The following is a 922746-nucleotide window of genomic DNA, read 5'->3' as shown; positions in this document are numbered from 1 at the left end:
CGCTCAGTCCCTGCGTCAGGAAGGCATGATCGTCAAGGTCTCCGAAGTTGACCCAATCTGCGCCATGCAAGCCTGCATGGACGGCTACGAGCTGGTTTCGCCGTTCATCGACGGCATCAACGACGGCACCGAAGCCAGCATCGACAAAGCCTTGCTGGGCAAGATCGACCTGATCGTGACCACCACCGGCAACGTCAATGTTTGCGACGCGAACATGCTCAAAGCCCTGAAGAAGCGCGCTGTTGTCTGCAACATCGGCCACTTCGACAACGAAATCGACACCGCTTTCATGCGCAAGAACTGGGCATGGGAAGAAGTGAAGCCACAGGTTCACAAGATCCACCGTACCGGCCCTGGCGCGTTCGACGCCCAGAACGACGACTACCTGATCCTGCTGGCCGAAGGCCGTCTGGTTAACCTGGGTAACGCCACCGGTCACCCAAGCCGCATCATGGACGGCTCGTTCGCCAACCAGGTACTGGCTCAGATCTTCCTGTTCGGTCAAAAGTACGCCGACCTGTCGCCAGCCCAGAAAGCCGAGCGCCTGACCGTTGAAGTACTGCCGAAGAAACTCGACGAAGAAGTGGCCCTGGAAATGGTCCGCGGTTTCGGCGGCGTAGTGACTCGACTGACCAAGACCCAGGCCGACTACATCGGCGTGACCGTCGAAGGCCCGTTCAAGCCGCACGCTTACCGGTACTGACAGCAGCTGCAAGTGGCAAGCTTCAAGCGGCAAGTAAAAGCGGTTCGTTTACTTGTGGCTTGAGGCAGGCGCTTGCTTCTTCATCGCTTTTTTGCAGCCGTGAGTTGCGGGCTTCAACAACAAGAGTCGGTGCGCCGTTCTCTTGCAGTTTGAAGCTTGCAACTCGTAGCTGGAGGCCCCCTCCATGTCCCAAGACCGTCGCTACAGCTTCGAGTTCTTCCCTACGAAGACCGACGCTGGGCATGAAAAGCTGCTCGCCACTGCTCGTCAGCTGGCTACGTACACCCCCGATTTCTTCTCCTGCACCTATGGCGCTGGCGGTTCGACCCGTGATCGAACCCTCAATACCGTGTTGCAACTCGAAAGCGAAGTCAAAGTCCCTGCCGCACCGCACCTGTCCTGCGTTGGCGACAGCAAGGCCGACCTGCGCGGCCTGCTGGCTCAATACAAGACCGCCGGCATCAAGCGTATCGTCGCCCTGCGCGGTGACCTGCCGTCGGGCATGGGCATGGCCAGCGGCGAATTGCGCCACGCCAACGACCTGGTTGAATTCATTCGTGAAGAGACCGGCGATCATTTCCATATCGAAGTCGCCGCTTACCCGGAAATGCATCCGCAAGCGCGCAATTTCGAAGACGATCTGAACAACTTCGTGCGCAAGGCCAACGCTGGCGCCAACAGCGCCATCACCCAGTACTTCTTCAACGCCGACAGCTACTTCTACTTCGTCGAGCGTGTACGGGCGAAGGGCGTGAACATCCCGATCGTGCCAGGCATCATGCCGATCACCAACTACAGCAAGCTCGCGCGCTTCTCCGACGCCTGCGGTGCGGAAATCCCGCGCTGGATCCGCAAGCAACTGGAAGCCTACGGCGACGACACCCAAAGCATTCAAGCCTTTGGCGAACAAGTCATCACCGAAATGTGCGAACGCCTGTTGCAAGGTGGCGCACCGGGGCTGCATTTCTACACACTGAATCAGGCTGAAGCGAGCCTGGCGGTGTGGAACAACCTGAAGTTGCCGCGCTAAAAGCAGGATCAAGAGATCGCAGCCTCGTTTCACTCGACAGCTCCTGCACAAATCCCTGTAGGAGCTGTCGAGTGAAACGAGGCTGCGATCTTTTGCGTTTAACGCCCGAACCAGAGCTTCTGGATCCAGTTTCTGGCTCTTTATGATTTCTCGTCGTAATCTCAAGCCATGCCTCTGATCGCGCAGTTACTCACCGTGTTTCTTTTTACTTGCCTGAGCTTCGCCGCCCGGGGCGAGAAGCTGCGCATTGTCACGGAACCGTGGGCGCCGTACGTGTACGAGGAAAACGGTAAATCCCTGGGCCTGGATTACGAAACCACGGCCATCGTCTTCAAACGCCTGGGGATCGAGGTGGACTGGCAGTTCCTGCCATGGAAACGCTGCCTTTCGATGCTTGAAACGGGTCAGGCGGACGGTGCGCTGGATATTTTCCACAGCGACGAACGCGACGCGACGCTGCTCTACCCCAGCGAACCGCTGTCGGAAGTCGAATTCGTGATGTTCTACGCCAACGAGCGCCCTCACCCCTTCCGCACCCTGGACGACCTCAAAGGCCTGACCATCGGCACCTCGCCCGGTTATCTGTACAGCCAGGACTTCAGGGAATCGACCTTGTTCACACGGGAACCGGCGCCGACTCATGAGGCCAATTTCGGCAAACTGGTTCGGGGGCGCATCGACTTGCTGATCACCGATCGCCGGGTCGGTCAGCATTTGCTCGATGAGCTGGGCATCCGCGACAAGATCACTGAAAACCCCACTGTCATCAGCCACCAGAGCCAGTTTTTGGCGGTACGACGCAATGCCGGCATGGATTTGCTGGTGCAGCGCTTCGGTGCCGAACTCAAGCGCTTCAAGCGCGAGCCCGCCTACGCCGAGCTGAGCGCCCGTTACGGCGCCGATCCGGTCAACAATGTGAAAGCGGCCAGCGCCTCCTCGACCATCGTAAAAACCGTTGAGCAGCAGGAAAGCGGCGCGCAGTGATTGCTCTGTTATACTCCGGCCTTCCCGCCAGGCTCACGCCCGGACGCTCGGAATCGTTCAAGGCATCTCGACCCCGCTACAGCGCAGCTTTTCAGCCCGCGCGAGCGCTCCAGACGAGCCTTCGAAACCCAGCAGGACCGGACGGGATTGCGTTCCTCTTAAACGCCATTCGCGCCAGGCAAGACTCCCATTGGGCCAAGCCCTAACTAAAACAGGATTACTCATGTCCTTTGCTTCCCTCGGTCTCTCCGAGGCTTTAGTCCGCGCCATCGAGGCAGCGGGCTATACCGAGCCTACTCCGGTGCAACAGCGGGCCATTCCCGCCGTGTTGCAAGGTCGCGACCTGATGGTCGCGGCACAGACAGGTACTGGTAAAACCGGCGGCTTCGCCCTTCCGATTCTGGAGCGGTTGTTCCCTAATGGTCACCCGGACAAATCCCAGCGTCACGGCCCGCGCCAACCACGCGTACTGGTCCTGACCCCTACCCGCGAACTCGCGGCTCAAGTGCACGAGAGCTTCAAGGTCTATGCCCGTGACCTGAAGTTCGTCAGCGCCTGCATCTTCGGCGGCGTCGGCATGAACCCACAGGTTCAGGCCATGTCCCGCGGTGTCGACGTGCTGGTGGCCTGCCCTGGCCGCCTGCTCGACCTCGCCGGCCAAGGCAGCGTCGATTTGTCCCACGTGGAAATCCTCGTGCTGGACGAAGCCGACCGCATGCTCGACATGGGCTTTGTCCATGACGTGAAGAAGGTCCTGGCCCGTCTGCCAAGCAAACGTCAGAACCTGCTGTTCTCGGCGACGTTCTCCAAAGACATCACCGACCTTGCCGGCAAGCTGCTGCACAACCCGGAACGCATCGAAGTCACGCCGCCGAACACCACGGTCGAGCGCATCGAACAGCGCGTATTCCGTCTGCCGGCCAACCACAAGCGTTCGCTGCTGGCGCATTTGATCACCGCAGGCGCCTGGGAACAGGTTCTGGTGTTCACCCGCACCAAGCACGGCGCCAACCGCCTGGCCGAGTACCTGGACAAACACGGCCTTTCCGCCGTCGCGATCCACGGCAACAAGAGCCAGAACGCGCGCACCAAAGCCCTGGCCGACTTCAAGGCTGGCGAAGTGCGCATCCTGGTCGCCACCGACATCGCCGCTCGCGGTCTGGACATCGACCAGTTGCCGCACGTGGTCAACTTCGAACTGCCGAACGTCGATGAAGATTACGTCCACCGTATCGGCCGTACTGGCCGCGCCGGTCGTTCGGGCGAGGCGATCTCGCTGGTTGCTCCCGACGAAGAAAAGCTGCTCAAAAGCATCGAGCGCATGACCAAGCAGAAGATTGCCGACGGCAATCTGATGGGCTTTGACTCCAGCGCTGTAGAAGCCGAGAAACCTGAAGTTCGCGAGCGTCCGGATGTGCGTAACCCGCGCAACCCACGTGGCCCGCGCGGCGACGGTCCGACCGGCACTGGCGGTGGCGGCGGTCGTAAAGACAAGGGCAAGGACAAGGGCGGCAAGGAAAAACCGGCGGCCACCGGTCGCGGCGATCGCCCGGCCCGTGAACACAAGCCACGCGAAGGCACTCCGGCTCGCGAGCAACAGCGTCCAGCGCCTCGCGCTGCCGCTGATCGTGCCCCGGACGAGTTCCTGGACGACGACGTGGATAACTTCGGTAACCGCGTTGATTACGTGCCTCAGGCCAAGCCTGCCCAAGGCCGTGGCCGCCGTCCGGGTGCTCCGGCACAGGGCGCGGCAGCCGGCGCAGGTGCTCCACGCACCGGCGGCAAGCCTCAGGGTCGCCAAAGCGGTCCACGCAGCAGCGACGGCGCAACCACCGGCACACCGCCGGCCAAGCGCAGCGGCCCACGCAACGGCGCTCCACGTGACGGTCAGGCCCGTCGCGAAGAATCGCGCACTCGTCGTCCTGCCCGTGACGATCAGCCGCGTTCGGAACCGGCCGTGCAAAACCCGCGCGGCCCGGCACCGAAGATCATTCACAAGGAGTCGAAAACCGACCGTTTCCCGACTCCTGAGCAACTTGATCAACTGCCAGGCCGTCCTCGCGGTGAAAAACCAGCATTGCTGACCCGCAATCGCTAAGTTATCGCCGCAATGAAAAATGCCCCTGATCGCAAGATCCGGGGCATTTTTTTAGCCTGATGAAAAACCCTGTGGGAGCGGGCTTGCCCGCGATGGCGTCAGTCCAGCCAACACCTATGTTGTCTGATCCACCGTAATCGCGGGCAAGCCCGCTCCCACATTGTTTCGCATTGTCTGAACAGGTTTTGGCAGGCAATAAAAAACGCCCCCGACCGTAAGGCCGGGGGCGTTTTTGTGTCAGGCGAGAAAGTTACTTCGCTTTGACACCTTCAAAGGTGACGTACAGATCAACAGCATCGGACTGTGGACCCAGGTCCATCATCTTGCCGAAATCAGAACGCTTGATGCTGGTAGTGCCTTCAAAACCTGCACGGTAGCCGCCCCATGGATCCTTGCCTTCACCCAGGAAAGTGGCCTTGACCACGACTGGCTTGGTGACACCTGCAATGGTCAGGTCGCCGGCCACGTCGGCAGTGACTTTACCGTCGGCGTTTTTGCCGGTGGTTTTAACACTGGTGGATACGAACGTGGCTTTAGGGAAATCAGCCACTTTCAGGAAGTCTTTGCTGGAGATGTGCTTGTCGCGCTCAGCGTTGTTGGTAAACACGCTGGCGGTGTTCACGTTGAACTCGATCTTGCTGTCTTCAGGTTTGGCAGCGTCGAAGCTGAACTTGCCGTCGATGTCCTTGAAGGTACCGGTGATGTAGCTGTAGCCCAGGTGGCTGATTTTGAAGTCGACGAAGGCGTGCTGCCCGGTTTTGTCGACAACATAGTCAGCCGCCATCACGTTGGCGGACAACAGTGCAGAACCGATTGCCAGAGCGGCGAGAGTCTTTTTCAACATGTCTTGTATTCCTTGAGGGGCTAAGTTGAACGTCAGGCTTTGCGACCCAGCATTCGTTTCAGGGTCACATCACGATCGATAAAGTGGTGCTTCAAAGCTGCCAACGCATGGAGACCGGAAAAAATCACCAGTAACCAGGCCAGGTAGAGATGAATCGCACCTGCGTTATCTGCCTGGTCCGGTAGCCCGGAAACCAGTGCAGGCACTTCAAACCAGTCAAACACCGGAATCCCGACACCTTCGGCGGTGGAAATCAGGTAACCGGCAATCATCACAGCGAACAAACAGAGATACAGAAAGGCATGCCCGAACTTGGCGCCAAGGCGCGTCATGCGGCTGTAACTGCTCAGCGTAGGCGGCGGTGGGCTGATGAAACGCCACAACACGCGCAACACCATGACACCCAGCAGGATCAAACCGATGCTCTTGTGCAGATCAGGTCCTGCCTTGCGCCAAGGATCGTAGTAGCCGAGACCGACCATCCACAAACCCAGGCCGAACAAACCGAACACTGCCAGCGCTACACCCCAGTGCATGAAGATGCTGACCCAGCCGTAGCGAGAAGTAGAGTTTCGTAGTTGCATTGCCAAGTCCCTGTAAGTGCTGGCCCAAGACTATCGATTTACTTATCGAATTAAAGCGGAAAATTTCGCTTTGAAATATCGAGAAATACGATCAAGAGTCTGTAAGGCAACCGTTAAGGAAAGATTAAAGACTGAATGTGTGGGAAAAATTGAAGTCCACCAGTCCACCTAAAGAACACCTGCGCCACCCGGTTTATTCGATTCTTGATCCTGGCTTTCTTCGGGCATAAAAAAAGCGCGGCATCTGTGCCGCGCTTTTCTTCACCCCAAAGCCTTACTGCGCTTTGGTTTCAGTCGCTGCCGGGGCAGTCTCAGCAGGTTTGGCCGCGGGCTTCTTGGCCGCTGGTTTGGCCGCTGCCTTTTTAGCCTCGGTTTTGGCCGCAGGTTTCTTCGTAACATGTTTGGTTGCGGCTTTTTTAGCGGGTTCGGCTTTCACCGGTGCCGCTGGTTTTGGCGCTTCCACCGGAGCTGGCGCAGGGGCCGGGGTTGGCACTGGAGCAGGCGTCGGTGCTGGCGGGGTTACAGGCTCTGGTGCCTTGACCGGTTCCGGTTTCTTGTCGTCACTCGACGAACCACTGAACAGGTTGGTGAAGAAGTTGCCTTTCTTCGCCGCCACCGCGCCGGCTGCTACAGCCGTCGCTGCCGGAACTACCTTCGCTGGCTCAAACGACTTGCCGGCGGCCAGGTCTTCAACCTGACTGGCTGCACGCTGACCGGTGCGCAATGCGCCTTCCAGTGTGCCTGGGTACAAGGTGTCGGTGTGCTCACCGGCGAACGCTACGCGTTGCAGCGGACGTTCCCACAAGCGCCAGTATTTGCTGATCTGGCCAGGACCGAAGGCCAGGTAAGCGCCGCCCATCGACGGGTCGGTGCTGTAGCGGCGGATTTCATAGCCGGTAAACGAACCGCGCGCCTGTGGATAAAACGCGTGCAGACGAATCAGCACCTGATCGGCCATCTGCTTGTCGCCGAAGGCCTGCATCACCCGCGCGTTGTCGCCAGAAATGTTGATCACCACGTTGGCGCCGCCCTTCAGCGCCGGCTCGACCCACAACATGCCCAGGCCGGTGTTGCTGTAGATCTCGCCGGACATGCGCGCTTTGCTTTCCCACACTGGCGTCTTGAACTTCAGCATGATCTGGTCGCGCCAGCCGTAGTTGGTGCCACTGATAGCACCCATGTGTTGAGCATCCAGAGACGGGGTCATCTGGATCTTGCTCAGGGCACGCAATGGCACTGCAACCACAACGTAATCCGCCTGATAGCCAACGCTGCCGACTTTGACGGTCACGCCGTCCTTGTCCTGCGTGATGCTCGACACCGGGGAACTGGTCTTGATGGTTTTCAGCTGTTTGACGAAGGCCTGGGCCAACACCGGGCTACCACCGAGCAGGCGTGAAGCGCGCAGGTCACGGTCGGAGACGCCAAGGTAAACACGGCTTTGCTGTGCGAAGTACAGCAGCGACAGGCGCGAAGGCTCGTCATAACGGGAACGGATCTGCTGATTCACCAGCTGACGTGCCGTGGCGGGCAGGTTCAGACGGTCGAGCCAATTGGACACGTTGATCTGGTCCAGAGCGAACAACGTGCTGTTGGCGGCCGGATTCTGTGGATCTTCAATCGAGCGTGCCAGGTCATCCAGGGTTTTTTCGTAGCGCTTGAGCGCATCGCTGGTGGCCGGTTCCTTGGTAGCCAGGTCGGCAGCGGTGTAGTACACGCCGTCGATCAGGTAGCTTGGGGTCCGTACGAATTCAGGGGCTGGCGTGGTGCTCAGCTTGAAGGTCGATATGTATTTGTTCAGGACTGGCTGGGCCTTGTCGTTGCCGATCCACTCACTGGTAGCCATGCCGGAGCGACCGCCCGGGCTCGCCTTGGCTTCCAGCAGGGTCACCTGCCAGCCTTTGTTCTGCAGTTCGTAAGCCGCGGTGAGGCCCGAGAGCCCGCCGCCGATCACGATCGCGGTTTTATCCTTGGCCAGCGCAGACACGCTGAACAGCCCCAACATCACCAGCGCACAGGCGCGCAGCCAACCAGCAGACATTCAGCGAACTCCGGAAATACACGAGGAAATAGCGGTTTTACGAGCCAGACGACTCACAGAACCGCGAAGAATACGTTAGCCATCAAAAGGCCGCCAGCGACGTCTATCGCCCTATACAAAGTAGTTCAAACCACACAATAGGTTGTCCCCAGGCGACGCATTGCATAGGCTTGCGCGATTGTTTGCCCGCGCATGTCGCGAGCCGCCTCGAGGAGACTGAAAATGGGCCTGAATAATCAGTGGATGCAACGCGATCTCGCCGTGTTGTGGCATCCCTGCACCCAGATGAAAGACCACGAACAGCTGCCGCTGATCCCGATCAAGCGCGGTGAAGGCGTTTGGCTGGAAGACTTCGAAGGCAAACGCTACCTCGACGCCGTCAGCTCCTGGTGGGTCAACGTGTTTGGCCACGCCAACCCGCGCATCAACCAGCGCATCAAGGATCAGGTTGACCAACTGGAACACGTGATTCTGGCCGGTTTCAGCCATCAGCCAGTGATCGAGCTGTCCGAGCGCCTGGTGAAGATGACCCCGGAAGGCCTGACCCGATGCTTCTACGCCGATAACGGTTCGTCCTGCATCGAAGTCGCGCTGAAGATGAGCTTTCACTACTGGCTCAACCGCGGCCAGCCGAACAAGAAGCGCTTCGTCACCCTGACCAACAGCTACCACGGCGAAACCATGGCCGCGATGTCGGTGGGCGACGTGCCGCTGTTCACCGAGACCTACAAGGCGCTGCTGCTCGATACCATCAAGGTGCCGAGCCCCGATTGCTACCTGCGCCCCGAAGGCATGAGCTGGGAAGAACACTCGCGCAACATGTTCGTCGCCATGGAACAGACCCTGGCCGAGCATCACGACACCGTCGCCGCGGTGATCGTCGAGCCGCTGATCCAGGGCGCCGGCGGCATGCGCATGTATCACCCGGTGTACCTGAAACTGCTGCGCGAAGCCTGTGACCGCTACGGCGTGCACCTGATCCACGATGAAATCGCCGTCGGCTTCGGCCGCACCGGGACGATGTTCGCCTGTGAGCAGGCGGGCATCCGTCCCGATTTCCTCTGCCTGTCCAAAGCCCTGACCGGCGGTTATCTGCCGCTGGCGGCGTGCGTGACGACCGACGATGTCTACAGCGCGTTCTACGACGACTACCCGACCCTGCGCGCCTTCCTGCATTCGCACAGCTACACCGGCAATCCGCTGGCGTGCGCGGCCGCCCTGGCGACACTGGATATCTTCGAAGAAGACAACGTCATCGAAAACAACAAAGCCCTGGCGCAGCGCATGGCCTCCTCCACCGCGCACCTGGTCGATCACCCGAACGTGTCGGAAGTGCGCCAGACCGGCATGGTGCTGGCCATCGAGATGGTCAAGGACAAAGCAACGAAAGAAGCTTATCCGTGGCAGGAACGTCGCGGTTTGAAGGTGTTCCAGCATGCGCTGGAGCGCGGTGCTTTACTTCGTCCATTGGGCAGCGTGGTGTATTTCCTGCCGCCGTACGTGATTACACCTGAGCAGATCGACTTTCTGGCCGAAGTGGCCAGCGAAGGCATCGACATCGCAACCCGTAACAGCGTAAGCGTTTCGGTGCCGAAAGACTTTCACCCCGGCTTTCGCGATCCGGGCTGATTTCACCCAAGCTACTGCGGTGACTGCACTACCGTCATCGCGGGCAAGCCCGCTCCCACAGGGTTATGCGGTCAACTGTGGGAGCGGGCTTGCCCGCAAGATTTCAACACTTTTCAGAGACTCCCGATGAGACTGTCCCGCTTCTTTATCGACGCCCCCTTGAGCACAGGCGAACACGAGCTGCCCGAGGCCCAGGCCCATTACATCAGCCGCGTGCTGCGCATGGCCGAGGGTGATGCGCTGCAGCTGTTCGACGGCTCGGGCCACGAGTTTCGCGCCACACTGGTGGAGGTCGGCAAGAAGCGCGTCGTGGTGCAGATCGATGAAAGCTTTGCCGGACAGGTCGAGTCGCCCTTGCAGATCCATCTTGGCCAGGGCTTGTCCCGTGGCGAACGCATGGACTGGGCGATTCAGAAGGCGACCGAACTGGGCGTCACTGAAATCACCCCGATCTTCAGCGACCGTTGCGAAGTCCGGCTCAAGGACGAACGCGCCGACAAACGCCTGATGCATTGGCGCCAGGTGGCAATCAGCGCCTGCGAACAGTGCGGGCGTTCACGAGTGCCGGTGATTCATCCACCGCTACTGCTGGCGGACTGGTTGAAGCAGACCGAGGCAGAATTGAAATTGGTGCTGCATCCAGTGGCTGAGCCGTTGGTGAGTCATGCCAAACCCGCGACATTGGCGTTTCTGATTGGCCCGGAAGGTGGGTTGTCGGATGCTGAAGTGGAGCAGGCTCAGTCTGCCGGTTTTCATGCAGCCCGACTCGGCCCTCGTGTGTTGCGCACGGAGACTGCGCCGGTTGTTGCGCTTGCTGTGGCCCAGCAGCTTTGGGGTGACTTCTAAATATTGAAAGATCGCAGCCTCGTTTTACTCGACAGCTCCTACATTGGAATGCGTGCACCTGTAGGAGCTGTCGAGTAAACGAGGCTGCGATCTCTTGATCTTGCTTCACAGGACGTAAAACAGAATCGCCACAAAGTGCAGCAAGCTCCCGGCAATCACGAACAAATGCCAGATCCCGTGCGCATGCCGCAGGCGATGATCCAGGGCAAAAAAGATAATCCCCACGGTGTACAAGATTCCGCCCGACGCCAGCCAGGCGAACCCGGCAGTGCCCAGCGCGGCCATGAGCGGCTTGACCGCCACCAGCACGATCCATCCCATCACTGCGTAAATCACGATCGATAGAATCCGTGCTTCCGAGCGCGGTTTGATCTCTTGCAGGATGCCAATCAACGCCAGCCCCCAGACAATCCCGAACAACGTCCAGCCCCACGGCCCGCGCAGGGTGACCAGGCAGAAGGGTGTGTAGCTGCCGGCAATCAGCAGGTAGATCGAAAAGTGATCGACCTTCTGCATGATCGCTTTCTTGCGTCCGCGCACGCTGTGATACACGGTCGAGGCGCTGTAGAGCACCATCAAGGTAAACCCGTAAATCGCCACGCTGACGATCTTCCACGGGCTGCCGTCCATGCTGGCAATCACCAGCATCCACACCACCCCGATCGTCGCCGCCACCGCCCCGACCAGATGCGTCCAGGCATTCAATCTTTCCCCGTGATACATGTGTTGCTCACCTCTTAATTCGCTACAACATTGCGCAAGGCTCAAGCCTTGAGCGTAAAAGCGCAATGTTTCAAACACAAATCCCTGTAGGAGCTGTCGAGTGAAACGAGGCTGCGATCTTTTAATCTTGTGTCTAAAAAATCAAAGTCAAAAGATCGCAGCCTCGTTTCACTCGACAGCTCCTACAAGAAGCCGCATGCGTGCACAATCGAGCTATTCGAATAAGAGCGATGCCCATGCTGATTGACGAAGAGTTGACCCTGAAAAAACTCGAGGTGTTCCTGGCCTTCATGCGCACCGGCAACCTGGCCCGGGCCGCCGCCGAGTTGCAGACCAGCAACGTCAGCGTGCACCGTGCCATCCATTCCCTGGAAAGCGCCCTGCGCTGCCCCCTGTTCAAACACGAAGGGCGCAACCTCACACCGCTGGAAAGCGCTTATGTCCTGGAAGAACGGGCGCAAAAGCTGATTCAGGACGTGGTCGAAACCGTGCGCCTGACCCGCGAAGCCGCCGGATTCTCCGCAGAACGCTTCAAGCTTGGCTCGCTGTATTCGCTGACCGTGAAAACCGTGCCGCAACTGATCATGGGCCTGAAGATCCGTCGCAGCGAGCTCAACATCGACCTGATCCTCGGCTCGAATTTCGACCTGTTGTACAAGCTCAAGAACATGGAAGTCGATGCGATTCTGGTGTCCCTGGACGACAGCGTCAACGACCCGGACTGCGAGCAGATCCAGCTGTTTTCCGATGACATTTTCCTCGCCACGCCGGCGGATTCGAAATTTGCCCAACGGACGGAAGTCGACCTGGCCGAGGTACGCGACGAGACTTTCATTACCCTGACCCAGGGTTTTGCCACGCATCAGGACGGCAATCGGGTGTTCAAGCAGGCGGGGGTCGAGCCGAAGGTGGCGATGCAGGTCAACGACATCTTCACCCTGCTGAGCATGGTCAGCTCCGGGGTCGGTTATGCGTTGCTGCCAGGCAGGATCGCGGCGGTGTATGAGAATCGGGTGAAGCTGATTCCGTTGCAGGAAAAGTATCGGTTGCAGCAGCACATCGGCGTGGTGTTCTTGAAGGCCAAGGAGCGCGATCCGAATTTGCTGGCGCTGTTGGCGGAGTGTCGGATGTATGCCAATCGGCAAGCCTGACAAACCGAGTCGCCTGCATGATCGTTCCCACGCTCTGCGTGGGAATGAATCAATGGACGCTCTGCGTCCGCTTTGGGACGCAGAGCGTCCCGGGCTGCATTCCCACGCAGAGCGTGGGAACGATCAGTCATCAGCGATCAGTCAGCCGACAATCCCGCGAACAATGAAGTACAACAACGAAGGCCCAAGCAGGCACCCAAGCCCGGTGTGGAACGTCGCCGTCAACGCGCCATAAGGCACCAGCCGACGATCCGTTGCCGCCAACCCGGCCGTCACGCCACTTACCGTCCCGGCCAGGCCGCCAAAGACCATCGCCGAGCGCGGGTTATCCAGGCCCATCCATTTCGCCGCCATCGGCGTGCCGACCATCACGAAAATCGCCTTGATCAACCCGGTGGCAATCGACAACGCCACCACATCCGAACTCGCGCCAATCGCCGCACCGGTCACTGGCCCGACGATGTAAGTCACTGCGCCCGCGCCAATGGTGGTCATGCTGATCGCATCGCGGTAACCGAACGCCCAGGCAATGCTCGCCCCGACAATGAACGGCAGGACCGTGCCCAGCAACAGCGCAATCGCACCGATCAACCCGGCCTTTTTCGCTTCGGTGGCTTGCACTTCGAACGCCGTCGCAACGATGGCAAAGTCTCGCAGCATGGCGCCGCCCATCAGACCGATGCCGGAAAACAGCGACAGGTCCGCCAAGCCTTTTTGCCCGCCGGTCATGGTGCCGCCGACCCAGGCCAATATCAGTCCAATCACGATGGCAATCGCCGAACCGTGAATCCGCCCGAACGTCAGGCGCTTGGACAGCACCACCGACACCCACATGATCACGCCGATAAAGGCAAACGCAGTGATCAGGCTGTTATTTACCAGGCCCTTCTGAATGAGTTCCCACATATCAGCGGCCTCCTACTGGGGTGCCGACCGGCGTGATGTCCACCGGCTCATCGGGCACAGGTTCACCTTTGTGAGTCCGGCTGATCAAGGCAATGGTGCAGCCGCAAATCACTACCGAGCCGATTGCCGCCAGCACCGCCACCGGGCCACCGTGCAGGGCAGCGACGACGTTCTGTTGCGCTGCCATCGCGACCACCACTGGAATGTACATCGCGCCCCAGAAACCGACGCCCATCTCGCAATCCTTGGTCATGCCGCCGCGCTTTTGCATCCACAACCGCGCGCAGATCAGCAGGATCATCGCGATCCCGACGCCACCGACGTTTGATTTCACGCCCAGCAACACACCCAGCAGGTCGCCCAATATCACCCCTGCCAGCGTACAGATCGCCAACAGCGCCACACCGTAAATAATCATTGTTGTAGTCCTCAAAGTGCATCGTCGAATGTTGTTTTTGTTGTTCGAAGGCCTGAGTCGGTGTTTAAGGTTGGCGGCTTCCCTCCTCACGCAACAGCGCTTGCAAGGTATCCAGGCGAGCACCATCGAAGGCAATTACGGTGCCCTGCTCGAACACCCGGCGCGCCAGCCCGGTCAACACCGCACCGGGCGGCAGTTCGATCTGTAGACGTACGCCGCGCTCGTAGGCGCTTTGCACCGTGCCGCGCCAATCCACTACGCGGCACATGTTGAACGCCAGGTCGTCGCGCAAGGCGTCGATGTTGATGACGGGCCGGGCGCGACTGCCGCTCAGGTAACCCAATGTCGGTGTTTTCAACTGCACGTTGGCAAAGGCTTCGGCCAGGGTTTTGGCCGGGGCATCCAACAAAGGGCAGTGCGACGGCACACTCACGGCAAGGCGCTTAGCCAGGCCTGCACCGTGACTTTTCGCCAACTGCGCGACGGCTGCCATCGCCCCATCGCTGCCGGCAATGACCACTTGGTTATCGGCGTTGATATTGGCCAGATACACCGGCCTGTCGACACTGTGAACCTGCGCCAGTAAACCTTCCACAGTCGCCAGATCCAGGCCGATGATCGCGGTCATGCCGTAACCCTGTGGATAAGCTTGCTGCATCAATTCGCCGCGCAGACGGACCAGCAGTAGCGCATCGCTGAAGCTCAAGGCCCCCGCCACCACCGCCGCCGGATAGGCGCCGATGGACAATCCCGCGACGTAGTCCGGCGCCATCGATAGCTGACGTGAAGCCGCGACACCGGCAATCAACAGGCAAAGCTGAACCGCCCGTGTCGACTTCAACGCTTCGGCAGAATCCAGCAGCAACGCATCCTCGCCCAGCACCTCGCTCGCCTCGATCAGCGTTTCGCGAGGCAAACCGTGGAGCATGCCCGGCTGCTGTGCGCCTTGGCCCGGGAACACCAGCAAACTGCTCACGCTGCTTGCTCCTGCGGGATCCACGGGTCAATTACCAGACAGGCTTCGCTGGCATTTTTAAGCAATACACGGAGGGCAGAACCGGCCCATTCACGCAGCGCGACGGCACCGAAAGGCGTCTGCAACTGCATGTCCACCGGGCACACAGCTGCCTCGAGCAGCTTCAGCAATTCCTGCGCGTGAGAACGCTCCAGGGGTTGCGGCGTGCGCAGGATCAAGTCCAGATCACTGCCCTCGTGCAAGGCCTGAACACCACTGGCCAACTCAAACCCGGCGCTGCCACTGACGCCCCACACCAAACCACAGCCATCGAGCAGCGGCCGCAGTTGATGGAGGGCGCGTACGGCTGGCAAATCCCGATCAATCGAGACGTGACAAAGCTGTTCCGGTTTCACGCAGCGGGAAATCACATCGACCGACATCACCGTTGCATGGCGCTGTTCACGCAACCGCCCACGCACCCCGACCGCGACGTGGCCCTGCGCGCTCAACGCACGCCGAACCACCACCGGCTGACCCGCACCGAGCGATTCGATTACCCATGAAGGCGCGTGCGCAGGCAGCTGCTCCGGGGTCATGCCCCAGAGCAGGTCGTGGGCCAGAAGCGTGTTCACCACTGCGCTCTCAGCAATTGGCGAACCGTGCTCGACGCCGCGCGATTGGTGGCGCCCAAGCGGCTGCTCAAGTCGCGACCGTTGGCGGCGACATCGTCAATCGCCAGGCTCAGGCATTCAGAAACCCGCGCCAGATCTGCCGATGTCGGTTGTTCGATCTGCTCCACCGACAAGGTTTCCCACAGCAGTCCGAGGGTGGCGTAGCTGTCGATGTCATAGGCCATCGGCGGCACGCTGGCGGCCAACACCTCAAGCTCCTCGACGCTGCGCAACGTCACCCGCGCCGCCGATGCCTTGCCCATTGCATGCACCATCACGCCCGGATCACGCAGGGCGATCAGCCGATTAGCCTGATACCCGTGCGCCAGAAACGCGCCGGACATCGCTTTGCCCACCAGCAAACCGATCACCGCATGGCCGGCCAGTCGGGCGCGGGCATAACTGTCCGCCGCACCGGCCAATGCCTGATGAATGCCGAGTGCTTCTTCGCGCCGACCGTAGGCCTGACTCGGCACATCGACGATGGCGATCAACGCGCGTTTGTGCGCTTTGTCAGCATCAGCAGTGATGACGTCATCCACCGCCTTGGCCAACCCCCAGCCTTCCAGCAGCCCGACCTCGCCATTGCGCGCACGGACGAACCGGTTGTCAGGATCAGCCACCACGGCGATGAAGCGAACAGGCTGGTCACCCAAAACACCGTCAGCCACCTTCAATGAAGCCGGTAAACCCTCCACTGGTTTCGCACCCGCACTCAAGGCGTTAAACCAGTTCAGGCCTCTCAGGGAATACGTGCTCATGAGCGCTCTCCTTGATACAGATCGCGAACCACTGACGGCTCGATTTGCGGTGCGGCGTCCAGACGGGCCAGCCGTTGCAGGTACAACTCGGCCTGGCGACTGCGCTGCTGCACTGGCAAACCGCGCTTGAGCAATTGGCTGACCTGTTGCTGAACCTGCGCCACATCGTCGGCGACAAAACCATCCACCAAACCGCTGGCGAAACGTTGCTCGCCACCGGTCAGGCTCCAGATGAAAGGCCGATCCCGGGAGTCGTATTCCTCAAGCCCTGCTTCCTGTTCGATCACTTGCGGACCGTTCAGGCCCAGCCGCGCTTCCTGGGTCACCAGCAAATAGCTGCACAGCCCGGCAGCAATCGACATCCCGCCAAAGCAGCCGACGCTGCCGGCCACCACGCCAACCACCGGTTGGTACTGGCGCAGATCGACAATCGCCGCATGAATATCGGCAATCGCTGCCAGCCCGAGATTGGCTTCCTGCAAGCGCACACCACCGGTTTCCAGCAGCAACACGGCGCGGGTCGGGATGCCGTTGCGGTTGTCTTCGGCGGCCAGTTCCAAGGCGCCGGCCATCTTCGCCCCGCCGACTTCGCCGAGGCTGCCGCCCTGGAACGCGCCTTCAATGGCGGCGATGACCACTGGCAAACCATCGATGCTGCCCTTGGCGATCACCACGCCGTCATCGGCCTGCGGCACCACGCCCTGACGCGACAGCCACGGCGACATGACCCGTTGAAACGGGTCGAGCAACTCGCGGTAGGTGCCGGCGTCGAGCAAGGCCCTGGCCCGTTGTCGGGCACCGAGTTCGACGAAGCTGTGTTTGTGGAGGAGTTCGGCATTGTCAGTCATGGCTGATCTCCTCGAAGCCTTGCTCCAGACGCAAACGCACCACGCCCGGGGTCGCGCCGAAATCGTGGATATCGATGGCCATCGCCGGCGGTGTCTGGCCTTCGAACATCCGCGTAAACAAATGCTGCCAGCGTTGTTCGGCGCCATTGACCGAGGTCTGCACCTTGATCGTCAGTGTGCCGGCCTGACCCGGTTCGATCATCACTTCCAGATCGCCCGAGCCGACACAGCCCACCAGCGTGCGGCCCCGTGATGGCTGACCGGCAGGAAATTCAAAGGATAAGGTTTCCATCAAAAAGCTCCCTGGATGACGCCGTCGCAGGACTCGATACGGTCGACGAACAGGCAGGCTGCGAGCAAGTCGGCAGCGCCGCCGGGCGAGGCATTCAATGCGATTAATTGTTGGTCCAGCTCATGCAAACGGCGGCGACCGGCGAGGCTGGCACTGCCGCCTGCGTCGAGCACGGCTTGAGCTCCGAGCTGCATGGTGTGCAGGCCTTGTTCGCCAGCGCGGTAGAGCACGCAGGTGTCGGCCAGTTGGGTCATGATCGCCAGCAAGGCATCGAGCCGGGCGTTCTGTTCGCCGTGGCCGGCCGCGCGGCTGCGTTTGAGTTGGGGCAGTGCGCGTTGAATCACGGCGGGGAAACCCAGCTGTGCTTCTTCACGGGCACCGCGTGCACCGTAACGTTGGGCGACTTGGGCACCGTGGCTCAAAGGACGTGGCGCGTAACGGTCGTCGAGCAAGGCCAGGCGTGCGGCGCGCAAAGCGACCGCACTCGCGCCACTGGATTGAGGTTCCAGCGCGGCGCCAGTGACCAAAAGACCCAACGCCCAGATTGCTCCGCGATGAGTGTTCACATCATGGGTGGTGGCGAGCATCTCTTGCTCCCCTTCACGACCGATCTGCCCAATCGCTTCGCGCAGTGGCAGACCGACTTCGCCAAACGCGATGGCCGCTTCGGCCATTTCCTTGAACGCCGGCCACAAGGACAGCGCCGAGGCGTGCATCAGCCCCAGGTGCAAATCGGTATGCGCGCCATTGCCGCGACGGTCGACCAGCGCCGGTTTCGGCGACAGGTCCGCTTCGTCAATCAGCGCATCCACGGCCATGTCCGCCAGCCGTTCAGCCAGGGTGAGGGTTTTCGGTTGCAGGTTGAATGCGTGCATTACCAGCTCCTGAACTTGGCGGGCGGGTTGTAGAGGCCACCGGACCACTCGACCAGATCGGCCACACTCTTGGCCGCGAGCAGTTCGCGGGTGGCGTCAGTGCGGCGGATGCCGAGGTCTTCGGGCAAGGCGATCAGGCCTTCGCGGCGCATGCGGGCGGTGTCTTTGGGGTTATGGCGCAGACCGATGACCGTCACACCGGCGACCGCAGCGATCATCGCTTGGCGCTCTTCCAGCGAACGCGCCTTGTACAGGTAGGCGATGCCTTCTTCGGTCAGCAGGTGAGTGACGTCATCGCCGTAGACCATGATCGGCGCCAGCGGCATACCGCTTTTTTTCGCCACGTCGATGGCATCGAGGGTTTCGACGAAGGTCGGTTTGCCGCCCTCCTGGAAGGTCTCGACCATTTGCACCACGAGTTTTTTACCGCGTTCGAGCATCGGCTCGGCCACGTCGGTGTGGCGCATGTCGAGCCAGGCCGGCGTGCCGTGACGGCGACCGCGCGGGTCGTGGCCCATGTTCGGCGCACCGCCGAAACCGGCCAGGCGCCCGCGTGTCACGGTGGAGGAATGGCCATCGCCATCGACTTGCAGGGTCGCACCGATGAACAGGTCCACCGCGTATTGCCCCGCGAGCTGGCTGAACATCCGGTTGGACCGCAGCGAGCCGTCGCGCCCGGTGAAGAACACATCCGGCCGCGCCGCGATGTAGTTTTCCATCCCCAGTTCGGTACCGAAGCAATGCACGCTTTCGACCCAGCCGCTTTCGATGGCCGGGATCAGGGTCGGGTGCGGATTGAGGGTCCAGTTGCGGCAGATCTTGCCTTTGAGGCCCAGGGATTCACCGTAGGTCGGCAGGATCAGTTCGATGGCGGCGGTGTTGAAGCCGATGCCATGGTTCAGCGACTGGACGTTGTGTTTTTCGTAGATCCCACGGATCGCCATCATCGCCATCAACACGTGCACAGGCTTGATGTGACGCGGGTCGCGGGTGAACAGCGGCTCGATGTAGAACGGCTTGTCGGCCACCACCACGAAATCGACCCAGGACGCGGGGATGTCGACGCGAGGCAGGTCGCTGACATCGTCCACCAATTGGTTGACCTGAACGATGACGATGCCGTCGCTGAAGGCCGCCGGTTCAATCAATGCGGGGGTGTCTTCGGTGCTGGGGCCGGTGTAGATGTTGCCGGCGCGGTCGGCCATGAAACCGGCCGAAAGCACGACGTTGGGGATCAGGTCCACCACCAGTCGCGCATAGAGTTCGATGTACGTGTGGATCGCGCCGATTTCCAGCAGGCCGTCTTCCAGCAGCTGACTGATGCGCAGGCTCTGGGTGCCGGCAAAGGAGAAGTCGAGCTTGCGGGCAATGCCGCGTTCGAACAGGTCCAGGTGCTCGGAGCGACCGACGCTGGGCATGATCATGTGCAGGTCATGCAGCTTGGCCGGATCGGCCTTGACCAGGGAGCGGGACAGGAAATCCGCCTGCTTCTGGTTATTGCCCTCCAGCACCACACGGTCGCCGGGCAGAATCAAAGCCTCCAGCGCGGCGACGATTTTGTCGGTGGGCAGCACCACACCGTCGGCCAGATCTCGCACGAGCGCCAGACGCCGCTGCTTTTCGCTGCGCCGCCGCGTCCATCGCGAGTCGGGGGATATTGTTGTTGTCATGACCACTCCACGGGTTCGCTGTCGTGGGTGTCACCTTAGGAGCGTTGGGTCGGCGGCATCAATCAAGCACAGAGACGGATCGTTACGCTTGGAGTAATGGTTGTTCGGACGAAGGCCATCGCGAGCAGGCTCGCTCCCACACTGTCCGTGCTGAGCCCACTATCTGAGGCATCCACAATACCTGTGGGAGCGGGCTTGCCCGCGATGAGGCCCTAACAATCACCGCAGTTTTCAAGGAGGAATAATTACATCCGAGACATCTGCATTTGCACACGACTTAGCAACTGTTCAGCACTTTCCAACAATTGCGCCAACAACGCCGGATCTTCATCCATATAACCTTCGTATTCCGCCAGGTTCCGTCGCTCATGGCACAGGGCGAACAACCGAACCTCTACTTTGCCGATATCAGCGGTATGAACCAGGCACTGGAACACCAGATATCGCTTGTCCGAACGGTAGCCACACAAGCGAAGAGCCGTCAGTGCAAGGGCGTGGGCAGCGTTGTAAGCCAGGTCGAAGCGACTCGCGAAGGACAGTGAAGACGTTTGCGCATCTTTCAATCGATCCACAGCCGAACGCATCAGCCCTTCACATTCCTTTCGATCCGGCGGCTCGGCTTTCAGTCCACCGCTACGTAACAGGTTCTCCAGATTCTCGTTGCTGCCCATCCTTGGACTCCAAAGGGTTTTCCCCCATCAGGTTGATCTTGTCCTGCTGCGCTACCCGCACGACGAAACTGTTTTCAGCCGCCAGTTTTGCGGCCCAGTCGTCGGGGGTGTAGAGCGTCGGATTGAGGACGCGGCCTAGTTGCTCCTCCAGAGGCATAAGCCGCTCCATCACTTCACTGTAGTGCAGGCCTTCGCCGATCAGCATGAGATCAATGTCACTGGATGCGTTTGCCGAATCCTTGGCGATTGAACCGTACACAAATGCCCAGGTGATCTGTTCTGCAAAGGGTTGAAGCGCCTGGCGCAGAGGCTCGGCGATGCCAAAAGTTTTGCGGGCGATGCCCAACAGCTCGGCATAGATCGGGCATTGCGGATTGGCCTGATAGTGGGTCTGGTTGCCCTGTCGGCTCAGGGTCAACACACCTGCCTGTTGCAACCGATCCAGCTCGCGCATGAGGCTGCCTTTACCCACTTGAGCCCAGCGGGCGATTTCATTGGCGTAAAAACTTCGATCGGGTTTGCCGAACAACAAGCCCAGCACTTTTTGCTGAGTTGTGGTGAACAAAGCATCGCTGAGGGAAATAGTTTTCACAGTGGCAACCGATGAGTCCCAAAAAGGGAACGATAGGTCCCTTTTTGGGAATCTTCAACCTTTGCCGGCCGATTGGGTTTTTTGTCATGATCGTTCCCACGCTCTGCGTGGGAATGCAGCCCGGGACGCTCTGCGTCCCATCCAGAGCCGAACGCAGAGCGTCCGTTGAGGCATTCCCACGCAGAGCGTGGGAACGATCAGTAATCCAGGATCAATTGATCAACCCTGCACTCACAAGCAACTCCTCCAGCGCCAGTAAATCCGGCACCTTGGCCACTTGCTCCCCCACCTGCACCGCCGCCTGTTCCAGCGGACACAACGGCACATCCACGTAACTCAACTGGCTGTCGAGCTTGTAGGAGCGCGGAATCCCCTGCACCAGCAGCGCGATGAATTTCAGCTCCGGTCGTCCACCGAGGGCATTGAGAATGACGATCCGCGCCCGTTCGCCGATGACGATTTTCTGGCCGCACGCCGACTCGAAACTGAGCAACGGAATCTGCCGGTCCCGCCACTTCACCAGCCCCAAGTACCACGGCGGTGTATCCAGATCGAACGCCCCCGGCTGATAGTCGATCAACTCCGCCACCGCGACGTTGGGCAGGATCAGGTTGCGGTCGGCCAAGGGCAGCAGCAGGCCGGTGAGGTTGCTGGTGCGGCGCTCAAGCATGGGTTTTGCTCCACAAGGCGATGCTGTCGAGCAGCACCGATTCCTGGTACGGCTTGCCGAGGTAGTCGTTGACGCCGATGGCCATGGCGCGGTCGCGGTGTTTCTGCCCGGTGCGCGAGGTGATCATGATGATCGGCAGGTGTTGCAATCGTTCATCTGCGCGCACCTGAGCCGCCACTTCGAAGCCGTCCATGCGTGGCATTTCGATGTCCAGCAGCATCACGTCGGGCATGTGGTCCTGGAGCAGCAGCATGGCGTCGACGCCGTCCTTGGCGGTCAGTACGTTCATGCCGTGACGTTCGAGCAGACGGCTGGTGACCTTGCGCACAGTGACCGAATCGTCGACCACCAGCACCAGCAGTGGTTTATGCGGTTCAACCTCGACATCCTCCGGCACCGGCCGTCGCGGCATGCGCGCCTGCATGGCGCGGATCGGCGCCAGCAAGTCGAGAATCAGCACCACCCGCCCGTCCCCCAGAATCGTTGCCCCAGACAAACCCTGCACCGCGGCAAACTGCGGACCGAGACTTTTCACCACGATCTCGCGGGTTCCGGCCATGGCGTCGACATGCACGGCGATGTGCCGTTCGTTGCATTGCACCAGCAATACCGGCAGCGGCAGGCTCTGGCCCAGCAATTTGGGGCGCGTACTGGTTTTCAGCAGTTCACCCAGGTAGCACAGCTCATACGTTTGCCCGGCGTATTGGTAGGTCGGCGGATCGAGGCGGTAATGGCCTTCGAGTTCGTTGGGCAGCACGCGAACAATGCCGTCGATGGTGTTGAGTGGAATCGCGTACAGGTCATCCAGGCACTGCACCATCAGGGCCCGGTTGACCGAGACGGTGAACGGCAGACGGATGCGAAAGTGCACGCCCTGGCCAGGCACCGAATCGATGCTCATGGCGCCGCCGAGCTGCCGGACTTCTTCGTGGACCACGTCCATGCCCACGCCACGCCCGGAAATCTGGGTGATTTTCTCGGCGGTGGAGAACCCCGGTTGCAGGATGAATTGCAGCACGTCGTGGTCGCTGAGATCGGCGTCCGGGGCCAGTAACCCGCGCTTGATCGCCTTGCGCCTGACCGCTTCCAGCGGCACACCGGCGCCGTCGTCGCGGATGTCGAAAATGATGTCGCCGCCTTCTCGGGACAGGTCGAGAGTGATTCGGCCCTGAGCCGGCTTCCCGGCTGCGATCCGCACCTCGGTCGATTCCAGGCCGTGGTCCACCGCGTTACGCAGCATGTGTTCCAGGGGCGCCGCCATGCGCTCAAGCACATTGCGGTCCATCTCGCCTTCGGCGTTGCCGACCACAAACTCGACGTCTTTGCCCAGTTCACTGGAGACCTGACGGACGATGCGTTTCAGGCGCGGCAGCATGCGTTCGAACGGCACCATGCGCGTGCGCATCAGGCCTTCCTGCAATTCGGTGTTGATGCGGCCCTGCTGTTGCAGCAGGTTTTCCGCGTCCTGATTGCGTCGGTCGAGGGTTTCCTTGAGGTCGAGCAAGTCGGAAGCGGACTCGAACAGCGCCCGCGACAGTTGCTGCAACTGCGAGTGACGGTCCATTTCCAGCGGGTCGAATTCTTCGTAGCCCAGGCGTTCGGCGTCGACTTGCTGACGGCTGAGTATCCGTCCCTGGGTTTCGGTATCGAGCCGGCGCAATTGATCGCGCATGCGCTCGATGGTGGTTTCCATCTCGTTCAGGGCCACCCGCGCATCGTTGACCTGCTGTTCGATACGGCCACGGAAGATCGATGTTTCACCGGCCAGGTTGACCAAATCGTCGAGCAGTTCTGCCGAGACCTTGACCATGTCCGCACCGGCCTCGCTCAGGGGCGCGGATATCTCGGCCTTGGGCATGGCGGGCGCCGCCACCGGCGTTTCGAGAACCGAGGGATGACTGAAGTTCTTGATCGCAACAATCAACTGATCGGCCGGTGGCAGGGGTTGCCCGGCGCGCGTGGCATCGAGCATTTGCGCCAGTCGGTCGTGACTGCTTTGTAAAAGTGCGAACAGCGCCGGGGTCGGTTGCAGCACGCCGGCGGACAGGCCTTCGTAAAGAAACTCGAGCTCATGGGCCAGGTCGCCGATGGGGGCGATTTCCACCATCCGCGCGCCACCCTTGAGCGTGTGCAGGTCACGCAGCAGGGTTTCCACTTCCTGACGGTTGCTCGGTTCGGCTTGCCAGCGCACGAGTGCCGCGCCGGAGTTTTCAATGATGTCGAAACCTTCCTCGAGGAAGATCTCCAGCAGCTCGGGGTCATGGCCAGGCGAGTCGTTGGCGGGCGCGGGATGCGCCGCGTCGGCGCCGATGACGTTGCCTTGCCGGAACTTGCGAATCGCCTCGATCAGATCGTCGGGGGCACCCAGCGTTTGCTGGTTCTGCAGTTGATCAAGCAGCACCGCGAGCCGGTCATGGCTCTGTTGCAGCAACTGCGCGAGGGGTTCGCTGTAGCTGTAACGGCGGTCCACCAAGCCTTCGTAGAGGCTTTCCAGTTCATGGGCCAGATCGCCGACCGGTTCGACCTCGGCCATCCGCGCGCCGCCCTTGAGGGTGTGCAAATCACGCTGCAAGGATGACAACGGCGCGGCGTTATCCGGATCACTCAGCCAGCGGTGCAAGGCCTGGCCGGCACTCTCGAGGATATCCACCGCTTCTTCGAGGAAGATCGAAACTATCTCATCGTCCAGCTCGACCTGAGTCGCCGTCTGTTGCAGTTCGGCGGTAGCGCTGCCGAGTTCGCGAATGCTCAGGCTGCGGCTGCCGTCACTGCGTATCAGACCCATGGACGAAGGATCAAGGCTTTCATCGAGCAAGCCGCGCAAGGCCCGGATGCGTTCAGGTTGCGGGCTGACTTCCTGGCCGGCTGCCAGTTCGTCGAGCATGTTGATCAGCGCTTCATGGGCACTTTGCGCCTCGTGGAAAAACCGCTCACTGACTGCCAGGCTGCTCTCTTCCACCGCGCCGTAGAGGTCGAGCAAGGCTTCGCAGAGTTCATCCACCGGATGCAGATCGGCCAGGTGCGCGCCTTCGCCCAAGGTGGTCAATTCGTCGAGCAATGCGCTGAGTTCCTGACGCTCGCCAGGGTGCTGTTGCCAGCGCTGCAACAGGCTCTCGGCGTCCAGCAGGATGTCCATGCCCTGGGCCAGGAAGTTATTGATCAACTGCGGATCACGTTTGGTGCGCAGTGCCGTGCTCGGCGCTTTCTGGAGCGCGTCCAGGCGCTCGGCGAGCAGCGACTTGGTGCGCTCGATCAACGAAGGAGCACCCGCAATCTCCGCCAGTGGATCATCCTTGAGTTGCCGCAGCCCGATGCGAAACAAACCCTCGGCTTCCAACAGCAATTCGACTTCATCCAGATCGAGGGCGATCAGGTGGGCTTTGTATTCACGGGCCAGTTGATCCAAGGGGGTCGCCAGTTCGGCGATCGGCAACACGCCGGCCATCGAGGCACTGCCCTTCAAAGTGTGCAACGCCCGCTGCAACTCGTCGCTGGCCTGCAGCGGGACATGCTCGGCAGCCTGGTCGAGGAAGCGGTTGAGGCTGGCGAGATGGGTTTCGGCTTCCTTGCGAAAGATCTCCAGCAACAGTGGATCGAGGGCCGCGACGTCTTGGGTATCTTCATCGCTGGCAGGCGCTTCGCCCTTGGCGAGGGCGTGGGCGCGAGCAGCCAGATGGTCGACTTCGTTGCATTGGCGCTGGGCGTTGGCGGCGAATTCGGCCACCAGTTGCGGCAGCAGTTTCAATGCATCGCCGAGCAATTGCTGGACAGCAGGCCCAGGCGCAACGCTGTGCTCCAGCACGCGGTTGAGCAGGTTTTCCATCGCCCAGGCCAACTCGCCCAGCACCAGCGCACGAACCATCCGGCCACTGCCTTTCAAGGTGTGGAACGCCCGGCGCAATTCACTCAAGGCGGCTTTATCGTCGGGATTAGCCACCCACCGCGGCAAGTATTCCCGGAGGACTTGCAGGACCTCGTCGGTTTCTTCGAGGAACACTTCCCGCAGCTCATCGTCCACCGGCTCTTCACCGGCGGGCGGCGGCAACAGACTGCCGGGAGTGTTCAGGGCGGGCGGATTGACCGACGACACCGGGCTGGCCAGGACATCGGCGAGCGACTTGACGGTGTCGGGATCATCCAGCGCCTGCAGGTCTTGCATGACCTGGGCTTCAGTCGGGCTGAGCACGTCTTCGAGCATCGGCACGTGCTGTTCGCTGGGGAAAAACCCGAGTGAAGCCAGGCTTTTTTCCGCCACGTCGAGCAGTTGTTCGCCCGGCGCTTCGGGGTCGTCACTCAGACGTTCAAGGTAATACTCGATGCTGGTGATGACGTCAGCAAGGTTGTCCAGTTCCTGCCAACCGGGCTGGCCCGGCTCCAGCAACAGATGCTCGCGGATGAAGTGATTGCAGGTTTCGATCAGGCTCGCCGCACGGCTCAGCGGAATCATCGACAGCGCGCCGCGCACTTGGGTCAGCAAAGCAGGCAATGCCTGCAACTGCTGGCGGTCCCAGTCGGCGTCGATGTAGTCGACGATCATGTCCTTGGCCTGTTGCAGGCAGATGCGGGCTTCCTTGATCACGATCTGATGGATCTGCGTCAGGTCGATGGTCGGCAGGTGACTGTCTTCCTGGCTTTCCGGTTCGACGGTGCCGACCATGCCAGCCAGCGTTGCTTCGACATAGAGCAAGGCGCCGGCAACGTCCATGAGGATGGCGTCGTTGGGTTCGCGCTGGCCCTGTGCGAGGCTCAGCACCACCGCCAGTTGATCGATGATGACTTTGCGCGGCTGGCCGAAACCCAGCACCGCCAGGGTGTCGGCGATTTGCCGCAGAGGCGCCAGCAGGTTGCCAAGGTCCGAGGTGTGCTGGCGGTCGCTGCGCACGAACAGGTCCAGGCGCTCCTTGACCCGCACCAGCTCTTCACAGAGCGCGGCCAGGACCGAGCGCATCGCGTCGCGGTCAGGCCCAGCCAGGCGTGCGCGTTCTTCGTCGACCATTGCACTGTCAGGTAGCGCGTCGTCCAGTCCGTAGCGATCTTTCATGGTCAGCATCTGCCCGGTGGGGTGTTCGGCTTTGGCAATGTAGAACAGCAAACTTTTAAGCAGCTCCGGCGGTGCCGGCTGATTGATTGCGCTCATGCCTTGTTCAAGCAGGCGCTTGAGTTCTTTGTCGGTGTCCTTGAACAGGCTGCGCAAGGCCGGACTGTTGGCGATCACGCCGGCGCGCATGCCTTCGACCAGCGCCGAGGCAACGTGCCACAACGGGCTCAGCGGCGCATCGGCGCACAGCCCTTCCAGGCGTGAAAAAACCTTGGCCAGGTAATCGAGGTTGGTCTCGCCATCCTGCTCACGCAGCAATCCAACCAGGGCCATCTGCAACATCTGCCGCAACTTGCGCAGCACATTCGGCAAATCCGCCGGTTCCAGCAGTGCCAGGGACTCTTCGTCGAGTGGCGGCAGGTCCGGCAGTTGCGGGCTGAAAAGACTGGTTTCAGATAACAGGCTTTCGCCCCGGGCGCTGCGCAGGTCATTGATCAACGGCAGCACGACCAAGGGCAAATCGCGGCGCGCGCCTTGTACCCGGTCGAGGTAGATCGGCAGTTGCCCGAGTGCTTGCATCAGCAGATGGATCGCCTCGTCGCGATGGCTGACGCGGTTGTTCAGCAAGGCGCTCGTCAGTTGCTCCATCTCTTCGGCGAGCAAGGCCGCGCCGTAGAACTCGACCATCTGCAAACTGCCGTGAACCTGGTGGATGCACGCCAGGCAATCGCTCAGCGCGTGCGAAGCCTGTGGGTCATCCAGCAGGGTTTCGATAGCCTGATGAGCCACTTTCAGCGTTTCGGCAATCTCGCCTTTGACCCATTCAAGGGCCACATAGTCGTGCCGATCACCCATAACCACTCCAAATCACTGCTCTACTCAATAAAAAGCATTCGCCCAGCGGCGCTTCACACTTTGTCCGCAGTCTGCACCTTGGCGGCCGGCAAGGTGAAGCCGGACACCGAACGTCGCAGCTGGCTGGCCATTTTCGCCAGATTACCGATGCTTTCGGCGGTGGCGGTAGAACCCGACGAGGTCTGCGTGGTGATCTGCTGGATGACATTCATCGTCAGGGAAATCTGCCCCGCCGAAGACGTCTGCTGCTGCGCGGCGTTGGAAATACTCTGGATCAACGCTGCCAGGGTCTTGGAGACGCCTTCGATTTCTTCCAACGCCACTCCGGCATCGTGCGCCAGACGCGCGCCACGCACCACTTCGGTGGTGGTTTGCTCCATGGAAATCACAGCTTCGTTGGTGTCAGTCTGAATCGCCCGCACCAGGGTTTCGATCTGCCGGGTCGCAGCGGATGAACGCTCGGCCAGGCGCTGCACTTCGTCGGCCACCACCGCAAAACCACGCCCGGCATCACCGGCCATGGAAGCCTGAATGGCCGCATTGAGCGCGAGGATGTTGGTCTGGTCGGCAATATCGTCAATCAAGCTGACAATATCGCCAATTTCCTGAGAAGACTCACCAAGACGCTTGATGCGTTTGGCGGTGTCCTGGATCTGCTCGCGAATGTTGTCCATGCCGTGGATGGTGTTGTGCACCACCTCGTTGCCCTTGTTGGCGATTTCCACCGAGCGCTCGGCCACCGCCGATGATTCGGCGGCATTGGCTGACACCTGATCGATGGATTGGGCCATGTCGTTGATCGCGGTGGACGCTTCGCTGATCTGTTGCGCCTGATGCTCCGAGGCCTGGGCCAGGTGCATGGCGGTGGCCTGGGTTTCCTGCACGGCGGCGGCCACCTGGCCGGCGGTGAGGTTGATGGTCGCGACCAGATCGCGCAGTTGATCGACGGAATAGTTGATCGAGTCGGCGATGGTCCCGGTGAAGTCTTCGGTCACCGAGGCGGTGACGGTCAGGTCGCCGTCGGCCAGATCCTCGATCTCGTCGAGCAGCCGCATGATCGCGGTCTGGTTGCGCTCGTTCTTTTCGGCAGTTTCACGCAGCTGGCGATTGGTTTCGCGCACCATCACCAGGCCGATGAGGATGATCGACATCAGCGCCAGCAGGCCCAGCACGTAGCCGCCGAGGGTGTCGGTGTCACGCCCGCCGGCCAGGTTTTCGAACCCGGTCGCCAGGTGCGAGGCTTCGTCGAGCAGGGTTTGCGACAGGGTGAAGATATTGGTCGCCGATTCACGAACCTTGAACAGCTCCGGCGAGGTTTCGAGGATTTCATCCACAGAGCCGGAAACAAACTCGAATAGCTCGGAAATCTCGGTCAAGCGAGCGCGCGCATCGCGGTCTTCGACCTGGCTGACCCGCAACGCCGCATTGCCCTGGAGCATGCCATTGAGCACCTGGCCGAATCGCGCAGCGTCACGACCGAACGCGTCAGCAGCCTGCTGCGAGTTTTCATCGCCGGACAGCACGGTGTTAACCGCGCCCAGAATACGTTCGGCCAGCAACGACTGGCGCTGGGCCATGGCCACCTGAGCGGCCGGAGCGCCCCGTTGCAGGAGGATTTCGACGACTTTTTCGTACTCGACCTGCAACTGCGGCACGGTTTCGGCCAGCGTCGCGGCGACCTGATGCAGCGACAGCACGGTCTGCTCACTGGAGAGGATCGCATCGGTGTTTTTCAGCAGGCGTTCCCAGTCAAGCTGCACGGCGCGCATTTCCGGGCGCACGGTGGACGGTGCTGGCGGCAGGCCGGTGGCCGGGTCGCCCTTCTTCAGGTAACCCCAGCGCTGGGCAAAATCGTTGCGCGCATCGCTCAGCAACTTGAACGCCGCGGCCTTGCCGGCGGCGGCTTCGGTGGCGTTCTTGGCAATGCGCTGGGACAGCACGCGCAGCTCGCCGGCGTGGCCGATGTACTGTTTGTCGTACGAGGCTTGCGTATTGAGGTAAGCGAAATTGGCGAACAGCAGCATGATGAAAATGATCAGCGCGATGAATAGCACGATGATCTGCGAGCGGCTGCGCGATGCTTCCGGCTTGCCTGTTGTTGTTTTGATCATCGGTCCTCGCCTGTTAAACCACACCCTTTAAAGCTTGCCGAGAACCCTGTGGGAGCTGGCTTGCCTGCGATAGCATCAACTCGATTCAAAGTGAGACCGTGTCGCCTGCATCGCGGGCAAGCCCGGCTCCCACAGGGTCCGCGTTTTACACCGCCACATGCATAAAGCTCTGCGATTGCGCCAATGCAAACGGGCTGAACACCTGCCAATCCTGTTCGCGCTGAAACCGGCCTTTGATGAACGGTGCAATCGGGCCGCTCAAGGTCGCTGCCGGCTCCAGGCTGTCCTGGTCAAAGTGTTGCAAGCCGAAGACTTCATCCACCAGCAACCCGGCAAATACGTCGTTATGCTCCACCACCAATACCCGACGCTGTTTGCGCACCGCTGACAGTTCATGGCTGGTTTCATTACCCGCAAAGAAACCACACAAGTCCATGATCGGCAGCAATCGCCCGCGCAAGTTGGCCACGCCCCTGACCCAGGGCTTCACCCCTGGAAGCTGAGTGAAGCGCGGTTCATGCAAGATCTCGCTGACTTCGCCCATCGGCGCGACATACCAGGCCTCACCCAGGCGAAACCCGATACCGCTCCAGCGGTCCTGTCGGGTCGGTTGCGACGGCAAATCCGCCGCCAGCAGGCGACAGCGCTGATCAATCTGCAGCAGCCGTTCGAACGCCGTCAGCGACTCGGTCATGACGGGGCAATCAATCGGGCAGCACGGCGTTCAGGGTTTTGATCAGGGTGTCTTCGTCGACCGGTTTGGTCAGGTAGTCCCTGGCGCCCTGGCGCGTGCCCCAGACCTTGTCGGTTTCCTGATCCTTGGTGGTGATGATGATCACCGGAATGTGCCCGGTTTCCGGGTCTTTGGTCAGCTGGCGGGTCGCCTGGAAGCCATTGAGGCCAGGCATGACGATGTCCATCAGGACCGCGTCCGGTTTTTCCTGACGCGCCAGGGCCACGCCGTCGGCGCCGTTTTCGGCTTTCAACACTTCATGACCGTGCTTTTCCAGCATGCCGGTCAGTTTGTACATTTCGGTCGGCGAGTCATCGACGATCAGAATACGTGCCATGGTCTTCCCCATTCTTGTCGACGCCGGACCCACTGGCCGAGCGTCACTGTGAGTGTCCTACTGCGGCAAAACGGCGGCAAAGCCCGGTACATGGGCCTGGATCGCGTTCAGCAGTTCTTCCTTGCTGAAAGGCTTGGTCAAAAACTGGTCGGAGCCGACAATGCGCCCCTTGGCCTTGTCGAACAGCCCGTCCTTGGACGACAGCATAATCACTGGCGTGGACTTGAACGCACTGTTGTTCTTGATTAAAGCGCAGGTCTGATAGCCATCCAGGCGCGGCATCATGATGTCGACAAAGATAATGCCGGGGTGATTGTCGGCAATCTTGGCCAGGGCATCGAAACCGTCGATGGCCGTGATGACTTCACAACCCACATTCTTCAACAGCGTTTCGGCGGTGCGGCGAATCGTTTTCGAATCGTCGATCACCATGACCTTCAAGGCGCTGGAATGCTGTTCCATAAATGCTCTACCGTCGCCTTTGCGAATCAATTTGTCCGTTTACGGATCTTCGGTGGCTCGAAACCCTTGATACTCAAGGGCCAGCATGACATGGCAGCCTTTTTAGCACAGTCTCCCACTCCAATCTATCGGGGGACCGGCACCGTGGTTTTTCCTTGACCGGGAACACGGTGGGCGCCAATCTGACGCCACTTTTTCGTGTCCATTCGGACCACCCTATTTCGAGGAAAAACCCATGAGCGTTCGCGTCGGGATTGTCATGGACCCTATCGCCAGCATTTCCTATAAAAAGGATAGCTCGCTGGCCATGCTGCTGGCCGCGCAGAAGCGCGGTTGGGAACTGTTCTATATGGAACAGGCCGATTTGTACCAGGCCGAGGGCGAAGCCCGGGCGCGGATGCGTCCGCTGAAAGTATTCGCCGATCCGCAAAAATGGTTCGAACTGGAAGCCGAGACCGACGCCCTGCTGAGCGACCTGGACGTGATCCTGATGCGCAAGGATCCGCCGTTCGACATGGAGTTCGTCTACTCCACTTACCTGCTCGAGCAAGCGGAGCGCGCAGGCGTGCTGGTGGTCAACAAGCCGCAGAGCCTGCGCGACTGCAACGAAAAGCTGTTTGCCACGTTGTTCCCGCAGTGCACGCCGCCGACCATCGTCAGCCGTCGCCCTGACGTTCTGCGCGAGTTCGCCGATCACCACGGCGACGTCATCCTCAAACCGCTGGACGGCATGGGCGGTTCGTCGATCTTCCGTCACACCGCCGGTCACCCGAACCTGTCGGTGATCCTCGAAACCCTGACCTTGCATGGCAAGCAGCAGATCATGATCCAGGGTTACCTGCCGGAAATCGTCAATGGCGACAAACGCATCCTGATGATCGACGGCGAGCCGGTGGATTACTGCCTGGCGCGGATTCCCGCAGCGGGTGAAACCCGTGGCAACCTCGCGGCCGGCGGCCGTGGCGAAGCGCGTCCACTGACCGACAAGGATCGCTGGATCGCCGCACAAGTCGGCCCGACCCTGCGTGAGAAGGGCCTGCTATTTGTGGGCCTGGACGTGATCGGCGAGCACCTGACGGAGATCAACGTCACCAGCCCGACCTGCATTCGCGAGATTGATAATGCCTTCGGCACCGACATCGGCGGCCTGCTGATGGATGCCATCGAGAAGAAGCTGCAAGCTGCAAGCCTCAAGCCGCAAACTTGAAATACGCGACATACAGCTTGTCGCTTCAAACTTGTAGCTTGAAGCTAAAAACCAACATTGCGTTATCATGCCGGGCTTGTAAAAACGCGATGTTGGTTTTTTTCTGATGACACTCCCGTCCGATCTACCCGCTGAACTCGCCCATCGTGGCGTGCGCCCGGCCGATCGCCTCGGATTTACCCTGTTTCTCGCGGCGCTGATTCACTTGGCCTTGCTGTTGGGCGTCGGCTTTACGATGGTCGAACCCAAGCAGATCAGCAAAACCCTGGAAATCACCCTCGCCACCTTCAAAAGCGAAAAGAAGCCTGCGAAAGCCGATTTCCTTGCCCAGGAAAATCAGGAAGGCAGCGGCACCCTGGATAAAAAGGCCATTCCCAAGACCACCGAGGTCGCGCCTTTCCAGGACAACAAGGTGCAGAAAGTCACCCCACCGCCAGCCGCCAAGCCCGAAGTGCAGGAAGCGCCGCCCAAGGCAGCCGTGACGACCGTCGCGCCGAAGCCGAAAAAAGCCGCCGCCAAGACCGAAGAGGTCAAACCCCAGACCAAACCCGCCGTGGCCGCGCCGACGTTCGACAGTGAACAGCTGTCCAGCGACATCGCCAGCCTGGAAGCGGAACTGGCCAACGAACAACAGCTGTACGCCAAACGCCCGCGCATTCACCGCCTGAGCGCGGCGTCGACGATGCGTGACAAGGGTGCCTGGTATAAAGACGAATGGCGCAAGAAGGTCGAGCGCATCGGCAACCTGAACTACCCCGAAGAAGCGCGACGCAAGCAGATCTATGGCAATTTGCGACTGATGGTCTCGATCAACCGCGACGGCTCGCTGTATGAAGTGTTGGTGCTCGAATCCTCCGGGCAACCGCTGCTGGATCAGGCGGCCCAGCGTATTGTGCGATTGGCGGCCCCGTTTTCACCGTTTACCGGGGATTTGTCGGATATCGACCGCCTGGAAATCATCCGCACATGGAAATTTGCCCGCGGGGACAAGCTTTCCAGTAACTGACACTCCACATTTGGTCTGTACCAAGTGCCAATTTTGGGCATTTCCTGTGCATCCCCAGCTTGTCAGTTTGCCCCTCCAACGCCACACTAGCGCACATGAAGAACGTCAGCCCCAGCTACCTCAAGCATCACTTCCTGATCGCCATGCCTCACATGGCCGACCCGAACTTTGCGCACACCTTGACCTACATCGTCGAGCACACGGCCAATGGCGCCATGGGGCTGGTGGTCAACCGTCCGCAAGACTTGAACCTGGCCGATATCCTCGAGCAACTGCGCCCCGATATCGAGCCGCCGACGCTCTGCCAGCATGTGCCGATCTTCATCGGCGGCCCGGTGCAGACCGATCGCGGTTTTGTCCTGCACCCCTCGGGCAAGACGTTTCAGGCGACCGTTGATCTGGAGGGCGATCTTTCCTTGTCGACCTCCCAGGATGTGCTGTTCGCCATTGCCGATGGCGTGGGTCCACCGAAAAGCCTGATTGCCCTCGGTTATGCCGGCTGGGAAGCCGGGCAGCTGGAGGCCGAGCTGGCACAGAACGCCTGGCTGACCTGCCCGTTCGATGCCGCCATCCTGTTCAACACCAGCAGCGAACTCCGCCTGGAAGCAGCGGCCAAGCGCCTCGGCGTCAACCTCAGCCTGCTCACCAGCCAGGCGGGGCACGCCTGATGGCCCTGCGCCTGATTCTGGGTTTCGACTACGGCACCAAACAGATCGGCGTGGCGGTCGGCCAAGTGATTACCGGCCAGGCCCGCGAACTGTGCACGTTGAAGGCACAAAACGGTATTCCCGACTGGAATCAGGTCGAAGCGCTGATCAAGGAATGGAAACCCGATGCCGTGGTGGTGGGCCTGCCGCTGAACATGGACGGCACACCCAGCGACATGTGCCTGCGCGCCGAGAAATTCGCCCGCCGCCTGAACGGCCGCTACAACCTGCCCTTCTATACCCACGATGAGCGCCTGACCACATTCGAAGCAAAAGGCGAGCGCCGTGATCGCGGCGGACAAAAGGGCAGTTACCGCGACAACCCGGTCGATGCCATCGCCGCGGCCCTGCTGCTGCAAGGCTGGCTCGACGAAAACAGCGCGTTGTTCGAGTCCTGACCGCATCTAATTCTGAAGAGCCGCTGCAAGCGACTCTCTATAGCGACAACCCGAGCCATCACTCAAGCAACATCCGGCTCGGGCCCAAGAAGGAGCAACCATGAGCCTGCCCAATCCCGCCGAACTGATCAGCCAGATGGCGATCCGTCTCAAGGCACACCTGGAACACCGTGGCATCAGCGCACCGCGCTACATCGGTATTCGCACCGGTGGCGTCTGGGTCGCCCAGGCCTTGCTCGATGAACTGGGCAGCGATGCGCCGCTCGGCACCCTGGACGTGTCCTTCTATCGTGATGACTTCAGCCAGAACGGCCTGCACCCGCAAGTGCGCCCCTCGGCGTTGCCTTTCGAGATCGAAGGCCAGCACCTGGTGCTGATTGACGACGTGCTGATGAGCGGTCGCACGATCCGCGCCGCAATGAATGAACTGTTCGACTACGGCCGCCCGGCCAGCGTGACGCTGGTGTGCCTGCTGGACCTGGACGCCGGCGAACTGCCGATCCGTCCCAACGTGGTCGGGGCGACCTTATCGCTGGCGGCACACGAACGCGTGAAGCTGTCCGGCCCCGAACTCAAGCTCGAACTGCAAGACCTCGCCCTTTAATTCGCCCTATTGAGAGTCCCCCTCGCGATGACGCCTCTAGATACCAAGCGCCCGCTGCAGCTCAATGATCAGGGCCAGCTGCGCCACTTCCTCTCGCTCGACGGTTTGCGCCGCGAGTTGCTGACGGAAATCCTCGACACTGCCGACTCGTTCCTCGAAGTCGGCGCCCGGGCGGTGAAGAAGGTCCCGTTGCTGCGCGGCAAGACCGTGTGCAACGTGTTCTTCGAAAACTCCACCCGCACCCGCACTACTTTTGAACTGGCGGCCCAGCGCCTGTCGGCGGACGTGATCACCCTGAACGTGTCGACATCGTCTGCGAGCAAGGGCGAAACCCTGCTCGACACCTTGCGCAACCTCGAAGCGATGGCCGCCGACATGTTCGTCGTGCGTCACGGTGACTCCGGCGCGGCGCACTTCATTGCCGAGCATGTCTGCCCGCAAGTGGCGATCATCAACGGCGGCGATGGCCGTCACGCGCACCCGACCCAGGGCATGCTCGACATGCTGACCATCCGTCGGCACAAGGGTGGCTTCGAAAACCTCTCGGTAGCCATCGTCGGCGACATCCTGCACTCACGCGTTGCACGCTCGAACATGCTCGCGCTGAAAACCCTCGGTTGCCCGGACATCCGCGTGATCGCACCGAAAACCCTGCTGCCGATCGGCATCGAGCAATACGGCGTGAAGGTTTACACCGACATGACCGAAGGCCTGAAAGATGTCGACGTGGTGATCATGTTGCGCCTGCAACGTGAGCGCATGGCCGGCGGCCTGCTGCCGAGCGAAGGTGAGTTCTACCGCTTGTTCGGCCTCACCACTGCACGCCTGGCCGGGGCCAAGCCGGATTGCATCGTCATGCACCCGGGTCCGATCAACCGTGGAGTGGAGATTGAGTCGGCGGTGGCCGACGGTCCGCACTCGGTAATCCTCAACCAGGTGACCTACGGCATCGCCATTCGTATGGCCGTGCTGTCGATGGCCATGAGCGGGCAGACTGCGCAACGTCAATTCGAGCAGGAGAACGCCCAGTGAAGCTCAGCATTCTCGGCGCCCGTGTTATCGATCCGGCCAGCGGCCTGGATCAAGTGACTGATATCCATGTTGAAGCCTGCAAGATCGTCGCCATGGGCGCCGCTCCGGCCGGTTTCGTCCCTGTCGACACCATTGATGCCAAAGGCCTGGTGGCCGCCCCGGGCCTGGTTGACCTGAACGTCGCCCTGCGTGAGCCGGGCTACAGCCGCAAAGGCTCGATTGTCAGCGAAACCCGCGCCGCCGCTGCCGGTGGCGTGACCAGCCTGTGCTGCCCGCCGAAAACCAAGCCAGTGCTCGACACCTCGGCGGTGGCCGAGTTGATCCTCGACCGCGCTCGCGAGGCCGGCAACACCAAAGTCTTCCCGATTGGCGCACTGAGCAAAGGCCTGGACGGCGAACAGCTGGCCGAACTGGTCGCCTTGCGCGATGCCGGTTGCGTGGCTTTCGGCAACGGTCTGGAGAGCTTCCGCAATACCCGCACGCTGTGCCGGGCGCTGGAATACGCAGCGACGTTCGACCTCACGGTGATTTTCAATTCGCAGGACCATGATCTGGCCGAAGGCGGTTTGGCCCACGAAGGCCCGACCGCCAGCTTCCTCGGTTTGCCGGGAATTCCAGAAACGGCGGAAACCGTGGCCCTGGCCCGGGACCTGCTGCTGGTCGAGCAAAGCGGCGTGCGCGCGCACTTCAGCCAGCTCACCAGTGCGCGTGGCGTGGCTCTGATTGCTCAGGCTCAGGCACGCGGCCTGCCGGTAACCGCCGATGTGGCGCTTTATCAGTTGATTCTGACCGACGAAGCGCTGATCGACTTCAGCAGCCTCTATCACGTCCAGCCGCCGCTGCGCACCCGCGCCGACCGTGATGGTCTGCGTGCGGCCGTGAAGTCCGGGGTTGTGTCCGCGATCTCCAGCCATCACCAGCCGCACGAGCGAGACGCCAAACTGGCACCGTTCGGCGCGACCGAGCCAGGCATCAGCAGTGTTGAACTGTTGCTGCCGCTAGCGATGACGTTGGTGGAGGATGGTTTGCTGGACTTGCCGACGTTGCTCGCACGCTTGAGCACCGGGCCTGCCGAGGCGTTGCGCCTGCCTGCGGGCAAGTTGGCGGTAGGTGGGCCGGCGGACATCGTGCTGTTCGACCCTGCGGCGTCGACCATTGCCGGTGAAACCTGGCTGTCCAAGGGCGAGAACTGCCCGTTCATTGGCCATACCCTGCCGGGCGTGGTGCGTTACACCCTGGTGGATGGGCGGATTAGCCACCAGGCGTAAGCGCAATCTGATCGTTCCCACGCTCTGCGTGGGAATGCAGCCCGGGACGCTCTGCGTCCCTTCCGAGGCGGACGCGGAGCGTCCATTGAGGCATTCCCACGCAGAGCGTGGGAACGATCCTCACTGAAAGGTGCCTCTGTTCTGCGCGTTGCGCACAGATACCTGGTCATTCAAGGTCCAGAAGTCATACAGCACCCCGACAAAGAACAACCCACCCGTCACCAGGTACAGCAGACCGCTGATCCATTTCCCCTGATACATCCGATGTACGCCGAACACCCCCAGAAACGTCAGCAGAATCCACGCCACGTTGTATTCGATGGGTCCGGCAGTGAACCGCAGGTCCGCTTCGCGGTCCATGGCAGGGATCAGAAATACGTCAATCAGCCAGCCGATACCCAACAAACCGAACGTGAAGAACCAGATTGTCCCTGTGACCGGCTTGCCGTAGTAGAACCGATGAGCCCCGGTGAAACCGAAAATCCACAGCAGGTAACCGATCACCTTGCTGTGCGTATCTTGATGCGGGCCAGCCTGTTGATAGGTGTTCATGAAGGACCTCGAATCACGCGATAGATAAATATTCTTGAATTCTTTGTGACTTTTTTACAGGTTGCCGACGTATGGCAAATGCTACTGTGTCTCCCGTCAAAGCCTTGTAGCACCTGACTCCTGTCAGACAATTGCGTCCATTTACCGCTTATTTGGTTCCGTTCCCCCCTAGGTTGAATCGACCAACGGCCTCGGAAGGGACAAAAAAGCTGTTATAAAGTTGCGCGCTTCCCTATATGAGCCCTGCCTAATGCGTCCATTTTTCAAGACATGGCTAACCATTTGCCTTTTGATGCCACTGGCCGCCCACGCCACCAATCGTGAGCAACGTCTTCCAAACGTTAATGGTTACACCCAAAAATCCCACGTTTCTGCTCCTTCGAGCAAAAACAAACACAATGCAAAATTCTCCACGCAGTTGAGCAAAGCCAACAGCAAACTTGTTCCGCCGATGGCGACCAAGACAAGCAGCAATGTGTTGAGCCGCGCCGTGAATGTCCTCGGTACACCTTATCGTTGGGGCGGCAGCACCCCAAGTAAAGGGTTCGATTGCAGTGGCCTGGTGAAATACGCGTTTAACGACGCCACGTTTGACCTGCCACGCACATCCAATGCAATGGCCAGTGGTCATGGCGAGAAAGTCAATCGTAACGATTTGAAGCCAGGCGACCTGATCTTCTTCAACATCAAGAGCCGTCGGGTCAATCACGTCGCCATTTACCTGGGCAACGACCGCTTCATCCACGCGCCGCGTCGTGGCAAGTCGGTCACTATCGACACCCTGAAGAAGCCGTACTGGGAAAGCCACTACGTGGTTGCCAAGCGGGTTCTGCCTAAAGAACCGAATCAGATGCGCGTCGTTCAGCGCTGAATTGAAATCCCGGGCCTGACCCGGGATTTTTTTTGATCAGAAGTTATCCGGCGAGCGCGCCTTCTCCCGCGCATGCTCGCGGCTGATCACGCCCTTGGTCACCAGATCCTTCAGGCACATATCCAGCGTCTGCATGCCTAGCGACCCTCCGGTCTGAATCGACGAGTACATCTGCGCCACCTTGTCTTCGCGGATCAGGTTACGGATCGCCGACGTTCCGAGCATAATTTCGTGCGCCGCAATCCGCCCGCCGCCGATTTTCTTGATCAGTGTCTGCGACACCACCGCCAACAACGACTCGGACAGCATCGAACGCACCATCGACTTCTCATCGCCCGGAAATACATCCACGACCCGGTCGATGGTTTTCGCCGCTGATGTGGTGTGCAGCGTGCCGAACACCAAGTGGCCGGTCTCGGCAGCCGTCAGCGCCAGGCGAATGGTTTCCAGGTCACGCATTTCCCCCACCAGAATCACGTCCGGGTCCTCACGCAATGCCGAGCGCAGGGCCGTGGCGAAGCTGCGGGTGTCGCGATGAACTTCGCGCTGGTTGATCAGGCATTTGCGTGATTCATGGACGAACTCGATCGGGTCCTCGATGGTCAGGATATGGTGATGCCGATGGTTGTTCAGGTAATCGATCATCGCCGCCAGGGTGGTGGATTTGCCGGAGCCGGTCGGGCCGGTGACCAGCACCAGCCCACGAGGCGCCTCGGTAATCTTGCGAAACACTTCGCCCATGCCCAGCTCGTCCATGCTCAGGACCTTCGACGGAATGGTCCGGAACACTGCGCCAGCACCGCGATTCTGGTTGAAGGCGTTAACCCGAAAGCGCGCGACGCCGGGCACTTCAAAGGAAAAGTCGGTTTCCAGGTGTTTCTCGAAGTCCACCCGCTGGGTGTCGTTCATGATGTCGTAGATCAGCTCGTGCACCTGCTTGTGGTCCAGGGCCGGCAGGTTGATGCGCCGCACATCGCCGTCGACGCGAATCATCGGTGGCAGGCCGGCAGACAGGTGCAAGTCGGACGCGCCCTGTTTAGCGCTGAAGGCCAGCAGCTCAGTGATATCCATAGCGCTCCTCAATTCCAGTAGAATGCCGCCAACCTCAGACCCGCTGGCGCCTCTTGAATGTCCACGATAGCAGACAACATAGCCCTGGTTAGTTCACGCATCCGTGCCGCCGCCCTCGCCGCCCACCGCGACGAGCACAGCGTCCAGTTGCTGGCCGTAAGCAAGACCAAGCCCGCCGAGGCCCTGCGCGAGGCGTATGCCGCCGGCCTGCGCGACTTTGGCGAGAACTACCTGCAGGAAGCCTTGGGCAAACAGCTCGAACTGGCCGACCTGCCCTTGATCTGGCACTTCATCGGCCCCATTCAATCGAACAAGACTCGTGCTATCGCCGAGCACTTCGCCTGGGTGCATTCCGTGGATCGTTTGAAAATCGCACAACGCCTGTCCGAACAACGTCCTGCCGATTTGCCACCACTGAACATCTGCATCCAGGTCAACGTCAGCGGTGAAGCCAGCAAGTCCGGCTGCACGCCGGCCGATCTGCCCGCTCTCGCCAAGGCCATCAGCGAACTGCCGCGCATCACGTTGCGCGGATTGATGGCGATCCCCGAGCCGACCGAAGATCGCGCCGCCCAGGATGCCGCGTTTGCTGCCGTGCGCGACTTGATCAAAAGCACGCAAGCCAGCCTGAACCTGCCGCTCGACACACTTTCCATGGGCATGAGCCACGACCTTGAGTCGGCCATCGCCATGGGCGCCACCTGGGTCCGCATCGGTACGGCCTTGTTTGGCGCCCGCGACTACAGTCAGCCTTGAACCATGGCCGACACACCTCTCTATAAGGACCTGACATGAGCAAGACACGTATTGCCTTTATCGGTGCCGGCAACATGGCCGCCAGCCTGATCGGCGGCCTGCGCGCCAAGGGTCTGGACGCCGCGCAGATTCGCGCCAGCGATCCGGGTGCCGAAACCCGCGCCAAAGTCAGCGCCGAACACGGTATCGAAGTATTTGCCGACAACGCCGATGCCATCCAGGGCGCAGACGTGGTCGTGCTGGCGGTCAAACCCCAGGCAATGAAGGCAGTGTGCGAAGCGATTCGTCCAAACCTCAAGCCGAATCAAATGGTGGTCTCTATTGCCGCGGGCATCACCTGCGCCAGCATGAACACCTGGCTCGGCGCCCAGCCGATCGTGCGTTGCATGCCCAATACTCCGGCGCTGCTGCGCCAAGGCGTGAGCGGATTGTTTGCCACCGCCGAAGTTAATGCTGAACAACGCCAGCAGGCTCAAGAGTTGCTGTCGGCCGTGGGCGTTGCCCTGTGGCTGGACGAAGAGCAGCAACTGGACGCAGTCACCGCCGTTTCCGGCTCGGGCCCTGCGTACTTCTTCCTGCTGATCGAAGCCATGACCGCTGCCGGCGTGAAACTCGGCCTGCCAGCGGACATCGCCGCCCAACTGACCCTGCAAACCGCGCTGGGCGCCGCTCAAATGGCTGTCGCCAGCGATGTCGATGCTGCCGAACTGCGCCGTCGCGTAACTTCGCCAGCGGGCACCACGGAAGCTGCAATCAAGTCATTCCAGGCCGACGGCTTCGAAGCGCTGGTTGAAAAAGCACTCGGCGCCGCCGCACATCGCTCGGCCGAGATGGCTGAGCAACTCGGTCGCTAATCAGCTCTTATAAAGGAATCAAAGATGCTCGGACTCAATGACGCTGCCGTTTTCATCATTAAAACCTTAGGCAGCCTGTACCTGCTGATCGTGCTGATGCGCTTCATCCTGCAACTGGTTCGGGCGAACTTCTACAACCCGCTCTGCCAGTTCATCGTCAAAGCCACTCAACCGCTGCTCAAGCCTCTGCGCCGGGTCATCCCGAGCATGTTCGGGCTGGACATGTCGTCGCTGGTGCTGGCGTTGATCATTCAAATGCTGTTGATCGCGGTCATCCTGTTCCTTAAAGGTTTCATGGTCGATTGGGTGCTGCTGATACCTTGGGCACTGATCGCGCTGTTCTCGCTGTTCCTGAACATTATTTTCTACGCCATGATCATCAGCGTGATTCTGTCCTGGGTCGCTCCGGGCAGCCACAATCCCGGTGCTGAGCTGGTCGCGCAGATTACTGAACCGGTACTTGCCCCGTTCCGTCGGATCATTCCAAACCTGGGCGGCCTCGATATTTCGCCGATCTTTGCGTTTATCGCGATCCAGTTGCTGCAAAGCTGGCTGATCCCACGCCTGGCGTACTTTGCCTTCATGCCACAGGGGCTGCTCGGCCTGATCTGATGAGCTACTTCCGTTGGGACGGTGATGATCTGATTCTGGAATGTCACCTGCAACCGGCGGCCCGCAGCGATGAATTCTGCGGGCTGCACGGCGATCGCCTGAAAATCCGCCTGACCGCGCCGCCCGTTGAAGGCAAGGCCAATGCGTATTTGATGGCGTTTCTGGCCAAGGCGTTTGGGGTCTCCAAGAGCCAGGTCAGCTTGATCAGCGGCGAGTTGAACCGGCAGAAGCGGGTGCGGATCTGTTCGCCGAAGAATCTGCCGGATTTGCCTGACTTGACCCGACCCTGACAGATCCAACGCTCCGCGTGGGAACGATCAAAAAACGATCATGGGTAGTCGCTTGCTGCTCGGGGCAGCGGTCTTTAGACTTACGCCTCATTTCAACGAGAGCAGGGTCGATGCCAACTGCCTTTCCCGCCGATTCTGTTGGTCTGGTGACGCCGCAAGTGGCGCACTTCAGCGAGCCCCTGGCCTTGGCCTGTGGCCGTTCGCTTCCAGCCTACGACCTGATTTACGAGACCTACGGCACGCTGAACGCCTCGGCGAGCAACGCCGTGCTGATTTGCCACGCCTTGTCGGGCCACCATCACGCGGCAGGCTTCCACAGCCCCGACGACCGCAAACCCGGTTGGTGGGACAGCTGCATCGGTCCCGGCAAGCCGATCGACACCAACAAATTCTTCGTGGTCAGCCTGAACAACCTCGGCGGTTGCAACGGTTCCACCGGCCCGAGCAGCATCAATCCAGAAACCGGCAAGCCCTTCGGCGCCGACTTCCCGGTGCTGACCGTGGAAGACTGGGTGCACAGTCAGGCGCGTCTGGCCGATCGCATCGGCATCAGCCAGTGGGCTGCCGTGATTGGCGGCAGTCTCGGCGGCATGCAGGCGATGCAATGGAGCATCACTTACCCCGATCGCATTCGCCATTGCCTGGCCATTGCCTCGGCGCCCAAGTTGTCGGCGCAGAACATCGCCTTCAACGAAGTCGCACGCCAGGCGATCCTCACCGACCCCGACTTTCACGGCGGTTCGTTCCAGGAAGCGGGCGTGATCCCCAAGCGAGGCTTGATGCTTGCGCGGATGGTCGGCCACATCACGTACCTGTCGGATGACTCGATGGGCGAGAAATTCGGCCGCGGGCTCAAAAGCGAGAAGCTCAACTACGACTTCCACAGCGTCGAGTTCCAGGTCGAAAGCTACCTGCGCTATCAGGGCGAAGAGTTTTCCGGGCGTTTCGATGCCAACACGTACTTGTTGATGACCAAGGCGCTGGACTATTTCGACCCGGCGGCCAATTTCGACGATGACCTGGCGAAAACCTTCGCCAACGCCCAGGCCAAGTTCTGCGTGATGTCCTTCACCACCGACTGGCGCTTCTCCCCTGCCCGCTCGCGGGAACTGGTGGACGCGCTGATGGCGGCCAAGAAAGACGTCTGCTACCTCGAGATCGACGCTCCGCAAGGCCACGACGCCTTCCTGATTCCGATCCCGCGTTACTTGCAGGCCTTCCGCAATTACATGAACCGTATTTCGCTTTGAGGAAGACATGAGAGCCGATCTGGAAATCATCCAGGAATGGATCCCCGCCGGCAGCCGCGTGCTCGACCTCGGTTGCGGTGACGGCGAGTTGCTGACCTGGTTGCGCGACCACAAGCAAGTCACCGGCTATGGCCTGGAAAACGACCCGGACAACATTGCCGAGTGCGTGGCCAAGGGCATCAACGTGATCGAGCAGGACCTGGACAAGGGCCTGGGCAACTTCGCCAGCAACAGCTTTGACATCGTGGTCATGACCCAGGCGCTGCAAGCCGTGCATTACCCGGACAAGATCCTCGACGAAATGCTGCGCGTCGGGCGCCAGTGCATCATCACCTTCCCCAACTTCGGTCACTGGCGCTGCCGCTGGTACCTGGCGAGCAAGGGCCGGATGCCGGTGTCCGAGTTCCTGCCGTACACCTGGTACAACACGCCGAACATCCACTTTTGCACCTTCGAAGACTTTGAAGCGTTATGCCGCGAACGTGAAGCCAAGGTCATTGATCGGCTTGCCGTGGATCAACAGCACCGTCACGGGTGGGCCAGTAAGCTATGGCCTAATCTATTAGGTGAAATCGGTATTTACCGCGTCAGCAGCCCCGGGCTGCAAGACCACAAGGTCGCGGTCTGAGTCACGACACTTCGAGGAGAACGATCATGGGTCGTCTAGCGCTGTTTGTACTTACTGCCTGCCTGAGCGTCACCGCCATGGCCGCTGACGTCATCAAGGGCGAACGCCAGGAAACCTTCGGCGACACGACGGTGCACTACAACACCTTCAACTCCACGTACCTGACCCCGGACATCGCCAAAGCGGCGCAGCTGATCCGCAGCAAGAATCAGGGCGTGATCAATGTCTCCGTGATCAAGGACGGCAAGCCATTGGTGGCTTCGGTGACCGGCACGGTCAAAGACCTGACCAGCCAGACCGTACCGTTGAACTTCAAACAGATCACCGAACAGGGCGCGATTTACTACATCGCTCAATACCCGGTGGACCAGCAGGAAATCCGCACCTTCGAAATCAAGGTGCAGAACGGTGACAAAATCAACACCATCAATTTCAACCAAGAGCTCTTCCCCGGCGAATGATCAACTTCACGCAACTCGTACTGGCCAGCCACAACGCCGGCAAACTCAAGGAACTCCAGGCCATGCTCGGCGAATCGGTGCAACTGCGCTCGATCGGCGAGTTCAGCAGCGTCGAGCCTGAAGAAACCGGCTTGTCGTTTGTCGAGAACGCCATCCTCAAGGCCCGCAACGCCGCGCGCATTTCCGGATTACCGGCATTGGCCGACGATTCAGGGCTGGCGGTGGATTTCCTTGGCGGTGCGCCGGGCATCTATTCCGCTCGTTATGCCGATGGCAAAGGCGATGCAGCGAACAACGCCAAATTGCTCGACGCGTTGAAAGACGTCCCGCAAGCCGAGCGCGGCGCGCAGTTCGTCTGTGTGCTGGCGCTGGTGCGTCACGCCGATGACCCGTTGCCGATCCTCTGCGAAGGCTTGTGGCACGGGCGCATCCTGACCCAGGCCAGTGGCGAACATGGTTTTGGTTACGATCCGCTGTTCTGGGTGCCGGAGCGCGATTGCTCGAGCGCCGAGTTGAGCCCGAGCGACAAGAACCTCATCAGCCACCGCGCCCGTGCAATGGATCTGCTGCGCCAGCGTCTGGGCTTGAAATGACCCACGATTCCTCCGCGTCGCCGCTGATCTTCGGCGGTGCCGCCCAATCGCCTCGGGCCGCGCTCCCCGTGCTGCCGCCCCTGGCGTTGTACATCCACATCCCGTGGTGTGTGCGCAAATGCCCTTATTGCGACTTCAACTCTCACACCGCGAGCCCAGTGCTGCCGGAAGAAGAGTATGTCGACGCGCTGCTGGCCGACCTCGATCAAGACCTTCACGCCGTTTACGGCCGCGAACTGAGCTCGATCTTCTTCGGTGGCGGCACGCCAAGCCTGTTTAGCGCCGATGCCTTGGGGCGTTTGCTCAGGGGCGTGGAGCAGCGCATTCCATTTGCCAGCAACATCGAAATCACTCTGGAAGCGAATCCGGGAACGTTTGAGCAAGAGAAGTTCGTCGCCTACCGCGCGCTGGGCATCAATCGCCTGTCGATCGGCATCCAGAGCTTCCAGGAAGAGAAACTCAAAGCTCTGGGCCGTATTCATAATGGCGACGAAGCAGTGCGTGCCGCCGGCATGGCGCGTCAGGCCGGGTTCGACAACTTCAACCTGGACCTGATGCACGGCTTGCCCGATCAATCGCTGGAGGACGCCCTGAGTGACCTGCGCCAGGCCATCGCCCTGAAGCCGACGCACCTATCCTGGTATCAGCTGACGCTGGAGCCGAACACGGTGTTCTGGAACCAGCCGCCAACGCTGCCGGAAGACGACACGCTGTGGGACATTCAGGAAGCCGGCCAAGCCCTGCTCGCTGAACACGGTTACGCGCAATACGAAGTATCGGCCTATGCCCAGCCCGGTCGTGCGGCACGACACAACCTCAATTACTGGAGCTTCGGCGACTTCATCGGCATCGGCGCTGGCGCCCACGGCAAACTCAGCCATCCGGACGGGCGCATTGTGCGCACCTGGAAGACGCGCTTGCCGAAGGATTACCTCAATCCTGCCAAAAGCTTCAAGGCTGGCGAGAAAGCGTTGGCCAATGACGAGCTGCCGTTTGAGTTCCTGATGAACGCCTTACGCCTCACCGAGGGCGTCGAGTCGCAGTTGTATCCGCAGCGCACCGGGCTGAGCCTGGAGAGCCTCGCCGAAGGCCGCCGCGAAGCCGAACAAAGTGGCCTGTTGCAGGTCGAACCGTCACGTCTGGCGGCGACAGATCGCGGACAGCTGTTTCTCAATGACTTGCTGCAGACATTTCTGAGCTGATTTCAGCCTTAAGGGAAAACCAATGGATTTGATCCTCGACCTGCTCGCCACCGCGTCCCGCTGGAGCCGTAGCAACCTGTCGGAAATCGCCCTGGCGCTGGTGGGCTGCCTGCTGGTGCTGTTCGGCGCCGACATCAAAGGCTGGGTCGACCAACGCCTGGGCAGCATCGCCGGCGCCTTGCGCGTCCCGCTAATGGCCCTGCTGTGCATGGTCGGCAGCGGCGTCGCACTGATCTACGCCACGCCGTGGATCATCAAAGGCCTGAGCCAGTTCAACAACTACAGCCTGGCGCCAGTGTTGTTGGTGGTGCTGGTGCTGATCGGCGTGGTCGCTGACCGCCGCTAAGCCGGCACTTCTATTTGGAAGCTTGAGGGCCGAATTCCTTTTCGTAGTAGCCCTTGAGTGTCAGAGGGTCTTTGCAACCTAACGCCAGTGCCTGATTCAGATAGGCCAGGTTCTGACTATCAGGTTGATTTTTTTCATTCAGACGTGTGGCCGCCAGTATGTAATAAGCCTCTGCCCGGTACTGATCATAGGTCAGCAACATTGCGTCATTGCGTGCCTGTATCGCGGCAAGCGTTCTTTCAGCCGTCAACTCTGCGCGTAAATCCTGGAAACAGAACGACCGCTTCGCTGGCAGTGGGTAGTAGTCACGATTACCGTCCACTCGCTGAACCATCTGTTGCAGGTCATCCAGATACTTCAAGTGACCAGGGTTCCTGAAATCAAACCGCATGTAGGCCTGATCACATTGATGGTGATATGCCACGGCCGCCGCCAGCAAGCCTTGATCCATCGCCTTTTGCAATGGCTCGCAGAATTGCTTTCGTTCTTCATCAGATGGACCAAACTTGCTGTCGATATTGGCCAGCAAGTACGTCGCAACGGTGTGACCGCCTTCGGACGCCATCTTCAGGTCATGTTTGAATGCCAAAATCGCGGCTTGCGTGTCTTTCATCGCCTCGGGCAGGTTCTTGGGATCAAGCTTTCCGCTGGCCTCCAGCTTCACTAACTCAACCGATATCTGCTTGAGCTGTTCCGACTTCTGCCGGGCCAGCTCAAAATAGTCGTCTGGGGATATGGCGGGGAGACTGGTAGTAGTCGCCGCGAAGACTGTCGAGGACAGAAAACTTAACAACAATGTGCAGGTGAGGACGAATCTCAAACTTTGTCTTCCTTTACGAGTGGCGAAGTACAGATGTCGGCGGATAGACACCGATCTTGAACGCCACACAAAACAAATGTGGGAGCGAGCTTGCCCGCGATGAGGCCATAACATTCAACATCGATGTTGAGTGTTAGAGCGCTATCGCGGGCAAGCCCGCTCCCACATTGAGTATTGCGTTGTACTTAGGACTGCTTTTCGAACTTCAAATCCCACACGCCATGCCCAAGACGTTCGCCGCGGCGTTCGAACTTGGTGATCGGGCGTTCGGTCGGGCGCGGGACGCACTTGCCGTCTTCGGCCAGGTTACGATAACCCGGCGCAACGCTCATCACTTCCAGCATGTACTCGGCGTACGGTTCCCAGTCAGTGGCCATGTGCAGAATGCCGCCCACTTTCAACTTGCTGCGTACCAGTTCAGCGAACGACGCCTGAACGATACGACGCTTGTGGTGACGGCTCTTGTGCCACGGGTCCGGGAAAAACAGCATCAGGCGATCGAGGCTGTTGTCGGCGATACAACGGTTGAGCACTTCGATCGCGTCGCAATCGTAGACTCGCAGGTTGGTCAGGCCCTGGGTCAGCACGCCGTTGAGCAGCGCGCCAACACCCGGACGGTGAACTTCCACACCAATGAAATCCTGTTCCGGCGAGGCTGCGGCCATTTCAAGCAGCGAATGGCCCATGCCGAAACCGATTTCCAGGGAGCGTGGCGCCGAACGGCCGAACACCTGGTCGAAGTCCACCGGCGCATCGGCCAATGGCAGGACAAACAGCGGCGTGCCCTGCTCCAGGCCTTTTTGCTGGCCTTCGGTCATGCGCCCGGCGCGCATCACGAAACTCTTGATACGGCGGTGTTGGCGCTCGTCGCCTTCTTCCGTCTGGATTGGCGTGTCGTTTGATTCAGTCATCAATGGCTCTTACTTGATCAGACCATCCAGCGGCGAAGAGGCGCTGGCATAGAGTTTTTTCGGCATGCGGCCGGCGAGGTAGGCCAGGCGGCCCGCGACGATGGCGTGTTTCATTGCTTCGGCCATCATGATCGGCTGCTGGGCATGGGCGATGGCCGAGTTCATCAGCACCGCTTCGCAACCCAGTTCCATGGCGATGGTCGCGTCGGAAGCCGTACCGACACCGGCGTCGACCAGCACGGGAATCTTGGCTTCTTCGAGGATGATCTGCAGGTTGTACGGGTTGCAGATCCCCAGGCCCGTACCAATCAGACCGGCCAGCGGCATCACCGCGATAACACCGATTTCCGCCAGTTGACGGGCAATGATCGGGTCATCGCTGGTGTAAACCATCACGTCGAAGCCTTCCTTGACCAGCACTTCGGCGGCCTTGAGGGTTTCGATCACGTTGGGGAACAGGGTTTTCTGGTCCGCCAGCACTTCCAGCTTCACCAGGTTGTGGCCACCGAGCAGTTCGCGGGCCAGGCGGCAGGTGCGCACGGCCTCGGTAGCGTCGAAGCAGCCGGCGGTGTTCGGCAGGAAGGTGTAGCGATCCGGCGACAGGACTTCAAGCAGGTTCGGTTCGCCCGGGTTCTGGCCGAGGTTGGTGCGGCGCACGGCGAATGTGACGATCTCGGCGCCCGAGGCCTCGATGGCCAGGCGGGTCTCTTCCATGTCGCGGTACTTGCCGGTACCAACCAGCAAACGCGACTGGTAAGTACGACCGGCCAGGACGAAAGGCTTGTCGCTACGAACGATGCTCATGGGAAATCCTCTGTAGGGGTGAGGTTCTTGCAGAATTCTGTGCCCTCGCGGGCCAGGCGACTAGCCGCCGCCGATGGCGTGCACGACTTCGACACTGTCGCCGTCGTTCAGAGTGGTGTCGGCATGCTGGCTGCGCGGGACGATATCCAGATTGAGTTCGACAGCCACCCGGCGTCCGGTCAGTTCCAGACGGGTCAGCAGGGCCGCAACGGTTTCACCGTCGGGCAGTTCAAGGGATTCGCCGTTCAACTGAATGCGCATACCGAATGCCGCCATCATTTTTAGGGGCTGGCATTCTAGCCCGATCAGTCTTGGCGACCCAAGCCCTTAAGTCAGCCCAAGCGCCAAGCGGCAAGCCCCAAGCAAATCCAGCCCGCGAGAAACGCGAGACCACCGAAAGGCGTGACGATGCCAAGCTTGCTCACGCCCGTGATCGTCAGCAGATACAAGCTGCCGGAAAACAGCAGGATGCCGATGGCAAAGGATGCGCCGGCCCAAGTGATCAGGCGCCCCGGTATCTGCGTGGCCAGGAGCGCAACGCCCAGCAATGCCAGGGTGTGCACCAGTTGGTAGGTGACGCCTGTATGGAAAATCGCCAGGTATTCAGGGGTCAGACGGTTTTTCAGGCCATGGGCAGCGAACGCGCCAAGGGCAACGCCGGTGAAGCCGAAGAAAGCGGCCAGCATCAAAAAGCCACGCAGCATGAAGAACTCCAGTCAGACTCGATCAACAGGGTCTGTATAATGGCCCGCTCAACGGGTTCGGCCAAGCCATCTCTATGCTGCGTTTATTTTTGCGACGATTCACCAAAGCCCTGCTGTGGTTCGCGGGCGGCAGCATATTGCTGGTCCTGATTTTTCGTGTTGTGCCACCGCCGGGAACGGCGCTGATGGTCGAACGCAAGGTCGAATCCTGGTTCGACGGCGAACCCATCGATCTGCAACGCACCTGGAAGCCTTGGGATGAGATCTCCGATGACCTGAAAGTCGCGGTGATTGCCGGCGAGGATCAGAAATTCCCGGAGCATTGGGGTTTTGATTTGGGCGCGATCCAGGCTGCACTGGCCCACAACGAACTCGGCGGATCGATTCGTGGCGCCAGTACCTTAAGCCAGCAAGTATCGAAGAACCTGTTTCTGTGGTCCGGCCGCAGCTGGCTGCGTAAAGGCCTGGAAGCTTGGTTTACCGGGCTGATCGAAGTGTTCTGGCCCAAGCAGCGAATTCTTGAGGTGTATCTGAACAGCGTCGAGTGGGACGACGGGGTATTTGGCGCCGAAGCAGCGGCCCGGCATCACTTTGGTGTAAGCGCTAAAGGTCTCAGCCGCCAACAGTCAAGCTTGCTGGCCGCCGTACTGCCAAACCCGCGAGTGTGGAGCGCAAGCCATCCGACCAGCTATGTTGCACGCCGGGCTGGGTGGATTCGGCAGCAGATGAGTCAGTTGGGTGGCGAAAGCTATCTGCTGGAGCTCAACAATTCGCGGCGGGCGCCCTGGGATCAATAACACCGCAAATCCCCTGTGGGCCAGGGCGAGGCTTAAATCCGTGCACAAACAAAAACGCCCCGATCAATGATCGGGGCGTTTTTTATTGCCGGTTCGCAGGTCAGGCCGCGATCGACAACTTGAGCTTGTTCATCGCGCTCTTCTCAAGCTGACGAATACGCTCGGCCGACACGTTGTACTTCTGCGCCAGGTCGTGCAGCGTGGCTTTCTCTTCAGCCAACCAGCGCTGGTAGAGAATGTCACGGCTGCGGTCGTCCAGCACTTCGAGCGCTTCGTGCAGGTTGTGATTGGAGTTGTCGCTCCAGTCGGCATCTTCCAGTTGACGGGCCGGGTCGTACCGGTGGTCTTCCAGATAGTTGGCCGGCGACTGGAAAGCGCTGTCGTCGTCTGCTTCCGCAGCCGGGTCGAAGGCCATGTCATGGCCGGTCAGGCGACTTTCCATCTCGCGCACTTCCCGAGGCTCTACACCGAGGCTTTCCGCCACACGGTGGACTTCCTCGTTGTTCAGCCACGCCAGACGTTTCTTCTGGCTGCGCAGGTTGAAGAACAGCTTGCGCTGGGCCTTGGTGGTCGCGACTTTCACAATGCGCCAGTTGCGCAGGATGAACTCGTGAATTTCCGCCTTGATCCAGTGCACAGCGAACGACACCAGGCGCACACCCATTTCCGGGTTGAAGCGCTTCACGGCCTTCATCAGGCCGACGTTGCCTTCCTGGATCAGGTCAGCCTGAGCCAGGCCGTAACCGGAATAGCTACGGGCGATATGTACAACAAAACGCAGGTGGGCGAGCACCATCTGCCGAGCCGCCCCCAAATCCTGCTCATAATAGAGACTCTCGGCCAGTTCACGCTCCTGCTCCGGCGTCAGCAATGGAATGCTGTTGACGGTGTGCACGTAGGCCTCCAGGTTCGCACCCGGGACCAGAGCATATGCAGGTTGCAAAGAATTGGTCATACGAAAAAACCTCCGACTTACAAACTCGTGCAGTTCAGCACTGCGAAAATTGACCGGAAACCGAAAGACAAGTTCCCATAAACGCTGAAAGGTCAATACGAGCAAAATGATACTACTTAGGCGCAAGCTCCCTCAGGTGGCGTGCGACTGCAATCCATGCACCGATATACCCCAACAGCACCGCGCCAAGCAAGAGAGACAGACCGTCGGCAACCGGCACGCCGGCCAGCGCAAAATTGCTGCCATACAAACCGGCCAGTCCGACCACCGCTTCGTTGAGCCAGTTCAGCCCAAACGCCAATACGCCCCAGGAAAGTATCCCCGCACCGAAGCCATACAACGCACCCATATACAGAAAGGGCCTGCGCACATAGCTGTCAGTGCCACCGACGAGTTTAATCACTTCTATCTCTGTGCGGCGGTTTTCAATATGAAGACGAATGGTATTGCCTATCACCAAAAGTAATGCAGAAACCAGAAGCACGGTCAGACCGAAGACAAAACGGTCACCCAGCTTCAGGATAGCTGCCAGACGCTCGACCCAGACTAGATCAAGTTGCGCCTGTTGTACCTTCGGCAGCTCGGAAAGTTTTTGTCGTAATGCTTCAAGGGTCGGCTTGTCGACCTCTTTAGGGGTCACCAGCACCACGCCGGGCAGCGGGTTTTCCGGCAGTTCCTTGAGCGCTTCGCCCAGACCGGACTGTTGCTGGAACTCTTCCAGGGCCTGATCGCGACCGACATATTCAGCATCCGCGACACCGGGCATGCCTTTGATCTGCTCTCGCAACGACTCGCCCTCGGCAGGGCTGGCCTCGATTTTCAGGTACAACGAAATCTGCGCCGCACGCTGCCAGGATCCGCCCAAGCGCTCGACGTTACTCAGCAAAAGTGACAGGCCCATTGGCAAGCTCAGGGCAACCGCCATCACCATGCAGGTGAAAAAGCTGCCAATCGGCTGTTTGCCCAGACGGCGCAAGCTGTCCAGCAGACTGGCGCGATGGCTTTCGACCCAGGCACGAAACAGCGTAGCGAAGTCCGGGCCGTCGTCATCGTCGCGCTTTTTCTTCTGCGGTTGCGGATCGGCGGCCTTCGGGGCAACGCGTTCGGAAACCTTGGGGCTGCGTGTCGCACTCATACGCCAGCCTCCCCGTCGCCGATCAATCGGCCGCGCTGCAGGGTCAGCATGCGATGACGCATACGGGCGATCAGTGCCAGGTCGTGACTGGCGATCAACACGCTGGTGCCCAAGCGGTTGATGTCTTCGAACACGCCCATGATCTCGGCCGCCAAACGCGGGTCGAGGTTACCGGTCGGCTCATCCGCCAGCAGCAAGGCCGGGCGGTGAACGATGGCGCGGGCAATGCCGACGCGCTGCTGCTGGCCAGTCGACAGGTCGCCGGGGTACAGATCGGTTTTGTCCGACAGCGCCACGCGCTCAAGCGCCGAATCCACGCGCTTGACGATTTCGGCCTTCGACAAGCCAAGGATCTGCAATGGCAACGCGACGTTATTGAACACCGTGCGATCGAACAGCAATTGGTGGTTCTGGAACACCACGCCGATCTGCCGGCGCAGGTAGGGAATCTGCGCATTGCTGATGGTGGCGAGGTCCTGGCCGGCCAGCAGCAATTTGCCAGTGGTCGGACGCTCCATCGCCAGCAGCAGGCGCAACAACGTGCTTTTACCGGCGCCGGAATGGCCGGTCACAAACAAGAATTCGCCCCGACGGACTCGAAAGCTCAGCTCATGCAAGCCGACGTGACCGTTCGGGTAGCGTTTACCGACCTGTTCGAAACGAATCATGAACGCTCCCGCTCGGCAAACAGTGCCTGGACAAAGGGTTCTGCTTCAAAAGTTCGCAAATCATCGATGCCTTCACCGACGCCGATATAGCGAATCGGCAGGCCAAACTGCTTGGCCAGGGCGAAAATCACCCCACCCTTGGCCGTGCCATCGAGCTTGGTCAACGCCAGGCCGGTCAGTTCGACGGTCTGGTTGAATTGCTTGGCCTGGCTGATAGCGTTCTGCCCGGTCCCGGCGTCAAGCACCAGCAGCACTTCGTGCGGCGCATCGGCGTCTAGCTTGCTGATGACCCGGCGAACCTTCTTCAACTCTTCCATCAAATTGTCTTTGGTGTGCAGGCGACCGGCGGTGTCGGCGATCAGCACATCAATGCCTCGGGCCTTGGCGGCTTGCACGGCGTCGAAGATAACCGAAGCGGAGTCGGCGCCGGTGTGCTGGGCGATGACCGGGATCTTGTTGCGCTCACCCCAGACCTGCAATTGCTCGACCGCTGCGGCGCGGAAGGTATCGCCGGCCGCCAGCATGACTTTCTTGCCTTCGAGCTGCAGCTTCTTCGCCAGCTTGCCGATGGTGGTGGTCTTGCCGGCGCCGTTGACGCCAACCACCAGAATCACGAACGGTTTGTTTTGCGAGGTGATTTTCAGCGGCTGCTCGACAGGCTTGAGCATCGCCGCGAGTTCAGCTTGCAGGGATTTGTAGAGTGCGTCGGCATCGGCCAACTCTTTGCGCGCGACTTTCTGGGTCAGGCGCTGAATGATCACCGAGGTGGCTTCGACGCCAACGTCGGCGGTCAGCAAGCGGGTTTCGATGTCTTCGAGCAGCTCGTCATCGATGATCTTCTTGCCCAGGAACAGGGCGGCCATGCCTTCGCCAATGGTGGCGCTGGTCTTGGACAGACCTTGCTTGAGGCGGGCGAAGAAGCCGGCTTTGGTTTCGGCCGGCGTTTCAACCGGAGCGACAGGCGCGGCAACTGCTGGAACGACCACAGGTGCAGGCGTCGGCGCAGGAGCCGGAGCAACAAATACAGGCGCAACAGGCTGCGGAGCAGGCGGCACAACCGGCGCAGGCTCAGCCACCACGACCGGCGTTACAACTGGCTCAACCACCGGAACCTGAACAGGCTCGGGCGCAAAAGCAGTCGGTGCTGGAATCGGCGGGGTAACGTGCGGAGCCAACTCGTCTGCAACCAACGCCACCGGCTCTTCGGCCACGGGCAATGTCAGCCAAGGCTCGGCGATGGGCGCCAGCGGCACCTGGGTCACGGCTTCGGCGACCAGATCGGGCTCGGCCTCGGCCACCGGCTGCAACACTGGCTCGGCGATCGGCAGGACTATCGGTGCGAGCTCTTCTTCTATAACCGGAACCGGCGCGGGAGTTGGCTCAGGAAGTGGTTGTGGCTGTTCGACGACGGGTTCCTGCGGCTTTTTGCGCAGCCATCCGAACAGGCTTTTCTTCTCGCCAGCCGCAGCTGGGGTCTTCTTGTCGTCGTTGGAACCAAACATGGAGGACGGCTATCTCACGGTAGCGACGCGCCAAAGGGCGCCCCGGCAAATAAATATTCGATGCAGAACAGACTGCGATTGACCCAGCTTGTTCACGCGCAACATTTTGTCGAAGTGCCCACGGCACTTCAAAGGTCGACTAATACGAAGGACTGGAACGGCATCGTCGGCGAAAACGCTGAGTTTAGCTGACAAATTCAAAGCTTCCGCAGGTAACCCATGCAACCTTCCGGCCGATCAAAGGCCTGATAGGCGTGGCCGCCAGTAAAACGGACCAGTATCCTAGCACCCTCTCGCCCGCCGACGCTAAGACCAAGCGGGCAGCCCAACAGGTTTAAAAACGAATGAATGCTCTAGCCCGCCGCGCTGCAGGCCTGCTGCTCAGCACAGTTTGTCTGCCCCTCTCGGCCCTGGCCGCCGACCCACAACCCACCCACGAATTCACCCTCGACAACGGTTTGAAGGTGGTTGTGCGCGAAGACCATCGTGCGCCCGTGGTGGTTTCCCAAGTCTGGTACAAGGTCGGTTCAAGCTACGAAACGCCAGGCCAGACCGGTTTGTCCCACGCCCTGGAACACATGATGTTCAAGGGCAGTGAGAAAGTCGGTCCCGGCGAAGCGTCGCTGATCCTGCGCGACCTCGGTGCCGAAGAGAACGCGTTCACCAGTGACGACTTCACTGCGTACTATCAAGTACTGGCCCGTGACCGTCTGGGCGTGGCCTTTGAACTGGAAGCCGACCGCATGGCCAATTTGCGCCTGCCGGCCGATGAGTTCTCCCGCGAAATCGAAGTCATTAAAGAAGAACGTCGTCTGCGCACTGACGACAAGCCAATGTCAAAGGCCTACGAACGCTTCAAGGCCATGGCCTACCCGGCCAGCGGTTACCACACGCCGACCATCGGCTGGATGGCTGATCTGGACCGCATGAAGGTCGAGGAGCTGCGCCACTGGTATCAATCCTGGTATGTGCCCAACAACGCCACGCTGGTGGTGGTAGGTGACGTGACCCCGGACGAAGTCAAAGCCCTGGCCCAGCGCTATTTCGGCCCGATCGCCAAACGCGACGTGCCACCCGCGAAAATCCCGGTGGAACTGGCCGAGCCGGGTGAGCGCCAGATCACCCTGCACGTGCAGACCCAACTGCCGAGCCTGATGCTGGGCTTCAACGTGCCAAGCATCGCCACCGCCCAGGACAAACGCCTGGTGAACGCCTTGCGCCTGATCTCGGCCCTGCTCGACGGCGGTTACAGCGGACGCATCCCGACGCAACTGGAGCGCGGCGAAGAGCTGGTGTCCGGCGGCTCGTCGAGTTACGACGCCTACACCCGTGGCGACAGCCTGTTCACGTTGTCGGCGACGCCCAACACCCAGAAAAAGAAAACCATGGCTCAGGCCGAAGCAGGCCTGTGGAAACTGCTCGAACAGCTGAAAACCACCGCGCCGTCCGCTGCAGAACTGGAGCGCGTAAGGGCTCAAGTCATAGCGGGCCTGGTTTACGAGCGTGATTCGATCACCAGTCAGGCCACTTCCATTGGCCAACTGGAAACCGTCGGCCTGTCCTGGAAACTGATGGACACCGAACTCGCCGACCTCGAAGGCGTGACCCCGGAAGATATTCAGAAAGCCGCCAAGCTGTATTTCACCCGCGAACGTCTCAGCGTCGCCCACGTCCTGCCACCGGAGACGACTCATGAGTGAGCGTAAAAAACCACGTTTGGCCCTGATCGGCCTGATCGCTGTCGCCCTGATCGGGTCCGCGGCGTTTTATTTTTCGAAAAGCCAGGACCCCAAGGCCAGCGAAGTCCTCGACAAGGCCAAGTCCAGCCAGAAGCTGCAATCGCTGACTGAACTGGACGGCAAGGCCCCAAGCCACCGCTCCCTCGATGTACAAACCTGGAACACCGCCGAAGGCGCCAAGGTGCTGTTCGTCGAAGCCCGCGAATTGCCAATGTTCGACATGCGCCTGATCTTTGCCGCCGGCAGTAGCCAGGACGGCGACGCCCCAGGCCTGGCCGTGCTGACTAACGCCATGCTCAACGAAGGCGTGGCCGGCAAGGATGTCGGCGCGATTGCTCAGGGCTTCGAAAGCCTGGGTGCCGACTTCGGCAACGGCGCATTCAAAGACATGGCGCTGGCTTCGTTGCGCAGCCTCAGCGCCGCAGACAAACGCGAGCCTGCGCTGAAGCTGTTCTCCGAAGTCATCGGCAAACCAACCTTCCCGGCCGATTCCTTTGCGCGCATCAAGAACCAGATGCTGGCGGGCTTCGAGTATCAAAAGCAGAACCCGGGCAAACTGGCGAGCATGGAACTGATGAATCGCTTGTACGGCGACCATCCGTACGCGCATTCCAGTGACGGCACGGCGAAATCCATTCCCGCGATTACCCTGGCGCAACTCAAGGCGTTCCACCAAAAAGCCTACGCCTCTGGCAACGTGGTGATTGCGTTGGTGGGCGATCTGTCCCGCGCCGAAGCCGAAGCCATTGCCGCCCAGGTCTCCAGTGCGCTGCCGAAAGGTCCGGCGCTGGCGAGAATCGCGCAACCGCAAGAACCCAAAGCCAGCATCGGTCACATCGAGTTTCCGTCCAAGCAAACCAACCTGTTGCTGGCGCAACTGGGCATCGATCGTGACGACCCGGACTACGCGGCGCTGTCCATGGGCAACCAGATCCTCGGCGGCGGTGGTTTCGGCACGCGATTGATGAGTGAAGTGCGCGAGAAGCGCGGCTTGTCGTACGGCGTGTATTCGGGTTTCACCCCGATGCAGGCTCGCGGCCCGTTCATGATCAACCTGCAAACCCGCGCCGAGATGAGCGAAGGTACGCTCAAGCTGGTGCAGGACGTACTCGCCGACTACCTTAAAACCGGACCGACCGAGAAAGAACTCGACGACGCCAAGCGTGAACTGGCCGGCAGCTTCCCGCTGTCCACCGCCAGCAATGCCGATATTGTCGGCCAACTCGGCGCCATGGGTTTCTACAACCTGCCGCTGAGTTATCTGGATGACTTTATGCGTGAGTCCCAGAGCCTGACTGTCGAGCAGGTCAACGCCGCACTGAACAAACACCTGAGCACGGACAAAATGGTCGTCGTCAGCGCTGGCCCGACCGTGCCGCAAAAGCCGTTACCGGCCCCATCTGATAAACCTGCCGAGCAGCCGCTCGGGGTTCCGGAGCATTAATGGCCACTCGTCCAAAAAAACCTGTCCACAACGTACACAACGGCGTGAACCAACTGCGCATCATCGGCGGAGAATGGGGCAGCCGGAAACTGAGCTTCCCTGATGCACCGGGCCTGCGCCCTACCCCGGACCGGGTGCGTGAAACCCTGTTCAACTGGCTCGCGCCATACGTGCCCGGGGCCAAAGTGTTCGACCCGTTCGCCGGCAGCGGTGCGCTGTTCCTCGAAGCCCTGTCCCGTGGCGCAGCCATGGGCCAGGCGCTGGACGCCAGCAACATTGCGGTCGCCAGCATCAAGGAGCATCTGGGCACGCTGCGTTGCACCACCGGCCAGATCCAGACCGCCGATGCCTTGCGCTACCTGGAAACCCAGGCAGCAACGGCTTACGACCTGGTGTTCCTCGACCCGCCGTTCAACCAGAACCTGCTGCCCGGCGTCTGCGCATTGTTGGAGGAACGTCAGTGGTTGGCCAACGAGGCCTGGATCTACACTGAAAGCGAGAATGCGCCATCGAGCCTTGGCTTGCCAGGCAACTGGCGCCTGCACCGGGAGCAGAAATCCGGGCGGGTGTATTACGCGTTGTGGCAACGTATGGCAGAGATCGCCGGTTAACCGATCGGCCTGAAAAAGGTGCGCACCGGTTGCGCACCGCTGCATCGAGAACAATCGTGCCCCATCCGCCTGAACGTTTCACCCCCGCCTTCGGCCTCGGCAATCCGCACTTGCAAACCTTGTGGGGACCGCTGTGGCGCAAAACCACGCATATCGAACGCGAGCGCGAACGCTTGTGGCTTGAGGATGGCGACTTTCTCGATATGGACTGGCACGGCCCGCACACCGCCAATGCGCCGCTGGTGCTGGTGTTGCACGGCCTGACCGGCTCTTCTAATTCGCCTTATGTGGCCGGGGTGCAGAAAGCACTCGGTGCCCAGGGCTGGGCCAGCGTTGCACTGAACTGGCGTGGCTGCTCCGGTGAACCCAATCTATTGCCTCGCAGCTACCATTCCGGCGCCAGCGAAGACTTGGCCGAAGCCATCAAACACCTGCGGGCCAAGCGCCCACTCGCACCGTTGTATGCGGTCGGCTATTCCCTGGGCGGTAACGTCTTGCTCAAGCACCTGGGCGAAACCGGCAGTGAAAGCGGCGTGCTCGGAGCGGTGGCGGTGTCGGTGCCGTTTCGCCTCGATCAATGCGCGGATCGGATCGGCCAGGGTTTTTCTAAGGTCTATCAGGCGCATTTCATGCGCGAGATGGTGGCTTACATCAAGAACAAGCAGCGCCAGTTCCAGCATGACGGGCACGAAGAGGGACTGGCGGCTTTGGCGGCGCTGGGTTCGCTGGAAAACATGCGCACCTTCTGGGATTTCGATGGCAGGGTCACGGCACCGCTGAATGGTTTCGTCGATGCCGAGGATTACTATCGCCGCGCTTCGAGCCGCTATTTCCTTGGCGAAATTCGCACGCCGACCTTGATCATCCACGCGGCTGACGATCCCTTTGTCTTTCCTCATAGCCTGCCGCAACCGCAAGAACTGTCCGCTTGCACGCAGTTCGAACTGCAGGCCAAGGGTGGGCATGTCGGCTTTGTCGATGGCTCGTTCCGGCATCCAGGTTATTACCTCGAACGGCGCATCCCGCAGTGGCTGAGTGCCGTGGGCCGCGAGTAGGAAATGGAAACCGATCAGGGCGAGTCGATCGGCTTCTGGCAAACCGCGCCATTGGCCGGGGTCGAGCTGTTGTTGCAAGCGCAATTGGCGGCACCACCTTCGCTGGAAGAACTGGCGGCCGACCAGAGTCACTTGAGTCGACAGTTCAAGCAGGTCTACGGGGTTGGGCCCGGGGCGTATCGCAGTGCCCGGTTGCGGTGAAATCTCAAAACAACTATGACCCTGTGGGAGCCCGCTCCCACAGGTGATGTGCGCTTATTCGCCTATTGCAATGCCGTGCGCGGGATCGTTGATCCATTCGCTCCACGATCCGGCATACAACGAGGCCAGCGGATAACCCGCCAAGCACAGCGCAAACAGGTTGTGGCAAGCCGTCACACCCGAACCGCAATACGCCACCAGATCGCTGGGTGAGCGACTGCCCAGTTTCGCGGCAAAGCGCAGCTTGAGTTGATCGACCGGCAGGAAGCGCCCGTCACTGCCCAGGTTGTCGGTAAACGCCGCACATTGTGCGCCGGGGATGTGCCCGGCAATCGGGTCGATCGGTTCGACTTCGCCTTTGAAGCGCGGCAAGGCGCGGGCATCGAGCAAGGTCAGCGCCGGTTGGCCGAGACGCTGTTGAAGCTGCTCGGCGCCCAAGACCAGCGCACTGTCCGGCGCCCCGGTGAAAGTGCCGCGCAGGGTATCGCACGCATCCAGACTCAGCGGCAAACCCGCTGCATGCCAGGCCTTGAGCCCGCCATCGAGGATAAATACGCCCTCACGCTTGCCCAACCAGGCCAGCAACCACCAGGCCCGCGCCGCAAAGGCACCGGGGCCGTCGTCGTACAAAACCACTTCGCTGTCGGCGTTGATGCCCCAGGCTTGCAGGCGCTCGATCAACTCTTCAGGCTTGGGCAACGGATGGCGTCCGGTCACACCCTTGACCACCGGCCCGCTCAAGTCTCGCTCAAGATCGGCGAACCTGGCCCCGGCGATATGCCCTTCGGCATAGCTGCGCTGACCGTAGTCCGGGTCTTCGAGGGCAAAACGACAATCCAGAATCACCAGCCCTGGCTGGTCCTTTTTCAGGTCCAGTGCTTGCGGGCTGATCAGTTGCGCAATGGGCATAGCGGGCTCCTGTGACTAAGACGGTTTCAAATCCTACTGCACTTCTTCAAGGGCCTGGGCCAACGGCACGTAAAACTCTTCGTACAGCGCATTCACGGCATCGCGAGCCTGGTCCGTGACGAACCCGGCCTCAAGCACCAGCACCTGATACACGCCACGCTTGATCGCCTGCTCGCTCAGGTGATTGGAATTTTCCCGAGTGGTGCACAGGAAACGCACCCAGGACGTCAGGATGATCCAGGCATTGAGCGTCAGGGATTCGATCTGAACCTTGTCCATTTGCAGGATGCCAGCCTCGACGAAGCCCGCGTAGATGTGCGTGCCATGGATCAGGCAGCGCTGGGAAAAACGCCGATAACGGGCAGCCAGTTCCGAATCGCTATCAAGCAGGTGCTCAAGGTCTCGGTGCAGGAAGCGGTAGCGCCACATCGCGGCCAGCAGTTCCTGAAGGTAGAAGCGCTTGTCCTCGACCGTGGCGGCACGGCCCTGGGGCGGGCGCAGGAAGCTGTCCACAAGGCTTTCGTACTCACTGAACAACACGGCGATGATCGCCTGCTTGTTAGGGAAGTGGTAGTACAGGTTGCCCGGGGAAATTTCCATGTGGGCAGCAATGTGGTTGGTGCTGATACTGCGCTCACCCTGCTGATTGAACAGCTCCAGGCTGTTCTGCACGATGCGCTCGCTGGTTTTGATCCGAGGGGCCATGGCTTGAGCTTTAATTCAGAGTGCGTTGACGGGCATCTTACGACCTATCCGCGGGTGGATAAACAAAGCTGCACCAGGATGTCATTTGACTTTATAGAGCATAGACTCTAGAAAGTGCTGATTACAATAAATCCGGAGCCGATCATGACTGCTGACATTGCCTACCTGCAGAATCCGCAGCAGCCCCTGGAGGCTCTCCAAACCCTGTTCGACGCGCAACGCGCAGCCTACGCCGCCAACCCGATGCCGCCGGCTGCCCAGCGCCAGCAATGGCTCAAAGCCCTGCGGGATATGTTGAGCAATGAGCGCGAGGTGCTGATCGATGCCATCAGCCAGGACTTCAGCCACCGCAGTGCCGATGAAACCCTGCTCGCCGAACTGATGCCCAGCCTGCACGGCATTCACTACGCCAGTCAGCACCTCAAGGGCTGGATGAAACCTTCGCGGCGCAAGGTCGGCATCGCTTTTCAACCGGCGTCGGCCAAAGTTGTCTACCAGCCGCTGGGCGTGGTCGGCGTGATTGTGCCGTGGAACTACCCGCTGTATCTGGCCATCGGCCCGTTGGTGGGTGCGCTGTCGGCAGGCAATCGGGTGATGCTCAAACTCAGCGAGTCGACACCTGCGACCGGTTTGCTGCTCAAGGATTTATTCGCCCGGATCTTTCCCGAAGACCTGGTTTGCGTGGTGCTGGGCGAAGCCGATGTCGGCGTGGCCTTCTCCAGATTGCGTTTCGATCACCTGCTGTTCACCGGTGCCACCAGCGTCGGTAAACACGTGATGCGCGCGGCGGCCGAGAACCTGACCCCGGTGACCCTCGAACTCGGCGGCAAATCCCCGGCCATTGTTTCGCGCGATGTACCGCTCAAGGACGCTGCCGAGCGCATCGCTTTCGGCAAAACCCTGAACGCCGGGCAAACCTGTGTGGCCCCGGATTATGTGTTGGTGCCGGAAGATCGCGTAGGCGGGTTCGTCGAAGCCTATCGTCAGGCGGTGCGCGGGTTTTATCCGACACTGGCCGACAACCCGGACTACACCGCCATCATCAACGACCGGCAACTGGCGCGGCTCAACGGCTACATCAGCGATGCCACCAGCAAGGGCGCGTTGCTGATTCCGCTGTTCGATCAAGGCCAGGGTCGACGCATGAGCCATAGTCTGTTGCTCAACGTCAGTGACGACATGACCGTGATGCAGGACGAAATCTTCGGCCCAGTGCTGCCCATCGTGCCGTACGCGGATCTGGATCAGGCATTTGCCTACATCAACCAGCGCCCTCGCCCGCTGGCGTTGTATTACTTCGGCTACGACAAACGCGAACAACAGCGCGTGCTCCACGAGACCCATTCCGGGGGTGTTTGCCTCAACGACACGCTGCTGCATGTCGCGCAAGACGATATGCCGTTCGGTGGCATCGGCGCCTCGGGCATGGGCCATTACCACGGTCACGAAGGTTTCCTGACCTTCAGCAAGGCCAAGGGTGTGCTGATCAAACAGCGCTTCAACGCGGCGAAACTGATTTATCCGCCGTACGGCAAAGCTATTCAGAAATTGATCCAGAAGCTGTTTATCCGCTAACGCTCACCTCTGCCGGGTAATAACAATAATGAGCCCAAGCCTGCCTGCAACACCCGCGCTGTCCCGGCGCGGCCTGCTTAAATTCAGCCTCGGTGCGAGCGCTTTTCTGGCCACGGCCGGATTGGGCGCAAGCCTCAGCGGCTGCTCGTCCAGTATTCCTGCCGACGGTTTTGCGATCCTGCGCCGCGCCGACCTGCTGTTTCTTCGGGCGCTGGTGCCGGTGATGCTCAACGGCGCGGTGGCCGTCGAGAAAATGCCGAATGCCGTCGCTGACACCCTGCACAGCCTGGATAACTCCCTAAATCACTTGTCGCCGGAAATGCTCAAGCTGACCCAACAGTTGTTCGATGTGCTGGGGATGGCCGTGACGCGCGGGCCGCTGACCGGGATCTGGGGCAGCTGGGAAAACGCCAGTGCCGATGAGATCCGGCACTTCCTCGATCGCTGGGAAAACAGTTCGTTGAGCCTGTTGCGCATGGGACATAGCTCCTTGCTGCAACTGGTGATGATGGCGTGGTACAGCCGCGCGCAATCGTGGGTGCACTGCGGGTATCCGGGGCCGCCTACGGTCTGAAACCGAGTCGACTCCATCGCGGGCAAGCCCGCTCCCACATTGACCGTGTTCATCCAAAAAATAACAAGAGAACCTGATAATGCCCGTACCCGATCCGTTCCGCGAAGGCATGGCCCGTGGCTGGAAAACCCACAACGGCTCGCAATTGACCCAGGACCTGACCCTGGAAGCGGACGTGGCGATTATCGGCAGCGGCGCCGGTGGCGGGACCACCGCCGAAATCCTCAGCGCCGCCGGCTACAAGGTGCTGCTGATCGAAGAAGGCCCGCTCAAGACCAGCAGCGACTTCAAGATGCTTGAAGACCAGGCCTACACCAGCCTCTATCAGGAAGGCATCGGGCGCATGAGCAAGGACGGCGCGATCACCATCCTTCAGGGCCGTGCAGTGGGCGGAACCACGCTGATCAATTGGACATCGAGCTTTCGCACCCCGGACCCGACCCTCGAACACTGGGCCAGGGAACATGACGTCAAAGGCCACAGTTCCGCCGAGATGGCGCCCTGGTTCGAAAAAATGGAACAACGCCTGGGCGTCGCGCCGTGGAGGGTGCCGCCCAATGCCAACAATGACGTGATCCGCAAAGGCTGCGAAAAGCTCGGATACAGCTGGCATGTGATCCCGCGCAACGTCCGCGGCTGCTGGAACCTTGGCTATTGCGGCATGGGCTGCCCGACCAACGCCAAGCAATCCATGATGGTGACGACCATTCCGGCGACCCTGGAAAACGGCGGCGAGCTGCTTTATCTGGCCCGCGCTGAAACGCTCTCGATCAAGGATGGCAAGGTCTCGGGGCTCAAATGTGTCGCGATGGATGAGCGCTGCGTTGCGCCCACCGGCAAGACGATCATGGTCAAGGCGCGGCATTACGTACTGGCCGGCGGCGGAATCAACAGCCCGGCGCTGCTTCTGCGTTCAGACGCACCCGATCCGCACAAACGCTTGGGCAAGCGCACGTTCCTGCACCTGGTGAACATGTCCGCCGGGCTGTTCGACGACGTCATCAACCCGTTCTACGGCGCGCCGCAGTCGATCTATTCCGACCATTTCCAATGGCAGGACGGCACCATCGGCAAGATGTCCTACAAACTTGAAGTGCCGCCGCTGCACCCGGCGCTGGCGACCACTTTGCTCGGCGGTTTCGGCGAGGAAAACGCCCGGCACATGGAAAACCTGCCCCATACCCACGCCATGCTGGCGTTGCTGCGCGACGGTTTCCATCCTGACAGCCCCGGCGGCAGCGTCGAGTTGCGTGGTGACAACACGCCGGTGCTCGATTATCAGGTTTCAGCGTATGCCTGGGACGGTTTGCGCCGGGCCTTCCACAGCATGGCCGAGATCCAGTTCGCCGGCGGCGCCAGCGCCGTCATGCCGATGCACGCCGACGCTCGCTACGTGAAAACTCTGGCCGAAGCGCGCACGCTGATCGACGGTTTGAGCCTGGAGTTGTATCGCACGCGCTTGGGCAGCGCTCATGTGATGGGCGGTTGCGCCATGGGCGAAGACCCGAAAAACGCGGTGACCGACAGCCTCGGTCGTCACCATCAACTGAGCAATCTGTCGATCCACGATGGCTCGCTATTCCCCACCAGCATTGGCGCAAACCCGCAATTGTCGGTCTACGGGCTGACGGCGCAACTGGCGACTTCGCTCGCCGAACGTTTGAAAAATCCTTGAAAAGGGCGAATATTCCCATCGTCTATAGTGCTTTGTTACCCAACAGGCGACTTGGCCGACCGGGAAGGCTGCGATACCATCCGACTCCCCAACGGACTCCCGCCAGGACGACGCGATGAACCGAGTGTTGTACCCAGGTACCTTCGACCCTATTACCAAGGGCCATGGCGACTTGGTCGAACGCGCCGCGCGCCTGTTCGATCATGTGATCATCGCCGTCGCTGCCAGCCCGAAGAAAAACCCGTTGTTTCCCCTGGAACAGCGTGTGGAGCTGGCCCGCGAGGTCACTAAACATTTGCCGAACGTTGAAGTCGTCGGTTTCTCGACGCTGCTCGCGCACTTCGCCAAAGAGAAGAACGCCAACGTGTTCCTGCGTGGTTTGCGCGCGGTGTCGGACTTCGAGTACGAATTCCAGCTGGCCAACATGAACCGTCAACTGGCGCCAGATGTGGAAAGTCTGTTTCTTACTCCGTCCGAGCGTTATTCGTTCATATCCTCGACGCTGGTCCGTGAAATTGCGGCGTTGGGTGGTGATATCACCAAGTTCGTCCACCCTGCGGTGGCGGATGCTCTCACCGAACGCTTCAAGAAGTAACGACCGCTGAAGCGGCGCCCGCGTGCACTGCGGGCGCCAATGCGGCACAATTGCGCGCATTGGTTTATTGCGCCAGGGCTCTGCGCCCCGGCTGGAGTTAGCATGTCCCTGATCATCACCGACGATTGCATCAACTGCGACGTCTGCGAACCCGAGTGCCCAAACGCCGCCATTTCCCAAGGCGAAGAGATCTACGTGATCGACCCGAACCTGTGCACGCAGTGCGTTGGTCACTACGACGAACCTCAGTGCCAGCAGGTCTGCCCGGTGGATTGCATTCCGCTGGACGAGGCGCATCCGGAGACTGAAGAGCAGTTGATGGAGAAGTACCGCAAGCTTACCGGCAAGGCTTGAATTTTGTGGTGTCTGGCCTGACGCCATCGCGGGCAAGCCCGCTCCCACAGGATTTACACGATCCTTGTGGGAGCGGGCTTGCCCGCGATGAGGTCTTCAACAACACCGAAGATTCAACTGGATTCACTCCCGCTGCTCAAACCCTTCCCCGATACACCCCAGGCACCGCACGAACGCCGCTTTGGCCGGATCTACCACCAACGCCTGCCCCGCATCGCCCACACCGCCACCCAGCGCAGTGAACGGCAACGACACGACAAACACCCCGGCACCGATCACCGTCGCCACGACCAGCAAAGGTCGGGCGATCAGCAAGTCACCGATCATGGCGTACGCTGGGGGATTCTGGATGGTGTACCGAGGGTCTCCGCTGCCGTTGCTGGCCGCCAGCGCGGGTGCACCGATGCTCAGCAGCAGCGCAACGACAAGGGTTCGAAACGAATTCATGGCACGGTCCTTCGGCTAGGCAGTGAGAACACTGACTATAGACCCTGAGACGTATCAGCTCTGGCAACGCGGGCAAAAGACGCTGGCGCGCTGCCCCAGTTTCACTTCCCGAAGTTCTGTGCCACAGACTTTGCACTGTGCGCCGCCACGGCCGTACACAAACAGTTCCTGCTGGAAATAACCCGGCTGACCGTCGCCGCCAATGAAGTCGCGCAGCGTGGTGCCACCGCGCTCGATAGCGGCGGCCAGAATGCGCTTGATCTCGATCGCCAGCTTCAAATAGCGCGCCCGGGAAATGCTCTTGGCCTCGCGGCGCGGATCGATGCCGGCGGCGAACAACGCTTCGGTCGCATAGATATTGCCGACACCCACTACCACAGCGTTGTCCATGATGAACGGCTTGACCGCCATGGAGCGTCCGCGCGATTGCTGGAACAAGCGCTCGCCATCAAACAGGTCGGTCAACGGCTCCGGCCCCAGGCGAATCAGCAGTTCGTGATTGAGCGGATCAAGGCTCCAGAGCATCGCGCCAAACCGTCTCGGGTCGGTGTAACGCAGGGCCAGGCCCGACTCCAGCTCAATGTCCACATGTTCATGCTTGGCCGCCGGCATGCCGACTTCCACCAGCCGCAAATTCCCCGACATGCCCAAATGGCTGATCAGCGTACCGACCTCGGCATTGATCAACAGGTACTTGGCGCGTCGTTCTACCAGCACAATGCGCTGGCCGGACAGCCGCACATCAAGATCCTCCGGAATCGGCCAGCGCAAGCGACGGTCACGCACGATCACCCGGCTGACGCGTTGGCCCTCCAGGTGTGGCGCAATCCCGCGGCGAGTGGTTTCGACTTCTGGCAGTTCAGGCATGCTGTTCTCGAATCAGGCTGTCCAACGCTCAGCGGTGAGTGCTGAGGTCGCGGATCGTTTGTTTGAGGGTGTCGAAGTCGTAGTCCGAGAGGCCGACATAATCGAGCACCAGAGGTGCGATGCTATTCCATTCATGGTCTTCGGTCTGATTACCCAGCACCCGGTACGACGCACAAATGTGCTCGGCCATTTTCAGGATCGCCAACAGGTTCTTGAGCTGGGCGTTACGCGAAGACTCGTCGCTGAAAATCGCCAACGCATTGTGGTGATTGGCGATGGCCGCACTCACATGCTCCGGCAGGCGCCAGGATTTGGCGGTGTAGTACCCGACCACGGCATGGTTGGTATTGAATGCCCGATTCTCGGTATCCACTACCCGGCACTCGGCACTGGCGTTGGCGTAAGCCTCCGCCACCACAGTCATGTAATTGGGGAAGCGCTGCAGCATCAGGGGCACGCCGCAGTCGTGGAACAGACCCAACGCATACGCCTCGTCACCTGCCTGGGCGCCGATACGCTTGGCCAGGGTCAGGCACGTCATTGCCACGTCCTGGGACGTATCCCAGAACCGGTTCAAGGCAACGATGGTGTCGTCGTTCATCTCGCCCTTGATCGACTGCGCGTTGATCAGGTTGATGACCGAACGGCTGCCCAGCAGATTCACCGCACGCTGGATCGAGGCAATCTTGTTGCTCAAGCCGTAATACGGCGAGTTGATGATCTTCAGCAGAGCGCCAGAGAGCCCCGGGTCCTGGGAGATCAGCTTGGCGATCACCTCCAGGTCAGGATCGGGCATGTACTGCTCCATCTGCAAATCCACCATGATCTGCGGCTGAGCCGGCACGCTGATGCCTTGCAGGGACTGTTGAATCTGTTCGGTCGTCAGCTCTTGGGACATAAGTACACACTCTGGGTCAGGCGGCGATTCTAACCCTTATAAAGTTTGATCCGACACCTTGGCGGCGACATCGCCCGAAGTTTAATCAAATGCCCGGCGGCCTCACCGCATGTCCATCCGCCAAACCGTGGCCTTGCGCAACACGCTATACTCCCGCTCTTTTTTCCGGAGCGACGTCATGTCCCTGCCTAGCCTGCGCCTCAAAGCCAACGCCGACCGTCGCCTGCGAAACGGCCACCTGTGGGTCTACAGCAATGAAATCGATGTAGCCGCCACCCCGTTACACGCCTTCAAGGCCGGTGACCAGGCGATCCTCGAAGCGGCCGGCGGCAAGACGCTGGGCATCGTTGCCATGAGCCCGAACAACCTGATCTGCGCCCGCCTGCTGTCGCGCGACATCAAGCTGCCACTGGACAAGTCGCTGCTGGTGCATCGCCTGAACGTCGCCCTGTCCCTGCGCGACCGCCTGTTCAACAAGCCGTTCTACCGCCTGGTCTACGGTGACTCCGACCTGCTGCCGGGCCTGGTGGTCGACCGTTTCGGCGACATCCTGGTGGTGCAGATCGCTTCGGCGACCATGGAAGCCCATAAAGAAGACGTGATCGCGGCGCTGACCCAAGTGCTCAAGCCAAGCGGCATTCTGTTCAAGAATGACTCCGCGGCCCGTGACGCCGAAGGCCTCAACCGTTACGTCGAAACCGTGTTCGGCCTGGTGCCGGAGTGGGTGGCGCTGGAAGAGAACGGCGTGAAATTCGAAGCACCGGTCATCCAGGGCCAGAAAACCGGCTGGTTCTACGATCACCGCATGAACCGCGCGCGCCTGGCGCCTTACGCCAAAGGCAAACGCGTACTGGACCTGTATAGCTACATCGGCGGCTGGGGCGTGCAAGCGGCAGCTTTCGGTGCCAGTGAAGTGTTCTGTGTCGACGCCTCCGCCTTCGCCCTCGACGGCGTGGAGCGCAACGCCGCGCTGAACGGTTTCGCCGAGAAAATGACCTGCATCGAAGGCGACGTGTTCGAAGCCCTGAAAGAGCTGAAAGCCAGCGAAGAACGTTTCGACGTGATCGTGGCCGATCCTCCGGCGTTCATCAAACGCAAGAAAGACATGAAGAACGGTGAAGGCGCTTATCGTCGCCTGAACGAGCAAGCCATGCGCCTGCTCAGCAAGGACGGCATCCTGGTCAGCGCATCGTGCTCGATGCACCTGCCGGAAGATGACTTGCAGAACATCCTGCTGACCAGTGCCCGTCACCTGGATCGCAACATCCAGATTCTGGAGCGTGGCGGTCAGGGCCCGGATCATCCGGTTCACCCGGCCATCGCCGAAACCCGCTACATCAAAAGCATTACCTGCCGCCTGCTGCCAAACAGCTGATCGAGCCGGTTTTGAAGAGGGGAGCCAATCGGCTCCCCTTCTGTTATCTGCGATTAAATCCTCAAGCGTCCTACCCTGGCAGTCTTACTGGGTTGCAGGAAGTTTCCCTGTGTTTCTTGTTTTACCGGATAGAACTTACAAAATTCATTGTTTTGTAGGATGCATCCGACACAATTACTAGAAGCCTCTTACCTAATATCTCCTTGATAAGCCTCCATTACTATCTATGATTGAGTTGTCACCACGAGGTGGCGCTCACTTTCAATTACAAGGAGTTCCAACATGAAAGCAATTACTCTGGAAGCTAACAAAATCGCCAACCTGGCTTTTCTGGTTGCTCCAAAAGCCCGCTAAGTAGATAGAACGCTGGGGAGTGCCGGCTACCCAGCGTTTCCGACGCAGTGTCCAGAGAAAGAGCACGAGCCTCATGCATATAAACCCTCATTTATTCATACTTCCGCGCACGCCCGGACAAATTGTCTGGGATTACAAGAACCACAAACAATTTGAACTCGACCTCAAGTATTCAACCCGACTCGCGGAACTTATCGACAACCCGAGCAACTTCAACAACCAGCATACAATTGATGCACACTTTCTAAGTGCAGGCATCATGACAACTACAGCACCCATCACTATTGAATGGGGCTGGGATGAACTGTCGAAGATATTTCATATCGGCACCAAGAACATCCCTTGCGATCATGTTCCACGCGATATTCATGAATGGTCGAAACAGTATCTCGACCATTGCACCGAGGTGTTGACCACACCTGCACCGCCAGCCCGGGCCTGCGAACGTTCGGCAGACGCGCTGACGGTCCTGCCAAAACCTTGCAGCCTGCCGCAAAGCTCGCTGGCAGAGGCTCTACTCGATCGAAAAACCTGTCGAGCCTTCACCGGTGAAGCCGTTTCCCTGGAGGCGGTCAGCACGCTTTTATACCTGTCTCTTGGCTACCTGCATGAACGTGAAAACGACATCGACGACAGCGTTATCGAAGGCCTCGGCGCACGGCGAAGCAGCCCCTCCGGCGGCGGACTGAATGCCTGTGAAGGTTTCCTTCTGGTACAAAACGTCATTGGCCTCGAACCCGGCCTCTACGCCTATCAGCCCGCCGAACACGCGCTGAGTTTCCTCAGACCGTTGTCTGTTCAGACTTTGGGGCAGCTGCTTTGCGGGCAGCATTTCGTCAACAACTTGCCCGTCGGGCTGTTCATCACCAGCCGCTTCGACAAGCTGTGGTGGAAATACGAACACTCGCGCGCTTACCGAATGGCCTACGTGGAGGCCGGTCATATCTCCCAGACGTTTCAATTGGTGGCCACTGCGCTGGGTTTACACACCTGGTTAACGGGCGCATTGACGGACAATCAGGTCGAAGCACTGCTGGGGCTTGAAGACAGCGCAGAGCAGCCGCTGTTTTTTGTCGGCTGCGGCCAGAGCAACGGGCAGGTGATGTGCACGGAGTTGAAAGCACTGTTAGGTGTTCAGGGGCAGGAACAATGAGCGGCTCGCATAGCGCGCCCGCCTACGCCCCCGCCTCGTGGGCCCAGCGCTTCACCCTCGGCGACTGGAATACCCGAGCCTCGGTAAGAACCAGCGAACACTGCTACCGATTACCTCTGGATCTGGCGCAACAACTGGAAACCCGCCACTGGTTTCCACCGGCCTTTCTGCCTTACCTGAACCACCCGGCGGTCAAGGCAGCCGGTAAAACGCTGGCTCATCGCTTGTCCGCCAACCATTTGGTGTATTTCCTCGACTACACCACCCTGCTCGAGCACCGGATCGTCAACCGATCCGTTGAAACCATCATTCACAATGAGCTCGGCGTCTGCATTCCTTCAAAAATGAAAACGGCCGCGCTTCAGCTCTACACGGATGAGGGTTACCACGCACTGTTCTCCCATCAACTCGCCGAACAGATTGCCGACTGCTATGGCATCACCGATCGACCGGTCATGCCTAAACGGATAGTCCGGTTGAACACCCTGCTCGATGGCGCGCCGGACAAACACAAAGCGCTGGCCTGGTTTCTTGTCGGGTTCGTCTCGGAGACGATCATTGCCAGGGAATTGCTCGACGTTTGTCGCGACGAACTGGTGTGCAGCGTTCAGGCGATGCTCAGGGACCATCTCACCGATGAGGCGCGACACAGCCGTTATTTTTGTGAGGTGTTCCACTTCCTGTGGTTGCAGCTCAGCAGCGGCCAACGCACGTTCACCGCCAGGTTGCTCCTGGAAATCCTGCTGGTTTTCTTTGAAGCGGATGAACGCTGGCTTGGCGAAAGCCTGCGCAGCGCCGGCCTCGGTGAGGCGTTTGTCGTAGAGATACTGTGCGAGCTGACATCCCCGTCCGCCTGCCGGCGCCGTGCTCGATCAGGTGCTGGCGCCACGTTGAGCGCATTGAACAAAGCGGGATTCTTCGACCTGCCCGCCAACCGCCAGCTGTTCTCCAGGGCAGGGCTTTTCGATGAGTGAAGGGGAAGAGACCGCTGGTGTAAAAAAACGTCGAGCGGCGGTCATTCTGTTGCTGACGATGGTGTTGCTTGGTGTATTTCCCCTCGATGTATTGCTGCCTTCCTTCCCGGCGCTGGCTGACCACTTCCGGACCACGCCAGCCGACATTGCCCTTTCCATCAGCCTGTTCGCGATCGGCATGTCGCTGTCTCAACTGCTGATCGGACCGCTCTCGGATGTCATCGGGCGCAAGGTTTTGCTGCTGACGGGTATGGTGGTTTCGATCATTGGCGCGCTCGGTTGCGTGATGTCGAACGAGTACACCTGGTTCCTGATGTTCCGGTTAGTCCAGGCCATCGGCTGCGGTTGTTTCGTTCTCGCGCAGGCGCTGGTTCAGGACCTGTTCGACGGCAAGGAGCGCGACCAACTGCGGATGCTCATGGTCACCGCCAGCGGCATCTTCATTTCAGTTTCGCCACTGGCGGGCACGGTGCTGCACCACGCCATGGACTGGCCGGGGAGCTTTATAGCCTTTATCGCGCTGGCCGCGGCGGTGTTCCTCAAGGCCTGTTTCTTTCTAGAAAACCAGCGTCCTGCAGCAGCTCCCAGCAAAGGCATGCTCCAGTCGTACCGAATGATCTGTCGCGACGCAGGTTTCCTCGGCTATTGGCTGATCGCTGCCATCGCCTTCACCTGCCACTTTTCCTTCATTGTCATCTCGCCGCTGATCTTCATGGAGCAGTTGCAACTTTCGCCATACGAATTCTCCCTGACCCTGCTGTTCTACGGCGTGGCCTACCTGTTCGGCGGAGTTGTCGCTCGAGTGCTTGCCAACCGGATCGCACCCAACACCCAAATCATTGTGGGTCTTGGCCTGATCTTCCTCTCGGGGATATCGATGCTCTGGCTGTCGGCAATGCTGGGGCTTTCGACTCAGACAATTCTCATCCCGATGGTTGTCTGCACCGCCGGCACAACCATCGCCCGTCCGGTCGCGACATCCAAAGCCATGGACATATTCCCGGACAACGCCGGCACATCGGCCTCGGCCGGCAACACCCTGGTATTTGTCTTCGGTGGGCTGGTCAGTGCGCTGATCAACTTGAGCGCAAGTCATCTGCAGGTGACGCTTGCCATCAGTTTCCTGGCATTGAGCACCGTGGGAATAGGCGTCAATGCACTGATCAGCCAACGGCATCAGGCAATGAATACTGGCTGAAACCTGCCAGTCGTCATCCCACACGTGGTGTCAGCGCTGGATCAACGCTTCCCGGCATTCCCTCCTGACGCCAGCCGTGTAGAATCGCGACATTCATCGCCAGTCATCCCCCGGCGGGTTTATGAGCTCAAGCTGAAGCGCGCGGCGATCCCGCAAAGTTATCGGCAACTTCCGGACACACGGCCATTTCTGGGTGTTCCAGACGTCAATAGAAGCTCACTTCCCTTTTGATACCTGATTAGCCGCCCGGAGTGCTTCATGCCTGATTACCGCTCGAAAACATCCACCCACGGCCGCAACATGGCCGGTGCCCGCGCACTGTGGCGCGCCACGGGGATGAAAGATGACGACTTCAAAAAGCCGATCATCGCCATTGCCAACTCCTTCACCCAGTTCGTACCGGGCCATGTCCACCTCAAGGACCTCGGTCAACTGGTCGCCCGCGAGATCGAACGCGCGGGCGGTGTCGCCAAAGAATTCAACACCATCGCCGTGGACGACGGCATCGCCATGGGCCACGACGGCATGCTGTATTCGCTGCCGAGCCGCGAGATCATCGCCGACTCCGTCGAGTACATGGTCAACGCCCACTGCGCCGACGCCATCGTCTGCATCTCCAACTGCGACAAGATCACCCCCGGCATGCTGATGGCCGCCCTGCGCCTGAACATCCCGGTGATCTTCGTTTCCGGCGGCCCGATGGAAGCCGGCAAGACCAAACTCGCCTCCCACGGTCTCGACCTGGTCGACGCCATGGTGATCGCCGCCGACTCCAGCGCTTCTGACGAGAAAGTCGCCGAATACGAGCGCAGTGCTTGCCCGACGTGCGGTTCGTGCTCCGGCATGTTCACCGCCAACTCGATGAACTGCCTGGTTGAAGCCCTGGGCCTGGCATTGCCGGGCAACGGTTCGACCCTCGCCACCCACAGTGACCGCGAACAGCTGTTCCTGCAGGCCGGCCGCACCATCGTCGAGCTGTGCAAGCGTTACTACGGCGAGAACGACGAGTCGGTCTTGCCGCGCAACATCGCTAACTTCAAGGCGTTCGAAAACGCCATGACCCTGGACATCGCCATGGGCGGTTCCACCAACACCATCCTGCACTTGCTGGCCGCGGCCCAGGAAGCCGAGATCGATTTCGACCTGCGCGACATCGACCGTCTCTCCCGTCACGTGCCCCAACTGTGCAAAGTCGCGCCGAACATCCAGAAGTACCACATGGAAGACGTGCACCGTGCCGGCGGGATCTTCAGCATCCTCGGCTCGCTGGCCCGTGGCGGCCTGCTGCACACCGAACTGCCGACCGTGCACAGCAAGACTCTGGCTGAAGGCATCGCCAAGTGGGACATCACCCAGACAGACGACGAAGCCGTGCATCACTTCTTCAAAGCCGGTCCTGCGGGCATTCCGACGCAGACCGCGTTCAGCCAGTCGACCCGTTGGGAAACCCTGGATGACGACCGTGAAAACGGCTGCATCCGCAGTGTCGAACACGCTTACTCGAAAGAAGGCGGCCTGGCCGTTCTCTACGGCAACATCGCGCTGGACGGCTGCGTGGTGAAAACCGCCGGCGTCGACGAGTCGATCCACGTCTTCGAAGGTAACGCGAAGATCTTCGAAAGCCAGGACAGCGCCGTACGCGGCATCCTCGCTGACGAAGTGAAGGCCGGCGACATCGTGATCATTCGTTACGAAGGCCCGAAAGGCGGCCCGGGGATGCAGGAAATGCTGTACCCGACGTCTTACCTGAAATCCAAAGGCCTGGGCAAAGCCTGCGCCCTGCTCACCGATGGCCGTTTCTCCGGCGGCACCTCGGGCCTGTCCATCGGCCACGCTTCGCCAGAAGCAGCTGCCGGCGGTGCAATTGGTCTGGTGCAGGACGGCGACAAAGTGCTGATCGACATTCCGAACCGCTCGATCAACCTGTTGATCAGCGACGAAGAAATGGCTGGCCGTCGTGCCGAGCAGGATCAGAAAGGCTGGAAGCCTGTGGAAAAACGTCCGCGTAAAGTGACCACGGCACTGAAAGCCTACGCCCTGCTGGCGACCAGCGCAGACAAAGGTGCTGTGCGTAACAAGGCGATGCTCGACGGGCTGTAAGCGTCGATCACTGCTATAAAAATGCCCCGCCAAGTGCGGGGCTTTTTTATGATGACGAGAACTCGCTTTACGGCCCCGCCAGCTGTGATTGCAGATATTCGTAAAGTTCGCCGGCGCTTTTTTTATAACCTTCACCATTCAGGTGAATCAGATCATTTTGAGCCAAATGCGCTGCCTGCCAGTGCTCAATTGAGCAGGCGCCACCCATGTAACCTTGCCAGTCCCAGAACAAGGCCGCGGCCTTCAGTGCTGCTTGTCTTTGAATTTGAATGATCTGAGCCAGTTTTGCCGGTTGGCGCCCTGCGCATGAGTCAGCGGACCGTTGTTTTATCGAGTCTGCTGGCCCGACCAGCAAGATCACGGTATCAGGCAAGGCGCGTCGCAACAGGGCAAGCTTTTCGCTCAGGTCAGCCTCATAAAATGTCAGGTCCAGATCGTCATCAAATGCCTCATTACCCCCGTACGCGAGTACCAGCAAGTCCGGGCGCAAGGCTTGCAGCGTGCTTAGCCAGCCGTCTTGCCACTTGTCGAGGATCTTCAACATCGCACCATTAACACCTAGTGCAGAGTACGTGACGCCATTCTCCGTCAAAGACTCGATGTTCCAGCCTCCCAGTTCTACGTCCTGATTCGAGGCTATCACCAGGTCCATCGGCAGGTTTACGGGTTGGATAACCGGGCTGAAACGCCACTGTCCGGATGTCGGCAACAACTCGACACTGGTCGAGCTCCCTCCAGCGCTGGCGATCAGTTGGCTATTGGAGAGCGCACGATACAGCGCCGAAATTCGATATACGCCTTCATTCGACGCTCGTGATTCGATATGTACCCCTGCTTTCGGGCCCATGGGTAGCGACAGATAACCCCCCAATGGAAACTCGCCGCTGTACTGATTGCGACTGGAAACCAGACGCCATTGCCCATCTACAGTCGACAGAACAATTTGATCGTAACGAGTGCCTGGTACAGGCATCGCCGCGATAAAGCCTATGCCGCCGGCGCCGTATTGTTGCTGGAACAGGCGGCGCATTTCGCCGGTGAACAAATCGGCAGCCGTGTGAGAGTCGCCCAGTTGCACAATACTGATCGACGTATTGCGCGAGGCCTTTAGTTTGCCCACCAGGTTACTCAAGTTCAGGGGCGCGGCCCCTTGAGGCACGCCTGGTGAAATGACGTGATTATTTCCCGGCATCAACTCAGCCGCCGCACTAGTGCACAGCCAGCCATATCCGCTCAACGTGGCGATAACCCACGCGATAAAGACCCGATGTAATCGTCGCATGCCCCCGTTCCTTCGGTCGTCGCCCGAGCGAACTGCCCAGCGCCATATCACCCAGTGATTAACCAATGAATATAGGCAGCAGACCGCCACTGCGCGTCGTTATTGCGAACAATAAAAAGCCCCGCATTGGCGGGGCTTGTCGCGTCCACACACTGTGCGGGTGCAATTATCGTGGCCGTTACTGAATCTCTTCCGGCTTGACGATCACCCAGTTCTTGTCCGCCGTCACCGGCAACCCTTCCTTGGCCTGGGCTGCCGCGTTTTTGGCCATCATGCCGTTCATCTGGGTCATGTATTTGTCTTTGCGGTTGACCCACAAATGGATGCCGCCCTTGGCCACGTCAACACTGTGGAACAGCATGTAACCGTCGCTGCTTGGGGTGTCGCCGCCGACCAATACCGGTTTTTTCCACTCGTCGATGTAAGTCAGGATTGCGGCCTGCTTGCCCGCCATCCAAGTGGCGGGCGTCCACAGGTACGGCGTCAGTTCCAGGCCCAGGTTGGCCTTCTCGTCATACTTGCCCGCGGTGATTTGCTTGCGTGCGGTGGTCAGCTCGCCGGTCTTGCGGTCCTTGAGCATCGTGGTCACGCCGATGACGTTTTGAGGTTTGACGTTGTAGCCGTACTTCGGATCGGCAGCGACCATGCGCACCAGCTCTTCGGAAGCGGCGGTCATCACGTAGACCTCGATGCCGTTCTCCATCAACTTGTTATACAGCTCAGCCTGGCCGGTAAATACTTTCGGCGGGTTGACGTCGAGGGTCTTGACCACGTCGCCGTCGTAATACGTGGTAGGAACGGGTTTGCCGGAGGCCATCAACTCATCGACATACCCTTTGAGCTCGGTGAGGGTGAAGCCGGAGAACACCTGGGCGACCCATGGGTAGCAGACCATGTCGTCGATTTCGCAGAGGCGATAGTAGTAGCTGAACAGGCTTTCCTTGTGGTCGGCGGTGTCTTTGAACGGAATCAGTTTCAGGGAGGGATCGAGTGTCTCGCGGGTGATCAGGCCCTTGTTTTCCATGAACGGCAACAACGATTCTTCGAGGTCGTAGCGGTAACTGGTGTTGTCCATGTCGAACACCGCGAAGTTACCTTTGTTGGCGTTGGCCGCAATCATCGCGTCCAGTGCCTTGGCCTGATCGGCAGGCCAATGCTTCAAATCCGTGGCGAAAGCCTGACCGGCGAGGCCAAGGCCAAAACTCAATCCCAACGCAGCAGCCAGAAATTTCGGTGCGAACTTCATCGGCATGATTCCCTTATTAAAAGTCCTGATGTAGAGGCATCGACGCTAACAAATAAGTGTGACAGTCCTCGTCTGCCAGCGACCGCTTACGTCCCTATTGCGCCAGTTGCATCCCCGAGAGCGACGCGTGCTTATTCCAAAAACGACGGATTCCATACGTTTTTGATATTAATTCATTGGAAATCAAGCTGTTAGGCTTGCCGGTCGCAGTCATCCCGGAAGGTGACTGGCACACGTCTTATCGGAGCTTTTCCATGAATCTGCCGCTGATCCTCAATCTGCTGGTGTTCCTCGCCCTGCTCTTTGGCCTGGCGCAAACCCGTCACACGAACTGGAGCCTGGCGAAGAAAGTCCTGCTCGCACTGGCATTGGGCGTGGTGTTCGGTGTTGCCCTGCACGGCGTTTACGGCGCTGGCAACCCGGTGCTGAAAGCCTCGATCGGCTGGTTCGATCTGGTGGGCAACGGTTACGTGCAGTTGCTGCAAATGATCGTGATCCCGCTGGTGTTCGCCTCGATCCTCAGCGCTGTGGCGCGGCTGCACAACGCTTCGTCGTTGGGCAAGATCAGTTTCCTGACCATTGGCACGCTGCTGTTCACCACTGCCATCGCGGCGCTGATCGGCATCGGCTTGACCAACGTGTTCGGCCTGACCGCTGAAGGCCTGGTGGCCGGCACTCAGGAAATGGCCCGCCTGCAAACCATTCAGACTGACTACGCCGGCAAGGTGGCCGACCTGAATGTACCGCAGCTGCTGTTGTCGTTCATTCCGCAAAACCCGTTTGCCGATCTGGCTCGCGCCAAGCCGACTTCGATCATCAGCGTGGTGATCTTCGCGGCGTTCCTTGGTGTGGCCGCCTTGCAACTGCTGAAAGATGACGTGGAAAAAGGTCAGAAAGTGATCAACGCCATCGACACCCTGCAAGCCTGGGTGATGCGCCTGGTGCGTCTGGTGATGAAGCTGACGCCATACGGCGTATTGGCGCTGATGACCAAAGTGGTCGCTGGCTCCAACCTGCAAGACATCATCAAGCTCGGCAGTTTCGTGGTGGTTTCTTACATCGGCCTGGGCCTGATGTTTGTGGTCCATGGCCTGTTGGTGTCGGCGGCAGGGATCAATCCGCTGCGCTTCTTCCGCAAGATCTGGCCGGTACTGACCTTTGCCTTCACTAGCCGCTCAAGCGCGGCGACGATCCCGCTGAGCATCGAAGCGCAGACCAGTCGCTTGGGCATCCCGCAGTCCATCGCCAGTTTCGCCGCTTCGTTTGGTGCAACCATTGGCCAGAACGGCTGCGCCGGCTTGTACCCGGCCATGTTGGCGGTGATGGTGGCGCCGACCGTGGGCATCAATCCGCTGGACCCATTGTGGATCGCGACGCTGGTGGCGATTGTGACGCTGAGTTCGGCGGGCGTGGCGGGCGTGGGCGGTGGCGCGACCTTTGCGGCGCTGATCGTACTGCCGGCAATGGGCCTGCCGGTGTCATTGGTGGCGTTGCTGATTTCGGTAGAGCCGCTGATTGATATGGGTCGTACGGCGTTGAACGTGAGCGGTTCGATCACGGCCGGGGCGATTACCAGTCAGATGATGCAGCAGACCGATAAAAACTTGCTGGATGCGGATGAGCATGCGGAGTTGGCTCACGCTTAAGTCTTTCAGCGGCTGAGCGGGCCTCTTCGCGGGCAAGCCCGCTCCCACAGGGTTCGGCGGTGTTCACACAATGTGAGCCTCACCACAAAACCACTGTGGGAGTGGGCTTGCCCGCGATGCTTTTAAGCTTTTTCCCACACCTCGAAGTTGTATGCCGGCTTGTCATCTACAGCTGGATTCGGAGTGTTGGACACCAGCTTCCACGCCTTCAAATCAAACTCCGGAAACCACGCATCCCCTTCCGGGCTGAGCGCGACGCGCGTCAAATACAACCGATCCGCCTGAGCCAACCCCTGCGCATACAACTGCGCCCCGCCAATGAGCATCAACTCATCGACGCCCTGCTCCTTCGCCCAGGCTTCGGCGCGAACTACCGCGGCCTCCAGCGATGGATAAATCTCCGCGCCTTCCAGCACCAGATCCGCCTGACGGCTGACCACGATGTTCAAGCGGCCCGGCAGCGGACGACCGAGGGAATCCCAGGTCTTGCGACCCATGATGATCGGCTTGCCCAGGGTGGTGGCCTTGAAGTATTTGAAGTCCCCCGGCAAGTGCCAGGGCATGCTGTTGTCGACGCCGATCACACGGTTTTCACCGAGGGCTGCGATCAGGCTGAGGGGGAGTGATTTAGTCATGTCGGCGAGGATACCAGAGCCTCCCGTACCCCGATAAGCGCCACAGCGGTTATGCTCACACCTCAAATGAGCAACGGAATGTCGCGTGACTGAACTGACGCCACTGCAAAACCTCTGGTTGACCGAAACCGTGCGCCTGCGTGAAGAACACGCCGGGCCCCTGGAGGATCTGGAAGCCAACCGACTGGCCCGCAGCGCCGGTGGCGATCTGCCGACGCGGATTCAGCATCGGGCCCTGTGGCTGGCTGAACGCGACGGCCTGGCCACAGCCCTCAAACATTGGCTGCAAGGTGCGCGACTGGCGCTGATCGTCCTGGCTGTGCTCGCCGTGGTCAGCGGCGCCGGCCTGGCGTTTGCCGCTCTGGGCGACGGGCAAACGCCGGTCAATGTGTTCTGGGCCTTGGGCAGTCTGCTCGGGCTGAACCTGATTCTTTTGCTGAGCTGGGCGCTGGGCCTGATGTTCGCTGGCGAACACGGCGACACCCTTGGGCGCTTGTGGTTATGGCTCAGCGAGAAACTCGCCCGCGACGCCAAAGCAGCGCAACTGGCGCCGGCCCTGCTCTTGTTATTGCAACGCCAGAAACTCAATCGCTGGGCCATCGGCGTGCTGGTGAACAGCCTGTGGTTGCTGGCAATGCTCAGTGCCCTGGCGATTCTGCTGACGTTGATGGCGACCCGGCGTTACGGGTTCGTTTGGGAAACCACGATCCTCAGCGCCGACACTTTCGTCGCCATGACCCAGGCCCTCGGCACCCTGCCGGCACTGCTCGGTTTCAGCGTGCCCACCGTGGAGATGATCCGCGCCAGTGGCGAGGCCGCGTTGAACATCGAAATCGCCCGTCAGGCGTGGGCCGCCTGGCTGGTCGGTGTGTTGCTGGTCTATGGCGTGTTACCGCGCCTGTTGCTGGCGCTGTTTTGTGGGTGGCGCTGGAAATCCGGGCAAGCCGCCTTGAGTCTGGATTTGAACCTGCCCGGCTACGCCCAATTGCGTGAACGCCTGATGCCCACCAGCGAACGCCTGGGCATCAGCGATGCCGCGCCGGACAACCTTCATCAGATCGAAAGCAGCGCCAGCGAATTGCAAAGCGATGGCGCGCTATTGGTGGCCATCGAGCTGGACGATCAACGCCCGTGGCCGCCGCAACTGCCCAAGAACGTGAACAACGCCGGCATTCTCGACAGTCGTGAATCTCGCCACAAACTCCTCGAACAGCTGAGTCGCTTCCCTCCCGAGCGATTGGCCATCGCCTGCGATCCACGGCGTTCGCCGGACCGTGGCAGCCTGGCACTGATTGCCGAACTGGCGCGCAACGCCACCGCGACGCGGGTCTGGTTGCTGCAAGCGCCCAACGGTGAAGCGCTGGATTCCGAACGCTTGGGCGACTGGCATGTGGCATTGCAACAACTGAACCTGCCTTTCGCCGACTGCGCGCCGATGAACTGGCTGGAGAGCGGCCATGACTAATCCGTGGAAAGCGCCGTTGAAGCTCGCCGTGGTCGGCCACACCAATGTCGGCAAAACCTCATTGCTGCGCACGTTGACCCGGGATGTCGGGTTCGGCGAAGTGTCCCATCGCCCCAGCACCACGCGCCACGTCGAAGGCGCACGGTTGTCGGTGGATGGCGAGCCCTTGCTCGACCTCTTCGACACGCCGGGCCTGGAAGACGCCATCGCCCTGCTCGACTACCTCGAACGCCTGGAACGTCCCGGCGAACGCCTCGACGGCCCGGCACGCTTGGCGCGTTTTCTTGACGGCAGCGAAGCGCGGCAACGGTTCGAACAGGAAGCGAAGGTGCTGCGACAACTGCTCACCTGCGACGCCGGTCTCTACGTGATCGATGCCCGGGAGCCGGTGCTGGCCAAGTACCGCGACGAATTGGAAGTGTTGGCCAGTTGCGGCAAACCGTTGCTGCCTGTGTTGAATTTCGTCAGCAGCGCCAATCATCGCGAACCGGACTGGCGTGAAGCGCTGGCGCGTCTGGGGCTGCACGCCTTGGTGCGTTTCGACAGCGTGGCACCGCCGGAAGATGGCGAACGTCGCCTCTATGAAAGCCTCGCCCTGCTGCTGGAAGGCTCACGGGAACAACTGGAACGCTTGATTGCCGATCAACAGGCACAGCGCCTGGCCCGGCAGCAAAGTGCGGCGCGGCTGATTGCCGAATTATTGATCGATTGCGCGGCGTGCCGGCGTAGTGTGGTCAGCGATGCCGAGCAAGAACAACACGCCATCAGCGAATTGCGCAAAGCGGTTCGACAACGGGAACAACGCTGCGTCGAAGCGCTGCTCAAGCTGTACGCCTTTCGTCCACAGGACGCCGCAGCCAGTGACCTGCCATTGCTCGATGGCCGTTGGGGCGATGATTTGTTCAACCCCGAAACCCTCAAGCAACTGGGCGTTCGGGTCGGCGGAGGTATTGCGGCGGGCGCGGCAGCCGGCGCTGGCGTCGATTTGCTGGTGGGTGGTCTGACTCTGGGGGCGGCAGCCTTGGCCGGCGCAATTGCCGGCGGCGCCCTGCAAACCGCGCGCAGTTATGGCAGTCGGTTGATGGGCAAGATCAAGGGCCAGCGAGAGCTGACCGTTGACGACAGCGTGTTGCGCCTGTTGGCGTTGCGCCAGCGACAGCTTTTGCAGGCACTGAACGCGCGAGGCCATGCCGCGATGGACAGCATCAAGCTCGCCACGCCCCAGGACAAGACCTGGCGCGAAGGCAAACTGCCCGAAGCGCTGAACAAGGCTCGGGCGCATCCTCAGTGGTCGTCGCTGAATAAGCAGTCCAGGTTGAGCCAGGCTGAACGGCAGGAGCAAATCGAGGTGTTGGCGCAGCAGCTTTAAAGGCCTGAAATGTGTGGTGTCAGCTCTGGCCTCATCGCGGGCAAGCCCGCTCCCACAGGGATCGTTGTTGTTCATACATTTGCTGCATCACCCAAGACCTTGTGGGAGCGGGCTTGCCCGCGATGGCCGCGACTCGGTATCGCGAGGAACGTTACCAGTCGAGCTTCAGATACTCCCGCGCCAACGACCTGACCCGATTGCGATCGGTGCGATCCGCACGCCCGTCATTGTCGACATCCGAGCTCAACATCAGCTCAAACTCCCCATCGTTATCAAGATCGCGAGCCGCTGCCTTGTAGGCAATCGTCGGTCCTTCATGAAAATGCAGTCGTACAGCTTCCGGCGTACCGTCGCCGGTCGGGTTTTCAGCAAAGATCCGCAAATGCCGCTCTTCACTCCCCCCGGCGTTGAACCAGGCACATTTCAAATACGTTTTACCGAGAGCCTTGAGCCGATGACGATCAGTCTCGATTGCCTCGCGCAGCACGTATTCATCTTCATGAAACCGAAAATGAAGCGTGTCTACCTGACCCTTCCCGCTCACATCCTGTGCAATCACTTTCAAATAACGCATCCATGCGCTCCTGTTCGAAACGTTCAGACTGAGCCTTTGTTGCAGGCGGCTCCATCAACCGTTTCCCTGTCCTGTGTGAGACAACTCAGCGCGCCTCGCCAGACAACAGCGTGACGGCCTTGCGCTTCAAGATCTCAAGATCAATCACCGGCACCCACATCTCCTTGGCCCGTTCATCCCACTGACGCATCCGCAGACTGACCTCGCACAACGGATCCTGCTCGAACGCCTCGGCCTCGGACTCGCTCATCACTCCACCCTGATATGCCAGCGTGCGGCGACTGGCTTCACTCAAGCGCTCGTAGTATCCAGGCTCCTTGAGTGTCAGATAACGCTTGGCCTGCACGTGATATTCCACCAGCCGCGCCAGGCGTTCACTGAATCCTGCGCGCCGCAGGTAATCGGCGCCCAGACGCTCGTGACTGACCACGCCGAAGCCTTCCATGTTCTCGGCGTTCTTGGCGCAGATATGCCCGATGTCGTGGAAAAATGCGGCCAGCACCACTTCATCATCGAAACCTTCGGCCATCGCCAGTTCGGCGGCCTGGGACATGTGCTCGATCTGCGACACCGGTTCACCGATGTAATCACTGTCGCCAAAGCGCTCGTACAGTCCGAAGACTTCGGCGATCACTTGCTCATGACGCTCCATCAACCTTCCCCCAACAACTGTGCAATGTTGCGATCAGCCATTGCCGGCCCGACGCTCATGCCGACACCGGTGTGCATCAGCGCCACACTCACACCTGGCAGCGGACGCAGGAACGAGAACGGCCCCGGCCCCCGTGAACCATAGACGCCCTGCCAGCGCTCGACCACTTGCACCTTGCAGCCCAATGTCTGCTCGGCCAGTTCAAGCATCCAGTTGTCCACTTGCTCGGCGTTGAACGGTGACGGGTCGCTGCCGTAATGGTGGGAATCGCCGATGATCAGTTCACCGTACGGCGTCGGGCTGATCAGCAGGTGGATGCCGTTTTCATGCAGGTGTGGTTCGTCTCGCAAGATATGCGCCTGCACGGCCGCCGCTTCCGGCAGATCGGCGAAGGCGCCGTAGTGCACGCAACTCAAACCGGTGAGCAACGCGTGTTGCAGATTGAGGTTGATTTGCGGGCGGGCCCGGAGCATTTGCAGGCGGCAGATTTGCGGATTGAGCTCGGCGATCGGTTCGGCCAGCAAGGTCTGATAATCGTGGCCGGAGCAGACAATGATCTGCTCGGCGCTGAAGCTGCCGGCGGTGCTGTGCAGGCGGCCCGGCTCGATGTCGCGCACCAGTGTGGAAAAGTGAAACTCGACGCCGAGTTCGCGGCGCAGGAAGTCGATCAGTGCCGGAATCGCTTCGCGCGAATACAGCTGCTGATCGTCCATGCCGTGCAACGCGGCGCGGTGATGGCTGAACTGGCCGCCGTAGAGATCCCGCAACGCCGCGCCGCGCAGAAGCTCGACGTTGTAGTTGTGCTCCACGGCGCGACCGTTGCAAAAGGCTTGCAGCAGATGTTCTTCAGCTTCGGTGCGGGCGAACAGGTATGAGCCGTTGCGCTTGAGTTGCAGGCCCGCGAGTTGTGCCCACTGGCCCCAGATCTCACGGCTGGCCTTGGCCAGTTCGAGCATGACGCCTGGGGGTTGGCCGGTGACGAGTGCCTGGCCGAAGTTGCGCACCGAGGCGCCCAAAGGCGTTTCGCTGCGTTCGAAGACGGTGACTTTCAGACCGCGTCTGGCGGCGGCATAGGCGTGGGACAGGCCGAGAATGCCGGCACCTACGATCAGCATGTCGTTGTGTTGTGTCATGGGATTTTCCCTGGACTCGAGACCGCTATCGCGGGCAAGCCCGCTCCCACAGGGGTTGCGTGGTGGACACAGGTTTGGTGAACACCACGGACACTGTGGGAGCGGGCTTGCCCGCGATGGGGCCCTGTCAGCCAATAAAGAGCTTACTTGGCAACCACTTTCTCGGACTTGCCGTCATAGCGCTTGCGCCACTCGGTCAGGATTTCGTCGCGGTTTTTCGAGGCCCAGGCAAAGTCGTTCTTGATCAGGCGCTGCTCATAATCCGCTGGCAATTCGGTCTGCGGCTTGGCAATGCCCGGCTGCGCAAGGACGGCGAAGTTCTCTTTGTAAAGCTCCATCGCCGCTGGGCTGGCAGAGAAGTCAGCCAGTTTTTTCGCTGCGTCTTCGTGGGGCGTGCCCTTGATCACAGCCGTCGCTTCAATCTCCCAACCCAGGCCTTCTTTCGGCAGGATGATGTCCAGCGGCGCACCTTGGCGCTTCAGCTGAACAGCCGGGTATTCGAAGGAAATACCAATCGGGAATTCACCCGCCGCTGCCAGCTTGCAGGGCTTGGAACCGGAGTGAACATACTGGCCGATGTTCTGGTGCAGACCGTCCATGTACGCCCAGCCCTGCTTCTCGCCGAAGGTTTGCAGCCAGGCGCTGACGTCGAGGAAACCGGTGCCGGACGAGGCCGGGTTGGGCATGACGATCTTGCCTTTGTACTCAGGCTTGGTCAGGTCCTGCCAACTGACCGGTTTGCTCAGGCCCTGCTTCTCGGCTTCGACAGTGTTGAAGCAGATGGTGGCGGCCCAGACGTCCATCCCGACCCAGGCTGGCGGATTGGCGGCATCGCGGTAGTTGCCGCCGATCTTGCCGAGGTCCTTCGGCGCGTAGCTTTGCAGCATGCCTTGCTGGTCGAGGATCGCCAGGCTGGAGGCGGCCAAACCCCACACGGCGTCAGCCTGCGGGCGGGCTTTTTCGGCCAGTAGCTTGGCGGTGATGATGCCCGTGGAATCGCGTACCCACTTGATCTCGACGTCCGGGTTGGCCTTTTCGAAGGCCTCCTTGTAGGTCTTCAGTTGCTCGGCTTCGAGGGCGGTGTACACCGTCAACTCGGTTTTCGCCGCGAAGGCGTTCAGGCTGAAAGCGGTGAGGACAGCAGCGGCCAGGGCCAGGGGCTTGAACATGATCTTTTCCTGTTTTTGAGTTGAGGGGTTGTACGGAATCAATGACCGGGCGCGGTCTGCCGCCAGGCCTGGGAGCGGCGCAGCAAACCGCGCGAAGCCCAGGCCAGCAGCAGGGACACGCCCGCCGAGGTGAACAGAATCAGGGTCGACATCGCCGCCGCGCCGCCGACGTTGCCGGCGTCGTCCATGTTCAGCACCGCCACCGCCGCGAGGATGGTGTCGGGGCTGTAGAGGAAGATCGCCGCCGAGACAGTGGTCATGGCCGAGACGAACAGGTAGCGCACGATGTCCAGCAGCGCCGGCAGGCAGATCGGCACCGTGACGCGCAGGTAATGCCGATACAGCGGCGCCTTGAGCGACAGCGCGGCAGCTTCGAACTCGGCATCGAGTTGGCGCAGCGCGGTGGTGGCCGTCATTTGCGCGGTGGTCAAATAATGCGCAATGGTGCAGACCACCAGCAGGGTCATGGTCCCGTAGAGCACATGCAGCGGGTTGCCGTTGAGGTTGAAGAAGAAGACGTAACCCAGGCCCAGCACCAGACCCGGCACCGCCATCGGTACGAAACTGAGCATGCGCAGCGTCAGATTCAGCCCGCGCTGGCTCCTGGTTTTTTCCATCAGGTAGGCGCCGGTGAAGATCAGCACGCTGCCGATCAACGCCGTGCAAACGGCCATCTTCACGCTGTTGCCGTAGGCCAGCCAACCGCCGCCCGCCGTGTCGTTGAACTGGTAATGGTTGAGCGACAGCGACAGGTTGTACGGCCAGAATTTCACCAGCGATGAAAACACCGCCATGCCGAACACCAGCAGCAACACCGCGCAGATCAGCAGCACGATGGCCAGGTAGCAACCGTCGCGCAGCTTCGACGGTGCCGGTTGGAAGACTTGCGCGCGGCCGCTCATGGAGTCGCCGTGACGCCGACGCAGCCACGCATCGACTCCGAAACTGAACAATGCCGGCAGCAACAAGACCATGCCGATCAACGCGCCCCGTCCAAACTGTTGCTGGCCGACCACGGCTTTGTAGGCTTCCAGCGCCAGGACTTGATAGTCACCACCAACCACCACGGGCACGCCGAAGTCGGTGATGGTCAGGGTGAACACCAGACAAAACGCCGCGAACACTGCCTGACGGGTGGCCGGCCAAGTGATGCTGCGAAAGGCTTTCGCAGGGCTGGCGCCCATGCTTGAGGCGGCATCGAACAGTCGCGCATCCGCCAAGGACAACGCCGACAGCAAAATCATCAAGGCGTGTGGGAAGGTGTAGATCACTTCACCGAGCACAATGCCCCAGAACCCGTAGATGTTGTCCGAGAGCAAACCGCGCAGCATGCCTTGATTGCCGAACAGATAAACCAGCGCAATGCCCGGCAGCATCGACGGCGCCATCAACGGCAATAGCGACATGCCGCGCCAGATGCCTTTGCCGGGGATCAATGTGCGTTGCAGCGCGTAGGCAAACAGATAAGCCAGCGGTACGACGATGGCCGCGACACTGAGGGAAACTTTCAGGCTGTTGCCGAGCAACCAGTGGAAGTTCGCACTGGTCACCAACTCACGGGCGGCGACCAGGCCACCGCCCTGCCCGGCTTCGGAACTGAAGCCGCGCCAGAAGATCGCCAGCAACGGCATCAACACCGCGACGCCCAACAACACCAGCAACAGAACCTTGCCGCCGACCACGAACACCCGGTCACCAATCTCGGCACGGGAGGTCTGCCGAACCTGCTTGTGCGGTATCGGCAGCGCGATGTTCGCGCTCATCAGGCAAACACCTGCAGGCTGCGTGGCGGCAAGGCGACCATGATCTGCTGCGCGCCCAGACGCGGCATGTCTTGCGGTGCCAATTCCGCCAGCAGTGCATGACCTGGCAATTGATCGAGCTCGAAGCTCATGCGGCAGCGGTTGCCGAGGAACGTGATTTCGCGAACCTTGGCCGGGAACAGGTTTTCTTCATGCACCGGCGGGTTGACGTTGATGGCTTCCGGACGGCAGAACAAACGGCCCGACGCGGTTTTGGCGCTGCCTTCGGCCAGGCGCATGTTCATCCCGCCGACCTGGGCATGGCTGTCGCTGCTGCGCTGGAATGGCAGCCAGTTGCCCTGACCGACGAACTCAGCCACAAACGGTGTGGCCGGGCGATCATAGATTTCCTGTGGCGTGGCGTATTGCTCGACCTTGCCGTTGTTCATCACGGCGATGCGGTCGGCCATCAGCATGGCCTCGTCCTGATTGTGAGTGACCATCAGGGTGGTGACGCCGAGGTTGCGTTGCAGTTGGCGCAGTTCGGTGCACAGGTGCTCGCGGACCCGGGCGTCGAGGGCGGACATCGGCTCGTCCAGCAGCAACAAGGACGGTGCTGGCGCCAAGGCGCGGGCCAGTGCAACTCGCTGCTGTTGGCCGCCGGACAATTGGCCGGGATATTTTTTCTCACTGCCGATCAGGCCGACCAGTTCCAGCATCTGACCGACACGCTGACGCACTTCATCGCGACCACTGCCGGCAAGGCCGTAGGCAATGTTCGCTTCGACGGTGAGATTGGGGAACAACGCGTAGGACTGGAACAGAATGCCGTAGTCCCGGGCTTGCGGCGCCAGGTGGGAAACGTCGCGATCACCGAGGTACAACTCGCCGCTGTCCTGCTTTTCCAGACCGGCGATGCACCGCAGCAACGTGGTTTTGCCGCAGCCCGACGGGCCGAGCAGGCACACCAGTTCACCGGCTGCCACGTCGAGGGAAACGTTATCCAGCGCGGTGAACGCGCCAAAGCGTTTCTGCACGCCACGCACCTTCATCGGGGCACCGGGGTTGGTCAGGGCAGTTGCGATCGAGTGGTTCATGGACAGGCCTCATCAAGCAGATGAAGGCCATCCTAGGGATGTAATGCGTCCGTCATGTGGCAGTGAGGCAAAAACGGCTGATAGTGGTATTCAAGGATTTGGGTTCAAGACTTGCGCAGCCTGACCTGACGCCATCGCGGGCAAGCCCGCTCCCACAGGGGTCGGTGGCGAGCAGCAGATTTTTGAACACCATTGCCCATTGTGGGAGCGGGCTTGCCCGCGATGAGGCCGGTACTAGCACTGAAGATTTTCAGGCCGGCGCCATTTCCTGCGCCACCCCGAGAAACGCCGCCGGCAGCCGCGCGCCCTTCCTTTCCTTGAGGCAATACAAATACTCGGGAATCTGCGGTGCATTCTCGAGGGTCAGCACGCGCAATTGCGGGTCGTGCGGCACTTCCTGCCGGGCAATGATGCTGATGCCGATGTTGCGCAGCACCGCTTCACGAATCGATTCACGGCTGCCGATTTCCAGCAGCGGCCCGAAACTCACGCCTGCATTGGCCAGTAATTCCTCAGTCAGGCGCCGGGTGGTGGAGCCCGGCTCCCTCATCAACAACGTATGCCCGGCCAGTGCACTGAGCGGCACATGGTCATGCACCGCCAGCGGATGATTGCGATGCACCGCGAGTACCAACGGATCACTGCCGAGCACCCGGCGAATCAAGCGCGCATCGTCGAGCAACTGTGACGATGCGGCGACATCCACCCGGTATTCCTCCAGCGCTTCGAGTACCTGCTGGGAGTTGCCGATTTCTACCGACACTTCCACGTGCGGCAAACGCTCGCGGAAGGTCTTGACCAGATCAAGGATGTAATACGGCGCAGTGGCGGCGATGCGCAAGGTGCCCTGGACCTGGCCGCTGTTGCGCAGGAAAAACTCGATGTCGGCTTCCTGTTGCAACAGCGCCTTGACCATCGGCAGCAGGCGCGCGCCTTCATCGCTGACGCTGAGGCGACGACCGCCCCGGTAGAACAGCTCAACCGAGTACTGGCTTTCCAGGTTGCGGATCTGCGTTGTCACGGTGGGTTGGCTCAGACCAAGCTTTTTCGCCGCCAAAGTGATGCTGCCCAGACGGGCCACCATGTAAAACGCCTTCAGCTCGGCACTCAGCACACCCTTCCCCCATCGATTATTTGCGCAACAGGCGCAAACCGTTGAACACCACCAACAAGCTCACGCCCATGTCGGCGAAAACCGCCATCCACATGGTGGCGATCCCGGCGAAGGTTACCCCAAGAAAGATCACCTTGATGATCAACGCGAGGGCAATGTTCTGTTTGAGGATGCTCGATGTTTGCCGCGACAGTCGGATAAACGTTGGAATCTTGCGCAGATCATCGTCCATCAGGGCGACATCAGCGGTCTCGATGGCGGTATCGGTGCCCGCAGCAGCCATGGCGAAACCGATCTCGGCACGGGCCAGCGCCGGCGCATCGTTGATGCCATCACCGACCATACCGACGTGGTGACCTTGTGCATAAAGCGCTTCGATGGCTTGCAGTTTTTCAGCCGGCAGCAGATCGCCTCTGGCTACATCGATGCCTACTTGCTCGGCAATCGCCTGCGCGGTGTGGACGTTGTCGCCGGTCAGCATCATGGTTTTGATGCCCAGTTCGTGCAGCTGCCGAATCGCCTCGCGGCTGGACTCCTTCACGGTGTCGGCCACGGCGAACAGCGCCAACGGGCCAGACTTGTCGAGCAGCAACACCACGGACTTGCCCTGTTTCTCCAGCGCAAACAGCTTTTCTTCCAGCGCGGGTGAGCACAGGTTCAGTTCTTCCACCAAGCGGTGATTACCAAGATGGTAGACCTGACCGTTGATTTCGCCCCGTACACCACGTCCAGCCAGCGCCTCGAAGTTATCCACAACGAGCGGCAAAGGGTATTTATCCACGGCCGCGTTGGCGATGGCCAACGACACCGGGTGATCCGAGCGACCGGCCAACGCAGCGGCAATCGCCGGGGCTGTTTCCTCGGCGGTCGGATCAAGTGACAGGTAGTCGGTCTGCACCGGTTTGCCGTGGGTGATCGTGCCGGTCTTGTCCAAGGCCAGATAATCGAGCTTGTAACCGCCCTCCAGATAGACGCCGCCCTTGACCAGAATGCCTTTACGCGCCGCCGCGGCGAGACCGCTGACAATGGTTACCGGCGTGGAAATCACCAGTGCACAAGGGCAGGCGACCACCAGCAACACCAGCGCCCGGTAGATCCAGTCGAACCAGACGGCGCCCATGAACAACGGCGGGATGACCGCGACAGCCAAGGCAAGGATGAACACTGCCGGCGTGTAGATTTTCGAGAACTGATCGACGAAGCGCTGGGTCGGCGCACGCGCGCCCTGGGCCTGTTCGACGGCGTGGATGATCCGCGCCAGGGTCGAGTTATTGGCCGCAGCGGTCACGGTGTATTCCAACGAGCCCGACTGGTTGATGGTGCCGGCGAAGACTTTGTCACCGACGGTTTTCTCCACCGGCAGGCTTTCGCCGGTGATCGGCGCCTGATCGACGGTCGAACTGCCCGACACCACTTCGCCGTCCAGGCCAACCCGCTCGCCGGGACGCACTCGCACTCGCGCGCCCAGTTCGATGGTTTTGACGTCTTGCTCGACCCAGTTCCCGTCGGCCTGGAGCACCGTGGCCTGTTCCGGCGCCATTTGCATCAGGCCGCCAATGGCATTACGGGCCCGGTCCAGCGACTTGGCTTCGATCAACTCGGCCACGGTGAACAGGAACATCACCATCGCCGCTTCCGGCCATTGGCCGATCAGGATCGCGCCGGTCACCGCGATGCTCATCAGTGCGTTGATGTTCAGGTTGAGGTTCTTGAGCGCGATCCAGCCCTTTTTGTAAGTGGTCAGGCCGCCGCTGAGGATCGAGACCAGCGCGATGATTGCCACGACCCAGGTCGGCGCAGCGTTGGTGAAGTGGATAACTTCGGCGGCGAGCGCAGCGACACCGGACAGCGCCAGGGGCCACCAGTGTTTTTTCTCAGGAACCGGTGCCGGCGTTTCGGTGCCCTGATCCATCGGCTCGGCGACCATGCCCAGCGACTTGATCGCCTCGATAATCGGCGCCGTGCTCGGCAGGTCGTGGGTGACGCCCAATACGCGGTTGATCAGGTTGAATTCCAGCTGCTGCACACCCGAAAGCTTGCCCAGTTTGTTCTGGATCAGCGTCTGCTCGGTCGGACAGTCCATCGCGTCGATGCGAAAACTGCTCAGCCGCGCGCCGGCGGTCGGGGTTTCGCTCAGCAAGACCCGCGACGGTGCTGCCACTTTGGCCGAACAGCAGGAGTCCCCGTGGCCGCCATGCTCATGCTTCTGCACAGGCTGCAGCTTGTGGCTGTGATCGTGATCGTGATCGTGATCGTGATCGTGATCAGCCTCGGGTTTGTGGGTGTGAAGGGAATCGCTCATTGGTCGCGTCCATAAAGGTGCCTGTTGCCAAGTAAAGACCCTGTAGCCACTATAGGGTCAAGCAACCTTTTGGAGATTGTCGCAATGAAGATCGGAGAACTGGCCAAACTGACCGACTGCGCTGTCGAAACCATCCGCTATTACGAGCGGGAAAACCTGCTGCCGGAGCCGGCCCGCAGCGATGGCAACTACCGCGTCTACACCCAGGCCCACGCCGAGCGCCTGACCTTTATCCGCAATTGCCGCACCCTCGACATGACCCTCGAAGAAATCCGCAGCCTGCTGGCCCTGCGCGACAGCCCGCAGGATCAGTGCGAAAACGTCAACGCACTGATCGATGAACACATTCATCACGTCAAGTTGCGGATCGATGGGTTGTTGGCATTGCAGACGCAATTGCTCGACCTGCGCCAACGCTGTAGCGAAGGGCCGGACATCGATCAGTGCGGGATTTTGCAGCGGCTGGAGGTGAGTGGCGGGGTTGTGTCGACGGACGTAGAGCATTCCCATGTGGGCCGCAGCCACGGCCACTAAGAACACCACACACCCTGTAGGAGCTGCCGAAGGCTGCTCCTACAGGGGATCGGGACGAGGCTTCAGACCGCCATCGGCGCGGTCATTGGGGCGTGGTGCTGATAACCCTCAAGCGAGAAATCGCTCGGTTCGATCAACTCCAGCCACTCCGGCTGATAAACACCGGTCTCGGCAAATTCCGGCACACGATCGCTGATCACCAGTTTCGGCATCGGGAACGGCTCGCGCTTGATCTGTTCGTTGAGCATGTCCAGGTGGTTTTCGTAGACGTGGGCATCACCGATGAAATAGGTGAACCAGCGCGGCGTGTAACCGGTCAGGCGACCGATCAGGCTCAACAGCGCAGCGCCTTCGGTGAGGTTGAACGGCGTGCCAAGGCCCAGGTCGTTGGAGCGGATGTAGAGCGTCAAAGAGATCTCTTTGGTCTCCACATTCGGGTGGAACTGGTAGAGCAAGTGGCACGGCGGCAGGGCCATTTCGTCGAGCTGCGCAACGTTCCAGCCGTGGAACAGGATGCGCCGGCTGCCCGGGTCCTTGATGATGGTGTCGACGCACTGGCGGATCTGGTCGATGGCCTTGTACAGCACCACATAGGCTTGACCGTTTTCTTCGCCTTCAGCGATCTGACGATAACCCTGGCTCAGGGTCTGCTCGATGGCGGCTTTATTGCTGACCGGAATCTGTTTGTACGCCGGCCATTTACGCCATTGCACGCCGTAGATCTCGCCGAGGTCATCCTCGCCCTGACGGAACGGGTTGGCCAGCCACTGGGCGTTTTCGTTGGCGTTCTGATCCCAGACCTTGCAGCCCAGTGCACGGAATTCGGCGGCGTTGTTCACCCCACGCAGGAAACCACACATCTCGCCGATGGCCGACTTGAAGGCCATCTTGCGGGTGGTGATCGCCGGGAAACCTTCCTTCAGGTCATAGCGCAACATCGCGCCGGGGAAGCTGATGGTGTTTACGCCAGTGCGGTTGGCCTGCTTGGTGCCGTTCTTGATGACGTGGGCGACCAGTTCGAGATATTGCTTCATGAGTTACCTGTGTCCTTGAACCCGGGGCCAAAGCCCCGGGATCGAATTTATACTGCCGCCGCTGGGGCCGCCGGGGCGCGATGATAGGCCAGCCAGATCAGGAACAGCCCGGCGACGATCATCGGAACGCAGAGCACCTGGCCCATGGTCAGCCAGTTCCAGGCCAGATAGCCCAGTTGCGCATCCGGCACGCGGACGAATTCGACGATGAAACGGAAGATGCCGTAAAACAGCGCGAACATCCCAGACACGGCCATGGTCGGCCGCGGCTTGCGCGAGAACAGCCAGAGAATCAGGAACAGCGCCACACCCTCCAGTGCGAATTGATACAGCTGCGACGGGTGACGCGGCAACTGCGCCGGATCGCTGAACGGCGGGAAGATCATCGCCCACGGCACGTCGGTCGGCTTGCCCCACAACTCGGCATTGATGAAGTTGCCGATACGCCCGGCACCCAAGCCAATCGGCACCATCGGCGCCACAAAGTCCATCAGCTGGAAGAACGACTTGCCGTTCTTTCTCCCGAACCACAACGCCGCCAGCATCACGCCGATAAACCCGCCGTGGAACGACATGCCGCCCTTCCACACTTCAAAAATCAGTGTCGGGTTGGCGAGATAAGCGTGCAGATCGTAGAACAGCACATAACCGAGGCGGCCGCCGACAATGACGCCCATCGACATCCAGAAGACCATGTCGGAAAGCTTTTCCTTGGTCCAGGTCGGGTCGAAGCGGTTGAGCCGGCGTGACGCCAGCAGCCACGCACCGCCAATGCCGATCAGGTACATCAAACCGTACCAGTGGATTTTCAGCGGACCGATGGCCAGGGCCACCGGGTCGATCTGCGGGTAAGGCAGCATTGCGACTCCTTGTTAGAGTTGAAACCTTCAAAATTCCCGGGCAACGCTGTCACGCCAGGATTAAGCCAGGATTGCGGTAAGGCTCAGAGCAGAAAATTCAGGCCCACGCAGAACAGCAAAGCGGCGAACAGTCTTTTCAGCAACTTCGGCGACAGCCTGTGGGCCAGTCGCGCGCCAATGCGGGCGAAGAACATGCTGGTCAGGGCAATCCCCAACAACGCCGGCAAATAAATGAAACCGAGACTATGGGCCGGCAGCAACGGATCGTGCCACCCCAGAATCATGAAACTTAAAGCACTGGCCAGGGCAATCGGCAGCCCGCAGGCTGATGACGTCGCCACGGCTTGCTGCATCGGCACACTGCGCCAGGTCAGGAACGGCACGGTCAGCGAGCCGCCGCCAATGCCGAAAATCGCCGAAGCCCAGCCAATCACACTGCCGGCCACGGTCAGACCAACTTTACCCGGCACCGTTCGGCTGGCCTTGGGTTTGACATCCAGCGCCAGTTGCGCGGCGATGACCAGGGCGAACACGCCGATGATCTTTTGCAGGTTCGGGCCGGAAATAGCTTCCGCCGTCAGCGCGCCGAAACCGGCCCCCATCAGAATACCAACGGTCAGCCAGACAAATATCGGCCAGCGCACAGCCCCGCGACGATGGTGTTCGCGTACCGCGTTGACCGACGTAAAGATAATCGTGGCCAGGGACGTACCGACCGCCAGGTGGGTCAAGATCGATGGATCGAAGCCTTGCAGGGTAAAACTGAACACCAGCACCGGGACAATAATGATCCCGCCACCAACCCCGAACAGCCCGGCCAGCACGCCTGCGCAGGCGCCCAGCGCCAGATAGAGCAGAAATTCCATGACCTTCCCTATGTGCTTCTCAAAAAAAGCTGCGGCATGGTAACGGATGCAGGGGCCAAGGCTCCACTGGATGGCGATGGATAGAAGCAAGATGTCTGCGTAAAGTGAGCAAAAAACACACAAGGACCACCTTATGTGCCTGATTGTTTTCGCCTGGCGGCCGGGTCACGCCCAGCCGCTGATCGTCGCGGCCAACCGCGACGAATTCTATGCCCGGCCCAGTCAGCCGCTGGCGCAATGGCCGCATGCGCCCCATGTCTATGCAGGTCGCGACCTGGAGGCTGGCGGTACCTGGCTCGGCATCGGCGCCAATGGACGGTTCGCGGCGCTGACCAATATTCGCGATCCGCATCAACCGCCCTCGCGCAAATCCCGGGGTGAGCTGGTGGCGGGTTTTCTGTTGGGCGAACTGTCGATTGACGACTACTTAGACGACGTTGTCAGACGTTCGCTGGAATACGCCGGTTTTAACCTGCTGATCGGCAACGCCAATGAGTTGTGGCACTTCAATGCCCGGGAGACTGAAGCGGTGATGCTGCCACCGGGTGTCTATGGGTTGTCGAACGCCGGGCTGGATACGCCGTGGCCAAAATTGCTCAAGGCGCGAGCGGCACTGGAGACAGTGCTGGATGATCCGCAGCCCCAGGCTTTGTTGGCCTTGCTGAATGACCCGCAGACAGCGCCCTTTGCCGATTTGCCGGATACCGGGGTGGGTTTGGCGACTGAGACGTTGTTGTCGAGTGTGTTTATTGCCAGCCCGACTTATGGGACGCGGGCGAGTACAGCGTTGATAGTCCAGGCGGACGGGACGCGACATATGGTCGAAAGGAGTTTCGGGCCGTATGGCGGACACTTGGGGGAAGTGGAGATCAGGATTTAGATCGTTGTTGTCTGGACTGGCCCCATCGCGAGCAGGCTCGCTCCCACACTGGAATGCATTTCAATTGTGGGAGCGAGCCTGCTCGCGATGGGGCTATCAGCCTTCTAAAGGGTTTTGACCGAAGCCGGATTGATCATCCGCGCCAACCCGAGGTTCTTCAGCGCCAGTTGCAGCGAGCTGTGGATAACTTGCGGGTTGTCGATGGTCATCAGCTCGGCCAGCAATTCCTTGGCCTTGCTCAGGTTGATCTGACGCAGCATCCACTTCACTTTCGGCAAGTTGGTGGCGTTCATCGACAGGCTGTCGAAACCCATCGCCATCAACAACACGGCAGCCGCCGGATCACCGGCCATCTCACCGCAGATACTCACCGGCTTGCCTTCGGCGTGGGCATCGCGCACCACGTTCTGCAACGCCTGAAGCACTGCCGGGTGCAAGTAATCGTAGAGGTCGGCCACTCGCGGGTTGTTACGGTCCACCGCCAGCAAGTACTGGGTGAGGTCGTTGGAGCCCACGGAAAGGAAGTCCACTTGCCGCGCCAGTTCCTTGGTCTGGTACACCGCCGCCGGAATCTCGATCATCACGCCAATCGGCGGCATCGGCACGTCGGTGCCTTCGTCACGGACTTCGCCCCAGGCCCGGTGAATCAGGTGCAGGGCTTCTTCGAGTTCGTGGGTGCCGGAGATCATCGGCAGCAGAATCCGCAGGTTGTTCAGGCCTTCGCTGGCCTTGAGCATCGCGCGGGTCTGGACCAGGAAGATTTCCGGGTGGTCGAGGGTGACGCGAATGCCGCGCCAGCCGAGGAACGGGTTGTCTTCCTTGATCGGGAAGTACGACAGCGACTTGTCACCGCCGATGTCCAGGCTGCGCATGGTCACCGGTTGCGGGTGGAAAGCGGCGAGTTGCTCGCGGTAGATCGCCAACTGCTCCTTTTCGCTGGGGAACCTCTGGTTGATCATGAACGGCACTTCGGTGCGGTACAGACCGACGCCTTCAGCGCCGCGCTTCTGTGCCCGTGCCACGTCCGCCAGCAGGCCGGTGTTGACCCACAGCGGCATGCGGTGACCATCGAGGGTCACGCACGGCAGGTCGCGCAGGGTGTCGAGACCGAGCGCCAGTTGTTTCTCTTCTTCCACCACCTCGGCGAATTGCTTGCGCAACACTTCGCTTGGGTTGGTATAGACCTCACCGCGGGTGCCATCGACAATCAATTCGATGCCGTCGACCTTGGCGTACGGCAGGTCGACCAGACCCATCACCGTCGGGATGCCCATCGCCCGGGCGAGTATCGCGACGTGGGAGTTACCCGAGCCGAGGACCGAGACCAGACCGACCAGCGTGCCTTCCGGCACCTCGCCGAGCATTGCCGGCGTCAGCTCTTCGCTGACCAGAATGGTTTTTTCCGGGTAAACCAGATTCTGCTGACGCTCTTCCTGCAGATACGCCAGCAAACGCCGGCCAAGGTCCTTGACGTCCGAGGCGCGCTCACGCAGGTAGGCGTCGTCCATCAATTCGAAACGGTTGACGTGCTCAGTGACGACTTGGCGCAACGCACCCTGGGCCCACTGGCCAGTCTTGATCACGGTCGTGACTTCGTTGCCCAACGCGGCATCGTCGAGCATCATCAAATATACGTCGAACAAGGCCCGCTCTTCGGGACGCAGCTGCGAGGCCAATTTGGCCGACAACGCTCGCATGTCGGCGCGCACGCCTTCGATGGCGGTCTTGAACAACGCCAGTTCGGCGGCGATGTCGGTAATGGTCTTGTCCGGCACCACATCCAGATCAGCTGGCGGCAGCATGACCACCGCGGTACCGACCGCCGCACCCGGCGAACCCGGCACGCCGATGAACTTGGCTTCCTGTATGCCTTTGCCCTGACGGCCCAGGCCACGGATCGAACCGGTGGCCTCGGCATGGGCGATTACACCAGCGAGCTGCGCGCTCATGGTCACGAGGAAGGCTTCTTCACCCTCATCGAACTGGCGGCGTTCCTTTTGCTGAATGACCAACACGCCGACGACGCGGCGGTGGTGGATAATCGGCGCCCCGAGGAATGAGGCGTAGCGCTCTTCACCGGTCTCGGCGAAGTAACGGTAGCGCGGGTGATCCGCGGCGTTTTCGAGGTTCAGGGGTTCTTCACGCGTGCCGACCAGGCCGACCAGACCTTCGTTGGGTGCCATGCTGACTTTGCCGATCGAGCGCTTGTTCAAGCCCTCGGTGGCCATCAGCACGAAGCGGTTGGTCTCAGGGTCAAGCAGGTAGACCGAGCAGACCTGGCTGCCCATGGCCTCTTTGACGCGCAATACAATAATGCCCAACGCCGCCTTGAGATCCTTGGCGGAGTTAACTTCCTGGACGATCTTGCGCAGCGTATTGAGCATGGCTCGGGGTCGAACTCCGTCGTCAGTCGCGCGTTAAAAGGCGCGGGGCAAGCTCTTTGAGAGCGCGTCGATACACCTCGCGCTTGAATGTCACCACCTGGCCCAACGGATACCAATAGCTGACCCAGCGCCAGCCATCGAATTCCGGTTTACCGGTCAAATCCATCCGCACCCGCTGCTCGTTGGAGATCAGGCGCAGGAGAAACCATTTCTGTTTCTGGCCGATGCACAGCGGTTGGCTGTGCGTCCTGACCAGACGTTGCGGCAAACGATAGCGCAACCAGCCCCGGGTGCAGGCGAGAATTTCAACATCTTCGCGCTCAAGCCCCACTTCTTCGTTCAACTCGCGGTACAAGGCGTCTTCCGGCGTCTCCTGAGGGTTGATCCCACCCTGTGGAAACTGCCAGGCATCTTGATTGATACGGCGAGCCCATAGCACCTGTCCGGCATCATTCGTGAGAATGATCCCGACATTGGGGCGGAAACCATCGGGGTCGATCACGGCAACAACCTCGCAAACGCATGTCGCCGCATTGTTCCACAAAGGTTGTGAAGGCAGCAACGAGCCGACCGAGCTTATGTGCACTCTTGTGAAAAGTCCGTATTCTGGGCACCTTTCTACAGACTTTTCAGCGAGTAACTGCAATGCGCCTGGCTTTATTCGACTTGGACAACACCCTTCTGGGCGGCGACAGCGACCACGCCTGGGGCGATTACCTGTGCGAGCGCGGCTTTCTCGACGCCGTGGCCTACAAGGCTCGCAATGACGAGTTCTACCAGGATTACCTGGCCGGCAAGCTGGACAACGACGCTTACCTGAACTTCTGCCTGGAGGTCCTCGGCCGCACCGAGATGACCACGCTGGACCAATGGCACCTGGATTACATGCGCGATTGCATCGAACCGATCGTGCTGCCCAAGGCCATCGAGCTGCTGGATAAACACCGTGAGGCCGGCGACAAACTGGTGATCATCACGGCCACCAACCGTTTTGTGACCGGGCCGATTGCCCAACGACTGGGCGTCGAAACCTTGATCGCAACGGAATGCGAAATGGTCGACGGACGGTATACCGGGCGCAGCACCGATGTTCCGTGCTTTCGCGAAGGCAAGGTGACGCGGCTCAATCGCTGGCTGGAAGAGACTGGGCATTCGCTGGAAGACAGCTACTTCTACAGCGACTCGATGAATGATTTGTCACTTCTGGAGGAGGTGGCGAATCCGGTGGCAGTCGATCCTGATCCTAATCTGCGCGCTGAAGCCCAGAAGCGTGGCTGGCCGGTGATTACTCTGCGCGACTGATATCGCCATCGCGGGCAAGCCCGCTCCCACACGAAATCTGTGAACTCCACAAATCCCCCGTGGGAGCGAGCCTGCTCGCGATTGGGTCGATGCGGTCCCAAGCCTTAAACCGGCTTGGCGCCCATCAATCCGGCAATAGCGATCAAACAGACAAAGCTGAACAGCGCGAGGGCGAAAGTGAACTTGCCATTACCGCCCGGCGCCTTGCGCAGCTTGTTAAGCCGCACCAGCAGCCAGAACCAGCCCAAGGCCGCCACGGTGTAGAGCACGCTGGACGCCAGCAACCAGGTCTGCCCCAACGGCCAGCCCACCAGATGCACCATCCACCATCCCGTGACCGGCATGCTCAGCAATGCCAGCCCCATCAGCAGCCAGATAAGCACTCGCGGCCGCTGCAATGTGCGCGCGGGAGCCGTCGGATCGCCATTACGCCGCGTGCGCCAGACCCAGATCCCCATGCCCAATGCACACAGCAGCAAAACGACTGTTGCCACGATGTGAGCCACTTTCAGGGCGGTTAACGTTTCCATTGTTCGATTTCCTTATGGGCTGCCCATCAGCGTAGCCGCTCAGCCGAGAAACAGCTGATAGGCCGGGTTGTCGCTTTCGTCCCAGTACGGGTAGCCGATTTCCTCAAGCGCTGCCGGCACCAAGTGACGCTCATCGTGCGGCACTTGCAGACCCGCGACCACACGGCCATCCGCCGCGCCGTGGTTGCGGTAGTGGAACATCGAGATGTTCCAGCGCCCGCCCAGCTTGTTGAGGAAGTTGAACAGCGCACCCGGACGCTCCGGGAATTCGAAACGCAGAATCACTTCATCGACCACGTGGGCCGCACGACCGCCGACCATGTGGCGAATGTGCAGTTTGGCCAGTTCGTTGTCGGTCAGGTCCAGTACCGGGAAACCCTGCTCGCCGAGGCTGGCGATCAGCGCGCTGCGCGGGTCGGTTTCCGGATGCGTCTGCACGCCAACAAAGATGTGCGCTTCGCTGCCGGTGTTGTAGCGGTAGTTGAATTCGGTGATCTGGCGCTTGCCGATCGCTTCGCAGAACGCCTTGAAGCTGCCCGGCTTCTCGGGGATGGTCACGGCGATGATGGCTTCACGCCCCTCGCCCAGTTCGGCGCGCTCGGCGACATGGCGCAAGCGGTCGAAGTTGACGTTGGCGCCCGAGTCGATAGCCACGAAAGTCTGCCCGGTGACACCATTGAGCTCGACGTACTTCTTGATCCCCGCCACGCCCAACGCGCCGGCAGGTTCAGTGATCGAGCGAGTATCGTCGTAGATATCCTTGATTGCCGCGCAGATCTCGTCGGTACTGACGGTGATGACATCATCGACATAATCTTTGCAGATATCGAAGGTGTGCTGACCGATCTGGGCCACTGCAACGCCATCGGCAAAGATACCCACGGTCGGCAGAATCACGCGCTCGCCGGCCGCCATGGCGGCTTGCAGGCAGTTGGAGTCGTCCGGCTCGACACCGATGATCTTGATCTCCGGGCGCAGGTATTTCACATACGCCGCGATGCCGGCGATCAGGCCGCCGCCGCCGACCGGAACGAAAATCGCGTCCAGACGCCCCGGGTGCTGACGAAGAATCTCCATTGCCACCGTGCCTTGCCCGGCGATGGTGTGGGGATCGTCATACGGGTGGATGTAGACGTAGCCTTTTTCGTCGACCAGTTTCAGCGAGTAGGCCAGGGCTTCGGGGAACGAATCCCCGTGCAGCACCACTTTGCCGCCACGGGAGCGCACACCTTCGACTTTGATTTCCGGGGTGGTCTTGGGCATCACGATGGTGGCTTTCACGCCCAACACTTTCGCCGCCAGGGCCAGGCCTTGCGCGTGATTGCCCGCCGAGGCGGTGACCACGCCGCGTGCGCGTTCTTCATCGGTCAGTTGCGTGAGCTTGTTGTAAGCGCCGCGAATCTTGAACGAGAACACCGGCTGCAAGTCTTCGCGCTTGAGCCAGACACTGTTGCCCAGCCGCTCGGAGAGCTGACGGGCAGTCTGCAATGGGGTTTCTACGGCAACGTCATAAACGCGCGAGGTGAGGATCTTTTTGACGTACTGTTCGAGCATCGGAAAGCATCACTGAGCGGTTGGGCAAGGCCAAGGAGTCTAACCCGCCTTTCGGCCGGGCGACCATACGAATCAAGAGGTTTTAGCCGGGTAAGGGGCTATAATGCTGGCCTTTCCGTTCCCCCTTGCCCGCTTCGGAGCCCGCATGACCCAGGATCAACTCAAACAGGCAGTGGCTCAGGCCGCCGTCGACTTCATCCTCCCGAAACTCGACGACAAGAGCATCGTCGGGGTCGGCACCGGCTCCACCGCCAACTGCTTCATCGATGCCCTGGCCCAGCACAAGGGCGCGTTCGATGGCGCCGTTGCCAGTTCCGAAGCCACCGCTGCCCGCCTCAAGGGCCACGGGATTCCGGTGTATGAGCTGAACACTGTCAGCGACCTGGAGTTCTACGTCGACGGCGCCGATGAAAGCGACGAGCACTTGCACCTGATCAAGGGTGGCGGCGCCGCCCTGACCCGCGAGAAGATTGTGGCCGCCGTGGCCAAGACCTTTATCTGCATCGCCGACGCCAGCAAACTGGTGCCGGTACTCGGCGCGTTCCCGCTGCCGGTCGAAGTGATCCCGATGGCCCGCAGCCACGTGGCCCGCGAACTGGTGAAACTGGGCGGCGACCCGGTTTACCGTGAAGGCGTCCTGACGGACAACGGCAACATCATCCTCGACGTCTTCAACATGCAGATCACCAACCCGGTAGAGCTGGAGAAGCAGATCAACGCCATTGTTGGCGTGGTCACCAACGGCTTGTTCGCGGCACGTCCGGCGGATCTGCTGCTGCTGGGCACCAGCGAAGGCGTTAAAACCCTGCGCGCCAAGTAAGTGAAATCGCCTGGACTTATGGGCGAATGAATTACCTGTGGGAGCGGGCTTGCCCGCGATGGCGGTCTATCAGTCACTATCTTTATCGACTGACACGGCCTTATCGCGGGCAAGCCCGCTCCCACAGTTGTTTTGGGGTGTTGGTTAGTTCTGCGGTGGTTTCTTGAAGACGTAGAACAGGTTTGGCTCGCTCACCAGGTACAGGTTGCCGTCGTCGTCCATGGCGATGCCCTCCGCTTGCGGCACTGACTTTTGCAGCCCCTGACGCCCCCTGCTCAGGGACAGGGTGCTGAGCGGTCGCCCATCGACATCCAGCTCCAGAATCAATCGCGACTCGTCGGACAGCGCCAGCAAATGGCCGCTGCGCTCGTCGTATTGCAGGCTCGACAGGTCTCGCACGAACATTCCGGCATCACGCTTGGGGTTGTTGACCACGTGCACCGCGTAGGATTTCTCCGGGTTGTAATGGGGGAAGCCCTGCACCTCATAGATCAGCATCGGATCGCGCTCCTTGGCCACAAACAGGCGCTTGCCCACCGAGTCGTAGGCCAGGCCTTCGAAGCCCTTGTTGCTGCCCATGTGCACGCCGAGGGTCATCTGCTCGGCATCCGCCGCATCGAGGAACGCCGTGTCCTGCTCAAGGTGAACCTTGATCAGCCGTTGCTGGCTCTCGTCGGTGATCACGTAGGTGTCGGCGCTGATGAACTCCACCGCCTCCGGATCGCCGAAGCCGATCAGCGCAATGCGCCGGATGATCCGCCCATCCAGCGACAGCTCGATCATTTCGGAGTTTTTATTGGTGACCGTGAACAGGCTTTTGCGCACCGGATCGTAGGTCAGCGCCGACACATCGTCGTCCAGCCCTTCGATCACCCGGGCCTCGACCTCTACCCGGTATTGAGCCAGGCCGATGGACTCGCTGCTCAGCGGCTGCCATAGCGTGCTCACGTTGAACCAGGCCCGCTCGAACAGGCGCATGTATTGGCCGACCGCTACCAGAACGATCAGTGCAATGCCTGTGAGAATCAGAATGAGGGGTTTGGGACGGACAAATCGGCGCATTCAGGGGAAGCTCGAAAACAAACAGGCGGATGAAATATCACGCCTGTATGAACTCAAGCTTAATGGCCAGTAGCTTGCGACCACAACAGCGGGTTTGCGGCGATTATTTCTTCTTTTCGAAGCGGTAGAACAGGTTCGGCTCACTCACCATGTACAAGTTGCCCGCCTCGTCCATGGTCACGCCTTCGGCACGCGGAATGGTGTTCTTCAGGCCGTTGAAGCCGCCCAACAGGGCAATGAAACTGACTTGCTCGCCCTTTTTGTCCAGTTCCATCAGCAAGTGAGAGTCCGCGGACAGCACCAACATGTGGCCGGTGCGCGGGTCGATGGCCAAGGCCGACAGGTTGCGCATGTCCAGCGCATGGCTGGCCAGCTTCAGCTTGTCACCGGTAAGGACTCGGCCGTCACCTTTCCAGGCAAACAATGCCGGCGGACGCTCTTCGCCCAGCAGCAGCTGCTGGTTTTGCGAATCCCAGGTGACACCTTCAAAAGCCTTGTTCTGGTCTTTCGAAGGCCCAAGATCGTACTTCGCAAAATTGGCGATGTTCAATTCACGGGTGTCGGCATCGACCTTGACGATGGTGACCAAATGCGAGCGCTCATCGACAATCGCCAGCAGGCCATTGCCCAGCACGGTGACGCCTTCCGGGTTGCTCCAGCCCACCAAGGGCATTTTGCGCAGCACGTCGCCTTGCAAGGTCAGCTCGACGAGGAACGGATTTTTGCCCATGACCGAAAACAGAGTCTTGGTCTGTGGGTCGTAGGCCAGGTCCGAGGCTTCGTCCTTTTCCATACCCGGCAGCAATTTGCCGTCGATCACCGCCCGGTAATCCGGGAGCCAGACACTGGCCTGACGCTCGGCCGGGCTCTTGAATTGCTCTTTCACCCAGAGCACGCCGCGATCATCCCAATGCATCGCAAAGGCGACGCCGTATGCGATGGCCGCCACCAGGAGCAGCCAGGTATACCAACGCAAGGCGAACCGTGAGCGACGGGCAGTTTTGAACGTGGGCAGCGGTTGGGTGGCCATTCGGGGTGCGTTCCAGAAATTCAGGCTAAAGGTAATAGCACAAGTGGGGCTGGCTGGTAGGCCAGGACCCGCGGAATTATCCAGAGACGATGTGAAAAAAACGGTAAATAGCGGGATGACCCAACGGGGGTCGCCTACAAAAACAAATGTGGGAGCGGGCTCGCTCCCACAAGGGTTTTGCGGTGTTTCAGTTAGCGCACGCTGCTGGTGAAGCGGCTGGCGCCTGGCAATTCCAGCACGATGTCATCACCGACATTCAGCGGACCCACGCCCACCGGCGTGCCGGTCAGGATCACATCACCGGCCTGCAGCGAGAAGCAGCCGGCCATGTACTGGATCATCGGCACGATCGGGTTGAGCATGTCTTTGCTGTTGCCATCCTGGCGCACTTCGCCATTGATGGTCAGGCGGATGCCGATGTCGGTCAGGTCGGCAAAAGTGCTGCCGGCCACGAACGGCGCAATCACTGCCGCACCGTCGAAGGACTTGGCGATTTCCCATGGCAAGCCTTTGGATTTCAGCTCGGCCTGCTTGTCGCGCAGGGTCAGGTCCAGGGCCGGGGCAAAACCGGAAATCGCATCCAGCACTTCTTCACGGCTTGGCTTGGTCGACAAAGGCTTGCCGATCAACACGGCAATTTCCGCTTCGTAATGCACCGAACCGCGCTCGGTCGGAATGCTGAAACTGCCTTCCAGCGGCACCACGCAACTGCCCGGCTTGATGAACAGCAGCGGCTCGGTAGGCACCGGGTTATCCAGTTCCTTGGCGTGTTCGGCGTAGTTGCGGCCGATGCACACCACTTTCCCCACAGGGAAATGAATTCGCGTGCCGTCGACATACTGGTGCTGATAGCTCATTGACCGACTCCTGGTTCGTGGCTCTTAAGTTCGAAAGTCAAACAGCGAAAATTTTGCCCGGGTTCATGATTCCGTTCGGGTCGAACACCGCTTTGACCGCTTTCATGTACTCGATCTCGACCGGCGAGCGGCTGTAGGTCAGGTAATCACGCTTGGTCATGCCCACGCCGTGTTCGGCGGAGATCGAACCGTTGTACTTCTCGACGGTTTCGAACACCCACTTGTTCACGGTCGCGCACTTGGCAAAGAACTCGTCTTTGCTCAGGTTATCCGGCTTGAGGATGTTCAAGTGCAGGTTGCCGTCGCCGATGTGGCCGAACCAGACGATTTCGAAATCCGGGTAGTGTTCACCGACGATCGCGTCGATTTCCTTCAGGAACGCCGGGACTTTCGACACGGTGACCGAAATGTCGTTCTTGTACGGCGTCCAGTGCGAAATGGTTTCGGAGATGTATTCGCGCAGCTTCCACAGGTTCTGCAGTTGGGTTTCGCTCTGGCTCATCACGCCGTCCAGCACCCAGCCCTGCTCGACGCAGTGTTCGAAGGTTTCCAGGGCGTGGTTGGCCACTTCTTCGGTGGTCGCTTCGAATTCCAGCAGCGCGTAGAACGGGCAATCAGTTTCGAATGGCGCCGGCACGTCACCGCGCGCCATGACCTTGGCCAAGGCTTTATCGGAGAAGAATTCGAAGGCGGTCAGGTCGAGCTTGCTCTGGAAGGCGTGCAGGACCGGCATGATCGAGTCGAAATCGGTGGTGCCGAGGACCATCGCAGTGAGGTTTTTCGGGGCGCGGTCCAGGCGCATGGTGGCTTCGACCACAAAACCAAGGGTGCCTTCAGCGCCGATGAACAGCTGACGCATGTCGTAGCCAGTGGCGTTCTTGATCAGGTCTCGGTTTAGTTCGAGCAGGTCGCCCTTGCCGGTAACGACCTTCATGCCAGCCACCCAGTTGCGGGTCATGCCGTAGCGAATCACCTTGATCCCACCGGCATTGGTGCCGATATTGCCGCCAATCTGGCTGGAACCTGCCGAAGCGAAGTCCACCGGGTAATACAGGCCTTTCTCTTCGGCGACGTTCTGCAAGTGTTCGGTGACCACGCCAGGCTGGCAGACCGCGGTGCGGTCGGTCATGTTCACTTCGAGAATCTGGTTCATGTAGTCGAAGGACACAACAACTTCGCCGTTGGCGGCAACCGCCGCGGCGGAAAGCCCGGTGCGACCACCGGATGGCACCAGCGCCACCTTGTGTTCATTGGCCCAGCGCACAATGGCCTGGACCTGCTCGGTGGTCTTGGGGAACACAATGGCAGTCGGGGCCGGGGCGAAATGCTTGGTCCAATCCTTACCGTAAGCATTCAGGGAGTCGGCATCGGTCAGCACCTTGCCAGGCTCAACCAGGGTCTTCAGCTCTTCAATCAAGGCAGGATTGGTCATCGACAGAACTCTCGAACAATTCATGGTCATCCTGAGAACGCTTCACGTCGCAGGAATGAGTGTTTAGCGGGGTGCATATGCTAGCATACCGACCCCGCAGCATAGTGCCCAACGGCCTTCTGCGGCGACGGCATTCTTGCCGTCCGGGTCAGCGTCTGCTGGCTTCCTGCCATTTTTCTCCGGGATACAGGTTTACGCAGATGAGCAAGACTTCTCTCGATAAGAGCAAGATCAAGTTCCTTCTTCTCGAAGGCGTCCACCAATCGGCTGTCGACGTCCTCAAGGCGGCGGGCTACACCAGCATCGAGTACCTTACAGGTTCTCTGCCGGAAGCCCAGCTCAAGGAAAAGATCGCTGATGCGCACTTCATCGGCATTCGCTCCCGCACTCAACTGACCGAAGAAATCTTCGATCACGCGAAGAAACTGGTCGCTGTCGGCTGTTTCTGCATCGGCACCAACCAGGTCGATCTGAACGCTGCTCGCGAACGCGGTATCGCGGTGTTCAACGCGCCATACTCCAACACTCGCTCCGTTGCCGAGCTGGTGCTGGCCGAAGCGATCCTGTTGCTGCGCGGCATCCCTGAGAAGAACGCTTCCTGCCACCGTGGCGGCTGGATCAAGAGCGCTGCCAACTCCTTCGAAATCCGCGGCAAGAAGCTGGGCATCGTCGGTTACGGTTCGATCGGTACTCAATTGTCGGTCCTGGCTGAAGGCCTGGGCATGCAGGTGTACTTCTACGACACCGTGACCAAGCTGCCACTGGGTAACGCCACCCAGGTCGGCAACCTGCACGAACTGCTGGGCATGTCCGACATCGTCACCCTGCACGTTCCGGAAACCGCTGCGACCCAGTGGATGATCGGCGAGAAGGAAATCCGCGCCATCAAGAAGGGCGGCATCCTGATCAACGCCGCGCGCGGCACCGTGGTCGAACTGGACGCCCTGGCGGACGCGATCAAGGACAAGCACCTGATCGGCGCGGCCATCGACGTATTCCCGGTGGAGCCTCGCTCCAACGACGAAGAGTTCGAAAGCCCGCTGCGTGGCCTGGACAACGTGATCCTGACCCCGCACATCGGCGGCTCCACCGCAGAGGCGCAAGCCAACATCGGTCTGGAAGTGGCGGAAAAACTGGTCAAGTACAGCGACAACGGTACGTCGGTATCGTCGGTAAACTTCCCGGAAGTGGCCCTGCCGGCTCACCCTGGCAAGCACCGTCTGCTGCACATCCACGAGAACATCCCGGGTGTGATGAGCGAGATCAACAAGGTCTTCGCCGAAAACGGCATCAACATCTCCGGTCAGTTCCTGCAGACCAACGAGAAAGTCGGCTACGTGGTAATCGACGTCGACGCCGAGTACTCGGACCTGGCGCAAGAGAAGCTGCAGCACATCAACGGCACCATCCGTTGCCGCGTTCTGTTCTGACAGTAACTTGAGCGACAAAAAAAGGAGCCCCTCGGGGCTCCTTTTTCATGGGCGCTACACTGTCATTTAACGTTGACGGTGATTTTCTTCGACACGATTGGTGGATCGAACGGCATGTGGCCGCTGTCACCGAGTTCCAGTTGCAAGGTGTGCTTGCCCGGGGCCAGTTTAACCTCGGCTTGGGTCTGAGCCTTGCCGAAGTGCATGTGGTTGGCATCATTCGGAATCGGCGCGCCAGCGGCAGGCATGTTGTCGACATCGATCAGCAGATGGTGGTGACCGGTATTCTTGGTCACGTCACCGGCCGGAGCCAGCGAGACATCCTTGACGCCGAATTTGACGGTGAAGGTTTGCGAGACGGTGGCGCCGTCTTCGGGAGATACGATGAACACTTCTGCACCCTTGGGGGCCGGCGTAGACGCCGTCGCCAGCATCGATGCACTCAGCAATAGCCCGGCGAATGCTGCTCGTGACATAAACGTTTTCATTCTCTTCTCCAGTTTTTCCGTAAAATCGGCGTGGCCATGACAACTTCACGGCCATTTGTTGTCGAAGGCACTCGACAACCATAGCAAAGCGAGCCTGAATCAGAGCATCGCAATAAATGTATTCAAAGGAGTAACCATGCGCTTTTTGCCTGGCCTGATCTGCCTGCTACCCCTCTTGAGCCCTTTGGCTCATGCCGAACTGATTGACGATGTAAACGACCGTGGCGAGTTGCGCATTGCCCTTGAGGCTAATACACCGCCGTTCAATTTCAAGGACGATGGCAAACTCACAGGCTTCGAGGTCGAACTGGGGCAACTGTTGGCCAGCGAACTGGATGTGCGGCCCGACTTCGTCGTGACTGACTCCAGCGATCTGTTGTCCGGCGTGGAAACCGGCAAGTACGACATCGCCATCAACCACATAGCAATGACCCCGGATTTGAAGGATCGTTTCGACTTCACCGAACCTTACATCCGCACTCATGCGCAATTGATCGCGCAGAAAGACGAGACACCGCGCTCAATCCTGCTGGTGCAGTCGCTGACGGAAGAAAAGCCCAAAGTGGCCCCGGCCGTGAGCCTGGCGATTCCGTTTCAGAAGGGTAACCCGGCGTTTCACGCCAGCCTGGAAAACGCCTTGCAGCGGATCAAGACGGATGGGCGACTGCAGACGCTGGAGCAGAAATGGTTTGGGGCTGAGGCGAGTGTGGCGCCCAAACCCTGACCTCAGGGCTGATGAGTAACCTTGTAGAAGCTGTCGAGTGAAACGAGGCTGCGATCTTTTGATTTTGCCTTTTAAAAACAAGATCAGAAGATCGCAGCCTCGTTTCACTCGACAGCTCCTACAGGGGTTTTGTGTGGGTCCGTTAGTCTTGTGTGGCTAACGCTGCCGCCGCTTCGGGCAGCTCCAACTCACTGAAGACTTGAACGCCATTGCGCTTGAGCAACGCCGCCGTCACCCCCTCGCCACTGACTTTCACGCCGCTGAAGCTACCGTCATACGTCAACAGATTCCCGCACGAAGGGCTGTTGGCCTTGAGCACCGCAATCCGGATACCGTGCTTTTGCACCAGTTCCAATGCCTGATAAGCCCCCGAAAGAAACTCGGCGCTGACGTCCTCACCCTCGGTGGTGATGACAGAGGCGTGACCATCGAGCACTTCAGCGCCCTGCCCGCCCGGGATTTCCGCCGCCGCTCTGGGCGTCGGCAAGCCTCCAGCGACTTCCGGGCACAACGGCACGACCCGACCTTCGTCGAGCCACTGTTGAAGCTGATCAAACGGCCCGCTTGCCCCGCCGTCGTAACGTACGCGGTGGCCCAACAGGCAGCGGCTTACCAGAATTTTCTGCATGCTCAGAACGGCTCGTTACCACGACGCCGGAACCAACCCGTCAACGACAGGCGATCCCGGGTCGCGGGCAGGACTTCATGGGGCACCTCGCCCGACAGAAACACCACCAGGCATCCGCCGGTGGGTACCACATCGTGTTCGACGCCGCCCTCCAGGTACATGCGTAACTGACCACCGTGCTGGGGCAACCAGGCGTCATTGAGGTAGATCACCGCCGACACCATGCGCCGATCGTCATCGCGAAAACGGTCGACATGCTTGAGGTAGAAAGCGCCGGGCGGGTACAGCGCGAAATGGCTTTCGAAGTCTTCCAGGCCCAGAAACAACCCGCGATTCATCGCCTCGCGCAGGCTGTCCATCAAGCTCAGATAACGGTCGCAGGCCTCATTCTCACCGGGTTCAAGCCACTGAATATGGTCGCCACGAATCCCCTCGCGAATCTCCGACGTCGGCCCGCGCCCGACGGCCGCCGGAGCCAATTCGCCTTCGGCAGCACGTTTACGGCACTCAGCCGCCAGTGCTCGGGTCAGATCCAGAGGCAGGAAGATATTCTGCTGCGACCAGCCATGTTCGGCCAGGTCGTCGACGATACGTAACAGCAGCGGGTGATCAGAGGATATTTGCATGGCGCGCATAGTATTCCTGTGCCTGCAAATCCGACAGAGCCGCGCAGCGGAGGATTTGTCGGATTACTGATACGAATTCTCGACAAGTACGAAAGCCGCACGGAGAATAGTCGCCTGCTGACAGGAGTCCCTATGCGCCGTTTGCTTTTTTCACTGCTGATACTCTGTGTTTTGCCCGCATGGGCAGACGGCCACGACCAGTTGTACAAGGTCGCCGGTTGGCCAGATCAGCGCGCGCATTTCAACGACGCGCTCTCGGCGGCGCAGCAGCGCTACCAGAACAGCCTGCCGCCGGCGGTGTTTCAGGCCCTGGTCAACAATAGCAATCAGCGTTTCGCTCCTCAGGCAGTGGATCAGCGCGCCGAAGCACAATTGCGCAAAAGCCTCAGCGATCCGAAACCCGCACTGACCTTCTTTCAATCCCCCTTGGGCAAAAAAATCGTCGCCGCCGAACTGCTGGCGACCCGTCGCGATCAGCTGGCGAAAAATGCCAAGGGGTTACCCAAGATTCAAGCCAGTGACAGCCGCACACTGATCATCGGCCATCTGGCCCAGGCCCTGCCCGCCCGCGAGGCCGGTGCCGAGGTCAGTCTGGCGATTGCCGGCGTCGCGGCGGACAGCCTCAGTTCGATGATTCCCGGATTGCTTGGCAATGGTCAGGCGCAAGGGATGCTCAATGGTCAGCGCCAGCGCTTGATGGACCAGATCGGCGCTGACCTGAACAATACGCTGCTGTATGTCTATCGCGATCTGTCGGATGAAGAGCTGGAAGAATTCGCCACGTTTGCCGAGTCTACCGAGGGCAAGGCTTATTATCAGGCAGCGTTGGCGGCGATTCGGGCAGGGCTGGCGGTGGGACAGGAGACGTCGAGTCTTTCCCAGTAGTCTTCGGCGCCTGATAGATCGCTAAAGATTCCGCCCTTTGATCCGCTTGCTCAAGAACCCGAAATACTCCTCCCGCAACGCCAGCGTCTCATTCGCCAGATGATGCCGCGCCTCAGGCAGCATCAGCACCTGCGGCCGATCGAACTTGGCCTTCAACACCTCAAGGTTATGCTCCCAGTCCACCGTCATGTCCGATTGTCCCTGCACGATCAATGGCCGTCGCGGACTATTGGGTGCGGCCTCGATGCGTTTGATCCACCGCGCCAGTGCACCGACCCAGGCAGTAGGCAGTCGTAACGGCTGCAACGGATCGGCTTGCAGGAACGGCAAGAAGTCAGGGTCGTTGGAGTTCTCGCTGAAGCGTCGGGCGATCGCTTTGACGAAGGGTTTGAGCAGGTAATAGCTGAGCTGCGACCAGCCCCAGGCACGCGGCCGAACCAGTGGCGAGAGCAAAATCACTTGCCCCTGGGCCGGGCTGCTCGCCCCCTGATTCAGTACATGATCGATCACGATCGCCCCGCCGGTACTTTGCCCGCACAAGTGCCACGGCTGCGGCAAATCGAGGGCCACGGCGTCGGCAAACAACCCTTGCAGGGTGTGCTGATACTCGGCGAAATCCTTGATGCTCGCCCGCTCGCCACTGGACAGGCCATGGCCTGGCAAGTCGCAGGCAATCACCGCAAAGCCCTGATCCAGGGCCCACTCGATCACATGCCGATAGAGCCCGGTGTGATCGTAGAAGCCGTGGAACAGAAACAGCGTCGCCTTCGCTTGCTCGGGCCACCACACCTGGCTGACCACTTGATAGCCATCGACCTCAAAACGCCCAAGACCACGGCGCAGCGTTCGTCCGGAAAATTCCAGCCCGTAAAACCGCTGGTACGCCAGGGCTTCTGCCGAAAGCGGCTGCCACTCGGCCAATGGCCGCAAGCTGGCGCGCAGATGATCGGGGTCGAAAGTGGCAGGCATGTACTATTCCAGACGCTAAACAGACTTTATGGGCCTGCGATATTCATCTGTCGCGGCAAGCATGGCAAGCATGGCAAGCTAGCCGACCTTCGAGGATTGAAACCCATGCGTCCGGCCTATCGCACCACACTGCTTGCCAGCCTGCTCGCCCTCGTGTGTGCCGGCGTATTGTGGGCTGCGTATGACTGGTTTCAAGGTCGCTACCTGCGCGCGTTCAGCTCGCACACCGCTGTATTCTCCGGCGATCCGCTGCGCCTGCCCGACGAACTCGCCGGCCCGGGCGCCATTCGCGTGGTGCATTTCTGGGACCCAGCCTGCCCGTGTAATGTCGGCAACCAACAACACCTGACCGAACTGGTTGAGCAGTACGCGCCACACGGCGTCGAGTTTTATTCGGTACAAAAGCCCAGCAGTCATGGTCAGTTGCCCAGCACCCTGAGCCACCTGAAAACCATCACCGTACTCCCGGGTTCCGAACAGATCCCCGCAAGCCCTGCGGTGGCGATCTGGGACCGCAGCGGCAAACTGGCCTATTTCGGCCCGTACAGCGAAGGCCTGACCTGCAATTCGAACAACAGCTTCATCGAACCCATTCTGCAAGCACTGAGCGAAGGTCGCACAGTAGGCGCGACCCATACGCTGGCGGTCGGCTGCTACTGCCCTTGGCAAGCGGATGTGAAGTAAGGCATTCCTGACTTTTCCAGGACCGCGATGCCCGGCACAGGAGGTCTGTGCTACATGTTGCTGCCCGCGAGGGCGGCAATCCCGAAGAACAAGGAGTCTCCATGAAACGCGTCCTGACCGTACTTGTATTGCTGATCGTCACACTCGCCATCGGGGTTGGCGGGTACGTGTACATCAAGCAGCCGACGCGCCAGGGCCAAGTGGAACTTCAGCGCCTGCAAGGATCGGTAACGGTGCGCTACGACGAGCGCGGCGTGCCGCACATCCGCGCCGAAAACGAAACCGATCTTTACCGCACCCTCGGCTACGTGCAGGCCCAGGACCGGCTGTTCCAGATGGAAGCCATGCGCCGCCTCGCCCGGGGCGAACTGGCCGAGGTACTCGGCCCGAAACTGCTGGACACCGACAAACTGTTCCGCAGCCTGCGCATTCGTGAACGCGCCGAAAGCTATGTGGCCGGCCTGGATCGTCAGTCACCGGCGTGGAAGGCGCTGGAAGCCTATCTGGATGGCATCAATCAATATCAGGACACTCACGCGGCGCCCATCGAGTTCGACGTGCTGGGCATCCACAAGCGTCCTTTCACGGCGCAGGACACCATCAGTGTTGCCGGCTACATGGCTTACAGCTTTGCCGCAGCGTTTCGCACCGAACCGTTGCTGACCTACGTGCGCGATCAACTGGGCGCCGAGTACCTGAACATTTTTGACCTCGACTGGCAGCCCAAAGGCGTGCTGGCCAAGACCCGCTCAGCGGCCGCCCCCGCGCTTGCCGCCACTGACTGGAAAGACCTGAACGCCCTCGCCCGCCTGAGTGAACAGGCATTGGCCGAGAACGGCTTGCCGCAATTTGAAGGCAGTAACGCCTGGGTGATTTCCGGCAACCGCAGCAAAAGCGGCAAACCGCTGCTGGCCGGTGATCCGCACATTCGCTTCTCGGTGCCGTCGGTGTGGTACGAAGCGCAATTGTCGGCACCGGGCTTTGAGCTATACGGTCATCATCAGGCGCTGGTGCCGTTCGCCTTTCTCGGCCACAACCTGGATTTCGGCTGGAGCCTGACCATGTTCCAGAACGATGACCTCGACCTGATCGCCGAGAAGATCAACCCGGACAACCCGAACCAGGTCTGGTATCGCGGCAATTGGGTGGACATGGTCAACACCGAGCAACAGATCGCGGTGAAAGGTCAGGCGCCCGTCACGCTGACGCTGCGCCAGTCACCCCACGGCCCGATCATCAATGACGTGCTCGGCACAGCCGCCGGCAAGACACCGATCGCCATGTGGTGGGCGTTCCTTGAAACGCCCAATCCGATCCTCGATGGCTTCTACCAGCTCAACCGCGCCGACACCCTGGCCAAGGCGCGCGCCGCAGCGGCCAAGGTTCAGGCGCCGGGATTGAACATCGTCTATGCCAACGCCAAGGGCGATATTGGCTGGTGGGCCTCGGCGCTGCTGCCCAAGCGTGCAGCCGGAGCGAAGCCCGGGTTCATCCTCGACGGCAGCACCAGTCAGGCGGACAAGGAAGGTTTCTACCCGTTCAGTGCCAACCCCCAGGAAGAGAACCCGGCGCGTGGCTATATCGTTTCGGCCAACTTCCAGCCTGTGTCGCCAACCGGCATGGAGATTCCCGGTTACTACAACCTCGCCGATCGCGGCCAGCAACTCAATCGCCAGCTCGGCGACAAGAACGTGAAGTGGGACAACGACGCCAACCAGAAACTACAACTGGGCACGACCACCGCCTATGGCCCTCGCTTGTTGGCGCCGTTGTTGCCGGTACTGCGTGAAGTGGTGAGCGATCCGGCCGAGCTCAAACTGGTCGAGCAACTGGCCCGGTGGCAAGGCGATTACCCACTGGAGTCCACCAGCGCCACGCTGTTCAACCAGTTCCTGTTCAATCTGGCCGACGCGACGATGCACGATGAACTGGGCAACGATTTTTTTGAAACCCTGCTCTCGACCCGAGTGATTGATGCGGCGTTGCCGCGGCTGGCGGCCAACCCCGATTCGCCGTGGTGGGACAACCGCAACACCCTCGGCAAGGAAACCCGTGCCGATACGGTCAAGGTCGCGTGGCAGGCGAGCATCGCCCACCTCAAGACTGTCCTGGGACCTGACTTCACGCAATGGCAGTGGGGCAAGGCGCACACCCTGACCCATGGCCATCCGCTGGGGACGCAAAAGCCGCTGGACCGGATTTTCAATGTCGGCCCGTTCGCGGCGCCCGGCACCCACGAAGTCCCGAACAACCTCTCCGCCAAGATCGGACCGGCGCCATGGCCGGTGACTTACGGACCGTCAACGCGGCGACTGGTCGACTTCGCCGACCCGGCCCACAGCCTGACCATCAACCCGGTTGGCCAGAGCGGCGTGCCGTTCGACAGCCACTATGAGGATCAGGCCGAGGCGTATGTCGAAGGGATTTACTACCAGGCGCATTTCAATGAAGAAGAAGTCATGGCCAATATGCGCAGCACGTTGAAGTTTTTGCCGGCGCGGGCAGCGCCTTAGATTTTGTTGGCTGGGCTGACGCCTTCGCGGGCTTGCCCGCGATGATGCCCTCAAGAACAATGCAAATACCTGCTCAAACCATCGCCGAAAAATTCTGCCTGAATTGCTGCGGCGTCACTCCCAGCCTGCGATTGAACACGCTGCGCATGTGCTGGGCGTCGCGAAATCCGCACTGGTACGCCACGGTTTTCAGGGGTGAGCGGGTGCTCTCAAGCAGCACCCGCGCCGCATCCACCCTCGCCCGCTCGACGAACTCCGCCGGGGTGACTTTCGCTTCCTTGGCGAACACCCTGGAAAAGTTGCGGGCGCTCATGTTGGCCGCGTTCGCCAGATCGGCGATGGTCAGGTCGCCAGTGAGGTTGGCCAGCACGTAAAGCTGAACCAGCGCCACCGCCGAGGTCGGTTCGGCGTGCGGCGTGAGAAACGGGCTGAATTGCGATTGCCCGCCCGAACGCTGGGTAAACACCACCAGGCGCTTGGCCACGCTCAAGGCCACTTCCGGTCCGTAGTCTTGAGCCAGCAGATACAACGACAAATCGATCCCGGCCGTGACACCGGCCGAGGTGTAGAGCTCACCGTCCTGCACGTACAGACGATCGGCTTCCACCTGCGTCGACGGGCATAACGCAGCCAACGCTGGCGCATCGTTCCAATGCGTGGTGACGGTTCGTCCCTCAAGCAATCCGGCGCGAGCGAGCATGAACGCGCCATTGCAGATCGAACCAAAGCGCTGCGCCGCCCCGCACGCATCGCGTAACCAGGCATCGAACGCCACGCCGAAATTCATGAAGGGCAACTGCGGGCCGCCGGCCACCAGCAGCAAGTCATAGGCCTGCAGCGCTTCGCTGAAATGCCGATGGGCATTGAGCGACAAACCGTTCGAACACGACATCACCCCGCGCTCGACACCAATCACCTCCAACCGGTAATGGTCTTGCGGCTCAAGGAAGCGATTGGCCTCGCTAAACACATCCATGGGACCGGTGACGTCCAGCGACTGGACGCCTGCGAACACCACGATGGCAACGGTTTTACTCATGGCAAGAAACGCCCTCAAGGGGTGGACGCCGCAGTCATGGCAAACACAAAACCTGTGGGAGTGAGCCTGCTCGCGATGAGGTCTGATCAGTCGACAGCTATGTTGAATGATGGACCGAAATCGCGAGCAGGGTCGCTCCCACAGGGACCGCAATTACCCTGCAACCCTAGCCAATCCGCGCGCAACAAGCGAGGTTGGCGCGATATGCATGCTCATTGGCCGGGATCGCAGCCATGGATCGATTGTCCGGCCCGGGGGCCGGGAACAGACTTGTTCCATCAGCGCCGCCAAGGCGTTCCCCACGAGGAAAGCACCTATGAGCAGCACCATCGCCGGTATCAAAATCCCCGACAGCGCATTAGCCAAGGCCACCACTGAATACATTCGCGACGCAGAGCCTGACCTGCTTTACCACCACTCACGCCGGGTGTTTCTGTTCGGCGCCTTGAGCGGTGAGCGCAAGCAGCTGGCCTACGATCCAGAGTTGTTGTACGTCGGCGCCATGTTCCATGACCTGGGCCTGGTGGAAGGCCATCGCACTGACGACGAGCGCTTCGAAGTCGACAGTGCCAACGCCGCCAAGGCATTTCTCAAGCCGTATGGTTTGTCCGACGACGATATCGAGCAGGTGTGGCTATCGATCGCTCTGCACACGACACCGGGCGTGCCGCAACACTTGCGGCCTAACGTTGCGTTGGTGACTGCCGGCGTCGAGATGGACGTGCTGGGTATCGATTACGCGGCGTTTCCGACTGCACAGCGTGAGGCGGTGGTCCATGCGCATCCACGGGGAGAGGGTTTCAAGGAATGCATCCTGTGTGCCTTCGCCACCGGCTTCAAGCACAAACCGGACACCACGTTCGGCACTGTGAATGCGGACGTGCTGGTGGACAGCGAGCCGGGGTTCAAGCCAATGAACTTCGTCGAGATCATCCGCAAATCCCCTTGGGTTTCCTGACCACCCAAAAAACCTGTGGGAGCGGGCTTGCCCGCGATGGCGTCATCACAGTCAACATCTATGTTGAATGTGACATCGCAATCGCGGGCAAGCCCGCTCCCACATGGGATTTGGGTTGGCCACGTAATTGTGGCCAGCCTTTATGCCGCTTCCGGCGCCGGGGCGCGACGTACGTCCGGTTGTTTCCAGGAGTCGGCAGCGCCTTCTTCGATCGCTTGCTGAATCGCACGCTTGCGGCTTTCTTCGGCACGGCGGCTGAAGAACCAGACCAGGAACGTCATCAGCGAAACCGCCAACAGAATCAGGCTGGCCACGGCGTTGATCTCGGGTTTCACGCCCAGGCGCACCGCCGAGAACACTTCCATCGGCAAGGTCGTCGAGCCCGGGCCCGATACGAAGCTGGCCAACACCAGGTCATCCAGCGACAGGGCGAACGACATCATGCCGCCCGCGCCCAGGGATGGCGCGATCATCGGGATGGTGATCAGGAAGAACACCTTCCACGGCCGCGCACCGAGGTCCATGGCCGCTTCTTCGATGGACAGGTCCAGCTCACGCAAGCGCGCCGACACCACCACCGCCACATACGCCGCACAGAATGTAGTGTGGGCGATCCAGATGGTGACGATGCCGCGTTCCTGCGGCCAACCGATCATCTGCGCCATGGCCACAAACAACAGCAACAGCGACAGACCGGTGATCACTTCGGGCATCACCAATGGAGCTGTCACCAGTCCACCGAACAGCGTGCGACCCTTGAAGCGAGTGATTCGCGTCAGGACAAACGCCGCCAAGGTACCCAGCACCACCGCTGCTACCGCCGTGTAGCAGGCGATTTCCAGCGAGCGCACCACCGAGCCCATCAGTTGGGTGTTGTCCATCAAGCCGACATACCACTTGATCGACCAGCCGCCCCACACCGTCACCAGTTTGGAAGCGTTGAACGAGTAGATCACCAGGATCAGCATCGGCGCGTAGATGAACAGCAGACCCAACACCAGCATCAAGCTTGAGAAACGAAAGCGCTTCATTCTTTGCCCTCCATTTCTTTGGCCTGACTACGGTTGAACAGGATGATCGGCACAATCAGGATCGCCAGCATCACCACCGCCAAGGCAGACGCCACCGGCCAGTCACGGTTGTTGAAGAACTCTTGCCAGAGCACTTTACCGATCATCAGGGTCTCCGGACCGCCCAGCAGTTCCGGGATCACGAACTCGCCCACTACTGGAATGAACACCAGCATGCAACCGGCGACGATGCCGTTCTTGGACAGCGGAATGGTGATTTTCCAGAAGCTGTTGAACGTGCTCGAACCCAGGTCCGACGCGGCTTCCAGCAAGCTGGCATCGTGCTTCACCAGGTTGGCGTAGAGCGGCAGGATCATGAACGGCAGGTAGGAGTAGACGACGCCGATGTACACCGCAAGGTTGGTGTTGAGGATCTGCAGCGGTTCGTTGATCCAGCCCATGCTCATCAAGAAACCATTGAGCAGACCGTTGTTGCTGAGGATGCCCATCCACGCGTAAACGCGGATCAGGATCGCGGTCCAGGTCGGCATCATGATCAGCAGCACCAGCACCGTTTGCAGCTCTTTACGGGCGCTGGCGATGGCGTAGGCCATCGGATAGCCGATCACCAGGCAGAGGATGGTGCTGATCAGCGCCATCTTCAACGAGCCGAGGTAAGCGGCGATGTACAACTCGTCATCGCCAAGCATCGCGTAGTTGCCCAGATTCAACAGCACCTGGAGCTTCTGGTCGATGAAGCTGTAGATTTCGGTGTACGGCGGGATGGCCACGTCGGCTTCGGCAAAGCTGATCTTCAAGACGATGAAGAACGGCAGCATGAAGAACATAAACAGCCAGATGAACGGAACCCCGATGACCAGCTGACGGCCACCGGGAATTATTCGATTGAGACGGCGTTTCAATTTGCGCATGTTCATGAGCGAAGTACCACGCCGCTATCGTCTTCCCAATACACGTACACCTGGTCACCCCAGGTTGGGCGCTGGCCGCGGCGCTCGGCGTTGGCGACGAAAGACTGGACGATCTTGCCGCTCGGCAGTTCGACGTAGAACACCGAGTGGCCACCCAGGTAGGCGATGTCGTGCACCTTGCCGCTGGACCAGTTGTATTCGCAAGTCGGCATGGTCGGCGTCACCAGCAGTTTTTCCGGACGGATCGCGTAGGTCACGGATTTGTCCTGCACCGAGGTGCTGATGCCGTGGCCCACGTAGATCTGGCGATCCAGGTCCTTGCAGGTGATGGTCGCGTGGCCTTCGGCGTCGTCGATCACCTCACCGTCGAAGATGTTGACGTTGCCGATGAATTCGCAGACCAGGCGACTGGTCGGGGTTTCGTAGATGTCGATCGGGCTGCCGATCTGCGCGATCCAGCCCAGGTGCATGATCGCGATGCGCTCGGCCATGGTCATGGCCTCTTCCTGGTCGTGGGTCACCATGACGCAGGTTACGCCGACGCGCTCGATGATCTCGACCAGCTCGAGCTGCATTTGCGAACGCAGCTTCTTGTCCAGTGCGCCCATCGGTTCGTCGAGCAGCAACAGCTTCGGACGCTTGGCCAGGGAACGCGCCAGGGCGACACGCTGACGCTGGCCGCCGGACAGCTGGTGCGGTTTGCGTTTGGCGTATTGCGTCATCTGAACCAGCTTGAGCATGTCCGCGACACGGGCGTCGACTTCAGCGGAAGGGATTTTGTCCTGCTTGAGGCCGAAGGCGATGTTCTGCGCCACGGTCATGTGCGGGAACAAAGCGTACGACTGGAACATCATGTTGATCGGCCGCTCGTAGGGCGGCATGTCGGTGATGTCTACGCCATCGAGGAAAATGCGCCCCTCCGTGGGCCGTTCGAAGCCTGCGAGCATGCGCAGCAACGTGGATTTGCCCGATCCCGAACCGCCGAGCAGGGCGAAAATCTCGCCTTTCTTGATTTCCAGGGACACATCGTCCACGGCAATCGTCTCGTCGAACTTCTTCGTGACCCGGTCGATTTTGACCAACACCTGTTTAGGTGACTGGTCGCCCTCGAGGGCTTTCTTATAGGCGCCGGAGGCAACTGCCATTTACGAAACTCCCAGAAAAAAAGAGTGCAGTTCGCTCAAGGTGAGCCAACCTTGGATAGTTTGAGCCTTGCAGCTATTTACCCGTCTTGACCTTGGTCCAGCTGCGGGTCATCAAACGTTGAATGTTTGGTGGTAACTCGACCGACACGTAGGTCTTGTCGAGGATTGCTTGCGGTGGATAAACCGACTCGTCAGTGCGGATGGACTGTTCCATCAATTTGTCCGAGCCAGGGTTGGGGTTCGCATAGCCAACAGAATCACTGACCTGTGCGATCACCTCGGGTTTCAACAAGTAGTTGATGAAGGCGTGGGCTTCCTTGACGTTGGCCGCATCCTTGGGGATCGCCAGCATGTCGAACCAGAGCGCGCCGCCCTCTTTGGGAATGGTGTAGGCGATGTTCATGCCTTTGCCGGCCTCAGTTGCCCGGGCCTTCGCCTGAAACATGTCACCGGAGAAGCCGATCGCGATGCAGATATCGCCGTTGGCCAGGTCTGCGATGTACTTGGACGAGTGGAAGTAGGTCACGTAAGGCCGCACGGCCAGCAACTTGGCTTCGGCCTTTTTGTAATCTTCAGGGTTGGTGCTGTTGGCGTTGAGGCCCATGTAGTTGAGGACCGTGGGCATCATTTCATCGGCGGAGTCGAGGAACGCCACGCCACAGCTTTGCAGCTTCTTGATATTTTCCGGTTCGAACACGGCGCTCCAGGAATCGATCTTGTCGACGCCCAATACTGCCTTGATCTTGTCGACGTTGTAACCGATGCCGTTAGTGCCCCAGAGGTACGGTACGGCGTATTGGTTACCCGGATCGTTTTGCTCCAGGCGCTTGAGCAGCACCGGGTCGAGATTGGCATAGTTGGTCAGCTTCGACTTGTCGAGCTTCTGGAAAGCGCCGGCCTTGATCTGCTTGCCAAGGAAGTGATTGGACGGCACGACCACGTCGTAGCCGGTGTGCCCGGCCAGCAACTTGCCTTCCAGGGTTTCGTTAGAGTCGAAAACGTCATAAACCGGTTTGATGCCGGATTCTTTCTGGAAGTCGGCCAGGGTGGTCGAGCCGATGTAGTCGGACCAGTTATAAATATGCACGGTACCCGCGGCCTGGACGCTGACAGCCAGTGTCAGTCCGGCGCCGGCCAGTACGGCATTGCGCAACAAAGAAAAAATAGGCAAGTGGAGGTCCTCTAAAATTAGTTGGGCCCAAGTTGCCCCGCGTTACATGACAGCCATGGCTGCCCAGCAACAAACCGGCGCGCAACTTACCCTCGAAAAACCGTTCCAGCAAACTTTATGAAGATCTGTAGCAGCTGCCGCAGTCTGCGTTCAACTGCGAAGCCGTTGTGCTGTCGTAAAGCGCAGGTCCCTGGGACCTCAACGCAGCCTTCGGCAACTGCTACAGATTGACTACTTATTTACCCGATTTGATCTTGGTCCAGCTGCGCGTCAGGATCCGCTGGGTCGCGGCCGGCAAGTCGGCAATCGCGTACAGCTTGGCCTGCACTTCCGCCGACGGGTAGATGCCCGGGTCGCTGGTGATGTCTTTATCAACCAGTGGGGTGGCGGCCGCGTTACCGTTCGGGAAGCGCACGGCGTTGGTGATAGCAGCCATGACTTCCGGCTTCTGCAGGTAGGTCATGAACTTGTAGGCGCCTTCGACGTTTTCGGCATCTTTAGGGATGGCGACCATGTCGTAGAAGCTGCCTGCACCTTCTTTCGGAATGTTGTAGCTGACTTTCACCTTGTCACCAGCTTCAGCGGCACGGGACTTGGCCTGATAGACGTCACCCGAATAACCGACTGCAACGCAGATGTTGCCGTTGGCCAGGTCGGAGATGTACTTGGACGAGTGGAAGTAAGCGATCGAAGGACGGACTTTCAGCAGCAGCGCTTCAGCCTTGTCGATGTCTTCTTTCTTCTGGCTGTCGGTTGGCAGGCCCAGGTAGTGCAGCGCAGCCGGAATCATCTCGGTTGGCGAATCCAGCAGGCTGATACCGCAAGACTTCAGCTTGGCGGCGTTTTCAGGCTTGAAGATCAGGTCCCAGGAGTTGGTTGGAGCGTCGGCACCCAATGCAGCCTTGACCTTCTCGGCGTTGAAGCCGATACCGATCGAACCCCACATGTAAGGGAAGGCGTGTTCGTTGCCCGGGTCGCTCACCGATACCGCTTTGAGCAGGTCAGGGTTCAGGTTCTTCCAGTTAGGCAGTTTGGACTTGTCCAGCTTCTGGTAAACGCCGGCCTTGATCTGCTTGGCCAGGAAGTTGTTCGACGGTACGACGATGTCGTAACCGGACTTGCCTGCCAGCAACTTGGCTTCCAGAGTTTCGTTGCTGTCAAAAACGTCGTACACCACCTTGATCCCGGACTCTTTTTCAAAGTTCGCGATGGTGTCCGGTGCAATATAGTCGGACCAGTTATAGACGTGCAGGACCTTGTCGTCCGCCTGCACCGCGCCCGCCATCATGCCCATCAGGGACATGGCGAGGAGAGTCTTGCCAGCAAACTTTTTTCCTAATGCCTTCATTCGTAATGCTCCAAATTTTTCTTTTTTGAACCACTTTGTTCAGCGGCCGAACCCGGACAACTGGAACCGCGACTAGTCTGGCAAGATCCGAGGCGGTCTTTCAAGGAAAGCCCGCCCTTCTAGACTGCTCTGAGCGAAAGTTTCATGAGCTCCGCCCAGAGCCTAGCACTTAGCCCTGCAACGCACTCAGGGTCAGGTCCAGACACTTGCGTGCCTTGGTCACCAACTCATCGATTTCTGCCGGTGTAATCACCAGCGGCGGAGCAATGATCATGGTGTCGCCCACGGCGCGCATGATCAGGCCGTTGTCGAAGCAGAACTGGCGGCAAATCATGCCGACGCCCCGGCCTTCGTAACGCTTGCGTGTGGCTTTGTCCTGAACCAGTTCGATGGCCCCCAACAGGCCCACCCCACGCACTTCCCCCACCAACGGGTGATCGTTCAGTTCCCGTAGACGCTTTTGCAAATAGGGTGCCGTTTCAGCATGAACGCGCTCGATAATTTTTTCTTCGCGCAGAATGCGGATGTTTTCCAGCGCCACTGCAGCGGCCACCGGGTGTCCCGAATAGGTGAAACCGTGGTTGAAATCGCCGCCTTCATTGAGCACCGCGACCACTTCGTCACGCACGATCAGGCCACCCATCGGGATGTAGCCGGAAGTCAGGCCCTTGGCGATGGTCATCATGTCGGGCTTGAGGTCGTAGAAATCGGTACCGAACCACTCACCGGTGCGGCCGAAACCACAGATCACTTCGTCAGCCACGAACAGAATGTCGTACTTGGCGAGGATTTCCTTGATGCGCGGCCAGTAGGTTTCTGGCGGAATGATCACGCCACCGGCGCCCTGGATCGGCTCGGCAATAAAGGCACCGACGTTGTCGACGCCGATCTCGAGAATTTTCTTTTCCAGCTGATTGGCCGCCCACACACCGAACTCTTCCGGTGTCATGTCGCCGCCTTCAGCGAACCAGTAAGGCTGGGCGATGTGGACGATGCCCGGGATCGGCAAGTCGCCTTGTTCGTGCATGTAGGTCATGCCACCCAGGCTCGCGCCGGCCACGGTGGAACCGTGATAACCGTTCTTGCGGCTGATGATGACTTTCTTCTTCGGCTGGCCCTTGATCGCCCAGTAGTGACGAACCATACGCAGCATGGTGTCGTTGCCTTCGGAGCCGGAACCGGTGAAGAACACGTGGTTCATGCCTTCCGGCGCGATGTCGGCGATGGCCTTGGCCAGTTCCAGCACAGGCGGGTGAGCGGTCTGGAAGAACAGGTTGTAGTAAGGCAGCTCGCGCATCTGTTTGCTGGCAGCATCAGCCAGTTCATCGCGACCGTAGCCGATAGCGACACACCACAGGCCAGCCATGCCGTCGAGGATCTTGTTGCCTTCGCTGTCCCAGAGGTAAACCCCCTTGGCATTGGTGATGATGCGCGGGCCTTTCTCTTTCAACTGTTTAAAGTCGCTGAACGGGGCCAGGTGGTGATCGTTGCTCAGGGCCTGCCATTCACGGGTTTGCGGATTGTTGCTAGTCATACAAATCTCCTAAAAAAAATCAGGTGAAAGCGCCGTCGACAGCACGGCGCCCGGCGCATCAGACGGCGAAGAGCAGGAATTCCCGCTCCCAGGAGCTGATCACGCGCTTGAAGTTTTCATGCTCGGCCCGCTTGACCGCGACGTAGCCAGTGATGAATTTCTTGCCCAGGTATTTCTCGACGGTCGCGCTGCTTTCCATGCGTTCCAGCGCGTCTTCGATGGTCAGTGGCAGGCGCAGGTTGCGGCGTTCATAGCCACGACCCACCACCGGCGCACTCGGGTTCAGGCCTTCGACCATGCCGATGTAACCGCAGAGCAGGCTCGCGGCAATCGCCAGGTACGGGTTGGCATCGGCGCCCGGCAGGCGGTTTTCCACCCGACGGTTCTGCGGCCCGGCATCCGGAACCCGCAGGCCCACGGTACGGTTCTCTTCGCCCCACTCCACGTTCACCGGCGCCGAAGTGTCCGGCAGGAAGCGGCGGAACGAGTTGACGTTCGGTGCGAACAGCGGCAACAGCTCGGGGATGAGTTTCTGCAGGCCACCGATGTGGTGCAGGAACAGTTGGCTCATGGTCCCGTCTTCATTGGAGAAGACGTTCTTGCCGGTCTCGATGTCGATGATGCTCTGGTGCAAGTGCATCGCGCTGCCTGGTTCGCCGGTCATGGGCTTGGCCATGAAGGTAGCGGCCACATCGTGCTTGAGCGCGGCTTCACGCATCGTGCGCTTGAACACCAGGATCTGGTCGGCCAGGGACAGGGCGTCGCCGTGACGGAAGTTGATTTCCATCTGCGCCGTGCCGTCCTCGTGGATCAGCGTATCGAGGTCCAGCTCCTGCAATTCGCACCAGTCGTAGACGTCTTCGAACAGCGGATCAAATTCATTCGCCGCTTCAATGGAGAACGATTGACGACCGGTTTCCGGACGACCTGAACGGCCAATCGGCGGTTGCAGCGGATAGTCCGGGTCGTCGCTGCGCTTGGTCAGGTAAAACTCCATTTCCGGCGCCACGATCGGCTGCCAGCCCTTGTCGGCATAGAGCTTGAGCACCTTTTTTAGCACGTTGCGCGGCGACAGCTCGATCGGGTTGCCTTGCTTGTCATAGGTGTCGTGGATCACCTGGGCGGTCGGCTCGATGGCCCACGGCACCAGGAACACGGCGTTCGCATCCGGGCGACAGATCATGTCGATGTCGGCCGGGTCGAGCAGTTCGTAATAGATGTCGTCTTCGACGTAGTCGCCAGTCACGGTCTGCAACAGAACGCTCTCGGGCAGACGCATGCCTTTTTCGGCAATGAACTTGTTGGTCGGCGAAATCTTGCCCCGGGTGATCCCGGTCAAATCGGCGATCATGCATTCGACTTCTGTGATCTTGTGGTCTTTCAACCAATCGGTGAGCTGGTCGAGGTTGTGACTCATAAATGCCTCTAGGCTTTGAGTTTCCTGACTCTTGCAAGTCAGGCGATGTTTGACGCATCGGCGTCGCGTTGAAATGGGTGTCTACGACAAGCTATCGTGTTTTTCGAACCGCGCGGCAAATGCCAGGCGTGCAGAATCACGAGCGGTGCCCTGCGCCATCGCCGAGCCGCTATTGTGAATTGGTTCTATATTGAATGAAGTAACCGTAATGGGGGTGTCATCGCGCCTGTCCAGAATATCGGACGGGGACACGTCATCCATCAGCATCGGGAGGATTGCCGGGAAGCCCGGGACCGCCGAGGCCACGGCATGGGCGCCAGTGTCGCCACTGATGTGATAAGCATGCAGACCGATCTGCCTAGAGCAGATGGCGACGCCGATTAACGGCAGGCGAGACATGAAACACCCCGGTATTATTGCTGTTATGGGTTTGATTCGAGCTTAGCCTTGTTCATTTTTTTACACAACACCCCCGTAAAAAATACAACACGGCCCGCTCAAGCCTGCGGTCGCCAAAGCGTTGAACAGCATAAAAACGCCCCAAATTGCCTCAAAAAAGCTCTACGGGCGCTTTTTTAGGGCAAAAAAGGCCTCGCTTGACTTCGGCATGCCGTTCGGGTTGACTGGAATCCGAAGAGATCAATGATTGATATTTTTAACAACAAAGGTGTTGCATCATGTCGGTACCCCCGCGTGCCGTTCAGCTTAACGAAGCGAACGCGTTCCTTAAGGAACATCCTGAGGTTCTGTACGTTGACCTTCTGATTGCGGATATGAATGGTGTGGTGCGCGGCAAGCGCATCGAACGCACCAGCCTCCACAAGGTTTACGAGAAAGGCATCAACCTGCCGGCCTCTCTATTTGCTCTGGATATCAATGGCTCGACGGTGGAAAGCACCGGCCTGGGCCTGGACATCGGTGATGCTGACCGAATCTGCTATCCAATCCCTGACACCCTGTGCAACGAGCCTTGGCAGAAGCGCCCTACCGCGCAACTGTTGATGACCATGCACGAACTCGAAGGCCAGCCGTTCTTCGCCGATCCTCGGGAAGTGCTGGCCAATGTGGTTCGCAAGTTCGACGAAATGGGCCTGACCATCTGTGCCGCGTTCGAACTGGAGTTCTACCTGATCGACCAGGAGAACGTGAACGGTCGTCCGCAACCGCCACGCTCTCCAGTGTCCGGCAAACGCCCGCATTCGACACAGGTTTACCTGATCGACGACCTCGACGAATACGTCGATTGCCTCCAGGACATTCTGGAAGGTGCGAAAGAGCAAGGCATCCCTGCCGACGCGATCGTCAAGGAAAGTGCCCCGGCGCAGTTCGAAGTGAACCTGCACCACGTGGCCGACCCGATCAAGGCCTGCGACTACGCGGTCCTGCTCAAACGCCTGATCAAGAACATCGCCTACGACCATGAAATGGACACCACCTTCATGGCCAAGCCTTACCCGGGCCAGGCGGGCAACGGTCTGCACGTCCACATCTCGATTCTTGATAAAGACGGCAAAAACATTTTTGCCAGCGAGGATCCCGAGCAGAACGCCGCACTGCGTCACGCGATCGGCGGTGTGCTCGAGACCCTGCCGGCGCAGATGGCTTTCCTCTGCCCGAACGTCAACTCATACCGCCGTTTCGGTGCACAGTTTTACGTGCCGAACTCGCCGTGCTGGGGCCTGGACAACCGTACCGTAGCGATCCGCGTTCCAACCGGCGCCGCCGATGCCGTGCGCATCGAACACCGTGTGGCCGGCGCCGACGCGAACCCGTACCTGCTGATGGCTTCGGTCCTGGCAGGCGTGCACCACGGTCTGACCAACAAGATCGAACCCGGTGCACCCGTAGAAGGCAACTCCTACGAGCAGAACGAGCAAAGCCTGCCGAACAACCTGCGCGACGCATTGCGCGAGCTGGACGACAGCGAAGTCATGGCCAAGTACATCGATCCTAAATACATCGATATCTTCGTGGCCTGTAAGGAAAGCGAGCTGGAAGAGTTTGAACACTCCATCTCCGACCTTGAGTACAACTGGTACCTGCATACCGTGTAAGCGGTTGCAGTAAAAAAAACGCCGCAAACCTTACAGCTTGCGGCGTTTTTTTATGGCCGCCTGCGGCGGATCGCTAGCAGGCTAGCTCCCACAGTTGATCTCCAGTGAACATAAATTCTGTATACACCGCAAATCCCTGTGGGAGCTAGCCTGCTAGCGATGGCGTCCTGGCAGACAACATGGATGCCTGCTCGTACAATGCCCGCTGCCCCGCAGGAGGACTTCAATGACGCGCCCCGCCACCATCCGCAAACCCCGCGCACGCAGTCAGGCCCGGATCGACTCGATACTCGATGCCGCCCGCACGCTGCTGGCAGCCGAAGGCGTGGCGAGTCTGTCGATCTACAGCGTCGCCGAACGCGCGCAGATACCGCCCTCCTCCGTCTACCATTTCTTCGCCAGCGTCCCGGCGCTGCTTGAAGCGCTGACCGCCGACGTTCACGCCGCGTTTCGCGCCTGCCTGCAAGCGCCCATCGATCACAGCGCGCTCAAAGACTGGCGCGACCTGTCGCGACTCGTCGAACAACGCATGCTCGACATCTACGATCACGACGCGGCCGCTCGCCAACTCATTCTCGCCCAGCACGGGCTGACCGAAGTCACCCAGGCCGACCGTCAGCACGACATCGAGTTGGGCGACCTGATGCACAAACTGTTCGACCACCACTTCGAATTGCCAAAGCTGCCGAGGGACGTTGACGTGTTTGCGCTGGCAATGGAGTTGGGTGATCGGGTCTATGCACGCTCGGTGCAGCAGCACGGGCAGATCACGCCGCGCATGGCTGAAGAAGGGATGCGGGTGTTTGATGCGTATCTGGGGTTGTACTTGCCACCCTACTTACACAAGCGCGTCATGCCTGCCTGATGATCGTTCCCACGCTCTGCGTGGGAATGTCTCTACGGACGCTCCGCGTTCGGCCTTTGGGACGCAGAGCGTCCCGGGCTGCATTCCCACGCAGAGCGTGGGAATGATCTGACTGCCGACCTCACTGACTGACTTACAACTTGGCGATCGACACCTCGGTGGATTTCACGAAGGCGATCACTTCGCTGCCAACCACAAGTTCCAGCTCTTTGACCGAGCGCGTGGTAATCACCGAAGTGACGATGCCGGAAGCGGTCTGCACGTCGATTTCCGACAGTACGTCCCCCAGCACGATTTCCTTGATCGAGCCTTTGAACTGGTTACGAACGTTGATGGCTTTGATAGTCATGCGATTTCTCCTCGAGTCGAAATGAGCTGCAGGCTCCAAGCGACAAGCTGCAAGTAAAAGCGCATTGCTTCCGCTTGCCGCTTGAAGCTTGCAACTTGCCGCTGCTTCTATTGCGCCCAGCGCAGTTGCGTAGGCAAGGGTGAAACAGGTTCCGGTTCCGGCGGCTGGCCGGGCAGCGACAGCACGCGATTAAGGACTTCGGTTTCCAGCGCCGCCAGCCGATGAGAGCCGCGCACGCGAGGGCGCGGGAGCTCAACGTGCAGGTCGAGGCCGACTTCGCCCTCTTCGATCAGGATCACCCGATCGGCAATCGCCACCGCTTCACTGACGTCGTGGGTTACCAGCAACACGGTGAAGCCGTGCTTCTGCCAGAGCCGTTCGATCAGTTGCTGCATTTCAATACGGGTCAGGGCATCCAGTGCACCCAGTGGCTCGTCGAGCAACAACAAGCGCGGTTGATGGATCAGCGCGCGGGCCAGGGCCACTCGTTGCTTCTGGCCACCGGACAGGGCCGCCGGCCATTCGTTGGCACGATCCGCCAGGCCGACCGACTCCAACGCTTCCAGCGCTTGCGGCCGCCAGTTGCCCTTGAGACCGAGACCGACGTTGTCGATGACCTTTTTCCATGGCAGCAGACGTGCTTCCTGGAACATCAATCGAGTGTCTTCCCGCGCATCGCTCAGCGGCGCGGAACCGGCCAGCAGTTCGCCGCCGGTGGGTTTGTCCAGACCGGCGAGCAAGCGCAGCAAGGTGCTTTTGCCGCAACCGCTGCGACCGACCACGGCGACAAACTGACCCGCCGGGATGTGCAGATCGATCTCGCGCAAGACCTGCCGCGAACCAAACGTCTTCTGCAGTTTGCGCACCACCAGCGGAATACCGCGCAGCAGGCGTGGAGGTTGTTGAGCCGTCATGCCGCACCTCCCTTGGCAACCTGATAAGCCGGATGCCAGCGCAGCCAGACGCGCTCAAGACCACGGGCTGCGAGGTCGGCGAGTTTGCCGAGCACCGCATACAAAAGAATCGCCAGCACCACCACGTCAGTCTGCAAGAACTCCCGCGCATTCATCGCCAGGTAGCCGATGCCGGAACTGGCGGAGATGGTCTCTGCCACGATCAGCGTCAGCCACATGAAGCCAAGGGCGAAACGCACACCGACCAGAATCGACGGCAGCGCACCCGGCAGGATCACCTGACGGAACAGGCTGAAACCGGACAAGCCATAACTGCGCGACATTTCCACCAACGCCGGATCAACGTTGCGGATGCCGTGATAGGTGTTCAGGTAGATCGGGAACAACGTGCCCAGCGCCACCAGAAAAATCTTCGCCGACTCGTCGATGCCGAACCACAGGATCACCAGTGGTATCAACGCCAGGTGCGGCACGTTGCGGATCATCTGTACCGAACTGTCGAGCAGGCGCTCGCCCCATTTCGACAGGCCGGTGATGAAGCCCAGCACCAGACCGATGCTGCCACCGATGGTGAAACCCAGCGCCGCGCGCCAGCCGCTGATTGCCAAGTGCGTCCAGATTTCGCCGCTGCGCACCAGGCTCACACCGGCTTCAATGACCGCGATGGGTGCCGGCAGAATCCGTGTCGACAACCAGCCCGCCGACACTGACAACTGCCACACCGCCAGCAGCAACACCGGCAACGCCCAAGGTGCGAGGTTGTGGATAATTTTCTTCATGGCGCGCCTCAGCTCTGGGACGCGGCTTTGGGAAGAATGTCGTTGGCGACCATCTCGCCGAACGGGCTGACGTAACCGGCACTTTTCGGCAGCTCTGGACGTTCGATGTCCAAATGCGGGAACAGCAATTCGGCGACGCGATAGGATTCTTCCAGGTGTGGATAACCGGAGAAGATGAAGGTGTCGATGCCCAGGTCGGCGTATTCCTTCACGCGAGCGGCCACGGTCGGACCATCGCCCACCAGCGCCGTACCCGCCCCGCCTCGTACCAGGCCGACCCCGGCCCACAGGTTGGGGCTGACTTCCAGGTTGTCACGGCTGCCGCCATGCAACGCGGCCATGCGTTGCTGGCCGACCGAGTCGAAGCGCGCCAGAGAAGCCTGGGCGCGAGCGATGGTGTCGTCGTCCAGGTGCGAGATCAACCGATCCGCCGCTTGCCACGCTTCGGCATTGGTTTCGCGCACGATCACATGCAGACGAATGCCGAAGCGCACGGTGCGTCCGAGCTTCGCGGCTTTGGCACGCACTTGTTCGATCTTCTCGGCAACGGCGGCCGGCGGTTCGCCCCAAGTGAGGACCATTTCCACCTGCTCTGCCGCCAGGTCTTGCGCCGCTTCCGACGAGCCGCCGAAATACAGTGGCGGACGTGGTTGCTGAATCGGCGGATAGAGCAACTTGGCGCCCTTCACGCTGATGTGCTGACCGTCGTAATCGACGGTTTCGCCTTCCAGCACCCGGCGCCAGATGCGGGTGAATTCCACCGAGGCTTGATAGCGTTCTTCGTGAGTCAGAAACAAACCGTCGCCGGCCAATTCTTCCGGATCACCGCCGGTGACCAGGTTGAATAGCGCACGACCTCCCGACAAACGATCCAAGGTCGCGGCCTGACGTGCGGCCACCGTCGGGGAAATGATCCCGGGGCGCAGTGCGACTAGAAACTTCAAACGCTGGGTCACCGGGATCAGCGACGCGGCCACCAGCCACGAGTCTTCGCACGAGCGGCCGGTGGGAATCAGTACCCCGCCGAAGCCCAGTCGATCCGCCGCTTGCGCGACCTGTTGCAGATAACCGTGGTCGACGGCGCGAGCACCTTCGGCGGTGCCAAGGTAATGGCCGTCACCGTGGGTAGGCAGGAACCAGAAGATATTGAGGCTCATGGAGTGGTCTCCTTGGGGAATCGAGTGACTGGGCTTTTGGTTGCTGGGCTTTTGGTTACGGAGCTTTGGCAACGGCTGCCGAGGGCGTCCAGATCACGTCTTTGATGCTCAGCGGCTTCGGAATCAGCTTGAGCTGGTAGAAGCTGTCGGCGATTTTCTGTTGGGCGGCGACCACTTCAGGCGTGAGGAACACCGCGCCGTAGCCCTGGCGTTTCACCGAGGTCAGGGTGATGTCCGCAGGCAGGCCGAGCAGTGGCGATACCTGTTTGGTCACGTCTTCAGGATTGGCCTTGGACCATTCGCCGACCGCGCGCACTTCTTCCACGAGGGTCTTGATCACCTCAGGGTTTTTCTGTGCGTAAGGCTTGGTTGCCAGGTAGAACTGATGGTTGTCGACGATGCCCTGACCATCGCGCAGGGTGCGAGCTTGCAGTTGTTGTTCGGCAGCGGCCTGGTACGGGTCCCAGATCACCCAGGCGTCGACGCTGCCACGTTCGAACGCGGCGCGGGCATCGGCCGGCGGCAGGAAAACGGTCTGGATGTCGGTGTATTTGAGGCCGGCGTCTTCAAGCGCGCGGACCAACAGGTAGTGAACGTTGGAGCCTTTGTTCAGGACGACTTTCTTGCCCTTGAGGTCCTGCACCGATTTGATCGGCGAGTCCTTTGGCACCAGGATCGCTTCGCTGTGGGGTGCTGGTGGTTCGTAGGCGACGTAGAGCAGATCGGCACCCGCCGCTTGAGCGAATACCGGCGGAGTTTCGCCGGTGACACCGAAGTCGATGGAGCCGACGTTCAGGCCTTCGAGCAATTGCGGGCCTCCGGGGAATTCAGTCCATTGCACGTCAACGCCTTGGGCGGCGAGGCGCTTTTCGAGGGTGCCTTTGGCTTTGAGCAGCACCAGGGTGCCGTATTTCTGATAACCGATCCGCAGCGTCTCGGCTTGAGCTTGAGTGATGGCGCCGAAGGACACAGCCGCAATAAACAGAGCGACCAGACCACGACGCAAAATGACAGTGCGCATAGCGCTCTCCTTTTTGCAGTAGGGTTTTGGCTGCACCTGCTTGGCCGTTGGCGGCTGAGTAAGGTGGAGTGAAGCAAATTCAGGGGTGGCTTGAGTGCTGGCTCAAATGCTCCAGCGAGCACTCAACAAACGCTCATTCAACAGGTTCGGATCAAGCGGCTTGGGCCGTCGGGCCATGGCGCTGAAAAACAATTCCAGCGATTCATTCAGTCGTTGTTCCAGCTCTGGCGCCAACTGCGCCTGGGCGCTGCCTTCGCCATACGCGATCTGGCTGTCTACGGCGAAAATCCCGTGCAGCATCTCTTGGGCTTTCAACGCCGACAGCACCGGTTTGAGCGCGTAATCCACCGCCAGCATGTGGGCGATGCTGCCGCCGGTAGCCATTGGCAAAACCACCTTGTGGGCCAAGGCGCGTTCGGGCAGCAGGTCCAGCACGGTTTTCAGAGCGCCGGAGAACGATGCCTTGTAAACCGGCGTGGCAATCAGCAGGCCATCCGCGTTTTCGATCTGTTGCAGCAAGTCGATCACCTTTGGGCTGTCGAAGCGTGCGTGCAGCAAGTCTTCGGCCGGGAAGTCCCGTACCTGATAACTCACCACTTCCACACCTTGCTCCTGCAACCAGCGTTGGGAGCGCTCCAGCAGCACCCCGGAACGGGAGCGTTGGCTCGGACTGCCACCGAGTGAGACGACCAGCATTCAGACGATTCCTTGAAGGGTGGTGGCGATTCGCGGTTTGCGATCTCGCTTGGATGGAAGTGACCTTAACAGGTGATTGTTATATCCATAAATCATATTTATTCATTTGGTTATGCACTTTGGCGATATATGAATTCACTTCTTCCGGGCAAAAAAACAGGCCGTCGAAACGGCCTGAAATCCCCTGCTGATCGTTCCCACGCTCTGCGTGGGAATGCATCCATGGACGCTCCGCGTCCAAAGTGACGCAGAGCGTCACGGGCGGCGTTCCCATGCAGAGCGTGGGAACGATCTAGTGTTGATGGCTTACCGGTTTGGTTGTGGCGTCAGGCGCAGGTACGGCTTCACCGCGCGATACCCCTTGGGAAAGCGTTTGTTGATTTCGTCTTCGTCCTTGAGCGACGGCACGATCACCACCTCATCACCGTCCTGCCAGTTGGCCGGTGTGGCCACCTTGTAGTTGTCGGTGAGTTGCAGCGAGTCAATCACCCGCAGGATCTCGTGAAAGTTGCGCCCGGTGCTTGCCGGATAGGTAATCGTCAGCCGAACCTTTTTGCTCGGGTCGATCACAAACAGCGAGCGCACGGTCAGGGTGTCGTTGGCATTCGGATGAATCAGGTCGTAGAGGTCCGAGACCTTGCGATCAGCGTCGGCAAGGATCGGGAAATTGACCAGCGTGTTCTGGGTTTCGTTGATGTCCTCGATCCACTTGTGGTGCGAGTCCACTGGGTCCACGGACAGGGCAATGGCTTTGACGCCGCGATTGGCAAACTCATCCTTGAGCTTTGCAGTGAAGCCCAGTTCGGTGGTGCACACCGGAGTGAAGTCCGCCGGATGGGAAAACAGCACGCCCCAGCTATCGCCCAGCCATTCGTGAAAACGGATAGTGCCGGCGCTGGAATCCTGTTCGAAGTCGGGGGCAATGTCGCCCAGTCTGAGACTCATGGTGCTGCTCCTGGTGAGTGCTTGTTGAGCTCAACTGTGCCTAAGTTTCTTATGGATTAAAAAGAATAAATATCAATTTGTTTAGATCGTAAATGAATATTAAAGATCTGTTCACTGGACCTTGGTGAACATCGAGACGACTATCGCTCACAAGGTTCGAGAAGGCCTTGAGTTGCTGCAAAGAGGGAAAAATCAAGGCGGGATTACGGGGGTGAGCTCGCCTTGAAACGTAAAAGCCCCGCCCGGCGAGATGCCGGGCGGGGCTTTTTTTGCAGCCGTTACGCGGGCGCTGTTACATCAGCGGGATCGAGTAGCTGACGATCAGACGGTTTTCGTCCTGGTCGCGCTGGCCTGGGACATCGTTGCGCCACATGGCGTTTTTCCACATCAAGCCCAGGTTCTTCAGCGGGCCTTGTTGCACGACGTAGGCCAGGGTCAGGTCGCGTTCCCACTCGGAACGGCCGGAGCCGGCCACAGCGGTGCTGGTGCTGCTGATGGTGTCGATATTGTCACCACGCAGGTAGACGATGCCGGCAGTCGCGCCTGGCAGGCCAACCTTGGCGAAGTCATACGAGTAGCGAGCTTGCCAGGTACGTTCACCGGCGCGGGCGAACTTGGCGATCTGCGAGTCGGTAATGATGTAAGCCGACGAGCCGTCACCCTGGTTCAGCCAAGGAAAGTCGCTGCTACCGTTACTGACCTGGTAACCGCCACCGAAGGTGTGACCGGCAACGGAGTACAGGAACAGGCCGCTGTACAGGTTGTTGTCGACCTTGCCTTTACCGGCACGGAAGCTTTGATAGTTACCGCTGCTGAAGTAAGCCGAGTCGTGACCGTTGGCGCCGTCATCGGAGCTGTTGAAGTAACGCAAGTCAGACTTCAACACGCCCGGGCCGATAGCCCAGTTGTGAACCAGACCCAGGAAGTGCTGCTTGTAGAAATCTTCCAACTTGCCGTAGTAGTACTGAGCAGTCAGGTCTTTGGTGATTTTGTAGTCACCGCCGCCATAGATGAACTTGTTGCTGTCACGGCCAGTAGCAGTAGGAGAGTTCGCACCGGCAATAGACAACTCTTCGTTGTTGCTGGAGTTACGACCCTTGGCGTGCTCGATCTGACCACCGACCAGTGTCAGGTCCTTGATCTCGTTCGAGGTGATCTGGCCACCCTGAAAGGTTTGCGGCAGCAGACGACCATCGTTGGTCACGATCACCGGCAGTTTTGGCTGCAAGGTGCCCAGCTTCAGTTCGGTCTGGGAGATCTTGGCTTTGGCGGTCAGGCCCAGGCTGGAGAAGTTATCAACCGCTTCGCCGTTGGACTTGCTTGGAAACACCGTGCCGCCGTAAGAAGTGGCAGTGGCGCCGTTGGTGCCGCCGCCCGAATCCAGACGTACGCCCAGCAGGCCGATGGCATCGATACCGAAGCCGACGGTGCCCTGGGTGTAGCCGGAGATGAAGCGCAGGTCGAAGCCCTGGCCCCATTCTTCGTTCTTGCTCTGGACACCGGCAGCCTTGTTGGCCGCAGTGCCGGCAGCGCTGTCACGGTTATCGTTGTTGATGTAGAAGTTGCGCAGCCCCAAAGTAGCCTTGCTGTCTTCGATGAAACCGGCGGCGCCTGCCTGCTGCGCCAAAACCCCTACGGCCACAGCCAGGGCCAAGGTGGACTTGTTCATTGTTTCGCTCCTATCGTTTCTAATTTTTTGGTCCTGGGTCGAATGCCCTGGATCCTGAAATGCGCGTTTAGCGCCAGACCGCACGTCAACTGGACCGTGCGCGTCTAGGGTCGTGGTCCGACCACATGGTTTCGGGCCGGCATGTTAAACCTAAAAATATCTATTTAATTTATTTTTCATGCCATTCAGGAATATAGATAGGCGCCGTGACACAGGCTATCGGCGCAACTGCCGCCCACTTTAGGCGCTTACGCTAAAAGCCAAAAAGAATATAAAATTACTAACTGATATCTATTTGGAATATACCAGGACAAAAAAAAGCCTCGCCCGAAGGCGAGGCTTTTTTTGATGGCAATTACAGGAAGCTGTAGGTGTAGTTGAAGATCAAACGGGTCTGGTCTTGATCAAGGGTGCTGGTGTTGCCACGGTAAGTACCGTGACGCAGCGTTGTACCAAACCCTTTAAGTGCACCAGTTTGAATCACGTAGTCGATACGCGCGTCGGTCTCGTGCTCACTCAGGTCTTTACCAGTACCGTTGGTAGCCTTGATGTCCTGGCCATTCAAGTAAGCAATGGATGCTTTCAGACCTGGCACGCCCAGAGAGGCGAAGTCATAGGAGTACTGACCGAACGTGGTGTTTTCACCGGCACGGATAAAGCTGCCAACCGTGGCGTCGGTAAACGAGTAGAAGCTCGCGCCGCCAGCACCTTCTTGACGACCTTTGTCATCAACAAGACTGCCCTGGTTCAGGAAAACGAAGCCGCCGTCATCGTTGACACGTTGATGCCCGAGCAGGAACGCGTTACCGCCCAGGGTGTACGTGAACATGGCGCTCCAGGTCTTGTTATCAACTTCGCCCGGGGTCTTGGCATAACCGTTGTTGTTGTTGAAGCGGTAGCCCGCATCGCCGTTCTTACCGTCAGAGCTGCTATCGAAATAGCGAATGTCGGTCTTGAAGGATTGGTTAGGCGCGATCGGGTAAACGTGCACCAGGCCGAGGAAGTTCTGCTTGTAGTAGTCTTCCAGGTTCGCATAGTAGTACTGCAACAGAAGGTCTTTGGTAACTTTCCAGTCAGCACCTGCGTAACGGAACTGGTTGCTGTCCTGAGTACCGCCAGCCACCGCCATACCGGTGTCGTTGGAAGAGGCGCGACCCGACGCGTGCTCCAGTTGACCCAGGTTGAAGGTCACGTTGTCGATTTCCTTCGAGGTGATGGTGCCACCTTCAAAGGTCTGCGGCAGCAAACGGCTGTCGTTCGATAGCAGGATCGGCAACTGAGGTGCCAGTCCCCCACCCAGGTGGGCTTCGGTCTTCGAGAAGCGCGCCTTGACGTTGCCATCCAAACGGCTCCACTCATCCGCCGAAGCATTGCCATCGCTAGGGAAGAAGGAGTTGGCGTTACCAATCGGGTGATGACCCTTGCCACCATCCAGATGGATACCCACGAGCGCCTGGGCGTCGATACCAAAACCAACGGTACCTTGGGTGAAACCAGACAGGTAATCGAACTTGAGCCCCTCAGCGGTTTCTCGCTGTCTGTTAGCAGCTGTGCTCGCACCTTCACGCACATCTGCGTCGTAATACATGGTGCGGGAGCTAACGGAAGCCTTGCTGTCTTCCAGGAAACCCGCGGCGCCTGCCTGCTGCGCCATAACCCCTACTGCCACGGCCAGGGCCAAGGTGGACTTGTTCATTGTTCAGCTCCTCTCGTTTCTAATTCTTGTGTTCCTGGCCCTGAGTCGAATGCCCGGGATCCTAAGATGCGCGATTAGCGCCAGACCGTGACCCACAAGTCAATCGTAACTATGTGTGTCTACGACCATCGTCTAACCCCCATTAAATTTGCTCCTGCCGGGACGTCCGCCCAAAAAGAAATCACCCAATTCTTTTTAATACCCTTTAGGAATTTAGCTCCGCGCTTTCCCCTTGAACCGAGGCGCAGCACCGGCTCATAAGCTAATTCCTAAATGGTATTTGTTAGCCGTTTTTTAGATCGATTAGCTTTGACGCATCCGCAATCAAACCCTATCGAAAGGCAGCGCCATGACGACCAAACGCGCACTATCCAGCTTAATTGTTACAGTTTATGTATTGCTAGTAGTTTCTTCGAACGCTCACGCGCAGAACCTCACCGTCGGCTATCAAACCGGCATCGACCCCAGCAAAGTCGCCCAGGCTGACGGCACTTACGAGCAAACCATAGGCCAGAAAATCGACTGGCGCCGGTTTAATAGCGGTCCTGAAGTGGTCACGGCGATTGCTTCGGGTGACGTCCAGATCGGCAACCTCGGTTCTAGCCCTCTGGCAGCAGCCGCTTCGCGCAATCTGCCGATCGTGGCGTTTATCGTTTCCGCCCAGATCAACGCGGCGGAAGCACTGGTGGTGCGCAACGGCAGCGGCATCGAGAAACCGCAAGATCTGATCGGCAAAACCATCGCCACGCCATTCGTTTCAACCTCCCACTACAGCTTGCTCGGCGCGCTGAAGCATTGGGGCCTGGATGCCTCGAAAGTTAAAGTGGTGAACCTGCAACCGGCGGAAATCGCGGCGGCGTGGAAGCGTGGCGACATTGATGGCGCGTTTGTCTGGTCGCCGGCATTGGGGGAAATCCGCAAGACAGGCAAGACTTTGACCGACGCAGCACAGGTCGGCCAGTGGGGTGCGCCGACGTTCGAGGTGTGGGTGGCGCGCAAGGATTACGCAGAGAAGCATCCAGACGTTGTGGCCAAGTTCGCCAAGGTCACCCTGGACTCATTCGCCGACTATGCCGCGCATAAAGACAGCTGGACGGCGGACTCGGTACCCGTGCAGAAAATCGCCAAACTGACCGGTGCCAATGCCGCTGATGTGCCGGAGCTGCTGGCCGGCTCCGCGTTCCCGGATGCCAAGGCGCAACAGACCAGCGCGCTACTGGACGGCGGCACGGCCAAGGCCATTGGCGAGACGGCGAAGTTCTTGAAGGAGCAAGGGAAGGTCGAGACGGTGCTGCCGGATTATTCGGCGTATGTCAGCGCGAAGTTCGTCACTGAATAACACACGTAAAGATCGTTCCCACGTCGAGGCGTCGACGTGGGAACGATCAGGTTACAAAGCCTTTTCGAAGATCTTCGAATTACGCTGATAGTTGTACAGCGAGGCCCGCGCCGACGGCAGGCGCTCGACGCTGCTTGGCTCGAAACCACGCTCGCGGAACCAGTGAGCGGTGCGGGTCGTCAACACGAACAAGGTTTTCAACCCCTGGGCCCGGGCACGGGTTTCTATGCGTTCCAGTAGCTCGTCACCGCGACCGCCATGGCGATACTCCGGGTTCACCGCCAGGCAGGCCAACTCCCCGGCATCCGAATCGGCAATCTGATACAGCGCCGCACACGCGATGATCATGCCTTCGCGCTCAACCACGCTGAACTGTTCGATCTCACGCTCAAGGACCTCGCGAGAACGACGCACCAGAATGCCCTGCTCCTCAAGCGGACTGATCAAGTCCAGCAAACCGCCGACGTCTTCGATCGCCGCTTCGCGAACAACCTCGAATTGCTCCTGGGCGACCAGCGTACCGCCACCGTCGCGGGTGAACAGTTCGGTCAGCAGCGCGCCGTCTTCGGCGTAGCTGACGATATGGCTGCGCGCCACGCCGCCCCGGCAAGCCTCTGCCGCGGCATCCAGCAGTTCAGCCTGATAGTTGCTGCCCAAGCGCTGCAAATGCGCTGGCACCTGTTGTGGGCGCAGTTCGCGAACCAGACGACCGTTTTCATCGATCAGCCCCAAGTCAGCGCCGAACAGCAGCAATTTATCGGCCCCCAGATCGATAGCCGCGCGGGTGGCGACGTCTTCACACGCCAGATTGAAGATCTCACCGGTCGGCGAGTAGCCCAACGGCGACAGCAGCACGATGGAGCGCTCGTCCAGCAGACGATTGATACCCTTGCGGTCGACCCGACGCACTTCGCCGGTGTGATGATAATCGACGCCTTCAAGCACACCGATCGGCCGTGCGGTCACTAGGTTGCCGCTGGCCACCCGCAGACGCGAGCCCTGCATTGGGGACGAGGCCATGTCCATCGACAGTCGCGCTTCGATGGCGATGCGCAGTTGGCCCACCGCATCGATCACGCACTCAAGCGTTGCGGCATCGGTGATGCGCATGCCGTGGTGGTAATGCGGGATCAGGCCGCGTGCGGCAAGACGAGTTTCGATTTGCGGGCGGGAACCGTGAACCAGCACCAGTCGCACACCCAGGCTGTGCAGCAACACCAGGTCGTGGACGATGTTGCCGAAGTTGGGGTGCTCGACGCCGTCGCCGGGCAGCATGACGACGAAGGTGCAATCCCGGTGGGCATTGATGTAAGGCGAAGCGTGGCGAAGCCAATTAACGTATTCGGGCATGAACCTGGGCCTGTAATAAATAGCAGCCAAAAAATGGGCGAAACTGAAATGCACAGCGGGCTGATGGTTATCGTCGGAACAGGCTTGGCGACACGCGCGCTCTCCTCATGAATACGGGTTGGACAAGGGCAATCTATACCGTTTAACCAGTTGAAACACGCAACCCTGTGGGAGCGGGCCTAACTCACAGGCGTTTTGGCCGGTGTCAGACAGTAATGTTCAATCAATGAACGTAATAGATGCACGGTAGGCTGCAAACGTGACATTTCGAGGTATTCCCCCGGTTGGTGCGCACAAGCGATATCACCCGGGCCCAGCACCAGCGTTTCACAGCCAAGGCGCTGAAGATAAGGCGCTTCGGTGCCGAACGCTACTGCTTCGGCTCGATGGCCGGTGAGCTTTTCCGCGACCCGGACCAATTCGGCGTCCTCGGCCTGCTCGAACGGCGGCACTTCGGGGAACAGCGGCGCGTAGTCGATCTTCACCTGATGGCGCTCGGCAACCGGCTTGAGCCGCTGCAGAATCTCCGCCCGTAACGCTTTGGGGTCCATGCCCGGCAACGGCCGCAGGTCGAACTCCAGCGAGCACTGGCCGCAGATCCGGTTGGGATTGTCGCCGCCATGGACGCAGCCAAGATTCAGGGTCGGCGTTGGCACCCCGAACTGTGGATTGCGGAATTCGCGCTGCCACAACAGGCGCAGGCCACGCAGTTCGCCGATGGCATCGTGCATGGCTTCGAGGGCGCTGTGACCCAGTCGCGGGTCCGAGGAATGGCCGCTCTGCCCGAGGATGTCGATGCGCTCCATCATGATGCCTTTGTGCATGCGGATCGGCTTGAGCCCGGTCGGCTCGCCAATCACCGCTGCGCGCCCCAACGGACGCCCGGCTTCGGCCAACGCGCGGGCACCGGACATTGAGCTTTCCTCATCGCAAGTGGCGAGGATCAGCAGTGGCTGCTTGAACGGCTGGTCGAGCAGCGGAATGACGGCTTCAATGGCCAGGGCAAAAAAGCCCTTCATGTCGCAACTGCCCAATCCGACCCATCGGCCATCGACTTCGGTCAACTTCAGCGGATCGGTCTGCCACAGGGCGCCATCAAAAGGCACGGTGTCACTGTGGCCCGCCAGCACCAGGCCGCCGGGGCCGGAACCGAAACTGGCCAGCAAGTTGAATTTGCCGGGGCTGACCTGCTGGATGTCGCAGGCAAAACCCAGGTCGCCAAGCCACATCGCCAGCAAATCGATCACAGGACGGTTGGTCTGATCGAGGCTGGGCTGTGTACAGCTGACGGACGGTGCGGCGATCAGCGCAGCGAACTGATCTTTCATGGACGGCAAAGGCATCGCTGACTCCCACTCCCGAATTGAAGTCCATCATAGAACCATCTGGCGACAGGAATAAACCGCCGCGGCGCGGAGGATGATCGAGTCCTGTACACTGCACGGCCTTGGCAGCCACACATTCCCCCCGGCTGCGCTCCCGATCCTGGATTTTCCGGCCATGCAGAAAGAAACCGAAATCAAACTCCGCGTCAGCCGCGAAACCCTCGCCGCCCTGCGCGAGCACCCGCTCCTGAAAAAACGCAACAAAAGTGGCTGGGAACGCCGTGAGTTGATGAACCAATACTTCGACACGCCTGAGCGCGACCTGGCCCGCGCCAAGGTTGCCCTGCGCCTGCGCAAGGATGGCGAAGAAGTGATTCAAACGCTCAAGACCCGCGGCCAGAGCGTCGCCGGTCTGTCCGAGCGTAACGAATACGACTGGAACCTGCCCAAAGCCAAGCTCGACGTGAAAAAACTCGACGGCGAATGCTGGCCCGAAGAATTGGCCGAGCTGGACAAGAAAACCCTGAAGCCGATTTTCACCACCGACTTCGTGCGCGAACGCGCCGAAATCGCCTGGGGCCGCGGCAAGACCAAAGTGGTTATCGAAGCCGCGCTGGACCTCGGCCACGTGGTGGTGGGCAAGCAGAAAGAAGAAATCTGCGAGCTGGAACTGGAACTGCGTGAAGGCGAACCGGCCGCGTTGCTGGAACTGGCCGCCGAACTGGCTGCGACCCTGGCCCTGATGCCGTGTGACATCAGCAAGGCCGAGCGTGGTTACCGCTTGTACGACGCCAACAGCTACTCGCTGAGCCTGCCCGCGCCGCAGATTGCTGCCGAAACCCCGCTGGACGATGCCTTCGCTGCGCTGGCCTGGCACTTGCTGAGCAGCAGCCAGCGTCTGGCCGAACAGTATCGTTTCAATGGCCATTGGCGCCTGTTGCTGGACTGGGTCGAAAACCTGGCTGAGTTGCGCGCACTGTTGAGCAGCCTGGGCCAGGCCGCACCACGTCAGTCGACTCACGATCTGCGCGTCGCGCTGGATGCCTTGCTCGAAGACTGGCGTCCATTGGTGCAAGCCGGTATCGACGACGAAGACGTGCGCAAAGCCGCGCCGGAGCAGTTTCTTGAGGAACTCGAAGACCCGCGCTGGGGCTTGTTCTCGCTGAACACCTCGCGCTGGTTGCTGGCCCGCACCTGGGCAGCCGACCGTAACGTGCGTGGCAATCGCCAGGGCGCTGCGCAACTGGGCAGCTGGCTGCCGCGCCTGCTGGGTGAAGAAGCCACATCCCTGCAGTTGCAGCGTTATCAGCAGCAGCCGGAAGACCTGGCTGAGCAATTGCCGCGCATCGAGCGCATCCAGGCCTGGCTGCATCACGCCCGTAACGTGCTGGACATCCCGGAAATGGATCGCCTGTACGGTGAGCTGAAGCTGTTGGCGCAACTGGCCAACGAGCCGATCACCGATGAATCGCTGGATGCGCGCAAGCAGCAGGCGATTGCGGTGTATCAGAATCGCGCATGGAAGATGCTGCTGCGCATGTAATAACGCCATCGCGGGCAAGCCCGCTCCCACACTGGACCGCGTTCGTTCAGACAACTCGGTCTACTGTGGGAGCAGGCTTGCCTGCGATGAGGCCCGCTCATTCAGCGCATATCCTCAGACCGGCAAACTCGTCGTCGACTTGATCTCCGACAACGCCACAATCGAGTTCACCTCCTGTATCCCCGGCACCATCGACAGCTTCTCGAAGAAGAAGCGCTCATACGCCTCGATGTCCGCCGTCACGATCCGCAGCAAGAAATCCACCGACCCCATCAGCACGTAACACTCCAGCACTTCGGGAAAACCGCGAATCGCTTCGGTGAACTCAGTGAAGTTCGAACGCCCGTGCGCGTTGAGTTTGATCTCGGCAAAAATCTGCGTGTTAAGCCCGATCTTCTTGCGATCAAGCAGCGTCACCTGACCGCGAATGATGCCCTCCTCTTTCATGCGCTGAATCCGCCGCCAGCACGGCGACTGCGAGAGCCCCACCTGTTCGGCGATCTGTGCACTGGAGAGCGAGGCGTCCTCCTGCAGCAACGCCAGAATCTTGCGGTCGTAGCCATCCAGCTCACTGTGCATAACAAAACCTTTAATTGATGCAGTATTGAATTAAACGATTCGATAAATCGCCAATACGGCCAATCATAGATAAGAAATGCCCGGCAACGAATGTAAAAATTCCTCCAGAGAATTTGGAGATCGACCATGCCCCCTTTGGAAGCCGTCAACACCCTGCCCACCCGCGCCGATGTCTGGAACGTCAGCGACGCTCACTGCCGCGTCCACTATCAATTGCTGGCAGAGGCCGAGCCGGACCTGCTGTGCAGAGCCCTCAACTTTTTTGCGTTGCAGTGCCTGACGCCGCAACAGGTCAATGTGCAGCGCACGGACGATCGGCTGGCGATCGATATCGTCATGGACGGCCTGAGCTGGCATCGGGCCGAAGTGATCGCGGAAAAACTACGTAACTTGATCAGTGTGTTTTCGGTAGACCTGCAAACCGCTGATGCGGCCTGGAATGAACCGGTTCAAGCGGCTGGCTGACAAACCTCGACACGGCTTCGTCGAGTAGTGGCCCAACGGTCGGTGGCTGCGCGACTATCCTTTGCGCACCGTTGTTCATGAGGAGCCCGCATGTCCGTTCAACTCGCCATTCAGGACCGCTGGCTGGATCTCAATGATTTGCTGCGCGAGCTGGTCGCCCAAGGCTTTATCAGCCAGGACTCGGCCGAGCACGCGCTCAATGCCCGCCGCCGCCACGCCACCAGTGGCCAGATGCACCCACTGGAATTCATCGCCAGCCAGCACCTGGACGACCTCAGCCGCCCCGGTAAACACCTGGACCTGGAAAGCCTGACCCTGTGGCTGTCACAACAGGCCGGTCAGCCTTATCTGCGCATCGACCCGTTGAAGATCAACGTCGCGGCCATCACACCGCTGATGTCCTATGCCTTTGCCCAGCGTCACAAGATTCTGGCGGTGTCCGTCGACCGCGACGCGGTGACCGTGGCCAGCGCCCAACCGTACGTCAACGGCTGGGAAGCCGACCTGACCCACGTGTTGAAGCTGCCGATCAAACGCGTAGTGGCCAACCCGGTGGACATCCAGCGCTTCAGCGTCGAGTTTTTCCGTCTGGCCAAATCGGTCAGCGGCGCGACCAGCACCGATCAAAAAACCAGCAACCTGGGCAACTTCGAACAACTGCTCAACCTCGGTGCCAGCGACCAGGAACCGGACGCCAACGACGCGCACATCGTCAATATCGTCGACTGGTTGTTCCAGTACGCGTTCCAGCAACGCGCCAGCGATATCCATATCGAGCCCCGGCGCGAGCAAGGCACCGTGCGGTTTCGCATCGACGGCGTGCTGCACAACGTCTACCAATTCCCCCCGCAGGTGACGATGGCGATCGTCAGTCGCCTGAAAAGCCTCGGCCGGATGAACGTCGCGGAAAAGCGCAAACCCCAGGACGGACGGGTGAAAACCAAGACGCCGGACGGCGGCGAAGTCGAGTTGCGGCTGTCAACATTGCCGACCGCATTCGGCGAAAAAATGGTCATGCGGATCTTCGACCCTGAAGTGCTGCTCAAGGATTTCGATCAACTGGGGTTTTCCGCCGAAGACCTGCGCCGCTGGCAAGACATGACCCGCCAGCCCAACGGCATCATTCTGGTCACCGGGCCGACCGGTTCAGGCAAGACCACCACGCTGTACACCACGCTCAAGAAACTGGCGACACCGGAGGTCAACCTCTGCACCATCGAAGACCCGATCGAGATGGTCGAGCCCGCCTTCAATCAGATGCAGGTCCAGCACAACATCGACCTGACCTTCGCCGCCGGTGTGCGCGCGCTGATGCGACAGGACCCGGACATCATCATGATCGGCGAGATCCGCGACCTCGAAACCGCTGAAATGGCGATCCAGGCCGCGCTCACCGGTCACTTGGTGCTCTCGACGCTGCACACCAACGATGCGCCGAGCGCCATCAGCCGCCTGCTCGAACTCGGCGTGCCGCATTACCTGATCAAGGCCACGGTGCTCGGCGTCATGGCCCAGCGACTGGTGCGAACCTTGTGCCCCGATTGCAAGGCCCCGCTAACGTTGGGCGAAGAAGACTGGCAAACCCTGACCAAACCCTGGCAAGCGCCACTGCCCACCAACGCCCAGCGCGCCATCGGCTGCCTGGAGTGCCGCGACACCGGCTATCGCGGTCGCGCCGGGGTCTACGAAATCATGCAACTGACTGACGGCGTCAAGGCGCTGATCAATCCCGATACCGATTTGCTGGCGGTGCGGCGTCAGGCGTTCAAGGAAGGCATGCGCAGTCTGCGATTGTCGGGGGCACAGAAAGTGGCGGCGGGACTGACCACTGTTGAGGAGGTGCTACGGGTGACGCCACAGAGTGAGCAGAAGTAGGCATGGCGTCACGGAACTCGATTGAGGAAATGGCAATCAAATCCCGTAGTTAACCCAGTGGAGTCACCCTATGCGTCTCAAACTTGCTGTCGCTACCCTCGCCTTGTTGTCCCTTCCAGTCGGTTCGGCGATGGCCGATAGCTTTTGGCGTAACGTCATTTCGTCCGGTGCAACCACCGGTTCGACCTACCTGACTTTCAAGGATCACAAGCTGATCGTCGCAGCCCAGGACGATGCCGGCAGCTTTGTTGCCAGTGATGGTGGTATTCGCGGTCCTTATCTGGAAGCCGCGATGCAGAAAGTCCGCGCCGACAACCCAGGCCTGCAGGCCACGGACATGGAACTGGCGAACGCGATCCTGGCGAAGAATGCCGTTGCTTCCGAGTAAGCGTTCCAGCTGAACAAAAATGCCGCTCATATGAGCGGCATTTTTTTGCCCAACATAAGGCCCTGTGGGAGCGGGCTTGCCCGCGATGAGGCCATTGGCTTCAATTGATGTTGCCTGACAGTACGCCATCGCGGGCAAGCCCGCTCCCACAGGGTTTGCATGTGCTTCGCGGTTTTTTAGCGGTAATCGTCCACGGGAACACACGCGCAAAACAAATTGCGATCGCCATAAACGTTATCCACCCGATTCACCGCCGGCCAATATTTGTGCGCCTTGGTGTGTGCATCCGGCGTCACCGCCTGCTCAATGCTGTAAGGCCGCTCCCACACTCCAGTGATATCGGCCAAGGTATGCGGCGCACGTTTGAGCGGGTTGTCTTCGGCTGACCAGTTACCGTTCTGCACTTCGGTGATTTCGGCGCGAATACTCAGCATCGCGCCAATAAACCGGTCGAGTTCGGCCTTCGATTCACTCTCGGTCGGCTCGACCATCAACGTTCCCGGTACCGGGAAAGACATGGTCGGCGCATGGAAGCCGTAATCCATCAAACGCTTGGCGACGTCCTCTTCGCTGATACCGGTCAGCGCCTTCAGCGGCCGCAAATCCAGGATGCATTCGTGAGCCACACGTTCGTTGCGCCCGGAGTAGAGCACTGGAAACGCGCCGGACAAATGCTGCGCCAGATAATTTGCGGCAAGGATCGCCACCTCGCTCGCATCCGCCAGTTGCGGCCCCATCATCGCGATGTACATCCAGCTGATCGGCAAAATGCTCGCACTGCCCCAAGGCGCCGCACTGACCGCGCCGTTCTGCGCCAGCGGTCCATCGATGGGCACCACCGGGTGATTGGCGACAAAGGGCGCCAAGTGCGCGCGCACCCCAATCGGCCCCATCCCTGGCCCTCCGCCTCCGTGGGGAATGCAGAAAGTTTTGTGCAGGTTCATGTGCGACACGTCGGCGCCAATGTCCGCCGGCCGCGCCAATCCGACCTGGGCATTGAGGTTGGCGCCATCCATGTACACCTGGCCGCCGTGACTGTGGATAACTTCACATATCTCGCTGATGCCTTCCTCGTACACGCCATGGGTCGAAGGATAAGTGGCCATCAGGCAGGCAAGTTTGTCACCCGCCTCCGCGGCTTTGCCTTTGAGGTCATCCAGATCGACGTTGCCCGCCTCATCGCACTCGACGATCACCACGCGCATCCCGGCCATCTGCGCCGAAGCAGGGTTGGTGCCGTGAGCCGAGGACGGAATCAGGCAGATATCCCGCGCCCCCTGCTGACGACTCTCGTGGTATTTGCGAATTGCCAGCAACCCGGCGTACTCGCCTTGAGCGCCGGAGTTGGGCTGCATGCAGATCGCATCGAAACCGGTAATCGCGCACAGCCAACGTTCCAGTTCTTCGATCATCAGCGCATAACCCACCGCTTGCTCCCTCGGCGCAAACGGGTGCAGGTTGGCAAATTTCGGCCAGGTGATGGGAATCATCTCGCTGGTGGCATTGAGTTTCATAGTGCAAGAACCCAGAGGAATCATCGACTGGTTCAACGCCAGGTCTTTGTTCTCCAGTTGCTTGAGATAGCGCAGCATCTCGGTTTCGCTGTGATGGGTGCTGAACACCGGATGGCGCAGATAAGTCGAGGTGCGCAGCAGTTCGCCGGGAATGCCGCAGACCAGGGTTTCAGCGTCCAGTTCGTCGACGTTAAGTCCATGATCGGCACCGAGGAACACATCGAACAGCTTGGCTACCGTGGTTTCGTCGCAGGTTTCGTCGAGGCTGAGCCCCAATCGCCCGCGCCCCAGAATCCGCAGGTTGATCTGCGCGGCCTGAGCGCTTTCGATGATAGCGGTCTGCGTGCCTCCGACCTCCAGAGTCAAGGTGTCGAAGAAGTGTTTGTTGAGCCGGGTGACGCCGTGGCGTTCAAGACCGGTCGCGAGGATGCAGGTCAGCCGGTGCACCCGCTGGGCGATCCGCTTCAAGCCTTCGGGGCCGTGATAAACCGCGTAGAAACTGGCGATATTGGCCAGCAGTACTTGCGCGGTACAGATGTTCGAATTGGCCTTCTCCCGGCGAATATGCTGCTCGCGGGTTTGCAGGGCCATACGCAACGCAGTGTTGCCCCGAGCGTCCTTCGAGACGCCGATGATGCGCCCGGGAATGGCTCGTTTGTATTCATCGCGACTGGCAAAAAAGGCCGCGTGAGGACCGCCGTAACCCATGGGCACGCCGAAACGCTGAGATGAACCGAACACCACATCGGCCCCCAGTTCTCCCGGAGGCGTCAGCAACAGCAGGCTCAGCAAGTCTGTGGCGACGCACGCCAGGGCTTGCTGGGCATGCAGGTGATCGATCAATGGACGCAGATCGCGAATGTCGCCGTGGGTGTCGGGATATTGCAGCAACGCACCGAATACCTGGTGTGCTTTCAGGTTATCCAGCGCATCGATGATCAACTCGAAACCGAAGCCTTCGGCGCGGGTCTGCACCACGGAAATAGTCTGCGGGTGGCAATTCTCGTCGACGAAGAACACATTGCTTTTGGACTTGGCGACACGTTTGGCCAGGGCCATGGCTTCAGCGGCGGCCGTGGCCTCATCGAGCAACGAAGCATTGGCCAGTTCGAGGCCCGTGAGGTCGATGGTCAATTGTTGGAAATTGAGCAGCGCCTCGAGCCGGCCTTGAGCGATTTCCGGTTGGTAAGGCGTATAGGCGGTGTACCAACCGGGATTTTCCAGCACGTTGCGCGCAATGACGTTCGGCGTGAGCGTGCCGTGGTAGCCCATGCCGATCAGGCTGGTCCAGACCTGGTTCTGTTCGGCGTAGCCGCGCAGCTTGGCCAGCGCGGCTTCTTCGTCGAGAGCGGGCGGCAAGTCGAGCATCCGGTTCAGGCGAATTCCCGGCGGAACCGTTTGCTCGATCAGCTCCACTCGACTGCCCAGGCCGAGACTATCGAGCATCGCCTGCTGTTCGGCGGCATCGGGCCCCAGATGGCGGCGAAGAAAGGCATTGGGATCGCGTAACTGGCTCAAGGACGGCAACTGGGACATGACGGGCTCTCTCTTGACTGGCGCTCAACGTCGATGCAACACGGTCAAAGCAGCATAGCAGTCGATAATCATGCGGAGGGCGTAGCGCGGTTGGCCAATTCGCATCATCATGTTCGGCGTATGCCTTACGTCCGCTGATCGGTGTCCATACTTATGAGCCAACTGCCTTTTCTGCCCTTCTCCAAACCCACCATTGATGAGGCCACAATCGCCGCTGTCGGCGATGTCTTGCGTTCAGGCTGGATTACCAGCGGCCCCAAGGTTCAGGCCTTTGAAGCGCAACTCTCGGAATATTTCGGTGGGCGCACAGTGCGCACCTTCAACTCCGGCACCTGCACCATGGAAATCGCCTTGCGCATCGCCGGGATCGGACCGGGCGATGAAGTCATCACCACGCCGATCTCCTGGGTAGCCACCGCCAACGTGATTCTGGAGGTCGGTGCCACGCCAGTGTTTGCCGACATCGACCCGATCACTCGCAACATCGACCTGGATCAGCTTGAAGCCGCCATTACCCCGCGCACCAAAGCCATTATCCCGGTGTACCTCGCCGGGCTGCCGGTGGACATGACGCGCCTTTACGCTCTGGCTAAAAAACACGGTTTACGGGTAGTTGAAGACGCGGCCCAGGCGCTGGGCTCGAGCTGGAATGGACAGCGCATCGGCGCAACTGGCGACTTCGTGTCCTTCAGTTTCCAGGCAAACAAAAACGTCACCTCTTCGGAGGGCGGTTGCCTGGTGCTGAACACGGCCGAAGAAGTCCGACTGGCGGAAAAGTACCGATTACAGGGTGTTACCCGCACTGGTTTCGATGGGCTGGACGTGGATGTGTTGGGCGGCAAATTCAACATGACCGATGTCGCAGCGGCTATTGGCCTGGGTCAGTTTGCTCACATCGAGGCGATTACGGCTCATCGCCGTGAGCTGGCCAAGCACTATTTCGCCTGCTTTGGCGAGGACTTCGAAGCCCAATACGGCGCTCAACTGCCCCCGGCAGATTTCGAGAACAGCAATTGGCATTTATTCCAGCTGGTGCTGCCGGAGCGTAAGGATGGCCTCGCGGCACGGGCCACGTTCATGGAGCAGATGCAGGCATTGGGTGTCGGTATTGGCTATCACTACCCGCCGATTCATCTGCTGAGCCTTTACCGCGAGCGCGGATTCAAGGAAGGCATGTTTCCGGTAGCAGAACGGGTTGGGCGCCTGATTGTTTCCCTGCCGATGTTTACGGCCATGAGCAAAGCGGATGTCGAGCGATCGGTGGCAGCGGTGAAGACGGTTTTGCGAGCCGCCTGAAAAAAATCCAAAAAAAAGCCTCGAGTGATCGAGGCTTTTGTTTGTCTGGAGGTTACTCGCCGATGGCGGCTTTGTAGCCTGCAGCATCGAGCAGCTTGTCCAGATCGGCGGCGTTGTTTGGCTTCAGCTTGAAGATCCAGGCGCCGTACGGGTCGGAGTTGAGCAATTCAGGCGACCCGCTCAGTTCTTCGTTGACCGCGATCACTTCACCGGCAATCGGTGAGTAGATGTCAGAGGCGGCTTTAACCGACTCCACCACGCCGGCTTGATCTTCGGCAGCAAACACTTTGCCGACTTCGGTCAGTTCAACGAATACCACGTCGCCCAAGGCTTCCTGAGCGTGATCGCTGATGCCCACGGTAACGGTGCCATCGGCTTCCAGACGGGCCCATTCGTGACTTTCGGCAAAACGCAGGTCGGCAGGAATATCGCTCATGTTCTGTGTCCTCAAGAAAATTGTCAGCGGTCGTTGCCCGCCAAAAAAGGTTAGATCAAGGTTTTGCCATGGCGTACGAAGGTCGGTTTGACCACTCGGACCGGGTACCACTTGCCACGGATTTCCACTTCTGCGCGGTCGGCAGTTGCCATCGGCACGCGCGCCAGTGCTATCGACTTGCTAAGCGTAGGAGAGAAACTACCACTGGTGATCTCTCCTTCGCCAACATTGGCGATGCGGACCACTTGATGAGCGCGCAAAACACCACGCTCCTCAAGGACCAGACCGACCAGTTTGTGCTGAACGCCACCCGCCCGCTCGGCTTCCAGGGCAGTGCGACCGATGAACTGGCGCGTGGCCGGTTCCCAGGCAATGCTCCACGCCATGTTCGAGGCCAGTGGTGAAACGTCTTGATGAATGTCCTGGCCGTACAGGTTCATGCCGGCTTCCACGCGCAAGGTGTCGCGCGCGCCCAAGCCGATTGGTGAGATCCCGGCGCCCACCAGATCGTTGAAGAAACCCGGTGCCTGATTGGCCGGCAGGACGATTTCCAGCCCGTCTTCGCCGGTGTAACCGGTGCGCGCGATGAACCAGTCACCGTCGGCCAGCCCTTCGAAGGGCTTGAGCATCTGGATCAGGTTGCTGCGGGACTGGGTCACCAGTTCGGAGATTTTATGCCGGGCATGGGGGCCCTGAATGGCCAGCATTGCCAATTCGGAGCGCTCGTTGAGCTGCACATCGAAACCGTCGAGATGAGCCTGCATCCAGGCGAGGTCCTGATTGCGGGTGGAGGCGTTGACCACCAGCCGATAACCGTCCTCGAGACGGTAGACGATCATGTCGTCGACGATACCGCCACGCTCATTGAGCATGGTGCTGTACAAGGCACGGCCGGGGCTGTGCAGGCGCGCGACATCATTGGCCAGCAAATGCTGGAGCCAGGCTTTGGCCTGGGCGCCGCTGACATCGATCACGGTCATGTGGGATACGTCGAATACCCCGCAATCGCGGCGCACCTGATGGTGTTCCTCGACCTGCGAGCCGTAATGCAAAGGCATATCCCAACCGCCAAAATCGACCATCTTCGCGCCGAGGGCGAGATGAAGGTCATACAGAGGCGTACGCTGTCCCATGGGTTTCTCCTTCCGGGCGTGGCGAAGGTGCGGGAAGGTGCTTGACCACTGAAAGCCTTGAAATACAAGGCTTGCAGCCGATCTCAGCTACCGGGTCCGAAGGACGGACCGCACCGAATGCCGCGCATTGTAGCCTCAAGGTGTAGGACTGGCACCTAGGCGTTTCGATGCGCCGAACGTCGAATCAATCCGATGACCGGTAGAAGCCCGACCAAAACCAGGGTCAAGGCCGGCAGCGAAGCCCTCGCCCACTCCCCTTCGCTGGTCATTTCAAATATCCGTACGGCCAGCGTGTCCCAGCCAAACGGGCGCATCAGCAGGGTCGCGGGCATTTCCTTGAGCACGTCGACGAACACCAGAAGCGCTGCACTCAAGGTGCCGGGCAGCAATAACGGCAGATACACTTTGAAAAACAGTCGTGGCCCACTGACCCCAAGACTACGTGCTGCTTCGGGCAAAGATGGCCGTATTCGCGCCAGGCTGCTTTCCAGCGGCCCATAAGCCACGGCAATGAAACGCACCAGATAGGCCAGCAATAAGGCCGACAGACTGCCCAGCAGCAGCGGCTTGCCTGCTCCGCCGAGCCAGCCTGATAGCGGAATCACCAGTTCCCGGTCCAGATAACTGAACGCCAGCATGATCGACACCGCCAGCACAGAACCCGGCAGCGCATAGCCGAGATTGGCCAGGCTGACCCCGATACGGATCGCCCGGGTCGGCGCCAGGCGTCGGGCAAACGCCAGCACCAGGGCAACGCTGACGGTGATCAACGCCGCCATGCCACCCAGGTACAAAGTGTGAACGATCAGTGCGGCGTAGCGCTCATCCAGATCGAAGCGTCCGCGCTGCCAGAACCACACCATCAGTTGCAGCATCGGAATGACGAAGGCACAGGCGAACACCAAACCGCACCAGCTCATGGCAGCCACGGCTTTAAAACCGCGCAGGTGATACAGCGCCTTGACCCGTGGCCGTTCGTTACTCGCCCGATTGGCCCCGCGTGCCCTGCGTTCGCCATACAGCACCAGCATCACTACTAACAGCAACAGGCTGGCCAGTTGTGTGGCGCTGGAGAGGCTGAAGAACCCGTACCAGGTTTTGTAGATCGCGGTCGTAAACGTATCGAAGTTGAACACCGACACCGCACCGAAATCCGCCAGGGTTTCCATCAACGCCAGCGCCACACCGGCGCCGATGGCTGGGCGCGCCATCGGCAAGGCGACGCGCCAGAAGGCCTGCCACGGGGATTGTCCCAAGACCCGCGCCGCTTCCATCAAGCCTTTGCCCTGGGCCAGGAACGCGCTGCGCGCCAGCAGGTAAACATAGGGATAGAACACCAGCACCAAAACGATGATTACGCCGCCGGTGGAGCGCACTCGCGGCAGCCGCAGGCCGCTGCCGAACCATTCGCGCATCAGGGTTTGCACGGGGCCGGCGAAATCCAGCAGGCCGACAAAGACAAACGCCAGTACGTAGGCAGGAATGGCGAAGGGCAGCATCAATGCCCAATCCAGCCAGCGCCGGCCGGGGAATTCGCAGAGGCTGGTGAGCCAGGCGAGGCTGACGCCCAGCAGCGTTACGCCGACACCGACGCCAAGTACCAGGGTCAGCGTGTTGCCCAGCAAGCGCGGCATCTGGGTATCCCAGAGGTGGGACCAGATTTGATGATCGATGGTCTGCCAGGAAAGAAACAGAACACTCAGTGGCAGCAGGACCAGCGCGGCGATGGCGAAGACCAGGGGATACCAGCGGCGTTGGGCGGGGTGGGCCAAGAAAGGTCTCTCGCGGAAAATCGTGGAGTGTAGGGGTGACGCAAAAGATCGCAGCCTCGTTTCACTCGACAGCTCCTACATCGGGATGGTGTACCCCTGTAGGAGCTGTCGAGTAAAACGAGGCTGCGATCTCTTGATCTTCAGTTCCAGCCAGCCCGATCCATCATGCGAATCGCTTCGGCCTGGCGCTTGCCGGCAATTTCCACTGGCAAGGTATCCGCCACAAACTTGCCCCAGCTCGCGACTTCCGTGGAGGGCTGAACCTCAGGGTTGGCCGGGAATTCCTGGTTCACGTCAGCGAAGATCCGCTGCGCTTCAGGTGTGGTCATCCACTCGACCAAGGCTTTGGCGGCTGCTGGATGCGGTGCATGCTTGGTCAGGCCGATGCCCGACAGGTTGACGTGCACGCCACGATCACCCTGGTTCGGCCAGAACAGCTTTACCGCCAAGTCAGGTTTCTGCTTGTGCAGACGGCCGTAGTAGTACGTGTTGACGATGCCGACGTCGCACTGGCCCGCATTGATGGCTTCCAGTACCGCGATGTCGTCGGAGAAGACGTCGGTGGACAGGTTGTTAACCCAGCCCTTGAGGATCTTCTCGGTTTTGTCGGCGCCATGCACTTCGATCATGGTGGCGGTCAGGGACTGGTTGTAGACCTTCTTCGCCGTGCGCAGGCATAGGCGTCCTTCCCAGTTCTTGTCGGCCAGACCTTCGTAGGTCGTGAGCTCGCCCGGCTTCACCCGATCAGTGGAATAAGCGATGGTCCGCGCGCGCAGGCTCAAGCCGGTCCAGGCATGGGCGGAAGATCGGTATTGCAGCGGGATGTTGGCGTCGATCACCTTGGAGGTGAACGGTTGCAGGATACCCATCTGCTCGGCCTGCCAGAGGTTGCCGGCATCAACGGTGAGCAACAAGTCGGCGGTGGCGTTCTCGCCCTCGGCCTTGATGCGCTGCATCAGCGGCGCTTCCTTGTCAGTGATGAACTTCACCTGCACACCGGTTTTCGCGGTGTAGGCATCGAAGACCGGTTTGATCAGCTCGTCGATACGCGAGGAGTAAACCACCACCTCGTCAGCGGCCTGGGCAGCGGTGCTGCCAATCAGGGTCAGGGCGAGTGCGGTCAGTAGACGCTTCGGTGCCAACATGGGAGCGATCTCACGATTGAAATAATGAAGCCAAATGATAAGGACTCACATTTAGCTTCTCAATCGAACAGTTCGCGGAGGAGTTACCAGATGTTGCACGGCCAGGACAAGGAGGCACCTTCAGCCACGCAAAAATGTCAGGCCTTGGCCAGCGCCGGCAAGTCCCCGATCAACCCCAACGCCTCGCGCACAAACAGTGCCTTTGCCTCGGGCATTTGATCGACCATCTTCAAGCCAGCGTTACGCAACCAGCGAACCGGCAACGGATCGGCCTGGAACAAGCGCTCGAAGCCTTCCATCGCCGCCATCAACGCCAGGTTGTGGGGCATGCGCCGACGCTCATAGCGACTGAGCACTTTCACATCCGCCAACCGCTCGCCACGTTCTGCCGCCTGCAACAGCACTTCGGCGAGGACGGCGGCATCGAGGAAGCCCAGGTTGACGCCCTGCCCGGCCAGCGGGTGGATGGTGTGGGCGGCGTCGCCGATCAATGCCAGGCCCTCGGCCACGTACCGCTTGGCATGACGCTGGCGCAGCGGCACGCACAGACGCGGATCGGCGCTTTGGACCGTGCCGAGCCGGCCTTCAAAGGCTCGCTCAAGCTCAAGGCAGAACGCATCATCGTCCAGCTTCATCAAGCGCTCCGCTTCGCTTGGCGTGGTCGACCAGACGATCGAGCACCAATCCTGTTGACCGTCGCGGTCCAACGGTAGAAACGCCAGCGGGCCGTTGTCCGTGAAGCGCTGCCACGCAGTCATTTGATGCGGTCTGGAGCTGCGCACGCTGGTGACGATCGCGTGATGCAGATAATCCCACTCCCGCGTTGCCACGCCCGTCAGGCGCCGCACGGCTGAGTTGGCGCCATCGGCCGCAATGACCAGTGGCGCACGCAACGTACGGCCATCGGCAAGGGTCAGCAGCCAGTCATCGCCGGAACGACGCATCTGCTCAAGTCGCGCATTGGCCAGCATCCCCAGGTCGCAGTCGTGCAAACGATCGAGCAAGGCGTCCTGAACCACGCGGTTCTCGACGATATGCCCGAGCACATCGGCATGCACGCTGGCAGCCGAGAAATGGATTTGTCCGGTGCCGCTGCCGTCCCAGACATGCATGTCGGTGTACGGGCTGCTGCGCCGGTTGGCGATGCCGTCCCACACGCCGAGGCGCTCGAGAATCCGTTGGCTGGCAGCCGACAAGGCGCTCACCCGCGGCTCGAACGGCGCTTGCCCGTCGAAGGGTTTGACGCTCATCGGGCTGCCATCGAGCAGCAACACTTCCAGCCCGCTGTCCTGCAACGCCAGCGCCAAGGCGCTGCCGACCATTCCGGCCCCGACAATCAGCAGATCTGCGCGCATTTCCATGCTTTAAGCCTGTCTCGCTTGCGGCTTGCGCCGCACGTAAAGGGTTTTTCCGACACGCGCCACCAGTTGACCGGCGCCGTCATGAATATCGACCTGCAATTGCGGCAGGTATTTTTCGCCATTGGCCGTCTGCCGGCGGATCTCGTCGAGCAAGGTGTCGTCGATCGTGAAACGGGCGAATACCGGGCCTTTGCCCGGCGTGATGAAATCGATGTCGGCGGCCTTGTCCCAGACGATGTAACGGTGCCCGAGGTTTTCCATCAGCATCAGCATGAAAAACGGGTCGACCATCGAATACAGGCTGCCGCCAAACTGGGTGCCGACGTAATTGCGGTTGTACCAGCTCAAGCCCATGGACACTTTGATGTCCCGAAAATCATCACTGATGTGCTGAACCCGAACCCCGGCCCCCAGATACGGCGGGTAGAAGGTCATGAACCAGCGCATCAACCGCGCTTTGCCGAACGTGTCGGTCAGCCACTTAAGCATCGGGACGCGTACCCAGCCCCATGGCTTGTCGAGCGAACCAGCGCTTGGCCGGAGGCAGCAGATCGAGGCCGAGCAAGCCGATGTTGCGGCCCAGCGAAACCAGCGGCTGGGTGCTGCCAAACAATCGGGTGACCTGATCGGAGAAACCCACCGTGAGGTTCTGATCCAGACGCTGGCGCTCGCGGTAAGCCTGCAAGGTCGCAAAGTCGCCGGGGGCTGTCTCGCTGGCCAACAAGGCATCGGCCAATGCCTGGGCATCGCGCAGGGACAGGTTGAAACCCTGGCCGGCAATCGGGTGCAGGCTGTGGGCGGCGTTGCCAAGAATTGCCAGGTGCGGGCGCACCTGCTCTTCGGCCTCGATCAGCGTCAGCGGGTACAGATGCCGCGCGCCCACCTGTTTCAAGGTGCCCAGGCGATAACCGAACACGCCCTGCAACTCACTGAGAAAGCTGCGCTCATCGAGCGCCGCCAACCGTTGCGCGTCCATCCCCTGGCGGGTCCAGACCAGGGCGCAGCGGTTTTCCGGCAGCGGCAGCAATGCCATCGGACCGTCGTCGGTAAAACGCTCGAACGCCATGCCGTTGTGGGCTTCACTCGGGGTGATATTGGCGATCAGGGCGCTCTGGTTGTACGGGCGCTTCCTGATGCCGATCCCCAACTGCTCGCGCAGGCCGGAACGGCCGCCATCGGCCAACACCGCAAGGTCGCATTCCAGGGTGGTTTCGTCGTTGAGGGTCAGGCGATAGCCGTCGGTCAACGGCTCCATGCGTGTCACTTCTGCCGGGCAACGCCAAGTGACCACGTCCTTGTCCAGGCCTTGCCAGAGGCATTGGCCTAGCCAGGCGTTTTCCACCACATAACCTAGCGCCGGAACGCCTTCTTCCATCGCGGACAAGCGCGCGGTGGAAAAACGTCCACGGTCGGAGACATGAATCTGCTTGATCGGCTCGGCGCGACGGGAGATTTCCTGCCACACGCCCAACCGTTGATAAATCTGCTTGGCACCGTAGGACAACGCCGAAGAACGGGCGTCATAGCTCGGCTGATAAGTGTGGCCGGGAGCAAACGGTTCGATCAGTACGATCTTCCAGCCGCGTGCCTTGGCTCCGGCCTGCAGGGCCAACGCCAGACTGGCGCCCACCAGGCCGCCACCGATAATCGCCAGATTGACTCGACTCATGCCGCGTGTGCCCGTGCAGCGGCCATCAAGGCCTCGATCTCGGCGACGGTTTTCGGCACGCCGTTGGTCAGGATTTCACAACCGGTTTTGGTCACTACCACGTCGTCCTCGATGCGCACGCCAATGCCGCGCCATTTCTTCGCTACGTTCTGGTTGTCCGGAGAGATGTAGATCCCCGGTTCAACGGTCAGCGCCATGCCGACTTCCAGCACGCGCCATTCGCCGCCGACCTTGTAATCGCCGACGTCATGCACATCCATGCCCAGCCAGTGGCCGGCGCGGTGCATATAAAATGCTTTATAGGCTTCGCTGGCGATCAGCTCGTCGACGTCGCCTTGCAACAGGCCCAAGTTCACCAGACCGGCGGTAATCACCCGGACCGTGGCTTCGTGCGCCTGATTCCAGTGTTTGTTCGGGGCGATCTCGGCGAATGCGGCTTCCTGGGACGCCAGCACCAACTCGTAGATCGCCTTCTGCTCAGGTGAATACTTGCCGTTGACCGGCCAGGTGCGGGTGATGTCGCTGGCATAGCAGTCGATCTCGCAACCGGCATCGATCAGCACCAGATCGCCATCCTTGAGCACCGCGTCATTCTCCTGGTAATGCAGGATGCAGCTGTTGCGCCCCGACGCAACGATCGAACCGTACGCCGGCATCTTCGCCCCGCCCTTGCGGAACTCGTAATCGAGTTCGGCTTCGAGGCTGAACTCGTGCAGCCCGGCCCGGCTGGCCTGCATGGCGCGGATGTGCGCCTGGGCGGATATCCGCGCGGCTTCGCGCATCACCTTCACTTCTGCCGCCGATTTATACAGGCGCATGTCGTGAAGCAGATGATCCAGGGCAACGAATTCGTTCGGTGGCTGCGCGCCGAGGTGCGCTTTAGAGCGGATCACGTTGATCCAGTCCATCAGGTGACGGTCGAATTCCGGGTTGCTGCCCATGGCCGAATACACCCGGTCGCGCCCTTCGATCAGGCCCGGCAGGATGTCGTCGATGTCGGTGATCGGGAACGCGTCGTCAGCGCCGAAGTCGCGGATCGCGCCTTCCTGACCGGCACGCAGACCGTCCCACAACTCGCGCTCGGCGTTGCGTTCACGGCAGAACAGCACGTATTCGCCGTGCTCTCGGCCAGGCATCAGGACGATGACGGCTTGAGGCTCGGGGAAACCGCTGAGGTACTGGAAGTCGCTGTCCTGGCGGTAGACATGCTCGACGTCGCGGTTGCGGATGGCCACCGCGGCGGCGGGCAGGATGGCAATGCTGTTGGGTTCCATCTGCGCCATCAAGGCCTTGCGGCGACGGCTGTATTCCGATTTCGGGATATGAATCATGGGCAGATGGCTTTCCCTGGCAAACGATTAATGCAGCGACGGTTTGGCCGCGGCCGGCGCATCTGCTTTTTTGGTCTCGGAGAACAGCAGCAACGGTGCAACCCGCAGGTATTCCATCACTTCCATGTAGTCGCTTTCACCGTCCTCGGACTCTTCCAGGGCATCTTGCACCTGGGAAATCGCTGCCAGGTCCTGCAACACTTCGGTGGCCTCGGTGCTCAGCATGCTGCTGTCACGGCAGTTAAGGCCGAAACCGCTGAGGAAACCCTGGCACCATTGGCCCAGTGCAACGGCACGGTCAGCCAGCGGTTCGTCATCGGTCGGCAGCAGCAGAACAACGGTCACGTCGTCGCCTGTGAGCTCACCCTTGACCATCTCCTGCAAGCCGATCAGGGCGTTGCGGACATTGTCCTGTGGCTCGTTTTCGAGCAGTTCGGCAGCATCAACCAGCCATCCTTCGGCGTCGAAGCCTGCACCGGCGCAACTGCGACCGAGCAACAGGCCGTGCAGTTCGGCAGGCGAGACGTTATGACCGCTGGAAGTCAGCAGGGTGGCGAAGGCTTGATACGGAGAATTCTGAATGGGCATGGGCAGCTAGGCGCCAGACGGCGCTATGTCTAGAATGAAGGCCTTGTATCCTACATCGACAGACTCGCCAAGACTATTAAAGGCTGTCCGCCCGTTACCACCCATCAGACTATTCAGTGGACACAATGGAAGACACCGACCTGCAAGCGCTGATGGCAAGACTCGAACTGCTAATTAATCGGGTCGAGCAACTAAAGAGTCAAAACGGACTCCTATTAGCTCAGGAAAAAACCTGGCGCGAGGAACGCGCTCACCTCATTGAAAAGAACGAAATCGCCCGGCGTAAGGTCGAATCAATGATTTCGCGCCTCAAGGCCCTGGAGCAAGACTCATGAGTTCAAGCAATAGCGTTACCGTGCAGATCCTCGATAAAGAATATTCGATCATCTGCCCGCAAGAGGAGCGCAGCAATCTGGTGAGCGCCGCCCGTTATCTGGACGGCAAGATGCGCGAAATCCGCAGCAGCGGCAAAGTCATCGGCGCCGACCGTATTGCCGTGATGGCCGCACTGAACATCACCCACGATCTTCTGCACAACAAAGAAGAACGCCCGGATGTGCAGGCCAGCGGCTCGACCCGCGAGCAGGTTCGCGACCTGCTCGATCGCGTCGATCTGGTGCTCGCCACTGATCCGGATGTCACCAAGGGCTGATTCGGCGGACGGCTTGGGTTATACTCGCATCACTCCCTGGGGTGCTTGCCAGTTGACCACGTCCCTGAGCCGATTCGCACTACCCTGGAAGTTGCACGTTGGGCTGGTGTGCATGTCCGCTAGACGGAAAGCCTTAAAGCCTACTGCTTCTTCCACCTTGAACTTTCGGGTTCAAGGGCTAAGTCAGCAGCGGTTCATCCGGGGAGCCTGATTTGTGTCCGATGCCGGTTTAATTACCGGCATCGGCTTTTTTACGGGTACGCTTTATGTACTCGTCCTGCCGAAGCCTGAATCCATGAACGAACCTGCGCTGCTACCCCGCCCGCAACTTCGACGCATGCTGCGCAAGGCCCGCCGCGCACTGACGCCCAGTCAGCAACGCCAGGCAGCTCGCGGGTTGTACAAGCAACTGGCCCAGCAGCCATTGTTTCGCCGCGCAAAACACATCTCCCTGTATCTGCCCACCGACGGTGAAATCGATCCGCGCCTGTTGCTGCGCGCCGCGCAACGCCGGGGCAAGGCGACGTATCTGCCGGTGCTCAGTGCCTGGCCGCGGACCAAAATGGTGTTCCAGCGAATCCGTCCCGGCGAGACACTCAAACCCAACCGTTTCCGCATTCTTGAACCCCGGGCCAATATCGCCCGGCAACGCAAGGTATGGGCGCTGGACCTGGTACTGCTGCCATTGGTAGGGTTTGACGACGTCGGCGGACGTCTCGGCATGGGCGGTGGCTTCTACGATCGAAGCCTGGCCTATATGGCGCGCCGCCAAACCTGGCGCAAGCCAACGCTGCTGGGACTGGCCCATGAATGTCAGAAAGTCGAACGATTGGCTCAAGCGAGCTGGGATGTGCCGTTGCAAGGAACGGTGACAGACAGGTCGTGGTATTTCGCAGGCTAGACGCCACTGGTATCAGCGGCGTCCAAAGACGGGTTCAGCGCTTGAATGCCGAGGGTGTTTTTTGCTGGGCGATTTCGATTGGCGCGTCAGTCTTGTTGCTCCACAAGCTTTGGGCATAGCCAGTGGTCACGACGCCGAGGCCGAACAAAATAACCAAAATCCATAGTAAATCCGGTTTGCGTTTCATCGATAGCCCCCCAAAGGCACATCAACACGATGACAGCAGCGGTTTCCGTTGTAGGCCGTGCAGCAGCGTCAAGCTTAGAAGGCCGGCATTTTGCGACAACGTGAACTGACACGCAAACGCTGGCGTCAACCGACCGTCGGTTTGTCATAAAATTGCCGGACAACTTGCCCACCGACCTCGCAAGGAGCAAAAACGATGGCCTACTGGCTGATGAAATCCGAACCCGACGAGCTCTCGATCAAAGACCTCGAGAAGCTGGGTCGAGCGCGCTGGGACGGGGTTCGCAACTATCAGGCGCGCAACTTTTTGCGTGCAATGGCGGTGGGCGACGAGTTTTTCTTCTATCACTCCAGCTGCCCCGAGCCCGGGATTGCCGGAATCGGCAAGATTGTCGAAGCCGCGTATCCGGACCCGACGGCACTGGAGCCCGAAAGTCATTACTACGACCCGAAGGCCAGCGCAGAAAAAAACGCCTGGAGCGCCATTGATGTCGCGCATGTCGAGACGTTCGCCAAGGTGTTGAAGCTCGATTATCTGAAGCAGCAGACGGCGTTGGAGCAGATGCCGCTGGTGCAGAAAGGCTCTAGATTGTCGGTCATGCCGGTGACCGCCGAGCAGTGGGCGGCCGTTCTCGATCTACGCTAAAAAATCTAAACTACTTCGCCATCACTTTTGCGCGCGGAACCGGGTTAGCCTGTGTCCCAGTTGACTGGCATCAACTCGCCCCGGCGTTTGCTCTGCCAGACTAGGACGCTATAGCCGCAGGATGCCAGCATGTCGACACACAGCCGCTCTTCGATTCTTTTCGCCAGTTCTTTGCTGGTTTTACTGCTGGCCGCCGGGGGCTTCGGTTACTGGAAGTCGATGCATGACCGGTTGCCCGAAGGTTTGTATGTCGGCAACGGCCGGCTCGAGGCCACGGAAGTGCAGATCGCCAGCAAAACACCTGGCCGACTGGCCGAAGTGCTGGTCAATGAAGGCGATAAGGTCAGCAAAGGCCAACTGCTGGCCCGGATGGACACCCGCACACTAGAAGCCCAGCGTGATCAGGCGCAAGCCGAGGTGTTGCGCGCCCGGGAAAACCTCTCCGCCGCCCAGGCCAACGTGCAACTGCGCCAGAGTGAGCAACTGCTCGCTCAACAGGAACTCAAACGGTCTCAGGAACTGTTCAAACACGGTTTCGTAAGCGGCCAGATCATTGATCAGCAACAAGCCCGCCTGGACACCGGCGGTGCAGCCGTCGCAGCGGCCCGAGCGCAAGTCTCGGCGGTCGGCGCAGCGATCGGAGCGGCGCAGGCCCAAGTTGCCATGTTGACCAGCGAAATCGATGACAGCAGCCTGCGCGCGCCCATCGACGGGGTGATCCAGTTGCGCATGGCCGAACCCGGCGAAGTGCTGGGCGCCGGCGGACGGGTGCTGTTGCTGATCGACCCCAGCGACCAATACATGAACCTTTACCTCTCGGCCTCCATCACCGGACGCCTGGCGGTCGGCGAAGAAGCGCGGATCCTCCTCGACGCCCTGCCCGACCATCCACTGCCGGCAAAAATCAGCTTCGTCGCGGCCAAGTCGCAATTCACCCCCAAGGAAGTCGAGACGCGCGACGAGCGGCAAAAACTGGTGTTTCGCGTCAAGTTGCGCCTGACCGATCCGAGCGCCCTGCCCCAGGCTAAACCGGGCATGCCGGGCGCCGGTTACGTGCGCACTGCGCCGATCAACTGGCCGGCCAACCTGCAATGACCGTCCTGGCGCTGCAAGCGACCGGCATCAACCACCGTTACGGCAAGCAGCACGCGCTCAGTGACATCCAGTTCAGCCTGCCGGCGGGCACCCGCTGCGGGTTGATCGGGCCCGATGGGGCCGGCAAGTCGAGCTTGCTGGGACTGATCGCAGGCGTAAAAACCCTGCAGGACGGTCAACTGGAAGTGTTGGGTGGCTCGATCCAGGATCGCCGTCACCGCACAAGTCTCTATGCCCGAATCGCCTTCATGCCCCAAGGCTTGGGCGGCAACCTTTACCCTGATTTGTCGATCAGCGAAAACATCCACTTTTTCGCCACCCTGTTCGGCCTGTCGAAAGCCGAATTCGATGAGCGCATGCACAGCCTGTTGCTGGCCACCGATTTGCTGCGGTTCGCCGATCGCCCGGCGGGCAAGCTGTCAGGCGGCATGAAACAGAAACTCGGGCTGTGTTGCGCGTTGATCCATGAGCCGGACCTGCTGATTCTCGACGAACCGACGACCGGCGTAGACCCCTTGTCCCGCCGACGCTTCTGGGAGTTGGTCGACGACGTTCGCCGCCAACGCCCGCAACTGACGTTGCTGGTCGCCACCGCGTATATGGAAGAAGCCGAGCAATTTGAACATTGCCTGATGCTCGACGGCGGCAAACTGATTGCCACGGGACTGAGCAGCGAATTGGCCGCCGCGACGCCCAGCGGCAAACTCGACGAAGCGTTCACTCACTTTCAAGGCGCCAGCGGCCACGACAATCTGCCGCTGGTGATACCACCCAGGACCGGCGCCAGCACGGACATCGCCATCGAGGCCCACGGCCTGACCTTGCGTTTCGGCGATTTCACCGCAGTGGATAACGTCAGCTTCGCCATCGGGCGCGGTGAGATTTTCGGATTTCTCGGCTCCAACGGCTGCGGCAAGACCACTACCATGAAAGTCCTCACCGGGTTGATGCCCGCCACTGAAGGCAGCGCCACCCTGCTGGGCAATCCGGTAAACGCCAAGGACCTGGCCACCCGCAAACGGGTCGGTTTCATGTCCCAGAGTTTCTCGCTGTATGGCGAACTCAGCGTGCGACAGAACCTGGACTTGCATGCGCGACTGTTCGATTTGCCCAAGACCGACAGCGCCCGACGCATTGATGAACTCATCCAACGCTTCAACCTGGACAGCGTCGCCGATCAGCCGTCCGGCGCGCTGCCCCTGGGTTTGCGTCAGCGACTGTCGCTGGCCGTGGCGGTATTGCATCGCCCGGAAGTGCTGATCCTCGACGAACCAACTTCCGGCGTGGATCCGGCCGCGCGAGACGACTTTTGGCGGTTGCTGATCGAACTGTCTCGCGAGCAAGGCGTGACCATTTTCCTCTCCACGCATTTCATGAATGAAGCCCAACGCTGCGACCGTATCTCGTTCATGCACGCTGGCAAGGTGCTGGCCTGTGACACCCCGGCGGCTTTGCAACAACAGTTCAAGGGTGAAACGCTGGAAGCCGCGTTTGTCACTTGCCTGGAACAGGCCCAAGGTTCAAGCGAAACACCGACGCCTGCGGCGCCCGCCGAAGCCACCGTCGCACCACCCCCGCCGATGAAGGAGCGTGGTTTCAGTTTCGCACGCCTGGTGGCAGTGGCCAGCCGTGAAGCCAAGGAGTTGCTGCGCGATAAAGTGCGGATGGCGTTCGCCTTGCTCGGGGCGATCTTCATGATGGTGATCTTCGGCTACGGGATTTCCCTGGACGTGGAGAAACTCGCTTTCGCCGTGTTCGATCAGGACCAGACGCCGCAAAGCCGCACCTATCTGGAAGCGTTCCGCAGCTCGCGATACTTCGCCGAACAAGCGCCGATTCGCGACACGAAGGAGCTGCATCGACGCCTTCAACGCTCGGAAATCAAATTGGCGCTGGAAGTACCGCCAGGTTTTGGCCGGGACTTGTACGCCGGACGTCAACCGGCCGTGGCAGCCTGGCTCGATGGCGGCATGCCGTTTCGGGCGGAGACCAGCCGCAATTACGTGGAGGCGGTGCATCAGGCCAACATTGAACAGCTGGCCGAACAGAGCAGCCCTGCGCTGAATCGACAAGCCGCGGCCTCACTGCAAACCCGATTCCGCTACAACCAGGATGTCGTCAGCGTTAACGCCATCGGTCCCGGGGTGATGGCGCTGATTCTCGCCTTCATTCCGGCCATGCTCACTGCACTGGGAATCGTGCGGGAAAAAGAGCTGGGGTCGATCACCAACTTCTACGCCACGCCGCTGACACGCCTGGAGTTCCTGCTCGGTAAACAAGCGCCCTACCTGGCGGTCAGCCTGATCAACCTGGCCGTGCTGACGGCCATGAACCGCTGGTTGTTCGGCGTACCGTTCAAGGGCAGCGGCCTGACCCTGGCCTTCGGTGGGCTGCTGTATGTGCTGGCAACCACTAGCATGGGCCTGCTGATCTCGGCATTCACCCGCACCCAGATCGCCGCCATCCTCGGCACGATGATCATCACCAGCCTGCCGACTATCCAGTTTTCCGGGCTGATCGTGCCACGCTCCTCCCTGGAAGGCGCCGCCGCAGTGATGGGGATGTTGTTTCCGGCCGGCTATTTTCTCGATATCGCCGTCGGCACCTTCACCAAAGCGCTCGACCTGCGACAGTTATGGCCTCAGTGCCTGGCGCTGTTCGGGTTCTTTCTCGCCTTCACCGGGCTGAGCCTGGTGATGCTGAAAAAGCAGGAGGCCTGATGCACAAGCTTGCGCATATTTTTCGGCTCGGCCTCAAGGAGCTGACCAGCCTGCGGCATGACAGCGTGTTGCTGGTGTTCCTGTTCTATGCCTTTACCGTGGCGATCTACATGCCGGCCGCCGGTTCGGTGATTGGCGTGCACAACGCCAGCGTCGCGATGGTGGACGAAGATCACAGCCACCTGTCACGCCAACTGGCGCAAGCCCTGCAACCGCCGGAGTTCCAACGACCGGTGCTGCTGCCTTACGGGCAACTCGATCAGGTCATGGACAGCGGGAAATACACCTTCGTGATCAATGTGCCGGTGAATTTCCAGGCGGATCTGTTGGCCGGTCGCCAACCGGCGGTACAAGTGAACGTAGATGCCACGGCCATGAGCCAGGCGTTCATGGGCGCGGGTTACATCGGGCGGATCTTCCAGCGCGAGCTGCTCAATTACGGTGGGCAAAACGATCCCGCCAGCCAGGCACCGGTCCTGCTGACTACTCGCTCGCTGTTCAATACCAATCTGGAGGGTGGCTGGTTCCTGGCGGTGATTCAGATCGTCAACAACATCACCATCCTGGCCATCATCCTGACCGGCACGGCACTGCTGCGCGAGCGTGAACATGGCACCCTCGATCACTTGCTGGTGCTGCCGTTGACCGCGTTGGAAATCATGCTGGCGAAAATCTGGAGCAACATGCTGGTGGTCGTGGTATGCACCTGGATTTCGCTGGAAGTGATCGTCAAGGGCGCATTGGGCGTGCCATTGGCGGGCTCGATGAGCCTGTTTTTGATGGTCACCGCGGTTTATCTGTTCGCCAGTACGGCGCTGGGAATTTTCCTCGCGACCCTGGCCCGCTCGACGCCGCAATTCGGCCTGCTGGCCATTCCGGTAATCATTCCGATGCTGTTGCTGTCCGGTGGCAGCACGCCGCTCGACAGCATGCCGCAATGGCTGCAATGGGTGATGCAGGGTTCGCCATCAACGCATTTCGTCAGCCTTGGCGCCGCCATTCTGTTTCGCGACGCCGGGCTGAGTGTGGTCTGGCCGGACCTGTTGGCATTGACTGCTATTGGGCTGCTGTTCTTTGCGATTGCGTTGATGCGGTTTCGCAAGAGCCTGGCGTCTTGAATGGTGGCGGTTTTGGGGTTGGGGTTGGGGTTGGGTACATATCCGTTTCTGCGGTCACGGCGGCTATTGGTTCCGCCTTTACGGCGGGTCACTTGGAAGAGCGCCAAGTAACCAAGCGCCAGCGCCCCTGACGTACGGTGCCTCGCTGTGGCTCGGCATTCCCGCACTCCGGTCCTGCTCCGTGGGCCCGCCGCCATCGGCCATCCATGGCCGGGGGCGGCTAACCCGGCATCCATGCCGGGTTGCCCACTGCGCAGAACCTGCGTTCGGCCTTCCGATGGGGCAGATCAAGATCAAGATCAAAAGCGGAAGGCGAGCTAACGCTCGGCCTGATGAGTGGTGAGGAGCAAAAGCCGTGCGCCGGTCCGCTTTATGTGGGAGTGAGCCTGCTCGCGATGCTGTTGATCTTGTCGTTGATCGTTCCCATGCTTCGCGTGGGAATGCCGCCGGGGACGCTCTGCGTTCCGCTGTCGACACCAGACTTGAGTCTTGCGCAAGGGTGACGCGGAGCGTCACGGGATGCATTCCCACGCAGAGCATGGGAACGATCAGGACGCGCAAGCGTTGAAGAACCAGGCCGGCCGGTAGGCCGCCTCGCTTTGCTTTGGCGGTACACGCCCCCTCGTGAGGCCGAGTGGAGGTTCTGCGCAGTGGGCACCGCGGCAAGGATGCCGCGGTAGCCGCCCCCGGCCATGGATGGCCGATGGCGGCGGGCCCACGGAGCAGGACCGGAGCGAGGGCATGCCGAGCCTAGGCGAGGCACCGAACGTCAGGGGCAAAAGCGCTTGGTTACTTGGCGCTTCTCCAAGTGACCCGCCGTCAGGGCGGAACCCTAAGCCGCCGTTACCGCAGAAACGGATATGTACCCAACCCCAACCCCAACCCCAACCCCAACCCCAAAACCATCTTAAGTGAACAGCACTACTCGCAAACCGGAGGGCTTACTGAATGATCAGGTTGTTGAACAACAAATCCTCAACCACCGGCTTGCCGGTTTCATCGTTCATCACTTGCTGAGTCTGCTTCAGCGCTTCCTGGCGCAGCTTCTCCTTGGCTTCGACATTGTTCATCGCCTCGGTAGTCTGCTGTGCGAACAACGCGACCAACTGATTGCGGATCAACGGCTCGTTGGCCTTCACCGCTTTGGTGGCCTCCTCACCGGTCACGCGCAACGCCACGTCGGCCTTGTAGACCTTAAGCTTCGGCGTACCGTCCAACCCGTAATTGCCCACGAACGGCGGGCTCAGGGTGATGTAATTGACCTTCGGAGCTTCACCTTCTTTGGCTTCTTCGGCCATCGCTGCCACAGGCAGAGACAGGGCCAGCAACAACATGATCCACGCTTTCACAATTCGCTCCTTATCCGGTTTGCGGCCTAGCATAACGACCCGCCGCTCAAGCACAAGCTTATGGCTGACTATCAGGGTCGGGCATGCTCGTTGACCCATCGACTCACACACCTACACTTATCGGCCATCACTCCCAAAGGAATAGCCCTGATGAAAGCCGTGCTGTGCAAAGCCTTCGGCCCTGCCGAATCGCTGGTGCTGGAAGACGTCGCCAGTCCTGTCGCGAAGAAGAATGAAATCCTGCTGGACGTGCACGCCGCCGGGGTGAATTTCCCGGACACGCTGATCATCGAGGGCAAATACCAGTTCAAGCCGCCCTTCCCGTTCTCGCCGGGCGGCGAGGCAGCCGGGGTGGTCAGTGCGGTGGGTGAGAAGGTCAGCCATCTCAAGGTCGGTGATCGGGTCATGGCCCTGACCGGTTGGGGCAGCTTCGCTGAACAGGTCGCGGTGCCGGGCTACAACGTGCTGCCGATTCCGCCGTCGATGGACTTCAACACCGCCGCCGCGTTCAGCATGACCTACGGCACTTCGATGCACGCGCTCAAGCAACGCGCCAACCTGCAACCGGGCGAAACCCTGCTGGTGCTCGGTGCTTCCGGCGGTGTCGGCCTGGCTGCGGTGGAAATCGGCAAGGCCATGGGCGCCCGCGTGATCGCCGCCGCCAGCAGCGCCGAGAAACTGGCCGTGGCCAAGGCTGCCGGCGCCGATGAGCTGATCAACTACAGCGAAACCAGCCTCAAGGACGAAATCAAGCGCCTGACCGACGGCCAGGGCGCCGATGTTATTTATGATCCGGTCGGCGGCGATCTGTTTGACCAGGCCGTGCGCGCCATCGCCTGGAACGGCCGCCTGCTGGTGGTCGGCTTCGCCAGCGGACGGATCCCGGAATTCCCGGTGAACCTGGCGCTGCTCAAGGGTGCCGCCATAGTCGGAGTTTTCTGGGGCTCCTTTGCCCAACGCCAGCCGCAGGACAACGCGGCGAACTTCCAGCAACTGTTTGGCTGGTTTGCCGAAGGCAAGTTGAAGCCGTTGGTGTCTCAGGTGTATCCGCTGAACAATGCGGCGCAGGCGATCAATGATCTTGGCCAGCGCAAAGCGGTCGGCAAAGTGGTGGTTCAGGTTCGCTGAGCCAAAAAAAAGCGGCCTGGTTTAGCCAGGCCGCTTTTTTATTGTCCGGGGTCAGAGCAACCCGCGAATTTCCAACGGTAGCAGAACGTCGCCAGTCAGAGCCGTGAAGCGATTGCCTGATCAGCTTTTGACTTGCAGCGCTTGAGCCGCGCCTCCAGATTTCGGTCTGGCATGGCGTGGCTACGCAGGGCGTTGGCGGTCTGCTCGACATAATCGCGAGTGGTGCCGTAACGCCCGCAAGCGTTTTCGAACACATGACTCAGCACGTGATCCGGCAAGTTGCCGGCATAGCTGGGCAGGTGTCGCTCCAATACAAACCCCAACGCCTGAACCTGGCTTCCATCTTCGAGACGGCAGTTGAGCCAGTGTGGGCGATAGGACGGGAATGGCATTTCGCGTTGCCACAAGGCATAAAGCGACGCTTCAAGTTGTTCTTCAGGCAAGCGATAAGCGAAGCCGCTGCAAGAACCACCCCGATCCAGACCAAAGACCAGCCCTGGCACTTCGGGGGTGCCGCGATGTTCGTGGGACCACAGGTACAAACCGCGATGGTAGCCATGCACTCGGCCGCGAACACGCTCGACCGCCGGACATTCGGGGCGCCAGATCAGCGAACCATAAGCAAACAGCCAGACCGGCCCGCCCTTGTGGCGCGCCATGGTCGATTGCATCGAGCTGAGCAATTGTTCGTGCGTAAGCTGCGGCCCCAGATCGAGCCGCGGAGGGTAAGCCAGATTCAAAAATCCAGATTCGATGGCACTCATGGCGAATAGCGTTCAGCTCCCCGCGAATAAAGAATTACTTAATAGAACGCACCGCTGTAACAATAAGGCACATATGTTTTAAGGCAATTTAAGTGCCATGCACTGTTTTTAAGTAATTGCCTGAACGAGTTATAACCTACCGGCATTTATATAAATTTATAAATACCGATCGGCTATATGGGGAGTTATAACGATTTAAAATCGCGGATCAGACCGCAAATCAAAATCGCAAATCAAAATCGCGGATCAAGATCGCGGCGCATACGCAAAAACGTCTGCGCGCATCTGGTGAGCATCCATCCCGGCTTCGACCAACGCATCCAGCGTGCCGTAGACCATGGCCGGTGAGCCACTGGCGTAGACATGCAAGGCTTTGAGGTCCGGAAAGTCTTCACACACCGCCTCATGCAGCATCCCGCAGCGCCCCTGCCAGCCACATTGATCGCTGACGACTTTATGCAGGAACAGGTTGGGCAGCTTCAGCCACTCATCCCAATGTTCGATGGCATAAAAGTCTTCAGGTCGACGCACGCCCCAATACAGATGCACAGGGTGCTTGAAGCCGGCGGCGCGGCAATGTTCGATCAGGCTGTGGATTTGCCCCATGCCGGTGCCCGCGGCAATCAGCACCAGCGGACCGTCAGGCAATTCAGCCAGATGGGTATCGCCGAACGGCATCTCGATTCGCACCATCGGATTGCGCCGAAGTTGTTCGATCAGATTCAGCGCACTGCTTTCGCGCGCCAGCACATGGATTTCCAGGTCGCGCCCCGAGTGCGGTGCCGAAGCCAGGGAGAAGGCGGATTTCTCGCCGTTCTCGCGCTCGATCATCAAATACTGACCGGCGTGATAACGCGGCGGCTTGCCGGCCGGCGCTCGCAGATGCACGCGAAAGGTATCCCCGCCGACGTCCCTGCATTCAATGACCTGACACGACAAGCTGCGCACCGGCAATTCTCCCAGCGCAAGCACGCCATCCCACAGCACGATGCAGTCTTCCAGCGGCTCTGCTATGCAAGTGTAGAACTCGCCATGATCGCGCACACCGCCGGCCTGTTCGACCCGCCCTTCCACCAGCAAGGCCGCGCACACATGGCAATTGCCGTTGCGGCAGCTTTGCGGGCATTCATAGCCCAGGCGCCGCGCGCCATCGAGAATCCGCTCGCCGGGCAATATCTCAAGCACTGCTCCGGAGGGCTGCAAGGTTACACGCATCAATCTATTCCTAACTGATTCCAGATGGCATCGATCCGTTGGGTCACGGCTTCGTCCTTGACGATGACCCGGCCCCACTCGCGAGTGGTTTCGCCCGGCCATTTATGCGTGGCATCGAGCCCCATCTTCGACCCCAGGCCGGAGACCGGCGAGGCGAAGTCGAGGTAGTCGATCGGCGTGTTGTCGATCATCACCGTGTCGCGCTTGGGGTCCATGCGCGTAGTGATAGCCCAGACCACGTCGTTCCAGTCTCGCGCGTTAATGTCGTCGTCCGTGACGATAACGAACTTGGTGTACATGAACTGTCGCAAAAACGACCAGACACCGAGCATTACCCGCTTGGCATGGCCCGGATACGACTTCTTCATGGTCACGATGGCCATGCGGTAGGAGCAGCCTTCGGGCGGCAGGTAGAAGTCGGTGATTTCGGGGAATTGCTTCTGCAGGATCGGCACGAACACTTCGTTCAACGCCACGCCCAGAATCGCCGGCTCATCCGGCGGACGGCCGGTGTAGGTGCTGTGATAAATCGGTTTGATCCGGTGGGTGATGCGCTCGACGGTGAACACCGGGAAGCTGTCGACTTCATTGTAATAACCGGTGTGATCGCCATACGGACCTTCATCGGCCATCTCGCCCGGATGGATTACGCCTTCCAGGATGATCTCGGCGGTGGCCGGCACTTGCAGGTCGTTGCCACGGCACTTCACCAGTTCGGTGCGGTTGCCGCGCAGCAGACCGGCGAACGCATATTCGGAGAGGCTGTCCGGCACCGGCGTCACGGCGCCGAGAATGGTCGCCGGGTCAGCGCCCAGTGCCACGGACACCGGAAACGGCTGGCCGGGATGCTTTTCACACCACTCGCGGTAATCCAGCGCGCCGCCACGGTGGCTCAGCCAGCGCATGATCACTTTATTGCGACCAATCACTTGCTGGCGGTAGATGCCGAGGTTCTGGCGATCCTTGTTCGGGCCTTTGGTGACGGTCAGGCCCCAGGTGATCAGCGGGCCGACGTCGCCGGGCCAGCAGGTCTGCACCGGCAGCATCGCGAGGTCGACGTCGTCGCCTTCGATCACCACTTCCTGGCACACCGCGTCTTTGACGACTTTCGGCGCCATGGCGATGATCTTGCGGAAGATCGGCAATTTGGACCAGGCATCCTTCAAGCCCTTCGGCGGTTCGGGTTCTTTGAGGAACGCCAGCAACTTGCCGATTTCGCGCAGTTCGCTGACCGCCTCGGCCCCCATGCCCATGGCCACCCGCTCGGGGGTGCCGAACAGGTTGCCCAGGACCGGGATGTCGTACCCGGTCGGGTTTTCGAACAGCAGCGCCGGGCCTTTTGCCCGTAACGTGCGATCACAGACTTCGGTCATCTCCAGCACTGGAGAGACGGGGATCTGGATGCGTTTCAACTCTCCGCGCTGCTCGAGCTGCTGCACGAAATCCCGAAGGTCCTTGAATTTCATTGACGATGGCACCCCTAAAATAGGCGTACATCCTACCTGCTCTGCCGCCCGCTGGCAGCTTATCGCTGCTTACTTGGCCGCATTCACATTGCCGTTGCGCAGCGATGCCAGGGTTTGCAAGCGCTTGAAGAATGGCTCAAGCACCGGCGCGATGAAGCGCGCACCGACCTCGGACAGGTGATTGTCATCGGTATAAAGCGAATGACCATCGAGCTCGACGCGGCAAAGTCCTGCGTCATCACACAGCGCCGGCGCAGGGTCCACTACGGCCACGCCCGGATGATCAGCTGCGATTTTCGCGAATAGCTGGCTGATGAATGCTTGACGCTTGAAGTGCTCGGCCACCGCCAACCCCACATCATCGGTCGGGCGATGCAAGATGGCGAGCCGGGTAAGACGGTAAGGCGGGCTGAACGTTTGCAGCGGCACTTCCTTGACCAGCCAGACGCGATGGCCGCGACTGCGCAGCTGCCGGACCGTCGCCTGTAAACCTTCGGCCAGTCGTTGCTCAGCGATGGCTCGGTCATAATGACCATGGGGATCCCTCAAGGCGTACCCGAGATCCCCTTTCACATCGCCATACAAATACAGACTCCAGCGCGCCACCAGCACCACATCACCCACCGATTGCGCGTTCATGGCCTGCTCGATCCGGCGATTGAACCGGGCACATCGCGCATCGTGTTCCAGACCTTCAACCGGAATGCAGCCGGGAGAACTGGCGAGAATCACGCTGACACCATGCTCTTGCGCGCCATCGTCGAACACAGGAATCAGCGCTGTGGCATGACTGTCACCCCAAACCAGTGCCTTTGTAGCCGTCGACGCTGGCGCCCCGTAATGACAGAAAAGCTTGTCGTCAGGCGTTTTGTCGTCGGCCAGGCAGCGCATCAACTCCGGCCGCCACTCCTTGCCTTTGGCGTATTGCAACGCCTGATCAGACAGGCGCGAAGGCAAGCCGTCGGTCCAGCGCAACGCTTGACCGGCCAGCCCCAGCACCAGCACGCCGCAACCTGCCGCCAGCAAAATCTGCCGACGCCCGGCCAACAGCCGCCGTTCACGGAACGGTGTCTCGACGAAACGCCACGATAAATAACCCAGCGCGAGGCTGAGCAGGATCAAGCCAGCGATATCGAACGCGCCCGGTTCGTCGACGCTGGCATAACTGGAAAACACAAACACCGGCCAGTGCCACAGGTACCAGGAATAGGAAATCAGCCCAAGGCCGACCAACACACGACTGGCCAGCAGCCCGCCGATCAGGGTCTGGCGATGGCCGTTGGACCAGATCAGCACGACCACGCCCAAGGTTGGCAATAACGCCGCCGCACCGGGGAATGGCGTGCTTTTGTCGTAGCAGAACACCGCCAGCAGAATCAGTCCGAACCCGGCCAGGCTGATCAGTTGAGCGCCAGTGGTTGTCAGGCGCCACTTGCTTCTGGGTGCCACGGCCAGCATGGCGCCGGCCAACAACTCCCAAGCGCGCATCGGCAACAGGAAAAAGGCTTTTTCGGGGTGATGCTCAACCGCCCAGACACTCAACCCGAACGACACCAGCAACACTGCGAACAGCGCGAGACGCCAATGTTTGAGGCGACTCGACAGCAGTGTCAGCAGCAGTGGGAAGACGATATAAAACTGTTCCTCAACCGCCAGCGACCAAGTGTGCAGCAACGGTTTCAGATCGGACGCAACGTCGAAATAGCCGTCCTGGCGCATGAACAGGATGTTGGAAACGAACATCACCTGGTAACGCACAGAGCGTCCCAGCTCTTCGTAATCCTTAGGCGCCAGCAGAAACCAGCCCACCACCAGCACAGCAAGGATCATCACGAACAGCGCAGGCAAGATGCGTCGAGCCCGACGAGCCCAGAAATCGACAAAGCTGAAGCGCGCGGCTTGGCGCTGGTTCCAGATGATCGACGTGATCAGGTAACCGGAAATAACGAAGAAGATATCCACACCGACGAAACCGCCGGTAAACCCGGGAACACCGAAATGGAACAACACCACCGCAATGACGGCGATTGCCCGCAAGCCGTCGATATCTCTTCGATAAGCAAGAGTGCTCATAAACAGTAAGGCCAGTCAGATGATTTGGAGAATTGATTTTTCACTCCGTTAACTGACCGAAACCAATCGCAAACCTCCCATTTTTTTCAGGCAAAAAAAATGGCGCCCCGAAGGGCGCCATTTTTGGCGGCTGAAAAACAGCCTTACTTGCGCTTCATCGACAAGAAGAACTCGTCGTTGGTCTTGGTCGTTTTCAGCTTGTCGACCAGGAACTCGATGGCAGCGATTTCGTCCATCGGGTGCAGCAGCTTGCGCAGGATCCACATACGCTGCAACTCGTCGTCGGCGGTCAGCAACTCTTCGCGGCGGGTGCCGGAACGGTTGATGTTGATGGCCGGGAAGACGCGCTTCTCAGCGATACGACGATCCAGAGGCAGTTCCATGTTGCCGGTGCCTTTGAATTCTTCGTAGATCACTTCATCCATCTTCGAGCCGGTTTCAACCAGCGCGGTAGCGATGATGGTCAGCGAGCCGCCTTCTTCGATGTTGCGCGCAGCGCCGAAGAAACGTTTCGGTTTCTCCAGGGCGTGAGCATCGACACCACCGGTGAGCACTTTGCCGGAGCTCGGGATCACGGTGTTGTAGGCGCGGGCCAGACGGGTGATGGAGTCGAGCAGGATCACCACGTCTTTCTTGTGTTCGACCAGGCGCTTGGCCTTCTCGATCACCATTTCGGCAACCTGCACGTGGCGGGTTGGCGGTTCGTCGAACGTCGAGGCAACCACTTCGCCGCGCACGGTGCGCTGCATTTCGGTTACTTCTTCCGGACGCTCATCGATCAGCAATACGATCAGATGAACTTCAGGGTTGTTACGTGCGATGTTCGCCGCGATGTTCTGCAGCATGATCGTCTTGCCCGCTTTTGGCGGTGCAACGATCAGACCGCGCTGGCCTTTGCCGATCGGGGCGCACAGGTCGATGACACGACCGGTCAAGTCTTCGGTGGAACCGTTGCCGGCTTCCATCTTCATGCGCACGGTCGGGAACAGCGGGGTCAGGTTCTCGAAGAGAATCTTGTTTTTCGCGTTCTCGGGACGATCGTAGTTGATCGTGTCGACCTTGAGCAGTGCGAAATAACGCTCGCCTTCCTTTGGAGGGCGGATCTTGCCAACGATGGTGTCACCGGTGCGCAAGTTGAAACGGCGGATCTGGCTCGGCGAGACGTAAATATCGTCTGGGCCGGCGAGATAGGAAGCGTCAGCGGAGCGCAGGAAGCCGAAGCCGTCCTGGAGAATCTCCAGCACGCCATCACCGGAGATTTCCTCGCCGCTTTTCGCGTGCTTTTTGAGCAGGGAGAAAATCACGTCCTGCTTGCGCGAACGGGCCATATTTTCTATGCCCATCTGTTCGGCCAATTCGAGCAGTTCGGTAATCGGCTTTTGCTTGAGTTCAGTCAGATTCATATAGGAATGACGTAATCATTTATGGAGGGGGGGAAATTAAGCTTTTGGCTTAATGAGGCCGCGCCGCAGAGAAGGCGACAGGATCGCGTACTTATTCGAAAAGGAGTGCGTCGGCGACGGCTAGCAGGGGGCAATGGAGAAACCAGTGCGGGGCCGAATGTACCACCTGAGTTTCGGAGCGTCTAGCCCTGAATAACGAAAAGGCCCCGCAATGTGCGGGGCCTTTTTTTCGGACACTTTACAACGACGCTTAGATGTTGGCGTCGAGGAAAGCAGCCAGTTGCGACTTCGACAGTGCGCCGACCTTGGTCGCTTCAACGTTGCCGTTCTTGAACAGCATCAGGGTCGGGATGCCACGCACGCCATGCTTGGCCGGGGTTTCCTGGTTTTCGTCGATGTTCAGCTTGGCAACGGTCAGCTTGCCTTTGTAGGTTTCAGCAATTTCGTCCAGAACAGGAGCGATCATTTTGCAAGGGCCGCACCATTCAGCCCAGTAGTCGACCAGTACAGCGCCTTCGGCCTTGAGTACGTCGGCCTCGAAGCTAGCGTCGCTAACGTGTTTGATAAGATCGCTGCTCATGGAAGTCTCCAGGTTGTAAGCAAAAAAACGTGGCCCATCATAGCCGCCCTTCCCTCGTTCAGGAAGGTGCAGATGATTGAGTCTCGCTATGGTGGCGCATGAGTTTGGGTATAGCTCAAGTCAGGAGGTGGCGGGAGCGACGAAGGCAATTCCTGTGCGAAGTGCCGCGTTGCGCACATGCTCATGCATGGCCTTCTGTGCCGCCGAGGACGAGCGCCGAGCCAGCGCACGAAGGATTTTGCGGTGTTCCTGCCAGGTTTCCAGGGCCCTTTCGGCCCGGATGAACGGTAGCTTCTGGCTCTCCAGAAAGATCTCGGCGCTGGCCGTCAGGATGCTCAGCATCGCCTGATTGCCGCTGGCGAGCAGGATTCGCCGGTGGAATTCGAAGTCCAGTCGAGCTGCCGCCTCGAAATCGCCGGCCTTTAGTTCGTTGCGCATGGCTGCGACGTTGTCTTCCAGCGCATCAAGCTCATGGGTACTCAACGTCCCAGCAGCCAAACCGGCGGCGAAACCCTCCAGGGCATAGCGCAACTGGAAGATATCCAGTGGCGAGGCCTGGGCCGCGAACGGCCAGCTCAAAGCGGCCTCTGACCGCGACAGGTCCACCGGCGACTGCACGAACACGCCTTTACCGGGCTGGATGCTGATCACCCCCAGTGCACTCAACGACGACAGTGCCTCTCGCAATGACGCCCGGCTGACCCCCAATTGCACCGCCAGGTCCCGTTGCGAGGGCAAGGCATCGCCCGGCGCGAAACCTTGTTCGGTGATGAGTTTGCGGATGGCTTGCAGCGCCACTTCGGGTACGGCTCGGGAGATCGAGTTCATGGTTTTTCAAACGAACCAGGCGAATGTGCCGCTAGTTTTAAAGCTATTCGCGGCGCCCGGCAAGTCGTGCCCCATGGGGGTTCGAAGGTTTAGGCCGATGCGCCATAGGGGTGCGAATCCGGGCGCAACTGTTCAGACCAGTAAGACCGAAGCAGTCCAGCAAAACCGTGGCCTGCAGCCCTCAAAACCGATTCTTGGCATGGCCCGTGCTCTGTCGATCCGCAGAAATTACTTCTCGCCGATCCGGAGATTTGCCATGACCCTGCGTTACAGCGCCCTCCTCGCTTCCCTGTTTGCCAGCCTGATGCTGAGCCAGGTGCCCGCCCATGCCGACGGATTGGAGGACGTAGTCAAACGCGGCGTCCTCAAAGTGGCCGTGCCTCAGGACTTCCCGCCGTTCGGCTCGGTCGGTCCCGACATGAAACCGCGCGGCCTCGATATCGACACCGCCAAGCTGCTGGCTGACCAACTCAAGGTCAAACTCGAACTGACCCCGGTCAACAGCACCAACCGCATCCCGTTCCTGACCACTGGCAAGGTCGACCTGGTGATTTCGAGCCTCGGCAAAAACCCCGAGCGCGAGAAAGTCATCGACTTCTCCAGTGCCTACGCACCGTTCTACCTCGCCGTATTCGGCCCGCCAGACGCCGACATCAAAAGCCTCGACGACCTCAAGGGCAAGACCATCAGCGTCACCCGTGGCGCCATCGAAGACATCGAGCTGACCAAAGTCGCCCCCGAAGGCGTGACCATCAAGCGCTTTGAAGACAACAACTCGACCATCGCCGCCTACCTCGCAGGGCAAGTCAACCTGATCGCCAGCGGCAACGTGGTGATGGTCGCGATCAGCGAAAAAAGTCCAAAGCGCGTACCCGCATTGAAAGTGAAGCTCAAGGATTCGCCAGTCTATGTCGGCGTGAACAAGAACGAGCCGGCGCTGCTGGGTAAGGTCAACCAGATCCTAGCGACCGCCAAGTCCGATGGCGCACTGGAGAAAAACTCTCAGGCCTGGCTCAAAGAGCCGCTGCCGGCCGATCTCTGATCATCGCTCGGGAGATTTGATATGGCCTATCAGTTCGACTTCATACCGGTGGTGCAAAACACCGACCTGCTGCTGCGCGGTGCGCTGTTCACCCTTGAGTTGACGGCCATCGGCGCGGTGCTGGGCGTAGGGCTGGGCATAGTCGGAGCGCTGGTGCGGGCGTGGAACATTCGCCCGTTCTCGGTGATTTTCGGGGTTTACGTCGAGTTGATCCGCAACACGCCGTTTCTGGTGCAGTTGTTTTTCATCTTCTTCGGCTTGCCATCGCTGGGCCTGCAGATTTCAGAGTGGCAGGCGGCAGTGCTGGCGATGGTGATCAACCTGGGGGCTTACTCGACCGAGATCATTCGCGCCGGCATTCAGGCGATTCCCCGTGGACAGCTCGAAGCCGCTGCCGCGCTGGCCATGACCCGCTTCGAAGCCTTTCGCCACGTGATCTTGCTGCCAGCGTTGGGCAAGGTCTGGCCGGCGCTGAGCAGCCAGATCATCATCGTCATGCTCGGCTCGGCCGTCTGTTCGCAGATCGCCACCGAAGAGCTGAGCTTTGCCGCCAACTTTATTCAATCGCGCAACTTCCGCGCCTTTGAAACCTATGCCCTGACCACGCTGCTTTATCTGTGCATGGCATTGCTGATCCGCCAACTGCTGAACTGGATCGGCCGGCGCTACATCGCAAGGAGCAGCCAATGAGCGATTTCACCTTCTGGGACGTCGTGCGCAACCTGCTCACCGGCCTGCAATGGACGCTGGCGCTGTCGCTGGTGGCGTTTATTGGCGGCGGCTTGATCGGTTTGCTGATCATGGTCATGCGCATTTCGAAAAAGTCCCTGCCACGCAACGTCGCACGTAGCTACATCGAACTGTTCCAGGGCACGCCGCTGTTGATGCAGCTGTTTCTGGTGTTTTTCGGTGTGGCCCTGGCCGGCGTGGAGATTTCGCCGTGGATGGCGGCGGCGCTGGCCCTGACGCTGTTCACCAGCGCTTACCTGGCGGAGATCTGGCGCGGCTGCGTCGAGTCGATTCCCAACGGCCAGTGGGAAGCCTCGTCGAGCCTGGCGCTCAACCCGCTGGAGCAATTGCGCTACGTGATCCTGCCGCAAGCCCTGCGCATCGCCGTGGCGCCGACAGTGGGCTTCTCGGTGCAAGTGGTCAAAGGCACCGCCGTGACCTCGATCATCGGCTTCACCGAACTGACCAAGACCGGCGGCATGCTCGCCAACGCGACCTTCGAACCGTTCATGGTCTACGGCCTCGTGGCCCTCGGTTACTTCCTGCTCTGTTTTCCCTTGTCCCTCAGTGCGCGCTACCTGGAAAGGAGACTGCATGCCTCTGCTTAGAATTTCCGCCCTGCATAAATATTACGGCGACCACCATGTGCTCAAAGGCATCGACCTGAGTGTCGAGGAAGGCCAGGTCGTGGCGATCATCGGCCGCAGCGGCTCGGGCAAATCGACGTTGCTGCGCACGCTCAATGGCCTGGAATCGATCAACGATGGCGTGATTGAAGTCGACGGCGAATACCTGGATGCGGCTCGTGCCGACCTGCGCAGCTTGCGGCAGAAAGTCGGGATGGTGTTTCAGCAGTTCAACCTGTTCCCGCACCTGACCGTGGGCGAGAACGTCATGCTCGCGCCGCAAGTGGTGCAGAAAGTGCCTAAAGCCAAAGCGGCCGTGTTGGCGCGGGAGATGCTTGAGCGAGTCGGGCTGGGGGAGAAATTTGACGCTTTCCCGGATCGGCTGTCAGGTGGACAGCAGCAGCGGGTGGCGATTGCCCGGGCCCTGGCGATGTCACCAAAAGTGTTGCTGTGCGACGAGATCACCTCGGCGCTGGACCCGGAACTGGTCAACGAGGTGCTCAGCGTGGTTCGCCAACTGGCCAGGGAGGGGATGACTTTGATTATGGTCACCCATGAGATGCGGTTTGCCCGGGAGGTTGGGGATAAGTTGGTGTTCATGCATCAGGGCAAGGTGCATGAGGTGGGGGATCCGAAGGTGTTGTTCGCCAATCCGCAGACGGCGGAGCTGGCGAATTTCATTGGCACCGTGGAAGCGGCGGTCTGAAGGGCGCCATCGCGGGCAAGCCCGCTCCCACACGGATGTTCGTCGTTCTCCACATCGAGGCGCACATTGAACCCTGTGGGAGCGGGCTTGCCCGCGATTGACCACGCCGCGGTCACCGGTATGACTGCGCTGGATCAAGGCATTGAACGCTACGCGTTGGCGCCAGCGTTTGATCGTGGCACGATGTCGAGGTAATCGACCGAGACCCCCTGATCATGCCGCAATCCCAAGCCAAGAATCTGTCCCTGATCGCCGCGATCGACCTGGGCTCCAACAGCTTTCACATGGTCGTGGCCAAGGCCCAGAACGGCGAAATCCGTATTCTCGAACGTCTCGGGGAGAAGGTTCAGCTGGCCGCCGGCATCGACGAAGAGCGTCAGCTCAGCGAAGAATCCATGCAACGCGGGCTCGATTGCCTCAAGCGTTTTGCCCAACTGATCAACGGTATGCCTCCTGGCGCCGTGCGGATCGTCGGCACCAACGCCCTGCGTGAAGCCCGTAACCGTAACGAATTCATCCGCCGCGCCGAAGAAATCCTCGGCCACCCGGTGGAAGTCATCTCCGGCCGTGAAGAAGCGCGCCTGATCTACCTCGGCGTGTCCCACACCCTTGCCGACACCCCGGGCAAACGCCTGGTCGCCGACATCGGCGGTGGCAGTACCGAGTTCATCATCGGCCAGCGCTTCGAACCGCTGCTGCGCGAAAGCCTGCAAATGGGCTGCGTCAGTTATACCCAGCGTTATTTCAAGGACGGCAAGATCACCCCGGCCCGTTACGCCCAGGCGTACACCGCGGCGCGGCTGGAGATCATGAGCATCGAACACGCCCTGCACCGCCTGACCTGGGATGAAGCCATCGGCTCCTCGGGCACCATTCGCGCCATTGGCCTGGCGCTGAAGGCCGGCGGCCACGGTGCCGGCGAGGTCAATGCCGAAGGCCTGGCCTGGCTCAAGCGCAAACTGTTCAAACTCGGCGACGTCGAGAAGATCGACTTTGAAGGCATCAAGCCCGACCGTCGGGCGATCTTCCCCGCCGGCCTGGCGATTCTCGAAGCGATCTTCGACGCCCTAGAGCTGCAACGCATGGACCACTGTGAAGGCGCCCTGCGCGAAGGCGTGCTCTACGACCTGTTGGGACGTCATCATCACGAAGACGTCCGTGAGCGCACGCTCAGCTCCTTGATGGAGCGTTATCACGTCGATCTGGAACAAGCGGCACGGGTCGAGCGCAAAGCGCTGCATGCCTTTGATCAGGTCGCCGAAGACTGGGAGCTGGACGACGGCGTCTGGCGTGAATTGCTGGGCTGGGCGGCCAAGGTGCATGAAGTGGGCCTGGACATCGCCCACTATCAGTACCACAAGCATGGCGCCTACTTGATCGAGCACTCGGACCTGGCCGGGTTCTCCCGCGAAGACCAGTTGATGCTCGCGCTTCTGGTACGGGGCCACCGTCGCAATATTCCCAAGGACAAATTTGCCGAGTTCGGCGATGACGGCATCAAGCTGATTCGCCTGTGCGTGCTGCTGCGCTTTGCGATCCTGTTCCACCACATCCGCGGCACCCAGGAAATGCCTCAGGTGATGCTGCAAGCCAACGGCGAGAACCTCGATGTGCTGTTCCCGGAAAACTGGCTGGACGAAAACCAACTGACCCAGGCCGACTTCGCCCTGGAAGCGGAATGGCTGACCCGCGTGGGCTTTGTACTCAACGTCCGCTAAAGATTCTGCTCTCCACGGTTCGGCATGATTACTCAGTGAAAAACAAAAAGGGCGATCCACATGGATCGCCCTTTTTTGCATGCTACGCCAGCGTTAACGCACAGCCAGGATCGGGCTGCCCAGACGTTCCAGCAATGTCGCCTGCGCACTGCGCGGGTTCTGGTTGCCGGTCGGTGTGTTGCGGATGTAACGACCGTCCGCCTGCAAGCTCCAGCTGTGGGTGTTGTCGGTCAGGTAAAGTTCCAGCTCCTTCTTGACCCGCATGATCAGTTTCTTGCCTTCAACCGGGAAGCAAGTCTCGACGCGCTTGTCGAGGTTGCGCTCCATCCAGTCGGCGCTGGAGAGGAACATCTGTTCTTCACCGCCATTGAGGAAGTAGAAGACCCGGGTGTGTTCCAGGAAACGACCGATGATCGAGCGCACGTGGATGTTGTGCGAGACCCCGGCGATGCCCGGACGCAGGCAGCACATGCCGCGCACCACCAGATCGATACGCACCCCGGACTGACTGGCCTTGTACAGCGCGCGGATGATCTTCGGATCGGTCAGCGAGTTGAACTTGGCGATGATGTGCGCCGGCTTGCCATCGAGGGCGAACTGGGTTTCCCGGGCAATCATGTCGAGCATGCCCTTCTTCAGCGTGAACGGCGCGTGCAACAGCTTCTTCATGCGCAGGGTTTTGCCCATGCCGATCAGCTGGCTGAACAGTTTGCCGACGTCTTCGCACAAGGCATCATCCGACGTCAGCAGGCTGTAGTCGGTGTACAGGCGGGCGTTGGCCGCGTGGTAGTTGCCGGTCCCCAAGTGAGCGTAGCGCACGATTTCGCCGGCCTCGCGACGCAGGATCAGCATCATCTTGGCGTGAGTCTTGAAGCCGACCACGCCATAAATCACCACCGCACCGGCCGCTTGCAGACGGCTGGCCAGTTGCAGGTTGGATTCTTCGTCGAACCGCGCGCGCAACTCGATCACCGCGGTGACTTCCTTGCCGTTACGCGCCGCATCCACCAGCGCATCAACGATTTCCGAGTTGGCACCGGAACGGTAAAGGGTCTGACGGACCGCCAACACATGCGGGTCCTTGGCAGCCTGACGCAGCAGGTCGACCACCGGGGTAAACGACTCGAACGGATGCAGCAGCAGAATGTCCTGCTTGCTGATCACGCTGAAAATGTTCTCGCTGTTTTGCAGCAGTTTCGGGATCTGCGGCGTGAACGGCATGTATTGCAGGGCGCGCTGACTGTCCAGGCCGGTAATGCTGAACAGCCGGGTCAGGTTGACCGGACCGTTGACCTGATACAGCTCGGTTTCGTGCAGGTTGAACTGCTTGAGCAAGTAGTCGGACAGGTGTTTCGGGCACGTGTCGGCCACTTCCAGGCGCACCGCGTCACCGTAGCGACGGGAGAACAACTCACCGCGCAGCGCGCGGGCCAGGTCTTCGACATCTTCGGTGTCGACCGCGAGGTCGGCGTTTCGGGTCAGGCGGAACTGGTAGCAGCCCTTGACCTTCATGCCCTGGAACAGGTCATCGGCGTGCGCGTGGATCATTGACGACAGGAACACATAGTTGTCGCCAGCCCCGCCCACTTCTTCCGGCAGCTTGATGATACGCGGCAACAGGCGCGGAGCCGGGATGATCGCCAACCCGGAATCGCGACCGAAGGCGTCGATACCTTCGAGCTCGACGATGAAGTTCAGGCTCTTGTTCACCAGCAACGGGAACGGGTGCGTCGGGTCGAGGCCGATCGGGGTGATGATTGGAGCGATCTCGTCGCGGAAATAGCGGCGCACCCAAGTTTTGATCTTAGTGTTCCAGTGACGACGACGGATGAAGCGGACCTGGTGTTTTTCCAGCTCCGGCAACAGGATGTCGTTGAGGATCGCGTACTGGCGGTCGACGTGACCGTGCACCAGCTCGCTGATGCGGGCCAGCGCCTGATGCGGTTGCAGGCCATCGGCGCCCGCCTGTTCACGGGCGAAAGTGATCTGCTTCTTCAGGCCGGCCACGCGAATTTCGAAGAACTCGTCCAGGTTGCTGGAGAAGATCAGCAAGAACTTCAGCCGCTCCAGCAAGGGGTAGGACTCGTCCAGCGCCTGCTCCAGCACGCGGATATTGAACTGCAGTTGCGACAGCTCGCGGTGGATATACAGGCTGCTGTCATCCAGACCGGGAATGGCAATCGCCGGCGCCGCGGCCGCGGCTGCGGCATCGGCCACCACCGCGACGGGAGCTGGCTCCAGCTCAGGCGGGGTCTCGGTGATTTGCTCCACCAGGGGTTGAGCGTCTTTTACGGCAACTTCAGTGAGTCCTTCGGTATTCATGGAATGTTCCTGTGAGGGCTATTTTTGCTCTCGTAACAATTGAGCGGCACGCACGGCAAAGTAAGTCAGGATGCCATCGGCCCCTGCTCGTTTAAAAGCGGTCAGGGATTCAAGGATAACCCCTTCACTCAACCAGCCATTCTGTATCGCCGCCATGTGCATGGCGTATTCACCGCTGACCTGATAAACAAAGGTCGGCACTTTAAATTCTTCTTTGACCCGGTAAAGGATGTCCAGGTACGGCATGCCAGGCTTGACCATGACCATGTCCGCGCCTTCTGACAAGTCCGCTGCCACTTCATGCAGGGCTTCATTGCTGTTGGCCGGGTCCATCTGATAAGACGCCTTGTTGGCCTTGCCCAGGTTCAGCGCCGAACCCACCGCATCGCGGAACGGGCCGTAATAGGCGCTGGCGTACTTGGCCGAGTAGGCCATGATCCGCACGTTGACGTGATCGGCCAGCTCCAGCGCTTCGCGAATCGCCTGGATGCGACCGTCCATCATGTCCGACGGGGCCACCACCTGAGCACCGGCTTCGGCGTGGGACAGGGCCTGCTTGACCAGTGCGTCGACAGTGATGTCGTTCTGCACGTAGCCTTCTTCATCGAGGATGCCGTCCTGGCCGTGAGTGGTGAACGGATCCAGAGCGACGTCAGTAATCACACCCAGCTCAGGGAACTGCGCACGCAAGGCGCGAGTGGCGCGCTGGGCGATACCGTTGGGGTTCCAGGCTTCAGCGGCGTCCAGGGACTTGAGTTCCGGCGGCGTCACCGGGAACAGGGCTAGCGCGGGAATCCCCAGTTCGACCCACTTGGCCGCTTCTTCGAGCAACAGATCAATGGTCAGGCGTTCGACGCCCGGCATCGACGCCACCGCTTCGCGACGGTTTTCACCGTCCAGCACAAATACCGGCAGGATCAGGTCATCGACGGTCAGCACGTTTTCACGAACCAATCGACGCGAAAAATCATCACGACGGTTGCGACGCAGGCGGGTTGCAGGAAACAAACGGTTGGCGGGGGTAAAGCTCACGGCAGACTCCTGAGCCCGCTGGGGGCGAGCGTGACAGTTATAAGCGGCCATTATGACCGTCGTATTACAGTTATGTGCACCCCTGTGACAGGTAGTCGCATTCCATTGTCCTTGTAGGAAATGTTCACGTCGAGACACATTTGGACACTTTCATGAATGTGCACGAAGGGTTAGGCTGCGCGTTCATTTCGCCAGCATCCAGACAATGCTCCAACAATTTCTTCAGGAATTCGGCTACTTCGCCCTTTTTCTCGGTACGTTCTTCGAAGGCGAAACCATTCTGGTTCTCGCAGGCTTCCTCGCGTTCCGTGGATACATGGACATCCAGATCGTAACGATCGTGGCTTTCTGTGGCAGTTATGCCGGCGACCAGCTGTGGTATTTCCTCGGGCGTAAACACGGCCGCAAATTACTGGCGCGCAAACCACGCTGGCAATTGATGGGTGACCGGGCGCTGGAACACATTCGCAAACACCCGGACATCTGGGTGCTGAGCTTCCGCTTCGTCTATGGCCTGCGCACGGTGATGCCGGTGGCAATCGGCCTGTCGGGTTATCCGCCAGGACGTTATTTGCTGCTCAACGGGATTGGCGCTGCGGTCTGGGCCGCCGCGCTGGCTGCTGCGGCCTATCACTTCGGTGCCGTGCTTGAGGGCATGCTGGGCAGCGTCAAGAAGTACGAGCTGTGGGTGCTCGGCGCCCTGCTCCTGCTGGGTCTGTGCCTGTGGCTGCGCCGACGCTTCAAGAATGCCCGTCTGGCGAAGAAGATCTACGCCGACGAGCAGGCTGAACTGGCCAAGGCTGCCGAGACTAAGACGCCAGTCGAGTGAAGCGGTTTCTGCAACAGTAGAGACCGATCCCGCTGAGGAGGCTGTAACTGAGCAAGCCGACCCAGCCCACCGCACTGGCCGGCCACAGCCCGACCAGCGGCGCCAGCCACACAAACGGCACGTTCGACGCCAACCTCAGCAGTTCCAGCTTCAGCGCCTGCGGGCGATTCTCCAGGGCCATGCCCAACGTAAACAGACCCAGCGCCACGGCACTCCAGCCGAGCACCAGCGCTGCGGTCGGCAAACGCGACTCCAAATTCATCAAGTAGCTGCCGAGCGCGATGTAGACACAGAACTGCACCGCCACGTACAGCTGCTGGCGCCCGTCCAGTGGCACCTCGAATTTACGGAACTGGCTCAAGTCCGGCTTGCTCATCGGGTACCTGGCCGCCACATCCGCCGGCCGCCAACCGGTGCGCATGAACCAGATCCGCACCTTGTCCCATTTGCTTTCAGCCCGCCGCGCATCGTCCCAAAGCTGCGCGTAGAACTGCACGTTGGCCCACAACGGATTCCAGCTCGCCAAGGGCGTGGTCACGCCGAAAATCACCGGCTCGTTGTCGTCTTCTTCCTGGAACGAGCCAAATAGACGGTCCCAAATAATGAACACCCCGCCGTAGTTGCGATCCATGTAGAGAGCGTTCTGTGCGTGGTGGGCCCGATGATTGGACGGCGTCACGAAGAACCACTCGAACCAGCCAAGCTTGGGAATATGCCGCGTATGCACCCAGAACTGATACAGCAGGTTCAACGCCGCAACGCTGATAAACACCAGCAGCGGCACCCCGACCACCGCCATCGGCAAGTAGAAAATCCAGCTCAACAGGAAACCGGTACTGGTCTGGCGCAAGGCTGTGGAGAGGTTGTAGTCCTCGCTCTGGTGATGCACCGAATGCGCGGCCCACAGGATGTTGCGCTCATGGCCCATGCGATGCAGCCAGTAGTAACAGAAGTCATAGAGGACAAAGGCAAACACCCAGACCCAGACGCTGTCGGCCGAGAGTTCGAACAGCGCCAGATGCTTAAGGGCGAAGGCGTAGGTGACCAGACCGACACCCTTGGTCAGTAGCCCGGTAGTGGTCGACAACACGCCGGTGCTGATGCTGTTGATCGCATCCGCGACTCGATAATTGCTGACCCCGCGCCAACGATCGGCCAACAGCTCGACGGCAATCAACACAAAGAAGAACGGCACCGCATACAGAATGAAGTCCATGACGCGCCCTGATCGGAATCTTGAGGACAGATGCTAGGTGTAGCCGTGAATTAACCCTATGGCAACGAGTGACAAATTAGTGGACATTTAACGCCATGAATCTGGAGAAAAACCCATGAGCAAAAAAATCGCAGTGATCCTTTCCGGTTGTGGCGTGTATGACGGCGCCGAGATCCACGAAAGCGTGATCACCTTGCTGCGACTGGACCAGCGTGGCGCCCAGGTGCAGTGCTTTGCACCCAATATTGCGCAGTTGCATGTGATCAATCACCTGACCGGCGACGAAATGCCCGAGTCGCGTAACGTGTTGGTCGAATCGGCGCGGATTGCCCGGGGCAACATCAAGGACATTCGTGAGGCCAACGTCGAAGACTTCGACGCATTGATCGTGCCCGGCGGTTTCGGCGCGGCCAAGAACCTGTCGAACTTCGCCATCGAAGGCGCTGGCTGCACGGTTCAACCAGATGTGCTGGCCTTGACCGAAGCGTTCGCCGAAGCGGGGAAACCGGTCGGCCTGATCTGCATCTCGCCAGCGCTGGCGGCGAAGATTTATGGGCCTGGCGTGACCTGCACCATCGGCAATGACGCCGATACGGCCGCCGCCATGAACAAGATGGGCGCGACCCACGCTGACTGCGCGGTGACCGACATTGTTGAAGACAAGGCACGCAAACTGGTCAGCACCCCGGCCTATATGCTGGCTCAATCGATCAGCGAAGCGGCGTCGGGCATCAACAAACTGGTCGACCGCGTCCTCGAACTGACCCACGAAGACGACGACTGATCGCTGATCATTCCCACGCAGAGCGTGGGAATGATCAGGCTCAGGCTTTGCGTGTGAGCCGTGTCAGGATCCGGTCCAGTGCATTGGCGAACGCTTGCTTCTCCCGTTCGCCAAACGGCGCTGGCCCGCCACTCATCTGACCTTGTTCACGCAAATCGGTGAACAGGTTGCGCACCGCCAGGCGGTCGCCCATGTTTTGCGCATCGAACTCCTTGCCTCGCGGGTCCAGCGCTGCGACACCCTTCTTCACCAGTCGATCCGCCAGCGGTACGTCGCTGCAAATCACCAGTTCACCCGGCACCGCATACTCCACCAGATAATCGTCCGCTGCATCCGGGCCGCTCGGCACCACGATCAGCTTGACCAGGGCCAGGCCCGGCTTGATCTGCGGCTGCCCCGCCACCAGCACCACCTCGAACTGGCGCTTGAGCGCAAACTTCACCACCAGGTCCTTGGCCGCCCGTGGGCAGGCGTCGGCATCGATCCAGACACGCATTGTGTTTTCCTCTTTTGAAAAGCATCGCGGGCAAGCCCGCTCCCACAAGGTTAACGCTAAACCTGTGGGAGCGGGCTTGCCCGCGAATATGAGCGTAGCGAATGCTCTTAAGAAGCCGGCACCCGCCGCTTCTCCGCCATCCAGCTACGCCCATACAACACGATGATCGCAATGATCGCCACCGCCTGAGCACTCAGCGAATACGCATCCGCGTGGATCCCCAGCCAATCGAAGTCGAAGAACGCCACCGGCCGAGTGCCAAAGATGCCGGCTTCCTGCAATGCCTTCACGCCGTGTCCGGCAAACACCACCGACAATGCGCAGAGCAAACCGGCGTTGATGCTGAAGAACAACGCCAGCGGCAACTTCGCCGAACCCCGCAGGATCACCCAAGCCAGGCCGACCAGCAGCACCAGCGCCGTCGCACCACCGGCCAGCACCGCGTTATGCCCCGCAGGCCCTGCCTGCAACCACAAGGTCTCGTAGAACAAAATCACTTCGAACAACTCGCGATACACCGAGAAGAACGCCAGCGTCGCAAACCCGAAGCGTCCGCCACCGCCCACCAGGCTGCTCTTGATGTAATCCTGCCAGGCCGCGGCGTGGCGACGGTCGTGCATCCAGACGCCGAGCCAGAGCACCATGACGGCGGCAAACAACGCTGTCGCACCTTCCAGCAATTCCCGCTGCGATCCGCTGACATCGATCGCATAGGCCGCCACCGCCCAGGTCCCCAGGCCTGCGAACAGCGCCAGGCCCCAACCGACGTTGACACTGCGCACCGCCGATTGCTGGCCGGTATTGCGCAGGAACGCGAGGATCGCCGCCAGCACCAGAATCGCTTCCAGACCTTCACGCAACAGAATCAGCAGGCCGGAGATGTAGCTCAGGGACCAGCTCAAGCCATCACTGCCCAACAAACCCGCCGACTGCTTCAACTTGGCCTTGGCCGCGTCCAGACGCAGCTGCGCCTCGGCCGCCGGCAAACCGTCCTGCAACGACTGACGGTAAGCCATCAGCGATTTTTCGGTGTCCTTGCGCACATTGGCGTCGACGTTGTCCAACGAGCTTTCAACCAGCTCGAAGCCCTCCAGATACGCCGCTACTGACAGGTCATAGGCCTGATCGTGATCGCCTGCACGGTAGGCGGCGATGCTCTTGTCCAACGTGGCGGCCGTGTAATCGAGCAACTGCGCCGGGCCGCGCTTGACCTGCGCCGGTTGTGCGCGTTGTGCACGGAAGGTCGCCGCAGCTTGTGGGCCGTCAGCGGCCAGCACTTCGGCCGGGGTCTGACGGGCCAGGTCGGCGATGTTGTAGGTTTTTTCGGCTTTGGTTGCGACCGGGTCGGCACTGAAGCTGGCGATGTAGGTCGCCAGGTCCCAGCGTTGACGATCGTCCAACTGGTCGGCGAAGGCCGGCATGTCGGTGCCTTCGACGCCCATCCCCAAGGTGTTGTAGATCGCATACAAGCTCAGGCGATCCAGTCGCGCGGCATCACGCAGATTGGCCGGTGGCGGCGTCAGACCAACACCGGCCGGGCCATCACCAGCCCCCGCATCGCCATGACAAACCGAACAATGCTGGGCGTACAGTGGCGCACCCCGTGTCGGATCCGGGGTAATGATCGGTGCCTGACTGACTTCATAAGCCACGGCCAGTTTCGCACCGAGCTGGCGGGCCTGGCGGGCGACATCCGCACCATCCTGACGCGCAGCAATGGCATTGCGCAGCGTGCTGATGCCCTGCTCCAGCCCGGCTTTTTCCGGCTTGACCGGCATCGCGGCGATCAAGCCCTCTAACACCTTGATGAACTCCAGCTGCTCGCGGTATTCACCCTCATCAATGACCTTGCCCGCTTGCACCGTGTTCGGGTAATCCGCGCCGATGTAGTCGAGCAAATGCAGCGCTTGCGGCGCGCCTTCTACGGTGTCGGCCAACAGATTGAAGCTGCACAAGGCAAACAACGGAAACACCAGCCAGGCCAGAAATCGGGACGGGGCAGTCATGAATGAATCTCAATTGGAAATACGAAGTAATACATTGTTCACTCCCAATGCCATTCACTCAAGCTTTGTCTGCGGCGGCCGCTGAAGTGCAGGAACAAAGTGCCATCATCCAAGTCTATAATTTGCCGCCTCATGGCGGCTTATTTTCAAGGAAGACACACAGCAAATGGCCACCCGCCTGCGCTTCATGTTTGTACTCAGTGCGTGCCTGCTACTGAGTGGCTGTCCAACCATGCGTGACTACAACGCCGAACTGAACGAGACCCTCGATTATTTCAAGGCCGGTCAGCTCGATGGAGCCGTGGCCGTTCTCGATCGAAACAATCCTTTTCCTCCGGGAGACCTGCTCTATAACTTGGAAAAAGGCGAATTACTGCGGCTCAGCGGCAATTCAACCGGCAGTTACGCAAACTGGGACTACGCCGACCGATTGATTGAAGGATGGGAAAATTCTCCAAGATTCGAACCCTTCAAAAAATTCACCGAATTCAACAGCTACAGCGCCAACGACAAAGTGCGCTTGTACGATGGCTACGACTTCGAAAAAGTTGCCCTGACCACGCAAATGGCCTTGATGCTCCTCTCCTGCTCCGAAACGGAGCTGGCTCGCGTCATGATCAAGAAAACCCACGAGCGTGAAGCCTCCATCGCCGGCAAACGTGACAAGCAATACCTGGCCCTGGAAAACCAGGCGAAGGATCAAGGGAGCGCGTTGAAATACCAGGACCTTCAGGGCTACCCGGTAGCGACCCTCGACGCCTCCGAAGTGATCGCGCTGAAGAACAGCTACCAGAGTGCGTTCAGCCATTACCTCGCCGGTTTCGTCTATGAAACGCTGGACGAGAAAGACCTCGCAGCCCCGGGCTATCGACAGGCCATCGAACTGCGCCCCAGCACGCCGCTGCTCGAACAATCATTGCGCAACCTGGCCAAATCCCCGCTCAAGGCGGGCGAAAGTGATGTTTTGTTGATCGTGCAAACCGGCTTGGCGCCGGCTCGCAGCTCGGTGCGCGTGCCGATTTCGGTGGATGTCGAGGGTGAAACCTACATCACCAATATGTCGTTCCCGATCATCGTCCCCGACACCTCCACGCCCCCCGTGGACTTCGTTATGGTGGACGGCAAAAAACACAAGCTGACGCTGCTCAACAGCTTCGGCGACATGTCGCGACGTACCTTGCGTGACGACATGCCGGGCATTATTCAGCGCACGCTCCATCGCGCCCGGTCCAATGTCGAATACCTGGCCTATCTGAAAAAACACAGGCCCGAGAAGCTTGAGGAAACCATCCTGCAGCAAACGCAACGCGAGGATGCCGACACTCGCGTCTGGCGCACGCTGCCGGACAAGACGCTGGTCGCCCGCCTGCGCCTCAAAAAAGGCGTGCATCAACTGACCCTGCCCAATGCGCCGGACGCAAAACCGGTCAGCTTCAAGGTGGAACAGACACATCAAGCCTTCAGCTTGCGCGCTGTGGGTCAGCGCAGATTCGCCGCTGATGTTGCCTTGCAACTCGCCCCCCTTCCCGCACCGCAGGCTGCAGCCAGCCCTGCCCACCCCTGAACGGAGAATTTCATGGGATTGAAACGCTTCGCCGTTGTCGCGCTGGCCCTGTTGGCTGGTTGCGCCACCCCACCGCCGCCGGAGCCGGGCAGTGCCGCCAGCAAAGTGCTGGCCACTGGACCGATTAAGGACGTGGCAATCGGTCCCATGCGCATGGCCAGGGAGAACGGTTTCCTGACAGTCAGCGCGCAGCTGAGCAACACCGACACCCACAATCGAACGCTCTATAACCGCTATTTGTGGATGGGACCAGAAGGTTTTCCCGTGGCCGAAGCCGACACATGGAAAAGCTTGACCCTATACGCCGGACAAACCAGTTTTGTGCCGGCCATTGCGCCCGTGCCCCAAGCCGTGGATTTCCGCCTGGAGATCAATACGCCGTGAACCGCCCACTTGAGACCTTGCCCATGTTTTTACGCGTTTCGTCCCTGACCCTGGCCGCGCTGCTGATCGGTGGCTGCGCTGAGAATCGCTCGCCTGTGCTGGGCAGTGGCAACATCAGCTACGGCGACCCGAAAGCTGTGGAACTGGTGACCAACGAATTCGGCTCGACCGACCTGCAGATGATCGCTGAAAGCATGACCCGCTCGCTCGCGCAGTCGGGCGTTCTGAAAGGTCGGCCTGTGGTTCAGGTATACGACGTGATGAACAAGACCAGCGAGTACATCGATACCCGCGAAATCACCACGTCGATCAAGACCCAACTGATGCGTTCCGGCACCGCGCGCTTTGCCAGCGACAACACGGACATGCAGAGCCAGGTCGACCACCTCAAATTGCAGAACCAGAGCGGTCTGTACAAAAAAAGCACGGTGGCCAAAACCGGCAACATGATCGCCGCCCGTTACCGCCTGGAAGGCTCGATCAGTTCGATCATCAAGCGCAGCAACGACTACAAGGACGTCTTCTACAAATTCAGCCTGCAATTGGTCGACGTCGAAAGCGGGCTGGCCGAGTGGATGGACGAGAAAGAAATCCGCAAAACCACGGAGCGCTAAGCAATGCGTGCATGGATTGGCATCATGGCCCTGGCCTGCGCCGTTAGCGCCCAGGCGGCCCCGAAAATCGCCGTCACCGACCTTGCCTATGAGGCCAGCGTGGATCAATACGTCCACGTGATCTCGGCCCGGGACAACCATCAGCAGGATTATTACGGGGCCAGCGGCTCGTCCAGCTATGACGAGTACACGACGCAGAATAGCTATCTGGAACAGACCGAAATCCGTCGTTTCAGTGGCGACATCAAAGGCCAGATGCTCAAGACCGGGATGTTCCAGTTGATTCAGGGCACGCCCTACACCGCCAGTGCCAAAAGGGATGTGTACGACGTGATCAAACGCATCAAGGCTGGCCAATTCGAAGGGGCCGACTACGTGTTGTTCGGCACACTGTCGGACATCGATTTCACCCAGGACATGAATGAACTGGCCAATACCGACAGCTATTCAGCGGTGCTGGCACTCACTCTGGTCGCGGATTTCAGCCTGATCAACACCAGGACGTACGAGATCACCTCGGCGTTCACCGCCATGGGTGAAGCCCAGGACACTAAACTGGTGAATGACCGTGATATTCACGTTTCGCTGAACCGCCCGCGAGTGGTGCGGGACGTGTCCAGGTCCTTGGGCGAGGACGTGGCTCGCCAATTGAGCGAACAGCTCGGGGATGGCAGTTATGTGCCATCGGGGCAACCAGAGCCGCGCACTGACCTGCCACCGGATACCGCGCCGGTCATTCTGCGCTGAACCCTGAAACGAAAAAGGCGACCTCTGGAGGTCGCCTTTTTTGTGCCTGAGCGCTTTTACACGGCGGCTTTACGCAGAGTCGCCATAAACGCCGCCGCGCCAATGAACAGCCCGGCAAACGTACGGTTCATGCGTTTTTGTTGTTGGGGCGTGCGCAACAGGCGCAGCACCTTCGACGCCAATCCGGTGTAACCAGCCATGACGATCAGGTCAACGCAGACCATGGTCACGCCGATGATCAGGTACTGAGCGAGCAGCGGCGCATGCGGATCAATGAACTGCGGCAGCACCGCCAGCATGAAGACCAGCGCCTTGGGGTTGCTGATGTTCACCAGGAATCCCCGGAACACTAACGCCATCGGCTTGCCAATCTGTCGCACCGCCGCGTCGTCACTCATGTCGCTGGGCAGCGCGCGCCATTGCTTGACTGCGAGGTACACCAGGTACGCGACGCCGAACCATTTGATCGCGTAAAAAGCTGAAGCAGACGCCGTGAGAATCGCGCCAACACCGGCGCCAACAATCGCGATCTGCACCGCCAGACCTATTTGCAGGCCCAAGGCATTCCAGTAACCACGCCAGAAACCGTATTGCAGACCGCTGGACATCGACGCAATGGCGCCGGCACCGGGAGACAAACTGATCACCCAACAGGCGGCAAAAAACGCCAGCCATGTTTGAAGCTCCATCGCACACCTCGACTCAGACTCGTATCAGACGTCTAAGCTAATGCGGCTTTGGGCCGATGACCACCGATTTTTTGCAGGATGTTGCGGCTGCCGACCAGCGTTTACGGCTTCAGGCTCGCAAATGCGGTCTATCAGAAGACCTACTTCTCAAACCCGCTCGAAGGAATCACATCACTGCCGCGCCAGCGTCGAACCGAACGCTGGAAGAACAGGCTGTTGGGCACTTGCACCATGGCGCTGCCGGTGCCGAGCTCTTGCGCTTCGATCAGCGTGGTGTAAAGCAGATTGATCGCCACCACCCGACCTTTGACGCCAGGCTTGTCGGTGGTGTCCACCAGTTCAACCACATCGCCTAGGCGGAACGGGCCGACGGTGAAAATCAAAATGGCGCACAGCAGATTGGAGAGCACGCTCCACATGGCGAAGAACGCCACTGCCGCGACCGCGACAAACCCGGACAACGCCGTCCAGAGCACCGTCGCCGACACGCCAAGGCGCTCCAGCACGAAAATCAGCGCGCTGCCCATGATCAGCCAGCGCAACCCACCGCGCAGCGGCATGAGCAACTGCGGCGGAAACGGGTAGCGATCGCCCAGGCGGGTCAGGCATTTAGCAACAAAGCGCTGGGCGAAGTAGCCGGCCAGCAGGATCAACAGGATTTGCGCGACGAGCCAGATCGGTTCGACCCACACCGCTGGCAGCGGCAGCCTGAAGGCTTCCATCAGGACAACGCCTCCAGCTCCGCCTGCATGCTTTCCAGCACTTCCAGGGCTTCCATCCAGGCTTCTTCCAGCTCGGCTTCACGCACCTTCAGCTTGGCCTGTTCCGCCAGCAGGTCACGCAAATCGTTCTTGCGCGCCGGTTCGTAAATGTCGCTGTCGCCAAGACTTGTGTCGATCTTCGCCAGCTTCTCGTGCAGCTTGCCCAGCTCGACTTCAAGCTTGTCGGCTTCGCGCTTGTGCGGTGCCAGTTGCTGACGCAACGCAGCAGCGGCCTGGCGCTGGGCTTTCTTGTCAGTCTTGTCCGGATTGACCAGGGTGTTGCTGACCGGGGCATTGCGCTGACGATAGTCGACCAGCCAACGGGCGTAGTCTTCCAGGTCACCGTCGAACTCCTCGACCTTGCCGTCGGCCACCAGGTAGAAATTGTCGGTGGTGCTTTTGAGCAGATGACGATCGTGGGAGACCACCAATACCGCGCCACTGAATTCCTGCAGGGCCATGGTCAGCGCCAGGCGCATTTCCAGGTCCAGGTGGTTGGTCGGTTCGTCGAGCAGCAACAGGTTCGGCCGATCCCAGGCAATCAAGGCCAGGGCCAGACGGGCCTTTTCACCACCGGAGAAATTCAGCACCGGTTCATCGATACGCGCGCCACGGAAGTCGAAACCGCCGAGGAAGTCGCGCAAGGTCTGCTCGCGTTCGGTCGGCGCCAGGCGCTGCAAGTGCAGCAACGGGCTGGCCTTGGAATCCAGAGAGTCCAGCTGATGCTGGGCAAAGTAGCCCACGACGGTGTTCTCGCCGCGCGTCAAGCGACCGGACAGCGGTTCGAGTTCACCGGCGAGGTTTTTGATCAGGGTCGACTTACCGGCGCCGTTTGGCCCGAGCAAGCCGATCCGTGCGCCGGGAGTCAGTTGCAGCTTGACCTTCTCCAGCACCGCTTTGTCACCGTAACCCAGACGAGCGTCCGACAGATCAATCAATGGGCTGGAGATTTTCTGCGATTCGCGGAAGACGAAGTCGAACGGCGAATCGACGTGGGCGGCAGACAGTTCTTCCATCCGCTCCAGCGCCTTGATCCGGCTCTGTGCCTGACGGGCCTTGGTAGCCTGAGCCTTGAAGCGGGCGATGTAGCTTTCCATGTGCGCACGTTGTGCCTGTTGCTTCTCGTAGGCCTGCTGTTGCTGGGCCAGACGTTCGGCACGCGCACGTTCGAAGGCGCTGTAACCACCGCGGTACAGGGTGATCTTGCGCTGATCGACATGGGCGACATGATCGACCACGGCATCGAGGAAATCCCGGTCGTGGGAAATCAGCAGCAAGGTGCCGGGGTAGCTCTTGAGCCATTCTTCGAGCCAGATGATGGCGTCGAGGTCCAAGTGGTTGGTCGGTTCGTCGAGCAGCAACAAGTCCGATGGGCACATCAAAGCCTGCGCCAGGTTCAGACGCATCCTCCAACCACCAGAGAAATCTCCTACCGGGCGATCCATCTGCTCGTTGGTGAACCCGAGGCCGGCCAGCAGCTTGCGGGCACGGGCATCGGCGGTGTAACCGTCGGCGCTGTCGAGTTCCGAGTGCAGGCGGGCCTGAGCCGCGCCGTCATGCGCAGCTTCGGCCGCAGCGAGGTCACGTTGCACCTCACGCAGGCGCAGGTCGCCATCGAGCACGTAGTCGACCGCCAAGCGTTCGAGCGTCTCGATTTCCTGGCGCATGTGGGCGATGCGCCAGTCGGCCGGCAAGAAGCAGTCACCCGAGTCCGGGTGCAGTTCGCCCCGGATCAAGGCGAACAGGCTCGATTTGCCGGCGCCGTTGGCACCGATGAGGCCGGCTTTGTGGCCGGCGTGCAGGGTCAGCTCAGCGTCTTCTAGCAGACGTTGAGGGCCACGCTGTAAAGTCAGGTTCTGAAGTCGAATCATAATGGCGGCGGAGTCTACCAGCTTCGCTCGCAACTGGCGCGAGTAGCACTATGTCCTCTGACCTGTGGAGCTTTTCCCTGACCACCTACGCCCGTCCCGGCGTTGAACGTTCGTGCCTGCACTTGCAGTCGGCGGGGGTGAACGTGTGCCTGCTGCTGTGCGGGTTGTGGCTGGAAGAACGTGGCGTGGCCTGTAACGAACAACGCTTGCAGCAGCTTCGCGATATAGCCGGGCCTTGGGACGCGGACGTCGTGCAACCGTTGCGCGCTTTGCGCCAGCAATGGAAAGCCGCCGCGAGCGAGGACGCCGGGCTGGATGGTTTGCGCGATAAAGTGAAGTCACTGGAGATCGAAGCCGAACGGCTTTTGTTGTCGCGGCTGGAGCTTTTGGCGCAGCGTTGGCCGCAGTGTGAGGCGACCGATCCAACGGCCTGGCTGGAAGGTGTGGCGGCAGGCGCCGCACACCTGGACCGCGACGCGCTGCATCAGCTGCGCGTCGCGGCAACCGGCACTTAGGAAGCGCTGGTTGGGGTGGTGCTGGTGCTCGACGGGGCGGCTGGCGTTGGCGCAGTCGTAGTTGTCGAGGTTGCTGCTGGCGCTGGAGCAGCCGATGCAGCAGGTGCCGGAGCCGACGTCGCTGGCTTTGCAACTGGCGCAGTGGCGGGCTTGGCAGTAGCGACCGGCTTTTTCACGGCAGGTTTTGCAACTGCAGTTTTAGCAGCTGGCTTCGCAGCGGCGGGTTTAGCTGCAGCAGGTTTTGCGGCGGCTGGTTTTACCGCAGCTTTTACAGCCGGTTTGGCTGCAGCGGTTTTTGCCGCGGCTGGCTTGGCAGCAGGTTTTGCAGCGGCAGTTTTGGCAGCCGGTTTTGCAGCGGCTGTTTTAGCAGCTGGTTTTGCAGCGGCAGCTTTGGCGGCTGGTTTTGCAGCAACTGGCTTGGCGGCTGGCTTGGCAGCAGCAGTTTTAGCGGCTGGCTTTGCGGCCGATTTAGCAGCCGGTTTTGCCGCTGCGGTTTTCGCCACAGCCGGTTTGGCAGCAGCGGTTTTTGCAGCAGGTTTAGCGGCAGCTGTTTTTGCAGCAACTGGCTTGGCGGCAGGTTTGGCAGCCGATGTTTTAGCAGCTGGTTTGGCAGCGCTGGCAGCGACTGGTTTTCTCGCCGCCGGTTTTGCAGCAAGCTTGGCTGCAGCTTTCACCGGTGCCTTGGCAGCAGGCTTGGCCGGCGCTTTCACAGCGGCAGGTTTGGCAGCAGCTTTCTTGGCAGGTGCCGCAGCAGGCTTCGCCGAACGCAGGGACAACGCCTTGCTGACAGCCTCTTGTACACGACCGACGCCCTGGGCCAGTTTCAGGCTTTCTTGAGCATCACGCTTGAGTTGCAGAATGTAGCTGCGCGTTTCAGATTGACGATCTTTGAGGGCATCGAGCAAGTCCTCAAGTTCTTTCACCGCACCTTTGGCTTTGGTTTGCGCCTTGGCTTTTCCAGCTGCCGCGGCGTCCTGCAATTTGGTACGGGACTTGTGCAATTTCTCCTGCGCTTTTCCGCGCTGTTTTTCCAATTTGGCGAGCAGTTTTTCAGCATCAGCCAAGGCTTGCGAACAAGCGGTTTCCAAATGCTCGAGCAGACTGCCCGAGAGTTGTTGGAGTAAGTGCAACGGGGTATTTACTGGCTTCTTGGTGGCCGACATGGTTTACCTCCTGGCTGACGTGGGTGCGGCTCATACTAGACCTCTGCAGACACCGCCGCTAGGGCATGTTGACAGTATCGAAAGCGCTGCGTTGCAACGAATCGAAAATCTTCTGCACTTGCGCAAAACCAGTTCACCTTCGAGCGCTTTCACACTGGCATAATCCACCGCATCTCAGGTCGGAGAGTGCCCATGTCGCGCTACCTTTTTTTATCGCTGTGCGTGTTTTTTTCCGTTGCCCAGGCCGCTGAAAAAACCACTGCAAATGACGCTCACGATCTCGCTTACAGCCTGGGTGCGAGCCTGGGCGAACGCTTGCGCCAAGAGGTGCCGGATCTGCAGATCCAGGCACTGCTCGACGGCTTGCAGCAAGCTTACCAAGGCAAGCCGCTGGCGTTGAAAGACGAGCAGATCGAACAGATTCTTGCCGAGCATGAAGCGCAAGTCGCCGAGCAGTCCTCTGTTCCGCAAAGTGAAGCTGCACTTGAAAAGGAGCAGCATTTTCTCGCCGAGGAAAAAGCCAGGCCGGGTGTTCGCGAACTGGCGGATGGAATTCTACTGACGGAGTTGGCGCCGGGCACTGGCGCCAAGGCGGGTCCTAACGGCAAGGTCGAAGTGGTGTATATCGGACGCCTTCCGGACGGCACCGTGTTCGACCAGAACAGCAAGCCGCAATGGTTCAGTCTCGACAGCGTAATCAGTGGCTGGCGCAGCGCCTTGCAAAACATGCCGGTCGGCGCGAAATGGCGCTTGGTGATTCCATCGTCTCAAGCCTACGGCGCAGACGGTGCCGGCGACCTGATCGCGCCGTTCACACCGCTGGTGTTTGAAGTCGAATTGCGCGGCGTTACGAGCTGATAGCCAGAAACGAAAAACGGCGCGCATAGCGCACCGTTTCAGCTTCCCTTTGGGAGGGGATGGTCTTGCAGGGAAAACCTCAGGCCTGGACCGAGTCCTCTTCCTTGTGAGCGGTGTGCAGCACTTCGATCAGACAATCTTCCAGCTCGAAGCGCTCGTGCAACAGCCCGCCCAGCTCCTTGAATTTCTCCGCGACGCATTTGCCTGCATCACACAGGTCGTTGAACGCGAGCAGCTTCTCGGTGATCACGTCGATGCGCGGGTAGATGGTCTCGGCGAGTTCCAGACCACGCTTGTCGTTGAAGGCTTTGGCCTCCCCGGTCAGCTGTTCGTAGATCTCGAAGTGCCCCGCAGACACGTAGTCAACCAGCACTCCGCAGAACTCCTGCAAAGGCTTTCGATTTTCGCCCAAAGCCTCTGGCTTGGCACCGAGAGCATCGTAGGCTCGAACCAGTTCGTGACGCTCCTGCAACCAGCGATCGATCAGCAGATGCACTCCACCCCAGCGTTCCTGAGCATTCTGACAACTTTCGAGCATGGTGATCTCTCTTCCCTTGTGGGTCATGCTGCCCTACACCTGTCGCAGACTTGAAATCAAGAAACGGCCAGGCAGAGCGTCATCGAGCAACATAATTCCAATGACACGTGCGGGCCAGATTATGCCCGCGCGACAATGGCTTCAAGGTACGCAGGAGATAAAGTTCATACAAGTGTTTAATCTCCCGCCGGCGGCCGGTGCGACGACGTGCCGCTGAGCGGTCGTTTGCAGGCAAGCCAGACAATGCGCAGCAACTGATAGACCCCCAGGATCGTCATCGCCATGAACAGCAGCAGACTCCACTCCGGGAGGCTCAAATCGAATAGCGTCCAGGAGATTTCTGCGCAATCCGCGTCTCCGTTGAACATCTTCGTCATTTGGCACAACCACGGTAAGTCCTCGTACAGCCCCTCAGAACGGACCGAACAGGCCGAAGGCTGATGCGACGGATCGCTCTGCAATAGAACCTGCCGCCACGCTGTGACCGTGCCCGCAAGACTGCAGAACAGACCAAGCAGCCAATAGAGGAAATTCCCGAAGCGACCAGGACCATGCACTGAAGCCACCAGGCAGACACCGGCGAACAATGCCAGGCAAAGCCGCTGCAAAAGGCACAATCCGCAAGGCTTGAGACCGACCGCATATTCCAGGTAATAGGAAACACCCAAGGCCAGGGCACCTGCAATGAAAGCCATGAAAAACAATGAGCGTGAGCAGGCCAAAAACATGGCTTATCCGTAACAGTAGAGACAGGCGGTTACGGTAGAGGAAAGCGCGCCAGCCTTTCAAGGCAGGCCAGCACGGACACTTCACCAAAAGTGTAGGGAATTCCCGACAGGAACTAGAGGACTTGGTGTAGTCCTCTGTAGGACGATGCCTTTCAGGGACTACAGCGCCAAACATTCAACCTGTTTTGGGTCGCAGAACAGGCTCAAAAATCAGCTCCCGACCCGGTAGCAGCTGCGCACGGCGGCAGCTACAGAGGACCGGATTCAGGCGTAAACGGGAGCTGGCAGCGGTGCCGCCAACAAACGCTCATCCAGCAGCCCCAGACCTTCCTGAAACAACTGGTTGCTGCGTTCCGTGTCGCCCAGTTGCGCGAGCAACCGTGCCAGTTCGGCACACGCCTCGGGATTGCGCTGCACCCGCAAACTGCTTTCCAGATAGTCACGCGCCTTGCCCCACAGACTGCTTTGCAGACACAAGCGACCCAAGGTCAGTAACAGGCTCGCGTCTGCGGGGTGATCCTTGAGCCAACCTTCGGCGGTGTGCAACTGACGAGCCGGATCGCTACCGCGAACCAGGCCGTAGAGACGCGCCAGGTGACTGTTGTAATCACGCTTGAGGGCCGTGCGCAGAACCTCTTCAGCTTCGACTTGTGCGCCCAACTGCCGCAACTGTTCGGCGTAGGCCAGCACCAGTTGTGGCTCCTGGCGCTGAGCTGAAGTGAGCTGCTGCCAGGCGCGATTAAGCGATTGCAGACCGACCGTGCCGTCCTCTTCCTGACGCGCCGCCAGAGAAAGGTTTTCACCCCAGGCCCGGCGCTCCAGCTCAGTCAGTTCGGCAGGTGGCAATACTTTATCCTTGCGCAGTTCTGGCAGCAGACGAATCACTGCCGACCAATCGCCGCGCTGCTGGTGCAGGCGCTGCAACTGGCGCAGGGTCTGAGCGTTATGAGGATGACGCTCGTGCATCGCTTGCAGCGTCGCCAGGGCGCCTTCAGTGTCGCCCCGATCGGTCTGCAACTGGGCATGGCTCAACGCAATGGCCAGCTCGGCCTGGGGCTGACGCTCGAGGGCGCGCTCCAGCAAGCTGTCGCTTTCCTCGTAAAGACCTTGTTCATTGGCAGCACGCGCCGCGCCGAGGTAGTAGAGCAGCGGTTGGCGCTCGGCTTCGGCGGCGCGATGCAGATGACGCTGCGCACTGGCCCAGCGCCCCTCGGCCAAGTCCAACTGGCCGTGCTCAATCGCCACTTGCACACGACGGCTGCGATTACGCCGCGACCAGGGATTGACCACGCCGCTGGAGGTCGTCACCAGGCCGATCAACGCCTTGACGCCCCAGAACACCAGCCAGAGCACCGCGACCAGAGCCAGGGTCGCCCACAGGCTCGATTCATAGCGAAAGGTTTTGTAGGCGATCAACACGTAACCGGAATGCTCGGCGATCGCCAGGCCCAGCGCAGCGGCCGCCGCGATGACCAGAAACACGATCACATAGAGACGTTTCATGGCGTGGCCTCCTGCACAGTGTTCGCAGCAGGTTTGGCCATTGGCTTGATCGAATCTTCGGCGTTCACATTACGGCGCTCCAGATAACCCTGAACCGCGCTCAGCGTTGCGGTCAGGTCCGGCGTGATGACGGTGACCGGTTGCTTGCTCAACTCGCCCACCTGCTCAAGCATGACTTTGCTTTGCGGGTTGTCCGGGTTGAAATTGCCTTTCAATACGTCACGCGCCTCGGTCAGCGCCTGGGTATAAACCGCTGCCTGGCCGTTGAGAGCGGCCCATTGCGCTTGTTCCAGCGCCAGGCTCAGGGCCAGACGCACCTGACTCAGACTCTGCCCAGCCAGCAACGGACGAACATTCTTGTCGGCATTGAAGTCGATACGGATGTAGCGCGAAATCTGGTCCCACCACTGCGCCCAACGACTGGCGCCATCGCCATCGGCGGTCAGGCCCAACAGCGACTCACCGCGATCCTTGTACTCGGGCGCCAGCTCAGTGAGGCTAATGACCTGATCACGCAAAGCGCCCAGTCGCAGGAACAGTCCGGTGCGATCCGGTTGTTCGGTGCTGCGCAGAGCCACCAGGGTTTTGGCCACTTGCTCACGAGCGGCAAAGGAACCCGGGTCGTTCTGTTCGCGAAGAATTTCATCGGCACCCTGCACCAGGGCCTGAGCGCTGCTGATGTCCTGCAGCGCAGAAAGGCGCAGGCTGGCCAGACGCAACAAGTGTTCTGCTTCAGCCAGACGCCAATCCTTGCGACTGGCACCGAGGACGGTTTCCAGCCGCTGGTTCAGGCGTTGCTGATCAGCTTGAAGCTGAATCACCAGACGGCTGCGAGCGTCCAGTTCCTCGGCTGCGGGCAGTTGTTCCAGGCGCGCACTCAGTCGCTGCTCGTTAAGTTTCAGACTTTGCGCCTGATCGCTCAACGCCTGGACCTGGCTCAATTGCTGTTGAGTATTGGCTTGCAGGTGACGCACTTGCCAGACTCCCCAGCCGCCGACGGCAACACCGGCAGCTCCGAGCAGCAGCGCGACAATTGCCAGCCCATTGCCCCGGCGCTGCACAGCAGCAGGGGGTGGTGTTTGAACCGGTGCATCAACCGGTGCATCAAGTACCGGCTGGACGTCATCTTTAGGCAAGGCTGTTTCGCTCACGTATCCATCCTTTGCATTAAAAAACGGGTTCGGGATGCTCCCGTAACGCCGTCAGCAAAGCCGCGGCACTGGCGCCACGACAATCCACAACTGTCAGGGCCCCGGCGGCATGTGCCAGCTCGGCGACCCTGGGGCTTGGAACAAACAACGGCAACCGCGCCAGCGCAGGCCAGGCATCACCCGCCAATTGGCGCAGGTGCTCAAAACCCTGTCCACTGCTGACCACCAGCCCGTTCAAGCGTTCCGCTTCAATCCGGTCAGGCAATGCCGCCGGCGGGTAATGAGGCAGACCCCGACGGTACAACTCCAGATACTCGACACTAGCACCAAGCTCGCGCAAACGCTCAGCCAGCAACTCACGACCGCCCTCCCCGCGCATGATCAACACGCGTGAAAAGGGTCGAGCGATAGCCTTGCGCAACGAGGGAAGTTCAAGCAAGGCTTCACTGTCATCGCCCTCGGCAGGAAAATTCACATTCAACCCGTTATCCGCGAGGACCTGCGCGGTCGCCGCGCCCACGCTGAACCAACTTGGGCTCGGTGGCTGCGGCCCATATCGATTGAGCAGGTCAACGCCGATTCGGGCGGCTGGCTTGCTGACCACGATCACCGCGTCAAACCGGTTCAGCCCCTGAATGACGTCGCGCATTGTGTCAGAGACCGGGATCGGGGCTATTTCCAAAAGCGGCAAGCTGCTGCTGAAAATCCCCATTTGCGCCAACGCGCCACTCAACGCCGCTGACTCATCCACAGGGCGTGTCAGCAGCAGGCGCCACCCCGTCACTCGTGACCTGCCTCGCCATAGACCGCTTTGAGGATGTCGTTGGCACCCTGGCTCAGCAAGTCTTCGGCGACTTGCACGCCCAAGGCTTCTGCGTCACTGCGTGGCGCACGGGCCTCGGCGCTGAGCAGCAGGCCGCCGCTCGGATCGCCCACCAGACCACGCAACCAGAGCTGCTCGCCTTCAAGCACGGCGTAGCAGGCGATTGGTACTTGGCAGCCGCCATTCAGATGTTTGTTGAGAGCTCGTTCAGCGATCACCCGAGTGGCGGTGTCCTGGTGATGCAGCGGCGCCAGCAGGGAGTGGATTTCGCTGTCGGCGCTGCGGCATTCAATACCGACTGCGCCCTGGCCACCGGCCGGCAGGCTATCGTCGACGCTGATCGCCGAGGTGATGCGATCTTCAAAGCCGAGGCGAATCAGGCCGGCGGCCGCCAAGATGATGGCGTCATATTCGCCAGCATCGAGCTTGGCCAGGCGCGTGTTGACGTTGCCGCGCAGGAAACGGATTTCCAGGTCCGGGCGACGAGTCAACAATTGGGCTTGGCGACGCAGGCTCGACGTACCGACGATGCTGCCCGGCGGCAACGCATCCAGACTGGCATAAGTGTTGGAGACGAAGGCATCACGCGGGTCTTCGCGCTCGCAGATGCAAAACAGACCGAGGCCTTCAGGGAAGTCCATCGGCACGTCTTTCATGGAGTGCACCGCAATGTCCGCTTCGTTTTCCAGCAGCGCGGTTTCCAGTTCCTTGACGAACAGGCCCTTGCCACCGATTTTCGACAGCGGCGAGTCGAGCAGCTTGTCGCCGCGACTGACCATGGGCACCAGCGTCACGAGCAGACCTGGATGGGCCTCGATCAGACGGGCTTTGACGTATTCGGCCTGCCACAGGGCGAGAGCACTTTTGCGGGTGGCGATGCGGATTTCGCGAGAGGACATGGATCAATCCGTACTGAATAGATACGGCGGATAATAACAGCTCAGCCAAATCCACTTTGACTTGTATCAGACACTGCATGGCCTCCCTGGCCTCGAATGTCCAGCAATCGGGTATGAAATCCGCCTGCAAACAGCCGATTAAAGCTGTTGCATCATTTTTCGCACGCCAGCCACATGACGGCGACTGACGATCAGGGCGTCACCGTTCAGGCCTTTGAGGAACAGCTGAAAATGCCCCAGAGGCGTGCGTTGCAGGCGCTCGATACGCTCGCGAGCGACCAGTGCATTACGGTGGATTCGCACGAATCGATCGCCGAACTCATCTTCAAGGGCCTTGAGCGGTTCATCCAGCAGCACTTCGCCGCCTTCGTGGCGCAAGGTCACGTACTTATGATCGGCAATGAAGTACACCACCTGACCCAAGGGGATCAGTTCAATGCCTTTACGGGTACGGGCACTGATATGGCTTCGCGGACCGCTGCCGGTTTCGGCGGCGGGACGGGTCAGGGCTGCGAGCTGGACGCGATTGGGCCGCTCGGCTTTTTTCAATGCTTCTTGTAAATGTTCAGTTCGCACAGGCTTCACCAGATAGCCCACGGCGCTGGCCTGCAGGGCTTCCACGGCAAATTCATCGGGCCCGGTGCAAAACACCACGGCGGGCGGGGTTTCGCGTTCGCACAACCGGGCAGCCACTTGCAGGCCATCAAGGCCTGGCATACGGATATCGAGCAGCACGATATCCGGCTTGTGGCTGTCGATCAGTGCCAACGCCTCTTCGCCGTTCGTGGCGCTGGGCTCCAGGACACTGTATCCCTCAAGTTCGCCAACCATTCGGCTCAGGCGCTCGCGGGCTAAGGGTTCGTCATCAACGATCAGGACATTCATATTGCGCTGGATTCCTGCGTGAGTCTCGCACAAGGATAGCGTAGACAGGGGAAGTGACGTCCGTCACCGCGATCCACGCTAAGACTGGCGCGAGGGCCAAAAAGTGCCGCGAGACCGGCGGCTAAATTTTCAACTGCCGAGTATTTGGAGGCTCTGGCCCGCGTTAGCGAGGTATCGCCGTAGGGTTTGCCGATACACAATATGAACACCCCCTCTTCTTATAGTCAGCGGCAGCGCCCAGAAGTGCGCTGATCCTACTGTCCAACTGTAGACGGTTGCCGAGACGATATTGCTCAATTGAAAAATATCGTTGCGCAATTTCCCACAAGGCCTGTCCTGAGTATGGACCGCAGGATGAGAAAAAAACGTGTCGACCAGTGTCAGCGACAGGATTGGCAACCCTGTTATTATCCGCGACAGCTTCCAACGACATTTTTCTCCAGCCGATACGAGCGAATTCATGAGCACTGACAAGACCAATCAGTCCTGGGGCGGCCGCTTCAGTGAACCCGTCGACGCCTTCGTCGCCCGCTTCACCGCCTCCGTCACTTTCGACCAGCGCCTGTATCGCCACGACATCATGGGCTCGATCGCCCACGCCACCATGCTGGCCAAGGTCGGCGTGCTGACCGATGCCGAGCGCGACAGCATCACCGATGGCCTGAAGACCATCCAGGGTGAAATCGAGGCCGGCCAGTTCGACTGGCGCATCGACCTCGAAGACGTGCACATGAACATCGAGGCGCGCCTGACCGACCGCATCGGCGTCACCGGTAAAAAGCTGCACACCGGCCGCAGCCGTAACGACCAGGTGGCCACCGACATCCGCCTGTGGCTGCGTGACGAGATCGACCTGATCCTGAGCGAAATCACCCGTCTGCAAAAAGGCTTGCTGGAGCAGGCCGAGCGTGAAGCAGGCAGCATCATGCCGGGCTTCACTCACCTGCAAACCGCACAGCCGGTGACCTTCGGGCACCACATGCTGGCGTGGTTCGAAATGCTCAGCCGCGACTATGAACGCCTGGTCGACTGCCGCAAGCGCACCAACCGCATGCCACTGGGCAGTGCTGCATTGGCCGGCACCACCTACCCGATCGACCGTGAATATACCGCTCAGCTTTTAGGCTTCGACGCGGTCGGCGGCAACTCGCTGGACAACGTGTCCGATCGCGACTTCGCCATCGAGTTCTGCTCGGCTGCGAGCATCGCGATGATGCACCTGTCGCGCTTCTCCGAAGAGCTGGTGCTGTGGACCAGCGCGCAATTCCAGTTCATCGATCTGCCGGACCGTTTCTGCACCGGTAGCTCGATCATGCCGCAAAAGAAAAACCCGGACGTGCCAGAACTGGTTCGCGGCAAGACCGGCCGTGTGTTCGGTGCCTTGATGGGCCTGCTGACCTTGATGAAAGGCCAGCCACTGGCCTACAACAAGGACAACCAGGAAGACAAGGAACCACTGTTCGACGCCGCCGACACCTTGCGCGACTCGCTGCGCGCCTTTGCCGACATGATCCCGGCGATCAAGCCCAAGCACGCGATGATGCGCGAAGCGGCGTTGCGCGGTTTCTCCACCGCCACCGACCTGGCCGATTATCTGGTGCGTCGTGGCCTGCCGTTCCGTGACTGCCACGAAATCGTTGGCCATGCCGTGAAGTACGGCGTGGAAAGCGGTAAAGACCTGGCGGAAATGAGCCTGGAAGAGCTGCGCAAGTTCAGCGACCAGATCGATCAGGACGTGTTTGCCGTGCTGACACTGGAAGGCTCGGTCAATGCCCGTGACCATATCGGCGGCACTGCGCCGGCGCAGGTCAAGAAGGCAGTGGCACGCGGTCAGGCGCTGCTCGCCAGCCGTTAAAGGCAAAAGCATCGCGAGCAGGCTCGCTCCCACAAGGATCACACTGAACCTGTGGGAGCGAGCCTGCTCGCGATGACTGACTTCAGAAACTTACAAAACTCACTTCTTGGACGAGACCATCGCCATAAACGCTGGCATCGCCGCTTCCTTGTCCGCTGCAATTCTCTTCACATTCGGATTCTGCTCCAGACGCTCCAGCAGCGCCTTGGCCCCTGGCATATCGGCCAGCAGATCGATATCGAACAGTTTCTGCGCCACAGCACAGGCCAACGGCACGCTGTACAGGAAATACAAATCGGCAAGGCTCAGATGCTCACCCGCCACATAAGGGGCGAATTTGCCGTGCCTGCCCAAGGACGCAAACCCCAGCAACAGCTCAGCCTTGGTCTTGTCCTTGATCGCGTCCGGCACCTGCATGCCGAAAAATGCCTGGGGATAACAAGCGCGAGCAGGCAACTCGATGTACAGCTCGATTTCCTTGGCCATTGCCAACACTTGCGCACGCTCGAACGGATCGCTCGGTAATAGTGGCGTGCCGGCCTGGCTTTGCTCGATGTACTCAAGAATCACGGCTGTTTCGTTGATAAAACCTTGTTCGACGCCCAGCACCGGCACTTTGCCGCGCGGGCTGATGGCCAGTGCCTCGGGGCTGTTGCCCGCATAAAAAGGCACCTCTTCAAACGGCAGTCCCTTCTCCAGCAGCGCCAGTTTCACCATGTTGTAGTAGTTACTGACGGAAAAACCATAAAGCTTGAGCATCACATAGCCTCCAGGCCGTGCGGGGTTGGCAGTCCTGTTTTATAGAACGCCAAGGCGATTCTTGCCAGCAGCATCACAGCGCTGAATGCAGGTAAACTGGCCGCCTTAACTTGAGGAGCCTGCCATGAGCGAGCCAACTGATATCGAGATCGACGAAGAAGAGTTCGCCGAAAACACCCTGATCGAAGCCATCGAAAACCAGATTGAAAGCGACAACCCGCCAGCGGCCAAGGCCACCTTCAACAAGCTGACCCTGGTGGGCTACGAGCGCGAAGAAATCCTCAACCTGATGGCTCACGTGTTGGCGGTAGAAATCGACGCGATCCTGGAAGAAGACCGCGCGTTCAACACCGAATGGTACGAAACGGCTCTGCGTGCGCTGCCGGAATTGCCGCCGGAAAAGAAGTAAATCGGACACCGTTGGGAGCGTGCAACGCGCTCCCAACACAGATTGTCACGAAACATTCCTGCCTTCCCCCAGCCCCTGACTACACTGGTACGCACCCCGCTGCCGCACCACCCGCCGGGGAATGCTTCCCGAGGCGAAAAAACCCTGATGCAGGCACTGGACATGCCGCACGAGTGGGCTCACCTTAGGGGCGCTGTCGTCCAATTCCTAGAAAGTCTGGAGTCCTTATGTCGCTTACCCCTGAGTTGGTTGCCGAACTGGAAGTCCTCGCACTCTTCAACCTGGACAGTTCCCAGGAAGGTTTGAAAATTCATCAGACCGCTGCCCCGAAACACATCGCCGCCGCCAAACGCCTTTTCGAAAAAGACCTGATCGACCAGCCTGATGGCGGTTATCTGACCAGTCTGGGTCGTGACGCCGCGCAAAATGTACAAACCGTTCTGACGATTCTGAGCGTCCAGGAAACAGCCTGAGTATCAGTGCATCGCCCACGGAAACCCCTGTCACGGGATTTCCGCGGGCCACTTTGCTTGCTGCCGTCGCCACACGATAAAAATCTGACGTCAAAGACACAAATCAGCTTAAAAGTCCCGGGCACGAGGCGCTAAACTGCCCCTCATCCGCAGACCCTACGTCCGAGCCAATCGCGCCGGTTTGAGCTGACATGACCCGCACCCATGAAATCCGACCCGATCTGGACGAGGGAATCGACCGCAAGGTTCTCAGTCAACTGCGCGCGCGATTTCTGAAACTCAACGAAGGCCGCATGGCCCGCGCCATGGAAGGGCTGTCGACGCGCCAACAAACCGTGCTGACGCTGCTGCCACTGTTTTTCCACGTCAATCATCCGCTGTTGCCAGGTTACGTGTCGGGCAGCACGCCGGCGGGGCTGGCGAATTTCGAACCTGACGCCAACGCCCTCGCTGAAGCCCAACGCCTGACCCGATCGTTTTCCTATAAGCCGCGCCACGGCAGCAATCCGCCGCGACCGATTCACGGCCTGTTCCTGATGGGCAGCCTGGGCACCCTGGCCCAGGCCGATCAGAGCGACATGGATGTGTGGGTCTGTCACGCGCCGGACCTGAGCGAAAATGAACTCGGTGAGCTGCGTAAAAAATGTCAGTTGCTTGAAGTCTGGGCCGCCAGCCAAGGCGCCGAGGCGCATTTCTTTCTGATCGACCCGACGCGCTTCGTGCTCGGCGAGCGCGACACGCAGCTGAGTTCGGAAGATTGCGGCACCACTCAGCACTACCTGTTGCTGGACGAGTTCTACCGCACCGCCATCTGGCTGGCTGGACGCACGCCCATCTGGTGGCTGGTGCCGGTCTACGAAGAAGCGGCCTACGACCGTTACACTCATACGCTGCTGTCCAAGCGTTTCATCCGGGCTGATGAGTCACTGGATCTGGGCCATCTAGCCTACATCCCGCCTGGCGAGTTCATTGGCGCCGGGCTCTGGCAGTTGTTCAAGGGCATCGAGTCGCCGTACAAGTCGGTGCTCAAGCTGTTACTGACCGAGGTCTACGCCAGCGAACATCCGAAAGTGCATTGCCTGAGCCTGCGCTTCAAGCAAGCGGTGTTCGCCAACCAGCTGGACCTCGATGAGCTCGATCCCTACATCGTGGTTTATCGGCGCATCGAGGAATACCTCACGGCCCGTGGCGAGCCTGAACGGCTTGAACTGGTGCGCCGCGCGCTGTACCTGAAGGTCAACCGCAAGCTCACCGGCAGCAGTCGCACCCAGAGTTGGCAGCGTTCACTGCTTGAGCGCCTGGCTCATGAATGGAATTGGGATCAGCGGCAACTGGCGCTGCTCGACAGCCGCAGCCAATGGAAGGTCCGCCAGGTCAGCGCAGAGCGCCGGGCCCTGGTCAACGAGCTGAACTACAGCTACCGCTTCCTGACCCAGTTCGCCCGCAACGAACAAACCGTCAGCCTGATCAACAAACGCGACCTCAATGTGCTGGGGCGGCGGCTGTACGCGGCTTTTGAGCGCAAAGCGGACAAAGTGGAGTTCATTAACCCTGGCATCGCCCCGGATCTGGCCGAAGACACCCTGACGCTGGTTCAGGCACCCAACAAGAAAGAGCCGGGGAATGTTCAGTGGGGTTTGTACAACGGCAGCCTGGCCGCCCACGAGTGGGAACATTTCGCGCCGATCAAGCGCAGCCGCCAATTGCTGGAGTTGCTGACCTGGTGCCATCGTAACGGTGTGATCGACAGCAGCACCCGTCTCGCCTTGCACCCCGGCACCAGCGACTTGAGCGAATTTGAACTGTTCAACCTGCTCGGCAGCCTGCAACAGACCATCGCCCTGCCCTTGGTAACGGTTGCCGAAGAGCCGTTGCTGCGCGCCAGCGTGCCGAGCGAAGTGCTGATTCTGGTGAACGTCGGCGTCGATCCGCTCAAGCATCACCGCGACCTGAACATCCTGATGACCACCGAGCGCACCGACTCCTTGAGTTACGCCGGGGTCCGCGAGAATCTGGTGCTGACCCTGGACCAGGTCACGCTTAATAGCTGGAACGAAGTGCTGGTCAGCCGCTATGACGGGCCTCATGCGCTGCTCGACTGCCTGCGCGACTACCTCAACAACCTCCCTGGCGGAGCACAACAACCCAAGTTGCGGGTTCGCTGCTTTTGCCACAACCGCGCGCAATTCATCGCACGCCGGGTCGAAGAGGTCCTCGACACCGCGCAGAACCTGCTGTTGAGCAACCTCAATCATCGCTACCTGATTCAGGTCCAGCAGCATTACCACGTGCTGGAACTGGTGCCCGGCCAGGTCAATCACGTCGCCCTCGCCACGCTGCCAGCGCTGCTGGATTACCTCGGCGAAGAACTGGCGAGCTACAGCCCGCTGCAACTGGACCCGAAGGCGCTGGAGGATCACGACCTGGCGTTGCTTCTGCCCATGGGCCAGCCCGAGTGCATTCAGGTGTTCTACCGCGTCTATGAACAGCAGGCCGATGTCTATGTTCTGGACGAGTTCAATGCCTTGTGGCAACAGCGTTTGCCCTATCACGACGAACAAAGCCTGCTGGTGCCGCTGCAACGGTTCCTGCAATCGATTCAGTACCGACGCGACGCGCTGCTACCCATGAACAGCACCCAGCCCCTGAGCCTGGACACGCTGTACTACCAGCTATTGCCGTCAGGGCCAGGACGGGCGCGCCGGGTCGAGGCCCGGCCCGCGCCGCAAACCCCGGTCGACAAACCGTTCTACGACGTACAGGCAATCGTCGGCAAAGCTGCACCGGGGCAGGTGCAGGTCACGTTGTATTGCAATCAGCGGGAGTTTTCGGAGCTTGAATATGGCGACCAACTGTTCAGCGTGGTCGCCCAGGAAATCGTTGAGCAGCGCCGTGAAATCGAGCGCTATCGCTGCTACATCACCGACTTGGACCTGTCGGGCCTGATCGGTGATGGACATGGCTCAAGCAATTTGTATCTGCGCTACAAAGCTGACCTGGAGCGCGCACTGAACGAGGCGCTCGAGCAGGTCTGAGGCAGGGTCATTCCGGGAAGTGGCCGCCATTGGCAGGCTGTGATTCGACTTCCAGCAGGGTCAGTTTCAGGGTTTTTCCCCCCGGTGCCGGCCAGTCGATGTGTTGCCCGACCTTGAGACCCAGCAGCGCGCTGCCCACCGGCGCCAGAATGGAAATCTTGCCTTCATCGGCGTTGGCATCCTTGGGATAAACCAGCGTCAGGTGATAGTCCTTGCCGCTGATTTCTTCACGGCAATGCACACGTGAATTCATGGTCACGACATCGGCGGGCACTTCATCGTGACCGACCAGCGTATCGGCGCGATCCAGTTCGGTTTGCAGCGCGATAACGCCCGGCAGCGTGTCATCCAGGCTGTCGATCAGGCGCTCCAGACGTTGTACGTCCAGACGAGTAAGGGTGATGGAAGGTACGGTCATGATAAAGGCAGACTCCTTTCTTCTGCGCAGAAAAAGCAAAACCCCGCCAGAAAAAGGCGGGGTTTTCACGAGCCTCGATGGGTTGAGGCGTTTCTGGACACTATCACAGCTCAATAAATATACAAGTCAGGCCGACCAAGCCCCGATTTGCCCTTTGCAAGCTGAGTCAGAGGAGACTCTGTGGAAGCGTCAGGCGCAGGATTTGCGCTGGACCGCCTGAGCGCAGATCACTCTCCGGCGATCGTCATCCGCCGAGCGCCATTCGCGGATGTCTTCGACATGGCGAAAACATCCGAGGCAGACCTTTTGCTCGTCCAGCCGACAGACGCCGCTGCACGGCGAAGGCACTGCCGGGCTGACATTGCTGTAAAGCGGCTTGGGTGGACGAACGGGCTGGGTCACGACCTCACAGACCTTCGAAATCGAGTTCGACATCAGCCTGCTGCTTGACGATGCGCTCGAGCATCTCGCCCAGTTGCTCTTCGCTCTTGTCGCACATCCAGCGCTCGCTCTCTTCGTCATAGTCGAAGTGGAAGCCACCGGATACCGCCGCAAGCCACAGCTGGCGCAACGGCTCCTGGCGGCTGAAGATCAACTGACTGCCATTTTCGAACTTGACGGTGAGCACACCGGCCGAGCTCTCCAGATCGATATCCAGATCACTCTCGTCGAAAATATCTTCCAGCATTTGCTGGGTGGTATCGACCAGATCGTGGAAACGGGCTTCGGTCAAACTCATTGCGGCAACCTCAAAAAATGTCTGTTCACGCTCAAGCGCCGCAAGATACGGGCGAGCCCCGACGATTGCAAAGGATAACGATCAAGCGTCGATATAGGTATATCAAACGCAGTGCATGTGGGAGCGGGCTTGCCCGCGAAGGGGTCAGCAGATTCACCATCTTTGCTGACCGACCCACCGCTTTCGCGGGCAAGCCCGCTCCCACAAGGATTGCGTCTGGCCCGAATGCATCCGGAGAAGCCCCGCCGGACGGGAGCTCCGTTACATAGGCAAGCTGACGGGTGGCCGGTATACTCCGGCGCAATTAACGCATTTTCAAGGATTTCGCCATGAAGCGCCTGATCTCTTCCCTTGCTGCGCTCGTCGCGGTTGCTTGCCTTGTGTCGGCCTGCGGTCAAAAAGGCCCGCTGTACCTGCCTGACGATTCCCAGGATCCAGCCGAGCAAGCCCAATCCTCGCAAAAGAGCCCGTCGAAAGCACACAAGCACGACGTCTACCAATAAGGGAACGCCATGGACGCTTTTAACTACCGTGACGGTGAGCTGTTCGCGGAAGGTGTTGCCCTGTCGGCCATCGCCGAGCGCTTTGGTACACCGACTTATGTCTACTCCCGTGCCCACATCGAAGCCCAGTACCTGGCGTTCGCCGATGCGCTGGTCGGCATGCCGCACCTCGTCTGCTTCGCGGTCAAGGCCAACTCCAACCTGGGTGTACTGAATGTCCTGGCGCGATTGGGCGCCGGTTTCGACATCGTCTCCCGTGGTGAGCTGGAACGCGTCCTGGCCGCTGGTGGCAGCCCCGACAAGATCGTGTTCTCCGGCGTCGGCAAGACCCGCGACGACATGCGTCGCGCCCTGGAAGTCGGCGTGCATTGCTTCAACGTCGAATCCACCGACGAGCTGGAACGCCTGCAAGTTGTCGCCGCCGAGCTGGGTGTTCGCGCGCCGATCTCGCTGCGTGTAAACCCGGACGTCGATGCCGGCACCCACCCGTACATTTCCACCGGTCTCAAAGAGAACAAGTTCGGCATCGCCATCGCCGACGCCGAAGACGTGTACATCCGCGCCGCGCAGCTGCCGAACCTGGAAGTAGTCGGTGTCGATTGCCACATCGGCTCGCAACTGACCACCCTGCCTCCGTTCATCGATGCCCTCGACCGCCTGCTGGGCCTGGTCGATCGCCTCGGCGATTGCGGCATTTACCTGCGCCACATCGATCTCGGTGGCGGCTTGGGCGTGCGCTATCGCGATGAAGAGCCGCCGCTGGCTGCCGACTACATCAAAGCCGTGCGCGAGCGTCTCGACGGTCGTGACCTGGCACTGGTGTTCGAGCCGGGCCGCTTTATCGTCGCCAACGCCGGCGTGCTGCTGACTCAGGTCGAGTACCTCAAGCACACCGAACACAAAGACTTCGCCATCGTCGATGCGGCCATGAACGACCTGATCCGCCCGGCGCTGTACCAGGCCTGGATGGACGTCACCGCCGTGCGCCCGCGCACTACTGCCGCGCGCGCCTATGACATCGTCGGCCCGATCTGCGAGACCGGCGACTTCCTGGCCAAGGACCGTGAACTGGCCCTGGAAGAAGGCGACCTGCTGGCCGTGCATTCGGCCGGCGCCTATGGGTTTGTCATGAGTTCCAACTACAACACCCGTGGCCGCGCCGCTGAAGTGTTGGTGGACGGTGATCAGGCAATCGAAGTGCGTCGCCGTGAGACGGTAGCCGAGTTGTTTGCTGGCGAAAGCCTGCTGCCGGAGTAACCCCATGCTGCTGCGTTTTACCAAGATGCACGGCCTGGGCAACGACTTCATGGTCCTCGACCTGGTCAGCCAGCACGCGCACATCCTGCCCAAACACGCCAAGCAATGGGGCGATCGGCATACCGGTATCGGTTTTGACCAGTTGCTGATCGTCGAAGCGCCGAGCAACCCGGACGTTGATTTCCGTTACCGGATCTTCAACTCCGACGGCTCCGAAGTGGAACAGTGCGGCAACGGTGCGCGCTGTTTTGCCCGCTTTGTGCTCGACAAGCGCCTGACCGCCAAGCGGCAGATTCGCGTCGAGACCAAAAGCGGCATCATCGAGCTGGATATCCGCAGCGACGGCCAGATCGGTGTCAACATGGGGGCGCCACGCCTGGTGCCGGCCGAGATTCCATTCGACGCGCCAGAACAGGCGCTGAGCTATAAACTCGACGTCGATGGCACCGCGGTTGAACTGGCCGCCGTGTCCATGGGCAACCCCCATGCCGTGCTACGGGTCAGCGACATCAACAACGCACCGGTGCATGAACTGGGGCCGAAAATCGAACACCACCCGCGCTTCCCGGCGCGGGTCAATGTCGGTTTTCTCCAGGTCATCGACCGGAACCGCGCGCAGTTGCGCGTCTGGGAACGTGGCGCCGGGGAAACCCAGGCCTGCGGCACCGGCGCCTGCGCAGCTGCAGTGGCTGCGATCAGCCAGGGGTGGATGGATTCGCCGCTATTGATCGACCTGCCCGGCGGGCGCCTGTCCATTGAATGGGCAGGCCCAGGCCAACCGGTCATGATGACCGGCCCGGCAGTGCGCGTTTATGAAGGACAAGTGCGTCTTTGAGAGAGTCGAATCCATGAAAGATAAGCCCCAGGTTCCCGCCCTACAGCCCGACGAATCCCCTTCCGAAAGCCTTGAGGCGGCGGCAATTGCCGCGTACCTGGAGGCTCATCCGGATTTTTTCGTCGAGCACGAAGAACTGCTCCCGGCCTTGCGCATTCCGCACCAGCGTGGCGATACCGTCTCGCTGGTCGAGCGACAGATGAAGATCCTGCGCGATCGCAACATCGAGTTGCGTCATCGCCTCTCGCACTTGATGGACGTGGCTCGCGACAACGACCGCCTGTTCGACAAGACCCGCCGCTTGATTCTCGCACTGATGGACGCCAACAGCCTGGAAGACGTGGTGATCAGCGTCGAAGACAGCCTGCGCCAGGACTTCCAGGTGCCCTTCGTCAGCCTGATCCTGCTGGGTGACAATCCGATGCCGGTCGGTCGTTGGGTTACTCATGCCGAAGCACAAACGGCCATCGGCGGTCTGCTCTCGGAAGACAAAAGCGTCAGCGGCAGCCTGCGCGATCACGAACTGGACTTCCTGTTCGGCGAAGAACAGCGCAAGCAGATCGGCTCGACCGCCGTCGTCGCTATCAGCTATCAAGGCATCCACGGCGTCCTGGCCATCGCCAGTCGCGATCCGCAACACTATAAAAGCTCGGTCGGCACGCTGTTCCTGAGCTACATCGCCGAAGTCATGGGCCGGGTGCTGCCACGGGTCAACAGCTCCCTGCGCTCGGTACGCTGATCGTGGAACGGCAACTGGACGCTTACTGCGAACACCTGCGCAGTGAGCGCCAGGTGTCGCCCCACACGCTGTACGCCTACCGCCGCGATCTCGACAAAGTGCTCGGCTGGTGCGTCAAACAGAACATCAGCAGTTGGGCCGCCCTGGACATTCAACGCTTGCGCAGCCTGATCGCGCGCCTGCATTCACAGGGTCAATCGTCCCGCAGCCTGGCGCGCCTGCTCTCGGCAGTGCGCGGGCTCTATCACTATCTGAACCGCGAAGGCCTGTGCGATCACGACCCGGCCAACGGCCTGGCACCGCCCAAGGGCGAACGCCGGCTGCCGAAAACCCTCGATACCGACCGCGCGCTGCAACTGCTCGAAGGCGCGGTGGAAGATGACTTCCTCGCGCGTCGGGATCAGGCCATTCTGGAGCTGTTCTATTCTTCGGGTTTGCGGCTTTCGGAACTGACCGGACTCAATCTGGATCAGCTGGATCTGGCCGACGGCATGGTTCAAGTGCTCGGCAAGGGCAGCAAGACCCGACTGCTTCCGGTGGGCAAAAAGGCTCGCGAAGCGCTGGAACTGTGGCTGCCATTGCGGGCCATGACCAACCCGGCGGACGACGCGGTGTTTGTCAGCCAGCAAGGCCGGCGCCTCGGGCCACGGGCCATTCAGGTAAGGGTCAAGGCAGCCGGCGAACGCGAACTGGGACAGAACCTGCACCCGCACATGCTGCGCCACTCCTTCGCCAGCCACTTGCTGGAGTCCTCCCAGGACCTGCGAGCCGTGCAGGAACTGCTTGGCCACTCGGACATCAAGACCACCCAGATCTATACCCACCTGGACTTCCAGCACCTGGCAACGGTCTACGACAGCGCCCATCCACGGGCCAAACGCATTAAGGGCGATGATTCATGACCATCCAATTGATCACCTTCGACCTCGACGACACCTTGTGGGACACCGCCCCGGTGATCGTCAGCGCCGAAGCCGTACTGCGTGAATGGCTGACCGAGCACGCACCCAATCTGGGCGCGGTGCCGGTGGAACATTTGTGGACGATTCGCGAGCGCATCCTGGGGAGCGAACCGGGCCTCAAACACCGCATCAGCGCGCTACGCCGCCGGGTGCTGTTCCATGCGCTGGAAGAAGCCGGCTACGACCATGATCAGGCTTCTGATCTGGCCGACAAAAGTTTTGAAGTGTTTCTGCACGCACGGCATCAGATCGATGTGTTCCCTGACGTCGAGCCGACGCTGGGCATGCTGGCCAAGCACTACGCCCTCGGCGTGGTCACCAACGGCAACGCCGATGTGCGCCGGCTGGGGCTGGCGGATTACTTCAAGTTTGCGTTGTGTGCCGAAGACATCGGCATCGCCAAACCCGATGCGCGATTGTTTCACGAGGCGTTGCAGCGTGGTGGGGCGACGCCGGAGACGGCGGTGCATATCGGTGATCATCCTGGAGATGACATCGCCGGAGCACAGCAGGCGGGATTGCGGGCGATATGGTTCAACCCGGCGGGCAAGGCTTGGGAAGCCGAGAAGGCACCGGATGCCGAGATTCGCAGCTTGACCGAGTTGCCGGCGTTGTTGGCCCTCTGGAACTCCGCCTCGGCCTGATAAAGAGCCTGTGGAAGCGGGCTTGCTCGCGATAGCTGACGATCAGCCAACATTACTGTTGGATCTGATGGCCTCATCGCGGGCAAGCCCACTCCCACAGTGGCCTCGTCAACTTCGACTTTTTTTCCCGCCCATGAAAAAGCCCGCAGCGACGGCGGGCTTTTTCAGCAAGCAGGTAGCAGGCGCTTAGATAGGCCGGCTGCCGTACTTGTTGTCAGGCTTCTTGGGAGGATCGGCGACCACATTGGCCTCCACTTCCTGCACCTTGCCGCCCCGCGCCAGAAACTCTTCCATGGCCTTGGCCAGGGCGTCGCGTTCCTTGTTCTTGGCTTCAACACTCGGCAGCTCATCAACCGATACCGCAGCCTTGGCTTTGCCTTTGGCGGTCGGAACGGGCGTATCACCGCCGTCGTCTTCAGCGACGTCTTCGGCCGCTGCTTCCAGACCTTCTTCGGTTTCGTCGTCGTCGCCTACTTCGAGGTCGTCGTTTTCCAGATCATCGTCGCTCATGTTCTACCTCATGACTCTTGCGAAAAGCAGATTAGTTATAGCCCAGCTTTACCGTCTGTCGACAGCTGCCGGAAAAATTCAATAACCGTTGGTGACCAGCGGTTCATGCCTCTTCACCGTGCACGGTGGCGAGGACTTTACGGGCACCGCCAAAATCACGGTGCTCGCCCAGATAAACGCCCTGCCAGGTTCCCAGCGCCAGTCGGCCCGCCGAAATCGGCAAACTGAGCTGACAGCCAAGCACACTGGCCTTGAAGTGCGCCGGGAGGTCGTCCAGGCCTTCGTCGTTATGCTCATAGCCGTCTGTTCCTTGTGGGATCAGACGATTGAAAAATCGTTCGAAGTCGCGACGTACCGCCGGATCGGCGTTCTCGTTGATGGTCAACGACGCCGAGGTATGCTGTAGCAACAAATGCAACAGACCGACCCGGCACGCCTTGATTTCAGGCAAACCGGCGAGTAACTCGTCCGTTACCAGATGAAAGCCCCGGGGCCTTGCCCGCAGGGTTATCAGAGTCTGTTGCCACATACAGTTCTCCGCACGTTCGGGGCGCATTCTAGCGCGCTCTGGGAAAAAACAAAGGCCCTAATATTCCTTCAATCATGTAAGCCATTGGCCGCAGAAAATCGCCCGCCGTAAACACTGCCAAACATGTAGGAAAAAACCTTTCAGCAGTTCCTTCATGGACAAATCCCGGACAAAAAAATGCCCGGCAAGCCGGGCAAGTTTTTTATGCGCGTGCTTACAAGTTGTAGCCGCGTTCGTTGTGCAGTGCCAGGTCGATACCGACAGCCTCTTCTTCTTCCGTGATTCGCAGGCCCATGACAGCGTCCAGGACCTTGAGAATGATGAAGGTGACGATCGCGGTGTAGATCACCGTGAAGCCTACGCCTTTGCACTGAATCCAGACTTGTGCGGCGATGTCGGTCACGGTGCCGAAGCCACCCAGGGACGGTGCAGCGAACACACCGGTCAGGATCGCGCCGAGGATGCCGCCGATACCGTGCACACCGAAGGCGTCCAGGGAATCGTCATAACCGAGTTTGCGTTTCAGGGTGGTGGCGCAGAAGAAGCACACCACGCCCGCCGCCAGGCCGATGATCATCGAGCCCATCGGGCCAACCGTACCCGCCGCCGGGGTGATCGCAACCAGACCGGCAACCACGCCCGAAGCGATACCCAGAGCACTTGGTTTGCCGTGAGTGATCCACTCGGCGAACATCCAGCCCAGCGCAGCGGCGGCGGTGGCGATCTGGGTCACAAGCATTGCCATGCCGGCCGTGCCGTTGGCAGCAGCAGCGGAACCTGCGTTGAAACCGAACCAGCCGACCCACAACATCGCAGCGCCCATCAGGGTATAGCCGAGGTTGTGCGGAGCCATCGGGGTGGTCGGGAAACCTTTACGCTTGCCCAATACCAGGCAGGCAATCAGGCCGGCCACACCGGCATTGATATGCACCACGGTGCCGCCGGCGAAGTCGAGCACGCCCCAGTCGCCCAACAGCGAACCCGGACCGCTCCAGACCATGTGCGCAATCGGCGCGTAAACCAGAGTGAACCAGATCCCCATGAACACCAGCATCGCGGAGAACTTCATCCGTTCTGCAAACGCACCGACGATCAGCGCCGGAGTGATGATGGCAAACGTCATCTGGTAGGTGACAAACACCGCCTCAGGGAACAGCGCCGTCGGGCCAGTAATGCTGGCAGGCGTGATGCCCGCGAGGAAGGCCTTGGCAAAGCTGCCGACAAAGGAGTTGAGGTTGACGACGTTGGCTTCCATCCCCGTGGTATCGAACGCCATGCTGTAGCCATAAATGAACCACAGGATGGTGACCAGGCCGGTAATGGCGAAGCATTGCATCATCAACGAAAGAACGTTTTTGGAACGAACCATGCCGCCGTAGAACAGCGCGAGGCCGGGGATGGTCATGAACAGCACAAGGGCTGTCGAGGTCATCATCCAGGCGGTATCGCCGGAATTGAGGACTGGAGGCGCCGCCGGATCTGCCGCCATGGCCAGGCCGGGCATTACGAGGGACAACAGGGCTCCTAGCCCTGCGAATTTACGCAGAGTCATATTGTTTTCTCCTGGGGCGTTGGGTTTGTGGCGGCTTTTAAATCGCGTCGGTATCGGTTTCGCCGGTACGGATGCGAATCGCCTGTTCCAGATTGACCACGAAGATCTTGCCGTCACCGATCTTGCCGGTGTTGGCAGCCTTGGTTATCGCCTCGATAACCCGGTCCAGATCCTTGTCGTCAATGGCGACATCGATCTTCACCTTGGGCAGAAAATCGACCACGTACTCCGCGCCGCGGTACAGCTCGGTGTGACCCTTCTGCCGACCGAAGCCTTTGACTTCAGTAACGGTAATGCCCTGCACGCCGATCTCGGACAGCGACTCGCGCACGTCGTCCAGTTTGAACGGCTTGATGATGGCAGTGACTAGCTTCATGAAAACTCTCTCCCGAATTGGTGGACTTGCCCCAGGAAAACAAACCCGACTCAAGTCTAAGCGCAGTGCCTGGCTTTGTAACGCATCGTCGACCTTACCTGCCCGTCCGACGCCAGCTAACCGCTCCTCACGAAACAACTCCCCGTTCCGCTTGGCGCACTGCATTCGTCACAGCGACTGCATCAGTGCATGGGTTACTACTGACTAAGCAGAAAGCTTGCCATCTCCACAAAACCTACTGAATTCAAGCCTTTGGCCGCAGATACCCACCACATCGCCACAACACCTGACGCGTTACGCACAACAACGGTGCGATGCCGTCCATCTGCATGCGCGAAAAGCGTGCATCCCTGCCGCCGGAATTGACTATAGACACTGCGTGATACACTGCCCGCCATTGTTGACAGGACATTTGCCATGCTCGCACCCAAAGACTTCCTCGACGCCCTGACCGGCACCGCCTCACGCCTCTTCAGCGGCGAAACCCCATTGCCGAAAAGCGAAATCGAAAGCCAATTTAAGGCTTTGTTGCAGAGTGGCTTCAGCAAGCTGGATCTGGTGAGTCGTGAAGAGTTTGATAGCCAGATGGTTGTGCTGGCGCGGACCCGGGCACGGCTGGAAAGCCTCGAAGTAAAGGTCGCCGAGCTGGAAGCGAAGCTGAATCCGCCTGCCGAGTAACACTGCAAATCCCTGTGGGAGCGGGCTCGCCCGCGAATAGCGTCACCTCGGTCTACCAGCCCTCCCACACTGGATAGACCAACCCCTGTAGGAGCTGCCGCAGGCTGCGATCTTTTGATCTTCCGCCCCGCCACAATCTCGGCAACGCCCTACAAAGATCACCACCGCCGTCCGATAGCGCCGCGAAGCCCAGGTTCCTAAGCTCATCCCAGCTGAATAGTCAGCACTGGGTTTGGCGACTTGGAAGCTTAAGGTGCACGACGACCATCTCTCGAGTCATGGCGGCTGTGCGTGGGAGACCTTCGGGTCTGCCGGGTTCCTTTTGCTCCGGTTCGCCAACCCGCGTACAGCTGCCACCCCAATCGTTTGGCGACGATTGCCGGCAGCCCCATTAGCAAAAGGAGCTGTATCAATGAATAGCGATGACGCTTATTTGTCCCCCCACGTCTTCACCCGCCACAAACTCCATCTTCACGCGCTTTTGATTGAAAACCAGCCTTGGTTCAGCGCCCGAGACCTGGGTCGTCTGCTTCGCCTTTTCCTCGACGAACGCGCCGTCCGAAAACTCGATCCCGATCAACATCAAACCGCGCAAGTCGTCATCCACGGCACCCTCGAAAACACCCTGCTGATCAGCGAATCCGGCGTCTACGCCCTGCTCGTCTACCACTACTGCCCAGAATACCGAGGCCTGCGCGAATGGCTGACCCACGACGTAGTGCCAGCACTGAGAGACGCGCAACACCCCACCGCAACCGAACGCCCGATCCTGAGCCTGCTGAACTGGCCCGAGATGTCGTTGAGTTTGCTGCACTGGAATAACCAGCCGTGGATTCGGTTGCAGGATGTTCCGCAGATGCTGGCGGATAGTGAACGGCCGCAGACTGTGGTCAATGCATCGTGGTGGAAGCGTGCTTCGCGGATGTTGCAATCGCTTTAACAACCAATAGCACCACACAAACTGCATATGTATGACTTCTGGCAGCACTGGCCCACGGCTAACGCTGCCATTTCCTACATCTGAAAGCTTTTGATCTAACGCCCTTCAATAATCCCGGTTCGGTCCTACAGAACGCGGCTCCCGCGCCTGATTACGGAGCACTCTCCAGCCCTTTATCTTTCATCGCCTTGATCCCAACAGAACACGAGCGATGAGAAGAAAAGGAAAAGGTACGGAACTGCGCGACCAGACTCTCAAATCGAACGCAAGGAAGCTGGCGCACAAAACCTTCGCCAAAGACTGTGCAGCTCAAGGTCTAGAGATAGATATGTCGGTCATCAGTTTTGATCCTATTACCTCTGCTGCGATAGATGCTTCTCATCTGTGGACAGAAGCAGTCCTGTATCCATGGGATAGCATCCCGGACTGGAAGTGTAAGGACGCCAAGGGTTTCGATTTGGCGATCTGGTATGCACAAATGCTATGTGGCCTGTGCTATGCGACCCCAAGAAGAAGCACTGTTTGCATAAAGATCATCCTTTTGCAGGGGCACCCGGACAAAACCCATCCACTTCGCGGATCGATCGCTCAAATGGCGCTATTGGCGGCAGAATTTTATGCGCGGATGCTGGGGTGCAAAGAGATCGAGATACAAGATCCTGACCCTAACGTTGTCTCCTACTATCAGGAGCTCGGATTCAATTTTGACGAGACCAACCGCCTTGTCATTTACGTGGATGGCCAATAACATCAACTCATGATCCAGACACACGAGGTGTCTATGAACCAAAAAAAACGAAAGGCCAAGCTGCTATTAATTTATGAGTTTCATGTCGAGGCGCTCCGTTTAGCCGGAAACGTGTCTGTGAATCAACGACGTTTTCTTGAAGTCGGTGCAGCTCGAGGCAAAGAGCTTGAGCCTGCCGGCCTGCTAGCCGGAGTAAGAATCTAAACCCGGCTGTGCCCAACAGAGTCACCCGCTTGGTTCGGTAAAGTGAGTGTGTCTGTTGAGGATTTGCAGGTCTTAGCCTCACCGAAGCCCGCACATAAAAAACCGCTTCTTTTAGGCGGTTTTTTTTCGCCTTCGATTCAGATTTCGCCACCGTCCTTCATAGATCCAGGCAACGTCCTACAACAACCTCATCCCGCGACTGATTACGTCGCAAATCCCCACTCCCTTACGCTTCCCCCATCAGAAAGACACTCGCAACATCCTGCGAAAATTTGGCGCCTGCGCCATCACACGCTCCCGACTACCCTTCAAAAAACCGCAGGAAGCGGTTCCCGTAAAGCTCAAGGAACGACCATGTCCCTCTCCATCGTTCACAGCCGCGCCCAGATTGGCGTGGATGCGCCCGCCGTTACCGTAGAAGTCCATCTGGCCAACGGTCTGCCGTCATTGACGATGGTTGGTTTACCCGAAGCGGCAGTAAAGGAAAGCAAGGATCGGGTGCGCAGCGCGATCATCAACTCGGGTCTGCAATTCCCGGCGCGGCGCATCACGCTGAATCTCGCGCCTGCGGACTTACCGAAGGATGGCGGACGGTTTGATCTGGCAATTGCCTTGGGAATTCTGTCCGCCAGCGTGCAGGTGCCGACCTTGACGCTGGATGACATTGAATGCCTGGGAGAGCTGGCGTTGTCCGGCGCGGTACGTGCCGTGAGAGGCGTGTTGCCGGCTGCACTGGCTGCACGCAAGGCCGGGCGCTCGTTGATGGTGCCGCGGGCGAACGCCGAGGAAGCGTGCCTGGCGTCCGGCTTGAAGGTGTTTGCCGTGGACCACCTGCTGGAAGCCGTTGCGCACTTCAATGGACATACGCCGGTCGAGCCCTACGTTTCCAATGGCTTGCTCTACGCCAGCAAACCCTATCCGGACCTGAATGAGGTGCAGGGGCAAATCGCGGCCAAGCGCGCATTGCTGATTGCGGCGGCCGGGGCTCATAACCTGCTGTTTAGCGGACCGCCGGGGACCGGGAAAACGCTGTTGGCGAGTCGTTTGCCAGGTTTGCTACCTCCATTGGCCGAAAACGAGGCGCTGGAAGTCGCAGCCATTCAATCCGTCACCAGTTGCGTGCCCTTAAGCCACTGGCCGCAAAGACCCTTCCGCCAGCCCCATCACTCGGCTTCCGGCCCGGCATTGGTGGGTGGCGGATCGAAGCCGCAACCCGGCGAAATCACCCTCGCCCATCATGGCGTGCTGTTCCTCGACGACCTTCCGGAATTCGATCGCAAGGTGTTGGAGGTTTTAAGGGAGCCGCTGGAGTCCGGGCACATCGTGATTTCCCGCGCCAAGGATCGCGTGAGGTTTCCGGCGCGCTTTCAACTGGTGGCCGCGATGAACCCGTGTCCCTGTGGATATCTTGGCGAACCCAGCGGCAAATGCAGTTGCACACCGGACATGGTCCAGCGTTATCGCAACAAATTGTCGGGGCCTCTGCTGGATCGGATCGACCTGCACCTGACTGTCGCCCGAGAAGCCACGGCTCTGAATCCTGCGCTCAAACCCGGTGATGACACCGCCACTGCTGCGGTACTGGTCGCCGACGCCCGGGAGCTTCAAAACAAACGCCAAGGCTGTGCCAACGCATTCCTTGATTTGCCCGGGCTGCGTCGACACTGCAAGTTATCCACAACCGACGAGGCGTGGCTGGAAACTGCTTGCGAGCGTTTGACCTTGTCACTCAGGTCAGCCCATCGACTGCTCAAAGTCGCACGCACGCTGGCAGACCTTGAACAAGTAAATGCAATCACACGCGAGCATTTGGCGGAAGCGCTGCAATATCGGCCGGCCTCAGCGTAACTGATGACCATCACAGCAAATCATTCAGATCACTATTAAGAGGCCAGAGGGCGTCAATATGCTACCGCCTAGATTTCTCGATTTTATCAAAGCACTCACCGCGAGAACGGAGAGAGGCGAATTCTCCTGGAGTTATGACGACAACAACTCGTTTGTGAAACTCAAGGAAAATGACTTTTCTCTTTCATTGCGTTACAGCTTCAACGCCGACGAGAAATATGCGGAGTACGTTATCTATTACATCGATGAGATCGGAAATAAGGAGCATCGATTTTATACCAACCAAACCTGGAACGACTTCGATTTCATCCGGCGTCTGTTTGATGCGGCACAAGCCTCAGAAATGAGACTTCCTTTTTAACCTTTTGATGAGCGGTGAACACAGAATTCCACCGCTCATCTCGCAAGGCCGCTTACTCTTTGGTCAAATCCACCAACGGCGCCTGCCTTACCTCAGTCTCCCGCCCACCCTGAATCTCGCTCACTCGCTTCAGCGCCTTATCCACAGCCCCTTTATCTGCCAACAGGCTGTAATGAATCTGAAATTGCTTCTGCTCTTTAACCCCAATCATCGGCACCAGACCCAGCGGCCGCTGATACCGGCGGTTGTAGGAAAAGCTCGTCCCAGGCTCCAATCCGGTGACATACCCCTGCCCTTGCGTATCGGTGTTCTTCCACAACGAAAACACTGGCAACTGCTGAGTATTAAACCCAACCGACACCCCAAGGCTCCCGGCCTTGTTATGCAGCACGGTCAGCGTTTCGCCCTTGGCGTCGCCGTAAGGCACGACGTTGTAAACCGTCTCGTCGTAGTCCTTGGTCGGCGCACGGTAAGTCTGCCAATCCGGCAAATCCCCTTTGGCCTTGTCGTTGAATGGCGACACCTGTTTCACCGGCGCCACAAACCTTGCGCCCTGTTCCAGGAACGGCGTGCTGAAGTTGCTGTGGTACAGCGCCTGGTATTCCTTCGGATAGTCGCCGTTGTTGGTCAGCGTGTCGTTGAGGGCGAACGCGACGCTGCCGGGTTCAGTGACCAGCTCGGTGGCGACGGAGAAGTCGACTTTCTTGAACGCCTGCTCTTTCAGCTCGCCGCGCAGGCTGATGGCATAAGGTGGTTTTTCGTCGATGTGCAGGGTGACTTTGCTGGCGGGAATGTTAGCGGCGCGGCCATGCAGGGTCAGGAGTTCGCCGTTGTCGATGCCGGGGTGGCCGACCCATTCGTAACCACAGCGGGCGACCAGTTCGTTGAAGCCTTCGAGCCAGCCCAGTCCGCCTCGGCCGTTGAGTTCGATGAAGGACGGATTGACCACGTCCTTGACCGGCGAATCCCAGCCCATGCGCACATCGCCGACAGATGCTTGCAACACGTTCATCCCGCGAGTTGGCACCACCGAAAGTTTCAGCGCGCCGTTATCGATGTCGACGATGCTGACGCCTTCTTGCCGACCGCCGTGCAAGGTGCGAAGGGTCACGGAAAAAGGTCGGTCGGTCTTCACCCCGAGTTGTTGGCTGGTGATCTGCCAATTCTGGGGAGCCTTGTCGCTGTCGAGCAGCACGTAATCCCAGGCCAGGGCGTGAGAGGCAGCGGTGAGCGCCCCGAAGGCGATAGCGAGTTTAAGCGGGTTCATGGGGAAAGCCTTTCTTGGAGTTGTGCGTTTTTTATAACGCTGATGAAACGTTTCAGCAAGCTTAAAAAAGCCCCCCTCCGAGCCTTCCCAAGTCAAATCAAATTGACCTCATGCAACCTCCGCACACTTACGCTAGTCTCATACGGTTTTGGACCTCCGCTAATTGACGGCGACATCATTATGACATTAAGGTCGCCAGCTAATTGCAGGAGCAAGCGCAGACACCTTTGTCTGTCAATTTTGCGCAACGGAACATATGGAGTTTGAATGCGCGGGGCACTATTACGCAGCGGTAAGAGCGGGTCATTTATTGCCCTGGGCGAAACAGGTCAACCGGTCTACCGGGCTGCCTTGCAATTGCGCGAAGCCATTCGCCGCAAAAATCCCGAGTTGGTCGATCATCTGGCCATCCCTCAAAGCGATGAGCTCGGTAACCAGATCGACTGGTACAGCGGCCTCGACGGCGATGTAATTCCGTGGAGCAGTGCGACCGAAGAAGAACGCGCCCCTGCCCGCCGCCAACTTGAAGCGCTGAAAACCGCGCTCGAAGAGTTGAGCCAGCGTTTCCTGGTGACTGATTCCGGCGAACCGCAGCAAGGCGACAAAGCCGTGTTCGGCAAGCTACTCAAGCGCGTCATTCATTTCCCCGACGAGAATTTCGTCTACCTGGTGCAGGGCAAACCGGTGCTGACCTTTTGGGGTTTCGAGCATGCCGGTAACGGTACTCGCGATCCCCTGCACTGCCTCTATCAGGTTCCGCCCGCGTTCACGCTTCCACCTGAGGTCGAGCCCGCGCCTGTTGTTGCGCCCGTCGTGCCGGTGGTCGCCCGTCCATGGTGGCGTCGCTGGTGGTGGCTGTTACTGCTGCCACTCCTGCTGCTGCTTTTGTGGCTGTTGCTCGGTTTGCGCGGTTGCGTGCCGATTCCGTTGGTCGCGGTAAACCTGCTGCCTGAGGGCATTGTGCCGGCGGAAAAACAACTGGAAGAGCCGCAACTGCCTGGCAAGGTCACGACGTTGAATGGCATTCCAGTGAATGGCACGGTTGTGGGCTCCACTACAGGAACCGGCACCGCCGTGACCGGAACTCATGGCGTGGAAGCGCCGGCGGTCGAAGGTAACGAGGCTGACACAGCGCCCGCCGGCGTGACCCAAGACCCGGCCAAAGACCCTGCGAAAGATCCGGCAGCAGACCCGGCCGCCGAATCGCCAACCGCGCCACCCGAAAACAAAACCGCACCGCCGGATATCACATCGCCCGAGGGCGAAAAACCCGCCGCTGCCACAAAACCCGGCCCTCCCCTGAGCATTCCGCCAGACGCTGCCGACGGTGCCGCCAAGTTCCTCGACGGTCAGTTCCGCGCCGGTGCCGGTATTCAGGATCGCCGAACCGGCAAACCCCTGCGTCTGGAATACCAGCTCAAGGACGGTAAGGGCGAAGTCACCGTACACCAGGCCGACGGCACGAAATGCACCGGGCCGGTGAGCGCTACTATGAAGGGTGGCAGCCTGGCCATCGACAGTCAGGGCCAGGCCGTGTGTGGCGATGGCAGCACTTACGACATGCCCAAGGTCAACTGCCGCAAAGGGGCGACCACAGTCGCAGACTGCACCGGCGGTTATGGCAAAGAACAATTCCCCATGTCCATGCGGCACGTGGCCGAATAAAAACGGAATAACCCGACATGTTGCCTGAAGTCACCCAATTCGAAGACACCGTCACGCTGGTCAGCGACACCGGCATCCAGTTCATGGATTTCGCCCTGCGCCTGGATCCTCGCAAAGAACCGGCGGGCGAGTTCGCGCCGATGATCAGCGGGTTGATCTGCCGCCTGTCGTACAACGAAGAGAAAGACTTCTTTTTCTACGAGCCGGAGCCGGAAAAGGTCGAGAAGGCCAAACCTGCGTTCAGCGTCGACATGAAAAGCAGCCTCGAGCTACTCGATGGTGTCTGGCTGCCGACCCCGTTTTTCCGTTTCATGCCACCGCACCGCTTCGACGAAGGCCCGACCAACTGGTCGCGCATGCGCCTGGTCAAACTGGCGACACCCGACATTGACGGCAACACCCACCGCCTGACGATGGCCTTCGACAGCCGCGTGATGCCCAAGCGTGACGGCACTGCTTACCTGGCGCCAAACGAAGAAGACATCAGCTCCGGCGTGTCCTTCAAATTGGCGACGAAGGCCAGCGAAACCCGTTGGTTCCTGGCCCAGCCGTGGGTCAACGAGTGGCTGTTGGAAGTGTTCAACGAGGGCAATGCCCACCGCTCGCGCGCAGAGCTGGACACCGATATCCGCGCCAATTATCACTTGGCGCACTACCTCAACTTGCTCAGCCTGTTGAGCACGCCGTCAGCTGCCCAGCAATCAACGGTTCGTGCAAAAGTTGAAATCCCCGAACTGAAAGTAGTCGCCAACGACAGCAATGGCCTGGTCAAACCGATTCCGGTGGACCTGGTGCTGGACGTCGGCAACTCGCGCACCTGCGGCATCCTGATCGAAAACCACGGTCAGGCCGGCTCCGGGCTGAAGCAGAACTACGTGCTGGAACTGCGCGATCTGATCACCCCTGAGCACACCTATAACCTGCCGTTCGAAAGCCGCGTCGAATTCGCCCAAGCGTATTTCGGCAAGGACCATTGCTCGGTCAAGAGCGGCCGGCACGATGCCTTCCAGTGGGCGACGATCGCCCGGGTCGGCAACGAGGCCAGCCGTCTGGCCAGCCGTCGTCGCGGCACCGAAGGCTCCACCGGCCTGTCCAGTCCGAAACGTTACTTGTGGGATGAAAACGCCTACGGCCACGGCTGGCGCTTCAACTGCTCGTACATCAAGACCGACAGCGAGCCGTACGCCACTGCCGCGCCCTTCTCGCACCTGATCAACGAAACCGGCGAGGCGCTTTACAGCCTCGAAGAAGACGATCGTCTGCCGGTGTTCATGCCGCGTTATTCGCGCAGCTCGCTGATGACCTTCATGCTCGCCGAAGTGCTGGCCCAGGCGCTGTCGCAAATCAACAGCCCGGCCCAACGCTCGCGCCAGGGTCACACCCGCGTGCCACGCCAGCTCAACAGCATCACCCTGACCGTGCCGCCGGGCATGCCCCAGGCCGAGCGCAGCATCCTCAACGAACGCATGCTGCAAGCCATCGGCCTGGTGTGGAAAAGCCTCGGCTGGCATACCGGCGAGGAAGACCCTCATTTGGATCAGGCCGTCAGCCCGCGTACGCCGATCCCGAGTATTCGCGTGGAATGGGACGAAGCCTCCTGCGGCCAGTTGGTGTACCTGTACACCGAGGTTAACGAGAATTTCGCCGGTCACCCGGAGGAGTTTTTCGACACCATCGCCCGGCCGGACAAGACCGACCGCGAACGCATCACCCTGGCGACCATCGACATCGGCGGCGGCACCACCGACCTAGTGATCACCGACTACCGCCTCGACCGCGCCGGCAACACCGGCAGCGGAAGCAACGTGCACATCGTGCCCGAGCAGCGTTTTCGCGATGGCTTCAAAGTGGCCGGTGACGACATCCTGCTGGACGTGATTCAGGACTTCATCCTGCCAAGCTTCGAAAAAGCCTTGCAGAACGCCGGAGTGAAAGCCCCGGATTCGCTGATGTCGCGGCTGTGCGGCGACGAATCGGTCAGCGCTCAGGATATGATCCTGCGCCAGCAATTGAACCTGCAGGTGTTCGTTCCGCTGGGCCTGGCGCTGCTCAAGGCGTACGAGCACTACGATCCGCAGGTCCCGCAAGAAGTCACCCCGCAAAGCTATCGCCAGTTGCTCGGTGACAACGCGATCAGCCAGACCGTGCTCGACTACGTCAACGCCGCCGTGCGCCGTGATGTCGGTGGTCAGAGCGGTTTCGACCTGTATGCCGCGCCGATCAGCTTCGACCTGCAAAAGCTCCACGCCGCGTTCCTCAACGACCAGATCAACATCACCAAGATTCTCGGTGCGCTGTGCGAAGTGGTCGCGCATTACCCGTGCGACGTCCTGCTGCTGACTGGCCGCCCTTCGCGCCTGCCCGGCATCCAGGCGTTCATTCGCAAGGTGCTGCCGCTGCCACCGGGCCGCATTCTGGCGCTGCAAAACTACCGCACCGGCGGCTGGTATCCGTTCCACAAGAACGGCCGGATCGACGATCCGAAAAGCACTGCCTCGGTTGGTGCGATGCTCTGCCTGTTGTGCGCCAACCACAGCGTGCCGAACTTCTACTTCCGTGCGTCGGCGCTCAAGCCGTATTCGACGGTCAAGCACATCGGCGTGATCGACCTGAACAACGTGATCAAGGATGCCGACGTGCTGTACCGCGACATCCAGTCCGAAGACTACAAAATCAAGCTGCCGGAAATCGGCGTGGGTGAAGCCGCCGACACGCCACAACTGGAAATGCGCGGCGATCTGCGCCTCGGTTTCCGCCAACTGGCCGCTGACCGCTGGGCCGCCTCGCCGCTGTACACCTTGCGGTTCACCAAGGCCGGTCGGGAGAAGTTCTCCCGCGCGGTGGGTGAAAACGGCAGTGCGCCGTTGCTCAAGGTACGGTTCGAGGTCAAGCCGGCGGACAAGTACACCCGCAAGCAGGATCTGGTCAGCGACCGCCTCTCGGTTCGCAACATCGAATCCAACTGTAACAACGTCAACTTCAACCCGCGCAGCGACCTCGAGCTGGAACTCAACACCATGCTCGACGCCGGCCTGAGCGAGACCAAGTACTGGCTCGACAGTGGAAGTGTGAAACGCAAATGAATGACCTGACCCCCGATCAAACTCAGCTCTCTGCCAGTTGGGCCGCTGTTTATGAAGGCGCCGGTCAGGCGCTGGACTGGATTGCCCAGACGCGCGGCAATGCGCCGCGCCTGGACAGCGAAGCCGACAACCTGAACATCCGCCTGCACCGTGCCCGCAACCTGGCTCACAGCCTGGGTCGTGTGGCCTGCACGCCGATGACCATCGGCTTTTTCGGCTTGTCCCAGGCCGGCAAGTCCTACCTGATCTCGGCGCTGGCGGCCGGTCAGAACGGCAAACTGGAAACCGATTTCGGTGGCCAACGCCTGGACTTCATCAAGCACATCAACCCGGTGGGTGGCGGCAAGGAAGCCACCGGCCTGGTGACGCGCTTCAGTCGTCGCGCCACGCCTAGCCAGGATCCGCAGTTCCCGGTCGAGCTGACGCTGTTCAAGGAAATCGAGCTGGCGAAGATTCTCGCCAACTCCTGGTTCAAGGATTTCGACCTTGAACGGATTTCCTACGAGATCGACGAAGAGCGCATCCAGCGTGTGCTGAAACCGTTCGAAGGACGCGAGACCGGGCCGCTGCAACCGGGCGTCAGTGCCGACGACCTGGTTTCACTGTGGGATTACCTGCGGGACAACTTCCGTAACTCGGTGAAAAAGCTTGAGCACCTGTATTGGCCGACGGCTTTGCAACTGGCGCCGCGCCTGAACTTCCAGGAACGCGCCGAGCTGTTTTCGATCCTTTGGGGTGAGCAAAGCGAGCTGACGCGTGTGTACCAGCAATTGGCTGGCGCGCTGCACAAACTGGGCCTGCCCGAAACCGTGTTCGCCCCGCTGCACGCCTTGGTGAGTTTCGAAAACGACACCTACAGCCAGCGCGATAGCATCATGAACGTCGACATCCTTGAGCGCTTCGGCAGCCCGCAGGACTTGCCGATTGACGTGCGTCCCCAGGTCGACGGCCGCCTGCAAAACAGTCAGGGCATCCCGGTCGCGCAACTGGCAGCACTGACCGCCGAGATGACCTTCGGCCTGATCGAGGCTCCGGCGGACGACATCGTCAACCAGGTCGACTTGCTGGACTTCCCCGGTTATCGCGGACGCAAGAAGCTGCACGAGATCGCCGACTCCCGCGACCCGGAATCCAGCACCAAGGACAACTCCGTCTCGCAGTTGATCCTGCGTGGCAAGGTCGCTTACCTGTTCGAACGCTACACCGATAATCAGGAAATGAACGCGCTGGTGGTCTGCACCGGCTCGACCAAGCAGAGCGACGTCAATGACGTCGGTCCGGTGCTGACGCGCTGGATCGAGAAGACTCAAGGCGCCGATGCAGCCGCTCGCAGCAAACGCGACACCGGCCTGATCTGGGCGCTGACCATGCTCGACCTGCGCATCACCAACTCCCTGAGCCTGACCCCTGATCAGTATGACGAGAGCTGGAACGGCATGGTCAAGCTGACCATGCTCGAGCGTTTCGGCAGCTTGAGCTGGATGAACGATTGGGCCGGCACGCCGTTCCAGAACACCTTCCTGGTGCGCAAACCGCGGATGGACGCGGCGTTCATCGTGCAAGACGAAAGCGGCGCCGAGACCGGCCTCAATGCCAGCTACCAGGATCGTGTCGACGCCCTGGGCGTGAGCTTTGCCGACAACGAACTGGTGTGCAAACACATCAACAATCCGGCCAATGCCTGGAAAGAAATGCTGCGCAACGATGACGGTGGCATCAGCCACTTCAGCAGCAGTTTCAAGGGCGTGGCCAACATCGAATTCAAGTTGCAACGCATCCGCGAGCAATTGAGCGAATGCCTCGAAGGCCTGACCACTCACGGCCTGAGCACCTGGTACCACGCCGACGCCGATGGTGCCGCCGCCGCGAAGAAAGCCCAGGCACAAATGATTCTGACCGGCCTCGGCCGTCGCCCGGCAGTGCTCGGCGAGCTGATCGATCAACTCGACATGCCCAGCGAGGAGGTGCGCGACCTGTACCTCAGCGGCGTGTACGAAACCGATGACGAGCCGGCCGCTGACAATGAACCTGTCGCCCCGACACCGAGCCAGAGCCTGTACGGCAACGACGCCGGGTTCGATTTCGATTTCGGTGACGACACAAGTCCTGAAGCGCCGGTCAGCAACAACGCCGGCGCCCCGGCGCCCGAGTTGCAAAGCAACGAGCACCGGTTCGCCAAAGCCGCCTTCAAGGCCTGGATCGCGCATTTGCGTGAACTGACCACCCGCCAAAGCCTGCTCAACCTGCTCGGTCTGGAAAAGGCCTTGCTCGAAGCGGTGGTCGACGAACTGATCACCGCCGGCTATCGCCAGGACTTGCCGGGGCAACTGAGCCGCGCCGTCCTCAAGCGTGCACAAAGTGGCGCGCGCCGCGATCAACTGGTCGAGCGTCAGGTATTCGAAGTGCAACGTGTGCTGCGTGATTTCGTGTCCTGGTTCGGCTACCTGCAGAAGCCGGTGAGCGAGCGTCCGAACAGCCGCGCCGGTGCCAAGGCGCCGCTGTTCTCGTTCTACACCGACGTTGGTCCGGGACAAGTGCCCGTGCTGCCAGCACAACCGGCGAACCAGGCGCAACGCTACCTCGGCGACTGGCTCTCGGGCCTGGCCTATATCACGCAGGACAATGCCGGCCATGGTGCCGGACGTGAAATCACCCCTGAACAGAACGAACGGCTGGGCAAAGTGCTCACAGCCTTCGTAGCGAGATAAGTAATGCCAATTCGTGTCGACCTGCTCGCCTTAGAACCCAATGTGCCTGGCAAGGCCCGCCTTACTGTGAAGAAGTGGCAGGGTGGCGAGGAACAGCTGGAGTTTTCCATTCAGCGTAACCAAGACGGTTTTTACCTCCAGGACCACAAGGCCTGGAGCAACAATCCATTCTGGTTCAAGGTCTCGCGTTTCAACGTCACGGCCAGCGGCGATGGCTTGGAAGCGCAGGTCGGCCCGGACGTGGTCGACCCGCTGCTCGAAGGAGGCGCCAACTCGCAATTCCAGATCGAACTACGCGAACAGAGCCAAGGGCATGCAGACAAAGGCGTGGTTCGGCCCGGCGTTGGTGTGCTGCCGTCCACGGCCGGAGGCCAGACGCGCTCGACGTATGGCGGCGCCGAACTGACCGCGCCGAGTGCACCGGCACCGGAAATCCTGGAAATCCCGGAGCTGCCTGAGCTGGTCCTGTCCACCGCCGAGCCCGAAGTGGAGCTGGAGTCAGTGCCCCACGAGCCCGACTACGCACCACCTCCTCCTCCGGTGAAGAAAAGCAACAAAGGCCTGATCGGCCTGCTGATTGTCGTGCTGTTGCTGCTGGCCGCGGGTGGCGGATTCTGGTTCTACAAACGAACCCCGGCGCCTGCCCCGGTGGCCGCCAACCCTGCCGCCGCACCGGCCGGCGCTGATGCTCAAGCCTGTACCGTGGAGAGCATGAACAGCCTGCCTGAATTGACCTTCGTCCAGACCTGCATCAAGGCGGCACCCGACAGTGCCAAGTTGCTGGAGATCATCAACCAGGCCAAGGCCGGCAAACACTGCGGCGTCGCCCAACGGCTGTACGCCAACCGTGCCCAGGCCGGTGACGCGCTGATCGCCAACGCTTACGCCCGCGAATACGACCCGAAATACCTGAAGGCCAGCGAGTGTTTCCCGACCGCCGACAACGCCACCGCCGCCTATTGGTACGAAACCATCCTCACCCAGGACCCGAACAACGCCGAAGCCAAGCAGCGTTTTGAGGAGTTGCAGAAGTGATGCGCTCTCGAGTAAGTCGATTCCTGCTGAGCGGCGCCGCCCTCTTGGCGTTGTGCATCAGCCCGCTGTCCCAGGCCGATGACAAGCCGCTGATCCAGGCCGGCAAGAAGACCCTGTTCCAGCGCGTTCTGACCACGCCGGGCTGCAAAATCAGCCCGACCGCAGGTGGCGCGGCAGGTGATGAGCAACCGGTCTTCAGCCGTTTTTATGTGTACGAACGCGCGCAAGCCGCCAACGCCGAGTGGCTGAAAGTCGGCCCGGACAGCTATGGCAAAACCATTGGCTGGTTGCCCGCCGGCTGCACCACCGACTGGAAGATGCAGCTGACGCTGGCCTTCACCAACCCGGCCAACCGCGACCGCCTGCTGTTCTTCAAGGAACGCGCCACGGTCGAAGGCATCCTTGACGCGCCGGACCCGGTCAGCAAGGTCGCTCCGCTGCGGGCCGCCCTGAAAAAAGGCCAGCAAGCCCCCGGCGTGCTGGCCCAGGAACCTGAATACTTCGTCGACCTGCAAAAGCAGTTCTACCTGCTGCCCGTATTGAGCGGCGAAGAAGTCATGACCGAAGGCGGTTTCCGCACGCGCCTGCTGAACGTCGCGTCGGTCAGCAAACCGGATGACAAGAACGCCAAGGGCGGTGCAGCCAACAACGCGGCCGGCGGCAAGGACCCCGAGGACAAAACGTCCAGTCAGTTGAAGGAATTCAGCGCGGCGGTGGTGTTTGTCATTGACTCGACCATCTCCATGGACCCGTACATCGACCGCACCCGCGAGGCGATCCGCAAGGTCTATCAACAGATCGAATCGCAGAACCTCGGCAAGCAAGTCAAGTTCGGCATGGTTGCGTTCCGTTCCAACACCCAAGCGGTTCCGGGGCTCGAATACACCACCAAAATGTATGCCGACCCTACCAAGGTGAAAGACAGCGCCGACTTCCTCGCCAAGGTCGCCGACCTCAAGCAGGCCAAAGTCTCCAGCAGCAGCTTCGATGAAGACGCCTTTGCCGGCGTCATGGAGAGCATCGACAAGGTCGACTGGAGCCAGTTCGGCGCACGTTACGTGGTGCTGATCACCGACGCCGGCGCCATTGAAGGCGACGACAAATTGTCGAAGACCGGTTTGAGCGCCTCGCAGGTTCGCCTCGAAGCGGCCAATCCGGGCGTGGCGATTTACACGCTGCACCTGAAAACCCCGGCCGGGGTTAAAGACCACGCCAAGGCCGAGGCGCAGTACCGGAACCTGTCGACCTACCCAGGCACCAACACCTCCCTGTATTACCCGGTGAACGCCGGTGACATTCAGGAGTTCGGGCGCAAGGTCGACGCTTTGGCCACCGCGATCACCTCACAGGTGAAAGCCGCCTACATGGGTGAAGACGCCATCGGCAGCGCCGCGAACGCCAAGCAGGACCCGGCCGAGAAGAAAATGCTCGAAGACGCGGCGCTGATCGGCCACGCCATGCAACTCGCCTATCTCGGCGAGAAGACCAACAGCAAGGCCCCGCCGGTGTTCAAGGCGTGGATCAGCGACCGTGACCTGATCAAGCAGAACATCCCGACCACCGACGTGCGGGTGCTGCTGACCAAGTCACAGCTCAGCGACTTGAGCGACGTGATGAAGAAGATCCTCGACGCCGCCAACGAAGGCCTGATTTCGCCAACGGAAATGTTCGATCGCCTGCGTTCGGTAGCCGCGACCATGGGCGCCGATCCGAATCAGCTCAAGCAGAACAGCAACGCCAAACTGGCGGAGATGGGCGTCCTTGGTGAATACCTCGAAGACCTGCCCTATCAGAGTGAAGTGCTGAACCTGGATGAAGAGACCTGGAAGAGCTGGGACGGTCTGGCGCAAGAGAAATTCATCCGAACGCTGAACACCAAACTTCGGCATTACCAGCGTTACAACGCTGACGTCGACCGTTGGGTGGCTTTAGCCAAGGACAGCGATGCGCGGGACAACGTGTATCCCGTGCCACTGGAAATGATGCCTTAACGAGACGCTGATGCTCGATATCAAGAACCTGCTGGTGCGCCGTGGTAAAGGCGCGCTGGCCCATCACGTGCGCCTGCCGCACTTGCAGGTCGGGGCCGGGGAAATCCTCGCCATCACCGGCGAAAGCGGCAGCGGCAAAAGCACACTGCTCGAAGCCATCGGCCTGTTGCTGGCGCCGATGGAGCTCGAGCGGTTTCGGCTAGGCGCGGCGCAGGGTCAGGATATCGCCCAACTGCTTGCCAACGACGACCAGCCAGCCTTGGCGACCGTGCGCTCGCGACACTTGGGGTTCATTTTGCAGAGTGGCGGCTTGCTGCCGTTCCTGAGCGTGCGGGACAACATCAGCCTGCCGCGCCGGTTGCTCGGGATGCCGGCAAAGAGCGAGCACATCGACCATGCGGTTGACGTGTTGCGCCTGCAAGGGCTGCTGGACAAACACCCTCAGGCGTTGTCCATCGGCGAGCGTCAGCGCGTTGCCTGCGTGCGAGCAATTGCCCATGAACCGCTGTTGCTGTTGGCCGACGAACCCACCGCCGCGCTCGACCCCCACAGTGCCCGGCGCTTGTTCGAGTTGCTACTGAGCCTGGTGTCGAGCATGGGTTTGAGCGCGCTCGTTGTGTCCCATGACTGGGCCTTGCTGAAGGATTTCGGCTTGCCGCGACTCGGTGCGATCAGCCGTGAGGGAGAGACATCGTTTGAACCGATGGACTGAACGACTGCGCTTGCTGGTCTCACTGGCCCTGCAAGACCTCTGGCACGACCGCAAGGTTTCGCTGTGCATCGCCGCGTCGCTGGTGGCGGTGATTGCGCCGTTGTTGCTGCTGTTCGGGCTCAAGCACGGGGTGGTCAGCCAGTTGCAGGACGAACTGCTGCGCGACCCGCGCAACCTTGAAGTGAAGATGCTCAGCAACGGCAACTACGACACGGCCTGGATCGAGCGTTTGCGCCTGCGCCCCGAAACCGGTTTTGCCCTCGGCCAGACGCGCTCGCTCAATACCCAGGCTGACCTGCTGATCGGCATGCAACGGTTTGTCGAAGGCGCCGAGATCATTGCCACCGAACCGGGCGATCCACAGCTGAACCTGTCGTCTCTCACCCCTGTCGGCAATCAAGTGATCCTCAGCGCCAGCGCCGCGCAACGTTTACAGGCCAAGGCCGGCGACAGCGTGCAACTGCGTGCATTGCGTCGTCTGGAAGGTGTCAATGAACGAGGAGAGATGACCCTGACGGTGCTGGCGGTGCTCGACGGCGCTCGCTTCGGCCGCGCAGCCGGGTTTGTCGCCCCGCCGCTGCTGCTGGATCTGGAGCACTTTCGCGACGGTTATCAGGTCAGCGCATTCGGCATCGAAACCGGCAAGCCTCTGGGCGATCTGCAACCGCTGTATGCCCGCGCTCGCGTCTATGCCCGTGACATCGATCAAGTCGCACCGCTGGAGCATTGGCTCAACGAACAACACATCGAAACGTCGAGCCGGTTGGCCGACATCGACAACGTCAAAGCCATCAACCATGTGCTGGGGCTGATCTTCGGCGTGATCGCCATGGCGGCGCTGATTGGCTGCGTGGCGTCGATGGTCGGCGCGTTCCTGGCCAACATCGACCGCAAACGCAAAAGTCTCGCGGTCCTGCGTCTGTTAGGTTTCAAGCGTCGTGCTGTTGGCGGTTTCGTGGTCCTGCAAGCGCTGGCACTGAGCTTGGCCGGCTACGTTGGCGGGTTGGGGTTTTATGCCGTCGGCAGTCATTTGTTCGACTACCTGCTCGGCAGCAGCCAGGCCACCGGCAGTTTCGTTTGCCACATCACAATCTGGCATGGCCTTGCCGCCCTGCTCCTGACCTTTGTGGTCGCTGCAATGGTGGCCGTGATCGGCGCCGTGCGAGCGATCAACATCCAACCTGCGGAGAGTCTGCGTGAGCTATAAACGTTTTGGCTTGCTGTTGCCCCTGAGCCTCGGCTATGTGCTCGACGCCTCGGCGGCGGGCTGGGAAGAGAAGTTCTACAACCCGATGCCTGATGCTGCCGACGTGGTGCTACCGATGCCCTGCGAAGGCTCGATGGTGTTTCGCAAGGTGTTCATCCCGGTGGCCGGGCCGCTCGACGACTACCCGATCAACATCGGTCAGGACGGCGCGGAATACGGCTACGTCGAACAGACTCGACCGACGTTCATCGCCGGTAGTTTTACGGGCGGCAAGAACGACAAATCCCGCTATTACCTGATGGCCAAGTACGAGATGAGTCAGCTGCAATACGCCGCGCTGACCGAAGCCACCTGCCCCACCGCCGCCACCAAACTGCGTGTGCCGCAGACGGCCGTGAGCTGGGTGCAAGCCATCGAAGCCGCCGACAAGTACAACCTGTGGCTGCGCAAAAACGCGGCCGACAAGTTGCCCAAGGAAGACGGCGCGCAGGGCTTCTTGCGCTTGCCGACTGAAGTCGAGTGGGAGTTCGCCGCACGTGGTGGGCTGGAAGTCAGCGCCGCTGAATTCCGCGATACGAACTACCCTATGCCGGAAGGTATCAATGCTTACGAGTGGTTCGCCGGGGCGCAATCGTCCAACGGCAAAGTGCAGTTGTCCGGCCTGCAAAAACCCAATCCGCTGGGCCTGCATGACATGCTCGGCAACGTTGACGAAATGATGTTCGAGCCCTTTCGCCTGAACAAACTCGACCGTCAGCACGGTCAGGCCGGCGGCTACGTGGTGCGTGGCGGCAATTACCTGACTGCTCAGGCCGACCTGCGCACGGCATTGCGCAAGGAAGAGCCGTATTACAACGCAGACGGCCAGGTGAAGAACAAAACCACGGGCCTACGCCTGGTCATGGTCTCACCGACCCTGACGTCTCGCGAACGGGTCGCCAGCATTGAATCCAGTTGGAAGAAACTCGGCACCGGCAGCAAGGAAACCGAATCCGCCGACAAAGGCACGGTGCAATCCCTGAACAGCCTCGCTTCGGGCGTCGAAGACAAAGCGCTCAAGGAAAAACTCCAGGCCCTGGAGAACCAGTTGCGCGCCAGCAACCAGCAGCAGGAAGAAACCCGCGACCAGGCGATTCGCGCCAGCCTCAATCTGGGCGCATTCTTGTGCACCAAGATGCTCGACGACGGCCAGTACGTGGACTTCCTGCAAAAGAACTACAAGCTCAATTGCGAAAGCGCGGACAAAGACGCGAGCTGCGACATGCGCAAAACCAAGCTCGACGAGCAGAAGGATCGCCTGCACAAACTCAGCCGTTACTACGCCAGCAGCCTGGTGGAATCGGCGACCTTATACGGCCAGCCATTGCTTGAAACGCAGGTCCCGGTGATGGAAGAAATCATTACCCGCAACAAACAGCTACAAGACCTGAAACCTTACTTGCGCACCCACTGGGCCAATCAGAAAGCGTTCCTGCAAAAACAGAAGATCGACACTGAAGCCTGGCTGAGCAGCTGCAAAGCCGTTTCTCAATAGCTCACTTCCATAAAAAAACGTCAGCACCGTCATCAGGAGTTTCACCATGTCGCGCAGCCTTTGGACTCGCTTCAAGCTACAGATCGCTTTCGTTGTTGCCGGCAGCCTGCTGCTGACCGGTTGCGCCAACACCGGTAGCTCCATGCTCGGCGAAAGCGGCGGGGCCGATCCGCGCCTGACCCAGGGCCAGGATGCAGAGTTCTTCAGCAAATCCGGCTACCAGGCCTGCGCCATGGGCGCGGGTGTCGGCATCCTCGCTTGCGCGCTGTCCAACAGCAACAACAAAGCCGTGTGCGCCGTCGCCGCCGGTATTACCGCGTGTGGCGTGGCCATGGGCGCGAACTACTATCTGGATCAGCGTCGCAGCGAATACGCCGACACCTCAACCCGCCTGGCTAAAATGAACAGCGACGTCGAACAAGACACGCAGAACGTGATCGCCCGTACCGCGACCGCTCAGCAAGTGATCAATGACGACCAGGCGCAGATCGCCCAGATCAAAAAGGACATCGCCAACAAGAAAGTCGACAAAGCCAAGGCCCAGGTGCAAATCGCCGAGATTGATTCGAACATCGCGCGCCTGCGCAAAGACCTCGGCAACATGCGCACCAAAGTCACCGAGTACACCAAAGTGGCAGACGCCGAGCGTGCACAAGGTGCCAGCGGTGCCGAGATCAAGCAGGTGGACATGAACATTAAGAAAATGAACCAGAAAGTCGCCGCCCTGCAGAAGGAAGTCGACGGTCTGTACAGCCAACGCTCCGCTATCACCCTGGGCTAAGCACATGACGCTACGACCACTGGCGCTCCTCACCGCCGTCCTGGCTTTGAGCGGTTGCGCGACCAAGCCCGGCGAATGCGATGCGACCAATCGCGACAGCAGCATGCTGACCAAAATGAACTGCGACTACTCCGGTGGCTACAGCGATCAGGTCAAGCAGAAAGAACAGGCCCTGTCTGCCTCTCGCCAGGAAAACGCCATGTTCCGCCAGGTCTACGAGAACATTCAGGCCCAGCAACTAAGCACCAAGACCGACCTGGCCAGCCAGCAGAAATCCCAGGCGGCGCTGAACCAGTCCCTGAGTCAGTTGCTGTCCTCCTTGAAAGCCCGGCATGCCAATGAAAGCCAGGTCCAGAAGCAGATCGCCGGGCTTGAGCAGCAGCTCAAGGCATCGCAGGCGGCGCCCGCGACCAAGGCGTCACCGGCGACGCTGGCCGCCAAGCAGGAGCAACTGAAGGCCTTGCAGAAGAAGGTTAACCAACTGCAATTCAGCCTCGGTTACGAAGAGTAACTTTTCACCCCGCAGGCCTCCCGATGGAGGCCAGCACCTTTTTCAGGAATCGTCGTCATGCAGCGGGTCATCAGGGATGCGCAAGCCACACCGGAGGGGATGAGTGCGCTGCAAGCCAAAGTCGCCCTCATCCAGAAACACTTTCCGCCGACCGTCGCCAGTCTCTTCGCCATTCCGCGAATGGGCAGCGGTGACGTGCTGGAATGGTGGACCGAACTGGGTGGCCAACCCACGCCCTACGCCGACCTCAACGAGGACGCGCAACGACGCTTGCTGGAAACCTATGAAGTGCGTCAGACGTCCCTCGGACAGCTGGCGGACGAACTGCAAAAACGCGGTCAACCGACGGAAGCGCAAGACCTGCGCAGCCTGCTCGGCACGCCCGAACTGGACAAGCTTTACAGCCTCAATGGTGAGCCGCTGGTGGTGCGCTGGAACCAGCGTCCGCCCAAACCAGTCGTGCCGCCGGTGGTTCCGGTCGTGCCGGTCGTACCGCCTTCGCGCCGTGGCTGGTGGATCGCGGCGGCCCTGCTGGCGCTGCTGTTGTTGCTTCTGGCGCTGTGGCTCTGGTGGTTCCTGCACCGTGAGCCGGTGGTCGTGGTTCCACCGGTAGCGCCGGTGGTGACGCCTGTGGAGAAACCGGTGGAGAAACCGGTTGAACCGGCTCCCGAGCCTGTCGTGGAACCGGAGCCTGCCCCGGAACCAGAACCGGTGCCCGAACCAAAACCAGTGCCGCCGCCCAAGCCGGTCCCACCACCAAAACCGGTCGCGCCGCCACCTCCGCCACCTCCAGCCCCGACGCTGGACAACTACGCGTGCCGTAAAAAAGCGCCGGATGCCGTGCCCCCGCAATTTGTGGTGGTACTCGACACTTCGGGCTCGATGGATTTGAACATCAAGTCGGTGAAAGCCGACGAGGACTGGTTCTTCGGCAATGAGATGAACAAGTACCTGGACCCGAACCGCACCATGCAGATCTTCGCCAAGCCCAGCCGCATGGACGTCGCCAAGGAATCGCTGGCCGGCATGATCAATGGGCTGGACCCGAAAATCGACACGCGCCTGATCACCTTCGCCGGTTGCGAAAGAACACCGGACCAGGGCGTGTTCAAGCTTGGCGACCGCCCGCGGTTGATCAACGGGATTCGCGGCCTGGTTCCCAACGATGGCACACCACTGGCCGACAGCCTGGCCTACGCCGCCAGCAAGGTCGACGGGCGCAATAACGATGCAGTGATCGTGATGTTCGTCGACGGCGAGGACGGTTGCAATAAAGACGCCTGCGCGGTATCCCGTCGCATCGCCAGGGAACAACCACGCCTGCGGGTCAACGTAGTGAAAATCGGCACCGGTGGCCCGTCACGTTGCATCGCTGAAAATACCGGTGGCCGAGTTTACAGCAGCACCAATGCGGCTGAGCTGGGTAGCCAGTTGAAACAGGCGACGAAGGAAGTGTCGAGTAATGCCAAGTGTGATTGATCGCTCGACTTGAGGATTGAGGTGAGGCCAATCGCGAGCAGGCTCGCTCCCACAGGATATGTGTTGTTCACAAATCCAGTGTGGAGCCTGCTCGCGATAGCTGCTTCGGCCGCCTCAACGAAACCGGTCAACCTCTTGCCGCAAGTCAGCCGCCAGCTTCTCCAGCTCTTTGGCGGTAACGGCCAGGTTCGACACCACTTCACGCTGCTCGCTGTTGGCCAGCGCAATGCTTTGCAGGTTGCTGCTGAGCAAGGTCGCGGTGCTGCTCTGTTCCTGAGTCGCCGTGGTGATCGCCGCGAATTGCTCGCCGGCCGAGCGGCTCTGCTCGTCGATGCGCGCCAGGGCCGAGGCCACGTTGGCGTTACGCGACAGGCCTTCCTGCATTAACAGGTTGCCTTGCTCCATGGTGCTGATCGCGTTGCCGGTTTCCTGCTGGATGCTTTGAATCATCCCGGAAATTTCATCGGTGGCCTGGCGAGTGCGTGAAGCCAGGTTGCGCACCTCATCGGCCACCACCGCAAAGCCGCGACCCTGCTCGCCGGCACGGGCCGCTTCGATGGCCGCGTTCAACGCCAGCAGGTTGGTTTGTTCGGCGATCGAGGTAATCACGCCAACGATGCCGCCGATTTCCTGGGAGCGCTGACCGAGGGTGTTGATCACGGTGGCGGTGCTGTTCAAGGCGCCAGCGATTTGCTCCAGAGACGAGGACGCTTCGTCCATCGACGTGCGACCAATCTGGGTTTGCTGTGCGTTTTCCTGCGCTAGGCGCTGGGTGCTGCCCATGTTGTCGGCAATGTTCAGGGACGTGGCGCTGAATTCTTCCACGGCACCGGCCATGCTGGTGATTTCGCCGGACTGCTGCTCCATCCCTTCATACGCACCGCCGGACAGGCCGGACAAGGCCTGGGCACGACTGTTGACCTCGCCCGAGGCCTTGCGGATGTGCTCGACCATCGTCGACAACGCCTGGCTCATCTGGTTGAAGGCGCGAGCCAGTTGACCGATCTCGTCATTGCTCGACACGTTCAGGCGCACGCTCAGATCACCGGCGCCCAGCGCTTCAGCCTGGCGCACCAGATCGCCCAGCGGCGCGAGTTTGCTGCGCAGCAACCAGACCGCCGAACCCACGGCAATCAGCGTCGCCAGCAGACTGCCGATCGCCAGTTGAATGCCAACGCTCCAGGTCACGGCGCTGATTTCGGTTTTTGGCATGCTCGCCACCACCGACCATGGGCCGCCGTCGAACGGCACGGCCACACTGTAGAAGTCTTCAGACTTGTCGCTCCAGAAATCGCCCTTGCCCTGAGTTTTCGCCAGGCCGGTGATGGCCGGGACTGCTTTATCAAGCGCCTGCACGCCCGCAATCGGAACCAGCCACTTGTTCTGCTCATCCAGCAGCGCCAGGGAACCGGTCTGGCCGATGCGGAAGCGTTTGAGGTTCTCAAACTGCGCATTCTGCGCATCGGTGTAATCGAACCCCACGAATAACACGGCAATCACCTTGCCGCTGCTGTCGCGTACAGGGGTGTACTGAGTCATGTAGGAGCGATCAAAGAGCAAGGCGCGGCCGACGTAGCTCTGCCCCGCCATCAACCGCGCATAGGCCGGGTTGGCATGATCCAGCAAGGTGCCGATGGCCCGGTTGCCATCCTGCTTGGTCAGGGAGGTACTGACCCGTACAAAGTCTTCGCCACTGCGCACGAACACCGTCGCGACGCCCGCCGTCATTTGCTTGAACTCGTCAACTTCCTTGAAGTTGTTGTTCAACACTTCGCTGCCCAGGTGCAAGCCCGGTGTCTGCGTGCCCGCCACGGTCACCGGCTCATCCGGGTGTAAGTTCAGACCCGCACTGAAGCGTTTCTCGAACAGGCCGGCCAGACGCTGGGTGCTTTCACGCAACGTGCCGTGAAAGGTGCTCAATTGGTCAGCCAGCAACCGGGCTTCGCTGGCCAGGTGCTCCTCGCGGGTGGCGAGGTTGGCACTGTCCAGCGAACGCAGGGCGAATACGGTACTGCCAGTGATGACAATCGCCAGAATCACGGCGAGCGCAAGACCTAGCTGTGAGGCGATCCGGGCACGGGGTTGAGACATGACAGCTCCTGGCTGAGCGACCGGATCATCCTGATCACGATGCACACTCGGCAATATTCAAAGGGAATTGCAACGAACCTGCACGAAGGTTCCATCTGCAGATATTCGGCGGCAAACCTGAATACTTGAGTAAAAAACGAGGATATGGCTCAAGGCCTCTAACACTGGGGCTCTATCGATTCAGCTCAGGCGCTCGACATCCGGTAAATCCATGGCCCGGACCTCCCCGAGCAGGAAATCGCTGAGGCGGCGCAAACGTTCACCTCCCGGACGGGTTTTCGGCCAGACCAGGTAATAATTCTCACCGCTGGCCACTGCGGTCGGCCACGGCAGACTCAGACGACCCTGCGCGACATCCTCCGCCACCATCAACAAATCGCCCATGGACACACCGTAACCTCGGGCTGCCGCGATCATGCCCAGCTCCAGTGTGTCGAATACCTGCCCGCCCTTGAGCGACACCTGATCATCCAGGCCCATGCGCACAAGCCACGTGCGCCAGTCTCGGCGGTCCGGCGTCGGGTGCAGCAGTTCGGTGCTGGCCAGACGCGCAACGTCCCACGGCTGATCCTTCAGCAGATTCGGCGCCCCCACGGGAATCAACTCTTCTGGAAACAACCGCGTCGCCTCCCAGTCCGGCGGGAAATGTCCGTTGCTGAGGATCACGGCGCAGTCGAACGGTTCGTGATTGAAGTCCACCGAGTCGATGTCCATCCAGGCGCTGGTCAGTTGCACCTCGTTGCCCGGTTGCAGATGCCGAAAACGGCTGAGCCGGGCCAGCAGCCAGCGCATGGTCAGCGTCGACGGAGCTTTCATACGCAGGATGTCGTCTTCGGCGCGCAAGGTATTGCAGGCACGTTCCAGCGCGGTAAAGCCTTCGCGAATGCCAGGAAGGATCAGCCGCGCCGACTCGGTCAATTGCAGGTTGCGTCCGCTGCGGTGAAACAGACGACAGGCGAAATGCTCTTCGAGTGTACGAATATGCCGACTGACCGCACTTTGGGTGATCGACAGCTCTTCCGCCGCACGGGTAAACGAGCTGTGCCGCGCCGCCGCTTCAAATGCGCGCAGGGCATACAAGGGTGGAAGACGACGGGACATCGGAAAAGCTCCTGAAGCGCGGTTAGGCAACGTTAGCAGAAATCTGCCAGCATGAGTTTGACTCATGCCACCCATCCTTTTTATCCCTTTGTGCAATTCCCGTGAAGCGCCGAGAATCGGCGTTCTCCTGATTTCCCTGGGGTTTCCTTTTTCTCTTCGATAGACGAGCGTGATGATCATGCAGCATCCAGCACGTACCGAACTCTGGGCCATCCTGCGGCTGGCGGGGCCGTTGATTGCCTCGCAGTTGGCGCACATGCTGATGGTCCTCACCGATACCTTGATGATGGCGCGCCTGAGTCCTGAAGCGCTGGCCGGTGGCGGCCTGGGCGCGGCGACGTATTCGTTTGTGTCGATCTTCTGCATCGGCGTGATCGCCGCCGTCGGCACCCTGGTGGCGATCCGTCAGGGCGCCGGCGATATCGTCGGTGCTGCGCGACTGACACAGGCCGGGTTGTGGCTGGCCTGGCTGATGGCGCTGGTGGCCGGGTTGCTGCTGTGGAACCTCAAACCGGTGTTGCTGCTGTTTGGCCAGACCGAAACCAACGTCCACGCCGCCGGCCAGTTCTTGCTGATCCTGCCTTTTGCCCTACCCGGCTACCTGAGCTTCATGGCCTTGCGCGGATTCACCAGCGCCATCGGCAGGGCGACGCCGGTGATGGTCATCAGCCTGGGCGGTACCGTGGCCAACTTCCTGCTCAACTATGCGTTGATCACCGGCATGTTCGGCCTGCCAAAACTGGGCCTGATGGGCATCGGCCTGGTCACGGCCATTGTCGCCAACCTGATGGCCGTGGCGCTGGCGCTGCACATCCGTCGGCATCCAGCCTACGACGCTTATCCGCTGCGCCAGGGCCTGTCGCGGCCCAACCGTCAGTACTTGAAAGAGCTGTGGCGCCTCGGCCTGCCCATCGGCGGCACTTACGCGGTGGAAGTCGGGTTGTTTGCATTCGCGGCGCTGTGCATGGGCACCATGGGCAGCACGCAGCTGGCCGCACACCAGATCGCCCTGCAAATCGTCTCGGTCGCGTTCATGATTCCGGCGGGGCTTTCTTATGCGATCACCATGCGCATCGGCCAGCATTACGGTGCCGGACAGTTGCTGGATGCGCGGCTGGCCGGCCGGGTCGGGATTGCCTTTGGCGCAGCAGCGATGCTGGGGTTTGCGATGGTCTTCTGGTTCCTGCCGAATCAGTTGATCGGCCTGTTCCTGGACCACAACGACCCGGCGTTCCGTCCCGTGATTGAACTGGCTGTGAGCCTGCTGGCGGTCGCCGCATGGTTCGAACTGTTCGACGGTACGCAAACCATCGCCATGGGCTGCATTCGCGGGCTCAAGGACGCCAAGACCACCTTTCTGGTCGGGCTCGGTTGCTATTGGCTGATCGGGGCACCGGCCGCATGGTGGATGGCGTTCAACTTGAACTGGGGGCCAACGGGCGTCTGGTGGGGGTTGGCGTTGGGCCTGGCGTGTGCGGCGGTGAGTCTGACGCTGGCGTTCGAGTGGAAGATGAAAGGGATGATTCGGCGCGAGCCTGCGTCGCAGCGTTTCGAGGCCATTCAGACCGAATGACGTCCTTGTGGGAGCGAGCCCGCTTGCTCCCACCGTTGTTCGCGTTTAGCTCACGACACCCAGCGCCGGCTGCTGGTCGCAGTCAAACGTCAAATACTCAACCAGTTCCGTCAGTGGCAGCGGCTTGCTGATCAGGTAACCCTGCACCTGATCGCAACCAAACCCACGCAACAAATCCAGTTGTTCTGGCGTTTCCACGCCTTCAGCCACCACTTCAAGATTGAGGTTGTGCGCCAGGTTGATCATCGCGTGGACCAGTTTGCGATTCTCTTCACGTTCTTCCATGCCGCCGACAAAGCTTTTGTCGACCTTGAGCAAGGCAATCGGCAGGCTGTTGAGGTGCACGAAGGACGAGAACCCGGTGCCGAAGTCATCCAGAGAGAAGCGCACGCCCAGTCGCCCGAGGGCATCCATGGTCTGCTTCACCAGATCGCTGCGGCGCATCACCGCGGTTTCGGTCAGCTCAAACTCCAGCCATTGCGCCTCGACGCCGCGCTCGGCAATCAGCCGGCTCAGGGTCGACAACAATTGGCTGTCCTGGAACTGACGGAACGACAGGTTGATCGCCATGTGCAACGCCGGCAAACCGAGCTCGCGCAGGGCTTGCATGTCGCGCAGGGCGCGGGAGATCACCCAGTAACCAAGCGGCACGATCAAACCGCTTTGCTCGGCCAGCGGCACGAATTCGCTGGGCGCCAGCAAACCACGCTCGGCATGGCGCCAGCGCACCAGGGCTTCGAGGCCGACGATTTTGCCGTCCTCAAGGTTCAGGCGTGGCTGGTAATGCAGCTCCAGTTCGTCACGACGCAAGGCCCGGCGCAGCTCGCTTTCGAGATCGGCCATGCTGCGGGCGTTGCGGTTGATGCGTTCGTTAAAGATATGAAAGGTGCAGCCCTGAGTGCTTTTGGCTTGCTGCATGGCGATGTGCGCGTGCCACATCAGAGGGTCGGCGCCTGCCTGAGCCCGCGCATGGGCGATGCCCAGGCTGGAACCGATCAACAGGCTTTCGCCATCGACCCAGTAAGGCTCGGCCAGGGCTTCGGTGATGCGTTCGGCCATCCATTCGGCGCGTTGCGGCGCACGACGGGTGTCGATCAATAGGGCGAATTCGTCGCTGCCCAGTCGCGCCAGTTGATCGCCGGCCTCAAGCTGACTTTTCAGGCGCGCGACCACTTGCAGGATCAACCGGTCGCCGGCCTGATGACCGAGGGCATCGTTGGCGTGACGGAAATTGTCGAGATCCAGGTGACCGAGGGCCACGCCGCGGCCGTCGTTTTCCGCCAGACGCGCTGCCAGCAAGGTCTGGAAACCCTGACGGTTGGCGATGCCGGTGAGCGGGTCTTGCTCGGCCAGACGCTGCAACGTGTTTTCCAGCACACCGCGCTCACGCACGTGGCGCAAGCAACGGCGCAGCATGCCGGGATCGAGATGATCGCGCACCAGCCAGTCGCTCACGCCATCGGGCGGCGACGTCGGCTCGTGCTCGAGCAGCAACACCGTCGGCAGGTTACAACGGCCGGGCGCAGGCTGAAGGGCAGGAATCGTCAACAACACCGCACCGCGGTTGTCATCGAACAGACTGCTGACCGAGTCCCAACTCGGAGCGCTGATGAGCACGGCCGAGCTCCCCATCGGAGCCAGACACTCGCGCAACAACGCTGCCCACGCTGGCTCTTCGGCCAGTAGCAGCAAACGCAAGGGTTCGACAGGCGTAGACAAGCTAGCTCCCTAGACTCTGCAAAGATGTAGGCGGCAGGCATTATGCCGCGCTGCTAACCAATGACCAATGACCAAATGACATCAGTTATCAAGCGAGGCTTTGTGTCTGGAATACGAACATTAGCCGCAAATTCACCGCGCATCCTGCTTGAAAGTATCAAAACCGGCAAATAGAGATAGCGCAGTACGTCACAAGTCGGAGAGAGCAGCACAATTCGCTGAGCCTGTTAAAATGCCGGCCCATTTCATAAATGACTCCCTGACTACGCATGTCCCGACTCAATCCCCGGCAGCAAGAAGCCGTGAGCTACGTCGGCGGCCCTCTTTTGGTGCTCGCCGGTGCAGGCTCCGGCAAGACCAGCGTGATCACTCGCAAAATTGCGCACTTGGTCCAGAACTGCGGCATCCGCGCCCAGTACATCGTCGCCATGACCTTCACCAACAAGGCCGCGCGCGAGATGAAGGAACGGGTCGGCACCCTGCTCAAGGGCGGCGAAGGCCGTGGCCTGACCGTGTGCACCTTCCACAACCTGGGCCTGAACATCATCCGCAAGGAACACGTGCGGCTGGGCTACAAACCGGGCTTCTCGATTTTCGACGAGACCGACGTCAAAGCCCTGATGACCGACATCATGCAGAAGGAATACGCCGGCGACGATGGCGTCGACGAGATCAAGAACATGATCGGCTCGTGGAAAAACGACCTGATCCTGCCGGCCGAAGCCCTGGAAAACGCACGCAACCCCAAAGAACAGACCGCCGCCATCGTCTACACCCACTATCAGCGCACGCTCAAGGCGTTCAACGCGGTGGACTTCGACGACTTGATCCTGTTGCCGGTGAAGCTGTTCCAGGAACACGCCGACATTCTCGAAAAGTGGCAGAACAAAGTCCGCTACCTGCTGGTGGACGAATACCAGGACACCAACGCCAGCCAGTATCTTCTGGTGAAGTTGCTGATCGGCACGCGCAACCAGTTCACCGTGGTGGGCGACGATGACCAGTCGATCTACGCCTGGCGCGGGGCGCGGCCGGAAAACCTGATGCTGCTCAAGGACGACTACCCGTCCCTGAAAGTGGTCATGCTGGAGCAGAACTATCGCTCCACCAGCCGCATCCTGCGGTGCGCCAACGTGCTGATCTCGAACAACCCGCACGAATTCGAAAAGCAACTGTGGAGCGAAATGGGCCACGGCGACGAGATCCGCGTAATCCGCTGCCGCAACGAAGACGCCGAAGCCGAGCGCGTGGCCGTGGAACTGCTGACCCTGCACTTGCGCACGGACAGGCCATACAGCGATTTCGCGATCCTGTATCGCGGTAACTACCAGGCCAAGCTGATCGAGCTGAAGCTGCAACACCACCAGATTCCGTATCGACTGTCGGGCGGCAACAGCTTTTTCGGCCGCCAGGAAGTGAAAGACCTGATGGCCTACTTCCGCCTGATCGTGAACCCGGATGACGACAACGCCTTCCTGCGGGTGATCAACGTTCCGCGCCGGGAGATCGGTTCGACCACGCTGGAAAAACTGGGCAACTACGCCACCGAACGCAAGATCTCGATGTACGCCGCCACCGATGAAATCGGCCTGGGCGAACACCTGGATGCGCGCTTCACCGATCGCCTGTCGCGCTTTAAGCGCTTCATGGACAAGGTGCGCGAACAGTGCGCCGGGGAAGACCCGATCTCGGCGCTGCGCAGCATGGTCATGGACATCGACTACGAGAACTGGCTGCGCACCAACAGCTCCAGCGACAAGGCCGCCGATTACCGCATGGGCAACGTCTGGTTCCTGATCGAAGCGTTGAAGAACACGCTGGAGAAGGACGAAGAAGGCGAGATGACCGTCGAAGACGCCATCGGCAAACTGGTACTGCGCGACATGCTGGAACGTCAGCAGGAAGAGGAAGACGGCGCCGAAGGTGTGCAGATGATGACCTTGCACGCCTCCAAAGGCCTGGAATTCCCTTACGTGTTCATCATGGGCATGGAAGAGGAAATCCTCCCGCACCGCTCCAGCATCGAAGCCGACACCATCGAAGAAGAACGCCGACTGGCCTACGTCGGGATTACCCGGGCGCGTCAGACCCTGGCCTTCACCTTCGCCGCCAAGCGCAAGCAATACGGCGAGATTATCGATTGCGCGCCGAGCCGCTTCCTCGATGAGTTGCCGCCGGACGATCTGGCCTGGGAAGGCACCGACGACACGCCCGTCGAGGTCAAAGCCGTTCGCGGCAATACCGCATTGGCGGATATACGCGCGATGTTAAAGCGCTAGAATCGACTACTTTTTAACCAGCCTTGGACGCACAGCCGTCCTTAGAGGAAAGCTTCATGGAAGCACTGCACAAGAAAATTCGCGAAGAAGGCATCGTGCTTTCCGACCAGGTCCTGAAAGTCGACGCCTTTCTGAACCACCAGATCGACCCGGCCCTGATGAAGCTGATCGGCGACGAATTCGCCACGCTGTTCAAGGACTCGGGCATCACCAAGATCGTCACCATCGAAGCCTCGGGCATCGCTCCGGCGATCATGACCGGTCTGAACCTCGGCGTGCCGGTGATCTTCGCCCGCAAGCAGCAGTCCCTGACCCTGACTGAAAACCTGCTGTCGGCGACCGTCTACTCGTTCACCAAGAAGACCGAAAGCACCGTGGCGATCTCCCCGCGCCACCTGACCAGCAGCGACCGCGTGCTGATCATCGATGACTTCCTGGCCAACGGTAAGGCATCGCAAGCGCTGATCTCGATCATCAAACAGGCTGGCGCTACGGTTGCCGGTTTGGGGATCGTGATCGAGAAGTCGTTCCAGGGCGGCCGTGCGGAACTGGATGCGCAGGGTTATCGGGTTGAATCCCTGGCGCGCGTTCAGTCGCTGGCCGGCGGTGTCGTCACTTTCATCGAATAACCCCGCTGAAGATCGTTCCCACGCTCTGCGTGGGAATGCAGCCCGGGACGCTCTGCGTCCCATCCAGAGCCGAACGCGGAGCGTCCGAAGAGGCATTCCCACGCAGAGCGTGGGAACGATCAGGTTTGCGTGGTGGCTTTCAGGCCGGTGAGCAGCAGTCGCTGAAACAGGTCCTCTTTCAGCCCTTCAGGATTGGTCAGCTGCATCCGCTCCAGATGCTCGGGGAACGCCGCAGGCTCCGGCGCATCCAGCGCGGCCTTGCCCAGTTCGAGAATCTCCGTCAGCTTGAATTTGCTCTTCAGCCAGTTCAGCGCCCGCAACAGATCCCGCTCCACTTCAGTGAAATCACACCCCAGCGGATATTCCGGAAACAGGTTCGGGTGCTGTGCCCGGATCTCCTGCAAACGCTGCGGACTGTTGTCGGCAAAACGCGGATCGATACGGAAATTCTTCGGCAACTTGCCAACGCTTTGCGCCTGCTCGATCAACCCCGGCTGGAAGCGAGAGTCGCTGATGTTGAGCAACGCCTCGATCACCGCCGCGTCGGTCTTGCCACGTAAATCGGCGATGCCGTACTCGGTCACCACGATGTCGCGCAAATGCCGCGGGATCGTGCAGTGGCCGTATTCCCAGACGATGTTCGAACTGACTTCACCCCCTGCCTCGCGCCAGCTGCGCAGGATCAACACCGAACGCGCGCCTTCCAGCGCATGGCCCTGGGCGACGAAGTTGTATTGCCCGCCAACGCCGCTGAGCACCCGACCGTCTTCCAGTTGATCGGCCACGCCTGCGCCGAGCAGGGTCATGGTGAACACGGTGTTGATGAAGCGCGCATCGAGGCGCTGCAAGCGTTTGAGTTCTTCCTGACCGTAGAGCTCGTTGATGTAGCTGATGCGGGTCATGTTGAATTCGAGCCGCTTGTTTTGCGGCAGTTCGCGCAAGCGCTCGTAGTAACTGCGCGGCCCGAGGAAGAACCCGCCGTGCACCGAAATGCCGTCGTTTTGCGCGGCCTCGTCCAGGGTGCCGGCATTCGCCTGTTGCTGGGTGGGCACATCCGGGTAGACCTTGCGCCGCACGATCCCGGCGTCGGCCAGCACCAGCAAACCGTTGACGAACATTTCACTGCAACCGTAGAGGCCTTTGGCGAAGGGCTCGACACCGCCTTCGCGGTCAATCAATTGCGCCCACTGGCTCAGATTGATATCTGCCAGCAAGGCCTTGTAGCCGTCATTGTCAGCCTGCCGCGCCAATAAGGCGGCGGTCAGGGCATCGCCCATGGAGCCAATGCCGATCTGCAACGTGCCGCCATCGCGCACCAGTGTGCTGGCGTGCAGGCCGATGAAGTGATCCTGGAACCCGACCGGCATGTTCGGCGTCGAGAACAACGTGCTGTTGTCCTTCTCGTCGATCAGCAGGTCGAACGCGTCGATGCCGACTTCCGCATCCCCCGGCATGTAGGGCAGGTCGTTGTGCACCTGGCCGACCAGCAGAATCGTCTCCCCCGCCGCCCGCCGTTTGGCGATCATCGGAAACAGGTCGAGGGTGATGTCCGGGTTGCAGCTCAGACTCAGGCGATCGGGATGCTCGCCATGGCTGGCCACCAATTGCGCCACCAGATTCAAACCGGCGGCATTGATGTCCCGCGCGGCATGGCTGTAGTTGCTGCTGACGTAATCCTGCTGGGCCGACGCGCTATGGAGAAGACTGCCCGGTTGCATGAAGAATTGATGCACATGAATGTTGCTCGGCAGGCTGTCGTGTTGCAGTCCCGCGAGGAAATCCAGTTCCGGATAGTCGCCAAACACCCGCTCGATGAACGGTTCGAGAAAGCGCTTTTGCAAACCGTCGCCCAAGGCAGGACGACCCAGGCACAGGGCGGTGTAGATCGTCAGCTGCCGCTCGGGCAATTGCGCGACGCGCTGGAACAGCGCATTGACGAAATGGTTGGGTTTACCCAGACCGAGTGGCAGACCCATGTGGATATGCGCTGGCAACCGCGCCAACACATCATCGACCGCTTGCTCGATAGAACACAGCTGCACCATCTGATCTTCCCTACATTCCGTGAATTGGGGTTGGACCGAGCTTGCCGTGTCTTTGCTGCAATGAATAGCCTGTGAGGCTCAATTGCGGGCACAAAAAAGCCGCTCGCAAGCGGCTTTTTGTTGAGGAGGCAGGCTTATTTCAGGCCGGACATCTTCTCGATCGCGCCTTTCAGCTCGGGATCGGAGCAATCGGCACAGGTGCCTTTTGGCGGCATGGAATTGATACCGGTGATGGCTTTGGCCAACAGACCGTCAAGGCCGCCTTGCTCTTTGGCACGTTTGCCCCAGTCCGCCGCGTCGCCGATTTTCGGCGAGCCCAACAGGCCGGTGCCGTGGCAAGCGTTGCAATGTTTTGCAATCACTTCGTCAGGGGTTTTGGCACCGCCGCCGCCAGCAGAGGCAGCCACTTCCATCCCCTTGCACTCTTGACCTGTCACACAGACCTGGCCGACGGGCTCAAGGCGCTTGGCAATATCGTCGGTCGTCGCAGCTTGAGCGCTGACAGCCCATAGGGCCAATACGGTTGCTGGTGCAGCCAGCATTTTCATAATTAGGTTCACGCGTTCACCCTCAATGGTGGCTAGTCACGCCCACGGCCACGGTTCGCAGGCGGGCGCAAGTATAACGGTAAGCCCGCCGCACTGAAACAACCCCAAAGTCGAAGGGGTCTTGTGACGCGGCGGAAAAACGCTTCGGGTGCCGCCGCCATACTGGCAGGACGCCTCTTCTCTTAGAAATTGGCTGGCGTGGCTGCGCTGATTAGTCGCGCCGGCGCATCGAACGGATTACGGAAACGGTGTGGCTTGGTACTTTCAAAGTAGTAGCTGTCGCCGGCTTCGAGCACAAAAGTTTCGAGTCCGACCACCAATTCCAGTCGCCCTTCGAGCAAAATCCCGGTTTCCTCGCCCTCATGGGTGAGCATCTCGTCACCGGTGTCGGCGCCAGGCGGGTAGATTTCATTGAGGAATGCAATAGCCCGGCTCGGATGAGCCCGGCCGACCAGTTTCATGGTCACTGCGCCATCGGAAATATCGATCAGCTCGTTGGCTTTGTAGACGATCTGCGTCGGTTTTTCCTGCAGGATTTCTTCGGAAAAGAACTCGACCATGGACATGGGAATCCCGCCCAGGACTTTCCTCAGCGAACTGATCGAGGGACTGACGCTGTTCTTCTCGATCATCGAAATCGTGCTGTTGGTCACACCCGCGCGCTTGGCGAGCTCACGCTGGGAAAGTCCTTTGAGCTTACGGATGGATTGCAGTCGTTCACCGACGTCCAATGCTAGCGCCTCCAGGGATTCAGGTTGTTTGAATATTGAGCGTTATCATGGCGAGAGCGTTCAGTATTTACAACACTTGGACCTGAATCCTGTTTAGCAAGGCGACTTCCGGTTCGCAGCGTTTGGCCTTAACCCTCGGAATAGAGCATTGGCACCCGGCGCAGGTTGCAGAAGATCTGGTAAGGAATCGTCCCGGCAGCTGCCGCGACATCACTGGCGAGGATGTTTTTGCCCCACAACTCGACAGTCGAGCCCAGACCGGCCTGCGGCACATCGGTCAGGTCGATACAGAGCATGTCCATCGACACCCGGCCGATCAACTGACTGCGTTGCCCGGCAACCAACACCGGCGTGCCGGTCGGCACCTGGCGCGGATAACCATCGGCATAACCCATGGCCACCACGCCGACACGCATCGGCTTTGGCGTAATGAATTTGGCACCGTAACCAATCGGTTCACCGGCCGGCAGTTCGCGCACGCAGATCACCTTCGATTCCAGCGTCATCACCGGTTGCAGGCGCGATGCCACGGCGTTGGCTTCCTCGAACGGCGTCGCGCCGTAGAGCATGATGCCGGGACGAACCCAATCGCTCGGAATCTGTGGCCAACCCAGCACCGCTGGCGAGTTGCGCAGACTGATCTCGGCCGACAAGCCTTTACGCGCTGCTTCAAACACCGCGACTTGCTCGGCACTGGCCTGATCGTGCAGCTCGTCGGCCCGGGCGAAGTGGCTCATCAGCACAATCTTCGCCACCTTGCCGCTGGCCAGCAGCCGTTGATAGGCCGCCTGATAATCCTTTGGGTGCAGCCCCACGCGGTGCATGCCCGAATCGAGCTTGAGCCAGACCGTGATCGGCTGGCTCAGCGTGGCTTTCTCGATGGCTTCGAGCTGCCACAACGAATGCACCACGCACCAGAAATCATGCTCGACGATCAGCGACAGTTCATCGGCTTCGAAAAAACCTTCGAGCAACAGTACCGGCGCACGAATACCGGCGGCACGCAGCTCTAACGCCTCTTCGATACACGCCACGGCGAATCCGTCCGCCTCGGCTTCCAGCGCCTGGGCACAACGCACCGCGCCATGGCCGTAGGCATCGGCCTTGATCACCGCGAGGGCTTTGGCCCCGGTGATTTCACGGGCGATCTGGTAGTTGTGACGCAGGGCTTGAAGGTCGATCAGGGCACGGGCTGGACGCATGGCGGCAGACTTCTAGGCGGTCATGGGAATAAAAAACCGGCGCTGGCTGGCGGCGTGAACCGCCACCAGCACCGGAAGAGGGATCTTTCTTGCAGGCTTATGGCAGAGCGGCGACAACCGACAGCTCAACCAGGATCTCGGGTTCACACAGCTTCGACTCGACAGTCGCGCGGGCCGGGGCGACGCCTTTTGGCAGCCACTTGTCCCACACCGCATTCATGCCTTCGAAGTGCGCATCAATGTCTTTCAGGTAAATCGTCACCGACAGCAAGTGGTTCTTGTCGGTCCCGGCCAGATCCAGCAAGCGCTCGATGTTGGCGAGGGTTTCACGGGTCTGCTGTTCAATCCCGGCGCTCATATCGTCGCCGACTTGCCCTGCCAGATACACCGTACCGTTATGGTTGACGATCTGGCTCATGCGCTCATTGGTGAGCTGGCGCTGGATTGACATGTTTTGCGGACTCCTGGGTTTTTTTACCGTAACGGGAAATATCGAGGCCTTCGGCGCTGATCTGCGGCGTTTTCTTCGCCATCAGGTCAGCCAGCAAGCGGCCGGAGCCACAAGCCATGGTCCAGCCGAGTGTGCCGTGACCGGTGTTCAGGAACAGATTCTTGAACGGTGTGGCGCCAACAATTGGGGTGCCGTCCGGAGTAGTCGGGCGCAGACCGGTCCAGAAACTGGCCTGGGCCAGATCGCCGCCCTGAGGATAGAGGTCGTTGACGATCATCTCCAGGGTTTCGCGCCGACGCGGGTTCAGCGACAGGTCAAAACCGGCGATTTCAGCCATGCCGCCAACGCGGATGCGGTTGTCGAAACGGGTAATCGCGACCTTGTAGGTCTCGTCGAGAATGGTCGACGTAGGGGCCATCGCCGGGTTGGTGATCGGCACGGTCAGCGAGTAACCCTTGAGCGGGTACACCGGCGCCTTGATCCCCAGTGGCTTGAGCAATTGCGGCGAGTAGCTGCCGAGGGCCAGCACGTAGCGGTCTGCGGTTTCGAGCTTGCCGTCGATCCACACGCCGTTGATGCGGTCACCGGCGAAATCGAGCTTCTGGATATCCTGGCCGAAACGGAATTCCACGCCCATTTTGACGGCCATTTCGGCCAGGCGAGTGGTGAACATCTGACAGTCGCCCGTCTGATCGTTCGGCAGACGCAGGGCACCGGCGAGGATGTCGGTGACGTTGGCCAGTGCCGGCTCAACGCGGGCAATGCCGGCGCGGTCGAGCAGTTCGAACGGTACGCCTGACTCTTTCAGCACGGAGATATCTTTCGCCGCGCCATCAAGCTGGGCCTGAGTGCGGAACAGCTGGGTCGTGCCCAGGCTGCGGCCTTCGTAGGCAATGCCGGTTTCAGCGCGCAATTCGTCGAGGCAGTCACGGCTGTACTCGGACAGACGGACCATGCGCTCCTTGTTCACCGCATAACGGTTGGCCGTGCAGTTGCGCAGCATCTGCGCCATCCACAGGTATTGATCGATGTCGGCAGTTGCCTTGATCGCCAGTGGTGCGTGGCGCTGCAGCAGCCACTTGATGGCCTTGAGCGGCACGCCCGGCGCGGCCCACGGCGAGGCATAACCCGGCGAGACCTGCCCGGCGTTGGCGAAACTGGTCTCCATGGCAGCGGCCGGCTGACGGTCCACCACCACGACTTCGAACCCGGCACGCGCCAGATAATAAGCACTGGTGGTACCGATGACGCCGCTACCCAAGACCATAACGCGCATTTTCATATCCCTCATCGCGGCTTGCCGCTGACGTTCGTAGTTGTAGAGCATTGATGTGCGCAGTGTAAAAAAGATTAGGCAGTGCATTTCACTATATAACTGCCTATATTTGGCGAGAATTCTCGGCAAAAACCCTTTTCACGGAGGCGCATCCCCTATGCGTACCAACACTCAAACCAAACGTGAGCTGGACAAGATCGACCGCAACATCCTGCGGATCCTGCAAGCGGACGGACGCATCTCCTTCACCGAGCTTGGGGAAAAGGTCGGGCTCTCGACCACGCCGTGTACCGAACGGGTGCGGCGCCTGGAGCGTGAAGGGATCATCATGGGCTACAACGCCCGGCTCAATCCGCAGCACCTCAAGGGTAGTCTCCTGGTGTTCGTCGAGATCAGTCTGGATTACAAGTCGGGCGATACTTTCGAGGAGTTCCGACGCGCGGTGCTCAAACTGCCCCATGTGCTGGAATGCCACCTGGTATCAGGGGATTTCGACTACCTGGTGAAGGCGCGGATTTCCGAGATGGCCTCGTACCGCAAGCTGCTGGGCGACATTCTGCTCAAGCTGCCGCATGTGCGCGAATCCAAGAGCTATATCGTGATGGAAGAGGTGAAAGAGAGCCTTAGCCTGCCGATTCCGGATTGAGCCCACAAAGATCGTTCCCACGCTCTGCGTGGGAATGCAGCCCGGGACGCTCTGCGTCCCATCCAGAGCCGAACGTAGAGCGTCCGGAGAGGCATTCCCACGCGGAGCGTGGGAACGATCAAACCTCGGTCTTCCCTCAGACGAGGACCTGCCGGGTAGACGCCATGTACTCATGAATCTGCTTCTCCACCCGTGGATGAATCAACTCCACCGGTCCCCGCCCATTGGGGCAAGGCAACGTCTTGGTCGTACCGAACAGCCGGCAAATCAGCGGCCGTTCGTCATACACCGTGCAGCCGTTGGGCCCCAGATGCACACAATTGAGTTCGTCCATCGCCGCATCCTGCTCGGCCCGGGTCTTGCGCGGCAGGCGCGACATTTCTTCCGGTGAAGTGGTGACCGGGCCACAGCAGTCATGACAGCCGGGTACGCACTCGAACGAGGGAATCTGTTGGCGCAGCGTGCGAATTTTCTGACTGTTGCAACTCATCGAAGCGCTAACCAATGGCGGGATAGACCGGGATTCTGACGCAAAAGCCCCGATCCAGACAGCAGCAACCGACCAATGTTGCCCGTGCCGGAAGGTCCGGCTTATGCTCCGTCAAATTTTCTAGACACAAGAATCAGGACGACGCACATGAATGCCCGTGCCCAGCAACCTGCCCCAAGCCACCGGCACGCCGCCTCTTATTACGCGGCCAGCAGCCTGCCGCAACCCGATCATCCGGTGTTGCAAGGTGAGCAGGTGGCCGATGTGTGCGTGGTCGGCGGCGGTTTTTCGGGGCTCAATACGGCGCTGGAGCTGGCCGAACGCGGCTTCAGCGTGGTGCTACTGGAAGCGCACAAGATCGGCTGGGGCGCCAGCGGACGCAATGGCGGGCAGTTGATTCGCGGCGTCGGTCACGGCCTCGATCAGTTCGCCAATTTCATCGGTGTGGACGGTGTGCGTCAGATGAAACTCATGGGCCTGGAAGCGGTAGAAATAGTCCGACAACGGATCGGGCGTTTTCAGATCCCCTGCGACCTGACCTGGGGCTATTGCGATCTGGCGAACAAGCCTCGCGATCTCGAAGGTTTTGCCGAGGACGCCGAAGAACTGCGCAGCCTCGGTTACCGCTACGAGACCCGTCTGCTGCAAGCCAATGAAATACACTCGGTGGTGGGTTCCGACCGCTACGTCGGCGGCTTGATCGACATGGGCTCCGGCCATCTGCACCCGCTGAACCTGGCTCTGGGCGAAGCGGCGGCTGCGCAGCAGCTGGGGGTGAAACTGTTCGAACAATCGGCCGTGACCCGCATCGAGTACGGCCCCGAGGTCAAGGTCCATACCGCCCAAGGCTCGGTGCGTGCGAAGACACTGGTGCTGGGCTGCAACGCCTACCTCAACGAACTCAATCCCGAACTCAGCGGCAAGGTGCTGCCCGCCGGCAGCTACATCATCGCCACCGAGCCGTTGAGTGAAGCGCTGGCCCACTCGTTGCTGCCGCAGAACATGGCTGTCTGCGATCAGCGGGTGGCGCTGGATTACTATCGGCTTTCGGCGGATCGGCGTTTGTTATTCGGTGGCGCTTGCCACTATTCGGGCCGCGACCCGAAGAACATCGGTGCCTACATGCGCCCGAAGATGCTGGAAGTTTTCCCGCAACTGGCCGAGGTGAAGATCGACTATCAATGGGGCGGGATGATCGGCATTGGTGCGAATCGATTGCCGCAGATCGGTCGACTCAAGGATCAGCCGAATGTGTATTACGCCCAGGCGTATTCGGGCCATGGGGTAAATGCCACGCACTTGGCGGGCAAGTTGTTGGCTGAAGCTATCAGTGGTCAGCAGAGTGGAGGGTTTGATCTGTTCGCCCGGGTTCCCCATGTCACCTTCCCCGGGGGCAAGCATTTGCGTTCGCCATTGTTGGCGTTGGGGATGTTGTGGCATCGGCTTAAAGAGTTGGTCTGAAAGACTTGCTGCGCTCATGCGGACGCCATCGCGGGCAAGCCCGCTCCCACAGGGTTGGGTGGTGAACACAAAAGTTGTGGACACCAAAAACCACTGTGGGAGCGGGCTTGCCCGCGAAGAGGCTCGCAAGAACACCGCAAAACTCAGATCCGCCAGAAGGGTTTCAGCCCCTCCTCCCGCGCCTGCTCGCGACTCAACCCGACATCCCTGAGTTGCTCCGGCGTCAGCTCAAGCAACATCTTGCGCGTGTGCAGGCGATGCCAGAACAGACCCCAGCGACTCAGGCCGCACGGTGCGTTGCGCATGACCGCAGCGCGCGCACCGTTGTATTGCCCTGCCGCCAGTTCCTGACTGTGTAACGTCAGCCGCACATCGCTCAAGCCGTTCATTTTGATTGCTCCTGTTTACTTGGGTAGCGAGAGCTTTCATGATGCGCGGACGGCGAAAAGCATTACAGATTCAACACAACTGTATTAACTCCATACAGATAAGGTGCTTCCACCACTGAATCCTGTATTTTTGCCCCATCTGTACTGGTTAACCGAATCATCCAAACCGAGACTGCGCCATGACCCTTTACGTAAACCTCGCCGAATTGCTCGGCACGCGTATCGAACAGGGCTTCTATCGCCCCGGTGACCGGCTGCCCTCGGTGCGGGCATTGAGTGTTGAACATGGCGTCAGCCTGAGCACGGTCCAGCAGGCGTATCGCATGCTGGAAGACAGCGGGCTGGCGACGCCCAAACCCAAGTCCGGCTATTTCGTACCGGCGGGTCGCGAGCTGCCCGAGTTGCCGGCGATTGGCCGCCCGGCCCAGCGCCCAGTGGATATTTCGCAATGGGATCAGGTGCTGGAGCTGATCCGCGCCGTGCCGCGCAAGGATGTTGTGCAATTGGGGCGCGGCATGCCGGACATCACCACGCCGACCATGAAACCACTGCTGCGCAACCTTGCGCGAATCAGTCGCCGCCAGGACATGCCAGGCCTGTATTACGACAACATCTACGGCACCCTCGAACTGCGCGAGCAGATCGCCCGCCTGATGCTCGATTCCGGCTGCCAATTGACTGCCAGCGACCTGGTGATTACCACGGGTTGCCACGAAGCGCTGTCCACCAGCATTCGCTCCATTTGTGAGCCCGGCGACATCGTGGCCGTGGACTCGCCGAGCTTTCACGGCGCCATGCAGACCCTCAAGGGCCTGGGCATGAAGGCCCTGGAAATCCCGACCGACCCGATCACCGGGATCAGCCTCGATGCACTCGAACTGGCCCTGGAACAATGGCCGATCAAGGCCATACAGTTGACCCCAAACTGCAACAACCCGCTGGGCTACATCATGCCGGAGTCGCGAAAACGTGCGTTGTTGACGCTTGCACAGCGTTTCGACGTGGCGATCATCGAAGACGATGTGTATGGCGAACTTTCCTACAGCTATCCACGCCCGCGCACGATCAAATCTTTCGACGAGGACGGCCGCGTCCTGCTTTGCAGCTCTTTTTCCAAGACGCTGGCGCCGGGCTTGCGTATTGGCTGGGTTGCTCCCGGGCGGTATCTGGAACGGGTGCTGCACATGAAATACATCAGCACCGGCTCTACCGCGCCGCAGCCGCAGATTGCCATTGCCGAATTTCTCAAGGCTGGGCATTTCGAACCGCATTTGCGGCGGATGCGCACGCAATACCAGCGCAATCGCGACCTGATGATTGACTGGGTCACCCGCTACTTCCCCGCTGGCACCCGCGCCAGCCGTCCGCAAGGCAGCTTCATGCTGTGGGTTGAACTGCCGGAAGGCTTCGATACCCTGAAACTGAATCGTGACCTGCACGATCAAGGCGTACAGATTGCAGTCGGCAGTATCTTTTCCGCCTCGGGTAAATACCGCAATTGCCTGCGCATGAACTACGCTGCCAAGCCAACGCCGCAGATCGAAGACGCGGTGCGCAAGGTCGGCGCGGCCGCCATCAAACTACTGGCGCAAAACGACTGAACGCCAGACTGACCTTTCTCGCAAAACCAGCGTCCATATGCCGACAACTGCCGCCACTCGGAACGATCTCACGTGAGATTCAGACAGCCACTGCCCGCTCTTCTGTTACTCGCCTCGTTTCTTGGTGGCTGCGCAACTCTCGACGTTCCTCGCGAACCGAGCCAGGCGTTGCCCGCCAGCGACTCGGCATTCGGCCGCTCGATCCAGGCCCAGGCCGCGCCCCACCAAGGGCAGTCAGGCTTTCGCCTGTTGTCCAACAGCACCGAAGCTTTCACCGCCCGCGCCGAGTTGATCCGCAACGCTCAAAGCAGCCTCGATTTGCAGTACTACATCGTTCATGACGGCATCAGCACGCGGATGCTGGTTGAGGAGCTGCTGAAAGCTGCCGACCGTGGCGTACGCGTACGGATCCTGCTCGATGACACCACCAGCGATGGCCTCGACCAGATCATCGCGACACTGGCGGCGCATCCGCACATCCAGATTCGTCTGTTCAACCCGCTGAACCTTGGCCGCAGCACGGGCGTGACACGCACCGCCGGACGGGTGCTCAACCTCTCGCAGCAGCACCGACGCATGCACAACAAGCTGTGGCTGGCGGACAACAGCGTGGCCATTGTGGGCGGACGCAATCTGGGGGATGAGTATTTCGATGCCGAACCCAATCTGAATTTCACCGACATCGACATGCTCAGCGTAGGGCCGGTCGCTGAACAGCTCGGGCACAGTTTCGACCAATACTGGAACAGTGCGCTGAGCAAGCCGATCGACGAGTTTCTCTCAAGCAGGCCCACCGCAAAGGACCTGGAAAACACACGCACGCAGCTGGAAGAGTCACTGCGAGAAACCCGCAAACAGAATCACGCGCTCTATCAGCAACTCATGAGGTTCACCACCCATCCGCGTCTGGACATTTGGCGCCGGGAGCTGATCTGGGCCTGGAACCAGGCGCTATGGGACGCGCCGAGCAAGGTATTGGCCAAGGGCGAACCTGATCCGCATTTGCTGCTGACCACGCAGTTGGCGCCCGAGCTCAAAGGTGTCAGCAAAGAGCTGATCATGATCTCGGCGTACTTCGTCCCCGGACAGCCGGGGCTGGTGTACCTGACTGGCCGCGCCGACGCCGGGGTGTCGGTGAAGCTGCTGACCAACTCGTTGGAAGCCACTGACGTGCCGGCCGTGCACGGCGGTTATGCGCCGTATCGCAAGGCGTTGCTGGAACACGGCGTGCAGTTGTTCGAACTGCGGCGCCAGCCTGGTGCGGGTGGCGGCAGCGGTCCGCATGTGTTTCACAGCAAGGCCTACCGAGGCTCCGATTCCAGCCTGCACAGCAAGGCGATGATCTTCGACCAACAGAAGTCCTTTGTCGGTTCGTTCAATTTCGACCCGCGCTCGGTGCTGTGGAACACCGAAGTCGGCGTGCTGGTGGACAGCCCCGAGCTGGCAGCCCGTGTTCGCGAACTGGCGATGCAGGGCATGGCGCCGGCCCTGAGTTATCAGGCGAAGCTGGAAAACGGCAATGTTGTCTGGGTCACCGAAGACAACGGCAAGCTGCACACCCTGACCAAGGAGCCGGGAAGTTTGTGGCGGCGGTTCGAGGCTTGGATGAGCACGACAGTAGGTTTGGAGCGGATGCTCTGACAGGGCGATTAGCTGACTGGAAGTTCAGCGTCAAGCAGGCTCAGTCACCGCGCCAAACGCGCCTTGTCGCGACAACAGAATCACCAGACCCAATGCACCCGCCGCCATCAGCAACGGCAACGCATGTCCGCTGATCCATTGGCTGCCGGCGCCAGCCGCCAGCGGTCCGACCAGGCAACCAATTCCCCACAACTGCGCGATATGCGCATTGGCCCGCACCAGCGCATCGTCACGATAGCGCTCGCCGATCAGGATCAGTGACAAGGTGAACAGCCCGCCGGCACTGGCACCGAACAACACCCAAAGCGGCCAGATCAGCAACGTATCGATGAGCAACGGAATCGCCAGGCTCGACACCAGCAACACCACAGCGCACCCGGTGAACAGCGTGCGACGGGACAAGCGATCCGCCAGCGCGCCAATCGGCAATTGCAGCAAGGCATCACCGACCACCACGGTGCTGACCATCGCCAGTGCGATGTCCGTGCTGAAGCCCTGACGCAGGCAATAGACCGGCAACAAAGTCAGGATCATCGCTTCAAACGCCGCGAACAACGACACCGCCCAGGCAATCGCCGGCAAGCCACGGCAGAAGCCCAGCAAGTCGCTGAAGGTCACGCTGCAGGCTTCGCTGGTGGGCGCGCCGCTGCGACCCAGCAACAGGAGCGGAGCCGCCATGAGCAAGCCGACGCCGACCCAGAATCCGTAATCGTGATCCGTGCCCAACACGCCAAGCAGCAGTGGTCCGGCCAGCTGGCTCAACGCATAACTGCTGCCGTACAACGCCACCAGCCGCCCGCGCCATTGCTCGACCACCAGTTGATTGATCCAGCTTTCACCGAGGATAAAGACCAGTGTCAGGATCACCCCGATCATCAACCGCAACAGCAACCAGATCGGATAGCTTGGCAACAGCGCCAGCAAACCGATGGACAAAGCCCCGCCCCACAGGCACATACGCATCAGATTGGCCGTGCCCAGACGCGCCGCCAGATGGCTGGAGATCTTCGCGCCCAGCAGCACGCCAATGGCCGGCATGGCTGCCATCACACCAATGGCAAATGAACCGTAGCCCCAGCTTTCCAGGCGAAAGGACACCAGCGGCATGCTGACGCCCAAGGCCAGGCCGACACTCAAGACAGACGCCAACACGGCGAAATAAGTCGCCCAACGCATGTTCCACGCTCCTGTGGATTATTTTTTGGCACCACACAAAACAATGTGGGAGCGAGCCTGCTCGCGATGACGGAACAACATTCAACATTGATGTCGACTGTCACACCGCTATCGCGAGCAGGCTCGCTCCCACAAGGGATCTACGTCGTTAAGAAAACCGACTTACAACTTGATCCAGGTCGCCTTCAGCTCGGTGTACTTGTCGAACGCGTGCAGCGACTTGTCGCGGCCGTTACCCGACTGCTTGAAGCCACCGAACGGCGCGGTCATGTCGCCGCCATCGTATTGGTTGACCCAGACGCTACCGGCACGCAGCGCACGGGCGGTCAGGTGAGCCTTGGAGATGTCCTTGGTCCACACCGCTGCGGCCAGGCCGTATGGCGTGTCGTTAGCGATCGCAACGGCTTCTTCGGCGGTATCGAAAGTGATCACCGACAGCACTGGGCCGAAGATTTCTTCCTGAGCGATTTTCATCGCATTGCTGACGCCGTCGAAAATCGTCGGCTCAACATAGGTGCCACCGGTTTCCTGAAGAATGCGCTTGCCGCCCGCCACCAGTTTGGCGCCGTCGGTGTGGCCAGACTCGATGTAGGACAGCACGGTGTTCATCTGCTGGGTATCGACCAGAGCGCCGACGTTGGTCGCCGGGTCCAGTGGGTTGCCCGGCTTCCAGGTTTTCAGCGCTTCGATTACCAGCGGCAAGAAAGTGTCCTTGATTGAACGCTCGACCAGCAGACGCGAACCGGCGGTGCAGACTTCGCCCTGGTTGAAGGCAATGGCGCCGGCGGCGGCTTCGGCTGCGGCTTGCAGGTCCGGGGCATCGGCGAACACGATGTTCGGGCTCTTGCCGCCGGCTTCAAGCCAGACGCGCTTCATGTTCGATTCGCCGGAGTAGATCAGCAGTTGCTTGGCGATCTTGGTCGAACCGGTGAACACCAAGGTGTCGACATCGTTGTGCAGGGCCAGGGCCTTGCCGACCGTGTGACCGTAACCCGGCAGCACGTTCAGCACGCCTTTCGGGATGCCGGCTTCAACGGCCAGGGCCGCGATGCGAATAGCCGTCAGCGGCGATTTTTCGGATGGCTTGAGGATTACCGAGTTGCCGGTGGACAGCGCCGGGCCGAGTTTCCAGCAGGCCATCATCAGCGGGAAGTTCCACGGCACGATGGCGCCAACCACGCCGACCGGTTCGCGAGTTACCAGACCCAACTGATCGTGCGGGGTGGCGGCGACTTCGTCGTAGATCTTGTCGATGGCTTCACCGCTCCAGCTCAGGGCTTGCGCCGCGCCGGGAACGTCGATGTACAGGGAGTCGCTGATCGGCTTGCCCATGTCCAGGGTTTCAAGCAGGGCCAACTCTTCGGCGTGCTGTTTGAGCAGGCCGGCGAAACGGATCATGGTGGCTTTGCGTTTGGTCGGCGCCAGGCGCGACCAGACGCCGGAATTGAAAGTGGCGCGGGCGTTTTCAACAGCGCGCTGGGCGTCGGCGGCGTCACAGCTGGCAATCTTACCCAGCAGACGGCCATCGACCGGGCTGATGCACTCGAAGGTCTCGCCGGAGACGGCATCGGTGTATTCGCCATTGATGTAGGCACGGCCTTCGATCTTCAGATCGCGAGCCCGTTGTTCCCAATCGGCACGAGTCAGGGTGGTCATTCGAGTATCCTCCTCTTGTTGAATACGAGCGCCCCGCGTTCTTCGCGGGCGTCCTCAGGAATTCTGCCCGGCCAGCCTGCATTTTCGGCCCAAGGCAACCGCCACCCTAAACCAGCCACCCCTCATGTTTCAATATATTTGACATAAGGCCGTCAAACGGCCTTGCGATGTTCATTTTAATAAACATAGACTTTGGGCTTTCCAGCCATAGCGCCGCAATCACGGGGGATTAGAACAATGAATATCCAGGATGTCGTCGACTTCAGCCAAGCCAAAACCGAGCCCGAACGCTATAAACCGGACCAGGCGAAAATCCTCAAAGGCGACCCGGAGCAAGTGGTTTACAACCACTACAACAGCCCTTGCGGCCAGTTGAACGCGGGAGTTTGGGAAGGTGCGGTTGGCCAGTGGCTGGTGAATTTCACCGAGCACGAATACTGCGAGATCGTTCAGGGCGTCTCAGTGCTGCGCGACAGTGACGGCAACAGCAAAACCGTGCGCGCGGGTGATCGCTTCGTAATTCCGGCCGGGTTCCGGGGCACCTGGGAAGTGCTGGAAACGTGCCGCAAGATCTATGTGGCGTTTGAACAGAAGGCCTGAGGACTAGCGCTGTTCGGGCCCGCGATGAGGCCCTGACAGGGACCACGAAAACCAGGCAACAAAAAAGGCCCGTATCTCGCGATACGGGCCTTTTTCGTAAGAGGGAAAAATCAATTACTTGATTTTGCCTTCTTTGTAGATCACGTGCTTACGAACAACCGGATCAAATTTCTTGATCTCGATTTTGTCCGGAGTAGTGCGCTTGTTCTTGTCGGTAGTGTAGAAGTGACCAGTACCGGCGCTCGAAATCAAACGAATCAATTCACGCATGATTAGCTCCCTTAGATCTTGCCAGCGGCGCGGATTTCGGCCAGCACGACAGTGATGCCACGCTTGTCGATGATACGCATGCCTTTGGCAGATACGCGCAGACGCACGAAACGTTTCTCTTCTTCAACCCAGAAGCGGTGATGCTGCAGGTTCGGCAGGAAACGACGACGGGTTTTGTTGTTTGCGTGGGAAATGTTATTCCCAGTCACCGGACCCTTACCGGTAACTTGACATACTCTCGACATGCCTCAGCCCTCTAAAACCACATGCCCAACCCGGCATGGGTTGGCCGCTTAATCTCTCAGTCATTTGGCGCCAGGCGCCGCGTTTCTTTAGAGGTCTTACCGGCTACACCTACAAGTGAAGGAACCGGGCCCCTAGAAAAGAGCGCTGCTTTATACCAGAAAGACTAGAGAGCAACAACTTTCCGTGTGCACAGACTTTATAAAAACCCGATTTTTCTGGCTCCAAGCGCCTTGAATAAAGGCTATCGTCGATAAAGACCGCTCGTCGCAGAAATCGGCCAACAGGCCAATCCAGGGATTTCCTCGGTCCGCGCGCACCGAAAACAATCGCACATACTCCCCTTAAAATGAAAAAGGGGATAGTCATTTGCAAAAGAGCCCTCTAGGGTAAGCCTTTTCCAGACTGCACTTGCAGATGGGCCTTCGATCTGTAAAGGAATCCGACCATGCGCCTCGCTGCCCTACCGCTGCTGCTTGCCCCGCTTCTATTGAGCCCGCTGGCCCATGCCGCCGCACTGACCGTCTGCACCGAGGCCAGCCCTGAAGGGTTTGACGTGGTGCAATACAACTCGCTGACCACCACCAATGCCTCGGCCGATGTGCTGATGGATCGCCTGGTGGACTTCGATACCGCCAGCGGCAAAGTGGTCGCCAGCCTCGCAGACAGCTGGGAAGTCTCGCCCGATGGCCTGACCTACGTATTCAAACTGCACCCGCAGGTGAAATTTCACCGCACTGAATATTTCAGCCCGACGCGTGAGCTGACCGCCGAAGACGTGAAGTTCAGTTTCGACCGCATGCTCGACCCGGCGCATCCTTGGCACAAAGTGGCTCAAAGCGGGTACCCGCACGCCCAGTCGATGCAGTTGCCGGCGTTGATCAAGAAGATCGATGCACTGGACCCGCTGACCATACGCTTCACCCTAGACCACCCCGACTCGACCTTCCTCGCAACTTTGAGCATGGGCTTCGCTTCGATCTATTCAGCTGAATACGCTGACAAGCTGCTCAAGGCCGGCACCCCGGAGAAATTTAACAGCCAGCCGATCGGCAGTGGTCCGTTCGTGTTCACACGGTTCCAGAAAGACGCTTCGATTCGCTACAAGGCCAACCCGGACTACTTCCGCGGCAAGCCTTCGGTGGACCCGCTGATCTTCGCCATTACACCGGATGCCAACGTGCGGCTGCAGAAACTGCGCCGCAATGAATGCCAGATCGCCTTGTCACCCAAGCCTCTGGACGTACAGGCCGCGCTGAAAGAGCCGACGTTGAAAGTGGAAAAGACTGATGCCTTCATGACCGCGTTCGTCGGCATCAACAGCCAACATCCGCCGCTGGATAAACCTGAAGTGCGCCAGGCCATCAACCTCGCCTTCGACAAGGCCAATTACGTCAAAGCCGTTTTCGAAGACACCGCCGAGCCCGCCAATGGCCCGTACCCGCCCAACACCTGGAGCTACGCCAAAGGCTTGCCGGGCTACCCCCATGACGTCGAGAAAGCCAAGGCATTGATGGCCAAGGCCGGACTCAAGGACGGCTTCCAGACCACCATCTGGACCCGCCCGTCGGGCAGCTTGCTGAATCCGAACCCGAGCCTGGGCGCCCAATTGCTGCAGTCCGACCTTGCGGAAATCGGCATCCAGGCTGAGATTCGCGTGATCGAGTGGGGCGAGCTGATTCGCCGCGCCAAGGCTGGGGAGCATGACCTGTTGTTCATGGGCTGGGCCGGCGACAACGGTGACCCTGACAACTTCCTCACGCCGCAGTTTTCCTGCGCCGCGGTCAAGTCCGGCACCAACTTCGCGCGCTACTGCAGCCAGGACCTGGACAAGCTGATCAGCGCTGGCAAGACCACCGGCGAGCAAGGTGTGCGCACCAAGCTCTACGAACAGGCCCAGGCGCAGATCCAGCAGCAGGCGCTGTGGCTGCCGTTGGCTCACCCGACGGCCTTCGCGCTGACGCGCAAGGATGTCGAGGGTTATTCGGTGAGCCCGTTTGGTCGCCAGGATTATTCCAAGGTCAACCTCAAGTAATCCGACACAACACAAATCCCTGTGGGAGCGAGCCTGCTCGCGATAGCGTCAGCACAGTCAGCATCTTTGTTGAATGTGCTGACCTCATCGCGGGCAAGCCCGCTCCCACAGGTCCATCGCCTCGCTTTACCTCTCTCACATCCACCCGTACTCAGCCATCGACAGCGGCTCCCCGTCCCCGATGATGAAATGGTCAAGCACCCGCACATCAATCAGCTCCAATGCCTCTTGCAGGCGCTTGGTCAGCGTTCGGTCGGCTTGACTGGGGTTGGTATTGCCTGACGGATGGTTGTGACAAAGGATCAACGCGGCAGCGTTGTGGGCCAGCGTGCGTTTGACCACTTGCCTCGGATAGACACTGGTGTTGTCGATGGAGCCGCGAAACAGCACCTCAAAGGCCAGGACTTGATGTCTGGAATCCAGAAACAGGCAGCCAAACACCTCGTGGGGCTCGTGGCGCAGCATTGATTTCAGGTAATCGCGAACGGCCTGTGGATTTTCCAGCGCCGACTTTTGCCGTGCGCGCTCGGCCAAATGCCGCCGGCCCATTTCCTGGGCGGCTTGCAACTGCGCAAATTTCGCGGGCCCGAGCCCCAACTGACTGCTGAACGCTGCTTGATCAGCCTCAAGTAATGAACGCAGGCTGCCAAACTGATTCAACAGGTGTCGCGCCAGATCCACCGCACTTTTACCCGATACACCGGTTCGTAAAAAAATCGCCAACAGCTCGGCGTCCGAAAGGCTCCCCGAGCCCAACTCGAGCAACCTCTCCCGCGGCCGCTCGGCCGCCGGCCAATCACGAATACTCATAGCACCTCCCTGGAATGTGGGCGCCGCTGTTCCATAGCGGTCGCTGTGATATCGTAGCCCATCTTTTTTGCGGGCGATTTCATCCCTGGGGAGGGGGTATCGCCATGCAGCCACCATCGAAATGAAAGGCAGACCTATGCAGCGGCTGTATCGGAAACGCATCGTTCTGGGCGTCGGCGGCGGCATTGCTGCCTACAAAAGCGCCGACCTGGTTCGCCGCCTGATCGACCAGGGCGCTGAAGTGCGCGTGGTCATGACCCGTGGCGGCAGCGAGTTCATCACGCCGTTGACCATGCAGGCGCTGTCCGGCCACCCGGTCCACCTCGACCTGCTGGACCCGGCAGCTGAAGCCGCGATGGGCCATATCGAGCTGGCCAAATGGGCCGACATGGTGCTGATCGCCCCTGCCACCGCGGACCTGATCGCCCGCCTTGCCCAAGGCATCGCCGACGACTTGCTGACCACGCTGGTGCTGGCCACCGACGCTGTGGTCGCCATTGCCCCGGCGATGAACCAGGCCATGTGGCGCGACCCGGCGACCCAGGCCAACCTGAAAACCCTCGAGAGCCGCGACATCAAAGCCTTCGGCCCAGCCTCCGGCAGCCAGGCCTGTGGCGACGTCGGCCTGGGTCGCATGCTCGAAGCCGTCGAACTTGCCCAATGCGCGGCGGACTGCTTCAAGCGTCAGGCATTGACCGGCAAACACGTACTGATCACCGCCGGCCCGACCCAGGAAAACATTGACCCGGTGCGCTACATCACCAACCACAGCTCCGGAAAAATGGGCTTTGCCCTGGCCGAAGCCGCGGTGGAAGCTGGCGCCCGTGTGACGTTGATCACCGGCCCTGTGCACTTGCCGACCCCGGACCGCGTCACCCGCATCGACGTGGTCAGCGCTCGCGACATGCTCGCTGCCTGTGAAGCTGCGATCCCTTGCGACCTGTTCATCGCCTCGGCAGCGGTCGCGGACTACCGCCCGGAAGTCGTCGCCCCACAAAAACTCAAGAAAGACCCTACGAACGGCGACGGCTTGTTGCTACAGATGGTGCGTAACCCGGACATCCTGGCCACCATCGCCACGCGTCCCGACCGTCCGTTCAGTGTCGGTTTCGCCGCCGAAACCGAACACCTGCTCGATTACGCTGCCCGTAAGTTGAAAGACAAGAACCTCGATTTGATCGTCGCCAACGACGTCGCCAACCCGAGCATTGGCTTCAACAGCGAAGAAAACGCCTGCAGCGTGATCGACCGTGAGCTTCACGCCACACTCTTCGCCCAGACCAGCAAGAGCAAGATTGCTCGCCAGCTGATCACCTTTATCGCCGAACGTCTGAACCAGGTTTAACTTACATGCACGCTTTGCAAGCCAAGATCCTCGACCCTCGCATCGGTACCGAATTCCCGTTGCCGCAGTACGCCACTCCAGGCTCCGCCGGCCTGGACCTGCGCGCCATGCTGGAAAAAGACACCGTGATCAAGCCGGGCGAAACCGTGCTGATCCCGACAGGCCTGTCCGTCTACATTGGCGATCCCGGTTTGGCGGCGCTGATCCTGCCGCGCTCCGGCCTGGGCCATAAGCACGGCATCGTGCTGGGCAACCTGGTCGGCTTGATCGACTCCGACTACCAGGGCCCGCTGATGGTGTCGTGCTGGAACCGTGGCCAGACCGATTTCAACATGGTGGTGGGCGAGCGCCTGGCCCAACTGGTGCTGGTGCCGGTGGTTCAAGCGCACTTCGAGATGGTCGAAGAGTTTGTCGAAACCGAACGTGGTGCGGGCGGTTTCGGGCATTCCGGCAGCCACTGATTACAGGTGTTCAGGCTGGGCGCCCTGCCCGGCCTCAACCTTGTCTTCGGTCTGCCAAGGCAAAATTCGCACAAAGTTCATCTGGAAGGTTTAGTGCCCAAAATCAAGGCATTGACCGGTCATTACCTCGTAAACGCAGGTGGCATGGCCTTTACACACCACGAACTCTCAGTGGAAAACGCCGTCATACCCTTCAGTTTGAGCCGGCCGACGCATTTTTCGCAGGCCTGTCCAGTCACTTTCGAGATGGAGCATTCCTACAGATGAGCAACCCAGCCCAAGTCCCACCCAAGTTTCCGGACAGCATCTTCCGCGCCTACGACATTCGCGGCACCGTCCCGGAATTCTTGAACGCTGAAACCGCTTATTGGCTCGGTCGTGCAATCGGTGCCCAGAGTCTGGCCCAGGACGAACCGAACGTTTCAGTCGGTCGCGACGGTCGCCTGTCCGGCCCGGAGCTGGTCGAGCAACTGATCAAAGGCCTGGCCGACAGTGGTTGTCACGTCAGCGACGTTGGCCTGGTGCCAACGCCTGCGCTGTATTACGCCGCCAACGTGCTGGCCGGCAAATCGGGCGTGATGCTCACCGGCAGCCATAACCCGTCGAACTACAACGGCTTCAAGATCGTGATCGCTGGCGACACCCTGGCCAACGAACAGATCCAGGCCCTGCATGACCGCCTCAAGACGAACAACCTGAGCAGCGGCAAGGGCAGCGTCACCCAGGTCGAGATTCTCGATCGCTACAACACCGAAATCGTCCAGGACATCAAACTGGCTCGCCGCCTCAAAGTGGTGGTCGACTGTGGCAACGGCGCGGCCGGCGTGATCGCCCCGCAACTGATCGAAGCGCTGAACTGCGAAGTCATCCCGCTGTTCTGCGACGTCGACGGCAACTTCCCCAACCATCACCCGGACCCGGGCAAGCCTGAAAACCTCGTCGACCTGATTGCCAAGGTCAAGGAAACCAACGCTGACCTGGGCCTGGCTTTCGATGGCGACGGCGACCGCGTGGGTGTTGTGACCAACACTGGCAGCATCGTCTACCCTGACCGCTTGCTGATGCTGTTTGCCCGCGACGTACTGGCGCGCAACGCCAACGCGGAAATCATCTTCGACGTCAAATGCACCCGCCGCCTGACACCGCTGATCAAGGAATACGGCGGTCGTCCGCTGATGTGGAAGACCGGTCACTCGTTGATCAAAAAGAAAATGAAGCAAACCGGCGCCCTGTTGGCCGGCGAAATGAGCGGGCACATCTTCTTCAAGGAGCGCTGGTTCGGTTTTGACGACGGCATTTACAGCGCTGCGCGTCTGCTGGAGATCCTCAGCAAGGAAAAATCCACCGCGGAAGAGCTGTTTGCGACCTTCCCGAACGATATTTCTACGCCGGAAATCAATATCCATGTGACCGAAGAGAGCAAATTCAGCATCATTGATGCATTGCACGATGCGAAGTGGGGCGAAGGCGCCGACCTGACCACCATTGACGGCGTGCGAGTCGACTACGCCAAAGGCTGGGGCCTGGTGCGCGCGTCCAACACCACACCGGTGCTGGTGCTGCGTTTCGAGGCCGATGACGAGGCTGAACTGCAGCGCATCAAGGACGTATTCAAAGTCCAGTTGAAGCGTGTTGCACCTGATCTCCAATTACCGTTCTGATTTGACGAAGCACCCGGAGCCCTGAATGACCCTCGAACGCGAAGCCGCCGCCCACACCGCCCAGGTTCTGTCCGAAGCGTTGCCTTACATCCGACGCTATGTCGGCAAGACTCTGGTGATCAAATACGGCGGCAACGCGATGGAAAGCGAGGAGCTGAAAACCGGCTTCGCCCGTGACATCGTGCTGATGAAAGCCGTGGGCATCAACCCGGTGGTGGTTCATGGCGGCGGCCCGCAAATCGGCGACCTGCTCAAGCGTCTGTCGATCGAAAGCCACTTCGTCGACGGCATGCGCGTCACCGACGCCGCAACCATGGATGTGGTGGAAATGGTCCTCGGCGGCCAGGTCAACAAGAGCATCGTCAATCTGATCAACCGTCACGGCGGCAGCGCCATCGGCCTGACCGGTAAAGACGCCGGCCTGATTCGTGCGAAGAAACTGACCGTCACCCGCCAGACCCCGGAGATGACTCAGCCGGAAATCATCGACATCGGTCAGGTGGGCGAAGTGGTCGGGATCAACACCGAGCTGCTGAACCTGCTGGTCAAAGGCAACTTCATCCCGGTGATCGCGCCAATCGGCGTCGGCGAGAACGGCGAGTCGTACAACATCAATGCTGACCTGGTGGCCGGCAAGGTCGCCGAAGCGCTGAAAGCCGAGAAGCTGATGCTGCTGACCAACATCGCCGGCCTGATGGACAAGTCGGGCACGGTCCTGACCGGCCTGAGCACCCAGCAAGTCGACGACCTGATTGCCGACGGTACGATCTACGGCGGCATGCTGCCGAAGATCCGTTGCGCACTGGAAGCGGTACAGGGCGGCGTGGGCAGCTCGCTGATCATCGATGGCCGGGTGCCGAATGCGATTCTGCTGGAGATTTTCACCGATACCGGTGTGGGTACTTTGATCAGCAATCGCAAGCGTCCCTGATTCAAGAACGACAAAAGACCGCAGCCTTCGCCGGCACCTACGGAAGTACGAATATTCTGTAGGCGCTGGTGAAGACTGCGGTCTTTTTTATGCGCGCCGGAAGCGTCCTACCTGACTCAGCGAAACATCCGACATCGTGCCAGCATCAATCTGCATAGGATCTTCCCTGTATCCACAGGAGAGTTACCCATGCAAAAAGATTACGTTCCTTACGGCAGTGATGTTTCAGCAGGCACCTTTGAATGTGTGGACTGCGGGCATCGGTATTCGAATCAGGCAAAGACCTCGATTCCACCGTGCCCTCAGTACCAGAAATCGACACACACGCGTAATGGCTGGAAGGTTCTGACCGGCCAAGGTGACGCGGTGAAAGATCCGTATCCAAACAGGTAAAACAAAGTTTGGTTTTCCAATGAAAAAAGGCCCTGTTCTCACAGGGCCTTTTCTTTAGACGCCGAACTGTGCCCGGTAGGCTTCTACAGCAGGCAGGTGCTGCTTGAGCTGTGGATCGTCCGCCAAGAACTCAAGCACCTGGTTCAACGAAACAATGCTGATCACCGGAATGCCGAAGTCGCGCTCCACTTCCTGGATCGCGGACAGCTCGCCATTGCCACGCTCCTGACGGTTCAGGGCGATCAGCACGCCCGCCGCCTTGGCGCCGTCCTGGGAAGCGATGATCTGCATCACTTCACGGATCGCGGTGCCGGCAGTAATCACGTCGTCGATGATCAGCACATCGCCGGTCAATGGCGCGCCAACCAGACTGCCGCCTTCGCCGTGGGCCTTGGCTTCTTTGCGGTTGAAGCACCAAGGCAAATCACGGTCATGATGCTCGGCCAACGCCACCGCGGTGGTCGCCGCCAACGGGATGCCTTTGTACGCCGGGCCAAACAGTACGTCGAACGGGATTCCGCTCTCGACGATGGCAGCCGCGTAGAAACGACCCAGCTGTGCAAGGGCCTTCCCTGTGTTGAACAGGCCGGCATTGAAGAAGTAAGGACTGGTGCGTCCGGACTTCAGGGTGAACTCACCGAAGCGCAAAACGCCGCGATCGATGGCAAAACGAATGAAATCGCGCTGATACGCTTGCATGAAAAAAACCCCAAATACCACGGATTTAGCTAATTAGGTTGACGCCGTGTATCATACACGCACGCGATTTTTGGGGCCATTTATGCGGATCATCAGTGTGAACGTCAATGGTATTCAGGCTGCAGTGGAGCGAGGGTTGCTCAGTTGGCTGCAAGCACAGAATGCCGACGTCATCTGCCTGCAGGACACCCGCGCCTCCGCCTTTGAACTGGACGATCCAGCCTTCCAACTGGATGGCTACTTCCTTTATGCCTGCGAAGCCGAAGTTCCCGCCCAGGGTGGCGTGGCTTTGTATTCGCGGTTGCAACCGAAGGCAGTCATCAGCGGTCTCGGGTTCGAGACGGCCGACCGCTACGGGCGCTACCTGCAAGCCGATTTCGATAAGGTCAGCATCGCGACCTTGCTGCTCCCTTCGGGGCAGAATGGCGATGAAGATTTGAACCAGAAGTTCAAGCTAATGGACGACTTCGCCCGTTATCTGGATAAACAGCGGCGCAAACGTCGCGAGTACATTTACTGTGGCTCGCTGTACGTCGCGCAACAGAAGCTGGATATCAAGAACTGGCGCGACAGCCAGCAATCGCCGGGCTTCCTGGCGCCTGAACGTGCCTGGATGGACGAGATTGTCGGCAACATGGGTTATGTCGATGCCCTGCGCGAAGTCAGCCGTGAAGGCGACCAGTACAGCTGGTGGCCAGACAACGAACAGGCTGAGATGCTCAACCTGGGCTGGCGTTTCGACTATCAGCTGCTGACCCCAGGCCTGCGCCGTTTTGTTCGCAGCGCACGCCTGCCACGTCAGCCGCGGTTCTCGCAGCACGCGCCACTGATCGTGGACTACGACTGGACGCTGACGATCTAAGCGTCGTTTCGCAGATAAAAAAATGCCCGTATCGAAAGATACGGGCATTTTTTATGCGCCAGCGAACATGACCCAAACCTCAGGCAACGGCAAAAAACGGCAGCGCCAGATACAGCTTGATCACGATGACATTAACGACGTCGATGAAGAACGCCCCCACCATGGGCACCACCAGAAACGCTATCTGCGAAGGCCCGTAGCGCTGCGTCACCGCCTGCATGTTAGCGATGGCCGTGGGTGTGGCACCCAACCCAAAACCGCAGTGCCCTGCCGCCAACACCGCCGCATCGTAGTTGCTGCCCATGATTCTGAACGTCACGAAAATCGCAAACAGCGCCATGACCAACGCTTGCGCAGCCAGAATGATGAAGATCGGCAAGGCCAGTGCCGCCAGATCCCAGAGCTTGAGCGACATCAAGGCAATCGCCAGAAACAGCGACAGGCTGACATTCCCCAGCACGGAAACTTCACGCTCGAATACCTGATACAAACCCAACGCTGAAAGCCCATTGCGCAATACCACACCCACAAACAAGACGCACACGAACGTCGGCAACTCAAGTGCAGTTCCTTGCAGCCAGCCATTCAGAAGATTGCCGGCCAATAAGCTGACCGCAATCAAAGCAAGTGTCTCGATAAACGTAAATGGCGTAATAGAGCGCTCTTTGTTCGGCTGCTCAAAGCCCTTTGGCAACCGTGGCGTTTCCTGAGGGTGGCAGCCGGGTACTTGAACACGCTTGATCAGCAGGCGAGCGACCGGCCCCCCAATCAAGCCACCCAACACCAGGCCAAATGTCGCAGAGGCAATCGCAAGCTCGGAGGCAGAAGCCAGACCGTACTTCTCACTGAAAACCGTCCCCCACGCGGCGCCTGTACCGTGACCGCCCGACAACGTAATCGAGCCTGTCAGCAGGCCCATCAAAGGATCGAGCCCCAGCATTTTTGCGAGGCCGATGCCCATGGCATTCTGGACGATCAGGAGTCCGACCACTGCCAGTAGAAAAACGCCCACTACGCGACCGCCCTTCTTCAGGCTGGCGAAATCCGCACTCAAGCCGATAGTGGCAAAAAAAGCCAACATCAACGGCGTCTGTAATGAAGTATCGAAGCGGACTTCAATATCAAAAGTTCGCAATGCCAACAGAGCCAGAGCAACCAACAGACCGCCGGCGACGGGCTCAGGAATATTGTAATTACGTAAAAAACCAACACGAGCAACAAGTCCGCGCCCCAGCAAAAGCACTAAGGAGGCGGCCACAAGCGTTCCATAAAAATCGAGCTGAATCATTGGGATTATTCTTGGCTATATATTCAGAGGCGGACTTTTTACCTGCGCACGCCTCTTGAACCGGCTGAGTGTCTCAACACTGATTGCTTGAAATTCAAGGACCTTCGATGGCTTGAATATGTCGAAATATTTCTGAATGAATATAACGTGGGGCAACTCTATCAACCGCAAAGTCTCATTGCCAAGGACGCAGCCGATGCTGAGCCATTGCAGTTGTGACTAAAGATGTAAGAGTGATGTTTAATAAAGAGATTTGGCACGGATATCACCGATATCACACGCCTTATACGCAGATACTTAATTGAACCGCAAAAATACAAATGCCCTGACAAGTCAGGGCATTTGTTTTAAAGCATCCAATGTGAGAGCAAGCACTCTCACAAGAGGGTTTACGGTGTTTATTTGATCAACCGCCAAGTGAACGGATACCGATACGGCACCCCTTCATTGGCTTTCACGCCAGCGATGATCGTCAGCACCAACGCGCCAATCGCCACCAGCCCAAACAGGAAGAACCCGATGATCACCACCATCAGCAGGAAGCAGATGGCCGACGCAATGGCGACGGTGATCTGAAAGTTCAGCGCCTCCTTGCCCTGTGCATCGACAAACGGGTCCATCTCGCGCTTCATCTGCCAGAGAATCAGCGGGCCGATCAGCGTGCCAAATGGAATCCAGATCCCCAGCAAGGCGGACAGGTGACAAAACATCGCCCACTGCCGAACGTCTTTGCTCGGGATGGGAAGTAGCTGCTGCTCGTCACTCATGGTGTCCTCCTTGCGTGGAACATCCGATCAGTCGGCCAGTGCGGCCTTTTGCAGTTCGAAGATCTCGGTCATGCCTTTCTTCGCCAGCTCAAGCATAGCGTTCAGCTCTTCCGGCTGGAACGGTGCGCCTTCGGCAGTGCCCTGGACTTCGATGAAGCCGCCGGTGCTTGTCATCACCACGTTCAGGTCGGTCTCGGCAGCCGAGTCTTCCAGATAGTCGAGGTCGAGGACCGGCTCGCCCTGGTACATGCCAACCGAAACGGCAGCGATCATTTGCTTGAGCGGGTCGCCGCCTTTCAGGCCGCCACGTTTCTTGATCACTTTCAAGGCATCGACCAGCGCAACCATGGCGCCGGTGATGGACGCGGTGCGGGTGCCGCCGTCTGCCTGAATCACGTCGCAATCGACGTACAGGGTGACGTCGCCCAGCTTGGACATGTCCAGGGAAGCGCGCAGCGAACGGCCGATCAGACGCTGGATTTCCAGGGTGCGGCCGCCTTGCTTGCCGCGGCTCGCTTCACGCTGGTTACGCTCGCCGGTGGCGCGCGGCAGCATGCCGTATTCGGCGGTCAACCAGCCCTGGCCCTGACCTTTGAGGAAACGCGGCACGCCATTTTCAACGCTGACGGTGCAGATGACTTTGGTATCACCGAACTCGACCAGCACAGAACCCTCGGCGTGTTTGGTGTAGTTGCGGGTAATGCGGATCGAGCGGAGCTGATCGGCAGCGCGACCACTTGGACGTTTCATAGGGAATACCTGTACTGGGGACGGAAAACTGCCGAGCATTATAGAGCCGCCGGCCGAGACTGGGCACGTCTAAAAAATCTGCCCGACGATTGAAGGCCCTGACCAGAGCTTGGGACACCGCTTTACCGACGGCCTGCAGCCCTTTGTCACGCCGTGTGTTTGGGCGCATCCGCCCCACTGCGCTACAATCCTGCGCCTTTGCTGCCTCTGGGCTTAAATTCATTTAGATCGGGTCTGCGAAACCTTTGGTAACGCATGAACCTGCATTGCGAGGTACCTCCATGGTGCACAGCATGACCGCCTTCGCCCGTGTCGAAAAAGCCGGCGCCCAAGGCACGCTGAGCTGGGAACTGCGCTCGGTCAACAGTCGCTACCTGGAGCCGCACTTGCGTCTGCCGGAGTCTTTCCGCGACCTCGAGGGCGCCGTACGCGAAGCGCTGCGCCAGGGCATATCCCGAGGCAAACTCGAATGCACCCTGCGCTTCACCGAAGAAAACACTGACAAGCCTCTGCAAGTTGACCGCGAGCGTGCCGCCCAATTGGTCGCCGCCGCCGAGACGATCGCCAGCCTGATCAAGAACCCGGCCGCGCTCAATCCTCTGGAAGTCCTGGCCTGGCCGGGCGTGTTGGTCGGCGATGCGACAGACCCGCAAGCCTTGAATGCCGAGGCACTGGCACTGTTCAACGAAGGCTTGAAAGAACTCAAGGCCGGCCGCGAGCGCGAAGGCGCGGAGCTGGCGCGACTGATCAGCGATCGGCTGACCGCCATAGAAGCAGACGTTGTCACCCTGCGTGAATTGGTGCCGCAAATGCTCGCGACCCAACGCCAGAAAGTCCTCGACCGCTTTGCCGACATGAAGGCCGAGATGGACCCGCAGCGGCTCGAACAGGAAATGGTCATGCTCGCGCAAAAGAGCGACGTCGCCGAAGAACTGGATCGCCTGAGCACTCACATCATCGAAGTTCGCCGGGTGCTCAAGTCCGGCGGCGCTGCCGGTCGGCGCCTGGACTTCCTGATGCAGGAACTCAACCGCGAAGCCAACACACTGGGCTCCAAAGCCTTCGACCCGCGCAGCACGCAAGCGGCGGTCAACCTCAAAGTGTTGATCGAGCAGATGCGCGAACAAGTGCAGAATATTGAGTAAGGCAAACAGACATGACCCACAGCACCGGCACCCTGTACATCATTTCCGCCCCTTCGGGCGCGGGCAAAAGCAGCCTGGTCAAGGCCCTGACCGACACCAACCCGGAGATTCGCGTATCGATTTCCCACACCACCCGCGCCATGCGTCCGGGTGAAGTGGACGGCGTGAACTACCACTTCGTGACCCGCGAAGCCTTTGTGAAGATGGGCGAGCACGGTGATTTCCTGGAGCGCGCCGAAGTATTCGGCAACTTCTACGGCACCTCGCAAAGCCACCTGCAGCAGACGCTGGACGAAGGCCACGACCTGATTCTGGAAATCGACTGGCAGGGCGCCGAGCAAGTGCGCAAGCTGATGCCCCAGGCGCGTTCGATCTTCATTCTGCCGCCATCGCTGCAAGCCTTGCACCAGCGCCTGACCAACCGTGGCCAGGACAGCGACGAGATCATTGCCGGCCGGATGCGTGAAGCCGTCAACGAAATGAGCCACTATGTCGAGTACGACTACCTGATCATCAATGACGATTTCTCCCACGCGCTGGATGACCTGAAAGCGATTTTCCGTGCCAATCAATTGCAACAGAAGCGCCAACAGGTGCGTTTCGGCATGTTGCTGGCTGAATTGCTGGGCTGAAACAGCGCTTCCCAAAACCGCTGCAAGGGCTTTACATTGGCACTTGCAGCGCGTTGAAGGGCTTGGTCAAAAAATCAGCGCTTCCCTAAACGCTGGTGATTTTTTAAACTGTTGAGTCCGCTCGCCCAACCGGGCAGCGCGCATATTGCATTCGCTCCGAGGAATACCATGGCCCGCGTAACCGTTGAAGATTGCCTAAACCACGTGGAAAACCGCTTTGAGCTGGTCATGCTGTCTACCAAGCGTGCCCGTCAACTGGCCACCGGCGGCAAAGAGCCACTGGTTCAGTGGGAAAACGACAAGCCTACCGTCGTAGCGCTGCGTGAAATCGCTGAAGGCCTGATGAGCTACGAGTTCATCGCCAATGCTGAAATCGTCGAAGACGAACCGCTGTTCGCAGCGTTCGAGGACGAGTCCAACGAGGCCGTCTAAGCCATGCCTGGTCGACGTAGCACGGCGCGGGGTCACAGCGAACGGCAGGATTCATCATGCCGAGCATAGACGCCCTCGCCGATCGCTTATCGACCTACCTCGGCAAGGACCAGGTCAATCTGGTCCGCCGAGCGTACTTCTACGCCGAACAAGCCCACGACGGCCAACGCCGCCGTAGCGGCGAGGCGTACGTCACGCATCCTCTTGCGGTGGCGAACATTCTTGCCGACATGCACATGGACCATCAGAGTTTGATGGCTGCGATGCTGCATGACGTGATCGAAGACACCGGTATTGCCAAAGAAGCGCTGCAAGCGCAGTTCGGTGAAACCGTGGCCGAACTGGTCGATGGGGTCAGCAAACTGACCCAGATGAACTTCGAGACCAAAGCCGAAGCCCAGGCCGAAAACTTCCAGAAAATGGCCATGGCCATGGCGCGCGACATTCGCGTGATCCTGGTCAAGCTCGCCGACCGCCTGCACAACATGCGCACGCTGGAAGTCCTGTCTGGCGAAAAACGCCGACGGATCGCCAAGGAAACCCTGGAAATCTATGCGCCCATCGCCAACCGGCTGGGCATGCACGCCATCCGCATAGAATTCGAAGACCTGGGCTTCAAGGCCATGCACCCGATGCGTTCCGCGCGGATCAACCAGGCCGTCAAACGCGCCCGGGGCAACCGCAAGGAAATCGTCAACAAGATCGAGGAATCCCTCAGCCACTGCCTGGCCATCGATGGCATTCAGGGCGAGGTCAGCGGTCGTCAGAAACACCTCTACGGCATCTACAAGAAAATGCGCGGCAAGCGTCGGGCCTTCAACGAGATCATGGACGTGTATGCGTTCCGGATCATCGTCGACAAGGTCGATACCTGCTATCGCGTGCTGGGTGCTGTGCATAATTTGTACAAACCGTTGCCGGGGCGCTTCAAGGATTACATCGCGATCCCCAAGGCCAACGGCTACCAGTCGCTGCACACCACGCTGTTCGGCATGCACGGTGTTCCGATCGAGATCCAGATCCGCACCCGTGAAATGGAAGAGATGGCCAACAACGGCATCGCTGCCCATTGGCTGTATAAATCCAGCGGCGACGAGCAGCCCAAAGGCACTCACGCTCGCGCCCGGCAGTGGGTCAAGGGCGTGCTGGAAATGCAGCAACGCGCCGGCAACTCGCTGGAATTCATCGAGAGTGTGAAGATCGACCTGTTCCCGGACGAGGTCTATGTGTTCACGCCCAAAGGCCGGATCATGGAGCTGCCAAAAGGCTCCACGGCGGTCGACTTCGCTTACGCGGTACACACCGACGTGGGCAACAGCTGCATCGCCTGTCGGATCAACCGCCGTCTCGCACCGCTGTCCGAACCGCTGCAAAGCGGCTCCACGGTCGAGATTGTCAGCGCACCTGGCGCACGGCCGAACCCGGCGTGGCTCAACTTTGTGGTCACCGGCAAGGCGCGAACCCACATCCGCCATGCGCTGAAACTGCAACGCCGCTCCGAATCCATCAGCCTGGGCGAACGCCTGTTGAACAAAGTGCTGAATGGCTTCGATAGCTCGCTGGAAAAAGTCCCGGCAGAGCGCGTCAAGGCGATGCTCACCGAATACCGCCTGGAACTGATCGAAGACCTGCTCGAAGACATCGGCCTGGGCAATCGCATGGCTTATGTGGTCGCCCGCCGCCTGCTCGGCGAAGGCGAACAGTTGCCAAGCCCGGAAGGCCCGCTGGCGATTCGCGGCACCGAAGGCCTGGTCCTCAGCTACGCCAAGTGCTGCACACCAATCCCGGGCGACCCGATTGTCGGTCACCTGTCAGCAGGCAAAGGCATGGTTGTGCACCTCGACAACTGCCGCAACATCAGCGAAATCCGCCACAACCCGGAAAAATGCATCCAGCTCTCGTGGGCCAAGGATGTCACCGGCGAATTCAACGTCGAGCTGCGCGTCGAGCTGGAACACCAGCGTGGCCTGATCGCCCTGTTGGCCAGCAGCGTCAACGCGGCCGACGGCAATATCGAAAAAATCAGCATGGACGAACGCGATGGTCGTATCAGCGTGGTCCAACTGGTGGTCAGCGTGCACGACCGCGTGCACCTGGCCCGCGTGATCAAGAAACTGCGCGCACTGACCGGGGTGATTCGCATCACCCGCATGCGCGCGTAAGCCAACCTATTACAAGGAGTCATTCATGACCAAGACTGTTATCACCAGCGACAAGGCCCCGGCCGCTATCGGTACTTACTCCCAGGCGATCAAGGCTGGCAACACCGTTTACATGTCGGGGCAGATTCCTCTGGACCCAAAAACCATGGAACTGGTTGAAGGCTTCGAAGCCCAGACCGTCCAGGTGTTCGAGAACCTCAAAGCCGTCGCCGAAGCGGCTGGCGGTTCGTTCAAGGACATCGTCAAACTGAACATCTTCCTCACCGACCTGAGCCACTTCGCCAAGGTCAACGAGATCATGGGCAAATACTTCGACCAACCTTACCCTGCCCGCGCCGCCATCGGCGTTGCAGCCCTGCCAAAGGGTTCGCAGGTCGAGATGGATGCCATTCTGGTCATCGAGTAAATGCGTACGGCGCAGCCTTTTGAGGTTGCGCCTACCGATCTTGTAAAAAAGGGTTCTGAAAGGATTCCAAAATGCGCAAAGCGCTAGCTCTCTCGCTGGTCGCCCTGTTCTTGGGCGGTTGTGCCAGCAATCCGGCCGATCGTGATATCAGCGGCACCTGGATCAATCAGGCGGCAATCGACGCTGCGGCCAAAGGCGGCCCCCTGCGTGAAGCGCTCCAGGCCTATGGTCCGAACCTTGAGTGGAACGTCAACACCAAGGCCGCTCAGGCTCGCTACACCAACGGTTTTGAAAATGTCGAAGGCAAGCTGCTGGGCGAAGAGTCCGGCGGATGGAAAGTCGACTTTTATGGCAGCTCCGCGAGTGAACTCAAGCGAGACGGCAAGCGACTGAACCAGGCCGCCAACGACAACGAACCGGAGCAGGTCTTTGACCGTGCGCTGATTCAGGTGCCGGACGGCGCACCGATTGGCGCGAGCTTCGAACGTGCGCTGTACACCGCCTACATGGGCGGCAGCTGGAAAATCGTCAGCGGTCCGGGCGAAGGCAGTGCCGTGCAGTTCCAGGCCGATGGCCAGGTTGCCGGTCTTCCGGGTGCCGATCGATATGCCTTGTGCCTGGCGGGCGATTGCGCCTCGATGAGCGGCGGCAATGACAACATGTGGCTGCAACTCAGTGGCCAGGGCAACACCTGGATCTTTGCGCGCAAGGGCAAGGAGATGGAAATTCTGCAGGCGGTGAACACCGCACAGGCAGACGAAATGCCTCAGTTCACACCAGGCGAGCGCAAGTGGTTGCTGGAAAAGCAGTAACCCGGCCCTAAAGGTCAACGCAAACCCAATGTGGGAGCGAGCCTGCTCGCGATGAGGCCGTAACATTCAACATCATCGTTGACTGTTATGCCGCCATCGCGAGCAGGCTCGCTCCCACAGTTGTTTGGGGTAGCTGGAAGTCAGCAGCGCCCTTCGATAATCGCAGCGTAGCCTTCACGATAACTCGGATATTTCGGAGCCCAGCCCAAGGCCTTCGCCCGGGCATTACTGCACTGCTTGCTGCCAGTGCGGCGCACGCTCGCATCTTCAGACCATTCGGTGACACCCAGATACTCGCGCAACCAGCCCACCACTTCCGCCAGTGGCGCAGGCGCATCGTCGACACCGATATAGACGTCATCCAGCGCCACGCCGCGTCGATCCGCTTCGAGCAGAAACGCCATCAGTCCCGCCGCGTCATCGGCGTGAATGCGATTGCCGTACAGCGGCGGATCAACAGCCACGCGATAACCGCGCCGAACCTGGGTCAGCAGCCATTCGCGGCCCGGGCCGTAAATGCCGGTCAAGCGCACGATGCTGGCCGGGATGCCGCTGTTGAGCGCAATTTGCTCGGCCTCCAGCATCAAGCGACCGGAATAACCTGTCCCCGCCTCGGCCGGCGAAGTCTCGTCGACCCATTCGCCATCCTGCTGGCCATACACACTGCTGCTGGAAACAAACAGCAGACGATTAGGCACCTGACCGTAATCGTCCAGCCACTCCAGCACATGTTGCAAACCCTCGACATAAGCGGCGCGGTAACCGGCCTCGTCGTGATCGGTAGCGGCCGCGCAATACACGAGGTAATCCACCGCACCAATGGGCCAAGTCTCGGGACAGTCCTTATTGAACAAGTCGCCGGCAACGCCAATGACCCCCTTGGGCAGACGTGAGATGTCACGCCTCAGGCCATGAACCTCCCACCCGGAGGCCAGCAATTGCGTGGCCAGACGACTGCCGACATCACCACAGCCGGCAATCAAAACAGAAGGCGCGGACATCAAAAAACTCCTCTTGGAAAGCCACAGACTAGCGCCAGCAATGGACGAGCGGCTAGCGATGAAGGAAAAAAGAGACTCTTTCACTTTTGTTAACAAGAATTAATTGCAATAATACCCGCCACTTTTGTTCTCGGCCTCTCGAGGCCTGGAAGAACATTTACCCTATTTTCTCTCTCAGGTCCGGCCAGCATGACATGCAATCAATTCTCCGCTTCGCCAACCAAACGACCTCGCGCCTGGAGCGTTGCGGCCGCCCTGCTGCTCAGCCTGATGCTGGCGCCCATCGCCGCTTTCGCTGATGCACAAGCGCCTGGGACTCCGGCCACCAGCGCTGCTGCTCCAGCGCCCGCCGATCACGCCGCACCAACCGTAGCGCCAGCCGCGACCGACCCGGCACAGGCAGTAGACGCCGAGGATGCTCCCGAAGCCCTTGAAGCCGACAACAGCCTGGGCATGGCGCACGACCTGTCGCCGTGGGGGATGTATCAGAACGCCGACATCATCGTGAAAATCGTGATGATCGGCCTGGCCATCGCTTCGATCATTACCTGGACCATCTGGATCGCCAAGGGTTTCGAGTTGATAGGCGCCAAGCGTCGTCTGCGCAGCGAAATCGTCCACCTGAAAAAAGCCACCACCCTTAGAGAAGCCAGTGCGACCGCCACCCAGCCAGGCACCCTCGCCAACCTGCTGGTCCATGACGCCCTCGAAGAGATGCGCCTGTCGGTCAACAGCCGTGAGAAAGAGGGTATCAAGGAACGTGTTGCCTTCCGTCTCGAGCGTCTGGTTGCAGCCTGCGGTCGCAACATGAGCAGCGGCACCGGCGTCCTCGCCACCATTGGTTCCACCGCGCCATTCGTGGGTCTGTTCGGTACGGTGTGGGGCATCATGAACAGCTTCATCGGCATCGCCAAAACCCAAACCACCAACCTCGCCGTCGTCGCCCCCGGCATCGCCGAAGCCCTACTGGCCACTGCGTTGGGCCTGGTCGCGGCGATTCCTGCGGTAGTGATCTACAACGTCTTTGCCCGCTCGATCGCCGGTTACAAGGCGCAAGTGTCCGATGCCTCGGCTGAAGTCCTGCTGCTGGTCAGCCGTGACCTCGATCATCTGCCGACCGCCGAGCGCTCTTCGCACCCCCATGTGGCCAAAGTAGGGTAATCAACCATGGGCTTGCATTTGAAAGAAGGCGCAGACGACGATCTGGCCGAGAATCACGAAATCAACGTCACGCCATTTATCGACGTGATGCTGGTGCTGCTGATCATCTTCATGGTGGCGGCGCCATTGGCCACCGTGGACATCAAGGTCGACCTGCCGGCTTCCAGCGCCAAACCGGCGCCGCGGCCAGAGAAACCGGTGTTCCTCAGCGTCAAGGCTGACCAGCGTCTGTACCTCGGCGAAGAGGAAGTGAAGGCCGAAGCACTCGGCGCCACCCTCGACGCCAGGACCAAAGGCAAGAAAGACACGACGATCTTCTTCCAGGCCGATAAGGGCGTGGATTATGGCGACCTCATGAGCGTGATGGACAACCTGCGCTCCGCCGGTTACCTGAAGGTGGGCTTGGTCGGACTCGAGACGGCAGTCAAGAAATGATCACGACGCGCCATAAGCTGACGCGTTATAGCGCGAGCCTGGCCGTGGTGCTGGGCGTTCATGCGCTGGCCATTGCGCTGGCGATGAACTGGACTGCGCGCCCACCCGTCGAGCTGCCTCCGCAGGCAATGATGGTCGAGCTGGCACCGGTGCCCGCCCCGCCACCGCCGGCACCACCGAAGGTCATAACGCCGCCACAGCCACCGGCCCCGGTGGAAGAACTGCCGATCCCGAAACTGGCTGAAGTGCCGAAGGCCGAGATCGCCGTGCCGAAACCGGTCAAACCAAAGCCCAAGCCGCAACCGCCCAAGCCTGTGGAGAAAAATCCGGAGCCGCCGAAGGAGAAACCGTCCGAGGAGAAGCCTAGCGACGCGCAACCGACTCAAGCACCAGCGGAGAAATCCGCCCAACCGGCACCGGGACCATCGCCAGCGCAACAGGCCGCCAAAGCCAGCTGGGAAGGTACTTTGCTTGCGCATTTGGGCAAGTACAAAAAGTATCCATCCAGCGCACAGTCGCGGGGCAAGGAAGGTGTGAACCGTCTGCGCTTCGTGGTGGATGGTGAAGGTAATGTGTTGTCATTCGAACTGGTGGGCCTTTCGGGCAATGCCGATCTGGACCGGGCCACCCTGGAAATGATCAGACGCGCCCAGCCGCTGCCCAAGCCCCCGGCCGACATGCTGAAAAACGGCCCCATCGAAATCGTTGCGCCGTTTGTTTATTCGCTGGAAAAACGTCGACGTTAAAGCGAACGCCAATAAAGGCACCGAAAGGTGCCTTTTTCGTACCTGCCAGCGGCAAACCGACATTACCCAGTGTCACTCACCACACCCAGTCTGATAACGTGCGTCTATCGATTGCAGCCGGTATGCTTGGCCCGCAACTTCATGGACGCTTGCTATGACCCTCACAGAATTACGCTACATCGTTACCCTCGCCCAAGAGCAGCACTTTGGCCATGCGGCCGAGCGTTGCCACGTCAGTCAACCGACCCTGTCGGTGGGCGTGAAAAAGCTTGAAGACGAACTCGGTGTGCTGATTTTCGAGCGCAGCAAGAGTGCCGTGCGCCTGACCCCGGTCGGCGAAGGCATCGTGGCCCAGGCGCAGAAAGTCCTGGAACAAGCCCAAGGCATCCGCGAACTGGCCCAGGCCGGCAAGAACCAGCTGACCGCCCCGCTGAAAGTCGGCGCGATCTACACCGTCGGCCCGTACCTGTTCCCGCACCTGATTCCGCAACTGCACCGGGTCGCCCCGCAGATGCCGTTGTACATCGAAGAAAACTTCACCCACGTGCTGCGCGACAAACTGCGCAACGGCGAGCTGGACGCGATCATCATCGCCCTGCCGTTCAACGAAGCCGACGTCCTGACCCTGCAGCTCTACGACGAGCCGTTCTACGTCCTGATGCCGGCCCAGCACCCGTGGACGCAAAAAGAGTCCATCGACGCTGCCCTGCTCAACGACAAGAGCCTGCTGCTGCTCGGCGAAGGCCACTGCTTCCGCGATCAAGTGCTCGAAGCCTGCCCGACCCTGGCCAAAGGCAACGACGGCGCCAAGCACACCACGGTGGAATCCAGCTCCCTGGAAACCATCCGCCACATGGTTGCGTCCGGCCTCGGCATTTCGATCCTGCCGCTGTCGGCAGTGGACAGCCATCACTACGCCCCCGGCGTGATTGAAGTGCGCCCACTGTCGCCGCCAGTGCCGTTCCGCACCGTGGCCATCGCCTGGCGCGCGAGCTTCCCGCGGCCGAAGGCGATTGAAATCCTCGCTGACTCCATTCGCCTGTGCTCGGTGGCCAAGCCGTCCGCGCCGGTGGTTGCGGCGTAAGTCGCGATGACTGAGTTGTCGCAAGTGTCGGTAACGGCACTCAAGGGCGTCGGCGAGGCCATGGCCGAGAAACTGGCCAAGGTCGGCCTGGAGAATCTCCAGGATGTGCTGTTCCACCTGCCCCTGCGCTATCAGGACCGCACGCGTGTCGTCCCGATCGGCCATTTGCGACCGGGGCAAGACGCCGTGATCGAAGGCACCGTCAGCGGCGCCGACGTGGTCATGGGCCGACGCCGCAGCCTGGTTGTTCGGCTGCAGGACGGCACCGGCGGGCTCAGCCTGCGCTTCTACCATTTCAGCAACGCCCAGAAAGAAGGCCTCAAGCGCGGCACGCGGATTCGCTGCTACGGCGAAGCACGGCCCGGCGCGTCAGGGCTGGAAATCTACCACCCGGAATACCGCGCCATCACCGGCGACGAGCCGCCGCCGGTGGATGAAACCCTGACCCCGGTCTACCCGCTCACCGAAGGCCTGACCCAACAACGCTTGCGCCAGTTGTGCATGCAAACCCTGACGCTGCTCGGCCCCACCAGCCTGCCCGACTGGTTACCGACAGAACTGGCCCGCGACTATCAACTCGCGCCGCTGGCCGATGCGATCCGCTACCTGCATCACCCGCCCGCCGATGCCGACGTCGATGAACTTGCCCTCGGTCATCACTGGGCGCAGCACCGTTTGGCCTTCGAAGAACTGCTGACCCATCAATTGTCCCAGCAACGCCTGCGCGAAAGCATGCGCTCCCTGCGCGCGCCAGCGATGCCGAAAGCCACCAGGCTGCCGGCGCAATACCTCGCCAACTTGGGCTTTACGCCAACCGGCGCTCAACAACGAGTCGGCAACGAAATCGCCTACGACCTGAGCCAGCACGAACCGATGCTGCGCCTGATTCAGGGCGACGTTGGCGCGGGCAAAACCGTGGTCGCCGCCCTCGCCGCGCTTCAGGCGCTCGAGGCGGGCTACCAAGTGGCGCTGATGGCGCCCACCGAAATCCTCGCCGAACAGCACTTCATCACCTTCAAGCGCTGGCTCGAACCGCTGGGCATCGAAGTCGCGTGGCTGGCCGGCAAGCTCAAAGGCAAGAATCGCGTGGCCGCGCTGGAACAGATCGCCAACGGCGCACCGATGGTGGTCGGCACGCACGCGCTGTTCCAGGAAGAAGTGCAGTTCAAAAACCTCGCGCTGGCGATCATCGACGAACAACACCGCTTCGGCGTGCAGCAGCGTCTGGCGTTACGGCAGAAAGGCGTCGGCGGGCGGATGTGTCCGCATCAATTGATCATGACCGCCACGCCGATCCCACGGACGCTGGCCATGAGCGCCTACGCCGACCTCGACACATCCATCCTCGACGAACTGCCACCCGGCCGAACCCCGGTCAACACCGTGCTGGTCACAGACACGCGGCGCGTGGAAGTCATCGAACGCGTGCGCGGTGCCTGTGCCGAAGGGCGCCAGGCCTATTGGGTGTGCACGCTGATCGAAGAGTCGGAAGAGCTGACCTGCCAGGCGGCAGAAACCACTTACGAAGACCTCACCGCCGCCCTCGGCGAGTTGAAGGTCGGCCTGATCCACGGCCGCATGAAGCCCGCCGAAAAAGCCGCCGTCATGGCTGAATTCAAGGCCGGCAACCTGCAACTGCTGGTCGCCACCACGGTGATCGAAGTCGGCGTCGACGTACCGAACGCCAGCCTGATGATCATTGAAAACCCCGAGCGTCTGGGTCTTGCGCAATTGCACCAGTTGCGCGGCCGTGTCGGTCGAGGCAGCGCCGCTAGCCATTGCGTGCTGCTCTACCATCCGCCGCTGTCGCAGATCGGTCGTCAACGCCTGGGTATCATGCGCGAAACAAACGACGGTTTTGTCATCGCCGAAAAAGACCTCGAACTGCGCGGCCCCGGCGAAATGCTCGGCACGCGCCAGACCGGCCTGCTGCAATTCAAGGTCGCCGACCTGATGCGCGATGCTGATTTACTGCCCGCCGTGCGCGACGCCGCCCAGGCGTTGCTGGAGCGCTGGCCGGATCACGTCAGCCCGTTGCTCGACCGCTGGCTGCGTCATGGGCAGCAATACGGCCAAGTGTGAGCACCGTCGCAGTTTGTAGACGATGCTTTTAAACAAGCTGGTTATACTCCTGCAATTGTTTGAATACGGATACAGACTATGACTGAAGCTGCCCTCGCCCCGGAACCCCTGCACGCTCCGTCTGTTATTCGGTTGCTGCTGGGCAAGATGGGCATTGCCTACGAAGAAGTCCTCGATCACCACGGCCTCAACGCCTCGCGCAAAGTGCAGGCGGTGCTGGTGGACGATGCGGTCGGCGCCTTGATGGTGCTGTTCCCACAAAGCCAATTGCTGGACCTCAATCGCCTCGCCGAACTGACGGGCCGACGCCTCACTGCCGTGCCCACCGAACGCCTGGTCAAAATGCTCGGCAAACATAACCTGAGCATGCTGCCCGGCCTGCCGGCGCTGACCAGCTCGCCATGCCTGTACGAAGAATGCCTGCTGCGCGAACCGAAGTTGCTGATCAACTCGGGCGAGCCAGGCGTGCTGCTGGAAATCACCAGCGAAGATTTCAAGAGCATGCTGACCAAGGCCAGCGCCGCCAACTTCGGCGAGAACCTGACCAGCATCCGCCCGAACCTCGACCGCCCCGACGATGACCGCGAGGAAATCACCCAGGCCGTCCAAGCGTTCACCGCGCGACGCATCCAGCAACGCCTGGAAGCCACTATCGAAATTCCGCCGCTGGCCGAGACCGCGCAGAAAATCATCAAACTGCGCGTCGACCCCAACGCCACCATCGACGACATCACCGGCGTCGTCGAAACCGACCCGGCGCTGGCCGCTCAGGTCGTCAGCTGGGCCGCGTCGCCGTACTACGCCTCGCCGGGCAAGATTCGTTCAGTAGAAGACGCCATCGTGCGCGTGCTGGGTTTCGACCTGGTGATCAACCTCGCGCTGGGCCTGGCCCTGGGTAAAACCCTGAGCCTGCCCAAAGACCACCCGCAACAAACCACGCCGTACTGGCAGCAATCGATCTACACCGCCGCCGTCATCGAAGGCCTGACCCGCGCCATGCCCCGCGCCCAGCGCCCGGAAGCAGGCCTGACCTACCTCGCCGGCCTGCTGCACAACTTCGGCTACTTGCTGCTGGCCCACGTCTTCCCGCCGCACTTCTCGCTGATCTGCCGTCACCTGGAAGTCAACCCGCACCTGTGCCACAGCTACGTCGAGCAACACCTGCTCGGCATCAGCCGCGAACAGATCGGCTCCTGGCTGATGCGCTATTGGGACATGCCAGAAGAACTGGCCACCGCGCTGCGCTTCCAGCACGACCCGGGCTACGACGGCGACTACGCCGAGTACCCGAACCTCGTGTGCCTGGCGGTGCGTTTGTTGCGTAGCCGCGGGATTGGCTCCGGTCCGGATGAAGACATCCCCGACGCATTGCTGGAACGCGTCGGCCTGAGCCGCGACAAAGCCAACGATGTCGTCAGCAAAGTGCTTGAGGCTGAAGTGCTGCTGCGCGAACTCGCTTCGCAATTCACGCAGCCCTAAACGCATCGCGAGCAAGCTCACTCCCACAAGGATCACCTAAATCCCTGTGGGAGCGGGCTTGCCCGCGATGAATCCAACTCGGTCTTTCAGCTTTAGATCGTTCCCACGCTCTGCGTGGGAATGCATCCCTTGACGCTCCGCGTCACCCCATCACACGAAACTCAAGCCTTAGCCTTAGCCTTCCTCGGCTTCAAATACTTGGTCAATCCCTGAAACCAGATCACCAGCGCCGGATTCCCCTTGATCTGAATCGACTTGTCCTGAATCCCCGTCATAAACGCCAGCTGCTTGTTCTTCGCCTGCATCGTGGCAAAGCCATACGACGCATCCTTGAACGCAATCGCAAACGCCGGCTCGGCATACACGCCCGACTTGCTGGTAATACGCCGATCCTTCACAAAGAAATGCCGCGCCACTTTCCCGTCCAGGGTCTGTAGCTGGAACACCAATTCCTTGTCACCCAACTGCTGCTGAAACGCAGGATTAGTCCGACTGGCCTTACCCATCAACAAACCCAGCATCCACAGAAGAAAACGAAATTTCATGCGCACAGCCTCAAGAGAAAAGTGAACGGCCGGCGCAGTGTAGCGGCTTCAAGCGAGAACGCCACTGTTGTGCAGTGATAGCGGAAGATGCCATAGTTTTTGACGCTGATGACTACCAAGTCATTGACGAAACGCCTGTGTTTAAAAGCGAAGATCTTTTGAAGTTTCTACGTTCGACGCTATCGGAAGTTTCCTGCAACACGCGGCGCTGTTCGTGAACTAGGCAGCCCTGGGCTTCGCCGATAGTCTTTGTTCGTTACCGCAAAATCGGTGACACGGACGTGCAAGTCCGGTACATATCGCCGCACGGTCGCCAAACCGAACATCGAGCGTCTTTCTGCTCGTTGTAAATGCTTTATGGCGGCTGTGCGTGGGAGGTCCCTTTGGGGTCTGCCGGGGTCCGATATGCCCGGTCTTGCACACCTGCGCACGGCTGCCACCCTTATTCGAATGCAAGCGAAGAGGAGGCAGCTACATCCCAAACACATATCGGATATACCAATGATCAAGCCAACGCCCAATCCACCAGAACACGAAGACACATCCCCATACGAATCCAGCGATTCGAAGAAATTCCACGAAGCAGCCGAACGCGCCCTCGACCACCATTTCGCCCCCTCCAGCGATAAACCCAAGCCTCGCAAAGGCAACCTCTTCGCAGTCTCCCCCAACATAGACACCGAAGCCCTCCTGGCCAACGCCTCGGAAGAGCTGCTGTCCATCAGCGCCATCGCCGTTAACCTGGCGGATGATGTTGACGGCGCACGACGCTCCTTAGCCTTGGCGCTAAGCCGATTGGCGGATGGGGTTCGGTTGTTGGTGGAGCGAGCGCTGGACCACATTGATTCGCCGAATCCGGCGGAGCATCGGGCTAAGGTGTAGCGGGAGCCGCGAATAGAAAAAGGGGACGCTGAGTCCCCCTTTCTGCAACTATTTTTACAAGCCATCTAAACTAGCGAAAATCTTCCGCACTTTTAGGACGCGACTCCATCCCCTGCATCGCAGCCCGACTAATAAAGGCATGTCTACCCGCGCCACAGGACTGCCGGAATATAACCTTGTCGCCCTTGAGCACCGTCAAAAAACTCACAAAGGCCTGGTTAACGAGGTAGGTATAAGGCCCCTTTTTGAACTTGATAATATTCAGGTTAACACTGCCTTCCGATGCATTGACCACGAAGAATTTATCCTTGGGAGCTGCTCTGTTCTGCGGGTAGAGCATTTCTATTTTTCCCGGCATACCGTAACGGTATTGAACAGAGCCGGCAGTGGGTTTGTTATTTCCCCACGCACAAACGGAAACCGTCTTTCCTCCCGTCAACGGGCAGCTGAAATAAATGTCTTCGTCTGCAGAACATAACGTTTCATTCTGCTCGTCAGTCAATAGTGCAGGCTGTACTGCAACGCGCTCTTGCCATTGTGTGCCGGAGACACAATTCGATAGACAAGCCAACGTCGCGATCTCCGGTTCCTCGCTTCCAGCAAACAGATAAGTCGCGGAACCAGCGCGGATGCGAGCTTTGTAAACGGGGACACTGACGGTCAGTCCTTTGGCGGGCGCAGTCACGCTGGAGCTCTGCCCCGAGACAACCATACCTTCCGCATCACCGCATAATGCACGCAAAGCGGCATCACTGAACGAATCATCTGAAGGGCGGGCGAACAGCTTGGTATCGGCACGGCAGTCGTAACCGTGCCAGTACGGCCCCATACCCGGGTTGATATCCATCGAGAAAACATAGGCTCCCTCGAGCGCCACTCTTCCATTGTCATAGTCAAAAATCAGCCATCGACGAGACTTCGCTTGGGAGAAATTTTCGTTCTCCAAAATGTACCGATCACCATCGCGATACAGTTCGAAGGAATTCATGGCCCCGACCGACTCTGCTGTGTCTGATAGCTTGTCACCGGAATTGGCATCCACCAGATAGTTGTTAGCGTCTAACACCAATGCGCAATCGCTACCGGCCTGCCCACAGGACTTGAGTGACGGGAACACCGGTTCTGCGGCCGCAGGCAAAGAAACCAGCAACAAGGCCGCCAACAAACGTCTTTTCAACATACCTCCCTATTTATGAATACGGCCCTGACGGCACAAAAAAAGGACCGCAAAAAAGTGGCAGCTGTATTTACCGACAGCTAACCTACCTTAAATAAATCCGTCCCCTTTTTTCTTACTTTTTGTCGGTCTCGCTGTCGCAAATGTCCGCGGCTATGACCGTCAGCGGAAGCCATCCCATCCATAACAGCAACAGCCTTATCATTTCATACCCATTGAATTAGCCCACCCACAAACACCCCTTATCGCCTACTTAGAAACTACCACTTGCAGCCTTCCTCCAAAGAAGACTCAACATTTACATTGTTCTCAAATGTAAATTTTTTACTATTTGTATTTTTTGTATACGTCATTGATAACACATTCCCACCTTGGCTCATCATTTCATATTCCCCAGTAATCTTCCCTTCAGACACCTCAAGCCAAGTAGTAGTTGTTTGTTCTGGGGTTTGTGAATCTATTTCTTCAGACTGACGGTCTTTCAGAACCAAAGAAATAGGTGTTTTGGATTTTGCATATTTAACGAATGCTCCAGCCCACTTGGTCAAAGGATCAAAATACGTACGAAGCTCAAAATTAATAGATTTTTTATCAGGCAGACTGAAGCACAATGACTCCGCCACCACTTCACAGCGTGCAGACATTGGGAGTAAGAATACAAATGCGAGCAATATTTTTTTCATTTCGAACTCCGCCTTATGGCTTTTGGTGCTCAAGAGAAGCGTCTATAGTGTGTGTAGTACGGTAAAATTTCTTTTTAACTTTCGGCGGAGTACCCACCATGACAACGTTTCCATTATTATCAAGAACAGGCTCCTGCGCGCTATTTCTGCGCCAATCAAACGTGAGACTCAGGCTATCAGATGTTTTAACGAAGTCTGTCAGTATAGTTTTTAGATAAAGGACTGATTGAAGTCGAGCGTCAAGGCCGTTCAATTTTTCAATATCTACATACCCATTAACGTCCTTACTAGCCGTAATAGCGTTACTCTGCTCAGCCCCTGCATCCAAATGGCTCAGCATTTTGTTTCTTTTAGCGACATAAAAACAAGCACTGTCTGCACAGTTCTGATAATTATGATGCCCATTATTATCAAGAGCAATTAACACGTCAGGATCCCATCCTAGCCCTGAATATTTTTGTGGCACGCCAGTTCCTGAGAAGCGTCTAAATTTACCGTACAATTTATAATTATCTAAGTGCGTAAGCTGAATAAGTCCCCGCCCGTAATATGGGCTGTAGTTTTTTTCCTCACCATTAATTTCCTTTACAAATTTCAAATTCCCCGTTTCTGGCACAACGTGTGCCAGGAAATGCAGTATCCTCAGTTTATTTGCAGAGATACCATATCTTCTTGTAGCGATATTAAACGACAGAGCCCAATTTTTTACTTTATCGAAGGCAGACGCCCACGTGGTAGTAGTCGCGTGGAACTGAGTTGCACGCAGATGCAGCAAGCTTCTTGGGAAACACTGTGTCATTTCTTCAGCTTTGAGCCAACCACACTTCCTAAAAATTGCAATAAATTCTTTAGGCGAAAAATGCCAATGTTTACTTTCTATCCCCTCAAGAGCAGCTTCCTCCCAAAAGCCTAATGCTTGCTGATGACTTTTTAATTTATTATAAACATCTTGAGGCATAGGCCCATTCTCAGCTACTTTTAGCAGCCAGCCATATCGCGTATCGAAATCACTTTTACACCATTCGCTCGGGAATTTACAAATCAGACGCTTTATACGACTTTGGACTTCCAGGGATTCTAGTTTCGCCTTACTCACAGTACGTTCTGAGACATATCGCTCTGACAACTGCATTCGTTGTTCTTGTGTTAGACCAGAGTAAGCCGGCGAGGTTGCTATACCAACAGCATCGGTATTATCAGAAACTACCTTACTGGCATCTAAACTCAAAAACTCTCTGATGAATGGAGACTGACAATGACTATCCATATCTTTGTCATCATCAATCAGCTGCCATCCTTGCCAATGGGGAAAATCCGCATCACTGAATTTAGTAATTGTGGGGGCATTCAAGTTAACCCAACCGGCCTTACTATCTTCGCCTACCTTCCCAGGAAACTTTATTTGGCGCCAGTGTGCGGCGTCAGCTGGTTGAAGACGATCTGTCCCTAGCACACGTCCAAACCTCAACAGTTCAAGACCTGCGCTAGGAGACTGTGGAAAGGTTTCTTCTGCTATCTTGCAAAGCTTGTATTCGTATTCCGGTTTCTCGTTAATTGCTCCCAGTTCGAAACCTGAAAGCGTAAAGGAGGTGAGCTTACACTCCCCGTTAGCATAGCTCATACGTACAAAGATACCGTTCTGCAATTCTGACGCTAGAGCCCACTCATAACCTTGAACTAAATTCGAATCAGTTGTAGGTGAAGCCTGCGATCCAGCCTCTTCAATTGGAGCGGGCCCCGCAGGCATGGCAGGACAGCGGTATACAATTGGAAAGTTGTTCTGGGGCGATACTATGTTTTGTGGTGGCTTTTCGTATATATGAACTTCAGATGGAACAAAAAAATATGTATCGCCCCAAAAACTATCCTTTCGCCCTTCACTCGCTTGGAATTTTAGATCCCGCTCCTTCCTTCCCACAAGATTTTCTATTTGGCTATCATCTGTAACTATTTCAAAGTGAATTTTACCTTTTTCACCATAGATGCTTCCTGCATCGCCAATAGAATCTTTTCGATAAACGGCCTTATCCTTTTGTGGATCTACCAAATTAATTTTCGAGAGATGCATATAAATAGAATAGAAAACGACTTTAGCTTTCGCACCTTCACCTATCTCCGTCTCATGTCTAATAACAACGCACCCATCATCAGTCCATTTATCACGGTAGCGTAACGGGTGATTCGGGTCTGTACTCTCAGGAGTCGGTTTACGGAAGTATGCCAATATTCCGTCAGAAATCGCTCGCACAGGCAATGCGCTCTGACCTTCTTTTGGAGCAGTCAGATGCATACCACCGTGCCAGTTGAGGTCGAAACTCAGTGGATAACCGCCATCACCAGGAACGCCGCCAACCATGGCTCGCGCCAAAAATGCCTCGTCGGTTTCTCCCGCAACTGGAGCAGGAATAAAGGGAGGGCTAATGATCATTTTGAAAATTCCTTGTCCATGTTGGCGCTTGTTATTCCGTTCATAGCGAGAAAGGGTAATCGACTGTAGGTTTGAGTGTTTCCTGCGGCGCATTCCCCAACGCCTGATCCATCAAACTCCCCGCCTTATCCTTATCCGCAGCCCCCGGCAGCACCGGCGGTTTGATCCCGATCCCCGTCCCATTCCCCGCCGATCCACCCGCATTGATCTTCACCACCGGCCCAACAACCGTCACCCCACCGGCATCCAGCTTGATAAAGCTCCCGCCCCCCAAAATGGTGAGTTCGCTGCCAGCCTCAATAACAATCTTCGCCCCAGCCTTCAGATGAATCTCTTTCCCAACGCTGGTCAGCTGCGCAGTCCCCAGCTTCACATGCTGGTTCTGCCCAATCGTCAGGTGATCATCCGACCGCGTTTCAGTCTTGCGGTCGGCGATGGTGGTGCGGTGTTCTTCGGCTTTCAGTTCGGTGTAGGTGTTCTTGACCACTGTGTCGTGGCGTTCGTTACCTACTCGAATCTTCTGATCATGCTCGATGTTTTCATCCCAATCCCGCTGGGCATAAATGAAGATCTGCTCCGCGCCTTTCTTGTCTTCAATGCGCAGTTCGTTGAACCCGCCGCCCCCCGGTGAGCTGAGGGTTTTGAAGACGGTGCGGGTTTTATTGGCCGGCAGTTCGTAGGGAACCTGGTTTTCCTTGTGGTACAGGCAACCGGTCACCAGTGGCTGATCGGGGTCGCCTTCGAGGAAGGTGACGAGCACTTCCATCCCAATGCGCGGAATGACAATGGCGCCATAGCGATCCCCGGCCCAACTCGAAGAGACGCGCATCCAGCAGCTGGTTTTGTCATCCGCCAGCCCTTCGCGGTCCCAGTGGAATTGCACTTTGATGCGGCCGTACTGGTCGCAGTGGATTTCTTCGCCCTTGGGGCCGGTGACCATGGCGGTCTGGCTGCCGAGGACACGGGGTTTGGGGTGTTGCAGCGCCGGGCGGTAGAACACGTTCCACGGGGTGGCGAGGAAGCGGTTGCGGTAGCCCTGGTGGAAGTCGTCTTTGTTGTCGGTGGTGTCGCTGGTCACGGACTCTTCGAGGACTTGCGGTTGTTTGCCTTCGTGGACGATTTCGGTGAGCAGCCAGAGGTCGTTCCACTCGGTGCGCGGGTGGTCGGACATTTCCAGGAAGTGGCCGCTGACGAGGGTGGTCTGGTCGCCACGGCCTTCGGCTTGCTGGTAGTCGGCGCGGTGGCGTTCGAGGGCACGTTGGCTGAGGAATTTGCCGCGCGCGCGGTCGAGGAAGCGGCCGGGGTAATCGTAATCTTCCAGATCCGGTTCGGTGCTTTCGCCGTCGGGCTTGTAGGCGGCTTCAAGTTGCAGGCGTGGTTTTTCGAAGTCGTAGTCGCGGCGGGTGACGCGGCCGGTGCGGGTTTCCAGGCGCAGTTTGAAGCCTTTGATCACTGGCTCGTCGGCGACCATCCCGCTGCCTTGCACATAAGCCGTTGGCTGGCCGAGTTTCGGGAACACGGTCTGGTCGTCGCCGAATACCAAAAGATGACCTTGGGAACTGTGCTGGAAGTGGTAGTGAATGCCTTCCTCTTCGCACAGGCGCTGGACGAAGTGCAGGTCGGTTTCGTCGTATTGCACGCAGTAGTCGCGGTCCGGGCAGGGCTGACTCAACTGGAATTTGTAGGCGTTGCCCTTGATCCCGTGCTCATCGAGGATCAGTGCGATGATTTTCGGCGCGGACATCTGCTGATAGATGCGCTGGTTAGTGCGGTGATGCAGGTATTGCAGCCGCGGCACCAGGGAGATTTTGTAGCGGGTCAGGCGCTTGCCAGCATCGCCTTGGGCGACGCGGTAGATCTGGCCGTGGATGCCGGAACCTTTCGGGTCGAATGCGAGGAACGCTTGCTTGTGCAGGAGCTTTTCCAGGTCCAGGTCGGGGTTTTCGCTGACCAGTTCCAGGTCGAAGCGATACGGCTGGCTGATGCCTTCGGTGCCGGTGAACGACAGCACTTGCAGGTCGCCAGCATAGTCTTCGACTGTGAGGCTGAAATGCGTTTCGTTAGCTGAGTTGAACATTGCTTGCTCCCTGTTCGGTAGTCATCCGTTACGCCCGCAGTCGAAGGCGTTGCAGCAAAGACGAAGTGGCGCCCATGGCGTCACGCAATTGAGCGGCGGTGATGGTGCGCTTGGCCGCATCGAAAGCCAGCGCCGTTCGCAGGGCTGGCCAGCAGTGTTTCGGAAGATTGCGCGGTGCGTGCAGCTCGCGGTCGAGTTGACCGTCGCGGGCCTCGACCGACGACATGCGGCGGAAGGGGTGTTTGCCGCCCGCCAGTTCGTAGAGCACGCAGGCCACGCCATACACATCAGCACTGGCCGACAGCGGTTGGCCTTCAAGCAGTTCCGGGGCGGCGTAGCCCGGGGTCCAGGCGTTGAAGCGGTCGCGACTCAGGTGTGGCAGGCCGGGCAGGATGCCCTCTTCGGCCTGGCCCAGGCCAAAGTCGAACAGGCGCACGCCTTCTTCGCTGAGCATCACGTTGCTCGGTTTCATGTCACCGTGCAGCACACCGCGAGCGTGGGCGTAGGCCAGCGCGTCGAGCAGCGGCAGCGCGATGTCGCGCAGTTCTTTCCACGGCAGGCCCAAGGGCCGCTCGCAGAGCAGTTTGTCCAGGGTCAGCCCACGCATGAGTTCCATGGTGATGAAGGCGCGCTGGCAATCGGTGTCCACTTCAAAGCTGTGCAAGCGCAGCACGTTGTCGTGGCGCAGGCGCCGGATCAGGGCGAACTCGCTGTAGAGCAAGGCGCTGGCATCCGGCGATTCGGCAAATTCTTCGCTGAGGATTTTCAGCGCGATGTAAGGGTCGGGATCGCCGAACTGTTCGCTCAGCAAGTCCCGTGCGCGGTAAACCGCACCCATGCCACCAGCACCGAGCAGGCGCTCGATGCGGTAACGGCCTGCAAGCACGTCGGGCATTTCACCGATGCTGGCCTTGGTTGGCGCCAGCGCGGGTTCTGCCTTGTGCGGCTTTCCGTTCAGAGGCTTGGCGAACGCAAAGTAAGTCAGGTTACTGTCCTGCTCTTCGCTCACCAGCAGGTCGTCGAGCGGTGGCATGAGTTCAGTCATTGGCGGATCACCACGGCAGTCAGGTTGTCCCGTGCCGAGCCACGCAAAGCGCCGTCGAACAGACGCTCCAGCGCAACATGCGGCGCGGTCAGGCTCAGGGCGTTGCCCAGGGCATCGCTGCTGAGCCCTTGGTACAAACCGTCGCTGCACAACAGGAACGTATCGCCGGGATAAACCTGGAGTTCAAGCACGTCCAGCGTCAACACATCAGCCGCGCCGACCGCACGGGTCAGTGCATGGGCGGAAGGATGCGCACGGGCGTCTTCGAGGCTCATCTGTTGCTCGTCCATGAGTTGCTGTTGCAGCGAATGGTCCTTGGACAGCTGATACAAACGCTGGCCGCGCCACAGGTAGCAACGGCTGTCGCCGGCCCAGATACAGGCCGCGCGACTGCCTTCCACCAGCAGCGCCACCACGGTGCTGCCCATGATGCTGTCGTTGCGCCCGGCAGTGACGGTCAACTCCTGGCCCAAGCGGCGGTTGAGCCAGTGCAGGCACTGGCGAATGCCTTTGAGTCGTTCGTCGAAGCCGTCCTGCGCTGGCAATTCCGCCAGGCTGGCGACGATCAACTGGCTGGCGATATCGCCCCCCTGATGACCGCCCATGCCGTCCGCGACCACCCACAGCCCCTGCTGTGGACAGTCGAGAAAAGCATCTTCGTTGCGCGCCCGAACCTTGCCGGCATCGGTACGCGCAGCGCTGCGCCAGGGACTGGCAACCAGCATCAGAGCTGCACCGGCATACGGAAGGTACGCAGCACGCCCATGTCGAACGGGTTCGGCGTGCGTTGGCTCGACAGCAAGTAGTTGGCGCGCAGGCCGCCCACGTCGGCCTTGAGCACCATCACGTCGCGACCGTTCAGGTACTCGGTCTGCATCAGGTCGAACAAGCGGAACAGCGACCAAGGGCCGGTGTTCTTCTCGATGCCGATCGGGCGGCCGGCCATTTTGTCGAGGACCAGGCTGGTGCGACCGTCTTCAGCGTCGGTCGGCCATTTGAACGAGACCGGCACGATCGGGCCGTGGCGGTATTCGATGGTCTTGTCGCCAAACTTGAACTCGGAGCGGCTGACAGCAGGGTCGAGGGTGTACGGCTCCAGTTTGAACTGCACTTGCGGCTCGGCCGGGTTGGCCGAGAAGAAGCTCTGGCGAATCACTTGGGCCGCGGCCATCTGGTCGAGGTAGACCTTGGAGATCGGCATGCTGTGACCGTCAATGCTACGCAGGCGGTAGTTGCCTGGATCGCCACTGACGAACGGACGCATGTAGGTCTCGAAGAAGCGATCGTTGATGCCCTGCGCCTTGAAGAACTCGCGGAAGTCGCTGATCGCAACGTCGCTGGTGCTGTGGGCGCTGAACGGATAACGCTTGTTGATCGCCTTGCCGTAGAAGCTGTACAGCTCGCTCTGATAGCGCTGGTTCAGGTACTGGTAGGAATCGTTGAGCACCAGACGCCAGGTGTCTTCGGCCAACACGTTGAACCAGACGCTGACCGGACGCGGCAGACGATTGGAGGCATTGCGCAAGTTGCTCAGCGCATCGCGCTGGCCGCTCATGCGGGTCTTGGCCATTTCGAACGCGGCCTGATCCGGCGAACTGGCACGCGCCAGGCTCGCCAGTTGCAGTTGCAGTTCGTTGAGCGCCGTGAGTGCCGGGGTCAAATCAGCGGCCGGGCCGTTATTGTCGTCCAGCAGACGGTGCAGCGGTTCGAAGCGACGTTGCAGGGATTTCTTCGCGGTGTCCGGCAGGTTTTTGATCGCCGCCATTTCCGAGGCTTGGCCCGCGGCGGCAGACGCCAGTTTGCCCAGCTTGCCCAACTTGCCTTTCTGACCTGCCAGCGCTTCAGCGGCATCAGCCGCTTGATCAGCCGGTTCGGCCTCTGCCGGGAAACGGGTGTTCTCGCGCACTTCCACCAGCAGTTGCAGCACTGGAGAATTGGCCGAGGTCAGGCCCGCCAGTTGCTCGGCGCCCTCGCCCGCGTCGTTGATCGGTGGCAAGGCCACCTGGCCGACCGCTTCACTCCAGAAGTTGGCGTAGTCGCGGAAGTACAGTTGCTCGAGTTCAACCATCAAGCGACGCAAGTCCATGCCGCTGATGCCCGAGCCTTCGCCCAGCACCCAGTTGTCGCGCAGGATATCGCTGACCAGCGCACTGCCCTGGACCGAGAAATACTGCTGGTAACCCTGTTGGGTGTAGAAGCCCGGAATCGCGTAATCGGTACCGACAAACAGCGAGGCCTGTGGACCGATGTGTTGGCTCAAACGGTATTCCGGCAGGTTACGGGCCTGCTCGCGCAGCATCCGGTAAACCACGTTGGCCAGCGACTCGCTGCGCAGCACCTGGCGCGCTTGGGCCACCAGTTGATCGTTCAGCGGGTAGATAAACGGCTGCTTCAACAAGCGTTCGAAGTGCGTGTTCAAACCGTTCTGCACCGCGGTGTTGCCGGCGTAACGCTGGGACCACTCGGTGGCAACCCAATCCTTGAGCCACGGACCGTCGCGGCGATCCTTCATGTTCAGCATCAGGTACGCACGCAGGCTGTTGAGCAGGCGTTCGCGGTCATTCATGTTGGCGCGGATCTGCCCTTCCAGCAGCGTTGCGACCTTCGGCAGCAGTTGCGCTTCAAGCTCTCGCTCGTAGGCGTCCTTGACCACCGGATTGACCTCTTCGCCCTGATACAAACCACCGCGCTCGTGATACGACACGTCACCCTTGTTCGGGAAAACCTGAGTCGCCGCGTAGCTGCTGTCGAGGGGTTTGAGCACCGCCATGGAGTCATCACGCGCGGTCAGGGCCGAACGTTGTTGAGTCCAGTTGGTCGCCAGGTTGCGCAGGTTTTCCAGACGCTCGTAGTTGGCGGAGAAACCGCCCGCCCACAACATGCCGAACAGCGCCAGTGCCGCCAGCGCACCCACGTACAGGGCACGTTGGCCCCAATGGATGCGGCTGCGTTCGCGCTTGTCCAGACCGGCCAGATCGGCCTCGGGGAAAATCACGCGGCTGAGCAAATGGTGAATGAATCGCGAGCGGCCGCTGCGCAGGGTCGGCAGCACGCCGGCGCTCATGCCCAGGCTGGCGCCGATGCCGGCGGTGGTCTGGTCCATTTCCTGGGTCAGGTGCGGTGCGCTGGTCAGGTAGAAACCGCGCAACTGGCTGACACGCTGGTAGCGGTTGCCGGTGAATGCCATGTCGACGAACAGGCACAGGCGCTCGCCGATCTGCCCCAGTTGATGCGGGAAGTCGAGGATGCGGCCACGGCGCTGTGTGTCGCGCTCCTGGTGCATGCGCATGATCACCTGGCTGTTCAGGCGACGCAGCAGCTCTTCGAACTCGGCGCGCAGGACGGCGACGTCGGTGCCGCTCTGCTCTTTGCGGAAACTGGTGCCGAGCACCTGATCGCTTTCTTCGCGGGTCAGCTGATCGAAGAACTCGTCGAAACCGAGCAGCTTGTCAGCCTTGCTCAACACCAGGTAAACCGGCACATCGACGTGCAGTTTCTGATGCACGTCCTGCAAACGGGCACGCACCTGGCGCGCCAACGTGTCCAGATCCTGTTCGGTGTTGCCCAGCAGCATTTCCACCGGGATGGTCACCAGCACGCCGTTCAACGGACGGTTGCGGCGACGCTTGCGCAGCAGGTCGAGCAACGTGCTCCAGGCACTGCCATCGACTTCGGAGTCCGGCTGGGTCAGGTAGCGCCCGGCGGTGTCGATCAGCACCCCGTGATCGGCGAAATACCAGTCGCAATGCCGGGTGCCGAGGGTGTCGCGGGTCAGTTTGCGGTCGATCTTGTTGATCGGAAACTCAAGGCCCGAGAAGTCCAGCAAACTGGTCTTGCCGCTGCCCTGTGGGCCGATCAGCAAGTACCACGGCAGGTCACTGCGCCAGCGCTCACTGCGACCGCGATAGAGGCTCGAAGTCTTCAGGGTTTTCAACGCATCCTTGAAGCGCACGCGAAGCTCTTTCTGCTCCTCGTCGATCAGCTCTTCACGGCGGATACGGTCCTGGCCGTCTTCGGTGTCTTCGATAGCTTTCTTGCGCACGCCAGCGCGCCAGCTGACGAAGACCATGGTCAGGCCCCAGATCAGAAACAGCACACTGATGGTCAGCAGGCGGGAGGTCGAACCTTCCCAGAACTTGTAGTCATCGACGGCCAGCAGCGGCCCGACGAACCACACCAGCAGTGCCAGAAACAGCACCACCAGCAAGGTCCAGACCCAGGTCTTGCGCAGGAATGCGCCGACTTTCTTGAAAAACTTTTTCATCACACGTCCCTGTTTACGGCTGCGACTGCGGCTGGACCGCGGCCGGATCTAGCTGCTGAAAAGGTTGCAGAACGGTTTCGCGTTGTTCGCCCAACACCCAGGCGAAACCCGAATACATCACCACCAGGCAGACCACGGTGAACAGCACCACCATCCACGCCGGCACGATGCGCACCAGGCTGCGGCGCTGATCGTTCAAGCCTTCCCAATGCGGCGAAAGCTCGCGCGGCACGTCACCACGCAGTTGACGAATCTGGCGATACAAGGCGTCGCGGATGCCTTCGAGTTCGAGCATGCCGCGCGCTTGCACGCGGTACTTGCCTTCGAAACCGAGGGACAGGCACAGGTACATCAGCTCCAGCATAGGCAGGTGCTTGACCGGGTTTTTCGACAGACGATCCAGCAGCTGGAAAAACTTCTCGCCGCCGAAGGTTTCGTTGTGGAAGCTGCTGAGCAGGCTCATCTGCGACCACTCGCTTTCGTTGCCCCACGGCGTGGTCACGACAGCTTCGTCGACCACGGTGCAGAGCACGTAACGCGCGGCCATCACCTGGCTGCTTTCGGCGCCGTTGTGCAGGGCGCGTACTTCAAACAGTTTCAGCCCGGAAGTCAGTCGCTCGTTGAGCGCGTACATGTCTTCGCGGGTATCGCTGTGCTTGAGCCGTACCACTTCCGACAACAGGTCGGAGGCCGCAGCCACCAGCGAATTGAGGCTGATGTTGAACGCTTCGGCCGGGCGCAGGCGCGCGGCGTAGATCATCCGTTCTTCGAGCTGTTCGAAACGCGGCGGTGCGGCGAAATCTGTCAGCGGACCCTGCGCCGGGCCGTGGCCCTGGCGGTCGAGCAGGACGGTTTTGTCGTCCTGGTTATGTTCCATGTCCTTGATCATGTCGGTCAGTTCCTGATGGCCCAGAATTTCAGTTCAAGCTCGGCAAATTCGCCCGACACATGGAACGCGAAGCCGCCGGAGCGCTCCAGTTGTGCCAGGTCTTCGGAACTGAGTTCGAGAATGAAATAGGTTTTGTTGGAGTGGAACGCGATCTGCCGCGGGGCCACCGGCAACGGTTTGACCTTGATGCCCGGCAGGTGCAGGTTGACCAGTTGGCGGATGCGTTCCACCGGGCCGACCTTGAGGTGCGCCGGCAAGCGGTGGCGCAGTTCTTCGGAGTCGCAGTTGGCACTGGCGGCGAGCACGAACGAGGCCGAACCCAGCAGTTTGTGGTCGTGCAACGGCGAAACGATGATCCCGTACTGGCGCGCTTGCAGGACCAGTTCGATGGCGTGCTGTTCGAGCACCATCGACAGCACCTGACGAATCGCTTCCATCAGTTTGCGAAAGCTCGCGCCCTGGTCGCTGTGCTGGTAACGGCTGTCCAGGCGCGGGCGTTTGGTGTCGCTGGAGAACGTCGCCAGATCACCCAGCATGGTCAACAGCGTGCGGTACAACTCTTCCGGGTGAACCTGTTCCAGACCGAGGTAGTGACGCAGCAGCAGTTCGGTGCGGTTGATCAGTTGCAGCATCATGAAGTCGCCGACTTCGGCGCCACCGACCTTGCCGTTGGAACGAATCCGTTCGGCAATGGTGTCGCCCCGGTGACCGAGCATGCTGATCACTTCTTTCAGGCACGACAGCAGGTAGCTGGAGGCATGCGCCTGAATGTAGGTCGGCACAAAGTCCGGGTCGAGGCTGATCACGCCGTCGGGCGTGGTGTCGAGCACTTCGCAGACCTTGAGCTTCACGTAAGCCTGATCGCTTTGCTGTTCGCCGAGCAACAGTTTGAAGTCCGGGCGACCGCAGCTGACCTGGCTGGCGGAATCGTCGCCGGCATTGGAGTCGGCGACTTCGGTTTCATACGCGGTGTAGCGCGCCAGCACATCGGATTGCTCCGGGCGACGGGCTTCGATGTGGTTGCCGGTGACCAGTGGCAGCGCCAGGTAAATCGGCGTGTTACCGGTGTTCGGCGGCACGTCCAGCGCCAGCGGCTCGGTGTTGCCGCCGAGTTCGAACAGGCTGCCGTCCGGCAGAATCCCCGAGGCCTGGCTGATCACCAGTTTGCCCATGTTGAGGAACTGCAAATCGATTTCCAGATTGAGGAAGCCCCAGGTGTAGCTGCCCAGCAACTGGGTACGGGTCTTCATCTGGTGTTCGTAATAGCGGTCGTTATGCTGGAAGTGCTGCGGACGCAGCAGCATGCCTTCCTGCCAAATGACTTTATGGGAATTCATGATCAGTCATCCGCCTTGGCGAGCTTTTCGTTGCTGTTGCGGATGCCGGCCTGGTCGAGGGTCAAATCAGCGTCAGTGACTTCCACCGGGGTGACTTGAACCGTGTAGCGCCATTTGGTTTCCGGCAGGTCACGGTAGGCGGCGAGGATGCCGACGTAGCGACTGCCCTCCTCCACGCTGAGTTTCATTTCCACGGTTTCACCCGGGCGCAGTTCGATTTCTTCGCTGGCCACCAGGTCCGGGGCCAGGGATTCCTTGGCGCGCTCGTACAGGCTGAAGAAGTCGGCGTTCTCGAAGGTCACCGGGTGCTTGAGTTCGAACAGACGCACGACGATCGGCGACGGACGCCCGTTGAGGTCCGGGTTCAACTGATCGCTGGCGGTGAGCTTGAGGTTGAGCTTGGTGACGTGGGAGTACGGCGACAGCGACGAACAGCCGGCCAGCAGCACCAGGGCCGCGAACGCCGTCAGCGTCTTGAAAAAAGCGGTCGAGCAGCGAGACATGCGCATCATCCTTGGTGGTCGGTATGAAGGGTGGAAATCAGGCGGATCTGTTCTTCGTAGGCCTGGGCGAAATCGCGGGCCAGCAGGCGTTCGCTCCAGTCATCGTCCTGACGCAGGGCCTGGTGATAACGGCCGTAGGCTCTCCAGCGGCTGCCGGAGGTGGCCAGCAACGGCTTGTTGTCGCGCTCGAAACGCAAGGTCAATTGCTGCGGCGAGAAGTGTTCCAGCGTGCCGCGAACGGCGGCGCGGCTGGCGGTCAGCAAAGCCACCTGATGCGCCTGCAAATCGCGGAACGCCCGGGAGATCGCTTGCTCGGCCGGCAACTGCCCCGGCTTGTTCGGCTGCAACAAGATGCCCAGCGCTTCACCGGCATCGACGGCGAATTTCAACGGGTTCTTTTGCGTGCCTTGCACGGTGGTCTGGGCCAGGCGCAGTTCGTTTTTCAGTTCGCTGCGGGTGCGCAGGCTCTGCTGCAAACCACCGACGCTTTGCTTGAGCAAACGGGCAGCGTTCAGCGCCAGGGCTTCGCGAGCATCGTGGTCGAGGCCTTTGAGGTCCACGCCCAGCGCCGCGCCGAAGTGCTCCCAGAAACCTTCGCTCTGACGCTCAACCGGTTTCGGCGGCGGCGCGGGGGCTGGCTCAGCCGGGGCGTTGATCAGCTCCGGGACCAGCAGGCTTTCCATGTCGATGCGCGCATAGTCGGCGCGCTGACGGGTGTCCTGTGGAGCGTTGTTTGGCGAGATCAGTTCGTCGATTTCCGAATACACGCGCTCTTGCTGATCGAGGGCGTTCAGCGGGTCGAGATCGAGGAACGCGTCGTCTGGAATGATGCTGCCCGCCGCTTGCGGACGGCCGACTTCCACGTCGAAGGTCGCCGGGTCGCGCACCAGCCGTGCACGGATCTCGAAATCACCCAGCACGTAGACGCTGCCGTGTTCGATGCGCATCGCTTCGCCCTTGCGCAGGCGTGCGCCGCTTTCGCTGTCCGAAATACCGTTGCTGCTGGTATCGGTCAGGAAAAACGTGCCTTCGCGGTAGCTGATCAACGCGTGGTGGTTGGACAGGTGACGCTTGCGGTCGGGAATGATCCAGTCGCAATCCTCGCCCCGGCCGATCACGCCACCGGCCTGCTTGAAGGTCTTCTGGCACAAATCCGTGGGCACGAACTGCTTGGTGTTGAGCATTTCGAAAACCAGTTCCATGGTGATACTCCTTGCGGTCACTTGCCGCGATTGACCGCCTGCGGATCACCCAATGGGCGATAGGTGTTGTCGTTGTATTTGTAATTGCCGCTACAGCCGCCGAGGCCGCATAGAACGACGAGGGTCAGCAGGACGGCTTGCCAGTGACGAACAGGCATCAGAGGGTCTCCAGGGATAGACAAAGCACAAAGCGCCGACCCGTTTGGGCGGCGCTGTTAAAAGCGGTTGAGGTGAAATCGACGGTCATTTGCCTACCCATCGAAGTCGCCCAGGTTGATATTCAAGCGGCCGAGGCGGTACAGCAGCGTGCGGCGCGGCAGCCCGAGTTCGCGGGCGGCGAGGGTCTGGTTGCCGTCGTTTTTGCGCAGGCAATCGAGCAGCAGACTGCGCTCGACCTGCTCCAGGCGTTCGCGCAAGTTGAGGCTGTTGTCTTCCGGCATGGCTTCCATGCGCAGGGAGAAATGCTCGGCCAGCAACTCGCCGCCCTCGCACAGCAGAACCGCACGCTCGACCAGGCCTTTGAGTTCGCGCACGTTGCCGGGAAAGGCGTAACCGGACAGGTGATCCAGCGCCGCATCGGACCAACGCACTGCATCGCGCTGCAAAAACGAGCACGCCTTGTCGGCGAAATGCCGGGCCAGATCGAGGATGTCGCCTTCGCGCTGACGCAAGGCCGGCAACTCGATCGGGAATTGCGCGAGGCGGTAGTACAAGTCCTCGCGGAACTTGCCTTCGCTGACCAGCACCGACAAATCCCGGTGCGTCGCGGCGATGATGCGCACGTCGATCTTGTGGGTGTCGTTGGAACCCAGCGGGCGGATCTCGCCTTCCTGCAACACGCGCAACAATTTTGCTTGCAGCGACAACGGCATATCGCCGATTTCATCGAGCAACAAAGTGCCGCCGTTGGCCGCATCGAACAGGCCGGCACGGTCGCGGTCAGCGCCGGTGAAGGCGCCTTTGCGGTAGCCGAACAGCTCGCTTTCCAGCAGGTTCTCCGGGAATGCCGCGCAGTTCTGCACGATAAACGCCTGGGAACGGCGCGGGCCGCAGTCGTGAATCGCCCGTGCGACCACTTCCTTGCCGGTGCCGGTCTCGCCGCGCAGCAGCACGGTATACGGGCTGTGCAGGACTTTGCTGATCAGCGAGTAGGTCTCGCGCATGGCCTTGCTCTTGCCGATCAGGCCGTAACCACTGGCGCTCGGAACACTGGCCTTCACCGGTCGAGACTCCCCGGTCGGCTGGCGTAAACGCTGCAGCAAATGCAGTTGACCGAGCACGAACGAACCCAGCTGTGCGAGGGAGTCGGCGAAGCCTTGCAGGTCGATGTGCCGGCGACTGGCGCACAGCAGCAAGCCTTCGACGGCCTTCTGCTGATTGACCATTGGCACGCACAGCAGCGACTGCCAAGGCGTGGCCTGGGGCGGCAGAAAACTGGTTTCGTGCAGGCTGCCGCTCAGTTCGCTGAGGCTCACCACGCGGTTCTGGCACAGGGCGAACTGCAGCAGTTGTTCACCGTTGTAATCCGCCGGCAGACTCGCCGCTTCCCGGGGTTGCAGGATGCCGTTGAGGCACTCGGCGTTCATCCCCAGGCACGTGTGGGTCGCGTCCAGCAGGTACAACTGCGTCAACTCGCAGCCGCTGAGCTCGGCCAACCCGCGCACGAAGTCACCCAGCAGCGCAGCGCCGTCCGCCGCCCGCGACAGGCTGGCGAATTGCGCCAGCAAGGCTTCGGCATAAACCAGCGGCTGTGGCACTTGAGTGAACATCACACCCACCTCAGGCGAACTCGCAATTCACGCTGGCGTTACCGTCGAGCGTCGCGTGGACACGCTTGAGGCTTTCACCGGTGGCCATCGCATCGAGCAAGCGGTCAGCCACCAGCGGCAGGACGTGCAGGTCGAGCAAATGGTCGATCAGGCGCGCGCCGCTGTCGCTTTGGGTGCAGCGTTCGGCCAGGTGATCGACGAGGTCTTGCGAGTAGGTGAAGTCCAACTGACGACGGTTCAGGCGTTCGCCCAGACGACCGAGTTTGATTTCGATCAGCTCGCGCAGCACTGGGCCGCCGACCGGGTAGTAAGGCACCACGCGCATCCGCGCCAGCAATGCTGGTTTGAAGTGCTTGCTCAGCACCGGGCGAATGGTTTCTTCAAGCACTTCGGCGCTCGGACGTGCGCCGTTTTCACAGAGTTCGCTGATGCGGTCGCTGCCCAGGTTCGAGGTCATCAGGATCAACGTGTTGCGGAAATCGATCTCGCGCCCTTCGCCGTCGTTGGCCACGCCTTTGTCGAAGATTTGGTAGAACAGGTTGAGCACGTCCGGGTCAGCCTTTTCGACTTCATCGAGCAGCACGACGGAGTACGGCTTCTGGCGCACGGCCTCGGTGAGCATGCCGCCCTCGCCGTAACCGACGTAGCCCGGCGGCGCACCGATCAGGCGCGAGACGGTGTGCTTCTCCTGGAACTCGGACATGTTGATGGTGGTGATGAAACGATCACCGCCGTACAGCAAATCGGCCAGGGCCAGTGCGGTTTCGGTCTTGCCGACGCCGCTCGGGCCGACCAGCAGGAACACGCCGACCGGTGCATCCGGTTTGTTCAGGCCGGCAGCGGTGGCGCGCATCGAGCGGTCCAAGGCGTGAACGGCTTGTTCCTGACCACGGATGCGGGTGCGCAGGTCGGTGGCAAAACTGGCGACCTTGGCGTTGTGTTCCCGGGCCAGCTGCGCCAACGGCACGCCGGTCCAGGCGCTGATCACCTCGGCGACCAGACGCGGGCAGACTTCAAAGCTCACCAGACGCTCTTTGACTTGCAGCTCGGTCAGGGCTTTGTGGGTTTCGTTGAGCGCCGCTTCAAGGGTTTCGACGCTATGCGCTTCGTCTACGGGCAGCGATTCGATCACGGTGCCTTCGGCGTCTTCCTCAACCGTGATGGTTGCCGGGGCGGCGGCCACTTCGCGAGCCTTGGCCAGTTGCTGACGCAGGTCCAGCAGGCGCTCGGCCAATTCTTTCTGTTCGATCCACAGTGTTTCCAGTGCGACCCTTTCGTCTTCGGCGGCGGCCAGGCGATCTTCCAAGGCGTCGAGCGCTTCGTGATCGATCAGCAAGCCAGCTTCGGCATCCCGGCGCAGAGCCTGGCGCTGACGACCACCTTCGGCCAGTTCGCCACGCAGGCGCTCAAGGCTTTCCGGGGCGGCGGCGAGGCTGATACGAACGCGGGCGCAGGCGGTGTCGAGCACGTCGACGGCCTTGTCCGGCAGCTGACGGCCAGCAAGGTAACGCGCGGACAATTCTGCTGCCGCCACCACGGCGTCATCGCGCAGGTAGATGTCGTGGCTCTTCTCATAAACCTGAGCCAGGCCACGCAGGATGGTCACCGCTTCGCTGACAGTCGGTTCGTGCAGTTGCACCGGTTGGAAACGACGGGCCAGGGCCGGGTCTTTTTCGAAGTATTTTTTGTACTCAGCCCAGGTGGTGGCGGCGATGGTGCGCAACTCGCCACGGGCCAGGGCGGGTTTGAGCAGGTTGGCCGCGTCGGAACCACCGGCATTGCCGCCCGCACCGATCAGGGTGTGAGCTTCGTCGATGAACAGAATGATCGGCTTCGGCGAGGCTTTGACCTCATCGATCACGCCTTTGAGTCGGCGTTCGAATTCACCTTTGACGCTGGCCCCGGCCTGCAACAGGCCCATGTCCAGGGACAACAACTCGACGCCTTTCAACACTTGCGGCACTTCACCCGCGGCAATGCGCGAGGCCAGGCCTTCGACGATGGCGGTTTTGCCGACACCGGCTTCACCGACCACGATCGGGTTGTTCTTGCGGCGACGGGCAAGGATGTCGACCATCTGCCGGATCGCGCCATCGCGGCACAGCACCGGGTCGAGTTTGCCGTCACGGGCCTGTTGGGTCAGGTTGTGGGTGAAGCGCTCCAGCAGCGACTCGCCCGGCACGGCCGGTTTGCCGGTGGCCGGTTGCTCTTTCTGCGACAGGGCAAATTCTTTCAGGCGCTCGATGTTCAGCTTGGCCAGCAACGACTGGTAGCGGCTGCCGGCGTAACGCATCGGGTTGCGCAGCAGCGCGAGAATCAACGCAGCTTGCTCGACCTGGCTCTGACCCAGTTCAAGATTGGCCACCAGCAACGCATCTTGCAGCCACTGCACCAGCTCCGGGGCGAACACCGGGTTGCGCGAAGCGCTGTGCTCGACCCGCGATTGCAATGCGGCGCTCAGTTCACCGGCATCCACTTCGGCGTCTTGCAGCGCGCGTGCGAGCAAGCCTTGCGGGCGCTCCAGCAGGCCGAGCAGCAAGTCTTCGACGAGGATCTTGCTGCCGCCACGGGCGACGCAGCGCTCGGCAGAACTTTCCAGATCACGACGGGTTTCGGCGTCCAGCGCCTGGATAAGTTGTTGCAGGTCTACGTTGATCATTGGTCATCTGTCCTTAATGAATTTTGCTGCCCAGGGTCACCACGCCGTCCGCTTTTTCGCGGCCCAGCCAACTGGTCCATCCCAGGCGACAGGCGTTCTGCTCACCGATGCGCAGTTCGCGGATTTCTTCCTGGCGCAACACCAGGCGAATGTCGTAATCGAGCGGGTCACGCAGGGTGAAGCGCACCAGCGCGCACAACGGCTGGTAGCCGAAACCGATCGGCAGGAATTCGTGGAAGCGTTGCCAGTCGAGCTCGCGGATGTGGATGCGGAACTTGCCGCTGCGATCGCGCACGTGTTCGCCCAGCACCAGGTCTTCACCGAGCAGGCTGTTGGCGCGGCCCAAACGATTGCGCTGCTCGTCGAGAATCTCCACGCGGCGCTCGATGCACTGCTCGATGGTCAGTTCGGCGTGTTTGAAGTAGTAACGCAGCACCGCTTCGATCAGCGCCGCCGAGTGCGCGCGCAAGCTGAGCAGACCGAGATACGGCAGCAGGCGTTTCCAGTTCAGTTCCTGAGCCTTGCGGATCTCTTCGCCGCCCAGACCGATCAACGCAAAAAGCTGCGACGAGAATGGGTCGAGGGCGCCACTTTCGAAACTGGCGCGGTAGCGGTACTTACGCCAGATCGGCAGCATCAGCCGTTGCAGGCGATGGTGAAACAGATCGAGGAAATTGCGGGTCGGGTTACCGTCTTCGCTGTCGCCCAGGGCCTGCTCACCATAGAACGCCGGCAGCGGCGAGCCGGAGCCAACCAGGCCGATCAGGTTGAATCGCAGGCGCGCACGCATCTGCCCGTGCTCGTGGAAAAACTCCACGCGATCGACGTCGCTGCCCGGAAAACCCAGGCTCGGGTTGGCCTGGAATTCCAGCTGGTCGTACAAATCGTCCTGGCTCAGGTGCGGGTGGGCCTCGCGCAGCCGGTCAACCACCAGCAGCACGGCCTGAAACAGCGAGTACTCGCGTATTCCTCGGGTCAGTCCGCTTAAAGAAGCGGCTGAAGGCCCATACGTGGTGTCCATTGGTACACCTCTCCCTGTGTGCTTTTTACCCGCAGCTCGTGGTACGAATTGAGACTGGCGTAAAGCGCGAAAAACTCGTTAAGAACCGAGGCGAAAACGAACAGGTCGCCCTCGCCGATATACCCTTCCGGGTCGATGGTCAGCTCGGTACGCAACCCGCGAACCGGCAACCCTCGGTGCAACCGATCAACGTGCTGGTGCTTGATTGACTTGAGCCCGCCCAGCAAACGCTTACTGACTTTTTCTGCGTGTTGGTCGTAGTAGCGCGGCAGGTCGTAGGTTTCGAGAATCACCTTCAACGCATTGACGTCGGCCAGGGACAGGTAGTTGAGCGACATGTTGCTGATCAGCTTCCAGAGGAAGTCGCGGTTCAGCGGTGGCGCATAACTTGGGGTGGCCGGGGTGATGTTGCGGAAACTCAGGAACTCCGGCGTGTCTTCGCACGCTTGGCTGATGTCGCCGAGCTTGAGTTTTTTGGGCAGGTTCTGGTTGGTGCACATCAGCTCGATCGACAGGGTTTCGTGGGCTTCGGTATGGCGGATGCCGAAGCTCAGGTAGGTGTCGAGGCCGTTGTGCAACGAAGACGAACGCTGGCGGATGCTGTAATGCGGACGGCTGTTGGGCACGTCGAAACTCGGATCGTGCTCGAAGGATTCGAACGGCACGTATTCCTGGTAACCGAGGCCGCCGGGCTTCCAGCCGGTGACGGTTTCCACCGAGAACACGCCGCAGTTTTGCAGATCGAATTCGGCGGGCAGCAGCAGGTATTCGTCTTGCTTGCCGTCGAGGCGGATCGGCAGTGCGTCGTGCTTGAACAAGTTGACGACGGGTGTGCAGTAGAGCTTCACGTTGTCCAGCGTCGGGCGCATGCGCATGATGCCGCTCTTGCGAATATCAAAACGCAATTCGAGGCCACGCACCTGCTTGAGCGTGTCCTCCGGCAGCGCCTTGAGCAAGTCCAGGCCGTTGATATCGACAAAGAGGAACTTGTCCTGGAAGGCGAAGTATTCCTGCAGGTAGCGATAGCCACGGAAGGTGTTCAGCGGATAGGGGATCAACGCTTCTTCTTCGGCAAAACCTACCGGCTGCACACGGTCGCCGGGCATCTTGAACGCCATCGGCGTGCCGTTGACGCCGTTGATGGGTTTACCGGCGCCATCCAGCGGGATCAGTTCGATGCCTTCCAGATTGCGCAGCAGGCTCAGGTAGAGCATTTGACTGATGTAGCGCTCACCGGCGAAGTGCAGACGCAAACGGCTCAGTTCCAGTTCGCCGAGGTGACCGTCAGCGCTCATCTCCAGACGCAGGCTCAACAACGAACCGTCGCCCTTCACCGAGTAATTCAGCGCGGCAAGATCCAGCGGCAACACTTCGGTCGGGTAGCAGGTGCGAAAGCGGCAACGCACGTCATCGATCGGCACGCTCTCAACTGGAGTGTCGCGCTCGACCATCAACGCAGGACCCGAACGCTTCAGCGGGTCGAACTGCAAAATGCTGAACGCCGGCAGCGGCCGCATGTAGTTGGGCCACAGCAGATGCATCAACGAATGGCTCAGCTCCGGCAACTCGTCGTCGAGCTTCTGGCGCAGGCGCCCGGTCAGGAATGCAAAACCTTCCAGCAACCGCTCCACGTCCGGATCCCGCCCGGCCTGACCCAGGAAAGGCGCCAACGCCGGGCTACGCTCGGCGAAACGACGACCTAACTGGCGCAGTGCGGTGAGTTCGCTTTGGTAGTAGTGGTTAAAGGACATCGTGTGGTTGCCTGATCATAATTTAGAGTAAATTCCCGCGCTGACATAAGCCGTCGTTCACTTAGTGAGCTTAATTCGCGCCAAAGTAGTCATCGAGAGGGATTCATCCGCCTCAATTAGGAATAACCTCATACGGTGTATTACTGATAAAGACATTCAGCCAACTTTCTTCCCATTGCGGCATGGAAACCGTGAACACTTTGTTTTTCTTGTTGAAGTCGATCCAAGTAATACCGACCTCGTTATCATCCTCGTACGCACGCATATCTAGCGATTGAGTATCGTACAACGGGCTTCGATATACTTTGGCTGAATCCTTCGAATCAATAATTCTTAAGTACGCCATACCGCCAAGCATGAAAATTCTGCCGACACGCACATTCTCAATTACGTAATCTCCTGAAGGGCTGGCCTTAGTTGTACTTGCAGGAAATCCAAGCATTGCGTTTACGCAATAAACAAGCAATGCAAACAACAGCACCAACGAGAGACTGATAGACCATAACCACTTTCTGCTAAACGTGATCATTTTTTAACACCCACATTTTCCGCAACCACACCAACGCTAAATGTGCGCATTATTTATTCCAAACGTTAATAACTGTTAATGGAATACTCTGATAGTGCACATCAGATAAAACCTGAAAGTCGCCACCCTTACCGAACTCAGCCCGATACTTCACAAAGTGGGAGTTCGTAATATAAAAATAGCGCGCACTGTCTATTTCGTTAAACATAGCTTGAGAGTCTTCGGCACTGAGATACGGATTCGACGCGATGTCTGACCTCATCTGCGCCGCGCCGGCATTTGCAGTGGCTGCATAGGCAGGGTTGGCTACCCCATCAAAATTCCAAAAACCCAGTGGTTGACTGAAATTATCTTCCGGTGCGTCATTGAAGTCGTAGGCATCCTCAGCATAAAAGCCGATACGCTCAACAAATAGTTGAATGCTATCTACAGAGACGACTAACTTCCCTTCTGGAAATACGCGAACGTTAAAATTTGCCAGCGCAGCCCGGAGCTCATCGGTTTTCTCTATCAAGCCGAATTTGACCGCTCGATTATTACTGTATCCGAACTCTTCAACCTTTCTTGCACTTTCAAACTTGAAAGGGTAAACGCCTGGAGTCGAGCCAAGATACTTATCTTTGACTTTCTTGCTTATATTTTTTCGTCCAGCAGGATTATCCCAAACAGACTTCAACTCTTCAATTACAGCCTTGGCAGGTTCAAACCGCATCAGCCAAGCCATTTTCACGATGGTATCTTCTACATAATTGACGTCTGCAAGAGCGTCGTGGTCTTTGACCTCTTTGCTCATAGCGCCGTCTGTGGTTGGCCATGGCTTGCCATTGAACCAATGGCGCATGAGCTTCGCAGCAACTGGCCATTTCATCTTATCCATCGCGCCAGGTATATCTGTGATTTTGAATTGACGAACAACTGCAGACTTACCAGCCTGATTACTCGCTGGTGTCAGACTTGAAGCTATTGTTGTATCCGCCATATCAAAAACCCTCACTCGTCTTATCCAATTACAACTTCGGATTGCTGCTCAATAATCAACTCATACGTCTCAGCTTCCGATGACGAAATTTTCTGCGTCTTGCCGTCGGCGCCTGTGACACCACTGATTATTTTTCCCGAGGCTGTTTTGAAACTGTATGCAACTCCAGCCAACGGCTTCCCGGTGTCCTGGTAATTGATCACGTAGTGCTCGTTAAACGGCCACTGAATCTCCACCGGCAACGGCGCCACAAACGGCACCGGCGAATGCGAATTCCCGATAATCACCGTCCCGGAACCCGCCGTAACCTTGTTGCCATGAGTCCCGACGGAATCCACCGTTGCCGCCGGTTTGCCATTAATCAAAACCGTCGTCGCCAACCCGCCCGACATCGCACCACCACACGCCGAGGCATCGCCTTGGCGGGCGGCCGCGAGGCCGTCGAAGAAGACGTCGCCGGAACCAGCGGCGATCGGGTTGGTGCCGTGGCCGGGGAGCGGGCAAGCGGTGGGGTCGGATACGCGGGCTGCGGGTTTACCGGACATACGAATCTCCTTAGTTGACCTTCACTTGACCGCTGCCATCCAGGCGCGCGGCGAAACTGACCTGACGTTTGAAACCATCAACTTCCAGCAGGCCTTCGATGCTGAAGGACAGACGAAGCTGATCGTGATCACGCGGCAGGGAGATGACATGCACATTGCTCAAGCGTGGCTCGTAGGCTTCGATGAAATTTTCGATTGCCAGACGGGCCTGACTCAAAGAGTCGTGCAGGCTCAGACGCATGTCATTGAGATCGGGTAGCCCGTAGTCGGACAGCGTTTGCACGCTGCCCGCACGGGTGCTGAGCATCTTAGCCAGATGGGCAGCCACGGACGCCATGGCGGAGACCTCACGGCTCCAGCCGACGCGTTTTTCCGCGTCGCCACCCAGGCGTTCGAAAAGGCTGCCGTATCCAGTCATGACTCAGGCTCCTCTTACTCTTTGTCCAGCTTGCCAACCAGCGACAGGGTGAAATCGGCACCCATGTACTTGAAGTGCGGGCGCACGTTCAGGCTGACGCGGTACCAGCCAGGCTCGCCTTCGACATCGCTGACGATGATCTGGGCAGCGCGCAGTGGGCGACGGCCACGGACTTCGGCGCTTGGGTTTTCCTGGTCGGCCACGTATTGGCGGATCCACTTGTTCAGTTCCAGCTCGAGGTCGGTACGTTCTTTCCACGAACCGAGTTGCTCGCGCTGCAGCACTTTCAAGTAGTGAGCCAGGCGGTTGACGATCATCATGTACGGCAGTTGGGTGCCGAGCTTGTAGTTCAGCTCTGCAGCCTTGCCTTCTGCGCTGATGCCGAAGAATTTCGGCTTCTGCACCGAGCTGGCGGAGAAGAACGCCGCGTTGTCGGAGCCTTTGCGCATGGTCAGGGAGATGAAGCCTTCCTCGGCCAGTTCGTATTCACGACGGTCGCTGACCAGAACCTCGGTAGGGATCTTGGTTTCGATTTCGCCCATGCTTTCGAAGTGGTGCAACGGCAGGTCTTCAACCGCGCCACCGCTCTGCGGGCCGATGATGTTCGGGCACCAGCGGAATTTGGCGAAGCTGTCGGTCAGCTTGGTGCCGAATGCGTAGGCCGTGTTGCCCCACAGGTAGTGCTCGTGGCTGTTGGCGACGGTTTCTTTGTACACGAACGATTTGACCGGGTTTTCTTCCGGGTCGTACGGGTTACGCAGCAGGAAACGCGGCACGGTCAGGCCGACGTAACGGGAGTCTTCCGACTCGCGGAAGCTCTGCCATTTGGCGAACTGCGGGCCTTCGAAGTGATCTTTCAGATCCTTCAGGTCTGGCAGGCCGGTGAAGCTTTCCAGGCCGAAGAATTTCGGACCGGCAGCCGCGATGAACGGCGCGTGAGACATGCAGGCAACGCTGGACACGTACTGCATCAGTTTCACGTCCGGCGAGCTTGGGGACATGAAGTAGTTGGCGATGATCGCGCCCACAGGCTGACCACCGAACTGACCGTATTCAGCGGTGTAGATGTGCTTGTACAGGCCCGATTGCATCACTTCCGGCGAATCTTCGAAGTCGTCCAGCAGATCGTCCTTGGAGACGTTGAGGATTTCGATCTTGATGTTTTCGCGGAAGTTGGTGCGGTCGACCAGCAACTGCAGACCACGCCACGACGATTCCAGGGACTGGAAGTCCGGGTGGTGAAGGATTTCGTCCATCTGGCGGCTGAGCTTGGCGTCGATCTCGGCGATCATGCGATCAACCATTGCCTTCTTGACCGGCTCACCGTTGTTCTGCGGCTTGAGCAGCTCTTCGATGAAGGCCGACACACCGCGCTTGGCGATGTCGTAGGCTTCGTCGTCCGGCGTCAGGCGGGTTTCGGCGATGATGCTGTCGAGAATGCTGTATTCGCCATTCTCTTTACTTTTTTGCTGCGCTGCACTCGTGCTCATTGTTGGCTTCCTTGACTGATGGTGGCTCAGACGTTCTGGGGGGCGTCCTGGGCTGCGGCGTTCAGGCCCAGCTCACCCAGTACGCGACCGCGGGATTCGTCGTCGGCGAGAACGCCTTCGATGGCTTTGCGGAACGCAGGCGCGTTACCCAACGGGCCTTTGAGGGCCACCAGCGCGTCGCGCAGTTCCATCAGTTTTTTCAGCTCAGGCACTTGCTCGACCAGGCTGGCCGGGTTGAAGTCCTTCATCGAGTTGACGCGCAGTTGCACGCCCAACTCTTCAGTGCTGCCCTCTTCCTGAAGACGGTTCGGCACGTTCAACGTCAGGCTCAGCTCTTGCTTGGCCAGCACTTCGTCGAAGGTTGTCTTGTCGATGCTGATCGGCTTGCGATCTTCGACTTTGCGTTCGTCCTTGCGGTGGGTGTAGTCACCGATTGCCAGTAGTTTCAACGGCAGTTCGATCTCTTCCTGTGCACCACCGGTGGCAGGTTTGAACGTGACGTTGATGCGTTCCTTGGGGGCTACCGAGCCTTCTTTGGCCATGGCTTTTCTCCTTGCGGTTGTGGCCCGGGGGCCTATTCGAGTACCACTTCGAGATCGAGGTGGCACAGCCTGCGATAAATCTCTTCCTTGCGTTCACGTACGGCATGGTTCTGCGGCAACAACTCGCAGCAGCTATGCAGTAAATGCAGCACTTCCAGCGCAAGATCGGGCTCCCAGGCGTTCAGGCCTGAGTCCTGTAATGTTTGGTCGAGGGTTTCGAGTTGGGTCCTGGCCAATTCGTATTTCTTGGCCATGAAGCACAGCCGCGCGAGGGCGAACTGCCAGAAAAACCGTACGCGCCCGCCTTGAGCACTTTGCAGGCCCTGCTTGAGGATTTGCACGGCGGCCTTGAGGCCGTCCTTGCGCAAAATCGGCAGGACTTCTTCCAGGGCCACTTCCCAGGCTGGCTGGGTGTCGGCGACTTCAACCTTGCGCGGCGCACTGGCGCTTTGCAGGTGCGGCATGACATGGGCGCTGATCCAGGCGCGGGTCGCCGGATCGGCAAACGGTGCGCCGTCATGGAAACGCAATTCGATGATGCCAGGCAGACGCTGAATCAACAGCGCGAAGTGGATTTCCACTTCGCGCATGGCCATTTCGGCGTTCAGGCCCTGCAGGCACTCCCAGACCATGCGCTGGCCGTCAAACCAGAACGGCGCCTTCGCCAGGCTCGCCTCCAGTTCCACCAACAGGTCGGCGTACTTGGCCTGGTCGTAACGATCCTGATAGGACTTGAGCTTGTCCGCGGGCAAACCGCGCAGAACGGTGATTTGTTCGGCGTTGCGCTCGGGAACAGCGTCGATAGGCAGCCACAGGAGCGTGCGATTGAGGCGCAGGGCGCGCAGGTCAGTGGCTTTCTGCTTGAGCCACCAGGCACACAACGGCCGCGCGCTTTCCTGTTGGGCGCGCAGGGCTTTGTGGGCTTCTTTTTCGTTATCGATCGGTGCGCCAGGGGTGAACAACTGCGTGGCGGCTTGCTTGACCTGGGCGACTGCGGCGCCGACCACACCGGGTTCCGGCTGGTTGTCAGCGGCGCGTTGCACCATGTTTTTCAGGCGGCGAGAGATCGGCAGCAGCAGTGGCGCGTCGTCACCCAAGTGCTCGGTGCAGGCAGCGTCGAGTCCTTCAAGGTGTTCGACCAGGCGCCGGAACATCGGCAACTGCTCTTTGATCGCGATGTTTTCGGTCAACACCTGCTCAAGACGCGGCACCAGCCAACTGATCGCAGCAGCGCGGGTACGGGCCTTGTTCGGGTGGACTTCGGCCCAGTGGCTTTCGCACAGATAGTGCAACAAACCAAGGCCCGCCAGTAGTCCTTGAAAGGATTCGCGCTGGTACAACGCCCAGGTCAGCCAGGCACCGACCCGCAAGTCCTTGGACTGGGTACGCAGCAGGCTTTCGCTGTTTTCACGGATTTTAAGCCAGTCGATCTGACCGCTTTCGTGCATTGAGGAGGCTTTGCCCAGCTCGCTTTCCAATGCCTCATATTCGCTCGAAAAACGAACGTCCTCGCCCGCGAAATTCTCTTTGGAAACAGAGGCTTTTGCGAGATCAAGGTAATGAGCAGAAAGTTTGCTTGAGTAGGACATCCATGGCCTTTATTTAGGATTACGGTCATACGCCCAATGAAGATTCCAAGGGGCCAGGACAGTATCAAAGAGCTGCGATGAGTCTCATCCAATTGAGTTCGTGCTCTTTCAAGTGCGCGCATCGTAATCACTATGATGGCCACTAGCAAGCATCTGATTAAACAACAAGACGAAGTGATCTTTATTGCACGTAGGAGATCTCCCTATATGTGTAAGGGGATTCCCTGATGTCGATTTAATATTGAAGCCTCGCGAACACACGCCCAAAACCATTGAGCCAGAGCCTCCCGTCAAACTTTCAAAAAATCTTGGGCGAGACCTTTCGATGCAGGCGCGCAGCATGCCAATAATCAGAGGGAATAAATGTAGGAATCGTCCGAAAGGTCATGGTCACTTTGGAACAGCGCGGTGCGCGACAACAAAGAACCAAAAAAGTGCCATTACAGTGATGGCACTTAATATATGAAGGTAATCTCGGAAACGCTTGCGAACAAATGAGCTAAATGAACAATCAATTTCCAGAGTGTATTAATCAGTCCAATCCAGACTTAATACAGAACCACATTACGCGCATAAAAAATGGGCACCCGATTTAATCGGCATGCCCATTTTTCAATACGGTTCTCCCCTTTATTCAGGGAGTTCGCCGCAATTATGGATTAACGCTATCTTTCAACGATTTGCCTGGCTTGAACGCAACTGTGTTGCTGGCCTTGATTTTGACGGGCTCACCGGTTTGCGGGTTTTTGCCGGTACGGGCACCGCGGTGGCGTTGCAGGAAGGTACCGAAGCCCACCAGCGTGACGCTGTCTTTGCGGTGAAGTGCGCCGGTGATTTCTTCGAGAACGGCGTTGAGAACGCGGTTTGCCTGCTCTTTGGTGAGATCTGCTTTTTCAGCGATTGCAGCGGCGAGTTCTGGTTTACGCATTAGTGAAGCCCCTTTGACGGTTTTTTGTTGTTATGTCCGTGCTGTTCTCGTTGGAACAGCGCCCAAAGCGCCGCAGGTGCTCTACTCTGCGGCAGACGGGAGTGAGAATGGCACGCACGGAAGAGCCGCGCCAGTCTCGGCGCGACCTTTGTAGGGGCAAAAGAGGGGTGATTCCGACAGAACGACCGGTATTTACGCCAGCAGTGCCGGAAGCTCTTTGTTGAGAGCCAGTTTTTCCATCACCGCCGCGCCTGTCAGGGCATAACCGAGCAGTTTTCCGCTGGAATCGCGGCACAAAACCTTGACGTCGGCGCCCTGCCCTTCGACCGTCCAGACGCCCTCCACACCCCGTGGCGGCGGCGAAACCACCAACGGGCAGACGGGGGTTTTCACCGTGATCGGCATCGGGCCGTAGTTCACAGCGGTAGGGTTTCCGGCGAGGGTTTGCGCCAGCGCTCTCGCACAGCTCATCAGGGGCATGACGTACAGCAGATTCAGCCCATCGACCTCGGCACAATCGCCCAGGGCGTAGATATTGGCGTGAGACGTTTTCAGGTGACGGTCGACCACCACGCCACGGTTGACCTGCACGCCGGCTGCTGCCGCCAGGTCGATACGCGGACGCAGGCCAATGGCCGACACCACCACATCGCAAGGAATCACCTGACCATCGGACAAATGCGCCTCCAGGCCATCATCCACACGCTGCAAGCGATTGAGCACCGGCCCCAGGTGGAAGCGTGCGCCCAGGCTTTCCAGCCCAGCCTGAACCGCTGCGGCCGCCGCCGGGTGCAGCAAGGTCGGCATGACTTGTTCGCACGGTGCAACCAGTTGCACCTCGTAACCGCCCAGGATCAAGTCATTGGCGAATTCACAACCAATCAACCCGGCACCCAGCAACAGCACCCGACGTTTACCGGCCGCGGCTGCACGAAAGCGCGCGTAATCTTCCAGATCGTTGATCGGGAAAACGGCGTCGGCGGCGTCCCCTTCGATCGGCACTCGCACGGTTTCCGCGCCCCAGGCCAGGATCAAGTCGCGGTAAATCACCGACTCTTCGCCGATCCACAAGCGTTTGTGGCCAGGATCGATACCGCTGATGCGCGTGTGAGTACGCACTTCGGCCTTCAGTTGCTCGGCCATCGCGCCAGGTTCGGCCATGCTCAGGCCATCGGCGTCTTTGTTCTTGCCGAAACCGGTGGAGAGCATCGGTTTGGAGTAGGAGCGCCCGTCATCGGCGGTAATCAGCAGCAGCGGGGTTTCGCCATCGAGTTTGCGAAACTCCCGGGCCAGGTTGTAGCCGGCCAGCCCGGTGCCGACGATCACGACAGGTGCGTTCATTCCTTACTCCTTTAAATGTCTTAGTTGATTTCGATCATTTCAAAATCCATCTTGCCTACGCCGCAGTCCGGGCACAGCCAGTCTTCCGGCACGTCTTGCCACAGGGTGCCCGGCGCAATGCCGTCGTCCGGCCAGCCGTCGGCTTCGTTATAAATCAGGCCGCAGACCACACATTGCCACTTTTTCATTCAGGTACTTCCTCAGGATTCAGGCTTGATGCCGGCGCGAACGGCCGATAGATAGAGCGCTGCCGTTCGGCTCAGGGGCGTTTTGTACTGATCGGGCACGGCAGATGCAAGCGTGTTCGGCGCAACGGCGGCCCGGATCAATCAAAATCGCTGGCCGACATGTTAAGCTCGCCGCCTCATTTGCTGCCAATAATGACTCACTGTGCCGCACTCAAAATTCCCCTCCACGACCCCGTTATGGCTCCCTCACAGCCAACTGACGCCCCTCCCCGACACGTCTACCCTCGACTGGTTGTTTGACGAAGGCTCGCTGACCCGACGGCTGATCCGTTTGTCGAATGATGCTTTCAGTGTCACGCCGCTGTTTGAAGGCTGGCAACCACTGCGCGCCGACGAATGTGCCGCGCTGGAACTGGACGAAGGCAGTGAAGGCTGGGTGCGCGAGGTGTATTTGCGTGGCCACGGCGAAGCGTGGGTGTTTGCCCGCAGCGTGGCGGCGCGCAGTGCGCTGCAGGGCGATGGCTTGCACATGGACGAATTGGGCAGTCGCTCGTTGGGTGAGTTGCTGTTTTGCGATCAAGCGTTCCAGCGTCGGGCTATCGAGGTTTGCCACTATCCTCAGGAATGGCTGCCGATGGAGGCTCGCGCTCCTGAGCTGTGGGGCCGCCGCTCGCGGTTCGACCGCGGTGCCTTGAGCGTGCTGGTAGCCGAGATTTTCTTGCCGACCTTGTGGCTCGCCACCCGCGCCCATCCGGAGAATTGCTGATGTATCAGAGCCTGCTCAAGTCCCTGAATCGCTTGAATCCACGGGCCTGGGATTTCATTCAACTGACCCGCATGGACAAGCCGATCGGCATCTACCTGCTGCTGTGGCCAACGTTGTGGGCGCTGTGGATTGCCGGCAAAGGTTCGCCATCCTTGGCCAACATCGTGATTTTCGTGCTGGGCGTGGTGCTGACCCGGGCCGGCGGTTGCGTGATCAACGACTGGGCGGACCGCAAGGTCGATGGCCACGTGAAACGCACCGAACAGCGGCCACTGGTGAGTGGCAAGATCAGCTCCAAAGAAGCCTTGGTGTTCTTCGCGCTGCTGATGGGCGCCGCCTTCCTGCTGGTGCTGTGCACCAATGCGACAACGGTCTGGCTGTCGTTCGGTGGCCTGGCGCTGGCCCTCACTTACCCGTTCATGAAGCGCTACACCTATTATCCGCAAGTGGTGTTGGGCGCGGCGTTCTCCTGGGGCATGCCGATGGCGTTCACCGCCGAAACCGGTGAGCTGCCTGCTGCGGCATGGTTACTGTGGATCGCCAACCTGTTGTGGACGGTCGGCTATGACACTTATTACGCCATGACCGACCGCGACGATGATTTGAAGATCGGGGTGAAATCCACCGCGATTCTGTTTGGCGATGCGGACCGGGCGATCATCCTGACGTTGCAAGGGTTGGCGCTGGGTTGCCTGTTGCTGGCCGGGTCGAAATTCCAGCTCGGTGGCTGGTTCCACCTTGGGTTGCTGGCGGCGGCGGGCTGTTTTGCCTGGGAGTTCTGGTACACCCGAGGCAAGGACCGGATGCGTTGCTTCAAGGCGTTTCTGCACAACCACTGGGCCGGGTTGGCGATTTTTGTCGGGATTGTGCTGGATTACGGGTTGCGTTGACGTTTGCAAAAGATCGCAGTCTTTGGCGGCTCCTACGCTTTTGTGGGCGCTGCCGAAGCCTGCGATCTTTTCACAGCATCAGCGAATCACTTACTTATGCTCGTGAACCACGTGCCAGACATCTTTCATGCCGTCACCTTTCATTTCTCCAGGCTTTTCGTCCTTCATAAAGGTGTATAGCGGCTTGCCGTCGTAAGCGTATTGCATCGTGCCGTCATCACGCTTAATGACGGTCCATTTGCCCTCGGCCTTGGCACCCGCCGGAGCCATCATCGGCGGCCAGTTTTTAGCACAATCACCGTTACACATTGACTTGCCGCCAGCGTCCTTGTCGAACGTATAAACGGTCATGCCTTTGTGATCCACCATCATCCCGTCTTTCATCATGGCGGGTTCGGCAGCGAAGGCCATTGTTGGCAAAGCAAGGGCAGCGGCCAACATCAGAGCCTTAAGTGAGAACGTGTATTGAGTCATGGAAACCTTCTTTTGTGGTTGTCAGGATTCGGACTTAGAGCTTAGTTCAGGATCATGACAATCGCCGAGCTGCTAAATTGTTGTCACACGACTGCAATAATTCCGTTATCTAATGCGGCGCAAGACAGTTAAATGACAAGAGGATTAATGGCATGGTTGGCAGGAGCATTCTGATCGTCGACGACGAAGCGCCCATTCGCGAAATGATCGCCGTTGCGTTGGAAATGGCCGGCTATGACTGCCTGGAAGCGGAAAACTCGCAGCAGGCGCATGCCATCATCGTCGACCGCAAGCCGGACCTGATCCTGCTCGACTGGATGCTGCCGGGCACGTCCGGTATCGAACTGGCCCGCCGCCTCAAGCGCGACGAGCTGACCGGGGACATCCCGATCATCATGCTCACGGCCAAGGGCGAAGAGGACAACAAGATTCAGGGCCTGGAAGTCGGCGCCGACGACTACATCACCAAACCGTTTTCACCGCGTGAACTGGTAGCGCGCCTCAAAGCCGTGCTGCGCCGTGCCGGCCCGACTGATGGCGAAGCACCGATCGAAGTCGGCGGCCTGCTGCTGGACCCGATCAGCCACCGCGTGACCATCGACGGCAAACCCGCCGAGATGGGCCCGACCGAATACCGTTTACTGCAGTTTTTCATGACTCACCAGGAACGTGCCTACACCCGTGGCCAGTTGCTGGATCAGGTCTGGGGCGGCAACGTCTACGTCGAAGAACGCACCGTCGACGTGCACATCCGTCGCCTGCGCAAAGCCCTCGGCGATGCCTACGAAAATCTGGTACAAACCGTGCGCGGCACCGGTTATCGCTTTTCAACCAAAGCATAGAAGCAGCGGCAAGCTTTAAGCTATAAGCGGCAAGCAAAAGCACAGCCGCTCTAACTTGCGGCTTGCAACTTGATACTGGAAGCTGCGTTAAGGACGCCCCGTGAACCAAAACTGGCATGGCACCCTGATCCGTCACATGCTGTTGCTGGTCACCGGCTGCCTGGTCATCGGCTTGATGACCGGCTACTACGGCTGGAGCCTGGCAGCAGGATTGGGCATTTACCTGGGCTGGACCCTCAAGCAACTGCTGCGGTTGCACGAATGGCTGCGCCTGCACAAACCCGATGAGGCACCGCCGGACGGCTATGGCTTGTGGGGCGAAGTGTTCGACAGCATCTACCACCTGCAACGACGTGACCAACGGGTACGCGGGCGCCTGCAAGCGGTGATCGACCGCGTCCAGGAATCCACGGCCGCGCTGAAAGACGCGGTGATCATGCTGGACAGCGACGGCAACCTGGAATGGTGGAACCGCGCCGCTGAAACCCTGCTCGGTCTCAAGACCCCGCAAGACAGTGGCCAGCCGGTCACCAACCTGGTGCGCCATCCGCGCTTCAAGGAGTATTTCGAGCAGGACACCTACGCCGAGCCGCTGGAAATCCCTTCACCGATCAACGATCGCCTGCGCATTCAGTTGTACATCACCCGCTACGGCAACAACGAACACCTGATGTTGGTGCGCGACGTCACGCGCATCCATCAACTGGAGCAGATGCGCAAAGACTTTATCGCCAACGTTTCCCACGAGTTGCGCACGCCGTTGACGGTCATCTGCGGTTACCTGGAAACCTTGCTCGACAACGTCGAGGAGGTGAACCCGCGCTGGACCCGTGCCCTGCAGCAAATGCAGCAGCAAGGGGGGCGCATGCAAACCTTGCTCAACGACTTGCTGCTATTGGCCAAACTGGAAGCCACCGACTACCCCTCGGACAATCAGCCCGTGGCCATCGAAGGCTTGCTGCAATCGATCAAGGGAGATGCCCAGCAGTTGTCCGGCCAGAAAAACCAGCGCATCACCCTGGAAGCCGATCCGACGATACTGCTCAAGGGCAGCGAGGCTGAGTTGCGCAGCGCGTTTTCCAATCTGGTGTTCAACGCGGTGAAATACACGCCGGCCGAAGGCAACATCCGCATTCGCTGGTGGGGCGACGAGCAAGGTGCGCACCTGAGCGTCCAGGATTCAGGGATCGGGATCGACAGCAAACACCTGCCGCGCCTGACCGAACGCTTCTACCGCGTCGATTCCAGCCGCAATTCCAACACGGGCGGCACCGGCCTCGGCCTGGCGATCGTCAAACACGTATTGCTAAGGCATCGCGCACGGATGGAAATCAGTAGCGTGCCGGGGCATGGCAGCACGTTTACCTGCCATTTCGCGCCGGCTCAGGTCACCAAATCCCGGGTCATCAGCGCCGCCGACTGATACCGGCCAGCACTCCCCTCTAGGCAATCGCCCGGTCAGCCGCTACATTGGCTGACTTGTGCCTGCCTTTCAGGTGCACTTTTTTCTTTCCTTTCGAATACACGGAAACCGCAAAACTCCATCATGGACCCTTCCCCTGGCTTGACCCTCGCGACACTCTTTGCCGACTTCGGCATGATTCTTTTTGCTCTGATCCTGGTTTTGCTCAACGGATTTTTCGTTGCGGCGGAATTTGCCATGGTCAAATTGCGCTCGACCCGGGTCGAAGCCATCGCTGAGAAAAACGGCTGGCGCGGACACATCCTGCGCACCGTTCACAGTCAGCTCGATGCCTACCTGTCGGCGTGCCAGCTGGGTATTACCCTGGCCTCGCTGGGTCTTGGCTGGGTCGGTGAACCCGCGTTCGCACATATTCTGGAGCCGATGCTTGAAGCTGTCGGCGTGCAGTCGGTCGAAGTGGTCAAAGGCGTGTCGTTCTTTGCGGCGTTCTTTGTCATCTCGTACCTGCACATCGTGGTCGGCGAACTGGCGCCGAAATCCTGGGCCATCCGCAAACCCGAGTTGCTGTCGCTGTGGACCGCCGTGCCGCTGTACCTGTTCTACTGGGCCATGTACCCGGCGATTTACCTGCTCAACGCCAGCGCCAACACAATCCTGCGGATCGCTGGCCAGGGTGAACCCGGCCCCCATCACGAACACCACTACAGCCGTGAAGAACTGAAACTGATCCTGCACTCCAGCCGTGGCCAGGACCCGAGCGACCAAGGCATGCGTGTGCTGGCGTCCGCCGTGGAAATGGGCGAGCTGGAAGTGGTCGACTGGGCCAACTCCCGGGAAGACCTGGTGACGCTGGAATTCAACGCACCGCTCAAGGAAATCCTGGCGATGTTCCGTCGCCACAAATTCAGCCGTTATCCGGTGTACGACAGCGACCGTCAGGAGTTCGTCGGCCTGCTGCACATCAAGGATCTGCTGCTGGAACTGGCGGCCCTGGACCATATTCCCGAATCGTTCAACCTCGCCGAGCTGACCCGCCCGCTGGAGCGCGTGTCGCGGCACATGCCGCTGTCGCAGCTGCTGGAGCAGTTCCGCAAGGGCGGCTCGCACTTCGCGCTGGTTGAAGAGGCCGATGGCAACATCATTGGCTACCTGACCATGGAAGACGTGCTGGAAGTGCTGGTCGGCGATATTCAGGACGAACATCGCAAGGCGGAACGCGGGATCCTCGCCTATCAACCGGGCAAACTGCTGGTACGCGGCGACACGCCGTTGTTCAAGGTTGAACGCCTGCTGGGCATCGACCTGGACCACGTCGAAGCCGAAACCCTCGCCGGGCTGGTCTACGAAACACTGAAGCGGGTGCCGGAAGAGGAAGAAGTGCTGGAAGTCGAAGGTTTGCGGATCATCATCAAGAAGATGAAAGGGCCGAAGATCATTCTGGCCAAGGTGTTGATGCTCGATTGATGCGCTGATTCGCAACCGGGTCGAACCCATCGCGGACTTGCCCGCGATGGCATCAGAACAGGCAACCCATCATTGCTTGCCCAACGCAAAGTTGGGCAATGACCCGACCGGTTGATTGAACTGGTACGGAATCGATACCAACCCCAGTCCCGTATTGCGCTGTACCACAAAATGCAGGTGCGGCCCGCTGCTGTTGCCGGTATTGCCCGACAGCGCCAGCGCACTGCCCACCGACACTCGCTGTCCTTCGCGAACGCTGACCGAACCTTGCTTGAGGTGCAGGTACACGCCCATGGTTCCATCATCGTGCAGCACTCGCACGAAGTTGCCCGATGGATCGGTGCCACGCCCGGTCTGGGCATTCTCGGTTTTCACCACCACTCCGCCCCGCGCCGCAATGATCGGCGTGCCTTCGGGCATGGCGATGTCCATGGCGTAACGATTCTTGGCGCCGAAATGGCTGTATTGGCCGTTCGCTCCCTGGCTCAGGCGAAACGGTCCGCCGCGCCAGGGCAAAGGGTATCGATAGGCCATGGCCGCGCCTGAGGGGTCGCCCAGGGAATATTCGAACCTTGGGGTATACGCCAGCGGCCTTCCAGACTGCGTCGCCGTGAGCAACGCCAGACGAAGGTTGCTGCGGGCCGGCATCACCCGACGGATCGGCCGGCTCGGTGCGCCACTGACATTACTCAGCCCGGCGAAACTCAACTCGATCTCGACGGGCGCATACAGATCGTTGCGCACGAACACGCTGTCTGCGCCCTTCTGCTTTTTGATGTCCAGATAAACCTGACGCTCGAGGTGCTCGTCCATGCGATCCCGAAAAACGAACACCTGGGAGCCCTTGCTGGGGCGGTCGCTGTAGGAGACCACGCCATTGGCATCTTTGGACTTGTAGATCGTCATGGCCACAGCCGAGGTGGAGGCCATGAAAAGACCACAGAAAAACAGCAGGCGCGCGAGCATGGGCAAAGAGTCTGTCGAGTAAGGCCTGGGAAGGAGCCTAGCAGCTGCAATGGACCCGGGTAGTCGGCAGATGTTTCAAATGATCGTTCCCATGCTCTGCGTGGGAATGCAGCAAGGGACGCTCCGCGTCCCACCGAAGCGGACGCGGAGCGTCCCGGGAGGCATTCCCACGCAGAGCGTGGGAACGATCAGCGGTACGGATTACGCACCGGGTACGAAATGCTTCTGTGCCGTACCACGTGCTATCAAGCGGGAAATGTAATCGAGCTTCTGCGCGTCCTTATCGACGAAGCGGAAGGTCAATTGCAGCCATTCGCTATCGGGTTTCTGCTCGTGGGCGACGATGGCGTGCAGGTAGCCGTTCAGGCGGGCGGTTTCAGCGTTATCGCCCTGCTCGAGGTCGAGCACGGCGCTGTCGAGCACTTGCGGCAGGTTATCGGTGCGCTTAACCACCAGCAGTGCTTCCTTGAGACTCAAGGCCTTGATCACACACGGTTGAATGCCGTTCGGCAGGCGCAACTGACCCTGGCCACGACCGCCAGCTGGCGCTGCGGAGGACGCTACCGGCTTGATCGGCGGGCTATTGAGCAGGCCACGGGACACCGCAGCTGCAGGAGCCGGGGCTGGCGCGGCGGCGGCCGCAGGTTTGGCGAACGGGTTGACCGGTGCCGCTGCAGGCGCGACTACGGCAGCCTTGCCGCCAGTCAATGCGCTCAGGGAATCGTTGCCGAACGCCGAGTTCATTTTGGTCGGCGCGCCGCTCATCAAGGCGTCCAGCTTGCCAACCTTGTTCAGCGCCTGCTTGACCTTGGTCAGCAGTTGCTCGTTGGTGAACGGCTTGCTGACGTAGCCGGAAACGCCGGCCTGAATCGCCTGGACCACGTTCTCTTTGTCGCCACGGCTGGTCACCATCACGAAAGGCATGGTCTTGAGGTTGTCCTGCTCGCGGCACCAGGTCAGCAGTTCCAGGCCAGACATTTCCGGCATTTCCCAGTCGCACAGGACCAGGTCGAAAGCTTCCTTGGCCAACAGGGCCTGAGCCTTTTTGCCGTTGATAGCATCTTCGGTCCGGATGCCGGGGAAGTAGTTACGCAGGCACTTCTTTACCAGGTCACGAATGAATGCCGCATCGTCCACCACCAACACACTGATCTTGCTCATCCACCACCCCTCGAAAAAATCCCGGCAAGCATACCGTCTTACTGATGGCACATTGCCAAAAACCTTCAGTCACGCCGGGACTTTTCGTTCGCGGGTGCTGCGTTTAAAGTCGTCAACCCCACACAAAAACGCCCGGCCAAAGGACCGGGCGTTTTTCTTGGGCAGTCTTACTTATCGTCAGCTTTGCCCGGAACATTAGCGGTTTCGCCACTTGTACCTTCAACTTCTTCTTTCATGCGCTTGAGGCCCAGGTGACGCACATCGGTGCCGCGCACCAGATAAATCACCAATTCCGAGATGTTGCGCGCGTGGTCGCCGATGCGCTCCAGCGAACGCAGCACCCAGATAATGCTCAAGACCCGCGAGATAGAGCGTGGGTCTTCCATCATGTAAGTGGCGAGCTCGCGCAGCGCGGTCTTGTATTCGCGGTCGATGATTTTGTCGTACTGCGCCACCGACAACGCCAGGTCAGCGTCGAAGCGGGCAAAGGCGTCCAGCGCGTCGCGCACCATGTTGCGCACCTGGTCGCCGATGTGGCGAACCTCGACGTAACCGCGCGGCGCTTCGCCTTCTTCGCACAACTGGATGGCGCGGCGGGCGATCTTGGTCGCTTCGTCACCGATACGCTCCAGGTCGATCACTGATTTGGAGATGCTGATGATCAGGCGCAAGTCAGACGCCGCAGGCTGACGACGGGCCAGAATGCGCAGGCATTCTTCGTCGATATTGCGTTCCATCTGATTGATCTGGTCATCGATATCACGCACTTGCTGCGCCAGGCCGGAGTCGGCCTCGATCAGCGCGGTCACCGCGTCGTTGACTTGCTTTTCCACCAGCCCGCCCATGGCCAGGAGGTGGCTGCGCACTTCCTCAAGCTCGGCGTTGAACTGCGCAGAAATGTGATGGGTAAGGCCTTCTTTACTAATCATCTGTTTCGCTCCGCGAAAGTTGCAAGCTTCAAGCTGCAAGCTTCAAGCAGTTATGTACAAGTCCTGATATCGCACCGCTTCTCTCTTGCCGCTTGAAACTTGCGGCTTGCAGCTGTACGGCTAGCCGTACCGCCCCGTGATGTAGTCTTCGGTCTGCTTCTTCGCCGGATTGGTGAACAGGGTGTCGGTGTCGCCGAATTCCACCAGCTTGCCCATGTACATGAACGCCGTGTAGTCAGACACCCGCGCGGCCTGTTGCATGTTGTGGGTCACGATGACGATGGTGAACTTCGATTTCAATTCGTAGATCAGCTCTTCGACTTTCAGCGTGGAGATCGGGTCGAGTGCCGAGCAGGGTTCGTCGAGCAGCAAGACTTCCGGCTCCACGGCGATGGTGCGGGCGATCACCAGACGTTGCTGCTGACCACCGGACAGGCCCAGCGCCGACTCGTGCAGACGGTCTTTGACTTCGTCCCACAGCGCCGCGCCTTTCAATGCCCACTCGACGGCTTCATCGAGGATGCGCTTCTTGTTGATGCCCTGGATGCGCAGGCCATACACCACGTTTTCGTAGATGGTCTTTGGAAACGGGTTCGGCTTCTGGAACACCATGCCGACGCGACGACGCAGTTCAGCCACGTCCTCGCCTTTACGGTAGATGTTGTTGCCGTAGAGGTTGATCGCGCCTTCGACGCGGCAGCCGTCGACCAGGTCGTTCATCCGGTTGAAGGTGCGCAGCAGCGTGGACTTGCCGCAGCCGGACGGGCCGATGAAGGCGGTCACGCGCTGCTTCGGGATGTTCATGCTGACGTCGTACAGCGCTTGCTTGTCGCCATAGAACAGGCTCAGGCCCGGCACTTCGATGGCCACGGTTTCCTGCTCAAGGCTCAGGCTCTGTTTGTCGCGGCCCAGGGCAGACATGTTGATGCCGTGGGTATGTGTTTCGTGCTGCATGGGAGGCTCCCTGTGCTAACAAATTCGGTTTTTTGAACCACTGGCATGGTGTTCAGGCCAGGGGCTTACTCAAAATCTTTGTCTGGCGCCGGTCCCTGTGGGAGCTGGCTTGCCTGCGATGGCATCACCACGGTGTCTCTGATACACCGCGTCGTTCGCATCGCAGGCAAGCCAGCTCCCACAGGGGACAGCGGCGCCCATGAATTTAACTATCCAGCGCTTTGTACTTCTCGCGCAGGTGGTTACGGATGTAGACGGCCGACAAGTTAAGCGTGGCGATCACCAGGACCAGCAGCAACGCCGTGGCGTACACCAGCGGTCGTGCGGCTTCGACGTTCGGGCTCTGGAAGCCGACGTCATAAATATGGAAGCCCAAGTGCATGATCTTCTGGTCCAGGTGCAGGTACGGGTAGTTGCCGTCCAACGGCAGCGACGGCGCCAGCTTCACCACACCCACCAGCATCAGCGGCGCCACTTCACCTGCGGCACGCGCCACGGCGAGGATCATGCCGGTCATCATCGCCGGGCTGGCCATTGGCAGCACGATCTTCCACAAGGTTTCAGCCTTGGTCGCGCCGAGGGCCAACGAGCCTTCGCGCACGGTGCGAGGAATTCGCGCCAGGCCTTCTTCAGTGGCGACGATCACCACCGGCACCGCCAGCAACGCCAGGGTCAAGGACGCCCAGAGCAGACCCGGCGTACCAAAGGTCGGCGCCGGCAATGCTTCAGGGAAGAACATCCGGTCAACCGAACCACCCAGCACATAGACGAAGAAGCCCAGGCCGAACACGCCGTAAACAATTGCCGGGACGCCCGCCAGGTTGTTCACCGCGATGCGGATCAAGCGCGTCATGGTGTTCTGTTTCGCATACTCACGCAGGTAAACCGCCGCCAGCACGCCGAACGGGGTCACGATCATCGCCATGATCAGGGTCATCATCACGGTGCCGAAAATCGCCGGGAAGATCCCGCCTTCGGTGTTCGCTTCACGCGGATCGTCGCTGAGGAATTCCCAGACCTTGCTGAAGTAGAAGCCGACCTTGGTGAAGGTGCTCATGGCGTTCGGCTGATAGGCGTGAACCACTTTGCCGATGCCGATCTCAATCTCTTTGCCGTTTGCATCGCGGGCCGTGAGGCTGTCGCGGTTGAACTGGGCATGCAGGTCGTTCAGGCGTGCTTCGATATCTTGATAGCGAGCATTCAGCTCGGCGCGCTCGGACTCCATGTCTGCTTGCGCCGTGGCGTCGAGCTTGCCGGCCAGTTCCAGTTTGCGACCGTGCAGGCGGACCCGCTCCAGACCGGCGTTGATCGCGCCGATGTCAGTTTTTTCCAGGCTCTTGAGCTGAGCGGCCAGCTTGTTCACGCGATCGACACGGGCCTGCAACTCAGGCCATGCGGCTTCACCTTCAGCGATGACCTTGCCGTCCTGTTTGACGTTGACCAGGTAGCCGTAGAAGTTGCCCCACTCGCGACGCTCGATGGTCATCAGCTCGGGTGGCGTCTTCTGGTTGGTCAGCCACTCGCCGACGATCCAGGTGAAGTCGTTGCCGTTCAGGTCACGGTTGCCGACCTTGATCAGCTCGCGAGTCATGAACTCGGGGCCCTGATCGGGCACCGGCAGGCCCGCGGTTTTCAGGCGCTCGCGTGGCACTTCTTCCTTCTGCACGACTTCGCCGATCACCAGGTGATTGGCCTGGCCTGGCACGTCGTAATTGGCGTGTACCAGGTCTGCCGGCCAGAAGTGGCCCAGACCGCGCACGGCAATCACCGCCAGCAAGCCAATGGTCATGATGACCGCGATGGACACCGCGCCACCGCTGATCCAGACGCCTGGGGCGCCGCTCTTGAACCATCCTTTCAGGGAGTTCTGTTTCACAGACTTCTACCTTTCTTAAAGCGACGAGTATTTCTTGCGCAGACGCTGACGAATCAGTTCCGCGAGGGTGTTCATGACGAAGGTGAACAACAGCAGCACCAACGCCGAGAGGAACAGCACGCGGTAGTGGCTGCCGCCCACTTCCGATTCGGGCATTTCCACCGCAACGTTAGCCGCCAAAGTCCGCAGGCCTTCGAACAGGTTCATTTCCATGACCGGGGTGTTGCCGGTGGCCATCAGCACGATCATGGTTTCCCCGACCGCACGGCCCATGCCGATCATCAGTGCCGAGAAGATCCCCGGGCTGGCGGTGAGGATCACCACACGAGTCATGGTTTGCCATGGCGTGGCACCGAGTGCCAGGGAGCCCAGCGTCAGGCCACGAGGCACGCTGAACACGGCGTCTTCGGCGATGGAGTAGATGTTCGGGATCACCGCGAAGCCCATGGCCAGGCCGACCACCAGAGCGTTGCGCTGGTCGTAGGTGATGCCCAGGTCGTGGGAGATCCACATGCGCATGTCGCCGCCGAAGAACCAGGTTTCCATGTACGGGCTCATGTACAGCGAGAGCCAGCCCACGAAGAGAATCACCGGGATCAGGATCGCGCTTTCCCAGCCATCCGGCACCTTCAGGCGGATGGATTCAGGCAAGCGGCTGAAGATGAAACCGGCCACCAGGATGCCGATCGGCACGAGCATCAGCAGGCTGAAGATGCCCGGCAAATGCCCTTCTACATACGGTGCGAGGAACAGGCCGGCGAAGAAACCGAGGATCACCGTCGGCATGGCTTCCATCAGTTCGATCACCGGTTTGACCTTGCGGCGCATGCCCGGAGCCATGAAGTAAGCGGTGTAGATCGCCGCGGCAACAGCAAGAGGCGCGGCCAGCAGCATCGCGTAGAACGCGGCTTTCAGCGTACCGAAGGTCAGCGGCGACAGGCTCAGCTTGGGTTCGAAGTCGGTGTTGGCGGCGGTCGATTGCCAGACGTATTTAGGCTCGTCGTAGTTTTCGTACCAGACCTTGCTCCACAACGCGCTCCAGGACACTTCCGGGTGCGGGTTGTCGAGCAACAGCGGTTGAATCTTGCCGCCCGCCTCCACGATCACGCGGTTGGCCCGTGGCGACAGACCGAAGATACCTTGGCCGTCGACCACCTGATCCACCAACAGGGTGCGGTGAGCGGTGCTGTGGAATACGCCAAGCTTGCCAGACGCATCGAGGGCGATGAAGCCTTTGCGGCGCTCTTCGGCGGTGATTTCAACGATTGGCGTGGTGCCCATCTGGAAGGTGCGGATCTGCTTCAGTCGCAGTTCGCCGTCGGGGTCGCGGGCCATGAACCACTGGGCCAGGCCACCCTTGGAGTCGCCAAGGATCAACGAGATACCGCCCACCAGTTGAGTACTGGCAGTGATTTGCGCTTCACCATCTTCGAGCAGCTTGTAGCGACCATTGAGGCTCTTGTCGCGCAGGCTGAATACGTCGGCTTGAGCGCGACCGTTGATCACGTAGAGCCACTGCTGGCGCGGGTCGACGAAGATGTTCTTCACCGCCTCAGTCATCTGCGGCAGATCGATACGCTTCTGCTCGTTGGTGACTTCGCCGGTCATCATGTTTTCTTCGCTGGTCAGCGACAGCACATTAAGTTGCGCACCGGTGGAACCGACCAGCATCAGCGTCGTATCCGTGGCGTTGAGGCTGACGTGCTCCAGGGCACCGCCCGCCTCGCTCAACGCAATCGGAGTTTCGCCGTACGGATATTCAATAGCCGGCGAGATGGTCTTCTTGCCGTCCGGATAGCTGACTTTATAAGTGTGACGGAACACCAGTGCCTGACCGTTGGACAAGCCGACCGCCACCAATGGATGACCTGGCTGGTCTTCGGCGATGGAGGTCACCGTGGTGCCGGCCGGGATCGGCAGATCGACGCGCTTGAGTTCGGCGCCACTGTCGATGTCGAAGAATAAGGCCTGGCCCTTGTCGGAAACCCGCATGGCGACCTGGTTTTGCTCTTCCAGAGAGATCATCAACGGCTTGCCGGCGTCTTGCATCCAGGCGGGCGTGATGGCGTCTTTGGCGGTCAGGTCGGCACCCTGGAACAGCGGCGCGACAACGTAAGCGAGGAAAAAGAAGATCAGCGTGATCGCGCCGAGAACGGCGAGGCCGCCCACGAGGACGTACCAGCGGGTCAGGCGATCCTTGAGCGCGCGGATGCGGCGCTTGCGTTGCAACTCAGGCGTATTGAAGTCAATTCGCTTGGGGGGATTCGTAGTCATGGTGGAATTGGCCAGATCATTCATGCGCACACCCTAGCGATCCTGTATGACAGAAAGATGACAATGCAGTGACGCAACAAATCCGCCGCCAGCGGGGACTGGCAGTGGACCGGAAATTTGGGGGTTGCAGGAGCTGTCGAGGGAACCAAGGCTGCGATCTTTTGATCTTGCCGTTAGAAGCCAGATCAAAAGATCGCAGCCTCGTTTCACTCGCCAGCTCCTACAAGGCCGGGGCGAACCCCGGACCTACGGTGTTACTTTTTTGCGACTTCAGCGCCGCCTTCCGCCAGACCCAGGTCAGCCAGTGCTTTTGCAGCAACCTTGGCTGGCAGCGGGATGTAGCCGTCTTTCACTACAACTTCCTGGCCCTGTTTGGACAGAACCAGTTTCACGAACTCGGCTTCCAGCGGGGCCAGAGGCTTGTTCGGGGCTTTGTTGACGTAAACGTAGAGGAAGCGCGACAGCGGGTATTTGCCGTTCAGGGCGTTTTCTTCGCTGTCTTCGATGAACTCGGTGCTGCCTTTCTTCGACAGAGCAACGGTTTTCACGCTAGCGGTTTTGTAGCCGATGCCCGAGTAACCGATGCCGTTCAGCGAGGAGCTGATCGACTGCACGACCGAAGCCGAACCTGGTTGTTCGTTGACGTTTGGCTTGTAGTCGCCTTTGCACAGGGCTTCTTCTTTGAAGTAGCCGTAAGTGCCGGATACCGAGTTACGACCGAACAGCTGAACCGGCTTGTTGGCCAGGTCGCCGGTCACACCCAGGTCGCCCCAGGTTTTGACTTCGGTTTTAGCGCCGCACAGACGAGTGGACGAGAAGATCGCGTCGACTTGTTCCATGGTCAGGTGCTGGATCGGGTTGTCCTTGTGTACGAAGACAGCCAGGGCGTCCACGGCAACCGGGATAGCGGTTGGCTTGTAGCCGTACTTCTGCTCGAAGGCAGCCAGTTCGGTGTCCTTCATCTTGCGGCTCATCGGGCCCAGGTTAGAGGTGCCTTCAGTCAGCGCAGGTGGCGCAGTGGCGGAGCCAGCGGCCTGAATCTGGATGTTGACGTTCGGGTATTCTTTTTTGTAGTTCTCAGCCCACAGGGTCATGAGGTTGGCCAGGGTATCGGAGCCGACGCTGGACAGGTTGCCCGACACACCAGTGGTCTTGGTGTAGCTCGGGATAGCAGGGTCAACAGCGGCGAACGCGTTGGCAGTCGCAACGCCAGCAGCGACAAAAGTCATTGCCGCCATCAAACGCTTCAGTTTCATGCCTTACTCCTAGCAGATAGGGTGTGTTAAGTCGGGGCCAAGTATCAGCAGGCCGTGTGAACACTCTATGGCTGAAATATGACAATTGGATGAAAGGCCAGCATTCGGTTTTTTACAGGATGATTCGCAGCGCCTTCATCGCGGGCAAGCCCGCTCCCACAGGGGGTCTGCGGAAAACACAGAACCACTGTGGGAGCGGGCTTGCCCGCGATGAGGCCAGCTCAGTCGATGAAAGAAGTCGGTTTAACGACCCTTCTTCCAGAGGTACGCACCGACCAGAACCCCGACCCCGCAAATGATCGCCACGTAATACGCCGGCCCCATCGGGCTTTCCTTGAGCAGCAATGTCACCACCATCGGCGTCAAACCACCGAAAATCGCGTAGGCCAGGTTGTAGGAGAACGACAACCCGCTGAAGCGCACCACCGCCGGGAAGGCTTTGACCATCACGTATGGCACCGCACCAATGGTGCCGACCAGCAAACCGGTCAGGGCGTACATCGGGAACAGCCAGTCCGGGTGGTTGAACAGGCTGTGATAGAACGTCCACGAACTGAGTAACAGCGCCGCACTGCCAAACACGAACACACGGCCAGCACCAAAGCGGTCAGCCAAGGCTCCGGACGCCACGCAGCCCAGGCTCAGGAATACGATCGCCAGGCTGTTGGCCTGCAACGCCGTGGTCGGCGAGAAGTGGTAGACGGTTTGCAGCACGGTCGGTGTCATCAGAATGACCACGATGATGCCGGCGGACAGCAGCCAGGTCAGCAGCATGGAAATCAGGATCGCCCCACGATGGTCGCGCAACACAGCGCGCAGCGGCACTTCTTCGGCCAGCGCTTTGCGCAGTTGCAGTTCGGCGAACACTGGCGTTTCGTGGAGCCAGCGGCGCAGGTAAACCGAGAACAGACCGAATACGCCGCCCAGCAGGAACGGGATCCGCCAGGCGTAATCCGACACTTCCACCGGGGTATAAATGCTGTTGATCGCGGTGGCGACCAGCGAGCCCAGCAGGATGCCCGCCGTCAGACCGCTCGTCAGCGTGCCGCAGGCATAGCCGATGTGCCGCTGCGGCACGTGTTCGGAAACGAATACCCATGCACCCGGCACTTCACCGCCAATCGCCGCGCCCTGAATTACCCGCATCAGCAACAACAGGATCGGAGCCCACATGCCGATTTGTGCATACGTCGGCAACAAACCCATGATCAGGGTCGGCACCGCCATCATGAAGATACTCAACGTGAACATCTTCTTGCGACCCAGCAAGTCACCGAAGTGTGCCATCACGATGCCGCCCAGCGGGCGTGCGAGGTAGCCGGCGGCGAAGATGCCGAAGGTCTGCATCAGGCGCAGCCACTCGGGCATGTCGGCAGGGAAGAACAGCTTGCCCACCACCGTGGCGAAGAACACGAAGATAATGAAGTCGTAAAACTCCAGCGCGCCGCCAAGGGCAGACAGGGACAAAGTCTTGTAGTCGTTGCGGGTCAAAGGACGTGCGGGTTGAGCTGGCTGCGCGATGCTCGAGGGCGCTGTGGTCATGGCAAGGGCTTCTCTTATAGTCGGATCTGCAACCCCAACAACGCTGGCGGAGGCTTGGGCAGGTCCGGCACGATAGCAAATTGTTCGAAAAAGCACATAGATGAGCGTATTTGACGGTCAAAATGAGAACCGGACGGTCGTCTCGGAGTCTACCGACCGATATACTCGCAATCCTGGACCTGTTTGTAAGGGGTTGCTGTGCGAAAACGTCGTTGGCACTTGTCAGCCGATTTCGCAGAGTTTCCCTTTAGGCGCCTTACGAAAAACGTGACGAACAGAGTATGTTCGGGGTTGAATCGTTTTTCCTGGAGACGGCTATTCACCTGAAGTACTTATGAAGAGTCACGGGTCAGAGGCACCCCCGGCATGATAGAGCTCGAACAAGAAGATCCAATTCCGCAAGGCGACCTCGCCCTGCAAATCACCGCGCTCCCTCGCGAAACCAACGGCTTTGGCGATATTTTCGGCGGCTGGCTGGTAGCGCAGATGGATTTGGCCGGCACCGCAATGGCGAGCAAAGTCGCTGGCGGACGCGTCGCGACCGTTGCGATCGATCGCATGGCGTTCCTGGTCCCTGTCGCAGTGGGCGCACAGCTTTCCTTCTACACCCAGGCCCTGGAAATCGGCCGCAGCTCGATTCAGATGATGGTCGAAGTGTGGAGCGACGATCCGCTGTCCAGCGAGTGGCGCAAAGTGACTGAAGCCGTATTCGTGTTCGTCGCCATCGACGGCAGCGGCCGCACTCGCTCGGTTCCACCACGAGCGCGTTAAACGCTGCGACTGTTTTGCGGTCCATTGCAGTCCTGTTAAAGATTGAGAGTTGCCCATGAGCACGCCCAACGTTGAAGCCGTGAAACTGGATGAACTGAACTGCTGGCGCATCCGCCACGGGCAGGCCGAATTGCTGGTCGCCCAGCAAGGCGCGCACATCCTCAGTTATCAGTTGGCCGGCCAGCCGCCGCTGATCTGGCTCAATGACGAGGCGGTGTTCAAGACCGGCAAGAGCATCCGCGCCGGCGTGCCGGTGTGCTGGCCGTGGTTCGGTAATTTTTCGCGCAACCCGCCAAGCGTCCAGGCGATGCGCGTCAGTCAAGAACCACCGACGGCCCACGGTTTTGTGCGGGCGATGGATTGGGAGCTCGGTGGCATCGAAGCCGAGGGCGAGAGCCTGAAAGTGGAATTCATCCTGCCCTACCCCGAAGGCGGCTTCCCGGGCTGGCCACATCAAGTGGATTTGAAGCTGAGCATCCGCCTGGATGAACAGTTGCACATCAACCTGACCAGCCATAATCAGGGCACCGAAAGCGTCACCCTCAGCCAGGCGCTGCACAGCTATTTCGCCGTCAGCGATGTGCGCAACGTGCACGTTGAAGGGCTGGATGGCTTGAGCTACATCGAGACGCTGGACGACTGGAAAACCGTTACTCAGCGCGGCGATCTGCGGTTTAGCGGCGAGACGGATCGCATCTATCAGAAGGTCCCGGCGACACTGAGCATCGTTGATCCGGCCTGGGAGCGGCGCATCGAGCTGACCAGCAGCGGATCGCGCTCGGCGGTGATCTGGAACCCGTGGATTGATCGCGCCGCGGCGTTCAGCGACATGGCCGACGATGGTTGGCAGCGCATGCTGTGCATCGAGACGGCAAACGTGATGGATGACGTGGTGACATTGGCGCCAGGTGCCAGCCACACCCTCGGCGTCAGCATCGCCAGCAAATCGCTCTAACACCGTAAAACCAATGTGGGAGCGAGCTTGCTCGCGATGGCGGTATAACAGTCAACATAGATGCTGAATGTTATGACCTCATCGCGAGCAAGCTCGCTCCCACAGTTGTTATGCCAGGCCCATTGGCGTTGTTACAGATCAGACTCTTTGACTACCCGTACATTCGCCGCATCCAGCGCATACGCCGCATCAGCCAGATCATTGTTGACCTTCTCGATCTTCAACGTGCCGGTGACCCACAGCGGGGTGTAGATATCGTTCAGCTTCAACCCTTTCGGATACCGCACCAGCACCAACTGGTTAGGCGGCGGAGGCGGCACGTGGATGCAAGCGCCCGGATAAGGCACGAGGAAGAACAGCGTGCTGCGGCCCTTGGCATCGGACTCCAGCGGCACCGGATACCCGCCGATGCGGATGTTCTTGTCGTTCATCGACGGCACGGTCTTGGTCGAATACATCACTGCCGGCAGGCCTTTGCTCTGCTTCATGCCACCCTTTTGGGTAAAGGTGCCATCGCTTTCGGGTGAGTTGTGGTCGATTTCAGGCATGGCCTCGAGGGCTTTCTGATCCGACTTGGGCATCAGTTCGAGCCAGTCGGTTTCCGGCAGTTCGCCAGCGTGGGCCAAACCACTGCCCAGTAAGAGGAGAGTCAACAAAAGACGGCGCATGGAGGAGCTCGGTAAAGGAAAGGACTGTGTAACGCCAAGCATTCTAGCCCTCCCCGCGCGCCGCGCAGAGAGGGCTTTGTCGCTTAAATCAGTTCTTTCTGATCAAGCCGTAGATCACCAGCAATACCACCGCACCGACCAGCGCACCGATGAAGCCCGCGCCTTGACCGGCCTGGTAGATGCCCAGAGCCTGACCGCCATAAGTGGCCGCCAGCGAACCGCCGATACCGAGCAGGATGGTCATGATCCAACCCATGCTGTCATCGCCCGGTTTCAGGAACCGGGCCAGCAGGCCGACGATCAAGCCGATAAAGATGGTTCCGATAATTCCCATGGCATTTCCCTCTGATTTGGACACCTAGCGAAAGCCTAGTCAGACTTTCGCATCCTGCCATGAGAGAACGGCAGCCCCTGAATGGTTCCGCCGCTGCTACATGAAACTATTTATTCGGCGATCAGTGCTTCGACCTTGAGGATCTGTGTAGCCAGCGTCTCGCGGTTTGCACAACGCAGGTTGGCGTGACCAACTTTGCGGCCGACCTTGAACGCCTTGCCGTAGTGATGCAGATGGCAATCGGCGATGGCCAGGACTTTTTCCGTCTCAGGCACTTTGCCGATGAAGTTGAGCATCGCGCTCTCGCCGACCTTGGCCGTCGAACCCAGCGGCAGACCGGCAATGGCCCGCAGGTGGTTTTCGAACTGGCTGCATTCAGCACCTTCGGTAGTCCAGTGCCCGGAGTTGTGCACACGCGGGGCGATTTCATTGGCCTTGAGGCCACCGTCGACTTCAAAGAACTCGAACGCCATCACGCCGACGTAATTCAACTGCTTGAGCACGCGACTGGAATAATCCTCGGCCAGCGCTTGCAGCGGGTGGTCGGTGCTGGCCACGGACAGCTTGAGGATGCCATTTTCGTGAGTGTTGTGAACCAGCGGGTAAAACTTCGTTTCGCCATCGCGAGCACGCACGGCGATCAGCGAAACTTCGCCGGTGAATGGCACGAAACCTTCCAGCAGGCAAGCAACACTGCCCAGCTCGGCGAAGGTGCCAACGACATCTTCAGGCTTGCGCAGGACTTTCTGGCCCTTGCCGTCGTAACCGAGCGTCCGGGTTTTCAGTACCGCCGGCAGACCGATGGATGCCACGGCGGCATCAAGGTCGGCTTGCGACTGAATATCGGCGAACGCCGGGGTGGGAATCCCCAGGTCCTTGAACATGCTTTTCTCGAACCAGCGATCACGAGCGATGCGCAGGGCTTCGGCACTCGGGTAAACCGGGACGAATTGCGACAGGAACGCCACGGTTTCGGCCGGGACGCTTTCGAATTCAAAGGTCACCAGATCGACTTCATCAGCCAGCTGACGCAGGTGATCCTGATCACCGTAATCGGCCCGCAGGTGTTCGCCCAATGCGGCTGCGCAAGCATCCGGCGCCGGATCCAGGAAAGCGAAGTTCATGCCCAGCGGAGTGCCCGCCAGTGCCAACATGCGACCCAACTGGCCGCCACCGATTACACCGATCTTCATCGTCAAAAACCTCAGGCGATGCGTGGGTCTGGATTGTCCAGGACGCTGTCTGTCTGCTCAGCACGGAAAGTTTTCAGCACCGCATGGAACTGCGGGTGCTTGGCGCCCAGGATGCTCGCCGACAGCAGGGCGGCGTTGATCGCGCCAGCCTTGCCAATGGCCAGGGTAGCAACCGGAATGCCAGCGGGCATCTGCACGATAGAGAGCAGTGAATCGACGCCCGAAAGCATCGACGACTGCACCGGGACGCCCAGCACTGGCAGGTGGGTCTTGGCCGCACACATGCCAGGCAAGTGGGCCGCGCCACCGGCACCGGCGATGATCACCTCGATGCCCCGCGCCTCGGCCTCTTCGGCGTACTGGAACAGCAGGTCCGGGGTGCGGTGGGCAGAGACCACTTTCACCTCGTAAGGAATGCCGAGCTTTTCCAGCATATCGGCGGTGTGGCTAAGGGTGGACCAATCGGACTTGGAGCCCATGATCACGCCAACCAGTGCACTCATCGTCGTGCCTCTTCTCTCTGGGCGCCCGCAGGCGCGTCAAAAACAACAAGCCACGCAGAAATGCGTGGCTTGATTGTACGAAAAATGGCCGGACGAACCGGCCGAAGGCCGCGCAGTATACCTCAATGAGGCAGATAAACAGCCCCTTGGCCGACCATCTGTCATAGATCACTAAAAGCCCGGGTTACTGACTCGAAAGTCAACCAAAGAACCTCTTGGCCGTGACAGGCAAACTGGCCTCTATAGTGTAAAAGCCCATAACTATTTTGGGCTCCGAGTTCTTACGGAATTAACACCCAAGACACATTACAGAACAACTTGAAACTTGCCACGCCAAGCGACCAAACTTAACTTACAACTTCAAATAGAAACACCGCACAAACTATACGCCCGCATCAGCACAACAATAAACATCGCCAACAGACAAACAACACCAACCCCTCTCCAGCGGGAAGTACATAAAGGACTATGACGTGAACAAAGGCAAAGCAAGTCAGATTATCGACAATCTGAAAGATGGCACAATTGAAAACAATCACAGCGTGCAACACAGACGCTCGCTGATAAATGATGGGCAACCTGAGCGCCTCAAAAAGCCCATTCTTTTACTCGTCTTTATCCACGACGATCTTGATGAACACGATAAAGGCAAGCTCTACGACAACTACTTTTCTTGGCTGGAGACCGAGCTTGAAGACATCTCCGGCCGCGCGGTTACGGTTATTTTCAACTCTCAATCCACAGCTCCGAAAATGACCAATTACAACTACAGAAATGAAAACGCTGCAGAGGCCCTTCGGGGCTGGGAAAACAAGGTTAAAGACTTGCAAGCGAAAGCGGATACAACATTCCCTTTCAATCCTAACCTGGACAAATTTCTGTTACTCACTCGTCACGGGATGAACAGCCGCGTCGCGGGAATCGCTTCCAACAGAGGTCAGAGCGCAATGGCTACGATCGATTCCTACCTGACGCCTGCTCACGAAATAGGTCATATGTTCGGTGCCACCCATGAAGATTCGGATATCGTCTACAACGGCTGGTGGCATGACACGATTATGAAATATGACGTCAACTCTCCGGTCCGAGGTAATTATTACCATTTCAGCGAAAAGAACCGCGACAATATTCGAAACTATCTCAGTCAATTCGACTGACATCCGCAAAATCATTTCCCTGGGCGAGAGGCATTGACTTGCCCTTCACCCATCTCAGCAGCAAGGCCAGCAGCGCCGCCCTCAAGTTTGCGACGGGATGAGCGATGGCCGCCAGGATCTAGCCCTCTTCTACGGCAGAAACGACAGTCGCCCACTGTTATAAATCAAGAAGCGTTGGTTATCTACACGAAGGTCAAGCACGTACCGCCTTCGCAAAAAACACCAAGTAATGCCAAGCCTGTTTCAGCATCACTAACAATAAACTGTCATTGCCCTCTTAAATTTACCGAGAGCGATACCATCACGAGACAAATCCATGTACGCATTATTAAAACCAATCATTACTTTCATCCTTACACTCATGATTAGCTTGAGTGCACACGCTATCGATCCTCCAGACAAACTTAAAGATGACCCAGCTAATCCCATCCGGCTTTTTGCAATTTTCCACGATGATGTGCCAGCGGCGAAGCGAAGCACAACCTACGCAGATCATATTCGCCCGTTCACCGCCGAATTCGAGAACATCACCGGTCGAAAAATTCACGTTATTTTTGATCGAAGCAGACCGCCCTACACCAACTTCAACTATAAATCCAAAGACCAAAACAACATGTTTGAAGATTGGAAAAAGTTAGCGTGGGAATATAAAAGAGAACGGTATGAGCGTAATGAATTTCCCCTGTCAAGCAATGACCGAATACTGTTGATCACCAACGACTTCATTAACGGTGGCCCGGTATTTGGCGGCGTGGGTGGTATCGCAAATGGACCCGGATTGACGGCTATCGCTTCGCTCGACTTTAAGCAGGTGATCGGGCATGAGCTGGGACATTCTTTCAATGCCATTCATGAAGAAGGCGAAGTGCTTTATAACGGCTGGTGGTGCGAAACGTTCATGTTCGAACCCTTGCCCCTTCGATCGAACTGTTTCGTCTTTAGCGAAGGCAACAGGAAACGCATAAAGGACTATGTCGACAGCCGGTACTGAAACTTGCCGTAGGGCGCGAGATAACGCTCGCGCTCTTCGGGACCTCATGCGCTCGCTGCGGCGCCACCTTCAAGTTTGCGCCACAACAACCGCACATTCGCCTTGCGCACCAATGCGCAGCGATACAGGCGAATCTCCAGGGGCACATGCCATTGCGGGCCGCCGCAGACGACCAGCTCACCGCGAGCCAGTTCGGCGCGTACGCTGAGTTGCGGCACCCAGGCGATACCCAGCCCTTCCAGCGCCATGCTTTTCAGGCTGTCCGCCATGGCGGTCTCGTAAATGGTGGTGAAGCGCAGCGCCCGTTGGCGCAGCAACATGTTCACCGATCGTCCCAGAAACGCGCCGGCACTGTAGGCGAGCAACGGCACACTGCCTTCCCCCTCCAGATCGAACAGCGGTTTACCGTCGGCATCGGCGGCGCAAACCGGCAGCATCTCGGTATCGCCCAAGTGCAGCGACGGGAAAATCTCAGAGTCCATCTGCAACGCCGCGTCCGGGTCATAGAACGCCAGCATCAAATCGCAACCGCCTTCGCGCAAGGCATGCACCGCATCGCCGACGTTGGTCGCCACAAGGCGCGTCGCAATGTTCAGCCCCTCGTTGCGTAACTGGGCGATCCAGCGCGGAAAGAATCCCAACGCCAGCGAGTGAGCGGCGGCCACCTGCATCACCTCGCCCTGCCCGCCTTCCAGGTGATGGAGATGGCGCAGCACTTCACCGAGCTGCTCGACCACGGTGCGCGCCGTGACCAGAAAGAGCTGTCCCGCCGCCGTCAGTTCGATGGGCGTGCGCGAACGGTTGACCAGTTGCAGCCCGAGCGCCGCTTCAAGGCTGCGGATTCGCCGACTGAATGCGGGCTGGGTCACGAAACGTCGTTCGGCAGCCTGGGAGAAGCTGCGGGTGGCGGCCAAGGCACTGAAGTCCTCAAGCCATTTACTTTCCAGATTCATCACGCCCTCCCGGACACGCACCAATTTAGGTCACACGTTCGCCACAGACGTGGCGTCACATGGGCATTATGCCGAATGTGCATAGGCCAGTGTTTAACAGCATTGGCCGAAAATTATCCACAAGCCTAGCATTTGCAGTGTTCCGGCACAGACCGGGTCCATATCGAGATGATTTCTATCATGTCCTCCGCTGCATCTTTCCGCACAGAAAAAGACCTGCTTGGCGTACTCGAAGTACCGGCTCAAGCGTATTACGGCATCCAGACCCTGCGAGCGGTGAACAACTTCCGTCTCTCCGGCGTTCCGATTTCGCATTACCCGAAACTGGTTGTCGGCCTGGCGATGGTCAAACAGGCCGCCGCTGACGCCAACCGCGAGTTGGGTCACCTGAGCGAAGCCAAGCACGCTGCCATCAGCGAAGCCTGTGCACGATTGATCCGCGGTGATTTCCACGAAGAGTTCGTGGTCGACATGATTCAAGGCGGCGCCGGCACTTCGACCAACATGAATGCCAACGAAGTGATCGCCAACATCGCCCTGGAGGCCATGGGTCACCAGAAAGGCGAGTACCAATACCTGCACCCGAACAACGACGTGAACATGGCGCAGTCGACCAACGACGCCTATCCGACAGCGATCCGTCTGGGTCTGCTGCTGGGTCACGACGCACTGCTGGCCAGCCTCGACAGCCTGATCCAGGCGTTCGCTGCCAAAGGTCAGGAATTCGCTCACGTCCTGAAAATGGGCCGTACCCAACTGCAAGACGCCGTGCCGATGACCCTCGGCCAGGAGTTCCGCGCCTTCGCCACCACGCTGGGCGAAGACTTGGCCCGTCTGAAGACGTTGGCCCCTGAGCTGCTGACCGAAGTGAACCTGGGCGGCACCGCGATCGGCACCGGCATCAACGCCGACCCGCGTTACCAGCACCTGGCCGTTCAGCGCTTGGCCTTGATCAGTGGTCAACCGCTGGTTCCAGCCGCCGACCTGATCGAAGCCACCTCCGACATGGGCGCCTTCGTGCTGTTCTCCGGCATGCTCAAGCGCACCGCGGTCAAGCTGTCGAAGATCTGCAACGACCTGCGCCTGCTGTCCAGCGGACCACGCACCGGCATCAATGAAATCAACCTGCCGGCACGTCAGCCTGGCAGCTCGATCATGCCCGGCAAGGTCAACCCGGTCATCCCGGAAGCTGTGAACCAAGTGGCGTTCCAGATCATCGGCAACGACTTGGCTCTGACCATCGCGGCCGAAGGCGGTCAGCTGCAACTGAACGTGATGGAGCCGCTGATCGCGTTCAAGATCTTCGACTCGATCCGCCTGCTGCAACGCGCCATGGACATGCTGCGCGAACACTGCATCGTCGGCATCACCGCCAACGAAGAACGCTGCCGCGAATTGGTCGAGCACTCGATCGGCCTGGTCACCGCGCTGAACCCGTACATCGGCTATGAAAACGCCACCCGCATCGCCCGTATCGCTCTGGAAAGCGGCCGCGGCGTGCTGGAACTGGTGCGCGAAGAAGGTTTGCTCGACGAAGACATGCTCGCCGACATCCTGCGCCCGGAAAACATGATTGCTCCGCGTCTGGTGCCTTTGAAGGCTTAACCGAACGCAACACCGGCTCTTGCTCTTTTAACGAAGAGCACCGGGAGACACGCTCACCAGGTCGAGGGACTAGACACCTCTCACCTTTTGAGGGCTTGGGGATTTAACTCCCCGAGCCCTTTTTTTTAACTCTTTGGCAGTAAGACAGAATGTCTGGAAGCTGAAAACGTAAGAGCAGCTTCTGCATAAGCCTGGCGCCGGTAACGTCAGGTGCTTCAAAGGCTTCGTTTCATCGCTTGCACCACAATCGTGCAGACGGACGTCACTCTGGTAGGTATAGTGCCGCCCCTCTTCGCGTGAGCGGTCGTCGGTAACGAGGCTCAAACCCATGCGAAACCCGAACTAATAACAAACCCGCAATATGAAACCGGGACGAATGTTCGCCTCACCTGTCTTGCCAAGTGCAAACCGGTGTAACGCGATGTTTCGACTCGTCCAGCATTTGCCTAAACAAAAAACAGCGAGGAATAATCCATGCTCGAAGTCATCAACGACTTCCTCTCAGGGAAAGTACTGATCGTGCTCATTGTCGGGCTCGGTAGCTACTTCACGATCCGCTCGCGTTTCGTTCAACTGCGTCACTTCTTCCACATGTTCTCGGTGTTCCGCGACAGCCTCAAAAGCAGCGCCGGGCAACTCAGTTCATTCCAGGCCCTGATGCTCAGCCTCGCTGGCCGCGTTGGTGCGGGCAACATCGCCGGTGTCGGCATCGCCGTGACCCTGGGTGGTCCGGGTGCAGTCTTCTGGATGTGGGTGACCGCGCTGGTCGGCATGTCCAGCAGCTTCTTCGAATGCTCCCTTGGTCAGCTGTATAAACGCGCCGATGCCGATGGCACCTACCGTGGCGGTCCGTCCTATTACATCCAGCACGGTCTGCAGAAACGCTGGTTGGGCATGATCATGGCCTTCCTGTTGCTGGTGACCTTCGGCTTTGCCTTCAACGGCCTGCAATCCCACGCCGTGACTCACTCGCTGAACAACGCGTTTGGCCTCGACACCACCTGGACCGGCCTGGCCCTGGCGGTATTGCTGGGCATGGTATTCATTGGCGGCATCAAGCGTATCGCCAAGGTCGCTGACCTGCTGGTACCGGTGAAAACCCTGGTGTACATCGGCGTGACCCTCTACGTGATCGTGCTGCAATTCGACCATGTTCCGGGCATGTTGATGACCATCGTCAAAAGCGCCTTCGGCCTGGATCAAGCCTTCGGCGGCCTGATCGGCAGCGCCATCGTCATGGGCGTGAAGCGTGGCGTGTTTGCCAACGAAGCCGGTTTAGGCAGTGCGCCGAACGTGGCCGCCGTAGCCTCGGTAGAACACCCGGTGGCACAAGGTGTGGTTCAGGCTTTCAGCGTGTTCCTCGACACCTTCGTGATCTGCACCTGCACCGCGTTACTGATTCTTTTGTCGGGTTTCTATACCCCAGGCTTTGAAGGCGATGGCATTGCCCTGACCCAGAACTCGCTGGCCGCCGTGGTCGGTGACTGGGGCCGTAGTTTCATCTCCGTGGCCTTGTCGTTGTTCGTGTTCACTTCGATCCTCTACAACTACTACCTGGGCGAGAGCAACCTGCGCTTCCTGATCGGTGAAAACCGCAAGGCGCTGATCGGCTATCGCGCACTGGTGCTGGTGTTGATCTTCTGGGGTGCGATCGAAAACCTCGGCACGGTGTTCGCCTTCGCCGACATCACCATGACTCTGCTGGCGTTTGTGAACCTGATTGCGCTGTTCCTGCTGTTCAAGGTCGGCATGCGCATCCTGCGCGACTACGATGACCAGCGCGCGGCCGGCATCAAGACACCTGTGTTCGATTCCAGCAAGTTCCCGGATCTGGACCTGGACTTGAAAGCCTGGCCTGCCAATCCGCCCGCTGCCACTCCCAAGGCCGCAGCAGAGCCGCAAGGCGTACCCGCAGCGCAACGCTGATCGGTAAAAACCCGGGCGCCCCTCTGCGCCCGGCGTGACACAGCGTGCGGCCGGCGTCATGCTCGGCCGCATGCTGTCATCGTTCTCGGAGAACCCCCATGAATTCCTCGACCTATCCTGCCGCCCAGCACGTCATGGTGCTCTACACCGGTGGCACCATCGGCATGCAGGCCAGCGCCAACGGCCTGGCCCCGGCTTCCGGTTTTGAAGCGCGGATGCGTGACTACCTGCACAGCCAGCCTGACCTGGTGGTGCCGCAGTGGCGCTTTCGTGAAATGTCGCCGCTGATCGACAGCGCCAACATGTCTCCAGCCTATTGGCAGCAGCTGCGTGAAGCGGTGGTCGACGCCGTTGATGTTCAAGGCTGCGACAGCGTGCTGATTTTGCATGGCACCGACACCTTGGCTTACAGCGCAGCGGCCATGAGCTTTCAGTTGCTCGGCCTGCATGCCCGCGTGGTGTTTACCGGCTCGATGCTGCCTGCCGGCGTGACCGACAGCGATGCCTGGGAAAACCTCAGCGGCGCGCTGGTTGCGCTGGGCCAAGGCCTGCCACCGGGCGTTCATCTGTATTTCCATGGTGAATTGCTGGACCCGACCCGCTGCGCGAAAGTGCGCAGTTTCGGGCGTCATCCATTCAAGCGGCTTGAGCGTCAAGGCGGCGGTGTGAAGGCCACTTCGCTGCCGACGCAATTGACCTACAACCAACCGAAGCAACTGGCCAAGGTCGCCGTGCTGCCGCTGTTTCCCGGCATCGGCGCCGAACAGCTGGACGGTGTGTTGAACAGTGGCATTCAAGGCCTGGTGCTGGAGTGTTACGGCAGTGGCACGGGGCCGAGCGACAACCCCGAGTTTCTCGCCAGCCTTGAGCGGGCGCGGAACAAAGGCGTTGTGGTGGTGGCGGTGACGCAGTGCCACGAAGGTGGCGTTGAGCTGGACGTGTATGAGGCCGGCAGCCGCTTGCGTGGTGCTGGCGTACTGTCGGGTGGCGGCATGACCCGCGAGGCAGCGTTCGGCAAGTTGCATGGGTTGCTGGGCACCGGACTGGATACCGCTGAAGTACGCCGACTCATAGAGCTCGACCTCTGCGGCGAACTGAGCTGACACACCACGCCCCTGTAGGAGCTGTCGAGTGAAACGAGGCTGCGATCTTTTGATCTTGTTTTTTCAAGGGCAAAAGATCGCAGCCTCGTTTCACTCGACAGCTCCTACAGGTTTTGCGCTCGGCATATAACTTGCTGCGTTCCAGTCATTCCACGGCTGGAACCACCCATGCTCCACTCCCACCTCACCACACTCAACGCTGTCTCACTGGTGCTCAACACCTTCAAGGCCGAAGGCCTGTCCAGCGAAGCGCTGCTCGCCGGTAGCGGCATCAGCGCGGCGGATCTGAGCCGGGCGGACACGCGCATCACCACCAACCAGGAGATGCAGGTCTGCGCCAACGCGGTCGCGCTCAAGCGAGACATTGGCCTGGAACTGGGGCGGCGGATGCATGTTTCCTCCTACGGCATCCTCGGTTATGCGCTGCTCACCAGTGCCACCTTCGGTGACGCATTACGGCTGGCGATGCGTTATCCGGCGCTGTTGGGAACACTTTTCGAGTTGAGCCTGGAAAGCGACGGCGAGCGCGTCTGGTTCGTGGCCGCCGACTACCGGGAGAATCCGGCGCTTGCCGTCTTCAATGCCGAATTTTGCCTGGTGTCCTTGAAAGTCATCTGCGACGACTTGATCGGGCATCCGCTGCCGTTGCTGGCGGCACGCTTCGAACATGCCGCCCCTGACTATGAGGCGACCTACGCGGAGCACTTCGACTGCCCGCTGCACTTTGAGGCGCAGGACAACGCCTTTGCCTTCGACAAACGCTGGCTCGACCTTCCCTTGCCGCTCGCCGACGTCATCACCCACCAGGCCATGGCCGATCGCTGTCGCAAACAAAACACTGAGTTCACCGGGCGTCAGGCGTGGCTGGGGCGAATTCGCCAACTCCTCAGCACCCAACTCAATGCAGCGCCCGGACTTGAAGGATTGGCCGAGCAGATGAATTGTTCAGCGCGAACCTTGCGTCGGCATCTCAAGGACCTGGGGTGCAGTTACCAGGAATTGCTCGACGAACTCAGGTTTGAACAAGCCAAACATATGCTGTGTGAAGACCGGATGCCGATCTACCGGATCGCCGAGGCGCTGGGCTTCAGCGAGACCGCCAGTTTCCGCCATGCCTTTGTGCGCTGGAGCGGTGTCGCGCCGAGTCAGTTCAGGCCACACGGATAACCCGCCCCCACAGGCTCAACAGTCAATGCGCTGATCCGGGGCACCATCGCGCCAATAAGGGGCGAATTTCGGTCATGTATTTTGGCCATATTTATCCCCTTTTGGCCTTTCCTGCCGTTCTCCGAATCGCGCCGCGCCGCAAGACTGTGTTCAACCGAATCAGCCTGCGGAGAACAAGAAATGCTGACGATCTACTCGGACGATCACCACCTGCACCACGGCCGTTGTGAATTGATGGACGGGCAATTGATGCCCTGCTTCGAGATGCCCTCGCGTGCCGACCATGTGTTGCAACGTGTGCAAAACCAGAACCTGGGCCCGGTCCAGGCGCCACAGGATTTCGGCCTCGATCCAATTGCGCGCATCCACAGCCGCGACTACCTCGACTTCTTCAAAGGTGCCTGGGCACGCTGGACCGAATTCAACACCGACGGCGACTTGCTGCCCTACACCTGGCCAGCTCGCACCTTGCGCCGGATTCTGCCGACCAGCCTGCACGGCCAGCTCGGTTATTACAGCTTCGACGGCGGCGCCCCGATCACCGCCGGCACCTGGCAAGCGGCGTACAGCGCAGCGCAAGTTGCCCTCACCGCACAAGCCGCCATTCAGAACGGCGCCCGCAGTGCCTTCGCCCTGTGCCGTCCGCCGGGACACCATGCCGCCAGCGATTTGATGGGCGGTTATTGCTACCTCAACAACGCCGCCATCGCCGCTCAGGCCTTCCTCGATCAAGGCCATAAAAAGATCGCGATTCTCGACGTCGATTATCACCACGGCAACGGCACGCAATCGATTTTCTATGAGCGCAGCGATGTGCTCTTCACCTCGATCCACGGCCATCCTGAAGCCGAATTCCCGTTCTTCCTCGGCTATGAAGACGAGCTGGGTGAAGGCGCCGGTGAAGGCTTCAACTTCAACTACCCTTTGCCCGCCGGCAGCGGGTGGGACAGCTGGAGCGCAGCGCTGGAACAAGCCTGCAAGGAAATCGAGAAATACGGCGCCGACATCGTCGTCGTGTCCCTGGGCGTCGACACGTTCAAGGACGACCCCATCTCCCAATTCAAGCTCGACAGCCCGGATTACCTGGCGATGGGCGAGCGCATCGCGGGCCTCGGCAAGCCGACGTTGTTCGTGATGGAAGGCGGCTACGCCGTGGAAGAAATCGGCATCAATGCCGTGAATGTTCTCGAAGGTTTTGAAAGCGCCCAATGAGGAATTAGAACAATGAACAGACTCAAGCGTTTTATCGCCCCGGCACTGTGCGCCACAGTGCTTAGTGGCGCCGTCCATGCTGAAGAGCGAACGTTGCGCGTCTACAACTGGTTCGACTACATCACGCCCAAGGCCCTGGAGGATTTCAAGGCACAGAACACCCAGACCAAACTGGTCTATGACATCTTCGACACCAACGAAGCACTGGAAGCCAAGCTGCTGACCGGCAACTCGGGCTATGACGTGGTGGTGCCGTCCAACGTGTTCCTCGCCAAGCAGATCGAGGCCGGGGTGTTCCAGCCACTGGATCGCAGCAAACTGCCGAACTGGAACCACCTCGATCCCAAGCTGATGAAGCTGCTGGAAGGCAACGACCCGGGCAACAAATTCGCCGTACCCTACATGTACGGCACCATCCTGATCGGCTTCAACCCGGACAAGGTCAAAGCCGCCCTGGGTGACAACGCGCCAGTGGACAGCTGGGACCTGATCTTCAAGGAAGAGAACATCAGCAAACTCAAGCAGTGCGGCGTCGCCCTGCTCGATTCACCATCGGAGATCCTGCCGCTGGCCCTGCAACACCTTGGCCTTGACCCCAACAGCAAGAAGCCGGCGGACTACGACAAGGCTGAAGCGCTGTTGATGAAGATTCGTCCGTACATCACCTACTTCCATTCCTCCAAGTACATGGCCGACATCGCCAACGGAGACATCTGCGTCGCGGTCGGCTATTCCGGCAGCTTCTCCCAGGCCGCCAACCGCGCCAAGGAAGCCAAGAACGGCGTAGTCGTCGACATGCGTCTGCCAAAAGAGGGTGCGCCGATCTGGTTCGACATGCTCGCTATCCCTAAAGGCGCGAAGAATCCGGACGATGCCTACACCTTCATCAACTACCTGCTGCAACCGCAGGTGATCGCACCGGTTAGCGATTTCGTCGGCTACCCGAACCCGAACAAGGACGCCACGGAAATGGTCGACCCGGCCATTCGCAACAACCCGAACCTGTACCCGACCGCAACGGCGATGGGCACGCTCTACACCCTGCAACCGCTGCCGCGCGATGCCGAACGTGCGCGGACCCGGGCCTGGACCAAAATCAAGTCCGGGACCTGATTTGCCCTATCAAGATCAAAGACCCGCGCGATTGCGGGTCTTTTTTTGAAGGCATAAATAGTTACCACCCCCGGCTCCTGGCGCTCCATTACCGTTGGTGCAATCAAGAGGTTCTTCTTGTCCTCTTCCCTGCTCCAAGGTAGCCGTCATGAGCCATATCATTCCATCCGAGTCCCTGGATGACGCCACGCTTTTAGTAGAAAAAAGCGAGCTGATCGGGCAGACCAGTCACGGTCCTTTGCCGGATGAGGTCGCCTCACAGCTGTTGCGCCAGGCATTGGGAACGCTCTATCCGCAACTGAACATCGACCCGGACCAAACCACCATCGCTACACCGCAATGGAACGTCGTGAACGACCAGGTGGAAGCAGGCCCGATCGAATTCGAGTCACTGACCTTCACACTCTTGCAACACAGCCTGTTCGGGACAACAGCCAACTACCTTGAAGGGCAGCATTTCCTGACACTGGAACCCGACGTCAAGAACCCGGTTCACCTCGCGGTCAGCATCGAGGAAATTGCCAAGGTGCTGAACGACACAGCACCGCAGCTGTTCATCGAGCTGCAACGCCAGCAACTGGAATTCTGGAACCAGAAAGGCAGGAAAATGGCTCGCTGGCTGGAGCTCTCCGATTCGTTGCGCAAGGCACTGAACGTGCAGACGGTCAATGGCTGGGACGGCGATGAATGCGCCATGGCGCGTGAAGTATTCAACGAGCCCGATAGAGCCAGCCGTAAACATTCAATCAGCGATCTGTCGGCCATCCAGGCATGCCTGATCGATATTGATACCGTCGAAAACGAGGTCGCCAGCCATCTGTTGATCGGAGGCGCCCTGGTGCTCAGGGCCACCAGCGGTAAACGCGAATTGCTGGTGATGTACACGATCGAGCGCGGTTACGAGTCTTTCACTTCAATGGAACAATTGGGCGACTCGCTCCCCGCTCGCCTGGAAGAACAGCTGGCAGGACGCGCCCTCAGATGGCAGGTGTTCGAGCCTGACGGCAACGTCTTTGACCACATGGCCTGGGCGTTAGTGACGTCACAACTCGATGCCATAGACTCGATGAGATCCCTTGATGCGCCTGCCGGTGACGCCGTTTTGCCAGAGACCGGGCTGGATACCCTCGAATACGCTCGCTTCCAACAACTGAATTCGGCCATTCCCGACTGGTTACGCGAAGCATCGACAACCGACATTCAAGACTATGGTCGTTACATCAGCGCGCTGGGCATGCTCTACCGTGAACCGCACAGCAAGGCCGCCAGAGCCGAGATACCTTCCATTACCGACTACGCGCAACGCCTGATGCGTGAAGCGATCATCGCGGATACACGCGCCATAGGGGCCGCGAGCCTGCCGCTGGATGATTTGCGGATCCGCGTCACCAGCAGCTTCACCACTGATAACCTGACGCTGCCCAATCCCCTCGACCAGCGCATCGAAACCCTGGCCGACTTCGCGCTGGAAAACGAGGCGCCTTACATGGCGACGGCTTTTTTCATCCGCGACCATCCGCTGCCGCAATGGCTGACGCCTGCGTTTCTCTCCAGCCTGGCGGCGCAGGTCAACATCGGCCAAGCGTACCCCGCACTGATCAAACGCAAACTGATCGATGACCCCATCGAATCCCGTCGCCAGGAAACCTTCTACTGCGATCAATTGCGCTTGCTGTTGCCGCTTTTGGCGCTTGAGGGCAAGGTCAAACAAGAGGCGGGGATCGATGAACACGGCTATCGATACGTCAGGGAACTGCTTGACCCCGACAGCGAAAAAACCAGGTCCATTGCCATCTACCCACTCACGATGACACCGCAACATCGCTTGATCAGCGCCAGCGACACGGTCGCAAACATGTTCATCATCAGCCCTCGAAATGCCCACAGCGGCCCTTGTCTGCTTTATCGCCCAATGCTGGACCAGCCCTTGTTGCAGTTTCCCTCCAGGCAAAACCTGCTGTACGCGCTGCACCAACCCGGCGAACTCAGGGACTCGTTACTGGCATGGCTGCCCGACAAAACCCTGAGCTTTGAATACGCTCAGTCTGTTTTCCCGGTGGGCCTGCCTTCCCCCTGGCTGGTGGCCGAACAGTTGGTCAATCCATTGCAGCGCGCGAACCGGTTCGGGCGCGTGGTGTTCGAGAGTGAAGAGATCACCGGCAACGTCCTTTCGATGCTGTTCAAGAGCAATGCGCAGGCATTGGTTGATCTGGCTGACCGCCAGTCACAATCGAATGCCGAACGACGCTGGAGCCTGCTCAAAGACAGCAGTTGGGCTTTGTTCAACGCAGCATCGAATGTTCTCAGCGGAGCCGTCGGAACGGCGGTCTGGGTATGGCAGAGCATCAATGAGATCCAGCAGGCGCTCGACGCCAGCGACAAGGGCGACAGCTTTATCGTATGGACTTCCGTCTCGGACATTCTCCTGACCCGGGGCATTATCCTCAGCCATCACGCCGTGCTGCGGCGCAAGACGTTATCAGGCAAAACACGGCGTTCGACGGAGAAAGAAATCACGCCGAAAATCGAGCCTGGCGCCATTACCTTCAACCCCGTCCCGCTGTCCTCGGAACTAGCTCCGGAGCACTACTCCTCACTTGAAGTCGCGGGTGCAGTGCCACGTCGCACACCTGCGGCGCTGGGCGCCTGGCTGGATACATTCAAAGTCCCGGCAATCGATATCGCTGACGAGAACGTGACGCAGGTAAACGAAGCGCCTCCCCATCTCTACCAGCTCGACGATAAACAGTTTGCCCAGGTCGGCGACCGTTGGTTCCAGGTCCTGGTCAACGGCGACGAACAGGCTTACATCGTCGACCCCAGTCGCCTCAGCCGAACCGGCCCGCCGCTGGTTCATAACAGCAAAGGGCAATGGTTTATCGATCTGCGGTTACGCCTGCGAGGGGGGGCCGGGAATGTGTTCAGCAAACCCCAGGTCGCCGCTGGCGAGGTGCGTAAACATGAATTGGACAAGGTTCTGGAAACCTTCAAAAACCAGGAAACGCTGAGCGAAACCGAGCTGACAGCGATGCAAACCGACATTCAGAAAGCCGATAGCAAAGACTACGATCGCTTGTGCGAGGCTTACACGCAAAAACTGGATACAACCATCGCCGGGTATCAGAAGGTGTTGGAGCAGTTGCAGGAATGGCGCACGTTGGGTGGAACGAAGAACTATGTCTACGACCTGCTGCGCATGAGCACCCTGCTGCAAAAGAATCTCGCGCTGTGGTTTGTCATCAAGAAAAGCCAGTATGCCCAAGCCACCCACATGCTGAGCAACTCAAGTCAGTCAGATCCAATGCCGCTAGGGACCTACATCAGCAGGATCGAGCAGGCGATCGACTTGAGCCACGAAATGGTCGAAAAACTGGCACTGTCGGGCTCGACGCTTGAGGGTATGCGCGCAGCAGGACGAGCCGGTATTGAGCAATCACTAAAAATAAGGAAACTCACGCCCTCCTTCACTGCCCTGGATCTCAAAGCCAATGAAATCGGCATGGCGCAGGAGTTGTGCATTCAAGAGCAAGCCAGCCCGATGATGTCCCAGGCTCGAGACGCCGTCGGCAAGATTGTCGTGAGTGCCGCCCACGCCGCGAATCAAGTGCTGGACCTCATAAAAGCGGCTGATACCCCTCACCCTTTGCAGGTGCCTGTGGAAGTGATGAGCCGTTTGGTCGAAGCGTTCGCCGATGCCGATCAGCGTATTCAGGAACTGCCTGTCACCTACCCAGGCTTGGTCAAGCAACCCCGGCTTAATGATCTGCGAGCGCTTATTGCCGAGTTCGAACAACTGGCACAGGACCGACTCCAGGCGTTGTTGCCAGAGCCGCAGGTGGTGCGAAAACCGGCAGAGCGAGGACAGCAGGGGCCTTCAAGGCAAACGGTCAAAGTGCACAAGACCCGGCCGCGCGCGCCCACCCGGACTGAAGTGGAAACTACTACGGACGAGCCCATCAAGCCCATCGCGTTGACCCGCCAATTGCCACCCTCGGCCCTGGATGACAACCAGATTATCGAGGCCGCCATTGAACTGAACCTCAATACTCGTGAGTTCATCACCCAAACGCGCAAGGATGCCCTGCGTCCAAGGCGCATACCCGCCGACATGCAGGATGTATTTGACCAACAGGCACTCAAGCTGGAACAGGGTGCCAGCCAGGTGGATCGGGCCATCATCCGGATCAACAAAGCAGGTGGCCCCCCTGCTCCAATCGCCACGCTCAGCTTGGAACTGCGGGAGGCGGCACGCCAGATACGTCAAGAAGGTGTCGAGGTGCGAGCGCGCCTGTACCAAAAGCGCAAGCCGACACAAAGCGCCTTCAAATGGCTGCATGAGAACCGACAGGTTGAGATCCGTCGCGACGAACGAGGACGCATCCAGACCAAAGGCTTAGGCGACGTGTTTCAGGAATACCGGATTCTCGACAAGGCAAACAACCTGGTGTTTTGGGTGGCGCATTTTCACTATGACGCCCTCGATAGCCCTGCGGATAACCCCACCGCGGCACACTTGAAAGTCGCGGATGATTTTCTCAAGACCCTCGCCCCGGAACAGCAGCACATCTTGAGCAGCGTAGAGCCGATTGATGGCGTGCTGCGCAAACTACTCGACCCGGACCTGCGCCAACTGTTTCTGGGTCTGGAACCAAAGACCGAGACATGAGGTACCGCGTGATTAACGCCAGACCTTTTCCAGGCGTGCGAGCGCTGCGTTGATCGCCGCTTCGGGCACAGCGGCGAAGCCCAGGACAAGGCCAGCGCGCTGGTCCACCGGTGTTTGTGTATCGGGCAGCCAGTAGCTGCTCAGTGCATTGATCTCGACATCGACACTGGCGGCTTGCTCGATCAGTTCGCGTTCGCGAGCTTGCGAGTTGACCGCCACCGTCAGGTGCAAGCCTGCGGCAACACTCGGCAGGCTGCCAATGCCGGGGATGTTTTGGGGCCAACCGGCCAGCAAGGTGTTGCGCCGGCCAAGGGCCGCACGGCGCATGCGACGGATGTGTCGCTGAAAGTGCCCTGCCCCCATGAACTCGGCCATCACCGCCTGGGTGCTCACTTCAGAATGTCGAACATCCACTGCCCGACGTTGTGAGAAAGCCTGAACCAGGCCGGGTGGCAGCACCAGATAACCCAGTCTCAATGCCGGGAATGCAACCTTGCCAAAGGTCCCGACATACAGCACCCGCCCCTGCCGATCGAGGGCCGCCAACGGTGCCAACGGCGCGCCGCTGTAACGGTATTCACCGTCGTAGTCGTCCTCGACGATCCAGCCTTGGGTACGTTCGGCCCAGGCCAGCAATTCAAGGCGTCGCGCCAGGCTCATCACCACGCCGGTCGGGTATTGATGCGACGGCGTCACATAAGCCAGACGACAATCACTAAGCGCGTTCAATTCGGTGCAATCGATGCCCTCGGCGTCCACCGCCACACCATGCAAACGCGCCCCGGCCACCGCGAACGCATGCCCCGCCGCCCGATACCCCGGATTTTCAATCGCGACGCCATCGCCAGGCTCTACCAGCAGCTGTGCACAAAGGCTAATCCCCTGTTGCGCGCCACTGGTGATCACTATTTGCTCAGCCGAGCATTGCATGCCCCGGGAGCTGCGCAAGTACGCGGCGATCATGCCGCGCAAACGCGCATCCCCTGCCGGATCGCCGTAACACAGTTGCTGCAGATCCGGTTTTCGCCAGAAAGCCGCATTCAGCTTGGCCCAGACCTCGAAAGGAAACAGATCGAACGCCGGAACGCCGACCCGAAATGCCCGGGGAGGACCACTCGGCGGCAGCGCCAAATGATTCTTTTCAACGCGCCCTAAAGGCCCGCTGTGGATAACTTTACTGGATGAAACCACAGGCAAATCCAGCCAATTTGTGGATAAGGTTGTGGGTAACCCTGTTGACAACCCTGTGGATACTTTTGTGGATAGTTTTTTCGTCGGGAGTGCGGCTTGCGGCAATTGCGCCACGTAAGTTCCGTCGCCGACACGCCCTTCGATAAACCCTTCTGCGTACAGCTGATCGTAGGCACGGACCACGCTGTTGCGGGAAATCGCCAGCGCAGTCGCCAGATCCCGACTGGCCGGCAATCGTGTGCCGCTGGCCAGTCGTCCGTCCAGCACCCGCAGGCGCAACGCCTGATAAAGCTGGCGGCTCAAGCCCTGGCGACGATCGAGTTCGATACCGGCGGGGTTGAATGAAAGAGAAAGCGGCGCCTGGCTCATGACAATGGACCCACGAAATTGGTCATTAATGGCTCTTACAACAGACCAATAGCCTGCCTAGGATGCAGACATTCGCCAAGGAATTTTTTCTATGTACAACCCAAACGGCTTTGCCATCAAAGATGTGGATGAACTGCACCAGCAGATACTCGGCACCCGCCTCGCCATGGTAATTACCCACGGTGAGCAAGGCCTGCAGGCCAGTCATCTGCCGTTGCTCTTTCGCCCTGACGAAGGCCCCAATGGCACCCTCTACGGCCACTTCGCCCGGGCCAATCCGCAGTGGAAAGAATTGCAGGACGGGGCCGAGGCGCTGGTGATTTTTGCCGGTGCCGATGCCTACGTCAGTCCGGGATTTTACCCGAGCAAAGCCGAACACGGCAAAGTCGTGCCCACCTGGAACTACGTTGCCGTCCACGCTTACGGCACGGCCGAAGTGTTCAGCGATGCCGATCGTCTGCTTGGCCTGGTCAGCTCGCTGACCGATCGCCACGAGGCCGGCCGCGCACAGCCGTGGAAAGTGGCGGATGCGCCCGCCGACTACATCGACGGCATGCTCAAAGCCATCGTCGGGTTTGCCCTGCCGATCCAGCGCCTGGAAGGCAAACGCAAGCTCAGCCAGAACCGCAGCACCGCAGACATCGCTGGCGTGCGCGAAGGCCTCGCCGCCAGCCCTGACGTCCACGACCAAGCCCTCGCCCACTTGATGCGTTAAGGAAATGAACATGAGTCAGATTGAAATTCGCCAGGTGACCGCCGACGAACACGCTGCCTGGTTGCCGCTGTGGCAAGCCTACCTGCGCTTCTACAACACCGAGTTGCCGGAGGCGGTTACGCACAGCACCTGGCAGCGCATGCTCGACCGCAACGAACCGACTCATTCGGCCTTGGCGTGGCTCGATGGCAAGGCGGTCGGCATGGTGAACTTCATCTACCATCGCTCGAACTGGAGCATTGAAAACTCCTGCTACCTTCAAGACTTGTTGGTAGTGCCGGAAACCCGCGGCACCGGCGTCGGGCGAAAGTTGATCGAATTCGTTTACGCCACCGCCAAAGAGGATGGCTGCTGCAAAGTCCATTGGCTGACCCACGAGACCAACGCGACCGCGATCCAGCTCTACGAGCGCATCGCCGAACGCCCCGGTTTCATCCAGTTTCGCAAAGCCCTTTAACGTTCAAGGAGAACAACATGTCGACTTCACTCGCTAACTGGACAGGCGTCCCGGCGCCATCGGTTCAAACCCTCGAAGGGCGTTTCATCCGCCTGGAGAAACTCGACCCGGCGCGTCACGCCGATGGTTTGTGGAAAGCCCTGCAAGGCCCGGGCTCAGACCCGAAACTCTGGGACTATTTGCCGTACGGGCCTTTTCCTGAGCGCAGCGCGTTCAACGACTGGCTGAACAATCATGCGGCCAACAGCGACCCGTATTTCTTCAGCGTGATTGATCGGGCAAGCGGTGAGGTGCAGGGCATCCTCAGTCTGATGTCGATTGTTCCTGCTCAGGGTCGCATTGAAATCGGCCATGTAACCTTCGGCGCGCCGATGCAGCGCTCGCCAAAAAGTACCGAGGCGATTTACCTGCTGGCCAAGGAGTCGTTCGCACTGGGTTACCGACGCCTGGAATGGAAGTGCAACAACGGCAACGCCCGCTCCAAGTACGCAGCGGAGCGCTTGGGGTTCAGTTTTGAAGGTGTGTTCCGCCAGCACATGGTGGTCAAGGGACAGAACCGGGACACGGCGTGGTACTCGATTCTGGACTCGGAATGGCCGGCGATTGGCGCGGGGTTCGAGCGCTGGTTGAGCGATGAGAATCAGACGGAGTCGGGGCAGGTGAAAACCCTTGCCGAGTGCCGCACCTGACGATCATTCCCACGCTCTGCGTGGGAAAGCATCCCGGGGCGGACTCGGGGGCGATCTTAGGCGAGTTTCTGGGCCAACACTGCGATGTGCTCCGGCCCGATCCCGCAGCAACCTCCCAAATGGCTGGCGCCGCGTTCTTGCCAGTCCGCCGCCCACTGCAGATAACCTGGCGGATCAAGGTCTTCGCGCAGCGGATCAAGACCGTCGTTGGCAGTGGCCTCCTTCGGTTGCGGCGGGAAGGCATTGGCGTACGCGCCAATGTGAATCTTCACCCCCAAACGCTCGAAGGTTTCCCTCGCCGCATCAATTGCAGCGCCGATGACTTCTGGCTGGCTGCAGTTGAACAACAATGTCTCGACACCCAGCTCGGCAGCCGCCTCAGCCGCTTCAGCAACCGGTTCCCCGGAACGTAAACGCGGCACTTCGTCCGTGTCTTCATCCTTCAAGGTAAACGACAGCCAAAACGGTTTGCCGTCCTTCGGCAGACCCGCGTGAATCGCCCGCGCCTCGATAATCGAGCTTTGGGTTTCAGCCAGCCACAGGTCGACATGCGGTGCCAGCCCCTTAACCAGTGGGTCCAGCAATTCAGTCACCCGGGCAGCGTTGAACAGATCCGGACGGTAAGAGCCGAACAGTGGCGGTAATGAACCCGCGACCCGCACAGGCTTGCCCGCGGCATCGACGGCACGTCGGGCCAACTCACCGGCGAGCGCTGCCAGGGCCTGACCTTCAGCGGCAAAACGCTCTTCGCCGATGTGAAACGGCACCACCGCATAGCTGTTGCTGGTGATGACGTCCGCGCCAGATTCGATATAAGCCGCATGCACCGCTTCCACTGCTTGCGGCGCTTCGCTCAAGGCCAGTGCCGACCATTCCGGCTGTCTGAACGGCGCCCCTCGGCGTTGCAACTCACGACCCATGCCGCCATCCAGAATTACTGTGTTCGCTGCGCCCATATGCTTTTTACTCATATGCTTATGAAAATAACTCACTACCAGAGTCGCCCTTATAACTATTTAATACGCACCATCCGGTTAATAACAACCATTTTTTTAGCAGGGATCGATTGTGAAAATTCAACCACTACTGGCCCTGGGCCTGACGATTCTGGCTGCCTCTACCCAAGCCTTTGCCGGCGACACGCTGGATCGCATCGAGCAAAAGAAAGAACTAGTGGGCGTGTTGATGGAAAGCTATCCACCCTTCTCGTTTCTGAATGAGCAGAACCAGCTCGCCGGTTTCGACGTTGATGTCGCCAAAGCCGTGGCGGATAAACTGGGCGTCAAACTGCGCCTCGAAACCCCGTCGTGGGATGTCATCGCCGCCGGCCGCTGGAGCGGGCGCTACGACATTTGCGTCTGCTCGATGACCCCGAGCAAGGCCCGCGCCGAGGTCTTCGATTTCCCGGTCGAGTACTACGCTTCGCCAGCGGTGATCGTGGTCAACGCCAAGGACGACAGCATCCACAGCGCCAAAGACCTGAGTGGCAAGAAAGTCGGCCTTACCAGCGCCTCCAGCTATGAAAGTTATCTGAATAAAAACCTGGTGATTGAAGGCGCCGAAGACACCCAATTGCAGTATCCGTTTGAAGATGTGCAGATCGCGCCGTATGACACCGATAACGTAGCGTTCCAGGACTTGGCGCTGGGCGCAGGCGTGCGGCTCGATGCGATCCTCACCAATCTCGTCACCGCGCAACCACGTCTGACCGAAGACAAACGCTTCAAACTGGCCGGCGAGCCGCTGTATTCGGAACCCAACTCGGTCGCCATCGAAAAGGGCGATGCACAGTGGGACGCCAAGGTGCGTGAAGTCTTTGCGCAACTGAAACAGGACGGCACCCTGAGCAAGCTCTCGCAAAAATGGATCGGCGCCGACATCAGCAAATGACTTCTTTCCCGACACCACCTCAGCCACCACAACCGGTGGCTGAATCCCGGCTGCGGCGAATCTTCGGCTTTCGCACGCGGCTATACCTGACGTGGGCGGCGATGTTGGGTTTGTTCGCCAGTTTCTTCCTGAGCTTCGACCTGAAGTTCTCGATCATCCTCGACAAACTGCCCAACCTGATCGGCCTGCACCTGGCGCCAAACGGCTTTCTGCAAGGCGCGGCGCTGACACTGTTTTTGTGCCTGTGCTCAATCGTGACGTCGTCGCTGCTGGGTTTCATTACCGCTCTGGCGCGACTGTCGAAAAGCGCCGTGGCCTTCGGGATTGCAAGTTTCTACGCCTCGTTCTTTCGCGGCACGCCGCTGCTGATCCAGATCCTGCTGATCTACCTGGGCCTGCCGCAACTCGGCATCGTCCCGGGCGCCATCGCCGCCGGCATCATCGCGCTGTCGTTGAACTACGGCGCCTACCTCAGCGAAATCTTCCGCGCCGGCATCCTCGGCGTTCCCCACGGCCAACGCGAGGCCTCCCTGGCGCTGGGCATGCGTGAAACCGTAATTTTCTGGCGCGTCACCCTGCCCCAGGCCATGCGCACCATCATTCCGCCCACCACCAATCAATTCATCTCCATGCTCAAGGACTCGTCACTGATCTCGGTGATGGGCGTTTGGGAAGTGATGTTTTTGGCGCAGTCGTATGGACGGTCGAGCTATCGGTACATCGAAATGCTGACGACCGCGGCGGTGATTTATTGGGTGATGTCGATTGGGCTGGAGCTGTTACAGGCGAGGATGGAGCGGCATTACGGGAAGGCGTATTTACAGCGCAGCTAGGGGTATCGCCAGGTGATTGGACGGTGGGAAATCAGTTTCTGATTTTGTGATAGCCGGTAATGTCTCGGTGAGTTGTAAGAAACGTCGTCGATTCCACTGGCTAAAAACCGCTGTTACTCGGCGACTCGTCATTTTCGACACCACGATTTGACAACACCTGCACACCCGCCAGAACCGCCTGACATCGGCAATCAAGCGCTCTCTTTAGAGTTTTGCCTCTTATCAATAGAGGCAAAACTCAATGTTCACTCAACACAGATTCCGTCCACACCACTTGGCGCTGGCCATTGCGCTGGCAGTGGGTTGCGTTGATTTTTCTTTCGCCGAGCAGACGTCCGTCGATGCCGGCACTCCTTCTTCTGAAACACCGGAGCAGCTCATCGGACAGCTCGAGGCTTTTATCAGCCACGCCGACACCATCAAGACCTCCATCACCAGAGCAGTCGATGGAAATAATCGGGCTTTCAGCGAAGGAAATGACCTTGTCATAGTCACTGGCCGGGGAGCCCTCACCGGCACGGTAGACGGTCGTGGCGGGACCAATTTCCTGCAACTTGATACGGCAAGTGGCGGCACGTTGGGCGAGAGTCGCAACTTCGAAGGCCTGGAACTCAAACGAAGCACGTGGACCGTGAACAGCCTAAATGACTTCAAAACGGGGGTATGGGTGCGCCCCAAAGCGACCCTCATAAATGATGGGGGTGTCGAAGGAGGAGCGTTGATCCAGGGTTCTCTTGTCAACACAGGCGAGATCGGAGGCGGCGTAACGGTGCAGTCAGGAGGCACCCTGACCAACTCGGGGACTGTCATGGGCGAGGTTCTTGTTGATGAAAAAGGGGCTTTCGCCGGCAATGGTCGAGTCGGGGGCTTGCAGGTCAACGGCAGGTTCTCCGTCGACAAGATTCACGGTGCACCGACAGTGTCGGGCGACCTGAGGCTTTCCAAAACGGCCGAACTGACCTACGAGGTCGACGCCGACCGCAACAGTGCAACGGTTATAGTCGACGGCACCGCCAGTCTGGGGGGCGCCACGCTGAACATCGTTGCGTCACCGGGCGACTATCCATACGTCAGCGCAAACACCATTCTTTTAGCCAATAGAGTCGAAGGGGAATTTGGAAAGGTCCTCAATAACCTTGCGTTTTTAACGCCCAAGGTTGAATACGAAGAGCAGAAAGTCGATCTGATCTTGACCCGTAACGACGTGCCTATCGAGGCTTTCGCAATCACCGAGAACGGGGAGGAATTCGCCCAAAGCGTTGAAGAGCCGATCGACATACCGCAAGCAGAGACTTCATCTGACGTCGCCCCCCTCTTCGCTGAAACCCCGACGCCACCCATAGCCGCTGATACGCCGGTCACCGCTTCAGCACCTGCGACAGCAGCACATCCCGCCCCTTCGCCAGCAAAACCCTCCACGCCCACAAACGTCGCTGTCGCCGCACTTCTCGGCACCGATATTCAAACCGCCTCTCATGCCATCGAACAACTGGCCGGCAGCAACAATGCCAACCTCGCGAAGGCGACACTCAACAGCGACAGCCCAATCAGCACAACCCTGCTCTCAGCCATGCGCCAAATGGACAGCGCAGCAGGCTTCGGCAATCAGAAGAACTCGCCGCGCACAGCCGCAGGCAATGAACAAAGCAGCAGAATCTGGTTGCAGGCACTAGGTCACGGCGGAACGCTGGATCGCGATTACGACCCTCTGAAACATTCCACCCATGGCTTGGTGCTGGGCGCCGATTGGCACATCGATGGGCAATGGCGCATCGGCGTGATGGCCGGCAAATCCGACACTCGCCTGGACAGCCGCGACCTCGACGGCGATCTCGACAGCTGGCATCTGGGCGCCTACGCCCAGCGCCAGAACGGTCCTGTGGCGCTGCGCCTGGGCGCGACCTACAGCAATCACGATGGCAGCACCAAACGCCGTGTTGCCTTCAACGGTTTCAGCGACCGCCCGCAAGGTCGTTACGATGCCAGCACCCAACAGGCCTTCGCTGAAGTGGCTTACAACCTGGGCCGTGCCAACGTCAGCATCGAACCGTTCGCCAGCCTGGGTTACCAGCGCTATCAGCGTGACGGCTACACCGAAAAAGGTGGCGCCGCAGCATTGAAGGTTGAGGGCCAGACTCAAAACAACCTGAACAGCACATTCGGCTTGCGGCTGGCGAAGCTCAACACCCTGGATAACGGCATGCAACTGACCCCACGATTCAGTGCCGGCTGGAAGCACACCTATGGGGATGTCTATATCGATACCCGTCAGCGATTGGTAACAGGCGGGAAAAACTACCGCGTTTACGGTGCACCGCTGGATCGGGACAGTTTGCTGGTCGATGCAGGTCTGGACCTTGGGCTGTCGGCGAACCATACGCTTGGTGTCGGCCTTAATGGTGAGTTCGGCACCGACAGCCGAAACCATGGCGTAACGGGTCAATGGCGGATGAATTTCTAAGCCACAAATCCCGGGCGAAAAAAAAGGGGAGCACATGCCCCCCCGAGGTTAAAGCGGTCAATCGAGGCTGTTAACTCAGCCTTCGATCTCGATCAGGATTTCGCCCGGATTCACCCGGTCGCCCTTGGCCACGTGGATGGCGGTGACTTTGCCGGCGATGGCCGATTGGACTTCGGTTTCCATCTTCATCGCTTCGGTGATCAGCACGGCTTGCCCGGCTTTCACGGTGTCGCCTTCCTTGACCAGCACGTCGACGATGTTGCCCGGCATGGTGGTGCTGACGTGGCCCGGTGCAGTGGCTTGCTTGCGCTTGCTGCTGCCGCCGCTGACGAATTCGTTGAGCGGTTCAAACACCACTTCTTCCGGCATGCCGTCGATGGACAGGTAGAAGTGACGCTTGCCTTCGGCCTTCACGCCAACACCGGTGATGTCGACGCGGTAGGTTTCGCCATGGACGTCGATGACGAACTCGGTCGGCACGCCTTCGCCACCGGCCGAGGCCACACCGCCCGCTTCGGGAATCGGCAACAGCACTTCCGGAGTCAGGGTGCCGGCAGCGCGCTCTTCGAGGAACTTGCGGCCGATGTCCGGGAACATGGCGTAGGTCAGCACGTCTTCTTCAGACTTGGCCACGGCACCGATTTCAGCGCGCAACTTGGCCATTTCAGGCTTCAGCAGGTCAGCTGGACGGACGTCGATCACCTCTTCGCTGCCGATCGCCTGGCGACGCAGTTTTTCGTTCACGGTGCCCGGCGCTTTACCGTAGCCGCCTTGCAGGTAGAGCTTCACTTCGTTGGTGATGGTCTTGTAGCGCTCGCCGGCCAGCACGTTGAAGAACGCCTGGGTGCCGACGATTTGCGAAGTCGGGGTCACCAGTGGCGGGAAGCCAAGGTCTTCACGAACGCGCGGGATTTCAGCCAGCACTTCGCCCATACGGTTCAGGGCGCCCTGCTCTTTCAACTGGTTGGCCAGGTTGGAAATCATCCCGCCCGGCACCTGGTTGACTTGAACGCGGGTGTCGACGGCGGTGAACTCGCTTTCGAACTGGTGGTATTTCTTGCGCACGGCGTAGAAGTACAGGCCGATCTCTTGCAGCAGTTCCAGATTCAGCCCGGTGTCGAACTCGGTGCCTTTCAGGGCGGCAACCATCGACTCGGTGCCGGGGTGGCTGGTGCCCGAGGCCATGCTGGAGATAGCGGTGTCGATATGATCAGCACCGTTCTCGATGGCCTTGAGTTGGCACATTGTGGCCAGGCCAGCAGTGTCGTGGGAGTGGATGAAGACCGGCAGCGACTGCTCGGACTTCAATGCCTTGACCAGTTCGCCGGTGGCGTAAGGCGTCAGCAAGCCAGCCATGTCCTTGATCGCGACCGAGTCGCAACCCATGGCTTCCATTTGCTTGGCTTGGGCCACAAAGGCCTCGATGGTGTGCACCGGGCTGGTGGTGTAAGCGATGGTGCCCTGGGCGTGTTTGCCAGCGGCTTTCACGGCTTCGATGGCCACGCGCAGGTTACGCACGTCGTTCATCGCGTCGAAGATGCGGAACACGTCGATGCCGTTGACCGCCGCTTTGGCAACGAAGGCTCTGACCACATCATCGCTGTAGTGGCGGTAGCCCAGCAGGTTCTGGCCACGCAGGAGCATTTGCAGGCGCGTGTTAGGCAACGCAGCGCGCAGCTGACGCAGGCGCTCCCACGGATCTTCTTTCAGGAAGCGTACGCAGGCGTCGAAGGTCGCGCCGCCCCAGCATTCCAGCGACCAGTAGCCGACTTTATCGAGCTTGTCGCAGATCGGCAGCATGTCTTCGGTGCGCATGCGGGTAGCGAGCAGCGATTGATGGGCGTCGCGCAGGACCGTGTCGGTTACGTGGATACGCTTTGTAGGTTGAGAGTTGCTCATTGTTCTTTTCCTCACAGGCCTGCGTGGGCGGCGATGGCGGCGGCGATGGCCAGGGCCAGCTCTTCGGGTTTGCGCTTGATCGAGTAGTTGGTCAGTTCAGGGTGGCTTTCAACGAAGCTGGTATTGAACTGGCCGCTACGGAATTCCGGGTTACGCAGGATTTCCTGGTAGTACGCGGCGGTGGTCTTGACCCCTTGCAGACGCATGTCGTCGAGGGCGCGCAAGCCACGGTCCATCGCTTCTTCCCAGGTCAACGCCCACACCACCAGTTTCAGGCACATCGAATCGTAGAACGGTGGAATGGTGTAGCCGGTGTAGATCGCCGTGTCGGTACGTACGCCAGGGCCGCCGGGGGCGTAGTAACGGGTGATCTTGCCGAAGCTCGGCAGGAAGTTGTTTTTTGGGTCTTCGGCGTTGATCCGGAATTGCAGCGCGAAACCGCGGTGCTGAATATCTTCCTGTTTCACCGAAAGCGGCAGGCCGGACGCAATGCGGATCTGCTCACGCACAATGTCGATGCCGGTGATTTCTTCGGTGATGGTGTGTTCCACCTGCACCCGGGTATTCATCTCCATGAAGTACACCTCGCCCTCGGCGAGCAGGAACTCCACGGTGCCGGCGTTCTCGTAACCCACGGCCTTGGCTGCACGCACCGACAGGTCACCGATATAGGCGCGCTGTTCCGGGGTCAGTTGCGGGCTCGGGGCGATTTCGATGAGCTTCTGGTTGCGGCGCTGGATCGAGCAATCACGCTCGAACAGATGCACCACGTTGCCAAAGCTGTCGCCGAGGATCTGCGCTTCAATGTGTTTCGGATTGACGATGCATTTTTCCAGGAACACTTCCGCAGAGCCGAAGGCCTTGGTGGCTTCGGAAATGACACGCGGGAAGGCTTGTTCGAGTTCTTCACGGCTGTCGCAGCGACGGATACCACGCCCACCACCACCGGAAGTCGCCTTGAGCATCACCGGATAACCGATACGGTCACCTTCGACCAAGGCTTCGGCGATGTCCGCAACGTTGCCTTCAGTGCCTGGAGTGACCGGTACGCCCGCCTTGATCATGCTGCGGCGCGCTTCGGTCTTGTCGCCCATGCGGCGAATCACTTCAGCCGATGGACCAATGAATTTGATGCCGCGCTCGGCGCAGATGTCTGCCAGCTCGGCGTTTTCCGAAAGGAATCCGTAACCAGGGTGCAGCGCATCGCAACCGGTTTCTACCGCCAGATTTACCAGCTTGCGCGCATTCAGGTAACCGGCCAATGGCTCGGCACCAATGCTGTGGGCCTCATCCGCGCGCTTCACATGCAAGGCATGGCGGTCGGCGTCGGAATAGATCGCGACCGAGCGAATGCCCATCTCGGCGCAGGCACGCACGATTCGTACGGCAATCTCACCACGGTTGGCGATCAGGATCTTTTTTATCACTTGGAGGTTCCCTTGAGCCGGTGGTACCCACGACCTGCTAGACCAGGTCGACGCGTGACTAAATGTTTCAATTTAGTCGCAGCCCCACACTAGCCCCCACAAGGGATTAACAAAAATGATTAATAATTGGGTTAGGCATAAGTAAAGACTTATAGTTGAGTCATCAGCCTGCGAGCAGAGACTACAAAAAATGCGTAAGTCCTTGATGCGTATGACATTGCGTCAATTGCAGATTTTCAATGAAGTCTGTGATTTGAGGTCCTACAGCCGTGCGGCCGACGAAATGTCGCTCACGCAACCGGCCGTCAGCCTACAGATTCGTCAACTCGAAGAGCTGATTGGCCAGCCTCTGTTCGACTATGTTGGCAAAAAACTCTACATGACAGAGGCGGCAGAAGCACTACAGCGAGCCAGTCGGGACATTTTCGGACGCCTGGAAAACCTCGATATGCAGCTTTCGGATATGCAAGGTTCGCTGCAGGGCCAGCTGAAACTGGCAATCGAATCCAGCGCCAAGTATTTCGTGCCGCACCTGTTCGCCGCGTTCAAGCGCCAGCATCCAGAAGTGAATCTGCAACTGACGGTGGTCAACCGAGGACAGGTGATCCGTCGACTGTCGGATAACCGCGACGACCTGGTGATCATGTCCATGGTGCCGCAAGACATGGGGCTGGAGTTTCTGCCGTTCCTCAACAACCCGATCGTGGCCGTGGCACCACCGGATCATCCGCTGTGCCACATGGGGCCTCTGCGCTTGCAGGACCTTGAGCCTTACACATTGCTGCTGCGCGAACCCGGCTCGGGAACGCGATTGGCGTGCGAAGAGTATTTCAAGGAAAAACGTGTGCACTTCAACCAGACGCAGGAGGTTTCCTCGGCTGAAGCCCAGCGTGAATGTGTGCTGGCGGGTCTGGGCGTCGCGCTGTTGACGCGCCACGCCCTGAACCTTGAGTTGGCGACCGGTGGATTGATCGAGCTGCCGGTCGAAGAACTGCCGCTGTATCGCAGCTGGTGCCTGGTGCAGGCCAAGGCCAAACGGCTGTCGCCGGTGGCCCACGCATTCCTTGCGTTTATCCGCAGCGAACGGGTGCAGATCAGCGCGTTGGTTGAGCGCTTCGACGGGAAATTGCGGGAGCTGCCTGCCAGTAGTTGAGTTCCAGATCGGCAGGAAGATCGCCGATCTCGGCCAGCAGCTGGCGGCGTTCGCAGCGGTCTTCGATGGCGCGGCGGAATTCCATGCGGCGCTGATCTTCCTGCTGACGACGGGTTTTGACGGCGCTGTTGCGTTCTTCGTAGGGCTGGGCCATTTCGAGTCTCCCAAGGCGATTACGGGAGTTTCAAGATAGGCGCGGGGGATGACGGTTTGGCGGCGGATGGATTACAGGGATGTGAATCTTCAGCGCTCTAGAGAACGCCATCGCGAGCAGGCTCGCTCCCACAGTTGACCGAGTTGTCCTGACGGACGCGGTCCACCTGTGGGAGCGAGCCCGCTCGCGATTAAGGTCGGAACGACCTTACGACGACGTCAGTCGTCAGTCATCCAGCGCTTTCACCGACTTGGGCGACAGCCGCAAGCTGCGAAGGCTGCGCTTGACGCTCTTGAGGTGATTGACCAGGCTCGGCCCGCGCGCCATGGCCACGCCCATCGCCAACACGTCGATCACCACCAGGTGGGCGATGCGCGACGTCAGCGGGGTGTAGATTTCAGTGTCTTCGTGCACATCGATCGCCAGGTTGACGGTCGACAGTTCGGCCAACGGTGTCTGGCTCGGGCATAAAGTGATCAGCGAGGCGCCGCTTTCGCGTACCAGGTTGGCGGTGATCAACAGATCCTTGGAGCGACCGGACTGAGAAATGCAGATCGCCACGTCGGTCGGTTTCAACGTCACCGCCGACATCGCCTGCATATGCGGATCGGAGTACGCCGCCGCCGTCAGCAGCAAGCGGAAGAATTTGTGCTGGGCATCCGCCGCCACCGCACCCGAAGCGCCAAAACCATAGAATTCGACGCGCTGGGCCTGGGACATCAGCGACACGGCCCGTTGCAATTCCACCGGGTCGAGCTTCTCGCGAACCTCCATCAGGGTGTGCAGGGTGGTGTCGAAGATTTTCAGGCTGTAGTCGGCGACCGAATCGTCTTCATGGATGGCGAACTGACCGAAGCTCGCGCCCGCCGCAAGGCTTTGCGCCAGTTTCAATTTCAAGTCCTGGAAACCCGAGCAACCGATGGCACGGCAGAAGCGCACGATGGTCGGCTCGCTGATGCCCACGCTATGGGCCAGGTCGGCCATCGAGCTGTGCATCACCGCCGCCGGATCAAGCAGCACGTGGTCGGCGACCTTGAGCTCCGACTTGCGTAAGAGGTGGCGTGACTGGGCGATGTGTTGCAGCAGATTCAAAGGGCTGGACTCTTTGTTATTGGCAGGTGCCGGGGATGTAGCAAGCTTGTAGTTATACTACATGAATCGGCTTTTTGCCTGCCCAATGCGTAACTCGATATCCCCATTCCACGCCACATACGCTTCATGTAGCCCTTCGGGACCCTTTAGCAGTTGCCGCAAGCTCTTACAGTGCCGTGTCGTGGCGCAACAGTGCGGCCAAGTCATCAGCCTCCACCGGGCGGCTGATCAAATAGCCCTGCACTTCATCACAGCGCTCGGCTTTTAAAAATTCCAGCTGCTCTGCCCGCTCCACGCCCTCAGCCACGACCTTCAGTGACAAGCCATGCGCCATGGCGATGATTGCCCGAGTGATCGCAGCATCTTCGCTGCCCTGCCCCAGACCGCGAATAAACGCCTGATCGATCTTCACGTAATCCACCGGAATGCGTTTGAGGTAACTCAGGGATGAATACCCGGTGCCGAAATCGTCGATCGCCAGTTTCACGCCCAGGTCACGCAACTGCTGGAACGTCGCAATGATGTGTTCGACGCTGTCGAGCAACTGGCTTTCGGTCAGTTCGAGCTCCAGGCAGTGCGGCGCCAGACCGGTTTCTTCCAGTACCTGCCGCACCAGGCTGACCAACTTGCCTTGGCGCAATTGATGCACCGACAAATTGACCGACACGCGAATCGGCTCAAGCCCCTGGCGCTGCCATTCGCAGGCCTGCCAACAGGCTTGGCGCAAGACGAACTCGCCAATCGAACCGATCAACCCGGTTTCCTCGGCCAGACCGATGAACTCCCCCGGCGGTATGCGGCCCATGGTCGGGTGATCCCAACGCACCAGCGCTTCCGCGGCATTCAGCCGGCCCGTGGCGAGGCAGAGCTTTGGCTGGTAATAGACTTGCAGCTGCTTTTCTTCGATGGCTTTGCGCAGCTGGTTTTCCAGCTGCAGGCGTTCGAGCGTACTGGCCTGCAGGCTTTCGGTATAGAACTGGAAGTTGTTGCCGCCCAAGTGCTTGGCATGTTGCATGGCTATGTTGGATTGGCTGACCAGCGCAGAAATTTCCCGGGCGTTGTCCGGCAACATGCTGATGCCCATGGACGCGCTAACCACCAATTCATGCCCGTCGACGGTGATCGGCAAACGCAATTTGGCGGACAAGCGGGTCGCCACTCGCGCCAGGCTCGACAGGTTGCCGTAGGCATCAAATAGCACCGCAAACTCGTCGCCGGACAGCCGGGCGATGGTGTCCGCTTCTGGTAGTGCATTGATCAGTCGACGGGCCATTTTTTGCAGGAGCTGGTCGGCGACTTCATGGCCCAGACTGGCGTTGAGCAGCTTGAAACGATCCAGATTGATGTGCAGCAGTGCCAGACTTCGACGTCCGCCCTGTCGCACCCGCTGATGAGCGTCTCGCAGCCGTTCACGGAACAACGAACGGTTGGCCAGGCCGGTCAGTTCGTCGTAGTGAGTCAGGTAGCGCATGCGCTCTTCGGATTCGCGCCGGGCAGACAGATCAGCGAAGAAGCCTACAATATGACTTACATTTCCCCGAGCATCTCGCACAGCGTTCAGTTGTAGCCACTGCGGGTAAAGCTCGCCGTTTTTGCGCGTCTCCACCAACTCACCCTGCCAGGTGCCGTGCTGCTCCAGTGCCTGACGGATTGCGCCATAGTGCCGGCGGGCATCCCGACTGCACGGTAACTCGACAACATTACGTCCGAGCATGTCTTCGATGTCATAACCGGTGACACGGCTGAAGGCCTGGTTAATCGCGATCAACGCGTAATTGGGGTCGAAAATCACGATGCCTTCGCTGGCCGCCTCGAACACTGTCGCCGCCAATTGACGCTGTTCTTCCTGCCCCTTGCTCGCGCTGATGTCGCGGCGGGTACCGACCATGCGGATCACCCGACCGTTTTCGCTGCGCTCAACCGCACGACCCCGGTCTTCGATCCAGACCCAGTGGCCGTCGCCATGCCGAACGCGGTATTCGATCTGGTAATCCTCGCTGCGACCCTTCAAATGCTCGACCAGCGCACGTCGAAGCGACGGCAAGTCTTCAGGATGAAGGCGCGGCTTGAGGTGACTGAGCATCGCAGTCACAAACTCCGGTGCCAGGCCAAACAACTCCTGAAGCTGGGTGTGATGGACTTCATCGGTTTGCAGGTTCCAGTCCCACAACCCCAGTTCACTGGCCTTCAGCGCCAGGGCCAGCCGTGCTTCGCTCTTGCTCAAGGCCTGGTTGGCAGCGTCCAGTTCAAGGCTGCGCTGGGCAACGCGGTTTTCCAGGTCGACCTGGGCTTCGCGCAATTTGTCCTCGGCACACCGACGCTGATCAATTTCTTTGGCCAATTCATGATTGAGCTGGTCTCCGCAGCTCTGGGCATGCTGCAAGTGTTCGATCAAGGCTTGATTCTGGAAGCGTCGCAGCAAACCGTTGTCGATCAGTCGATTGACCTGCCAGGCAACCACGCTCAGCGCCCCCAACAATATCAACCCGAACCAGCCCCATCCGTACGCCTGCTCATCGCCGCCCCAGAACAGGTAGGCGATGGCCGGCAATAGACAAGGCAAGGTAAAGGACAGGAACGCCGGAAGGCTGACCGCATAGGCAACGCTGGCCGACAGCGCGGCAGCGCCGATCAGGCCGAACACCCAGGCTTGCTGGATAAAATTGTCAGCGGGCACCAAGGCGATACCGGCGCCGGCCAGGGTCAGGCCCGTCATGGCGGACCCCAGCAGGAACATGCGCCCCCAGACGGGATGCGCCTGACGGTTGGGAATGGCCGAATCAAAGGCGGCGACTTGAATCACGCGCAAGGCCACCAGCGATAACAGCCAGACCAACCAGACACTGACCAGGAAGTAACGCTGCGGACTCCAGAGCAAGCCAGCGCAAACCAGACCATTGATCAGCATGAACAGCGTAGGCAGCAGGGAGCCTTGGTAGAGCAGACGTGTGCGCTCGACCGCCATCTCCATGGCGTACTGTTTACGGATAACCCGGGGCTCCACAGAAGGGCCCGACAGGTCAGAGCTGAGGGTCATAGGCAATGTTCTTGTTCTTATAATGATGAGCATGAGCCCGAAACGTGCACGGAGCATACACAAGCCAATGCCCTTACCAAACAGCTCCGGATCATAAATTCGACAAAATTTCAGCCCCCCGTCGCCCTCTGAAAACCCTTGAAGCGAGCCCCGCCAACGCTTGCAGCGAGTGACCGACCGGTCGTCATCCATGCTTCTTTCATCGGCTAATGCAAAGCTCGGTTTGCCCGGTGTGACGTCGCACCCTAGAATGCCCCGATGCGCGATGATCTCTCCCTTCTGCTGAACTCCCTCAACGATGCCCAACGCCAGGCTGTAGCTGCCTCCGTGGGTCGTCAGTTGGTCCTGGCCGGTGCTGGTTCCGGTAAAACCCGAGTGCTGGTGCACCGTATCGCCTGGTTGATCCAGGTCGAGAACGCTTCGCCCCACTCGATCCTGTCGGTGACCTTCACCAATAAGGCCGCTGCCGAGATGCGTCATCGCATCGAGCAGTTGATGGGTATCAACCCGGCCGGCATGTGGGTCGGCACCTTCCACGGCTTGGCGCACCGCCTGTTGCGGGCGCATTGGCAGGAAGCCGGCCTGAGCCAGACGTTCCAGATTCTGGACAGTGATGACCAGCAACGGCTGGTCAAGCGGGTGATCCGCGAACTGGGCCTGGACGAACAACGCTGGCCGGCCCGTCAGGCCCAGTGGTTCATCAACGGACAGAAAGACGAAGGTCTGCGTCCGCAACACATTCAAGCCAGCGGCGACTTGTTCCTGGCGACCATGCGCAGCATCTATGAGGCCTATGAGGCCGCGTGCCTGCGTGCGGGCGTGATCGATTTCTCCGAACTGCTGCTGCGCGCCCTCGACTTGTGGCGCGATCACCCAGGGTTGCTGGCCCATTACCAGAAGCGCTTCCGGCACATTCTGGTGGATGAGTTCCAGGACACCAACGCCGTGCAGTACGCCTGGTTGCGCCTGCTGGCCAAGGGCGGCGACAGCCTGATGGTCGTGGGCGACGACGATCAGTCGATCTACGGCTGGCGTGGCGCGAAGATCGAGAACATCTATCAGTATTCCGACGATTTCCCGGATGCCGAGACCATTCGTCTGGAGCAGAACTACCGCTCCACCGCCGGCATCCTCAAGGCTGCCAACGCCCTGATCGCCAATAACACCGGGCGCATGGGCAAAGAGCTGTGGACCGATGGCGGCGAAGGCGAAGCGATCAATTTGTACGCCGCATTCAACGAACATGACGAAGCACGCTATGTGGTGGAAACCATTGAAAGCGCGCTGAAAACCGGCTTGGCTCGCAGCGATATCGCGATTTTGTACCGCTCCAACGCCCAATCGCGCGTTTTGGAAGAAGCCTTGCTGCGCGAGCGCATTCCGTACCGCATCTATGGCGGTCAGCGCTTCTTCGAACGCGCGGAAATCAAGAACGCCATGGCTTACCTGCGTTTGCTCGAAGGCCGTGGCAACGATGCGGCGCTGGAGCGGGTGATTAACGTTCCGGCTCGCGGCATCGGTGAAAAAACCGTTGAAGCGATTCGCGATCATGCGCGCCACAGCGATGTGTCGATGTGGGAAGCCATGCGCTTGCTGGTCGCCAATAAAGGCCTGACCGGGCGAGCAGCTGGCGCGCTTGGGGCTTTTATCGAGCTGATCGAGAACCTCGCCGCCAAATGCATGGACATGCCGCTGCACTTGATGACCCAGACGGTCATCGAACAGTCCGGGTTGATTGCCTACCACGAAGCGGAAAAAGGCGAGAAAGGCCAGGCCCGGGTAGAAAACCTTGAGGAGCTGGTCAGCGCCGCTCGTAACTTCGAAAATGCTGAAGAAGACGAAGACTTGTCGCCATTGGCGGCGTTCCTCGGTCACGCGTCGCTGGAGGCCGGAGACACTCAGGCCGATGAGCATGAAGACAGCATTCAGCTGATGACCTTGCACAGTGCCAAAGGGCTGGAATTCCCTTACGTATTCCTGGTGGGCATGGAAGAAGGCCTGTTCCCGCACAAGATGAGCCTGGAAGAGCCCGGCCGTCTTGAGGAAGAACGTCGCTTGGCCTACGTCGGCATCACCCGGGCAATGCAGAACCTGGTGATGACCTATGCTGAAACCCGACGCCTGTACGGCAGCGAGACCTACAACAAAGTCTCGCGTTTCGTCCGTGAAGTGCCCAAGGGCCTGATTCAGGAAGTGCGGCTGTCCAACAGCGTCAGCCGTCCGTTCGGTGGCGGTCAGCAACAGAGTTCCAGCAGCCTGTTTGGCGGTAGCGAAATTCCGGACACCGGGTTCAGCCTCGGTCAGGCCGTACGGCATTCGGTGTTTGGCGACGGCGTGATCCTGAACTTCGAAGGCGCAGGGGCTCAGGCCCGGGTGCAGGTGAACTTCAGTGAGGGCAGCAAGTGGCTGATGCTGGGTTACGCGAAGCTGGAAGCTATTTAAGGCTATCTAATAGCTGATCGTTCCCACGCTCTGCGTGGGAATGCATCCCGTGACGCTCCGCGTCACAGTGGGACGCAGAGCGTCCATGGCGGCGTTACCACGCAGAGCGTGGGAACGATCTATCTACAAAGGCGCGACAACATGGGCTCCGGCTTCTTTTCTTCCTGGACATTCTGGGCCCTGATGTCGGCGGCGTTCGCCGCAATGACCGCCCTTTTCGCCAAGATCGGCATCGAAAACGTCAATTCCGACTTCGCCACCCTGCTGCGTACCATAGTGGTACTCGTCAGCCTGGCCTTGATTTTGTACGCCACGGGCCAATATCAATCATTAGGATCGATCTCGGCCAGGAGCTACCTGTTTCTGCTGCTTTCGGGATTGGCCACCGGCGCCTCGTGGATCTGCTATTTCCGCGCGCTGAAAGTCGGACCGGCCTCTTTGGTCGCGCCGGTGGACAAGCTCAGCGTGGTGCTGGTGGCGGTGCTTAGCGTGGTCCTGCTGGGCGAAAAACTCGACCTGCGCCAATGGGGTGGTATCGGCTTGATTACAGCCGGTGTGGTCATGCTGGCGCTGCGACGCTAGGCATTCGTCCTACAGAAACTATCCACTCATCCTACGAACTAAAGTTAACAGGCCTTATTGCGCTGACCAAAGCTGAACCCAAGCTGTCAGGCAAAAGCCCGAAACACTCTGCCGCTAGCCAGTTACACATTCGCTGTGCAACATGGCGCGCGTGCCATCCACAAATGGGAATTCCCTTTATGAAACGTTTTCTTAGCATCGCCATGGCGTTGTGCATCGGCCTGACGATGAGCCTCGACGCCAACGCCAAGCGCTTTGGTGGCGGCAAAAGCGTCGGCGCCGCGCCGACCCACCAAACCAGCCAAATGGCGCCTTCTTCTGCTGCCGGTGGCGCTGCGGCGACCGCGGGTGCTGCCGGTGCCGCTGGCGCTGCAGCCAAGGCCGGCGGTGCTTCGCGCTGGCTCGGCCCTCTGGCCGGTATCGCAGCCGGCGGCCTGCTGGCCTCCATGTTCATGGGCGGCGGCTTCCAGGGCATGCAGATCTTCGACATCCTGATCATGGCGGTCATCGCCTTCCTGATCTTCCGCTTCATCGCCGCCCGTCGTCGCAAGCAACAGGAGCACATGGCTCCGGCTGGCCACGCACCGATGCAGCGTGAAGTGTTCGAGAACAAGCCTGCTGGCGGTTCGATCTTCGGTGGCTCGCCAGCACCCGCCGCCGCTCGTCCGGTAATCAACGCTCCAGCCTGGTTCAATGAACAGAACTTCATTGAAGCGGCCCGCAACCACTTCCAGTCCCTGCAACAGCACTGGGACGCCAACGAAATGGACAAGATCGCCGAGTTCGTGACCCCGCAAATGCTGGAGTTCCTCAAACGCGAACGTGCGGACCTGGGCGACGGCTTCCAGTCGACCTACATCGATAACCTCCATGTACAACTGGATGGTGTGGATGACCGTGCGGACAAGACCATCGCCACCCTGACCTTCAGCGGTGTGTCGAAAACTTCGCGCTTCGACCAGGGCGAAGTGTTCAGCGAAAGCTGGAACATGGAACGTCCGCAAGGCGAGAACCAGCCTTGGCTGGTGGCTGGTATCCGCCAGAACGGCTGATAACCTCCGCGTTAAACAAGCAGTAAAAAAAACCCCGGACTTGTCCGGGGTTTTCTATTTCGCGGTTGCATCTATAGCGAGCTACTGTATAAACCGCCCCATATAAACACCGCGCCATCAAGCAAGAGGATCCCGGACGTGGAAGAAATTATCGAACAACTGCGTGAAGCCAACGAACCGGTACCGGTCCCCTTGGAATTGCCAGACGAAGACCAGATCGTGGAAATCGAGGAACAACTGTTCATCGACATCCCGTTTGTCTTCAGAGAATTCTTGCTGACCGTCAGCGACGTGGTCTACGGCAGCCTGGAGCCGGTGACTGTCACCGACCCGCAATCCCACACCTACCTGCCGGACGTTGCCGCCAACGCTTGGGATGCAGGTGTAGACCGCAGCATGATCCCGATCTGCCAGGACGGTGACGATTATTACCTCGTCGAAGAAGACGGCACCGTGGTGCTGTGGCAGGCCGAAGAAGAGCTGATCGCTGAAGAAACCTGGGAGTCGGTGTGGCACTGGGCGCGGGACGTCTGGCTGGAAAGCTGAGTAACAAGCGGCGCAGGGTCAATGCCCGGATGAATCCTTGTGGTTGTCCAGGGTTTCGAGCAAGGCCACCTGCATGCGCGTGTGCACGCGAATGAACCAGCGCCAGAGCAAGGCCGCCACGGCGGCCGCGACCACGGCGATCAATACCAGCAACTTGTTGGTCGGCAAAATACTGGCCGACAAGGCTGCCAGCAGCAGGAAGATCACCAGCAGCGAGAGGATCGGGATCACTTCCGCGATCACCCGCCGCACTCGCTGCGTATGGCGGCCGGCCATGTCCGGCTTCACGCCCATCTCCGCCAACAACATCGACAGCGCCTTGAGCTTGCGATAGGCGGCGATCAGGAACGGCAGCGACACCAGCAACGCCCCACCCCAGATCAACGCCTTCTGCCAGCTCGAATCGCTGATCCAGTCTTGCAGGTAAGTGGACATGCGTTCGGCGAAGAACGCGCCCGAAAAGAAGATCGCAATCACCAGCGCCAGATTGACCCCCACCTGCAACAGAATCCGCCGAATCATCGACGCCAGCAGCGCGCCCTCGCCCTGAGGCTGGATGCTGCGCAACCACTCGCCATACATTCCCAACACTCGGCCCAGTCGCTGCGGCATTACTGCGGCAAGCCTGATCGACAGCGGATCAGCCGCGCGGATCAGATACGGCGTCAGCAACGTGGTAATCACCGACACCGCCACGGCAACCGGGTAAAGGAAGTTGCTGGTGACCTGCAGGGTCATGCCCAGCGCAGCGATGATGAAGGAGAATTCGCCAATCTGTGAAAGCCCCATCCCGACCCGTAGAGAGGTGCGTCCGTCATTGCCGGCGATAAAGGCGCCAAGACCGCAGGACAGCATCTTGCCCAATACCACCGCCACGGTGATCACGGCGATTGGCCAGGCGTATTGCAGCAGGATCATCGGATCAAGCATCAGTCCGATGGCGACAAAGAAAATCGCACTGAACAAGTCGCGAACCGGCTCGATCAATCGCTCAATTTTCAGCAATTGGCGGGACTCGGCCATGATCGCACCAATGAGAAACGCCCCCAGGACCATGCTGTATTCGAGCTTCACCACCAGCAGGCAGAAGCCGAAACACAGCCCAAGGACCGTGATCAGCAGCATTTCGTTACTGTCGAACTTCGCCACGTAAGCCAGCAGACGAGGCACCAGCAGGATGCCGATCACCAGTGCAACGATCATGAACAGCGAGAGCTTGCCCACCGTGGAAAACACTTCGCCGGAGCTGACCGTGCCGCTGACGGCGATGCTCGACAGCAAGGCTATGATGCCGATGCCGAGGATGTCCTCGACGATCAGCACGCCGAAGATCAACTGCGCAAAACGCTCGTTTTTCATCTTCAGGTCGTTGAGCGCCTTGACGATGATGGTGGTCGAGGAAATTGCCAGGATCGCGCCCAGGAACAATGAATCCATGGTGTTCCAGTCGAACCAACGGCCGATTTCGTAACCGATCCAGATCATCAGCACGATTTCGAGGAACGCCGCGATAAACGCCGTGGCGCCGACCTTGAACAGCTTTCGCAGACTGAACTCCAGGCCCAGGCAGAACATCAGGAAAATCACCCCGAGTTCGGCGAGGGTCTTGATGGTTTCTTCGTCGTGAATCAGGCCGAACGGCGGTGTGTGCGGACCTATGATGAAGCCGGCAACGATGTAGCCCAACACCACCGGCTGCTTGAACCGATGGAACAGTACGGTCACCACCCCCGCGACCAACATGATCACTGCCAGATCCTGAATAAAACTGATGGCATGCATGGTGTGGGCTCCTTGAGGTGGACTTTTGGAGGGTAACACCGCGACTTCCGCCAGAAAGGCGGTGCAATATATGGAAACAGATCGATCCGGCGTGACGGCAATCACCCGCCCGGCGTCCCGATAACTGTGGTTTGAAAAAACCTACCAGGCCCCCATAGAGGCGCCGCCCTTCCGAAATTCTGCCTTGAACCGTGAGAACGCTATGGAACCCGGAAACGCCCAGCTGTCGATGACGGTATTGATGACCCCTGACATGGCCAACTTCTCTGGCAATGTCCACGGCGGCACCCTGCTCAAATACCTCGACGAAGTGGCCTACGCCTGCGCCAGCCGTTATGCCGGCCGCTACGTGGTGACCTTGTCGGTGGACCAGGTGATTTTCCGCGAGCCGATTCATGTCGGCGAATTGGTGACCTTTCTGGCATCGGTCAACTACACCGGCAACACGTCCATGGAAGTGGGCATCAAGGTGGTGACGGAGAACATTCGCGAGCGCTCGGTGCGCCACACCAACAGCTGTTTCTTCACCATGGTGGCGGTGGATGACGACCGTAAACCGGCTTCAGTGCCGCCGCTGCAGCCACAGAACAGCGAAGACAAGCGACGCTTCATCCAGGCCCAGCAGCGCCGCCAGATTCGTCAGGAACTGGAAAAGCGCTATCAGGAAATCAAGGGCGACATCTGAGCCGTTCAGGCAGTTTGATTGTGTTATTTAGATAGTCATTCGCGAGCAATTCGGATCGGCGCCCCGATCCGGCTTGCTCGTGGATGGCTTGACGCGAATCAGAGGCTGATCGCGGTCGCTTCGAACTTGACCCGTGGATGCGCAATCCGGTCCTGCGCGCGCACCAGCTCCAGCTCATAGCTGGAACACGCCTGGGTTTCCAGCAGCACTTCATGCACCGCAGCCGCAGTGAACTCGAAGGCCGCCAACAGACTGTCGCCTAACAGCACGCGGGCCAGAAACAGACCGGACGTCAGATCGCCAACGCCCACCGGTTGTCGCGGAAACGCCAACAGCGGGCGGCGAAGGTGCCAGCTGCCTTCTGCCGTCACCAGCAACATCTCAAAGCCATCCGCCGGTTTACCGGGATAGTCCAGATGCTTGACCAAGATAGCCTTCGGTCCGCGTGCCAGGAGCGCTCGCGCCATCGCCAGACAATCGAACAGTGACTGCGGCTTGCGCCCCGAGAAGCTATCCAGCTCCAGCTGATTCGGGCACATGAAGTCCGCCACCGACGCCGCTTCCTCCAGCAGGAAATCACTGACCTCGGCCGGCACACTGCAACCCTTCTCCGGATGGCCCATGACCGGGTCGCACATATACAGCGCCTTGGGGTTCACTGACTTGATCCGCGCTACGCCGGTCAGGATCGCCCGGCCCTGGGCGGCACTGCCGAGGTAACCGGACAGCACTGCATCGCAATTGCCCAGCTCGCCAATCGCTGCGATGCCTTCGATCAAATCGGGAATCTGGTGCGGTGCCAGCACTTCGCCGGTCCATTGCCCATACTGGGTGTGGTTGGAGAACTGCACCGTGTTGAGCGGCCAGACGTTTACCCCGACCCGCTGCATCGGGAAGACCGCAGCGCTGTTGCCAGCGTGACCAAACACCACGTGGGACTGAATGGCGAGCAGATGGGGCGTACGTTTCATGCGGTGATTTTTCCGTCAAACGATTGAAATTCGAGCTGCGCAGTATGCGACTAAACGCAGCCTGTACGACAGACCGGCGACACAGTTAAGCTGGCACTACCTTGTTGGAGCAACCCGTTGATGCTGACCCTCGGAAATATCTTCGTGCTGATGCTGCTCGCCACCGGTGGCGCTTGGCTGTGGCACAACCACGGCCTGCGCGAGCGCGCGTTGGAGCGGGTCAAGCAGCATTGCGCCAAGCTCGGTATCGAGCTGCTGGACGGCAACGTCGCCTTGAAAAAAATCGCGTTCATCAAAGACGCCAACGGCCGTCGACGTCTGGCTCGCGTGTATAACTTTGAGTTCACCGTGACCGGCGAAACCCGTCACAACGGCACCATCACCCAATTCGGCGCCCACAGCGCACAGATCGAACTGGCGCCCTACCCGATGCCCTTTGATGACACGCCAGCGGTGGTCGATGTGGTGAAGCCGCGCGCTGAAGTGATCGAGATGAGCCAGTGGCGCCAGGAACACACCAAATGGCGTCCTTAAACCGACCGACAGTCGGCCAGGGCGTTTTGCAGTGAATCAATGTCCTGCGGCTCACTGAAAATCAATTCGATGCGCGAATCCTGACGCCATTCGCTGGGTTGCCATTGCAATGGCGAGTTATCCAACGCATTGGCCGACACCCAGCCATCGACGCGGTGGATTATCAGCTTGGCCCGCCGCCAGGCAAGACTGTTAAGCCATTTCACAACGAGCCCGGCATCGAACGTCTGGCTCGGATGCCAGCGCCAACCAATGCTCCAGATGCCTTCCTGTTGCTGGCTCAAGCATATCGGCAGCGCTGGATCGGTCCAGATCGCCGGCATCTGCGCCAATCCTTTGGGCACGATGAAGTTATCCACACCCGCCACCGCCTGAACCCTGTAACCCGGCAATTTGTTCAACGGCAATTGAGCCAGCTGCGTCCAATACACGTTGCGATCAGGCAACTGCTCGGCGATTCGCTGACGATCATTGCCGTCCAGGCCTTCAGCCTTGTTCAGCAACAACAAACCAGCGCTACTCAGCGCGGCCTGTTGCGATTCCGGCAGCGGTTTGCCAACGGCAAGGGCTTGGGCATCCAGCACCAGAACACTGGGCTGAACCGCCAACACGCCCGCCCATGGAGCTTCACTCAACTGGCGAAGCAACTGCGCCGGATGGCCCAGGCCTGAAGGTTCGATGAACAGCCGATCCGGCCGCGCCTTGCGCAACAACCGCCCGAGTCCGATCTGAAACGGCGCACCGTTCACGCAACACAAACAGCCGCCGGCCACTTCGCCCAGTGCGATACCATCGGCATCCTGGGTCAGCAGCGCAGCGTCGAGGCCGATCTGGCCGAACTCATTGATCAACACCGCCCAGCGTTCACCGATCGGCCGCTGTAGCATCAGGTGCTTGATCAGGCTGGTCTTGCCGGCACCCAAAGGGCCAGCAATGACGTGAGTGGGAATGTTCTGCAACATGGTCGACATTTTCTTGGGAGGTAATGGATGCGGTTGACGGGATTATCGTTGCTCTTGGCTCTCTGTTCCGGCGAGGCACTGGCGCAGGCTTGCGTAGTACATAGCACAGCCGAACGACTCGACGTGAAAGTCTGCCAGCAGAACCGCAACATCCCGGAAAAGCTCTTCGCGGACGGTTTCTGCCAGCCAAACCTCCCAGGTCAGAAAGTCGAGGTGCAGTACGTTGACCAATGCCCCACCGGCGCTTTTGGCGTGTGCAGCAACGCTCAAGTCGCCAATATGCCTTACCGGCAGGATATTCACTATTACGGCGTGGCCACCGACACAGCGTATTTGAAGCCGTTTTGCGAAGCCCAGAGCCAGGGCACTTGGCTCAAGCCCTGAGGCGTTAGGCCAACCAGTCCAGGGTCAGCATCAACCGCCGTGCTCCTGGTGGCAGTTGCGGCGAGCGGTGGATCAAACCAAACCCTTCGTTGCCATGCCACTTCTCCCCTTTGAGCAGCGCGACTTCACCGCTGCCGATGTGTTCGATCAGCGAATCTTGAAGGGGCTCAGCGTCTGGCGTGCCTAAAAATCGTCGATCCATCACCCCTTCTTTCAGCCACTGACTGCCAACGCCAGCGTAGGTGCTGATCAACCGCACCGGCACATGATCGACGTGGAAACGCGGGCACATGGCCTTATCCAGAACCCGCACACGCAAGCCAATGCGCTTGGCGCCCAACAGGCAAGAGAACGCGCTGACCAGCCAGGACACGTCGGCGACGAAACCCTCATACCCCTCCAGGTCGCTGAAACCTGAGGCCAGGCCATGCAGATTGGGCTCGGTGTCATCGTCGGGCATGTCCAGCACCAGCGACTCGGCCAGCGGCTCGTTCAAGGACAGCAGCAAGCGCACAAAATCGCCAATGTGCACGGGGAGCTGGCGTTTCCAGACGGCGAGATTGACGCCGTCCTCAAGAATTCGGGTCAGTGTTTGCGGCGTCTCACCCTGAACCTGTTGAACGATCGTTTGCCGCTTCGGACTGGGCGCCAACATCAGGCCGCCGCCTCTTCGTGCCACGGGCCGAACGGATCGGCCAGTAAACGCCAGCCTTCGACGCCCAAGGCCATTTCATCGTCAGTCAGCAGGCAGTTATCGAGCTCGACGGTCAGTTGCGCGAAGTCGATGTTCTGGCCGATGAAAACCAATTCCTGACGGCAGTCGCCGGTGGCGGCGGTCCAGTTTTGCATGATCGCGGCGGTGCTTTCTTCGTCCTGCGGCCACTGGTTTTTCGGCACGAAACGCCACCAGCGCCCGGCGAAACCATGGCGCATCAAACCGCCGGCCTGGGACCAACTACCAGCGTCCATGTGCTTGCTGGCCAGCCAGAAGAAACCTTTGGAACGCAGCAATTTGCCATTCACCCACGGACGGTCGATGAAGCTGAAAAAACGCTGCGGATGAAACGGTCGACGCGCGCGATAGGCCGTCGAGGCGATACCATATTCCTCGGTTTCCGGCACATGTTCGCCCCGCAACTCTTGCAACCAGCCGGGTGCGAGAGCGGCCTTGTCAAAATCGAAGCGGCCGGTGTTGAGGATTTTTTCGAGAGGAATCTCGCCCATGACCATCGGAATGATTTCGGCCTGGGCATTGAGACGCTCAAGGATTGCGATCAACTCCAGACGCTCGCTGCTGCTGATCAAATCGATCTTGCTGATGAGGATCACATCGGCGAATTCAATCTGCTCGATCAGCAAGTCTGTGATCGACCGGTCATCTTCTTCGCCCAACGTTTCACCACGGGAAGCGAGGCTTTCAGCGGCCTGATAGTCGAGTAGGAAGTTCATGCCGTCTACCACGGTGACCATAGTGTCCAGGCGCGCGATGTCAGCGAGGCTTTGCCCCTCCTCGTCCCGAAATGTGAAGGTTTCCGCCACGGGCAGCGGTTCGGAAATGCCGGTAGATTCGATCAACAGGTAATCAAAGCGGCCGTCCCGGGCGAGTTTGCTGACTTCTTCGAGCAAGTCCTCGCGCAAGGTGCAGCAAATACAGCCGTTGCTCATCTCGACGAGTTTTTCCTCGGCGCGGTTCAGGCTGACATCGCGCTGGACTTCGCTGCCATCGATATTGATCTCGCTCATATCGTTGACGATCACGGCAACGCGCAAGTGTTCGCGGTTACGCAGTACGTAATTGAGCAGCGTGCTTTTACCAGCACCGAGAAAGCCCGACAGGACGGTGACGGGGAGACGATTGGGCATCAGGGATTCCTCACGAGGGATGCCCGGTCGCGGTGGCGGGCTTAATTTGATGTTATAGTATAACAACACAATTTAGCCACTCCCCTCTTGCTCATGACGATAAAGGGACCGATGCTGAAGCCCGTTTGGCCCGAGGGAAATCCTATGCGTATCGCCCTGAAACTGGCGCTGCTGAGCGCTGCGTCGCTGCTGACTATGAATGCCTGGGCGCAAATCCCGAGCCTGGCCAAATGCACCCGAAGCGCCAACTTGCTCGTCTGTGCAGATGCCGATGGCAACGCCTATAGCGTCAACACGGTTGGCAGCACGATCTACCTGCGAGGCTTCGAAAAAACCGGTAAACGTTATTGGGCGCAGACCAACAGCCGCTACGGGCAACTGACATTTTTCACCGGTATCGCTTCCGACGGCGAAGCCTGGGTCGGCTACAACCGCCGGGTTGGCTGGACCACGATCAATCGCTTCTCCAGTTCCGGCGGCAGCAGCGCCAAATTCACCTGTAGCCGGATTGCCGGTTGTTAGGCCTGTAGTTTTTTCTGCGATTGTTGCCAGGCGATATAGCTGTCGGTCGGTGGATTCTTCTGGAAGTAGCGCTGCAAGCCTTCGAACAGGCCGTCCGCTACCGCCTGCTGATGACGCGCGGTAACCAGTCGCTGGCTGTCGCGAGCGTTTGAAATGAAGCCGGTTTCCACCAGGATCGACGGCACATCCGGCGACTTCAATACGGCGAATCCCGCCTGTTCCACGCGTTTCTGATGCAGCGTGGTGATGCCCGCCAAACTGCCAAGGACGGTGCTGCCCAGTTGCAAACTCGCAGCGATGGTGGCGTTCATCGACATGTCGAGAATCACCCCGGCAAGCATCGGGTCCTTGTCCTTGAGATTGAGCAAACGGGTGGCGCCCAGCAGGTCTGCGCCGTTCTCTCGCTGCGCCATGAAACGTGCAGTGGCCGAGGTGGCACCGCCTTCAGACAAGCAATACACCGAAGCGCCTGAAGCAGTTAGACGCGGCGCCGCGTCCGCGTGTACCGAGATAAACATATCGGCGTTGTGCCGACGGGCAATCTCTACACGTTTGCGCAACGGAACGAAGAAGTCGTCGTTGCGCACCAACTTCACGTCGAAACCCTTCTCGCGCTTAAGCCTTTTGGCCAAGAGCTGTGCGATGGACAGCACCACGTCTTTCTCGCGCTCGCCTTTTGCGCCGACCGCGCCAGGGTCTTTGCCACCGTGGCCAGGATCGACCACCACGATGATGTCGCGTTTTGGGTGAGCCTTGTCGAGGCTCTGCCGTGGCGCCGAGGCGATTTGTAATGGCGCAACCGTCTTCAGATCGAGCACCAACCGGTGACCCTGCCCATCCTGTGGCGGCAGAAGAAAACTGTCGAGCTGCACCGGACCGCCAAGGTCGAGCACGATCCGCGTATCTCCTTGGCCAAAATGCCCGGAGCGGATCGAGCGAATCACCGTGTTGTCGACTGCCAACTGACTGAAGTCGCCGCTGAGACTGGCCCCGCTCAAGTCGATGATCAGCCGCTCAGGCGCACTCAGGGAAAACGTTTTGTAGTGCACCGGCCCACTCAGATCAAACACCAATCGCAGCTTGTCATCCGAGCGCCAGAGTCGCGCATTGCGAATCTGCGTGGCCGAAACGCCAAACGGTAAGGCGAAGGCCGCACTGGCCAGAATCCAGTTGAGCAAGTGACGTCTGTGCATGCTGAAGACTCGTTCATGAAAAAGGCGTAGTCGAATTTAATGTAATAACATAACATGCAAATTCAACTTCCACGATGGACCTGCTCATGAACGCGCTGACTCTGCCGGATATCGCCACGCAGGCCTCACGCCAAGCCCTGCCGCTCGATTGGGTGGGTATGTGCGGCATTGCTCTTCCTGTTTTGTTCGATAGCCAAAGGCTGAGTGCAAAGGCTGACGCTGGCGTGAGTCTTGACGATGGCGAGGCGCGTGGCATTCATATGTCGCGGCTATATTTGGCGCTGGAAATGCTCGAGCACGAAACCATGACTCCCGCTCTATTACGGCGAGTCTTGCAACGTTTTCTCGACAGCCATGAAGGACTGTCGCGCAGCGCGTACCTAAAAATTCACACCGACTTGCTGCTCAAAAGACCGGCGCTGATCAGCCCATTGGCTGGCTGGAAAACCTATCCCGTGAGCATTGAAGCGCGTTTGAAAAACGCGATGTTCCACGTGGAACTAAAAATCGATGTTCCATATTCCTCGACTTGCCCGTGCTCCGCAGCCCTTTCGCGGCAGTTGATTCAGCAGCAATTCGTCGATGACTTTGCCAATAGATCCCTGCAGCACGCTGAGGTGTTGGCTTGGCTTGGTTCCACAAAGGGCATCGTTGCAACGCCTCATAGCCAGCGGAGCACCGCTCATTTGTGCTTGCGTCTGGATGATTATCTGGATGACTTTCCACTAATCGCGTTCATCAACGACGCAGAGGCAGCGCTCGGGACCGCCGTGCAAACCGCAGTTAAACGCGCCGATGAGCAGGCCTTTGCTTTGGCGAATGGGCAGAATCTGATGTTCTGCGAAGACGCCGTTCGGCGTTTGAATTTGGCCATGAAACGCTCTCCAGGCCTCAATGCTTTCCACCTGCGCGTCGTTCACGCCGAAAGCCTGCATGCTCACGATGCCGTCGCCGAAAGCCGATGGAACTGGGAGGCAGCATGATCCATTGCCAAGCGCTGCGTTGGGGCGCACCTGGTCAGCCACTGACGCCCGCCGTGGATTTTGAATTGCCGAAGGGCAGCCTGACCGCCGTGATCGGCGCCAACGGTTCGGGTAAAAGCAGTTTGTTGAAAGTCATCGCGGGGCTGCAAAAACCGCTGACCGGAAAGGTCATCCTTGATTTTCCACGCAAGGGTTCGCTCTCCTTCCTGCCTCAGCAACAACATCTGGACCGGCAATTTCCGATCAGCCTCCAAGCGTTGGTTGCCGCCGGTTTTTGGGGCAGCAAGCAATCGCCAGAGATACGCCGCGATCGCCTTAAAGCCGTACTGGAGGATTGGTGCCTCACAGGATTGGAGCAACGCCCGCTGATGGCACTCTCCGGCGGCGAATTGCAGCGCGCCCTGCTCGCCCGTCTGAGCCTCGCCGAAGCGCCAGTTCTATTACTCGATGAGCCCCATGCCGCGCTTGATGAACTGGGTCAGTCGCTGCTCTGGAAACACCTTCACGCCTGGCACGCCGAAGGCCGAACCTTGGTGGTTGTGTGTCATGACCTGGCCGCCGTTCGCCAGCACATGCCCCAAACGTTATTGATCAAAAGCAGCGGCTGCGTCCTTGGCCCGAGCACTGAGCTGATTCGCCAGCAACCGCACACGCAGGTGGCCTGATGCTCGCTGTCGCTCAACTCTGGCAACCGTTCCACGAATTCGTGTTCATGCGCCGGGCGCTGCTCGGCGGATTGGTTTTAGCCTGCAGCACGGCACCGCTGGGGGTATTCCTGATCCTGCGCCGCATGAGCCTGATCGGCGATGCTGTCGCTCACGGCATCCTGCCTGGCGCAGCACTCGGCTTCTGGTTCGCCGGATTGAGTCTGCCGGCACTGACCCTCGGCGGTCTTGGGGCAGGTCTGAGCATGGCCGGCATCGCAGCCTGGATTACCCGCCGGACCGGTTTGCGCGAAGACGCAAGCCTCGCCGCCATCTACCCGATATCCCTCGCGGGCGGCGTGTTGATCCTCGGTATCGCTGGCAAGCGCCTGGACCTTCTCCACCTGCTATTTGGCTCGGCACTGGCAGTCGACGGACCGACATTGACAGGAATGCTATGGGTCTCGGGCTTCAGCCTGATCGCCATGGCCTGCATCTACAAACCCCTGTTACTGGACACCCTCGACCCACTCTTCCTACAAACCGTCAGCCGCCTCGGCCCATTGGCACACGGCGTATTTCTGACCTTGGTGGTGCTTAACCTGGTGATCGGATTCCAGGCCATCGGCGCACTGATGGTCGTCGGTTTGATGATGTTGCCCGCCGCCGCATCGCGTTTCTGCAGCCGCCGATTGCCGGTGTTGATGGGGATTTCTGCCCTGCTCGGCTGCCTCTCGGTGTGGCTCGGATTACTGCTGTCGTTCTACTACTCACTGCCCAGCGGTCCGGCCATTGTCTTGGTGGCGGGCAGTTTGTATGTGCTCTGCGTGGTGTTCGGACCGGTACACGGTTTGCTGCGCCGCCCACCTTTGTTCACATCCCAATGAGGTGTTTCCCGATGCGCGCTCTACTCGTGCTGTTCAGTCTGATGCTGTCGATGTCATTGTCGGCGGCGGAAAAACTACAGGTGGTTACTAGCTTCAGCATCCTCGCCGACATGACGCATCAGGTCGGCGGCGACCATATTCAGATCACCAATATGGTCGGTCCCGACGCCGATGCCCACACGTACGAACCGACTCCGGACGACGCCAAGGCATTGCTCAACGCCAAGCTGATCATCAAGAACGGTTTGGGTTTCGAGCCCTGGTTGGACCGACTGGTGACCAGCACCGAGACCAAGGCGCCCGTGATCAGCGCCAGCCACGGCGTCATCCCGCGTTCCCTGGACGAGGACGGAGAGACAGTGCCGGACCCTCATGCCTGGCACAACCTGGCCAATACCGAGCTGTACATCAGCAACATTTCCAAAGCGCTGATCGCGGCTGACCCGGCGAACAAAGCTGACTACGAGCGCAACAGCCAGGCTTACTTGAAACAGATCTACGCGCTGCTTGCCCAAGCCAAGGCCAAGCTCGGTTCACTGCCACCGGGCAACCGCAAGATCGTCACCTCCCATGACGCCTTCGGCTACCTCGGTCAGGCTTACGGCATCGACTTCATGGCGCCGCAAGGTCTGTCCACCGAACGTGAACCTTCGGCCACCGAAGTCGCTGCGCTGATCACTCAAATTCGCCAGGCCAAGGTCAAAGCCGTGTTCATGGAGAACATCAAGGACGCGCGCCTGCTCAAACAAATAGCCGACGAAAGCGGTGCGCACATCGGTGGCACGTTGTACTCCGATGCCTTGGCGGCGACCGGTCCGGCCAGCACCTTCGCCGGCCTGTTCCAATACAACCTCAATACCCTGTACGACGCGTTGAGCAAGCCATGATTCGCAAGAATCCATCGGGTGATTTACCGCTGATCGCCGAGTCGGCGTACGTGGATAAAACCGCAATTATTTGCACCTGTCGCAGCTCCCCCGGTGAGCGTCAGCGCCTCGGAGTTTTCCGAGGACGTGGCCCGCACCAACGTCGACCTGGTGCGCGGCTACAAAGCCCTGCAGAACGAGTTCTGATCATGAGCAGCGTGTTGATTCGAAATGCCAGACTGGTGAATGAAGGTCGTGAATCTGAAGGGGATTTGCCTTGCCCGCGCTCTTGGAACTGGTGGAAGATGAAATCCGATAACCACCCTCGTGGCCAAGACCAGTCACCGCGTGGCAGATCTGTTCGCCATTTGCGACCGGGGTTATCTTCGAGAAAGCTACCGGGCCGACCTTGTCCTGATCAAACCCGAGCCGCGCAGCTTTTTCCGTTTGCAGACAACCGGTCATGTCTCAATGCAACTGGACACCCTTCGCCGGACAGTTTTTCCGTAACAGCGTCAGCACCACGATCGTATCGGGGCGAATTGCCTGGCACGACAAACGTCTAAATGACAGCTGTCAGGGTTTACCCCCTACGGTTCATGCGCTAACACACGTTTCTTTTGTCCTCGAGTGCACCGACATGATCCACATCACCCTGAGCGACGGTTCATTGCGTGAATACGACCAACCCTTGTCGGTGTATGAATTCGCCGCGAGCATCGGTGCGGGCTTGGCTAAAGCAGCTGTGGCCGGTCGGGTCGACGGGGTGTTGGTGGACTGCAGGTTCATGATCGAGGCTGACGCCCGCGTGAGCATTGTCACGCCTCAAGAGCCTGATGGGCTGGAGATATTGAGGCGCTCCTGCGCGCTGATGCTGGCGATGTCCATCAGACAACTCTATCCAAAGGCGCAATTGCAGACCGGAGCGGCACTGGGTGACGGTTTTTTTTATGAGTTTACGTTTAAGCGTCCCTTAGACCTGTTCGACCTGGCGTGTATCGAAGCGCGCATGAAGATCCTGGCAGCAACCAATCATTCAATCCGGTGCCGCAATCCATCATCCCGGTCCATGCTCACTGAGACCTCCGCGTACCTTATTGGGGACTTCGAGTGCGTGTCAGTGGGCCCGCATGTGCCAGCAACCCGAGTGTTGCAGGCATTCGCCCTCGACCACATCAGCGGAACTGCACCGCAGCGGATCTATGGCACTTGCTGGTCCTGCCAACAAGAACTCGAAGACTGGTTGGCGCCGCCACACGTCATTATCGTCAACATGGATGATCGTCAGGCCGATTATGCGCAATCGGTGACCGAGACCTTGCGTCGAAGCGGTGTGCGCGCTCGTGCGGACTTACGCAACGAAAAGGTTCGCCACAAGATACGCGAGCACAGTCAGCAGGTGCCGTATCTGGTGGTGATCGGGGAAAAAGAAAAAACAGGCGGGTTTGTCAGTGTGCGCAGCCGAACGGGGGAGGATTTCGGCAGGATGGCCGTTGAGGTGGTGTGTGACTGGCTGAGGTCGACAGGCATTGCGGGCACTTGAACCAGCTCGCCCCCTTCAGATACATACCATCTCTGTGGGAGCGAGCCTGCTCGCGATGCTCTTTTAAGCTCTAGGCTTAACGGTCCCGCAATCCTGCCCCAACCAGACAGCACGGGTATCGAGACTGCCCTTCTGCTGTATGCCGGTAGCGTTGAATGTGCCGTTGACCTTGGTGGTGAACTCACGGTCACTGAGGAAAGTCGCTACACCGGCACCCTGCGCTTTCGGACAACTGAAACGGAATTTCCACTGATTGCCGGTACGGTCAGTTATTTCCTGCTTGCAACCCGATTGCGGATCAGTCAACGGAATATTGTCTGACTTCACCTGCTCTGGCGTCAGGCAAGCCCGAATCCCCTTGCCGCCCATGGTGATGCCCTGCTTCTCCAGCTGCGCGCGCTGTTGCGGGGTCATCTGGCCCTGCAATTGGCCGAGGATCAGCTGCAAGTCAGGCAGGTTCTGGTCATCGACCTTCATGTTGCTCGTGGTCAGCTCCCACAAACCTGGCTGCAGCATCTGTGCCTGAGCGGCCACGGGGAGTGCTAAACCAAAAGCCAAGGCCAAACCCAGCAGACGAACGTTCATCGAGTAACTCCTGATCAGTAGTGGCCGTTAGACGTCAGCCATTGGCTTCGGTTCATGCGCCAATTAAATAGCGACATTCTGCACGGAACATGGTCTGTTAAGCATTGAATATTCAGGAGCAAGGCTGCCCCATGGATTACTTTGGACCGCACATTTTCGGCTACATGATTGCACTGCTTCACACGCTGGGCCTGATCGCTGCCATTCACGCCGTGCTCACCGTCCGGACCGCCCAGGGATCTATCGCCTGGGCCCTGTCGTTGATATTCATTCCTTACCTGACGCTGGTTCCGTATCTGGTCTTCGGCCGCAGCACCTTCGATGGTTACATCAAGGCCCGGCGGCAGGCCAACGAGGAAATGCGCAAAGCCATCTCCGAACTCAACTGGCGTCCGTGGGTGGAAGAAGCGCTGACCGCCCGTGCCTCAAGTGCTTACGCATCCTTGAGAGCGATGCCGAAATTAGGGCGCATGCCGTGCCTGGCAAACAACGAAGTGCAATTGCTGATCAATGGCCAAGCCACTTTTGACGGGATTTTCGCAGCCATCGACAACGCAAAGGAAGCGGTGCTGATTCAGTTTTTCATCATTCACGACGACCGCCTCGGCCAACGCCTGCAAAATCTGCTGATCAAGAAAGCGGCTGAAGGCGTGGCGGTTTATCTGTTGTACGACCGCATTGGCAGCCATTCCTTGCCCCACAGTTACGTGCAACCGTTGCGCGATGCAGGCGTCGAGGTCAAAGCCTTTGCCACCCGCAGTGGCTGGCTCAACCGCTTTCAGGTCAACTTCCGCAACCACCGCAAGATCGTCGTGGTGGACGGTGTACTGGGGTTCGTTGGCGGGCATAACGTCGGCGACGAATACATGGGCGAGAAACCACCGCTGGCGCCCTGGCGCGATACCCACGTGCGCGTGCGCGGGCCGGTGGTAGCTTGTATGCAGGAGTCGTTCGCTGAAGACTGGTTCTGGGCGGCGCGTTCATTGCCACCGCTGATCCTGCCGGACGCCTACCCGGACGACGGCGTGCTCTGCCAATTACTGGCAAGTGGCCCGGCCGATTCCTACGAAACCTGTTCGTTGTTCTTCGTCGAAGCCATCCATGCGGCGACAGAGCGGATATGGATCACCAGCCCGTATTTCATCCCCGACGAAGCCGTGTTTGCCGCTTTGAGACTGGCAGTTTTGCGAGGTGTGGATGTGCGGCTGTTACTGCCGTCACGGCCGGATCATCGCATCGTCTATGCGGCCTCTAGCCTGTATGCCTTCGAAGCCGTGCGTGCAGGGGTACGGGTTTTTCGCTATCAGCCGGGATTTTTGCATCAGAAGGTGGTGTTGATCGACAGCGAAATCAGCGCCATTGGCAGTGCCAATCTGGACAACCGATCGTTCCGCCTGAATTTCGAAGTGATGCTGCTGACCGTCGACAGCGTGTTTGCCGCCGAGGTGGAACAGATGCTTAACGACGACTTTGCCCAGGCTCATGAAATCGCCAAAGAAGAAAGCCGGGAGACCCATCGCCTGCAACACGTTGGCATGCGGGTCGCCCGGCTTATTTCGCCGATTCTCTAAAGGTAGATGTCGTCGCGAGTCCACGGCAGTTCATGACTGCCATCTGGATGAGCTTTCACCGCGAGAATCTGGTGCAGATTGATCCAACCCCTGGCGAACGCATAGGCGCATCCCGCCAGGTACAAGCGCCAGATCCGCAATGCCTGTTCAGGGACCAGTTTGGAAGCTGCTTCCAGGTTGTCTTCCAGGCGTTCGCTCCAGTGGTCCAGAGTGCGCGCGTAATGCAGACGCAGACTCTCGACGTCGACGATTTCCAGCCCCGCTTCGCTGATCTCTGCGGAGATCATCGACAGGTGCGGCAGCTCGCCGTTGGGGAACACGTACTTCTCGATGAAATCTCCGGCACCGCGTCCTACCGGGCGCCCATCAGTGTGCTTGGCGGTGATCCCGTGGTTCATCACCAGCCCGCCTTCTTTCACCGCACCGAACAACGTTTTGCAATACTCAGCCAGGTTCGCGTGACCGACGTGTTCGAACATGCCGACGCTGACCACCTTGTCGAAGCGACCATCCTGAGGCAGATCACGGTAATCGAGCAGCTGCAGTTCCACCAGATCGTCCAGGCCTTCAGCGGTCACCCTTTCACGGGCGAGAGCCAGTTGCTCTTTACTGAGGGTTATCCCAAACACTTTCGCGCCGAACTCACGGGCCGCATAGCGTGCCAGGCCACCCCAACCGCAACCGACATCCAGCAGGTAGTCGCCTGGCTGCAGCCGTAGCTTGCGGCACAGATGACGGAATTTCGCTTGCTGGGCTTGCTCCAGGTTTTCACTGCCAGTCTCGAAGTACGCGCAGGAATACGCCATGTCGCTGTCGAGCCACAACTGATAAAACGCATTGGAGAGGTCGTAGTGGTAGGAAATGGCCTTGGCGTCAGTTTCCTTGTCGTGAACAGTGCGCACAGGCTGGCTGTCCCCGTCCTCGCTGAGTAACGCTTGGCTCCATTCATCACAGACGCGAATCACGTCGCTGATTGAGCCTTCGAGCTCGAGTTTGCCTTCGACAAACGCCGCTCCGAGCGCGTCCAGGCTTGGATGAGTGAACTGGGTAACCATTTGTGGGTCCTTGACCACAATTGTGACGCTGGGCGTCGGCCCCAGATTGAATTCATGGCCGTCCCAGAGTCGCAGGCGTAACGGTAGCTGCAGATTCTGTAAGGCCGGTGGAAGTTGCGCGAGCATGGATAATCCCCCTTGTTTCAGACGTCTGATGTGAGGGTAGACCATCTTAGAAAAATAGCTGCCTATCGAATAAATAGCCATTTTCTATGATTCGCGGCGCTTCAACCAACCGTCATGAATCCACTGTTTCAGCCATGTAACAGCTTGAAGTGGCGCGCCCTCACCATAGCTGACTGCTAAATCGGAACACAGTTCAGCAAAATTCCAGCAGTCCTGAAACATACCTTTTAGAGCTCTCGCCTCATCAAATTCGAGGCTTCGGTAATGACAAACCAGCTCGTTGCGCCAGATCACCACTACATTAGGGGTTTTCAACGCTGCGCTGCCGGGAAAACCGGTTTCGTCTTTTACCGAACGCCATAACGCGACACTGTTGTAAGCACATTCACGCCATTGCACGGTAGTGCTCAGACTAACCTGCAGCGTCGGCCAATCCTGCGGCGGCAAAAGGGCCATGTCTTGCAGCGTCAACGGTTTGCATTCAGGTGCATCGAACGCCAGGGTGAATGCCCATTCAAGCGCTGCCAACTCGGCGAGTGCCGCGCTTTGCTCTGGCATCAGATGCTGGCGAATGAAATGCTCAAAACCTTCGCCTAGCCATCTCAAACTGAAATGCACTGAGGGTGATTGGCGAATGTACGTAGCAGCGAGCTGTTCGAATTCAACGTCCCCCAACCAATGCCAGATCACCGGAAAGTCTCCACGCAACACTTCCAAAAGCCGAGCCTGATAGGCGTTGTGATAAATCGCCAGGCCAGTGTTCACGTCCAGTGTCGGACCGCCAATCAGGCGGGAACTCAATGCCGAACAGGCTGCGGACTGCTGCTCTCCCAACAGATAGCTTTCAAAGGCCAGTTGCCAATCGATCAGGCGCATTTCAGTCTCCGGGCCAGCGCGCTATCACCCAGCTCTCGAGCCTTTTGCAATTCGCAGAGCAGGTCTTCAAAGGGCGGTAGATGGTCATCGCGTTCCAACAATGTGGCCACCGGGCCGAGGTGCTCAAGCGTACGCTCATAAAGCGCCCAGACCGGATCGCTCACCGGATGATCATGGGTGTCGATCACGTAATCGCCGTAATCGCTGTGGCCCGCCAGGTGCAGTTGCCGAACCTTGTTTGCCGGCAGCCCTTGAATGAAAGTCCACGGATCGAAGCCGTGATTTCGCGAGCTCACGTACACATTGTTCACGTCCAGCAGAAGCTCGCAGTCGCTCAGATGGCTGAGGGCTTCAAGGAATTGCCATTCGCTGAAGTCATCGTCGGCGCTGCGCACATAGCTGGAAACGTTCTCCAGCACCAACGGCCGTTGCAAAACATCCTGAACCTGCCGCACCCGCTCAGCCACGTAGTAAAGGCTTTCCTCGGTGTAGGGCAGCGGCAGCAGGTCATGCAACTGATGAGCGTTGCCGCGACTCCAGCACAGGTGATCGGAAATCCACGCAGGCTTTACCCGTTTAGCCAGAAGCTTGAGTTGATTCAAATACGCGGGATCAAGGGCATGGGGCCCGCCAATGGACAACGACACCCCATGCATCACTACCGGATAACGCTCGGCAATTGCATCGAGGTAGTACAAGGCTTTTCCGCCCTGAACCATGAAGTTTTCGGAGACGACCTCGAACCAGTCCACGGAGGGTGACTGCTCGAGAATCTGTTGATAGTAGGCACTGCGTAAACCCAGGCCGTAGCCCAGGCAAGGAAGGGATGCAGACATTTTGCGGGCTCCTCGCAAAGTGGCCGCAGCGGCGAAGCCACTGCGGCGGCACGCGGTGGTCGGTTATTCGCCGACCTTGCCACCTGCTTTCATGCATTCGGTCTGAGTCATTGCCTTGAAGCCGTGACCTTTGCAAACGCCCTGACCTTTACAGGCATTCTCCGCAGTCTTGCAATCGTTCATGCCTGCACACGACGTCACGCCGTAGCAGTGCACCTGAACAGCGTCAGCTGCCTGGGCCTGCGTGGCAACACCGGCGAACAAAGTCGCGGCGGCGAAAGCGAGAGCGGCACCGGCAGTGGCGTTTTTGAAGTTCATATTTATATCCTCGGTAATCGTCAGGGTGGTCGGCTGGACGGTTTGTTCAGTCCCGACACAGCTCTAGAGCGCCCTGCCCCCAACGGCGTTACAGAGGAACGAAAAAAGTTTTCGGGGCGCCTAAGGCGCCTCCTCCAACTTCAGCAGTGGCTCTTGAAAACGCAGCAATCGTCCGGCATTACCGAGCACCAGCAACGTGCTGAGGTTATGCAGCAATGCCGCGATCATGGCTCCGGCGGCACCGAGCCAGCCGAACGCCGCGAAGGCAACAATCGCCAGGGTCCAGCCCAGACCGATGATCACGTTGACCTGCAACGTCTGCCGACACTGGCGACTCAACCGCACACAGGTGCCGAGCCGACGCAAGTCGCTGCCGATCAGCACGATATCGGCAGAGGCCAGCGCGATGTCCGCACCACCAGCGCCCATGGCCACACCCACGACACCGGCCTTGAGTGCCAGCGAGTCGTTGATGCCATCCCCCACCACCATTGGCCGGAAACCATTTTCGATTTCCGTCAGCACTCGATTGAGTTTGTCCTCAGGCAAGGCCTGCGCCTCGACATCGCTGATGCCGACATCGCGAGCCAGCGTGTGCGCGACACTTTGCCGATCACCGGTAAGCAGCAACTGACGACCCAAGCCCAACTCTCGCAACTCGCTCAAGGCGAATCGCGCCTCAGGCTTGACGCTGTCGGCGAGCAACAACCAGGCAAGGAATTCACCGTCGAGCGCCAAGCCGGCAATCGGGCCATCGTGTTCGGGAACCGCCGACGTGACGATGCCCAATTGTGCAAACAACTCCGGGCGACCGAGTGCCGCTTCGCCCTGCTCGGTCATCGCCACTACGCCCAGACCCTGGCGTTCGTGAATGTCCGACAGCAGCAGGAAATGTTCCTGCGTGACCAACCCGGCAAGCGCACGACTGACTGGGTGACTGCTGGCCGAACCAAGGCTAGCGGCGAGCTTCATGATATGGCTGCGGTCCTCCAGCGGGCTGTCGATGGACTGCAACCGCAACGTGCCAAACGTCAGCGTGCCGGTCTTGTCGACCACCAGCGACGTCAGGTCCGCCAACTCCTCAAGAAACGCCGAACTGCGGATCAGTATCCCGTGGCGTGCCGCGACCGCGACACCAGCAATCGCCGTCGCCGGTGCCGACAACACCAATGCACAAGGACACGCCGCCACCAACACCGCGAGCATCGCTTGGGCATCGTTGGTGACAAACCAGGTCACTGCCGCCAACAACAACACCAACACCATGTAGCTGCCGGCATAGCGTTCGAGCAGGCGCGTGATCGGCGGCTTGGACCGCTCGGCGCTTTGCATCAGCGCGATCACTTTGCCCAAGGTCGATTCGTTGCCGGTGCGCGTCACTTCGATCCGCAACAGACCGTCGAGATTGATCGCTCCGCCGAAGACCTGCATCCCGACACCCGCCTCTATCGGTACGGACTCACCGGTAATCGATGCCGTGTCGAGGCTCGCCTGCCCCGACAACACTCGACCGTCGGCCGGCACTCGATCACCCGCACGCACCTCCACGATGTCGCCAGCCTTGAGTGTGCCGTTGTCGACTTCGAGGATCGCACCGTCCGCCTGAATCTTGCGGGCATGGCTGCGGGTCAGTTTGCCGAGGGCGCGAATCGCTTCCTGTGAACCGATGACGCTGCGTTCCTCCAACACGTGGCCAAAGATCATGATGATTGGCAGTAAGGCCGCGGTCAGCAGATCTCCCGTGGCCCAGGCACCCAACATGGCCAGGGCAATCAATTGATCGGTGATTCCATGCAAGCTTGGATAACGCAAGCTGTACCAAGCCGAGCGCATGACCGGCACGGCCACCAGTAGCGAAGCGAAGCCCAACAACAACTGGCTGACACCGGTCTGCTGCGGCGACAACCAACGCCAGATCAGCCCGAGACTGAGCAAGCCCAAGGCAAGCATGGCCAGGGTCAATTGACGTGCAGCGCTGCGTTGTTCAGCCGAGGACAACAGGCTCGGCGCCGTGGTTTGGGCAGTCATTGTGCGGCTCCCTGAATGATCAGGCGCGAATCGTCTTTCGGATTGACCGTTGTCACCGAGCCGGCCTGGCCGAGAATTTTCGGCATGCGCTCACGGTAAATGCGCAGCAACATTTGCGGGTCGGTGCCCTGTTGTTGCGCCTTGGCCAGGCTCAACACAGTGGCGGTATCGGCAGAGGCTTTTGCCAGTCGTTCGCTCGCTTGGGCATGGGCGACTTGCAGCGTTCGATCACCTTGCTCATTGGCGGTCTGAGTCAACTTCTCGGCTTCGGTACGCGCATTGGCAACGGCTTTGTCGGCCTGTTGGCTGGCGGTCAGCACGGCGTTGAAGGCGTTTACCGCAGGGCCTGGCAGGCTCGACTGCACGTCGACGCGCACAACTTCGACGCCGATGCCCTGCCCTGTCGCTTTCAGCTCGGCCAGGCGTTGATTGATACCCTGCACCAAATCACCCCGCAGACGTTCGCGGCGTTCGGCCGATTGAGTATCCGTGCCGATCAGCTCCGGACGAGCCACCAGGATCGTGTCCAGGTCCCGGGCAGCCGTCAGTGCAACAGCGCTGCGAGTGACCAGTCGATCGAGTGCCGGCAGCACATGCTCACCTTGAAGCACAAAGGCGTAAGGTTCAGTGACCTTGTAGAAAACCCGTACATCGAGTTGCACCACGCCGGCGTCTCCAGTCAGCAAATAACCAGAGCCTGCGAGCGCATCGCTCAAGGGGGTCGCGAACGACGCCACTCGATCTCCCTGCAACGCTGCATCGCTGCGAAGCAGATTTTCCACCCGCCGTTCGATCACCCGATCTGCTGCCGGCAACAGAATCACTTGCTCAAAAGGTCGCGGCCAAGCCAACAGAAGGCCGGCGTTCTGGATGCGATCCAGCGCGCCGAAATGCAGAACCACTGCACGATTTTGCGGATCGATTTGCCGTACATTGGAAAACGCCCACGCCAACGCAGCCAGAACAGTCACCGCATAAAGCGCGAGAAAAGCCAATCGTCCAGCCTGAATCCATGGGCTACTTAACTCATGTGTTCCACGTGGAACTAATTTCATGGCTGCGACCCGGGTTTGCTATCGAGGGTCGGCGGCCCATCAACCAACACCCGAAAAGGCGCGGCATCGGTGCGCAAAATCAGTTTGGTCCCCGGCGTAACAATCGTGCCCAACGTGTCGAGCGAGCGCAGCAAGTTGTAAAGCTGAGGTGAGCCGGCGTAGGCGCGCCCGTAAATCTGCGCCGCTTCGACGCGGGATTGGGCTTCGATGTCAGCCGCTTTCACCGTTGCATCCGCTTGTACGATTCGTGCGTCACGCTCAGCGGCGGAGCGGATTTGCGCAGCTTCACGTTTACCGATGGCGGTGCGTTCGGTGGCAATTGTTTCACGCTCGGCGCGCATACGGTCAACGGTGGCGGTGAGCGTCACCGACGGCAAGGTCAAGCGTTCGATACCCACTTGCAGCACCCGCACGCCATAAGTGGTGAGCAATTGTTGATCGATCTGCTGACGCAGCTGCGCCTCGAAATCAGCGATGTGAACCTGGTCGGCATCGGTGTTCACCAGGTTCGCCAGATCGAAACTGCTCGCGGTGGTTTCCAGGGCGGAACCCACAAAGGTACGAATCTGCCGCGCCGCTTCGTCCGGCTGATTTTGCACGGCGCGCATAAAACGCTGCACGTTATCGGGATCGCCCTGTACCTGCCACGCCACATACGCCTGAACAATGATGCGCAAGCCGTCGCGCGTGCCGACATCCTGCAAACCGCTGGACGTCGTGCGCAGCCGCAAATCGACAGGAATGGCGGCTTCAAAAGGTGCAGGCCAGCGCCAGCCAAGTCCTGGCTCCAGCAACACCCGCGAAGGATTGCCGAAGCGTGTGATCACCGTCGCCTCACCTGACCGAACTTGGACGAGGCTCGCGGCGGCGATGGCGAACGCCACCAGCAACGCCGCCCAGCCCATGCGCCGCCATGGGAACGGCCCCGCTTCCTCGGGATCACCGTGATGGTGATGATGGTGGCCGTGGTGATGCCCGCCATGGCCGTGATCGTGGCCGGCGTGGTCATCGTGATCGTGAGTGTGCGACGGGCTCAATGGGTAGCTCCTGGTTGAGCGCTGGAACGCGGCGACGCAGGATCAGCCGGCAGCGTGAAAGTACGTAGGTCGATGGTCGGCGCATTGCCGCTGCCGCCCAGACGATGATCGAGCACCAGCAACCTGGCATTGGCCAGGCCCTGAGTCAGCTGGCTGAAATACTGTTCCAGCACGAAAGCCTGGCCCGCACTGGCATACGCCTTCTGCTCGGCAGTGAATTTCAAATCCGCCGCCTGAGCGGTGGCATTGATTTCATGCGCACTCGCGGTCGCTTGATCGCGCGCGATACTGGCTTGCAGTTGCGCCTGATTGGTCGCCTCTGCTGCCGCACCGCGCTCGCGGGAGATCAATGCCTGGGCGCCAATCTGCGCCGCCTGAACACCGTGATAAGCGTTGGCGGCGCCGGCTGGCGGATGAATCGCCTCGACCACGGTGGCCAGAATTTCCACACCGCTGTCGAGTTTTTGCAGGTCCGCCTGTACCGCCCGGCCAATCTCCTCGGCCAGCCCTACCCGGTCTTCGCCGAGTAGACCGTCGAGGGTGCGCGAGGCGAAGTCATGAACCAGAATGCGGCTGGCGGTGCTGCGAATCAGTGTCGGCACATCGGTGCTGTTGTAGGTCGCGGCCAACGCGGCTTGATCGGTCAGGCCGATGCGATAAACGAAGCGCACGTCCATATTGACGATCTGGAAGTTCTGTTTGTCGCCACGGCTGCTGGCAATGACTTGGGATTTATCGTTCACGTGGCTGGCGTCCCACAAGCGATTGGCTGTTGATGGCGCCGGACCTTCCGCAGGATCAGCCATCACCGGTCCCGAGACATCGCCAACGCTGGTCGCCAGTTCATGAACCACACCATTTTCAACGCTCAGCACTCGGCCCAACGGCCACGGCAAACCGGCGTGCAAACCGGGGCCGAACACGTCTACCGGTTTGCCGAAGCGCTCGTAGATGCCTCGTCCTTGCAGGGGAATTTCGCGAATACCGGTCAGCGACCAGCCCACCATTGCCACCACTGCCAATACCGGAAGAAACGCCCGACGCATGTAGGTGAAGGCCCAAATCTGCCGCAGGTCGATGCCAAAACGGTTGTGCAGTTCGTGTTGCAACGCCAGCAAGGGTTGCGGCGGCCAACGCAACAGGTCGGCGACAAAACTGCGCGCCAGCAATCCCGGCTCAAGTGATTCACGGCGAGGACTGAACAACGACAACACTGCGCGCAGCAGCAACTCGACCGCGACCAGTCCCGGCAGCAAGCCGATCAAAACGGCCAGACGTACCGGCCATACCGATGCCTCGCTGGCGAACAACAGACACAAAGCGCTAAGCACCAGGCAAATGATCGCGACCCGGCTTAGCTGCGCCAAGGGCGCTGCTTCCGGCCACTCAGTAACGTTTTCCTGAGCCAGTTGGCGCTCCAACACCAGCAAACCGAACGCCAGCAACAAAGACAGCGCGGCGCCAATGCTCGCCGATACACCCAGCGGACCGGGAGGCAATGTGAGGTTCCAGAATTGACTGAGGCTGTACAACGTCAACAAGGCCCAGCCGCCGAGCCAGAGTGTCGGCGCGCCGACCTGTCCCAGCAGGTGCACTGAACGCTGACCGAGCCGGTCCAGCATCCGCTCATACCAGCCTACAGGAGCAACAGTATCGTCAACCGCCACCACGACCGGCAGTGGTGGGTTTATGGCCCGCGCCCGCCACTGCGTCACCCACCAGGCCGATTGCAGGCCGGCGACCAGCACCAGCAAGCCAGCGCTCTGACTGACCAGCAATGCGGCCCACAGCGACAACGGTGCAAACAGCCCGACGAAAAACGCCAACACCAATCCGACCGCCGCCAAAGCGCTCAGGCCGATGGCGAACTGGCGCAATCGCCGCCCTTGAAAGACCGCCTGCTGAAAGCGCGGCAGCCCTGCTACCGGTGTTCCATCGACTTCGAGATCGACTTGCATACCACCCCATTGCTTATCATTGATCACATCGCAATTCGTTACGATATAACGAAAGTGGTGAAATTTATGTGCTGAAACGCTTTATCTAAAGACGCCCAACCTGTCGCTTGTCTGAAGCCTTGACCGAAATAGGCAGAAACGCACATATTACGCTCGTAATTTTATTTAAAGACTATTTGGACCCTGCCCGATCCCTTTCCAGGAGTGCATCCATGAACACCTACGACGTCGTGATTCTGGGCGGTGGCCCCGGTGGTTATAACGCGGCGATTCGCGCCGGTCAGCTAGGGTTGAAAGCAGCGTGCGTCGAAGGCCGCGCGACTCTCGGCGGCACCTGCCTGAACGTCGGCTGCATGCCATCCAAGGCGCTCTTGCATGCCTCGGAGCTCTATGATGCGGCCATGGGCAGCGAATTCGCCAACCTGGGGATCGAGGTCAAACCGACCCTAAACCTCGCCCAGATGATGAAGCAGAAGGATGAAAGCGTTGCCGGGCTGACCAAGGGTATCGAATTTCTGTTTCGCAAAAATAAAGTCGACTGGATAAAAGGCTGGGGCCATATCGACGGGCCGGGCAAAGTGACCGTGACTGACAACCAGGGCGGCAAGACCGAGCTGAGCGCCAAGGACATCATCATCGCCACCGGTTCCGAGCCCACTCCCCTGCCCGGCGTGGAGATCGATAACAAGCGCGTCCTCGATTCCACTGGTGCGCTGTCATTGGCTGAAGTGCCGAAGCACCTGGTGGTGATCGGTGCCGGCGTCATCGGCCTGGAACTGGGTTCGGTGTGGCGGCGCCTGGGTGCCCAAGTCACAGTAGTCGAATTTCTCGATCGCATCTGCCCTGGCGTGGATGCAGAAGCGGGCAAAACCCTGCAGCGTTCGCTGAGCAAACAAGGCATCAGTTTCAAGCTGAGCTCGAAAGTCACCCGCGCCACTCCATCGGCAAGCGGCGTTCAACTCAGTGTCGAACCCGCTGCCGGCGGTGCCGCCGAAACGATTGAAGCCGATTACGTGCTGGTCGCCATCGGTCGGCGGCCTTACACCGAAGGCCTCGGGCTGGAAAACGTCGGTCTCACCACTGACAAACGCGGCATGTTGACTAACAAGGGCCATCGCACCGAAGCGGCGGGCGTGTGGGTGATTGGCGACGTCACTTCCGGGCCGATGCTCGCCCACAAGGCCGAGGATGAAGCCATGGCCTGCGTCGAGCAGATCGTTGGAAAGGCTGGCGAGGTCAACTACGACCTGATTCCTAACGTCATTTACACCAAGCCTGAGCTGGCCAGCGTTGGCAAGACCGAGGAGCAGCTCAAGGCTGAAGGCCGCGCGTACAAAGTCGGCAAGTTCCCCTTTACCGCCAACAGCCGGGCGAAGATCAACCACGAGACCGAAGGCTTCGCCAAAGTGCTGGCCGATGAGCGCACTGATGAAATTCTCGGCGTGCATCTGGTGGGACCGAGTGTCAGTGAAATGATCGGCGAGTATTGCGTGGCGATGGAGTTCAGCGCGTCAGCTGAAGACATTGCGCTGACCTGCCATCCGCATCCGACACGTTCCGAGGCGTTGCGTCAGGCGGCGATGAATGTGGAGGGGATGGCGACGCAGATGTAAGAAGCCTGCGGATGATCGTTCCCACGCTCTGCGTGGGAATGCCTCCACGGACGCTCTGCGTTCGGCTCTTGATGTGACGCGGAGCGTCACGGGCTGCATTCCCACGCAGAGCGTGGGAACGATCGGATACGACTGAGTTTCAAGTTGGTAAGTGCCCCAACGGCAACGCCCCTGGCGTCTTCACCGTGTGAATCGCGAAGTTGCTGCGGATGTCACTCACTCCCGGCAACTTCAGCAGTCGCTCGGTGAGAAAACGGTCGTACCCGCGCAAATCCGGCACCACCACTTGCAGCAGGAAATCCGACTCCCCGGACACCAGAAACGCCGAAATCACCTCAGACAGCGCCGTCACCGCCAGGCGAAAGGCTTCGGCCTGCTCATCGTTATGGCGTTCAACCTTGACCCCGACAAACACCGTCAGCCCAAGCCCCACCTCGTCACGATCCAGATTGGCCTGATAGCCGCGAATCACCCCGGCCTCTTCCAGCATCCGCACCCGACGCAAACACGGCGAGGCTGACAAGCCGATCTCCTCGGCCAGTTGCACGTTGCTCAGGCGGCCGTCCCGTTGCAGGGCGGCGAGAATCTTGCGGTCGTAGGCGTCGAGTTTCATTGTTTGGCAGATCCTGATGGCTTGCACACCTGTAAGTGGCAGGTTATGCCAAATATCGAGGCTTTAGAAGCGGACAACGCAAGCACCTGCCCCACCCTTGAGCCCTAGACTGGCGCTACCAAATCGACAACGAATGGGGTGCAACAACATGGCGGGACTCTGGCTGTTTTTCATGGCGCTGGCAGTAGTGTATTTGTTGCCGGGGCCCGACATGATTCTGCTGCTACAGACCGGTGCCCGACAGGGCAAAGGCGCGGCGTTGGCGACAGCGGTGGGCCTGGGCATTGCCCGTGGTTGTCATGTGGCGTTGGCCGCCTTGGGATTGGCGGCGTTGTTCAAAGCCGCTCCGTGGACCTTCGATGTGGTGCGTCTGGCGGGGGCCGCGTATTTGCTGTGGATCGGCATTCAATGTCTGCGAACCACGATGCTGCCGAGCCTGAACAGTGCAGACACAACCACCGAGAAACCACGTTGGCGGGACGCGATCCAAAGAGGTTTGCTGACCAACCTGCTCAACCCTAAAGCGCTCTTGTTCTGCTCGGTATTGCTGCCGCAGTTCATTAATCCCCAAGCCGGGCCGGTACTGGCGCAATTTGCGGTGTTAGGCGTAATACTGGTCAGCGTCGGTTTGTTGTTCGACAGCGCCTACGCGCTTGTCGGCGCCGCGCTGGGCCGCTGGCTGCAACGCAGTCCCTCGGCCCAACGCCTGCAACAGTGGTTGTTCGGCAGCCTGCTGATTGGTTTCGCCGTGCGGCTGACCTTTGTGCAACAGGCTTGAGCCTTACTGCGCTTTACGACGGCGGCGCCGATTGATCATTACCAGCGCCGCTGCCGTCACCGCAATAATCCCGCCGATCTGCAACGGCCGCTTATAGGGTCGCAGAGCCGAACGGGTGGAGTCTGTCACCTGGGTCACATAACGTTTGCTGGCATTCTCGAAGTCCGGATATGGACATTGGTGGCCGAAATCCACCGCCCAATCCACGTACGGTCCTTCTTTGATGTAGCGCTGGTAAAGCGCACTTTGGTCTTCAAGGCTGCTGTTCCACCCCGCCGCCGAACATAACACCGCCGCGAAAGCCTGGCTGGTGTGAGGCAAGTTATCGGCGGCGCGATTGGCCAACGCCGTTGCGACGAAACGATAGTGATAGCGCTCGTCCGGCTTGGCGGCACTGGCTTGTTGACGCTGGACTTCACCTTCCGCCACCAACGGCCCGACCTTGAGCTCAGTCGTCTCCAGGCTGTAGTTGCCGCCGAACGTGGCGTAGTCCGGGGCCATTTCATAACCCAGAATGTCCATGCCCCACTCGCGCGCCGTCCAGGCCGCATTGAACAGTGCGGCGGCGCGCTTTGTCGGCCACCATGCGGCATCGGCCAACTGACGTTGTTGCGCATACAGCCGGGCTTTTTTCTGTAGATCGGGATTATCGAAGTACACCAGCGCTTCGTCATACCGCTCTTCGCGCAGCAACCGCCGCCCAAGCAAATTGCGCAGTTGCGCGGCTACCGGCAACGGCACGTAGTTGTCACGGTTCTGCTGGCTCAGCGCTGGCGGTGCCGGCACCTGGGTGTCGACGTAGTGCTTGAGTTCATCGACGGTCAACACGCGTTCGGCAACGGTCGCGGCATCAAACCAGTAGATGCTTTGGCTGCGATAGAGCTGGTCGAACGCTTGCAGGTAGTCGCCGCGTTGCAGCGCCAGAATTGCGCTTTCACCCTCGACCCGGCATTTGGGCTGCAGGCTTTCAAAATCGTAGTCCGGTGTGCGTCGTTCACCCCAGGATTCATTCTGCGGGAAGGCTTGGGCCGCCTTGGCATACGCCGCAGCCGCCGCGTTTTTGTCGCCCTCGCGCAGCGCCAGTTTCGCCCGCAGCCACCACGCCAGACCACCGTCCCCGGCATGCTCAAGGAACGCTTTGGCGCTGGCGTAATCGCCCTGTTGATAATTCATTGCCGCCAGTCGGTCCGCGTTGTCCAGGCTGCCGCGCGTACTGCTTTGCAGAAGTTTGATCAGTTTTTGTTCGTTTGGCGGTTGATCACCAAACGACCAGCCCAAGCGGCTGATCAGCGATGCCGTGACCAGTTGCTGCACCGGTTTGCCTTTGATCAGCTCGGTCAGTTGATCGTCCGGCATTGCCAGCAGATCAGCCATCAACAATTTGAGCGAGGTGTAACCCACCGCCGAACCGTGGAGGTTTTGTGTGGCGTAGAGTTCGACGGCGCTGTTCCAGTCGCCCGCCGTCCGGGCCACGCGAGCCTCTTCGCCGAGGCTGGCGACACCCAGTTCCAACGGGTCGCTGAAGCCGTCAATGCTCAACTGACGGGTCTGCTCGAAGGCCTTTCGTGACTGCGCCAGCAGGTCAGGCGTTGCGTCCGTTTCGGCGCTCATGGCAAACAGTGCACGACCCAACGAGTAGGCCGCCCAGGTGCTGCGCAACGGGCGTTGATCCGCCGGCAATGCCAGCACCTTCTGAAAGTACTCGGCAGCCAACCCATGATCACCCGCGCCGAACGCCACAGCGCCAGCCAGGTAGAGCATGTGCTCGGCCGGCAGGCTCGCGCCTTGAGCCTCGACTTGATGCGCATTGGTCAGCGTGCGCAACTGTTTGACCAGCGCTTGCTGCTCAACCGTCAAACCGGCTTGCTCGGCCTGGTCCCGTTGATCGGCGTAGTTGGGCTCATCGCCGTAGCCGGAGGACGGATTGTTGGTGGCGGCCGTGACATTTTTCAGCCCCGCGATCGCATGTCCGAGGCGATTGATCTCGAACTGGAAGTTGCCTTCCGGCAGCTCCGCCAGCGATTGGGCGCGGTTGTCCAGCAAACGCATCGGGAAGTCCGGCCCACAGGCCAGCGCCGAACCCAGCGGCAGACTGAGGCTCAGGCAGAGCAGATGGCGGGGCCAGTTACGGGTGAACATTCGAACCTCCTTGATCAATGTGTGCGCAGCGTGCCCAACCGATGCCGCGTTGCCCGCCGGCCGGTAACCGGCCCTCGCGCTGGCGGGTGAAGGTAAGCAGATCCGGGCTTTGTTGCAATGCATAACCGGCCAGCGCATCAGCGCCATCACAGCCCTGGACCGCCAAAGTCACGCGTTCGGGCCAGGCACTGTCGAGGTTGCCTGGATTGCTGACGCTGATGTCATAGAGGCCATCCTGTGCGCCGAGTTTCAAACTCAAGCGACTGTCGAGCACATCGCCGCGCGCCACAGCGCCCAGCGTGTTCAGGCTCCAGGCCCGGCGATCCCCCGCCAGCGGCAGGCGAAACCAGATCAAACCAGCCAGATGCGCGGGTGGATCGGCGCGCAACTCGGCGGCGAGCTTGCTCAGCTGCACGGGGTCTGCGAGCAATTCCCGGCGTTTACCGACCCGTTCGACCGGCACTTCACTTTCCACCACCGGTGCACCGCTGGCCCCGGGCAACAGCGCCACGCCATAAGCCGGTAGCGCCAGATAGAAGGGTTTCGTCGTGTTGCCGCTCCAGGTCTTCGCCCATTTCCCGGCCTGAACCGCGTCAAACAAGCCACGACGCGGATCGCTGACCGCATGCACCTGCAACACGCTGCTGTCGACGGTCGCCAGGAGAGTCGGCAACTCAGGGCTGTCGATCCATGCTGGCAGCGCGGTAATACTCAACGGTAAAGAGGCGGGCAAAACCGCGCGTAAATGCGTCAGAAATGCCCGATAAGCCGGTAGCCGAGCGCTACCCGCGTCGTGGTCGATTTCCACGCCTGAGAGGATCAGCCCCTGCCCTTGCCAATCGCTGAGTACTTGCTGAATTTGCGCCGTGACCTCGTCCTGATCCAGCGCCTTGAGCTGGCCATCGAGGCGAATCACCGCAATCAGCGGTCGGCCATCGCGCTTGAGCAGCGCCGGATTGATCCGCGCCCTGCTCCAACCGGCCTGAGGAAACGCCTGCAAAGCCAGCACCCGCAACGTCGAAAAATCCGCGCGGCTGTCCTTCAGTGCGGCTTCATGGGCCGGCGTCCATTGCCGTTGCCAAACGTAGAGTTGCTGATCGAGCGGCGGTGCGGTTTTTTGCTCGCAACCGTTGAGCAGCATCAACGCGGCAAACAACACCGCCAATCGAATTAAAAACATGAAATGCCTAAGCCCTGACAACGCAAAGTGGCAGGGTACACAAAACCCGTGGGTGCTAGGGCTTGCGGGCGATGATCACCTGACTTTTCGCCACGACCGCGTCCAGCGCCTGCTTGATCTGCGCGCCACGAGGCGACGCCAAAACGGCCTGCCAGGTGTCGGCCCAGTGGTTGAGCAACGGGTGATCGGCATTGCTGAAATCGACCTTGGCTTCCCAGAACAACAGCATCCACATCGACCAGTAAAAACCGTACTGGCTATGGCTGAGCACTTCCAGGCCGGCGTCGCTGACCATCGCCTTGAACTGCTCTTCGCTGATGATGCGAATGTGGTTGGGCTTCTGGAAATACTCCGGGGCGGCGATGTCTTTTTGCAGGTCTTCGGAGCTTGGGTGCGGGACGCTGAGCAAGTACAAAGCACCCGGTTTGCCAACGCGGACCAGTTCGGCGAGGAACTGCGCCGGATCGTCGACATGCTCGATGACTTCGGTGGACACCACTCGAGTGGCCGTCGCATCGGCAATCGGCAGCGGGTTGCAGTCGGTGACATGGCATTCGACGTCACGCGCCGGCGTGTCGCTCAAACGCTGACGGGTGGCTTCAACCTTGGCTGCGTCAATGTCGGCGATGATGATTTTGGCCCCGCGCATGCCACAGAAATGCACGTTGCCGCCATCACCACAACCGACGTCCAGCAGCGTGTCCTCAGCGGTCACCGGGAACCCGGTGAACAGCTCGCCGGTTTGCTGATTGAACCAGCCGCTGAGCATCGCATCGTGCAGGCCGAGCATGTACGGATCGACCTTCTCGACCTTGTCCGCCACAGGCGCTGCGGGAGCGGGCGTACCCGCCGTGAGTTTCTTCAAAAGGCTCAGCATGAGGTAGCTCCAGAGGTTTGGGCGGCTGTTCGGGACGTGCCCAGGCGTTTGACCAGCGACGCGCCGCGGTTGCGCATGGGCATTTCGATAAAGCGGTAGTTGAGTTCACTGAGCAAGGCAATCAGCCCGCCAGCCACCAGCAACGTCAGGATCGGATGACCGCCCGGGCTTGGCAGACCGGCAGACTGCAGGCGAAAAGTGAATTCTCGCACCAGCAAATACGCAGGAATGTGGATCAGGTAAATCCCGTACGAACGGCTGCCCACCCACGTCATCACGCTCTTGAACACACCGCGCGGCATCAAATAATCGCGGTTGTAGGAAGCGATCCAGACCAGCGCCGCGCACAGCACGGCAATCGCGCCGATGCGGTAATTAGTGAAGGTGAAGCGGTCCGTCGCCATGAAACTGAGCGCCAGCGACAACGTGATCAACGCCAAAAGACCGGCCCATGGACGGCGTAAGAATGTGGGCTCCCAGCGCAGATATGAAGGTTGTGCACTCCACATCGCCAACAGGATGCCGAGTGCCAGCGCATCGGTGCGAACCACCATCAGGATCGGCGTACGCAGCGTGAACAACTGCACCGCGACCAGCGCTAGCAAGGCCCAGACCAAATGCTTGCGGCACAGCAGAATCAGCAGCGGAAACAGCAGGTAGAACTGCTCTTCCAGCGCCAGGCTCCAGTAGACGAAACTGGTGCCGTACTCATAGTGAAAGAAACTGTCGGCGAAACGGAAGTTCGCGTACTGCGCGACCCCGGCCAGGGTTGCTTGCAGGTTGGCGTGCAACGTACCAAACGCCCCGGAGCGATTGAGGAACAGACAAGCCAGCAACATCAGCGCCAGCCACAACCAGGCCGACGGCAGCAATCGAAACGCTCGGCGCAGCCAGAAATTACGTGTTTGCTGCCAGTATTCCTGACGCGTGCTGCACCCTTGCAACGCCGGGATCAGGCTGCGTGCGATGACGAACCCGGAGATGGCAAAAAACAGATCGACGCCCCACCACGGCTGACCCAGCGCGATGATCGCTTGCAACAGAGGCACCGGAGCGGCAAACAGGCTGTCTTGCAAGTGATGGAACAGCACGCCGAGCACCGCAATGCCGCGCAACAACTCGATGTCCATGATCCGTCTGTCGTTGCTCATGACGCCCTCCCGGCATCCAAAGGCTTGCGCGCAATGATCACTTGGCTCTTGGGCATGAACTGATCGAGCATCTGCTTGATGGCCAAACCGTTCGGTTGCGCCAGCAGGTCTTGCCAGGTTTTCGCCCAGCTCTCCATCAGCGGCGGATACGGTGCCTGGATCCGGTCACGCACCGCGCCACCCAGATCCCTTCCGGCGGCCCGTTCACTGGCCCAGAAGAAAATCATGCCCATCACCCAGAAAAACCCGGTGGCCTGGCGATGCTCAATCACCAGACCGGCGTCCTCGACCAGTGCGGCAAAGCGTTCCGGGGTAAAGATCTGTACGTGATTGGGCGATTGAAAGTAGCTCGCGGGGGCGATGCCCTTCTGCAGATGCTCACCCACCGGCGCTGGAACGCTGAGCAGATACAACGCCCCCGGCCGGCCCATGCGCACCAGTTCGGCCATGAACGGCTCGGGTTGATCGATGTGCTCCAGCACTTCCATGCACACCACTTTGCTCGCGCAACCGTCGGCCAATGGCAGCGGCAAACTGTTGCTGACCAGACCAAGATTGGCCTTGTCCGACTGCGCATCCACTTGCCGGGCCAGGTCGCGGACCTTGTCATGCTCGCTGTCGGTGAAAATCACCGACGCGCCCTGACGCACCGCAAACAAGGTCGCAACCCCTTCGCCGCAACCGACATCCAGCAAGGTGTCGTCGGCGGTGATGGCAAAACCCTTGAGCAATTCACCGCTGTCGCCCGAGAACCAACCGTCGTGCATCGCATCGTGCAAACCCACGTCCCGTGGCGATACGCGGCCCTGCTCCACCGGCACCGACTCCGGCTCGGGTTTCGCCGCTGGAAACAGACGTCTCACCAGGGCGCGGATCATACTTCGGGGGTTTCCACGGCGCGGGTTTCGAACAGTCGGGCAAAAAAACCTTTCAGGCGTTGCTCGGCAGTCGCCTGGCTGCAGAATTTTTCGAGGCTGGCCACCGCATGCCCGGACATCTGCGCGTAGCGCCCGGCATCGTTTCTGGCGACGTCATAGCTTGCCCGATAAGCGCGGCACAACGATGCCCAGTCGGTGACGTAGCGCAGGGTACGGAACGCCCGGCGCGGGTCATGAGGCCAGGCCGTCAACTCGTCGGTCGAGTCGATCAGGAATGCATTATCGGCATCCAGGTAGTCGATCATCGCCGTGGTGCGGGGCGCCACTGCCGGTTTGCCACACGACATGAATTCCATCAGCGGCAGGCATTGGCCTTCGCCGTAGGACGTGTTGACCACGTAGCTCGTCGCCTGCACCAGTTGCTCGTAGTCCGCATCCGCGAGGTAGCCGTAAATCAGCACGATGCGGCAGCGATAAGACTGGTTTTTGTACAAGTGGTGAAGAATGTCGGTCAGCGCTGCTTCGGCATCATGGTGGGTCAGTTTGAGCACCAGCGTTGCATCGTCGACCTCACGGAAGGTCACGCAGAACGCACTGAGCATGTCTTCCCAATTCTTGCGTCCGTCGCCCGGGTTGAACACCGAGGTGTAGATCACACCGTCGAGCAGCAACTCGTGTTCGCTTGGTGGCGCAGCAAAATCGATACCTTCGCCCTCGCGCAGCTGCGCCGGCCCAAAGGCGCGCAAATCGAGGGTGCGGCTGTCCGCCACCAGGCCTTTGATCTTCAGATGCACCTGACTGGCCAGTGGCTGACGTTGCAACTGGGCGCCACGCGCCGAGAATCGGTCCCATACCGGCGCCGGCACCGCGACGATCGGATACTCGGCGCCCATCGCTTCGTGCACGGCATTCACCGTGTAGCTGGAATGAGTAATTGCCGCGCCGCATGCGCGCAACACGGTGCGCCAGTCATTGCGAGGCTCACCGGCGAAAGGTTCGTTGGGAATGGTGCTGAACTCCCACGCGAACACCGGCAAGGTCGGACAGGCCAAGTGCACCGGAGTGCAATGCGGTGGCGAGAACGACAGGAACACACAGTCTTCACCACGGGACAGCGCGTCGAGGTACAAGGCATCGACTTCGGTTTGCGGGTCACTGACTTCCACGACTCGCCCCAGACGTTCCAGCACAGGCCGATATTCCTTGAGCACGAAGTAATAGCTGTACTCCGAACGGCCAAGGTTCTGGGCGATGGTGTGCTGGTTGGTTTCCGAATGAATGATGATCAGCATGAGGCGTTATCCGTCACGGTCGCTGCCGGCAGAACCTGCGGCGTCAGGCCGAAAAAATCCGCCAGGCGTTTCTGCACCGGGGCGAAGGCGCAGTAATCGCGCATGCGCTCGACCGCATCGCGAGACATCCGCTGGTATTCAAGCGGTTGCTCCTTGGCGATTCGGTAGCTGGTTTCATAAGCCGTTTTCAACGAGCCCCAGTCCGGTCGATAACGCAGGGTGCGATAAATGATCCGGGTGTCCTGCGGCCAGATAGTCAGCTCCTCGCTGGACTTGACCACAAACGCCACGCGCTCATCGATGTAATCCTCCATGGCGGTGTGGTCCGGGGCGATTACCGGTTTGCCACTGGCCATGAATTCCATCAGCGGCAGGCACAGGCCCTCGCAGCGCGACGCGTTGACGTAATAACTGGCGGCTTCATAGAGTCGGGCGTATTGCGGATCGTCCAGGTAACCATGCATCACCACCACACGGCAGGCGAACGGCGAGAGTTGTGCGAGCAAGGTCATCAGCTCGTCGTAGTAGGACGAAAGATCGCTTTGGGTAATTTTCAGCACCAGCGTGGCGTCCTCCGTTTCGCGGAAGGCCCAGCAGAAAGCGGTGATCAATTGATGCCAGTTTTTGCGACCGTCACGGGGGTTGAACACAGTGGCATAAACCACTCCGTCAACCTGGGTTTCGACCTGGCCCGTGGTGTCCGGCCAATCGCGCGGTTCAGGCTCGGGCACTGCCATGGTGTTCGGGCCAGCGATGGCCGGCAGGTATTCGGCAAGCCGCGCATGGGCGGCGTCCGACAGCAAGTCGCGAATGCCTTCCCAATACCACTGGCTCAGAAAGTGCGTGCGATGCACCGGAACCGGCAGCGTTTTGCCCATGTTCCGGCGCCACATGTGCAGGTAATGCCGGGCAATGACAAAACGGCGTTTAAGCGTCAGCGGCGGCGGCTTCAATGCTTCCAGCGCTGCCAGTTCCTCGGCGGTCGGCGGTACGGGAATCAGCGCATCGGCAGACAGCCCGAGCGTGCGTGTGTCGAAGATGCAGCCCTTGATGTCCAGGGTCGAGCCGGCATTCACCGGATTACTGGTGTGGCGGCTACGAATGCCCGCGAAGTTTTCCCACAACGGGGTCGGCAAAACCAGCACGGGGAAATCTTCGCCCATGGCCCGACGAATCGCCCGGGCGGTATGGCTGGAGAGCGTGATGACCCGGCCCTGGCGCGCAAGCATCTGCGTCCAGTCCTGGCGCGGGTCGTTGTCCCATTGCTCATCGGGAATCGAGTCAAACTCCCAGGCCACCACGCAGATCGTCGGGCACTCAAGGTCGTCCGGGGTTTTCTGCGGCGGGGTGAAAGACAGGAACAGGCTGTCTTCGCCAGCGGCCAGTAATTGTCGATAGAGGGGATCGACCTCGGCGGTGGAGGACACGACATGCACTCGCCCAAGGCTTTCGAGCACAGGGCGGTAGGCCTTGAGCACGAAGTAGTAACTGTATTCGGGACGCCCCAGGCTCTGACTGATGGAGCTGTCGTTGACGTCCGAGTAAAGAATGAAATTCATGGCATCCCACGATGAGACCGCCATCCCGGCAGCCCCACTCTATGACGGCAAAGCCACGGATCGACCCGGCATTTACCGGTCGTCGTCCATCGTCTTCTTGCCCGTCTACGTTCTTGTTTTAATGGCCAGTTTCGCGGGGTTTGAAAACAACCCGATCGAACCCTGGCTAATCGTGACGAGGGGCATTCTAAACACATCCGTCGAGGATTCGTGAACCGCCCGGCGAGAATAAATAGGGCTACGCTAACGAGAACTGACCGGTCACGGTGGGACCTGTTGAAATTGCCGACTAATTGGCACAGATTGGATACCAAACAACTACAACAACATATTTCGCCTGTCTATCGACCAAGCAATTCACCCGGTCTGTCAGACATCTCCATATAGCCAGTGGGGAATGGGCGAAGTTTTATGACCAAGGGGCGACTGTTTGAAAAAGCGTCTGTTCGTTACGGGTCTGAGTGGATTCGTAGGACAACACCTCCAATCTCGCCTGAAGGCTGATGCCTCGGAATGGGAGCTTCTGCCTCCCGCCTCCCGGTACGACCTGAGCCAGCCACACAGCCTCGAAGGCCTGTGGCCCGAGATGCCCGACGCCGTCATTCACCTGGCCGGCCAGACCTTTGTCCCCGAAGCCTTTCGTGATCCGGCACGCACGCTGAACATCAACCTGCTCGGCACCTTGAATCTGCTTCAAGCGCTCAAGGCGCGCGGCTTCAATGGCACCTTCCTCTATGTCAGCTCCGGCGACGTCTACGGTCAGGTTGCCGAATCAGAACTGCCGATCACCGAGCGCCAACCACCCTACCCGCGCAATCCGTATGCCGTGAGTAAACTTTCGGCCGAATTCCTGAGCCTGCAATGGGGCTTGAGCGAAGGCTGGCCGGTAATGGTCGCGCGCCCGTTCAATCACATCGGCACGGGCCAGAAAGACAGCTTCGTCATCGCCAGCGCCGCGCGGCAGATCAGCCGCATCAAGCAAGGCCTGCAAGCGCCACAACTGGAAGTCGGTGACATCGATGTCACCCGCGATTTCCTGGACGTGGGCGACGTCATTTCGGCTTACCTGGCGCTGCTGGAAAAGGGCGTGGCGGGGCAGGTCTACAACATTTGCTCAGGACGCGAGCAGAGCATTCGCAGTTTGATCGAACAATTAGGCGACCTCGCCCAGGTCGACATGCAACTGATTCAGGATCCTGCGCGTCTTCGCCGCGCGGATCAGCGTCGCGTTTGTGGCAGCTCTGCCAAGCTTGCCCAGACCACAGGATGGACGCCTGAAATCACAACACAACAATCCCTGCGGGCGATCCTGTCCGACTGGGAGAAGCGAGTACGACAAGAATGACTAAAAGTGCACTGATCACAGGGATCACCGGCCAAGACGGCGCCTATCTGGCCAAACTGCTGCTCGACAAGGGCTACAAAGTCCACGGTCTTGTCGCTCGTCGCAGCAGCGACGCGCGCTGGCGCCTGCGTGAAATGGGCGTCGAGGGCGACATCATTTATCTGGACGGTGACATGGCCGACGCCTGCTCCGTGCAGCGCGCGGTGATCAAGTCCGCCCCGGACGAGATCTACAACCTGGCAGCACAAAGCTTTGTCGCCGCCTCCTGGGATCAACCGGTCACCACCGGCATCGTCGACGGGCTGGGCGTGACCCACTTGCTCGAAGCCATCCGCCAGTTCAGCCCGCACACTCGTTTTTACCAAGCCTCGACCAGCGAAATGTTTGGCCTGATCCAGGCCGAACAACAGGACGAAAACACCCCGTTCTACCCGCGCAGTCCTTACGGCGTGGCCAAGTTGTACGGCCACTGGATCACCGTGAACTACCGCGAAAGTTTCAATCTCCACGCCAGCAGCGGGATCTTGTTCAACCATGAATCACCGCTGCGCGGCATCGAGTTCGTCACCCGCAAAGTGACCGACGCCGCTGCCCGCATCAAGCAGGGCAAACAGCAGGAACTGAGCCTGGGCAACATCGACGCCAAACGTGACTGGGGTTTTGCCGGTGACTACGTCGAAGCCATGTGGCTGATGCTGCAACAGGACAAGCCTGACGACTTCGTGGTCGCCACCGGCGTGACCACCACCGTGCGCGAAATGTGCCGTATTGCCTTCGACCACGTTGGCCTCAACTACCGCGACTTCGTAAAGATCGACCCGGCGTTCTTCCGCCCGGCCGAGGTCGAAGTGCTGCTCGGCAACCCGGCCAAAGCCCAGCGTGTACTGGGCTGGAAGCCAAAAACCGATCTGGATACCTTGATCCGCATGATGATGGACGCGGACATGAAACGCGTCGCCAAGGAGTAGGCCATGCTGATTCCAGTGATCCTTTCCGGCGGCGCCGGGACTCGTTTGTGGCCGGTGTCCCGCGAAGGGCACCCCAAGCCGTTCATGACGTTGCCCGACGGCCAGTCGCTGCTGGGCAAGACGTATCGGCGTGCGGCCGGGCTGCTTGATGGCTGGGGCGATATCGTCACAGTGACGAATCGTGAGTACTACTTCCAGAGCAAGGATCACTATCAGGAGGCGCAACTCAATCGTCATCGCGCACACTTCCTGCTTGAGCCGACTGGCCGCAACACGGCCCCGGCCATCGCGGCCGCCGCCCTGTCGCTGCAAGCCTTGCACGGCGACGAAGCGATCATGGTGGTAATGCCCGCCGACCATTTGATCCGCAATGAAGATGCATTGAAATCAGCGGTCGAACACGCCGTGGCGCTGGCCAAGGACGGGTTCCTGGTGACGTTTGGCGTGGTGCCGACTGCCCCGGAGACCGGTTTCGGCTACATCGAAACCGGTGCAGCACTGGACGAAAAAGGCGCGGCCAAGGTGCAGCGCTTCGTCGAAAAACCTGACCTGCAAACCGCCACGCATTACCTGGAAAGCGGCAACTTCCTGTGGAACTCGGGCATGTTCTGCTTCTCGGTCGCCACCGTGCTGGCCGAGTTGCAACTTCACGCCCCCGAACTGCTTGAGCAGACGCAAACCTGCATGGCAGCCAGTGCCCCGGTGGAAACGGCCGGGTGTCTGCAGCAGGAGTTATCCCCTGCGCTGTTCGCCGAGATCACCGACATTTCCATCGACTACGCCTTGATGGAACGCTCCGACAAGGTGGTCGTGGTGCCCGCCGGTTTCGACTGGAGCGACATAGGCTCCTGGGGTGCCGTGGCCGCGCTGGTGCCGGCGGATGCGCAAAACAACCGGGCCAGCGGCGATGCGGTGTTCATCGACAGCCACAACAACTTTGTCCAGAGCGAAGACCGGCTGGTGGCAGCAGTGGGTGTGGATAACTTGATCATCATCGACACCGCCGACGCGGTGCTGGTCGCCCACGCCGATCGCGCGCAGGATGTGCGCCGGGTGGCCAAGCAGCTCAAGGACAAAAAACACGAGGCCTATCGCCTGCACCGCACGGTCAGCCGGCCCTGGGGCACCTACACCGTGCTCGAGGAAGGCCCGCGCTTCAAGATCAAGCGCATCGTGGTCAAGCCCGGCGCCAAGCTGTCGCTGCAAATGCATCACCACCGCAATGAACACTGGGTGGTCGTCGAAGGCATGGCCAAGGTCACCAACAACGGCACCGGCACCCATCTGGTGGCCAAGAACGAATCAACTTTCATTGCCGCCGGTCACAAGCATCGCCTGGAAAACCCGGGCGTGATCGATCTGGTGATCATTGAAGTGCAAAGCGGCGAATACCTGGGAGAGGACGATATCGTTCGCTTCGAAGACCAATATGGCAGGACGGTTTGAATGCTGCTTTCCCTTTACCGCTCGCTGTGGGGCTATCGGGGTTTCATCCTCGGTAGCGTCAAGCGAGAGTTTCAGGCGCGTTATCGCAATTCGTTGTTCGGTGCCCTGTGGACCGTGCTCAACCCGCTGTCGATGATCGTCGTGTACACCGTGATTTTTTCCCACATCATGCGCGCCCGTTTGCCGGGCGTGGATGACGGTATGGCCTACAGCGTCTACCTGTGCGCCGGGCTGCTGACCTGGGGCCTGTTCGCTGAAATCACCCTGCGCAGCCAGAACATGTTTCTGGAAAACGCCAATCTGCTGAAAAAAATCAGCTTCCCGCGGATCTGCTTGCCGGTGATCGTGCTGTTCAATGCCGGCATCAACTTCGCGATCATCATCGGGCTGTTTCTTGGTTTTCTGCTGATAACTGGACGATTGCCGGGCATGGCGCTGTTGGCGCTCATTCCGCTACTGGCCTTGCAAGTGATGTTTTGTGCCGGGCTGGGGATGATTCTTGGCGTATTGAATGTGTTCTTTCGTGATGTCGGGCAATTTTTCGCCATCTGTCTGCAATTCTGGTTCTGGCTGACGCCGATCGTGTACCCGATGAGCATCCTGCCGGATTGGGTTCAGCGCCTGCTGCAACTCAACCCTTTGACCAATCTCATCACCAGCTATCAGAACGTGTTTCTCTACGGCCAGTGGCCGGTCTGGGATTCGTTACTGCCGATCTTCGTCAGCGGCGTGGTGTTCTGTGTGATCGGGCTGCGGTTGTTCCGTCAGCGGGTCGGCGAAATGGTGGATGAACTCTGATGGGGCACATACGCGTCACGGGCCTGGGCAAAGCCTACAAGCAATACCCCACACGCTGGAGTCGCCTGGCCGAATGGCTGATCCCGTTTTCGCCGATCCGCCATCGCCAACACTGGGTGCTGCAAGACGTTGACTTCGAGATCGCCCCTGGCGAATCGGTGGGCATTGTCGGGGTCAACGGTGCCGGCAAAAGCACCTTGCTGAAGATGATCACCGGCACCACGCAACCCACTTGCGGCAACATCCAACTTGAAGGCCGCGTCGCCGCCCTGCTGGAACTGGGCATGGGCTTTCATGCGGACTTCACCGGCCGACAGAACGCTGTCATGGCCGGGCAACTGCTGGGCATGCACGTCGAAGAAATTGAAGCCCTGATGCCAGAGATCGAGCGTTTCGCTGAAATTGGCGAGGCCATCGACCACCCGGTGCGCACCTATTCCAGCGGCATGCAGATGCGCCTGGCGTTCAGCGTGGCCACGGCCCGGCGCCCGGATATCCTGATCGTCGACGAAGCGCTGTCGGTGGGCGACGCTTACTTCCAGCACAAGAGCTTCGATCGCATCCGCAGCTTCCGCAAAGCCGGGACCACGCTGCTGATCGTGTCCCACGACCGGGGGGCGATCCAGTCGATTTGCGACTCGGCGATCCTTCTGGAAAAGGGCCGCGTTGCCATGCACGACAAACCCGAAGCGGTCATGGATTACTACAACGCCCTGCTCGCTGAACGTGAAGGCCAGACCGTGCGCCAGGAGATGCTCGCGGGCGGGCAGGTGCAAACCGTTTCTGGCACCGGTGAAGCCGCAATCCTCAGCGTGCGCCTGCTGGACGAACACGAGCGTTCCATCGATGCCGCCGAAGTCGGTCAACCGGTGGTGCTGGAGGTTCAGGTCGAAGTCCGTCAGGACATCGAAAGGCTGGTGCTGGGTTTCATGATCAAGGATCGCCTGGGCCAGGCCATGTACGGCATCAACACCCATCGCCAGGATCAGGCGCTGACCGACCTGCAGGCCGGCGAACGCGTGACCTACCGCTTTGCGTTCGTCATGGGGCTGGGCAAGGGCAACTATTCCGTGGCGCTGAGCCTGTCACGGCTGGACTCGCACCTGGACCGCAATTTCGAGTGGCGCGATTACGGGTTGGTGTTCCACGTGATCAATAACCGCCATGAAGACTTCGTCGGTTGCTCGTGGCTGGGGGCGAAAACCACCATCACCCGCTCTGCCGAATCGATTGTTTCGGAGGGCACGCCATGACGCGTCTTCTGGTGGAATGCACCCACGTGTTCCAGCACCCCAAAGTCAATTCGGGCATTCAGCGGGTGGTGCGCAACGTCATCAATCAGCTGCCGGAGAGTGTCGACGGTGTGGAGTGCATCCCAGTGGTGATGCTCAAGGGCAAACTCTATCGAGTGCTGAAACTGGGGGCTTTGAACATCCCGTTTTTCGATGGACTGATGACCTTTGGCGGGCGACTGGAACGGCTCGCTCATCGCTTTTGGCAACTGCACCAGCGGCTGGAAACGCGTTGTACAACGCGATTCGCACGGCGGGTGTTGTATGTCGCTTATCGATTGACGGCGCTGGCCTGTTTCAGTGTGCCGCTGCGTCTGATCGATCAGGTCAACCAGTATCAACTGCCCAAACGTTGCTCGCCGTTGCAGCAACAAGCGGGCGATCAACTGGTGTTGCTCGACTCCTCCTGGCACAGCGACTTCTTCCCGTTTGCCGAACAGCTCAAACGCGAAGGCGTGGGCATCGTTTCGGTGATCTACGACCTCATTCCACTGACACATCCGCAGTTCTACGACACGCGATTGGTGCAGGTTTTCACCGAGTGGTTCAACTGGATCACCCAAACTGCCGATGGCTATGTGGCGATCTCCGCCACGGTGCGCGATCAGGTGCATGAGGAAGTGCAGCGACGACTGGGCCCTGCCAAAACCGACAGACTGTGGTTCGACTATTTTCACCTCGGCTCCGAACTAGACCTGAGGGAAGCCACCGCCGAGGTCGAGCCACGCCTGGCGCGGTTGTTCAAAACGCAAGAACCGGTGTTTCTGATGGTCAGCACCATCGAACCGCGCAAAAACCACGATTACCTGCTCGACGCTTTTGAACGCGCCTGGGCATCAGGTTCCAGCGCACGGTTGTGCATCGCCGGGCGTATTGGCTGGAAATGCGACGCCCTGCTCGCCCGCGTGCGCAATCACGCAGAGCTGAACAAACGCCTGTTCATGTTCAATGACCTGAGCGACACCAGTCTCGAACACGCCTATTCCCACGCCAGCGCGCTGGTGTTTCCGTCCTGGGTCGAAGGCTTCGGCCTGCCCCTGGTCGAAGCGATGCAACGCGGTTTGCCGGCCATGGGCAGTGACATTCCGATCTTCCGTGAAATCGGTGGCGAGTTCATGGCGTACTTTGATCTGGCCGAGCCGCAAAGCCTGGCGGACCTGGTTACGGGTTTCGAACGCACCGGACAATTCCCGGCCACACGCAACGTCGCGGATTGGCAGTGGATAGGTTGGCGTGAAGCCAGCGCGCAACTGGCCGAACGCACCCTGCGCAATCTGCAAGAGCCGGTCGTGCCAGAGAGGCAACATGCGAATTGCCCTTAACGCCCGGATCCTCCAGGGCCCGCGCACCGGCATTGGCCATTACGTCGCTGAACTGGCGAACGCCCTCGCCGCTGAGCCCGATGTCGAGCTGGCACTGTTCCATGGCTGGGGCTGGAGTTCCGTTCTCCCTAAGGCGGCCATGCCCGGTTATTCACGACTGACGCCCTTGCTGCGAAAGATTCCTGGGGCCTATCAAGCCCGCCGCTGGCTGGAACAGAAACGCTTCGATCAGGGGCGCACGCAAACCATCGACCTTTACCACGAACCGAGTTTGTGGCCACTGTCGTTCGACGGCCCGACGGTCATCACCCTGCATGACCTGACCCACCTGCACTACCCCGAGACGCAACCGCCCGCACGCTTGCGAGAGATCGAACGGCGGCTGGCCGACGGTGTGCAGCGGGCGAGTCTGATTCTCACCGATTCGCAATACATCGCTGACGAAGCTCAACAACATTTCAACTTACCAGCAGAACGGTTTGTTGTTGCGCCATTGGGCGTGGCATCGCGCTTTCACCCCCGCGAGCCGGCGACCATCGACGCGGTGCTCAAAGCTCATGGCGTCGAGGCGCGGGAGTATTTCCTCTGCGTCGGCACCCTGGAGCCGCGCAAGAACCTGACACTGGCACTGCGCGCCCATGCAAGGTTGCCTGAAGCAATCCGCCAGCGCTTTCCGCTGCTGATTGTTGGCATGGCCGGTTGGCAGCACGACCAGTTCAGTGAAGAACTGCAGCGGGCGCTCGCTACTGGCCATGTCTGCTTGTTGGGTTACCTGCCCGACGAGCAGGTCGCGCAGCTGTTGGCCGGTGCCAGGGCACTGATTTTTCCGTCACTTTACGAAGGCTTTGGCTTACCGGTTCTGGAAGCGATGGCCAGCGGCACGCCGGTAATCCTCACCCGACGTTCAGCCATGCCGGAAGTGGCAAGGGCTGCGGGCAACTATATTGAAGCTGACGATCCCGACGGCTTGCGCGAGGCAATGATCCGTCTGATCGACGATCACGCGCATTGGCAGGCATGCCGGGAAGCCGGATTGCAACAGGCAAGGTTTTTTACCTGGGAGCGCTGCGCCAGTATCACGGCCAGCGCCTACCGCCAGGCACTAGGAGGTTGAATGCGAGTACTCCATTTTTTCAAGACGTACCTGCCTGACTCCGTTGGCGGCATCGAGCAAGTCATCTTCCAGCTCTGCGAAAGCGGTGCCCAGCATGGCGTTGAAAGCCAGGTACTGACACTCAGTGCCGATCCCACACCGCCAGTGGTGCGACTCGGGCAACACGAGGTTCACCGGGCCAAACTCGATATCCAGTTTGCTTCCACGGGGTTTTCCTGGAGCGTCTTCAAGCAGTTTCGCGAAATGGCTGCTGAAGCCGATGTGGTCAATTACCACTTCCCTTGGCCGTTCATGGACCTGGTGCACTTCGCCAGCAGCATCAAAAAACCGAGCGTGGTGACGTACCACTCGGACATCATCCGCCAGAAGCACTTGCTCAAGCTTTATCGGCCCCTGATGAACCGCTTCCTGGCAAGCGCCGACCGGATCGTCGCCGCCTCGCCCAACTATTTGCACACCAGCGATGTGTTGCAACAGTTCCAGGCCAAGACCCGGGTTATCCCGTATGGCCTGAACAAGGCAGGTTATCCACAGCCCGACAGCGAGCGCACGGCTCATTGGCGGCAACAGGTTGGGGATAAGTTTTTTCTGTTCGTGGGCGTGATGCGCTACTACAAGGGTTTGCACATCCTGCTCGACGCGCTCAAAGACCTGGATTATCCAGTGGTCATTGTGGGAGCCGGCCCATTGGAATTGGAACTGCATGCGCAGGCAGCGGCTTTGGGTTTGCGCAATATTCACTTCCTCGGGCGTCTGGGTGATGAAGACAAAGTGGCGTTGCTGCAACTGAGCTACGCCATCGTGTTTCCCTCGCATCTACGCTCCGAAGCGTTCGGGATCTCGCTGCTCGAAGGCGCGATGTACGGCAAACCGATGATCTCCAGCGAAATCGGCACCGGCACCAGCTACATCAATATCCACAACGAAACCGGGTTGGTGGTGCCACCAAGTAATCCACAGGCATTTCGCGAAGCAATGCGCACGCTGTGGGAAAACCCGGTGCGCGCGGCAGGAATGGGCGTGAAGGCTGAGGCGCGTTATCGGCAGTTATTCACAGCCGACGAAATGGGCCGCAAGTGGACCGAGTTGTATGAGGAACTGCTGGAAGAAAAATCCCTGTCCTACGCGTAACTGATGTGGGAGCGAGCAACCCCGCTCCCACAGTGGATCAGCGTTGTGGCGCGGATTTTGGTACGGCAACGTTATCCAGCATCCGGTTCACCGCCAGTTCCGCCAGCATCACAATCTGCTGAATCGCCATAGCCGTGTGCCGATGCGGACCTTCCAGAAACCCCGCAAAATCACTCGCCATGACACTGGCCTGAGCCAACGACTCACAGGTGTGGGCCAGCAGGTCTTCGTCTTTGATATCCGGCGCAACCAGGAACATGGTGCTTGGTTTGCGGTTCGCCGGTGACTTGAGGGCGGTGGGGTTGAGGTAGTGATCCAGCGCGCGTTCGGCGGCGTCGTTGAATTTTTTGGAGTCGGCGGATTCGTAGGGGGAAACGTCGTCGGATTCGGGGGGATTGGGTGTTTCTTTAATCATGGTGAAGCTCCATTCGAGGACTGGAGTTCGCCAACACTGCGACCAAGCAGAAGGGAGGCGAACCGTACGCGGGTTGGTCGACCAGGGAATGGAACCCGGCAGAGCCTAAGCCCTCCCACGCACAGCTCGCCATGAAGCAAGCACAAACGTGCGCCATTCTAAACCTGGGCGACCAAACCCGATCACTGAATTTGCAGTGACCCGCAAAGCCTATCCTCCCGACTTCCGACACGACAACCGCTAGAACATGTCGGAATTCTCCGCCAGAACATCCAATTTTGTAGGATGCACGCAATTGTTTTCAGACCATCCGAGATCAAATGTGGGAGCGAGCCTGCTCGAGATGGCTGTTTAACGTTCAACATTGATGTCGACTGATATGCCGCTATCGTCGGAACGCCGCCCGGAGCAATCCCGCTCCGACAGAGGATCTTCCGTGCTTTGCGGATCGGTCACAAATCCAACACCAACGGCTGCGACCCCTGTGCCGGCACCGCGCAACAAATCAGCACCTCTCCAGCTTCAGGCACCTCCGCCGGGGGCTGTGGATAATTCACTGCGCCGCTGATCAGGCGCGTTTTGCAGGTGCCGCAAGAACCGCCGCGGCAGCTGAATTCCGGGCGCAATCCGCGGCTTTCCGCCAGTTCCAGCAAACTGCCGCCCTCGGGCTGCCAGCGGGCCTCTTTGGCCGAGCGCTGGAAAACGACAGGCACCGAAACAGTGGCGGCCGGTGGTTGCTCGATAACGATGGCATCCGGGTCCGGCGTACGACGCAATGTCGAGGGGCCAAAGGTTTCGGCATGAATCCTCGCGTCGCGGATGTCCAGACTGCGCAGGCTGTCGTACATCCCTTGGGTAAAACTGCCCGGACCACACAGGACAAAATCCACCTGATCGTAGTCGTCCACTTCGAGAACGGTCTTCACCAGGTCGGCGTCGATCCGCCCGGTCAGATCGAAATCTTCACCCTCGTGAGCCTCCGATTCCGGCTGACTGAGCAATCGCATCACGTGTACCGAGTCGCCGAGGCCGTCCAGCAAGCGATCCAGCTCCGGACGAAACGGTTGATCGGCCAAGGTTCGCGAACTCTGGAAAAACCACGTTGGCCGAATGCGCCGGGTGCGCAAACCTTGATAAACCACCTCACGCACCATCGACAGCAACGGCGTGATGCCAACACCGGCAGCCAGCAGCACCAGTGGCCGACGCTCATGCGGTGCTACGGTGAAATGCCCTTGAGGCGCGCGAGCTTCCAGCACATCGCCGACGCGAATGTGTTCATGCAGGTGCGAAGACACCAACCCGTCACGTTTCACACTGATGCGGAAAAAGTCATCGGAGGGGGCGCTCGACAGGCTGTACGTGCGGATATGCACATCGCCCGCGATGTTGAATCGCAACGGCAAATGCTGACCGGCCTGAAACAGCGGCAACCCCGCGCCGTCGCTGGGCTCCAGATAAATAGAACGGATGGCGTGGCTTTCCTGCTCGATGCGCACCACTCGCAACGGCCGCCAGCTGTCGCCCAGAGCCTTGGCTTGCAGCCGCGCGTTCGCCTGCGCCCAGGTGCCGGTCAGCAAACTGGTGGGCGACACCCCATCAAAGCGCCAGCGCAAAGCCAATGCGGCGGGCCGGCGCACCACGCGCTCCACCTCGAACGTCCACAACCGCTCGGCCCCTTGAAAGGCTTCGACCTGCGGGCCTTCGAGAATGACCTGCGCGCGTCCACTGAGATGCAGCAAGTCGCCCGAATTGAAATCGATAAACAGCAAACCCGCACGAGGGTTGATCAGCAGGTTGCCCAAGGTATTGAAGAAAAGGTTGCCGGCAAAATCCGGAATGGTCAGACGATTGCCCTCAACCTGGACGAAACCGGCTTGGCCACCCCGGTGAGAAACGTCCACCGAGCGCTGGCCATCGACGTCCACGTAGCTGGCGACAAAGAAGGTATCGGCGCCGGCGATCATCGCGGTGGCCGCGTCATCCAGCTCATTGAGGTGCTGCGCGGCACGGGTCGACGGGTCCGCCAAGGGCACCGAGCGGAACTGGCGCAGCTGAATGTACTGCGGGCAATTGCCGTACGATTGCTCGACCGTCACCCCGAAGCCACTCGCCGTCACGGAGCCAACCCGGCCATTGATACGGTTGCGACGCCGAGTGTGCAATTCGATCCCCAGCAGGCCAATCGCCGCACCGTCTTGCAACTGCGCAGGGTCGTCGCTGCCGGGCAGGCTATCGAACTGCAACAACGCAGGCTGCGGGGAATGAGCAAAACCTGGCGGCCCTTCCAGAATACTGGCCCAAGGATTGCCATCGGCATCGACCGCGCCGTACAGCATGAACGGCAGTTGCTGATAGAACGTGCGGTGTTGATCCGGCATCTCGCTGCGAATCACCTTACGACCTACGACGTCCATTCGCTCAGCAACACCCACGTGAGCCTGCAACTGTTTCTCGCCAGCGTGCCAAGGTGAACGTTCCATAACGGTTTCTCCCCTGCGCTGATCGCGCAATGTGAGCAGCCCGACTGAGTCGGGCCGTGAGCATCAGGCAGTTTTTTGCAGGCCGGCGATGGTGCGCGGCATGCCGACAAACCCTGGCAACGCTTCAATCCGTGCCAGCCAGGCGCGGATATTGGCGTAGTCGTCCAGCGACACGTTGCCTTCCGGCGCATGGGCGATATAGCTGTAGGCCGAGACATCAGCGATGGTCGGCTCGTTGCCGACGAGGTATTGCGTAGCGGCCAGTTCCTGATCGATCACTTTGAGCACGGCGTGTGCGTTGGCGATGACTTCTTCAGCATTGTAGGACGCGCCGAATACTGTGATCAGTCGTGCTCGGGCAACGCTGTAGGCAATCGGCCCAGCGGCGACCGACAACCAGCGCTGCACCTTGGCTGCACCGACCGGATCGGTCGGCAGCCAGCGCCCGTTACCGTATTTAAGTGCCAGATAGACAAGGATTGCGTTGGAATCGGCCAGCACCACGCCTTGATCATCAATCGCCGGCACTTGACCGAACGGATTGATCGCCAGGTAATCCGGCTGCTTGTGCGCGCCTTTGGCCAGATCGACGAAGATCAGCTCGGTCGGCAGTTGCAGTAGGGACAACATCAACTGCACACGGTGAGCATGGCCGGAACGTGGGAAGTTGTAGAGTTTGATGGCTTGCATGGTCGACTCCGCTGGTGGGTGGCGCCGTTCAGGTCAGCGCCAATTGGAGCTATCTTCCACCCACAACCAAAACAACAGAATAACCAGCAAACGCAATCAATTATTTCATCCAGCGCAATAACCCTTTAGCCCTGCAGTGCCGGGTGATCGCGCAGCGCCTTCACCACGAAGTCGACAAAACTACGGACCCGCACCGGAGCCTTGCGCCCGCCCTGATAGACCACATGAATGGGCAACGGCGGCAGTTCGAAGTCAGCCAATACGATTTCTAGCTCACCAGCGGCAACCTTGCTCGCCACTTGATACGACAGCACTCGGGTAAGACCCAGGCCCATGGCGGCGGCTGTGATAGCGGCCTGATTGGCGGTGACCACAAGACGCGGTTCTGGACGAACGCTGATCGGCTCTCCCGCCTCAAGGAACGGCCAGCTCCTGAGCTGCCCAATGGCCGAGGTAGCAATGATCGGTGCTGCGCTCAATTCGGCAGGATGCCGAGGCCGACCATGGGCTTTCAAGAATTGCGGAGAAGCGCAAATCACCCGCCGCACTTCACCGACCCGGATTGCATGTTGATTGCTGTCCGGCAGCTCGCCGATGCGCACCGCCACATCGACGCCCTCCTCGACCATGCTCACCACACGGTCGACGAGCAGAGCGTTGATGCTGACGTCAGGAAATTGAGTGAGGTAACCGACCATGATCGGCGTGACGAACAAATCACCGAACAACACAGGCGCCGTAATGGTCAGTTGCCCACGAGGCTGGGCATGACTTCCGGCTGCCGAATCTTCAGCTTCCTGCACCTCGGCAAGAATTCTCCGACAATCCTCCAGAAAACGCTGGCCCGCTTCGCTCAAATACACGCTGCGGGTGGTGCGCGTCAGTAACTGAGTGCCAATGCGCTTCTCCAGCGCCGCCACGGCCCGAGTGACACTGGCCGCAGACATCCCCAAAAGCCGCGCCGCCGCCGAGAAACCTTGCTCCTTGGCGACGGCGGCGAAGACTTGCATTTCCTGGAATCGGTCCATGGCGCTTGTCCTTTATTCAGATAAAAAAAATCGCAACCAGAGGCTGCGATTTTTTAAGCTTCGATCACCTGTGGATAACTTATTCCACAGTCACCGATTTCGCCAGGTTACGTGGCTGGTCAACGTCTGTGCCTTTCAACACGGCGACGTAATACGACAGCAACTGCAGCGGGATGGTGTAGAGGATCGGTGACAGGATGTCGTGGATGTGCGGCATGTGCACAACGTGGGTGCCTTCGCCGTTGGTCATGCCTGCCTGCTCGTCTGCGAAGACGATCAGTTGGCCGCCACGGGCGCGGACTTCCTGGAGGTTGGATTTGAGCTTCTCCAGCAGTTCGTTGTTCGGCGCCACGGTGACCACTGGCATGTCGTTATCCACAAGCGCCAACGGGCCGTGCTTGAGTTCGCCCGCCGGGTAGGCTTCGGCGTGGATGTAGGAGATTTCTTTGAGTTTCAGGGCCCCTTCCATTGCCACCGGGAATTGCGCGCCACGGCCCAGGAACAGGGTGTGGTTCTTCTCGGCGAACAGCTCGGCGATTTTCTCCACGGTGCTGTCCATGGCCAGGGCTTCGCCCAAGCGGGCTGGCAGGCGACGCAGTTCTTCGACCAGGGTCGCTTCGACGCCCTTGGCCAATGTGCCGCGAACCTGACCCAGGGACAGGGTCAGCAACAACAGGCCGACCAGTTGGGTGGTGAAAGCTTTGGTCGAGGCCACGCCGATTTCGCGACCGGCCTGGGTCAGCAGGGTCAGGTCGGATTCACGCACCAGCGAGCTGATGCCCACGTTGCAGATCGCAAGGCTGGCGAGGAAGCCCAATTCCTTGGCGTTGCGCAAGGCGGCCAAGGTGTCGGCAGTTTCGCCGGACTGGGAGATGGTGACGAACAGCGTGTCTGGCTGCACAACGACTTTGCGGTAGCGGAACTCACTGGCGACTTCGACCTGGCACGGGATACCGGCCAGTTCTTCGAGCCAGTAACGGGCAACCATGCCGGCGTGGTAGCTGGTACCACAGGCGACGATCTGCACGTTGCGCACTTTGGCGAACAGCTCGGCCGCCTGCGGGCCGAAAGCCTGTACCAGCACGCCGTTAGTGCTCAAGCGACCTTCCAGGGTGCGCTGAACTACGGTCGGTTGCTCGTGGATTTCCTTGAGCATGAAGTGGCGGAACTCGCCCTTGTCGGCAGCTTCGGCGCCATCGCGATACTGGACGGTTTCACGCTCGACGGCTTGGCCGCTAACGTCCCAGATATGCACGCTGTCGCGGCGAATTTCGGCGATATCGCCTTCTTCCAGGTACATGAAACGGTCAGTGACCTGACGCAGGGCCAATTGGTCGGACGCCAGGAAGTTTTCACCTAGGCCCAGACCAATCACCAGCGGGCTACCGCTGCGGGCTGCGACCAGACGATCCGGTTGATGAGCACTGATCACGGCCAGACCGTAAGCACCGTGCAATTCCTTGACGGTGGCTTTGAGGGCCACGGTCAGGTCATGCAGGTCCTTGAGTTTGTGGTTCAGCAGGTGAGCGATGACTTCGGTGTCAGTGTCCGATGTGAACACGTAGCCCAAGGCTTTCAGCTGTTCACGCAAGGCTTCGTGGTTTTCAATGATGCCGTTGTGCACCACGGCCAGGTCGCCGGAGAAATGCGGGTGCGCATTACGCTCGCACGGTGCACCGTGAGTGGCCCAGCGGGTATGGGCGATGCCGAGACGACCGACCAGAGGTTCGGCTTCGAGGGCGTATTCCAGTTCGCTGACTTTGCCCGGACGACGCATGCGTTCGAGCTTTTCGTCGTTGGTGAAAACCGCCACACCGGCGCTGTCATAGCCACGGTATTCCAGGCGCTTGAGGCCTTCGAGCAGGATGGCGGTGATGTTACGTTCTGCGACTGCGCCGACAATTCCACACATGCTATTTCTCCTGACTGACAGCCGCGCATATCAAATTGATGCCGCGGGCCTGAATCTGATCCCTTGCTTCTTGCGGCAAGCGATCATCGGTAATGAGGGTATGGACACTGCTCCAGGGCAGTTCCAGGTTGGGAATCTTGCGGCCGATCTTGTCGGCCTCCACCATCACGATCACTTCACGGGCCACATCAGCCATGACACGGCTCAGGCCCAGCAATTCGTTGAAGGTGGTGGTACCGCGGACCAGATCGATGCCATCGGCACCGATGAACAGCTGGTCGAAATCGTAAGAGCGTAGTACTTGCTCGGCCACCTGGCCCTGAAAGGACTCGGAATGCGGGTCCCAAGTGCCGCCGGTCATCAACAACACCGGTTCGTGTTCGAGTTCGCTCAACGCGTTGGCAACATGCAGGGAGTTGGTCATCACCACCAGGCCCGGTTGCTGGCCAAGTTCAGGGATCATGGCGGCGGTGGTGCTGCCGCTGTCGATGATGATTCGCGCATGTTCGCGAATTCGTTTAACGGCCGCGCGGGCAATGGCCTGTTTGTATTTGGAAACAGGCTGGCCGATGTCGGCGACCAATTCCTGAGGCATGGTAATCGCACCGCCATAGCGGCGAAGCAACAGGCCATTACTCTCCAGCGCAGCCAGGTCCTTGCGAACCGTAACCTCCGAAGTTTCGAAGCGCTTGGCCAGCTCATCCACACTGACTTCGCCCTGCTCAGAGAGCAAGGCGAGAATGTTGTGGCGACGTTGTGGTGTATTGCGCTTCGACATAAGCAAGTAAGTTTCGATTCGAAAGATAACGGAAGCAATCAAAACCTATTACTGAAACTTCGTCAAGCTTGTGTAAGAAAAAATGTCTTTGGATAAATGCATTGCGGGCAAGGTTGCTCCTACAAGATCCAGTGACCTTATAAGAGCAACCTTGCCCGCGATGACGATCAATCAGCCTGTGAATAACTCAAACCGAAAAAAGTTTGTGGATAACTCAGCTTTTCTTGATCTTCTCCGGCCGCTTCCAGCCATCGATGTTCTTCTGACGCGCCCGACCTACCGCCAACTGCGCGTTATCCACATTCTGGGTGATCGTCGAACCGGCCGCCGTCGTCGCACCGGAAGAGATATCCACAGGCGCCACCAGCGAGTTGTTGGAGCCGATGAACACATCTTCACCCAGCACGGTTTTCCATTTGTTGGCGCCGTCGTAATTGCAGGTGATGGTGCCTGCGCCAATGTTGGTGCGCGCGCCAACTTCGGCATCGCCAAGGTACGTCAGGTGACCGGCTTTTGCGCCTTCGCCCAGATGCGCGTTTTTCAGTTCGACAAAGTTACCCACATGCGCACGGGCTTCAAGCACCGTACCTGGACGCAAGCGTGCGAACGGACCGGCATCGCTGCCCTCGCCCAGGATCGCGCCTTCGATATGACTGTTTGCCTTGATCACCACGCCTTTGCGCAGGGTGCTGTCCTTGATCACGCAGTTCGGACCGATCACCACGTCGTCTTCAATGACGACTTTGCCTTCGAGGATCACATTGATGTCGATCAGCACATCGCGGCCCACGGTGATTTCACCGCGCACGTCGAAACGTGCCGGATCTCGCAGGGTCACGCCTTGCGCCATCAATCGGCGACCAGCACGCAGTTGGTAGTGGCGCTCGAGTTCAGAGAGCTGCTTGCGATCGTTGGCGCCCTGCACTTCCATGGCGTCGTGTGGTTGCTCGGTGGCCACCACCAGACCATCGCTGACCGCCATCGCAATCACGTCAGTCAGGTAATACTCGCCTTGGGCGTTGTTATTGGAGAGACGGCTCATCCAGCCACCCAATTGCGCGAAAGGCAGGGCCAGAATCCCGGTGTTGCCTTCAGTGATCGCGCGCTCGACTTCGTTGGCGTCTTTCTGCTCGACGATCGCGGTGACCTTGCCGTCAGCATCTCGGACGATGCGGCCGTAACCCGTCGGGTCATCCAGTTCAACGGTGAGCAAACCCAGTTGCTGTGGCGCGACTTTCTTGAGCAAACGCTGCAGGGTTTCGACTTCAATCAAAGGCACGTCGCCGTACAGAATCAGTACGGTGTCCGACTCGATGAATGGCACGGCTTGAGCCACCGCATGACCGGTGCCCAACTGCTTGTCTTGCAGGACGAAATTCAGATCGTCCGCCGCCAGGCGCTCACGTACGGCTTCGGCGCCATGGCCGATCACCACGTGGATGCGCTGTGGATCAAGTTGCCGTGCGCTGTGGATAACATGGCCGAGCATCGAATTGCCGGCAATCGGGTGCAGAACTTTCGGCAACGCCGAACGCATGCGAGTGCCTTGGCCGGCAGCGAGAATAACGATTTCTAAAGACATGACTGGCTACCAATCCTGGGTGGTCAGCGGCTGCGACCAGGTTATGAAAGTCGAAAAAGAAAAAAGGGTAGCCGAGGCTACCCTTTTTAATCAATCGCGCAACAAGCGATGGCCTATTAGTGGCCAAACTTCTTGCGGATCTGCTGGACGGTGCGCAGCTGAGCTGCAGCCTCGGCCAGACGTGCGGAAGCAGAACCGTAATCGAATTCCGCGCCCCGCTCATGCAAGGCCTTCTCGGCAGCCTTAACGGCTTCCTGAGCGGAGGCTTCGTCCAGGTCGGCAGCACGTTGCACGGTGTCGGCAAGAACCTTGACCATGTTCGGCTGAACCTCGAGGAAACCGCCGGAGATGTAATACACCTCCTCTTCCCCGCCCTGCTTGACCAGGCGGATCGGGCCCGGCTTGAGATTAGTGATCAACGGCGCGTGACCCAGGGCGATACCAAGATCACCCAGTGCACCGTGCGCAATCACCATCTCGACCAGACCGGAAAAGATTTCCCCTTCCGCGCTGACGATATCGCAATGGACTGTCATAGCCATCTGATTGCCTCAACCTAAATTAGCGCCCGTTGCCGGGCGCCGGGATTACAGTTTCTTGGCTTTCTCGATCGCTTCTTCGATGCCGCCGACCATGTAGAACGCTTGTTCTGGCAGGTGGTCGTAGTCACCGTTGAGGATGCCTTTGAAGCCAGCAATGGTGTCTTTCAGGGAAACGTATTTACCCGAAGCACCGGTGAAGACTTCAGCCACGAAGAACGGCTGCGACAAGAAACGCTGGATCTTACGAGCACGGTTTACCAACTGCTTGTCGGCTTCCGACAGCTCGTCCATACCCAGGATCGCAATGATGTCCTTCAGTTCTTTGTAACGTTGCAGAACATACTGTACACCGCGAGCGGTGTCGTAGTGGTCCTGGCCGATTACGTTCGGGTCCAGCTGGCGCGAAGTCGAGTCGAGTGGATCGACCGCTGGGTAGATACCCAGGGAAGCGATGTCACGGGACAGAACGACGGTGGCGTCCAAGTGGGCGAAGGTGGTCGCTGGCGACGGGTCAGTCAAGTCATCCGCAGGTACGTATACCGCTTGGATCGAGGTGATCGAACCGTTTTTGGTCGAAGTGATACGCTCTTGCAGAGTACCCATCTCTTCGGCCAGGGTCGGCTGGTAACCTACTGCGGAAGGCATACGGCCCAGCAGTGCGGATACTTCAGTACCGGCCAGGGTGTAACGATAGATGTTGTCGACGAACAGCAGAACGTCGTTACCTTCGTCACGGAACTTCTCGGCCATGGTCAGGCCGGTCAGTGCTACGCGCAGACGGTTACCCGGCGGCTCGTTCATCTGACCGTAAACCAGTGCCACTTTGTCCAGAACGTTGGAATCCTTCATCTCGTGGTAGAAGTCGTTACCCTCACGAGTACGCTCACCCACACCGGCGAACACGGAATAACCGCTGTGCTCGATGGCGATGTTACGGATCAGTTCCATCATGTTTACGGTTTTGCCTACACCGGCACCACCGAACAGACCTACTTTACCGCCCTTGGCGAACGGGCAAACCAGGTCGATAACCTTAATGCCGGTTTCCAGCAGGTCGTTGCCGCCCGCTTGCTCAGCGAAGGTTGGCGCAGGACGGTGAATGCCCCAGCGCTCTTCGGTGTCGATCGGGCCAGCTTCGTCGATCGGGTTACCCAGAACGTCCATGATCCGGCCCAGAGTCGCTTTACCGACCGGTACGGAGATGGCTGCGCCAGAGTCAGTGACTTCCAGACCGCGCTTCAAGCCCTCGGTGGAACCCATCGCAATGGTACGAACCACGCCGTCGCCCAGCTGCTGCTGAACTTCCAGGGTGGTTTCAGCCGCGCTCACTACTTTCAGCGCGTTGTAGATGCTCGGTACGCTGTCGCGTGGAAATTCCACGTCGATAACGGCGCCGATGATTTGAACGATACGTCCGCTACTCATAGCTGGATCCTCTGAATATTTGAACCGTTAAACCGCGGCAGCGCCGCCGACGATTTCCGAGATCTCTTGGGTGATCGCAGCCTGACGCGCCTTGTTGTAGACCAGCTGCAAATCGCTGATCAAATCACCGGCGTTGTCGGTAGCGTTTTTCATCGCGATCATCCGCGCAGCTTGTTCAGCCGCGTTGTTCTCGACCACCGCCTGGTAGACCTGCGACTCCACGTAACGGACCATCAAGCCGTCAAGCAGCTCTTTGGCGTCCGGTTCGTACAGATAATCCCAGTGGTGCTTGAGTTCCTGATCCGGGGTTGCCACCAGTGGAATCAACTGCTCCACGGTAGGCTGTTGCGTCATGGTGTTGATGAACTTGTTGGACACCACGGACAGGCGATCAATACGGCCGTCCAGGTAGGCATCCAGCATCACCTTGACGCTGCCGATCAGGTCATTGATCGACGGCTCTTCACCCAGGTGGCTGATAGCTGCAACGACGTTACCGCCGAAGTTACGGAAGAAAGCCGCACCCTTGCTACCAACAACACACAGATCGATCTCGACGCCGTTTTCGCGGTTTACCGCCATGTCCTTGACCAGGGCCTTGAACAGGTTGGTGTTCAAGCCACCACACAGACCACGGTCACTGCTCACCACGACATAACCGACGCGCTTTACTTCACGGTCGATCATGAACGGGTGGCGATATTCCGGGTTGGCGTTGGCCAGATGGCCAATAACCTGGCGGATGCGCTCCGCATAAGGACGGCTAGCCGACATGCGCATTTGTGCCTTGCGCATTTTGCTGACCGCCACTTTTTCCATGGCGCTGGTAATCTTTTGCGTGCTTTTGATGCTCGCAATCTTACTGCGAATCTCTTTTGCGCCTGCCATGTAACACCTATCAGGTTAGCAAGCGGGAGCCTTGCGGCTCCCGCTGCGGCTTACCAGGTTTGGGTGGCCTTGAACTTCTCGATACCGGCTTTCATGCCTGCATCGATTTCGTCATTGAAGTCACCCTTCACGTTGATCTTCGCCATCAAATCGGCGTGATCGCGGTTGAAGTAAGAAATCAGCGCTTGTTCAAAGCTGCCGATCTTGGCGATTTCGACGTCAGTCAGGAACCCACGCTCAGCGGCATACAGCGACAGCGCCATGTCAGCGATCGACATTGGTGCGTATTGCTTCTGCTTCATCAGCTCGGTAACGCGCTGACCATGCTCAAGTTGCTTACGGGTCGCTTCGTCCAGGTCAGAAGCGAACTGGGCGAATGCCGCCAGTTCACGGTACTGAGCCAGAGCGGTACGGATACCACCGGAGAGCTTCTTGATGATCTTGGTCTGAGCGGCACCACCCACACGGGATACCGAAACACCGGCGTTCACAGCAGGACGGATCCCGGAGTTGAACATGGCCGATTCCAGGAAGATCTGACCGTCAGTGATGGAAATCACGTTGGTCGGAACGAACGCGGAAACGTCGCCAGCCTGGGTTTCGATGATCGGCAGTGCGGTCAGGGAACCGGTTTTGCCGGTCACTGCGCCGTTGGTGAACTTCTCTACGTATTCTTCCGAAACGCGCGATGCGCGCTCCAGCAGACGGGAGTGGAGATAGAACACGTCGCCTGGGTAAGCTTCACGGCCTGGTGGACGGCGCAGCAGCAGGGAAATCTGGCGGTAAGCCACTGCTTGCTTCGACAGATCGTCATAAACGATCAGCGCGTCTTCACCGCGGTCGCGGAAGAATTCACCCATGGTGCAACCGGAGTACGGTGCCAGGAATTGCAGTGCTGCAGATTCCGAAGCGCTCGCGGCCACGACGATGGTGTTAGCCAGTGCGCCGTTTTCTTCCAGCTTGCGAACCACGTTGGCGATGGTCGATTGTTTCTGACCAATTGCTACGTAGACGCAGAAAATGCCGCTGTTTTTCTGGTTGATGATCGCGTCGATCGCCAGAGCGGTTTTACCGATCTGACGGTCACCGATGATCAGCTCACGCTGGCCACGGCCGACAGGGATCATGGCATCGACAGCCTTGTAGCCAGTCTGTACAGGCTGGTCTACCGACTTACGCCAGATCACGCCTGGAGCAACTTTCTCGACCGCATCGGTCTCGGTGTTGTTCAGCGGACCTTTGCCGTCAACTGGGTTACCCAGTGCGTCGACTACGCGACCCAGCAGTTCCTTACCAACCGGAACTTCGAGGATGCGGCCGGTGCACTTGGCGCTCATGCCTTCAGCCAGAGACTGGTAGGAGCCCAATACAACGGCACCTACGGAGTCTTGCTCCAGGTTGAGAGCCATACCGAAGACGCCGCCCGGAAACTCGATCATCTCGCCGTACATTACGTCGGCCAGACCGTGAATCCGCACGATACCGTCAGATACGCTGACGACTGTGCCTTCGTTACGGGCTTGGGAGGTCACATCGAGCTTGTCGATGCGGCCCTTGATAATTTCACTTATTTCGGAAGGATTGAGTTGCTGCATTGCTCTGCTGCCCCTTCAAACTCAAGATTTCAATGCTTCGGCAAGGTTCGCGAGTTTGCCGCGAACCGAGCCATCGATAACCAGGTCGCCGGCGCGGATGACAATGCCCCCAATAAGGGATTTGTCTTCCTCGACTTGCAGGCGCACTTCCCGGTTGAGTCGTGCACTGAGAACCTTGGCGAGTTTGTCTTGCTGTTCTTGGTTCAATGCAAAAGCACTGGTCACTTCAACGTCTACCGACTTCTCTTGTTCGGCCTTGTACAGGTCGAACAGAGCGGATATCTCCGGCAAAAGCGGGAGACGGTCGTTTTCGGCAACGACGTTGATGAAGTTCTGTGCCTTTTCATCAAACTTGTCGCCGCACACGTCAATGAACGTGGCGGCCTTGTTTGCGCTCGTCAGTCGCGGGGCCTTGAGCACGCGCTGCATGGTGTCGTCTTGCGACACTGCTGCAGCCAGGCCGAGCATGGCTGACCAAGAGGCCAGTTGCTGGTGGGCCTGGGCGTGCTCGAAGGCTGCCTTAGCGTAAGGTCGGGCCAACGTGGTCAATTCTGCCATGATCGCCCTCGCTTAAATTTCAGCAGCCAGTTTGTTTACCAGCTCCGCGTGCGCGTTTTGATCGATTGTGGAACCCAGGATCTTCTCGGCGCCGGAGACTGCCAGGCTACCCAATTGGGCACGCAGCGCGTCTTTGACACTGTTCAGTTCCTGCTCGATCTCGGCCTGAGCCTGAACCTTCACACGGTCAGCGTCGATACGGGCTTTTTCAACAGCCTCTTCAACAATCTGGTTACCGCGTTTCTTGGCTTGCTCAATGATTTCGGCTGCCTGAGCTTTTGCTTCGCGCAGTTGTTGACCCGCTTTATCTTGGGCCAATTCCAGGTCGCGAGCTGCTCGGGCGGCAGCGTCCAGTCCATCCGCGATCTTCTTCTGACGTTCGTGCAAAGCCGCGATGACCGGAGGCCACACGAACTTCATGCAAAACAGTACAAAAATGAAGAACGCAACGGACTGGCCAATCAGGGTTGCATTAATGTTCACGCCAACACCTCGCTCGTTCGTTGCACATCACACCAATTACTCGAAGGTTCGAGTAATTAGCCAGCGAGTTGACCAACGAATGGGTTCGCGAAAGTGAAGAACAGAGCGATACCAACACCGATCATGGTTACGGCGTCGAGCAGACCGGCAACGATGAACATTTTAACTTGCAGCATTGGAACCATCTCTGGCTGACGCGCTGCGCCTTCCAGGAACTTGCCACCCAACAGGCCGAAACCAATTGCGGTGCCCAGTGCGCCCAGGCCGATCAACAGTGCAACAGCGATAGCGGTTAGACCAACTACAGTTTCCATCTTTCCTCCCGACTTTTACGTCGTATGGTTTAGGTTTTTTAGATTTTAAAGCGGTAAAACAAATCGTTTCATAGCCCTGTTCGGGCCCCCACTCGTTTGACCGAGTGGGACATCAGACCAGTCGAGACTGGTCTTAATGGTTCTCTTCGTGTGCCATCGACAAGTAAACGATGGTCAGCATCATGAAGATAAACGCCTGCAGGGTAATGATCAGGATGTGGAACACAGCCCACGCCCACTGCAGAACTATGCCCAGGCCGCTAAGCCAGAGCAGACCGCTGCCGAACATCACAGCAATCAGAATGAAGACCAGCTCGCCGGCGTACATGTTGCCGAACAGACGCAGTGCCAGGGAGATTGGCTTGGCCACCAGCGTCACGAACTCCAGCAGGAAGTTCACCGGAATCAGCAGGGCTTGAACGAAGATGTTCTTGCTGCCGAAAGGGTGCAGGGTCAGTTCGCCGATGAAGCCGCCGATGCCCTTGACCTTGATGCTGTAGAAAATGATCAGCGCGAACACCGACAGAGCCATGCCCAGGGTCGCGTTCGGGTCAGTGGTCGACACTGCACGGAACGGAATGTGATGGTCGCCTGTGATCAGGATGGCCAGCTGAGGAATCCAGTCGACCGGGATCAGGTCGACGGCGTTCATCAGGAACACCCAGACGAAGATGGTCAGTGCCAGCGGTGCAATCACCGGGCTACGGCCATGGAAGCTGTCTTTCACGCTGCCATCGACGAATTCGACCAATACTTCAACGAAGTTCTGCAAAGCACCAGGCTGACCGGAAGTCGCTTTCTTTGCCGCCATGCGGAAAAGAAGAACGAAAATCAGACCCAACGCGACCGACCAGCCGAGTGTATCGACGTGGAAAGCCCAGAAGCCCATTTCTTTGGCTTCTGCTGCGGTGTGGGCAAAACCCCACCCGCCAGTTGGGTGCTGCCCGAAGGTCAGGTTCTGCAAGTGGTGCTGGATATAGCCCGAAGCGGTTGTTTCTGCCATGGTTGCCTCAAACGCCCTAAGGTCTCGAAAGTCTTGTTCTCATCAGCAGGGGCGCGAACCAGCTGACCAGTTGGGTCAACACGAAGACGCCGAATACAGCTAGCGGCGCCAATGGCTTCACACCTGCGAACGTCAATGCAAAGAGCACTGCCGTCAAAATCAGTTTGCCCGCCTCACCGGCATAAAAAGACCGGACGATGGCTTGAGCTGCTCGGGCGCCGGAAAACCGAAATGCCCTGTGAGCGAAATAAACATTGGGCAGCAAGGCTATCAGGCCTCCGCAGAGTCCTGAGTACCCGGCAACGACTCCGTGCCATTGCCAGAGCGCCAAAGCGGCGATCAGCAAAACGACAAATTGAGCCGCTAACACCGGAAAAACTGCCAGGCGATGGAACGGCAAGCGGTTTGGCGTGCGTGTTTCCATCACTATTGCTCTCCAATGGTCGGCTGCCAGAATTCAATAACTTGGCATAATTTGTGCCGACAAAATGCGCGCAGAGTATAGGGGCGGTTCAGCCCCTATTCAACTGTCAGGTAGTGATTTCCGCCTGCACGCTACATGAGGAAATGTTTCAGCGAATATGTGCAAGCACACCTTGTAGCTCATCGAGGGAGTTATAACCAATCACCAACTGCCCTTTCCCCTTCTTACCGTGGCGGATCTGCACCGCAGAGCCTAGGCGCTCAGCCAGGCGCTGCTCAAGTCGTGCGATATCCGGGTCCGGTTTTACCGGTTCAGCAGGCTCCTGTTTGCCACTCAACCACTGGCGAACCAGTGCCTCAGTTTGGCGCACAGTCAGCCCCCGTGCGACAACATGTCGCGCCCCTTCAACCTGTTGATTCTCCGGTAACCCGAGCAAAGCACGGGCATGACCCATTTCCAGGTCACCGTGCGACAGCATGGTCTTGATAACTTCCGGCAACGCGATCAAGCGTAGCAGGTTGGCCACGGTCACGCGGGATTTGCCCACCGCTTCGGCCACTTGTTGCTGCGTCAGCTGGAATTCCTGCTGCAGACGCTGCAAGGCCACGGCTTCTTCAATCGGATTGAGGTCTTCACGCTGGATGTTCTCGATCAGCGCCATGGCGATCGCCGTTTCATCCGGCACATCGCGGACCATCGCAGGGATGGTTTCCTTGCCAGCCTGCTGGCTGGCGCGCCAGCGGCGTTCACCGGCGATAATTTCGAATCGACCGCTACCGATTGGTCGAACAACGATCGGCTGCATCACGCCCTGGGCCTTGATCGACTGCGCCAGCTCTTCCAGCGCCTGAGGATCCATGTCCCGACGCGGCTGGTACTTGCCGCGCTGGATCAGGTCCAGGGGCAGGTGCTGCAGCTCACGCTGGTCGGCTTGCACCGCTTGTTCTTCCAGCGAGCTGACAGTCGGACCACTCAGCAGTGCATCCAGTCCACGTCCGAGACCTCGTTTCTTGACGGCCATGGGGATTCCTTAAGTTGCCTGAGCGGCGGCAGTGCGTGAGTTTTTGCGTTGACGACGAACCAGCTCGCCGGCCAGTGCCAGATAGGCGATAGCGCCACGCGATGCTTTGTCATAAGCCAGCGCCGGCATGCCATAGCTGGGAGCTTCGGCCAGACGGATGTTTCGGGGGATGACGGTGTCGTACAACTGCTCGCCGAAGTGTTCCTTCAGCTGCGCCGAAACGTCGTTCATCAGGCTCAGGCGCGGGTCATACATGGTCCGCAGCAGGCCTTCGACTTTCAGGTTCGGGTTAAGCAATTCAGCGATTCGCTTGATGTTATCCACAAGGTCGCTCAAGCCTTCGAGCGCAAAATACTCGCACTGCATGGGGATAATTACCCCGTCAGCGGCGACCAGTGCGTTAAGCGTAAGCATCGACAGCGACGGCGGGCAGTCGATCAAAATGTAATCGTAGTTTTCGCGGATCGGTGCCAGCGCGCTGCGCAGGCGACTTTCCTTCATCTGCATTTCCAGCAGAACCACTTCAGCCGCGGTCAGGTCACGGTTGGCCGGCAACAGTTGGTAACCACCGTGCTCGGAATAGTGCATGGCCTGAGCCAGGTCGCATTCGCCGATCAACAGGTCGTAGACCGAGTTTTCCAGGCCGTGTTTATCCACACCGCTACCCATGGTGGCGTTGCCTTGTGGATCGAGATCGATCAACAGCACCCGGCGCTTGGTAGCGACCAGGGAAGCTGCGAGGTTGATGCAGGTGGTGGTTTTGCCCACACCACCCTTTTGGTTCGCAATCGCGAATACCTTAGCCATTCTTGCTTGTGTTCCCAATCATGCCGTGCGGCGCAGTATCAGCAGATGGCGTTGGCCTTGGCAACCAGGTACGGCCAGGGCGTGTTCGCTATCGAGGTGGAAGTCTGCCGGCAATGCTACCAGCTCATCGGCCGGATGAACGCCCTTCATTGCCAGCCAGCGTGTATCGGCATCGCCGAGGTGGCGAGTCCAGTTGCTGAAGTTCTCCATGCTGCTGAAAGCCCGGGAAATAATCCCGTTGAAGGGCTGTGCAGGCTGGAAGGCTTCGACGCGACTGTGGATAACTTGCAGGTTATCCAGTTTGAGTTCGAGTTTGACCTGGGTCAGGAAGCGGGTTTTCTTGCCGTTGCTGTCCAGACAAGTCACTTGTGACTCTGGAAACAGGATGGCCAGCGGAATTCCCGGCATACCACCGCCGCTGCCAACGTCCAGCCAGCGGCCGTCTTCGACAAACGACATCACGCTCAGACTGTCGAGCAGGTGACGGGAAACCATTTCGTCCGGATCACGCACGGCGGTCAGGTTGTAAGCCTTGTTCCATTTGATCAACAGGGCCAGATAACCCAGCAGCTGCGCGTGCTGGGTTTCTGTCAGTGTGACACCGAGTTGGCGAGCACCTGTGGATAACTCTTCGGCGTGTTGCGAGGTGACCAACGAACTCAAGCGCTTTGCTCCAACTGACGGCCCGCGCCGCGTTTTTTCAAATGAATCATCAACAGCGAAATCGCTGCCGGGGTAACGCCCGGGATGCGTGACGCCTGGCCCAATGTCTCTGGACGGGTCGCACCGAGCTTGCTCTGGATCTCTTTGGAGAGACCGGAAATGTTCGTGTAATCGATATCCACAGGCAGTTTTGTGTCTTCGCTGGCTCGTAAGCGAGCGATTTCATCCTGTTGACGATCGATGTAACCGGCGTACTTGGTCTTGATTTCGACCTGTTCGGCGACCTGTGGATCTTCTGCACCCCCACCGGTGACGGCGATCAGACCAGCGTAGTCGATTTCCGGACGGCTCAGCAGGTTGAGCAAATTGTATTCGTGGGTCAGCGGCGTACCGAACTTCTCGGAAATCGCATCGCCCTGCTCGGTCCCGGGACGGACCCAGGTACTTTTCAGGCGTTGCTCTTCCAGATCGATACTTTCGCGTTTCTTGCAGAACGCCGCCCAGCGCGCGTCATCGACCAGACCCAACTCGCGACCTTTTTCGGTCAAGCGCAGATCGGCGTTGTCTTCGCGCAGGATCAGGCGGTACTCGGCACGGGAAGTGAACATCCGGTACGGCTCTTGAGTACCCAGGGTAATCAGGTCGTCGACCAATACACCGATGTACGCCTCGTCGCGGCGCGGACACCAGGCGTCTTTGCCCTGTGCACGCAATGCGGCGTTGGCACCTGCCAACAAACCCTGGGCGCCGGCTTCTTCGTAACCGGTGGTGCCGTTGATTTGCCCGGCGAAAAACAGACCGCCAATGACTTTGGTTTCGAGGCTGTACTTCAAGTCTCGCGGGTCGAAGTAGTCGTATTCGATGGCATAGCCCGGACGCACGATGTGCGCGTTTTCCATGCCACGAATCGATTGCACGATCTGCAATTGCACGTCGAACGGCAAGGATGTGGATATCCCGTTCGGGTACAGCTCGTGGGTGGTCAAGCCTTCCGGTTCGATGAAGACCTGATGGCTTTCCTTGTCGGCAAAGCGATGGATCTTGTCTTCAATCGACGGGCAGTACCGTGGGCCGATGCCTTCGATCTGCCCTGCGTCGGAATACATCGGCGAACGGTCAAGGTTAGCGGCAATGATTTCGTGTGTACGGGCGTTTGTGTGGGTAATCCAGCAGCTGACCTGCTTCGGATGCTGCTCTTTGGAGCCCATGAACGACATCACCGGGATCGGCGTATCGCCTGCTTGCTCGGTCATAACCGAGAAATCCACAGAACGGCCATCGATACGTGGCGGTGTACCGGTTTTCAGGCGACCGACACGCAGTGGCAATTCACGCAGGCGGCGAGCCAAGGCAATCGATGGCGGATCGCCAGCGCGACCACCGGAATAATTCTGCATTCCGATGTGGATAAGTCCACCGAGGAAGGTGCCAGTCGTCAATACCACGGAATCAGCCAGGAAACGCAGGCCCATTTGGGTAACCACACCGCGCACTTGTTCCTGTTCGACGATCAGGTCATCAGCGGCTTGTTGAAATATCCACAGGTTGGGCTGGTTTTCCAATGTTTCGCGGACAGCGGCTTTGTACAGAATCCGGTCTGCCTGGGCGCGAGTGGCTCGCACGGCCGGGCCTTTGCGGCTGTTCAACACGCGAAATTGAATACCGCCCTTATCAGTCGCCATGGCCATCGCGCCGCCGAGGGCATCGATTTCCTTGACCAGGTGGCTTTTACCGATCCCACCAATGGCGGGGTTGCAACTCATTGCACCGAGGGTTTCCACGTTATGCGTCAGCAACAGGGTTTTTGCCCCCATGCGTGCTGACGCCAGTGCAGCCTCGGTACCGGCATGACCGCCGCCGATGACGATCACTTCAAAACGGGAAGGGAAATCCACCACGCACCTCGTGCCTGCTTCAGTCAGGTAATCAGGAATAGTTTGAGCTCAGGTTTCTATACCTGGTCGGCAAGTATAGGGACTTCGCCCTTCCTAAAGAACCCTTTGCACAAAATTTAACCAGCTGTGGAGAAGTCGGGGTTATAGAAATTAAAAAGAAAGAAATTTATTAAATCTTTGTTTTTATGTTTATTTCTATTGAGGCACCTTTCTGTGGATAGATCTTTACAGGCCTTTATATTCAATATGTACAGAGATTCAAAACCCTGTGGTCATGTGCCAATGAGGCCCTTGGATAACCGGTTTAAGCCTGTGGATTAAAGGGGTGGTTATCCACAGGGGCGGTTATCTTCAGTTTTGAGGCCCTGTTATCAACTGCCCTTAGTGGCAGTTACTCACAGGGCTTAATCCACAGAAAAGCGCTGATTGAGCGAATTGCGGGCACAGAAAATCCGCTCAAGCAGAAGGAATATGCTCGGCACTGGAGAAAAATTCAGGACAAGGGAGGGAACAGACAGGCTCGAATGGCCTGTCTGTGAATAACGACGGGACTATTTACCGATGCAGAAGCTGGAGAAAATGCGTCCCAGCAGGTCATCGGAGCTGAATGCACCGGTGATTTCACCAAGTGAGTGCTGAGCCTGACGTAAATCTTCGGCCAGCAGTTCACCGGCCCCCGCCAGGGTCAACTGTGCACGGCCATGCTCAAGGGACGCGCTGGCATGTCGCAACGCTTCAAGGTGACGTCTGCGTGCGCTGAAGCTGCTTTCCGAGGTCTGCTCGTAGCCCATGCACGCCTTGAGATGCTCGCGTAGCAGTTCCAGACCCATGCCGGCGGATTTTGCACTGAGGCTGATCGTGACATGGCCATCGTCACTGACTTCCAGGGCAATCGCTTCCCCGGTCAGGTCCGCCTTATTGCGAATCAGCGTCACTTTGGACGGATCCGGGCGAATTTCGAGAAATTCCGGCCATAAAGCGAATGGATCAAGTGCTTCTGGAGCGGTCGCATCAACCACCAACAGCACGCGATCGGCCTCGCCGATGGCTTTCAACGCCCGTTCAACCCCGATCTTTTCCACCTGGTCATCGGTATCGCGCAAGCCTGCAGTGTCGACCACGTGCAACGGCATGCCATCGATGTGGATATGTTCGCGAAGAATGTCCCGGGTGGTGCCGGCAATCTCGGTGACGATCGCGGCTTCTCTACCAGCCAATGCATTCAACAGGCTGGATTTACCGGCATTCGGACGGCCGGCAATGACCACCGTCATCCCGTCACGCAGCAAGGCACCTTGCCCGGCTTCACGAAGCACTGTGGATAATTCGTCGCGCACTTTGTCGAGCATGGCCAGTACGTGACCATCCGCTAGAAAATCGATTTCTTCTTCCGGAAAATCAATAGCCGCCTCGACATAGATGCGCAGGCCAATCAGTTGTTCGGTGAGGTTATGCACACGTTGGGAAAATGCACCCTGCAACGAACGCAGCGCGTTGCGTGCGGCCTGTGCAGAACTTGCCTCGATCAAGTCGGCGATAGCTTCCGCTTGGGCCAGATCGAGTTTGTCATTGAGGAACGCTCGCTCACTGAATTCACCCGGACGGGCGAGACGACAGCCCAGTTCCAGGCAACGCTTGAGCAACATGTCCAGCACGATCGGCCCGCCGTGCCCCTGCAGTTCAAGCACATCTTCGCCGGTGAATGAGTTCGGTCCGGGGAAATACAACGCGATGCCTTCGTCGAGCACCTCTTCGTTTTCACTGAGAAACGGGCCGTAATGGGCAAATCGGGGTTTCAGTTCGCGACCGCTGATGGCTTTGGCTGCAAGGCTCGCCAACGGCCCGGAAATACGGACGATGCCCACACCACCGCGACCTTGAGCGGTGGCGACGGCTGCAATGGTTTCACGAGGAACGCTCATAAACCGGTATCCAGACAAAAGTGACAGATAGCAAAACGCCCCACTAGGGGGCGTTTTGAGTGGTTATCCACAGTGTAAATCAGGCAGCTGCTTTGGTAGCCGCTTCGATTTTACGAGTGATGTACCACTGTTGGGTGATGGACAGGCAGTTGTTCACTACCCAGTACAGCACCAGACCCGCCGGGAACCACAGGAAGAAGAAGGTGAAGATGATTGGCATCAGCTTCATCACCTTGGCCTGCATCGGATCCGGAGGTGTAGGGTTCAACTGCTGCTGGATGAACATGGTTGCGCCCATGATGATCGGCAGAATGAAGAACGGATCCTTGATCGACAGGTCAGTAATCCACAGCATGAACGGCGCTTGGCGCATTTCAACGCTTTCCAGCAGAACCCAGTACAACGAAAGGAAAACTGGCATCTGCACGAGGATTGGCAAGCAACCACCCAGCGGATTGATCTTCTCTTTCTTGTACAGCTCCATCATGGATTGCGACATTTTCTGCCGGTCGTCGCCATGCTGCTCTTTCAGTGCAGCCAGTTTCGGTGCCACCGCGCGCATGCGGGCCATCGATTTGTAGCTGGCAGCCGACAGCGGGAAGAAAAGCCCTTTGATCAGCATGGTCAGGAAGATGATCGACCAGCCCCAGTTACCGACCAGCGCGTGGATATGTTGCAGCAGCCAGAAAATTGGCTGGGCAATGAACCACAGAATGCCGTAGTCGACGGTCAGTTCCAGACCCGGGGACAACTGTTTCAGCACAGCCTGGCTTTTCGGACCTGCGTACAGAACTGCGCTGGTCTCGGCTTTAGCACCTGGCGCAACAGTCAATGCTGGCGCGGTGTAGCCGATGATGTAGTTGCCTTTGCCATCTTTACGAGCAACTACCGCATTGTTCTGGCCTGACTGAGGAATCCATGCGGTTACAAAATAGTGCTGCAACCATGCAACCCAGCCGCCATTCACGTTATAGGTGATGGGTGGCTTGGTTTTGTCTTCGGTCACCTTGTCCATGTCCTTCATGGACACTTTCTTGTACGGCTCGTTACTTGTCCACAGGGCAGCGCCCAGGTAAGTCGCGGTACCGGTGGCAGTGCTGGACGATGGATCGGCGCTGGCGTCACGCTTCAATTGAGCGAACATCGCACCGGACCAAGGCTTGGCGCTTTCGTTGTCGATCAAGTAGGTAACGGTTACGTCATACAGGCCACGTTTCACGGTGAAACGCTTGATGTAGTTGACGCCGTCCTTGCTGAACTTCAGGTCCACGACCAATTGGTCCTGACCGTCAGCCAGTTGGTAGATCTTCTTCTCCGAGGAGTAAACCGGACGACCGGCAGGACTTGCGTCCGGACCATCGGTACCGATCAAACCGCTCTGGGCCAGATAAGTCCGCTCGTTGCCGTTATCGAACAACTGGAATGGAATTTCCGGATGGTCCTGGCGACGTGGATACAGCGGCAGCGTCAGCTGGGCAACATCACCACCTTGTGGATCGATAGCCAGGTTGAGCACATCCGTTTTGATCTGGATGAGGTCTTTGCTTGCAGCTACCGGTGTTTCAGCAGGTGCAGTCGCACTGGTATCGCTTGCGGCGCGTGGAATGTCGTCACTGACAGAAGCATTATTGCCAGTCGCCGTGTCCGGTAGGCCCGGTGCGGAAGTACTGGAAGCAACATTCTGAGTCGGCAGGGCAGCCTGGCCATAGTCCTGGTTCCATTTAAGAACCATAACGTAGGACACGATTGCCAGGGCGACGATCAGGATCGTGCGTTTGATATCCATGATTACTCGGCCATCGAAGAAGAACGGGAGGTAGGGATAGATGGAACCGGGTCATAACCACCGGGATTCCACGGATGACAGCGACCTAAACGACGAAAGGCCAGCCAGCCACCGCGCAGAAGGCCATGATTTTCTATGGCTTCATACGCGTAGCAGGAACAACTGGGGTAGAAACGACAGTGACTGGCCATCAGAGGACTAATGGCATAGCGATAAAACTGGATCGGAACGAGGGCCAGTTTACGCATCGGGACTGTCTACCCCTACAGTTTCGGTGTTGACTGCTGGTACCGGCTTGCTACGTGCCAGACGCTTCCAGAGCTTGCCGAAATGCTGAATCAATTCGGGGTTTTCTACGTCACCCAAACCTTTGCGCGCGACGATTACGATGTCCCAACCGACCAGCGAATCCTGGTTCAGGCGAAACGATTCGCGCATCAGACGTTTGAGGCGATTGCGCTCGACGGAGAGCTTTACGCTCTTCTTCCCGATAACCAGCCCGAGACGGGGGTGATCGAGATCGTTGTTGCGCGCAAGGAGCAGGAGATTTTTCCCCGGAACCTTGCCGGTAGGGGAGTCAAAGACTGCCTTGAAATGCCGGGGAGTAAGCAGACGCTTTTCCCGACTGAAGTCCTGACTCACCTCCAGTGCCGGATTATCAAACTGCCAGACGCGCACGACCTTTGGCGCGACGACGCGACAGGACGGCACGACCGTTCTTGGTTGCCATGCGAGCACGGAAACCGTGGGTACGAGCGCGTTTGATAGTGCTTGGTTGGAAAGTACGTTTCATTGTCGTGTTACCTGGTTCGTCCACAACGGGCCGGAATGGCCCCCGTTTTAAGAGACCGGGGATTCTAGAGAAAGCAAGCCTCTAGGTCAATTTCCAACCAACGTTTCCTTATAAATAGATCTCCAGGCGTTTTTTCGCTCGCGCAGCCTTCGCTAGATATAGAAATAAAGAAGGAAGTTATTTAAAGCTTTTTTGTAAAGCTTATAAAAGCTAGGGACGCCTTCCTCTGTGGATAAGTGGCTTTAGACCTTCTACTCCGTGCTGTACAGAGAATGACAACTACAGTGGAAAACGGTGGTCAGCCTGTGCTGCGCTATCGGATAAGCTGTGTGTGGAACGGCTAGTTATCCACAGGCAGGTTATCCACCGAGTTTAGCCCCCACTTGTCCAGTGTCCTCATGGTCGGTTATCCACAGAGCTTATGCACATACCGTTGGTCGTCTTTATGAGGGGTAACGCGTTGATAATTCATGGCCTGTGCGCAACCTGCATGTGGATAAGTGGACGTCTGGTCGCTACAATGGCCGCTTGTTTTTGCCTCACCGGCTTTCAACTTAGGGGATATCCGTGTCAGTGGAACTTTGGCAGCAGTGCGTGGAGCTTTTGCGCGATGAGCTGCCTGCCCAACAATTCAACACTTGGATCCGTCCACTACAGGTCGAAGCCGAAGGCGACGAGTTGCGTGTCTACGCACCGAATCGTTTTGTTCTCGACTGGGTCAATGAAAAATACCTGGGCCGTGTCCTCGAACTGCTGGATGAGCATGGCAATGGCATGGCGCCTGCGCTTTCCTTATTAATAGGCAGCAAACGCAGTTCAGCACCGCGTGCGGCTCCAAATGCGCCGTTGGCCGCTGCTGCGTCCCAAGCTCAGGCGACCCAAGCGCCAGTGAACGCTCCGGCACCCGCCCCGGCGACCACACCGACCAAGCGTGCGACGCAAAAAGTTGCTGAAGTCAGTGAAGAGCCGTCGCGTGACAGCTTCGACCCGATGGCCGGCGCCAGTTCGCAACAGGCCCCGGTTCGCTCAGAGCAGCGCACCGTGCAGGTTGAAGGCGCGCTCAAGCACACCAGCTACTTGAACCGCACCTTCACCTTCGAAAACTTCGTCGAGGGTAAGTCCAACCAGTTGGCCCGGGCCGCGGCCTGGCAAGTGGCGGATAACCCGAAGCACGGTTACAACCCGCTCTTCCTTTATGGCGGCGTCGGCTTGGGTAAAACCCACTTGATGCACGCTGTGGGTAACCACCTATTAAAGAAGAACCCGAATGCCAAGGTGGTTTACTTGCATTCGGAGCGGTTCGTGGCCGACATGGTCAAGGCTCTGCAACTGAACGCAATCAACGAGTTCAAGCGCTTCTACCGCTCGGTGGATGCGTTGCTGATCGATGACATTCAGTTCTTTGCCCGTAAAGAGCGTTCCCAGGAAGAGTTTTTCCACACCTTCAACGCCCTGCTTGAAGGTGGTCAGCAGGTCATTCTCACCAGTGACCGCTATCCTAAAGAAATCGAAGGCCTTGAAGAGCGCCTGAAATCCCGCTTCGGCTGGGGCCTGACCGTAGCGGTCGAGCCGCCAGAGCTGGAAACCCGCGTAGCGATCCTGATGAAAAAGGCCGATCAGGCCAAAGTCGATCTGCCACACGATGCGGCGTTCTTTATCGCGCAACGTATTCGCTCCAACGTCCGTGAGCTGGAAGGCGCGCTGAAACGCGTGATCGCCCACTCGCACTTCATGGGCCGCGACATCACCATCGAGTTGATTCGCGAATCCCTGAAGGACTTGTTGGCGCTGCAAGACAAACTGGTCTCTGTGGATAACATTCAGCGCACGGTCGCTGAGTACTACAAGATCAAGATCTCCGACCTGCTGTCCAAGCGTCGTTCACGCTCGGTCGCACGTCCGCGTCAGGTTGCAATGGCGTTGTCCAAGGAGTTGACTAACCACAGCCTGCCGGAAATCGGCGATGTGTTTGGCGGCCGGGACCACACCACCGTTTTGCACGCTTGCCGCAAGATCAACGAACTTAAGGAATCCGACGCGGACATCCGCGAGGACTACAAGAACCTGCTGCGTACACTGACCACTTGATGAACACCAGCGCAGCTTATTAAGGCAAGGGACTAGACCATGCATTTCACCATTCAACGCGAAGCCCTGTTGAAACCCCTGCAACTGGTCGCAGGCGTCGTCGAGCGCCGCCAGACCTTGCCGGTGCTCTCCAACGTGCTGTTGGTTGTCGAAGGCCAGCAATTGTCGCTGACCGGTACCGACCTGGAAGTCGAGCTGGTCGGTCGCGTGCAACTCGAAGAGCCTGCCGATCCGGGTTCCATTACTGTGCCTGCGCGCAAGTTGATGGACATCTGCAAAAGCCTGCCGAACGACGCGCTGATCGACATCAAGGTCGACGAGCAGAAGCTGGTGGTGAAAGCCGGCCGTAGCCGCTTCACCCTGTCGACCCTGCCCGCCAACGATTTCCCGACTGTCGAAGAAGGTCCTGGCTCGCTGACCTGCAGCCTGGAGCAAAGCAAACTGCGTCGTCTGATCGAACGCACCAGCTTCGCCATGGCCCAGCAGGACGTGCGTTATTACCTGAACGGCATGCTGTTGGAGGTTTCTGAAGGCATCATCCGCGCCGTGGCCACTGACGGTCACCGTCTGGCCATGTGCTCGATGAAGGCTGATATCGGTCAGCCGGATCGCCACCAGGTCATCGTTCCGCGCAAGGGTATCCTTGAACTCGCACGCCTGCTGACTGAGCCGGACGGCATCGTCAGCATCGTGCTGGGTCAGCACCACATCCGCGCGACCACCGGCGAATTCACCTTCACCTCGAAGCTGGTCGACGGCAAGTTCCCTGACTACGAGCGCGTTCTGCCTAAAGGTGGCGACAAGCTGGTACTGGGGGATCGTCAGGCATTGCGTGAAGCGTTCAGCCGTACCGCGATTCTCTCCAACGAGAAATACCGTGGTATTCGTCTGCAATTGGCCAACGGTCAGTTGAAGATCCAGGCAAACAACCCGGAGCAGGAAGAAGCTGAAGAAGAAGTTGGCGTTGAATACAACGGCGGCAATCTGGAAATCGGTTTCAACGTCAGCTACCTGCTCGACGTGCTGGGTGTGATGACCACAGAGCAGGTTCGTTTGATCCTGTCCGACTCCAACAGCAGTGCGCTGGTGCAAGAGTCCGACAACGATGATTCGGCCTACGTCGTCATGCCGATGCGTCTGTAATCATGCTCAGCAGAAGCTAGATGTCCTTAAGTCGCGTCTCGGTCACCGCGGTGCGCAATCTGCACCCGGTGACCTTCTCCCCCTCCCCCCGAATCAACATTCTTTACGGCGCCAACGGCAGCGGCAAAACCAGTGTTCTGGAAGCCATTCATCTGCTGGGGCTTGCCCGTTCGTTTCGTAGCACCCGCCTGTTACCAGTGATTCAGTACGAGCAATTGGCATGCACGGTTTTTGGCCAGGTGGAGTTGGCGGAAGGTGGGCACAGCGCCTTGGGAATCTCCCGCGACCGTCAGGGCGAGTTTCAAATCCGTATCGATGGACAGAATGCTCGCAGTGCGGCGCAACTGGCAGAGATCCTGCCGCTTCAGCTGATTAACCCGGACAGCTTTCGCTTGCTGGAAGGTGCACCCAAGATTCGCCGGCAGTTTCTCGACTGGGGCGTGTTCCACGTGGAACCGCGATTCATGTCCACTTGGCAGCGCTTGCAGAAGGCCTTGCGCCAGAGAAACTCTTGGCTGCGACATGGTACACTTGACGCCGTTTCGCAAGCGGTTTGGGACAGAGAGTTGTGCCAAGCCAGCGCAGAAATAGATGAATACCGCCGCGCTTACATCAAAGCCTTGAAACCAGTCTTTGAACAGACCTTGAGCGAACTGGTTGAGCTTGAAGGTTTGACGCTCAGCTATTACCGAGGTTGGGACAAGGACCGCGAATTGAGCGCAGTGCTCGCCGGTTCCCTTCAGCGGGATCAGCAAATGGGTCACACCCAGGCCGGACCACAACGTGCTGATTTGCGTCTCAGATTGGGCGCACATAATGCCGCAGACATCTTGTCCCGCGGTCAGCAGAAGTTAGTGGTCTGTGCATTGCGGATCGCCCAGGGGCACCTTGTGAGCCAAGCCCGGCGCGGACAGTGTATTTATCTAGTGGATGACTTGCCGTCCGAACTGGACGAGCACCACCGTCGCGCGCTCTGCCGCTTGCTGGAAGACTTACGCTGCCAGGTGTTTATCACCTGTGTAGATCACGAATTATTGAGGGAAGGCTGGCAGACGGAAACGCCAGTCGCTCTGTTCCACGTGGAACAGGGCCGTATCACCCAGACCCACGACCATCGGGAGTGAAGGCATTGAGCGAAGAAAATACGAATACCTACGACTCAACGAGCATTAAAGTGCTGAAAGGCCTGGATGCCGTACGCAAACGTCCCGGTATGTACATTGGTGACACCGACGATGGTAGCGGTCTGCACCACATGGTCTTCGAGGTAGTCGACAACTCCATCGATGAAGCGCTCGCTGGCCACTGCGATGACATCAGCATCATTATCCACCCGGACGAATCCATCACCGTTCGCGATAACGGTCGTGGCATCCCGGTAGACGTGCACAAAGAAGAAGGCGTCTCGGCAGCTGAGGTCATCATGACCGTACTGCACGCCGGCGGTAAGTTCGACGATAACTCGTACAAGGTTTCCGGCGGTCTGCACGGTGTAGGTGTTTCGGTTGTTAACGCCCTGTCCGAAGAGTTGGTCCTGACCGTTCGCCGCAGTGGCAAGATCTGGGAACAGACCTACATCCACGGTGTTCCGAAAGAGCCGATGAAAATCGTCGGCGAGAGCGAAACCACCGGTACCCAGATTCACTTCAAGCCTTCCGACCTGACCTTCAAGAATATCCACTTTAGCTGGGACATCCTGGCCAAGCGGATCCGTGAACTGTCCTTCCTCAACTCCGGTGTCGGCATCGTCCTCAAGGACGAGCGCAGCGGCAAGGAAGAGCTGTTCAAATACGAAGGCGGCCTGCGTGCGTTCGTTGAATACCTGAACACCAACAAGACTCCGGTCAACCAGGTGTTCCACTTCAACATCCAGCGTGAAGACGGCATCGGCGTGGAAATCGCCCTGCAGTGGAACGACAGCTTCAACGAGAACCTGTTGTGCTTCACCAACAACATTCCACAGCGCGATGGCGGCACTCACTTGGTGGGTTTCCGTTCCGCACTGACGCGTAACCTGAACACCTACATCGAAGCTGAAGGCCTGGCCAAGAAGCACAAGGTCGCCACCACCGGTGACGATGCCCGCGAAGGCCTGACCGCGATCATTTCGGTGAAAGTACCGGATCCTAAGTTCAGCTCCCAGACCAAAGACAAGCTGGTCTCTTCCGAAGTGAAGACCGCGGTCGAACAGGAAATGGGTAAGTACTTCTCCGACTTCCTGCTGGAAAACCCGAACGAAGCCAAGCTGGTCGTCGGCAAGATGATCGATGCTGCTCGTGCGCGGGAAGCGGCGCGTAAAGCCCGTGAGATGACCCGTCGTAAAGGCGCGCTGGATATTGCCGGCCTGCCGGGCAAACTGGCTGACTGCCAGGAAAAGGACCCTGCCCTCTCCGAACTGTATCTCGTGGAAGGTGACTCTGCTGGCGGTTCCGCCAAGCAGGGACGTAACCGCAAAACCCAGGCCATCCTGCCGCTCAAAGGCAAGATCCTGAACGTTGAAAAGGCGCGATTCGACAAGATGATCTCTTCGCAAGAAGTGGGCACCTTGATCACCGCACTCGGCTGCGGCATTGGCCGCGACGAGTACAACATTGCGAAACTGCGTTACCACAACATCATCATCATGACCGATGCTGACGTCGACGGTTCGCACATCCGTACCCTGCTACTGACTTTCTTCTTCCGTCAGTTGCCTGAGCTGATCGAGCGTGGCTACATCTACATCGCCCAGCCACCGCTGTACAAGGTCAAGAAGGGCAAGCAAGAGCAATACATCAAAGACGACGACGCCATGGAAGAGTACATGACGCAGTCGGCCCTGGAAGACGCGAGCCTGCACCTGAACGAGGAAGCACCGGGTATTTCCGGTCCTGCCCTCGAGCGTCTGGTGAATGACTTCCGTCTGGTGATGAAGACCCTCAAGCGTCTGTCGCGCCTGTATCCACAGGAACTGACCGAACACTTCATCTACCTGCCTGCGGTGAGCATGGAGCAACTGTCCGATCACGCAGCGATGCAGGATTGGCTGGCTCAGTACGAAGTTCGTCTGCGCACTGTTGAGAAGTCCGGCCTGGTGTATAAAGCCAGTCTGCGTGAAGACCGTGAACGTAACGTCTGGCTGCCAGAGGTCGAGTTGATCTCTCATGGCCTGTCGAACTACGTCACCTTCAACCGCGACTTCTTCGGCAGCAATGACTACAAAACCGTGGTATCCCTCGGCGCTCAATTGAGCACCTTGCTGGACGACGGCGCGTACATCCAGCGTGGCGAGCGCAAGAAGCCGGTCACCGAGTTCAAGGAAGCCCTTGAATGGTTGATGGCTGAAAGCACCAAGCGTCACACCATCCAGCGATACAAAGGTCTGGGCGAAATGAACCCGGATCAGCTGTGGGAAACCACGATGGACCCTAGCCAGCGCCGGATGCTCAAAGTGACCATCGAAGACGCCATTGGCGCAGACCAGATCTTCAACACCCTGATGGGTGACGCGGTCGAACCTCGTCGTGACTTCATCGAAAGCAACGCCTTGGCGGTTTCCAACCTGGACTTCTGATTCAGCGAAATCCTGCCAAACCCAAAAGGCCAACGCTCAGCGTTGGCCTTTTTTATTGGGTGTTAGCTACCCCGTTAACAACCTGGTACAGCCATTGTTCAGTCACTGAAACACAGAAATTCCAGGCATAAAAAAACCGGCTATATCAGCCGGTTTTTTTGCGCCCGAAAAAAACTTATGCACCTTTTTCGGAATTTTATGAGATTAGGAAATATACATATAAATCATATGCTTACGAACGAAACGAGCCGCTTTCCGGAGAAACGGTACACAGGTTATCCACAGAATCTCAGACAGCCACCTGGTCGTTCGCTGAGGGTGCTTCAGGAGCTGCTGGCAGCGAACCCATCTCACGTTGCATCTGTTCGTTCCAGTGCTGCACACGGTCGTTCAGATCGGCAATGGCGCGCGGCCCGCTACCCTCGGCGTACATAGGTGCGCCAATGATCACGGTGATCACGCCCTGCTTCTTTGCCCAACCGGTTTTCGGCCAGAATTTGCCGGCATTGTGTGCAATCGGCAGCACTGGAAGTGCCGCGTTGACCGCCAACGCGGTGCCTCCGCGGGAGAACTTGCCGATGGTGCCAAAGGGAACCCGCGTCCCTTCCGGGAAAATCAGTACCCAAACGCCATCCTTGAGCAATTCGTCGCCCTTCTTCGCCACATGCTTGAGCGCAGCTTTCGGATTGTCGCGATCGATGGCGATCGGACGCAGCATGGCCATGGCCCAACCGAAGAACGGGACGTAAAGCAGTTCACGCTTCAACACCTGGCTCAAAGGCTCGAAGTAAGCCGAGAGAAAGAACGTCTCCCAGGTGCTCTGGTGGTTCGACTGAATCACGCAGGGTTGGTCTGGTACGTTCTCGGCGCCCTTCACTTCGTAGCTGATGCCCAGAAATACTTTGCTCAGCCACAAGGCGCAACGGCACCAATAGACATTGATAAAGCGATAGCGCGCCTTGAACGGCAGAAAAGGCGCGATAAAAAAGCTCAGGCTGCACCAAAGCAAGGAGCTGGTGCCCAGCAGCAGGTAAAAGAGGAAGGTTCTGATGGCCTGCAGTATCGACATGGCGACATTTACCGTGCGGGCTCTGCCCGTCTATATAAAGTGCACTCCCGATCAATCCTTGGTCAGGAAATTCGAAAGCACTCTAATTGTGGATAAGTTCTGCGGCAATCGCCGCAAGATCGTCAAAAATCAAGGTGCCCACCGGTAGGGTCTTGCCCGCAGTCTTTTCGCCTTTCCCGGTCTTTACCAAAACTGGCTGAGAATCGACGGCTTTGGCGGCTTCCAGGTCACCGAGCGTGTCGCCAACGAACCATAGATTAGTCAGCGAAACGTTGTAATGCGCGGCGATGGTTTTCAACATCCCCGGTTTTGGCTTGCGGCAATCGCAGCCGTCGTCCGGCCCGTGCGGGCAATAGACGATCAGCCCGACTTTACCGCCCTGCTCCGCCACCAGCGCGCGCAGGCGCTCATGCATGGCGTCCAGGGTGGCGATGTCGTAATAACCGCGAGCAATGCCCGACTGGTTGGTAGCCACCGCCACCGTCCAGCCGGCCTTGCTCAACTGCGCAATCGCCTCGATCGAACCCGGGAGCGGAATCCACTCCTCCACCGACTTGATGTAAGCGTCGGAGTCGTAATTGATCACCCCGTCCCGATCGAGAATCAGCAGTTTCAACAGCAGCTCCTCAGCCCAGCATCGAAATGTCGGCGACGCCGAGGAACAGCCCACGCAGACGCGCCAGCAATGCATAGCGGTTGGCGCGGACCTTGGGATCTTCAGCGTTGACCATCACGGCCTCGAAGAATGCATCCACCGGCTCGCGCAAGGCAGCCAGACGTGCCAGCGATTCACGGTACTGACGCGCAGCGGCCATTGGCTGTACAGCCTGGTCAGCCTGCTGGATCGCCGAGTACAGGGAGAATTCGTTGGCGTTGTCGAAGTACTTGGCTTCCACGACCGACGGAACAGAGCCTTCGACCTTGCTCAGCAAGTTCGACACGCGCTTGTTCACTGCAGCGAGGGCAGCGGCTTCCGGCAACTTGCGGAACGCTTCCACCGCTTGTACGCGTTGGTCGAAGTCCAGCGCCGAACCCGGCTTCAGGGCACGTACCGACAGGTAAGTGCCGACATCCACGCCTTCGTCTTCATAACGAGCACGCAGACGGTCGAAGATGAATTCCAGCACCGAGTCATTCAGACCGGCAGCCTTCACCTTGGTACCGAACGCATTCACGGCAAACGCCACGGCATCGTTGAGGTCGAGGTCGAGCTTCTTGTCGATCAGGATGCGCAACACGCCGAGCGCGGCACGGCGCAAGGCATACGGGTCTTTGCTGCCGGTTGGCAACATGCCGATGCCGAAAATACCGACCAGGGTGTCGAGCTTGTCGGCGATGGCCACGGCCGCACCGGTCAGGGTGGTCGGCAGTTCAGCGCCGGCACCGCGCGGCATGTATTGCTCGTTCAGTGCCAGGGCAACATCTTCCGGCTCGCCGTCGTTGAGGGCGTAGTAGTAACCGGCGACGCCTTGCATCTCCGGGAACTCACCGACCATCTCGGTCGCCAGGTCGCACTTGGACAGCAGGCCGGCACGGGAAGCCCAGGCTGCGTTGCCGCCAATGCGTTGCGCGATGAACGCGGCCAACTTGGAAACGCGCTCGGCCTTGTCGTAGACGCTGCCGAGTTTTTCCTGGAACACCACGTTCTGCAGACGCAGATTGAAGTCTTCGAGTTTCTGCTTCTTGTCTTGCTTGAAGAAGAACTCGGCGTCGGTCAGGCGTGGGCGAACCACTTTCTCGTTACCAGCGATGATCTGCTGCGGGTCTTTGCTTTCGATGTTGGCCACGGTAATGAAACGTGGCAGCAACTTGCCGTCGGCATCCAGCAGGCAGAAATACTTCTGGTTGTCCTGCATGGTGGTGATCAGGGCTTCTTGCGGCACGTCGAGGAAACGTTCCTCGAACGAGCACACCAGCGGCACCGGCCATTCAACCAGCGCAGTCACTTCGTCGAGCAAGGCAGGCGGAACGATTGCAGTACCTTCCTGCATCGTCGCCAGCTCTTCGGTGCGCTTGCTGATCAGCGCACGACGCTCGTTGGCATCGGCCAGCACGTAAGCGCCACGCAGGTCGGCCAGATAATTGGCCGGCGAAGTGATGCGCACACTTTCCGGGTGATGGAAGCGGTGACCACGGGAATCACGGCCAGCCTTCTGGGCGAGGATGGTGCAGTCGATAACCTGGTCACCAAGCAACATCACCAGCCATTGGGTCGGGCGAACGAATTCTTCCTTGCGAGCACCCCAGCGCATGCGCTTGGGAATCGGCAGGTCGTTCAGGGAATCTTCGACGATGGTCGGCAGCAGGCTAGCGGTCGGTTTACCGGCGATGCTTTGGCTGTAGCGCAGTTTCGGGCCGCTCTGATCGATTTCGCTCAGGTCGACGCCGCACTTCTTGGCAAAACCCAGTGCCGCTTGAGTCGGGTTGCCTTCGGCATCAAACGCGGCCTGACGTGGCGGGCCGTCGAGGTTGATGCTGCGATCAGGCTGGTGGGTGGCCAGCGAAGTGATCAGCACAGCCAGGCGACGGGGCGCGGCGTAGACGGTTTTGGTCTCGTAGTTCAGGCCGGCGGCCTGCAAGCCCTTGTCGATACCGGCCAGGAACGCATCGGCCAGGGTGTTCAGGGCTTTAGGTGGCAGTTCTTCGGTGCCCAGTTCAACCAGAAAATCTTGAGCACTCATTGTGCAGCCTCCAGCTTGGCCAGTACTTCATCACGCAGGTCCGGGGTCGCCATCGGGAAGCCCAGCTTGGCGCGAGCCAGCAGGTAGGCTTGCGCAACGGAACGCGCCAGGGTGCGTACACGCAGGATGTATTGCTGACGCGCGGTTACCGAGATCGCCCGGCGCGCATCCAGCAGGTTGAAGGTATGGGACGCCTTCAACACCATTTCGTAGCTTGGCAACGGCAGCGGCTGGTCGAGTTCGATCAGGCGCTTGGCTTCGCTTTCGTAGAAATCGAACAGTTCGAACAGCTTCTCGACGTTGGCGTGTTCGAAGTTGTAGGTCGACTGCTCCACTTCGTTCTGGTGGAACACGTCGCCGTAGGTCACTTTACCGAACGGACCGTCTGCCCAGACCAGGTCGTAGACCGAGTCCACGCCTTGCAGGTACATGGCCAGACGTTCGAGGCCGTAAGTGATCTCGCCGGTCACCGGGTAGCACTCGATGCCGCCCGCTTGCTGGAAGTAAGTGAACTGCGTCACTTCCATGCCGTTGAGCCAGACTTCCCAGCCCAGACCCCAGGCGCCCAGTGTCGGCGATTCCCAGTTGTCTTCGACGAAGCGAATGTCGTGGACCAACGGGTCCAGGCCAACGTGTTTGAGGGAGCCCAGGTACAGTTCCTGGAAATTGTCCGGGTTCGGCTTCAGGACAACCTGGAACTGGTAGTAGTGCTGCAGACGGTTCGGGTTTTCGCCGTAGCGGCCGTCAGTCGGGCGACGACTGGGCTGCACATAAGCGGCGTTCCAGGTTTCCGGGCCGATGGCGCGCAGAAACGTGGCAGTGTGGAAAGTACCGGCGCCTACTTCCATATCGTAGGGCTGAAGTACCACGCAACCTTGCTCGGCCCAGTATTGCTGGAGGGCGAGGATCAAGTCTTGGAAGGTACGCACGGCTGGCGTAGGCTGGCTCACGAAATTCACCTGTTTCTTGGGCTGCGATTTAAAGAGCGGGAGTATACCCGATTCATTGCTGCGCACGCCCCCTGGAGCCTTATGCCACGCTGCTTTTGGTGTTCCGAAGATCCGCTGTACATGGCTTATCACGACCAGGAGTGGGGCGCGCCGCTACGCGATGCGCAGGGATTGTTCGAGTTGCTTTTGCTCGAAGGGTTCCAGGCCGGCCTCTCATGGATCACCGTGCTGCGCAAACGTGAGCGTTATCGCGAGGTGTTGTTCGGCTTCGACGTCCAGCGTGTGGCGCAAATGAGCGATGCGGAAATCGATGAGTTGATGCTCGATCCAGGCATCATCCGCAATCGCCTGAAACTCAACGCAGCCCGGCGCAACGCCCAGGCCTGGCTGACGCTGGAAGACCCGGTGGAGTTTCTCTGGTCTTTCGTTGGCGGCACGCCGGTGATCAATCATTTCAAGGATCGCACCGAGGTGCCGGCGGTCACGCCAGTCGCCGTGGAGATGAGCAAAGGCTTGAAAAAGGCCGGGTTCACCTTCGTTGGCCCGACCATTTGCTACGCGCTGATGCAGGCGTCGGGCATGGTCATGGACCACACGCAAGACTGCGACCGCTACGCTCAGCTCGCCAACGGCGGTTAGAATGGCCGCCTCGCGCACAGCACAAGATCAGGAGTGACCTGTGGATAAGTTTAAAGGCGCCTTGCTGGTAGGCGCTCTGCGGCTGTTTGCCTTGCTTCCCTGGCGGGCAGTGCAAGCCGTCGGCTCGGCCATTGGCTGGGTCATGTGGAAAACCCCTAACCGTTCCCGCGACGTGGTGCGGATCAACCTTTCCAAGTGCTTTCCCGAGATGGACCCGGCTGAGCGTGAGCGTCTGGTGGGCCAGAGCCTGAAAGACATTGGCAAGTCGTTGACGGAAAGCGCGTGTGCGTGGATCTGGCCGGCCCAGCGCTCGATTGATCTGGTGCGCGAAGTCGAAGGCCTCGACGTATTGAAAGACGCGCTTGCCTCCGGCAAAGGTGTCGTCGGCATCACCAGCCACCTGGGCAATTGGGAAGTGTTGAACCACTTCTATTGCAGCCAGTGCAAACCGATCATCTTCTATCGTCCGCCCAAGCTTAAGGCGGTGGATGATTTGCTGCGCAAGCAACGTGTCCAGTTGGGCAACCGGGTGGCCGCCTCGACCAAGGAAGGCATCCTCAGCGTTATCAAGGAAGTGCGCAAAGGTGGTGCGGTCGGCATTCCGGCTGACCCTGAACCGGCTGAATCCGCCGGGATCTTTGTACCGTTCTTCGCCACTCAGGCGCTGACCAGTAAATTTGTGCCGAACATGCTCGCTGGCGGTAAAGCCGTCGGTGTGTTCCTGCATGCGCTGCGGTTGCCGGACGGTTCCGGCTACAAAGTGATCCTTGAAGCCGCGCCAGAGGCCATGTACAGCACGGATACCGAGACCTCCTGCGCCGCCATGAGCCAGGTCGTGGAGCGTTATGTGCGGGCGTATCCGAGCCAATACATGTGGAGCATGAAACGCTTCAAGAAACGTCCGCCAGGCGAAGAGCGCTGGTATTGACTCGATTGGCATGATCTGTGGATAACCTTGGGGCCAAGGTTATCCACAACCGTTCATTCAAGGGCGCAAAAGATGTCCGAACTTCGCAAATCGTTTCGCATCAAGATCACTCACGAAAGCTTTGGCGAATGCCTCGGCCAGACCCGCAATCTTTCGGATACAGGCGTCTACGTCAAGCATCCGCGCTTGTCGTCGTTGTCCAGAGGCGCGGTGGTTTACGGTCAAGTGCAGGACTTACCCACAGGTGCTCCGCGGGTGCGTATGGAAGTGGTGTTGGTCGATGCCGATGGCATAGGCTTGCGCTATCTCTGATCAGTGCGACTGGCGTTCAAGCTTTTTCAGAAATACCGTCATCTCTTTCTCTGCTTGCTTGTCGCCATGGGCGCGGGCAGCTTCCAGACCTTGTTCCGATGCCTGACGCGCGGCCGCGAAGTCTGCGAGTGCCAGATGAGCCTTGCCCAATAGTTTCCAGGCCGCCGAATACTTCGGATCGAATTCGACGCAACGCTGGAAATGCTCGGCGGCCTTGGCGTTTTCCCCAAGATCCAGGTAACCCTTGCCCAGCCCAAAGCGCAGCAATGAGTTATCCACACCCTTGGCGAGCATTTTTTCCAGGGATTCGAGCATGGGAGGACTCCTTGTTGAGGTTTTTCAGGGATGGCCGTGTGTTCTTGAGATCGCTATCGCGGGCAAGCCCGCTCCCACAGGGTTTTGCAGTGAACACCTTTCTTGCGTAAGGCCGAGACTCCTGTGGGAGCGGGCTTGCCCGCGAAGAGGCCAGTCCAGTCTCCGCAAAATACGGATCAGAAAAAGCTCAACCCCACATGAAACAGCTTTTCCACATCCCGAATATGCTTCTTATCCACAAGGAATAGAATCACATGGTCGCCCGTTTCGATCACTGTATCGTCGTGGGCAATGATCACTTCTTCATCACGAATGATCGCGCCAATCGTTGTGCCTGGCGGCAAGCCGATGTTCTCGATGGCCTTGCCGATTACCTTGCTCGACTTCGCGTCACCATGAGCAATCGCCTCAATGGCCTCCGCCGCGCCGCGGCGCAGTGAGTGCACGCTGACGATATCGCCACGGCGCACGTGGGCCAGCAAGGTACCGATCGTCGCCAGTTGCGGACTGATGGCAATGTCGATGTCGCCGCCCTGAATCAAATCAACGTACGCCGGGTTGTTGATGATCGTCATCACCTTCTTCGCCCCCAGGCGCTTGGCCAGCAGCGAAGACATGATGTTGGCTTCGTCATCGTTGGTCAGGGCCAGGAAGATATCCGCGTCGGCAATGTTCTCTTCCAACAGCAAGTCGCGGTCGGAGGCACTGCCCTGCAACACCACGGTGCTGTCGAGGGTGTCCGACAGATGGCGGCAGCGTGCCGGGTTCATCTCGATGATCTTGACCTGGTAGCGACTTTCGATCGCCTCGGCCAGACGCTCACCGATCTGCCCGCCGCCGGCAATGACGATACGCTTGTACGTTTCATCCAGACGGCGCATTTCACTCATCACCGCACGAATATTCGCTTTGGCGGCGATGAAAAACACTTCGTCGTCGGCCTCGATGACGGTATCGCCCTGAGGCAAAATCGGCCGATCACGACGAAAAATCGCCGCTACACGGGTTTCAACGTTTGGCATGTGTTCGCGCAACTGACGCAATTGCTGACCCACCAGCGGTCCGCCGTAGTACGCCTTCACGGCCACCAATTGCGCTTTGCCTTCGGCGAAGTCGATCACCTGCAAGGCGCCCGGATGCTGGATCAGGCGCTTGATGTAGTTGGTGACCACTTGTTCCGGGCTGATCAGCACGTCCACCGGAATCGCGTCGTTATCGAACAACTCGGAGCGGGTGAGGTACGCCGCTTCGCGGACCCGGGCAATTTTGGTCGGGGTGTGGAACAGGGTGTGGGCGACCTGGCAGGCGACCATGTTGGTTTCGTCGCTGTTGGTCACCGCCACCAGCATGTCGGCATCATCCGCGCCGGCCTGGCGCAGCACCGTCGGCAACGAGCCGCGGCCTTGCACGGTGCGGATGTCCAGTCGATCACCAAGGTCACGCAGGCGATCGCCATCGGTGTCCACCACGGTGATGTCGTTGGCCTCGCTGGCCAAGTGTTCCGCCAGCGAACCGCCGACCTGCCCTGCGCCGAGGATGATGATTTTCATCCAGTCACTCCCTTGATATCCCGTTAACCGCGCGCGGCGGCGATCTTGATCAGCTTGGCGTAGTAGAAACCGTCGTGGCCACCTTCCTGAGCCAGCAACTGGCGACCGTGCGGCTGCTTGATGCCGGCCGTCGTGGCGAGATCCAGCTCACGGGCACCCGGCGTGCGAGCGAGGAACGCTTCGATGACCTCGGTGTTCTCGGTCGGCAGCGTGGAGCAGGTGGCGTAAAGCAGAATCCCGCCGACTTCCAGAGTTATCCACAGGGCGTCGAGCAGCTCACCTTGCAGCACCGCCAATGCGGCGATGTCGTCGGGTTGGCGTGTCAGTTTGATGTCCGGGTGACGACGGATTACGCCGGTGGCCGAACACGGCGCGTCGAGCAAGATGCGTTGAAACGGTTTGCCGTCCCACCAGGTAGCGGTGTCGCGGCCATCGGCAGCGATCAGCTCGGCGCTCAGGCCAAGGCGTGCAAGGTTTTCGCGCACCCGCACCAGACGCTTGGCCTCCAGGTCCACCGCCACGACGCCCGCCAGTTTTGGCTCGGCCTCAAGAATGTGGCAGGTTTTGCCGCCCGGCGCGCAGCAGGCGTCCAGCACCCGTTGGCCTGGCGCCAGGTCGAGCAGGTCGGCGGCCAGTTGCGCTGCTTCGTCCTGCACGCTGATCCAGCCTTCGGCGAAGCCGGGCAGGCTGCGCACGTCGGTTGCTGCTTCGAGGATGATGCCGTCCTGGCTGTAAATGCACGGCGTGGCGGCGATGCCGGCTTGCGTCAGCAGCCCGAGATACGCATCGCGAGAATGATGGCGACGGTTGACCCGCAGAATCATCGGCGGATGCGCATTGTTCGCGGCGCAAATGGCTTCCCACTGCTCAGGCCAGAAGGCCTTCAGGGATTTCTGCAGCCAGCGTGGATGGGCAGTGCGCACCACCGGGTCATGTTCCAGTTCGGCCAGCAGCGCTTCGCTTTCACGCTGGGCGCGGCGCAGCACGGCATTGAGCAAGGCCTTGGCCCAGGGTTTTTTCAGCTTGTCGGCGCAGCCCACGGTTTCGCCGATGGCGGCGTGGGCCGGAACGCGGGTGTAGAGCAATTGGTAGAGACCGACCAGCAACAACGCCTCGACATCAGCGTCCGCCGCCTTGAACGGCTTCTGCAGCAACTTGGCCGCCAGCGCCGACAAACGCGGTTGCCAGCGCGCAGTGCCGAACGCCAGGTCCTGGGTAAAGCCGCGATCGCGGTCCTCAACCTTGTCCATTTGTGTGGGCAACGAACTGTTGAGGGATGCTTTACCGTTGAGAACAGCAGCCAGTGCCTTGGCGGCGGCCAGACGCGGATTCATTGAGCGTCCGCCACTTGGCCGAGCACGGTGCCGACGGCGAATTTCTCACGACGGCTGTTGAACAGGTCACTGAAATTCAGCGCCTTGCCGCCAGGCAATTGCAAACGGGTCAGGCACAAGGCCTGCTCGCCGCAGGCGACGATCAAGCCGTCCTTGCTGGCGCTGAGGATTTCCCCCGGTGCGCCCTGCCCTTCGGCGACTGTAGCGGCCAGCACTTTCAAGGCTTCGCCATTCAGCGTGCTGTGGGTGATCGGCCACGGGTTGAAGGCACGGACCAGACGTTCCAGCTCAACCGCCGGGCGGCTCCAGTCGATGCGTGCTTCGTCCTTGTTCAATTTGTGCGCGTAGGTGGCGAGGCTGTCGTCCTGCACTTCGCCCTTCAGCGTGCCGGCGGCGAGCCCGGCAATCGCCTGAATCACAGCCGGTGGGCCCATTTCGGCCAAACGGTCGTGGAGGCTGCCGCCGGTGTCTTCAGCGGTGATCGGCGTGGTGACTTTGAGCAGCATCGGCCCGGTGTCCAGGCCCAGCTCCATGCGCATCACGGTCACGCCGCTTTCGCTATCGCCCGCCTCGACGGCGCGCTGGATGGGCGCCGCACCGCGCCAGCGCGGTAGCAAGGAGGCATGGCTGTTGATGCAACCCAGGCGCGGAATATCCAGCACCGCTTGCGGCAGGATCAGGCCGTAGGCGACCACCACCAGCAAGTCCGGCTTGAGCGCAGCCAGTTCGGCCTGAGCGTCTTCGTTGCGCAGGGTGGGCGGTTGCAGCACCGGGATGTTGTTTTCCAGCGCGAGTTGCTTGACCGGGCTCGGCATCAGTTTTTGCCCGCGACCCGCCGGACGGTCCGGCTGGGTGTAGACCGCGACGATCTCGTAAGGGCTGTCGAGCAGGGCCTTGAGGTGTTCGGCGGCGAATTCCGGGGTGCCGGCAAAGACGATGCGCAGTGGCTCAGTCATGGGAGCAATCTCTGAAAAGAAAAAGGCTTGCCGCAGCAAGCCTTTGAAAGGAGGGCATCAAGCGTTCTGGCGATGGAGCTTTTCCAGTTTCTTCTTGATTCGGTCGCGTTTGAGGTTGGACAGGTAGTCGACGAACAATTTGCCATTCAGGTGGTCGCATTCGTGCTGGATGCACACTGCGAGCAGGCCTTCGGCGATCAGTTCGTAAGGCTGGCCGTCGCGATCCAGGGCCTTGACCTTGACCTTCTGCGGACGGTCGACGTTTTCGTAGAAACCCGGCACCGAGAGGCAGCCTTCCTGGTATTGCTCCATCTCGTCGGTCAGCGCTTCGAACTCGGGGTTGATGAACACCCGCGGTTCGCTGCGGTCTTCGGAGAGGTCCATCACGACGATACGTTTGTGCACGTTGACCTGGGTCGCGGCGAGGCCGATGCCTGGCGCTTCATACATTGTTTCAAACATATCATCGACCAACTGACGCACTTCGTCGTCCACTACGGTCACCGGTTTGGCGATCGTGCGCAGGCGCGAGTCGGGGAATTCGAGGATGTCTAAAATGGCCATAAGCTCAATTGCTGCACGTGTGAGGTAAAGTCGGGCGATGGCCTGGCGGGTCCGAAGATGCCGGCTACCGTTGTGAAGCGTAGCTCCCTGTTCTTTTCAGAATAGATGAGCGAGCCACGAGGGCTCTGGCGTTTCACGCGAACGCACATAATAAAGGGATTCACCGCATGAGGAAATCACTACTCGCCTTGCTCCTTCTGGCCTCGGCCGGTTTGGCGCACGGGCAGGTGCAACTCAAGGAAGGTTTTCCAGCGCAATATACGGTGGTCGCGGGGGACACACTCTGGGACATTTCAGGCAAATTTCTGCGTGAGCCATGGAAATGGCCGGAGCTGTGGCAAGCCAATCCACAGATCGAAAACCCCAATCTCATTTATCCCGGCGATTCGTTGTCGCTGGTTTACGTCGATGGTCAGCCGCGCCTGACCCTCAATCGCGGCGCTTCCCGGGGCACCATCAAGCTCTCGCCTCGGGTACGCAGCGCGCCGGTGGCGGACGCGATCCCGAGCATTCCGCTGAAATCGATCAACAGCTTCTTGTTGAGCAACCGCATCGTCGACAAGGTCGAGGACTTCGACAAGGCGCCCTACATCGTCGCCGGAGATGCCGAACGCGTGCTCAGCGGCACCGGTGATCGTATCTTCGCCCGTGGCCATTTCGATCCGAACCAGCCGGTCTACGGCATCTTCCGTCAGGGCAAGGTCTATACCGATCCCGACAGCAAAGAGTTTCTGGGGATCAACGCCGACGACATCGGCGGCGGCGAGATTGTCGCCACCGAAGGTGACGTCGCCACCCTGGCGCTGCAACGCACGACTCAGGAAGTTCGACTCGGTGACCGTTTGTTCAGCGGTGAAGAGCGATCCATCAACTCGACCTTCATGCCCAGCGCGCCCAAGACGCCGGTCAACGGCTTGATTATCGATGTGCCGCGCGGGGTTACCCAGATTGGTGCGCTGGATGTTGTCACCTTGAACAAAGGCCAGCGCGATGGTCTGGTCGAAGGCAACGTGCTGGTGGTGATGAAAACCGGCGAAACCGTGCGTGACCGGATCACCGGTCAACCGTTGAAAATTCCCGACGAGCGCGCGGGTTTGCTGATGGTTTTCCGCACCTACGACAAGCTTAGTTACGGTTTGGTACTCACCGCGTCGCGCTCCTTGGCCGTCATGGACAAGGTGCGAAATCCGTAAGCCTGCTCCACAAGTTACCAACAGAGTTATCCACAGCTTATTCCCGTTTGAACGGGGCTCATAACGATCAAGGATGATCCATGTCGCTGTCTGCCGTCACACCGGTTTCCCCTGCGGAACTGGAAGCTCGTTTACGCCTGCACCGATTGCCGGAAATCGGTCCTGCACGATTTCGAAAATTGCTCGAAGCGTTTGGTTCGGCCTCCAAAGCCATCAGCGCACCGGCCAGCGCCTGGCGCTCGTTGGGCTTGCCGCTGGCGTGTGCCGAAGCGCGACGGGCCCAGGAAGTGCGCGATGGCGCGAGCCATGCATTGGCTTGGCTAGAGCGTTCGGGCCAGCATTTACTGATGTGGGACCAACCTGACTACCCGGCGCTGCTGGCACAGATCAGCGATGCGCCGCCGCTGTTATTTGTAGCGGGCGATCCGGGAATCCTGGAAATCCCACAGCTGGCGATGGTCGGCAGTCGTCGCGCATCGCGACCGGGCATGGACACTGCCGCGGCGTTTTCGCGCAGTCTGGCCGGTGCCGGTTTCGTCATTACCAGCGGTCTGGCGCTGGGCATCGATGCCGCCGCGCATCAGGCCGCTTTGGACGTGGGCGGGCGAACGGTCGGTGTACTTGGCACGGGACTTGAAAAGTTTTATCCACAGCGTAATCGGCGGCTGGCGGACGCCATGATCGCATCGGGTAGCGCGGTGCTTTCCGAGTTCCCGCTGGACGCCGGTCCTAGCGCCAGCAACTTCCCTCGGCGCAACCGGATCATCAGCGGTTTGTCCCTGGGTGTGCTGGTGGTCGAGGCCAGTATTGCGAGCGGTTCGTTGATCACCGCGAGGCTGGCGGCGGAACAGGGTCGCGAGGTCTACGCGATTCCGGGATCAATCCATCATCCTGGCGCCAAGGGCTGTCATCAATTGATCCGCGACGGCGCAGTGTTGGTGGAAACCATTGAACATATCCTTGAAGCGCTACGCGGCTGGCAACGGTTGCCGTTATCCACAGACACTCCAGCGGTGACGCACCCGTTGCTCAAGTTGCTCCACGCCGCGCCCCACACCAGTGAAGCGTTGTCCGTCAGCAGCGGCTGGGCCTTGTCCAAAGTGCTGGCGGCGTTGACGGAGCTGGAAATGGACGGCCGGGCAGTCTGTGAAAGCGGACGTTGGTTTGCACGGGTGAGCTAGGTTTTATAAGGAAGATCGGTAAACTGCGCAGAGCCTTATTCCGGAGAGTTTTTCATGGTCAACAGTTGGCGTGTGCAACAAGCCGCACAAGCCGTTCGCGCAGGGGCGGTGATCGCCTATCCAACCGAAGCCGTGTGGGGCCTGGGTTGCGACCCGTGGGACGAAGAGGCGGTCTATCGTCTGCTGGCGATCAAGGGGCGGTCGGTGGAAAAAGGGTTGATTCTGGTGGCCGACAACATTCGCCAGTTCGACTTCCTCTTCGACGACTTTCCTGAATTGTGGATGGATCGCATGGCCAGCACCTGGCCGGGGCCGAACACCTGGCTGGTACCGCATCAGAATATGTTGCCGCAATGGATTACCGGCGTGCATGAAACGGTGGCGCTGCGTGTCAGCGATCACCCGCTGGTGAGGGATTTGTGCGCGGTGGTCGGGCCGTTGGTTTCAACGTCGGCCAACCCGCAGGGCCGGCCGGCGGCGCGTACGCGAATTCGCGTCGAGCAGTATTTTCGTGGGCAGGTGGATTACGTGTTGGGCGGGAATCTGGGCGGACGCAAGAATCCGAGCGTGATTCGAGATCTGGCGACGGGCAATGTGATTCGCCCGGATTGAGACCGCGGCGCTGCCAATCGCGGGCAAGCCCGCTCCCACACTTAACCGCATTCCTCTGAGGAAACTCGGTCAACTGTGGGAGCGGGCTTGCCCGCGATGGCGTTCTTAAGGCAGCAGAACTGTCGAGCCTGTCGTACGTCGCGCCGACAACTCAGCCTGCGCTTTCGCCGCTTCAGCCAGCGGATACTTCTGGCTGATGTCCACCTTCAACTTCCCGCTGATGATCATCTCAAACAGCTCATCCGCCATGCGCTGCAGGTTCTCGGCGTTGTTGGCGTAAGTCGCCAGCGTCGGCCGGGTGACGTACAACGAACCCTTCGCCGCCAAAATCCCCAGGTTCACCCCGTCGACCGCTCCGGACGCATTACCGAAACTCACCACAAGACCGCGCGGAGCAACGCTGTCGAGCGACGTCAGCCACGTGTCCTTGCCGACGCCGTCGTACACCACGGGGACTTTTTTCCCGTCAGTCAATTCCAGTACGCGTTGTGCGACGTTTTCATGGCTGTAATCGATGGTTGCCCAGGCACCGTTGGCTTTTGCCAGCGCCGCTTTCTGCGGCGAGCTGACCGTTCCGATCAGCTTCACGCCTAACGCCTTGGCCCATTGGCAAGCCAGTGAACCGACACCGCCGGCTGCCGCGTGAAACAGGATGGTTTCCCCGCCCTTGAGTTCATAGGTCTGGCGCAACAGGTACTGCACGGTCAGGCCTTTAAGCATCACCCCGGCAGCCTGTTCGAAACTGATGGCATCCGGCAGGTGCACCAGATTGGGTTCCGGCAACACATGAATATCGCTATAAGCGCCCAATGGGCCGCTGCCGTACGCCACACGATCCCCGATCTTGAAGCGTGTGACTTCGCTGCCCACTGCCTCGACCACGCCCGCGCCTTCCGCACCCAGGCCCGATGGCAGCGCGGGTGGCGCATAGAGACCACTGCGGTAGTAGGTATCGATGAAGTTCAGGCCGATGGCCTTGTTGACCACGCGAACCTGCTGCGGGCCGGGCTCGGCGGGTTGATAGTCGACATACTCGAGCACTTCGGGGCCGCCATGGGCGCGAAACTGAATGCGCTTTGCCATCAGAACTCTCCTTAGGTCATTTGCGAAGCTCCCTATCGGACTCCTAAGCTTGACCTTCGTCAACTGCGGCAGGCCCATCTGCGATGTTATGCTACGCGCCCATTTGCGCCGGCCCCCGCTCCGATGGAGCGCCGCGTAGCTTTGCCCGATTCAAGGTGATGACATGACGACCCGCACCGAGGCCGTAAAAGCCTACCTGCTCGACCTGCAAGACCGCATTTGCGCTGCCCTGGAAGCCGAAGACGGTGGCACGCACTTCGTCGAAGACGCCTGGACCCGGCCCGCCGGTGGCGGTGGTCGCACGCGAGTGATCGAAAACGGCGCGGTGATCGAAAAGGGCGGCGTCAACTTTTCCCACGTCTTTGGCAGCGGCCTCCCACCGTCCGCCAGCGCTCATCGACCAGAACTGGCCGGGCGTGGCTTCGAAGCCCTGGGCGTGTCGCTGGTGATTCACCCACACAACCCGCACGTGCCGACTTCCCACGCCAACGTGCGCTTTTTCATCGCGGAAAAAGAAGGTGAAGAACCAGTCTGGTGGTTCGGCGGTGGCTTCGACCTGACCCCTTATTACGGCAACATCGATGACTGCGTGCACTGGCACCGTGTCGCCGAGCAGGCATGTGCGCCGTTCGGTCCGGACGTCTATTCACGCTACAAAGCTTGGTGTGACAGCTACTTCCACATCAAGCACCGTCACGAGCCGCGCGGCATCGGCGGTCTGTTCTTCGATGACTTGAACGAGTGGGACTTCGACACCAGCTTCGCCTTCATGCGCGCCATCGGTGACGCCTACATCGACGCCTACCTGCCGATCATGCAACGCCGCAAGCAGGATCCATTCACTGCCCAGCAGCGTGAATTCCAGGAGTTCCGTCGCGGGCGCTACGTTGAGTTCAACCTGGTCTACGACCGCGGCACGCTGTTCGGCCTGCAATCGGGCGGGCGTACCGAGTCGATCCTCATGTCGCTGCCGCCGCAAGTGCGCTGGAGCTACGACTGGAAAGCCGAGCCCGGTAGCGAAGAAGCACGCCTGACCGAATACTTCCTGCAAGATCGCGATTGGTTGGCCGAAGCCTGAACGAGGAGTTCTGATGGACCGTTACGTCGTATTCGGTAACCCGATTGGCCACAGCAAGTCGCCGCTGATTCACCGTTTGTTTGCCGAGCAAACCGCTCAGGAACTGGACTACAGCACTTCGCTGGCGCCGCTCGACGATTTTTCCGGCTTCGCCCGGGCATTTTTCCTCGAAGGTCGTGGGGCGAATGTAACGGTGCCATTCAAGGAAGAGGCCTTTCGCCTGGCCGACAGCCTGACGCAACGGGCACAACGGGCTGGCGCGGTAAACACCTTGAGCAAACTCGACGACGGCACGCTGCTCGGTGACAACACCGACGGCGCCGGGCTGGTACGTGACTTGACCGTCAACGCCGGTTTCAGCCTCAAGGGTAAACGCGTCCTGTTGCTCGGTGCTGGCGGCGCGGTGCGTGGCGCGCTGGAACCGTTGCTGGCTGAGCAGCCGGCGTCGGTAATCATCGCCAACCGCACGGTGGAGAAAGCCGAGCTCCTGGCGGAGCTGTTCCGCGACTTGGGGCCAGTATCGGCCAGTGGCTTCGACTGGTTGTGCGAGCCGGTGGACCTGATCATCAATGCGACATCGGCGAGCTTGTCGGGCGATGTGCCGCCGATTGCCAGCAGCCTGATCGAACCGGGCAAGACGGTGTGCTACGACATGATGTACGGCAAAGAGCCGACTTCCTTCTGCCGTTGGGCCAGTGAACACGGCGCAGCGGTATCCATGGACGGCTTGGGCATGCTGGCTGAACAAGCGGCGGAAGCGTTCTTCCTGTGGCGCGGCGTGCGCCCGGACACGGCGCCGGTGCTGGCCGAACTTCGTCGGCAGCTGGCGCTGTAGTCAAGGGCGGGAGCGTCGTAGATCAGTCCTCAAACCGGATCGGGCATTTCTCCGCGCCTTCGAGCTTTCTCAGTTCTTCTATCACTGGCGGCCGAGCACCACGCAGGGTCAGGCTGCGATCCTGGCGCAGAAGCCGTCGTGCTTCCTGGTGAAGCATTTCCACCCCCGAATAGTCGATAAAGTTGATCTGCTGCGCCTCGATCACGACTCGCGCGCCGTGCATGCGTTGCAGACGTACTTGCAGGTAATGGCTGGCGCCGAAAAAGATCGACCCGCCGACCCGCAGAATATCTTCATCGCCTTCACGCCAATGTTGCACGCGCGGTTGCGAAGTGCGTTTGAGATAGAAGAACAAGGACGCCAGCACCCCGGCGTAAATTGCCGTCTGCAACTCCAGCAGCAGCGTGGCGACACAGGTCAGTGCCATCACCACGAACTCGGCGCGACTGACCCGCAACAACGCGCGAATGCCGCGATGATCCACCAGGCCCCAAGCGATCAGCAAAATACTGCCCGCCATCGCCGGTATCGGAATGTGCGCGATCAGCACCGCGCCAAAGATCGCGAACAGTGCCACCCAAATGGCCGAAAAGACGCCAGCCAGCGGTGAGCAGGCGCCCGCCTCGTAGCTCAGGCCCGAACGGGTGAAGGAGCCGGCCGACAGCGATCCGGAAAAGAACGCCCCGACAATGTTCGATAATCCCTGTGCGCGGACTTCCTGATTGGCATCCAGCAGTTGCTGTGAGCGCGTCGACAAGGAACGTGCAATCGACAGGCTCGTCACCAGCCCGAGCATTCCAACGGCCACGGCGCTGGGCAGCAGGCGCAGGATCAGATCCAGGTCCAGCGGCAGCGGGCTGAACGGCGGCAACCGCCCGACAAACGCGCTGACCAACTTCACATGACCGAACATCGATGGCCAAACCCATACCAGCAGTCCGCTCAACACCAAGGTGATCAACAGCGTCGGCCAGCGTGGCAGGAGCATTTTCAGGATCACGCCCACCACGACCGTCGCCACGCCCAGTACCAGCGACGGCTTGTCCATCGCGCCGAGATGACTCAACAGCATCATCAGGCTGTTCAACGCCGTGGCTTGATTGGGCAGGTCCAGCCCCAGCAGGTTCGGCAGTTGGCCGATGGCAATCACCACCGCCGCGCCGAGGGTGAAACCCAGCACCACCGAGTGCGAGACGAAATTCACCAGCGCGCCAAACCGCAGCAACCCCAGCAGCCATTGGAAAATGCCGGCCAGAAAGGTCAGCAACAGGATCAACGTCACGTAGTCCTGTGTCGCTGGAACCGCCAGTGGACTGACGCTCGCGTACAGGACAATGGAAATGGCCGCCGTCGGACCGCAGATCAAATGCCACGACGAACCCCACAGGCAGGCGATCAACACCGGGATGATCGCAGCATAGAGGCCATATTCGGGCGGGAGACCGGCAATCAGTGCGTAGGCAATGGATTGCGGCAACGCGAGAATGGCGCCACTGAGGCCGACGATCAGGTCACGGCCGACGCTGGCGCGGGTTTGCCGGGGCAACCAGGAAAGGAAGGGGAAGAGTGAATGGCGGCTGGGGAAGGCCATGGATCCTCTCGGATGGAATTTTGCGTAAGGGTATCAGCACCAGACAATGATCGTTCTGCGACTGATCGTTCCTACGCTCTGCGTGGGAATGCATCCCGTGACGCTCTGCGTCACATCCCGAAGCAGACGCAGAGCGTCCGTGGCGGCATTCCCACGCCGACGGATCGACGCCTCGACGTGGGAACGATCGGCGAGGGGGTCAGAGCTTGGCTTTTACTGCCGTCAACGCATCCTTCCCGTCCACGGTCTTCACACCGTCAAGCCACTTGTCCAATACCGCCGGGTTCGCCTTGATCCACGCTTTGGCCGCGTCGGCATTGCTGACTTTCTTGTTCACCACTTCGGCCATGATGCTGTTCTCCATCTCCTGGGTGAAACTCAGGTTGGTCAGCAACTTGCCAACGTTCGGACAGGCCTGTGCATAACCTTTGCGCGTCAGCGTGTGGACGCTGCCCGTGTCGCCGAAATACTTCTCGCCGCCCTTCAGGTAATGCATTTTCAGCTGCACGTTCATCGGGTGCGGGGTCCAGCCGAGGAAGGTGACGAATTTCTGTTTCTTCACCGCGCGAGACACTTCGGCCAGCATCGCCTGCTCGCTGGACTCGATCAGTTTCCACTGACCCATGTCGAAGTCATTCTTCTTGATGATCTCTTGCAGCGAAATGTTCGCCGGGGCGCCGGAGCCGATGCCGTAGATCTTCTTGTCGAACTTGTCGGCGAACTTGTTCAGGTCGTTAAAGTTATGCACACCCGCGTCCCAGACATAGTCCGGAACCGCGAGAGTAAACTCGGTGCCGTCGAGGTTCTTGGCGAGTTGCGTGACATCGCCGGTGGCCACGAACTTGTCGTAGAACCCCTGCTGCGCCGGCATCCAGTTACCCAGGAACACATCCACCTGGCCATCCTTCAATCCGCCAAAGGTGATCGGCACCGCGAGAGTGTCGACCTTGGCTTTGTAGCCCATGCCGTCCAGCAGAAACCCGGTGATGGCGTTAGTCGCGGCGATGTCGCTCCAGCCAGGGTCGGCCATTTTCACCGTGTCGCAGCTTTGGTCGGCGTAAACCGATGCGCTGCCCAGAGCCAGAAGCCCGACCGTCAGTACTGTGGATAACTTTTGCATGGACTTCCCCTTAACATTATTGGTTTTGGCAGGGTTGTGGATAACGTGCTTTGCGCTCCAGATCGTCGAGATCGATGTGGTTGCGCATGTATTGCTGACTGGCGTCCACCAGCGGCTGGTGATCCCAGCTCTTCAGCTTGCCGATGGTCAACGCATCGGCGACGAAACGCCGGCGTCGCTGGCTGGCGAGCACCTGTTGGTGAATGGCCGGAATGTCCCATTTGGCCCGCGCTTCGGCGAGAAAATCCTCGAACAGGTGCCAATACTGCGGCGATTGGCTGAGTTCTTCTTGCTCGCGCGGGTCATTGTGTACATCGAAGAGTAGGCAAGGGTCGTCTTCGCTGTAGATGAATTTGTAGGCTCCGCGACGGATCATCATCAAAGGACTGATGGTGCCCTCGGCCATGTATTCGCCAAACACTTCGTCGTGTCCACCCTGCCCTTGCAGATGCGGGACCAGCGAGCGACCGTCCAGCGGCAGGCCTGGCTCCAGCGAACCGCCGGCAAGTTCCACGAAGGTGGGCAGCAGGTCGGCGGTGGAAACGGATGCGCTGACCCGGCCAGCCCCGAATTGTCCGGGCGCACTGATCAGCAAAGGCACTCGCGCGGCCATTTCGAACCAATGCATTTTGTACCAGAGGCCGCGCTCGCCGAGCATGTCGCCGTGATCGCCAGAGAAGACAATGATGGTGTCATCGATCAACCCGGTTTCTTCGAGCGTTTGCAGGAGTTTGCCGACGTTGCTGTCGATATAGCTGCAAGCCCCGAAGTAAGCACGGCGCGCATCGCGAATCTTATCCACAGGCAGCGGCTTATCCCACAGGTCGTAGACCTTGAGCAAACGCTGAGAGTGCGGGTCGAGTTCGGTCTGCGCGGGGGTATCAGGCAGCGGGATGTCGGCATCGTCGTACAGGTCCCAGAAAGCCTTGGGAATGGTGTACGGGTCGTGTGGGTGTGTCATCGACACGGTCAGGCAGAACGGCTGATCGCCATCCTCACGGATGTGATCGAACAGGTATTGCTGGGCCTTGAACACCACCTCTTCATCGAAATCCAGCTGATTGGTGCGCACGCACGGCCCGGCTTGCAGCACCGACGACATGTTGTGATACCAGGTCGGACGGACGTCCGGTTCATCCCAATTCACGGCCCAACCGTAGTCGGCCGGGTAAATGTCGCTGGTCAGGCGTTCTTCGTAGCCGTGGAGTTGATCCGGGCCGCAAAAGTGCATCTTGCCCGAGAGCGCGGTGCGGTAGCCGAGTCGACGCAGGTAGTGGGCGTACGTCGGTACATCGGCAGGGAAATCGGCCGCGTTGTCGTAGGCGCCGATCTTGCTCGGCAGCTGACCGCTGACCAGGGTGAAACGCGACGGTGCGCACAGTGGGCTGTTGCAATAGGCGGCATCGAACACCACGCCTTCGGCGGCGAGGCGGCTCAGATTAGGCAGTTTTATAGGCGAAGGGCCATAGAACGGCAACATTGGCGCGGCCATCTGATCGGCCATGATGAAAAGAATATTCTTGCGCTTCATGTGATCGCGGCATTCCATAGTGAATATTTATGCGAGAGTGCTGCAACCGAGCATGGAGTCCATGCTTGTTGTGGTAAAGCCCATGCACGGCAATGACTAGGATAAGCACAGCTTATGTATGAATCCCTCGGTGATTTGTCTTTGGATCTACTTCGCGCTTTTGAATCTGCCGCCCGTCAGCGCAGTTTCACCGCCGCCGCAGTGGAGCTTGGCACCACGCAACCGGCCATCAGCCAGCAGATCAAGCGGTTGGAAGAACAGCTGGGCACACGGCTGTTCGACCGCATCTATCGCGGTATTGAACTGACGGAAGCCGGGACCATTCTTTTCGAGCAGGTTCAGCTCGGTTTGCAGAATATCGACGCAGGATTGAGCGCGATAACCGCACAAAAGCAACACGAGGTCTTGCAGGTCGCCACCGATTTCGCCTTTGCCGCCTATTGGCTGATGCCGCGACTGCACCGTTTTCATGCCGCCAATCCTCAAGTGGATGTGAGCCTGGTCACCAGCGAGCGCAACCACAACATGCTGCGCACCGATATCGACGTGGCGGTGCTGTTCGGCGACGGGCGCTTCAAACAGGGCGAAAGCCATTGGTTGTTTAGCGAAGAAGTGTTTCCGGTATGCAGCCCGCTGTTGTTGAAGGACCGCCCCCTGCCCTTGCCCGCTCAATCATTGCTGGAATTCCCGCTGCTGCATTTACGCGGAGAAAACAGCAGTAACTGGTTCGATTGGAGCGGCGTGTTTCGCGAGCTGGGCATTACGTCAGCGCCGGCGCCGGGGCAATTGCGTTTCGATAATTACACGCTGTTGATTCAAGCCGCGATTGGCGGCCAAGGCGTGGCGATCGGCTGGCGTCACCTTGTGGATAACTTGCTGACACAAGGTTTGTTGTGCCGGCCGATTGCAGACACGGTGATTTCCAGGCTCGGCTATTACGTGGTGTTGCCTCAACGCAAACGGCGGGGGGCGTTGATCCAACTATTTGTCGATTGGTTGATGGCGGAGCAAGCCAGCAGTGCGCAATCGCTTACCGGTCTTGCGTTGCCGTCTATCGCTGTTTAGCGTCCACCGCGACAAAATTGACGTGCTCGCGAACGTGCAGGTTCAGCTGAAGCTCATCGGCAATGCCGACGGCGACGCGGTTTAACCGCTCAAGCGGTTCGGCCAGCCCCGGTTCCAGGCTGCTGCTGACGTGGCTGAAATGTTCGATGGTCAGTCCGGGCACGCCACGTGGCGCGTTCACCAGCGTCCAGTGCAACGCACTGCTTTGCAGCGCTTCGCGGATTTCCTCGGCGGCATGGCGCTGCAGGCTATCGTCGGTCTCCGGATCGTCCAGTACCTCGAAATCTCCTACAAGAAACAGCCGGGAAATGCCCGCGGCCTGCATGCCGTCAATCAGTGCATCCACGGCCAGCACTTGCTCGACCGGGCCCGGAACGATGGTCTTTTCCACACTGTCGCTGTTGAACGGCAACCCTGGCGCATCGAGTAAACAGATAACCGCTGAACTGCCTGCAACACTTTGCTTTACGCGTTCAGCCTCAAACAGGTCACCGGTCTTGGTGCGTAAACCCGGACGCGGCGCGAGCGCCGTCAGATCGTCCAGAATCGCGATGACTTCATGCTGACGTCGCAGCATTTCAGCCATCAGCGCACTGCCCAGGCTACTCATGGCACCATAAAGCACCACTTTCACAACGGGGGTTTCGGCATTTTTCATGGCTGAGTCCTTGTTTTCTACGTATATGACGTGTGACCTGTGGGAAACGGTGAGGGTTCGACCGGGTTTTAGAGGGATTGAGATGCAGCAGATCAAGGGTTATCACGCCCATGTCTATTTTGACGCCGACAGCATCGAACGGGCACGGGATGTCTGTGAGCGGGCGGCGCAACTATTCCCGCTGAAGATGGGACGCGTGCATGAGCGCCCTGTCGGCCCGCATCCGGACTGGAGCTGCCAACTGGCGTTTGGCCCGGAATTGCTTGGCGAAGTCCTGCCCTGGCTGGCGCTCAATCGCCAGGGATTGGTGGTGTTCCTGCACCCTGATACGGGTAACGACTTGCTCGACCACACTGAGCACGCGATCTGGATGGGCGCAATCCGTCCGCTGGACCTGTCTGTTTTTTGATCAGAGGCTTTCTTGTGCTTCGCCGGGCAGATGTTCGTCCAGGTGCAGCCAGGGCAATTGGTTGTCCGTCCAGATGTGCCGCTCGGCCGGTGCTTGTTCCGGGTGGTCGAAGGTGGCGATGGTCACGTCGATAGTCTCCGGGCTGAGGCGTGACACCAGCGCCAGTTGTGCCCCACATGTCGAGCAGAAATAGCGCACGCAGCTGGTCGAGGACGTGTACTGCGCCGGTGTCCCTTTCATCCATTGGAACGCCGATGCGGGCACAGTGATCCAGGTGGTCACGATCCCGCCGCTAACCCGCCGGCAAATTGAACAATGGCAGTGGGCGATGTCGTGTAGCGGCCCGTTGAATTGATAGCGCAAATGTCCGCAGTGACAGCCGCCCGAATGAATGTCATGCATTTATCTCCTCCTGCCCCATATTCCGGGACATTAGCCCTGTCCGACGACCGGTTGCACATCCGGTCAATGCTTTCGTCGGCGAAAGCTGGCTGAAAGCTTCCCCGATTAGGATCGCCCCACTGCCGGCAACAGACCGGTTGGCCAAAGCGCGTGTTTGATTGCTCGCACGGTCCATTTAACAACAACAATGGTGATCCTGATGTCTTCTGCTACCCGCCGCTTCGCTGTTACTCCGTCCATACGCCTCGCGCTTCCCGTTCTGCGCTGACCCCACCCGGTTCGCCCATTCCCTAGCCGCGCTATGCCTGGAGTACTCCCATGCTGACTTTCCTTGGCTTTGCCATGGTCATCACGTTCATGTTCCTGATCATGACCAAGCGCCTGTCCGCGCTGATCGCCCTGATCATTATCCCGATCGTTTTCGCCCTGTTCGGTGGGTTTGCGCCGAAGATCGGCCCGATGATGCTCGAAGGCATCACCAAGCTCGCGCCGACCGGCGTGATGCTGATGTTCGCCATACTGTATTTCGCCCTGATGATCGACTCCGGCCTGTTCGACCCGGCCGTGCGCAAGATCCTCAAACTGGTCAAGGGCGACCCGTTGAAAGTTTCGGTCGGCACCGCCGTACTGGCGCTCGTCGTCTCCCTCGATGGTGATGGCGCGACCACTTACATGATCTGCGTGGCGGCGATGTTGCCGCTCTACAGCCGCATTGGCATGAGCCCGCGAATCATGGCCGGTCTGATCATCCTCGCCGGTGGCGTGATGAACATGACCCCATGGGGTGGTCCGACCGCCCGTGCGGCCAGTGCGCTGCATGTGGACCCTTCCGACATCTTCGTGCCGATGATTCCGGCAATGGCCGCCGGCGTGGTGGCCATCCTCCTGATCGCCTACTTCTACGGCAAACGTGAACGTGCGCGTCTGGGTGAATTGCACCTGGTGGGCGAAGAAGTCGACCACAGTGAAATCAGCGTTTCGCAGTTCCCGGATGCCCGTCGTCCGAAGTTGATCTGGTTCAACGGTGCCCTGACGTTCGCGTTGATGTGCACCCTGATTGCCGGCCTGTTGCCGCTGCCAGTGCTGTTCATGGTGGCGTTCAGTATCGCGATGATCGTCAACTATCCATGCCTGCAACAGCAGAAAGACCGCGTCGCGGCCCATGCCGGTAGCGTGCTGGCGGTAGTCGGTTTGATCTTCGCTGCCGGTATCTTCACCGGTATCCTGTCGGGTACTGGCATGGTCGACGCCATGTCGAAAAGCCTGCTGGCGGTTATCCCGGATTTCCTCGGCCCGTACCTGGCCGTGATCACCGCGTTGGTAAGCATGCCGTTCACGTTTTTCATGTCGAACGACGCATTTTATTACGGCGTGTTACCAGTACTTGCCGAAGCAGCCAGTCACTACGGTATAACCGCGGTTGAAATGGCACGTGCCTCGATTGTTGGTCAGCCCGTCCACTTGTTGAGCCCGCTGGTGCCGTCGACCTACCTGTTGGTGGCCCTGGCCGGTATCGATTTCGGTGACCATCAGCGCTTCACCCTGAAATGGGCGGTGCTGGTCTGCATGTGCATACTGGTTGCAGCATTGCTGATGGGGATCTTTCCGCTGTTCAGCACTCTATAAGCCCAAGACTCACCGTAACGGGTCCAGGCTTCGCGGTTTGAAGTCCGGGCCCTTTATGGTTTAACACTCGCTCAAAGGAATACACATGGAATGGCTGACCAACCCTGAAATCTGGGTTGCCTTCTTTACCCTGACCGCCCTGGAAATCGTCCTGGGTATCGATAACATCATCATGATTTCGATCCTGGTCAGCCGCATGCCCAAGCACATGCAACAGCGCACGCGGATTTTCGGCCTGGCGCTGGCCATGGTCACGCGGATCCTGTTGCTGCTGTCGATCACCTGGGTCATGCGCCTGACCGCCGACCTGTTCGAAGTGTTCGGCCAAGGCATTTCCGGGCGTGACCTGATCCTGTTCTTCGGTGGCCTGTTCCTGTTGTGGAAGAGCTCGCAAGAGATGTACCACGCGCTCGAAGGCGAAGACGAAAGCAATGAAGAGCCGGGCGGCAAGGGCGGCAACTTCCTTTACACCATCATTCAGATCGCGATCATCGACATCGTGTTCTCGCTGGACTCGGTGATCACCGCTGTCGGCATGGTCTCCTACGTTCCGGTCATGGTCGCGGCGATCATCGTTGCCGTGCTGGTGATGATGTGGGCGTCCGGCACGATCAGCGAATTCATCGACAAGCACCCGTCGCTGAAAATGCTGGCGCTGTCGTTCCTGTTGATCGTCGGTACGGTGCTGATTGCCGAGTCGTTCGATGTGCACGTGCCAAAAGGCTACGTCTACTTCGCCATGGCGTTCTCGCTGGCGGTTGAAGCGATCAACATCAAGATGCGCACCGCGATTGCGAGAAAGAAAACGCAGCAAGATCCGGTGAAACTGCGCAAGGACATTCCGGGGCAATAACCCGAGTCAGTGCACAAAAACTGTGGGAGCGAGTTTGCTCCCACATGAATTGCAGGGGCCTTCGGCCCCTTTTTCACATCTGCATCAACCTGTTTTCATGACAGTTTTGTTTCAATCGCTTCTTTAGCTGTGCGATGCTGGCGCGCAGACCGTTAGCCAACTACAGCTAAAGTACACAAACGTAGAAAGTCGCGCGGCACCGTCAACTTGCCCCTCTGGGGCGCTACCACCACAGGGGGCCCTTATGCTCACCCTGCTCAATTTGTTATCCGCCGTGGCCTTGCTGATCTGGGGCACGCACATCGTCCGAACCGGCATCTTGCGGGTCTACGGTTCCAATCTGCGCCATGTTATCGGCCAGAACATGTCCAAGCGCTGGCTGGCTTTCATCTCCGGAATCGTCGTGACCGCGATGGTCCAGAGCAGTAACGCCACCGCCATGCTCGTCACTTCCTTTGTCGGCCAAGGCCTGATGGCGTTGACGCCGGCCCTGGCGACCATGCTCGGCGCCGACGTCGGTACGGCGCTGATGGCGCGGGTGCTGACGTTCGATTTGTCGTGGCTGTCGCCGCTGCTGATCTTCCTCGGGGTGATTTTCTTTCTGTCTCGCAAACAGACGCGGCTTGGGCAGATGGGCCGCGTCAGTATTGGCTTGGGCCTGATCATTCTGGCGCTGCAACTGATTGTCGAATCTGCCGCGCCCATCACTCATGCGCAGGGCGTGAAGGTGATTTTCGCCTCACTGACCGGCGACATTCTGCTCGATGCCTTGGTCGGCGCGATGTTCGCGATGATTTCCTATTCCAGCCTGGCCGCCGTCCTGCTGACGGCAACCCTGGCCGGCGCTGGAGTGATCAGTCTGCCAGTGGCCATTGGTCTGGTGATTGGCGCCAATATCGGCAGCGGCATCCTTGCGTTCCTCAGCACCAGCATGCAAAACGCCGCCGGCCGTCAGGTGGCGCTGGGCAGCCTGTTGTACAAGCTGATCGGCCTGCTGCTGATCATTCCGGTACTCGATCCGCTGGTGCACTGGATCGACAGCCTGGATTTCAGCCCTCAGGAAATGGTCATCGGCTTCCACCTGCTCTACAACACCGCGCGATGCCTGATCCTGTTACCCAGCGTCGGCCCGATGGCCAGGCTTTGCGCGTGGCTGCTGCCGGAGCGCCCGGAACTCAACGGCACGGCCAAACCCCGGCACCTTGATCCCACGGCCCTGCTCACGCCAAGCCTGGCGCTGGCCAACGCCGCCCGGGAAACCCTGCGCATTGGCGATTTGATCGACAACATGCTTGAAGCCATGCTCGACGTGCTGCGCGGTAAACAGAGTGCTATCACCCAGGAAATGCGCCGGCTGACCGATGATGTCGAAGCGCTCTACAGCGCGATCAAGCTCTATCTGGCGCAAATGCCTCGTGAGGACCTCAGTGATCAAGACAGTCGGCGCTGGGCAGAAATCATCGAACTGGCGATCAACCTCAAACTCGCCAGCGATCTGATCGAGCGCATGTTGCGCAAGGTCCAGCAGCAGAAAACCTCGCAACGCCGGTCGTTTTCCGAGGTCGGCCTGGAAGAGCTTGCAGGGCTGCACACGCAGCTCATCTCTAACCTGCGCCTGGGGTTGTCGGTGTTCCTCAGTGCCGACAAGGAAAGTGCCCGCCAGTTATTGCGTGAGAAACGTCGCTTTCGCGCACAGGAACGCCGCCTGGCCCATGCGCATGTCAGCCGGTTGCAACGTAAAATTGTGCAAAGTATCGAGACCAGTTCGTTACACCTGGAACTGATCGCCGACATGAAGCGCTTGAATTCGTTGTTCTGCAGCAGCGCTTATGTGGTGCTGGAAACGTCTGACACTGGCGCACTCGCCGTCGACGATTTGGCTGACATTACGCATTCGCCTTGAACGTCTGGCAGCGTGGTCAGTCAGTTACAGTGGTTCAGCCTCAAGGCCGTCTTCGTGAGCAGCCCGCGATAGCGGCCTGAAGGACGACACGGATCTCCGATTGGTTGCCTGGAAGCTTTCTATGCGTTGTCTGTTGTTCGCCTTTCTTTTGCTGGGTTCATTGCCTTCGTTTGCCCTGGATCGTTTCCAGGTCGAAGGCTATACGCTGCCCAACGGTCTGCAATTGCTGCTCAAACCCGGCACCGAGCGCGGGCATGTGGCGATTCGTTTGGTGGTCGGCGTTGGCCTGGATGATTTCAGCTGCGCCGACAAGGAGCTGCCGCATTTGCTCGAGCATTTGCTGTTCAGCGGCATCGATGCCACCGGCGAAGGCGGTCTGGAAGAGCGCATGCAGGCACTGGGTGGTGAGTGGAACGCGTTCACCAGCAACGCCGACACCACATTCACCATCGAGGCCCCGGCGCAAAACCAGCGCAAGGTCCTCGACCTGCTGCTGGCGCTCCTGACTCAGACCCGAATCGATGACAACGCCATCAACGCGGCCAAACTAGTGGTCGAGCGCGAAGACGGCGGTCATTACTCGCACTTGCAACGTTGGCTGGATCGTCAGGACCTGGGCCACACGGCGAGTAATCAACTGGCGGTGGAGCTGGGCCTCAAATGCCCGGAGCGGGCTCAAGTCGATCACCTCACCCGTGAACAGTTGGAGAAAGTGCGCAAGGCCTGGTATGCGCCCAACAACATGACGCTGATCGTCGTCGGCGAACTCGATCGCCTACTGCCAGCCTATCTGGAGCGCACGTATGGCGGACTTACGGCTGTCGACCCGACCGATCACTTGGCCCTGCCGCAAATCCAGGCCAGCGCTGCCCACGAGCGAACGTTGAACAATGGATTCGTCGGGGGTGGCGCCAAACTGCACTGGCTCGTTCCGGAGCCGGTGCTGGAGGACCTGCATGACGAAACCTTCGATTTGCTCAAGGAGTATCTGGACTGGGCGCTCTATCGCAAATTGCGCCTGGCCCACAGTTTGTCCTATGGCCCTTCCGCTGAGCGCGAACTGTTTGGCGGTGTGGGCTTCATGAGTCTGAACGCGGACCTGGAACGCGACGACGTGCCTGAAGCCGAAAAAGTGCTGGAGGATTTGAAGGCCGGAATGCTCAGGGATGGCCTCAACGCTAACACGTTCAACCGACTCAAACAGGCCGCGATCGCCCGTCAGGCCTGGGCCGTTCAAGGAAACAGCGCATTGGCCGATTACTATTGGAGTGCGCTTGGAGACTACGAGGACGGACGTTTCGCTGATCCGGCCAAGGAGCTGCAAGGCGTCACGCTGGAAGAAGCGAACAAGGCGATGCGTGAGTTGCTGATGCAGCCGGGCTACTTGCGGATCGAGAAGCCACTGATGAGCTATGACCAGTTGATGTGGGCGATTGCCGGCGTGTTCGGCCTTATCGTGTTGATGGGGCTGGGCTGGCGCATGCACCGAAGGGGTCCGCCAACCAAATAACCGCTGCCTTTGGCGGTGGCTGCAAGGGTTTCGGGTCTGGATTGCGAACCTCGCCACACCGCCCCACGGGCGGTACTCTGTCGAGGATTTTTCCCACGACTATTGTGAATCGCCGAATGCCTACTCTGACCCTATACGTACAGCGCATCCTGGAATTGATGAAGCGGTATCCAGGGGTCATTGCGCTCGGCGGTTTTATCTCCGGGGTCGGCAGTTTCATCCTGGTGGATCGCCAGCAGAGCCTGGCGACGTGGATCACCATCATCATGGTGCTCAGCTGGATCTGGCTGATGCTGGAAAACAGCCTGACCAAGCTCTTCACCAGAATCTTCAAGCGCGAAATTCCCCAGCCTTTGTTGCGTTACGCGACGCAGATGATTCACCAGGAAAGTCTGTTCTTCGTCCTGCCATTCTTTTTCATCACCACCACCTGGAACAGCGGTCAGCTGTTTTTTACCGGGATGCTGGGGATTGCGGCGCTGATTTCCATCATCGACCCGCTCTACTACAAATGGCTGGCGCCCCGGCGCTGGGCGTTCCTGGCGCTGCATACCCTGACGCTGTTTGCTGCGCTGCTCACCGCCCTGCCCGTCATCATGCACCTGACCACTTCCCAGAGTTTCAAACTGGCGCTGGGTATCTCCGTCGTGCTGTCGTTCCCGAGCCTGGCGTCGATTTTCCCGATACGGACCGTGCGCAACGCGTTGGCGATTCTGAGCATTACCGTGGGCATCGGTGGCGTAGGCTGGGTGCTGCGTTCGTGGGTGCCGCCGGCGACGCTGTGGATGACCGACGTGGCGATTAGCACGCAGATGCAGGACCGCACGCCAGGCAAGAGCCTTGATGAGGTCAGCGCCGAGCAGATCCGGGGAGATGGCCTGTACGCCTACACCGCGATCAACGCTCCACGCGGTCTGGATGAACGGATTTATCACGTGTGGATGTTCAACGGCAAAGAGGTTGATCGCATCGCGCTGGACATCCACGGCGGGCGCAAGGAAGGCTATCGGGCCTGGACCCACAAGCAAAACTTCCCCGGCAACCCGGCGGGTAAATGGCAGGTTCGGGTGCTGACCGAAGACGGCCAGTTGATCGGGGTGCTGCGCTTCAAGATCGCGGACAGCACACCGATCAAAGAAAACTGATCCGGTTCGTGCTATTACGTAGACCTGCGTATCAGCCGAACAAGCACGGAGCTTATGACCAGTAGCACAATGGCCGGCAATGCCCGACTAGACGCCTCTCACTCCCCTGCTCAACTGCGGGTTACGGGTGACTGGACGCTCGCCCATTACGCCGATCTCAAGCAACTGAGCGAAAAGCTCCGTGGCCAGTACGACGACAGCACGCACATCGACCTCAACGGCCTCGGCGCCCTCGACACTGCCGGGGCATCGCTGCTGGTGGAATTACTCGGCGCCGAGCGTCTGGGCCGGTCCGCCGAGCATCCCGATTGCACGCTTTCCTCTGCCGACCGTGCCTTGTTGCAGACGATTTATTGCTCGCTCACCGATTTCTGCGTGCCGCTCAAGGAACCGGAAATCAGCGTCGGCATTCAACTGCTGACGCGCATTGGGCGCGCCGTCGATGCAGTCTGGCAGGACACCCTGCAACTGCTGGGGTTTGTCGGCCTGATTCTCGAAACCATTGCGCGCAATCTGTTTCGCCCCGCGCGCTGGCGCATCACGCCGATGGTCGCGCACATCGAGCAGACCGGCCTCGACGCCGCGCCCATCGTTGCCCTGCTGACCTTTCTGGTGGGCGCCGTGGTGGCGTTTCTCGGGGCGACGGTGTTGGCCCGTTTCGGCGCGAGTATTTTCACCGTGGACCTCGTTGCCTTCTCCTTCCTGCGCGAATTCGGTGTGTTGCTGACCGCAATCCTGATGGCCGGGCGCACCGCCAGTGCGTTTACTGCGCAGATCGGTTCGATGAAAGCCAATGAAGAAATCGACGCCATCCGCACACTGGGTCTCGACCCGGTGGAATTGTTGGTGGTGCCGCGTGTATTGGCCTTGCTGTTTGCGTTACCGATGCTGACATTTCTGGCGATGCTCTCGGGCATTGTCGGCGGTGGTGTGGTGTGCGCCTTGTCGCTTGATATCTCGCCGGCGATGTTCCTTTCATTGCTGCAATCGGACATTGGCGTTCAGCACTTTCTGGTGGGGATCGTCAAAGCGCCGATCTTCGCCTTCCTGATCGCAGCGATTGGCTGTCTTGAAGGCTTCAAAGTCAGTGGCAGTGCCGAGTCTGTCGGTGCGCACACCACGTCGAGCGTGGTGCAGTCGATTTTCGTGGTGATCGTGCTCGACGCCGTGGCCGCATTGTTTTTCATGGAGATGGGCTGGTGAGTCGACAACCGCGCGCGCCTTCCGAGGTGGTGATCGAAGTCCGTGGCCTGTGCAATCGCTTTGGCAGCCAGAGCGTGCACGAGAATCTCGACCTCGATTTGTACAAGGGCGAAATCCTCGCCGTGGTCGGCGGTTCCGGCAGCGGCAAATCGGTGTTGCTGCGCAGCATCGTTGGCTTGCGCCAGCCCAGTGAGGGGGTGGTGAAAGTCTTCGGCAAGAACCTGCCAACCCTGTCCGAACACGAGCGCTCACTGGTCGAACGGCGTTTCGGCGTATTGTTCCAGAAAGGCGCCTTGTTCTCTTCGCTGACCGTGACCGAGAACGTCGCCCTGCCGTTGATCGAGCACGCCGGTCTGAGCCGTGAAGACGCCGAGCACCTGGCGGCGGTCAAGCTCGCGTTGGCCGGTCTGCCGCTGTCGGCGGCCGACAAGTACCCTGCTTCGCTGTCCGGCGGCATGATCAAGCGCGCGGCGCTGGCCCGGGCGCTGGCGCTGGACCCGGACATCCTGTTTCTCGACGAACCTACCGCCGGCCTCGACCCGATCGGCGCTGCGGCGTTCGATCAATTGATCCTGACCCTGCGTGATGCCTTGGGGTTGAGTGTGTTTCTGGTCACCCACGACCTCGACACGCTCTACACCATCACCGACCGGGTGGCGGTGCTGGCGCAGAAGAAAGTGCTGGTGGCGGACGCCATCGACAAGGTGTCGGAAACCGACGACGCGTGGATTCACGAATACTTCCATGGCCCTCGCGGCCGCGCGGCGTTGACGGCCGCTAAACAGTTGAAAGAGGTCTGACATGGAAACCCGAGCCCATCATGTATTGATCGGCCTGTTCACCGTGCTGGTGGTGGCAGGCGGCCTGCTCTTCGGTCTGTGGCTGGCCAAGTCCAGCGTCGACACCGAGTTCAAGGATTACGAGATCGTCTTCAACGAGGCGGTCAGCGGCCTGTCCAAGGGCAGTGCGGTGCAGTACAGCGGGATCAAGGTGGGCGACGTGGTGACGTTGCGCCTGGACCCGAAAGACCCGCGTCGGGTGCTGGCGCGGATTCGCCTGGGGGGCGATACGCCGATCAAGGAAGACACTCAGGCCAAGTTGGCGCTGACCGGGATCACGGGGACGTCGATCATCCAGCTCAGCGGCGGCACGCCGCAAAGCCCGACGCTGAGGGGCAAGGACGGTCATTTGCCAACGATTGTGGCGTCGCCCTCGCCCATCGCGCGCTTGATGAACGACAGCAATGACTTGATGGCCGGCGTGAGCGCGTTGATGCATAACGCCAATCAGATGTTTTCTGCGGAAAACGTCGAGCGCGTCAGCAAGACGCTTGAACATCTGGAGCAAACCACCGGCACCATCGCCGATCAACGCGGTGATATTCGTCAGGCGATGCAGCAGTTGGCGTCGGTCGGCAAGCAAGCCGGGGCCATGCTCGAACAGACGTCAGCGCTGATGCGCAACGCCAATGGCCTGCTCAATGATCAGGGCAAACAGGTGTTCGGCAGCGCCGAGCAGGCGATGAAATCGCTGGAGCAAAGCAGCGCGACCATCAACACCCTCCTCACCACCAATCAGGATTCGCTCAACAGCGGGATGCAGGGCCTCAATGGCCTGGCGCCAGCGGTGCGTGAACTGCGCGACACCCTGACAGCGTTGCGGGCCATCTCCCAACGCCTGCAAGCCAACCCCAGCGGTTATCTGCTGGGTGATGACAAGAACAAGGAGTTCACACCATGAAGCTTGCGCACCTCGCCCTCCTCGTCAGCTTCACATGGCTCAGTTCCTGTTCGATCCTGCCCAAGTCCGAACCGTTCGATGTCTATCGCTTGCCCTCATCCCAAGGCAGCGCGGCGGTCAGCCACGGCGCCCCGCTACGCTGGTCGCTACGCCTGACCAAGCCCCAGGCCAGCCAGGCCTTGAACAGCCCGAACATTGCGGTCATCCCTCAGGGTGACCTGCTCAGCAGCTACAAGGCGTCACGCTGGAGCGATCCGGCGCCGGTGTTGCTGCGCAATCGCCTGCTCGATGGTTTCCAGCGTGATGGCCGGGTGCCGTTGTTGAGCACCGATGACAGCAATTTCCAGGCTGATCTGGAATTGGGCGGCAATCTGCAAGCCTTCCAGACGGAGTATCAAGGCACGGCGGCCAGTGTGGTCGTGCGTCTGGATGCGTTGTTGGTACGCGGGTATGACCAACGCATCCTCGCCAGCCGTCGCTTCGAAGTGCGCCAGCCGTTGAGCGATGTGCAGGTGCCGGCGGTGGTGGCCGGGTTTGGCCAGGCCAGTGATCAGTTGACGGCACAGGTGGTGAGTTGGGCGGTTGAGCAAGGCCAGAAAGTCGCGCCGCCGCCAAAGCCTTAAATCCGCCACACAACCCCTGTGGGAGCGGGCTTGCCCGCGATAGCGGTCTGTCAGTCAACATCTTCGTCGCCTGATACGACGCCATCGCGGGCAAGCCCGCTCCCACAGGGAATCTCGGTTAACCGAAGAACCAGTAGCAAACGCCGATTGCACCGAGCACACCGGCAAGCTCCGCCAGCAATGCGCACCCGACCGCATGCCGCGCCCGCTGAATCCCCACCGCGCCAAAGTACACCGCCAGTACATAGAACGTCGTTTCCGTACTGCCCTGCACCGTCGCCGCGACCAGTGCAGGGAAGCTGTCTACACCCGATGTCTTCATGGTTTCGATCAGCATCGCCCTTGCGGCGCTGCCGGAGAACGGTTTGACCATCGCCGTTGGCAGCGCGTCAACGAAGCGCGTGTCCCATCCGGCCCATGCCACCAGATGACGAATACCGTCCAGACCAAAGTCCAGTGCGCCGGAGGCTCGCAGCACGCCGACCGCGCACAGCATCGCCACCAGGTACGGCAATAGATTCTTGGCCACGTCGAAGCCTTCTTTGGCCCCTTCGACGAACGCTTCGTACACCTTCACCTTGCGCAGCGCGCCGATCACCAGGAACAGCATGATCAAGCCAAACAGCGTCAGGTTGCCGAGGATGGATGACAAACCCGCCAGAGCGCTCGCCGAGAGGGTCGCCAGCAGCGCCATAAAGGCACCGAGGGCCAAGGCACCGGGAATCAGATAGGCGAGCACCACCGGGTCCCAGATGCGCAGGCGTTGCATGAACGCCACCGACAAAAAGCCCACGATGGTCGAGCAACTGGTGGCCAACAGGATGGGCAGAAACACTAGTGTCGGATCGGGCGCGCCTTGCTGGGCGCGGTACATGAAGATCGTCACTGGCAGCAGGGTCAGCGAAGAGGCATTGAGCACCAAAAAGAGGATCTGAGCGTTGCTGGCAATCGTGTCGCTGGGATTGAGCTCTTGCAGCGCTTTCATAGCTTTAAGGCCAATCGGCGTGGCGGCGTTGTCCAGGCCCAGTCCGTTGGCGGCAAAGTTCAGCGTGATCAGGCCGATGGCCGGATGACCGGGCGGGACTTCCGGCATCAGACGCAGGAACAACGGGCCAAGCGCTTTGGCCAGCCATTCGACGATTCCGGCCTTTTCGGCAATTCGCAGAAAGCCCAGCCAGAGAGTCAGTGTGCCGAACAGCAGGACCATGACTTCGACAGACAACTTGGCCATGGCGAAGATGCTTTCCACCATCGCCGCGAAGATGCCGGCGTTTCCGCCAATCAGCCATTGCGCCAGCGCCGAAATGGCAGCCACGATGAAGAAGCCAAGCCACAGGCCATTAAGCATCAGTCAAATCCCCCGGAAGATGCGGCGAATGATAGCGGGGTGTGCAGAAACGACAAACCCCGGATTTCTCCGGGGTTTGTTTGTCACGGCTTGCGCCGCTACCACATGCGGCAATCCTGCACGCTTGTGATCAGTTGCTGGACACTTCGCCTACCGGCAGCTTTTCCTTGCTGCGCCAGTGCGGCAGGGAGTTCCAGTAGCGCTGGCCCTTGGCATCGTCGTACATGCCTTCCCAGCGGGAGATGACCAGTACGGCAAGGGCGTTGCCGATTACGTTCAGTGCGGTACGGGCCATGTCCATGATGCGGTCGACACCGGCGATGAACGCCAGGCCTTCGAGCGGAATGCCGACGCTGCCCAAGGTGGCCAGCAACACCACGAAGGAAACGCCCGGTACACCGGCGATGCCTTTGGAGGTGACCATCAGGGTCAGCACCAGCAGCAGTTGCTGGCTGATCGACAGATCGATGCCGTAGAGCTGAGCAATGAAGATGGCCGCGATGCTCTGGTACAGGGTCGAACCGTCGAGGTTGAACGAGTAGCCGGTTGGCACCACGAAGCTGCAAATGGCTTTCGGTGCGCCGTAGGCTTCCATTTTCTCGATCACGCGTGGCAGCACGGTTTCGGAACTGGCGGTGGAGTAAGCCAGCACCAGCTCATCCTTGAAGATGCGCATCAGCTTGAGCACCGAGAAGCCGAATACCTTGGCGATCAAGCCCAGCACCACAAAGGCGAAGAAGGCGATGGCGAAGTAAACCAGGATCACCAGTTTGGCCAGCGGCAGCAAGGAGGCAAAACCGAAGTTGGCGACGGTCACCGCGATCAGTGCGAAAACGCCGATCGGGGCGTAGTTCATGATCATGTGGGTGACTTTGAACATGCTTTCCGAGACGCCCTGGAACATCTTCACCAGCGGTTCACGCAGGTCCGATTGCAGGCTCGACAAGCCGAGACCGAACAACACGGAGAAGAAGATGATCGGCAGCATCTCGCCGCGGGACATGGCCGCGAAGATGTTCGACGGGATCAGATTGAGGATGGTTTCGACGAACGCGTGTTCGTGCTGAACCTCGGCAGCGGTCGCCTGGTACTTGGAAATATCCACCGTACCCAGGGTGCTCATGTCGATGCCGGTGCCCGGATGGAACACGTTGGCCAGAACCAGACCGACCACGATGGCGATGGTGGTGACGATTTCGAAGTAAACGATGGTCTTCAGACCGATACGTCCAAGCTTCTTCGCGTCACCAACGCCTGCGATGCCGACGATCAGCGAGGAAATGACGATTGGGATCACGATCATCTTGATCAGACGGATAAAGATATCGCCTGCTGGTTGCAGGACGTTGCTGATCCACCAGGCCTTTTCGGCACTGAAATGGTTGAGCAGCGCACCGATTGCAATCCCCAATACCAGACCGATGAGGATCTGCCAGGCGAGGCTAAGCTTTGCCTTCTTCATATCTTTACCCTTACTTGCGTTTGACTCAGGCAGATGCAGGAACTGGAACGCTTGTGGCGAAAAAGTCGTATGCCTCTGCCCCCGTATAAGGTGCCCCGGAGCGAGTTGTATGGCTCTCTGGCAGGCGAAAAAAGGCGCAACTATTCCGATGCAAGGCTGCGACGTCTAATGCCGTAAACGCCTACCCTATGCCGAATCGGCATGAGCTTTTTCAATTGAAACTTGCGTCCCAACCGGTTCGAATACGACATTTCGGCAGGCATAAGTGCCGTGAACCGGCCATTACAGGGGAGGTTGGTCATTTTTCGAGCGGGGAGGTGTAGGGCAAAACTTAGGAAGAAGCCTACGTTTCAAAGCGAAAACGCTTCGTCGGCAAGGCAGCTCTTTCTCGATATACGGTCACGAAAGAAACACCGCGCGCCGGTTTTGCGAAGAGTCGCCGTATCTTAAGGGCAGGGGAGCAGCAGAACGCTCTAGGACGATGCTTTTCATGCAGAAAGCTCTACGCAAGCTCGTCAAATCACACTGGATCGGCGAACTTGCGTCGCAGCTATTCCTGACCCGGCCCTTGCGCAGACACTCCATGTGCCCGTAGGTCACTCCGACCCTGTAACAGTCAGAACGTCCCGACCCCTTGGTCATGCGACTACCTTCCTCGGGTAGCGCATAGGGAAGAAGCGGTGTGGCCTCTTCCGTGTTTCGAACTCAATACCAGTTTGGATCTTTCTTGAGCTGTTCCATCAACAAATCCTGCATACCTTGATCTGGTTTGCCGAGGAAGCGGTAATCGGCATGTCGCGTTGGCGACTTGTCGGCCGGCAGTCCCGCGGGTACTTCGATCAGCATGGCGTAGGCGTCCTTCTTGTCGAAACTGAATGCCACGATCAAGCGTTTGGTCAGGCACGTCGGCTTTGTTTCGCACAGTGGGCCGACCAGATACTTGTCGCCATCTTCTTCAACAGCATTCATTTGCTCGGCATCGCCAGACAGGTTCATCACCCATTCCGGCAGTCGTTCTTCCTTTTTAACAACTTTTGTCCAGGTTTCACGGTACTGCGGGTCTGCGCTCAGCAACTCGTTGACCCGCGCCTGCCCATCATTGGCAGCTATCGCCATGGCACTACCGCCCAGAAGCAGGGCGGCTGCCAGTGTCTTAAACGTGACGCTCATCTTCAGCCTCGACCGCGACGGCCAAAGAAGAACGAAGCAATAAACATCACCAGGAACACGACAAAGAGAATCTTGGCGATACCCGTGGCGGTGCCCGCGATACCACCGAAGCCCAGTACCGCAGCAATGATGGCAATGATCAAGAATGTGATTGCCCAGCTCAACATGGTGATTCTCCTTACGCTTCTATATTAGAGGTAGTGCGTGTGGTGCTTTTCCCGGCGCATCGATCACGCCAAGTTGGTTTGCCTAGAACACCCAATGTTCCTGACGTGGCATCTGATCCACAGGCTGAGCCTGGTCGACGTCCATCATTCGCATTGGGGCGAGGTCAGCCTGGTTGCTGCTGACGGCTCTGAAATGAGTCTGGGTTGCAGGTTGAATCGATACGTGCGGCGCCTCTGGTTGCTGGCTCTGTTCCCAAAGAAGGAACTGTTGGCCCGCGATCAGCGTGATCAACAGGGCCAGAAGGGCAAACAGGCCTTGCTGGATATGCAATGGCGAGATACGCATTTGGGCGGCACGTTGGCGATTCATCCTGAAGCTCCTCCCACTCTGGTGGTGATCTGCTAGTGGGCGTCGATAATTTATGCCCTGCTTACCCTGTCTATTGCAGTCTGCATGCCAGCTTTTTATTAGAATTAAAGTGTTTAAAATCAATGAGTTAGATTGATTGTTAAAAGTACGCAGGACGCATCCTGCACGATGGCCTGCGCAAGGTCGGGCGTATTGCACGATCGCATCAAGGGAACTTTGATAATTTTTGAATTGCGGGGAGGGCGCAGATGTCAGAAAGGGACGTGGGTAATCGCCTTAAAAGCGATATTTAAGTAAAAAACCAGATAAATCAGACCATTAGCTAACAGATCGGTAGAGAGCTACCCTGCCAGGGCTGGAATGGATCAGAATAAACCATGCAACTTGCCCGATTTTTCCGGGACTAACCAAGATCATTCATTAAATGGAGCGCAGGAACATGGAATCAGCCACTGAGCATCAAGGCCGCATTCTGCTGGTGGATGATGAATCCGCCATTCTGCGAACCTTCCGTTATTGCCTCGAAGACGAAGGCTATAGCGTCGCTACCGCGAACAGCGCAGCGCAGGCCGACGCCTTGTTACAGCGCCAGGTGTTCGATCTATGCTTTCTCGATCTGCGCCTGGGCGAAGACAACGGCCTGGATGTTTTGGCCCAGATGCGCATCCAGGCACCCTGGATGCGCGTAGTGATCGTCACCGCTCACTCCGCCGTAGACACCGCAGTCGATGCCATTCAGGCAGGCGCCGCCGACTATCTCGTCAAACCCTGCAGCCCCGACCAATTGCGCCTGGCCACCGCCAAGCAGTTGGAAGTGCGCCAACTCTCCGCACGCCTTGAAGCCCTTGAAGGCGAAGTACGTAAGTCCAAGGACGGCCTGGACTCGCATAGCCCGGCCATGAAAGTCGTACTCGAGACCGCACGCCAAGTGGCCGGCACCGATGCCAACATTTTGATCCTTGGTGAGTCGGGGACCGGTAAAGGCGAGCTGTCGCAAGCCATTCACGGTTGGAGCAAGCGCCAGAAGAAGTCGTGCGTTACGATCAACTGCCCGTCGCTGACGGCGGAATTGATGGAAAGCGAACTCTTCGGCCACAGTCGTGGTGCGTTCACGGGCGCGAGCGAAAGCACCTTGGGACGAGTCAATCAAGCGGATGGTGGCACGCTGTTTCTCGACGAAATCGGCGATTTTCCTTTGACGTTGCAACCAAAGTTGCTCCGTTTCATCCAGGACAAGGAATACGAGCGTGTGGGCGACCCAGTGACGCGCCGCGCTGATGTGCGAATTCTTGCGGCGACCAACCTGAACCTCGAAGACATGGTGCGCGACGGTCGCTTCCGTGAAGACCTGCTCTATCGCCTGAACGTCATTACCCTGCACTTGCCGCCACTGCGCGAGCGCAGAGAAGACATTCTGAACCTGGCTGACCGTTTTCTTGCGCGCTTCGTCAAGGAGTACGCCCGCCCGGCGAGAGGGTTCAGCGATGAAGCCCGTGAAGCGTTGCTGTGTTACCGCTGGCCCGGCAACATTCGCGAGCTACGTAACGTGGTGGAGCGGGCGAGCATCATTTGTCCACAGGAGCGGGTCGAGATCAGTCATTTGGGCATGGCCGAGACCCCGGTCAACAATGCGCCGCGCATCGGTGCTGCGTTGAGTCTGGATGAGCTGGAGAAAGCCCACATCGGTGCCGTGCTGGCCACGGCCGACACGCTGGATCAGGCGGCCAAAACCCTTGGCATCGACGCTTCGACCCTGTATCGCAAGCGCAAGCAGTACAACCTGTGAGCGTTATCCGATGAAACTGGCGATGAAGCTGCGTACTCGGCTGTTCCTGAGTATTTCGGCGCTGATCACGGTGGCGTTGCTCGGGCTCTTGCTCGGTCTGGTAAGCGTGATGCAGATGGCCGCGACTCAGGAAGCACTGGTTCGCGAAAACTTTGTCACGCTGGATCTGGGGCTGAAATTGCGTCAGACCCTGGGCGATCAGCTCATGGTCATGGTCAATGAAACGCCCAATCCTGCAGCCTTTGAGTCGAGCCGCCAGCGTTACCTCCAGTTGTTGGACGAAGGCATCGCCCATGAGCAAGCAGGAAACGGCGACTTGTACGGATTCAAGCAGGCCAAGGCTGACTACCTCGACTTTCTTGAGGCCTACAGCCAGGCACGTGAACCGACACAGGTATTAAGTGGCAAAGAAGCGCTCACGGAAAAATTCAACGCGCTGCGCAACGGCCTGATCACCGAGCACAAGCGCGCTCTGGATAGCATCAATGACACCGAACGCCGGGCCCGTGAGCGGGCGCTGCTGATCGCCGGTTTGCTGGGATTGGTGGGATTGGCGGTCCTGATCATCGGGTTCGTTACCGCCCATGCGATCGCCAGGCGCTTTGGCGCTCCGATAGAAGCCTTGGTGCAGGCTGCCGACAATATTGGCCAAGGCAATTTCGAAGTGACCCTGCCGGTGTCCTCCGCCGTGGAAATGAACCAGCTGACCAAGCGTTTCGGCATCATGGCCGAGGCATTGCGCGAGCACCAGGCGATGAATATCGACGAGCTGCTTGCCGGTCAGCAACGATTGCAGGCCGTACTCGACAGCATTGACGACGGGTTGCTGATGATCGATCGCGATGGTCATCTCGAGCACCTCAACCCGGTGGCCCAGCGCCAGTTGGGTTGGGACACCGATCGCCTTGGCCAAGGGCTGGGGACGGCACTTGAACGTCCCGAACTGGATGAACAACTGCAACTGGTGCTGCGCGGCGGGACGCTCGAGCGGGCACCGGAAGATCTGAGCGTCGAAGTGGATGGCGAGTCGAGATTGCTGACCTATAGCCTGACGCCGGTCAGTCATACACAGGGCCATATTCTTGGCGCTGTGATGGTGTTGCATGACGTCACCGAGCAGCGCGCATTCGAACGGGTGCGCAGTGAGTTTGTCCTGCGGGCCTCCCATGAGCTGCGTACCCCGGTGACCGGCATGCATATGGCGTTCGGCCTGTTCCGCGAACGGGCGAAGTTTCCTGCGGATTCGCGCGAAGCTGATTTGCTGGACACCGTGAACGAAGAAATGCAGCGCTTGATGCAGCTGATCAACGACCTGTTGAATTTCTCACGTTACCAGAACGGATTGCAGAAGCTTACGCTTGCACCTTGTGTCATCGAAGATCTGCTTGAGCAGGCCCGGGCACGCTTTGCCGGGGCTTCGGCGCTCAAAGGCATTGAATTGCTGGTGGAAGTGCAAGGGCCGTTGCCGAGGTTACAGGTCGATCAAGGGCAACTGGATCGGGTACTCGATAACCTCATCGATAACGCTTTGCGCCACACCGCTGAGGGCGGGTTGATACGGTTGCAGGCCCGACGTCATGGAGAACGGGTGATTATCAGCGTAGAAGACAACGGCGAAGGCATTGCGTACGGCCAGCAGGGACGGATCTTCGAGCCCTTTGTTCAGGTCGGCCGCAAGAAGGGTGGCGCGGGGCTTGGCTTGGCACTATGCAAGGAAATTGTGCAGTTGCATGGCGGGCGGATGGGTGTCTATTCGCGGCCAGGGCAGGGGACTCAGTTCTACATGGCTCTGGCGGTATAAGCCGTAGCCATCCGATCAGGCTTCATCATCCAGGCGCCGGGCGTTCAGCCGGCGACCGCGGGTAATCAGTTCAATGAACTGTACGGCGCTCAGTGCATGGGCGAACAGCCAACCCTGACCATACCTCACACCTTCACTGCTCAAAAACTTCGCCTGGGCTTCATGCTCGATACCCTCGGCGATCACCTTGAGTTGCAGGGCCTGCGCCATATGGATGATGTGCGGTGCTACACCGCTGCTGGCGGCGTCATGACCCAATGCATCGATAAACGCCTTGTCGATTTTCAGGCAGTCCACCGGCAGGGTTTGCAGGTAGGCGAGGCTGCAATAACCGGTGCCAAAGTCATCGATCAACACCTGATGCCCGACATCGCGCAGCGCTTGCAGGTTTTCCCTGGCCACCACCACGTCGATCAAGCCGCGCTCTGTCACCTCGAAAGCGATCTGCTTTGCCGCGACCCGGTGCAAGGTCAACAGACGGGCCATCACCTGACCGATACGTGGGACCATGACGTCGCAAGCTGCCAGGTTGACTGAGATGTACAGCTGCGGGTTGGCGCGTAGCAACTGCCCCAGTTGTTCAAGCAACCGCTGCAATACGAAGTCGGTCATCTGACGGATCTGGCCGGTGTTTTCGGCCATCGGGATGAACAGGTCGGGACTGGTCAGGGTGCCGTCCGGCCTTCGCCAGCGCAGCAAGGCTTCGGCACCGACACAGTTGCGACTGTCGAGATCAAAGATCGGTTGATACAGCACCTGCAACTCGCCTCGGCGAATGGCGCCGTTCAATTCGGCATCCAGCGACTGTCGCTGTCGGACCAGCAAAAACACCATGAAACCAACGAAAACCCCCAAGGCCAGGCTGGCCGGCAGTAGCCACCACCACACGGCAGGCACATGCATGCCGGTGCGCGGTGTGATCAGCACTAGTTGGTATTCGGGGTTGTTGGTGGGCATGCGGTAGATCAAGCGGGTTTGTGTCACTTGCAATGCATCCTGGCTTTTTGGGGGCCAGGGTTCCGTGGGCGGCCAGACTTGCTCGACACCCAGAACCGGAATCGCGCGGTTGCCGTGATCGAGCACGACCAGCAGGCTGCTACCGGGGGACAGATCGACCATGTCGGTCAAATGTCCGCGAGACGTCGCGACACGAAAGTTGCCACGTCCGAGCATCAGCGCAGCACGGTTTTCATCGGGTTCGGTCGTGGTATTCAACCAGAAGCTGTAGGTGGGGCCCCTTATATCCGGTGGTCGTGTCAGCGACAACACTTCCTGGCGGGGGCGGTTTGAGCAGATTCGCGGGCCATCCATGTAAGCAGCTTCGTAAACGAATCGGTAATTGAAACTCACCTGTTGCAAGGTCGCGACCATCGCCGTATCACAGGTCCGCAACGGTTGGGCTTCGAGATCGTCGAGGCTTTCGCGAAGTTGTCCGAACAACTGCTCCAGGCGGACCAGGAAGCGCTCGCCCTGAGCATTCATTTCCTCGCTTTCGCTTTGTTCGACCTGATGCATTGCCACGAACAGGCTACCGGCCATCAATAGCGTTGCGCTCAAGGCAGCAGCCAGTATCGCCAGGAACCAAGGGCGATAGAACCAACTACGAAGCGTCTCTCGAGCTACAGCCATCATGGATATCCGAAGAATTACCAATGAGTTATAGCTGCTGATTTGGAAATAGCCCTGACCGTCGGGCGGGCGTCATTATTTTGTCTGATTCAAAACCTGTAGCAATGCTGCGGTTTGAGCGTCCGGGGTGCCATCGAAGCGGGTGGGGCGGAAATGCATCTGGAAAGCGGCCAGGACATGGCGTGTTGCAACATCCAGCTCACCCGTTTGCGGCGTGGCATAACCGAGGTGAGCCAACTGTGACTGGAACCAGCCGATGCTTGGCAGCTCGACTGCATACTGGGCTTGCTGGCGTGCAACCGCCTGCTCGTTGGGCCAGATACCCAGGCCTTCGGCGGCCAGGCGTTTCCAGGGGAACAGCGGGCCAGGATCGAGCTTGCGCAGCGGCGCAATGTCGCTATGACCGATGATGGCGCCAGGGTCGATGTTGTAACGCTTGCTGATGTCCTTGAGCAGGAAGATCAACGACTGAATCTGATCTTCGCTGTAGGGATACCACAGGCGACCGGTCGGGGTGTCTTTGAAGCCCGGATTGACGATCTCGATGCCGATGGAGCTGGAGTTCAGCCAGGTCCGGCCTTGCCATTCGCTTTCACCGGCGTGCCAGGCGCGCAAGTTTTCATCCATCAGCTTATAGATGGTGGCGCCTTTATCGTCGCCGATCAGATAGTGGCTGCTGACCTCGCCGTGGGTCAGCAGTTGCAGCGAGCGCTCAAGTGAGGCGTTGGTGTAATGCACCACCACGAACTGAATGCGACTGTCGTAATTGGCTGAAGGGTGACTGGTGTCGATCCGCGGACCACTGGCACAACCGGCCAACAGGAGCAGCGACACAATGAGAGCAAGACATTTCATGGCTGGAGGCAATACACGCAAGACAGTAATGCAACAGTGTAACGTACTGACTCGCGCGCAGAAGGCAAAAGCGCAGTTTTAAATAAAATGGCACAATTGCCTGTCAGCCTGGTTCAACCCGGTTGCGGCCGGCATTTTTTGCGCGATACAACGCCTGATCGGCTCTTTTCAGCGCTTGATCACTGTGTTCCGCGGTTTTCAATGCGGTAAAACCTACGGACAGCGTGATGGTCACCCGTTCGCCCTTGAAGTGAAAAGGGCAGGCCTCAATGGAGGCGCGCATGGTTTCCAGCAGCTTTGCGCCGGTTACCAGGGAAGTGTCAGGCATCAACATGACAAACTCCTCACCTCCGAATCGTGCAATGAAATCCGTTCCCCGCAGGCGCTTGCGCAATACGCCGGCGATGATTTTCAGTACTTTGTCACCCGCAAGGTGCCCGTAGTTATCGTTGATGCGTTTGAAGTGGTCGAGGTCCAGCATCACCAGCAATAGGGTGTTGCCGTGTTGCTGCCAGTCGCGAACTTCGTGCTCCAGCCGCTCACTCCAGGCGGCTCGATTGGGCAGGTTGGTGAGCGGGTCGATCAGGGCCTTCTGGCGCTGTTCCTCGAGGTGCTCGCGATAGCCCAGCGCTTCCTGTTCCATGTGTGCCACCCGTTCCGCCAGGCCTTGCAGGCGTGCGGCGATTTCGTGCTCACGCTCGTCGCGCTGCTTTTGGTGTTGGTCCATCGTGCCCAGCAGGCCTTCGAGATGGTTCTCCAGAACGTGCTTGAGGTCCTCCAGATCTGCCGCTTCCTGCATGCTGCTTTGCAAGCCGTCGACCTGCTCGCGGATCTGCGTGTCCATTTCACGCGCAGCAGAGCGATTGTCGGCATGGCCGTCACTGGCCGCCTGCAAGTTGCTCTGGAAGGACTCCAGGCGTTCGTTGAGATGCTGCAAGTAAGCTTCGAATTCGTGCTGACCGCTGTCGGTGATTGCCAGCATCAATGTCGCCAGATCGTCGAGGATCGGGATCAACTCGTACCAGTTCAAGCCGTTTTGCAGACGGTCGCGCATCGCTTCGGCTTGCGGCCGGTGACGTTCGGGCAGCGTCAGGTCGTCAAGAAGGCCCAACAGCGTGTCTTCAATGTGCTTGGCCACAGAACTGTAGGAAGGCTCTGGTGAGTCCGGTAAGGCATAAACAATGTCCCCTGGCTCAGGTTGCTGCGCATCGCCGGTGGTCGCCGCTGCCGGTTTCAATTCGTCAGGATTGATTAACTCTTGAACCTGCGCGGCAGGTGCGATGACTGGCAGCGCTGGCTCTTCCAGTTGTTCAAAATCGCTCGGCTCTTGTGGCTCTGCCGGCTGCGCACATTCAGGCGCTGGGGCAAGGACAGGCGGGACAAACGCCACGACGTCGGGAGCTGTAACCTCTTTGGGAACGGCCTGTATAACCAGGGACTCAGGGATTGCAACGACAGGTGGGGCGTCGTGGGCCGGTGATGGCGCGACTGGCGGCTGCTCTATCGTGGGCGCGGTATCGACTGTTTCCGGTCGAGTCTCAGCAGCTGGTGCGTTAGTCGGTTCAGCCGTCTGCGGGGCAGGCGCTTGCACGGAAACGACGGCAACCTGCGCCGTGGCCTCATCCGCTTCCCGGTTACCGAACAACCGCTGCAAAAAACCAGGACGATCAGGCTCTGTCGGGTTGTCCAGTTGGCGCAAGGCGTTGCCTTGAAGGCCACTCAGCTCGCTGAGCAGCAACGGAATTTCCCTTGCCTGACTGACCCGGCCATCCAGTTGCTTGGCAAAATTCTTGAGCGGTCGGCTGACTTCGCGTGGCAGCGGTAGCGTTTGCAGCTGTGTCACCAGTGCATTCAGTGCGGCGCTGGTCTGGTTGACCCGGGTTTCCCGGCGCTGTTCGGAGTCGAGCACCGCTTTTTCGAGCCGTGGCAGCAGGGCGGCGAGGCCGGCGTCCATATCATCGGTGCGCACGACTTCGCGCATTTCCTTCATGCATAGATCAACGGCGCGATCGGTGCCTTCCGCAGCAAGCGTACTACGCACCAGGCCACGGCGCAGCAGGTCGAGCCTGGCGTTCCACCGACGTTCGAGCTTTTCCTGTTGTTCGATGCTTTTGAGGTATTTCTCTTTCCAACGCTCTGTTTCGTCGCTCATTCAAGGGATCCGCGAGGGGCAGGACTCAACGCGGGCAATGCATCGGCCGTGAGCGAACCCGGCAGACGAATCTCTACCGCGACGGGCAGGTGATCTGAAATCGGTTGTGCCAGCACCTCGACCTTTTCAAGGGTCAGGGTAGGGCTGAGCAGTATATGGTCCAGGCAGCGCTGCGGACGCCAACTTGGGAAGGTCGCTTCCAGTTGTGGCGCGAGCAGGCCGAGGTCACGCAACGGGGAGTTCTGCAGCAAGTCACTGGCGTGGGTGTTCATGTCGCCCATCAACACCTGGTGTTTGTAGCCGCCGATCAACTCGCGAATGTAAGCCAGCTGCATCGTGCGCACCCGAGCGCCGAGCGCAAGGTGCATCATCACCACCACCAACGCCTCTGGACCCTCGCCGAAGCGCACCAGGATGGCTCCGCGCCCTTTGGGGCCCGGTAGTGGATGGTCTTCAATCGCCCAGGGGCGCAAGCGGCTCAGCACGCCATTGCTATGCTGGCCGAGGCGCCCGAGATTGCGGTTGAGTTGCTGATACCAGTAGGGGAAAGCGCCGAGTTGCGCCAGGTGTTCAACCTGGTTGACGTAGCCTGATCGCAGGCTGCCGCCATCGGCTTCCTGCAGGGCGACCAGATCGAAGTCGCCCAACAGAGTGCCGATCTTTTGCAGATTGTCGGCACGGCCGGTGTGCGGCAACAGATGTTGCCAGCCCCTGGTCAGGTAGTGCCGATAACGCTCGGTACTGATGCCGACCTGGATATTGAAGCTGAGCAGGCGCAGACGGCTGTCTGCGGGCAGGCCCGTCGATTCCAGATGATGTTCGTTGACCCGCGGATCATGCAGGCCAACGACGCGTTCAGTACCCCAGCGGCGCATGGCAGGCCCCGCGCTTAGTTGGCGGCAGCCTTGTTAGCCGCTCGCTCTTTGTCGACCAGTTTGTCGGCCAGTTGCAGGGCTTGCTCGGCGCCGCCGGCAGACCCTATGTCAAAGCGATACTTGCCGTTGACGATCATGGTTGGAACCCCGGAGATTTCATATTTCTTGGCCAGTTCACGCGCCTGGACGATCTTGCCCTTGATGGCAAAGGAGTCGAAAGTCGACAGGAACTTGTCCTTGTCTACGCCTTGAGTGGCGAGGAAGTCGGCCATGTCGGCTTTATCGATCAGCTTCTTGTGTTCTTTCTGAATCGCGTTGAACACCGCGGCGTGAACCTTGCTCTCGACGCCCATGGCTTCAAGGGTCAGGAACATCTGGCCGTGTGCATCCCAAGGGCCGCCGAACATCGCCGGAATGCGGACAAAGTTGACATCCGAAGGCAGCTTCTCGACCCAAGGATTGATCACCGGTTCAAAAGCGTAGCAGTGCGGGCAGCCGTACCAGAACAGCTCCACGACTTCGATTTTGCCAGGCACAGCGACCGGAACCGGATTGCTCAGTTCGACATAAGGGGCGGCGGGTGCTTCGGCGGCTTGGGCAGTCACGCCGAACAGGCTGGCAGCGACGAGTGCGGCGCTGATGATCAGATTACGCATGCTTTACTCCTGGACAATTTTGGTCGCCTCGCGCGACCTGTTTTCAGACAGGTCATGGCGGGCGTGAGTTCTGTAGTGTAACGGCAGCAGCCACAAAAAAGGGCGGCCTAAGCCACCCTTTTTATACTTGCTGCGACGGATTAATAGAGCGTTAACGTTGCAGGAGATGTACATCCTGCGCGCCGCCCTGTTCGCCGGTCTTAGTGCAGGCCCTGAATGTAGCTGGACACTGCCGCGATGTCTTCGTCGCTCAGCCGCTTGGCAATGGTCTGCATGGTTTTGGTGTCGCCATCGTTGGTGCGGCCGCCTTCTTCCTTGCGGAATTCGGTCAGTTGCTTGGCAACGTATTGAGCGTGCTGACCGCCCAGGTGTGGGAAACCAGCTGCCGGGTTGCCTGCGCCATTGGGCGAGTGGCAACCGGTGCAGGCGGGCAGGCCCTTGGCCAGGTCGCCACCGCGGAACAGTGCTTCACCGCGAGCCACGACTTTAGGGTCGGCGGCGCCAACGCTGCCTTTCTGGCTAGCGAAGTAGGCGGCGATATCGGCCAGGTCCTGATCGCTCAGGTTGGTCAGCAGGCCGGTCATTTCCAGTACCGTACGTTTGCCGGACTTGATGTCGTGCAGCTGCTTGTTCAGATAACGCTCGCCCTGGCCTGCCAGTTTCGGAAAGTTAGGCGCCATGCTATTGCCATCCGGGCCATGACAGGCGCCACATACTGCGGCTTTCGCCTGACCAGCAGTTGCATCACCTGCAGCATGGGCAATGCCGGAGATCCCCACGGTCAACAGCAGACTCACGATCAATTTGTTCATCAGCTAATCCAACTACGGCTAAGGGTTAAAGAGTTATGGACCGGGATCACTCGCTCATCCAGTGGATGATGGCCTGGTAATCCTCGGCACTGCAGTCCATGCACAAACCACGCGGCGGCATCGCCTTGAAACCCTGGGTCACGTGTTGCACCAGCGTCTCCATACCTTTCGCCAACCTCGGCGTCCAAGCTTCCTGATCGCCCTTTTGGGGGGCCATGGGTAGTTGGCCGGAATGACAGGCACCACAAACACGGTTGTACACAGCTTCCGGATCCTGTGTAGCCTGAGCGCTGTAAAGCGGCATCAAGACACCGGCAACTAGCAGCCATTTCGTCATAAAACGACCTTTTCAGGGTTGAGAGCGTTTTGCGTTCTAATGCGCAATCAAGGTCATTCGCTCTCGTGAACTTCATCCTACGCTGGGACAAAGCGCACACAAAATCTGCGGCATTATATACTGGCGTCACTGAAACGGAAACGACACTGCTCGCCGCGTCCATTCCCGGCGCCGCCCACATCGGAAATCCCATGCAACTCAAGAACCCCATCCTCGGCCTGTGCCAACAGTCCACCTTCATGCTCAGCGCTGCCAAAGTCGATCAATGTCCTGACGACGAAGGCTTTGAAGTGGCATTCGCCGGGCGTTCCAATGCCGGTAAATCCAGCGCGTTGAACACCCTGACTCATGCCAGCCTGGCGCGAACCTCGAAAACTCCGGGTCGCACGCAACTCTTGAACTTCTTCAAGCTAGACGATGATCGTCGTCTGGTCGACCTGCCGGGCTACGGTTATGCAAAAGTACCTATCCCGCTGAAGCTGCACTGGCAGCGTCACCTGGAAGCTTATCTGGGTGGCCGCGAGAGTTTGAAAGGTCTGATCTTGATGATGGACATCCGCCACCCAATGACTGACTTCGACCTGTTGATGCTCGACTGGGCAGTCGCCAGTGGCATGCCGATGCACATTTTGCTGACCAAGGCCGACAAGTTGACGTACGGCGCAGCGAAGAACGTCCTGCTCAAGGTTCAGGCAGATATCCGCAAAGGCTGGGGTGATGCGATCAGCATCCAGTTGTTTTCGGCGCCGAAACGCATGGGCCTGGAAGACGCCTACACTGTACTGGCAGGCTGGATGGAACTCGCGGACAAGGGCTCGGAGATTGCCGAGCAATAAATCGCGGGCAAAAAAAACCCCGGACTTCTTATGGGGAGGGGGAAGTTCCGGGGTTCAAGTTCCGGACCGCTAGGGCGGGGTCCAGATATCTGCCAACACTTAACACAACATAGGAGCATCGAAGGGCTTCACCAGCCATTCAGTAACTCTGAGTGGCAGTTCACATGTTTAGTTCCGGCGCTTCAGAAACCATTTGAAATAAGTCCCCTCGTTTTCCGAAATAAGCCCCCTGCGCTGTTCTGCCGCGGCACTGTGCCGCAGCAGAAAACCCCGGTTCAGACGGCTCAGTGAGCCTCGTCCCAGTTGTTGCCAACGCCGACTTCAACCAGAAGCGGTACATCGAGTTTCGCGGCGTCGCTCATGTGCACGCGAATTTCATCGCGAACCTGGTCGATCAAATCCTCACGCACCTCAAGCACCAATTCGTCGTGTACTTGCAGGATGACTTTGGCGTCCAGGCCTGAGGTCGTCAGCCAGTTATCCACAGCCACCATGGCTTTCTTGATGATGTCCGCCGCGGTGCCTTGCATCGGGGCGTTGATTGCCGTGCGCTCGGCGCCTTTGCGCAGGGCCGGGTTTTTCGCGTTGATTTCCGGCAAGTACAAGCGACGTCCGAAAATGGTTTCAACAAAACCTTGCTCGGCCGCCTGTGCGCGGGTGCGCTCCATGTACTCCAGAACACCCGGGTAGCGGGCGAAATAACGGTCGATGTACGCCTGTGACTGTTTGCGATCAACGCCAATCTGTTTGGCCAGGCCAAACGCACTCATGCCGTAGATCAAACCGAAGTTGATCGCCTTGGCGCTGCGGCGCTGATCGGTTGTGACATCGGCCAGTTCGACACCGAAGACTTCGGCCGCCGTGGCTTTGTGCACGTCCAGGTCATTGCGGAACGCATGCAGCAACCCTTCATCCTTGGCCAGGTGAGCCATGATCCGCAGTTCGATTTGCGAGTAGTCCGCTGCCAGCAGCTTGTAGCCTTTAGGGGCAATGAACGCCTGACGGATGCGACGGCCTTCGGCGGTGCGGATCGGGATGTTCTGCAGGTTCGGATCGCTGGACGACAGTCGACCGGTCGCTGCGACAGCCTGATGGTACGAGGTGTGAATCCGTCCGGTTCGCGGGTTGATCTGCTCCGGCAGGCGATCGGTGTAAGTGCTTTTCAGCTTGCTCATCGAGCGGTACTGCATCAGCACTTTGGGCAGCGGGTAATCCTGCTCGGCCAGTTCAGCCAGCACTGCTTCGGCGGTGGATGCCTGGCCCTTGGCGGTTTTGCTGAGGATCGGCAGACCGAGTTTTTCGTACAGGATCACGCCCAGTTGCTTGGGCGAGCCAAGGTTGAACTCCTCGCCGGCGATGGCAAACGCCTCACGTTCGAGCGCGACCATTTTGTCGCCCAGCTCAACACTCTGAATGCCCAGCAGGTTGGCATCGACCAGCGCGCCCTGGCGTTCGATCCGTGCCAGCACCGGCACCAGCGGCATTTCGATTTCGCTCAGGACTTTGCTCAGGCTCGGAATGGCGTTGAGCTTTTCCTGCAGGGTTTGATGCAGGCGCAGTGTCACGTCGGCGTCTTCTGCGGCGTAAGGTCCGGCCAGTTCCAGGGAAATCTGGTCGAAGGTCAGCTGCTTGGCACCTTTGCCGGCGATGTCCTGGAAGCTGGTGGTGGTGTGATTCAGGTACTTGAGCGCCAGGCTGTCCATGTCGTGGCGGGTGGCCGTGGAGTCCAGCACGTAGGATTCGAGCATGGTGTCGAATGCGATGCCTTGCACGGTGATGCCGCAGCTTTGATCGCCGCCGATGGCGCAGTTGGCCAGGATGTTCATGTCGAACTTGGCGTGCTGGCCAACCTTGAGTTTGCTCGGATCTTCCAGAATCGGTTTCAGTGCGCGCAGCACGGTGTCGCGATCCAGCTGGTCCGGCACGCCCATATAGGAATGGGTCAACGGGATGTAGGCTGCTTCGTTGGCTTGTACAGCGAAAGACAGGCCCACCAGTTGCGCTTGCTGCGCATCGATGCCGGTGGTTTCGGTATCGAAGGCGATCAGCTTGGCGTCGTTGAGCTTCTTCAGCCACAGATCGAAATCGGCTTGGGTGAGGATCGTTGTGTACTTGAGCTCGGTGTCGACAGCGGCTTCTTCGGCCACCGGAACAGAGACTTCTTGACCGGAACGCTTGGCATCGCGCTGGTTTTCTTCAAACCAGCTTCTGAATTCCAGCAGGGTGTAGAGCTCGGCGAGTTTGTCGTGATCCGGCTGGCCCATGTGGAGATCGTCGAGACTGATGTCCAGCGGTACGTCGATCTTGATGGTCGCCAGTTTATAGGAGAGGAATGCCATCTCCTTGTGCTCTTCCAGCTTGGCCGGCAGGGTCTTGGCGCCGCGAATCGGCAGCGTCGGGACGATGTCGAGCTGCGCATAGAGCTCGGTCAGGCCGCCATTTACGCCGACCAACAAGCCAGAAGCCGTCTTCGGACCGATGCCCGGAACGCCGGGGATGTTGTCGGAAGAATCGCCCATCAATGCCAGATAATCGATGATCTGCTCGGGAGCGACGCCGAATTTCTCCTTCACGCCGTCCACGTCCAGCGCGCTACCGGTCATGGTATTGACCAAGGTAATGTGGCCGTCGACCAGTTGGGCCATGTCTTTGTCGCCGGTGGAGATGAGCACTGGACGGTCGGCGGCCGCGCTGCTGCGGGCCAAGGTGCCGATCACGTCATCGGCTTCGACGCCCTTGACGCACAGCAGCGGAAAGCCCAGTGCGATCACGCTCTGGTGCAATGGCTCGATTTGTACGCGCATGTCGTCGGGCATGCTCGGGCGATTGGCCTTGTACTCGGCGAACATCTCGTCGCGGAAGGTCCCGCCCTTGGCGTCGAAGACCACGGCGAACGGACTGTCCGGGTACTGCTTGCGCAGACTCTTGAGCATGTTCAGCACGCCTTTGACTGCACCGGTCGGCAAACCTTTGGAGGTGGTCAGTGGCGGCAGGGCGTGAAAGGCGCGGTACAGGTAAGAAGAACCGTCCACCAGGACGAGGGGGGCTTGGCTCATGAGCAGGATCAACCTTTTCGGCGGGTCCGGCGCTAGAATAGCGGGACCGTTGACGACAAAGGGACAAGGTTATCATGCGCACACTAAATCGCCTGTTGCTGGCTGGCTTGTTTGCAACCGTTCCGTTGGCCGTCATGGCGGCGGACACTGCGCCGGGTTCGGAGCCAGAAGTTACCATCAAGACGCACACGGAAGGTGACAAGGTCATCCAGGAGTACAGCCGGAGCGGATTCGTTTATGCGATCAAGGTCACACCGAAGGGTGGCAAACCCTATTTCCTGGTGCGTGCCGATGGTACAGACGCGAACTACATACGTTCCGACCAGCCGGATATGTTGATTCCATCGTGGGAAATTTTTACCTGGAAGTAGTTTCTTAACTTTAATCGGCGCCGGCTCGATCGCGGCGCCCGAACTTGAGCAGTTTTTAACCATGTCTGTGTTCACCCCCCTGGCTCGGCCCGAGCTGGAAACCTTTCTCGCCCCATACGGGCTCGGCCGCCTGCTTGATTTCCAGGGGATTGCCGCCGGAAGCGAAAACACCAATTTCTTTATCAGCCTGGAGCAGGGCGAATTTGTCCTGACCCTGGTTGAGCGTGGTCCGGTTCAGGAGATGCCATTCTTCATCGAACTGCTCGACGTGCTGCACGAAGCCGATCTGCCGGTGCCGTACGCGCTACGAACGACCGACGGTGTTGCCCTGCGCGAACTGGCCGGTAAACCCGCGTTGTTGCAGCCTCGCCTGGCCGGCAAACACATCAAGGAAGCCAATGCGCAGCATTGTGCTCAAGTCGGTGAGTTGCTCGGCCACCTGCACTTGGCGACCCAAGCCAACATGATCAAGCGCAAGACCGATCGTGGCCTGGACTGGATGCTGGAGGAGGGCACGCAGTTTCTCTCGCACCTGAATGCCGAGCAGAGCGATCTGCTGCAACGGGCACTGGATGAAATCACCCAGCAGAAAACGAAAATTCTTGCCTTGCCCCGGGCAAACATCCATGCGGACCTGTTTCGCGACAACGCGATGTTCGAAGGCACGCATCTGACCGGCCTGATCGACTTCTATAACGCCTGTTCGGGCCCGATGCTCTATGACGTTGCGATTGCATTGAATGACTGGTGTTCCGATGAAGACGGTCTGATCGACGGACCGCGAGCGCGGGCGTTGCTCGGTGCCTACGCCGCGTTGCGACCGTTCACGGCAGCCGAGGCTGAGCTGTGGCCGACCATGTTGCGCGTGGCGTGTGTGCGGTTCTGGTTGTCACGGTTGATCGCCGCGGAATCTTTCGCCGGGCAGGACGTGTTGATTCACGATCCGATGGAGTTTCAGCAGCGCTTGGCGCAGCGGCAGAAGGTTAATACTTCATTGCCCTTCGCCCTCTAAAAAGCATCGCGGGCAAGCCCGCTCCCACAAGGATCACCGCGAACCTGTGGGAGCGGGCTTGCCCGCGATTGAGGCGAAGCCGAATAAGGCTTAAAGCGACTCCAGACACCCCGCCAAATCATTCCCCAACTTCTCCAACACCTGCTCATACCCCTGAGCGGTCGCTGGCGTATACCCGCCCAGCGCGTCCAGCTCAGCCAATTTCACCGGCAGGCCTGCTACCAGGGTTTCCGCCAGGCGCGGGCGCAATGGCGGCTCGCTGAACACACAGGTCTTACCGACTTCCTGTAACCGCGCGCGCATCGCCGCGACGTGCTGGGCTCCAGGCTGCACTTCGGCAGCAACGCTGAACACGCCCGTGTGCTTGAGGCCGTAGGCGTCTTCGAAGTAGTCGAACGCTTCGTGGAACACGAAGTAGGGTTTGCCTTCGACAGCGGCCAGGCGTTTTTTCAGGCGTATATCCAGCGCATCGAGACGCTCATCGAATGCCTTGAGGTTGCTTTGATAGCGGGCGGCGTTGGTCGGGTCGGCCGCGCTCAGGTCAGCCGCCATTTTCGCGGCGATGACACGGGCGTTGACCGGCGACAGCCACAAATGCGCGTCCAGGCTGCCTGGGCGGTGATCGTGGTCATGCTCGTCGGCTTCTTCGGCATGTGAGTGGCTATCTTCGGCGAAGCGACGCAATTTCAGCCCCGGCAAATCCTGTATCGCGACGCTTGGCAGCGAGCGGCCATTGAGCACCCGAGGCAGGAAGCCTTCCATGTCCGGACCGATCCAGTAGAGCAGATCCACCGACTGCACCTTCCGTACGTCGGAAGGGCGCAGTGCGTAGTTATGCGGCGAAGCGCCCGGTGGCAGCAGCACTTCCGGAATCGCCACGCCGTCCTGCACCGCAGCGGCAATCAACTGTAGCGGCTTGATGCTGGTCAGGACCTTGACGTCAGCATGAGCCGAACCGATCAACAGGAAACTGGCGGAAAAGGCGACAAAGAAGGAAAAAATTCGGGACACGATGACCACTCGAAGAGGCGAGAACGGGTAACATAATAACGTCTCTCACAAAACTCGTCGCCGCTCATGCCTAAAACACCGATTGCCAGCCGTCCCCACGACCACTCTCATTGCGTGCATAGCGCTCTGTCAGAGGCCGACGCTTTGTGCGCACGTCAAGGCCTGCGCCTGACCGCCTTGCGTCGGCGGGTGCTGGAACTGGTGTGGCAAAGCCACAAACCGCTGGGCGCCTACGACATCCTGGCAGTGCTCAGCGAGCAGGACGGTCGCCGCGCCGCGCCTCCCACCGTGTACCGCGCGCTGGATTTCCTGCTGGAAAACGGCCTCGTGCACCGTATCTCCTCACTTAACGCCTTCGTCGGCTGCAATCATCCGGAGCATGCCCACCAAGGGCAGTTTCTGATCTGCCGCGAATGCCACGCCGCCATCGAGCTGGAACAGAAGTCCATCAGCGACGCCATCGTTGGTAGCGCGAAGGATGTTGGTTTCATCGTCGAAGGCCAGACCGTTGAAGTGGTCGGGCTCTGCTCGGGTTGCCAGGGGGCTTGATGAGCAACGCGCTGATACGCCTCGAGAAGGTTGCCGTCACTTTTGCCGGGCAAAACGTGCTCGACAACATCGATCTGAGCGTCGAGCCAGGGCAGATCGTGACGCTGATCGGCCCTAACGGCGCGGGCAAGACCACGTTGGTTCGGGCGGTGCTCGGCCTGTTGAAGCCTGACAGCGGCAGCGTCTGGCGCAAGCCGAAGCTGCGCGTCGGTTACATGCCGCAAAAACTTCACGTCGACCCGACTTTGCCGCTTTCGGTGCTGCGCTTCTTGCGCCTGGTGCCGGGCGTGGATCGCGCCATGGCCCTGTCGGCCCTCAAGGAAGTCGGCGCCGAGCAGGTGATCGACAGTCCGGTGCAAAGTGTTTCCGGCGGTGAAATGCAGCGCGTGTTGCTGGCTCGGGCATTGTTGCGCGAACCGCAGTTGCTGGTGCTAGACGAGCCTGTGCAAGGTGTCGATGTAGCCGGTCAGGCCGAGCTCTACAGTTTGATCACACGTCTGCGCGACCGTCACGGTTGTGGCGTGTTGATGGTTTCCCACGATTTGCACCTGGTGATGAGCACCACCGACCAGGTGGTTTGCCTCAATCGCCATGTCTGTTGCTCCGGGCACCCGGAACAGGTCAGCGGCGATCCGGCTTTCGTCGAGTTGTTCGGGAAGAACGCACAAAGCCTCGCGATTTATCATCACCATCACGACCATGCCCATGACCTGCATGGCTCGGTGGTCACCGCGACCCCGGCGGTCCATACCCACGTCCATGGAGATAGCTGCAAGCATGGCTGATTTTCTGCTTTACGCCCTGCTTGCAGGTCTGGCTTTGGCGCTGGTCGCGGGACCTCTGGGTTCGTTTGTGGTCTGGCGGCGCATGGCCTATTTCGGCGATACCTTGTCCCACGCGGCCCTGCTGGGTGTGGCGTTGGGCTTTCTGCTGGATGTCAGCCCGGCCGTGGCGGTCACCGTTGGCTGCCTGCTGCTGGCGGTGTTGCTGGTGACTTTGCAACAGCGTCAGCCACTGGCTTCCGACACGCTTTTGGGCATTCTCGCGCCAAGCACGCTCTCTTTGGGCCTGGTAGTACTAAGCTTCATGCACGAAGTGCGGATCGACCTGATGGCCTATCTGTTCGGCGACTTGCTGGCGATCAGTCCGACTGACTTGTCCTGGATACTTGGCGGCAGCGCGGCCGTTCTGGCCTTGCTGGTGACATTGTGGAGGCCCTTGCTGGCTATCACGGTGCATGAAGAACTGGCCACGGTCGAAGGCTTGCCGGTCGCGGCGTTGCGTCTGACCCTGATGTTGCTGATCGCCGTGGTGATCGCGGTGGCGATGAAGATCGTCGGTGTGTTGCTGATCACTTCGTTGCTGATCATTCCGGCGGCTGCGGCACAACGTCACGCCAGGTCACCGGAGCAGATGGCACTGGGCGCGAGCCTGCTGGGCATGCTCGCGGTCTGTGGCGGGTTGGCGTTGTCATGGTTCAAGGACACCCCGGCGGGCCCGTCAATTGTTGTGACGGCCGCCGCACTGTTTTTGCTGAGTTTTGTCCTGCCCCGTCGAGGGGTGTAGACTTGCTCGTTTTTTGCGCAAATAGAGAGTCGCAGGAATGAAGCTGTTAGCCTCCCGTTATCTGCTCCTTGTCGCATTTTCGCTGCTACTGGGCGCTTGCCAAAGCACGCCGCCGGCCGCCACTGAGGCGACCGATGCACGGGCTGCGGCCATCGCGCAGCTGGAACAAAACCTGGCCAGCAGCGAGCTGGCCACTGCCGAAGATCAATTGGCTGCCTTACAGGCGCAGTCGCCGAACGACCCATCCCTTGTGCCGTATCAGCGGCAATTGGCTGAAGCGTACCTGCGTCGCAGCCAGATCGTGCTGCAAAAAGGCGATGTCAATGCTGCCGCTACAGCGCTGGCCCGGGCTCGAGCACTGATGCCCAAGGCTCCGGCGCTGACAGGTGGGGTCAACAACGCCATCGTCAATGCTCGCAAGGCCGAGCTGGACAGAGCCGAAGCTGCGCTCATGGCTGCAGAAGCCAAGCCCCAGGCGAAAGTGATCGATCCGACGGCAGAAAGCACAACGATTGCGCTGAACCTCACCGATATGACGAAGCTTCGTCGGCAACTGGATGCGATCGCCGCTGATGTGGTTAATTACCAGTGCGACGTGAGCATTCAAGCGCCGCGCACTGAGGATTTCCCTTGGTTGGCGACGTTGCTCACCAAGAGGGTGAAGAAGCTGGATTCGGAGTTTGATCTGAAGCTTGAGAAGCAGACCCTGCGCAACGTTCCCGCGCAGATGGTCTTGAGTCCGCGTAAGCCTTAAAAGCTTCGCGGGCAAGCCCGCTCCCACAGGATTTAAATCGTTCACGAAATAGCGAACGACACTAAATCCTTGTGGGAGCGGGCTTGCCCGCGATGGCTTCCTTCCTGTGTCAGGGCTTCAGGCTGGAATCGCCTTGGCCTTCGGCTCCCGATCCCAAACCCGATGCTGCCCGATGGCGGCAAAGAACGGTTTGATCAACTTGGCATCCGCGCCCACGATCAGCCCCGCATCGACCTCAAGCTTGAGCACATCCAGCAACTGTTTCGCCTCGCCATGCAGCGCAATGGCCTTCAGGTGCTTGTACGCCTCGAGCAGGTAATGCAGCGCCACGCCGTCGCCGCTCAACGCTTTGATCGACGCTGCGCCACCCGGTACGAATACGGCATCGAACGCTACCGAAGGCAACCCTTCCATCGATGCATCCACCGGCAGTGATTTGCTGTCGGCGGTGGTCACGGGGGCTGAAGTCGGGCCGAGCAATTTGGCATGCGCGCCTTCTGCTTTAAGCGCCTTCTTCATGGCATCAATCGCTGCACCATCGACACCGTTGGCTGCAAGAATCGCCACTTTTCGGGTTTTGATATCTGCCGGCAGCAGGTTCGCTTGGCTCAGGGCTGGTGAGCGATCCAGCGACGTCTTGCGCACTTCGACGGTGCCGGCTTTTGGTGCTGGCAAACCGAGGTTTGTCGCAACGCGCTTGGCCAGTTCCAGGTCGATGTTGGCGAGGATCTCATTCACTTGGCGCGCACGAATAAACTCACGCTCAACCTTGCCCAGCTCAAAGCTGTAGGCCGCGATGATGTGTTCCTGCTCGTGCTTGCTCATGCTGTGGAAAAACAGCCGCGCCTGGGAGAAGTGGTCGCTGAAGGATTCGCTGCGCTGGCGGATCTTGTTGGCGTCGATGCGCTCCGGATAAGTCTCGAAGCCGCCGTCCTGTGCCGCCGGTGGCGTTTCTTTCGGCCATCCACCATCAATCGAGTTCGGCTCATAGGACGCGCGGCCCTTGTCGATGGTGGTCCGATGCATGGCATCGCGCTGACCGTTGTGAAACGGCGCTACCGGGCGGTTGATTGGAATCTCGTGAAAGTTCGGCCCACCAAGTCGGCTGATTTGCGTATCGGTGTAAGAAAACAGCCGACCTTGCAGCAAAGGATCGTTGGAGAAGTCGATGCCCGGCACGATATGCCCTGGGCAAAACGCGACTTGCTCGGTTTCAGCGAAGAAGTTGTCCGGGTTGCGGTTGAGCACCATTTTGCCCAGCGGTGTGATCGGCACCAGTTCTTCCGGAATCAATTTGGTCGGGTCGAGGATATCGAAGTCGAACGAGTGCTCGTTTTCCTCTTCGATGACCTGTACGCCCAGTTCCCATTCCGGGTAGTCGCCCATCTCGATCGACTCCCAGAGATCGCGACGGTGGAAGTCGGTGTCTTTACCGGCGAGCTTCTGCGCTTCATCCCACACCAGCGAGCACGTGCCGGCAGTAGGGCGCCAATGGAATTTGACGAAGCGTGATTTACCTTCGGCGTTGATCAGCCGGAAGGTGTGCACACCGAAACCTTGCATGCTGCGCAGGCTTTTCGGGATGGCCCGGTCGGACATGGCCCAGATCACCATGTGCGCGGATTCCGGCACCAGCGAAACAAAATCCCAGAAGGTGTCGTGAGCCGAACCACCGGTAGGAATCTCGTTGTGCGGCTCCGGTTTTACCGCGTGCACGAAGTCAGGAAACTTGATGGCGTCCTGAATGAAAAACACCGGCATGTTGTTGCCCACGAGGTCGAAGTTGCCTTCCTCGGTGAAAAACTTCACAGCGAAACCACGCACATCGCGCACAGTGTCGCCCGACCCACGCGGGCCTTGCACCGTGGAGAAGCGCACAAAGACCGGGGTTTTATGACCGGGGTCTTGCAGGAAACCGGCCTTGGTCAGGACTGAATGGTTTTCGTACGTCTGGAAATAACCATGAGCACCGGTGCCGCGAGCATGGACGATGCGCTCGGGAATGCGTTCATGGTCAAAATGCGTGATTTTTTCACGCATGATGAAGTCTTCCAGCAACGACGGCCCGCGGGCGCCGACCTTCAAGGTGTTCTGGTTGTCCGAGACTTTCACGCCCTGATTGGTGCGCAGGGCCTGATCAGTGGCATCGGAGCGAAATTTTTCCAGGCTGTCGAGCTTGGTATTGGTGTTGCCTCGGTCCAGGGTATCGGTCCCGGCCAGTGCGCTTTTTGGAGCGGCAGGCTTCTTGGTACTCATCGGTTTTAAACTCCTCGTTGCGATTCCCGCCGTAGCCAGGACTCTTGAGCAATTCCCCCAGGCACGGCACCGGGGGCGTTTTCGAGTTGCCTAATTAGTGACTGATGACGTTTTGCGCCGTTCCTTTTTTCTAACCTTTGATCGCGTTATTGCCAAATGGAAGGTTGAATGCGGAATAAATGCTAATAACCTCTATACGGACAGGCTAAAATGCGCGCCCGGCTAACCGCTGATCCTTTTCCAACGCGCCCCACAAGGTTCGCTACGTGATCGAGTTTCAAAACGTCCACAAAACCTACCGCGTCGCCGGTAAGGATATTCCCGCCCTGCACCCGACCAGTCTGACGATTGAGAATGGTCAGGTCTTTGGCCTGATCGGCCATTCCGGTGCGGGAAAAAGTACCCTGCTGCGCCTGATCAATCGCCTCGAAGAATCCAGTGGCGGCAAGATCATTGTTGACGGCGAAGAAGTCACGGCGCTCGACGCCAACAGCTTGCGGCGTTTCCGTCAGCAGGTCGGGATGATTTTCCAGCACTTCAACCTGCTGGCATCCAAGACCGTGGCCGACAACGTGGCGCTGCCGCTGACCCTCGCCGGCGAACTGTCGCGCAGTGAAATCGACTTGCGGGTGGCAGAATTGCTGGCGCGGGTCGGCCTGTCCGACCACGCCAAAAAGTACCCGGCGCAGTTGTCCGGTGGCCAGAAGCAGCGCGTCGGCATTGCCCGCGCCTTGGCGACCAAGCCGAAAATCCTGTTGTGCGACGAAGCCACCAGCGCCCTGGACCCGCAGACCACGGCGTCGGTCCTGCAATTGCTGGCCGAGATTAATCGCGAGTTGAAGCTGACCATCGTCCTGATTACCCACGAGATGGACGTGATCCGTCGGGTCTGCGATCAAGTGGCGGTCATGGACGCGGGCGTGATCGTCGAGCAAGGCTCGGTGGCCGAGGTGTTTCTGCATCCGAAGCACCCGACCACCAAGCGCTTCGTACAAGAAGACGAGCAGGTCGACGAAAGCGAACAGCGCGATGACTTCGCCCACGTGCCGGGCCGCATCGTACGCCTGACCTTTCAGGGCGAAGCGACCTACGCGCCATTGCTGGGAACCGTTGCCCGGGAAACGGGTGTGGACTACAGCATCCTCGCCGGTCGTATCGACCGCATCAAAGACATCCCCTATGGGCAATTGACCCTGGCCGTCACCGGTGGCGACATGGAAGCGGCGTTCGCCCACTTCACCGCTGCTGACGTCCACATGGAGGTGCTGCGCTGATGGAAGTCCTGACAAGTTTCTTCGTCAATATCGACTGGTTCGAAATCTGGCTGGCCACCGGCGATACGTTGCTGATGCTCTTCGGTTCGCTGTTGTTTACCGTTTTACTCGGCCTGCCGCTGGGCGTGCTGTTGTTCCTCTGCAGCCCGCGTCAGTTGCTGGAAGCCAAAGGCGTCTACGCGATGCTGTCGCTGATGGTGAACATCCTGCGGTCGCTGCCGTTCATCATTCTGCTGATCGTGATGATTCCGTTCACTGTGTTGATCACCGGTACGTCCCTGGGTGTGGCCGGTGCGATTCCGCCGCTGGTGATAGGCGCTACGCCATTCTTTGCCCGACTGGTGGAAACCGCCCTGCGTGAAGTCGATCGCGGCATCATCGAGGCGACCCAGGCGATGGGCGCCACGACGCGGCAGATCATCACCAATGCCTTGCTGCCGGAAGCCCGCCCAGGCATCTTTGCGGCGATTACGGTGACAGCCATTACACTGGTGTCCTACACGGCGATGGCAGGTGTGGTGGGCGCGGGTGGTCTGGGTGACCTGGCGATCCGTTTCGGTTACCAGCGTTTCCAGCCTGATGTGATGGTCGTGACGGTGATGTTGCTGCTGGTACTGGTTCAAGTGCTGCAAACCGTCGGCGATAAGATGGTCGTACACTTTTCACGTAAATGACAAATGAGCCGGCCATTCGCTGGCAGGCGCCAAATGCAGGCGCCTCACATGGAGTTAGCTGAATGAAAAAACTACTTGTCGCGTTCGCCGCTGTTGCAGCGTTCGCTGCTCACGCCGATGAACTGACCGTCGCGGCCACCCCGGTTCCGCACGCAGAAATCCTCGAATTCGTGAAGCCGGCCCTGGCCAAGGAAGGCGTGGACTTGAAGGTCAAAGTCTTCACCGATTACATCCAGCCGAACGTGCAGGTCGCCGAAAAACGTCTGGACGCCAACTTCTTCCAGCACCAGCCGTACCTAAATGAGTTCAACAAGGCCAAAGGCACTAATCTGGTGGCCGTTGCCGGCGTGCACCTGGAACCGCTGGGCGCTTACTCCAGCAAGTACAAGGCGCTGACCGAACTGCCAGGCGGCGCCAACGTGGTGATTCCGAACGACGCCACCAACGGCGGCCGTGCGCTGTTGCTGCTGGCCAAGGCTGGCCTGATCAAGTTGAAGGATTCCAACAACATCCTGTCGACCGTCAAGGACATCACCGAGAACACCAAGGACCTGAAATTCCGCGAACTGGAAGCCGCGACCATCCCGCGCGTGCTGACCCAGGTCGATCTGGCGCTGATCAACACCAACTACGCGCTGGAAGCCAAGCTTGATCCGTCCAAGGATGCGCTGGTTATCGAAGGCAACGATTCGCCGTACGTGAACATCCTCGTAGCCCGTGAGGACAACAAGGACAGCGACGCGATGAAGAAACTGGTTGCTGCCCTGCACAGCCCGGAAGTGAAAGCCTTCATCCTCGAGAAGTACAAAGGCGCGGTATTGCCAGCGTTCTGATTGGCTGACGGCAACTAAAAAGGGCGCATTTGAATGCGCCCTTTTTTGTGCCTGTGTAATACGACCCTGTGGGAGCGGGCTTGCCCGCGATGAGGCCTTATCATTCAACATCAATGTTGGCTGATGCACCGCCATCGCGGGCAAGCCCGCTCCCACAGGTTTTTCAGTGTTACTTGCGTTTGAGCATCACCGGCAATTGCGCCACCAGTTTCTGGTTATTCAACGGTGCTCGGATAAACCCACGCTGTGTCCCGTCCGGCCCGATCACCGCAAGGTTGCCGCTGTGGTCGACGGTGTAGTTCGGCTTGCTGGTGTCCGCCGGAATAAACGGAATGCTCACCGCGTTGGCCAGTTTTTGAATGTCGTCTACCGAAGAGGCCGTCAGGCCTTTGAACTGCGGATCGAAGTAACCCAGGTACTGCTTTAGTTGCTTGGGCGTGTCGCGGTTCGGGTCGACACTGACCAGAATGATCTGCAACTTGGCCACCGCTTCTGGCGGCAACTCACTCTTGATCTGACGCAACTGGGCGAGGGTGGTCGGGCAGATATCCGGGCAGAAGGTGTAACCGAAGAACAGCAGCGACCATTTGTCTTTCAGCTCGTTGACCGTGACAGGCTTGCCGTTTTCGTCCGTCATCGTCACGTTCGGCAGGTTGCGGCTTTGCGGCAGCAAAATGATCCCTGCGTCGATCAGCGCCGTCGGGTCGCCCTGGCCTTTGCCGGAAAGCACTTTGTTGATGGTCAGGCCCAGAACCAGTGCGATCAGGGCGACAAGGATGAATACGGTTTTCTGAGTTCGAGTCATAGGTTCAACAGTAAGTAGTGGTCTACGAGCAGCGCGATAAACAGCAGGAACAAGTAGTAAATAGAGTACTTGAAGGTGTTGATCGCCGCGTGCGGTCTAGTGCCACGGTACAGCACGATGGCCCATTGCAGGAACCTGGCGCCGAGTCCCAGCGCGCAAATCAGGTAGAGCATGCCGCTCATGTGAATCACATATGGCATCAGACTGACGGCCAGCAGCGCGAAGGTGTAAAGCAGGATGTGGATTTTGGTGTAGTGCTCGCCATGGGTGACCGGCAGCATCGGAATGTCGGCCTTGGCGTATTCCTCTTTGCGGTGAATGGCCAGGGCCCAGAAGTGTGGCGGGGTCCAGGCGAAGATGATCAACACGAGCAGCAACGGTTCGGCGCTGACATGTCCCGTTGCAGCGGTCCAGCCGAGCAGCGGCGGCGCGGCACCGGCCAGGCCGCCGATGACGATATTCTGCGGCGTCGCGCGCTTCAGGAAACCGGTGTAGACCACCGCGTAGCCGAGCAAGGAGGCGAGGGTCAGCCAGGCCGTCAGCGCATTGGTGAAGGCCAGCAGCACGGCTTGCCCAAGCACCGCCAACACCAAGGCAAAAATCAGCGCGGCCGCCGGGGACACCCGACCTTCGGCCAAGGGGCGTTTGTGCGTGCGAGCCATGACCGCATCGATACGCCGGTCGACCACATGGTTAACCGCTGCTGCGCCACCCGCACACAGCGCGATCCCCAGATTGCCAAACACCAGCACGGTCCACGGCACCCCGGCGCGGGTCGCGAGAAACATGCCGACCAGCGAGGTGATGAGCATCAGCACCACCACTTTGGGCTTGGTCAGCTCCAGGTAATCACGCCAGATCGCCTGACTGTGACGCGCGCCGATCAGAGTCGCCATGGCGTCTCTCCTTTTATTGTTATGGGGCCGGCTGAATGTTTGCGCGGGCTAAAGCGCCAGCGCGGAGTTTGCTGCTTCACCCGAACCAGGCTGGTTCGCGCGTGATAATTGACCAGCACCATCGTCAGTAGCAGTGTCGCGCCACCGGCGTTATGGGCGACGGCCACCGGCAGCGGCAGGTGGAACAGCACGTTGCTGATGCCGAGGGTGATTTGTGCGCCGAGTGCAATCAGTACCAGTCCTGCCAGGCGAGTCATGCCGACCACTTTCAGTTGCCAGGCCAGGCCGAGCAGCACGAGTGTCACCAGCAAAGCGCCGATCCGGTGAGTCAGGTGAATCGCCGTGCGGGCATCGCTGTCCAGTTGCCCGCCGAGGTAATTGGGGCCGATGTGCTGGGTCAGGTGAAAGCCGTTGGCGAAGTCAGCCGGCGGTAGCCATTGGCCGTGGCAGGTAGGGAAGTCGATACACGCTACTGCCGCGTAGTTGGAACTGACCCAACCGCCGAGGGCTATTTGCAGGATCACCAGCAGCAACCCCGCCGTCGCCCAGTGTTGCAGACGCCGTGGCACCGTCAGCGCAGGTACTACGCCGGACAGGCGCAAGGTCAGCAAAAACAACAGGCTCAACGTCGCAAATCCGCCGAGCAAATGCCCGGTGACGACCTGCGGCCAAAGCTTGAGCGTTACCGTCCACATGCCGAACGCCGCTTGGGCAAATACCACGCCCAACAGGAACAATGGCAACTTCACCGGTTGCCCCGGATGACGGCGATGCACCCAGGCGCGACCGGCCAGCACCGAAATCAACAGCCCCAGCGTGCCGGCGAAATAGCGGTGGATCATCTCGTTCCAGCCTTTGTGGGCTTCGACAGGCGCCTCGGGAAAATGCAATTCGGCATGGGCCAGTTGAGCTTCGCCTTTGGGCACGCTGATGAAACCGTAGCAGCCCGGCCAGTCCGGGCAGCCGAGGCCGGCGTGGGTCAGGCGGGTGTAGGCGCCGAGCAGCACCACAATCAGTGCCAGCAAGGTGGCAAACAGCGCGAGGCGAAATCCAGGTTTGGCCATGACGATGCCCTTATCCGATGTTCGACAGTTTCAACAGATGACGCAGGTCGTTGAGCAGGTCCTTGCCCTTGACCGTCGGGTCGTAGCGCAGCACCAGATTGCCGTGAGGGTCGATGATCCACAGCTGCGGCACTGACTGCTCGCCGGCGGTTTTATGGAAGTCGGTCAAATTCAGTGGATAACGCTGTAATTGCGGATATTCACGGGTGAGTTTGGCGTCGTAATCGCTGCTCAGCGGTTGCGCTGCGGCGAGGGCGTGACTGGCGCGCCCGGCATCGCGGCCCAGGCCGATCTGAACTTGTCGCGCCAGGTACACCAGTTGTTGGCAGTCGACCGAACACTCCTTGGGCGCCGTGACCAGCAATTGCCAACGGTCTTCTTGCGCCTGCACGCCAAGGTCGGCGCGGGACTGGCCATTGCCGATCAGCTCGCCGTGATAGCTGCGGCCCTCCGGCACCCAGAACTGCAATTTGTACATGCCGGTGGCGAGGATCATCGGACCGATCACCCCCAGCAGGATCAGCAGCAACTGCAAGCGACCCTTGCGCCGGCTCACCGGTGTTTTCGCCTCAGACATGCTGGGTGGATTCATGGCCGCTCCCATGGTGTTTCTCCTTTGCGTTGTGCCAGCCGAGGTAGATGAAAAGGCCGAGCAGGGCGATCGACATGGCGAACCACTGCACGGCATAAGCGATGTGTTTTTCCGGCCCCATGGCCACCACGGGCCAATCGGCCTGGTAGGACGCGGGGCCGGTTTCTTCACGTAATTCGTAGGCAAAGCCTTCACGATCGAGCGTTGTCCACAGCTTCGCCGGGTCAACGGCCGTCACCAGCTGCGGCCAGGTTGTGGTGCTTGGGTCGGCGTGCAGCTGAAAAGTCGCCCCGGGGGACACGTAAACCCAGGCAGTCAGGTTCAATGCCTCGGTCGGCGTGGTGAATTGCGGCGGTGTGCGCCGGTCCGGCCACGGCAGCCAGCCGCGATTGACCAACAGCCAGAGCCCGGTGGCCTGGTCCTGAAACGGTTGCAGCAACTCGACACCGACCTTGCCGTCGCGTTGGCGGTTGTCCAGCAGCAGGCTGTGGGCGGGATCGAACTGGCCGTGCAGGTGAACGCGGCGGAACGCCGGATCTTCGGTGTGTTGCAGTGCGGTGCTGGCCATCGGTTCAGCGGCACGGCGTTCGGTGTAGGTATTCAGCAGCGCGCTTTTTTCAGCGCCCCGGCTCAACTGCCAGAACCCGAGTGACACCAGCAGCGGCAGCAGGATTGCGACCACCAGTGTCGGCACGACACCCGGCCGGAAGCGCTTCATGGCATCGCCAGAAAGTCGGTCATCGCGATAGCTATACTCAAGTGCATCGCCTTTCCCCCGGAGTTTCACCATGCTCAAAGCAGCCATCGTCCTGATGCTGATTGCCACGGTTGTCAGCCTGTTCAGCGGCCTGTTTTTTCTGGTCAAGGACGACAGCAGCTCGAACCGCCTCGTCATTGCCTTGAGTGTCCGTGTTGCCCTGGCCGCCGTAACCGTCGGCTTGATCGCCTGGGGTTTCTACAGCGGCCAGTTGGTCTCTACAGCACCCTGGTAAAGCCTCAGAGTACGTAGACGAAAACAAACAGCCCGATCCACACCACGTCCACGAAGTGCCAATACCAACTCGCGGCCTCGAATCCGAACTGGTGATCGGCGTCGAAGTGTCCACGCATGATCCGCATCAGCATCACGAACAGAATGATGGTGCCGATGGTCACGTGGGCGCCGTGGAAACCGGTGAGCATGAAGAACGTTGCGCCATAGATGCCCGAGCCGAGTGTCAGGCCCAGCTCGTGGTAGGCGTGCATGTACTCTTCGGCCTGGAAGGTAAGGAACGCGCAACCCAGCAACACGGTGATCGCCAGCCAGATTTTCAGAGCGCCGCGATGACCCTTTTTCAAGGCGTGGTGGGCGATGGTGATGGTGACGCTGGAACTCACCAGCAACACAGTATTGAGTAACGGCAGACCCCAGGGGCTGATGACTTCCTTGGGCGGCGGAAAGAGTTTCGGGTCCGGGGTGTGCAGCAGCGGCCAGGCGAACTGGAAGTTCGGCCACAGCATGTGGGCGATACCTTTCGGGCCTTCGCCGCCGAGTGCAGGACCCGAAATGTGCCGTACATAGAACAGCGCGCCGAAGAAAGCGATGAAGAACATCACCTCGGAGAAGATGAACCAACTCATGCCCCAGCGGAACGATCGGTCCATCTGTGCGCTGTACAACCCTGCGCGACCTTCCTTGATCACTGTGCCGAACCAGCCGAACAGCATGTAAGCCAGCAGCAGGCCGCCGACGAAAAAGATCAGCGGGCCGTGGGAATCGGGCCGCGCCGCTTTCAGGTCATTGAACCAGGTCGCCAGGCCGAAAACCGTCGTGAGCATGCCGGCCGTGGCGATGATTGGCCATTTGCTCTGGGCCGGAACGTAATAATGTTCATGAGTTGCCATTTATTGTTCTCCTTATCGGGCACGCTCAACCGCCAGTGTTTACGGCTACCGGTGGATGTCGGGCGGTGATATCGAACAGCGTGTAGGACAGCGTCAGGTGCTTCACATCCTTGGGCATGTCACGGTCAACGATGAAACGTACCGGCATCTCGATCCGTTGACCGGGCTGCAGCACTTGCTGGGTAAAGCAGAAACATTCGGTTTTGTGGAAGTACGCCGCCGCTTCACTGGGCGCGATGCTTGGCACTGCCTGGGCGCTCATGGGGTGATCGGTCGGGTTGTAGGCGACGAAAATCATCTCGTTCACTGCTCCCGGATGCGCCGTCAACTCATTGCCCTTGGGATAGAACTCCCAGACCATGTCGGCGTTATTCATCGACAGAAACTGCACGCGTACTTGCCGCGACAAATCCACCACTTGCTCGCCTTCGTACTGCCCGGCAGTTTTGCCGTTGATGCCGAAGGCCTTGCACATCACGTCGTAGATCGGCACCAGGGCAAAGCCGAAGACAAACATCGCCACCACCACCAGTAACAGGCGGGTGACGAGTTTCTTCAGCGAAATCGAATCAGCCATGATTCATGCCCTCAACACCAAACCCTGTGGGAGCTGGCTTGCCTGCGATGGACGAGACGCGGTGCGTCAGGCAAACCTCGAGCAAGCCGGCTCCCACCAGAGTCAGTGCGTTCATTTCACTTCCGGTGGCGTAGTGAACGTGTGATACGGCGCCGGCGACGGCACGCTCCATTCCAGGCCTTCGGCGCCATCCCACGGCTTGGCCGGTGCTGGCGGGCCGCCGCGAATGGTCTTGATCACGATGAACAGGAAGAACAGTTGCGTAGTGCCGAACATGAACGCGCCAATCGACGACACCATGTTGAAGTCGGCGAATTGCAGGTTGTAGTCCGGTATCCGCCGCGGCATGCCGGCCAGGCCCACGAAGTGCATCGGGAAGAACGTCAGGTTCATCCCCACGAACGACAGCCAAAAATGCAGCTTGCCGAGGGTTTCGTCGTACATGTGGCCGGTCCATTTCGGCAGCCAGTAGTAGGTGGAGGCGAAGATCCCGAAGATCGCCCCTGGCACCAGCACATAGTGGAAGTGGGCGACCACGAAGTACGTGTCTTGATACTGGAAGTCCGCCGGGGCGATGGCCAGCATCAACCCGGAGAAACCGCCGATGGAGAACAGGATCACGAACGCCACCGCAAACAGCATCGGCGTCTCGAAGGTCAGCGAGCCTTGCCACATGGTGCTGGCCCAGTTGAACACCTTCACCCCGGTCGGCACCGCGATCAACAGCGTGGCGTACATGAAGAACAGCTCGCCCACCAGCGGAATGCCAACCACGAACATGTGGTGCGCCCAGACGATGAACGACAGGAACGCGATGCTCGCCGTCGCATAAACCATCGAGGTGTAGCCGAACAGCGGCTTGCGCGAGAATGTCGGGATGATCGAGCTGACGGCACCGAAGGCCGGCAGGATCATGATGTACACCTCGGGGTGGCCGAAGAACCAGAACACATGCTGGAACAACACCGGGTCACCACCACCGGCGGCACTGAAGAAACTGGTGCCGAAGTGGATGTCCATCAGCATCATCGTCACGCAGCCGGCCAATACCGGCATCACCGCGATCAGCAGGAACGCAGTGATCAGCCAGGTCCAGACGAACAGCGGCATTTTCATCAACGTCATGCCGGGGGCGCGCAGGTTGAGGATGGTCGCGATCACGTTGATCGCGCCCATGATCGAACTGATCCCCATCAAGTGGATGGCGAAGATGAAGAACGTCACGCTTTCCGGCGCGTAGGTCGTGGACAGCGGGGCGTAGAACGTCCAGCCGAAGTTCGGGCCGCCGCCGGCGGTGAAGAGGGTCGACACCAACAGGATGAACGCCGCCGGCAGCAGCCAGAAGCTGAAGTTGTTCATCCGTGGCAAGGCCATGTCCGGCGCGCCGATCATCAACGGGATCATCCAGTTGGCGAGGCCGACGAAGGCCGGCATCACCGCACCGAAGACCATCACCAAGCCATGCATGGTGGTCATCTGGTTGAAGAACGCCGGCTCGACGATTTGCAGCCCCGGCTGGAACAGTTCCGCGCGAATCACCATCGCGAAGGTGCCGCCGAGCAGGAACATGGAGAACGCAAACCACAGGTACAGCGTGCCGATGTCTTTGTGGTTGGTGGTCAGTACCCAGCGCATCAGGCCTTTGGCGGGGCCGTGGGCGTGGTCGGCGTGACCATGATCATCGATAACAGCGCTCATGGCCTGTCTCCTGCAAACAGATGGGCTGGGCAGGCCGGGGCGCGCTGCCCCGACCGGTTCCTTACACGCGCAATAGACCGGGTCATTTGCTTTCCGCCTGTTTCAGCTCCAACACTTCTTTAGGAGTGACCATGTCGCCTTTGTTGTTGCCCCAGGCATTACGTTCGTAGGTCACGACCGCCGCGATATCGACTTCCGAGAGCTGCTTGCCGAACGCCGCCATGGCGGTGCCGGGTTTGCCGAAGTAAACGCGGTGCAGGTGGTCGGCTTTGGGGCCGGTAGCAATCGGCGAGCCTTTGAGCGCCGGGAACATTGGCGGCAGGCCCTGGCCTTCGGCCTGGTGACAGGCCACGCAGGTAGTGTGATAGATCTTGTCGCCGCGCTCTTTGAGCTCGTCGAGCGTCCATTCCTTGCTGGTCAGCTCTTTAAGCTGCATGGCCTCGGCTTTTCGCTCAGCCAGCCATTTGTCGTAGTCGGCCTTTTCCTTGACCTCAACCACGATCGGCATGAAGCCGTGGTCCTTGCCGCATAATTCGGCGCACTGGCCACGGTAGATGCCCGGTTTGTCGATGCGGGTCCAGGCTTCGTTGACGAACCCCGGGATCGCGTCGCGCTTGACCGCGAAGGCCGGCACCCACCAGGAGTGGATGACGTCGGCGGAAGTCACCAGGAAGCGAACTTTGGCGCCGATCGGCAGCACCAGCGGCTTGTCGACCTCGAGCAAGTAGTGCTCGCCCTTGGCTTCCTTGTTGTGGATCTGATCGGCAGGAGTGTTCAGGTTGCTGAAGAACTCAACGTCCTGGCCCAGGTATTTGTAGTGCCACTTCCACTGATAGCCGGTGATCTGGATATCGATATCCGGTTCACTGGCGTCGTACATCTTGATCAGGGTTGCGGTCGCAGGAACCGCCATGGCCACCAGGATCAGGAAGGGCACGATGGTCCAGAGGATTTCGACGGTGGTGCTTTCATGAAATTTTGCAGCCACCTGCCCGGTCGAGCGTCGGTGGAGGATCATCGACCAGAACATGGCGCCGAAGACGATGATGCCGATCACCACACAGATCCAGAAGATGGTCATGTGCAGGTCAAATACTGCGTGACTGATTTCAGTCGCTCCCGGCGCCATATTCACAGTCCAGGCGGCGTGCGCAGGACTGAAAATCGACCACAACAGGAGGCCCATCCAGACGTGTGGATGTCGCATCATTGCGGGTTCCCCTTATCGTTCTTGTTATCCCGCCGGCAAACACCAGCGGCAAGGGAGCGGCATTTTCAGACTACGAACTTGAATCGCCGTGCCTTGCTGCATGTGCAGTCGGGCGTCATCAGCTAACTCCATTCCAACCCGAGTATAGACAGCGACCGCGACCTCGCAATGTGATGGCGTAAATGATCTGAAACAGCTGGGACTTGCGTTCAAGGTCACGAATGGAGAAGGATGCAGACGAGTGGTGGCAAACCGATATAACGGAGGCTTCTCAAGGATGAAATAATTATGACAAATACGTCTTAGCGTACGTCATAGGCCAGCTAAGTTATGTCTTCCCTATTTCATTGCCTTGTTTCCTGGAGTTTTCATGAACACCGCCGCATTGCGCGAGCAGATCCAAAAAGCCCAACAACATGAAGCCGAAACCGGCCTGCTGACTCGTCAGCTGGAAAGCAAACTGCCTCATCTACATCCATCGATTCAATTGCCGGAAACGGACGCCAACGGTGTACTGGCGCGTTTCGTAGCCGCTTACATTAATGAAGTGCCTGATCTGCTGGATGCAGCCAATGAAGTCGCCAGGGAAGCGGGAATCGAGTCGCAGATCAAACCGGTGCTGACAATTGCCGAACAGTATTTCCTTCAGCCACCGGCGATCATGGCCGGTCATGTCGGTCTGGACGGCCTGCTGGACGAGGCGTATCTGGCACATCGGTTGGTTGAAGAGGTCAACGACCTGTACATCAAGCATCTGGGCCAGCCATTGATCCCTTTGGACATGACTGTCGCCAACCTGATTGCCCACCAATTGATCGGTGAGGTGTTTGCTAACCAACTGGATGAGGTGGTGCATCACGCTTTGGACGAGATGCTCGACGACCAGAGCTTTGCATTGGAGTCGGTAGAAGCCTACCGGGAGAAACTCAGCAGCCCGGACACCGGCGCCGCGTGGAAGCGCTGGCCGTGCATGTCGCGCCGTTTAGGCGTGAGTCTGGAACTGGATCAGCCAGCGGCTTGATCCAACTGAGTGAACCGAACATCTGCGGGAGCGAGCGTGCTCGCTCCCACATTGTTTATCTCTATGCCGTAGAACCCACGCCGGACGTTGTCCGCAAACGCCCTTCCAACCTGCGCTTCAGCCCCCGCGCTTCAATGATCAACTTCGATCCCTTGGCCGCATTGGCCCGTCCCCATTCCTCCAGTAATTCCAGGCACGAGTGATCGATGTAGCTCAGGTTATTGAGCGGCACATGCACCGTCGTACCTGCGGGGATGGTCCCCAGGACTTGAGTCAATGCCGGCACTTTGAGAAAGGTCGCGGCGCCCATCAGGCGCAACTCCATTTCACCGTCCGCGGGCAGGTCGATCAGGCTGACTTTCAGTCGCGAAGCTTTCCACGCCAGTTTCGCCAACGTCAGGCCAAAGCCGATCAACACGCCCGTCAGCAGGTCGGTGAAGATGATGGCCAGCGCTGTCGCCGCGTAAGTGAACATCGGCATCCGGCCATAGCGGCCCAGGCCTCGAAAGGCTTTCAGGTCGACCAGTTTGAAACCGGTGTACACCAGCACACCCGCCAGGCTCGCTACCGGAATACTTTGCAGCACGCTGGACAACAGCAACACAAAGGCCAGCAGCCACAAACCATGGAACACCGCCGACAGGCGCGTGGTGGCACCGGCCTGAACATTGGCCGAGCTGCGCACGATCACACCGGTCATCGGCAGCGCGCCCATCAGGCCGCAAAGCATATTGCCCACCCCTTGCGCCGATAGTTCCCGGTCAAAGTCTGAACGCTGGCCGCTGTGCATACGGTCCACCGCTGCTGCCGAGAGCAAGGTTTCGGCACTGGCGATGAAGGCCACGGCAAAAGCGGCGATCAGCAAGGTCGGGTCCGCGAGGTTGAGCAAGTCGGCGGGTTTCAACCAGTCGATGGCCTCGGCCAGGTTGGCCGGAACTTCCACCCGTTTGACCTGCAACGCGAGGATCAGGCTTGCAACAGTCGCCAGCCCGACTCCGAGCAGTGCACCAGGAATGAAGCGCAATGAGTGAGGGCGAAATTTTTCCCACAGCCACATCACGGCAATCGTCGACAACCCGAGCAAACCTGCCTGCCAGCCAAAGGACGGCAATGCCTGCATGACGGCAGCCGGGAAGGCCGCGAGGTTGTCCAGTCCAGAAGGCTTGGGCACGGCATCGAGCATCACGTGCACCTGTGAGAGCACGATCAGCACGCCGATCCCGGCAAGCATGCCGTACACCACCGCTGGCGCCGTGACCCGGAACCAGCAACCCAGCTTCAAGCGCCCGGCCACCAGTTGCAGAAAACCCGCCAGCAGCAGAATCGGCCCGAGCATGGCAATACCGTGCTGGCGCACCAATTCGAAGACGAGCACCGCCAAACCTGCCGCCGGGCCACTGACTTGCAGAGGTGAGCCGGCAAGCCAGCCGACGACCAGTCCACCAATGATCCCGGTGATCAAACCTTTGGCGGGCGGCAAACCCGAAGCGATTGCGATGCCCATGCACAAGGGCAGGGCGACGAGAAACACAACCACGGATGCCAGCAGCTCCCGCGGCAGAACAGCTTTCAATTGCGCAGCACGCATGGTGATTCTCCCGAAGTTTTCTTCAGGCATGGCAAAGCCAGGCTGCTCAATCAGCAGCCTCGGCTAAACCACACATAGATTTAGGAGGATTTAGAAGCGCGCTTTTGGCGTCGCCACCGGAATCGGATGAGTGCCATCGAGCGGCAGGAAGCAACCCTGATCAGCGTCGTAAGCTCTGATTTCGCTGGTTTCGATGTTGTAGATCCAGCCATGGATAAACAGATGACCGTTGGCCATGCGCGATGCGACAGAGGGGTGCGTACGCAAATGCTGCAACTGAGCGATCACATTCTCCTCGGTGAGGACATGCATGCTTTCGTTTTCGTTGGTGCAATGGCAGTTTTCCTGGACCATGGTTTTCGCCACTTCGGCATGCCGCAGCCAGGCTTTGACCGTAGGCATTTTTTCCAGGCTTTGCGGGTTGAGCACGGCACGCATGGCGCCACAATCGGAGTGCCCGCAAATGATGATGTGTTGCACCCCGAGGGCCAGCACGGCGTATTCGATGGCCGTGGAAACACCGCCGTTCATCTGACCATAAGGCGGAACGACGTTGCCGACGTTACGGGTTACGAACAAGTCGCCGGGGGAGCTTTGGGTAATAAGCTCTGGAACGATGCGCGAGTCCGCGCAGGCGATGAACATCGCTCGCGGGCTTTGGGCCGTGGCGAGTTTTTTGAAGAGTTCTTCCTGCTGTGGAAAAACCTCGTGATGAAAGTGCAAAAAGCCGTCAACAATATGTTTCAGCGCTGCATCGGCGGTTTCCGCCTCGTTTTGGGCTGAAGCCGACGCAGCCAACGGCTGTTTATCCTTGTCACTCATGATTCATCCTCTTTGGCGGAGTCAGGGAATTTCCCGTTTTGTCCGGTATGAAGCCAGTGGCTGTTTAAAAAACATCCAGGCCGAGATGCTCGACCCGTCAGTCACTCAATGAACAAGGTAGCCGTCGAAACTTAACTCAAACTGAATCGAACGCTCTAGAACATGTGTTCCAGGTCACAAAAAACGTGACCGGCGTAATGGCCAAGTGTATTTCCCACTTCTCAACCATACGCCCATTGTCCTCAAATCAATGACATCTGGCGACCCGGCGGGCAGAAGGAATCGCAGTCCAGATTAAAGCCCTCGCGATGATTGAGGCCCAGGCGTTTGATGGCTTTGGCAAAGCGTTGTGCCAATAGATCGGCAAACGGCCCCTCACCGCGCATCCGGGCACCGAACCGACTGTCATAGAGCTCGCCGCCGCGGCTTTGCCGAATCAGGCTCAGCACATGCGCGGCTCGCTGAGGATAGTGAGCCGCCAGCCATTCCTCGAACAGCGGCGCCACCTCCAGCGGCAAGCGCAACATCATATAGGCCGCACTTTGCGCACCCGCCGCGTGAGCCTCGGCGAGCAGGCTTTCGAGTTCGCTGTCGTTGATCATCGGAATCATCGGCGAACACAGCACGCCCACCGGGATACCCGCTTCACGCATCACCCTGATCGCGCGCAACCGGGCCTTGGGCGCAGCTGCACGGGGTTCGAGGATACGTTTGAGCTCATCGTCCAGGGTTGTAAGGCTGATCATCACCGCCACCAGCCTTTGCTCAGCGAGCTCGGCCAACAGGTCCAGATCGCGAAGAATCAGCGAGCCCTTGGTAATGATAGTCACCGGATGGCGGTAACGCAGTAGCACTTCCAGGGTTTTGCGAGTGATCTTGTGTTCACGCTCGATCGGTTGATAAGGATCGGTGTTGGAGCCCAGATTGATCGGTGCGCACTGATAGCCGCGTTTGGAGAGTTGTTCCTCCAGGACGTCGGCGGCGTTGGTCTTGGCGATCAGTTTGGTTTCGAAATCCAGCCCCGGCGACATGTCCCAATAGGCATGACTAGGGCGCGCGTAGCAATAGATGCAGCCGTGCTCGCAGCCGCGATAGGGGTTGATCGAACGGTCGAAGGGCAAGTCCGGCGAATTGTTGCGGGTGATGATGGTTTTCGCCGTCTCGATGCGCACCTCAGTCCCCTGGGTCATGGGCGCTTCCTGATACCAGCCGTCGTCCTCGGCCACCGAACGGTTCGGCGCGAAGCGGTTATGCGGGTTGGTGGCGGTGCCGCGGCCGCGTGGTGGCAGAGGAGTGTCCATCGATTCAATCCTTTTGCTGTATGTTCATACAGTATATGGGTGTGCCGAAATCGACCAGTACCGTTCGGCGAGCTGTCGCATCAAAACAGTCTTTTGTATTGGGAGTAATAACGAGATATGTCGTCATTATGGGAAACATATAAATAGTAGGTAGTTGAGTAGTGAGGTAAGTACTATCTCCTGCACACGAATCCTTCGTGAATTACTTATTAAAAGGAATTAATAAATGTCAATGTTCAATCAGCGCGGCATCTTTTTACAGTTGTTGGTCCCGACTATTGTCAATCCAAAGGAAGCGCAAGTATCGATGTAACTTGCCCGCAAGGAGTTGGGTTGGGATGCCGTTAATGGCGTACAGACCGAAGCACTGGTGGATTCCGTCTACATCACGGCAGTCTCGGCGGATGGCGGCCGATCCTTTAATATCCGGACGGTCAGCAGTGATGTGGATGGTGACGGTGCCATCGATAGTGATGACAAGGAAAAACTGCTGGCTCTGGCCAAGGCTTATTCCGTTATCGTCAATCCTTGATAGTCGGTTAACTAATTAAACCTGCATGATCGCTCATGCAGGTTCAGTTCATTACGACACCTTAGTTATGCTGAGTGAGTTGGCCAAGATCGTCGCCGGAAGTTGTTTTCATATCATCCTTGCGCAGTTTGGCTACATCGCCGGACTTTACGGTCGCGCCTTTATTTCCCCAACTTGTTCGGATGAAGGTAACGACATCCGCCACTTCCTGATCCGACAGCCGCCAGGCAAACCCGGGCATGGTGAAAGTGGACGGTGCCGTATGCGTGGCCGGCAAGGTACCGCCCTTGAGCACGATGTGGATCAACGACGTCGGATCGTCCGACTGCAACACCGGGTTGCCCGCCAACGCCGGGAACACCCTCGTATAACCGTGACCGTCGGTACGGTGGCAAGCCGCGCAGTTATCGATGTACACCGAGGCACCGGGCTTGCTGTCGTCACCTTTCCATAGCGCCTGGGCGACTTGTTTGTCGTACTGGTGCGGCTGGTCGTTGGGGTCATTGGCCGGCAGGGACTTGAGGTAACGGGCAATCGCGGTCAGGTCGGCGTCGGTCATGTACTGCATGCTGTGGGTGACCACATCGCTCATGCCACCGAACACCGCACTTCGATCACTGCGCCCGGTCTTGAGGAATTGCACCAGTTGCTCTTCGCTCCAACTGCCAAGGCCATCCTTGTGATCACCGCGAAGACTTTTCGCGATCCAGCCTTCCAGTGGCGCACTGCCTGACAGAAACGTACTGCCTTCCCTGGCATTCAAGGATTTTTCCTGCATGGTCAGGGCGCGTGGCGTATGGCAGGCGCCGCAATGTCCCAGGCCTTCTACCAGATAAGCCCCACGACTGACCACGGTATCCGCGCCAGGCGCCGCTTTGTAGTCAGCCACGGCCGGGGCAAACATCCAGCGCCAACCCATCAGCGGCCAACGCATGCTCAAAGGCCAGGGAATGTCGCTGGCCTTGTTCTCCTGGGCCACCGGCGCCACGCCATGCATGAAGTAGGTGTACAAGGCTTGCATGTCGGTTTCGTTGACGCTGGCGTAGGACGGATAAGGCATCGCCGGGTACAAAGTACTACCGTTTTTGGCGACGCCATGGCGCACGGCTTTGTCGAAGTCTTCGAAGCTGTAGTCGCCCAGGCCGGTTTTGTCCGGCGTGATGTTGGTGGAATAGATCGTCCCGATCGGCGTTTCCATTGGCAAGCCACCGGCGAATGGCTTGCCGTTCTTGGCGGTGTGACAGGCCACGCAGTCGCCGGCACGGGCGAGGTATTCGCCTTGTTTGATCAGATTTTGATCAACTTCAGCGGCGCTGATCGAGCCGCTGCCAAGCAGGGCGAAGGTCGCGATAACGAATGCTTTCATGGTCATCGCTCCTTAAGCCTGAACCAGCGGGCCGGGGTTTTTCAGGTACTGCTCGCGGATCGCCCGGGCCGACCAGTAGGTCAATGCGGCGACCAGGCCTGTAGGGTTGTAGCCCAGGCCTTGTGGGAATGCCGACGCGCCAGGGACGAACACGTTGTGCACGTCCCAGCTTTGCAGGTAACGGTTCAAGGCACTGGTTTTCGGGTTGGTGCCCATGATCGCGCCACCGTTGAGGTGGGTGGTCTGGTAGGACGCGGTGTTGAAGTGATCACCGACCTGCTTGCCGATCACGGCGATGGCTTTGGGGCTCATTGCTTCGGCGACCTTGCCCATTTTCTCGACCATGAAGCGGTTCATCTTGATGTCGTTTTCTTGCCAGTCGAAGGTCATCCGCAGCAGTGGCAAGCCGTAGGAATCGCGGTAAACGGGGTCGAGATCCAGGTAGTTGCCACGGTAGGACTGATGCGCGCCGTGGGCGTCCATCGACACTTGGTGGGTGTAGTAATCGGCGGTGGCACGTTTCCAGGCACTGCCCCAGGCCGGCGTGCCTGGTGGGTTGGACGTCCCCGCAATCGGCCGGCTGCCGGCCTGGTTGACCCACATCGGCGAGCCGCCGACGAAGCCGTGGGGGCCGTGGTCGAAGTTGTCGGCGTTGAAGTCATCAATCGCCACACCGTTGCCGCCGGCACCGATGAAGTTATTGGTGTGGGTGTCCTTGTCGAAGAACGCCTTGATGGTGGCCATGTTCTGGTAGGCGAAGTTCTTGCCGACCACGCCTTCACCGCTGATCGGGTCGTAAGGCTTGCCGATGCCGGAGAGCAGCATCAATCGCACGTTGTGGAACTGGAACGCGCCGAGGATCACCAGGTCAGCGGGTTGCTCAATCTCCCGGCCCTGGCTATCGATATAGGTCACGCCGGTGGCTTTGCTCTTGGTGCTGTCGAGGTTGACCCGCAGCACGTGGGAATTGGCCCGCAACTCGAAATTCGGCAGCGGCTTGAGGGCCGGCAGAATGTTCACGTTCGGCGAAGCCTTGGAGTACATGTAGCAAACGTAACCACTGCAAAAACCGCAGAAGTTGCACGGGCCCATCTGGGCGCCGTAGGGGTTGGTATACGGGCCGGACGTATTGGCCGACGGCAGGTTGTAGGGTTTGTAACCTACAGCTGTGGCGGCTTTCTGGAACAGCTGTGCGGAAACCGTGTTCTTCTGGGATTCCAGCGGGAAGGGATTCGAGCGATCCGGTGCATAAGGGTTGCCGCCCTTGCCTTCACCGACCAGTTGGCCTTTCACCGTCCAAGCCTGACCCGAGGTGCCGAAGACCTTCTCGGCGTAATCGAAAAACGGCTCCAGCTCTTCATAACTGACGCCGAAGTCCTGGATGGTCATGTCCTTGGGGATGAAGCTTTTGCCGTAGCGTTCTTCGTAGTGGCTGCGCATCCGCAACTCGATCGGATCGACCCGAAAGTGCACGCCGGACCAGTGCAGACCGGCACCGCCCACGCCATTGCCGGGCAGAAACGCACCGAGTTGGCGGTTCGGCAGTGCAATGTCATTCACGCTATGGCGGATGGTAACGGTCTCTTTGGAGATGTCCTGAAAGAGTTTTTTCCGCACGCTGTAGGTGAGTTCGTCGATCACCTGGGGATAGTTGCCATCAGGGTAGGTGTCCTGCATCGGTCCGCGCTCCAGCGCCAACACGTTCAGGCCTGCTTCTGTCAGCTCTTTGGCCATGATCGCGCCAGTCCAGCCAAAACCGACGATGACTGCATCGACCTTCTTCATTACCGTTGCCATGCTTATGCCCTCTCGCCGCGAATCGAAACTGCCGGGAAGGGGTATTGCTCGTTGCGTTCCACCCAATCCATAAAATCGGCGCGGGCGCCGGGGAAGCCGATCATGGTCCAGCCGACCATGCCTTTGTTGCCACCGTGGATCGGGTCGCAGAAGAACCCTTCCTTGGTGTTTTGCAGCAGCAGGTTGAAGAAAATCTTCGACGGCACGCTATCGAACTCAGGCTTCCCGGCCTCGAGTTGTTTCAGCAAATCGTCCCGGGTAGCGCTGTCTTGTTCGGCAAATTTTTTCCCGTTGAACGCCTTCGACCAAGCATCCGTGGCGGCAATACCCAAGCGATAGATCTCTTTTGGCACCAGTTTGCTCTGCCAGCCCATTTCTGGCGCGGCATCGGCGTTGAATGGCCCTTGCATAAACCACAGGGCACCGGCGGCGTAAGGGGTGTTCATTTGGCGGTCGATGTATTCCGGCACGCCGGCTTCCAGCGCGCCAGGCCCTTGGGCATCACTCGGGATCAATTGAGCAACGGCGGCCTTGATGAATGTCCATTCTTCGGTGGTGAAGTAAGTGGGCTCATAGGTGCTGGTGCTGACGGGAGTTTTGCCCGGGGTGGCCGGCGCCGAGTCTGGTGCGGCGAGCAGGACGGAGCTGCCCAGCGCGGTGCTGGCGACGGTGACCACCGGGATCAAGGTCAGGGATTTGCGCAAAAACTCACGCCGCGGGTTGTCTTGATCTTGATCAGACATGGGGGCACCTCATCAGGCATTGATAGATTTTTCAGCCGTTTCATCGAACGGCTTTTCGTTTTGGCGGGGCTGCGGATCTTTGGCGGTCGTAAGAGCGCTGAGCATCTGCAAACTTTGGTAACAAATGGTAGCAGCCTAAGTATCACGATGAACCGATTCAGCTGAAATAAACCGGATTATTGCGACGAAAGTTGCCGTATTCACGATTCTTTGACAGTTGGCTCACAGCGCTTTGACCGCTCAAGGCTGAAGCTTAACGTCATTAATCCGCATCTTCCGGACGGCCGCCGAGCATGCCCATTACTCGTTTTATCCCAGCGATGTGTCTGTCGCTTGTTGCCTTGTTCAATCTGTCGCTGGCTTTGGCCGACGACAATACATCGTCGCGACCTGCGGAATGGGCGCAGCCAGTGGGGGCGAAGTACAACCTCTTCCAAATGTCCCCGACCCTCTACCGCAGCGCATTGCCGGACAGTGGAGTGGTGCCGCTGCTGGAAAAGCTCAAGGTTGGAACAGTCATCAACTTCCTGCCTGAGTCGGACTCCCGCTGGTTGTCTGCACCAGGCATCAACCAGGTCCAACTGCCCTATCGCACCAATCATGTGGATGACGCGCAGGTCATTGCTGCCCTTCGCGCGATTCAGGCTGCCGAGGCCAAAGGCCCGGTGTTGATGCATTGCAAACACGGTTCCGACCGCACGGGCCTGATGGCCGCCATGTATCGGGTGGTTGTGCAGGGTTGGAGCAAGGAAGACGCTCTGAACGAAATGACCGAGGGCGGTTTTGGTGACAGCACCCACTTCAAAGACGGTGTTCGCTACATGATGCAGGCGGATACCGACAAATTGCGTACTGCGTTGGCCAATGGCGATTGCAGTACCAGCCCTTTCGCCATGTGCTCGATGAAGAACTGGTTCAAATCGGCGAACGTCGAGAGTAAATAGCAAGAAGGGATCATGAGGCTACCGTCCACACCCTGGAGGTGTGGACGGTGGTGACTCAGTGTTGCTCGTCAGGCTTTTTCTTCAGCTTCGGGTTCGGGAAAAACTGCACCGCCTGAACCTTGGCGTCCGGTGCCTTCAACGCCGACGTATTGACCCGCGTGCCCAATTCCTTGGGCACGGACAGACCTTGTTCATTCAGCGTGTCGGAATAACCGCAGCCCACGCACTCGCGGTGCGGGACCTCGTCTTCATTCCACATCATCAATTTGTCGGGCTCGCTGCAGGCCGGGCAGACCGCCCCGGCGATAAAGCGCTTCTTCGTGATCACAGGACCCTCGCTCATGCTGCCGCGACCTCAATCAGGCCGCTGTGGCGCAAGAGTGCGTCAATCGACGGCGGACGTCCGCGGAAGTCGACGAACAGCACCATTGGTTCCTGAGAACCGCCACGCGCGAGGATCGCTTCGCGAAAGGCGCGACCGGTCTCGGCATTCAGCACGCCTTCTTCTTCGAATTTCGAGAAGGCATCCGCCGACAACACTTCTGCCCATTTGTAGCTGTAGTAACCCGCCGCGTAACCGCCGGCGAAGATGTGCGCAAAGCTGTTGGGGAAACGGTTGTAGGCCGGTGGACGCATGACCGACACCTCGTCGCGCACACCTTCGAGCACTTGCGCCACGCTGCGGCCATCGCCGTGGGTAGCGTGCAGGTCAAAGTCGAACAGCGAAAACTCCAGCTGTCGAACCATCATCAGGCCGGACTGGAAGTTTTTCGCCGCGAGCATTTTTTCCAGCAGGTCCTGCGGCAGCGGCTCGCCGGTTTCGTAGTGACCGGAAATCAGCGCCAGGCCTTCCGGTTCCCAGCACCAGTTTTCCATGAACTGGCTTGGCAACTCGACCGCATCCCACGCTACGCCGTTGATGCCGGACACGCCAGCGTGTTCAACGCGGGTCAGCAGGTGATGCAGGCCGTGACCGAATTCGTGGAACAGGGTGGTGACTTCGTCGTGGGTCAGCAGCGCAGGTTTGCCGCTGTCGGCCGGTGTGAAGTTACACACAAGGTTAGCCACCGGGCTTTGCAATACGCCGCTAATGGTGCGGCGACGGTCGCGCGCGCCGTCCATCCATGCACCGCCACGCTTGTTGGCGCGAGTATAGAGGTCGAAGAAGAAGCGGCCGACGTGCTGGCCGTTTTCCTTGATTTCGAACAGACGAACATCCGGATGCCAGGTGTCGAAGCCTTTGAGCTCGGCAATCTCGATGCCGTACAGGCGTTGGACGATAGCAAACAGGCCGCCCAGTACCTTGTCGATCGGGAAGTAGGCGCGCAGTGCTTCCTGGGCAACGCTGTAGCGTTGCTCGCGCAGTTTTTCACCGTAGAAACCGCTGTCCCAGCTTTGCAGGTCCGGGCAGCCTTGTTCGGCGGCGTAAGCCTTGAGTTGTTCCAGGTCGCGGGCGGCAAACGGTTTGCTGCGCTTGGCCAGGTCACGCAGGAAGCTCAGCACCTGATCGCTGGATTCGGCCATTTTGGTCGCCAGGCTCAGCTCCGAGAAGCTGGCGAAACCCAGCAGCTTGGCCAGTTCTTGACGCAGGTCGAGGATTTCTTCCATGACCGGGCCGTTGTCGTTCTGGCCGGCATTCGGGCCCTGGTCCGACGCACGGGTGCAGTAGGCGGCGTAGACTTCTTCGCGCAAGGCGCGGTCGTGGGCGTAGGTCATCACCGCGTAATAGCTCGGGAATTCCAAGGTGATCAGGAAGCCGTCCAGGCCTTTGGCTTGGGCCGCAGCGGCCATTTGCGCCTTGGCCGAATCGGTCAGGCCGGCGAGGGCGGCTTCGTCGGTAACGTGTTTGGTCCAGGCTTGAGTGGCGTCGAGCAACTGGTTGGAGAAGCGGCTGCCGAGCTCCGACAGTTTGCTCTGCACTTCGGCGTAGCGTTTTTGCTCGGCTTGCGGGAGGTCGATACCCGACAAACGGAAGTCACGCAGGGAGTGTTCCAGGATAGTTTTCTGCGCCACGTCGAAACTGGCAGCCTCAGGGCTGTTGGCCAAGGCTTCGAAAGCCTCGAACAGCTCGCGGTTCTGGCCCAGTTCGGTGGAGTAGGCGCTCAATGCCGGCAGGCAGGACTCGTAGGCTTCGCGCAGTTCAGCGCTGTTGCACACGGCGTTGAGGTGGCTGACCGGGCTCCAGGCGGCGCCCAGGCGATCATTGAGTTCGTCCATCGCCAGCACCAGACCGGCCCAGGTAGGCTGTTTGCGCTGGGTTTTGAGGATCTCGATAATGGCGGCGCGGTTGTCAGCCAGGATCTGGTCAATGGCCGGTTGCACGTGTTCGGCACGGATCGCCGAGAACGGCGGCAGGTCGTAGGACTGCAAAAGAGGATTGTTCACGCTCACGGTTGGCACCTTGGCTGGAAGAAACATGCGGCCATCTTAATTACAATCGACGCTCACCGCAGCTATCGGCAACAGAGAGAAACCCTATCGTGACCCTTCGCAAGTATCAGAACCATACGCCGCTACTGGGCAAAGGCGCTTTTGTCGACGGTTCGGCAGTGGTAATCGGCGACGTCGAAATCGGCGAAGACAGCTCGGTATGGCCGCTGACAGTCATCCGTGGCGACATGCACCGCATCCGTATCGGCGCGCGCACCAGCGTTCAGGATGGCTGCGTGTTGCACATCACTCACGCCGGGCCGTTCAACCCCGATGGCTTTGCCTGTCTGATCGGAGACGACGTGACCATTGCCCACAAGGTCATGCTGCATGGCTGCAGTGTCGGCAACCGGATTCTGATCGGCATGGGCAGCATCGTCATGGACGGCGCCGTGATCGAGGACGATGTGATAGTCGGCGCCGGTAGCCTGGTGCCGCCGGGCAAACGCCTGGAAAGCGGCTTCCTTTATGTGGGGAGCCCGGTGAAACAGATCCGCGCGTTGACCGACAAGGAAAAAGCCTTCTTTACCTACAGTGCGGCGAATTACGTGAAGCTCAAAGACTTGCACATGGCCGAAGGCTACGACCTGCTCTGAGCCTCGACTAACGGAAAGCGCCACGCACTTGCCCAGGAATTTTCATGCATTACCAAACCGTACTGTTCGACCTCGATGGCACCCTGACCGACCCGCGTGAGGGCATTACGCGCTCGATCCAGTTCGCCCTGAGCAAACTGGGCATCGATGAGCCTGACTTGACCAAGCTCGAACATTTCATCGGCCCGCCGCTGTTGCAGGCGTTCATGCAGTTTTACGCGTTCGATGAGGCCAAAGCCTGGGAAGCCGTGAACTTCTATCGCGAACGCTTCAAGGTGACGGGTTTGTATGAGAACCGCGTATTCGACGGCGTGACGCCTTTGTTGGAAACCTTGAGCGGGCAGGGGCGCCAGCTGTACATCGCGACATCCAAACCGTGGGTGTTCGCCCGGGAGATCGCCCGGCACTTCGATTTCGCCAAGCACTTCAAAGTTATTTACGGCAGCGAACTGGATGGCACCCGGACCAACAAGGTCGAGTTGATAGCCCACCTGATGGCCGAAGAAGGTCTGGACCCGGCCAGCACGCTGATGATTGGCGATCGCAAACACGACCTGATCGGTGCTCGCAGTAATGGATTGGATGCGGCCGCGGTGGGTTATGGCTTTGGCAGCCGGGAAGAGTTGAGCGCTGAAGCGCCCGCGTATCACTTCGAAACGCTGGAAGAGATGCATCAGGCGTTTTTGCAGCGCTGATCAGTACGCCTTCGCGGGCAAGCCCGCTCCCACTGGATCTGGGTCGTACGCATTTTTCGTACACGACTCGGACCTGTGGGAGCGGGCTTGCCCGCGATGAGGCCCTGTAAGTCGCCGAAATTTTATGAACCTGCCAACTCCTTCAGCGCCACCTTGCGTTCGCCCACCGGCAATGCACCCAGTTTTTCCACCTGTGCATAAAACCTCACCCAATCCCCACCCGTTTGTCTGAACAAAGCCGAAAACGCCGGCACCCATTGGTCATACAACCCGAACGGCAACAACCGCGCGTTGTTCATCGGCGCATTGATCCATGCGTCGTAGCGTTTGTCCCCGTCCCACCGGCTGTCTCGCAGCTGTCGATACTCACTGCGCAGTCGTTCGAACTCCGCCGCCTTGCGTTGGCGCATCTGGTCTGCGGGCAACGGCAGGGCGTACAGCTGTTCAAGTCGTGTGCGAGTGTCCAAAACCAACTGGATAAACTGATCCCGGTGCTGTGATTGCGCTCCATCGTCTGGGGGCAGGCCGCGCAATGCACGCCATTGGCGAGTGCCTTCCTGCTCGACGAAGGTGGCAAAAGACTCGTTGAATTCAGTGTCGTTCTTCACATAAAAGCGTTGATGGGCGAGCTCGTGAAAGATCAACGTCGCCAACCGCTCGTCACCCCAACCCATCATCGAACTGATAATCGGATCATTGAACCAGCCAAGCGTCGAATAGGCCTCGACGCCGCCAATCGACACATCCATACCTTTCAGGCGTTGCAACGCTGCCTCGCCACGGGCGCCACTCTGACTGTAATAACCGCGGTAGGCGACGCAGCCGGCGATGGGGAAGCAATGGTTCTGTGGGGTGAGGGAAAATTCCGGCGTGGTGAAGACGTTCCAGACCACAAACGGCCGGCCGATGTCGGCATACAGGCGGTAGCTCTGGTTGTCCGGAAGGTGCAGCTGTTGGCTGGCAAACGTGCGGGCCTTTTGTGATTGCACCAGATGCGCACGTAATTGCTCGCTGCGCTGCGGATCGGCGATGACGCTGGAAACCGGCTCCCTGGCCCGCAGCAATTGCAGCTGACCACTGGCCAGTTGGCTGTAATAGCTGACGCTGGCGCAGCCGCTGAGCAGTAAAAGCAATACACCCGGAAACAAAATCCGAAAAACGCGATCAAGTAACCCAAGGCTTGGAAGCGGCCTGATCAAAATAAAAATCATCCATGGAGAGTCTGCCCGCAAGACTATCCCGCCTGACTGGAGCTCCGCTATGCGCAAATTGATGCTGACGGGAGGCTTATTGATGCTGACCGGCTGTGCCGGATTCGGATTCCCTCACCATGATCCGTCTCAAGCGTGGATCGACCTGGATTCGCGGCAGGAAGACACCACACTGCAAGCGCTGGAAGTCGATAAAAAGGCTTCACCCGACAAACGCTACTTCGAGGTTCAGCCGGGAAGCCATGAGTTGAAGGTGCGTTACCAGTTTGCGGTTCAACCCTCAAACATCGGTCCTGACGCAAAGCCGCTATGGCGCGACTGTCAGTTGAATGTGAAATTCAACGACTTCAACGCCGGCGAGCGGTATCAGCTACAAGCGGGAAATATCGGTTTTCGGCCGTGGGCGAAACTTTATGATCAGCAGCGAAAAGTGATTGGTCAGGGCACACCGGCAGGCTGTCAACGCAGCTGATCGGCGGTATGCTGAATCACCAATCAGTGAGACATTCATCATGCGCAGGTTGATGTTATTGCTCGCTGCCAGCGTCGTTGCCGGCTGCCAGAGCCCGTTGCCGGCGGTGAACCCGCAAATGGCCTGGGTGGATTTTTCTACACCGTTCCCCAACGACAAATTGCTCATGGCCGAACGACTGGATAAGCAGCGAATGCCTGACGGGCGTTTTTTTCAAGTGACGCCCGGCAGCCATGAGCTGATTGTTCGATTCGACTTCGAAGTGCCCGGAGGGGGCGGCCCGAGTTTGATGGATGGTCCTTCGGAGCGGCTGTGCTACCTGACCATCCAATACGATCATTTCGAAGCCGGCCAGCGTTACGTGCTGGTAGGTCAGTCGATGGCGTTTACCCCCGGTGCCAGGTTGTATAACGCCAAGCGGGAAATCGTCGCCGAAGATCGAGAATCCTATTGCCTCATGTGAGGCGGATCAGCGGTCGTTCTTCTGGTAGATGATTTTCTTGGAACCGCCGTCGCACGAACCGACAACCATGTTCTGATCGTGCACTTCATCGTTGGTGACGATTTCCAGGGTATAGGACGACACGTTATTGGCCTGGATCTTGGCTTCGATCTCGGCCTTGAGTTCTTCACAGGATTTCGTTGCCGCCAGAGCCGATGTGGCCAGTGCACAACACATAATCGCCAAGGCAAAACGTTTCATGGTGAGGCTCCATTGAGGCAGCGCGCAAGGACCTGCGTTTCAGCTGCTGTCATTTATTCGACCACAGTTTTGCAAAGCGAGTTCTGACATCGCTCACATGTTGAGCCGTTGGGAGGGTGTCGTTTATAAGTTCGCCATCGCGAGCAGGCTCGCTCCCCACACCTTGAATGCATTCCAGATGTGGGGAGCGAGCCTGCTCGTGAAGACGTCAGTACCTGGGTTATCAGCTAACCAGCGTTGCATCCAGGCTGATTTTCGCATTCAGCACTTTGGACACCGGGCAGCCTTCTTTGGCTTTATTGCTCAACTCCTCGAACTGCGCTTGGGTGGCCCCAGGAATTTTCGCCTTGAGGATCAACTTCACAGCGGTGATCGCAAACCCCCCCTCGACCTGATACAGGGTAACTTCGGCGTTGGTGTCGATGCTGTCAGCCTTGAGGCCGGCATCGCCGAGGATCATCGAAAACGCCATGGAGAAACAGCCTGCGTGGGCTGCGCCGATAAGCTCTTCAGGATTGGTGCCTTTGCCGCCTTCGAAACGAGCCTTGAAACCATAAGGCGCTTCTCTGAGTACGCCGGTTTCAGTGGAGATCGAGCCGATGCCGGTTTTCAGGTCACCTTCCCAATGAGCCGATGCTTTCTTCGTGATAGCCATGTCTGCCTCCTCAAGATCCGGTGCGGAATGTCGCACCTTCGTGGTTTTCGGTTGCTAGGGTTCTGAGGATAGACGGAGGCGCAAAGTTCACCTGATCTCATTATTCCTACTATTTCCGTAGGTTTTTTTGGCGCGGCTATTGAAACTCGGGTATATGCCCTCATTGCATGGAACACGCTTATGGATTTGGCAGGTTTTCGTTCGCGAGAAAAAACCTGCGACCTCAATTGGAGAAGCAGGTTTATGAAACGATTGTCCGATATCAAGTTTTCGACCCTCGATCTGGTGCCCGTGCGCGAGAATGGCAGTGCGGCCCAGTCGCTGCGTAATTCGCTGGACCTTGCGCAACATGTCGAGAAATTCGGTTACAACCGCTTCTGGGTCGCCGAACACCACAACATGGACGGCATCGCCAGTTCGGCCACCTCGGTATTGCTGGGTTATCTGGCCGGCGGCACGTCGACCATTCGGGTCGGTTCCGGCGGTGTGATGCTGCCCAACCACGCGCCGTTGGTGATTGCCGAGCAATTCGGCACCCTCGAGAGCCTCTACCCGGGACGGATCGATCTGGGCCTGGGCCGTGCGCCCGGTTCCGATCAAATGACCGCGCGGGCGCTGCGTCGTGAACGCTCTGGCAGTGCTGACGATTTCCCCGAGGACGTCGCCGAACTGATGCGATACCTCGGGCCACGGACGCCGGACCAGCGAATCATCGCTATGCCGGGCACCGGGACCAATGTCCCGGTCTGGCTGCTGGGCTCCAGCCTGTTCAGCGCACAACTGGCCGGTGAACGCGGTTTGCCCTACGCGTTCGCCTCGCATTTCGCACCGCGCTTCATGCATGAAGCGATTCGCGTCTACCGCAATCACTTCAAGCCTTCAGCGGTGCTGGATAAACCCTACGTGATGCTCGGTGTGCCGCTGGTGGCAGCTGACACCGATGAGCAAGCGGATTACCTGGCGACATCGGTCTACCAACGTATTCTTGCCTTGATGCGCGGCCAGAGCCTGGTGCAACGTCCGCCGGTGAAGACCATGGATGGCCTGTGGCTGCCCCATGAAAAAGAAGCCGTTGGCGATTTCCTCGGCCTTGCGATGGTGGGCGGCCCACAGAAAATCCGCGCCAAACTGGAAGTGCTGGTCGAGCAGACCCAGGCTGACGAGCTGATCTTCACCTGTGATCTGTACGAACACGCCGATCGCGTGCATTCCTATGAGTTGCTGGCGCAGGTCATGAAGGGCTGAGGCTCCGACGCCGCTACACAAAAAGCCGACGCATTGCGTCGGCTTTTCGATTTGTAAGGGACATCAGCCTTTCTTGTAGACGATTTCCTTGGCGCCTTTTTCGCATTTTCCGACGACTTTACCGCCGGCCGCCGCGCCTTTATCGACGATTTCCAGTGAGTAACCGGAAACGCCCTTGGCATCAAGTTTCGCCGCGATTTCGGCTTTCAGTTCTTCACACGATTTGCCATCAGCAAAGGCTGTCCCCGCAAGGCTCAATAAACCTACCGCCAAAATAAGATTCTTCATTGGTCGCATTTCCGGTCGGATCAAAGGGAGCATCCAGCCATGGGCCAGAGGCACTCATGTAGCGCTTTGCCATTTCCCTATGGCACTCGGCCAGCGCGCAAGTGCAGAAGACTAGCTCAAAGTCAGCTGCTGGCAATCCGGAAGCCGACTTTGAGAGTTACCTGGAAATGTGCCGCTTTGCCGTCTTTGATGTGGCCACGGGTTTCGGTGACTTCGAACCATTCCAGATGCTTGATGCTCTTATTGGCTTCGGCCAGTGCATTGTTGATCGCGTCTTCGATACTGGACGTGGACGAGCCAACCAGTTCGACTTTTTTGTAGGTGTGGTGATCAGTCATGGGGCGTTCTCCTCAGGGTGTGAAATACAGCCTAGCAGTGATTTTTCGTCTTACTTCTGTCGGCTGATGCCACCCATAAGTTCAGATTTACTGCACTTTCTCGAACCGTTGAAGTCCCAACCAACACACGCAACTCATATCAATGAAGGAGAGCCACCATGGCCAACACCTCTTTACGTAAAGCCTCATTGCAAAGCATGGAAGCCGAGATCGAGAGTCTGCTCAAATCGTTGGAAAGCTTGAAAGACGATGCCTCGGACGAGTCGCGTAAAACCCTTAAGGCGCTTAAAAGCAACGCCGAGAACGCGCTGAAACACTCGCGCCATCTGCTTAGTGATGCGTATGAGGAAGTTAAAGTCAAAACCCGCGAAACCGGGATTGCCACTCGGGACTACGCCCAGGAACATCCTTGGACTACCGCTGGTGTCGCTGTCGGTGCCCTCGGTCTGCTCGCGGCGTACCTGTTGTGCAAGCGCGGTGACTAATCTGGTTGGCGCAGCTCATTCTTGAGCCATTGCGCCAATTGCCGAGCGCGCCCGTCCGCGGCGCGCTTGGGTAGCCACAACGCCAGTTGCGCCGGGGTTTCACTGAAGCCCCATGGCGCAACCAGGCGACCGGCCTTCAAATCCTCGGCCACCAGCGGCTCAGGCGCAATCGCCACGCCCAGTCCTGCGACCGCAGCTTCCAGCAAATAATATAAATGCTCAAAACCCTGACCGTACTTCAACGCCTTGGCGTCGAGGCCGTTTTGCTGTGCCCAGCTCGGCCAAGCCTGCGGGCGCGATGTGGTGTGCAGCAACGGCTCGGTCAGCAGCGCGCTGGCCGGTGCACCTTGCAGCCTTTCGTAACCCGCGAAGCGCGGGCTCATCACAGGGCCGATCCGTTCGCTGACCAGCTCGTAGACTTGCATGTCTGCCGGCCATGGCGGCTCGGCAAACACCAATAAGGCATCGAGCCCCGGCCGACGCGGATCCAGATCGCCTTCCCCCGCCGACAGGTGCAGGCGCAGGTCCGGCAAGTCAGTATTCAGTCGACCCAAGCGCGGAATAAACCAGCGCGCCAGCAAGCTGCCCGAGCAACCCAGGACGAATGGCGCATCGGCGGTGCTTTGGGTCAGCTCGGCGCATACCGTGCGTAAACGCTCGAAGGCTTCGCTGCTGGCATCACGCAAACGCACGCCGGCATCTGTGAGTTTCAGGCCGCGGCCATCCTTGATGAACAGGCTGACGCCCAAGTGTTCTTCAAGCACTTTGAGTTGCCGGCTGACGGCACCATGAGTGACGTGCAGCTGTTCGGCGGCCTGACTGACGCTATTCAAGCGGGCAGTGGCCTCGAAAGCGCGAAGGGCGTTCAGCGGGGGGAGGTCGTGGCTCATGTGATCTGTGAGTTTTCCTGACAGGTTGCTGCGATCTTATCGGTTTTCAGGCCTGGGCGTCAGGGGTAGAGTGATCGTCATTGTCATCTAACGAATCCAACCGGAGCGACCCATGACCCAGACTAATTTGCGTACCGGCCCCGATGCCAACGGCCTGTTTGGCTCGTTCGGCGGCCGCTACGTTGCCGAAACCCTGATGCCGTTGGTCCTGGACCTGGCCCGTGAATACGAGTTGGCCAAGGAAGATCCGGCATTCAAAGAAGAATTGGCCTACTTCCAGCGCGATTACGTCGGACGTCCAAGCCCACTGTATTTCGCTGAGCGCCTGACCGAGTTCTGCGGCGGTGCGAAGATTTATCTAAAGCGTGAAGAGCTCAACCACACCGGCGCGCACAAGATCAATAACTGCATCGGCCAGATCCTGCTGGCGCGGCGCATGGGCAAGAAACGCATCATTGCCGAGACCGGCGCCGGCATGCATGGCGTGGCGACTGCCACCGTTGCCGCACGCTTCGGCCTGGATTGCGTGATCTACATGGGCACCACGGACATCGAACGTCAGCAGGCCAACGTGTTCCGCATGAAGCTGCTGGGCGCTGAAGTGATTCCGGTCGTGGCCGGCACCGGTACGCTCAAAGACGCGATGAACGAAGCCCTGCGTGACTGGGTAACCAACGTCGACAACACGTTCTACCTGATCGGTACCGTCGCCGGTCCGCACCCTTATCCCGCCATGGTCCGTGATTTCCAGGCCGTGATCGGTAAAGAAACCCGTGATCAACTGCAGGCTCAGGAAGGCCGCCTGCCGGACAGTTTGGTGGCGTGCATCGGTGGCGGTTCCAACGCCATGGGCCTGTTTCACCCGTTCCTGGACGACAAAAGCGTCGAGATCATTGGTGTCGAAGCCGCCGGATACGGTATCGAAACCGGCAAGCATGCCGCCAGCCTGAACGGCGGCGTACCGGGTGTGCTGCACGGCAACCGTACTTTCCTGCTGCAGGACGACGATGGCCAGATCATCGACGCCCACTCGATTTCTGCCGGCCTCGACTATCCAGGCATCGGCCCTGAACACGCCTGGTTGCATGACATCGGTCGCGTCCAGTACACCTCGGTCACCGATCACGAAGCCCTCGACGCGTTCCATAAATGCTGCCGCCTGGAAGGGATCATTCCTGCACTGGAAAGCGCCCACGCCTTGGCCGAAGTGTTCAAGCGCGCGCCGACCCTGCCTAAAGATCACCTGATGGTGGTCAACCTGTCCGGTCGTGGCGATAAAGACATGCAAACCGTGATGCACCATATGGAAAACTCTCAACAAGAGCACTCCCAGCAGGAGAAACACTGATGAGCCGCCTGCAAACGCGTTTTGCCGAACTCAAGGAACAAAATCGTGCCGCTCTGGTGACCTTCGTCACCGCCGGCGACCCGAGCTATGACACGTCCCTGGCGATCCTCAAAGGCTTGCCCGGTGCGGGTGCCGACGTGATTGAGCTGGGTATGCCCTTCACCGATCCGATGGCCGATGGCCCGGCGATCCAGTTGGCGAACATTCGTGCGCTGGGCGCCAAGCAGAACCTGGCGAAAACCCTGCAAATGGTTCGCGAGTTCCGTGAAGGCAACAGCGATACGCCGCTGGTGCTGATGGGTTACTTCAACCCGATTCACATGTATGGCGTGCCACGTTTCATTGCCGACGCCAAGGCAGCCGGCGTTGATGGCCTGATCGTGGTCGACTTGCCGCCAGAGCATAACGCTGAGCTGTGCGATCCGGCTCAGGCAGCGGGCCTGGACTTCATCCGTCTGACGACACCGACGACCGATGATGTGCGACTGCCGACCGTTCTCAATGGCAGCTCGGGCTTTGTCTACTACGTGTCCGTCGCCGGCGTGACCGGTGCGGGCGCGGCGACACTGGAACACGTGGAAGAAGCGGTGGCGCGTCTGCGTCGTCACACCGATCTGCCGATCAGCATCGGTTTCGGCATTCGGACACCGGAACAAGCGGCGGCCATCGCACGCCTGGCGGATGGTGTTGTGGTGGGTTCGGCACTGATCGATCACATCGCCAATGCCTCGACGCCGGAACAGGCAGTGGATGGGGTGTTGAGTCTTTGCGCGGCATTGGCCGATGGCGTGCGTAAGGCCCGCGTCAGCTGAAGGTAAAGTTCCTGATACAGAGGAATTAGCGCCTCGCCGCACACACTAAATAGCAAGACCGAGGGCTTCAGGACACCGTTCTGAAGCCCTTTTTGCTGTATGTGCAGTGAGGAAAGACCTGATGAAAATGCCGAAACGTCTGATTGCCAGTCTGGGTGTGCTGATGCTCAGTGCCACCCCGCTGCTGCATGCGAGCGCCGATCAGCGTGACGATTATGACCACGGCGGCCAGCAGCAGGGCCATTACGATAACCGTGGAGATAATCGTGGTGATGATCACCGTGGTCCGCAGGACAACCGTCGCGGCGGCCCTCCTCCGCGAGACTTCGGGCCGGTGCGCCAGACCATTCACGACAATCATGGCTATTTCGTAAGAGGGGCGCCGCCACCTCCAGGTATTCGCCTGGTTCGTGGCCGGCCTTTGCCTCATGGCTATTACGGCGAACGCCTGGATAACCGCGCCTTGGGCCGTCTGCCGTATTACCCTGGTTACGAATGGCGCCGTGCGGGCGGCGACATTGTATTGATCGCCGTGGGCACCGGGATTGTCTATGAGATTCTGGAAGGCGTGCTTTGATTTAACCAGCAGGCAACATAAAGGCTTCGTGGATCATCCACGAAGCCTTTTTTTTATGGCAATTCCAATCCGCCCGCCGCCTTGTGCAGCTTGCGCAAATGTTCGCCAATCTGTTTCAGGTTGGCTTCATTGGCGGCCATCTCTGCCGCACGATCCGGATCGAGCAGCGCCCGGACTTCCTTGTCCAGATCACCCGTTAGCAACTGAAGCTGCTTCTGGCGCAGACTGCTTTCCGACTCCAGGCGCTGCCATTCACTCGGCTGAGGCAAACCATATCCGCCGGTACCCAGTAGCTCTGCCGGACGGCTGAGGAAGCCGCTATTGGCGAGAATCTGTTGCAAGGTTGCATTGGCCTTGTCCATCCCGCCGTTCTTCAACTCTCTGGCACCCAGATAGCGCTGTTTCACTTCATCCTGGGCCAACACCAACTGCTGACGGAAGCTCGCCTGCTCCAGCAACAGCAATGCCGCACTGGTGCGCAAATCAGCCTGTTCGAACCATTGACGGCGATCGACGGCTTTTAAAGCCAGCCAGTCCTCGACCTTCTCCTGCTTGATCGGCAAATGCTTTTTCAGCACGTCGAACATCGCCTGATAGCGATCGCGGAAGGAGTCGAAGCGATAACCCAGGCGAAGGGCTTCTCGCGGATCATCCAGCACGCTGGTATCTGCCAGCCCCCGGCCCTTGAGCACTTCCAGCAAGCCGTTAGGCATGATGCTGTCGAGCCCGACCAGTTGCGCATTGTTGGTGCCGCTGCGCAGTAACTTCAGACCCTCCACTGCGCAGTTGTTGGACAGGAAAAAATAGTTGCCGTCGTAACTCCAGTGCATCTCGGCGGCGTGTTCTACCACGTCTTCGATCTCGCGGCGGGACAGATTCAGAGGCACCGACGCCAGACTGCGCAACTCGGTCTTGGTGTACTCATCGATCACTTGGGACAGCGGCAGGACGAACAGACGCGACGGGTATTTGCCGACTAAGCCATCCCAGCTCGAGAGCTGCACGTCACCGACAAAGGCGCGGTAGGACAAGACCAGATGCTGGTCCAGATCCAGACGACAGTCCGGTCCCCGCGGCCGCCCTGGCGCGCAGATCACCAGGCGCAACATGCTGTGACCCCAGCGGCTGACCCAGTTCTGGTTGGCTTCGGCCAACAGATAGTCGACGGCATACACCCGTTCCGGATCGACCTGTCCCAGCGGTTGTTTGGCGAAGTCGTTGCCGGCGTTCAGGAAGGCGAAGGATTTGGCGCAAGTGTCTTTGGCGGCGGGCGCCCAACCGAAGTGTTCTTTGTAATAGCGATACAGCGCAGGACGCCGGCAGGCATAGCTCGGGTCGAGGAGGAAATACTCCATGTTGACCGCGACGAACTCCTTGGGGCTGCTCGTCTCGTAGATGTCCGGGCTGCGGGCAATTTGTCGGTTGTGTTGTTCACGCTCGCCACGGCGACCGACGTATTGCTGCCATCCGGCCAGATCCAGCAGACGAGGGTCATCGCTCAAGGTAAAACGCCGTGCGGACTGGCCTCGGCATTCATCGGGCAAGCCAATCAGGCCTGAACTGTCATTACGTCGGGTGCAACGCTGGATCAGCTTGCGCTCCGCTTCGGGCCATAGGCGTGAGCGATCATAAATATGGGTGAGTTCATGCAGCACCGTGGCGAGCATTTCGCGGCGGACGGTGCCATGGGGGCGATAGGTCTTCTTTGTCGCGGCACTGCCATCGGTGAGGCTGGCGAGCAAGTTGCGGTTCAGGTCGAGTTCAGAGACCAGCGACGCCTGACCGAAAGCATTGCTTGGCATGTCATCGGTCCAGCCGACATCAATGCGCCGGTCCAGTTGCTCAATGAAGCGTGGCGGCAAGGCCTGCATGGCTTCATCAAGCAACGTTTGGCTGGCCTGCTGTTGTTCAGGGCTCAGGCCTTCAGTCTTGAGCCGTAATTGCAGGCTCGCCTGAGCCGTGTTGCAAAGCAGCAACATTACCCCGGCTAGCAGCCAGGCGCCGGGCAACTTCACAGTGCGAGGATGGCTTCGGCGAGTACCTGATCACTGGCGTCGCGGGCTTCCGGTACGCGGATGCGCAAGGTGTTGAAGGCCGCTTCCAGGTGAGCGCCGCGTATGTCGCCGTCGCTGGCAACGAAACTGGCTGCATCGTCGTGGGCTTCGCGGATGATCTTGGAGTCGCGGATGGACGTCGTGGTATCAGACGTGAAATCGAGCGTGCGCCGGGTGGCATTGATGAGGATGTTACTGGTGGCAACCAGGGTTTGCGCGTGGGCTGCGTCGGCCAACAGCAGCAGGCCAAGAGTGGCGGCGATCAGGGGGTTACGCATGGAGCAGCTCCGCAAGAACAAGGATAACTATTGGACGAGAATTGCCTGCGCCAGTTCAAGGTCGCTCGCATGAAGTTTTGGTTGGGTTTGGCGCAGGTAAATCAGCGCCGACTCCAGCCGCGCTCCGCGTAGCTGGCCGTCACTGGCAACGAACGCCGCAGCGTCATCGTGCGCAGCCAGGAGCAGCTTACGGTCGAAGGGGGCAGCGGTCACCATGCTGGTGGCGTAACCCGTGGCGACAATGCCTTGCGTGGACAGGTTGAAGGCGTCGTAGGCAAGCGTTGAGCCCGACCAAAAGGCCGGGAGAATGAGCGAAATAAAAACAAGCTTTGAAATAAATCGCATGGGACTCGATTGCCAAAAGCGAGTCCCAAGGCTAGCTCAACGCCCGGTTTAGAGCCAGCGTCGAAACATTGGGACACGACCAGCGTATCCCATGAACGGGGCGCTTAGATTGTCAGAATAGCCTGGGCCAGTTGTGCATCGGTTGCGTTCAGCTGAGGGGCCTGGCGACGAATGAAGTCGAATGCGCTTTCCAGTTTCACACCACGAATGGCGCCTTCGCTGGCCACGTAGCTAGCGGCGTCGTCACGGGCGGCGCGAACAATCTTGTTATCGCGAAAGGAAGAGGTGACATCCGAGGTTGCATCGGAGCTGGACTTCAGCGCGCCAACCACTGCATCTGTGGTCACGATAAAGCTGGATGCGTGAGAATTTGCAGCCACGGCAAGCAGGGCTGCGGCGCTGAGCAGACGAAGACGGGACATGGTGTAACTCCTTTGGATAACCGAATGTGAGGTGATGAAGCAGCTGTTGGATCAGACGCTTGTCATGCAGCGCTCGCCACGTTCTGGTTGGGATATTAGGCCTGCTTTTATCGCTTCGAATAGTCCTGTCTTTCAGCGAAGAACGTCAACGCCAGAACGGTTTGTCCAATTCATTCAGGCGATCGGCGTGGCTAATGCCCAGGTCCGAGAGTTGATGTTCATTCATTTGGCCCAGCAAACGCCGGGTTCGAGCGCGCTCAAGGCTGCCAGCGAACGCCGTCAGCAATCCTTTTAGTCTGCGTAATTGCAGTTTGGATTGAAGGGCAGGGGCACAATCACTTTGAAAGTCTTCCATGACGCAGTCCTTTTGCCGTTGAGTCAGGACGCTCATGTTGATGCCGCTGGTGATGCAGCAACAGATACACTGTCGTAAAATTGTACCGGCTCAAAACACAGTTTATCTAAACTGTACCTGTTCTCTGCTATCCCTTCTGTATAGCTGCATTCCGATGCCGAAAACGACAAAGCCCGTCGTGGTTTCCCACGACGGGCTCTGTTTTTTCAATTTGGATGCTGGCGGTGGACCCGGTGGGTCAGGGCCAGCGACGCTAAGTTAGCGCCAGAACGGCTTGCTCAGCTCTTCGTAGCGTTGTGCTTCGCTAATCCCGGCATCAGCCAGCAGACGCGAATCCAGGCGAGCCAGTTGATGGCGGCTGGAGATGCGGCGCTGCCACAGCATCAGGTTGGCAATAACGCGCAGAGGCATGGAAGCCTGGGATTTTGCAGCAGTGTCTTCGAAGAACAGTTCGGAACTGAGTGTACGTTCCATGATTGACATCCTTCCGCTTATGGCGGGATTAGGTAGTGGTTTAACTGATGCCAATGATCCTCTCGTTTGGCCAGTCCCTGTAGATACAGTTCACTTGTATTGTGAGGGACCAGTTAACTGTTAATAGGCGGTGTACTGGTCGAAATTGAGGCAACTGTACTTGTCCGCACCAATAAAGGGCAAAAATGCTTGTCTTACACGATTTGGTAGGCCGATACGGTAGGAAATGACCGGTACAGAAGTACAGTTTTAAACAGAATGGAAGGAGGCGAGGGCAGCTGACACAACTGTGTTTGTGTCAGCTGTATTTTCCTGGATCAGACCGCCAGCATTCGCCCGGTTTCTTCCAGGTTCATGTGCCAGCTCAGGGCGTCGCGCAGGATGTGCGGTGTATGCCCACCCAATGCGCAAGCAGCCGTAAAGTAGTCATCCAGTGCCTGGCGATAATCCGGGTGCACACAGTTATCGATGATGACCCGGGCGCGCTCACGTGGCGCCAGGCCCCGCAAGTCCGCCAGGCCAATTTCGGTAACGAGGATGTCGACGTCATGCTCCGTGTGATCGACGTGGCTGACCATAGGCACCACGCTGGAGATCGCGCCGCCCTTGGCGATGGACTTAGTGACGAAGATCGCCAGGTGCGCGTTGCGCGCGAAGTCCCCGGAGCCACCGATACCGTTCATCATCCGCGTGCCGCAGACGTGAGTGGAGTTGACGTTGCCGTACAGGTCGAACTCCAGCGCCGTATTGATGCCGATGATGCCTAGCCGGCGTACCACTTCCGGGTGGTTTGAGATTTCCTGAGGCCGCAGAACCAGTTTGTCCTTATAGCGTTCGAGGTTGCCGAACACATCGGCGTTACGCCGGCTCGACAAGGTAATCGAACTGCCGGAAGCAAAACTCAGTTTGCCGGCATCGATCAGGTCAAAGGTCGAATCCTGCAGCACTTCGGAGTACATGGTCAGGTCTTCGAACGGCGAGTCGATCAGGCCGCACATTACCGAGTTAGCGATGGTACCGATGCCGGCCTGCAATGGGCCGAGCTTGTTGGTCATTCGCCCTGCGGCAACCTCCTGCTTGAAGAAGCCGATCAAATGGTCGGCAATGGCTTGGGTGTCGACGTCCGGCGGCAGGACAGTGGATGGGGAGTCGGACTGATTGGTGATCACAATCGCGACGATCTTTTCCGGCGGGATCGGTATTGCGGTGCTGCCAATACGATCGTCGACCTTCACCAGCGGAATCGGCGTACGCGTCGGGCGATAGGTAGGGATATAGATGTCGTGCAGACCTTCCAGATTCGGGTTGTGCGCCAGGTTGATCTCAACGATCACGTGTTTGGCGAAAATCGCGAAGCTGGCTGAGTTGCCCACGGACGTGGTCGGGACGATGTGGCCTTGCTCGGTGATCGCCACGGCTTCAATCACCGCGATGTCCGGCAGTTTGAGCTGCTGGTTACGTAGCGACTCCACGGTTTCCGAGAGATGCTGGTCAATGAACATCACTTCGCCGGCATTAATAGCCTTGCGTAGTGTGCTGTCGACCTGGAACGGCATGCGTCGCGACAGTACACCCGCTTCGGTGAGCTGTTTATCGAGGTCGTTGCCCAGGCTGGCGCCGGTCATCAACGTGATTTTCAGTGGAGTGATTTTGGCGCGTTCGGCCAATGCGTGAGGTACGGCCTTGGCTTCGCCGGCACGTGTGAAACCACTCATGCCGACGGTCATGCCGTCCTCAATCAGAGCGGCAGCGTCAGCGGCGCTCATCACCTTATCCAACAACGAAGGCAAGCGAATACGATCACGGTACATGGATTGTTATCTCGGGTAACGGAAGCAAGGTCTGCAGTCTAGTGATTTCAGAAAAATTCCTCCCGCTACCATGGTCGAATGCAGAGCGCTGATTTAGAGCCTTTGGTCGGGTTTCATGAGGAATAAAAAAACCCCAGCCTACTAAAGGCCGGGGTTTTGGGTATTGCGTTGGAGCAGTTTTTACTCGACTGCTTTAACCATGTCTTCAATGACTTTCTTGGCGTCGCCGAACACCATCATGGTTTTGTCGAGGTAGAACAGTTCGTTGTCCAGGCCGGCATAGCCGCTGGCCATCGAGCGTTTGTTGACGATGATGGTCTTGGCCTTGAATGCCTCGAGAATCGGCATGCCGGCAATCGGCGATTTCGGGTCATTCTTCGCGGCCGGGTTGACCACATCGTTGGCGCCGAGCACCAGCACCACGTCGGCCTGACCGAACTCGGAGTTGATGTCTTCCATCTCGAACACCTGGTCGTAAGGCACTTCTGCCTCCGCCAGCAACACGTTCATGTGGCCAGGCATCCGACCGGCAACCGGGTGGATCGCATACTTCACGGTCACGCCGCGATGGGTCAGCTTCTCGGTCAGTTCTTTCAGCGCGTGTTGCGCCCGTGCCACCGCCAGGCCGTAGCCCGGAACGATGATCACGGTGTCGGCGTTGGTCAGCAGGAAGGTCGCGTCGTCAGCCGAGCCAGACTTCACCGGACGAGCTTCTTTCGAACCAGCAGGGCCGGCCGCGTCCGCCGTGTTGCCGAAACCGCCGAGCAGTACATTAAAGAACGAACGGTTCATCGCCTTGCACATGATGTACGAGAGGATTGCACCGGACGAACCCACCAGCGAGCCTGCGATGATCAGCATCGAGTTGTTCAGCGAGAAGCCGATACCTGCCGCCGCCCAGCCGGAGTAACTGTTGAGCATCGACACCACGACCGGCATGTCTGCGCCGCCGATCGGGATGATGATCAGTACGCCCAGTACGAACGCCAGGGCCAGCATCAGGGCGAAAGCGCTGAGGTTGCCGGTCAGCATGAAGGTCACGCCGAGAGCCAGTGTTGCCAGGCCCAGCAGCAGGTTCAGCTTGTGTTGACCGCCAAACTGTACCGGTGCGCCTTGGAACAGACGGAACTTGTACTTGCCGGACAACTTGCCGAACGCGATGACCGAACCGGAGAAGGTGATTGCACCGATGGCCGCGCCGAGGAACAGCTCCAGACGGTTACCCGCCGGAATCGAATCGCCCAGTTGTTTCACGATGCCCAAGGATTGCGGCTCGACCACAGCGGCAATGGCAATGAACACCGCAGCCATACCAATCATGCTGTGCATGAAGGCGACCAGTTCCGGCATCTTGGTCATTTCAACGCGTTTGGCCATGATCGAACCGGCGGTGCCGCCGACCAACAGACCAACGATGACGTAGCCAATGCCAGCCGTGGCCAACTCAGCGCCCAGCTTATAGATGAGGCCGACGGTGGTGAGGATCGCCAGCGCCATGCCGAGCATGCCGTACACATTGCCGCGCCGCGACGTGGTCGGGTGCGACAGGCCTTTGAGGGCCTGGATGAAGCAGATCGACGCGATCAAGTAGAGCGTCGTGACAAGGTTCATGCTCATTACTTGGGCGCCTCTTCTTTTACGGCTTTCGGGGCTTTTTTCTTGAACATCTCAAGCATCCTGCGGGTGACCAGGAAGCCACCAAACACGTTCACTGCAGCCAGAGCGACCGCCAGGGTGCCCATGGTTTTGCCCAGCGGCGTCACGGTCAGTGCGGCGGCCAGCATGGCACCGACAATGACAATCGCCGAGATGGCGTTGGTCACGGCCATCAGGGGGGTGTGCAGCGCAGGCGTTACGTTCCAGACCACGTGATAACCGACATAAATCGCCAGCACGAAGATGATCAGGTTGTAGATACCGGGGGAGATAAGCTCTTCCATCGTCTGAATCCCTGCTTAGGCGTTTTTGCGGATGACTTGGCCGTCGCGGCACATCAGGCACGCGGCGACGATGTCGTCTTCTAGGTTCACTTCAAACTGACCTTCCTTGTTGAAGACCAGCTTCAGGAAGTCCAGCAAGTTGCGGGCGTACAGGGCCGATGCATCTGCCGCGACTTCACCGGCGAGGTTGGTCGGGCCGCAAATGGTCACGCCATTTTCGACGACGACCTGGTCGGCCACGGTCAGCGGGCAGTTGCCGCCCTGGGCTGCTGCGAGGTCAATGACCACCGACCCAGGCTTCATCTGCGCCACGGTCTCGGCGCTCAACAGCGTCGGAGCCTTGCGACCCGGGATCAGTGCGGTGGTGATGACGATGTCGGCCTGCTTGGCGCGTTCGTGCACAGCCAGGGCCTGACGTTGCATCCAGCTGGCAGGCATTGGTCGCGCATAACCGCCGACACCGACGGCACATTCGCGCTCTTCATCGGTTTCGTAAGGGACGTCGACGAACTTGGCGCCCAGAGATTCGATCTGCTCTTTAACCGCCGGACGCACGTCGGACGCTTCGATCACCGCACCCAGACGTTTCGCCGTGGCGATCGCCTGCAAACCGGCTACACCAGCACCGAGAATCAGCACGCGCGCCGCTTTCACGGTGCCCGCAGCAGTCATCAGCATCGGCATAAAGCGAGGGTAGTAGTGAGCGGCCAGCAGTACGGCTTTATAACCGGCGATGTTCGCTTGGGAGGACAGCACATCCAGGCTTTGGGCGCGGGAGGTGCGTGGCGCAGCTTCCAGCGCGAACGCGGTAATGCCGCACTCGGCCAGTTTGGCAATGGTTTCATTGCTGAACGGGTTGAGCATGCCCACCACAACGGTGCCGCTTTTAATCAGCGTCAGCTCGCTGTCGCTGGGAGCGACTACCTTTAGAATCAGCTCGGCACCAAACGCGTCGTTGGCGCTGCCGATGGTTGCGCCTGCCGCTTCATAGGCACTGTCGACAACACTGGCTTTAATGCCGGCGCCGCTTTGTACAGTGACCTTATGACCCTGGCCGATCAGCTTCTTGATGGTTTCCGGGGTTGCAGCAACCCGTGTTTCACCCGTCTGGGTTTCGAGAGGAACACCAATGTGCACGTCAAATCTCCTGCGTGATCTTATTGAGTAAACCCAGGCACTACGGATGGTGCGGCTGGGGCGGCCGATCAGCACGATCCCGCTAAATCAGGGCGGGGCGCGGCATTTTGCAGGCGAACTTTGCACCCTTCAAGGGATTATGACGGGTGACGGAAAATTAACTACAAGTCACCCCGTGACCGAATGTCGCAACCGACTGCCTCAATCCCTTACAGGCCGTGCCTTACAAGGATTTTGGCGAAAATTAAAGAATTTACGCATCCGCACCGTGAATGAGGTGTTATTGCCCACCAATAGAGGCTCAAAGCCACGTCGATAGGCGCTTGTGGGACGTTTGTACTGCTTTTCGGTACAGTCTGCGAATATGCGACAAATACTTATATCTGTAGGGCTTTGGTTTTGCTGACTACGAGGTCAACAAAAAGCGCTCACCCTTTATCCTTCTAGGCTGTAGCTCTGCGCCTGGTTAACCAGCCAATCACGAAAAGCGCGAAGAGACGCCGATTCGACCTTTCGCTCCGGAATCATCAGGTAATAGGCCTTGATGCTCGACAGTGCCTGGGGGTTGGCAATCACCAAGTGCTTCTCGGCCAATTCGCGTTGAATCAGAAACGGTGGAATCAAGGCGATCCCCATATCGTGCATCGCCGCCTGGGCAAGCATGGAGAATAGCTCGTAGCGTGGCCCTGTCATGTCTCGCGGCACATTAAGGTTTTGTGAGTTGAACCACTGGCGCCAGGCATAGGGCCGAGTGGTTTGCTGCAGCAGGGGCATGTCGGCAATTTCATCGGCTGACAGGGAGGCCTTATTACCCAGTAACGTGGGACTGCACACTGGCATCGGATTTTCACCCATCAACCTGTGGGATTCGGTACCCGACCAGTCCGCATCACCGAAGTAAATAGCGGCATCGAAGTCAGTGTCGGCAAACAGGAAGGGGCGTGTGCGGTTGGTAAGGTTGACGGTCACTTCCGGGTGTTTGTGCTGGAAGTCCTTCAGCCGTGGTAGTAGCCATTGAGTGCCAAAGGTCGGCACTACGGCCAACTCGATCACATTGGCGCCTTGTTGCCCCATCACTGAGAGCGTGTCGCGTTCGACAGCATCGAGCTGGGTAGCGACCCGGCGGCTGTAGGAAAGTCCGGCCTCGGTCAGCTTGACTCCGCGCCGCGAGCGTCGGAAGAGTTCGACGCTGAGGAACTCCTCCAGGCTGGCAATCTGTCGGCAAATTGCCCCCTGGGTGAGGGAAAGCTCCTGCGCTGCCTTGGTAAAGCTCTCGTGGCGCGCGGCCGCTTCAAAGCTGATCAGCGCAGTTGTGCTAGGGATTTTCCGGCGCATGTACTTCTACCTCACTAATGCATCGTATAAAAGCTGATTTGCGATGCTACGGAGTGAGAAATTAGCACAACAGTATGCAAAATCCTCGTTTGCTGTCACGCCGAACCCGGCCTAGGATCAGTCCCACGCAATTTGACCCGATTCGAGAGGACTCACTCATGGGCGGTAAAGCTAGCTTCAACTGGATCGATCCCCTGCTGCTGGATCAACAGCTCACCGAAGAAGAACGCATGATTCGCGACACCGCCGAGCAATTCGCTCAGCAGAAGCTGGCGCCGCGCGTTCTTGAAGCTTTCCGTCATGAGAAGACCGATCCTGCGATCTTCCGGGAGATGGGCGAAGTGGGTCTGTTGGGTGCGACCATTCCTGAGCAATATGGCGGCAGCGGTCTGAACTATGTCAGCTACGGCCTGATTGCCCGTGAAGTTGAGCGTGTCGACTCCGGCTATCGCTCGATGATGAGTGTGCAGTCCTCGCTGGTCATGGTGCCGATCAACGAATTCGGTACTGAAGCCCAGAAGCAAAAATACCTGCCGAAACTGGCTACCGGTGAATGGATTGGCTGCTTTGGTCTTACAGAGCCGAACCACGGTTCCGACCCGGGCGCGATGATTACGCGTGCACGCAAAGTGGAAGGCGGCTACAGCCTGACGGGCAGCAAGATGTGGATTACCAACAGCCCGATTGCTGATGTGTTCGTGGTCTGGGGCAAGGACGATGCCGGCGACATCCGTGGTTTCGTTCTGGAGAAGGGCTGGAAAGGCCTGAGCGCGCCAGCCATCCACGGCAAAGTGGGTTTGCGTGCGTCGATCACCGGCGAGATTGTGATGGACAACGTGTTTGTCCCTGAAGAGAACATTTTCCCGGACGTGCGTGGACTGAAGGGCCCGTTCACCTGCCTCAACTCGGCACGCTACGGCATTTCCTGGGGCGCGCTGGGCGCTGCCGAGTTCTGCTGGCACACCGCTCGCCAATACACCCTGGATCGTCAACAGTTCGGTCGCCCGTTGGCTGCCACGCAGTTGATCCAGAAAAAACTGGCCGACATGCAGACCGAAATCACCCTCGCGCTGCAAGGTTGCCTGCGTCTGGGTCGTATGAAAGATGAAGGCACTGCGGCAGTCGAGATCACCTCGATGATGAAGCGCAACTCCTGCGGCAAGTCGCTGGACATCGCGCGCATGGCGCGTGACATGCTGGGTGGCAACGGTATCTCCGATGAGTTCGGAGTCGCTCGCCATCTGGTGAACCTGGAAGTGGTGAATACCTATGAAGGTACGCACGACGTCCATGCGCTGATCCTCGGTCGCGCGCAGACCGGCATCCAGGCGTTCTATTAATAGGAGAACGGCCATGGGCGCGCTTTCGCATCTACGGGTACTGGATTTATCGCGGGTGCTGGCTGGGCCTTGGGCCGGGCAGATCCTTGCAGACCTTGGCGCCGAAGTGATCAAGGTCGAGCGTCCGGGCAATGGCGACGACACGCGCGCCTGGGGGCCTCCCTTCCTGAAAGACGCCTATGGCGAGAACACCAGCGAGGCAGCCTACTACTTGTCGGCCAATCGCAACAAGCAATCGGTGACTATCGACTTCACGCGGCCAGAGGGTCAAAAGCTGGTGCGTGAGTTGGCGTCCAAGTCCGACATCCTGATCGAGAACTTCAAGGTCGGTGGTCTGGCGGCTTATGGGTTGGACTATGAGACGCTCAAGTCCATCAATCCGAACCTGATCTATTGCTCGATCACCGGGTTTGGACAGACCGGGCCATATGCCAAGCGTGCGGGTTATGACTTCATGATCCAGGGCTTGGGCGGGCTGATGAGCTTGACGGGTCGACCGGAGGGTGACGAGGGCGCAGGGCCGGTGAAAGTCGGTGTGGCGCTGACAGACATACTGACCGGGCTCTATTCCACTGTGGCGATCCTTGCGGCGCTGGCTCATCGAGAGCACGTCGGTGGCGGACAGCATATTGATATGGCGTTGCTGGATGTCCAGGTGGCTTGTCTGGCTAACCAGGCGATGAACTACCTGACGACAGGCAATGCTCCCAAGCGCCTGGGTAATGCGCATCCGAACATCGTGCCTTATCAGGACTTTCCTACAGCGGATGGCGACTTCATCCTTACTGTGGGTAATGACGGGCAGTTCCGCAAGTTTGCCGAGGTGGCGGGTCAGCCGCAGTGGGCGGATGATCCGCGCTTTGCGACTAACAAACTGCGGGTGGCGAATCGTGCGGTGTTGATCCCGCTTATCCGCCAGGCGACGGTCTTCAAGACCACGGCTGAATGGGTGCTGCAATTGGAGCAGGCAGGTGTGCCGTGCGGCCCTATCAATGACCTGGCTCAGATGTTTGCCGATCCTCAGGTCAAGGCGCGCGGGCTGGCAATTGAATTGCCGCATGTGCTGGCGGGGATGGTGCCGCAGGTCGCGAGTCCGATTCGATTGTCGGAGACGCCAGTCGAGTATCGTAATGCGCCTCCTTTGTTGGGCGAACATACGCTGGAGGTTTTACAGCGGGTGTTGGGTCTGGATGCTGATGCGGTCGCGGCTTTCAAGGCGGCGGGAGTGCTCTAAAGCCGCCTTCTATATAGAAGGCGTGGTTTTGCTCTTCTATATAGAGGGGAATCGGTCTGTTTTTAGGCTTTCTACAAGTTATTGATAGAAAAGCATAAATAGGTGTTGACGGCAGATTCTGGAAGTCTATAATTCGCCCCACTTCCGGCGCAGTCGAAACGGAAAACTCCTTGGTAAACAAAGAGTTACGCAGTTTTCGACAGCGAATTGCTTCAGGTCATCGAAGCCCAGAAGGAGTCGGTAAGGCAGGTTAGTTTGGCCTTATGGACGTTTCGATCTTCTCGGTCGAAAGCGGAGAAAAAGAGGTGTTGACAGCAGCGAGTAACGCTGTAGAATTCGCCTCCCGCTAACGAGAGATCGGAAGCGCAAGTGGTTGAAGTTGCAAAGGAAACTTTGAAAACTTCTGAAAATAACCGCTTGACAGCAACAGAGGCTGCTGTAGAATGCGCGCCTCGGTTGAGACGAAAGATCTTAACCAACCGCTCTTTAACAACTGAATCAAGCAATTCGTGTGGGTGCTTGTGGAGTCAGACTGATAGTCAACAAGATTATCAGCATCACAAGTTACTCCGCGAGAAATCAAAGATGTAACCAACGATTGCTGAGCCAAGTTTAGGGTTTCTTAAAAACCCAAAGATGTTTGAACTGAAGAGTTTGATCATGGCTCAGATTGAACGCTGGCGGCAGGCCTAACACATGCAAGTCGAGCGGTAGAGAGAAGCTTGCTTCTCTTGAGAGCGGCGGACGGGTGAGTAATGCCTAGGAATCTGCCTGGTAGTGGGGGATAACGCTCGGAAACGGACGCTAATACCGCATACGTCCTACGGGAGAAAGCAGGGGACCTTCGGGCCTTGCGCTATCAGATGAGCCTAGGTCGGATTAGCTAGTTGGTGAGGTAATGGCTCACCAAGGCGACGATCCGTAACTGGTCTGAGAGGATGATCAGTCACACTGGAACTGAGACACGGTCCAGACTCCTACGGGAGGCAGCAGTGGGGAATATTGGACAATGGGCGAAAGCCTGATCCAGCCATGCCGCGTGTGTGAAGAAGGTCTTCGGATTGTAAAGCACTTTAAGTTGGGAGGAAGGGCAGTTACCTAATACGTATCTGTTTTGACGTTACCGACAGAATAAGCACCGGCTAACTCTGTGCCAGCAGCCGCGGTAATACAGAGGGTGCAAGCGTTAATCGGAATTACTGGGCGTAAAGCGCGCGTAGGTGGTTTGTTAAGTTGGATGTGAAATCCCCGGGCTCAACCTGGGAACTGCATTCAAAACTGACAAGCTAGAGTATGGTAGAGGGTGGTGGAATTTCCTGTGTAGCGGTGAAATGCGTAGATATAGGAAGGAACACCAGTGGCGAAGGCGACCACCTGGACTGATACTGACACTGAGGTGCGAAAGCGTGGGGAGCAAACAGGATTAGATACCCTGGTAGTCCACGCCGTAAACGATGTCAACTAGCCGTTGGGAGCCTTGAGCTCTTAGTGGCGCAGCTAACGCATTAAGTTGACCGCCTGGGGAGTACGGCCGCAAGGTTAAAACTCAAATGAATTGACGGGGGCCCGCACAAGCGGTGGAGCATGTGGTTTAATTCGAAGCAACGCGAAGAACCTTACCAGGCCTTGACATCCAATGAACTTTCCAGAGATGGATTGGTGCCTTCGGGAACATTGAGACAGGTGCTGCATGGCTGTCGTCAGCTCGTGTCGTGAGATGTTGGGTTAAGTCCCGTAACGAGCGCAACCCTTGTCCTTAGTTACCAGCACGTAATGGTGGGCACTCTAAGGAGACTGCCGGTGACAAACCGGAGGAAGGTGGGGATGACGTCAAGTCATCATGGCCCTTACGGCCTGGGCTACACACGTGCTACAATGGTCGGTACAGAGGGTTGCCAAGCCGCGAGGTGGAGCTAATCCCAGAAAACCGATCGTAGTCCGGATCGCAGTCTGCAACTCGACTGCGTGAAGTCGGAATCGCTAGTAATCGCGAATCAGAATGTCGCGGTGAATACGTTCCCGGGCCTTGTACACACCGCCCGTCACACCATGGGAGTGGGTTGCACCAGAAGTAGCTAGTCTAACCCTCGGGAGGACGGTTACCACGGTGTGATTCATGACTGGGGTGAAGTCGTAACAAGGTAGCCGTAGGGGAACCTGCGGCTGGATCACCTCCTTAATCGACGACATCAGCTGCTCCATAAGTTCCCACACGAATTGCTTGATTCATTGAAGAAGACGATAAGAAGCAGCCCGAAATTGGGTCTGTAGCTCAGTTGGTTAGAGCGCACCCCTGATAAGGGTGAGGTCGGCAGTTCGAATCTGCCCAGACCCACCAATTTTGTGTGGGAAACGCCTGTAGAAATACGGGGCCATAGCTCAGCTGGGAGAGCGCCTGCCTTGCACGCAGGAGGTCAACGGTTCGATCCCGTTTGGCTCCACCACTAACTGCTTCTGATTGTGTAAAGCTTAGAAATGAGCATTCCATCGTGATGATGGTGAATGTTGATTTCTAGTCTTTGACTAGTTCGTTCTTTAAAAATTTGGGTATGTGATAGAAAGATAGACTGGACGTTACTTTCACTGGTAACGGATCAGGCTAAGGTAAAATTTGTGAGTTGCTCTTAATTGAGTATTATCGAATTTTCGGCGAATGTCGTCTTCACAGTATAACCAGATTGCTTGGGGTTATATGGTCAAGTGAAGAAGCGCATACGGTGGATGCCTTGGCAGTCAGAGGCGATGAAAGACGTGGTAGCCTGCGAAAAGCTTCGGGGAGTCGGCAAACAGACTTTGATCCGGAGATGTCTGAATGGGGGAACCCACCTAACATAAGTTAGGTATCTTAAGCTGAATACATAGGCTTAAGAAGCGAACCAGGGGAACTGAAACATCTAAGTACCCTGAGGAAAAGAAATCAACCGAGATTCCCTTAGTAGTGGCGAGCGAACGGGGACTAGCCCTTAAGTGGCTTTGAGATTAGCGGAACGCTCTGGAAAGTGCGGCCATAGTGGGTGATAGCCCTGTACGCGAAAATCTCTTAGTCATGAAATCGAGTAGGACGGAGCACGAGAAACTTTGTCTGAATATGGGGGGACCATCCTCCAAGGCTAAATACTACTGACTGACCGATAGTGAACTAGTACCGTGAGGGAAAGGCGAAAAGAACCCCGGAGAGGGGAGTGAAATAGATCCTGAAACCGTATGCGTACAAGCAGTGGGAGCCCACTTTGTTGGGTGACTGCGTACCTTTTGTATAATGGGTCAGCGACTTATTTTCAGTGGCGAGCTTAACCGAATAGGGGAGGCGTAGCGAAAGCGAGTCTTAATAGGGCGTCTAGTCGCTGGGAATAGACCCGAAACCGGGCGATCTATCCATGGGCAGGTTGAAGGTTGGGTAACACTAACTGGAGGACCGAACCGACTACCGTTGAAAAGTTAGCGGATGACCTGTGGATCGGAGTGAAAGGCTAATCAAGCTCGGAGATAGCTGGTTCTCCTCGAAAGCTATTTAGGTAGCGCCTCATGTATCACTGTAGGGGGTAGAGCACTGTTTCGGCTAGGGGGTCATCCCGACTTACCAAACCGATGCAAACTCCGAATACCTACAAGTGCCGAGCATGGGAGACACACGGCGGGTGCTAACGTCCGTCGTGAAAAGGGAAACAACCCAGACCGTCAGCTAAGGTCCCAAAGTTATGGTTAAGTGGGAAACGATGTGGGAAGGCTTAGACAGCTAGGAGGTTGGCTTAGAAGCAGCCACCCTTTAAAGAAAGCGTAATAGCTCACTAGTCGAGTCGGCCTGCGCGGAAGATGTAACGGGGCTCAAACCATACACCGAAGCTACGGGTATCACTTAGGTGATGCGGTAGAGGAGCGTTCTGTAAGCCTGTGAAGGTGAGTTGAGAAGCTTGCTGGAGGTATCAGAAGTGCGAATGCTGACATGAGTAACGACAATGGGTGTGAAAAACACCCACGCCGAAAGACCAAGGTTTCCTGCGCAACGTTAATCGACGCAGGGTTAGTCGGTCCCTAAGGCGAGGCTGAAAAGCGTAGTCGATGGAAAACAGGTTAATATTCCTGTACTTCTGGTTATTGCGATGGAGGGACGGAGAAGGCTAGGCCAGCTTGGCGTTGGTTGTCCAAGTTTAAGGTGGTAGGCTGGAATCTTAGGTAAATCCGGGATTCTAAGGCCGAGAGCTGATGACGAGTGTTCTTTTAGAACACGAAGTGGTTGATGCCATGCTTCCAAGAAAAGCTTCTAAGCTTCAGGTAACCAGGAACCGTACCCCAAACCGACACAGGTGGTTGGGTAGAGAATACCAAGGCGCTTGAGAGAACTCGGGTGAAGGAACTAGGCAAAATGGCACCGTAACTTCGGGAGAAGGTGCGCCGGTGAGGGTGAAGCATTTACTGCGTAAGCCCATGCCGGTCGAAGATACCAGGCCGCTGCGACTGTTTATTAAAAACACAGCACTCTGCAAACACGAAAGTGGACGTATAGGGTGTGACGCCTGCCCGGTGCCGGAAGGTTAATTGATGGGGTTAGCTAACGCGAAGCTCTTGATCGAAGCCCCGGTAAACGGCGGCCGTAACTATAACGGTCCTAAGGTAGCGAAATTCCTTGTCGGGTAAGTTCCGACCTGCACGAATGGCGTAACGATGGCGGCGCTGTCTCCACCCGAGACTCAGTGAAATTGAAATCGCTGTGAAGATGCAGTGTATCCGCGGCTAGACGGAAAGACCCCGTGAACCTTTACTATAGCTTTGCACTGGACTTTGAATTTGCTTGTGTAGGATAGGTGGGAGGCTTTGAAGCGTGGACGCCAGTTCGCGTGGAGCCAACCTTGAAATACCACCCTGGCAACTTTGAGGTTCTAACTCAGGTCCGTTATCCGGATCGAGGACAGTGTATGGTGGGTAGTTTGACTGGGGCGGTCTCCTCCTAAAGAGTAACGGAGGAGTACGAAGGTGCGCTCAGACCGGTCGGAAATCGGTCGTAGAGTATAAAGGCAAAAGCGCGCTTGACTGCGAGACAGACACGTCGAGCAGGTACGAAAGTAGGTCTTAGTGATCCGGTGGTTCTGTATGGAAGGGCCATCGCTCAACGGATAAAAGGTACTCCGGGGATAACAGGCTGATACCGCCCAAGAGTTCATATCGACGGCGGTGTTTGGCACCTCGATGTCGGCTCATCACATCCTGGGGCTGAAGCCGGTCCCAAGGGTATGGCTGTTCGCCATTTAAAGTGGTACGCGAGCTGGGTTTAGAACGTCGTGAGACAGTTCGGTCCCTATCTGCCGTGGACGTTTGAGATTTGAGAGGGGCTGCTCCTAGTACGAGAGGACCGGAGTGGACGAACCTCTGGTGTTCCGGTTGTCACGCCAGTGGCATTGCCGGGTAGCTATGTTCGGAATAGATAACCGCTGAAAGCATCTAAGCGGGAAACTAGCCTCAAGATGAGATCTCACTGGGACCTTGAGTCCCCTGAAGGGCCGTCGAAGACTACGACGTTGATAGGTTGGGTGTGTAAGCGCTGTGAGGCGTTGAGCTAACCAATACTAATTGCCCGTGAGGCTTGACCATATAACACCCAAGCAATTTGCTTGCTTCGAGCTGAAAAGCGAAAGAGCACCAGATTGCGGTGTGTGAAGACGAAACGAACCGAAAGTTCGAGAAGACTCGCAAAACACCGAAAACTATCACATACCCATTCGCTGGAGCGTGACCTCGCAAGAGAGCACGACCTGGCTACCGAATTTCTTGACGACCATAGAGCATTGGAACCACCTGATCCCATCCCGAACTCAGCAGTGAAACGATGCATCGCCGATGGTAGTGTGGGGTTTCCCCATGTGAGAGTAGGTCATCGTCAAGATTAAATTCCGAAACCCCTATCTGCGTATGCAGGTAGGGGTTTTGTTTTAGTAGAAGTCACTGATTTTGCCGGCACGTTACGACTGTAACGCGCTAGCTACCGAATTTCTTGACGACCATAGAGCATTGGAACCACCTGATCCCATCCCGAACTCAGCAGTGAAACGATGCATCGCCGATGGTAGTGTGGGGTTTCCCCATGTGAGAGTAGGTCATCGTCAAGATCAATTCCAAAACCCCTGTTTGCTAACGCAGACAGGGGTTTTGTCTTTCTGGCGTCCGTAAAAAACGCCTACCCCGCCTACCCTCCCCCCCTCAGGAACTCTGCGAGCCGACACCTCGTGGCACCAGAACTGTCCTCGCCCCTTTCAAGTGCCAGCGGTTACGCCTGCGCCGCTCTAGCACGCCGTTCAGCGGGAATACCGAGCATTTCATTTAAACCGCTAAGTATTCCCGGGGTTGTGCCGAAAGACTGATGAGACATGCGTGCACCAAAGTAGAGCGGTCGAAGAGCGCCGTCTGCGCTGTTACATGGAATGTTGCACCTGGAACGCGTCCCCACTTTTTGCATAAGAAGTCCCATGAAATGAATCTCAAATTCAGCCATAAAATCCTTCTGGCCGCTTCTGGCGTCGTGGTGCTGGCGTTTGCGTTGTTCACTTTGTACAACGACTATCTGCAGCGAAACACCATCCGGCAAAACCTCGAGTCCTCTGTCCAGCAAGCCGGCGACCTGACTGCCAGCAGTGTGCAGAACTGGATGAGTGGGCGTGTGTTGGTCCTGGAAAACCTCGCGCAAAACGTCGCTCATCAAGGCGCCAACGCCGACCTTCCGGGTCTGGTCGACCAACCAGCTTTCACTTCCAACTTCCAGTTCACCTACGTTGGCCAGGCCAATGGTGTATTCACTCAACGCCCCGATGCGAAGATGCCGGACGGCTACGATCCGCGTCAGCGTCCCTGGTACAAACAAGCTGTAGCTGCCGACAAGACCATGCTGACTCCGCCCTATATGGCAGCTGTTGGTGGCTTGGTGGTCACCATCGCCATGCCGGTGAAGAAGAATGGCGAATTGCTCGGGGTAGTCGGTGGTGACCTGAGCCTGGAAACCCTGGTGAAGATCATAAATTCGGTGGACTTCGGTGGCATCGGCCACGCGTTTCTGGTCAGCGCCGACGGACAGGTAATCGTCAGCCCGGACAAAGACCAGGTGATGAAAAACCTCAAGGACATCTATCCGAACGCCAGTGTGCGCATCGAGAAGGGCAACCAGGATGTCACCCTGAACAAGCAGGACCGCATCCTTTCGTTCACCCCGGTCAGCGGTTTGCCGAATGCCGAGTGGTACATCGGTCTGTCGATCGATAAGGACAAGGCCTACGCACCGCTGAGTCAATTCCGCACCTCGGCGTTGATCGCGATGTTTATCGCCGTCAGCGTTATTGCAGTGCTCCTGAGCCTGCTGATCAACGTGCTGATGCGCCCACTGACTACCATGGGTCGCGCGATGCAGGACATCGCCCAGGGCGAAGGTGACTTGACCCGTCGTCTGTCCGTGGAAAGCAAAGACGAGTTTGGCGAGCTGGGCAGTTCTTTCAATCAGTTCGTAGAAAGGATTCACGCCTCGATTTCCGAAGTGTCCTCGGCGACTCGGCAGGTTCATGACCTGTCCCAGCGTGTAATGGCATCGTCCAACGCCTCAATCGTCGGCTCCGACGAACAAAGCGCACGCACCAACAGCGTGGCCGCCGCAATTAATCAGTTAGGTGCAGCTACTCAGGAAATCGCCCGTAACGCCGCAGATGCTTCGCAGCACGCGAGCGGGGCGAGCGAGCAGGCAGATGACGGTCGTCAGGTGGTGGAAAAAACCATTCTGGCCATGACCGAGCTGTCGCAGAAAATCAGCCTGTCCTGCACCCAGATCGAAACCCTGAATGCCAGCACCGATAACATCGGGCACATTCTGGATGTGATCAAAGGCATCTCCCAGCAGACCAATTTGCTGGCGCTCAACGCAGCCATCGAAGCGGCCCGAGCCGGTGAAGCCGGTCGCGGTTTTGCGGTTGTGGCGGACGAAGTGCGCAACCTGGCGCATCGTACGCAGGAATCGGCGGAAGAGATCCACAAGATGATCACCTCGCTGCAGGTCGGTTCCCGCGAAGCGGTGACGACCATGAATGCGAGCCAGGTCTCCAGCGAAGAGACTGTCGAAGTGGCGAATCAGGCCGGCCTGCGACTGGTGAGCGTGACTCAGCGCATTGGCGAAATCGACGGGATGAACCAGTCGGTAGCTGCCGCGACCGAAGAACAGACGGCAGTGGTGGAAACCCTCAACGTCGACGTTAACCAGATCAACCTGCTGAACCAGCAGAGCGTGGCCAACCTCAATGAAACATTGAAGGACTGCGATGCATTGTCGTTGCAGGCAAATCGGTTGAAGCAGTTGGTGGATAGCTTCAAGATCTGATTCAGGTCAGACCGCGTTATCGTTCATCGCGAGCAGGCTCGCTCCCACACTTGACCGCACTCCTTCAGAAGGAACCCGGTCAACCTGTGGGAGCGGGCTTGTCCGCGAAAGCGGTGGATCATCCACCGCCAAACTCAAGACTCACGCAAACAACTTCAACACATTATTCATCGCATCATCGGCAAACCCCTGCACAAAATCCTTGAATCCCGGCAAGGCCTCGGCGCCGCCCTGCGCCGGTTCGGCAATGATGGTCCAGGTCGCCCGCGACTTGCCCGCACCCAGCGGTTCTACACTCATCGCCGCCCACAAATTGGCCACGCCCAACGTGTTGTAGATCGTGGTCCACGTCATGCTCAGCGCCTGGTCATCGCGCGAATTAAGCTGCTCGACCACCAGGTTGCCGTCCTTGAAGAATTTCTTGCGCAGCGACGACACGCCTTCTCCCGTCATCTCGATATGCGACAGCGCAGGAATGAATTTGTCGAAGCCGGCAAAGTTACCGACCACTGCCCAGACTTGTGCGGCATCCGTCGGCACCTCCACAGAAGATACAACGTGGCAGCCGTGAGGGTTTTTGATCAGGGTATCGGGTTGCAAAGTGCTCATGGTCTTGCTCCATTGGGTTTGAATGAATCAGATGAAGTTGATTTCTTTGAGGTAGTCGCAGCCACGGCGCAGCAACGCCGGGGATTTTTCCGGGTAATGCGCGCCCATCTGCCGCACGCCGGCCTGGGCGTTGTCGTGGCCGATCATCGAGATGTCGCCGATGTCTTCCTCGAAGCCATTGAGGTAGAACCCGAGCACGCCGAACAGCGCGTTGTCGCTGTCGACCCGACCCAGTTGCTGCTGCCAGTCAGCGACGCTGACCATGGCGAATTCCCGGCCGGCGTCACGGAATGACGCAACATAGTCGTCCCAACTCAGAGGCTCGGGGTTATGCAGGTTGAACACGGCTTTTTCAGGCTGATAGCGGCTGGCATGGAAGGCGATGAACCGGGCCAGAAAATCCACCGGCATCAGGTCGAAATTCAGCGTGAATTCAGGCACCTGACCGAGTTGAATCGATCCTTTGAGCATCAGCATCAAGCGGTTTTTGTGCGGCTGGCAGACACCGGTGAGGCTGTTGAAGCTGATGTTTCCCGGTCGGTAAAGATTGACCCGCACCCCGCGCTCGCGAGCTCGTTCGAGGATCCGTTCACCGACCCATTTCGACAGGTTGTAGCCGTTCTTGATGTAGATCGGCGGGGTCTGTGCGGCAGGCAGTTCCAGCACCCGGCCATCGTCGGCAATCGTGCTGGAGGCCGACAGCGTGGAGACGAAGTTGAAAATCTTCTTGCTGCGTCCTTCGCACAGGCGCAAGCACTCGAAAATTGGCTCGACGTTGTCTCGCGCCAGCGACTCGTAATCGAGTACGTGATTGACGTTGGCAGCGTTGTGCACCAACGCGCCGAACTCTCGATCCAAACGCTCGTAAATGGCCGGTTCGAGCCCCAGTGACGGACGCGTTATATCCGCCGCGTAAACCTGCACCCGACTCAGGTCCAGATGTTCCAGACGGTTTTCGCGCAACGCATGAGCGAAACGCTCGAACGCCGATTGCCCGCCGCCATCACGCACCAGACACGCGACCTCACTGGCACCCCACGCCAACAACGCCTCGACGATATGCACGCCGACAAAGCTGTTGGCACCTGTGACGATGACCTTGTGCACGTCGCCCATCCGGCTGATTGGCAGCGGCTGAATATCCAGCTCCCGGAACGCATCTGCCAGCGCCTGCGCACTCAGCACTTCCTCGGTGCCCGAGCCACGGACCAAGGTTGCCAATTTCGTAATGGTCGGCAATTCGATAAAGCGGTTGATCGAGATACTGCGGCCGAATTCCTCACGTAATCGCAGCAGCATCCGCGACAACAGAATCGAGTGGCCGCCCAGATTGAAGAAGCTTTCGTCGGTCGAAATATCGCTGGGTGGCAGCTCCAGCAACTCGGCCCAGATCTCAAGCAACAGTGCTTCATCGGCGCTTGCCGGAAGGCGTCGCACGGTGTTTTCGCAGACATTCACCGGCAGGGTCAGCAGCGCTTTGCGATCAACCTTGCCGTTGCTGGCGAACGGCATGCTGGTCAGTTCGGTCCAGGCCCCGGGCTGCATGTAGTCCGGCAAAAACTGCATTGCGTGAGCCTTCAACGCTTCGCGAGCAGCGCCCGGTTGCTCCTCCTGTGGCTGCGCCAGGAAAGCCAGAATGCGCCGCTGACTGTCGATCACCACCGCCACTTGACGGTACAACTGACTGTCGCGCAGACAGCGTTCGATCTCCTCCGGCTCGACCCGAAAGCCGCGAATTTTTACCTGGTTGTCCCGACGTCCACACAGCTCGATGCCGTCGGTGGTCCACTTCGCCATGTCGCCGGTGCGGTAGGCGCGCAGGGTCTGGCCGTCAGGCAGGCTCAGGTTCAGATAGCGCTCGGCGGTCTGCTGTGGGTTGTTCAGATAACCCAGGCACACCCCTGGCCCGACGATGTACAACTCGCCGACGGTCTGCTCGGCCACGGGCTGAAAGGCCTCATCCAGAATCAGCACCTGACTGTTGGCAATCGGTGCGCCAAGGGTGCGGTTGCTGTCGCCATTGCGCAGCTGTCGCGCCGTGATCAGCACTGTCGCTTCGGTCGGACCATAGAGATTGTAGAGGTTGCCCTGGCGGGTGAGTTGCTCGATGACATACGGTTCGCAGACATCGCCACCGGTCATTACATGATCCAGGACCTGCAGCTGCTCCAGCGGCAGAATGCTCAGCAGCGCCGGCGGCAGGAACGCATGGCTCAGCCGCTGATGCCGGATCAGTTCAACCAGTTGCAAGGGATCGCGGCGCTGATCATCGCTGGGCACGATCAGCTCGGCGCCCTGAAGCAAGGTCGGGAAAATATCGATCAGCGACGAGTCGAAACTCAGCGATGAAAACTGCAGTGCCCGGCTTCGTTCAGTCAGTTGCACATAGTCGGCATACCACGCGGTGAAGTGCGCGAGATTGGCCTGGCTGAGCAACACGCCTTTGGGATGCCCAGTGGTGCCCGATGTATACAGCGCCATGCACGGTGCATCGAGATCGGGTCGCCGGCGCATCAAGGGTTGGTCGAGGTCGACGTCATCAGCGTCGATTTGGCTGATGTCCAGCCCCGGCATTTCATCGGCCAGCGGATGTTGGCCGTCATGCAGCAACAACACGGCCCCGGCGTTCGAAAGAATGTATTGCTGACGTTGCAACGGATGGCTTGGCTCCAACGGCAAATACACCGCACCGCTGCCCAGAATCGCCAGAATCCCCGCATACAATGCCGTGCATTTAGGCAGGCAGATCCCGATGACCAACGGCCCTTGATGTTGAGTGAGCAACGGCAGCAATCGCTGCTGAATCGCGCGGCTATGGGCGTGCAATTGCCGATAGCTCAAGGACGCGCCGGCGATGTTCAGCGCAGGTCGTTCGGGCGACTCGATGAAGCGTTGTTCGAGACGCTCGATCATCGGGATCCCGGCGAGTTGCAGCAGCGCGGGTTGAGCGGTGTTGTTGAATTGATGAACGAAGGCCAGGTGCTCTAGAAACAACAGGTTTTCCACACGCTCGTAGTGAGCGGATGCGGCCGGTTCGGCCTGCAGAAAATACTCGGCGTCCCTGGAAAACCGACTGACCAGCAGCGCGACATAATCCACCAGTTCCGCCGCCGCTCTGAGGCGCAATGCCTGGCCGTTACCCGACGGCTCATCGGCAATCGGCACACGAGTGAACAGCCTGCCTCCGTGCGTGCATAGCAAGTCCATCGGCGCCAGCCCGGTGATGCCTGGCTTGCCGACGCCCAGTTGCAGGGTGAGACGTGGCGCATCGCCCAAGACTGTAAACGCCTGGCTGGCATCGTCGATCAGCAAATCAAACGACGGCGGCCCTTCGAACGCCTCAAGCCGCACCAGCAAATGACCCTGTTGTTCAAGTTCCCGCGCCAGGTCGGTCAAGGCCTGGCTTTGCCCAATGAGCAGAATGTCGAGACGTCTCATGATGTTCTCCTCGTTAAACCAGGTAGTCGCTGAGGGCGTCTTGCACGCACGGCGAATCGAGCAGCGAACTGCTGCGGAAAAACCGCACAATGTTGGCGACCAGCGGGTGATGGCGATTGATCGGGAAGGCCAATCCCGAGACTTCGCTCTTGAGTGCACGACGCGCGGCATCGCTGATCTGCAATGAGTCGATCAGACGAAAATCGAAGGACTTCTGGATGTCGTTGGTCAGGTAATGCGCGATGAACACCGGCAGGATCTGTGCGATACGGTAGCGGTCGTCTTCGCTTGCGGTGTGCCAGTAGATGCGCACCATCCGCGACCAGAATCCGGAGTGGCGACCTTCGTCGAGCAAGTGGTCGGCCATCAGGCCTTTGATCGATTGCTTGACCGTATCGTCCTTGGCGAACGCCGCGACATCGCCGGTCACGGTGTTCTCGGCGATGGCCACGCAGATCAGTTCCACGGCACTGCGCAGGTGCTCCGGTGCGAGGGCCACGGCCGCCGGTATCGCTCGGCTCAATTCGATTTCATCCGGCAGCTCGATCGGCGTGATACCGGTCATGGCGACGGTCTGTTGCATGAAATCCATGGCCACGAGTGCGTGGTAATCCTCGTCCACCACCACGGTCATGGCGTCATAGCGACAGGCGAACGGGAACGTTACGGCGAAGCGGTTCTTGGCGATGCTGCGCGCAGTCTTGTCGACGATTTCGGTCTCGAAAATCACCACGTCGTTGATGAACTTGTAGAGCGTCTGCACCAGTGCGAAGTCCCGTTGCTCCGGGCATTCACGCAGGAAGGTTTCGCTCAGCACCAGCGGTTGGCGACTCAAGGGATAGATCAGCTTGTCATCGTTCTCCAGCACGCGCCGGGGACGAGTGCGGATGGTCGCGCGGCTCTCCCAGGCATCGGCGAATGATTGGTAGTCGGCGGCGTTCATGCGTTCACCTCGGCAACCGGTTCGCTCATGCTCTGGCGCAAGCCGTCCCACAGGGCGATGCGGCTCTCTACGGCGGCAATCGCGCTGGCGTAGACATCGGCTTCGCGTTGCGGATCACCATCGACCAGTCGTGCCAGCAGCTTTTCCGCGGCCGGGCCGTGGTCTTCGGAATCGACCTCGATGTGCCGTTCCAGGTAATAACGGAAGGTCGGTGCTTGCTCGATGCCGATGCCCCAGTCATCGAGGATCCGCTGGAACATGTGCGGAATGACACTCTCACGACCGTGCAGAAACGCCGCCGCCACGCTGTGCCCCGGTGCATGCAGCGCGGTGTGCAAGGTGTGGCGCACGAACTGCGCCGCCGCCGGATCAACGTCAACGCTTTGCAACGCCACGTCGTAACTCACACCTTCTTGTTGCAACGCCACAAACCGTTCTACCGCGACCGTGCTGGCACCAACTTCGCGCATTGCATCCAGGTACAACTCGAAATGGCTGTAGTGACCGTGGGCCAGACGATCATCGGACTCCTCACCGAGCACAATCTCGTTGATCAGGCGCGCCGCCTGCGGGTCTCGCGGCGGCAACCAGGGCAGTTGAACGCAGGTCAATTCCTGTTGCAGACGTTTGGTCAACGACATGAAATCCCACACCGCAAAGACATGGGTTTCCATGAAACGTTGAAGTACCGACAGTGAATGTATTTCAGCGAAAATCGGATGCGCACTAAGTTCTGCTTTCTTTTGGTTGAGACGGTCTTTATGCGTTTTCATGAGCGAGCCTATGAGTGATCTGAAATGTCGATTTGGGTGCGTTGATCAATAAGTGACGGTGATTAAATGTTTTCTGTTGGCGAGCGAATGCCTCAATTTAATTGATAATTCTGCGAGAAATTAAACCGCCAGGTTGCGGTGTTTCGCCCAGTGTTTAGGGGCGGCGGAGAAAAACTAATACATCAATAAAGTTCCCGGCAAGTTATTTTTATATTATTTGAAAGTTGTACTTTCTTATGCGCGACAAGTTCCGATAAAACATTCGTTAGTTGTTTTATTTAGGCGTAGTTGCTCCTTTCGACTAATAAAAGTCAAAATTCAGGTAAAGAGTGAATGCCTCACTCGAAGCAACTTTCTAAAGGTGTCGTTTAGATGATTTAGGGGGGTGGAAGTTGGCTGGGATCGACGCCGGTTCTTCCTTTCCCGTGACAAGACTCCTTCCGTAGGTTCTTGGTGCGGGGACTGCTTCGCAGGATGCGCAGCGTCGCCCGTTCTTTATTTGTTGGCAGCCCAAGAGTGAGCGTAAATCAAGGCAGCCGCTATCACCGGGTTGTCATTAACCGGTGCGATGAATGTGTTGGAGGGAAGTCGTACGGCGAAAGGGCGTTGGCCACAGGAAGTGCGGTCGTTACAGCGGTTCGGCAGGACGCCGGAGGATGTGTAAGAGGATTTGTCGAGGCTTCATCAGGTTGAATGGCAGTCAATGAGACCCGCGCAGGGATGCGCTGCGCCTCATTGACCGCTGAGATTAGCGGTTGGTTTTCCTGCTCTGTGCCTCGGGGCTGTTGAGGTAACGCGTAATGACCTCCACACCGCGATTGAGGTGATGTTCGAGCAGCTTCACCGCGCGTTCGATGTCACGGTTTTCGACGGCCAATAACAGCGCTCGGTGATCTTCCTGGGACAGTTTGCCCAGGCCCATGGCTTCCAGGTTAAAGCGCAGGAAGCGCTCTTCCTCGTTCAACCCGTCTTCGACCAGTCTCAACAGACGGCGGTTAGGCGCCTTGCTGTAAAGCGCCATGTGGAAGAGGCGATTGAGCCGACCGATTTCGGTGTAGTCGTTTTCTGTCTCGAGGCTATCGATATAGCGCGCAGCCTCTTCGAGATCCTTGGCGTCGAGTAAGGGAATCGATAACCGCAGGGCTTCGGACTCCAACAAAATCCGCAACGAATAAGTTTCGACGGCATCACCCTGAACCAGAGGCGCGACGACGGCGCCTTTGTGCGCGATGACGTTGAGCAGCGACTGGGCTTCGAGTTGGCGCAAGGCTTCGCGCACCGGCATGCGGCTGACGCCGAACAGGTCGGCCAGATCCTGCTGGCGCAACGCAGTACCGCACGGAATTCGACCGTCGAGAATGGCTGAACGCAGGGTTTCTTCGATCACCGAGCGTGCCAGGTGAGCGGGAATCGGCCCGTTGACCTTGATACTACTGAGCGGGTTGGGCTTCTGTGTCACTACTACGCACCCTGTTTGACTGAAATATTTGGATCCAAATGGACACTAGTGACTGCTTGTCAGGTTGTCAAACGATCCGGGGATCGTAGCCTGCCAGTTATTATGTCATTCACCATTCAAAGTTTAGCGCGTCACCAGTGATTGCACGGTGCCATTGTCTTTTACCGGGCTAACCTTCACCATCAAACGAATTCCACCTGCCTGATCTGGATGCCTCGCATTGGCGGCACGTTTCGCGATCCCTCGGACCTTACGCTGGCTGTGCTGCGCCTTGTTGCTGGCCGGCGTCATGCTGGGCGGTCTGCATGCCGATTGGGATTTTTCGCTGATCAGCCGTCGCGCGCAGGCATTGTACGGGCCCTTGGGCGAAGGGCAGCAGCGTATCGATGCCTGGCAGCATTTACTGGCGACCCAAAAGCAGGTCAATGAGCTGGAGCAGCTCAACGTGGTCAACCAGTTCTTCAACAAACAGGTGCGTTACGTTGAGGACATTGATCTGTGGCACCAGGTTGATTACTGGGAAACTCCGATCGAAGCCTTGTGGAAAGGCGCCGGCGATTGCGAAGACTATGCCGTTGCCAAGTATTTCAGCCTGCGCCATCTCGGCGTGTCCAGTGACAAGCTGCGCATCACCTACGTCAAGGCGTTGCGCTTGAACCGGGCGCACATGGTATTGACCTATTACTCGAGCCCCGAAGCCATGCCGCTGGTACTCGACAGTTTGATTGACGCGATCAAGCCGGCCAACCAGCGAACCGATTTGCTGCCGGTCTACTCTTTCAATGCCGAAGGGCTGTGGTTGCCGGGCGCCAAGGGCAACAAAAAGGTCGGAGATACCAAACGCCTGTCTCGTTGGCAGGATGTACTGAAGAAAATGCAGGCCGAAGGTTTCCCGGTCGAGACGACTAACTAGGAGCACGCGCTCAGATGTCTTTGTTCAAACAGCTGTTGATCGCTATCTGTCTGTTCCTGGTGGTCGCCTTCACCGGCAGCTTCGTGGTCAGCCTGGAAAGCTCCCGTACCCAGTACGTCAACCAGTTGCGCTCTCACGCCCAGGACGCCGCAACGGCGTTGGCGCTGTCCCTCACGCCGAATATCGATGACCCGGCGATGGTCGAGTTGTTGGTCAGTTCGATCTTCGACAGCGGCTATTACGCAAGCATCCGTGTGGTCGATTTGTCCAACGACAAAACCATCGTCGAGCGCAGCGGCATTCCGGCGGTCAACAATGTGCCGGACTGGTTCGTCAAAATGATCGGCCTGGAACCGGCCGGTGGCGATGCGATTGTCAGCCGTGGCTGGGAACAGGCGGCGCGGGTCGAGGTGGTGAGCCACCCGATGTTCGCGTTGGCCAAGCTGTGGCAGAGCGCGTTGGGCAGCCTCGGCTGGTTGCTGATTTGTGGTGCTGTGAGCGCGGTATTGGGCGCGTTGTTGCTGCGTCGACAACTCAAGCCTCTGGACTACATGGTCAAGCAATCCCACGCCATCGCTCGCCGCGAATTCCTCAGTCTGCCGGAGTTGCCACGCACACCTGAGTTGCGACGTGTGGTGCAAGCCATGAATCAGATGGTCGAGAAGCTCAAGGCGCTGTTCCAGGAACAGGCCGAACGCAGTGAAAAATTGCGTGTCGAGTCCTATCAGGACAACCTCACGGGCTTGGCCAACCGGCGTTATTTCGAGATGCAGCTGAATGCCCGGGTCAGTAACCCGGAGCAGGCAAGCTCCGGTTATCTGCTGCTGTTGCGGGTCAAGGACCTGGCTGGTTTGAACCAGCGGATGGGTGGTCAGCGCACAGATCAATTGTTGCAAGCGGTGGGCGAGCAATTGTCCCGTGAGTGCGCCAAGTACCCTGAAACGCAGAACCTCGTCACGCGGATTCGTGGTGGCGAATTTGCCGTGTTGGCGCCGGGACTGGTGCGAGAAGAAGCGCTGCAGCTGGCGCAGAACCTCGATAGCGCCTTGGCGAGCCTGCATGCGACGGGCGCCACTGACGTGGCTTCAGTGGCCTCGATCGGGCTCGCACCGTTTGTTCATGGCGACTCGCCGCAAGCCGTGTTGAGCCTGGGCGATCAGGCGTTGGCCCAGGCCGAAGGGCAAGGTGAGCAGAGCTGGGCGTGCCTTGATCACAGTGCTTCGGCCAGTGTCGGTGATGACCATCACGCTTGGCACTCCTTGCTGGATCAGGCGTTGAATCACCACCGTTTCCAATTGTATTTCCAGCCAGTGGTGGCCAGTCAGGACACGCAACTGGTACTGCATTACAAGGTGTTGTCGCGGTTGATCGACGCCGAGGGCCAGACCATTCCCGCCGGGCGCTTCCTGCCGTGGCTGGAGCGTTTTGGCTGGACCGCGCGGCTGGATCGGCTGATGTTGGAGCTGGTGCTTGAGCAAATGGCCGAGCATGAACAGTCACTGGCGCTGAACCTGTCGTCGGCGACGTTGGCCGACCCGCAGGCGTTGAGCAAAATCTTCGAGATTTTGCGTATTCACTCCGATCTTGGTCCGCGACTAACCCTGGAAATCGGCGAGGAACAACTGCCGGAGCAAGCGATGCTGGAAGATCTGACGCGGCGTCTGCGTGAGCTTGGGTTCTCATTGAGCCTGCAACGTTTTGGCGGGCGCTTCAGCATGATTGGCAACCTGGCGCGGTTGGGCCTGGCGTATTTGAAGATCGATGGCAGTTACATCCGCGCGATTGATCAGGAGAGTGACAAGCGCTTGTTCATCGAGGCGATTCAGCGGGCGGCGCACAGCATTGATCTGCCGTTGATTGCCGAGCGGGTCGAGACCGAAGGGGAGTTGTTGGTGATTCGGGAAATGGGACTGTATGGGGTTCAGGGGCAGTTGTTCGGTGAGCCGAAGCCTTGGCGTTAACCCACTGATCGTTCCCAGGCGCAATGCCGGCGGCGAGGCCGGAACGCGGAGCGTCCCTGGAGGCGTTCCCACGCAGAGCGTGGGAACGATCGGCGTCAATGACAGGACCTTAGATAAGCCCCGTCTCTTCATCATCAATCAAATGACTTAAGCCACCCAACGCCTCACGGGCCTGGGTCCGGTCCATCAGCTTGGCCTGGGCGGCAGCCGGCAGGTCGGTGACGCGGATCACGCCTTTACTGGTCAGCACCTGGATCAAGTCGTCGAGTACCCGGATCATCTCCAGGTCGCTCTGCTTGAGCTGCTTGAGGCTGGTTTCCATCACCTCGTTGGCGTACCAGGCCTGAATCTCGTGATTATCAGCCGGCAGCGTTTCCGTGGCCTCGGCGTAGGCCGCGGCTTCCACGCGCACTAACTGACCTTGCGCATCGCGTTGCACGTAGAACATTGAGCATCCCTCAGAAATGGACCAGCGTCATGCTGTCAGCAGCATAGGCCAACTGGAACGCGAGTATGCGGTGCGGCGACGAAATCGTCACCGGGGGGATAGGCGCAAACGTGACGGCCGCCCCAAAAGGGCGGCCGTTTTTCGTTGGATCAGCTGTTGTTGTGATCGACTTTGATGGTCGGGTCACTGCCGGCAATCAGCGAGTGAATATTCGCACTGGACCAGTTGTTGCCTTCCAGTTTGATCGTCACATCCGGCGTTGCGGCTGCCGCATCGCCTGAGTTGAACTTGCCGCCGGAACTGACTTGCAACGACGAAACGCCATCCACCGTGGTGATCTTCAAGAAGTTGTCGATGGTGCTGCCGCTTTCGCCTTGCAGCAAATCGCGCAGGTCGATACGGTCACCTTCGCTGGCCTTGAAGTCCTTGATCACGTCGTTCCCGGTGTCGCCAGCCTTCCAGATGAAGGTGTCGGCACCCGAACCGCCAATCAGGATGTCGTTGCCCTGACCACCCATCAACGAATCGTTGCCCGAGCCACCGAGCAGGATGTCATTGCCCTTGCCGCCGTCGAGCACGTCGTTACCACCCGAGCCGAAGAGAATGTCATTGCCCGCACCGCCCAACAGCGTGTCGCTGCCGTCATGGGCACCGGACACATCGAACGCGGTGTAATGCTCGGTGATGAACTGGTGCACGTTGCTGGTGGTGACTTTGCTGACGTCGACGCCGGTCTGCTGCGCGACGAATGCCTGCATCGCCTGGTAACCCTCGCCGGCAATGCCGTTGAAGCTCACCAGGTCGCCGAACAGGATGTCGTTGCCGTCGCCACCGCTGACGGTGTCGTTGCCCGGCATCGTCGCTTCGGTGTGGCCGATGATCGAGTTGGCCAAGTCCTTCGGATCGATGTTGGTTTGCGGCGTTTTGTCGGTGTCGTACGGTTTCAGGTCGGAGAGGGTGACGTCCTTGTTCAGGCCGATGGCTTCGACATTCGACAGGTTGCCCAGCAGTGCAAAGCTGCTGTTGGCATTGTCGGTGGTGTTCGAGCTGGAGCTGTTGCCGCTGCCCGCCAGGGTGGACAGCTCGTAGGTGCCGTCGCCTTGAGCGTGAACGGTGCCCAGGTTGCTGGAGCTCCAGCCCCACCACGAATTGTAGGTTTGCAGCGTCACGGTGCCCGAACTGTTGATGTTCAGAATGTGCGTGCTGTCGATGGTCGTGGAGAACGTATCGCCCGGCTTGTAGTTGCTGGTTTTCACCACGTCATCGAGCTTCACGTTGCCGTACAGCGTCGGGTTGGTCTGCTCGCCGCTCTGGTAATAGGTCGGCTGGCCGTCGGTGATGAAGTAGGTCAGGTTCTTCGCCCCGGTGTTGGCCACCGCGTCGGCACTCTGGAACCAGTTGGCCGTGGTCTTGAACACGTCCTCGTAGTTGGTACCGCCGCCGGACGACATCGAGTCCAGCACCGACTTGAGCAGGGTCAGTGCATTCGGATCGTTCAGGTTGACGGCTACCGATTTGTTGACCTGGGTATCGAAGTCCACCAGGAAAATATTCACCGTGCCCGAGTTGCCGCCCATGCTTTGCTTGAGCGTGTTGAACACCGAGGTCAGCGAATCCTTGGCGGCGCTGATCGACGACGAACTCATGCTGCCCGAACTGTCGACCATGAACGCGATGTTGTAATTGGTGCCAGGCACCACGGTCAGGCCGCCGATGTCGGCGACGATGATGTCGTTGCCGTCAGTGCCGGTGACAGTGTCATTGGCGGCTGTGGCGGTAATCGCGTTGTAAACCGCCGGGTAGACGGTGACCGGGATCGTCGCCGTGCTCAGCGCCGAACCGCCCAGGGCCTCGGTGGAGGTCGAGGTCACCGTCAGGTTGAACTGGCCGTTGTAGTACGACGGCGGGGTCACGGTCAGGGTGCCCAGGTTCCAGCCGGTGACGTTGGCTTCGCCTGAGGTCGCAGTCGCGGTGAACGTGTGGCCCGCGCCATCGGTGAGAACCGAGCCCGCCGGGATGCCGCTGATCTTCACGCTCAGGCTTTCGGATCCGTCAGTGTCAGTCAGGGCCGTATTGATCGCGGTCAGGTGAACGCTGGTGCCTTCGGCGCCGGTGTTGAGTTTGTAGCCGTCGTAGTAACCCTCACCGTTGGTGCCGTGGAGGTCGGATACAGTCACGCCGGAAGCAGCCAGATCCGCCACGCCGGTGTATAGCGGCACGCCGGCACTGCTCAGGTCGACCGCCGCACCACCGTTGACCGACAGGTTGACGTCATAGCTGCCCGGGCCGCTCTGGTTGTGGTGGTAGATGTCCAGCGTGTAGTAACCGCTGGTGGTCGGGGTGAACGAGCCGTTCAGGTTGCCGCCCGCGCCCCACGTGATGGCCGCGACGTTCTTGCCGCCGATGGTCACCAGCAGGCTGTCATCACCGGTGCCGGTAAAGGTGTAAGTCTTGCCGGCTTCGAGGTAGATCAGGCCGGAGGTTTTCGACGCCGTGCCCGCCGCGACGCTGCCGTCGGACTGCACGTTGGTCACCGTGCCACTGGAGTTCGGTGTGCCCGCGCCATCAATGACACTTTTCAGCGTTCCCGAAGACGCGCCGCTGCCATCCGTGCCGAGACCCGACAGGCCAGTCCAGACTTCTTTGATCAACCCGGTAGATTTGACGCTGTTGTCCGCAACGCTCAGCGATGGCGCGTCGGCCACTGGGGTGATGTCGATTTTGATCGTGCCGGTGTTGCCCAGTGTCGTACCGTCGGTTGGCTGGAACTTGATCTGCGCGTAGTCCGCCAGATTGTTGCCCATGCCTGTGCCGCCGTAACCATTTGCACCGGATTCGTTGGCATCCGGCAGGAAGCGCACTTTACCCGCGTCGATGTCCGCCTTGGTCAAGGTCTGGTTGTTCGTGACATCGGTCCAGGTGGAACCGTTCAGGTACTGCAACTTGCCTTCGCCCGGCAGTCCGGTGATTTTCACGCCGAGGCTGGCAGCAGGACTGTCGACATCGCTGACACCAAAGGTCGACCAGTTGAGGATCAGCGGGGTGTCTTCGGTCCCGGTGACGTTAACCGGTGCGGCGGTCGGCGCATCGTTCACTGCCACCACGTTGACGGTGGTGGTCGCAGTGTTGGAGTAGTTACTGCCATCAGTCACCGTCACGGTGATGATCCGCGGCACGGTGCTCGGGTCTTCACTGCTGTTGGTGAAGCTGATGTTTTTGATTTGTTGCATGTAGTCGGCCAGCGTCGCGTTGCCGGACAACGTCAGCGTGACGGTGCCGTCTTTGCTGTTGGCATTGATGGTGATGCCGTTGACGCTGTTGCCCAGGTTCAGCGCATCGCCCGGCTGACGGTTGGTCAGCACGATGGTCGCGCCGGTCAGCATGGTGCTGTCCGGGTCGGTGATTTTCAGATCGGTGTCGCCAATCGACACACCCTGGCCCGTGGTGCCTTCGGTGAAGGTCACGTTGTAATTGGCACCGGTGGCACCGCTGGAGTTGTTGGCGTCCAGGTCGAGCACCGGCGGCGCATCGTTGTCGACGATTGCAGTGCTGATGCTGCCGTTGGTAGCGCTGATCACCAGGTTCTCGAAATTGCCTCCGGTCGCCGAGTCGATCTTGACCACGAAGTTTTCGGTGCTTTCAGTGATCCTGTCGTCCAGCGTCGCGACGTTGAAATTCGCCGTGCTGGCGCCGGCCGGAATTTTCACGGTGTACACACCGGTGAAGTCCGAACCGTCGGCGGCGGTGCCGCTGTAGGTAATCTTCAAGGTGACTTCGGTCTGCGCCGGGTTTGTCAGGCTGACGGTGTAGCTGGCGGTCTGGCCTTCAGTCACCGAGGTGCTGCCGGTGATGCTGACTTCAGTCTTGTCGAGCGTGTCGGTGACGTTGGTCACTGCCGCAGCCGGGTCTTTCACCAGGTTCTCGAAGTTGCCGCCAGTGGCCGTGGCGATTGTGACGCTGACCTTGCCAGCGTCGATATAGGCATCGTCTTTCGGTGCATCAACGATCACGGTGCCGGTGGTTTTGCCCGCCTCAATGTTGATCACGGCGCCGTTGCTCAACGTCACGGTCACCGGTGTGCCGGCCGCGTTGGTCAGGGTCGCGGTGTAGACGATGGAGCCGCCTTCGGCCACTGAGTTGCTGGCGCTCAGCGACAGGTTGGTGGTGTCGGTGGTATCGGTCACGGTGGTGCTGACCGGAGATTTGTCGGCGACCAGATTTTCGTAGTTACCGCCACTGACGTTGGTGATCGAGTTGGTCAGCGGTGCATGACCGATCAGCGCATCGTTCGGTGCCAGCGTGGTGACGAAGCCCGTGGTTTTGCCGACGTCGATGGTGATGGTCTGGCCGTTGGCCAAGGACACGGTCACAGGCGAACCGGTGACAGGTGCACCGACGGTGGCGGTGTAAGTGACGACGCCGCCTTCGGCCGCACTGCCGGTGGCAGTGAGTTTGACGGTCGAGGTGTCGAGGGTGTCGGTGACGTTGGTCACTGCTGCGGCCGGGTCTTTGACCAGGTTTTCGAAATTGCCGCCGCTCGCTTCCTTGATGGTCGTTTCGACTTTACCGGCGTCTTTGTAGACGTCATCGGCTGGGGCTTTGACGGTCACGGAGCCCGTCGTCGCGCCGGCGGCGATGTTGATTACTGCGCCATTGCTCAGGGTGACGGTGACCGGTGTGCCGGCCGCATTGGTCAGGTTCGCGGTGTAGACGATTGAACCGCCTTCGGCCACGGAATCGGTCGCGCTCAGGCTGACGGTGGTGGTGTCGGTCGTGTCGGTCACGGTGGTGCTGACCGGGGTTTTGTCGGCGACCAGGTTTTCGTAGTTGCCGCCGCTGACGTTGGTGATCGAGTTGGTCAGTGGTGCGTGCCCGGTCAACGCATCGTTCGGCGCCAGGGTGGTGGTGAAGCCTGTGGTTTTGCCGATGTCGATGGTGATGGTCTGGCCGTTGGCCAAGGAAACGGTCACAGGCGAACCGGTGACAGGTGCACCGACGGTGGCGGTGTAAGTGACGACGCCGCCTTCGGCCGCACTGCCGGTGGCGGTGAGTTTGACGGTCGAGGTGTCGAGGGTGTCGGTGACGTTGGTCACGGCAGCAGCCGGGTCTTTCACCAGGTTTTCGAAATTGCCGCCGCTCGCTTCCTTGATGGTCGTTTCGACCTTGCCGGCGTCTTTATAGACATCATCGGCTGGAGCCTTGACGGTCACGGAGCCCGTCGTGGCGCCAGCGGCGATGTTGATCACCGCGCCGTTGCTCAACGTCACGGTCACCGGTGTGCCGGCCGCGTTGGTCAGGGTCGCGGTGTAGACGATGGAGCCGCCTTCGGCCACTGAGTTGCTGGCGCTCAGCGACAGGTTGGTGGTGTCGGTGGTATCGGTCACGGTGGTGCTGACCGGAGATTTGTCGGCGACCAGATTTTCGTAGTTACCGCCACTGACGTTGGTGATCGAGTTGGTCAGCGGTGCATGACCGATCAGCGCATCGTTCGGTGCCAGCGTGGTGACGAAGCCCGTGGTTTTGCCGACGTCGATGGTGATGGTCTGGCCGTTGGCCAAGGACACGGTCACAGGCGAACCGGTGACAGGTGCACCGACGGTGGCGGTGTAAGTGACGACGCCGCCTTCGGCCGCACTGCCGGTGGCAGTGAGTTTGACGGTCGAGGTGTCGAGGGTGTCGGTGACGTTGGTCACTGCTGCGGCCGGGTCTTTGACCAGGTTTTCGAAATTGCCGCCGCTCGCTTCCTTGATGGTCGTTTCGACTTTACCGGCGTCTTTGTAGACGTCATCGGCTGGGGCTTTGACGGTCACGGAGCCCGTCGTCGCGCCGGCGGCGATGTTGATTACTGCGCCATTGCTCAGGGTGACGGTGACCGGTGTGCCGGCCGCATTGGTCAGGTTCGCGGTGTAGACGATTGAACCGCCTTCGGCCACGGAATCGGTCGCGCTCAGGCTGACGGTGGTGGTGTCGGTCGTGTCGGTCACGGTGGTGCTGACCGGGGTTTTGTCGGCGACCAGGTTTTCGTAGTTGCCGCCGCTGACGTTGGTGATCGAGTTGGTCAGTGGTGCGTGCCCGGTCAACGCATCGTTCGGCGCCAGGGTGGTGGTGAAGCCTGTGGTTTTGCCGATGTCGATGGTGATGGTCTGGCCGTTGGCCAAGGAAACGGTCACAGGCGAACCGGTGACAGGTGCACCGACGGTGGCGGTGTAAGTGACGACGCCGCCTTCGGCCGCACTGCCGGTGGCGGTGAGTTTGACGGTCGAGGTGTCGAGGGTGTCGGTGACGTTGGTCACGGCAGCAGCCGGGTCTTTCACCAGGTTTTCGAAATTGCCGCCGCTCGCTTCCTTGATGGTCGTTTCGACCTTGCCGGCGTCTTTATAGACATCATCGGCTGGAGCCTTGACGGTCACGGAGCCCGTCGTGGCGCCAGCGGCGATGTTGATCACCGCGCCGTTGCTCAACGTCACGGTCACCGGTGTGCCGGCCGCGTTGGTCAGGGTCGCGGTGTAGACGATGGAGCCGCCTTCGGCCACTGAGTTGCTGGCGCTCAGCGACAGGTTGGTGGTGTCGGTGGTATCGGTCACGGTGGTGCTGACCGGAGATTTGTCGGCGACCAGATTTTCGTAGTTACCGCCACTGACGTTGGTGATCGAGTTGGTCAGCGGTGCATGACCGATCAGCGCATCGTTCGGTGCCAGCGTGGTGACGAAGCCCGTGGTTTTGCCGACGTCGATGGTGATGGTCTGGCCGTTGGCCAAGGACACGGTCACAGGCGAACCGGTGACAGGTGCACCGACGGTGGCGGTGTAAGTGACGACGCCGCCTTCGGCCGCACTGCCGGTGGCAGTGAGTTTGACGGTCGAGGTGTCGAGGGTGTCGGTGACGTTGGTCACTGCTGCGGCCGGGTCTTTGACCAGGTTTTCGAAATTGCCGCCGCTCGCTTCCTTGATGGTCGTTTCGACTTTACCGGCGTCTTTGTAGACGTCATCGGCTGGGGCTTTGACGGTCACGGAGCCCGTCGTCGCGCCGGCGGCGATGTTGATTACTGCGCCATTGCTCAGGGTGACGGTGACCGGTGTGCCGGCCGCATTGGTCAGGTTCGCGGTGTAGACGATTGAACCGCCTTCGGCCACGGAATCGGTCGCGCTCAGGCTGACGGTGGTGGTGTCGGTCGTGTCGGTCACGGTGGTGCTGACCGGGGTTTTGTCGGCGACCAGGTTTTCGTAGTTGCCGCCGCTGACGTTGGTGATCGAGTTGGTCAGTGGTGCGTGCCCGGTCAACGCATCGTTCGGCGCCAGGGTGGTGGTGAAGCCTGTGGTTTTGCCGATGTCGATGGTGATGGTCTGGCCGTTGGCCAAGGAAACGGTCACAGGCGAACCGGTGACAGGTGCACCGACGGTGGCGGTGTAAGTGACGACGCCGCCTTCGGCCGCACTGCCGGTGGCGGTGAGTTTGACGGTCGAGGTGTCGAGGGTGTCGGTGACGTTGGTCACGGCAGCAGCCGGGTCTTTCACCAGGTTTTCGAAATTGCCGCCGCTCGCTTCCTTGATGGTCGTTTCGACCTTGCCGGCGTCTTTATAGACATCATCGGCTGGAGCCTTGACGGTCACGGAGCCCGTCGTGGCGCCAGCGGCGATGTTGATCACCGCGCCGTTGCTCAGCGTCACGGTCACTGGCGTGCCGGCCGCATTGGTCAAGTTCGCGGTGTAGACGATTGAACCGCCTTCAGCCACGGAATCGGTCGCGCTCAGGCTGACGGTGGTGGTGTCGGTCGTGTCGGTCACGGTGGTGCTGACCGGGGTTTTGTCGGCGACCAGGTTCTCGTAGTTGCCGCCGCTGACGTTGGTGATCGAGTTGGTCAGTGGTGCATGACCGATCAGCGCATCGTTCGGTGCCAGGGTGGTGACGAAGCCCGTGGTTTTGCCGATGTCGATGGTGATGGTCTGGCCGTTGGCCAAGGACACGGTCACAGGCGAACCGGTGACAGGTGCACCGACGGTGGCGGTGTAAGTGACGACGCCGCCTTCGGCCGCACTGCCGGTGGCAGTGAGTTTGACGGTCGAGGTGTCGAGGGTGTCGGTGACGTTGGTCACTGCGGCAGCCGGGTCTTTCACCAGGTTTTCAAAGTTGCCGCCAGAGGCATCCTTGATGGTCGTTTCGACTTTACCAGCGTCTTTGTAGACGTCATCGACTGGGGCTTTGACGGTCACGGAGCCCGTCGTTGCGCCGGCGGCGATGTTGATCACCGCGCCGTTGCTCAGCGTCACGGTCACTGGCGTGCCGGCTGCATTGGTCAGGTTCGCGGTGTAGACAATTGAACCGCCTTCAGCCACGGAATCGGTCGCGCTCAGGCTGACGGTCGTGGTGTCGGTAGTGTCAGTCACGGTGGTGCTGACCGGGGTTTTGTCGGCGACCAGGTTTTCGTAGTTGCCGCCGGTTACTTCCTTGATGGCGTTGGTCAACGGCTCGTGGCCGACCAAGACATCGTTCGGTGCTTTGACGGTGATCGACGCAGCGCTTTCACCGACCGCAATAGTGATTTTTTCGCCATTGGCCAACGTGACGATTACGTCTTTGCCAGTCACCGGCGCGGTGACGGAGGCGGTGTACAGCACGTTGCCGCCTTCGGCGGTCGCAGGGGTTGCCGTCAGGCTGACGGTCGAGGTGTTGATGGTGTCGGTGACGTCGGTTACAGCTGGAACCGTGCTCGGCACCAGGTTTTCAAAGTTGCCGCCGGTGGCGTCTTTGATGGTCGCTTCGACCTTGCCGGCGTCTTTGTAGACGTCATCGGCTGACGCTTTGACGGTGACGGAGCCCGTCGTTGCGCCGGCGGCGATATTGATCACCGCACCGTTGCTCAGGGTCACGGTCACTGGCGTGCCGGCCGCGTTGGTCAGGTTCGCTGTGTAAACAATCGAACCGCCTTCTGCGACGGAATCGGTCGCGCTCAGGCTGACCGTGGTGGTGTCTTGGGTGTCGGTGACGGATGTATTGGCCGACTTGCCGTCGACATCCAGCTTCTCGTAATTACCGCCCTTGGCGTCGTCGATTTTGACGCTCAGCGAGCCGCCACCGGCCAAAGCATCGTTTGGTGCAACGAAGTTCACGCTGCCACTGCTGGCGCCGACCGGAATGGTGATGGTCTGTCCGTTGGACAGGGTCACAACGACTGGCGAACCGGTGACCGGTGCGGTGACGGAGGCGGTGTACACCACGGTGCCGCCTTCAGCCACAGTACCGTTGGCGGTCAGACTAACGGTCGAGGTATTGATCGTATCGGTGACGTCAGTGACTGCCGCCGCCGTGCTGGTCACCAGGTTTTCAAAGTTGCCGCCCGTGGCATCCTTGATGGTCGCTTCGACCTTGCCGGCGTCTTTGTAGACGTCATCGGCCGGAGCCTTGACGGTCACGGAGCCTGTCGTGGCGCCAGCGGCGATGTTGATTACCGCGCCGTTGCTCAGCGTCACGGTCACTGGTGTGCCGGCCGCATTGGTCAGGTTCGCGGTGTAGACGATGGAACCGCCTTCGGCCACGGAATCGGTCGCGCTCAGACTGACCGTGGTGGTGTCTTTCACATCGGCCACGGAAGTGACCGCCGGGGTTTGATTCGCCACCAGGTTTTCGTAGTTGCCGCCAGTGGTGCCGTCGATCTTCACGCTCAAGGAGCCGCCGCCAGCCAGGGCGTCATTTGGTGCGGTGAAGTTCACATGGCCGCTGCTGGCACCGACCGGGATGGTGATGGTTTGGCCGTTGGACAAGGTCACGACCACCGGCGAGCCGGTGACGGGCGCGTTGACCGATGCGGTGTAAACCACCACGCCGCCTTCGACGGTGCTGGCCGTGGCGGTCAGGGATACGGTGCTGTTGTTGATCGTATCGGTTACTTCGGTGACGGCTGGCGTCTTGTCGGCCACCAGGTTCTCGAAGTTGCCACCGGTGGTTTTGGTGATGCTGGCTTCGACTTTACCGGCATCTTTGTAGACGTCATCGGCTGGCGCTGCGTAGTTCACTGAACCGCTGGTGGCGCCTTTGGCAATATTGATCACCGCGCCGTTGTTCAACGTCACGGTCATGGCGCTGCCGGCGGCGTTGGTCAGGGTCGCGGTATAGACGATCGAACCGCCCTCGGCGACCGAACCGGTTGCGCTCAGGCTCAGGCCGGTGGTGTCGGCAGAATCGGTGACGGTGGTGACCGCCGGCGAATGGTCGGTGACGACTTTCTCGAAGTTGCCGCCGCTCTGGCTGGTAATCGTTGCCTGGACTTTGCCGCCATCCACGTATGGAGTATTCGCCGGGGCGGCGAAGTTGACCGAACCGCTGGAGGCGCCGGCGGCGATGTTGATTACCGCGCCGTTGCTAAGCTTCACGGTCATGGCCGTGTCCGTCGGGTTGCTCAGTGTCGCGGTGTAGGTGATCTGGCCACCTTCGCTGACGGTGTTGCTGGCCGACAGGGACAGGGACGTGGTGTCGATGGTGTCCTTGACGGTAGTGGTCACTGACGTCTTGCTGACGTCGAGATTTTCGAAGTTGCCACCGCTGGCGTCGGCGATCTTCACGGTGAGCTTGCCGGCGTCCTTGTAAACATCGTCGCCCGGTGCCGCGATGGTCACTGAACCACTGGTCTGGCCGGCGGCAATGGTAATGGTCTCGCCATTGCTCAGCTTCACGGTTACCGGTGTCTGCGCAGCGTTGGTCAGGGTCGCGATGTAGGTGATGTGCGAGCCTTCGAGTACCGATTTATCGGCGCTGAGGGTCAGGTGTGTGGTGTCCTTGGTGTCGGCCACATCGGTCACGGCCGGCGCCGGATTCTTCACCAGGTTTTCGAAGTTGCCGCCGGACGTGTCTTTGATGGTTACTTCGACTTTGCCAGCGTCCTTGTAGACGTCGTCCTTCGGCGCATCGACTTTGACCGTGCCGGTGGTTTTACCAGCGTCGATGGTGATGGTTGCGCCGTTGCTCAAGGTGACGGTGACAGGTGTGCCGGCCGGGTTGCTGAGGGTTGCGGTGTAGACGATCGAGCCGCCCTCGTTGACGTTGCCGGTGGCGGTCAGCGATACGGTAGTGGTGTCGACGGTGTCGGTCACGCTGGTGCTGACGGGTGTTTTGTCGGCGACCAGATTTTCGTAGTTGCCGCCGCTGACGTTGGTGATCGAGTTCGTCAGTGGTGCATGTCCGCTGAGCACGTCGTTGGAGACAACGGCATTGACCGTGCCGCTGCTTTTACCAATGTCGATGGTGATGGTCTGACCGTTGGCCAGGGTCACGATGACCGGCGAACCTGTAACGGGAGCGCCCACCGAGGCGGTATAAACCACCGTGCCGCCCTCGGCCACGCTGCTGGTGGCGGTCAGGGTGACAGTCGAGGTGTCGAGGGTGTCGGTGACGCTAGTTACAGCGGCAGCCGGGTCTTTTACCAGGTTTTCAAAGTTGCCGCCGGTGGCGTCCTTGATGGTCGCTTCGACTTTGCCGGCGTCTTTGTAAACGTCATCGGCTGGCGCTTTGACGGTCACGGAGCCCGTCGTTGCGCCGGCGGCGATGTTGATCACCGCGCCGTTGCTCAGCGTCACGGTCACTGGCGTGCCGGCGGCGTTGGTCAGGCTCGCGGTGTAAACAATCGAACCACCTTCGGCGACGGAATCGGTCGCGCTCAGGCTGACGGTGGTGGTGTCTTGGGTGTCGGTGACGGAGGTATTGGCCGACTTGCCGTCGACGTCCAGCTTCTCGTAATTACCGCCCTTCGCATCATCAATCTTGACGCTCAGCGAGCCGCCACCAGCGAGGGCATCGTTTGGTGCAACGAAGTTCACGCTGCCACTGCTGGCGCCGACCGGAATGGTGATGGTCTGGCCGTTGGACAAGGTCACGACGACTGGCGAATCGGTCACTGGCGCGGTGACGGACGCGGTGTACACCACGGTGCCGCCTTCGGCGACCGAGGATGTCGCGGTCAGGCTGACCGTTGAGGTGTTGATCGTGTCGGTGACATCGGTCACGGCCGCTGTCGGGCTGGTGACCAGGTTTTCAAAGTTGCCACCCGTGGCATCTTTGATGGTTGCTTCGACCTTGCCGGCGTCTTTATAGACGTCATCGGCTGGCGCTTTGACGGTCACGGAGCCCGTCGTCTCGCCAGCGGCGATGTTGATCACCGCGCCGTTGCTCAGCGTCACGGTCACTGGTGTGCCGGCGGCGTTGGTCAGGCTCGCGGTGTAAACAATCGAACCACCTTCGGCCACGGAATCGGTCGCGCTCAGGCTGACGGTGGTCGTGTCTTGGGTGTCGGTGACGGAGGTATTGGCAGCCTTGCCGTCGACATCCAGCTTCTCGTAATTGCCGCCCTTGGCGTCGTCGATTTTGACGCTCAGCGAGCCGCCACCGGCCAAAGCATCGTTCGGCGCGGTGAAGTTCACGCTGGCGCTGCTGGCGCCGACCGGGATGGTGATGGTCTGGCCGTTGGACAGGGTCACCACCACCGGCGAATCGGTGACCGGCGCAGTAACGGACGCGGTGTACACCACGGTTCCGCCTTCGGCGACCGAGGATGTTGCCGTCAGGCTGACCGTTGAAGTGTTGATGGTGTCGGTGACGTCGGTTACAGCTGGAACCGTGCTCGGCACCAGGTTTTCGAAATTGCCGCCGCTGGCGTCTTTGATGGTCGCTTCGACTTTACCGGCGTCTTTGTAAACGTCATCGGCCGGAGCCTTGACGGTCACGGAGCCCGTCGTCTCGCCAGCGGCGATATTGATCACCGCACCGTTGCTCAGCGTTACGGTCACCGGTGTGCCGGCGGCGTTGGTCAGGCTCGCGGTGTAAACAATCGAACCACCTTCGGCCACGGAATCGGTCGCGCTCAGGCTGACGGTGGTCGTGTCTTGGGTGTCGGTGACGGAGGTATTGGCCGACTTGCCGTCAACATCAAGCTTCTCGTAATTGCCGCCCTTGGCATCATCAATCTTGACGCTCAGCGAGCCGCCACCAGCGAGGGCATCGTTTGGTGCAACGAAGTTCACGCTGCCACTGCTGGCGCCGACCGGGATGGTGATGGTTTGGCCGTTGGACAAGGTCACGACGACTGGCGAATCGGTGACTGGCGCGGTGACGGACGCGGTGTACACCACGGTGCCGCCTTCGGCGACCAAGGATGTCGCGGTCAGGCTGACCGTTGAAGTGTTGATGGTGTCGGTGACGTCGGTTACAGCTGGAACAGTGCTCGGCACCAGGTTCTCGAAGTTGCCGCCGGTGGCATCCTTGATGGTCGCTTCAACCTTACCGGCGTCTTTGTAGACGTCATCGGCCGGGGCTTTGACAGTCACGGAGCCCGTCGTCTCGCCAGCGGCGATATTGATCACCGCGCCGTTGCTCAGCGTCACGGTCACTGGCGTGCCGGCGGCGTTGGTCAGGCTCGCGGTGTAAACAATCGAACCACCTTCGGCGACGGAATCGGTCGCGCTCAGGCTGACGGTGGTGGTGTCTTGGGTGTCGGTGACGGAGGTATTGGCCGACTTGCCGTCAACATCCAGCTTCTCGTAATTGCCGCCCTTGGCGTCGTCGATTTTGACGCTCAGCGAGCCGCCACCGGCCAAAGCATCGTTAGGCGCGGTGAAGTTGACGCTGCCACTGCTCGATCCAACCGGAATGGTGATGGTCTGTCCGTTGGACAGGGTCACAACCACCGGCGAACCAGTCACCGGCGCAGTGACGGAGGCGGTGTACACCACGGTGCCGCCTTCAACCACAGTGCCATTGGCCGTCAGGCTGACGGTCGAGGTATTGATGGTGTCGGTGACGTCGGTCACAGCTGGAACCGTACTCGGCACCAGGTTTTCAAAGTTACCGCCGCTGGCATCCTTGATGCTGACTTCAACCTTGCCGGCATCTTTATAGACGTCATCAGCCGGTGCCGGGACGCTCACGGAACCGCTGGTGGCGCCGGCCGCGATGGTGATCACCGCGCCGTTGCTCAACGTCACGGTGACTGGCGTGCCAGCCGGGTTGGTCAGTGTCGCGGTGTACAGAATTTGACCACCTTCGGCCACTTCGGTGGACGCCGACAGGCTCAGGCCCGTGTCATCCCGTGAGTCGGTGATGGTGGTGACCGCCGGCGTAGTGCTCGGCACCAGGTTCTCGAAGTTGCCACCGGTAGCGCCCGTGATCGTGGTGCTGACCGTGCTGCCGTTTTGATAAACGTCATTGGCCGGGGTGTCGACGTTCACAGAACCGGTGGTTTTGCCGGCTTCGATGGTAATGGTCGAACCGTTGGAGAGGGTGACCGTTACCGGCGTCTGCGCCGGGTTGGTCAACGTCGCGGTGTAAGTGATCTGGCCGCCTTCGGTGACGCTGGCGCCTGCGCTCAAGGTGACCGTGGTGGTATCGACGGTGTCGGTAACCTGAGTTACGGCCGGAGTCGTCGGTGGAGTCACAACGATGCCATTACCGCCCGTGGTGCCGGTGACAGTCACGTCGATTTGGGTGGCGTCGTTATAAACAGTGTCGTTCGGAGCGAGCGGGACGTTGACGGTGCCGGTCAACTGGCCGGCTTGGATCACGATCACCGAGCCATTGGACAGGGTGACGGTCAGGTCAGTCAGCGGCGCTTGGCTCAGGGTCGCGGTGTAGACAAGTACGCCGCCGGCCTCGGTGATGGTCGGCGTGGCGCTTAGACTCAGGGTCGACTCGCGCGGCGCGTTGGCGTTGGCCGTTTGCCCGCCAATGGTGTTCTGTGCCACTTGTGCCGCAGCGTTGAGGCCCGCGGTCGGGAAACCAATGGTCGGGTCCACCCGGCCAGCGGTTGCATCCAGCATCACAAAGCTGTGGCCGCCACCGGCTGCACCACCCGTGCCGGCAGCCGCTGGGCCCGCTGCTGTGGCTTCGAGGTCTGTGGTCGGGTCGGCGCCTGCCGCGATGGCTTGCTGCAATTCTTCAACGGAGGGTGCGGCTTGCGCTGTGGCTTGTGCCAGGTCAGTGCTGGAATCAGGGCTGCTGGCGCTCCACTGAGTGTCGCGTCCCAGGTCCAGGGTCCGGCCGTCAGCCAGCTCGAGCGTCACGGCGCCAGCCGCGCCAGTGTCTACCTGATCGCCGACAAACAACCGGTCGCCTTCAACGAGTACGCGACGAACGCCTTCTGGGGACACCGCGAAAACCTGACCGACAATGCTTTTGACGATGGCAACAACACTGCTCATTGAAGACTCTCCGGGTGTCACGTTCAGTTGACTTCCATGGACCTGATGGCGCGCTCGCCAAAACAGTCTGGACGTACTTTCAAAATATTCGAGGCATAACTTTGACGCGATTGCTCGTCAAACATTTGGCTATGCTTTTTCGCTATTAACTATATGCCAAAGTATTGACCTTGCACTTGTCATCCTAAACACTCGCCTCCGTAATGTCACATTGATATTGAGATGGCTATCTGCTCTGCAGAAGGCAGTTCAGTTCCAAGTTCAACATTTCCGACATACGGTCATTACAATGATCATCATCCGATGCAGCGGCACGCTCTGCAGTGATTCAAGACAAGTAAATCCGGGAAATTCCAACCATGCGTTTGCAGCTGCTCAAGGCTTTACCTTTCGCCATAACCGCCGGTTTTGTTCAGGCGCAGTCACTTCCGGAGGCCATGCAACAGGCGTTGGACGTCCATCCCGAAATTCAGGCAGGTGTTAACAGTCGATTGGCGGCGGATTATCAATTAAAGGCAGCAAAAGGTGGATACCTGCCACGGGTCGATCTGCTGGGCGGTTATGGTCGCGAGGGCGCGGACAACCTCAATACACGTGCTGCCGGCAATAATAATCACTGGGAAACTCTGAACCGAGGCGAGTCAAGTTTGCGTTTGACGCAAATGGTTTTTGACGGTTTTGCGACGTCCAGCGAAGTCGGGCGTCAACAAGCCACCGTTAACTCCCGGGCTTACTCTTTATTGGGCACGTCGGAGCGCACTGCTCTGACCGTTGCTCAGGTCTATCTCGATGTCCTGACCCGCCGCGAGTTCGTTCGTCTGGCCACCGACAACTTGAAGAGTCACGAACGGATTTTTGACCAGATCAAGTTACGCACCCAGCGTGGCGTGGGCAGCGGTGCCGACCTCGATCAGGCCGAAGCGCGCATGGCCCAGGCCCGCAACAACTTGATCACCGAGCAGACCAACCTGGCTGACGCCGAGACCAACTTTCTCAGCGCTGTGGGCCAGATGCCCGATCAACTGGAGCGTCCTGCCGATTTCCTCGCACTGTTGCCGGCCAACTTGAATGAAGCCCGCGCGCAGATGCTGGAAAACAGCCCGATCCTGCGTTCCGCCGAGTCCGATATCGCCGCTGCCGAGAAGCAATACGACACCGCCAAATCATCCTTCTATCCGCGCTTCGATGCCGAACTGGGTCGCACCGCCGACAACGATCTCGACGGTCAGAACGGTCACACCAACGAATGGCAAGCCATGCTGCGCATGCGCTTCAACCTGTATGCAGGTGGCAGCAACAAGGCTGATCTGGAGTCGAAGTCCTACCTGTCGAACCAGGCCCTGGATATCCGCAATAATGCCCTGCGCGTATTGAATGAAGAGTTGGGCCTGGCCTGGAATGCGTTGAACAATGCCAACGCCCAGGTGCCGATCGCCCAGCAATACGTCGATCACAGCACCAGTGTGCGCACGGCGTATCAGAAGCAGTTCAGCCTGGGCGAACGCACTTTGCTCGACTTGCTCGACAGTGAAAACGAACTGTTCACCGCTTCCCGTCGCCTGGCGGAGATCAAGAACATTCAGTTATTTACTCAATATCGAATCAAGGCGACCATGGGCGAGTTGCTCAAGAGTCAGGGGGTGGTCGCGCCGTTGGCATCCGTTGTGCAGAACGACGTGAAGCCCCAGGTCCAGCTACCCGGGATGAATTGAGTCTTCCTTATTCAACAGTTTGCCAAGAGTGCCGAGCGTGGAATCAGAAGTCAGTCGAGTTCAACTCATTCATGATCCACGCGCGCTGCATGACGATCCGTTACTGGATGGTCTGCTGGCTTTGTGCACGCTGCATCAGAAGCCGGCCAGCGCCGCGATGTTGACCACCGGGTTGCCGTTACCCAAGCAGCGTCTGAGTGTGGAACTGCTGCCCCGCGCGGCAGCCCGCGCCGGCCTGCAAGGGCGGGTGCTGCAACGCAAACTTGAGCAGATTCCAACGATTGCCATGCCGGCGCTGCTGCTGCTCAAGGACGGTCGAAGTGCCGTCCTGCTCGGTTGGCAAGGTGAGGATCAGGCCCGCGTATTGCTCAGCGAAAGCGACGGCGGTGAAAGCGTGGTCAGTCGCGAACTTTTGGCCGACGACTACATCGGCAAAGTGTTCTTCGCCCAACCCCAACACAAATTCGACGTCAATCACGGCACGCTGATCCCGCGTGCGCGCTCGTGGTTCCGCGACACCCTCAAGCGTTCGCGCTGGCTGTACGCCGACGCCATTGCCGCCAGTTTCCTGATCAACATCATCGCCATGGCCGCGCCGCTGTTCGTGATGAACGTCTATGACCGAGTCGTGCCGAACCAGGCCGAATCAACGCTTTGGGTGTTGGCCATCGGCATCACGGGCGCCTACCTGTTCGACCTGATTCTCAAAAGCCTGCGCAGTTTGTGCCTGGACCTGGCCGGCAAGAAGACCGACCTGATCATCTCAGCCACATTGTTCGAGCGCATTGTCGGCATGGCCATGAAGTACCGCCCGGCGCGGGTCGGCAGCTTTGCCCAGAACATCCATGAGTTTCAGAGCCTGCGTGACTTCCTCGCCTCGCTGACCCTGACCAGCCTGATCGACCTGCCGTTTACGCTGCTGATCTTTATGGTCATCGCGATCCTCGGCGGTCACCTTGTGTGGATTCCGGTGCTGGCGTTCCCGATTGCGCTGCTGATCGGTTATGCCTTGCAGAAACCGTTGGTGGCGACCATGGAACGAACCATGGCCCTGGGCGCGGAGCGTCAGTCGAGCCTGATCGAAACCCTCGCCGGCCTCGATGCGGTGAAGGTCAACAACGCTGAAAGCGAACGCCAATACCAGTGGGAGCAGACCATCGGCACCCTCAGCCGCCTTGAATTGCGGGTGAAAATGCTCTCCGGTCTGGCGATGAACATCACCTTGCTGATCCAGCAATTGGCCGGGGTGATCATGATCGTTTTCGGCGTGTACCAGATCATCGACGGGCACCTGAGCATGGGCGGTTTGATCGCCTGCTACATGCTCAGTGGCCGCGCGCTCAGCCCGCTGGCTTCGTTGTCCGGCCTGCTGACCCGCTACCAGCAAGCGCGGGTAACCATGACCTCGGTCGACCAAATGATGGAGTTGCCGCAAGAGCGCAATTTCGATGAGCGTCCGTTGAGTCGAAAGGTGCTGCAAGGCGCCATCGAATGTCGGCAGATGAACTTCACCTACCCGAATCAACAGAACGCGGCGCTGAAGAACATCAACCTGATCATCAAGCCTGGCGAGAAGATTGGCATCATCGGTCGTAGCGGCTCGGGCAAAAGCTCGCTGGCCAAACTGCTGGTGGGCCTCTATCAGCCGGACGACGGCGCACTGTTGGTCGATGGCGTCGATATTCGTCAGATCGACGTCAGTGAATTGCGCTACAACATCGGCTACGTGGCGCAGGATATCCAGTTGCTGGCCGGCACGCTGCGCGACAACCTGGTGTCAGGTGCGCGTTACGTCGAAGACGAAATGGTCCTGCAAGCGGCCGAGCTGGCCGGTGTGCACGAGTTCGCCCGTCTGCACCCGCAAGGCTATGAGCTGCAAGTAGGTGAGCGCGGGCAGAACCTGTCCGGCGGTCAGCGCCAGAACGTCGCCCTGGCCCGGGCGTTGCTGCTCAACCCGCCGATCCTGCTGCTCGATGAACCGACCAGCGCCATGGATAACACCGGTGAAGAGCGTCTCAAACAACGCCTCGCCGCCGTCGTCGAAAGCAAAACTGTGGTGCTGGTCACGCACCGGGCGTCGCTGTTGTCGCTGGTAGATCGCTTGATCGTTATCGACCGTGGACAGATTCTCGCCGATGGCCCGAAAGCCGCCGTAATGGAAGCGTTGAAAAAGGGGCAGATCAGTGTTGCTTAAGTCCGGGGTCAAGAGTTCTATTCGCCGTTATTTCAAAGGCTCCGAGTCGCTGCATGGCCAGCCACTGCCCGAGGTCAATAAAGCGCTGATCGAAGACGCCCCGCGCGTGGTGCGTCTGACGATCTGGGCAATCATCGGTTTCTTCGTGTTCCTGATGCTCTGGGCCAACTACGCGGTCATCGACGAAGTCACCAAGGGCGACGGCAAGGCGATTCCGTCGTCGAAGATCCAGAAAATCCAAAACCTTGAGGGCGGGATCGTCTCCGAATTGTTCGTTACCGAAGGGCAGATCGTCGAAGCTGGCGCACCGTTGATTCGACTGGACGACACTCGTTTCGCCTCCAACGTTGGCGAAACCGAAGCTGATCGACTGTCGATGCTGCTGCGCGTGGAGCGACTGAGCGCCGAAGTTGATGATCGTCCGCTGAATTTCCCCGCCGATGTGCTCAAGGCTGTTCCTGGCCAGGCTGCCAGCGAGGAGTCGCTGTACATCAGCCGCCGCCAGCAACTGCACGATGAAATCGGTGGGTTGCAGGAGCAGTTGATCCAGCGTCAGCAAGAGCTGCGTGAATTTACTTCCAAACAGTCCCAGTACCGCAACGGACTGTCGTTGCAGCATCAGGAAATCGCCATGTCCGAGCCGCTGGTGGCCCAGGGCGCGGTGTCGCCGGTTGAAGTGCTGCGGCTCAAGCGCGCCGAGGTCGAAACCCGTGGCCAGCTGGACGCCACGACGCTGGCGATTCCTCGCGCCGAATCGGCGATCAAGGAAGTGCAGCGCAAGATCGACGAGACGCGCGGCAAGTTCCGCAGCGAGGCGCTGACGCAACTCAACGAAGCGCGCACGGACCTGAACAAAGCCAAAGCCACCGGCAAAGCGCTGGAAGATCGGGTCAGCCGGACGCTGGTCACCTCGCCGGTACGCGGCATCGTCAACAAGTTGCTGGTGAACACCATCGGTGGCGTGATCCAGCCGGGCAGTGACCTGGTGGAAATCGTGCCGCTGGACGACACCTTGCTGGTGGAGGCGAAGATTCGCCCGCAGGACATTGCATTCCTGCATCCGGGGCAAGAAGCGACGGTGAAATTCACGGCGTACGACTACACCATTTATGGTGGGCTCAAGGCCAAGCTGGAGCAGATTGGTGCCGACACCATCACCGATGAAGACAAGAAGACCACGTACTACATCATCAAACTGCGCACGGAGCGCAGCCACCTGGGGACGGATGAGAAACCGTTGCTGATCATTCCGGGGATGGTGGCTTCGGTGGATATCATCACGGGTAAGAAAACTATTCTCAGCTACCTGCTCAAACCGATTATCCGCGCGCGGGCAGAGGCGTTGCACGAGCGGTAATTTTCGGCCGGGGCTGACGGCTTCATCGCGAGCAAGTCGAATCGTTGCACCATTGCTCCCACATTGGATTTGTGTCGATCACATAACCCCTGGGAGCGAGCTTCCTCGCGATTGCGGCCTCACCGTTTTGCAACTTTCATTTCCTCATTCAGGTTGTTCATTGACTTGAATCAACCCCTGCAGAGGCGCAGTAGCGGCATAGTGATATCGGCGTAAGACCGATACTTCTACTAATAAAGAGACATGCCCGCTTGCTGACCCTCCAAGTCTTTACGCAGAGCCCTTCTGCGCGCGTCATCCCCTTCTTCGTCCCGTTGCGACTTCACCTTCCAGCCCGTCGCTAAGTTTTCACTTCGATTCACTCTATCGATTGCGAAGTCAGTCGGTCGATCTCGCCGAGCGTTTGATTTTTTGGGATGGAACCCAGCCCCTCATCTCCACCCCATCAGTAGATCGCCGCCATGCCGAACTGTACGGATCTTTCCCAAGTCTTTATCCAGACCCTGGAGCAAAGCGTAGATAGTGTCGTCGTCATCGACAGTCAAAACCGGATCATTCTGTTTAATGAAGCCTCGGAAAAGCTCTGGGGGTATGGCAGTGATGAGGTCCTGGGCCGAAATGTCGAATGTTTGGTCCCCAAGCCGATTCGCGCTCAGCACGATGGTTACATCGAAGCCAACCGCCGTACCGGCATCAACAAAATCGTCGGCACTAGTCGTGATGTGTTGATTGAATGCAAGGGCGGCGCTCGTCGATGGGGGTCAATGTCGATTTCCAAAATCGATGCTCAGGGGCAGATGCTCTACGCGGCGTTTATAAAAGACATCACTCGGCAGCATGAAGAGCAACACCGCTTGTATTTGTTGTCTCTCGTGGTTGATACCACCGAAAACGCGATCTTCATTACCGACGCGTCATGGGCGATCATCTACGTCAACGACGGCTTCACGCAAATGTTCGGCTACAGCGCACAAGACGTCGTCAACAGAACGCCAATCGAAGTATTGGCGCCTTACTTCAAACACTCGCGCATTGCCGCGATCCGACGCCAGCTCGCCAGGAACGATGCCTATCACGGCCAGGAATTTGGCTATGACCGGGGTGGCCAGCGTGTGTGGTGTAACGTCACCACCTACCCGGTGCACGACATTCATGGGCACCTGACCAATACGGTAAGCGTCTTGATCGATGTGACCCACACCCGTATGCATGAGGTGCTGCGTCACAAAATGCTGGAGGCGATGGTTCGCGAAGAGTCCCTTGAAACCTTGATGAATCTGGCGTGCCTGGAAGTGCAGCGAATCGCCCCGGAAGTGATTGCTACGGTCTTAAGGGTCGATGAAAAGGGACTGTTGCACACGTTGGCGGCGCCAGGTCTTCCGGTCGCTTATTCCAAGGCGCTGGATGGAACCGCCGTGCATCCTGAATCCGGATCTTGCGGGGCGGCGGCGTTTAGCGGCGAATCGGTCATGGTCAGTGACATTACCTCTCACCCGTTCTGGGAAGGATTCCGGGATCTGGTCATTGAACTCGGGCTGAAGGCATGTTGGTCCACGCCGATAAAATCCAGCGATGGACGTGTATTGGGGACATTCGCGTTCTATTACCGCGAATCGCGCGAGCCGAGTCCGCTTCACTCTCTGCTGGTCAATGCATGCATTCATTTGTGCGCCCTGGCGCTGGAGCGGGAAGAGTCGCGCGTACACATCCGCCAACTGGCGTTTTATGACGACCTGACAGGGCTGGCCAATCGCAATTTGCTCCATGCCCGCGCGGAGCAGGCCATTGCCCAGGCTTCCCGGCATCAGTCGAGCGTTGCAGTGGTGTTTATTGATCTGGACCGATTCAAGCAAGTCAACGACTCCCTCGGACACCCCGCCGGGGATGAATTCCTGCGCGTCATTGCTCATCGCTTGTCCGACCGCCGCCGTGAAAGCGATATCGTCAGTCGGCTATCGGGTGATGAATTTGTCCTGGTTCTGCCGCAGTGCACATCCGTGCAGGCGACTGATTTGATCGAACAGCTGAGAGCACGGCTGAGCGCTCCTTGCCAGATTTCGGGAGTGACGCTCAAGCCGTCGATGAGTTTCGGCGTCAGTATGTTTCCAGAGGACGGTCGCACCATGGAGCTGCTGTTACATCGTGCCGATATGGCCATGTATCAAGCCAAGACCAGTGTCCGCGGAAGCGTCTGTTTTTTCAGTGACGGGTTGGATCAGCTCGCGCAGGGGCGTTTGCGCCTGGAAGCGGCTTTACGCGAAGCCATTGATGATGAGGCCCTGCATTTGGTTTATCAGCCGCAGATTGTCCTTGGCGAATTTGAATTGTATGGAATAGAAGCGCTCGCGCGATGGACTCATCCTCAATTGGGCGAAGTCTCGCCCACTTGTTTCATTCCGTTGGCAGAAGAGTGCGGCTTGATCGGTGAGTTCGGCTTATGGGCGTTGCGTGAGGCCTGTCGCCAATTGGCTGCCTGGCGAAAGCAAGGGCTACGGGTTCCGACCGTGTCGGTAAACATGTCGCCGACCAATTTCCATAATCGCAATTTGTCGAAAGTCATCATCAGAACGCTTGAAGAGTATGGTTTGCAGGCATCAGACCTGACGCTGGAGATTACCGAAAGTGTGCTGATGGACACTAACCCCGACACATTGACGACGATCGAAGAAGTGCATGCGCTGGGAATAAGCCTGGCGATGGATGATTTCGGCACGGGATACTCGAGCCTTGGTTACTTGCGGCGTATGCCGATCCAGGAGCTCAAGCTTGATCGTAGCTTTGTGCATGACCTGGAGAGCGATGCAACCAGTCAGGCGTTGAGCGAAGCGGTCATTCGTATTGGCGAAAGCCTGCACTTAAGGGTGGTGGCCGAGGGTATCGAAACATTGGCGCAACAACGCATTCTGCAAAATCAAGGGTATCGGATCGCTCAAGGATTTCTGATCTCCAAGCCATTGGCCCCGGATGATTTGAGCCATTGGCTGGAAAAGCACTGCGCATTTGGCTGAGCCTGCGAAAAGCCATATCGTTATTCGCTAACGGTATTTAAATTTAAGTTCTTATATCTATAAAGTCACTTTCCTGCGTACCTGCCGACCAATCGGCGCGCCGCACGACACGAACCAACACGGGACCTCCGTTAGTTTCTTGATCGACGTGCGCGCCCATGAGCGTGCCGTGCGTGGGAGTGATTTTTATGTCAGCCGTCTCTGCGTCACCCGCAATCGCATCACAAACCTTCGACATCCGCCCATTTAGCGGCGCCGTCGGTGCCGAGATCATTGGCCTCGATCTGTCCCGACCGATCAACGATCAGGACTTCGCCCGAATCCATCGCGCGCACCTTGACCATCACGTCGTGGTGTTCCGCGACCAGCGCATTACTCCCGAGCAGCAGATCGCCTTCAGTCGCCGATTCGGCGTGTTGCAGATCCACGTGCTCAAGCAATTCCTGTTGGCCGGGCATCCGGAAATCCTCATCGTTTCCAACATCATCGAAAACGGCCAATCCATCGGCCTCGGTGACGCCGGCAAGTTCTGGCACTCCGACCTTTCCTATAAAGAACTGCCCAGCCTGGGCTCGATGCTGCACGCCCAGGAGCTGCCATCCGAAGGTGGCGACACGCTGTTTGCCGACATGCACAAAGCCTGGGACAACCTGCCCGAAGCGCTGAGCAAGGCTGTCGAAGGCCGCTCGGCCGCGCACTCGTACACGGCGCGCTACAGCGAGACCAAATTCGAAGGCAACTGGCGTCCGACACTGACGCCGGAGCAGCTGGCTCAGGTCGCCGAAGTCATCCATCCGATCGTCCGTACGCACCCGGAAAACAGTCGCAAGGCGTTGTTCGTCAGCGAGGGTTTCACCACCCGCATCGTCGGTTTGCCGGAAGACGAGAGCAAGCAACTGCTCGACGAGCTCTATGCCCACAGCGTGCTGCCGCAAAACATCTACCGCCACCAATGGCAGGCCCACGACCTGGTGTTCTGGGACAACCGCTCGCTGATCCACCTCGCCGCCGGATGCCCAAGCTACCTGCGTCGCAAGCTGTATCGCACCACCATCCAGGGCGACGCGCCTTACTGATTCTGTCGGAGATCAATCATGTCCAAACGTCTTCCATTCGCACCGCTGACAGCTGCCATCGGTTTGGGTTTCAGCCTGATCGCCGGCAGCCTGGTGGCGCCGACCGTGGCCCATGCTGAAGGTGAAATCCGCATTGCCGAGCAGTTCGGTATTGTCTATTTATTGCTCAACGTGGTGCGCGATCAGAACCTGATCGAGAAGTACGGCAAGCAGGAAGGCATCGACATCAAAGTCGACTGGACTCAGTTGTCCGGTGGCGCAGCGGTCAACGATGCGTTGCTCTCCGGTTCGATTGATATCGCCGGTGCCGGCGTCGGTCCGCTGCTGACGATCTGGGACCGCACCCACGGCAAGCAGAACGTCAAGGCCGTGGCTTCCCTGGGCAACTTCCCGTACTACTTGGTGAGCAACAACCCCAAAGTCAAAACCATCGCTGACTTTACCGAAAAGGACCGCATCGCGGTGCCTGCGGTGGGCGTTTCTGTGCAGTCGCGCTTCTTGCAATACGCGGCGGCCAAGCAGTGGGGCGACAAGGAATTCAATCGCCTCGACAAGTACACCATCGCGGTTCCGCACCCGGATGCCACCGCGGCACTGGTTGCCGGAGGCACCGAATTGTCCGGGCACTTTTCCAATCCGCCGTTCCAGGACCAGGAACTGGCCAATCCTAATGTGCACGTAGTCTTGAATTCCTATGACGTGCTTGGGCCGAACTCGCCAACCGTGTTGTTCGCCACCGAAAAATTCCGCGATGAGAACCCGAAAACGTATAAAGCCTTCGTCGAGGCGCTGACGGAAGCGGCCGAGTTCGCTCAGAACGACAAAGGCGCCGCAGCCGACACTTACATCCGTGTCACCAAGGCGAAAATCGACCGCGCCGACTTGTTGAAAATCATCGACAACCCGCAATTCGAATTCAGCGTTACGCCGAAAAATACTTACCCGTTGGCTGAATTCCTCTACCGCGTCGGCGCGATCAAAAACAAACCGGATTCGTGGAAGGATTACTTCTTCCAGGACGCCAAACCGCTGCAAGGGAGCTGATTGCCATGAACGCCCCTTTGCAAGGCCACACGGTCAGCAAACCGAACGACACCGCCCAGGCGCTGCTGTCGGTCGACAATGTCAGCCTCGAATATCGCACGCCACAACGAGTAGTTCGGGCGACGCATCAAGTCAGTTTTGAAATCGATCCGGCGGACCGTTTTGTGCTCCTGGGGCCGTCAGGTTGCGGCAAGTCGACGTTGCTCAAGGCGGTTGCCGGGTTCATCCGGCCCTGCGAAGGCGAAATCCGCCTTCAAGGGCAAAACGTCGATGCACCGGGGCCGGACCGGATCGTGGTATTCCAGGAGTTCGACCAACTGCCGCCATGGAAAACCGTCAAACAGAACGTGATGTTTCCGCTGCTCGCCTCGAAAACCCTCAAACGCAAAGAGGCCGAGGAGCGGGCGCTGCACTACCTGGACAAAGTCGGTCTGGCGCCGTTTGCCGATGTCTATCCGCACACCTTGTCCGGTGGCATGAAGGCGCGTGTGGCGATCGCCCGGGCGTTGGCAATGCAACCGAAGATCCTCTTGATGGACGAACCCTTCGCCGCCCTTGATGCACTCACTCGTCGCAAGATGCAGGAGGAGTTGCTGCTGCTTTGGGACGAAGTGCGCTTTACGCTGCTGTTCGTCACTCACTCCATCGAAGAAGCGCTGGTGGTGGGCAATCGCATCCTGTTGCTGTCGCCACATCCGGGGCGAGTAAGGGCAGAAGTCCACAGCCATCAATACGATCTGCACAGCCTTGGCGGCGTGGCGTTTCAGGAATCTGCGCGACGCATTCACCGGTTGTTGTTCGATGAAGGCCAGTCACCGGAAACCGCGCGTGAGCTGGATTTCGCCGACATCCGCATCGCTTATTGAGCCATTGAGAGGAGTGCCCGATGAGCCATTTATCATCCCCGCGTGAAGAATTCGAAACCGTTCTGCAGCCGCTCACGAGCGTGCCGCTGGAGCGTGAACTACCGCTCGGTCAGCGCCTGTGGCAGCAAGGCTGGATTCGGAAAGGCCTGATCCTGATTCTGCTCGCAGTGCTGTGGGAAGTGGTTGCCCGCGTGCAGAACAACGACCTGCTGCTGCCCAGTTTTTTGCAAACCGCCAGTGCACTGTATGACGGTTTACTCAGCGGTGAGTTGCTGGGCAAGGTCTGGATTTCCCTGGTGGTGCTGCTCAAGGGTTATCTGATCGGCATCGTGCTGGCATTTGCCCTGACCACTTTGGCGGTGTCGACGCAGTTTGGGCGCGACCTGCTGAGCACCTTGACCTCAATGTTCAATCCGCTGCCGGCCATCGCACTGTTGCCGTTGGCACTGCTGTGGTTCGGTCTGGGGCAGAACAGCCTGATTTTCGTACTGGTGCATTCGGTGCTTTGGGCGCTGGCGTTGAATACCTATGCCGGATTTCTCGGCGTCTCGGAAACCTTGCGCATGGCCGGGCGCAATTACGGTCTCAAGGGCATGCGTTTTGTGTTGTTCATTCTGATCCCGGCGGCACTGCCATCGATCCTCGCCGGGTTGAAAATCGGCTGGGCCTTCGCCTGGCGCACGCTGATCGCCGCCGAACTGGTGTTCGGCGCTACCAGCGGCAAGGGCGGTTTGGGCTGGTACATCTTCCAGAATCGCAATGAGCTGTACACCGACAAAGTTTTTGCCGGGTTGGCGGTGGTGATCTTGATCGGGTTGCTGGTGGAGAACCTGGTGTTTGATTCGCTGGAGCGGGTGACCGTCAAGCGCTGGGGGATGCAGCGCTGAGTTTTGCGTCATCTGAGCTGACCGCTTCGCGGGCAAGCCCGCTCCCACAGGTTTATGTGTTGAATACGAAGTCTGCATCCACTGGAGATCCCGGTGGGAGCGGGATTGCCCGCGAAGGGGCCAGACCTGCCACCACATAAGTCAGGAGAATGTTTGCTAGCATTGCGCCTGAATCAATCCCGATCAGGCACGAGTGCTTACGATGCAACTCCCGGACATGAATCTTCTGGTCGCCCTCGACGCTCTGCTCGACGAGGGCAGCGTGGTCGGTGCGGCGCGGCGAATGAACCTTAGTCCAGCAGCGATGAGCCGCACCCTGACGCGGATCCGTGAGGCCATTGGCGATCCGATTCTGGTGCGCGCCGGCCGTGGCCTGGTGCCGACGCCCAAGGCGTTGGCGTTGCGCGAGCAGGTGCGCGACGTCGTGGAACAGGCCGCGCTGCTGTTTCGTTCGGCCGATGCGGTGGACCTCGGCTCGCTGCGTCGGCGTTTCAGCATTCGGGCCAATGATTTTTTCGTCGGCGTCTACGGCGGCAAGCTGTTCGATACCCTCGACCGTCAGGCGCCGCACTGTGAGTTGCGCTTCGTCCCCGAGGGCGATGGCGACGATGAAGCGCTGCGCGAAGGCCGGATCGACTTGAACGTCAGCAATACCCGGCCGCTGACCCCGGAAGTGAAGGTACAAAACCTGTTCTCGACTCATTTCGTCGGCCTGGTTCGCGAGGACCATCCGCTGTTCGACGAAGAGATCACAGCCGAGCGTTTCGCCGGTTTTTCCCATATCAGCATGTCTCGTCGCGGGATTGCTCGCGGGCCGATCGATACGGCACTCAACGCGTTGGGGCTGAAGCGGCGGGTGGCGGTGATTGCGCCGAGTTTCCATGCGGCAATGTTTGCATTGCCGGATTCCGATTTGATCCTGCCGGTTCCACAGGAAGCCATATTGAGTGTGCGACGCCTGGGCTTGAAACTGCGCTCCTTCACCCTGCCTGTCCCTTTGCCAACCCTGATGCTGACCCAGGCCTGGCACCCACGCTACGACAATGATCCGGCCCATCGCTGGCTGCGTGAAACACTCAAGGCCTGTTGCGACGAGACGTGGCTGGCCGCACAGCCCATCTCAAGTTGATCTCCCTGAGGTAGGTATTGTTGCGTCTAGCGCATCTATAACCTGCCAATAAGTCAATTTTCGTCAGGTCTCACACTTCTTAAAATGCCCCGGTGTTCAAACCCCGGAGCTTGCAGCAATGACTTCCCTTACGGTCACGGCACCGCTCGCCGTGGCCAGTCCGGCTGCCGCCGCGCCGCCGGCCTTCGGCCCGCGAATCATCATCGGCCTGGTGGGCGTGTTGCTGGCGGTGCTGGTGTCGGGCCTCAACGAGATGGTGACCAAAGTCGCGCTGGCCGACATTCGTGGCGCGTTGGCCATCGGCTATGACGAAGGCACCTGGCTGGTCGCCAGCTACACAGCGACTTCGGTGGCTGCGATGGCCTTCGCGCCGTGGTGCGCGGTGACGTTCTCGTTGCGGCGCTTCACCCTCTGCGCCATCAGCGCCTTCACCCTGTTGGGCGTGTTGTGCCCGTTCGCGCCGAACTACGAAAGCCTGCTGCTCATGCGGACGTTGCAAGGCCTGGCCGGCGGCGCGCTACCGCCGATGCTGATGACCGTCGCGCTGCGATTCTTACCGGCCAACGTGAAGCTTTACGGTCTGGCGGGTTACGCACTGACGGCCACTTTCGGCCCAGGCCTCGGCACGCCGTTGGCGGGTTTGTGGACCGAGTATGTCGGCTGGCAATGGACCTTCTGGCAAGTCATCGCGCCGTGTCTGATTGCCATGGCGGCGGTTGCCTACGGCTTGCCGCAGGATCCGCTGCGTCTGGAGCGCTTCAAACAATTTAACTGGCGCGGATTGATGCTGGGTTTTCCGGCGATTTGCATGCTGGTGATCGGCATCCTGCAGGGCAATCGGCTGGACTGGTTCGAGTCGAACCTGATCTGCGCATTGCTCGGCGGTGGTCTGTTGCTGCTGGTGCTGTTCCTGATCAATGAATGGTCGCAGCCGATCCCGTTTTTCAAAATGCAAATGCTCGGCATCCGCAACCTGTCGTTCGCCTTGCTGACCCTGGCGGGCGTGCTGGTGGTGCTGTTGGCGGTGATCATCATTCCGTCCAGCTACCTGGCGCAGGTGCAGGGTTATCGCCCGGTTCAGACCGCGCCGATCATGCTGCTGGCGGCGTTGCCGCAGTTGATCGCGCTGCCGTTGGTGGCGGCGCTGTGCAACTTGCGCTGGGTCGATTGCCGCTGGGTACTGGGGATCGGTCTGAGCCTGTTGGCGCTGTCTTGCATCGGTGGTTCGCACCTGACGTCGGTGTGGATTCGCGACGATTTCTACGTGCTGCAATGGATGCAAATCTTCGGTCAGCCAATGGCGGTGTTGCCGCTGCTGATGCTTGCCACCGGCAGCATCACGCCAATGGAAGGCCCATACGCCTCGGCCTGGTTCAACACCGTGAAAGGCCTTTCGGCGGTGGTCGCCACCGGGGTGATCGAGGTGTTGACCACCACGCGCCTGCATTTCCATTCGACGATGCTGGTGGACAACCTCGGTAACTCGCCGTTGGCCGACGACAGTGCAGGCCTTGCCCATCGCCTGCGTGAGCAGGCCGTCGTGCTGACGGCATCCGATCTTTATCTGTGCATGGCGGGCATCGCCGCGACGCTGATCCTGCTGATTTTCTGGTTGCCGACGCGGATGTATCCACCGCGCGCACCGACATGATCGTTTCACTGAGACAGAAGGTTTTTATGACGACTCAAACAAAGCAAAAAATGGCGGTCGGCGTTGCCGCGGTGGTGGCGGTCGGCGTGCTGGTTTACCTGCTGGCGCCAGGCTTTTTTGGCAAACGCACACAACAGAGCACCAACGATGCCTTCGTCTCTGCGGACTTCACTCTTGTGGTGCCTCGCGTGGCGGGATTCATCAAGGAGGTGCTGGTGGAAGACAACCAGCAGGTCAAGGCTGGTCAGTTGCTGGCGCTGATCGATGATCGGGATCTGCGCGCCGCCGCCCAAGCTGCCGACGCCGAAACGCTGGTGGCCAAGGCGCAACTGCAAAACGCACGGGCCACCCTTGAGCGTCAGACGTCGGTGATTGCCCAGGCCCAGGCTTCGGTGGTGTCGGCCAAGGCTGAAATGGACTTTGCCGAGCATGAGTTGAATCGCTACAACCACCTGGCCGGCGTGGGTGCAGGCACGGTGCAGAACGCTCAACAAGCGCGCACGCGCATCGATCAGGCCACTGCGCGGCTGGCTAACGTGACAGCGGTGCTGGCGGCGGAGCGCAAGCAAGTAGAGATCCTCACCGCTCAACGCGACGCGGCCGAAGGTGGACTGAAGCGGGCGCAAGCGGCGCTGGAAATCGCCAGCTACGAGCTGTCTTACACGCGCATCGTTGCACCGCAAGACGGCATGGTCGGCGAGCGCGCAGTGCGGGTCGGCGCTTACGTGACGCCGGGCAGCAAAATTCTGGCGGTGGTGCCGCTGGCCCAGGCTTACGTGGTGGCCAATTTTCAGGAAACCCAACTGACTGACGTGAAGCCGGGTCAGGACGTGCAAGTGCGTGTCGACAGCCTCGGCAGCGAAGTCCTGAACGGTCACGTCGAGAGCATCGCCCCGGCCACCGGCGTGACGTTCGCTTCGGTGAAGCCGGACAACGCCACCGGCAACTTTACCAAGGTGGTTCAGCGGATTCCGGTGAAGATTTTGCTGGAGCCGGGCCAGGCATTGGCCAATCGATTGAGGGTGGGGATGTCGGTGGAGGCGAGGATTGATACGGCGAGCAATGCCTTGGGTGAGGTAGCTCAGCAATGAAGACCTTTGTTGAATGGACTGACGCCTTCGCGGGCAAGCCCGCTCCCACAGTTGACCGAATTTCAATGTGGGAGCGGGCTTGCCCGCGAAGAGGCCGGTGGCCTCAACTCACCTTTGGCGCCCTGTTGGTCATGAGCCTTTGCGCTTGCACGGTCGGCCCGGACTTCCACAAACCTCAAGCGCAACAAATCACCGAATGGTCGAAACCAGTAAAAGCCGCTGCCAGCCAAGCCGTCACCGAAACCATGGATGAGCGCTGGTGGGACGTCTTCAACGACCCGAAACTCTCCGCCCTGAGCCAACGAGCCCTGACCGACAACCTCGACCTGAAACTCGCCAGCAGCCGCCTGCAACAAAGCCGTGCCGTGCGCCAGGTGGTTACCGCCGAGCGTTACCCCAACAGCGCCGCCACGGGCAGTTACGGACGTAAACGCAACAGCGGCGAAGGCTTGATGGACCCGTCCGGTCACAACGGCGACTCGGCGTTCAATCTTTGGGACGCAGGTTTCTCCGCATCTTGGGAGCTGGATTTCTGGGGCCGTGTACGTCGCGAAACCGAAGCCGCCGATGCGACCCTCGAAGTCGCGGAAAATGATCGTCGCGGCGTGCTGCTGTCAGTGCTCGCCGAAACGGCTCAGGACTACATTCAATTGCGCGGCGTACAAAGCACTCGCGCCGTCACGGAGCAGAACCTCGACGTTGCCCGCCACAGCTTGAAACTGTCGCAACTGCGTCTGGCCGACGGCGTTGCCACCGACCTGGACGTCGCCGAAGCGGCGGCTCAAGTCGCCGCCATCGAATCGCGCTTGCCCGCACTTGAACAGCGTCAGTCACAACTGATCAACGCACTCAGCCTGTTGATGGGTGAACCACCGCAAGCGCTGCTCGCCGAGTTATCCACAGACGCCCCCGTGCCGCAAACCCCGCGTCAGGTCGCCATCGGCCTGCCGTCGCAATTGGCCGAACGCCGCCCGGACATCCGCCAGGCCGAAGCTCGCCTGCATGCCGCAACCGCGAGCATCGGTGTGGCCAAGGGCGATTTCTATCCACGGATCACTCTGTCCGGCAACCTCGGTTCGCAAGCCATGCAGCTCAGTGATTTCGGCTCCTGGGGCTCGCGCTCGTTCGGCATCGGTCCGCAATTGAGCCTGCCGTTGTTCGATGGCGGACGGTTGCGCGGCGTTCTGAACTTGCGCGAGGCACAGCAACAGGAGGCCGCTATCGCCTACCAGCAAACCGTACTACGCGCGTGGCATGAAATAGATGATCAACTGACGGCCTACAACGCCAGCCAATTGCGCCGCGACAGCCTCGCCGAAGCCGTGCGCCAAAACCAGATCGCCCTGCGCACCGCGCAACAGCAATATGTGGAAGGGGTGGTGGATTTCGTTAACGTGCTGACTGTTCAAGGCGCGTTGCTGGCGACTCAGGAACAGTTAGTGGAGAGCTCGACCGGGGTCTCACTGGCGATGGTGGGTTTGTATAAAGCGTTGGGTGGGGGATGGGAGTCGGTGTATCCGTTGGCCAGTGCCGTTACCAATAATCCGGTTTGATGGCCGGCGTTTTACGGGTAGGCACGCGATCCGGGAACTGGTGTGACTGCAGCTCTTCTGTGGAGATGGCCTTTCGCATCCAGTGCGAGTGTTCTTTCAAAGAGCCGGGCGGGGTTCGTTTGAAACCACTCCTGTATGGAAGAACGATACCTACGGTTATTTGGGGAAAATCTTCTCGGATAGCTTTCAGTGCGGGAGCCATGTCTGTATCCCCGGACACCAGCACAAGTTGCTGGATGCTTTCAGCAGCGGGAACCTTGTTTTGTCTAGCTGCTGTGCGGTACATGCTTATCGCGATATGGACGTCGGTTTCCTTTTCTTCGAGTTTCCAGATTGGGGTTGTGTCTTGACGCGAGGCTCTGATTTTCTTGCTGATGAAACGGGGGGCGCGTGCAGGTTCGAGTTGATGGCGACCATAGTGAACTGCAACGTTGTGAGCCTTTAGGGCGCGGACGTAACTATCTTGAGCCTCCTTGGAAACAATGCCGCGAGTAGCCAGGTCTGGTTTGACCGAGGACGTGAAATAGTCAATTGAGGCCGTAGAGCTTTGAGGATTTTCAATGTGAGCGATATAAGCCAACAACTGCGGCAGGTTTAGCCATTTATAAGGTGTGTCAGTCAGTAACCCGTAGAACACGTTATAGCCATCAACGAAGAATGCAGTGCGCACAAACCCAACCCTCAGATACGAAAAAACCGGCCGAAGCCGGTTTCTTCACCCCAACTGCCAGAGAACCTAATCTCTGCGTACGGGGTTGAGTAGTGGGCTGATCCTAAATTGAGTGCGTCACGCACGTCAACCTCGTTTGACCAAGACCCCTTCGACTGGATGATTTCCAGCGCCGGCAGGTTCTAGTTTTGTGCACTTTCATGGTCGATGGTCAAGGTGTTCCCAGGCTCAATTGTTAACAATCACTGCTTAAGAGACCTGACGGTCGCTGTCTTTCGTTAGACCTGAAAATTGTCCATAGCCGGCATCAGTTTATATTGAACGTAGGTTCCCGATTCCATGTGGGATTTAATACCGATCATCCTTTCGGGTGGCGATCAATTACCCGCTCTAGAAAGTTTGTCTTTTTGAAACATCACATTTCCATCCAATAACATCTATCCACTTGACGCCCACCCACCCTGTCATAGACTCCGCTCATCCGTCAGGGAGATACGGTTATGCAGCGTGTTCGTGGTTGGGTTATAGGATTGACCTTGGTGACATGCGCAGTTCAGGCGCAAACGCCCGCGCCAGACGATCCGTTGTTGGAAAACAGTGCCACTGGCAGCAGCGCGACGGCCAGCAGTGAGGCTCGCGGCGTGTTGCGAGCCAGGGATCAGGCGGTGCTTGCCAGTGAGTTGTCCGGGCGCATTGTCGAGTTGCCGTTCAGTGAGGGCGAGTCGTTCAAGAAGGGCGATACGCTGGCGCGTTTTGATTGTTCGGCGTATCAGGCCCAACTCAATGCTGCTCAAGCAGCCAACCGTGGTGCGGGTGAAGAGCTGGCGCACAACAAACAGCTTGCGGCGCTGAATTCGGTCGGGCGTTTTGAAGTGGCGCGGGCCGAGGCCAAGGTCAGCGAAACACAGGCGCAATCCCAGGTTTATCAGGTTCAGGTCAAACGCTGCAGCGTGTTGGCGCCGTTCGATGGGCAAGTGGTCGAGCGTAAGGTCAAGCGTTATGAAAGTGTTGCCGCTGGCGCCCCTTTGTTGGACGTAGTCGACAACCGCACCCTGGAAATCCATCTGCTGGTGCCGTCGCGCTGGATGGCCCGGCTCAAACCCGGCCAGACCTTCAGCTTTGTTCCCGATGAGACCGGCCAGCCGCTGGATGCCACGGTCAAGCGCCTCGGTGCGCGGATCGATGAAGGCAGCCAGACTTTGCTGCTGGTCGCGACGCTTCCCAATGCCAACGGTTTGCTGGCGGGCATGAGCGGCACGGCGCGATTCGCGGAGCTTAAATGAACGCGCCGGTTGCCAGCGGCGCCGAACAGGTCTTCGCCAGGTTTCTTGATCTCGAGCGTCTGACCCGCGCGGCGCGCACGCCTTCGCAGCTGGCCTACAGCCTGGTCAATGACGGGCAGGCGTTGTTCGGTTTTCGCCACGCTGCGTTGTTGATTGCCGGCAAGGTGCAAGCGGTGACGGGCGTCAGCACGGTGGAGCCGAATGCGCCGTTCGTGGCGTTCGTCGAACAGGCCGTGGCTCAGTTGTTCAAGGCCGGTGTGTTGAAACAGGCACGGGTGATCCCGGCGAATGTGCTCAGTGAGTCGATCCAGGCCGATTGGCAAAGTCTTTCAGCAGCCCAAGTGTTCTGGCTGCCGATGATTGATCACGAGGGTGAGGTGTTCGGTGGTCTGTGGCTGGCGCGGGATCTGCCATGGAATCCTTCCGAGCAGGTGTTGCTGTCGCAACTGGGCGACACCTACAGCCATGCCTGGCTGGCGCTGCAACCGCGCAAGCCGTGGCGACTGCGTTGGACCCGGAAACGCCAGGTGGCGTTGCTTGTTGTGTTGTTGCTCGCGTTGCTGATCCCGGTGCGCCAATCGGTGCTGGCACCCGCCGAAGTGGTTCCGTTGGGCGGGCGCGTGGTGGCTGCGCCGCTGGACGGGGTGATCACCGAGTTCCTGGTCAAGCCCAATCAGACGGTGAAAACCGGCGAGCTATTGCTACGTTTCGAAAGCACCACGCTCAAGGCTCAGGCCGATGTGGCTGAACGAGCGCTGGGCGTTGCCGAAGCGGAACTCAAGGCCAATTCCCAACGCTCGTTCGCCGATGCTGAATCGAGTTCGAAGATCGATCTGCTGGCCGCGCGAGTCGAGCAAAAACGCGCCGAACGGGACTACGCCCGCGAACTGCTCAAACGCAGTGAAGTGCGCGCCGAGCGCGACGGTATCGCGGTGTTTGCCGATGCGGAGCGCTGGACTGGCAAACCGGTGCAGACCGGCGAGCGATTGATGGAAATTGCCGATCCGAACCAGGCCGAGTTGCGCATCGAACTGGCGGTGGGCGATGCAATTGCCTTGGCGCCCGGCGCGCAAGTCGCACTGTTTCTCGACAGCGATCCGTTGCACCGGCACCTGGCCACACTTGAGCGGTCGGCGTATGAGGCGCAACCCACGGCAGCCGGGCAACTCGCTTATCGTCTGGATGCGAACTTTGCGCAGGCGCCGCCGCGTATCGGCCTGCGTGGCACCGCCAAAATCTTCGGCGACCGTGCACCGTTGGCGTTGTACCTGTTGCGTCGACCGCTGGCCGGGTTGCGCCAGAGTGTGGGTCTTTAGATGAGCCTGCCGAACCTGCGCGCCGACTTGCAGCTCACGCCCGCGGCCCCGGCCCTTGATGGCTCGCCGCGTTGGACCTTGGCCGACCCGGTGCGCGGCCGCTATTTCAAACTCGGCGCGGCGGCGATGCGTCTGCTGCGTCATTGGTCACTGGGCGATCCAGAGCAAGTGTTGCGTGCCGCTAACCGCGAACCCGGGTTGCCACTCGATGGCGCGGAGCTTGAGCAGTTGCTGGGCTTTTTACGCAGCCACGATCTGATCAGCGCGCTTGATCCGCAACAGCGCGCCAGTTACAGCCTCAAAGCCGCCGCCCAGCGCCAGACGTTGTGGCAGGTGCTGCTGCACCAATACCTGTTTTTTCGCATTCCGCTGTGGCGCCCGGACGCTTTTCTCAACCGTGCCTGGCCGTGGCTTGAACGCTTCGGCCCGCGAGCGCTGCGCTACGGATTTCCGGTCACCTTGGGGCTCGGGGTATTTCTGGTGTCCCGGGACTGGCAACGCTTCATCGCGACCTTCCCGCATTTGTTCAGCCTCGGCGGTGCGCTGGCGTTCGGCGTTGCGCTGTTCTTCGCCAAGCTCTGTCATGAGTTTGGTCACGCCTTTATGGCCAAGCGCGCGGGCTGTCGGGTGCAGAGCATGGGCGTGGCGTTCATGGTCTTGCTGCCGATGTTTTATACCGACGTCAGCGATGCCTGGCGGGTCAATGATCGCCGCGCGCGGCTGCTGATCGGCGCTGGCGGTGTGCTGGCAGAACTGCTGCTGGCCTGCATCGCGTTGCTGGCCTGGTCGCTGCTGCCTGAGGGGCCCGGACGCACGGCGGCGTTCATGCTCGCCAGTGCCACATGGATCACCACGCTGGTGATCAATCTCAATCCGTTCATGCGCTTTGATGGCTACTTTTTGCTCAGCGACTTCTGGGAGGTGGACAACCTGCAAGGGCGAGCGTTCGCCTTGTGCCGATGGCGGTTGCGTGAGTTTTTGTTTGGTTATGGCGCGGCGGCGCCGGAGCCTTGGTCGCCAAAGATGCAGCGCCGGTTGCTGATTTGGGGCTACGGCTCGTGGCTGTGGCGCGCGGCGTTGTTTTTCGGGATCGCCCTGGCGGTTTATCACCTGTTCTTCAAGGTGTTGGGGATATTCCTGATGCTGGTGGAACTGGTGTGGTTCATCTTCTTGCCCATTTTGAGCGAGTGGCGGCAATGGTGGAGCCGAAGGGAACAAGCGTATGCGCCACGAGTTTTGCTCAGCGGCCTGGTGTTGCTTGGGCTGGTCCTGGGGCTGGGATTGCCATGGCGTAGCGCGGTGGAGTTGCCGACAATGCTTGAGGCTGGACGCGCCAGTGCACTGCATGCGCCGGTCGCGTCACAGGTCAAAACGGTGAATGTGCACGACGGCCAGGTGGTTGCACAGGACGAGGTGTTGATCGAACTGGAATCGCCGGACCTGGATTCGCGCCAGGCCATCGTCCGTCGCGAAATCCAGATCCAGCAATTGCAGATGCGCCGTCAGGCCAGTCGCAGCGAAACCGCTGCCGATGCCGGTATTGTCGAGCAACGTCTGGCAGAGGCCGTGGCTGAATATCGTGGATTGGCTGCCCAACGTGAACGTCTGCTGCTGCGCGCGCCTCACGCCGGCACCGTGCGCGATCTGCTGCCGCAACTCACGGTCGGTCGCTGGCTGTCGACCAAGGACCCCTTGGCGCGTGTCGTCGAAGACGGTGCGCGGTTGCGTGGCTATCTGGCCGAAGCCGAACTGTGGCGGGTTGCCCCCGGCGCCACCGGGCGGTTCATTGCCGATGACCCGATGCACCCGGCGATCGCCGTCAAACTGACCGAAATCGACACCAATGGCGCGGCTTATGTCGATCAGGAGGCGCTGACCTCCGATCATCACGGACCGATTGCGGTGCGCCGCGATCCGCATCAACGGGCCGAACCGGTGCAGGGACAATACGGAGCCAGGTTGAGCACCCTCGAAGAGGTGCCGACGCCGATGCAACCCTTGCGCGGCGTGGTGGTGTTGCAGGGACGCGGCGAGTCATTGCTGGGCGTTGCCTGGCGACGCATGGCGGCACTGGGTGTCAGGGAAAGCGGTTTCTAAGGGGAGCAAACGATGGCCAATACCAATTCAGTGGCGGCGGACGACTTGGTGGTGCGGCCTTCTCGGGCCAGCGACGAGCCCTTTCTGCAGCGTCTGTACCAGGCGGCGCGGCCGGATTTGCAATGGATCGACGGTGAGCGCGAAGTGGTTGAGCAGGTGGTTGCCCAGCAATTTCAGGTACAGGAACAAGGTGTGGGGGAGCGGTTCCCCAACGCCATGCATTACGTCGTGGAAAAGCTCGACACGGCCATCGGTGCGTTGACTACTGATTTTGGTCCCAATGAAATTCGTGTGCTGTATCTGGCGTTCATTCCTCAGGCTCGCGGCCAGGGTTACGGCCGCAAGGTGCTGCAAGGCGTACAAAAGGCCGCGCAACAGGTTCGCTGTCCGGTGGCCACGGTGGTCTGGGCCAACAATCCCCATGCGCGCCAGCATTATCTGGCGCTGGGGTTTCAGGTCGAGGAGCAAAACCCGGCGGCGGAGCGATTGGTTTGGTATCCGCAGGTTTGAAACAACACGGGCCTAGTGGGACTTGGTGTGCTCAGTTGAAGGCGATGTAGAAATATCCCACGCCCGGGTCACGCCCCATCGCTGGCACCCGGGAAACGAAGATGTCCTGGACCTGACCTAGCTCCGGCAACTCCAGCGAGCACAGTCCGTCGACAAACGTAGTGGGGCCAAGGCTGTTTAACTCGACACTGAACGGCATGCGTTCGCTGTTAGGCAACTGCGAACGAGGTGTTTCTACAAGGTTGTCGAGATGGATCGGCAACTCACTGCCGTCGGGCAGATGCAGTGTCCCGGTCTTGCCCAGCAACGCCTGAAAGTGTTGGCTTTGAACCTGTTTCAGCATGGCGTGACTCCAAAAAATCGAATGTGGCCGGGGGGATTTGAACCCCCCGGCCGGACCTCAGTTGCGCGACGGGAATAATCCGTTCAAGGCGATGCTGAAGTTGAGCACCAGGAACGGGTTCATCGTTTCCATGGGCAGGCCGTTACCGGCGGACGAGATTTCCCCCGTGACCGAGGTCGCTACGCCTTTGAGTGGCACGGCCGCAGAGCCTTGCGCGTCGGAGTAGATGCTCGCCGAGCCGGGGCCGCCACCAGAAGCACCGATGTACGAGTTGGTCGCGGTCGGATTGGTGACCGGGTTGCTTGCCGGGCTGGCCAGTTGCAGCGTGGTGGTGGCCGTGAGCCCGGACAAGGCGTGGGTGTGATTGGGCAGGTTGGTGAGCGTTGCGGTGACATTCTCGGTCCCGGAGAATTCGCCGATGACGCGTGGAGTCAGGTTCAGGCCGTTGCCCATGCAGACCGGCATGCGACCCTGGAGGTTGGGCAGCATGAAGTTGGTGCTGCCATTGCCTCCAAAGTTGACGCCCAACAGTGCGAAAAGCGCGTTGTATTGCTGGACCGCCAACGTCTGGCCATTGCACAGGGCCCAGCCATTGGGGGCAAAGTTAAAGGCGAAAGGCTGAATAGTGCCCATAAATACTTCCATAGTTCCTCATCCTTCAGGTTAGTGTCTGATGCGTCACGTTATGGGCCCGGTTATCCGGGCAGATCGCGGTGATCAGCCGACTCCATTCATCTCCGTGGCTGGGTCACGCCACGCCACAGCGTAGTTGATGCGCCTGATTGCCGAATGTCGTTGGTCGTAAAGCCAGCATCGACGACGGTACTGTCGCTGCCCTAAAGTGAGCGCACGATCCAGTTTTTGTCATTGGCAGTATTGAGGGGAGGCAATGGAAGTACGCAGAGAAACGCCGGTTGATGGCGCCCAGGGCCCACATGCTGCACCTCGCCCCTGGGCGAGTGTTCAGCGCTTGCTGCGGTGGGTGCGCGAGCATTGGCTGTTACCGATCCTGGTTTTGGCCACTGCGGTGCGTTTCTACGACCTGACGGCGGCGGCAATTTGGGGCGACGAAGGTTCCAGTCTGCTGCTGAGCCAATATTCGTTGAGCGAGATCTGGTCGCACGCTGCTCATGATGTGCATCCACCGCTGTATTTCATGCTCCTGCATGGCTGGATCGAGCTGTTCGGCGACGGTATTTTCTCGATCCGATGTCTTAGCGCATTGCCCGGGATCGCCACGGTATGGCTTGGCGTATGGTTGATGGACTTGATCGCCACTCGGCGTGCCGCGCTGCTGACCGGTGTTCTGCTGGCGCTGCTGCCCACGGCGGTGCGTTACAGCCAGGAAGTGCGGATGTACTCGCTGCTGGGCCTGTGGCTAATCGGCGCGACGATTGCCTTGGTCTACTGGATCAGATACCCCCGGCGCACGCGTTATCTGGTTGCCTACGCCCTGCTGATGACGGCAGCGTTCTACACCCATTATTTCACGGCCCTCTGCGTAGTTTGCCACTGGCTGTACCTGGGGGTGATTCGTTTACAGCCAGGCTATCGATTGCGGCACATTCAACGCCCTGGCTGGTGGCTGGCGAACGGGGCCATCGTGCTGTTATACCTGCCGTGGGTGCCGAGCCTGATCGATTTGATCCAGCACATGGATCTGCTCAAAGCCAATGGCGATGTCGGGTGGGAAGATCCCGTCACGATCAGCTCCTTGCCTTCGATGATCTGGTCGTTCCTGATCCAGGACGATGGCGAAAAGCTTCCGACGCCGCTATTTATTGCCATGCCTCTGGCGTTGCTGGCCTTGATGTGGGTGGCACTGGCACGCGACCGCAGTGTTTTTCGTGGCAGTGCTTTAGTGGCGATCTATAGCGTTGTACCGCTGCTACTGGTGTTTGGGGTGTCGTTTATTTCGCCGGTGTTCATCGAGCGTTACGTCACTGCGTACGCCCTCGGCCTGCCGATGATCGCTGCGCTGGCCATTGATCGCCTGTATTCGGGTTTTCGGGTGATTGCTCTGATGGCGCTGATGCTGTTTGTCGGTGTCGAACTGGTGGGACTGAAAAACAACGCCACGGTGGATACCAATGACCAGATCAGTGTCATGGTCGAGTACGTCAACCAGCACTTCGTTGCCGGGGACCGGATCGTCACCAGCGATATGCTTTGGTACCTCAGCTATGTTTATTACAACCGTACCGACACCAAACCGTTGCTGTACACGCCACCGTTGCCCAATGGCACGTCGGGGCGGCCGAATGCCTATGGTTTCGGCACGCTGGTCACCCAGGACGTTTACATCGACAGCCTCGGCAGCCTGCCCAAAGGCACCGGTCGCGTATGGTTGATCGGAACCGCCGAGGGGCCGGACGAATTTGCGCCATTGCCAGCAGGGTGGCAGGGCGTTAACAAAACCCAGGCGGGAGGCGCCAATGCGCGCTTGTTCGTGATGCATTGAGTCAGAAACAAACATCACGGCTTTTCGATGATTTAGCTTCTATTTGATATCAAAACACCACTACTCGTAAGGCCATTCTTGGTCTACGCTGCCTCATACGTAAAGGACTTATGTGTAGGTGAACGGATGCAACAGTTCCATTTCATTTCCGGCTTGCCACGGTCGGGTTCGACCCTACTGTCGGCAATCCTGTTGCAGAACCCGCGTTTTCACGCCGGCATGACCAGCCCCGTTGGTTCACTGTTTTCCGGGGTCCTGGAACAGTGCAGTGCCGGCAGCGAGTTCGGTTCGGTGATCGATACCGATCTGCGCCGCCGTTTGCTTCGTGGGCTGTTCGATTCTTTCTACGCCGACAAGGCTGACAAACCGGTGGTGTTCGACACCAACCGCTTGTGGAGCTCGCGCCTGCCCGCCATCAGCGATCTGTTCCCGCAAGCCAAGGTGATTGCTTGCGTGCGCAATGTCGCCTGGGTCATGGACAGCATCGAGCGCTTGTATCGTGCCAACCCCTTTGAAAACACCAAATTGTTTGGCGACGCCATTGAGCGCAACACTGTTTACAGCCGCTGTGAAACCCTGGCCCAGCGCAATCGCCTGGTGGGTTTCGCCTGGGCTGCACTCAAGGAAGCCTATTACGGCGAACACGCCGACTCGTTGCTGATTGTCGATTACGACCTGCTGACACAGGCGCCGGATCGGGTAATGCGGCTGGTCTACGATTTTATTGGCGAACCCTGGTTCGAGCATGACTTCGACCACCTCGCCTACGATGCGCCGGAGTTCGATCAGGCCCTCGGCGTCTCAGGCCTGCACAAGGTCAAACCCAAGGTCCAACTGCAATCGCGGCGCACGATCCTGCCACCAGACTTGTTCAAGCAATACGCAGAATTGTCCTTTTGGCTCGATGGCTCAGCCAGCGCTGCCAATGTCATTCGTATGAAAGCCGATGCCGCGATCAGTTGATCGCGGCATTTTCATTGATGCCTCAAGAAAGTTCGAGTTCGGGTGAGCAGCATGTGGTGGAGCAAAGGCAAGTCGCGGGTTACTGAAGGCGCACGGGCGCTGGCCTCGCCAATGATCATCTCCCTTGAACCGCGAATGCTGTTCGACGGCGCGGTTGCGGCCACGGTGGCGGATGCGGCTCAGCCAGACAGCCACCCCACGGCCGACGCGGCCAAGGCTCCTGCTGCCGATCACCCCGTCGCCAGCAAGGACACGCACGGCCAGGCCGATGCCGCGGCAGCGACGGCGCCCGTTGCGGTGCCGGGCCAGAGCGTGGTGTTCGTCGATTCCCGGGTCAAGGACGCCGACAGCCTGCTCAAAGGCGTGGCGCCAGGTACTCAAGTGGTCCAGCTGGATGCGAGCAAGGATGGCTTGCAGCAGATCGCTGATTACCTCGATCACCATCAGGGCGTCAGTTCGGTGCAGATCATTGCCCATGGCAACGCGGGCGATCTGTGGTTGGGCGACAGTTACCTTTCAGCCGATAACGTCGCCGCCCGCAGTGCGGTGCTGGCGGAAATCGGCAAGGACATGAATGTCGGCGGCGACATCATGATCTACGGCTGCTACACCGCCGAAGGTGAGCGGGGCTTGAGTTTCGTCGATTCCCTGGCGCAATTGACCGGCCGTGACGTGGCCGCGTCCAGCAACCGCACCGGCGTCGGTGGCGACTGGAATCTGGAGATCGCCACCGGCAACATCGAAAGTGCCAACGTGCTGTCGACCCAGTCCATGAGCGAATACCAATGGGGGCTGGCGACCTGGACCGCCACCAACAATGCCAACACCGGGGTTGGGTCCCTGCGTGCGGCCATCGCCTCGGCACAGAACGGCGATATCGTCACATTCAGCACCGGCATGACGGTGCAATTGACGTCCGAGCTGCTGATCAACAAGAACGTCACAGTCGATGGCGACCTGAACAACGACGGTGTGGCTGACGTGACTCTCGACGGTCAATACAAGACCCGAGTGGTTGAAGTCGCGTCTGGCAGCACTGTGAAACTTGATGGCCTGGTGATCACCCGAGGCCTGGTGTCGGGCACTGGCGGTAATGGTGGTTACGGTGCCACGGGGTCGATGGCCGGGGGGATTTTCAACTCAGGCAACCTGACCCTGAACAACGTGACCGTGACCTCCAACGCCGCTTCCGGTGGCGGTGGCGGCGGCGGTGTCACGGGCGCTTTTTACGGCGGCGCCGGTGGTGGCGGCGGCGGCTTGGGCGGCCAGGGCGGGGGGCATGGCGGTTCGGCCGGGCCGGGCACCGGCACGTTGGGCGGCCAGGCGGGCGGCGGCGGTATCGGTGGTTACGGTGGTGGTTACGACGCTACCCACATGGGCGGTCGCGGCGGCACCAGCACTGGCGGCGCGGGCGGGGTAGGCGTTGCTTATTACAGCAACGGCGGCAACGGTGCGACTGCCACCAATGGCACGATTTCCATTGGTGGCGGTGGCGGCGGGGCTGGTTGGGACAAAGTCGGTGGCGCCGGCGGCAACGCAGTGGGCGGGATCTACAACGCCTCTACCGGTACCTTGACCATCGTCGGCACCTCCAGCATTACCAACAATATTGGCGCGGGTGGGGGCGGTGGCGGCGGCGGTGGTTATGGCAGCAATCCTTCCAATGGCGGTGTGGGCGGCCGGGGCGTCGGCGCAATCTGGAACAAAGGCACGGTGCTGATCACTGCAGCCAACTTTGCGAAGATAACCGGCAACGCGGCGGGCAGTGGCGCCGGTGGTGCGGCCCTGGGCGGAGGGACGACCGGCACCTCGCCAACCTCCGTCGCGACCATCTACAACGACGGCGGTGTACTCAATACCGCGTATTCGCCACCGCCGACCGCGACCATTGTGGTCTCTGATACGACCTTGAGCATCGGCGAAACCTCGCTCGTGACGATTACCTTTTCCGAAGCCGTGACGGGTTTTACCAACGCCGACCTGACGATTGCCAACGGCACCTTGAGCGCCGTGGGCAGCGGCGATGGAGGCATCACCTGGACGGCGACGTTCACGCCGACCGCCAGTATCTCCGATACGACCAACGTCATCACCCTGGACAACACCGGGGTGATCAATGGCCTGGGTACGGCCGGCGTCGGCACGACCAACTCCAATAACTACATCGTCGATACCGCACGCCCAACCGTCGGTATCGTGTTCACCGACACGGCGCTCAAAGTCGGCGAAACCTCCCTTGTCACGTTCACTTTCAACGAGGCCGTGACCGGTTTTACCAATGCTGACCTGACCATCGCCAACGGTACATTGACCGCCGTGAGCAGCGGCGACGGTGGGATTACCTGGACGGCAACATTTACGCCCACAGCCAGCATCACTGACGCGACCAACCTGATCACCCTGGACAACACCGGCATCGCCGACCTGGCCGGCAATGCCGGCAGCGGAACCACCGATTCCAGCAACTATGCGATTGATACCGTACGTCCGACCGCAACCATTGTGGTTGCCGACAATGCGCTGAACATCGGTGAAACGTCCCTCGTCACCTTTACATTCTCTGAAGCGGTGACTGGCTTCACCAACGCCGACCTGGCCATCGCCAATGGCACGTTGACTGGGGTCAGCAGCAGTGATGGCGGTATCACCTGGACGGCAACGTTTACTCCGACCACCAGCGTCAACGATACGACCAACCTGATTACCCTCAACAACACCGGGATCAGTGATCTGGCCGGCAACGCCGGCGCAGGCACCACCGATTCGAACAACTATGCGATCGACACCTTGCGGCCAACCGCAACCATCGTCGTGGCGGACAATGCACTGAAAATTGGCGAAACCTCACTGGTGACCATTACCTTCTCCGAGGCAGTGACCGGTTTCACCAACGCGGACCTGACCCTCGCCAACGGCACATTGACCGCTGTGAGCAGCAGCGACGGCGGCATCACCTGGACGGCAACGTTCACGCCGACCACCAGCATCTCTGACACGACCAACCTGATCACCCTGGACAATACCGGCGTCACCGATCTTGTGGGCAATGCTGGCAGCGGCACCACCAATTCGAACAACTACGCCATCGACACTGTGCGCCCGACCGCCACGGTGGTTATGGCGGACACTGCGCTGAAAATCGGCGAAACCTCGCTGGTGACCATCACATTCAGTGAAGCAGTGAGCGGTTTCACCAATGCCGACTTGACCATCACCAACGGTACCTTGACGGCCGTGAGCAGCAGCGACGGCGGGATTACCTGGACGGCGACTTTTACTCCGAGCGCCAGTATCAACGACGCGACCAACCTGATCACCCTGGACAACACCGGCGTTGCCGACCTGGCCGGCAACGCCGGCAGTGGCACCACCGATTCCAACAATTACGCCATCGATACCGTCCGGCCTACCGCCACGATTGTATTGGCCGATAGCACCCTGATCGCGGGCGAAACCTCGCTGGTGACCATCACGTTCTCCGAAGCGGTGACCGGGTTCACAAACGCCGACTTGACCATCGCCAACGGCACGTTGACGGCGGTGAGCAGCGGCGATGGCGGCATTACCTGGACCGCGACTTTCACGCCGACGGTTGGCGTGAAGGATTCGACCAACCTCATCACCCTGGCCAATACCGGCGTCGCCGATCTGTCCGGCAACGCGGGCAGCGGCACTACTAACTCCGGCAACTACACGATCGACACCGTGCTGCCGACAGCCACCATCGTCGTGGCGGACAACGCGCTGAAAATCGGTGAATCCTCCTTGGTGACCATCACGTTCAGTGAGGCAGTGACCGGTTTCACCAACGCGGACCTGACCCTCGCCAACGGCACGTTGACCGCTGTGAGCAGCAGCGACGGCGGCATTACCTGGACCGCAACTTTCACGCCGACCGCCAGCATCACCGACGCCACCAACCTGATCACGCTGGACAATAGCGGCGTGCAGGCCGCCGGCTCTGGCAACGTAGGAAGTGGCACCTCCAATTCCAACAACTACGCCATCGACACTGTGCGCCCGACCGCCACGGTGGTTATGGCGGACACTGCGCTGAAAATCGGCGAAACCTCGCTGGTGACCATCACATTCAGTGAAGCAGTGAGCGGTTTCACCAATGCGGATTTGACCATCACCAACGGCACCTTGACGGCCGTGAGCAGCAGCGACGGCGGGATTACCTGGACGGCGACTTTTACCCCGAGCGCCAGTATCAACGACGCGACCAATCTGATCACCCTGGACAACACCGGCGTCGCCGATCTGGCCGGCAACGCCGGCAGCGGCACCACCGATTCCAACAATTACGCCATCGATACAGTCCGGCCGACCGCCACGATTGTGTTGGCCGATAGCACCCTGGCCGCGGGCGAAACTTCGCTGGTGACCATCACGTTCTCCGAAGCGGTGACCGGGTTCACCAACGCCGACTTGACCATCGCCAACGGCACGTTGACGGCGGTGAGTAGCAGCGATGGTGGCATCACCTGGACCGCGACTTTCACGCCGACGGTTGGCGTGAAGGATTCGACCAACCTCATCACCCTGGCCAATACCGGCGTCGCCGATCTGTCCGGCAACGCGGGCAGCGGCACTACTAACTCCGGCAACTACACGATCGATACCGTGCTTCCGACGGCGACCATTGTGGTGGCTGACAACGCGCTGAAAATCGGTGAATCCTCGCTGGTGACGATCACCTTCAGCGAGGCCGTGACAGGTTTCACCAACGCCGACCTGACCATCGCCAACGGCACACTGACAGCGGTGAGCAGCAGCGACGGCGGCATCACCTGGACGGCGACCTTCACACCGACCACCAGCATCACCGACGCGACTAACCTAATCACGCTGGACAATAGCGGTGTGCAAAACGGCTCGGGCAACGCTGGCAGCGGCACCACCGATTCCAACAACTACGCCATCGACACCCAGCGACCCACCGCGACTATCGTAGTGGCTGACGCAGCACTGGGCGTGGGTCAAACCAGCCTGGTGACCATCACCTTCAGCGAGGCAGTGAGCGGTTTCACCAACGCGGATTTGACTATCGCCAACGGCACCTTGTCCGCCGTGAGCAGCAGCGATGGCGGTATTACCTGGACGGCAACGTTTACGCCCACTGCCAGCATCACTGACGCGACCAACCTGATCACGCTCGATAACACCGGCGTCGCGGATCTGGCGGGCAACACGGGCAGTGGCACCACCGATTCCAACAACTACGTCATCGACAGCCAGCGCCCGACCGCGACCATCGTGTTGAGCGATGCGACCCTGAAACCGGGCGAAACCGCGCTGGTGACCATCACTTTCAGCGAGGCCGTCAGCGGTTTCGACAACAGCGACCTGAGCGTTGCCAATGGCACGTTGAGCAACGTCACCAGCAGCGATGGCGGCATCACCTGGACTGCAACCTTCACCCCGACTGCCGGCATTACCGATGCCAGTAACCTCATCACCCTGAATAATTCCGGCGTCAGCGATCTGGCTGGCAACGCCGGGACAGGCGTTATCAATTCGGCCAATTACGTCGTTGAAACCCAGGTGCCGACCGCGACCATCGTGATCGCCGACAACGCCCTCAAGGTGGGTGAAACGTCTGGGGTAACCATCACCTTCAGTGAAGCCGTCAGCGGTTTCAGCAACGCTGACCTGACCATCGCCAACGGCACGTTGAGCAACGTCAGCAGCAGCGATGGCGGCATCACCTGGACCGCGACCTTCACGCCTTCTGCCAATGTGACGGACACCACTAACCTGATCAGCCTGGACAACAGCGGCGTGACCAACGCTTCTGGCAACGCCGGCGTGGGCGTGACCGATTCCAACAACTACGCGGTCGACACGGCGCGTCCGACCGCGACCATTGTGGTGGCAGACAACCGCCTGGGCATCGGCGAGACCACCACGGTGACCATCACCTTCAGCGAAGCGGTGTCCGGTTTCGACTTGTCGGACCTCAGCGTGGCCAATGGCGTGCTGTCCAACCTGGCCAGCAGTGACGGCGGCGTGAACTGGACCGCGACCCTGACGCCGACGGCAAACATCAACGACGCCACCAACCTGATCCTGCTCGACACCGGCAACGTGGCCGACGCCGCCGGCAATGCCGGTGCCTCGATTGCCATCTCCAACAACTACGCCCTCGACGCCACCCGCCCGACCGCCACCATCGTGGTCGCCAACCCGCATTTGGGCATTGGCCAGACGACACTCGTGACATTCACCTTCAGCGAGGTGGTGAGCGATTTCGATCTGTCGGATTTGAGCGTGACCAACGGCGAATTGAGCAACCTCACCAGCAGCGACGGCGGCAAAACCTGGACCGCGACCTTCACGCCGACCGCGAACATGTCCGATCCGAGCAACTTCATCGCCCTCGATACCAGCAACGTCTCCGACCAGGCAGGCAACACGGGCAGCGGCGTCGCGGTGTCGAACAATTACGCCATCGACGGCGAGCGGCCGACCGCCACCGTTGTCATCGCCAACCCGAACCTGAGCGCCGGCCAGACGTCGCTGGTGACGTTCACCTTCAATGAGGCCGTTAGCGGGTTCGACCTGTCTGACATCAGTGTGGCCAACGGCACGTTGTCCAACCTGTCGAGCAACGACGGCGGCATCACCTGGACGGCGGTGCTGACACCAAGCGCCAACGTCAACACGACCAATAACGCCATCAGCGTGAACACCTCGGGTGTCAGCGATGCATCCGGCAATACCGGCATTGGCCTCAGCAGCTCTAACAGCTACGCCGTCAACACGGTAGCGACGACCTCGCCGCTGGTGATTGTGTCGCCGGATCCAGAATTCCGGGTCACGCAACCAGTCAGCGTCCCTGATCAGCCCAACGTGCCACTGCAGCCGATTATCTTCGCCCCACCGAGCGGCACTCTCGGTTCGCCGCTGACATTTGCACCGTTGTTCGAAGACCGGGTGATCGGCAACGGGATCCGACCGCTGGGCGACATTTTCATGAATCGCGGCGCGCTGTCGCCAAGCTTCATTGCACAGGTCTTCAGCAGCAGCGAGAGCGGTGGCGATGGCACGGGTCACGGTTTCCTCGGCTTTGGCGGTGGCGATGGCGGAGTGTTCAGCACCAGCACCTTGTCGAGCCTGTTCAATCAGGACACCGCCAGCGAACGGGATTCGCTGAACACCTTTGGCAGTCATTCGATAAAGGGCGGGGATGCGTCCCAAGGACTGCGCGGCGTGTTTGGCGCATTGACCCTGAACCAGCAATTGCAACAGCTCACAGACACCGAGCAACGGCAGGTCGACCGCTTGGCGGCGGCGTTGAAACAGGTCGGCATCAGCGAAATGCAGGCCTGAACAATTTAAGAACAATGCGCAACCCAGGGGCAGTCAAGGATGAATAGAAGTCAGAAGTTGTTCGGCGCCAGTCTGCTGGCGCTGGCGATCAGCGGATGTGCGGTCAAAAGTGAACCGATTGAACGTAGCGTCAGCGAACAGCGCGCCAAGAGTGATCTACAAACGATGTACACCGGTCAGGAGCCCCTCAATGGTCCTTTGACCTTGCACCAGGCGATGGCCCGCGCGGTGAAATACAACCTCGAAGGCCGGCTCAAGATCATGGAAGAGGCGTTGGCCAAGCGCCAACTCGACCTCGCCAGCTTCGACATGCTGCCGCGCATGGCGCTCGACGCAGGTTATGTCGGGCGCAACAACCAGGGTGCCTCCAGCAGCCAGAGCGTGCTCACCGGTACCCAGTCTCTGGAGCCTTCGACCTCCCAGGACCGTGACCGCCGTGTGGCCGACCTGACCATGGTCTGGAACGTCCTCGATTTCGGCGTCAGTTACATCAGCGCCAAGCAGCAGGGCGACCAGCGACTGATCGTGCAGGAACGTCGGCGCAAGGTGATCAACACCATCGTCCAGGATGTGCGCTCGGCCTATTGGCGAGCGGTGGCCGCCGAGCGTCTGCTCACGCAGATCGACAGCCTGATGGCCCGGGTCGATACCGCGCGCAGCAACAGTCAAAGCATGAGCACACAACGCATCGGCGATCCTGTCCAGGCGTTGGGTTATCAGCGTTCGCTGATCGAAGCGACCCGCCAGTTGCAAGAGCAGCGCCGGGCCTTGTCGTTGGCCAAAACCGAACTGGCGACCCTGATCAACCTGCCAATGGGCACCGATGTGAAACTGGCGACCCCGGATGATTACTCGATCCCGCAATTGAAGGTCGGCATGGCCAGCCTGGAACATGAAGCCCTGGCCAGCCGTCCGGAACTGCGCGAGCAGGATTACCAAACTCGCATCAGCACCGCCGAAACCCGTAAAGCCATGCTGCGATTGTTGCCGGGGCTGGAGTTTTCGGCGGGCGGGCATTACGACAGCAACTCGTTTCTGGTTAATGACAAGTGGGCCGACTACGGGGTCAAGCTGACCTGGAACCTGTTCAACGTGATTTCCGCACCGGCCGCGATCAACGTGGCCAAGGCCGGCGAAGAAGTCGCCAAGGCGCGCCGTCAGGCCATGTCCATCGCCGTGCTGGCCCAGCTCTACGTGGCCAACGCCAACTATCAGGAGGCGCTGCACCAGTTCCAGACCAACCAGGAATTGTCGAGCATCGACGGGCAGATTCTCGGGCAGTTGCGTAACCGTCATCAGGCGGCGGGCCTCGGTGAACTGGACCTGATCCAGGGCGAACTGAATACGTTGCAGGCAGATTTGCGCCGTGACCTGTCCTATGCTGATCTGCGTAACGCTTATGGTCAGATTTTCGCCAGTGCCGGCCTCGATCCGATGCCGGACGAGGTCCAATCCACCGAAGTCCAGTCCATTGCCACCGCGTTGGCCAACCGCGAGGCGGCATGGGCGTCGGGCAACATAACCGTGCCGGTGACCCATGCCCCAGAACAATAATCTACGCGCGCCGACGGCGAGCATCAGCCGCGAACAGCGTGAGGTGCGTAATGGTCATCACGGCACGGCGATTCTGCTGACCGGTTTGCCGGCGGCGGGCAAGTCGACGCTGGCGCAGGCGTTGCACGCCAAACTGTTCGAGCGCGGCGTGCAGAGCCTGGTGCTCGATGGCGACGGACTGCGGGTCGGGCTCAATCGCGACCTGGGTTTTACCGACCATGATCGTCTGGAGAACATTCGCCGGGCCAGTGAAGTGGCGGCGTTGTTGGTGGAGAACGGGCAGATCGTCATCCTCGCCATGATCGCGCCGCTGGTTGAGCTGCGAGATGTGTTCGCCAAGCGTCTGGGTGAGGACTACCGCGAAGTCTGGTGCAGCGCTTCGTTGGCGGTGTGCGAACAGCGTGACCCCAAAGGTCATTATGCCCGGGCACGTCGCGGTGACCTGGCGGGATTTACCGGCGTTTCCGCGCCCTATGAAACACCGCCGTCGGCTGCCTTGGTACTCGACACCGGAGTGCTATCGGTTGAGGCGTGCCTCGACCGCTTGCTGACCTGGCTCGGCGAATGCGCGGTGCTGCCGAAACGATGAGTCGAGCGGCTTTCTCCCGCTTGCCGGTGGCGGTGGATTTGCCGCTGTTGTTGCAGGCGCTGGCGGCAATTGACGAGGATACGTGGCACGCTCATTTCAACAGTGATTATTACGCCGGGGACTGGAGCGGTGTCGCGCTGATTTCGGCACAGGATGCGTTGACGGAGTTGTCGCCCGGTCGCGGTGAGCCGCTGTTGCGCGAGCCGTGGTTGCGGGATGTTCGATGGCGGCAAGGATTGCGTGATCTGCCGCTGGAAATCGTCAGCGCACGCCTGCTGCGGCTCGGGCCGGGCGGGCAGATTCACGAGCATCGCGACTACGACCTCGGCGGGCCAGACGCTGATCTGCGTCTACACATCCCGCTGCTCAGCCCGCCTCATGTGGACTTTATGCTGGACGGTCAGCGCATGCCGATGGCGGCGGGCGAGTGCTGGTTTCTCGACCTGTCGCGGCCGCATCGGGTGGACAATCGGGATACTCGGGCGCGGGTTCATCTGGTGCTCGATTGCCGTCCGGGTGCCTGGCTGGAACAGGCGATTCTTGATGGGCTGGCGGCGACGCCACGTCCCGATGTCGGTCATGCGTTCTTTGCGCAGTTCAAAGCGCTGGTGGAAAGCGATCCGCAGCTCTGCCAGACCTTGCAGGGCTTGCATGACACGGAAGCGTTTGTTGCCCGTGTGGTGGAGCTGGGCGTCGAGCGCGGGTTGCCGTTTACCACCGAGGAACTGCGTGCAGCGATGCGCGACGGTCGGCGTCAATGGAACGAACAATGGCGCGCCTGAATCTTGAGGGGTGGTTGCCGATCCGCGTCTGGCAGGTCGCTGGGCAGTGGCGGGTGGACTGGTGCTAGTTCGGCTACACGCGGCTGCATCAGCCGTTTTTCCGTGATGCCGTGGAAGAGGCGTTGCGACTGCCGTTCAATCAGGCGTTTCGCCGCGAAACGCCGCTGACGACGCTCATTGATTGGCAGGAACGCAGCCCCGGTCTGGCGCCGAGCGCGTTTATCTTTCATGCATCCCGCTGCGGTTCGACCCTCATCAGCCAGATGCTCGCGCAACTTGAGAACCACTGTGTGATCAGCGAGCCGCCGCCGCTGGATGCCTTGCTCCGCAGTGATTTACCGGCAGCCGAACGGCATGCTGCCATTCAAGGATTACTGTCTGCCTACGGCCAGCGTCGGCTCGGTGTCGAGCAGCGCCTGGTGATCAAACTCGATGCCTGGAACATCGCTGAATTGCCGCTGTTGCGCGAATCTTTTCCCGAGACGCCGTGGTTGTTTCTGTACCGCGATCCGCTGGAAATCGCTGTTTCACATCTGCGCCGACCCGGCATGCACATGGTGCCGGGGATGATCGGGGCAAGTGGGCTGGATGACGGATTGCCCTTTGACGGCACAGAGGATTACATCGCACGGTGGCTGGGGCGATTGTTGGAATCAGGCTTGGCGCAATGCCGGGCGTTCGGTGGGGCGGCGGTGAACTACAGCGAATTACCGGGGACGATGGCTGGGCGTTTGGCTGAGTTTTTTGGCTTGGATGATTTGCAGCGTGAGCAAGTGTTTGCGGCGGTGGGGCGGCATGCCAAGCAGCCTTCAGAGGTGTTTGTCGGGGACAGCGAGGACAAGCATCGTGAAGCGTCGACGCTGTTGCGCGAGCGGATTGATCGCTGGGCGCGAGCGCCGTATGAGGCGCTTGAACGAGAGCGCGGCAGTTGCCAAGCCATGTATCGACTTTACTGACGCCATCGCGAGCAGGCTCGCTCCCACAGTTGATCTTCGTTGAACACAAGATTTGTGTACGACTGCGATCCTGTGGGAGCGGGCTTGCCCGCGATGGCGATCTTCAACTCACCACCAATCTACCCGGCTAAACCTTGGCCTGAGCCTGCGCCATCTTCAATTCCTCCCAATGATCCAGCGCTCGTTCTACAAGCAACTGCACACCATCAGCCATGCGGCTAAGGGCCAGGGCTACCGAGCGCCGTGTGCCGTCGACATCGTCCGCCAGATCGGCCGCAATGGCGCTGATCGACAGCAGGTCTTCGGAGGCGTTGGCCAGTAGGGCTTCAGTGTCGATATCAGGGGAAACGGTGAAGAGATGGCCTTTGCGGCGTTTGGCTGGTTTTTCGCTAACCGGGGGAAAGTAGTGGGCGAAGGCGCGGTCAGCGGCTTCTTTGAGCTTTTCAGCTTCGATGGATTCTTCGGATGGGGTACCAGAGTTTTCTGGTGGATTCGGACTTACTTTGAACATGGTGACCTCTCTTTTATTTAAAAGAGCTGACCCTGTTCGCTTGCACGCGAAAGGTAGGGTGGCAGCTATGTGCGGGGTGCAAGACCGAGTAAAAGACCCACCACCTAAACCTCGGCAGACCCGAAGGTCTCCCGCACACAGCCGCCATAAAGCAATTTCAGCAAGCATGGAATGCCTGATGAATGGCCTGAGGCAGCGTTTCGGTGTGGGTTTTACCCGGACTTGCACGTCCGTGTCACCGATTATTCAGTGACAAGTCCAGACTAGACCTGGGTTTGGGCGGTAACAACTTCACCAACACCACTACAACTTGAAGGAAATCTCCGACGCAGCTACCGGACGGTAGTGTTATGTGGGGAAGGTCAAAAGATCGCAGCCTCGTTTCACTCGACAGCTCCTACAGGGTTCGCATTTCAACTGTAGGAGCTGTCGAGTGAAACGAGGCTGCGATCTTTTGGGGCCATCACGATTTCCCCGACAAATCCGCCATCCCCTTGAGCAACTCGATCGGCAGTGGAAAGACAATGGTCGAACTCTTGTCGCCGGCAATCGAGCTCAGCGTCTGCATGTAACGCAACTGCATCGCCCCCGGTTGGCGGCCGAGCATTTCTGCCGCCTGCATGAGTTTTTCCGAGGCCTGCAATTCGCCTTCGGCGTGAATCACCTTAGCCCGCCGTTCCCGTTCGGCTTCGGCCTGTTTGGCGATGGCGCGGATCATCGATTCGTTGAGGTCCACGTGCTTGATCTCGACGTTCGCGACCTTGATGCCCCAAGCATCAGTCTGGGCGTCGAGCACTTGCTGGATGTCGATGTTCAGGCGTTCGCGCTCGGCCAGCAGTTCATCGAGTTCATGTTTACCGAGCACGGCCCGCAACGTGGTCTGCGCCAGTTGGCTGGTGGCCATGAGGAAGTCTTCGACCTGGATGATGGCTTTCTGTGGGTCAAGCACGCGGAAATACAGCACAGCGTTGACCTTGACCGAGACGTTGTCGCGGGTGATGACGTCTTGTGGCGGCACGTCGAGCACGATCGTGCGCAGGTCGACCCGGACCATTTGCTGGACCACCGGAATCAACAGAATGAGACCAGGGCCTTTGACCTGCCAGAAGCGCCCAAGCTGGAACACCACCCCGCGCTCGTATTCGCGCAGGATGCGAAAGGTCGATCCCGCCAGCGCGATCACCAGTAATAGCAGCGCGGCAAAACCCAATTGCAGGCCCATGTTTATTCTCCACCCGGCGCCGCGTCAGCCGCGGCCACTTGCAGCAGTAATCCCTTGCGGCCCACCACCCGGACCTTTTGCCCGGGTTGCAGCGGGGTGGCGCTGAATACTTGCCACTGTTCTCCCTGCAGGTGCACCCAGCCGTTACAGGCGCTGTCGGCCTGCAGCGATGTCACTGCCGTCACGCTGCCCAGCAGTTCGGCATCGCCAGTGACGGCTCGGCGCGGCCGGGTTTTCAGGGCGCGGATCAGCAGGTAAATCAACAGCAGCGCACTGATCAATCCCAGGCCGATCATCAATGGCACAGGCACTTCGGTGTTGGTCAGAATGATTGCGCCAATCACGAACATCGCGATGCCGCCCAGACCGATCACACCATAATTGGGCAAGGCTGCCTCGGCGATCAGAAACGCAATGCCGAACGTGATCAGCCAGATCCCGATGGGGTTGGGAACCAGCAGCACGACGGTGTCCGCAGCGAAAACCGATCCGCTCAAGGCCAGCAGCAGTGCAACTAAACAGCAACGAGTGTTCACGTGACCCTCCGGGAGAGTCAGGGTGTTCTGTATACAGTCTAGCTGAGCTGTTGGCTGTACGATTTTTGATCAGATGTCGACGTCAGCCGATGAGCAGATTTCCCACCGGATAGCCCTGGCAGGCCTAAACTTTTAAGGGTGTAAAAGGGTTAACCATTGTCCGCCAATCGTTGTTGCGGACACCGAGGTGCATCATGCGTATGGCAAGAACCGTACAAAACAGCCTGGACAAGGCGCACTGCGAATATGACGTCGTTGCCCACCCTCACTCGGCCAGCAGCCTTGAAACCGCACGGCTGGCGGGCATTCCTGCCGAACGGGTGGCCAAGTCGGTGATCCTCGACGACAAACACGGGCATTACTTGATGGCCGTGCTGCCGGCGAGTCGTCATCTGGACTTGAGCAAAGTGCGCAGCAGTGGCGAATGGCAGGTCTCCCGGGAAAGCAATCTGCCGCACCTGTTTGAGGATTGTGAACGCGGCGCCGTGCCAGCCCTGGGCGAAGCCTATGGACTGGATGTGGTCATCGACCCGTTGCTGACCCGCCAGAAAGACATTTACCTGGAAGCTGGCAACCACACCAATCTGCTGCACATGGACATGCCGCAGTTTCTGAAAATGGTGCCGCATGCCGAGGTGCGTGAGTTGAGCCAATGAGTTTTGCGGCATCGGTGATACCGTCATCGCGGGCAAGCCACGCTCCCACAGGGTTTCGCAATCCTGTGGGAGCGTGGCTTGCCCGCGATTGACTGCAAAGCAGTCACCCCATCATTTGCCATAAAAAGGAGCCAACCATGGAATCCCCAACCCACAGCCTTCCCTCGCTGTTCAAACAACTCGGCCTGGACAACGACCCGATCAGCATCGACCAATTCATCGCCACCCATTCACCGCTCAAACCGGAGCTGCATCTGGCGGACGCGTTTTTCTGGACCCAGAGTCAGGCGGACTTTTTGCGGGGCGAAATTCTCGATGACGCGGATTGGGCGGAGGTGGTGGATCAGTTGGATGTGATGTTGAGGAAGGGGCGAGGGGTGTAAAAATCTTAACGAAACGACCGAAATGTGCAAAAAACTTACAGGCGTTGCAGAAATCTGGGCTTTAATCGCGTTTGTGAACTTTTTCTGTGGACGCCCACAATGCCCTTGGTTGGATACGCACACCTCCATGATGCTTTAAAACTCAAGGTTATCGCGCCGACGCGTGTGGCTATGATCAAACCAGTCACGCGCATCTCGATGATTGGAGATTGCCTGGCTGTTCCTCAATCTGTAGCGCCGGCAACCGACTCGACCCTTGAACACATTTTTTTTGCGCTTAAACACGAAGGCATCAATCTCGCAATTCTGGCCGCCGCGCTTGAGGCAGTCGTTGCCGAGCAATTACTTCAAGAATTGGCAAAAGCACCAAATGGCGTCTTTGTACGAAAGGCTTGTTTTCTCTGGGAAGAGTTAACGAATCGTCGACTCGATTATGCAATCCCCATAAACAGCAGGTTTGCACCGCTTTTCGACCCCGCACGTTATGTAACTGGCCCAATTGTTAGAAACACGCGTTGGCGTATTGAGTTCAATGGGCTTGGCTCTCTGCGCTACTGCGCCACCGTAGAACGAACGCCTGAACTCGAAACCCTGCTCAGTCTCGACATTCTCGGCCGAGCCAAAGCCTTTATGGCGACATTACCGCCGGAAATGATGGACCGCGCCATCAACTGGGCTTACCTGCACGAAACCCGCGATTCCTTCGCCATCGAGAAAGAAGAACCCAGCGAAGAAAAATCACGTCGCTTTGTTCAACTGCTGCGTCAGGCACATGAAGGCCGGGCGTTGAGTGAAGACTATCTGGTCGAATTGCAGAACAGCACCGTTTCCAATCCTTTTGACAAAGCTGTCCTGTTTCGCCATGAACAGAATCACTTGCATAACGGTTTGCGGGGCGCTGCTGGCGTCAGCTACGTACCACCCGCACCGGATCTGTGCCGTGAACTGATGGAGGAGTTGATGACCTTCGCCAATCAGTCTTCGAGGCATGTCGACCCACTGGTAGCGGCTGCCGTGACCGCGTTCGGATTCGTCTTCCTTCATCCGTTCATGGATGGTAATGGTCGACTTTCACGTTTCCTGATTCATCAGACCCTTTGCCATTCCGGTGCCTTGGAAAATGGGCTGTTGCTACCGGTTTCCGTGGCGATGAAGCACGAAGAAGCGAACTACCTTGAGGCGCTGAAAGACTTCTCCAAACCGGCTCGCGATTTTTGGAACGTCACCTGGCTGGATGCTGATCAAATGGCCTTCAAATTCATTGGGCTCCCGTCCGTTTATCGCTTCTGGGACGCCACTCGCTGCGTTGAATTCACATTGCAAATGGCACGCCGCGCGCTGGAAATCGAACTTCGGGAGGAGACCGAGTTTCTGGACCGTTACGACCGTGTGGTCAAAGCGGTCAATCAGCGTTTCGATGTACGGGGGAGCGATCTGTCGAAGCTGGTGATGATGTGTTTGGACAACGATGGCAAGGTTTCAAAACACCGTCGTAAGCAGTTTCAATACAGCGTGTCGGAGGAGGTTTTGGATTTTATCGAGAGCGAGGCGCAAAAATTGTTGGGCAATATCTAAGGGGGAAGCATCCTCTGGTCACAGAGTTGTTTCAAAACTTGACCAACTTTCCCTCCAAATGTCATATTGATAGTTAGCAAACTAACAGTGTGTATTTCCCCTCGTGCCGAAAACCCTCGACGCTCTCCAGATGAACATCAGCAGCTCCATGGTGGTGGCCGCCAGGCATTGGCGGAAGATCTGCCAGACCACGCTGGTCAACTATGGAATTTCCGAAGCCTGCGCCGTCCCGTTGTTGATGATCGGGCGTTTGGGCGAGGGCGTTCGGCAGGTGACGGTGGCGCAAGCGGCGGGGATGGAGAGTCCGTCGCTGGTGCGTCTGCTCGATCAGTTGTGTCACGCCGGCTATGTCTGTCGCACCGAAGACGTCCATGACCGGCGCGCCAAGTGCCTGAGCCTGACGCAAACCGGCCGGGAGTTGGTGCAGGCGGTTGAGGTGGAGCTGGTACGCCTGCGTCATGAAGTGCTTGAAGGGATCGACCAGAGTGATCTGGAAGCGACGCTGCGAGTATTGAAAGCGTTTGAAGCGGCCAACGCGCCGTCGGTGGTCAACCCTTGAGCGGATTTTTCACTGGCGTTCCTCCGGCGCGGGACTGGTTCTACGGGATACGCACGTTCGCGGCGTCGATGATCGCGCTGTACATCGCCATGCTCATGCAAATGCCGCGTCCATATTGGGCGATGGCGACCGTGTACATCGTCTCCAGCCCGTTTGTCGGTCCTACCAGTTCCAAGGCGCTATACCGTGCCGTCGGTACTTTTCTCGGTGCGGCGGCAGCGGTTTTTTTCGTGCCGATGTTCGTCCAGAGCCCGTATGTGCTGGTGGTGGTGATCGCGCTGTGGACCGGGACGTTGTTGTTCCTGTCCCTGCATCTGCGCACGGCCAACAGTTACGCACTGATGCTCGCCGGCTACACCTTGCCGCTGATCGCCTTGCCGGTGGTGGATAACCCGTTGGCGGTGTGGGACGTGGCCGAAGCACGAACCGAAGAAATCTTCCTCGGCATCGCGGTAGCAGCGGTGGTCGGCGCGATGTTCTGGCCTCGACGGCTGGCGCCGGTGTTCAACGATTCAGTGAGCAAGTGGTTCGCCGACGCCTCGACTTACAGCCAGCGTTTCCTCAGCCGCAACGTACAGCCGGACGAAGTCAGTGCCTTGCGCTCGGCGATGGTCGCGACCTTCAACAGCCTGGAATTGATGATCGGTCAGTTGCCCCACGAGGGCGCGCGGCCGCAGACGGTGCGCAATACCAAGGAACTGCGCGGGCGAATGATTCACTTGCTGCCCGTGATCGATGCCCTTGATGACGCGTTGTATGCCCTTGAACGACGCACTCCCGAGCTTGTGGATAAGTTCGCGCCGGTGCTGACCGCGACCACCGAATGGCTCGACCACAAAGATGCGGACATCGGCCGTTGGCAGGCGCTGAAAGAGCGACTCGAGGCGCTGCAACCGCCCGCCGAAGCGCTGGATGACCGCAAACAGCTGCTGTTTTCCAACGCGCTGTATCGCCTCGGCGAGTGGATCGATGTGTGGCAAGACTGCCGCAGCCTGCAATATGCGATTCAGTGCGAAAGTCAGGACAGCTGGCGCGCGGTGTATCGGCATTGGCGCCTGGGTCGCCTGTCGCCGTTTCTCGACCGAGGGCTGATGCTCTATTCGGCGGCGTCCACGGTGACTGCGATCATCGTTGCCTCGGTGCTGTGGATTCTGCTCGGCTGGACCGACGGTGGGGCAGCGGTGATTCTGGCGGCGGTGGCGTGCAGTTTCTTCGCGTCGATGGACGACCCGGCGCCGCAGATCTTCCGGTTCTTTTTCTGGACCGCGATGTCGGTGCTGTTCGCCAGTCTCTATCTGTTTCTGGTACTGCCCAACCTGCATGACTTCCCGATGCTGGTGCTGGCATTTTCGGTGCCGTTCATTTGCATCGGCACGCTGACGGTCAAGCCGCAGTTCTATCTGGGCATGCTGCTGACCCTCGTCAACACCTCGTCCTTCATCAGTATTCAGGGCGCCTACGACGCGGACTTCCTCAGCTTCGTCAACTCCAACCTGGCCGGCCCGGTCGGCTTGCTGTTCGCGTTCGTCTGGACCCTGATCGCCCGGCCGTTCGGGGCGGAGCTGGCGGCCAAGCGCCTGACGCGTTTCAGCTGGCGCGACATCGTCAGCCTCAGCGAACCGGCGTCACTGGCTGAACACCGCCACCTTGGCGTGCAGATGCTCGATCGGCTGATGCAGCATCTGCCGCGCCTGGCGATGACCGGACAAGACACGGGTATTGCGCTGCGCGAAGTGCGCGTGGCCCTGAACGTGCTCGACTTGCTCGCTTACACGCCGCGAGTGGTCGGCACGCCGCAAGCGTTGCTACATCAAGTGGTGGCCGAGGTCGGCGAGTACTTCAAGGCGTGTTTGAAGGCGGGCGAGCGATTGCCGGCCCCGAGTCCGCTGCTGATGACCCTCGACCGCGCCCGCCGCGCGCTCAATATCGAATGTGATGACGGCGCGCGTCTGCACTTGCTGCACGCATTGAGCGGTTTGCGTCTGGCCTTGCTGCCCGGTGTTGAATTCGTCAGCGCCGGTGAACTCGAAGAACCGCTTCCCCATGGCATTGATGGAGCGCCTTTATGATCGGTGACCTGGATATCAGCGGGGTCTTTCTGCCCACGCTGCTGGTGCTGATGGGCATTACGTATTTGTTGTTCCTGTTGGTGCACGGGTTGCTGACGCGCCTGCACTTTTACCGTCTGGTCTGGCACCGGGCATTGTTCAACGTGGCTCTCTACGCCTTGCTGCTCGGCGCCGTGGACTCACTCAGTCGATACCTGATGACATGAGAAAACCTTTTTTGACCCTGGGTCGCGTAGTCCTGACCCTGCTGATCGTGAGTTTCGCCGTCGTCGTGGTCTGGCGCATGGTGATGTATTACATGTTCGCCCCGTGGACGCGGGACGGGCACATCCGTGCCGATATCGTGCAGATCGCCCCGGACGTATCCGGGCTGATCCAGCAAGTGGAGGTGCGCGACAACCAACTGGTGAAGCGCGGCCAGGTGCTGTTCAGCATCGACCAGGACCGTTTCAAACTGGCTCTGCGCCAAGCCAAGGCCGCCGTGGCCGACCGTCAGGAAACCCTGGCCCAGGCGCAACGTGAAGCCAAACGTAACCGTGGTCTGGGCAACTTGGTGCCGGGTGAGCAACTGGAAGAGAGTCAGTCGCGGGTGGCCCGCGCCGAAGTGGCGTTGATGGAAGCCCAGGTGGCGGTGGACAGCGCCCAGCTCAACCTCGATCGCTCGACCATCCGCAGCCCGGTGGACGGTTACGTCAACGACCGTGCGCCGCGCGCGCAGGAATTCGTCACGGCCGGGCGTCCGGTGTTGTCGGTGGTGGACAGCAATTCGTTCCACATCGACGGCTATTTCGAAGAAACCAAACTGGACGGCATTCATGTCGGCCAGAGCGTCGACATCCGAGTGATCGGCGACCGCGCACGCCTGCGCGGTCATGTGGAAAGCATCGTCGCCGGCATTGAGGACCGTGACCGCAGCAGCGGCAGCAACCTGCTGCCCAACGTCAATCCGGCCTTCAGTTGGGTGCGACTGGCCCAGCGGATTCCGGTGCGGATCGCCTTCGACGACGTGCCGGCGGATTTCCGCATGATCGCCGGCCGGACCGCCACCGTATCGATCATGGATGACCAGCCGCAGGAGCCCGCGAAATGAGCAGGGCCTCAGGTTTGGCGGTCGCCGGATTAGGTTTGTTGCTGTCGGCCTGTCAGGTGGTCGGGCCGGATTATCATTTGCCGGACGAGGCCGCCATCCACCGCGAAGATCTGCAGGGCAACCTGGCGGTGGACGGCAAAAATGTCGTTTCCGCCCCGGTACCCGCCGATTGGTGGCGCTTGTATCAGGATCCGCGCCTGGACCAATTGGTCCAGCAGGCGATGGCCACCAACACCGATTTGCGCGTGGCGGCGGCGAGCCTTTCCCGGGCTCGTGCTCAGGTCGACGAAGCGCAGGCGGCCGGTGGTTGGAGCGGCGGCGTGAAGATGGGCGCGCAACGTTTGCAGGAATCCGGCGAAGCGTTCTTGCTACCGGAGAAAGTGCCGGTGGCCAACGTCGGTGACATCGGCATCACCACCTCGTATCAATTCGACCTGTTTGGCACGCTGCAACGCGGTATCGAAGCCGCCAAGGCAAATGCCGATGCGACACAAGCGGCCGCCGATACGGCACGCATTACCTTGGTCGCTGATGTGGTCCGGGCCTACACCCAGGTGTGCGCGGCCAACGAAGAGCGGGAAATTGCCCAGCATTCCCTCGACCTGCAAGCTCAGGGCACCACGCTGATCCAGCGTCTGCGTGATGCCGGGCGGGGCGATGAAACCCAGGTCACTCGTTCGCAAACCCAATTCAAATCCTTGCGCGCCGACATGCCGCGTTATGAGGCCGCGCGTCAGGCCGGGCTGTTCCGCTTGTCGATGCTGTTGGCCAAACCGGTCGACCAATTGCCTGCCGGCACCGCTACCTGCGCCGAATTGCCGAAAATTACCCAATTGTTGCCGGTCGGTGACGGCGCGACCTTGCTCAAACGCCGCCCTGACGTACGTCAGGCCGAACGTCGACTGGCCGCCGCGACCGCCGGCATCGGTATCGCCACGGGCGAGTTGTACCCCGACATCAGCATTGGCGCGACGGTTGGAACCGTCGGCATTCTGGAGAACCTCGGCAAACCGTCGACCAATCGCTGGGGCTTCGGGCCGTTGCTGAGCTGGACCGTGCCGTCCAACGGCTCCCGGGCGCGAATCCGTGAGGCGGAAGCGACGACCCAAGGCACACTGGCGCATTTCGACGGCGTGGTGCTCAACGCCATCCGCGAGACCCAGACCAGCCTGGCGCAGTATTCCGCGCTGTTGCAACGTCGCGATGCGTTGGCCGACGCCGAACAGTCGGCGCAACTGGCCGCCGACCAGACCCACCGCTTCTTCCAGGCCGGCCGTGAGTCGTTTCTGGCCGACCTGCAAGCGACCCGCACCTACACCGATGTGCGGGCGCAACTGGCTTCCGCCAACACGCAAGTTGCGATGAGCCAGATCGATTTGTTCCTCGCCCTGGGCGGCGGCTGGGAAAGCGGACGAACGCAAGGCTCGAACGCCAGCAAACCCTGAGGCCGTTGCTATGCTTTGACATGATGAAGTCGCGCGTCGACTTCATCGATCAAGGCTCGCGTTGGTCATGGGGATCTAATAATGAAAAACCCTTATGCTCCCGGCTTCTGGTGCGCTATCACGGCATTGGTTTTGCTGTCGGCCACCTATTTCTACGGCGTCATGCTGTCCCACCAGATCGACAAGGCTCTGGTGTTTCTCGATAGCGCATCGGCGCTGATTGCCGTGATGGCTATTGCAGTAGTGGCCTGGGCTTCGGTCCAGGGTCAGCGCGTCAAAAAAAGACAGTGCGAACGAGGCAAAACGCTGGTGCTCATCTGGGACACCAAGGTGGCCTTGCGTCGGGTGGAAACGGTGTTTGACCGCTATTTCTGGGGCAGCTACTGGCAACCGGGGCGCACGTTCCAGGAAGTCATGGGTGAACTCACTGGTACACCCCTGGAAAAAAGCCTCGAATCGCTGAAGAAACAATGCCTGGAGCTGGACAAGCAAATCGCCGAAGACGGCCCGCACTGGCTCAATAACGCCCGCGAGCTCTCGGATGTTGCCACCGCCATGGCCCGCGAACGCTATCAGCTGGATTTCTGCGACCCGCGCGCTGAGGTCACGGGCGGGGCGGTGATCAATCGGGATTTTGAAGTGCTTGTGTATACGTGGACGGCGCGGCTGAAAAGTTTTGATCATCAGCTGGATGAGATTGAGGTCCAATATTCCTGAATTGAATTCGCCTGAACCGACGCTATCGCGGGCAAGCCCGCTCCCACAATGATTTCACCGAACCTGTGGGAGCGGGCTTGCCCGCGATAGCGATTTCCTGTGCGCTGAAACTCTCAACCCTTGCGAACGGTCCATAGACACTCTTTAACCTTTAATCATTGGGTCGCCCAACGCGCCTGATGCTAATCTGCTTCGCACTTTCCGCGCAGTCGTGACCGCAACCCGACATGGGTTCAGGGAAGACGACACACTTTCAACAACGGACATTGACTGGGTCATACATGAATAAATCAGCAGGCGTGCTTCTTGGAATCGTCGTTGCCATCGGTGCAATCAGCGCCGGTGGTGCCTGGTACACCGGCACCAAAATCGAAGGCGTGCTCAACTCCTCGATCGCCGACGCCAACAAAGAGCTGAACGCCGCGCTGGTGGGGTCCAATGGCACGGCGTCGCTGGAGCTGGTTTCGCTGGAGCGTCATGTGTTCAGCAGCACCGCGCACTATCGCCTCAAAGGTGAGGGTGAAATGTTCGGTGAGACCCCGGTCGAATTGCTCTTCGTCGATCACATCGAACACGGCCCGCTGCCGTTTTCGCGCCTGGTGTCGCTGAAGTGGCTGCCGGTCATGGCCACCAGTCACTACGAACTTGAAAAAACCGCTGCCACGGAAAAATGGTTTGCCGCGGCCAAGAACCAGTCGCCGCTCAAAGGCCTGGTCAATATCGGCTACGACAACTCCACCAACGGCACCCTTGAATTGCTGCCGCTGGACGTAGCGCTGGATGCCAAGTCCAATCTGAAGTTTTCTGGTCTGAACCTCGACGTCGCTGCCAGCGCCCAGGCTCAAAAGATCAAGGCCAACGGTTACATGGACAGCATGACGCTGACCACCGTGGCTGAAGACCAGACCCCGGTGAAGGTTGAACTGAGCGGTCTGACCGTGGCCAGCAACCTGATAAAAAGCACCTACGGTTACTACACCGGCGAGAACACCCTGGAGCTGACCGACAGCAAAACGACCTTCGGCGCCAAGCAATCCGTATTGGGCTTGAAGAAGTTCGAGATGAAAAACCAGACGGAAGAGTCGGGCACCAGCGCTTCTGGGCGTGCTGACTACAAGGTTGACGAAGTGTCCCTGAACGGCAAGGCGTTCGGTTCTGCGCAATTGGCCATGAGCCTGAAGAACCTCGACATTCCGGCGACCATGTCGCTGATGCAGATCTACCAGACCAAACTGCAGCCGTACGAGAAAGCCGCCGCCGAAGCCGCTGCCGCTGGCGAGCCGGCTCCGGAACTGGTCTTGACTCCGGAAGAAAACGCACAGGTCAAAACCGGCCTGGAAAAACTGCTCGCCGCTGGCCCGCAGGTTGCTTTGGAGAATCTGTCGTTCAAATCCCCCAATGGTGAAAGCCGCGCCAATCTGGTGCTCGACTTGACCAAGCCACAGTCCATGGACCTGCCGTCGGAGCAACTGATCCAACAGTTGATCGCGTTGCTGGATGTCAATGTGCAAGTGTCCAAGCCCATGCTCGTTGACCTGCTCACCGTGCAATCGCAAATCGACGGTCAGACCGACGCCAAGCTGATTGCCGACCAGGCAACAGCGACCTCGGACATGTTCGGCAGCATGGCGGTCGGCACGCAATTGGCCAAACTGGATGGCAACAACATCGTCAGCAAATTGCACTACGCCAACAGTAAGGTGGAATTCAATGGCCAGAAAATGACCTTTGAAGAGTTTGTCAGTTTCGTGATGAGCAAATTCGCCGGCGAGCCACAGGTTCAATAAACCGCTGGCTTCAACAAAACGCCCGGCCTCTGCACAATGCAGACGCCGGGCGTTTTGCTGTCGGGTGTTTGAAGACTAATCCTCGTCCCGAATCAGCAGCCAGGCCTCATCCACCGGCAATGGTTGTTTCATGCGTTCAGCCAGCATCGCCATCGCCCGCTCTTGATCGCAGGCCACTGCGGCGGCCACCACGCCGTTCTTGCTGAACAGGCCGATAAAGGGCGGATGGTTGGGATCGCCCTTGAACTCGACCTCGTCCCAGGATTCGGCGTGGCCGAGGTAGTCGTAGTTTTTCCCGAAGTGCCAGGTCCAGAAATACGGCACATCCAGATAATGCTCGTCGCCGCCCAGCATGTTGGACGCGGCGATGCGTGCCTGTTGCTGGGCCAGGCGCCAGTGTTCGATCCGCTGCGGCTGACCGTTGAGCGGGAAGGTCGCGATATCCCCGACGGCCCAGAGCCCATCAGTGATGCGCATGCCGCCATCGACCTGCAGCGACTGATCCTTTGCCTTGGGCAGATCGGCAAACGCCTCGGTCGCGGGTGTCACGCCAATGCCGACCAGCACCAGATCGGCGGGCAATCGTTGACCGTTGTCCAGGTGCACCGCTTCGACCTTGTCTGTTCCTTCGATGCGCACGACCTCGCCATCGGTGTGAAACACCACGCCGTGAGCCTGATGCCGGGCGCGAATCGCCTTGCCCACGGTTTCGCCGAACTGCTTGGCGAACGGTATTGCATGGCGAGCCAGGACCGTGACGTCCAGCCCGTATTCACGTAGGGCTGACGCGGATTCCATGGCAATAAAGCTGTCGCCGATGATGAGCGCTTTCTGACCGGGTTTTGCCGCGTCCAGAATCCGCCGGGCCTGATCCCTGGAGCGCAGCAGGAAGACTTGCGGAAGGCCGGCACCCGGCACTGCCAGCGGTTTTGGCGTGCCGCCCGTTGCCAGCAACGCAGCGTCATAGCTCAGCGATTGACCGTCAACAAAGTGCAAGGTCTTGTTGGCGCAATCCAGACGTGCCACTTCACCGTGCAGCTGCTCAATGCGCTGCGTTTGGTAATAGCTCGTATCACGTAGCGGCGGGACTTCTTGCGGCGGCATCTCACCGGCAATCACGAATTTGCTCAACACCGTGCGGTCGTAGCCGGCGTCGGTTTCCCGATCGATCAGGACGATGCGACCGCCGAAGCCCTTTTCACGCAAGGCCGCCGCACAGGCGGTACCTGCCGCGCCGGCACCGACGATGGCGAACGTTCGCTCATCATCCGCGGGCGGTGTGTGAGCGTCACTCATCGGCTGATCATCGACCCAGACTTCGCCTTCGCGCACTTCCAGCGGATAACGCTTGAGACTGTCCAGTGACGGCGGTTCACATAACGCGCCGTCTTCGATCCGATACGCTGCCTTGTGCCACGGACAGATCAGGCGCCCATGGCACAGTGCCCCTTCCGCCAGCGGCGCCCCGGCGTGTGGGCATTCGCCCTGAAATGCACGTAATTGATCGCCAACCCGCAGCAATACAATTTTGGTTTGCCCGATCTGAACTTCAAGGCCACGATTTTCGGGCACATCGGTGAAACGGGCGACGCGTTGCAGTGCCATGATCGGTCTCCAGACAGGCGTTTCACCTATTGAGTTTGGCGCTTGTTTAGAGGTTCAGCCAATTCCTGCTGCCACCGCACGAACGGTACAGCTATAGTTCGCAAGCCGACGACGGCCCCATCCGCACAAGGTGCTCCGGAATGACCCGATTGACCTCTTTGAACCCTTGGCTGGCGGCCGTTGCTGTCGCCCTATGCGTGCAACTGCCAGTGCAGGCCCAGGAACGTTTCACCCTGAACATCCCTGGCGTCACCGATGACCGCCTGTTTACTTCGGCCGCCGCCAGCGACGCGCCCAATTGTGGTGGGCACAACCAGTCACCGGCCTTGAACTGGAACGCCGGCCCGGCGGGCACCCTAAGTTATGCCATCGTCATGCATGACCCCGATGGTGCGAAAGGCCAGGGTGTCGATCACTGGGTGCATTACGGCATCAAATCGACCACCCACCAGATCCCGGCCGGTGTCGGCGCCAAATCCGCCCTGGAAGGCGTCGGCGGCTTGAACGTCAAAGGCACCACGGGTTATATCGGTCCTTGTCCGCCGGTCGGCGATAGCGCGCACCACTACATCATCCAGATTTATGCCCTGGACCTGGCACCGGACGCCTTGCCTGCTGGCCTGACCCGTGCACAGCTAATGGAAAAGATTAAAGACCACGTGCTGAGAAACAGCAGCGTAGTGCGGCGTTATCACCGCTGAAGATTCTTTTCACTGCGGTTTAACCCGAACCTGCCGGGCTGTCCGTCTCAGAGGATGAATGGATCAATCCTCCTGAGGTCAGCCCCCATGTCCCTCCCTCTGCATTTCCTCCGCCCGGCCGCCCAGGGTTTCGCCATCGGGTTGTTGCTGTCCGTTGGCGGTTGCGGCGTTTCCTCCAAGCCTGAATCCGCTGCCGTGTCACTGCCAGCTCAAGGTGCAATGACGACTGAAGCGTTGGTGCGCAGCGAGCCCGTTGCGGCGGATGCGTCCATGGCTAAACGCAGCGTGCGTCCGGCACCGATGGCGAGCTTTGCGCCTGAGGTGGCTGCGCCCGGTTATCGCGATGAGTCGCGCGAGCAGTATCAAGCGCTGGCGGACAACCCGATTCACAGCGTCGCAGAAGCGCCGGTCTCGACTTTCAGCGCCGATGTCGATACCGGCGCTTACGCCAATGTCCGCCGCTTGCTGAATCAGGGGCGCCTGCCACCGGAAGGCGCGGTGCGACTCGAGGAAATGGTCAATTACTTTCCCTACGATTACGCGCTGCCCACCGATGGCTCGCCCTTCGGCGTGACCACTGAGCTGGCGCCATCGCCGTGGAACCCGCATACCCGATTGTTGCGCATAGGCATCAAGGCGTCTGATCGCGCGGTGGCGGAACTGGCCCCGGCCAACCTGGTGTTTCTGGTGGATGTGTCCGGTTCGATGGACCGCCGCGAGGGTTTGCCGCTGGTCAAAAGCACGCTGAAGTTGCTGGTCGATCAACTGCGCGAGCAGGACCGCGTTTCGCTGGTGGTTTATGCCGGAGATTCACGGGTGGTGCTGGAGCCAACGTCCGGTCGCGAGAAAGCGAAAATTCGTACCGCGATCGATCAATTGACCGCTGGCGGCTCCACCGCTGGCGCCTCAGGCATCGAGCTGGCCTATCAAATGGCGCAGCAGGCCTTCATTCCCAAGGGCATCAACCGCATCCTGCTGGCCACCGACGGTGACTTCAACGTCGGCGTCAGCGACTTCGACAGCCTCAAGCAAATGGCTGTGGATAAACGCAAGACCGGCGTTTCCCTGACCACGCTGGGTTTTGGTGTGGATAACTACAATGAACACCTGATGGAGCAATTGGCCGACGCCGGCGACGGTAATTACGCCTACATCGACAACCTGCGCGAGGCGCGCAAAGTGCTGGTGGATCAACTCAGCTCGACCCTCGCAGTGGTGGCGAAGAACGTGAAGTTGCAAGTGGAATTCAACCCGGCTCAGGTCAGTGAGTATCGGCTGTTGGGGTATGAGAATCGGGCGCTCAAGCGTGAGGATTTCAGCAACGACAAGGTTGATGCCGGTGAAATTGGTGCAGGGCATACAGTCACGGCGTTGTATGAAATTGTGCCCAAGGGCGAGAAAGGCTGGCTGGAGCCGTTGCGCTATGGCCAGCCGGAATCGGTCGTTTCCGGAAATACCGGAGAACTGGCGATGTTGCGCGTGCGTTATCAGTTGCCGGAAGGTGGGAAGAGTCGCTTGATCGAACGGCCGATTGCGGGTGATTCGGTTGGAAAAGCCAGTGATGACCTGCGATTTGCGGCGGCAGTGGCAGCGTTTTCCCAGCAACTGAAGGATGGGCGGTATACCGGTGATTTCAGCCTGAAGGACACCGAGGCCCTGGCACGCGGTGCGCGGGGCGATGACCGTTTCGGTCTGCGGGCAGAGTTCGTGCAACTGGTGGAGTTGGCGCAAAGCCTGCGCACCACAACGGCTTCCAACAATGAGCCGCAGAAGGGAGGCTACAACTGACATGTCAGCGTTTGAACCGAGCGACGAATCACTGCTGGCCCGTTATCGTTCGGGCGACGGGCCGGCGTTTGAGATTTTGTACGCCCGTCACCGCCAGGGGCTTTATCGATTCCTGCTTGGTCTGAGTGGCAAGCCCGAACTGGCCGAAGAGGTTTACCAGGAAACTTGGCTGAGCCTGGTCCGCAGCACCAGTCAGCCACAGGGCCGGGCGAATTTTCGTACGTGGCTCTACCAGATTGCCCGTAACCGATTGATCGACCACTGGCGCAAACATGGCATCCACAACCCTTTGCACGACAGCTATGACGAACAAACCCACGCCGTGATTGATGAGGCGACCGATCCGGAGCAACTGCTGAGCCTGAGCCGCGACACTCAGCGCCTTGAAGCTGCCCTGCAAAACCTGCCCGCCGACCAGCGCGAAGTGTTCCTGCTACGCGCCCACAGCGATCTCGATTTCCCCCAGATCGCCACCCTCACCGAAACACCGCTGGAAACGGTGAAAAGCCGCTTGCGCTACGCCCAGCAAAAACTGCGTCGGCTGCTGGCCGAGGAGGTACTGACATGACTGACGCCCGCAAAACTCCGGAAGACCAAGTGCTGCAGCATTATCGTGAACACAGCCGCGATGAGCCACCGGCGCACCTTGATGCGTTCATTCTGGCCGCCGCACACCGAGAAACGCCTGCGCCGAAACCGAATCTCTGGCATCGCTGGGTCAAGGCTTGCCAGAAACCTCGTTGGCAAGTCGCATTCGCCAGCCTGGTGGGTGTCGCGCTGATGTTGGCGCTGGTGCAACGTACGCCAGAGCAAGTGCCTAGCTACGACTTCGTACCCGCACCCGCACCAACAGCATCGGCCCCGGTTGCCAAGAAGGAATCTGCGCAGGTGGCGCGTTCGCTCGCGGCTCCCGCTGGTGCGATGTCTGCGCCAGAACCTGCCGCGCCAATGGCCGATTTTGCCGCCCCCGCGCAGACCGAATCGATCAGTGCTGAAATGGCTGACGAAGCGAAGGTCAGCAAACCCCCGGTGATGGCGCCGGCAAAGTTTATCGACGATCAATTAAGGGAAGTGATCCGCCTGCAAAAAGCAGGTCAGCCTCAAGCGGCCGCTGACCTGATGGCGACATTGCACAAACGCTTTCCCAAGGAAAACCTCACGGCCAGACTCAAGCAATTGCAGAAAAATTGAGACGCAAAGCGGTCGGCCATTTGGCAACAAGGCCTGAAAGCGCGCACTATCGGGCCATAGCCGATGCGTTGGAGGAAGCCGTGGCGAAAAAAATCGATCGCATCGCCCAAATGCTCAACTGCCCTGTGAAAGGGGAGGACATGAGGCGGGCAATTACCGAGAGTCGTAAGGAGTTTCTTCTTGCTCAGCAGGAAGCGGAGGCTCTTGAGGAAGACGTCCTTGATGAGGAAGAGGTTGGGGACGAAGAGGATGATGAGTACGACGAGTTTGATTGGACGACGGAGTGAAAAAAAGCCGCTTGGGCGGTTTTTTCTCTCCGGTGCCGTAAACCAGACACCTGGACCCAATTCAGGTTGCCCTGTTCAGACACACACACCCACAAAAAAGCCCCAGACCCTAAGATCTGAGGCTTTTTCATTTACGACGTATGGTGCACCAGGCGGGATTCGAACCCACGACCCCTGCCTTCGGAGGGCAGTACTCTATCCAGCTGAGCTACTGGTGCAAGCGGGCGCCATGATACTCATATGCACTGCGGGCGTCCATGCTGCTGAATCGACGATGGTTTTCGCAACCGTAACAACCGTTTGCTACGTTGATCAGAAAAATTGGGCAAATGCGGCGTTTTCGTTCTTTTTTTCGAACAGGCTATTGTCCTTTACCCCCTTTGATCCTAGGATTCGTTTGAGATTTCAAACGCTCTTGTCTGGGTGCTGAACCGCACGAGTTTCAATCAGTGCGCTATTTATGTGCTTCAGCCCGGTGAATGATTTCCCTGACGGCAGCCTTTGAGGCGCCTTTCTACAATCATAATTTGCTCCGCGCTGGCCGCGGTGCTGTTAAGGAAAGCCGACATGCAGCTTAAAGACACCCAGTTGTTCCGCCAGCAAGCCTTTATCGATGGCGCTTGGGTCGATGCGGACAATGGTCAGACGATCAAGGTCAACAACCCGGCAACGGGCGAAATTCTGGGCACTGTGCCAAAAATGGGCGCTGCCGAAACCCGCCGTGCAATCGAAGCCGCTGACAAAGCGCTGCCGGCCTGGCGTGCACTGACCGCCAAGGACCGTGCGAACAAGCTGCGTCGCTGGTTCGAACTGATCATCGAAAACCAGGACGACCTCGCTCGCCTGATGACCCTGGAACAGGGCAAGCCATTGGCCGAAGCCAAGGGCGAAATCGTTTACGCCGCTTCCTTTATCGAGTGGTTCGCCGAAGAAGCCAAGCGCGTCTACGGTGACGTGATTCCGGGCCACCAGCCAGACAAGCGCTTGATCGTGATCAAGCAGCCAATCGGCGTGACCGCTGCAATCACTCCGTGGAACTTCCCGGCTGCAATGATCACCCGTAAAGCCGGTCCGGCCCTGGCCGCTGGTTGCACCATGGTGCTCAAGCCTGCTTCGCAAACCCCGTTCTCGGCGTTCGCTTTGGCTGAACTGGCCCAGCGTGCCGGCATCCCGAATGGTGTGTTCAGCGTTGTTTCCGGCAGCGCCGGCGACATCGGCAGCGAGCTGACCAGCAACCCGATCGTGCGTAAATTGTCCTTCACTGGCTCGACTGAGATCGGTCGCCAACTGATGGCTGAATGCGCCAAGGACATCAAGAAGGTTTCCCTGGAATTGGGCGGCAACGCTCCGTTCATCGTGTTCGACGACGCGGACCTGGATAAGGCCGTCGAAGGCGCGATCATTTCCAAGTATCGCAACAACGGCCAGACCTGCGTCTGCGCCAACCGTCTGTACATTCAGGATTCGGTCTACGACGCGTTCGCCGAGAAGCTGAAAGTGGCCGTGGCCAAACTCAAGATCGGTAACGGTCTGGAAGAAGGCACCACCACTGGTCCGCTGATCGACGAAAAAGCCGTGGCCAAGGTTCAAGAGCACATTGCTGACGCGATCAGCAAAGGCGCAACCGTGCTGGCGGGTGGCAAGGTCATGGAAGGCAACTTCTTCGAGCCGACCATCCTGACCAACGTGCCGAAGAACGCAGCCGTGGCCAAGGAAGAAACCTTCGGTCCATTGGCGCCGTTGTTCCGCTTCAAAGACGAAGCCGAAGTAATCGCGATGTCCAACGACACCGAGTTCGGTCTGGCGTCGTACTTCTATGCTCGCGACCTGGGCCGTGTGTTCCGTGTGGCTGAAGCCCTGGAATACGGCATGGTCGGCGTCAACACCGGGTTGATCTCCAACGAAGTCGCCCCGTTCGGCGGCATCAAGGCGTCGGGCCTGGGCCGTGAAGGCTCCAAGTACGGCATCGAAGATTACCTGGAAATCAAATACCTCTGCTTGGGCATCTAAGCTCGCAAGACAAGAGCCCGGCAAGGCATTGCTTCAAACGCAAAGGGCACGAGAGCGCTGTCCCTTTGCGTGCTTCAAACGGAATTTTCTCTGTGGCCGGGAACGCTATGGCAGTCGATCATCGCATGCTGCCGTAGTTGCCTCCCCGCCGCATTTTCCTTGAACCACGCCGCCCGATGAGCGGTGAATGAGGACTTTATGAGCAAGACTAACGCATCCCTGATGAAACGCCGCGAAGCCGCTGTACCACGCGGTGTTGGCCAGATTCACCCGATCTTCGCCGAGTCCGCGAAGAACGCCACCGTGACCGACGTTGAAGGTCGTGAGTTCATCGACTTCGCCGGCGGTATCGCTGTGCTGAACACCGGCCACGTGCACCCGAAAATCATCGCCGCCGTGACCGAACAGCTGAACAAGCTGACCCACACTTGCTTCCAGGTACTGGCTTACGAACCGTACGTAGAAGTGTGCGAAAAAATCAACGCCAAGGTGCCAGGTGATTTCGCCAAGAAAACCCTGCTGGTGACCACCGGTTCCGAAGCCGTTGAAAACGCCGTGAAGATTGCCCGTGCTGCCACTGGCCGTGCCGGCGTGATCGCGTTCACTGGCGCCTACCACGGTCGAACCATGATGACCCTGGGCCTGACCGGTAAAGTCGTGCCTTACTCGGCCGGCATGGGCCTGATGCCAGGCGGCATCTTCCGCGCGCTGTACCCGAACGAGCTGCACGGTGTGAGCATCGACGATTCGATCGCCAGCATCGAACGCATCTTCAAGAACGACGCCGAGCCGCGTGACATCGCTGCCATCATCATCGAGCCGGTTCAGGGTGAAGGCGGTTTCTACGTCGCACCTAAAGAGTTCATGAAGCGTCTGCGCGCCCTGTGCGACCAGCACGGCATCCTGTTGATCGCTGACGAAGTTCAGACTGGCGCTGGCCGTACCGGCACTTTCTTCGCCATGGAACAGATGGGCGTTGCTGCCGACCTGACCACCTTCGCCAAATCCATCGCTGGCGGCTTCCCGCTGGCCGGTGTGTGCGGCAAGGCCGAGTACATGGACGCCATTGCTCCAGGCGGCCTGGGCGGCACCTACGCCGGTAGCCCGATTGCTTGCGCCGCGGCCCTGGCCGTGATGGAAGTGTTCGAAGAAGAGCACCTGCTGGACCGCTGCAAGGCTGTCGGCGAGCGTCTGGTGACTGGCCTGAAGGCCATTCAGGCCAAGTACCCGGTGATCGGTGAAGTCCGTGCCCTTGGCGCGATGATCGCGGTCGAGCTGTTCGTTGATGGCGACAGCCACAAGCCGAACGCTCCAGCGGTAGCCGCCGTTGTCGCCAAGGCGCGTGACAAGGGTCTGATCCTGCTGTCCTGCGGCACCTACGGCAACGTTCTGCGCGTCCTGGTACCGCTGACTTCGCCGGACGAGCAATTGGACAAAGGTCTGGCCATCATCGAAGAGTGCTTCTCCGAGCTTTGATCTAAAGTGCTTGGATGAAAGTGTGAGCTGATCCACAAAAAACCCGCTTCGGCGGGTTTTTTTGTCCCTCAAAATAGACGCCCCGTTTCAAATGACCCGCATTGACTAAGGTACAAGCATCGCAAGGGAGCGTGCAGATGACCGCTGTGGTATTACCGGCTGTACCGCGTGTGCTGATTGCCGAGGCCGATCCCTGGTCTCGCGACCTGCTCAAGCATGTGTTGTTGAATGTGCGTTGCGACGCACGGCTGGACCTGTGCGCCGATGGCCAGGAAGCGTTGCGCCTGCTGGCGGACAATCCTTACGACCTGGTGATCGTCGATTGGGAGTTGCCGGGCATCGATGGCCTGAATGTCTTGCGCAATGTGCGCCAACGCAAACGCAATCCGCCGTTGCCCTTCATTCTGATGAGCAGTCGCAACGACAGCGCCAGCGTGCGTGAAGCACTGCCCCTGGCGCCCGCGGCGTACCTGACCAAACCCCTGAACATGGAAAGCCTGACCCATCGCCTGCAGGATTTGCTGGTGAATGCTGGGGAGGAGGTGGCCTGTGAAGTGCCGACGCTGGCGCCAGGCATGACCTTGTCGGCGTATCTGGAGCGTCGTCGTGAACTGGCGGAAGGCGCGGCGCTGATGACCGACGTGCAGGTGGCGATCAATCGCAGCCTCAATCCCGGCGGCCTGGACCTCGTGCGTCTGGAAGGCGAAATCCGTACCGACCCACAGATCACCGCCGTGCTGATCGCCGCAGCCAACAGCGCGGCGCAGCACCTTGGCGATCCGGTCCAGACCTTGGGCCAGGCGTTGCACCGCTTGGGCACCGCGCAAAGCATGAACCTGATTCTGGGGCTGGCGCTCAAACGCAGCGCCCGGCTCAGTGATCCGTTGCTGGCCGACTATGCCGAGCGTTATTGGGAGCTGTCGCTGCACACCGCTGAATACGCCCGCACGCTGGCGCGCTTGCTGGATCTGGATCAGGAGCGCTGTTACTGCGCGGGCATATTGCACTGCCTCGGCGATCTCGCGCTGTTGATGTGTTTGCAGGAGTGGAAGCAGGCCGGCGGTGAGTTGGATGAGTGGGAGGAGATCGGAGATGCTCTGGCCGAGTTCGGCGCAGCGTACGGTTCGGCCTTGCGCACGCGCTGGCGTCTGCCGCTGGAGTTGCGAGAGCTGATTGCAGCGGTCTACCAGCTCGGTGGCGGGGTTTACTCCCGCGAAGCCTTGGTGATGAACATGGCGGCGCAATTGGCGCGTCTGACTGAGCATGAGGGCATCGAGGCGTTGGCCAAGAGCCGGACGGCGCGGTTGCTCAAGATCGGGCTGCCGGAGCTGATGCGCTTGCGCAAAAAATAAGCACTGCACATAACCCTGTGGGAGCGAGCTTGTTCGCGATGAGGGCGTCACATCCAACATTGGTGTTGGCTGATAGTCCGCTATCGCGAGCAAGCTCGCTCCCACATTGGTTTTGTGTTTCGCCTGAGGTTGGAATCAGCCGGAGATGATGCGGTTCTTGCCCTGGCGCTTGGCTTCATACATCGCGGCGTCCGCGCGGGCGTAAAGAGCGTCGAGGCTTTGGTCTTCTGCGGTCAGGCTGGTCAGGCCCTGGCTGACAGTGATGCCGAACGTCTGGTCGTCCTGACTGAAGCTCAACTGCTGAATCATCCGTTGCAAGCGTTCGGCCACTTGCATGGCCATGTCGGGTGCGCAGCCTGGGAAGACAGCGGCGAACTCTTCGCCACCGATCCGCCCGAACAGATCGCCCCGGCGCAATGCGGCGCGGCCACTCTCGGCGATGCGTTGCAGCACGTTGTCGCCGGTTTGATGGCCGTAGGTGTCGTTCACTGCTTTGAAATCATCGATGTCGAGCAGCAGGAACGCCATCGGCGCGCCTTGCTTGCACGCTTGCGCAAACTCGCGCTGAGCGCATTCGAAGAAGTGGCGTCGGTTGCTGCTTTGAGTCAGTACATCGGTGGTGGCCAGTCGCTGCAATTCCGCCTCCATGCGTTTCTTTTCGGTGATGTCCTCGGCGATGCCGACGATGATCACCGGTTGGCCCGGTTCGGCCTGGCGATTGATGAAGCACTTGTCGCTGATCCAGCGCACCTGGCCGTCGGCGGCGATGATGCGGTACTCGCGGTCTTCAACGGCCCCTTTCTCCAGTACTTCGGCCAGGCTGCGCTCGGCGTACTCCAGATCATCGGGGTAAATACTGTCGCGCCATTGGTTGTAATCGGACAGCAACAGTCCGGCTGAACGGCCGAAAAGGCGCTCATAGGCCGGGCTGACATAGAGCACCTGGCGGGTTTCCCAATTGAAGGCCCAAAGCACCGCGTTGACGCTCACCAGCAATGAGCTGAACAGCTGTTCGCGCTCGCTCAGACGGGCGACTTCGCCCTGGGCATGCATCAGCGCCATCAAGGTTTGAGCGGTGTCGGGCGATTGTGTGAGCGATGAGTCGTGCAGGTTTTTAGGGACCATTGGGACAAATCTCAAAGGGCATGGGCCGCTCGAGGTTCGAACGCGGCGACAACGAAGCCCGCCGGGGGTGGCGAAGTGTCTTTGAGATAGGAGATTTGGAACGAAGTTCCTGAGGGTGCGCCCGCGAACGGGGCGCACCGATCAACGGCGTCAGGCAGCGGCTGGGCGCAGGGAGTAGGTTTTCAACTGGTCGGCGAAGTCGCGCAGGGACTGAATCCCGCTGGCTTCAGCTTCGTGTACCCAGTCCTTTATGGCGGCCAGCATGTCGTGACCATTTGAGCTGGTCTTGACCCAGATCTGCTGCAAGGCCAGGCGTTTCTCGTAAATTACCTTCAGCGCCTGACTGTGCTCGAGCATGGTCTGGATGCGCACGTGGTGTTTTTCATCCAGCAGGCTGGTTTCCCGCGAAAGCAGGCGCTTGGCGCGGTGGAACTGGTGACGGACCGAGTGATCGACCTTCTCCAGTTCTTGCTTGACCAGCGGCGCGATAACCAGTTTGCGGTACTGGGCCATGATCTGGAAACGGTTGTTGAGGATGGCCATGGCGGTGTCCATGTCCAGGCTGCCTTTACCTTCCACGCGGTGGGCAATCGGCGCAACCCTCTGGACCTTGGCCAGACGGAAGAAGCTGAAGACCTGGATCCAGGCCCAGCCGAGGTCGAATTCCCACTTCTTCACCGACAGTTTTGCCGAATTAGGATAGGTGTGATGATTGTTATGCAGTTCTTCGCCGCCGATCAGGATGCCCCATGGCACCAGATTGGTCGCCGCGTCGCGGCATTCGAAGTTGCGGTAGCCGATGGCATGACCCAGACCGTTGACCACACCGGCGGCCCACACCGGGATCCACATCATCTGGATCGCCCAGATGGTGATGCCGATGGTGCCGAACAGCATGAGGTCGATGACCGCCATGATCCCCACGCCCAGCAGCGGGTAGCGGCTGTAAAGGTTGCGTTCGATCCAGTCTTCGGGGCAGTTCTTGCCGTAGATGCGCAGGGTCTCCGGGTTTTCCGCTTCGGCGCGGTACAGCTCGGCACCTTTGCGCAGAACGGTGGACAGGCCCTTGATGACCGGGCTGTGCGGGTCATCGACAGTTTCGCATTTGGCGTGATGCTTGCGGTGGATAGCCGTCCACTCGCGGGTATTCTGCGCCGTGGTCAACCACAGCCAGAAGCGGAAGAAATGTTTCAGGCCAGCATTGAGCTCGAGCGAGCGATGGGCTGAATAACGATGCAGATAGACCGTGACGCCGACAATCGTGACATGGGTCATCAGCAGGGTGACTGCCACCAGTGACCAGGGCGACAAGCCGAGAAAACCTTCGTACCACATAGGCTATAGGGCCCTCGATAAAGAAAAAAACAGCCGTTGCATTATCACTAAGCCCACAGATAAAACCAGTCGCCCTTTCAGATAAGAGTGGCTGGATGTTTCTTTGACCTATAATTCCAACCATTTGGTAGGGACATGGACAGTCGAATGTCTGCCACATATCGCGATGCCTTGCGTGCAGCGCTGCTTTACCTGGTGCTTTCCGTCGTCTGGCTCCAGTTTAGCGGCCATCTATTGAACAGTTTCTTCGATAACTCCACCGAGTTACTACGATGGCAACTGATCAACGGTTACCTCTGGGTGGCGTTCAGTGCCGGCCTGATCTTCATTGCCCGAGCGCGTTTGTTCCGGTGCCTGGGGATCGGCGCCAAATTGCGCGAGCGCTTGCGTCAGGCGGCCGCGGTGTTCGATTGCACCCGCGAAGGCGTACTCGTCACTGACAGCAAAGGCCTGATCGTCCACGTGAACCGGGCGTTCATGGAAATTACCGGTTATCAGCGCGAAGAAGTGCTGGGCCAGCGCCCGAACATGTTCAAGTCCGGTCATCATCCGCCAGCGTTCTACCAAGAGATGTTTGCCACCCTGGACTGCACCGGTGAGTGGAGCGGGGAAATCTGGAACCGTCGCAAAAGCGGCGAGATCTACCCGCAATGGCAGACCATCCGCATCGTTCGCGACGAGCAGCGCCAGCTCAGCCAATACGTTGCGGTGTTTTCAGACATCAGTGCGATCAAGAATTCCGAGCATGAACTCAAGCACCTGGCTCACCACGATCCGCTGACCACGCTGCCGAACCGTCTGCTTTTCACTGACCGTGTCGAGCAGGCGCTGGCGTCGGCGCAACTGCACAAACGCGGCTGCGCGTTGCTCCTGATCGATCTGGATCACTTCAAGATGATCAACGATGGCCTTGGGCACACGATCGGTGACCAATTGCTCAAGGCTGTGGCCGAGCGCTTGAAAGCCCTGCTCGACCCGGGCATTACCCTGGCACGCCTGGGCGGGGACGAGTTCGCCGTGCTCGCCGAGAGTTGTCCGCAACTGGTGCACGCCGGTTCGCTGGCCCAACGAATCATCGATGACCTGCGTGAACCGCTTCATATCGAGGGTCATCGGCTCTTTATCAACGCCAGTATTGGCATCAGCCTGTTTCCCAGTGATGCCTTGAGCGCCGAGCAGCTATTGCGCAACGCCGATTCGGCTCTGTTCAAGGCCAAGAGCGCGGGCCGCGATGGCTATGCGCTGTACACCGAAGAATTGACCGCGCATGCCCAGCAGCGAGTGGAAATCGGTTTCGAGCTGCGCCGCGCCCTGGAGCAGCAAGAGCTGCGGGTTTACTACCAGCCCGTGCACGACCTCAAGTCCAGTCGCCTGATCGGCGTCGAGGCACTGGTTCGCTGGCAACATCCGCAGCGCGGGCTGGTGTCGCCGGCAGAGTTCATCCCCATTGCCGAGCGCACCGGACTGATTGCCGCGATCAATGCCTGGGTCATGCGTCAGGCCTGTGAGCAGATGTGCCGCTGGCAAGCCGCGGGAGTGGCGTTGTCATTCGTCGCGGTGAATGTCTCGTCCCGTTTGTTTGCCCGTCGTGAGTTGTATCAACAGGTGGCCCAGGTGTTGCGCGAGACCGGGCTGGATCCCGCGTATCTGGAGCTGGAAGTCACCGAAAGTGCGGTGATGGATGATCCTGAAGTGGCCTTGGAGCAGATGCATCGCTTGCGCGAGTTGGGGGTGCGGTTAGCCATCGATGACTTCGGTACGGGCTATTCGTCATTGCTGCGACTCAAACGTTTGCCGGTGCAGAAGCTAAAGATCGATCAGGGTTTTGTCGCCGGGTTGCCGGGGGATGAGGATGACGCGGCAATCGTGCAGGTGATTATCGCACTGGCGCGAAGCATGGGGATGCAAGTGCATGCCGAGGGGATCGAGCAGGTCGAGCAGGCGCGCTTCCTGCTCGAACAGGATTGCAATCTGGGGCAGGGCTACTGGTTCGGGCGTCCGGTGCCGGACGAACAACTGAATTGGGCTCACGCGCCAGAAATTCGCTGAGCCGGAAAAAGATCGCAGCCTCGTTTCACTCGACAGCTCCTACATGGGATACGCATCTCTATGTAGGAGCTGTCGAGTGAAACGAGGCTGCGATCTTTTGCTTCTCAAGCCGCCAATCGTTCCCAAGCCCTTGTCCTGTCAGATAATCGTTTTTGGTTATATAAACATTCTTAAATAGTCTTTTTAAGAATATCAGCGCATCTCTACTATTGCTCTCACGCCGCAAGCAGTGGCCTCACTGCCAGGCAATCTCTCAGTTGAAGGAGCAGCACCATGAGCGCATCCCTACGTAGCGTTGACGGTCAAGACGAAGCCACCATCTTGCGTGAGATCCAGAGTGCACTGCGCGATCTGCGCTTTGGCGCCGTGGAAATTACCGTGCACAACGCACAGGTAGTGCAGATCGAACGCAAAGAGAAATTCCGGTTGCAGAACCCGAGCAACAAGCCGAGCTAAACCCGCCGGCAACCCGATTCCAGCACTCCATAAAAAAAGCCAACACAATCAGAATTCCCAGGAGCTTTCACCATGTCGTCGATTCGTCAATTCGCTTTGGCCGCCTTGGCCAGTGCCCTTTTTGCTGGTTCCGCGGTTGCCAAGGATTACGAATTGCTCAACGTGTCGTATGACCCGACTCGTGAGCTGTATCAGGATTACAACGCCGAATTCGTCAAGTTCTGGCAGAAAGATCACGCTGGCGACACGGTGAAAATCCAGCAATCCCACGGTGGCTCGGGCAAGCAAGGCCGGGCTGTGATCGACGGTCTGCGCGCCGACGTAGTGACGCTGGCCCTGGCCGGTGACATCGACGAAATCGCCAAGCTCGGCAAGACCCTGCCGGTCGACTGGCAGAAGCGTCTTCCCGAGGCGAGCACGCCTTACACCTCCACCATCGTGTTCCTGGTGCGCAAGGGCAACCCTAAAGGCATCAAGGACTGGGGCGATCTGGTCAAGAACGACGTGTCGGTCATCACCCCGAATCCGAAAACCTCGGGCGGTGCGCGCTGGAACTTCCTCGCAGCCTGGGCCTATGGCCTGAAAGCCAACGGCGGTAACGAAGCCAAAGCCAAGGAATACGTACAAACCCTGTTCAAGCACGTGCCTGTGCTGGACACCGGTGCTCGCGGTTCGACCATCACCTTCGTCAACAACGGCCAGGGCGACGTGTTGCTGGCCTGGGAAAACGAAGCGTTTCTGGCGTTGAAAGAAGACGGTGGCGCCGACAAATTCGAAATCGTTGTGCCTTCGCTGTCGATCCTGGCCGAGCCGCCGGTCGCCTTGGTCGATAAAAACGCCGAGAAAAAAGGCAACACCGAAATCGCCGAAGCGTACCTCAAGCACCTGTACAGCCCGGCAGGTCAGGAAATTGCGGCGAAAAACTTCTATCGTCCACGTGACAAAGAAGTGGCCGCCAAGTACAGCAAGCAGTTCCCGACACTCGACCTGGTGACCATCGACAAGGACTTTGGCGGGTGGAAAACCGCGCAGCCGAAATTCTTCAATGACGGTGGCGTTTTCGACCAGATTTATCAGGCGCAGTAACCTGAAATAAGCCATCAACGAGCCCCGATTCAAGCGTCGGGGCTTTGCGCGTTCTCAACCAAGGACTTTTATGTCGCGTCGTATCTCCCCCGTCATACCCGGCTTCGGGCTGACGCTGGGCTACACCTTGGTGTACCTCAGCCTGATTGTGCTCATTCCACTGGCGGCGATGTTCGTGCATGCCGCTCAACTCACCTGGGAACAGTTCTGGGCGATTATCTCGGCGCCACGGGTGCTGGCGGCGTTGAAGCTGAGCTTCGGTACCGCGCTCTATGCCGCGATCATCAACGGCATCATCGGCACGCTGCTGGCGTGGGTGCTGGTGCGCTATACCTTCCCCGGTCGTAAAGTCATCGACGCAATGATCGACTTGCCCTTCGCATTGCCCACTGCCGTGGCTGGTATCGCGCTGACCGCGCTGTACACCCCTACCGGTTTGGTGGGTCAGTTTGCAGCGGACTTGGGTTTCAAGATTGCGTATACCCCCCTCGGCATCACCCTTGCCCTCACTTTTGTGACGCTTCCATTCGTAGTACGTACCGTACAGCCGGTATTGGCCGATATCCCCCGGGAAGTGGAAGAAGCGGCCGCCTGCCTGGGTGCAAAACCGTTGCAGGTGTTCCGCCATATCCTGGTGCCGGCACTGCTTCCGGCCTGGCTCACCGGTTTCGCGTTGGCCTTTGCCCGAGGGGTCGGCGAGTACGGTTCGGTGATTTTCATCGCCGGCAACATGCCGATGAAAACCGAGATCCTGCCGCTGCTGATCATGGTCAAGCTCGACCAGTACGATTACACCGGCGCCACCTCCATTGGTGTACTGATGCTGGTGGTTTCCTTCGTCCTGTTGCTGCTGATCAACTTGCTGCAACGCCGTATCGAAACCCCATAAGGAGGCGCGAAAAATGTCCCAATCGTCTATTGCGGCTGCTTCCTCGGCCAATGCAGCCCGCCGCGGCAGTGCCACTTCGCGGCGAATCCTGATCGGCCTTGGCTGGCTGATTTTTGCGCTGTTTCTGCTGTTGCCGCTGTTCATCGTGGTGTCCCAGGGCCTGAAGCTTGGCCTGGGCGCGTTTTTCACCGCGATCTTTGAGCCGGATGCTTTGTCGGCCCTGAAACTCACGGTGATCGCCGTGCTGATTTCGGTGCCGCTGAACCTGGTGTTCGGCGTCAGCGCGGCATGGTGCGTGAGCAAATACTCGTTCCGTGGCAAAAGCATGCTGGTAACGCTGATCGACCTGCCGTTCTCGGTCTCGCCGGTCATTGCCGGTCTGGTCTACGTGCTGATGTTCGGCGCCCAGGGCCTGTTCGGTCCGTGGTTGCAGGATCACGACATCCAGATCGTCTTCGCCTTGCCGGGCATCGTGCTGGCGACGATTTTTGTCACCGTGCCATTCGTGGCCCGCGAGCTGATCCCGTTGATGCAGGAACAAGGCACGCAGGAAGAAGAGGCCGCGCGCCTGCTGGGTGCCAATGGCTGGCAGATGTTCTGGCACGTCACCGTTCCCAATATCAAATGGGGCCTGATCTACGGCGTGGTGCTGTGTACTGCGCGGGCGATGGGTGAGTTCGGTGCGGTGTCGGTGGTTTCCGGGCACATTCGCGGGGTGACCAACACCCTGCCGCTGCACGTCGAGATCCTCTACAACGAATACAACCACGTGGCCGCGTTCGCTGTGGCGAGCCTGTTGCTGATCCTGGCGCTCTTCATCCTGCTGCTCAAGCAGTGGAGCGAAAACCGTATTAACCGCCTGCGCGCCAGCGCCGCGGAGGAATAATTCATGTCGATCGAAGTGCGTAACGTCAGCAAGAATTTCAACGCGTTCAAGGCGCTGGACAACATCAGCCTGGACATTCAAAGCGGCGAGCTCGTGGCGCTGCTCGGCCCGTCCGGTTGCGGCAAGACCACCCTGCTGCGGATCATCGCCGGCCTGGAAACGCCGGATCAGGGCAGCATCGTGTTCCATGGCGAAGACGTTTCCGGCCATGACGTGCGTGATCGCAACGTCGGCTTCGTGTTCCAGCACTACGCGTTGTTCCGCCACATGACGGTGTTCGACAACGTCGCATTCGGCCTGCGCATGAAACCGAAAAACCAGCGCCCGAGCGAAAGCCAGATTGCGGTGAAGGTTCATGAACTGCTCAACATGGTGCAGCTCGATTGGCTGTCGGATCGTTACCCGGAACAACTCTCCGGCGGTCAGCGCCAGCGTATTGCCTTGGCGCGTGCCTTGGCGGTGGAACCGAAAGTCCTGCTGCTCGACGAGCCCTTTGGTGCGCTCGATGCCAAGGTTCGCAAGGAGCTGCGTCGCTGGCTGGCGCGGTTGCACGAAGACATCAACCTGACGTCGGTATTCGTGACCCATGACCAGGAAGAAGCCATGGAAGTGGCCGACCGGATCGTGGTGATGAACAAAGGCGTGATCGAACAGATTGGCTCACCGGGCGACGTCTACGAAAACCCGGCCAGCGATTTCGTTTATCACTTCCTGGGTGACTCGAACCGGCTGCATCTGGGTGAAGACAACCACGTACTGTTCCGCCCGCACGAAGTGTCGCTGTCGCGTCATGAGCTGGAGGATCACCATGCGGCCGAAGTGCGTGATATCCGTCCGTTGGGCGCGACGACGCGGGTGACGTTGAAAGTCGAAGGCCAGAGCGAACTGATCGAAGCTGAAGTGGTGAAGGACCACGACAGCCTGATCGGTCTGGCGAAGGGCGAGACGCTGTTCTTCAAGCCCAAGGTCTGGCAAAAACTCGCCAATATTTAACTCAGCCCCAGCCCAGCTGATCGTTCCCACGCTCTGCGTGGGAATGCCTCAAGGGACGCTCTGCGTCCAGTGACGCAGAGCGTCACGGTATGCATTCCCACGCAGAGCGTGGGAACGATCAAGCATTGCGATCTACGCCGCTGCGTTTTTCTGACGCAAACGCACCCCACCCACTCGCGCCTCGATCTGCTCTTTCAGATCCCGACGCAATCCCAGCAAAAACGCCAACTCGACCACCACGAACAACGGCCCGACGATCAACCCCGTCACGTCATCGACGAACGCCGGTTTGCGCCCTTCATAGTGGTGACCGACAAACTGGATCGCCCAGCCCACCACAAACATCCCGATGCCGCTCGCCAGCCACACCAGCGTGCTTTGCTGCGCAAGAACCTGTCCCGCCCAAACGCACAGGCCGAGCAATACGGTCATCAACACCCCGAGTCGCACCTCCAGGCGCAGGTAAAACCAGGCTGACGCCAACGTCACCAGCACCGCTGGCGAAAGCCAGCCCCCGGCCCATTGCGGACGGGACAGCAACACCGCCACCGCCACCACGATCAGCGGGATGCCGATAAAGTGGCTGGCGATATTGCGCGGGTCGCGATGGTACGCGGCGTATTGACTGAGATGGTCAACGAGGCTTTTCATTGTTATTCCTCCTGTAGGGTGATTGATCATGCCCCGTGTTCTGTTCTCGCTCTGTCAGGCAGGCGACAATCTTTAGGAGATTCCATGGATATGCAGGCTTGGCGTTCGCGCCTGATGACGGGGCAGTGGTTCAGTCATCTACCTGTTCCCTTACAGGATAGTTTGCTGGCAGCGGCCAGGGTTCGGCGCCTGGCGACGGGGCAACTGCTGTTCAAACGCGGCGATCCGCCCTGCGGGTTGTATGCGGTGCTCGAAGGTGCCGTGCGCATCGGTGCCGTCAGCGAGCAGGGCAAGGAAGCGCTGCTGAGCCTGGTGGAGCCGCCGCACTGGTTTGGCGAAATCTGTCTGTTCGACAACCAGCCACGCACCCACGATGCCTTCGCCGTTGGCCAATGCACCCTGTTGCACATCCCGCAGGCGGTCTTGCTCAAGTTGCTCGACGAACAACCGGTGTACTGGCGGCAATTGGCCTTGCTGATGAGCCACAAACTGCGCCTGACCTTCATCAACCTCGAACAGCTGAGCCTGATGCCTGCCCCGACCCGGCTGGCGCATCGTTTGCTGATGATCGCTGGAGGGTACGGCGAAATCGATCCGCCACGCCGCGTGCTGCAATTGCCGCAGGAGCAGTTGGCGTCGATGTTGTCTCTGTCGCGCCAGACCACCAACCAGATCCTCAAGGACTTGCAGGGGCAGGGGATTATCGGTTTGGGCTATGGCGAAATCGAGATTCTGGACCCTGAGCGTTTGCGGGCCTTGGTCACAATCTAGCGGCAACACATGATCCCTGTGGGATGATTGAAGTTTGTAATGGGCAATCGGCCAGAACGCGCCTAGCCTGTGCTCCTGAATAATCGAGGTGTGCCATGCGTGTCCTGTTAGTGGAAGACAAACCCGAAATGGCCAAACGCCTGGCCGACGGCCTGAGCGAGGCGAGTTATACGGTCGACGTCGCGCTTAACGGCATGGACGGCCGGCGTTTGATCGAGACCGGCAAATACGAACTGATCATCCTCGATGTGATGCTGCCGGGGCTTAATGGCTGGCAGCTGCAGCAACAGATCCGCAAGCTCGGCGAAACGCCGGTGCTGTTCCTGACCACCAAGGACGGCATCGAGGATCGCCTGCGCGGGTTGGAATTGCATGAGGATGATTACCTGCTTAAGCCGTTTGCCGTGAGTGAGCTGGTGGCGCGGGTGCGCAAGTTGTTGCGGCGGGATCGGGGCCGGTAGGTTCTTGGCTCTGGTTAAAAAATGAGCTGGACATACCCGTTGATCTGCACTAAATACAATGCATATTCACATTCCGTGAAAAATTGCACGGCATACAATGCAGGTTGAGCGATGGAAAACCTTGGCATACTCATTCGGTCTTTACGCAAAGAGCGAAAGCTTTCGCAACAGGAATTGGCGAAACAGTACGGTATGAGCCGTTCCACGATTTCAGGCATCGAGAACAACACCATTTCCGAAATCGGTTTGCGCAAGGTTGAGGCGATCCTCAGTGGTTTCGGGTATGAGCTCACCGCCGTGCCCCGTCAGTCGAAGCGTCCAACGCTGGACTCTCTGAAGAAGGCCAACTTCCATGGCTGAACCGCAGGAAAGGGAAAGGCTGCACATCAGTGTTTCCGGAATGGCAGTCGGCACCCTCGGTCGTGGTCAGCCTCGCGGCGATTCGGTTTTTACCTACGCCGAAAACGCGCAGGAGGAAAACGCGGTCTCGTTGACCATGCCGGTGCGACTTGAGAGTTATACGTGGGACCAAGGCATACACCCGATTTTTGAAATGAACCTGCCGGAAGGCGCTCTGCGCGATGAGTTGGTTCGTCGTTTCAGTAAAGCAGTCAGGGGCTTCGATGATTTCGCGATGCTGGCGATTGTCGGCCCATATCAGCTTGGTCGAGTAGGCATTGCGAACGCGCAAGATTCGAATGACCGCCCCCCGGAAACCAGTCTTGCGGATCTTCTGGTGCATGACGGTGCACAGGGTTTGTTCGATGATCTGCTACACACCTATGGCCAGTATTCGGGTGTGTCAGGTGTACAGCCGAAAGTACTTGTCCGGGACAATGCGACAACTGTCGACCGGTTGACCCATCGAGGCGCGACGCACCTGGTCAAATCGTTTCGTCCGGAGGAATACCCCGAACTCGCGGCCAACGAATATTTCTGCATGCGGGCCGCGCTGCATTGCGGACTTGAAGTGCCGAAATTTGAGCTCAGCGAGCACGGCAAATTTCTGGTCGTCGAACGTTTCGATCTGAATGACAAAGGTTATCTGGGCTTCGAGGATTTCTGTGTCCTCAATGCCTGGCCGTCGAAGGCCAAGTACGATGGGTCGTACGAAGGTGCTGCGAAGCAAATCAAGGAATTCGTGTCCCCGCCGTTGCTTAACCAGGCGCTTGAATCTTTTTTCAAGATCGTCGCACTCTCGTCCGGTTTGAAGAATGGCGACGCGCACCTCAAGAACTTCGGCGTGCTGTACGAGCATTGCGCTCTTGATGCGCAGATCAGCCTCGCTCCGGCCTACGACATCGTCACGACGTCGGTTTACATCAAGTCCGACAGCATGGCATTGCTGTTAGGTGGGTCTAAGGCATGGCCCAAGTACAAAATGCTGATGCGATTTGGTCGTTCGGCCTGCAACCTGACGGAAGGGCGGTGCAATGAACTGTTGCAACAGGTTGCTCATGGGATGGATGTGGCGATGGGCGAAATGACTGATTACATCAAGGCACATCGTGCCTTTGCCGAGGTTGGTGAAGCGATGCTGGAACAGTGGACATCAGGTATTGAGCGTAGCCTCGTCAAAACCTGATCACCGCAACCCATCCCGAAACTGCCCCGGCGTCATCCCGGTCCAGCGCTTGAATGCGCGATTGAAGCTGCTGGTATCGGCGAATCCCAGTAAATAACTGATCTCACTCAACGAGCATTGCGGGTCGCGCAGGTGCAGCAGCGCCAGGTTTTCGCGACTCTCGTTGAGCAGCGTGTCGAAGCGACAACCTTCATCGGCCAGGTGCCGTTGCAGGCTGCGCAAACTCAGGTGCAAGGCCTGGGCGATGCGTTCGGCCGAGGGTTCGCCTTCGGGCAATTGCTCTTCTATGGCGTCGCGGACTTTGCGTTCCCATGTCAGTGGTTTGAGTTGCGCCAGGGTGCGCTTGAGCACCGCTTCATTGTGTTCGGCCAGTTCAGGGTTGGCGTCATCCAGGTGACTCTCGAAGTCCACGAGGGAGAACTCCAGTCGGTCCTCATCAGCGGCGAAATACACCGGTGAGCGGAACACTTTGTGCCATTGATGCGGATCGGCAGGTTCGGGGCGGCGCAGGTAAACCGCCAGTGGTGCGTATTCGCGACCCAGGCGATTGCGGCAGGTACGCACGTAGATGGCCGTGAAGGCGTCGATGGCTTCGAACGCGGGGGCCGGGTTGCCGACCGGGATTTTCAGGCGGAAGCGGTAGCGATCCTCGGCGCGGGTCAGCTCGAGCTCCAATGCATCGCTGACCACTTGGTGATAACGCACGATGCGTTCGAACACTTCCCGCAGACTGCCGCTGGCCACCAGCGCATAGCCGAGTGCGTGAAACGTCGTCGGGCTGACGAAGCGCGACACCCGCAGACCAATCGCCGGGTCGCCGCTAACCTGCACGGCGATTTCCCACAGGCGCGTGGTGCCGGACAACGGGTAACGGGCGTTCGGGTCGTCCATCAATTGCGGGTCGAGCCCCGCCTGGTGGCACAGGGCAGTGCTGTCGAGGCCCAGCGCATCGAGTTGCTTGCGCAGGGCGCGGGTCCAGCTGGCGAGGGAGGTCGGTTCAGTCATGCTGATTGGCGCTTCCGGTCAACAGGTTGGCGTTCACGGCTACCACCTTGCGAGGGTTCACAAGGCAGGATGCGAACATCAATAACCAGAGGATGGAAGCATGGACCGTACTTCTGCAAGTCCCCAACGACTGAATGCAGCCCAACGATCAGCGCATATTCGCGAAGTGGTGCTGGCCAGAGGGGTCGAACTGCGCAAGCGCTACCCGATTCTCAACCATCAGGACGCCTTGGGCGCCGGCATTCTGGCCTTCGCGCTGGTCGCAATGATTGGCTCGGCGGCGCTCTACATCACCGGGCATATGGCTTGGTGGGCGTGCCTGTTGCTCAACGCGTTTTTCGCCTCGCTTACCCACGAGCTGGAACACGACCTGATTCATAGCATGTACTTTCGCAAGCAACGCGTGCCGCACAACCTGATGATGGGCCTGGTGTGGCTGGCACGGCCGAGCACGATCAATCCGTGGATTCGCCGCCATCTTCACCTCAATCATCACAAGGTTTCCGGCACCGAAACCGACATGGAAGAACGCGCGATCACCAACGGCGAGCCGTGGGGGTTTGCGCGACTGCTGATGGTGGGCGACAACGTGATGTCTGCGTTTATTCGCATGCTTCGGGCCAAAACCTGGGCGCATAAATTCAGCATCATCAAGCGCACGTTGAAGGTCTATGCGCCGCTGGCGCTGGTGCATTGGGGGGCGTGGTATCTGTTTCTCGGTTTCCATGCGGCCAATGGCATCGCCCATTTGTTGGGCGCACCGATTGACTGGTCGGCGACCACGCTGTCAGTGATGCAGGTGATCGATATCGCGGCGGTGGTGATCATCGGACCGAACGTATTGCGCACGTTCTGCCTGCATTTCGTCAGCTCGAACATGCATTACTACGGTGATGTTGAGCCAGGCAATGTGATCCAGCAAACCCAGGTGTTGAACCCCTGGTGGATGTGGCCATTGCAGGCATTTTGCTTCAACTTCGGCAGCAGCCACGGGATTCATCATTTTGTGGTGAAGGAGCCGTTTTACATCCGCCAGATGACCGTGCCGGTGGCCCATAAGGTGATGCGCGAGATGGGGGTGCGGTTCAATGATTTCGGGACGTTTGCGCGGGCGAACCGATTTGTGCACAAGGATGCAACAGAACCCCGGCAGGTGCGTGCTGCTCAGGTCTGAGCAATATCTGCGGAAACTCAAAGGCGACGGCGTCCGTCATCAAATTGACCCAAAGCGCCGCTAAGTTGTGACGCAAGCAGCGATGGTTCGGCGCCTGTTGAGGGTGATTGGTATATGCGATTAAGGCCTAATAAAGTAATTAAATATTCCTTTATTGGATAACTGATTTCGCCAATCATGGACCTCAGGGCTGTTGAACAGCGCTCACACATTTTGAGTTTCCGGGGCCGTCTCCTTGGCAGGGTGCGGCCCCTTTTTTTATTCCAGGAAAACACCAACCCTTACGGGAGTGCTCCTGTTATTCGATATAGGTCTTAATAAATAGCTTCTTATTCCTTAACGAATATAACTCTCCTCCCTATACTCGACCAGGAACAGACACGCAGCAGGAGAGTTCCCCCATGCGCAACGAATCAATTCGCTACCTGATTGTGCCGGGCTGGCAAGGATCGCCGGAAGATCATTGGCAAAGCCATTGGCAGAACAGCCTGCCGAACAGCGCGCGAGTGGAGCAAGCCGATTGGCTGACGCCTCGACGCGAAGACTGGGTCGCCGCGCTGGCCGAGGCGATTGCGGCTGACAGCACGCCAGTGATCTTGATCGCTCATAGTCTGGGTTGCATTACGGTCGCCCATTGGGCCGCCACTGCGCCGCTGCACTCTTTGCGTCAGGTGCGCGGAGCCCTGCTGGTTGCGCCAGCGGATGTCGAGCGTCCGGCCTGCTCACCGGCTCTGCGTAACTTTGCGCCGATTCCGAACCACCTGCTGCCCTTCCCGAGCCAGGTCGTCAGCTCCGATAACGACAGCGCCGTGAGCGCGGCCCGAGCCCTTGAGCTTGCCCGCAACTGGGGCGCCGAGGCGGGGATTTTGTCCGGTGCCGGTCACATCAATGTGAAGTCCGGCCACCAGCGTTGGGAGCAGGGGTTTGCTTATCTCTATCGCCTGCAAAACCGAATGGAACACCACGCCCTGCGACGTGCTTAAACTTTTTTATTGTTAAACGCCCCCCCGTCTCCCGGCGGTTTCGGGCGGGAGTCTGCCATGAGTTTTGAAACCTTCGGCCAGCCATTGCTGACCTTTCCCGACGCCGAAAAAAGCCCGCTGAGCATCCGCGCCAAGGCACTGGTTTTTGTCGACCCACGCTCCCGTCAGTTGCGCCAGGAACTGGAACAGCTGGCACCGCGCTCGATCTCGGTATTGATCCGTGGCGAAACCGGCAGTGGTAAAGAATTGCTCGCGCGGCACATCCATCGCGCCAGTGATCGTGGCGGTCTATTTGTCTCGGTGAATTGCGGCGCGATCAGCCCGACCTATGCCGATGCTGAACTGTTTGGTTACGCCGCCGGCAGTTACACCGGTTCGGCCAGCAGTCGCGCAGGCTGGTTCGGCTCGGCCAATGGTGGAACCTTGTACCTGGATGAGATCGGCGACCTGCCGTTGCCGATCCAGATCAAGTTGCTTGCGGCGCTGGAAAACCACGAGGTGACGCGCGTTGGCGCTCATCAGCCGAGCCCGGTCGACGTGCGTCTTGTGGCCGCCACCAGCATTGACCTGGCGCAAGCAGTGGCCGCCGGAAAATTTCATGAGCGGCTTTATCACTACCTCAGCGAAGGACAGCTCGAACTACCGGCGCTGCGTGATCGGGTCGGCGATATTCTTTCGTTGTCGGAATATTTCCTCGGCATCTACAGCCAGCGCCTTGACCTGCCGGTGCCGCTGATCAGCGAAGCGGCGCAGCTTGTGCTGGAGCGACACAGTTGGCCGGGCAACACCCGGGAGCTGGAAAACGTCATTCACTTTGCGCTGCTGGTCAGCACCGGCGACGAGATTTTGCCGGAGCATTTGAATCTGCCAGAGGCGCCTGTCTCGTTGCTGCAGATCGAGCAGCAAGTGGCTCATACCGTTAAAAACGGCACGGCTACCGAGCGTTCGGCATTGAAGAGTTTGCTGAATAGCCTGGCGCAAACGCTGTAACGGCCTGTGTGAACAAAATGGAATATGAAAGTGAATAAAAGATATTGTTCGGGAATAAAAAATCCCGGTATTGTCCGCTTCACGCCAGCGATAGCACTTCACTGGCACTCGTACTAAACAAGCCGTCGTCGATGACGACCGTGATTTTCGATAAGGACACTGCATGAAAAAGGTTCTGTTGTTCACCGCACTGGCGGCTGCCCTGACCGCGGGCCTGGCCCAGGCTGGCGAGAAACTGGTGGTTGCGGCGACCCCCGTTCCACACGCCGAAATTCTGGAACTGATCAAGCCAACCCTCGCCAAAGAAGGCGTAGACCTGGAAATCAAAGTGTTCACCGACTACGTTCAACCGAACGTACAGGTCGATCAGAAGCGTCTGGACGCCAACTACTTCCAGACCCTGCCGTACCTGAAAAGCTTCAACGAAGGCAAAGGCACTAACCTGGTAACCGTGATCGGCGTCCACGTCGAACCGTTCGGTGGCTACTCGAAGAAAGTCAAAACCCTGGCTGAGCTGAAGGACGGCGCGACCATTGCCATCCCGAACGAAGGCAGCAACAGCGGCCGTGCCCTGATTCTGCTGCAGAAGGCTGGCCTGATCGAGTTGAAAGACCCGAAAAACGCCTTGGCTACCCCGAAAGACATCGCCAAGAACCCGCACAACTTCAAGTTCAAGGAACTGGAATCGGCCATGCTGCCGCGCGTTCTGGACCAGGTTGACCTGGACATGATCAACACCAACTACGCGCTGGAAGCAGGTCTGAACCCGGCTAAAGATGCGCTGGTGATCGAAGGTGCCGATTCGCCTTACGTGAACTTCCTGGTGGCTCGTCCGGACAACAAGGACAGCGTTGCCATCCAGAAACTGGCCAAAGCCTTGACCAGCCCGGAAGTGAAAGCCTTCATCGAGAAGAAGTACAGCGGCGCGGTACTGCCGGCGTTCTGATTCGACGCAGCATCAAACCCCTTCAAGGTTTCGAACGCCGGCGGCTGGTAAAGCGTCGGCGTTTTTTATTGCGCCAGAAGAGCAAAAGATCGCAGCCTCGTTTCACTCGACAGCTCCTACATTGGAATGCGTATCCGTTTTAGGAGCTGTCGAGTGAAACGAGGCTGCGATCTTTTGTTTTGAGGTTTCTTCAGGCCACCCTGGCCTTCAACGCCCTGCGCAACGCCACCAATAACTTCACGATTTCCTGCGGATCCAGCCGCTGCGGCACTTTTACGTCTGCCATTTTCTCTTCCTTGTGATAGTTCGGCCGGGGGAGTCTGGCCAAAAGCTGTGCGTCCTTGGAGAGGCTTTTTTAAAAAAAGATCCTTCCTACAGCGCAAAGGAAAATAGTCGTCTTCCCCAACCTCGGCAAATCCGCAGGATAGTTTTTTGCGTGATATCAATATGCTTTAACGGTATTTAAATTCTTATTTTTATACCTTTAAAGTCGGTGCCTGCCGGGGCGTTATCCACGCCCCATGGACTGCACCACCGTCGCTTACCCCGCGACGTCCAGGATGTTCAATGAACTTCGATTACGCTTTTATCCTCAGCACCCTGCCGGCGTTTCTCAGCGCCGTGGGCGTGACGCTGCAGGTCGGCTTTATCGCCATCGGCACTTCGCTGCTGGTGGCCCTGATCAATGCAACAATTCTGGTGTTCCGCACGCCCTACTTGCAGCGGCTGGTTGGGCTCCATGTAGAGCTGGCGCGCAACACACCGCTGCTCATTCAACTTTTCTTCGTCTACTTCGCTTTGCCTACGCTGGGTATCAAGGTCTCGGGCTTTGCGGCGGCGATCATCACCATGACTTTCCTCGGTGGCGCTTACCTCACCGAGGTGCTGCGTGCTGGCGTGGACGCCGTGCCTCAGGCACAGCTCGAATCCGGTCGCTCTATCGGCCTCTCACACGGACAATTGCTGCGCTACGTGATCCTGCCGCAAGCCGGAATACTTAGCTTGCCGTCGCTGTTTGCCAATTTCATTTTCCTGCTCAAGGAGACCACCGTGGTCTCGGCCGTGGCGGTGCCAGAGATTCTCTACACCACCAAAAGCTACATCGCGCTTTATTACAAAACCTACGAAATGCTTGCTGTGTTGACACTGATTTGCGTGCTGCTGTTTTTGCCGCTGTCGCTGCTGCTCAGCCGCCTGGAAAGGAGGCTCCAGCATGGCCAGTTCGGGTCTTGAGTTGCTCTGGGTGTCGTTGCCGCAACTGGGCAAGGGCGCGGCGCAAACCCTGTCGATCTCGTTCCTGAGCATCGCCATCAGCACCGTCGGCGGTGTGCTCTACGGCGTGTTGCGCACGCTGAATTCGAAATCGCTGAACGCGATCCTGCGGGTCTACCTGGAATTGTTCCGGGCGATTCCGGTGCTGGTGTGGTTGTACCTGCTGTTTTTTGGCCTGCCGATTTTTTTCGGCCTGAGCATTCCTGGCTTTTGGTGCGCGGTGTTGGTGTTGTCGTTGTGGGGCGCCAGCGAGGTGGGCGAAGTGGTGCGCGGCGCATTGCATTCGTTGCCACGCGGGCAGCGTGAGGCAGGGTTGTCGATTGGCCTCAACGGCCCGCAACTCTACGGCTACGTGCTGCTGCCCCAGGCGCTGAAGCGCATGACGCCGCCAACCATCAACGTCTACACGCGGATCATCAAGACCAGTTCCCTGGCCGTGCTGATCGGTGTGGTGGACGTGATCAAGGTCGGCCAGCAAATCATCGAACGCACCTACGAATCAGTGCTGATCTACGGCGCACTGTTCCTGTTTTTCTTTTTCATCTGCTACCCGCTGTCAGCCGCCTCGCGCGTGTTGGAGCGGCGCTGGACGCAAGCATGAGCGCACTGATCGAGTTCAAGGGTTTCAACAAGTTTTTCGGCGAGCAGCAGGTGCTCGATGGCATCGACCTGAAAGTGAATCCGGGCGAAGTCATCGTTATTCTCGGCCCCAGCGGCTGCGGAAAAAGCACCTTGTTGCGTTGCCTTAACGGTCTTGAAGTCGCCCACAGCGGCAGCTTGAATTTTGCCGGCCGCGAGTTGCTGGACAAGGGCACCGACTGGCGTGAAGTGCGACAACAGATCGGCATGGTGTTCCAGAGTTATCACTTGTTCCCGCACATGAGCGTGCTCGATAACTTGCTGCTAGGTCCGGTCAAAGTGCAGAAGCGCGACCGCCGTGAAGCGCGCGACCAGGCTGAAGCCCTGCTGGCGCGTGTGGGCCTGCTGGATAAGCGCGACGCCTTCCCGCGTCAGCTCTCCGGTGGACAGCAGCAACGCATCGCCATCGTCCGTTCGCTGTGCATGAACCCCAAAGTCATGCTCTTCGACGAAGTCACCGCCGCCCTCGACCCGGAAATGGTCAAGGAAGTGCTGGAAGTCATTCAAGGTCTGGCCCGCGAGGGCATGACCCTGCTGATCGTCACCCACGAAATGGCGTTTGCACGCGCCGTGGCTGACCGGATTGTGTTCATGGATGCCGGGCGAATCCTCGAACAAAACCCTCCCGAGATTTTCTTTACGAACCCGCAAACCGCACGAGCGCAGCAGTTCCTGGAGAAGTTCTCCTACGTCGCCGCACTACCCAAAACGACTCAAACAAAGGAACTGGAACTGCTATGAAAACTGCCAAGACTTCACTGCTGCTACTCCCGCTGCTCGGCCTCGCGTTGCTGGCCGGTTGCAACAAAACCGAAGCGCCTGCCAAACCTGCGACCACCAGCGCCAGCTATCTGGAAAAAATCAAGGCGCGGGACAAGCTGATCGTCGGGGTCTTCACTGACAAGCCGCCGTTCGGGTTCGTCAATGAGGCCGGGCGTTATGTGGGGTTCGATACCGACATCGGCCGTCAATTCGCCAAGGACCTGCTGGGCGATGAGAACAAAGTCGAGTTCGTCGCGGTGGAACCTGCCAGCCGGATTCCATTCCTGCAAAGCGACAAGGTCGATCTGATCCTGGCCAACATGACGGTCACCCCGGAGCGCAAGGAAGCCGTGGAGTTCACCAACCCGAACCTCAAGGTGGCGGTGCAGGCGTTGGTGCCTGAGTCGAGTTCGGTGAAAAACCTCGACGACCTGGCGACTCGCACCACCATCGTGACCACAGGCACCACGGCGGATATCTGGCTGACCAAGAACCACCCGGACTGGAAGCTGCTGAAGTTCGAAAAGAACTCTGAGTCGCTGCAAGCTTTGGCCAATGGTCGTGGTGATGCCTATGCGCAGGACAATCTGGTGCTGTTCAGCTGGGCCAAGCAGAACCCGGGCTACCGCGTTCTGAGCCAGACGCTGGGGGCTGAAGCACCGATTGCGCCAGCGGTGAAGAAGGGCAATATCGAACTGCGTGACTGGGTGAATACCGAGTTGGCGAAGCTGGGCGAAGAGAAGTATCTGCTCAAGCTGTATGACCAATACGTGCGCAAAGAGCTGAGCGATGACACCAAGCCTGAAAGCGTGATTGTCGAGGGTGGGAAGTGGCAGGGGTGATGCATTGACCTTTGCGGCGCTCTCTCGGTCGTCATCGCGGGCAAGCCCGCTCCCACAGTAGACCGAGTTGTTTCGGCGGATGCGGTCTGAATGTGGGAGCGGGCTTGCCCGCGAAGGCGGTATTTCAGGCGATGATCAATCCGGCCAATACCAAGCCGGCTCATCCAGCATTCGCTGCCCGACAATCCCGGTCTGGCCCAAGGTTTTCTCCAGCACAATGCAATTGCATTCTGGATCTTCCTGCAACGCCGAAATTAACCGTCGGGCATGCGACACGACCCACACCTGGCATTGCTCAGAAACGCGGATAATCAATCGCGCCAACGCCGGCAACAGGTCCGGGTGCAGGCTGGTTTCCGGCTCGTTCAGCACCATCAGCGTCGGTGGCCGAGGCGTCAGCAGTGCCGCCACCAGCAGCAAATACCGCAGCGTTCCGTCTGACAACTCGGCCGCGGACAATGGCCGCAGCAACCCTTCCTGATAAAACTCAATCGCAAACCGCCCGCCCGGCAACGGCGCGATGTTCAATCGTGCACCGGGAAAGGCGTCGCTGATTGCGTTCCACAGTGCTTCGGGGTCGCCAATTTCAATAATGGTCTGTAGCGCTGCCGCCAGATCTCTGCCGTCGTGATGCAGAACCGGCGTTCGGGTGCCCAGTTGCGGTTGACGCACCGGCGCGTCGGCGTCGCTGCGAAAGTGATCGTAGAAGCGCCAGCGGCGGATGAACTCGCGCATCTCCAGAACCTCCGGCGAGGTGCGCAGACTGCCGACCTGATCGAACAGACTGTCGAAAATCGGCGTGTGTTGTGCCTGCACTTCCCAGGTGCGGCTCGCTCGGGTGCGGATCATCGGGCCGTCGCGATCCACCAACAGGCTCGCTGGACGATAGAATGCCCCGGCCCAAAGACATTCACGCTTGATTTGCGGGTCGAGGCTGAAACGTGACGCAATGGGTGAACTGTGTCCGGGTAACATGAAATGGCCATTGGATTCGGGTAAACCCAGGCTGATCGAGTAGCCGAAGTCTTCACCGGCAAACCCCAGTCGCAGGCGTTTGGCACCGTGGCGCACGGTCGCTTCGATCGGCACCTCGCCGTTTCGCATGCGCCGGGTGATGTTTTCCGGCCCGGCCCAGAACGTCGAGTCCAGCCCACCCTCGCGGGCCAAGGCATTGACCACTCCACCCTGGGCGGTTTCCGCCAGCAGGCGCAAGGCGCGATAGAGGTTGGATTTGCCGCTGCCGTTGGGGCCTGTGATCAGGTTCAACCGGCCCAGCGGAATCACCAATTTATTGATCGAGCGGTAATTGGCCACCGCGAGGGTCTTAAGCATGGGAAGCTTCCTGCTGTGTAGTCGGCCAGTTTGCCCTATTGCCAGGAACACCGTGATCCCACAGGGCTTCGCCAACAGTTACAAAGTTTGTGGCGGGATCGCTTTATTTGAAGCCGTCAGATGCGCCCGTGGAACCCTGTTCTAAGCTCACAGTCGTATCGCCATTGGCACGTTCGTACTACGCAAAGGAGTCTGCATGGCTGGTCCCGGATTGAAAACAGTGGTTGGCCTGAGCCTTCTTGTCCTGCTGACCGCGTGCGGCGATAAAAAGCCCGTTGAGAAGGACCGTCCACGGGTCTTCGTCCAAGAGGTAAAACCCGCGGATTACGCCGCGTCAGTGATACTCACCGGTGATGTTCAGGCCAGGGTCCAGACCGAACTGTCGTTCCGCGTGGGCGGCAAGATCGTGCAGCGCATGGTCGATGTCGGTGACCGGGTTTCGGCCAAGCAAGTGTTGGCCAAACTCGATCCCAAGGATCTGCAGACCAACGTCAACTCAGCCCAGGCTCAGGTGGTCGCCGAGCAAGCGCGGGTCACACAGACCTCCGCGGCCTTCGTTCGCCAGCAAAAGCTCCTGCCCAAGGGTTACACCAGCCAAAGCGAATACGACTCCGCGCAAGCGGCATTGCGCAGCAGTCAAAGCGCGCTGACGGCCGCGCAGGCGCAACTGGCCAACGCGCGCGAACAACTCAGCTATACCGCGCTGATTGCCGAAGCGCCGGGCGTGATTACAGCGCGTCAGGCCGAGGTCGGCCAGGTGGTGCAGGCGACGGTGCCGATTTTCAGTCTGGCGCGCGATGGCGAGCGTGACGCGGTGTTCAACGTCTACGAATCACTGCTGACGGAACGACCAGAAGGCGAAACCCTGGCGGTCAGTCTGCTCGACAACCCGGCGATCAAAACCACCGGCACCGTGCGCGAAGTCACCCCGGCCGTCTCGGCGCAGACCGGCACGGTGCAGGTCAAAGTCAGCCTGAGCAGCCTGCCCGAAGGCATGCAACTGGGCTCAGTAGTCAGCGCCACGGCCAAGTTGCCGGGCACGGCGGCGGTTGAACTGCCCTGGTCCGCGCTGACCAAAAATATCAACGAACCGGCCGTCTGGCTGATCGACGGTGAGGGCAAGGCGCAATTGCACACCGTCACGGTCGGACGCTACCTGACCGGTAAAGTGATCATCAGCGCCGGCCTGGACGGTGGCGAGAAAGTCATTATCGCGGGCGGCCAGTTGCTGCACCCCGGCGTGAAAGTTGAGATCGCCGAAAATACTTATAAGGATTTAGCCGTGGAACCCCAGCCATGAAGCGCCTGTTATTGGTCTGCACCGCGGTGCTGCTGGTCGCCTGCTCGAAAAAAGAACCACCGCCGGAGCCCGTGCGTCCGGTGCTGTCGATCAAGGTCGAGGCGCTGGATGAAGAAAATCTTGGCCGCTTCGCCGGCAGCATCCAGGCACGCTATGAAAGCAACGTCGGCTTCCGCGTGCCGGGACGCATCGCCAGCCGTCAGGTCGATGTCGGTACCGAAGTCGACAAGGACGCATTGCTCGCCACGCTGGACCCCACCGATCAGCAGAACCAGCTGCGTTCCGCGCAAGGCAATCTGGCCAGTGTCCAGGCCCAATTCATCAACGCCCAGGCCAATGCCCGCCGGCAGCAAGAGTTGTTTGATCGCGGTGTGGGCGCCCAAGCGCAACTCGACGTCGCACAGACTGACTTGAAGACCACCCAGGCTTCTCTCGATCAGGCGAAGGCTGCGGTCGACCAAGCCAAGGATCAGCTCAACTACGTCGAACTGCACGCCGACCACAAAGCCATCGTCACCGCGTGGAATGCCGAAGCCGGGCAAGTTGTCAGCGCAGGCCAGCAAGTGGTGACCCTGGCGCAACCGGACATCAAGGAAGCCGTGATCGACCTGCCCGATATTCTGGTCGATCAGTTGCCGACGGACGTGGTTTTCCAGGTCGCGGGACAACTGGACCCGAGCATCACCACGACGGCGACCATTCGCGAGATCGAACCCCAGGCCCAAAGCGCGACCCGTACCCGTCGCGCCCGCCTGACCCTGACTGAAACACCACCCGGTTTTCGTCTGGGCACCGCGATCAGCGTGACCCTCAGCTCGGCGATCAAACCGCGAATCGAGCTGCCCTTGAGCGCGCTGCAGGAGGTGGATGGCAAAACCCGCATCTGGATCATCGATGCGCAGGCTCAGACCGTGGCCCCACGTGATGTCAGCCTGATCAGCCGTACTGATTCGACGATGATCCTGGCCGATGGTGTGAAGTCCGGCGAGCGGGTAGTCAGTGCCGGTGTGAACAGCCTGAAGTCCGGGCAAAAAGTCAAAATCGACGAGGTCAGCCCGTAATGAAAGGGAGTTTCAACTTATCCGAATGGGCTCTCAAGCATCAGTCGTTTGTCTGGTATTTGATGTTCGTCGCGCTGTTGATGGGCGTGTTCTCGTACATGAACCTGGGCCGCGAGGAAGACCCGTCCTTCACCATCAAAACCATGGTGATCCAGACCCGTTGGCCTGGCGCGACCCAGGAAGAGACCCTCAAGCAGGTCACTGACCGCATCGAGAAAAAACTCGAGGAGCTCGACTCCCTCGACTACGTGAAAAGCTACACCCGTCCCGGCGAGTCCACAGTGTTCGTCAACCTGCGCGATACCACCAGTGCCAAGGACATCCCGGAGATCTGGTATCAGGTGCGCAAGAAGATCAACGACATTCGCGGCGATTTCCCCAAGGGCCTGCAAGGACCGGGGTTTAACGACGAATTCGGTGATGTATTCGGTTCGGTGTACGCCTTTACCGCAGATGGCTTGTCGATGCGCCAGCTGCGCGATTATGTGGAGCAAGTGCGCGGCGAAATTCGTGAAGTGCCGGGGTTGGGCAAGGTCGAGATGATCGGTGAGCAGGACGAAGTCCTCTACCTGAATTTCTCCACCCGCAAACTGGCGGCGCTAGGCATTGATCAGCGCCAAGTGGTGCAGAGCCTGCAAGCGCAGAACGCGGTGACCCCGGCCGGGGTGATCGAAGCGGGGCCGGAGCGCATTTCGGTGCGCACCTCTGGGCAGTTCGATTCCGAGAAGGACCTGGCCAACGTCAACTTGCGACTCAATGATCGCTTCTACCGTTTGGCCGACATCGCTGACATCAGCCGTGGTTACGTTGACCCGGCGACACCGGAGTTTCGCTTCAACGGCCACCCGGCCATCGGCCTCGCCATTGCGATGAAGAAGGGCGGCAACATCCAGGTGTTCGGCAAGGCATTGCACCAGCGCATGACCGACCTGACCGCGGACTTGCCGGTGGGCGTCGGTGTACACACCGTGTCCGACCAGGCCGAAGTGGTGGAAAAAGCCGTCGGCGGTTTCACCAGTGCGTTGTTCGAAGCGGTAGTGATCGTGCTGATCGTCAGTTTCGTCAGCCTCGGCGTGCGCGCCGGGCTGGTGGTGGCGTGCTCGATCCCGCTGGTGCTGGCGATGGTCTTCGTCTTCATGGAATACAGCGGCATCACCATGCAACGGATTTCCCTCGGTGCGCTGATCATCGCCCTCGGCTTGCTGGTGGACGATGCGATGATCACGGTGGAGATGATGGTCACGCGCCTGGAAATGGGCGAGACCAAGGAGCAGGCGGCGACGTTCGCCTACACCTCGACCGCGTTCCCGATGCTCACCGGCACCCTGGTGACCGTCGCCGGTTTTGTGCCGATTGGCCTCAACGCCAGTTCGGCCGGCGAGTACACCTTCACCTTGTTCGCAGTAATTGCCGTGGCGATGCTGGTGTCGTGGATCGTCGCGGTGCTGTTCGCCCCGGTGATTGGCGTACACATCCTCAGCGCCAATGTGAAACCCCATGACGCCGAGCCCGGACGCATCGGCCGTGCGTTCAATTACGGCATGCTGTGGTCGATGCGCAATCGCTGGTGGGCCATCGGCATCACCGTTGCGCTGTTCCTGGCATCGGTATTTTGCATGCAGTTCGTGCAAAACCAGTTCTTCCCGTCCTCGGACCGCCCGGAAATCCTGGTCGACTTGAACCTGCCGCAAAACGCCTCCATCGGCGAAACCCGCAAGGCTGTGGATAAACTTGAAGCAACGCTCAAGGACGATCCGGATATCGTGCGCTGGAGCACGTACATCGGCGAGGGTGCGATTCGTTTCTACCTGCCGCTCGACCAGCAACTGCAGAACCCGTACTACGCGCAACTGGTCATCGTCAGCAAAGACCTGGAGTCGCGCATCGCCCTCAGCCAGCGCCTGCGTGAACGGTTGCGCAAAGATTTCGTCGGCATCGGCAGCTACGTCCAGGCGCTGGAAATGGGCCCGCCGGTCGGCCGTCCGATCCAATACCGGGTCAGCGGCAAGGACATCGATCAGGTGCGCAAACAGGCGATCGCCCTGGCCACCGTACTGGACAAAAACTCGCACATCGGCGAGATCATTTACGACTGGAACGAGCCGGGCAAAGTCCTGCGTATCGACATCGCCCAAGACAAGGCGCGGCAGTTGGGGCTGTCGTCGGAAGACGTGGCCAACCTGATGAACAGCATCGTCGTGGGGGCGCCGATCACCCAGGTCGATGACGATATCTACCTGATCAACGTCGTGGGCCGAGCTGAAGACGCGGAACGCGGCACGCCGGAAACCCTGCAGAACTTACAGATCGTGACGCCGGGCGGCACTTCCATACCGCTGCTGGCGTTCGCCACCGTGCGCTATGACCTGGAACAGCCGCTGGTCTGGCGCCGCGACCGCAAGCCGACCATCACCGTCAAGGCCGCGATGCGCGACGAGATACAACCGACCGACCTGGTGAAACAGCTCAAGCCGGACATCGACAAATTCGCCGCCAGTTTGCCAGTGGGTTACTCGGTTGCCACCGGCGGTACGGTAGAGGAAAGCGGCAAGGCCCAAGGGCCGATTGCCAAGGTGGTGCCGTTGATGTTGTTCCTGATGGCAACCTTCCTGATGATCCAGTTGCACAGTGTGCAGAAGCTGTTCCTGGTGGCGAGTGTCGCACCGCTCGGGTTGATCGGCGTAGTGCTGGCGCTGATTCCGACGGGCACGCCGATGGGCTTCGTGGCGATCCTGGGGATTCTGGCGCTGATCGGCATCATCATCCGCAACTCGGTGATTCTGGTGACTCAGATCAATGCGTTGGAGAAGGAAGGCCATTTACCGTGGGATGCCGTAGCGAAGGCCACGGAGCATCGTCGTCGACCGATTCTGTTGACCGCGGCGGCGGCGAGCCTGGGGATGATCCCGATTGCCCGGGAAGTGTTCTGGGGACCGATGGCGTACGCGATGATTGGCGGGATCATCATCGCCACCTTGCTGACGTTGCTGTTTTTGCCGGCGCTTTATGTGGCCTGGTACAAAATCCGCGAGCCGAAGAAAGACGCAGCGTCATAAGGGAGAGCGCTTCGCACTCTATCGCGGGCAAGCCCGCTCCCACAGGAGACTGGGTCCGTCTGGACAACTCGGTCAAATGTGGGAGCGGGCTTGCCCGCGATGGCGTCAGACCTGTCTACGCGGGATTACGCCAGACACTAGCCAGCCAAGGCTGTTGCTCTCGCGGCAGCCCCGCCGGCCGGTAGTAATGCTCCAGCTCGACAAATCCGGCTTCGGTCAGCAAATCCTGCCACGCCGCCAGGTCGTGGTACGCCCCGTACCGCGGCCCATTCCAGCCTTCCTGATTTTCCCCGCGTGGATTGGAACTGAACAACACGCCACCGGGTTTCAGCGCCCCGCGTAGCTCCTTCAACACCCGAGGCAATTCCTGGCGCGGGATATGAAACAGCACCGCATTGGCAAAAATCCCGTCGAAGCGCTCAGCCGGCAGATCCAGCTTCAGAAAGTCCTGCTGCCACACCTCGCAACCACTGTCTTCACGCGCCATTTGCGCAAACTTCTCTGAACCATCCAGCCCGACAGCCGTGTGGCCCATGCGCGTGAAGGTTTTCAGATCTCGCCCCGGACCGCAGCCAAAGTCGAGAATGTCGAACGGCGCTTCAGTCTGAATATGCCGCAGCAGGGCATCGATGTTCTGGCTGACATCATGATCGCGAGTCCCTTCGCGAAAACCTTCGGCCACCGAGTTGTAATGGCCCAGAGTGGTGGAGGTGATCTGCTCGAGGTCGGCGGGGGTCTGTTTCATGGTCGGCTGCGCAGGCAATGGGGATTTGCCGAATATACGCCATGAGGCCGGTGGCTGCTGCGCAGCCAATCGTCGGATCGCCACCCGGAGCCGGCTCACTCCCACAGGAGAACGCGTAGACCTGTGGGAGCGAGCCTGCTCGCGATGGCGGTATCACTGGAGACCGATAACTCAGCCCTGCTTCATACCCAGACAATCAATTGAGCGATCAACCATGGCTTTGGCAATCTCCAGCAGATGCCAGACAGAGAACACCATGGCCCGGTCCGCCCCTTTGAGGTGATCGCCACACTGATATGCCGTGACCGAAGCGCAGCGCAGCAGGTCCGCGACGTAGAGTTGGGTGTCTTCAAAGCTCACGTCTTCGCTGACGTTGTAGAACCGCAGCTCATCGGGTGCTGAGGGCTGTTCTCCGGTGAGGTAGAAGTCGATCGCACGATAAAGGGCGGAACGGTCTCTTTGAGGATCGTCGGTGGGATTGCCTTGGGTGGATGTTTCGGGAGGTGGATCGGGGACGGATCTTTTCATCGGTGTTGCTCCTATTGCTGCAGGGGAGCTGGCACCTTCGCCTACTAAGCGGTGGGTGGCAGCTGTGCGCAGGTAGTAGGCCGGTCAATAGGAAAACCGGTGCACCCGAGGGTGCCCCACGCACAGCCACCATTTTCTGCACGCGGCAAGAAACACCGGGCATGAGCATGGAACCGCCATACGCCTATTGTTCCGGGCTACTAGACCCGATCACTGATGAGCAGTGACGGACCGAGACTAGCCACCGAAATTGGCAGGCGCAAGCGAGCGGAATGATCTAGGAAATGTCCTGCAAAGGAAAGGGATCAGGCCTGTAGGCGTACTGATTTTCCTGTGGGAATTGTTCCCCGCTCCTGAAGGCAGACACCCCACTTAGCGCTTGTTCAAACCCCGCGCCAAACGATCCCCGCCCAACTGAATCACCGCCACCAACACCACCAGCAGCACAATTACCGTCAGCATAATCTGGCTATCAAATCGCTGATAACCATACCGGTACGCAATGTCCCCAAGCCCTCCGGCACCAATCGCTCCGGCCATGGCCGACGAGTTGATCATCGTCACCAGGGTTATGGTGAAACCACCGACAATCCCTGGCAGCGCCTCTGGCAACAACACATGCCAGACGATGTGCCAGCGCCGGCAACCCATCGCTTGCGCCGCTTCGATCAAGCCGTGATCGACCTCGCGCAGACTGACTTCGGCAATGCGCGCAAAGAACGGTGTGGCGGCAATGGTCAGTGGCACCACGGCGGCCCAGATGCCATACGTGGTGCCGACGATCAGCCGGGTAAACGGGATCAGCGCCACCATCAAAATCAAAAACGGAATCGAGCGAAACAGGTTCACGAACGCGCCCAACGCACGGTTCAGCCCGGGTGCTTCATAGATCCCGCCCTTGGAACTGGTGACGAGGATCACCGCCAACGGTATGCCCGCCAGCAGCGCAATCAGCGACGACACACCGACCATCAAAAACGTGTCGATGAAGCCTTGCAGCAAGCGATCAAACCACATAACCCAGCACCTCCACTTGTTGCGCCCAATCGCTGGCGCGCTGGCGCAATTGCTCTGCGCCGAGAGGCGACCCGGTCACCGCCAGAAGCAGTTGTCCCAGTGCATGGCCTTGAATACGTTCCACGCCACCTTGCAGCAAGCGCACACGACCGCCGAGCGCGGCAAACAGCGCGGCCAGATCCGGTTCATCGCTCGCGCTTCCGGTGAACTGCAAGCGCAGCACCACGGCAGCGTCCGAGGACTGTGGCTGAGGACGCAAGCGGCTTTGCAGTTCTTCCGGCAAGCCATGTTGCAACGGTGCGAGCAAGGTCTTGCTGACCTCATGTTGCGGGTTGCCGAAGACTTCCCAGACCGGTCCTTGCTCGACGATTCGACCGTGTTCCAGCACCACAACGCGGTCGCAGATATCGCGAATCACGGCCATCTCGTGAGTGATCAACACGATGGTCAAACCCAGGCGCTGATTGATCTCGCGCAGCAGGCCGAGGATCGATTGCGTGGTCTCCGGGTCCAGCGCGGAAGTGGCTTCGTCGCACAACAGAATCGCCGGGTCGTGCACCAACGCGCGGGCGATGCCGACGCGTTGTTTCTGCCCGCCCGACAACTGCGCCGGATAGGCCTTGTGCTTGCCTTGCAGGCCGACCAGTTCCAGCAATTCACGGACCTTTTGCTCGCGTTTTTCCTTGGGCACGCCGGCGACTTTCAGCGGCAACTCGACGTTCTGCCAAACCGTCTTGGCCGACATCAAATTGAAGTGCTGGAAGATCATGCCGATCCGTCGGCGCAGCGCCACCAGACGATCCTCATCGAACTCACTGATGTCTACTTGATCGACCAGCACCCGACCGGTGCTCGGCTGTTCGAGGCGGTTGATGGTGCGGATCAGCGACGACTTGCCGGCACCGCTGCGACCGATAATGCCGAACACTTCACCGCGCTGGATCGCCAGGTCGATGCCGTGCAGCGCGGCCACCGGGCCTTGCTGGCCGTTGTAGGTTTTACCCAGGCCGATAAAGCGCACATGGGCGCGATTGAGGTCCGGGTGCAGTTCGGTCTGTGCAGCTTTATGAGGCTCTGGAATTTCCAGTCGCCGTTGGGTGGCCGCCGTCATCCTCAGCTTTCCCAGCCGGCTTGGTAGAGCTTGCCGTGGGCCTTGTCCAGAGCTGCGCGAACGGCCGGCGAGTGCTGGTAAATATCAACGAACTTGATCAGGCGCGGGTCGTTTTTGCTCTTTGGCTGGATCACGAACTGGATGACGTATTCCTTGTGATCGAGGCCGTCGAACAGCAGGGCAGAGCTGGCATCGAAGGTCTTCGACAGACGAATGTAGGCCGGGTAGCCCTGGACCAGGTCGGCGTCGTCATAGGCGCGCACCAGTTGCACGGCCTCGACTTGAAGGATTTTGATTTTCTTCGGGTTGGCGATGATGTCTTCTTCGGTGGCTTTGTAGCCGACCCCCGGTTTGAGGGTGATCAAGCCAGCCTTGGCCAACAGTTGCAGGCCGCGCCCGCTGTTGATCGGGTCGTTGGCGATGGCGACGCTGGCGCCTTCTGGCAGTTCGTCGAAGCTTTTGTATTTCTTCGAGTAGAGGCCGACGTTGTTGATGATCCCGGGTGCGAACGGCACCAGGTCAAAACCGGCGGCGGCTTTGGCGTTTTCCAGGAACGGGACGTGCTGGAAGTAGTTCACGTCGATGTCGCCGGCCGCGAGGCTGACGTTGGGGGCGATCCAGTCGCTGAATTCCACCAGGTCAACTTGCAGGCCTTGTTTCTTGGCTTCTTCGACGGCGGCTTCCAGCGGGATGGCGAAAGCGGCGGTGGTGCCGACTTTCAGCGCCGCGTCGGCGGCGAAGGTGACGGAACTGAAGAGGCCGAGGGCCAGGGCCAGTGCTTTGACTGGGTGAGAGAGGCAGGTCTTTTTCATGATGGATTTTCCAGTCAGTGCATTAAATGTGTGGTGATTGGCCGGGCCTCATCGCGGGCAAGCCCGCTCCCACAGTGGGTTTTTGGTGTTCACACAATCCCTGTGGGAGCGGGCTTGCCCGCGATGCTTTTAGCGGCGGTAAGCCGCGCCTGTGTGTTGCTCAGGCAAATGCGCTTCCCCGTGAAACAGTTTTTCCCGCAGGCTGCCCGCGTCATAAGCCGTCTTGTACGACCCACGACGCTGCAACTCCGGAATGACCAGTTCAATGAAATCCACATAGCTTTCCGGCGTGACAATCCGTGTCAGGTTGAAGCCATCGAGCCCGGTTTCAGCGATCCACGATTCCAGTTCGTCAGCCACTTGCTCAGGCGAACCGACCACCGTGATGTAGCGGCCACCGAGGGCGTGTTGCTCGAGCAATTTGCGGCGGGTCCAGTCGTTGTTTTGCAGGTTCTTGGTGGCTGACTGGATCGCGTTGCTCTTCACGTACTGGATCGGTTCGTCGATCTCGTACTCGGAAAAATCGATGCCGGTCGACGCCGAGAAATGCGCGACGCCGGCCTCGGCACTGGCGTAGCTCAGGTACTCGGCGTGCTTGGCCCAGGCCTGTTCTTCGGTAGCGCCGACAATCACGTTCAGACCCATGAACACCTTGATGTCCTCGGGATTGCGCCCGGCCTCGACGGCGCTGGCGCGAACCTTGTCCACCTGAACCTTGGTCGATGGTTTGTTCTGGCCGCTGATAAACACGCATTCGGCATGACGCCCGGCGAACAACAAACCGCGATCCGAACTGCCGGCCTGGAACAGCACCGGCGTGCGTTGCGGCGATGGTTCGCAGAGGTGATATCCCTCGACCTGATAGAACTCGCCCTTGTGCTCGACCTTGTGCACTTTCTCGGGTTGGGCGTAGATCCGTTGCTGCGGGTCATTGAGCACCGCGCCGTTTTCCCAGCTGCCTTCCCAGAGTTTGTAGAGCACCTCCAGGTATTCATCGGCCTGGTCGTAACGTCGGTCGTGCTCGACTTGTTCACTCAGGCCCATGGCCTTGGCGGCGCTGTCGAGGTAGCCGGTGACGATGTTCCAGCCGACCCGACCACGGCTCAAATGATCGAGCGTCGACATGCGCCGGGCGAACAGATACGGCGGCTCGTAAGTCAGGTTGGCAGTGAGGCCGAAACCAAGGTTTCTGGTGACCGCAGCCATCGCGGAAACCAGCAGCAGTGGATCGTTGACTGGCAACTGGATTGACTCTTTGAGCGGCACATCCACCGAGTTCTGGTAGACGTCGTACACGCCGACGATGTCGGCGATAAACAAACCGTCGAACAGCCCGCGCTCCAGCAGCTGTGCCAGTTCGGTCCAGTATTCAATCGTCTTGTAGTGAGTGGAGGTGTCCCGTGGATGCGTCCACAGGCCATGGTTGATGTGCCCGATGCAGTTCATGTTGAACGCGTTGAGCAGGATCTTCTTTTTCGCGGCGGCCATCAGATGGTCCCTCGCAACGGAGGGTTTTCATCGTTGAGGTAGTAATTGCCGACGGCGTGATACTTCCAGCGCACCGGATCGTGCAGCGTGTGCACCCGTGCGTTGCGCCAGTGGCGATCCAGGCCGTGTTCGACCAGCGTCGCCTGGCTGCCGGCCAGTTCAAACAGTGTGCTGCCGGCGGCGAGGGAGATTTCGGTGCTCAGGGCACGGGCTTCGGCGACAGCAATCGAGGCGGCGGCGACAGTCTCGGCGTTGGTCTCGGCCTGGGCCTTGTCGAGGAATTCGCCGGAGCGTTCAAGCAAGGCTTCAGCGGCGTGCAGGCGAATGCTCAAGTGGCCGAAGCTCTTGAGGGTCAGCGGATCGTCGGTGGCTTTTTCGTGTGTGGCGTCGATCCAGGGCCGGGTTTTGGTGCGTACAAAATGCAGCGCATCTTCGTAAGCGGCACGAGCGATGCCGGTGTCGATGGCGGCGTGAAGAATTTGCGCCAACGGGCCGACCGGGGTCGGGCGCTCGAAGGCGGTTTGAAAAGGGATCACGTCTTCGGCGGCGACGTAGACGTCTTCGAACACCACCGAACCACTGCCGGTGGTGCGCTGGCCAAAGCCGCTCCAATCGTCGATGACCGTCAGGCCTTTGCTGTTATGGGGGACGAACGCCAGTTGCTGCACGCCGTTTTCATCCACCACCGAGGTCGGAATGCGTTGCGCGTAAATCGCGCCTGTGGCGTAGAACTTGCGGCCGTTGATGCGATAACCGTCGCCGTCGCGCGTCAGGCTAGTGACGCGGTCATGGGCGGTTTTGGTGCCTAGTTCCGCCAAGGCATTGCCGAAGCGTTGCCCGGCGAGCACTTCAGCGTACAAACGTTTTTTCTGCTCTTCGCTGCCGTTCACTCGCAGTACTTCGAGGGCGTAGAAATGGTTCTGCGGGATTTGTCCAAGCGAGCCGTCTGCCTGGGCGATCAGCGCAATCACCTTGGCCAGGGTGACGTTGGAAACGCCAGCGCCGCCGTATTCTTTTGGCACGCTGATGCCCCAGAGACCCGAACGGGAAAACACCTCCAGTTCCGGGTGCGGCAACCGGCGTTCGCGGTCGCGCAGGGCGCTGTCGCGTTTGAAATCGTCTGCCAGGTCACTGGCGACGATCAGGGCTTGCTCATCGCTGGTTACGACCGCGACGTGGTGAGAAAGAGTCATGTGTTTCTCCAGAGATCTGGTCAAAAGTGTTCTGGTCGTTAAATCCAGGAATGGCGAGCAGGCAAAGTGCCGTTCAAGTGATAGGTGCCGATCGCGTGATACTTCCAGCGCACCGGGTCGTGCAGGGTGTGCACGCGGGCATTGCGCCAGTGGCGATCGAGGTTGAATTCGGCGAGGGTCGCGCGGCTGCCGGCCAGTTCGAAGAGCTTTTCGCTGGCCAGCAGCGAGATCTCGGTAGTCAGCACTTTGGCTTCGGCCACTGCGATCGAGGCACGGGCGGCGGACTCGGCAGTGAGTGGCGCGGCGTTGACCTGATCGAGCACTTGCCCGGCCTTGCGCAGCAGCGCTTCGGCGGCGTGCAGTTCGATTTTCAGTTTGCCGATATCAGCGATCACATACAGATCGTCGCTGGCCCGTTCGACATTGGCGTCGATCCAGGGCCGGGCGCGGGTTTTTACGAATTCGATGGCGTCGTCGATGGCGCCACGAGCGATGCCGGCGTCGATGGCGGCTTGAATCAGTTGTGACACGGCGCCTTGGATGTTTGGCTGATCATTGATCTTCCAGTTATCCACCACCAGCTCGGCATCGACGCGCACGTTGTTGAGCAGAATCGTGCCGCTGGCGGTGGTGCGCTGACCGAAGCCCGACCAATCATCCACGATGCGCAATCCCGGCGTGCCGCGACGGACGAAGGCCAGCACTTGCTTGCCGTCGTCGTTCAGCGCCTTGACCGCCACCCAGTGGGCGAACAGGGCTCCAGTGGAGTAAAACTTCTGGCCGTTGATGACGAAGCCGTCACCATCGGCGGTGATACGTGCCTTGAGTTCCAGGGTGTTTTTGGTGCCCCGTTCCGGCCCGGCATTGCCGATGCGCCAGCCTTCGAGCACGCTTTTGAACAGCTGTTTTTTCTGCGCCTCGGTGGCGCTGCCGAGCACCAGGTTGAGAATGCCGAACTGGTTCTGCGGGATCTGTCCCAGCGCCGGGTCGGCCGCGGAAATGATCGCGAAGACTTCCGCCAGGGTGACGAATGAAACCTGCGGGCCGCCGTATTCGCGCGGGATGGAAATGCTGCCTAATCCGCTGCGGGTGAACTGTTCGATTTCCGACCACGGCAACTTGCGCTGGCGGTCACGTTTGGCGGCTTGCAGGCGGGCGATTTGCGCCAGCTCATGGGCGGCCTTGATGGCTTGTGCGTCGTTGCGCAAAACCTGCGCTGGCAACAACAACGGGGCGATGTCCAGATCACTCTGAACGATTGCATCTGCCAGACTGGACATCAGTGCCGCTCCTTGGCTGCACGCAATGCCCTGGCGATCTGCACTGGGGTGATTGTGTTCCGGACCATACCTACCTCACATCTCATGGGGTCGCCGCTCTCTGTGCGGCGAACGAAAAACAAGAATGTCCGGTGGTCCGGTGCATATACCCTAAGCGTGTATAAAAATTAAATAAACTAACTTTTAGGAATATGCATAGAAGGGTGTTTGCGCCCACTGTTGGTGGAGCAACACTTGCTCTCGTAGCAGCAGGCGAGGCCAGCTGCTACAAGGGATTTCAGCGTTTTCGGGGCTCTGCGGCCATGAGCATTTCTTTCGGCCGAACCTTCAAATACGGATTGGCGCAGCCGATCCTCAGCCTGCGCGGCGGCGCCCAACCGGAGTTGTTGCCGACTCGATCGAGGATGCAGTACGTCACTTCCAGCCGAAGGTCTTCGCCGGCTTCGAGAATAATTGCCGGCGGCACCCAGACCTGAATGGGCTGGCCCACCTCGCCAGCCTTGATCCGTGGCAAATCCATTCGCGCATCGCCCCAGCGCAAGGTGATTTCGTCGTCGGTGGCCATGTTCAGGTAAGGCTCGATGGTCAGTGGAACGCCGCGCTTGATCTGGTTCGGGTTGACCCCCTGGCGGCGAATGGTTTCGGGTATGCCCACTGGCGCCAGGTGCTCGTTTTCATGACCACACAGGGTGAGCGACTGACCGCCCGGGCAATCGAGCTTGATCTCTACCCAAGCGGCGAGCGACACCGCCGGCCCCTGGCCGACCTGCATGACGCGGTAGTGGATGCGCGAAGCGCCGTTGGCAATGAAGCTCTGCGGTACACGCAGACTGATGGCTTTGCCGACATCCTCGGCAGTCAGCACACGGGATGCCACGTAGCAGTGGTCCCAGAACAGTTCGATCAGGTCGCCGTCGTCCATGCCGGGGTAGGGCGCCACGTCGACCAGCAGATAGGCGGCCGAGGTGACATTGATGCCGGCCTTGTGTGATTGCGCCAGGGTAGGGGCCGCAAGTCCGGATGTATTCGAGGTGCTTGTCATGGGTTTCTCCTTGAAGCCTTGCAGCGAAGTTCCGTTTCTGAAAGATCAAAAGGCGAGCATTACCCAGCAACAAAACAGCTCATTATTTTCAAGTTAAATAATGATTGAGTGCAAAGGTTGGCGCCTGCTGGCAACTAGATAAGAGTGCGCTTGAAGAGGTGTCAATAGAGCTGGCTAGTTAAGTTGTTGATTAACTGTTATTCAGAAGTTTCCTACGTGTTGAAGTTAATAAGCTGCACTGTCCTGTCGAACATGCCCTTAATTTATGGAGGGTATAGCGTGTGTTGTCACCAACGGTCGTTCGCTGAGTGGCGTTGGTTTTGGCGGATTTTAGGCGAAATGATTTTGTTGCAGGACATATATATGTACCGCACAGCGAATCGAATAATTATCTAAAGTACCAGCGGAGTAGTAAGAAAGAGGGGGGTTGTTGGTAGATAGTTGTCACTTCCATCCATGGAAGTTAACAAGTAGTGAGGCGATGATTCAAGAGTGCGCGTTATTCAGGAACTTGCTGAGGAACTGCTTCGTGCGCTCTTCTTTCGGATTGGCAAACAGCGCCTTGGCTTCGCCTTGCTCGACGATCACACCTTTGTCGAAAAACACCACACGGTTCGCCACGTCCCGGGCAAAGCCCATTTCGTGGGTGACAATGACCATGGTGCGTTTTTCTTCCGCCAGACTGCGAATGGTCGACAGTACTTCCCCTACCAGCTCGGGATCGAGCGCAGAAGTGGGCTCGTCGAACAGAATCACTTCCGGTTCCATCGCCAGTGCGCGGGCAATCGCCACACGCTGTTGCTGGCCACCGGAAAGGCGTCGCGGGTAAGCGTCTTCCTTGCCTGCCAGACCCACCCGGGCCAAGAGCTTTCTACCCAGGGCAACGGCTTCGGCGTGCGGGATCTTCTTCACGATGATCGGGCCTTCGATGACGTTTTCCAGGGCGGTGCGATGCGGAAACAAGTTGAAGTTCTGAAACACGAAGCCCACATGCTGACGCAAGCGTCGCACCAGGCTCTGCTGCTGGTTCAGTGGACGGCTGCCATCGATCTCGATGTCACCGACCTTGATCCGGCCGCTCGTGGGTTCTTCCAGAAAATTCAGGCAGCGCAGGAAAGTGGTTTTGCCCGAGCCGCTAGGGCCGATGATTGCCACCACCTCGCCTTCCTTCACCTGCAAATCGATGCCGTTAAGCACGACTTGACCCTTGAACTGCTTTGTCAGTTTTTCCACGACAATCATGGGGTCAGGACTCCTGGTCGTGCCGATTGACCCGCGCTTCCAGCGTGTTCTGCAGGTGCGAGAGCACCGTGGCCAGAACCCAGTAGATCAGCGCGGCGGCAAGATACATGGTGAAAATTTCAAAGGTGCGCGCGGTAATCAGCTGCGCCTGACGGAACAGTTCCGGCACCTGGATCGTGGCGGCCAGCGCGGTGTCCTTGACCAGCGAAATAAAGCTGTTGCCCAACGGCGGCAAGGCAGTGCGCATCGCTTGCGGCAGGATAGCCCGACGCAGGGTCTGCGCACGGGTCATGCCGATACTCGCGGCAGCTTCCCACTGGCCACGTTCGATGGAGCTGATCGCGGCACGCAGGATTTCACAGGCATAGGCGGCCATGTTCAGCGAGAAGCCGATCAGGGCCGCTGGCAGCGGATCAAGTTCGATGCCCAATTGCGGCAAGCCGTAATAGATCACGAACAGCTGCACCAGCAACGGCGTGCCGCGAAAGAACGACACGTAGATGCGGGCGATCCAGCTCACCAGTTTGAAGCGCGACAGGCGCATCAATGCCAGGCCAAACCCCATCAGCAGGCCGAAAAACATGCCGCCAAGGCTCAAGATGACCGTGTAGTACGCGCCCTTCAGCAAGAAGGGCGCGGAGTCCAGAGCAAGTTGGAAAGCTTCTTCCATTATTTGGTGACGTCAGCGCTGAAGTATTTTTCCGAAAGCTTTTTCAGCGTGCCATCGGCGCGCAGCTTGTCGATGGCTTTGTTCACCGCAGCCAGCAGCTCAGGCTCGCCTTTGCGCAGGGCAACGCCGGCTTCCTGGCGGGAGAACGCTTCGCCTGCGGCGGTAGTGTCCTTGGCCTTCTTGGCGTATTCCAGCGCGGCGAGACGGTCGATCAGAATGGCGTCGGTGCGACCGTTACGCAGGTCTGCGAACTTGCTCGGATCATCTTCGTAGGTGCGCACGTCAGCGGTCGGCACGTTGGCTTTCACCCACTGTTCGTAGTTGGTGCCCAGGCCCACGCCGACTTTCTTGCCACCCAAGTCGGCGGCAGTCTTGATGTTCAGCTCCGCAGCCTTCTTGGTCAGCACCAGCGCCTGAATACCGGAAACGGTGTAGGGCTCGGAGAAGTCATACTTCTTCTTGCGCTCTTCGGTGATGGTCACCTGGTTGATCACTGCGTCCAGACGCTTGGATTCCAGCGCCGCGAGGATGCCGTCCCATTTGGTCGGTTGCAGTTTGACCTTCACGCCCAACTCTTTGGCCAGGGCTTCGGAGAACTCGACTTCGAAACCGGTCAGTTTGCCGTCGGCGTCAACGAAGCTGAAGGGTGGGTAAGTGCCTTCCAGACCGACGTTGATCACGCCTGCGTCCTTGATTTTTTGCAGCTGCTCACCGGCAACCGCTTGACCCAGCAGGCCTGCGCTCAGCGCCAAGCCCAGCGAACCGACCAGCAGATTTCGACGTAGTGCGGAAAAATTCATGACAAGCCCCTGTGTTTTCTTATGAAGACGCTTTTAGGAATGTTGGCAAAATCGGGATTTGGACGACTGCAATATCCTGCCCTAAAGCAGCGTATGCGTCTCGCTGCAAATTCGCCTGCGGCGTGACTATATGATGGCGCTTTTAGATAGGAAAATAATAAATATAATCTTTGTTATTCTTTTTAGAACTAAGCGATCATTCTCACGCAGAGCGTGGGAACGATCACTACAGAAAATCCTTATAGGCAAACAACGCCGGCGCCCCACCGGTGTGCAAGAAGATGATCGGGCCTTCGTTGAAGCGTTGACGACCGATACCGTCAAGCAACCCGGCCATGGCCTTGCCGGTATACACCGGGTCCAGCAACAGACCTTCCTGACTTGCCAACAGTTTCAACGCTGACAACGTCCCGGCATTCGGTTCGCCGTAACGCGGGCCGAAATACTCGTCCCACAATTCGATTTTGAAACTGGCCGGCAAGCTCACACCCAAAAGCTCAGCCGTGCGTTCGGCCAGACCTTGGACTTTCGGCCGCTGATCTTCATCGCTACGGGAAACCGTGACGCCAATCACTGGCAAATCCGGCAGTGCTTCACTCAACGCCAGCGCCAGGCCACTGTGTGTGCCGGCGCTGCCGGAAGCCAGCACCACGGCAGCGAATGACAGGCCGGTGTCCTTGATCTGTTCGGCCAGTTCCAGCCCGGCGCGCACATAACCCAAAGCGCCCAATGCATTGGAGCCACCAATCGGCACCAGGTACGGCTTCTTGCCGTTGTTGCGCAGACGGTCGGCCAGGGCCTGCAATTGCTCGTCGGCGTTGTCGAGGTTTTCAACCAGTTCGACCTTGGTATCGAACAGGTCCAGCAACAGCCGATTGCCGTTGCCGACATAGTTGGCGTCGTCGGTGCCCAACGGGTTTTCCAGCAGCGCTACACAACTCAGGCCGAGCTTGGCGGCAATGGCGGCGGTCTGGCGTACGTGGTTGGACTGCAGCGCGCCGGCGGTGATCAAGGTGTCGGCGCCCTGGGCCAGGGCATCGGCTGCCAGGTATTCGAGTTTGCGCAGCTTGTTGCCGCCCATTGCCAGGGGCGTCAGATCGTCGCGTTTGACGTACACGTCGCGGCCCAGCCAGGTCGAGAGGCGTTCGAGTTTTTCCAGAGGGGTCGGGTGGCCGAGCAAGTCGAGGCGGTCAAAACGGTCGAGCTGTTGTTTGATCATGGTTCCATACTGGCGGAGAAAGGTCTCAGGACTATAGGCACGCCCCCAAGCGTGGGCAACTGCCAATCACTTATATCCAAAAGTGCTGACCACAGCATAATCGGTTCTTAATTCGGCTTCCGGACCTTGCCGTAAAGTAATCGCCGTCAGCGCGGCCAGACAGTCCGGCCGCCCATGAGGAGTTTCAACCGTGAGCGAGCGTTCCAGCCATTGGCAATTGCAGACCATCGTCAGCCAACTGCGCACAGCGCGCGACCAGTGGCGCGCACAAAACGGCCGTGCCAGCGGCGAGCAGGGCGGTCGCGAATTGCCTTCCCGAGCGGCCATGGCGGAAATTCTCGAAGCATTGTGCGGCGCGCTATTCCCGATGCGCCTTGGCCCGGTGGACTTGCGTGAGGAAAGTGAAGACTTCTACGTCGGTCATACGCTGGACGTCGCATTGAATGCGTTGCTGGCCCAAGCCCGGCTCGAACTGCGTTACGCCGCGCGCCACAGTGCCCAGGCCGACACTGAGGTCGAGGCCAAGACCATTCAGATCATTCAGGACTTCGCCCTCGCGCTTCCAGGCCTGCGCAGTTTGTTGGACACCGACGTGCTGGCGGCCTATCACGGCGACCCCGCGGCTCGCAGCGTCGATGAAGTATTGCTGTGCTATCCCGGAATTCTGGCGGTTATTCACCATCGCCTGGCCCACCATTTGTACCGCGCGGGGCTGCCGTTGCTGGCGCGTATCAGTGCGGAAATCGCGCACTCGGCCACCGGTATCGACATCCACCCGGGCGCGCAGATCGGTCGCAGCTTCTTCATCGATCACGGGACGGGCGTGGTGATCGGCGAGACCGCGATCATTGGTGAGCGGGTGCGGATTTATCAGGCCGTGACGCTGGGTGCCAAGCGATTCCCATCGGATGAAGACGGGCAGTTGCAGAAGGGGCACCCGCGGCATCCGATTGTCGAGGATGACGTGGTGATCTATGCCGGCGCGACGATTCTTGGGCGCATCACCATCGGCAAGGGCTCGACCATTGGCGGCAACGTCTGGCTGACCCGTAGCGTGCCGCCGGGGTGCAACCTGACGCAGGCGAATCTGCAGCATGATGACGGGACGCAGAAGTAAGGCCCCGGCTTTTTGGTGACAGATAAACAATCTTCGCTGGTTGTAGGAGCTGTCGAGTGAAACGAGGCTGCGATCTTTTGACTTTAGGTTTTGTGGGATTTTTGAAAAGATCGCAGCCTCGTTTCACTCGACAGCTCCTACAAAATCCCCCAAACCCCGCGTCATACCCATCCTTGAGCTAGCGTACAGAACGTACCGCCGAGCCTTGCGATTAGTCCTTAGCACCCTATTTATGTTTAACTTGAACGCTCATTCAAGTTAAACCGCCGGTTTGCTGCCCGCTCACAACAGGAGGCTTGCCTTTGCCGAGTCCGTTATTGATTGCCCTGATTCACCCCCTTGAGGTGCACCTTTCATGAGTGCATCGCCCACCCCCGCCAGCGGTCAGGTCCGCATGAATCCGCCGGTATTTTACTTCGCGGCAACGTTCATCCTGCTATTTGGCATCGTTGTTATCGCCATGCCTGAACAGGCCGGCGCCTGGCTTCTGCAAGCGCAAAACTGGGCGGCCAATACGGTCGGCTGGTATTACATGCTCGCGATGACGCTGTATCTGGTCTTCGTGGTGGTCACCGCCTTGTCCGGCTACGGCAAGATCAAGCTCGGTGCCGACCACGACGAGCCCGAGTTCAGCTACCTGTCCTGGGCCGGCATGCTGTTTGCCGCCGGGATCAGCATCACGCTGTTCTTCTTTTGTGTGTCCGAACCGCTGACGCACCTGGCGCAACCGCCGCAAGGCGAGGCTGGTACGGCGGATGCGGCGCGTCAGGCGATGCAGATTCTGTTTCTGCACTGGGGTCTGCATGGCTGGGGCGTGTTCGCCTTCGTCGGCATGGCGCTGGCCTACTTCGCCTACCGTCACAACTTGCCGCTGGCCCTGCGTTCCGCGCTCTATCCCCTGATCGGCAAACGTATCAACGGCCCCATCGGTTATGCGGTGGATGGCTTCGGCATCATCGCCACGGTGTTCGGCCTCGGCGCCGACATGGGCTTTGGCGTGTTGCACCTCAACTCAGGGCTCGACTACCTGTTCGGCATCGCTCACACCCAGTGGATTCAGGTTGGCTTGATCACGCTGATGATGGGCGCGGCGATCATCGTCGCGGTCTCCGGCGTCGACAAAGGCGTGCGGGTGATGTCCGACATCAACATGCTGCTGGCCTGTGCGCTGCTGCTGTTCGTGTTGTTTGCCGGCCCGACTCAGCACCTGCTCAACACGTTGATCCAGAACATCGGTGACTACCTCGGCGCTTTGCCGATGAAGAGTTTCGATCTTTACGCCTACGACAAACCGAGTGACTGGCTGGGCGGCTGGACGGTGTTTTATTGGGCCTGGTGGATTGCATGGTCGCCGTTCGTGGGCCTGTTCATCGCACGGATTTCCCGTGGCCGGACCATCCGCGAATTCGTCTTTGGCGTGCTGTTGATTCCGCTCGGTTTCACCCTGGCGTGGATGTCGATCTTCGGCAACAGCGCCATCGACCAGGTCCTTAACCACGGCATGAGCGCGCTCGGTATGTCGGCCATCGACAACCCGTCGATGACGCTTTACCTGCTGCTGGAAACCTACCCGTGGAGTAAAACCGTCATCGCGGTCACGGTGTTCATCAGCTTCGTGTTCTTCGTCACCTCAGCCGACTCCGGCACCGTGGTGCTGTCGACGCTGTCCGCCAAAGGCGGAAGTCCTGACGAAGACGGGCCGAAATGGCTGCGAGTTTTCTGGGGCGCAATGACCGCGCTGGTGACCAGTGCGCTGCTGTTTTCCGGCAGCATCGATGCGCTGAAGTCAGCGGTGGTGCTGACGTCGTTGCCGTTCTCGTTGATTTTGCTGCTGATGATGTGGGGGCTGCACAAGGCGTTTTACCTGGAATCGCAGAAGCAGATCGCGCAACTGCATTCCCTGGCGCCGGTGTCCGGCTCGCGACGTGGCGGCTGGCGTCAGCGCTTGACTCAGGCTGTGCATTTCCCGTCTCGCGATGAGGTCTATCGCTTCCTCGATTCGACGGTGCGCCCGGCCATTGAAGAAGTCTCGGCGGTGTTCGTCGAGAAGGGTTTGAACGTGGTCACTCAACCGGACGCGGCCAACGACAATGTCAGCCTGGAAATCGGTCACGGCGAGGAACATCCGTTTATCTATCAGGCGCAGATGCGCGGGTATTTCACGCCGTCGTTTGCCCGTGCGGGCATGGGCTCCAAGGAGCTCAACAACCGCCGTTATTACCGGGCTGAAGTGCATTTGAGCGAGGGCAGTCAGGATTACGATCTGGTGGGCTACACCAAGGAGCAGATCATCAACGACATCCTTGACCAGTACGAACGGCATTTGCAGTTCTTGCATCTGGTGCGCTGATCGAGTGCCGGTGGCACTCACGCTTCAGTGCTGAGCACCATGAACAGCACCAGCGCCGCCACCGGTACACCGAACACGGCGCTGCCGACCACCAGTTCCGTGCTCAACGGTTGGCCGGTATGGACCATGCCGACCGCGCCGTTGATCAGCGTCAGCGCCAGCCACAGCGCCACAAAGCTGTAGGCCAGGGTCTGGCGGCTGAAGCCGATTTTCTCGCCGATGAACAGCATCAGCGTCAGGAGAATCAGGCCGAAGGTGATGATGATCGTGGTGTGCATGGTGCGTGTTCTCCCTTCAGATGTGTGCTGCCCTCTAGATCGCCTTCGCGGGCAAGCCCGCTCCCACAGGGCTCTCGGTGATGCTCGCGATTGGGGTCACTGCGGTATCAGTTTGAGCATAGTTAAACCAACCCGCCATTCACCCGCAGAATCTGTCCATTGACCCAAGCCGAATCAGGGCCGACCAGGAAGGACACAACCCGAGCGATATCTTCCGGCTGACCCAGACGCTCCAGCGGCGGCATCTTGGCGAAGGTCTGAATCTGTTCTTCACTCTTGCCGTGCAAAAACAACTCGGTAGCAACCGGCCCCGGCGCCACGGCGTTGACCGTTATGTTGCGTCCGCGCATTTCCTTGGCGAAGACCTGGGTCAGCGATTCCACCGCCGCTTTGCTGGCGATGTACACCGCGTAACCTGGCAGGTTCATGCCGACCGTGCTGCTGGAAAAGTTGACGATCCGCCCGCCGCTGTTCAACCGCGTCGCCGCTTCACGCAAGGTATTGAAAGTGCCCCGAGCGTGGATGTTGAAGGTCTGGTCGAACAGCTCATCGGTGTGCTGCGCCAACGGCATCACTTTGAGAATGCCGGCGTTGTTGATCAGCACATCGACCTTGCCCAGTTGTGCTTCGGTCTCGTCGAACATCCGGCGCACGTCATCGGCATTGGCCACGTCAGCCTTGATCGCTATGGCTTGATGCCCGGCCTGTCGCAACTCCACCACCAGCTTGGAGGCTTCTGTGGCGCTGTTTGCATAGTTGATGGCAACGGCGAAGCCTTCGCTGGCCAGTTGTCTGGCGATCACAGCGCCGATGCCGCGGGAGGCGCCGGTCACGATGGCAACTTTCTGAGTAGTCATGGCGTTGATTCCTGATGGGGAGGGTTGGTGTGAAGCCAGATTCACATGTTTACTCAAGCCGATAAATGCCCGAGAGTTGCCTTGACTGTTCAATAATTGCCAACAATCGCGCGTCAGGAGCCAAACATGGATCAAGTCAAAGCGATGAAGGTTTTTGTGCGGATCTATGAGCGCAGCAGCTTCACCCTGGCGGCCGATGACCTGAACCTGCCACGGGCGACCCTGACCCACACGCTGAATCAATTCGAGGCCTGGCTCGGCACGCGGTTGCTGGAGCGTAGTACGCGCAAGGTGCGCCCGACGCTGGATGGCGAGGCGTACTACCTGCGTTGCGTGCAGTTGCTGGCGGAGCTGGAAGAAGCCGAGTTGGCGTTTCGTGGCTGCGCCCCCAAAGGCCGGTTGCGTGTCGACCTGCACGGCACGCTGGCCAGGCATTTCGTGATTCCCGCATTACCGCAGTTCATGGCGCGTTACCCGGACATCGAACTGTCCATCAGTGAGAGCGACCGTTTCGTCGACCTGATCGCTGAAGGCGTGGACTGTGTGTTGCGCGCCGGCACGCTGAGTGATTCGGCGCTGATCGGAAAACGCATCGCCAACCTGCGCCAAATCACCTGCGCCAGCCCCGCTTACCTGCGCAAATACGGCGAACCCAAACACCTCGACGACCTGAAGCATCACCGCGCCGTGAACTACGTCTCGCGCACCACCGCCAAGCAGTTTCCGTTTGAATTCATGGTCGACGGCCAGCTGAAAGAAGTCGGCATCGACGGTGCGCTTTCAGTGTTCGGCGCAGAAATTTACGCCGCATCGGCGATCGCCGGGCTCGGCTTGATCCAGTGCCCGCATTACCGAATGGAGGCGCAGATTGCCCAAGGGCTGGTGCAGGAAATCCTCACCGATACACCACCCCCGACGATGCCGGTTTCAGTGCTGTACCCCCACAACCGACACATGTCGCCACGGGTTCGGGTGTTTGTGGATTGGTTGGGGGAGGTGTTTGCGGGGGCCAGCTAGCCGCCTGTCTGGGGGCGGCATAGCTCTGGGTCGGAACGGTTAATATTTATCAGGGTGTGTATGGTGTGTATAAAAAATATTTTCGTCGCGTAGTGTGCGCAGCTGATGCTGCCCACAAGGACGAAGGTGATGCGAAGTCGGGAAATGATCAGGATGATCGAGGAGGATGGTTGGTATCTGGTGGCGGTGAAAGGTAGCCACCACCAGTACAAGCATCCGACTAAAACTGGGAGGGTGACGGTAAAGCACCCTGACTCGGATCTTCCAAAAGGGACGATCAACAGCATATTGAAACAGGCGGGTCTGAAATGAGGCCCGACATCGGAAACGAGAGCCTCGAAGAGGCCATATCACAGGAAGGGCTCACCGAAATGAAATTCCCGGTCGTTCTGCACAAGGATGCCGACTCAGAATATGGAGTGATTATCCCGGACGTGCCGGGATGCTTCTCTGCGGGCGTTACTGTGGCTCAGGCATTTGAAAACGTAAAAGAAGCGTTGGCTTTGCATTACGAAGGCCTGGTCGCCGATGGTGATCCACTGCCCCAAGTGCGAGAGATAGATGCTCATCTAGACAATCCTGATTACGCCGGAGGTGTATGGGGTGTGGTCGAGTTTGATATCACGCCTTATTTCGGCAAGTCAGTGCGCTTCAATGCCACGCTTCCTGAGCAGTTGCTCGAGCGTATAGACCAGACGGTCAGACGAGATCAGCGATACAGTTCAAGGTCCGGCTTTTTAGCGGCTGCCGCGTTGCGTGAGTTGTCAGCGTAAGCGCGTAATGGATGGCGGTGTTATCAACGGGCCAGATTTAAAATCTGTGAAACGTTTCAGCATTTTCTCGAGTCCGAGGTTTATCGGCGTTTGTCTGGGCGTATGCTGGGCAACTTGCGAAGCAGTCGATACCAATTTCAAGACGGACAAGAGAGGATTCGATGACTTATACCGCTGCCGAAAACCGCTATGACTCCATCCCATACCGCCGCGTAGGCCGCAGCGGTCTGGTGCTGCCGGCGCTGTCGCTGGGCTTGTGGCACAACTTCGGCGACAGCACGCCGATCGACACTCAGCGCTCGCTGTTGCGCACAGCGTTCGATCTGGGCATCAACCATTTCGACCTGGCCAACAACTACGGTCCTCCGTACGGCAGCGCCGAGATCAATTTTGGTCGTTTGCTGCGTGAGGATTTCAAGCAGTACCGCGATGAGTTGATCATCTCCAGCAAGGCTGGTTGGGACATGTGGCCCGGTCCTTACGGGCAGGGCGGTGGTTCCCGCAAATACGTACTGGCCAGCCTCGATCAGAGCCTGCAACGCCTGGGCCTGGACTACGTGGATATTTTCTATTCGCACCGTTTCGACCCGGACACCCCGCTGGAAGAAACCGCCAGCGCACTGGCAACTGCGGTGCAGCAGGGCAAAGCGCTGTACATCGGTATCTCGTCGTATTCCGGGGTGAAAACCCGTGAGATGGCCGCGTTGTTGAAAGAGTGGAAAGTGCCGTTGCTGATTCACCAACCGGCGTACAACCTGCTCAATCGCTGGGTTGAAAAGGATCTGCTGGAGGTCACCGACGAACTGGGCGCTGGTGTGATTGCTTTCACGCCATTGGCGCAGGGGCTGTTGACCGACAAATACCTCAACGGCATTCCGAAGGATGCACGGGTCAATCGTCCGGGCGGTGGTTCGTTGCAGGAATCTCATCTGTCCGAAGCCAACATCGCTCATGTGCGCGGGCTCAATGAAATCGCCAAGCGTCGCGGCCAGAGCCTGGCGCAACTGGCGTTGGCGTGGACCCTGCGCGATCCGCGCGTGACCTCGGCGCTGATCGGCGCAAGCCGGCCGGAGCAGATTATCGAGAACGTCGGGGCGTTGAAGAATTTGAGCTTCAGCGCAGAGGAACTGGCGGAGATTGACCGGTATGCCCAAGAGGGCGGGATCAACCTTTGGGAGAAGCCTTCGACGGCAGAGTAAGTGTTCGGCGCTGGATTTTCCGGCGCCTGCAACATCGCTTCGCGGGCAAGCCCGCTCCCACAAGGTTCTGGGTTGGATGCAAAAAACTGCGTCCACTGAAGATTCCTGTGGGAGCGGGCTTGCCCGCGAAGGGGCCATCAAAGTCAGTACAAGTATTAGCGGATCACCGGAAAAACGGTGCATCCCCCAACACCGTTGCCCGCTGCATCACCCGCCGTGCCGGTCGGTAATCATCCACGGCGTAATGCTGTGTCACGCGGTTATCCCAGAACGCGATGTCGTCTTTCTGCCAGCGCCAGCGAACGGTGAATTCTGGCCGTGTGGTGTGGGCAAACAAAAACTTCAGAATCGCCTCGCTTTCGGTCTCAGACAGCTCGTTGATCTTCGATGTGAAGCCTTCGTTGACGAACAACGACCGGCGTCCGCTCACCGGATGCGTACGAATCACCGGATGCGACAGCGGCGGATTCTTGCGGCGTGCTTCTTCCCATTGGGCCAAGGCCTCAGGTGTATTGCCATAACGCTCCAGCGGGAACGAGCGGGTGAAATCGTGTGTCGCGGTCAGTCCTTCGAGCAAGCGCTTCATTGGCGCAGACAAGGCTTCATACGCGGCAATCCCGCTGGCCCACAACGTGTCGCCGCCAAACTCCGGCAGCAGCTTGGCGCTGAGCACTGCACCCATGGCCGGGGTGGGCAGGAAGGTCACGTCGGTGTGCCAGATCGCGTTGTCGCGCACATCGGTGACGGCGGTGTCGAGGATCAGCACTTCAGGCTGTTCCGGCACGTTGGGATAGATCGGGTGAATGTGCAGGTCGCCGAAATAGGCTGCGAATCGCGCCTGTTGCTGTGGCGTGATCGGCTGGTCACGGAAGAACAGCACTTGATGCTTGAGCAGCGCCTGCTCGATGGCGTCGCGCTGCTCCAGGTTCAGTGGCTGGCTGACGTCGACGCCACTGATTTGCGCGCCGAGAGCCGTGCTGAGGGGGACGATGGTCAGGTTGCTCATGGTCTTTCTCTTCGAATTCGGAGGGTCGAGCTTTTGCGGGACCGAGCCTGCTCACTCCCACAGGGTTTTCCACATGATGATTTTTCAGTGAGCCTGGCCGTGCCACGGCACCAGTTTGCGTTGCAGCGCGCGCAGGCCCATTTCCATGGCGAAGGCGATCAGTGCGATGACCAGAATCCCCAGCACCACTACGTCGGTGACCAGGAACTGCGCGGCCGACTGCACCATGAAGCCCAAACCGCTGGTGGCTGCGATCAGCTCGGCGGCGACCAAGGTCGACCAACCCACACCCAAGCCAATCCGCACGCCGGTCAAAATGTCCGGCAAGGCGCTCGGCAAGATCACATGACGAATCAGCTGCGCTCGAGTCGCGCCCAGCGACTGCGCCGCACGCAATTTCGCCGGGTCGACCGTGCGTACGCCAGTCGCGGTCGCGATGGCAATCGGCGCGAAGATCGCCAGGTAGATCAGCAAGACTTTTGACAGCTCACCAATGCCGCACCAAATCACGATCAGCGGCAGATAAGCCAATGGCGGAATCGGGCGATAGAACTCGATCAGCGGATCGAGAATGCCGCGAGCGACTCGGTTGTGGCCGATGGCGATGCCGACCGGAACGGCGGTCAGCACGGCAAAGCCCAGGCCCAGGCCGATGCGGCTGAGGCTCGCGCCCAAGTGCTGCCACAAGGTCGAATCCATGTAGCCGGTGGTCACCAGCAGCCAGCCTTTTTGCAGCACGGCGGACGGTGGCGGCAGAAACAGCGGTTCGATCAAGCCGGTAGCGGTCACCGCCCACCACAGGGTTACAAGCGCGACCAGCGTCAATACGCTGATCCAGCGCGTGCTCAAACTACGACGAACCGGAGTCGCCGTCGAGCCCGGTTTCACCGTCACGGCCGGAATTTCATAGCTGCTCATGCGCGCTCCTGCCGCTGGGCGGCGCTGCGTTGGGAGAACACTTTGGCGAGCACGTGTTCGCGGGTTTCGATAAAGCGCGGGTCGGATTTGATCGCCCGTGCCGACTCGCCCGCCGCGTAACGCTGACCGAAATCCAGGCTCAGGCGTTCGACGATTTGCCCAGGGTTCGGTGCCAGCAGAATCAGGTCCGTGGCGAGGAACACCGCTTCTTCAATATCGTGAGTAATCAGGAACACCGGTTTGGCGGTGCGCTGCCAGACTTGCAGCAGCAGCTCTTGCATTTGTTCGCGGGTGAAGGCGTCGAGGGCGCCGAAGGGCTCGTCCATGAGCAAGACCCGAGGGTCGGCGGCGAGCGCGCGAGCGAGGCCGACACGTTGCTTCTGGCCGCCCGAGAGCTGCCAGATGCGGCGATTTTCGAAACCGGAAAGGTCCACCAGCGCGAGCATTTCCCGAGCACGGGTTTCGCGTTTGTCCCTGGACACTCCGGCCAGTTCCAGGCCGAAGCCCACATTGGCCAACACGTCCTGCCACGGCAGCAGGGCGTCGTCCTGAAACACCACGCCGCGCTCGGCGCTCGGGCCTTTGACCGGCACCCCGTCAAGGGTGATGCGCCCGGCACTGGGCTCGACGAAACCGGCGATCAGGTTCAACAGCGAAGTCTTGCCACTGCCGGACGGGCCGAGAGCTACCAGCAATTGCTGGGGCCCAAGGCTCAGGGAAATATCCGCCAGTACCGGTTCCGGACTGCCGGGGTACTGTGCGCTGATGCGCTCCAGCTGTAGCAAAGCCATCGCGGTTAACTCCCGATCAGTTGGTGATGTACTTGGCGCTGACGTACGGGGCGTAGTCCGGCAGCACGGCCTCGACTTTGCCTTGTTCTTTCAGGAACGCAGCGGTGTCGGTGATGGCCTTGGTGGTCGGTGCGCCGAGGGTAATGACCTGGTCAGCCGCCAATGGATAGACGTTGCCTTGCAGCAGCAACGGAATGTCGCTGGCCTTGGCGCCGGAGAGTTTCACCAGTTTGTCGACGTTGGATTGATTGGCGAGCCAGGCTTTTGGGTCTTTGCGGTAATCGGCGTAGGCATCCAAAGTCACTTTTGCGAAGGCGGTGACGATTTCCGGGTGCTTCTCGGCGAAATCCTTACGCACGATCCAGGCATCGAAGGTCGGAGCACCAAACTTGGCCAGTTCGCCGGAGGTGATCAGCACTTTGCCGTTTTCCTTGGCCACGCCGAGCGCCGGGTCCCAGACGTAAGTGGCGTCGATGTCACCGCGTTTCCACGCGGCAATGATGGCGGGCGGGGCAAGGTTGAGTACGGTGACTTTCGACGGGTCGATGTTCCAGTGCTTCAGCGCAGCCAGCAGGCTGTAGTGACCGGTGGACACGAATGGCACGGCGATTTTCTTGCCGATCAGGTCTTGGGGCGTTTTGATCCCGGATCCGTCGCGGGCGACCAGGGCTTCAGCGGCGCCGATCTGCGTGGCGATGAGGAACGTTTCTACCGGGACTTTGCGCGTGATCGCAGCCGTCAGCGGGCTGGAACCGAGGTAACCGATCTGCACGTCACCGGAGGCAACGGCCGCGATGATGTCGGCACCGTTATCGAATTTGCGCCAGTCGATCTTGGCGTTGGTGGCTTTCTCGTACGCGCCGTCGGCCTGGGCAACTTTTGCCGGGTCAACGGTAGTCTGGTAGGCGACGGTGACGTCAGCCGCCTGGGCAAAGAAACTCGCCGCAGCCAGCGATGCGGCCGCCAGGAGGCGAAGAGGGGAAGTCAGTTTCATGGAATAGCTCCTTGTCAGGCGACCGAGAGTCGGCGTGAAAAGGAGACTAAATGATCTAAGAATCAGAAAATAAATAACTTTTTCGAATGAGCTTATGAGCGGAAAATTCTAAGACGGTACTCTGATCGTTCCCCTGCTCCGGCGTGGGAATGCAGACCGTGACGCTCCGCGTCACTGGACGCGGAGCGTCCCTTGAGGCATTCCCACGCAGAGCGTGGGAACGATCAGTGCCAGGGAGATTAGTTGCTGATCGACAGAATGCTCGCCTGATACGACCCGACAAACACATCGAAATCGCCGACTTCGTTCTGCTCCAGCTCCGCTTGCTCAGCCAGCGAGGAACGCGCCCGCTCTTCGAATTTTGCCTGGTCTTCGCTTGAAAGCGGCTCACTGCGGAAGTACTCCGCATGCACCCGGCTCTGACGCAGGGAGAACTGAGCAAAGCTTTCCTTATGCTCGGCCATTGCCGCCAGCACCTGAGCGGAAGGTGTGCGGGACGAATCCTTGACCTTCTCCATCTGCACGTCCAGCGCGTTGCTGTGCGCATCGCCGCCATGGCTCTGATCGAGCAGCGCGGCGAGCGGAGCAATCTTCTCCAGCAGTTCGGTGGCCCATTCCTTCATGTCCACCGGTTGACCGTCGCGCTGCAGTTGCAGACCCGGACGACGACCTTCCTTGACCACGCTGAGGAAGTTCGACGTGGCGTTACTGCATGAGGTGTTGGTCAGCAGCGGGCTGTCGTTCAGCGCGCAATACAGCAGGAACGCGTCGAGGAAACGCGACTCCGGCAGGTCGATGCCCATCGGCAGGAACGGGTTGATGTCCAGGCAGCGTACTTCAACGTACTGAATGCCCCGGGCCACCAACGCCTGAATCGGCCGTTCGCCGGTGTAGGTCACACGTTTTGGGCGGATGTTGGAGTAGTACTCGTTTTCGATCTGCAGGATGTTGGTGTTGAGCTGAACCCACTCACCGTCCTTGTGCGTGCCGACTTCAACGTACGGCGCATACGGCGTGGCCACCGCTTTGCGCAGGCTGTCGGTGTAGCTGGCCAGATCGTTGTAGCACGGCGTCAGACCGGCTTGGGCGTTGCTCTGGTAACCCAGGTCGCTCATGCGCAGGCTGGTGGCGTATGGCAGGTACAAGGTGTCCGGGTCCAGTTGTTCCAACTGGTGCGAGCGACCGCGCAGGAAACCGGCGTCCAGGGCAGGTGAGGCACCGAACAGGTACATCAGCAGCCAGCTGTAGCGTCGGAAATTGCGGATCAGCGCGATATAGGCCGAGGACTGATAGTCACGGTCGGTGCCGACAAAGCCTTCGGCTTCCTTGAGCAACGGCCAGAGCTTTTCCGGCAGGGAAAAGTTGTAGTGGATCCCGGCGATGCACTGCATGGTCTTGCCGTAGCGCAGGGCCAGGCCCTTGCGGTAGACGTACTTGAGTTGACCGATGTTGGACGTGCCGTAATAGGCGATCGGGATGTCTTCCTCGGCCGGCAGCGGGCACGGCATCGATGGACTCCACAGAAACTCGTTGCCAAGCTTGCTGTAGGCGAAGCGGTGAATCTTGTCCAGGCTCGCCAGCGTATCCGCCGGGTCGGGCAGGGCGGGCGTGATGAACTCCAGCAGCGACTCGGAATAGTCGGTGGTGATTTGTTCGTTGGTCAGCGCGGAACCCAATTCTTCCGGGTGCGGCGTTTGCGCCAGGCGACCTTCGTCGGTCACGCGCAGGCATTCACGTTCGATGCCGTGAAGACACTGTTCGAGCAGAGAGAGGTTAGCGCGCTCGCCGAGCAGAGCCAGGCGGCGGTTGAGAAGTTCGCTCAAGTTGGATTCCTTCACGCGTCAGTCGCCCCAATATGGGGGTGGGCAAGACGGTCTACAAGGGTGAAGTTGAAACTGGCGTTTTCGCCTGGTTTTTGAGCAGCACGGACTTCATGCCAGTCGGTCAAGGTTCAGTCGCCGCAAACCCTGTGGGAGCGGGCTTGCCCGCGAAGAGGGTGTGTCAGTCAACATTTAAGTCGCCTGACACACCCTCTTCGCGAGCAAGCCCGCCTCCATAGAAAATTCCGGCGCTGCTTTCGTAGCGCCGAAATTAACTCAAAATGATGGTGTTCATCTACAGGACAGCGAACGTGCCTTGTGCTTTTGCGACGAGTTTGTCGCCCTGCATCACGTCGGCTTCGACCACCAGCGTGCGCCGGCCCGGGTGAATCACCCGCGCCGTGCACATCACTTCACCGTCTGAAACGGCGCGAATGTAGTTGATCTTGCACTCGATGGTCGCGCTCTGCTGGTCAAAGCCGTGGGTGCTGGAACAGGCCAGCCCCATGGCAATGTCCACCAGACTGAACAGCGCCCCGCCATGCAGCTTGCCGCCGCGATTGCGCAGTTGCGGTTCCAGCCCCAGGGCGACTTGCGCCACCCCGGTTTCCAGGCTGTGCAGACGACACCCAAGCAATTTGAAAAACGCGCTTTCGGTCAGCCCGGCAGGAATGTCCATCAACGTTTCTTCAATTGCTTGGCGTTGGCGAACAGCGAAGCCATGGCGTTGTTGGCCGGAGCCGCTGCCGTGGTTTCTTTGCGTGGCGCGTTGTTCTGGGATTGGCGTGGCGCCGAACCCGGACGTGCGCCGCGGGCACCGTCGATTTTCTCGCCCGGCGTGTCGCTCATGCGCATCGACAGGCCCACGCGTTTGCGCGGGATATCGACTTCCATGACTTTCACTTTCACCACGTCACCAGCCTTCACCGCTTCACGCGGATCCTTGATGAACTTCTCCGAAAGCGCAGAGATGTGCACCAAACCGTCCTGATGCACGCCGATATCGACGAACGCACCGAAGTTGGTCACGTTGGTCACGACACCTTCGAGGATCATCCCCAGTTCCAAGTCCTTGAGGTCTTCGACGCCTTCCTGGAACTCGGCGGTCTTGAACTCGGGACGTGGGTCGCGGCCCGGTTTTTCCAGTTCTTGCAGAATGTCGGTGACCGTTGGCAGGCCGAACGTCTCGTCGGTGTACTTCTTCGGATCAAGGCGCTTGAGGAACGCGGCATCGCCGATCAGCGAGCGAATGTCGCGGTCGGTTTCAGCGGCGATGCGTTGCACCAGCGGATAGGCTTCCGGGTGAACCGCGGACGAGTCGAGCGGGTTGTCGCCGTTCATCACGCGCAGGAAACCGGCAGCCTGTTCGAAGGTTTTCTCGCCCAGACGCGCAACTTTCTTCAGCGCTGCACGGGTTTTGAACGCGCCGTGCTCGTCGCGATGGCTAACGATGTTCTGCGCCAGGGTCGCGTTGAGGCCGGAGATGCGGGCCAGCAGCGCGACCGAAGCGGTGTTCACGTCGACGCCCACGGCGTTTACGCAGTCCTCGACCACAGCGTCCAGGCCACGTGCCAGTTTCAGCTGCGACACGTCGTGCTGATACTGGCCGACGCCGATGGATTTCGGATCGATCTTCACCAGTTCCGCCAGAGGATCCTGCAGGCGACGGGCAATCGACACCGCGCCACGGATCGACACGTCGAGGTCCGGGAATTCCTTGGAGGCCAGTTCCGACGCCGAGTAAACCGATGCGCCGGCCTCGGAGACCATGACCTTGGTCATTTTCATCGCTGGGTATTTTTTGATCAGCTCTGCGGCCAGCTTGTCAGTTTCGCGGCTGGCGGTGCCGTTGCCGATGGCGATCAGGTCGACCGAGTGCTTGGCGCACAGGGCAGCCAGAATCGCGATGGTCTGGTCCCACTTATTGTGCGGCACGTGCGGGTAAACCGTGGCGTGATCCAGCAGCTTGCCGGTGGCATCGACCACGGCGACTTTGCAACCGGTGCGCAGGCCCGGGTCGAGGCCCAGCGTGGCGCGCGGGCCGGCCGGAGCCGACAGCAGCAAGTCGTGCAGGTTGTGGGCGAACACGTTGATCGCTTCGGTTTCCGCGCCATCGCGCAGCTCGCCCAGCAGATCGGTTTCCAGGTGGGTATAGAGCTTGACCTTCCAGGTCCAGCGCACCACTTCGCCCAGCCATTTGTCGGCGGCGCGGTTCTGGTTCTGGATGCCGAATTGCTGGCCGATCATGCCTTCGCACGGATGCATGGTGCCCGGCAGCTCGTCGCCGACTTTCAGCGCGGAGCTGAGAATGCCTTCGTTGCGGCCACGGAAAATCGCCAGGGCGCGGTGCGACGGCATGCTTTTCAGCGGTTCGTCATGTTCGAAGTAGTCGCGGAACTTGGCGCCTTCCTCTTCCTTGCCGGCAATCACGCGGGCACTGAGGGTGGCTTCCTGCTTGAGGTAGCTGCGCAGCTTGTCCAGCAGGCCGGCGTCTTCGGCGAAGCGCTCCATGAGGATGTATTTGGCGCCTTCGAGGGCCGCCTTCACGTCAGCCACGCCTTTTTCGGCGTTGACGAAGCGTGCGGCTTCAACGTCCGGCGTCAGTGTCGGGTCGTTGAACAGGCCGTCGGCCAGCTCGCCGAGGCCGGCTTCCAGGGCAATCTGGCCCTTGGTGCGGCGCTTCTGCTTGTACGGCAGGTACAAGTCTTCGAGGCGGGTCTTGGTGTCGGCGAGTTTGATGTCGCGCTCAAGTGCAGGGGTCAGCTTGCCTTGCTCTTCGATGCTGGCGAGGATGCTGATGCGCCGTTCGTCGAGTTCTCGCAGGTAGCGCAGACGCTCTTCCAGATGACGCAACTGGATGTCATCGAGGCTGCCGGTCACTTCTTTCCGGTAACGGGCGATGAAGGGAACGGTAGAGCCTTCATCGAGTAGCGCGACGGCCGCTTCGACCTGTTGTGGGCGTACACCGAGTTCCTCGGCGATGCGGCTGTTGATGCTGTCCATAAAACCACCTGACAAATTGTGAAAGCAGGCTCGCAGGCGCAGAAATAAAGGCTCGGCGAGTCTGGTTGAGCGGCCTGGCGTGCGCCGCTACCTGGATCAACAGGCATCCCGTTGACCCGTGAAATCGAACAATTACTGCCGCCGGCATGAAAATAAAAAACGGCCATCTGCAGTAATGATCAGACGTTGCCTGACACAAAAGGCCGCGCATTATAACCAGCGTTCTATCATTCAGGGGCATCGCAGGCTGTCGCGCCAAGGCCGGATTTATAACGGTGAAGGAAAAATCTGCTAACAATGCACACGGTGCGTATAACGGCAGCTACGCCATAATGCGCGCCGAGCTAAAAGGAGCATCTAATGAGCAGCACTGCAAACATTGCTGAAGGCGAAAAAATTCTTATTGTTGACGACGATCCAGGGCTGAGCAGCCTGCTGGAACGTTTTTTCGTCAGCAAGGGCTACCGCGCCCGTGCCGTACCGAACACCGAGCAAATGGATCGCCTGCTGGCGCGCGAAGTGTTCAACCTGGTCGTCCTCGACCTGATGCTGCCTGGCGAAGACGGCCTGACGGCCTGCCGTCGCCTGCGCACGGCGAACAATCAGATCCCGATCATCATGCTGACCGCCAAGGGCGATGAGCTGAGCCGCATCAAGGGCCTGGAGCTGGGTGCCGACGATTACCTGGCCAAGCCCTTCAACCCGGATGAGCTGATGGCCCGCGTCAAAGCGGTCCTGCGCCGTCAGTCGACGCCTGTGCCGGGTGCACCGGGCAGCGAAGACGAAAGCGTGACGTTTGGTGATTACGAACTGTCCCTGGCCACCCGTGAATTGAAGCGCGGTGACGAAGTGCACATGCTCACCACCGGTGAGTTTGCGGTGCTCAAGGCTCTGGTCATGAACGCGCGTCAGCCACTGACCCGCGACAAACTGATGAACCTGGCCCGTGGCCGTGAATGGGATGCGCTGGAGCGTTCGATCGACGTGCAGATCTCCCGACTGCGCCGCATGATCGAACCCGATCCTTCCAAGCCGCGCTACATCCAGACGGTCTGGGGCGTGGGTTACGTGTTCGTTCCGGATGGCGCCGCCACCAAGTGATCGGCGATTTGTAGGAGCGGGTCTTGCGGGCAACGGGTCAGATGACGTTGTTCGCAGACTCGCGATCCGCAATGTGCGAGCATCGCTCGCTCCTGCAAGTGTGTAGCGGTTATCCATGAAAACCCCCGTTTGGTTCCCCCAGAGCTTTTTCTCCCGCACCCTGTGGCTGGTGCTGATCGTTGTCCTGTTCTCCAAGGCGCTGACCCTGGTTTATCTGTTGATGAACGAAGACGTGCTGGTGGACCGCCAATACAGCCACGGCGTCGCCCTGACGCTGCGTGCCTATTGGGCCGCCGATGAAGAAAACCGCGCGAAGATTGCCGATGCCGCGACCCTGATCAGGGTGGTGGGTGCTGGCGTGCCGGAAGGTGAGCAGCATTGGCCGTACAGCGAGATTTATCAGCGGCAGATGCAGGCGGAGCTGGGTGCCGATACGGAAGTGCGCTTACGCATGCACTCACCACCGGCCTTGTGGGTCCGGGCGCCAAGCCTGGGCGATGGCTGGCTGAAAGTGCCGCTCTATCCTCACCCGCTGCGCGGCCAGAAAATCTGGAACGTACTTGGCTGGTTCCTCGCGATCGGTCTGCTGTCCACTGCCTCGGCGTGGATCTTCGTCAGCCAGCTCAACCAGCCGCTGAAACGCCTGGTGTATGCCGCAAGGCAGCTTGGCCAGGGCCGCAGCGTGCGCCTGCCGATCAGCGACACGCCAAGTGAGATGACCGAGGTTTATCGCGCCTTCAACCAGATGGCCGAGGACGTCGAACAGGCCGGACGCGAGCGGGAGCTGATGCTGGCGGGGGTGTCGCACGACTTGCGTACGCCGTTGACCCGTTTGCGGCTGTCCCTGGAGTTGATGGGTGACCACAACGACCTGACCGACGCGATGGTGCGCGACATCGAAGACATGGACGCGATTCTCGACCAGTTCCTGGCGTTTATCCGCGATGGTCGCGACGAGTCGGTTGAGGAAGTGGACCTGAGTGATCTGGTTCGCGAAGTCGCTGCGCCGTACAACCAGAACGAAGAGAAGGTGCGTCTGCGCCTAGAACCGATCCAGCCGTTCCCGTTGCGTCGGGTGTCAATGAAGCGGTTGTTGAACAACCTGATTGGCAACGCCCTTCACCACGCGGGCAGCGGGGTTGAGGTGGCGGCGTATGTTTCCGGGGATACCAGCGCGCCCTATGTCGTGCTGAGCGTCATGGACCGTGGTGCGGGGATTGATCCGTCAGAGCTGGAGGCGATCTTTAACCCGTTCACTCGGGGCGATCGTGCCCGGGGTGGCAAGGGCACCGGGTTGGGCCTGGCGATCGTGAAGCGGATTGCTTCGATGCATGGCGGCAATGTCGAACTACGCAATCGCTCGGGGGGCGGGCTGGAAGCGCGGGTGCGGTTGCCGCTTGGGCTGATGTTGCCTAGAGACGCAGTCTAACGACAGCTTCAAGCTTCAAGCTTCAAGCGAAAAGCAAATCCTGCGCGGAACTGCCGTTGCTTTTCACTTGAGGCTTGTAGCTTGCCGCTCAAAGCTGGGCGTCTAGCCCTTACCTTTGGTGCGAGTCATGTTCGGCCCGCCATTCTTCTCAAGATGCTCAATGATGATCCCCGCCACGTTCTTACCAGTGGTGGTCTCAATCCCTTCCAGACCCGGTGAGGAGTTCACTTCCATCACCAGCGGCCCATGATTGGAGCGCAGGATATCCACCCCCGCCACCGCCAATCCCATCACTTTTGCCGCCCGCAATGCGGTCATGCGTTCTTCCGGGGTGATCTTGATCAGGCTGGCGCTGCCGCCCCGATGCAAGTTGGAGCGAAACTCTCCAGGTTTGGCCTGGCGCTTCATTGCCGCAATCACCTTGTCGCCGACCACGAAGCAGCGAATATCTGCGCCACCGGCTTCCTTGATATATTCCTGAACCATGATGTTCTGCTTCAGGCCCATGAACGCTTCAATCACCGACTCTGCCGCCGTTGCCGTTTCACACAGCACCACGCCAATGCCTTGGGTGCCTTCCAGCACCTTGATCACCAGTGGTGCACCGTTGACCATGTCGATCAAGTCGGGAATGTCATCCGGGGAGTGCGCAAAACCGGTGACTGGCAAACCAATACCCCGGCGCGAAAGCAGTTGCAGCGAACGCAGTTTGTCGCGTGACCGGGCAATCGCCACAGATTCGTTAAGGGGAAAAACCCCCATCATTTCGAACTGACGCAACACCGCGCAGCCATAAAACGTCACCGACGCACCGATCCGCGGGATCACCGCATCGAAGCCCTCCAACGGCTTGCCGCGGTAGTGGATCTGCGGCTTGTGGCTGGCAATGTTCATGTAGGCGCGCAGGGTGTCGATCACCACCATTTCATGGCCACGCTCGGTACCGGCTTCGACCAGACGACGAGTGGAATACAGACGCGGGTTCCGCGACAGCACAGCGATCTTCATGCAACACCTGTGGAGGAGGTAGATACCGGGAACACCGGCTTGTCTTGTACGTACTTGATGCCCGGATTGACCACCAGCTGGCCGTCGATCAGGGCTTTGGAACCGAGTAGCAGGCGATAACGCATGGATTTGCGGCAGGCGAGGGTGAACTCGACCCGCCAGACCCGATCACCCAGGGCCAGCGTGGTGCTGACCACGTAGCGCATCTGCGCGTGACCGTTGGAGCTTTTAATGGTTTTCATCGTCACCAGTGGCGCTTCACAGCGCCGGTGACGCAGTTGCACCACCGTCCCCAGGTGCGCGGTAAAACGCACCCAGCGTTCACCATCGCGCTCGAACGGTTCAATGTCCGTGGCGTGCAGGCTGGAGGTGCTGGCACCGGTGTCGATTTTTGCCCGCAGGCCCGCCACTCCCAAATCAGGGAGCGCCACCCACTCGCGCAGACCGACAACGGTTAAATGGTCAAATGTCTTCAATAGGAAAAAACCGGCGATTAACGCGTCCAGGCCTCAGGTGTGACCTGGGCCAACGCTTTGAATGCAGGTTTGGCGAACCAGTAACCCTGCATCAGAAATATTCCACAGTCCGCCAGGAAATCCCGTTCTCCGGCGCTTTCGATGCCTTCGGCAATGACTGTAACGTTCAACTCCGCACAGATTGTGACAATCCCTCGAACGATAGCCTGACGAACACGATCGCGGTCGACATCGCGGATCAGCGCCATGTCGAGTTTGATCAGGTCCGGTTGGAAATCAGCCAGCAGATTGAGCCCCGAGTAGCCCGCGCCGAAATCGTCGATGGCGGTCTTGAAGCCGAATTCGCGGTATTCACGCAGAATATTGGTCAAATGGCGATAGTTATCTACAGGTTGGCTTTCGAGTGTTTCGAAAATCAGACGATTGATCGGGAAGTCGTACTTTTTCGCCGCCTCCAGGGTGCTGCGAATACACAGCTCGGGACGGTACACAGCGTTGGGCATGAAGTTGATCGACAAGTGTGTCTGCATATTTAAAGCTGCCGCACCTTCAATGGCTCGCGTGCGGCATAGCTGGTCGAAACGATAGCGATTGTCGTCAGTGACATGCGCCAGAATCGACATCGCCCCTTCACCGTTCACTCCGCGCACCAATGCTTCGTTAGCGAAAATCGATTGGTCGCGCAGATCGACGATCGGTTGGTAGGCAAAGGAAAAATCAAAGCCCAAAGGCTCGCTTTGCCGGCAGCCCTGGCAACCAGCCTGAGGCGAAGTCAATGAGGAAGGGAATATAGTCATTCGATCACTCCATGCCGGGAGCCGGCCAAGATCACATTCTATCTGGGGTTGCCGGGTTCTTGCGCCCGACAGAAACGGTAGTACAGTTCCGACTATTCACCGAGCGAGGAATTCCAGTGGGACAAAAACAGGAAGAGGACGACAAGGTCCGTCTCGATAAGTGGCTGTGGGCCGCGCGTTTTTATAAAACACGTGCTTTGGCCAAGGCGGCGATTGAAAGCGGCAAGGTGCATTGCCGGGGCGAGCGCTGCAAACCGGGCAAGGAGCCGCGGATCGGCGACGAGTTTCAGATTCGTGCCGGGTTCGAGGAACGTACAGTAGTGGTTCAGGCGTTGTCGATAGTGCGTCGCGGTGCGCCGGAGGCTCAGACCTTGTACGCGGAAACCGAAGCCAGCATTGCCAAGCGCGAAGCCGCTGCGGCCATGCGCAAGGCTGGCGCGCTGGGCGTGAGCACGGATGGCAAGCCAAGCAAGAAACAGCGACGGGATTTGTTCAAGTTTCGTGGCAGCAGCAACGACGAGTGAGGCGGCTTCTACGTCGCTCGGGCTGGCGCTTTCGGGAGCAGGCTCGATCAGGCTCCACGCACCACACTCATCCGCGACACCACCGGCAACTTCTCCAACAACCCGAATAACGGCGCAGTCACCCTCAGGAAAAACGCCGTAGCGTGATACGCAAACGGCGTGTAGTAACCCCAGCCCAGCGCACACACCGCCAACAGAAGACCGCCGATGTAATCGTCCTGGCCCCAATTGGCGCCGGCCACCAGTCGCGGCATCATGAACAACAGCGTCAAGGACCAAATCAGCAAGGTTTGCCATGAGTTTCGGCTGAACACCGTCATGAACAGCGCCCAGATCAACAGCACCGAAGCATGATCGCCGGGAAAGCTTTGCGTCGACCGATCCTTCAATTCCCAGCGATTCTCAAGGTCCGGGAAGTAGTCGCTCATGTGGACGGCGCCTTTGATCACCGTCGATGGGCTGTTGTGCTGCCAGTCCATGTACCCGGCAATATTTGAAAACAGCAGGCGGATAACCAGCAGCACCAGCAGAATCGAGAGAAAGCCAAATAATGCCTGGCGCACCTCAACCCTTTCAAACACCCAGTCGCCTTTGATCGTCAGCGCCAGCAGAATCACGCCGACCACCGTATCGAATGGGCGCAGACTTGCAATCGCCCAACTGTGTAGCCATATCGGGTGACTGGCCAGCGGTGCATTCAATCGATGAAAAAGCCACTCGTCGAAAATCACACACAGCATCTGGCCGGTAGGCCATAACCAGAAGGCCAGCAGCGCCAATGGCAAAAAATTGCACAGAGCCAACCGGCGGAGGTTCCACCTTGCTTGGAACAAACCCGGATTGTTCATAAAATGCCTCCCATGGCTGAACATTGCGCACAAAACGGCGCCGCACAGGCGCGAGTTTCATGTTTTGTAACCCTATTGTCATTACTTCAGATACCCAGACCTATGACCGATCTACCGGATACCGACTACACCCAACGCTTCATCTTCGATGACAGCGACACTCGCGGCGAGCTGGTCGGGCTGGAGCGCAGCTATGCCGAAGTGCTCGCCAAACACGCCTATCCGGAGCCGGTGGCGCAACTGCTCGGCGAGTTGATGGCGGCCGCCTCATTGCTGGTCGGCACATTGAAGTTCGATGGCTTGCTGATTCTTCAGGCCCGTTCCGATGGCCCAATTCCGCTGCTAATGATCGAGTGCTCCAGCGAGCGCGACATCCGTGGCCTGGCCCGTTACGAGGCCGACCAGATTGCCCCCGGCGCGACCCTCGCCGACCTGATGCCTAATGGTGTCTTGGCGCTCACCGTTGATCCGATCCAGGGTCAGCGTTATCAAGGCATTGTTGATCTGGATGGCGAAACCCTCTCGGAGTGCTTCACTAATTACTTCGTGATGTCCCAGCAGGTCGGTACGCGTTTCTGGTTGTACGCCGATGGCCGTCGCGCTCGTGGCCTGTTGCTGCAGCAACTGCCCGCCGATCGCTTGAAAGACGAAGAAGAACGCGCCGCCAGTTGGCAGCACATCACCGCGCTGGCCAGCACTCTGACCGCCGATGAATTGCTGAGCCTGGACAACGAAACCGTACTTCATCGCCTCTACCACGAAGAGCAGGTGCGCCTGTTCGATGTGCAGAAATTGCGCTTTCGTTGCAGTTGCTCGCGCGAACGTTCGGGCAATGCCCTGGTCAGCTTGGGTATGGAAGATGCCCAGGCGCTGGTCATCGAACATGGCGGGCACATCGAGATCGATTGCCAGTTCTGCAATCATCGCTACCTGTTTGATGCCGCGGATATCACCCAATTGTTCTCGGGTGCGGGGGTTGATACGCCGTCAGATACCCGTCACTAAAACGGTTCAGCGCAGGTAAATTCACTGCTTAGCGCCGGAATAACGCCGTTCTGACCGGAGGGCCCTACACTTTTTGGGCTTTTCTGGCATAATCCGGCCCACTTTTTGTCGCGGTAGTAGTGCACGACTTTCTACTACAAAACGTTTGGAGCACACTCGGCCACTGGCCGACGGGGAATCTCATGACGCAAGCCAATAACGCCGTGTACACCGATCTGAGTGTTGATGATCTGGTAAAAGAAGCTCTGAGTCGCGGTGAGGGCGAGCTTGCCGATACCGGCGCGCTGGTTGTTCGCACCGGTCACCGCACCGGCCGCTCGCCAGTCGATCGTTTCATCGTTGACGAGCCATCCACTTCGGCTTCCATCGCCTGGGGCCCGATCAACCGCAAGTTCCCGGCCGACAAGTTCGATGCCCTGTGGGACCGCGTTGAAGCATTCAACAACGCGCAAGAGCATTTCGTTTCCCACGTTCATGTAGGTGCGTCTGCTGATCACTACCTGGCCGTGAAAATGACCACGCAGACTGCCTGGCAGAACCTGTTCGGTCGCTGCTTGTTCATCAACCCGGAAAAGTACAACCCGGCTGGCCGTGATGAGTGGCAAGTTCTCAACGTTGCCAACTTCGAATGCGTTCCTGAGCGTGACGGCACCAACTCCGATGGTTGCGTGATCCTCAACTTCGCACAGAAGAAAGTGCTGATCGCCGGCATGCGCTACGCCGGTGAAATGAAGAAAGCCATGTTCTCGGTGCAGAACTTCCTGCTGCCGGCGGCTGACGTGCTGCCAATGCACTGCGCTGCCAACATCGGTGAAGCGGGCGACGTGACCCTGTTCTTCGGTCTGTCGGGCACTGGTAAAACCACCTTGTCCGCCGACGAAAGCCGTTACCTGATCGGTGACGACGAGCACGGCTGGGGCGAGGGCGTGGTGTTCAACATCGAAGGCGGTTGCTATGCCAAGTGCATCGACCTCTCCGAGAAGAACGAGCCGGTTATCTGGAAAGCCATCAAGCACGGCGCTGTCCTGGAAAACGTCGTTATCGATGAAGCCAAGCACGCCGACTACGCCGATGTCAGCCTGACCCAGAACAGCCGTGCGGCTTATCCGCTTGAGCACGTTGCCAAGCGTTCCGAGAAAAACCTCGGTGGCGAGCCAAACGCTGTGATCTTCCTGACCTGCGACCTGACCGGCGTTCTGCCGCCAGTCTCGATCCTCAGCGAAGAACAAGCGGCCTACCACTTCCTGTCCGGCTACACCGCACTGGTGGGCTCGACCGAAATGGGTTCCGGCAGCGGCATCAAGTCGACTTTCTCCACCTGCTTCGGCGCACCGTTCTTCCCGCGTCCAGCTGGCGAATACGCAGAACTGCTGATCAAGCGCATCCGCGGCTTCGGCTCCAAAGTCTACCTGGTCAACACCGGCTGGACCGGCGGCGGCTACGGCGTTGGCAAGCGCTTCAACATCCCGACCACTCGTGGCGTGATTGCAGCGATCCAGAGCGGCGCGTTGATCGGTGCTGAAACCGAACACCTCGACACCATCAACCTCGACGTGCCGTTGAGCGTGCCGGGCGTTGAGACTGGCCTGTTGAACCCACGTAATACCTGGGCTGACAAGGCTGCTTACGATGAAGCTGCCAAGGCATTGGCCGGGTTGTTTGTTGAGAACTTCAAGAAGTTCGAAGTGAGCGACGCGATCAAGGCTGCTGGGCCTAAGTTGTAAGTGTTGGTTTGATGTAATGAAAAAGCCGCCCTTTGGGGCGGCTTTTTTGTGGGTGTTCGGTTTAAACCATCGAGTGCGCAACTGCCAATATTCCAGCTGAATTGCCGCTAAACGACCAGAATAATGGCACTTATGCGTTGAGCTCCATGCCTTCCAAACGCTGTGTATCCCACCGTTGCAGTTTGATCGCGTAGTAAAGCATGCCGATAGTCAGCGGGATTTTTTCACCGCGACCCTTTGCCCTTCGCTTTAGATGCACATCAAACCCTTCCGGCTGAAAATAGCGATAGGTGTCGTAGTCCACGAAGTCGATTCCGAACTGTTCTTCCAGCGCTTCCATCAAATGCCGCGCATCAGCGCCGTTACAGCCCAGGTCGAAATTGATCGAGGTGGTGAGGCTGATGGTTTTGCGTTCGGGCAGGCCGAGTTCTTCGTGTAGCAGCTGCATGAGCAGGTGCATGGTGTGGTCGTCGGGGAAATTGGGGGCGAGGTTCATTGCGGGGTGTCCGGTTGGGCTTGGGTGGATTTTATTGGCCGCCAGGCTTAGGGGGAAGAGCGGGAACAGATTGTTGCGGAATGGCTTGTTGGTATTTGGCGAGCGCTTCTTTTCGTGTAGGAAGTGGTCTGTCGAGGTCCGCCTGTGAGGCGTCGAATCCTGAAAGATGTAGGCTGGCCAAGTAATTTGAACGACGGACCTTTTCGTAATGAGTTTGTTTTTGTTTGAACGTTAATTCGCTCATCGTAGTTGTCTCGTGTTTGATCGTTCCTCGCTCCGCGAGGGAGTGCAGCCCAGGACGCTGTGCGTCCCAAGAGCCGAACGCGGAGCGTCCGTAGAGGCATTCCCACGCGGAGCGTGGGAACGATCTTCACTTGGGGTCAGGCGGGTGCTTTCCAGCCGATCATGCGTTGCTGTGCGACTTGCAGCAGGTCGCAACCGTCCTGGGCCAAGAGGTAGAGCGCGTGGGTGATGTGGGGGATGTCTTCGACGTCGCCGTGTTTGAAGCAAACGCAGTGCAGGGTTTTGAGGAGATCGCTGGAGGCTCGGATGCGCTGGAGGGCGGCTTCGAGGATGTCCTGAGGGTTGGCCTCTGTGTCGATGATCAGGGGCGGGGAATCGGTGAGGTTGGTTTGGAGTGGGCAGTAGCGATCGGTGAAAGCGTTCCATGTCTTCATTTTATGTAATCTCAAATGCATCAGAAGGAGTCGCCGCCATCGTGACCAAGCGATGGGAGGCGGACTGTGTTCAGGTTGGTCAACCGGTGAGATCACACGTAAACCCGGCACGTCCGAGGACGTCCCAAACACAGCCGCCATAAAGCGTGCTGACGCAAAAAGCGCCGGCAGCATACAACGGGTGCGTGCGTGGATCTAATTCGGGTGACCAAGCCCGAGTCGCTGAATGTATCAGCGACAGTCACGACTATAGGTGTGAGCCGCCACGTCGCGATAGGCGACAAAGCCCCGTCTCTTGTAGGACCGGGACGAAGCTTTGATAGGGCGTTGCCTACGGACTTATCCCCACCGCAAATCTCTCGTTTGTTATCAGGTGCACCGCGTTATCGTTCATCGCGGGGCACCCCGGCTCCCACAGGGGTTTTTCCTTGGGGCTTCAACCGGTGGTGGTTCTCGGCAGGCGTTGTCGGGCGATGTCGAGCAGTTCGTTGCCGTCCTAGAGGGAGCCAGATTTGCAATGGCTACGTATGGCCTCGATTTTTTTGTTGTGGACGGGTGTCTGTGAGGGTGCCGTAGCCACTTATCCCGCCGTCGTCAGGATGTGCGCCAAGCCAGTTGCGCCGAACACTCCAGGGTGTCGCACGTCGCGAGCAATGGCGGCTCTTCGGGAATCCTGTTGCAGCCGCTCGACAGCACGGTTGTCAGGATCAGGGCGAGGGCAAAAAGTGTTTTTTGAGGCATGGTCGTTCCTTCTTCAAATGCCGCGCTCATCAGGCGTCCTGCCGTGATGTGAAGTGCGCGGACGGTGGTTGTGCCAGAAGACCTTAACGCCAGATTGAGCGATGCCGCGAGCCACAAAGTGTTTCGTTTGTTTCATCCTGTGGCAAAGGACATTGGGGCGAAGCTGTATCATCCCGTATCGTTTTGGTCCCCGACCTTTTCTCGACTCGCTGCGTCTGCCGGCTACGCTTTGGGCTTCGCAGCGGTCAACGGAGTGACAGCTTATGCACAACACCCTGGAACAGGTTTTCGGTTATCCACAGTTTCGACCCGGCCAGGAAGCGGCGGTCAGCGCGGTGTTGGCCGGGCGTTCGGCAGCGGCCATTTTCCCCACAGGCTCCGGCAAATCCCTTTGCTATCAGCTGCCCGCCCTGTTGCTGCCGCATTTGACGCTGGTGGTGTCGCCGTTGCTGGCGTTGATGCAGGATCAACTGGCCTTCCTGAAACGCCACGGCATTGCGGCCGGCAGTATCGATTCGGCCCAGAGTCGCGATGACGCCAGCGATGTGATGGCCCGAGCCAAGTCCGGCGAGCTGAAGATCCTGATGATTTCCGTGGAGCGCCTGAAGAACGAGCGCTTCCGCAATTTCTTGCAGCAGGTACCGATCTCGTTGCTGGTCGTCGACGAGGCGCACTGCATCTCGGAGTGGGGCCACAACTTCCGCCCTGACTACCTGAAACTTCCGGACTATCAGCGCCAGTTCAACATTCCCCAGGCATTGCTGCTGACGGCCACCGCGACGCCCAAGGTGATCGCGGACATGGAGGCCAAATTTTCCATCGCGCCGGAAGACGTGGTGACCACCGGTTTTTATCGACCGAACCTCAACCTGTTGGTCGAGCCTGTCCGCGGCCAGGACAAGCGCCGACGTCTGGTCGAATGGATGGGCGAGCGCCCCGACCAGCCCAGCATCGTCTACGTCACCCTGCAGAAAACCGCCGAACACATCGCCGAACACCTGAACCGCAACGGCATACAGGCCGAGGCCTATCATGCCGGCTTGCCCCACGAGCAACGCGAAGCCATCCAGAAGCGATTCATGGGCGGGCAGTCCAATTGCATCGTTGCCACCATTGCCTTCGGCATGGGCATCGACAAGAGCGACATCCGCAACGTGGTGCATTTCGATCTGCCCAAATCCATCGAAAACTACAGCCAGGAAATTGGTCGCGCCGGGCGTGATGGCCTGCCGTCCGACTGTCTGGTATTGGCCAACCGCGACAGCCTCAACGTGCTGGAAAACTTCGTCTACGGTGATACGCCTGAGCTGGACGGAATCCGCTGCGTGCTGGATGAGTTGAAAGCTGCCGCGCCCGAAGGGCAATGGGAGTTTCTGCTGGGGCCGCTGGGGGATCAGAGCAATATCCGGCAACTGCCGCTTAAAACCTTGCTGGTGCAGCTTGAGCTACGCCGGATCATTGCCCCGCGTTACGCCTATTACGCCGAATACCGTTTCAAGTACTTACAGGAGCCCGAGGACTTGCTGGCCCGTTTCGAGGGTGAGCGCAAAGACTTTGTCGCGGCGATCATCCAGACCTCCAGTCGCGCGCGGACCTGGGCCACGGTGAATTTCGATGCGCTGTATGAACAGCACCAGGCCGAGCGAAGCCGGGTGGTCAAGGCACTGGATTATTTCCAGGAGAAAGGTTGGGTCGAGCTGGAAAGCAAGCAGATGACCGAGGTCTACAGCCTGCTTGATACAAATGTCGACAGTCAGGCACTGAGCGCTGAACTGCATGCTTGTTTCACCCATCACGAACGCACAGAGATCGCGCGGATTCACGCCATGCTGGATTTGTTCGCCACCGATCATTGCCTGGGCTTTCGCTTGGCCGAGTACTTTGGCGACGACAACGCGCCTCGGCAATGTGGGCACTGTTCGGTCTGTCATGGTCAGGTCGCGCGGTTGCCAGCACCACCTGAGTTGCCGGCGCTTGTGGATAAAAACTTTGAAGCGCTGTGCGGAGATTTTATCCACAGGCACGAACAGCACACCGGCAATGTGCCGTCGGCGGAACGGGTAACGCGTTTCCTGTGCGGGATCAGCGTGCCGCTGTTTACCAAGCTCAAGGCGCGCTCGATTCCAGGTTTTGGGGCGCTGGAAAATTATCCATATGCCGAGGTGCGCGGGTGGGCCCAGGCGCATTTGCCGGTGTAGATCCATCCGCTGAATGTCGCTCATCACAGGAATAAATTTCAAAAACTCGCGGTGGCTGACTATGGTGAGGGCTGTCTTCGGATCGCCAACAAGAGAACAACAATGAGCCAGACACCGTTCAATATTCAGCGCGCCGCCGTGATCGGCGCGGGCACCATGGGCCGTGGCATCGTGATGTGCCTGGCCAACGCCGGGGTGCCCGTGCAGTGGGTCGATAACAATCCACAGATGCTGGAACAGGCGCTGACCGCCGTGGCGGATACCTACGCTCACAATGTGCGTCAGGGACGGATCGATCAGGCCGAAGCCGACGCCCGCATTGCCCGGGTCACGGCGGCGGCTGATTATGCGGCGATCCGCGATGTCGACCTGGTTATCGAAGCGGTCTACGAAAATCTGGAGCTCAAGCAAAAGATTTTCCGTGAACTGGACGGCCTGCTCAAGCCCGAAGCCATCCTGGCCAGCAATACGTCGGCGCTGGACATCGACGCCATCGCCGCGGCTACACACCGTGCGCCCCAGGTCCTGGGCCTGCATTTCTTCAGCCCTGCGCACATCATGAAATTGCTGGAAATCGTCCGTGGTGCACAGACTTCGCCAGCCGTGCTGGAGGCGGCGCTGGAGTTGGGCAAGCGCATGGGCAAGGTCAGCGTGGTGGCGGGCAATTGCGAGGGGTTCATCGGTAATCGGATGCTCCATACCTACGTGCTTGAAGCACGCAAGATGCTGCTTGAAGGCGCCTACCCTTATCAGGTAGATGCGGCGCTGCAAGGTTTTGGTTTTGCCATGGGGCCGTTTCGCATGTTCGACGTCGTCGGCATCGATCTGGGATGGCGCGCGCGGGAGCTGGCGGGTAAAGGGCAGGATGCACCTGAGGTTCAGGTGGATAACCGTCTTTGCGAACTGGGGCGTTTTGGCCAGAAGAGCGGCGACGGCTATTACCACTACGAGCCAGGCAGTCGCCAGGCTGAGCATGATCCGCAAGTCGATGCGCTGGTGCTGGAAGTCAGCGAAAGGCTCGGGTTCCAGCGTCGGGAAATAACCCCTGAGGAGATTCTGGAGCGCTGTCTGCTGGCGCTGGTCAATGAAGGCGCCAAGATCCTTGAAGAAGGCATTGCCGGCTCGGCCCACGACATCGACCTGGTATACCTCAACGGTTATGGTTTCCCGGCGGACAAAGGTGGGCCAATGGCTTGGGCGGACCAGCAAGGACTGACGGATATTCATCAGCGATTGATAGCGCTGGAGACCCGGCAGGGCGATCACTGGAATCCCGCTCGCTTGATCGGCGAGTTGGCAGCGGTGGGTAAAGGGTTTGCTGATCGGTAGACTCCACGACGACTGATCGTCCCCGCGCTCTGCGTTGGGACGCCTCCTTAAGGCGAGAACCCATGAATCAACGCACTGACTACCCGCACTTCCAGCCCATCACCACTCGCTGGCATGACAACGACGCCTACGGCCACATCAACAACGTCACTTACTACAGTTTTTTCGACACGGCGGTGAACACCTACCTGATCGAAGTCGGTGGCCTGGATATTCACGACGGCGCGGTGGTGGGCTTTGTGGTGAGTTCGTCTTGCGATTACTTTGCTTCCATTGCCTTTCCGGATCGCATCGAGATCGGCCTGCGGGTAGGCAAGCTGGGCAACAGCTCGGTGCAGTACGAACTGGCGGTGTTCAAGGCGTGGGAAGATGAAGCCTGCGCGGTCGGGCGCTTCGTGCATGTGTTTGTTGATCGAGCATCGAATCAACCCATGGCGATTCCTGCCGGGTTGCGCGATGCGCTGGAGCGTTTGGTGGTTTGACCGGCAAAAAAAAATCGCAGCCCGTGGGCTGCGATTTTTTCATCTACCGTAAGCGAGGCGATCAAGCCTCAGTCGTGATAGCGATGATGCTTGCGGTGGCCGTAAGCATGGCCGCGACCACGATGGTCGTCATCACGGTAATAGCGGCGATCATCATGGCCACGATAGGAACGACGATCATCTTCCTGGTTGCTCTGGTTGCCCATGTAGTTACCCAGAGCGCCACCGGCGCCGCCGCCTGCTGCGGAGCCGATCAGGCTGCCGGTGGTGCCGCCCATGCTGCGGCCGACCACGTTACCGCCTGCTGCGCCCAGCGCACCGCCAATGGCGGCTTGGCCACGGCTGCGTTTGTCGGCGCCGACAGCACTACCACCCGCGCCGCCCAGGGCCGCGCCAATGGTTGAACCTGTATTGCCGCCTAAGGACTGACCGACGACCGAGCCAAGAACCCCGCCCAATGCGCCGCCCACACCTGCTTCGGTGGTGCCTCCGGCAGAAGCGAAGCCACTGACCAGGCCAAGGGACAACAAGAGAATCGAGGAGAACTTCATAGAGGAACCTCAAGGGGATGACGGCGCGATCCTGAGGCTGTGTCATAGTTGTGACAATCGAATTCCGACGAGTAACACGACTTCACCACATTTCTATAAGTTACTGTTTTTTAGGCGGAACTTAAGTGTTTTTCGCTGGTCTTTTACTACTTCGGACAGGCCGTTTCTATGCAGAAACGGCCTTTTTTGTGGGCGATGGAAAAGTATTGGCTTCGAGATCTTCGTTGAATGATTCACCGCTTTCGCGAGCAAGCTCGCTCCCACAGTGACCGAGTTCTTTCAGAAGAAATTCGATTCCTGTGGGAGCGGGCTTTTCCGCGATGAGGCCTGTACTGACGCCGCGTCAGGCAGACTTGGCCATGATCAACCCGGTCTCACTCGCCGTTTCCAGCCGGATTGCGACAAACTTCGACGTCGGCGTATGACTGCCGTCACCGGTGCTTTCCAGCGGCACCAGTGGATTCACTTCCGGATAGTAAGCCGCTGCCTGCCCCGCAGGAATATCAAACGCCAGCAGCGTGAAGCCCTTCACGCGACGCTCACGACCGTCGTCCCAGATCGAAACGATGTCCGCCTTCTGCCCCGGCTTGAAGCCCAGGCGAATGATGTCCGCTTCGTTCACAAACAATACGTCACGCTGACCCTTCACCCCGCGATAGCGGTCGTCGAGACCATAAATCGTGGTGTTGTACTGATCGTGGGAGCGCATCGATTGCATGATCAGATCCGGCAACACACCCGTGGCGCGAGTGCGTTCGTGCACCAGGTCTTTGGGCAGGACGTTGGGACGGAAATTGGCCCGGCCCGACGGCGTATTCCACTTGCGCGCTCCGGCGCTGTTGCCAAGGTAGAACCCGCCCGGGTTCTTGATCTTCTCGTTGAAATCGCGAAAGCCCGGAACGGTGTCGGCGATCAAGTCGCGGATGCGGTTGTAATCGGCCACCAGCCAGTTCCAGTCCACCGGTTTGCTGCCCAGGGTCGCGGCGGCGATGCCGGCGATGATCGCTGGCTCCGAACGCATCTGGTTCGACAATGACTGCAATTGACCGTTGGAGGCGTGGACCATGCTGAATGAGTCTTCAACGGTCACTGCTTGCGGGCCTTCGGTCTGGATGTCGATGTCGGTACGGCCCAGGCACGGCAGGATCAGCGCCTCTTTACCGTGAGTCAAATGGCTGCGGTTGAGCTTGGTACTGATCTGCACAGTCAGGTCGCAGTTGCGCAGGGCCTGGAAGGTCCGTGGGCTGTCCGGCGTGGCTTGGGCGAAGTTGCCGCCCAGGCCGATGAAGACCTTGGCGCGGCCGTCGGCCATCGCATGGATCGCCTCGACCACGTTGTGGCCGCTTTCACGGGGCACTTTGAACTCGAAGCGTCGTTCCAGGGCATCGAGGAACGCCGCCGGCGGACGCTCGTTGATGCCCATGGTCCGGTCGCCCTGCACGTTACTGTGACCACGCACCGGGCACAGGCCGGCGCCCGGCCGGCCGATGTTGCCGCGCAGCAGCATCAGGTTGGCGATTTCCTGGATGGTCGCCACCGAGTGGCGATGCTGGGTGATGCCCATCGCCCAGCACATGATGACGTTCTTGCCCTTGGCATACATGCGCGCCGCTTGCTCGATTTCCACCAGAGGCAGGCCGGATTGCTCGACGATCTGCGCCCACGGGGTGTCGTCGATGGTGCCCAGGTATTCCAGCACGTTGACGCTGTGTTCATTGAGGAAGTCGTGGTCGAACACCGCCGGCTCACCGGCCTTCTGCGCGTCGCGCTCCCATTGCAGCAGGAACTTGGCCATGCCGCGCATGATCGCCATGTCACCGCCCAATGCTGGACGGAAGTAGGCCGTGTTGGTTGGCTTGTCGCTGTTGGTGAGCATTTCGATCGGGTGTTGCGGGTGCTGGAAGCGTTCCAGACCGCGCTCTTTCAGCGGGTTGATGCACACCACCTGCGCACCGCGTTTCACCGCTTCGCGCAGCGGTTCGAGCATCCGCGGGTGGTTGGTGCCAGGGTTCTGGCCCCAGACAAAAATCGCATCCGCATGTTCGAAGTCGTCGAAGGTCACGGTGCCTTTGCCGACGCCAACGCTCTGCGCCAATGCCACACCGCTGGCTTCGTGGCACATGTTCGAGCAGTCGGGGAAATTGTTGGTGCCGTAGGCGCGCACGAACAATTGATAGAGGAACGCCGCTTCGTTGCTCGCACGGCCCGAGGTGTAGAACTCGGCCTGATGGGGGCTCGACAGCCCCTGCAAATGTTTGGCGATCAACGCGAACGCAGCATCCCAGCTGATCGGCTTGTAGCGATCGGTTTCAGCGTCGTAGCTCAGCGGCTCGGTCAAACGGCCCTGATACTCGAGCCAATAGTCACTTTGCTCCAGCAACGAACTCACGCTGTGCTTGGCGAAAAACGCGCCATCGACACGCCGTTTGGTCGCTTCCCAGTTCACTGCTTTGGCGCCGTTCTCGCAGAACGCCACCATGCCGGCTTCCTTGGAATCGCCCCAGGCGCAACCGGGGCAGTCGAACCCGCCGTTCTTGTTGGTCTTGAGCATCATGCGCAGATTCTTCAACGCGTTGTCGCTGGTCAGCCAGGCCCGGGCAACGCTGGCCAGCGCGCCCCAACCACCGGCCGGACCTTTATAGGGTTTGTAACGTGGAACGGGTTTCTGGTCGGCTTGTTGGTGTTGGCTCACGCTTGATTCTCCGAAGCCGGGCTGTAGACCCGTGGCGCATTCTTTTGTGGCAAATGGATGAGATTGAGGTTGTGGCGACGGGCCCATTGCACGGCAAGACCCGTAGGCGACGACAGGCTGACCAGGGTCTGGATACCGGCGCGCAACACTTTCTGGATCAGTTCGAGGCTGCAACGGCTGGTGACAATCGCCAGGCCGCCCGTGGTCGGAATTTTCTGGCGGATTAGCCCGCCAATCAGTTTGTCGAGGGCGTTGTGCCGGCCGATGTCTTCACGGCCCAGCAGCAATTCGCCCTGACCGTTCATGAACACCGCCGCATGCACCGCGCCGCAATGCTGACCCAGCGGCTGGAAGGCGCCGATGCGCTGGCGCAAGCCATCGAGCCATTCGGCGGGCGGCAACGGCGCGCCCGGCAACACCTTGAGGTCCGGCAATGCCTGCTCCACCGCTTCCACTCCGCAGAGCCCGCAGCCGCTGGTGCCGGCCAGTTGCCGACGCTGTTGCTTGAGGTTCCAGAATGCGCGATTGGCGATGGTCACTTGCGCGTATTGCGCCGAGCCCGAGCCGCTGAGTTGCAAGTCGTAGATGTCAGTGGCGTCTTCGATGATGCCGCTACCGAGGCTGAAGCCGACGATGAAGTCTTCAAGATCGGTTGGCGTCACCAGCATCACAGCCTGGCTGATCCCGTTATAGGCGATCGCCAACGCCACTTCCTCGGCCAGCGCGGTGCTGGCGGATTCGGTGTAGTGAAGGTCGCTGTAGGTGTACGTCTGGCTAGCGGCGGGCGCGGGTGTTTCAAGGGCGGGCGCCGCGCAGACAGGGCGCTTGGCGTTCATGGGGCATCACCGACGGTTTGGTCAGCTTTAAGCCTAGGCGCGTCAATAGGTCGCGTCTAATCGCTATTACTGATCTACCGATAGATGGCGTCGATCAAGAGTCTGTCCGCGATTTCTGATACAGCGCAAAACAAGCTTCTGCCAACGCCGAACGCGGGGCACTGCGACGCATGATCAGACCAAGCCTGGCAAGGGTTTGCGCGTTTTCGATGGGTTGCAGGCGCAAATGATCGGTGAGGTTTTCGAGTCCTCCGTCCAACGGCATCACCGCGCAACAGAAGCCCCCGTGCACCGCTTGTAACAACTGGTGGACGGCATCGGTTTGCAATAACGGTTGCGGCACCAGGCCACGGCTGTGGAAGTTATGGTCGATGGATTGGCGAAAATGCATGCCGCTGGTGAGCATGCCCAATGGCAGCTCGATCAACGACTCCCAACTCAGCGGTGCCTCGCCGAAGCTGAAGAAGCGTTGATCGTAGAGCAGGCCCATGTGGGTTTCGCTGAAGGCCACTGAGTCGAAACGCTCACCGTCCAGGCGTTCCAGGTACGAGACGGCAAGGTCGATGCGGTTGTTTGACAGTTGTTCGAGGATCTGTTCGGAGCTCAGGGACGAGAGTTCAAAGCGCAGGTTCGGGTGTTCGGTGTGTAGCCGTTGCATTAACGCCAGCGGATCGAAACTCGACAGCGGCACCACGCCCAGCCGCAACGTACCCACCAGATTGCCGCGACACGCAGCGGCCTCGGCCTGCAAGCCATCGTAAGCCGCCAGCACGGTGCGAGCCCAGGCCAGCACTCGCTCGCCCGGTGCGGTGAAACCTTCGAAGCGCTGGCCGCGATTGACCAACGGCAAGTCGAGCTCTTCTTCGAGGCTGCGCAGGCGCATGGACAGGGTCGGCTGTGTGATGTGGCAGCGCGCGGCGGCCTGACCGAAATGGCGGGTTTCGTCGAGGGCGATGAGGAATTTCAGCTGCTTGATGTCCATCTTCGCTCCAAGGCACGGGAAGGTCTGGATTCTAGCGCTTGGGTGCAACCGGCGTCATTGGTCGGGTGGGAACCGTGTGCTGCAACCTTGGTCTAGGCTTTTGCGTCTGGAATCAAAAACCCAAGGAGAGAGCACCATGAGTATTTTTAGCTTTGTGAAAGAAGCAGGCGAAAAACTTATCGATTTACTGACACCGGGCAACGCCAATGCCAGTGAGCAGTTGAAGGAACACATCAGCAAGGTCGGCCTGGGTAACCCGAATGTGCAGGCTACCGTGGACGGCGACAAAGTCACTGTCACCGGTGAAGTTGGCAGTCAGGAAGAGAAGGAAAAGATTCTGCTGGCGGTGGGCAATATCGCCGGTGTTGGCAGCGTCGACGATCAGATTACCGTGACCGGACCGGTGGTAGTGGCCGCAAAGTTTGTCACCGTCGTGAAGGGCGACACCCTCAGCGCTATTTCCTTGCGCGTGTATGGCGATGCCAACAAGTATCAAAAAATCTTCGAGGCCAACAAGCCGATGCTCAAGGATGTGAACAAGATCTATCCGGGGCAGTCGTTGCGGATTCCTGAGTAATCCTCGAGACCGTGTGATGGCAATCGCGGGCAAGCCCGCTCCCACAGGTTGTGTACGACGCAAACCCTGTGGGAGCGTGGCTTGCCCGCGATGCAGGCACTCGATTTAAAGCCCTGCAATCAACTCACGATAATCCCCAACCGCCGCAAACTCCGCCGTGTCCTTCGGCCCCTTGCGACTGTCCGGCTCGCTCACAGCCAACAGATGCGCTACGCCAAAACCGCGTGCGCTGCGCAGGATCGGCAACGTATCGTCGATAAACAGACTGCGCGCCGGATCGAAGTCGATATCGGCCTGCAATGCTTCCCAGAACTGTGGATGCTCCTTGGGAAAACCGTAATCATGCGAGCTGATCAACCGCTCGAAGTACGGCGCCAGTTCAATCCGTTCCAGCTTCAATGACAGCGAGTCGCGGTGCGCATTGGTGATCATCACCACACGCTTGCCGGCCTTTTTGATTGCCGCCAGAAACGTATCCGCGTCCGGGCGCAGGGCAATGAGATGCGCGGTCTCCAGTTTCAGTTCGCGCACCGGCAACTTCAGTTCAACGCTCCAGAAATCCAGGCAATACCACTGCAACTGGCCAGCATTGCGTTCGAACAGCGGCTGTAATTCCATCTCGGCCATGGCCCGGCTCACCCCGTGCAACTCGGCGTAACGCTGTGGCAGGTGTTCCATCCAGAAATGGTTGTCGTAGTGCAGGTCCAGCAGCGTGCCGTCCATATCCAGCAGAACGGTGTCGATGTCGCGCCAGGGCAGCAGGGACATAAAAAACTTCTCCAGACGGTAAAAAAGATATCCGAGGTCAACAATCAGGATAGGCCGGGTATAGTAACCCGCTTACGCCAAGGAGCCTTTCATGCGCCAGAAACCCACCGTACTCGCTCGCGAGATCGTCGCCACCAGCCGTTTATTCTGTGTCGAGGAGCTCAAGCTGCGCTTTTCCAATGGCGTGGAGCGCACCTACGAGCGTTTGGTCGGCAAAGGTGCCGGGTATGGCGCAGTGATGATCGTGGCGATGCTCGATGCCGATCACGCGGTACTGATCGAAGAGTATTGCGGTGGCACCGATGAATACGAGCTGTCCTTGCCCAAAGGCCTGATCGAGCCGGGTGAAGATGTGCTGGCGGCGGCCGAGCGCGAGCTCAAGGAAGAGGCCGGGTATGGCGCGCGGCAGCTGGAGCATCTGACTGAGCTGTCACTGTCGCCTGGTTACATGAGCCAGAAGATCCAGGTGGTGCTCGCCACCGATCTGTACGAAGAGCGCCTTGAGGGCGACGAGCCCGAGCCGATGGGTGTGGACAAGATCAACCTGCGTGAATTGTCGTCCCTGGCGCAAAACCCACGATTCACGGAGGGCCGGGCCTTGGCGGCGCTGTACCTCACCCGTGACCTGTTGACCCAGCGCGGAGTGTTCCTGCCATGAATTTTCCGCATCCATTGATGGCGCCGGTCGTGGAACTGGCATTGAAAGCTGGCGAAGCGATCCTGCCGTTCTGGCGCACCGGGACTGCCGTGACGGCCAAGGCTGACGACTCGCCGGTGACTGCCGCGGACCTGGCGGCTCATCACCTGATCCTCGCCGGGCTGACCGCGCTGGACCCAAGCATTCCCGTGCTGTCTGAAGAAGACTCCAATATTCCCCTGAGCGTGCGCGCTGGATGGCAGCGCTGGTGGCTGGTCGATCCGCTGGACGGCACCAAGGAGTTCATTTCCGGCAGTGAAGAGTTCACCGTCAACATTGCCCTGATCGAACAAGGTCGAGTGGTGTTCGGCGTGGTGTCGATGCCCACCAACGGGCGCTTTTACGTCGGTGGCGCCGGTTTGGGCGCCTGGCGTGGCGATAAAGATGCAGAGCCGCTGCCCATTCAGGTTCGCGAAGTGCTAGCGGCGGGTGAAGCCTTTACCGTGGTTGCCAGTCGCCGTCATTCAAGTCCCGAGCAAGAACGCTTGCTCGCCGGGTTGAGCGCCAGTCTGGGTGAGCTGCAACTGGCCAATATCGGTAGTTCGCTGAAGTTTTGCCTGCTGGCGGAAGGGGCGGCGGATTGTTATCCGCGACTGGCGCCGACTTCGCAGTGGGACACGGCTGCCGCTCAAGGGGTATTGGAAGGGGCGGGCGGTGAGGTGTTGGATCTGAGCGGGGCGCCGTTCTGTTATCCGGCGCGGGAATCGTTGCTGAATGAGTTCTTTTTGGCGCTGCCGGCCAAGGCTGCCTGGCGGCAAAAATTGTTGGAGTTGGCGCGGGCTTGAAGATCTAAAGATCGCAGCCTCGTTTCACTCGACAGCTCCTACAGGTGACGTGTTTCTCTGTAGGAGCTGTCGAGTGAAACGAGGCTGCGATCTTTTAATCTACCTGTGCAACACGTACTGCCCGGTAAACGTCACGGCATCGTCATCACTGTCAGCGTTGACGATCCGCGAATGCAGCGTCAATCGCGCCCGTCCATAACGCTGATACATCGCCAGAAACTTCTTCCACACTGCCGCGCTCGGTGCCTGGCAAATTGCCGTTGCGTCCATGGTCACCGGCAATGGGTAGTTGATTTGCCCTTCCTGAATCACGATGTGCCCGTCTTTGATCCCTTCTTCATGCAAACGCAAATGCAGCCAGCCCCAGCCCGCCAACACGGCGCCGCAATACAGGCTGCCGCCAAACATGGTGCTCTTGTGGTTGACGTTGGCGTCCAGCGGCAAGTACAGGCGCAATTGCTGATCGTGCCAGTCGAGCACTTTGATGCCCATGGCCCGCGTCAGGGGAATGTCGTGATGGAGAACTGATTCCAGGTGACGACTGTCGCGGCTCATGCATTGATCTCTTGTTTGAAAATGATGATTGGACGGTAGCTCAATCGAGTTCGTCGGTGTGGCTGCTGGCGCCGCCGTCGGCGAAATTCAGGCCATGCTTGCGCAGTTTGTCGTGCAAGGTTTTGCGCGGAATGCCGAGTGCTTCGGCAAGGCTACGCACCGAGCTGTGAGAGCGCGCCAGTTCGGCGGCGATCAGGCTTTTCTCGAAGTTTTCCACTTGCTCGCTCAGACCGCCACTGACCACGTCGACGGTCATGCCGGTAGCGCCCTCGGGTGCGCTGTTGTCAAGCGCCAACTCCAGGCCCAGGGCAAAGCGTTCGGCGGCGTTTTGCAGTTCGCGTACGTTACCTGGCCAGCTATGGCGCAGCAGCAAGGCGCGTTGCCCCGGTTGCAGTTCGTGGGGTGGCAAGCCGTGGCGGGCGCTGGCTTCGTCGGCAAAGTGCTGGAACAGCATCAGCGCGTCTTCACCCCGCTCGCGCAGCGGCGGAATACGCAGCGGCGCGACGTTCAGGCGGTAATACAAGTCGGCGCGGAAGCGTCCCTGATCGGCGGCCTGGCGCAGGTCTTCCTTGGTCGCTGCGATGATGCGGATGTCCAGCGGGATCAATTGATTGCCGCCCAGACGTTCGACCACCCGCTCTTGCAGCAAGCGCAGCAACTTCACTTGCACGTCGAGGCTCATGCTTTCGATTTCATCGAGAAACAGCGTGCCGCCATTGGCGAATTCGAACTTGCCGATGCGGCGTTTCTGCGCGCCGGTGAACGCGCCAGGCTCATGCCCGAACAGTTCGCTTTCCACCACCGATTCGGCCAGCGCCCCGGCATTGATCGCTACGAACGGACCACTACGGCGGTTCGACAAATCGTGCAGCGCCCGGGCGACGACTTCTTTACCGGCACCGGTTTCGCCGAGGATCAAGACGTCAGCCCTGGTAGCCGCGAGCGCGCCGATCTGCTCGCGCAGGCGCAACATTTGCGCCGACTGCCCGACCAGTCGGGTGCTCAGTTCATTGCGGTCGCTGAGGGCCAGACGCAGGCTGCGGTTATCCAGCACCAGTCGGCGCAGGGCCAATGCGCGGCGCACGCTGTCGAGCAGGGCATCGCTGGCGAAGGGTTTTTCGAGGAAGTCATAAGCCCCGGCGCGCATCGCTTGTACCGCCAGCGGCACATCGCCGTGGCCGGTGATCAGCAGCACCGGCAGCTCCGGGTCCTGGGCATGCAGTTCGCTCAGCAGTTCGAGACCGTCCATGCCGGGCATGCGGATGTCGCTGACTACCACGCCCGGCCAGTCGCGCTCCAGTTGTGCAGCCAGGCCTTTGGCTTCGGCGAGCGGGAGAATTTTCAGCCCCGCCAGATCCAGCGTCTGGCTCAAGGCCTGACGCAGATGGGGATCGTCGTCGATCAACACGACCTGGACGCGGTTATCGATGGTCATGCACTTCGGTCCTCGGACGGTTGCAGGCTCACGCCCGGTGCGCCGGCGCGCAGCTTCAGGGTAATCAGGGCGCCACCTTCCTTGTGATTGGCGAACGACAGTTCACCACCGAAGGCGCGCATCAGGGTTTCGCAAATCGCCAGCCCCAGGCCAAGCCCCTGTGTGCGGGTCTTGGTGGTGTAAAACGGCTCGCTCGCGCGGCCAAGGGCTTCCATGCAAAAGCCTGGGCCGTTGTCGCGAATGTACAGAGTGACGCCGTCCGCGGTGGATTGGGCACTCAACCAGAGTTTACGCGGCGGGCCTTTTTCGGTCAGCGCGTCCAGTGCGTTAGCCAGCAAGTTGCCGAGCACCTGGCGCAGACGGGTTTCCCCAGCTTCGACCCACAGCGTGGCGGCCGGCAAATCGCGGATCAGCTCGACTTCCATGCTGCGCCGGCGCTTGGCCAGCAACGCCAGGGCATCGTCCAGCGCCGGCTGCAGCGCCACGCTTTCCGGCGCATGGCGATCGCGCCGGGCGAAGGCGCGCAGATGAGCAATGATCGAGGCCATGCGACCAGTCAGTTCGCTGATCAACTTGAGGTTGCCGCGCGCATCGTCGGTGCGTTGATGATCGAGCAGCACTTCGGCGTTTTCCGCGTAGCTGCGGATTGCCGCCAGTGGCTGGTTCAATTCGTGGCTGATGCTCGCCGACATCGTCCCCAGCGCCGACAGCTTGCCGGCCTGCACCAGATCATCCTGAGCGCGCACCAGTTCTTGCTGAGCGTGCTCGCGTTCCAGCACTTCCTGTTTCAGTCGACGGTTGAGGCCTTCCAGGTCGCTGGTCCGTTCGGCGACCCGACCTTCCAGCTCCCGCCGGGCCTTGGCTTCGAAGGCAATACGTTCAAGATAGTGACGGCGTCGTTGCATCATCAGGCCGAGCAGCAGCATCAACACCAACAGCGTTGCACCGCCAATGGCGACTACCGTTCGGACCGGGCGGTCGATCAGGGTGCGCGGGGCGAGGATGCTGACGTTCCAGCCGGTTTCGGCGATCTGTTGCGTCTGTGTCAGCCAGGCATTGGGATTGAGCGTCAAGGGTTTCGGGTCGCGGGTCGGGTACGGTTGAATCGCGGTGATCGCTTTGCTTTCTGTTTCGTTCAAGGGGCGGGTCGAGCGGAATCGCCATTCAGGCCGCGACGTGAGAATGACCACGCCATTTTGGTCGGTCAGCAGCAATTGTTCCGGGGTTTTGCCCCACAGGCTTTCGGTGTGGTCCAGGTCGACCTTGACCACCAGCACGCCAACGATTTTCTCGCCGTTACGCACGGCGGCGGCGAAGAAATAGCCGCGTTTGGCCGACGTTGTGCCCAAGCCGAAAAAACGCCCGAGCCGCCCGGCCATGGCTTCGCTGAAATACGGCCGAAAGGCAAAGTTACGTCCGACGAAGCTGTCGTGCTTGTCCCAATTGGACGCTGCGAGGGTCTTGCCGGTGGTGTCCATCAGGTACATGACTTCGGCGCCGGTCTGGGCGCTGATGTTTTTCAGCAGGCGATTGGCATTGCCTTGCGTGACGCTGTCGTCTGGCGCCCCGAGTACCGCGCGCAGGGCCGGCAGATCACCGAGAATCTGTGGCAACACCTCATAGCGGTGCAACGTGCCCAGCAGGTTGGCGACGTACAGGTCGAGGGTCTGACGGTTCTGCCCGGCCAATTCGCTGCGGTAATAACGCTCGGCCAGATGTTCCAGCGGCCACAGCAACGGCGCCAGGCACAGCGCAAGCAGTGCGAGGCTACGCCAGCGGGGTCTGCGGGGGAGGGTCGGAGTCATGAGCATCGAGCGCCTGTGGGTACAGGCGCATTATGCCTAGGCTTGACGGCGCAGTCTGCGCACCTTGGGCCAAGTCGTTCTTGTGGCTAACGTTCAGGCCGGATTTCAGGAAAAGACGTCGGCATCCTTTAAGAAAGCGGCCTTCTGATCCTTGCCGGACAACTGTGGCGCTTCGTCCAGTTGCCAGTCGATGGCCAGGTCCGGGTCATCCCAACGGATGCTGCGCTCGGCCGACGGGGTGTAGTAGTCCGTGGTTTTGTAGAGGAATTCGGCAAAATCGCTCAGCACCACAAAGCCGTGGGCGAAACCTTCCGGGATCCATAGTTGGCGATTGTTCTCAGCGGACAAACGCACGGCAACCCATTTGCCAAAATGCGGCGAACTGCGACGAATATCCACCGCCACATCCAGCACTTCACCGGCCGTAACGCGAACCAGTTTGCCTTGGGTGTTTTCCAGTTGGTAATGCAGACCGCGAAGTACGCCTTTCTGCGAACGGGAATGGTTGTCCTGAACAAAGGTGGTGCTCAGGCCAGTGGCGTCTTCGAAAGCTTTGGCATTGAAGCTCTCGTAGAAGAAGCCGCGATCGTCACCAAATACCTTGGGTTCGATGATCAGAACACCGGGGAGGTCGGTGGTGACTACATTCATGGTGTTTCTCCAGCAATGGCGTTGATGCTCGGCATTCTCCCGCAAAGTGCAAACCAGTGCGAGAGGTGACTGCTTTTAAAGGGGGGTTGCGTAACGCTTCAAGCAATGGCGATATAAGCGACTAATAAAACTTCAGGGGTCGTTGTATGCCGCTCGCCACGTTGATTCATCGCGCCAGTTTGCCCAGCCCGCAAGTGTCTGCGGAGCAAGCGCTAGAGCTGCTGGAGGGGCATTACGGGTTGAGCGGCAGGTTGCAGGCCCTGGGCAGTCAGCAGGACCTGAACTTTCGGGTCGACAGCGACCAGGGGCGTTTTGTCCTGAAAATCTGCCGTGGCGACTACTCGGCGCTGGAGTTGCAAGCCCAGCATGCCGGGCTCAAGCATTTGGGTGAGAAGTCCAATGTTCACGTTCCGCGAGTGATCCCCGCGAAAAATGGTGCTGACCTGCTCACGCTGGACGTTGGTGGTCAGGCTGTGCACATGCGCCTGCTCGATTACATCGAAGGTCAGTCGCTCACACACCTCGATCACCTGCCCGGTGCCGTGGTGGCCGGTTTTGGTCGACTCTGCGGCGAAATGGACCTGGCGCTGGCGGCGTTCGAGCATCCGGGCCTTGAGCGCACCCTTCAATGGGATGCCCGCCACGCCAATGCGCTGATCGGTCATTTGTTACCGGTGATCAAGGATGACGCGCAACGCCGGTTGATCGCCGATGCCGCCGAGTTGGCCCAGCGCCATTTGCAGCCGCTGGTGAACACGCTGCCGGTGCAGGCCATTCACATGGACATCACCGATGACAACGTGGTCTGGCAACGGGACGCGCAACGCCAGTGGCAATTGCAGGGCGTGATCGATTTCGGCGATTTGATTCGCACTTGGCGCATTACCGATTTATCGGTGACGTGCGCGGCGTTGCTGCACCACGCCGATGGCGACCCGTTTTATATCTTGCCGGCGGTTCAGGCTTATCACGCCGTCAATCCGCTCACGCATGAAGAATTGCAGGCGCTCTGGCCGCTGATCGTTGCGCGCGCAGCGGTGCTGGTGCTCAGTGGCGAGCAGCAGGTCAGTATTGATCCGGGCAATGATTACAGCCGCGACAACCTGACCCACGAGTGGGAGATTTTCCGCGTGGCCACGTCGGTGCCGCTTGATTTGATGGAAGCGGCGATTCTGACGTGCGTTGGCCAGACACTGCCGAGCATCGGCAGCGAAGGTTTTGCGCCGTTGTTGCCAAGCCTGGTGGGGCGCGAGTTTGCCTTGATCGATCTCGGTGTCCTCAGCCCGCACTTCGAGGCCGGTAACTGGGAACAGGAAGGGATTGATCAGCGTTTATTGACCGAGGCTGCGGCGACTCACGGCCTGGCGGCCAGTCGTTATGGTCAGTATCGGTTGTCCCGTACACGGCCCGATAGCGCGACCGAGCCCGATACTTGTCCGCTGCACGTAGAGTTGCGAGTGCCGCACGGCACGGCTGTTGAATCGCCGTTTGCCGGCGTGGTCCATCAGTCGGCAGCAGGTGTGCTGCAACTGGACGGTCCGCAACTGAGCGTGCGCTTATGGGGCGTGACTCCGTCGCTGCACTCCGGCGCGGCGCTGGTCAAAGGCCAGGTGCTGGGCTCGGTCAGCGGGCCGTTGATCGTGCAATTGAGTCGAGGCGCGTCTTTGAATGCGCCGCTGTTTTGCACGCCGTCTCGCGCCTTGGCCTGGCAAGCGTTATGCCCATCACCGGCGGCGCTGCTGGGGCTGGCGTGTGACGCCGAAGAAGAACTGGATTCGCAAACGTTGCTGGCCCGCCGCGACGCCAGTTTCGCCCGCACCCAGAAACACTATTACGTCGACCCGCCACGCATCGAGCGCGGCTGGCGCAATCATCTGATCGACATGCAGGGGCGCTCCTACCTCGACATGCTCAACAACGTCGCGGTGCTGGGTCACGGTCATCCGCGCATGGCCGCAGTGGCCAGTCGTCAGTGGTCGCTGCTCAACACCAACTCGCGCTTTAACTACGCCGCAGTGGCGGAGTTTTCCGAACGCTTGCTGAAGTTGTCGCCGGATGGCATGGACCGGGTGTTCCTGGTCAACAGCGGCAGTGAGGCCAATGACTTGGCGATCCGCCTGGCGTGGGCCTACAGCGGCGGTCGCGACATGCTCAGCGTGCTGGAGGCCTATCACGGCTGGACTGTGGGCGCGGACGCCGTCTCGACCTCGATTGCCGATAACCCCAAAGCCTTGAGCAGCCGTCCCGATTGGGTGCATCCGGTGACCGCACCGAACACCTATCGCGGTGAATTCCGTGGGCCGGACAGCGCGCCTGACTATGTGCGCAGCGTCGAACACAACCTGGCGAAAATCGCCGAGCAGAAACGCCAGTTGGCCGGTTTCATCTGCGAACCGGTGTACGGCAACGCCGGCGGGATCTCGCTGCCGCCGGGTTATCTGAAACAGGTCTATGCAATGGTGCGCGCCCAGGGCGGCGTGTGTATTGCGGACGAAGTGCAGGTCGGTTACGGCCGCATGGGCCATTTCTTCTGGGGCTTCGAAGAGCAAGGCGTCGTGCCGGACATCATCACCATGGCCAAAGGCATGGGCAATGGCCAGCCATTGGGTGCGGTCATCACCCGCCGGGAAATCGCCGAGGCGCTGGAGGCCGAGGGCTACTTCTTCTCGTCGGCCGGCGGCAGCCCGGTCAGTTGCCAGATCGGCATGGCGGTGCTGGATGTGATGGAGGAGGAAAAGCTCTGGGAAAACGCTCAGGTGGTGGGCGGGTATTTCAAGCAGCGGCTTGAGGCGCTGATCGATATTCATCCGCTGGTGGGCGCGGTGCATGGTTCCGGCTTCTACCTGGGCGTGGAGCTGATCCGCAATCGCGAAACCCTGGAACCGGCGACCGAAGAAACCACGGCACTGTGTGATCGCCTGCGCGAATTGGGGATTTTTATGCAGCCGACGGGGGATTACCTCAACGTGCTCAAGATCAAACCGCCGATGGTGACCTCGCGCCAGAGCGTGGATTTCTTTGTCGACACCCTGTCGAAGGTGCTCGCCGAAGGCCTGTAAACACCTCCCCTGTGGGAGCGGGCTTGCCCGCGAAAGCGGTAGATCAGTCGACATCAATGTTGAATGAAATATCGCCTTCGCGGGCAAGCCCGCTCCCACAAGGGGATATGTGTGAATTCGATTGTTATCGGGTTTAAGTGCTAAATTTTAGACAGAAGGCGTAGTTATCGCTTTTAAAGCCGATTTTTATCGGCTATAAAGTCGCCATTGCTCGCGGCGTGACTCATCACGCCCGTGCTGCCCGTTCTGTCATCGGTCGATGTCACCTTCGACCTGAAAGCACTTGCCCGGAGATGATTCATGAGTCGTATCGTTACCGTTGCCGCCACTCAGATGGCCTGTTCCTGGGACCTTGAAGCCAACATCGAGACCGCTGAAAGACTGGTCCGAGAGGCTGCAGCCAAAGGCGCGCAGATCATCCTGATCCAGGAGCTGTTCGAGGCCCCGTACTTCTGCCAGAAGCCGAACCCGGATTACCTGCAGTTGGCCACGACGGTGGAAGACAATGTCGCCATCAAGCATTTCCAGAAAGTCGCCAAAGAACTGCAAGTCGTGCTGCCGATCAGCTTTTACGAGCTGGCCGGTCGCGCCCGTTTCAACAGCATCGCGATCATCGATGCCGACGGCAGCAACCTCGGGATTTATCGTAAAAGCCATATCCCGGACGGCCCTGGCTATCACGAGAAGTATTATTTCAACCCGGGCGATACCGGCTTCAAAGTCTGGAACACCCGTTACGCGAAAATCGGCGTGGGCATCTGCTGGGATCAGTGGTTCCCGGAGTGCGCCCGCAGCATGGCGTTGCTCGGCGCAGAAATCCTGTTCTATCCGACGGCCATCGGCAGTGAGCCACACGACAAAACCATTTCGTCCCGTGACCACTGGCAGCGCGTACAGCAAGGCCATGCCGGCGCCAACTTGATGCCGCTGGTCGCCAGCAACCGCATCGGCAACGAAGAGCAGGACGGCTACGACATCACGTTCTACGGCTCGTCGTTCATCGCCAACCAGTTCGGCGAGAAGGTTCAGGAGCTCGACAAGACCGAGGAAGGCGTGCTCGTTCAGAGCTTCGACCTCGACGAACTGGAGCACATTCGCAGCGCGTGGGGTTCGTTCCGCGATCGTCGCCCGAACCTGTATGGCACACTAAAGACCCTCGACGGTTCCCTGGAGTCCTGACCGCATGACCACTTTAAACAGCACCCCTCGCGCCGACGGCTTCTACATGCCCGCCGAGTGGGCAGCGCAAACCCAGACCTGGATGGTCTGGCCGGAGCGTCCGGACAACTGGCGCCTGGGTGGCAAACCCGCGCAAGCCGCGCACGTGGCGGTGGCCAAGGCCATCGCGCGTTTCGAGCCGGTGACCGTGGCGGTTTCCGCCGGCCAGTACGAAAACGCTCGCGCCCGTCTCGATGTGCCGAATATTCGCGTCGTCGAAATGTCCAGCGACGATGCCTGGGTTCGTGACACCGGCCCGACCTTCGTCATCAATAACAGTGGCGAAGTCCGTGGCGTGAACTGGGACTTCAACGCGTGGGGCGGTTTTGACGGCGGCTTGTATTCGCCGTGGAATCGCGACTCGCAAGTGGGCGGCAAGATCCTTGAGATCGAGCGCAGCCCGCGCTATCGCACCGAGGGTTTCGTGCTCGAAGGCGGTTCGATTCACGTCGACGGCGAAGGCACCTTGATCACCACCGAAGAATGCCTGCTCAACCGCAATCGCAACCCGCACATGAACCGTGCAGAAATCGAAGCGGTGCTCAGCGCAAATCTGGCTGTGGATAAAATCATCTGGCTGCCGGACGGTTTGTTCAACGATGAAACCGACGGTCATGTGGATAACTTCTGCTGCTACGTGCGTCCGGGCGAAGTATTGCTGGCCTGGACCGATGACCCGCAAGACCCGAACTACCCGCGTTGCCAGGCCGCGATGAAGGTGCTGGAAAGCAGCACCGACGCTAAAGGTCGCCCATTTACAGTGCACAAGATGCCGATTCCGGGTCCGCTTTATGCGACCGAGGAAGAGTGCGCCGGTGTCGATCCGGTGGCCGGCACGCAGGAACGCAATCCGACCGTTCGTCTGGCCGGTTCCTACGTGAACTTCCTGATCGTCAACGGCGGCATTATCGCGCCGAGCTTTGACGATCCGCTGGACGGTCCGGCGAAGGAGATTTTGCAATCGCTGTTCCCACAGCACGAAGTGGTGATGGTGCCGGGCCGCGAACTGTTACTGGGGGCGGTAACATCCACTGCCTTACCCAACAACAGCCAGCACCGCACAAGGAGTGAGTGGGGTTGTAACAGCTTGAGTCGATTGAAAAAACGCTCACGCACAGTTTAAGCAACGGCGTTCATCAGCAAGCCCGCAGCCCGACAGGACTGCGGGCTTCTTTGTATCCACTTGTCGACACCTCAGAAACATTGGCACAGCTCTTGTATCTCCCACGAATGTGAAACAGGGAGGGGGAGAACTGCGATGTTCTGTCATAAACCTTGGATAAGTTAGCCGCTCACGAACCAGGAGAGAGCGCTGAAATGAACGCCGAAATGAACGTAGTGAGCGAGCGGGCGTTGCATCCCCTGGCAATTAATAGCGAATCGCTCCAGGTTCTGGCGCACTGGTTGAAGTCCAATGGAACGCGTCAGATCAGAAAACCTGATCCGCGCCGGATGATGATCGAGCGTTACCCTGCTGGTTTATTCAGCGAGGCAGAACTGGAAGCGTTGTGGGATGTAATGGAAGGATAAGAAGAATAAACAAAGGATTGCTAAAAGCGCTGCCGGGAAGGCGGCGCTTTTTTTATGGGCGAAGGTTTTTAGTGATCACCGCTCCCACAGTGATTGGTGTTAACTCAGTATCTGTGGCCGCGTCGCAGCAGCGATATTTAGAGTCTGCAGGTTGCCGTCTATAGGCCATTCATCAAATTGACACAGTGTTCGGGGCGCGGCTACGATCGCGCCCAACGCCTGTGGCTAACCGCCATGACTGACAAAACAATAAAAAGGCCGCCCCGATTCGTTCGTGGGCGGCCTTTTTGTTTTGGGGTGAAAAAAGAGTGCGATAGCGCCGTTTCAGCCGTTCGACACAGCGCGTATCAACCGGTCATAAGGAAAAAAACAAAATGTTGAACAAGCGAATCAGCCTGATCGCTCTGGGGATGTTGAGCGCGACACAGGCCTTGGCGGACGATCAGTCCCAATCCAAGGGTTTCGTTGAAGACAGCAGCCTCAAAGTGCTGCTGCGCAACGCCTACATCAATCGTGACTACAAGGACGGTCGAGCCGACAAAGCCGAGTGGGGCCAAGCGGCCATCGGCACGTACTCGTCCGGCTTCACCCAAGGCACCGTCGGTGTGGGTGTGGACGCCTTCGGTCTGTACGCACTGCGCCTGGATGGCGGCAAAGGTCGCACCGGCGCTCAAGGCATCGATTTCTTTAAAAAGGGCGACAGCGGTAATGCGGCTGACGACCTGTCCAAGGGTGGCGCTGCGGTCAAATTCCGTCTCTCCAGCACCACGCTGACCTACGGCGACCAGATGCCGGTCCTGCCGGTTCTGAACTACGACAACTCGCGTCTGCTGCCGGAAAGCTACACCGGCACATTGATCACCTCCCGGGAGATCAAAGGCCTGGAACTGAACGCCGGTCGCTTCACCGCAGAATCGCGCAAAAGCGCTGAAGGCCGTGACAGCGGCGGCCTGAAATCGATCAACGTATTGGGCGGCAGCTACCAGTTCACCGAACAGTTCAAGGCTGCGCTGTACGCCTCCGATGTCGAAGACGTGCTGAAGAAGCAATACGTGAACGCCAACTACGTGTTCCCGATCGACAAGGATCAATCCCTGACCCTGGACTTCAACGGCTACCGCACCAAGCTGGACGATTCCTACGTCCGCGAGAGCGGCGCGACCGGTGATGACAACAAGATCTGGAGCCTGGCAGCGACCTTCGTCACCGGCCCGCACTCGTTCACGCTCGCTCACCAGCGCAGCACCGGCGACAGCAATCTGGGCTACCCGTATGGCGGTTACCAGAAAGACCAAGGCCGCGTCGGCGACGGCGGCAATACGATCTTGCTGGCCAACTCCTACTGGTCCGACTTCAACGCCGAAGACGAACGCAGCTGGCAACTGGGCTACGGCCTGGACTTCGGCACTTTCGGTGTTCCAGGCTTGAGCTATAACGTCGCCTACGTGCGCGGTGACAACATCACCACCTCCACTAGCGACGGTGGCACCGAGCGCGAAATCTTCAACCAGTTCAAGTACGTCGTGCAGAGCGGTCCGGCCAAAGACCTGAGCGTGAAACTGCGCAGCTCGATCCTGCGTGTGTCGCAGAAATCCAGCGAGTACAACGTCAGCGGTAACGAAGTGCGTGTGTTCGTGGATTACCCGATCAACGTCTTCTGATGATCGATTGAGTTTTTCACTCAAAAAAACCCCGACTGGTTCGGGGTTTTTTTTTGACTGACAACCGTCGAAAAACGCATAAAACGGTCATTTTCGATCATGAAAAGTTGAATTCGAGCAACGTCATGCTCCGTTTCAAGCAGCGCTTGATATGCCTCAAATTCTTTCTCATGGACGTAAATCCTGTGCTCTCTAGATTAGGCAGCTAAATGCACGGAGATTTTTAAAATGATCGTTTTGAACAAAGAAGTGGGCGAATTTCTACGGCGTGACAAATATGCCAATGTCCGGGGTGCTGACTTCAATCTTTTCGGTCATTTCAATGATTTCGTCAGACTGACCAGAAGTTGGGAAAACATGGAGCCGGACAGCTACTACGGTCAGTCCGAGGCGGGCATGCGCTATCGTCGCTACAGCGATTTTGAATACAACCCGGTCACCCGCGACCTGAAGCAACTTGAGCACCGCGCCTATATCCAGTCCAAAGCCAACAACAGCTATGTCGGTGGAATGGTTCGGCACTTCCAGGACTTCTCCGAAGAAATTATCAATTCGCCGGTGATGCGCAGCCTGATCGATACGGATTTCGAGGTGTACAAAAACGTCTTGCCGCCGGAGTTGCACGACGAAATCTGGCAATGCCAGATTCATCAGATCCGCATCGAGATCAAGCCAGGCAAACAAGTGGAAATCACCCCGGAAGGGATTCACTGCGACGGTTATCCGTTCAGCGGCGTGCACTTCTGGGGACGCAATAACGTTGACGGCGCAGAGAGCCGTTTGTACGACACCGATAATCAAGAGCACCTGGCCTCGACGACTTATCAGGAAATACTCGACACCACCTACTTTCTCGATCGCGACATGCGTCACTACGTGACCCCTGCCCGCAATACCCATTCTCACGACATGGCGTACCGGCAGATTCTGGCGATCTCTTTCTCGCGGCCCGGGACCGCTTTCGACATTGTTCGCTGAACAGTACAACTCCGTGACCAGCCTCGCCGAGTGCCCTGCACCGGTGATGCTGCGGCGCACCACGGCAAAGGATGCACAGCGCCTTGAACGCTTCTTTCGGCAATTCGAAGAAGTCTCTTTCTGTGAATGGCAGGACGCCAAATGCCTGCGCGGTGTGCTGGTGCAAAAGACCACCACCGCGTTTATCGCATTGGATGTCAGTGGCGAAATCGTCGGCGCGGTGCTGGGCGGAATGCTCGGCAGTCGCGGCACGATCAACCACTTGGCAGTGAGCCCCGAGTATCGCAGCCAGGGCGTCGGTCAACGACTGGTCGAATCCGCCTCGGCCGACATGAAACGCGTGGGCGTGCTGCGCATGTTCCTGTTTGTTGACGATGCTAACCTTGCCGGCCAACGCTTTTGGAGTGCCCAGGGTTTTTGCGAACCGCGCGGCGAAAGAACATTTGAGAGGGACCTATGAATGAGACGTCCAGCAACCCGCCGCTGATGGTCGAGCCGCACGCTTCGCGCACCTTCGCCGAAGCAAGCCCTGTGGTTGCGGGTTACTTCACGGTGTCGTTTGTCTTCGGTTTGATGGCAGTGAATGCCGGGTTGCCCGTGTGGCTGCCCGTTGCCATGTGCCTGTTTGTCTATGCCGGCGCTTCGCAGTTCGCCGCGTTGGCATTGATATCCAGCGGCGCTTCGCTGACCACCATCATCCTCACCACGTTTCTGATCAACGCGCGGCACATGTTGATGTCGGTCTACATGGCCAAGGCGTTGCAGGCGATGGGGCTCAGTCGGCTTGAACGCTGGTGTTACGCGGGCGGGCTGACCGATGAATCGTTCGCTTTCCACAGCGTCAAACTGGGCAAGGGCGCGCCGGTCAACGTGCGTTACCTGATCGGTTTCAATCTGTATTGCCACACCTCGTGGGTGCTCGGAGGATTGCTGGGGGCGATTTGCGCGCAATACGCGGCGCACTTGATCAAATATCAACTCGACTACGCGCTGACCGCGATGATGCTCTACGTGCTGGTGTCGCTGTGCAATACGCGCAACAAACTCATCGCCGCACTGGCCGCCGTCGCCTGCATGGGCGCGCTGAGCCTGGTCGGCAGCTCGCCCTTCAACGTGTTTATCGCCACTTTCGTCGGCTGTGGAGTGGGCGTATGCCTGACCAAACGTTCCTGATTCTGGTCGTCGCGCTGATGATGGCCGTGACCTTCTTGCCGCGCGCATTGCCGCTGCAAGTGAACACCGACCATTGGCCGCCCTTCGTCGCCCGGGCGCTGGAATACCTGCCGGTGGCGATCGTCGCTGCAATCAGCCTCACGCCGTTGTTGATCAAGGATCAGCACGTGCAGCTCGATCGCCCGGAGTTTTATGCCGCGATTCCGACGTTGTTATGTGCGTATTTCAGCAAAAACCTCTTTCTCTCCGTTGCGCTGGGAACGGCTGCGTACATTGCGCTCGGCTCGTTCATGTAGCGGCAGGTCGACCACATCGTGCAAGGCCTGGCCCGACAACTCAGGGTTATTGATCGCCAGCCGAACTTCGAGGGCATCCTCGAAACCGGGGAAAATGGTCAAGCCGTTACGTTGGGCCGCATCACGCGAGACCATGCCGAGGCCATCCATTTGCGTAATCAACGACAGTGTCAGGGTTTCGCTGCAGGAATAGACCATCCGCTTGCCCGACTCGTAATTGCCGAGACCGGCGTCGAGAAAGCGCAAGAAGCTGTGGGAATACGGACAATCGTCTGCCGGACGCACCTGAAACTTGTTGCCGAGCAACACCAGCGGGTCGTTTTCCTGACCGCAATGCGCGCCGACCACCTGCACCTGGACCTCGGGCAGGATAATGCTCGGCAACCCCGGCTGCTGCGGGCCGATCAACACGGCCAGGTCGAAGTCTTCGTTCTTCAGCTTGCTGAGGTTCTCCATCGACTCGGCGTAGCTGAATTCCAGCTGATAGTCGGGAAACACCTCAATCAGGCGTCCGATCATGCGCCGATTGAAGTCTCCCGACAGCGTGGTGTTCAGCGCCACCTTGAGCGTGCGCTGCCCAGGCACCTTCAGCGCCGCTACTTTTTCCTCAAGTTGCCGCGTGGCAACCAACACCTTGTCCATATAAGGCGTGAGTTCCGTGCCTTGCGTGGTCAAGGTCAATCCCTTGTTGGAGCGACGAAATAACCTGAAACCAAACTGTTCTTCGACCTTGTTCAACTGCGCAGCCAATGCCTGCACGGTTAAACACGAATGCTCTGCTGCCGCCGACAAGGAGCCGGTTTGAACAATGCGCATAAGGTTGCGTAGGGTTCTGCTATCCATTGGGTAATGCCCTCTAATGTGGGCTGGCTATTGTTGAGTACCTGGCCGCCGGTTGGGCGATACGTGCTGGCTATAATCCTGCACATGAACACGCTTGTCCCGAGTTTAGTAGCGAAATGATGCTGCGTCCGATGGCTGGAGGCTTACATAGAGTCGGGGTTTTTCGGGAAAGGTGGGTGATCAGGGTCAAAAAATGCTCAGACCGAGAGGTTTGGGCATTTTTTTTTGGGGTTCGAAACTCACAGCGCTGGGGATTATTTCCTGCGTTGTCTTCGGACGTATCTCTAAAAAAATGGGGATCGAACTGATAGTTAGCGTCTGCAGAAACAGCTGAAATAGCACATGACAATCCAGTCTATAACTCCGCTTATCAACTCGACATTGACCGAAAACGGTACGCTCGACCACAATGCAGAGGTAGCGCCAATGTAGCTACAAAATCACGGTGAGGACGTTTTTATGGGTGTATTGCTGAAAACCACTGATGTGCGTTGCCGCATTGATGAGGATTTGAAGATGCGTGCAACTGAAGTCTTGAGCGCGTGCGGCCTGAGCATCAGTGATGCCATGCGTCTCTTTCTCCGTCAGGTTGTTGCGACTCAGGGGCTCCCTTTTGAGGTACGCGTCCCGTCGGAGAAGACAGCCCGCGCCATGATGGAAGCACGAAATATTCGCCAGCAGTTCGATTCGATAGACGAAATGCTGAGGGATGCTGATGGCGAAACCGGCGAACAAGCAAAAGCGCGCTGAATTACCTAAGCAATGTGCACAAACATCGGTATTTAAGAAGTCGTGGGAACGTTACAAGCGAGCTGGACGTCGTGATATGAATGAGGTCCGGCAAGTGATGATCATGTTGTTTCTGGGGGAGGCTTTACCTCCTGAGTACCTTGACCATGCTTTGACGGGTGATTGGATCGGTTTCCGAGAATGTCATATTGGCGGTGATTTCTTGATGATCTATGAGCACACACGTTCCGACCTGATCACATTTGTTGATCTCGGAAGTCATTCAGAACTATTCAAATAGAGCGCTATAGGCGTTTACAGCGTCCTTGTAGATGACGCTGGCAACATACAGAAAAAGCCCCGACTGATTTGGGGCTTTTTTTCGCCAATAAAAAAGCAGCCTTAAAGGCTGCTCTTCAAAGAGGTCTCACCCTAGCGCTGATATTCAGGTCATCAACGGGGTTCCTAACGCCGACTATCGTCACCTGAAGGCAGTCGGTTTCGCGCTCTTGGGTCGATTCTCTGTATCGATGATCTTGTTTCAATGCGCTTCCTATAAAGGGAGGGAATGAGCAGCCTGTCACATCAGTCCTTCCACAAATGATCAAAACGATCATTTTAATGATTGATTTGCGCAATTCGTATTGAGGGCCTAAGATAATTTTGACTGAATCAATCATTAAATGATCGGTTCAGTCAGTTTCGAGGTGACAAACGTCTTACCAAACAATTATAAAAGGAGACCCTCGTGGCCCAGATCCCTATCAAGCGCACCATTGAACGCATCCCTGGCGGCATGATGATTGTCCCGCTGCTGATCGGTTCGCTGGTGGCTACCTTCCTTCCCGATACACCGAAGTTTTTCGGCTCTTTCACCAATGCACTGTTCACCGGGGCGTTACCCATCCTCGCGGTGTTCTATGTCTGCATGGGCGCGAGCATCAATATCAAGGCCACGCCTTACCTGCTCAAGAAGGGCGGCACGTTGTTGGCGACGAAGGTCGGCATCGCCGTTCTCATTGGTATTGTGCTTGGGCACTTTCTGGGCGAGCAGCCGATTTCGTCGGGCCTCTTCGCCGGTGTATCGACCCTGGCGGTTGTTGCCGCGATGAACGACACCAACGGCGGCTTATATATGGCGCTGATGGGGCAATACGGTCGATCCGAAGACGTCGGCGCCTATTCGGTGATGTCGCTGGAGTCCGGGCCTTTTCTGACGATGGTCACCTTGGGTATCGCCGGCCTGTCGGCATTTCCGTGGCCGACGCTGGTGGGCAGTATCCTGCCGCTTGCCTTCGGCATGCTGTTGGGCAATCTCGACCGTGACATGCGCGATTTCCTGGCCAAGGCTGTTCCGGTCATGATCCCGTTCTTCGCCCTGGCATTGGGCGCGAGCCTGGATCTGCATAATGTCTGGCAGGCCGGTTTGTTGGGTCTGGGCATGGGTGTGGCGGTGGTCGTGGTGACCGGTATTCCGCTGTTCTTCGCTGACCGCTTGACCGGTGGCACGGGCGTCGCCGGTGTTGCCGCAGCCACTACCGCCGGGAACGCCGCCGCCGTGCCAGCGCTGATCGCCGCCGCCAATCCGGTGTACGCCGAAGCGGCCAAGAGCGCGACCATTCTGGTGGCCGCCTGCGTCGTGGTCACCGCGATCCTCGCGCCACTGCTCACTGCCGCCGTCGCCAAGCGCGTGCAGCAGCGTAAACCTGTCGTCATCCCTGAGCCGGCGCTCGAACCAAAGCAGGAGATATTGCGATGAGGCTGCTGATCATCGCCGACGATCTGTCCGGCGCAGCGGATTGCGCCATCGGCTTTGCCAGCATGGGGATGGAAACCGTCGTCACCCTCGACCCCTTGAATGACAAGGCTGACGCCCAAGTGATTGCCGCCGACACGGACACTCGGCGCCTTTCACCGGCGCGGGCCGCCGAGCGTACTGTCGCCGCGTTCAAGGTATTGCATCAGCCCGGGCAACGGCTGTACAAAAAAATCGATTCGACGCTGCGCGGCAATTGGGCGGCTGAAGTCGCCGCCCTGCAACCGTTGGCGGGCCTGGCCATCGTCGCCCCGGCATTTCCCGCCACCGGACGTACGTTGCTCGGTGGCCGGGTGTTCGTGAATGGTCAACCGCTGGAGACCACCGACACCTGGAAATTGGAAAACGCCGACCGCCCGGCCGATGTCGAAGCGATGCTGGTCGCCGCCGGCCTGAGCACCGCGAAACTGGACCTCGACACCTTGCGCGGCGATGAAAGCGCTTTGACCCGGCACATCGCCGAAGTCGCCCGCAGCGGCACGCAAGCGTTGATCGTCGATGCACAAACAGAAGACGACCTGCTGACCCTCGCTCGGCTGACCGCCTCGATGGATCAGCCGCTGTTCTGGATCGGCTCAGGTGGCCTCGCACGGGAAATCGCCAGTCTTCCGGACTTCTCCGAAGCACGGTTCACGGCCGTAGAACCCACGGCCCTGGAAAAAAGCCAGGCGCCGATCCTGATACTCGTCGGCAGCCTTTCCGGTGTCTGCGAGCGCCAGTGCGCGTTGCTCAAAGAACGCGGCGGCGTCAGCGAATTGGTTGTCCCGCCAGAAGTTCTTCGCCAGGGCACAACCCATGGCGATTGGTCGATGTGGCAATCGCGCATCGGCGAACAACTGGACGGCTGGAGTGACCTGCTGTTGCGCATCGGCCGCGATGAAGCATTCGATCCACAGGAAGGCGCGCAACTCTCGACCATGCTGGCTGTGCTGGTCGAACCACACTTCGCCAAGGTCGGCGGCCTGATCGCCACCGGCGGCGAAACCGCGCGAGCAATATTGACCACCGTCGGCATCGACAGCCTGCAACTGCTCACGGAAATCGAAGCCGGCGTCGCCTTCGCCCGCCCGACTGTTTCCCGGCAGGGGCATCGTCCCGGCATCGTTACCAAGGCAGGCGCGTTCGGCACCGATCACGCCTTGTATGCGGCATGGCAACACCTGAGCGAGTGCGCCGATCGCTCCCCGCCCAAACGCACACGAATCCAAGGACTCCAATGAACACTATGACTAACTACCTGCCCATCATCGGCATCACCATGGGCGACGCCACCGGTGTCGGTCCGGAAATCATCGTCAAGAGCCTGACTCATGACATCGTCTACCAACAATGTCGGCCACTGGTGATTGGCGATGCCCGTCGCCTCGAACAAGCCAACGTCATCGTCGGCGGCAGCGCCAAAGTGCGCCGCATCGAAGACGCCTCCCAGGCCTTGTACGAAGCCGGCACCATTGACTGCATCGACCTCGACCTGATTCCCGACGACCTGCCGTTCGGCGTGCTGTCGCCCATCGCCGGCGACGCTGCTTATCAATACATCGCCCGCGCTGTGCAACTCGCCGAGGCCGGCCAGATCGATGCGATCTGCACCGCGCCGCTGAACAAGGAAGCGCTGCATGCGGGTGGCCACAAATACCCTGGCCACACCGAAATGCTCGCGCACCTGACCAACGTCGATGAAGTCTCGATGATGCTCGTGGCGCCGCAACTGCGCGTTATCCACGTCACCACCCACATCGGCATCATCGATGCGATCCGCAAGATCGAGCCGGGCCTGGTCCAGCGCACCATCGAGCGCGGCAACGAGACCCTGATCAAGGCTGGCATCGCCAAGCCACGCATCGGCGTGTGCGGGATCAATCCGCATGCCGGTGAAAATGGCCTGTTCGGTTATGGCGAAGAAGAAGAAAAAATCATCCCGGCGGTGAAGCTGTTGCAGGAACGCGGCCTCGACGTCACCGGCCCATTGCCTGCCGACACGCTGTTCTTCCGCGCCGGTCGCGGCGACTTCGATCTGGTGGTGGCGATGTATCATGACCAGGGCCACGGCCCGGTCAAAGTGCTCGGTCTGGAAGCGGGCGTAAACGTCACCGTGGGTCTGGATGTGATCCGCACCTCGGTCGACCACGGCACTGCGTTTGATATCGCCGGCAAAGGCATCGCCGATGAACGCAGCCTGCTCGAAGCACTGCGCCAGGGCGCCGAGCTTGCCACGCGACGGGGATGAGGCGCAGGCGTGTGGTCGTGTAAGATCGACCACCGTCCACACAACGAGACCCGCCATGAAAGCCTCCGAACGCCACCGCGCCATCCTCGATCTCGTACGCATTGGCGATGCCAACGTCGAGCAATTGAGCGCGGCGCTCGGGGTCTCGGAAGCCACGGTGCGGCGCGACCTGACCATGCTCGCCAAACAGCGGCACCTGGTGCGCACCTACGGCGGCGCGACCTCGGTGGTCGGCGTTCATGAGCCGGAAGCCTCGCTCGAAGAACGCAAAACGTCCCAGTGGGAACAGAAAGACGCCATCGCCCAGGCAGCGGCGGCGCACGTTCAGGACGGCGATACCGTCCTGCTCGACGGCGGCACCACGTGCGCCGCGCTGGCCCATCACCTGTGCTCGCGACAAGACGTGCATGTGGTGACCAATAACCTGCTGGCCGTAATGACCCTGGCCAATGCGCCGGGCGTGCGCCTGACATTGATCGGCGGCGACTTGCGCGGTTCGAGCATGAGCACGTTGGGACCGTTGGCGGAACTGACGTTGAGTCGGTTGAGTGTCGACAAGGCTTTTCTGGGTGCAGATGGCGTAGTGGCAGAGTTTGGGTTGTGTGAGGCGAGTGCTCAGCAGGCTTATCTCAAGGAATGCATCATCAAGCGAGCGGCGCAGATTGTTGTGCTTGCTGACACTGACAAGCTGGGGCGTGCGCGGCAACAGCATTGGACGCCGATTGAGCGGGAGTGGCGGTTGATTACCGGTGCTACGGCGGATGAGGCGGCGCTTGCGCCGTTTTATGCGCTGAAGCAGATCACGGTGGAAACTGTGAGAGTCGATAACGCTTAAGCGTTGTGATCGTTTTTGTGCAAAAAACCAATTTTATAATCGTTTTTATGCACGTGGATTCGTTTTTGCGCATAAGGCATATGCCAACGCCGTCTCATTGATGCAAAAAGCCCCGATTGATTCGGGGCTTTTTTATGCGTGCGATTTAGATCAGGTTACGGCGTTAGTGGCTTGGTTGTTACATGGTGCATCGAGCACCTTCACCACATCATCGATGATCGCCTTGCTCATATCCTGCAAATAATGCGATGCCCAGGCATGCCGGTCGGTGTCGCGAACCATGGCGGCGTTCTGATGCGAGCAGTTTGGCGACGTGGAGCAGGTCGGAGGCGTGGGAGAGGGCTTCGATCACCGGGACGCCGGCGTTGATGCGGAAAAGCGGTTCGTTGGCGTGGTAGGAGAAGGGGGTAAGGCCGATGGTTTTGAGGTCTTTGGGGTTGGTCATTGGGCACCTCCGGTTTTTGGGAGGTGGTGGGCGTGACCGGGTGCAGCAATGGCGGAAATTTTAGATGGATTGCGGGCATGCATGAGGCGAACTCCGATTGGTTCCCACATCGAATTCGAGTTCTCAGGCCCGGTCGCTGAATTGGCAGCGACGGCCTGAAGGTAGCTTGAGGGCGGCGGACGCGCAATCGTGGCTAGGTGGTGGCGTGGGTGTGAAATTGATTGTTCGACAAGCAACGGCAGCAGCGTAGAAAACGCTAGCTAGCTTCAATCAACGCTCGTTCTTCCAACCAAATCTCCTGAACAAACTGGTCCGTAATTGCATAAATTCCATGCCCGCGTCGCATGATGATGTTCTCGGCGACCAGCGCAATCACCACCGGTTGAATCTCTTCAACACGTACCTCGCGCCCCACAGTCTTCGAGTACTCAGCCGCAGCATCGATGGAGAAAATACCCCGGGCATCGCCTTCCGTAGATGCAATTTTGTTGAAAATAGCCTGAGCCAGGCTACCTAGCAGCTCCACTTTTTCAAGTTCGATGCTGGCCGCCGCCGAGCGTAATGTGCTCGCAATAACGGGCAGGAAAAGATCGGGATCACCTTCTTGCTGCATGAGCTGTCGCAAAGCTTTGAGCATTTCCTCGGGCCGGTTTCCCAAGGTATTGAATGCTTCAATGGCGGCTTCGAGTGAAGGTAGCTTTTCTTTCTTCACCGTCGCAGCGAGTCGGTTAAGCAAATATTCAACGTAATCCCCTTTCAGCACCGGATAGGCTGTCGATGTCGCCCCGGAAAACGCCTGGTTCCTCTTCGCAGTCAGTTCGCTGACTTGCGCCCTGTGCGATCCCGTTCCAATAAACAAAAAATAACCCGGCGTATTGGGTCTCGGATTGATCGCATCACGAGCCGCTTTGAGTGCCAGAAGCAGCTGATTACCATCGTCGGAAGAAATGGCGTGCTGTACTTCGTCGATGATCAGCACCAAGTCGGTTTTCGCTTGATCAACAACCTCTGTCAGCGCCTGAGCCAGCGTTGGCCCACCTGAGTTCCCGATGCTGTCGAGTTTGAAACCAAATTTGAATCCAGCAGCGCCTACATCAACACCGCTGACACGCTTAAGCATCTCGAGCAAACCGGAGCCTGGTGTTTGGAGCTCCTGCAGGGTTTTACGAATGGCGTCATGCACCAGTGTCGCTGGATTGGCCAGCGTGTCGCTCCATAGGTCGACGTAAATGACGAGAGCACCCGCTTCTTCCAGTGCAGGGATGAGGTCGCTCCTCAGGAATGTCGTTTTTCCGGTCCTGCGCAGGCCGGATAAAAATAGACCTGAGCGTAAACCTTCATCGAGAACGCCCGGATTGAGAAGCTGATTCGCCATCTCTTCGGCCAGTTCAGGGCGCTGAAAAATGCTGCTCATGCAATTACCTCTTTTTATGGATACGCCATAATTATTGGCCAGCCATAATTTAGCATAAAGACTGGGAACTGGCCTGAGGGCGCTCCAATCGCCATTTCCAGAGCATAAAAGGAAGTTTTACCGACATGTCGTTGGCAGTGACATAACATCAAAACGTGTCTCAGAAATTGAAAAATAGCGAAACGTTCGAACCAAAAAGATTGTTGTCAGGTACAGAAAATTTGCGTTTAGCTCATTACACCAAGTAACTAATGATGTTCCCGCCCCCACCTTTATCCCCTCCACCCAACTCCCTACATTGAGCTCCAACGCCGACCCATTCATTCCGAAGGGAAGGTCACTTGGAGATTCCTCATGCCTTTCGTAAGCGTACGCATCACTCGCGATGGCGTTACCTCTGAGCAGAAAGCTCAGGTGATCGCCGAAATCACTGAAACCCTGGAGCGCGTCCTGAAGAAGGATCCGCACCTGACCCACATCGTGATCGAAGAAGTCGACACCGATAACTGGGGCTACGCCGGCATCACCACCACCAAGTATCGAAAGCAACTAGCAGAGGCGGAGGACAAGTCATGACCGCGTCCGTCTCCATCGATTTCATCTCCGACGTGGTGTGCCCGTGGTGCGCGTTGGGCGCGACGGCGCTGGAGCAAGCGATCGAGAACGTGGCCGGTGAGATTTCGGTCGAGCTGACTTACAAGCCTTTCGAGTTGAACCCGGACATGCCGGCGGTCGGTGAAAAAGCGGTCGAGCATTTGATGCGCAAATATGGACGCACCGCCGCAGACGTCGCTGCCGGCAAAGCGATGCAGATCGAACGTGGGGCGGCCATCGGTTTCAAGTTCGATCTGGAAAAGCGCACCCACTTCTACAACACGTTTGATGCGCATCGGCTGCTGTTGTGGGCGTTGCAGGAAGGGCGGCAGGTCGCTCTAAAGAAAATCCTGCTCCGCGCCTACTTCACTGACGGCCAGAACCCGAGCGATCGCGAGACGCTGGTTCGTCTGGCGGCTGAAGCGGGACTGGATGCGGCGACCGCACAAGAGGTGTTGGCGTCCGGCGCATTTGCCAAAGAAGTGCGTGAGCTTGAAGCGTTTTACCGCCAGCACGGCATTAACTCGGTCCCGGCCATGGTGCTGAACGGCCGTCACCTGGTGTCTGGTTCGCAGTCGGTCGAGTACTACGAACAGATGTTGAGACAAATGGCCAAGGCCCCCGCCGAAGCCTGATTACTTACTTATTCAAACCATTATTTATTAGTAGAGGTTCATCATGAGCAATTCGAAAAAAGTCATCGTTATCACTGGCGCATCCCAAGGCCTCGGCGCCGGCATGGTCAAAGCCTTCCGCGACCTGGATTACAAAGTTGTCGCCACTTCGCGTTCGATCAAACCGTCCACCGACCCGGACATCCTCACCGTGGCGGGCGACATCGGCAACCCGGAAGTCGCCCAGCAAGTCATCCGTGAAGCCATCGCACGTTTTGGCCGCATCGACACCCTGGTCAACAACGCCGGTATCTTCATCGCCAAGCCGTTCACCGCGTACACCGCGCAAGACTACGCCGACGTGCTGTCGGTGAACCTGAACGGCTTCTTCTACATCACCCAACTCGCGATCAACGAGATGGAAAAACAAGGCAAAGGCCACGTCGTCAACATCACCACCAGCCTGACAGACCACGCAATCGACGGTGTGCCGTCGGTACTGGCCTCGCTGACCAAAGGTGGTTTGAACGCGGCGACCAAATCCCTGGCGATTGAGTACGCCAAGCGCGGGATTCGGGTGAACGCGGTTTCCCCAGGCATCATCAAGACCCCGATGCACGGCGAAGAAACCCATGCAGCGCTGGGCAGTCTGCACCCGGTCGGCCACATGGGCGAAATCAACGACATCGCTCAGGCGGTTGTGTATCTGGACAATGCCAACTTTGTCACCGGCGAAATCCTGCACGTCGATGGCGGCCAGAGCGCTGGTCACTAAGACCAGAGTTAGCTTGTCCACAGCGCCGTCGATCACTATCGACGGCGTTTTTATTGGAGGACGCAGCATGAACACCCATGTTCACAAGGTTTTCCTGATCACCGGCGTCAGTTCAGGTTTCGGCCTGGCCTTTTCGCAAGCAGCGCTGGCGGCAGGGCACACGGTGGTTGGCACGGTGCGGCGCGAATCCGAGCGTGCCGCATTCGAAGCGCTGGACGCCCATCGAGCTAAAGCATTCGTGCTCGACGTCACCGATTTTCCGGCCATCGAGCCGTTGGTGGCCGAAGTCCTGCGCGAGGTGGGGCAAATCGACGTGCTGGTGAACAACGCCGGCTATGGTCACGAAGGCATTCTCGAGGAATCGCCACTGGCTGAAATGCAGCGCCAGTTCGACGTCAATGTATTTGGCGCGGTGGCAATGATCAAAGCAGTGCTGCCCGGCATGCGAGAACGGCGTAGCGGGCATATCGTCAACATCACCTCCATGGCCGGCTTCATCACCTTACCGGGCATCGCTTACTACAGCGGCAGCAAATTCGCCCTGGAAGGCATCAGCGAAGCGCTGGCCAAAGAAGTCGAAAGCCTGGGCATCTACGTGACCGCCTTGGCACCTGGCTCATTTCGCACCGAATGGGCGGGGCGCTCGATGATCCGCTCCGGTCGCACCTTGGGTGACTATGATGCGGTGTTCGATCCAGTGCGCAAGGCTCGGGAGGAGAAGAGTGGCAGGCAGGACGGTGATCCGCACAAGGCTGCGCAGGCGTTGCTGACTTTGGTCGCTGCGGAAAAGCCGCCCGTTCATTTGTTGCTGGGTAAGGATGCGGTGAGGTTGGTGCGTGAAAAGATTGCGCGGTTGCAGGGGGAGATTGATGCTTGGGAGAGTCTTTCGGTTTCTACGGGGTTTGATGATTGATTGCTGCCTGCTTTATAAAAATCAAAACACCGGAAACAAAAAAGCCCTCGTATTTTTACGAGGGCTTTTTTTCGAGTCGAAAAAACCCGCACGATTTGAGCTTGCTGACAGGGTCAACCTAGGCTTGGCGGGTATGTTGGAGTGCATTATAGGTATGTCAGAAACACCAGCAACGTCGTGCTGATGTGAAATTGTAACGAGCGACGGGAGGGGGCAATGCTGGCTGAAGAATGGCGGTCAAGGCTCTGATCAGGCAGACGCGACGATAATTTCCAATCTCCAGAAACAACAAAGCCCCTGCATTTCTGCAGGGGCTTTGTTTTGTATGGTGCGGCACCAGGAGTCGAATTAACACATAAGATATTGTTTTTACTAGTTTTTCACGGAAATTTTTTTTGCTGTATCCCTAATCCTACCCTGCACAGCCTAGTCAATCATCGAACGACTGATTCGAGCGGTCTTATTTGACGTAGCGAACGCTTCCAAATCCGTACAGTTGACTGCATGATGGCCTAATGACGGCATTAAGATTTGATTCAATCGAAGATGTTGGCTTCAGGAGATTAAAATTAAATTGCATAAGTTTTGCTGAGGTTCATACGTGAATTCATGCGTTTGGTTTATATAGATTGTTGTCGAAAGCATAAATTTTTTGATTAAGGATTTCTTATGTTAACAGGGAACGAGTTGTTTCTAAAAAAATATGATGAGGTAGAGGTTCTGTCAGTTGACGAACCGGAGGACGGTAAACCGCTATTAATCAGCGCGGAGTTTCAAGATAAGCCGGTGCTGATAAAATATTGGCCGAGGTATGAAAATGATCAATCAAATGTTCTTGAAGATATTTGGTTGTATGAAATAAGGCAGTTGCACCGACTCAAAGGATATCCCGGACTGGGTGAATTTATATCCGCGCTTGTTGACTCGGGCAAAGACAGTAGCGGATTTTATCTAGTCCTGGATGTAGGGATGCGAGTGCCGTTATCACACGCATTGCTAGATTCTAAGATCTTAAGTTATCACAAGCCTTGGATCAAAAAGCTCAAGGATCCAGAGGTCAGAGTAAAGTTTTGGTATAATATAATACGAATCGTCAAAGCAATTCAATTGCTACACTCTCAGGGATTGCTCCATCGGCATCTTGATGAGGATTCGATATTGACGGATCTTTCTCATGCGGGACATGATTTTCAATTAACTGGTTTTGAATGGTCTGTTCGAGTACAGAATATTTCTGGAGGGGGAAAGCATAGTCACGCCACAACCAATTTTACTATTGGGCGTGTATATTCATTCCTAACTGACTGGGCCGATCTAGGAGATTTGATAGCAAAAATCCTAAAGGTTGACGCTGATGATTTGGATGACTTAGTAACTCCGATTAAAGAGTTGGTATCCAAAAGTGGTCTGATTTTAGATGAGTTGATCTTCATACGAGGCTTGACAGGGCGTATAAAGTTGAATGCCAACATTCCCAAGGAGGGTATGGATGGCGGAGCCATTGTAAAGAAAGTCGAATCAATAATAAGTTCGCTGCGCTCTATGAATGCGCGAAAGGTAGACCAGTATTATCTGATTTTTCATTTCAATCAGAAAAAAGGTGACGTCGGCAAGGCATATCGTAAAACCTCTGTTTTTAGTGCAGTTCAAACTCGGTTTCAAGAGCTCCATGGAATCACCCTGGGGGAGGATAATTTTGATGATTGTATCAAGTTTGTTGAGGAGGATTTACGTAATGACCCGCGACTGATTTTTCTGCCCGCCGCTGATAATTTGGAAGAAGAAGTGCTTTTGGTGGGAGATAGGTTGACTTATGTGCTTAATAAAAATAAAGAAAGTGTAAGAGATGTAGAAGGTAGTTGGTCGGCGGCATTTTGTCATTCGGCGTATTTAGAACCGCCCAAGAGAATTAATAGTTCTAATCGTTCGTGTAAATTAAATGGCAACAAAATGCACTGTATGTCGTCGCTGCAGTTTAAGCAAGCTCGCGACAAAATGGAAATGACGACATGGGAAAATTTAATATTAAAACTTAAAGAGGAGGAAGATGGAGACCTCGCCAACCAAAATATAATAGATGGTTTTTCTGCTTATCACCTCACGGAAATTGCGTATGCAAAATCCGAAATTTATCCAATGGAGTTGATAGCGTATCAAAAAGATGAGATAGACCTTTCACTTAGTACGGTGACATTGACAAGCCGATTGGATTCTGAATCTCAAGAAATATCAAGAGCGCTCGGGCTTAAGCCGGCTGCCACTCGGTTGAATGAATTGCTTGCAAATGAATTAAACGATTCTGGTAGTTGGATTCTTGTCGGTAATACAAACTTCTCAGATGAAGAACAGGAAACTGTTCTTGATTTTCAGAAGCTAGAAAAGCAACCAGACGGCGTAATCCATTATCAGTTTACGACTACGTCATTAGACCCCGACTATGATAACTATTTCATTATCTCCAGCTCTGTACAAGGAACTATCAGTCAGTTAAGTCGGCGTGCAGGGGCGATAGATGCACTTAGCAATCATATCGAGTTGGTAAATATGCTGGCCAACCCCTATGCTTCGATAACCAACTCACAAGATAAACATTCAGAGCATGCCGCATTCCACGCTCTGGATGCTTCAAAGCAAGATGTGTTTAAACGCATTACGAGTACTTTGCCGCTTTATCTGGTACAAGGCCCGCCAGGTGTGGGGAAAACATATTTGGTTACAACGCTGGTGCAGCAAATTTTTACTCATGAGCCAGATAGCCGACTTCTTCTGACAGCGCAAAGTCACTCCACTGTTCAGCATCTATACAAAGAGGTTGTCGATTCATTAAAGCCAAGTATGAACTGTCAAGATGAACCGTTGATAGTGAGTTGTATTAAGGCTAACTCTCAAAATAACGATACTGATTCATTAAGTGAGCTTGACTCTTTAGCTAAAGAATATCTGGTCTCATTGACCAAAAGTATTTTGTTTGAGAAGTCAGGTACCGTAGCGGCAAAAGAAAAAATAATAGCGATGTGTAACGATAACGCTCGGTCAGGCCGTTACTCCCTGATCAGTCAGTTGTTGAAGGCAGCCAATATGGTTTTTGCTACGACGAACTCGCGTCAGGTAGAAGAGCTAATTAAAGCCCGCTCTCAATTTGATTGGTCCATAATGGAGGAAACTGGGAAGGTCACAGGTATTGAGTTGCTCAGCCCATTACTGTTGTCCTATAGGAGGCTTATGATTGGCGATCATAAGCAGCTCCCGCCTTATGCATCGGAAAAAATGAGACAAATACTGCAAAATAAAGAGAGCCTTCACAGTGCTTTGAAAATAGCAGTAGATGTTTACAATAACTCAATCAAAGGAGAGGTAATTAAGGCTCGTTTTACTGATGAGTACGTCCAGGATCTGTCGGAAACTAACCTAAACAGTCTTGCTCGTGAATCTTTGCGGTTACATTTGCTTTTCGAAAGTCTAATACTGGAAGAAGAGGAGGCAAAGAAGAGCTCTATCGAGTTTTATGGCTCGGACGTAAAACATCGGCCGATAGCGAGCATGTTATCCATTCAGCATCGAATGCACCCTGATATTGCTAAACTTGTTTCTGAAGTTTTTTATGACGATGCATTGAAAACAGCGCCAAATAGAGAGGCGTATTACCGCGCTATACCTACTACAAGGCCCTTTGGCTTCTGCAATTTGGCTGTACTACAAGACACTCCATCCATTTTATGGATTGATATTCCTGATATTCAGGCAAATAGAAATTTTCATGCGGGTGAGGAGCTTCCTCGTTGGCATAACTCTCTTGAGCGAGAGGTAATTATAGAGTTACTTGGTAAACTCAGGGTAGCTTCCACCGATAGTAAGGATAAGCCGAAGCTTGCAATACTTTCGCCATATGCTCAGCAAGTAAAAAAGCTGGCTAAAGATATCGACCGGAAAATATCTAGTTCAAATTACTTAAGAAATCTCGACCTGTTTGCTAAGCCAGATGATCATATTTCATACTGTAGCACTGTTGATGGGTTTCAGGGGGCTGAAGCTGACGCTGTGATAGTTTCAATGGTCAGAAATAATAGTTTTTCATACTCTTTGAGTGCGCTTGGGTTTTTACTAGATAGTCGGCGTATGAACGTTCTGCTTAGTCGTGCAAAACACCAGCTTATAATTGTTGGTTCATTAGAGTTTCTTAAGAACTGGTCCGATAAGATCAAAAAAGAAGAGCTTAGCAAAGGATTAGAAAATAACCGCTTTGTTGTTAAATTAGTGGAAGTTCTAGAAAGATATCAGGCCGAAGGCGTGATGAAGCGGATTGGCCACCAAGAAATATTAAGAAGTGTGGTTAAGCCAGGGAAAAGTAAACGTAAACATCATACGAAAGCCTAAAAATTATAGGGAAATAGGACTTACAGCATGAACGCGCCTAGTATCTATGTGAAGATTCCTTTTGGTTCTGGTACTCACCGTTTCAAAATAGTTAAGGCTAAACGATGGGGAGCCATTGATCAGTTAGTGCTGCAGTCCTTAGCCCAGAGGCCTGCGACATCTCAACAATTGGCTGACATGTCAGGTTTGCCAAGGCAGTTAGTTGTTGAGATTTTAATTTCTCTAATGCAAGTAGGTTGGGTTGAAATAAGTAATGGTCTTGAGGGTTTTATTTTTCAGGCTACGATCAGAGGTATTGCTATATCGACCTATGAGGATTTGCCGGTCGATAGTGAGCCGTTGTTACGTGTTCGTAGCTTTTTAATAGACCCGATAACAGAGCAGTGCTATCGCCTCGAGCGGAAAAAGAAAAAGCAAACTTATCAGGTTTATAACTATGGGCGTGCTCAAAGCTTGCTTGGTGAGTACAAGGGGTATACTACAGAAATACAGACATCTTCGACATTTGCGCCTGAGTTAGTAGATATTTTTAACTGTGTCGCGAATGACGATGAAGATGTCAACGGGTTCGAAGAAGAAGTTGTAAGGCGGAGCTATTCTGACTCTTTGAAGTACGCGATCGCTTCGGTCAGTTCTGAGAATGATATTTCAGGAGTCCCCGAAATATCAGAAGAGTTAAAGGAAGCCATTCTCGCCGCAGCGGATTTACAACGAGAAAAAATCCGTCTCCTCGGAAATCAGTTGGGTAAAGCTGAAATAGGACAAGGTTACTATGAGGCGCGAGTGTCGCCCCGATCGTTACCTGTACATCATGTTGAATCCCAAAGTGTTACTCTTGTTCTCGGGGCGGAGGAGCATGCGCAACATATTTACCATTTAATTGAAAGCGCGTATTCACGGATAGTCCTTCACTCTACCTTCATCAATGCAGAATGTGTTGATGAGATGTTGCCAGCACTTCTGGATGCTGTGCGTCGCTCGGTACAAGTAGACGTTATGTGGGGGCAGACTGAACCCGATGACCCGCGAAAATTTCAAGCGTTTAAGTTGGTCGTAGATAAGCTTGAGCAGCTTCAAAAAACCATCGATGGAGAAGGGCTTGGTACCCAGTTTAGATTCCACCGAACTCCTACTCAGTCTCATGCTAAGTTTGTTATTGTTGATACGCCCTCTGGTGAGTGGGCTGTTACTATAGGTTCATGCAACTGGCTTTCATCGAGATTTAATCGTTTTGAGGCGTCGGTGCAGGTATGTGACCAGCGTGTGGTGGCTGATGCGCTTAGTATCGCTTCACATTTGGCAATGGGTAAACAGGGGCTTTCCAACGAGTTGAGCCGAGAGCTAGCAGTTCAGTCGACAATACTATCTAAGCGAAAATCTGTTGATAAAGTTAAAAACAAGGCGGACCTCATACAGGTACAATTGATTTCTGCGGCAGAGCATCATTCCTTTTGTAAAAAGGCCAGTGATGAGGCGGTTGGCGATATTTTCATATGCAGTCACCGTATTAGCTATGCGGGCGATCGCCCGGTGCTGACGCCGTTTAAGGCTGCTTTACGAGACGATCCGCATCTCTCTATACGGGTTGCTTATGGAAGATCAAGCGGTAGTATGCGTACTTCAGAGGCTAACATTTTGAATAAAGAGCTTTCCTCTCTGAATTTTAAAGTTATAAAAGCAGATGACCCTCAGATACACGCAAAAGTCATGACCTGGGATGAGGATAACGTTGTGATTACCAGCATGAATTGGCTGTCAGCATCTTCAGCGGGTGATGTTTATGGAGAGCTTGGAGTGTTTATGAAAGGTGCAGAGTTATCTAGTAAGATTCGAGACGCATTCGAAAGTAGCTATTGCTAAATCAGTGTGAAATATTGATCGTGTCGATTCAATTTGGTCGGCACGATTAAAATCACTTGGGTTTTGTTGGGGCTTTGATTTCTTGTTGTTTCTTGTTTTCAACTACGGGGCGATTGATTTCTTTAATTTGTGTTTGGTTTTTAAGCGGATGTTGATTAATTTTACAGTTAAAGTGTAATAGTAATAAGTGGAGTTCGATTTGTTCTCTTTCGTTTTCCTTAAAAACCAGATGAGATGTTTTCGCTGCCAAGTCCATGGATTATCTCGATGCCAGCGATCAACAATCTCTGTTTGAATGGCCTTGGCCTGGCGTATATGACGCTCGCGAGTGGTGTGTGCGCCAGTCAGCACTCCAGATAAGAAAAGCTCCATATCGAATTGCTTGTTCATGCTCGACTACCGATGTAGGCCGATACCACATCGATTCGACCGTGCCCCAGTTCATAGCTGATTTGTAGGCGTGCTTCTCGATCAAGACGCAGATCGAGCTGGCCGCATCTGCCGCCGTTGATGGGGGCTAGGTAATGGGTGATCTGCTCATAGCGTTCGCACGCATACGCCGCTCGTAGTTCATGGAATCCTTTTAGGTTGTGAGTGTGCAAGATGTCCCGTGCCGGGCGGACAATTCGCTGTTGAAGGTCGAGGTAGGATTCGTTCGGAGAAAGCAGGTTACGGCTACCGACGGGGGAGGCCAACTCGGCTTGGCTGAGCGCTTCACGGATATGATCATTTACCCAAATCCAGCGAGGAGCTGACGCGCCCGAGCGTCCACCTTTGGTGCCATCCTGAATGTTGATCTTGCCGTATTGCTCGGCCTCCCGTTTCAGGCGTGGAAGATCGGCCAAGATGGCCTCGCGCAAACGCATGCCGGTGGCTCGTGCTAGATACACAATGGCCGCAGCGCACGGCAGTTGATGTTCGCGGAGCGCGTTGATGATCCGCATCACTTGGTCACGATCCTGTCCTTGCGGAGCCGCAGTGCGAACAGTGATGCGCTGTATTCCTAACGCCATGCTCGGACTCGCCACCCTTACGTACTGATCACCACGAAGAGCTGCCATGGTTCGGTTGACGCTTGAGAGTCGGTTTTGCGCGGTGGCGATGGCCAGTTCACCTTGTTCAACTTGGCTTCGAAGATGTCTGGCGTAATCCATCAATGTCTGCCGATCTATCTGTCGCGCGTCGTTGAGGTCTGGCCCATGGTCTGATCGACACCATCGTGCGAACGCTTGCCACCGATCACTGTGGGCCTTGACGGTCCCGTAATGCCCGCCGCCAAATAAATCTTTCAGCGCCTGCGGCCCGGCATAACTCAGTTGTCGCCCATAACCAAAATTGCGTCCATCTCGCCTGCCCACCAGTGCCATGATCGAACTCCTCTTGAAGCCAAAACTTTTAAAACCTTCCCCACGTCATCCCGCCAAGAATGTTGAGTGTTATCAGGGATCAAGGCCCCTGCGACCTGTGAGGGTTGTCCACTAACGCGGGACTGGCGGCTCTTTACGACCGGGAGCATGGGCATCTCATGATCTGGCCTCCTGAACACCGATACCGGTGGGCGGGTGGAGGCTGCATTGGCTGACGAGACCAGCGCCGCGAGATCCTGAGCCGGGTGAAGGCAGGGATGCGATGACCGGGGCATGTCTGACTGTCAGTCAGGTGCAGTCCATTCCTTGGGCTGCGGCACCATCATCTGCATCGCTGTTGCTGGTGACTTTTAGGTGTTTGTCACGCCGATTGTCACGAGGGGGAATGCCGCAAAGCCTTGTACGAGTTGGGCTGCAGCAGTGGTAGGAGCGCCCGTCTCTTTCCGGGAGAAAGAGACGGGCGCAGGTTGGCGCAATGAAATGGCCAAGCGGATAGGTTGCTGCAGGGCAGCTATGAAAGGGGATGAGCTGCCGCAGTGGGCACACTGGTAAAAGTAGGCATCCATCACATCGCTGTGACCATGCGAGCCGCCGGACGCTAATCGCACTTTGGGAGAACCACCACGATGTGGCGTAGCCTTAAGGGTTCTGGCTACCTGGGTTGCTGTCAACGACAGCGCTTTGCCCGATCTTTTCTACGCCTGTGGATAATTCGGGTCAAGACTCTTATTTTCGGGAGTTCTGCGGCTGTGGATGAAATTATCCACCGGTGGAAATCCGCGGTTTTCCACAGACAGCTGTGTGGGCTTTAGATTTTTTAAGTGAGGTCCATCCAAGCAGGGCGGCTTTGCAGCCCTGCTTGGATGGACCCGCGTGGACAAGCGGATCACTGAGATATGAAGACCGAGCGCTTACTCAGTTGCGACACGTCTTGCTTTTAGGCGAGTGACGTTCGCTCCGGTCTGGGTCGCGAATTCGTGTGGAGTGACATGCTCCTGCCGGTTGGCCTCCAGGTACCGGCTCCACCAGTTCATGATCAGCCTGCGCTCCTCGATAAACTCCGCCTTGTGAATGTAAGCGGCGCGTACGTTGTTGCGCTCCTTGTGGCTCATCTGCCGTTCAATGGCTGTCTCCGACCACAATCCTGATTCGATCAGTGCGCTGCAGGCCATCGAACGAAAGCCATGGCCGCAGATTTCGGTTTTGGTGTCGTAGCCCATCTTTCGAAGCGCGCTGTTCACCGTGTTTTCAGACATGGGTTTCCAGGGCTTGGTATCGCCTGCAAACACCAGGTCGAATTTACCGGTGACGACGTGGATCTGTTCAAGCAGGGCCACGGCTTGCGGCGATAAGGGGACAAGATGGATATCCCCGGCCATTTTTGTACCCCTTGTGGAAAAGGGGACGCCGTCCAACGCAGGACGGGTGTCGGGAATCTCCCAGGTGCCGCGCTTGAGGTCAAATTCGTTCCAGCGGGCAAAGCGCAGTTCACTGGAGCGGACAAACACATGCAGCGAGAGCATGGCCGTCAGCCGGGTAAGTACGCGGCCGTTATAACCCTCAATGCGCTCCTGCAACTCAGGCAGACGCGATAAGGGTAACGCTGGGCGGTGAACAACCCTCGGGGCTTTGATCAAACCTTCAAGGTCGGAGGCAGGGTTTGCCGCGATCTGTCGAGCACGCTTCGCCTCGCGCATGATGCTTTGCAGGTAGTTTTGTACCCTTAAAGCTACGTCAATTGTGCCGCGCTCCTGGATCGCTTCCAGAGGTTGCATCAGGTCATGGGTGTCCAGATCGACAATAGAGCGAGCGCCGATCAGTGGAAAGACATGGGTTTTGAGGCGGCTCAGAACCGTCTTGGCATGGCCCGGTGCCCATTTGGCAGACATCGCTTTGTGCCAGTCCAGGGCCGCGCTTTCAAAGGTTCGGCCTTGGATTGCGGCCTGCGTCTTGGCTTGGTGTTTGGACTCTATAGGGTCGACGCCTTCCGCCAACATCCGCTTGAGCTCCAGGCGCTTGCGGCGCGCATCGGCGAGACCGACCACGGGGTAGTTGCCGAACGAAGTCAGTCCTTCGCGGCCATCAGGTTTTACATACCTGAGACGCCAGCCTTTACGGCCATTGGGTTGGACTAGGAGGTAGAGGCCGTCGCCGTCGAAAAGCTTGTAGGCGCGGTCGGTGGGCTTGGCTGCGCGGCAAGCCGAATCGGAGAGTGGTGCAGTGGTGCGCGACATAAGGGTACTCCTCCCTTTATCGAATGACCTTACCCCTATATCTATCCCTAAAACGGTCGGAATCCAACAGATTTTGACGGAATCCGACGGAACGCCAAAACGAAAAAACCCGCCAGAAGGCGGGTTTTTCGGGGGTTTCAGAGATTTTGAAAGCCTTCTCTGGAACCTTGGATGGTGCCGGCACCAGGAGTCGAACCCGGGACCTACTGATTACAAGTCAGTTGCTCTACCAACTGAGCTATACCGGCGTGTTAGGGCGACGATTATAGCGATTGGATTGGTTCTGTAAACCCCTGAATTCAGACTATTTTTACGCAGCCTTCAAGTCAGGCGCCAAGCAGGGTTTTCTTGAGTTTCTGAATGGCTTTCCAGGCCCGGCTATTTTGCATCGCGCGCAGCTGCGCTTCGGCCTGTTCGGCGCGTTGCAGGGCGGCGACGAGCTGGTGTTCGGCGTCGCTGACGGGGTGGCTGAAGTTGTGGCCTTTGCAGAACTGGAACTCGTCCAGGTTGCACGGCGGGATGTCGAAGGCGGGTTTGAGGTTCAGGTGTTCTTCGGCGAGGTAGTAGGTGTTGATGCCGTCGAACAGGATGGAGTGGTAGCCGGCACCGGTGACGAGGGTTTCCCAGGTCTGGTCGCGGTCCCATGGGGTTTCAATGAGGATGACCCACGGTCGCCACTGGGTGAAGTCCATGCCGCGCAGCACGGTTTCTTCGTGGCCTTCGACGTCGATTTTCAGAAAATGAATCGGGCGGCCCTGGGCGTGCTCTTCGCAGATGGAGGTCAGGGTGCGGGACTGGACGGTTTGGCTGCGCACGTCCATGCCGGCGTCTTTGTGCATTTGCGCCATGGCCGGGTCGAGCGTTGAGAGGCCGGTGCCGGCGATGCCGTAGAAGGTCAGGTCGTTGGCGCTTTCGCCGGCCACGCATTGCAGGTTGGTGTCTTTGGGACGTTCCTGGCGCAGGGCTTCGTAGTAATTGGGCATCGGTTCGACGTTGATGCCGGTCCAGCCACGGTCGTAGAAGGCTTTGGTCACTGAGTCGTGGGTGGGGTGGTTGGCGCCGACGTCGATATAAAAGCCGTTTTCAACGGTTTTGAGGGCGCGCCACAGGCGTATGTCTTCGAAATTCTGTGCGTAGGAAATAAACGTCACTGTCGCATCCTGTCGGTCGGATTTTCTTGTTCGTGGCCACGCTGTCGGCGCCGTTGGCTGTTTGTATAACAAGAGTGGGGAAGCGGCGCAATTTTCCGCCAGTGAGGTCCCGGATTAGGCACTTATGTCCTTTGCATTGAATGCTTATGCACAACGGGCGCGGTGGCTTGCTGCCTTCATTACGCTTTTTGTGGACTTGTTCTCATTTGTCCGCAAATACCTGTTTTTTCGATTTTTTTGGCAATGTGTACGAAAAATGAACACTGCGTTTCAACGCTGAAACAGGCGGATATATTGGATCCACGATAATTCCATCAACAGAGTTATCCACAGGCTGCGATTATTTAAGGACGTTCCGCCAGCAGCAGGAAATTGCGCGGCGTGAGCGGGGTTTCGCAGAAGGTGCCGAGGCGAACGGTATAGCCTTGGTCGCTCAGGAAAAGTGCCCGATCAAGCACCAGCCAAAGCTCCAGCGGGCGTCGGAAAAGGCCACGCAACAGCTCCAGATTGCGCACTTCGGCCAAGCGTTGCCAACCGGCAGCTTCGAGTGCAGACCAATCTTGCGGACCGATTGTGGATAACTCTTTGAGTGCGGCCAGATGATTGCAGTATTCGGCAAAGGATTTATCCAGCCAGGCGCTGGGCAGGGAAGGGGTTGGCAGATACTCCTCAACGCCGCGCATTTGCCGTTGCAGCAGGTCGAAACCCAGGCGCCGGGCCATGGAGGTGTCGCGCTGACGTCGGACGCGTGCACCGGCAGTGACGGTTTCGCTCATCGGCAACGAGAGATCGTCGAGGGATAGATGTAGGTCAGATCGCGAACCGGCCGAGGAAAGTGTCTGGTAAGCAGCAAGATTGATCCGGTTATAACAGCACGGCGCGATGGCCAGTTGTTTGCAACCCGCCGCGCTGGCGAGCTGGATCAACCGCACGTGCAGATCCCCACAGGCATGCAGTGCCACGGGGGTGTGATCAGCTTTTAATAAAGAAGCGGCGTCAGGTGCGAGTACATCCTGTTCGACGTGCAGCGCATGCAGGTGATGGCGTTGGCTGAGCGCTTCGCCGCTGGAAACCAGCGCCGGGTCGTATTCGAGGCAGGTCAGTTGTTGCCCTGTTTGCAGCAGGCGTCGGCCCAAGTGACCCTTGCCCGAGCACCAATCCAGCCAATGCTTAGGTGGCGAGGCAAATGACAGGCGACTGGCGAAGGCTTCGATCTGCTGCCACTTACGGCCCGGCACATCGACATTCAACCGGTGCCCGGCGGCTTCCAGCGCGTGTGCTGGCAGTTCCCCCACCGCACTCAACTCAAGGGAAATCGCCGCCAACGATGCAAACGGCTGCGGCGCATCGAGCAAACAAGGTTGGTTATGACTGCTTTCCGCGTCTTCCAGCGACCGACCGCGTAGCCAAAGCGCCAACTCCGGGTAGGACGCTTCCCAAGGAAGGTGCAGATAAGTAAACGGTCGAGGTTTCCACAACGCCTGATGCTCAATCAGAAAAGCATCCAGCGCGGTGAAGCGGGCGAGTAGGGCCTCGCCCGTCAGCACGTGGGAATCAGCGCCCTTGGCAGGCATCGACGCGCAACCAGCGCTCCAACAGCTTAAAGCCGCGCACCAGCACGTAAGCCATCAGCAGATAGAACATGCCCGCGGCGAAGAAGATCTCCACCGGCAGGTAGGTCCGGGCAATGATGGTGCGGGCCATGCCGGTGAGTTCCAGCAGGGTCACGGTGCTGGCCAGGGCGCTGGCCTTGAGCATCAGGATCACTTCGTTGCTGTAGGCCGGCAGGCCGATGCGCGCAGCACGCGGCAGGATGATGTAGAACAGCGCTTTGGCCCGGGACATGCCCAGCGCCCGCGCCGCTTCGATCTCGCCCGGTGGAATCGCCTGAATCGCCCCACGCAGGATCTCGGCGATATAGGCCGCGGTGTGCAGGGTCATGGTCGCGGTGGCGCACCAGAACGGATCGCGCAGGTACGGCCACATCGAGCTGTTACGGATCGCATCGAACTGCGCCAGGCCGTAGTAGACCAGGAACAGTTGAACCAGCAACGGCGTGCCACGGAAAAAGAAGATGTAGCCGTAGGGAAATGCCCGCACCCACCACAGGCGCGACGAACGCGCGATGCCCAGTGGAATCGCCAGCAGTAAGCCGGCGATCACGGCGATGGCCACCAGTTCCAGGGTCAGCGTTGCACCTTGGGCCAGTTTCGGCAGCCATTTGATGATGACTTCCCAGTTCATTGGGTGCTCCTCGCGAAGCCGCGAGCGGCGCGTTTTTCCATCAGGTGCATGCCACTCATGGCGAGCACGGTCAGGCCCAGGTACATGAACGCGGCCACCATATAGAAGGTGAACGGTTGCTTGGACACGGTCACGCCAATTTGCGCGTGACGCATGATTTCTTCCAGGCCGATCACCGACACCAGGGCGGTGTCCTTCATCAGGATCATGAACAGGTTGCCAAGGCCGGGCAGGGCGATGCGCCACATCTGCGGCATGATCAGTCGGGTGAAGATGCGGAATTTCGACAGGCCCAGGGCCACGCCGGCTTCACGGTGACCTTTGGGAATGGCCAGAATCGCGCCACGAAACACTTCCGTGGCGTAGGCGCCAAAGCACAGCCCCAGCGCAATCACGCCGGCGGCGAAGGCATTCAGTTCGAGGTCGGGATTGCCGAAGAACTCGCCCAGGGCACGCATCAGGTTGACCGTGCCGAAGTAGATCAGCAGCACCCAGAGCAATTCCGGGATACCGCGAACCAATGTCGAATAAGTGCCGCCAAGCCATTGCAACGGCTTGTACGGGGAGGTCTTGGCCAAGGCGCCGAGCAGACCGAGCACCAGCCCCAGGCACAGGGCCGAGAGTGCCAGTTTCACAGTCATCAGCGCGCCAGCGGCGAGCGCCGGGCCGAATCCGTAGAGATCAATAGTCATGGATTTCTTTTCAATCGCGGCAGGCAATGCCAGGAACTGGCGCCGTCAAAGCACGGCGCCAGTCCGGCAGGTCAGAATCAATAGATGCTGAACGGGAAGTACTTGTCGTTGATCTTCTTGTAAGTGCCGTCTTCGACGATTTCTTTTAGGGCCAGGTTCAGCCTTGTACGCAGGGTGTCGCCTTTACGAACAGCGATACCGATCTTGTCGCTTTCTTCCACCGGGTCGCCCTTGAATTCATACGAACGACCGGCGTCGCTTTTCAGCCACTCGTAGTTGACGTATTTGTCCGCCAGGATGCCGTCCAGACGACCGGAGGTCAGGTCCAGATAAGCGTTTTCCTGGGTGTCGTAGAGTTTGACTTCAACGCCGGGCATGTGGTCTTCCATCCAGGTGCCGGCGAGGGTCGCACGTTGTGCGCCGATCACTTTGCCTTGCAGGGATTCCTTGTCGGTCTTGAACTCTTTGTCTTTGGGCGCGATGAATTGCAGCTTGTTGGAGTAGTACGGTTCGGTGAAGTCCACCGCTTGCTTGCGCTCATCGGTGATCGACATCGAGGAGATCAGGAAGTCGAACTTCTTGGCGTTCAGGGCCGGGATGATGCCGTCCCAGTCGGACGTGACCACGGTGCACTCGACTTTCATCTTGGCGCACAGGGCGTCGCCGATTTCTTTGTCGAAGCCGACGACATTGCCACTGGCATCTTTGTTGTTGAACGGCGGGTAGGCCGCTTCGATGCCCATCTTCAAGGTTTCGGCCATGGCACCGGCGCTGAAGGCCAGGGTGACGGCGGCGGCCAGGAAGACCTTTTTGTAGTTCTGCATGCGGGTAGCTCCGTTAGCGGTTGCTGGACATGAATTGTTTGCAGCGTGCCGAAAGCGGGTTGTCGAACACCTGCTGTGGCGATCCTTGCTCTTCTACCAGGCCCTGGTGGAGGAAAACCACCTCGCTGGAGACCTGACGGGCAAAGCCCATTTCATGGGTGACCAGCAGCATGGTGCGGCCTTCTTCGGCCAGTGCGCGGATGACATTAAGTACTTCCTGGACCATTTCCGGGTCAAGGGCGGAGGTCGGTTCGTCGAACAGGATCACCTTGGGCTGCATCGCCAGTGTGCGGGCGATGGCGGCGCGTTGCTGCTGGCCGCCGGACAGTTGCGCCGGATAGGCGTGGCGTTTGTCAGCGATGCCGACCTTGGCCAGCAAGGCTTCGGCGACTTCGATGGCTTCGGCCTTGCTTTGACCGAGTACGCGGCGCGGCGCTTCGATGATGTTGTCGAGCACGCTCATGTGCGGCCAGAGATTAAAGTTTTGAAATACAAAACCGATCTCGCTGCGCAGGCGATTGATCTGCTTGCCGTCGGCTGCGACCAGTTCGCCGTTCTTGGCGGCTTTGAGCTTGAGTTCTTCGCCGGCCACCAGGATCTGGCCCTGGTGCGGATTTTCCAGCAGGTTGATGCAACGCAGGAACGTGGACTTGCCGGAACCGGAAGAACCCAGGATCGAGATCACGTCGCCGTCGCGGGCGGTCAGCGAGATGCCTTTGAGCACCTCAAGCTGTCCGTAGCGTTTGTGCAAGTTGCGAATTTCAAGCGCGGGCGTGGCCTCAGCCATGTGCGTTCCTCATAGTGTTTCGCTCCTGCTGTTGGTGGCCTTCCTGGCGAGGCGGCCAAGCTAGCATAGCGTCTGAATGGCAGCCAACAGCGCTTCGGGCGGTAAACGGGTGGCGTGTGGCAGGTTGTCGCATCGGTACAGCAGACTGTCGCGCTGCTATCAACCGAACAGCCGTTTGAACCCTGCCTGTTGATAAAAAGGGCGGGGCTGTTCCAAAAAAGGGCGCGATGTTGCCAGCTTTGGCGGGGTGTTGGAAGCGCTAACCGGCCAAACGTTCCTCTTGCGCACTTTTATTGTGCGTCCGGAGATTTTCGGGTGTGTTTCCGGTGCGCCGGCTCGTCCTTAAAGTGAGTCGCAGGGTAACGTTCTGGCGAATTGCCATTATTCTCAATGACTTGCGATGACTGTCCGGTCAAGACGAGATCGCCGTGGTAGAGGGTTTTGAAACATTTTGGCGTAATTATTGCGTGCAGAATCCGGAACGCCCCGTTGGTTTCTTTTTACGAGAAGGATCGCCAAGCGGGATGGATGCAGATCGCTTTCCCTTACAAAGGTAGTTTCAATGAGCAGTACCCCAAGCTCCAATGGCCTCGAACAGGGGCTCAAACCGCGTCATGTGACCATGTTGTCGATCGCCGGGGTTATCGGCGCCGGCCTGTTCGTCGGCTCCGGCCACGCCATCGCCGCCGCAGGCCCAGCTGTGCTGTTGGCCTACGCCGCCGCTGGTGCCCTGGTGGTGTTGGTGATGCGCATGCTCGGCGAAATGGCCGTAGCTTCGCCGGACACCGGCTCCTTCTCGACCTACGCCGATCGTGCGATAGGTCACTGGGCTGGCTTCACTATTGGCTGGCTCTACTGGTGGTTCTGGGTCTTGGTCATCCCGCTAGAGGCCAACGCCGCCGCGACTATCCTGCATGCCTGGTTCCCTAACGTGGCCATCTGGGCATTCACGTTGATCATTACTTTGCTGCTGACGGTGACCAACCTGTTCAGCGTGAAGAACTACGGTGAGTTCGAATTCTGGTTCGCCCTGGTCAAGGTCATCGCGATTATCGGTTTCATCGGCCTCGGCATCATGGCGATCTTCGGCTTCCTGCCGAACAGCCAGGTCAGCGGCGTTTCGCATCTGTTCGACACCCAGGGCTTCCTGCCAAACGGCATGGGCGCGGTGTTGGGCGCGATTCTGACGACCATGTTCTCCTTCATGGGCACCGAGATCGTGACCATCGCGGCCGCCGAATCGAAGAACCCTGGCCAGCAAATCTCCAAGGCCACCAACTCGGTGATCTGGCGGATCGGCTTGTTCTACCTTGTGTCGATCTTCATCGTTGTGGCCCTGGTGCCATGGAACGACCCGATTCTGGCCAGCGTTGGTTCCTACCAGACCGTGCTTGAGCGCATGGGCATCCCGAACGCCAAGCTGATTGTCGATATCGTTGTACTCGTTGCTGTGACCAGCTGCCTGAACTCGGCGTTGTACACCGCTTCGCGCATGATGTTCTCCCTGGGTAAGCGCGGTGATGCACCGGCCATTTCCCAACGCACCAATAGCAGCGGCACGCCGTACTGGGCCGTCATGTTGTCCACCGGCGCAGCCTTCCTGGCTGTGTTTGCGAACTACGTGGCCCCGGCTGCCGTGTTCGAATTCCTGCTGGCCAGCTCCGGCGCTATCGCGCTGCTGGTGTATCTGGTGATCGCCTTCTCGCAACTGCGCATGCGCAAGCAGCGTATGGCACGCGGCGAGAAAATCGCCTTCAGCATGTGGCTGTTCCCGGGCCTTACCTACGCGGTGATCGTATTCATCGTTGGCGCGTTGACCATCATGCTGTTCCAGGAAGCCCATCGCGTGGAAATCCTCGCGACCGGTCTGCTGAGCTTGCTGGTCGTGGCCGCTGGCTTGTTTGTCGCGCGCCGCCGTCGCAATGAGCAGTTGATCGCAGCGGTAGTTCGCTGAGTGATCTAACACCGGCCCAATGCGGGTGAAACATCAAAAACGACCGCCTTCAGCAATGATCGCGGTCGTTTTTGCTTTCATTCAGGCGATTGATCGTCTGGCTATCTGATGGACACGATGATGGCGAGATAGTAGCCTTCTCGTCGAATGTGTATCTCGCTGTTGCAAGATACGATGGAGTTTCAGGACATGGATTGTTCGACACCACCAGCCTTTCCTGGCTAAAGCCCTCGACCCTTCCTTGCCTGCTCTCTCATCTGACGTCAGTCACGATGCATTTGCGTGTGTTTGCCGTTTAAAGAGCTGCATGGAGCTAGCCCGGTCATTCAGCCAACCCATCGGGGCATCAAGGAGTCAGGCATGGCGTTTACATCGGTTGTATTCAAAAACCCTCAAACCGGAGCCATGAAAGAAGCGCCAATCGGCTTCTCATGGACCGTGTTTTTCTTCGGCTTTTTCCCGGCATTGTTCCGCGGTGATATCAAGTGGGCGGCGATCATGTTCGTCATTGCCTGCTTCACGTTCAGCCTCAGCAACCTCGTTTTCATGTTCATCTACAACAGGCTGTATGTGCAGGACCTGATCGCTGCTGGCTTCAAGGCTCAGTCCATCGCCAAAGGTGAACTGGGTTATGCCAGCGCCAAACTGGGTTTTGAAATCCCGCGTCTGGAAGGTGTTGCTGCCTGATTGTGGTGTTGAAAGCCGCAAAAAAAACGGCCGCTGTCAGTGATGACAAGCGGCCGTTTTTGTATCTGAAGGCGAGTATTTACTCGGCCTTTTCTTCCTGCGCATCCAGCGCCTGGCGATAGCTGTCCAGCGCATCGCCGAAGTCGGTGATGAACTGTGGATCGGTCAGCCAGGCCTGTGCGGTATCGCGGTCCATGCCATCGGTCCACATGCGGTAGTCGATCAGCATGTCGGCGGCCAGGTGAGTGGCGGCCATGGCTTCGTTGTCGGCGTTTTCCATGTCCAGCAATTCTGGATGGTCGCTGATGATCCCGGCGAGGTCCGACAGCAGGATCTTCAGCATGTCGCCACGGCTGATGGCTTCCGCGTCGCGCATTTTGCTGAACATCGCCAGGGTGTATTCCGGGATCGGCTCGCCGATTTCCCCCAGGTCATCGTCCAGTGCGGCAGGTTTACGGCCGTGGATATTGATTTGCTTGGCTTTGATCTTGGCGCGTTTGGCGCGTTTTTGCTGTTTGTTCAGGGAGGCCATGGGAGCTCAGTTCGGTTTCTGTTGGGTTTGGGCCGCGATGGCGTCGGACGCCGCCACGTAGTCAGCCTGGAAGGCTGGTGATTCGATCCACGCCAGGGCGCCGGCTTCATTGACTTCGGTGGACCATTGGCGATATTCGATCAGCGCCGCGAGGATGAAATCCATCGCGCCTTCTTCGCCTTCCTGTTCGTACACCAGTTCCAGCAGCGGGTCTTCGAGAAAGGCCATGCACATCGCTTGCTGGCTGGTTTTTTCGGCGTCGATCATTTTCTTGAACAGTTCGGTCAGGTCCACCGATTCGAAGTCGATACGATCATCGTTCGGGTCCAGCTCGACCGGGGCGGCAGCACGTTGGGTGCGGTTCTGCTTGGCCTTGGCTTTGGCGCGGGTGGCGCGTTTGTTCTGCTTGTTGGCGGAGGCCATGAGCGTCGTTCCGTAATTCGTTGAGTGGGCACAGCCGTCAGCTGCGTGGCACTCGCCGCCCGGGGGTATCGGGGGCCAGTTCGCCGGTCTGCAGCCAGGACAATGCAATGGGCCATAGTGTGGCTTGGTATGCGCTGCGAAAAAAGGCGAAATGTCCGACTTCTTCTTCGCCGATGTCATGCGGCTCGATTCGCAAATGGGTGTTTGTGCTTTGGGTGAAGTAGCCAAGCAGACGTTCGATGGCCGCAATGGTGCCGTAAGGATCGTCGCTGATGCTGATGGCCAGGGTTTTTGCGCTGACCCTGGCGAACGGCAGTTGGCCGTGTGTTGCGTGAGCTACGCGGCCGCTGGGGCGCTTCTCGTAGCGATCGGTGGGCGTGCTCCAGTCACGGACGACGCCAGCGGGCGTATCTTCCAGCCAGCCGAGGCGTTTGCCGGGGAAATAGCCGTAGATCTTCGTGACGAGTGGCATTACCAGGTGCCACTTGCCAAACATTCGCCAGCGATGGGCGGGCGCATAGTCGCGCCAGTAAGCGAACTGAGCGCCCACGGTGACCAAATGCCGGATCACATGCCCTGAGGCTCCCAGGCCTGCTGCGCAGCCGCCAAAGCTGTGGCCGACGACATCGATGGGTTGCCCGGGGAATTCACGCTGAGCGCGTCTGAGCATCGCTTCAAAGTCCAGCGCGCCCCAGTCGGTCCATGAGGCGTCGAGATCCTTGAGCGATGCCGGACGTGATTCACCGATGCCACGGTAGTCAAACGTGATCACGTCAAAGCCGTTGGCAAACAGGTAATCGGCGAAACGCGAGTAGTGACGGCAACGCACGGAAGTGGCGGCGTTGATGATGACTACCGGGCGGGTTGTGTCCGGCAAGGCGTGCTGCCAGGTGAAACCGCCGAGGATAAAGCCGTCTGCGGCAGTTTCCTTGAAGGGGGTGCCGGGTATGGCTGTAGGCAATGGCGACTCGGGCGGCAGTGCGGACGCGTCCTGCAAATTCATCTTGTTCGGACCTTTGCGGGTAGCTGCTAACGATAGTCTTCACGTCGCTAATGGACAATCCATGCGTATTTTGGCAACCCAAGAAACTCCAGTATCACCGGATCCCTGATGAAGTCCCGAGGATGTGCGTTCATTTTCTCAAGGTTGGTTGCTGCTTCCTGTTTGACGGCGGGGCGATCACGACTTGCCAGCAGGCGTTCGAAATACAAGGTATTGATCTGGCGCTCCAGGGCGCGGCTTGACTAGTTCTGGATGGCAGATTCGTTCATGTACCAGTGGCGTGCGAGTTCGTTATCTACACGCAGTAGCCTGCGGTAGTGGGTCCAGCTCAATTCGTGACGCAGTGCGTCACACTTTGGGAATGCTTGATAGAACAGGCGCATGTAACGAAGGGGGAATTGGCGGATTCGTTTTGCAGGAACCAACCAACTGCAGCACGTGATTCAGGAATACAGCGCGTAGTCCGATTCGCAGTGAGCCCAAGTACCAATCAATCTAAAACTTGAGCATTCAACCAGAAATCTAAATGGATTAACGATTGGGTTCCGTGGAGCCCGGGAGTCGCCATCATGAAGTCCATCCATTCCCTCATTTTGCCCATCGCCGCAGTCGGTGTGCTGATGTTTCCCGCCATGACGTGGCCCGCCAGCCTCGAGCCCATCGACAGCTCAGGCGTGCAAATTCAGCGGCAGGAACAGAATGGGATTGCCTATCTGTCCGGCGGTATTGGCGAGGATGAAGCGAAGGCCATTCAACAAACGACCGGCTACAACCTGCACATGACCTTTTCCATTGGGTCGGAAGGCAAATATGTGCCGGATGTAGAACTGGTTATCCAGAGTACTCAAGGTCAATCAGTGCTGAAGCTCAGTCAGGCAGGGCCTCTGGTTTATGTCCAGTTACCTGCTGGCAAGTACACCGTGGTCGCCACCCGTCACGGTGAGGCAAAGCGCGACACGACAGATGTCGGCAAGGATAACGTGCGTAATCTGGTGTTCAACTGGAAGGGTGATCAGTGACGGCGGCAGTCCGTCGGGACTGCCTCTGGCCAGTCGATCAGGCTTGCGTCGTTTGGCCACGCAGGTTTTCCAGCGTCAGTGTTGCGGTGGCCTGTCGTTAGCTCAATTCGGAACGCGGTGCGTCCCAAATTCCAAAGGTCTGAAAGTAATCCCGCATATATCGCAGATTGCGCTCATCAAAGCCTTTTCCAAACTGTGCCGTGAGGGCTTTGGCAAGTGTCGGGAGCAGCGCTTGCTGTACTCGGACCGCCGAGACCCTCCCGCTCGGATGAATTCGTTTTGCAAGAACAAAACCGACTGCAGCAGGGGTTTGAGGAATACATCGTGTAGTCCTATTCGCGGCCCATCACAGTACTAATCAATCTAAAACTTGAGCGCCCCGTCAGGAATCTAAAAGAAGTAACGATAGGGTTCTGCAGAACCCGGGAGTCGTCATCATGAAACACTTCCGTTCATTGATACTGCCCATCGCTGCAGTCGGTGTGTTGATGTTCCCCTCCATGGCTCCGGCAATAACGTCGGGACCTGTCGACACGGCCGGTGTGCAGATTCAGCCAGAACAGCAGAATGGAATCAGTTACCTGTCAGGAGGCATTGGTCTGGATGAGGCACGCTTCGTTCAACAATCTCATGGGTACAACTTGCACATGAGTTTCTCTATCGGACCTGCAAACGAATATCTGCCCGACGTGAATGTGGTCGTTCAGAACGCACAAGGACATCCTGTGTTCAGCCTGGATCAGGCCGGTCCCTTGGTGTACGTGCAGCTTCCTCCGGGCAAGTACACGGTAGTCACCACGCGTAACGGCCAGGAACGGCGTAATACCGTGGACATCGGAAGCGGTCCAGCCCGTGACCTGAACCTTCACTGGACAGGCGAGCAATATGTCTCGGGCTCATAACTTCAAAAATGCAGTCATACAAAAAAACCGCTGGGAGCGGTTTTTTTGTAGGTGTCTGACGCGGCTGCCCATTTCCGCAGGGGAGGGCGGCTCGGCGCAAAACCCGGGCCCCATCAAATCGCAGACATAAAAAAACCCTGAATCTTGCGATTCAGGGTTTTCGGTATTTGGTGCCCAGAGACGGAATCGAACCGCCGACACGGGGATTTTCAATCCCCTGCTCTACCGACTGAGCTATCTGGGCAACGGGGCGCATTAAACGGGTTTTTCAGGGGGTCGTCAAGCAAGTTTTCAAAAAATATTTAATTATTACCGTCGCTTACGTGTCGACCCCGGATTTTGATCAATTATTGAGCAGGTGGAACGTAACCGTCAGCCTTGGCGTATTCCTCGCCGGAAAAGAACTTGTCCATCTCGCCCTGAAGGTATTTGCGGTCTTCGGCGTTCATCATGTTCAGGCGTTTTTCGTTGATCAGCAGGGTCTGGTGCTTTTGCCAGTCAGCCCAGGCCTTGGCCGAGACGTGGTCAAAAATGTCCTGACCTTTTGCGCCCGGGAAGGGGGCTTTCTCCAGAGCGGGCAATTCTTCTTTGTACTTGCGGCACATGATGGTGCGGGTCATGACGACTCTCCTGCGTTCAATACGGCGGCCGCGCGTTCGAGCAAGGTTTTGACCGGGGCGGCAAGGCCCAGGCGCGGCGGGGTGGCGAGGTTATACCAGAGCCAGTCGGCCTCGGCCACGTGGTGGCCAGCCTCCTGGACCTGAACCAGCCAGGGTTCGATGGATAACTGAAAATGGCTGAAGGTGTGCACCAGGCTCGGCAGCGCCTGTTGGGTGCCCAGCTCGAGCGAGTGCTGCGAGGCCAGATGTTGCAGGTCATCGAGGTCGTCGAGTTCCGGCAAGCTCCAGAGACCGCCCCACAAGCCCGTGGAAGGGCGACGGTAAAGCAGAATCGCGCCTTCGCCGTTGGCGAGCATGGGCATCAGCGTGCGCTTCTGTGGTACCGCTTTGCGTGGCTTGGGGATCGGGTAGCGGGTTTCCAGGCCGAGCATGTGCGCCTCGCAACCCTTTTGCAGCGGGCAGAGCAGGCAACTCGGTTTGCTGCGGGTGCAGAGCGTGGCGCCCAGGTCCATCATCGCTTGGGTGTAGGCGTTGACCCGATCATGCGGGGTAAAGCGCTCAGCGTTGGCCCACAGCGCTTTGGCAACCTTCGGCTCGCCCGGATAACCCTCTTGCGCAGTAAACCGCGCCAGCACCCGTTTGACGTTGCCGTCGAGGATCGGCGCGCGCAGGCCCATGCTCAGGCTGGCGATCGCGCCTGCCGTGGACAAGCCGATGCCCGGCAGCTCAACCAGCTTTTCAACATCGCGCGGAAACTCGCCACCGTGCTCGGCGACAACAATCTTCGCGGTCTTCTGCAAATTGCGCGCGCGAGTGTAATAACCCAGGCCGGTCCACAGGTGCAGTACTTCGTCTTCCGGTGCGGCAGCCAGGGCTTCGACCGTTGGCAGCGAGGCCATGAAACGGTCGAAGTAGTTCAGCACGGTGCTGACCTGGGTTTGCTGCAGCATGATTTCCGAGACCCACACCCGATACGGCGTAATGCCCTGTTGCCAGGGCAAATCGTGGCGGCCGTGGCGGTCGTACCAGTCTAGAACTGCCGATGAAAACTGCTCGGCTTTCATCGCTTGAACAGCCCCTTCAGCGCGTTTTTCAGTTCAGGGCTGACTTTGTCACCGAGTTTCTCGTCGATTTTGTCGCTGAGCTTTTCGCCAGCCAGTTTTGCGGCGACCTGGCCCATGCGTTCGTTGTCCACGCGACAGGCCTTGGCGCCGAGTTCCAGCGGGCCACGGCAGCGCAGCGGCCACTCGATGCCGACGTACTTTTCACCCACCTGGCAGGCCGGATCGGGCATAGCGCTGGTGTCGCCTTCGACGACGATGCCCACGCGATAATCCATGCCCAGCACACGCAGGTCGACGTCGCCGTTACCGTTGACGGTCATGCCCGGGATGCGCACTTTCAGGTCCGGGTTGCTGGCCACGCCGTTATGCAAGGTCAGGTTGCCTTTGAGTTCCTGGAATGGCGTGTCCTTGCCCTTCGGCTCGCCGCTAAGGGTTTTACGGTTCAGGGTGGCGATGCCTTTGCACAGTTGCTGTTCAAGGTTGGCGTTGAGCAGCACGCCATTGTTGATGACAAAACTGGCGTTGCCGTTGAGGCTGTCGATCAGGGCTTTCTGGCTATTGCCGCTGCCGGTCAACGCACTGTTGAGCGTTACCAGACCATTGACCGGAGGCTTCTTGCCTTGGCTTTCGAGGATTTTTTCCACCGGCACTCGGGTGATGCGCGTCTGCATGGCCAGCGCTGGAACTTCCTGGCGGACGTCCAGGGTGCCCTTGGTTTCGAAGTTGCCGTCGTACAGATCGCCGCGCAGATTTTCCAGCGTCAGCAAGCCGCCCTGGCCGGTGGCTTTGAATGCCGCGTTGTGGATCGGCAGTTTGTCGAGGGTCAACTCGCCGAAGCTCAAGTCGGCGTCCACGTCGAGTTTGCTCAAGCGTTCTACCGGCAACAGGCGTTCGGTGCTCCACGCGGTTTTGGTCGGTGCGTCGGGCAGCGGAGTGCTGCCTGCGCCGGCCATGGCGCTGGCTTCGGTGTTGGCCACTTCAGCCTGACGTACCTGCGTCGCACTGTTGGCTTCGGCGGATTTTGGCGGCAGGTAACGATCGGCGTTGAAGGTGTCAGCCTTGAGTACTGCGCGCAGTGATTGCTTGGCGAAATCTTCGACGGCGATGCGGCCACTGAAGCTGCTGTCATCGACTTTCAGGTTGATATTGTCGAAGGACACGCTGGTCGGCGTACCCGCCACGCGGCTGACCAGCTCGACTTTGCTCAGGCTGCCTTCGGCCATGGCCGGGAGTTTCTGGCCGATGCTGTCGACGAATTTTGCCAGGTCGAATTGGGCAATCGAGATGGCGCCGTTGATTTGCGGCGTCTTGTCGAGGTCGTTGACCTTCAACTCCCCCAGCGCTCGCAGCTGGTTGGCGGAAATCTTGATGCCGGTCCACTCGGCGACGTTCGCAGCTTTATCCAACAGCAATTGGCCTTGGGCGGCGAAGGTCATGGTTTTGCCTTGCAGCGGATCGCCAGCGACTTCGCCGGAGAGCTTCATGTCTTCGAACTTGTAGCGCTGCAGTGCGCGCTCGAAGCGCAACTCGCCATTGAGCTCGGTACGCACACGCAAGACCGGCTGGTTAGTGCCCAGGAACGCGGTAAGTTTGACCGGGATGTTGGTCGAGTCGTGGACCGCGCCGGTGCTCAACTGGATACTTTCGGCGCTGAATTGCTTGCCGGTTTTCTCGTCGTTGTATTCAACGCGGGCGTTGTTGACGGTCAGGCTGTCGATGTCCAGGCGAGCCGGCTGCGGCGGTTTCTCTACCTGAACGGTGGTTTGCGGGGCAGGGGACGGCTGGTCTGGGGTGGCCGGTGGCGTAGCCGGCGTGGCGGTCGGAACCTTGCCGATGTCTTCCCAGTTGCCATGACCATCCTTGTCGCGAGTCAGGCGCAGGTTCAGGCCTTCGACGCGCACATCGCTCATCTGCACCTCGCGGCGCAGCAGCGGCAACACCCGGACAGAAAGGCCGAGCATCTGCAAGTCAGCGAACGGTTCGGTGGGCTTGGCCAGGGTCGCGACACTGGCTTCGTGCAGTTCAAGGCCCAGCCATGGGAACAGGCTCCAGCCGATATCGCCATTGAGCGTCAGCTCGATGTGGGCCTTGTCGCGGGCAATCTGGCGAATCTCGTCTTTGTAGTCGTTGGGATCAAAGAGGTGGGTCAGGGCAAAGCCCAGCGCCACAATGATCAGCAACAGCCCGAGAAGTACCAGACCCAGGATTTTGCCGAACGCTTTCATGGGCGAGTCCTTGTATTTAGTCGAATTCGAAATTTAGCCGGGGAGTATAGCGCTCCAAAGCGCACGACCGGTCAGCGATCACGCGGGCATTTCATCGAGCGCCACCTTCAGCTTGGCGGCCAGCGCTTGTGCTTCGAGATGCCCGGCCGGTGCCAGCAAACGCAGGACCGCACCCGATTGCGCCGCCATTTTCTGTGCTTCATTCACCAGACGTTCGGCCACACCGCGACGACGGGTGATTTTTCGTACGCATATTTGGGACAAGTGCCAGACGCCAGGGTGCCGTTGCAAGCGAGCCGCGCCGAGCAGTCGATCGTTGAAGCGTCCGGCGATCAGCGAACCGTCGCGCAGGCAGCCTTCAATCAACTGCAAGTCCCCTGGAAACGGGGCAAACAGCCAGTCCGGGGCATCGCGATAAATCTTCTGCAGATCTTGCTGATCCTGGTAGGTGGCTTCGTTCAGCGGCTCGACAATGATCGGCATGGTGGTTCCTTCAGTGGTACGAGAACAGATGACAGACAAAAGGTGATGTCACTTTGGTTTTTCTGTCACGTACAGATGTTAACCTCTGTCGGTTCGTCCGTCCTTCTGCGGCGTGATGTCGCACCAAAAGGGAGCTTCCCCTAAAAAACAGCCGTGCGTGCGCATAAAGGCTGAGGGGGAAGAATGGCTGGCGAACTCTACTAATAATTGGGGGATACACAATGACAACGAGCATCACGGCGGACGGCCTCAGCGCCGATCAGCCCGCGTTCCTGTCCAAGGAACGCATCATCGCCAAGCCCGGTTTCAACCGTTGGCTGGTGCCACCGGCCGCGTTGGCCATCCACCTCTGCATCGGCATGGCCTACGGCTTTTCGGTGTTCTGGTTGCCACTGTCCAAAGCCCTGGGTGTGACCGCTCCCGTGGCTTGCGCGCCGGACATGAGCTTCATTTCGCAGGTTTTCTCGTCGCAATGCGACTGGCCGATCTCGATGCTCGGCTGGATCTACACCCTGTTTTTCATTTTCCTCGGCTGCTCGGCAGCGATCTGGGGCGGTTGGCTGGAACATGCCGGGCCGCGCAAGGCTGGCGTCGTGTCGGCGCTGTGCTGGTGTGGCGGTCTGCTGATTTCAGCGCTGGGGGTTTATACCCATCAGATCTGGCTGATGTGGATCGGCTCCGGGGTCATTGGCGGTATCGGCCTGGGCTTGGGTTACATCTCACCGGTCTCGACCTTGATCAAATGGTTCCCGGACAAGCGTGGCATGGCCACCGGCATGGCGATCATGGGGTTCGGCGGTGGCGCGATGGTCGGTGCTCCGCTGGCCGCTGCCCTGATGGGCCACTTCGCTTCGCCAACCAGCGTCGGCGTGTGGCAGAGCTTCCTGGTGATGGCCGCGATCTACTTCGTGTTCATGATCGGTGGCGCACTGTCCTACCGCGTCCCGCCTACCGGATGGAAGCCTGAAGGCTGGACCGCCCCGGCGAAAAAAGCTTCGAACGCAATGATCACTCATCGTCACGTCCACGTGAATGTGGCGTGGAAAACCCCGCAATTCCGTCTGGTGTGGCTGGTGCTGTGCCTGAACGTATCTGCCGGTATCGGCATCCTTGGCATGGCGTCGCCGCTGTTGCAGGAAGTGTTTGCCGGTAAATTGCTGGGCAACAACCTTACGTTCGGTCAGCTGGACGCTTCGCAACTGGCCTCGATTGCGGCGATTGCTGCCGGTTTCACCGGTTTGCTGAGCCTGTTCAATATCGGTGGCCGGTTCTTCTGGGCTTCGTTCTCAGACTACCTGGGTCGCAAAAACACCTACTTCGTGTTCTTCGCCCTCGGTTTCGCGCTGTATGCGCTGATTCCGAACCTCGGTCACCTGGGCAACGTTGCGCTGTTCGTGGCGGCGTTCTGCATCATCCTGTCGATGTACGGCGGTGGTTTTGCGACGGTGCCGGCTTACCTGGCGGACCTGTTCGGTACGCAAATGGTCGGCGCGATCCACGGTCGTCTGTTGACCGCGTGGGCAGCGGCGGGCGTATTGGGTCCGGTGTTGGTGAACTACCTGCGTGAATATCAGCTGAGCATCGGCGTTGAACGTGCCGAGGCTTACGACATCACCTTGTACATCCTCGCGGGCCTGCTGGTGCTGGGTTTCCTGTGCAACCTGATGGTGCGTCCGGTAGCCGACAAGTACTTCATGACCGACGCCGAACTCGCTGCCGAACAGGCACTGGGTCACGACAAAGGTGCCGATGCGACCACCGTTCTTGAATGGAAAGCTGCGCCGGGCACCAAGCCGCTAGCAATCGCTGCGTGGCTGGTGGTGGGTATTCCGTTGGCGTGGGGTGTATGGGTGACCCTGCAGAAGACGGCTGTTCTGTTCCACTGAGTTAAGTAAACGCAGTACCCCTGTGGGAGCGAGCTTGCTCGCGATAGCGGTCTGACATTCAACGAAGAGGTTGAATGTTATGACCCAATCGCGAGCAGGCTCGCTCCCACATTTGTTTTGTGTTCCTTTCCAGCGGCTTGTATGGACATGTCTATCCCCGACAGCACGGAATTCACTCCGTCAGTCATATCGCCTCCCGTGTTTCTGTTTCGCGCCCGCGCCCCTATAATGGCTGCCTTTTTCGCCCAATGATTTTGCGGAGCTGGTGATGGCCGAACGTAAGGCGTCAGTCGAGCGCGACACTCTGGAAACCCAGATCAAAGCCTCGATCAACCTGGATGGCACCGGAAAGGCCCGATTTGATATCGGTGTTCCTTTTCTTGAGCACATGCTGGACCAGATCGCCCGTCACGGGCTGATCGACCTGGATATTGTCAGCAAGGGCGACCTGCATATCGACGACCACCACACCGTGGAAGACGTCGGTATCACCTTGGGTCAGGCCTTTGCCAAAGCCATCGGCGACAAAAAAGGCATCCGTCGTTACGGTCACGCCTATGTGCCGCTCGATGAAGCGCTGTCGCGCGTAGTGATCGACTTCTCCGGCCGTCCTGGCCTGCAGATGCACGTTCCCTACACCCGTGCCACCGTTGGCGGCTTCGACGTTGACCTGTTCCAGGAGTTCTTCCAGGGCTTCGTTAACCACGCACTCGTCAGCCTGCACATCGACAACCTGCGCGGCACCAACACCCACCACCAGATCGAAACCGTGTTCAAGGCTTTCGGCCGCGCCCTGCGCATGGCCGTCGAGCTCGATGACCGCATGGCCGGTCAGATGCCGTCGACCAAAGGCGTTCTGTAATGCAGACGGTCGCGGTTATCGATTACGGCATGGGCAACCTGCACTCGGTGGCCAAGGCCCTCGAGCATGTCGGTGCCGGCAAGGTCCTGATCACCAGCGATGCCGATGTGATTCGCGAAGCCGACCGGGTGGTTTTTCCCGGCGTCGGCGCGATTCGCGATTGCATGGCGGAGATCCGTCGCCTGGGCTTCGATTCGCTAGTGCGTGAAGTCAGCCAGGATCGTCCGTTCCTCGGCATCTGCGTCGGCATGCAAGCCTTGCTCGACAGCAGTGAAGAGAACGATGGTGTCGACTGCATCGGCCTGTTCCCGGGCGCGGTGAAGTTCTTCGGCAAAGACCTGCATGAAGACGGCGAACACCTGAAAGTCCCGCACATGGGCTGGAACGAAGTGAAACAGACGGTGAGTCACCCGCTGTGGCACAACATTCCGGACCTGGCGCGTTTCTACTTCGTGCACAGTTACTACATCGCCGCCGGCAATGCGCGGCAGGTGGTGGGTGGCGGTCACTATGGTGTCGATTTCGCCGCAGCGCTGGCCGATGGCTCGCGTTTCGCCGTGCAGTTCCACCCGGAGAAGAGCCATACCCATGGCCTGCAATTGCTGCAGAACTTCGCTGCGTGGGATGGTCGCTGGTAAATGGCCGTCAAGAAGAAGCCACCGATCCTGACCCTCACTCCCGAACAGGAGAACGAGGCGAACCATAAGATCAAACGCTTCATGGAAGATCGCTTTGAACTGGACCTGGGTTCGTTCGAAGCGGCTGAAATCCTTGAGCTGTTTACCCGTGAAATTGCGCCGCATTATTACAACAGGGCGATTTTCGATGTGCAGACGCACCTCAAAGAGAGGTTCGAAAGCATCGAAAGCGACTTGTGGGCGCTCGAGAAAGAATAGAAGCAGCTGTAAGCCGAAAGCTTCAAGCTGCAAGAATTGGTCGCCGCACGCTTGCAGCTTGTCGCTTGCAACTTGCAGCTCTTTGACGAAGGAAAAGCATGCTTATTATTCCCGCTATCGATCTCAAGGACGGTGCCTGTGTTCGTCTGCGCCAGGGCCGCATGGAAGATTCCACAGTGTTCTCCGATGACCCGGTGAGCATGGCTGCCAAGTGGGTGGAAGGCGGTTGCCGCCGTCTGCATCTGGTCGACCTGAACGGCGCTTTCGAAGGCCAGCCGGTCAACGGCGAAGTCGTTACCGCGATTGCCAAGCGCTATCCGAACCTGCCGATCCAGATCGGCGGCGGTATCCGTTCCCTGGAAACCATCGAGCACTACGTCAAGGCGGGCGTGAGCTACGTCATCATCGGCACCAAAGCCGTGAAAGATCCGGCCTTCGTTGCCGAAGCCTGCCGCGCGTTTCCGGGCAAGGTGATCGTTGGCCTGGACGCCAAGGACGGCTTCGTCGCCACCGACGGCTGGGCTGAAATCAGCACCATTCAGGTGATCGACCTGGCCAAGCAATTCGAAGCCGACGGCGTGTCCGCGATCGTTTATACCGACATCGCCAAAGACGGCATGATGCAGGGCTGCAACGTTCCGTTCACGGCTGCGCTGGCCGCTGCCACGCGCATTCCGGTCATCGCTTCCGGCGGTATCCACAATCTGGGTGACATCAAGTCGCTGCTCGACGCCAAGGCGCCAGGCATCATCGGCGCGATCACGGGCCGCGCGATTTATGAGGGCACGCTGGATGTGGCAGAAGCTCAGGCTTTCTGCGATAGCTACGCGACCAGCTCCAAGCTGTAAGCTACACGCTGCAAGTTAGAAGCGTGACAGCGGTCCGCTCTTTCTTGCAGCTTGAAGCTTGAAGCTTGCAACTCTTAATCGGAGATTAAGCATGGCCCTGGCCAAACGCATCATCCCTTGCCTGGACGTGGACAACGGCCGGGTGGTCAAGGGCGTCAAGTTCGAGAACATTCGTGATGCCGGCGACCCGGTGGAAATTGCCCGTCGCTACGACGAGCAAGGTGCCGACGAGATTACCTTCCTCGACATCACCGCCAGCGTCGACGGTCGCGATACCACGCTGCACACCGTCGAGCGCATGGCCAGCCAGGTGTTCATCCCGCTGACCGTGGGCGGCGGCGTACGCACCGTGCAGGACATTCGCAACCTGCTCAATGCCGGTGCGGACAAAGTCTCGATCAACACCGCGGCGGTGTTCAACCCGGAATTCGTTGGCGAGGCTGCCCAGCATTTCGGTTCGCAGTGCATTGTCGTCGCCATCGACGCGAAGAAGGTCTCGGGACCGGGTGAAACCCCGCGCTGGGAGATCTTCACGCACGGCGGTCGCAAACCTACCGGCCTCGATGCCGTTGAGTGGGCGAAGAAAATGGAAGGCCTCGGTGCCGGCGAAATCCTGCTGACCAGCATGGACCAGGACGGCATGAAAAACGGCTTCGACCTGGGCGTAACCCGCGCCATCAGCGACGCGCTGGGCATCCCGGTGATTGCCTCCGGCGGCGTCGGCAACCTGCAGCACTTGGCTGACGGTATTCTCGAAGGCCACGCCAGCGCGGTGTTGGCGGCGAGTATTTTCCACTTCGGCGAATACACCGTGCAGGAAGCCAAGGCCTACATGGCGCATCGCGGCATCGTCATGCGATAACGCTGTCAACGAGCCGCGTCGGCCCCGGCTGACGTGGCTTGTTGCACCCCAATCACGCGGCTGAACACGTCAATCCTGGGTTCGGACGCTTGTCCCGACTTGTCGTAAGCAATGACGCAAAGCTTCCCCGGAAGTTTGTCGTTCGCAATAAAGAAATCCATTGGCATGTTCTCGATGTATTTATCGGGCACACGACAATCGGTTGTCTCTACAGGGCCATATTTGATCGAGTAGGTCCGGTACGGCTCTTCGGCTTCAGCCAGTTTTACAAAAACTTCGGCCTCGATCGCCAAATCAGGCGGCGTTGTTGGCTTGTTATCCAATATCTCTATTGGCAACGATAAAGCGTTTTTAAGCAGGCCCGCTTCCGGTCGTTGTGTCGATGAATCGACACCGACGATGCAGAGAAAATAGAATCCGGGTGTCGTTCCAATCTGCGCGTTGATGAACGCGTCCGTGGCACTGATGGCATCGCTATAGTGTTGAGTGCTTTCGCACTCCATTGCACTACGAACAGTTTTATAACGATAAAACGCGGTGTTGATCGTAAATCGATAATTCCAGGTAGGCACGACAAACGAATGGTCATCCAGCTGTTTGGGCCGTTTGTAGCTTTCCAGGTTATTCGTACCTTCAATGGTAAAGGTCGGGTAGAGCTGACAGGACGACGGCGGATTTGTAGCAAGACGACCTTGCGAGAAGCATCCGTTTAGAAATGTCGTAGGGTTGCCATACACGTTCCCTGGCACTGCCTGATAGGTATCGCCAACCGGTGTGCAGGGCGCATGGTCGAGACACGGAGCAATACTCTCCTCAAAATTCCCGGTGCCTATGACGCCGATGATCTCGTTGGTATAACGATCCAGTACGGGGCTTCCGGACCCACCTCCCCGAACATCCTGGCAGCGCGTCATGAAGGTGTTTCGCCATACCCATGACCCTTCAACAATCTCCTTGGCCGGCTGTAGCGTACAAGCCGCCATGCGCAACGTAATCTGCTCAAAGCCTTTGGGGGCACCCACGATCAACATATCCGTATCGTAGGTTGGTGTGTCCCGAGCCAGCTTCAAGGGTTGTATGCCCTCTTCGATGAGCTTTTGAAGGCTGACGTCCAGTTCGATAATCGCCATATCGACGCCTTGGATGCTCCGCCATGTCACGGTCTTCAATGGATAATGCTTGAACGTGGAAACGTCAGCGAAGTAATTGAAGTCCATGGTTCCATTGATGGGCCTGTCGGTCACAATGTTTCCATTGCTCAGCTCTACGCAGTGTCCTGCCGTCAGTATGTAAGCGGGAGTAGGCTCAGAGGCGGTTTCATCGCGCGTATCAATAAGCGACGCGGTGCAACTGCCCTGGTTGATTGTCAGTCGCCCGATTCCTTGCCAGTGGTCATGCGATCCATTGGCATTTTCGAGGACTTTGGACGAGGACAGGTTTTGCATCTCTTCGCCATAATCGTGGCTGCGTGCAAAACAGGGTGTGCACAACAGGCACAATGTGCCGAAAAGCATGATAGGAATCGAATTCATTGCAGGGCCTCTGATTAATGTGATTGGAGAACCGGGCTATCGCCGGTCATCACTAATTAATCAGGGGCAGGGTCGGAAGTGGCGGTAACTATGTACCTCGACAAAGCTCTTGTGATTTGCAGTTCGGATAGCAGTGTTATCAAAGTGCCAGTAGACATCATCGCAGGCTCAAGGCACTCTTGGGCACGCCATGGATTTCGGTAGCCCGACATGATCAAACGCCTGCTTCTTGCCCTCGCTAGCGCTTCGCTATTGCTCATCAATGGCGTGCACGCTGAAGAAAATCCCGCCACAGACCTGGTGTTGCTGACGGAAAACTTCCCTCCGTACAACATGGCGAAGAACGGCAAGAATTTTGCTCAGGACGAGAACATCAACGGCATCGCCGTCGACATTGTCCGTGAGATGTTCAAACGTGCCGAAGTTTCCTACAGCCTGACGCTGCGTTTCCCTTGGGAGCGAATCTACAAACTCGCCCTCGAGAAGCCCGGTTACGGCGTATTCGTGATGGCGCGTTTGCCGGACCGTGAAAAGCTCTTCAAATGGGTCGGCCCGATTGGCCCGGATGACTGGATCATGCTGGCCAAGGCCGACAGCAAGATCAGCATCGAATCGCTCGAACAGGCGCGCAAATACAAGATCGGCGCGTACAAGGGTGACGCAATCGCCGAGACTCTGGCCAAGCAAGGGCTGAAGCCGATTGTGGTGCTGCGCGATCAGGACAACGCGAAAAAGCTGGAGAGCGGTCAGATTGATTTGTGGGCGACGGGTGATCCGGCCGGTCGCTATCTGGCGCGTCAGGAAGGGGTTAACGGCCTCAAGACGGTGTTGCGCTTCAACAGCGCGGAGCTGTACCTGGCCCTGAACAAGGATGTACCGGATGAAGTGGTCGCCAAGCTACAGGCGGCACTGGATCAACTGCGCAAGGAAGGCGTGGTGGATGACATCATGGCGCGGTATCTCTGATACCCCACAATCATCGTGTGGGGTGGCAAGTCAGCGGTACACGCCGTCCTTTCCATGCGCAGCCGACGCGCGATTGCCGCGCACGCTGATCATCTGCTTGATGTTGATCCACTCAATCCCTTGAGCCTTCAGCTTGGGCAACTCGCGTTCCAGCACGGCCAGCGTCTGCGGATACGGATGCCCGATCATCACCGCTGAACCCTGCTTGTGCGCCAAACTGATCGCCGTCTGTAATTGCGTCAAGATCGCTGCTTCAGTTCGCTCATCGTCCAGAAACACATCCCGCGAAACGCTCGCCAATCCGATTTTCTGTGCCTCGGAGGCCCCCACTGTCTGCGCGCTGGTGCGGCTGTCGACAAAGAACTTGTGCCGGCGCTGCAAGTCCGCCATTAGCCAGGCCATGGCCGCCGGTTGTGCCGTCATGCGACTGCCCATGTGGTTATTGATGCCGGCGGTGTAAGGCACGACCTTGAACGCTGCGTTCAGGCGGCTTTCCAGTTCGTCGATGGGTAAGTCGGGGTGCCAGGCGAACGGGCCGGTGGCCGGGTCCATGGGCATGTGCAGGATGACGATCTTGCCGGCGCGATGGGCCTCGCGGGCAAATTCGGTGGCGTGGGGAGTGTCGGGCATGATTGCCGTGGTCACCGGACCGGGCAGGGCCAGCACACGGCGATCCCGGGGCAGGTTCTGCCCCAGGTCATCGATGATCAGAGTGATGTAAGCCTTTTGAGCGGCGGGCGCTGCGTGAGCAACACCCGCCAGACAGCACAACAGACCGAGTAGCAACCGCAGGCGCATCTCAGCGGCCGGAGGTGATGCTCAGCCCTTTGAGCAGGCTCAAAGCCTGAGCCAGTTGGTAGTCATCATCCTGCGGCATGGCCTTGGCTTTGCTGCTGGAGCCGGTCGGTTTGTCGGCGCCGCCGTTGCCATTGCCCAAGTGACCCTGCAGGTCGGCTTCCTTGAAGTACTCGCCGTCTTGTTCGCTGGTGATCTTGGCCTTGCGCACTTCGATGTCCGGGACGATGCCCTGAGCCTGGATCGAGCGACCGTTCGGCGTGTAGTACAGCGCCGTGGTGATCTTCAGCGCGCGGTCGTTGTTCAGCGGCAGCACGGTTTGTACCGAGCCCTTGCCGAAACTGGTGGTGCCCATGACTACTGCGCGTTTCTGATCCTGCAAGGCGCCGGCAACAATTTCCGAAGCCGAGGCGCTGCCGCCGTTGATCAGCGCAACCATTGGCACGGCTTCGCTTTCGTCTTTGCCAGTGGCGGAGAAGCGCAGCTCGGAGTTGGCAATACGGCCCTTGGTGTAAACGATCAGGCCCTTGGTGATGAAATGGTCGACCACTTCCACCGCCGCTTGCAGCACGCCGCCCGGGTTGTTGCGCAGGTCGAGGATGATGCCGTTGAGCTTCTTGCCGTTGTCCTTGCGCAACTTGGCCAGGGCCTTGGAAACCTCTTCGCCGGTCTTGACCTGGAACTGGGTGATGCGGATGTAGCCATAGCCCGACTCCAGCAACTGGGCCTTCACGCTCTTCACCTGAATGATCGCGCGAGTCAGGACTACGTCGAACGGCGTGCCGCCGTCGCGAACCAGGGTCAGGGTGATTTTCTGGCCGATCTTGCCGCGCATTTTGTCCACGGCTTCGGTCATGCTCTGGCCACGGGTCGGCTGGCCGTTGATCTTGACGATGAAGTCGCCCGCCTGAATGCCAGCCTTGGAAGCCGGGGTGTCATCGATGGGCGAAACCACTTTGATGAAGCCGTCTTCGGCGCCGACTTCGATGCCCAGGCCGCCGAATTCGCCGCTGGTGCTTTCCTGCAATTCAGCGAAGTCTTCCGGGCCCAGGTAGGCGGAGTGCGGATCGAGATTGCTGAGCATGCCCTTGATGGCATTTTCCAGCAGGGTCTTGTCGTCCACCGGTTCGACATAGGCTGCCTTGATCCGATCCATGACCTCGGCAAAGGTGCGCAACTCTTCCAAAGGCAATGGCGCCTTGGTGGTCGCAGCGGTGCCCGCAGGCGCGACAGCCGGGGCAGGTTGAGCGGCGAACGCCAGAGGCGCGCCGATCACCAGAGCGATCGTCAGGGCCAGCGAGGTAAGGCGGGACAAATGCAGCATGTCGAACGAACTCCTAATGTAGGTGACTCAACGCCTATCCTTGCGCGCGGCACCATTGCGCCGGATCACTCGGGTGACCCTGCTGACGAATAGCGAAATACAGCGCTGGCGTGTCCTGCCCGCCACTGTTGCCGACAGTGGAGATGGACTCACCGGCTTTTACCACGTCACCCGCAGACTTGAGCAGCGTCTGGTTGTGACCATAAAGACTCAAAAATCCGTTGCCGTGGTCGAGGATCACCAGCAGCCCGGCGCCACGCAGCCAATCGGCAAACACCACACGACCGCCATGCACGGCATGGACCTGGCTACCGGCGGCAGCGCTGATCATCACGCCGTCCCACTTGGTCCGGGCATCGTCGCCACGGCTTTCGCCAAAGCGTGCCAACAGTCGACCATCAACGGGCCAGGGAAGTTTTCCCCGAGAAGAGGCAAAAGGGCCGCCAAAGGTTTCGCCTGAACTTGAAACCAGCGCGCCAGGTGTCGATTTAACAGGTTTGCGTGGGGCGTCGGTGGTCTCTGCGTCTGCAGCCGCCTGGGCCTCACGTAAACGCTTTTTTTCTGCTTCCTGCTGGGCGATCAGCGCTTTTTGCCGCGCTTCCTCTGCCTCACGGGCCTGGCGAGCCAAGGTTTCTTCAATGGTTTTAAGGACTTTAGACAGGTCTGCTTGATCCTGCTCGCGGGATGCCAGTTTCTGGTCGCGCGCCTTCACGTCTTCGCTGAGCTTGGCCAGGACTTGCTGGCGCTCCTTGCGAACCTTGTCGAGTTCATCGCGCTGGCTGTCCAGGCTGCTTTTCTGCACCAGCAATTGCGCCTGCTGCAGGTTGATGTCTTTTTCGACATTGGCCAGCTGACGCAAGGTTTCGTTGAAATTCTTCAGCTGCTCCAGGCGGGCCTGGCTCAGGTAATCGTAATAGGTGAGGGTGCGTGCGAATTTTTCGGGATTCTGCTGGTTGAGCAGCAGCTTCAAGTACTCCTGACGGCCATTCTGATAGGCCGCGCGGGCCTGAATGGCGATCAGTCGTTGCTGTTCAACGCGTGCGCTCTGGAGTTTTTTTTTCTCACTATCGAGTCGCTGCAGCTCGGATTCGCTTTTCTTCAGCTCTTTTTGCAGGGTTTCGACCTGCTTCTCGAGCTTGCCCATCTCGGTCTCGGTGCCTTTGAGGTCCTTCTGCACACCGGATTTCTCTTCCTGCAGCTTGCCCAGCAGTTTTTTCAGCTCGGCAATGTCCTGACGCGTGGCGTCCAACTGTTGTTGGGTTTGCGCGCGCTCGTCAGCAAAGGCCGGTTGGAGCAGGCAGGTCAGAGCGAGGGCTATCAGGACGCGAAGCATAGAGGCGGGTGATACCAGGGAAAGGGACGGCCTAGTATGCCCGCCAAGCGCCGCAAAAAAAATGCCCAATTGGGGCTGTGTGATAACCGGGCTGGCAAGCGGGTGTAATTAATCCTTGAAACCACCCAAAACCACTGTGGGAGCGGGCTTGCCCGCGATGGCGTCCTGACATTCAACATATTAGTTGGCAGTCAGATTGCTATCGCGAGCAGGCTCGCTCCCACAGGGTTTGGTGTCGTCAGATGGATCTGGTTACACCAGAATCGACGTACCGGTCATTTCAGCCGGCTTCTCCAGGCCCATCAACATCAGCATGGTCGGCGCGACATCCGCCAACACGCCGCCATCACGCACCTTGAAATCACGCTTGCCGACATAAATGAACGGCACTGGCTCGGTGGTGTGGGCGGTGTGTGCCTGACCGGTGGAGGCGTCGGACATTTGCTCGACGTTGCCGTGGTCGGCGGTGATTAGCGCTTCGCCGCCCACCTTTTCCAGGGCCTCGACGATGCGGCCAACGCACAGGTCCAGGCATTCAACGGCTTTGACTGCGGCATCAAACACACCGCTGTGGCCGACCATGTCGCCGTTGGCGTAGTTGACCACGATCACGTCGTAACGCTGGTTTTCAATGGCATCGACGATGCGGTCAGTAACTTCCGGGGCGCTCATCTCGGGCTGCAAGTCATAGGTGGCGACTTTCGGCGACGGGATCAGGATGCGCTCTTCGCCCGGGAACGGTTCTTCACGACCGCCGGAGAAGAAGAAGGTCACGTGGGCATATTTCTCGGTTTCGGCGATGCGCAGCTGGGTCTTGCCGTTTTTCGCCAGGTAATCGCCCAGCACGTTTTCCAGGCTGCCGGCAGCGAAGGCCGATGGCGCAGGAATGCTGGCGGCGTATTGGGTCAGCATGACGAAGCCGGCCAGTTTCGGCTGGCGTGCGCGCTCGAACTCCTTGAAGTCGTCTTCGACGAACACGCGGGTCAGCTCACGGGCGCGGTCGGCGCGGAAGTTCATGAACACCACGGCGTCGCCGTCTTCGACTTTCACCGGTTCGCCAATGGAAGTGGCTTTGACGAACTCGTCGCTCTCGCCACGCTCGTACGCTGCTTGCAGGCCTTCCTGTGCCGTGGCTGCGTTGAATTCACCGTTGCCATCGACAATCAGGTTGTAGGCCTGGGCCACGCGATCCCAACGGTTGTCGCGGTCCATGGCGAAATAACGACCGATGATGCTGGCGATCCGGCCTTTGCCGAGGGCCTGGAAGGTCGCGTCGAGCAGTTCGATGGACGACTGCGCGCTTTTTGGCGGCGTGTCGCGGCCATCGAGGAAGGCGTGCAGGTAGATTTTTTCAGCACCGCGCTTGAAAGCCAGTTCGGCCATGGCCACCAGGTGGTCCTGGTGACTGTGAACGCCGCCATCGGACAGCAGGCCCATGAAGTGCACGGCTTTGCCGGCAGCGACGGCTTTATCGACGGCGGCGCAGATGGTCGGATTCTCGAAAAACTCACCGTCGCGGATCGATTTGGTCACGCGTGTGAAGTCCTGATACACCACGCGGCCGGCGCCGAGGTTCATGTGGCCGACTTCGGAGTTGCCCATCTGGCCGTCCGGCAAGCCGACGTCCATGCCGCTGCCGGAGATCAGGCCGTTCGGCACGGTGGCCCACAAGCGGTCCAGTACGGGCTTCTTCGCCGCAAACACAGCGTTGGATTCAGGGCTCTCACTGTGACCGAAGCCGTCGAGAATAATCAGGACCAAAGGTTTAGGCGTGGTAGTCATGGATTCCACTCGTGGCTGAATTAAAAGAGGGCGATGGAAAAGGGAGTGGCAGTTTAAAGCGAAGTTCCTGCGGCGTCACCGCCGGACGGGGTTTGGCCCACCATAGGGGCTGTGTATACTGGCCGACATTTTAACGCCCTGGAACCTCCTTCGATGGTTGCTCACCTGATTGAATTTGCCACTAACCACTATCTGCTCGTCGGTATCTTCGTCGTACTGCTGGCGTTGCTCATCGCTTATCAGATGCAAGGCGGCGGCCGCAGCCTGAGTACCGGTGAATTGACCGGCCTGGTCAACAAGGACGCGGGCGTTGTGGTCGATATTCGTTCGATCAAGGATTTCGCCGCCGGTCACATTGTTGGCGCGTTGAACATTCCGCACGACAAACTCGCGGCTCGTATCGGCGAACTGGAAAAGCACAAGGCCAAGACCATCATCCTGGTTGACGCCATGGGCCAGACCGCCGGCACCCACGCCCGCGAACTGATGAAATCCGGCTTCACTGCCGCCAAGCTGTCCGGCGGCATTTCCAGCTGGAAAGGCGACAACCTGCCGCTGGTGAAGTGATATGAGCAACGTCGTCGTCTATTCCAGCGATTACTGCCCTTACTGCTCGCGAGCCAAGTACCTGCTCGAGAACAAAGGCGTGGCCTTCGAAGAGATCAAGGTCGATGGCAAGCCGCAGGTGCGTGCCGCCATGGCCCAGAAGGCGGGACGTACGTCCGTGCCGCAAATCTGGATCGGCGAACGCCACATCGGCGGTTGTGATGATTTGTTTGCGCTTGAGCGCGCCGGTAAGCTCGACGCCATGCTCAAGGCCTGAACGCCTTCCCTATAAGACCCCAAGATCAGAAAGGATCTGAGATGACTGACCAACAGAACACTGCAGCTAGCGAAGAAGAAACCGCACCGCAATTCTCCTTGCAGCGCATCTACGTACGTGACTTGTCCTTCGAAGCCCCGAAAAGCCCGGCAATCTTCCGCCAGCAGTGGGAACCGAGCGTCGGTCTGGATCTGAACACCCGCCAGAAGGCGCTGGAAGGCGACTTCCACGAAGTCGTGTTGACCTTGTCCGTAACCGTGAAAAACGGCGACGAAGTGGCATTCATCGCTGAAGTGCAGCAGGCCGGGATCTTCCTGATCAAGAACCTGGACGACGCTTCGATGAGCCACACCCTCGGCGCGTTCTGCCCGAACATTCTGTTCCCGTACGCTCGCGAGACCCTGGACAGCCTGGTGACCCGCGGTTCGTTCCCGGCCCTGATGCTGGCTCCGGTGAACTTCGACGCGCTGTACGCACAGGAACTGCAACGCATGCAGGCCGCGGGCGAAACCCCGACTGTGCAATAAGCGTTCGATGCAGCAACGAAAAAAGCGCCGTAACAGGCGCTTTTTTCATGGGCGGGAGATGGATGATCGTTCCCACGCTCTGCGTGGGAATGCCTCAAGGGACGCTCCGCGTCCAGTGACGCAGAGCGTCACGGGGCTGCATTCCCACGCGGAGCGTAGGAATGATCGGCGGTCCACGGGGTTACTTGAAACCGAGCTGGCGCCAGCCTTCGTACACGGCAACCGCCACTGTGTTCGACAGGTTCAGGCTGCGGCAGCCCTCGCGCATCGGCAGGCGCAGGCGTTGCTCACCGGGCAGGGCATCGAGCACCTCGGCTGGCAAGCCACGGCTTTCCGGGCCGAACAGGAAGGCGTCACCCTCGGCAAAACTGGCATCGTGGAACGGTCGCGAGCCTTTGGTGGTGAACGCGAACAAACGAGGATGGCCAAGGCTTTCCAGGCAACTGGCAAGGTCTGCATGGCGTTGCAGGGTGGCATACTCGTGGTAATCGAGGCCGGCCCGACGCAGGCGCTTGTCGTCCATCTCGAAGCCCAGCGGTTCGATCAAATGCAGGTGGCAGCCACTGTTGGCGCACAGCCTGATAACGTTGCCGGTATTCGGCGGAATTTCTGGTTGGAAAAGGATGACGTGAAACATGCACGGCTCCGAAGGTAAAGATGAGCGGCATTCTACGCCTGAAGCTGACCCGCGTTCGAAGCTATTCCCGCGAGTGATGGCTTCGCTGGCGATTGTCGGACTGATGGTGGGGCTGATGATCGGTCGCCTGACCACCCCTGACCCCAGCGAATTGCAGCAGGTTGAGGTGACGAGCGACGGGCTTGTGGTGTGGTTCAACAACGAACCCAAGTCCCACGGCGAGTTCGTGGACGGCAGCCTCGGGCTGCTGTTCGAGGCTGAAGGCAAGGCGCAGAAAGGTCAGCTCAAAATCAACGACAAAGTCGTGAACTGGCGGACGCGCTTGAGTGATGGAGGGTTGTTGCTGACGGTGGTGGCGGCCCGGCCACTACAGGGCGAGTGGGCCGGTAGCGAGGTCGACGGCCGCTGGCGGCTGGAGATCCATCTCCGAGAGCAATAAAAGAGGGAATCCCCGGCCTGCCTGTACCAAGGTTCCCAAAACGGCAGGGCTTGCGCATTGCGTCGCAAGCCCGGTGTAAAGAAGGAACCCCTGACCTGCCTGTATCAAGGGCCCCAAAACGGGGTGGGCTCGTCGCAAGTGCGGTGTGAGCCCGATGTAAAGAGGGGAATCCCCGGCCTGCCTGTACCAAGGTCCCCGAAACCGGGTAGTGAACTGAATCACTGAATGGACTATTGCAGGGGGCGTGCCAGGTTTTAACAAGTTGAAACAGAAAGCCGCGCTGAAACGCCGAAAGCCCCGTATTACGGGGCTTTCGCGTTTTTTTAATAGGGGTTGGATTGCGAAAGCTGGCGGGATTGAAGGTCGGTTGCCGTGCGCGATTGCGGTTCACGGTGCATTCAGGCGGTGCACGCTGGCCCTAAAAGCATCGCGGGCAAGCCCGCTCCCACAAGGTTCAATGGTGTTCACGCGATAGTGAAAACATTGAAAATCCTGTGGGAGCGGGCTTGCCCGCGATTGGATGCAACAGTCAGCGAAGATCTGAGGGTCGATTAACCCTCTTCCCCCTCATCATCATCCGCGCCATCAACCTTCATCCCCAATTCCTTGATCTTGCGCGTCAGGGTATTGCGCCCCCAACCCAGCAAAACGGCGGCATCGCGGCGACGGCCGGCGGTGTGTTTGAGGGCGGTTTCGATCATGATTCGCTCGAATGCCGGTACGGCGCTGTCGAGCAGACTCGATTGGCCGCGAGCCAACGCCTGGTCAGCCCACTGACGCAGCGCTTGCTCCCAGTTGGTCACTGGCGCTGAATCCTGCGGCAGGTTCAACAGCTCTGGCGGCAGGTCGCTAATGTGCACTTCGCGACCCGATGCCATCACCGTGATCCAGCGGCAGGTGTTTTCCAGCTGGCGAACGTTGCCGCCCCACGGCAGGTTCTTCAGGTATTCCTCGGTTTCGCTTTTCAGCAGCTTCGGCTCCACCGCCAGTTCTTGCGCGGCGCGGCTGAGGAAGTGCTTGGCGAGGGTCGGGATGTCTTCGCGACGGTCCGACAGCCTTGGAATATGAATGCGGATCACGTTGAGGCGGTGGAACAAGTCCTCACGGAATTTCCCGGCGTGCACCAGGGTTTCCAGATTCTGGTGAGTTGCGGCGATGATTCGCACATCGACCTTCACCGGTACATGGCCCCCGACGCGGTAGAACTCGCCATCGGCCAGTACGCGCAGCAAGCGGGTCTGAGTGTCGGCCGGCATGTCGCCGATTTCATCGAGGAACAGCGTGCCGCCGTCCGCCTGCTCAAAGCGACCGCGACGCAGGTTCGCCGCGCCGGTGAACGCGCCTTTTTCATGGCCGAACAGCTCGGACTCCATCAGGTCCTTGGGGATCGCCGCCATGTTCAGCGCAATGAAAGGCGACGCCGCGCGTGGGCTGTGGCGGTGCAGGGCGTGGGCCACCAGCTCTTTACCGGTCCCGGACTCGCCGTTGATCAGCACGGTGATGTTGGAGTGGCTCAAGCGCCCGATGGCGCGAAACACTTCCTGCATCGCCGGTGCTTCACCGATGATTTCCGGGGTGCGGGTCAGGGCGACCGGGACCTCCAGGCCTTGCTGCTCCTGGGCGTGCTGGTTGGCACGCTTGACCAGGGAGACCGCTTCGTCAACGTCGAATGGCTTGGGCAGGTATTCAAACGCGCCGCCCTGATAGGACGCGACAGCGCTGTCCAGATCGGAGTGCGCGGTCATGATGATCACTGGCAACCGTGGGTGTTGCTCGCGAATCCGTGCCAGAAGGTCCAGGCCACTGGCGCCCGGCATGCGGATGTCGGAGATGATCACATCCGGCTGCTGGCGCGCCAGGCGGCTCATCACGCCATCGGCGCTGTCGAAGCTTTGCGTGGTCATGCCTTCTTGCTGCAAGGCTTTTTCCAAGACCCAACGGATAGAACGGTCGTCATCGACGATCCACACGGTTTCACTACGGCTCATGTCGATGTGGCTCCTTGTTCCAGTGGCAGAAAGATCGAGAAGGTGGTGTGGCCTGGGTGGCTTTCACACTCGATCAAGCCCTGGTGCTGGCTGATGATGTTCTGGGTAATGGCCAGGCCCAGCCCGGTACCGTCCGGGCGGCCGCTGACCATGGGGAAGAAGATGGTTTCTTGCAGGTCCGCGGGAATGCCGGGACCGTTGTCGATGATTTCGATCTTGGTCACCAGGCGGTGGCGCACGTGGCCGATGGTGAACTGGCGCATGGCGCGGGTGCGCAAGCTGATGCGGCCCAGACGCAGCTCGTTCTGGCTGCTGATGGCTTGCATCGCGTTGCGCACGATGTTCAGGACCGCCTGGATCATTTGTTCGCGATCGATCAATACGTCGGGAATGCTTGGGTCGTAGTCGCGCACCAGCGTGATGCAGCCCTGGCTTTCGGCTTCCACCAGGTGAGAGACGCGCTCCAGCACTTCGTGGATGTTGCACATGGCCAGCGACGGCAGCTTGTTGGAGCCGAGCATGCGGTCTACGAGGTTGCGCAGACGGTCGGCCTCTTCAATGATCACGTTGGTGTAATCGCGCAGGCTTTCTTCGGGCAACTCACGGGCGAGCAATTGCGCCGCGCCGCGAATGCCGCCCAGCGGATTCTTGATTTCGTGGGCGAGGCCGCGCACCAGCATCTTGCTGGTTTCCTGCTTGGACAGCTGCGCCTCTTCCTTGGTGATCCGCAGCAAGCGGTCACGGGGATGGACTTCAAGCAGCAGCATGGTGTCGCCGTTGGCCAGGATGGGCGTTACCGCATAGTCGACGGTCAATGTCTGGCCGGTGAGGGCGGTGAGCATCGCTTCGCGCTTGGTAAAGGGGTGCGCCTGCTCTACTGCCTGGCGCAACGAGTTCAGCGCTTCGGTGGATTCGGTGAACAACTCACTGATGAACTGCCCATGGCTGCGCTGGCCGCTGATGGCCAGGAGCATCTCCGCCGCCGGGTTCATGTACTCGAGGCGCAGGTCGGCGTCGAGCAGGATGGTGGCGGTGGTCAGGTTGTCGAGTAGCAGTCGATGCAGCGCGTCGCTAATGGTCATCAGGACCTCTTTTGGAGCAGGGCATGCGCATGAATAACGCGCCGATACGAGGAAAATGCAAAAACCAAACCAAGGCTCCGAAAAGAAGCGTTTAAGGCCTAAAACGGGCGTTTAACGCTCGTTCGCGTGGCGTTCTGCCAGCTTTTGCGGGTAGTTTCGAACCAAAATGGGATGCGATGTGAGTACGGTGCAGTCTATTGCACCAATATAGTGCGCAAACCTGAACGAGGTTAGAAGAAACGCAAGAAGGGATTTTTTTCTTCTTCAGGTTTGTCCTTGAGCGGACATTCCGGTCGTTGGCCGTAGTCGGCGAGGACGCAGGGTTTGACTTGGCGTTTTTGCGCGAGGGAGATACGCAGCATGTGGAAGGGCTGGTTGGCGGTGCGTTCGACAGTGCGACCTTGCTCGTCGAGGATTTCCACTGAGAGATTGTGGCTGCCACGGTCGATGTTATTCAGGGCGAAAACCGGGCTCGGCCCTGGTTCGGCGGTGGGTTGACCATCGAGCAGCAAACGGTAGCGATGCCCGTGTTGCAGGCCGGGTTCGCTGGTGACGCTGACGATCAGCTCGCCAGCGTTATTGCGGATCGTCGAGTCGGGCTCTGGCACCAGTATTCTGAGCATGTCGTAGTGGAACAGCGGCTTTGTTTCCGTCTTCTTGTCAGAGATCGCCGGTGCTGCACCGCCAGGTTTGGCGGACATACGGTTGCTTGTCGCCAGCGGCACGCGCTTGGCGCCGCCCGAGCCTGGCTGGTCGGTGTAGACACGATTGCCTTGGGCATCGATGTAGGTGAAAACCTCGGCCGTCGCCGGCAGGGCACACAAACAGGCGAGCAGAAGCCATAACCTCACGGCTTGTGTACCCGTTGCACGGTGAAGGTCACGCTGGGACTTTGCTGCACGATGTTTTCTCCGTCGATGACCTGCACTGCGAGGCTGTGTGTGCCGCGATCAATATTGACCAGTTGCAGGATCGGAACGTTGCTTGATTGGCCGTAAGGCTGATCGTCCAGCAACAGCCTCAGCAGGTGCGGCGCTTGAAGCCGCGGTTTGATCATGACGCTGACGGTGAAAGTGCCGTTATTGGCTCGCAACGCTTCGGTGGTGGGCAAGTTGGTCAGCTCCAGCACCTCGTACGCGCTATGAGGCTGTTCGCGGTTCAGGGCTTCGCTGGGCGGCGCAGATGGGGGCTGGGGCTCGACGCTGTTAAGCGGAGGCAAGTCGACCGCCTGCGCCGCGACGCCATCAGGCGGCTGATTGCTGTAGGCGGTGTTGCCGTCGGCATCGGTGTATTTATAGATCTGCGCGGCGGCGGGCAAGGCGATCAACAGCAACATCAGTAGAAAACCACGACCCATAAAATCGACCAGAAACGAATGCGTTGGGTTGCAGCATAGGTCAGAGGGTGGCGATAGACCCAGTTGATAAACATCCGGGCATGATTTGCCGAAATCGCTGAAGCACCACAAAACCCTGTGGGAGCGGGCTTGCCCGCGAAGGCGTCGGCACATTCAGCATCCAATACGTCTGAAAGTCCGCCATCGCGGGCAAGCCCGCTCCCACAGGTTCTTTATTGAACGTTGAATCCCGGGCACAAAAAAGGCCTCCCGAAGGAGGCCTCTCTTTTTCACGCCGCGTATTGCAGCGCTACCGGATCAGCAGCTGTAGTACAGCTCGTATTCCAGTGGGTGTACGAAGGTACGAACCTTGATCTCTTCTTCGCTTTTCAGAGCGATGTAAGCGTCGATGAAGTCGTCGCTGAAAACGCCGCCTTTGGTCAGGAACGCACGACCTTTGTCCAGCTCTTCCAGGGCTTCTTTCAGGCTGCCGCAAACTTGTGGGATCTCTTTCGCCTCTTCAGGCGGCAGGTCGTACAGGTTTTTGTCAGCTGCGTCGCCAGGGTGGATCTTGTTCTGGATGCCGTCCAGGCCAGCCATCAACAGTGCAGCGAAGCCCAGGTACGGGTTGGCTGCTGGATCCGGGAAACGTGCTTCGATACGGCGAGCGCGAGGGCTGGACACGTAAGGAATACGGATCGAAGCGGAACGGTTGCGAGCCGAGTAGGCCAGCATTACTGGAGCTTCGAAACCTGGGACCAGACGCTTGTAGGAGTTGGTCGACGGGTTGGTGAAGCCGTTCAGGGCCTTACCGTGCTTGATGATACCGCCGATGAAGTACAGGGCGGTGTCGGACAGGCCGGCATAGCCTTCGCCAGCGAAGGTGTTCTTGCCATCTTTGGCGATGGACAGGTGGACGTGCATACCCGAACCGTTGTCGCCGTACAGTGGCTTAGGCATGAAGGTCGCGGTGCGGCCGTATGCATCAGCAACGTTGTGTACGCAGTATTTCAGGGTCTGAACTTCGTCAGCCTTGGCAACCAGGGTGTTGAACTTCACACCGATTTCGTTCTGGCCAGCAGTCGCCACTTCGTGGTGGTGAACTTCGATGACCAGGCCCATTTCTTCCATGGCGTTGCACATGGAGGTACGGATTTCGTGGTCGTGGTCGAACGGCGGAACCGGGAAATAGCCACCTTTGACGCCTGGACGGTGGCCTTTGTTGCCGCCTTCCACGTCCTGGTCGGACATCCACGAACCTTGTTCGGAGTAGATCTTGAACATGGAGCCGGAGATGTCGGACTTGAACTTCACTTCGTCGAAGATGAAGAATTCTGGCTCCGGGCCAACAAATACGGTGTCGCCGATACCGGTCGACTTCAGGTATTCCTCGGCACGCTTGGCGATCGCACGTGGGTCACGGTCGTAGCCTTGCATGGTCGAAGGCTCGATCACGTCGCAAACCAGGATCAGGGTAGGTTCTTCGGTGAACGGGTCGAGGACAGCGGTGCTGTCGTCCGGCATCAGGATCATGTCGGAAGCTTCGATGCCTTTCCAGCCAGCGATGGAGGAACCGTCGAACATTTTGCCTTCTTCGAAGAAAGCTTCATCCAGCGCGTCGCGAGCCGGCATGGTCACGTGGTGCTGAGTGCCTTTGGTGTCCGTGAAGCGCAGATCAATCCACTTGACGTCATGATCTTTGATGAGTTGAACCGACTTCGACATAGTGTCCTCCGGGTGGCTTCGGGCTTAGTAGTGGATGCCCTTAGAATGTGGGTGATGCCGGCGCGAATACTCTGCCAAGGCAACCTGCCTCACAAGGGAGCAAATTGCATGCCAGTGCCCCAGCATGGGTTTTTTGCCCCAATTTCACGCTTATAAAGGTTCAAAGCGGCGCAAAGCTGAAAATCGCGCCCTGTAATGTAGCGTTTAAATCGCCAAATGACCCGTTTTGGTGCGCGCGAAACCTTCTGCACATTAACTGGTTAAACCTTGAGCAATTTCCGCTATAATCCGCGCCCCCCTTTTTCGGCTGGGCCTGCGCGCGCTGTTTTCATGAAATTAATCGTAAAAGTCTTCCCCGAGATCACCATCAAGAGCCGCCCGGTACGGATGCGTTTCATCCGCCAGTTGGCCAAAAATATCCGTACCGTGCTCCGCGACTTGGACCCGGCTGTGGTGGTGAACGGTGTGTGGGACAATCTCGAGCTGGAAACCCGCGTCAGCGAGCCCAAGGCCCTGAAGGATATGACCGAGCGCCTGAGCTGCATGCCGGGCATCGCGCATTTCCTGCAGGTCGATGAATACCCGCTGGGCGACTTCGACGACATCGTTGCCAAGTGCAAGCAGCACTTCGGTGATTCGCTGGCCGGGAAGATCTTTTCGGTGCGCTGCAAGCGAGCCGGCAAGCATGAATTCAGCTCGATGGATGTCGAGAAATACGTCGGCAGCCAACTGCGTCGTCAGTGCGGCGCCGCCGGAATCTCGCTGAAAGAGCCGCAAATCGAAGTTCGCATCGAAATTCGCGACAAACGGTTGTTCGTGATCCACAGCCAGCACAACAGCATCGGCGGTTATCCGCTGGGAGCCCTGGAGCAGACGCTTGTACTGATGTCCGGCGGCTTCGATTCCACCGTTGCTGCATACCAGATCATGCGTCGCGGGCTGATGAGCCATTTCTGCTTCTTTAATCTGGGCGGACGTGCCCATGAACTGGGCGTCATGGAAGTCGCGCACTTCATCTGGAAGAAGTACGGCAGCTCCCAACGCGTGTTATTTGTGAGTGTGCCGTTCGAGGAAGTACTGGGAGAAATTCTCGGGAAAGTCGATAACAGTCATATGGGTGTAGTTTTGAAGCGTATGATGTTGCGCGCTGCTTCCCGTATTGCCGATCGGCTGGACATCGAAGCGCTGGTCACCGGCGAAGCGATTTCCCAGGTGTCGAGCCAGACATTGCCGAACCTGTCCGTGATCGACTGCGTGACCGACAAGCTGGTCTTGCGTCCGCTGATCGCCAGTCACAAGCAGGACATTATCGATCTGGCCAACGAAATCGGTACCGCCGATTTCGCCAAGCACATGCCGGAATACTGCGGGGTCATCTCGGTGAACCCCAAGACCCACGCCAAGCGACCGCGCGTGGAGTACGAAGAACAACAGTTCGACATGGCAGTCCTAGAGCGTGCGCTCGAGAACGCCAAACTGGTGCCGATCGATCGCGTGATCGACGAATTGGGCCAGGACTTGCAGATCGAAGAAGTCAGCGAAGCGCTGGCGGGGCAAATCATCATCGATATCCGTCATCCGGATGCCGCTGAAGACGACCCGCTGGAGCTGGCTGGCATTGAGGTACAGACGATGCCGTTTTATGCATTGAACGCTCGTTTCAAGGAACTGGACCCTACTCGCCAGTACCTGCTGTATTGCGACAAAGGCGTGATGAGTCGCCTGCATGCCCACCATTTGCTCAGTGAGGGGCATGCCAATGTGCGCGTTTATCGACCGAGCTAAGAGCCCGGGGCTGTATGCCTGTGGCCTGCGTCACCGGCCCCCCGACTCTGCCGTCAAGCTGTAACGGCAAGGCCTGACTCTACTGTAAATCGCTGCCAAGACTTGTCAGCACACCGAATCCTCTGATCGAGATACACAAGTGATCGAAAATCTACGCAACATCGCCATCATTGCTCACGTTGACCATGGTAAAACCACCCTGGTAGACAAACTCTTGCGTCAATCCGGCACCCTGGAGCGCAACGAGCTCAACGACGAGCGCGTGATGGACTCCAACGACCAGGAGAAAGAGCGCGGTATTACCATTCTGGCGAAAAACACCGCCATCAACTGGAACGGCTACCACATCAACATCGTGGACACCCCGGGCCACGCCGACTTCGGCGGCGAAGTTGAACGCGTAATGTCGATGGTCGACTCCGTTCTGCTGCTGGTTGACGCTCAAGACGGCCCTATGCCGCAAACCCGTTTCGTGACCAAGAAGGCTTTCGAAGCCGGCCTGCGTCCAATCGTGGTCATCAACAAGGTCGACCGTCCAGGCGCGCGTCCGGACTGGGTTCTGGACCAGATCTTCGACCTGTTCGACAACCTCGGTGCCACCGAAGAACAGCTGGACTTCAAAGTCGTCTACGCCTCGGCCCTGAACGGCATTGCCGGTCTGGAACACACCGACATGGCTGAAGACATGACCCCGCTGTACCAGTCGATCGTCGACAACGTACCTGCGCCGAAAGTCGACCGTGACGGTCCGTTCCAGATGCAGATCTCCGCTCTGGACTACAACAGCTTCCTGGGTGTTATCGGCGTTGGCCGTATCGCTCGTGGTCGCATCAAGCCGAACACTCCGGTTGTCGCTATCGACGCCGACGGCAAGAAGCGCAACGGCCGTATCCTGAAGCTGATGGGTCACCACGGTCTGCACCGTATCGACGTTGAAGAAGCAGCTGCCGGCGACATCGTCTGCATCAGCGGCTTCGACCAGCTGTTCATCTCCGACACTCTGTGCGACCCACTGAACGTCGAAGCGATGAAGCCGCTGACCGTTGACGAACCAACCGTTTCCATGACCTTCCAGGTAAACGACTCGCCTTTCTGCGGTAAAGAAGGCAAGTTCGTGACTTCCCGTAACATCAAGGAACGTCTGGACAAAGAACTGCTCTACAACGTTGCCCTGCGCGTTGAAGAAGGCGACACCGCCGACAAGTTCAAAGTCTCCGGCCGTGGTGAGCTGCACCTCTCGGTATTGATCGAAACCATGCGTCGCGAAGGCTTCGAAATGGGTGTTGGTCGTCCGGAAGTGATCATCCGCATGGTTGACGGCGTCAAGCACGAACCGTACGAAAACGTGACCATCGACCTGCCGGAAGAATCGCAAGGTTCGATCATGGAACAGATCGGTATCCGTAAAGGCGACCTGACCAACATGGTTCCGGATGGCAAGGGCCGTGTGCGCCTTGAGTACAACATCCCGGCTCGTGGCTTGATCGGTTTCCGTAACGAGTTCCTGACCCTGACCTCCGGTGCAGGCATCCTGACCTCGATCTTCGACCGTTACGACGTGATGAAGTCCGGCGACATGTCCGGCCGTCAGAACGGCGTGCTGGTTTCGGTTGCTACCGGTAAGGCTCTGACTTACTCGCTGGAAACCCTGCAAGCTCGCGGCAAACTGTTCCTGGGTCACGGTGAAGACGTGTACGAAGGTCAAATCGTCGGCATCAACAGCCGCGACAACGACCTGGGCGTCAACCCAACCAAAGGCAAGAAGCTCGACAACATGCGTGCTTCGGGTAAAGACGAAACCATCGCTCTGGTTCCGCCTATCCGCTTCACCCTGGAGCAGGCTCTGGAATTCGTTCAAGAAGACGAATTGTGCGAAGTCACTCCTAAGTCCATCCGTCTTCGCAAGAAGATCCTAGGCGAAAGCGAGCGTACCCGCGCTGCGAAAAAATCTGGTAACTAAGTCATTTAGTTAGCTGGAAAAAAAACGCCCCCGACCGCAAGGTCGGGGGCGTTTTTGTTTGTCTGGGGTTTGTGCAGTGTTTGTGCTGGCCTCATCGCGAGCAAGCTCGCTCCCACAGTGATTTGGGGTGTTCACATAAGTTGTGTTCAGCGCCGAACCCTGTGGGAGCGGACTTGCCCGCGATGAGGCTCGGTCAGGCAGCGAGATTCTGGATCAAAACTTCTCCAGGGTGCGACGGCTCTCGCTGCTCTCACGCGCCACTTCTTTAGGCTTGTAAGCGCAATATCCGGGGCGTGGCCCGATCTTCGGATGATTGCGGCAAGTGTCCGGACGCTTTTCATAAATAGTGCACAGACGGCTCTTACGATCCAGGTACAGGCAATCGTTGTTGCTCATGCGCTGGAGCGTGAAGATTTCGGACTTCTGGTTGTAGCGCTCGACGATCCCTTCCTTCTGCAGGCGCTTGGCGATGTTCTTCGCCGGTTCGCCGCGCTCGAACTCGTCGACGATGCCGATACGGATCAGATCCTTGATCTTGACCTCGACCGGCAGCGTGCAGCAACTGGACACACAGGAACCGCACATTGGCGCAGAATACTTGGCCCAGGTGTCGAGGCGATCGATCTCGGCGGCAGCGATCAGGTTGGACTTCATCATCGGTTGTTACCAGCGTGTGCATCAGGGCGCGCGATCATACCGGGACTGGTGGATTTTTGAACAACCTTTCGCCAGTTTTTTTCAATAACCGCCCGATAGCACCGTTAATCCGGCACGGCACCTGCATTGATTAAGGCACATGACAATGTAATGTCGACCTATCTCGCACTATCAGGAAAAACTGCCGAACCAGAGCCCCCGCGGCCGGTCAGACCGTCTAGGCTCAACAACTCCACGCTCGCTCGAGGTCCTATCGATGACTCAAGAACCACTTGTTCGCGAAGCAGAGGTGGCCGCATTCCGCGACGCCGTCTTGACCAAACTCACCTACGCGGTGGGCAAAGACCCGGATCACGCGTTCGACCACGACTGGTTCGAAGCGATTGCATTGGCAGCGCGCGATCACATGGTCGAGCACTGGATGGATCACACCCGGCAGATCTACCGCAAAGGTCAGAAACGGGTTTACTACCTCTCCCTGGAATTTCTCATCGGCCGGCTGCTCTACGACAGCCTGAGCAACCTCGGCCTGCTGGACGTCGCCCGTGAGGCCCTGACCGAACTGGGCGTCGACCTCGAACGCATTCGCCTGCTGGAGCCCGACGCGGCCCTGGGCAACGGCGGCCTCGGTCGTCTGGCGGCGTGCTTCATGGAAAGCATGTCGACCCTGGGCATCGCCGGCCACGGCTATGGCATTCGTTATGAACACGGATTGTTCCGTCAGGCCATCGTCGATGGCTGGCAGCAGGAACAAACCGAACACTGGCTGGATTTCGGTAACCCATGGGAATTCGAACGGCCGGAGGTGGTTTACCCGATCGGTTTTGGCGGCAGTGTCGAAACCGTCACCGACGAAGCTGGCAAGACCAAGCAGGTCTGGACACCGGTGGAAACCGTTCGCGCCATTGCTTACGACACGCCGGTGGTCGGCTGGCGCGGGGCGAGCGTCAATACGCTGCGCCTGTGGCGTGCCCGGGCGATGGAAGATTTGCACCTGGAACGCTTCAACGCCGGTGACCACTTGGGCGCGGTAGCCGAAGTGGCCCGGGCGGAAAGTATCTCGCGCGTCCTCTATCCGGCCGACAGCACTGAAGCCGGCCAGGAACTGCGTCTGCGTCAGGAATACTTCTTCGTCGCTGCGTCCTTGCAGGACTTGCTGCGGCGCCACCGCAACATGCACACCTCGGTGCTGACACTGGGCGATCACGCAGCCATCCAGCTCAACGACACCCACCCCTCGATTGCTGTGGCCGAGCTGATGCGCCAACTCGTTGACGTCTACGACGTCGCGTGGGATGCCGCATGGCAAGTCACCGTCGACACGCTCTCGTACACCAACCACACGTTGCTGCCCGAAGCGCTGGAAACCTGGCCGGTCGGTTTGATGGAGCGGATGCTGCCGCGGCACATGCAGATCATCTACCAGATCAACGCCCAGCACATCGACTCGCTGCGCGCCAAAGGCATTCACGACTTCGACGTGCTGCGCGCGGTGTCGCTGATCGAAGAAGACAATGGCCGCCGCGTGCGCATGGGCAACCTGGCGTTCCTCGGTTCCCACAGCGTCAACGGCGTGTCCGCGCTGCACACGCAGCTGATGCGCAAAACCGTGTTCTCCGAACTGCACAAACTCTATCCGGAGCGGATCAACAACAAGACCAACGGCATCACCTTCCGCCGCTGGCTCTACCAGGCCAACCCCGAGCTGACGTCGATGATGGTCGACGCCCTCGGCCCGGACCTGTTGGACAACGCTGAAGCACGCCTGAAGGAACTGGAGCCGTTCGCCGAGAAAGCTCCGTTCCGCAAAGCCTTCGCCGAGCAGCGGCTGCACAGTAAAAAAGCCTTGGCGTACCTGATTCATGAACGCCTGGGGATTGCGGTCAACCCGGCGGCGATGTTCGACGTGCAGGTCAAACGGATTCACGAATACAAACGTCAGTTGCTCAACCTGATGCATACCGTGGCGTTGTACCAGGCGATTCGCGCCGAGCCGGAAATAGACTGGGTGCCGCGGGTGAAGATCTTCGCCGGCAAGGCCGCCGCCAGTTATCACCAGGCCAAGCTGATCATCAAACTGACCAATGACATTGCTCGTGTAGTGAATAACGACCCGACGGTGCGTGGTTTGCTCAAAGTGGTGTTCCTGCCCAACTACAACGTCAGCCTGGCGGAGAGCATCATTCCGGCGGCGGATTTGTCGGAGCAGATTTCCACCGCGGGCTTTGAAGCATCGGGCACCAGCAACATGAAATTCGGCCTCAACGGCGCGCTGACCATCGGCACCCTCGATGGCGCCAACGTTGAAATGTGTGAGTTCATCGGCGCCGAACACATGTTCATCTTTGGCCTCAGCGCCCAGCAGGTTGAAGCGCGCAAGCAGAACCATGAGTTCAACGCGACGCCGGACATTGCCGCATCACACCGTTTGAACGACGTGCTGCAAGCGATCCGGGGCGGGGTGTTCTCACCAGATGATCCGGCCCGTTACACCGGGTTGATCGATTCGCTGATCGACTACGACCGCTTCCTGGTCTGCGCCGATTTCGATTCCTACTGGGAAGCGCAGATGCGCGTGGAAGCCCATTGGCACGATTCGCAAGCCTGGTGGCGTTCGGCGGTGTTGAACACTTCCCGGATGGGCTGGTTCTCGTCCGACCGGACCATTCGCGAGTACGCCACCGAGATTTGGAAAGCTCTGGAGTAACTTTTAGCAATAATTGCGAGCAAGGCCCGACGGTTGTTGGGCCTGATCGATATACTAAGCACCAGTTTCAGTGAGCGCTGCGCGCTCAATCGCGGGCAAGCCACGCTCCCACAGGACTTCATGGGTCGCAAAATCGACATATGACCTGTGGGAGCGTGGCTTGCCCGCGATGGCGTCAGCGTAGGCGCCACAAGGCAATGGGCCGCTTAGGGATATCGACCATGCAATGGATTTTCATGCTGATTGGGCTGGTGCTGGGCTGGATACTCGACGAGTCGTTCGGCGATGCGCTGTTGGGCGCGCTGCTCGGGTTGGGTATTGGCCAAGCCATACGTATCACTCGCTTGGGGTCACAAACGGCCGAGCAGCGAGCCCTTCTGGAGCAGGCACAGGTTGCGCTCAATGCGGTGCAGCAACGCTTGGCATTGCTCGAAGTGTCAGGCGTCAAGGCGCCTGAGACCAGCGATTCGGTGGTCAGCGAACCCGCCCCGACCCCTGAATTCACACTCGACGAAATCCCTGTCGAGAGCCCGGAGCTGATCTGGGACCTCCCACCCGAACTCCAACCGATCACTGCCGCAGCCACTGAAACCAGTCGCCCGCTGCCAGTCGATGTCTGGAAACCGGAGCCGGTCGCCCGCGAGCCGCAACAACCCGCCATTCCTCGTGGCCCCAATTTTATTGACCGGGCCATCAGCGGCGCCCGTAACTGGCTGTTCGGTGGCAACACCGTGCTGCGGGTTGGCGTGGTGCTGTTGTTTCTCGGCCTGGCCTTCCTGCTGCGTTATGCCACTGAAGGCATGGTGGTGCCGATCGAACTGCGTTACGCCGGGGTGGCAGCGGCTGCGCTGGGCTTGCTCGGGCTGGGCTGGTGGCTGCGCAATCGCAATAATAATTACGCATTGATGCTGCAAGGCACCGGGATTGCCGTGTTGTACCTGACGGTGTTCGCCGCCATGCGTTTGCATCCGCTGCTCGATCCAACGGCAGCCCTGGGCCTGCTGGTGGCGGTGACCGTGTTCTCTGCGATTCTGGCAATCACTCAGGATTCCCTGGCGCTGGCGTGCGTCGCCGCCCTGGGCGGTTTCGCCGCGCCGATCCTGACGTCGACCGGTGCCGGCAACCATGTTGCGCTGTTCAGTTATTTCGCCTTGCTCAATGCCGGCATTCTCGCCATCGCCTGGTTCAAGGCCTGGCGGCTGCTTAACCTGATCGGCTTTGTCGGCACGTTCGGCATCGGTTTCGCCTGGGGGCTGCGCTCCTACACGCCGGAACTGCTGTGGAGCACCGAGCCGTTCCTGATTCTGTTTTTCCTGATGTACCTGGCCATTGGTTTGCTGTTCACCCGGCGCAAGCTGCTGGAAATGAGCGATGCGCCCGAAGACGACAGCCGCGAGGCACTTCTGCGCTGGTCGGCAGCTAAAGGCGATTACGTCGACGCAACGATGTTGTTCGGCCCGCCGCTGGTGGGCTTCGGTCTGCAATTCGCGCTGGTTCAACATCTGGAATTTGCCGCGGCGTTCAGCGCATTGGCGTTAGGCATGATCTACATGGGGCTCGCTCGTCTGCTGATGGGCGGACGGGCGTTGTTGCTCGCGGAAACCTGTCTGGCGCTGGGCGTGATCTTCGCCAGCCTGGCGATTCCGCTGGGGCTCGACGCTCGCTGGACAGCCGCCGCTTGGGCTGTAGAAGGCGCGGGAATTTTCTGGCTCGGCCTGCGTCAGCAACGACCGCTGGCCCGGGCGTTTGCCTTGCTGCTGCAACTCGGTTCCGCGCTGGCGTTTCTCAGTGAGCTGCGCACGGGCGAAAGCAGCCTGCTCGACGGCGCTCCCCTGGGTGCGTTGATGCTCGGTGCGGCGTTGCTGTTCAGCTTCTACCAATTGCGCAAAGCCTTGCCCGAGCAGACGTCGGACTGGGAACGCAAAGGACTGCCGGTGCTGGCGTGCCTCGGTCTGACATTCCTCTATTTGCTGGCGCCGTTGTTCTTCTTCACCCAAGGCACTGCGATCAGTTGGGCACTGGCGGGCCTGGCGACCTTGTTTGTCGGCCTGCGCCTGCAATCGCGCACGTTCCTGTTCACCGCGTTCGCCGTACAGTTGCTCGGCGGTGCGTTGTTCCTGCTGCGATTGCAGGGCGCTGGCAGTGAGTCTGGCGCCGTGTTCAGCGCGGGCTGGAGCGGTTTGCTCAGCGCGTCCCTGATCGGCCTGGCACTGATCGCCGGCATGTTGCTCGCCGCGCGAGACGACATGGTGCGCAACGACGCTCGACTGTTGCGTGGCTTGTCGGTGGTGTTGCTGGCCGGTCTGGTGCTGATCAATCTGGCCGTGCTGTTCGTGCTGCCCTGGCAAACCGCGAGTGCGGTGTGGGCGGCCAGTGGTTTGTTCATCATTTGGCTCAGTCTGTACCTCAAGCAGCGGGTGAGTTTTGTCTTCGGCCTGTTGTTGCAGGTCATCGGTGGCGCGGCGTTTCTGCTGGCCGGACCGGACCTGCTCGGACCGCTGGCCAGCGAAGGTCTGAGGCCGCTGGCGCACAGCGGTTTCTGGACGCCGTTGGTGTTGGGCCTGGCCGCGTTGATCGGGGCCTGGCGCTTGCAGCTCGGCAATCATGGCTCGGCGTTCGATGCGCTGAGCTTGCAGCGATTATCTGAAGTGTTGCTGGTATGGGGCGCAGGTTGGTGGGCGCTGGCGTGGATCAGCGAAGTGTTGCGTTTTGCGCCGTTCAATCTGCAAGCGACGTTGTTGCTGGCGGTCGCGGCCGTGAGCGTGGCGCTATGGGCGGCGTTGGCATTGCGCCTGAAATGGCCGTCCCTAGGCCTGCTCTGCACCTTGCTGATACCCGCCGCCGCGCTTGTATTGCTCGCCGCGTGGCATTCGCGTTATCACCCGGCCGCCGATTTTGGCTGGCTGGTGTGGACGGCCGTGTTCGCTGTGCATTTCGTCTCACTGCGACGTTTGGCGCCAATGCTGCCGGCGCGCGCACTGAGCACCGCCCATGTGCTCGGAGCCTGGCTGTTGATCGGCGTGCTGGCGCTGGAGCTGCGTTACGGTTTACTGCTGTTGTCCGAGCAGTACAACGCCTGGCGCTGGCTGGGTTGGGCGATCCTGCCGAGCCTGTATCTGGTGCTGATGGCTGCGCCGCGCAATTGGCCGTGGCCGGTGTCGACGTATGCCCGCGAATACCGTGTCTACGCTGCGGCACCACTGGCATTGCTGATGCTTGTCTGGTTCTGGCTGGCGAACATCGCCAGTGACGGTACCGCTGAGCCGCTGCCCTATGTGCCGCTGATCAACCCGTTGGAGCTGGGCCTGCTGTTTGCGCTGTTCGGCGTTTATGTCTGGTCCCGTAGCGCCGTAGCGCAACTGGCGATTCGCAAGGACTACGCCGAAAAGGCCGCGCAACTGATCGCCGGTGTCTCGCTGTTCGCCTTCTTTACCGCGCTGGTGATGCGCACCGCTCACCATTGGGGCGGCGTGCCGTTTGAGCTGGATGCCTTGCTCGAATCGATGCTGGTGCAGGCCGGTCTGTCGATCGTCTGGACCCTGATGGCGCTGGGCTTGATGATCGGCGGCCATCTGCGTCATCGCCGCGAAGTCTGGCTGATCGGCGCCGCGCTGATCGGCGTGGTCGTGGCCAAACTGTTCTTTGTCGAACTGAGCAACCGCGGCGGCCTGGCGCGGATCGTGTCGTTTATCGGCGTCGGCGTCTTGCTGTTGGTAGTGGGCTATTTCGCTCCGCTGCCGCCCAAGCGCGCCGAGGCTATACCGGATGCTGAAAAACCGGCCCCGCAAACCGAAGGAGTGTCGTCTTGAGTCAGAAGCTGAACCTGGGCTGGTTGGGCGCTGTTGCGCTGGGTGTGGCGCTGTCGGCCAACGCCCAGGAAAAACCGGCGGACTTCGCCACGCAAGTGCCGTTGTCGGTGAGCGGCGAGGGGCCGTGGTATCGCCTTGAATTGCCCTTGGCCGTGCAGCTGAATGCGCGGCAAACGGATCTCAGCGATGTTCGCGTGTTCAACGCCGCCGGCGAGGCCCAGGCCTACGCCTTGGCTCGTGAAATAGCGTCAACCCGCGAGAGCCGCGCACTGACCGATGTGAAATGGTTCCCGCTGTACAACACGGCGGATGCCACGGAGCGCGCGCCGGGCATACGCGTGCAATCGAACGCGAACGGCACGTTGGTCGAAGTACAGCCCTCCACTGAGCTGGAGGCGGGCGAGGAAGTGCTGCGTGGCTGGTTGCTCGACGCCAGCGGCATAAAGGCGCCGTTGCAGCAGCTGGTCCTTGACTGGACCAGCGAGCGCGATGGCTTCCAGCGTTTCAGCATCGAGGCCAGCGACGACTTGCAGCATTGGCAGTCGTGGGGCGAAGGGCAGGTGGCGCGCCTGACGTTTGCCGACGAACGGGTCGAGCAACATGAGGTGGGCCTTCCGGGGCAATCGGCGCGGTATCTGCGCTTGCTGTGGAATTCATCGCAATCGGCGCCGACGCTGACATCGGCACAACTGGAAAGCGCCAGCACCCGCAGCGTGCCGTTGCCGTTGGTCTGGTCGCAACCGTTGGCCGGCAGCAGCGTGAAGAGCGGTGAATACACCTGGCTATTGCCGATGGGGCTGAATGTCGAGCGCGTGCAGGTCGAATTGAGTCAGCCCAACAGCCTGGCGCCGGTGACGTTATCCGGGCGGCGCGAGAGCAGCCTGCCGTGGCAGTCCCTGAGCAGCGGGTTACTCTATCGCCTGAACCAGAATGGCCAGGACGTGGTGCAGAACGAATTGCAGCTGTCGGGGCAAACCGTGCAGCAACTGAAGCTGGTCGTGGACGAACGCGGCGGTGGCTTTGGCGCACAAGCGCCGACGTTGAAGTTTGCCGTACGCTCTACGCAGGTGGTGTTCCTGGCCCGTGGCGCCGGGCCTTACACGCTGGCGCTGGGCAATGCGACGGCGAAGGCCGCGAACCTGCCGTTGTCGACGCTGGTTCCCGATTACAGCGCCGCGAAGTTTGCCGCGTTGGGCAAGGCTTCGGTCGAAGGTGCGGCAGTGGTGAGCAGCACCTCCACGGTGACAGCGGCAGCGACGACTGACACCAACTGGAAGAAATTCGGGTTATGGGCGGTGTTGTTGCTGAGCGTTTTGTTCCTGGCGGCGATGGCGTTCAGCTTGCTGCGCAAGCCACCTGTCAAACCCTGAGGATTGCTGGTGCTACGCACCAGATCGCGGGCAAGCCCGCTCCCACAGGTGATCGCGTTGTATCAGCAATACGCGATCAAATGTGGGAGCGGGCTTGCCCGCGAAGACTGACTGTCAGCCAAAGAAAAACGCGGAATTGCCACAATTCGTCCAATCACATCTCCCCCGTTTCGAACTACGCTCAACCGGGCGCATGAACTCTATTGGGCGGATCACGTCTGATAGGAGGAAATGCGCCTCGACTCGCGTTAAACTGCGCGGGTTTTTAGCCCCCAATTCCACCGGAGCCTTCCATGTCCCGCGTTACCCTGAGTCGCTATTTGATTGAGCAGACCCGTAGCAACAACACCCCTGCCGATCTGCGTTTCCTGATCGAAGTGGTGGCGCGTGCTTGCAAGGAAATCAGCCACGCCGTGTCCAAAGGCGCCCTGGGCGGTGTTCTGGGCAGCATGGGCACTGAAAACGTCCAAGGCGAAGTGCAGAAGAAGCTTGATGTGATGTCCAACGACATCCTGCTCGAAGCCAACGAATGGGGCGGTCACCTGGCCGGCATGGCGTCCGAAGAAATGGACAATGCCTACCAGATTCCGGGCAAATACCCGAAAGGCGCCTACCTGCTGGTATTCGACCCACTGGACGGTTCGTCGAACATCGACATCAACGCGCCGGTCGGAACAATCTTCTCGGTACTGCGTTGCCCGAATGAATACCTGACCCAGAACGAGCCTTTGAACGAAAAGGCCTTCCTGCAGCCAGGCACTCAGCAGGTTGCCGCCGGTTATGCGATTTACGGTCCACAGACCATGCTGGTGCTGACCCTGGGCAATGGCGTGAAAGGCTTCACCCTCGACCGTGAAATGGGCAGCTTCGTGCTGACCCATGAAGACATCACGATCCCGGAATCCACCCAGGAATTCGCGATCAACTCGTCCAACCAGCGTCACTGGGAAGCTCCAGTACAGCGCTACGTCAGCGAATTGCTGGCTGGCGATGAAGGTCCACTGAAAAAGAACTACAACATGCGCTGGGTCGCCGCGATGGTCGCCGACGTGCACCGTATCCTGACCCGTGGCGGTCTGTTCATGTACCCACGCGACAGCCGTGAGCCATCGAAGCCGGGCAAACTGCGGTTGATGTACGAAGCCAACCCGATGTCGTTCCTGGTTGAGCAGGCGGGCGGCGCGTCCACCGACGGCCATCAGCGCATCCTCGACATCAAGCCTGACGGCTTGCACCAGCGTGTCGCGGTGTTCCTCGGTTCGAAAGAAGAAGTCGCACGCGTCACGGCTTACCACAAGGAATAAGCCATGACCGTGCCCTGGCAGCCGTTGCTCGACTGGTGGTTCGGAAACTTCGAATCCCCCAGCGAGATAGCGGCGCAGAAGGGCAGGTTATGGTTCGGCAAGCGCGATAGCCAGGACCTCGAAGCGCGCGAGCGTTTCGGGGACTGGGTCGAGCAGGCACTGGCCGGCGGTTTGACTGACTGGGCGCAACGCCCCGAAGGTTGGCTGGCCCTGGTGCTGCTGCTCGATCAACTTCCGCGCATGATCTATCGCGACACTCCCAAATCGTTCTCTGGTGATCTACGGGCCCAAAAGCTGGTGGCGCAAGGCATTGCTGCGGATTTCGATCGCCAGTTGCGGCCGATTCAGCGGGTGTTTATCTACCTGGTGTTTGAGCATTGCGAGAATCTGGCGGTGCAGAACGAGGCTATCTCGCGCTACATCGACCTGGTTGCGCAGCAGCCGGAGGCCGATCAGGCGCTGTTTACCGATTACCTGAGCTATGCCGAGAAGCATCAGCAGGTGATTGCTCGGTTCGGGCGATTTCCGCACAGGAATGCGGTGTTGGGAAGGGAGTCTACGGCAGAGGAAATCGAGTTTCTTTCAGGGCCTGGGTCAAGGTTCTAATCGATCGTTCCCACGCTCTGCGTGGGAATGCAACCCGGGACGCTCCGCGTCCCTTCCAGAGCCGAACGCGGAGCGTCCATTGAGGCATTCCCACGCAGAGCATGGGAACGATCAGTGACTGGCTGTCAGATCCGGAAACTACCGACCAACTGCTTAAGACGCGACGCCTGCTGCTCAAGATCCGAGCAAGCCCGCAAGGTCGCCTGCAGGTTCTCCACGCCTTCCTGGTTCAGCGTGTTGATCTCGGTGATGTCGACGTTGATCGACTCCACTACAGCCGTCTGCTCTTCGGTTGCGGTGGCCACCGACTGGTTCATTCCGTCGATCTCGCCAATGCGCTGAGTCACGCTGCTCAGGCGCTCGCCCGCCTGATTGGCAATGCCAACGCTGCTTTCACTCTGACGCTGGCTGTCGGTCATGGTGCTGACCGCCTCGCGGGCGCCGACTTGCAGTTCCTCGATCATCTTCTGCACTTGCTGCGCCGAATCCTGAGTGCGGTGGGCGAGGTTGCGCACTTCATCCGCCACCACGGCAAAACCACGGCCGGCTTCACCGGCGCGGGCCGCTTCGATAGCGGCGTTCAATGCCAGCAGGTTGGTCTGCTGCGAGATGCTGGTGATCACTTCCAGAATCTGCCCGATGTTCACGGTGTTGCTGTTGAGCGTTTCGATGTTGCCGCACGAATCGCTGATCTTCGCCGAGAGCTGCTGCATCGCCGCGATAGTCTTATCCACCACTTGCTGGCCATCTTCGGCCAATTCGCGGGCGTCGCTCGAATGCTGGGAGGCGAGGGCGGCGTTCTGGGCGATTTCCTGAGCCGCGGCGCCCAGCTCGTTGATGGCGGCTGCCACGCTGCTGGTGCGCGAAGCTTGTTGATCGGAGTTGAACATCGACGAGTTCGACGCAGCCACCACGCGCAGCGCGACTTCGTTAACCTGACCGGTGGCCGAGGCGACTTCGCGGATCGAGGTGTGAATACGCTCCACAAAGCGGTTGAACGACATACCCAGCGCACCGAATTCATCGTGGCCATGGATGGTCAGGCGCTTGGTCAGGTCGCCTTCACCCTCGGCGATGTCATGCATGGCGCGACCCATGGTCAGCAGCGGCTGCATCAGGAAACTGATCAGCATGCCCAGCAGCGCGATGATGATGACCACGGCAATGACCATGGCGATGATCGCTGAGGTGCGGAACTCGCTGAGCATCGAGAATGCAGTGTCTTGATCCAGCACCAGTGCCACGTACCAGTCCGCTGACGGTACACCGTTGACGTGGGTGAAGGAGATGAATTGAGTCTTGCCGTCGAGTTCGACTTCTTTCATGCCCGGGCTGACGTTCGGCGCGCCGTTCGGGTAGGCCTCGGCGAGGGTTTTGAGCACCAGTTTGCTGTCCGGGTGGATCAGGATCTTGCCGTCGGCGCTGACGATAAACGCATGACCGTGACCGCCGAAGTTCAGCGAGTTGATGATCGCGCTGACGCTGGACAGGTCGATATCCGCACCGGCAACACCGATCATCTGACCCTGATGCTGCACCGGAGTGGCCACGGTGATCACCAGTTTGCCGGAGGACGCGGCGATGTAGGGCTCGGTGACGATGGTCTGTTGCGCGCTGTTGGCGGCCTTGTACCAGCCGCGGGCGCGGGGATCGTAATCCGCGGCGCGATTGCCGGTCGGGACCGAGAACATCACACCGTCAGTGCCACCGAAATAGCTGAGCTGGAAGTTGCTGGTGTAGGCCGGCAAGTCGATGGCGCGTTTGAGATTGGCTTGGGCACTACCGTCCACGGCGATCTGCTGGGACAGCGATTGCAGTAACTGAATACGGCTTTCGAGCCAGGTCTTGATGTTGCTGGTGGTCAGGCTGCCGAGTTCCTGCATCGAAGATTCGGTGCTGCTGCGCAGGGTCTGGCGCTGGCGGTAGTCGTTGAACAAGATGAAGCAGGCGAACGCAACGGCGACCACGAGGGCGGCTGCCAGCAGGATCTTGTGGCTGAATTTCATGTTTCTGGTCATTGAGTGCACTACCGCGGAGGGACTGGTCAGCGAGGGGGCGTCAATTTGCCACACTAGGGGGCTTGGCGCTGCTTCTGTGTCGACTGGCCAGCGCCAAAGATTAGGCGTCTTTTTGTGAAAGCCGACGAAATACTCAATAGCCCGGGAAAGTGGCTGAATTTTCGGAAAAACAGGCAGACGAGTGGCCCGTTAAATAGCCGGGCGATTGGGGAACCAGATGGGGGTTTTCTCTTCTAAGCTTCTGCTTGGCAGCCGTGCCAATCCCCTACGTACCAGGAGTTTCACCATGTCGCTGCGATCTATCGCCTTGCTCTCGTTCTGCGTGCTGTTGGCAGCTTGCAGCAAGATCAATCAGGAAAACTACTCGAAGCTGTCGGCCGGCATGCCCAAGGCAGAAGTTGAAGCCTTGCTGGGTAAAGCCACTGATTGCTCGGGCGCGCTCGGCATGTCCAGTTGCACCTGGGGTGACAAGAACAGCTTTATCAGCGTGCAGTACGCCGGTGACAAAGTGCTGATGTTTTCTGGCCAAGGCCTGAAGTAAACCGGGGCAATACGCCCACGGGAGAAAAATAATGAAGCGTTTATTGATCCTGCTTTTTGCCGGCCTGGTATTGGCCGGCTGCGCCACTTCTGGCGAAAACCCTTTGGCGCCGAAGACCGCCAACAGCGTCAATCTCAAGAAATACCAGGGCACCTGGTACGAGTTGGCCCGCCTGCCGATGTATTTTCAGCGCAATTGCGCGCAATCCGAAGCCCACTACACGCTCAAGCCTGATGGCAACATCCAGGTGTTGAATCGCTGCCTGACGGCGGACTGGCAGTGGGAAGAGGCCAAGGGCACGGCTTATCCACAGGTGCCGGGCAAGACCGACAAGTTGTGGGTCGAGTTCGATACCTGGTTCTCGCGATTGCTGCCCGGCGTGGCGAAGGGGGAATACTGGGTGTTGTACGTCAGCGACGATTACAAGACTGCCATCGTCGGAGACCCAAGCCGTAAGTATCTGTGGCTGTTGTCCCGCACGCAGACGGTTGATGGTGTAGTGCGTGAAGAGCTGCTGAGCAAGGCGCGTCAGCAGGGTTACGACACGACGCGATTGATCTGGCGCGCATCGGACAAGCAGATGGCCAAGACCTCTAACTGACGACACTGCATGATCGTTCCCACGCGGAGCGTGGGAACGATCAGTTTAGAATCAGCCCAACAGTTCGCGCAGGACTTGGGTGAAGGCGCGATTGCTTTCCTCTTCCCCGGCATGACGCCCATCCCGCACAACCCACTGACCATTGACCAGCACGTCGCGAACCTGACGATCGCCGCCGGCAAACAACCAACGATTGAGAATCCCGTCGCCACTGGCGGTTGCCAGGTACGGATCGTTGCCATCCAGCACCAGCCAATCCGCACGCTTGCCCACTTGCAGCGCGCCAATCGGTTGCCCCAGTGCCTGAGCGCCGCCATCCAGCGCCGCGTCAAACAGTGTGCGGCCGACCATCGGCTGGTCAGCGCCATACAAGCGGTTGCGCCGCTGATCGCGCAGACGCTGGCCATATTCCAGCCAGCGCAATTCTTCGACCACGCTCAATGACACATGGCTGTCGGAACCAATGCCCATGCGCCCGCCCTGAGCGAGGAAGTCCACCGCCGGGAAAATCCCGTCGCCAAGGTTGGCTTCGGTGGTCAGGCACAGGCCGGCGATGGCGCGACTCTTGGCCATCAGCGTGACTTCTTCCGGGTTGGCATGAGTTGCGTGGACCAGGCACCAGCGCTGATCGACTTTGGTGTTTTCGTACAGCCATTGCAACGGACGGCGACCGCTCCAGCTCAGGCAGTCATCGACTTCCTTCTGCTGTTCGGCGATGTGAATGTGCACCGGGCATTGCTTGTCGCTGGCAGCCAGCACTTCGCTGATCTGCTGCGGTGTGACCGCGCGCAACGAGTGGAAACACAGACCCAGCGATTGCGCCGGTTGCTGCGCCAGGATCGGTTGCAAACGCGTCTGCAGCTTGAGGTAGTTTTCGGTGCTGTTGATAAAGCGCCGCTGGCCATCGTTCGGGGCCTGGCCGCCGAAACCGGAGTGGCTGTAAAGCACGGGCAGAAGGGTCAAACCGATACCGGCGGAACTCGCGGCCTGGCTGATGCGCAGCGCCAGTTCGGCCGGATCTGCGTAAGGCTGGCCGTTGATGTCGTGGTGCACGTAATGAAATTCCGCAACCGAGGTGTAACCGGCCTTGAGCATTTCGATGTACAGCTGACGGGCGATCACGCCGAGTTGGTCCGGGCTGATTTTTCCGACGAGGCGATACATCAAATCGCGCCAGGTCCAGAAACTGTCGTTCGGATTGCCCGCCACTTCGGCCAGCCCGGCCATCGCTCGCTGGAACGCGTGCGAGTGCAGATTGGGCATGCCCGGCAGCAGCGGACCGCTTAGCCGTTCTGCGCCATCTGCATGAGAATCGGCCTGGATTTGAGTCAAAACGCCGTCGGCGCTGACTTCAAGACGTACATTGTTGGCCCATCCACTAGGCAGCAGCGCGCGTTCGGCAAAGAAGGCGGACATGGTTCAGCACCCCATCGTGTGTTATTTGTATATACATATACAGACGTTTGCCTGCTCGGTAAACTCCGGCAAGCTAGCAACCTCTACCAAATGAACAAGGATTAACCGTGCCGACTCCGCCCCCAGTGTCACCGTTGGCCGCGAACATGGGCGACAGTCCGGCGCCCTTGTACGCCCGCGTCAAACAGATGATCACCCAGCAAATCGACAGTGGAAACTGGCCGCCGCACTACCGCGTTCCGTCGGAAAGTGAGCTGGTAAACCAGCTGGGTTTCAGTCGCATGACCATCAACCGCGCTTTGCGTGAGATGACCGCCGACGGTCTGTTGGTGCGCATGCAGGGTGTCGGCACCTTCGTCGCCGAGCCGAAAAGCCAGTCCGCGCTGTTTGAAGTGCACAACATCGCCGACGAAATCGCCTCCCGCGGCCATCGCCACACGTGCAAGGTGATCACCCTCGAAGAAGAGGCTGCCGGCTCGGAGCGCGCACTGGCCCTGGACATGCGCGAAGGCCAGAAGGTGTTCCATTCACTGATCGTGCATTTCGAAAACGACATCCCGGTGCAAATCGAGGACCGTTTCGTCAATGCGCTGGTGGCGCCGGACTACCTCAAGCAGGATTTCACCCTGCAAACGCCCTACGCCTACCTGAACCAGGTCGCACCGCTGACCGAGGGCGAGCACGTGGTCGAGGCGATTCTGGCCGAGGCGTCCGAATGCAAGTTGCTGCAGATTGAAAAGGGCGAGCCGTGCCTGCTGATTCGCCGTCGCACCTGGTCCGGCCGTCAGCCAGTGACCGCCGCCCGTTTGATCCACCCCGGTTCCCGTCATCGCCTGGAAGGTCGGTTTCATAAATAGAGAGCCATAAATGAATGTAACGAAGGTTCTACGCGCAAAAGACTACCCACGCATGCCGTGGAAAAACGGCGGTGGCAGCACCGAAGAAATCACCCGTGATGCAGGCACTGGCCTGGAAGGGTTCGGCTGGCGCCTGTCGATTGCCGATATTGGCGAGTCGGGCGGGTTTTCCACATTCGCCGGTTACGAGCGAGTGATTACCGTGCTGCAAGGCGAGGGCATGACCTTGCGCGTTGATGGCCAGGACACGCGACCGTTGTTACCGCTGGACCCGTTTGCCTTCAGCGGTGAGAGCCAGGTCTCCTGCACGTTGCTCGGCGGGGCAATTCGCGATTTCAATCTGATCTACGCGCCGCAGCGCTACAACGCGCGGTTGCAATGGCTGGACGGCGAGCAGCGGTTTTTCAGTTCGGCGGGGACGGTGTTGGTGTTCAGCGTCACCGAGCTGCTTGAAGTGAAGGCCGGTAACAGTGACGAAAAACTGGGGCGTCACGATTGCCTGCAACTTGACGGTAATGCTGGCCTGCTGGAAGTCTCCACTAGCGGCCCGTGCTGTGTGATTGAACTGACTGCACGCTGATCCAGAACTCAAGCGACACTATCGCGGGCAATCCCGCTCCCACAGGATCTTCACTGGACCTGTGGGAGCGGGCTTGCCCGCGATGCTTTTCGTTGCCGTGAATCCGTTCCCCAATGCGCACCAACTTGTTACCGAACGCCCCAGCGTGGCGCAAAACCACGCTTAAGTAACAGCCGCCACACTCCCACGCCCGACCCGGCACATCCCCACCGAAAAATATCATCTGCGTCAAAACCCTTGATCTAAAGGGTTTACAGCCCTTTGCGCCATTTTTCTTGAACACCCATCCAGCAAGTTGGCCGCTTGATTGCATATGCTTGTATGTACAAGTAAAGACGTATGCGTATGAGTCGATCGAGACTCTCCGCAGCGTCCACTGATTCGCTTGTGACGCGTTAACGCGCACAGGCTGGCTTGCCCACCGCCAGGGTTGGTTTGAATTGATCGCTGAGGAGTCTTTTTCGTGACTGACAATACCCAGAAACCTACGAAGTACCGCAACGTAGAAATCCGTGCCGCACGCGGTAACAAGCTGACCGCCAAGAGCTGGCTGACTGAAGCGCCGCTGCGCATGTTGATGAACAACCTCGACCCGGAAGTTGCCGAGAACCCTAAAGAACTGGTGGTTTACGGTGGTATCGGTCGTGCGGCGCGTAACTGGGAATGCTACGACAAGATCGTCGAAAGCCTGACCAACCTGAACGACGACGAGACCCTGCTGGTGCAATCCGGCAAGCCGGTCGGCGTGTTCAAGACCCACACCAATGCCCCACGCGTACTGATCGCCAACTCCAACCTGGTGCCACACTGGGCCAGCTGGGAACACTTCAACGAACTGGACGCCAAAGGCCTGGCCATGTACGGCCAGATGACCGCCGGCAGCTGGATCTACATCGGCAGCCAGGGCATCGTCCAGGGCACCTACGAAACCTTCGTCGAAGCCGGTCGCCAGCACTACAACGATGACCTGAAAGGTCGTTGGGTTCTGACCGCAGGCCTGGGCGGCATGGGCGGCGCTCAACCACTGGCTGCAACCCTGGCCGGCGCTTGCTCGCTGAACATCGAATGCCAGCAGGTCAGCATCGATTTCCGCCTCAACAGCCGCTATGTCGATGAACAGGCTACCGACCTCGACGACGCACTGGCTCGCATCGCCAAATACACTAAAGAAGGCAAAGCGATTTCCATCGCGCTGCTGGGCAACGCGGCTGAAATCCTGCCGGAACTGGTCAAGCGCGGCGTGCGCCCGGACATGGTCACCGACCAGACCAGCGCCCACGACCCGCTCAACGGTTACCTGCCGGCTGGCTGGACCTGGGAAGAGTACCGCGCTCGTGCCAAGACCGAGCCTGCTGCCGTGGTCAAAGCCGCCAAGCAATCGATGGCTGTGCACGTCAAGGCGATGCTCGAATTCCAGAAAATGGGCATTCCGACCTTCGACTACGGCAACAACATCCGTCAGATGGCTCAGGAAGAAGGCGTGGAAAACGCTTTCGACTTCCCAGGCTTCGTACCGGCTTACATCCGTCCACTGTTCTGCCGTGGCATCGGCCCGTTCCGTTGGGCTGCACTGTCGGGCAACGCTGAAGACATCTACAAAACCGACGCCAAAGTCAAAGAGCTGATCCCGGACGACGCCCACCTGCACAACTGGCTGGACATGGCTCGCGAGCGCATCAGCTTCCAGGGTCTGCCGGCGCGTATCTGCTGGGTTGGCCTGGGTCTGCGCGCCAAGCTCGGCCTGGCGTTCAACGAAATGGTGCGCAGCGGTGAATTGTCCGCGCCAATCGTTATCGGCCGCGACCACCTGGACTCCGGTTCGGTAGCCAGCCCGAACCGCGAGACCGAGTCGATGCAGGACGGTTCCGACGCTGTGTCCGACTGGCCTCTGCTCAACGCCCTGCTCAATACCGCGAGCGGCGCGACCTGGGTTTCCCTGCACCACGGCGGCGGCGTCGGCATGGGCTTCTCCCAGCACTCGGGCATGGTGATTGTCTGCGACGGTACTGACGAAGCGGCTGAGCGTATCGCTCGCGTGCTGCACAACGACCCGGCCACCGGTGTCATGCGTCACGCCGATGCGGGCTACCAGATCGCGATCGACTGCGCCAAGGAACAAGGCCTGAACCTGCCGATGATTACCGGCAAATAACGCCGAACCCTGTAGGAGCTGCCGTAGGCTGCGATCTTTTGATCTTGAAATGATCGCAGCCTCGTTTCACTCGACAGCTCCTACACGGATCACACCAACACCGACAACAATCCACAGAGGTTGAATCATGGCTGTTAACAGCGATCGTGCAAGCAACAAACCGTTGATCGAGAAACGCTCGATCGACTACATCCCGGAAGCGGAAAGACACGGTCGTCTGTTGAGCCAGTTCACCCTGTGGATGGGTGCCAACCTGCAAATCACCGCGATTGTCACCGGGGCCCTGGCCGTCGTGCTGGGCGGTGATGTGTTCTGGTCGCTGATCGGTTTGCTGATCGGCCAACTGCTCGGCGGCGGTGTGATGGCGTTGCATGCGGCGCAAGGGCCCAAGCTTGGCCTGCCGCAGATGATCTCCAGCCGGGTGCAGTTCGGCGTGTATGGCGCGGCTATCCCGATCGTACTGGTGTGTTTGATGTACCTCGGTTTCACTGCAACGGGAACCGTACTTTCCGGTCAGGCGCTGGGCCAGTTGTTTGGTGTCAGCGATAGCGTCGGCATCCTGATTTTCGCCAGTGTCATCGTGCTGGTCACGGTGCTCGGTTATCGGGTGATCCATTGGATCGGCCGTGTTGCCAGTGTCATTGGCGTGATTGCCTTCGTTTATCTGTTCAGCCGTCTGATGAGCCAGGTTGATGTTGGCGCACTGTTGCAAATCCGCCACTTCAGCTGGAGCACTTTCCTGCTGACGGTGTCGCTTGCAGCGTCCTGGCAGATCGCCTTCGGTCCTTACGTGGCTGACTACTCTCGCTACCTGCCGAGCAAGACTTCCTCGGTGAAAACTTTTTTTGCCGCAGGCGCAGGTTCGGTCATTGGTGCGCAGGTAGCGATGGTCCTCGGCGTGTTCGCTGCCGCATCGGCCAACGGCCAATTCGCCGGCCACGAAGTGGCCTATATCGTAGGTTTGGGCGGTACCGGTGCCACCGCTGCGCTGCTGTATTTCAGCATCGCGTTCGGCAAGGTCACCATCTCCACGCTGAACTCCTACGGCAGCTTCATGTGCATTGCGACCGTCATCAGCGGTTTCCGTGGTGATCTGAAAGTGTCGCGCCTGCAGCGTCTGGCCTTCGTGCTGGTCATCGTAGGTGCTGCGACACTGATGGCGTTGCTCGGTCAGCACTCGTTCCTCGGTGCGTTCAAGTCCTTCATCCTGTTCCTGCTGGCGTTTTTCACGCCATGGAGCGCGATCAACCTGGTGGACTACTACTGCATCACTCGCGAGCGCTATGACGTGCCGGCGCTGGCCAATCCGAACGGTCGCTATGGCCGTTGGAATATCCTCGGTATCAGCGTCTATGTGTTCGGTGTGCTGGTACAGCTGCCGTTCATCTCTACCAAGTTCTATACCGGCCCGCTGGTGGCGGCCCTGGGCGATGTGGATATTTCCTGGATCATCGGCCTGGTGCTTCCCGCAGCCGTGTATTACGTGTGCGCAAAAAAATGGCACAGCGCCGTACCCGATCGCTTGATCCTGCCGATCGAGCAGGACAGCGTCATTGCACCAAAAACAAGTGGGGCTGGCCGCGCTGCTGCGCAGGCCTGATTGGACGTAGACAGGGCTGGATGCCTCTTGACTGCCGTAAGCCAATTAATGATTAGGAGCGTCACAACAATGAAATCGAACAAGACCCTGCTGACCACACTGCTTTCCATGGGCCTGTTGGCCAGTGCCGGCGCCACTCAGGCTGCCGGTTGGTGCGAGTCGGGCAAACCGGTGAAATTTGCCGGTCTGAACTGGGAAAGCGCGATGCTGCTGACCGACGTGTTGCAAGTCGTCCTGGAAAAAGGCTACGACTGCAAGACCGACAGCCTGCCGGGCAACTCCATCACCATGGAAAACGCCCTGAGCAGCAATGACATTCAAGTATTTGCCGAAGAGTGGGTCGGGCGCAGCGAAGTCTGGAACAAGGCCGAGAAGGCCGGCAAAGTCGTCGGCGTCGGTGCTCCTGTCGTTGGCGCGGTCGAAGGCTGGTACGTGCCGCGCTACGTGATTGAAGGCGACGCCAAGCGCAAGCTGGAAGCCAAGGCACCCGACCTGAAAAACATTGCCGATCTGGGCAAATACTCAGCGATTTTCAAGGACGCCGAAGAACCATCCAAAGGCCGTTTCTACAACTGCCCGGCAGGCTGGACCTGTGAGCTGGACAATAGCGAGATGCTGAAAAGCTACGGCCTGGAAAGCACCTACACCAACTTCCGCCCAGGCACCGGCCCGGCGCTGGATGCGGCCGTGCTGTCGAGCTACAAGCGTGGCGAGCCGATCCTGTTCTACTACTGGTCGCCAACCCCGCTGATGGGCCAGATCGATGCAGTGAAACTCGAAGAAAAACCAGGCGTGAACAAAACCGTGGATATCAAGGTCGGCCTGTCCAAGACTTTCCACGAACAAGCCCCGGAACTGGTGGCCGTACTGGAAAAGGTCAACGTGCCCATCGACATCCTGAACCAGAACCTTGGGCGCATGACCAAAGAGCGGATCGAGTCGCCAAAACTGGCCAAGATCTTCTTGAAGGAACATCCTGAAGTCTGGCACGCGTGGGTAAGCGAAGACGCAGCCAAAAAGATCGACGCGGCCTTGTAGGTTGAGCCTCTGCGACTGCCGTCAGCGGCAGTCGCACGCTGAATCGCAACCCCTTGATTGAGAGTCTCTTATGTTTCCCGAAAGATTTACCTTTTCCATCGCCGACTGGGTCAACGGTTGGGTCGATTCGCTGGTCACCAACTATGGCGATGTGTTCCGGCACATCTCCGACACCCTGTTGTGGGCCATCGTCAATCTTGAAGGTTTGCTGCGTGCAGCGCCCTGGTGGCTGATGCTGGCAATCGTGGCAGGCGTTGCCTGGCACGCCACTCGCAAAGTCGTGACCACCGCCGTAATCGTCGGCCTGCTGTTTTTGGTGGGTGCGGTCGGCCTCTGGGACAAGCTGATGCAGACCCTGGCGCTGATGATGGTGGCGACGGTCATATCGGTGCTGATCGGCATTCCGCTGGGCATCCTCTCTGCACGCAGCAATCGCCTGCGTTCGGTGCTGATGCCGTTGCTGGACATCATGCAGACCATGCCGAGCTTCGTGTACCTGATCCCGGTGCTGATGCTGTTCGGCCTGGGCAAGGTCCCGGCGATTTTCGCCACGGTGATCTACGCTGCTCCACCGCTGATTCGCCTGACCGACCTGGGTATTCGCCAGGTTGACGGTGAAGTGATGGAAGCGATCAACGCGTTCGGTGCCAACCGTTGGCAGCAACTGTTCGGCGTGCAATTGCCGCTGGCCCTGCCGAGCATCATGGCCGGGATCAACCAGACCACCATGATGGCCCTGTCGATGGTCGTCATCGCCTCGATGATCGGTGCCCGTGGCTTGGGCGAAGACGTACTGGTGGGGATTCAGACCCTCAACGTCGGACGTGGCCTTGAAGCCGGTCTGGCGATCGTGATTCTGGCAGTGGTGATCGACCGCATTACTCAGGCGTATGGTCGGCCACGGCATGAGGTGAGCAAATGAACAACCAAGCCATCAGCAAAATCGAAGTCAAAAACGTCTTCAAGATCTTCGGAAACCGTTCCAAGGAAGCGCTGGGCATGATTGGCCAGGGCAAGACCAAGGATCAGGTGCTGGCCGAAACCGGCTGCGTGGTCGGCGTGAACGACCTGTCGCTGAGCATCGGTACCGGTGAGATCTTCGTGATCATGGGCCTGTCCGGTTCGGGTAAATCGACCCTGGTGCGCCACTTCAACCGCCTGATCGACCCGACCAGCGGCGCGATCCTGGTGGACGGCGTGGACATCCTGCAATACGACATGGACGCCCTGCGCGAATTTCGCCGGCACAAGATCAGCATGGTGTTCCAGAGCTTCGGCCTGCTGCCACACAAGACCGTGGTGGATAACGTTGCCTATGGCTTGAAAGTGCGTGGCGAGAGCAAGCAAATGTGCTCCGAGCGCGCGCTGCACTGGATTAACACCGTGGGCCTCAAGGGCTACGAAAACAAATACCCGCATCAGCTCTCGGGCGGCATGCGTCAGCGTGTGGGCCTGGCCCGTGCCCTGGCGGCGGACACCGATATCATCCTGATGGATGAAGCGTTCAGTGCCCTCGACCCGCTGATTCGCGCCGAGATGCAGGACCAGTTGCTGGAGCTGCAAAAGACCCTGCACAAGACCATCGTCTTCATCACCCACGACCTCGACGAGGCCGTACGCATCGGCAATCGCATTGCGATCCTCAAGGACGGGCGCCTGATTCAGGTCGGCACCCCACGAGAGATTCTGCATTCGCCAGCGGATGAGTATGTCGATCGGTTCGTGCAGCGTCGGGCTGCGGTGGTTTAAGAATTTGCGGTGATCGGGCGGGCCTTATCGCGGGCAAGCCCGCTCCCACAAGGATCGGCGGTGTATCACCGATTGGGTGTACACCCCAAATCAATGTGGGAGCGGGCTTGCTCGCGATGGGGCCGGTGAAGCTGCATCAATATTCAAGTTGTACGCACGAGGTCAATGATGTCCCAGGCTGAAAAAATCGTTATCGCCGACGCCCCGTTGCGTTGGCAGGATGTGGTGGCCGTTGCCCGTCATGGCGCACAGCTTGAGCTGTCGACCCAGGCCTGGGCGCGGATCGATAATGCGCAGGCCATTGTCCAGCGCATCGTCGTCAGCGGCGAGCGTGCCTATGGTGTCAACACCGGCCTCGGTGCCTTGTGCAACGTCTCGCTCAAGGACGAACAACTCAGCCAACTGTCGCGCAATACCCTGCTCAGTCACGCCTGTGGCGTCGGTGCTCCACTGGCCGATGAGCAGACCCGCGCAATCATGTGTGCGGCGATCCGCAATTACAGTCACGGCAAATCCGGCATTCATCGTCGGGTGGTCGAAGCCCTGTTGGCGTTGCTCAACCGTGGCATCACCCCGCAAGTGCCGTCTCAGGGCTCGGTGGGTTACCTGACCCACATGGCCCACATCAGCATCGCCTTGCTGGGTGTCGGTAATGTCAGCTATCGCGGACAAATCGTTTCTGCGCAACAAGCCCTGGCTGAAGAAGGTCTGCAACCGGTTCAGCTCGGCGCCAAAGATGGCCTGTGCCTGGTCAACGGAACACCGTGCATGACTGGCCTTAGCTGCCTGGCACTGGCCGACGCCACGCGTCTGGTGCAGTGGGCCGACGTGATTGGCGCCATGAGTTTTGAGGCCCAGCGCGGTCAGATCGCGGCGTTCGATGCCGAGATCATTGCGCTCAAGCCGCATCCGGGCATGCAGCAAGTCGGGATCAATTTGCGCGCGCTGCTCGATGGCAGTGAAGTGATTGCAACAAGCAAAGGCATCCGCACACAGGATGCGCTGAGCATTCGTTCGATCCCGCAGGTTCACGGTGCCGCTCGCGATCAGCTTGCGCACGCGACCCAACAGATCGAAACCGAACTCAACAGCTGCACCGACAACCCTTTGCTGCTGGGCACGCCGGACAACTTCCGCGTCATGTCCCAGGCCAACCCGCATGGCCAATCGGTCGCGCTGGCAGCGGACCTGCTGGCGATTGCCATGGCTGAAATCGGCTCCATCGCCGAACGCCGCCTCGACCGCTTGATCAACCCTCATGTCAGCGGTTTGCCGGCGTTCCTGGTGGCCAATCCGGGGGTTAACTCCGGGATGATGATCGTCCAGTATGTAGCCGCGTCTCTGTGCGCAGAAAACCGCCAGTTGGCGCAACCGGCCGTGCTCGACAACTACGTCACCTCAGGCCTGCAAGAAGATCACTTGAGCCTGGGCACCAACGCCGCGCTGAAGCTGCATCGCGCGCTGGAAAACTGCACGCAGATCCTCGCCATCGAGTACCTGTTGGCGGCCCAGGCGTTTGAATTCCTCAAAGAACAACGCTTCGGCGCGGGTACCGATGCCGCGTGGCGTCTGTTGCGCGAGCGAGTTCCGGCCTACGACCAGGACCGCTGGCTGGCGCCCGATATCGCTGCTGCTGCCAGCGTGTTGAAAGACCCGATTTTGTTGCACAAGGCATTACCGAACCTGAACTGAAATCCACAACACCAGCGTGCCAAGGCGCCAGCCCCTCTCAAAAAGATGGGAAGCGACGGACAACGGACATCTCCGGAGCGTCTGGTTAGTTAATAAAAAGCTCTCAAAAGGAGAATGATGTGACTGCGCTTAATTTGATTCCCGGCCAACTGAGCCTTGCCCAACTGCGTGATGTTTATCAGCGCCCGGTCAAAATCACCCTCGACAACAGCGCCTCGGCCCAGATCGAAGCCAGCGTTGCCTGCGTGGAACAGATCCTCGCCGAAAACCGCACCGCCTACGGCATCAACACCGGTTTCGGCCTGCTGGCCTCGACCCGCATCGCCAGCGAAGACCTGGAAAACCTGCAGCGCTCCCTGGTGCTGTCCCACGCCGCCGGTGTTGGCGAGCCAATCAGTGACGCCCTGGTGCGCCTGGTCATGGTGCTCAAGGTCAACAGCCTGAGCCGTGGTTTCTCCGGCATTCGTCGTGTGGTGATCGACGCGCTGATCGCGTTGATCAACGCCGAGGTTTACCCGCACATTCCTTTGAAAGGTTCGGTCGGTGCATCCGGTGACCTGGCGCCTTTGGCGCACATGTCGCTGGTGCTGCTGGGCGAAGGCAAGGCTCGCTACAAGGGCGAATGGATGGAAGCGACCGAAGCGCTGAAAGTCGCCGGCCTGACACCCCTGACCCTGGCCGCGAAAGAAGGCCTGGCGCTGCTCAACGGCACTCAAGTGTCGACCGCTTACGCGCTGCGTGGCCTGTTCGAAGGCGAAGACCTGTTCGCCGGCGCCGTGGCTATTGGTGCCCTGACGGTTGAAGCGGTACTGGGTTCGCGTTCGCCGTTCGACGCGCGCATCCATGCTGCCCGTGGCCAGAAAGGCCAGATTGACGCCGCTGCTGCTTATCGCGATTTGCTGGGCGAGCGCAGTGAAGTGTCCGACTCGCACCAGAACTGCGAAAAGGTCCAGGACCCGTACTCCCTGCGCTGCCAGCCGCAAGTCATGGGCGCCTGCCTGACCCAGTTCCGCCAGGCCGCCGAAGTGCTGGCGGTGGAAGCCAACGCCGTTTCCGATAACCCGCTGGTATTCGCCGCTGAAGGCGACGTGATCTCCGGCGGTAACTTCCACGCCGAACCAGTGGCCATGGCTGCTGACAACATGGCGCTGGCCATCGCTGAAATCGGTTCCCTGAGCGAGCGCCGCATCTCGCTGATGATGGACAAGCACATGTCGCAACTGCCGCCGTTCCTGGTAGCCAATGGCGGCGTGAACTCCGGCTTCATGATCGCCCAGGTGACGGCGGCGGCATTGGCCAGCGAAAACAAGGCCCTATCCCATCCGCATTCGGTGGACAGCTTGCCGACTTCGGCGAACCAGGAAGACCACGTGTCGATGGCGCCAGCCGCCGGCAAGCGTTTGTGGGAAATGGCCGAAAACACTCGCGGCGTTCTCGCGGTGGAGTGGTTGGCAGCCGTTCAGGGTCTGGATCTGCGTGAAGGTCTCAAGACCTCGGCGAAACTGGAAAAGGCTCGCGGGATTCTGCGTAACGAAGTGCCGTTCTATGAGAAGGACCGGTTCTTTGCGCCGGACATCAATGCGGCGACCGAATTGCTGGCCACGCGTTGCCTGAATGATTTGGTTTCGGTGAAGTTGCTGCCGAGCCTTTAAGGGCCTCATCGCGGGCAAGCCCGCTCCCACATTGACGGTGAAAATCCTGTGGGAGCGGGCTTGCCCGCGATTCGATTTTGAACATTGTGGAGACTAAGGGATGAAAACTCTCTGGCAACACTGCCACGTCGCAACCATGGCGCAAGGCGTCTACTCGATCATCGAGGATGCGGCCATCGTGACGTCCGGTGCGCACATTGAGTGGGTCGGCCCGCGCGATAAATTACCGGCGGGTGAGTACCCGGCGGTCAACGATTTGAAAGGGGCCTGGGTCACCCCGGGCCTGATCGACTGCCACACCCACACGGTGTTCGGCGGTAACCGCAGCGGTGAATTCGAACAGCGCCTGCAGGGCGTCAGCTACGCAGAAATCGCCGCCGCCGGTGGTGGCATTGCCAGCACCGTACGCGCCACTCGCGCTGCCACGGAAGACGAACTGTTCGCCAGCGCCGCCAAGCGCCTGAAAAGCCTGATGCGCGACGGCGTGACCACGGTCGAGATGAAATCCGGCTACGGCCTGGACCTGGCCAGCGAACGCAAAATCCTGCGGGTGATTCGTCGCCTCGGCGCCGAACTGCCGGTCAGCGTGCGCAGCACCTGCCTGGCTGCCCACGCCATGCCGCCGGAATACGCGGATCGGGCGGACGATTACATCGATCACATCTGCACTGAAATGCTCCCGGCCCTCGCCGCCGAAGGGTTGGTGGATGCGGTGGATGCGTTCTGTGAATACCTGGCGTTTTCGCCGGCGCAGGTCGAGCGGGTGTTTGTCGCCGCACAAGCACTCGGTTTGCCGGTCAAGCTGCACGCCGAGCAACTGTCGTCGCTGCACGGTTCGAGTCTGGCGGCGCGTTATCACGCCTTGTCGGCCGACCACCTGGAATTCATGACCGAAGACGATGCCATTGCGATGGCCGAGTCCGGCACCGTCGCGGTGCTGCTGCCCGGTGCGTTCTACTTCCTGCGCGAAACGCAATTGCCGCCGATGGAAGCCCTGCGCAAGCACGGCGTGAAAATCGCCATCGCCAGTGACCTCAACCCTGGCACTTCGCCGGCGCTGTCGTTGCGCTTGATGCTCAACATGGCCTGCACCTGTTTCCGCATGACCCCGGAAGAAGCATTGGCCGGCGCAACCATTCATGCCGCCACCGCGCTGGGCATGGCCGACACTCATGGTTCGCTGGAAGCCGGCAAGGTCGCGGATTTCGTCGCCTGGCAAATCGATCGTCCCGCCGACCTGTCGTACTGGCTGGGCGGCGACCTGGAAAAACGCGTCGTGCATCACGGCGTCGAAACGAGCGTTTAGGAGAACAGTTGTGGATAAGGTTCTGAACTTCAAACAAGGCCGCGTGCCGCTGTTGATCAGCATGCCGCACGCGGGGCTGCGCCTGACTCCGGCGGTCGAAGCCGGGTTGATCCCCGACGCTAAAAGCCTGCCGGACACTGACTGGCACATCCCGCGGCTGTATGAATTCGCCGCCGAACTCGGTGCCAGCACCCTGGCTGCCGAATACTCGCGGTTTGTCATCGACCTGAACCGGCCGTCCGACGACAAGCCTTTGTATGTCGGCGCGACCACCGGTCTGTATCCGGCAACGCTGTTCGACGGCATTCCCTTGTTCCGCGAGGGCATGGAGCCGTCGGCGGCTGAGCGTGCGACCTATCTGGAGCAGGTCTGGACGCCGTATCACAGCACACTGCAGAACGAGTTGGCGCGACTGAAAGCCGAATTCGGTTACGCATTGCTGTTCGATGCGCACTCGATCCGTTCGATCATCCCGCACCTGTTCGACGGCAAGCTGCCGGATTTCAACCTCGGCACCTTCAACGGCGCCAGTTGCGATCCTCAGTTGGCTACTCAACTGGAAGCGATTTGCGCCAGGCACACCGATTACAGCCACGTGCTCAATGGTCGTTTCAAGGGCGGCCACATCACCCGTCATTACGGCAACCCGGCTGAAAACATCCACGCGGTGCAGCTGGAACTAGGCCAGTGCACGTACATGGAAGAGTTCGAGCCGTTCCGTTATCGCCCGGACCTGGCCGAGCCGACGCAAGTGGTGCTCAAGGAATTGCTGCAAGGCCTGTTGGCCTGGGGCCAGAAGCACTACGCGTGACAGATCGTTCCCACGCTCTGCGTGGGAATGCCTCAAGGGACGCTCCGCGTCCAGTGACGCGGAGCGTCACGGCTGCATTCCCACGCAAAGCATGGGAACGATCAGCACGTGGCTATCAAGTCGCCGCTGTGCAAATCTCGGTCGCTACAGTTCGCTTTTCTCCTCTCGACGCTGCGTAATGTTCTGGGCACGGTGCATGAAGACACCGACCTCACAATAATCTGCCGCACGAGATCCTACCGATGAAAAGACTGTTTACCCGCTGTCTCTCAGTCCTCTGCGGCACCGCTCTTCTGAGCACCAGCGTCCTGGCCAGCGACGACGCCTCCTGCAAGGCTGTGCGTATGGGCGTGGTCAACTGGACCGACGTCATCGCCACCAGTGGCATGGCCGATGTACTGCTGAACGGACTGGGCTACGAAAGCAAGCAAACCAGCGCTGTGCAGCAAATCATCTTCGCCGGCATCCGCGACAAGCGTCTGGATATCTTTCTGGGCTACTGGAAGCCGGCAATGGACAAGAACATCGCCCCGTTCGTGGCCGCCGATCAGTTGAAGGTCATGGACAAACCGAGCCTGGCCGACGCCCAGGCAACCCTCGCGGTGCCCGACTATGTTGCGGCGGCGGGGCTGAAAACCTTTGCTGACATCGCCAAATTCAAAGACAAGCTTGGCGGCAAGATCTACGGCATCGAACCGGGCAGCGGCGCCAACACCACGATCAAAACCATGATCGAGACCAATCACTTCGGCTTGAAGGATTTCAAACTGATCGAGTCCGGTGAGGCCGGGATGCTTGCCGCCGTGCAACGGGCGGTCAACCGCAAGGAATTCGTGGTGTTCGTCGGCTGGACCCCGCACCCGATGAACATCAACATGAAGATCACCTACCTGACCGGCAGCGAAGACGTCTATGGCCCGAATGAAGGCGCGGCGACCGTCTCCACCGTGACCGCACCGGACTATGCCCAGCGCTGCCCGAACGTGTATCGACTGCTCGAAAACCTGACCTTCACCGCCGCCCTGGAAAGCCAGTTGATGGTGCCAATCATGGAGCGCAAGACGCCTCAGGACGTCGCCAAGCAGTGGCTGCGTGATCATCCGGAAGATCTTTCGCGCTGGCTGTCAGGCGTCACCAGTATCGATGGCAAGGATGGCGTCGCCACCGTTCAGGCCAGTTTGAAACCCTGATGACGGCTTATCCTTTATCCGCGCAGATGACGGCGTTCGTTGAGAAAACCGTCAGCTTCAATAGCACTGACGCCAGCCTCGGCGGTTTACGTCAGGCCTATAGCGAGATGTGTCGGGCGTTCACCCCGCCGCGTCCCGCCGGGCTTTATGTGGTCGATTTCGAATTGGCTGGCGTGCCGGTGCGGTCCTATCAACCGTCGGTGACATCAGCCGCCAGCGGTTGCCCGTGCATTGTGTATCTGCACGGCGGCGGCTGGGTGGTGGGGGATCTGGACTCCCACGACTTCATCTGTACCGAACTGGCGTCCACGCTTGGTGTGTTGGTGGTTGCTGTCGATTACCGTCTGGCGCCGGAGCATCCGTATCCGGCCGGGTTCAATGATTGCCTGGGTGTCTGGCGCGCGCTGCGAAGCGGCCCGTTCCGGCTTGATCCCGCGCGAACGCTGGTGGCCGGGGACAGCGCTGGCGGCAACCTTGCCGCCGCACTGTGTCTGGCACTGCGGGATGCGAACGAGCCATTGCCGGCGGCGCAAATCCTGATCTATCCGGGGTTGGGGGGCGATCATCAGTTGCCGTCGCGCAGTGAATGCGTTGATGCCCCCTTGCTCAGCAGCAGCGACGTGGATTGCTATCACGCCTTGTACTTGCGCGGCTCCCGACAGCCGGGCGCTTACGCGATGCCGTTGCTCGCCGGGGATTTGGCCGGTTTGCCACCGGCGTTGATCGCCGTGGCGCAATTCGACCCACTGCGTGACGACGGCGTGCGCTACGCCGAGCGACTGAATGCGGCGGGCGTTGCCGCTAGGCTGTATTACGGCGAGGGACTGGTTCACGGCTGTTTGCGCGGGCGCGGTCAGGTCGCCGAGGTCGACGCACTCTATGAAACCCTGCTCGGATTTCTGGCGGCAAAACTCTGACTCAGCAAGGGCATGCTCATTGACGTAATTCGGGTTTATGATGCCGGACGGCAGAATAATAGAAGTCCCCCCAGGGATGACCTCGACCCCTTACGGAGCGCGCAATGCAGACTTTGTACCCGCAGATCAAACCCCACGCCCGGCACGATCTGGCTGTCGACGAAACCCATACCCTGTATGTCGACGAAAGCGGTTCACCGGAAGGTTTACCCGTCGTGTTCATCCATGGCGGCCCGGGCGCCGGGTGTGATGCCCAGAGCCGCCGGTACTTCGATCCGAACCTGTATCGCATCGTGACCTTCGACCAGCGCGGTTGCGGTCGCTCCACGCCCCACGCCAGCCTGGAAAACAACACCACCTGGGATCTGGTCGCCGACCTTGAGCGGATCCGCAAACACCTGGGCATCGACAAATGGGTGCTGTTCGGCGGTTCCTGGGGCTCGACGCTGGCCCTGGCCTATGCGCAAACCCACCCGGAACGCGTGCACGGTCTGATCCTGCGCGGGATTTTTCTCTGCCGCCCGCAGGAAATCGAATGGTTCTACCAGTGTGGCGCCAGCCGTCTGTTCCCCGATTACTGGCAGGACTATGTCGCTCCGATTCCACTGGACGAGCGCGACGATCTGCTCAGCGCTTTCCACAAACGCCTGATCGGCAACGATCAGATCGCGCAGATGCATGCCGCCAAGGCCTGGTCGACCTGGGAAGGCCGCACCGCGACCTTGCGTCCGAACCCGCTGGTGGTCGACCGCTTCTCCGAACCTCAGCGCGCCTTGTCCATCGCCCGCATCGAATGCCACTACTTCACCAACAACGCGTTCCTTGAGCCTAATCAGTTGATTCGTGACATGGGCAAGATCGCTCATTTGCCGGGCGTGATCGTCCACGGTCGTTATGATGTGATCTGCCCACTCGACAATGCCTGGGAACTGCATCAGAACTGGCCGAACAGCGAATTGCAGGTGATTCGCGACGCCGGACACGCCGCTTCCGAGCCGGGTATCACCGATGCGCTGGTGCGGGCCGCCGGTCAGATGGCGCGTCGCCTGCTCGACCTGCCACCTGAAGAAGCATGAAGGGCCTGCTGCAACGCGTGCGTGGCGCGCGAGTCGAGGTAGCGGGGGAGGTGGTGGGTGCGGTCGATCAGGGATTGCTGGTGCTGGTGGCTGTCGAGCCGGAAGATACTCGTGTCAGCGCCGACAAACTTCTGCATAAGCTGCTTAACTATCGAGTGTTCAGTGACGCCGAGGGCAAGATGAACCTGTCCCTGGCGGAGGTGGGTGGCGGGTTGCTGCTGGTCTCGCAGTTCACCCTGGCCGCCGACACCAAGAGCGGGTTGCGCCCGAGTTTTTCGACAGCGGCCCCTCCGGCCCTGGGCGAGGAGCTTTTCGACTATCTATTAAGCAAAGCGAAACAGGTGCATGGCACTGTGGCATCAGGTAGATTCGGCGCGGATATGCAAGTTCACCTGGTCAACGATGGCCCGGTGACATTCCTGTTACAGACCTGAAAGCGCTTGAAACACCTTTTTAAGGGCTTTTCGACTGAAAACAGGGGCTTTTCGCGATAAATACTTTGTTCGCCCTGATGCGTTGTAACGCGGCCTACTAGATAATCGCGCGCTACGGGGATCGGCGTTCGTTGGTCCATTTTGACTTAGGTAGAGACTTGTCCGGGACCTGTTGGGGAATCATTTAGCCCCATAGGAGTCGGAACAATGCTCGCCAACTTGGCAAGAGTGGTCTGTAGGGTCGGTTTTTTCATGCCGAATTCCTCACAGGCCCTTTAACTGGCCGTTGGTTTTTTGATCTGTTTTCGGCGAGGGTTGCTCGTGATTGTTAGTCCCTGTAATGCACCAAAATTGTCTGCCAAACGGTTGCGAAGCGCTCTTGTAGCGGGTTCGGCATTCTTTTGCCTGCTCAGCGCCGGCCAGCTTTGGGCGTTCAATCTGGATGATGTGTCGGCCAAGGCAAAAGAGATGGCCGGGCAAAAATACGAAGCCCCGCGCAGTAACCTGCCGAATGAATTTCGTGAGATGAAATTCGCGGATTACCAAAAGATTCGTTTCCGCACCGAAAAAGCCGAATGGGCCGACCAGAAAACCCCGTTCAAGCTTTCGTTCTATCACCAGGGCATGCATTTCGACACGCCGGTGAAAATCAACGAAATCACGGCTAACACCGTCGAAGAGATCAAATACGATCCAAGTCGTTTCGATTTCGGCGATGTAAAGTTCGATCCTAAAGCCACCGAACAACTGGGTTATGCCGGTTTCCGTGTGCTTTACCCGATCAACAAGGCCGACAAGCAAGACGAAATCATGACTATGCTGGGCGCGAGCTACTTCCGCGTCGTCGGCAAGGGCCACACTTATGGCTTGTCCGCTCGCGGCATGGCCATCGACACCGCGTTGCCGTCCGGCGAAGAATTCCCGCGTTTCACCGAGTTCTGGATTCAACAGCCAAAGCCGGGTGACAAGCATCTGGTCATCTTTGCGCTGCTGGATTCGCCACGCGCTACCGGTGCGTATCGCCTGACCCTGCGTCCTGGCAGCGACACCATTGTCGACGTCAAGGCCCAGATGTTCCTGCGTGACAAGGTCACCAAGCTTGGCGTTGCGCCGTTGACCAGCATGTTCCTGTTCGGCGCCAACCAGCCGTCGAAAGTGCTCAACTACCGTCGCGAACTGCACGATTCCAGCGGTCTGTCGATCCATGCCGGGAACGGCGAGTGGATCTGGCGCCCGTTGAACAACCCAAAACACCTGGCCGTGAGCAACTTCTCGATCGAGAACCCGCGCGGTTTCGGTTTGCTGCAGCGTGGCCGCGACTTCAGCCACTATGAAGACCTCGACGATCGCTACGACAAGCGCCCAAGCGCCTGGATCGAACCGCAAGGCGATTGGGGCAAAGGCTCCGTTGATCTGGTCGAGATTCCGACTGCCGACGAAACCAACGACAATATCGTTGCTTTCTGGAGTCCGGAAAAACTGCCTGAACCAGGCCAGCCGCTGGACGTCGCCTATCGCTTGCACTGGACCATCGACGAAGCCGCGCTTCACGCACCGGACAGCGCCTGGGTTCAACAGACCCTGCGGTCCACGGGTGACGTGAAACAGTCCAACCTGATCCGTCAGCCGGACGGCACCGTGGCTTACCTGGTGGACTTTGAAGGTCCATCCCTGGCGGCCCTGCCGGAAACGGCGGACGTTCGCAGTCAGGTCAGCGTTGGCGATAATGCTGAGCTGGTCGAGAACAGCGTGCGTTACAACCCTGAAACCAAGGGCTGGCGCCTGACCTTGCGGATGAAGATCAAGGATCCGGGCAAGCCTACCGAGATGCGTGCTGCACTGGTCGAAAACATCGTGCCTGCCGACCTCGCCAAGACATCGCTGCCAGCCTCCAATTCTTCTGTTGCCAAGGCCGACAAGGTTGCCGCCAAGCAACAAGAGAAGATGGACAAGGAAGCCAAGGACGCCAAGCAAGCTGACGCCAAACAGGCCGATGCCAAGCCAGTTGCGGATGCCAAGAACAAGGACAACAAAGACGCCAAGCAGCCTGTCGCTGCGGACGCGGCCCCAGCCACACCGGAATCGGCATCGACTGAAGAAGTCCTGACCGAGACCTGGAGCTACCAGTTGCCTGCCGATGAGTAATTCTCAAGTACAGCCAGAGACTCTTGCCGAGTATCTGGCGCATTTACCGATGACCGACCAGCAGCGCGCGGAACTCGCGGGCTGCAAGTCCTTCAGCGAGTTGCACCAGCGTCTGTCATCTTCGACGTTCGACGCGCCAACCGAGGCTGCACAAGCCTCGGTGGGCAAGCGCCTGCTCCTGAACTCTGCTGAAGAGCTGGAAGAGGCGGAAATGCTGGCGGTCGACGCCAGCGGTCGTGTCGTACTCAAAGCAACGCCGCCGATCCGTCGGACCAAAGTCGTGCCGGAGCCGTGGCGCACCAATATTCTGGTGCGTGGCTGGCGGCGTCTGACCGGTCGCACCAATCCGCCGGCTCCGCCGAAGGATGAGCGCGTATTGCCGGCGGCTCGCTGGCGCACCGTCGGTTCGATCCGCCGTTACATTTTGCTGGTGCTGATGCTGGGCCAGACGATCGTTGCCGGCTGGTACATGAAAGGCATCATGCCGTACCAGGGCTGGTCGTTCGTCGACCTGAACGAAGTGCTGCATCAACCGCTGCTGCAAACCGCCACGCAAGTGCTGCCGTACGCGCTGCAAACCAGCATCCTGATTCTGTTCGGGATTCTGTTCTGCTGGGTATCGGCCGGTTTCTGGACCGCGTTGATGGGCTTCCTCGAGTTGCTCACCGGTCACGATAAATATCGCATCTCCGGTAAAAGTGCCGGCAACGAGCCGATCGCCAAGGATGCGCGCACCGCACTGGTAATGCCGATCTGCAACGAGGACGTGCCACGGGTGTTTGCCGGTTTGCGGGCGACCTTCGAGTCGGTGGCGGCCACGGGTGACCTGGATCGCTTCGACTTCTTCGTCCTCAGCGACAGCAATGAAGCCGACATCTGCGTTGCCGAGCAGCAAGCCTGGCTGGACGTCTGCCGTGAAGCCAAGGGCTTCGGCAAGATCTTTTATCGCCGTCGCCGCCGCCGTGTGAAACGTAAAAGCGGCAACCTCGACGACTTCTGCCGTCGTTGGGGCGGTGACTACAAGTACATGGTTGTGCTCGACGCCGACTCGGTGATGAGCGGTGAATGCCTGACCAGCCTGGTGCGCTTGATGGAAGCCACCCCGGATGCGGGCATTATCCAGACCGCGCCACGTGCGTCGGGCATGGACACCCTTTATGCGCGCATGCAGCAGTTTGCGACTCGCGTGTACGGTCCGCTGTTTACCGCCGGTCTGCACTTCTGGCAGTTGGGTGAATCCCACTACTGGGGCCACAACGCGATCATCCGCATGAAGCCGTTCATCGAGCATTGCGCCTTGGCGCCGTTGCCAGGTAAAGGTGCTTTTGCCGGTGCAATCCTGTCTCACGACTTCGTTGAAGCAGCGCTGATGCGCCGTGCCGGCTGGGGCGTGTGGATCGCTTACGACTTGCCGGGCAGCTACGAAGAACTGCCGCCGAACCTGCTGGACGAACTCAAGCGTGACCGTCGCTGGTGCCACGGTAACCTGATGAACTTCCGCCTGTTCCTGGTCAAGGGCATGCACCCGGTACACCGTGCGGTGTTCCTGACCGGCGTGATGTCTTACCTGTCGGCGCCGCTGTGGTTCTTCTTCCTCGTGCTGTCGACGGCGCTGCTGGCGGTCAACACGCTGATGGAGCCGCAGTACTTCATGGAACCGCGTCAGCTGTATCCGCTGTGGCCACAATGGCACCCGGACAAGGCCGTGGCGCTGTTCTCGACGACTATCGTGCTGCTGTTCCTGCCGAAACTGTTGAGCATCATCCTGATCTGGGCCAAGGGCGCGAAAGAGTTCGGTGGCAAGTTCAAGGTGACCTTCTCGATGCTGCTGGAGATGCTGTTCTCCATGCTGCTGGCGCCGGTGCGGATGATTTTCCACACCCGTTTCGTGCTCGCCGCGTTCCTCGGCTGGGCTGCGACCTGGAACTCGCCACAACGTGACGACGACTCCACGCCATGGAGCGAGGCGGTAAAACGCCACGGTCCGCAAACCCTGCTGGGTTTCTTCTGGGCTCTGCTGGTGGTCTGGCTGAACCCGAGTTTCCTGTGGTGGCTGGTGCCGATCGTCGGTTCGTTGATGCTGTCGATCCCGGTGTCGGTGATCTCCAGCCGTGTCGGCCTGGGCCTCAAGTCTCGCGACGCGAGCCTGTTCCTGATCCCTGAGGAATACAATCCGCCGCAAGCGTTGCTGGCGACGGACCAGTACACCCACGAAAATCGTTGGCATGCTCTGAATGACGGCTTTATTCGCGCGGTGGTCGATCCACAGCAGAACGCCTTGGCTTGTTCGCTGGCGACTTCCCGTCATGCTCATGCCGAGCCGATCGAATGGCTGCGCAACGAACGGGTTCGCCATGCATTGAAAGTCGGTCCCGACGGGCTGACCAACAATGAGCGTGTGTACTTGCTGAGCGATCCGGTGGCATTGGCTCGCTTGCACGAACAGGTCTGGGACGAAGGTCACCCTGAGTGGCTGGAAGCCTGGCGCAAATCGGTGAAGGCCGATCCCCATGCGCCGCTGCTGCCTCTCAAGCCACTGAACGTACAACCTCAGATGGCCTGATGAAAAGCCCCGCGAAAGCGGGGCTTTTTTTTGCCTGATCGTTTCCAAACCCTTGTGCAAATGGCCGAGTGGGTTAGCATCCGTCCCCGAATTGGTGCGCCCGGACAGTTTTCTGTTCGTATCTGCTGGTTTTCTAAAGAAAAACCGCCGTTTGCGCGCCTCACATCGCAATGGTTTTGGGGACTTGAAGATGAAGAAGTATCTGTCGATGCTGCTGGTCGGCGTCACGGCATTGGTTGCAGTGAGCGCGGCGCAGGCCGGTGCCATCGATGACGCGGTCAAGCGCGGCACACTGAAAGTCGGCATGGACCCGACCTACATGCCGTTCGAAATGACCAACAAGCGCGGCGAGATCATCGGTTTCGAAGTCGACATCCTCAAAGCCATGGCAAAAGCCATGGGCGTCAAGCTGGAGCTGGTGTCCACCGGCTACGACGGCATCATTCCGGCCCTGATGACCGACAAGTTCGACATGATCGGCAGCGGCATGACCCTGACTCAGGAACGCAACCTGCGCCTGAATTTCAGCGAACCGTTCATCGTGGTTGGCCAGACCCTGCTGATCCGCAAGGAGCTGGAAGGCACCATAAAGTCCTATAAGGACCTGAACACCGCTGACTACCGCATCACCTCCAAGCTGGGCACCACTGGCGAGATGGTCGCGAAAAAACTGATCGCCAAAGCCAAGTACCACGGTTACGACAACGAACAGGAAGCCGTGCTCGACGTAGTCAACGGCAAGGCGGACGCGTTCATCTACGACGCACCGTACAACGTAGTGGCGGTGAACAAGGTCGGTGCCGGCAAACTGGTGTTCCTCGACAAGCCGTTCACCTATGAGCCGCTGGCCTTCGGTCTGAAGAAGGGTGACTTTGACAGCATCAATTTCATCAACAACTTCCTGCACCAGATCCACGAAGACGGCACCTACGATCGAATCCATGACAAGTGGTTCAAAGACACCGCTTGGCTCAAGGACATGGAATAAGGCCCGGTCAGACAGACCTGAGGAGCCTCAATCGCGGGCAAGCCCGCTCCCACAAGGTTATGCGTCAACACAACATTTGTGTTCACCGCCGACCCTGTGGGAGCGGGCTTGCCCGCGATGACGGCCTTGCTGGCGACACAGAATTCGGAACCATCAGAGCAGATGAAACAGAAAAAAGCCCAATGGCCGTGGCACGTATTAACCGTGCTGCTGCTGATCGGCCTGGCCGGCGCGTTGTATTACGCCACCTCGCTGATGTCCTACGAATGGCGCTGGAACCGCGTTCCGCAATACTTCGCCTACCACGCCGAAGAGTCCCAGCGCGCCTCGGACATCTCTACCGTCAGCGAACTGGTGCGCAAGGGCGATAAAGCCGAAGTCACCCTGCGCAATGACGCGGGCGATGAACAGCACCTGACCGTCGACGACAACAGTCTTCAAGTTGCCCAAGGCGACGACGTCGCCGAAGGCGATGTGATCGGCGTCACCCGCCACTGGGCCGCAGGACCACTGATGTGGGGGCTGTGGACCACGTTGTGGTTGTCGGTGGTGTCCGGCGTGCTGGGTTTGCTGATCGGTCTCGCCACGGGGCTGTGTCGTCTGTCGAATAACCCGACGCTGCGCGATCTCTCGACGATCTACGTTGAGCTGGTGCGCGGTACGCCGCTGCTGGTGCAGATCTTCATTTTCTACTTTTTCATCGGCACCGTGATGAACCTGTCCCGGGAGTTCGCCGGGATCGCCGCGCTGTCATTGTTTACCGGCGCCTATGTGGCGGAGATCATCCGCTCCGGCGTGCAGTCCATCGCCCGTGGCCAGAACGAAGCAGCGCGCTCCCTAGGCTTGAGCGCAGTCCAGTCGATGCGCCACGTGGTGCTGCCGCAGGCATTGAAGCGCGTGCTGCCGCCGTTGGCCGGGCAATTCATCAGCCTGGTCAAGGACACCTCGCTGGTGTCGGTGATCGCGATTACCGAGCTGCTCAAAAGCGGTCGCGAAGTCATCACCACCTCATTCTCGCCCTTCGAAATCCTGTTCTGCGTGGCCGGGCTGTACCTGTTGATCAACCTGCCGCTGTCGAAAATCGCCAGCCGTCTTGAGCGGAGGCTCGCGCAAAGTGATTGAAGTCCGCAATCTGGTAAAAGTCTTCGACACTCGTGGCCAGATGGTTCGCGCGGTGGATAACGTCACCACGCAGGTGGCCAAGGGCGAAGTGCTGGTGGTCATCGGCCCTTCGGGTTCCGGTAAGTCGACGTTCCTGCGCTGCCTCAACGGCCTGGAAGCATTCGACTCGGGCTCGGTGAGCATCGACGGGCTGCAACTGGCCGATCCGAAAACCGATGTGAACGCCTATCGCCGCGAAGTCGGCATGGTGTTCCAGCACTTCAACCTGTTCCCGCACATGACCGTGCTGGAAAACCTCTGCCTGGCCCAGAAAGTCGTGCGCAAACGCGGCAAGAAAGAACGCGAGGCCAAGGCCATGGTGTTGCTGGAAAAGGTCGGAATTGCGCAGAAGGCCAATGAATTTCCATCGCGTCTGTCCGGCGGACAACAACAGCGTGTGGCGATTGCTCGCGCGTTGGCCATGGAGCCCAAGGTGATGCTGTTCGATGAACCGACCTCGGCACTCGACCCGGAGATGGTCGGCGAAGTGCTGGACGTAATGAAAACCCTGGCCGTGGAAGGCATGACCATGGTCTGCGTCACCCACGAAATGGGTTTTGCGCGGGAAGTGGCGGATCGGGTGTTGTTTTTCGATCACGGCAAATTGCTGGAAGATGCTTCGCCGGCCGAGTTCTTCGATGCACCGAAGGACCCGCGGGCGCAGGCTTTCTTGCGCCAGGTTCTGTAACTTCGGCGACCTTACGGCCGCCATCGCGGGCAAGCCCGCTCCCACAGTATTTTCGTTGTTTACGCTACTTGCGTTACACCGCCGAACCCTGTGGGAGCGGGCTTGCCCGCGATTGCATCACCTCGGTCCCAAGTGAACCGAGGCCTTCGCGTCACCTCAAACCTTGAACCTGCCCACCAGCATCTGCAAATGCGTCCCCAACCGCGCCAGCTCAACGCTGGAGGCCGCGGTCTCTTCGCTGGCGGCCGAGGTCTGTTCCGACACATCGCGCACGTTCAGCACGCTGCGGTTGATCTCTTCAGCCACTGCGGTTTGCTGCTCGGCAGCGGCGGCAATCTGCTGGTTCATCGACTGGATCGCCGACACGGTGCGGGTGATGCTTTCCAGTGAGCTGCCGGCGCGGCGCGTCAGCTCGACGCTGCTGTCGGTCAGGCTGCGGCTGTTGTCCATGATGGTCGCGACTTGCTGGGTGCCGGTTTGCAGGCCGACGATCAGCTCTTCGATTTCTTCGGTGGATTTTTGAGTGCGCTGGGCCAGGCTGCGAACTTCGTCGGCGACCACCGCAAAACCACGTCCAGCCTCACCGGCCCGGGCGGCTTCGATGGCCGCGTTGAGCGCCAGCAGGTTGGTTTGTTGGGCGACGGATTTGATCACGTCGAGGACGCTGCCGATCTTGTCGCTCTCGCGTTTGAGATCGCTCATGGCAGCGGTGGAGTTGCCGACTTCGAGGGCCAGGCGTTCGATTTGGGCGATGGCTTCGCCGACGACCTTGTCACCTTCACGCGCTTGCTGGTCGGCGGCGACGGCGGCTTCAGAGGCTTCTTCGGCGTTACGCGCGACCTCCTGGACAGTGGCGGTCATTTCGTTCATGGCGGTCGCCACCTGATCGGTCTCGACCTTCTGGCTGTTGACCCCGGCGCTGGTTTGCTCGGTCACCGCTGACAGTTGTTCGGCTGCGCTGGCAATTTGCGTGACGCCATTGCTGATGCCGCCGATCAGCTCGCGCAGACCCAGGGTCATGCTCTGCATGGCGCGCTGGAGCTGGCCCAGTTCATCGCGGCGCTCGGAGACGAGGTTGTGGGTCAGGTCGCCGGCAGCAACGCGCTCAGCCACTTTAAGGGTCTGGTTCAACGGGATCACGATCTGGCGAGTGATCGCCCACGCAGCGAGCAAACCAAACGCCAAGGCCAGAACGGTCGCCATTAGCAGCAGGTTTTTGGCGTGCGCGGCATCGGTGTCACGGACGATGGTTTGCGATACGGTCAGTTTTTTGCTGACATCGAGCAGGATGTCCCCTTGCGCGGCCATTTGCTTGAGGGCGGCAGCGCTGGCGACCTGCGAGTCGCGAAACTGGCTGACCGCGGCGCGGTAGGCTTTAAGCGACTCCGTCGCCTGCTGCAGGTTGGCAATATGTTGCTCCGGCAGTTTGGCCGGCAGGCTTTCGAGATTTTTCAGGGCGTTGTCGATCGCGTCCAGCGCGGGTTGCTCGGCCTCGGTCTTGCCGCTGTAGGTGTAGCCGCGGACCTGGAAGCGCGCTTGCTGAATCAGTTTGCTCAGGTCGATCACACTGTTGAAGTCGGCGACACTGTCGCCTTGCAGCATGGACTTTTCGACTTCGGCGACGCGGGCCACGGCGTTGTCAGCGGTCGCACCGAGTTTGCTGCGGGCATCTTCGCGATTCGCTCCAGCCTGGACCATGGTGCTGAACGCTTGCTTGTACTGGCTGACGGCGGCCAGTTGCTGGTCGATCATCGCCACGTCGTCTGGCTGTTCGATCAGTTTGCGCGCGGTTTGCAGACCGGCGTCGAGCTGCCCCAACAAGTCGTTGACGGCGCCCGGGCCTTGTTCGCCTCGGCGCATTTCGTAGTCCAGGCGTGCCAGACGCAGGTCTTTGGTCAGGTCATTTAGGCTGGCGATGAACCCGAGCTTGTCGCCACGACTCATCACGCCCGTCAGGCCGGTCCAGCCCGTGAAGGTGATCAGCAAGGTTAGCAGCAGCACCAGACCGAAGCCGATCCCCAGTTTGCGATTGACGCTTACATTTCCCAGACTCTCGGCTAGCGAACGGTACATGCTGCAACTCCCTCGGACCACACATGGTTTTATGAGGGCTGTATCGGCAGACGAGCACGAATCTATAGGCGCATACGTTGGCCGGGACGAGGAATTTCCCTGTGAGGGCGAATTAGAAAAGGCGGGCGAGCAGGGCAGTGACGGCGGTTTCGACGCGCAGGATACGATCGCCCAGTTGCACCGGTTGCAGGCCAGACTTGGCCAGCAGATCGATTTCGTAAGGAATCCAGCCGCCTTCGGGGCCGATGGCCAGGGTCACCGGCTCGTCCAGGCCACGAGGGCAGGGCGGGTAGTGACCGGGATGGCCAACGAGGCCGAGGGTGCCCTCGCTGATGGCGGGCAGGCGATCCTCGACGAACGGCTTGAAGCGCTTCTCGATAACGATGTCCGGCAGCACGCTGTCCCGAGCTTGCTCGAGGCCGAGGATCAATTGTTCGCGAATCGCTTCGGGTTCAAGGAACGGTGTTTGCCAGAAGCTCTTCTCGACGCGATAGCTGTTCACCAGGATGATTCGTGGCACACCCATGGCCGCTACGGTCTGAAACACCCTGCGCAGCATTTTGGGCCTTGGCAGGGCCAAGACCAGTGTAAGCGGCAGCTTGGCCGGTGGCGGCTGGTCGAGGGTGACACGCAGTTCTGCTTCATCGGCGTCCAGGCGCAGCACTTCGGCTGAGCCCATCAGCCCGCCAATGCGCCCGACCCGCATGCTGTCACCGACGACGCAGCGATGGACTTCCTGCATGTGCGTCAACCGGCGATCGCGCAGGATCGCCCGGTCGGCCGCAATGAAGTCGGCCTCTTCGAGAAGCAGCAGGTTCACGGCTGGGTCGCTGGCGGCTGGTCGTTGTGATCGTCTGCCGGCTGGTCGTCCGGATGCTCGCCGCGTTTGCTGATCAAACCGCCGAACAGCACGCCGATTTCAAACAGCAGCCACATCGGCACCGCCAGCAAAGTCTGCGAGAAGATGTCCGGCGGCGTCAGGATCATGCCGACCACGAAGCAGCCGATGACCACATACGGGCGGATTTTCTTCAGGTATTTGACGTCGACCACGCCGATCCACACCAGCAGCACCACGGCCACCGGGATCTCGAACGCCACGCCGAAGGCGAAGAACAGCGTCATGACGAAATCGAGGTAGCTGGTGATGTCGGTCATCATTTCCACGCCGGCCGGGGTGGCAGCGGCGAAGAATTTGAAGATCAGAGGGAACACCAGGTAATAGGCGAACGCCATGCCGGTATAGAACAGCACGATGCTGGACATCAGCAATGGCACCGCAATGCGCTTCTCATGCTTGTACAGGCCCGGCGCGATGAAGCCCCAGATCTGATGCAGGATCACCGGGATCGCCAGGAACAGCGAAACCATCATCGTCAGCTTCAGCGGCGTCAGGAACGGCGACGACACGTCGGTGGCAATCATCGTCGCGCCAGCCGGCAGGTACGCGCGCAGTGGCGTTGAGACGAAGGTGTAGATCTGCTGGGTGAACGCAAACAGCCCGGCGAAGATGATGAAAATCGCCGCTACGCAGCGCAGCAGACGGGTACGCAGCTCGGTGAGGTGCGAAACCAGCGGCATGTGCTGGTCGTTTTCAGGGAGATCGCTCATGGGGCTCGCGGCGGCAGTGTTGGGTCATGAGGGGCCGGCGCAACAGGCGCAGCCGCAGGCGTAACGGGTTCAACCGGCGTTGCTGCTACGACGGGCGCAGGTTCGGCGGCCACTGCAACAGGTGCAGCGGCTGGAGCCTGGATTGTCTGCTCTGCCACGGGCTCAACCGGCGGAACCGGTGTGGCTTCTTGCTGAGTCGGCGTGAAAATCTTCCGCGCCTCCTGTTCCAGCGACAGAATGTGCTCGTTGTGCAGTTGCCGACGGATCTCGTCGGCACCGATTTCACGTTCAACTTCCTGTTTGATCGCGTTGAAGCTGCGCTTCAGGCGGCCGACCCACAGGCCGGCGGTGCGCGCAGCACCCGGCAGACGCTCGGGGCCCAGCACCAGCAGGGCAACGAGGCCGACGAGCAGCAGTTCAGAGAAGCTGATACCAAACATTAGTCAGTGCTCACACGTCTTTGCGGATTGGCTCTTCGACTTTTTGCGCCTGCACATCGATGGTGTGCGGCTGGTTCACGGACTGTGTGGTCTGCGGCCCGACCGGTGGAACCGGTTGGGCCGGGGTCACAGTCGGGTCAACCGGCTTGTCTTCGTCGCTCATGGCTTTCTTGAAACCCTTGATCGACTCGCCCACGTCAGTGCCGAGGTTTTTCAGTTTTTTGGTGCCGAACACCAGCACGACAACAACCAGGATGACGATCCAGTGTTTCCAGTCAAAAATGCCCATGTTGCTGCTCCTCTCTAATAATTGTTCAGGCGGACGGGCGCGAGGCTTTCTCGGCGTGTCCGGACAGACCGAAACGACGGTCCAGTTCATCGAGTACAGCCTGAGGATGCTGCCCCAGTTGGGCGAGCATGACCATGCTGTGGAACCACAAATCGGCGGTCTCGTAGATCACATCGCTGCAGTCACCGCTGATGGCGGCATCCTTGGCGGCAATGATGGTTTCGACCGACTCTTCGCCGACTTTTTCCAGAATCTTGTTCAAGCCCTTGTGGTACAGACTGGCGACATACGAGCTGTCGGCGGCGGCGCCTTTGCGCTCTTCCAGTACCTGGGCCAGACGGGTCAGCGTGTCACTCATGGGTGTGTCCTGCGCTATAGATGGCGTGCGGGTCCTTGAGCACCGGGTCGACGGTTTTCCAGTCGCCGTTCTCGAAGACACGATAGAAGCAACTCTGGCGGCCGGTATGGCAGGCGATGTCACCGATCTGCTCGACCATCAGGATGATCACGTCGGCGTCACAGTCCAGGCGCATCTCATGCAGCGTCTGCACGTGGCCGGACTCTTCGCCCTTGCGCCACAGCTTGCCGCGCGAACGTGACCAGTAAATGGCACGGTTCTCGGCAGCGGTCAATTCCAGTGCTTCGCGGTTCATCCAGGCCATCATCAGGACGCGCCCGGTCTTGTGATCCTGTGCGATCGCCGGCACCAGGCCATTGGCATCCCACTTGATCTCGTCCAGCCAGTTTTTCATCTTCGATTCCCGAGGGGCAGCGACAAGCTTCAAGCTTTAAGCCACAAGTAAAAGCCGATCTGAATCGTGCTTTTATAATGTGTAGCGTTGCTAATCTACAGCCATAAACCAAAAGTGAGCGCTACGAATATCGCTTGAAGCTTGAAGCTTATCGCTTGCAGCTCAATACGGCTATCGGCGAACGACCAGATACAAGCCGACGGCCATCATGATTCCGGCCGGCCAGTAAGCCAGTTCATTCAACGGACCGCCAATGGCGAGTATCGCACCGCCCGCCAAGTGAGCGGTGCCCAGCAATCGCAGGAACCAGTCGTCCCGGCGCTGGTGCCACGGTGGCGGCGGGTCATAGGCATGGGGCTGGGACATCCGTTCGAGCAGGTCGCGGGCCATGTTGGCCAAATGCGGGAGCTGTTCGAACTGGCTCTGTACGTTGCCAAGCAAGGCTTTGGGGCTGACACGCTCGCGCATCCAGCGTTCCAGGAACGGCTGGGCGGTGTTCCACAGGTCCAGCTCCGGGTACAGCTGACGGCCCAGGCCTTCGATGTTCAACAGGGTTTTTTGCAGTAAAACGAGCTGCGGCTGCACTTCCATGTTGAAGCGTCGAGCCGTCTGGAACAGGCGCATCAGCACTTGGCCGAAGGAAATATCTTTTAACGGTTTTTCGAAGATCGGCTCGCACACGGTACGAATCGCCGCTTCGAACTCGTTGAGTTTGGTTTCTGCCGGCACCCAGCCCGAGTCAATGTGCAGTTGCGCCACACGACGGTAATCGCGCTTGAAGAAGGCGAACAGGTTGCGCGCCAGGTAATCCTGGTCTTCCGGGGTCAGGCTGCCGACGATGCCGCAGTCGATCGCAATGTACTGCGGGCTCCACGGGTTCACGGTGCTGACAAAGATGTTGCCTGGGTGCATGTCGGCGTGAAAGAAGCTGTCGCGGAAAACCTGGGTGAAGAAGATCTCCACACCGCGTTCTGCGAGCATTTTCATGTCGGTGCGCTGGTCGGCCAGGGTCGTAAGGTCAGTGACCTGAATCCCGTAGATGCGCTCCATCACCAACACTTTCGGCCGGCACCAATCCCAATAGACTTGCGGCACGTAAAGCAGCGGCGAGCCTTCGAAGTTGCGCTTCAACTGGCTGGCGTTGGCCGCTTCGCGCAGCAGGTCGAGTTCGTCGTAGATGGTTTTTTCGTAGTCCTGGACCACGTCCACCGGGTGCAGCAGACGCGCGTCGGCCGAGAGTTTTTCGGCGGCGCGGGCAAGAATGAACAGCCACGCCAGGTCCTGGGCGATGATCGGTTTGAGGCCTGGGCGGATCACCTTGACCACCACTTCTTCGCCGGTTTTCAGCTGCGCGGCATGCACCTGCGCCACCGAGGCCGAGGCCAGCGGCTCGACGTCGAATCGGCTGAACACTTCGCTGATTTTTTTGCCGAGCTGTTCTTCGATCAGGTTGACCGACACCTGCGAGTCGAACGGCGGCACGCGGTCCTGAAGCTTCATCAGCTCATCGGCGATGTCTTCCGGCAGCAAGTCGCGGCGCGTCGAAAGGATCTGCCCGAACTTGATGAAAATCGGCCCCAGGTCCTGCAGCGCCAGGCGCAATCGCGCGCCACGGCTCAGGTCCAGCGTCTTGCGCGGGAACCAGCGCCACGGCAACACGTAGCGCAGCGCCAGCAGAAACCAGGGCAGTGGCAGGGCGAACAGCAGGTCATCGAGGCGGTAGCGAATCACAACGCGCTGGATGCGCAACAAACGGCGGACGGCAAGCAGCTTCATGCGTTATCGCTTGGGTCGAGGGATCGGGAAAGGCGCTCGAAACGCGCCTCGAGACGTTCCAGATCGAGTTTGATCTGGTCCAGTTCACTGAAACGGGCTTCGGCTTCGCGCTGACCGACGAGGGTGCGCGATTCTTCAGCCAGGTATTCGCCCAGGTTCTGATTGAGGCTGGCGAACCCTTGCTGATACCAGCGTGCGCGGCTGCGCAGGTGACCGCCAACCAGTTGCGTGGCGACCGGTCCCAGCCAGCGCGAGAGCTCGTATTCCCAGTCCAGTTCAAGGTCCTGAAGGATCGCCGCCAGTTCCAGCAGCACGCCGCTGTCGCCGTCGAGTTCGACTTCAGGGCCATGCAGGACGGAGGTCTTGTCCTTGCTCATCGCCAGTTTCAACAGGCTGGAGGCCGGTGCACGCAAAGTGCAATCGGCGCCGGTTTCCCAGTGGGAGGCGAGCATCAGGCCTTCATCGCTGGGCAGGATGAACAGTTGCAGCGCCGGACTGCGGCAATCGACGGCAATCACCCTGCCACTCAAATGCGCCAGTCGCGGCAGCGCCGTGCTGTCGAGACGCAGCACCCGGTTCAGACCGAGTTCAACGCTGGCGAGCAGGCCGGCCAACAGCATCAGGGTTTGATGCCGCGGTGCAGGGCGACGATACCTGCGGTCATGTTGTGATAGGTCACGCGGTCGAAACCGGCCTCGACCATCATCGACTTCAGGGTTTCCTGGTTCGGGTGCATGCGGATCGATTCGGCCAGGTAGCGATAGCTTTCCGAGTCGTTGGTGATCAGCTTGCCCATCAGCGGCATGAAGGCGAACGAGTAGGCGTCGTAGGCTTTGGACATCAGCGCGTTGGTCGGCTTGGAGAATTCCAGCACCAGCAGACGGCCGCCCGGTTTCAGCACGCGCAGCATCGAGCGCAGTGCATCTTCTTTATGGGTGACGTTACGCAGGCCGAAGGCGATGGTGACGCAATCGAAATGGTTGTCCGGGAACGGCAGTTTTTCAGCATCGGCCTGAACGAATTCGACGTTGCCGGCCACACCCAGATCCAGCAGGCGGTCGCGACCGACCTTGAGCATGGACTCGTTGATGTCAGCCAGCACCACTTGCCCGGTCGGGCCAACGAGGTGCGAGAACTTCTTGGTCAGGTCGCCTGTGCCACCGGCGATGTCGAGTACGCGATTACCGGTGCGAACCCCCGACAGTTCTATCGCGAAACGCTTCCACAGACGGTGCATGCCGCCCGACAGGAGGTCGTTCATCAAGTCGTACTTGGCCGCTACCGAGTGGAAAACCTCAGCGACTTTTTCCGCTTTTTGGCTTTCCGGAACGTTTTTGAAACCGAAGTGAGTGGTGGGTTCGGCATCGCTGCCTTTGCGCTGATCAGTCATATCGCTGTCACCAGAAGAGAATGCGGGACATTCTAATCCCGGTGGCCTGCTTTGTCTTGGCAAGGCTGAAGGTAAGATGGACAACCACGGGGACGTTTTGCCGCAGTGACGGTCAAGATGCTTCAGGAAAGTATTCATAAAGCAGGAGTTATTTGATGGCCCGTATTAGTGTTGAACGTGCCCACGGCCTGGGTAAGGAAGCTGCCCGCGAGAAGGCTGAGAAGCTGGCGCAGAAACTGTCCGAGCAATATGGCCTGGAACCGCAGTGGTCCGGCGACACCCTGAACCTCAAGCGTTCCGGTGTTAAAGGTGCGGTGCATGTGGGGGAGGATTCGATCAAGGTTGATGTGGAGCTGGGTCTGTTGATGTCGGCCATGAGCGGCACCATCAAATCGGAAATTGAAAAGGCCCTCGATAAAGCGTTGGCGTGATCCTGAAAAGATCGCAGCCTCGTTTCACTCGACAGCTCCTACAGATGTACACCGCCGTCCTTTGTAGGAGCTGTCGAGTGAAACGAGGCTGCGATCTCTTCCATAAGGCATCACACGATTTGTGTCAGTTGTTAGGGTGCCGTTTCTAATTTTTCTCCCTACTTTGTGCCTGAGCCCGACACTTTCGCGGGCAGTTCCTCAAACCTTCTGCGCGTGAGGTGCACCATGGCCAAAGTTATTTTGAAGAAAAAAATCGACGCTTCGACAACCGCTCTGAGCGACGTCAAATCCTATGCCCGCAAGATCTGGCTGGCAGGCCTGGGTGCTTACACCAAGGTCGGCCACGAGGGCAGCGAATACTTTCAAGAGTTGATCAAGGCTGGTCAAACTGTTGAAAAGAAAGGCAAAAAAGTAGTGGCTGAGAAACTTGAAGCCGCTAACTCAGAGATCGAAGAAGCCAAGAGTGAAGTGAGCACTTTCAAAGGCAAGGTTGAACTTCAACTCGACAAGGTCGAGAAGGCTTTTGACTCGCGTGTCGCAAGTGCCTTGAATCGTATCGGCATTCCGTCTAAACATGACGTTGAGACACTCTCTGCTAAGCTCGATGAGCTGACGGCATTGCTCGAACGCGTCGCGCGTAAATCTTAAGGAGAACGGGATGGCTGGCAAAAAGAACACCGAAAAAGAAGGCAGCTCGTGGATCGGGAAAGTCGAAGACTACTCCCGCAAAATCTGGCTGGCTGGTTTAGGCGTGTACTCGAAGATCGACACTGACGGCAGCAAGCTCTTCGATACATTGGTTAAAGACGGCGAGAAAGCCGAGAAGCTCACCAAAAGCGCTGTCGGCAAAAAAGTCGATGCTGCCAAGGACTCCGCTTCGTCGGCCAAGTCGCGTATCAGCGGCGTTAAAGACCGTGCACTGGGCAAGTGGGATGAGCTGGAAGGCGCTTTCGACAAGCGCCTGAACAGCGCCATTTCGCGCCTGGGTGTACCTAGCCGCAATGAAGTGAAAGCGCTGCACAGCAAGGTCGATACCTTGACCAAGCAAATCGAAAAACTCACCGGTGCCAAGGTTGCGCCTGTTGCGGCGAAAACCGCGGCAGCCAAACCTGCGGCAAAAACCGCTGCCAAGCCGCTGGTAAAAGCTGCCGCCAAGCCGGTCGCTAAAGCCGCGTCGAAAGTCGCGTCTGCTGCCAAGTCCGTTACCAAGACTGCCGCGGCTAAACCTGCAGCTGCCAAGCCGGCGGCCAAATCGGTCGCCGCTAAACCGGCTGCCAAGCCTGCAGCAAAAACCGCAGCCGCTAAACCGGCAGCCAAGCCAGCGGCCAAACCTGCCGCAGCGAAAAAACCGGTCGTGAAAAAGCCGGTAGCGCCTAAAGCTGCTGCACCGAAACCAGCAGTGGCTGCTGCCAAACCGGCTACCCCGGTCAGCGCATCGAACTCCGCTGCCGCACCGACCCCTGCTGTCACCCCGACTGCCGCGCCAGCTCCATCGACGCCAACCAGTCAGTCCTGATTTTTCAGGGCTCAAGAAAACGCCCGGCCTGCAAAGGTCGGGCGTTTTTGTTTGCCTTGGATTTCTTCAGCCCACCACAGGATTTGCTGTAGTCAGGGTTATTCGTGTTCTTCGAGGTACTGCAAAGCCAACTGCTCCGTCGCGACCTTGATCGGCGGCAGCAAATGCGGCGCCACCAGCATCATGATCTGGTAAACCACCAACCTCACTTCGCCCTCTCGATCGAGAATCCGCTGATAGTCCAGCGAGAACAGCAGCGTCATGGTGATCTGTTCCACCAGTTGCCCCAACGCCTGCGTGTCGCTGACCAACTGCCCTTGGGCTTTGAGCCGCGCGAGCAATGAAGCCAGCGTGCGTTTGAGTGCATTGAGCAGATTGCGGATGCCCTTGGCCAGTTTCGGCAAGCGCCCGGCCAGGTTCGACAGGTCCTGGAACAAAAACCGGTAGTGGGCCAACCGTTCGACGATCAGGTGCAGGAACAGCCAGTAGTCCTCCGGGGCCAGTTCCACATCGGCCGGGGGATCAAGCAATGGCGCAAGCTCGGCCTGGAAACGCTCGAACAATCCGAGAATCAACGGTTCCTTGCCGTGGAAGTGGTAGTAGAGGTTGCCCGGGCTGATCCCCATTTCATTGGCAACTTCCATGGTCGAGACGTTGGGTTCGCCCTTCTGATTGAACAACTGCAGGGCACATTCGAGGATCCGGTCGCGGGTTTTCATCCAGTCTTCTTAATGGTCGAGTCATGCCACGGCAGGCGTGTGCCGTGGTTCGTGGTCAATCAGCGCACGCGCACGTAAGTGCCGGGTGCCGCCTCCATCGGTGGATAGTTCTGGTTGCCCAGGGCCATTTGCGTTTCCTTCAGCGCGCCTGAGCGTTCCTGAATCCAGCCCAGCCATTGGGTCCACCAACTGCCGTCGACTTGTTTGGCGTCGTAATACCAGGCCCTTGGGTCGCTGCTCAGTTTCGCGCTCTCGACGAAGTTGGCTTTGGGGTTGCTCGGCGGGTTGAGGATGCTCTGCACGTGGCCGCTGTTTGATAGAACGAAGCGCCGTTCTCCCCCCAGCAATAGCGTCGAGCGATACACCGCGTCCCAAGGCGTGATGTGATCGTTGATGCCGGCCACGCTGAAACTGTCGACGGTGACTTTCTGCAAGTCGATCGGCGTGCCGCACACTTCGAGACCGCCCGGATGACTCAACGGGTTGTGCTTGAAGAAGTCCAGCAGATCGCCATGAAAGGCTGCCGGCAGGCGCGTGTTGTCGTTGTTCCAGTAGAGAATGTCGAACGCTGGCGGCTCCTTGCCCAGCAGGTAGTTGTTGACGAAATAGCTCCAGATCAAATCGTTGGGGCGCATCCAGGCGAACACCTTGGCCATATCGCGGCCGTCCAGCACACCTTTTTGATAGGAGCGGCGCTTGGCCGCTTCCAGCGTCTGCTCGTCGGCGAACAGTGTCGCTGGGGAGTCCATCTGACTGTCCAGCAGGCTGACCAGATACGTCGCGCTGGACACCCGCCGTAGCTGCCGCTTGGCCTGCAAGTGCCCTTGCAGGGCGGCGATGGTCAGCCCGCCGGCGCAAGCACCCATCAGGTTGACCTCGCGGGCACCAGTGATCGCCCGGCAGACATTCATGGCTTCTTCAACGGCTTCTACGTAGGACGACAGCCCCCATTCGCGATGCCGCACATCGGGGTTGCGCCAGCTGATCATAAAGGTCTGCAGGCCGTTCTTCAGGGCGAACTGGACGAAGCTGTTGTGTGGGCTCAGGTCAAAAATGTAGTACTTGTTGATTTGCGGAGGCACCACCAACAGCGGCTTGGAATACTGCTTTTCGCTCATTGGCTTGTACTGGATCAGCTCCAGCAGTTCATTGCGAAACACCACGGAGCCGGTGGTGGTCGCAACGGTTTTACCCACCTCGAACGCTTGCTTGGTGACTTGCCTGGGCAGGCCGTCGTTGTGCAGGAAGTCGTCGACCAGATGGCTGATCCCCCGCACCAGGCTGTTGCCGCCGGAATTGAAGATTTCCTTGATCGCCAGCGGATTGAGCAGGGTGTTGGAGGGCGCGACGGCGTCGTTGAGCAAGGCGAACGCGAAGTGCGCGCGAGCACGATCATCCGGGGCCATGTTGCTCTCGTCGATCCAGCTTTTGACCTGCTTCTGCCAGCTCAGGTAGGCCTGCAAGCTGCGGCGATAAAACGGGTTGAGGCTCCACGCCGGGTCGGTAAAACGACTGTCCTGCGGATTGGTCGGGTGCAGGGTTTCACCCAGCAGTACGCGGCCAAGCTGACCGCCCAGCTTCAAGGCGTGCCGGGCACTGTGCACCGGGTTGCGCAAGCCATGTGCCGCCACGCTGCGCAAGGTTGATAAAAGATCCCGGCCGCGCAGGCCGGTAATTGCACTCTGTGCGTTGATGAACGCGGCGGGCGTGGGCAAAAAGTCCCTTGCTGGTTTTTCGCGCATGAATCAACACTCCTTCGTCTTCAGGCCAAATACAAACACACGAACCAGAACACCATAGACGCTGTAACGGGTTGTTGCGCGGTGCGGCGTCCTGCCGACCGACAATGGGCCGGTTAACCGCCCAATGGCGCCGGATGCGGATGCATCACGGCGCGCTGCCGCTCCTCCTCGAGAAACTTCATGATGATCGGTGCCACGGCCTCGGCACGGGTAATCAAGAACAGATGGCCGTCATCGATGATGTGCAACTGGGCATTGGGAATCCGCCAGGCCAGCATGCGCATGTTGATCAGCGGAATCAGTGGATCGTCATCGCCAGCCAGCACCAGGGTTGGCTGGTTAATCTTGTGCAGCCAGTGAATGCTGGTCCAGCCGAGTCCGGCGAACAGTTGCCAGTAGTAACCGAGCTTGCCCGCCGAACGGACCTTCGCCGCATGGCTGGCGGCCAGCGTCGGATCGCGCCGGAACGAACCGCCGTAGATCATCGGTGCAATACGAATCACATGGGACGGCTGGATGTAGCGCCGAGGGCTGGCCATCATCCACAGCACCTTCGGTTTGCCCGGCACCATCACTGCGCCGGCCGCAGTGGCCGCCAGCACGAGTTTCTTGCAGCGCTCGGGATAGTCATAGGCGAATTGCTGGGCGAGGGCGCCCCCCCAGGACACGCCGATGACGTTGACTTGCCCGTAGTCGAGATAGTCGAGCATCCGTGCCGTGAGTTTGGCCAGGCCCGGAAAGCGGTATGGCCGATTGGGTGTCGATGAACCGCCGACACCGGGGACGTCGAACGCAATGACTTCCAGGTCCGGGTCCAGCGCCGCGACAAACGGAAACACCAGCTCCAGGTTGGCGCCGATGCCGTTGAAAATCAGCAAGGGCGTCAAGTGAGGCTTGCCGGGACGTACTGCCGTGCGGAGGGTCTGGCCATCCAGGTCGACGGTACGGAATATAAACGGTTGCGGCATGCTTCAAGCCCTGTGGGTGAATTCATCCCCGATCGACCCTGTGGTAGCGAGTAGACTCGCTCCCACAGGGTGTGGGGTGTTTCGGTTACCGCTCGTGTACGTAAGTGCCTGGCGCTGCCTCGCCCGCTGGGTAAGCTTTGCTGCCAAGACTTGCCGGGGTCTTTTTCAGCTTCCCCGAACGCTCGGCTTGCCATGCCTGCCAGTGCAGCCACCAGGAGTCGGTGTGCTTGGTGGAATTTTCTTGCCATTCTTCGGCTTTGACCGGCATTTCGATGCTGGTCATGTAGCGCGATTTCGGGTTGCCCGGTGGGTTCAGGATGCTCTGGATATGACCGCTGCTGGACAGCACGAATTCAACTTTGCCGCCAAACAACTGCGCCGACTTGTAGCAGGACTTCCACGGGGTGATGTGGTCGTTGGTGCCGGCCAGCGAAAAGATGTCGGCGGTGACCTGCTTCAGGTCGATCGGCGTGCCGCACACTTCCAGTGCATTGGGACGGATCAGTGGATTGCTTTTGAACATCTCGATCAGGTCGCCATGGAATGCGGCGGGCAACCGGGTGGTGTCGTTGTTCCAGAACAGGATGTCGAACACCGGCGGCTCGTTACCGAGCAGGTAGTTGTTGACCCAGTAGTTCCAGATCAAATCGTTGGGGCGCATCCAGGCGAAGACTTTCGCCATGTCGCGGCCTTCCAGCACGCCGGCCTGATAGGAATGGCGCTTGGCGGCTTCGAGGGTTTGTTCGTCAACGAATAGTGCTACGTCGCTGTCCAGGGTGGTGTCGAGCACGCTGACCAGCAAGGTCAGGGCGTTGACCTTCTTCTCGCCGATCGCGGCGTAGTGGCCCAACAGCGCGGTGCAGGTGATGCCACCGGAGCAGGCGCCGAGCATGTTCACGTCTTTGCTGCCGGTGATCGCCATCACCACGTCGACCGCTTCCTTGAGCGCTTCGATGTAGGTCGACAGCCCCCACTCGCGCTGTTCCTTGGTCGGGTTGCGCCAGCTGACGATAAACGTCTGCACGTTGTTGCGCAGGCAGAAACGCGCCAGGCTCTTGTCCGGGCTCAGGTCGAATACATAGAACTTGTTGATCTGCGGCGGCACCACCAGCAGCGGACGCTCGTGCACCTGCTCGGTGATCGGGCGGTACTGGATCAGCTCCAGCACGTCGTTGCGGAACACCACCGCACCTTCGGTTACGCCCAGGCTCTTGCCGACTTCGAAGGCGCCCATGTTGACCTGGCTCGGCATCCCGCCGTTGTGCACCAGGTCCTTGGCCAGATGCGAGAGGCCATCGAGCAGGCTTTTGCCGCCGGTTTCGAAGAAGCGTTTGACCGCTGCCGGATTGGCCGCACTGTTGGTCGGGGCCATGGCTTCGGTCATGAGGTTGATCACGAAATGCCCGCGACTGACGTCTTTGGGCGGCAGGTTACTGTCGTCGATCCAGGCGTGGAGTTCCTTGCGCCACGCCAGGTAAGTTTGCAAATAACGTTTATAGAGCGGGTTCTGGCTCCAGGCCGGATCGGCAAAGCGACGGTCATCGCTAGTGGGGTGAAGCTCGGATTTTCCGAATAACACGTTCTTCAGTTCAAGGCCGAAATGGGCGACATGCTTTGCACTGTGAATCGGTTGCTTGATGGCCTGCCTGAGCACCATTCGAGCGGACGCCAGAAGATCCTTTCCACGCAGCCCAACGACAGGATTCAGCCCCAAGGTGTTTTCCGAGGCTTGATACTTCAAGTCATCGTTATTCTTGTTACTCATCTACGACGCTCCATTGTCCTGAGACGAGTACCTGGGTCCAGCTGTGTAGTCGCACACAGCCAAGGCCAGGTACTACTGCTCGGGTGACCGTTAATTCTGCATCGCTGCTTTTTTCAATCGCAGAGAGCACTGCAGGGAACTTGCCAGCTCCATTGGTTACCCGAGTTTAATTTTTTTCGCAAGCGGGCCGATCAGCGACCCAGGAGCGGAGCATTCAAACAGATGGAATTAGAAAATGCCCTCTAAAGAGCAAGAGGCCTGACCTAGAGCATCAGTTTGACGATGGACTGGCTGGGGTCGCGGGTTTTTCCGGCGGCTTTGAGCTCGGCAAGATAATCATCCCAGAGTGCATCCTGGCGTCGCCCCAGTTCGTACAAATATTCCCAGGTGAACAAGCCGCTGTCGTGGCCGTCATCGAAGGTCAATTTCAGTGCGTACTGACCGGCCGGTTCTACTTTGCTCAGGCCTACGTCGATCTTGCCAAATTGCAGGATAGGCTTGCCGTGGCCCTGGACCTCGGCGGAAGGAGAGTGCACGCGCAGGAACTCGGCGGGCAGGTGATATTCCTCGCCGGACGCGTATTTCAGCGACAGGGTTTTCGAGGCTTTGTGCAGCTTGATGTCGGTAGGGATTTGGCTCATGGCGCCAGCCTACAAGTTTCGAGCTTCAAGCTGCAAGCGGTAGGTGACCGACTTGCAGCTTGTGGCTTGCAACCTGTCGCTTTACAGAATGTAGCGGGACAGGTCTTCGTTCTGCGCCAATTCACCGAGGTGGCTGTTGACGTAGTCGGCGTCGATCATGATCACCTTGTCGTCGTGGGCACTGGCCAGGTCGCCGGCGCTGAACGACACCTCTTCGAGCAGGCGCTCGAGCAAGGTGTGCAGGCGACGGGCACCGATGTTCTCGGTCTTCTCGTTGACCTGCCAGGCGATCTCGGCGATGCGCTTGATGCCGTCAGCCTGGAACTCGATGGACAGGCCTTCGGTTTTCAGCAAGGCGCAATATTGCTCGGTGAGTGAGGCGTGCGGCTCGCTGAGAATTCGCTCGAAATCTTCAGGCGTCAGCGCCTTCAATTCGACACGAATCGGCAGACGACCTTGCAGCTCAGGCACCAGGTCGCTCGGCTTGCTCAAGTGGAACGCGCCGGAAGCGATGAACAGGATGTGGTCAGTCTTGACCATACCCAGCTTGGTGTTGACAGTGCAGCCTTCGATCAGTGGCAGCAAGTCGCGCTGCACGCCTTCACGGGACACGTCGACTCCGCCGGAGTTACCGCGCTTGGCGACTTTGTCGATTTCGTCGATGAACACGATGCCGTGCTGCTCGACCGCTTCCAGGGCTTTGGCCTTCAACTCATCGTCGTTGACCAGGCGACTGGCTTCTTCGTCACGCACCAGTTTCAGCGCTTCCTTGACCTTGATCTTGCGGCTCTTGCGTTTGCCCTTGCCCATATTGGCGAACAGGCTCTGCAGCTGATTGGTCATTTCCTCCATGCCCGGTGGCGCGGAGATGTCGACGCCAGCCATTTCGGCGACTTCGATTTCGATCTCCTTGTCATCCAGCTGGCCTTCACGCAGGCGCTTGCGGAACAGCTGGCGGGTGTTGGTATCGGAAGAAGAGGGCGCGTCGTCATTGCTGAAACCCATGCGTGCCGGTGGCAGCAGGGCGTCGAGGATGCGGTCTTCGGCGGCGTCTTCGGCGCGGTGGCGAACCTTGGTCATTTCCTGTTCGCGCAGCAATTTGATGGCGGCATCGGCCAGGTCACGAATGATCGATTCGACGTCGCGACCGACGTAGCCGACTTCGGTGAACTTGGTGGCTTCGACTTTGATGAACGGCGCATTGGCGAGCTTGGCCAGGCGACGGGCGATCTCGGTTTTACCGACACCGGTCGGGCCGATCATCAGGATGTTCTTGGGTGTTACTTCAACGCGCAGCTCTTCAGGCAACTGCATCCGGCGCCAGCGGTTACGTAGCGCGATGGCGACGGCGCGCTTGGCATCGTCCTGGCCGATGATATGGCGATTGAGTTCGTGGACGATTTCACGGGGAGTCATGGACATAGTAATTGGCGGTCCTCAAGCAAAAGTGAGCCGTGGCACTAAGGCCGGAACAGGCTTACTCCGCGAGGTCCTGCTCCTCAATGGTAAAGGTGTGGTTGGTGAATACGCAGATGTCGCCGGCGATGCCGAGTGCGGTTTCGACGATTTCCCGGGCCGACAGATCGGTTTTCTTCAGCAGGGCGCTGGCGGCAGCCTGGGCGTAACCGCCACCGGAACCCATGGCGATCAGGCCTTGCTCGGGCTCAACTACGTCGCCGTTGCCGGTGATGATCAGAGAGGCGTCTTTGTTGGCGACCGCGAGCATGGCTTCGAGGCGGCTGAGGGAGCGGTCAGTGCGCCATTCTTTGGCGAGTTCGACAGCGGCGCGAACCAAGTGGCCCTGATGTTTCTCAAGCTGGCCTTCGAAACGCTCGAAGAGGGTGAAGGCGTCAGCGGTGGCCCCGGCAAAACCGGCGATAACCTGGCCGTGGTACAGGCGGCGAACTTTCTTCGCGTTGCCTTTCATCACGGTATTGCCGAGAGAAACCTGGCCGTCGCCGCCCATGACGACTTTGCCGTGGCGGCGAACTGAAACGATGGTGGTCAAAGGGAGAGTCTCCACGCAGCGGGGCGAAAATGCCTTATGCAAACTCATATGGGGGTGGTGGCGCGTATTTCAACTGTAGGGCAGGAGAGGGGACGAGCGGTGTAGAGGGTGATCGTTCCCACGTCGAGGCGTCGAACCGTCCGCGCGGGAATGCAGCCCGGGACGCTCCGCGTCCCTTTCTAAAGCTGGAACGCGGAGCGTCCCTTGAGGGATTCCCACGCGGAGCGTGGGAACAATCAGAGGTAGGTCAGCGGTTCTGGCGTTGTTGTAACAACAGATTGCTAAATCCTGCGCCGGACAGTTGTTTCTGAGCGGTGGTCAGTTGTTCGCGGTTGCTGAACGGCCCGACCAGCACTCGATACCAGGTTTCGTCTTTGACGGTGCCGGATTCAACCGCCACCGCTTGGCCCAGCAGAATGATCTGCGCCCGAACCTTGTCCGCGTCAGCTTGCTTACGGAAGGAACCCGCCTGTAAGAAGAACTTGGTCACTGGCGCCGCTTTCGACACCGGTGGTGCCGGCGGCGGCGTGATACCGGCCAATGCGGCCTGAGCGCGCGCGGTATCGATCTTCGCTGCCTGCTCGGGTGTGACCGGCGTGGTCGGAACGGCTGGCACTTGCGGCGACGGCAGGGTTTTCTCCGGCACGGCATCCGGCGGCACGATCACTTCCGATTCCGGCAGCAGGGTGTAGAAGTCGTACTTGGGCTTTACCGGTTGCGTCGGGCTCGGCGGCGTCTTGTTGGCCTCGGCGATTTTCGTCGCTTTCTGCTGCTCGATTTTCTCGCGCTTGACGCTTTCGCTGCCCTTGCCCGGTTCCAGCTTCATCAGGAACACAACGAACGCACCGACCGTCAGGCCGATCGCCATCCACAGCCAACCCGGGATCGGTTGCTTTGCAGGGGCTTGGTAACGGCTGGCGCCACGCTTGGGTGCAGGTTTTTTCTTGGCAGCCAACTTACATACGCTCCAGAGTTTCCAGACCCAAGAGTTCCAGGCCTTGCTTGAGTGTGCGACCGGTCAGCGCGGCGAGGCGCAGGCGGCTCTGCATTTGCGCCGGGGTGTCGGCGCTGAGGATCGGGCAGTTCTCGTAGAAACTGGAGAACAGACCGGCGACATCGTACAGGTAGGTGCACAGGATGTGCGGTGTGCCTTTTTCGCAAACGTTATTCAGTACTTCGCCGAACTGCGCCAGCTTGGCCGCCAGCTCGTGTTCGTGCTCCGCTTCGAGGACGATCTGGCCTTCGACTTCGCTGAAGTCCTTGCCCAGTTTGCGGAACACACCGGCCACGCGGGTGTAGGCGTACAGCAGGTAAGGCGCGGTATTGCCTTCGAAGTTCAACATCTGATCGAAGTTGAAGCTGTAGTCGCTGGTGCGGTGTTTGGACAGGTCGGCATATTTCACCGCGCCGATGCCCACCACCTTGGCGATTTTGCGCAACTCGTCATCGGCAAGCTCCGGGTTTTTGTCCTTGACCAGGGTGTAGGCGCGCTCCTGGGCTTCGGTCAATAGATCGATCAGCTTGACGGTGCCGCCGTCACGAGTCTTGAACGGGCGGCCATCTTTACCATTCATGGTGCCGAAGCCCATGTGTTCCATTTCCATCGGGTGCGTCACGAAGCCGGCCTTGCGGGCCACTGCGAACACTTGCTGGAAATGCAGCGCCTGACGCTGGTCGACGAAGTACAGCGCGCGATCAGCCTTGAGCTTGCCGCTGCGGTAGCGTACGGCCGCCAGGTCGGTGGTTGCATAGAGGTAGCCGCCGTCGGCCTTGACGATGATCACCGGCAGCGGGTCGCCGTCGGCGTTCTTGAACTCATCGAGGAACACGCATTGTGCGCCGTTGCTTTCAACCAGCAGGCCGGCGGCCTTGAGGTCATTGACCACGTTGATCAGGTCGTCGTTGTAGGCGCTCTCGCCCATCACGTCGGCCATGGTCAGTTTGACGTTCAGCAGTTCGTAGATTTTCTGGCAGTGCGATAGCGAGATGTCTTTGAACTTGGTCCACAGCGCCAGGCAGTCAGGGTCGCCGGCCTGCAACTTGACCACCAGGCCCCGGGCACGGTCAGCGAACTCTTCGGATTCATCGAAGCGTTGCTTGGCGGCGCGGTAGAAGTTTTCCAGGTCCGACAGTTCGTCGCTGGTGATCGGGTTTTCCTGCAGGTACGCCATCAGCATGCCGAACTGGGTGCCCCAATCGCCAACGTGGTTCTGGCGGATCACCTCGTCGCCGAGGAACTCCAGAACGCGCGCCACGCCGTCGCCGATGATGGTCGAGCGCAAGTGGCCGACGTGCATCTCTTTGGCCAGGTTCGGCGCCGACAGATCGACCACGGTGCGTTGCGCCGGGCCAGCTTTGCGCACGCCGATGTGTTCGTCGGCCAACGCGGCGTCCAGGCGTGATGCCAGGGCTTGGGTGTTCTGGAAGAAGTTCAGGAAGCCCGGGCCGGCGATCTCGGTCTTGGCGACGTTTTCGTCAGCCGGCAGCGCAGCGATGATTTTCTCGGCCAGGTCGCGCGGCTTCATACCGGCCGGCTTGGCCAGCATCATCGCGATGTTGCTGGCGAAGTCGCCGTTCTTCTTGTCACGGGAGTTTTCCACCTGGATCGCCGGCGACAGGCCTTCAGGCAACACACCTTCGTTGACGAGTTGGGTGATGGCTTGTTGGATCAGCTGGCGAATGGTGTCTTTCATGGTGTTCTCTTTCGACCGCAAGCGCGGCGGCGCCTGGATGCGCTAGTGGAAAAACTGGGCATTATCCGTGGCCCAGACGTGCTTGCCAACTATAGCGGGCAGGTTATGGATATGTGGTGACAAATCGGCCGCCATCGCGGGCAAGCCCGCTCCCACACTGGATCGGCGGTGATTACCTATTATGTGCCTGACACAGCCCCCCTGTGGGAGCGGGCTTGCCCGCGATGGCGATCTTGAAATCAATACAAATCGACAGGATCGACATCCAGAGACCAGCGCACCGCCCGTCCGCTCGGCATCTGCTCCAGCAGCAGCAGCCAACTGGCAAGCAATCGATGCAACGGCGCGCGAGCCGTGGCCTGCAACAACAATTGCGCACGATAGCGCCCGGCACGTCGCTCCATCGGGGCCGGCACCGGCCCAAGCAGCTCGATCCCGGTCAAACTCTGCTCAGCCAGCAAACGCTCGGCTTCACTGCATGCCTCATCGAGAAAACCTTCGGCTTGCCCTGGTTTATGCGCTTCGGCCCGCAATAACGCCAAATGCGCAAACGGTGGCAGTCCTGCAGAACGACGTTCGCTCAAGGCCTGCTCGGCAAAGGCGAAATAGCCTTGTTCGGTCAATTGCACCAAGAGTGGATGGTCGGCCAAATGCGTCTGGATAATCACCTTGCCCGGCTCTTCGGCCCTGCCCGCACGGCCTGCGACCTGGACGATCAACTGCGCCATGCGCTCGCTGGCGCGGAAGTCGCCGGAGAACAGCCCGCCGTCGGCATCGAGAATCGACACCAGCGTCACCCGTGGAAAGTGGTGCCCTTTGGCAAGCATTTGCGTACCGACCAGGATGCACGGATTACCTTTCTGGATGGTGGCGAACAGCTGATTCATTGCGTCCTTGCGCGAAGTGCTGTCGCGGTCGACCCGCAGCACCGGGACGTCCGGAAACAAAATGCCCAGGCGCTCCTCGGCGCGCTCGGTGCCGGCGCCGACGGGCCGTAAATCGACCTTGCCGCATTTCGGGCAGTGCCGAGGCACTCGTTCGACGTAGCCGCAATGGTGACAGCGCAGTTCGCCGGAGCGCTGGTGCACGGTCATTCGGGCGTCGCAGCGCTGGCACTCGGACATCCAGCCACAGTCATGACACAACAGCGTCGGTGCAAAGCCGCGGCGGTTCAGGAACACCAACACTTGCTGCCCGGCAGCCAATGTCTGACCGATGGCTTGTTGCATCGGCCCGGAAATGCCGCTGTCCAGCGGACGGCTTTTCACATCCAGACGCAAGAACCGCGGCTGCTTGGCCCCACCTGCTCGCTCATTCAGGCGTAGCAGGCCGTACCGGCCGGTGTAGGCGTTGTGCAGGCTTTCCAGTGACGGCGTGGCGGAGCCGAGCACGATTGGAATGTTTTCCTGCCGTGCACGAACCAGTGCCAGATCCCGGGCGTGGTAGCGCAAGCCTTCCTGCTGTTTATAGGAGCTGTCGTGCTCTTCATCGATGATGATCAGGCCGGGGTTTTTCATTGGCGTGAACAGCGCCGAGCGGGTGCCGATAATGATGTCGGCGTCACCGTCCCGGGCGGCGAGCCAGGCTTCGAGGCGCTCGCGGTCATTGACTGCAGAGTGGATCAGGGCGATGCGGGCATTAAATCGTTGTTCGAAGCGCGCCAGGGTTTGCGGGCCGAGGTTGATCTCCGGAATCAGCACCAGCGCTTGCTTGCCTGCCTCAAGCGTTTCGCGGATCAACTGCAAATACACTTCAGTCTTGCCGCTGCCCGTGACGCCGGCCAGCAGGAAGGCGTGATAACTGTCGAACCCGGCGCGAATGGCTTCATAAGCAGCGCGCTGCTCTGGGTTGAGCGGCAGCTCGGGCTGCGCGAGCCAGTGTTCGTGGCGAGCGCCAGGCGCGTGCTTGCGGATTTCCACCTGCACCAGATCCTTGGCGAGCAGTAAATCGAGGCTGTCCTTGCTCAGCATCAGCTTGCTCAGCAATTGATGAGCGACGCCGTGAGGATGCTGGGCAAGCGTCGCCAGGGCTTCACGCTGGCGGGGGGCGCGGGCGATGCGCGGGTCATCGAGGCTGGCACCGGGCGCGGCGGACCAGAAGCGCTCCTGGCGTGCTTCGGCCAGTTCTCCCTGGCGCAACAACACTGGCAGTGCCCAGCTCAGCGTGTCGCCGAGGCTGTGCTGGTAATACTGGGACGTCCACAGGCACAGCTTGAACAGCGCCGGCGGCAGCGGCGGCGTGGCGTCGAGCAGCGCCAGCGCCGGTTTGAGTTTTTCCACCGGCACTTCGCTGGTGTCGGTGACTTCCACCAGAATGCCGATCATCTCCCGTCGGCCGAAGGGCACTCGCAGGCGCATGCCCGGTTGCAACTGGGCGCGCAGGACCCCGGCCGGGGCGCGGTAATCGAACAGGCGGCGCAGGGGCGAAGGCAGGGCGAGGCGCAAAATGGCGTCGGGCACGCGGGGGGATCTCTGTGAGCGGGCAGTAAGAAAGGCTGAGCGCAAACCCTGTGGGAGCGGGCTTGCCCGCGAAGAGGCCCATAAAGTCGGCATCTTCATCGACTGTCAGGACGCTATCGCGGGCAAGCCCGCTCCCACAGGTTTGCGTGCAGATGATCAGCATTTGGGTCGGGAGCCTAGCAGACGGTCGGTAGAAGCGACAGCTTGCGTGATTGGCGATGTCTGGTAGAATCCGCGGCCTAATTACGTGCGGTATTCAACAATAGTGTTGAGTGGCGGCACGCTAGCCCGAGGAAGACACCATGAAAGCCGATATCCATCCAACATACGAAATCACCGCAGTTACCTGCAGCTGTGGCAACAAGTTCGAAACTCGTTCGAACCTGGCCAAGCCTCTGGCGATCGACGTATGCAACGAATGCCACCCGTTCTACACCGGTAAGCAGAAGACTCTGGATACTGGCGGTCGTGTACAGCGCTTCGCAGACCGTTTCGGTGCTTTCGGCAAGAAACCTGCTGCTGCAGCAGAGTAAGGCTCGAAAGCCCCATGGGCTTTTCCTTGCTAACGAAAAAGGCGTCCCTTGTGGGCGCCTTTTTTCTGTCCGCGATTTGGCTTTCCGGTGCCCAGGCCTTCTGCCCGGCGCCCAGTGGACTGACATCGGTTGCGGTGCAGCGGGTGGTGGATGGCGACACCTTGCGCCTGAGCGATGGCCGCAGCGTGCGTTTGATCGGCCTGAATACGCCTGAACTGGGCAAGCAGGGCCGTTCCGACGAGCCGTTCGCCGTAGCCGCGCGCAAACGCCTGGAAGCGTTGGTGGCCGCCAGCGACGGGCGGGTGGGTTTGCTGCCGGGCAAAGAGAGCAAGGATCACTACGGCCGCACGTTGGCTCATGTCTACGGTGCCGATGGGGGCAATCTCGAAGCGCAGATGCTTGCCGAAGGTCTTGGATTTCAAGTCGCGGTCGCGCCGAATGTCGATTTGGTCGGCTGCCAGCAAGCCGCCGAGCGCAATGCCCGTCAGGCCGGTCTTGGGCTGTGGCGGCAATCCCCTGTACTGAAAGCGGAGCAGATCAGCGCCTCCGGTTTCGCCGTACTCAGTGGGCGTGTCAGCAAGGTTCAACGCAATCGCGGCGGTGTTTGGATCGAATTGCAGGATTCGGTTGTACTGCGTGTTGCACCCAATTTGTTGGGGCAGTTCGATGTTGCGCTGCTGGAAAAGCTCAAAGGCAGGCAAATCGAGGCGCGTGGCTGGGTGGTGGATCGGTCGCGGCGCGGTGGTTTGAAATCCGGGCAGGCGCGCTGGCTACTGCCGCTGACGGATCCGTCGATGTTGCAAACGGCACCTTGAAAAATAAATTGTAGACATTTCTCAAATAGATTGTGAACAGTCTGTCCCTTGTTTTCCGTGGCTCTTGGCCCAAAGTCGTAGGGCAGGGCGCTTGACAGGGGTGACTGGTCAGTCTTGTGGGGATTTTGCGAGGCGCGTATCCTCGCTGACCAGTCTGTCCAACAGTAAAAGCGGAATGCCCCCATGTCTGATTTGAAAACTGCCGCTCTCGAATATCACGCCCATCCTCGTCCAGGTAAGCTGAGTGTCGAGCTCACCAAGGCCACCGCTACCGCCCGCGACCTGTCGCTGGCCTACAGCCCCGGCGTAGCCGAACCAGTACGCGAAATCGCTCGCGATCCTGAACTGGCCTACAAATACACCGGCAAAGGCAACCTGGTTGCAGTCATTTCCGATGGCACCGCGATTCTGGGCCTGGGTAACCTCGGCCCACTGGCTTCCAAGCCTGTCATGGAAGGTAAAGGCGTGCTGTTCAAGCGCTTCGCCGGCATCGACGTGTTCGACATCGAAGTCGACTCCGAAAGCCCGCAAGCCTTCATCGACACCGTCAAGCGTATCTCCATCACCTTCGGCGGCATCAACCTGGAAGACATCAAGGCGCCTGAGTGCTTTGAGATCGAACGCGCTCTGATCGAGCAGTGCGACATTCCAGTGTTCCACGATGACCAGCACGGCACCGCAATCGTGACTGCGGCCGGCATGATCAACGCCTTGGAAATCGCTGGCAAAACCCTGGCTGACGCCAAGATCGTCTGCCTGGGCGCCGGTGCGGCCGCCATCTCCTGCATGAAATTGCTGGTGAGCATGGGCGCCAACATCGAAAACATCTTCATGGTCGACCGTACCGGCGTGATCCACTCCGGCCGTGACGACCTGAACCAGTACAAGGCTGTCTTCGCTCACGCGACTGACAAGCGCACCCTGGCTGACGCTCTCGCCGGTGCTGATGTGTTCGTTGGCCTGTCTGGCCCGAACCTGCTGAGCGCTGAAGGCCTGAAATCCATGGCGGCCAATCCGATCGTGTTCGCTTGCTCGAACCCGGATCCGGAAATCGCCCCGGAACTGGCTCACGCCACCCGTGACGACGTGATCATGGCTACCGGCCGTTCGGACTACCCGAACCAGGTCAACAACGTACTGGGCTTCCCGTTCATCTTCCGTGGTGCCCTGGACGTTCGCGCCAAGCGCATCAACGAAGAAATGAAAGTGGCAGCGGCCAATGCCCTGCGCGAACTGGCCAAGCTGCCAGTTCCTCAGGAAGTGTGCGACGCCTACGGCGGCATCAAGCTGGAATTCGGTCGTGAGTACATCATTCCGAAACCAATGGATGCACGCCTGATCACCGTGATCTCCGATGCCGTGGCCAAGGCCGCTATCGAGACCGGCGTGGCGACCCTGCCGTATCCGAAGAACTACCCGCTGAAAAGCGTGGATGACGTGTTCAACGGATAACAGCAGCACCCATAAAAAAACCCAGCCAAGTGCTGGGTTTTTTTATGGGCTTCTAGTGGCAAGCTACAAGCTGCAAGTTGAAGCGTGCGCATGGCGTTTGCTTTTACTTGTGGCTTGCAGCTTAAAGCTTGCTGCTGCTTCTCTAGAACAAATCGATCGGCGCCGCCTCATCCGCTGGCAGCGGGCTGCCCGGCGCTGTGCCGTTACCCAGCTCATTCACCGACGGCGGCGTGTCTTCGGCCTTGAACAGTTCGAAGTAGGCCCCTGGCGTCCCAGGGCTGGCCGCACGGCCGCTGACCGGGTCAACCCGCAGGCTGAGAATGCCTTCGGGCTCCGGTTGCGTATGGGGTGGCTTATCTTTAAGGGCTGCCGCCATGTAGTTCATCCAGATCGGCAGCGCCACGGTGCCGCCGAACTCGCGCTTGCCCAGGCTTTCCGGCTGATCGAACCCGGTCCAGACAGTGGTTACGTAGTCGGCGTTGTAGCCCGAGAACCACGCATCCTTGGATTCGTTGGTGGTCCCGGTCTTGCCCGCGATGTCGCTACGGCCCAAAGCCAGGGCGCGGCGGCCGGTACCCAGTTTGATCACGTCCTCAAGCATGCTGTTGAGGATGTACGTGGTGCGGCCATCGATGATGCGTTCAGCCACCGCAGGCGTTTGTGGCGTCGTGCCTGGCGCGGCCGCAGCCTCGCCCGGGGTCTGGTTGACCGTAAACGTCTGCGCGACCGGTGCGGCGATACCGCTGGTGGCTGCGCCGCCCTGAGGCACGCTCGGCGGATTGGCAACGAACAGGGTGTCACCGTTGCGGCTTTCGATTTTATCGATGATGTACGGACTGATCTTGTAGCCGCCGTTGGCGAAAGTGCTCCAGCCGGTGGCGATTTCCATCGGCGTCAGGGTCGCGGTGCCCAGCGCCAGCGACAGGTTGCGCGGCAGGTCCTGTTTGTTGAAGCCGAATTTGCTGATGTAGTCGATGGTGCGATCAACGCCCAGCGCCTGCACCAGGCGAATCGAGACTAGGTTACGCGATTTGTACAGGCCTTCACGCAGGCGAATCGGGCCGAGGAAGGTATTGGTGTCGTTCTTCGGACGCCAGACCTTGTCCAGGTACTCGTCGACAAACACGATCGGCGCATCGTTGACCAGGCTGGCGGCGGTGTAGCCGTTATCCAGTGCGGCGCTGTAGACGAATGGCTTGAAGCTCGAACCCGGCTGACGCTTGGCCTGCATGGCACGGTTGTAGTTGCTCTGCTCGAAGGCAAAACCACCGACCAGCGAGCGGATGGCGCCGTTCTGCGGGTCAAGCGACACCAGCGCACCTTGCGCTTGCGGGATCTGGCTGAATTTCAGCGAATTGTCCGGCTGGCGCTGAACGCGGATCAGATCACCGACCTGTGCCACATCCGACGGTTGTTTCGGATTGGCGCCCATGCTGTTGGTGTTCAAGAACGGACGCGCCCACTTCATGCTGTCCCAGCCGACGTGTTCGTCACCGGTGCGGGTCATCACTTGCAGGCCGTTCTTGTCGACTTGCGTGACGATCGCAGGCTCGAGGGTGCTGATGGTGCGCTGTTTAGTCAGCTCGACTGCCCAGGCTTCGCGAGTCTTGCCCGGCAGGCGCGACTCGGGACCGCGATAGCCGTGACGCTGGTCGTAGGTCATCAAGCCTTCGTGGACCGCCGTGTTGGCCATTTCCTGCAAATTGCTCGGCACCGTCGTGGTGACGCGGAAGCCTTCGGTGTACGCGTCGCTGCCATAGCGACCGACCATTTCGGCACGGGCCATTTCAGCGATGTAGGGCGCGTTCACTTCAGGGGTCGGCACGTGGTAGCTGGCGTTCAGCGGTTCATTGATCGCGGTGGTGTAGTCGGCTTCGGTGATTTTCCCGAGCTTGTACATGCGTCCAAGAATCCAGTCGCGACGCTCCTTGCTGCGAGCCGGGTTGGCCAGCGGGTTGAAGCGCGAAGGGGCTTTGGGCAGGCCGGCGATCATTGCCATTTGCGCCAGGCTGACGTCACGAATCGACTTGCCGTAGTAAACCTGCGCAGCGGCTTCGATGCCGTAGGCGCGGTTACCCAGATAGATTTTGTTGACGTACAGCTCGAGGATCTCGTCCTTGGTCAACTGCCGTTCGATCTGCAGGGCCAGGAGGATTTCAGTGGTTTTACGCGAGAAACTGCGTTCGCTGGTCAGGAAGAAGTTCTTTGCGACCTGCATGGTGATGGTGCTGCCGCCGGACTGGATGTGTCCGCTTTTAACCAGTTGTGTCGCTGCGCGCATCAGGCTGCTAGGGTCGACGCCGTAGTGGTTGGCGAAATTGTCGTCTTCAGCACTTAGTAACGCATTGATGAAATTGGGGGGAATGTCGGCGAAACGGATCGGCGTGCGGCGCATTTCGCCAAATTCGGCGATCAACTTGTTGTCGCTGCTGTAAACCCGCAACGGAATCTGCAACTGGATGCTTCTCAGAGCCTCCACGGACGGCAATCCCGGACTAAGGTAAAGAAACGCGCCGCTCAGACCGAGGAGCAGTCCGCAGAAAACGGCGACGATGGACCAACCGAAAAATTTCAGCAGACGAATCAAGGCTTTGGGATATCCAGGGCAAAGAATGAATTAGGCAACAGGGTTCAGATAACAGGGAACGACCCGAGCTTGCAGTAAAAACCGGAAAAAATCGCTCGGCATTATAAGCATTTTTCCGTCGAGAGCGTCATTTGCGCTGCTGTCAAGACGGGTGGTTTGAACGCAATGGATATTACAGAGTCCGTAAGACACGGATTGTCATAGGGAATTGGTAGTGCTAGGACTCTTCAACAAGAAAGCCAATACGCTTCTGGGGATCGACATCAGCTCCACGTCGGTGAAGCTATTAGAGCTTAGTCGCCAAGGCGACCGTTATCGGGTTGAAGCCTATGCGGTCGAACCGTTGCCCGCCAACGCCGTGGTCGAAAAAAATATCGCCGAGCTCGAAGGGGTGGGGCAGGCACTCGCGCGCGTGCTCGCAAAGGCCAAGACCAGTCTCAGGAACGTTGCCGTGGCCGTCGCCGGCTCGGCCGTCATCACCAAGACCATCGAGATGGACGCCGGTCTTTCCGACGACGAGATGGAAAACCAGCTAAAGATTGAAGCGGATCAATACATTCCCTACCCGTTGGATGAAGTCGCCATCGACTTCGAAGTCCAGGGTGCGTCGGTGCGTAACCCCGAGCGGGTCAATGTGCTGTTGGCGGCCTGTCGCAAGGAAAACGTCGAAGTGCGTGAAGCGGCCCTGGCCCTCGCCGGCCTGACCGCTCGCGTGGTGGACGTCGAGGCCTACGCGCTGGAGCGTTCCTTTTCATTGCTGGCAACCCATCTGGCCGCCTCTCAGGAGCGTTTGACGGTGGCGGTGGTCGACATCGGCGCGACCATGACCACTCTCAGCGTCCTGCATAACGGACGGATCATCTACACCCGCGAACAATTGTTCGGCGGTCGCCAGCTCACGGAGGAAATCCAGCGCCGTTATGGCCTGACCCTTGAGCAGGCAGGACTGGCGAAAAAGCAGGGCGGATTGCCGGACGACTACGTCAGCGAAGTCTTGCAGCCTTTTCGCGATGCGCTGGTGCAGCAGGTTTCCCGTTCACTGCAGTTCTTTTTCGCCTCCGGTCAGTACAACGCGGTCGATCACATCCTGCTGGCCGGTGGTACCGCGTCGGTCCCGGGGCTTGACCGGTTGATCGAACAACGGCTGGGTACGCCGACCCAAGTGGCCAATCCGTTCGCCGACATGGCGCTAAGCAGCAAGGTCAATGCGGGTGCACTGGCGAGCGATGCGCCGGCCTTGATGATCGCCTGTGGACTGGCCCTCAGGAGTTTCGACTGATGGCACGGATCAACCTTTTACCCTGGCGCGAGGAGCTGCGCGAAGCACGCCGCAAACGCTTCTTACTGGCGCTGGTCGGCGTTTTGGCAGGTTCCGTGGGTGCGGTACTCATTGCTGACCAGATCATCAGCGGTGCCATTGACCGGCAAGTGGCCCGTAACGATTACATCGGCAAGCAGATTGGCGTGGTCGACGAGCGGATCAAGCAGATCAGCGACCTGAAGTCCCGTCGCCAGCAACTGGTGGAGCGCATGCGCATTATCCAGGACCTGCAAGGCAACCGTCCCATCAGTGGGCGGATTTTCGACCAGCTGGCGCGCACGCTGCCGGACGGGGTGTATTTCACCGAAGTGAAAATGGTCGGAAAAACCTTATCGATCACCGGCGCTGCGGAGTCCAACAATCGCGTGTCGGACCTGATGCGCAACCTGGACGCCTCGGATTGGTTCGACGCGCCCAGCCTCACAGAGGTCAAGGCGACCACCGCCGGTCAGCTGGATCAGGCCAATATTTTTCAGTTGACCGTCCATCAGACGCAGCCCGCCGTTGTGGAGGAAGGTAAATGAGCCCTTCTGAATGGTTCGAAGGGCTGCGCAAGATCGACATCAACGATCTGGACACCAACAACATGGGCTCCTGGCCACCCGCGATCAAGGCGCTGGCGGGGGGGCTGCTGATGGTTCTGGTGCTGGCGCTGGGCTACTCCTTTTACCTCAGCGATCTGGAAGATCAATTGGCACTCAAGCGCGAAGAGGAATCGACCCTCAAGGAGCAATTCGCGACCAAGGCCCGCATGGCGGCAAACCTGGAGCTGTACACCCAGCAGATGAAGGAGATGGAGAACTCATTCGGCGTATTGTTGCGGCAATTGCCCAGCGACACCGAAGTGCCAGGTTTGCTTGAAGACATTACCCGTACAGGGTTGGGCAGCGGGCTGGAGTTCGAAGAGATCAAATTGCTGCCGGAGGTTACGCAGCAGTTCTACATCGAGTTACCGATCCAGATCACCGTGACCGGTGCCTATCATGACCTGGCGACGTTTGTCAGTGGCGTGGCCGGGTTGCCGCGAATCGTTACGCTGCATGATTTCGATCTCGCGCCGGTCGACCCCGAGAGCGGTCCGAAACTGCGCATGAGCATTCTTGCCAAGACCTATCGCTACAACGACAAGGGGCTGCAGAAATGAGCCCGGCTCGTTGTTTCTCGATGGCGATGTTGTTCGCTGGCCTGGCGGGGTGCGGTAACGCCAACGACGTCAGTGACCTCGATGCCTACATGAATGAAGTGCGCCTCAGGCCGCCCGGCAAGATTGAACCAACGCCGACATTCCGGTCTTACCCCACATTCACGTACAACGCTGCCAACCTGCGCAGCCCGTTTTCGCGACAGGTCAGGGTTGATCTGGCGGGCCAGAAGCATGGCTCGCGCAACGTCAAACCCGACCCCAACCGCACCAAGCAATACCTCGAAGGCTTCAACATCGAGCAGTTTGAAATGGTCGGCACGATCTCCAATGCGACCGGCTCCTTTGCGCTGTTGCGCGGGGCGGGCGGCGTGCATCGGCTTAAGGTCGGCGATTATCTGGGGCGTAACGATGGACGGATCGTCGCCATCAGCAGCTCACAAGTCGATGTGGTCGAAATCGTGCCCGACGGCCAAGGTGCCTGGCTGGAACGACCGCGGACCATCCCTTTGAAAGAGCACTCATAGTGGAACTCGAACAATGAACAGGATTTTCTCAACCGTCGGTATCACGCTATGGATAGCGTTGTTGTCGCCGATGGTACAAGCGGCCAACCTCAAGGCGCTGGATGTCGCCGCGCTGCCGGGTGATCGCGTCGAGTTGAAATTGTCTTTCGATGGGCCGCCACCAGAGCCCCACGGATACACGACCGAGTCGCCTGCGCGAATCGCATTGGATCTGCCTGGCGTGGTCAATCAGCTGACGAGCAAGAATCGCGATCTGGGCGGAGGCAATGCGCGCAGCGCGACGGTGGTGGAGGCCAACGATCGTACGCGGCTGATCATCAACCTGACCCAGCTGACCCCGTATAACGCCCGGGTCGAAGGCAACAAGCTGATTGTGGTGATCGGTCAGGGGAACAGTGCCAAGGCACCTCGGCCGCCGGCCAGTGCGCCCCGCGTTGCGACGGCAAAGCCCGCCCCGGTGAAAGCCTATGTACCCACCAGCAAAACCATCCGCGGTGTGGACTTCCAGCGCGGCACCCAGGGTGAAGGCAATGTGGTGATCGACTTGTCGGATCCTTCTATCGCCCCGGATATCCAGGAGCGCGACGGCAAGATCATCCTTGGTTTCGCCAGGACCCAATTGCCTGAACCGTTGCGCGTGCGTCTGGACGTCAAGGATTTCGCCACGCCGGTTCAATTCGTCAACGCCAGTGCCACGGGCGATCGGGCCACGATCAGCATCGAGCCCAGCGGAGCGTTCGATTATTCGACCTACCAGACCGACAACAAGCTGACGGTCAGTATTCGGCCAATGACCGTCGACGACCTGCAAAAGCGCAACGCCGAGCGTTTTGCCTATACCGGTGAAAAGCTCTCGCTGAATTTTCAGGACATCGATGTGCGCTCGGTGCTGCAGTTGATCGCCGATTTCACCAACCTCAACCTGGTTGCCAGTGACACCGTGCAGGGCGGCATTACCTTGCGTTTGCAAAACGTCCCCTGGGATCAGGCGTTGGATCTGGTGCTGAAAACCAAAGGCCTCGACAAGCGCAAGATCGGCAACGTCCTGCTGGTGGCGCCGGCCGATGAAATCGCCGCTCGCGAACGCCAGGAGCTGGAATCGCAGAAGCAGATCTCCGACCTCGCGCCGCTGCGTCGGGAGTTGCTGCAGGTCAATTACGCCAAGGCTGCCGACATCGCCAAACTGTTCACTTCGGTAACCAGTGCCGAAGCGAAAGCCGACGAGCGGGGGTCCATCACGGTCGATGAGCGGACCAACAACATCATCGCCTACCAGACCCAGGACCGCCTCGACGAGCTTCGCCGGATCGTCGCGCAACTGGATATCCCGGTGCGCCAAGTGATGATCGAGGCGCGAATCGTCGAAGCCAACGTCGACTACGACAAAAGCCTCGGCGTGCGCTGGGGCGGTTCGGCCCAGAACAAGGGCAACTGGAACGCGTCCGGGGTGAGTGGCTCCTCGACGACCGTAGGTACACCGGGCAGCACCAGCACCAACTCGCCGTTTGTCGACTTGGGTGCAGCCGGCAATACCTCGGGGATCGGCATCGCTTTCATCACCGACAATGTGTTGCTGGACCTGGAGCTGACGGCGATGGAGAAGACCGGTAACGGCGAAATCGTCTCGCAACCGAAGGTGGTCACGTCCGACAAGGAAACCGCGAAAATCCTCAAGGGCACCGAGATCCCCTATCAGGAAGCCAGTTCCAGTGGCGCGACTTCGGTGTCTTTCAAGGAGGCCTCCCTGTCGCTTGAAGTGACGCCGCAGATCACCCCGGACAACCGCATCATCATGGAGGTCAAGGTCACCAAGGATGAGCCGGACTACCTGAACAAAGTCCAGGATGTGCCGCCGATCAAGAAAAACGAAGTCAATGCCAAGGTGTTGGTCAACGACGGCGAGACCATCGTGATCGGTGGAGTTTTCTCAAATACTCAGAGCAAGGTTGTAGATAAGGTGCCATTTCTCGGTGATGTGCCGTATCTTGGCCGCCTTTTCCGGCGTGACGTGGTTTCGGAGAAAAAATCCGAGCTGCTGGTATTTCTCACTCCGCGTATCATGAATAACCAGGCGATTGCTGTGAGTCATTGATTCTGTGCGAAATTTGATTCTTGTTGGACCGATGGGGGCTGGAAAAAGCACCATCGGCCGGTTGCTGGCCAAAGAGCTGCGCCTGCCGTTCAAAGATTCCGATAAGGAAATTGAATTGCGCACGGGTGCCAATATCCCGTGGATTTTTGATAAAGAAGGCGAGCCGGGCTTCCGTGACCGCGAGCAGGCGATGATTGCCGAGCTGTGTGGCTGCGACGGCGTGGTATTGGCGACCGGTGGTGGCGCGGTGATGCGCGAAGCCAATCGTCGGGCACTGCATGCCGGTGGTCGGGTGGTTTATCTGCATGCCTCCGTCGAGCAGCAGGTCGGCCGCACTGCCCGCGATCGCAATCGGCCGCTGTTGCGTACAGCCGACCCGGCCAAGACCCTTCGGGATTTGCTGGCGATCCGCGACCCCCTTTATCGGGAAATCGCCGACCTGGTGGTGGAAACGGATGAGCGGCCGCCGCGAATGGTGGTGCTCGACATTCTCGAGCGCTTGCAGCAGCTACCTCCCCGTTAATGCCCGGCGCGAAATGCGCTATCCTCGGCGTCCTGTCACGACCGCTCAAGGTTGTGGCGGATGGCCGCCAAACGGCGTCATACCGACAGGCATCGTGGACATTCGTTAATTCAAGGCAGGACGCCTGATTCATCTTCACTGTGGGGACACATGCAGACACTCAAGGTCGACTTAGGCGAGCGCAGCTACCCGATTCATATTGGCGAAGGTTTGTTGGATCAGCCTGAGCTGCTGGCCCCGCACATCCGCGGACGGCAAGTAGCGATCATCTCCAACGAGACCGTTGCGCCGCTCTATCTGGAGCGTCTGACCCGCAGCCTCGCGCAATTCTCGGTCATCTCCGTGGTGCTGCCAGACGGCGAGGCCTTCAAGACCTGGGAAACCCTGCAACTGATTTTCGACGGCCTGCTGACCGCACGGCACGATCGACGCACCACGGTGATCGCCCTCGGTGGTGGCGTGATTGGTGATATGGCCGGTTTTGCCGCAGCCTGTTACCAGCGTGGCGTCGACTTCATCCAGGTTCCGACCACATTGCTGTCGCAAGTCGACTCCTCGGTGGGCGGCAAGACCGGGATCAACCATCCGCTGGGCAAAAACATGGTCGGTGCGTTTTATCAGCCGAACGTGGTGCTGATCGATACCGCCACCCTCAATACCCTGCCGCCCCGCGAACTTTCTGCCGGGCTGGCGGAAGTCATCAAGTACGGGCTGATCTGCGATGAGCCGTTCCTGACCTGGCTCGAAGAAAACGTCGATCGACTGCGCGCCCTGGATCAGGTGGCCCTGACGTATGCCATCGAGCGCTCTTGCGCGGCCAAGGCTGCAGTGGTCGGTGCCGACGAGAAGGAAACCGGCGTTCGTGCCACTTTGAACCTGGGTCACACCTTCGGCCACGCTATCGAAACTCATATGGGCTATGGTGTCTGGCTGCATGGCGAGGCTGTGGCTGCTGGCACCGTAATGGCGTTGGAAATGTCTGCGCGCCTGGGCTGGATCACCGAGCAGGAACGTGATCGCGGTATTCGCCTGTTCCAGCGCGCCGGATTGCCGGTCATCCCGCCTGAAGAGATGACCGAAGCCGATTTTCTCGAACACATGGCAATTGACAAGAAAGTGATCGACGGTCGTTTGCGCCTGGTGCTGCTGCGCCACATGGGCGAAGCGGTGGTGACCGACGATTATCCGAAAGAGGTTTTACAGGCCACGCTGGGAGCGGATTACCGCGCCCTGGCTCAGCTTAAAGGTTAATAAGATCCCGATGACTAGTTTGCATGCCGACGAGGCTTTCCTCGGCCATTACCAGTTAAGCCATGACCCTTTTGCTCCACGGGTGCCTGGTTTCAAATTCTTCCCGGCCCAGCGCAAACCGGTGCTGGGACAACTGCATCACCTGGCGCGTTACAGCCAGTTGCTGCTAGTGGTCACCGGCCCGCAAGGCAGTGGCAAGACCCTGTTGCGTCAGGCGCTGGTGGCCAGCACCAACAAACAATCGGTGCAGAGCGTGGTGGTTTCCGCCCGTGGCGCCGGTGATGCGGCTGGTGTGCTGCGTCAGGTGGCTCAGGCCCTGAACGTCGAACAGGCTGAAATCGGCGCGATCCTGTCTCAAGTGGTGCAGTTGGCGCTGACAGGGCAGGAAGTCTATTTGCTGGTGGATGACGCCGAGCAGCTCGACGAGTCCGCACTGGAAGCCTTGCTGGCGCTCGCCGCTGGCGCGCCGGAAGGTCGGCCGCACGTGTTCCTGTTCGGTGAGTCCTCGCTGATTGCTCAACTTGATGCGCTAAGCCTTGAGGAAGAGCGTTTCCACGTCATCGAATTGCAGCCATACACTGAAGAAGAAACTCGCGAATATCTTGACCAGCGCCTTGAAGGCGCCGGCCGGGGCATCGAACTTTTTACCGCAGATCAGATCTCTGATATTCACGAAAGCTCCGACGGTTGGCCTGGCAATATCAACCAGGTCGCCCGCGATGCAATGATCGAAGCCATGATTGCCAGCCGCTCAGCGGTCAAGCGTCCAAGTATGGGGTTCAACATGCCGAAGAAACACGTATTGGCGATATCCGCCGTCGTCGTGGTCGCGGTAGCCGCCGCCTGGTTGATGCCAGGTCGCAGCAAAGCACCGACCACTGGCGCTCCTGCCAACGAACAGGCGCAATTGCCGCTCGGCCAGGGCGCGCCAAAACCCAATAGCGGCGGTGCACCATCCGTCGAATTCGCCGGTAACACACAACCGATGCCATTGCCGCTGGTCGGCAACTCGCAACCGGTCATGCGCGGTCCGTTGGCCGAAGCGGCTGGCGGTATCACGGAAGGTGACGACGGCGTGCCGGTGGAAGGTTCCAGCGCTAAACCGCCTACCGTGACCACCACTGCGCCGCCTGCGGGTATCCAGCCTGGTCCTGCACCAACGCCTGCCGCCAAACCGACTCCTGCGCCGACTCAGGTGGCGACAGCCAAGCCGGTCCCGACCGCGCCTGCCGTGAAGCCGGCTCCAGCGCCTGCCAAGCCAGCCGCCGTGGCTACCGCCAAACCTGCAGAGAAACCTGCCGAGAAGCCCGCAGCTGCAGCGAAAGGCGCCGGTGGCACCTGGTACGCCGGGCAGCCGACCAGCAACTACGTGGTGCAGATTCTCGGTACCAGCTCTGAAACGGCCGCGCAAAACTTCGTGAAAGAGCAGGGCGGCGAGTACCGTTATTTCAAGAAAGTCCTCAACGGCAAACCGCTTTACGTCATCACCTACGGTAACTTCGCCAACCGCGATGCAGCCGTTACCGCCATCAAGGCCTTGCCAGCGAAGGTTCAGGCTGGTAAACCTTGGCCTCGCACTGTCGCCAGCGTCCAACAGGAACTGGCAACAACTCGCTGAAGATTCGGCGGCCTTACCCAGGCCGCCTCTCCAAGCACCTCAAAATTTCTACAAGCGCATGCCGTCTCTACAGACCGCGTGCCTTGTGGTGTCTGCGTCATAGTGGTCTTTGAGTCGTTGCGGTCAAAATTAAAAAAGTTTTGACTAGCACAGCATATCGCTTTAAACCTTTCACAAATGCGACATAGATTTGCGACAGTTCGTCGTCAAATTTGTGAGCCTCTGTGTCGGTGTGTACAATGACCTCCCTTTTGCCCCCGCAAAGCTGACGTTCGTTCGGCGCGGATGGTAAGCGGTTGAATTGAAAAGAAATTTGCCTCGTTGAGAGGCAGCCTGGTGAGAAAGTGTCTATGAAAGCAGGTCTGTACCAACCAGATGAATTCAAGGATAACTGCGGTTTCGGCCTGATAGCCCATATGCAGGGCGAGCCCAGTCATACCCTTTTGCAAACGGCCATCGAGGCCCTGACCTGCATGACCCACCGCGGTGGGATCAACGCCGACGGCAAGACCGGTGACGGTTGCGGTCTGCTGATTCAAAAGCCGGACGTGTTCCTGCGAGCCATCGCCCAGGAAACCTTCGGCGTCGAACTGCCCAAGCAATATGCCGTGGGCATGGTCTTCTTCAACCAGGACCCGGTCAAAGCCGAAGCCGCTCGCGAGAACATGAACCGCGAGATCCTGGCTGCGGGCCTGACCCTCGTCGGCTGGCGCAAAGTGCCGATCGACACCAGTGTCCTCGGCCGCCTGGCCCTCGAGCGTCTGCCGCAGATCGAACAAGTGTTCATCGGTGGTGAAGGCCTGAGCGATCAGGACATGGCGATCAAGCTGTTCAGTTCCCGTCGTCGCTCGTCCGTGGCCAACGCCGCCGACGTCGATCACTACATCTGCAGCTTTTCCCACAAGACCATCATTTATAAAGGCCTGATGATGCCGGCGGACTTGACCGCCTTCTATCCAGACCTGAGCGACCAGCGCCTGCAAACCGCGATCTGCGTGTTCCACCAGCGCTTCTCCACCAACACCCTGCCGAAATGGCCGTTGGCTCAACCGTTCCGCTTCCTGGCGCACAACGGCGAGATCAACACCATCACCGGCAACCGCAACTGGGCCGTGGCCCGTCGCACCAAGTTCGCCAACGACCTGATGCCCGATCTCGAAGAGCTCGGCCCGCTGGTCAACCGCGTCGGTTCCGACTCCTCCAGCATGGACAACATGCTCGAGCTGATGGTCACCGGTGGCATCGACCTGTTCCGTGGCGTGCGGATGATCATTCCGCCAGCGTGGCAGAACGTCGAAACCATGGACCCGGATCTGCGGGCGTTCTACGAATACAACTCGATGCACATGGAACCGTGGGACGGCCCGGCCGGCGTGGTAATGACCGACGGTCGCTACGCGGTGTGCCTGCTCGACCGTAACGGTCTGCGTCCGGCGCGTTGGGTCACCACCAAGAACGGTTTCATCACCCTGGCTTCGGAAATCGGTGTCTGGAACTACCAGCCTGAAGACGTGATCGCCAAGGGCCGCGTAGGTCCGGGCCAGATCTTTGCCGTGGACACCGAAACCGGTCAGATCCTCGACACCGACGCCATCGACAACCGCTTGAAGTCCCGTCATCCGTACAAGCAATGGCTGCGCAAGAACGCTCTGCGCATCCAGGCGACCATGGAAGACAACGACCACGGTTCGGCTTTCTACGACGTCGATCAGCTCAAGCAGTACATGAAGATGTATCAGGTCACGTTCGAAGAACGCGATCAGGTGCTGCGTCCGCTCGGCGAGCAGGGCTACGAAGCCGTGGGCTCGATGGGCGACGATACGCCGATGGCCGTGCTGTCCCAGCGCGTGCGCACGCCGTACGACTATTTCCGCCAGCAGTTCGCGCAGGTCACCAACCCGCCGATCGATCCGCTGCGTGAAGCCATCGTCATGTCGCTGGAAATCTGCCTCGGTGCCGAGCGCAACATTTTCCAGGAGTCGCCGGAACACGCCTCGCGAGTGATCCTCAGCTCGCCGGTCATTTCCCCGGCCAAGTGGCGCTCGCTGATGAACCTCGATCGTCCGGGCTTCGAACGCCAGATCATCGACCTCAACTACGATGAAAGCGTCGGCCTCGAAGCGGCCATCCGCAACGTCGCCGATCAGGCTGAAGAAGCCGTGCGTTCCGGTCGTACCCAGGTTGTGCTGAGTGATCGTCACATTGCTCCGGGCAAACTGCCGATCCACGCTTCGCTCGCCACCGGCGCGGTGCATCACCGCCTGACCGAAAAAGGCCTGCGTTGCGACTCCAACATCCTCGTGGAAACCGCTACCGCTCGCGACCCGCATCACTTCGCGGTATTGATCGGTTTCGGCGCCTCGGCGGTCTATCCGTTCCTGGCCTACGAAGTGCTGGGCGACCTGATCCGCACCGGTGAAGTGCTGGGCGACCTCTATGAGGTGTTCAAGAACTACCGCAAAGGCATCACCAAAGGCCTGTTGAAGATCCTGTCGAAGATGGGCATCTCGACCATCACCTCGTATCGCGGTGCGCAGCTGTTTGAAGCCATCGGCCTGTCCGAAGAAGTTTGCGAACTGAGCTTCCGTGGCGTGCCAAGCCGTATCAAGGGCGCGCGTTTCGTCGACATCGAAGCCGAACAGAAAGCCCTCGCTGCCGAAGCCTGGAGCCCGCGCAAGCCAATCCAGCAAGGTGGTCTGCTGAAGTTCGTCCACGGTGGCGAATATCACGCTTACAACCCGGATGTGGTCAACACCCTGCAAGCCGCTGTGCAGCAGGGCGACTACGGCAAGTTCAAGGAATACACGGCGCTGGTGGACAACCGTCCGGTGTCGATGATCCGCGACATGTTCAAGGTGAAGACCCTGGACACACCGCTGGACATCAGCGAGATCGAACCGCTGGAATCGGTGCTCAAACGCTTCGACTCCGCCGGTATCTCCCTCGGTGCGCTGTCGCCTGAAGCCCACGAAGCCCTGGCCGAAGCCATGAACCGCCTCGGTGCGCGTTCCAACTCCGGCGAAGGCGGTGAAGACCCGGCGCGCTACGGCACCATCAAGAGCTCGAAAATCAAGCAGGTCGCGACTGGCCGTTTCGGGGTGACCCCGGAATACCTGGTCAACGCTGAAGTGCTGCAGATCAAGGTCGCTCAGGGCGCCAAGCCTGGCGAAGGTGGTCAGTTGCCGGGCGGCAAAGTTAACGGTCTGATCGCCAAGCTGCGTTACGCAGTGCCGGGCGTGACCCTGATTTCGCCACCGCCGCACCACGACATCTATTCGATCGAAGACTTGTCGCAGCTGATTTTCGACCTGAAACAAGTCAACCCGAAGGCCCTGGTCTCGGTGAAGCTGGTAGCAGAAGCGGGCGTCGGCACCATCGCCGCCGGTGTGGCCAAAGCCTACGCGGACTTGATCACCATTTCCGGCTACGACGGTGGCACCGGTGCATCGCCGCTGACCTCGATCAAATACGCGGGCGCTCCGTGGGAGCTCGGCCTGGCCGAAACCCACCAGACCCTGCGCGGCAACGACCTGCGCGGCAAAGTCCGGGTGCAGACCGACGGCGGCCTGAAAACCGGCCTCGACGTGATCAAGGCGGCCATCCTCGGCGCTGAAAGCTTCGGCTTCGGCACCGCGCCGATGATTGCGCTGGGCTGCAAATACCTGCGCATCTGCCACCTGAACAACTGCGCCACCGGCGTCGCGACTCAGAACGAGAAGCTGCGCAAGGATCACTACATCGGCACCGTCGACATGGTGGTGAATTTCTTCACCTACGTCGCCGAAGAAACCCGTGAGTGGCTGGCCAAGCTGGGCGTGCGCTCCCTCGAAGAGCTGATCGGTCGTACCGATCTGCTGGAAATCCTCGAAGGTCAGACCGCCAAGCAGCAACACCTGGACCTGACCCCGTTGCTGGGCAGCGATCACATCCCGGCAGACAAACCTCAGTTCTGCCAGGTCGACCGCAACCCGCCGTTCGACAAAGGCCTGCTGGCCGAGAAAATGGTCGACATGGCCACTTCGGCCATCAACGACATGAGCGGCGCCGATTTCGCGCTGGATATCTGCAACTGCGACCGTTCGATCGGCGCTCGGATCTCCGGTGAAATCGCTCGCAAACACGGCAACCAAGGCATGGCGAACGCGCCGATCACCTTCCGCTTCAAAGGGACGGCCGGTCAGAGCTTCGGCGTGTGGAACGCCGGTGGCCTGAACATGTACCTGGAAGGCGACGCCAACGACTACGTCGGCAAAGGCATGACCGGCGGCAAACTGGTCATCGTTCCGCCGAAAGGCAGCGTCTACAAGACTCAGGACAGTGCCATCATCGGCAACACCTGCCTCTATGGCGCTACCGGTGGCAAGCTGTTCGCCGCCGGCACCGCGGGTGAGCGTTTTGCGGTACGTAACTCCGGTGCCCACACGGTTGTGGAAGGCACTGGCGATCACTGCTGCGAGTACATGACCGGTGGTTTCGTCTGCGTTCTGGGCAAGACCGGTTACAACTTCGGCTCAGGCATGACTGGCGGTTTCGCCTACGTGCTCGACCAGGACAACACCTTCGTTGACCGGGTCAACCACGAACTGGTGGAAATCCAGCGGATCAGCGGTGAGGCGATGGAAGCCTACCGCAGCCACTTGCAACGCGTGCTGAACGAATACGTCGAGGAAACCGACAGCGAGTGGGGTCGTAACCTCGCTGAAAACCTCGATGACTATTTGCGTCGTTTCTGGCTCGTCAAACCGAAGGCAGCGAGTCTGAAATCTCTGCTCTCGAGTACTCGTGCGAGTCCGCAATAAACGACGCAGCTGCAAGCGGCAAGCTTCAAGCAGCAAGCTTGAGGCCGTGCGCGGTGTGGCGGATTAATTTGATTTTCTTGCAGCTCGAAGCTTGTAGCTTGGAGCTGTCGTGTACGAGGTTTTGAAGATGGCCGAACGTCTAAATAACGACTTCCAGTTCATCGATGTCGGGCGCAAGGATCCGAAGAAGAAACTGTTGCGTCAACGCAAGAAAGAGTTCGTGGAGATCTACGAACCCTTCAAACCCCAGCATTCGGCCGATCAGGCCCACCGCTGCCTGGGTTGCGGTAACCCGTATTGTGAGTGGAAGTGCCCGGTGCACAACTTCATTCCTAACTGGCTGAAGCTGGTGGCCGAGGGCAATATCCTCCAGGCCGCCGAGCTGTCGCACCAGACCAACACCCTGCCGGAAGTTTGCGGCCGGGTGTGCCCGCAGGACCGTCTGTGCGAGGGTGCCTGCACCCTTAACGACGGTTTTGGCGCGGTGACCATCGGTTCGGTCGAGAAGTACATCACCGACACCGCGTTCGCCATGGGCTGGCGCCCGGACATGTCCAAGGTCAAGCCGACCGGCAAGCGTGTTGCAATCATCGGCGCAGGCCCGGCCGGCCTGGGTTGTGCCGACGTGCTGGTACGTGGTGGCGTGACGCCGGTGGTGTTCGACAAGAACCCGGAAATCGGTGGCCTGCTGACCTTCGGCATCCCCGAGTTCAAGCTGGAAAAGACCGTGCTGAGCAATCGTCGCGAAGTCTTCACCGGCATGGGCATCGAGTTCCGCCTGAACACCGAAGTGGGCAAGGACGTGACCGTCGAGCAGCTGCTCGAAGAATACGATGCCGTGTTCATGGGCATGGGCACCTACACCTACATGAAGGGCGGCTTTGCCGGTGAGGACCTGCCGGGCGTGCATGACGCGCTCGACTTCCTGATCGCCAACGTCAACCGCAACCTGGGCTTTGAAAAGTCGCCGGAAGATTTCGTCGACATGAAAGGCAAGAAGGTTGTGGTGCTGGGTGGTGGCGACACTGCGATGGACTGCAACCGTACTTCGATTCGTCAGGGCGCCAAGTCGGTGACCTGTGCTTATCGTCGCGACGAAGCAAACATGCCGGGTTCGCGCAAAGAGGTGAAGAACGCCAAGGAAGAAGGCGTGAAATTCCTCTACAACCGCCAGCCGATCGCCATCGTCGGTGAAGACCGCGTCGAAGGCGTGAAGGTGGTCGAGACCCGTCTCGGCGAGCCGGACGCCCGTGGCCGTCGCAGCCCTGAGCCGATCCCGGGTTCTGAAGAGATCATCCCGGCCGACGCTGTGGTCATCGCCTTCGGTTTCCGCCCAAGCCCGGCCTCGTGGTTCGAGCAGCACAGCATCCAGACCGACAGCCAGGGCCGCGTCGTGGCCCCGGAACAAGGGAAGTACAAGCACCAGACCAGCAACCCGAAAATCTTCGCCGGCGGCGATATGGTTCGCGGTTCTGACCTGGTGGTGACGGCGATCTTCGAAGGCCGCAATGCGGCTGAAGGGATCCTCGATTACCTGGGCGTCTGACGACGCCAGCGGCAAGCTTCAAGCTATTAGCTGCAAGTTCAAAGCCACGGCGCTTTTGACTTGCGGCTTTTAGCTTGCCGCTTGTGGCTGTCTTTCTGCGTCGCGCTCTGAGAAAATGCCCGCACTTTTTTTCCGGATGCCGACATGACTGCCCTGAAGAACGACCGTTTCCTTCGCGCCCTGCTCAAGCAACCCGTAGACGTCACCCCTGTGTGGATGATGCGTCAGGCCGGTCGCTACCTGCCGGAATACCGCGCCAGCCGTGCCAAGGCCGGTGACTTCATGAGCCTGTGCATGAACCCGGAGTTCGCTTGCGAAGTCACGATGCAGCCGCTCGACCGCTATCCGCAACTGGACGCGGCGATCCTGTTCTCCGACATCCTCACCATCCCCGATGCGATGGGCCAAGGCCTGTACTTCGAAACCGGTGAAGGTCCGCGCTTCAAGAAAGTCGTCAGCACCCTGGCCGACATCGAAGCCCTGCCGATCCCTGATCCACACAAAGACCTCGGCTACGTCATGGACGCGGTCAGCACCATCCGCCGCGAACTGAACGGTCGCGTGCCACTGATCGGCTTCTCCGGCAGCCCATGGACCCTGGCCACCTACATGGTCGAAGGCGGTTCGTCGAAAGACTTCCGCAAGACCAAGGCCATGCTCTACGACAACCCGCAAGCCATGCACCTGCTGCTGGACAAGCTCGCGCAGTCGGTCACCAGCTACCTCAATGGCCAGATCATGGCCGGCGCACAAGCGGTGCAGATTTTCGACACCTGGGGTGGCAACCTCTCGGCGGCGGCGTACCAGGAATTCTCCCTGGCCTACATGCGCAAAATTGTCAGCGGCCTGATCCGTGAACACGAAGGACGCAAGGTTCCGGTCATCCTGTTCACCAAGAACGGCGGCCTGTGGCTGGAAAGCATCGCCGACGTTGGCGCTGATGCCCTTGGCCTGGACTGGACCTGCGACATCGGCGAAGCCCGCCAGCGCGTTGGCAACAAAGTTGCGCTGCAAGGCAACATGGACCCGACCGTGCTCTATGCCAAGCCAGAAGCCATTCGCACCGAAGTCGGCCGGATCCTCGCCAGCTACGGCAAAGGCAGCGGCCACGTGTTCAACCTCGGCCATGGCATCACGCCGGAAGTTGATCCGGAACACGCGGGTGCATTCCTGCGCGCGGTGCATGAGTTGTCGGCGCAGTATCACGAGTGATCGTCGCCCAATAAAAACGCCCGGCTTATGCCGGGCGTTTTTGTATGGAGATCTCAGGCAACACTCGGTCCTTGTGGGAGTGAGCCTGCTCGCGATGAGGCCATGACATTCAACATCAATGTTGTCTGATACGCCGCCATCGCGAGCAGGCTCACTCCCCACAGGGATAGGTGTCAGGCTTTGACGCCGCCCAACGGCGGCAACTTCGCCAGCTTCAACGCCACCAACAGCGCAATCACCAGCAACCCGCCAATGAACAACCCGATGCCGTTCCACCCGCCCATGTGCCAGAACACCCCGCCCGCCGTCCCGGCGATGCTCGACCCGGCGTAATAGCTGAACAAATACAGCGACGAAGCCTGCCCCTTGGCTTTGACCGCCCGGCGCCCGATCCAGCTGCTGGCTACGGAGTGCGCACCAAAGAAGCCAAATGTGAAGATCAGCATGCCGATGATCACCAGCGGCAATGGCGTGAACATCGTCAGGGCAAGGCCGGCCAGCATCAGCACGATCGTCGCCCAGAGCACTTTGCGCCGACCGAGCTTGTCAGCCAGCGAACCGATTTTCGCCGAGCTGTAGATGCCCGACAGGTACACCACCGACAGCAGCCCGACGAACACCTGATCCATATGGTAGGGCTCGGCCAGCAGGCGATAACCGATGTAGTTGAACAGCGTGACAAACGCGCCCATCAACACAAAAGCTTCAAGGAACAGCAGCGGCAGGCCGGCATCGCGAAAGTGCATGGTGAAGCCATCGAGCAGGCTGCGCGGGTGCAGTGAGCGGGCGCGGAAGTTTCGCGATTCGGGAAGGATTTTCCAGAACACTGCCGCCGCGATCAGCGCCAGGCTGCCGATCACCAGCATCGCGGTGTGCCAGCTGACGAAGTCGATCAACACACCGGTGATCAAGCGTCCGCTCATCCCGCCAATCGCGTTGCCGCCGATGTACAGCCCCATCGCCAGGCCGATGTGCTGCGGGTGGATCTCTTCGCTCAGGTAGGTCATGGCAACCGCTGCCAGGCCGCTCAACGACAACCCGATCAGCGCGCGCATCACCAAAACGCCTTGCCAGCTCGGCATCATCGCGCTCGCCATGGTGCACAACGCGGCAGCGAACAGTGCCGCGACCATCACCGGTTTGCGTCCAACACGGTCGGAGATCGGCCCGGTGATCAGCAAACCAATCGCCAGCATGCCGGTGGCCACCGACAGGATCAGGCTGCTCTGCGCCGCATTGATCGAATACTCGTGGGACAACAGCGGCATCATCGGCTGCACGCAGTAGAGCAAGGCGAACGTCGCGAAACCGCCGCAGAACAGCGCCAGCACCGTGCGCATGAACATCGGCGTGCCTTTTTCGATGTAGATCTCCTTCAATTCGGCGACGACATCGTCTACCGCAGCGGGCGGAACTTCATGGGCAAGGGGGACGACAGCAGTTTTCACTTCAGACCTCGGAGGACGCAGCCGGTCAGGCAATGAAAAAAGCATATAGCTGGCTAATGATTCAATCCAATATATTGTTCGACCTGTTTGATAGGTTTAACGACCTAATGGAGTTTTCATGGAATTGCGTCACCTGCGCTACTTCATCGCCGTCGCCGAAGAACTGCACTTCGGCCGCGCCGCCCAGGTGCTGGGCATCTCGCAACCGCCATTGAGCCAGCAGATTCAAGCGCTGGAGCAGGAAGTCGGTGCGCGGCTGTTCGAGCGTACCAATCGTCGGGTCGAGCTCAGCGAGGCGGGTCGGTTGTTCCTGGAAGAGGCGCGATTGGTGCTGGCGCAGGTTGATAAAGCCGCTGACGTGGCGCGTCGTGCGCAGCTTGGAGAATTGGGTGAACTGAAAATCGGCTTCACCTCGTCGGCCCCGTTCAACTCGACCATTCCCCAGGCGATTTTTTCATTCCGCCAGCGTTTCCCGGCCGTGCATTTGAACCTGCGGGAGATGATCAGCACCCAAGTGGCCGATGCGCTGGTGGATGAGTCGATCGAGGTCGGGATCATGCGACCGCTGGGGTTGCCGGACTCCCTCAGCGTGGTGGAATTGATGCGTGAACCCCTGGTGGCCGTGCTCAGCTCCAAGCATCCGCTGGTGAACGGCAGTGAAGAGGGGTTGTTCCTGTCGGCATTGGCCCTCGAACCCTTCGTATTTTTCCCACGCAGTTATGGCAGTGGTCTGTACGCACAATTGCTCAGTCTGGCGCGGGATGCCGGTTTCAGCCCGCACTTTGCGCAAGAGGCGGGTGAGGCGATGACGATTATCGGATTGGTGGCGGCGGGACTGGGCGTGTCGGTACTGCCGGCGTCTTATCAGCGGATGCGTATTGACGGCGTGGTGTACCGGCCGTTGCTCGATCCAGAGGCGGTGTCAGCGGTTTGGCTGGTGCAACGCAAGGATCAGAAATCGCCAATGGCCAAGGCGTTTGTGGAGCTGTTGACGAGGAAGCTGACGCCTTAGGGGCTCAAAATTTGTCGATGTTTCTCTTAGTCTTTTTTCTAATCGGCCGATAACTGTCATTGGACTCATCACACACTATGGAGATACAGGATGTTCAAGCAGTTAACGTTCACCGCTTTGCTGGCCTTGATGGCGCTGACCGGTGGTTGTGCTTCGGTAAAAATGGCTGATGAAACCCAAGACGCTCAAGCGAAGACGTTCCAGGTAAGCCCCGACAAAGCCAACATCTATGTTTATCGCAATGAAAGCATGGGTGCCGGGGTGAAAATGCCGGTGACGCTCAATGGCAAACCGGTCGGTCAGACCGTCGCCAAGTCTTACCTGATGTTGGCCGTCCCGGCGGGTCAGCAGACCTTGGTGTCTTCGGCGGAAAACGATTCCGAACTGAAACTCACTGCAGAAGCCGGCAAAAACTATTTTGTCTGGCAGGAAGTGAAAGTGGGCTTCATCAAGGCGCGCAATAGCCTGCAAGTCGTCGACGACAAGACTGGTCGCGCGGGCGTTGCCGAGAGCAAATTGATTCAGGCTCAGTAAGCATCTGGACCGTTCCCGAAAGGGGCTTGTGAGACTCTGAGGATCCTGGGCAATCAGCCATCGCAGAGCCAGACAGGTACCGGGCGATGACAAGCCGACCTGTTTGTGAAGGGGCGCCGAAAGGCGCCCCTTGTCGTTTCCGAGGTGCTCACCTCAGTCAACCTTTACCAACTCCCCTCGCAAACCCACCCCGGTCACTACAGGCTTAAGCGCCTCCAACCCCGGTATTGTCGCCCCGTCGGCTGCGCACTGGTATTTCCCGGTGTCTTGGCTCAGGTCGCGCTTGTTGATTCCGGCGATGTTGATCACCGCGTTGGCACCGGCCTTTTTGGCTTTGCTCTGCAACGTCGCCAAGGTCGATTGCAACGCCCAGAAGCAGGCGTCTTCGTCAGACTTGTCTTCGTTGTCGGTTCGTCGGCTGCTGCTCACGGGGGTCAGTTTGCGTGCCTGCGCTGGCAGCGTTTCTCCGGCCAGGTAGAACTTGACGCTACCGTCCAGTAGGCCGACGTCGGTGGCGCGTTTCACGCCTTCCTGGAAGTCCCGGAAGGTGGGTTCATAGGCGCCTTGCGAGGCGATGACCTGATCGACGTCCTGGTCGGAGGCCAGTTGCTTGATCACGTCATCACGCAAGTAGTTGATCCAGCGGTTGTAGGTGCCGTGGATGCGACCGTCCTTGTAGTCCAGGCCGCGGCTGTCGCGGTAGTCCATTTCAAACGAGGTCGGCGTGTAGGGGATGTCGATCTCGGCGTGGTGTTTATCACGCACGGTGATGGCGGCCTTGATCATGCCCGGACGCGCCGATTGCACGACCCATTGGCGTTCCATCAGCGCGGTGACAATGGCGCGGCTCATCCGGTCGTTGCTAAAACCCCGGTCGCTGGGGAAAGTTTCCTTGGCGGTGTACACCGGACTGCTGGTGCAACCGCTTAGCGCGACGGCCACGGCACACAGCGCGGCGATACGCTGAAACTGAGTCATTCCCTTTACTCCAAACGTGTCCGGATCAGTGCCAGCGACGGAAAATCAACGAGGTGTTGACGCCACCAAAAGCAAAGTTGTTGTTCATCACGTATTCATTACTCATCTGCCGGAACTCGCCGCGCAGGTAGTCGAGCTTGCCGCAGAGCGGATCGACATCGTCAAGGTTGAACGTGTGCACATACAGGTCGCGGTTCATCATTTCGATGCTGAACCAGGACTCCAGTGCTCCGCACGCACCCAGGGTATGACCGAGGAAGCTCTTTTGCGAACTGATCGGCATGTGTTCGCCGAACAGCGCACTGGTTGCCAGTGTTTCGGCGATGTCGCCCTGTTCAGTCGCGGTGCCGTGACCATTGACGTAGCCGATGTCCGACGGCTGCAGCCCGGCATCTTCCAGCGCCAGTTCCATGGCCCGGCGCATGGTGATCTGTTCCGGTCGGGTGGCGTGCTGGCCGTCGGCGTTGCTGCCGAAGCCGACGAGTTCGGCGTGGATGCGCGCACCGCGAGCCAGTGCGTGTTCGAGTTCTTCAAGCACCAGCATGCCTCCGCCTTCGCCGATCACCAGGCCATCGCGGGCGCTGTCGTAGGGGCGCGGAGAGGTCTGCGGGGCGTCGTTTTTCAGGCTGGTGGCGTAGAGCGCGTCGAAGACCATGGCTTCGGTCGGGCACAGCTCTTCGGCGCCGCCGGCGAGCATCAGAGGCAGGCGGCCGAATTTGATCGACTCGTAGGCGTAGCCGATGCCCTGGCTGCCGCTGGTGCAGGCGCTGGAGGTCGGGATCAGCCGGCCGGTGAGACCAAAGAAGATGCTGATATTGGCCGCGGTGGTGTGCGGCATCATCCGCACGTAGGAGTTGGCGTTCAGGCCCTCGGCCACCGAGTTGAGCAACATGTTGCCGAATGCCTTGATCTCGTCGGTGCTGCCGGTGGACGAGCCACAGGAGACGCCCATGCGCCCGTCCTTGATCGACTCGTCACCCAACAGCCCGGCATCGGCCAGCGCCTGTTCCGCCGCGCCGACCGCCAGGCGTGAGACCCGGCCCATGCTGCGCAGTTGTTTGCGGGTCCAGTGGCTGGGCACCTTGAAGTCGTCGATGGGCCCGGCCAGACGCGTGTTGAGTTCGGTAAAGCGATCCCACTCGTCCATCCGGCGAATGCCACTGCGGTTGGCCGCGAAGTTGGCGGCGATGGTTGCCCAGTCGCTGCCCAGTGAGGTGATGCCGGCCATGCCGGTGACGACGACGCGCTTCATCAGCACAGGCCTCCGTTGACGGCCAGAACCTGCCGGGTGATGTACGACGCTTCCGCCGACATCAGGAAATTCACCGCGCTGGCCACCTCTTCCGGGGTGCCCATGCGTTGTGCGGGAATCATTTTCATCAGTTCTTCCACCGGCACGTTTTCGTCGAGCATTGCCGTGTCGATCAGGCCGGGTGCGACACAGTTAACGGTGATTTTGCGCTTGCCCAGTTCGATCGCCAACGCTTTCGCCGCGCCGATCAGACCGGCCTTGGACGCGCTGTAGTTGACCTGGCCGCGGTTGCCGATCAGGCCGGATACCGAGGTGATGCAGACAATCCGCCCGGCAGCACGACGACGAATCATCGGCATCATCACCGGGTGCAGCACATTGTAGAAACCGTCGAGGTTGGTGCGCATCACCACATCCCAATCATCCTCGCTCAGTGCTGGAAAAGCACCGTCGCGGGTCAGGCCGGCGTTGAGCACGACACCGTAGTAGGCGCCATGGGCTTCAACGTCAGCTTCGAGAATGGCTTTGCAGCTGGCGCGGTCGGACACGTCGAATTGCAGAATGCGCGCCTGGCGCCCCAGCGCCTGGATTTCGCCTTGAACGATCACGGCGTCCGCCAGACCGCTGCGGCAATGCAGGACAATGTCATGCCCTGCCTGGGCCAGGCGCAGCGCGATGGCGCGGCCGATGCCACGGCTGGAGCCAGTGACCAGTACGGATTCAGTCATGACTGGACTCCTTCGGGTTCATGAAGATATTGAGCGGCCTGAGGTGGGCGAAACACGTTCAGACGGGCGGTGGCGTGAATGCCTGGGGCGTTGATGTGGCATTCGAACACGCCCATGCCGTTATCGTCTTCCAGCGAGCGCAACCCGTGGATGGTCAGTTCGGTGCCAACGGGGAAGTGCTCCACGTTGCATTCGAATTTGCGCGTACCGAGCAGAAAACCCAGCACCACGCCATCGCCACGCTGGCGCGCGTGGCAACCGGCGTACGCGGCGACACTCTGGGCCATCAGTTCAATGCCGACCCAGGCGGGCATGCTGCCGTCGGCACGGCTGAACAGGCCATCGGGCCTGACGGTGAGGCGTGTGCGGATCTGGTCGTCATCGAATTCCAGAATCTGTTCGATGAAGATCATGTCGCCAGCGTGCGGCAGCAGTTCGGCGATCGGCCAGTCAATCATGGGGCGTCTCCGATTATCAGGCTGACGTTGTTGCCACCGAAGGCAAAGGAATTGCTCATCAAGTAGCGAGGTGCAATGGACGTCAGGCGATCGGTCGGGGTCACCCAATCCAGCGCCGGCAGTTCAGGATCAGGCTGGCCGTCCCAGACGTGGGGCGCCAGGGCCTGCTCACGGTTGTTTGTGCTCAAGCTCAACCAGCAGAACGCCGCTTCCAGGGCACCGGCGGCGCCAAGGGTGTGACCGGTCATCG

The 922746-nt window shown here is 59.2% G+C and carries 821 protein-coding genes, 5 tRNA genes, 4 rRNA genes, 1 other RNA gene and 14 pseudogenes (2 of these 845 running past the window's edge); 411 read left to right on the top strand and 434 right to left on the bottom strand.

Features of this window, described 5'->3' with window-relative positions; translation table 11 throughout:
- From ahcY to BLQ41_RS06930, 4 genes are all read left to right on the top strand, one after another.
- Positions 1-703, top strand: partial view of an adenosylhomocysteinase gene (ahcY, locus tag BLQ41_RS06945; protein ID WP_090178709.1) — the 3' end only. 707 nt of this gene lie to the left of the window's left edge; only the last 703 of its 1410 coding nucleotides appear in the window; its start codon lies beyond the left edge, outside the window; the stop codon is at positions 701-703.
- A 184-nt stretch (positions 704-887) separates the two neighbouring features.
- A complete protein-coding gene (gene metF, locus BLQ41_RS06940) occupies positions 888-1733 on the top strand; it encodes a methylenetetrahydrofolate reductase [NAD(P)H] (RefSeq protein WP_090178706.1) in 846 nt (281 codons plus the stop codon).
- Between the two features lie 168 nt (positions 1734-1901).
- Positions 1902-2717: a substrate-binding periplasmic protein gene (locus BLQ41_RS06935; RefSeq protein ID WP_090178703.1), complete on the top strand. Its 816-nt coding sequence runs from the start codon at positions 1902-1904 to the stop codon at positions 2715-2717.
- A gap of 223 nt (positions 2718-2940) precedes the next feature.
- Complete coding sequence (locus BLQ41_RS06930) at positions 2941-4815, top strand: DEAD/DEAH box helicase (protein ID WP_090178700.1); 1875 nt, start codon at positions 2941-2943, stop codon at positions 4813-4815.
- A 250-nt stretch (positions 4816-5065) separates the two neighbouring features.
- On the opposite strand, the gene BLQ41_RS06925 is transcribed toward BLQ41_RS06930, so the two are convergent.
- The 3 genes from BLQ41_RS06925 to BLQ41_RS06915 all read right to left on the bottom strand — a co-directional run bounded on the left by BLQ41_RS06925 (position 5066) and on the right by BLQ41_RS06915 (position 8284).
- Positions 5066-5659, bottom strand: a complete 594-nt coding sequence (locus BLQ41_RS06925; protein WP_027926598.1) for a YceI family protein — start codon at positions 5657-5659, stop codon at positions 5066-5068.
- Positions 5660-5691: 32 nt separating this feature from the next.
- Entirely contained in the window at positions 5692-6243 is a 552-nt protein-coding gene (locus BLQ41_RS06920; protein WP_090178698.1) for a cytochrome b, read from the bottom strand.
- A 274-nt stretch (positions 6244-6517) separates the two neighbouring features.
- Positions 6518-8284, bottom strand: a complete 1767-nt coding sequence (locus BLQ41_RS06915; RefSeq protein WP_090178695.1) for a flavin monoamine oxidase family protein — start codon at positions 8282-8284, stop codon at positions 6518-6520.
- A 222-nt stretch (positions 8285-8506) separates the two neighbouring features.
- Here BLQ41_RS06915 and BLQ41_RS06910 point away from each other — a divergent pair, with 222 nt between their 5' ends.
- Together BLQ41_RS06910 and BLQ41_RS06905 are read left to right on the top strand one after the other, a co-directional pair.
- The gene (locus BLQ41_RS06910) at positions 8507-9913 is read left to right on the top strand and encodes an adenosylmethionine--8-amino-7-oxononanoate transaminase (RefSeq protein ID WP_090178693.1); all 1407 of its coding nucleotides are present in this window, start codon (positions 8507-8509) and stop codon (positions 9911-9913) included.
- 126 nt (positions 9914-10039) lie between these two features.
- The gene (locus BLQ41_RS06905; RefSeq protein ID WP_090178690.1) at positions 10040-10759 is read left to right on the top strand and encodes a 16S rRNA (uracil(1498)-N(3))-methyltransferase; all 720 of its coding nucleotides are present in this window, start codon (positions 10040-10042) and stop codon (positions 10757-10759) included.
- Positions 10760-10864: 105 nt separating this feature from the next.
- Here BLQ41_RS06905 and trhA read toward each other — a convergent pair whose 3' ends face one another.
- The gene (trhA, locus tag BLQ41_RS06900; RefSeq protein WP_090178688.1) at positions 10865-11482 is read right to left on the bottom strand and encodes a PAQR family membrane homeostasis protein TrhA; all 618 of its coding nucleotides are present in this window, start codon (positions 11480-11482) and stop codon (positions 10865-10867) included.
- Between the two features lie 236 nt (positions 11483-11718).
- Between trhA and BLQ41_RS06895 the strand changes: the two genes are divergently transcribed.
- On the top strand, positions 11719-12633 hold the full coding sequence (locus BLQ41_RS06895; RefSeq protein ID WP_090178685.1) for a LysR family transcriptional regulator: 915 nt from the start codon (positions 11719-11721) through the stop codon (positions 12631-12633).
- A gap of 141 nt (positions 12634-12774) precedes the next feature.
- Here the strand turns inward: BLQ41_RS06895 and madM are convergent, their stop codons facing one another.
- The 17 genes from madM to pilG all read right to left on the bottom strand — a co-directional run bounded on the left by madM (position 12775) and on the right by pilG (position 31501).
- A complete protein-coding gene (madM, locus tag BLQ41_RS06890) occupies positions 12775-13539 on the bottom strand; it encodes a malonate transporter subunit MadM (protein WP_090178682.1) in 765 nt (254 codons plus the stop codon).
- Between the two features lies 1 nt (position 13540).
- Entirely contained in the window at positions 13541-13957 is a 417-nt protein-coding gene (gene madL, locus BLQ41_RS06885; RefSeq protein WP_090178680.1) for a malonate transporter subunit MadL, read from the bottom strand.
- 64 nt (positions 13958-14021) lie between these two features.
- Positions 14022-14933, bottom strand: a complete 912-nt coding sequence (gene mdcH / locus BLQ41_RS06880) for a malonate decarboxylase subunit epsilon (protein WP_090178677.1) — start codon at positions 14931-14933, stop codon at positions 14022-14024.
- Complete coding sequence (locus tag BLQ41_RS06875; protein WP_090178674.1) at positions 14930-15550, bottom strand: malonate decarboxylase holo-ACP synthase; 621 nt, start codon at positions 15548-15550, stop codon at positions 14930-14932. Before BLQ41_RS06875 ends, mdcH begins: the two co-directional genes overlap by 4 nt.
- Positions 15544-16347, bottom strand: a complete 804-nt coding sequence (gene mdcE / locus BLQ41_RS06870) for a biotin-independent malonate decarboxylase subunit gamma (RefSeq protein WP_090178671.1) — start codon at positions 16345-16347, stop codon at positions 15544-15546. Before mdcE ends, BLQ41_RS06875 begins: the two co-directional genes overlap by 7 nt.
- Positions 16344-17195, bottom strand: coding sequence for a biotin-independent malonate decarboxylase subunit beta (locus BLQ41_RS06865; protein ID WP_090178668.1), 852 nt, complete (start codon positions 17193-17195; stop codon positions 16344-16346). The genes mdcE and BLQ41_RS06865 overlap by 4 nt, the downstream gene beginning before the upstream one ends.
- On the bottom strand, positions 17188-17487 hold the full coding sequence (locus tag BLQ41_RS06860; RefSeq protein WP_090178666.1) for a malonate decarboxylase subunit delta: 300 nt from the start codon (positions 17485-17487) through the stop codon (positions 17188-17190). Before BLQ41_RS06860 ends, BLQ41_RS06865 begins: the two co-directional genes overlap by 8 nt.
- Positions 17487-18362, bottom strand: coding sequence for a triphosphoribosyl-dephospho-CoA synthase (locus tag BLQ41_RS06855; RefSeq protein WP_090178663.1), 876 nt, complete (start codon positions 18360-18362; stop codon positions 17487-17489). The genes BLQ41_RS06860 and BLQ41_RS06855 overlap by 1 nt, the downstream gene beginning before the upstream one ends.
- Positions 18362-20032, bottom strand: coding sequence for a malonate decarboxylase subunit alpha (gene mdcA / locus BLQ41_RS06850; RefSeq protein WP_090178660.1), 1671 nt, complete (start codon positions 20030-20032; stop codon positions 18362-18364). The genes BLQ41_RS06855 and mdcA overlap by 1 nt, the downstream gene beginning before the upstream one ends.
- A 245-nt stretch (positions 20033-20277) precedes the next feature.
- Positions 20278-20703, bottom strand: coding sequence for a hypothetical protein (locus BLQ41_RS30645; protein ID WP_090178657.1), 426 nt, complete (start codon positions 20701-20703; stop codon positions 20278-20280).
- On the bottom strand, positions 20666-21295 hold the full coding sequence (locus BLQ41_RS06840; protein ID WP_090178654.1) for a nucleotidyltransferase domain-containing protein: 630 nt from the start codon (positions 21293-21295) through the stop codon (positions 20666-20668). The genes BLQ41_RS30645 and BLQ41_RS06840 overlap by 38 nt, the downstream gene beginning before the upstream one ends.
- A gap of 211 nt (positions 21296-21506) precedes the next feature.
- Positions 21507-21965: a chemotaxis protein CheW gene (locus BLQ41_RS06835; RefSeq protein ID WP_090178651.1), complete on the bottom strand. Its 459-nt coding sequence runs from the start codon at positions 21963-21965 to the stop codon at positions 21507-21509.
- Entirely contained in the window at positions 21958-27858 is a 5901-nt protein-coding gene (locus BLQ41_RS06830; protein WP_090178649.1) for an Hpt domain-containing protein, read from the bottom strand. The genes BLQ41_RS06835 and BLQ41_RS06830 overlap by 8 nt, the downstream gene beginning before the upstream one ends.
- A 53-nt stretch (positions 27859-27911) precedes the next feature.
- Positions 27912-29969 (bottom strand): methyl-accepting chemotaxis protein, encoded by a 2058-nt coding sequence (locus BLQ41_RS06825; RefSeq protein ID WP_090178646.1) that lies wholly within the window; start codon positions 29967-29969, stop codon positions 27912-27914.
- Positions 29970-30114: 145 nt separating this feature from the next.
- Positions 30115-30663: a chemotaxis protein CheW gene (locus BLQ41_RS06820; RefSeq protein WP_090178644.1), complete on the bottom strand. Its 549-nt coding sequence runs from the start codon at positions 30661-30663 to the stop codon at positions 30115-30117.
- 10 nt (positions 30664-30673) lie between these two features.
- Positions 30674-31039 (bottom strand): twitching motility response regulator PilH, encoded by a 366-nt coding sequence (gene pilH, locus BLQ41_RS06815; RefSeq protein ID WP_090178641.1) that lies wholly within the window; start codon positions 31037-31039, stop codon positions 30674-30676.
- A gap of 57 nt (positions 31040-31096) precedes the next feature.
- A complete protein-coding gene (gene pilG / locus BLQ41_RS06810; protein ID WP_008152601.1) occupies positions 31097-31501 on the bottom strand; it encodes a twitching motility response regulator PilG in 405 nt (134 codons plus the stop codon).
- 235 nt (positions 31502-31736) lie between these two features.
- On the opposite strand from pilG, the gene gshB reads away from it, so the two are divergent.
- From gshB to BLQ41_RS06775, 7 genes are all read left to right on the top strand, one after another.
- Positions 31737-32708 carry a glutathione synthase gene (gene gshB, locus BLQ41_RS06805; protein WP_090178638.1) on the top strand — a complete coding sequence of 324 codons (972 nt, stop codon included), beginning with the start codon at positions 31737-31739 and terminating at the stop codon, positions 32706-32708.
- A gap of 106 nt (positions 32709-32814) precedes the next feature.
- Positions 32815-33714, top strand: a complete 900-nt coding sequence (locus tag BLQ41_RS06800) for an energy transducer TonB (protein ID WP_090178634.1) — start codon at positions 32815-32817, stop codon at positions 33712-33714.
- Between the two features lie 95 nt (positions 33715-33809).
- A complete protein-coding gene (locus BLQ41_RS06795) occupies positions 33810-34382 on the top strand; it encodes a YqgE/AlgH family protein (RefSeq protein WP_090178629.1) in 573 nt (190 codons plus the stop codon).
- Positions 34382-34819 (top strand): Holliday junction resolvase RuvX, encoded by a 438-nt coding sequence (gene ruvX, locus BLQ41_RS06790; RefSeq protein ID WP_090178626.1) that lies wholly within the window; start codon positions 34382-34384, stop codon positions 34817-34819. The genes BLQ41_RS06795 and ruvX overlap by 1 nt, the downstream gene beginning before the upstream one ends.
- Before the next feature lie 100 nt (positions 34820-34919).
- Positions 34920-35423 (top strand): bifunctional pyr operon transcriptional regulator/uracil phosphoribosyltransferase PyrR, encoded by a 504-nt coding sequence (pyrR, locus tag BLQ41_RS06785; RefSeq protein WP_090178623.1) that lies wholly within the window; start codon positions 34920-34922, stop codon positions 35421-35423.
- A 27-nt stretch (positions 35424-35450) separates the two neighbouring features.
- Complete coding sequence (locus BLQ41_RS06780) at positions 35451-36455, top strand: aspartate carbamoyltransferase catalytic subunit (RefSeq protein ID WP_046029744.1); 1005 nt, start codon at positions 35451-35453, stop codon at positions 36453-36455.
- Positions 36452-37723: a dihydroorotase gene (locus BLQ41_RS06775; RefSeq protein ID WP_090178621.1), complete on the top strand. Its 1272-nt coding sequence runs from the start codon at positions 36452-36454 to the stop codon at positions 37721-37723. The genes BLQ41_RS06780 and BLQ41_RS06775 overlap by 4 nt, the downstream gene beginning before the upstream one ends.
- 120 nt (positions 37724-37843) lie before the next feature.
- Here the strand turns inward: BLQ41_RS06775 and BLQ41_RS06770 are convergent, their stop codons facing one another.
- Complete coding sequence (locus BLQ41_RS06770) at positions 37844-38275, bottom strand: NINE protein (protein ID WP_090178619.1); 432 nt, start codon at positions 38273-38275, stop codon at positions 37844-37846.
- 250 nt (positions 38276-38525) lie between these two features.
- Here BLQ41_RS06770 and BLQ41_RS06765 point away from each other — a divergent pair, with 250 nt between their 5' ends.
- Positions 38526-39146, top strand: a complete 621-nt coding sequence (locus BLQ41_RS06765; protein ID WP_090178616.1) for a C40 family peptidase — start codon at positions 38526-38528, stop codon at positions 39144-39146.
- Between the two features lie 36 nt (positions 39147-39182).
- Here BLQ41_RS06765 and BLQ41_RS06760 read toward each other — a convergent pair whose 3' ends face one another.
- The gene (locus BLQ41_RS06760) at positions 39183-40217 is read right to left on the bottom strand and encodes a type IV pilus twitching motility protein PilT (protein WP_090178613.1); all 1035 of its coding nucleotides are present in this window, start codon (positions 40215-40217) and stop codon (positions 39183-39185) included.
- 57 nt (positions 40218-40274) lie between these two features.
- Between BLQ41_RS06760 and BLQ41_RS06755 the strand changes: the two genes are divergently transcribed.
- The 10 genes from BLQ41_RS06755 to BLQ41_RS06710 all read left to right on the top strand — a co-directional run bounded on the left by BLQ41_RS06755 (position 40275) and on the right by BLQ41_RS06710 (position 47209).
- The gene (locus BLQ41_RS06755) at positions 40275-40973 is read left to right on the top strand and encodes a YggS family pyridoxal phosphate-dependent enzyme (protein ID WP_090178610.1); all 699 of its coding nucleotides are present in this window, start codon (positions 40275-40277) and stop codon (positions 40971-40973) included.
- 35 nt (positions 40974-41008) lie between these two features.
- The gene (gene proC, locus BLQ41_RS06750; RefSeq protein ID WP_090178606.1) at positions 41009-41827 is read left to right on the top strand and encodes a pyrroline-5-carboxylate reductase; all 819 of its coding nucleotides are present in this window, start codon (positions 41009-41011) and stop codon (positions 41825-41827) included.
- 24 nt (positions 41828-41851) lie between these two features.
- On the top strand, positions 41852-42439 hold the full coding sequence (locus BLQ41_RS06745) for a YggT family protein (protein ID WP_090178603.1): 588 nt from the start codon (positions 41852-41854) through the stop codon (positions 42437-42439).
- Positions 42439-42729 (top strand): DUF167 domain-containing protein, encoded by a 291-nt coding sequence (locus BLQ41_RS06740; RefSeq protein WP_090178600.1) that lies wholly within the window; start codon positions 42439-42441, stop codon positions 42727-42729. The genes BLQ41_RS06745 and BLQ41_RS06740 overlap by 1 nt, the downstream gene beginning before the upstream one ends.
- 110 nt (positions 42730-42839) lie before the next feature.
- Complete coding sequence (gene metX / locus BLQ41_RS06735; RefSeq protein ID WP_090178596.1) at positions 42840-43979, top strand: homoserine O-succinyltransferase MetX; 1140 nt, start codon at positions 42840-42842, stop codon at positions 43977-43979.
- Between the two features lie 7 nt (positions 43980-43986).
- Positions 43987-44607, top strand: a complete 621-nt coding sequence (gene metW, locus BLQ41_RS06730) for a methionine biosynthesis protein MetW (protein ID WP_046029734.1) — start codon at positions 43987-43989, stop codon at positions 44605-44607.
- A gap of 26 nt (positions 44608-44633) precedes the next feature.
- Positions 44634-45068: a DUF4426 domain-containing protein gene (locus BLQ41_RS06725; protein ID WP_090178593.1), complete on the top strand. Its 435-nt coding sequence runs from the start codon at positions 44634-44636 to the stop codon at positions 45066-45068.
- The gene (rdgB, locus tag BLQ41_RS06720; protein WP_090178590.1) at positions 45065-45661 is read left to right on the top strand and encodes an RdgB/HAM1 family non-canonical purine NTP pyrophosphatase; all 597 of its coding nucleotides are present in this window, start codon (positions 45065-45067) and stop codon (positions 45659-45661) included. Before BLQ41_RS06725 ends, rdgB begins: the two co-directional genes overlap by 4 nt.
- The gene (hemW, locus tag BLQ41_RS06715) at positions 45658-46863 is read left to right on the top strand and encodes a radical SAM family heme chaperone HemW (RefSeq protein WP_090178587.1); all 1206 of its coding nucleotides are present in this window, start codon (positions 45658-45660) and stop codon (positions 46861-46863) included. Before rdgB ends, hemW begins: the two co-directional genes overlap by 4 nt.
- A gap of 22 nt (positions 46864-46885) precedes the next feature.
- A complete protein-coding gene (locus BLQ41_RS06710) occupies positions 46886-47209 on the top strand; it encodes a DUF3392 domain-containing protein (RefSeq protein ID WP_090178584.1) in 324 nt (107 codons plus the stop codon).
- 10 nt (positions 47210-47219) lie between these two features.
- Here the strand turns inward: BLQ41_RS06710 and BLQ41_RS06705 are convergent, their stop codons facing one another.
- The 5 genes from BLQ41_RS06705 to BLQ41_RS06685 all read right to left on the bottom strand — a co-directional run bounded on the left by BLQ41_RS06705 (position 47220) and on the right by BLQ41_RS06685 (position 50448).
- Entirely contained in the window at positions 47220-48029 is an 810-nt protein-coding gene (locus tag BLQ41_RS06705) for a Sec-independent protein translocase family protein (protein ID WP_157694999.1), read from the bottom strand.
- 185 nt (positions 48030-48214) lie between these two features.
- The gene (trmB, locus tag BLQ41_RS06700) at positions 48215-48940 is read right to left on the bottom strand and encodes a tRNA (guanosine(46)-N7)-methyltransferase TrmB (RefSeq protein ID WP_090178579.1); all 726 of its coding nucleotides are present in this window, start codon (positions 48938-48940) and stop codon (positions 48215-48217) included.
- A gap of 9 nt (positions 48941-48949) precedes the next feature.
- Positions 48950-49744: a thiazole synthase gene (locus BLQ41_RS06695; RefSeq protein WP_008068101.1), complete on the bottom strand. Its 795-nt coding sequence runs from the start codon at positions 49742-49744 to the stop codon at positions 48950-48952.
- Positions 49745-49804: 60 nt separating this feature from the next.
- Entirely contained in the window at positions 49805-50005 is a 201-nt protein-coding gene (gene thiS, locus BLQ41_RS06690; protein WP_008026157.1) for a sulfur carrier protein ThiS, read from the bottom strand.
- A gap of 71 nt (positions 50006-50076) precedes the next feature.
- Entirely contained in the window at positions 50077-50448 is a 372-nt protein-coding gene (locus BLQ41_RS06685; RefSeq protein ID WP_090178577.1) for a DUF423 domain-containing protein, read from the bottom strand.
- A 74-nt stretch (positions 50449-50522) separates the two neighbouring features.
- Between BLQ41_RS06685 and mtgA the strand changes: the two genes are divergently transcribed.
- Positions 50523-51245, top strand: coding sequence for a monofunctional biosynthetic peptidoglycan transglycosylase (gene mtgA, locus BLQ41_RS06680; RefSeq protein WP_090178574.1), 723 nt, complete (start codon positions 50523-50525; stop codon positions 51243-51245).
- 100 nt (positions 51246-51345) lie between these two features.
- Here the strand turns inward: mtgA and rpoH are convergent, their stop codons facing one another.
- From rpoH to ftsY, 4 genes are all read right to left on the bottom strand, one after another.
- Positions 51346-52200 (bottom strand): RNA polymerase sigma factor RpoH, encoded by an 855-nt coding sequence (gene rpoH / locus BLQ41_RS06675; protein WP_007897890.1) that lies wholly within the window; start codon positions 52198-52200, stop codon positions 51346-51348.
- Positions 52201-52312: 112 nt separating this feature from the next.
- The gene (gene ftsX / locus BLQ41_RS06670; protein WP_090178570.1) at positions 52313-53335 is read right to left on the bottom strand and encodes a permease-like cell division protein FtsX; all 1023 of its coding nucleotides are present in this window, start codon (positions 53333-53335) and stop codon (positions 52313-52315) included.
- Positions 53332-54003: a cell division ATP-binding protein FtsE gene (gene ftsE / locus BLQ41_RS06665; RefSeq protein WP_010466809.1), complete on the bottom strand. Its 672-nt coding sequence runs from the start codon at positions 54001-54003 to the stop codon at positions 53332-53334. The genes ftsX and ftsE overlap by 4 nt, the downstream gene beginning before the upstream one ends.
- On the bottom strand, positions 54000-55505 hold the full coding sequence (gene ftsY, locus BLQ41_RS06660; protein WP_090178566.1) for a signal recognition particle-docking protein FtsY: 1506 nt from the start codon (positions 55503-55505) through the stop codon (positions 54000-54002). The genes ftsE and ftsY overlap by 4 nt, the downstream gene beginning before the upstream one ends.
- Positions 55506-55849: 344 nt before the next feature.
- On the opposite strand from ftsY, the gene BLQ41_RS06650 reads away from it, so the two are divergent.
- The 5 genes and pseudogenes from BLQ41_RS06650 to BLQ41_RS30425 all read left to right on the top strand — a co-directional run.
- On the top strand, positions 55850-57205 hold the full coding sequence (locus BLQ41_RS06650) for a M16 family metallopeptidase (RefSeq protein WP_090178562.1): 1356 nt from the start codon (positions 55850-55852) through the stop codon (positions 57203-57205).
- Entirely contained in the window at positions 57198-58688 is a 1491-nt protein-coding gene (locus BLQ41_RS06645) for a M16 family metallopeptidase (protein ID WP_090178558.1), read from the top strand. The genes BLQ41_RS06650 and BLQ41_RS06645 overlap by 8 nt, the downstream gene beginning before the upstream one ends.
- Entirely contained in the window at positions 58688-59299 is a 612-nt protein-coding gene (gene rsmD / locus BLQ41_RS06640) for a 16S rRNA (guanine(966)-N(2))-methyltransferase RsmD (RefSeq protein WP_090178556.1), read from the top strand. The genes BLQ41_RS06645 and rsmD overlap by 1 nt, the downstream gene beginning before the upstream one ends.
- 56 nt (positions 59300-59355) lie before the next feature.
- On the top strand, positions 59356-60354 hold the full coding sequence (locus BLQ41_RS06635) for a hydrolase (protein WP_090178553.1): 999 nt from the start codon (positions 59356-59358) through the stop codon (positions 60352-60354).
- A 69-nt stretch (positions 60355-60423) separates the two neighbouring features.
- A pseudogene (locus BLQ41_RS30425) lies at positions 60424-60555 on the top strand (helix-turn-helix transcriptional regulator); the annotation flags it as partial.
- A gap of 54 nt (positions 60556-60609) precedes the next feature.
- Here the strand turns inward: BLQ41_RS30425 and BLQ41_RS06625 are convergent.
- Together BLQ41_RS06625 and BLQ41_RS06620 are read right to left on the bottom strand one after the other, a co-directional pair.
- The gene (locus BLQ41_RS06625) at positions 60610-61464 is read right to left on the bottom strand and encodes a sulfurtransferase (RefSeq protein ID WP_090178548.1); all 855 of its coding nucleotides are present in this window, start codon (positions 61462-61464) and stop codon (positions 60610-60612) included.
- Positions 61465-61497: 33 nt separating this feature from the next.
- Positions 61498-62169 carry a TetR/AcrR family transcriptional regulator gene (locus BLQ41_RS06620; RefSeq protein ID WP_090178544.1) on the bottom strand — a complete coding sequence of 224 codons (672 nt, stop codon included), beginning with the start codon at positions 62167-62169 and terminating at the stop codon, positions 61498-61500.
- 144 nt (positions 62170-62313) lie between these two features.
- Between BLQ41_RS06620 and BLQ41_RS06615 the strand changes: the two genes are divergently transcribed.
- The 5 genes from BLQ41_RS06615 (at position 62314) to BLQ41_RS06595 (ending at position 66942) form a co-directional block, all read left to right on the top strand.
- Positions 62314-63744, top strand: a complete 1431-nt coding sequence (locus BLQ41_RS06615) for a coniferyl aldehyde dehydrogenase (protein WP_090178540.1) — start codon at positions 62314-62316, stop codon at positions 63742-63744.
- Positions 63745-63772: 28 nt separating this feature from the next.
- Positions 63773-64318, top strand: coding sequence for a twin-arginine translocation pathway signal protein (locus BLQ41_RS06610; protein WP_090178537.1), 546 nt, complete (start codon positions 63773-63775; stop codon positions 64316-64318).
- A 79-nt stretch (positions 64319-64397) separates the two neighbouring features.
- Positions 64398-65993, top strand: coding sequence for a GMC family oxidoreductase (locus BLQ41_RS06605; RefSeq protein WP_090178533.1), 1596 nt, complete (start codon positions 64398-64400; stop codon positions 65991-65993).
- A 115-nt stretch (positions 65994-66108) separates the two neighbouring features.
- Positions 66109-66588, top strand: coding sequence for a pantetheine-phosphate adenylyltransferase (gene coaD / locus BLQ41_RS06600; RefSeq protein WP_007945531.1), 480 nt, complete (start codon positions 66109-66111; stop codon positions 66586-66588).
- A gap of 102 nt (positions 66589-66690) precedes the next feature.
- Positions 66691-66942: a YfhL family 4Fe-4S dicluster ferredoxin gene (locus BLQ41_RS06595; RefSeq protein WP_008150569.1), complete on the top strand. Its 252-nt coding sequence runs from the start codon at positions 66691-66693 to the stop codon at positions 66940-66942.
- 123 nt (positions 66943-67065) lie between these two features.
- Here BLQ41_RS06595 and BLQ41_RS06590 read toward each other — a convergent pair whose 3' ends face one another.
- From BLQ41_RS06590 to BLQ41_RS06580, 3 genes are read right to left on the bottom strand one after another with little or no spacing between them, the layout of a single operon-like run.
- A complete protein-coding gene (locus tag BLQ41_RS06590; protein WP_090178530.1) occupies positions 67066-67389 on the bottom strand; it encodes a multidrug transporter in 324 nt (107 codons plus the stop codon).
- A gap of 54 nt (positions 67390-67443) precedes the next feature.
- Positions 67444-68256, bottom strand: coding sequence for a bifunctional DNA-formamidopyrimidine glycosylase/DNA-(apurinic or apyrimidinic site) lyase (mutM, locus tag BLQ41_RS06585; RefSeq protein ID WP_090178527.1), 813 nt, complete (start codon positions 68254-68256; stop codon positions 67444-67446).
- Between the two features lie 28 nt (positions 68257-68284).
- Positions 68285-69100: an HDOD domain-containing protein gene (locus BLQ41_RS06580; protein WP_167360524.1), complete on the bottom strand. Its 816-nt coding sequence runs from the start codon at positions 69098-69100 to the stop codon at positions 68285-68287.
- 232 nt (positions 69101-69332) lie between these two features.
- Here BLQ41_RS06580 and BLQ41_RS06575 point away from each other — a divergent pair, with 232 nt between their 5' ends.
- The 5 genes from BLQ41_RS06575 (at position 69333) to ilvD (ending at position 76308) form a co-directional block, all read left to right on the top strand.
- Positions 69333-70529, top strand: a complete 1197-nt coding sequence (locus tag BLQ41_RS06575; protein WP_090178522.1) for a class I SAM-dependent rRNA methyltransferase — start codon at positions 69333-69335, stop codon at positions 70527-70529.
- A gap of 427 nt (positions 70530-70956) precedes the next feature.
- A complete protein-coding gene (locus tag BLQ41_RS06570; RefSeq protein ID WP_090178519.1) occupies positions 70957-72036 on the top strand; it encodes a SagB family peptide dehydrogenase in 1080 nt (359 codons plus the stop codon).
- Entirely contained in the window at positions 72033-73010 is a 978-nt protein-coding gene (locus tag BLQ41_RS06565; RefSeq protein ID WP_090178516.1) for a diiron oxygenase, read from the top strand. Before BLQ41_RS06570 ends, BLQ41_RS06565 begins: the two co-directional genes overlap by 4 nt.
- On the top strand, positions 73003-74208 hold the full coding sequence (locus BLQ41_RS06560; RefSeq protein ID WP_090178513.1) for an MFS transporter: 1206 nt from the start codon (positions 73003-73005) through the stop codon (positions 74206-74208). The genes BLQ41_RS06565 and BLQ41_RS06560 overlap by 8 nt, the downstream gene beginning before the upstream one ends.
- A 258-nt stretch (positions 74209-74466) precedes the next feature.
- Entirely contained in the window at positions 74467-76308 is a 1842-nt protein-coding gene (gene ilvD, locus BLQ41_RS06555) for a dihydroxy-acid dehydratase (protein ID WP_090178511.1), read from the top strand.
- 67 nt (positions 76309-76375) lie between these two features.
- Here ilvD and BLQ41_RS06550 read toward each other — a convergent pair whose 3' ends face one another.
- Together BLQ41_RS06550 and BLQ41_RS06545 are read right to left on the bottom strand one after the other, a co-directional pair.
- Positions 76376-77590, bottom strand: a complete 1215-nt coding sequence (locus tag BLQ41_RS06550) for an SGNH/GDSL hydrolase family protein (RefSeq protein WP_090178508.1) — start codon at positions 77588-77590, stop codon at positions 76376-76378.
- A 178-nt stretch (positions 77591-77768) separates the two neighbouring features.
- Complete coding sequence (locus tag BLQ41_RS06545) at positions 77769-78836, bottom strand: HAD family hydrolase (protein ID WP_090178505.1); 1068 nt, start codon at positions 78834-78836, stop codon at positions 77769-77771.
- Positions 78837-79090: 254 nt separating this feature from the next.
- Here BLQ41_RS06545 and BLQ41_RS06540 point away from each other — a divergent pair, with 254 nt between their 5' ends.
- Complete coding sequence (locus BLQ41_RS06540) at positions 79091-80482, top strand: L-cystine transporter (RefSeq protein WP_090178502.1); 1392 nt, start codon at positions 79091-79093, stop codon at positions 80480-80482.
- 122 nt (positions 80483-80604) lie between these two features.
- Here the strand turns inward: BLQ41_RS06540 and BLQ41_RS06535 are convergent, their stop codons facing one another.
- Entirely contained in the window at positions 80605-81117 is a 513-nt protein-coding gene (locus BLQ41_RS06535) for a dihydrofolate reductase (RefSeq protein ID WP_090178499.1), read from the bottom strand.
- 85 nt (positions 81118-81202) lie between these two features.
- On the opposite strand from BLQ41_RS06535, the gene BLQ41_RS06530 reads away from it, so the two are divergent.
- Both BLQ41_RS06530 and BLQ41_RS06525 read left to right on the top strand, forming a co-directional pair.
- Positions 81203-82582: a DUF2868 domain-containing protein gene (locus BLQ41_RS06530; RefSeq protein ID WP_090178496.1), complete on the top strand. Its 1380-nt coding sequence runs from the start codon at positions 81203-81205 to the stop codon at positions 82580-82582.
- Positions 82575-83951, top strand: a complete 1377-nt coding sequence (locus BLQ41_RS06525) for a GTPase/DUF3482 domain-containing protein (protein ID WP_090178494.1) — start codon at positions 82575-82577, stop codon at positions 83949-83951. Before BLQ41_RS06530 ends, BLQ41_RS06525 begins: the two co-directional genes overlap by 8 nt.
- A gap of 151 nt (positions 83952-84102) precedes the next feature.
- Here BLQ41_RS06525 and BLQ41_RS06520 read toward each other — a convergent pair whose 3' ends face one another.
- From BLQ41_RS06520 to BLQ41_RS06485, 8 genes are all read right to left on the bottom strand, one after another.
- Positions 84103-84525 (bottom strand): hypothetical protein, encoded by a 423-nt coding sequence (locus tag BLQ41_RS06520; protein WP_090178491.1) that lies wholly within the window; start codon positions 84523-84525, stop codon positions 84103-84105.
- Between the two features lie 85 nt (positions 84526-84610).
- Positions 84611-85177: a phosphonate degradation HD-domain oxygenase gene (locus tag BLQ41_RS06515; RefSeq protein ID WP_090178488.1), complete on the bottom strand. Its 567-nt coding sequence runs from the start codon at positions 85175-85177 to the stop codon at positions 84611-84613.
- Positions 85177-86310: a TIGR03364 family FAD-dependent oxidoreductase gene (locus BLQ41_RS06510; protein ID WP_090178485.1), complete on the bottom strand. Its 1134-nt coding sequence runs from the start codon at positions 86308-86310 to the stop codon at positions 85177-85179. The genes BLQ41_RS06515 and BLQ41_RS06510 overlap by 1 nt, the downstream gene beginning before the upstream one ends.
- Positions 86311-86453: 143 nt before the next feature.
- On the bottom strand, positions 86454-87479 hold the full coding sequence (locus tag BLQ41_RS06505; RefSeq protein WP_090178483.1) for a putative 2-aminoethylphosphonate ABC transporter substrate-binding protein: 1026 nt from the start codon (positions 87477-87479) through the stop codon (positions 86454-86456).
- A 38-nt stretch (positions 87480-87517) separates the two neighbouring features.
- Positions 87518-89242, bottom strand: coding sequence for a putative 2-aminoethylphosphonate ABC transporter permease subunit (locus BLQ41_RS06500; protein WP_090178480.1), 1725 nt, complete (start codon positions 89240-89242; stop codon positions 87518-87520).
- Positions 89242-90318: a putative 2-aminoethylphosphonate ABC transporter ATP-binding protein gene (locus tag BLQ41_RS06495; RefSeq protein WP_090178477.1), complete on the bottom strand. Its 1077-nt coding sequence runs from the start codon at positions 90316-90318 to the stop codon at positions 89242-89244. Before BLQ41_RS06495 ends, BLQ41_RS06500 begins: the two co-directional genes overlap by 1 nt.
- Positions 90319-90568: 250 nt before the next feature.
- Positions 90569-91432 carry a LysR family transcriptional regulator gene (locus BLQ41_RS06490; protein WP_090178475.1) on the bottom strand — a complete coding sequence of 288 codons (864 nt, stop codon included), beginning with the start codon at positions 91430-91432 and terminating at the stop codon, positions 90569-90571.
- A 16-nt stretch (positions 91433-91448) separates the two neighbouring features.
- A complete protein-coding gene (locus tag BLQ41_RS06485) occupies positions 91449-93734 on the bottom strand; it encodes a heavy metal translocating P-type ATPase (protein ID WP_090178472.1) in 2286 nt (761 codons plus the stop codon).
- Between the two features lie 84 nt (positions 93735-93818).
- On the opposite strand from BLQ41_RS06485, the gene cadR reads away from it, so the two are divergent.
- Positions 93819-94268: a Cd(II)/Pb(II)-responsive transcriptional regulator gene (cadR, locus tag BLQ41_RS06480; protein ID WP_090178469.1), complete on the top strand. Its 450-nt coding sequence runs from the start codon at positions 93819-93821 to the stop codon at positions 94266-94268.
- 62 nt (positions 94269-94330) lie between these two features.
- Here the strand turns inward: cadR and BLQ41_RS06475 are convergent, their stop codons facing one another.
- The 3 genes from BLQ41_RS06475 to BLQ41_RS06465 all read right to left on the bottom strand — a co-directional run bounded on the left by BLQ41_RS06475 (position 94331) and on the right by BLQ41_RS06465 (position 97028).
- Positions 94331-95302 carry a thymidylate synthase gene (locus tag BLQ41_RS06475; RefSeq protein WP_090178466.1) on the bottom strand — a complete coding sequence of 324 codons (972 nt, stop codon included), beginning with the start codon at positions 95300-95302 and terminating at the stop codon, positions 94331-94333.
- Between the two features lie 47 nt (positions 95303-95349).
- Positions 95350-96162 (bottom strand): prolipoprotein diacylglyceryl transferase, encoded by an 813-nt coding sequence (gene lgt / locus BLQ41_RS06470; RefSeq protein WP_090178463.1) that lies wholly within the window; start codon positions 96160-96162, stop codon positions 95350-95352.
- Between the two features lie 83 nt (positions 96163-96245).
- A complete protein-coding gene (locus tag BLQ41_RS06465) occupies positions 96246-97028 on the bottom strand; it encodes a sulfite exporter TauE/SafE family protein (RefSeq protein WP_090178461.1) in 783 nt (260 codons plus the stop codon).
- Positions 97029-97161: 133 nt separating this feature from the next.
- Here BLQ41_RS06465 and BLQ41_RS06460 point away from each other — a divergent pair, with 133 nt between their 5' ends.
- Complete coding sequence (locus BLQ41_RS06460; protein ID WP_090178458.1) at positions 97162-97908, top strand: NRDE family protein; 747 nt, start codon at positions 97162-97164, stop codon at positions 97906-97908.
- 104 nt (positions 97909-98012) lie between these two features.
- On the opposite strand, the gene ptsP is transcribed toward BLQ41_RS06460, so the two are convergent.
- Positions 98013-100292, bottom strand: a complete 2280-nt coding sequence (ptsP, locus tag BLQ41_RS06455; RefSeq protein ID WP_090178454.1) for a phosphoenolpyruvate--protein phosphotransferase — start codon at positions 100290-100292, stop codon at positions 98013-98015.
- Positions 100293-100314: 22 nt separating this feature from the next.
- Positions 100315-100794, bottom strand: a complete 480-nt coding sequence (locus tag BLQ41_RS06450; RefSeq protein WP_007945562.1) for an RNA pyrophosphohydrolase — start codon at positions 100792-100794, stop codon at positions 100315-100317.
- 143 nt (positions 100795-100937) lie between these two features.
- Between BLQ41_RS06450 and BLQ41_RS06445 the strand changes: the two genes are divergently transcribed.
- Positions 100938-101594, top strand: a complete 657-nt coding sequence (locus BLQ41_RS06445) for a histidinol-phosphatase (protein WP_090178450.1) — start codon at positions 100938-100940, stop codon at positions 101592-101594.
- Between the two features lie 104 nt (positions 101595-101698).
- On the opposite strand, the gene BLQ41_RS06440 is transcribed toward BLQ41_RS06445, so the two are convergent.
- Both BLQ41_RS06440 and ilvA read right to left on the bottom strand, forming a co-directional pair.
- The gene (locus tag BLQ41_RS06440) at positions 101699-102124 is read right to left on the bottom strand and encodes a DUF2269 domain-containing protein (protein ID WP_090178445.1); all 426 of its coding nucleotides are present in this window, start codon (positions 102122-102124) and stop codon (positions 101699-101701) included.
- 39 nt (positions 102125-102163) lie between these two features.
- A complete protein-coding gene (ilvA, locus tag BLQ41_RS06435) occupies positions 102164-103678 on the bottom strand; it encodes a threonine ammonia-lyase, biosynthetic (protein WP_090178442.1) in 1515 nt (504 codons plus the stop codon).
- Positions 103679-103823: 145 nt separating this feature from the next.
- Here ilvA and rpiA point away from each other — a divergent pair, with 145 nt between their 5' ends.
- Complete coding sequence (rpiA, locus tag BLQ41_RS06430) at positions 103824-104498, top strand: ribose-5-phosphate isomerase RpiA (protein ID WP_090188399.1); 675 nt, start codon at positions 103824-103826, stop codon at positions 104496-104498.
- 144 nt (positions 104499-104642) lie between these two features.
- Here the strand turns inward: rpiA and BLQ41_RS06425 are convergent, their stop codons facing one another.
- From BLQ41_RS06425 to BLQ41_RS06410, 4 genes are all read right to left on the bottom strand, one after another.
- Positions 104643-105560 carry an SdiA-regulated domain-containing protein gene (locus BLQ41_RS06425; RefSeq protein WP_090178439.1) on the bottom strand — a complete coding sequence of 306 codons (918 nt, stop codon included), beginning with the start codon at positions 105558-105560 and terminating at the stop codon, positions 104643-104645.
- 103 nt (positions 105561-105663) lie between these two features.
- On the bottom strand, positions 105664-106590 hold the full coding sequence (locus BLQ41_RS06420) for an SdiA-regulated domain-containing protein (RefSeq protein WP_090178434.1): 927 nt from the start codon (positions 106588-106590) through the stop codon (positions 105664-105666).
- 191 nt (positions 106591-106781) lie between these two features.
- On the bottom strand, positions 106782-107447 hold the full coding sequence (locus BLQ41_RS06415; protein WP_090178432.1) for a fumarylacetoacetate hydrolase family protein: 666 nt from the start codon (positions 107445-107447) through the stop codon (positions 106782-106784).
- 37 nt (positions 107448-107484) lie between these two features.
- Positions 107485-108879, bottom strand: a complete 1395-nt coding sequence (locus BLQ41_RS06410; RefSeq protein WP_090178428.1) for an FAD-binding oxidoreductase — start codon at positions 108877-108879, stop codon at positions 107485-107487.
- Positions 108880-109079: 200 nt separating this feature from the next.
- On the opposite strand from BLQ41_RS06410, the gene serA reads away from it, so the two are divergent.
- Positions 109080-110309 carry a phosphoglycerate dehydrogenase gene (gene serA, locus BLQ41_RS06400; protein ID WP_090178425.1) on the top strand — a complete coding sequence of 410 codons (1230 nt, stop codon included), beginning with the start codon at positions 109080-109082 and terminating at the stop codon, positions 110307-110309.
- Between the two features lie 62 nt (positions 110310-110371).
- Here serA and BLQ41_RS06395 read toward each other — a convergent pair whose 3' ends face one another.
- Positions 110372-110797 (bottom strand): DUF4399 domain-containing protein, encoded by a 426-nt coding sequence (locus tag BLQ41_RS06395; RefSeq protein ID WP_090178422.1) that lies wholly within the window; start codon positions 110795-110797, stop codon positions 110372-110374.
- Between the two features lie 136 nt (positions 110798-110933).
- On the opposite strand from BLQ41_RS06395, the gene BLQ41_RS06390 reads away from it, so the two are divergent.
- A complete protein-coding gene (locus tag BLQ41_RS06390; RefSeq protein WP_090178419.1) occupies positions 110934-111521 on the top strand; it encodes a transporter substrate-binding domain-containing protein in 588 nt (195 codons plus the stop codon).
- Positions 111522-111663: 142 nt separating this feature from the next.
- Here the strand turns inward: BLQ41_RS06390 and BLQ41_RS06385 are convergent, their stop codons facing one another.
- Together BLQ41_RS06385 and BLQ41_RS06380 are read right to left on the bottom strand one after the other, a co-directional pair.
- Positions 111664-112149 carry a DUF523 domain-containing protein gene (locus BLQ41_RS06385; RefSeq protein WP_090178416.1) on the bottom strand — a complete coding sequence of 162 codons (486 nt, stop codon included), beginning with the start codon at positions 112147-112149 and terminating at the stop codon, positions 111664-111666.
- A gap of 2 nt (positions 112150-112151) precedes the next feature.
- Positions 112152-112784 (bottom strand): 2OG-Fe(II) oxygenase, encoded by a 633-nt coding sequence (locus tag BLQ41_RS06380; protein ID WP_090178413.1) that lies wholly within the window; start codon positions 112782-112784, stop codon positions 112152-112154.
- 123 nt (positions 112785-112907) lie between these two features.
- Here BLQ41_RS06380 and BLQ41_RS06375 point away from each other — a divergent pair, with 123 nt between their 5' ends.
- Positions 112908-113660: a DUF2059 domain-containing protein gene (locus tag BLQ41_RS06375; protein WP_090178410.1), complete on the top strand. Its 753-nt coding sequence runs from the start codon at positions 112908-112910 to the stop codon at positions 113658-113660.
- 21 nt (positions 113661-113681) lie between these two features.
- On the opposite strand, the gene BLQ41_RS06370 is transcribed toward BLQ41_RS06375, so the two are convergent.
- Positions 113682-114629, bottom strand: coding sequence for a phospholipase BipL (locus tag BLQ41_RS06370; RefSeq protein WP_090178408.1), 948 nt, complete (start codon positions 114627-114629; stop codon positions 113682-113684).
- A 105-nt stretch (positions 114630-114734) separates the two neighbouring features.
- Here BLQ41_RS06370 and BLQ41_RS06365 point away from each other — a divergent pair, with 105 nt between their 5' ends.
- Together BLQ41_RS06365 and BLQ41_RS06360 are read left to right on the top strand one after the other, a co-directional pair.
- On the top strand, positions 114735-115313 hold the full coding sequence (locus BLQ41_RS06365) for a DUF6436 domain-containing protein (RefSeq protein WP_090178405.1): 579 nt from the start codon (positions 114735-114737) through the stop codon (positions 115311-115313).
- A gap of 101 nt (positions 115314-115414) precedes the next feature.
- Positions 115415-117826: a penicillin acylase family protein gene (locus BLQ41_RS06360; RefSeq protein WP_090178402.1), complete on the top strand. Its 2412-nt coding sequence runs from the start codon at positions 115415-115417 to the stop codon at positions 117824-117826.
- A 73-nt stretch (positions 117827-117899) separates the two neighbouring features.
- Here BLQ41_RS06360 and BLQ41_RS06355 read toward each other — a convergent pair whose 3' ends face one another.
- Positions 117900-118865, bottom strand: coding sequence for a GlxA family transcriptional regulator (locus BLQ41_RS06355; RefSeq protein WP_090178399.1), 966 nt, complete (start codon positions 118863-118865; stop codon positions 117900-117902).
- 316 nt (positions 118866-119181) lie between these two features.
- Between BLQ41_RS06355 and BLQ41_RS06350 the strand changes: the two genes are divergently transcribed.
- Complete coding sequence (locus BLQ41_RS06350; RefSeq protein WP_090178396.1) at positions 119182-119823, top strand: HD domain-containing protein; 642 nt, start codon at positions 119182-119184, stop codon at positions 119821-119823.
- Positions 119824-119963: 140 nt separating this feature from the next.
- On the opposite strand, the gene BLQ41_RS06340 is transcribed toward BLQ41_RS06350, so the two are convergent.
- The 8 genes from BLQ41_RS06340 to BLQ41_RS06305 form a co-directional block, all read right to left on the bottom strand.
- On the bottom strand, positions 119964-120854 hold the full coding sequence (locus BLQ41_RS06340; RefSeq protein WP_090178391.1) for an ABC transporter permease subunit: 891 nt from the start codon (positions 120852-120854) through the stop codon (positions 119964-119966).
- On the bottom strand, positions 120851-121732 hold the full coding sequence (locus tag BLQ41_RS06335) for an ABC transporter permease subunit (RefSeq protein ID WP_197678937.1): 882 nt from the start codon (positions 121730-121732) through the stop codon (positions 120851-120853). The genes BLQ41_RS06340 and BLQ41_RS06335 overlap by 4 nt, the downstream gene beginning before the upstream one ends.
- A 35-nt stretch (positions 121733-121767) precedes the next feature.
- On the bottom strand, positions 121768-122910 hold the full coding sequence (locus BLQ41_RS06330) for an ABC transporter ATP-binding protein (protein ID WP_090178384.1): 1143 nt from the start codon (positions 122908-122910) through the stop codon (positions 121768-121770).
- Between the two features lie 73 nt (positions 122911-122983).
- Entirely contained in the window at positions 122984-124081 is a 1098-nt protein-coding gene (locus tag BLQ41_RS06325; protein ID WP_090178381.1) for a polyamine ABC transporter substrate-binding protein, read from the bottom strand.
- 235 nt (positions 124082-124316) lie between these two features.
- Positions 124317-125429 carry a polyamine ABC transporter substrate-binding protein gene (locus BLQ41_RS06320; RefSeq protein WP_090178378.1) on the bottom strand — a complete coding sequence of 371 codons (1113 nt, stop codon included), beginning with the start codon at positions 125427-125429 and terminating at the stop codon, positions 124317-124319.
- A 169-nt stretch (positions 125430-125598) separates the two neighbouring features.
- On the bottom strand, positions 125599-126963 hold the full coding sequence (locus BLQ41_RS06315; protein ID WP_090178375.1) for an aspartate aminotransferase family protein: 1365 nt from the start codon (positions 126961-126963) through the stop codon (positions 125599-125601).
- A gap of 58 nt (positions 126964-127021) precedes the next feature.
- Positions 127022-128380 carry a glutamine synthetase family protein gene (locus tag BLQ41_RS06310; protein ID WP_090178370.1) on the bottom strand — a complete coding sequence of 453 codons (1359 nt, stop codon included), beginning with the start codon at positions 128378-128380 and terminating at the stop codon, positions 127022-127024.
- 81 nt (positions 128381-128461) lie between these two features.
- The gene (locus BLQ41_RS06305) at positions 128462-128779 is read right to left on the bottom strand and encodes a glutamine amidotransferase (RefSeq protein ID WP_197678917.1); all 318 of its coding nucleotides are present in this window, start codon (positions 128777-128779) and stop codon (positions 128462-128464) included.
- A gap of 278 nt (positions 128780-129057) precedes the next feature.
- On the opposite strand from BLQ41_RS06305, the gene BLQ41_RS06300 reads away from it, so the two are divergent.
- Positions 129058-130434, top strand: a complete 1377-nt coding sequence (locus BLQ41_RS06300; protein ID WP_090178366.1) for a glutamine synthetase family protein — start codon at positions 129058-129060, stop codon at positions 130432-130434.
- A 226-nt stretch (positions 130435-130660) separates the two neighbouring features.
- Positions 130661-131299 carry a TetR/AcrR family transcriptional regulator gene (locus BLQ41_RS06295; protein ID WP_090178363.1) on the top strand — a complete coding sequence of 213 codons (639 nt, stop codon included), beginning with the start codon at positions 130661-130663 and terminating at the stop codon, positions 131297-131299.
- A gap of 133 nt (positions 131300-131432) precedes the next feature.
- Here BLQ41_RS06295 and BLQ41_RS06290 read toward each other — a convergent pair whose 3' ends face one another.
- The 9 genes from BLQ41_RS06290 to BLQ41_RS06245 all read right to left on the bottom strand — a co-directional run bounded on the left by BLQ41_RS06290 (position 131433) and on the right by BLQ41_RS06245 (position 140525).
- Positions 131433-131648 carry a TOBE domain-containing protein gene (locus BLQ41_RS06290; RefSeq protein ID WP_003229256.1) on the bottom strand — a complete coding sequence of 72 codons (216 nt, stop codon included), beginning with the start codon at positions 131646-131648 and terminating at the stop codon, positions 131433-131435.
- A gap of 107 nt (positions 131649-131755) precedes the next feature.
- Positions 131756-132562, bottom strand: a complete 807-nt coding sequence (ssuB, locus tag BLQ41_RS06285; protein WP_090178360.1) for an aliphatic sulfonates ABC transporter ATP-binding protein — start codon at positions 132560-132562, stop codon at positions 131756-131758.
- Entirely contained in the window at positions 132559-133341 is a 783-nt protein-coding gene (gene ssuC, locus BLQ41_RS06280) for an aliphatic sulfonate ABC transporter permease SsuC (RefSeq protein ID WP_090178356.1), read from the bottom strand. Before ssuC ends, ssuB begins: the two co-directional genes overlap by 4 nt.
- A gap of 8 nt (positions 133342-133349) precedes the next feature.
- Complete coding sequence (ssuD, locus tag BLQ41_RS06275; protein ID WP_008026018.1) at positions 133350-134498, bottom strand: FMNH2-dependent alkanesulfonate monooxygenase; 1149 nt, start codon at positions 134496-134498, stop codon at positions 133350-133352.
- Positions 134499-134553: 55 nt separating this feature from the next.
- Positions 134554-135519: a sulfonate ABC transporter substrate-binding protein gene (locus BLQ41_RS06270; RefSeq protein WP_090178351.1), complete on the bottom strand. Its 966-nt coding sequence runs from the start codon at positions 135517-135519 to the stop codon at positions 134554-134556.
- 102 nt (positions 135520-135621) lie between these two features.
- On the bottom strand, positions 135622-136215 hold the full coding sequence (gene ssuE, locus BLQ41_RS06265) for an NADPH-dependent FMN reductase (RefSeq protein WP_090178348.1): 594 nt from the start codon (positions 136213-136215) through the stop codon (positions 135622-135624).
- Between the two features lie 306 nt (positions 136216-136521).
- Complete coding sequence (locus BLQ41_RS06255; RefSeq protein WP_090178338.1) at positions 136522-137160, bottom strand: peroxiredoxin; 639 nt, start codon at positions 137158-137160, stop codon at positions 136522-136524.
- A 292-nt stretch (positions 137161-137452) separates the two neighbouring features.
- The gene (locus tag BLQ41_RS06250) at positions 137453-138829 is read right to left on the bottom strand and encodes an OprD family porin (protein WP_090178335.1); all 1377 of its coding nucleotides are present in this window, start codon (positions 138827-138829) and stop codon (positions 137453-137455) included.
- Positions 138830-139184: 355 nt separating this feature from the next.
- Positions 139185-140525 carry an OprD family outer membrane porin gene (locus BLQ41_RS06245; RefSeq protein WP_090178331.1) on the bottom strand — a complete coding sequence of 447 codons (1341 nt, stop codon included), beginning with the start codon at positions 140523-140525 and terminating at the stop codon, positions 139185-139187.
- 349 nt (positions 140526-140874) lie between these two features.
- On the opposite strand from BLQ41_RS06245, the gene tauA (BLQ41_RS06240) reads away from it, so the two are divergent.
- Complete coding sequence (gene tauA, locus BLQ41_RS06240; RefSeq protein WP_090178329.1) at positions 140875-141864, top strand: taurine ABC transporter substrate-binding protein; 990 nt, start codon at positions 140875-140877, stop codon at positions 141862-141864.
- Between the two features lie 51 nt (positions 141865-141915).
- Here tauA (BLQ41_RS06240) and argA read toward each other — a convergent pair whose 3' ends face one another.
- Both argA and argE read right to left on the bottom strand, forming a co-directional pair.
- Entirely contained in the window at positions 141916-143214 is a 1299-nt protein-coding gene (argA, locus tag BLQ41_RS06235; protein WP_090178326.1) for an amino-acid N-acetyltransferase, read from the bottom strand.
- Between the two features lie 179 nt (positions 143215-143393).
- A complete protein-coding gene (gene argE, locus BLQ41_RS06230; protein WP_090178324.1) occupies positions 143394-144557 on the bottom strand; it encodes an acetylornithine deacetylase in 1164 nt (387 codons plus the stop codon).
- Between the two features lie 157 nt (positions 144558-144714).
- Between argE and BLQ41_RS06225 the strand changes: the two genes are divergently transcribed.
- Positions 144715-146082, top strand: coding sequence for a CYTH domain-containing protein (locus BLQ41_RS06225; protein WP_090188396.1), 1368 nt, complete (start codon positions 144715-144717; stop codon positions 146080-146082).
- A gap of 114 nt (positions 146083-146196) precedes the next feature.
- Here BLQ41_RS06225 and BLQ41_RS06220 read toward each other — a convergent pair whose 3' ends face one another.
- Entirely contained in the window at positions 146197-146661 is a 465-nt protein-coding gene (locus BLQ41_RS06220) for an Lrp/AsnC family transcriptional regulator (protein ID WP_046045137.1), read from the bottom strand.
- Positions 146662-146787: 126 nt separating this feature from the next.
- Here BLQ41_RS06220 and BLQ41_RS06215 point away from each other — a divergent pair, with 126 nt between their 5' ends.
- From BLQ41_RS06215 to BLQ41_RS06205, 3 genes are all read left to right on the top strand, one after another.
- The gene (locus BLQ41_RS06215) at positions 146788-147126 is read left to right on the top strand and encodes a hypothetical protein (RefSeq protein WP_090178321.1); all 339 of its coding nucleotides are present in this window, start codon (positions 146788-146790) and stop codon (positions 147124-147126) included.
- A 90-nt stretch (positions 147127-147216) separates the two neighbouring features.
- A complete protein-coding gene (locus BLQ41_RS06210) occupies positions 147217-149001 on the top strand; it encodes a GspE/PulE family protein (RefSeq protein ID WP_090178317.1) in 1785 nt (594 codons plus the stop codon).
- 70 nt (positions 149002-149071) lie between these two features.
- On the top strand, positions 149072-149389 hold the full coding sequence (locus BLQ41_RS06205) for a DUF2388 domain-containing protein (protein WP_007951791.1): 318 nt from the start codon (positions 149072-149074) through the stop codon (positions 149387-149389).
- 176 nt (positions 149390-149565) lie between these two features.
- On the opposite strand, the gene gcvP is transcribed toward BLQ41_RS06205, so the two are convergent.
- On the bottom strand, positions 149566-152439 hold the full coding sequence (gene gcvP / locus BLQ41_RS06200) for an aminomethyl-transferring glycine dehydrogenase (RefSeq protein ID WP_090178314.1): 2874 nt from the start codon (positions 152437-152439) through the stop codon (positions 149566-149568).
- Between the two features lie 153 nt (positions 152440-152592).
- On the opposite strand from gcvP, the gene BLQ41_RS06195 reads away from it, so the two are divergent.
- Positions 152593-153735, top strand: coding sequence for a DegT/DnrJ/EryC1/StrS family aminotransferase (locus tag BLQ41_RS06195; protein WP_090178311.1), 1143 nt, complete (start codon positions 152593-152595; stop codon positions 153733-153735).
- 52 nt (positions 153736-153787) lie between these two features.
- Here the strand turns inward: BLQ41_RS06195 and gcvH are convergent, their stop codons facing one another.
- The 9 genes from gcvH to BLQ41_RS06150 all read right to left on the bottom strand — a co-directional run bounded on the left by gcvH (position 153788) and on the right by BLQ41_RS06150 (position 163170).
- Positions 153788-154171: a glycine cleavage system protein GcvH gene (gene gcvH / locus BLQ41_RS06190; RefSeq protein ID WP_090178308.1), complete on the bottom strand. Its 384-nt coding sequence runs from the start codon at positions 154169-154171 to the stop codon at positions 153788-153790.
- Between the two features lie 50 nt (positions 154172-154221).
- Positions 154222-155304 (bottom strand): glycine cleavage system aminomethyltransferase GcvT, encoded by a 1083-nt coding sequence (gcvT, locus tag BLQ41_RS06185; protein WP_090178305.1) that lies wholly within the window; start codon positions 155302-155304, stop codon positions 154222-154224.
- Between the two features lie 155 nt (positions 155305-155459).
- Positions 155460-157076, bottom strand: a complete 1617-nt coding sequence (locus BLQ41_RS06180) for an ABC transporter permease (protein WP_090178302.1) — start codon at positions 157074-157076, stop codon at positions 155460-155462.
- 140 nt (positions 157077-157216) lie between these two features.
- Positions 157217-158221 carry an extracellular solute-binding protein gene (locus BLQ41_RS06175; protein WP_090178300.1) on the bottom strand — a complete coding sequence of 335 codons (1005 nt, stop codon included), beginning with the start codon at positions 158219-158221 and terminating at the stop codon, positions 157217-157219.
- A 137-nt stretch (positions 158222-158358) separates the two neighbouring features.
- Complete coding sequence (locus tag BLQ41_RS06170) at positions 158359-159576, bottom strand: 2-octaprenyl-3-methyl-6-methoxy-1,4-benzoquinol hydroxylase (RefSeq protein ID WP_167360523.1); 1218 nt, start codon at positions 159574-159576, stop codon at positions 158359-158361.
- A gap of 9 nt (positions 159577-159585) precedes the next feature.
- Positions 159586-160071, bottom strand: a complete 486-nt coding sequence (locus BLQ41_RS06165; protein WP_090178291.1) for a DUF4442 domain-containing protein — start codon at positions 160069-160071, stop codon at positions 159586-159588.
- Positions 160064-161251 carry a 2-octaprenyl-6-methoxyphenyl hydroxylase gene (gene ubiH, locus BLQ41_RS06160; RefSeq protein ID WP_090178287.1) on the bottom strand — a complete coding sequence of 396 codons (1188 nt, stop codon included), beginning with the start codon at positions 161249-161251 and terminating at the stop codon, positions 160064-160066. The genes BLQ41_RS06165 and ubiH overlap by 8 nt, the downstream gene beginning before the upstream one ends.
- The gene (gene pepP / locus BLQ41_RS06155) at positions 161248-162582 is read right to left on the bottom strand and encodes a Xaa-Pro aminopeptidase (RefSeq protein ID WP_090178285.1); all 1335 of its coding nucleotides are present in this window, start codon (positions 162580-162582) and stop codon (positions 161248-161250) included. Before pepP ends, ubiH begins: the two co-directional genes overlap by 4 nt.
- Positions 162583-162609: 27 nt before the next feature.
- Positions 162610-163170, bottom strand: coding sequence for a YecA/YgfB family protein (locus tag BLQ41_RS06150; protein WP_090178283.1), 561 nt, complete (start codon positions 163168-163170; stop codon positions 162610-162612).
- Positions 163171-163295: 125 nt separating this feature from the next.
- Between BLQ41_RS06150 and BLQ41_RS06145 the strand changes: the two genes are divergently transcribed.
- The 4 genes from BLQ41_RS06145 (at position 163296) to BLQ41_RS06130 (ending at position 164723) form a co-directional block, all read left to right on the top strand.
- Positions 163296-163505: a TIGR02449 family protein gene (locus BLQ41_RS06145; RefSeq protein ID WP_003213954.1), complete on the top strand. Its 210-nt coding sequence runs from the start codon at positions 163296-163298 to the stop codon at positions 163503-163505.
- A complete protein-coding gene (locus BLQ41_RS06140) occupies positions 163502-163822 on the top strand; it encodes a cell division protein ZapA (protein WP_090178279.1) in 321 nt (106 codons plus the stop codon). Before BLQ41_RS06145 ends, BLQ41_RS06140 begins: the two co-directional genes overlap by 4 nt.
- A 30-nt stretch (positions 163823-163852) precedes the next feature.
- Positions 163853-164031: non-coding RNA, 6S RNA (ssrS, locus tag BLQ41_RS06135), on the top strand.
- An 86-nt stretch (positions 164032-164117) separates the two neighbouring features.
- Entirely contained in the window at positions 164118-164723 is a 606-nt protein-coding gene (locus BLQ41_RS06130; protein ID WP_090188393.1) for a 5-formyltetrahydrofolate cyclo-ligase, read from the top strand.
- 34 nt (positions 164724-164757) lie between these two features.
- On the opposite strand, the gene BLQ41_RS30640 is transcribed toward BLQ41_RS06130, so the two are convergent.
- Complete coding sequence (locus tag BLQ41_RS30640) at positions 164758-164910, bottom strand: hypothetical protein (protein ID WP_090178276.1); 153 nt, start codon at positions 164908-164910, stop codon at positions 164758-164760.
- A gap of 195 nt (positions 164911-165105) precedes the next feature.
- Here BLQ41_RS30640 and BLQ41_RS06120 point away from each other — a divergent pair, with 195 nt between their 5' ends.
- From BLQ41_RS06120 to BLQ41_RS06105, 4 genes are all read left to right on the top strand, one after another.
- Positions 165106-165555, top strand: a complete 450-nt coding sequence (locus tag BLQ41_RS06120; RefSeq protein ID WP_090178272.1) for an EVE domain-containing protein — start codon at positions 165106-165108, stop codon at positions 165553-165555.
- A 129-nt stretch (positions 165556-165684) separates the two neighbouring features.
- Positions 165685-166650, top strand: a complete 966-nt coding sequence (locus BLQ41_RS06115; protein ID WP_090178269.1) for an HlyD family secretion protein — start codon at positions 165685-165687, stop codon at positions 166648-166650.
- Positions 166647-169370 carry a ribosome-associated ATPase/putative transporter RbbA gene (gene rbbA / locus BLQ41_RS06110; RefSeq protein ID WP_090178266.1) on the top strand — a complete coding sequence of 908 codons (2724 nt, stop codon included), beginning with the start codon at positions 166647-166649 and terminating at the stop codon, positions 169368-169370. Before BLQ41_RS06115 ends, rbbA begins: the two co-directional genes overlap by 4 nt.
- Positions 169370-170488 (top strand): ABC transporter permease, encoded by a 1119-nt coding sequence (locus BLQ41_RS06105; RefSeq protein WP_090178264.1) that lies wholly within the window; start codon positions 169370-169372, stop codon positions 170486-170488. The genes rbbA and BLQ41_RS06105 overlap by 1 nt, the downstream gene beginning before the upstream one ends.
- Positions 170489-171429: 941 nt before the next feature.
- Here the strand turns inward: BLQ41_RS06105 and BLQ41_RS06095 are convergent.
- Entirely contained in the window at positions 171430-171837 is a 408-nt protein-coding gene (locus BLQ41_RS06095) for a flagellar basal body-associated protein FliL (protein ID WP_038980837.1), read from the bottom strand.
- Positions 171838-171987: 150 nt separating this feature from the next.
- On the opposite strand from BLQ41_RS06095, the gene BLQ41_RS06090 reads away from it, so the two are divergent.
- On the top strand, positions 171988-172965 hold the full coding sequence (locus BLQ41_RS06090) for an NADPH:quinone oxidoreductase family protein (RefSeq protein WP_090178259.1): 978 nt from the start codon (positions 171988-171990) through the stop codon (positions 172963-172965).
- Positions 172966-173060: 95 nt separating this feature from the next.
- Here BLQ41_RS06090 and BLQ41_RS06085 read toward each other — a convergent pair whose 3' ends face one another.
- The 7 genes from BLQ41_RS06085 to BLQ41_RS06055 form a co-directional block, all read right to left on the bottom strand.
- The gene (locus BLQ41_RS06085) at positions 173061-173729 is read right to left on the bottom strand and encodes a gamma-glutamylcyclotransferase (RefSeq protein ID WP_090178257.1); all 669 of its coding nucleotides are present in this window, start codon (positions 173727-173729) and stop codon (positions 173061-173063) included.
- 246 nt (positions 173730-173975) lie between these two features.
- The gene (locus tag BLQ41_RS06080; RefSeq protein WP_090178254.1) at positions 173976-174944 is read right to left on the bottom strand and encodes a CDP-6-deoxy-delta-3,4-glucoseen reductase; all 969 of its coding nucleotides are present in this window, start codon (positions 174942-174944) and stop codon (positions 173976-173978) included.
- Positions 174944-176410, bottom strand: a complete 1467-nt coding sequence (gene ubiD, locus BLQ41_RS06075) for a 4-hydroxy-3-polyprenylbenzoate decarboxylase (protein ID WP_090178251.1) — start codon at positions 176408-176410, stop codon at positions 174944-174946. The genes BLQ41_RS06080 and ubiD overlap by 1 nt, the downstream gene beginning before the upstream one ends.
- A 69-nt stretch (positions 176411-176479) precedes the next feature.
- The gene (locus BLQ41_RS06070) at positions 176480-178483 is read right to left on the bottom strand and encodes an acyltransferase family protein (RefSeq protein WP_090178248.1); all 2004 of its coding nucleotides are present in this window, start codon (positions 178481-178483) and stop codon (positions 176480-176482) included.
- Between the two features lie 143 nt (positions 178484-178626).
- Positions 178627-179886, bottom strand: a complete 1260-nt coding sequence (gene rho / locus BLQ41_RS06065; RefSeq protein WP_007942421.1) for a transcription termination factor Rho — start codon at positions 179884-179886, stop codon at positions 178627-178629.
- A 250-nt stretch (positions 179887-180136) separates the two neighbouring features.
- Entirely contained in the window at positions 180137-180466 is a 330-nt protein-coding gene (gene trxA / locus BLQ41_RS06060) for a thioredoxin TrxA (RefSeq protein ID WP_003206727.1), read from the bottom strand.
- A 120-nt stretch (positions 180467-180586) separates the two neighbouring features.
- Positions 180587-181294, bottom strand: coding sequence for a FadR/GntR family transcriptional regulator (locus tag BLQ41_RS06055; RefSeq protein ID WP_090178245.1), 708 nt, complete (start codon positions 181292-181294; stop codon positions 180587-180589).
- A gap of 256 nt (positions 181295-181550) precedes the next feature.
- Here BLQ41_RS06055 and BLQ41_RS06050 point away from each other — a divergent pair, with 256 nt between their 5' ends.
- The 5 genes from BLQ41_RS06050 (at position 181551) to ppx (ending at position 186115) form a co-directional block, all read left to right on the top strand.
- Positions 181551-182336: a transporter substrate-binding domain-containing protein gene (locus BLQ41_RS06050; RefSeq protein WP_090178242.1), complete on the top strand. Its 786-nt coding sequence runs from the start codon at positions 181551-181553 to the stop codon at positions 182334-182336.
- Positions 182337-182357: 21 nt separating this feature from the next.
- Complete coding sequence (locus tag BLQ41_RS06045; protein ID WP_090178239.1) at positions 182358-183026, top strand: amino acid ABC transporter permease; 669 nt, start codon at positions 182358-182360, stop codon at positions 183024-183026.
- Entirely contained in the window at positions 183023-183673 is a 651-nt protein-coding gene (locus BLQ41_RS06040; RefSeq protein ID WP_090178237.1) for an amino acid ABC transporter permease, read from the top strand. The genes BLQ41_RS06045 and BLQ41_RS06040 overlap by 4 nt, the downstream gene beginning before the upstream one ends.
- Complete coding sequence (locus tag BLQ41_RS06035; RefSeq protein WP_090178234.1) at positions 183660-184397, top strand: amino acid ABC transporter ATP-binding protein; 738 nt, start codon at positions 183660-183662, stop codon at positions 184395-184397. Before BLQ41_RS06040 ends, BLQ41_RS06035 begins: the two co-directional genes overlap by 14 nt.
- Before the next feature lie 215 nt (positions 184398-184612).
- A complete protein-coding gene (ppx, locus tag BLQ41_RS06030) occupies positions 184613-186115 on the top strand; it encodes an exopolyphosphatase (RefSeq protein ID WP_090178231.1) in 1503 nt (500 codons plus the stop codon).
- A 93-nt stretch (positions 186116-186208) separates the two neighbouring features.
- Here ppx and ppk1 read toward each other — a convergent pair whose 3' ends face one another.
- Both ppk1 and hemB read right to left on the bottom strand, forming a co-directional pair.
- Positions 186209-188437 (bottom strand): polyphosphate kinase 1, encoded by a 2229-nt coding sequence (gene ppk1, locus BLQ41_RS06025; RefSeq protein WP_090178228.1) that lies wholly within the window; start codon positions 188435-188437, stop codon positions 186209-186211.
- Positions 188438-188455: 18 nt separating this feature from the next.
- Positions 188456-189469, bottom strand: a complete 1014-nt coding sequence (gene hemB / locus BLQ41_RS06020) for a porphobilinogen synthase (RefSeq protein WP_008150323.1) — start codon at positions 189467-189469, stop codon at positions 188456-188458.
- A 205-nt stretch (positions 189470-189674) separates the two neighbouring features.
- On the opposite strand from hemB, the gene BLQ41_RS06015 reads away from it, so the two are divergent.
- Positions 189675-190298, top strand: a complete 624-nt coding sequence (locus BLQ41_RS06015; RefSeq protein ID WP_090178226.1) for a DedA family protein — start codon at positions 189675-189677, stop codon at positions 190296-190298.
- Here the strand turns inward: BLQ41_RS06015 and BLQ41_RS06010 are convergent.
- Complete coding sequence (locus BLQ41_RS06010) at positions 190279-191514, bottom strand: sterol desaturase family protein (RefSeq protein WP_090178223.1); 1236 nt, start codon at positions 191512-191514, stop codon at positions 190279-190281. The genes BLQ41_RS06015 and BLQ41_RS06010 overlap by 20 nt on opposite strands.
- 115 nt (positions 191515-191629) lie before the next feature.
- Here BLQ41_RS06010 and elbB point away from each other — a divergent pair, with 115 nt between their 5' ends.
- Positions 191630-192298: an isoprenoid biosynthesis glyoxalase ElbB gene (elbB, locus tag BLQ41_RS06005; RefSeq protein ID WP_090178221.1), complete on the top strand. Its 669-nt coding sequence runs from the start codon at positions 191630-191632 to the stop codon at positions 192296-192298.
- Between the two features lie 40 nt (positions 192299-192338).
- On the opposite strand, the gene BLQ41_RS06000 is transcribed toward elbB, so the two are convergent.
- Together BLQ41_RS06000 and BLQ41_RS05995 are read right to left on the bottom strand one after the other, a co-directional pair.
- Complete coding sequence (locus BLQ41_RS06000; protein ID WP_090178218.1) at positions 192339-192794, bottom strand: YaiI/YqxD family protein; 456 nt, start codon at positions 192792-192794, stop codon at positions 192339-192341.
- Positions 192795-192901: 107 nt separating this feature from the next.
- On the bottom strand, positions 192902-194800 hold the full coding sequence (locus BLQ41_RS05995; protein ID WP_090178214.1) for a cytochrome c/FTR1 family iron permease: 1899 nt from the start codon (positions 194798-194800) through the stop codon (positions 192902-192904).
- 166 nt (positions 194801-194966) lie between these two features.
- Between BLQ41_RS05995 and BLQ41_RS05990 the strand changes: the two genes are divergently transcribed.
- The 4 genes from BLQ41_RS05990 to BLQ41_RS05975 are packed head-to-tail and all read left to right on the top strand — an operon-like array spanning position 194967 to position 198109.
- On the top strand, positions 194967-196364 hold the full coding sequence (locus BLQ41_RS05990) for a COG3014 family protein (RefSeq protein ID WP_090178212.1): 1398 nt from the start codon (positions 194967-194969) through the stop codon (positions 196362-196364).
- A gap of 12 nt (positions 196365-196376) precedes the next feature.
- Positions 196377-196748: a YcfL family protein gene (locus BLQ41_RS05985; RefSeq protein WP_090178209.1), complete on the top strand. Its 372-nt coding sequence runs from the start codon at positions 196377-196379 to the stop codon at positions 196746-196748.
- Positions 196749-196771: 23 nt separating this feature from the next.
- Positions 196772-197362 (top strand): penicillin-binding protein activator LpoB, encoded by a 591-nt coding sequence (lpoB, locus tag BLQ41_RS05980; RefSeq protein ID WP_090178206.1) that lies wholly within the window; start codon positions 196772-196774, stop codon positions 197360-197362.
- Positions 197363-197365: 3 nt separating this feature from the next.
- Entirely contained in the window at positions 197366-198109 is a 744-nt protein-coding gene (locus BLQ41_RS05975; RefSeq protein ID WP_090178203.1) for a penicillin-binding protein activator LpoB, read from the top strand.
- Positions 198110-198165: 56 nt separating this feature from the next.
- Here BLQ41_RS05975 and BLQ41_RS05970 read toward each other — a convergent pair whose 3' ends face one another.
- The 3 genes from BLQ41_RS05970 to BLQ41_RS05960 form a co-directional block, all read right to left on the bottom strand.
- Positions 198166-198798 (bottom strand): LysE family transporter, encoded by a 633-nt coding sequence (locus BLQ41_RS05970; protein WP_090178200.1) that lies wholly within the window; start codon positions 198796-198798, stop codon positions 198166-198168.
- A gap of 140 nt (positions 198799-198938) precedes the next feature.
- Positions 198939-199520, bottom strand: a complete 582-nt coding sequence (locus BLQ41_RS05965; protein ID WP_090178198.1) for a mechanosensitive ion channel family protein — start codon at positions 199518-199520, stop codon at positions 198939-198941.
- On the bottom strand, positions 199520-201430 hold the full coding sequence (locus BLQ41_RS05960; RefSeq protein WP_090178195.1) for an ATP-binding cassette domain-containing protein: 1911 nt from the start codon (positions 201428-201430) through the stop codon (positions 199520-199522). The genes BLQ41_RS05965 and BLQ41_RS05960 overlap by 1 nt, the downstream gene beginning before the upstream one ends.
- A gap of 50 nt (positions 201431-201480) precedes the next feature.
- Here BLQ41_RS05960 and BLQ41_RS05955 point away from each other — a divergent pair, with 50 nt between their 5' ends.
- Positions 201481-201945: a TIGR02444 family protein gene (locus tag BLQ41_RS05955; protein ID WP_090178192.1), complete on the top strand. Its 465-nt coding sequence runs from the start codon at positions 201481-201483 to the stop codon at positions 201943-201945.
- Here the strand turns inward: BLQ41_RS05955 and BLQ41_RS30770 are convergent.
- Positions 201942-203108, bottom strand: a complete 1167-nt coding sequence (locus BLQ41_RS30770) for an AlgP family protein (protein ID WP_090178188.1) — start codon at positions 203106-203108, stop codon at positions 201942-201944. The two genes, BLQ41_RS05955 and BLQ41_RS30770, sit on opposite strands and share 4 nt — an antisense overlap.
- Before the next feature lie 192 nt (positions 203109-203300).
- Between BLQ41_RS30770 and BLQ41_RS05945 the strand changes: the two genes are divergently transcribed.
- Entirely contained in the window at positions 203301-203966 is a 666-nt protein-coding gene (locus BLQ41_RS05945) for an FKBP-type peptidyl-prolyl cis-trans isomerase (RefSeq protein ID WP_090178186.1), read from the top strand.
- A gap of 79 nt (positions 203967-204045) precedes the next feature.
- On the opposite strand, the gene BLQ41_RS05940 is transcribed toward BLQ41_RS05945, so the two are convergent.
- From BLQ41_RS05940 to BLQ41_RS05910, 7 genes are all read right to left on the bottom strand, one after another.
- Entirely contained in the window at positions 204046-204504 is a 459-nt protein-coding gene (locus tag BLQ41_RS05940) for an Rsd/AlgQ family anti-sigma factor (protein WP_064680385.1), read from the bottom strand.
- A 176-nt stretch (positions 204505-204680) separates the two neighbouring features.
- Positions 204681-205232: a disulfide bond formation protein B gene (locus BLQ41_RS05935; RefSeq protein WP_090178183.1), complete on the bottom strand. Its 552-nt coding sequence runs from the start codon at positions 205230-205232 to the stop codon at positions 204681-204683.
- A gap of 264 nt (positions 205233-205496) precedes the next feature.
- Complete coding sequence (locus BLQ41_RS05930) at positions 205497-206735, bottom strand: heme biosynthesis protein HemY (RefSeq protein ID WP_090178180.1); 1239 nt, start codon at positions 206733-206735, stop codon at positions 205497-205499.
- Positions 206732-207886: a uroporphyrinogen-III C-methyltransferase gene (locus BLQ41_RS05925; RefSeq protein ID WP_090178179.1), complete on the bottom strand. Its 1155-nt coding sequence runs from the start codon at positions 207884-207886 to the stop codon at positions 206732-206734. The genes BLQ41_RS05930 and BLQ41_RS05925 overlap by 4 nt, the downstream gene beginning before the upstream one ends.
- Positions 207887-207902: 16 nt before the next feature.
- Positions 207903-208670: a uroporphyrinogen-III synthase gene (locus BLQ41_RS05920; RefSeq protein WP_090178176.1), complete on the bottom strand. Its 768-nt coding sequence runs from the start codon at positions 208668-208670 to the stop codon at positions 207903-207905.
- A complete protein-coding gene (hemC, locus tag BLQ41_RS05915; protein ID WP_090178174.1) occupies positions 208667-209608 on the bottom strand; it encodes a hydroxymethylbilane synthase in 942 nt (313 codons plus the stop codon). The genes BLQ41_RS05920 and hemC overlap by 4 nt, the downstream gene beginning before the upstream one ends.
- Positions 209609-209746: 138 nt before the next feature.
- Entirely contained in the window at positions 209747-210493 is a 747-nt protein-coding gene (locus BLQ41_RS05910; RefSeq protein ID WP_090178171.1) for a LytR/AlgR family response regulator transcription factor, read from the bottom strand.
- A gap of 460 nt (positions 210494-210953) precedes the next feature.
- On the opposite strand from BLQ41_RS05910, the gene argH reads away from it, so the two are divergent.
- Positions 210954-212348, top strand: coding sequence for an argininosuccinate lyase (gene argH / locus BLQ41_RS05905; RefSeq protein WP_033060676.1), 1395 nt, complete (start codon positions 210954-210956; stop codon positions 212346-212348).
- 99 nt (positions 212349-212447) lie between these two features.
- Here the strand turns inward: argH and BLQ41_RS05900 are convergent, their stop codons facing one another.
- Entirely contained in the window at positions 212448-213107 is a 660-nt protein-coding gene (locus BLQ41_RS05900) for a glutathione S-transferase family protein (protein ID WP_090178169.1), read from the bottom strand.
- Between the two features lie 124 nt (positions 213108-213231).
- Here BLQ41_RS05900 and BLQ41_RS05895 point away from each other — a divergent pair, with 124 nt between their 5' ends.
- The 3 genes from BLQ41_RS05895 to BLQ41_RS05885 all read left to right on the top strand — a co-directional run bounded on the left by BLQ41_RS05895 (position 213232) and on the right by BLQ41_RS05885 (position 217024).
- Entirely contained in the window at positions 213232-213516 is a 285-nt protein-coding gene (locus BLQ41_RS05895; protein WP_007894899.1) for a hypothetical protein, read from the top strand.
- 227 nt (positions 213517-213743) lie between these two features.
- Positions 213744-213989 carry a TIGR02647 family protein gene (locus tag BLQ41_RS05890; protein ID WP_090178166.1) on the top strand — a complete coding sequence of 82 codons (246 nt, stop codon included), beginning with the start codon at positions 213744-213746 and terminating at the stop codon, positions 213987-213989.
- A 191-nt stretch (positions 213990-214180) separates the two neighbouring features.
- Positions 214181-217024 (top strand): class I adenylate cyclase, encoded by a 2844-nt coding sequence (locus BLQ41_RS05885; protein WP_090178163.1) that lies wholly within the window; start codon positions 214181-214183, stop codon positions 217022-217024.
- 7 nt (positions 217025-217031) lie between these two features.
- Here BLQ41_RS05885 and rnk read toward each other — a convergent pair whose 3' ends face one another.
- The 3 genes from rnk to cyaY all read right to left on the bottom strand — a co-directional run bounded on the left by rnk (position 217032) and on the right by cyaY (position 218181).
- Positions 217032-217442 (bottom strand): nucleoside diphosphate kinase regulator, encoded by a 411-nt coding sequence (rnk, locus tag BLQ41_RS05880; protein ID WP_090178160.1) that lies wholly within the window; start codon positions 217440-217442, stop codon positions 217032-217034.
- Between the two features lie 189 nt (positions 217443-217631).
- Complete coding sequence (locus BLQ41_RS05870; RefSeq protein WP_090178155.1) at positions 217632-217844, bottom strand: DUF1289 domain-containing protein; 213 nt, start codon at positions 217842-217844, stop codon at positions 217632-217634.
- Between the two features lie 4 nt (positions 217845-217848).
- Positions 217849-218181, bottom strand: coding sequence for an iron donor protein CyaY (cyaY, locus tag BLQ41_RS05865; RefSeq protein ID WP_090178152.1), 333 nt, complete (start codon positions 218179-218181; stop codon positions 217849-217851).
- Between the two features lie 329 nt (positions 218182-218510).
- On the opposite strand from cyaY, the gene lptM reads away from it, so the two are divergent.
- From lptM to BLQ41_RS05835, 6 genes are read left to right on the top strand one after another with little or no spacing between them, the layout of a single operon-like run.
- Positions 218511-218684, top strand: a complete 174-nt coding sequence (lptM, locus tag BLQ41_RS05860) for an LPS translocon maturation chaperone LptM (protein WP_033060682.1) — start codon at positions 218511-218513, stop codon at positions 218682-218684.
- 9 nt (positions 218685-218693) lie between these two features.
- Positions 218694-219941 carry a diaminopimelate decarboxylase gene (lysA, locus tag BLQ41_RS05855; RefSeq protein WP_090178150.1) on the top strand — a complete coding sequence of 416 codons (1248 nt, stop codon included), beginning with the start codon at positions 218694-218696 and terminating at the stop codon, positions 219939-219941.
- A 4-nt stretch (positions 219942-219945) separates the two neighbouring features.
- A complete protein-coding gene (dapF, locus tag BLQ41_RS05850; RefSeq protein WP_090178147.1) occupies positions 219946-220776 on the top strand; it encodes a diaminopimelate epimerase in 831 nt (276 codons plus the stop codon).
- A gap of 13 nt (positions 220777-220789) precedes the next feature.
- A complete protein-coding gene (locus BLQ41_RS05845) occupies positions 220790-221515 on the top strand; it encodes a DUF484 family protein (protein WP_090178145.1) in 726 nt (241 codons plus the stop codon).
- Between the two features lie 2 nt (positions 221516-221517).
- Positions 221518-222417, top strand: coding sequence for a tyrosine recombinase XerC (xerC, locus tag BLQ41_RS05840; RefSeq protein WP_090178141.1), 900 nt, complete (start codon positions 221518-221520; stop codon positions 222415-222417).
- Positions 222414-223121 carry an HAD family hydrolase gene (locus BLQ41_RS05835; RefSeq protein WP_090178138.1) on the top strand — a complete coding sequence of 236 codons (708 nt, stop codon included), beginning with the start codon at positions 222414-222416 and terminating at the stop codon, positions 223119-223121. Before xerC ends, BLQ41_RS05835 begins: the two co-directional genes overlap by 4 nt.
- A 186-nt stretch (positions 223122-223307) precedes the next feature.
- On the opposite strand, the gene sutA is transcribed toward BLQ41_RS05835, so the two are convergent.
- The 4 genes from sutA to glnK all read right to left on the bottom strand — a co-directional run bounded on the left by sutA (position 223308) and on the right by glnK (position 226088).
- Entirely contained in the window at positions 223308-223631 is a 324-nt protein-coding gene (gene sutA, locus BLQ41_RS05830) for a transcriptional regulator SutA (RefSeq protein WP_090178135.1), read from the bottom strand.
- A gap of 103 nt (positions 223632-223734) precedes the next feature.
- Positions 223735-224160: a secondary thiamine-phosphate synthase enzyme YjbQ gene (locus BLQ41_RS05825; protein WP_090178132.1), complete on the bottom strand. Its 426-nt coding sequence runs from the start codon at positions 224158-224160 to the stop codon at positions 223735-223737.
- A gap of 214 nt (positions 224161-224374) precedes the next feature.
- Complete coding sequence (locus BLQ41_RS05820; RefSeq protein ID WP_090178129.1) at positions 224375-225712, bottom strand: ammonium transporter; 1338 nt, start codon at positions 225710-225712, stop codon at positions 224375-224377.
- 37 nt (positions 225713-225749) lie between these two features.
- Positions 225750-226088: a P-II family nitrogen regulator gene (gene glnK, locus BLQ41_RS05815; protein ID WP_002555808.1), complete on the bottom strand. Its 339-nt coding sequence runs from the start codon at positions 226086-226088 to the stop codon at positions 225750-225752.
- Between the two features lie 417 nt (positions 226089-226505).
- On the opposite strand from glnK, the gene BLQ41_RS05810 reads away from it, so the two are divergent.
- The 6 genes from BLQ41_RS05810 to BLQ41_RS05790 all read left to right on the top strand — a co-directional run bounded on the left by BLQ41_RS05810 (position 226506) and on the right by BLQ41_RS05790 (position 230867).
- The gene (locus BLQ41_RS05810) at positions 226506-226766 is read left to right on the top strand and encodes an accessory factor UbiK family protein (RefSeq protein WP_090178126.1); all 261 of its coding nucleotides are present in this window, start codon (positions 226506-226508) and stop codon (positions 226764-226766) included.
- 412 nt (positions 226767-227178) lie between these two features.
- Positions 227179-227706, top strand: a complete 528-nt coding sequence (locus BLQ41_RS05805) for a BRO-N domain-containing protein (protein ID WP_090178122.1) — start codon at positions 227179-227181, stop codon at positions 227704-227706.
- A gap of 211 nt (positions 227707-227917) precedes the next feature.
- The gene (locus tag BLQ41_RS05800) at positions 227918-228454 is read left to right on the top strand and encodes an N-acetyltransferase (protein ID WP_090178119.1); all 537 of its coding nucleotides are present in this window, start codon (positions 227918-227920) and stop codon (positions 228452-228454) included.
- A gap of 33 nt (positions 228455-228487) precedes the next feature.
- Positions 228488-228658 carry a hypothetical protein gene (locus BLQ41_RS30630; RefSeq protein WP_167360470.1) on the top strand — a complete coding sequence of 57 codons (171 nt, stop codon included), beginning with the start codon at positions 228488-228490 and terminating at the stop codon, positions 228656-228658.
- Between the two features lie 354 nt (positions 228659-229012).
- Positions 229013-230506, top strand: a complete 1494-nt coding sequence (locus BLQ41_RS05795) for a YifB family Mg chelatase-like AAA ATPase (RefSeq protein ID WP_090178115.1) — start codon at positions 229013-229015, stop codon at positions 230504-230506.
- 58 nt (positions 230507-230564) lie between these two features.
- On the top strand, positions 230565-230867 hold the full coding sequence (locus tag BLQ41_RS05790) for a hypothetical protein (protein WP_090178112.1): 303 nt from the start codon (positions 230565-230567) through the stop codon (positions 230865-230867).
- A gap of 52 nt (positions 230868-230919) precedes the next feature.
- On the opposite strand, the gene BLQ41_RS05785 is transcribed toward BLQ41_RS05790, so the two are convergent.
- Positions 230920-232134: an aldose 1-epimerase family protein gene (locus tag BLQ41_RS05785; protein ID WP_090178109.1), complete on the bottom strand. Its 1215-nt coding sequence runs from the start codon at positions 232132-232134 to the stop codon at positions 230920-230922.
- 267 nt (positions 232135-232401) lie between these two features.
- Between BLQ41_RS05785 and BLQ41_RS05780 the strand changes: the two genes are divergently transcribed.
- The 11 genes from BLQ41_RS05780 to BLQ41_RS05730 are packed head-to-tail and all read left to right on the top strand — an operon-like array spanning position 232402 to position 248840.
- Positions 232402-233799, top strand: a complete 1398-nt coding sequence (locus BLQ41_RS05780; protein ID WP_090178106.1) for an SrfA family protein — start codon at positions 232402-232404, stop codon at positions 233797-233799.
- A 17-nt stretch (positions 233800-233816) separates the two neighbouring features.
- Positions 233817-236882: a virulence factor SrfB gene (locus tag BLQ41_RS05775; RefSeq protein ID WP_090178101.1), complete on the top strand. Its 3066-nt coding sequence runs from the start codon at positions 233817-233819 to the stop codon at positions 236880-236882.
- A complete protein-coding gene (locus BLQ41_RS05770; protein ID WP_090178098.1) occupies positions 236879-239590 on the top strand; it encodes a putative virulence factor in 2712 nt (903 codons plus the stop codon). Before BLQ41_RS05775 ends, BLQ41_RS05770 begins: the two co-directional genes overlap by 4 nt.
- A gap of 3 nt (positions 239591-239593) precedes the next feature.
- Positions 239594-240625, top strand: coding sequence for a hypothetical protein (locus tag BLQ41_RS05765; RefSeq protein WP_090178094.1), 1032 nt, complete (start codon positions 239594-239596; stop codon positions 240623-240625).
- The gene (locus tag BLQ41_RS05760) at positions 240625-242616 is read left to right on the top strand and encodes a vWA domain-containing protein (RefSeq protein WP_090178091.1); all 1992 of its coding nucleotides are present in this window, start codon (positions 240625-240627) and stop codon (positions 242614-242616) included. The genes BLQ41_RS05765 and BLQ41_RS05760 overlap by 1 nt, the downstream gene beginning before the upstream one ends.
- A gap of 10 nt (positions 242617-242626) precedes the next feature.
- A complete protein-coding gene (locus BLQ41_RS05755; protein WP_090178087.1) occupies positions 242627-243328 on the top strand; it encodes an ABC transporter ATP-binding protein in 702 nt (233 codons plus the stop codon).
- A complete protein-coding gene (locus BLQ41_RS05750; protein ID WP_090178084.1) occupies positions 243312-244535 on the top strand; it encodes an ABC transporter permease in 1224 nt (407 codons plus the stop codon). The genes BLQ41_RS05755 and BLQ41_RS05750 overlap by 17 nt, the downstream gene beginning before the upstream one ends.
- A complete protein-coding gene (locus tag BLQ41_RS05745) occupies positions 244525-246069 on the top strand; it encodes an SUMF1/EgtB/PvdO family nonheme iron enzyme (protein ID WP_090178079.1) in 1545 nt (514 codons plus the stop codon). The genes BLQ41_RS05750 and BLQ41_RS05745 overlap by 11 nt, the downstream gene beginning before the upstream one ends.
- Positions 246070-246115: 46 nt before the next feature.
- Complete coding sequence (locus BLQ41_RS05740) at positions 246116-246850, top strand: hypothetical protein (RefSeq protein WP_090178076.1); 735 nt, start codon at positions 246116-246118, stop codon at positions 246848-246850.
- A gap of 4 nt (positions 246851-246854) precedes the next feature.
- Entirely contained in the window at positions 246855-247361 is a 507-nt protein-coding gene (locus BLQ41_RS05735) for a hypothetical protein (RefSeq protein WP_090178073.1), read from the top strand.
- 57 nt (positions 247362-247418) lie between these two features.
- Positions 247419-248840, top strand: coding sequence for a vWA domain-containing protein (locus tag BLQ41_RS05730; RefSeq protein WP_090178071.1), 1422 nt, complete (start codon positions 247419-247421; stop codon positions 248838-248840).
- A 114-nt stretch (positions 248841-248954) separates the two neighbouring features.
- Here the strand turns inward: BLQ41_RS05730 and BLQ41_RS05725 are convergent, their stop codons facing one another.
- Together BLQ41_RS05725 and BLQ41_RS05715 are read right to left on the bottom strand one after the other, a co-directional pair.
- On the bottom strand, positions 248955-250931 hold the full coding sequence (locus BLQ41_RS05725) for a methyl-accepting chemotaxis protein (RefSeq protein WP_090178067.1): 1977 nt from the start codon (positions 250929-250931) through the stop codon (positions 248955-248957).
- Between the two features lie 180 nt (positions 250932-251111).
- Positions 251112-252032, bottom strand: coding sequence for a LysR substrate-binding domain-containing protein (locus tag BLQ41_RS05715; protein ID WP_090178064.1), 921 nt, complete (start codon positions 252030-252032; stop codon positions 251112-251114).
- A gap of 178 nt (positions 252033-252210) precedes the next feature.
- Between BLQ41_RS05715 and BLQ41_RS05710 the strand changes: the two genes are divergently transcribed.
- On the top strand, positions 252211-253605 hold the full coding sequence (locus BLQ41_RS05710; protein WP_090188391.1) for a NorM family multidrug efflux MATE transporter: 1395 nt from the start codon (positions 252211-252213) through the stop codon (positions 253603-253605).
- 45 nt (positions 253606-253650) lie between these two features.
- Here BLQ41_RS05710 and BLQ41_RS05705 read toward each other — a convergent pair whose 3' ends face one another.
- Positions 253651-255324 carry a putative bifunctional diguanylate cyclase/phosphodiesterase gene (locus BLQ41_RS05705; RefSeq protein ID WP_090178061.1) on the bottom strand — a complete coding sequence of 558 codons (1674 nt, stop codon included), beginning with the start codon at positions 255322-255324 and terminating at the stop codon, positions 253651-253653.
- A 269-nt stretch (positions 255325-255593) separates the two neighbouring features.
- Between BLQ41_RS05705 and rep the strand changes: the two genes are divergently transcribed.
- Both rep and BLQ41_RS05695 read left to right on the top strand, forming a co-directional pair.
- Complete coding sequence (gene rep, locus BLQ41_RS05700; RefSeq protein WP_090178058.1) at positions 255594-257603, top strand: DNA helicase Rep; 2010 nt, start codon at positions 255594-255596, stop codon at positions 257601-257603.
- Between the two features lie 56 nt (positions 257604-257659).
- Complete coding sequence (locus BLQ41_RS05695; RefSeq protein ID WP_054048490.1) at positions 257660-258232, top strand: xanthine phosphoribosyltransferase; 573 nt, start codon at positions 257660-257662, stop codon at positions 258230-258232.
- A gap of 119 nt (positions 258233-258351) precedes the next feature.
- Here the strand turns inward: BLQ41_RS05695 and BLQ41_RS05690 are convergent, their stop codons facing one another.
- From BLQ41_RS05690 to dadA, 6 genes are all read right to left on the bottom strand, one after another.
- Positions 258352-260277 carry an acetyl-CoA hydrolase/transferase C-terminal domain-containing protein gene (locus BLQ41_RS05690; protein ID WP_090178054.1) on the bottom strand — a complete coding sequence of 642 codons (1926 nt, stop codon included), beginning with the start codon at positions 260275-260277 and terminating at the stop codon, positions 258352-258354.
- A 134-nt stretch (positions 260278-260411) separates the two neighbouring features.
- Positions 260412-260825: a c-type cytochrome gene (locus BLQ41_RS05685; RefSeq protein WP_331715193.1), complete on the bottom strand. Its 414-nt coding sequence runs from the start codon at positions 260823-260825 to the stop codon at positions 260412-260414.
- Between the two features lie 182 nt (positions 260826-261007).
- Positions 261008-261556, bottom strand: coding sequence for a cupin domain-containing protein (locus BLQ41_RS05680; protein WP_008150195.1), 549 nt, complete (start codon positions 261554-261556; stop codon positions 261008-261010).
- A 128-nt stretch (positions 261557-261684) separates the two neighbouring features.
- Positions 261685-262758 carry an alanine racemase gene (gene alr / locus BLQ41_RS05675; protein ID WP_090178049.1) on the bottom strand — a complete coding sequence of 358 codons (1074 nt, stop codon included), beginning with the start codon at positions 262756-262758 and terminating at the stop codon, positions 261685-261687.
- 97 nt (positions 262759-262855) lie between these two features.
- A complete protein-coding gene (locus BLQ41_RS05670) occupies positions 262856-263209 on the bottom strand; it encodes a RidA family protein (protein ID WP_090178046.1) in 354 nt (117 codons plus the stop codon).
- Positions 263181-264485 carry a D-amino acid dehydrogenase gene (gene dadA / locus BLQ41_RS05665; protein WP_090188388.1) on the bottom strand — a complete coding sequence of 435 codons (1305 nt, stop codon included), beginning with the start codon at positions 264483-264485 and terminating at the stop codon, positions 263181-263183. The genes BLQ41_RS05670 and dadA overlap by 29 nt, the downstream gene beginning before the upstream one ends.
- A 157-nt stretch (positions 264486-264642) precedes the next feature.
- On the opposite strand from dadA, the gene BLQ41_RS05660 reads away from it, so the two are divergent.
- A complete protein-coding gene (locus tag BLQ41_RS05660; protein WP_003177284.1) occupies positions 264643-265131 on the top strand; it encodes an Lrp/AsnC ligand binding domain-containing protein in 489 nt (162 codons plus the stop codon).
- Between the two features lie 136 nt (positions 265132-265267).
- Here the strand turns inward: BLQ41_RS05660 and BLQ41_RS05655 are convergent, their stop codons facing one another.
- Positions 265268-265621 carry a YkgJ family cysteine cluster protein gene (locus BLQ41_RS05655; protein WP_007947437.1) on the bottom strand — a complete coding sequence of 118 codons (354 nt, stop codon included), beginning with the start codon at positions 265619-265621 and terminating at the stop codon, positions 265268-265270.
- Positions 265622-265768: 147 nt separating this feature from the next.
- On the opposite strand from BLQ41_RS05655, the gene BLQ41_RS05650 reads away from it, so the two are divergent.
- Entirely contained in the window at positions 265769-267082 is a 1314-nt protein-coding gene (locus tag BLQ41_RS05650) for an NAD(P)/FAD-dependent oxidoreductase (protein WP_090178044.1), read from the top strand.
- A gap of 143 nt (positions 267083-267225) precedes the next feature.
- Here the strand turns inward: BLQ41_RS05650 and BLQ41_RS05645 are convergent, their stop codons facing one another.
- On the bottom strand, positions 267226-267471 hold the full coding sequence (locus BLQ41_RS05645) for a DUF1127 domain-containing protein (protein WP_090178041.1): 246 nt from the start codon (positions 267469-267471) through the stop codon (positions 267226-267228).
- Between the two features lie 179 nt (positions 267472-267650).
- Here BLQ41_RS05645 and BLQ41_RS05640 point away from each other — a divergent pair, with 179 nt between their 5' ends.
- Both BLQ41_RS05640 and BLQ41_RS05635 read left to right on the top strand, forming a co-directional pair.
- Positions 267651-269072, top strand: a complete 1422-nt coding sequence (locus BLQ41_RS05640) for an aminotransferase-like domain-containing protein (protein WP_090178036.1) — start codon at positions 267651-267653, stop codon at positions 269070-269072.
- Positions 269073-269144: 72 nt separating this feature from the next.
- The gene (locus BLQ41_RS05635) at positions 269145-270713 is read left to right on the top strand and encodes a phospholipase D family protein (protein WP_090178032.1); all 1569 of its coding nucleotides are present in this window, start codon (positions 269145-269147) and stop codon (positions 270711-270713) included.
- A gap of 30 nt (positions 270714-270743) precedes the next feature.
- On the opposite strand, the gene BLQ41_RS05630 is transcribed toward BLQ41_RS05635, so the two are convergent.
- Positions 270744-271889, bottom strand: coding sequence for an MFS transporter (locus tag BLQ41_RS05630; RefSeq protein WP_090178029.1), 1146 nt, complete (start codon positions 271887-271889; stop codon positions 270744-270746).
- A gap of 162 nt (positions 271890-272051) precedes the next feature.
- Positions 272052-273545, bottom strand: a complete 1494-nt coding sequence (locus tag BLQ41_RS05625; protein ID WP_090178026.1) for an aldehyde dehydrogenase — start codon at positions 273543-273545, stop codon at positions 272052-272054.
- 237 nt (positions 273546-273782) lie between these two features.
- Here BLQ41_RS05625 and BLQ41_RS05620 point away from each other — a divergent pair, with 237 nt between their 5' ends.
- Complete coding sequence (locus BLQ41_RS05620; RefSeq protein ID WP_090178023.1) at positions 273783-274145, top strand: cupin domain-containing protein; 363 nt, start codon at positions 273783-273785, stop codon at positions 274143-274145.
- A gap of 114 nt (positions 274146-274259) precedes the next feature.
- Here the strand turns inward: BLQ41_RS05620 and rpmG are convergent, their stop codons facing one another.
- Together rpmG and rpmB are read right to left on the bottom strand one after the other, a co-directional pair.
- Positions 274260-274415: a 50S ribosomal protein L33 gene (gene rpmG, locus BLQ41_RS05615; protein ID WP_007894709.1), complete on the bottom strand. Its 156-nt coding sequence runs from the start codon at positions 274413-274415 to the stop codon at positions 274260-274262.
- Positions 274416-274426: 11 nt separating this feature from the next.
- A complete protein-coding gene (gene rpmB / locus BLQ41_RS05610) occupies positions 274427-274660 on the bottom strand; it encodes a 50S ribosomal protein L28 (protein WP_003176907.1) in 234 nt (77 codons plus the stop codon).
- 446 nt (positions 274661-275106) lie between these two features.
- On the opposite strand from rpmB, the gene BLQ41_RS05605 reads away from it, so the two are divergent.
- Positions 275107-276693: an ABC transporter substrate-binding protein gene (locus tag BLQ41_RS05605; RefSeq protein ID WP_090178021.1), complete on the top strand. Its 1587-nt coding sequence runs from the start codon at positions 275107-275109 to the stop codon at positions 276691-276693.
- Positions 276694-276828: 135 nt separating this feature from the next.
- Here BLQ41_RS05605 and radC read toward each other — a convergent pair whose 3' ends face one another.
- Entirely contained in the window at positions 276829-277503 is a 675-nt protein-coding gene (gene radC / locus BLQ41_RS05600; protein ID WP_090178019.1) for a RadC family protein, read from the bottom strand.
- A 136-nt stretch (positions 277504-277639) separates the two neighbouring features.
- On the opposite strand from radC, the gene coaBC reads away from it, so the two are divergent.
- The 5 genes and pseudogenes from coaBC (at position 277640) to BLQ41_RS05575 (ending at position 282294) form a co-directional block, all read left to right on the top strand.
- Entirely contained in the window at positions 277640-278848 is a 1209-nt protein-coding gene (coaBC, locus tag BLQ41_RS05595) for a bifunctional phosphopantothenoylcysteine decarboxylase/phosphopantothenate--cysteine ligase CoaBC (protein WP_090178016.1), read from the top strand.
- Positions 278849-278853: 5 nt separating this feature from the next.
- Positions 278854-279309, top strand: a complete 456-nt coding sequence (gene dut, locus BLQ41_RS05590; RefSeq protein ID WP_059403885.1) for a dUTP diphosphatase — start codon at positions 278854-278856, stop codon at positions 279307-279309.
- A 287-nt stretch (positions 279310-279596) separates the two neighbouring features.
- A pseudogene (locus BLQ41_RS05585) lies at positions 279597-280970 on the top strand (phosphomannomutase/phosphoglucomutase); the annotation flags it as partial.
- Positions 280971-280995: 25 nt separating this feature from the next.
- Positions 280996-281901, top strand: a complete 906-nt coding sequence (gene argB, locus BLQ41_RS05580; RefSeq protein WP_003229488.1) for an acetylglutamate kinase — start codon at positions 280996-280998, stop codon at positions 281899-281901.
- 189 nt (positions 281902-282090) lie between these two features.
- A complete protein-coding gene (locus tag BLQ41_RS05575; RefSeq protein WP_090178010.1) occupies positions 282091-282294 on the top strand; it encodes a zinc ribbon-containing protein in 204 nt (67 codons plus the stop codon).
- A gap of 54 nt (positions 282295-282348) precedes the next feature.
- On the opposite strand, the gene pyrE is transcribed toward BLQ41_RS05575, so the two are convergent.
- Positions 282349-282993 carry an orotate phosphoribosyltransferase gene (gene pyrE / locus BLQ41_RS05570; protein ID WP_090178008.1) on the bottom strand — a complete coding sequence of 215 codons (645 nt, stop codon included), beginning with the start codon at positions 282991-282993 and terminating at the stop codon, positions 282349-282351.
- A gap of 82 nt (positions 282994-283075) precedes the next feature.
- Here pyrE and BLQ41_RS05565 point away from each other — a divergent pair, with 82 nt between their 5' ends.
- Complete coding sequence (locus tag BLQ41_RS05565) at positions 283076-283855, top strand: exodeoxyribonuclease III (RefSeq protein WP_007934608.1); 780 nt, start codon at positions 283076-283078, stop codon at positions 283853-283855.
- Between the two features lie 79 nt (positions 283856-283934).
- Here BLQ41_RS05565 and gltS read toward each other — a convergent pair whose 3' ends face one another.
- The 3 genes from gltS to rph all read right to left on the bottom strand — a co-directional run bounded on the left by gltS (position 283935) and on the right by rph (position 286660).
- Positions 283935-285143, bottom strand: coding sequence for a sodium/glutamate symporter (gltS, locus tag BLQ41_RS05560; RefSeq protein WP_090178005.1), 1209 nt, complete (start codon positions 285141-285143; stop codon positions 283935-283937).
- A 398-nt stretch (positions 285144-285541) separates the two neighbouring features.
- On the bottom strand, positions 285542-285910 hold the full coding sequence (locus BLQ41_RS05555) for a DUF4870 domain-containing protein (protein ID WP_090178001.1): 369 nt from the start codon (positions 285908-285910) through the stop codon (positions 285542-285544).
- A 27-nt stretch (positions 285911-285937) separates the two neighbouring features.
- Positions 285938-286660 (bottom strand): ribonuclease PH, encoded by a 723-nt coding sequence (gene rph / locus BLQ41_RS05550; protein ID WP_010465211.1) that lies wholly within the window; start codon positions 286658-286660, stop codon positions 285938-285940.
- A gap of 281 nt (positions 286661-286941) precedes the next feature.
- Between rph and BLQ41_RS05545 the strand changes: the two genes are divergently transcribed.
- The 6 genes from BLQ41_RS05545 (at position 286942) to BLQ41_RS05520 (ending at position 292249) form a co-directional block, all read left to right on the top strand.
- Entirely contained in the window at positions 286942-287805 is an 864-nt protein-coding gene (locus BLQ41_RS05545) for a YicC/YloC family endoribonuclease (protein ID WP_090177998.1), read from the top strand.
- An 11-nt stretch (positions 287806-287816) separates the two neighbouring features.
- Positions 287817-288437, top strand: coding sequence for a guanylate kinase (gene gmk, locus BLQ41_RS05540; protein WP_090177994.1), 621 nt, complete (start codon positions 287817-287819; stop codon positions 288435-288437).
- A 168-nt stretch (positions 288438-288605) separates the two neighbouring features.
- On the top strand, positions 288606-288869 hold the full coding sequence (gene rpoZ / locus BLQ41_RS05535; RefSeq protein ID WP_007894670.1) for a DNA-directed RNA polymerase subunit omega: 264 nt from the start codon (positions 288606-288608) through the stop codon (positions 288867-288869).
- Positions 288870-288925: 56 nt separating this feature from the next.
- Complete coding sequence (spoT, locus tag BLQ41_RS05530; RefSeq protein ID WP_090177991.1) at positions 288926-291031, top strand: bifunctional GTP diphosphokinase/guanosine-3',5'-bis pyrophosphate 3'-pyrophosphohydrolase; 2106 nt, start codon at positions 288926-288928, stop codon at positions 291029-291031.
- A 25-nt stretch (positions 291032-291056) separates the two neighbouring features.
- Positions 291057-291437, top strand: a complete 381-nt coding sequence (locus BLQ41_RS05525; RefSeq protein WP_003229509.1) for a RidA family protein — start codon at positions 291057-291059, stop codon at positions 291435-291437.
- 71 nt (positions 291438-291508) lie between these two features.
- Positions 291509-292249, top strand: a complete 741-nt coding sequence (locus tag BLQ41_RS05520; protein ID WP_090177989.1) for a hypothetical protein — start codon at positions 291509-291511, stop codon at positions 292247-292249.
- A 140-nt stretch (positions 292250-292389) separates the two neighbouring features.
- On the opposite strand, the gene BLQ41_RS05515 is transcribed toward BLQ41_RS05520, so the two are convergent.
- Positions 292390-293250, bottom strand: coding sequence for an SDR family oxidoreductase (locus BLQ41_RS05515; protein ID WP_090177986.1), 861 nt, complete (start codon positions 293248-293250; stop codon positions 292390-292392).
- A 189-nt stretch (positions 293251-293439) separates the two neighbouring features.
- On the opposite strand from BLQ41_RS05515, the gene exbB reads away from it, so the two are divergent.
- From exbB to BLQ41_RS05485, 6 genes are all read left to right on the top strand, one after another.
- Complete coding sequence (exbB, locus tag BLQ41_RS05510; RefSeq protein ID WP_090177983.1) at positions 293440-294411, top strand: tonB-system energizer ExbB; 972 nt, start codon at positions 293440-293442, stop codon at positions 294409-294411.
- A 6-nt stretch (positions 294412-294417) separates the two neighbouring features.
- Positions 294418-294846 carry a TonB system transport protein ExbD gene (gene exbD / locus BLQ41_RS05505; RefSeq protein ID WP_090177980.1) on the top strand — a complete coding sequence of 143 codons (429 nt, stop codon included), beginning with the start codon at positions 294418-294420 and terminating at the stop codon, positions 294844-294846.
- Positions 294843-295592 (top strand): TonB family protein, encoded by a 750-nt coding sequence (locus BLQ41_RS05500; protein ID WP_090177977.1) that lies wholly within the window; start codon positions 294843-294845, stop codon positions 295590-295592. Before exbD ends, BLQ41_RS05500 begins: the two co-directional genes overlap by 4 nt.
- A gap of 154 nt (positions 295593-295746) precedes the next feature.
- Positions 295747-296676, top strand: coding sequence for a hydrogen peroxide-inducible genes activator (locus BLQ41_RS05495; protein ID WP_090177974.1), 930 nt, complete (start codon positions 295747-295749; stop codon positions 296674-296676).
- Positions 296677-296682: 6 nt separating this feature from the next.
- Positions 296683-298758, top strand: coding sequence for an ATP-dependent DNA helicase RecG (gene recG / locus BLQ41_RS05490; RefSeq protein WP_090177972.1), 2076 nt, complete (start codon positions 296683-296685; stop codon positions 298756-298758).
- Positions 298759-298836: 78 nt separating this feature from the next.
- Positions 298837-300237 carry an aminoacyl-tRNA deacylase and HDOD domain-containing protein gene (locus BLQ41_RS05485; protein WP_090177969.1) on the top strand — a complete coding sequence of 467 codons (1401 nt, stop codon included), beginning with the start codon at positions 298837-298839 and terminating at the stop codon, positions 300235-300237.
- 161 nt (positions 300238-300398) lie between these two features.
- Here BLQ41_RS05485 and BLQ41_RS05480 read toward each other — a convergent pair whose 3' ends face one another.
- Positions 300399-300782 (bottom strand): helicase, encoded by a 384-nt coding sequence (locus BLQ41_RS05480; RefSeq protein WP_090177967.1) that lies wholly within the window; start codon positions 300780-300782, stop codon positions 300399-300401.
- A 501-nt stretch (positions 300783-301283) separates the two neighbouring features.
- Between BLQ41_RS05480 and BLQ41_RS05475 the strand changes: the two genes are divergently transcribed.
- Entirely contained in the window at positions 301284-301664 is a 381-nt protein-coding gene (locus BLQ41_RS05475; protein ID WP_090177964.1) for a DUF6124 family protein, read from the top strand.
- Between the two features lie 70 nt (positions 301665-301734).
- Here the strand turns inward: BLQ41_RS05475 and BLQ41_RS05470 are convergent, their stop codons facing one another.
- The 26 genes from BLQ41_RS05470 to BLQ41_RS05345 all read right to left on the bottom strand — a co-directional run bounded on the left by BLQ41_RS05470 (position 301735) and on the right by BLQ41_RS05345 (position 333018).
- Positions 301735-302844 (bottom strand): hypothetical protein, encoded by a 1110-nt coding sequence (locus tag BLQ41_RS05470; protein WP_231997088.1) that lies wholly within the window; start codon positions 302842-302844, stop codon positions 301735-301737.
- A gap of 257 nt (positions 302845-303101) precedes the next feature.
- Positions 303102-303524, bottom strand: coding sequence for a hypothetical protein (locus tag BLQ41_RS05465; RefSeq protein ID WP_090177960.1), 423 nt, complete (start codon positions 303522-303524; stop codon positions 303102-303104).
- 13 nt (positions 303525-303537) lie between these two features.
- Positions 303538-305952, bottom strand: a complete 2415-nt coding sequence (locus tag BLQ41_RS05460) for a M23 family metallopeptidase (protein WP_090177957.1) — start codon at positions 305950-305952, stop codon at positions 303538-303540.
- Positions 305953-305992: 40 nt separating this feature from the next.
- Positions 305993-308029 (bottom strand): type VI secretion system Vgr family protein, encoded by a 2037-nt coding sequence (locus BLQ41_RS05455; protein WP_090177955.1) that lies wholly within the window; start codon positions 308027-308029, stop codon positions 305993-305995.
- A gap of 28 nt (positions 308030-308057) precedes the next feature.
- A complete protein-coding gene (locus BLQ41_RS05450; RefSeq protein ID WP_167360469.1) occupies positions 308058-309074 on the bottom strand; it encodes a serine/threonine-protein kinase in 1017 nt (338 codons plus the stop codon).
- Positions 309071-309799 (bottom strand): PP2C family protein-serine/threonine phosphatase, encoded by a 729-nt coding sequence (locus tag BLQ41_RS05445; RefSeq protein WP_090177952.1) that lies wholly within the window; start codon positions 309797-309799, stop codon positions 309071-309073. The genes BLQ41_RS05450 and BLQ41_RS05445 overlap by 4 nt, the downstream gene beginning before the upstream one ends.
- Entirely contained in the window at positions 309799-313338 is a 3540-nt protein-coding gene (tssM, locus tag BLQ41_RS05440) for a type VI secretion system membrane subunit TssM (RefSeq protein WP_090177949.1), read from the bottom strand. Before tssM ends, BLQ41_RS05445 begins: the two co-directional genes overlap by 1 nt.
- 13 nt (positions 313339-313351) lie before the next feature.
- Complete coding sequence (gene icmH, locus BLQ41_RS05435; protein WP_090177946.1) at positions 313352-314227, bottom strand: type IVB secretion system protein IcmH/DotU; 876 nt, start codon at positions 314225-314227, stop codon at positions 313352-313354.
- A gap of 5 nt (positions 314228-314232) precedes the next feature.
- Positions 314233-315564: a type VI secretion system baseplate subunit TssK gene (tssK, locus tag BLQ41_RS05430; protein WP_090177943.1), complete on the bottom strand. Its 1332-nt coding sequence runs from the start codon at positions 315562-315564 to the stop codon at positions 314233-314235.
- Positions 315565-315566: 2 nt separating this feature from the next.
- Complete coding sequence (tssJ, locus tag BLQ41_RS05425) at positions 315567-316067, bottom strand: type VI secretion system lipoprotein TssJ (RefSeq protein WP_090177940.1); 501 nt, start codon at positions 316065-316067, stop codon at positions 315567-315569.
- 5 nt (positions 316068-316072) lie between these two features.
- Positions 316073-317269, bottom strand: a complete 1197-nt coding sequence (tagH, locus tag BLQ41_RS05420) for a type VI secretion system-associated FHA domain protein TagH (RefSeq protein WP_090177936.1) — start codon at positions 317267-317269, stop codon at positions 316073-316075.
- Between the two features lie 17 nt (positions 317270-317286).
- Positions 317287-317427 (bottom strand): hypothetical protein, encoded by a 141-nt coding sequence (locus BLQ41_RS05415; protein ID WP_007894589.1) that lies wholly within the window; start codon positions 317425-317427, stop codon positions 317287-317289.
- Between the two features lie 93 nt (positions 317428-317520).
- Positions 317521-319038, bottom strand: coding sequence for a sigma-54 interaction domain-containing protein (locus BLQ41_RS05410; protein WP_090177932.1), 1518 nt, complete (start codon positions 319036-319038; stop codon positions 317521-317523).
- 10 nt (positions 319039-319048) lie between these two features.
- Positions 319049-321697: a type VI secretion system ATPase TssH gene (gene tssH / locus BLQ41_RS05405; protein ID WP_090177928.1), complete on the bottom strand. Its 2649-nt coding sequence runs from the start codon at positions 321695-321697 to the stop codon at positions 319049-319051.
- Positions 321698-321710: 13 nt separating this feature from the next.
- Positions 321711-322718 (bottom strand): type VI secretion system baseplate subunit TssG, encoded by a 1008-nt coding sequence (gene tssG / locus BLQ41_RS05400; RefSeq protein ID WP_010465275.1) that lies wholly within the window; start codon positions 322716-322718, stop codon positions 321711-321713.
- On the bottom strand, positions 322682-324469 hold the full coding sequence (gene tssF, locus BLQ41_RS05395; protein ID WP_090177925.1) for a type VI secretion system baseplate subunit TssF: 1788 nt from the start codon (positions 324467-324469) through the stop codon (positions 322682-322684). Before tssF ends, tssG begins: the two co-directional genes overlap by 37 nt.
- Positions 324470-324581: 112 nt before the next feature.
- Entirely contained in the window at positions 324582-324998 is a 417-nt protein-coding gene (locus BLQ41_RS05390) for a hypothetical protein (protein ID WP_090177922.1), read from the bottom strand.
- 49 nt (positions 324999-325047) lie between these two features.
- On the bottom strand, positions 325048-325977 hold the full coding sequence (locus tag BLQ41_RS05385) for a DUF6402 family protein (RefSeq protein WP_090177919.1): 930 nt from the start codon (positions 325975-325977) through the stop codon (positions 325048-325050).
- Positions 325978-325997: 20 nt separating this feature from the next.
- Complete coding sequence (locus BLQ41_RS05380; RefSeq protein ID WP_090177916.1) at positions 325998-326522, bottom strand: PAAR domain-containing protein; 525 nt, start codon at positions 326520-326522, stop codon at positions 325998-326000.
- Between the two features lie 10 nt (positions 326523-326532).
- Positions 326533-326940: a type VI secretion system baseplate subunit TssE gene (tssE, locus tag BLQ41_RS05375; protein WP_090177913.1), complete on the bottom strand. Its 408-nt coding sequence runs from the start codon at positions 326938-326940 to the stop codon at positions 326533-326535.
- Positions 326941-326954: 14 nt separating this feature from the next.
- Positions 326955-328430: a type VI secretion system contractile sheath large subunit gene (gene tssC / locus BLQ41_RS05370; protein WP_090177909.1), complete on the bottom strand. Its 1476-nt coding sequence runs from the start codon at positions 328428-328430 to the stop codon at positions 326955-326957.
- Between the two features lie 26 nt (positions 328431-328456).
- Complete coding sequence (tssB, locus tag BLQ41_RS05365) at positions 328457-328972, bottom strand: type VI secretion system contractile sheath small subunit (RefSeq protein WP_090177907.1); 516 nt, start codon at positions 328970-328972, stop codon at positions 328457-328459.
- Between the two features lie 32 nt (positions 328973-329004).
- Complete coding sequence (tssA, locus tag BLQ41_RS05360; RefSeq protein ID WP_090177903.1) at positions 329005-330561, bottom strand: type VI secretion system protein TssA; 1557 nt, start codon at positions 330559-330561, stop codon at positions 329005-329007.
- Positions 330562-331213: 652 nt separating this feature from the next.
- Positions 331214-331489: an HU family DNA-binding protein gene (locus BLQ41_RS05355; protein ID WP_003213368.1), complete on the bottom strand. Its 276-nt coding sequence runs from the start codon at positions 331487-331489 to the stop codon at positions 331214-331216.
- 192 nt (positions 331490-331681) lie between these two features.
- On the bottom strand, positions 331682-332830 hold the full coding sequence (locus BLQ41_RS05350; RefSeq protein ID WP_090177899.1) for an NAD(P)/FAD-dependent oxidoreductase: 1149 nt from the start codon (positions 332828-332830) through the stop codon (positions 331682-331684).
- Between the two features lie 20 nt (positions 332831-332850).
- Positions 332851-333018, bottom strand: a complete 168-nt coding sequence (locus tag BLQ41_RS05345) for a rubredoxin (protein WP_007954349.1) — start codon at positions 333016-333018, stop codon at positions 332851-332853.
- A gap of 202 nt (positions 333019-333220) precedes the next feature.
- Between BLQ41_RS05345 and BLQ41_RS05340 the strand changes: the two genes are divergently transcribed.
- Both BLQ41_RS05340 and ubiA read left to right on the top strand, forming a co-directional pair.
- On the top strand, positions 333221-333784 hold the full coding sequence (locus tag BLQ41_RS05340; protein ID WP_090177896.1) for a chorismate--pyruvate lyase family protein: 564 nt from the start codon (positions 333221-333223) through the stop codon (positions 333782-333784).
- Entirely contained in the window at positions 333784-334674 is an 891-nt protein-coding gene (ubiA, locus tag BLQ41_RS05335) for a 4-hydroxybenzoate octaprenyltransferase (RefSeq protein WP_090177893.1), read from the top strand. The genes BLQ41_RS05340 and ubiA overlap by 1 nt, the downstream gene beginning before the upstream one ends.
- Positions 334675-334764: 90 nt before the next feature.
- Here ubiA and BLQ41_RS05330 read toward each other — a convergent pair whose 3' ends face one another.
- Positions 334765-335148: a COG4315 family predicted lipoprotein gene (locus BLQ41_RS05330; RefSeq protein WP_090177890.1), complete on the bottom strand. Its 384-nt coding sequence runs from the start codon at positions 335146-335148 to the stop codon at positions 334765-334767.
- A 152-nt stretch (positions 335149-335300) separates the two neighbouring features.
- Between BLQ41_RS05330 and phoB the strand changes: the two genes are divergently transcribed.
- The 3 genes from phoB to BLQ41_RS05315 all read left to right on the top strand — a co-directional run bounded on the left by phoB (position 335301) and on the right by BLQ41_RS05315 (position 338877).
- On the top strand, positions 335301-335990 hold the full coding sequence (phoB, locus tag BLQ41_RS05325) for a phosphate regulon transcriptional regulator PhoB (protein ID WP_007896474.1): 690 nt from the start codon (positions 335301-335303) through the stop codon (positions 335988-335990).
- A 100-nt stretch (positions 335991-336090) separates the two neighbouring features.
- Positions 336091-337413, top strand: coding sequence for a phosphate regulon sensor histidine kinase PhoR (phoR, locus tag BLQ41_RS05320; RefSeq protein ID WP_090177887.1), 1323 nt, complete (start codon positions 336091-336093; stop codon positions 337411-337413).
- Positions 337414-337536: 123 nt separating this feature from the next.
- Entirely contained in the window at positions 337537-338877 is a 1341-nt protein-coding gene (locus BLQ41_RS05315) for a hemolysin family protein (RefSeq protein ID WP_090177884.1), read from the top strand.
- Positions 338878-338946: 69 nt separating this feature from the next.
- On the opposite strand, the gene BLQ41_RS05310 is transcribed toward BLQ41_RS05315, so the two are convergent.
- The 8 genes from BLQ41_RS05310 to BLQ41_RS05275 form a co-directional block, all read right to left on the bottom strand.
- A complete protein-coding gene (locus tag BLQ41_RS05310) occupies positions 338947-339843 on the bottom strand; it encodes a peptidoglycan DD-metalloendopeptidase family protein (RefSeq protein ID WP_090177880.1) in 897 nt (298 codons plus the stop codon).
- Between the two features lie 201 nt (positions 339844-340044).
- Positions 340045-341004: a response regulator gene (locus BLQ41_RS05305; protein ID WP_090177876.1), complete on the bottom strand. Its 960-nt coding sequence runs from the start codon at positions 341002-341004 to the stop codon at positions 340045-340047.
- A 167-nt stretch (positions 341005-341171) separates the two neighbouring features.
- Positions 341172-341933, bottom strand: a complete 762-nt coding sequence (gene phoU / locus BLQ41_RS05300; protein WP_090177873.1) for a phosphate signaling complex protein PhoU — start codon at positions 341931-341933, stop codon at positions 341172-341174.
- 120 nt (positions 341934-342053) lie between these two features.
- The gene (gene pstB / locus BLQ41_RS05295) at positions 342054-342887 is read right to left on the bottom strand and encodes a phosphate ABC transporter ATP-binding protein PstB (RefSeq protein WP_007942698.1); all 834 of its coding nucleotides are present in this window, start codon (positions 342885-342887) and stop codon (positions 342054-342056) included.
- A 205-nt stretch (positions 342888-343092) separates the two neighbouring features.
- Positions 343093-344763 (bottom strand): phosphate ABC transporter permease PstA, encoded by a 1671-nt coding sequence (gene pstA / locus BLQ41_RS05290; RefSeq protein WP_090177868.1) that lies wholly within the window; start codon positions 344761-344763, stop codon positions 343093-343095.
- Positions 344764-344778: 15 nt separating this feature from the next.
- Entirely contained in the window at positions 344779-346812 is a 2034-nt protein-coding gene (locus BLQ41_RS05285) for an ABC transporter permease subunit (protein ID WP_197678936.1), read from the bottom strand.
- Positions 346813-347291: 479 nt separating this feature from the next.
- Positions 347292-348293, bottom strand: a complete 1002-nt coding sequence (locus tag BLQ41_RS05280; RefSeq protein WP_090177861.1) for a phosphate ABC transporter substrate-binding protein PstS — start codon at positions 348291-348293, stop codon at positions 347292-347294.
- Positions 348294-348536: 243 nt separating this feature from the next.
- Positions 348537-349835, bottom strand: coding sequence for an MFS transporter (locus tag BLQ41_RS05275; protein WP_090177858.1), 1299 nt, complete (start codon positions 349833-349835; stop codon positions 348537-348539).
- 366 nt (positions 349836-350201) lie between these two features.
- On the opposite strand from BLQ41_RS05275, the gene BLQ41_RS05270 reads away from it, so the two are divergent.
- Positions 350202-350606: an acyl-CoA thioesterase gene (locus BLQ41_RS05270; protein WP_007896491.1), complete on the top strand. Its 405-nt coding sequence runs from the start codon at positions 350202-350204 to the stop codon at positions 350604-350606.
- A 55-nt stretch (positions 350607-350661) separates the two neighbouring features.
- Positions 350662-351561: a D-hexose-6-phosphate mutarotase gene (locus tag BLQ41_RS05265; protein ID WP_090177855.1), complete on the top strand. Its 900-nt coding sequence runs from the start codon at positions 350662-350664 to the stop codon at positions 351559-351561.
- Between the two features lie 131 nt (positions 351562-351692).
- On the opposite strand, the gene BLQ41_RS05260 is transcribed toward BLQ41_RS05265, so the two are convergent.
- From BLQ41_RS05260 to purE, 4 genes are all read right to left on the bottom strand, one after another.
- Complete coding sequence (locus tag BLQ41_RS05260) at positions 351693-352229, bottom strand: DUF3299 domain-containing protein (protein WP_090177851.1); 537 nt, start codon at positions 352227-352229, stop codon at positions 351693-351695.
- 88 nt (positions 352230-352317) lie between these two features.
- Positions 352318-352563 (bottom strand): GlsB/YeaQ/YmgE family stress response membrane protein, encoded by a 246-nt coding sequence (locus tag BLQ41_RS05255; RefSeq protein WP_090177848.1) that lies wholly within the window; start codon positions 352561-352563, stop codon positions 352318-352320.
- A 110-nt stretch (positions 352564-352673) separates the two neighbouring features.
- Entirely contained in the window at positions 352674-353756 is a 1083-nt protein-coding gene (locus BLQ41_RS05250) for a 5-(carboxyamino)imidazole ribonucleotide synthase (protein ID WP_090177844.1), read from the bottom strand.
- Between the two features lie 11 nt (positions 353757-353767).
- On the bottom strand, positions 353768-354259 hold the full coding sequence (purE, locus tag BLQ41_RS05245; protein WP_019694319.1) for a 5-(carboxyamino)imidazole ribonucleotide mutase: 492 nt from the start codon (positions 354257-354259) through the stop codon (positions 353768-353770).
- Between the two features lie 473 nt (positions 354260-354732).
- Between purE and BLQ41_RS05240 the strand changes: the two genes are divergently transcribed.
- A complete protein-coding gene (locus BLQ41_RS05240) occupies positions 354733-355416 on the top strand; it encodes a reprolysin-like metallopeptidase (RefSeq protein ID WP_090177840.1) in 684 nt (227 codons plus the stop codon).
- 316 nt (positions 355417-355732) lie between these two features.
- Positions 355733-356407, top strand: coding sequence for a zinc metalloprotease (locus tag BLQ41_RS05235; RefSeq protein WP_090177837.1), 675 nt, complete (start codon positions 355733-355735; stop codon positions 356405-356407).
- 44 nt (positions 356408-356451) lie between these two features.
- Here BLQ41_RS05235 and BLQ41_RS05230 read toward each other — a convergent pair whose 3' ends face one another.
- Positions 356452-357360 (bottom strand): LysR substrate-binding domain-containing protein, encoded by a 909-nt coding sequence (locus BLQ41_RS05230; RefSeq protein ID WP_090177832.1) that lies wholly within the window; start codon positions 357358-357360, stop codon positions 356452-356454.
- A 180-nt stretch (positions 357361-357540) separates the two neighbouring features.
- Here BLQ41_RS05230 and aspA point away from each other — a divergent pair, with 180 nt between their 5' ends.
- From aspA to BLQ41_RS05195, 7 genes are all read left to right on the top strand, one after another.
- Positions 357541-358965: an aspartate ammonia-lyase gene (gene aspA, locus BLQ41_RS05225; protein WP_090177830.1), complete on the top strand. Its 1425-nt coding sequence runs from the start codon at positions 357541-357543 to the stop codon at positions 358963-358965.
- A 474-nt stretch (positions 358966-359439) separates the two neighbouring features.
- Positions 359440-360891 (top strand): alanine/glycine:cation symporter family protein, encoded by a 1452-nt coding sequence (locus tag BLQ41_RS05220; RefSeq protein ID WP_090177828.1) that lies wholly within the window; start codon positions 359440-359442, stop codon positions 360889-360891.
- A 98-nt stretch (positions 360892-360989) separates the two neighbouring features.
- Positions 360990-361994: an asparaginase gene (locus tag BLQ41_RS05215; RefSeq protein ID WP_090177825.1), complete on the top strand. Its 1005-nt coding sequence runs from the start codon at positions 360990-360992 to the stop codon at positions 361992-361994.
- A gap of 168 nt (positions 361995-362162) precedes the next feature.
- Positions 362163-363161, top strand: coding sequence for an AraC family transcriptional regulator (locus BLQ41_RS05210; RefSeq protein WP_090177822.1), 999 nt, complete (start codon positions 362163-362165; stop codon positions 363159-363161).
- 180 nt (positions 363162-363341) lie between these two features.
- Positions 363342-364373, top strand: a complete 1032-nt coding sequence (locus BLQ41_RS05205; RefSeq protein ID WP_090177819.1) for a histone deacetylase family protein — start codon at positions 363342-363344, stop codon at positions 364371-364373.
- A 12-nt stretch (positions 364374-364385) separates the two neighbouring features.
- The gene (locus BLQ41_RS05200) at positions 364386-365486 is read left to right on the top strand and encodes a polyamine ABC transporter substrate-binding protein (RefSeq protein WP_090177816.1); all 1101 of its coding nucleotides are present in this window, start codon (positions 364386-364388) and stop codon (positions 365484-365486) included.
- Between the two features lie 148 nt (positions 365487-365634).
- Positions 365635-370152 carry a dermonecrotic toxin domain-containing protein gene (locus tag BLQ41_RS05195; RefSeq protein ID WP_090177813.1) on the top strand — a complete coding sequence of 1506 codons (4518 nt, stop codon included), beginning with the start codon at positions 365635-365637 and terminating at the stop codon, positions 370150-370152.
- A 12-nt stretch (positions 370153-370164) separates the two neighbouring features.
- Here the strand turns inward: BLQ41_RS05195 and pdxR are convergent, their stop codons facing one another.
- Entirely contained in the window at positions 370165-371712 is a 1548-nt protein-coding gene (pdxR, locus tag BLQ41_RS05190) for a MocR-like pyridoxine biosynthesis transcription factor PdxR (protein WP_090177808.1), read from the bottom strand.
- 91 nt (positions 371713-371803) lie between these two features.
- Between pdxR and BLQ41_RS05185 the strand changes: the two genes are divergently transcribed.
- Genes BLQ41_RS05185 through BLQ41_RS05175 form a run of 3 tightly spaced genes read left to right on the top strand, consistent with a single transcriptional unit; the run spans position 371804 to position 373573 of the window.
- Positions 371804-372427 carry an FMN-binding negative transcriptional regulator gene (locus tag BLQ41_RS05185; protein WP_090177804.1) on the top strand — a complete coding sequence of 208 codons (624 nt, stop codon included), beginning with the start codon at positions 371804-371806 and terminating at the stop codon, positions 372425-372427.
- A 10-nt stretch (positions 372428-372437) separates the two neighbouring features.
- Positions 372438-372884: a GNAT family N-acetyltransferase gene (locus tag BLQ41_RS05180; RefSeq protein WP_090177800.1), complete on the top strand. Its 447-nt coding sequence runs from the start codon at positions 372438-372440 to the stop codon at positions 372882-372884.
- Between the two features lie 17 nt (positions 372885-372901).
- Positions 372902-373573 carry a GNAT family N-acetyltransferase gene (locus tag BLQ41_RS05175; protein WP_090177796.1) on the top strand — a complete coding sequence of 224 codons (672 nt, stop codon included), beginning with the start codon at positions 372902-372904 and terminating at the stop codon, positions 373571-373573.
- Between the two features lie 56 nt (positions 373574-373629).
- Here the strand turns inward: BLQ41_RS05175 and BLQ41_RS05170 are convergent, their stop codons facing one another.
- Positions 373630-374529 carry a homocysteine S-methyltransferase family protein gene (locus BLQ41_RS05170; RefSeq protein WP_090177792.1) on the bottom strand — a complete coding sequence of 300 codons (900 nt, stop codon included), beginning with the start codon at positions 374527-374529 and terminating at the stop codon, positions 373630-373632.
- 112 nt (positions 374530-374641) lie between these two features.
- On the opposite strand from BLQ41_RS05170, the gene BLQ41_RS05165 reads away from it, so the two are divergent.
- The 3 genes from BLQ41_RS05165 to BLQ41_RS05155 all read left to right on the top strand — a co-directional run bounded on the left by BLQ41_RS05165 (position 374642) and on the right by BLQ41_RS05155 (position 378757).
- A complete protein-coding gene (locus tag BLQ41_RS05165; RefSeq protein ID WP_090177789.1) occupies positions 374642-375463 on the top strand; it encodes an ABC transporter substrate-binding protein in 822 nt (273 codons plus the stop codon).
- Positions 375460-376296 (top strand): amino acid ABC transporter permease, encoded by an 837-nt coding sequence (locus tag BLQ41_RS05160; protein WP_090177788.1) that lies wholly within the window; start codon positions 375460-375462, stop codon positions 376294-376296. Before BLQ41_RS05165 ends, BLQ41_RS05160 begins: the two co-directional genes overlap by 4 nt.
- Positions 376297-376537: 241 nt before the next feature.
- Positions 376538-378757 (top strand): autotransporter outer membrane beta-barrel domain-containing protein, encoded by a 2220-nt coding sequence (locus BLQ41_RS05155; protein ID WP_090177784.1) that lies wholly within the window; start codon positions 376538-376540, stop codon positions 378755-378757.
- A gap of 75 nt (positions 378758-378832) precedes the next feature.
- Here BLQ41_RS05155 and oadA read toward each other — a convergent pair whose 3' ends face one another.
- Together oadA and BLQ41_RS05145 are read right to left on the bottom strand one after the other, a co-directional pair.
- A complete protein-coding gene (oadA, locus tag BLQ41_RS05150; RefSeq protein ID WP_090177780.1) occupies positions 378833-380656 on the bottom strand; it encodes a sodium-extruding oxaloacetate decarboxylase subunit alpha in 1824 nt (607 codons plus the stop codon).
- A gap of 11 nt (positions 380657-380667) precedes the next feature.
- On the bottom strand, positions 380668-382083 hold the full coding sequence (locus BLQ41_RS05145) for an acetyl-CoA carboxylase biotin carboxylase subunit (protein ID WP_046030798.1): 1416 nt from the start codon (positions 382081-382083) through the stop codon (positions 380668-380670).
- A 190-nt stretch (positions 382084-382273) separates the two neighbouring features.
- Between BLQ41_RS05145 and BLQ41_RS05140 the strand changes: the two genes are divergently transcribed.
- Entirely contained in the window at positions 382274-383236 is a 963-nt protein-coding gene (locus tag BLQ41_RS05140; RefSeq protein WP_090177777.1) for a LysR family transcriptional regulator, read from the top strand.
- On the opposite strand, the gene BLQ41_RS05135 is transcribed toward BLQ41_RS05140, so the two are convergent.
- The 3 genes from BLQ41_RS05135 to BLQ41_RS05125 all read right to left on the bottom strand — a co-directional run bounded on the left by BLQ41_RS05135 (position 383178) and on the right by BLQ41_RS05125 (position 387519).
- Positions 383178-383390, bottom strand: coding sequence for a PA3496 family putative envelope integrity protein (locus tag BLQ41_RS05135; protein WP_090177774.1), 213 nt, complete (start codon positions 383388-383390; stop codon positions 383178-383180). The two genes, BLQ41_RS05140 and BLQ41_RS05135, sit on opposite strands and share 59 nt — an antisense overlap.
- A 225-nt stretch (positions 383391-383615) precedes the next feature.
- Positions 383616-384482: a transcriptional regulator HexR gene (gene hexR / locus BLQ41_RS05130; RefSeq protein ID WP_008027445.1), complete on the bottom strand. Its 867-nt coding sequence runs from the start codon at positions 384480-384482 to the stop codon at positions 383616-383618.
- 166 nt (positions 384483-384648) lie between these two features.
- Positions 384649-387519 (bottom strand): EAL domain-containing protein, encoded by a 2871-nt coding sequence (locus BLQ41_RS05125; RefSeq protein ID WP_090177771.1) that lies wholly within the window; start codon positions 387517-387519, stop codon positions 384649-384651.
- Between the two features lie 258 nt (positions 387520-387777).
- On the opposite strand from BLQ41_RS05125, the gene uvrD reads away from it, so the two are divergent.
- From uvrD to BLQ41_RS05105, 4 genes are all read left to right on the top strand, one after another.
- Positions 387778-389961 (top strand): DNA helicase II, encoded by a 2184-nt coding sequence (uvrD, locus tag BLQ41_RS05120; RefSeq protein ID WP_090177767.1) that lies wholly within the window; start codon positions 387778-387780, stop codon positions 389959-389961.
- Between the two features lie 141 nt (positions 389962-390102).
- Positions 390103-390543 (top strand): EamA family transporter, encoded by a 441-nt coding sequence (locus BLQ41_RS05115; RefSeq protein ID WP_090177764.1) that lies wholly within the window; start codon positions 390103-390105, stop codon positions 390541-390543.
- A gap of 179 nt (positions 390544-390722) precedes the next feature.
- On the top strand, positions 390723-391595 hold the full coding sequence (locus BLQ41_RS05110) for a Tim44 domain-containing protein (protein WP_090177761.1): 873 nt from the start codon (positions 390723-390725) through the stop codon (positions 391593-391595).
- 138 nt (positions 391596-391733) lie between these two features.
- A complete protein-coding gene (locus BLQ41_RS05105; RefSeq protein ID WP_007943369.1) occupies positions 391734-392141 on the top strand; it encodes an SMI1/KNR4 family protein in 408 nt (135 codons plus the stop codon).
- 18 nt (positions 392142-392159) lie between these two features.
- Here the strand turns inward: BLQ41_RS05105 and BLQ41_RS05100 are convergent, their stop codons facing one another.
- A complete protein-coding gene (locus BLQ41_RS05100) occupies positions 392160-393923 on the bottom strand; it encodes a cation:proton antiporter (RefSeq protein ID WP_090177758.1) in 1764 nt (587 codons plus the stop codon).
- Positions 393924-394125: 202 nt separating this feature from the next.
- Here BLQ41_RS05100 and BLQ41_RS05095 point away from each other — a divergent pair, with 202 nt between their 5' ends.
- Complete coding sequence (locus tag BLQ41_RS05095; RefSeq protein WP_090177756.1) at positions 394126-394608, top strand: acyl-CoA thioesterase; 483 nt, start codon at positions 394126-394128, stop codon at positions 394606-394608.
- A 98-nt stretch (positions 394609-394706) separates the two neighbouring features.
- On the opposite strand, the gene pdxY is transcribed toward BLQ41_RS05095, so the two are convergent.
- On the bottom strand, positions 394707-395579 hold the full coding sequence (pdxY, locus tag BLQ41_RS05090) for a pyridoxal kinase PdxY (RefSeq protein ID WP_090177753.1): 873 nt from the start codon (positions 395577-395579) through the stop codon (positions 394707-394709).
- 120 nt (positions 395580-395699) lie between these two features.
- Between pdxY and BLQ41_RS05085 the strand changes: the two genes are divergently transcribed.
- Entirely contained in the window at positions 395700-396113 is a 414-nt protein-coding gene (locus tag BLQ41_RS05085; RefSeq protein ID WP_090177750.1) for a DUF3301 domain-containing protein, read from the top strand.
- Here the strand turns inward: BLQ41_RS05085 and BLQ41_RS05080 are convergent.
- Positions 396110-397075: a CobW family GTP-binding protein gene (locus BLQ41_RS05080; protein WP_090177747.1), complete on the bottom strand. Its 966-nt coding sequence runs from the start codon at positions 397073-397075 to the stop codon at positions 396110-396112. The two genes, BLQ41_RS05085 and BLQ41_RS05080, sit on opposite strands and share 4 nt — an antisense overlap.
- A 27-nt stretch (positions 397076-397102) precedes the next feature.
- Here BLQ41_RS05080 and BLQ41_RS05075 point away from each other — a divergent pair, with 27 nt between their 5' ends.
- Entirely contained in the window at positions 397103-397459 is a 357-nt protein-coding gene (locus BLQ41_RS05075; protein ID WP_090177744.1) for an NADH:ubiquinone oxidoreductase, read from the top strand.
- A 4-nt stretch (positions 397460-397463) separates the two neighbouring features.
- Here the strand turns inward: BLQ41_RS05075 and BLQ41_RS05070 are convergent, their stop codons facing one another.
- Together BLQ41_RS05070 and zigA are read right to left on the bottom strand one after the other, a co-directional pair.
- Positions 397464-398114 (bottom strand): DUF1826 domain-containing protein, encoded by a 651-nt coding sequence (locus BLQ41_RS05070; protein WP_090177742.1) that lies wholly within the window; start codon positions 398112-398114, stop codon positions 397464-397466.
- The gene (gene zigA, locus BLQ41_RS05065) at positions 398114-399322 is read right to left on the bottom strand and encodes a zinc metallochaperone GTPase ZigA (RefSeq protein WP_090177739.1); all 1209 of its coding nucleotides are present in this window, start codon (positions 399320-399322) and stop codon (positions 398114-398116) included. The genes BLQ41_RS05070 and zigA overlap by 1 nt, the downstream gene beginning before the upstream one ends.
- A 144-nt stretch (positions 399323-399466) precedes the next feature.
- Here zigA and BLQ41_RS05060 point away from each other — a divergent pair, with 144 nt between their 5' ends.
- Positions 399467-399844: a glutamine synthetase gene (locus BLQ41_RS05060; protein ID WP_090177736.1), complete on the top strand. Its 378-nt coding sequence runs from the start codon at positions 399467-399469 to the stop codon at positions 399842-399844.
- Here the strand turns inward: BLQ41_RS05060 and BLQ41_RS05055 are convergent.
- Positions 399841-401037: an N-acetylmuramoyl-L-alanine amidase gene (locus tag BLQ41_RS05055; RefSeq protein WP_090177733.1), complete on the bottom strand. Its 1197-nt coding sequence runs from the start codon at positions 401035-401037 to the stop codon at positions 399841-399843. The two genes, BLQ41_RS05060 and BLQ41_RS05055, sit on opposite strands and share 4 nt — an antisense overlap.
- 86 nt (positions 401038-401123) lie before the next feature.
- Between BLQ41_RS05055 and folE2 the strand changes: the two genes are divergently transcribed.
- The 8 genes and pseudogenes from folE2 (at position 401124) to BLQ41_RS05020 (ending at position 405960) form a co-directional block, all read left to right on the top strand.
- Positions 401124-402020, top strand: coding sequence for a GTP cyclohydrolase FolE2 (gene folE2 / locus BLQ41_RS05050; RefSeq protein ID WP_090177729.1), 897 nt, complete (start codon positions 401124-401126; stop codon positions 402018-402020).
- Positions 402017-402685, top strand: a complete 669-nt coding sequence (locus BLQ41_RS05045; RefSeq protein ID WP_090177727.1) for a metal ABC transporter ATP-binding protein — start codon at positions 402017-402019, stop codon at positions 402683-402685. The genes folE2 and BLQ41_RS05045 overlap by 4 nt, the downstream gene beginning before the upstream one ends.
- Positions 402685-403551, top strand: coding sequence for a metal ABC transporter permease (locus tag BLQ41_RS05040; RefSeq protein ID WP_090177724.1), 867 nt, complete (start codon positions 402685-402687; stop codon positions 403549-403551). The genes BLQ41_RS05045 and BLQ41_RS05040 overlap by 1 nt, the downstream gene beginning before the upstream one ends.
- Positions 403552-403562: 11 nt before the next feature.
- Positions 403563-404438 (top strand): metal ABC transporter substrate-binding protein, encoded by an 876-nt coding sequence (locus tag BLQ41_RS05035; RefSeq protein ID WP_090177722.1) that lies wholly within the window; start codon positions 403563-403565, stop codon positions 404436-404438.
- Positions 404435-404512: pseudogene (locus BLQ41_RS31335) on the top strand (carbonate dehydratase); the annotation flags it as partial. The gene BLQ41_RS05035 and the pseudogene BLQ41_RS31335, both read left to right, overlap by 4 nt.
- Before the next feature lie 13 nt (positions 404513-404525).
- Positions 404526-404624: pseudogene (locus BLQ41_RS31330) on the top strand (carbonate dehydratase); the annotation flags it as partial.
- A 67-nt stretch (positions 404625-404691) separates the two neighbouring features.
- Positions 404692-405006, top strand: a pseudogene (locus BLQ41_RS30820) (dihydroorotase); the annotation flags it as partial.
- Between the two features lie 51 nt (positions 405007-405057).
- Positions 405058-405960: a His/Gly/Thr/Pro-type tRNA ligase C-terminal domain-containing protein gene (locus BLQ41_RS05020; RefSeq protein WP_090188379.1), complete on the top strand. Its 903-nt coding sequence runs from the start codon at positions 405058-405060 to the stop codon at positions 405958-405960.
- A 63-nt stretch (positions 405961-406023) separates the two neighbouring features.
- On the opposite strand, the gene BLQ41_RS05015 is transcribed toward BLQ41_RS05020, so the two are convergent.
- Positions 406024-406545, bottom strand: a complete 522-nt coding sequence (locus tag BLQ41_RS05015) for a DUF3617 domain-containing protein (RefSeq protein ID WP_090177719.1) — start codon at positions 406543-406545, stop codon at positions 406024-406026.
- A gap of 131 nt (positions 406546-406676) precedes the next feature.
- Between BLQ41_RS05015 and cls the strand changes: the two genes are divergently transcribed.
- Complete coding sequence (gene cls, locus BLQ41_RS05010) at positions 406677-408116, top strand: cardiolipin synthase (RefSeq protein WP_090177716.1); 1440 nt, start codon at positions 406677-406679, stop codon at positions 408114-408116.
- Here the strand turns inward: cls and cfaB are convergent.
- The 8 genes from cfaB to BLQ41_RS04970 form a co-directional block, all read right to left on the bottom strand.
- Entirely contained in the window at positions 408113-409297 is a 1185-nt protein-coding gene (gene cfaB / locus BLQ41_RS05005) for a C17 cyclopropane fatty acid synthase CfaB (protein WP_090177713.1), read from the bottom strand. The two genes, cls and cfaB, sit on opposite strands and share 4 nt — an antisense overlap.
- A gap of 84 nt (positions 409298-409381) precedes the next feature.
- The gene (locus tag BLQ41_RS05000; protein WP_090177709.1) at positions 409382-410173 is read right to left on the bottom strand and encodes an HvfC/BufC N-terminal domain-containing protein; all 792 of its coding nucleotides are present in this window, start codon (positions 410171-410173) and stop codon (positions 409382-409384) included.
- Positions 410164-411009, bottom strand: a complete 846-nt coding sequence (bufB, locus tag BLQ41_RS04995; protein ID WP_090177706.1) for an MNIO family bufferin maturase — start codon at positions 411007-411009, stop codon at positions 410164-410166. Before bufB ends, BLQ41_RS05000 begins: the two co-directional genes overlap by 10 nt.
- 63 nt (positions 411010-411072) lie before the next feature.
- Positions 411073-411327 (bottom strand): BufA2 family periplasmic bufferin-type metallophore, encoded by a 255-nt coding sequence (bufA2, locus tag BLQ41_RS04990; protein ID WP_090177703.1) that lies wholly within the window; start codon positions 411325-411327, stop codon positions 411073-411075.
- Positions 411328-411447: 120 nt separating this feature from the next.
- Complete coding sequence (locus BLQ41_RS04985; protein WP_090177699.1) at positions 411448-413355, bottom strand: cation-translocating P-type ATPase; 1908 nt, start codon at positions 413353-413355, stop codon at positions 411448-411450.
- Positions 413352-414410, bottom strand: coding sequence for a protease modulator HflK (hflK, locus tag BLQ41_RS04980; RefSeq protein ID WP_090177696.1), 1059 nt, complete (start codon positions 414408-414410; stop codon positions 413352-413354). The genes BLQ41_RS04985 and hflK overlap by 4 nt, the downstream gene beginning before the upstream one ends.
- Positions 414407-415447 carry a protease modulator HflC gene (gene hflC, locus BLQ41_RS04975; protein ID WP_090177693.1) on the bottom strand — a complete coding sequence of 347 codons (1041 nt, stop codon included), beginning with the start codon at positions 415445-415447 and terminating at the stop codon, positions 414407-414409. Before hflC ends, hflK begins: the two co-directional genes overlap by 4 nt.
- Positions 415444-417405 carry a protease modulator HflK gene (locus tag BLQ41_RS04970; RefSeq protein WP_090188376.1) on the bottom strand — a complete coding sequence of 654 codons (1962 nt, stop codon included), beginning with the start codon at positions 417403-417405 and terminating at the stop codon, positions 415444-415446. Before BLQ41_RS04970 ends, hflC begins: the two co-directional genes overlap by 4 nt.
- 212 nt (positions 417406-417617) lie before the next feature.
- Between BLQ41_RS04970 and lpdA the strand changes: the two genes are divergently transcribed.
- Entirely contained in the window at positions 417618-419018 is a 1401-nt protein-coding gene (gene lpdA, locus BLQ41_RS04965; protein ID WP_090177691.1) for a dihydrolipoyl dehydrogenase, read from the top strand.
- A gap of 139 nt (positions 419019-419157) precedes the next feature.
- On the opposite strand, the gene BLQ41_RS04960 is transcribed toward lpdA, so the two are convergent.
- Positions 419158-419631, bottom strand: a complete 474-nt coding sequence (locus BLQ41_RS04960) for an Lrp/AsnC family transcriptional regulator (RefSeq protein WP_090177689.1) — start codon at positions 419629-419631, stop codon at positions 419158-419160.
- Positions 419632-419779: 148 nt separating this feature from the next.
- Here BLQ41_RS04960 and BLQ41_RS04955 point away from each other — a divergent pair, with 148 nt between their 5' ends.
- Entirely contained in the window at positions 419780-420409 is a 630-nt protein-coding gene (locus BLQ41_RS04955) for a LysE family translocator (RefSeq protein WP_090188374.1), read from the top strand.
- A gap of 3 nt (positions 420410-420412) precedes the next feature.
- Here BLQ41_RS04955 and BLQ41_RS04950 read toward each other — a convergent pair whose 3' ends face one another.
- Genes BLQ41_RS04950 through BLQ41_RS04920 form a run of 7 tightly spaced genes read right to left on the bottom strand, consistent with a single transcriptional unit; the run spans position 420413 to position 429485 of the window.
- Positions 420413-422548, bottom strand: a complete 2136-nt coding sequence (locus BLQ41_RS04950) for a hypothetical protein (protein ID WP_090177686.1) — start codon at positions 422546-422548, stop codon at positions 420413-420415.
- Positions 422535-423728: a DUF3142 domain-containing protein gene (locus BLQ41_RS04945; RefSeq protein WP_090177684.1), complete on the bottom strand. Its 1194-nt coding sequence runs from the start codon at positions 423726-423728 to the stop codon at positions 422535-422537. The genes BLQ41_RS04950 and BLQ41_RS04945 overlap by 14 nt, the downstream gene beginning before the upstream one ends.
- Before the next feature lie 55 nt (positions 423729-423783).
- Complete coding sequence (locus BLQ41_RS04940) at positions 423784-424605, bottom strand: class I SAM-dependent methyltransferase (RefSeq protein WP_090177681.1); 822 nt, start codon at positions 424603-424605, stop codon at positions 423784-423786.
- Entirely contained in the window at positions 424599-425756 is a 1158-nt protein-coding gene (locus tag BLQ41_RS04935) for an acyltransferase family protein (protein ID WP_090177677.1), read from the bottom strand. Before BLQ41_RS04935 ends, BLQ41_RS04940 begins: the two co-directional genes overlap by 7 nt.
- The gene (locus tag BLQ41_RS04930; protein WP_090177674.1) at positions 425753-426634 is read right to left on the bottom strand and encodes a class I SAM-dependent methyltransferase; all 882 of its coding nucleotides are present in this window, start codon (positions 426632-426634) and stop codon (positions 425753-425755) included. Before BLQ41_RS04930 ends, BLQ41_RS04935 begins: the two co-directional genes overlap by 4 nt.
- Positions 426631-427926, bottom strand: coding sequence for a glycosyltransferase (locus BLQ41_RS04925; protein WP_090177670.1), 1296 nt, complete (start codon positions 427924-427926; stop codon positions 426631-426633). The genes BLQ41_RS04930 and BLQ41_RS04925 overlap by 4 nt, the downstream gene beginning before the upstream one ends.
- Entirely contained in the window at positions 427920-429485 is a 1566-nt protein-coding gene (locus BLQ41_RS04920) for a glycosyltransferase (protein ID WP_231997087.1), read from the bottom strand. The genes BLQ41_RS04925 and BLQ41_RS04920 overlap by 7 nt, the downstream gene beginning before the upstream one ends.
- A gap of 430 nt (positions 429486-429915) precedes the next feature.
- Here BLQ41_RS04920 and BLQ41_RS04915 point away from each other — a divergent pair, with 430 nt between their 5' ends.
- From BLQ41_RS04915 to BLQ41_RS04880, 8 genes are read left to right on the top strand one after another with little or no spacing between them, the layout of a single operon-like run.
- Positions 429916-430830, top strand: coding sequence for a GDP-mannose 4,6-dehydratase (locus BLQ41_RS04915; RefSeq protein WP_090177665.1), 915 nt, complete (start codon positions 429916-429918; stop codon positions 430828-430830).
- Positions 430827-431798, top strand: coding sequence for a GDP-mannose 4,6-dehydratase (gmd, locus tag BLQ41_RS04910; protein ID WP_090177662.1), 972 nt, complete (start codon positions 430827-430829; stop codon positions 431796-431798). The genes BLQ41_RS04915 and gmd overlap by 4 nt, the downstream gene beginning before the upstream one ends.
- 3 nt (positions 431799-431801) lie before the next feature.
- Positions 431802-433244 (top strand): mannose-1-phosphate guanylyltransferase/mannose-6-phosphate isomerase, encoded by a 1443-nt coding sequence (locus tag BLQ41_RS04905; RefSeq protein WP_090177659.1) that lies wholly within the window; start codon positions 431802-431804, stop codon positions 433242-433244.
- Positions 433245-434042: an ABC transporter permease gene (locus BLQ41_RS04900; protein ID WP_090177656.1), complete on the top strand. Its 798-nt coding sequence runs from the start codon at positions 433245-433247 to the stop codon at positions 434040-434042.
- Complete coding sequence (locus tag BLQ41_RS04895) at positions 434042-435295, top strand: ABC transporter ATP-binding protein (RefSeq protein WP_090177654.1); 1254 nt, start codon at positions 434042-434044, stop codon at positions 435293-435295. Before BLQ41_RS04900 ends, BLQ41_RS04895 begins: the two co-directional genes overlap by 1 nt.
- Entirely contained in the window at positions 435292-436656 is a 1365-nt protein-coding gene (locus tag BLQ41_RS04890; RefSeq protein WP_090177649.1) for a glycosyltransferase family 4 protein, read from the top strand. Before BLQ41_RS04895 ends, BLQ41_RS04890 begins: the two co-directional genes overlap by 4 nt.
- Positions 436640-437770: a glycosyltransferase family 4 protein gene (locus BLQ41_RS04885; protein ID WP_090177646.1), complete on the top strand. Its 1131-nt coding sequence runs from the start codon at positions 436640-436642 to the stop codon at positions 437768-437770. Before BLQ41_RS04890 ends, BLQ41_RS04885 begins: the two co-directional genes overlap by 17 nt.
- Positions 437771-438901, top strand: coding sequence for a glycosyltransferase family 4 protein (locus BLQ41_RS04880; protein ID WP_090177641.1), 1131 nt, complete (start codon positions 437771-437773; stop codon positions 438899-438901).
- A gap of 37 nt (positions 438902-438938) precedes the next feature.
- Here BLQ41_RS04880 and BLQ41_RS04875 read toward each other — a convergent pair whose 3' ends face one another.
- From BLQ41_RS04875 to rpmH, 25 genes are all read right to left on the bottom strand, one after another.
- Positions 438939-439316, bottom strand: a complete 378-nt coding sequence (locus BLQ41_RS04875; RefSeq protein ID WP_090177635.1) for a DUF6124 family protein — start codon at positions 439314-439316, stop codon at positions 438939-438941.
- 452 nt (positions 439317-439768) lie between these two features.
- The gene (locus tag BLQ41_RS04870) at positions 439769-441799 is read right to left on the bottom strand and encodes a 2Fe-2S iron-sulfur cluster-binding protein (protein ID WP_090177630.1); all 2031 of its coding nucleotides are present in this window, start codon (positions 441797-441799) and stop codon (positions 439769-439771) included.
- Positions 441800-441862: 63 nt separating this feature from the next.
- Positions 441863-442489: a glutathione S-transferase family protein gene (locus BLQ41_RS04865; RefSeq protein WP_090177627.1), complete on the bottom strand. Its 627-nt coding sequence runs from the start codon at positions 442487-442489 to the stop codon at positions 441863-441865.
- A 125-nt stretch (positions 442490-442614) separates the two neighbouring features.
- Complete coding sequence (locus tag BLQ41_RS04860; RefSeq protein WP_090177623.1) at positions 442615-443517, bottom strand: LysR family transcriptional regulator; 903 nt, start codon at positions 443515-443517, stop codon at positions 442615-442617.
- A gap of 79 nt (positions 443518-443596) precedes the next feature.
- Positions 443597-445429 (bottom strand): glutamine--fructose-6-phosphate transaminase (isomerizing), encoded by a 1833-nt coding sequence (glmS, locus tag BLQ41_RS04855; protein ID WP_090177621.1) that lies wholly within the window; start codon positions 445427-445429, stop codon positions 443597-443599.
- Between the two features lies 1 nt (position 445430).
- Positions 445431-446207: a DeoR/GlpR family DNA-binding transcription regulator gene (locus BLQ41_RS04850; RefSeq protein ID WP_090177617.1), complete on the bottom strand. Its 777-nt coding sequence runs from the start codon at positions 446205-446207 to the stop codon at positions 445431-445433.
- A 214-nt stretch (positions 446208-446421) separates the two neighbouring features.
- Positions 446422-447789, bottom strand: a complete 1368-nt coding sequence (gene glmU, locus BLQ41_RS04845) for a bifunctional UDP-N-acetylglucosamine diphosphorylase/glucosamine-1-phosphate N-acetyltransferase GlmU (RefSeq protein WP_090177614.1) — start codon at positions 447787-447789, stop codon at positions 446422-446424.
- A gap of 116 nt (positions 447790-447905) precedes the next feature.
- Positions 447906-448331, bottom strand: coding sequence for a F0F1 ATP synthase subunit epsilon (locus BLQ41_RS04840; protein WP_075946957.1), 426 nt, complete (start codon positions 448329-448331; stop codon positions 447906-447908).
- A 45-nt stretch (positions 448332-448376) separates the two neighbouring features.
- Positions 448377-449756, bottom strand: coding sequence for a F0F1 ATP synthase subunit beta (atpD, locus tag BLQ41_RS04835; RefSeq protein ID WP_008155715.1), 1380 nt, complete (start codon positions 449754-449756; stop codon positions 448377-448379).
- Between the two features lie 27 nt (positions 449757-449783).
- On the bottom strand, positions 449784-450644 hold the full coding sequence (gene atpG, locus BLQ41_RS04830) for a F0F1 ATP synthase subunit gamma (RefSeq protein ID WP_090177612.1): 861 nt from the start codon (positions 450642-450644) through the stop codon (positions 449784-449786).
- Positions 450645-450694: 50 nt separating this feature from the next.
- Complete coding sequence (atpA, locus tag BLQ41_RS04825) at positions 450695-452239, bottom strand: F0F1 ATP synthase subunit alpha (RefSeq protein ID WP_090177609.1); 1545 nt, start codon at positions 452237-452239, stop codon at positions 450695-450697.
- 21 nt (positions 452240-452260) lie between these two features.
- Positions 452261-452797, bottom strand: coding sequence for a F0F1 ATP synthase subunit delta (locus tag BLQ41_RS04820; RefSeq protein WP_090177606.1), 537 nt, complete (start codon positions 452795-452797; stop codon positions 452261-452263).
- 12 nt (positions 452798-452809) lie between these two features.
- Entirely contained in the window at positions 452810-453280 is a 471-nt protein-coding gene (locus tag BLQ41_RS04815; RefSeq protein WP_007948090.1) for a F0F1 ATP synthase subunit B, read from the bottom strand.
- Between the two features lie 56 nt (positions 453281-453336).
- Positions 453337-453594, bottom strand: coding sequence for a F0F1 ATP synthase subunit C (atpE, locus tag BLQ41_RS04810; protein WP_002555987.1), 258 nt, complete (start codon positions 453592-453594; stop codon positions 453337-453339).
- Between the two features lie 133 nt (positions 453595-453727).
- Positions 453728-454597 carry a F0F1 ATP synthase subunit A gene (gene atpB, locus BLQ41_RS04805; protein WP_090177604.1) on the bottom strand — a complete coding sequence of 290 codons (870 nt, stop codon included), beginning with the start codon at positions 454595-454597 and terminating at the stop codon, positions 453728-453730.
- A 16-nt stretch (positions 454598-454613) separates the two neighbouring features.
- Entirely contained in the window at positions 454614-455021 is a 408-nt protein-coding gene (locus BLQ41_RS04800; protein ID WP_090177601.1) for a F0F1 ATP synthase subunit I, read from the bottom strand.
- A gap of 148 nt (positions 455022-455169) precedes the next feature.
- A complete protein-coding gene (locus BLQ41_RS04795) occupies positions 455170-456042 on the bottom strand; it encodes a ParB/RepB/Spo0J family partition protein (RefSeq protein ID WP_090177598.1) in 873 nt (290 codons plus the stop codon).
- Positions 456043-456051: 9 nt separating this feature from the next.
- Positions 456052-456849, bottom strand: a complete 798-nt coding sequence (locus BLQ41_RS04790) for a ParA family protein (protein WP_090177596.1) — start codon at positions 456847-456849, stop codon at positions 456052-456054.
- 18 nt (positions 456850-456867) lie between these two features.
- The gene (gene rsmG, locus BLQ41_RS04785) at positions 456868-457512 is read right to left on the bottom strand and encodes a 16S rRNA (guanine(527)-N(7))-methyltransferase RsmG (RefSeq protein ID WP_090177591.1); all 645 of its coding nucleotides are present in this window, start codon (positions 457510-457512) and stop codon (positions 456868-456870) included.
- Positions 457509-459407, bottom strand: coding sequence for a tRNA uridine-5-carboxymethylaminomethyl(34) synthesis enzyme MnmG (gene mnmG / locus BLQ41_RS04780; RefSeq protein WP_090177587.1), 1899 nt, complete (start codon positions 459405-459407; stop codon positions 457509-457511). The genes rsmG and mnmG overlap by 4 nt, the downstream gene beginning before the upstream one ends.
- Positions 459408-459958: 551 nt before the next feature.
- The gene (gene mnmE / locus BLQ41_RS04770; protein WP_090177584.1) at positions 459959-461329 is read right to left on the bottom strand and encodes a tRNA uridine-5-carboxymethylaminomethyl(34) synthesis GTPase MnmE; all 1371 of its coding nucleotides are present in this window, start codon (positions 461327-461329) and stop codon (positions 459959-459961) included.
- A gap of 79 nt (positions 461330-461408) precedes the next feature.
- Complete coding sequence (gene yidC / locus BLQ41_RS04765) at positions 461409-463115, bottom strand: membrane protein insertase YidC (RefSeq protein WP_090177582.1); 1707 nt, start codon at positions 463113-463115, stop codon at positions 461409-461411.
- A gap of 2 nt (positions 463116-463117) precedes the next feature.
- Entirely contained in the window at positions 463118-463363 is a 246-nt protein-coding gene (gene yidD, locus BLQ41_RS04760; RefSeq protein WP_074872215.1) for a membrane protein insertion efficiency factor YidD, read from the bottom strand.
- Complete coding sequence (rnpA, locus tag BLQ41_RS04755) at positions 463356-463757, bottom strand: ribonuclease P protein component (protein WP_003187205.1); 402 nt, start codon at positions 463755-463757, stop codon at positions 463356-463358. Before rnpA ends, yidD begins: the two co-directional genes overlap by 8 nt.
- A gap of 16 nt (positions 463758-463773) precedes the next feature.
- Positions 463774-463908, bottom strand: a complete 135-nt coding sequence (gene rpmH / locus BLQ41_RS04750; RefSeq protein ID WP_003213577.1) for a 50S ribosomal protein L34 — start codon at positions 463906-463908, stop codon at positions 463774-463776.
- 567 nt (positions 463909-464475) lie between these two features.
- On the opposite strand from rpmH, the gene dnaA reads away from it, so the two are divergent.
- The 4 genes from dnaA to gyrB are packed head-to-tail and all read left to right on the top strand — an operon-like array spanning position 464476 to position 470692.
- Complete coding sequence (dnaA, locus tag BLQ41_RS04745; RefSeq protein ID WP_090177578.1) at positions 464476-465996, top strand: chromosomal replication initiator protein DnaA; 1521 nt, start codon at positions 464476-464478, stop codon at positions 465994-465996.
- Between the two features lie 39 nt (positions 465997-466035).
- On the top strand, positions 466036-467139 hold the full coding sequence (gene dnaN / locus BLQ41_RS04740; protein ID WP_008155702.1) for a DNA polymerase III subunit beta: 1104 nt from the start codon (positions 466036-466038) through the stop codon (positions 467137-467139).
- Between the two features lie 20 nt (positions 467140-467159).
- Positions 467160-468263 (top strand): DNA replication/repair protein RecF, encoded by a 1104-nt coding sequence (gene recF / locus BLQ41_RS04735; RefSeq protein ID WP_007969883.1) that lies wholly within the window; start codon positions 467160-467162, stop codon positions 468261-468263.
- A gap of 5 nt (positions 468264-468268) precedes the next feature.
- A complete protein-coding gene (gene gyrB / locus BLQ41_RS04730; RefSeq protein ID WP_090177574.1) occupies positions 468269-470692 on the top strand; it encodes a DNA topoisomerase (ATP-hydrolyzing) subunit B in 2424 nt (807 codons plus the stop codon).
- 289 nt (positions 470693-470981) lie between these two features.
- Here the strand turns inward: gyrB and BLQ41_RS04725 are convergent, their stop codons facing one another.
- From BLQ41_RS04725 to glyQ, 4 genes are all read right to left on the bottom strand, one after another.
- Positions 470982-471761 (bottom strand): lysophospholipid acyltransferase family protein, encoded by a 780-nt coding sequence (locus tag BLQ41_RS04725; RefSeq protein WP_090177570.1) that lies wholly within the window; start codon positions 471759-471761, stop codon positions 470982-470984.
- A gap of 82 nt (positions 471762-471843) precedes the next feature.
- Positions 471844-472383 carry a D-glycero-beta-D-manno-heptose 1,7-bisphosphate 7-phosphatase gene (gene gmhB, locus BLQ41_RS04720; RefSeq protein WP_167360521.1) on the bottom strand — a complete coding sequence of 180 codons (540 nt, stop codon included), beginning with the start codon at positions 472381-472383 and terminating at the stop codon, positions 471844-471846.
- A gap of 4 nt (positions 472384-472387) precedes the next feature.
- Positions 472388-474442 (bottom strand): glycine--tRNA ligase subunit beta, encoded by a 2055-nt coding sequence (glyS, locus tag BLQ41_RS04715; RefSeq protein ID WP_090177562.1) that lies wholly within the window; start codon positions 474440-474442, stop codon positions 472388-472390.
- Complete coding sequence (gene glyQ, locus BLQ41_RS04710) at positions 474439-475392, bottom strand: glycine--tRNA ligase subunit alpha (protein WP_003213601.1); 954 nt, start codon at positions 475390-475392, stop codon at positions 474439-474441. The genes glyS and glyQ overlap by 4 nt, the downstream gene beginning before the upstream one ends.
- Positions 475393-475473: 81 nt before the next feature.
- Between glyQ and tag the strand changes: the two genes are divergently transcribed.
- From tag to BLQ41_RS04695, 3 genes are all read left to right on the top strand, one after another.
- Positions 475474-476031, top strand: a complete 558-nt coding sequence (gene tag / locus BLQ41_RS04705) for a DNA-3-methyladenine glycosylase I (RefSeq protein ID WP_090177558.1) — start codon at positions 475474-475476, stop codon at positions 476029-476031.
- A gap of 40 nt (positions 476032-476071) precedes the next feature.
- On the top strand, positions 476072-476959 hold the full coding sequence (locus BLQ41_RS04700; protein ID WP_090177553.1) for a lysophospholipid acyltransferase: 888 nt from the start codon (positions 476072-476074) through the stop codon (positions 476957-476959).
- Between the two features lie 72 nt (positions 476960-477031).
- A complete protein-coding gene (locus BLQ41_RS04695; RefSeq protein ID WP_090177550.1) occupies positions 477032-477271 on the top strand; it encodes a pilus assembly protein PilZ in 240 nt (79 codons plus the stop codon).
- Here the strand turns inward: BLQ41_RS04695 and BLQ41_RS04690 are convergent, their stop codons facing one another.
- From BLQ41_RS04690 to def, 5 genes are all read right to left on the bottom strand, one after another.
- The gene (locus tag BLQ41_RS04690; RefSeq protein WP_090177546.1) at positions 477272-477586 is read right to left on the bottom strand and encodes a tetratricopeptide repeat protein; all 315 of its coding nucleotides are present in this window, start codon (positions 477584-477586) and stop codon (positions 477272-477274) included. It abuts the gene before it with no gap.
- A 176-nt stretch (positions 477587-477762) separates the two neighbouring features.
- On the bottom strand, positions 477763-479136 hold the full coding sequence (trkA, locus tag BLQ41_RS04685) for a Trk system potassium transporter TrkA (protein ID WP_090177544.1): 1374 nt from the start codon (positions 479134-479136) through the stop codon (positions 477763-477765).
- A gap of 23 nt (positions 479137-479159) precedes the next feature.
- Positions 479160-480470 carry a 16S rRNA (cytosine(967)-C(5))-methyltransferase RsmB gene (gene rsmB, locus BLQ41_RS04680; protein ID WP_090177541.1) on the bottom strand — a complete coding sequence of 437 codons (1311 nt, stop codon included), beginning with the start codon at positions 480468-480470 and terminating at the stop codon, positions 479160-479162.
- Entirely contained in the window at positions 480467-481426 is a 960-nt protein-coding gene (gene fmt, locus BLQ41_RS04675) for a methionyl-tRNA formyltransferase (RefSeq protein ID WP_090177537.1), read from the bottom strand. Before fmt ends, rsmB begins: the two co-directional genes overlap by 4 nt.
- Before the next feature lie 57 nt (positions 481427-481483).
- Complete coding sequence (gene def, locus BLQ41_RS04670; RefSeq protein ID WP_090177534.1) at positions 481484-481990, bottom strand: peptide deformylase; 507 nt, start codon at positions 481988-481990, stop codon at positions 481484-481486.
- Between the two features lie 167 nt (positions 481991-482157).
- On the opposite strand from def, the gene BLQ41_RS04665 reads away from it, so the two are divergent.
- The 3 genes from BLQ41_RS04665 to BLQ41_RS04655 all read left to right on the top strand — a co-directional run bounded on the left by BLQ41_RS04665 (position 482158) and on the right by BLQ41_RS04655 (position 484976).
- Positions 482158-483183 carry a LysM peptidoglycan-binding domain-containing protein gene (locus BLQ41_RS04665; protein WP_090177530.1) on the top strand — a complete coding sequence of 342 codons (1026 nt, stop codon included), beginning with the start codon at positions 482158-482160 and terminating at the stop codon, positions 483181-483183.
- 80 nt (positions 483184-483263) lie between these two features.
- Positions 483264-484364 carry a DNA-processing protein DprA gene (gene dprA, locus BLQ41_RS04660; RefSeq protein ID WP_090177527.1) on the top strand — a complete coding sequence of 367 codons (1101 nt, stop codon included), beginning with the start codon at positions 483264-483266 and terminating at the stop codon, positions 484362-484364.
- A 54-nt stretch (positions 484365-484418) separates the two neighbouring features.
- On the top strand, positions 484419-484976 hold the full coding sequence (locus BLQ41_RS04655) for an L-threonylcarbamoyladenylate synthase (protein WP_090177523.1): 558 nt from the start codon (positions 484419-484421) through the stop codon (positions 484974-484976).
- 105 nt (positions 484977-485081) lie between these two features.
- Here BLQ41_RS04655 and BLQ41_RS04650 read toward each other — a convergent pair whose 3' ends face one another.
- Positions 485082-486059, bottom strand: a complete 978-nt coding sequence (locus tag BLQ41_RS04650; protein WP_090177520.1) for an NADPH:quinone reductase — start codon at positions 486057-486059, stop codon at positions 485082-485084.
- Positions 486060-486222: 163 nt separating this feature from the next.
- On the opposite strand from BLQ41_RS04650, the gene hemF reads away from it, so the two are divergent.
- A complete protein-coding gene (gene hemF / locus BLQ41_RS04645) occupies positions 486223-487137 on the top strand; it encodes an oxygen-dependent coproporphyrinogen oxidase (protein ID WP_090177517.1) in 915 nt (304 codons plus the stop codon).
- A 13-nt stretch (positions 487138-487150) separates the two neighbouring features.
- A complete protein-coding gene (gene aroE / locus BLQ41_RS04640) occupies positions 487151-487972 on the top strand; it encodes a shikimate dehydrogenase (RefSeq protein WP_090177515.1) in 822 nt (273 codons plus the stop codon).
- Positions 487973-487994: 22 nt separating this feature from the next.
- On the opposite strand, the gene BLQ41_RS04635 is transcribed toward aroE, so the two are convergent.
- The 3 genes from BLQ41_RS04635 to betC form a co-directional block, all read right to left on the bottom strand.
- Positions 487995-489563 (bottom strand): SulP family inorganic anion transporter, encoded by a 1569-nt coding sequence (locus tag BLQ41_RS04635; RefSeq protein ID WP_090177512.1) that lies wholly within the window; start codon positions 489561-489563, stop codon positions 487995-487997.
- Positions 489564-489762: 199 nt separating this feature from the next.
- Positions 489763-490683 carry a choline ABC transporter substrate-binding protein gene (gene choX / locus BLQ41_RS04630; RefSeq protein WP_090177509.1) on the bottom strand — a complete coding sequence of 307 codons (921 nt, stop codon included), beginning with the start codon at positions 490681-490683 and terminating at the stop codon, positions 489763-489765.
- A 16-nt stretch (positions 490684-490699) separates the two neighbouring features.
- Complete coding sequence (gene betC, locus BLQ41_RS04625) at positions 490700-492214, bottom strand: choline-sulfatase (RefSeq protein WP_090177506.1); 1515 nt, start codon at positions 492212-492214, stop codon at positions 490700-490702.
- Positions 492215-492328: 114 nt separating this feature from the next.
- Here betC and BLQ41_RS04620 point away from each other — a divergent pair, with 114 nt between their 5' ends.
- A complete protein-coding gene (locus BLQ41_RS04620; protein WP_090177502.1) occupies positions 492329-493279 on the top strand; it encodes a choline sulfate utilization transcriptional regulator in 951 nt (316 codons plus the stop codon).
- On the opposite strand, the gene BLQ41_RS04615 is transcribed toward BLQ41_RS04620, so the two are convergent.
- Positions 493266-493937: an NAD(P)-dependent oxidoreductase gene (locus BLQ41_RS04615; protein ID WP_090177498.1), complete on the bottom strand. Its 672-nt coding sequence runs from the start codon at positions 493935-493937 to the stop codon at positions 493266-493268. The genes BLQ41_RS04620 and BLQ41_RS04615 overlap by 14 nt on opposite strands.
- 82 nt (positions 493938-494019) lie before the next feature.
- Here BLQ41_RS04615 and BLQ41_RS04610 point away from each other — a divergent pair, with 82 nt between their 5' ends.
- The gene (locus BLQ41_RS04610) at positions 494020-494346 is read left to right on the top strand and encodes a DOPA 4,5-dioxygenase family protein (RefSeq protein WP_090177494.1); all 327 of its coding nucleotides are present in this window, start codon (positions 494020-494022) and stop codon (positions 494344-494346) included.
- On the opposite strand, the gene BLQ41_RS04605 is transcribed toward BLQ41_RS04610, so the two are convergent.
- Positions 494347-494748: a GFA family protein gene (locus BLQ41_RS04605; protein WP_090177492.1), complete on the bottom strand. Its 402-nt coding sequence runs from the start codon at positions 494746-494748 to the stop codon at positions 494347-494349.
- A 318-nt stretch (positions 494749-495066) separates the two neighbouring features.
- Between BLQ41_RS04605 and BLQ41_RS04600 the strand changes: the two genes are divergently transcribed.
- The 9 genes from BLQ41_RS04600 (at position 495067) to BLQ41_RS04560 (ending at position 505351) form a co-directional block, all read left to right on the top strand.
- Positions 495067-496374: a CitMHS family transporter gene (locus BLQ41_RS04600; protein ID WP_090177490.1), complete on the top strand. Its 1308-nt coding sequence runs from the start codon at positions 495067-495069 to the stop codon at positions 496372-496374.
- Positions 496375-496459: 85 nt separating this feature from the next.
- Entirely contained in the window at positions 496460-497227 is a 768-nt protein-coding gene (locus tag BLQ41_RS04595) for a TerC family protein (protein WP_090177487.1), read from the top strand.
- A 244-nt stretch (positions 497228-497471) separates the two neighbouring features.
- Entirely contained in the window at positions 497472-499130 is a 1659-nt protein-coding gene (locus tag BLQ41_RS04590; protein WP_090177484.1) for a Na/Pi cotransporter family protein, read from the top strand.
- 121 nt (positions 499131-499251) lie between these two features.
- On the top strand, positions 499252-500640 hold the full coding sequence (locus tag BLQ41_RS04585) for a M16 family metallopeptidase (protein WP_090177482.1): 1389 nt from the start codon (positions 499252-499254) through the stop codon (positions 500638-500640).
- A 116-nt stretch (positions 500641-500756) separates the two neighbouring features.
- A complete protein-coding gene (locus BLQ41_RS04580; RefSeq protein ID WP_090177478.1) occupies positions 500757-501785 on the top strand; it encodes a DUF5924 family protein in 1029 nt (342 codons plus the stop codon).
- A gap of 54 nt (positions 501786-501839) precedes the next feature.
- Complete coding sequence (locus BLQ41_RS04575; RefSeq protein ID WP_090177475.1) at positions 501840-502988, top strand: ABC transporter permease; 1149 nt, start codon at positions 501840-501842, stop codon at positions 502986-502988.
- Complete coding sequence (locus BLQ41_RS04570; RefSeq protein WP_090177472.1) at positions 502985-503788, top strand: ABC transporter ATP-binding protein; 804 nt, start codon at positions 502985-502987, stop codon at positions 503786-503788. Before BLQ41_RS04575 ends, BLQ41_RS04570 begins: the two co-directional genes overlap by 4 nt.
- Position 503789: 1 nt before the next feature.
- A complete protein-coding gene (locus BLQ41_RS04565) occupies positions 503790-504728 on the top strand; it encodes an MlaD family protein (RefSeq protein ID WP_090177468.1) in 939 nt (312 codons plus the stop codon).
- On the top strand, positions 504725-505351 hold the full coding sequence (locus BLQ41_RS04560) for an ABC-type transport auxiliary lipoprotein family protein (RefSeq protein WP_090177465.1): 627 nt from the start codon (positions 504725-504727) through the stop codon (positions 505349-505351). The genes BLQ41_RS04565 and BLQ41_RS04560 overlap by 4 nt, the downstream gene beginning before the upstream one ends.
- Before the next feature lie 118 nt (positions 505352-505469).
- Here BLQ41_RS04560 and BLQ41_RS04555 read toward each other — a convergent pair whose 3' ends face one another.
- The 5 genes from BLQ41_RS04555 to BLQ41_RS04530 all read right to left on the bottom strand — a co-directional run bounded on the left by BLQ41_RS04555 (position 505470) and on the right by BLQ41_RS04530 (position 509868).
- Positions 505470-506699 carry a nucleoside recognition domain-containing protein gene (locus BLQ41_RS04555; RefSeq protein WP_090177461.1) on the bottom strand — a complete coding sequence of 410 codons (1230 nt, stop codon included), beginning with the start codon at positions 506697-506699 and terminating at the stop codon, positions 505470-505472.
- Positions 506700-506829: 130 nt separating this feature from the next.
- On the bottom strand, positions 506830-508161 hold the full coding sequence (gltP, locus tag BLQ41_RS04550; protein ID WP_090177458.1) for a glutamate/aspartate:proton symporter GltP: 1332 nt from the start codon (positions 508159-508161) through the stop codon (positions 506830-506832).
- A 705-nt stretch (positions 508162-508866) separates the two neighbouring features.
- Complete coding sequence (locus BLQ41_RS04540) at positions 508867-509331, bottom strand: inhibitor of vertebrate lysozyme family protein (protein WP_090177451.1); 465 nt, start codon at positions 509329-509331, stop codon at positions 508867-508869.
- A 2-nt stretch (positions 509332-509333) separates the two neighbouring features.
- Positions 509334-509498, bottom strand: coding sequence for a DUF1328 domain-containing protein (locus tag BLQ41_RS04535; protein WP_003177151.1), 165 nt, complete (start codon positions 509496-509498; stop codon positions 509334-509336).
- Between the two features lie 82 nt (positions 509499-509580).
- Positions 509581-509868 carry a hypothetical protein gene (locus tag BLQ41_RS04530; RefSeq protein WP_090177448.1) on the bottom strand — a complete coding sequence of 96 codons (288 nt, stop codon included), beginning with the start codon at positions 509866-509868 and terminating at the stop codon, positions 509581-509583.
- A gap of 439 nt (positions 509869-510307) precedes the next feature.
- Here BLQ41_RS04530 and algB point away from each other — a divergent pair, with 439 nt between their 5' ends.
- Both algB and BLQ41_RS04520 read left to right on the top strand, forming a co-directional pair.
- A complete protein-coding gene (gene algB, locus BLQ41_RS04525) occupies positions 510308-511654 on the top strand; it encodes a sigma-54-dependent response regulator transcription factor AlgB (protein WP_090177446.1) in 1347 nt (448 codons plus the stop codon).
- A gap of 10 nt (positions 511655-511664) precedes the next feature.
- A complete protein-coding gene (locus BLQ41_RS04520; protein ID WP_090177443.1) occupies positions 511665-513455 on the top strand; it encodes a KinB sensor domain-containing domain in 1791 nt (596 codons plus the stop codon).
- Between the two features lie 15 nt (positions 513456-513470).
- Here BLQ41_RS04520 and BLQ41_RS04515 read toward each other — a convergent pair whose 3' ends face one another.
- The 7 genes from BLQ41_RS04515 to BLQ41_RS04485 form a co-directional block, all read right to left on the bottom strand.
- Positions 513471-515084, bottom strand: a complete 1614-nt coding sequence (locus tag BLQ41_RS04515) for an EAL domain-containing protein (protein WP_090177440.1) — start codon at positions 515082-515084, stop codon at positions 513471-513473.
- Between the two features lie 75 nt (positions 515085-515159).
- Complete coding sequence (locus BLQ41_RS04510) at positions 515160-515939, bottom strand: N-acetylmuramoyl-L-alanine amidase (protein WP_090177437.1); 780 nt, start codon at positions 515937-515939, stop codon at positions 515160-515162.
- A gap of 103 nt (positions 515940-516042) precedes the next feature.
- A complete protein-coding gene (locus tag BLQ41_RS04505; RefSeq protein ID WP_090177431.1) occupies positions 516043-518091 on the bottom strand; it encodes a GGDEF domain-containing protein in 2049 nt (682 codons plus the stop codon).
- Positions 518088-518966 carry an endonuclease/exonuclease/phosphatase family protein gene (locus tag BLQ41_RS04500; RefSeq protein ID WP_090177427.1) on the bottom strand — a complete coding sequence of 293 codons (879 nt, stop codon included), beginning with the start codon at positions 518964-518966 and terminating at the stop codon, positions 518088-518090. The genes BLQ41_RS04505 and BLQ41_RS04500 overlap by 4 nt, the downstream gene beginning before the upstream one ends.
- 14 nt (positions 518967-518980) lie before the next feature.
- Positions 518981-519622 carry a thiol:disulfide interchange protein DsbA/DsbL gene (locus BLQ41_RS04495; protein WP_090177425.1) on the bottom strand — a complete coding sequence of 214 codons (642 nt, stop codon included), beginning with the start codon at positions 519620-519622 and terminating at the stop codon, positions 518981-518983.
- Positions 519623-519822: 200 nt separating this feature from the next.
- Positions 519823-520434 (bottom strand): c-type cytochrome, encoded by a 612-nt coding sequence (locus BLQ41_RS04490; RefSeq protein ID WP_090177422.1) that lies wholly within the window; start codon positions 520432-520434, stop codon positions 519823-519825.
- A gap of 46 nt (positions 520435-520480) precedes the next feature.
- Complete coding sequence (locus BLQ41_RS04485; protein WP_090177419.1) at positions 520481-520771, bottom strand: c-type cytochrome; 291 nt, start codon at positions 520769-520771, stop codon at positions 520481-520483.
- A 191-nt stretch (positions 520772-520962) separates the two neighbouring features.
- Between BLQ41_RS04485 and yihA the strand changes: the two genes are divergently transcribed.
- Positions 520963-521607, top strand: coding sequence for a ribosome biogenesis GTP-binding protein YihA/YsxC (gene yihA / locus BLQ41_RS04480; RefSeq protein ID WP_033059788.1), 645 nt, complete (start codon positions 520963-520965; stop codon positions 521605-521607).
- A 284-nt stretch (positions 521608-521891) separates the two neighbouring features.
- Here yihA and polA read toward each other — a convergent pair whose 3' ends face one another.
- Positions 521892-524663: a DNA polymerase I gene (gene polA / locus BLQ41_RS04475; protein ID WP_090177417.1), complete on the bottom strand. Its 2772-nt coding sequence runs from the start codon at positions 524661-524663 to the stop codon at positions 521892-521894.
- Between the two features lie 74 nt (positions 524664-524737).
- Between polA and BLQ41_RS04470 the strand changes: the two genes are divergently transcribed.
- The gene (locus BLQ41_RS04470) at positions 524738-525034 is read left to right on the top strand and encodes a DUF2782 domain-containing protein (RefSeq protein WP_090177413.1); all 297 of its coding nucleotides are present in this window, start codon (positions 524738-524740) and stop codon (positions 525032-525034) included.
- Positions 525035-525095: 61 nt separating this feature from the next.
- Positions 525096-526046: a homoserine kinase gene (locus BLQ41_RS04465; protein WP_090177411.1), complete on the top strand. Its 951-nt coding sequence runs from the start codon at positions 525096-525098 to the stop codon at positions 526044-526046.
- Positions 526047-526136: 90 nt separating this feature from the next.
- Here BLQ41_RS04465 and znuA read toward each other — a convergent pair whose 3' ends face one another.
- The gene (znuA, locus tag BLQ41_RS04460; protein ID WP_090188371.1) at positions 526137-527057 is read right to left on the bottom strand and encodes a zinc ABC transporter substrate-binding protein ZnuA; all 921 of its coding nucleotides are present in this window, start codon (positions 527055-527057) and stop codon (positions 526137-526139) included.
- A gap of 66 nt (positions 527058-527123) precedes the next feature.
- Between znuA and zur the strand changes: the two genes are divergently transcribed.
- Genes zur through BLQ41_RS04440 form a run of 4 tightly spaced genes read left to right on the top strand, consistent with a single transcriptional unit; the run spans position 527124 to position 529926 of the window.
- Positions 527124-527606, top strand: coding sequence for a zinc uptake transcriptional repressor Zur (gene zur, locus BLQ41_RS04455; protein ID WP_090177408.1), 483 nt, complete (start codon positions 527124-527126; stop codon positions 527604-527606).
- Positions 527606-528391: a zinc ABC transporter ATP-binding protein ZnuC gene (znuC, locus tag BLQ41_RS04450; protein ID WP_090177405.1), complete on the top strand. Its 786-nt coding sequence runs from the start codon at positions 527606-527608 to the stop codon at positions 528389-528391. The genes zur and znuC overlap by 1 nt, the downstream gene beginning before the upstream one ends.
- On the top strand, positions 528384-529172 hold the full coding sequence (znuB, locus tag BLQ41_RS04445; RefSeq protein WP_090177401.1) for a zinc ABC transporter permease subunit ZnuB: 789 nt from the start codon (positions 528384-528386) through the stop codon (positions 529170-529172). The genes znuC and znuB overlap by 8 nt, the downstream gene beginning before the upstream one ends.
- Before the next feature lie 37 nt (positions 529173-529209).
- Positions 529210-529926, top strand: coding sequence for a PA5502 family lipoprotein (locus BLQ41_RS04440; protein ID WP_090177398.1), 717 nt, complete (start codon positions 529210-529212; stop codon positions 529924-529926).
- Between the two features lie 117 nt (positions 529927-530043).
- On the opposite strand, the gene katE is transcribed toward BLQ41_RS04440, so the two are convergent.
- The gene (gene katE, locus BLQ41_RS04435; RefSeq protein ID WP_090177395.1) at positions 530044-532182 is read right to left on the bottom strand and encodes a catalase HPII; all 2139 of its coding nucleotides are present in this window, start codon (positions 532180-532182) and stop codon (positions 530044-530046) included.
- 266 nt (positions 532183-532448) lie between these two features.
- Between katE and BLQ41_RS04430 the strand changes: the two genes are divergently transcribed.
- The 3 genes from BLQ41_RS04430 (at position 532449) to BLQ41_RS04420 (ending at position 534963) form a co-directional block, all read left to right on the top strand.
- A complete protein-coding gene (locus BLQ41_RS04430) occupies positions 532449-533456 on the top strand; it encodes a methionine ABC transporter ATP-binding protein (RefSeq protein ID WP_090177392.1) in 1008 nt (335 codons plus the stop codon).
- A complete protein-coding gene (locus tag BLQ41_RS04425; protein WP_090177389.1) occupies positions 533456-534130 on the top strand; it encodes a methionine ABC transporter permease in 675 nt (224 codons plus the stop codon). The genes BLQ41_RS04430 and BLQ41_RS04425 overlap by 1 nt, the downstream gene beginning before the upstream one ends.
- Before the next feature lie 62 nt (positions 534131-534192).
- Positions 534193-534963: a MetQ/NlpA family ABC transporter substrate-binding protein gene (locus tag BLQ41_RS04420; RefSeq protein ID WP_090177385.1), complete on the top strand. Its 771-nt coding sequence runs from the start codon at positions 534193-534195 to the stop codon at positions 534961-534963.
- Between the two features lie 169 nt (positions 534964-535132).
- Here BLQ41_RS04420 and BLQ41_RS04415 read toward each other — a convergent pair whose 3' ends face one another.
- From BLQ41_RS04415 to BLQ41_RS04395, 5 genes are read right to left on the bottom strand one after another with little or no spacing between them, the layout of a single operon-like run.
- Positions 535133-535768 (bottom strand): SCO family protein, encoded by a 636-nt coding sequence (locus BLQ41_RS04415; protein WP_090177383.1) that lies wholly within the window; start codon positions 535766-535768, stop codon positions 535133-535135.
- Positions 535765-536664 carry a heme o synthase gene (cyoE, locus tag BLQ41_RS04410; protein ID WP_090177381.1) on the bottom strand — a complete coding sequence of 300 codons (900 nt, stop codon included), beginning with the start codon at positions 536662-536664 and terminating at the stop codon, positions 535765-535767. Before cyoE ends, BLQ41_RS04415 begins: the two co-directional genes overlap by 4 nt.
- A complete protein-coding gene (locus BLQ41_RS04405) occupies positions 536652-537728 on the bottom strand; it encodes a COX15/CtaA family protein (RefSeq protein WP_090177377.1) in 1077 nt (358 codons plus the stop codon). Before BLQ41_RS04405 ends, cyoE begins: the two co-directional genes overlap by 13 nt.
- Before the next feature lie 10 nt (positions 537729-537738).
- Positions 537739-538332 (bottom strand): hypothetical protein, encoded by a 594-nt coding sequence (locus tag BLQ41_RS04400; protein ID WP_090188369.1) that lies wholly within the window; start codon positions 538330-538332, stop codon positions 537739-537741.
- On the bottom strand, positions 538298-539038 hold the full coding sequence (locus BLQ41_RS04395) for an SURF1 family protein (RefSeq protein ID WP_090177373.1): 741 nt from the start codon (positions 539036-539038) through the stop codon (positions 538298-538300). The genes BLQ41_RS04400 and BLQ41_RS04395 overlap by 35 nt, the downstream gene beginning before the upstream one ends.
- A gap of 70 nt (positions 539039-539108) precedes the next feature.
- Here BLQ41_RS04395 and BLQ41_RS04390 point away from each other — a divergent pair, with 70 nt between their 5' ends.
- Positions 539109-539312 (top strand): twin transmembrane helix small protein, encoded by a 204-nt coding sequence (locus tag BLQ41_RS04390; RefSeq protein WP_090177370.1) that lies wholly within the window; start codon positions 539109-539111, stop codon positions 539310-539312.
- A 4-nt stretch (positions 539313-539316) separates the two neighbouring features.
- Here the strand turns inward: BLQ41_RS04390 and BLQ41_RS04385 are convergent, their stop codons facing one another.
- The 4 genes from BLQ41_RS04385 to coxB all read right to left on the bottom strand — a co-directional run bounded on the left by BLQ41_RS04385 (position 539317) and on the right by coxB (position 543689).
- The gene (locus tag BLQ41_RS04385; protein ID WP_090177367.1) at positions 539317-540204 is read right to left on the bottom strand and encodes a cytochrome c oxidase subunit 3; all 888 of its coding nucleotides are present in this window, start codon (positions 540202-540204) and stop codon (positions 539317-539319) included.
- Between the two features lie 25 nt (positions 540205-540229).
- Positions 540230-540781 (bottom strand): cytochrome c oxidase assembly protein, encoded by a 552-nt coding sequence (locus tag BLQ41_RS04380; protein WP_090177363.1) that lies wholly within the window; start codon positions 540779-540781, stop codon positions 540230-540232.
- Positions 540782-540892: 111 nt separating this feature from the next.
- A complete protein-coding gene (ctaD, locus tag BLQ41_RS04375; RefSeq protein ID WP_090177360.1) occupies positions 540893-542479 on the bottom strand; it encodes a cytochrome c oxidase subunit I in 1587 nt (528 codons plus the stop codon).
- Positions 542480-542561: 82 nt separating this feature from the next.
- A complete protein-coding gene (gene coxB, locus BLQ41_RS04370) occupies positions 542562-543689 on the bottom strand; it encodes a cytochrome c oxidase subunit II (protein ID WP_090177357.1) in 1128 nt (375 codons plus the stop codon).
- 370 nt (positions 543690-544059) lie between these two features.
- Here coxB and BLQ41_RS04365 point away from each other — a divergent pair, with 370 nt between their 5' ends.
- Positions 544060-544710, top strand: coding sequence for a hypothetical protein (locus BLQ41_RS04365; protein ID WP_090177355.1), 651 nt, complete (start codon positions 544060-544062; stop codon positions 544708-544710).
- Positions 544711-544771: 61 nt separating this feature from the next.
- Here the strand turns inward: BLQ41_RS04365 and BLQ41_RS04360 are convergent, their stop codons facing one another.
- The 3 genes from BLQ41_RS04360 to BLQ41_RS04350 all read right to left on the bottom strand — a co-directional run bounded on the left by BLQ41_RS04360 (position 544772) and on the right by BLQ41_RS04350 (position 548421).
- Positions 544772-546298 (bottom strand): SulP family inorganic anion transporter, encoded by a 1527-nt coding sequence (locus BLQ41_RS04360; protein ID WP_090177352.1) that lies wholly within the window; start codon positions 546296-546298, stop codon positions 544772-544774.
- A 90-nt stretch (positions 546299-546388) separates the two neighbouring features.
- Positions 546389-547120, bottom strand: a complete 732-nt coding sequence (locus tag BLQ41_RS04355) for a carbonic anhydrase (RefSeq protein ID WP_090177350.1) — start codon at positions 547118-547120, stop codon at positions 546389-546391.
- 242 nt (positions 547121-547362) lie between these two features.
- Complete coding sequence (locus tag BLQ41_RS04350) at positions 547363-548421, bottom strand: PA0069 family radical SAM protein (RefSeq protein WP_090177347.1); 1059 nt, start codon at positions 548419-548421, stop codon at positions 547363-547365.
- A 226-nt stretch (positions 548422-548647) separates the two neighbouring features.
- Between BLQ41_RS04350 and BLQ41_RS04345 the strand changes: the two are divergent.
- Positions 548648-548953: pseudogene (locus BLQ41_RS04345) on the top strand (hypothetical protein).
- Between the two features lie 61 nt (positions 548954-549014).
- On the opposite strand, the gene BLQ41_RS04340 reads toward BLQ41_RS04345, so the two are convergent.
- Genes BLQ41_RS04340 through BLQ41_RS04330 form a run of 3 tightly spaced genes read right to left on the bottom strand, consistent with a single transcriptional unit; the run spans position 549015 to position 552859 of the window.
- Positions 549015-550319 (bottom strand): c-type cytochrome, encoded by a 1305-nt coding sequence (locus BLQ41_RS04340; protein ID WP_090177344.1) that lies wholly within the window; start codon positions 550317-550319, stop codon positions 549015-549017.
- A 12-nt stretch (positions 550320-550331) separates the two neighbouring features.
- Positions 550332-552116 (bottom strand): GMC family oxidoreductase, encoded by a 1785-nt coding sequence (locus BLQ41_RS04335; protein WP_090177341.1) that lies wholly within the window; start codon positions 552114-552116, stop codon positions 550332-550334.
- 2 nt (positions 552117-552118) lie between these two features.
- Positions 552119-552859 (bottom strand): gluconate 2-dehydrogenase subunit 3 family protein, encoded by a 741-nt coding sequence (locus BLQ41_RS04330; RefSeq protein WP_090177338.1) that lies wholly within the window; start codon positions 552857-552859, stop codon positions 552119-552121.
- A gap of 293 nt (positions 552860-553152) precedes the next feature.
- Between BLQ41_RS04330 and BLQ41_RS04325 the strand changes: the two genes are divergently transcribed.
- Entirely contained in the window at positions 553153-553803 is a 651-nt protein-coding gene (locus BLQ41_RS04325; protein WP_090177335.1) for a phosphatase domain-containing protein, read from the top strand.
- Between the two features lie 55 nt (positions 553804-553858).
- Here the strand turns inward: BLQ41_RS04325 and BLQ41_RS04320 are convergent, their stop codons facing one another.
- Both BLQ41_RS04320 and prlC read right to left on the bottom strand, forming a co-directional pair.
- The gene (locus BLQ41_RS04320) at positions 553859-554146 is read right to left on the bottom strand and encodes a YheV family putative zinc ribbon protein (protein WP_090177333.1); all 288 of its coding nucleotides are present in this window, start codon (positions 554144-554146) and stop codon (positions 553859-553861) included.
- On the bottom strand, positions 554143-556221 hold the full coding sequence (gene prlC / locus BLQ41_RS04315; RefSeq protein ID WP_167360468.1) for an oligopeptidase A: 2079 nt from the start codon (positions 556219-556221) through the stop codon (positions 554143-554145). The genes BLQ41_RS04320 and prlC overlap by 4 nt, the downstream gene beginning before the upstream one ends.
- A gap of 62 nt (positions 556222-556283) precedes the next feature.
- On the opposite strand from prlC, the gene BLQ41_RS04310 reads away from it, so the two are divergent.
- The gene (locus BLQ41_RS04310; RefSeq protein ID WP_090177330.1) at positions 556284-556829 is read left to right on the top strand and encodes a gamma carbonic anhydrase family protein; all 546 of its coding nucleotides are present in this window, start codon (positions 556284-556286) and stop codon (positions 556827-556829) included.
- Positions 556830-556873: 44 nt separating this feature from the next.
- On the top strand, positions 556874-557524 hold the full coding sequence (locus tag BLQ41_RS04305) for an HAD family hydrolase (RefSeq protein WP_090177327.1): 651 nt from the start codon (positions 556874-556876) through the stop codon (positions 557522-557524).
- A gap of 122 nt (positions 557525-557646) precedes the next feature.
- Here the strand turns inward: BLQ41_RS04305 and BLQ41_RS04300 are convergent, their stop codons facing one another.
- Positions 557647-558723 (bottom strand): aminopeptidase, encoded by a 1077-nt coding sequence (locus tag BLQ41_RS04300; protein WP_090188364.1) that lies wholly within the window; start codon positions 558721-558723, stop codon positions 557647-557649.
- Positions 558724-558784: 61 nt separating this feature from the next.
- Here BLQ41_RS04300 and BLQ41_RS04295 point away from each other — a divergent pair, with 61 nt between their 5' ends.
- Both BLQ41_RS04295 and BLQ41_RS04290 read left to right on the top strand, forming a co-directional pair.
- Positions 558785-559207 carry a PA0061/PA0062 family lipoprotein gene (locus BLQ41_RS04295; RefSeq protein ID WP_090177324.1) on the top strand — a complete coding sequence of 141 codons (423 nt, stop codon included), beginning with the start codon at positions 558785-558787 and terminating at the stop codon, positions 559205-559207.
- Between the two features lie 40 nt (positions 559208-559247).
- Entirely contained in the window at positions 559248-559670 is a 423-nt protein-coding gene (locus BLQ41_RS04290; RefSeq protein WP_090177321.1) for a PA0061/PA0062 family lipoprotein, read from the top strand.
- A 6-nt stretch (positions 559671-559676) separates the two neighbouring features.
- On the opposite strand, the gene BLQ41_RS04285 is transcribed toward BLQ41_RS04290, so the two are convergent.
- Together BLQ41_RS04285 and BLQ41_RS04280 are read right to left on the bottom strand one after the other, a co-directional pair.
- Positions 559677-559910 carry a DUF1161 domain-containing protein gene (locus BLQ41_RS04285; RefSeq protein WP_090177318.1) on the bottom strand — a complete coding sequence of 78 codons (234 nt, stop codon included), beginning with the start codon at positions 559908-559910 and terminating at the stop codon, positions 559677-559679.
- 223 nt (positions 559911-560133) lie between these two features.
- On the bottom strand, positions 560134-560565 hold the full coding sequence (locus tag BLQ41_RS04280) for an OsmC family protein (RefSeq protein ID WP_090177315.1): 432 nt from the start codon (positions 560563-560565) through the stop codon (positions 560134-560136).
- Positions 560566-560808: 243 nt separating this feature from the next.
- Between BLQ41_RS04280 and BLQ41_RS04275 the strand changes: the two genes are divergently transcribed.
- Positions 560809-561810: an LLM class flavin-dependent oxidoreductase gene (locus BLQ41_RS04275; RefSeq protein WP_090177312.1), complete on the top strand. Its 1002-nt coding sequence runs from the start codon at positions 560809-560811 to the stop codon at positions 561808-561810.
- 63 nt (positions 561811-561873) lie between these two features.
- Here BLQ41_RS04275 and BLQ41_RS04270 read toward each other — a convergent pair whose 3' ends face one another.
- Positions 561874-562098, bottom strand: a complete 225-nt coding sequence (locus BLQ41_RS04270; protein ID WP_090177309.1) for a DUF1161 domain-containing protein — start codon at positions 562096-562098, stop codon at positions 561874-561876.
- A 122-nt stretch (positions 562099-562220) separates the two neighbouring features.
- Positions 562221-562436 carry a dodecin gene (locus tag BLQ41_RS04265; RefSeq protein WP_010465710.1) on the bottom strand — a complete coding sequence of 72 codons (216 nt, stop codon included), beginning with the start codon at positions 562434-562436 and terminating at the stop codon, positions 562221-562223.
- A 158-nt stretch (positions 562437-562594) separates the two neighbouring features.
- On the opposite strand from BLQ41_RS04265, the gene BLQ41_RS04260 reads away from it, so the two are divergent.
- Positions 562595-562921, top strand: a complete 327-nt coding sequence (locus BLQ41_RS04260) for a DUF883 family protein (protein ID WP_090177306.1) — start codon at positions 562595-562597, stop codon at positions 562919-562921.
- Here BLQ41_RS04260 and BLQ41_RS04255 read toward each other — a convergent pair.
- The gene (locus BLQ41_RS04255) at positions 562918-563811 is read right to left on the bottom strand and encodes a LysR family transcriptional regulator (protein WP_090177303.1); all 894 of its coding nucleotides are present in this window, start codon (positions 563809-563811) and stop codon (positions 562918-562920) included. The two genes, BLQ41_RS04260 and BLQ41_RS04255, sit on opposite strands and share 4 nt — an antisense overlap.
- Positions 563812-563923: 112 nt before the next feature.
- On the opposite strand from BLQ41_RS04255, the gene trpB reads away from it, so the two are divergent.
- The 3 genes from trpB to BLQ41_RS04240 all read left to right on the top strand — a co-directional run bounded on the left by trpB (position 563924) and on the right by BLQ41_RS04240 (position 566548).
- Positions 563924-565159 (top strand): tryptophan synthase subunit beta, encoded by a 1236-nt coding sequence (gene trpB, locus BLQ41_RS04250; RefSeq protein ID WP_090177299.1) that lies wholly within the window; start codon positions 563924-563926, stop codon positions 565157-565159.
- Positions 565159-565971 carry a tryptophan synthase subunit alpha gene (gene trpA / locus BLQ41_RS04245; RefSeq protein ID WP_090177296.1) on the top strand — a complete coding sequence of 271 codons (813 nt, stop codon included), beginning with the start codon at positions 565159-565161 and terminating at the stop codon, positions 565969-565971. Before trpB ends, trpA begins: the two co-directional genes overlap by 1 nt.
- Before the next feature lie 121 nt (positions 565972-566092).
- Positions 566093-566548 carry an anti-virulence regulator CigR family protein gene (locus BLQ41_RS04240; protein WP_090177293.1) on the top strand — a complete coding sequence of 152 codons (456 nt, stop codon included), beginning with the start codon at positions 566093-566095 and terminating at the stop codon, positions 566546-566548.
- Positions 566549-566601: 53 nt separating this feature from the next.
- On the opposite strand, the gene BLQ41_RS04235 is transcribed toward BLQ41_RS04240, so the two are convergent.
- The 11 genes from BLQ41_RS04235 to BLQ41_RS04185 form a co-directional block, all read right to left on the bottom strand.
- Entirely contained in the window at positions 566602-568527 is a 1926-nt protein-coding gene (locus BLQ41_RS04235; RefSeq protein ID WP_408003494.1) for a DUF7844 domain-containing protein, read from the bottom strand.
- Positions 568528-568559: 32 nt separating this feature from the next.
- Positions 568560-568880, bottom strand: a complete 321-nt coding sequence (locus tag BLQ41_RS04230) for a DUF2388 domain-containing protein (protein WP_090177288.1) — start codon at positions 568878-568880, stop codon at positions 568560-568562.
- A 27-nt stretch (positions 568881-568907) separates the two neighbouring features.
- Positions 568908-569225, bottom strand: a complete 318-nt coding sequence (locus BLQ41_RS04225) for a DUF2388 domain-containing protein (protein WP_090177286.1) — start codon at positions 569223-569225, stop codon at positions 568908-568910.
- A gap of 104 nt (positions 569226-569329) precedes the next feature.
- A complete protein-coding gene (locus BLQ41_RS04220) occupies positions 569330-569647 on the bottom strand; it encodes a DUF2388 domain-containing protein (RefSeq protein WP_090177283.1) in 318 nt (105 codons plus the stop codon).
- A gap of 145 nt (positions 569648-569792) precedes the next feature.
- Positions 569793-570002, bottom strand: a complete 210-nt coding sequence (locus BLQ41_RS04215) for a DUF1127 domain-containing protein (protein WP_090177280.1) — start codon at positions 570000-570002, stop codon at positions 569793-569795.
- Positions 570003-570260: 258 nt separating this feature from the next.
- Positions 570261-570476 carry a DUF1127 domain-containing protein gene (locus BLQ41_RS04210; protein WP_090177277.1) on the bottom strand — a complete coding sequence of 72 codons (216 nt, stop codon included), beginning with the start codon at positions 570474-570476 and terminating at the stop codon, positions 570261-570263.
- A 317-nt stretch (positions 570477-570793) separates the two neighbouring features.
- Positions 570794-572287, bottom strand: coding sequence for an acetyl-CoA hydrolase/transferase family protein (locus tag BLQ41_RS04205; RefSeq protein WP_090177274.1), 1494 nt, complete (start codon positions 572285-572287; stop codon positions 570794-570796).
- A 180-nt stretch (positions 572288-572467) separates the two neighbouring features.
- Complete coding sequence (locus BLQ41_RS04200) at positions 572468-573904, bottom strand: NAD(P)(+) transhydrogenase (Re/Si-specific) subunit beta (RefSeq protein WP_059405101.1); 1437 nt, start codon at positions 573902-573904, stop codon at positions 572468-572470.
- On the bottom strand, positions 573904-574227 hold the full coding sequence (locus BLQ41_RS04195; RefSeq protein WP_003187010.1) for an NAD(P) transhydrogenase subunit alpha: 324 nt from the start codon (positions 574225-574227) through the stop codon (positions 573904-573906). Before BLQ41_RS04195 ends, BLQ41_RS04200 begins: the two co-directional genes overlap by 1 nt.
- Before the next feature lie 15 nt (positions 574228-574242).
- Complete coding sequence (locus tag BLQ41_RS04190) at positions 574243-575364, bottom strand: Re/Si-specific NAD(P)(+) transhydrogenase subunit alpha (protein ID WP_090177270.1); 1122 nt, start codon at positions 575362-575364, stop codon at positions 574243-574245.
- A gap of 435 nt (positions 575365-575799) precedes the next feature.
- The gene (locus BLQ41_RS04185; protein ID WP_090177266.1) at positions 575800-576699 is read right to left on the bottom strand and encodes a LysR family transcriptional regulator; all 900 of its coding nucleotides are present in this window, start codon (positions 576697-576699) and stop codon (positions 575800-575802) included.
- Positions 576700-576857: 158 nt separating this feature from the next.
- Here BLQ41_RS04185 and BLQ41_RS04180 point away from each other — a divergent pair, with 158 nt between their 5' ends.
- The 9 genes from BLQ41_RS04180 to BLQ41_RS04135 all read left to right on the top strand — a co-directional run bounded on the left by BLQ41_RS04180 (position 576858) and on the right by BLQ41_RS04135 (position 587617).
- Positions 576858-578039: an acyl-CoA dehydrogenase gene (locus BLQ41_RS04180; RefSeq protein ID WP_090177263.1), complete on the top strand. Its 1182-nt coding sequence runs from the start codon at positions 576858-576860 to the stop codon at positions 578037-578039.
- Between the two features lie 13 nt (positions 578040-578052).
- Positions 578053-579273, top strand: a complete 1221-nt coding sequence (locus BLQ41_RS04175; RefSeq protein ID WP_090177258.1) for a CaiB/BaiF CoA transferase family protein — start codon at positions 578053-578055, stop codon at positions 579271-579273.
- Positions 579274-579915: 642 nt separating this feature from the next.
- Positions 579916-581452: ribosomal RNA gene (locus BLQ41_RS04165) — 16S ribosomal RNA — on the top strand.
- An 82-nt stretch (positions 581453-581534) separates the two neighbouring features.
- Positions 581535-581611: transfer RNA gene (locus BLQ41_RS04160), tRNA-Ile, on the top strand.
- A 30-nt stretch (positions 581612-581641) separates the two neighbouring features.
- Positions 581642-581717, top strand: a tRNA-Ala gene (locus BLQ41_RS04155).
- A gap of 250 nt (positions 581718-581967) precedes the next feature.
- Positions 581968-584859, top strand: a 23S ribosomal RNA gene (locus BLQ41_RS04150).
- A 176-nt stretch (positions 584860-585035) separates the two neighbouring features.
- Positions 585036-585151, top strand: a 5S ribosomal RNA gene (rrf, locus tag BLQ41_RS04145).
- 107 nt (positions 585152-585258) lie between these two features.
- Positions 585259-585374 (top strand): 5S ribosomal RNA (gene rrf / locus BLQ41_RS04140).
- Together the 16S, 23S and 5S rRNA genes with 2 tRNA genes alongside form the textbook arrangement of a ribosomal RNA operon.
- Positions 585375-585736: 362 nt before the next feature.
- Positions 585737-587617 carry a methyl-accepting chemotaxis protein gene (locus BLQ41_RS04135; RefSeq protein WP_090177256.1) on the top strand — a complete coding sequence of 627 codons (1881 nt, stop codon included), beginning with the start codon at positions 585737-585739 and terminating at the stop codon, positions 587615-587617.
- Between the two features lie 141 nt (positions 587618-587758).
- Here BLQ41_RS04135 and BLQ41_RS04130 read toward each other — a convergent pair whose 3' ends face one another.
- The 5 genes from BLQ41_RS04130 to BLQ41_RS04110 all read right to left on the bottom strand — a co-directional run bounded on the left by BLQ41_RS04130 (position 587759) and on the right by BLQ41_RS04110 (position 594839).
- Positions 587759-588226: an SRPBCC family protein gene (locus BLQ41_RS04130; protein WP_090177254.1), complete on the bottom strand. Its 468-nt coding sequence runs from the start codon at positions 588224-588226 to the stop codon at positions 587759-587761.
- A 27-nt stretch (positions 588227-588253) separates the two neighbouring features.
- Positions 588254-591664, bottom strand: coding sequence for a non-ribosomal peptide synthetase (locus BLQ41_RS04125; protein ID WP_090177250.1), 3411 nt, complete (start codon positions 591662-591664; stop codon positions 588254-588256).
- A 13-nt stretch (positions 591665-591677) separates the two neighbouring features.
- On the bottom strand, positions 591678-592607 hold the full coding sequence (locus tag BLQ41_RS04120; protein WP_090177247.1) for a diiron oxygenase: 930 nt from the start codon (positions 592605-592607) through the stop codon (positions 591678-591680).
- Entirely contained in the window at positions 592604-593380 is a 777-nt protein-coding gene (locus BLQ41_RS04115) for a DUF3050 domain-containing protein (RefSeq protein ID WP_090177243.1), read from the bottom strand. Before BLQ41_RS04115 ends, BLQ41_RS04120 begins: the two co-directional genes overlap by 4 nt.
- Positions 593381-594128: 748 nt before the next feature.
- The gene (locus BLQ41_RS04110; protein WP_090177239.1) at positions 594129-594839 is read right to left on the bottom strand and encodes a GntR family transcriptional regulator; all 711 of its coding nucleotides are present in this window, start codon (positions 594837-594839) and stop codon (positions 594129-594131) included.
- Between the two features lie 220 nt (positions 594840-595059).
- Between BLQ41_RS04110 and lapG the strand changes: the two genes are divergently transcribed.
- Positions 595060-595752, top strand: a complete 693-nt coding sequence (gene lapG / locus BLQ41_RS04105) for a cysteine protease LapG (RefSeq protein ID WP_090177236.1) — start codon at positions 595060-595062, stop codon at positions 595750-595752.
- A gap of 14 nt (positions 595753-595766) precedes the next feature.
- Complete coding sequence (lapD, locus tag BLQ41_RS04100; protein ID WP_090177233.1) at positions 595767-597713, top strand: cyclic di-GMP receptor LapD; 1947 nt, start codon at positions 595767-595769, stop codon at positions 597711-597713.
- A gap of 109 nt (positions 597714-597822) precedes the next feature.
- Here lapD and BLQ41_RS04095 read toward each other — a convergent pair whose 3' ends face one another.
- Together BLQ41_RS04095 and BLQ41_RS04090 are read right to left on the bottom strand one after the other, a co-directional pair.
- Entirely contained in the window at positions 597823-598161 is a 339-nt protein-coding gene (locus tag BLQ41_RS04095; protein WP_090177231.1) for a tryptophan synthase subunit beta, read from the bottom strand.
- A 149-nt stretch (positions 598162-598310) separates the two neighbouring features.
- Positions 598311-613340, bottom strand: a complete 15030-nt coding sequence (locus BLQ41_RS04090; protein WP_090177228.1) for a LapA family giant adhesin — start codon at positions 613338-613340, stop codon at positions 598311-598313.
- Positions 613341-613699: 359 nt separating this feature from the next.
- Here BLQ41_RS04090 and BLQ41_RS04085 point away from each other — a divergent pair, with 359 nt between their 5' ends.
- The 12 genes from BLQ41_RS04085 (at position 613700) to BLQ41_RS04030 (ending at position 630908) form a co-directional block, all read left to right on the top strand.
- Positions 613700-615052: a TolC family outer membrane protein gene (locus BLQ41_RS04085; protein WP_090177226.1), complete on the top strand. Its 1353-nt coding sequence runs from the start codon at positions 613700-613702 to the stop codon at positions 615050-615052.
- 37 nt (positions 615053-615089) lie between these two features.
- Positions 615090-617246, top strand: coding sequence for a type I secretion system permease/ATPase (locus tag BLQ41_RS04080; protein WP_090177223.1), 2157 nt, complete (start codon positions 615090-615092; stop codon positions 617244-617246).
- Positions 617236-618603, top strand: coding sequence for an HlyD family type I secretion periplasmic adaptor subunit (locus BLQ41_RS04075; protein WP_090177220.1), 1368 nt, complete (start codon positions 617236-617238; stop codon positions 618601-618603). Before BLQ41_RS04080 ends, BLQ41_RS04075 begins: the two co-directional genes overlap by 11 nt.
- 461 nt (positions 618604-619064) lie before the next feature.
- Positions 619065-621611, top strand: a complete 2547-nt coding sequence (locus tag BLQ41_RS04070) for an EAL domain-containing protein (RefSeq protein ID WP_090177218.1) — start codon at positions 619065-619067, stop codon at positions 621609-621611.
- A gap of 188 nt (positions 621612-621799) precedes the next feature.
- Complete coding sequence (locus tag BLQ41_RS04065) at positions 621800-622687, top strand: TauD/TfdA dioxygenase family protein (RefSeq protein WP_090177215.1); 888 nt, start codon at positions 621800-621802, stop codon at positions 622685-622687.
- Positions 622688-622705: 18 nt separating this feature from the next.
- Positions 622706-623731 (top strand): ABC transporter substrate-binding protein, encoded by a 1026-nt coding sequence (locus BLQ41_RS04060; RefSeq protein ID WP_090177211.1) that lies wholly within the window; start codon positions 622706-622708, stop codon positions 623729-623731.
- A 5-nt stretch (positions 623732-623736) separates the two neighbouring features.
- Positions 623737-624597, top strand: coding sequence for an ABC transporter ATP-binding protein (locus BLQ41_RS04055; protein ID WP_090177208.1), 861 nt, complete (start codon positions 623737-623739; stop codon positions 624595-624597).
- A gap of 20 nt (positions 624598-624617) precedes the next feature.
- Complete coding sequence (locus BLQ41_RS04050) at positions 624618-625484, top strand: ABC transporter permease (protein ID WP_090177206.1); 867 nt, start codon at positions 624618-624620, stop codon at positions 625482-625484.
- 202 nt (positions 625485-625686) lie between these two features.
- Positions 625687-626613 (top strand): LysR family transcriptional regulator, encoded by a 927-nt coding sequence (locus BLQ41_RS04045; protein ID WP_090177204.1) that lies wholly within the window; start codon positions 625687-625689, stop codon positions 626611-626613.
- A 118-nt stretch (positions 626614-626731) separates the two neighbouring features.
- Entirely contained in the window at positions 626732-628264 is a 1533-nt protein-coding gene (locus tag BLQ41_RS04040) for an MFS transporter (protein ID WP_090177201.1), read from the top strand.
- 26 nt (positions 628265-628290) lie between these two features.
- A complete protein-coding gene (locus tag BLQ41_RS04035; protein ID WP_090177199.1) occupies positions 628291-629355 on the top strand; it encodes an HlyD family secretion protein in 1065 nt (354 codons plus the stop codon).
- Complete coding sequence (locus tag BLQ41_RS04030; protein WP_090177197.1) at positions 629352-630908, top strand: efflux transporter outer membrane subunit; 1557 nt, start codon at positions 629352-629354, stop codon at positions 630906-630908. The genes BLQ41_RS04035 and BLQ41_RS04030 overlap by 4 nt, the downstream gene beginning before the upstream one ends.
- Here BLQ41_RS04030 and BLQ41_RS04025 read toward each other — a convergent pair.
- The gene (locus BLQ41_RS04025) at positions 630889-631578 is read right to left on the bottom strand and encodes an NYN domain-containing protein (protein WP_090177194.1); all 690 of its coding nucleotides are present in this window, start codon (positions 631576-631578) and stop codon (positions 630889-630891) included. The genes BLQ41_RS04030 and BLQ41_RS04025 overlap by 20 nt on opposite strands.
- A gap of 500 nt (positions 631579-632078) precedes the next feature.
- Between BLQ41_RS04025 and BLQ41_RS04020 the strand changes: the two genes are divergently transcribed.
- Genes BLQ41_RS04020 through BLQ41_RS04005 form a run of 4 tightly spaced genes read left to right on the top strand, consistent with a single transcriptional unit; the run spans position 632079 to position 636784 of the window.
- Positions 632079-632861 (top strand): efflux RND transporter periplasmic adaptor subunit, encoded by a 783-nt coding sequence (locus BLQ41_RS04020; protein WP_090177190.1) that lies wholly within the window; start codon positions 632079-632081, stop codon positions 632859-632861.
- Positions 632858-634177: an efflux RND transporter periplasmic adaptor subunit gene (locus BLQ41_RS04015; protein WP_090177187.1), complete on the top strand. Its 1320-nt coding sequence runs from the start codon at positions 632858-632860 to the stop codon at positions 634175-634177. Before BLQ41_RS04020 ends, BLQ41_RS04015 begins: the two co-directional genes overlap by 4 nt.
- Positions 634178-636274, top strand: coding sequence for an HlyD family efflux transporter periplasmic adaptor subunit (locus BLQ41_RS04010; RefSeq protein WP_090177184.1), 2097 nt, complete (start codon positions 634178-634180; stop codon positions 636272-636274).
- Positions 636275-636286: 12 nt separating this feature from the next.
- Positions 636287-636784, top strand: coding sequence for a GNAT family N-acetyltransferase (locus tag BLQ41_RS04005; protein WP_090177181.1), 498 nt, complete (start codon positions 636287-636289; stop codon positions 636782-636784).
- Positions 636785-636815: 31 nt separating this feature from the next.
- Here the strand turns inward: BLQ41_RS04005 and BLQ41_RS04000 are convergent, their stop codons facing one another.
- Both BLQ41_RS04000 and BLQ41_RS03995 read right to left on the bottom strand, forming a co-directional pair.
- Positions 636816-637127, bottom strand: coding sequence for a DUF6916 family protein (locus BLQ41_RS04000; RefSeq protein WP_090177179.1), 312 nt, complete (start codon positions 637125-637127; stop codon positions 636816-636818).
- A gap of 57 nt (positions 637128-637184) precedes the next feature.
- Complete coding sequence (locus tag BLQ41_RS03995; RefSeq protein ID WP_090177176.1) at positions 637185-637772, bottom strand: phage tail protein; 588 nt, start codon at positions 637770-637772, stop codon at positions 637185-637187.
- Positions 637773-638016: 244 nt separating this feature from the next.
- On the opposite strand from BLQ41_RS03995, the gene BLQ41_RS03990 reads away from it, so the two are divergent.
- The 7 genes and pseudogenes from BLQ41_RS03990 (at position 638017) to BLQ41_RS03960 (ending at position 651767) form a co-directional block, all read left to right on the top strand.
- Positions 638017-639588, top strand: a complete 1572-nt coding sequence (locus tag BLQ41_RS03990) for a glycosyltransferase family 39 protein (protein ID WP_090177174.1) — start codon at positions 638017-638019, stop codon at positions 639586-639588.
- 126 nt (positions 639589-639714) lie between these two features.
- Complete coding sequence (locus BLQ41_RS03985) at positions 639715-640551, top strand: sulfotransferase family protein (RefSeq protein WP_090177171.1); 837 nt, start codon at positions 639715-639717, stop codon at positions 640549-640551.
- 51 nt (positions 640552-640602) lie between these two features.
- Entirely contained in the window at positions 640603-647886 is a 7284-nt protein-coding gene (locus tag BLQ41_RS03980) for an Ig-like domain-containing protein (RefSeq protein ID WP_090177168.1), read from the top strand.
- A 39-nt stretch (positions 647887-647925) separates the two neighbouring features.
- Positions 647926-649440: a TolC family protein gene (locus BLQ41_RS03975; RefSeq protein ID WP_090177165.1), complete on the top strand. Its 1515-nt coding sequence runs from the start codon at positions 647926-647928 to the stop codon at positions 649438-649440.
- On the top strand, positions 649424-650029 hold the full coding sequence (cysC, locus tag BLQ41_RS03970) for an adenylyl-sulfate kinase (protein ID WP_090177162.1): 606 nt from the start codon (positions 649424-649426) through the stop codon (positions 650027-650029). Before BLQ41_RS03975 ends, cysC begins: the two co-directional genes overlap by 17 nt.
- Positions 650026-650811, top strand: coding sequence for an aspartyl/asparaginyl beta-hydroxylase domain-containing protein (locus tag BLQ41_RS03965; RefSeq protein ID WP_090188362.1), 786 nt, complete (start codon positions 650026-650028; stop codon positions 650809-650811). The genes cysC and BLQ41_RS03965 overlap by 4 nt, the downstream gene beginning before the upstream one ends.
- Positions 650799-651767: pseudogene (locus BLQ41_RS03960) on the top strand (sulfotransferase family protein). The gene BLQ41_RS03965 and the pseudogene BLQ41_RS03960 overlap by 13 nt, the downstream one beginning before the upstream one ends.
- Positions 651768-651894: 127 nt before the next feature.
- On the opposite strand, the gene BLQ41_RS03955 reads toward BLQ41_RS03960, so the two are convergent.
- The 3 genes from BLQ41_RS03955 to BLQ41_RS03945 form a co-directional block, all read right to left on the bottom strand.
- Positions 651895-652278, bottom strand: coding sequence for a DUF6124 family protein (locus tag BLQ41_RS03955; protein ID WP_090177158.1), 384 nt, complete (start codon positions 652276-652278; stop codon positions 651895-651897).
- A 463-nt stretch (positions 652279-652741) separates the two neighbouring features.
- A complete protein-coding gene (locus tag BLQ41_RS03950) occupies positions 652742-653500 on the bottom strand; it encodes a slipin family protein (protein ID WP_090177155.1) in 759 nt (252 codons plus the stop codon).
- A gap of 2 nt (positions 653501-653502) precedes the next feature.
- Entirely contained in the window at positions 653503-654036 is a 534-nt protein-coding gene (locus BLQ41_RS03945) for an NfeD family protein (RefSeq protein WP_090177152.1), read from the bottom strand.
- A gap of 194 nt (positions 654037-654230) precedes the next feature.
- Here BLQ41_RS03945 and BLQ41_RS03940 point away from each other — a divergent pair, with 194 nt between their 5' ends.
- The 10 genes from BLQ41_RS03940 to BLQ41_RS03895 all read left to right on the top strand — a co-directional run bounded on the left by BLQ41_RS03940 (position 654231) and on the right by BLQ41_RS03895 (position 664317).
- Positions 654231-654692: an aminoacyl-tRNA deacylase gene (locus BLQ41_RS03940; protein WP_090177150.1), complete on the top strand. Its 462-nt coding sequence runs from the start codon at positions 654231-654233 to the stop codon at positions 654690-654692.
- Between the two features lie 137 nt (positions 654693-654829).
- On the top strand, positions 654830-655075 hold the full coding sequence (locus BLQ41_RS03935) for a DUF2789 domain-containing protein (RefSeq protein ID WP_090177147.1): 246 nt from the start codon (positions 654830-654832) through the stop codon (positions 655073-655075).
- A gap of 99 nt (positions 655076-655174) precedes the next feature.
- Entirely contained in the window at positions 655175-656650 is a 1476-nt protein-coding gene (locus tag BLQ41_RS03930; protein WP_090177145.1) for a Fic family protein, read from the top strand.
- Positions 656651-656780: 130 nt separating this feature from the next.
- The gene (locus tag BLQ41_RS03925) at positions 656781-657209 is read left to right on the top strand and encodes a MarR family winged helix-turn-helix transcriptional regulator (protein ID WP_090177142.1); all 429 of its coding nucleotides are present in this window, start codon (positions 656781-656783) and stop codon (positions 657207-657209) included.
- Positions 657206-659278 (top strand): FUSC family protein, encoded by a 2073-nt coding sequence (locus BLQ41_RS03920; RefSeq protein ID WP_090177139.1) that lies wholly within the window; start codon positions 657206-657208, stop codon positions 659276-659278. Before BLQ41_RS03925 ends, BLQ41_RS03920 begins: the two co-directional genes overlap by 4 nt.
- Entirely contained in the window at positions 659275-659484 is a 210-nt protein-coding gene (locus BLQ41_RS03915) for a DUF1656 domain-containing protein (RefSeq protein ID WP_010464893.1), read from the top strand. The genes BLQ41_RS03920 and BLQ41_RS03915 overlap by 4 nt, the downstream gene beginning before the upstream one ends.
- Positions 659481-660368: an efflux RND transporter periplasmic adaptor subunit gene (locus tag BLQ41_RS03910; RefSeq protein WP_090177135.1), complete on the top strand. Its 888-nt coding sequence runs from the start codon at positions 659481-659483 to the stop codon at positions 660366-660368. Before BLQ41_RS03915 ends, BLQ41_RS03910 begins: the two co-directional genes overlap by 4 nt.
- Positions 660365-661813: an efflux transporter outer membrane subunit gene (locus BLQ41_RS03905; RefSeq protein ID WP_090177133.1), complete on the top strand. Its 1449-nt coding sequence runs from the start codon at positions 660365-660367 to the stop codon at positions 661811-661813. Before BLQ41_RS03910 ends, BLQ41_RS03905 begins: the two co-directional genes overlap by 4 nt.
- 81 nt (positions 661814-661894) lie before the next feature.
- On the top strand, positions 661895-662530 hold the full coding sequence (locus tag BLQ41_RS03900; RefSeq protein ID WP_090177130.1) for an NADH:ubiquinone oxidoreductase subunit N: 636 nt from the start codon (positions 661895-661897) through the stop codon (positions 662528-662530).
- Positions 662531-662811: 281 nt separating this feature from the next.
- The gene (locus tag BLQ41_RS03895) at positions 662812-664317 is read left to right on the top strand and encodes a YdgA family protein (protein WP_090177128.1); all 1506 of its coding nucleotides are present in this window, start codon (positions 662812-662814) and stop codon (positions 664315-664317) included.
- Between the two features lie 75 nt (positions 664318-664392).
- Here BLQ41_RS03895 and BLQ41_RS03890 read toward each other — a convergent pair whose 3' ends face one another.
- Entirely contained in the window at positions 664393-665922 is a 1530-nt protein-coding gene (locus tag BLQ41_RS03890; protein WP_090177124.1) for an apoptosis inducing factor family protein, read from the bottom strand.
- Between the two features lie 140 nt (positions 665923-666062).
- On the opposite strand from BLQ41_RS03890, the gene BLQ41_RS03885 reads away from it, so the two are divergent.
- The 5 genes from BLQ41_RS03885 (at position 666063) to BLQ41_RS03865 (ending at position 669889) form a co-directional block, all read left to right on the top strand.
- Entirely contained in the window at positions 666063-666623 is a 561-nt protein-coding gene (locus BLQ41_RS03885; RefSeq protein ID WP_090177120.1) for a YbhB/YbcL family Raf kinase inhibitor-like protein, read from the top strand.
- A gap of 87 nt (positions 666624-666710) precedes the next feature.
- Positions 666711-668411 (top strand): vWA domain-containing protein, encoded by a 1701-nt coding sequence (locus BLQ41_RS03880; protein ID WP_090177117.1) that lies wholly within the window; start codon positions 666711-666713, stop codon positions 668409-668411.
- 1 nt (position 668412) lies between these two features.
- Positions 668413-668979, top strand: coding sequence for an RNA polymerase sigma factor (locus BLQ41_RS03875; protein ID WP_090177115.1), 567 nt, complete (start codon positions 668413-668415; stop codon positions 668977-668979).
- Positions 668976-669602, top strand: coding sequence for a hypothetical protein (locus BLQ41_RS03870; protein ID WP_090177111.1), 627 nt, complete (start codon positions 668976-668978; stop codon positions 669600-669602). The genes BLQ41_RS03875 and BLQ41_RS03870 overlap by 4 nt, the downstream gene beginning before the upstream one ends.
- Positions 669603-669622: 20 nt before the next feature.
- Complete coding sequence (locus BLQ41_RS03865; RefSeq protein WP_090177107.1) at positions 669623-669889, top strand: hypothetical protein; 267 nt, start codon at positions 669623-669625, stop codon at positions 669887-669889.
- Positions 669890-670030: 141 nt separating this feature from the next.
- Here the strand turns inward: BLQ41_RS03865 and BLQ41_RS03860 are convergent.
- A tRNA-Arg gene (locus BLQ41_RS03860) sits at positions 670031-670107 on the bottom strand.
- A 349-nt stretch (positions 670108-670456) separates the two neighbouring features.
- On the opposite strand from BLQ41_RS03860, the gene gabD reads away from it, so the two are divergent.
- From gabD to BLQ41_RS03845, 3 genes are all read left to right on the top strand, one after another.
- Entirely contained in the window at positions 670457-671899 is a 1443-nt protein-coding gene (gene gabD, locus BLQ41_RS03855; RefSeq protein WP_054050229.1) for an NADP-dependent succinate-semialdehyde dehydrogenase, read from the top strand.
- Positions 671900-672097: 198 nt separating this feature from the next.
- Entirely contained in the window at positions 672098-673375 is a 1278-nt protein-coding gene (gene gabT, locus BLQ41_RS03850) for a 4-aminobutyrate--2-oxoglutarate transaminase (protein ID WP_090177104.1), read from the top strand.
- A 137-nt stretch (positions 673376-673512) separates the two neighbouring features.
- Positions 673513-674727: a response regulator gene (locus tag BLQ41_RS03845; protein ID WP_090177100.1), complete on the top strand. Its 1215-nt coding sequence runs from the start codon at positions 673513-673515 to the stop codon at positions 674725-674727.
- A gap of 135 nt (positions 674728-674862) precedes the next feature.
- Here BLQ41_RS03845 and BLQ41_RS03840 read toward each other — a convergent pair whose 3' ends face one another.
- On the bottom strand, positions 674863-675852 hold the full coding sequence (locus tag BLQ41_RS03840) for a GGDEF domain-containing protein (protein ID WP_090177097.1): 990 nt from the start codon (positions 675850-675852) through the stop codon (positions 674863-674865).
- Between the two features lie 150 nt (positions 675853-676002).
- Positions 676003-677187: a delta-9 fatty acid desaturase DesA gene (gene desA / locus BLQ41_RS03835; protein ID WP_090177094.1), complete on the bottom strand. Its 1185-nt coding sequence runs from the start codon at positions 677185-677187 to the stop codon at positions 676003-676005.
- Positions 677188-677334: 147 nt separating this feature from the next.
- Here desA and dibA point away from each other — a divergent pair, with 147 nt between their 5' ends.
- The 6 genes from dibA to BLQ41_RS03805 all read left to right on the top strand — a co-directional run bounded on the left by dibA (position 677335) and on the right by BLQ41_RS03805 (position 683546).
- On the top strand, positions 677335-679236 hold the full coding sequence (gene dibA, locus BLQ41_RS03830; RefSeq protein ID WP_090177091.1) for a phosphodiesterase DibA: 1902 nt from the start codon (positions 677335-677337) through the stop codon (positions 679234-679236).
- A 273-nt stretch (positions 679237-679509) separates the two neighbouring features.
- Positions 679510-679692, top strand: coding sequence for a sulfur starvation response protein OscA (gene oscA / locus BLQ41_RS03825; protein ID WP_007945260.1), 183 nt, complete (start codon positions 679510-679512; stop codon positions 679690-679692).
- Positions 679693-679764: 72 nt separating this feature from the next.
- Entirely contained in the window at positions 679765-680778 is a 1014-nt protein-coding gene (locus BLQ41_RS03820) for a sulfate ABC transporter substrate-binding protein (protein WP_090177088.1), read from the top strand.
- Between the two features lie 70 nt (positions 680779-680848).
- A complete protein-coding gene (gene cysT, locus BLQ41_RS03815; RefSeq protein WP_008068641.1) occupies positions 680849-681667 on the top strand; it encodes a sulfate ABC transporter permease subunit CysT in 819 nt (272 codons plus the stop codon).
- Positions 681668-681680: 13 nt separating this feature from the next.
- The gene (gene cysW, locus BLQ41_RS03810; RefSeq protein ID WP_046031356.1) at positions 681681-682553 is read left to right on the top strand and encodes a sulfate ABC transporter permease subunit CysW; all 873 of its coding nucleotides are present in this window, start codon (positions 681681-681683) and stop codon (positions 682551-682553) included.
- Positions 682554-682556: 3 nt separating this feature from the next.
- Complete coding sequence (locus BLQ41_RS03805) at positions 682557-683546, top strand: sulfate/molybdate ABC transporter ATP-binding protein (protein WP_090177086.1); 990 nt, start codon at positions 682557-682559, stop codon at positions 683544-683546.
- A gap of 132 nt (positions 683547-683678) precedes the next feature.
- Here the strand turns inward: BLQ41_RS03805 and BLQ41_RS03800 are convergent, their stop codons facing one another.
- Entirely contained in the window at positions 683679-684197 is a 519-nt protein-coding gene (locus tag BLQ41_RS03800) for an Mpo1 family 2-hydroxy fatty acid dioxygenase (RefSeq protein WP_090177083.1), read from the bottom strand.
- An 84-nt stretch (positions 684198-684281) separates the two neighbouring features.
- Between BLQ41_RS03800 and BLQ41_RS03795 the strand changes: the two genes are divergently transcribed.
- The 4 genes from BLQ41_RS03795 to BLQ41_RS03780 all read left to right on the top strand — a co-directional run bounded on the left by BLQ41_RS03795 (position 684282) and on the right by BLQ41_RS03780 (position 687014).
- On the top strand, positions 684282-684968 hold the full coding sequence (locus BLQ41_RS03795) for a Crp/Fnr family transcriptional regulator (RefSeq protein ID WP_090177080.1): 687 nt from the start codon (positions 684282-684284) through the stop codon (positions 684966-684968).
- A 95-nt stretch (positions 684969-685063) separates the two neighbouring features.
- A complete protein-coding gene (locus BLQ41_RS03790; protein ID WP_090177078.1) occupies positions 685064-685429 on the top strand; it encodes a response regulator in 366 nt (121 codons plus the stop codon).
- A 111-nt stretch (positions 685430-685540) separates the two neighbouring features.
- On the top strand, positions 685541-685789 hold the full coding sequence (locus tag BLQ41_RS03785) for a helix-turn-helix domain-containing protein (RefSeq protein WP_090177075.1): 249 nt from the start codon (positions 685541-685543) through the stop codon (positions 685787-685789).
- Entirely contained in the window at positions 685782-687014 is a 1233-nt protein-coding gene (locus BLQ41_RS03780; RefSeq protein ID WP_090177073.1) for a type II toxin-antitoxin system HipA family toxin, read from the top strand. Before BLQ41_RS03785 ends, BLQ41_RS03780 begins: the two co-directional genes overlap by 8 nt.
- Here the strand turns inward: BLQ41_RS03780 and BLQ41_RS03775 are convergent, their stop codons facing one another.
- The gene (locus BLQ41_RS03775) at positions 687015-688019 is read right to left on the bottom strand and encodes an AraC family transcriptional regulator (protein WP_090177070.1); all 1005 of its coding nucleotides are present in this window, start codon (positions 688017-688019) and stop codon (positions 687015-687017) included. It abuts the gene before it with no gap.
- 100 nt (positions 688020-688119) lie between these two features.
- On the opposite strand from BLQ41_RS03775, the gene BLQ41_RS03770 reads away from it, so the two are divergent.
- From BLQ41_RS03770 to BLQ41_RS03735, 8 genes are all read left to right on the top strand, one after another.
- On the top strand, positions 688120-689193 hold the full coding sequence (locus tag BLQ41_RS03770) for a fatty acid desaturase (protein ID WP_090177069.1): 1074 nt from the start codon (positions 688120-688122) through the stop codon (positions 689191-689193).
- Positions 689194-689594: 401 nt separating this feature from the next.
- Entirely contained in the window at positions 689595-690176 is a 582-nt protein-coding gene (locus BLQ41_RS03765) for an alpha/beta hydrolase (RefSeq protein ID WP_090177066.1), read from the top strand.
- A gap of 57 nt (positions 690177-690233) precedes the next feature.
- Entirely contained in the window at positions 690234-691166 is a 933-nt protein-coding gene (locus BLQ41_RS03760; RefSeq protein WP_090177063.1) for a sigma 54-interacting transcriptional regulator, read from the top strand.
- A 163-nt stretch (positions 691167-691329) separates the two neighbouring features.
- Entirely contained in the window at positions 691330-692112 is a 783-nt protein-coding gene (locus BLQ41_RS03755) for a MetQ/NlpA family ABC transporter substrate-binding protein (RefSeq protein WP_010464830.1), read from the top strand.
- A 567-nt stretch (positions 692113-692679) separates the two neighbouring features.
- Positions 692680-693345: an amino acid ABC transporter permease gene (locus BLQ41_RS03750; RefSeq protein ID WP_090177060.1), complete on the top strand. Its 666-nt coding sequence runs from the start codon at positions 692680-692682 to the stop codon at positions 693343-693345.
- On the top strand, positions 693326-693985 hold the full coding sequence (locus tag BLQ41_RS03745; RefSeq protein ID WP_090177057.1) for an amino acid ABC transporter permease: 660 nt from the start codon (positions 693326-693328) through the stop codon (positions 693983-693985). The genes BLQ41_RS03750 and BLQ41_RS03745 overlap by 20 nt, the downstream gene beginning before the upstream one ends.
- On the top strand, positions 693982-694764 hold the full coding sequence (locus BLQ41_RS03740) for an amino acid ABC transporter ATP-binding protein (protein WP_090177054.1): 783 nt from the start codon (positions 693982-693984) through the stop codon (positions 694762-694764). The genes BLQ41_RS03745 and BLQ41_RS03740 overlap by 4 nt, the downstream gene beginning before the upstream one ends.
- The gene (locus BLQ41_RS03735; protein WP_090177051.1) at positions 694761-695627 is read left to right on the top strand and encodes a transporter substrate-binding domain-containing protein; all 867 of its coding nucleotides are present in this window, start codon (positions 694761-694763) and stop codon (positions 695625-695627) included. Before BLQ41_RS03740 ends, BLQ41_RS03735 begins: the two co-directional genes overlap by 4 nt.
- Before the next feature lie 135 nt (positions 695628-695762).
- Here the strand turns inward: BLQ41_RS03735 and BLQ41_RS03730 are convergent, their stop codons facing one another.
- Positions 695763-696959, bottom strand: coding sequence for an AAA family ATPase (locus BLQ41_RS03730; protein ID WP_090177049.1), 1197 nt, complete (start codon positions 696957-696959; stop codon positions 695763-695765).
- 196 nt (positions 696960-697155) lie between these two features.
- Here BLQ41_RS03730 and BLQ41_RS03725 point away from each other — a divergent pair, with 196 nt between their 5' ends.
- From BLQ41_RS03725 to BLQ41_RS03715, 3 genes are read left to right on the top strand one after another with little or no spacing between them, the layout of a single operon-like run.
- Positions 697156-698259: an efflux RND transporter periplasmic adaptor subunit gene (locus tag BLQ41_RS03725; RefSeq protein WP_090177046.1), complete on the top strand. Its 1104-nt coding sequence runs from the start codon at positions 697156-697158 to the stop codon at positions 698257-698259.
- Positions 698256-699320, top strand: coding sequence for an efflux RND transporter periplasmic adaptor subunit (locus BLQ41_RS03720; RefSeq protein WP_090177044.1), 1065 nt, complete (start codon positions 698256-698258; stop codon positions 699318-699320). The genes BLQ41_RS03725 and BLQ41_RS03720 overlap by 4 nt, the downstream gene beginning before the upstream one ends.
- Positions 699320-702376, top strand: coding sequence for an efflux RND transporter permease subunit (locus tag BLQ41_RS03715; protein WP_090177041.1), 3057 nt, complete (start codon positions 699320-699322; stop codon positions 702374-702376). Before BLQ41_RS03720 ends, BLQ41_RS03715 begins: the two co-directional genes overlap by 1 nt.
- Positions 702377-702491: 115 nt before the next feature.
- Here the strand turns inward: BLQ41_RS03715 and BLQ41_RS03710 are convergent, their stop codons facing one another.
- The 13 genes from BLQ41_RS03710 to BLQ41_RS03650 all read right to left on the bottom strand — a co-directional run bounded on the left by BLQ41_RS03710 (position 702492) and on the right by BLQ41_RS03650 (position 715523).
- Positions 702492-703121: a class I SAM-dependent methyltransferase gene (locus BLQ41_RS03710; RefSeq protein WP_090177038.1), complete on the bottom strand. Its 630-nt coding sequence runs from the start codon at positions 703119-703121 to the stop codon at positions 702492-702494.
- Positions 703122-703292: 171 nt separating this feature from the next.
- Complete coding sequence (locus BLQ41_RS03705) at positions 703293-703649, bottom strand: DUF6124 family protein (RefSeq protein WP_090177036.1); 357 nt, start codon at positions 703647-703649, stop codon at positions 703293-703295.
- A 372-nt stretch (positions 703650-704021) separates the two neighbouring features.
- Positions 704022-704666: a methionine ABC transporter permease gene (locus tag BLQ41_RS03700; protein ID WP_090177033.1), complete on the bottom strand. Its 645-nt coding sequence runs from the start codon at positions 704664-704666 to the stop codon at positions 704022-704024.
- Positions 704656-705777, bottom strand: coding sequence for a methionine ABC transporter ATP-binding protein (locus BLQ41_RS03695; protein WP_090177030.1), 1122 nt, complete (start codon positions 705775-705777; stop codon positions 704656-704658). Before BLQ41_RS03695 ends, BLQ41_RS03700 begins: the two co-directional genes overlap by 11 nt.
- 2 nt (positions 705778-705779) lie before the next feature.
- Positions 705780-706589 carry a MetQ/NlpA family ABC transporter substrate-binding protein gene (locus BLQ41_RS03690; RefSeq protein ID WP_090177027.1) on the bottom strand — a complete coding sequence of 270 codons (810 nt, stop codon included), beginning with the start codon at positions 706587-706589 and terminating at the stop codon, positions 705780-705782.
- A 129-nt stretch (positions 706590-706718) separates the two neighbouring features.
- Positions 706719-708077, bottom strand: a complete 1359-nt coding sequence (locus BLQ41_RS03685) for an LLM class flavin-dependent oxidoreductase (protein ID WP_090177024.1) — start codon at positions 708075-708077, stop codon at positions 706719-706721.
- On the bottom strand, positions 708077-709270 hold the full coding sequence (locus BLQ41_RS03680; RefSeq protein WP_090177020.1) for an SfnB family sulfur acquisition oxidoreductase: 1194 nt from the start codon (positions 709268-709270) through the stop codon (positions 708077-708079). Before BLQ41_RS03680 ends, BLQ41_RS03685 begins: the two co-directional genes overlap by 1 nt.
- Before the next feature lie 38 nt (positions 709271-709308).
- Entirely contained in the window at positions 709309-710550 is a 1242-nt protein-coding gene (locus BLQ41_RS03675) for an SfnB family sulfur acquisition oxidoreductase (RefSeq protein ID WP_090177018.1), read from the bottom strand.
- Between the two features lie 277 nt (positions 710551-710827).
- Positions 710828-711592 carry a hypothetical protein gene (locus BLQ41_RS03670; RefSeq protein ID WP_090177016.1) on the bottom strand — a complete coding sequence of 255 codons (765 nt, stop codon included), beginning with the start codon at positions 711590-711592 and terminating at the stop codon, positions 710828-710830.
- 486 nt (positions 711593-712078) lie between these two features.
- Entirely contained in the window at positions 712079-712834 is a 756-nt protein-coding gene (gene tcyN, locus BLQ41_RS03665; RefSeq protein WP_090177013.1) for an L-cystine ABC transporter ATP-binding protein TcyN, read from the bottom strand.
- A gap of 4 nt (positions 712835-712838) precedes the next feature.
- Positions 712839-713504, bottom strand: coding sequence for a cystine ABC transporter permease (gene tcyL, locus BLQ41_RS03660; protein ID WP_090177011.1), 666 nt, complete (start codon positions 713502-713504; stop codon positions 712839-712841).
- The gene (tcyJ, locus tag BLQ41_RS03655) at positions 713504-714304 is read right to left on the bottom strand and encodes a cystine ABC transporter substrate-binding protein (protein ID WP_090177008.1); all 801 of its coding nucleotides are present in this window, start codon (positions 714302-714304) and stop codon (positions 713504-713506) included. Before tcyJ ends, tcyL begins: the two co-directional genes overlap by 1 nt.
- Positions 714305-714530: 226 nt before the next feature.
- Positions 714531-715523, bottom strand: coding sequence for a D-cysteine desulfhydrase (locus BLQ41_RS03650; RefSeq protein ID WP_090177006.1), 993 nt, complete (start codon positions 715521-715523; stop codon positions 714531-714533).
- A 190-nt stretch (positions 715524-715713) separates the two neighbouring features.
- Here BLQ41_RS03650 and epsC point away from each other — a divergent pair, with 190 nt between their 5' ends.
- Both epsC and betT read left to right on the top strand, forming a co-directional pair.
- On the top strand, positions 715714-716640 hold the full coding sequence (epsC, locus tag BLQ41_RS03645; RefSeq protein WP_090177003.1) for a serine O-acetyltransferase EpsC: 927 nt from the start codon (positions 715714-715716) through the stop codon (positions 716638-716640).
- Between the two features lie 394 nt (positions 716641-717034).
- Positions 717035-718990, top strand: coding sequence for a choline transporter BetT (gene betT / locus BLQ41_RS03640; RefSeq protein WP_167360520.1), 1956 nt, complete (start codon positions 717035-717037; stop codon positions 718988-718990).
- Positions 718991-719007: 17 nt separating this feature from the next.
- On the opposite strand, the gene BLQ41_RS03635 is transcribed toward betT, so the two are convergent.
- Together BLQ41_RS03635 and BLQ41_RS03630 are read right to left on the bottom strand one after the other, a co-directional pair.
- Positions 719008-719268, bottom strand: coding sequence for a hypothetical protein (locus BLQ41_RS03635; RefSeq protein WP_090176998.1), 261 nt, complete (start codon positions 719266-719268; stop codon positions 719008-719010).
- Positions 719269-719390: 122 nt separating this feature from the next.
- Complete coding sequence (locus BLQ41_RS03630; protein WP_090176995.1) at positions 719391-720125, bottom strand: SDR family oxidoreductase; 735 nt, start codon at positions 720123-720125, stop codon at positions 719391-719393.
- Positions 720126-720251: 126 nt separating this feature from the next.
- Here BLQ41_RS03630 and BLQ41_RS03625 point away from each other — a divergent pair, with 126 nt between their 5' ends.
- From BLQ41_RS03625 to mgrA, 4 genes are all read left to right on the top strand, one after another.
- A complete protein-coding gene (locus tag BLQ41_RS03625) occupies positions 720252-721142 on the top strand; it encodes a LysR family transcriptional regulator (protein ID WP_090176992.1) in 891 nt (296 codons plus the stop codon).
- A 129-nt stretch (positions 721143-721271) separates the two neighbouring features.
- The gene (locus BLQ41_RS03620; RefSeq protein ID WP_090176989.1) at positions 721272-721454 is read left to right on the top strand and encodes a type II toxin-antitoxin system HicA family toxin; all 183 of its coding nucleotides are present in this window, start codon (positions 721272-721274) and stop codon (positions 721452-721454) included.
- Positions 721451-721915 (top strand): type II toxin-antitoxin system HicB family antitoxin, encoded by a 465-nt coding sequence (locus BLQ41_RS03615; protein WP_197678916.1) that lies wholly within the window; start codon positions 721451-721453, stop codon positions 721913-721915. The genes BLQ41_RS03620 and BLQ41_RS03615 overlap by 4 nt, the downstream gene beginning before the upstream one ends.
- A gap of 161 nt (positions 721916-722076) precedes the next feature.
- Positions 722077-723114, top strand: coding sequence for an L-glyceraldehyde 3-phosphate reductase (gene mgrA, locus BLQ41_RS03610; RefSeq protein ID WP_090176987.1), 1038 nt, complete (start codon positions 722077-722079; stop codon positions 723112-723114).
- 163 nt (positions 723115-723277) lie between these two features.
- Here the strand turns inward: mgrA and tauD are convergent, their stop codons facing one another.
- From tauD to BLQ41_RS03575, 7 genes are all read right to left on the bottom strand, one after another.
- Positions 723278-724120 carry a taurine dioxygenase gene (gene tauD, locus BLQ41_RS03605; RefSeq protein ID WP_090176984.1) on the bottom strand — a complete coding sequence of 281 codons (843 nt, stop codon included), beginning with the start codon at positions 724118-724120 and terminating at the stop codon, positions 723278-723280.
- An 84-nt stretch (positions 724121-724204) separates the two neighbouring features.
- A complete protein-coding gene (tauC, locus tag BLQ41_RS03600) occupies positions 724205-725038 on the bottom strand; it encodes a taurine ABC transporter permease TauC (RefSeq protein WP_090176981.1) in 834 nt (277 codons plus the stop codon).
- The gene (gene tauB, locus BLQ41_RS03595) at positions 725035-725829 is read right to left on the bottom strand and encodes a taurine ABC transporter ATP-binding subunit (RefSeq protein WP_090176978.1); all 795 of its coding nucleotides are present in this window, start codon (positions 725827-725829) and stop codon (positions 725035-725037) included. Before tauB ends, tauC begins: the two co-directional genes overlap by 4 nt.
- 16 nt (positions 725830-725845) lie before the next feature.
- Positions 725846-726823 (bottom strand): taurine ABC transporter substrate-binding protein, encoded by a 978-nt coding sequence (gene tauA, locus BLQ41_RS03590; RefSeq protein ID WP_090176975.1) that lies wholly within the window; start codon positions 726821-726823, stop codon positions 725846-725848.
- 239 nt (positions 726824-727062) lie between these two features.
- Complete coding sequence (gene gshA / locus BLQ41_RS03585; RefSeq protein WP_090176972.1) at positions 727063-728646, bottom strand: glutamate--cysteine ligase; 1584 nt, start codon at positions 728644-728646, stop codon at positions 727063-727065.
- A 292-nt stretch (positions 728647-728938) separates the two neighbouring features.
- The gene (locus tag BLQ41_RS03580; protein ID WP_090176969.1) at positions 728939-729322 is read right to left on the bottom strand and encodes a PaaI family thioesterase; all 384 of its coding nucleotides are present in this window, start codon (positions 729320-729322) and stop codon (positions 728939-728941) included.
- Entirely contained in the window at positions 729322-731646 is a 2325-nt protein-coding gene (locus BLQ41_RS03575) for a Tex family protein (RefSeq protein ID WP_090176967.1), read from the bottom strand. The genes BLQ41_RS03580 and BLQ41_RS03575 overlap by 1 nt, the downstream gene beginning before the upstream one ends.
- A 360-nt stretch (positions 731647-732006) precedes the next feature.
- Here BLQ41_RS03575 and ompR point away from each other — a divergent pair, with 360 nt between their 5' ends.
- Positions 732007-732747, top strand: coding sequence for an osmolarity response regulator transcription factor OmpR (gene ompR / locus BLQ41_RS03570; RefSeq protein WP_027922237.1), 741 nt, complete (start codon positions 732007-732009; stop codon positions 732745-732747).
- A gap of 115 nt (positions 732748-732862) precedes the next feature.
- A complete protein-coding gene (locus BLQ41_RS03565; protein WP_090176964.1) occupies positions 732863-734176 on the top strand; it encodes an ATP-binding protein in 1314 nt (437 codons plus the stop codon).
- 102 nt (positions 734177-734278) lie between these two features.
- On the opposite strand, the gene rimK is transcribed toward BLQ41_RS03565, so the two are convergent.
- From rimK to rimA, 3 genes are read right to left on the bottom strand one after another with little or no spacing between them, the layout of a single operon-like run.
- Entirely contained in the window at positions 734279-735184 is a 906-nt protein-coding gene (gene rimK / locus BLQ41_RS03560; protein ID WP_007949201.1) for a 30S ribosomal protein S6--L-glutamate ligase, read from the bottom strand.
- Positions 735181-735660 (bottom strand): retropepsin-like aspartic endopeptidase RimB, encoded by a 480-nt coding sequence (rimB, locus tag BLQ41_RS03555; RefSeq protein WP_090176961.1) that lies wholly within the window; start codon positions 735658-735660, stop codon positions 735181-735183. The genes rimK and rimB overlap by 4 nt, the downstream gene beginning before the upstream one ends.
- Before the next feature lie 17 nt (positions 735661-735677).
- Complete coding sequence (gene rimA, locus BLQ41_RS03550) at positions 735678-736457, bottom strand: S6 modification regulatory phosphodiesterase RimA (protein ID WP_090176959.1); 780 nt, start codon at positions 736455-736457, stop codon at positions 735678-735680.
- Between the two features lie 116 nt (positions 736458-736573).
- Here rimA and BLQ41_RS03545 point away from each other — a divergent pair, with 116 nt between their 5' ends.
- The gene (locus BLQ41_RS03545) at positions 736574-736981 is read left to right on the top strand and encodes an RNA-binding S4 domain-containing protein (protein ID WP_090176956.1); all 408 of its coding nucleotides are present in this window, start codon (positions 736574-736576) and stop codon (positions 736979-736981) included.
- A 47-nt stretch (positions 736982-737028) separates the two neighbouring features.
- Here the strand turns inward: BLQ41_RS03545 and BLQ41_RS03540 are convergent, their stop codons facing one another.
- Entirely contained in the window at positions 737029-737829 is an 801-nt protein-coding gene (locus BLQ41_RS03540) for a phosphatase PAP2 family protein (protein WP_090176953.1), read from the bottom strand.
- Between the two features lie 102 nt (positions 737830-737931).
- On the opposite strand from BLQ41_RS03540, the gene hslO reads away from it, so the two are divergent.
- A complete protein-coding gene (gene hslO, locus BLQ41_RS03535) occupies positions 737932-738834 on the top strand; it encodes an Hsp33 family molecular chaperone HslO (RefSeq protein ID WP_090176950.1) in 903 nt (300 codons plus the stop codon).
- Positions 738835-739016: 182 nt separating this feature from the next.
- Positions 739017-740558, top strand: a complete 1542-nt coding sequence (locus BLQ41_RS03530) for a phosphoenolpyruvate carboxykinase (RefSeq protein WP_090176945.1) — start codon at positions 739017-739019, stop codon at positions 740556-740558.
- 130 nt (positions 740559-740688) lie between these two features.
- Here the strand turns inward: BLQ41_RS03530 and BLQ41_RS03525 are convergent, their stop codons facing one another.
- The 4 genes and pseudogenes from BLQ41_RS03525 to BLQ41_RS30410 form a co-directional block, all read right to left on the bottom strand.
- Positions 740689-741054 (bottom strand): DUF1493 family protein, encoded by a 366-nt coding sequence (locus BLQ41_RS03525; protein ID WP_090176943.1) that lies wholly within the window; start codon positions 741052-741054, stop codon positions 740689-740691.
- Positions 741055-741142: 88 nt separating this feature from the next.
- Positions 741143-741298 (bottom strand): annotated as a pseudogene (locus BLQ41_RS03520) (YhfG family protein); the annotation flags it as partial.
- 136 nt (positions 741299-741434) lie between these two features.
- Positions 741435-741731, bottom strand: a complete 297-nt coding sequence (locus BLQ41_RS03515) for a hypothetical protein (protein ID WP_090176937.1) — start codon at positions 741729-741731, stop codon at positions 741435-741437.
- Between the two features lie 594 nt (positions 741732-742325).
- Positions 742326-742472 (bottom strand): hypothetical protein, encoded by a 147-nt coding sequence (locus BLQ41_RS30410; RefSeq protein ID WP_157694996.1) that lies wholly within the window; start codon positions 742470-742472, stop codon positions 742326-742328.
- Positions 742473-742735: 263 nt separating this feature from the next.
- Between BLQ41_RS30410 and BLQ41_RS03510 the strand changes: the two genes are divergently transcribed.
- The 3 genes from BLQ41_RS03510 (at position 742736) to BLQ41_RS03500 (ending at position 746481) form a co-directional block, all read left to right on the top strand.
- Positions 742736-744670 (top strand): RecQ family ATP-dependent DNA helicase, encoded by a 1935-nt coding sequence (locus BLQ41_RS03510; RefSeq protein WP_090176934.1) that lies wholly within the window; start codon positions 742736-742738, stop codon positions 744668-744670.
- Positions 744671-744772: 102 nt separating this feature from the next.
- Positions 744773-745999: a 3-hydroxyacyl-CoA dehydrogenase gene (locus BLQ41_RS03505; protein ID WP_090176931.1), complete on the top strand. Its 1227-nt coding sequence runs from the start codon at positions 744773-744775 to the stop codon at positions 745997-745999.
- Positions 746000-746061: 62 nt separating this feature from the next.
- Positions 746062-746481, top strand: a complete 420-nt coding sequence (locus tag BLQ41_RS03500) for an acyl-CoA thioesterase (RefSeq protein WP_090176928.1) — start codon at positions 746062-746064, stop codon at positions 746479-746481.
- 68 nt (positions 746482-746549) lie between these two features.
- Here the strand turns inward: BLQ41_RS03500 and BLQ41_RS03495 are convergent, their stop codons facing one another.
- From BLQ41_RS03495 to BLQ41_RS03480, 4 genes are all read right to left on the bottom strand, one after another.
- Positions 746550-747032 carry a glycine zipper domain-containing protein gene (locus BLQ41_RS03495; RefSeq protein WP_090176925.1) on the bottom strand — a complete coding sequence of 161 codons (483 nt, stop codon included), beginning with the start codon at positions 747030-747032 and terminating at the stop codon, positions 746550-746552.
- A 343-nt stretch (positions 747033-747375) separates the two neighbouring features.
- A complete protein-coding gene (locus BLQ41_RS03490) occupies positions 747376-749724 on the bottom strand; it encodes an FdhF/YdeP family oxidoreductase (protein ID WP_090176920.1) in 2349 nt (782 codons plus the stop codon).
- The gene (gene fdhD, locus BLQ41_RS03485) at positions 749721-750560 is read right to left on the bottom strand and encodes a formate dehydrogenase accessory sulfurtransferase FdhD (protein WP_090176917.1); all 840 of its coding nucleotides are present in this window, start codon (positions 750558-750560) and stop codon (positions 749721-749723) included. The genes BLQ41_RS03490 and fdhD overlap by 4 nt, the downstream gene beginning before the upstream one ends.
- 94 nt (positions 750561-750654) lie before the next feature.
- Positions 750655-751542 carry a LysR family transcriptional regulator gene (locus BLQ41_RS03480; RefSeq protein WP_090176914.1) on the bottom strand — a complete coding sequence of 296 codons (888 nt, stop codon included), beginning with the start codon at positions 751540-751542 and terminating at the stop codon, positions 750655-750657.
- A 136-nt stretch (positions 751543-751678) separates the two neighbouring features.
- Here BLQ41_RS03480 and lysM point away from each other — a divergent pair, with 136 nt between their 5' ends.
- Positions 751679-752119, top strand: a complete 441-nt coding sequence (gene lysM, locus BLQ41_RS03475; protein ID WP_090176912.1) for a peptidoglycan-binding protein LysM — start codon at positions 751679-751681, stop codon at positions 752117-752119.
- Positions 752120-752224: 105 nt separating this feature from the next.
- On the opposite strand, the gene yrfG is transcribed toward lysM, so the two are convergent.
- Entirely contained in the window at positions 752225-752887 is a 663-nt protein-coding gene (gene yrfG / locus BLQ41_RS03470; RefSeq protein WP_090176908.1) for a GMP/IMP nucleotidase, read from the bottom strand.
- Between the two features lie 91 nt (positions 752888-752978).
- On the opposite strand from yrfG, the gene nudE reads away from it, so the two are divergent.
- Together nudE and cysQ are read left to right on the top strand one after the other, a co-directional pair.
- Complete coding sequence (gene nudE, locus BLQ41_RS03465) at positions 752979-753545, top strand: ADP compounds hydrolase NudE (RefSeq protein WP_090176905.1); 567 nt, start codon at positions 752979-752981, stop codon at positions 753543-753545.
- The gene (gene cysQ, locus BLQ41_RS03460) at positions 753542-754369 is read left to right on the top strand and encodes a 3'(2'),5'-bisphosphate nucleotidase CysQ (RefSeq protein ID WP_090176902.1); all 828 of its coding nucleotides are present in this window, start codon (positions 753542-753544) and stop codon (positions 754367-754369) included. The genes nudE and cysQ overlap by 4 nt, the downstream gene beginning before the upstream one ends.
- Before the next feature lie 99 nt (positions 754370-754468).
- Here the strand turns inward: cysQ and BLQ41_RS03455 are convergent, their stop codons facing one another.
- The 4 genes from BLQ41_RS03455 to rfbC all read right to left on the bottom strand — a co-directional run bounded on the left by BLQ41_RS03455 (position 754469) and on the right by rfbC (position 758815).
- Entirely contained in the window at positions 754469-754924 is a 456-nt protein-coding gene (locus BLQ41_RS03455) for a thioesterase domain-containing protein (RefSeq protein ID WP_090176900.1), read from the bottom strand.
- Positions 754925-754964: 40 nt separating this feature from the next.
- Entirely contained in the window at positions 754965-756359 is a 1395-nt protein-coding gene (locus BLQ41_RS03450) for a sigma-54-dependent transcriptional regulator (protein WP_090176897.1), read from the bottom strand.
- Positions 756356-758164, bottom strand: a complete 1809-nt coding sequence (locus BLQ41_RS03445) for a sensor histidine kinase (protein WP_090176894.1) — start codon at positions 758162-758164, stop codon at positions 756356-756358. Before BLQ41_RS03445 ends, BLQ41_RS03450 begins: the two co-directional genes overlap by 4 nt.
- Before the next feature lie 105 nt (positions 758165-758269).
- Positions 758270-758815: a dTDP-4-dehydrorhamnose 3,5-epimerase gene (gene rfbC / locus BLQ41_RS03440; protein WP_090176891.1), complete on the bottom strand. Its 546-nt coding sequence runs from the start codon at positions 758813-758815 to the stop codon at positions 758270-758272.
- Between the two features lie 146 nt (positions 758816-758961).
- Between rfbC and BLQ41_RS03435 the strand changes: the two genes are divergently transcribed.
- The 9 genes and pseudogenes from BLQ41_RS03435 to BLQ41_RS03395 all read left to right on the top strand — a co-directional run bounded on the left by BLQ41_RS03435 (position 758962) and on the right by BLQ41_RS03395 (position 768730).
- Positions 758962-761874, top strand: a complete 2913-nt coding sequence (locus tag BLQ41_RS03435; RefSeq protein WP_090176889.1) for an aminotransferase — start codon at positions 758962-758964, stop codon at positions 761872-761874.
- A gap of 300 nt (positions 761875-762174) precedes the next feature.
- Positions 762175-763053, top strand: coding sequence for an N-carbamoylputrescine amidase (gene aguB, locus BLQ41_RS03430; RefSeq protein ID WP_090176886.1), 879 nt, complete (start codon positions 762175-762177; stop codon positions 763051-763053).
- A gap of 4 nt (positions 763054-763057) precedes the next feature.
- Positions 763058-764163, top strand: a pseudogene (aguA, locus tag BLQ41_RS03425) (agmatine deiminase).
- 246 nt (positions 764164-764409) lie between these two features.
- Positions 764410-764622: a hypothetical protein gene (locus BLQ41_RS03420; RefSeq protein ID WP_090176883.1), complete on the top strand. Its 213-nt coding sequence runs from the start codon at positions 764410-764412 to the stop codon at positions 764620-764622.
- A 374-nt stretch (positions 764623-764996) separates the two neighbouring features.
- Positions 764997-766283: an OprD family porin gene (locus tag BLQ41_RS03415; RefSeq protein ID WP_090176881.1), complete on the top strand. Its 1287-nt coding sequence runs from the start codon at positions 764997-764999 to the stop codon at positions 766281-766283.
- Positions 766284-766511: 228 nt separating this feature from the next.
- Positions 766512-767261, top strand: a complete 750-nt coding sequence (locus BLQ41_RS03410; RefSeq protein WP_090176878.1) for a 2OG-Fe dioxygenase family protein — start codon at positions 766512-766514, stop codon at positions 767259-767261.
- 46 nt (positions 767262-767307) lie between these two features.
- The gene (locus tag BLQ41_RS03405) at positions 767308-767721 is read left to right on the top strand and encodes a GNAT family N-acetyltransferase (RefSeq protein WP_090188356.1); all 414 of its coding nucleotides are present in this window, start codon (positions 767308-767310) and stop codon (positions 767719-767721) included.
- On the top strand, positions 767718-768434 hold the full coding sequence (locus BLQ41_RS03400; RefSeq protein WP_090176875.1) for an AzlC family ABC transporter permease: 717 nt from the start codon (positions 767718-767720) through the stop codon (positions 768432-768434). The genes BLQ41_RS03405 and BLQ41_RS03400 overlap by 4 nt, the downstream gene beginning before the upstream one ends.
- On the top strand, positions 768413-768730 hold the full coding sequence (locus BLQ41_RS03395) for an AzlD domain-containing protein (RefSeq protein ID WP_090176872.1): 318 nt from the start codon (positions 768413-768415) through the stop codon (positions 768728-768730). Before BLQ41_RS03400 ends, BLQ41_RS03395 begins: the two co-directional genes overlap by 22 nt.
- On the opposite strand, the gene BLQ41_RS03390 is transcribed toward BLQ41_RS03395, so the two are convergent.
- Positions 768647-769573, bottom strand: a complete 927-nt coding sequence (locus BLQ41_RS03390) for a LysR family transcriptional regulator (protein ID WP_090176870.1) — start codon at positions 769571-769573, stop codon at positions 768647-768649. The genes BLQ41_RS03395 and BLQ41_RS03390 overlap by 84 nt on opposite strands.
- Positions 769574-770032: 459 nt before the next feature.
- Here BLQ41_RS03390 and BLQ41_RS03385 point away from each other — a divergent pair, with 459 nt between their 5' ends.
- From BLQ41_RS03385 to BLQ41_RS03360, 6 genes are all read left to right on the top strand, one after another.
- Positions 770033-770323, top strand: a complete 291-nt coding sequence (locus BLQ41_RS03385) for a type II toxin-antitoxin system RelB/DinJ family antitoxin (protein WP_090176867.1) — start codon at positions 770033-770035, stop codon at positions 770321-770323.
- Positions 770283-770603 (top strand): type II toxin-antitoxin system YafQ family toxin, encoded by a 321-nt coding sequence (locus tag BLQ41_RS03380; protein ID WP_310504660.1) that lies wholly within the window; start codon positions 770283-770285, stop codon positions 770601-770603. Before BLQ41_RS03385 ends, BLQ41_RS03380 begins: the two co-directional genes overlap by 41 nt.
- A 447-nt stretch (positions 770604-771050) precedes the next feature.
- The gene (locus BLQ41_RS03375) at positions 771051-772061 is read left to right on the top strand and encodes a 2-keto-3-deoxygluconate permease (protein ID WP_090176862.1); all 1011 of its coding nucleotides are present in this window, start codon (positions 771051-771053) and stop codon (positions 772059-772061) included.
- Positions 772058-773338, top strand: a complete 1281-nt coding sequence (locus BLQ41_RS03370; protein WP_090176859.1) for a four-carbon acid sugar kinase family protein — start codon at positions 772058-772060, stop codon at positions 773336-773338. The genes BLQ41_RS03375 and BLQ41_RS03370 overlap by 4 nt, the downstream gene beginning before the upstream one ends.
- Positions 773339-773343: 5 nt before the next feature.
- Positions 773344-774345: a 4-hydroxythreonine-4-phosphate dehydrogenase PdxA gene (pdxA, locus tag BLQ41_RS03365; RefSeq protein ID WP_090188354.1), complete on the top strand. Its 1002-nt coding sequence runs from the start codon at positions 773344-773346 to the stop codon at positions 774343-774345.
- Positions 774346-774400: 55 nt separating this feature from the next.
- On the top strand, positions 774401-775180 hold the full coding sequence (locus tag BLQ41_RS03360) for a DeoR/GlpR family DNA-binding transcription regulator (RefSeq protein ID WP_090176856.1): 780 nt from the start codon (positions 774401-774403) through the stop codon (positions 775178-775180).
- A gap of 150 nt (positions 775181-775330) precedes the next feature.
- Here BLQ41_RS03360 and BLQ41_RS03355 read toward each other — a convergent pair.
- Both BLQ41_RS03355 and BLQ41_RS03350 read right to left on the bottom strand, forming a co-directional pair.
- Positions 775331-775625: pseudogene (locus BLQ41_RS03355) on the bottom strand (DUF3077 domain-containing protein).
- Between the two features lie 256 nt (positions 775626-775881).
- Positions 775882-777039, bottom strand: coding sequence for an AAA family ATPase (locus BLQ41_RS03350; RefSeq protein ID WP_090176853.1), 1158 nt, complete (start codon positions 777037-777039; stop codon positions 775882-775884).
- 354 nt (positions 777040-777393) lie between these two features.
- Here BLQ41_RS03350 and BLQ41_RS03345 point away from each other — a divergent pair, with 354 nt between their 5' ends.
- The 6 genes from BLQ41_RS03345 to BLQ41_RS03320 all read left to right on the top strand — a co-directional run bounded on the left by BLQ41_RS03345 (position 777394) and on the right by BLQ41_RS03320 (position 786169).
- Positions 777394-777615, top strand: coding sequence for a tautomerase family protein (locus tag BLQ41_RS03345; RefSeq protein WP_090176849.1), 222 nt, complete (start codon positions 777394-777396; stop codon positions 777613-777615).
- A complete protein-coding gene (locus BLQ41_RS03340) occupies positions 777612-778268 on the top strand; it encodes a DsbA family oxidoreductase (protein ID WP_090176846.1) in 657 nt (218 codons plus the stop codon). Before BLQ41_RS03345 ends, BLQ41_RS03340 begins: the two co-directional genes overlap by 4 nt.
- A gap of 43 nt (positions 778269-778311) precedes the next feature.
- Complete coding sequence (locus BLQ41_RS03335) at positions 778312-779022, top strand: SDR family NAD(P)-dependent oxidoreductase (protein ID WP_090176843.1); 711 nt, start codon at positions 778312-778314, stop codon at positions 779020-779022.
- Positions 779023-779089: 67 nt separating this feature from the next.
- The gene (locus BLQ41_RS03330; protein WP_090176840.1) at positions 779090-779935 is read left to right on the top strand and encodes an oxidoreductase; all 846 of its coding nucleotides are present in this window, start codon (positions 779090-779092) and stop codon (positions 779933-779935) included.
- Positions 779936-780604: 669 nt separating this feature from the next.
- Positions 780605-784309 (top strand): AAA domain-containing protein, encoded by a 3705-nt coding sequence (locus tag BLQ41_RS03325; RefSeq protein ID WP_090176837.1) that lies wholly within the window; start codon positions 780605-780607, stop codon positions 784307-784309.
- A gap of 27 nt (positions 784310-784336) precedes the next feature.
- Complete coding sequence (locus tag BLQ41_RS03320; RefSeq protein ID WP_090176834.1) at positions 784337-786169, top strand: phospholipase D-like domain-containing protein; 1833 nt, start codon at positions 784337-784339, stop codon at positions 786167-786169.
- Positions 786170-786271: 102 nt separating this feature from the next.
- Here BLQ41_RS03320 and BLQ41_RS03315 read toward each other — a convergent pair whose 3' ends face one another.
- The 10 genes from BLQ41_RS03315 to BLQ41_RS03265 form a co-directional block, all read right to left on the bottom strand.
- Positions 786272-786559: a hypothetical protein gene (locus tag BLQ41_RS03315; RefSeq protein ID WP_090176831.1), complete on the bottom strand. Its 288-nt coding sequence runs from the start codon at positions 786557-786559 to the stop codon at positions 786272-786274.
- Positions 786556-787536 (bottom strand): integrase domain-containing protein, encoded by a 981-nt coding sequence (locus BLQ41_RS03310; protein ID WP_090176829.1) that lies wholly within the window; start codon positions 787534-787536, stop codon positions 786556-786558. The genes BLQ41_RS03315 and BLQ41_RS03310 overlap by 4 nt, the downstream gene beginning before the upstream one ends.
- Positions 787537-788447: 911 nt before the next feature.
- Positions 788448-789770 carry a tyrosine-type recombinase/integrase gene (locus BLQ41_RS03300; RefSeq protein WP_090176825.1) on the bottom strand — a complete coding sequence of 441 codons (1323 nt, stop codon included), beginning with the start codon at positions 789768-789770 and terminating at the stop codon, positions 788448-788450.
- Positions 789771-789942: 172 nt separating this feature from the next.
- A tRNA-Thr gene (locus BLQ41_RS03295) sits at positions 789943-790018 on the bottom strand.
- A gap of 78 nt (positions 790019-790096) precedes the next feature.
- On the bottom strand, positions 790097-790921 hold the full coding sequence (locus tag BLQ41_RS03290) for an FkbM family methyltransferase (protein ID WP_090176823.1): 825 nt from the start codon (positions 790919-790921) through the stop codon (positions 790097-790099).
- A 344-nt stretch (positions 790922-791265) separates the two neighbouring features.
- Positions 791266-792495, bottom strand: coding sequence for a methyltransferase (locus BLQ41_RS03285; RefSeq protein ID WP_090176820.1), 1230 nt, complete (start codon positions 792493-792495; stop codon positions 791266-791268).
- The gene (locus BLQ41_RS03280; RefSeq protein WP_008041034.1) at positions 792476-793165 is read right to left on the bottom strand and encodes an ABC transporter permease; all 690 of its coding nucleotides are present in this window, start codon (positions 793163-793165) and stop codon (positions 792476-792478) included. Before BLQ41_RS03280 ends, BLQ41_RS03285 begins: the two co-directional genes overlap by 20 nt.
- Entirely contained in the window at positions 793162-793857 is a 696-nt protein-coding gene (locus BLQ41_RS03275; protein ID WP_090176818.1) for an ABC transporter permease, read from the bottom strand. The genes BLQ41_RS03280 and BLQ41_RS03275 overlap by 4 nt, the downstream gene beginning before the upstream one ends.
- Positions 793858-793934: 77 nt before the next feature.
- Complete coding sequence (locus BLQ41_RS03270; RefSeq protein WP_090176815.1) at positions 793935-794681, bottom strand: ABC transporter substrate-binding protein; 747 nt, start codon at positions 794679-794681, stop codon at positions 793935-793937.
- A gap of 13 nt (positions 794682-794694) precedes the next feature.
- The gene (locus BLQ41_RS03265; RefSeq protein WP_027922189.1) at positions 794695-795468 is read right to left on the bottom strand and encodes an ABC transporter ATP-binding protein; all 774 of its coding nucleotides are present in this window, start codon (positions 795466-795468) and stop codon (positions 794695-794697) included.
- A 562-nt stretch (positions 795469-796030) separates the two neighbouring features.
- Here BLQ41_RS03265 and gabP point away from each other — a divergent pair.
- Positions 796031-797422 carry a GABA permease gene (gabP, locus tag BLQ41_RS03260; protein WP_090176812.1) on the top strand — a complete coding sequence of 464 codons (1392 nt, stop codon included), beginning with the start codon at positions 796031-796033 and terminating at the stop codon, positions 797420-797422.
- Positions 797423-797782: 360 nt separating this feature from the next.
- On the top strand, positions 797783-798109 hold the full coding sequence (locus BLQ41_RS03255; RefSeq protein ID WP_090176809.1) for a hypothetical protein: 327 nt from the start codon (positions 797783-797785) through the stop codon (positions 798107-798109).
- 79 nt (positions 798110-798188) lie between these two features.
- Here BLQ41_RS03255 and BLQ41_RS03250 read toward each other — a convergent pair whose 3' ends face one another.
- The 4 genes and pseudogenes from BLQ41_RS03250 to BLQ41_RS30815 form a co-directional block, all read right to left on the bottom strand.
- Positions 798189-798641 (bottom strand): hypothetical protein, encoded by a 453-nt coding sequence (locus BLQ41_RS03250; RefSeq protein WP_090176806.1) that lies wholly within the window; start codon positions 798639-798641, stop codon positions 798189-798191.
- 6 nt (positions 798642-798647) lie between these two features.
- Positions 798648-799064: a hypothetical protein gene (locus BLQ41_RS03245; RefSeq protein WP_090176803.1), complete on the bottom strand. Its 417-nt coding sequence runs from the start codon at positions 799062-799064 to the stop codon at positions 798648-798650.
- 37 nt (positions 799065-799101) lie between these two features.
- Positions 799102-800067 (bottom strand): alpha/beta hydrolase family protein, encoded by a 966-nt coding sequence (locus BLQ41_RS03240; protein WP_090176800.1) that lies wholly within the window; start codon positions 800065-800067, stop codon positions 799102-799104.
- 71 nt (positions 800068-800138) lie between these two features.
- Positions 800139-800459: pseudogene (locus BLQ41_RS30815) on the bottom strand (DUF1016 N-terminal domain-containing protein); the annotation flags it as partial.
- Positions 800460-800636: 177 nt separating this feature from the next.
- Here BLQ41_RS30815 and BLQ41_RS03225 point away from each other — a divergent pair.
- Positions 800637-801086: a hypothetical protein gene (locus tag BLQ41_RS03225; protein ID WP_090176795.1), complete on the top strand. Its 450-nt coding sequence runs from the start codon at positions 800637-800639 to the stop codon at positions 801084-801086.
- A gap of 100 nt (positions 801087-801186) precedes the next feature.
- On the opposite strand, the pseudogene BLQ41_RS30810 reads toward BLQ41_RS03225, so the two are convergent.
- A pseudogene (locus BLQ41_RS30810) lies at positions 801187-801344 on the bottom strand (DUF1016 N-terminal domain-containing protein); the annotation flags it as partial.
- 179 nt (positions 801345-801523) lie between these two features.
- Between BLQ41_RS30810 and BLQ41_RS03220 the strand changes: the two are divergent.
- A complete protein-coding gene (locus BLQ41_RS03220) occupies positions 801524-801988 on the top strand; it encodes a hypothetical protein (RefSeq protein WP_090176793.1) in 465 nt (154 codons plus the stop codon).
- A gap of 168 nt (positions 801989-802156) precedes the next feature.
- Here the strand turns inward: BLQ41_RS03220 and BLQ41_RS03215 are convergent.
- The 5 genes from BLQ41_RS03215 to BLQ41_RS03195 all read right to left on the bottom strand — a co-directional run bounded on the left by BLQ41_RS03215 (position 802157) and on the right by BLQ41_RS03195 (position 806380).
- A tRNA-Phe gene (locus BLQ41_RS03215) sits at positions 802157-802232 on the bottom strand.
- A 103-nt stretch (positions 802233-802335) separates the two neighbouring features.
- Complete coding sequence (locus BLQ41_RS03210; protein WP_090176790.1) at positions 802336-802608, bottom strand: oxidative damage protection protein; 273 nt, start codon at positions 802606-802608, stop codon at positions 802336-802338.
- Positions 802605-803672 (bottom strand): A/G-specific adenine glycosylase, encoded by a 1068-nt coding sequence (gene mutY / locus BLQ41_RS03205; protein ID WP_090176787.1) that lies wholly within the window; start codon positions 803670-803672, stop codon positions 802605-802607. The genes BLQ41_RS03210 and mutY overlap by 4 nt, the downstream gene beginning before the upstream one ends.
- Positions 803669-805897, bottom strand: coding sequence for an AsmA family protein (locus BLQ41_RS03200; RefSeq protein ID WP_090176785.1), 2229 nt, complete (start codon positions 805895-805897; stop codon positions 803669-803671). Before BLQ41_RS03200 ends, mutY begins: the two co-directional genes overlap by 4 nt.
- Before the next feature lie 78 nt (positions 805898-805975).
- A complete protein-coding gene (locus BLQ41_RS03195) occupies positions 805976-806380 on the bottom strand; it encodes an acetyl-CoA sensor PanZ family protein (protein ID WP_090176782.1) in 405 nt (134 codons plus the stop codon).
- A gap of 221 nt (positions 806381-806601) precedes the next feature.
- On the opposite strand from BLQ41_RS03195, the gene BLQ41_RS03190 reads away from it, so the two are divergent.
- From BLQ41_RS03190 to hisF, 6 genes are all read left to right on the top strand, one after another.
- On the top strand, positions 806602-808266 hold the full coding sequence (locus BLQ41_RS03190; RefSeq protein ID WP_090176780.1) for an OFA family MFS transporter: 1665 nt from the start codon (positions 806602-806604) through the stop codon (positions 808264-808266).
- Between the two features lie 268 nt (positions 808267-808534).
- Positions 808535-809128 carry an imidazoleglycerol-phosphate dehydratase HisB gene (gene hisB / locus BLQ41_RS03185; RefSeq protein ID WP_003218037.1) on the top strand — a complete coding sequence of 198 codons (594 nt, stop codon included), beginning with the start codon at positions 808535-808537 and terminating at the stop codon, positions 809126-809128.
- A complete protein-coding gene (hisH, locus tag BLQ41_RS03180; protein WP_090176778.1) occupies positions 809128-809766 on the top strand; it encodes an imidazole glycerol phosphate synthase subunit HisH in 639 nt (212 codons plus the stop codon). Before hisB ends, hisH begins: the two co-directional genes overlap by 1 nt.
- The gene (locus BLQ41_RS03175; protein WP_090176775.1) at positions 809767-810024 is read left to right on the top strand and encodes a DUF2164 domain-containing protein; all 258 of its coding nucleotides are present in this window, start codon (positions 809767-809769) and stop codon (positions 810022-810024) included.
- A gap of 98 nt (positions 810025-810122) precedes the next feature.
- Positions 810123-810872 carry a 1-(5-phosphoribosyl)-5-[(5-phosphoribosylamino)methylideneamino]imidazole-4-carboxamide isomerase gene (hisA, locus tag BLQ41_RS03170; RefSeq protein WP_090176772.1) on the top strand — a complete coding sequence of 250 codons (750 nt, stop codon included), beginning with the start codon at positions 810123-810125 and terminating at the stop codon, positions 810870-810872.
- A 91-nt stretch (positions 810873-810963) separates the two neighbouring features.
- Positions 810964-811734 carry an imidazole glycerol phosphate synthase subunit HisF gene (gene hisF, locus BLQ41_RS03165; protein ID WP_007897430.1) on the top strand — a complete coding sequence of 257 codons (771 nt, stop codon included), beginning with the start codon at positions 810964-810966 and terminating at the stop codon, positions 811732-811734.
- 5 nt (positions 811735-811739) lie between these two features.
- Here hisF and BLQ41_RS03160 read toward each other — a convergent pair whose 3' ends face one another.
- Positions 811740-813266: a trypsin-like serine peptidase gene (locus BLQ41_RS03160; protein ID WP_090176769.1), complete on the bottom strand. Its 1527-nt coding sequence runs from the start codon at positions 813264-813266 to the stop codon at positions 811740-811742.
- A 210-nt stretch (positions 813267-813476) separates the two neighbouring features.
- Here BLQ41_RS03160 and BLQ41_RS03155 point away from each other — a divergent pair, with 210 nt between their 5' ends.
- On the top strand, positions 813477-814232 hold the full coding sequence (locus BLQ41_RS03155) for a substrate-binding periplasmic protein (RefSeq protein WP_090176766.1): 756 nt from the start codon (positions 813477-813479) through the stop codon (positions 814230-814232).
- Positions 814233-814262: 30 nt separating this feature from the next.
- Here the strand turns inward: BLQ41_RS03155 and BLQ41_RS03150 are convergent, their stop codons facing one another.
- From BLQ41_RS03150 to gpmI, 4 genes are all read right to left on the bottom strand, one after another.
- Positions 814263-815030, bottom strand: coding sequence for a divergent polysaccharide deacetylase family protein (locus tag BLQ41_RS03150; protein WP_090176763.1), 768 nt, complete (start codon positions 815028-815030; stop codon positions 814263-814265).
- Between the two features lies 1 nt (position 815031).
- Positions 815032-816351, bottom strand: a complete 1320-nt coding sequence (locus tag BLQ41_RS03145) for a S41 family peptidase (RefSeq protein WP_090176760.1) — start codon at positions 816349-816351, stop codon at positions 815032-815034.
- Between the two features lie 34 nt (positions 816352-816385).
- The gene (locus tag BLQ41_RS03140) at positions 816386-817684 is read right to left on the bottom strand and encodes a murein hydrolase activator EnvC family protein (RefSeq protein WP_090176757.1); all 1299 of its coding nucleotides are present in this window, start codon (positions 817682-817684) and stop codon (positions 816386-816388) included.
- Between the two features lie 252 nt (positions 817685-817936).
- Positions 817937-819466, bottom strand: coding sequence for a 2,3-bisphosphoglycerate-independent phosphoglycerate mutase (gene gpmI, locus BLQ41_RS03135; protein WP_090176754.1), 1530 nt, complete (start codon positions 819464-819466; stop codon positions 817937-817939).
- 153 nt (positions 819467-819619) lie between these two features.
- Here gpmI and BLQ41_RS03130 point away from each other — a divergent pair, with 153 nt between their 5' ends.
- Genes BLQ41_RS03130 through secB form a run of 3 tightly spaced genes read left to right on the top strand, consistent with a single transcriptional unit; the run spans position 819620 to position 820816 of the window.
- Positions 819620-820033, top strand: coding sequence for a rhodanese-like domain-containing protein (locus tag BLQ41_RS03130; RefSeq protein ID WP_090176752.1), 414 nt, complete (start codon positions 819620-819622; stop codon positions 820031-820033).
- A 1-nt stretch (position 820034) separates the two neighbouring features.
- Entirely contained in the window at positions 820035-820289 is a 255-nt protein-coding gene (grxC, locus tag BLQ41_RS03125; protein WP_010464569.1) for a glutaredoxin 3, read from the top strand.
- 41 nt (positions 820290-820330) lie between these two features.
- On the top strand, positions 820331-820816 hold the full coding sequence (gene secB / locus BLQ41_RS03120) for a protein-export chaperone SecB (protein WP_007949026.1): 486 nt from the start codon (positions 820331-820333) through the stop codon (positions 820814-820816).
- A gap of 181 nt (positions 820817-820997) precedes the next feature.
- Here secB and BLQ41_RS03115 read toward each other — a convergent pair whose 3' ends face one another.
- Positions 820998-821453, bottom strand: a complete 456-nt coding sequence (locus BLQ41_RS03115; protein WP_007949025.1) for a tRNA (cytidine(34)-2'-O)-methyltransferase — start codon at positions 821451-821453, stop codon at positions 820998-821000.
- Between BLQ41_RS03115 and BLQ41_RS03110 the strand changes: the two genes are divergently transcribed.
- Positions 821452-821892, top strand: a complete 441-nt coding sequence (locus tag BLQ41_RS03110; RefSeq protein WP_090176749.1) for a hypothetical protein — start codon at positions 821452-821454, stop codon at positions 821890-821892. The genes BLQ41_RS03115 and BLQ41_RS03110 overlap by 2 nt on opposite strands.
- 551 nt (positions 821893-822443) lie before the next feature.
- Here BLQ41_RS03110 and ntrC read toward each other — a convergent pair.
- From ntrC to glnA, 5 genes are all read right to left on the bottom strand, one after another.
- Positions 822444-823880: a nitrogen regulation protein NR(I) gene (gene ntrC / locus BLQ41_RS03105; RefSeq protein WP_090176747.1), complete on the bottom strand. Its 1437-nt coding sequence runs from the start codon at positions 823878-823880 to the stop codon at positions 822444-822446.
- Positions 823877-824962 (bottom strand): nitrogen regulation protein NR(II), encoded by a 1086-nt coding sequence (gene glnL / locus BLQ41_RS03100; protein ID WP_090176744.1) that lies wholly within the window; start codon positions 824960-824962, stop codon positions 823877-823879. The genes ntrC and glnL overlap by 4 nt, the downstream gene beginning before the upstream one ends.
- A 230-nt stretch (positions 824963-825192) precedes the next feature.
- Complete coding sequence (locus tag BLQ41_RS03095) at positions 825193-825813, bottom strand: DUF4124 domain-containing protein (RefSeq protein ID WP_090176741.1); 621 nt, start codon at positions 825811-825813, stop codon at positions 825193-825195.
- Entirely contained in the window at positions 825810-826319 is a 510-nt protein-coding gene (locus BLQ41_RS03090) for a DUF4124 domain-containing protein (RefSeq protein WP_090176737.1), read from the bottom strand. The genes BLQ41_RS03095 and BLQ41_RS03090 overlap by 4 nt, the downstream gene beginning before the upstream one ends.
- Before the next feature lie 297 nt (positions 826320-826616).
- Entirely contained in the window at positions 826617-828023 is a 1407-nt protein-coding gene (glnA, locus tag BLQ41_RS03085; RefSeq protein WP_010464555.1) for a glutamate--ammonia ligase, read from the bottom strand.
- A gap of 330 nt (positions 828024-828353) precedes the next feature.
- On the opposite strand from glnA, the gene thiI reads away from it, so the two are divergent.
- Positions 828354-829808 carry a tRNA uracil 4-sulfurtransferase ThiI gene (thiI, locus tag BLQ41_RS03075; RefSeq protein WP_090176732.1) on the top strand — a complete coding sequence of 485 codons (1455 nt, stop codon included), beginning with the start codon at positions 828354-828356 and terminating at the stop codon, positions 829806-829808.
- A 139-nt stretch (positions 829809-829947) separates the two neighbouring features.
- Positions 829948-831768, top strand: coding sequence for a translational GTPase TypA (gene typA / locus BLQ41_RS03070; protein ID WP_090176728.1), 1821 nt, complete (start codon positions 829948-829950; stop codon positions 831766-831768).
- A gap of 213 nt (positions 831769-831981) precedes the next feature.
- Here typA and BLQ41_RS03065 read toward each other — a convergent pair whose 3' ends face one another.
- Complete coding sequence (locus tag BLQ41_RS03065; protein WP_090188351.1) at positions 831982-832422, bottom strand: YkgJ family cysteine cluster protein; 441 nt, start codon at positions 832420-832422, stop codon at positions 831982-831984.
- Positions 832423-832681: 259 nt separating this feature from the next.
- Here BLQ41_RS03065 and BLQ41_RS03060 point away from each other — a divergent pair, with 259 nt between their 5' ends.
- The 5 genes from BLQ41_RS03060 (at position 832682) to BLQ41_RS03040 (ending at position 842221) form a co-directional block, all read left to right on the top strand.
- Complete coding sequence (locus BLQ41_RS03060; RefSeq protein ID WP_090176725.1) at positions 832682-835132, top strand: glycogen/starch/alpha-glucan phosphorylase; 2451 nt, start codon at positions 832682-832684, stop codon at positions 835130-835132.
- Positions 835133-835353: 221 nt separating this feature from the next.
- Positions 835354-838941, top strand: coding sequence for a DUF2339 domain-containing protein (locus BLQ41_RS03055; RefSeq protein WP_090176723.1), 3588 nt, complete (start codon positions 835354-835356; stop codon positions 838939-838941).
- Positions 838938-840311, top strand: coding sequence for a DUF3999 domain-containing protein (locus tag BLQ41_RS03050; RefSeq protein ID WP_090176720.1), 1374 nt, complete (start codon positions 838938-838940; stop codon positions 840309-840311). Before BLQ41_RS03055 ends, BLQ41_RS03050 begins: the two co-directional genes overlap by 4 nt.
- Positions 840312-840604: 293 nt before the next feature.
- Positions 840605-841615, top strand: a complete 1011-nt coding sequence (locus BLQ41_RS03045) for a class 1 fructose-bisphosphatase (RefSeq protein ID WP_090176717.1) — start codon at positions 840605-840607, stop codon at positions 841613-841615.
- A 3-nt stretch (positions 841616-841618) separates the two neighbouring features.
- Entirely contained in the window at positions 841619-842221 is a 603-nt protein-coding gene (locus BLQ41_RS03040; RefSeq protein ID WP_090176715.1) for a DUF924 family protein, read from the top strand.
- 125 nt (positions 842222-842346) lie between these two features.
- On the opposite strand, the gene BLQ41_RS31325 is transcribed toward BLQ41_RS03040, so the two are convergent.
- Together BLQ41_RS31325 and BLQ41_RS31320 are read right to left on the bottom strand one after the other, a co-directional pair.
- Positions 842347-843111, bottom strand: a complete 765-nt coding sequence (locus BLQ41_RS31325) for a methyl-accepting chemotaxis protein (RefSeq protein WP_408003505.1) — start codon at positions 843109-843111, stop codon at positions 842347-842349.
- A gap of 93 nt (positions 843112-843204) precedes the next feature.
- Positions 843205-844227: pseudogene (locus tag BLQ41_RS31320) on the bottom strand (HAMP domain-containing protein); the annotation flags it as partial.
- Positions 844228-844525: 298 nt separating this feature from the next.
- Here BLQ41_RS31320 and BLQ41_RS03030 point away from each other — a divergent pair.
- Both BLQ41_RS03030 and BLQ41_RS03025 read left to right on the top strand, forming a co-directional pair.
- Positions 844526-844780 carry a hypothetical protein gene (locus tag BLQ41_RS03030; RefSeq protein WP_090176709.1) on the top strand — a complete coding sequence of 85 codons (255 nt, stop codon included), beginning with the start codon at positions 844526-844528 and terminating at the stop codon, positions 844778-844780.
- A 31-nt stretch (positions 844781-844811) separates the two neighbouring features.
- Entirely contained in the window at positions 844812-845381 is a 570-nt protein-coding gene (locus tag BLQ41_RS03025) for a lipocalin family protein (protein ID WP_090176705.1), read from the top strand.
- A gap of 51 nt (positions 845382-845432) precedes the next feature.
- Here the strand turns inward: BLQ41_RS03025 and BLQ41_RS03020 are convergent, their stop codons facing one another.
- Complete coding sequence (locus BLQ41_RS03020) at positions 845433-846797, bottom strand: formimidoylglutamate deiminase (RefSeq protein WP_090176702.1); 1365 nt, start codon at positions 846795-846797, stop codon at positions 845433-845435.
- 146 nt (positions 846798-846943) lie between these two features.
- Here BLQ41_RS03020 and hutC point away from each other — a divergent pair, with 146 nt between their 5' ends.
- From hutC to BLQ41_RS02920, 20 genes are all read left to right on the top strand, one after another.
- Positions 846944-847654 (top strand): histidine utilization repressor, encoded by a 711-nt coding sequence (gene hutC / locus BLQ41_RS03015; protein ID WP_177326944.1) that lies wholly within the window; start codon positions 846944-846946, stop codon positions 847652-847654.
- 10 nt (positions 847655-847664) lie between these two features.
- Positions 847665-848234: a HutD/Ves family protein gene (locus tag BLQ41_RS03010; RefSeq protein ID WP_090176695.1), complete on the top strand. Its 570-nt coding sequence runs from the start codon at positions 847665-847667 to the stop codon at positions 848232-848234.
- Positions 848235-848697: 463 nt separating this feature from the next.
- Positions 848698-850386, top strand: coding sequence for a urocanate hydratase (gene hutU / locus BLQ41_RS03005; RefSeq protein ID WP_090176693.1), 1689 nt, complete (start codon positions 848698-848700; stop codon positions 850384-850386).
- Positions 850387-850513: 127 nt separating this feature from the next.
- Positions 850514-851986 (top strand): purine-cytosine permease family protein, encoded by a 1473-nt coding sequence (locus BLQ41_RS03000; protein WP_090176690.1) that lies wholly within the window; start codon positions 850514-850516, stop codon positions 851984-851986.
- 69 nt (positions 851987-852055) lie between these two features.
- Positions 852056-853024 (top strand): ABC transporter substrate-binding protein, encoded by a 969-nt coding sequence (locus tag BLQ41_RS02995; protein WP_090176687.1) that lies wholly within the window; start codon positions 852056-852058, stop codon positions 853022-853024.
- Between the two features lie 70 nt (positions 853025-853094).
- On the top strand, positions 853095-853946 hold the full coding sequence (locus BLQ41_RS02990; protein WP_090176683.1) for an ABC transporter permease: 852 nt from the start codon (positions 853095-853097) through the stop codon (positions 853944-853946).
- Positions 853943-854773: a quaternary amine ABC transporter ATP-binding protein gene (locus BLQ41_RS02985; RefSeq protein WP_090176680.1), complete on the top strand. Its 831-nt coding sequence runs from the start codon at positions 853943-853945 to the stop codon at positions 854771-854773. The genes BLQ41_RS02990 and BLQ41_RS02985 overlap by 4 nt, the downstream gene beginning before the upstream one ends.
- A gap of 168 nt (positions 854774-854941) precedes the next feature.
- Positions 854942-856465, top strand: a complete 1524-nt coding sequence (hutH, locus tag BLQ41_RS02980; protein WP_090176677.1) for a histidine ammonia-lyase — start codon at positions 854942-854944, stop codon at positions 856463-856465.
- Positions 856466-856584: 119 nt separating this feature from the next.
- Positions 856585-858117, top strand: coding sequence for a histidine ammonia-lyase (gene hutH, locus BLQ41_RS02975; protein ID WP_090176674.1), 1533 nt, complete (start codon positions 856585-856587; stop codon positions 858115-858117).
- 100 nt (positions 858118-858217) lie between these two features.
- Positions 858218-859423: an imidazolonepropionase gene (gene hutI, locus BLQ41_RS02970; RefSeq protein ID WP_090176670.1), complete on the top strand. Its 1206-nt coding sequence runs from the start codon at positions 858218-858220 to the stop codon at positions 859421-859423.
- A 10-nt stretch (positions 859424-859433) separates the two neighbouring features.
- Positions 859434-860234: an N-formylglutamate deformylase gene (gene hutG, locus BLQ41_RS02965; protein ID WP_090176667.1), complete on the top strand. Its 801-nt coding sequence runs from the start codon at positions 859434-859436 to the stop codon at positions 860232-860234.
- A 242-nt stretch (positions 860235-860476) separates the two neighbouring features.
- Positions 860477-861424, top strand: a complete 948-nt coding sequence (locus BLQ41_RS02960; RefSeq protein WP_090176665.1) for a choline ABC transporter substrate-binding protein — start codon at positions 860477-860479, stop codon at positions 861422-861424.
- The gene (locus BLQ41_RS02955) at positions 861424-862341 is read left to right on the top strand and encodes an alpha/beta hydrolase (protein WP_090176662.1); all 918 of its coding nucleotides are present in this window, start codon (positions 861424-861426) and stop codon (positions 862339-862341) included. Before BLQ41_RS02960 ends, BLQ41_RS02955 begins: the two co-directional genes overlap by 1 nt.
- A gap of 104 nt (positions 862342-862445) precedes the next feature.
- Positions 862446-863417, top strand: a complete 972-nt coding sequence (pip, locus tag BLQ41_RS02950; RefSeq protein ID WP_090176660.1) for a prolyl aminopeptidase — start codon at positions 862446-862448, stop codon at positions 863415-863417.
- Entirely contained in the window at positions 863414-863851 is a 438-nt protein-coding gene (gene dtd, locus BLQ41_RS02945) for a D-aminoacyl-tRNA deacylase (RefSeq protein ID WP_090176657.1), read from the top strand. The genes pip and dtd overlap by 4 nt, the downstream gene beginning before the upstream one ends.
- A gap of 321 nt (positions 863852-864172) precedes the next feature.
- Positions 864173-865996, top strand: a complete 1824-nt coding sequence (locus BLQ41_RS02940; RefSeq protein WP_090176655.1) for a glucan biosynthesis protein — start codon at positions 864173-864175, stop codon at positions 865994-865996.
- A complete protein-coding gene (mdoH, locus tag BLQ41_RS02935; RefSeq protein ID WP_090176652.1) occupies positions 865989-868559 on the top strand; it encodes a glucans biosynthesis glucosyltransferase MdoH in 2571 nt (856 codons plus the stop codon). Before BLQ41_RS02940 ends, mdoH begins: the two co-directional genes overlap by 8 nt.
- 190 nt (positions 868560-868749) lie before the next feature.
- Positions 868750-869547: a transporter substrate-binding domain-containing protein gene (locus BLQ41_RS02930; RefSeq protein ID WP_090188348.1), complete on the top strand. Its 798-nt coding sequence runs from the start codon at positions 868750-868752 to the stop codon at positions 869545-869547.
- Positions 869548-869709: 162 nt separating this feature from the next.
- The gene (locus tag BLQ41_RS02925) at positions 869710-870669 is read left to right on the top strand and encodes an amino acid ABC transporter permease (RefSeq protein WP_090188346.1); all 960 of its coding nucleotides are present in this window, start codon (positions 869710-869712) and stop codon (positions 870667-870669) included.
- Positions 870662-871396 carry an amino acid ABC transporter ATP-binding protein gene (locus tag BLQ41_RS02920; RefSeq protein ID WP_090176649.1) on the top strand — a complete coding sequence of 245 codons (735 nt, stop codon included), beginning with the start codon at positions 870662-870664 and terminating at the stop codon, positions 871394-871396. Before BLQ41_RS02925 ends, BLQ41_RS02920 begins: the two co-directional genes overlap by 8 nt.
- Before the next feature lie 156 nt (positions 871397-871552).
- Here BLQ41_RS02920 and BLQ41_RS31315 read toward each other — a convergent pair whose 3' ends face one another.
- The 11 genes and pseudogenes from BLQ41_RS31315 to ubiE form a co-directional block, all read right to left on the bottom strand.
- Positions 871553-872266 (bottom strand): methyl-accepting chemotaxis protein, encoded by a 714-nt coding sequence (locus tag BLQ41_RS31315; protein WP_405046076.1) that lies wholly within the window; start codon positions 872264-872266, stop codon positions 871553-871555.
- Positions 872267-872410: 144 nt separating this feature from the next.
- Positions 872411-873469: pseudogene (locus BLQ41_RS31310) on the bottom strand (methyl-accepting chemotaxis protein); the annotation flags it as partial.
- Between the two features lie 112 nt (positions 873470-873581).
- The gene (locus tag BLQ41_RS02910; RefSeq protein ID WP_090176642.1) at positions 873582-874289 is read right to left on the bottom strand and encodes a 16S rRNA (uracil(1498)-N(3))-methyltransferase; all 708 of its coding nucleotides are present in this window, start codon (positions 874287-874289) and stop codon (positions 873582-873584) included.
- The gene (gene tatC / locus BLQ41_RS02905; protein ID WP_090176639.1) at positions 874286-875080 is read right to left on the bottom strand and encodes a twin-arginine translocase subunit TatC; all 795 of its coding nucleotides are present in this window, start codon (positions 875078-875080) and stop codon (positions 874286-874288) included. Before tatC ends, BLQ41_RS02910 begins: the two co-directional genes overlap by 4 nt.
- Positions 875077-875520: a Sec-independent protein translocase protein TatB gene (tatB, locus tag BLQ41_RS02900; protein WP_090176637.1), complete on the bottom strand. Its 444-nt coding sequence runs from the start codon at positions 875518-875520 to the stop codon at positions 875077-875079. Before tatB ends, tatC begins: the two co-directional genes overlap by 4 nt.
- Before the next feature lie 10 nt (positions 875521-875530).
- The gene (locus BLQ41_RS02895; RefSeq protein ID WP_090176634.1) at positions 875531-875809 is read right to left on the bottom strand and encodes a twin-arginine translocase TatA/TatE family subunit; all 279 of its coding nucleotides are present in this window, start codon (positions 875807-875809) and stop codon (positions 875531-875533) included.
- Between the two features lie 25 nt (positions 875810-875834).
- Complete coding sequence (locus BLQ41_RS02890; RefSeq protein ID WP_007899279.1) at positions 875835-876167, bottom strand: phosphoribosyl-ATP diphosphatase; 333 nt, start codon at positions 876165-876167, stop codon at positions 875835-875837.
- The gene (hisI, locus tag BLQ41_RS02885) at positions 876160-876561 is read right to left on the bottom strand and encodes a phosphoribosyl-AMP cyclohydrolase (RefSeq protein ID WP_090176631.1); all 402 of its coding nucleotides are present in this window, start codon (positions 876559-876561) and stop codon (positions 876160-876162) included. The genes BLQ41_RS02890 and hisI overlap by 8 nt, the downstream gene beginning before the upstream one ends.
- A gap of 171 nt (positions 876562-876732) precedes the next feature.
- Entirely contained in the window at positions 876733-878337 is a 1605-nt protein-coding gene (gene ubiB, locus BLQ41_RS02880) for a ubiquinone biosynthesis regulatory protein kinase UbiB (protein WP_090176628.1), read from the bottom strand.
- The gene (locus BLQ41_RS02875) at positions 878334-878957 is read right to left on the bottom strand and encodes a ubiquinone biosynthesis accessory factor UbiJ (RefSeq protein ID WP_090176626.1); all 624 of its coding nucleotides are present in this window, start codon (positions 878955-878957) and stop codon (positions 878334-878336) included. Before BLQ41_RS02875 ends, ubiB begins: the two co-directional genes overlap by 4 nt.
- Positions 878957-879727 (bottom strand): bifunctional demethylmenaquinone methyltransferase/2-methoxy-6-polyprenyl-1,4-benzoquinol methylase UbiE, encoded by a 771-nt coding sequence (ubiE, locus tag BLQ41_RS02870; protein WP_007948968.1) that lies wholly within the window; start codon positions 879725-879727, stop codon positions 878957-878959. Before ubiE ends, BLQ41_RS02875 begins: the two co-directional genes overlap by 1 nt.
- Positions 879728-879882: 155 nt before the next feature.
- Here ubiE and BLQ41_RS02865 point away from each other — a divergent pair, with 155 nt between their 5' ends.
- From BLQ41_RS02865 to BLQ41_RS02855, 3 genes are all read left to right on the top strand, one after another.
- Positions 879883-880158, top strand: coding sequence for a polyhydroxyalkanoic acid system family protein (locus BLQ41_RS02865; protein ID WP_090176623.1), 276 nt, complete (start codon positions 879883-879885; stop codon positions 880156-880158).
- 225 nt (positions 880159-880383) lie between these two features.
- Positions 880384-880806 (top strand): phasin family protein, encoded by a 423-nt coding sequence (locus BLQ41_RS02860; protein WP_090176620.1) that lies wholly within the window; start codon positions 880384-880386, stop codon positions 880804-880806.
- Positions 880807-880816: 10 nt separating this feature from the next.
- Positions 880817-881674, top strand: coding sequence for a phasin family protein (locus BLQ41_RS02855; RefSeq protein ID WP_090176618.1), 858 nt, complete (start codon positions 880817-880819; stop codon positions 881672-881674).
- A 98-nt stretch (positions 881675-881772) separates the two neighbouring features.
- On the opposite strand, the gene BLQ41_RS02850 is transcribed toward BLQ41_RS02855, so the two are convergent.
- From BLQ41_RS02850 to BLQ41_RS02805, 10 genes are all read right to left on the bottom strand, one after another.
- Positions 881773-882393, bottom strand: coding sequence for a TetR/AcrR family transcriptional regulator (locus BLQ41_RS02850; protein WP_033055348.1), 621 nt, complete (start codon positions 882391-882393; stop codon positions 881773-881775).
- A gap of 59 nt (positions 882394-882452) precedes the next feature.
- On the bottom strand, positions 882453-884135 hold the full coding sequence (gene phaC / locus BLQ41_RS02845; RefSeq protein ID WP_090176615.1) for a class II poly(R)-hydroxyalkanoic acid synthase: 1683 nt from the start codon (positions 884133-884135) through the stop codon (positions 882453-882455).
- A gap of 113 nt (positions 884136-884248) precedes the next feature.
- Complete coding sequence (phaZ, locus tag BLQ41_RS02840; RefSeq protein WP_010464458.1) at positions 884249-885103, bottom strand: poly(3-hydroxyalkanoate) depolymerase; 855 nt, start codon at positions 885101-885103, stop codon at positions 884249-884251.
- 85 nt (positions 885104-885188) lie between these two features.
- Entirely contained in the window at positions 885189-886868 is a 1680-nt protein-coding gene (gene phaC, locus BLQ41_RS02835; RefSeq protein ID WP_090176613.1) for a class II poly(R)-hydroxyalkanoic acid synthase, read from the bottom strand.
- 263 nt (positions 886869-887131) lie between these two features.
- Complete coding sequence (locus BLQ41_RS02830; protein WP_090176610.1) at positions 887132-887509, bottom strand: gamma-butyrobetaine hydroxylase-like domain-containing protein; 378 nt, start codon at positions 887507-887509, stop codon at positions 887132-887134.
- Positions 887510-887590: 81 nt separating this feature from the next.
- Positions 887591-888931: an ATP-dependent protease ATPase subunit HslU gene (hslU, locus tag BLQ41_RS02825; protein ID WP_090176607.1), complete on the bottom strand. Its 1341-nt coding sequence runs from the start codon at positions 888929-888931 to the stop codon at positions 887591-887593.
- A gap of 55 nt (positions 888932-888986) precedes the next feature.
- Positions 888987-889517, bottom strand: a complete 531-nt coding sequence (hslV, locus tag BLQ41_RS02820; RefSeq protein ID WP_090176604.1) for an ATP-dependent protease subunit HslV — start codon at positions 889515-889517, stop codon at positions 888987-888989.
- Positions 889518-889764: 247 nt separating this feature from the next.
- Positions 889765-890472: an SPOR domain-containing protein gene (locus BLQ41_RS02815; RefSeq protein ID WP_090176600.1), complete on the bottom strand. Its 708-nt coding sequence runs from the start codon at positions 890470-890472 to the stop codon at positions 889765-889767.
- 1 nt (position 890473) lies between these two features.
- Positions 890474-892210, bottom strand: a complete 1737-nt coding sequence (gene argS, locus BLQ41_RS02810; protein ID WP_090176597.1) for an arginine--tRNA ligase — start codon at positions 892208-892210, stop codon at positions 890474-890476.
- A gap of 239 nt (positions 892211-892449) precedes the next feature.
- Positions 892450-894669: a primosomal protein N' gene (locus BLQ41_RS02805; protein WP_090176594.1), complete on the bottom strand. Its 2220-nt coding sequence runs from the start codon at positions 894667-894669 to the stop codon at positions 892450-892452.
- 302 nt (positions 894670-894971) lie between these two features.
- Between BLQ41_RS02805 and rpmE the strand changes: the two genes are divergently transcribed.
- The 3 genes from rpmE to BLQ41_RS02790 all read left to right on the top strand — a co-directional run bounded on the left by rpmE (position 894972) and on the right by BLQ41_RS02790 (position 897469).
- Positions 894972-895202: a 50S ribosomal protein L31 gene (gene rpmE, locus BLQ41_RS02800; RefSeq protein WP_017336116.1), complete on the top strand. Its 231-nt coding sequence runs from the start codon at positions 894972-894974 to the stop codon at positions 895200-895202.
- 14 nt (positions 895203-895216) lie between these two features.
- Complete coding sequence (locus BLQ41_RS02795; RefSeq protein ID WP_090176592.1) at positions 895217-896017, top strand: thermonuclease family protein; 801 nt, start codon at positions 895217-895219, stop codon at positions 896015-896017.
- A 183-nt stretch (positions 896018-896200) separates the two neighbouring features.
- Positions 896201-897469, top strand: coding sequence for a malic enzyme-like NAD(P)-binding protein (locus BLQ41_RS02790; RefSeq protein ID WP_090176589.1), 1269 nt, complete (start codon positions 896201-896203; stop codon positions 897467-897469).
- Between the two features lie 142 nt (positions 897470-897611).
- On the opposite strand, the gene BLQ41_RS02785 is transcribed toward BLQ41_RS02790, so the two are convergent.
- Positions 897612-900053 (bottom strand): penicillin-binding protein 1A, encoded by a 2442-nt coding sequence (locus BLQ41_RS02785; protein WP_408003504.1) that lies wholly within the window; start codon positions 900051-900053, stop codon positions 897612-897614.
- 217 nt (positions 900054-900270) lie between these two features.
- Between BLQ41_RS02785 and BLQ41_RS02780 the strand changes: the two genes are divergently transcribed.
- The 11 genes from BLQ41_RS02780 to hemE all read left to right on the top strand — a co-directional run bounded on the left by BLQ41_RS02780 (position 900271) and on the right by hemE (position 916086).
- A complete protein-coding gene (locus BLQ41_RS02780; protein WP_090176584.1) occupies positions 900271-901335 on the top strand; it encodes a pilus assembly protein PilM in 1065 nt (354 codons plus the stop codon).
- Positions 901335-901901, top strand: a complete 567-nt coding sequence (locus BLQ41_RS02775) for a PilN domain-containing protein (RefSeq protein ID WP_090176582.1) — start codon at positions 901335-901337, stop codon at positions 901899-901901. Before BLQ41_RS02780 ends, BLQ41_RS02775 begins: the two co-directional genes overlap by 1 nt.
- Positions 901898-902521 carry a type 4a pilus biogenesis protein PilO gene (gene pilO, locus BLQ41_RS02770; protein WP_090176580.1) on the top strand — a complete coding sequence of 208 codons (624 nt, stop codon included), beginning with the start codon at positions 901898-901900 and terminating at the stop codon, positions 902519-902521. The genes BLQ41_RS02775 and pilO overlap by 4 nt, the downstream gene beginning before the upstream one ends.
- The gene (locus BLQ41_RS02765; protein WP_090176576.1) at positions 902518-903045 is read left to right on the top strand and encodes a pilus assembly protein PilP; all 528 of its coding nucleotides are present in this window, start codon (positions 902518-902520) and stop codon (positions 903043-903045) included. Before pilO ends, BLQ41_RS02765 begins: the two co-directional genes overlap by 4 nt.
- Positions 903046-903058: 13 nt before the next feature.
- Positions 903059-905137 (top strand): type IV pilus secretin PilQ, encoded by a 2079-nt coding sequence (pilQ, locus tag BLQ41_RS02760; protein WP_090176573.1) that lies wholly within the window; start codon positions 903059-903061, stop codon positions 905135-905137.
- Between the two features lie 4 nt (positions 905138-905141).
- Positions 905142-905660 (top strand): shikimate kinase AroK, encoded by a 519-nt coding sequence (gene aroK / locus BLQ41_RS02755; RefSeq protein ID WP_027922095.1) that lies wholly within the window; start codon positions 905142-905144, stop codon positions 905658-905660.
- Positions 905661-905810: 150 nt separating this feature from the next.
- Positions 905811-906911, top strand: coding sequence for a 3-dehydroquinate synthase (gene aroB, locus BLQ41_RS02750; protein ID WP_090176571.1), 1101 nt, complete (start codon positions 905811-905813; stop codon positions 906909-906911).
- Between the two features lie 10 nt (positions 906912-906921).
- Positions 906922-908529, top strand: a complete 1608-nt coding sequence (locus tag BLQ41_RS02745; RefSeq protein ID WP_090176569.1) for an AAA family ATPase — start codon at positions 906922-906924, stop codon at positions 908527-908529.
- Between the two features lie 350 nt (positions 908530-908879).
- Positions 908880-913328, top strand: a complete 4449-nt coding sequence (gene gltB, locus BLQ41_RS02735) for a glutamate synthase large subunit (protein WP_090176566.1) — start codon at positions 908880-908882, stop codon at positions 913326-913328.
- A 127-nt stretch (positions 913329-913455) separates the two neighbouring features.
- The gene (locus BLQ41_RS02730) at positions 913456-914874 is read left to right on the top strand and encodes an FAD-dependent oxidoreductase (protein ID WP_090188343.1); all 1419 of its coding nucleotides are present in this window, start codon (positions 913456-913458) and stop codon (positions 914872-914874) included.
- Positions 914875-915018: 144 nt separating this feature from the next.
- Positions 915019-916086, top strand: a complete 1068-nt coding sequence (gene hemE / locus BLQ41_RS02725; RefSeq protein WP_090176564.1) for a uroporphyrinogen decarboxylase — start codon at positions 915019-915021, stop codon at positions 916084-916086.
- Between the two features lie 173 nt (positions 916087-916259).
- Here the strand turns inward: hemE and BLQ41_RS02720 are convergent, their stop codons facing one another.
- Complete coding sequence (locus BLQ41_RS02720) at positions 916260-917534, bottom strand: MFS transporter (RefSeq protein ID WP_090176561.1); 1275 nt, start codon at positions 917532-917534, stop codon at positions 916260-916262.
- A 118-nt stretch (positions 917535-917652) separates the two neighbouring features.
- Here BLQ41_RS02720 and BLQ41_RS02715 point away from each other — a divergent pair, with 118 nt between their 5' ends.
- Both BLQ41_RS02715 and BLQ41_RS02710 read left to right on the top strand, forming a co-directional pair.
- A complete protein-coding gene (locus BLQ41_RS02715) occupies positions 917653-918546 on the top strand; it encodes a LysR family transcriptional regulator (protein WP_090176558.1) in 894 nt (297 codons plus the stop codon).
- A 90-nt stretch (positions 918547-918636) separates the two neighbouring features.
- A complete protein-coding gene (locus BLQ41_RS02710) occupies positions 918637-919080 on the top strand; it encodes a DUF2846 domain-containing protein (protein ID WP_090176556.1) in 444 nt (147 codons plus the stop codon).
- A 153-nt stretch (positions 919081-919233) separates the two neighbouring features.
- Here the strand turns inward: BLQ41_RS02710 and BLQ41_RS02705 are convergent, their stop codons facing one another.
- The 5 genes in view from BLQ41_RS02705 to BLQ41_RS02685 are tightly spaced (at most 25 nt apart) and all read right to left on the bottom strand, a layout consistent with a single transcriptional unit that may run on beyond the window.
- Complete coding sequence (locus BLQ41_RS02705; RefSeq protein WP_090176554.1) at positions 919234-920058, bottom strand: hypothetical protein; 825 nt, start codon at positions 920056-920058, stop codon at positions 919234-919236.
- A 25-nt stretch (positions 920059-920083) separates the two neighbouring features.
- Positions 920084-921310, bottom strand: coding sequence for a beta-ketoacyl-ACP synthase (locus tag BLQ41_RS02700; RefSeq protein ID WP_090176551.1), 1227 nt, complete (start codon positions 921308-921310; stop codon positions 920084-920086).
- The gene (gene fabG / locus BLQ41_RS02695) at positions 921310-922038 is read right to left on the bottom strand and encodes a 3-oxoacyl-ACP reductase FabG (RefSeq protein WP_090176549.1); all 729 of its coding nucleotides are present in this window, start codon (positions 922036-922038) and stop codon (positions 921310-921312) included. Before fabG ends, BLQ41_RS02700 begins: the two co-directional genes overlap by 1 nt.
- The gene (locus tag BLQ41_RS02690; RefSeq protein ID WP_090176546.1) at positions 922035-922496 is read right to left on the bottom strand and encodes a hotdog family protein; all 462 of its coding nucleotides are present in this window, start codon (positions 922494-922496) and stop codon (positions 922035-922037) included. Before BLQ41_RS02690 ends, fabG begins: the two co-directional genes overlap by 4 nt.
- Positions 922493-922746 carry the end of a beta-ketoacyl-[acyl-carrier-protein] synthase family protein gene (locus tag BLQ41_RS02685; RefSeq protein ID WP_090176544.1) on the bottom strand. It continues 943 nt past the right edge of the window, so 254 of the gene's 1197 nt are visible here — the last part of the coding sequence; its start codon lies beyond the right edge, outside the window; its stop codon occupies positions 922493-922495. The genes BLQ41_RS02690 and BLQ41_RS02685 overlap by 4 nt, the downstream gene beginning before the upstream one ends.

This window comes from Pseudomonas arsenicoxydans (genome assembly GCF_900103875.1).
In the GTDB taxonomy this organism is placed as follows: domain Bacteria; phylum Pseudomonadota; class Gammaproteobacteria; order Pseudomonadales; family Pseudomonadaceae; genus Aquipseudomonas; species Aquipseudomonas arsenicoxydans.
Note: the sequence above shows the minus strand (reverse complement) of the source record. Positions and strands in the feature narration are given on the sequence as shown.

Bases quoted from the DNA above. Each gene is read 5' to 3' on its own strand.
- metF (WP_090178706.1), top strand. From the start codon at position 888: ATGTCCCAAGACCGTCGCTACAGCTTCGAGTTCTTCCCTACGAAGACC.
- BLQ41_RS06935 (WP_090178703.1), top strand. From the start codon at position 1,902: ATGCCTCTGATCGCGCAGTTACTCACCGTGTTTCTTTTTACTTGCCTG.
- BLQ41_RS06930 (WP_090178700.1), top strand. From the start codon at position 2,941: ATGTCCTTTGCTTCCCTCGGTCTCTCCGAGGCTTTAGTCCGCGCCATC.
- BLQ41_RS06925 (WP_027926598.1), bottom strand. From the start codon at position 5,659: ATGTTGAAAAAGACTCTCGCCGCTCTGGCAATCGGTTCTGCACTGTTG.
- BLQ41_RS06920 (WP_090178698.1), bottom strand. From the start codon at position 6,243: ATGCAACTACGAAACTCTACTTCTCGCTACGGCTGGGTCAGCATCTTC.
- BLQ41_RS06915 (WP_090178695.1), bottom strand. From the start codon at position 8,284: ATGTCTGCTGGTTGGCTGCGCGCCTGTGCGCTGGTGATGTTGGGGCTG.
- BLQ41_RS06910 (WP_090178693.1), top strand. From the start codon at position 8,507: ATGGGCCTGAATAATCAGTGGATGCAACGCGATCTCGCCGTGTTGTGG.
- BLQ41_RS06905 (WP_090178690.1), top strand. From the start codon at position 10,040: ATGAGACTGTCCCGCTTCTTTATCGACGCCCCCTTGAGCACAGGCGAA.
- trhA (WP_090178688.1), bottom strand. From the start codon at position 11,482: ATGTATCACGGGGAAAGATTGAATGCCTGGACGCATCTGGTCGGGGCG.
- BLQ41_RS06895 (WP_090178685.1), top strand. From the start codon at position 11,719: ATGCTGATTGACGAAGAGTTGACCCTGAAAAAACTCGAGGTGTTCCTG.
- madM (WP_090178682.1), bottom strand. From the start codon at position 13,539: ATGTGGGAACTCATTCAGAAGGGCCTGGTAAATAACAGCCTGATCACT.
- madL (WP_090178680.1), bottom strand. From the start codon at position 13,957: ATGATTATTTACGGTGTGGCGCTGTTGGCGATCTGTACGCTGGCAGGG.
- mdcE (WP_090178671.1), bottom strand. From the start codon at position 16,347: ATGAGCACGTATTCCCTGAGAGGCCTGAACTGGTTTAACGCCTTGAGT.
- BLQ41_RS06865 (WP_090178668.1), bottom strand. From the start codon at position 17,195: ATGACTGACAATGCCGAACTCCTCCACAAACACAGCTTCGTCGAACTC.
- BLQ41_RS06860 (WP_090178666.1), bottom strand. From the start codon at position 17,487: ATGGAAACCTTATCCTTTGAATTTCCTGCCGGTCAGCCATCACGGGGC.
- BLQ41_RS06855 (WP_090178663.1), bottom strand. From the start codon at position 18,362: ATGCACGCATTCAACCTGCAACCGAAAACCCTCACCCTGGCTGAACGG.
- mdcA (WP_090178660.1), bottom strand. From the start codon at position 20,032: ATGACAACAACAATATCCCCCGACTCGCGATGGACGCGGCGGCGCAGC.
- BLQ41_RS30645 (WP_090178657.1), bottom strand. From the start codon at position 20,703: ATGGGCAGCAACGAGAATCTGGAGAACCTGTTACGTAGCGGTGGACTG.
- BLQ41_RS06835 (WP_090178651.1), bottom strand. From the start codon at position 21,965: ATGCTTGAGCGCCGCACCAGCAACCTCACCGGCCTGCTGCTGCCCTTG.
- BLQ41_RS06830 (WP_090178649.1), bottom strand. From the start codon at position 27,858: ATGGGTGATCGGCACGACTATGTGGCCCTTGAATGGGTCAAAGGCGAG.
- BLQ41_RS06825 (WP_090178646.1), bottom strand. From the start codon at position 29,969: ATGATCAAAACAACAACAGGCAAGCCGGAAGCATCGCGCAGCCGCTCG.
- BLQ41_RS06820 (WP_090178644.1), bottom strand. From the start codon at position 30,663: ATGACCGAGTCGCTGACGGCGTTCGAACGGCTGCTGCAGATTGATCAG.
- pilH (WP_090178641.1), bottom strand. From the start codon at position 31,039: ATGGCACGTATTCTGATCGTCGATGACTCGCCGACCGAAATGTACAAA.
- pilG (WP_008152601.1), bottom strand. From the start codon at position 31,501: ATGGAACAGCATTCCAGCGCCTTGAAGGTCATGGTGATCGACGATTCG.
- gshB (WP_090178638.1), top strand. From the start codon at position 31,737: ATGAGCGTTCGCGTCGGGATTGTCATGGACCCTATCGCCAGCATTTCC.
- BLQ41_RS06800 (WP_090178634.1), top strand. From the start codon at position 32,815: ATGACACTCCCGTCCGATCTACCCGCTGAACTCGCCCATCGTGGCGTG.
- BLQ41_RS06795 (WP_090178629.1), top strand. From the start codon at position 33,810: ATGAAGAACGTCAGCCCCAGCTACCTCAAGCATCACTTCCTGATCGCC.
- ruvX (WP_090178626.1), top strand. From the start codon at position 34,382: ATGGCCCTGCGCCTGATTCTGGGTTTCGACTACGGCACCAAACAGATC.
- pyrR (WP_090178623.1), top strand. From the start codon at position 34,920: ATGAGCCTGCCCAATCCCGCCGAACTGATCAGCCAGATGGCGATCCGT.
- BLQ41_RS06780 (WP_046029744.1), top strand. From the start codon at position 35,451: ATGACGCCTCTAGATACCAAGCGCCCGCTGCAGCTCAATGATCAGGGC.
- BLQ41_RS06770 (WP_090178619.1), bottom strand. From the start codon at position 38,275: ATGAACACCTATCAACAGGCTGGCCCGCATCAAGATACGCACAGCAAG.
- BLQ41_RS06765 (WP_090178616.1), top strand. From the start codon at position 38,526: ATGCGTCCATTTTTCAAGACATGGCTAACCATTTGCCTTTTGATGCCA.
- BLQ41_RS06760 (WP_090178613.1), bottom strand. From the start codon at position 40,217: ATGGATATCACTGAGCTGCTGGCCTTCAGCGCTAAACAGGGCGCGTCC.
- BLQ41_RS06755 (WP_090178610.1), top strand. From the start codon at position 40,275: ATGTCCACGATAGCAGACAACATAGCCCTGGTTAGTTCACGCATCCGT.
- proC (WP_090178606.1), top strand. From the start codon at position 41,009: ATGAGCAAGACACGTATTGCCTTTATCGGTGCCGGCAACATGGCCGCC.
- BLQ41_RS06745 (WP_090178603.1), top strand. From the start codon at position 41,852: ATGCTCGGACTCAATGACGCTGCCGTTTTCATCATTAAAACCTTAGGC.
- BLQ41_RS06740 (WP_090178600.1), top strand. From the start codon at position 42,439: ATGAGCTACTTCCGTTGGGACGGTGATGATCTGATTCTGGAATGTCAC.
- metX (WP_090178596.1), top strand. From the start codon at position 42,840: ATGCCAACTGCCTTTCCCGCCGATTCTGTTGGTCTGGTGACGCCGCAA.
- metW (WP_046029734.1), top strand. From the start codon at position 43,987: ATGAGAGCCGATCTGGAAATCATCCAGGAATGGATCCCCGCCGGCAGC.
- BLQ41_RS06725 (WP_090178593.1), top strand. From the start codon at position 44,634: ATGGGTCGTCTAGCGCTGTTTGTACTTACTGCCTGCCTGAGCGTCACC.
- rdgB (WP_090178590.1), top strand. From the start codon at position 45,065: ATGATCAACTTCACGCAACTCGTACTGGCCAGCCACAACGCCGGCAAA.
- hemW (WP_090178587.1), top strand. From the start codon at position 45,658: ATGACCCACGATTCCTCCGCGTCGCCGCTGATCTTCGGCGGTGCCGCC.
- BLQ41_RS06710 (WP_090178584.1), top strand. From the start codon at position 46,886: ATGGATTTGATCCTCGACCTGCTCGCCACCGCGTCCCGCTGGAGCCGT.
- trmB (WP_090178579.1), bottom strand. From the start codon at position 48,940: ATGACTGAATCAAACGACACGCCAATCCAGACGGAAGAAGGCGACGAG.
- BLQ41_RS06695 (WP_008068101.1), bottom strand. From the start codon at position 49,744: ATGAGCATCGTTCGTAGCGACAAGCCTTTCGTCCTGGCCGGTCGTACT.
- thiS (WP_008026157.1), bottom strand. From the start codon at position 50,005: ATGCGCATTCAGTTGAACGGCGAATCCCTTGAACTGCCCGACGGTGAA.
- BLQ41_RS06685 (WP_090178577.1), bottom strand. From the start codon at position 50,448: ATGCTGCGTGGCTTTTTGATGCTGGCCGCTTTCTTCGGCTTCACCGGC.
- mtgA (WP_090178574.1), top strand. From the start codon at position 50,523: ATGCTGCGTTTATTTTTGCGACGATTCACCAAAGCCCTGCTGTGGTTC.
- rpoH (WP_007897890.1), bottom strand. From the start codon at position 52,200: ATGACCAATTCTTTGCAACCTGCATATGCTCTGGTCCCGGGTGCGAAC.
- ftsX (WP_090178570.1), bottom strand. From the start codon at position 53,335: ATGAGTGCGACACGCAGCCCCAAGGTTTCCGAACGCGTTGCCCCGAAG.
- ftsE (WP_010466809.1), bottom strand. From the start codon at position 54,003: ATGATTCGTTTCGAACAGGTCGGTAAACGCTACCCGAACGGTCACGTC.
- ftsY (WP_090178566.1), bottom strand. From the start codon at position 55,505: ATGTTTGGTTCCAACGACGACAAGAAGACCCCAGCTGCGGCTGGCGAG.
- BLQ41_RS06650 (WP_090178562.1), top strand. From the start codon at position 55,850: ATGAATGCTCTAGCCCGCCGCGCTGCAGGCCTGCTGCTCAGCACAGTT.
- BLQ41_RS06645 (WP_090178558.1), top strand. From the start codon at position 57,198: ATGAGTGAGCGTAAAAAACCACGTTTGGCCCTGATCGGCCTGATCGCT.
- rsmD (WP_090178556.1), top strand. From the start codon at position 58,688: ATGGCCACTCGTCCAAAAAAACCTGTCCACAACGTACACAACGGCGTG.
- BLQ41_RS06625 (WP_090178548.1), bottom strand. From the start codon at position 61,464: ATGCCCATTGCGCAACTGATCAGCCCGCAAGCACTGGACCTGAAAAAG.
- BLQ41_RS06620 (WP_090178544.1), bottom strand. From the start codon at position 62,169: ATGGCCCCTCGGATCAAAACCAGCGAGCGCATCGTGCAGAACAGCCTG.
- BLQ41_RS06615 (WP_090178540.1), top strand. From the start codon at position 62,314: ATGACTGCTGACATTGCCTACCTGCAGAATCCGCAGCAGCCCCTGGAG.
- BLQ41_RS06610 (WP_090178537.1), top strand. From the start codon at position 63,773: ATGAGCCCAAGCCTGCCTGCAACACCCGCGCTGTCCCGGCGCGGCCTG.
- BLQ41_RS06605 (WP_090178533.1), top strand. From the start codon at position 64,398: ATGCCCGTACCCGATCCGTTCCGCGAAGGCATGGCCCGTGGCTGGAAA.
- coaD (WP_007945531.1), top strand. From the start codon at position 66,109: ATGAACCGAGTGTTGTACCCAGGTACCTTCGACCCTATTACCAAGGGC.
- BLQ41_RS06595 (WP_008150569.1), top strand. From the start codon at position 66,691: ATGTCCCTGATCATCACCGACGATTGCATCAACTGCGACGTCTGCGAA.
- BLQ41_RS06590 (WP_090178530.1), bottom strand. From the start codon at position 67,389: ATGAATTCGTTTCGAACCCTTGTCGTTGCGCTGCTGCTGAGCATCGGT.
- mutM (WP_090178527.1), bottom strand. From the start codon at position 68,256: ATGCCTGAACTGCCAGAAGTCGAAACCACTCGCCGCGGGATTGCGCCA.
- BLQ41_RS06575 (WP_090178522.1), top strand. From the start codon at position 69,333: ATGTCCCTGCCTAGCCTGCGCCTCAAAGCCAACGCCGACCGTCGCCTG.
- BLQ41_RS06570 (WP_090178519.1), top strand. From the start codon at position 70,957: ATGCATATAAACCCTCATTTATTCATACTTCCGCGCACGCCCGGACAA.
- BLQ41_RS06565 (WP_090178516.1), top strand. From the start codon at position 72,033: ATGAGCGGCTCGCATAGCGCGCCCGCCTACGCCCCCGCCTCGTGGGCC.
- BLQ41_RS06560 (WP_090178513.1), top strand. From the start codon at position 73,003: ATGAGTGAAGGGGAAGAGACCGCTGGTGTAAAAAAACGTCGAGCGGCG.
- ilvD (WP_090178511.1), top strand. From the start codon at position 74,467: ATGCCTGATTACCGCTCGAAAACATCCACCCACGGCCGCAACATGGCC.
- BLQ41_RS06550 (WP_090178508.1), bottom strand. From the start codon at position 77,590: ATGCGACGATTACATCGGGTCTTTATCGCGTGGGTTATCGCCACGTTG.
- BLQ41_RS06545 (WP_090178505.1), bottom strand. From the start codon at position 78,836: ATGAAGTTCGCACCGAAATTTCTGGCTGCTGCGTTGGGATTGAGTTTT.
- BLQ41_RS06540 (WP_090178502.1), top strand. From the start codon at position 79,091: ATGAATCTGCCGCTGATCCTCAATCTGCTGGTGTTCCTCGCCCTGCTC.
- BLQ41_RS06535 (WP_090178499.1), bottom strand. From the start codon at position 81,117: ATGACTAAATCACTCCCCCTCAGCCTGATCGCAGCCCTCGGTGAAAAC.
- BLQ41_RS06525 (WP_090178494.1), top strand. From the start codon at position 82,575: ATGACTAATCCGTGGAAAGCGCCGTTGAAGCTCGCCGTGGTCGGCCAC.
- BLQ41_RS06520 (WP_090178491.1), bottom strand. From the start codon at position 84,525: ATGCGTTATTTGAAAGTGATTGCACAGGATGTGAGCGGGAAGGGTCAG.
- BLQ41_RS06515 (WP_090178488.1), bottom strand. From the start codon at position 85,177: ATGGAGCGTCATGAGCAAGTGATCGCCGAAGTCTTCGGACTGTACGAG.
- BLQ41_RS06510 (WP_090178485.1), bottom strand. From the start codon at position 86,310: ATGACACAACACAACGACATGCTGATCGTAGGTGCCGGCATTCTCGGC.
- BLQ41_RS06505 (WP_090178483.1), bottom strand. From the start codon at position 87,479: ATGTTCAAGCCCCTGGCCCTGGCCGCTGCTGTCCTCACCGCTTTCAGC.
- BLQ41_RS06500 (WP_090178480.1), bottom strand. From the start codon at position 89,242: ATGAGCGCGAACATCGCGCTGCCGATACCGCACAAGCAGGTTCGGCAG.
- BLQ41_RS06495 (WP_090178477.1), bottom strand. From the start codon at position 90,318: ATGAACCACTCGATCGCAACTGCCCTGACCAACCCCGGTGCCCCGATG.
- BLQ41_RS06485 (WP_090178472.1), bottom strand. From the start codon at position 93,734: ATGAGCGATTCCCTTCACACCCACAAACCCGAGGCTGATCACGATCAC.
- cadR (WP_090178469.1), top strand. From the start codon at position 93,819: ATGAAGATCGGAGAACTGGCCAAACTGACCGACTGCGCTGTCGAAACC.
- BLQ41_RS06475 (WP_090178466.1), bottom strand. From the start codon at position 95,302: ATGAAGCAATATCTCGAACTGGTCGCCCACGTCATCAAGAACGGCACC.
- lgt (WP_090178463.1), bottom strand. From the start codon at position 96,162: ATGCTGCCTTACCCGCAGATCGACCCGGTGGCCCTGGCCATCGGTCCG.
- BLQ41_RS06465 (WP_090178461.1), bottom strand. From the start codon at position 97,028: ATGGAATTTCTGCTCTATCTGGCGCTGGGCGCCTGCGCAGGCGTGCTG.
- BLQ41_RS06460 (WP_090178458.1), top strand. From the start codon at position 97,162: ATGTGCCTGATTGTTTTCGCCTGGCGGCCGGGTCACGCCCAGCCGCTG.
- ptsP (WP_090178454.1), bottom strand. From the start codon at position 100,292: ATGCTCAATACGCTGCGCAAGATCGTCCAGGAAGTTAACTCCGCCAAG.
- BLQ41_RS06445 (WP_090178450.1), top strand. From the start codon at position 100,938: ATGCGCCTGGCTTTATTCGACTTGGACAACACCCTTCTGGGCGGCGAC.
- BLQ41_RS06440 (WP_090178445.1), bottom strand. From the start codon at position 102,124: ATGGAAACGTTAACCGCCCTGAAAGTGGCTCACATCGTGGCAACAGTC.
- ilvA (WP_090178442.1), bottom strand. From the start codon at position 103,678: ATGCTCGAACAGTACGTCAAAAAGATCCTCACCTCGCGCGTTTATGAC.
- rpiA (WP_090188399.1), top strand. From the start codon at position 103,824: ATGACCCAGGATCAACTCAAACAGGCAGTGGCTCAGGCCGCCGTCGAC.
- BLQ41_RS06425 (WP_090178439.1), bottom strand. From the start codon at position 105,560: ATGCGCCGATTTGTCCGTCCCAAACCCCTCATTCTGATTCTCACAGGC.
- BLQ41_RS06420 (WP_090178434.1), bottom strand. From the start codon at position 106,590: ATGGCCACCCAACCGCTGCCCACGTTCAAAACTGCCCGTCGCTCACGG.
- BLQ41_RS06415 (WP_090178432.1), bottom strand. From the start codon at position 107,447: ATGAGCTATCAGCACCAGTATGTCGACGGCACGCGAATTCATTTCCCT.
- BLQ41_RS06410 (WP_090178428.1), bottom strand. From the start codon at position 108,879: ATGACCAATCCTGCCTTGATTGAAGAGCTGAAGACCCTGGTTGAGCCT.
- serA (WP_090178425.1), top strand. From the start codon at position 109,080: ATGAGCAAGACTTCTCTCGATAAGAGCAAGATCAAGTTCCTTCTTCTC.
- BLQ41_RS06395 (WP_090178422.1), bottom strand. From the start codon at position 110,797: ATGAAAACGTTTATGTCACGAGCAGCATTCGCCGGGCTATTGCTGAGT.
- BLQ41_RS06390 (WP_090178419.1), top strand. From the start codon at position 110,934: ATGCGCTTTTTGCCTGGCCTGATCTGCCTGCTACCCCTCTTGAGCCCT.
- BLQ41_RS06385 (WP_090178416.1), bottom strand. From the start codon at position 112,149: ATGCAGAAAATTCTGGTAAGCCGCTGCCTGTTGGGCCACCGCGTACGT.
- BLQ41_RS06380 (WP_090178413.1), bottom strand. From the start codon at position 112,784: ATGCGCGCCATGCAAATATCCTCTGATCACCCGCTGCTGTTACGTATC.
- BLQ41_RS06375 (WP_090178410.1), top strand. From the start codon at position 112,908: ATGCGCCGTTTGCTTTTTTCACTGCTGATACTCTGTGTTTTGCCCGCA.
- BLQ41_RS06370 (WP_090178408.1), bottom strand. From the start codon at position 114,629: ATGCCTGCCACTTTCGACCCCGATCATCTGCGCGCCAGCTTGCGGCCA.
- BLQ41_RS06365 (WP_090178405.1), top strand. From the start codon at position 114,735: ATGCGTCCGGCCTATCGCACCACACTGCTTGCCAGCCTGCTCGCCCTC.
- BLQ41_RS06360 (WP_090178402.1), top strand. From the start codon at position 115,415: ATGAAACGCGTCCTGACCGTACTTGTATTGCTGATCGTCACACTCGCC.
- BLQ41_RS06355 (WP_090178399.1), bottom strand. From the start codon at position 118,865: ATGAGTAAAACCGTTGCCATCGTGGTGTTCGCAGGCGTCCAGTCGCTG.
- BLQ41_RS06350 (WP_090178396.1), top strand. From the start codon at position 119,182: ATGAGCAGCACCATCGCCGGTATCAAAATCCCCGACAGCGCATTAGCC.
- BLQ41_RS06340 (WP_090178391.1), bottom strand. From the start codon at position 120,854: ATGAAGCGCTTTCGTTTCTCAAGCTTGATGCTGGTGTTGGGTCTGCTG.
- BLQ41_RS06330 (WP_090178384.1), bottom strand. From the start codon at position 122,910: ATGGCAGTTGCCTCCGGCGCCTATAAGAAAGCCCTCGAGGGCGACCAG.
- BLQ41_RS06320 (WP_090178378.1), bottom strand. From the start codon at position 125,429: ATGAAGGCATTAGGAAAAAAGTTTGCTGGCAAGACTCTCCTCGCCATG.
- BLQ41_RS06315 (WP_090178375.1), bottom strand. From the start codon at position 126,963: ATGACTAGCAACAATCCGCAAACCCGTGAATGGCAGGCCCTGAGCAAC.
- BLQ41_RS06310 (WP_090178370.1), bottom strand. From the start codon at position 128,380: ATGAGTCACAACCTCGACCAGCTCACCGATTGGTTGAAAGACCACAAG.
- BLQ41_RS06305 (WP_197678917.1), bottom strand. From the start codon at position 128,779: ATGTCTCGCCTGCCGTTAATCGGCGTCGCCATCTGCTCTAGGCAGATC.
- BLQ41_RS06300 (WP_090178366.1), top strand. From the start codon at position 129,058: ATGTCGGTACCCCCGCGTGCCGTTCAGCTTAACGAAGCGAACGCGTTC.
- BLQ41_RS06295 (WP_090178363.1), top strand. From the start codon at position 130,661: ATGACGCGCCCCGCCACCATCCGCAAACCCCGCGCACGCAGTCAGGCC.
- BLQ41_RS06290 (WP_003229256.1), bottom strand. From the start codon at position 131,648: ATGACTATCAAAGCCATCAACGTTCGTAACCAGTTCAAAGGCTCGATC.
- ssuB (WP_090178360.1), bottom strand. From the start codon at position 132,562: ATGACGGCTCAACAACCTCCACGCCTGCTGCGCGGTATTCCGCTGGTG.
- ssuC (WP_090178356.1), bottom strand. From the start codon at position 133,341: ATGAAGAAAATTATCCACAACCTCGCACCTTGGGCGTTGCCGGTGTTG.
- ssuD (WP_008026018.1), bottom strand. From the start codon at position 134,498: ATGAGCCTCAATATCTTCTGGTTCCTGCCTACCCACGGTGACGGCCAT.
- BLQ41_RS06270 (WP_090178351.1), bottom strand. From the start codon at position 135,519: ATGCGCACTGTCATTTTGCGTCGTGGTCTGGTCGCTCTGTTTATTGCG.
- ssuE (WP_090178348.1), bottom strand. From the start codon at position 136,215: ATGCTGGTCGTCTCACTCGGTGGCAGTCCGAGCCAACGCTCCCGTTCC.
- BLQ41_RS06255 (WP_090178338.1), bottom strand. From the start codon at position 137,160: ATGAGTCTCAGACTGGGCGACATTGCCCCCGACTTCGAACAGGATTCC.
- BLQ41_RS06250 (WP_090178335.1), bottom strand. From the start codon at position 138,829: ATGAACAAGTCCACCTTGGCCCTGGCTGTGGCCGTAGGGGTTTTGGCG.
- BLQ41_RS06245 (WP_090178331.1), bottom strand. From the start codon at position 140,525: ATGAACAAGTCCACCTTGGCCCTGGCCGTGGCAGTAGGGGTTATGGCG.
- tauA (WP_090178329.1), top strand. From the start codon at position 140,875: ATGACGACCAAACGCGCACTATCCAGCTTAATTGTTACAGTTTATGTA.
- argA (WP_090178326.1), bottom strand. From the start codon at position 143,214: ATGCCCGAATACGTTAATTGGCTTCGCCACGCTTCGCCTTACATCAAT.
- argE (WP_090178324.1), bottom strand. From the start codon at position 144,557: ATGCCTTTGCCGTCCATGAAAGATCAGTTCGCTGCGCTGATCGCCGCA.
- BLQ41_RS06225 (WP_090188396.1), top strand. From the start codon at position 144,715: ATGCAGAAAGAAACCGAAATCAAACTCCGCGTCAGCCGCGAAACCCTC.
- BLQ41_RS06220 (WP_046045137.1), bottom strand. From the start codon at position 146,661: ATGCACAGTGAGCTGGATGGCTACGACCGCAAGATTCTGGCGTTGCTG.
- BLQ41_RS06215 (WP_090178321.1), top strand. From the start codon at position 146,788: ATGCCCCCTTTGGAAGCCGTCAACACCCTGCCCACCCGCGCCGATGTC.
- BLQ41_RS06210 (WP_090178317.1), top strand. From the start codon at position 147,217: ATGTCCGTTCAACTCGCCATTCAGGACCGCTGGCTGGATCTCAATGAT.
- BLQ41_RS06205 (WP_007951791.1), top strand. From the start codon at position 149,072: ATGCGTCTCAAACTTGCTGTCGCTACCCTCGCCTTGTTGTCCCTTCCA.
- gcvP (WP_090178314.1), bottom strand. From the start codon at position 152,439: ATGTCCCAGTTGCCGTCCTTGAGCCAGTTACGCGATCCCAATGCCTTT.
- BLQ41_RS06195 (WP_090178311.1), top strand. From the start codon at position 152,593: ATGAGCCAACTGCCTTTTCTGCCCTTCTCCAAACCCACCATTGATGAG.
- gcvH (WP_090178308.1), bottom strand. From the start codon at position 154,171: ATGAGCGATATTCCTGCCGACCTGCGTTTTGCCGAAAGTCACGAATGG.
- gcvT (WP_090178305.1), bottom strand. From the start codon at position 155,304: ATGGGACAGCGTACGCCTCTGTATGACCTTCATCTCGCCCTCGGCGCG.
- BLQ41_RS06175 (WP_090178300.1), bottom strand. From the start codon at position 158,221: ATGTTGGCACCGAAGCGTCTACTGACCGCACTCGCCCTGACCCTGATT.
- BLQ41_RS06170 (WP_167360523.1), bottom strand. From the start codon at position 159,576: ATGCGCGCAGATCTGCTGATTGTCGGGGCCGGAATGGTCGGCAGCGCC.
- BLQ41_RS06165 (WP_090178291.1), bottom strand. From the start codon at position 160,071: ATGCTTAAGTGGCTGACCGACACGTTCGGCAAAGCGCGGTTGATGCGC.
- ubiH (WP_090178287.1), bottom strand. From the start codon at position 161,251: ATGAGTCGAGTCAATCTGGCGATTATCGGTGGCGGCCTGGTGGGCGCC.
- pepP (WP_090178285.1), bottom strand. From the start codon at position 162,582: ATGATTCATATCCCGAAATCGGAATACAGCCGTCGCCGCAAGGCCTTG.
- BLQ41_RS06150 (WP_090178283.1), bottom strand. From the start codon at position 163,170: ATGCCCATTCAGAATTCTCCGTATCAAGCCTTCGCCACCCTGCTGACT.
- BLQ41_RS06145 (WP_003213954.1), top strand. From the start codon at position 163,296: ATGGAAGACACCGACCTGCAAGCGCTGATGGCAAGACTCGAACTGCTA.
- BLQ41_RS06140 (WP_090178279.1), top strand. From the start codon at position 163,502: ATGAGTTCAAGCAATAGCGTTACCGTGCAGATCCTCGATAAAGAATAT.
- BLQ41_RS06130 (WP_090188393.1), top strand. From the start codon at position 164,118: ATGAACGAACCTGCGCTGCTACCCCGCCCGCAACTTCGACGCATGCTG.
- BLQ41_RS30640 (WP_090178276.1), bottom strand. From the start codon at position 164,910: ATGAAACGCAAACCGGATTTACTATGGATTTTGGTTATTTTGTTCGGC.
- BLQ41_RS06120 (WP_090178272.1), top strand. From the start codon at position 165,106: ATGGCCTACTGGCTGATGAAATCCGAACCCGACGAGCTCTCGATCAAA.
- BLQ41_RS06115 (WP_090178269.1), top strand. From the start codon at position 165,685: ATGTCGACACACAGCCGCTCTTCGATTCTTTTCGCCAGTTCTTTGCTG.
- rbbA (WP_090178266.1), top strand. From the start codon at position 166,647: ATGACCGTCCTGGCGCTGCAAGCGACCGGCATCAACCACCGTTACGGC.
- BLQ41_RS06105 (WP_090178264.1), top strand. From the start codon at position 169,370: ATGCACAAGCTTGCGCATATTTTTCGGCTCGGCCTCAAGGAGCTGACC.
- BLQ41_RS06090 (WP_090178259.1), top strand. From the start codon at position 171,988: ATGAAAGCCGTGCTGTGCAAAGCCTTCGGCCCTGCCGAATCGCTGGTG.
- BLQ41_RS06085 (WP_090178257.1), bottom strand. From the start codon at position 173,729: ATGAGTGCCATCGAATCTGGATTTTTGAATCTGGCTTACCCTCCGCGG.
- BLQ41_RS06080 (WP_090178254.1), bottom strand. From the start codon at position 174,944: ATGCGTGTAACCTTGCAGCCCTCCGGAGCAGTGCTTGAGATATTGCCC.
- ubiD (WP_090178251.1), bottom strand. From the start codon at position 176,410: ATGAAATTCAAGGACCTTCGGGATTTCGTGCAGCAGCTCGAGCAGCGC.
- BLQ41_RS06070 (WP_090178248.1), bottom strand. From the start codon at position 178,483: ATGAGCACTCTTGCTTATCGAAGAGATATCGACGGCTTGCGGGCAATC.
- rho (WP_007942421.1), bottom strand. From the start codon at position 179,886: ATGAATCTGACTGAACTCAAGCAAAAGCCGATTACCGAACTGCTCGAA.
- trxA (WP_003206727.1), bottom strand. From the start codon at position 180,466: ATGAGCAGCGATCTTATCAAACACGTTAGCGACGCTAGCTTCGAGGCC.
- BLQ41_RS06055 (WP_090178245.1), bottom strand. From the start codon at position 181,294: ATGAACTCGATCTCCCGAGCCGTACCCGAAGTGGCGCTGCAAGCCATC.
- BLQ41_RS06050 (WP_090178242.1), top strand. From the start codon at position 181,551: ATGACCCTGCGTTACAGCGCCCTCCTCGCTTCCCTGTTTGCCAGCCTG.
- BLQ41_RS06045 (WP_090178239.1), top strand. From the start codon at position 182,358: ATGGCCTATCAGTTCGACTTCATACCGGTGGTGCAAAACACCGACCTG.
- BLQ41_RS06040 (WP_090178237.1), top strand. From the start codon at position 183,023: ATGAGCGATTTCACCTTCTGGGACGTCGTGCGCAACCTGCTCACCGGC.
- BLQ41_RS06035 (WP_090178234.1), top strand. From the start codon at position 183,660: ATGCCTCTGCTTAGAATTTCCGCCCTGCATAAATATTACGGCGACCAC.
- ppx (WP_090178231.1), top strand. From the start codon at position 184,613: ATGCCGCAATCCCAAGCCAAGAATCTGTCCCTGATCGCCGCGATCGAC.
- ppk1 (WP_090178228.1), bottom strand. From the start codon at position 188,437: ATGAATACCGAAGGACTCACTGAAGTTGCCGTAAAAGACGCTCAACCC.
- BLQ41_RS06015 (WP_090178226.1), top strand. From the start codon at position 189,675: ATGCTCCAACAATTTCTTCAGGAATTCGGCTACTTCGCCCTTTTTCTC.
- BLQ41_RS06010 (WP_090178223.1), bottom strand. From the start codon at position 191,514: ATGGACTTCATTCTGTATGCGGTGCCGTTCTTCTTTGTGTTGATTGCC.
- elbB (WP_090178221.1), top strand. From the start codon at position 191,630: ATGAGCAAAAAAATCGCAGTGATCCTTTCCGGTTGTGGCGTGTATGAC.
- BLQ41_RS06000 (WP_090178218.1), bottom strand. From the start codon at position 192,794: ATGCGTGTCTGGATCGATGCCGACGCCTGCCCACGGGCGGCCAAGGAC.
- BLQ41_RS05995 (WP_090178214.1), bottom strand. From the start codon at position 194,800: ATGACTGCCCCGTCCCGATTTCTGGCCTGGCTGGTGTTTCCGTTGTTT.
- BLQ41_RS05990 (WP_090178212.1), top strand. From the start codon at position 194,967: ATGGCCACCCGCCTGCGCTTCATGTTTGTACTCAGTGCGTGCCTGCTA.
- BLQ41_RS05985 (WP_090178209.1), top strand. From the start codon at position 196,377: ATGGGATTGAAACGCTTCGCCGTTGTCGCGCTGGCCCTGTTGGCTGGT.
- lpoB (WP_090178206.1), top strand. From the start codon at position 196,772: ATGTTTTTACGCGTTTCGTCCCTGACCCTGGCCGCGCTGCTGATCGGT.
- BLQ41_RS05975 (WP_090178203.1), top strand. From the start codon at position 197,366: ATGCGTGCATGGATTGGCATCATGGCCCTGGCCTGCGCCGTTAGCGCC.
- BLQ41_RS05970 (WP_090178200.1), bottom strand. From the start codon at position 198,798: ATGGAGCTTCAAACATGGCTGGCGTTTTTTGCCGCCTGTTGGGTGATC.
- BLQ41_RS05965 (WP_090178198.1), bottom strand. From the start codon at position 199,520: ATGGAAGCCTTCAGGCTGCCGCTGCCAGCGGTGTGGGTCGAACCGATC.
- BLQ41_RS05960 (WP_090178195.1), bottom strand. From the start codon at position 201,430: ATGATTCGACTTCAGAACCTGACTTTACAGCGTGGCCCTCAACGTCTG.
- BLQ41_RS05955 (WP_090178192.1), top strand. From the start codon at position 201,481: ATGTCCTCTGACCTGTGGAGCTTTTCCCTGACCACCTACGCCCGTCCC.
- BLQ41_RS30770 (WP_090178188.1), bottom strand. From the start codon at position 203,108: ATGTCGGCCACCAAGAAGCCAGTAAATACCCCGTTGCACTTACTCCAA.
- BLQ41_RS05945 (WP_090178186.1), top strand. From the start codon at position 203,301: ATGTCGCGCTACCTTTTTTTATCGCTGTGCGTGTTTTTTTCCGTTGCC.
- BLQ41_RS05940 (WP_064680385.1), bottom strand. From the start codon at position 204,504: ATGCTCGAAAGTTGTCAGAATGCTCAGGAACGCTGGGGTGGAGTGCAT.
- BLQ41_RS05935 (WP_090178183.1), bottom strand. From the start codon at position 205,232: ATGTTTTTGGCCTGCTCACGCTCATTGTTTTTCATGGCTTTCATTGCA.
- BLQ41_RS05930 (WP_090178180.1), bottom strand. From the start codon at position 206,735: ATGAAACGTCTCTATGTGATCGTGTTTCTGGTCATCGCGGCGGCCGCT.
- hemC (WP_090178174.1), bottom strand. From the start codon at position 209,608: ATGTCCTCTCGCGAAATCCGCATCGCCACCCGCAAAAGTGCTCTCGCC.
- BLQ41_RS05910 (WP_090178171.1), bottom strand. From the start codon at position 210,493: ATGAATGTCCTGATCGTTGATGACGAACCCTTAGCCCGCGAGCGCCTG.
- argH (WP_033060676.1), top strand. From the start codon at position 210,954: ATGAGCACTGACAAGACCAATCAGTCCTGGGGCGGCCGCTTCAGTGAA.
- BLQ41_RS05900 (WP_090178169.1), bottom strand. From the start codon at position 213,107: ATGCTCAAGCTTTATGGTTTTTCCGTCAGTAACTACTACAACATGGTG.
- BLQ41_RS05895 (WP_007894899.1), top strand. From the start codon at position 213,232: ATGAGCGAGCCAACTGATATCGAGATCGACGAAGAAGAGTTCGCCGAA.
- BLQ41_RS05890 (WP_090178166.1), top strand. From the start codon at position 213,744: ATGTCGCTTACCCCTGAGTTGGTTGCCGAACTGGAAGTCCTCGCACTC.
- BLQ41_RS05885 (WP_090178163.1), top strand. From the start codon at position 214,181: ATGACCCGCACCCATGAAATCCGACCCGATCTGGACGAGGGAATCGAC.
- rnk (WP_090178160.1), bottom strand. From the start codon at position 217,442: ATGACCGTACCTTCCATCACCCTTACTCGTCTGGACGTACAACGTCTG.
- cyaY (WP_090178152.1), bottom strand. From the start codon at position 218,181: ATGAGTTTGACCGAAGCCCGTTTCCACGATCTGGTCGATACCACCCAG.
- lptM (WP_033060682.1), top strand. From the start codon at position 218,511: ATGAAGCGCCTGATCTCTTCCCTTGCTGCGCTCGTCGCGGTTGCTTGC.
- lysA (WP_090178150.1), top strand. From the start codon at position 218,694: ATGGACGCTTTTAACTACCGTGACGGTGAGCTGTTCGCGGAAGGTGTT.
- dapF (WP_090178147.1), top strand. From the start codon at position 219,946: ATGCTGCTGCGTTTTACCAAGATGCACGGCCTGGGCAACGACTTCATG.
- BLQ41_RS05845 (WP_090178145.1), top strand. From the start codon at position 220,790: ATGAAAGATAAGCCCCAGGTTCCCGCCCTACAGCCCGACGAATCCCCT.
- BLQ41_RS05835 (WP_090178138.1), top strand. From the start codon at position 222,414: ATGACCATCCAATTGATCACCTTCGACCTCGACGACACCTTGTGGGAC.
- sutA (WP_090178135.1), bottom strand. From the start codon at position 223,631: ATGAGCGACGATGATCTGGAAAACGACGACCTCGAAGTAGGCGACGAC.
- BLQ41_RS05825 (WP_090178132.1), bottom strand. From the start codon at position 224,160: ATGTGGCAACAGACTCTGATAACCCTGCGGGCAAGGCCCCGGGGCTTT.
- BLQ41_RS05820 (WP_090178129.1), bottom strand. From the start codon at position 225,712: ATGACTCTGCGTAAATTCGCAGGGCTAGGAGCCCTGTTGTCCCTCGTA.
- glnK (WP_002555808.1), bottom strand. From the start codon at position 226,088: ATGAAGCTAGTCACTGCCATCATCAAGCCGTTCAAACTGGACGACGTG.
- BLQ41_RS05810 (WP_090178126.1), top strand. From the start codon at position 226,506: ATGCTCGCACCCAAAGACTTCCTCGACGCCCTGACCGGCACCGCCTCA.
- BLQ41_RS05805 (WP_090178122.1), top strand. From the start codon at position 227,179: ATGAATAGCGATGACGCTTATTTGTCCCCCCACGTCTTCACCCGCCAC.
- BLQ41_RS05800 (WP_090178119.1), top strand. From the start codon at position 227,918: ATGAGAAGAAAAGGAAAAGGTACGGAACTGCGCGACCAGACTCTCAAA.
- BLQ41_RS30630 (WP_167360470.1), top strand. From the start codon at position 228,488: ATGAACCAAAAAAAACGAAAGGCCAAGCTGCTATTAATTTATGAGTTT.
- BLQ41_RS05795 (WP_090178115.1), top strand. From the start codon at position 229,013: ATGTCCCTCTCCATCGTTCACAGCCGCGCCCAGATTGGCGTGGATGCG.
- BLQ41_RS05790 (WP_090178112.1), top strand. From the start codon at position 230,565: ATGCTACCGCCTAGATTTCTCGATTTTATCAAAGCACTCACCGCGAGA.
- BLQ41_RS05785 (WP_090178109.1), bottom strand. From the start codon at position 232,134: ATGAACCCGCTTAAACTCGCTATCGCCTTCGGGGCGCTCACCGCTGCC.
- BLQ41_RS05780 (WP_090178106.1), top strand. From the start codon at position 232,402: ATGCGCGGGGCACTATTACGCAGCGGTAAGAGCGGGTCATTTATTGCC.
- BLQ41_RS05775 (WP_090178101.1), top strand. From the start codon at position 233,817: ATGTTGCCTGAAGTCACCCAATTCGAAGACACCGTCACGCTGGTCAGC.
- BLQ41_RS05770 (WP_090178098.1), top strand. From the start codon at position 236,879: ATGAATGACCTGACCCCCGATCAAACTCAGCTCTCTGCCAGTTGGGCC.
- BLQ41_RS05765 (WP_090178094.1), top strand. From the start codon at position 239,594: ATGCCAATTCGTGTCGACCTGCTCGCCTTAGAACCCAATGTGCCTGGC.
- BLQ41_RS05760 (WP_090178091.1), top strand. From the start codon at position 240,625: ATGCGCTCTCGAGTAAGTCGATTCCTGCTGAGCGGCGCCGCCCTCTTG.
- BLQ41_RS05755 (WP_090178087.1), top strand. From the start codon at position 242,627: ATGCTCGATATCAAGAACCTGCTGGTGCGCCGTGGTAAAGGCGCGCTG.
- BLQ41_RS05740 (WP_090178076.1), top strand. From the start codon at position 246,116: ATGTCGCGCAGCCTTTGGACTCGCTTCAAGCTACAGATCGCTTTCGTT.
- BLQ41_RS05735 (WP_090178073.1), top strand. From the start codon at position 246,855: ATGACGCTACGACCACTGGCGCTCCTCACCGCCGTCCTGGCTTTGAGC.
- BLQ41_RS05730 (WP_090178071.1), top strand. From the start codon at position 247,419: ATGCAGCGGGTCATCAGGGATGCGCAAGCCACACCGGAGGGGATGAGT.
- BLQ41_RS05725 (WP_090178067.1), bottom strand. From the start codon at position 250,931: ATGTCTCAACCCCGTGCCCGGATCGCCTCACAGCTAGGTCTTGCGCTC.
- BLQ41_RS05715 (WP_090178064.1), bottom strand. From the start codon at position 252,032: ATGTCCCGTCGTCTTCCACCCTTGTATGCCCTGCGCGCATTTGAAGCG.
- BLQ41_RS05710 (WP_090188391.1), top strand. From the start codon at position 252,211: ATGCAGCATCCAGCACGTACCGAACTCTGGGCCATCCTGCGGCTGGCG.
- rep (WP_090178058.1), top strand. From the start codon at position 255,594: ATGTCCCGACTCAATCCCCGGCAGCAAGAAGCCGTGAGCTACGTCGGC.
- BLQ41_RS05695 (WP_054048490.1), top strand. From the start codon at position 257,660: ATGGAAGCACTGCACAAGAAAATTCGCGAAGAAGGCATCGTGCTTTCC.
- BLQ41_RS05690 (WP_090178054.1), bottom strand. From the start codon at position 260,277: ATGGTGCAGCTGTGTTCTATCGAGCAAGCGGTCGATGATGTGTTGGCG.
- BLQ41_RS05685 (WP_331715193.1), bottom strand. From the start codon at position 260,825: ATGAAAATGCTGGCTGCACCAGCAACCGTATTGGCCCTATGGGCTGTC.
- alr (WP_090178049.1), bottom strand. From the start codon at position 262,758: ATGCGTCCAGCCCGTGCCCTGATCGACCTTCAAGCCCTGCGTCACAAC.
- BLQ41_RS05670 (WP_090178046.1), bottom strand. From the start codon at position 263,209: ATGTCAATCCAGCGCCAGCTCACCAATGAGCGCATGAGCCAGATCGTC.
- dadA (WP_090188388.1), bottom strand. From the start codon at position 264,485: ATGCGCGTTATGGTCTTGGGTAGCGGCGTCATCGGTACCACCAGTGCT.
- BLQ41_RS05660 (WP_003177284.1), top strand. From the start codon at position 264,643: ATGCGTACCAACACTCAAACCAAACGTGAGCTGGACAAGATCGACCGC.
- BLQ41_RS05655 (WP_007947437.1), bottom strand. From the start codon at position 265,621: ATGAGTTGCAACAGTCAGAAAATTCGCACGCTGCGCCAACAGATTCCC.
- BLQ41_RS05650 (WP_090178044.1), top strand. From the start codon at position 265,769: ATGAATGCCCGTGCCCAGCAACCTGCCCCAAGCCACCGGCACGCCGCC.
- BLQ41_RS05645 (WP_090178041.1), bottom strand. From the start codon at position 267,471: ATGAACGGCTTGAGCGATGTGCGGCTGACGTTACACAGTCAGGAACTG.
- BLQ41_RS05640 (WP_090178036.1), top strand. From the start codon at position 267,651: ATGACCCTTTACGTAAACCTCGCCGAATTGCTCGGCACGCGTATCGAA.
- BLQ41_RS05630 (WP_090178029.1), bottom strand. From the start codon at position 271,889: ATGCGTTGGGCGACTTATTTCGCCGTGTTGGCGTCTGTCTTGAGTGTC.
- BLQ41_RS05625 (WP_090178026.1), bottom strand. From the start codon at position 273,545: ATGACCACCCTGACTCGTGCCGATTGGGAACAACGGGCTCGCGATCTG.
- BLQ41_RS05620 (WP_090178023.1), top strand. From the start codon at position 273,783: ATGAATATCCAGGATGTCGTCGACTTCAGCCAAGCCAAAACCGAGCCC.
- rpmG (WP_007894709.1), bottom strand. From the start codon at position 274,415: ATGCGTGAATTGATTCGTTTGATTTCGAGCGCCGGTACTGGTCACTTC.
- rpmB (WP_003176907.1), bottom strand. From the start codon at position 274,660: ATGTCGAGAGTATGTCAAGTTACCGGTAAGGGTCCGGTGACTGGGAAT.
- BLQ41_RS05605 (WP_090178021.1), top strand. From the start codon at position 275,107: ATGCGCCTCGCTGCCCTACCGCTGCTGCTTGCCCCGCTTCTATTGAGC.
- radC (WP_090178019.1), bottom strand. From the start codon at position 277,503: ATGAGTATTCGTGATTGGCCGGCGGCCGAGCGGCCGCGGGAGAGGTTG.
- coaBC (WP_090178016.1), top strand. From the start codon at position 277,640: ATGCAGCGGCTGTATCGGAAACGCATCGTTCTGGGCGTCGGCGGCGGC.
- dut (WP_059403885.1), top strand. From the start codon at position 278,854: ATGCACGCTTTGCAAGCCAAGATCCTCGACCCTCGCATCGGTACCGAA.
- argB (WP_003229488.1), top strand. From the start codon at position 280,996: ATGACCCTCGAACGCGAAGCCGCCGCCCACACCGCCCAGGTTCTGTCC.
- BLQ41_RS05575 (WP_090178010.1), top strand. From the start codon at position 282,091: ATGCAAAAAGATTACGTTCCTTACGGCAGTGATGTTTCAGCAGGCACC.
- pyrE (WP_090178008.1), bottom strand. From the start codon at position 282,993: ATGCAAGCGTATCAGCGCGATTTCATTCGTTTTGCCATCGATCGCGGC.
- BLQ41_RS05565 (WP_007934608.1), top strand. From the start codon at position 283,076: ATGCGGATCATCAGTGTGAACGTCAATGGTATTCAGGCTGCAGTGGAG.
- gltS (WP_090178005.1), bottom strand. From the start codon at position 285,143: ATGATTCAGCTCGATTTTTATGGAACGCTTGTGGCCGCCTCCTTAGTG.
- BLQ41_RS05555 (WP_090178001.1), bottom strand. From the start codon at position 285,910: ATGAGTGACGAGCAGCAGCTACTTCCCATCCCGAGCAAAGACGTTCGG.
- rph (WP_010465211.1), bottom strand. From the start codon at position 286,660: ATGAAACGTCCAAGTGGTCGCGCTGCCGATCAGCTCCGCTCGATCCGC.
- BLQ41_RS05545 (WP_090177998.1), top strand. From the start codon at position 286,942: ATGGTGCACAGCATGACCGCCTTCGCCCGTGTCGAAAAAGCCGGCGCC.
- gmk (WP_090177994.1), top strand. From the start codon at position 287,817: ATGACCCACAGCACCGGCACCCTGTACATCATTTCCGCCCCTTCGGGC.
- rpoZ (WP_007894670.1), top strand. From the start codon at position 288,606: ATGGCCCGCGTAACCGTTGAAGATTGCCTAAACCACGTGGAAAACCGC.
- spoT (WP_090177991.1), top strand. From the start codon at position 288,926: ATGCCGAGCATAGACGCCCTCGCCGATCGCTTATCGACCTACCTCGGC.
- BLQ41_RS05525 (WP_003229509.1), top strand. From the start codon at position 291,057: ATGACCAAGACTGTTATCACCAGCGACAAGGCCCCGGCCGCTATCGGT.
- BLQ41_RS05520 (WP_090177989.1), top strand. From the start codon at position 291,509: ATGCGCAAAGCGCTAGCTCTCTCGCTGGTCGCCCTGTTCTTGGGCGGT.
- BLQ41_RS05515 (WP_090177986.1), bottom strand. From the start codon at position 293,250: ATGTCCGCGCCTTCTGTTTTGATTGCCGGCTGTGGTGATGTCGGCAGT.
- exbB (WP_090177983.1), top strand. From the start codon at position 293,440: ATGACATGCAATCAATTCTCCGCTTCGCCAACCAAACGACCTCGCGCC.
- exbD (WP_090177980.1), top strand. From the start codon at position 294,418: ATGGGCTTGCATTTGAAAGAAGGCGCAGACGACGATCTGGCCGAGAAT.
- BLQ41_RS05500 (WP_090177977.1), top strand. From the start codon at position 294,843: ATGATCACGACGCGCCATAAGCTGACGCGTTATAGCGCGAGCCTGGCC.
- BLQ41_RS05495 (WP_090177974.1), top strand. From the start codon at position 295,747: ATGACCCTCACAGAATTACGCTACATCGTTACCCTCGCCCAAGAGCAG.
- recG (WP_090177972.1), top strand. From the start codon at position 296,683: ATGACTGAGTTGTCGCAAGTGTCGGTAACGGCACTCAAGGGCGTCGGC.
- BLQ41_RS05485 (WP_090177969.1), top strand. From the start codon at position 298,837: ATGACTGAAGCTGCCCTCGCCCCGGAACCCCTGCACGCTCCGTCTGTT.
- BLQ41_RS05480 (WP_090177967.1), bottom strand. From the start codon at position 300,782: ATGAAATTTCGTTTTCTTCTGTGGATGCTGGGTTTGTTGATGGGTAAG.
- BLQ41_RS05475 (WP_090177964.1), top strand. From the start codon at position 301,284: ATGATCAAGCCAACGCCCAATCCACCAGAACACGAAGACACATCCCCA.
- BLQ41_RS05470 (WP_231997088.1), bottom strand. From the start codon at position 302,844: ATGTTGAAAAGACGTTTGTTGGCGGCCTTGTTGCTGGTTTCTTTGCCT.
- BLQ41_RS05465 (WP_090177960.1), bottom strand. From the start codon at position 303,524: ATGAAAAAAATATTGCTCGCATTTGTATTCTTACTCCCAATGTCTGCA.
- BLQ41_RS05460 (WP_090177957.1), bottom strand. From the start codon at position 305,952: ATGATCATTAGCCCTCCCTTTATTCCTGCTCCAGTTGCGGGAGAAACC.
- BLQ41_RS05455 (WP_090177955.1), bottom strand. From the start codon at position 308,029: ATGTTCAACTCAGCTAACGAAACGCATTTCAGCCTCACAGTCGAAGAC.
- BLQ41_RS05450 (WP_167360469.1), bottom strand. From the start codon at position 309,074: ATGACTGAACTCATGCCACCGCTCGACGACCTGCTGGTGAGCGAAGAG.
- BLQ41_RS05445 (WP_090177952.1), bottom strand. From the start codon at position 309,799: ATGCTGGTTGCCAGTCCCTGGCGCAGCGCTGCGCGTACCGATGCCGGC.
- tssM (WP_090177949.1), bottom strand. From the start codon at position 313,338: ATGAAAAAGTTTTTCAAGAAAGTCGGCGCATTCCTGCGCAAGACCTGG.
- icmH (WP_090177946.1), bottom strand. From the start codon at position 314,227: ATGATCAAGGACATGGAACATAACCAGGACGACAAAACCGTCCTGCTC.
- tssK (WP_090177943.1), bottom strand. From the start codon at position 315,564: ATGAATTCCCATAAAGTCATTTGGCAGGAAGGCATGCTGCTGCGTCCG.
- tssJ (WP_090177940.1), bottom strand. From the start codon at position 316,067: ATGTCTCGCTGCTCGACCGCTTTTTTCAAGACGCTGACGGCGTTCGCG.
- tagH (WP_090177936.1), bottom strand. From the start codon at position 317,269: ATGGAACTGGTTTTCGAAATGCTCAACACCAAGCAGTTCGTGCCCACG.
- BLQ41_RS05415 (WP_007894589.1), bottom strand. From the start codon at position 317,427: ATGCCTGTTCGTCACTGGCAAGCCGTCCTGCTGACCCTCGTCGTTCTA.
- BLQ41_RS05410 (WP_090177932.1), bottom strand. From the start codon at position 319,038: ATGTTCACTCAAGTGCCACAGCCGCTGGTTTATGCCGAAGCCTTGCTG.
- tssH (WP_090177928.1), bottom strand. From the start codon at position 321,697: ATGATCAACGTAGACCTGCAACAACTTATCCAGGCGCTGGACGCCGAA.
- tssG (WP_010465275.1), bottom strand. From the start codon at position 322,718: ATGGACACCACGTATGGGCCTTCAGCCGCTTCTTTAAGCGGACTGACC.
- tssF (WP_090177925.1), bottom strand. From the start codon at position 324,469: ATGTCCTTTAACCACTACTACCAAAGCGAACTCACCGCACTGCGCCAG.
- BLQ41_RS05390 (WP_090177922.1), bottom strand. From the start codon at position 324,998: ATGATCACGTTTAGCAGAAAGTGGTTATGGTCTATCAGTCTCTCGTTG.
- BLQ41_RS05385 (WP_090177919.1), bottom strand. From the start codon at position 325,977: ATGGCGGATACAACAATAGCTTCAAGTCTGACACCAGCGAGTAATCAG.
- BLQ41_RS05380 (WP_090177916.1), bottom strand. From the start codon at position 326,522: ATGTCCGGTAAACCCGCAGCCCGCGTATCCGACCCCACCGCTTGCCCG.
- tssE (WP_090177913.1), bottom strand. From the start codon at position 326,940: ATGACTGGATACGGCAGCCTTTTCGAACGCCTGGGTGGCGACGCGGAA.
- tssC (WP_090177909.1), bottom strand. From the start codon at position 328,430: ATGAGCACGAGTGCAGCGCAGCAAAAAAGTAAAGAGAATGGCGAATAC.
- tssB (WP_090177907.1), bottom strand. From the start codon at position 328,972: ATGGCCAAAGAAGGCTCGGTAGCCCCCAAGGAACGCATCAACGTCACG.
- tssA (WP_090177903.1), bottom strand. From the start codon at position 330,561: ATGTCCTACTCAAGCAAACTTTCTGCTCATTACCTTGATCTCGCAAAA.
- BLQ41_RS05355 (WP_003213368.1), bottom strand. From the start codon at position 331,489: ATGCGTAAACCAGAACTCGCCGCTGCAATCGCTGAAAAAGCAGATCTC.
- BLQ41_RS05350 (WP_090177899.1), bottom strand. From the start codon at position 332,830: ATGAACGCACCTGTCGTGATCGTCGGCACCGGGCTGGCCGGCTACAAC.
- BLQ41_RS05345 (WP_007954349.1), bottom strand. From the start codon at position 333,018: ATGAAAAAGTGGCAATGTGTGGTCTGCGGCCTGATTTATAACGAAGCC.
- ubiA (WP_090177893.1), top strand. From the start codon at position 333,784: ATGTATCAGAGCCTGCTCAAGTCCCTGAATCGCTTGAATCCACGGGCC.
- BLQ41_RS05330 (WP_090177890.1), bottom strand. From the start codon at position 335,148: ATGACTCAATACACGTTCTCACTTAAGGCTCTGATGTTGGCCGCTGCC.
- phoB (WP_007896474.1), top strand. From the start codon at position 335,301: ATGGTTGGCAGGAGCATTCTGATCGTCGACGACGAAGCGCCCATTCGC.
- BLQ41_RS05315 (WP_090177884.1), top strand. From the start codon at position 337,537: ATGGACCCTTCCCCTGGCTTGACCCTCGCGACACTCTTTGCCGACTTC.
- BLQ41_RS05310 (WP_090177880.1), bottom strand. From the start codon at position 339,843: ATGCTCGCGCGCCTGCTGTTTTTCTGTGGTCTTTTCATGGCCTCCACC.
- BLQ41_RS05305 (WP_090177876.1), bottom strand. From the start codon at position 341,004: ATGAGCAAGATCAGTGTGTTGGTGGTGGACGATGCGGCATTCATTCGT.
- phoU (WP_090177873.1), bottom strand. From the start codon at position 341,933: ATGATTAGTAAAGAAGGCCTTACCCATCACATTTCTGCGCAGTTCAAC.
- pstB (WP_007942698.1), bottom strand. From the start codon at position 342,887: ATGCAGCACGAAACACATACCCACGGCATCAACATGTCTGCCCTGGGC.
- BLQ41_RS05285 (WP_197678936.1), bottom strand. From the start codon at position 346,812: ATGCAAGACGCCGGCAAGCCGTTGATGATCTCTCTGGAAGAGCAAAAC.
- BLQ41_RS05280 (WP_090177861.1), bottom strand. From the start codon at position 348,293: ATGAAACTGAAGCGTTTGATGGCGGCAATGACTTTTGTCGCTGCTGGC.
- BLQ41_RS05275 (WP_090177858.1), bottom strand. From the start codon at position 349,835: ATGACCACAGCGCCCTCGAGCATCGCGCAGCCAGCTCAACCCGCACGT.
- BLQ41_RS05270 (WP_007896491.1), top strand. From the start codon at position 350,202: ATGATAGAGCTCGAACAAGAAGATCCAATTCCGCAAGGCGACCTCGCC.
- BLQ41_RS05265 (WP_090177855.1), top strand. From the start codon at position 350,662: ATGAGCACGCCCAACGTTGAAGCCGTGAAACTGGATGAACTGAACTGC.
- BLQ41_RS05260 (WP_090177851.1), bottom strand. From the start codon at position 352,229: ATGCGCCGTCTTTTGTTGACTCTCCTCTTACTGGGCAGTGGTTTGGCC.
- BLQ41_RS05255 (WP_090177848.1), bottom strand. From the start codon at position 352,563: ATGGGAATTATCGGAACCATCTTTATCGGCTTGATCGTCGGCCTGCTG.
- BLQ41_RS05250 (WP_090177844.1), bottom strand. From the start codon at position 353,756: ATGAAGATCGGTGTAATCGGTGGCGGCCAGTTGGGTCGCATGTTGGCA.
- purE (WP_019694319.1), bottom strand. From the start codon at position 354,259: ATGAGTGCACTGGTTGGCGTGATCATGGGCTCCAAGTCCGATTGGTCC.
- BLQ41_RS05235 (WP_090177837.1), top strand. From the start codon at position 355,733: ATGTACGCATTATTAAAACCAATCATTACTTTCATCCTTACACTCATG.
- BLQ41_RS05230 (WP_090177832.1), bottom strand. From the start codon at position 357,360: ATGAATCTGGAAAGTAAATGGCTTGAGGACTTCAGTGCCTTGGCCGCC.
- aspA (WP_090177830.1), top strand. From the start codon at position 357,541: ATGTCCTCCGCTGCATCTTTCCGCACAGAAAAAGACCTGCTTGGCGTA.
- BLQ41_RS05220 (WP_090177828.1), top strand. From the start codon at position 359,440: ATGCTCGAAGTCATCAACGACTTCCTCTCAGGGAAAGTACTGATCGTG.
- BLQ41_RS05215 (WP_090177825.1), top strand. From the start codon at position 360,990: ATGAATTCCTCGACCTATCCTGCCGCCCAGCACGTCATGGTGCTCTAC.
- BLQ41_RS05210 (WP_090177822.1), top strand. From the start codon at position 362,163: ATGCTCCACTCCCACCTCACCACACTCAACGCTGTCTCACTGGTGCTC.
- BLQ41_RS05205 (WP_090177819.1), top strand. From the start codon at position 363,342: ATGCTGACGATCTACTCGGACGATCACCACCTGCACCACGGCCGTTGT.
- BLQ41_RS05200 (WP_090177816.1), top strand. From the start codon at position 364,386: ATGAACAGACTCAAGCGTTTTATCGCCCCGGCACTGTGCGCCACAGTG.
- BLQ41_RS05195 (WP_090177813.1), top strand. From the start codon at position 365,635: ATGAGCCATATCATTCCATCCGAGTCCCTGGATGACGCCACGCTTTTA.
- pdxR (WP_090177808.1), bottom strand. From the start codon at position 371,712: ATGAGCCAGGCGCCGCTTTCTCTTTCATTCAACCCCGCCGGTATCGAA.
- BLQ41_RS05185 (WP_090177804.1), top strand. From the start codon at position 371,804: ATGTACAACCCAAACGGCTTTGCCATCAAAGATGTGGATGAACTGCAC.
- BLQ41_RS05180 (WP_090177800.1), top strand. From the start codon at position 372,438: ATGAGTCAGATTGAAATTCGCCAGGTGACCGCCGACGAACACGCTGCC.
- BLQ41_RS05175 (WP_090177796.1), top strand. From the start codon at position 372,902: ATGTCGACTTCACTCGCTAACTGGACAGGCGTCCCGGCGCCATCGGTT.
- BLQ41_RS05170 (WP_090177792.1), bottom strand. From the start codon at position 374,529: ATGGGCGCAGCGAACACAGTAATTCTGGATGGCGGCATGGGTCGTGAG.
- BLQ41_RS05160 (WP_090177788.1), top strand. From the start codon at position 375,460: ATGACTTCTTTCCCGACACCACCTCAGCCACCACAACCGGTGGCTGAA.
- BLQ41_RS05155 (WP_090177784.1), top strand. From the start codon at position 376,538: ATGTTCACTCAACACAGATTCCGTCCACACCACTTGGCGCTGGCCATT.
- oadA (WP_090177780.1), bottom strand. From the start codon at position 380,656: ATGAGCAACTCTCAACCTACAAAGCGTATCCACGTAACCGACACGGTC.
- BLQ41_RS05140 (WP_090177777.1), top strand. From the start codon at position 382,274: ATGCGTAAGTCCTTGATGCGTATGACATTGCGTCAATTGCAGATTTTC.
- BLQ41_RS05135 (WP_090177774.1), bottom strand. From the start codon at position 383,390: ATGGCCCAGCCCTACGAAGAACGCAACAGCGCCGTCAAAACCCGTCGT.
- BLQ41_RS05125 (WP_090177771.1), bottom strand. From the start codon at position 387,519: ATGACCCTCAGCTCTGACCTGTCGGGCCCTTCTGTGGAGCCCCGGGTT.
- uvrD (WP_090177767.1), top strand. From the start codon at position 387,778: ATGCGCGATGATCTCTCCCTTCTGCTGAACTCCCTCAACGATGCCCAA.
- BLQ41_RS05115 (WP_090177764.1), top strand. From the start codon at position 390,103: ATGGGCTCCGGCTTCTTTTCTTCCTGGACATTCTGGGCCCTGATGTCG.
- BLQ41_RS05110 (WP_090177761.1), top strand. From the start codon at position 390,723: ATGAAACGTTTTCTTAGCATCGCCATGGCGTTGTGCATCGGCCTGACG.
- BLQ41_RS05100 (WP_090177758.1), bottom strand. From the start codon at position 393,923: ATGCATGCCATCAGTTTTATTCAGGATCTGGCAGTGATCATGTTGGTC.
- BLQ41_RS05095 (WP_090177756.1), top strand. From the start codon at position 394,126: ATGGAACCCGGAAACGCCCAGCTGTCGATGACGGTATTGATGACCCCT.
- pdxY (WP_090177753.1), bottom strand. From the start codon at position 395,579: ATGAAACGTACGCCCCATCTGCTCGCCATTCAGTCCCACGTGGTGTTT.
- BLQ41_RS05085 (WP_090177750.1), top strand. From the start codon at position 395,700: ATGCTGACCCTCGGAAATATCTTCGTGCTGATGCTGCTCGCCACCGGT.
- BLQ41_RS05080 (WP_090177747.1), bottom strand. From the start codon at position 397,075: ATGTTGCAGAACATTCCCACTCACGTCATTGCTGGCCCTTTGGGTGCC.
- BLQ41_RS05075 (WP_090177744.1), top strand. From the start codon at position 397,103: ATGCGGTTGACGGGATTATCGTTGCTCTTGGCTCTCTGTTCCGGCGAG.
- BLQ41_RS05070 (WP_090177742.1), bottom strand. From the start codon at position 398,114: ATGTTGGCGCCCAGTCCGAAGCGGCAAACGATCGTTCAACAGGTTCAG.
- zigA (WP_090177739.1), bottom strand. From the start codon at position 399,322: ATGCCCAATCGTCTCCCCGTCACCGTCCTGTCGGGCTTTCTCGGTGCT.
- BLQ41_RS05060 (WP_090177736.1), top strand. From the start codon at position 399,467: ATGCGTATCGCCCTGAAACTGGCGCTGCTGAGCGCTGCGTCGCTGCTG.
- BLQ41_RS05055 (WP_090177733.1), bottom strand. From the start codon at position 401,037: ATGCACAGACGTCACTTGCTCAACTGGATTCTGGCCAGTGCGGCCTTC.
- folE2 (WP_090177729.1), top strand. From the start codon at position 401,124: ATGAACGCGCTGACTCTGCCGGATATCGCCACGCAGGCCTCACGCCAA.
- BLQ41_RS05045 (WP_090177727.1), top strand. From the start codon at position 402,017: ATGATCCATTGCCAAGCGCTGCGTTGGGGCGCACCTGGTCAGCCACTG.
- BLQ41_RS05040 (WP_090177724.1), top strand. From the start codon at position 402,685: ATGCTCGCTGTCGCTCAACTCTGGCAACCGTTCCACGAATTCGTGTTC.
- BLQ41_RS05035 (WP_090177722.1), top strand. From the start codon at position 403,563: ATGCGCGCTCTACTCGTGCTGTTCAGTCTGATGCTGTCGATGTCATTG.
- BLQ41_RS05020 (WP_090188379.1), top strand. From the start codon at position 405,058: ATGATCCACATCACCCTGAGCGACGGTTCATTGCGTGAATACGACCAA.
- BLQ41_RS05015 (WP_090177719.1), bottom strand. From the start codon at position 406,545: ATGAACGTTCGTCTGCTGGGTTTGGCCTTGGCTTTTGGTTTAGCACTC.
- cls (WP_090177716.1), top strand. From the start codon at position 406,677: ATGGATTACTTTGGACCGCACATTTTCGGCTACATGATTGCACTGCTT.
- cfaB (WP_090177713.1), bottom strand. From the start codon at position 409,297: ATGCTCGCGCAACTTCCACCGGCCTTACAGAATCTGCAGCTACCGTTA.
- BLQ41_RS05000 (WP_090177709.1), bottom strand. From the start codon at position 410,173: ATGCGCCTGATCGATTGGCAACTGGCCTTTGAAAGCTATCTGTTGGGA.
- bufB (WP_090177706.1), bottom strand. From the start codon at position 411,009: ATGTCTGCATCCCTTCCTTGCCTGGGCTACGGCCTGGGTTTACGCAGT.
- bufA2 (WP_090177703.1), bottom strand. From the start codon at position 411,327: ATGAACTTCAAAAACGCCACTGCCGGTGCCGCTCTCGCTTTCGCCGCC.
- BLQ41_RS04985 (WP_090177699.1), bottom strand. From the start codon at position 413,355: ATGACTGCCCAAACCACGGCGCCGAGCCTGTTGTCCTCGGCTGAACAA.
- hflK (WP_090177696.1), bottom strand. From the start codon at position 414,410: ATGAAATTAGTTCCACGTGGAACACATGAGTTAAGTAGCCCATGGATT.
- BLQ41_RS04970 (WP_090188376.1), bottom strand. From the start codon at position 417,405: ATGCAAGTCGATCTCGAAGTCGATGGAACACCGGTAGCAGGGCTGCCG.
- lpdA (WP_090177691.1), top strand. From the start codon at position 417,618: ATGAACACCTACGACGTCGTGATTCTGGGCGGTGGCCCCGGTGGTTAT.
- BLQ41_RS04960 (WP_090177689.1), bottom strand. From the start codon at position 419,631: ATGAAACTCGACGCCTACGACCGCAAGATTCTCGCCGCCCTGCAACGG.
- BLQ41_RS04955 (WP_090188374.1), top strand. From the start codon at position 419,780: ATGGCGGGACTCTGGCTGTTTTTCATGGCGCTGGCAGTAGTGTATTTG.
- BLQ41_RS04950 (WP_090177686.1), bottom strand. From the start codon at position 422,548: ATGTTCACCCGTAACTGGCCCCGCCATCTGCTCTGCCTGAGCCTCAGT.
- BLQ41_RS04945 (WP_090177684.1), bottom strand. From the start codon at position 423,728: ATGTTTTTAATTCGATTGGCGGTGTTGTTTGCCGCGTTGATGCTGCTC.
- BLQ41_RS04940 (WP_090177681.1), bottom strand. From the start codon at position 424,605: ATGCTGAGCCTTTTGAAGAAACTCACGGCGGGTACGCCCGCTCCCGCA.
- BLQ41_RS04935 (WP_090177677.1), bottom strand. From the start codon at position 425,756: ATGAGCAACGACAGACGGATCATGGACATCGAGTTGTTGCGCGGCATT.
- BLQ41_RS04930 (WP_090177674.1), bottom strand. From the start codon at position 426,634: ATGATCCGCGCCCTGGTGAGACGTCTGTTTCCAGCGGCGAAACCCGAG.
- BLQ41_RS04925 (WP_090177670.1), bottom strand. From the start codon at position 427,926: ATGCTGATCATCATTCATTCGGAAACCAACCAGCACACCATCGCCCAG.
- BLQ41_RS04920 (WP_231997087.1), bottom strand. From the start codon at position 429,485: ATGAATTTCATTCTTTACTCGGACGTCAACGACAGCTCCATCAGTCAG.
- gmd (WP_090177662.1), top strand. From the start codon at position 430,827: ATGACTAAAAGTGCACTGATCACAGGGATCACCGGCCAAGACGGCGCC.
- BLQ41_RS04905 (WP_090177659.1), top strand. From the start codon at position 431,802: ATGCTGATTCCAGTGATCCTTTCCGGCGGCGCCGGGACTCGTTTGTGG.
- BLQ41_RS04900 (WP_090177656.1), top strand. From the start codon at position 433,245: ATGCTGCTTTCCCTTTACCGCTCGCTGTGGGGCTATCGGGGTTTCATC.
- BLQ41_RS04895 (WP_090177654.1), top strand. From the start codon at position 434,042: ATGGGGCACATACGCGTCACGGGCCTGGGCAAAGCCTACAAGCAATAC.
- BLQ41_RS04890 (WP_090177649.1), top strand. From the start codon at position 435,292: ATGACGCGTCTTCTGGTGGAATGCACCCACGTGTTCCAGCACCCCAAA.
- BLQ41_RS04885 (WP_090177646.1), top strand. From the start codon at position 436,640: ATGCGAATTGCCCTTAACGCCCGGATCCTCCAGGGCCCGCGCACCGGC.
- BLQ41_RS04880 (WP_090177641.1), top strand. From the start codon at position 437,771: ATGCGAGTACTCCATTTTTTCAAGACGTACCTGCCTGACTCCGTTGGC.
- BLQ41_RS04875 (WP_090177635.1), bottom strand. From the start codon at position 439,316: ATGATTAAAGAAACACCCAATCCCCCCGAATCCGACGACGTTTCCCCC.
- BLQ41_RS04870 (WP_090177630.1), bottom strand. From the start codon at position 441,799: ATGGAACGTTCACCTTGGCACGCTGGCGAGAAACAGTTGCAGGCTCAC.
- BLQ41_RS04865 (WP_090177627.1), bottom strand. From the start codon at position 442,489: ATGCAAGCCATCAAACTCTACAACTTCCCACGTTCCGGCCATGCTCAC.
- BLQ41_RS04860 (WP_090177623.1), bottom strand. From the start codon at position 443,517: ATGGACCGATTCCAGGAAATGCAAGTCTTCGCCGCCGTCGCCAAGGAG.
- glmS (WP_090177621.1), bottom strand. From the start codon at position 445,429: ATGTGTGGAATTGTCGGCGCAGTCGCAGAACGTAACATCACCGCCATC.
- BLQ41_RS04850 (WP_090177617.1), bottom strand. From the start codon at position 446,207: ATGTCGAAGCGCAATACACCACAACGTCGCCACAACATTCTCGCCTTG.
- glmU (WP_090177614.1), bottom strand. From the start codon at position 447,789: ATGTCTTTAGAAATCGTTATTCTCGCTGCCGGCCAAGGCACTCGCATG.
- BLQ41_RS04840 (WP_075946957.1), bottom strand. From the start codon at position 448,331: ATGGCTATGACAGTCCATTGCGATATCGTCAGCGCGGAAGGGGAAATC.
- atpD (WP_008155715.1), bottom strand. From the start codon at position 449,756: ATGAGTAGCGGACGTATCGTTCAAATCATCGGCGCCGTTATCGACGTG.
- atpG (WP_090177612.1), bottom strand. From the start codon at position 450,644: ATGGCAGGCGCAAAAGAGATTCGCAGTAAGATTGCGAGCATCAAAAGC.
- atpA (WP_090177609.1), bottom strand. From the start codon at position 452,239: ATGCAGCAACTCAATCCTTCCGAAATAAGTGAAATTATCAAGGGCCGC.
- BLQ41_RS04820 (WP_090177606.1), bottom strand. From the start codon at position 452,797: ATGGCAGAATTGACCACGTTGGCCCGACCTTACGCTAAGGCAGCCTTC.
- atpE (WP_002555987.1), bottom strand. From the start codon at position 453,594: ATGGAAACTGTAGTTGGTCTAACCGCTATCGCTGTTGCACTGTTGATC.
- atpB (WP_090177604.1), bottom strand. From the start codon at position 454,597: ATGGCAGAAACAACCGCTTCGGGCTATATCCAGCACCACTTGCAGAAC.
- BLQ41_RS04800 (WP_090177601.1), bottom strand. From the start codon at position 455,021: ATGGAAACACGCACGCCAAACCGCTTGCCGTTCCATCGCCTGGCAGTT.
- BLQ41_RS04795 (WP_090177598.1), bottom strand. From the start codon at position 456,042: ATGGCCGTCAAGAAACGAGGTCTCGGACGTGGACTGGATGCACTGCTG.
- BLQ41_RS04790 (WP_090177596.1), bottom strand. From the start codon at position 456,849: ATGGCTAAGGTATTCGCGATTGCGAACCAAAAGGGTGGTGTGGGCAAA.
- mnmE (WP_090177584.1), bottom strand. From the start codon at position 461,329: ATGAGCGTTCCTCGTGAAACCATTGCAGCCGTCGCCACCGCTCAAGGT.
- yidC (WP_090177582.1), bottom strand. From the start codon at position 463,115: ATGGATATCAAACGCACGATCCTGATCGTCGCCCTGGCAATCGTGTCC.
- yidD (WP_074872215.1), bottom strand. From the start codon at position 463,363: ATGCGTAAACTGGCCCTCGTTCCGATCCAGTTTTATCGCTATGCCATT.
- rpmH (WP_003213577.1), bottom strand. From the start codon at position 463,908: ATGAAACGTACTTTCCAACCAAGCACTATCAAACGCGCTCGTACCCAC.
- dnaN (WP_008155702.1), top strand. From the start codon at position 466,036: ATGCATTTCACCATTCAACGCGAAGCCCTGTTGAAACCCCTGCAACTG.
- recF (WP_007969883.1), top strand. From the start codon at position 467,160: ATGTCCTTAAGTCGCGTCTCGGTCACCGCGGTGCGCAATCTGCACCCG.
- BLQ41_RS04725 (WP_090177570.1), bottom strand. From the start codon at position 471,761: ATGTCGATACTGCAGGCCATCAGAACCTTCCTCTTTTACCTGCTGCTG.
- glyS (WP_090177562.1), bottom strand. From the start codon at position 474,442: ATGAGTGCTCAAGATTTTCTGGTTGAACTGGGCACCGAAGAACTGCCA.
- tag (WP_090177558.1), top strand. From the start codon at position 475,474: ATGCCACGCTGCTTTTGGTGTTCCGAAGATCCGCTGTACATGGCTTAT.
- BLQ41_RS04695 (WP_090177550.1), top strand. From the start codon at position 477,032: ATGTCCGAACTTCGCAAATCGTTTCGCATCAAGATCACTCACGAAAGC.
- BLQ41_RS04690 (WP_090177546.1), bottom strand. From the start codon at position 477,586: ATGCTCGAATCCCTGGAAAAAATGCTCGCCAAGGGTGTGGATAACTCA.
- trkA (WP_090177544.1), bottom strand. From the start codon at position 479,136: ATGAAAATCATCATCCTCGGCGCAGGGCAGGTCGGCGGTTCGCTGGCG.
- rsmB (WP_090177541.1), bottom strand. From the start codon at position 480,470: ATGAATCCGCGTCTGGCCGCCGCCAAGGCACTGGCTGCTGTTCTCAAC.
- fmt (WP_090177537.1), bottom strand. From the start codon at position 481,426: ATGACTGAGCCACTGCGCATCGTCTTTGCCGGCACCCCGGAATTCGCC.
- def (WP_090177534.1), bottom strand. From the start codon at position 481,990: ATGGCCATTTTAGACATCCTCGAATTCCCCGACTCGCGCCTGCGCACG.
- BLQ41_RS04665 (WP_090177530.1), top strand. From the start codon at position 482,158: ATGAGGAAATCACTACTCGCCTTGCTCCTTCTGGCCTCGGCCGGTTTG.
- dprA (WP_090177527.1), top strand. From the start codon at position 483,264: ATGTCGCTGTCTGCCGTCACACCGGTTTCCCCTGCGGAACTGGAAGCT.
- BLQ41_RS04655 (WP_090177523.1), top strand. From the start codon at position 484,419: ATGGTCAACAGTTGGCGTGTGCAACAAGCCGCACAAGCCGTTCGCGCA.
- BLQ41_RS04650 (WP_090177520.1), bottom strand. From the start codon at position 486,059: ATGGCAAAGCGCATTCAGTTTCGCGCCCATGGCGGCCCCGAAGTGCTC.
- hemF (WP_090177517.1), top strand. From the start codon at position 486,223: ATGACGACCCGCACCGAGGCCGTAAAAGCCTACCTGCTCGACCTGCAA.
- aroE (WP_090177515.1), top strand. From the start codon at position 487,151: ATGGACCGTTACGTCGTATTCGGTAACCCGATTGGCCACAGCAAGTCG.
- BLQ41_RS04635 (WP_090177512.1), bottom strand. From the start codon at position 489,563: ATGGCCTTCCCCAGCCGCCATTCACTCTTCCCCTTCCTTTCCTGGTTG.
- choX (WP_090177509.1), bottom strand. From the start codon at position 490,683: ATGCAAAAGTTATCCACAGTACTGACGGTCGGGCTTCTGGCTCTGGGC.
- betC (WP_090177506.1), bottom strand. From the start codon at position 492,214: ATGAAGCGCAAGAATATTCTTTTCATCATGGCCGATCAGATGGCCGCG.
- BLQ41_RS04620 (WP_090177502.1), top strand. From the start codon at position 492,329: ATGTATGAATCCCTCGGTGATTTGTCTTTGGATCTACTTCGCGCTTTT.
- BLQ41_RS04615 (WP_090177498.1), bottom strand. From the start codon at position 493,937: ATGAAAAATGCCGAAACCCCCGTTGTGAAAGTGGTGCTTTATGGTGCC.
- BLQ41_RS04610 (WP_090177494.1), top strand. From the start codon at position 494,020: ATGCAGCAGATCAAGGGTTATCACGCCCATGTCTATTTTGACGCCGAC.
- BLQ41_RS04605 (WP_090177492.1), bottom strand. From the start codon at position 494,748: ATGCATGACATTCATTCGGGCGGCTGTCACTGCGGACATTTGCGCTAT.
- BLQ41_RS04600 (WP_090177490.1), top strand. From the start codon at position 495,067: ATGCTGACTTTCCTTGGCTTTGCCATGGTCATCACGTTCATGTTCCTG.
- BLQ41_RS04595 (WP_090177487.1), top strand. From the start codon at position 496,460: ATGGAATGGCTGACCAACCCTGAAATCTGGGTTGCCTTCTTTACCCTG.
- BLQ41_RS04590 (WP_090177484.1), top strand. From the start codon at position 497,472: ATGCTCACCCTGCTCAATTTGTTATCCGCCGTGGCCTTGCTGATCTGG.
- BLQ41_RS04585 (WP_090177482.1), top strand. From the start codon at position 499,252: ATGCGTTGTCTGTTGTTCGCCTTTCTTTTGCTGGGTTCATTGCCTTCG.
- BLQ41_RS04580 (WP_090177478.1), top strand. From the start codon at position 500,757: ATGCCTACTCTGACCCTATACGTACAGCGCATCCTGGAATTGATGAAG.
- BLQ41_RS04575 (WP_090177475.1), top strand. From the start codon at position 501,840: ATGACCAGTAGCACAATGGCCGGCAATGCCCGACTAGACGCCTCTCAC.
- BLQ41_RS04565 (WP_090177468.1), top strand. From the start codon at position 503,790: ATGGAAACCCGAGCCCATCATGTATTGATCGGCCTGTTCACCGTGCTG.
- BLQ41_RS04560 (WP_090177465.1), top strand. From the start codon at position 504,725: ATGAAGCTTGCGCACCTCGCCCTCCTCGTCAGCTTCACATGGCTCAGT.
- BLQ41_RS04555 (WP_090177461.1), bottom strand. From the start codon at position 506,699: ATGCTTAATGGCCTGTGGCTTGGCTTCTTCATCGTGGCTGCCATTTCG.
- gltP (WP_090177458.1), bottom strand. From the start codon at position 508,161: ATGAAGAAGGCAAAGCTTAGCCTCGCCTGGCAGATCCTCATCGGTCTG.
- BLQ41_RS04540 (WP_090177451.1), bottom strand. From the start codon at position 509,331: ATGAGCGTCACGTTTAAGACACTGGCAGCCGCCCTGCTTCTGGGCGGT.
- BLQ41_RS04535 (WP_003177151.1), bottom strand. From the start codon at position 509,498: ATGTTGAGCTGGGCAATCACATTCTTGATCATTGCCATCATTGCTGCG.
- BLQ41_RS04530 (WP_090177448.1), bottom strand. From the start codon at position 509,868: ATGAATCGCCAACGTGCCGCCCAAATGCGTATCTCGCCATTGCATATC.
- algB (WP_090177446.1), top strand. From the start codon at position 510,308: ATGGAATCAGCCACTGAGCATCAAGGCCGCATTCTGCTGGTGGATGAT.
- BLQ41_RS04520 (WP_090177443.1), top strand. From the start codon at position 511,665: ATGAAACTGGCGATGAAGCTGCGTACTCGGCTGTTCCTGAGTATTTCG.
- BLQ41_RS04515 (WP_090177440.1), bottom strand. From the start codon at position 515,084: ATGGCTGTAGCTCGAGAGACGCTTCGTAGTTGGTTCTATCGCCCTTGG.
- BLQ41_RS04510 (WP_090177437.1), bottom strand. From the start codon at position 515,939: ATGAAATGTCTTGCTCTCATTGTGTCGCTGCTCCTGTTGGCCGGTTGT.
- BLQ41_RS04505 (WP_090177431.1), bottom strand. From the start codon at position 518,091: ATGAGCGACGAAACAGAGCGTTGGAAAGAGAAATACCTCAAAAGCATC.
- BLQ41_RS04500 (WP_090177427.1), bottom strand. From the start codon at position 518,966: ATGCGCCGCTGGGGTACTGAACGCGTCGTTGGCCTGCATGATCCGCGG.
- BLQ41_RS04495 (WP_090177425.1), bottom strand. From the start codon at position 519,622: ATGCGTAATCTGATCATCAGCGCCGCACTCGTCGCTGCCAGCCTGTTC.
- BLQ41_RS04490 (WP_090177422.1), bottom strand. From the start codon at position 520,434: ATGAACAAATTGATCGTGAGTCTGCTGTTGACCGTGGGGATCTCCGGC.
- BLQ41_RS04485 (WP_090177419.1), bottom strand. From the start codon at position 520,771: ATGACGAAATGGCTGCTAGTTGCCGGTGTCTTGATGCCGCTTTACAGC.
- yihA (WP_033059788.1), top strand. From the start codon at position 520,963: ATGCAACTCAAGAACCCCATCCTCGGCCTGTGCCAACAGTCCACCTTC.
- polA (WP_090177417.1), bottom strand. From the start codon at position 524,663: ATGAGCCAAGCCCCCCTCGTCCTGGTGGACGGTTCTTCTTACCTGTAC.
- BLQ41_RS04470 (WP_090177413.1), top strand. From the start codon at position 524,738: ATGCGCACACTAAATCGCCTGTTGCTGGCTGGCTTGTTTGCAACCGTT.
- BLQ41_RS04465 (WP_090177411.1), top strand. From the start codon at position 525,096: ATGTCTGTGTTCACCCCCCTGGCTCGGCCCGAGCTGGAAACCTTTCTC.
- zur (WP_090177408.1), top strand. From the start codon at position 527,124: ATGCCTAAAACACCGATTGCCAGCCGTCCCCACGACCACTCTCATTGC.
- znuC (WP_090177405.1), top strand. From the start codon at position 527,606: ATGAGCAACGCGCTGATACGCCTCGAGAAGGTTGCCGTCACTTTTGCC.
- znuB (WP_090177401.1), top strand. From the start codon at position 528,384: ATGGCTGATTTTCTGCTTTACGCCCTGCTTGCAGGTCTGGCTTTGGCG.
- BLQ41_RS04440 (WP_090177398.1), top strand. From the start codon at position 529,210: ATGAAGCTGTTAGCCTCCCGTTATCTGCTCCTTGTCGCATTTTCGCTG.
- katE (WP_090177395.1), bottom strand. From the start codon at position 532,182: ATGAGTACCAAGAAGCCTGCCGCTCCAAAAAGCGCACTGGCCGGGACC.
- BLQ41_RS04425 (WP_090177389.1), top strand. From the start codon at position 533,456: ATGGAAGTCCTGACAAGTTTCTTCGTCAATATCGACTGGTTCGAAATC.
- BLQ41_RS04420 (WP_090177385.1), top strand. From the start codon at position 534,193: ATGAAAAAACTACTTGTCGCGTTCGCCGCTGTTGCAGCGTTCGCTGCT.
- BLQ41_RS04415 (WP_090177383.1), bottom strand. From the start codon at position 535,768: ATGACTCGAACTCAGAAAACCGTATTCATCCTTGTCGCCCTGATCGCA.
- cyoE (WP_090177381.1), bottom strand. From the start codon at position 536,664: ATGGCGACTCTGATCGGCGCGCGTCACAGTCAGGCGATCTGGCGTGAT.
- BLQ41_RS04405 (WP_090177377.1), bottom strand. From the start codon at position 537,728: ATGGCCAAACCTGGATTTCGCCTCGCGCTGTTTGCCACCTTGCTGGCA.
- BLQ41_RS04400 (WP_090188369.1), bottom strand. From the start codon at position 538,332: ATGGGAGCGGCCATGAATCCACCCAGCATGTCTGAGGCGAAAACACCG.
- BLQ41_RS04395 (WP_090177373.1), bottom strand. From the start codon at position 539,038: ATGAAGCGCTTCCGGCCGGGTGTCGTGCCGACACTGGTGGTCGCAATC.
- BLQ41_RS04390 (WP_090177370.1), top strand. From the start codon at position 539,109: ATGCTCAAAGCAGCCATCGTCCTGATGCTGATTGCCACGGTTGTCAGC.
- BLQ41_RS04385 (WP_090177367.1), bottom strand. From the start codon at position 540,204: ATGGCAACTCATGAACATTATTACGTTCCGGCCCAGAGCAAATGGCCA.
- BLQ41_RS04380 (WP_090177363.1), bottom strand. From the start codon at position 540,781: ATGGCTGATTCGATTTCGCTGAAGAAACTCGTCACCCGCCTGTTACTG.
- ctaD (WP_090177360.1), bottom strand. From the start codon at position 542,479: ATGAGCGCTGTTATCGATGATCATGGTCACGCCGACCACGCCCACGGC.
- coxB (WP_090177357.1), bottom strand. From the start codon at position 543,689: ATGATGCGACATCCACACGTCTGGATGGGCCTCCTGTTGTGGTCGATT.
- BLQ41_RS04365 (WP_090177355.1), top strand. From the start codon at position 544,060: ATGAACACCGCCGCATTGCGCGAGCAGATCCAAAAAGCCCAACAACAT.
- BLQ41_RS04360 (WP_090177352.1), bottom strand. From the start codon at position 546,298: ATGCGTGCTGCGCAATTGAAAGCTGTTCTGCCGCGGGAGCTGCTGGCA.
- BLQ41_RS04355 (WP_090177350.1), bottom strand. From the start codon at position 547,120: ATGAGTGACAAGGATAAACAGCCGTTGGCTGCGTCGGCTTCAGCCCAA.
- BLQ41_RS04350 (WP_090177347.1), bottom strand. From the start codon at position 548,421: ATGGACACTCCTCTGCCACCACGCGGCCGCGGCACCGCCACCAACCCG.
- BLQ41_RS04340 (WP_090177344.1), bottom strand. From the start codon at position 550,319: ATGAAAGCATTCGTTATCGCGACCTTCGCCCTGCTTGGCAGCGGCTCG.
- BLQ41_RS04335 (WP_090177341.1), bottom strand. From the start codon at position 552,116: ATGGCAACGGTAATGAAGAAGGTCGATGCAGTCATCGTCGGTTTTGGC.
- BLQ41_RS04330 (WP_090177338.1), bottom strand. From the start codon at position 552,859: ATGTCTGATCAAGATCAAGACAACCCGCGGCGTGAGTTTTTGCGCAAA.
- BLQ41_RS04325 (WP_090177335.1), top strand. From the start codon at position 553,153: ATGCCCATTACTCGTTTTATCCCAGCGATGTGTCTGTCGCTTGTTGCC.
- BLQ41_RS04320 (WP_090177333.1), bottom strand. From the start codon at position 554,146: ATGAGCGAGGGTCCTGTGATCACGAAGAAGCGCTTTATCGCCGGGGCG.
- prlC (WP_167360468.1), bottom strand. From the start codon at position 556,221: ATGTTTCTTCCAGCCAAGGTGCCAACCGTGAGCGTGAACAATCCTCTT.
- BLQ41_RS04305 (WP_090177327.1), top strand. From the start codon at position 556,874: ATGCATTACCAAACCGTACTGTTCGACCTCGATGGCACCCTGACCGAC.
- BLQ41_RS04295 (WP_090177324.1), top strand. From the start codon at position 558,785: ATGCGCAAATTGATGCTGACGGGAGGCTTATTGATGCTGACCGGCTGT.
- BLQ41_RS04290 (WP_090177321.1), top strand. From the start codon at position 559,248: ATGCGCAGGTTGATGTTATTGCTCGCTGCCAGCGTCGTTGCCGGCTGC.
- BLQ41_RS04285 (WP_090177318.1), bottom strand. From the start codon at position 559,910: ATGAAACGTTTTGCCTTGGCGATTATGTGTTGTGCACTGGCCACATCG.
- BLQ41_RS04280 (WP_090177315.1), bottom strand. From the start codon at position 560,565: ATGGCTATCACGAAGAAAGCATCGGCTCATTGGGAAGGTGACCTGAAA.
- BLQ41_RS04275 (WP_090177312.1), top strand. From the start codon at position 560,809: ATGAAACGATTGTCCGATATCAAGTTTTCGACCCTCGATCTGGTGCCC.
- BLQ41_RS04270 (WP_090177309.1), bottom strand. From the start codon at position 562,098: ATGAAGAATCTTATTTTGGCGGTAGGTTTATTGAGCCTTGCGGGGACA.
- BLQ41_RS04265 (WP_010465710.1), bottom strand. From the start codon at position 562,436: ATGACTGATCACCACACCTACAAAAAAGTCGAACTGGTTGGCTCGTCC.
- BLQ41_RS04260 (WP_090177306.1), top strand. From the start codon at position 562,595: ATGGCCAACACCTCTTTACGTAAAGCCTCATTGCAAAGCATGGAAGCC.
- BLQ41_RS04255 (WP_090177303.1), bottom strand. From the start codon at position 563,811: ATGAGCCACGACCTCCCCCCGCTGAACGCCCTTCGCGCTTTCGAGGCC.
- trpB (WP_090177299.1), top strand. From the start codon at position 563,924: ATGACCCAGACTAATTTGCGTACCGGCCCCGATGCCAACGGCCTGTTT.
- trpA (WP_090177296.1), top strand. From the start codon at position 565,159: ATGAGCCGCCTGCAAACGCGTTTTGCCGAACTCAAGGAACAAAATCGT.
- BLQ41_RS04240 (WP_090177293.1), top strand. From the start codon at position 566,093: ATGAAAATGCCGAAACGTCTGATTGCCAGTCTGGGTGTGCTGATGCTC.
- BLQ41_RS04235 (WP_408003494.1), bottom strand. From the start codon at position 568,527: ATGTTGCTGCTTTGCAACACGGCTCAGGCGAGCCTGCAATTACGGCTC.
- BLQ41_RS04230 (WP_090177288.1), bottom strand. From the start codon at position 568,880: ATGCGTAACCCCCTGATCGCCGCCACTCTTGGCCTGCTGCTGTTGGCC.
- BLQ41_RS04225 (WP_090177286.1), bottom strand. From the start codon at position 569,225: ATGCGATTTATTTCAAAGCTTGTTTTTATTTCGCTCATTCTCCCGGCC.
- BLQ41_RS04220 (WP_090177283.1), bottom strand. From the start codon at position 569,647: ATGTCCCGTCTTCGTCTGCTCAGCGCCGCAGCCCTGCTTGCCGTGGCT.
- BLQ41_RS04215 (WP_090177280.1), bottom strand. From the start codon at position 570,002: ATGGAAGACTTTCAAAGTGATTGTGCCCCTGCCCTTCAATCCAAACTG.
- BLQ41_RS04210 (WP_090177277.1), bottom strand. From the start codon at position 570,476: ATGGAACGTACACTCAGTTCCGAACTGTTCTTCGAAGACACTGCTGCA.
- BLQ41_RS04205 (WP_090177274.1), bottom strand. From the start codon at position 572,287: ATGTACCGTGATCGTATTCGCTTGCCTTCGTTGTTGGATAAGGTGATG.
- BLQ41_RS04200 (WP_059405101.1), bottom strand. From the start codon at position 573,904: ATGAGCATGAACCTTGTCACGACGCTCTACTTGATCGCGTCGATCTGC.
- BLQ41_RS04195 (WP_003187010.1), bottom strand. From the start codon at position 574,227: ATGGAAGAGCTTATCTCCCCCGGTATCTACAACCTGATCATCTTCGTG.
- BLQ41_RS04185 (WP_090177266.1), bottom strand. From the start codon at position 576,699: ATGCGCCGGAAAATCCCTAGCACAACTGCGCTGATCAGCTTTGAAGCG.
- BLQ41_RS04180 (WP_090177263.1), top strand. From the start codon at position 576,858: ATGGGCGGTAAAGCTAGCTTCAACTGGATCGATCCCCTGCTGCTGGAT.
- BLQ41_RS04175 (WP_090177258.1), top strand. From the start codon at position 578,053: ATGGGCGCGCTTTCGCATCTACGGGTACTGGATTTATCGCGGGTGCTG.
- BLQ41_RS04135 (WP_090177256.1), top strand. From the start codon at position 585,737: ATGAATCTCAAATTCAGCCATAAAATCCTTCTGGCCGCTTCTGGCGTC.
- BLQ41_RS04130 (WP_090177254.1), bottom strand. From the start codon at position 588,226: ATGAGCACTTTGCAACCCGATACCCTGATCAAAAACCCTCACGGCTGC.
- BLQ41_RS04125 (WP_090177250.1), bottom strand. From the start codon at position 591,664: ATGAGACGTCTCGACATTCTGCTCATTGGGCAAAGCCAGGCCTTGACC.
- BLQ41_RS04120 (WP_090177247.1), bottom strand. From the start codon at position 592,607: ATGAACGCCGCCGACTACCAATCATTCGCCGATGCCTGGGAGAGCCGC.
- BLQ41_RS04115 (WP_090177243.1), bottom strand. From the start codon at position 593,380: ATGAAAACGCATAAAGACCGTCTCAACCAAAAGAAAGCAGAACTTAGT.
- lapD (WP_090177233.1), top strand. From the start codon at position 595,767: ATGTCTTTGTTCAAACAGCTGTTGATCGCTATCTGTCTGTTCCTGGTG.
- BLQ41_RS04095 (WP_090177231.1), bottom strand. From the start codon at position 598,161: ATGTTCTACGTGCAACGCGATGCGCAAGGTCAGTTAGTGCGCGTGGAA.
- BLQ41_RS04090 (WP_090177228.1), bottom strand. From the start codon at position 613,340: ATGAGCAGTGTTGTTGCCATCGTCAAAAGCATTGTCGGTCAGGTTTTC.
- BLQ41_RS04085 (WP_090177226.1), top strand. From the start codon at position 613,700: ATGCGTTTGCAGCTGCTCAAGGCTTTACCTTTCGCCATAACCGCCGGT.
- BLQ41_RS04070 (WP_090177218.1), top strand. From the start codon at position 619,065: ATGCCGAACTGTACGGATCTTTCCCAAGTCTTTATCCAGACCCTGGAG.
- BLQ41_RS04065 (WP_090177215.1), top strand. From the start codon at position 621,800: ATGTCAGCCGTCTCTGCGTCACCCGCAATCGCATCACAAACCTTCGAC.
- BLQ41_RS04060 (WP_090177211.1), top strand. From the start codon at position 622,706: ATGTCCAAACGTCTTCCATTCGCACCGCTGACAGCTGCCATCGGTTTG.
- BLQ41_RS04055 (WP_090177208.1), top strand. From the start codon at position 623,737: ATGAACGCCCCTTTGCAAGGCCACACGGTCAGCAAACCGAACGACACC.
- BLQ41_RS04050 (WP_090177206.1), top strand. From the start codon at position 624,618: ATGAGCCATTTATCATCCCCGCGTGAAGAATTCGAAACCGTTCTGCAG.
- BLQ41_RS04045 (WP_090177204.1), top strand. From the start codon at position 625,687: ATGCAACTCCCGGACATGAATCTTCTGGTCGCCCTCGACGCTCTGCTC.
- BLQ41_RS04040 (WP_090177201.1), top strand. From the start codon at position 626,732: ATGACTTCCCTTACGGTCACGGCACCGCTCGCCGTGGCCAGTCCGGCT.
- BLQ41_RS04035 (WP_090177199.1), top strand. From the start codon at position 628,291: ATGACGACTCAAACAAAGCAAAAAATGGCGGTCGGCGTTGCCGCGGTG.
- BLQ41_RS04030 (WP_090177197.1), top strand. From the start codon at position 629,352: ATGAAGACCTTTGTTGAATGGACTGACGCCTTCGCGGGCAAGCCCGCT.
- BLQ41_RS04020 (WP_090177190.1), top strand. From the start codon at position 632,079: ATGCAGCGTGTTCGTGGTTGGGTTATAGGATTGACCTTGGTGACATGC.
- BLQ41_RS04015 (WP_090177187.1), top strand. From the start codon at position 632,858: ATGAACGCGCCGGTTGCCAGCGGCGCCGAACAGGTCTTCGCCAGGTTT.
- BLQ41_RS04010 (WP_090177184.1), top strand. From the start codon at position 634,178: ATGAGCCTGCCGAACCTGCGCGCCGACTTGCAGCTCACGCCCGCGGCC.
- BLQ41_RS04005 (WP_090177181.1), top strand. From the start codon at position 636,287: ATGGCCAATACCAATTCAGTGGCGGCGGACGACTTGGTGGTGCGGCCT.
- BLQ41_RS04000 (WP_090177179.1), bottom strand. From the start codon at position 637,127: ATGCTGAAACAGGTTCAAAGCCAACACTTTCAGGCGTTGCTGGGCAAG.
- BLQ41_RS03995 (WP_090177176.1), bottom strand. From the start codon at position 637,772: ATGGAAGTATTTATGGGCACTATTCAGCCTTTCGCCTTTAACTTTGCC.
- BLQ41_RS03990 (WP_090177174.1), top strand. From the start codon at position 638,017: ATGGAAGTACGCAGAGAAACGCCGGTTGATGGCGCCCAGGGCCCACAT.
- BLQ41_RS03985 (WP_090177171.1), top strand. From the start codon at position 639,715: ATGCAACAGTTCCATTTCATTTCCGGCTTGCCACGGTCGGGTTCGACC.
- BLQ41_RS03980 (WP_090177168.1), top strand. From the start codon at position 640,603: ATGTGGTGGAGCAAAGGCAAGTCGCGGGTTACTGAAGGCGCACGGGCG.
- BLQ41_RS03975 (WP_090177165.1), top strand. From the start codon at position 647,926: ATGAATAGAAGTCAGAAGTTGTTCGGCGCCAGTCTGCTGGCGCTGGCG.
- cysC (WP_090177162.1), top strand. From the start codon at position 649,424: ATGCCCCAGAACAATAATCTACGCGCGCCGACGGCGAGCATCAGCCGC.
- BLQ41_RS03965 (WP_090188362.1), top strand. From the start codon at position 650,026: ATGAGTCGAGCGGCTTTCTCCCGCTTGCCGGTGGCGGTGGATTTGCCG.
- BLQ41_RS03955 (WP_090177158.1), bottom strand. From the start codon at position 652,278: ATGTTCAAAGTAAGTCCGAATCCACCAGAAAACTCTGGTACCCCATCC.
- BLQ41_RS03950 (WP_090177155.1), bottom strand. From the start codon at position 653,500: ATGGGCCTGCAATTGGGTTTTGCCGCGCTGCTATTACTGGTGATCGCG.
- BLQ41_RS03940 (WP_090177150.1), top strand. From the start codon at position 654,231: ATGCGTATGGCAAGAACCGTACAAAACAGCCTGGACAAGGCGCACTGC.
- BLQ41_RS03935 (WP_090177147.1), top strand. From the start codon at position 654,830: ATGGAATCCCCAACCCACAGCCTTCCCTCGCTGTTCAAACAACTCGGC.
- BLQ41_RS03930 (WP_090177145.1), top strand. From the start codon at position 655,175: ATGCCCTTGGTTGGATACGCACACCTCCATGATGCTTTAAAACTCAAG.
- BLQ41_RS03925 (WP_090177142.1), top strand. From the start codon at position 656,781: ATGAACATCAGCAGCTCCATGGTGGTGGCCGCCAGGCATTGGCGGAAG.
- BLQ41_RS03915 (WP_010464893.1), top strand. From the start codon at position 659,275: ATGATCGGTGACCTGGATATCAGCGGGGTCTTTCTGCCCACGCTGCTG.
- BLQ41_RS03910 (WP_090177135.1), top strand. From the start codon at position 659,481: ATGAGAAAACCTTTTTTGACCCTGGGTCGCGTAGTCCTGACCCTGCTG.
- BLQ41_RS03905 (WP_090177133.1), top strand. From the start codon at position 660,365: ATGAGCAGGGCCTCAGGTTTGGCGGTCGCCGGATTAGGTTTGTTGCTG.
- BLQ41_RS03900 (WP_090177130.1), top strand. From the start codon at position 661,895: ATGAAAAACCCTTATGCTCCCGGCTTCTGGTGCGCTATCACGGCATTG.
- BLQ41_RS03895 (WP_090177128.1), top strand. From the start codon at position 662,812: ATGAATAAATCAGCAGGCGTGCTTCTTGGAATCGTCGTTGCCATCGGT.
- BLQ41_RS03890 (WP_090177124.1), bottom strand. From the start codon at position 665,922: ATGGCACTGCAACGCGTCGCCCGTTTCACCGATGTGCCCGAAAATCGT.
- BLQ41_RS03885 (WP_090177120.1), top strand. From the start codon at position 666,063: ATGACCCGATTGACCTCTTTGAACCCTTGGCTGGCGGCCGTTGCTGTC.
- BLQ41_RS03880 (WP_090177117.1), top strand. From the start codon at position 666,711: ATGTCCCTCCCTCTGCATTTCCTCCGCCCGGCCGCCCAGGGTTTCGCC.
- BLQ41_RS03875 (WP_090177115.1), top strand. From the start codon at position 668,413: ATGTCAGCGTTTGAACCGAGCGACGAATCACTGCTGGCCCGTTATCGT.
- BLQ41_RS03870 (WP_090177111.1), top strand. From the start codon at position 668,976: ATGACTGACGCCCGCAAAACTCCGGAAGACCAAGTGCTGCAGCATTAT.
- gabD (WP_054050229.1), top strand. From the start codon at position 670,457: ATGCAGCTTAAAGACACCCAGTTGTTCCGCCAGCAAGCCTTTATCGAT.
- gabT (WP_090177104.1), top strand. From the start codon at position 672,098: ATGAGCAAGACTAACGCATCCCTGATGAAACGCCGCGAAGCCGCTGTA.
- BLQ41_RS03845 (WP_090177100.1), top strand. From the start codon at position 673,513: ATGACCGCTGTGGTATTACCGGCTGTACCGCGTGTGCTGATTGCCGAG.
- BLQ41_RS03840 (WP_090177097.1), bottom strand. From the start codon at position 675,852: ATGGTCCCTAAAAACCTGCACGACTCATCGCTCACACAATCGCCCGAC.
- desA (WP_090177094.1), bottom strand. From the start codon at position 677,187: ATGTGGTACGAAGGTTTTCTCGGCTTGTCGCCCTGGTCACTGGTGGCA.
- dibA (WP_090177091.1), top strand. From the start codon at position 677,335: ATGTCTGCCACATATCGCGATGCCTTGCGTGCAGCGCTGCTTTACCTG.
- oscA (WP_007945260.1), top strand. From the start codon at position 679,510: ATGAGCGCATCCCTACGTAGCGTTGACGGTCAAGACGAAGCCACCATC.
- BLQ41_RS03820 (WP_090177088.1), top strand. From the start codon at position 679,765: ATGTCGTCGATTCGTCAATTCGCTTTGGCCGCCTTGGCCAGTGCCCTT.
- cysT (WP_008068641.1), top strand. From the start codon at position 680,849: ATGTCGCGTCGTATCTCCCCCGTCATACCCGGCTTCGGGCTGACGCTG.
- cysW (WP_046031356.1), top strand. From the start codon at position 681,681: ATGTCCCAATCGTCTATTGCGGCTGCTTCCTCGGCCAATGCAGCCCGC.
- BLQ41_RS03805 (WP_090177086.1), top strand. From the start codon at position 682,557: ATGTCGATCGAAGTGCGTAACGTCAGCAAGAATTTCAACGCGTTCAAG.
- BLQ41_RS03800 (WP_090177083.1), bottom strand. From the start codon at position 684,197: ATGAAAAGCCTCGTTGACCATCTCAGTCAATACGCCGCGTACCATCGC.
- BLQ41_RS03795 (WP_090177080.1), top strand. From the start codon at position 684,282: ATGGATATGCAGGCTTGGCGTTCGCGCCTGATGACGGGGCAGTGGTTC.
- BLQ41_RS03790 (WP_090177078.1), top strand. From the start codon at position 685,064: ATGCGTGTCCTGTTAGTGGAAGACAAACCCGAAATGGCCAAACGCCTG.
- BLQ41_RS03785 (WP_090177075.1), top strand. From the start codon at position 685,541: ATGGAAAACCTTGGCATACTCATTCGGTCTTTACGCAAAGAGCGAAAG.
- BLQ41_RS03780 (WP_090177073.1), top strand. From the start codon at position 685,782: ATGGCTGAACCGCAGGAAAGGGAAAGGCTGCACATCAGTGTTTCCGGA.
- BLQ41_RS03775 (WP_090177070.1), bottom strand. From the start codon at position 688,019: ATGACTGAACCGACCTCCCTCGCCAGCTGGACCCGCGCCCTGCGCAAG.
- BLQ41_RS03770 (WP_090177069.1), top strand. From the start codon at position 688,120: ATGGACCGTACTTCTGCAAGTCCCCAACGACTGAATGCAGCCCAACGA.
- BLQ41_RS03765 (WP_090177066.1), top strand. From the start codon at position 689,595: ATGCGCAACGAATCAATTCGCTACCTGATTGTGCCGGGCTGGCAAGGA.
- BLQ41_RS03760 (WP_090177063.1), top strand. From the start codon at position 690,234: ATGAGTTTTGAAACCTTCGGCCAGCCATTGCTGACCTTTCCCGACGCC.
- BLQ41_RS03755 (WP_010464830.1), top strand. From the start codon at position 691,330: ATGAAAAAGGTTCTGTTGTTCACCGCACTGGCGGCTGCCCTGACCGCG.
- BLQ41_RS03750 (WP_090177060.1), top strand. From the start codon at position 692,680: ATGAACTTCGATTACGCTTTTATCCTCAGCACCCTGCCGGCGTTTCTC.
- BLQ41_RS03745 (WP_090177057.1), top strand. From the start codon at position 693,326: ATGGCCAGTTCGGGTCTTGAGTTGCTCTGGGTGTCGTTGCCGCAACTG.
- BLQ41_RS03740 (WP_090177054.1), top strand. From the start codon at position 693,982: ATGAGCGCACTGATCGAGTTCAAGGGTTTCAACAAGTTTTTCGGCGAG.
- BLQ41_RS03735 (WP_090177051.1), top strand. From the start codon at position 694,761: ATGAAAACTGCCAAGACTTCACTGCTGCTACTCCCGCTGCTCGGCCTC.
- BLQ41_RS03730 (WP_090177049.1), bottom strand. From the start codon at position 696,959: ATGCTTAAGACCCTCGCGGTGGCCAATTACCGCTCGATCAATAAATTG.
- BLQ41_RS03725 (WP_090177046.1), top strand. From the start codon at position 697,156: ATGGCTGGTCCCGGATTGAAAACAGTGGTTGGCCTGAGCCTTCTTGTC.
- BLQ41_RS03720 (WP_090177044.1), top strand. From the start codon at position 698,256: ATGAAGCGCCTGTTATTGGTCTGCACCGCGGTGCTGCTGGTCGCCTGC.
- BLQ41_RS03715 (WP_090177041.1), top strand. From the start codon at position 699,320: ATGAAAGGGAGTTTCAACTTATCCGAATGGGCTCTCAAGCATCAGTCG.
- BLQ41_RS03710 (WP_090177038.1), bottom strand. From the start codon at position 703,121: ATGAAACAGACCCCCGCCGACCTCGAGCAGATCACCTCCACCACTCTG.
- BLQ41_RS03705 (WP_090177036.1), bottom strand. From the start codon at position 703,649: ATGAAAAGATCCGTCCCCGATCCACCTCCCGAAACATCCACCCAAGGC.
- BLQ41_RS03700 (WP_090177033.1), bottom strand. From the start codon at position 704,666: ATGTGGTTTGATCGCTTGCTGCAAGGCTTCATCGACACGTTTTTGATG.
- BLQ41_RS03695 (WP_090177030.1), bottom strand. From the start codon at position 705,777: ATGACGGCGGCCACCCAACGGCGACTGGAAATTCCAGAGCCTCATAAA.
- BLQ41_RS03690 (WP_090177027.1), bottom strand. From the start codon at position 706,589: ATGAAAAAGACCTGCCTCTCTCACCCAGTCAAAGCACTGGCCCTGGCC.
- BLQ41_RS03685 (WP_090177024.1), bottom strand. From the start codon at position 708,077: ATGGCCGCCGCGAAAAAGAAGATCCTGCTCAACGCGTTCAACATGAAC.
- BLQ41_RS03680 (WP_090177020.1), bottom strand. From the start codon at position 709,270: ATGACTCTTTCTCACCACGTCGCGGTCGTAACCAGCGATGAGCAAGCC.
- BLQ41_RS03675 (WP_090177018.1), bottom strand. From the start codon at position 710,550: ATGTCCAGTCTGGCAGATGCAATCGTTCAGAGTGATCTGGACATCGCC.
- BLQ41_RS03670 (WP_090177016.1), bottom strand. From the start codon at position 711,592: ATGACAAGCACCTCGAATACATCCGGACTTGCGGCCCCTACCCTGGCG.
- tcyN (WP_090177013.1), bottom strand. From the start codon at position 712,834: ATGATTGTCGTGGAAAAACTGACAAAGCAGTTCAAGGGTCAAGTCGTG.
- tcyL (WP_090177011.1), bottom strand. From the start codon at position 713,504: ATGGAAGAAGCTTTCCAACTTGCTCTGGACTCCGCGCCCTTCTTGCTG.
- tcyJ (WP_090177008.1), bottom strand. From the start codon at position 714,304: ATGAATTTTTCCGCACTACGTCGAAATCTGCTGGTCGGTTCGCTGGGC.
- BLQ41_RS03650 (WP_090177006.1), bottom strand. From the start codon at position 715,523: ATGATCAAACAACAGCTCGACCGTTTTGACCGCCTCGACTTGCTCGGC.
- betT (WP_167360520.1), top strand. From the start codon at position 717,035: ATGAATCCGCCGGTATTTTACTTCGCGGCAACGTTCATCCTGCTATTT.
- BLQ41_RS03635 (WP_090176998.1), bottom strand. From the start codon at position 719,268: ATGCACACCACGATCATCATCACCTTCGGCCTGATTCTCCTGACGCTG.
- BLQ41_RS03630 (WP_090176995.1), bottom strand. From the start codon at position 720,125: ATGACTACTCAGAAAGTTGCCATCGTGACCGGCGCCTCCCGCGGCATC.
- BLQ41_RS03625 (WP_090176992.1), top strand. From the start codon at position 720,252: ATGGATCAAGTCAAAGCGATGAAGGTTTTTGTGCGGATCTATGAGCGC.
- BLQ41_RS03620 (WP_090176989.1), top strand. From the start codon at position 721,272: ATGCGAAGTCGGGAAATGATCAGGATGATCGAGGAGGATGGTTGGTAT.
- BLQ41_RS03615 (WP_197678916.1), top strand. From the start codon at position 721,451: ATGAGGCCCGACATCGGAAACGAGAGCCTCGAAGAGGCCATATCACAG.
- mgrA (WP_090176987.1), top strand. From the start codon at position 722,077: ATGACTTATACCGCTGCCGAAAACCGCTATGACTCCATCCCATACCGC.
- tauD (WP_090176984.1), bottom strand. From the start codon at position 724,120: ATGAGCAACCTGACCATCGTCCCCCTCAGCACGGCTCTCGGCGCGCAA.
- tauC (WP_090176981.1), bottom strand. From the start codon at position 725,038: ATGAGCAGCTATGAAATTCCGGCCGTGACGGTGAAACCGGGCTCGACG.
- tauB (WP_090176978.1), bottom strand. From the start codon at position 725,829: ATGGCTTTGCTACAGCTGGAGCGCATCAGCGCACAGTACCCCGGCAGT.
- tauA (WP_090176975.1), bottom strand. From the start codon at position 726,823: ATGAAACTGACTTCCCCTCTTCGCCTCCTGGCGGCCGCATCGCTGGCT.
- BLQ41_RS03580 (WP_090176969.1), bottom strand. From the start codon at position 729,322: ATGGACATTCCTGCCGGGCTGACCGAAAGCGCGTTTTTCAAATTGCTT.
- BLQ41_RS03575 (WP_090176967.1), bottom strand. From the start codon at position 731,646: ATGGACAGCATCAACAGCCGCATCGCCGAGGAACTCGGTGTACGCCCA.
- ompR (WP_027922237.1), top strand. From the start codon at position 732,007: ATGAGCAGCACTGCAAACATTGCTGAAGGCGAAAAAATTCTTATTGTT.
- BLQ41_RS03565 (WP_090176964.1), top strand. From the start codon at position 732,863: ATGAAAACCCCCGTTTGGTTCCCCCAGAGCTTTTTCTCCCGCACCCTG.
- rimK (WP_007949201.1), bottom strand. From the start codon at position 735,184: ATGAAGATCGCTGTGCTGTCGCGGAACCCGCGTCTGTATTCCACTCGT.
- rimA (WP_090176959.1), bottom strand. From the start codon at position 736,457: ATGACTATATTCCCTTCCTCATTGACTTCGCCTCAGGCTGGTTGCCAG.
- BLQ41_RS03540 (WP_090176953.1), bottom strand. From the start codon at position 737,829: ATGAACAATCCGGGTTTGTTCCAAGCAAGGTGGAACCTCCGCCGGTTG.
- hslO (WP_090176950.1), top strand. From the start codon at position 737,932: ATGACCGATCTACCGGATACCGACTACACCCAACGCTTCATCTTCGAT.
- BLQ41_RS03530 (WP_090176945.1), top strand. From the start codon at position 739,017: ATGACGCAAGCCAATAACGCCGTGTACACCGATCTGAGTGTTGATGAT.
- BLQ41_RS03525 (WP_090176943.1), bottom strand. From the start codon at position 741,054: ATGAACCTCGCCCCCAATTTCCCCGACGACCACACCATGCACCTGCTC.
- BLQ41_RS03515 (WP_090176937.1), bottom strand. From the start codon at position 741,731: ATGAAGACATGGAACGCTTTCACCGATCGCTACTGCCCACTCCAAACC.
- BLQ41_RS30410 (WP_157694996.1), bottom strand. From the start codon at position 742,472: ATGCCTCAAAAAACACTTTTTGCCCTCGCCCTGATCCTGACAACCGTG.
- BLQ41_RS03510 (WP_090176934.1), top strand. From the start codon at position 742,736: ATGCACAACACCCTGGAACAGGTTTTCGGTTATCCACAGTTTCGACCC.
- BLQ41_RS03505 (WP_090176931.1), top strand. From the start codon at position 744,773: ATGAGCCAGACACCGTTCAATATTCAGCGCGCCGCCGTGATCGGCGCG.
- BLQ41_RS03500 (WP_090176928.1), top strand. From the start codon at position 746,062: ATGAATCAACGCACTGACTACCCGCACTTCCAGCCCATCACCACTCGC.
- BLQ41_RS03495 (WP_090176925.1), bottom strand. From the start codon at position 747,032: ATGAAGTTCTCCTCGATTCTCTTGTTGTCCCTTGGCCTGGTCAGTGGC.
- fdhD (WP_090176917.1), bottom strand. From the start codon at position 750,560: ATGAACGCCAAGCGCCCTGTCTGCGCGGCGCCCGCCCTTGAAACACCC.
- BLQ41_RS03480 (WP_090176914.1), bottom strand. From the start codon at position 751,542: ATGGACATCAAGCAGCTGAAATTCCTCATCGCCCTCGACGAAACCCGC.
- lysM (WP_090176912.1), top strand. From the start codon at position 751,679: ATGAGTATTTTTAGCTTTGTGAAAGAAGCAGGCGAAAAACTTATCGAT.
- yrfG (WP_090176908.1), bottom strand. From the start codon at position 752,887: ATGTCCCTGCTGCCCTGGCGCGACATCGACACCGTTCTGCTGGATATG.
- nudE (WP_090176905.1), top strand. From the start codon at position 752,979: ATGCGCCAGAAACCCACCGTACTCGCTCGCGAGATCGTCGCCACCAGC.
- cysQ (WP_090176902.1), top strand. From the start codon at position 753,542: ATGAATTTTCCGCATCCATTGATGGCGCCGGTCGTGGAACTGGCATTG.
- BLQ41_RS03455 (WP_090176900.1), bottom strand. From the start codon at position 754,924: ATGAGCCGCGACAGTCGTCACCTGGAATCAGTTCTCCATCACGACATT.
- BLQ41_RS03450 (WP_090176897.1), bottom strand. From the start codon at position 756,359: ATGACCATCGATAACCGCGTCCAGGTCGTGTTGATCGACGACGATCCC.
- BLQ41_RS03445 (WP_090176894.1), bottom strand. From the start codon at position 758,164: ATGACTCCGACCCTCCCCCGCAGACCCCGCTGGCGTAGCCTCGCACTG.
- rfbC (WP_090176891.1), bottom strand. From the start codon at position 758,815: ATGAATGTAGTCACCACCGACCTCCCCGGTGTTCTGATCATCGAACCC.
- BLQ41_RS03435 (WP_090176889.1), top strand. From the start codon at position 758,962: ATGCCGCTCGCCACGTTGATTCATCGCGCCAGTTTGCCCAGCCCGCAA.
- aguB (WP_090176886.1), top strand. From the start codon at position 762,175: ATGAGTCGTATCGTTACCGTTGCCGCCACTCAGATGGCCTGTTCCTGG.
- BLQ41_RS03420 (WP_090176883.1), top strand. From the start codon at position 764,410: ATGAACGCCGAAATGAACGTAGTGAGCGAGCGGGCGTTGCATCCCCTG.
- BLQ41_RS03415 (WP_090176881.1), top strand. From the start codon at position 764,997: ATGTTGAACAAGCGAATCAGCCTGATCGCTCTGGGGATGTTGAGCGCG.
- BLQ41_RS03410 (WP_090176878.1), top strand. From the start codon at position 766,512: ATGATCGTTTTGAACAAAGAAGTGGGCGAATTTCTACGGCGTGACAAA.
- BLQ41_RS03405 (WP_090188356.1), top strand. From the start codon at position 767,308: ATGCTGCGGCGCACCACGGCAAAGGATGCACAGCGCCTTGAACGCTTC.
- BLQ41_RS03400 (WP_090176875.1), top strand. From the start codon at position 767,718: ATGAATGAGACGTCCAGCAACCCGCCGCTGATGGTCGAGCCGCACGCT.
- BLQ41_RS03395 (WP_090176872.1), top strand. From the start codon at position 768,413: ATGCCTGACCAAACGTTCCTGATTCTGGTCGTCGCGCTGATGATGGCC.
- BLQ41_RS03390 (WP_090176870.1), bottom strand. From the start codon at position 769,573: ATGGATAGCAGAACCCTACGCAACCTTATGCGCATTGTTCAAACCGGC.
- BLQ41_RS03385 (WP_090176867.1), top strand. From the start codon at position 770,033: ATGGGTGTATTGCTGAAAACCACTGATGTGCGTTGCCGCATTGATGAG.
- BLQ41_RS03380 (WP_310504660.1), top strand. From the start codon at position 770,283: ATGCTGATGGCGAAACCGGCGAACAAGCAAAAGCGCGCTGAATTACCT.
- BLQ41_RS03370 (WP_090176859.1), top strand. From the start codon at position 772,058: ATGAGGCTGCTGATCATCGCCGACGATCTGTCCGGCGCAGCGGATTGC.
- pdxA (WP_090188354.1), top strand. From the start codon at position 773,344: ATGACTAACTACCTGCCCATCATCGGCATCACCATGGGCGACGCCACC.
- BLQ41_RS03360 (WP_090176856.1), top strand. From the start codon at position 774,401: ATGAAAGCCTCCGAACGCCACCGCGCCATCCTCGATCTCGTACGCATT.
- BLQ41_RS03350 (WP_090176853.1), bottom strand. From the start codon at position 777,039: ATGAGCAGCATTTTTCAGCGCCCTGAACTGGCCGAAGAGATGGCGAAT.
- BLQ41_RS03345 (WP_090176849.1), top strand. From the start codon at position 777,394: ATGCCTTTCGTAAGCGTACGCATCACTCGCGATGGCGTTACCTCTGAG.
- BLQ41_RS03340 (WP_090176846.1), top strand. From the start codon at position 777,612: ATGACCGCGTCCGTCTCCATCGATTTCATCTCCGACGTGGTGTGCCCG.
- BLQ41_RS03335 (WP_090176843.1), top strand. From the start codon at position 778,312: ATGAGCAATTCGAAAAAAGTCATCGTTATCACTGGCGCATCCCAAGGC.
- BLQ41_RS03330 (WP_090176840.1), top strand. From the start codon at position 779,090: ATGAACACCCATGTTCACAAGGTTTTCCTGATCACCGGCGTCAGTTCA.
- BLQ41_RS03325 (WP_090176837.1), top strand. From the start codon at position 780,605: ATGTTAACAGGGAACGAGTTGTTTCTAAAAAAATATGATGAGGTAGAG.
- BLQ41_RS03320 (WP_090176834.1), top strand. From the start codon at position 784,337: ATGAACGCGCCTAGTATCTATGTGAAGATTCCTTTTGGTTCTGGTACT.
- BLQ41_RS03315 (WP_090176831.1), bottom strand. From the start codon at position 786,559: ATGAACAAGCAATTCGATATGGAGCTTTTCTTATCTGGAGTGCTGACT.
- BLQ41_RS03310 (WP_090176829.1), bottom strand. From the start codon at position 787,536: ATGGCACTGGTGGGCAGGCGAGATGGACGCAATTTTGGTTATGGGCGA.
- BLQ41_RS03300 (WP_090176825.1), bottom strand. From the start codon at position 789,770: ATGTCGCGCACCACTGCACCACTCTCCGATTCGGCTTGCCGCGCAGCC.
- BLQ41_RS03285 (WP_090176820.1), bottom strand. From the start codon at position 792,495: ATGCCTGCCAAGGGCGCTGATTCCCACGTGCTGACGGGCGAGGCCCTA.
- BLQ41_RS03280 (WP_008041034.1), bottom strand. From the start codon at position 793,165: ATGAACTGGGAAGTCATCATCAAATGGCTGCCGAAACTGGCCCAAGGT.
- BLQ41_RS03275 (WP_090176818.1), bottom strand. From the start codon at position 793,857: ATGACTATTGATCTCTACGGATTCGGCCCGGCGCTCGCCGCTGGCGCG.
- BLQ41_RS03270 (WP_090176815.1), bottom strand. From the start codon at position 794,681: ATGCAGAACTACAAAAAGGTCTTCCTGGCCGCCGCCGTCACCCTGGCC.
- BLQ41_RS03265 (WP_027922189.1), bottom strand. From the start codon at position 795,468: ATGGCTGAGGCCACGCCCGCGCTTGAAATTCGCAACTTGCACAAACGC.
- gabP (WP_090176812.1), top strand. From the start codon at position 796,031: ATGAGCAGTACCCCAAGCTCCAATGGCCTCGAACAGGGGCTCAAACCG.
- BLQ41_RS03255 (WP_090176809.1), top strand. From the start codon at position 797,783: ATGGCGTTTACATCGGTTGTATTCAAAAACCCTCAAACCGGAGCCATG.
- BLQ41_RS03250 (WP_090176806.1), bottom strand. From the start codon at position 798,641: ATGGCCTCCCTGAACAAACAGCAAAAACGCGCCAAACGCGCCAAGATC.
- BLQ41_RS03245 (WP_090176803.1), bottom strand. From the start codon at position 799,064: ATGGCCTCCGCCAACAAGCAGAACAAACGCGCCACCCGCGCCAAAGCC.
- BLQ41_RS03240 (WP_090176800.1), bottom strand. From the start codon at position 800,067: ATGAATTTGCAGGACGCGTCCGCACTGCCGCCCGAGTCGCCATTGCCT.
- BLQ41_RS03225 (WP_090176795.1), top strand. From the start codon at position 800,637: ATGAAGTCCATCCATTCCCTCATTTTGCCCATCGCCGCAGTCGGTGTG.
- BLQ41_RS03220 (WP_090176793.1), top strand. From the start codon at position 801,524: ATGAAACACTTCCGTTCATTGATACTGCCCATCGCTGCAGTCGGTGTG.
- BLQ41_RS03210 (WP_090176790.1), bottom strand. From the start codon at position 802,608: ATGACCCGCACCATCATGTGCCGCAAGTACAAAGAAGAATTGCCCGCT.
- mutY (WP_090176787.1), bottom strand. From the start codon at position 803,672: ATGAAAGCCGAGCAGTTTTCATCGGCAGTTCTAGACTGGTACGACCGC.
- BLQ41_RS03200 (WP_090176785.1), bottom strand. From the start codon at position 805,897: ATGAAAGCGTTCGGCAAAATCCTGGGTCTGGTACTTCTCGGGCTGTTG.
- BLQ41_RS03195 (WP_090176782.1), bottom strand. From the start codon at position 806,380: ATGCCGATCATTGTCGAGCCGCTGAACGAAGCCACCTACCAGGATCAG.
- BLQ41_RS03190 (WP_090176780.1), top strand. From the start codon at position 806,602: ATGACAACGAGCATCACGGCGGACGGCCTCAGCGCCGATCAGCCCGCG.
- hisB (WP_003218037.1), top strand. From the start codon at position 808,535: ATGGCCGAACGTAAGGCGTCAGTCGAGCGCGACACTCTGGAAACCCAG.
- hisH (WP_090176778.1), top strand. From the start codon at position 809,128: ATGCAGACGGTCGCGGTTATCGATTACGGCATGGGCAACCTGCACTCG.
- BLQ41_RS03175 (WP_090176775.1), top strand. From the start codon at position 809,767: ATGGCCGTCAAGAAGAAGCCACCGATCCTGACCCTCACTCCCGAACAG.
- hisA (WP_090176772.1), top strand. From the start codon at position 810,123: ATGCTTATTATTCCCGCTATCGATCTCAAGGACGGTGCCTGTGTTCGT.
- hisF (WP_007897430.1), top strand. From the start codon at position 810,964: ATGGCCCTGGCCAAACGCATCATCCCTTGCCTGGACGTGGACAACGGC.
- BLQ41_RS03160 (WP_090176769.1), bottom strand. From the start codon at position 813,266: ATGAATTCGATTCCTATCATGCTTTTCGGCACATTGTGCCTGTTGTGC.
- BLQ41_RS03155 (WP_090176766.1), top strand. From the start codon at position 813,477: ATGATCAAACGCCTGCTTCTTGCCCTCGCTAGCGCTTCGCTATTGCTC.
- BLQ41_RS03150 (WP_090176763.1), bottom strand. From the start codon at position 815,030: ATGCGCCTGCGGTTGCTACTCGGTCTGTTGTGCTGTCTGGCGGGTGTT.
- BLQ41_RS03145 (WP_090176760.1), bottom strand. From the start codon at position 816,351: ATGCTGCATTTGTCCCGCCTTACCTCGCTGGCCCTGACGATCGCTCTG.
- BLQ41_RS03140 (WP_090176757.1), bottom strand. From the start codon at position 817,684: ATGCTTCGCGTCCTGATAGCCCTCGCTCTGACCTGCCTGCTCCAACCG.
- gpmI (WP_090176754.1), bottom strand. From the start codon at position 819,466: ATGACTACCACGCCTAAACCTTTGGTCCTGATTATTCTCGACGGCTTC.
- BLQ41_RS03130 (WP_090176752.1), top strand. From the start codon at position 819,620: ATGGTTGCTCACCTGATTGAATTTGCCACTAACCACTATCTGCTCGTC.
- grxC (WP_010464569.1), top strand. From the start codon at position 820,035: ATGAGCAACGTCGTCGTCTATTCCAGCGATTACTGCCCTTACTGCTCG.
- secB (WP_007949026.1), top strand. From the start codon at position 820,331: ATGACTGACCAACAGAACACTGCAGCTAGCGAAGAAGAAACCGCACCG.
- BLQ41_RS03110 (WP_090176749.1), top strand. From the start codon at position 821,452: ATGCACGGCTCCGAAGGTAAAGATGAGCGGCATTCTACGCCTGAAGCT.
- BLQ41_RS03115 (WP_007949025.1), bottom strand. From the start codon at position 821,453: ATGTTTCACGTCATCCTTTTCCAACCAGAAATTCCGCCGAATACCGGC.
- ntrC (WP_090176747.1), bottom strand. From the start codon at position 823,880: ATGAGCCGTAGTGAAACCGTGTGGATCGTCGATGACGACCGTTCTATC.
- glnL (WP_090176744.1), bottom strand. From the start codon at position 824,962: ATGACCATTAGCGACGCGCTGCATCGACTGCTACTCGACAACCTGACC.
- BLQ41_RS03090 (WP_090176737.1), bottom strand. From the start codon at position 826,319: ATGGGTCGTGGTTTTCTACTGATGTTGCTGTTGATCGCCTTGCCCGCC.
- glnA (WP_010464555.1), bottom strand. From the start codon at position 828,023: ATGTCGAAGTCGGTTCAACTCATCAAAGATCATGACGTCAAGTGGATT.
- thiI (WP_090176732.1), top strand. From the start codon at position 828,354: ATGAAATTAATCGTAAAAGTCTTCCCCGAGATCACCATCAAGAGCCGC.
- BLQ41_RS03065 (WP_090188351.1), bottom strand. From the start codon at position 832,422: ATGAAGTCCAACCTGATCGCTGCCGCCGAGATCGATCGCCTCGACACC.
- BLQ41_RS03060 (WP_090176725.1), top strand. From the start codon at position 832,682: ATGACTCAAGAACCACTTGTTCGCGAAGCAGAGGTGGCCGCATTCCGC.
- BLQ41_RS03055 (WP_090176723.1), top strand. From the start codon at position 835,354: ATGCAATGGATTTTCATGCTGATTGGGCTGGTGCTGGGCTGGATACTC.
- BLQ41_RS03045 (WP_090176717.1), top strand. From the start codon at position 840,605: ATGTCCCGCGTTACCCTGAGTCGCTATTTGATTGAGCAGACCCGTAGC.
- BLQ41_RS03040 (WP_090176715.1), top strand. From the start codon at position 841,619: ATGACCGTGCCCTGGCAGCCGTTGCTCGACTGGTGGTTCGGAAACTTC.
- BLQ41_RS31325 (WP_408003505.1), bottom strand. From the start codon at position 843,111: ATGTTCAACTCCGATCAACAAGCTTCGCGCACCAGCAGCGTGGCAGCC.
- BLQ41_RS03030 (WP_090176709.1), top strand. From the start codon at position 844,526: ATGTCGCTGCGATCTATCGCCTTGCTCTCGTTCTGCGTGCTGTTGGCA.
- BLQ41_RS03025 (WP_090176705.1), top strand. From the start codon at position 844,812: ATGAAGCGTTTATTGATCCTGCTTTTTGCCGGCCTGGTATTGGCCGGC.
- BLQ41_RS03020 (WP_090176702.1), bottom strand. From the start codon at position 846,797: ATGTCCGCCTTCTTTGCCGAACGCGCGCTGCTGCCTAGTGGATGGGCC.
- hutC (WP_177326944.1), top strand. From the start codon at position 846,944: ATGGGCGACAGTCCGGCGCCCTTGTACGCCCGCGTCAAACAGATGATC.
- BLQ41_RS03010 (WP_090176695.1), top strand. From the start codon at position 847,665: ATGAATGTAACGAAGGTTCTACGCGCAAAAGACTACCCACGCATGCCG.
- BLQ41_RS03000 (WP_090176690.1), top strand. From the start codon at position 850,514: ATGGCTGTTAACAGCGATCGTGCAAGCAACAAACCGTTGATCGAGAAA.
- BLQ41_RS02995 (WP_090176687.1), top strand. From the start codon at position 852,056: ATGAAATCGAACAAGACCCTGCTGACCACACTGCTTTCCATGGGCCTG.
- BLQ41_RS02990 (WP_090176683.1), top strand. From the start codon at position 853,095: ATGTTTCCCGAAAGATTTACCTTTTCCATCGCCGACTGGGTCAACGGT.
- BLQ41_RS02985 (WP_090176680.1), top strand. From the start codon at position 853,943: ATGAACAACCAAGCCATCAGCAAAATCGAAGTCAAAAACGTCTTCAAG.
- hutH (WP_090176677.1), top strand. From the start codon at position 854,942: ATGTCCCAGGCTGAAAAAATCGTTATCGCCGACGCCCCGTTGCGTTGG.
- hutI (WP_090176670.1), top strand. From the start codon at position 858,218: ATGAAAACTCTCTGGCAACACTGCCACGTCGCAACCATGGCGCAAGGC.
- BLQ41_RS02960 (WP_090176665.1), top strand. From the start codon at position 860,477: ATGAAAAGACTGTTTACCCGCTGTCTCTCAGTCCTCTGCGGCACCGCT.
- BLQ41_RS02955 (WP_090176662.1), top strand. From the start codon at position 861,424: ATGACGGCTTATCCTTTATCCGCGCAGATGACGGCGTTCGTTGAGAAA.
- pip (WP_090176660.1), top strand. From the start codon at position 862,446: ATGCAGACTTTGTACCCGCAGATCAAACCCCACGCCCGGCACGATCTG.
- dtd (WP_090176657.1), top strand. From the start codon at position 863,414: ATGAAGGGCCTGCTGCAACGCGTGCGTGGCGCGCGAGTCGAGGTAGCG.
- mdoH (WP_090176652.1), top strand. From the start codon at position 865,989: ATGAGTAATTCTCAAGTACAGCCAGAGACTCTTGCCGAGTATCTGGCG.
- BLQ41_RS02930 (WP_090188348.1), top strand. From the start codon at position 868,750: ATGAAGAAGTATCTGTCGATGCTGCTGGTCGGCGTCACGGCATTGGTT.
- BLQ41_RS02925 (WP_090188346.1), top strand. From the start codon at position 869,710: ATGAAACAGAAAAAAGCCCAATGGCCGTGGCACGTATTAACCGTGCTG.
- BLQ41_RS31315 (WP_405046076.1), bottom strand. From the start codon at position 872,266: ATGAACGAAATGACCGCCACTGTCCAGGAGGTCGCGCGTAACGCCGAA.
- tatC (WP_090176639.1), bottom strand. From the start codon at position 875,080: ATGAGCGATCTCCCTGAAAACGACCAGCACATGCCGCTGGTTTCGCAC.
- tatB (WP_090176637.1), bottom strand. From the start codon at position 875,520: ATGTTTGGTATCAGCTTCTCTGAACTGCTGCTCGTCGGCCTCGTTGCC.
- BLQ41_RS02895 (WP_090176634.1), bottom strand. From the start codon at position 875,809: ATGGGCATTTTTGACTGGAAACACTGGATCGTCATCCTGGTTGTTGTC.
- BLQ41_RS02890 (WP_007899279.1), bottom strand. From the start codon at position 876,167: ATGAGTGACACGCTGACCCGTCTGGCCCAGGTACTGGAAGAGCGCAAA.
- hisI (WP_090176631.1), bottom strand. From the start codon at position 876,561: ATGAAAAACTGGCTGGACGAGATCAAGTGGGATGCCAATGGCCTGGTG.
- ubiB (WP_090176628.1), bottom strand. From the start codon at position 878,337: ATGAAGCTGCTTGCCGTCCGCCGTTTGTTGCGCATCCAGCGCGTTGTG.
- BLQ41_RS02875 (WP_090176626.1), bottom strand. From the start codon at position 878,957: ATGCTGTTGGCCGGCCTGCTCGCCAGCGTTGAACTCGGTCTGAACCGG.
- ubiE (WP_007948968.1), bottom strand. From the start codon at position 879,727: ATGACTGATCAGCGCAAAGGCAGCGATGCCGAACCCACCACTCACTTC.
- BLQ41_RS02865 (WP_090176623.1), top strand. From the start codon at position 879,883: ATGGCCCGTATTAGTGTTGAACGTGCCCACGGCCTGGGTAAGGAAGCT.
- BLQ41_RS02860 (WP_090176620.1), top strand. From the start codon at position 880,384: ATGGCCAAAGTTATTTTGAAGAAAAAAATCGACGCTTCGACAACCGCT.
- BLQ41_RS02855 (WP_090176618.1), top strand. From the start codon at position 880,817: ATGGCTGGCAAAAAGAACACCGAAAAAGAAGGCAGCTCGTGGATCGGG.
- BLQ41_RS02850 (WP_033055348.1), bottom strand. From the start codon at position 882,393: ATGAAAACCCGCGACCGGATCCTCGAATGTGCCCTGCAGTTGTTCAAT.
- phaC (WP_090176615.1), bottom strand. From the start codon at position 884,135: ATGCGCGAAAAACCAGCAAGGGACTTTTTGCCCACGCCCGCCGCGTTC.
- phaZ (WP_010464458.1), bottom strand. From the start codon at position 885,103: ATGCCGCAACCGTTTATATTCCGTACCGTCGACCTGGATGGCCAGACC.
- phaC (WP_090176613.1), bottom strand. From the start codon at position 886,868: ATGAGTAACAAGAATAACGATGACTTGAAGTATCAAGCCTCGGAAAAC.
- BLQ41_RS02830 (WP_090176610.1), bottom strand. From the start codon at position 887,509: ATGAGCCAAATCCCTACCGACATCAAGCTGCACAAAGCCTCGAAAACC.
- hslU (WP_090176607.1), bottom strand. From the start codon at position 888,931: ATGTCCATGACTCCCCGTGAAATCGTCCACGAACTCAATCGCCATATC.
- argS (WP_090176597.1), bottom strand. From the start codon at position 892,210: ATGAAAGACACCATTCGCCAGCTGATCCAACAAGCCATCACCCAACTC.
- rpmE (WP_017336116.1), top strand. From the start codon at position 894,972: ATGAAAGCCGATATCCATCCAACATACGAAATCACCGCAGTTACCTGC.
- BLQ41_RS02795 (WP_090176592.1), top strand. From the start codon at position 895,217: ATGGGCTTTTCCTTGCTAACGAAAAAGGCGTCCCTTGTGGGCGCCTTT.
- BLQ41_RS02790 (WP_090176589.1), top strand. From the start codon at position 896,201: ATGTCTGATTTGAAAACTGCCGCTCTCGAATATCACGCCCATCCTCGT.
- BLQ41_RS02775 (WP_090176582.1), top strand. From the start codon at position 901,335: ATGGCACGGATCAACCTTTTACCCTGGCGCGAGGAGCTGCGCGAAGCA.
- pilO (WP_090176580.1), top strand. From the start codon at position 901,898: ATGAGCCCTTCTGAATGGTTCGAAGGGCTGCGCAAGATCGACATCAAC.
- BLQ41_RS02765 (WP_090176576.1), top strand. From the start codon at position 902,518: ATGAGCCCGGCTCGTTGTTTCTCGATGGCGATGTTGTTCGCTGGCCTG.
- pilQ (WP_090176573.1), top strand. From the start codon at position 903,059: ATGAACAGGATTTTCTCAACCGTCGGTATCACGCTATGGATAGCGTTG.
- aroB (WP_090176571.1), top strand. From the start codon at position 905,811: ATGCAGACACTCAAGGTCGACTTAGGCGAGCGCAGCTACCCGATTCAT.
- BLQ41_RS02745 (WP_090176569.1), top strand. From the start codon at position 906,922: ATGACTAGTTTGCATGCCGACGAGGCTTTCCTCGGCCATTACCAGTTA.
- gltB (WP_090176566.1), top strand. From the start codon at position 908,880: ATGAAAGCAGGTCTGTACCAACCAGATGAATTCAAGGATAACTGCGGT.
- BLQ41_RS02730 (WP_090188343.1), top strand. From the start codon at position 913,456: ATGGCCGAACGTCTAAATAACGACTTCCAGTTCATCGATGTCGGGCGC.
- hemE (WP_090176564.1), top strand. From the start codon at position 915,019: ATGACTGCCCTGAAGAACGACCGTTTCCTTCGCGCCCTGCTCAAGCAA.
- BLQ41_RS02715 (WP_090176558.1), top strand. From the start codon at position 917,653: ATGGAATTGCGTCACCTGCGCTACTTCATCGCCGTCGCCGAAGAACTG.
- BLQ41_RS02710 (WP_090176556.1), top strand. From the start codon at position 918,637: ATGTTCAAGCAGTTAACGTTCACCGCTTTGCTGGCCTTGATGGCGCTG.
- BLQ41_RS02705 (WP_090176554.1), bottom strand. From the start codon at position 920,058: ATGACTCAGTTTCAGCGTATCGCCGCGCTGTGTGCCGTGGCCGTCGCG.
- BLQ41_RS02700 (WP_090176551.1), bottom strand. From the start codon at position 921,310: ATGAAGCGCGTCGTCGTCACCGGCATGGCCGGCATCACCTCACTGGGC.
- fabG (WP_090176549.1), bottom strand. From the start codon at position 922,038: ATGACTGAATCCGTACTGGTCACTGGCTCCAGCCGTGGCATCGGCCGC.
- BLQ41_RS02690 (WP_090176546.1), bottom strand. From the start codon at position 922,496: ATGATTGACTGGCCGATCGCCGAACTGCTGCCGCACGCTGGCGACATG.